The sequence below is a fragment of the Arthrobacter sp. TmtSoilC77 genome (assembly GCF_059739415.1).
The window spans coordinates 565,360-1,488,105 of sequence record NZ_AP046050.1 but is presented as its reverse complement, the minus strand read 5'-3'; the positions used below and the strand labels follow the sequence as shown (position 1 = coordinate 1,488,105).

The following is a 922,746-nucleotide window of genomic DNA, read 5'->3' as shown; positions in this document are numbered from 1 at the left end:
GGCTTCGCCTAGCCCGATGGTGTCCCTCAGCTGTGGGGCAAGCGCAATGGATGCCCGCTGGAGATCGTTGATCAGCACCCGGCTGAGGGCCTCGGGATCGCCGTGCCGCAGGGCCTGGAGGATGGTCGGGTCAACGTCAACGGGCTCCGGAATTTCCACGCCTTCGGAGTCGCGGAGTCCGTCCAGGGTGTGGAACACGTCAGGTGTGGAGAGCCCGTAGTCGGCAAATACCAGCACCCAGTCCATTTGTGCCTTCGCCAGTGCGGGCGACAATTTATCGCCAACACCGAGTCCGACGGCGGTCCCGCCCAGCAGCGAGAACGGAACGTCTGCGCCCAACTCGGCTGCCAGGTGTGCGAGTTCCTCGCGGGAAAGGCCGCTGTTCCAGAGGGCATCGCAAGCGAGCAAGGTAGCGGCGGCGTCGGCGGAGCCCCCTCCCATACCTCCGGCGACAGGCACACGCTTGGTGATTTCAAGGTGGACGCCGGTTGGTTTCTCGGATAGCTCAGCCATGATGGCTGCCGCCTTGTAGGCCAGGTTGCGTTCGTCCAGGGGAATATCGACGCCGTCCAGGTCCAGCGTGCTGTTGGGGCTGATGCTGACGGTAATCCCTTCAGCCTCGGTGCTGGTGGCCGCCACTTCCTCATACAGGGAAACGGCCAGGTAGACGCTTGCCACGGAGTGGTAGCCGTCGGGGCGCAACGGACCGACGCTGAGGGAAACGTTGATCTTCCCGGGCGCTTTGACCCGGACCGTCCGGGCGTGGAAGCGATCGCCTACGTATGGCAGGCTGCTGGGTTTGCGGGTGTTCGGACTCATGCGTCCGCTGGGTGTCGGGCTTCAGCGATCCGGACGTAGGCAGAGATGTCCAGGACCTCGCCCCGGGCTGTGGGATCAACGCCTGCGGCGACCAGGCACTGTTCGGCTTCTGCCGCGCTGCCTGCCCATCCGGCCAACGCCGCGCGGAGGGTCTTTCTACGCTGGGCAAAAGCGGCGTCGATGACAGCAAACACCTGTTCCCGGGTGGCGTGCGTGGCGGGTGGGTCATGGCGCGTAAAGGCAACGAGTCCGGAGTGGATTTTCGGAGCTGGCCAAAACACGTTCATGCCGATCACGCCGGCCTTGCGCATGTGCCCGTACCAGGCAGCTTTGACCGAGGGCACACCGTAGATCTTGCTGCCTGGAGTTGCTGCCAGGCGGTCCGCGACCTCGTCCTGCACCATGACCAGTCCGTGCTGCAGGCTCGGGAAGTGTTGCAGCAGGTGAAGCACCACGGGGACGGCCACGTTATACGGGAGGTTGGCCACCAGTGCTGTCGGTTGCACGGGCAGTTCCGTGACCCTCATGGCGTCCGAAAGGACGAGGTGGAAGTTGTCTTCAGCCTCGGGTCGCCACGCACGAACGGTCTCGGGGAGCTTCCTGGCGAGCACGGGATCAATCTCAACGGCCACAACAGTCTTGGCCGCATCCAGCAGCCCCAGTGTCAGGGAGCCAAGGCCCGGGCCCACCTCAAGCACGGTTTCGCCGGCGTCGATGTTGGCGGCTGAGACAATCCTGCGGATCGTATTACCGTCAATGACAAAGTTCTGGCCCAACGTCTTGGTGGGGCGGACACCGATTTCCTCGGCTAACCGTCGGATGTCGGTGGCGCCCATCAAAGGCACGACGGCGGCGGGTTCGGAATTCGGTTCAGTCACCTAGGTATCGTATCGCCTGTGCGGGGTCACGCTGCGTGCGCGCAGCCCCAGTCGCTGAGGCCGTTCCTGGCGTAGAGGCGGTTGGCGATATCGATCTGCTGTGCTTTGGTGGCAAGGTTTGCAGTGGGGGCGTAGGCGCCGCCGCCATTGGCCAACCAGGTGGGGCTGGAGAACTGCAGCCCGCCGTAGTAGCCGTTGCCCGTGTTGATGGACCAGTTTCCGCCGGACTCACACTGGGCGATCCTGTCCCACATAGCTTCGTTCGGGGCGCCGGTGGGACCACTGGAAGTGGCAGCCTTGGCAGCGACGGGGCGGGCCTTCGTTCCGACCATGATCTTTTCGGTGACGGGCTGGGTGGTTACATTGCTGGATACAAGGGTGCGGGAAGCTTCTCGGCCATCCACCAATACCAGCTTGAAGGTCTTCACGACGGAACCTGCGACGCCCTTTTGGGTCACTTTCTCGTCGCCTTTGTAGAGCTCGGCACTATCGGTGCTGACGCTATCGAACGGTACTTCCTCAGTAGCTTCAGCGGTCTTGCTGGTGTCCACGCGGGAGACCTTGATCACCATGTCCTGGATGACCGGCGCATTTCCGGGCTGGGAGACGCGATCGCTGGCGCCCAGGGTGACTCCGGCATCCTTCAGGACGCTGGCGACGTCGGGCGCCGTCGTGGTGGTGCTGGTGTCCTTGCCATCAGCTACCAGGCTGATCGTCTTGGGTGTGGAGATGGAAACGAAGGAGCCTGTGACAGCAAGCGAGGCGTCCTTCGGCTGGGAGATTTCGGAGGAGCTCGCCACTCCCAGTTCACTCACCAGGCCGGCGACGTCCGGTGCGTTGGTGTTGACGGTCTTGCGGGCGCCGTCCAATTCGATGGAGACGGCCTTGGCGAGGTTGATGTTGACCACCGAGCCGTTTTCCACTTGGGTATCAAGATCCGGTGAAACGCGGTCTGCGTCCTTCAGCTCGACCTTGGCTGCCTTGACCACTTGGTCAACGGTGCCGCCGAAGGTCTGAATGGAGCTCACCTTGCCGTCTACGTTCAGGGTGATTGTCTTGTTGTTGCCGACGAAGGCGACTACACCGACCACCAGCGCTGCAACAACCAGCAACTGGGCACCGACTTTGAGAAAGCTGAACTTGCCATCCGTTGTGAAGAACTTGATCACGATTGCCCATAACTCTCAGACCATCCGGGCACGGGGAAAAGCGCAAAAAATAATGCCAGCCGCAAAACTGAGGGGCCAGGCAAAAAAGCCTGGTCCCACCCTCTGCTGCCGGCATCTGCGCCGCCAAATACATTCAACTAAAGAGCCCGGACGAATCCGGACCAGTTTTCCGAAGGCCTTCCCCGACCCCGGCTACTTGTTGTACACAGTAACCGATCTGTTATAAACGGACCAAGAATTCTACATACCGGGTATTCATCGCCGACGGTCCCACAGAGCTTCGAACGCCCCCGATCAGCCCCACGATCCGTAGGCATTTACCGTATTTTCAGCCAGCCTGGCGCAAAGTTCCGAAAGGTCATCTTCTGTCACTTCCGCCATCGAGCGAACTGTGTACGGCACCATGTAGCTCGCATTTGGCCGCCCACGGTACGGGTGTGGCGTGAGGAATGGCGAATCTGTTTCCACCAGGATCCGGCTGGGCTCCGCAATGGACAACGCTGCCCTCAGGTTGCCGGCATTCTTGAACGTCATGGTGCCCGCAAAGGACATGTACCAGCCGTTCTCATTGCAAATGCGTGCCAGCTCCTCATCACCGGAGAAGCAGTGGAAAACTACCCGCTCCGGGGCCCCTTCCTCCTTCAATACCTGCACTACGTCATCGTGGGCGTCGCGGTCGTGGATCTGCAGAGTGAGGCCTAGCCGCTTGGCGATGTCGATGTGCCTTCGGAAGGAGTACCGCTGATGTGCCAGCCCTTCACCGTGGGTTCGGAAGAAGTCCAACCCTGTTTCGCCGATGGCACGGATCCGCGGGTGGGCAGCCAGTTCCTCGATCTCTGCCAGCGCCGATTCCAGCTCCCCCCGCCCCGCGTAGATGGGTGCGTCGTTGGGGTGGATGGCAACCGCTCCCAGCAAGCGGGCATCGGCCTGGACAGCGTGTACCGTGAAGCGCGACGATTCCAGGTCGCAGCCAACCTGGATCGCCCCTTGGACACCAACAGCTTCGGCGGCATCCATGGCGTCCGCAACGCCGACTTCGATCAAACCGTGCCGAAAGTCCAAGTGGGTGTGATTGTCCATCACCGGGACGGGAAGCGGTTCCGGGGCCGGAGGGTACTCTTTGCGGGAATCCGAGGCTTCTGTTGCACCGGAGGACGCGCGGTAGGGAGCGGGGGCGAGGGAATTGCACATGTTCCCACCTTAATCGGACCGCGGTCCCCCGTGCTGCGGGACAAATTCCAGTTGGCACATAAATTCGCGGAGCACTATGTCAGGGACGGCCAAAGTCTGGGTAGTCTGGAACGGACAGACGGCCGACACCGGCGTTGGCCACGGCTGAAGGGCAATCCATGGAGTCCAAGCGACAAGTCACCGTTGAGCCTTCCCCACTCCAGGGCGAGGCGTACAGCGCGCTGCCCCGGGAAGCCGCCGCGCTCAATGGACACAAGCCGCAGGTCATGGACGCCGAACGTTTCCACGATGCCAGCGAGCGCATCCTGGCCTCCATCGGCAAGGTCATCGACGGCAAGGCGGACGCTGCGAAGCTGGCCCTGACAGTTCTCCTGGCCCAAGGCCACCTCCTGCTGGAGGATGTGCCCGGCGTTGGCAAGACCCTGTTGGCGAAGACACTGGCCCGAACCGTGGACTGCACGGTGTCCCGTATCCAGTTCACCCCGGATCTGTTGCCATCGGACGTGACGGGCGTGTCCATCTACAACCAGTCTTCGCGGCAGTTCGAGTTCCGGCCCGGCGCGGTGTTCGCGAACATCGTGATCGGCGACGAAATCAACCGTGCCTCAGCCAAGACCCAATCCGCGCTCCTGGAGTGCATGGAGGAACACCAGGTGACGGTGGACGGGCATTCGTACCAGCTGGGATTGCCGTTCATGGTGGTGGCAACGCAGAATCCCATCGAAATGGAGGGCACTTATCCGCTGCCCGAAGCCCAGCGCGACCGCTTCATGGCCAGGATTTCCATGGGCTATCCGGATCGGGATGCCGAGATCGAGATGTTGGAAACGCATCAGGCGGCCTCTCCCCTGATCAAGGTAACCCCAGTGGTCACGGCAGCCGATGTGGCAGCCATGATTGCAGCGGTCCAGCAGGTCTACGTGTCCACGGCCATCAAGGAATACACCGTTGCCATTGGCCGTGCCACGCGTGAAAGCGCCCGCCTTCGACTCGGTGCCAGCCCGCGGTCCTTGCTGCAGTTGCTGCGCGCCGCGAAGGCCACGGCAGCTTTGGATGGACGCGATTTTGTCCTTCCCGACGACGTCGTGGACGTGGCCGAATCAGTACTCGCGCACCGCATCATCCTGGACCGCAAGGCTGCGAGTTCCGGCGACACGCCCCAAACAGTCCTGCGGGGCATCCTCGCTTCCCTCCCGGTTGCCCAGGAACCGCCTGGCGCGTGGCGCAGGGACAAGCAAAGCGCATAGGAGACAGCGGGCATGGCACTCGTGGATAGGCTCCCAAAGCATTTGTTCACCAGCCGCGGATGGGGATTGCTCGCCGCCGGGGTGGCCTCGTTGGTCTGCGCCTACATTATGGGCAGACGTGATCTGCTGACTCTGGCCGTCTTTTTGTTGATCCTTCCTTTGGTTGCCCTGGCTGGTGTCCGGGTCTGGAAACCCAAGTTCCAGGTGTACCGGGAATTCAATCCCTCCACCGTGGAAACGTCCACCGCCACCACCGTTCGCCTGGCGGTCGCCCGATCCACGTTTTCCACCGGCCACGTGATCATGGAGGAGCAACTGCCTCCACGGTTCGGTGATCCACCGGCTTTCCGCTTCCCGGCCCGGTCTGCAGCAGGTGGCACCAGCCGCTACGAATACCATCTGCGATCCGGCAAGCGGGGACAGTTCCGCATAGGTCCTGTTACTGCCGAGTTCAGCGACCCGTTCGGCTTGTCGTTGCGGCGTCATGCCATCGACGACGGCGACCTCCTCACCGTGACGCCGGCCGCCGTCGAACTTCCCGTAACGGGACTCGCGGGGGCGCGTGGGAACGATGGCGTAACGGCCACCCGGATCAGGGCGAACCCTAGCGACGACGACATCATGACGCGCGAATACCGGCACGGCGATCCGATGCGGCGCGTCCACTGGCCCGCCACAGCGCGGCACGGACAGCTTATGGTCCGCCAGGAGGAATCTGTTACCACTCCGGAAGCCACCATCATCCTTGACCAACGATTCGCGGCCTTCGCCTCCGGCAGTGCCTCGGTTTTCAGCTCGCACGACGACGACTCGGACCTGGTGACCAGCCCGAATTTTGAGTGGGTTGTGACAGCGGCAATGTCCATCAGCGCGCACTTGGCCGAACGGAACTACTCGCTGCGCGTCCTGGACGCCTTCGGTAGCCCGGCCTTCATTCGCTCGCCGTCGGCACCGGATCCGGGCGTGGAAGAGTTCAGTGGCGTTGCCGGCCTTCATGCCATTGCCGAAGGTTTGGCCGCGATTGAGTTGAGCGGACCAAAACACCACTGGGTTGACCACCACAGGGCTGAACATCACAGGGCCGGAGAAAATAGTCCGGGGCACGCCCGGCGCTCCCCCGAACCCATCGGTTCCGTGCCTAACCGCAGTGGGGCCTTGGAGGTGCCGGGCCAGGAAAGCGTTGATTCGGTCTTCGACGACCGCCTCATGGACAAGCTCGCTGCGCATCGTTTGCGCGGGCCGCTCCTTGCCTTGCTTGGCAATCTGACCCTTGCCGAGGCCAAAGCCCTTGCTCAGGCGGCCGGCTATGGTGCCAACGCCTTCGCGATAGTAGTCACGGACCCTCAAAGCAGCAACGAGTCCCGCAACCATGACTCCCGGAACCCGGACTTCCGAAACAAGGACGATGTCCTGGAAACCTTGAGGCAGGGCGGCTGGAAGGCTGTCTCCGTCACCTCGAAGACACCACTGACAGCGGCCTGGTCCGACTTCGACGAAGGCGGCCTGCTGGTTGCTGCGAGCGCGGCAATGGACGTACGGCGCGGAGCCGCGGTGCCGCGATGACCGCAACGTCCCATCGTGGGTCCCCTGCAACATTCCAGCGGGGCGTTCCCCAGCAGGGTGCCAGCGGAGACGGGCCCGCCCCCGCTTCACCTCAACAACGGCCGCAGGCTCCCGGCCTCTACCCGTGGATCATGGCTGGTTCCGTTGCCGTGGCCGTTCTTGGTGCGGCCATATCCCTGAATGGAGTGTTCAGGGGCTGGGCCTGGTTCATGCCGCTGATCACCACCGTTGTAGTGGTGGCCCTGACACTGGCCATCCTGCGGACCCTCCGGATCCAGCCCTTGGTTACCACGCTGGGTGCCTTGGCAGCATTGGCCGGCATACTCAGTTTCACGTTCTGCCGGCAGGACAGCTTCCTGGGCTTCATCCCTACCACCGGCACGTTTGCCGCGGTAGGCCGGCTCATCAAGCGGGCCGCCGAGACGGTTGTGTCCGAGAGCGCTCCGGTGGCCCCCAACGCGGGGATTGTCTTCGTCACGTGTGCGTGCCTGGGACTTCTGGTGATCCTGATCGATGCTTTGGCCGTCCCGCTATCGATGCCGGCGGCCAGTGGAATCGGACTCCTTGCGGTCATGGTGGTTCCTGCAACCATCAAGCCGCAAAGCGTAGGTGTCGCTGGATTCGTTGGGGCCACGGTGGGATATCTGCTCATTCTTGGTTGCAGCCATTGGTTCGCCCCTGACGCCAGGCTGCAGTCCGGAGCACCACGAAGTTCCGGCCAGATCAGGCGCTCCCTGGTGACGGGGGTGCTGGCACTGGGTTTGGCATTGGTTGTTCCGCTGGCCATTCCCGGGTTTGAAACAGGCACCTTCCCGCAAGGCTCGCGGTTGAGCCCTTGGGGTACCTCGAACGGCCTCAATCCGATGATCACGCTGGGTAACAGTCTTCGCAGTCCCACGGGGGCAGGACGCATCACGTACTCCACCAGTTCCAGCGCAGCCACTTACCTGAGGTCTGTCACCATTGACCACTTCGACGGCGAAACCTGGGCACCTGATGACCGCTCCGCCACACGGCGGGCCGGGGTGGACCGGATAGAGCCGGGTTACTCCATCCAGGGAGAAGTCGTGAATGCGGTGACGTCCATCAATGCGGGCTTGTTCACCAGCCCGTACTTACCGGCGCCGTTCGCCCCCGTGTCCGTTAACGGGCTGAACGGCCGTTGGACCTGGGATCCGGCCACCCTCAGCATCATGAGTACGGAGACGAGCACGCTGGCCCAACGCTATGTGGTCTTCTCGGCGGCACCCAAGATCAGTGCGCAGGCCCTGTCGCAGGCAACAGGTAAGCCAAAGTCCATTTCGGAGGACTTCCTCCGCGTTCCAGGGAACCTGCCAAGCATTGTTCGCCAGACGGCGGAGCAGGTCACGTCTTCGGCAGGCAACAACTACGCCAAGGCGCTGGCGATCCAGAAATACCTGCGTTCCAGTGAATTCACGTATTCCCTTCAAGCGCCGGTGCAAAACGGCTATGACGGCAACGGGTTGTCGGTGCTGGCGGACTTCCTGGCGGTCAAGAGCGGCTATTGCGTCCACTTCTCCTCCGCCATGGCGGTGATGGCCCGCGTGGAGGGCATCCCCAGCCGCATTGCGGTGGGATACGCACCCGGGCGGCTGACGGGCGAGACCGTGGCTTTGGTTGGCCAGGGATCGTTCCCTGAGTATGAGGTAGATGCCCGTGACGCGCACGCGTGGCCCGAGCTCTACTTCGAAGGACTGGGATGGGTGCCCTTTGAGCCGACTCCTTCCCGTGGGGTTGTTCCGGAATATGCCACCGAGTCCTCAGTCCCGGGCAGCCTGAGCACCAATGCTGACGAGAAGGACGTTCCAGGCACCACAGTGACGCCTCCGCCCACCACCGTTCCGCTGCCGGGAGGCGACGCGCAAACTGCCGGCTCTGCGCCACGTGACCCGCTGCCAACGGTTATTGCCACGATTGCGGCAGTGCTGTTGCTCGCTGCTTTCCTTGGCTCGCCGAGGCTGAGCAGGGTAGTCGTGCGACGCCGCCGGCTCAGTCCAAAGGAACCAGCGGATCGTGGATCGCCTGACGCTTACCACGACTCTGCCGCCCTCGCATGGGCAGAGTTGCAGGACCTCGCCACTGACTATGGTGTACCGTCCACGCCCAGTGAAACGCCAAGGCACTTTTCGTCCCGGCTCCGTTCAAGTTCCATTCTGGGCGAGGCCGGGGGTCTCGACGACGCCGCACATGCCGCCGTCGCTTCACTCACCACGGACTTCGAACGGCAACGTTATGGTCGCCCGATGGAGGCAGCCTCGCCGGCGGCTGCCAGGATCGCTGTTGTTCGTGACTCGTTACGGAACAATGCCAACTGGCTGGTCCGCTTCCGTGCCAACTGGCTGCCGCCGTCGCTCATGCGCCGCTGGTTCCACGCACTCGGTGCCCCCGCCCGCGCTGTGGGGTCCCTGTTCCGGCGGACGGGGCAAGGGATTGCCGGATCATGGCGCGCGCTCAGGGGACTTCTCCCGCAACGCCGCTAAGACCGCGATCCCACGTGGGAACAGCAAAGGGCCCGACTCCGGAACTTATGGCTCCGGGGTCGGGCCCTCTGCTTGTCTCTACCGTTCTTGTTGCGAGAGCGGTGGACGGGACCCCTGGACTGGTCGGGGTACGGGACTCAGCCGGGGTACGGGACTCAGTCGGGGTACAGGACCTAGTCGGCGTACGGGTCGGCGATACCTACGTACTGGGTGTAGAGGTACTCTTCGATGCCTTCGGAGCCACCTTCGCGGCCCAGGCCGGACTGCTTGACGCCACCGAACGGTGCAGCGGCGTTGGAGATGACACCGGCGTTGAGGCCGAGCATGCCGGTCTCAAGCTTCTCGCTGACCCGCAGGCCCCGGTTGAGGTCCTTGGTGAAGACGTAGGCAACCAGGCCGTATTCGGTGTTGTTGGCCAGGCGGATGGCGTCGTCTTCGGTGGAGAACGTGACGATCGGGGCCACTGGTCCGAAGATTTCTTCCTGGAGGATGCGGGAGTCGGCGGCGACGTTCTTCAGCACAGTGGGCTGGTAGAAGTAGCCGGGACCGTCGACGGCGGCACCACCGGTGACTGCTGTGGCACCTCCTGCTACGGCTTCGGTGACGAGGGCGTGCACGCCATCGCGGGCCTTGCCGTCGATCAGCGGACCAACCTTGGACTCCGGCTCGGTACCGCGGGCTGTGGTGAGCGAACCGATCTTCGCGGCGAACTTCTCGGCGAAGGAGTCGGCGATGGACTCGTGCACGATGAAGCGGTTTGCTGCGGTGCAGGCCTCGCCCATGTTGCGCATCTTGGCGGCGATGGCGCCTTCAACGGCCTTGTCCAGGTCAGCATCCTCGAAGACGACGAACGGTGCGTTGCCGCCAAGTTCCATGGACGTGCGCAGAACCTTGTCCGCGGCTTCACGGATCAGGGCCTGGCCTACCGGGGTGGAACCGGTGAAGGAGATCTTGCGGAGGCGGTCATCCTTGATCAGCGGTCCGGTGACAGCACCGGCCGTGGAGGTCTGGATGACGTTCAGGACACCTGCGGGAAGGCCGGCTTCCTGCATCACCTGCGCGAAGAGCAGGCTTGTCAGCGGGGTGAGGTTGGCGGGCTTGAGCACCATGGTGCAGCCAGCGGCGACGGCCGGAGCTACCTTGCGGGTGGCCATGGCCAGCGGGAAGTTCCACGGCGTGATGAGCAGGCAGGGTCCAACCGGCTTCTTCTGAACGAGCAGGCGGTTCTTGCCGTCCGGCGCTGCGGAGTAACGGCCCGAAACACGGACAGCTTCCTCGGAGAACCAGCGCAGGAATTCGGCGCCATAGGTGACCTCGCCGCGGGCTTCGGCCAGGGGCTTGCCCATTTCGAGGGTCATCAGCAGCGCGAAGTCTTCGGCGCGCTCGGTGACGAGTTCGAAGGCACGGCGCAGGATCTCACCGCGTTCGCGCGGTGCCGTGCGTGCCCAGTCAGCCTGGGCGGCAGCAGCGGCGTCCAGGGCCGCGGCACCGTCTTCAGCACCGGCGTCGGAGATGCTGAGCAGGACCTTGCCCGTAGCCGGGTCCTCAACATCAAAAGTCTTTCCGGATCCCGCCGGACGCCACTGACCGTTGATCAGCAGGCCGGTGGGGACGGAAGCCAGCAGTTCGCTTTCGCGTTCAACCGTTACAGTCATGGCGACTCCTTCGTCTTGGGTGCATTGGAGGGTTGCACCACTAGGGTTCCTTGCCAGAATTGGCTTGAATTACTGCCACGGTACTGCCATGCAAGAAGCAGTGTCTACGCCTTCACGCACTGCCATGCGCCCGCCAAATTGTGCACCTGCACAGGGATGATCAGCGTGCTGCAAGCACCGCCGAATACAGCTCCCGCTTGCTGATACGGGCGTCATCCGCCACGGCGGCGACGGCTTCCTTCAACCGGATTCCTTGGGAAATGAGCTCGTTCACGGCAGCTACATGGTCTTCCGGCTTGCCGGGAGCCTGCTCGGGAGCGCCACCCACGACCACGGCAATTTCGCCGCGGACTTCATTGTTTTCTGCCCACTCCAGGAGTTCGCGCAATGTTCCGCGGATGACTTCCTCGTAGGTCTTGGTCAATTCCCGGCAAACAGCCACCCGGCGTTCCGGTCCGAAGCGCTCGTGCAGCGCCCGAAGCATCACTTCAAGCCGGTGCGGAGCCTCAAAGAACACCATGGTGCGGCGCTCGTCAGCCAAGTCCGCCAGGCGGGAATTCCGCTCCCCCGACTTCCGTGGCAGGAAGCCTTCGAAGCAAAACCGGTCTGTGGGCAGTCCGGAAAGCGCAAGGGCCGTCAGCACGGCGGAAGGTCCCGGCACGGCAGTGACGGTCAGGCCTGCGGCAACGGCTCCCTCCACTAAACGGAAGCCAGGGTCTGAAACCGCCGGCATTCCGGCGTCGCTGACCATCAGGATGGTTTTGCCGGCCCGCACATACTCCAGCAGTTCACCGGTCTTGGCTACCTCGTTGTGTTCGTGATAGCTGATGACGCGCCCGGACACCTCCACGCCCAAGGCCTGGACCAGCCGATGCAGGCGACGGGTGTCCTCGGCTGCGACGATGTCCGATGTCGCCAGGAGTTCGATCAAGCGGGAGGATGCATCGCCCACGTTGCCGATGGGAGTGGCAGCAAGCACAATCCTGCCGCTTGCCGTGGTTGCGCCCGTGTCGGCAGCGGCTTCGGGTTCCTGGGCCGCGTCCGGTTCATCAACCGCCGATGCATCATCAAAGGGGGCTTCGTCCGGGGTGCTGTGTTGTTCGTCCACCTGCCAAGCCTAATGCCGCGCGCACTTCAACGCCGCAGCAAGAGCGCACTTCAACGCCGGAGCAAGGATGGAACGGTAGCATGGGCGGGTGAGCCAGTCCCCCGTTCCCACCACCGATTCCGGAACCCCCGCAGTGTCGGCATTACCTTCCGGAGCCACGGACGTGGCGGCAAGCAACGGCTCCGGAGAGCCGGCCCAGGAAACAACGGCCAGGGGAACTACCTCATGGCGGCCGCCGTCCAGGCAGGACGACCCCGCTGGCAGCAACAGCAAGCTGCCTGCCGGACGCGGGCTCGAAGGCCACCGCTGGATCGCCAGACCTGCTGCGGCCTTTTCGGTGGACGCCCTGACATCGCGTTTGATCGGCGGGATCCAAAGCTGGCGGGATTACCCGCCGTCGCTGCGTTTATGGTTCTGGTTGATTCCCGCCATTACCGCCGCCATCGGCGGAATCCTGCGCTTCTTCCGTCTCGAGGTCCCCCACAGCCTGGTCTTCGACGAAACGTATTACGTCAAAGACGCGTATTCGTACCTCGTCAGCGGATACGAACGCAGCTGGCCAGCCAACGCCAACGATTCCTTCAACGCCGGCAATCCCGAGATCCTGCTCAATACCCCGGAGTACGTGGTTCATCCTCCGGTGGGGAAATGGATGATTGCCTTCGGCATGTGGTTGTTTGGGGCTGACAATCCGTTCGGCTGGCGTTTTGGTGCCGCCCTGACCGGGACGCTCACGGTCTTCCTGCTCTCACTCATCACGCTGAAACTCTTCCGTTCCCACACGCTTGGCGCAGTGGCCGGCTTGCTGCTCGCGGTTGACGGCCACCACCTTGTGTTGTCGCGAACGTCCCTGCTGGACATCTTCCTTGCGTTTTGGATCCTTGCCGCCTTTGGTGCTTTGCTTTTGGACCGCGACGACGGCCGGCGTCGCCTTGCTTCCAGGCTGGCCGCCCGTGCGGCTGCTTCATCCGACGGCCGGCCCTCGGCCAAGCAACTGTTGGCCGGCCCCTGGTTGGGGATGCGTTGGTGGCGCCTGGTTGCCGGGATTTGCCTCGGACTGGCTGTGGGCACCAAATGGTCTGCGCTGTTTTTCGTCGCTGCGTTCGGCTTGTTGACCGTCTTCTGGGACATGAGCGCCCGCCGCATTGCCGGGATCCGCAGCTGGCCCAGTGCAGCGGTCATCAAGGATGGACTTCCGGCTTTCCTGACCATTGTCCCGATCGCGGCGGCCACGTACGTCGCCACGTGGACCGGCTGGTTCCTCTCCAAGGATGCCTACTACCGCCAGTGGGCGGCCACCAATCCGGCGCCCGGGTGGGATTGGCTGCCCAATTCCGTGCGTTCCCTGGCGCATTACCACCTTGAGGCGTACAAGTTCCATCAGGGCCTCAGTGCCGACCACCCCTACGAATCCAGCCCCTGGACCTGGCTGGTCATGGGCAGGCCCACCTCGTTCTATTACCAATCGCCCAAGCAGGGCACTGCCGGCTGCATTGCCGAGACGTGTTCCTCGGCCATCCTGCCCGTCGGCAACCCCATTGTCTGGTGGGGCGGCACCATTGCCCTGGTGATCCTGCTCTTCTGGTGGACAGGCCGGCGGGATTGGCGCGCCGGGGCCATCCTCGTTGGAGTCGGGGCTGGATACCTGCCGTGGTTCATGTATCCCGAACGCACGATGTTCATCTTCTACGCAGTTTCCTTTGAACCGTTCCTGGTGCTGGCCCTGACGTATGTCCTGGGGTTGGTGCTGGGCCGCACCACCGATCCTCCTTGGAGGCGGAGATACGGACTCTACATAGTGGGCTCGGTTGTGGTGCTGGCCGTGCTGGCAACAGCGTTTTTCTACCCCGTACTGACCGCCGAAGTCATCAGCTACCAGGAGTGGCGGATGAGGATGTGGATGCCATCGTGGATCTAGGAGGAGGATCGTGAGGGAGGCAAGCACGGAGCTTCTGGTCGAGGCCGACGAGAATACCAACGTGACCGACCTCCTTCTGGAACGATGCGCCAAGGACCCGTTCGGCAACCTTTACGCCCACAAGACAGCCAATGGGTGGCTCAACGTGCCTGCTGCGCGCTTCCTCGCGGACGTCCAGGCACTGGCCAAGGGTCTCATCGCAGGGGGCGTCAACCCCGGCGATCCCGTAGCTGTGCTCTCCCGCTCAAGCTTCGAATGGACCTTGGTGGACTTCGCCATCTGGATGGCTGGCGGAGTTACCGTACCCATTTATGAAACGTCTTCGGCAAGCCAGATCGAGTGGATCCTCGCCGATTCCGGTGCCCGGCGCATCTTTGTGGAAGACACCTCCAAAGCAGACCTGCTTCACACCCTCGTTGAGAAGTCCACAGCTTTGGGTGAGGACCCGGTGACGATCATCCGCATGGAGCACGACGGTGAGGCCCCGAACCTGACCAGCCTTGCCGCCGTCGGAATTGGCATTATGGATGCCGAACTTGAGCGCCAGCGCAGCGCCGCCAACTTGTCCGATGTAGCCTCGATCGTCTACACCTCCGGCACAACCGGCAAACCCAAGGGCTGCGAAATCACGCATGGCAACTTCGTGCTCGTTGCCAGGAACGTCATCCCGTTCCTCCCCGAACTGTTGATGCAGCACGGCGCGCGAACGTTGATGTTCCTGCCGCTGGCACATGTCCTGGCAAGGGCAGTCCAGGTGGTCTGCCTCACCGCAGGCGTCACGTTGGGGCACAGCCCGGGTGCCAGCGGCCTCATGGCGGACCTGGGCGCCTTCAAACCGACCTTCCTGCTGGCAGTTCCCCGCATCTTCGAAAAGGTCTACGCCGGCGCCGGACACAAAGCGGCAATGTCAGGCAAGTCCGGACTGTTCGCCACTGCGTCCGCGGCCGCCGTCGAATATTCGACGGCGGTAGACCTCGCCGCCCGCGGGCAGGGGTCCGGTCCGGGTTGGTTCCTTAACCTCAAGCATTCGGCATTCAACAAGCTCCTCTACCCCAAGGTGCGGGAGGTCTTCGGCGGCGCCATCGGCTACACCGTGTCCGGGGCCAGCCCCCTCAGCCTCCGGGAAAACCATTTCTTCCACGGCGCGGGGATCCCTGTCCTTGAGGGCTATGGCCTGACCGAAACCACTGCGCCCTGCACCGTCAACACGCCAAGCATGTCCCGCATAGGGACCGTTGGCATACCGCTGCCCGGTACCACCATCCGCGTGGCCCCGGATGGCGAGGTGCTGGTCAAGGGGATCGGCGTGTTCAAGGGCTACCACCGCAATGAGGCCGCCACCGCTGAGGCCTTCGTCGACGGCTTCTTCCGCACAGGAGACCTTGGCGAGCTTGACCCGGACGGGTTCCTCACCATCACAGGCAGGAAGAAAGACCTGTTGGTCACCGCAGGGGGCAAGAACGTCGCACCCGGTCCCCTCGAAGAGAAACTGCGGGAGCACCCGCTTGTGGGACAGGCCGTGGTGGTGGGCGACGGCAAGCCGTTCGTCGCAGCACTGGTGGCCCTGGATCCTGAAGGGCTTGAAGACTGGTGCGCCGAGAACAAGCGCGACGCCATGTCCCCCAGTGAAGCCGCCAGGGACGAGCGCGTTCGTGCAGCAGTTCAGTCTGCGGTGGACGAAGCGAACACTCTGGTGTCCTCGGCCGAATCCATCCGTAAGTTTGGCTTTATCACTGCGGATCTCAGCGTCGAGTCCGGGCACCTGACGCCGTCGCTCAAGCTGAAGCGGGCCGCGGTGGTTAAGGACTTCTCCTCGTTGGTGGAGAAGCTTTACGAAAAGTAGCGCCCCGCTCGTTTATGCGACGGTTTCGCCGGTGTGCTTGCGGACACCTGGGGTATCGCTTTCGTCGTCGATCTCCGTTGAGGACGCATCTTCTTCGGCCGCTGACTTGTCGTCCAAACCACGGCGGCGACGCGTTGGCCAGGTGAGGATGAAGGTGATCGTTGCGGCCAGGAACACGAGCGCTCCAATGACGATTCCGGCATCCACCCAGAACTGTCCCGGGAAGAGACGAATCAGCGTGTCTTCCAGCGAGAATGTCCAGGTTCCATTGGCGAAGAAGATCCGGTGGAACTCCGTGAAGAACTGCTGCCAGCTCAGGGCTGCCAGCACTCCAAGGCCGATGATGATGACCAAGGTGACGATGGAGCCGGCGAAGAGCCCGCGCCGAACACCGCCTGTACTGCGCTTACGCAAGTAGGCAATGGCGATGATGCTCAAAAGAATGAGCAGCAGGCCGGCACCGAACGAGGACAGAATGACCATCTTCACGTCCGCCATGTGCGCGACTTCGCTGTCCTTGAAAAGCTTGGCACCGTCCTGGTTTACCAAGCCACCCAAATATCTGGGCCCGGACCAATTGCTCAGGTAGTCCACAGCATAGGAGCCGTAAGTCATGCGATCGTCCGTGCTGAACCCGTAACCGTCTCCGGGGAAACCCGGCCGGTTGTATTCAACCCAGAGGAAGAGGGGGCTGGTCACTGCGCGGACAGCCAGCACCAAGAGGATCACAGGGAAGAAGACGGCGAGCAATACCTGGAAAATGCGGGGGCCGATCGGCTTGACCTTTGCAGCCTGTTCGCGTTCCGCATTACGCCTGGCAACTTCGTCCTCCGGCGGACGAACCTGGAGGGCCGACGTCGGCAACGGTTCCGAATAGTGTGCCGGTTGGCGACTTGCGGGCGCATCTGCCACCGACTCCGCGAAAAGCGGTGGCTCCGGCTCAACATCCGCAGCCTCGGCAGCCTTCCGGTCAGCGCGGCTCTCGGGCTGAACCGGGACCGGACCTGAGGGAGCAGCAGAAGAACCACCAGGCGCCTTGGGCTTCATCCAGTCAAAGGCCGGCTCGTCGGGGTCCTCGTGGACGTCCGTCCCCGGATCTTGTGGTTTTGGGCTCTTGTCACTCACAGCGGTTTCACTTCCGTAGGCATCCCACCGGCCTGACCATGCTGCCGGCACTCTTGTCTGCATTCGAGCCTACAGTCCGGCTTTGGGCGGAGACGAGGAGCCACCCCGCGTTGGGCAAGATCGAAACGCAACTGTAAGGTGCGGGCGTGTCCGCCTAGACAGCAATCCCCCGGTAGCCGGCGTCATGGCTGTCAAGATCGCCGGTAGCGCCCGAGCGGAATGAACGTCCACCCACAACCAGGGTGTACGTCCAATAGGCCACCAGGACCAGCGCCCCGATCGCGATCTTCATCCAGACAGGCAAGGGGCTTGGTGTCACGAATGCTTCCACGAGGCCCGAGATGAGAAGAACGAGGACCAACCCGAGGGCAACCGTGATGAGCGAACGTCCTTCGTCCGCCACGGCCTGCATCCGGGTCCGGGGTCCGGGCCGGACCATCGACCAAAAAATCTTCAGCCCGGCTGCGCAGGCGATGAACACCGCGGTCAATTCCATGAGCCCATGCGGAAGGATGTAGCTGAAGAAGACATCCAACTTTCCCGCGGAGGCAAACACGCCGGCTGCCGCACCCACGCCCTGGGCGTTGAGGAAGAGAATCATGGGCACCCAAAACCCCGTAATTCCGAACGCAACGGCTTGGGCTGAAATCCAGGCGTTATTAGTCCAGACCGCGCCGGCAAAGGACGCCGCCGGATTCTCCGAGTAGTAGTCGATGAAGTCGTCTTCAATGTACTGACGCACCCTGTCATCGCTGCCAAACGCGGCCCGCAGCGCCTCGGGCGACGTCCCGATCCACAGGGCGTACGCCCCACTCACCAGCACGAAGAACATCCCACACCACACTGTTAGCCATCGGAGTCTGTAGAACGCCGCCGGCAAGGCGATAACGAAGAAACGGGCGAGGTCTTCCATGAAGTTCGAACGTGCCCCGGTGAACCTGGTTCGAGCCTGGGCAAGCGCGGCAGACAGCGATGAGGACAGGGCCGTCTCGGGAGCCACCGAGCGGATAAGGGACAAATGTGCGGAGACAGTCTGGTACAGGCGCAATAGTTCGTCGGCCTCGGACCCAGTGAGCCGCCGCTTATGTGCCAAAAACGTCAGCCGCGACCATTTGTCCCCATGCACGGCCGAAAAGGCATCGATGTCCACGGCACCACCCTATCCCTGCCTGCCCTATTCCTGTCTGCCCTGATGGTCGCGGCTAGACTCGTTGATGCGGGTACATGATGCGCCCGCCGCGATTGCTGGCCACCGGGGGCGGATTTGAGTTCAATCATCACAGGCGAGGCAGTGGTCCTGGAATTGCGCCCGGCGTCCTTCGCCGCCCGCGCGCTGGGGCTCATTCTGGACGTCATTGCCAACGTCCTGCTCCTGATCCTCCTCATCATCCTGGTCCTCTCCGCCGCCCGGGATCTCGATGAAGCCGCGGTCCGGGCCATGGTCCTGGCCTGTGTCGTCTTCTCCTTCGTCATCGTTCCCGTCGGTGTGGAGACGCTCACCCGCGGCCGCTCCTTGGGGAAGCTGGCCGCGGGCCTGCGTGTGGTCAGGGACGACGGCGGCTCCATCCGGTTTCGGCACGCGGTCATCCGTGGGCTGCTCGGGTTCCTCGAGATTTACATGACTTTCGGTGGCCTCGCTATCGGAGTGGCGCTCTTCAACGACAAGTCCAAGCGCCTCGGCGACGTCGTAGCAGGCACTTACTCCCTGCGGCAGCGCGTGCCCTCCGAGCCGAGGATCTTTCCCGGCGCTCCGCCATACCTCCAACCATGGGTGGCCTTAGCGGACATAGGCCGGATCCCCGACGCCACAGCCCGCCGGGCCGGAACCTTCGTTCAGCAGGCGTACCTCATGGCACCATCCTCACGCGCCAGGATGGCCGCAGCGCTGGCCTCCGAGCTGGCCAACTACGTCGCGCCGCCACCGCCAGCGGGAACGATTCCCGAGGACTACATAGGGGCAGTCCTCGGTGAGCGACGCAACCGCGAATTTGCCCGCCTCCGCACGGCGGAACAGCGCAACGCCGCCATCGGCGAAAGGCTCCGCAAGCTGCCGTTTACCCAGGGCTGAGACAACGTCGCAGCCTTTCGCCGATGTTCCTAGTGCCAATGGGCAGGCGTAGCGAGTCTTTCAGGCAGGCGCGTTTCCCGGTTTCCTTGGGCGGCGTTGATTTGCGGTTGGGTGAGGTAGAGGGACCTTGCTAGGTTGGCGCCGTGGAGACGGGTATCGCGCAGATCGGCGCCGAGGAGGTCAACGGCGGTTAAGTCACTGCGCTCCAGGTTTGCCCCTATCAGGTAGGCACCGCGGAGGTCCGAGCCGCATAGTTGCCGCTTTGCCAAATTGGCACCCATGAGGTCGGCACCCGGGTGGATTCTGCCGTCGGGCATTTCACGGCCCTCAGCCGCATATGAAGCGCGCACCTCCTCGCTGACCTCCATCAAAAGGGCGCGCACCCGGGCGTGTAAATGTCCGACGTCGGCAGCCAGGACTGCGGACACCTCGCCTTGGGATGTGGTTTCGATATCTGCGGAAAGCCCGCGGGCGGTGGCCGCCAGCTCGGGATCGAAAGCGCGTTGTTCAGCTTCGGCCAAGTACCACAACATTTCGTGCAGTTGCTTGACGATCTTGAAGACAGCGAACATCGAGGCCTTGGACTCCGGATCCTGGACCCAGCTCGTACCCCCAAACGTGCGTTGGGAAACCACTTGGCCTGCGCCGAAGCAGTCAAAGACAGTACATCCGCTGAATCCGCGGGGCCGCAAACGTTGATGGATGGTGCAGGAAAAGTCGCTGGCCATGTTCGGGCAGGCTGAAGCAGCCGGTTTATCGATGGCGAAATCGGCTGAGCGGGCAAAGCCAAGGGCGGTGCAGCAGAGGGCGAAGCAATTGCTGCAGTCCGGGCGAAGGGTTGGCGAAATAGTCATTAGTGCTCCAAGCGATGAAATGGAATCCGGTGGAAGGAGCCGGGAACCCTGCGCGGGTTCCCCTAGGGAAGACTCGTAATCACCACGGAGGGCAGCACAAATAACAGGTCCGGCCAGGTGCCGGAACCGGAAAGGAGAATCAAAGACCGCAAGAAATAATCACTGCCTCGATATTAACAGCAATTCTGTCCCCGGCTGGAGATGGAGGCTACCGCTGGGCGTAGCTGGCCCAGGGGATGTTCCAGTCGCCGAACCCCTCCAAGGGCTCCACAGCCGGCGCACCAGTATTCAGGATCTGCACCACATCACCGGTTTTCATGTTGTTGAAAAACCAGGCAGCATCCTCGGGCAGCAAGCCAACGCAGCCGTGGGAAACGTTCACGCGTCCAATGGCGCCCCAAGCGGACTCCAGGGCTTGGTGGACATAGACGCCGGACCACGTGAGGCGGTTGGCATAGTCCACCACCATTGGAGCGTAATAGCCCTTGTCCCCGGGTTTGAGGCCGATGCTTCCAGCGTTGAAGTTGGATTTGCGTTCTTGTTCAAGGATCACGGCATAGCCGGTGGGCGATAGCCAGTCTTCGCCACCCAGCGATACGGGTGCGGTGTGCATCAGTTGGCCATCGAAGTACACGTTCATGGTCTTGGTGTTGTCATCCACCACAGCCACGCGTTGCGGTCCCGTAGTGAAAGTGGAAACGACATCGCCGTTGCCGATCATCTTGTTGCCGAAATCGACGCCCAGGAGCTTCATATCCACTGTGACCGTGGTTCCCGACGCCCAGAAGGCCTCCGGACGAATGCGGACCTTCTTGTCCGAGTACCAATGCCACGCCACTGGCTGGCCCGATGAAACGGTGATGGCAACGCGCTTTTCCATCGCGGCCTTGTCAACCACAGGTTCACTGAAGTTGATTTCGATCGGCTGGCCCGAGCCGGCAACTGTGCCGTTACGCGGATAAATGGAAGCATCGGCCTCGTAGGCGGCAGAAACCGTGGTGAAGGTCTGCGTCTTCTTCGTTTCCTTACCTGCGGTGTCCACAATGGTGAAGGAATAGCTGTATTGGGTCTTGAACTTCAGGACCTCAAGGGTTGTCCATGTGCTGCCATCCGCGCTGGTCTTCCCCTGCACAGGTGTACCGCCTTCAACCGGCGCCAGCACAACATCCTTGACCTTGCCGTTGACGGCCTTGATCTGCGGGCCAACCACTGGATTCCACTCCACAGCGCCATCCAGCGGTGTGATGCCCAGTTCGACGGGTTTGGCCTCCGGCGTCGGAGTGGAGCGGGTTGTGGCCACGCCGTTGGGGGTGGAACCGGACAGCAATCCAGGAACAGTGGCAACGCCAATACCGCCCACGACGATGGCCGCAAAGACCCCTCCAATGGCAAGGATCTTGCCCGTTTTCCGTTTGGCGACTTCCGTCATGGTTCCCGTCTTCCTGTCCCCCGGCAAGCAATACTGAACACCCAATTCTAGCCGAAAGGCCGGCCACGCTGGTCACGTGTCCGGCCTTTCACTGCGGCTTGGGGCTGCCGCTTGGAGGTTACTGGCACCCCAAAACTGAACTTGGCCTAGTAGCGGTAGTGCTCCGGCTTGTACGGACCTGCAACATCCAGGTCCAGGTAATCCGCCTGATCCTTGCTCAGTTCCGTCAACTCCACGCCAAGCGCATCCAGGTGCAGGCGGGCTACCTTTTCGTCCAGGATCTTGGGCAGGACGTAAACCTGCTTATGGTATTCGCGTTCCCCGGCCGGCTGGTCCTTCTTGGTCCAGAGTTCAATCTGCGCGATCGTCTGGTTTGTGAATGAATTGCTCATCACGAAGGACGGGTGGCCCGTTGCGTTGCCCAGGTTCAGGAGCCTGCCTTCAGACAGCACGATGATCGACCGTTCGGAGTCGGAGCCGGCGTCGAAGACCCACTCGTGAACCTGGGGTTTGATCTCCACCTTCTTGACGCCGGGAACCTTGGCAAGACCTGCGATGTCGATCTCATTGTCGAAGTGGCCGATGTTGCCCACGATCGCCTTGTTCTTCATGCCCAGCATGTGCTCGGCCATGATGACGTCCTTGTTGCCGGTGGTGGTGATGAAGATGTCACCCTGGGCAAGGACAGATTCCAGCTTGGCCACTTGGTAGCCATCCATGGCGGCCTGCAGGGCACAAATGGGGTCTATCTCGGTAACTACAACGCGCGAACCCTGGCCGCGTAGTGCTTCTGCCGCACCCTTGCCGACGTCGCCGTAGCCACAAACCACGGCAACCTTGCCGCCCATGAGGACGTCCGTTGCACGGTTGATTCCGTCCGGCAGCGAGTGGCGGATGCCGTATTTGTTGTCGAACTTGCTCTTGGTGACGGAGTCGTTGACGTTGATGGCCGGGAACAGCAGTTTGCCCTGTTCGGCGAGTTGGTACAGACGGTGCACGCCCGTGGTGGTTTCTTCCGTGACACCCTGGATCCGGGCGGCCACGCGTGTCCACTTCTGCGGGTCCGCGGCCAGGGTCCGGCGAAGGAGGTCCAGAATGAGGACGTACTCTTCAGGATCTTCCTCGGTGGCTGCGGGAACGGCGCCTGCAGCCTCGAAATCGACGCCCTTGTGCAGCAGCAGGGTGGCGTCGCCGCCGTCGTCCAGGATCATGTTGGGACCCAGCTCCGGGTTGGCGTCCGCTCCGGGCCAGGTAAGGATCTGCTCTGCAGTCCACCAGTATTCCTCGAGGGTCTCGCCCTTCCACGCGAACACGGGAACACCCTGCGGATCTTCCGGCGTGCCCTTACCGACGACGACGGCGGCGGCGGCTTCGTCCTGGGTGGAGAAAATGTTGCACGAGGCCCAACGAACTTCGGCGCCCAGGGCGGTGAGGGTTTCGATGAGGACGGCTGTCTGGACCGTCATGTGCAGCGAACCGGCGATGCGGGCGCCCTTGAGCGGCTGCGACGGGCCGAACTCAGCACGAAGGGACATGAGGCCCGGCATTTCGTGCTCAGCGAGACGGATCTGGTGGCGGCCTGCCTCGGCAAGGGAAATGTCAGCCACTTTGTAGTCGAAAGTCATGGAAGTCCTTATGGATGTTTAGGCGTACCGTGCGGGATTGCTGTTCTGGAAGTACTCAGGCCTTGGCGTTGTGCTGGCTGGAGCTTGCGGCGTTGGAAGCAGCCAGCAGTTCCGGCGGCAGAAGCAGGGGAATGCCGTCCTCAATCGCGTAACGGACCTTTTCACCGTTCTCGGCGGTAGCCGTTGACACAAGGTCCTCCCCCTCCTGGACCAGCGATGAACCCGTCACTGGGCAGCGCAGGATGGACAACAGTTCAGGACTGACCTTTGGCATGAATGATGCTCCCTGGATGGCGCGGGCATGGCGCCGCTGGCGGATTTATCTGCAGATTCCAGCCTACAGCGCAGGACCATCCACCAAGGAGCCGACGAAGATTTGAGTCCGGGATTGCCGTGCGTGTCCGGGGTGGTCGTACGTGTCCGGGGTCGCCGTGTGTGGCAGGGTCAGGACGGACCTAGGACGGTTCGCGCAGTATCCGCAAGTGGCCGCGGCGCGCACCTTCAACCATGGCGGGAGGCTCCACATGCGGCCGACTGGAACGCGGTGGGGTGTCCGTTGCCGCTGAAGCTGCTTCCCGCACCGCGTTGGCAAGAGCCAGCAAGTCATCGGGGCCAGGCTCCGGAGGTGTCGTTGGCATAGCCAGGCGCAGCACTTCCCAGCCCCGCGGGACTGTCAGGGATTCCGCATGCTGGGCGCAAAGATCGTACGCATGCGGTTCGGCGTACATGGCCAGCGGGCCGAGGACCGCTGTGGACTCGGCATACACGTACGTCAAAGTAGCCACCGCGGATTGGCGGCAGGCGGACCTTGAACACTGACGAATAGCACCCACAACATCCCAGATTAGCGCCCCTTGGCCCATAACCTGCGCATTGGCTGGCCGTGCCCACCCGGAAGGTGCAGTCAGCGCCGGTCACGGCGCGCTGGTCGCCATGATGTCGCGTTGGCGGTTCCTCGGGACTAAAGTCGATATATGCAGTCACAGCCACATGTTCCTGGCTTCACAATCCGGTGGACTGACGCCGCAGGCGATCAGGCAAAGGAACACACCGGCACGGATGTCCGCGGTTTCCGGCGGCGCCGGAGAAACCGTCACGGCAGAGGATTGCGTGGGGAACTCATGCTCCCAAGTCTTCCCGGCTTCCGGACCCGCGCCGAACGTTTCGATGACATGGTGCTGGACTCAGCCGAACGCCTCCAGGATATGTGGGGCAAGCAGTTGGATGGCGTGCTCTTCGCCGTCGACGAAATCCCGCCGAACCTGGAGCAATTGGTCGCCGAAGGCGCGGCAGCCCCCATGGGCTCCTACACTCCGGGCAGCCGAGGCGAAGCACCCATGATCGCTGTGTACCGCCGTGTCGTCGAACAGACAGCCGGAACACGGGAAGAGCTCCAGGACCTCGTTCACGACGTCGTGGTGGAGTACACCGCGGAAATGCTCGGGGTACCGCCGGAGACGCTGGATCCGGTGTACCGGCGTCGCTACCAGTAGCGCCCGCGGGTCCCAACCCACCTAGTAGCCCACCGTCACAGGAACTTTCTCGAGCCCCGCAGCAGCATCCTGGATGCCCAGCACCGAGACGTCGGCGCGGTCCTGCCTACCCAGGATAAGTGCCCCATACGCAGGGTCCCCGGATGCTGAAACCACGTACCCGGCAACCACTGCTTGTCCGGATTTTGCTGGAAGCTCGATCAGCGATGTTGTGCCACCGGACATGTCCACGTCCACCGACTTGCCCACCTTCCCATCGGCTGTCACCGGTGCGTAGCTAACAGTTGCGCGTCCCTCAGGAACGCCAAAGCTGAAGGAGTTCTGCCCATCACGGGGCACGGCCACCACATGCTGGCTTCCCAGCCTGGCCGAAGACGGCGACCACGCGAAATCCGTTGGATCCTCCGCTTTGGCCCCCCGTGTGATCCGGGTTGAAGCGACGAACGCGACATCGGAACTCGCACTCACGGTGTAGCTGCCGGCCGGAACGCCGTCCAGGTCCAACGTAGCTACCGTGCCGCCCTTGACCGTGACTACTCCCCCATTGGGGAGCTGGCGCTCACCGTTCGCGCCGTACAGCCGGACCTGAACCACGGCGTCCGTGGACCCGGGTACGGCTATTTGAAGCGCAGGAACGGCGTCGGCAAAGCCGGATTTACTGCCAAGTGCCTTGATCGCCGCTGCATCCTGGATGTCGACGCCGGCCATCACCTGGAGGTTGGACGGCCCGGAACCCGGGGCCAGGAACTCCACCCCGCCCGGCACCAGTCCGCGCAGCACGCTCTGCTGAATGGTCCCTGCAACGGGTCCGCCCGAGCTGCGTACGTGCACTGCCAGTTGGGATTCGCCCGGGGCAAGGCCGGCAAGGTTTACCGAACGCGTTGTCCCGGGAGCCACCAGAAGACCCCGTGCGCCCGGCGCCTGGATCTGCCCCTGGGCGCCGAAGAGGTCCAGGTTGACGGTGGCAGGCGTCTCGGATGCATTGCTGAGGTTCAGGACCGCGGTCCGGCCAAGCGCGGTGTCCGCACCCAACAGCCAAGCATCATTTCCGGGCTGCTGGCACGGAGCCGCCGCAAGGCCACGGAGGTCGCCGTCGTTGGCTGAATAGCTCAGGTTCGCAGCCAAGGAGGCTTGTTCGTTTCCGAGCGGGTCAGCGCCCACCACGGTAGGAGCTGTCACCGGGCTGATGGTCGCAGCCGCTGCCGTCAGAACCGGTGGACCGGAAGTGGGCGATGGGGTACTCGTGGGGGTCTTTGCAATTTCAGCAACTGCGCCGCCTGCCAACGACGTCACTTTACTGCCCGGAATGGTGCCTGCGGGATTGCTCAGGACCAGTGCGTTGAGCGCACTGGTGGCGGTGGTGGAAACCGGGCTGAATTCAGCATCGGTGTCCACATCGGTTCCGGTGACAAGGCGCGCTGGTTCCGGGCAGACGCCCAGGGAGCGGCCCGCCGGAACGTCGGCTTGCCGGATGTCCGCTGCAGATCCGCCTGAGGGCCCTGGAACCATCGAGGTGGCCGCAACCGCTCCGCCTCCCGCGGCAAGGATCACCGCTGCGGACAAAACCCCTGTGATGATGCCCTTGTTGGAACTGCGGGCGCCCTTGCCGGAACGGGCATCTTTGGTGGAGTTGGGTGCATCTTTGGTGGAACTGCGGGCATTCTTCGTGGAACCGCGCGTCGCGTTATCGTCCACCTGCTTCTTTGGGTCCTCAGACACTGCTGTACTCCTTACGGAGGGAGACTTCGTCCCTCGACATGCCGGTTCGCGAGCGGCGTGCGGGCATCGGAACGGCCAACAGCACGGTCAGGCCGAACACCACGGCCTGCAGGATGCCAAGCCAAAGACCCCAAGGGTTGGTGTACCGGATTTCCAGGTCGCCACCAGTGGCCGGAAGTTCGAAAGCCTGCGCCCACCCGGAGGTGGTCGACTTCAGCTGGCGCCCATCCATCCAAGCACTCCAGCCAGGATCGGACCGTTCAGCCAGGACCAGCCGGCGGCCTTCGTCGCCCGCCGGCACAGCTGCGTCCACGGACACCTCTGCTGAGGGCAGGTAGCCGATGGCCTCACCCTGGGCGTTGAGAATGCGAACCCTGTGGGCCGTGTCTGCAGCGGTGGCGGCAGAGGAATTCCTCGGGGTTACGCGCCACAACCACCCGGCGTCGGTTTGTCCAACAGCAACGAGGCCCGGAACGGCGTCGATCCTGCTGGCGGTCAGCTGGGCGGCGTCATCAGCCGCCTTGAGCACAACAAAACCGGCACCGAGCTGCTCCAGATCGTTGCGGGGGTCCACACCTGTGCTCGCCACGATAGTGGCCACTGCCCTGCGGAGGGACGCGGTAGCGGCGTCGTCGGTAGCAATCTCTTCACGGCCGGGCGCCCCAATAATGGTCCTGGCCGAGGCGATGGTAGACAGGCTGTCCAACGTAGTCCCGGCACCACGCATCAGAGAGGACGTAAAGGCGCCCTGCTCGCCGCTGGTGATGACCAACGTCCGCGTACGTTCCGGTCCCTCTCCGCGGTCGACGGCGGTGGCCGGCAAGGTGCCGTTGTCCACCGGCCGCACCTGGCGTGCAGCGCCCAAGGAGAGCTTCTTACCCGCCTCTGATCCAGGGGCGTCAGCTGTATCGGCAGCGACCGGGGCCTCAGAGACGGGCCGCAGGACGTTTTGTCCCGCCCATGCCGCAATCCCGGCCAAGGGTCCGCCCAGCAGCAGCGCAAGGGCAACACCCGACGCCACGCGCCGCAAGGGCGACTTCCAGCGGGCAGCATCAGAAGTCCTGGTGGGAACTGCAAAGAGCTTATCGGCACCGAGCAACGCCGCACCGAGCAGCAGGATTCCGGCTGCAGAAACCGCCGGGCCGGTGAACGGACCAACAATCACGTTGTTGTTGACTCCGGTGGCCACATGGCCCATCAGCCAACTGCTGGCCAACGTAGCCAGCGCGGCCAACCAGAAGACGCGGACAAGGGCGGTGCGCTTGCCGGGAAGGAACAGTGCCGCTACGGCCAAGAGAAGGACAGGGACGCTCACCAGCAGAGCAAGCACCAGAGCCCAAGGCACAGCGCCCGGTCCGAACATCCCAAGACCCGTAAGGCCGCCGTCGATGTCGAAAGCCAGGGGCTGGCCCAGGAACTGCTGCCACAGTGGTGCAGCGTCGAAACTGAGCGGCAGGCCCGGATCGGCAAGCAAGGAGCGGGGGCGGTCAAGAACCGAAATGCCGTAGGGAATGAACAGCGCGGCGCTGGGCAAAAGCGACCACCAGAGTGTCTTTCCCCGCGTTCCGAGCACCACGGCCACAAGGACGACGACCACCGTCAGTGGCCCCAGGAGCGACGGCGCGGATGCAGTGATTGCAGCCATCGCCAAGCCGGCAGCCGCCGCTGCGGTCCAGGACGGCGTGCCGTTAATTCCCGGTTTACCGAGCACGGGCGAGGGGCGACGCGTGAAAGGCGCCCTTGCGGCATTGGCCCGGCCTATCGCAGAACCGGACGCGCGTATCAGCGCCAGCAGCAGCAAAGGCATCAGCACGTGGGCCACCAAGGCTCCCGGCCTGCCTTGGTTGATGGCTACCAGCAGGGCAGGTGCCCCGGACCAGGCAAGAGCGGCAACAACCCGGAACCGGCGCCGGGCGGTCAAGGCCCCGGCAGCGAACCAGGCACCGATCGCAGAGAGTGGCATGGCCAGGATCAGCAACCACACGGTTGCCGAGTTGCCATCGCCACCCCCAAACAAGGAAAGAAGCCACAACACGTAAGCGAAGGGATCGGCGTGCCCAGGCAGTCCCGCACCGAGGGAAATCCACCATGTAGAGGCGTTGGCCCAGATCTCGGAGGGTGACCCGGACAACGGGAGGAGTCCTCCTCCGGCCACGGTTCCTGTGCGAAGGAGGCCGAAGAGTCCAACGAAAGAAGCGGCGAACGCGATGAGGGCAGCAGCAACTGCACCAGTGCCAACCCACCCGCGTTCGTTGGTGGCCAGCGCCTCGAAATCGTCAGAGGCATCGCCGCTGGGTTCGGGGGCGAGAAGATCGGAGGCTACGGTAGTTTCCTCGCTTGGGCGGATGGCCTCCAGCAGGGAACGCCGGTTGGCGCGGACTTCACGCGAGGACGTTTGGAGGCCCCGGACCACCGAACGGTGAACGCGGCGGGTCCTCGCCGCAATCCGGCGGCCTCTTGCGATAGCCAAGGGCCGCACCAAGCCGGCGATAGTGGCCGTGAACTGGGAGAATCCGTAGCCCGGTTCCTTGACCAGAATGCTCAGCACCAGACGGACAAGTGCGCCCAGGAGCGCCCCCACTGCCTGGAACGGCAGGTTCCACCACGGGGTGTGTTTGAGGCGCATGTGAATTTGCGCTTTGCGCGCCGCGGAGGACGTACCAAGACCGTGCGGGCGGTGCTCCACGTGGAACATGCGCGCGCTTGGCACCACCACCACACGGTTTCCCGCAAGCCAGTTGCGCCAGCAGAAATCGACGTCGTCGCCGCTGCCGGGCAAGGCAGGGTCAAAGCCCTGCAACTGCTCCCAGACGTCCCTGCGGATCAACATTCCGGCAGAGTTCACGGCAAAAGTGTCAGAGCGGGCATCATATTGCCCTTGATCTACTTCGTCTGCGTCGATCAGCGTGAGGCGTTCGGCCCAGCGGCTGGTGGATAATCCAACGTCCACCAGATGACGGTCGTCCTGCCACCCAAGCTGCTTGCAGCCGGCAACTGTTACCGAAGTGGTCCGTTCCACTGCGTGGAGAAGCTCGGCCAAGGCATCAGGAGCAGGAGCGGCGTCGTCGTGAAGGAGCCAGATCCATGGGACAGCACCGGCCGATTCTGCGCTTTTGGCAACGTCCTCATTCCTGGCGGCATCCCTGGGAGCAAGCTCGTCCAGGCCGGCCTGGACAGCGGCGCCAAAGCCAGACTTGGGCTGGACGAATGTGGTGACGTTTGCTTGACCCAAGGCCTCACGAAGCAAGTCGAGGGAGTTGTCTGTGGATCCTGTATCAATGCCAATGGCGGCATCTGCCGAACGCGTCTGGTTCGACAGTGCCGCCAAGGTCCTGGGGAGATAGCTCCCGCCGTCGTGGGCAACCACGACGGCGGTAACGTGTACTTCCTTAAGAATTAGACTGCCCGCTTCCTTAACCGGCGACGTTCGCGCTCGGAGAGCCCGCCCCAGATGCCGAATCGTTCGTCGTTCGCGAGGGCGTACTCAAGGCACTGCGACCGGACGTTGCACGCTCCGCAGACCTTTTTTGCGTCCCTGGTTGATCCGCCCTTTTCCGGAAAGAATGCTTCCGGATCTGTCTGGGCGCACAGGGCGTCAGTCTGCCAACCGAGTTCGCCCTCGTCATCGAAGTCACTTTGGCCCGGCAGTCCGATCCACACCGGCTGTCCTGGAATTTCCTGGGGACGACGCAACTCCATGGGAGGGTCGTCCAAGTCTTCGTCCGGCCCGGCAGGTAGGTCCCCGATCAACGCTTCGTGCGCAGCGAGGAGGGCAGTTGCTTGATCCTCCAACGACTGCTGCACGTTCTGGTTGTATCGGTCTGCCGCTTCCGGGTCCGCCGGGTCCACGTACCAGTCCCCTGGCACTTCCCGCGAACGGTATTTCACCGACGCATGTTCTGCGACGACTGCATCTTCCTGGATACGCAACGCTTGCCCCATGGCGTCCCTCCTGATTTTGCAGCTGCTGCTTGGATGTGTTTCCGATTTCCGGCGGTGTTCCGGGAATCTGTGCAGCGGCGTTGATTACTAATTACACGCGTGTAACTACCCACCAGTCAAGCCGCGCCGGGATAATAATCAAGAATCTGTAGAAACGTGGGATGCGCCACGCCCAACGTTTTCCGCCGTGGCGCGGGCCGGCTGAGGCTAAAACGGAAGCCCCGCATCACTTTGGATGAACAACTCCTGACATTCCGCGGAATTCCCAAGACCGGCGCAGGATGTCCATCGACTGGACTTAACGGAGGTGTGTTGCATTTCACATTCTCCTGCGGCTCGACGTCCCCACCGTGGCAGGATTGATGCATGAGCATCCCGGCAGCGAACCTGATGACCACCCTGCGATCCGGCCATTCCACATCCCCGAGGCTGACCTGGTACGGCCCTGATTCCGAGCGCGTAGAGCTCTCCGGGCGGGTTTTGGACAACTGGGTTGCAAAAACCAGCAACCTGCTGCAGGACGAACTGGACGCCGAGCCGGGCAAGGCTATCAGGCTGGACCTCCCGGCACACTGGAAATCGTTCGTGTGGGCGCTTGCCGCGTGGCAGTTGGGCATGGAAGTAGTCTTCGACGGCACGGCAGCGGACCTGCTGGTGACAGATACTCCCGACGACGGCGCCGCGGCCGGCTTTGACGCGGTCGTCGCCGTACCCCTCGCGGCACTTGCGATGCGCTGGCCCGGCGAGTTGCCGCCCGGCGTCGTGGATTTTGCTGCGGAAGTCCGGTCCCACGGTGACGTCTTCATGGCACACAACGAACCGGAAGCCGGCCTTCCGGCCGTCCGCGGCAGCGCGGGCCACACCCATGACAGCCTTCTGGACGGATTCGCCGCTCCCCAGGAACCGGGCGTCCGGCTTCTGGTTCGGGCGGCCGATGGTTTGGAGCCGGGCCTGGCAGCAGCGTTGGGCGCGTGGAAAGAAGACGGCTCAGTGGTGCTGGTGCATCCCGACCTGGAAGTGACCGCGCACCTGCTTGAGAATGAGCGCGTCAGCCGATCCTGAGATCAGTTCTTGATGGAGGGCAATTCGCCGGTTGCAGGACCTCCGGTGCCCGCCTCGGCAACTGACTTCTCCTTGTGATGGAGCTCCAGGATCTCGTGGTCGTGGGAGTAAGCCGGCTCGGCATCCAGCTCTTCGTTGAAGACCCAGAAGCGGTATGCGAAGAACCGGAAAATGGTGCCCAGCACGAGTCCGACGACGCTCCCTGCGATAAACAGCGACGGCTTGTCATTCAAGTCCAGCACGTACTTGGCGAACCACACACAACCGGAAGCAATCAGCAGCCCGACGAAGTTCATGACGGCGAACAGAACGGCCTCACGGACCACGTTCGCCTGTTTGCGGTGGCGGAAGGTCCAGAAGCGGTTGGCTACCCAGGAGAACACGCTTGCAACGATCGTCGCAATGGCCTTGGCCCAGACTTCGCTTCCGTGCATCGGGCCCGAAAACAGCCAGATGTAAACTGCCGAGTCAATGACAAAAGCAACACCGCCTACGGCGCCGAACTTTGCTACCTCGCGCCAAAAAAGCGAGGCAAGTCCGCGGATGCGATCTGCAAGTGTGGTGATCATGACCCTCCATGGCCGTTGAAAAGTGGGCCGATGGGCCACATCCATTTTAGCGCCCATTTCCAACCGTTCCCTTTGAGTCCCCTGTGAGAACGCCGATACCGGGGCCTGCGCCACTGTGAAAACCGGACCAAACCAACGGCGGAAACCAGATCTCCCTCATCTACCCAGGGGACGTTACAGCGGCTGAATCAGTGTTCGGGCCACTGGTTCGGTAGGCTGAACCTTGTGACTTTTCCAGTAATTGGTGTTGTTGGCGGCGGCCAGCTCGCACGCATGATGGCCCCGCCTGCTACCGCTTTAGGCTTCGAACTACGGGTTTTGGCTGAGGGCGAGGACGTTTCGGCTGTCCCCGCTGTGGCCAACGCCCCCATTGGCGACTATAAAGACCTGGACGCCCTCCTTGAGTTCTCCAAGGGCGTGGACGTCCTGACCTTCGATCACGAACACGTTCCCACGGAACATCTGCGTGCCTTGATCGACGCCGGCGTCAATGTGCAGCCCGGACCCGACGCCCTGGTGAATGCGCAGGACAAACTCGTGATGCGCGCGGCCATCGATCGCCTCGGGCTGCCCAACCCGGAGTGGGCCGCCGTTGACTCAGTGGAAGAACTGGTGGCATTCGGCGACAAGATCGGCTGGCCCGTAGTGCTGAAGACACCGCGTGGCGGCTACGACGGCAAGGGCGTCCGCATTGTTGACTCCGCCGATGATGCCGCTGGTACTGCGGATTGGTTCCAGGCCATGAGTCCCCTGCTTGCAGAAGCAAAGGTGGACTTCAGCCGCGAGCTCTCCGCCCTTGTAGCCCGCACGCCGAGCGGCGAATCGCGCGCATGGCCCGTAGTTCACACCATCCAGGTTGACGGTGTGTGCGATGAAGTTATCGCCCCCGCCCAGAACATTCCACTCGAGGTTGCCGCGGCTGCCGAGGGGGCTGCACTACGGATTGCCAACGAACTCGGTGTTACGGGCGTCATGGCTGCTGAGCTCTTCGAGACCCCTGGGGTTGGTGCCGGGTTCCTCATCAACGAACTCGCAATGCGCCCCCACAATACGGGGCATTGGACGCAGGACGGATCGATCACCAGCCAGTTCGAACAGCATCTGCGTGCGGTTCTGGACCTGCCACTGGGCGCCACGGATGCTGTGGCGCCGGTATTTGTCATGAAGAATTTCCTGGGCGGGGACAACCAGAACCTCTTCGAAGCCTTTCCCATGGCGTTGGCTTATGAGCCGGCAGCGAAAGTGCACTGCTACGGCAAGTCCGTGCGGCCAGGGCGGAAGATCGGCCATGTCAACCTGGCCGGCACGTCTGCCTCGGAGGTAGATTCCGTCCGCCAACGCGCCACTGCAGTGGCCAACATCATCCGCGACGGCCGGATGCCCGCACAGACCACCCCTGAGGAGACCGAATGACATCAGCATCAACAGCCCCACTCGTAGGTCTCGTCATGGGCTCGGACTCCGACTGGCCCGTCATGGAAGCCGCCGCGGACGCCCTGGCTGAGTTCGGCATCCCCTTTGAGGCGGACGTCGTCTCGGCGCACCGCATGCCAACCGAGATGATCCGCTATGGCCAGACTGCGCACGAGCGCGGCCTGCGCGTCATCATCGCCGGAGCAGGCGGCGCAGCGCACCTTCCCGGAATGTTGGCTTCGGTCACTCCCCTGCCCGTGATCGGCGTCCCCGTTCCGTTGAAGACCTTGGACGGCATGGACTCACTTTTGTCCATCGTGCAAATGCCTGCCGGGGTCCCGGTTGCCACAGTCTCCATCGCGGGGGCCCGCAACGCAGGACTCCTGGCTGTACGGATGCTCGCCTCCGGCACGGATGACCTTGCCGTCCGTCTTCGTGAGGACCTGCTCCGCTTCGCGCAGGAGCTGAACGACGTCGCCACCAAGAAGGGCGAAAACCTGCGCCACAAGGTGGAAGAGGTCTTTTCCCCTGCCAACGCGTCCGCCCGGAGCAGCCGCTAGGAAGGCAGCGGATGACCACCATGCACAAGAATTCGAATCAGTCCGGCGCCGCGCTGACTGATCCAGTCCGCTATCCAGCCGGGGCCAGCGCCCCGGTGCGGACCAAACGCGCCTTCGTGCTGGTCCTCCTCACGCTCTTCATCCCCGGGAGCGCCCAGATCGTGGCAGGTGACCGCAAGCTGGGCCGCCTCGCCCTGCGCATCACCCTCACTGTGTGGGCGCTGGCTTTGCTGACGCTCTTGATCGCTTTGGTGAACCGGAGCATGCTGCTCAGCATCGTCACCCATCCGGTGGGATCGCTGTTCATCATCGTTGTCCTCGTGGCCCTTGCATTGGGCTGGGCCTACCTGTTCCTGAACACCCTGCGGATCATCAGGCCCAACCTGCTGGCACCCGGGATGCGGCCCATCATTGCCGTCGTACTTGCCATGACAACAGTTCTGGCCAGCGGGTCATTGGGCTACCTCGCGTATGTCCTGAATGTCAGCCGCAACGCGATCGGCAGCATCTTCAACGCCGGCCCAGCCATCGATCCCGTGGATGGTCGCTATAACTTCCTGATGATGGGAGGCGACGCCGGTGATGACCGTACGGGTAGGCGTCCGGACAGCCTTTCGGTCATCAGCGTCGACGCCAAAACCGGTGAAAGTGCCATAATTTCCGTGCCCAGGAACCTGCAGAACGCCCAGTTCAGCGAGGACTCCCCCATGCGGAAGATCTACCCCGACGGCTATAACTGCGGCGATGAATGCCTCATCAATGCCGTCAACACCGAGGTCACCAACAATCACAAGGACCTGTACCCGGGGGTTGCCGATCCTGGCGCACAGGCCACCCTGGAAGCTGTCTCCGGGACCTTGGGTATCACCGTGCAGGCGTATGTGCTGGTGGATATGGACGGGTTCGCAAAGCTCATCGATGCCATGGGCGGCATCCGCATCAAGGCTGGCGGCTGGGTACCCATCAGTGGTCCCGTCACTGACGAGGCCAACGGGATCCACGGCATGCCCGATGGCTGGATCCCGGCTGGCGACCAGCACCTGGATGGCTTCCACGCCCTTTGGTACGGCCGTTCCCGCGAGTTCGTTGACGACTACGCCCGCATTGCACGCCAGCAATGCGTACAGCAGGCCATGCTCAAGCAGCTGGACCCCGGCACGCTGCTGACCAAGTTCGAGGACATCGCCAACGCAGGCACCAAGGTGGTGGAATCCAACATCTCCTCCGCGCAGCTCGGAAGCTTTGTGGACCTTGCCTTGAAGTCCAAGAGCCAACCGGTCAAGCGCCTCACTATTGGTCCTCCCGATTTCGATGCCTCCTTCTCCACGGTGCCGGACTTCGATCTGATCCACTCCAAAGTCCAGGAGCTGTTGACGTCCAAGGACAGTCCCAAGGCCGATGACTCCATGGTGTCCAACGACGCCAAGGCGGGCTCTCATGTCGTGGCAGCGGGCCCGGTCCAGGGCAGCCTCCCGGCCGGACTGCCGGCGGGCCAGCAGCCGTCGCCGTCGTCCTCTGATTTCACGCCGGTGACCACCACGCCGGACGGTACGCCCATCACCGAAGAACTGCTCAACGGCCTCAAGGCCCAGGGCGACGAGCAAGGCATCCGGGACCTCGTGGCAACCAATGGGCAATGCGCCCCGCTGTAGCCCCAGCAGCACCACCACCCTACGTTCAGCGCGACGATAAGGACTTTCCTTCGTGTATCAGATTGAGAATGTTTTGCGGCCCTACGCGTGGGGTTCGACGACGGCGATCGCCGGCTTGCTGGGGCGGCCGTCGTCAGGTGGCCCGGAGGCAGAAATGTGGATCGGCGCCCACCCCGATTCGCCGTCCACAGCCATTCATCCGAATGGGGTTACCCAACCGCTCGATGCCCTGATCGCATCGAACCCAACCCACTTCCTGGGAACCGACAGCCTGGCCGAGTTCGGGCCCCGGCTACCGTTCCTCACCAAGATCCTGGCCGCCGAGCAGCCACTTTCCTTGCAAGTGCACCCGAGCCTGGAGCAAGCTCGCGAAGGCTTCGCCCGCGAGAACGCCGCAGGGATCCCCGCGGATTCCCCCGAACGCAACTACCGGGACGATAACCACAAGCCGGAGATGATTTTTGCGCTCACGCCGTTCCGGGCATTGTGCGGGTTCCGCTCCCCTGCAGCAGCCAAAAGCGTTTTTGAGCACCTTGCCTCGGTGTTGGATTCCGCCGCAGTGGAGGTCCCCGCAATCATCAGCGACGTCATCTCCGACCTCAGCGTTCCCAACGAATCCGATGCCCTCAAAGCTGCCTTCACCCGCCTGATTGAGGGCGGCAGCGACGTCTCGGATGCCATTCATGAGGTAGAAGCCGTCCTGCGTGCAGGCGCACCCCAAGAGCCCCACGAAGATGCGCTGGCCGCAATGCTGGGAATCAATGAAGCTTTCCCCGGCGATCCCGGTGTGCTCATTTCCTTGCTCCTCAACCACCTTTCCCTTCAACCGGGCGAGGCCGTGTACCTGCCGGCCGGCAACGTTCACGCCTACCTGCACGGCCTGGGCGTGGAAGTCATGGCTTCCTCGGACAATGTGCTGCGCGGCGGACTCACGCCCAAGCATGTGGATGTCCCGGAACTGATCAAGACCATCCGCTTCGAATCGATGGGCGTACCCCGCGTTGAGGCCAGTGGAACAGAGTTTGGCCAGGAACTGTACCGCCCACCCTTCAAGGAGTTCCAACTCCAGCGGATCGAACTCGGCCCGGGCGCCGAACCGGTGCCGCTGGCACAGTCCGGTCCCGCCGTCGTCGTGGTTGTTGCCGGTTCCGTGGTGCTCGATTCGCCCAAGAGCGACCTCCCGCTGCAGCGCGGCGGCGCTGCGTTCATCCCTGAGGTGGAGAACCCGGTGAATGTTCATCCTGTGCAAGGCGCCACCGAAACAAGTATTGCCTTCGCCGTGACCACAGGACTGGGTAACTGAGCCGTGGACTTTTTTCTGCAGTCGCCCGCTTGGGCTGACGTCCAGCGTTCGCTCGGCCGCCGGGTCCATGAGCAGTCCGGCCCCGGCTGGAGCTTCCTCGCCATTGAGGAAAAGAACCCGGCTGGCAAGGTCATCTACGCCCCTTATGGGCCCGTGGCAAAGTCCGTGGACGCCTTCGACGCCGCGACGGCTGCCTTGGTGGAATTGGCGAAGAAGGAACGTGCTGTCTTCGTGCGCATGGAACCTGTGTCAGCAGGCTTCACAGCGTCCGAGGCCGATGCACTCCTCCGTGCCCGTGGCCTCCAGCCGGCGCCCGTGAACCTGCAGCCGGAGTTGAGCTGGATCGTGGACCTTGAGGGCGATTTCAAGGACGTTCTTGGCGGAATGAAGCCGACCAACCGGAACCTCTACCGCAACATCCACAAGAAGGGCGTAACGTTCCGGGCATCCCAGGATCCTGCAGACATCAAGGTTCTCCTGCATTTCCTCCACCTGACAGCAGCACGCAACGGCTTCAAGCCACAAAGCGATGAGTACCTCACCCAGGTGGCTGAATGCTTGCTACCCTCCGGCGCCGGAACGCTGTTCATAGCTGAGCTGGAGGGCGAGCCGATCGCTGCCGCGTTCACCTACGATTCCTCGGACACGCGCACCTATGCCCATGCCGCGCTGGACGACACGCACCGCAAGCTCAGCGCCGGCATTCCACTCCTGGTCAACCTCATGGCAGATGCCAAGGAGAAGGGCCTGAAGCACGTGGACCTCTGGGGTGTGGCCCCTGAAGACCAGCCGGACCATAAGTGGGCAGGCTTCACGTCCTTCAAGAAGTCCTTCGGAGGCCGCGAAGTAGCCTACCCCGGCACCTGGGACCTCCCAGTGAACAAACTCCGCTACGGCGCCTACCAACTGGCCCGAAAGCTCCGCGACAAACTCCGCTGATCCCACAACAGCGCGAAGCCGGAAGCCGCGGCACTAACGCCTCCGGATAGCAAAAAGCGCCCCATCGCGGGAGCGGCATCAAATCGACGAGGTACGAGGAGATAGCCGCAGAGCGATGGGGCGCTATTTGCGTCCAAAGGCGCGTTACGCCATGGGAAGGTTACGGCTTGCGCGCGTACGTCTCCCACTTGCTGGCGTGGTGCTCGGCATCAACGAAGCGCACCGTTCCGGACTTCGAGCGCATCACGATCGACTGCGTCAGGACGCGGTCCTTCTGGTAGCGAACGCCGCGGAGGAGGTCGCCGTCGGTGATACCGGTGGCTGCGAAGTAGCAGTTGTCCGAGGTGACGAGGTCGTTGGTGGAAAGGACGCGGTCGAGGTCGTGTCCGGCGTCGATGGCCTTCTGCTTTTCGTCGTCCGACGTGGGCCACAGGCGGCCTTGGATGACACCGCCGAGGGACTTGATGGCGCAGGCGGCAACGATGCCTTCGGGGGTTCCGCCGATGCCCATCAGTGCGTCCACGCCGGTTCCGGACCGGGCTGCGGCGATGGCACCTGCGACGTCGCCGTCCATGATGAACTTGGTGCGTGCACCGGCTTCGCGGATTTCCTCCACGAGCGGGCGGTGCCGGTCGCGGTCCAGGATCATGACGTTGAGCTGGTTGACCTTGACGCCCTTGGCCTTGGCGATCAGGTGCAGGTTCTGCTTCACGGGCAGGCGCAGGTCCACCATGTCGGCAGCTTCGGGACCTGTGACCAGCTTTTCCATGTAGAAGACCGCGGACGGATCGAACATGGAGCCGCGCTCGGCTACTGCCAGGACGGCAAGGGCGTTGTTGATGCCGAGGGCGGTCAGGCGGGTTCCGTCGATCGGGTCCACCGCGACGTCGCACTCGGGGCCGGTGCCGTCACCAACCTGCTCGCCGTTGAACAACATGGGGGCTTCGTCTTTTTCGCCTTCACCGATGACCACGACTCCATTGAAGTGGACGGTGTGAAGGAACGAACGCATGGCGTCGACGGCGGCGCCGTCTGCCTTGTTCTTGTCGCCGAAACCTACCCAGTGGCCACCGGCAATTGCCGCGGCCTCGGTGACACGGACGAGTTCCAGCGCCAGGTTGCGGTCGGGTTCGTCGGTGCCGACGGCGAGCGACGGCGAAATCGTGGAATACTGCTGGGTCATTGGTGCAGGAGACACTTGAACCTCTTCTTCGAGTGACGATTCACGGGACCGGACACGGTTGCACGAGGCAACCTGGGGTCCCTCTATGAACGATCATAGTCGCCGCATGCGTTTGGAGTCGCTGGATGACCACGGCGGGCAGTTCCTGTGGTGAGGTTCCCGGTTGTGTGTTCATAGCCGGGATGAGGGACTATGGAGGTGTGAGTGAAACGCAGGACAAGCCCGCCGCCGGCAACCAGCCCCAGGCTGCAGAGGCAATCCCCGGCAGCGTCCCGGACGCTATGGATGCCCCCTATAAACCCGTCATTCCGGCAAAAGCCGCCAAGCGGGCCAATGCCTCCGTCATTGGCATGATCATTGCGCTGGTGCTGTGTGTCCTCGCATTCCTTCCTATTGTGTTGATGAACCCTGCACCCAAGGGTGAGGGCTTTCGGCCCGCCGTTGACGTTGCTTCCATAGCCCGCAACGCTGCCGATGTGGCGGGATTCACACCTGTCACGCCGGAAACCGGCGACACATTCAAGCCGAACTACGCCCGTTGGGAATCCGGCACCGGGACGGGCGTGCCCACTTGGGAAGTTGGTTACCTGACTCCCAAGGAGTCCTTCATCGGCCTCACCCAGACCAACAAGGCGAATCCCACGTGGGTCCTGCAGCAGACAGGTAACCTGCCCCTGACCGGCACCCGTAACGCAGGTGGCCAGGACTGGGAGCTCCACGATTCCGGCAAGGACAAGCGCAGCATGGTGCTCGACTACCACGGAACCACCATCATTCTCAGCGGCACGGCGAACCTTGAAGAGTTCGCTTCCCTCGCCGCCGCTGTGGTTAAGTCCGCGGACCAGGCCGCTGCAGCTTCGGCCTCTGCAGCGCCGACCTCATAAGCACACGCAGCGCAACAGTTTTACGAGCCGCCGCCTCCGGGCCGTAAAGTAATCAGGTGCCTACCTATCTGACTCCCGCCCTTGCTTGGCGCCGCCTCCAAGAGGGCAATGAACGTTTTGTTTCCGGTGAATCCCTGCACCCCAACCAGGATGCATCGCGACGCTCCTCCCTGGTGGAGAACCAGAATCCCTTTGCCGTCATCTTCGGTTGCTCGGATTCCAGGCTTGCCGCAGAGATCATCTTCGATCTCGGCTTGGGCGACGCCTTCGTGGTTCGCACGGCGGGGCAGGTGATTGATGACGCCGTCCTTGGTTCGCTTGAATACAGCATTGCCGAACTCCGTGTTCCACTGATCGTCATTCTCGGCCACGACAGCTGTGGAGCCGTGAAGGCCACCAAGGCCGCGGTGGAAACGGGTGAGATGCCAATTGGGTTCATTCGTGACCTGGTGGAACGCATCACGCCGTCGGTATTGACTGCCAAGCGCAATGACCAGGAAGACGTCAACGACATGGTGGTGGAGCACGTCAAGCAAACCGCGGCCCGGCTGGCCGACAGTTCGCGTGTGATTTCCGACGCCATCGACGACGGCCGCGTCGCCGTCGTGGGCCTGTCCTACAAGCTCGATGAGGGCCGGGCGGCCCTCGTTTCCGGGATCGGCAAGCTCTAGTCGGCCGTGCTCCGGTCGTCAGGCCGGAGCACGTAGCACTCCATTCCGGGTTTTCTGTGAACCATTAAGTCGCCCTAAGCTAGCCCCATGACTTCCACCACTGAGTTCCGTATTGAACATGACACGATGGGCGAAGTTCGCGTCCCCGTGAACGCCCTGTACCGCGCCCAGACGCAGCGTGCTGTGGAGAACTTCCCCATCTCCGGCAAGACGCTTGAGCGCACTCACATCGAAGCCCTTGCACGCGTCAAGAAGGCCGCTGCACTGGCGAACGCCGAACTGGGGGTGCTCGATGGTGAGCTCGCCGAGGCCATCGCCGCAGCTGCCGATGAGGTAGCGACCGGCAAGTACGACGACGACTTCCCGATTGACGTCTTCCAGACCGGCTCGGGCACTTCCTCCAACATGAACACCAACGAGGTCATCGCAGAGCTCGCTTCGCGTGCCCTCGCAGCTGCGGGCAGCGACAAAGTGGTCCACCCCAACGACCACGTGAACGCTTCGCAGTCTTCCAACGATGTGTTCCCGACGTCCGTGCACGTTGCCGCCACCTCGGCCCTGATCAATGACCTGATCCCGGCCCTGGAATACCTGGCCGATTCCCTGGACCGTAAGGCCGTGGAGTTCAAGGACGTCGTCAAGTCCGGCCGCACGCACCTCATGGATGCCACGCCGGTGATGCTCGGCCAGGAGTTCGGTGGCTACGCCGCCCAGGTCCGTTACGGCATCGAGCGCATCAACGCAGCACTCCCCCGCGTCGCCGAGGTCCCCCTTGGTGGCACCGCTGTTGGCACCGGCATCAACACTCCTGCCGGTTTCCCGGAGCGCGTCATCGAATTGCTCGCAGCCGACACCGGCCTGCCGCTGACCGAGGCCCGCGACCACTTCGAAGCACAGGCTAACCGCGACGGCCTCATCGAGGGCTCCAGCCAGCTGCGCAACATCGCGATCTCCTTCATGAAGATCAACAACGACCTCCGCTGGATGGGTTCCGGCCCCAACACGGGCCTCGGCGAAATCGCCATCCCGGACCTTCAGCCGGGCTCCTCGATCATGCCGGGCAAGGTCAACCCCGTTATCTGCGAAGCCTCCATCATGGTGTGCGCCCAGGTTATCGGCAACGACACCGCGATCGCATGGTCCGGCACCAACGGCGCCTTCGAACTCAACGTAGGCATCCCCGTCATGGCCGCCAACCTCCTGGAGTCCATCCGCCTGCTGGCCAACACCAGCCGCGTGATGGCCGACAAGATGATCGACGGCATCACCGCCAACGTGGAGCGCGCCCGCTTCCTGGCTGAGGCATCCCCGTCCATCGTGACGCCGCTGAACAAGTTCATTGGCTACGAGAACGCCGCCAAGATTGCCAAGATCGCCGTCAAGGAGGGTCTCACCATCCGCCAGGCAACCGAGAAGCTCGGCTTCGTGGGTGAAGGCGAAGGCAAGGTCTCCGAGGCAGAACTCGACAAGGCCCTGGACGTCACCACCATGACGTCCCCGGCGCACAAGGCCTGACGTTTGGCCTAAAACCCAAAGCACGACGGCGGCCGGCACTTTCTTCGAAAAGAGTGCCGGCCGTTGGCGTTCCCGGGCCATGGGCAGGAGCGCAGGCGGGCACCGGCTGACGCCGGCGCCACATAGCTTAGTCCTCCACCTGGTACGCCACGGGGCCTTCGGGCTCCGTGGCAAGCCTGATGGCCTGAAGGTTTCCCTCGCTCATGTCAGGCAGTTCATCCAGGCCAAACCAGCCAACGGCGATGGATTCATCATCGTTTACCTGGGCTTCGCCGGAAACATATCTGCAGCGGAAAGTGATGTCCAGGAAGTCGCAGATGTCGCCGTTCGGAAAGGTCACCGGACCTACAACCCCGACGGCGATGATCCGCTCAGTTTCTGCCACAACCGCAGTTTCCTCGAAGATTTCCCTGACCAAGCCGGGTGCAGGATGCTCGCCTGGCTCAAGGATGCCGGTGATCACCGTCCAGTGGTGATTGTCCGCCCTTTGGCAGAGCAGCACCCGGCCATCGTCGTCGAAAACCACTCCCCTGACCGCCGGCAACCACAGGGGGTCATTCCCGATCTTCTCCCGAAGCTTGAGGATAAATTCCGGCGCGCCCATGGAGTTAGCTTTCCTTCAATTCGATCGTGGCATACGGGTTGCTCAACGTGAGCACGCCGCCATTGAGTTTCCATTGAACAGGTTGCTCGAAGAGCTTGGCGGTCCAGGCCTCGTAGCTGCCCTCAAGCTCCGGGCAGCCCATGGCAGAGGCGGCCATCGAGCGCATGACCCAGGTATCGTCCTTGACCGAGATTTCCACATTGAGCACGTTGCACGGCGTCTTCACCAGTAGGGTCCATGCCCCGTTGATATGCGTCGCGCTGATCTGCAGCGGCCGTGTGCGGAGCCAGGCTACATCTCCGGTGGCATCGCTTCCGTGTACCGACGTAAACGTGGAGCAACCCAGCGGACCGCCCTCGCAGAAAGGCTCCGGCTTCTGGGTTATGAGCGGTTGAATGCTGGGCCCGGGGGTTGCACCGGGAACGTTGCCCGATTGCCCGCATCCGGAGAGCAGCAATGCGCAGGCCACTGTGACACCCGGAACGGGCCAAAATCCACTCCGCTGCACCCTGGCCCCCTTCAGGCGTTCCTGAGCGATCAAACCATCTGGGCTAAGCATGCCGCAGCCCGGTGAACGCTGAGAATACGGGAAGCGTTGCAGTTCGGCCGCAGTTGGCTGCGGGTGCGACTGCAAGAATCAAGCAGGCAAGAGCACCATGCTCACCAAGGCTCCCGCGAGCATGAAGGGCCCGAACGGGATGGCCGAACCCAGCGTTCCGCGCCTGGACACAAGGATCACCAGGCTCCACAACCCGCCGAGCAAGAAAGCAGCGAAGGTGCCGGCGAAGACATGGGCCCACCCAAGGTAGCCGAGGTAGAGCCCAAGCACTCCGGCCAGCTTCACATCCCCAAACCCCATACCGGGGGGATAGACCAAGCGGAGCAGGAAGTAGAACAGCCACAGCACGCCGCCACCGGCCAGCACACCGAGCCCGGGGATACCGAACATCGAGGCATCGAGCGCAGCATCCGGGCCGCCAAAGAACACCAGGACAGCAGCGCCCAGCAGCAGTACCCCGCCCACCGCATAGGAGGGAAAGACGATCCGGTTCGGCAGCAGATGGCTCCGGATATCAATAATGGTCAGGCGCACGGCCATCACCACGAAGTACGCACAGGCAAGAACCACCAGCCAGAAGCCCAGTGGGCTGGCGTCCCAGAGGTCGGCGAGTCGTCGGATCACCCTGCAGATGCTATCCCGAATTACTCCAAGGGCCGGGTTGAACGCGTAGGTAAACTGTGGATATGGGCCGCTACAGTGCAGGTGGATCAGGTTTCGGAACAGGTTTTGGCCCGGCCAACGGCAACAACGGGCAACCGCAGGACTTGTCCTCCACATTCCGCAACCTTTGCCGTTCTTCCCCGTGGAAATGGACGAGTCTGCGTTTCGAATACCTCGAACGGCCCGGGACGGGCGCCAATCTGGTCCGTGCATGGCTCAGGCGGCCCGGCGCGCTGCGGCTGGAAACTCCTGACGGAAAGCTGCTGCACAGCACCACGGGCATCAATGATTCCCGGGACGACCTCTACGTCAGTGCGACGCGACGCTCATGGTTGATTCCTGCCCACCTGGTGACCCCGGTCTATGATGGCGCTGGCTTGGTCCGGAGGCGCCCGGAGGCGGCATACGGTGAACCGTCCTTCGGCAACGGACGGCTGGCTGCAGCACTGGATCCGGTGGAACTTGCGGGCAATGCGCCCGTCCCGCTGGAGTTCCCGGATTCCAATCCCGTATCCCTGGAAGAGCCCCGGGAAGTTGACCATGAGGGACGCTTGGCCTTGGAAACGGTGGTGACCCGTGGCCGGACCTACGTGCCCTTGGATCCTTCCCAACCTTTGGCCCACCCGGGGCGGACGCTGATCCGCGTGGATGCCGGGACGGGCGTCTGCGTGGCCAGCCAAAGCCTGGACGGCGATACGGCCGGCAAAGGTCATTGGCTAAAGATTCTGGCCGTTGACGAATACATGCTGGACGATCTTTTCCTTGCCGAATCAATGAACCTGACCGACGTTCGGCGCCATATCTCCTGGGACATCGGCCCAGCAGCCTGACATCCCCAGGATCCGCAAACGTCGTGAACCCGCTATTCCTTGGTTGGCCAACAACGGAATAGCGGGTTCACTACTCATAAGGCTGGCACCGGCCCTGTGACTCGCATGCCCTCGACAGCCGGGCTAAGCTGCACCGATGACCACGCTCACGGAAATCTGGCCGCCCTTCGGACTCACGCTCACGACGCCCCGGCTAACTCTCCGTCCAGTTCTCGACGCCGATATCCCGGCTGCCGTCGCGGCCGCCCGTTCCGGCGTCCATGAGCCCGGCAAGAGCCCGTTCAGCACGCCGTGGGCAGAACTCCCGGACGACGAACTCGCTCCCAACATGGCCCAGTGGTACTGGCGCTGCAGGGCCGGATTCACGCCTGACTCCTGGACCCTCGTCCTTGGCGTTTGGCACAACGACGACTTCCTGGGCGTTCAGGACATTGGCGCCAAGAACTTCAAGACGCTAAAGACCGTGGGCACGGGCTCCTGGCTCAAGCGGTCCGCGCAACGCCAGGGCTTCGGCAAAGAGATGCGCGCCGCCGTCGTAAGCTATGCCTTCGACTACCTGAAAGCGGAAGTTGCGGAGTCCGAGGCTGCCGTCTGGAACAAGCAATCCCTGGGCGTCTCCCTGAGTCTGGGATACGAACTCAACGGCCTCGTCCGCGACGGCTGGGGCGACAAAGTCGAAGAAGTCCAAAGAGTCCGCCTCACCCCGGAAACGTTCATCCGCCCCAACTGGACCCTCAAAGTCCTCGGCCACGAAGCCTTTTCCCAATACATAGCCATCTAGCAACTTCCGGCGGGCCGCCTGACAAGGCGAAGGCCAGGGATCCGGCAGCGTGCGTCAAAAGCGAGGAACGAGCTAGCACGCAGAGGATGCCTGGCCTTCGCCGCTATGGCACCTGGTCGATGGGGTTAGATTTCGGCCCCTTCTAGGAGTTCCGTCACCAGGGCCGCGATCGGCGACCGTTCAGACCGGGTCAGGGTGATGTGGCCAAACAGCGGATGTCCCTTGAGGGTTTCGACGACGGCGGCCACGCCGTCGTGCCGGCCGACACGGAGGTTGTCGCGCTGGGCGACGTCATGGGTGAGGACGATCTTGGAGTTCTGGCCGATGCGGCTCATCACCGTCAGGAGGACGTTCTTCTCCAAGGACTGGGCCTCGTCCACGATCACGAAGGCATCGTGCAGTGAGCGTCCGCGGATGTGGGTGAGAGGCAGCACTTCGAGCATGCCGCGGTCCATGACTTCTTCTACGACTTCCTGGCTGACCAACGCTCCCAGGGTGTCGAACACGGCCTGCGCCCAAGGGTTCATCTTTTCCGATTCAGACCCGGGCAGGTATCCCAGTTCCTGGCCGCCTACAGCGTACAGGGGCCGGAAGACGACCACCTTGCGGTGTTCGCGCCGCTCCAGGACGGCTTCGAGGCCCGCACAGAGTGCCAAGGCTGATTTGCCGGTGCCGGCCCGTCCACCGATGGAGACAATGCCCACTGCGGGATCCATGAGGAGGTCGATGGCGAGCCGTTGTTCCGCCGAACGGCCATGCAGGCCGAACACGTCGCGGTCGCCTTTGACGAGGCGGACTTGCTTGTCGGCCCCTACGCGACCCAGGGCCGAGCCACGGTTGGACAGGAGAACAAGGCCAGTATTCACGGGAAGTTCAGCGGCGGAAGGGATGAAAACGGGTTCGTGGCCGTAAAGCGTGGTGATCTCGTCTTCGCTGGCTTCCACTTCGGCTATGCCGGTCCAGCCGGAATCCTTGACCAGTTCGTTGCGGTATTCGTCTGCGTGCAATCCCATGGCCGAGGCTTTGACGCGCATGGGGAGGTCCTTGGACACCACAGTCACGTTGTGGCCCTCGTTGGCCAGGTTCTTGGCTACCGCCAGGATGCGGCTGTCATTGTCGCCTCCACGGAAGCCTGCGGGCAGGACCTCCGTGGAAATGTGGTTCATCTCTACCCGGAGCATGCCGCCGTCGGCACCGATAGGTATTGCGTGGTCCAGTCCGCCATGTTCAATGCGGAGGTCGTCCAGGAGGCGCAAGGCTTTGCGGGCAAAATACCCGAGTTCGGGATCGTGGCGTTTGCCTTCCAGTTCACTGATGACCACGATCGGGACGATGACTTCGTGCTCAGCGAAGCGCAGCAATGCGTGCGGATCCGAGAGCAACACGGATGTATCGATCACATAGCTGCGGCCTGTGGCGGATGGTGCGGTCCGCGCTTTTTGTGAGACCCTCTTGGCGCGAGAGGTAGCTGCACTTTCCCCGTCGGAAACCATTGCGGGCAGTTGCTCAGAAATAGCCACATCGACTCCAGCCCCGGGCGGTCGCCCGGCCTAATGGTGAAGCGGCTCGGCCGGAAGGCCGGGCGTGGCCTCCCATGTAACTGGTGCGATAGTTCGCTCCATCTACTGGCCTCCCCGATCAGCGGGCGGTTTTGCCTGCTGATGGGATTAACGTAATCCTCGGCACATTCATTTCCGTAATGTGTCATCGGCAAGTCGCATGTCCGGATCGTAAAATTTTGGTGAACCGAAGCGCACCTAGGTTCCGTAGCGGCGTTGGCGCCCGGCATAGTCCCTGAGCGCCCGGAGGAAATCGACCTTGCGGAATGCGGGCCAGAGGGCTTCGCAGAAGTAGAACTCGCTGTAGGCGCTCTGCCACATCAGGAATCCGGAGAGCCGCTGCTCACCGGACGTGCGGATGACAAGGTCCGGATCCGGCTGGCCGCGCGTGTAAAGGAACCTTGAGATGTCGTCCACCGAAAGTTCATCTGCGACGTCGGACATGGTCCGCCCCTTGGCGACGGCATCGCGGAGGAGTTCTTTCACGGCATCGACGATTTCACGCCGCCCGCCATAGCCCACTGCCACGTTCACATGGATTTTTTCGTGGACCGGGGTGCGGGCCGTTAGCTTGTTCAGGCGTTCGGCCAAGTAGTCCGGCAGAAGCTCTGGCGCACCCATGGCGTGCACGGAGACGTCCTCGTTTTCGTCCAGCCGGTCCATGGTGTTGGCGATGATGCCCATGAGCAGGTCAAGCTCTTCGCCGGAGCGGTTCATGTTGTCTGTGGACAGCATGTACAGCGTCACTACCTTGACGCCAAGCTCCTGGCACCAGCCAAGGAATTCGTGGATTTTGTCCGCGCCGGCCTGGTGTCCCTGGCTGGTTGGCGCATTGAACTGGCGGGCCCACCTGCGGTTGCCATCCACCATGACACCGATGTGCCTGGGGATGCGGTCCTGCTTCAGGGAGCGAAGGAGCTGGCGCTCGTAGAAGCCATAGAGGAAACCGGGCAGCTCCACCGGACTCTCACCTGACTTCCTTGCTTTTACGACGACGGCGCACATCCAAGGCTACCTTCCCGAACTGCCTCGCAGGTGCAGGGCCGGGTCGCATTCACATCCAGCCAGACTTACTCTTCAGTAACTTACCGCAGCGGAGGTTACTCTTTAATGATGGCCGAGCTGCTCACTATCAAGCCCGCATGGCGCGGTTGGATCCACGCCGTCGCCGCCCCTTTCGCCCTCGCGGCCGGAATCGTCCTGGTGGCGCTTGCCCCCACAACCGACCGAAAGATTACCTCCACGATCTATGCGGTAACAGGCGTCCTGCTGTTCGGTGTCAGCGCCGTTTACCACCGCGGCAACTGGTCCCCGAAGACCCGGCTGGTGCTCAAGCGCCTGGACCACACGAACATCATGTTGGTGATCGCCGGAAGCTACACGCCGCTGGCCTGGTCACTTCTGGAGCGCTCCCAGGCCGTCACCCTGCTGTGGATTATCTGGTCCGCTGCCATAGCCGGAGTCCTGTTCAGGGTTGTATGGACCGACGCTCCGCGCTGGTTGTACGTCCCGATCTACATTGCGCTGGGCTGCGGGGCGCTCTTCTACCTCCCCCAGTTTTTCACAGCGAACGCCCCCTCTGCCGCGCTCATCTGCATCGGCGGCGCCCTCTATATCGCCGGGGCGGTCTTCTACGCCATCAAGAAGCCGAATTTCAGTGTCCAGCACTTTGGGTTCCACGAACTCTTCCATGCCTTCACTGTCCTGGCGTTCGCGGCCCACTTCGTTGCCATCATGATGGCCGTCCTCAGCTAGCGCCGGAGGCCATCCGCGCCAGCATGGATTGCACCTCGGCGACAGTCCCCACGGGCCTCCCGCACACCATATCCCGGCACAAATACACTTGTGGCGAGCCATCTGGCGCACCCGTGCGATGAATCAGCAACGGAACCTCACCCTCACCAGCCGGGGACCCGGCGTCGTCCATTTGCACGGCAACCACCATGCCCGGGCTGGCGGACTTCAAGAGCGCGCCGTGCAGTTCCTGCCGCAGGGATGAGTCGGAACCAGCGATGGCGGCCTCCACCGGACCCGCCAGCGCCGCCTGCCCCGTAGCAAGGAGCCAACCGGCAACCCGGGGTGCGCGTGTGGCCAGCGGAGGGAGCAGGCCCAGGATGTTCCCGGCCATGAGCCGGTGCGCGTGCGAGCCCGAGTACGCCGAATACGTCAGCAGTACCCCAGCAAACCCGGCTGCCCCGCTGGGCGTGGCATTGTCGAACGGATCCAGGGCAGCACGCTGCCCCTGGGCGTTGAACACCTGCGCTGACTCCCCCGCCGAATCAGCAAGGTGTCCGTCGTCCACAAAACGCGTTTCAGCGGCCCGGATGAGTTGTTCCGCAAGACGGTACCAGCGCTTTGTCCCCGTCACCGAGTACAGGGAAAACAGGCCCTCTGCGCAGAACGCGTAGTCTTCCAGGAGTCCCCCGATGCCACGGGCCTTGGAATCGTGCGAGACCCGGACCAGCAGCCCGTCTTCGGCATTCCAATGCACGTTCTCAAGATAGGCAGCAACCTCCCCGGCGGCAGCCACGAGATCCGGGCGGTCCAGTACGGCTCCCGCCTCGGCAAGGCCCGCTATCGCGAGCCCGTTCCAGCCGGCCACGACCTTCTCGTCCCGCGCAGGCTGGTTCCGGAGATCGCGGGCAGCCAGGAGTGCAGGCCTCGCCCGCTGCCAGAGCCTGGACTCTGAGGCGGACAAGGGCCGTCCGGGATGCAGCGGCGAACCCAATTCCGAGACGGTCCCCTGGGCGCCAACATTCATCATGCGGGCCACGTCCTGGCCATCGTCGGGGCCGAGGACCTCATGCAACGACCCCGGCGTCCAGAGGTACGATCCCCCCTCGTGGTGCACACCGTCCACCACCGTATCGGCGTCCAGGGACGAAGCCAGGCCACCCCCAGGCAGCCCCAGCGAGGCCAGCATCCAGTCCGCGCACCTGGACGCTACGTCCGCCGCTTCCTCAGCCGGGAACACCTCATTGCCTCCAAGCCGCACCCAGTGGGCATAGACGCGCAGAAGCTGGGCGTTGTCGTAGAGCATCTTCTCGAAGTGCGGCACGGACCAATCCGCCGTGACCGAGTACCGGGCGAAACCGCCGTCGAGCTGGTCGCACAATGCCGAACGTGCCATCCCGGCCAGCGCACGCCCTGCCATGTCCTGCGCATCCTCCGCAGTCTCCGACAGTGCCGCGGCGTGGCGGATCAGGAACTCAAGAACCGCCGACGGCGGAAACTTGGGAGCGCTGCCGAACCCACCGGCGTCGGGGTCTTCAGAGCGGGCCAAAACCCTTACTGCATCTGAAAGCAGCTGGGCATCCACCACCTCGGGCGGTCCGTCAAGCCGAACGGCAGAGGACAGCTGGGCGTTGGCCAGGTTCGTGGCCAGTCCCCTCGCGTTCTGTTCAACAGCTTCGCGGCGTTCAACCCACGCCTCATGGACCGCTTCAAGCACATTCCGGAAGGACGGCCGCCCAGGCAAGGGCACGGGCGGGAAGTACGTGCCCGCATGGAAGGCCAGGCCCTCCGGCGTCAGGAAAACGGACATTGGCCAGCCGCCCTCACCACTGATGGCCTGGGTGGCCGTCATGTAGACGGAATCGACGTCCGGCCGTTCTTCGCGGTCCACCTTCACGGGCACGAAGTGCGCATTGAGGTAGTCCGCAGTTTCCTGGTCCTCAAAGGACTCATGGGCCATGACGTGGCACCAGTGGCAGGCCGCATATCCGATGGAGAGGAAGACGGGGACATCCCGGGCAGCGGCAAAGGCAAACGCTTCGTCGCCGAAAGGACGCCAGAAGACCGGGTTACCTGCGTGTTGGCGCAAATAGGCAGAGGGCTCAGAACCCAGGACATTCGCAGCCCCGGGCCAGTTGTTTCCGCGTGGGTTAGCGGCTTCCGGGAGCGGCATCGCCGTTCTCATCCGTGGTGCCGGCGTCGCCGCCCGCACTATCAAGGGTTCCGCCTTCCGCAGCCAAGCGCGCCTCCTCAACCTGCGCACGGTACCGGACCCGGCGGATACGGCGAACCATGTCAACGATGAGGAACGTCGTGAGGATCACGATGAAGGCCGTGAGGACGAAGCCCCAGGTTCCGGGCGTCACCTGGTCCTCGGACAGGCCAGGCCGCAGCGTCCCGGTGGGGTCCGGCGACGGACTGACGGTCAAGGCGAGGATCAAGTGGTGCACGTTCAAACCTTCTATGGGAGCTGATGCATGTCGACTGGCTTCAGCGTGGAACTGGGCTGTTCGATGGCCGCCGCCGATTTCTACAAACGATAGAAACTGGTGGCAACACCTATCTTATCCCCGCAAACAGATCCTTTTCGGGCAGATCGGTGGACACCCTGGACTTGATCAGCGTGTAGTCCTCCCAAGGCCATACCTTCCGCTGCAGGTCAGGTGAGACCGCAAAGAAGAAACCCATCGGATCGATCTGTGTCCGGTGCGCCCGAAGAGCGTCATCGCGGGCCTCGAAGAAGTCGCCACAGTCCACTTGCGTGGTGGTCTGGTGCGCGGGAGCGGGAGGAGTGTGGCCCTCGGCGTCTGCCTCAAGCCATGCCGCCAGCCGTTCAGCATAGGGCGACTGCAGCCCAGCCTCCTCCAGCGCAAAGTGCAGCGCGCGGAAGCGCTCCGGGCTGAAGGCGCGGTCGTAGTAGAGCTTGCTGGGCGCCCACGGCTCCCCCGTTCCCGGGTAGCGCGCGGCGTCACCCGCTGCCTCAAACGCCTCGACGGCAACCTTGTGGGCCATGATGTGGTCCGGGTGCGGATAGCCACCGTTTTCGTCATAGCTGATGATGACGTGCGGCTTGAAGTCCCGGACCAGACGGACCAGCGGTGCCGTGGCACGCTCCAACGGCTGCAGGGCAAAGCATCCGGGGGGAAGCGGTGGAAGGGGATCGCCCTCGGGCAGGCCCGAGTCCACAAAGCCAAGCCATCGCTGCCGAATCCCAAGCACGGCAGCCGCATTGGCCATTTCCAAGCGGCGGGCACCTGCCATGTCGCGCTTGGGGTGCGGAGCGTCCACCATGCCAGGGTTCTGGATGTCGCCCCGGGAACCATCAGTGCAGGTAGCGACCATGACGTCTACTCCTGCAGCGGCATACATCGCCATGGTGGCTGCACCCTTGCTGGATTCATCGTCCGGATGAGCGTGGACGGCGAGCAGCCGCAGCTGCTGCTCGGAACTGCTGGACGCTGTCACTTGACGGCTCCTCTTTCATGGATGGTGCAAAATCAGGACTGTGCAGGAGGCGCCGGGATCCGCACTAAACTGGATAGGTGACTTCAGAGGACCAATTGGCCAACGAACTACCGGCAAGCAACAGCCTAGCCAATCGCTACGGTGGTCAAAAGCGCGGCTTGACCCGCACATCGAAGCGGAACATCGTCATCGTGACCCTGGTCCTTGGAATTGTGTTCGCAGCATGGGTGGCAACGTCCTCGGCACAAGCCCCCGTGACCTTCAAGGACATCGGCTACAGCACCGTGGATGGCACACGGGCCGAGGTAGATTACCAGGTCACTAAATACCCGGGAGCCACGGCCAAATGCGCCGTGAAGGCCATGGATTCCAAGTTTGCCGTGGTGGGCTGGAAAGTGGTTGAGATCGGCCCCAATGACCCCAAGGACGGTGCCGATGGCGGCAGCACAACAGCCCAACGCACAGTGTTGAGAACCGAGTCCCCCGCTGTCTCAGGAGTAGTGGATAATTGCTGGATCGTGGACAGCGGGAAATAACAATCGTGTGACCCACAACTCAACCAGTTTGGGTTCGTCCAGAGGATTTACTACAATGGATGAAACCTTCACCCCGTTAAGTTGGTTACTGAGTTTCACGAGTGGCCACCTCGGCGGGGTCTTTGCTTTGTCAGATCAAGAGGAGAAATCCGTGTCTACCACCAACAGCGCCACAGCAGCTTGGCTTACCCAGGAAGCTTTCGACCGCTTGAAGGCTGAGCTGGACCACCTTTCCGGCGCTGGCCGGGCGGAAATCGTCCAGAAGATCGAAGCCGCCCGCCAGGAAGGCGACCTCAAGGAAAACGGCGGATACCACGCAGCCAAGGAAGAGCAGGGCAAGATTGAAGCCCGCATCCGTCAGCTCACCGCGCTCCTGCGCGATGCCCAGGTGGGCGAAGCTCCTGCCGATGACGGAATCGTAGAACCTGGCATGTTGGTTGTTGCCCGCATCGCCGGGGACGAAGAGACGTTCCTGCTCGGCTCCCGCGAGATCGCCGGCGACTCCGACCTCGATGTCTTCAGCGAGAAGTCTCCGCTGGGTGCTGCCATCATCGGCCACAAGGAGGGCGACAAGCTCAGCTACACCGCCCCCAACGGCAAGGAAATTCCGGTGGAGATCGTTTCCGCCAAGCCGTACGTCGCCTAGGCAGCGCGAAAAAGCCCGACGCCGGTCCACCCCTTCGCAGGGTGGGCCGGCGTTTTTCGTGCCTGCCTCCCCAACTAGGTCGCAGTTAAGCGCGTTTTGGGCGTTCAAAACGCGCTCTGCTGCGACCTAGTTGGCTCATGCTGCGAGCTTGGACTTGGGACGCAACAGGATGGCCGCGACAATCCCTCCCAAGGCTCCGCCCAAATGGGCCTGCCACGAAATGAAGCCCATGACGGTGGGCAGCACCCCGAAGAGGATGCTGCCGTACGCCATGAAGAGGACCACGGACAGCAGAATCTGCCACCAGTTCCTGTTGAAGAATCCCCTGACCAGCAGGAACGCGAAGAACCCGAACACCAGCCCTGACGCCCCCACCGTGACTCCTCCTCCACCAATCAGCCATACCATCAGGCCTGAACCCAGCCAGCTGAAGGCCAAGGCTGTGAGGAAGACCCTGATACCGGCCAGGAAAACCAGGAAACCGAAGATGATGAGGGGCAGGGTGTTGGACAGCAAGTGGTTGAGGTTCGCGTGCAGCAGCGGGAACGTCAGGATGTCCAGCACTCCGTCCATGCTGCGGGAACGAAGCCCGAAAGTACCGTTAAGGCCATGCCTCATCAGCGTGTTCAGGAACTCGATGACGTACAGCAGGATCACGAAGCTGCCCATGAACAGCAGGCCGCCCTTGGCTCGGCCCGCGAGTGTCTCCTTGGCCTCGGCCTTGGATCCATCAGGCGTTTCGAGCACCATGTCCGCGACTCCCGTCAGTGCACCACGATCGGCTGGAAGCCTTCGGCCCTCAAGGCGCCGAGGACCTGCTCGCCGTGTTCGTGGCCCTTCGTTTCCAGGTTGATGGTGATGGAGACATCGCCCATGCTGATGGAACCACCCAGGCGCGTGTGGTCCAGGCCTGTGACGTTGGCGTCGTTTTCGGCAATGATTCGGGCGATCGTCGCCAGTGAGCCCGGGCGGTCATCCAGCATCATTCGAACCGTCATGAACCGGCCCGCCGCCGACAGACCGCGCTGGATGACCTTGAGCATCAGCATCGGATCGATGTTGCCGCCGGAAAGCACGACGGCGGTGTTCCCCGGGTTTTCGATCTTGCCATCCATCAGGGCGGCTACTCCCACCGCGCCTGCCGGCTCCACGACCATCTTGGCCCGTTCCAGCAGGAAGATCAGGGCCCGGGCAAGGGAATCTTCGCTCACGGTCACAACATCGTCCACGAGCTCGCGGATGATGCTGAAAGGAAGTTGCCCTGGCCGGCCTACGGCGATGCCATCAGCCATGGTGGAAACCTTTTTCAGCGGCACCAGGGCGTCCGCAGCGAGGGACGGAGGATAAGCGGCCGCGTTTTCGGCCTGCACTCCGATGACCCGGATCTCGCGACCGAGCTCTTTGGCCCGTGCCTTGATGGCCACTGCGACGCCTGCAAGCAGTCCGCCGCCGCCGACGCCCATGAGGATGGTGTCCACGTTGGGGATCTGGTCCAGGATCTCCAGTCCGATGGTGCCCTGGCCGGCGACGACGTCCACGTTGTCAAAGGGGTGCACAAAGACTGCGCCTGTTTCGTTGGCGTAGCGCTGGGCTTCAGCCAAAGCCTCATCCACGTTGTGGCCGTGAAGGATGACTTCGGCGCCATGGCTGCGCGTTGCTGCAAGCTTGGGCAGCGCGACACCGAGCGGCATATAGATGCGCGCGTTGATGCCAAGGCTCTTTGCGGCTACGGCTACGCCCTGGGCGTGGTTGCCTGCAGAGGCAGCCACCACTCCGCGCTTCTTTTCGGCATCAGTCAGGCGTGCCATCCGTACGTAGGCGCCGCGGACCTTGAAGGATCCGGCACGCTGCAGGTTCTCGCATTTGAAGAAGACATTGCCGCCCACCAGGCTGCCCAGCGCACGGGACGACTCCACTGGAGTCTTGGTAATAATGCCCTCGAGCAGCTCCTGCGCCTTGAGGACATCGTCCAGCGTGACGGGCAGGGTATCGAGGGTATTCACTGACTATTCTCCTTTGTTGGTGTCAACTGCAGGCTCCTGGACGGAGGTGTTATCTGCGGCCTTGGTCTTGCCGGCAGCGCTGCTGCCGCTGCGGGATCCGGCTCCAGGAAGGTGGACTTCCTTGAAGTTGGAGTCGCCATCAGTTTCCGACGATGCGTCTCCAGGCTGCAGCTCGGCCGCGCCCAATCCTTCATCATGTTCCCACGTCCGGCCGGCAATGTAGCGAACCGCCGTGTTTACTACGGCGAGCAGCGGAACTGCGAACAATGCTCCGGGAATGCCCGCGAGATAGGATCCGGCAGCTACCGAAAGGATCACTGCCACGGGATGGAGGGCCACAGCCTTACCCATGACCAGCGGCTGCAGGATGTGGCTTTCAAGCTGCTGGACCAGCAGGACGATGGCCAGCATGATCAGCGCATTCACGGGTCCGTTCGCCACAAGGGCCAGCAGGACGGCGATCGCACCGGTAACCAGCGCACCCACTACGGGAATGAACGAACCGATGAACACCAGGACCGCAAGCGGAAGCGCGAGCGGAACCTGGATGATCGCGGCACCGGCTCCGATGCCCACGGCGTCGACGAAGGCAACGAACATCTGGATCCGCACATAGCTGACCATGGAGGTCCAGCCGCGCCGTCCGGCACCATCAGCGGCCCTTCGGGCTGTCTTGGGCAGGAGCCGGACCAGGAAGCCCCAGATACGGCTGCCTTCGAGCAGGAAGAAGATAAGGATGAACAGGGCCAGGACCAATCCGGCGGCAAAGTGTCCGGCCGTGCTGCCAAAGGACAGGGCACCGCTAAGGATGCTGCTGCTGTTGTCCTGCAGGGCTGTGACGCCGTCGGAAATGTACTGGTCGATTTGGTCTGCTGTCAGGTGCAGGGGGCCGGCAGACAGCCAGTCCTGGATCTGCTGGATTCCTGTCAGCGCCTCGGTCCAAAGCTCCCCGAATCCTGAGACAAGTTGCCTGCCGACCAGCGCAAGGGCACCCCCGATAACCCCGATGAAACCCAACACTGTGATGGCCACCGCCGCACCGTTGGGCAGATTCCGCTTGCGCAGCCAGAGCACCACCGGGTAGAGGAGTCCGGCCAGGAGGGCCGCCACCATCACCGGAATGATGAGGAAGCTGACCTTGCCCAGCAGCCAGACCAGAGCGCCGATCATCAGCAGGATCAGGCCCATGCGCCACGACCATGCGGCCGCAATGCGCACACCGTAGGGAATGTCTTGGGCTATTTGTCGATCAGAACGTGATTTGGCGTCCGGTGTTGGCGTCATGAACCCATAATTCCGCAGCCCGCCCTGTATGGGAAACCGGCCCGCCGCGCAGGTGGCCTAGATGGAGGCGGTAATCCCCCACGCCATGGTGAAGGTCTCCCCCGGCGCAAGCCAACGCAAACCATCCCCGCTGTTAAAGGCGTTGGCTGGACCGGTCATGGGCTCAATAGCGACTACTTTTGATCGGCCAGGGAAGGTGTCCGTGACGAACACGTGGACATACTGGCAGTTCTGGTCCTGCTCCAGCGACACGCTGCGTCCATCCGGCGCGGTCAGCGTATGGCGGGCCACACCGCCGTCGAACGTCAGGTCGGTCAAGGCGACGTCAATGTCCAAGCTGCCCACCGCCCGACCTCCGGAAAGGTCAAAGTCGCCCTCCACCGCAGCGGTGCTGCGGGGAATCAATCGCTCGTCCACTACCAGGCGGGTGGCTGCCTTGACGGTCAGGACCAAGTCTTCGGCGGCCACCTCCCCCAGCCGGAGATAGGGGTGGGCGCCCAGGACCACGGGAGCATCGTCCCGGGAATCGTTGACCATCGTCTGTGCGACACGAAGGTCCAGGTTTTCGTCGAGCTCATACCGAACGATGTGCCGGACAAGGAAAGGGTATCCGTGCTGGGGGAAGACAGTTGCTTCCAGTGTCACCGAGAACTCGGACTCATCCACCAGGGTGTAGCCCGTGTTGCGGAGAAGTCCATGGCTGGCGTTGTTGCGTGAGACTTCGGTGATGTCGAGCTGCTGCTTCTTGCCGTTGAGGTACCAGACGCCATCCTCCACCCGGTTGGCCCACGGGGCGAGCGTGATGCCTGTGGCGCCTGGCGGAATCTCGGCGTCACCGTAACTTTCGGTGAGTTGGACGCCTCCGCGGGAGTACAGCCGAAGGCCTGCAGCAAGCTCGGTCACGACGGCGAGCGCATCGTCCCGCCGAAGCTCGAATTGGCGGCCTGTGGCGAAGCGGCGGGGTGCTGATTCGGCCGGGCTTTGGGCGTCTGGCAACGATGCAGGGGGCGGAGAGGCAGGCATGGCAATACCGTACTGCATGCCTGCTCACTTTCCCGGATCAACTTGTTAACTTTTGTTTGAAACTATGCGTTTTTGATTACTTTGTGGGATGATGGACTCATGATCCGTATGACCCACACCCGCCTCGCTGACAGCCGTGAGTTGATCTACTTTGACGACCCCGGAACTCCCGAGCGCACAGAGGACTCGCTGGTGGACCACCGCGGGCTTCCGGCCCGTGGCGAGCCCGGAGAGGTCAGATACGACGCCCTGTCCGGCGAATGGGTAGCTGTGGCAGCCCATCGCCAAAGCCGCACCCACCTCCCCCCGGCCCACCAATGTCCTATCTGCCCCACCACTGCTGATAACCCATCCGAGATCCCCGCCCCGGATTATGACGTCGTGGTGTTCGAAAACCGATTCCCCTCACTGGGACCGGCACTGGGCGACATCCCGGAGATCCCCCGCAACGGACTCGCCGGCCACGGGGTCACCGGGCCCGCCTTCGGTCGCTGCGAAGTTGTGGCCTTCACGCCGCAGCACACCGGATCCTTCGCCGAATTGGAAGAGACCCGCGCCCGCACCGTCATCGAGGCATGGGCGCAACGTACAGAGGCGTTGAGTGCCCTGCCCGGCATCAAGCAGGTCTTCCCCTTCGAGAACCGCGGCGCCGATATCGGAGTCACGCTGCACCACCCCCACGGCCAGATTTACGCCTACCCCTACGTCACGCCCCGGGCTGCCACTTTGGGCGCGGTAGCCCGCAAATACTACGACGACGTCGACGCGAAAGAAACGCTCGGCGCGTCACTGCTCAAAGCAGAACGCGAGGATGGCAGCCGTATGGTCCTCGAAGCCAAGCACTTCAGCGCCTATGTGCCTTTTGCCGCCCGCTGGCCTCTGGAAATCCATCTGGTCCCCCACCGCAGCGTCCCTGACCTCGCGGCCCTGACGGGTGAAGAACGCGACGAGCTCTCCCACGTCTACCTGGACCTGCTGAAGCGGCTTGATGCCCTCTACCCCACACCCATGCCGTATATCTCCGCCTGGCACCAGGCACCGCTGGACCCGGTCCTGCGCCCCGCCGGCCAGTTGCACCTGCAGCTGACTTCACCGCGCCGCGCTGCCGATAAGCTCAAGTACCTGGCAGGCTCCGAAGCAGCCATGGGCGCGTTCATCAATGACACCACCCCCGAAGCTGTGGCGCAGCGACTCCGCGATGTCGCCGCAGCCACCGACACCACACAGTTGACCGACACCCTGGAAGGCACCCGAGCATGAGCACCACCACTGACACCAGCGTGCTTTCGGCCCGCTTCCAGGAAACTTTCGGCTCAGTTCCCGACGGCGTGTGGCAGGCACCGGGGCGCGTGAACCTGATCGGTGAACACACGGATTACAACGAGGGCTTCGTCCTGCCGTTCGCCATTGATAAGACGGCCAAGGTGGCTGTTCGGGTTCGTACGGACTCCACAGTGCGGCTGCTGTCCCTGTTCGGTGGCCACGGCTTGGTGGAGGCGGATCTCTCAAGCCTGGAGCCGGGATCCGGCAACGGTTGGTCGCGCTACCCGCTCGGCGTTGCCTGGGCTTTGAAAGAGCGTGGCATCGACGTTCCCGGTTTTGACCTGCTGCTCGATTCGGACGTGCCGCTGGGTGCGGGGCTCTCGTCCTCCCACGCGATCGAATGTGCCGTCATTTCCGCCCTCAACGACCTCACAGGGGCAGGTTTAGGCGCAGAGGACCTGGTGCTCGCCACCCAGCGCGCTGAGAACGTGTTCGTCGGCGCACCCACCGGCATCATGGACCAGTCAGCTTCACTGCGCGGAGCCAAGGGTCATGCCGTGTTCCTGGATTGCCGGGACCAGCACGTTGACCTTGTCCCCTTCGACGCCGAGGCATCGGGCCTGGTCCTGCTGGTCATCGATACGAAGGTGTCGCATTCACACGCCGACGGCGGTTACGCCTCCAGGCGCGCCTCCTGCGAGTTGGGTGCCGAAATTCTCGGTGTCAAAGCACTGCGCGACGTCGGCGTGGAATCCTTGGAGGAAGCCGCGGGCTTGCTGGATGAGACAACCCTTCGCAGGGTCCGGCACGTCGTCACCGAAAACGACCGGGTACTTCAGACCGTGGAAACCCTCAACAGCGAAGGCCCGGCCAGCATTGGTGCGTTGCTGGACGCCAGCCACGTGTCCATGCGCGACGACTTTGAGATCTCCTGCCCTGAGCTGGACCTCGCGGTGGAGACGTCCAGGACCAACGGCGCGATCGGCGCCCGCATGACCGGCGGAGGTTTCGGCGGCTCTGCCATCGCCCTGACTCCGGTAGGCCGGGAGCAGCAGGTGCGCGACGCCGTCGTGCGTTCCTTCACTGAGAGCGGCTTTACCGCCCCTGACATCTTCACGGTGACTCCGGCAGCAGGCGCCCTTCGCTTGGCTTGACCGCCCAGGCTTACGCCCGTCTTCATTCCAGATGCCGGGCGTAAGCTGGGGCCATGACTGAGGCTGTCATCGTTTCCACTGCCAGAAGTCCAATCGGGCGGGCCTTCAAAGGCTCCCTCAAGGACGAACGCCCCGACGACCTTGCGACCGCCATGGTGCAGGCCACACTCGCGAAAGTTCCAGGTTTCGATCCTGCCGCCGAAGATGGAGGCGGCCTTGATGACATCCTGCTGGGATGCGCAGAACCCAGCGGCGAAGCGGGCTCCAACATGGCCCGCGTTGTAGCTGTCCTTGCAGGACTGGACCGCGTACCGGCGGCGACCATCAACCGGTTCTGCGCATCCAGCCTCCAGACTCTTCGCATGGCATTCCACGCCATCAAGGCCGGTGAAGCGAACGCGATCGTCTCGGCCGGCGTGGAAAGTGTCTCGAGATACCAGAATTGGGCAGGGGCCGGACAGACCGACGCCGGCAACCACAACCCACTTTTCGAAGCAGCAGCCCAGCGGACAGCTGCCCGGGCGGCGTCGAACATTCCCTGGACGGATCCGCGGCTTGGCGGGAGGCTTCCCGATATCTATATCGCCATGGGCCAGACAGCCGAGAATGTGGCCACCAGCTACGGAATAGGCCGGGCAGAGCAGGACGAGTGGGGCGTGCTGAGCCAGAATCGCGCCGAAGCTGCCATCGCCTCGGGCTTCTACGCCCGCGAAATCACACCATACACGCGCAAGGACGGGACCCTGGTTGAGCAGGATGACTCCCCGAGGGCAGGAGTGACCTTGGAAGCCGTATCCGCCCTTGAGCCCGTTTTCCGGCCCCAAGGTACAGTAACCGCGGGCAATGCGTGCCCCTTGAACGATGGTGCCGCCGCCGTCCTGGTCATGAGTGACTCCCGTGCGCGCGAGCTTGGACTACAACCGCTCGCGCGCGTTGTCTCCACCGCCGTTTCAGCCCTCTCACCCGAGCTCATGGGCATGGGGCCAGTTGAGTCAACGCGGCGGGCGTTGGCACTGGCAGGACTGACGATTGACGATATCGACCTCGTGGAACTCAACGAAGCCTTTGCGGTCCAAGTGGTTGCCAGCGCCCGTGAACTGGGCATCGACCCACAGAAGCTCAACGTCCACGGCGGCGCCATTGCCTTGGGCCACCCCTTCGGCATGACTGGAGCACGCATGACCACTACGCTCCTCAATGGCTTGAAAGAACGCGACGGAACCCTTGGCCTGGCCACATTATGCGTGGGAGGCGGCCAGGGAATGGCTGTTGTTTTCGAACGCCTGGGTTGAGGCCTTCTGGGACGGCGCCCATGGTTGAACCCGTTTAGACAAAAAATGCCCCCGAAATAATTTCGGGGGCATTTTCCTGAACCCGGGCGGACTTAGTCGTCGCCGCGCAGAATCGCCAGGAGCCGAATGATTTCGACGTAGAGCCAAACCAGGGTGACGGTCAGGCCGAAGGCAGCGATCCAGGAGTAGCGCTCCGGGGCGCCGGCACGGACGCCTTCTTCGATGCTGGTGAAGTCCATGATGAGCGAGAAAGCTGCCAAGCCAATCGCCAGGATGCCGATGAAGACACCCAGCGGGATGCCTGCAATCGTGATACTCGTGCGCAGGCCGAACGGTTCCTGGACCGCGCCGGTCCACATCATGACGAGGTTGATCAGCGCAAAGACCGCGTAGCCGATGGTGGCGATCATGAAGAAGCGCACCATCTTGGGCGTTGCCCGGACCTTACCGCTCTTGAACAGCAGCAGCGTAACGCCGAAGACGGCCAGCGTGCCGATGACCGCTTGGAGGCCCACGCCCGGGAACATTCCGTCAAGAATCCGGGTCAGGCCACCGAGGAAGAGTCCCTCAAGGCCCGCATAGGCCAGGATCAGCGCGGGAGAAGGCTGCTTCTTGAAGGTATTGACCAGTGCCAGGACGAAACCGCCCAGTGCACCGACAATCATGAGCATCGTGGACAGGCCCGGAGCCACAAAGAGCGTGATGCCGGCGCCGACGACCAGGGCCACAAGGCACGCGACGGTCTTCATGATGACGTCGTCGTAGGTCATCCGCCCGGTTTCGGCGGGTCCTGCTGCAGGCTGGTTGTACATCTGCTGCAGTTGTTCGTTGGTCATGTTCTGCTGCGGAGCGGACCAAGCTGACTGGGCGTCGAGGACCTGTCCGGGCGCGCGGCCAGGTGCCTGGTTAAACTGTTGGCCGTACGGGTTGGAGTACGGATTTTGCGGAACAGGCGGTGCCTGTTTGGCTCCACGGAAATTCTTTCCGTTGAAGATAGGGTTTCCGCCAAGTGCCATTGCGGGTGTCCTCCTGAAAAAGGGCTAAGTGATAATTCACGGTACCAATTACCACGCGCCCAAGGCAGGGAAAGTTCCCTTGTTCACCCAGACGAAACTCAACCGTGACACGAATGTGGAAGATTGCTTGTTGCCTATAGCTTCACAGTTGTTATCCGATCGCGATCTTCTGACCTCTATGCTGTGCATTTTTTAGCCGCACCGAGCGGTAACATAGGCCACACATGGGTGACTTAGATCACAATCGAGGCAGCTAGGCAAGAACTGTTCACAAGCCCCATGACCGTTCGCACCGGCTGCAATGGCGCAGCCGGGACCACCCCCACTGTGGAGGTTTCCATTTTGAGAAGCACACTGCGCGACCCGTCCATGAGACGGTCCAAGGGACTGCAGAGAGCCGTGGGGGCGTTCTTCGCAGCCCTCATTGCCGCTCTGTTGATCGCCGCCCCCTCGGCGGAGGCTACCACCCCCTCGCCTTCGCCATCCCCAACGAATTTCCAGAACAATATCAGCGGCTTCCTCCGCGACGACGCCCGTGCTCCCATACCGGGCGTGAAGATCAAGGCCTCGGGCAACGGATTCGAAGGCGAAGCAACCTCCGGAGCCAACGGCGCCTGGAGCATTGGCGTCCCGGTGCAGGGCACGTACAGGGTTGAGCTGGATACCTCCACCTTGCCGGAGGGCATCAAGCTGGCCGACGGCCAGGAGAATCCCCGCGATGTCACGTTCAACCAAACGTCCAACCTGTCGGTGATCTTCGCGTTCGGCAAAGGCATCGTCGTCCAGCAGCAGGACTTCGGCCAAAACCTCCTCAATCGCCTCGTTGCAGGACTGAGCTTCGGCCTGCTCCTGGCACTTGCCTCCGTGGGATTGTCCCTCATCTTCGGTACCACAGGCCTTACCAACTTCGCCCACGGCGAGATGGTAACCATGGGCGCTGTCTTGGTGTTCATGTTCAACGGTTTTGGTTTGCCGTTCTGGCTGGCCATCCTGCTCTCGCTGATCGGCGGCGGGCTCTTCGGGTATGTCCAGGATGCCGGGCTCTGGCGGCCTCTGCGACGGCGCGGCTCGGGCCTGGTGCCCATGATGATTGTCAGCATCGGCCTGGCACTGGCTATCCGCTACGTCATCCAGTTCTTCTTTGGCGGCGCAACCCAACAGCTGCCCGGAGCCCAAAGCGCCGAAGTCCAGATCGGGCCCATCTCCATCTCTCCGAACAACCTGTGGTCCCTGTTGATCAGTGCCGTGGTGATTGCCCTGATCGGCATCGTCCTGTTGAAGACCCGTCTGGGTAAAGCAACCCGGGCGGTGGCAGACAATCCTGCCCTGGCGGCTGCTTCCGGCATCGACGTCGACTCGGTCATCCGGCTCGTGTGGATTGTTGGCGGCGTCCTCGCTTCCCTCGGCGGCATCCTGTGGGCCTACTACCGGCCTGGCGTGACCTTCGACATGGGCTCGCAAATCCTGCTGCTCATCTTCGCCGGCGTGACGCTCGGTGGCCTGGGAACTGTCTTCGGTGCCCTGATCGGCTCCATCGTCGTCGGGATCTTCGTGGAGTTGACGACTGTCTTTGGCCTCCCTGCCGACCTCAAGTACGTTGGCGCCTTGTTCATCATGATTGTTGTCCTTCTGTTCCGACCGCAGGGTATCCTCGGCCGGCGTGAGCGTGTGGGTTAGGAGCGGGCCATGGACTTCGGATTTATTCTTTCCAGCGCCCTTGGCGAATTGTTCAGCCCGACGACGGCGGCCTACGCACTTGCTGCTCTGGGCCTCGCCGTCCACTTCGGCTACTCAGGCCTTTTGAACTTCGGCCAGGCCGGATTCATGGCAGTGGGAGCCTACGGCTTCGCCATCTCCACGTTGACCTTCAAGACGCCGTTCTTCATCGGGCTGCTTATCGCGGTCCTGTGTTCGGTGATCTTCGCCTTTATCCTGGGCATTCCGACCCTGCGCCTGCGGGCGGACTACCTCGCTATCGTCACGATCGCGGCAGCAGAAATTGTGCGTTACGTTGTCACTACCAACCAGCTCACCAGCGTCACGGGTTCGGCAAACGGACTGGCCGCGTTCGAGGGTGGCTTCTACTCCATGAATCCCTTCCCCGAGGGGTCCTACATGGGCATGAACAACCGTGACTTCTTCATCCGCGTTGTCGGTTGGGGCCTGGTCATTATTTGCTGCCTGCTTGTCTGGCTGCTGATGCGCAGCCCATGGGGCCGCGTCCTGAAGGGCATCCGCGAGGACGAGAACGCCGTTCGGTCACTTGGTAAGAACGTCTACTCCTACAAGATGCAGGCCCTTATCATCGGCGGCATCCTGGGTGCCCTTGCAGGCATGATCTTCACCCTCCCCCGCGGCGCCGTCCAACCGTCCAACTACGGCACGGAGCTCACGTTCTTCCTTTGGACCTGTCTCCTGCTCGGCGGCATGGCAACCGTCCTGGGCCCGGTGATCGGAGCCATGATCTTCTGGGTAGTGCTCTCGCTGACGCAGAGCCTGCTTTATGGGCTCATCGAATCCGGAGTCATCACCTGGCTGACCACCGTTCAGGCCGGCCAGCTGCGCTACATCCTTGTTGGTGTGGCCCTGATGCTCCTGATGATCTTCCGCCCGCAAGGCGTCTTCGGCAATAAGAAGGAGCTTGCTTTCGCATGAGTGAGACCAACGAACACAACAGCAACAACCCAATGAACCCAGCTACGCCTTCCAGCAGTGGTAGTTCTGCCCACCGCGCTACGCCAAGCGACGAGGCAGGCATCGACTACATGACCGATTCCCGCCCCATTGCGGTCGGGGAAAACACCCCCGGCTGCAAAAAGCGCGATCCGATCGTCGTGGCCGAAAACGTCACCCGTTCCTTCGGCGGCATCAACGCCGTGGACGTGGAATACCTGGAGATCCCGCGCCACAAGATCACTGCATTGATCGGGCCGAACGGTGCCGGCAAGACCACACTGTTCAACCTGCTCACCGGCTTCGACACGCCAAACACGGGCAAGTGGCAGTTCGAAGGAAACAGCATTGCCGGCGTCTCGTCCTACAAAGTGGCACGCATGGGCATGGTGCGGACATTCCAGCTGACCAAAGTCATGGGCAAGCTGACAGTCATGGAAAACATGCGGCTCGGTGCCGCGGACCAGCCAGGCGAGCGTCTTTCCAAAGCCCTGTTCAAGGGCATCTGGGGTGGCCGCGAGAAGGAGATCACAGCACAGGCACACGTGCTCTTGGAGAAGTTCAAGCTGGACACCAAGAAGGATGACTACGCCGCTTCACTCTCCGGCGGCCAGCGTAAGCTCCTGGAAATGGCACGGTCCCTCATGGTCAGGCCCAAGCTCGTCATGCTCGACGAGCCGATGGCCGGCGTGAACCCGGCACTGACGCAGTCCCTCCTGGACCACATCAAGAACCTCAAGGCTGAAGGCATGACGGTCCTGTTCGTGGAGCACGACATGAACATGGTGCGCCACATCGCAGACTGGGTAGTGGTCATGGCAGAAGGAAAGATCGTGGCCGAAGGGCCTCCCGGCGAGGTCATGAAGAACCCTGCCGTGATCGACGCCTACCTTGGCGCACACCACGACGTCGACCTCGGCGACGCAGAAGGCATCAAGGTGCTCGAAGCAGAACTCGAGGCCGACGAAGAGTCGGTGGTGGGAACGGAAGACGCAGGTATCCTCTCCGACATCGTAGAAACCAAGAAGGAGGACGGGAAATGAGCAGCACCAGCGCAATGCCCGCCTCAGCAGATGCACCCGCCAGCGATTCCGTCGTCAAAGTCACCAACCTCGTGGCTGGCTACATTCCTGGCGTCAACATCCTCAACGGTTGCTCCATCGAGGCCCGCAAGGGTGAACTGATTGGAATTATCGGCCCCAACGGCGCCGGTAAGTCCACCCTGCTGAAAGCCATGTTCGGCCTGGTCAAGGTCCACTCCGGCACTGTGGTGGTCAGAGGGCAGGATCTCACCGGTCTGAAGGCCAACAAGCTTGTCACGCAGGGCGTCGGTTTTGTACCCCAGACCAACAACGTCTTCGCCACGCTCACCATCGAAGAGAACCTCCAGATGGGCATGTTCCAGCGGCCCAAGGACTTCGCCGAGCGGTTCGACTTCGTTGCCAGCCTCTTCCCCGAACTGGCCAAGCGACGTGCCCAGCGGGCCGGTTCCCTCTCAGGCGGTGAGCGTCAGATGGTAGCCATGGGGCGGGCACTCATGATGGATCCCGCGGTACTCCTGCTCGACGAGCCATCGGCGGGCCTCTCCCCCGTCAAGCAGGACGAGACGTTCCTGCGGGTCCATGAGATCAACCGCGCTGGCGTCTCAGTCATCATGGTGGAACAGAACGCGCGGCGCTGCCTGCAGATCTGCGACCGCGGCTATGTCCTGGACCAAGGGAAGGACGCCTACACGGGCACGGGTCGCGAACTCATGAAGGACCCCAAGGTCATCCAGTTGTACCTGGGAACCCTGGCCGACGAGGTCTAGGAGCCGCATCACGCACGCACGGAGGGCCTTGGGTATACCCAGGGCCCTCCTTCATGTGCGGCCGTTGCGAGGCCCTCCTTCGTATGCCCGTTGCCAGGCCTGCTCTACGCCCACGCATACCAGCCCCACAACACACCCCATGAAGCAGAACAGGTCCCCTTCCGAGAGGAAGGGGACCTGTTCCGGTTGCGGTCTAGTCAGGATTTGGCTTAGAGCTTGCCGAACTCTTCGCGGACCGGCTTGTAGGTGTTGTTGTCCTGGTATTCGTAGATACCGATGTACGCCTCGGTGGGGTCACCGGCGTCGGAGAACGTTACCGGACCCGACTGGCCGTCGTAGTCGATGTCCTTGCCCTGGCGAAGCAGGGTTACGCAGGAGGCGAAGTCGGTGCACTTCTCGCCACCTTGGGAAACGTCCTTGAGCTTGGCTGCAATGTCCGTGCCCTTGGTGCTCTTGGCAGCTTCAGAGGCCAACGAGATCAGGTTCACGGCGTCGTAGGACTCGCCTGCGTAGCTGTAATCCTTCAGTGCAGGATCGATGGCGAGGAGCTTCTGCTTGAAGGCGTCCTTGGCGAACGTACCGGGGATGGTTCCCTGTGCGCCCTTCAAGGTGCCGGCCTGGAAGTCCTTGCTGTAGTCCGAGGTGTTGCCGTCAACCATGAACAGCTGCGTGGGCTTGATTCCCTTGCCGGTGATCAGGGGGACGATGCTCTTTGCCTGGTCGAAGGTGATCAGTGCGATTGCGTCGGGCTTGGCGGCGATGACCTTGTCCACCTGGCTGCTGAACTGCGAGTCACCCTCGTTGAAGAGTTCCTCGGCTACAACCTTGCCGCCGGCGGCCTCAAAGGCTTCCTTGACGTTCTTCTGCAGGCCCGTGCCGTAAGCGTCGTTGAGGACGATCATGCCCACGGTCTGGGCACCACAGGTAGCCATGTAGTTGCCGAGGACCTTGCCCTGCAGGACGTCGGAGGGAGCGGTACGCCAGTACAGGCCCTTGTCGTCCCATGTAGTGAAGTCAGGGGACGTGTTGGCCGGCGAGAACTGGATGACCCCGGCGCCCGTGATCTGGTTGATAACAGTCTTGGAAACACCGGACGAAGCTGCACCGATGATTGCGCTCACGCCCTGGCCCAGGAGGGCGGTGGTGGACTGGGTTGCGATGTCGGTCTTGGTGTCACCGGAGTCACGGTGCACAACGGCAACAGGAGCGCCCAGGACGCCGCCGGCATCATTGACTTCCTTGATACCGAGGTTGACGCCAGCAATTTCCGGTGGGCCGAGGAACGCGAGCGACCCCGTCGTCGGCAGCAGCGATCCAAGCTTGAGAGGAGTGGCGGTAGTGGTGGTCGAGGGAGGTACGGGTCCCGTGTTGGTAGCAGCCTGGCTGTTGCCGGCTCCCGCCCCTGCACTCGGAGCCGGGCAGGAGATGCCTGCAGCGGCGGCGGAACTGGACCCGGTCTGGCTTGGCGTGGAGGACCCACCACAAGCTGTGGCCAGGAGGGCAACCCCAATGCCAAGCGCTGTAAGCTTGGCGGCTCGGGGCGCCGCTTGGGAAAGATCAAACATTCGTTGTCTCCTCGATCGAAAGGTGCGAACTGCCTTTGATGCGATAACTCAGGTGTTCCTGATTAAGACTCAAACTAGTGCAATTGATCCGGGAAGATAAGTGATTCAGGTCACATCCCTATAACACTCGTTGCCTGTGGGGAATCTACGAGCCTGCTGGGAAAAGTATATGAAGAATGCGGCCAATAAACTGGGGCAAGAAAATGGAAGGAGAGGTAACCTCCTCCCCTTCCATTTGTGCCCCAGGTGGGACTCGAACCCACAACACGCGGATTTTAAGTCCGCTGCCTCTGCCAATTGGGCTACTGGGGCGCCCGCACCATGGTATCCCAGCTACACACGTTCGAATGGCGCCGCGTAGCGAAAGGTCCCCCGAACGCCGTCGGGCCATGCCGGAAGCGGCAGCAGCTGGAAGTGATCGCCCCAGGCAGCCTCGGGCGGTTCCACACCCAGGGAGGCGGCCGGAACGTAGCCGAAGCGCGGGTAGTACAGGGGGCTGCCCAACAAAGCTATGGCAGGCTCCCCTGCCGCCGTGGCACGCGCGGCGGTCTCACGCATGAGGGCCGAGCCGACGCCGCGTCGCTGAAACTGGGGAAGCACTCCGATGGGACCCAACCCCACAAGTTCCAGGTCCCCGATCCAGCCACGGGTACTGATGGCGTGGCCAACAATGTCCCCGCCGATCTCAGCTACGATGCTCAACTCTGGAATGTACTCGTCGCACTCGAAGAGCTCGCGCAGCAATCCAACCTCCAAGGGCGTCCCCAGGACCGGTTCGCCGGTCACTGGAGACACCGAAAAGGCCCGGGCGGTCAGTTCCAGGATTTCAGGACGGTCTTCTGGCCGCTCCGTCCGCAGGACCACTCCCCGGGCCAGCAAACGCAACACGGCCAGCGCTCGGTCCGCTTCCGCTACGGGCACCAGCAGGTGGTCATGATGAAAGCCCGCCAGGACGTTGCAGCTGATGCCTGCGTGCGTCAGCGCCGCACTCACGGCTGCCGTCAAACCCACGGCTTCCAAGGCGGAATGAATCTGGAGCGTGATCCAGGCGGCCACGAAATCGTAGGAAAGACCAAGCCTGTCCGCTTCGTCCCGCCGCACCACCACGGTCAAGCCTTCGGCCTCCCGGACGGCGGCCTCGATGTCGCCTTCCAGCGGTTTGCCGTGCGGCCAGAGAGCGTACACATAGTCACCATCCCTGATGACAGGATGCAGGGACTCCAGGAGGGTCTTCAGATCGGTTTCGCCAGGCATGGCAACAGCTTAAACGACGACGGCCACTCCCCTGAGGGAGCAGCCGTCGTCGGACGTGTACTACTTGGCGTCAGCCGATACCGGAGTCTTGTCCTCGGCAGGCTTTTCCGCAACAGCAGGCGCGGGAGCAGGTGCAGGCGCAGCAGCCGGCTTGGGGGCCGGGGTTGCAGCTGCAACGAATGCGCCACGTGGGTTGTCCAGGTCAATCAGCTGCGTGGTGTCGCGGCCAGCGAAGAAGGCCAGGATCCAGCCGAAGATCACGCGGAACTTGCGCTCAACCGTGGGCATCGCCATTCCGTGGTAGCCACGGTGTGCCAGCCATGCGAGGCCGCCCTTGAGGCCAATGCGGCCGAGCAGGTTGATGTTGGCCACGCCCTTCCACTCGCCGAAGCCGGCAACAGCACCAAGGTTCTTGTGCTTGTAATCGTGCAGCGGCTTGTCCCAGCGGGAAGCCCAGAGGTTCTTGGCGAGCTTCTTTGCCTGGCGGAGCGCGTGCTGGGCATTCGGCACACAGGTACCGTCCGGCAGGCCCTTGCCCGTGAGGTCCGGAACAGCGGCGATGTCGCCAGCTGCCCAGGCGTTCTCGACAATGCCTTCGTCGCCGGCAATACGGAGGTCCGGGAGGACGCGGACGCGGCCGCGCGGTTCCAGCGGGAAGTCCGTTGAGCGGATCATCGGGTTGGCCTGCACACCGGCAGCCCACACGAGGGTGTCAGCTTCGACTTCACCGGCAGACGTCTTGTCCGGGAGGTTGATCAGCTTGAGGTTGCCCTCTGCGCTGTCCAGGGAGGTGTTGAGGAGGACCTCGATATCGCGGCTACGCAGGTGCTCTACGACCCACTCGGCCTGGGATGCGGTGACCTCGGGCATGATGCGGCCCATGGCTTCGACGAGGATGAAGCGCACTTCCTCCTGGCGGACACGCGGGTTGTTCTTGACCGCTGCGCGGGCGAGGTCTTCCATTTCGGTGAGGCACTCGATGCCTGCAAAACCGCCACCGACAACCACGAAGGTGAGGGCCTTGGCGCGCTCTGCGGGGTCCGTCATGGTGGAAGCGGCTTCGATGCGCTCCAGCACCTTGTTGCGAAGCGCTACGGCTTCCTCAATGGTCTTCAGGCCGATGCCCTTGTCGGCGAGGCCCTTGATGGGGAACGTGCGGGTGATGGCACCGGCTGCGATGACGACGTCGAAGTACGGAACCTCGAACGGAGCTTCACCATTGGCAGGAGCCACAACCGCGGTGCGGTTTGCGTGGTCGATGCTGGTGACGCGGCCCTGGATGAGTTCGGTCTGCTTGAGGTGCTGACGGTGGGAGACGACGGCGTGGCGTGCCTCGATGTTGCCACCAGCGACCTCGGGGAGGAACGGCTGGTACGTCATGTAGGGCAGTGGATCTACGACGGTGACGATGCCACCTGCATTCGCGATCTTCTTCTGCAGTTTAAGGGCTACGTACAGGCCGACGTAGCCGCCGCCGACGACGAGAACCCGGGGACGGTCAATGAGCTCTGGGGTGGTTGCCATGAAACCAGAGTACAGCACTTTGTGAAAATCTTCACTAGCTACTTCCGGGTGGGTGGATCCACCGCTTCCAGCGTTCCAGTTTCTGCCTCTTCCCCGGCAGTGGAAGGGTTCTTGGCGACCCTGCGCAACTGAATGGATGCGCCCACGATGATCACTGCGAAAATGCCGCCGAATCCGAGTACGACAGCGGCCGGAAGGGCATCATCCACTTGTGCAGGAGTGGCGGCGACAGGAACCGTCGGATCTGCCAAGGTGGGTGCAGCGCTTGTAGGACTGGCCACAGGGGCCTCGGAGGGCGTACTGAAGTCACCTCGCCGATGGACGCGGATCCAGTCCGCGATCGATCCGAGCGGATTGGTGCTTGTTGTCTCTACCTGATCCTTCAGCGCTGCCTCTGCGTTGAGCACGCCGTAGCCGTAAAGGGGATCCTTGCCCGGGGCACCGGCATCCTTGGCCGTGCTGACAATCCTGTTGATGACCTGCTTCGAGCTCATGTCAGGCCACTTGGACCGGATGAGCGCAGCCACGCCGGAAACGATGGGCGCGGACCCGGACGTTCCAGCCCATTGCGCGTATCCGCCCCCGGGAAGGCCTCCCAACAGATTTTCTGCCGGTGCTGCAACGCCAATGCTGATCCCCTGGGAGGAGGAGTCGACGCTGGCCCGGCCATCGCCGTCGAGCCCTGCCACGGTGAGCACGCCGGGAATGGTGGCAGGAGCGCCAACCTGCACGTTGCCACCCACCCGGTTGCCCGCGGCGGCGACGATCACCACATCCTTTTGCTCGGCATACAGGAAGGCGGCATCCCAACTTTGAGGCCAAACCGGTGAGGTGCTGCCCAGGGAAATATTGATGACCTTCGCGCCATTGTCCACGGCCCAGCGCACGGCGTCCGGAATCTGTTCCTGGTCCGTCTTGCCTCCCGGATTAGGTGACCCCAGCCAGGTGGACACTGCCAGGATCTCCGCTTCAGGCGCGACGCCGATGATCCCGTCCGGTCCCCCGGCAGGAGGAACCGTCGGTGAGGCTGAGGGCGACGGGGAAGCTGTGGGCGTGGTGTGGCCGCGCCCGGCAAGCATGGTGGCCACAAGGGTTCCGTGCTCTGTCTTGGCGCCTATGCTTTTCTGTCCGTTGGGCGCCCCGGCTCCGGAAACGTCCGTTCCGCCCACGACGACGCCCTTGAGGTCAGGGTGGTTCCCGTCAACGCCGCTATCGATGATGGCGACCTTGACTCCTGCACCCTTGGAGACCTGCCAGGCATTCGTGATTCCCGATTCCTTGAGCCAGTACTCCTTGTCCCGCCAGGCGTCCGCCATCGCTGCCGGTGCAGTCAACAGCGCACCCGCCAACGCTCCCCCGGCCAGCATCGTGGCCAGGGCAGCAGAAAGCAGGCGGTTGCATCGCAGGGTCATGCGGAGTCCCGGATACTCAGGGCAATCCCATCCAGGATGTCGTGCTCGCTCGAAATTGCACCGCCGATGGCACCGTTGCCCGCCGCAGCAAGCCTTTCCAGGATGCGCCGCCACACCAGGGCTCCAGCTCCAATAACGTCCACGCGGCCTGGGTGCATGTAGGGAAGGACCGCCCGCTCGTCGCGGGTCATCTCCAGCAGGCTGGTGCACGCGTCGCTGATGGTTTCAATGTTCAGGTAGGCGCCGTGGATCCGGTCCGGCTGGTATTCGCTGAGGCCCAGGGCGTGCGCAGTGATGGTGGTGATGGAACCCGCGACGCCAACCACGGCTGTGGCACGGTCCAACGGGACTGTCTGAGCGGCGAGGTCGAGTGCGGCGTCGACGTCGGCCTCTGCCGCGGCAATTTGCGCCGCCGTAGGCGGGTCGCTGCGAAGGTGCCGTTCGGTCAACCGTACACAGCCAATGTCCACCGAACGCGCAGCAATCACGCCATGGGCATCGCCGAGGACGAATTCGGTGCTGCCACCGCCAAGGTCAACCACCAGCACGGCGTCATCCCCCGTTACCGGCAAAACACTGCTTGCCCCTGCGAAGGACAGCGCAGCTTCCTCATCACCCGAGATAACTTCAGGCTCCACACCCAGAAGCTCACGGATCCCGTCAACGAAAACCTGGCGGTTCCTGGCGTCGCGGGTGGCCGAGGTGGCGGCAAAGCGCACGCGCGTGGCACCGTGTTCGCGGATAAGCGCTGCATAGTCCGCTGTGGCGGAGAAGGTGCGTTCCAAGGCCTCGGGAGCAAGTTCTCCGGTGGCATCTACGCCCTGGCCAAGCCGCACCACACGCATTTCACGCACGACGTCGGTCAGCGGCCCGGGTGCCCCGTTCGCCGAGGCATCGGCAATGAGGAGACGGATGGAGTTGGTTCCGCAGTCAATGGCAGCAACGCGGCTCATGCGTCCTCCACCACTTCGCTGACGGACCCGGCCTTGGGTTTACGGACCGGTGCCGGGCGACCCACGATGTCAGGCAAACCTTGAGGACCATGACGGCTCAGATCCCTCGAGGGCGCCTCGCCCGCAGTGTCCCAGGCGCCATCGCAGTAGCAACGATCCTTGGTCCACCACTCCGAAATTGCTTCCAGGGCCTCATCGCCCAGCGGGTTGACCCCGGGACCGGCAGCCAGCGAGTGGCCAACCAGGACGTGCAAGCACTTGACGCGGGTGGGCATGCCGCCAGCGGAGATCCCGTCGATTTCAGGCACGGCACCGGTCCCGGAACGTCCAGCGATCTCATTGCGCGCCTGCAGGTAGGCCTCGTGGGCGCCATGGTACGCATCCGCAAGTTCCTGGTCCGCGGTCAGCCGATCATTCATCTCGTTCATCAGCCCGCCCGCTTCCAGGCGCGACACAGCGGACGTGATGACCGGGTGGGTCAGGTAGAACGTGGTGGGGAATGGGGTCCCGTTGCTGAGCCGGGGCGCCGTGGCCGCCACGAGCGGATTCCCACATACGCAGCGTGCGGGAATCTCCACCACGTCCCGCACCGGCCTGCCCAGCTGGCGGCTGAGGACATCGAGGTCGTGTGCTGATGGCTGGCGGGATTCCTGCGGCATGGCTGCCGTGTTCTCTTCCACTTGCGCTGCCAACCTTCCTGCCCTTTTGGCCATGTCCCGGAAGGACACGACGGCGGCGGGCACCGCGTCTAGTCTGTTGCCGATCGTCTGATTGACTCCCAGAGCGCATCCACCCAGGGCAGGTTTGCCGGGTTTGCGGATGAGCCGGAGCCGGTGCGGCCCCCAGGGGTACCGGCGGCTTCTTCCCCGCCAAATACCCAGTAACCCGTTTCACCCGGCATAACCATGTTAATGCGGTCGCGGGCCTGCTGTTTCACGTAGTTGGGATCCTGCCACCGGGAAAGCTGCTTGTTCAGCTCCGCCTGCTCTGCCTGCTTGCTGGCGATCTCGGCCTCCAACGCGGAGATTTCGGCCCGTTTCTCCAGGAAAATCCGGACCGTGGGCGCCAGCATGATGGTGATGGCAATCATGACGACGGCCAGCGCGAGCATCCTGCCCGAGAACGCCTTGGCCGGTACGGGATCGAGGTCCTGGGCATCACGGGCACTGTTGCCGGAGGCCTTGCTTGAAGCTTTCGTGGACGCGGCGGGGCTCGTCCTGGTGGCTGGGCTCTTGCCGCTGCCCGTGGTTTTGGTGGCGGGGCTTCTGCCGCTGCCCGGGGTTTTGGGAGCCCGGGTTTTTCTGGCGGCCGTTGCCGGCGTCGAGGATTCCGCAGGGGCGCGGGAGGCGCCGAACTCTGCCTCGATGACGTCCCCGTCGGCATGGCCTGCACTGTTTGGCTTGCCTGCCGTAGCGGGCCGTGCCGGGCCGTTGGCCGTGCCTGCGCTGTTTGGCCTTCCTGCGCTGTTCGGCCTTCCTGCGCTGTTTGGCCTTCCGAGGGCGTCGGCCCTGGGAACCTTTGGACGACGGGTGGCCATGACACTCCTGTAATGCCCGGTGCTTGCCTGGCTGGTTGCTGCGCTTGCCCTGCGCGTAACGTACGTGTGGGGAACTTGCGTAGGTCCTGCTGTGCCCGCGGCTCCGCAGGCAAGCGTTAAACAGAACCGGTGGCTATGGTCTTTCCACCATAGCCACCGGTCAGCTGTTTTCGCGGAATGCTAGCCCTTGAAACGCGGGAACGCGCTGCGGCCGGCGTAGCGTGCGGCGTCGTCGAGTTCTTCTTCGATGCGCAGGAGCTGGTTGTACTTTGCGACGCGCTCGGAGCGGGCCGGGGCACCGGTCTTGATCTGGCCCGCGTTGGTGGCAACGGCGATGTCAGCAATGGTGGTGTCCTCGGTTTCGCCGGAGCGGTGCGAGGTGATGGTGGTGTAACCGGAACGCTGGGCCAGGGAAACGGCGTCCAGGGTCTCGGTCAGGGAACCGATCTGGTTGACCTTGACCAGCAGGGAGTTGGCCGTGGCGGCGCTGATTCCCTGCTGCAGGCGGACCGGGTTGGTGACGAAGAGGTCATCGCCAACAAGCTGGACCTTGTCACCGATGGTGTCGGTGAGGGTCTTCCAGCCTTCCCAGTCGTTCTCGTCCAGCGGGTCTTCAATGGAGACCAGCGGGTAGTCTGCAACGAGCTCGGCGTAGTAGGCGCTCATTTCCGAGGCGGTCAGTGCCTTGCCTTCGAACTGGTATGCACCGTCCTTGTAGAACTCGGAGGATGCTACGTCCAGGGCAAGGGCGATGTCCGTGCCCGGGGTGTAGCCGGCGTTCTTGATGGCTTCCTGGATCAGGTCCAGTGCAGCGCGGTTGGACGGCAGGTTGGGGGCAAAGCCACCTTCGTCGCCGAGGCCCGTGGAGAGGCCCTTTTCCTGAAGGACAGCCTTGAGGTTGTGGTACACCTCAACGCCCCAGCGGAGGCCTTCGGAGAAGGTCTCGGCACCGATCGGGGCGATCATGAATTCCTGGATGTCAACATCGGAGTCGGCGTGCGAGCCACCGTTGAGGATGTTCATCAGCGGAACCGGCAGGACGTGTGCGTTCGGGCCACCGAGGTACTTGTACAGCGGCAGGTCCGAGGAAGCAGCGGCTGCGTTGGCAACGGCCAGGGAAACACCCAAGATGGCGTTGGCGCCGAGCTTGCTCTTGTTCGGGGTGCCGTCGAGGTCGATCATGGCCTGGTCGATGCTGCGCTGGTCCGTTGCGTCGAAACCAATGAGTGCCGGCGAGATCTCGTCGATGACCGCGTCAACGGCCTTCTGGACACCCTTGCCGAGGTAACGGCCCTTGTCGCCGTCGCGGAGTTCAACAGCTTCGTGTTCGCCGGTGGAGGCGCCGGAGGGAACTGCTGCGCGGCCGATCTGGCCGTCGGAAAGCAGGACCTCAACTTCTACGGTCGGGTTTCCGCGGGAATCAAGGATTTCGCGGGCGTGGATGGCATCGATAAGCGCCATGGATGTGCTCCTTATGGGCAAATTACAGGAATGTGGAGGGAAATTCTCAACGTCCTCGTCGCTACTAGCGTAGTCGAGAGTGGCTTAGGTTACGGAACGGGTTCAAACTCCTCACGTCATGAAGGCCGGGCCTTCCCGTTCTGAAACGATCGAACTGCTGCGCGGAGGGCACGCTCGGCGTCGAGCCCTTGCTCCCGGGCGCCGGCAACGACGGCGAGCAACAGCTCACCGAGCGCCTCTTCCGAGTCTGGAACCGCAGGAAGCCCGACGGCGGTTGCCCGGCTTTGGGCGTCGACCGACAGACCCGCACGGGCAGCACGGTCCAGGGATTTTTGCGCCCCTGCCAAGGCAGGCAAGTGCGGTGGAATTCCCTCGAACGGATCGGCACCGCCGGGCTTCTCGGAACGCTTCACGGCATCCCACTTCAGGATGATTTCCTCGACCGTCGCCGGGAACGTGGCCTGCAGCGAACCGTCCGGCTTGAAGACGTGTGGATTGCGGCGGACCATCTTCGCGTTGATGCCGCGGGCCACAGCATCAAAGTCGAAGCTGCCGCGCTCCTCGGCAAGCCGGGCATGCAGCACCACTTGAAGCAGTACGTCGCCCAGCTCGCCGCGAAGCTCCTCGTCCCTGGCGGGCGAATCCCCGGCCTCAATCGAGTCCACAACCTCGTAAGCTTCCTCGATCAGGTACTCCACCAGGGACTCATGCGTCAGCGCACCCATCCAAGGGCAATGCTCGCGCAATGAGGCTATGGTCCGGATCAGCTCCGAAATGCCGTTGCCGGACTCCTTAGCCGAGGTTGGCGTAGGCATCGTTGATGTACTCGACCAAAGCTTCACGCTCGTCCAATGGTAGGAAGGCGGCCTCTGCGGCGTTGAGCGTCAGTTCGAGCAAATCATCGAGGTCGTAGTCGAAGGTCTCCACCAGGAGCTCGAACTCGTCCGTCAACGTGACACCGCTCATGAGCCTGTTGTCCGTGTTGATGGTGACGTTGAAACCGAGCTGGAAAAGCATGTCCAACGGGTGGCTCTCGATGCCTTCGCCGAAGCTGGAGATAGCACCGGTCTGGAGGTTCGATGACGGGCAGATTTCCAGGGCGATTCCGCGGTCGCGCACCCAGGCGGCCACGCCGCCGAGTGTCACCATGCCGATGGTGTCCTCGCCGTCGTCGTCGGAGTTGTCCTCAAACTCCACCGCGATGTCCTCGGCAATACGCACCCCGTGCCCAAGCCGCAAAGCCCGTCCGTCCACGAGCGCCGACTGGATGCTGTCCAGGCCTGCGGCCTCACCGGCGTGGACCGTGGCCGGGAAGTTGTTCTCGGCAAGGTAGGTGAAGGCGTCCTTGAACCGTGAGGGCAGGAAGCCGTCCTCGGCCCCCGCGATGTCGAAACCGACAACGCCGTTGGCGCGGTGTCGAACAGCCAGCTCCGCGATTTCCTGGCCGCGGTCAGCGTGGCGCATCGCAGTGATGAGTTGCCCGACCTGGATCTGCTGGCCGCGTTCTTCAGCCGCATCCACGCCGGCTTCGAGGCCATCCTGGACCGCTTCCACCACTTCATCCAGGGTCAGGCCCTTCTGCAGGTGCTGTTCGGGGGCCCACCGGACTTCACCGTAGACGACGCCGTCCTCGGCGAGGTCTTCCACGAATTCCTTGGCGACCCGGAACAAGCCCTCCTTGGTCTGCATCACGGCAATCGTGTGGTCGAACGTTTCCAGGTACCGCACCAGCGAACCGGAGTCCGCGGATTCCCGGAACCATTGGCCCAAGGCAACAGGATCAGTGGAAGGCAGCGTGTGGCCGACGGCGTGCGCCAGTTCAATGATGGTTGCAGGCCGCAGTCCCCCGTCCAAGTGGTCATGGAGGGAAACCTTGGGAAGGCTCTTCAAATCGAAGTCGAGGGCAGGGGCAGCGTCAACAATGGGCTCAGTCACGTACTAACTGTAGGGGGACCGCAGGTGCTTAGCCAGCAGGCTTGGAGAGGTCGACGCCGGCGGCCGCCTTTGGGGTCATCTCCTGCGGGTTCGTCGTGGGCGCCATCGCAGTTGCCGCAGCGGCGGCAGCCTGATCCTTCTTCTCCAGGTCCTTCTTTTCCAGGTACTTGTGCCACCAGCGAAGGACGTGGTCCACGACAATGCCCAGGATCACCGCGAACGCCACTGCAATGCCCACGCCAAGCAGCGGGTTGTTGTGCACCCATTGCCCTGCGAGGAGTCCGATGCCGATGGAGTAGCAAACCCAGGTGACGCAGGCAAAGGCATCCAGGAAGAAGAATGTCCTGTGACGGAATCCCGTCTGTCCGGCAACGTAGTTCACAGCCACACGTCCCCAGGGAATATACCGGGCCGTGAAGATCAGGACAGCCCCACGTTTGTCGAGCTCATACTGGGCCCAGGCGAACATCTTCCGGACCTTGGGGCGCCGCATCCACTTCCAACGGTTCAAGCCAATTTTGCGGCCCAGCATGTAGGCCATGTTGTCGCCTGCCATGGCACCCACCAATGCGGTGCCGCCGAGGATCCACAGGTTGGGCTGTCCATTGTGGAGGGACAGTGCCGAGAGGCCAACGATGGCTGTTTCGCTGGGAAGGATGGTGGCAAATCCGTCAATGAAGAAGAAGACCAGAAGGACCGGATAAATCCAGGGCTGCCCTGCTGCATGCTCGAGCATTTGGTTCAAAAACTCCACGCGGCGGTAGCTCCTAGGCGAATATGACTTGACACTGTGACGGAAGTCGCTCTTAGTGTCCCATGGCCGGGACGTCGTTCGCTACGCCCCAGCCTCGGGATCACTGACTTAACGCTACTCGTGGACCCCGCGTTCCGGCCTCAGCCGCCGGACTGATCGTCCGGCGTCGTCCGTGTCATACCGTGGGTGGAGGCGGCGCTTCTTCCCCAGCGACATTCGTGCCTTCGGCGATGTTCTTGCGGTCCAGCGGAACCGATCCCCGGACCTTGCTGATGATGCGGTCGATGATGATTCCCAGGATCACCGCCACCACAATCGCAATCGCGGCACCCAATAGATGGTTGTGCTCGAACCAGACCCCGAAGAAGTACCCCAGAACCACCGAATAGCTGGCCCACAGGATGGCCGACATTGCGGTGAGCCCAATAAAGCGGCGGTGGTTGAAATGCGTGGCACCGGCCGTCAGGTTGACCGCCACCCGTCCGATCGGAATGAAGCGCGCCACCATGATGAGTGAGGCCGAACGCCGTCGAAGTTCCTTGCCGGCCCAGCGGAACGCGCCTTGCATGCGCTGGGTGCGCATCCAGCGCCAACGCTGGATCCCGATGCGGTGGCCGATCAAGTAGGCAATATTGTCGCCTGAGAAAGCGCCAATTGCAGCCACCACACCGAGCAGCCACACGTTGGGTGAGCCTCCGCCGCCGGAGACCGCACTCAAGCCGACCACCACTGACTCGCTGGGAATCGGTGGGAAGAAACCGTCGATCAGACAGCAGGCCAACACAAGGAACAACACCCACGGCTGCCCGGCCGCGGCGAGGATGAAATCGTTGATGGCCTGCACAGGATCTAAGCCTAGGCGATCCTGTCGATGATCAGCTGATGGGCCGGTCTCGAGCCCTCAGGCGCAATCACCACGGCGTCCTGCAGTGCTTCCTTGGCCCTGTCAAACTTTTCAGGAGTGTCCGTCAACAGGGTCATCAACGGTTCGCCGGCCCTGACCAGCGCGCCCGGTTTGGCGTGCAGCCGTACACCGGCTCCGGCCTGGACTTTGTCCTCCTTGCGGGCCCGGCCGGCTCCGAGGCGCCACGCCGCAACGCCAACGGAGAGGGCATCGAGCTCCACCAGGACACCGTCGGCCGGGGCGTAGACAACCTCGGATTCCTTCGCCACCGGCAACGCAGCGCGCGGATCGCCACCCTGTGCTTCGATCATCCGGTTCCAGACATCCATGGCGCGCCCATTCTTGAGGGCAGCCGCAGGATCGGCGTCGTGAATGCCGGCCCCGGCCAGCATCTCCTCGGCCAGGCGGACAGTCAGTTCGACGACGTCTTCCGGACCGCCACCCGCAAGCACCTCCACGGATTCCTCCACCTCGATAGCGTTGCCTGCTGTCAGGCCCAGCGGCGTGGACATATCGGTCATCAGTGCCACTGTGTGAACACCCGCGTCCTTCCCCAAGGCCACCATGGTCTCCGCCAGCTCACGTGCCCGCGCCTCATCCTTCATGAACGCACCGGATCCCACCTTCACGTCAAGCACGAGCGAGCCCGTGCCTTCCGCGATCTTCTTGCTCATGATCGAAGATGCGATCAGCGGGATTGCCTCGACGGTTCCCGTGACATCGCGCAGGGCGTAGAGCTTCTTGTCAGCCGGTGCCAGACCCGATCCGGCAGCACAAATCACCGCTCCCACATCCTGGAGCTGGGCCATGATCTCCTCATTGCTCAAGTTCGCGCGCCACCCGGGGATCGCTTCGAGCTTGTCCAAGGTGCCGCCCGTGTGGCCGAGCCCGCGGCCGGACAGCTGCGGAACGGCGACGCCGAAAACTGCCACCAGCGGAGCCAATGGCAGGGTGATCTTGTCCCCTACCCCACCGGTGGAGTGCTTATCGCTGGTAGGTTTCCGGCCGCCGTCGGGCGTTGTCAGCGCGGAAAAGTCCATCCGCTCCCCCGAGGCGATCATCGCCGAAGTCCAGCGGGAGATTTCCTCACGGTTCATGCCGTTGAGCAGGATCGCCATGTTCAACGCCGCCATCTGCTCCTCGGCAATCACGCCGCGTGTGTAGGCATCGATGGTCCAGTCGATCTGTTCCGGTGTGAGCGTGCCTTTGTCGCGTTTGATGGAAATGATCTGAACGGCGTCGAAGGCTTCGGTGCTTCTCACGTGCTTTCCTCCAGGTTTTCGGGACCAAAGGCGTCAGGCAGCACCTGGTCCATGGACTTGATTCCCTGCGTCGTCATGAGCTGCATGCCGGGCGCCCGGAATTCGTAGAGCAACTGCCGGCAACGCCCGCACGGCATGAGGACGTTCCCTTCGCCATCGACGCAGTAGAAAGCCGCTATTCTGCCTCCACCGGTCATGTGGAGCTGGCCCACCAACGCGCACTCAGCGCAGAGCGTCAGTCCATAGCTGGCGTTCTCCACGTTGCAGCCGCTGACAATCCGGCCGTCCTCGGTGAGGGCCGCAGCCCCCACCGGGAACTTGGAATACGGGGCATAGGCCCGCTCCATGGCCTGTACTGCAGCTTCTTCCAGCGCATGCCAATCGACGCGCCTCTCATGAAGAGTCGGCATCGTCAACCCTTCACGTACGGTATGCCGCTTGCGGCAGGTGGCCGCGACCTACCCACTAAACCAGCGACGGCGAAAATGGTCACCAGGTACGGCAGCATGGCCATGAACTGGCTCGGAACCGGGGTTCCAATGATGCCCAGAATCGATTGCAGGTTGTACGCAAAACCGAACAGCAGGGAGGCGAGGAAGGCTCCGATCGGATTCCACCGTCCGAAGATCAAGGCTGCCAGGGCGATGAAGCCACGGCCACCGGAGATTTCCTTGGTGAACGAGTCGATGGTCACCAGTGTGAACACGGCACCGCCGATGCCGGCGATCGCACCGCCAAGCGTCACGTTCCAGAAACGGGTGGCGTTGACGTTGATGCCCAGGGTGTCCGCAGCCTGCGGGTGCTCGCCGACAGCGCGGACGCGCAGGCCCCAACGGGTCTTGAACAGGCCGAACCAAACTACGGCCACGGCCACATACATCAGGTAGCCCGCGATGGACTGCTTGAACAGGATGGGCCCAATGATGGGAATGTCCGAAAGGAACGGAATCGGCAGGATATCCAGGCGGCCAGGGGTGTTGAACTGCTCCTTGTTGGGAACCATGACGGTGCCGAACAGGAAGCCCGTGAGGCCGGAGACCAGCACATTCAGGACAACGCCCACAATGATTTGGTTGACGAGGTATTTGATGCTGAAGACGGCGAGGACCATGGACACGATTGCGCCGGCGGCTGCGGCAGCAATCAGGCCGACGTACGGGCTGCCGGTCACCGTTGCCACCAAGGCGGCGGTGAAGGCTCCAAAGAGCAACTGGCCTTCAATAGCAATGTTGACCACGCCAACCCGCTCGCACAAGACGCCGGAGAGGGAGCCAAACACCAAGGGAACAGCCAACGTCACCGAACCCGCAACCAGGCCGGCAAGGGAGATTGAGGGCTGGCGCGCACCGGCAACAATCCATACCAGCAAGGCGAAGACGAAGACCACCGCAAACGCGATGGGCAACCACTTGGGTGATCGCTCTCCCCGCGTCCACAGGAAGATGGAGTAAGCGGCCATGGCCAGGAGCACGATGGCCAGGACGATGCCACCTACCTGGCCTGGAATCGCCAGCGCCGGGACGACAAAGGCGTCGCCGGGATCACTGATCTTCATCTCGGCCGTCTGGTCCGGACCCATGAGGCCGAAGAAGACGAGCGCAATGAGAGCCAGGACGCCGAGCGAAACCGGGACCTTCAAGGATGGGCGAAGTCCGGGCAATGCTGTTGCTCCCGCCATGGGGGCGGTGGATGTTGCGCTCACTTGGCACCTCCGGCGGCGTTGGCAAGGGCAGCTTTCCGGGCAGCCCTAGGCGTCTTGGTCTTCTTCTTGGGCTCAAGCCTGAAGATCGACCTGATCAATGGCGGTGCTGCGATGAACAGGACGATCAGCGATTGAACCACCAACACGATGTCGATCGGCGTGCCCGTTTGGATCTGCATCTGGACCGCGCCCGCCCTGAACGCACCGAAGAGCAGGCCCGCGAAGAACGTGCCCCACGGAGTGCTTCGGCCAAGCAGGGCAACCGTGATGGCATCGAAGCCGATCTGGCCCGCTACGCCGCCAGTCAGCACCTTTTCCGTACCGGCCACCTGGGCAACTCCGCCGAAGGCTGCGAGCGCGCCGGCAAAGGCCATCACCAGGATGGTGGCACGGGGTACCTTGACCCCGGCCGTCCGCGCGGCCACGGGGTTGGCGCCGACTGCGCGGAACTCAAAGCCAATGGTGGAGCGGTTCAGCATCCACCACACGCCGTACGTCAGCAGCACCGCTACCAGGAAGCCCAGGTGGAGCCGGGAATCTGGAATGAGCACGGGGTAGGTGGCAGTGTCATCCAGCCGGGGTGAGATGGGGCTGTTGTCCCCCGGTCGCCGGAAAGCCGCGGTGTTCAGGAGGAAGTCCAAAAGGAACAGCGCAACGTAGTTCAGCATGATGGTCACGATGACCTCGTGCGCCCCGGTCCTGGCTTTGAGGATGCCAACTATCGCACCCCAGGCAGCGCCTCCGAGGACGCCCACGATGATGACGAGCAGCAAGTGGAGCCCGAAGGGCAAGTGCCACGTGAAGCCGACATAGGCAGCGAACGTGGCGCTGATGATGATCTGGCCTTGGGCGCCGATGTTGAACAAGCCTGCGCGGAAGGCCAGGGCAACGCCGAGGCCTGCACAGATCAGCGGCGTGGCCACCGTCATGGTTTCAAGCAGGGGCATGAAACCTTGGCGGGGGTTGAAGACCGAGCCCTGGAACAACGCGACGTAGCTCTTTGTCATGGCATTCCACAGCGCCAGCAGGAAGTCCGTTGGCCGCGCGAAGAAGTAACCCGCGCTCTCGGCAACCTTCTTGTCCGTGCTGGCAATGAGCAAACCGCCCAGGAACAGCGCCACGATAACCGCCAGGACGGAGACAAAGCCGCTGCCCGTGACGATCTTGCGCATCGTGCTGCCTTGCTGGTGACTGGTGCCCCCGCTCTGCGAGGACACGGGAACGATGGACGGTTCCAGCGTGCCACCAGCGGTATCGAGTGCGACGTCCGCCGCGCGTACTTCCGAGGCAGATTCCTCGGGAGTCTGGTCCTTACTGGGGGTCTGGTCCTTACTGGGGGTCTGGTCGTTACTCGTCATGGGAGCCTCCTTCCGGGCCAACGCCGGCCATCATCAGGCCGAGCGTGTCGCGGGGAGTTCCGGCAGGGACAATGCCCACGAGCTTCCCCTTGTAAAGCACGGCGATCCTGTCCGCGAGTTCGATCACTTCATCGAGTTCCGTGGAAATGATCATCACCGGTGTTCCCACATCCCGCTCGGCGACTATGCGTTTATGCAGGAATTCGATGGAGCCAACATCCACGCCACGCGTGGGCTGGCTTGCGATGAACAGCCGCAACGGCCGGGATAGCTCGCGCGCCATGACCACTTTTTGCTGGTTGCCACCGGAGAGGGTTCCGGCCGCGGCTCCCGCCGACGGCGTCCGGATGTCAAACTCCTGGATCTTGGCTTCGGCATTTTCTGCCACCTTGGAGGGCTTCATGCTGATGCCGCTGGCAAACGGTGCTTGGTCGTAAAGGTCCAGCACCAGGTTCTCGGCGACAGAAAAGGGACCCACCAAGCCGTCCACTGTGCGGTCTTCCGGGACGAACCCGACGCCGGAGCGCAGCACGTCCTTGACCGGGAGGCCCAGGAGCTGCTTGCCGTCCAGCGTCACGGATCCCGTAACGTGCGGCTGGATACCGAGAATGGCTTCCGTAAGTTCCGTCTGGCCGTTGCCCTGGACACCCGCGACGGCGAGGATCTCGCCTTGGGCGATGTCGAAGCTGATGCCGTCAACCACGTTGGTTCCATTGGGCGCGCGTACTGTCAGGTCCTTCACCACGAACGTGGTTTCCTTGGGCTGGGCGGCGGCTTTGTCCAAGGTCAGGCTAACGGGGCGGCCAACCATCATGGAGGCGAGTTCCGTGGCCGAGGCCGTGGGCGGGGCGTCCCCTACTACCTTGCCGCGGCGGATTACCGTGATGACGTCCGCGACGGCCTTCACTTCGCGAAGCTTGTGCGAAATGAACACAACCGATGTGCCAGCTGCCTTGAGCTGGCGCATGATGTCCAGTAGCTCATCCGTTTCCTGCGGTGTCAGGACTGCTGTGGGTTCATCCAGGATGAGCACCTTGGCCTCCCGGACCAGGGCCTTGATGATCTCGACGCGCTGCTGGACGCCCACGGGCAGGTCCTCCACCAAGGCGTCCGGATCGACGTCGAAGCCGTACTTCTTTGAAATGTCCCGGATTTTCTTCCGGGTTTCATCAATGCTGAGGACGCCGCCGAAGGACGTCGGTTCTGCCCCGAGGGCCACGTTTTCGGCGACAGTGAAGACGGGCACCAGCATGAAATGCTGGTGCACCATGCCGATACCGGCAGCCATGGCATCGCCCGGGCCGCGGAAGTTGACCGTCTTGTCGTCAACGAGGATTTGTCCGGCCGTCGGTTCATAGAGTCCGTACAGCACGTTCATGAGGGTTGATTTTCCGGCGCCGTTTTCGCCGAGGAGGCAATGGATCTGGCCGGATTCGACCACGAGGTCGATGTCTTGGTTGGCGTAGAAGGTCCCGAAGGCTTTCGAGATCCCCTTCAATTCGAGTTTCACAACTCCCACCGTTCTTTGAGTCCGAGGGACGGCTGTACTGCTCAAAGCCATTGGCTTTGAGCAGAAGCCTATTCTTGCGAGGGCCAGCAAGATAGGCGCTGGCGTCCGCAAAATAGGCGCAGGTCAGGGCAAAAACGCGCCGCCAGTACCGGCACTCGGTACTGGCGGCGCGTCCGGGAGTTGTTACTTCTTGGGGCTTGACGCTGATTCAACAACCAGCTTGCCGGACACGATGTCCGCCTTCAGTTTGTCGAGCTCGGACTTGGTCTCGGCGGAAACTGCGGAATCGAGGTCGTGGAACGGTGCGATGGCCACACCCTCATTGGCCAAGGTGCCAACGTAGGCTTCGTTGCTGAACTTGCCGTCTTTGTCGTCCTTCACCACGGTTTCAACAGCCTGACCCATCTGCTTGACCACGGAGGTCAGCATAAGGTCCTTGTACTCAGGAGCAGTGAGGTAGCCGTCGGAGTCAACCCAGATGAGCTTGACGTCCTTGCCGGCGGCCTTGGCTTCCTTTAGGGCTGCACCTGCACCCTTGCCCACCGGGCCTGCTACGGGCATGATGATGTCCGCGCCCTGGTCCAGCAGGTTCTTGGTGATTTGCTTGCCGGTGTCCTGCTTCTCGAAGTCACCCGTGAACGAGCCATCCTGGCTGGCCTTGTCCCAGCCGACAACCTGTACAGACTTGCCCTTGGCCTTGTTGTAGGCCTGGACGCCGTCATAGAAACCGTCCATGAAAATGGTGACTGTAGGGAGCTTGATGCCGCCGAAGGTTCCCACCTTGCCGGTCTTGCTTGCTGAGGCTGCGGCGTAGCCTGCGAGGTAGGCAGCCTGGGCTGTGTCATAAACCACCGACTTCACGTTGGGGATGGGGGTCGGATACGAGAAGTCGATGATCGCGAAGTGCTTGTCGGGGTTCTTCTCCGCGGCAGCCTTGGTGGCGCCGTCCAGGAGGAAGCCCACCGTGACGGTCAGGTTGCACCCAGCGGAAACCATACCGTTGAGGTTGGCCTCGTAGTCGCTGTTGGCCTTGGACTCAGCCGACTTCATGGTGATGCCAAGGTCCTTTTCGGCCTTCTGCAAACCCTCGAATGAGGACTGGTTGAAGGACTGGTCATCGAATCCGCCGGAGTCGGACACAATGCAGCCGATGTAGTCACTCTTGGTGGCGGCGCCCGAACCGGCGTCGGGAGCTTGTCCGCAACCGCTGAGCAAGAGCGCTGCGGCTCCTGCGGTTGCAATTCCGGCCATTGAACCGCGCTTAAGGGTGGAACGCAGTGGGTTCTTCAATTTTCCTCCAGGAAGAAAGTGAGTCGCGCTACGACGGATGGTCAATGAGTGTCCGTTTCGAATACCCGAGGCAGAAATTCTGTTTTCACTGAAGTTCGCAGCACTGCGCCGAAGCGCCTTGATACCCCCAACACTAGTGGCGCAGACCACACGCAGGTAGCACAATCCGGTCCCCGAGGGCAGATTGTTGACCTTTTGTTACCAAGCAGTAGCCGGGTGTGCAAGTCACACCCGGCCCACCCAGCAGATCACAGCCGGACGAGCATCTTTCCGGTATTTGCGCCGTCCAGCAAATCAATGAATGCCTGTGGTGCGTTCTCCAGGCCGTCCACGATCGTCTCGTCGTAGCGAACTGTTCCGTCCGCCAGCCAACCGGCCATCTTCTCCGCGAATTCCGCCGCGTGCTGACGCTGGCCACCAACGAGGAATCCACGCAGTGTCAGCTGCTTGCCAATCGCCACGGCCAGGTTCCTTGGTGCAACCGGCGGCTCGGTGGAGTTGTATTGGGCAATGGCACCACACATGGCAACGCGCCCGCCCACGGTGAGCGTAGCCAGGGCGGCTTCAAGGTGTTCGCCACCAACATTGTCGAAGTACACATCGATGCCGCGCTCCCCCGCAGCTTCACGCAACTGCTCAAGAACGGGACCATCGTTGTAGTTGAAGGCGGCATCAAAACCGAGCTCCAGCAGCCTGGCGACCTTCCCGGCAGAACCGGCACTGCCGATCACCTTGCCGGCTCCCGACGCCTTCGCAATCTGGCCCACCATGGATCCCACAGCACCCGCTGCTCCCGACACGAAGACGACATCGCCTTCTTTGAACTCGGCAACTTTGAGCAGGCCCGCATACGCGGTCAGGCCCGTCATGCCCAAAGCACCAAGGAATGCCGATGTTGGAGCAAGGCCGCTTGGAACGGTGGTTGTCGCGGCCGCGTCCACCACCGCGTGCTCACGCCACCCCAGCTGATGCACGACGACGTCACCCACCTTGTGCGCGTCGGACCTGGACGCGATCACCTCACCTACCGCACCGCCGTCGAGCGCTGCATCCAGGCGGAAAGGTGCCGAGTAGGACTTGACGTCATTCATCCGCCCGCGCATATAGGGGTCCACGGACATGAACTGGTTCCGGACCAGGATCTGCCCGTCCTGAAGGTCCGGCAGCCCGGAGGCGGCCAGGCGGAAGTTCTCCGGCGATGGGCGGCCGACAGGACGCGAGGTGAGCTGGATTTCCCGGGTTTCCACTGGCAGGACAGTTGTCGCAGTGCTCATGCTGCAAACTCCACGAGCTTGAGGTCCACTGCCATGTTGCCGCGGGTGGCGTTGGAATACGGGCAGATCTGGTGGGCCTTGGCCATCAGTTCCTCGGCGGTGTCGCGATCCAAGGCGGGCAGCGCGATCTCCAGCTCGGCGGCCAAGCCGTAACCCTCGCGGTCGGTGAGTGCACCGAAGTGGACCTTGGCGGCAACGGCGGAATCGCTGAGGTCAACGCGTTCCTTGCGGCCCACCAAACGCAGGGCGGAGTGGAAGCATGCCGCGTAGCCGGCGGCGAACAATTGCTCGGGGTTGGTGCCCTGTCCGTTGCCTCCGAGCTCAACCGGGCTGGCGAGGGCGACGTCGAGCTTGCCGTCGTTGGTGCGGGCGTTGCCGTCGCGGCCTTCGCCGGAGGCCAAAGCCTCGGCAGTGTAGAGAGTCTTCACGAATATTCCTTTTCTCTTGGATATCAAAGGGCTTGTGGGTGGCTTTGGAAGTGTCAGAGTGACTTCTGCAGTGCCGCCGTGAGTTTGCCGAGCGTCGCATGCAGTTGCTCAATTTCGTCCGGGGACAGGCCCGCGGCATCAGCGAGGCGCTTGGGGACAGCCTGGGCGCGGGTGCTCAACTCCCTGCCGGCGTCGGTCAGGACGACATCCACCCGGCGTTCATCCTCAACGGATCGGTGGCGCTCAACGAGACCAAGGGCTTCAAGGCGCTTCAGGAGGGGCGATAACGTACCGGAGTCCAGCCCGAGTTCGGAGCCAAGTTCCCGCACGCTGCGCGGTTCCTGCTCCCACAGGACCAGCATCACCAGGTACTGCGGATAGGTCAGACCCAGCTCGTCCAGCACGGGGCGGTAGACCGCCGTCGCCGCTTTGGACGCTGAATACAACGCAAAGCAGACCTGGTGGCGGAGTCGGGGTGCATCACTCATGAAGAAAACGATAGTGCACAATTCAATTGTGCACAACTCATCTTCCCGTGCTGGTACCCAAGTAAGTCGCAGATAAGCGCGTTTTGAGAGCTTCGAATCATGCGGTGATCGCAACACCTGATTATTGAAGGGTGTCGATTGCCGTGGTGAAGTTCTCAAGTCGTTTGGTTGCTGAGGTTGTTCAGTCGTTTTGGCAGCAGGTAGCGGACGGTTCCCGTTTTGAAGAAGCGGGAGAGTCTGTCGGATGGTCGGTAACGACCGTTCGGCGTGAGCTGAGGTCCTCGGGAGGGGTCCGGCCCCGTAGGGGTCGGACCCTTTCGGGGCGTTCGCTGTCCTTTGATGAACGCGAGCAAATTGCCTTGCTCAGGGGCAAGGAATCCGTCCGTGAGATCGCCCGGCGGTTGGGCCGGTCGCCCTCGACGATATCTCGGGAACTGCGTCGGAACGCCGATGAGGTCTACTACTACCGGGCCACCACTGCCCATGCCCGGGCCCATGCCAGGGCGGCCCGGCCCAAGACCGCTAAGCTCAAAAGCAACGAAGCCTTGCGCAAGGAAGTCGAAAAGCGACTCGGTAAGAAAGACTCGCCGGTCCAGATCGCCGGCCGGCTCCGCAAGGACCACCCGAACAACCCGGAGATGTGGGTGTTACACGAGACCATCTACCAGTCCCTCTATCTTGAGTCCCGGGGCGGACTGAAGCGGGAACTGGTGAAGAACCTGCGCACCGGCCGGACCTTGCGCAAACCCCAACGCCGCCCGGACGAACGCCGCGGCAGAATCCAGGGAATGGTCATGATCGCCGACCGCCCCGCCGAGGTCGAAGACCGTGCGGTACCAGGCCACTGGGAGGGCGACCTCATCATAGGCAAGGACGGTAAAACCGCCATCGGCACCGTCGTGGAACGCACCACCGGGTTCGTGATGCTCGTCCACGTACCCGCAGATCAAAACCGTGCCGAGTCCGTCCGGGACGGGCTGATCAGCAAAATGAGCGCCCTTCCCGACGAGCTGAGGCTCTCGCTGACCTGGGACCAAGGGACCGAGATGAGCAGGCACAAGGAAGTAAAGATCGCAGCCGATATCGACATCTACTTCTGCGATCCCCACTCACCCTGGCAACGCGGCTCGAACGAGAACACCAACGGACTCCTGCGCCAATACTTCCCCAAAGGCACAGACCTCAGCATCTACAGCCAAACAGACCTCGATTACGTCGCCCACGAACTCAACGACAGACCCCGCCAACGCTTCGACTTCTGCACCCCAAATGAGATGATCAGAACCTTCCTGTTGCGATAACCGCTAGAAACCGCCAGCTCAAAACGCGCTTAACTGCGACTCAGTTGGGTTCAGTCCTGGAGGTCGCGGATGGTGCGGAGGGCGGCTGCGGTCAGGACGCGGATGGCGTAGCCAAGGGCGCGTTCATCCACGATGAAGTCGCCACGGTGAAGGTCATATTCCTCGCCCCCGGGCGTGTGGGTGCCGAGCCGCATCATGGCTCCCGGGAGGTCTGCCAGGAACCAGGCGAAGTCTTCGCCACCCATGGACTGGGGTGTCAGGACGACGGCGTTCTCGCCGAGTTCGGCTCGCGCCGCCGCTTCAATCAGGGCCGTCTCATGCTCGGAGTTGACCACTGGAGGAACGCCGCGGGTGTGCTCCAGGTGCACGTCCACGCCGTAAGGAGCGGCAACCTGCTTCACGACGTCGTCCAGCAGCTCCCCGGCACTGTGCCAGGCATCGCGGTCAAGGCAGCGCATGGTGCCCGCCATGTAGCCAGTGCCCGGGATCGCGTTGGGTGCCGAACCTGCCGAGATCTGGCCCCACACCACTGACACGCCGCTGCGGACATCCACGCGACGGGAGAGCACGGCTGGTACGTTGACCGCAATCTGCGCCAGGGCAAAGACGAGGTCTTCCGTCAGGTGCGGCCTGGACGTGTGGCCACCCCGGCCCGTGAGCTCGATCTTGATGGTGTCCGATGCCGAGGTGATGGCCCCGATCCGGGTGCCGATCTTGCCCACGTTGATCCTGGGATCGCAGTGCAACGCAAGGATCCGGGGAACGCCCTCCAGCACGCCCTGCTCGATACAGGACAAAGCACCGCCGGGCATCGTCTCCTCGGCTGGCTGGAAAATAATGCGGACAGTCCCGCCCAGCGGGGTGTTCTTGTGCATCCGCTGCAGCACCAAGGCGATGCCGAGCATGGTGGTGGTGTGGACGTCATGCCCGCAGGCGTGCGTGACGCCGTGGTTCTTGGAAGCGAACGGCAGGCCCGTTTCCTCGATGATGGGCAAGGCGTCGATGTCACCGCGCAGTGCAGTGGCAATAGGGCCTTCGCCCACGTCCACCGTAAGTCCGGTTCCTTCAAGGCGGCGCGGCTGCAATCCTGCAGCTTCGAGCCGCTCCGCGAGTTTGTCGGTGGTGCGGAATTCCTTGAAGGAAAGTTCAGGGTGCGCGTGCAGGTCCCGCCTGAAATCGATGAGTCCAGGCAGCAGCTCATCCACCCACGGACTTACAACGGGGGTCGGCTCGGTTTCAGTCGTGTAATTGCGCACGTCACAACTCTAGCCATCCGCGGCCTCCGAAGAACGAAAGCCACCTCTTGGTTACGCTGCGTTCAGGCGCAGGACAACCAAAGAGGTGGCTCACGGTATAAGGGATTGCTACAGGACGTCCGTATCGCCACTGGCTTTCAGGGCGTCGACAGTGCCCTTGACCAACTGGGCATGTTCCTTGGTAGTCACCAGGAGTGCGTCGGGCGTGTCCACGATGACCACGTCCTTGATGCCGATGAGGGCAATCACGCGCTTGGTATCGGACACCACTACGCCGCTCGCATTCTCGGCAAACACCCGGGCACCTTCGCCAAGAACGGTAACTTCATCGACGTCGCCCGCATTGTTCAGGCGGCCGATCGCGGCAAAGTCGCCAACGTCGTCCCAGCGGAAAGTACCAGGCACGACGGCGACATCGCCGGCTGCCGCTGCCGGCTCGGCAACCGCGTAGTCGATCGCAATCTTGGGCAGTGTGGGCCAGACACGCGCGGTAACTTCAGCGCGCTGTGGCGTATCCCAGGCTTCGGCAATTTCCTGGAGGCCCTTGAACAACTCCGGCTGGTTCGCTTCGAGGTGCTGGAGCATGAGCGCTACGGGAGCCACGAACATGCCTGCGTTCCAGACGTAGTCCCCTGCTTCTACATATTTCTTCGCGACTTCCTCGCTGGGCTTCTCAACAAACTCAGCCACGGCAAGCGCGTTCGGAGCGCCTTCCACGTTCAGTGCTTCACCGGAGCGGATGTAGCCGAAGCCGGTGGAGGGGTGCGTGGGCTTGATGCCGATCGTGACGATCTTGCCCGTGGCAGCGGTGTAAATTGCCTCGCGCACGGTCTCCTGGAAGAGGTCGTCAGGGCTGATCACCTGGTCCGCGGCGAACGAACCCATGATGGTCTCCGGGTCGCGGCGGTGGAGAATCGCGGCGGCCAATCCGATGGCAGCACCGGAGTCCTTGGGCTCGCTCTCGAGCACCAGCTCGTCATCGCCCACCTCGGGGAGCTGCCGGCATACAGCGGCACGGTGTGCCTCGCCGGTCACAACAAGCACCCGCTCACCGGCCAGCGGCTCAAGGCGGTCATAGGTGGCCCTCAACAACGTGCTGCCGGAGCCGGTCAGGTCGTGGAGGAACTTGGGCGCAGCGGCACGCGAGAGTGGCCACAGCCGGGTCCCCACACCGCCCGCCGGAATAACCGCGTGGAAGCGGTTCAATGGAGATTCCGGGAATGTCGCGTCTTCTGTACTCACCGCAACACTTTATCCGACGCGGCTGCGAAGCCCCGCAGGCCTCCACACATGTGGCCTTCGTCTCACGAAGTACGGGAAATCGCCGAAATATCGCCTAAATACGGGCAGGAAACATGGAATTAACAACCAGAGAAGCGCGTCCTAAATTGAATAAGCTGGTAGCGAAGCCTAGATTTAGGCGTGAGCTACGAGTGCTCTCGCAGCAGGCGTTCCCCCCGCATGGATCCCATGCCAGCGCCGCTGTGTTGCAGGAAGGTTTAATCAGTGCCGACAAAACCAGCTGGCACCTTGTACCGCGGCCGTGAAGGCATGTGGTCCTGGGTTGGACACCGTATTACCGGTGTAGTGATCTTTTTCTTCTTGTTGGTCCATGTGTTGGACACCTCATTGGTGCGCGTGTCCCCCGAGGCCTACACGGCCGTCATTGGTGCTTACAAGAACCCCCTCATGGCCCTGGGTGAAACGGGCCTGGTCGCCGCGATCATCTTCCACGCCTTCAACGGCCTTCGTGTGATCGCCATCGACTTCTGGAAGAAAGGCGCGAAGTACCAGCGCCAAATGCTGTGGATCGTGCTTGCGCTGTGGCTCGTTACGTTCGCCGGCTTCGCTATCCGCCACCTTTCCCTCGCGCTGGGAGGCCACTAAACCATGACGACGATCGAATCCCCCCGCAGCGGAAAAATCGGTTCGGGCAAGATTGCTCCGAAGTACAACCGCACCGGCTCCAGCCGTGGCAACTTCGAGATGATCGCCTGGCTCTTCATGCGCCTCTCCGGCATCGTCCTGGTGGTGCTGATCTTCGGCCACCTCTTCGTGAACCTGCTGGTGGGTGAGGGTATCCACGCCATCGACTTCGGTTTCGTTGCCGGTAAGTGGGCAGATCCCTTCTGGCAGTTCTGGGACCTCGCCATGCTCTGGCTTGCCATGCTGCACGGAACCAACGGCGTCCGCACCATCATCAACGACTACGCTGAAAAGGACTCCACGCGCTTCTGGCTCAAGGTAGTCCTCTATGCAGCCACGGCTGTCATCATCATTCTCGGCACCCTGGTGATCTTCACGTTCAACCCGTGCCCCGTCGTCGACGGCGTTCAGCTGCCTGGCGGCTTCTGCCCGGCCCCGTAGCGGCTTCCTGGCGCAGCCGGCCGGCCCCGCAGGGAACCGGTTGCGCCCGACTTAGCGGAACAGCCTCCGCCGACCATCTGAATTTTTGAAAGAGAGAGCATCTGGTATGCAGGTCCATAAGTACGACGTCGTCATTGTCGGTGCAGGTGGCGCCGGCATGCGCGCCGCGATCGAATCCGGTCAGCGCGCACGCACAGCGGTACTGACCAAGCTCTACCCCACCCGCTCGCACACCGGTGCAGCCCAGGGTGGCATGTGTGCAGCACTGGCCAACGTCGAAGAAGACAACTGGGAGTGGCACACCTTTGACACGATCAAGGGTGGCGACTACCTGGTTGACCAGGACGCAGCCGAGGTCATGGCGAAGGAAGCCATCGACGCCGTGCTGGACCTGGAGAAGATGGGTCTGCCGTTCAACCGCACACCCGAAGGCCGGATCGACCAGCGCCGCTTTGGTGGCCACACCCGCGACCACGGCAAGGCTCCTGTCCGCCGTGCTTGCTACGCTGCCGACCGCACGGGCCACATGATCCTGCAGACGCTGTACCAAAACTGCGTCAAGCACAACGTTGAGTTCTACAACGAGTACTACGTCCTTGACCTGCTGATCGTCGAAGAAGACGCAGTACGCGAAGACGGTACCCCGTACAAGCAGAAGCGTGTCGCCGGCGTAGTCTCCTACGATCTTGCTTCCGGTGAACTGCACGTTTTCCAGGCCAAGTCCGTAGTGTTCGCCTCCGGCGGTGCAGGCAAGGTCTTCAAGACGACCTCCAACGCCCACACCCTGACAGGCGACGGCATGGGCATCGCCTTCCGCCGTGGCATCCCCCTGGAAGACATGGAATTCTTCCAGTTCCACCCGACCGGCCTCGCAGGCCTGGGCATCCTCCTCACCGAGGGTGCACGTGGTGAAGGTGCCATCCTGCGTAACTCCGAGGGTGAACGCTTCATGGAGCGTTACGCCCCCACCATCAAGGACCTTGCACCCCGTGACATCGTGGCCCGCGCCATGGCGAATGAAGTGCGTGAAGGCCGTGGTTGTGGTCCGAACAAGGACTACGTCCTCCTGGACCTGACCCACCTTGAGCCTGCCCACATCGAGGCCAAGCTTCCGGACATCACCGAGTTCGCCCGCACCTACCTTGGTGTGGAACCGTTCACGGACCCGGTTCCGGTGTTCCCCACTGCGCACTACGCCATGGGTGGCATTCCCACGAACATCACTACCGAAGTCCTCCAGGACAACGACACGATCGTTCCGGGCCTCTACGCAGCCGGTGAAGTTGCTTGCGTATCCGTCCACGGCTCCAACCGTCTGGGCACCAACTCGCTCCTGGACATCAACGTCTTCGGCAAGCGCGCCGGCATCGCGGCCGCCGAGTACTCCAAGACGGCCGACTTCGTCGAGCTGCCCGAGGACCCGGAGGCCATGACGCGAGGCATCCTTGACGGCCTGCTTAACGGCAGCGGCACCGAGCGTGTTGCCCAGATCCGCAAGGAACTGCAGGACACCATGGACGCGAACATGCAGGTGTTCCGCACCAAGGAATCCCTGGAAAAGGTGCTCAGCGACATCGCCTCGTTCGAAGAGCGGTACAAGAACGTCACCGTCCAGGACAAGGGCAAGCGCTTCAACCTGGACCTGCTGGAAGCCGTGGAACTGGGCTTCCTCCTGGACATGGCCAAGGTCATGACCGTCGGTGCACTGCACCGTGAAGAGTCGCGCGGCGGCCACTACCGCGAGGACTTCCCGGACCGCGACGACGAAAAGTTCATGAAGCACTCCATGGCTTACCTGGACTCCTCCGTTACCGTCGACTCGTCGGCCGAATCCGTTGCGGGCATCCGTTTGGAGACCAAGCCCGTTGTCTTCACCCGTTACGAGCCGATGGAGCGTAAGTACTAATGACTACCGAAATGGCAGAGCCCGCTTCCAAGATCGAGCTTCCGGCGAGTGTCGCCGGCGACGGTGAAATCCCCACTTTCCACATCACCCTGCGCGTCCGCCGGTACGATCCCGAAATCTCGGAAGAAGCCCGCTGGGATGACTACAAGCTGACCATGTATGGCACGGACCGAGTTCTGGATGCCCTGCACAAAGTCAAGTGGGAGATCGACGGCAGCGTTTCCTTCCGCCGCTCCTGCGCACACGGTGTTTGTGGTTCGGATGCCATGCGCATCAACGGCCGTAACCGCCTCGCCTGCAAGACGCTGCTGAAGGACCTGGACACCACCAAGCCCATCACGGTCGAGCCGATCAAGGGCCTCCCCGTGGAGAAGGACCTGATCGTGGACATGGAACCCTTCTTCCAGTCGTTCCGCGAAGTCATGCCGTTCCTGATCAACAAGGGCCACGAGCCCACCAAGGAACGCCTGCAGTCCGTTGACGACCGTGAGCGCTTTGACGACACCACCAAGTGCATCCTCTGTGCTGCCTGCACCTCGTCCTGCCCGGTCTTCTGGACCGACGGCCAGTACTTTGGTCCGGCCGCAATCGTCAACGCACACCGCTTCATCTTCGATTCCCGTGATGACGCCGGCGACATGCGCCTGGAAATCCTGAACGACAAAGAAGGCGTGTGGCGTTGCCGCACCACCTTCAACTGCTCGGAAGCATGCCCCCGCGGCATTCAGGTGACCCAGGCAATCGCCGAGGTCAAGCAGGCCATCCTGGCCCGCAAGATCTAGTTCGCCGGTCCCCCTAGGAACCAAACGACGACGGCGCCGCCCACCCCTGTTGGTGAGTGGCGCCGTCGTCGTTAATCACTTCACCAGTCCGGCTCCGGCCCGATAGTGCAAAAGCAAGGAGACCAGCGTGTCACGCCCTGAGAAGATCACTTTCACTGGAAGTACGGGTGATGCCCTCGCTGGCATTGTAGACGTGCCTGAGGGCCCTGTCCGTGGCTGGGGTGTGTACTCGCACGGCCTGACCCTGGGCAAGGACAGCCCCGCTGCTTCCCGGATTTGCAAAGGGCTCGCGGAGCAGGGTGTGGGCATGCTCCGGTTCGACAACCTTGGCCTGGGCGGCTCTGCCGGAGAATGGTCCGCAGGCTCGTTCAGCGTCAAAGTGGCCGACACCATTCTCGCTGCCGACTTCATGCGGGAGCAGGGCAGGGGGATCTCCTTGCTGGTGGGCCACTCCTTCGGTGGCGCCGCGGTGCTGGCTGCTGCACGCGACATCCCCGGCCTCAACGCCGTTGTGACGGTGGGCGCACCTTACGAGCCAAAGCACGTCGAGCACATGTTCGACGCCGAAATAGATTCCATCCTGCGCGACGGCAGCGCCGTGGTTGACCTGGGCGGCAGGCCCATGGAAATCCGCCGGCACTTTGTGGAGGATGTGGAACGCGCTGACCTGCGCGACTGCATCCGCACGCTCCATAGGCCCTTGATGGTGATGCACTCCCCCACTGACAACACCGTGGGCATCGACAACGCCAGCGAAATCTTCCGGACGGCCCGGCATCCTCGCAGCTTCATTTCGCTGGAGGGCAGCGAGCACCTCCTGACGGGCAAGGGACAAGCCGCCCGGGTGGCACGGATCATCAGCGCTTGGGCTGATCCCTACTTGGAAGTCCGGGACGCCCACTGATTAAAGCAACGCGGGGTCACTTAGGGCCCATAATCCCCTTCCGGATGGGCCCTAAGTGACCCCGCGTTGGTGTTCCCTATTTGCCGATGGCCGCTTTGCTCTCACTAAGCCACTGCTCGGCGGCTTTGTCCGGCGTCAGCCGCTTGAAGAGGACTTCGGTGTTGATGCGCGCCGTGATCTCGGAGACTGCCGTGGAGCCCGTGGGACCGATGAAGGTGGGCGCGAAATCCATCTTGCCGATCTGGTCGATATAGGCGGCCTCTGCCTTGCCTTGCGGAGTCAGCAGATCCTGGATGGCCGTACGCATGCCGGAGTTGCTGGGTACGCCACGGTCGCTCTGGATGATTTTTGCTGCGGCCTCATTGTTCACGAGGAAATTGACCAGCTTGGCAGCGGCATCCGTGTGCTTGCTGCGGGCTGAGATGGTGTAAAACTGCGAAGACTGCAGCCAGATGCCGGGCGTGGGCGTCTCCCCAGGCAGTTTCAGCAACTTCAGCTCAGCGCCGGAGGCTTTGCTCAGTGCGGTCAGGGAGTTAGTCCAGGTGAGCATCATGCCGGCCTGCCCCATGCCCATAAGTGTCTGCTCAGTGCTGACGTTGAGCTTTTCTACCGTCTCCGAAGCGCTGGGGGCCGCGCCTGACTCGCTGAGCTTGAGCGAGAAATCGAAGTAGTCCTGCACGGTTTCCTTGTCCAGTCCCAACTGGCCGTCTTCTGTGTAAAGCGACTTGCCCCGCTGACGGGCGAAAGCGTCCAGCGAGTCATGCGTGAGGACTGTGGCTGTACCGTACGTTCCCTTGGGGCTGTTGGCCGTGATGTCCTCTGCGGTCTTTGCGAAGTCATCCCATGACCACGTGTTGTCATCCGGCAGGGAAACGCCTGCCGCTTGGAAAACAGCGGGGTTCACCACGATGGCCAAAGCGTTGGCACCGGTTGAGATGCCGTACTGCTTGCCCTTGACCTGGCCGTTTTCAAGGGCTCCCTGATCCATTTTGGAGAGGTCGAGTGAGCCCTCCACCTTGGACAGATCCAGCAGTGCGCCGCGGTTTGCATACTCGGCCGGGTAGGCACCTCCCATGGTGATGACATCGGGGGCGTCGTTGGCTGCCACCTGGGTTGCCAGCTTGTCGAAGTAGCCTCCAATGTCGCCATACTCCGGCTTGACCTTGATGTTGGGGTTGGCGGCCTCGAACTCCTTGATGGCCTTGTTGGTCAGTTCGGCGCGGGTGGCATTGCCCCACCACGAGAACCGTATTTCCACGGGCCCGTCCCCGGACTGGTTGGATGAGGGGCTGGAGCATGCCACGGTGAGCCCCAACAGGCTGACGGCAGCCAAAACTGCTACTGACTTTCGCATGCGACGGACAGATTTACGCGTCATTGGGTAACTTCCTTCAAGTCTGAGAAAACGGTTCCTGAAACGTATCAAGAGGGTTTATGCTCGTCAATAGTTATGAGCATTAACTATTTCGATCACGAAACTGGGAGGGCGTGCGGAGTGCACACAATAGCCGGAAAAATCGACCGGAAGGCTCTCGTTCAGCGGCACAACGTCCATCAGAGTCGTCTCGATCCCGGAAGCCCGCTCTCCGTGGGCAATGGCGAGTTCGGCTTCACCGTTGACGTCACCGGACTCCAGTCCCTGCCGGCGTCTTACCCTGTGGGCGCCCGCGATGACCTCCCGCCGGGCACGCTTCTGGGAACCCAGTCACAATGGGGTTGGCACTCCGTGCCGCCGCCGCAGCCGTACGACCTTGCCGACTCGATAGTCCTCTACGATTCCCCCCGCGGCCCAGTGCCCTACGTGGACATGGTGGGTGGCATCGTCAATGATCGCGAGACAGACACATCCACGGCTGAAACCTGGCTCCGGGCGAACCAGCACCGGCTGGACCTGGGGCGCATCGGCTTCCGGTGGCTGGAGAATGGCACGGCGCGCTCCATCCTTGAGGCTGAAATCACCGACACCGAACAAACACTCGATTTATGGTCGGGAGTAATCATCAGCCGCTTCACCTTGGCCGGACACCCCGTCAAGGTCACGACGGCGTGCCACCCGGACCACGACGAACTCGGCTTCCGCGTGGAGTCGCCAGCACTGGGCGCCGGTCTGCTTGTTGGCATCAGCTTTCCCTACGGTTCCGAGGCCTGGCACGACGCGGCTGACTGGAACAGTCCGGACGCCCACACCACCTCGGTAGACGGTCCCGTGATGTCCGAAGAGCATGATGGCTGTCCAACATGGACAGTCCACCGGGAACTGGATGAGGCCCGCTATCAGGTGGTGATCACCGGCGACAACCTGACAGTGGAACAGACCGGACAGCACCAACTCCGAGTAGCTCACGCCATGACCGGGCGTCCGGAAACCAACCAGATGCTGGACTTCACCGTCGCCTTCCTGTCCGCCGGAGATGGCGACTGCATCCCTCGAGGCAACAACAGGCCAACAGCCACGACGCCAGCGGTGAGCCCTGACGCCATTGGCCAGACCGGCGTCGGGCTTTCACTTGCCCTTAGCGTGACCGCAGCTTCGGAGGCCTATTGGCCCGGGTTCTGGTCCTCCGGCGGGGCGATCGAACTTGATGCGACCGACGATCCCAGAGCAAAGGAACTTGAGCGCCGGATTGTCCTTTCGCAGTATCTGACGGCGATCAATTGCTCAGGTTCGCTGCCTCCGCAGGAAACCGGACTCGTGTGCAACTCCTGGCGCGGCCGCTTCCACTTGGAAATGCACTGGTGGCATGCTGCGCACTTTGCCCACTGGAACCGGGTGGAGCTGCTCCTGCCATCGCTACGGTGGTACTCCACAGTGCTGGAGGTATCGCGTCAAACGGCAAACGCGCAAGGATTCGACGGCGTGCGCTGGCCCAAGCAGATCGGGCCGGACGGCCGTGAAAGCCCAAGTCCGATCGGAACATTCCTGATCTGGCAGCAGCCACACCCCATTTACTTGGCCGAGCTTGCGTACCGGGCAAATCCCAGCCGTGAGGTGTTGGAAGAATTCGCGGAGATTGTGTTCGAGTCAGCTGCCTTCATGGCCAGCTTCGCCCATCCAACGCAGCGTGGATTCGAGCTGGGGCCACCCTTGATTCCTGCACAGGAAAGCTACGGCTCCATCCGGGCCAGGGTCACCAATCCCACATTTGAGTTGGCTTACTGGCAGTGGGGGCTGCGGACCGCAGCTGCCTGGCGTGAGCGGCTGGGTCTGGAACCCGTGGAAGCGTGGACTGACGTTGCGGACGCTTTGGTAAAGCCACGCGTGGTGAATGGCGCTTACGCTGCGATCGACGTGGAGCCCTTCACCATCCGCACGGACCACCCTTCGATGCTGTGCGCGCTGGGCGTCCTGCCTCTGACGGACCTGATTGATCCGGACATCATGCGGGCAACCCTGTCGGATGTCCTGGCGGACTGGGATTGGGGCAGTACTTGGGGTTGGGACTATCCAGTAATGGCAATGACAGCCGCCCGTTTGGAGGACCCGGAGGCCGCCGTCGACGCCCTTCTGCTGGACGCCGGAAAAAACACCGTGCTGACAAACGGGCACAACCGTCAAACGGATTCGCTTCCGCTATATCTGCCTGGGAATGGTGGGCTGCTCGCCGCCGTCGCGTTGATGGCCGCTGGTTGGGACAACGGACCGGACCGCCACGCACCAGGTTTCCCGGCTGACTGGACCGTCAGGTGGGAAGGTCTGGTCCGGGCACCATAGCCGGATTGGAACCAACGCGGGGTCACTTACGGCCCATAATCCCCCTCCGGATGGGCCGTAAGTGACCCCGCGTTGCTATTCGCGGCGGGGTCCTCTATTCGCGGCGGGGTCCTACAGCCGCTCCAACCAAGGCGCCCAGGCCGAGGCCAACGAGGATTCCCACAAATGGAGAGTTGAACACGAGTTGGCCAACCACCAGCCCTGCAGCGGTTCCCAGGAGGCAAGCGATCCACAACTGGTTGTTCATGAAACCTCCTGGAAGAAAGCAACTCTTACGTCTGGGGCGTTGTGCGGCGTGAACCGAGGAGCCTCTTGCGCGGGGTCTCCCCTGCCTGCAGGTCAGCTTCGCGGATGGCGGCCCACGAAGCCGAAACAAGGTACACCTGGCTTACCAGGTTGAACCAGATCAGAAGGCCGATGATGATGGCGAACGAGGCGAGGACAGGGTTCTGTCCTGCCCGGGCGAGGAGTTCGGTACTGAACAGCTGAAGCACGGTGGTCCCGATGCCAGCCAGCGCAACCCCTTCGATGAACGCCTGGCGCCCCAGCTTGAGGCCACCTGCGATATGGAACAACACTGCCGCCGTCGCGCAGTTCAGCAGGAGGGGGACGACGACTTTGACGACGGCCGCCACGGGAGCCGCCACTGCTTCGTCCAACCGGAGGAGGTCGAAGATCCACGCAGCAGCCGTGCCAAAGATCAGGGATGCGCCGGCGCTGACCACGAGGATCACGCCAAGGAGCAGGAGGGTGCCGGCGTCGATCAGCTTCTGCAGGATGGGGCTGCGCTGGAGCGGATCAGCATCCATTACGCCACGCAGGCCTTCCCTGACACTGGCAATCCATCCAAGGGACGTGAAGATGGTTACCGCAGCCGCGATGACCGCGGTCCACCCAAGCCCTGAGGGATTGAGCAGTGTTTGGGGATCGACCAGTCCCTCGCCGCCATTGACCTGGAGGAGTCCCGGAGCTGCAGAGGCAACGCTGCCAATGACGGCGTCTTCGAGGACCGGGTTGCCGCCGAGGACGATTCCGGCGACGGCGAAACCCGTGGTGAGCAGACCCGTGATGGAGAAGAACATGTTGAAGCCGATGCCCGCACTCAGAAGCGGTCCATGCTGCCGGGTGTAGTTCTGGAAGGAGCGCATGGCCCGGTTGGTGTTCAGCCTGGCAATCAGGAGGGCGAGAAGGGCTCCGGCCCTCTTCGGCAGGCCTTCTCCGGCACGTTTGGCATGGCCCCAGTCCTGCCGCTTGTGAAGAAGTTGAAGTTTTAGCTTTGCCAGCTCAGTTGGCAGCGGAGGACTTCCCGCCGGTGGATGTTGATTCCGCCTGCTGCGTTTCGTCAGTGTCGCCGCCAAAGTCGAGCTCTTCCCGTAGCTGCCAAATTCCATTGGTGTCGTGCTCGTAAAGTCCCATGCTAACCACTGGGAAGGTCGCCCGGTAATCTCTCAGGACCGTTTCGGCCTCGTCCAGATTTTCCTCGGCCACATCATGGGCCACGGTGACATGCGGGTGGTACGGGAAAGGAAGCAAACGCTCAAGCGGACCCGTCTGGAGCTTTTCGTGCAGTTGCACGCACTCTTCAAAGCCTTCTTCGACGTTGACGAAAACCACGGGCGAAACGGGCCGGAACGAACCGGTACCGGAGATGGTGATGGTGAACGGTTCCTGTGAGCGGGCGATCTCGCGCACGTGGTCCCGGGTGGCTGCCCAATCCTGGGTGGGCGTGGTGGTGATGAGGGTGATGTGGGCTGGGATGACTTCGGCCATGGGATCCCCAAAGGAAGCGCGCCAGGCCTGCAGTTCACGCGCGATCTCCGGCGGGAAGCCGAGGATCACCCCAACGCACATGGTGTCACCGGCACCGCAATCGGTGCCGGTGACAGCAGGCTGGCGCGATTCGTCCGGACCGACGCCTTGGGGGGTATCGGTCTTGACGTTAAGCTGGCCAGCTGCGCACATGAACTTAGCGGACTCCTTGCTCGCTGCGGTAGGCATCCCCGCGGTAGGGCAGGAAGCCTACTTTGGAGTAGACATCGGCGAGCGTCGCCGAGGCGATCTCACGCGCTTTGTCCGCACCGTGAGCCAGGAGACGGTCCAGTTCTGCGGGGTCCGCGAGAAGTTCGTTGGCCCGCTCACGGATGGGGGCAAGGCGTCCGGAGACGAGTTCGGCGAGATCTACCTTGAGGTGGCCGTACATCTTGCCCTGGTAGTCGGCCACGATCTTCTCCACCGGGGTACCACTGATGGCCGAGTAGATGGTGAGCAGGTTGGACACGCCCGGCTTGTTTTCGCGGTCGTAGCGGATCTCGGTCTCAGTGTCAGTGACAGCGGATTTGATGCGCTTGGCCACGGTCTTGGGGTCATCCAACAGGTTGATGAGGCCAGCGGGTGATTCGGCGGACTTGGACATCTTGGCCGTGGGGTTCTGGAGATCGTAGATCTTTGCCGATTCCTTCTGGATGAAGGGCTCGGGCACCTGGAACGTCTCGCCGAAGCGGCTGTTGAAGCGGTTGGCGAGGTCCCGGCTGAGCTCCACGTGCTGGCGCTGGTCTTCGCCGACAGGTACGCCGTGCGGCTGGTAGAGGAGGATGTCTGCAGCCTGCAGGATGGGATAGGTGAACAGGCCGACGCTGGCGTGGTCCGAGCCCTGCTTCTGTGCCTTGTCCTTGAACTGCGTCATGCGGCCGGCTTCACCCATTCCGGTGATGCAGTTCAGTACCCACGCAAGCTGGGCATGCTCGGGGACCTGCGACTGCACGAACAGCGTGCACTTCTCCACGTCCACGCCGCCGGCGATGTACTGGGCAGCCGTAACCCTGGTGCGGCGGGCGAGCTCGGCAGGATCCTGCGGAACGGTGATGGCGTGCAAATCCGGAATGAAGAAGACGGCGTCGTACTCGTCCTGCATGCGAACCCAGTTGACCAAAGCGCCAAGGTAGTTGCCAAGGTGCAGGGAATCAGCAGAGGGCTGCATACCTGAAAGGACGCGCTGCTTGGCGCCAACGGCAAGCTTGGTGGAGGTCACGGTACTCCCGCTGGGCAGTGTGGCGGCTGGGGTGCCGGTTTCAGTCGTGATGGAGCTAGTCATTGAGCAATACTTTCGTGAAGCTTAAAGCCGGTAGTCCACTACCAGCGGTGCGTGGTCAGAGAAGCGGGTGTCCCACGAAGGCGCCCGATCCACGACAGCCGAGAACGCGGCTGCTGCAAGTCCGGGAGTAGCCAGGTGGTAGTCGATGCGCCAGCCTGTGTCAGTGTCAAAGGCCTTTCCGCGCTGGGACCACCAGGTGTAGGGGCCGGCAACATTTCCTGCCAGGCCCCTGTGGACATCCCTCCATCCGATTTCTTCACCCAGGAAGCGGTCGAAATAAGCGCGCTCCTCCGGCAGGAAACCGGCACGCTTGACGTTGCCCTTCCAGTTCTTGATGTCCAGTTCAGTGTGTCCGACGTTGAGGTCGCCAACTACCAGCGCGTGATCGCTGTGCTTGGCGAGCTCGGGGAGGCGGGTGGTCATGGCGTCCAGGAAGCGGTACTTATCATCCTGCTTGGGCGTACCTGCCTCACCGGAGTGAACGTAGGCGCTGACCACGGACAACGTGGAGGATTCGCCGCCGGTGTTCCTGACGATGAAATCCGCTTCGACCCAGCGGCCGGCGGTGGCGAAGTAGTCATCGCCGATTCCGATCCGGGTGGCTGTGGGTTCCTCGCGGGAAGCAATGGCAACGCCTGCGCGACCCTTTGCCTCAGCCTCGGCGTGGAGGATGTACCACCCTTCGCCGAGCAGGGTGTTGACGATTGCGTCAGGAGCGCGGACTTCCTGCAAGCAGAGGATGTCTACTTCGCGCGGCTCCAGCCATTCCGCCATGCCGTTCTTGTAGGCAGCCCGAAGGCCATTGACGTTGACCGATGCGATGCGAAGGAAGTCCTTCTTCAATGCCGTACTCACCCGGTCTACTCTAGTCGATGATGGTGCCGGCCACGGGCTCGTCCGAGCCACCTGAGGACTTGATCATGTCCCGCGCATTGGTGGCCGTGATCGCGATGGTTTCCAGCGCGCGGTTGATGGTGTCCTGGTTTGCCGCTGCACCCTTGGCACGTTCCTCGTCCACAACGCGCACCTGCACCTGGACAATCTTGAAGGAATGGTCCAGCTTGAGGTCCCGTACTTCATCGGCCTGGCTGCGTTCAGCGACAACGCGGGTGCCGCCGCTGTCAGCCGAGGACGACGACGGCGCGCGGCCGGTTGCCGAGTTGAAGGCGGCTTGCGCTTCGCTCAATTTTGCTCCGGCGCGCCGCGCGGCCCTTCGAATGCTGAACACCACGAAGGCGGCGAGTGCGAGCCAGCCGAAGGCGACCACCGCAACTACCCAACCCACAAAATCGTTCTGGTTGGCCGCGAAAATAACAGCCACCACGAAAGCGATGATGACTACGGTCATCCCCAGGCCGCCGATGCGGAAGCCCTTGAAAAGGCCTCTACCGGACGAGGACGTGGACGGGTGCGGGTCGCCGAGAGATTGCATGAGTCAATTGTCGCAAACCCCTGAAGGTGCCTGTGCCGCTTCCACGGATGGCGAACACAAAGCCATCACTTCAGGAACAGTTGACGCAGCCGTCCGGTGGTGAGCATGATCCCCAAGGCAATCATCCCCAGGTAGTAGCCAACGTGGATGGCAGTGGCAGGACTGAATGAGCCCACGCTGATCTGCCGCAACAACTCGACCCCGTGCCATAGGGGCATGGCCTGGATAAACCACTGGATGACCTGCGGGTAGACGCTGAGCGGGTAGAACGTGGCACTGAACAGGAACATGGGCAGCAGGAAGAAGTTGATCCAGTCCATTTGCTGGAACGTCTTCATGAAGCTGGTGATGCCCATGCCGAAGCTCGCAAAGCCGAAAGCGATCAGTACTGACGCAGGAATAACCAGGATGGCCCACCAGGTAGTAATCAGCCCCATGACTCCCATCACTGCCGTGAAACCCGTGGCGTAGAGAAGACCCCGCAACAGCGCCAGGAAGATCTCGCCCATGGCAACGTCCAGCGGGCCAAGGGAGGTGTAGAGCATCCCTTGGTATAGCTTTGCGAAGTTCATCTTGAAGAAGACGTTCCAGGTGGAATCGTAGATGGCACCGTTCATGGCTGAGACCGCCAGGAGTGCCGGCGCTATGTAGGCCGCGTAGCTGATGTCCGCGCCACCGGGTCCTTGGACTGTGCCCACGATCGAGCCCATCCCTACGCCCATGGCCAGCAGGAAGAGGACAGGCTCGAAGAACCCGGACAGCAACACCAGCCAGGTACTGGACTTCGCGGCCATGAGGCCACGGGCCACCACGGCCTTGGCATTTCGGGAGTAGAGCGGTCCGAACTTGCGTTCCCGGGCGATATCCGTGGCGCTGTGGCCGCCGGTCAGGATGCTCATGAGCCCATCCTCTTCACGAACTGGCGCCTGACCAGCAGCCAGCCGGCCGTGGCGGTCCCCAGGAGGTACACCACATGCGTAACGGTCAGCAAGGGGTTCTCGTCCATGCCATAAGTGAAGACCCGCCCCAGCTCGGTTCCGTGCCACACTGGCGATATCCAGCCGATCCAACGGACAGCCCACGGCAGCGTGTCCAGGGGGAAGAACGTCCCGGAGAACAAGAACAGTGGCATGACGATGAATCGCTGCACTAGCGCGAACTGCCCCTTGTCCCGGGTGATGCTGGCGGCATAAGCCATGAGTGGCAGGCCGAAGGACAATGCCGCCACGGTGGCAACCAGTGCGGACGCCCATCCCCAGGGACTCGGCGAAGCCCCGAACATGGCCACCACCGCTAGGTAGACGAGCGACTGCAGCAGGAACCTGAGCGTGCTTGCCATGATGTGGCCGCTCGCTATTTGCTGCGGTACCAGGGGGGAGGCGTGCGGCCCGTAAAATACGCGCCGCCATTTGAAGCCGTCCATGATGGGGTAGGAGAATTCTCCGGAAGCCGTCATGACTGCCGCTGAGACCAGCAGCGCTGGTGCCACGAATTCCAGGTAGCTGACGCCCCCGAAGACGGATTCGCTGTTCGCATCAACAAGGCTTGCCAGCCCGACTCCCATGGCGAACAAGTAGGCCACGGGCTGCCCCACGCTGTAGAGAACCACGGACCAGCCGTAATTGCGCATGACCCGGAGCACTTGTTCCGCATAGAAGAAGGAACCCCAACGACGCGCCCTGGCCGCCGACACGGCAGGCGGGTGTGCCCGCAACGGCTGCTCCGCCGTCGTGATTGGTTTGGCAGTACCTTCACCGAAAGGTCCCAACGGATCCTTAATCAACGAGGCTCCTGCCCGTGAGCCGGAGGAACACGTCCTCCAGGGAGGAACGGCGCACCAGGGACGTCATCGGACGCAGCCCCCGCGCCGAAACCTGCTCCAGTGCGGCCTCGCCGTCGTGCGCGTAGATGAGCACCCGGTCAGGAAGTGTCTCCAGCCGCTCGCCGATGCCCTGAAGTTCGACGCCGATACGCGAGTTCCGCTCGGATCCGAACCTCAATTCAAGTACTTCGCGGGAGGAGTGCTCGCGGATCAAGCTGGCCGGCGATCCCTCGGCCATGATCTTGCCCTTGTCCACTACGATCAGGCGGTCGCAGAGTTGCTCTGCCTCGTCCATGTAGTGGGTGGTCAGGATGAGTGTGACGCCGTTTTCCTTGAGCCGGAACAGGCGGTCCCAGAGGATGTGGCGGGCTTGCGGGTCAAGGCCCGTGGTGGGCTCATCGAGCAGGAGGATGCGGGGTTCGTTGATGAGCGACCGCGCGATGGTGAGCCGCCGTTTCATGCCACCGGACAGCGCATCCACTTTGGAGTTGGCCTTGTCCGTGAGCTGCGCGAATTCCAGGAGCTCGTCCGCTTTGGGCCGCAGGTAGCTCAGCGGCAGGCCGAAGTAACGGCCGTAGACGATCAGGTTCTCGCGAACCTTCAGTTCTTCGTCAAGGTTGTCCTGCTGCGGAACGACGCCCAGGTGTGCCCTGACTTCGGGACCATGGGATTCCGGGTCCAGGCCCATGATGTTCAGCGTTCCCGAAGTGCGCTGCGAGACGCCGCCGATCATTTTCATGGTGGTGGATTTGCCCGCACCGTTGGGGCCGAGCAGCCCAAAGGACTCTCCCGCCGGAACATCGAAGGAGATGTTGTCCACGGCTGTGAGCTCGCCATAGGTTTTGGTGAGGTTCCGCGCGCTGATGACGGTGGGTGGGTTCATGTCGAAGCTGGTTTGCCACGATTCGGAGTGTGTTGCAGAGCCGGTTGCTTCATTGTGCACCCTCAGCAGACTAGTAGCGCCAACGAATATGTGAAAGGGCTCTTGCAGATATTTTTGCAAGAGCCCTCTCATTTTCGCTTTTCGTCCAGGTCAGGACGGTGGCTGCGAGCGCAATACCTCCAGCCGCTGCCTGAACTCGGTCTCATCAATTTCGCCCCGTGCATAGCGTTCGCGCAGCACGCCCTCGGCACCCTGGGTAGCTACCCAGTGATGGTTGCGGCGCCAAGCCCTCCGGCCGACGAAAATGAACAGGAAGATCACAAGGATCCAGAACAGCGGGAACAGCAGGAAGAACGGCCAGTACGGACCGTCTCCCCATGGACCATGCGCGACGACGGTGGCCGGCAACTGTGCCAGCGCTCCCCCGGGCGTGGTGGTCTCCCCGACGATTGAAGTCAATGCGGTGAACATGTCAGTGATCCAAACTCTCTCCGCCGTTTCCCGGCGCGAACCGTCTTTCGGCTCTGGTTCGAGTCTGCCCGCGGACGGTCGGCGGGACGTCCGCCGTCGGGAGTCACTTGGAAGCGGCCCGCTACTCCGTGCGGAGTGGCCGGGCGGCGGTCAGCTGCTCCACCCTGGCCGGACCAGGCCCGATTCGTAAGCGAGCACCACCAGTTGCGAGCGGTCCCTCACCATCAGCTTGGTCATGATGCGCGACACGTGGGTCTTCGCGGTCAGCGGGGTGATGAACAGGCGTTCGGCGATCTCTGCATTGTTCAGGCCCTCCCCCACCAAGGCCAGGACTTCGCGTTCGCGTTCCGTCACCTGCTCGAGGGGAACCACTTTTCCTGCCGCCAGGCTCTGCGATGCCATCTGTGCCATGATCCGCCGGGTGACCGAGGGCGAGAGGAGCGCATCGCCGTCGTGCACGACCCGGACGGCGCGGATGAGCTCTGCAGGTTCGGTGTCCTTCACCAGGAAGCCGGCTGCGCCGACGCGGACGGCCTCGGCGATGTACTCGTCGAGCTCGAAGGTTGTCAGGATGATGATGCGTGTGCCGGACAGGGTTGGGTCCGTGAGAATCCTGCGGGTGGCGGTGAGGCCGTCGTCGTCGGGCATCCGGATGTCCATGAGGATGACGTCCGGTTTCTCGCGCGCCGCCAGCCTCACTGCCTCCCTGCCGGTGCCGGCCTCGGCCACCACTTCCATGTCCGGTTCAGCGTCCAGGAGGGCACGGAAGCCTGCCCGGATCAGGGTTTGGTCGTCGGCGAGGAGGATGCGGATCATGGGCGGTTTCCTTCTGCCTGCTCTGTTATGGGCAACAGCGCCTTTACGCGGAGCCCGGGCCGGAGTTCGTGTAGCGTGAGCGTCCCGCCCAAGCCGACCGCCCTCTCGCGCATCCCCGTGAGGCCGTTGCCCGGGAGCGCCCCGCCCATGCCCGCGCCGTCGTCGTCGACCCTTACCGTCAGCAGCCCCTCACCGCTGGAGACGCTCACGACGGCGGATTGGGCGCCTGAGTGCCTGCCGACGTTGGTCAAGGCCTCCTGGATGATCCGGTACGCCGCTTCCTGCTGCGCCGGGCCGACGAGCTCATGGTTCGAGTGGTCCTCAAAACGGATCTGCAAGCCACCCAGCTCCGCGTTCTTCACAAGTTCGGGGATCCTGGCAAGCGTAGGGCGGGCCGCGGGGGCAAGCGGGACGTCCTCCCGCAACACGCCCAGGAGTTGCCGGACTTCGGTGAGGGATTCCTTGCTGGCTGCCTTGATGGCTTCCAGTGCGGGCCGAAGCTTCTGGGGATCATCCGAGCCCACGTGCAACGCCACGGATGCCTGCACGTTGATCATGGACAACGAATGAGCCACGACATCGTGGATATCGCGGGCGAGCGTGAGCCGGTACTCATCGCGTTCGGCCTTCCGGGCGGCCTCCCGGCGACGTCGGTATTCCGCGAACCGCTCGCTGCGGCGTCGGAATCCCTGTCCTATCAGCACCAAAATGGCGGCCCATGCCACGCCGGCTGAAGCACGGAGGGGCCAGTTGGGATCGCCGCTGAGTGCGGCCGCGAACACCACTGCGGCAGCGGCGATTCCGGCCCCCACCCAGGCCTGCCACCGCAAACCCGCCGACGACGTCAGAACTATGGCCAACGCCAGCGAGAGCGGAATCGGACCCCACGCGTAGCCCAGGCCAACATAGGCACCCGTGGCCACCAAGGCGACGGGAAGCATAACCACAGGCGCCCGCCTCCGGAACGCCAGTCCAGCGGGCCCGGCCAGTAGCAACAGGATCGCTAGCGCGTCCAACGGCCGTGGGGCGTCTTGATGGCTCGCGGAAAAAAGCGTCCCCGCCACCTGGATGAGCGCCACCGTGATGACGATGAAGCTCGTGGGTGGGCCTGCAAAACGGCGGCCACCAGGGAAACGGGGTTGCATACACCGAGCCTAGCTTTGGTCCGGGTGTTCGTCGTCGGGTTAACGGAGCAGGGCGCCTACTCCCGGAGGAGTAGGCGCCCTGCATTTTCGACTGCTGGTACGCCTCAGGCGATGCCAGCTGCGCGCTCGGCGCTCTCCACGACGTTGGCGAGCAGCATGGCGCGGGTCATCGGACCCACGCCGCCCGGGTTCGGGGACAACCAGGCGGCGACGTCGGCAGCTGCGGGGTCCACGTCTCCGGTGACCACAGCCTTGCCGTTGGCGTCCTCCACGCGGCTGACGCCGACGTCGAGCACTATTGCGCCCGGCTTGAGGTCTTCAGCCTTGATCATGTGCGGCACGCCTGCAGCGGCAATCACGACGTCGGCCTGCTTGAGTTCCGCAGGCAGGTCAACGGTTCCCGTGTGCGCCAGGATGACCGTGGCGTTGACTTCCCTGCGGGTGAGCAGGAGGCCAATGGGGCGGCCGATAGTGACACCGCGGCCCACTACCAGGACGCGCTTGCCGTTGAGATCAATTCCGTGCCGGCGCATCAGTTCCACGCAGCCCTTGGGTGTGCAGGGAAGCGGGGACTTCATTTCTCCACTGACGTTGGCCACCAGGCGGCCAAGGTTCATGGGGTGCAGGCCATCGGCGTCCTTGTTCGGATCCATGGCTTCCAGGATGACGTCCTGGTCAATGTGCTTGGGCAGCGGCAACTGAACGATGTAGCCCGTGCATTCCGGGTTTTCGTTGAGTTCGCGGACAACCTTCAGGAGGTCTTCCTGGGTGATGTCCTCGGGCAGGTCACGGCGGATGGACTGGATGCCCACCTCGGCGCAGTCCTTGTGCTTGCCGCCGACGTACCAGGTGCTGCCCGGGTCCGAACCCACCAGGATGGTGCCGAGGCCCGGGACGATGCCTTTTGCTGCGAGGACGGAAACGCGTTCGGTCAGTTCGGCCTTGATGGCTGCGGCGGTGGCCTTGCCGTCAAGGATCTGTGCTGTGGACTGTGTCATTCCATCTGCTCTTTCTGGTGGGTGACTTATTTTCGAAAGCCTTCGAGCAGGCTCATGCCAACGGGACCCGCCGCCGAGGGTGTGGCGGCGGATCCCGTTGGCTCCGGTTCAGTGCCCGGGTAATGCGTTTTCAGCGCTTGTTGTCGCGGGAACCGCTGTTTACCACTGCTCGTGCTGCGGGTACAGCGGGAAGTCGGCAGCCAGCTTGTCGACGCGTGCCTGGAGGGCTTCGACGTCCGTTGCGGAGCCGGACTTCAGCGCGGTGGCGATGATCTCGGCAACCTCGGTGAACTCGGTGGCACCGAATCCGCGGGTAGCCAGTGCAGGCGTACCGATGCGGAGGCCGGAGGTGACCATCGGCGGGCGGGGGTCGAACGGAACGGCGTTGCGGTTCACGGTGATGCCCACGGAGTGCAGGAGGTCTTCGGCCTGCTGGCCGTCCAGCTGCGAGTTACGCAGGTCAACCAGGACCAGGTGGACGTCGGTACCGCCGGTGAGGACCGAGACGCCGGCTTCGGCGACGTCGGACTGGTTCAGGCGGTCAGCGATGATCCTGGCACCCTCGAGGACACGCTCCTGGCGCTCCTTGAATTCTTCGCTGCCGGCGATCTTGAAGGCAACAGCCTTGGCGGCGATGACGTGCATGAGCGGGCCACCCTGCTGGCCCGGGAAGACGTTGGAGTTCAGCTTCTTGGCCCACTCCTGCTTGGCCAGGATCACACCGGAACGCGGACCTGCGAGGGTCTTGTGCACAGTGGAGGTGACGACATCGGAGTGCGGGACCGGGCTCGGGTGCAGGCCTGCTGCAACCAGTCCGGCGAAGTGTGCCATGTCCGTCCACAGGAGTGCGCCAACTTCGTCGGCAATGGAGCGGAAGGCGGCGAAGTCGAGGTGGCGCGGGTACGCGGACCAGCCGGCGATGATGACCTGCGGCTTTTCGGCGATGGCCTGCTCGCGCAGCTTGTCCATGTCGATGCGGAAGCTGTCTTCTTCAACCTGGTAAGCAGCTACGTTGTAGAGCTTGCCGGAGAAGTTCAGCTTCATGCCGTGGGTCAGGTGGCCACCGTGTGCCAGGGACAGGCCCAGGATCTTGTCGCCCGGGGTAATCATGGCGGACAGCGCCGCAGCGTTTGCCTGTGCACCGGAGTGCGGCTGGACGTTGGCGTACTCGGCACCGAACAGTTCCTTGACGCGGTCGATCGCCAGCTGCTCCGCGACGTCGACGTATTCACAGCCGCCGTAGTAGCGGCGGCCCGGGTAACCCTCGGCGTACTTGTTGGTCAGGACGGAGCCCTGCGCTTCCATGACGGCGCGCGGGGCGAAGTTTTCGGAGGCGATCATTTCCAGGGTGCCGCGCTGGCGGCCGAGTTCCTGGTCGAGGACTGCTGCGATCTCGGGATCGAGCTCAGCGAGCGACTGGTTGCTGACAGACGCGGAAGTGGTGGTGGTAGGCACGGAGATCTCCTGGCTAGGCAACGGTGGTGCTACAGGTCAGGCTACCGGCAGCAGCATTCCCGCGTCCCCTTGATTACGGAGGCATCGGTCACGTGCATGCAGCGGTAAGACATGACCCTCGGCCCAGGCGTACGATCCGTGGTCTTCGTGATTGCCGCTCCCTGGTGGTAGTCCACCCAACGCCAGTTGCGACCCGTTAACAGTACAACAAGGCAGCACAGGTAGGCTTATCCGCGTGACTGACTCCGCCTTGCCTGCTGCTTTTGTTGTAACACTCTCCTGCCCCGACCGCCCCGGCATCGTCCACGCGGTAGCTGGGGCCCTGCTTGAGGCGGGTTGCAACATCGCCGATTCCCAGCAGTACGGAAGCCCCAGCACCGGCAACTTCTTCATGCGCGTGGAGGCTACGACGTCGTCCTCCCAGGACGAGCTGGCTGCCGCACTGCGGCCGGTCGCGGAGTCCTTTGGCATGACCTGGCAGATCAACCCGGTAGGCCGGAAGGTCCGCACCATCATCCTGTGTTCCAAGGATGCGCACTGCCTGAACGATCTCCTGTTCCAGCAGCGCACCGGAACGCTGCCTATCGAGGTTCCGGCGATTGTTTCAAACCACCGCGACCTTGAAGAGCTGGCCCAGTTCTACGGGATCCCGTTCCACCACATTCCCGTGACGCCGGAGACCAAGCCGCAGGCCGAGGCCGAACTCCTGAAACTGATTGAGGAGCACGACGTCGAACTCACGGTCCTGGCGCGTTACATGCAGGTCCTTTCCAACGAGCTCTGCACGGAATTGAACGGCAAGGCAATCAACATCCACCACTCGTTCCTGCCTTCCTTCAAGGGGGCCAAGCCCTACCACCAGGCCCACGCCCGCGGTGTGAAGATCATCGGCGCAACGGCCCACTACGTGACGGCGGACCTCGATGAGGGGCCGATCATCGAGCAGGAAGTCATCCGTGTGGACCACGCCCGCACTGCCGCCCAGTTCGTCCAGATGGGCCGCGACGTGGAGGGGCGCACCCTGGCCCAGGCAGTCCAGTGGCACGCTGAACACCGCGTGCTTTTGGATGGCACCCGGACCGTGGTGTTCAACTAGCGCCACTCCTAAGCTGGGGGTATGCATGGCGTCCCCGAAGCTGACCACGAAGCTGACCTCGCAGTTTTCTACGACCGCCAGGCGCCTGTCCGGAACACGCGCGCGTTGACACCGCATCGGGTCGAGTGCCGGGAATGGTTCACCCGCCTCCTGAAGGAGGAACACCGGCACTCCGTGTTCGAGTTGGGCTGCGGCACGGGTGTGGAGGGGTTGGAATTTGTCCGTGCAGGCCTGCACTACACGGGCGTGGACCTCTCACCGGAGAGCGTTCATGTGGCCCGGGCGCATGGGCTGGATTGTTCAGTGGCCAGCGGACGCAGCCTGCCTTTTGTTGATGGCACGTTCTCCGCCGTTTGGACCATGAGCACCCTCCTGCACGTCCCCAACAGCAGGATTCACGACGTCGTCAGCGAACTTGTGCGGGTCAGCGCGGCTGGCGCGCCGATCGCCGTCGGGCTTTGGTCCGGTGAGGATGTGGAGGTCCTCAACCCGGAGGACCTCGAAGAACCCCGCCGTTTCTTCAGCCGCCGCAGCGACGACACCGTGCACCGGATCTTCGGAGAGCACGGCTCGATTGAGCATTTCAGGACCTGGCCGGAGGGCCTCGGTGTCGAGTCCGGGCCGGGAGCGGGCAACTGGACGCAGCACTACCAATTCCTGGTCCTGCGCACCCCCTCACCCAACTAGGTCGCATTTGTGCGCGTTTTGAGCGCTCATAACGCGCTCTGCTGCTACCCAGTTGGGAACTAAGCTGGCTCCATGGCTCCCTCTTACACTTTCGCCGGGGACACCCCGGCCATTCATGAATCCGCCTTCGTGGCACCTACCGCATCGATCATCGGCAGGGCCACGCTGGCCGAGGACTCCAGCGCCTTTTATGGTGTGTCCGTGCGCGCAGATACGGCCGCGATCAGCGTCGGTGCCGGATCGAACCTGCAGGACAACGTGGTCCTGCACGCCGATCCCGGTTTCCCCTGCACGGTGGGCGAGCGCGTCTCCATCGGGCATAGCGCAGTGGTCCACGGCTGCACTGTGGAGGACGACTGCCTCATCGGCATGAGTGCCACCATCCTGAACGGCGCAGTGATCGGCACGGGCTCGCTCATTGCAGCCGGCGCCGTGGTCCTGGAAGGCACAGTCATCCCGCCGCGATCACTCGTGGCCGGGGTTCCCGCCAAGGTGCGCCGCGAATTGACCGACGAAGAGTTTGAGGGTGTCAAACACAACGCCGCCCATTACAAGGATCTCGCTGCGGCGCACCGGGACATGCACGCTTAGGCGCGAATGCGGGGGCCTGCCCTGTGCCCTAACCCGGGGTTTGGGACGCAGGGCGGGCCCCGCAACGCATCTGGTCGAGGGAAATTCAGTCCAGGCTGATCGGACCGAACTCGTCCAGCAGGTCGCCCGGGCCCGGGTTGCCGGCAACGGACGATCCGCCCAGGTGGTTCACCACACCCCACACGGCGTTGAGGCCGGTGGTCACGGCGCCTTCGGCCCAGCCTGCGGTGAACGAGACGTCGTCACCGGCCAGGAAGATGCCCCGCTGGCTCTCCGGCAGCTGATCCTGCTTGAAGTGGGTGAAGAGCCGCTGCTGGTACCGGTAATGCCCCGGCAGGTTGGCTTTGAAGGCCCCCATGAAGTTGGGGTCCGCTTCCCAGGACACGGTGATCGGCTGCCCCACGATGTGGCTGGCGATGTCCACACCGGGGTAGATCTGCTCCAACGAATGCAGCATGAGCTTGACGCGCTCTTCGGCAGTGAGCGCAAGCCATTTCAGCGCGTCATCGTTCCATGTGTAGGACAGGAGGATGACAGCGGGCTTGTCAGGGCCGTCGTCGAGCAAGTATGTGGCCCGGTTCAGGCGGTCGGTGAGCGTCATGGACAGGACTTCGCGTCCGGTTTCGGGATCGATGTCCTTCCAGAAGGGCCGGTCCACCATCACGAATGTCTTGGACGACTGCATGTAGTGCGAGCGCTCGATCGCCGTCCACAGCTCGGCCGGGAACAAAGCCTCCTCGGTGTGGATGCGAGTGGACAGCAACCACGACTGGCAAGTGGTTACCACCGCCCGGTAGGTGGCTTCGCGTCCCCAGTTTTCGCGGACCACCAGGTCACCGTTGTCTGCCCGGCGGATGTTGTCCACCGCTCCACGCGGGGAGCCGGAGTGCAGCGACGACAGTGACGTGCCGGCCGGCCAGTATTTAAGGTCCGACGGCGCGTGGTTCCACATTGCCTCGGGGAGCCTTTGCGCTCCTCCCGAAATGAGCCGGTGCTGGTCGTCTGCGTCGGTGTAGACAACGCGGAGGATCTCCAGGATGGAGTTGGGGAAATCGGTGTCCCAACCGCCGGTTCCGAAGCCCACTTGGCCGAACGCTTCGCGGTGGGCGAAGCCGGCTTCCTTGAAGGACTTGCTGGCTGCGATGAATCCGTAGAACGTCTGCTCGTCCAGTTCGGGCAGGAGTGCGTTCCAGAGTTCCTTGATCCGCTTGGTATCGCGGGCCTTGATGGCGTCCTGCATTTCAGCGAACGCAGCGCCATCGTTGACTGCGGCCTTCCAGGCATCGGCCACTTCCTGGAAAAATTCCGGCAGCTCATCTGCTGTGGTGGCGTAGTGCTTTTTGCCCGCAAGTTCGATCACGGTGCTGGACGTCGCCGGGGCCATCGGGTTGGGGAAGTCCTGTGTTTCCAGGCCAAGAAGGTCCACGTAGTGGTAGAAGGCTTTGCCGGAGACCGGGAAACGCATGCCACCAAGATCGGCTACGACGCCGGGCGCCGAGGGGAAGCTTGCGGTGCGAAGACGGCCTCCGATCTGGTCTGCCTCGTAGATCACGGGCTTGAGGCCAAGTTTCATGAGCTCATAGGCGGTGACCAGCCCTGACAGGCCGGCGCCGATGACGGCTACTTCCGTGCCGTAGCGCTCCTCCGGAATGCTTCCGAGTCCGTCCGGGTGTGCCAGGTACTGGTCATAGCTGAACGGGAAGTCCGGGTTCAGCATGGTGATGGGGGCTTCGCCTGCCTCCGCCGCGGAAGCGGCAACGTCGGCTGTGGGAAGTTCGGTAGCGATGGTCATCAGTTTGCGGCTTTCACGGGTTCCGGGCTCACGGCCCTGGTGGTCAGTTCACGGTAGTCCTGTTCGCTGAGCGCGGCTACCTTGGAATTCCGGCGTCCATAGCCGAAGTAGATGGCGATGCCCACCAGCATCCAAACACCGAACGTGATCCAGGTGTCTTCGCCCAGGTTGAGCATCAGGAAGGCACACATCAGCGTGCCCAGGATTGGGGTGATCGGGTACAGCGGGACCCGGAAGCTCCGGTCAAGGTCCGGACGGTTGCGCCGGAGATAGATCACGGCGACATTGACCAGTGCGAAGGCGAACAGCGTGCCGATGCTGGTTGCGTCGGCCAGGGCACCCAGCGGGACCAAGCCAGCGGTGAGTGCGACGGCGGTTCCCACTATAAGGGTCCCGGCGACTGGTGTTCCGGTGCGGCGGGAGACGCGGCCGAAGACTTTGGGCACCATGCCATCGCGGGACATTGAGAGCAGGATGCGGGTCTGGCCGTAGAGGACTGTCAGCACGATGCTGGCGATGGCAAGCACTGCACCGGCAGAGAAGACCAAAGCGATCCACGGCTGGCCGGTGATCTCGTGCAGGATCTGGACCAGGGCAGCTTCCGTGCCATCGAACCAGCCCCACGGACGGGCACCGATCGCGGCTACGGACACCAGGACGTAGATGCTGGTGACAATCACCATGGAGAGCATGATGGCACGTGGCAGGTCCCGCTTGGGGTTCCTGGCTTCCTCGCCGGCGGTGGAGGCGGCGTCGAATCCGATGTAGGAGAAGAAGACGCTTGATGCTGCGGCAGAGACACCGGCTGCACCCATCGGCATGAGGGGCTCGAAGTTTCCGGCATTGAAAGCGGTGAAAGCGACGGCGCAGAAGAAGATCAGGATGCCTACTTTGATGATGACGATCGCCGTGTTGATCCATGCACTTTCACGGGCGCCCCGGACCAGCAGGATCATGGCAAGAACCACGATCACCATGGCGGGAACGTTCACCACCCCGCCATCGCCTGGCGGTTGGCTCATCGCATCGGGCAGGACCTGCCCAAACGCAGCCAGAGTCTCGTTGACGTATTGGCCGGCGCCCACGGCAACAGCGGCCACGGACACGGCATATTCCAGTACCAGGCACCAACCGCAGATCCACGCCATGCCTTCACCCATCGTGGCGTAGGAGTAGGAGTAGCTGGAGCCTGCCACCGGGACGAGCCCTGCCATTTCGGCGTAGGACACTGCGGAGAAGAGCGCAGCCAAACCAGCGATCACGAAGGAGATCCAGATGGCCGGGCCGGCCAGCGGCACGGACTCGCCAAGGATCACCAGGATGCCGGTGCCCAGCGTTGCACCGACGCTGATCATGGTCAGCTGCAGGACCCCGAAGCTGCGCACCAAGGGCGTGCCGCTTTCGCCGGTTCCGGCCTCGTTGACCATCTGCCCGATCGGCTTGCGGCGCAGGAGTTGGGCACCGAGGCTTGGCCTGGCCATGCTCGCCGCCGTTGAGTTCTGAGTGTTCACAGGCACAGTCACCCTTGACGTCCCTTCAAAGTAGTTTCGATTTCCCCTCCACAAGACTGGCATGTAAGCCACCTCACACAATGGTGCAAAATGACCTATAGTGTTCAACCATGAGACGTATTGCACAGTACCAAGAGGGCGGACCGCTGGCCCTCTCCGGTCAGGTCAGAGTGGACCTGTCCGCCATTTCAGACAACATCAGGGCCCTGAAGGACCGCACCAAGGCACCCTTCTTCATGGCCGTAGTGAAGGGCAACGCCTACGGGCATGGGCTCGTGGAAGTAGCCCGTACGGCTGTTGATTCCGGCGCCGACTGGCTCGGAACCGCGCAGCTCACCGAAGCCATCGCACTGCGCAAAGCCGGCATCACAGCACCGATCCTTTCGTGGTTGTATCTGGCATCCCAGACGAGCGACACCATCCTGGAAGCACTCGAAAACAACATCGACGTCTCCCTCGGAAGCGTCCACCAACTCCAGGTGCTGGCAGGCATCGCCGAACGCCTTGGCCGTCCCGCCGTCGTACATCTTGAACTGGACAGCGGGCTGAGCCGTGGCGGGGCGCGAAAGGAGGATTGGGCCGAACTTGTAGCCCATGCCCGGAAAGCGGAAGTGGACGGCACCGTTCTTGTCCGCGGCATTTGGACCCACTTGGCGTGGGCCGATGTGCCCGCCCATCCTGGGAATGCCAGCGCTGTTGCTGAGTTCGAAGACGCCGCCCGTGAGGCACGCGCTGCCGGACTGAAACCTGAACTGAGGCACGTTTCCAGCTCAGCCAACATCCTGGACCGGCCGGAATTCCACTTCGACATGGTCCGTGCGGGACTGGCGATTTACGGCCTCGCTCCCGCAGACCACCTCAACCCGACCGACTTCGGATTACGGCCTGCCCTCAGCGTCACGGCCCCGCTGGTGATGGTCAAAAAGGTCCCCGCAGGCACTGGCGTCAGCTACGAGCACCAGGCCATCACCTATGAACCCCGCTACCTGGGGCTCATTCCCCTCGGCTACGCGGACGGCATCCCGAAAGGCATCAGCGGACGCTCGGTGGTGAACATCGGAGGCCGGAGCGTCCCGGTCATCGGCAAGGTCTGCATGGATCAATTCATGGTGGACCTGGGACCCGACGCAACGGGGATCGACGTAGGCGATACTGCGGTGTTGTTCGGTGACCCGGCCACCGGTGCGGCGAGCGCCGACGATTGGGGCGCCGCGATCGGCAGCCACGGGGATGAAATCATCAACAGGATCGCGCCGCGACTGCCGCGCGTATACGCCACCCAAGAAGACGCAGCCTACGAGTGCCCCGACTACCAGGAGCCGGCAGCCGCCGGGCAGGACCATGTTGCCTGAGCCCGCCACCGCCCGCCTGAGTTTCGTCACGCTGGAACAGTTCCTGGAGCAGCTGCCGCCCGAGTTGAAAATGCTTCACGACGGCGGCAGCGGCGCCTCGCTGCTGCGGTGGGTGGAACCGAGCGAGCTCGAAGATCCCACCCCGTACCTTCCAGAGGGCGAGTTCCTGCTGACCGCCGGGCTGCCTTTCCTTGGGGACGGCGGCTCGGCGGCCAGCGTGGACGCGTATGTCCGGCGTCTGGTGGGGGCGAAGGTGGCCGCCCTCGGATTTGGCATCAGGCCTTATTTCGACGCCGTCCCGGATGTCCTCCTCGACGCCTGCCGCAGGCATAACCTCACCCTGTTTGAGGTCCCTGAGTCCGTGCCCTTCGCCGCGATCGGCCTGGAGTTCTCCCAGCTCCTGGAATCGGACAACGCCCGCGTATTCCGGCAATTGGCGGAAACCAACCGCCAACTCATGCGGGCAGTCCTCTCCCCCAGACCGGAGCATGAATTACTGGCAGCCCTCGTCCAGCGCGTTCCCGTGTGGGCCGTGCTGGTCGGGGCGGACGGACGCGTGCGGGCGCGCGGGCACAATGCCGGCGGCAGCACCGGCGTCGAGCACTCCTTGTTGGCGCCGCTGCTGGAACGGTTGCTGACCGGCAGCGGACCGCGCGTGGAGATGGATGGTTTCGAACAGCCTGGGTCTGCCCTGGTGTTCGGTCATCCTCTGCGCAGTACCAAGGACGCGAACCTTGGGGCGCTGATTCTTGGCTCGGACGCTCCCCTGACGCCTGCGCAGAACAATGTGGTGCAGTCGGCGGTGGGTTTGCTGGAGTTGCTGGTCCGTCAACGAACCAGCGGCTCTCTTGCTCCGAGCCAGCTTGCCACGGCATTGCTCCTCCATCCGGACACCTTGTCCACCGGCGCTACCAAGCACGTCAACGGACTCAAAGACCTGCTGGCGCAAAGCCTTTCCTCGACGCGTTCGGGCCAGATGCGGGTAGTGCAGGGCATCAAGGCCGAATCCCCCGACTGGCCCGCCGGCGACGGCCCGGTCCGTGAGCTGCTGCAGTGGCGCAGGCTGTTCGATACCAAGCTCGTGGAAATAACCGACTACGGCTTCGCGGCCATCACCCGTTTGAAGGTGGATGACGCGCTGCTTGCCGACGTCGAAAAGCTTGGCTGGAGGCTGGCGATCGGCGAGCCCACCGAACTCACCGGGCTTGCGACGGCGTATCAGCGGGTAAGTTCGCTGCGCGGGCGGGTGTTGTCCAGCGGAAAGAGTGTCCGCGTGGACGAAGTGCAGTGGTCTGTTACCGGTCTTCTGGGACGCGAGGCAGGGACCATGCTGGCCGAGCGCCTCCTTGCCCCCGTGTTGTCCCTGGAACCTGACCGCCGTGATTCCCTCCTGTCAGTGCTGCGCGGCTGGCTCAGCGAAAACGGAAGCTGGGACGGTTCGGCCAAACTGCTGGGCCTGCACCGCAACAGCGTCCGCCGGCAAATAGGCGTCCTCGGTGAGCTGCTGGACAAGGACCTCAACCAGGCACAGGTCCGGGCAGAACTATGGATCGCGCTGCAGTACGCGGACGAGCTTGTTGCCGGGTTGACGGGGTCCGAGGGAGGCGCGGTTTAGGCGCCCGCCTCCCATTTCCGGTAGAGCTCAGGGCGTCGTTCGCGCAGATACGGGACTTCGTCGCGTGCGGCTTTCACCGTCTCCGTGCCCACTTCCGCGAACAGGAGCGCTGCCGACTCGCCCGCCGCCGCGAGCAACGAGCCATCGGGGCCGGCAACGACGCTGCCACCGAGGAAGTTGTAGATGTCCTCGTGCCCGCTGTGGTTGGCGTACGCAACGTTGAGCTGGCTCTCCACCGCGCGGGCACGGATAAGCACCTGCGGCACGTTGTCGAACCCCATTGACAACGCCGTAGGGACCAGCAGGAGTTCAGCCCCGCGGGTTGCCGCCGCCCGGACTGCCTCCGGGAACTCCACGTCGTAGCAAATCAGGATCGACGTGCGGATCCCGTTGAAATCCACGACGGCGGGAGGTGCTTGGGCGCCGACGAACGCCTTGCGCTCCTCCGCGCCAAAGAGGTGGACCTTGGCGTAATGGAGGAGTTCCTCGCCACTGCCGTCCACGAGGGTAGCGGTGATGTGCCAGGCGTTGTCCTCGGGAGATGGCGCCGGAAGGCTGTACACAAGTCCGATGTTGTGCCGGCGGGCGATGCCAGCGAGGCGTTCGCGGATGTCGGGAAGTGTTGCCGGGTCCAACTCGGCGTGAAGCCGCAGCGGTGCGTAGCCCACGGGGAAGAGCTCAGGCGTCAGGAGCAACCCGGCCCCTGCCTGTGCTGCGCGCCGGGCGGCGTCGTCGATCGTGCGCAGGTTCGCCTCGACGTCCAGGACTGAAGCGTTGGCCTGCAGGACGGATAGCAGCATCATTACCACCTTGGTTGCACCGGGTACCGGACCGGTGAGGGCCGGAAGTCTTCTTTGTTCCAGAGTAGGCCTGTGGTCTGACAGGTGGGGCGGGGCAATTAGACCCGGAGGCGGGCGAAGCGGGACGCATTGCACGCAGATCAGGCCCCACAACCAGAGGGATGTGGGACTTCTTGCGTTGGAGTATGTCGGGGAAGCTTGACTGCTTGTGTTCACTTCTTGACTACAAGGTGGCTTTTGGGGCAATCTTCTTGTCATGCCCGCTACGCAGCGCTCAACGAAGAGCCAACCACGAAAACCCGGCTCGCAGTCCGCGCTCCGGCACTTGAACCAGCAACGGATTATCGAGTGCTTGTTGAGCGGGCCGTCTACGCAGGCCGAGCTTTCAAGGCAGACCGGGCTCTCCACTGCCACGGTGTCCAACATTGTGAAAATCATGCAGGACGCAGGCCTCGTTTCCACCGAGCCAACCACCAGCTCCGGACGCCGGGCAACCAACGTGAGGTTGAACAGCAACGGTGCGGTCGCCGTCGGAATCGACTTCGGCCGACGCCACCTGCGGGTGGTTCTGGCCTCCCTCGGATATCACGTCATCGCAGAGGATTTCATCGAACTTCCACTCGGCCACCATGCAGAGGAAGGGATCGCAGCCGCAGTCCGGTTACTGGGGCGATTGCTCGCCGAAAATGGCATCGATCCAAGCGCTGTGGTGGGAGCCGGCGCGGGTATCCCTGGTCCGATCGACCGTAGATCGGGCACGGTGGCGCAAGGTGCCATCCTGCCCGAATGGGTGGGGATCGATATCCTGCACAGGCTTGAGGAAGCCCTGAATTGTCCCGTATTTGTTGATAATGACGCCAATCTTGGCGCCCTCTCGGAGGTGACGTGGGGACCTCATAGCGGGGTGTCCAACCTGATGTTCCTCAAGATCGGATCCGGTATTGGTTCGGGCCTGATTCTGAACGGCGTGCCCTACTACGGGAACGTGGGCATCACGGGAGAAATCGGCCATGCGACCATCCACGAGCACGGGCTGATGTGCCGGTGCGGCAACCGCGGCTGCCTCGAAACCATCGCCTCCACCACCACCATGATCGAGCTGCTGGGCAGGGGCAAAGAGACATCGCTGACGCCCCAGGACATTGTCCGGAATTGCCTCGCAGGTGACTCCGCAACCCAACGCGTGGTGGATGATGCCGGCCTTGCCGTGGGGCGCGCACTGGGCAACGTGGCCAATCTGATAAACCCTGAAGTGATCGTGGTCGGCGGTCCCCTGGCGGGCCTTGGCGACCTCCTTCTCAACCCCATCCGCAGGGGCCTTGTTCGTCACGCCGTACCCGTGGTGGGCGAAACAACGCACCTCGCAATGTCGTCCTTGGGAGCACGTGCCGAAGCGCTTGGCGCAGCTGCCTTGGTGTTCCAGCAAGCTGGAATTACGGGTAGGTAACGAAATCGTTAGCTGGTTCTTGTGTTCAAGTCTTGACGACAAGATAGGTGATCCAGTTTACTTTTTCATCAGACAGCTCCGCCATTTGGGGAGCGACAACGAAGTCATGCATTGGAGGCGTAAGGGCTGATGACAACCCCTGACACGCAAGACGAACCCATCCTCTTGGAGATGCGCTCGATCACGAAGGAATTCCCCGGCGTGAAGGCTTTGTCGAATGTGAGCCTGCGCGTAAAGGCCGGCGAAATCCACGCAATCTGTGGTGAAAACGGCGCCGGAAAATCCACGCTGATGAAGGTTCTTTCCGGGGTCTACCCCTACGGCAGCTACACGGGAGACATCGTGTACATGGCCGAAACGCAGCAATTCAAGGACATCCGCGCAAGCGAAGCCGCGGGCATCGTCATCATCCACCAGGAACTGGCGTTGATCCCGGAGCTTTCGATTACCGAGAACATCTTCCTGGGCAACGAGCCCAGCAAGTGGGGAATCATCGACTGGGCAGAAGCCCGGAAACGTTCCATCGAACTGCTGGCCAGGGTTGGCCTCCGTGAGGACCCGGACACCCCCATCAAGGAACTTGGCGTCGGCAAGCAGCAGCTGGTGGAAATCGCCAAGGCGCTGAACAAATCCGTCCGCCTATTGATCCTGGACGAGCCCACAGCGGCCCTGAACGAATCGGACTCCCAGCACCTGCTGGACCTGATCCTGGGCCTGAAGGGCAAGGGCATCACCTCGATCATCATTTCCCACAAGCTCAACGAGATCGAACAGATTGCCGACGAGATCACCATCATCCGTGATGGCAAGTCGATCGAGACACTGAACGTCAAACGGGATGGCGTTGACGAGGACCGCATCATCAAAGGCATGGTGGGCCGGACGCTCGAGTCCCGGTTCCCGGACCATGAGCCCAAGATCGGCGAGATCTTCTTCGAGGTCAAGGACTGGACCGTCGGCCACCCGCAGATCCAGGACCGCCTGATCTGCAAAGGCTCCAACTTCTACGTACGCCGCGGTGAGATCGTGGGCTTCGCAGGACTCATGGGGGCCGGCCGCACAGAGCTTGCCCGCTCCCTGTTCGGGCACTCCTATGGCCGCTACATCAAGGGACAGGTTTACAAGGACGGCAAGCCGGTCAACCTCCGCAGCGTCCGGGCGGCCATCGACGCCGGCTTGGGTTACGTCACGGAAGACCGGAAGTCCCTCGGCCTGAACCTGCTGGATGACATCAAGACCACCACGGTAGCCGCGAACCTCCGGGCGATCAGCAAGTACACAGTGGTGGACGACCGCAAGGAATTCTCGGTGGCAGAGGAGTACCGAAAATCCCTGCGCACCAAGACCCCGTCAGTGGAGGAAGGCGTCGCCAAGCTCTCCGGCGGAAACCAGCAGAAAGTGGTGCTGGCCAAATGGATGTTCACCGATCCGGATCTCCTGATTCTTGACGAACCCACGCGGGGAATCGACGTCGGCGCCAAGTATGAGATTTACGGCATCATCCAGCGGCTGGCGAACCAGGGCAAGGGAGTGATTGTCATTTCCTCGGAGCTTCCTGAGCTCCTGGGCCTGTCCGATCGCATTTACACCATTTTTGAAGGCGCCATCACCGGTGTCCTGGACAAGAACGAAGCGAGCCAGGAAAGCCTGATGAAACTCATGACCTCCGCCCGCAAGACGGCCTGACCGTTGGCCCAGACTCACCCCTTCCTGACACAAGGACCAAAACAATGAACGCGCTCAAGAAGCTATTTGGTGGCAATACCCGCCAGTTCGGCATGATCTTCGCCCTGGTGGCACTTATCGTCTTCTTCCAGATCTTCACCGAGGGCCGGACGCTGACCCCGGGCAATGTGATCAACCTGTTCAACGGCAACTCCTACATCCTGATCCTGGCCATCGGCATGGTCCTGGTGATTATTGCCGGCCATATTGACCTCTCCGTGGGTTCCGTGGCCGCATTTGTGGGTGTTTCCGTAGCCCTCGCGATCCGGGACTGGGGCATCCCCTGGTACATGGGTGTGCTGTTCGGACTGGTGCTCGGTGCAATCATCGGTGCCTGGCAAGGGTTCTGGACAGCGTATGTGGGCATCCCCGCCTTCATCGTGACGCTGGCAGGCATGCTCCTGTTCCGTGGTTTCAACCAGTTCGTAGGCAAATCCAACACCATCCCTGTTCCCAGCGACTTCCAGTACCTGGGCTCGGGCTACCTGCCGGAAATTGGGCCAAACACGGGCTTCAACAACCTCACCTTGTTGTTGGGCATCGTGGCCGCGGCGTTTGTTGTCATCATGTCCCTGCGGGCCCGCGCTACCAACAAAGCCCTCGGCGCCGACGTTCCCGAGCTCTGGGTTGAAGTCACCAAGCTGGTGCTGATCTGCGGTGCCATCCTCTACGCCACGTACCTCTTCGCCACCGGCCGCCCCGGAACCTCCTTCCCAATCCCCGGTCTGATCCTGGCCGTGCTGGTCCTGATCTACGGTTTCATCGCTGACAAGACCGTCCTTGGCCGCCACGTCTACGCAGTTGGTGGTAACCGTCACGCAGCAGAACTGTCCGGTGTGCAGTCCAAGAAGGTCAACTTCATGGTCATGCTCAACATGTCCGTCCTTGCAGGCCTCGCGGGCATGATCTTCGTTGGCCGATCCACCGCATCCGGCCCCTTTGACGGCGTCGGTTGGGAACTGGACGCAATCGCAGCCGTGTTCATCGGCGGCGCCGCAGTTACCGGCGGCGTTGGCACCGTGATCGGCTCGATTGTCGGTGGCCTGGTGATGGCCGTGCTGAACAACGGCCTCCAGCTCCTTGGCGTAGGCGCCGACCTCACCCAGATCATCAAGGGCCTGGTGCTCCTGGCCGCCGTAGCCTTCGACGTCTACAACAAGATCCAAGGCAAGCGGTCCATCACCGGCCTGTTGATGAAGAACTTCCAGCGCAACAACGACATCAAGCCGGACGAGACCACGTCCACCAAAGAGGTCATCTCCAAGGAAGCCTGACCGGTTTCCATCGACTCGCTCCACCCCACCCACACAGAAAGTGAACCAAGATATGCGAATGTTTGGTAAAGCAGGAAAGGCAGCAGCAGTCGCTGCCATCGCGGCACTGGCGCTGACAGCCTGCGGCCGCTCTGACAGCGGCTCAAGCAGCAGCACTGCTGGCGGGGAAGCGTTCCCCAAGGACTCGATGATCGGCGTCGCCCTTCCGCAGAAGACCAGTGAAAACTGGGTCCTCGCGGAGAAGCTGTTCAACGACGGCCTCAGCGGCGCCGGGTTCAAGCCCGACGTCCAGTTCGCCAACGGCGGCGTGTCCGAGCAGCAGAACCAGATCAGCGCCATGGTCACCAAGGGTGCAAAGGTCATCATCGTTGGCGCAATCGACGGCGCCCAGCTGGGTACGCAGCTCAAGCAGGCCAAGGACTCCGGCGCCACGGTCATTGCTTATGACCGTTTGCTCCTGAACACGGAGAACGTGGACTACTACGTTGCGTACGACAACTTCAAGGTCGGTGTGCTCCAGGGCCAGGCCTTGCTGGACGGATTGAAGGCCAAGAAAGCTTCCGGCCCGTACAACATCGAGCTCTTCGCCGGTTCCCCGGATGATGCCAACGCCAAGGTCTTCTTCGACGGAGCCATGAGCGTCCTGAAGCCGAAGATCGACGACGGAACCCTGAAGGTACTCTCCGGCCAGACCACTTTCGAGCAGGCTGTTACCCAGGGTTGGAAGGGCGAAAACGCTCAGAAGCGTGCGGACACCCTCTTGGCAGGCAGCTACACCTCGGCCCCGCTGGACGGCGTACTTTCCCCGAACGACCTCCTGGCACGCTACATCCTGAACTCGGTCAAGGCCGCAGGAAAGCCGACGCCGGTCATCACCGGCCAGGACTCCGAGGTTGAGTCGGTCAAGTCGATCATGGCTGGCGAGCAGTACTCCACCATCAACAAGGACACCCGCAAGCTGGTTGAGCACGCCATCACCATGGTGAAGGACCTGCAGGCCGGCAAGCAGCTGGAAATCAATGACAAGGATTCTTACAAGAACGGTGTCAAGACTGTTCCGGCTTACCTGCTCCCGCCGCAGATCGTGACGGCAGCGAACGTCAAGACGGCTTACGTCGACGATCCGGTACTCGGCCCGATCACCAAGTAGCACCGAGCACCAAGTAGCACCGATCACCAAGTAACAGCTAGCTCCAAGTAACAGCACAGCCCCGGTCCGCCAGCAGGCGGGCCGGGGCTTTCGCTTTGCCTGAACTGTAGGGGCTACTTCCCCTCTTGGACCGTGATCACCCCGGGTCCCGAAAAGTTCAGCACTGCCTTGCGGACTGCGTCCGGCGATTTCAGCGTCCGGTACTCGTAGTTATCCGAAGGTGACCAGCCGACGTCGGACGTAAAGTCACGCTGGGCCCATTCGGGTACGTCGGTGCCCGACTCAGCCGCGGCGGCTACCGCCTCCGCCTTGCGTTCGTCAAAGGAGTCTTGGGCGATGGCTTCCAGGTTGACGGGCTCACCGTTGAACCAGGAACCGGTATCACTGAACATGTTGCCGTTGTAGCTGGTGACTGTGATGGATTCATCGGCGTCCGGCCCGGAGTAGTCAAAGGCGTTGCACTCGGAGAAGATCCGGGAATCGTAGCCCGCACCGATGAAGTAGCTGGTGCCGCCCTGCGCCTGACTAATCATGGGATAGTCCGGGTCCTCGCTACTGCCAACGAAGTAGTTGTTCAGAACGTGCACCTGGCCGAAGCGGACCCGGGGACCACGCTGTTGGGTGTTCTCGAAGAGGTTCGAAATGAAGCTTACGCGCAGCTTTCCGCCGTCCTTGTCTACATGCTCGTCGCCGGATCCCAGAAGGCTCGTCTTGTCGTGGTCCTTGAGTTGGCTGTTGGAGATCGTGACGAAGTCTGTTCCGTCCTTCAAATCCAGCAGGCCGTCGTGGCGGATGACGGGCTCGTTCTTGAAGTCCTTGGGCGCCTCGCTGTCAGGATAGCGGCCGTCTGTCACCAGGACATGGTCAATCCAGATGTGGTCCGAGGTTACGGCGGACAAGCAGTCGAAGCGGGCGTTCCAGGCGCCGTCGCCGTCGTCGGGAGACCATGTGGTGAACCAGTCCACGGGGGATTCAATGCTCAAGTTCCGAATCACAACGTTGCTGGCAACGTTCATGATCACGTTGGCTCCCACCAGCCCGGAGTCAGCGTCCAGTCCCAGCAGCGTGGTGTTGCTCGGAAGGTTCACCTCGATCTGCCGCTTCATGGCGTTGCTGCCCTGTTGACGCAACTGCCTCATTTGCTTGCAGTACGGGAACGCTTGGTCGCTCCAGGTCTTGCCATTGTCCAGAAAGCAGCTCATGTACTTCTCGATGTTGTAGCCGGGAGCGTAGTCCTGCTCGCCAAGGATCTTTCCGTCAGGGGCTTCGTTACCGTTGATAATCCCCCGGATGTAGATGATTTTGGGTGCCTTGGGGTCGCCGTTATTCAGCGTGGCTGCCTTGAGTTCTGCCAAGGTGCTCACCACGTGAACGTTCTCCGACGGGGCGTCGGACCCACCGTTGGTCCCCGGGCCGGCCGGGGTGCTGCCAACGGAGGCCCAACCTGTGGGAGCTGAATCGTGTATTGAGACTGTGGGCGAACCGTGCAGATCAACCGGTTCGGCGCTGCTCGGGGGCGCGCTTGCCAGCGTTGCCGCCAGCGCGATGCCTGCTACTGCTGCCACCGTGGCTGGACGTCGCCGTAACGCGCGGTTCGGGAATCGGGAGTGAAGGTTGTTCGGGGATGTTGTGGACGTCATTGGCCTGTTTTCCGGCACGCCAAAGAGCACATGCCTGGTAGCGGGAATGGGCGATTCGACTAACTACTTTTCCTTGCCCGCACTGCGAGAAAGCGCTTTCTTAAGGGGCTGTCCTATTATGCCTGTGCAGCTCGTCACGCTGTCAAGAGGTCGTTCGGAATCCGGACCTGCCTGACCTCCGCACATTTCACAGCCCACGCATAGCTTCGGCAGGCTTCCCGCACAGCAGCGCTCAGCAGTGTTGGACCTGCAGCCCGCGAGCCAGCGGTCTGCGGAACCAAGCAGGTCCAAAGGAGAAACGTGAGCGTCCTTGCCCGAAGCGTAGGCAATGCCTTCCGCAACAAAATCAGAACGGCCGCGGTAGTCGCTGTGCTGGCCGTAGCGATCGGCCTGGCGTTGGCCATGCTCGTTGCCAACCAGGCCGTGGGTGCCAAGGTCCAGGAGCTCAATGCTTCCGTGGGCACCACCCTGACAGTGAATCCGGCTGGTGGGCAGGGCTTCGAAGGTGGCGGCGAACCGCTCACCGCTGCTCAAGCGCAGACGGCAGCCTCGGTCACCAACGTGACGTCCGTGGTGGGTACCAAGGCGCTGCGTCTGCAAACGGCGACGGCAGAAACGGGCACCACCGAGCAAGCCGTTCAGGGCGGTTTCGGTCCCGGCGGGCAGCAGGCCAGCGTCACCACCAACCTCACGGCAGCCATCGATGCCGGCACCCTCGGCAACCGCAACGGCTCCACCACCAACACCGGAGGTACGGGCACCACCCAACGGGTTCGCACCCTTCCTATTACGGCCACGGGCATCGCCGCCGAGGTCGACAGCACCGGCAAGGCCTTGGACATCACCAGCGGCACGGGCTTGGGCGACTACGCCACGGCCCAGGCAAAAGCGCTGGTAGGAACGACGCTGGCCGAGAAGAACAGCCTTACGGTCGGCTCGACGTTCACCATCCAGGACAAGACCTTCACGGTGGCGGGCATCTTCGACGCCGGAACCGCCTTCGGCAACAACGCCGTGTACGTGACACTGCCCGAGGCCCAGACGCTGGCGGGTACCCCTGACGAGCTCTCCACGATGATCGTCACAGTCAACAGCATGGAAAACGTCGATAGCACCAAAACGGCCGTCCAGGCCGCGTTGGGAACCGGCAAAGCAGACGTCACGCAAGGCCAACGCAACCTCGAAACCGCGGTCAGTTCGCTGGACAGCGTCAAGAACATCTCCCTGGTCGCGTTCATTGCTGCACTCGCTACCGCCGGACTCATCATCCTGCTGATCATGGTGATGCTGGTCCGTGAACGCCGCCGCGAAATTGGCGTGCTGAAGGCCATCGGTGCCCGGAACCGCACTATCGGCCTGCAGTTCGTCCTGGAATCGCTGGTACTTGTGGCTTTGGGCAGCGTGGTGGGTGCCGCCATTGCATCGCTCGCCAGCGGCAGTATCGCGTCCGCGCTGATCAGTTCCAACACAAGCACGACGGCGGCCCCAGCCACCCAGCGCGCGGGCGGCTTCGGCGGTGGAGGGTTCGCCGGTGGAGGTTTCGCCGGTGGCCAGGGCGGTCCGTTCGGCGGGGCCTCCCAATTGCTCACTTCCGTCACTGCGAGCGCCTCCCCCGGCGTCATCGCTGCAGGCATCGCCGCGGTCTTCGCGGTGGCCATCATCGGCGCATTGGTCCCGGCCTTGCTGACCGCCCGCATCCGTCCCATCGAAGTACTCCGAGGAGAATAGCCGTGATTGAAGTCAAGGACCTGGTCCGTCAGTTCAAGTCCGGTGACAGGACCATCAAGCCTGTCAATGGTGTGAGTTTCCAGCTGGAGAAGGGATCTCTTGCTTCCATCGTCGGCAAGAGCGGCAGCGGCAAAAGCACGCTGTTGTCGCTCCTGGGTGCGCTGGACAAACCAACCAGCGGAGACGTCGTCGTGGATGGCGTCAGCCTGGCGGGACTGCCGGACAGCAAGCTGACCGAGTACCGCCGTCGTGATATCGGCTTCGTGTTCCAACAATTCAACCTGATCCCGAACCTCAGCGCCGTGGACAACGTCATGCTGCCGATGGAGTTCGCCGGGGTCCGGAAGGCTGCGCGGCTGAAGCGCGCCAAGGAATTGCTGGAGCAGGTGCAGTTGGATCCGGAAAAGCAGTCGCGCCGGATCAACCGCCTTTCCGGTGGCGAGCAGCAACGCGTCGCGATCGCCCGGGCACTGGCCAACGAGCCCAAGCTGATCCTTGCCGATGAGCCCACGGGAAACCTGGATGAGCAGACCGGCGAGCACATCATTGAGCTGCTGAGCTCACTGAGCCGGGACCATAACACCACCATTCTGGTTGTCACCCACGACCGCAGCCTGGCGCAAAAAACGGAACGCTGCTTCCGGCTTCAGCAGGGCCGGCTCACGGAGGAGGTCAAAAGCGGATTGCATCGATGACCTTGACGCGCACCGCCACGAGCGCCGGGATGGCTCCGGCGAGTGCGCCCACAAGGACAGCCGCGCCAAGGCCCAGGAGCGCTGCGTCTACGGGGAAGGACGGATATTCGGTCAGGCCGGGCGCTACCTTTGACTCGATCCAAGGGTTCTTCACCACTGCGACAGCCAGCATGACGCCTGCGATTCCGGCAACCGCCGTGGCTACGACGGATTCCATCATGACGCCGAAGAAGATCCGGCCGGACGTCGCACCGAAACTGCGTCGGATGCCGATTTCCCTTACTCTGTAGCGCACGGTGACCATGGAAATGTTGAGCATTCCCACCGCACCGAGCAGGAGCACCAGTCCGGCTACGCCGCCCACAATCCACTGTGCCGGTCCCAGCGGATCACCGTAGGCGGCGAAGTCGACGCGTTGGGCTTGGACGTAGTATCCCGGGAACTGGCCCTGCAGGTCCGCCGAGATGGCGGCGGTCAGTGCGGCGGCCTGTTCCTCCCCCACCCAGATCTTGAACTCGGACATATCAGCTTGCATACCGGTCATTGCCGCAGCGTTGGTGAGGATGAACGCGGACGGAGGAGAGTCGGGCCAGGTATCGGGAACGACGCCGATAATCACCGCCGTTGCCGGCTGGTCACCTGGGATGGTGACGGTGGGATTGGTGGCCAGGTTGGGCCTGCCCGCTTGGTTGTAAAAGCCTTCGGAGACCACGACGGCGGGTGCGAGCCTTTGGTCGTCGTCGGCGGCGAACCACGTCCCTTGCGTGAGGGGCACGCGGTGTATGGTGCCATACCCGATGTCCACGATGGTCATGTTCACGGTGGTCACGCCGCGGGGAAACTGGAAGCCCGCCTGGGTGCGGCCCACATGTGCAGACGTGGTGATGCCGTAACGCTGCTGGATTCCTTCGTAGGCTTTCTCCAGTTTTTCGGCATCGGGAGTGTTCGGGCCGTTGACGCCCAGCGTCAACGTTGCCACGCGGCCTCCATCGCGTTCGGACTGCACTTTGATCCCCTCGCGTACCAGGCTGCCGAGGCCCACCACGGATGTCAGCGCAGCAACAGACAAGGCGACCCCAAGGAGAGCCAACAGGATACGCACCTTGTTGATCCGGAGTTCCTGCCAGGCTTCCACCAGCGTGGACATGAAGCCGGTCATGCGCTGACTCCTGCTGTTTCGGCAAGTGCCAGCGGGGTCAGCACTCCGGTGTCCAGTCGATAGCAGGCACGGGCCAGTGCCGCCACATTGGTATCGTGCGTGATGGTCACCAGTGCGGCCGCTGTTTCCGTGGCCACGGTGTCCAGCAAGGCCATGACAGCCTGACCGGTTTCCACGTCCAATGCGCCTGTTGGTTCATCGGCAAGGATGAGCCGTGGCCTGCGGACCAAGGCGCGTGCGATGGCAACGCGTTGCTGCTCACCGCCGGACAGCATGTTTGGCATGGTGTTGGCTCGGGCGGCCAATCCAACGCGGTCCAACATGTCCATGGCCAGTTCGCGGCGGCGCCAAAACTCCCTGCCCTTGGCGTAAAACAAGGGAGTGATGACGTTGTCCAAAGCATTGCGTCCCGGCAGCAGATTGAACTGCTGGAACACGAAGCCAACTGTGGAACCACGCAGGCTGGCGCGGGCGTTGCTGCTCAATCGGTCCGCAGGGTTGCCGAGGAATTCCAGTTCACCGGACGTGGGGACATCCAGGAGCCCCAAGAGGTTGAGCAGTGTCGACTTTCCGCATCCTGACCGGCCGACAATGGCCGTGTGGTCACCGCTCTGGACCTCAAGATCGACGCCTCGGAGGATATGCAGTTGCTGCTCGTCCGGCAGCGTCACGGAACGGGTCACTGAGCGGAGACTGACGAGGGTTTCCCTGGTGCTTATCGCGTCCATACTTAACCCGCCGGAATGTAGGTGCCCTCCCCAGGGCCCATCATGGGGTCCGGGGCAGCCGGAGCGCCTGGCACGAACTCGAGGACGTGCTCGCCCTCGGTCAAGCCGGACGTCACTTCAACTACGTTGCCATCATTCAAACCAAGCTGTACGGTGCGCTCCTCCGGGGCAGCCCCGCTCCCTCCTGCGCCCGCAATCCAGACGATGCCGTCCTTCACGCTGCCCTTCACCGAGGTCAGCGGAACCGTCACCACATCGGCGGCGACGCCCGCACTGACGGTCATGGTCGCGCCAAGTCCGGCAAAGACTTCATGCCCAGCCGGGATTGCGCAGCTCAGCGTTCCCGTGGGCGTGCCACCGTCCTGCGACTGGCCGCCGCCCCCACCGGGGATTGCGACTGCCCCGCCGACACCCATGCCAGCACCTCCGCCTGTGGATGACAAACCGCCCGAGGTGCTGCCGCCGTCGTCGGACGCGTTGTTCTTGAGTGTCACTTCGGTGCACTGGAACGGCGCCGGTCCACCCACCAAAGCGATTTCCGCTGGGCCTGGCTTTCCGAGCAGGCGGTACTGCTGGGCAGCGGTCACCGAACCAGCAACTGTGTATGTGCCTGGATCGATCTTGCCGACACTTTCCCCGACGCTCACTTGCTGGTCGATCAGCGTGGTTAAGGACTGCAGGGTACCGCTGCTGGGTGCCAGGACATCGAAGTAGTCATATACAGGCTTCGGCGCCGAGGACATTCCGTCCTTGGACGGCTGCGAAGACGTCACTGCGCGCTCGGCTTTGACCTGGAACAGGGCATCGCCCTTGGCAACCGTGGCGCCCTGTTCGACGAAAACCTTAATGACCTTGCCCGCAGAAGTGCTCCGGATGGCCTCAGCTGCGTCGCTCTGGACAGTGCCCTTGATTTCCACGGTATTAGTGACAGTTGCACGAGTGGCCGGGACCACCGGTATGTCCACTTGCGCCAAGGGCGCCGGCCCGGAATCAGACGGCTTAAGGCCGTCTACGAAAGCGATCTTGACCAAAGCCACCGCAATTATTGCGAAAACCACCAGCCAGGAAACCGGCAAAATGACGCGCCGAAAAATACCCATCCCTGCTCCATTTCGGTAACTCCCCACAGAACCTCTGCGAGGGATGATTCCCTCAGCCTAGGCGAGGAATATAGTTTGGCCTGACATTCGGGCGACTCGACAGAATGCTTACAGTGTCGGAAATGAGAGGATGACAGGCATGACTCTCCCTATCGCCAAGCCGTGGCTGTCCACCCAGACCAACCAGGATCCCCGTGCTGCAACCGGCCAGCGTTTGCGATGGGGAGTCGTGTCCACAGGCAACATCGCCAACAGTGTTTCCCTGGACCTTTCCCTGCTGGAGGACGCCGAACTCTACGCCGTGAGCTCAAGGACCCAAGCTGCCGCCGACGCTTTTGCGCACACACTTGGTTTCGCCAAGGCGTACGGGAACGACGCCGGTGTCCCCGGCTACCAGCGGCTGTTCGAGGATCCCGCCGTCGACGTGGTTTACGTGGCCACACCCCACGCACAGCACTTCCAGATCGCCGCAGCAGCCATGCGCGCAGGCAAACATGTTCTCTGCGAGAAGGCACTCACCATCAACGCCCGCGAAGCCACCGAGCTGGTGAGGCTGGCCCGCGAGCACAAGGTGTTCTTCATGGAGGCAGTCTGGAGCCGCTTCCTGCCAAGCATGCAGCGCGCCTTTTCCATTGCGGCGTCAGGGGAAATCGGGCACACCCAGTGGGTCAGCGCGGACCTGGGCTTCCCTGCACCCTACGATCCATCCGCCCGCATCTGGGCACTCAACGACGGAGGCGGGGCCCTGCTGGACATCACCGTCTACCCGTTGCTCTGGGCCTTGGGAACGCTGGGCTTCCCACAGTCAGTGACCGCGATCGGCACGCTGAACGAGGACGGCGTGGACACCCAGAATGCGCTGACGCTCGGTTACGCCAGCGGCGCCCAGGCGCAATTAACCTCGTCCCTGACGGCCCATGGACCTCGGACTGCCACTGTGGCGGGCGGGCTCGGGTATCTGCAGACGGTGGGCTCGGTGAACAACCCCCGGGAACTGCTGATCCGTGTTGGTTGGGATGAGCCGCGGCATGAACGATTCGATGTGGTGGGCGTCGGCTACACCTACGAACTCCGCGAAGTGACCCGCTGCATTCAACAGGGCCTGCTGGAGAGCCCGGTCATGCCGCTGGAGGACTCCATCAACGTCATGCGCTTGTTCGATGGCGTGCGGTCCCAGCTGGGCATCCGGTACCCGAACGACGCGCGGTGAGGCAACGGCCCTGGGTGAGGTTACAGCGTTCCGCGTGTGCCGCCGTCGGGAGTTAACCCGGCTGTATTAACGCTGCTGGCCTTGACGCCACCGGCCTTAACGACGCTGGCCGATCGGCTGCCTGGCCAGCTTGCGGTCCAGTGACCAGGCGCCGGGCCCGAGGAACACGAACGCCACTGAAATCGCGACGTAGACGATCAGGAGTTCGGCATTGACACCGGACTTGTCCGTAAGCAGCGGCTTGCCGGCCTCCGTGACGAACCAGATGCCGGCGAACATGATTGCCGCAAGGAAACCAGCCACCCTGGTCAGGGCCCCGAGGACCAGGAGCAGCCCCAGTCCAATCTCCCCTGCGATGACAAGCCAGGCAACGATCTCGGGCTTCTGCACGCCCATGGCAGCAACCGACGCAGCGAAGGCGGCGTGACCGGCAACGAACTTCTGGATGCCATGCACCATGATCAGCGCGCCGAACACCACGCGCAGGATCGTGACGCCGCGGGCAGAGGACTTGGGAGACGGGTGAAGGAATTTCACGGGTCCCAATCTTCCATGCCTTTGCGACGAGCGCCAACCCAAGTAAGTAGCAGCAGATGCCCTTTTGGGCGCTCAAAAGGGCATCTGCTGCGACCTAGTTGCGCGGGTGGGGGGCAGAATGGAACCTGATAGTGGGCCGAGGGTGGATGGAGCTGGCATGGTGGACGTCGTAGTTGTTGGCGGAGGAGCAATGGGATCGGCCGCCGCGTGGCAGTTGGCCCGGAGCGGTAAGTCCGTGGTCCTGCTGGAGCAGTTCGAGGCCGGTCACCACATCGGTGCCTCCCACGGCGCCACCCGCAACTTCAACACCGCCTACGCCGAGGCCGACTACCTGGACCTCCTCGCCGAGGCGAAGACCCTGTGGGATGAGCTTGCTGCGGAAACAGGGGCGCCGCTGCTGGACCTCGTGGGGCTGGCGAACCACGGCAACGTCGAGCGGCTCCGGACCGTCCAAGCGGCCCATCAGGAACGCGGCATCGAAAGCTACTTCATCTCAGCCGATGAGGCCATGGACCGATGGCAAGGCATGAACTTCGCCACCGATGTGCTCTTCGTTCCCGGATCCGGACGGGTCCGTTCAGCCAATGCACTGGTGGCACTTCGAACGGCCGCCGAGTCCCATGGCGCCATCTTCAAGTACTCGACGCCGGTCCGCGACATCCGTGTCGACGGTGCCGAAAGCGTGGTGGTCGTGACGGACGAGACCGAGTACACAGCCAACCGGGTGGTGGTCACCGCCGGCGCCTGGACGAACAAGGTCCTCGGCGACCACGCAAAGCTACCGCCGCTGGTTGTTACCCAGGAGCAGCCCGCCCACTTCACCCCCGTGGACAACACGCTCGTGTGGCCAAGCTTCAACCACACCCCGGATATGGACGATCCCGCGTACGAATACTGGTACAGCCCCGTCTACGGCATGCTCACCCCCGGCGAGGGAGTCAAAGCAGGCTGGCATGGCGTCGGCCCCGTGATGGATCCGGACGAGCGCACGTTCCAGCCCATACCCGAGCAGCTCGACGCCTTGGTGCGTTACGCGCAAGAGTGGCTTCCCGGCGTCGACCCTTCAACGGCGGTTCCCATCAGCTGCACGTACACCACCACGCCCACGGAGGACTTTGTGCTGGACCGTTTTGGCCCGCTGGTGGTGGGCGCCGGGTTCTCCGGGCATGGTTTCAAGTTCACGCCGGCTATTGGCCGGGTGCTGAAAGACATCGTCGACGGCGGTGTGGCGCCTCAGCGTTTCCTGGCCGACCGTTAGGAATATGTAGACAGATAATGCCCCCAAGACCGGGTCTCAGGGGCATTATCTGTAATGACTAGCTCAGGGTCGCGACGACCTTGTTGAACGTGGCCGACGGGCGCATGATCTCAGCGGCCTTGGCGGCGTCCGGACGGTAGTAACCGCCCAGATCGACGCCGGGACCCTGGACTGCGTTCAGCTCGCCGACGATGACTTCCTCGTTGGAGGTCAGGGCTTCAGCGATGGCTGCGAAGTCCTTGGCCAGCTCGGCATCCTCAGTCTGCTTGGCCAGTTCCTGTGCCCAGTACATGGCCAGGTAGAAGTGGCTTCCACGGTTGTCCAGCTCGCCAACGCTGCGGCGCGGGGACTTGTTTTCCAGCAGGAAGGTACCCGTGGCGCGGTCCAGCGTGTCGGCAAGGACCTGGGCGCGGGCATTGCCGGTGGTGGTGGCAAGGTGCTCGAAGCTAACGGCCAGGGCAAGGAATTCACCCAGGCTGTCCCAGCGAAGGTGGTTTTCCTTGACCAGCTGCTGGACGTGCTTGGGAGCGGAGCCACCGGCGCCGGTCTCGAACAGGCCGCCACCGTTGATCAGCGGAACGATGGAGAGCATCTTGGCGCTGGTGCCGAGCTCGAGGATCGGGAACAGGTCCGTGAGGTAGTCACGGAGAACGTTACCGGTGACGGAGATGGTGTCCTCGCCCTTGCGGATGCGCTCCAGGGTGAAGGCTGTTGCCTCCTCCGGGGACATGATCTCGATCTGCAGGCCCTCGGTGTCGTGGTCCTTCAGGTACTCGTTGACCTTGGCGATGAGGTTGGCATCGTGCGCACGGCCCTTGTCCAGCCAGAAAATCGCCGGAGTCTGGGAAGCGCGGGCGCGGGTAACGGCCAGCTTGACCCAGTCGCGGATCGGGACATCCTTGGTCTGGCATGCGCGCCAGATGTCCCCCGGGGATACCTGGTGCTCGGTGAGGACGTTACCCTTGCTGTCGACGAGCTGGACGGTTCCGGCTGCCTCGATTTCGAAGGTTTTGTCGTGGCTGCCGTATTCCTCGGCTGCCTGCGCCATGAGGCCCACGTTGGGAACGGTGCCCATGGTGGTGGGGTCGAATGCGCCATTGGCACGGCAGTCGTCCAGCACTACCTGGTAGACGCCGGCGTAAGAGCTGTCCGGGATGACGGCGAGCGTGTCCGCTTCCTTGCCGTCCGGGCCCCACATGTGGCCGGAGGAACGAATCATGGCCGGCATGGAAGCGTCAACGATGATGTCGGACGGAACGTGCAGGCTGGTGATGCCCTTGTCCGAGTCCACCATTGCCAACGCAGGTCCGTCTTCGAGGCCCTTGGTGATGGCTGCCTTGACGCCTTCGCGGACGTCTTCCGGCAGGTCTTCCAGACCGCTGAGGATGGCTGCGAGACCGTTGTTCGGGCTGATGCCTGCGGCTGCGAGCTGCTTGCCGTAAGTATCGAAAAGCTCCGAGAAGTAAGCCTTGACCACGTGGCCGAAGATGATGGGGTCCGAGACCTTCATCATGGTGGCCTTCAGGTGTGCGGAGAAGAGGATGCCCTCTTCCTTGGCACGGGCAACCTGTGCCTTCAGGAACTCGTCCAGGGCGTCTGCGCGCAGAACGGTAGCGTCCACAACTTCACCGGCCAGGACGGGGAAGTCCTTCTTGAGGACCTTGGTGCTGCCGTCTTCGCGGACCAGCTGGATGCTGAGGGAATCGTCAGCCTTGAGCACAACGGATTTCTCGTTGGAGCGGAAATCATTCTGGCCCATGGTGGCAACGTTGGTCTTGGAATCGGCAGACCAAGCACCCATGGAGTGCGGGTTCTGACGGGCGTAGTTCTTCACCGACAGCGGTGCGCGGCGGTCAGAGTTGCCTTCACGCAGCACCGGGTTCACAGCGGAGCCCTTGATTTTGTCGTAGCGCGAGCGGATGTCCGTCTCGGTGTCCGAGGAGGGGTTGTCCGGGTAGTCCGGGAGGGCGTAGCCCTGGGCCTGGAGCTCGGCGATGGCAGCCTTGAGCTGCGGCACTGAGGCGCTGATGTTGGGCAGCTTGATGATGTTGGCTTCCGGCTGCTTTGCCAGTTCGCCAAGCTCAGCAAGGGCGTTGCCCGTGCGCTGCTCTTCAGTCAGGAAATCGCCGAAAACGGCGATGATGCGGCCTGCCAGCGAAATATCGCGGGTCTCGACCTCCACACCTGCGGTCGAGGCATACGCTTCCACAATCGGCAGGAATGAGTAGGTAGCCAGCATCGGCGCTTCGTCTGTGTGGGTATAGATAATCTTGGCCATTGGCGGGGTTCTCCCTGAAAGTCTGCAGATTTCAACATCTCTAAACTTACCCGAGTAGGCCGGATTGGCGGCCCTTCGTGTCCGGGATCACTTGTTCGTTACCGCGCGGGAAAGCGATTTACGCCCGACGGCGGCCTTGCCGCCCGAGCTGCCGACCGGCGTCGTGCATTGCTCCCCGCCGTGTGACAAGAAGTGAAAGCAAAATATCACAAACTATGAAAGAACTCTTTACAAACTTGTCATACGTTGGGTAGCTTCGATTCCGTCAGTCGGCGGTCGCCATCACTGGCCGCCCCACTCCCTCGATAGGTTGGAACAACGTGACAAAAACCAAGACCCTGGCCACAAGCCTGCTGAGTCTGTCCGCTGCCGCAATCCTTGCCCTGGTTGGAACCACCAGCGCAAATGCTGCCCCCGCCAAGGACATCGACTCCAGCGGCGTTGCGGTCAGCAGCCATGTAGCGTCGGACAACGGCGCCGCAGACTACTGGACCCCGGAACGCATGAAGAACGCCAAGTCCGGCGACATCCTCGCCAACAAGGCACTTGACCGCGGCCGGCTCCTCAACCTCGGAAAAGCCCCGGTCACCGAAGCCCCGGGCGCCCTTAAAAGCATAGAGGGCCAGCAAGCCTCCACCGACTCCAAGACCATCGACCGGAAGGTGAACCAGAGCGAAACGCCCGTCAAGCACATCGGCAAGATCTTCTTCACCCTCGGCGGCTCCAACTACGTCTGCTCCGGCAACTCCGTGACAGCAGCCAACAAGAGCACCGTGTCCACTGCAGGCCACTGCGTCAACGAGGGACCCGGTGCCTACGCCACCAACTTCGTGTTCGTACCCGCCTACCTCAACGGCTCCGCACCCTATGGCAAGTGGACAGCAAGGGCGCTGTACTCCCCCACCCAATGGGCATCCAACGGCAACATGCAGTACGACACCGCCTTCGCCGTCATGAACACCCTCAACGGCCAGCGGCTCGCGGATGTCGTAGGCTCCTCCGGTGTCCAGTTCAACGCCGCCCGCGGCCTGAGCTACAAGTCCTTCGGCTACCCGGCAGCTGCTCCCTTCAACGGCGAATCGCTCAAGAGCTGCTCCGGCACCGCCACCAACGATCCCTACAACCCGCAGTTCGCCACCCAGGGAATCCCGTGCAACATGACCGGTGGTTCCTCGGGCGGTCCTTGGTTCATCGGCAACAGCTCCGGCGGTTACCAGAACTCGGTGAACAGCTACGGCTACGGCAGCAACTCCAACACCATGTATGGCCCGTACTGGGGCTCCGTCATTCAGTCCACGTACACCACGGCGGCGGCTTCGTAGCAGTCTTCTTAGCGCGACCTTGTTAACAACGACGGCGGCCGTCCCCTTCCGGGGGCGGCCGCCGTTGCGTTTCACTGGCTTTGGGCTGTTGCCCGCCGTTGTTTAGTGGAAGAAGTGGCGTGCACCGGTGAAGTACATCGTGATGCCTGCAGCGTTGGCAGCGGCAATGACTTCCTCATCGCGGACAGAACCGCCAGGCTGGACCACGGCGCGGACACCGGCATCGATCAGGATCTGCAGGCCATCAGCGAACGGGAAGAACGCGTCCGAGGCTGCCACGGCACCGCGTGCGCGCTCTGGTGCGTTGGTCGCGTCGGCGTTCGAAGCGCCGCCAGCACCTTCGACGTCGGACTCCACCGTGACGCCCAGCGTGTTGGCGCGCTCGACGGCAAGGCGGCAGGAGTCCAGGCGGTTGACCTGGCCCATACCGATGCCCACAGCGGCGCCGTGATCTGCGATCAGGATGGCGTTGGACTTGGCTGCGCGGCAGGCGGTCCAAGCGAAGGCGAGGTCCGCGAGGGTCTTCTCGTCGGCGGCTTCACCCGCTGCGAGGGTCCAGTTGGCTGGGTTATCGCCTTCAGCGTCCACCTTGTCGCTCATCTGAACCAGCACGCCACCGGAGACCTGGCGCATTTCGGAGGGGTAGCGGCCGTAGCCCTCAGGCAGGGCAAGCAGCCGGATGTTCTTCTTCTTGGAAAGGATCTCCACGGCTTCCGGCTCAAAGTCCGGAGCAATGACAACCTCGGTGAAGATGTCGGCAACCGTGCGGGCCATGCCAGCGGTGACGGTGCGGTTCGCGGCGATCACGCCACCGAAAGCGGAAATGGGGTCGCAGGCGTGGGCCTTGGCGTGGGCGTCAGCGATCGGATCGGCAGCGTCGGCGGAACCGACAGCGACACCACACGGGTTGGCGTGCTTGATGATCGCAACGGCGGGCTCGGCGAAGTCGAACGCAGCACGGAGGGCGGCGTCGGCGTCGACGAAGTTGTTGTAGCTCATGGCCTTGCCGTGCAGCTGGTCAGCCTGCGCGATGCCGGCCGGAGCAGCCTTGTCCACGTAGAGTGCAGCCTGCTGGTGCGGGTTCTCGCCGTAGCGGAGGACCTCGGAACGCTCCAAGGACAGACCGGCGTAGGCAGGCCAGTCGATGACGCCGTCGCCGTCTTCATCCAGGAACTGGCTGGCGGTCCAGGTTGCCACAGCGTTGTCGTAGCTGGCCGTGTGCGCGAACGCCTTGGCAGCGAGGCGGCGACGCGTGTTCAGGTCGAAACCGCCTTCTTGTGCTGCAGCAACCACTGCGCCGTAGAAGTTCGGGTCCGTGACAATGGCGACGGCGGCGTGGTTCTTCGCGGCCGAACGCACCATCGCGGGGCCTCCGATGTCGATCTGCTCAACCACCTCGTCCTGTGCTGCGCCGGACTTCACGGTCTCGACGAACGGGTACAGGTTCACCACGACGAGATCGAACGTCTCGATCTCCATACCGGCGAGGGTTTCCATGTGCGCCGGGACGCGACGGTCAGCCAGGATGCCGCCGTGCACACGCGGGTGCAGGGTCTTGACGCGGCCGTCCAGCATTTCCGGGGAGCCGGTGACTTCTTCGACTTCCTTGACCGGGATGCCTGCGGCGGCGATCTTCTTGGCGGTGGAGCCGGTGGAAACAATGGCGACGCCGGCTGCGTGCAGGCCCTTCGCGAGCTCCTCCAGTCCCGTCTTGTCGTAAACCGAGATCAGTGCACGGCGGATGGGAACACGGTCAAGCTGCGTCAAGCTCACAAAAGTCTCCGTCTTAGTTCGCGTAGATGTCGCGGGTGGTGGGATATGGAGAGTTTATCGTGTTTCGTTGGCGCGCTCGTTTCGGGTCCTGGTTGGTCTTGCGTTGCGGGGCCCGCGCTGCGCCCCATGCCCCACGTTTGCCACGCACAACAGGCCCCACAACATAGGGTTGAGCCATGGAAGCCACCGATGTCGTTCTCGCCGCCGATGTAGGGAAGAGCCGTTGCCGCGTGGAGCTGCGCAGCGGCATCGAATTACTTGGCGCGGCGGACCAGCACGGGTTCCCCGGAGTCCACATGGACAACGGCCCCACGATCGCTTTCGACCTCCTCCTTGAGACGGTCGCGATGCTTCCGCCCGGCCTGCCTGTGAGCACGTTGACAGGAATCGGCGCGGCAGTGGCCGGCGTCGAGGCTTCTGCGGAGAAGTCCCGTGAGCTGGCTTCCATGTTGTCCCAACGCTTCGGCGTCCCGGCAGCTGTCCTTTCGGACGCCACCGCAGCCCAACTTGGAGCCCTCCAAGGCGCCCCGGGCACTACCCTGATCGTGGGGACGGGGGCGGTGGCCTTCCGTTTCGATGAAGCCGGCGTCCTTCATCGCGCCGACGGTTGGGGACCCTACCTGGGCGATCGTGGCAGCGGCCGTTGGATCGGCCAACGGGGGCTCCAGGCCGTTTTGGAAGCGCACGACGGCGGCCCCGCCACTTCGCTTTCGGCTGCGGCGGGAGCTCTGGTCGATTCCCCGGAAATGCTCCCGGGCTGGCTCGCGTCCATCGAAAACCCGTACCGCGCCATGGCCCGGTTCGCACCGCTGGTTCTGCACGCCGCGGAGGCGGGTGACGCCGTCGCGAATGTCATTGTTGACGAGGCCTGCCGCATCCTGACCAAGACCGTGCAGCTGGCCGCCGGCGGCGACTCCGGGAGCTCACGCCGTGTTGCGCTGCTGGGCGGAGTGGTCAGCTCCGGGTTCTTCGCGGAGCTCTTGCGGAAGTCCCTTGCTTCGGCTGGGATTGAGGTGGTGGCCCCGCTGGGCGATGGCTTGGACGGTGCTGCCCTCGCTGCGACGCGCCGCGGGCTCATCCAGGAAAGGTACATCCACCGTGACGGAACAAACTGGCCCGACTAGCCCCACTGACGCGGACAGGCTCGCGGGCCTGCGCACGGAACTCGCCGGGCTGGAGACCGAAGCCGCGGCCGAGAACCTGAGCGACCTGGACATCATGGGCACCGAGGAACTCGTCGCGGCCATGCTTGCCCACACTGCAGGAGTACACGCCGCGGTTGAGGCGGCGAGCCCTGCGATTGTTCAAACGGTCGACGCCGTTGCGGAGCGACTCCAGCGTGGGGGTCGCCTTCTCTATGTGGGGGCTGGAACGGCCGGGCGCCTGGGTGTGCTCGACGCGAGCGAGTGCCCACCGACGTTCGGCACCCCGCCGGGACTCGTCGTCGGACTTATTGCAGGTGGCGTCCAAGCGATACAGAAACCCGTTGAGTACGCCGAAGATAACGCGACCGCAGGCGCGCGCGACCTGCACGATATCAACGTGACGGAAGCGGACGCCGTCGTGGGTATTACGGCGTCCGGCCGGACACCGTACGTGATCGGCGCGCTGGAAGAGGCCCGGAAAAAGGGTGCGTTCACGGCGTCGCTGGCTTGCAACAAGGGCTCGGCCGTCAGTCATCTTGCGGATGTGGCGATTGAGGTTGTGGTGGGTCCGGAGTTCATTGCGGGCTCGACGCGGCTGAACTCGGGCACGGCCCAGAAACTTGTCCTCAACATGATCAGCACGCTGGTGATGGTGAAGCTCGGCAAGACGTATGGGAACCTGATGGTTGACCTGCGCGCGACCAACGAAAAACTCCTGGCCCGCTCGCAACGGACAGTGCAGCACGCCACCGGTGTGGACGCGCATGAAGCCGTGGCAACACTGGACTCGGTCAACGGCTCGGTAAAAGCCGCCATCCTGGTACTGCTCACCGGCATCGAACCAGCTCAGGCCAAGAGAGCTCTCGAAGAAGCCGGTGGTTACCTGCGAAGGGCGATTGAAAACCAAAAGTAACGCGAACATCGGTTTGGCCCGAGCGAACGGCGGTGTTGGCCCGAGCGCATAAAGTTGCATGCAGGAGGGCAGATGAATACATACACAGCCGTGCCCAGCGGCGAACAAGTCGTGCAGGAACTGCCGTGGCGGTGGAAGGTCCAAGGCAGGATCTTCGTGATCGGTGGGCTCGGATTCATGTTCGACGCCTGGGATGTGACGCTCAACGGCATCCTCATTCCCCTTCTGTCCAAGCATTGGTCCCTGCAGCCCGCTGACGCTGCGTGGATCGGTACGGCCAACCTGATCGGCATGGCTCTGGGCGCGTTTGCGTGGGGAACCATCGCCGACACCATCGGGCGCAAGAAGGCGTTCACGGCCACCCTCCTGATCTTCAGCATCTTCACCGTGCTCGGCGCCTTCGCCCCGGACATCGTGTGGTTCTGCATCTTCCGCTTCATGGCCGGGTTTGGGCTGGGCGGCTGCATCCCGGTGGACTATGCCCTGGTGGGTGAGTTCACGCCTCGCAGGCAGCGGGGCAAAGTCCTCACGGCGATGGATGGCTGGTGGCCCGTGGGCGCGGCTCTCTGTGGCTTCATCTCCGCTGGACTCGTTGCTGCCTTCGGCGACTGGCGGCTCACCATGCTGATTATGGTTCTGCCTGCGCTCCTCGTTTTCTGGGTCCGGCGCAGTGTCCCGGAGTCCCCGTTGTTCCTGATTCGGGCCGGCCGTCGGGCTGAGGCAGCGGCGGTCATTGATGGTTTGGTGGAAGCAACGGGCGCATCACCCCGGGCGTACAGCCTGCCGGAACCCCAAGCCGCCCCCAGGCTCTCCCCCGGCAGCGCGTGGGAACAGCTGCGCAGGATCTGGACGTTCAATTGGAAAATCACCACTGCAGCCTGGGCCCTGTTCTTCAGCATCCTGTTGGTCTATTACCTATCCCTGACGTGGATGCCCCGGATCCTCATTGGCGCTGGCTTCGAGGAGTACAAAGCCTTCGTCACCACAGCCGGGATGGCCGCCGTCGGGCTTTTGGGCGTGGTGGTCGCCGCACTGCTGGTGGAGCGGGTGGGCCGGAAGTGGATCCTCGCCATCACCGGTCCGCTTTCCGCGCTGACGTTGGTGATCGTCGCGTTTGTGGTGGACGTGCCGCAAGCCGCCGTGTTCTGGCTGTTGGTGTTTGGCTTCGTGGTCCAGGTGGCAATCCCGGTCCTGTACGCCTATGTGTCCGAGCTGTATCCCACGGAACTCCGGGGCTCAGGCTTCGGCTGGGCCTCGACGTTCTCCCGCATCGGCGCAGGCTTCGGACCTTTGGTGTTCGCTTCGTTCTTCTGGCCCGAGTTCGGCCTGGCTCAGTCGTTTGCGATGGCCGGTGGGCTGGTGCTGCTTTCTGTGTTGTGGATGGCGTTCTTCGCTCCCGAGACGAAGCAGCGCGTGTTGCGTTAGCTTCCCCAACTAGGTCGCACTTAAGCGCGTTTAGAGGCCGCTAAACGCGCATAACTGCGACTTACTTGGGTGACCAACCGCGTTGCTCGAGCGCCCGCCTCACCTTGGCCACTGCGGACCTCGCGCCGGTGGTCATGTGACGCTTGGAGATCCGGACCAGGATCCACCCTGCCCGGCTGAACTCCTCCTCACGGGCAATATCCCGCACGATCTGCTCGGCCTCCGAATGGCCCTCCCCGTCGTATTCGACCGCCACCCGCCACTCGCGATAAGTTACATCCGATTGACGCACGACGCCGGGACCCAACTCCGTGGGCACGTTGACTTCCGCAGTCGGTAGCCCCGCCCGGTCCAGTGCCAGCCGAAGCCGCGTTTCGGGGGCCGAGTCGGCGCCGACGCACGCCTGTTCCAAAGCAAGGCGGGCTTTGCGGATCCCCGGTGTTCCCCAGTGGCGATCCAACATTTCTTCCAGGTCATCCACCGTGCAGTAAGGCGCGCTGCGGCCCTCGAATTCCGGCCTCGGTATGCGCAGCAAGTGATCCGCCACCACAGTGATCTCGTCGATGTCCATTTTCCGCGCGCAGTCCAACCATGTTCGGGCTCTGCTCGTGATGTACAGGCCGTTGAGCGTGGTGATTTCGTCTTCAAAGAACTGGCCCCGGTGGCCAATGACGCCTCGGCGACGAGGAATTGCCATGGTGTGAAGGCGTGCGATGTGGATTCTTGGGTCGTTGCTGCCTGGCAAGAACGCCGGAAACCCCCACAACAAAAAGGCAGTCGCGTGGGACGCGGCTGAGAACGGAGTAACAAGGGTCACCGGACGAACGGTTTCAGCAAGGGCGCACGGAGCATCCGACTGAGGTATCCGAATCGCCCGGCTCGGTGAGACCAGGCTTCGGTGACTCAGCCGCCGTCGGGATACTCCCGCTGCAACGGCTTCCTGCCAGGTGAAAGGCAACGAAGCGAGTGATTCAGGAAGGGGTCGCGGAGTCTTCATGCCCCATGCTGACAAACTTCCCTATGGGCGTGCGGCGTTATCCACAGGCAGAGGACGTCAACCGGAATCTAAGTAGCAGCACTGCGCGTTTTGAGGGCGCAAAACGCGCTTAAATGCGACCTAGTTGGGAGAAGCGGCGAGGTCGGCCAGAGTCTGGACCAGCAGGCGGCGCTCCACTACCTTGATGCGCTCGTGGAGGGTTTCCTCGGTGTCATTCGGCAGCACGGATACTGCTTCCTGGGCAATGATGGGTCCAGTGTCCACGCCCGCATCTGCCCAGTGGACCGTGCAACCCGTGACCTTCACGCCGTAAGCCATGGCGTCGCGGACACCGTGGGCACCGGGGAAGGACGGCAGCAGCGCCGGGTGTGTGTTGACGTACTTGCCGTTGAAGGCTTCGATGAAGTCGGCGCTCACGATCCGCATGAATCCTGAAGACACCACCACGTCCGGGTTATAGGAAAGGACCTTGTCGCGGAGGGCGGCGTCCCATTCGGCGCGGGTTTCGAACGAGTTGAAGTTCACCACGAAGGTCTCAATGCCGGCCTCGTCCGAGCGCTCCACACCGTACGTATCGGGGCGGTCGGCGCCCACAGCGGCGATCTCAACATCCAGTTCACCCGACTTCACGGCGTCGATGACAGCCTGAAGATTGGAACCAGTACCGGACACGAGGACAACAATGCGCATTGCACTAGCTTATGGGCGGCTCGCGTAGGCTGGAAAACATGAATCCCGACGTCGGTCGCAAGCCGAGCCAGCAACCCCGCACCGCCGCGGAAAAGTCCGCCTTCGGCGTGACACAGATCCTGTTCCGCGCTTTCCTTTTGTCGGCTTTGGGATCGTTTTTCGTGTTCTCCCTGAACGTGAACTACGTGTGGTTGAGCGCCATCCTGACGATCGCCGGTTTGGTGCTCGGGATCGTGGTCCTGGTCCGGTCGGTGAAGTACAAGCACCCTCGGCTGGTGTTGTTCGGCACCATCTCGGGACTCGTGGTCTCGGCGATCATGTGCCTGCTGATTCTGACGTCTGTGCTCTTCTTCAAACAAGTCACCACTTATCAGGATTGCGCTCGCTCGGCGCTGACGGAATCCGCCAAGACACAGTGCCTCACGCAGCTTGAGGACTCGATGCCGGGCCCGGTCCGCTAAAGCGAGCCCAGCCAAGCGAGCCCAGCCCAACCAAAACCCGAGCCCAACCAAATGCCCGGCCGGCAACCTCAGGCGTGTTCGTCGTCGAACGCTACTTCGTCCAGGTTCGCCTCGCGCAGCTTCTGGCGGCGTTCCAGCCACGGCCCCACTGCGTAACCGATCACGACGCCGATGCCCACTTCGGCGGCCAGCCAGACTGCCGTCCACAATGGGTGGGGTCCGATTTCCGTGAGCCGGCCGATACCTGCTGAACCACGGGCGACCCATGCGAGCGCACCGCTCAGGACACCGGCGACAGCTCCAACGAACGCCCCCAGGAACAACGTGGACGCCGCGGCGGTGAACCAGCGGGCCTTGATCTTGATGGAGAGCCATTCGTCGAAGTGGTTTTCGCCTTCGCGGAGGAACCACCAGCCGGCCATGATCCCTGCAACTACGGGGAGGGCGAGAGCCATGGCCCCGGCGTCGAGTTGTCCGGCGGGAAGCCCACCGAAAACGGGGACGGCAGGCAGGGGTCCGACGGCGGTGCCCAGCGGCCCGGCATGCGAGCCGACGCCGAGCGAGAAGCCAGCCCCGGAGGACCAGGCCAAAGCGAAGACCACGAGGTTGGGAAGGAAACCGAGCTGCGCGATCGTGAGGACCGCCCCGCCCAGAGCGCCGGCTTGGAGGCCTTCGTAAACAGCGATGATGTCCGTCCAGTGCCACACGATGTCCACGGCCAACAAGACGGCGGCAAGGCAAACAGCGGCCATGGTCGCAACGAATCCGGCCTTCAGCGCTGAGCCGACGTAGGAGCCCGCCCACCGTGAGTGTTGGCTGGTCTTCGCGATCCAGGCGACGGCGTCCACACCGATAAGTCTGCTCCAGGAGCCTGCCTCACGCCGGGCGCCGACCACCAGGCCCAGTGCGAAGGAGATCAGTGGGATGGTCATGGCGAACCAGAGGTTGATGACCACCTCGGGGGTGCGGCACACGAATCCTGTCGCTGTCCCGAACGCGGCGTAAACAAGGCAGGCACCGAGGAACGCCTGCCACAGCTGGTCCGTGTAGGAAGCGCGGGCTAGTCGTCGTCCCGCCCGCCATGCAAGCAGGAACGGAATGAGCGTCAGGCCCAAGGGAATCAGCGAAAGAAGACCAGTTCCAGGCTGGCCGGCTGTGCCCACGTTGACCTGTGCCAAGGTCAGCGGAACACCGTGGATCAGCAGCCAGGCCTGCCCGGCCAGGCGCGCCAGGAAGTCCACGTTCCGGTTCTGGAATCCGTCGGTGGCCCACACTCCCACTAGGGGAAGCACAACAACGATGGCCGAAATGAAGGCTGCCTGTGCCGCTTCCAAACCGCCCTGTAGCCAAAGGGGCATCGGGAGGCCACGGTTTCCGGTCTGATCAGCGCGCAGTTTCATCGTGTCCTATCGTGCCACGGTAGGCAGCGCTCCCCCGGCAGGCGCCCTGTAATACCGCCAATTCCAGCGCTTTTTGCATGAACCGGCCGTAAAATGGGAGATGTTCGCAAAGGTGACTGGAGGACGACATGAGTACGTCTGCTTCACATGCACGCGGTGTCCATTTCGGACGGCAAGACATCCAGGTGGTAGGTCTGGGTGTGGGTGTCATCGTTGGGCTGGTGGGCATCCTGGGCTTCATTCCAGGCATCACCATGCAGTACCCGGAGCTGCAATTCTTCGGCCCGGACTCGCATGCGATGCTCTTTGGCGTATTCCAGGTATCCGTGCTGCTCAACCTCGTACAGATGGCCATCGGTGCGACGGGTTGGGCCATGTCCCGCACAGCACACGGCGCGAGGAACTTCCTGATGGGCTTCGGCGCCCTGTACATCGTGCTGAGCATCTATGGGCTGAGCGTCGGAGTCGATTCCGCAGCCAACTTCCTGTCGCTGAATTCTGTGGACAACTGGTCTCATATGGTGCTGGGCATCCTGATGATCGCCGCCGGTTGGATGTTTGCCCAGTACTTCACAGACGATAAAAAGGCCCGGAAATAATAGAAGCCGGGAACTAGGAGCGGCCAATGAACAGGTGTCACAACTAATAAACAGAAAGTCGTACTAGCAGCTGGTGCAGCCACCTACGGATTCTCTCCAAAGGTTGCACCAGCCTTCTTTGTTAAGGCTCGACGGCGGGTTGCCGCGTTACGGGGCAGGCTCCAGCCTGGCTGGGGGTCGTGGCACAAATGACGCACAAAAGTGCTGGACTTCCCTGCTGCAGCCCAACGAGACTGTGTACACGAACAGGCACATGGCCTATGGGGGTCAACGGATGAGGCCGGTTCACATCGTCTGAAGGGACAAGGTCAATGAACGACCTCTCGGCATTTTTCCCCTTGATCGCCGGCATCCTTGGCGTGGTTGTTGTCATCGGCTTCGTGTGGCTGGCAACCAAGGCGATGTGGAAGGTGGCGGAACCGAACGAGGCCCTGATCATTTCAGGGTTGACCCGTGGCACGCTCGAAAATACGGACGGCATGGATTTCAAGATCGTCACGGGCAAGGGCGCCTTGGTGGTTCCGGGACTGCAGACCGTGCGAACCCTGGCGCTGACGCTGAATGAGACGGAGCTCAAGGTTTCCTGTGTGACGTCCCAGGGCATCCAGGTGATTGTGGACGGCGTGGTGATCTACAAGATTGGCGACGCTCCCCCGTTCATCGCGAACGCTGCGCGAAGATTCCTGGGGCAGCAGCCGAAGATGGAGAGCCAGGTCTACAACGTGTTTGAAGGGCATCTCCGCTCGATCATCGGCAGCATGACTGTTGAGGAAATCATCCGCGAGCGCGACAAGCTCGCCTCACTCGTCCGCAGTGCCAGTGGCGTGGAGATGGAGAAGCTTGGCCTCGTGGTGGATTCGCTGCAGATCAAGGACCTGCAGGACCCCACGGGGTACATCCAGAACCTTGCCAAGCCGCACATTGCCCAGGTCAAGATGGAGGCCCGGATCGCTGAGGCCACACGCAACCGTGAGGCGGCTGAGAAGGAAGCGGAAGCTGCTGCACTGATTGCCGATGCCCAAAGCCTGTCCGCCATCAAGCAATCCGCTGCGCAGGCGAATGCTGAACAGGCCCGGGCCAACGCTGCTCAAGCCGGACCGTTGGCCGATGCTACTGCCCGGCAGCAGGTGGTGGTCCAGGAGACCGAGGTGGCAAAGCTCGAGGCCGACCGCGAAGAGCAGAAGTTGCAGACAACCATCCGCAAGCCTGCCGATGCCAAGGCCTACGCGCAGAGGACCGAGGCTGAAGCGAAGAAGGCCGCTGATATCAGTGCTGCCGAGGCCCTCGCGAAGCGCATCGAACTCGACGCGCAAGCCAACGCCCGGCGCGTTGAACTCGAGGCCCAAGCAAATGCTGGAGCTGCAGCGGCAATGGCAGGCGCAACCCGCGTGACAGGTGAAGCCGAGGCTGCTGCGACGACGGCCCGAGGAAATGCAGCAGCATCCGCAGTTAAGGCCAAGGCGTTGGCTGAGGCGGAAGGCATCAAGGCCCGCGGTGAAGCGTTGGAGACAAACCAGGAAGCCGTCATCAACCAGCAAATCGCCGAGAACATGCCCGCCATCGTTTCGGCTGCGGCAGAGCCTTTCTCGCGCATCGGTCAGCTGACGGTGCTCAACGGCGGCGACGGGCTGAACAGCATGGTGGGAGGAATCCTGTCCCAGGTTGGGAGCTTCCTGCCATCCCTGGCTTCGGCCTTGAAGGGGAACGGAGCCAACCGACCGACTGCGGCGCCCACCCGGCCCACGGCCGTGAAGTCCCCGCCGGCGAAGGCGTCAGATGCGGCGTCAGATGCATAGAGAGGTCAATCGAAGCCTCACCGGCAAGATCGGCAGGGTGACCGGGACCATCGCCCCGGGCACTATCGGCGAAGTCATGCTCCCCTTCCATGGCGGTACCAGCGCATTTTTTGCCTACCCATTCGACAAGACCAGCGTCTTTCCTGTGGGCGAGAAGGTACTGGTGATCTATTTCGAGCCGCCCCAGACCGTCTACGTCGACGAGCTTCCGGATGTACTTCGGGAATCCTGACGTGGGGACTGGGCCGACAATGCAAAATACTAGGGCTGCGGTCCGTAGATGAATTCCTTGGCGTGATGGACTGCCTTCTTGAAGGCGTCGTTACGCAACGAGACCTGCTCTTTGCTCCCACCCTTTCCGGGTTCGATGAACGTAGTTGGCCCTGGGCGGAGGATCCAAATATCCCCGGCCGGCGGAAGGTAGAAGACGCCGAAGGACCGATGTTCGGGATCGTCCGTCCAAATGGGAACCACGGCCACAGCCGCACCAGTATCAACATTGATCCATTGAGCGCGCGGCATGGGCTGCTCGTGGACTTCCGGGTCCAGGAACGGCGCGGTGCCCTTTCCCCAACGATTCTCGAATCGCTCGTAGAACGCGGGCATCAGATGGCTGTCGTACGAGCGCCAGGCACTCATAAGTATCTCCTTCGGGCTTTGGGCGAGGGGTATCCGGGGTTCGTCCCGGGCAGTGGTTCCCAGTGGACCGGGCCGAACACGAGAGGCTGCTGATCCTTTTGACTGGCAGCGGGAGTAGCCGGCGTCTTGTGGACGCGGACCTTTACCGGCTTCCCGGTGGAACCGCTGGGCCCTGACGAGCCGGCCGACGAGCTACCCGCTCTCCGGCTGTGGTCGTACGCACTCCGCTTCGCCGGATCCGAGAGCACAACATACGCCTGCATGATGGCGTGCAGTTTCTGGAGGTCGGCCGCCTTGGTGGTGTCGCCGTCGTCGGCCTTTTTGCGGGTATCGGGGTGGTGCGTGCGGAGCAGCGAGCGGTAGGCGTGGGTGATTTCACGGGCTGTCGCGCCGGGAGCCACGTTCAAGATCGCGTAGTAGTCGGGTTGTTTGGTGCTCACTGCTGGTTCCGGATAAGTGCTGCGGATTTGGCGATGGCCCCCGGCATGGGCCGGGGGCCATCAATCGGGAGACAACGTCGGGGACCGCGTTTCATCTGCACGACAAGTGCTGTGGCGTGGCGCGAAGCCTGCGCCCATCTGTTCCGATGCGGTCGGTCTGAAGCTCCCGGCCTGACGCCCCGCTGGTCAGCCACCCCCGGGTGGAGCTCCAACGGGGCAGCTTTGGTTAGGCGTTGATCTCCTGCCGTTGGCTATTGGAAGAAATCTCGATACGCCGCGGCTTTGCCTTCTCGGCGACGGGGATGCGGAGTGTCAGCACACCTGCGTCGTAGCTGGCCTGGATGCCTTCGGTGTCCAGGGTGTCACCCAGAATGAGCTGCCGGCTGAAGACGCCTTGCGGGCGTTCGGCGGCAATCATCTCGGTGTTCTCGCCCGCAGGCGACTTACGTTCTGCCTTAACCGTCAGGACGTTGCTTTCGACGTCCAGTTCCACCGAATCAGGCGTGACGCCCGGCAGATCGAAGGCAACAATGAATTGCCCGTCCTCCTGCCAAGCATCCATCGGCATGCCGGCAGGCCTTGCTGTTGTGCCAAAAACCTGTTGGGCGAGCCTGTCGAATTCGCGGAACGGGTCTGTGCGCATCAGCATTTGGTTCTCACTCCTTCAGATCTTGATGCGGTTTTGTTGTTCTGCCAGCCTTCCAGATCTGTGTTGGCTGGTATAGATTTTTTATAGCACTGGTGAGAGAGTGGTGCAAGAGGTTTTTTCAAAGATTTTTTGAGAGGTTTGCATGGCTGGCGATGGTGACACCGAGCGTCTGGATCACGACGGCGGTACGCCCGCGGAGGCGGACGGCGCTGCCGCACGTGACGCTGCGGACCGGGACGGTCGTGGCGTCTACGCCATTTCCGTTGCGGCCGAACTGGTAGGCACCGGGCAGCAAAACATTCGGCAGTACGAGCGCAAAGGGCTCCTCACTCCTGAAAGGACCGACGGCGGCACTCGCCGCTACAGCGAACAGGACCTTGAGACCCTCCGGAGGATTGGCGCGCTCCTGGACGAAGGCCTGAACCTGGCCGGGGTGAAGCGCGTGCTGGAGCTGGAGGCCGCAAACCGGGGACTGACGGAGGACAACCGGGGCCTGGCCGACGACAATCGCGAGCTCCGGGCGGACAACCGCGGGCTACGGAAGGATCTGAAGCGGGCGCGGGGTGGGCAGGCTGGATAGGCGCAACCTATCCGCCCTATTCCAAGGCGTAAGCCCTATCAACACCCCCGTGCAATCAAAGGGTCTTCCGACGTCCGGACCACTTGCACACGTAACAAAGCGTGGCTCAGCGCGGGTTCCCATAATCCTAGGAAGACCGCAGATATGGTGATCCTCAGCGGAAAAGTTGCCAATGATATGACTGATTCGCGGTGACTCTGTCGTCGGCAGACGGTGTTGGTTCGAGACCAGGGCAGAGTGCGGAGATCACTCCAACTCGCATCTAAAGAAGGAAGAGCAATGCGTAAAGCACTCATGGGGGCTTCCCTTATTCTCGGGATCACGATGGCGCTCACCGCCTGCGGTGGCGCCATCGCAAGAAACACCCCATCAGAATCGGCCAAAGCGTCCGACGAGCCGGTCACCGCTCCAACTGCCACACCAGTAGCCACTCCCAAGTCCACGCCCTCGCCGACAGGCAACGCCAAGTCTGCACGTGGCAATTTCATCGCTGGTCTCGGCGACATTGGAACGTTCAGCAACCAGAGCAGCAAGAAGGTCACTACCAAATTCACTGTGGACAGCATCCTCGACACAGTCTGCACTGAGCCGTATTCCCGGCCTGCGGAGAATGGCCGGATTATCGCCGTTGCCATGACCGTAGAGACCACCCCGGAACTCGCACAAGATTCCTTCCCAAAGCACTTGGTGTCCGCGCACGATTTCAAGTTCATTGCAGCCAATGGCACGACCTTCAACGGTAGTCTGGGCACCACGGCAACATACTCTTGCATCGACGATGCACTTGAATTCCCGAGCGGTGGCATGGGACCCGCTGAAAAGGTGTCGGCCAGCGTTGTACTCGACCTTCCACCGGGTGCCGGCACCCTCGTTTACACGGGCGGCGCATACACCGGCCCGTTCTTTGAGTACCCCATCAGCTAGCGATTTCCATTGAGCGGCCGGTTCCAGAATTAGTCTGGGACCGGCCGCATTTTTAAGGGCTCAGTGTCAGAAACTCGCCTCGCATGAAGTGTGGATCTTTCCTATTTATCGACGTTCGCCTAAAGAATCGCTGTCATCCCGTTCCACCCAGTCCCAACACGGGAAGCCGAAGGCCACCAGGATCCGCCTTGCCCCGAGTACAGCCACAGCTCTCCGGCGCCGTTTCGGGCCAGGATATCCGCGCGCCCGTCGCCGTCGAAGTCTCCGGGTCCAACCAGGGAGTTCATGACGTTCCAGCCTTGCCCGATTGCCTGTCGCGGCAGCCAGCTGCCGTAACCGTTGGGTGGGTAGAGCCACAGTGCACCGGCGCCGTCGCGGGCAGCGATGTCGGACAGGCCGTCCCCGTTGAAGTCGCCGACGCCAGTGATCTCGGACATGTCCGACCACCCTGAACCGACCCACATCCTGGGTAACCAGCCGCCGCTGCCATCTCCCCGATAAACCCAAAGGGCACCTCCGCGGTCGCGCGCTGCAACGTCTACAAACCCCTCGCCGTGGAAGTCAATCCCTTCGATCGCGCTCATGCCTTCCCAGCCACTGCCGACCTGTACCCGCGGTTTCCAGCCTGCTGAACCGTTGCCCGGATACAGCCAGAGGAGGCCCCCTCCATCACGGGCAAGCACATCAGCGTGGTCATCGCCGTTGAAGTCGCCCGGAGCAACCAGTGCCGTCATGACGTTCCACCCCTGCCCGACCTGGAGGCGAGGCAGCCACCCACCCGCGCCGTTACCGGGGTAAAGCCACAGCACGCCGGAAGCTTCCCGAGCCAAAATGTCAGCAAAGCCATCGCCGTTGAAGTCATTCTTAACAGGAGCCGGCACCGTCCCATCGATCACCGACACGGAGTCGCTGCCATTGTTAGCCACGTACGCCTTTCCCGTAGACGGGTTCGCAGCCGCTGAAACCGGGTTCTGCCCCGTGAAGACCGCCGAGACGCTGTTGTCGGCGCCATCGATGACGGTGGTTCCCCGGCCGGACATAGGGACGTAGATCTTGTTGCTCGTTTGATCCACCACTATGTCGCTGACAAGCGATGGGGTGATGATCTGCACAATCTCAGTCAGGGTGGCCCCATCAATGACTTTGACGTAGCCGTCCGTGGAGTTGCTGTCTGCAGCCACGTAGATCCTATTGGTGGCCGGGTTGACGGCTAACATCCCCACTTTGCTGGAAGATTCGATCTTATCCGTGGTTTTGTCGGTTGCGCCGTCAATCACGCCAACTCCGGCACCGTACCTTCCCAGCGTGGTGTAGTAGATCTTGTTGGTTGCCTGGTTGACTGCGAGGGCGCGAATGAACCCAGCGCCGATGATAATGTCGCCGGTAACGCTGCCAGCAGCGTCGATGACTCTGATAGTTCCGCTGGAGTTTACGTAGACCTTGTTCGTGACGGGGTTGACCACGATGTCCTGTGCACCTCCCGAGAGAGGAACAGTGGAAATTGCGTTCGTAACACCGTCGATGATGGCAACGCCGGAAGCGATACCGACGTAGATCTTGTTGCTCGTTTCGTTCACAGCCACCACGCCAGCCCCGGAGCCCACGGGCAAAGACGTTACGGCGTGCGTCACGCCGTCAACCACTGCAACGGACCCACCAATCTCGCTGACGTAGATCTTGTTGGTCGCAGTGTTCACAGCAACGTCCACGGGCATGTCTCCCGAATACAAGACGTCTCCGCCAGAAGCTCCATTGATGACGAACACGCCCTCAAACGTGGCAACATACGCCTGGTTCGTCAGAGGGTTTACGGCAATTTTCCCAGGCTGGTCCCCCACAGGAACAACATTCGTCACCGCATCTGCAACAGCCGGCGAGACGGTCGTTGTCAATGGACCAAGCGTTCCCAGCAACAAAGCCAGGCCCAATCCGACGGCGACTGTCCGCGCCGCCGCCCGGCGCCGGCGTCGTACGCTTACTCCCCCAAGCGCGCGCGAATCATCAATAACAGCACCCATTTTGAACCCCCAAAGTCGAGACGCGGCAGCGCGTCATTGAACGGGAGTCTACCGGGCGGCTCCGACAAACAGGACACCCTCCTGTTAACCAACTCTTCCTCCACAGGCCACCCGTTCGAACCCGCAAAGCCAACCGCCCCGACCACCGTTGAAGGCGTGAGGATCGCAATCGTCGCCGAATCATTCCTGCCACTGATGAATGGGGTAACCCATTCCATCCTGCGGGTGCTGGAGCATCTGCAGGAGCGCGGGGACGAGGTGATGGTGATCGCGCCGTCGACGTCGGACACTGATGTTTCGAGCGTCGTCAAAGGTGCGTATGTGCACAGGCTTCCGTCCGTGCCGCTGGCGGGTTACACGAATGTGCGGGTTGCTTTGGGTGGTGTGAATCGGGTCAAGCGAATCCTTGCCGATTTCGCCCCCGACGTCGTTCATCTCGCCTCGCCATTCGTGCTGGGCTGGCGGGCTGTGCAGGCTGCCGATCAACTCGGCATCCCGACGGTCGCGATCTACCAGACCGAGGTTCCCAGCTACGCCGCCCGCTACGGGGTGCCGTTCCTGGAGAACTGGGCGTGGAACCGTGTGGACAACATCCATCTCCTGGCCACCCGGACCCTCGTGCCGTCCACGTTCGCGCTGAACCAGTTGCGCGGCCGCGGCATCCTGCGAGTGGATATGTGGCGCCGCGGCGTGGATACCGCGCGCTTCAACCCTGCGAAACGTTCGACGGCGTGGCGCAGATCGGTAGCGCCGCAGGGTCAGCGGATCATCGGCTACGTCGGCCGCCTCGCCGTGGAAAAGCAGGTGGAAGACCTCGCCGTGCTGGCGGACCTGCCGGATACCAAGCTGGTGATCGTTGGTGATGGCCCGCAACGGGAGGCACTCCAAGCGGCCCTGCCGAGCGCCCACTTTGCTGGTTTCCTCGGTGGGGATTCGTTGGCGCAGGCTGTGGCGGGCTTCGATCTCTTCGTCCATCCCGGCGAGTTCGAGACCTTCTGCCAGACCATCCAGGAAGCCATGGCTTCGGGCGTTCCTGTGGTCGCGACCGGCCGCGGCGGCCCCTTGGACCTCGTGGAAAACTCGCGCACCGGTTGGCTGTACGAGCCGGGGAACCTCGCTCAACTGCGCAGCTACGTTCAGGACCTGATGGGCGACGACGCCAAGCGCCGCGCGTTCGCTGCGGCTGCAACCGCTTCGGTCCAAGGCCGGACGTGGCCCGTGCTCAGCGCCGATCTGGTGCGGCATTACAACGAAGTTGTCGCCGGCATTCCCAGCGAAGCCGGCCCCACCGAATTGACCTCAAGCAAAGGACCCTCGGCATGAAAATATCCGTGATCGGCTGCGGCTACCTCGGCGCAGTCCACGCCGCAACACTCGCGTCCATGGGCCACACCGTAGTGGGCATCGACGTCGACGCCCACAAGGTTGAGCAGCTCAACAAGGCGCTGGCTCCCTTCCACGAACCTGGCCTGGACGAACTTCTCAGTGATGGACGCACCACGGGCCGGCTGAAGTTCACCGCTGACTTCTCAGCGGCAGCCGACGCCAAAGTTCATTTCCTCTGCGTGGGCACGCCGCAGTCCAAGACCTCTGACACGGCCGATCTCTCCTACCTGATGAGCGCCACGAAGAGCCTCCTGCCCCACTTGGCCAAGAGTGCCGCCGTCGTGGGTAAATCAACGGTGCCGGTAGGCACTGTGGAGACGCTGCGCGCGGTCCTGGCCCGACGCTCGGACGTCCTGCTCGGCTGGAACCCGGAGTTCCTGCGTCAAGGCACAGCCGTCAAGGATTCTTTGGTTCCTGATCGCCTGGTTTACGGCGTTCCCGGTGGCAAGGGCGCCGCCGCCGGGGCTCCGGTGACCGCCGTTCTGGACGCGGTGTACGAGCCCCTGATCAGCGCGGGTATCCCTCGATTGGTCTGCAACTTTGCGACGGCGGAGCTGATCAAATCGGCGTCGAACGCGTTCCTGGCCACGAAGGTCAGCTTCATCAACGCGATGGCAGAACTGTGCGATGCCTCGGGTGCTGACGTCAGCGAGCTCAGCGAAGCGATGGGTTTGGACCCGCGTATCGGCAACCGGTACCTGCATGCCGGGCTTGGATTCGGCGGCGGGTGCCTGCCCAAGGACATCCGTTCGTTCCGCGCCCAGTCGCGCGAGCTTTCCGTACCGTCCGTGGACCGATGGATGGCCTTGGTGGACAGCATCAACCTGGACCAGCGTAGCCGAGCAGTGGATGTGGCAAGGGAAATGTGCCGCGGTTTCCTGTCCGGCAGAACGGTGACGATCCTCGGCGCAGCATTCAAACCGGACACCGACGACATCCGCGACTCCCCGGCCCTGGACGTCGCGCAGCAGCTCGCATCTGCCGGCGCACATATAACCGTGACCGATCCCAAAGCCATCAACAACGCCTGGATCCGCTACCCGCAGATCCGTTTCGAGGCCTCAACCAAGCGTGCCCTTGAGGGTGCTGAGCTGGTGCTTCTGCTCACCGAATGGGACGAATACGTGTCCCTCTCGCCGTCGTTTGCGGGCTCGCTGGTGCGACGCCGGATGGTGCTGGACGCCCGGAACGTACTGGACGCCGAGGCTTGGCGAAGTGCGGGGTGGACCGTCCGCGGGTTGGGGACAGGGGCGTCGGTGGTGGCGGAGGAAATGTTCCTCTAGCTGGCCGGTACTTCCGGGAACATCACGACAAGTGCTGCCGTTATCCACATTGTAAGAAACCTTTTTCCTTACAAGGAGGTAGGGCAATGAGGTGGCGTGGCCGGGTAACCCCCGAAGGCCTTGTTGATCTCAAAGCGGGTGCTGGGCAGAGTATCAAAGACCCCTCGCACCCATGGAGCAGGTATGTGGCGCTTGGTGATTCCTTCACCGAAGGGATTGGGGATCCGGAACCAGGAAGCGTCGGAGGGCTGCGCGGCTGGGCTGACCGTGTTGCCGAAGAGCTGGCAGCCGACCATCCGGATTTTGCCTATGCCAACCTGGCCGTGCGGGGTTTGCTGCTGCAGCAGATCCTCGACCAGCAGGTCGGACGGGCGCTAACCCTGAAGCCGGATCTGATCACCTTGTCTGCAGGCGGGAACGACATGGTTTTCCACGGCAGTGATCCGGACAAGCTGGCCGGCAAACTTGAGACCGGCGTGAGCCTCTTGGCTGAGACAGGCGCAACGATTGTTTTGTTCACGGGACCGGACTGGGCGTCCACCCCTGTGCTGGGGCGCAACCGGGGCAAAGTGGCCATCTTTAACGAGAACGTACACGCTATTGCTGCCCGCCACGGCACACTCATCACAGATCTTTGGGCGCTGAGGCAACTCCGGGATCCGAGGATGTGGGACCCTGACCGGCTGCATCTCTCCCCACTGGGTCATCACACCGTGGCCATCGCCGTGCTGGAGACGCTCAATGTGCCGCATAGCCTGAAGCCGCTGGAACCCAAAGAGCTGCCCGAACGCAGCTGGCGTCAAGCCAGAGCTGGTGACCTCGCATGGGCAAAGGCGTACTTCGTTCCCTGGGTGTTCAAGCAGCTTCGTCCGCACGGTCCTGGAGAGGAACGCCGGGCGAAACGACCGTCTGCAGGCCCTGTGTTCGAAAGCGAGAACGCTTCAGGAGTGTCCGCGGCCATGGTGGAGGGATAGCCTTTTGCAGCCTCCTCGGAGGCTTGATCCGGCAAGATTCATGAGCCAAGGAGCGTCTTAACAACGTTGCGTGTTCGGCGTATTTTATTTGTGTAGATCCGATTAAGGCCCCGCCCGGGGTCGGTCCGCGGGGCCTGGTAACAAGCAGGAGGCACCACGATGAGCAATCTACTTCGTTGGTCGGCCAGCGACATTGCCGATCCTGTCCGTCGGTTCCTTGAAGGAGAGACCGGCTCCTGGCTCCGGGTGGAGGAATACCGGGACGGTGGATCGATGGTAGTCAAAGCCGAGGTTCCTGGCATCAATCCTGAAAAGGACGTCGATATCACTCTGTCTGGTGACGAACTTCAGATCAATGTGCGCCATGAGGAAAAGTCCGAGCACAAGGATAAGAGGGGGTACCGCTCAGAATTCCGCTACGGCACTTTTTCCCGAACAGTGAAACTTCCGATGGCGGTTTCCGAACAAGACGTCAATGCCTCCTATACAGATGGCGTCCTCGAAGTGCGGATTCCGATGCCGGAGCAATCGGAGAAACAGTCACGGAAGATACCCATCACGCGGGGCGCTTCTTCGGGCGCCGGCACCAATACCAGCTCGGCTCCCACCGAAACCCGTTAGTCCGTAGCCTGGTGCGTACACCGGGCAAGATCCTCTATTGGTAATTCAATCTTCGGGAGCTCACGGTGGACACCGGAGTGATGACGGCTTATATCGCCGGTTATCTCATAACGGCAATCACGGTGTTCATTTTTTGCCTGCCAGCCATAGTGCTGTTTGTGATTCTGTTGCTGGCAGCCGGGGTTCTTCGGGTGGTGGTGTGGCCACTGGAACTGCTGATCCGGAAACTGCGCCGGCACCCGAAGGAAACCCAAACTGACCCATCGTGGTTGTTGGGCTCAGGTTAGGAGCCATACAGGTCTATTAGCGAGTCCGTTAATGAGAAGGAGGAAAACGATGAACATCGGACAGGAGCCGGAATCGCCTCGTGAAGTGCCGGAGGCCGATGCCCTTGAGCAACAAACGCCCGTCCTCCCGGAGGTTTCCGAGGAGTTCGAACTAACGAAACCGCTACCCGATGATGCCCCTGAGGCCGATGTTCTGGAGCAGCGGACAGATGTGCTTCCTGGCGGTTCAGCGTTTACGCGGCTCGAAGGCGTCTCTGAAGCAGAGGCTGCGGAAGCAGACTATATCGAGCAGGCCCTGGCGCCCTCCTTCGAAGAGGATGACGACTACCGCGAGGACAACGAGGAGGTCGGCTAGAAGCAGTCCCCCACCCCGTGCGATAAGTCATAGAAGACTTCTCCTGTTGGGGCCCATGTGACCGGTGTTACTGTCGCTCCACGCGCCTTTCGCATGGGCGCACTCTAAGGGGGCAACACATTGCACGCACAACTTTCGCGCGCCGGAAAACACTCGCTTTTCGGCGGCAAATCGTCACGGGATTTTCGCAGTAAAGCACTCGGTATCACGGCCATCTGGTCACTGATGATTTTGCTTGCCGGTTGCGGTTCGGGGTCCATGGGAGCTGCTGGATCGGTGAGCAGCACCAAGGAATCGACGTCGGCATCTCCCTCGCCTACGCCTAGTCCAACGCCAAGCCAGATAGCCGGGAAAGCCTGCACCTCCGAGAAGAACACCCAAGCTGTGGCCGGCGAAACATACATCTGCACCGTCGATCTATCCGGAAAACTCGCCTGGCTGGACTCCGCAACAGCAACAAAGCTTTCTGATCAACGCGCGGCCGACGCTGCTGCAAAAGCCGCGGCAGAGAAGGCGGCAGCGGACGCAGTCGCGAAAGCTGCAGCGGACAAGGCAGCGGCTGATAAGGCTGCCGCAGACAAGCTCGCCGCCGACCAAGCGGCCGCTGCCAAAGCAGCCGCCGATCAAGCCGCGGCAGATCAGGCTGCTGCCGCTGCGGCTGCGAAGCCTGCCCCAGCCCCTGCCATTCAAAGTGGTTGCGACCCGAACTACGCCGGTGCCTGCGTGCCTGTTGCGTCCGACGTCGACTGTGCCGGAGGCAAAGGCAACGGACCTGCTTATGTCCGAGGCCCGGTGACAGTGGTTGGGTCTGACATTTATGGCCTGGACAACGACCATGACGGCATCGGCTGTGAGTAGGAGCTTCTGAAACTGCCACTGGACAGGATGATCTACGCATAGATAGTCTGTGCGTAGATCATCTAGCTTTGGGAGGCAATCATGTGGGACTACGAACACAGCGTTGAAACCAGCGCGGCACCCCAGGCGCTCTGGCAGCTTTGGGCCGACGTTGAAAACTGGGGTTCCTGGAACGCCGAAATTGAACGCGTTGAGATCGATGGCCCCTTCGCGGTGGGCTCGCAAATCCTTATGACGCCACCCGGGGATGAACCCATCCAGTTGCGAATCGCTGAAGTGGTGAACGGCGAGCTGTTCGTCGACGAAGCTCGCTTTGATGAGCTGCTGATCCGAACCGCCCACCGCTTGGACAGGCTCGACGGCGGTCGAGTCCGGCTGGTCTACAGGATGGAGATCACCGGTGCGGGTGCAGACCAGGTTGGCCCCGAGATCGGGCCTGCCATTACTGCCGATTGGCCGGAGACAATGGCTTCACTCGTCGAACTCGCCCAGCGCTGATGCCGCTCAACCCGGGCGAGAGTCCCGGTTTCCTGCTGTGGCACGCAACCTTGCGCTGGCAACGCGAGGTTGCTGCGGCGTTGGCTCCGATCGGCCTCACTCACGTTCAGTTCGTTTTGCTCGCCTGCACCTGGTGGCTCAACAAAGAAGGCGAGCATCCCAATCAGCTCGCCGTTGCCCGCCAGGCCGGTACCGACGTGAAAATGGCCTCGCAGGTGCTCCGGACCTTGGAGGTGAAGGGTCTCATTGAGCGGGAAGTCGATCCCTCGGATACCAGGGCAAAACGGCTACGTGTTACTGAAGCGGGCTCCGAATTGGCTCCACGTGCGATCGCCGCCGTGGAGCTCGCCGATGCCCAATTCTTCGAGCCGGCGCCCGTCGGTGACCTGGTGGCGCTGCTGAAAAAGCTGGCGCACCCGAGCGATTGATCGCGGACCCTGGCTAGCCTTCGCCCAGACGGCGCTGGACGTCGAGGAGGAACTTGGTGCCGGCGTCGGACAATTCACGCTCATACTGGCCCCATTTTTCGGAGCCCCAAAGCCTTAGGCAGTGGAATGCGCTTTGGACGACCTGCTCCAATTCGCGAGCTACTTCAATGGGTATATCGGCGCCGTTCATCAACCGGAGGCCGCGCTCGTTGAGCGCCAACTGGACTACTTGGGCACTCAGGTTCCGTGGTGGGCGATTACCGGATAATTCCCAGTGCAGTTTGAGTTGGGTAACGACATCCAGTCCCGCACCGTCAGGTGATGCCAAACGGTCAGCAATGTAGTGCCACAACATTGCTGGCCTGTTTACCAGTTTTCTACCCGCTGGGGTCAGGACGAGCCTGCCCTTGTTCTTTCGCAGGAGTTTCCATTCCTGCAAGTGTTGGCGGACGATGCGTACTGGGGCCACGTTGTACTCCGTGGAACTACTTCCGTGCCAGACCTCCTGCCATCCCAATTCAGCCATTGCCCGCTTGACCACAATCGGCTTCAGGTAGCCAGCCGATGTCAGCGGGAATCCGTCAAGCTCCGCCTCCTTCAAGAACCAAAGAGCTGGCCCCAGAACAAATTCCATCTCGTCAGGGGCTACCTCACCTGGCCAGAGCCGCTGCGCCAAACGAGTCAGTTGCCCATTAACAGCATCAAGGTCGAAAGCGTGGGCGTCGAACTTTGATGCCTTCTCCTGTGTTACCAGCTCAAGCCACTCAACAGCTTCCGTATGCTCTGGGTGCTTTGGATCTCCGACCACCCGCACAACGTTGGCGTAGCCATGCACTCCCCCTGAATCCTCGATTGGGCCACGCATTGCGCCGCCGGTGCACGTGATGGTCGATTCCTGAACCAATGCGGGTCCCACGACTTCGATTTCATGAGTCCAGTTGTCGCCAAAGTCGTAGTCGTATTCAAAGGACGACTTCCCAGGCTGGCTTGAGTCGAACAACTCGCCCAGTTCTACGCCGCTGGCCTCCTCCGAGCCTTCAAGTGGGTCGTCGTCTTCGGCGATCCTGGTGATGATCCGTTTCTTGCCCGCCCGGTCATGGCCGGCCACGGCGTAAAGATGTGCGTTCTTCCAATCGAATGCGCATTGAATCGCGCTGTGCAGATCGGCAACGGTGGCGCTCTCCGGGAGAACGAGCTGCCGCCAAATCAGCGGGTCCGTCTCACTAAGGGAAATACGAAGCTCGACGGCGGGGACTTGGATGGGTGACTCCATGCGCCAATTCTGCCAGTGGTCTTTGAGCGGGGCGCAATCGCGTCACACCACCTAGTCCGTCCCTGCGAACACTCATTTTTGGATTGAGGCACCCTCGATACCCTGAATTTGCCCGTATATGAGCACCTAGAGCGAACGAAAGAACACCTAGGCCGCTATTCCCGGCCATAGTCTCCTCTTGTGCCTTCGGGACGGGAAACCCGGTGTCCGGCGGGAACCCCACTCGTCCCAGGCGAAGGAGGCACAACGGCACGGCTCCACCTAAGAACCCCCAGGTGGAGTCGTGCCCAGCCGGTTTCCGGCGTAGGCCTATCGAAGGCTGGAGGAACTCCGGCGCAACCGGATCACCCTGAACACGATGCCCACCACGAACATCAGCACACCCAGACCGACAGATAGCGGCGGCAGTGTCGCAACCAACGCCACGCAGGCAACAGCTCCAGCCACTTGAAGTGCTTTCGGATACCGGCGGTCCTCGGCAGGCTGGGTGAAGGCCGCGATATTTGCAACCAAGTAATACAGCAGCACACCGAACGACGAGAAACCGATGGCGCCCCTGAGGTCAGCCACGGCAATAATCAGGCAAATTGCTACGGCGAGCGTCGTTTCGGCCCGGTGGGGAACCTTGTAGCGAGGATGAACGGCCGCGAGCCAGTGCGGGAGGTCGTGTTCGCGGGCCATCGCCAGGCTCGTCCTGCCCAGCCCTGCGATCAGCGCGAGGAGGGCCCCCAAAGAGGCGACTGCGGCTCCGATCCGAACAATCGGAGCTGCCCAAGGCATCGCACCAGCCGTGACAGCGTGGGCGAGGGGTGTCGGGGTCCCGGAAACACCCTCGGGTCCCAGCGCCGCCAACAACGTGACCGCTATGAGGGCATAAATGACGATGGTGATTCCCAGGGCGATCGTGATTGCCCTGGGAATGGTGCGGCGAGGCTCGCGAACTTCCTCCCCCATGGTGGCAATCCTTGCGTAGCCGGCGAAGGCAAAGAACAACAGCCCGGCCGACTGCAAGATGCCGTACCAACCGTGTGCCAGCAGACCCTCCCCCACAAAATTGCTGAAGTCAGGTCCCGAACCACCCCAAACGGCGGCCAGGGCTATCGCCAAAGCGGTCAGGACCGCGATCACCAAGATTCGGGTAAGTCCCGCCGTTCGAGTCACCCCGTGATAGTTCACAGCCGTCAAAATTACGACGGCGGCAATCGCCACCGGGCGCTCCCAACCTGCCGGTGCGGCATAGGCCGCGAAGGTCATCGCCATGGCCGCGGCGCTGGCCGTCTTGCCGATTACGAATCCCCATCCAGCCAGGAAGCCATACCAGGGCCCAAGCCGCTCCCGTCCGTAGACATATGTTCCGCCGGAGGTGGGGTATCTGGCAGCCAGTTGCGCGGAGGACGTCGCATTGCAGAAGGCCACGAAGGCCGCGACAACCAGGCCAATCAGCAGCCCGGATCCTGCAGCCGCCGCGGCTGGTGTGAAGGCCGCGAAAACCCCGGCGCCGATCATGGAGCCTAAGCCAATGAGGGAAGCATCGAAGGTGCCGAGGCGGCGGGCCAAGGCCGGGGAATTGCTCACGAGAACCCTTCACGCATCAAGGTCTGAGCTCTGCCGGTGTCACCGGAGACTCGTACTGAAAGATGCGTTCAGCCTAACGTGAGTCAGCGTGCTGCCATTGAATTGCCCACGAGGATGAAGAGGCCATTACGTGAGGTTGCGCCGGTTTTTCGCAGGGCGTTGGAGATGTGGTTTTCCACTGTTCTCGCGCTGATCCCAAGATGTTCAGCAATCTCAACGTTTGAGCGATGTCCTGCCAACGCAGCGACCTCAATTTCACGTTCGGTGAGTGGCGTCGTCCTGAAAGTGTTGAACGAGAGTTGCTCGTTGGTTGTGGGAAATCTTGCCGCGAACATCGAGGAAGCTTCGGCCATGGCCTCGGCCGCCGCGGTGTTTCCCTCCAGGACGTGGCGCTTGAGGGCACCTCGAAGGAGCATGCCGATCTGATAGTTGTCGGCATCCAATTCGTAGTGTTTCAGGAGGAGACCAAGCAGCTTGTGATCGCCTTCCACAACGGCGGTGGCAACGGCCATCATCTGGTCGTGAGCCGTTACACCGCTGTCCCGCAGGATCTTGCGCAGCAGATCCAGTACCGGGGCACCGGGACACAGGCATGTACATAGGAGTGCTGTCATGGTTGCTTCCAGAATGTAGCCGCTCTTCATCTGGCGTTTGATGAGCTTGACTGCATGCCGGTCAAAAACCGACGGCTGGGTAGTTTCTGCGGAAACGAGCTCATGTACACCCTTGCCGATACCGGGCAACGGACCAACATCAGGAACCTCACTCCGCGCCTGCGACGCGATGGACAGCGCTGGCGAGATCGCCGTGGTCGCATGCCGTAGGCCTGCGAGCCGCAGCATGGCGTCGTAAAGGACATCGACGACGAAGCCGGGACGGCCCATGGCAAAGACGCTGCTCATGAGGTACTCGGCTTCCTCGAAGTAGCCGCGGTACAGCAGACCGTGCGCCGCAACATAGCTACTGGCCACGACTCCGAACTGATCGAGATTTCGGCGGGCCTCGGCACGCCAATCCAGCGCGAAGACCAAGGAGTCCTCGATCCTGCCTGCTGCAAAAAGCGCGAAACCGTGAAGAAACGGGCGAAGATGCGGGAAGGCGTCGTCGTCCTCAGCCTTCTCTGTCACGTCGAGGACCTTACCCGGCTGAAAGCGATACAGCTCAAGCAAGCTTTTGACGAGTCCTTCCAGGCCCAGCGGTTCATGCTCAGAGCCCTCGGCGGAAGGTTCGACACTTGGCGGAATCCGACCATGCGAGGCGTTGATGAAGAGGATCGCGGCCTCGGCCGTAGAGGCCTGTTCCGGGTTCTGCTCGGCGAATCCATTCAGGATGTCCACTGCCGCACTCACGCCTTGCCCTGAGTAGATTGCAAGGAAAGCCTTGGTGATCGCGAGGAAGAGAACGTCATTGGGGTCGCCGTTGAGCGTTGACGTCTCCTGGCAGACGCGGGTTGCCCGCATAACGTTCACCGGCGCTCCCCAGTAAACCCTGAGCAGAGCGGCAGCATTGGTCGCGGACTTGTTCGCTTGCCATCGTTCATAGCGCGTGCGTTCGCGGCCCGCACTGTGATCGTGAAAATGCCGGGCGGTTACGGCGTCATCGTTTCCCTTTTCGAGCCGCAAGGACCCCAGCACCCGGGATAGGCAGTCAGCAGTGGTGGAATTGCCCTGCGCAGTTTGAGGCACGCCCTCAAGTGCACCAGCAATCTTGTTCCGCAAGAGGTGCCGGTCCCTGAGCGTCTTTTGGCCCCGGAAATAGTCTGCGATGACTGGCGGGCTTATCGCCGCGATCGGTCCATTGTGGTGATCGTCCATGACTGACAGGAATCCCCGCCGTTCAAGGCCTTCCAGCACATCGGGCTGAACCACCTTTTGAAGAACGTCTACACGGGCGGTGCCAAGGATTGCCATAGTGTGCAGGGCAGTGACTTCTTCCGGTTCCAGGTCCGCCAGTAGCTCTTCGAGGGTTCCTCGCAGATGCTCGTTCCAGAGGCTGTCACCTGTCATTTGCCACTGCCGGCCACGCATAACCAGCAGGTCGCTTAAGGCCGCGGTCTCCGTAATGCGGACGATGAGCCGAGGGTTGCCGCCGGACTTGGTCAGGATTCTGGCTGTTGTGTCGGCATCTGCAGCAGCCCCCAGCACCTGCGTCACCAAAGTGTGTACCTGCTCAAAATGGAGTGGGTTCAGTTGCAGCAAAGCTTCGCGGCCACTGTTCATGACGGCCAGTTGACCTCTTGAGATCGAGCCGCTGTCCGGAGCCGTGACGATCAGCGGACAATCGGACCTGCGCCGAACGGATTCCAGGACCGCCAGCGATTCGATGTCCAGCAGATGGATGTCGTCCACTATCAGGACGTGCTTTCCAGGCTTGGATATCTGGCTTGAGAGCGCATCTGCCATATCCATAACTCCGCTGCGGCCGGGCCGAAGCTCTAAACCCAGGCTCTTGATGGCTGCATACGGAATTGAGCGATGCGTCCGAAGGCCGCTGACTAAGTGGATTGCGATGCCGGTTTTTTCCAGGTTGGCCACGACATTTTGCAGCACCGTGGTCCTGCCGCTTCCGGGGGCTCCAATAATCCGCACGCTTATGCCGCGGCCAACGAAATCGAGGATGCGCTGAACCTCAGAATCGAACACTCGATCCAACCTTCTGTTTCTGTGGATGACCGACATGCGGCTCACTTCGCAGGTTAGATTTCGGAAACGGGACTAGGTGGCAAAACAGCCTTGCACAGGCCGCTTAAGGCCCGTCTAGGTGGCGATTCTGGCAAAAATGAGTGCTCCCGCGACTCGCCTAGGTGCTGAGCCTGCTTCGAATGAGCTATTGGGAAAGAGTCGTTGGCAGTCTGTTCGTCCATGGAAGGCCCTCGGTTTCGTAGTTGATATCAACCACGCTACGGACGTTCGAAGGTGAGTTACAGGGGTGTAATTCGCTATGTGGATATATGTTCTAAGCATCTTTTCTGGATGAGAATATATCTACTACAAACGCGATGACCGCGAGCGGGCGGAGGCTCCAGCCTGCTCAGATCGCAGCGGCAGCCATCGCCACATTGCTGCTGTGCAGGCACCCATCGAGATGCCGACGACCGCGGCCACGACAAGGTGCTCGGTAAGCCAGTCCTCCGGCGCATTGCCAGCCTGATATGACAACCGCATACTGACGGCCCAGGCGACGCCCGTGACTGCAGTCCATATAATCCCAACTTTGGCGGACCACCGGGCGGCCCACCATTGCCCCAGGCCGAGTACCAAGCCTCCTAGACCTGCCATGAGCGGCCACCCCACGGCGTCTGGAAGCATGTCTCCAAAACTGTGCGCCACCAGCAAGGACACAGTGGCCCCAAGGATCCACCGCCAGGCGCGTAGTCCGGACCGCCTCAACAGCACTGCTTGGAGACCACCAACTAAGAGCCCGGTGGCAATGCCGTTCACCAGCGCTCCGGCCGGGTTGAAGTTGAAGGAGTCACCGTTATTGGGCGGCAGGGCGCCAGGGAAATGGAACAGGACACCCGACAGCACTACGCTCAAGGCCGTAGTGAGGAGCCATAGTAAAGGAAAGACCCATGGGGAGCGGGTTCCTAATCTTTCGTTGCCCATGCAGCACCCTCTTATCCAGGACAGGCTGGCAAACAAGCCAAACCCGACCCATCATTCTGCAGCTAGCAGTAATTATGGCGGGCGGCGTGCGAAGGGCAAGGGCCCCGGGGCTGAGATGGCCCCAAGGCACAAGAAAAAGCAGGGCCGGTCAATGACCGGCCCTGCTTTTTCGTTTATCCGAAGACTAGATAGCCTGGATGTTTACTGCCTGGGGACCCTTGGGGCCCTGCTCGACGTCGAAGGAAACCTTCTGGTTCTCTTCGAGGGAGCGGTAGCCCGAGGAGTTGATCGCAGAGTAGTGAGCGAAAACGTCCTGGCTGCCATCTTCAGGAGAGATGAAGCCGAAGCCCTTTTCGGAGTTGAACCATTTCACGGTACCTGTAGCCATTTTTTCAGTCCTTACTGAAGGTGGAGATGCTCCCGACTTTCGGGTCTCCGGTGTGGGGTGTTCTCCACCGTTACTTCAGAAGGTCGCGATCCAGATGGATCACGGGGACTGCCTGAACTACCAAATGCCAAACACAACAACACCGTCAAGTTTACATAGATCTGAGCAGATAGCTAGTGGGACGTCAGATTAATCAATCCGATGGGCCAGAGGACGAGAACAAACTGTCGGACATCTGGCTTAGCCTTTGAAGCAGGAAACCAGCTCAAAGCCAGCACGGACCAATCATCGAAGGACCAAATGGACTACTACGCGATCAACACTCTGCGTGAAAGCCATGCAGGCTGGGCACTCCTCCGAGCGCAAAACGCGCCCCTCGCCCTGCACTTCTTCATGTCCGCCTTCACTGATCCCAATCAACGAAACCTCGGCCGTCAGCAGTTGGTCGACGTTCTGGACGATGTCCTGTTCGGCGTGCGGGAGTCTTATGGCGAGGATAAGTTCCCGCGCAATGCAGCGGAGTACCTGGACGACTGGGCGGCGCCGGAACGTGCTTGGCTGCGCAAGTACTACGTCCAGGGCGAAGACGAGCCGCATTACGATCTCACGCCTGCGGCCGAGGACGTGGTGAGATGGGTCGAGAGCCTTAAGGGCCGCGAGTTCGTGGCCACGCAGTCCAGGCTGACGAGTATCTTCGCGGTCCTGAAGACCCTGGTACAGCAGTCGGAGACAGACCCGGAAGTGCGTCTTGCTGAACTTCAACAGCAGCGGGACCAAATCGACAAAGAGATGCAGCAGATCCGGGACGGCAACGTGAAGGTGATGACTGCGCCGGAGGCCCTGGACCACTTCCAGCAGCTAACCGCTTTGGCGAAAGATCTGCTCTCGGACTTCCGGGAAGTCGAGCAGAATTTCCGGAAACTGGACCGCCAAGTACGCGAGCAAATTGCTACGTGGGACGGCAGCCAGGGCGAACTCCTCGACTCGATCTTTGCCAACCAGCAGGACATCGGAAGCTCACTCCAGGGCCGCACCTTCCAGGGTTTCTGGGACTACCTGATGTCCCCGCAGCTCAGGAGGGAACTCAACGACCTCCTTCACAGGGCCACGCAGATTGAGGCCTTGTCCCGCATGGACAACCTCCACACCATCACCAACCTCCACCAGGACTGGCTGCCGGCAGTGGAGCAGACCCAAAGCACAGTCAGGCAACTGTCGCAGCAAATGCGACGACTTTTGGACGACAAAGTCTTCCTTGAAAACAAGCGCATCATGCAACTGATCCGCAGCATCGAGGCGAGCGCGCTGGACCAACGGGACCAGCCGCCGTCGAACTTTGTCATGGAGATTGAGGCGCCGTCCGTGGACGTCGCCTTGCCGTTCGAGCGGCCACTTTATGAGCCGGGCAGCCGCGTGATGGTGATGGACGAGGTGGTAGCTGCGGATGACCAGGAGCTGGATGCCAGCGCGCTGTTCAGCCAGTTCCATGTTGACAGGGAGCGCCTGAAGTCCAACATCGAAAGTGTCCTTGAGGAGTCGGACCAAGCGACGCTGGCAGATATCACAGCCGCACACCCGTTATCGCAGGGCCTCGCGGAGGTGGTGGCGTATTACCAGCTTGCTGCAGAGTCGGACTGGGCAAGCATCGATCCCGAAAGCACGCAACAACTAACGTGGCAGTTGGAAGACGGCAGCACCCGGGAAGCAACCATCGAGCAAATCATCTTTGTGAGGCCGGCATGAACATTGCAAGCGAAACCACTACGTCGGACGAGCTGCCGGCGGTTGTGACCAAGCTGTTCAAGGGCGTTGTGTATGCGGAAACTGACGAGAAGGTGTGGCAGTCGCTGCTCACCTTGACATCGCAGGTGCGCGATTACGTGGCCGTGCTGGGGCTGAACCTGATCCTTGATGAGTCGGAGGGCTACGCCTTCCTGAAATCGCGTGAGGATCCCGAAGGCACGCTCCCCCGGCTTATCCCCCGCAGGCAACTCACCTTCGATGTCAGCCTGTTGCTCGCCTTGCTCCGGAAGCGGCTGCTGGAATTTGATACGAACAGCAGCGAACTCCGCCTGATCATGACGGAAGAGGAGCTGAGGGACATGGTCTCGGTGTTCTTACCGGAATCGAGCAACGAGGCAAGGATTCTGGACCGGTTGAGCACCAACATCAAGAAGGTGGTGGAGCTCGGTTTCCTGCGAAGGCTCCGCGGCGAAACGGGCACGTACGAGGTAGCGCGGATTTTGAAGGCGTACGTTGATGCGCAGTGGCTGGAAGAGTTCGACGCGCGGCTGGCCGACTATCGCGAATCACTCACCGGGAGTAAATGACCATGAGCACTGATGTTCAGGACAGCCTCTTCACGCTGGAGGAACAAGCGCACGACGGCGCTCTACCGCCCGGGTTCAGGCTGCAGCGTTTGGAGCTGCTCAACTGGGGCACGTTCCACGGCGGCGTGCGCACGTTCCGTTTGGATGGGGCGAACAGCCTGCTGACAGGCGACATCGGCTCGGGTAAGTCCACGGTGGTGGATGCGATCACCACGCTTTTGCTCCCCGCCAACCGGATTGAGTACAACAAGGCCGCAGGTGCCCAGAAGCGTGAACGCACGCTGATGTCCTACGTCAGGGGCTTCCACAAGAGCACCCGCAGTACGGGCGGCGAGTACTCCAAGCCTGTTGCGCTGCGAGCGCCGGGCACGCTCACGGTGGTCCTTGGCGTCTTCCACAACGACGTTGTGGACAAGACGATCACGCTGGGCATCACCTTGTGGACCATGCAGGAAGCCGGCCAGCCCACGCGTTTCTATTCCCTGGCCGAGACGGAGCAATCAATCGCCGAGGACTTCTCCAACTTCGGCCAGGATCCGGCCAAGCTGAAGAAGAAACTCCGCGCGGCCGGGGTGAGCGTCCACGATACCTTCGACCCTTACGCTGCGGCCTTCAAGCGGCACTTTGGCATCAGCGGCAACCAGGCCATGGATTTGTTCCACCGCACGGTTTCCATGAAGCAGGTGGAGAACATCACCCACTTCGTCCGCACCAACATGTTGGAGGACGATGACGTGGAGGCACGGATCACCAAGCTGATCAGCCATTTCGACGATCTCAAGAAGGCACATGAAGCCGTGGTCCGCGCAAAGGACCAGATCGAGATGCTCAAGCCGATCCGGGAAAGCGCAGCCACCCATCAGAAGCTGAGCTCGGAAGAACACCAGGCCCGCCAGCAACGTGACCAGCTGCATCCATGGTTCACCGACCAGCAGCTCAGGCTGAGCCTTGAACACCAGGCTGAGCTGGAGCAGACAGGTCAGAAGCTCCGCGAGGACAGCACCCAATTGGCCTCGGACATGGCCCGGCTTCGCCACGAACTCGCAATCGTCCAAGAGGATATACGCACCAGTGGCGGCGGCAGGCTGGCCGCCATCGACGCCGAAGTCGCGCAGCTTGAAGAGACGGCCCAGACGCAACGCAAGCGTTTCGAGCAGTACTCAGCTGCCGCCGTCGAGCTTGGGTTGAACGCTCCTGAAGACCGGGTTCTGTTCGATGCGAACCGGGCCCGGCTGGGCGAGGTGGAACAGAGCCTCGCGGTCAGGGCGGCGGAGCTGCAGGAGCGCCGCACCGCCTTCCATTCAGAACTCAACGAGCTGGCGGCGCGCAGGGAGAACATCGACGCCGAGTTGGCGAGCCTTGGTTCCCGGCCCACGTTGCTTGAGCGCCCGCAGCTGGAGCTTCGGCGTCGTATCTGCGAGGGCACTGGCATTGCCGAGTCCGCACTCCCCTATGCGGCCGAGCTGCTGCGCGTCCGCGAAGGCGAAGCCGAATGGGAAGGTGCCGCTGAGCGGACGCTGCGGGGCTTTGCGCTGTCCCTGTTGGTTTCGGCGAAACACTACGCTGCGGTGAGCTCGTGGGTTGACGCCAACGATCTCAAGGGCAGGCTTGTCTACCGGAAGGTGGGTGACTCGTACTCGTCACGGCCGCCTGCACCGGGGACCTTGGGGGCGAAGATCGCCATCAAGCAGGGCACGCCGTTCCGCGATTTTCTGCTGGATGAGCTCAGCACGCGGTTCGACTACATGTGCTGCGACACCATGGAGGATTTCCGCAGGTATCCCAAGGCGCTCACCATCAACGGGCAGTTGAAGGGCACCCGCGGCCGGCATGAGAAGGATGACCGCAAGGGTCTCATGGACCGGCGCACTTTCGTGCTGGGCTGGGACAACCACGAAAAAATTGTCCGGATCCGTGCCGAACGCGACGACGTCGATGGCAAGCACCGCAGCGTCGGTACCCAGTTGGCGAAGGTGGATACGTCTCTTGGTGACGTGGGCCGGTTGCGGCAGTTGCTGGGCAACGTCGGGTCCGTGGCTGAGTTTTCCGAGATCAGCTGGAAGTTGACCGCCCGCAAGGTCCAGGAACTGAAGGACGAGAAGCTCGAGCTCCAGTCGGGCAGCAGCGTATTGCAGCAGCTCACCGCGAAGGAGTCGGAGGTTTCCGGCCGCATTGAGCGGCTGCAAGAGCGGTCGGACAAGGTCCAGCAGAGGCTCGGCGCCAACGAGAATGCGGCGCGGGATATCGCGGCAGCTATTGAGGAATGCCGGCTGACGCTGACGGATCAACCGCTAACGGACGACGACGGCGTGTTGGCGGCAGTAGCCCAGCTCACCGCAGCGGCACTCGGTGACAAGGAACTCACCTACCGGAACACGGGTGCCGCTGAGAGTTCCGTTCGATCGGGGCTGACGGCGAGGATTGACGGGCTGACCAAGCGCATCGCGAATGCTGCCGCCACCACCGTGCGGCTCATGGCTGACTTCCGCAGCAAGTACCCCAACGAAACCACGGACATAGATGCAACCCTGGAAGCCGCGGATGAGTTCAACCGGCTCCTTGAACAGCTGGAGTGCGATGACCTGCCCCGGTTCGAGGCGCGATTCAAGGACTCGCTGACGCATAACACCATCCACGAGGTGGTCGCTTTCAATGCTTTCCTGGACAGCAGGCGGCAAGACATCGTGAACCGGATCAGCGAGATCAACCAATCATTGGCGGAGATCGAATACAACCCGGGCCGGCACATCCAGTTGGAGCACCAGAGCTCCACGGATCTTGATGTGAGGCAGTTCGGCATTGACCTGCGAGCCTGCTCTGAAGGAACCATCGGCGATGACGATCAGTACTCGGAACAGAAGTACCTCCAGGTGGAGCGGCTGATCGAACGCTTCCGGGGTCGCGAGGGCTACAGCAGCTTGGACGAACGCTGGACGGCCAAGGTCACTGATGTGCGGAACTGGTTTACCTTTTCGGCCTCGGAGAGGTGGACGGAGACCGGCGAAGAATTCGAACACTTCACGGACTCCGGCGGCAAGTCCGGTGGGCAGAAGGAGAAGTTGGCCTACACGATCCTGGCGGCGGCCTTGGCGTTCCAGTTTGGGTTGGCGGCTGGGAAGGGAGCTGCCCGGGGCGCTTCGGGCGGCGCCGGCAAGGGCAGAAGCTTCCGTTTCGTAGTGATTGACGAGGCCTTCGGCCGGGGCTCCGACGAGTCCGCACGGTATGGCATGGAGCTGTTCCAACGCATGAAGCTGCAGTTGCTGATCGTCACACCGTTGCAGAAGATCAACGTCATCGAACCTTTTGTGGCGCACGTGGGCTTCGTAGCCAACACCAACGGGAACGACTCCCAGCTTCGGAACATGACCATCACGGAGTACCGCGAAGAACGGCAGAAGCGTGCCGGGTAAGTCTGCGCGGTCCCGCTGGACGTCGCTGTCCTCGCTGCGAGCGATGTCATTAACTGCGTGGGACCGCGGACAGCTGTTGCGGGAGGCTCTTGAACCCTCCGGCACGTATCCGCGGCGCCGTGCTTTAAAGCGGCCCTCTGCCACGGAGCTTCGCGACAATTATTCGGCTGCCCGTGAATGGGCTGCGGAGCTGTTCGCCGCCGCAGGCCCGTTCAGTCTGGAAACGCTCGACGTCGGCCGCACCACTATCGGTTCAAACCACCTTCCCGCTGTGGCTGTGTTTCCGTCGGTGGAGGACGAGGTTGGATTCGTTGGTAAATTGCGGGAGTTAGCCCGGTTCCGAACTCTTACTGCTTCACTGGTGGATCTTGATCCCTTGTTGAAGGCGTGGGCGCTGAAGCGACCACTCGCACTCTTGGAGTTGGGCGATGCAGCGTTGACTGCTGCGCGGGTGGCTTTGTGGCTCCGCGATCATCCCACTCCGGGGATCCATGTTCGGCAGTTGAGCCTGCCCGGGGTGCACACGAAGTTCATCGAGACGCATCGGCGGACGATTGACGAGATTGCATTGGTGCTTCAGAGCTCCCAGGCCCAGGATGCACCGCCCGTCGCTTCAGGCGAGGACGAGCTGCTGGACGTGCCCGCGGTTTCTGACGCCGGCGAGGCCTTGCTAGGACGATCCGCCGCCCGAACCCCGGCTGCACGCTTCGCGGTCCGCCACGGCTTTCTCCATCCCCCGGAACAAGTGCGCTTCCGGCTTCTGGATCCGGCAATCCCGTTGCTGGGTGATGCCCGGGACATCACTGTGACAGCATCAGCCTTCCGGACCCTTCGGCTGCCCGTCACTCACGTGATCATCACCGAAAACCTCGTGAACTTCTTGGCTCTTCCGGAGCGGCCGGACACAGTGGCGATCTTTGGTGCTGGCTATGGATTTTCCTCTCTGCGGGAGGCCTCCTGGTTGCAGGAGTGCGACGTTCTGTACTGGGGGGATCTGGACACGCACGGTTTCCGGATCCTGGATCAGCTCCGCTCCGTCCATCCGCATGTGTCGAGCGTGCTCATGGACGAGAAGACCCTGCTGGCACATCGCGATGCTTGGAGCGTGGAGGCAACCCAGTCCCGCGCTTCTCTGGGCAGGCTGACTCCTGAAGAAGCCCGCCTCTACGAGGCTTTGCAGACGGGCAGCTACGGCGACGGCGTGCGACTGGAACAGGAGCTGATTGGCTGGGAGTGGGCGATGGAGAGGCTTGAGAGTGGAATGAACACTAAACCTTTCCGTACATTTGCCGTACACTAGAGCAAGGAGGTAAGACCTTGGCAATCACCAAATCGCGACGCTTAGAGTTGCGCACTGACGAATCCACGGACCGGTTAATCGCTGAAGCCGCGGAGCTTCTCCATGTTTCAAAGACTGCGTTTGTAACTGACGCAGCCCGACAAGCCGCACAGCGGGTCATCGCGCGCGCAGATGTCACCCTCATGGCTCCGGAAGTTTTTGACTCAATGATGGCTTCACTGGATGTTCCTGACGAGTCAGCAGGGCTTGAGGCGCTTTCCAGGCTCCCTAGACTTATCCGTCGATGAATGAACCTACCTACGACGTTGTGAAGTTGGCCCCCGGCATCGAACTGGGGGCCTTCGATTGCGGTGAAGCAAGCTACAACGAGTGGCTCACCGAGTACGCATTGAAGTCAATGGATTCGGGGGCAAGCATGGTCTACCTTCTCCTTGAGAACAAAGCCACTGACGACAGCCGCGTAGCTGGGTACTTCGCCATCTGCCCAACGCTTGTCGTCCGGGATGACATGCCTAAACCTGTACAACGTAATATGCTCCGAAACACTCCCGGCTGGCTCCTGGCCAAACTCGCCCTCGACATCACGCTTCGGGGCGACAAGGAGAAACGATGGGGTTCACAGCTACTGCGCGTGGCATTAGAGACCCTGGTTGAAGCCGCAGCCGTCGGAGGAGGGCAAGTTATCGTCGTTGATGCTGATAACCCAGGTCTGGTCGGGTGGTACACGCGTCATGGCTTCACAGCGACGGGCGCTGACGATCTACGCCTGTACATGAAAGTCTCGACCGCCCGGAAGTACCTGATGAACGCCGTCGCCTGATCTTCTAGATCTCGCCTTCTCCCAACGGCTAAACCGCCCGCCAACACAACGAATCCAGTCACGGCCGTCACGTTTCGCCCCCAGCAGACACCTGATGAAGGGATAAACGCGAAAGCTGAGGCGGGACATTTAGATGGACAACGAACACGGAGCCAGCGGAACCAAGCTCGGACTACTGCCGTTCAACAGCATCTCGCGCCCGGCACGGAGGCTCTAAGTACGCCGTGTTGCAGTCGAATCGCACTCGGGCGGGTTTGCTGGCGGTCGTGGTCAGCTTGTCCTCCATGCAAGTGGGCAATGGATTGGCCGTTGGACTGATCGAAGCCATGGGCCCCAGCATGGCGACGACACTAAGGGTGGGCATCGGTGCGCTGCTGCTTCTGCCAGCACTCCTGCTCAATGGGTCTTCGATAGCTCCTCGCCCTCGCTCTCGCCCAAGGCAGGTCGCGGCGTATGGCATTGTGTTGGGCTTAATGCAGGTTTCCTTCTACCAGGCAATTTCCCACATCACGCTGTCACTGGCTGTTTCCATAGAGTTCCTGGTCCCACTCATCGTGGGCTGTTTGCGTTCACGGTCCCCTCGGACCAAGCTGCCAGCGGTTGGAGCCATGCTCGGGCTAGGTCTTATTGCCGATTACAGCGGAGGCTCAAGCCTTGCTGGGGCATTGTGGGCCCTACTGACGGGCGTCCTCCTGAGCATCTACATCAAGCTCGGGACCGACATGCCACCCGGAACTCACCCGTTGGTGATGCTGTCCAAGGCCCTTTGGATTGCCTTGCCGGTTGTCGTAGCGGCCCAGCTCATGTCCCCATCGTCAGTTCCCCCAACCATGGTTCCGTTCACGTCCGGGGCAATCGCCGTAGCGGTTTTGACGATGATCATTCCGTTTTCCTTGGAATTGTTTGCAATGGCGCGTCTGCGGCCTCTCCCATTCGCGATGATCTCGGCCTTGGATCCGGCCTTAGCATCGGCTGTCGGGGCCGTGGCCCTTCATCAACTTCTGAATCTCCGTCAATTCACGGGGTTGATTATTCTTACCGGATGCGCCGTTCTGGCCATCTGGGCAGACACAAAACGGGCCCCCGATAACCACGTGAAGAGCTAACGAACATTGGCATCCCCGCCGCAGAGCCAAATCGCGTCTGCCGTCCAATCCACCAGATGGTGACTATCGAACCGCCCGGGCCGTAAGCTGCAGACGGATCTCTTCTCACGCCTAAACCAGGAGGACGAGCAATGCAGATGCCCAAGCCGTCGGATGCCGACAAGGAACGTTTCCGTTCAGTGCTGCCCGACCATCCCGACGTCGTCGTCAAACCAATGTTCGGCAACCTCGGCGCTTTCGTGAATGGCAACATGTTCGCCGGTCTGTTCGGGCCTACTATCGGCGTCCGCCTTTCCGAGGCCGACAAGGCCGAGCTCGAGTCGGATCACGAGACTCAACCTTTCGGCCCCGAAGAACGCCCCATGGGCGGTTATGTTGGTCTGCCCGAAGCGTGGAACGAGGACGCCGCGCAGGCCGAGCCTTGGGTGGCCAAGGCCTTTGACCATGTTGCAGCCCTGCCGCCGAAGGCACCCAAGAAAAAGGGCTCCAAAAACTAGGACCTCTTCAGCTCGACGGACCCTCGCCAAACCAGCCAATAAGTGCTGAGATCAAGCTATGCCCTCGATGAATGGACGAACAGCGCTCGTGACCGGGGCCACGGGCGGCCTGGGTAAGGCCATCGCCACTGCACTTGCACGCGAAGGAGCGTCCGTCGTCGTGGTTGGACGTTCAGCAGCGCGGGCAGAAGATGCCATCCGCGATATCCGGGCCAAAGAACCGAACGCGGTTCTCGAACCGCTCGCTTGCGACCTCTCAAGCCAGGCCTCGATCCGGTCGGCAGTAGACGGGTTCCTGTCGCGCCACGACAAGTTGGACGTGCTGATCAACGCGGCTGGAGTATTCCGCAAGGAGCGTCACGTGACCCCGGATGGGCTTGAGCTCACGTTCGCCACGAATGTGATGGGCTACTTCCTGCTGACGAACCTGCTCCTGGACGCGCTCAAGCGCGGCGCCGGCGCAGATGGGGCGCGGACTTCGAGGATCGTTAACATCGCCTCCAAGTATTCGGGAGGCCCGTCCACCACCAAGATCGACTTCGACGATCTGCAAACCGCCAAGGGCAGTTACAGTTACCTTCGCGCCACTCCCCCAACAATGCTCGGTCGGGTCCTGTTGACGCAGGAATTCGCGGAGCGCCTTCGCGGATCCAACGTGGTGGTGAACGCCGTGCACCCGGGCCTGGTAAAGCACACGGCGCTACTCCAGGACGTTGGCGGACCTTTCCGCTGGATGACGAACACCTTCGGCGCGACTGCTGAGAAAGCTGCCGATACCCCCGTCTGGCTGGCCACCGCTCCAGAAACTGCCGCTGTGTCCGGGAAGCTCTGGGCGAAACGCAAGGAACTGCCGACGCCCGGCATGGGCTCTGATCCGGCGGCGCGGAAGCGGCTGTGGGAAGAGTGCACCCGCCTGGCCAAGATCCTGTGACATTCCGCCCCTGAACAGCCCTCCCGAAGCCGCATCTCCAGGCGTACAGTGCAGCCATGGAACCCATTCGAGTGGTCCTCCTTCCGGGCAGTGTCCTTCCTGCGGGGCCCGCCTATGGTGCGCTGCTTGAGGCCTTGGGGCCGGACGTCGACGCCGTGGCCAAGGACCTGGATCTCTATGAGGGCGACCAACCGCCGTCGGACTGGACGCTCGACACCGAAGTCGACGGCGTCCTGCGGGAGGCAGGCGCCAAACAATGGGACATGTTCCACCTCGTGGGCTATTCGGGCGGCGGGGCCGCGGCCCTCGCCTTCGCTGCCAAGTATCCCGAGCGCCTGCTTAGCCTCACACTGTTGGAACCCGCATGGGCGGGAGACTGGGGCTGGAGCCAGGCCCACGCCCGCTTCTGGGAGCAGCTGGGCGCGCTCGAGTCGCTGCCTCCGGAGCAGTTCATGCCGGAGTTCATGAGGCTGTCGGTGAGGCCCGACGTCGTCCTGCCGCCTCCGCCGGCGGGTGACCCGCCGCCGTGGATGGCCAAGCGGCCTGCCGGAATCAGGGCGTTCCTGAAGGATTTCCGGAACTATCATCTGGACCGCGAGCGCCTGGCTTCTTTTGAACGTCCCGTGCTGTACGTTCTGGGCGGCCTGAGCAACCCGGACCAGTACGGTGACATCGCCGATCGCCTATCCACTGTTTTCCGGGACTACCGTGTGGAGGTGTTTGAGGAACGCCACCACTTCGATCCCCCGCACCGGATTGAACCCGGGAGGCTCGCGGGCATGTTGCGCGAGCATTGGCAACGAGCCGAGGGCAGCAACAATGCCGACTAAGCCAATAGACACGGTCATCATCGGCGCAGGGCAGGCGGGACTCGCGACGAGCTACTGGCTCACCCAGGCCGGCGTCGAGCATCGGATATTGGAGCGTCGGGATTCCCTGGGTGGCGCATTCCAGGATCGCTGGGACGGGTTCTATATGAACACGCCGAACTTCAGCCTGGACCTGCCCGGCATGCCCTACACCGGCGACGAGCCTGAGGCCTTCATTCCCCGCAACGCTGTGGTCAACCTCTTCAGGCGCTACGCGGAGGTGATCGGCGCTCCCGTCCACACGGGCGTGGACGTAACGCGGCTGGCCGCTTCCCCCGACGGCGGATTCAGTATTGAGTCGTCGCTCGGGCACATGAAGGCCCGCAAGGTGGTGTTGGCAACCGGCGCGTACCAGGTCCCCAAGGTCCCGGCCGTGGCCGCCGGCCTTTCCAAGGAGATCGTCCAGCTCCACACGCACGACTACCGCAATCCGAACCAGCTGCCCGACGGCGCCGTCCTCATCGTCGGAACAGGCCAGTCCGGCGGTCAGATCGCCGAGGAACTGCACGACGCCGGCCGCGAAGTCCACCTTGCCGTCTCCACCTGCCCCGAAGCACCCCGACGCTACCGCGGCCACGACCTCATCTACTGGATGCTCGAAACCGCCAAGCACGGCCCCGACTACGGCATCAACGCCCTCACCCGCGAAGCACTCCCCTCCCCCGCCGCCCGCTTCGCCTGCAACCCACTGCTCTCCGGCACCGAAGGCGGCCACGACATCCACCTCCGCGAACTCGGCCGCCGCGGCATGCACCTGCACGGCCGCCTGGAGAACGTCGACGACGGCGACATCACCTTCAGCGACGACCTCCCCGAACGCCTCGCAACAGTCGAATCCAGCTTCAACCAACGCATGCGGAAAGCCATTGACGCCTACATTGCAGCGGCGGGGATTGATGCTCCAGGGCAGGCCCCCTTGCCCTCGGACGACTGGCTGCCCGCTGAGCCAGCGAGGTTGAACCTGGCCCAAGCAAACATCACGTCAGTCCTGTGGGCCACCGGATACAAACTCGACCTGTCCTTCATCGACATCCCCGTCCTGGACGAATGGGGCTACCCAAAGCACACGGCCGGCGTCACCGAACAGCCCGGCCTTTACGCGGTGGGCCTCCCGTGGCTGACACGGCACTACTCATCGATCCTCGGCGGTGTGGGGCTGGACGCGGAGTACGTGGCGGGGCGCGTTGCCGCGTGAATAATGGCCTAAGGACACACCGCCGCGGAACAGAACTTAGCGATAGGGACCTCATATCTGTCATTGCCGTAGGGAGTCTTGGTATTCGAGCGCGTTACCGACCTGAGTGGGCCCGGGCAGCTCATGCTCCGGCCTTCGCAGGACGTTGGGTCAAACGACGCTGGGCAGCGAGATCCTGATCGCTCGTTGAGACGCGCCGATTTTCATTCCAGTCATACATAAGGAACACGATTGCGGTAATCTCCCCTCATAGTGCATCTCATCGTGCGGTCTTATGTACGTGATCCAAGCCAGCAACAGCATGGAACGTGTAAGTGGTTCCATCGGCACGATGATCGACCGGCTTACGGGCGCGCAAGTTCACCACCCAGCACAAGGTTCACAACGAGGAACAGACGAGGACCGCACCCGGTCTGGAAAGAGAAAAGTAAAAGAGTAATTGGTATTGCAGTTTCTCTTTCGGTCCAAAATAACTTTCCCGTTAACTTTTCGCCGCATCTGCTGATGAGGCGATCCGCAATGGGCACTTAGTATATGGGAATGAAGCTAAGCGCAGACCCCTACCAGATGGGGTTCCAACGGATGAAGGAACTGGCCAAGTCCGACTACAGTGGCCGGAACGAAGACACGACTCGCTTTCAGCTTATCGATGCTCTTTTGGTCGAGTGCCTCGGGCATCCTCGCAGCTCATTCGTAACTGAGGAACACGCAAAACCCGGCTTCGCAGACTACGTTATTTCCGCCCCAGGCCGTTCCCTTGTAATCGAAGCAAAGAGGGAGGGCAAAGCCTTTGAGCTTCCCGTCGGGCTCGAAGGCCGAACTACGGTATCAATGCAAACCCTATGCGGAGACCCAATGGCTAAAGAGGCCGTCGAGCAAGTACTCGGATATGCGCAAAGGATGGGCATCCCCTTAGCTGGTATTGCGAACGGTCATCAGCTGGCGGTGTTTCTGGGCTCTCGGACGGACGGCAAATCACCATACGAAGGAGATGCCCTGGTTTTCGCATCCTTCAAAGACATGGTGGAGAGATTCAGGGCGCTTTGGGACATGTTGAGCCGAGAGGCTCTCGTTCAACGAAAGCTCGTGCAAGTTCTGATGGCGGGCTCCCCAAACGAGCAACCACCACCGAAAATGTCGGCAAGTCTTCTCAATTATCCAGGTTTCCGCCGTCGCTCCGCTCGGGAGACCGATCTGAAGATTCTTTCAACCGTTTTCATTCAGGACATCGAAGGAGACGCACACGTCTCTGATGACTTCCTCAGAGAGTGTTACTACGAGAGCGGGACGCTTTCACAGTACTCGTTGGTAAGCAAAGAGATATTGAGAAATCGCTATTCCGCTCTGCCGGACCTGCTCGGCGTCGAAGCGGAGGGCGTTCGGAGCAAGAAGGGCCTTGCTCCGTCGCTCAAACATGATCTCGTAGCTGGCGCTGTTAGCAGCAAGCCTATAGTCCTTCTTGGTGATGTAGGCGTCGGCAAGACGATGTTCATCAAGCACCTGCTGCGGGTTGAAGCTGCACAGGAGCTAAAGACTAGCTTGGTCTTCTACGTCGATTTCGGTCGACAGCCAGCCCTCCAGACGGAGTTGCAGCAACATATAGTCGACACCGTCATTGAGCAATTGGAGGTTGACCACGGTATAGACCTCTTGGAGAACACTTTTGTAAGAGCCGTATACAACCCAGAACTGAACCGCTTTCGAAGGGGAATTTATGGCCCGCTAGCTGATGCCGACCCAGCGACGTATGCATCACGGGAACTTGAGCATCTCTCCCAGCTCATCGCTAACAAGGCGAGACATCTTGAGCGTTCACTAAAGCATCTAGACGCTACCGCGCGAAGGAAGTCCGTACTCGTTCTCGACAACATCGATCAACGATCGACTGACTTCCAGAACGAGATTTTCGTTATCGCGCAGTCACTCAGTTCATCACTTGGTGCCACCGTGTTTGTCTCTTTGAGGCCAGCGACTTTTTATGATTCAAAGCGGCGAGGCGTCTTAGCTGCGTATCAACCTAGAGCATTTCTCGTGGCTCCTCCCCGAGTCTCGGAGGTCATCGCTAAAAGGCTCGCCTTCGCTAGGAAAAAGCTCGTTGATCAAGACTTGGAAATGAGTGGGTTAAGCGTCAGCACGGAAGACCTGTTGGTGTATCTTGACGCACTCGAACTCGGATTCACCCGAGACAAGATACTGATCGAGCTCCTGGAAAATCTCAGCGGGGGCAACGTTCGACTTGCCTTGGAGTTTCTCTCGGCCTTCATCGGCAGTGGTTACGTTGACACGGCTCGCGTCTTAGAAGTAGCCGCAAACGGAAACAGCTACGTCATCCCGGCACATGAGTTCCTCCGCTCCATACTTTTTGGTGAGAACGACTATTACGACCCGTCATCAAGCCGAATTGTTAATCTGTTTGACATCATTATCGGAGATGAAAGAGAGCACTTTCTGCTCCCCCTGCTTCTTGGTTACATTCATACGACGGGGCAGCCTCGACTGAACGAGGGGTACGTGAACGCAGAGGACATCTTCGAGGTTGCCCAAAAATGGGACTTCCTGCCGGAACAGATTCAATGGCAGTTGGGCCGTGCGGTCGCGCACAGGCTTCTTGAAACTGCTCCGGGACAAGAATCCAGCGGGCCATTCAGAATCACGAACGTAGGGGCCTACATGCATAAGGAGATGATCACTCAATTCTCGTACCTCGACGCAATGGTAGTCGATACCCCAATCTTGGACCCCAGTGTTAGATCAGCCCTTATAGACTCGAGGAGCATCGAAGATAGGCTGGCCCGGGCGGAAGTCTTCAAGTCATATCTCGATGGAGTCTGGGAGTCCTTTGTTGCCCCGGATTCGCTTGCTTTCGACTGGAACATTCAGGGCGCTCGACTGTCCTCCAACATGGATGAAGCGCAACGGAAGGCTCAACGCGCTCGTCAGCGCCGACAGGATCCGGCCTGACGCCGGCAGCATCGATCTCCTCAACCCATTGCGTCCAACGATCTCAATCTCGACTTGACCGTATGAACCCCGTCCTCGACTGCCTGATCAGGGCTTCTGGACATACGGGTCCGCATCACCTGGTCGTCTGGGCGTAGCTGCCCCAAGACTTGGATCGCCGACTTGGATCGCCCGCGCCACCGCTGTCGCAGTAGCAACGAACGGTAAAGGATCGTCTTACGTGCGCCCGGTGCTATACCGAGCGATCTCAAACTCAATTGGTGGGATCAAGTCACAACCTTGGGGAAGTGTCCCCAAGGTTGTGACTGTCCTCGTTCGAAGGAATGGGACACCACCAACATCGGTTGTGGGTGCGGCAAATCTGCGGACCTATCGGTGGGGACCGATACTGCGAAGGAGGGATACTGCCCGCTACACGCAGTGCGGGCGATACGTTGGATCGGCGGGGCCGCTTTGGAGGAGCGCGTTGGAGACGAGGGACCACACGTTCGGATCGTTAGGAGATTGATCGTGTTCGAAAGTGTCGAGTGGGCAGTAGTCCTGAAGCACAAGGTTGGACACTTGCTTCACCGGCCCAACAAGAGCCTGGCTCGTGTAAGGGGTAACGACCTCGTCGTAACGGGTCGAGATGACGGTGTAGGACGGGCCGGGTACGGTGTCGCCGATCGAGTTGAGCTCGGCCATGAACGCCGACCCGGCATGCTGGTCCGCGCACGCCTGGCACAGGGTGCTCGTTGCGGTCGTGTCGAGAATCATCCCCGCGGGCGACGGCGCGATGAGACCTTGAGTGCCATGGCTCGACGGCGCAATGCCGACGAGGTGGTGCACATACTTGGCGCCGCCGAGGAAGCCGATGTAGTACCGCGGCATCATCCCGCCTTGGCTGTGCCCGACCAGATCGACCTTCTTCGCACCCGTCGCGCCGAGAACTGATTTCACGAACGTCGCAAGCTCAGCTGCGGAGTTCCGAATTGCCCCGCTGGCGGGGACACCGTTGGCCACCCCATAGTTGAGCGCGAAGACGCAGTACCCCTGGTCCTTGAGCACTGGCGAAAGCAGCGCCCAGTTCTTGTACATTGTCTCGAACGTCCCCGGGACGAGGACCACCGGATATGGATGCACGCTCGAAGGCTTGCACGTCCAGTCATTGGCTCCGGGCGGGTCCGGCGAGATCGAGTCGGCCTGAGCCGCGGGTGCGGCGAAGAGTCCAATCGTGAGCGCCGCAGCGGCGAGGACGGCAGTGAGTCGGAATCGGCGCATGGCCTGCCTTTCTCTGGGCCGCGAACCCCTATGTCCGCGGCATTCCTAGTTACTTTGCAGTAACTTACCGGCGGGTTGCAATAGGGTGCGAAGATATTGAGAAAACGTGCACCTGCACGCGGACCGGGTTTGCCGCACAAGCGCTCGTAAGTCGATCTTCACTGGGCGGCGCAGTAATCCGCAGCGGACCAAGGTCCAGTGGAAGTCCTTAGCGCCGGCCTCGGCCGACCAAGATCAAGGCAGCGAAGGCCATTGCATAGGCTGCCAGGATGCCTCCCTTCATCATGATGGTCCAAAGGCGAGCCGACTTCTCCTCGAGGCTGGGCCCCATGAGCGGAGCCTTAGCCGATTTCGGTCATATCCCCCACCCCGGGCGTCCCCTCAACCAGGGCGTACCGCTGCATCACGGCACCCTTTGGCGAGGCGACCACCGGCTCGATGAGTTGAAGGTTCGTCGGTACGACGCCATCGGCGAAGACTTTCTTCCCACGGCCAAGGAGGATCGGATACACCCACAGATTGAGCCGGTCGAAGAGCCGCTCCGCGAACAGGGTCTGCACAAAGTCCAAGCTGCCGATCACGTGAATGTTCTCGTGCTTGCCGCGGAGCTCGTGCAAGGAAGCCGCCACATCGGGACCAAGCTGGGAGGAACCATCCCACTCGAGGTCCAGCGACTGACGCGATGCCACGTACTTCGGTATGCGGTTGAACAACCGTGCGATTCCATTGTCCTGGTGTGGCCAGTACGACGCGAAGATGTCATAGGTCCGGCGCCCGAGCAGCAGCGCGTCCATCCCCACCATCCCTGATTCGACCTGTTCACCAACGGCATCGTCGAAGAGAGGCGCCTGCCAGCCGCCAAACTCGAAACCGCCTTCTGGATCTTCCTCAGGGCCACCGGGCGCCTGAGCGACGCCGTCGAGCGTAGTGAACAGGTCAATATGGATCAGTCCCATGTCGGGTTCCTTCCCTGCTGCCCGTCGTCACCCCGGCGACAGGATCATGTCGAGGCTTCCACACGAACCCCCGCGTGGCAATGGTCACCAGAGAAGAACGACGACGGCGACAGCACATTGCGCTGTCGCCGTCGCCGACATGGGGCTGAGTTACGGAAGCCCTCTACGCTTCCTTCAAATCAAGCTGCGGTGCCGGCCGCCGGAAGCCGCGGGTGAGGATGGCGAGGTAGACGAGGCCCACGCCAGCCCATGCAAGCCCAAAGGTAAAGGACAATCCACTCAGGCTCGTCCACAACCAGATAGTTAGCGCAAAGCCGATTCCCGGCAGTATCAGGTTGTAGATCACTCCCCTGGTGCCGCGGTCCTTCCGGTCAAAGTAGTAGTGCTTGATGACCGACAGGTTGACGATGGAGAACGCGACCAGCGCTCCGAAGCTGATGAGCGAGGAGATGGTCAACAGGTCGAGCACGAAGGCCAGCAGTGAGACGCCCGATGTGATCAGAATCGGAAGAACGGGCGTTTGGAATCGAGCATGAAGCCTTCCCAAAGCTGGCGGGAACACGCCGCTGCGGCCCATGGAGTGGATGATGCGTGAGACCGAAGCCTGCGAGGTGAGCGCCGATCCGAGGCTGCCCGCGACATAGGCAGCCGTGAAGAAGGCGACGAGCAGCTCCCCACCTGCTTTGTCGATGACCTCGATGGCAGCGGAGTCCACATCGTTGAAGCTGCTGACCGGAAGAACCAGGTGGCTGATGTAAGCCAGACCGAGGAAGATGACGCCGGCCAGGATGGTGGTCAGCATGATGGCCTTGGGCAGGTTGCGCTTCGGGTCCCTTGTTTCCTCGGCGAAGGTGGAGACGGCGTCGAACCCGAGGTAGGAAAGGCAGAGGATGGCGGAGCCTGCGAAGATCGGTGAGAGACCTTCGGCACCCACGGCGCCGGTGAAAGGCGCCATCAAGTCCAGGTTGCCGGTGCCCGTGATGGATGAGAGTCCCAGTGCGACGAATAGAACGATGAAGAGCGCCTGAAGCCCCACTACTACGAAGTTGGCCTTCGCAATCGCCGTGATGCCCATGACGTTTAGCACTGTGACAGCGACGATGGAGACAATCATGAACACCCAAGCAGGGATAGCCGGGAAGGCAGCCTCCATATAGATGCCGATGAGCAGGTAGTTGATCATCGGCAGCAACAGGTAGTCGAGTAGGAGCGACCAGCCGGCCATGAATCCCAAGCCGGCGCCGAACGACCGCGTCGCATACGTGTAAGCGGAACCACCGAACGGGAACGCCTGCGACATCCGACCATACGAGCGTGCCGTGAAGAGCATGACCACGAGCGTCACGGCGTAGGCGGCCGATAGTCGCCCACCCGTGAGTTCCACCACGATGCCGTAGGTGCTGAAGATCGTCAGGGGCACCATGTAAACCAAGCCCAGCAACACCAGCGACGGAACACCGAGAACACGGCGCCAACCCTGGTTTACGGTCTGAGCGGAAATTGGCCCCACAGGCTTCTCGCCTGCCGGTGTATCTGTATTGAATGTGGGGGTCATGGGGATCCTAAGTCGTCATGCTGGGTTACTAACGAAGCTTCCGGCCTTGCCGAAACTTCCTAGCTGCGACCGGACCTGCGGGGTTCCCGCGATCCTGAAGTGCTGGATTGGCTCGAGCTCTACCGTTAAGGACACGAGCCTCATGCTAGAAATGAATAGCGTTCATTTATTGTGGCGGTGAGCCGGCTCACAGTCAATATGTGAAGGAGTGACGGACCAGTCGGGCCTTTGCAACAATCCCTATCGCGGTGCCGGGCACACAGATCTCGAAGGCCATGGCCGCGGCCGCGTTCTCATGAAAGCACCGACGGCGGCCACGACATCCACCTCCGCGAACTCGGTCGGCGCGGCATGCACCTGCAGAAGAGCAGCCTCCAACACCGGAGGACGACTGGCTACCCTCCGAGCCGGCCCGGCTGAACCTGGCCCAGGCAAACATCACCTCAGTCCTGTGGGCCACCGGATACAAACTCGACCTGTCCTTCATCGACATCCCGGTGGTCGACGAATCGCTCTACCCAAAGCACAAGGCCGGCGTCACCGAACAGCCCAGCCTGTACGCGGTGGGGCTTCCGTGGCTGACACGGCACTACTCGTCGATCCTCGGCGGCGTGGAACTGGACGCGGAGTACGTGGCGGGCAAAAATGCCTAACTTGGAAGACCTGGCTTTCCGGGAACCATTTGCGGAGCTGCGGACACTACAAGGCATGAGGCAAACGGGGGAATCCGATCAAGACCTGTGGCAAGAGTGCGTCGCAGGCAACGCTGACGCATTCGGTGCCCTATTCGACCGGCATGCGGATGCGGTCTTCCGGTACTGCCTGAGCCGTTGCGGTTCCTGGCATGATGCCGAAGAACTCGCTTCAATCACCTTTCTAGAGGCATGGCGGCAACGGGACAGGCTCAAACTGGAACGAGACAGTGTCTTGCCTTGGCTTCTTGGGGTCGCAACAAACGCGAACCGCAACCGTGCCAGGGCAGCCAAACGGCATGCCGCTTTTCTTGCCAGGCTGCCGCACTCGGATTCACGTCATGGGGAACACGAAGCCGACCATGCGGAAGCGATCGCTTCGAGGCTCGACGCCGAACGTTCCGTCCGAGACTTGCTGGCCACGACGGCGGGACTAAGCGACGGCGAACGCGACGTAGTGATCCTGTGTCTACTGAACGGAATCGGTCAGGACGAAGCTGCAACAACACTAGGCATCCGCGCCGGGACGGTGAAGTCAAGACTTCACCGCGCCCGAGTTAAGCTGACCGCCTTCAGTAGGCCAAAAGAGCGCATCGAACAAACCGACACGAAAATCGTTGAAACGAGACTGTCATGAACCTGTCTGAAGTGACTTATCCGAAGGACACCAAAAACCGCGTCCAGATCCTTCTCGTCGAGGAAGCGAACCGGACATCCCGGTCCGCTCGTAACTGGCTAGAAAACACCGGGATACGGGCCAGAACACTGCAGCCCCTCGGGGCCGACGCCCAACATGGAAGTTCCGCCTCACGCGCCGAAAGCAACGGCGAAGCCCAAGCGCAAAAGCTCTCGCAGCCGAAAAGGATAATCCGGAGGACAATCCTTGTCTCCGCAGCGGCAGCGGTGCTGGCTGGTGGCCTCGTCGCATCGGACGTAATTCATCTTGGAGGAAACACCATTCCGGCAACGGCTCATGCTGCAGAGCTGTTGAACAGGGCAGCCGACTCCGTCATCGCAACGACGGATCCGGCGGTTGGTCCGGGACAGTACTTAAGGCTCGATATAGCCGAATCAATAATCAATGCCTCCGAAAACGGTCTCATGTGGACCGCGCGCTCCGACAACCAGCTCTTTGTTCCGTACGACCGGAACGGTGAATGGGTCCTTAATCTTGGTCCTCTTGAGCCGGCTGAATACTTCGGCACCGCCACCAAGGAAAAAATCGAAAACTACTATAGGTCCAAAGGGCTCCAAAGCCCTGAGCCCGGTCGACAACTACGCGGTCTGGGTGGCAGCGTGGTTTTCAGCGCGAATTCCGTGACATTTGGGAATCTGAGCCCAGCGGAGGAAGCGACCATTCCGAGGGAACCTGCGGCCTTGGTGGATTGGATCAAGGCCGAGATCAAAGGCACCGACGCCAGCGTTTGGAGCTTCATTGCAGGTCAGTTGGCCACCGGCGTCGTGCCGGCCGAGTGGAGGGCAGCGCTCTACCGGGCCGCAGCCCTGGTTCCCGGCGCCATCGTCACGGAACAACAGACCGCATTGGATGGCCGCTCCGGGACAGCCGTCGGCAGAACAGAGGACGGGGTGCGCACGGACGTCATCTTTGACCCGGCCAGCGGGCTATTCATCGGCATGCGCGCGGTGAACGAAACAGGAAACTCAATCGTCCCCGCGGGCACCACCACAACTTGGACTTCCGTCCGAACATCAGTCGTAGACTCTATCGATTGACTGTTACCCGGTCCTGGGTGGGGCGCATGAGCGGAGCCTAACCAATTTCGGTCATATCCCCCAGCCAGGTCGTCAGCGCGACACCAACGCCACAGCAAGCGATTATGAATCAGGCTCTTCTGTCCTCCAACCTTCAAGCGGGAGTCGCTGGCGGCGGATGGCTTTGAGCTTCTCCGCGGCAAGCCTAGCAAGGACTCGCCAGATAGGCTTACCGCGAAGAAGCCTTGATGTTACCCAACGAACCGGGAGACATAAACCTAGGCTCGTTCAACTTAAGGCCAGCTCAATTCCCATCCGGGTTTGGACCACTGACTAAAGAATCGAAGTCAACAATTATGAATTCATCGGAAGTCTCACAACCAGAAGGCAACGCAAAACCTCATCAAAGCATCCCTCAGCGAACCCCCGATCCACCCCGTTGCCTATTTTGCCGCACCACCTCCGGGAAGCGCTCACGCGAGCATGTGCTCCGCAAATCGTTCAAGGACAAGTTTCCCCGTGTCCCAAGCCTTTCCTTTTCGTATATGTCGAGTTCTGGCACGGAACTCATCGAACGACCCATTACGCAGTTTGACATGACGGTGAATAATGTCTGCAGAGAATGCAATCAAGGTTGGCTGAATGATCTGGAATGCGCTGCTGAGCCGATTATCTACAAACTTCTCGAGAGCACCCACGGAAGATGTCTAACTGCGGACCAAATCCAGTTACTTGGATTCTGGGCCTTGGTACGCTCGCTGCTTTTGACGCACGTCAGTCCTCAAGGACGTGTCCCACACTCAGTCTTTGAGCGAGCGTATAGCAGCCGGTCCGTGCCACCGGGGTGCTACGTTCAACTTGGCGTATCCACAACCTATCTATGGGAGGCAGGGAGTCACCAATCCATTCGAATCCAGCCCGGAAATCAATACCTAGCATTCGTTGGATTCGGGCTTGGTGGCCTGCTGTTCCTGACTTCAATAAGTGATTCATCAGTCGACGCCACAAGACTCGGTCGAGACGTTAGCCGACAACCGAGATTGTGGTTTCCTGGATCCTTCCGATGGCTTGCGCCTGCCGAAACGACCGACTCTCCCTTGAAACTTCTCTCCGGGCCCCAGGCTCAAGTCTGCGGTCTCAGCCTGGCAGTCCGAATGGGAATAGAAAGGCCACTTGACCAGCTAGGAAATGAAATCGACCCGCTGAGAATCCTTCCTTCACGGTTTCATGGGAGTCTTGCGTGGAAAGGAATCCACCTCGGGCAGTAGACCCACACGAAAGGGCCCGCTTGCTGAACGTTGGTCGGAGCCGTTGACACAGGCTCTCGGGAGCTTCGATGTTGCATCTCTGGTCATTCCCCGGGCCCCTGGTTCAGCTTTGGATGTCGCTCGGAGAACACGCAGGCATGGACGTTACGGCTGACAACCGGACTGGTGTGTCCGGGCCCTGCGCGTGCCGACTCTAACTACTTCAATAAATGCCCTAAAAGCCGCCGTGGGAAGAATCCTGCTTGGCACCAGATGACTCAGCATGGCGCGTGGCAGCGTCAATAATTCTTATTGAATAGCTTCAATAGATGGCAATGAACACAGATTCCCGATTGCTACGTAAAGTCACCCTAGGAATTCTTGAACCTTGACTATTTCAGCCTCATCTTTCGTCGACAATTCGCATTCCCAAACGTCCAAGTAGGACCATCCCATCTCAGTCAGCTGCGATCTCTGACGCGTATCTCGAACACTATTACGTCGCCGCTTTTCTTTCCAGAAATCCGTGTTCGATTTCGGAAGACGGCTGCCCACGCCGCAACTGTGTCCATGCCAAAAACAACCGTTCACAAAGATGACCTTCTTGCGGCTGGCGAAGACCAGGTCGGGCGTCCCCGGAAGCCTTCGGTCGTGTAAGCGGTAGCGGTACCCAGCAGCATGTAGCGCTCGCCGCAGCAGTAGCTCCGGCTTCGTGTCGAATGAACGAATCTTCGCCATGTGGGCGCTTCTATTCGCTGGTGTCATGAAGTCCACCACAGTCCAATGCTACGCCCGAGGACGGAGCATTGAACGTAAAGTCGCTGCCTTGGTCCACCAAGCCAGCTCGTCCGGCTACCGTAACCTTGACGACCTTCCCGCTACGCCAGTTTCTGACAGGTTTAGACAGCGGCTGCAATCGTTGTCTTCGACAGATTCAGGCCCTCTGAAATCTCGCAACTCTTGAGATATGCCGGTTCATCCTGCTTGTCCTTCGCGCGCTCGATTCTGTCCAAGATTTCCCTAACACGCGCGGCCACAGCGTACGACTGCCATGGAGACACCGCGTTTCCAACCTGAGTGTATTGGGGAACTTCGACCCGACGACGCTCCGCTCCAGTGGTTTCTTTGCCCATGAATTCAAAATTGTCAGGAAAGCCCTGAAATCTGGCTAGTTCTCGCACTGTAAACGTTCGGGGATGGATAGGGTGACCGTAGTCGTCTGGAAGAGTGACGACGGTTCGCGACGGTGCATCTGCTGCTAGTACCTTTTGGCTGTGTTTCTTGGTCCTGAGCACCCACGCGAGCGCTGCCAAGTCTTCCACGTTATCAATACTCTCGGCGCTTCCATCCAAATCCACCTGGATGTTAACCGGAAACTTAATGTCCCTAAGCTCGACGAGTGCGTGACGCAGCGCCAAATCCTCGTCGAGTTGACCCATAACAGACAGTAGTCCCTGATCGATGCCACGTTCCAGCAACAGCTTATAGAAAGAGAAGCGCTTTATTACACGCGGTGAGTGACGTCGCATATTGTGGTTCTGGCGCCAGAGAACTTCGCTCCTCCTGACGACGAAGGACTCGAAATTGCGAAGTTTCTTGATATATTCTTTGTTTTGAGTTGGGGGATGAGCTGGCCATGTATCAAGATCCGCGATGGCGTCGCGAATTAACAGCTTATCGTCGCTAGCGATGGAGGGCTTGGGAGCAAGCTCGGGAATGTCGCCCGTTTCTATCTGGTCCTTGAACCCGGATTTCCATATGTTCTCGGTAGCTGCAACGCCTAGTTGAACAGCGAGATCTTTTCGTAGAGCGATAAGCATCAATCTTGGTCGGTGCTGCGGTGCGCCAAAATGCATGGCGTTTACCAGAACAGGTTGCACCACATACCTATACTTGCCGCGTTCGTTCAGCTCCAACGCAAGCCGTAACTGTTGGAAAGACGAATCTTCGCCTTCAACGAAGCTTCGGCTCATGCCAACTACATTCTCGATGACTACCATCTTCGGCGACGTTTGTTCAACGAAGCTGAGAAATTCCCAAGCCAGCTTGTTTCGGACGTCGTCCTTGTTCCGTCGTCCTGCCATGGAGAATCCCTGACATGGTGGCCCTCCCACCACTAGGTCAAGCTCGTGCGCAGCGGCATCAGCCATGACCCGACCGTCTTCAAGCACGTCGGCTAGGGGACGCACGATAACTCCGGCCGCGGCTTGTTCTGCAATCTCGCGTGCAAGGTATCGCTCCCAGTCCGAATCAGAGCGAGCACTCGCGATGTTGTTGTGGTAGAACGTCCTCGCCGCCATTTCGGACTTTTCCACGGCGAAATGAAGCTTGCCACCTGCCCGCTCCACCCCTAGGGACAGTCCACCACACCCAGCAAAAAGATCAATAAACTTCACAGTTCGAACATATCTACGAAAATCACAATCTCAAGTATGCCGCGGGGGGCGATCGGTGTCCAGGCGTCGGACAAAAACACTATCCTACTCCCCATACAACTCGTAGTACGGCGTCACCCGGACAAAGTGACCTCTGTCCCAACCGAACGACTTGTACAGGACCTGATGGTTACCAAGGGCAGGGATGCGCTGGGCAACATCCTCTGAAACCTCCGTTATTCCTAGCGCGGCAAGTTCTTTGGCAGTCACGCTTGGGACCTTGTGGATGAACCACGTCCTCAGTGGCTGCCCGTAGTCGGTCTTCCCTGCCCTAAAGTGTGAAAGGTACTGTGATGCCAACATCACCCCAATTCCGGCACCTCGCCCCTTCAGCATGATGTCTTCCAAGACTTGGAAGTCGTAGCGCATGATGTTCACGGCCTCATCAACCAATAAGAACGATCTCAGATACCGGAGCACGGGCGCCTTCCCTTCGAACGGCAACAATCCTGCTCGAAGCATGTAGTCATGGTAGAGGTTCAAGAACAACGCCACGAGAGAGTTCTTAGTATTCGAGTCCTGTCCAAGTTTGTTCAGAGCCACCACAACCACGCGGCCCTCGAGAAGTTCGTCGAATGACAAAAGCTCATCCCTATCGGCGCTAAAGATTTCGCCGAAAACGAAAGTGTCCAGGATAGAAGTCACCGAATCTGGATCACCGACCAGTGCCTCATATCGGCTGCGAACGTCAGCGATCGTGGGGGGAAGGTCATTCCGGTCTTGGAATGCTTCCCTAACCGCCTGGTTCAGGAGGCTCATCTGTCTGGGTCCGATCCCGGAATAGATTTTCTTGAAAGTGTCGACAAGGGCTGCCCCTTGCTGAAAAGGCTTACGAGAATATTCCGCAGTAACGGGAAGGAAGACGTTCAACGGAATTCTATAGGGATTTAAAACCACGCCCCCAACGCGTTCCAGAAACTCCTCTTGTTGAAAGTCGCCCTTGTAATCAAAAATGAGCATTGAAGTCGGTAGGCCCGGCTGAACAACTCTCGCTTGGTCTCGAATCTGAGCGATAAGCGCCTTAATGAGTTCGGTCTTTCCAGTCCCTAGGTCGCCAACGATCCCTATGTTTGGTTGGTTAAGGCCAGTATTGCTGGGCCAAAAATCAACCGGAGCGTTTCCTACTGAATCCAACACTGTTCCAACATTGATCCTTACGCCCTCATCCCGAATACCCCAGATGGGCCCACGACCTTCCCGTTCCGGAACAAGTGAACTCGGTCCTTGAGAACTGAGCGAGTGGTGTGCATTGTCTGGCAACAGAGGGCGTCGGCGGGGCAGCTCTGGCCCAGAGTCCAGCACCGTTGCTAGCGGGGCCACAGAAGCATCGGACTCTTGGTCGGTATCGGCGGGGTCGGGCCCACCGCGTCGGTCAATTTCGGCGTACCCTAGCTGCGCAGGAATGTTGGCCTCAGTAGGTGAATGGTCCGCCCCGCTCGTACTCGGGGTCTCAAACGCAACGGCCACAGATGTCTCAGGAATTGGGTCGTTTAATGCCGTGCGGACCAGACTTTGCCAGGCGTCCACGATTGGTTCGACCCCAATCCCCCGAATGGCCTGAAAAGCCTTTTCCATATCACAAACAAGTCCCAACGACTCGGAGCCGTGCCCGCCCACCGGGCCTGCATAGAACTTTTTACCATCTACGAACTGGGCACTATGCAAGAAATACATCAAAATTGGGCGACCAACACTGAAGTCGGTCTGGCCATTCACAAGCGCTGCCATCCGCCGCACGAAGTCGTTCAAGTCGCCCAGAGTCTGCGGACTCAATTTTGCCGCGACTTCAACAAGAGTGGTCAAGCTGTTCCACCACAGCCGAGCATCGGCGCCGCGCAAGCTCCTGGAAAGGCCTTGGATTTTGGAGAGCAGTTCCTGACTATCCTTCAACTGGTTGAGGGCTGGTGCCAGCTCCAAAGAATCGGGTTCCGGCAATTTGTTGTGTTGTCTTTGGCTCTGGAGCCCGTACGCCTTAATCTCGACCGGAGTAACGGTCAGACCGGAATCTGAAAGATCCATGACCAAAAGATCCGCACGATGCTGAAAGTCACCGTGCGCGGCTCCATCGGCCAGCGTACGAAGAAAGTAGTCGGCGGCATCGATGGGGATTATCAGACGGTTGGTATTTTCACTTCTGGTTTGATCGAAGAGGCTTAAAGCCAAATAAAAACCAACGGCGCCTGCGACGTGTGTTCCACCCATGGCAAGAAGCGAGGACAACCCAACCCCACGGGATCCCAAAGTAGTCATGACACTCTGGCGGAGCCTGTCCGTCTCTTCTTCGGGACTTGCACGTCGCAGGAGTTTATCTAGTTCATTTCCGAAGGCCCGTGGTACACGGGCGACCGAGACAAACGGGCGCTTTTCCAATAGAGCACGGCCGACACGCTCGTCCAATACGGGAGGCCGCCATTCCCACAGCATCTGTTCGCCACCGTGTACATTGCCCATAAGGGTGGAAATAGTGGACGGGCTTAGATACGTTTCGCCCATCACAGTCCAATTGGCTGATTTATCACTCAAGCTGCCACGTGAGATTCCCGAGGAAACAACCGGAAGATTTTCAACCGCAGAAAGCGCATTCGTGAATGGGTGCCAACCACACGTTGGATCGATGCCCGGGTGGGAATCGTTGACATGAGAGCCTGACAGCCGGCCATCGTTAGCCTCAAAACGACGGAGCGGCACTAGACCGACGACTCCATGAGACATTCGACTGTTTCCGACGCGAAGCACGCTGCCCGAGTCCTGTAGGAAACGAATACTGCAGGCTCGATCAAACACTTTCCGGGGGTTGTACCGGGACCATGTGAAAAGCAATCTGGGATTGTCACGCACAAGTTTCGTGAGCTCTCCCCGTGGTGGAACGCCGAGTCGGTTAACTGAGTCCAACACGCGGATGCCTCCTAGAAGACCGTCCAATTGGGATTCCTTCCAATTAACGGCCATCTTCAAAACTGCGGAGTCTATTTCACTCAGTCTGGGCTGCTTCTTTTGAGCACTGAGATCCACTGTCAAAGTAGTCACGTGTGGATGCATCTTCCGGAAGGATCGCAACGCGGCATTCACGGCTTGCGCGTTGAGACCACTAACTGCCGTTCCGGGCGCATCAAAACTTCCTATGGATATAGGTGAAACTAATGGCAGCGGGTCCGACGTGGACGCCCTGACGAGCATCCCCCAACTCGTGAATAGCTGGCCTTCGCCAGTGTCGCAAGGGACGGCCAGCAAGCGGTGGCCTGTTCCGGAACCCGGCCCTGATATAGGGAAGTTCCACCCTTCGATGGATCCAAGGAATGCAAGTGGTTCTGTCGCCGATGCTAGAACATCTTCAACTCCCGCGAGCCAGGCAAGTCGGATGGGATGAAGGGGACTCAGGAGAACAGCGCTACAGCCCGAACCGTTATCAACGTCCCAAATGCTTATGGAGAATGGATACGTTGCCCAGAATATAAGTGCCGCATTCTCTGTAGACTTGGCACTTTCCAACAACTCAACGTATGACTCAAGGTACTCGGTAAGTTCAGCTGCTTGCCAAAGCGACCGCCAAGAAATCCGCGATGGCCATTCGAAGGTTACGCCGTCCCCGCCACCCTCGACAAAAAGACGCTTATCGAATCCAAGCTGCTTAGCTGCGTTACGAAACCGCTCCGCAGCGGGTCCAAGTATAAATTCTGGAAATTCAAAATCGATGAAATCATGGTCGCGGAGCGCCTGACGAGCACGCCCATTCATCAGGATTGCACCGCCGTCCTGAGGTAACATCCCAGCCATGGTGGCCTGCATTTCTGCAGGAAAGGCCGCATGCCCCAGCGCAAGCATAAATTGTTCTTGATGATCAGGAGAAGAGAGGGCCTCGGCCGCAAAAGCCTCATACTGCCCCCTCACGGAATCCACAGTCGGCGCACTGGGCCGATTGGGAGATACCTGCTGCTTCAGTGCAGCCGCCAAGATTGCAGACTGTTGGCCAGATTCAACTTCCATACTGCTAACTCGAAATGACAACGCTCCCAGACTAAATTCGTGCATTCCTGTGGGCACGAAGTGTGTAAAAGCTAATTGACTCCAAAGACCGTGGCGTTCGATCTTTTTTCCGTCCAAGTAGCAGCTACTTTCGTTTGCACTCCATAAGAGAGCCGCAAAGCCCTGCGTCGTTGGTTTGAGGTCCGTCGCCAGATCAACCACATCAGCGTCCCCGGCCCAACGACCAAGGACAGTCGGACGTCCGACAGCTCCCTTCGCCTTCTTTGGAGCCAGTGCAAGAAATTCACCTGCAGCATCAAACGATAGTACGCTCAGCGTCTGCGCTTTGAGCGGCAAGTGCGGAGCAGCGGCTGTCCCGGACGGAAAACTGGCGGTCAAGTTGAGCTGGCGGAATTTGGACGCATTCTTTCCGGTACCAGACTTCCATTTGATCCGCCCTTTGACGACTATTTCACTTTCAGTCCAAATTAATTCACTCTCACTCCACTCAGCCTGAGAGACCGGAGACAGCGATATTCGGACTTCGCTCCCATCTAGCTCGAGAGTGTCGGCGGGCCGCACGAGGGAAACAACGAGACAAACGGACTCCGACCAATAACCATCTTGAAGAGTTATGTCTCGCGTCATTGGTACAAGCACGGGCGAAGCATCGATCTCAGGCTGAAGGGCTAAGCTAGTACCCTGCGCACTGGTCAACCTCAGCGGCACATTCGACTCAGCTTGCCCCCCCGGATTGACGAAGTCCTTTTCTGGCAACACTGAGAACGCCTTGATCCTGGTTAGGTCGGCCCCAAGGAATTCTGCCAGAGATAGCCATAAGTTTGGTGAGACAAGTGAACTCTGCTCAAATTCTTCCCACGGAATTTGAAGCAGCCCTTCATGGCCTTCCCTTCCATTTAAACTAAGGATTCGGAGGGCGTTCTCAATACTTTCCGCTTGACTCCAGTACTCTTCCTGGGCATCGTTTAGCAATTTCGCATCCCGAATTCGTGAGCGTCTTTCTGACCACAACCGGACAGGCCTGGGCAATCCGAATGATGCATGAGCAAATTGCCCAAAGAACTCGTACGGACTCAAAGGACTTCTGTCGCGCTGCGCTTCGCTAAGGAGTGCCTGAAGATTCTGAATGCTGACATTACAATGGCGAAACCACACGCTATTCCAAGTACTTACATCTGAGTGACCTTCAATGTACAGATCCTTGACTTCAGTTAGACAAGATTCAAGAATGCCAGCTATTCGCCTGTCCCGGTCGAGCAAGTTGAATTGGTGGAGAACGTCATCCACTACGAGCTCCGATAGTCGCCTCAGTGTGAGACTTCCTGAGGTGACATCGGGAAAGCTCTGACCGACGATCTCTTGAAAGGTATTGTGAAATGACGGAATATCCGGCTTCCGACCGTGAACAACGGCAACATGCCGGTCCTCCCGATACCGAATCGCTTCCTTGGGCGAAACTTCGCGCCTAAGATCGTCACCATTATCTTCAGGTTCCTCACACACAAGAAATGCGTATGGAGGATCGAATCCAGTAGCTTTGTTCGCCGACTCAACCATCGCCAGAGCTTCTGCCTTCGTGATGCCGTCAGGAACGTGTACATATGCCAGATCTTTGGCGCTCGAGAAAGCTTTCCCAAGAGCTACGGAAATGGGATAATCCAAGATGTCTCCTTAATAAGCACTTTCAACGATGACGGCTATGTCTGCATCTGCGCTACCTCTTGCCAGCCCGGCCTTTTCTAGGAGTTGCACAACGTCGCCGAGTTCTGGCCGGATGCCTAATACGGCCAAATCATCCAGTACTTTGCCGACATTGCAGCTTTCTTCTGGTTTCTCGCAGGCCAAACTAGCAACTACCGTAATCCATTCAGTTCCCGGGTCAATCACAACCCACCTTCGTCCCCGCGATCTGAGTAAACCGTAATAGTCGGTAAAAGGTCCAGTCGACTCGCGAATTGAAAGACCATATTTGACGGTTTCATTGGTCAAACGAGCCGGCTCGCCAGAGTAGTTGAGGGCCGATCGCAGTTCAGCACGGGAGTTTTTCGAAAGATCACTGAGAAAGTCAATCGGATTCTGAGCCCTTGACCCACTGTGGGCACCATCATCCGGAAAGTTGAGTTTACTGTCCAGAAACTTACGAATCTGTTCACCGCGGTTGAGCCGTAGCTTCATCATCGAGCCTACTTCTCTAACAGATATTGACTCCTGACTCGATTTCCAGGGAAGGGGAACGGGAACGGAGCGAACGAGCTCGGCAAATGAAACAGGCATCCGTTCTTCATTTAAGACTGCCTCTGCAATGCGCTCGTACCAAGCCGCTTCCCAAAGGTATCCAAGTCCAACGCCAAGCCGGAGTACAGTCGTTGCCCAGTCAACCCACACTCGAGCGGGAAGTGCTTCCACCCATTCCTTCGAAGTAAGTCTCCTCCAGGATGTGGCAAGCCATTCGAATGGGGTCCCATTTAAGAGTCCAGCCCAATCGGCCGCCTTCTCATTTAACGGGAAACTGGATCGGCGAACAAAGGCGCCGCCGTGAACTAAGTCCATCAAAGCCTTATCAATGGCGTAAAGAACTTTGTCGTCTTCCAGCCGTTGATCCACGGCGGCCACCCACCGTTGCGTTGCGGACTCCGTGGTGCCGTCGTGCGAAAGCGCGGTTAGCCCCACCGAGTACATAGATTCGATGATTGTTCCATAGTCCGGGGGGCTCGGTTTGACCATGACCCCACGCGAATTCTGCATTAGCGCCAATCCAGGTGTCATTGGACTAGCGGGCTGATTACCTGATTTCTCACTACGAATTCCAAGTACACTCTGCGCGACGGCATCGCCCAGAAGTGCACTAGTCGCTTCTGTCGAGAAATTTCCGGTGTCCTTAAGGATGTCGCCAAACGCCTTCGCCCTTATCCCACCGGGCCAAGTAACCCGGAAATCGAAAGTCGTCGGGCTTTGAGGTTCAGCTTTATACATAAACCCGAGACGCGACAAGGGTTTATCGAATTTGGCATCAGGCGCCGGCTCATAAGCCTTCCACGCCAGAGCTGACACAAGCGCCTCGGGAACAGAGAAGTATTCTGGGCGATTGAACGGTAGCAACAGGTGTCTTGCAGATGGCTTTTGCATCACTACCCCTAGTAGCTGCTAAACGTGACAAGGTGGCTCTCGACCCCGGATGCGATGCGTAGCTCCGCACCGTCTAGGAGCTTGCTTCGAAGCCGCGATGACCTCACGCGTTCGAGCCTTGGTGCGGTCACGTCTACAAGATTAGTGACTCCTGAATGGTCATCGACGCACGCGAGTGCTTCCCGCACAAGGGCGAAGTCAACGTTGATGCGACCTTGCAGCTCGCCCTCCCGCCGCAATTCGAGAAAGACCTCGTCGCTGCCCCCTCTCTTTGTTCCCAGCTTCCCATCTTCCACTCTTAGAGCCATCTTGGGCTCAATCAGGTGGCCGACAATAGGCTCTGTCCGGCTGTCAAATAGCGGAAGGAGTGCCTCGCTTTCGCCATCCCGAAGCTGTCGCTTTGGTCTAAGGAGGGTTTCCATCGGCTTTCGTAGCACATCCGGCAGCTTAGGAGTTGCAACAATGGCTTCGATGAGCGCATCAATTTCACGTCTGAATGCCGGAATCCCAAGGGCTACTGCGTACAGTCGTGTGAGATAAGCGCCATACCATGACGATGCCTGGAGGCGATCGTTGTCCGGAAGAGTCTCATTGGAAACGAGGGCGGCAAAAGCAGCATCAACCTGCCAGTCAAACTCGGATACGATTTCAGAAAACTTGGCAGCTCCTTCCGGGACTTCGTCCCCCGCAGTGCTAGCGATAAGGGCGGTAAGCGGCGTGATAGTCATCGACTGGGATGCAAAGGCCTCGTGAATTGGATCGGCCCACCCTGCCCGGGGATTGTATGGACTAGTTCCAGGAAGGGCATCAAGAATTGGATCAATGGCTATAGTTAGCCGGAGCACCGGATCATTACCAGCTCTGGCACTCGCCAACGACTCAGCGCCCGCACCGAATATTCCCTGCGTGAAGCGCAAGGCGGAAAGGCGACGGAGCGCTTCAAAGTCTTCTAGGCGATTCATCCGTTTCGGTTGGTTCTGCAGGATGAAGCCTGCCAATTGGTGCCTCGACAACCAGTCCGGCGCGGCCCCGACGAGGACGCGCGCGATAAATCCCCAAAGCTCCCGGTACGTCATTCGGGTCGAACCTGCCAGTTCGGCCGAGCGGGCAAGAGTCAACAGGGATGAGCGCACGCCCGCGGACTTTAGGGACTCGAAGTTACCGGCCAGTGGATCGGCCTGAATGTCTACAACCTCATCCATAGTTTCTAAACGGCTGTCAATGGATGCAACCACCGCATCCAGGAGATCCGCAGCAGGTACTTGCCCATCCTCGGCTAAGAGCCCAGTTCGGTCGGCGAGACGTCGAATCCTGTAACCCGAAACTTCCCGCAGCTCGTTGTCAACGATAGACATCGTGGGGCTCGCCTCGAAAAGTGAGCACTCATCAACGAAAACGACGACTACATGCGCAAGAGGAGAGCCGCCGTATTTGAGTTCGGCCGACCGCCCGTATGGCAGCCGCACACTGGAATCGAGCGTAAAAGCACCAAGTCGAAGTCGATCGTGGGTTAGCCAGGAGACGACTAGCGCTCCGGCGCTTTCTTCGTCGCTTGGCAGCTGGCTAAGTTCCTCAATCAATATCCCTCGGTTAATACAGGCCATAACGTCAGTGCGAAGCCCCTCACGGAGGTCACCGGCCAAAGCACCGTCAATGTCCGCTACCAGTGGAGTGCCGTGTCTCGTATCACTGATGGTGGCATCGTTAACTACTAAGAGATTGCGGCTGCCATCGGTATATTCATACGTGCGCTGGGCCAGACCGCGTTCCACAGTTGAGGTCCTCGTCATGCCCTCCACGGCAGTCGACGTTGCGTGGGACTTGCCGGCGCCTGGTCCTCCGACCAGAAGGAGTATCCGTGGGATGGCGCTCGGCGATTTCGACGACAACCAGGAAAGAGCAGCGCTTACGCCCGGCGGTCTGGTAGCGGAAGGCCAGACTTCGTCAACCTTCTTGTCGGGTCTGGCCGCTACGTCGGCTCCGCCTGTTGCACGGTCCCAAAGACTACCGAGGACTTCCCATAGGGCATAACGGGAATCGTGCGCAACGACCATGCTTTAGTCCCTTCAATAGAGATTTCCGTGCCCTGCTGGTTCGACAACAGAAGACGGGTTGGATCCTCACCAGTCCAGGCCCAAGGAGCGACCAACGCACGGGCAGATTCCCGTGTCCTAAATAACCTACATCGACGAAGCGAGATTAGTCGGATCATCGGTCTGAACCTGTCACATCGAAGAGTCATGGCGCAGAACTCACAGCAAGCACGTACCTAGCGTGCCTGCTATCAATTAGGCGGGAAGCAAGTCTTCAGCTCGCGGTAGGCGTACGATCAAGGAATGGCTCTTGTACGCAGAATCGAGGAGGGCGCAAGCAATTCTCGTCAGCATCCGACTGAAACCGAATGCACGTTCCATCTAGCGTATTCGGATGACGGCGCAAAGCTTTTGACACTGAACACGTATGGATCACAGGAAAGAAAGATTGCCGGGAAGGTCAGCCAGACTATTCAGTTCGACCAACATGCGGCGGCGGAGCTTTATAAATTGATTCTTCGCACGTTCCCTGAGCTGAAGCAGCCCTGATAACGCAAGCCGAACGCCGATAGGCTCAGCTATGTAGTTGCCGTAGCGCTCACGCAAGGTTGTGTTCCAGATACGGCTTTGCCTCGGCGCTCTGAAAAGCTGCCCTCGGCCACCGGGTCATCGGGCTCCAGGTCGGCGACCCCAGCTCTGTCTACACGCCCACCCACGCGAACGCGGTTACCTCCGCGCTATGACCGAAGCCCAATGCCCTCCCGTCACCGCCACGGGCAGCTTCTCCTACGGAAGCGGCGCACACTGTCAGCAGCATACGAAAGACCGCCATCTTCGCCGTGAGCGACGAATCGGCACAGCCGTAGTCAACGAGCTCCCAGGCCGCGGCAGGCACATTCCTGAGGACGTCCGACCACTCGCCTTCAACAACACCTCAACCTTCCACTACATCCACACTCCGCTCAGTCAAATGTCGCCAGCCACTCGAAGAAGCGGACACAGGCTGAACACGCTGTGCGTCAGGCGCAGGACCCGCCTCCCCAGCGGATCCCACAAAAGCCCTACCTCACCGAACCAGCCAGAATCACCCCAACCCCACCGGCAGATTCCCCACCGCGATATCCATGATGTTCAGCCCCTCATCCACCAGGGCACTCCCCTGCGGCAGCGTCACGCTAGACACTTCGAACGCCGGCGGAATGTCGATCTTCGTGGCAAACACCCGAGCTGGCTCATCCACCCGCACAACCGTCGAAGGCCCGCCAATGTAAGCCTGCGTGTGCCGCTGGTGATAGGCCGACGTAGCAACAACCACGCTCGTATCCGAGGGGACTCCCGAGAGCCAGTTCGGCAACGACAGAACCACGTCACGCTTCTGCCCATTCGTGAAATGAACCGTCGCGACACCCGAAGACACGTTCCCCGTGGAGAACCCCGTCACCAACAAGGTCCGCCCCTTGCCAGAAACAGCAACTTCCTGCCCAGCAGCCTTCAAGGTATCCGGCGTCCCCACAGCCGTCGGATGCCAAACGGATGACACCCCAAACGCCGAATACCGCTCGCCCGAGCCAAGCCCAGCCTCCGCCAGAGCCTCCTCCGAGAACGTCCGCCGGTCAGCAGTAACAGCACCGTTCCGTGGGTTGGCCGCATTCGCCACGGACGTCTGATTCACCAACGAACCAAAGGGCAACGCGGCGGGAGCAACGCCCGGCCCTTGGTAAGCGCCGATATTCGGAACGGAAGCCGCACCAGAGGTGACGTTACCGAAGAAGTCCCTGCCGCCGTCGTCGTTAATCGCAACGCCAGCACCCAACAAAGGCGACCCGGAAAGCAGCCGATAACCCGGAACGGAAAGCGTAGTCTGCCCACTCCCGCCAGCAACCAACCGAGGATCCCCCAGCACCGAACCAGTCTCACCAGCAGGAGGCAAAATACCGCCAAAGTACGCGTTGTTCGCATAAACAGCCGACGCGGTTTTCAAACCGCCGCCCGGTGCCACGAAGAGGTTGTTGCGGACCTCGCGCGGGCCGGTCATGTCGTCCAGGAAGACGCGCGACGGGCAGTAGAAGGTGTTGTTGTAGATGTAGTGCTTGCCCGTACCGCTGCTGCTGCCGCCCAACCGGCAGTCGTCCTGAGCGATGTTGTACCGCAGCACCACGTTTGCCGCAGTGACACCACCGCCGCAGTTCGAGACGCAGTTCAGGTAGAAGCCGCCCGCATTCCCGTACGAGTAGTTGTACTGGAAGAGGCAGGTTCCCACGATCTTCATGTCGCAGTCCCATGCCGTGGAGTCGTACACAGAGGTGCTGCTGTTGCCCACAACGTTGAATTGGAATACAGGGTTCTTGGAGTTGTACGGCCACATGCCGGCGAAGTTGCCGCCTTCATAGGGGTGGGCGCCTTGGCCGAGGTTGAGTCCGCTGTTGTACTCGATGAGCGGTGCGTCGGAGTTATGGATCACGATCGCGTCGCCGCCCACGTCGTGGATCTTGTTGCGCGCTACGTAGACCTTGGTGTTGTAGCGCTCGGTGGTGTCCGGGGCGGAGATCTTCACGCCACCGCCGGCGGCATCGTTCACCTCGTTGTCAGTGATGGTGATGCCGTCCACCGAGCCCTTGCCCCAGGTGCGCACCATAATGCCGGCAGACTGGGCGAACCCGGCGCCGTTCGTGGCCTTGTTGCGCCAGCCGGCCACGTCTTCCACATGGTTTCCCGTGACCACGATCCCGGCAGTCTGTGCCGTTCCGCTGTTCTCAAAGAGGATGCCCACCCTGCGCACCGGAGTGTCCGACGGGTTCACCACATGCAGTCCGCTGACCGTCCAATGGCTGGCGTTGGTGATCTGGATGGCTGCCATCGCGCCGTTGCCGTTGATGGTGGGCTTGCCGCCATCGCCATAAGCGGACAATGTGATCGGGTGGTCCGCGACGCCGGTGCCCGCGGGCGTGAGCGCTCCGGTGCAGTCAGTGCCAGCCCGGAAGAGTACCGATTCGCCGGCGTTGAACGCGCCGTGGCCGTTGACCTGGGCGATCGAGTTAAACGGGCTGGCCTGGCTGCCGTCACCGGGAGTGGCCGCGGAGCAGTCGACATAGAACTTCGCATCGCTGATCTGCACGATCAACGCGCCGATCCTGCCCGTGGTGGCCACGTCGAAGGGGCCAGTGCCGGTGGCGACCAGTTCAGTCGTCCCGCCTCCGGCTCCAGCAGGTACCACGAAGGTGATGATCGCAACGCCGGTGGCGTCAGCAACGGCGTCGGCCACGTTTTCGCCCCGGAGGCTGAGACTGACGGGGCTCAACGGCTGAAGGTCACGCACGACGACGGTAGCCGGGGTCCCCGGGACCAGCGAGTTGAGGTTCGTCCCGGCTGAGCCCTCGATACGCAGCGGCGCGGCGAGGAACGCGTCGGAGCAATTGATCTTGGCCTCAGCCCAGTCGGCGTGATCGTTGCCGTTCCCTTCCGGGCCGGCCTCCACCTTCAGCTGCAGCGAGGTGCCGCCCCTCAGATCCACGTTGACTGGCAGAGCTCCGTCCGTTCCCTTCCGCTCCCCCGCGAAACGCTCCAGTCCATCCACCAGGACCTTGAAGTCCACCCGGCCGCGATCACCCTGGGTATCGTCCACACCCACCTGGGCGAGGAACTGCCGGCACTGCCCGCCGAGGTTATACGTAATGGACGACGCCGCGTGGGTGCCCAGACCCTTCGCGTACACGGTGCCGCCAATCGTCAGCGGCGCGCGATTGGCGTCCGCGAGCGCTTGGCCGCCGTTGCTCATGTCCAGTTCGGCCGGCCCCCAACCGTTCGTCATGCTGGACCATGGAACGTCACTGGCATACACGACGCCGGTAGGCGGCGGAGTCAGCTCGGCTGCGGTTGCTACGGGGCTGGCTGCGACTCCGGCGGCTACCAGCGTGGCAGCTATGAGCGCTGCGGATGCGGTGGTTGCGGCCAGACTTCTGGCCAAGGTTCGTGGGTGCAAGTGAGGCTCCTCATTGAGTGGGTTTCCTCAAGGAGTTTCTTGCGGTTGCACTGCGAAGGGCAACGAAATGCACAGGACTGAACAGGCCGGGCGCAGCGCCCCTACAGCCTCACCTTGTAGACGTGATGCGTGGATTCAACGGGAAAATCATCCGTGAACTTCCCGTCTTTCACGGCGATGGTGCGGTTCTCGTTCACAACCTCAACCGTCTTGGGAGTGACACCCGTTGGCAGGGTGAAGGTCCGCTGCCCGGTCAGCGCGTCCTGCGTCATCGCGAAAATGTAGGCGTCCCCGTTGTAGCTTTTCAGCATGGTGTCCAACCCGTCGCCAAAGTTCCATACATAGCTTTGCGTGTTCAGAACGGGTGCCAGGGCCTTCACTTCTGCGTTGATCTCACCCATGGCCTGCACTTGGTCCCGGGAGCAGGCGGTGTTGTGGATGCGGACATCGGCGAGCGCATCCCCCGACATGCACGGGTTATCGGACCCACCGCCGGGCGACTGGGTAAACCACACAATGCCGCGCGACTCGTGGATGAGCATCGCCCACACCTGCGCCTTCACCCTGTCCGGCGTCATCTGGTCGGACAGGTCGTGCTCCCCTTCCGGGCTAAGCACGGTCGGGACCATCCAGATGGGCGAGTACACACCCCTCGCTGCGTTGACCTCCTGCATGACCTGCATGGCTTTCGCGTACGCGGACGACGTCTGGCAGGTGGCCGTCGTCGTCGGGTTGTATCCCTGCGGTGTGCGCAGCCGCCAATCGCGGCAGGCACCTGCGTAGTAATAGTTGGACGTCGAGGACACGTCCACGGTCTCCCAGTACCGCTTGGTGATGTCCATGGGCGCGTCGTAGCTGATGAGGGACGGAGTCCAGTTGGCGTAGGTAAACCGACCCTCCTCCTTGGCCTTCAACTCTTTGATGGTCTGGTTCATGTGCACGACGCCCTCATCCCAACCGAACCGGCCATCTACCTCGTCGTCGACGTAGTTGCCCGGGAGCTGGGCCCAGTTATCGGGTGCGTTTTTCGTTTTCATCAGCGAGAACATGCCGTGCTGGTCGAACAGCGAATAGTCAGTGTCAGGGTTGAATTGGACGTAGAAGTTGATGCCATGAGCTTTGTCGAACTGCATCTGCTCGCCGTTCGCGGATGCGTACCAGACTCCGATGGGGAAGAAGCCCGGGTCATCCCACCCTGCGGCGTCGGCCTTGCTGAACTTCTTGTAAAAATCAGGTCCACCGTCCCAGGGAATCCTGGCGAGCTTTGCCAGCGCCGCCGGAGGCGTTGCGGATGGCGAGCCTGTCGATGAGGCAGCGCCCGTAGGGGTTGCTGACGCGCCCGACGGCGGTGAGCTGGGGTCCGCTGTGGCCGTGCATCCGGTGAGTAGCAGGACGGCAACCGCTGCTGCCGCTGTGAAGTAGCGAACCCGCTTCATAGCTCCTCGATTCCGTCCCGACCGGTGAAACCTGAATGTCTCTAGGATGACAGGGCTTTCCGCCAGCCCCTAACAAAACTTCGGCGATCCGGCTAGGCTCCGGTCCATCGCGTGATGGCTATGTTGCTAATGGGGGTAACAGTGATGTTCCGATCAGGGTCGACTACAAGTGCACGGCGCATAACTCGTTTATCGCGACGGGTTGGAAGCCGCCGACACGGACTTTTCCTTGGTACAGCTGCGGCCATGGTTGCGGCCTTTTTCCTGGGGCTCGCAGTGGTTCCTGCGCAAGCGACGCGGGCTTTGAACGTCCCCAACAACAACTGGGATTACGTCAGCATCAATACGAGCTACTTTCACGACGTTCTTGCCCGTGACACAGCAGGCGATCTCTGGGTGTATCCCGGTGACGGCCTTGGCGGCTGGAAGAAGCCCCGGTTCAAGATGGTCCTGAGTATTCGTCCCATGCCGTCAGGCTCGGCTCGACTGTTGCGTTCCGGAAAGTTCAGTCGACGGCCCCGATCGAGAACGAAAGTGAAGTCGCGCCAATACATCACGGATGCCCTGAAGATCGGGGATCGTCCGGCTCATATTGCCGGGCGGGAGGAGGTCGGCCACTGGGAGGGCGATCTCATCATGGGCAAGGCCAATAGATCAGCGATTGTCACGTTGGTAGAACGTACATCACGCTTTTTGATCGCGTTCACGCTCCGGCCGGAAAGTCGATCAGAGAACATGCGGGACCAACTCATCGAGGCTCTTGCGGCTTTGCCGGCAAGCATGCGGAGGACGCTGACATGGGACCGTGGGTCCGAGATGGCCAAGCATGCAGAAGTGACCTCGGCGTTGGGGATCCAGGTGTACTTCTGTGATCCAGCCAGCCCATGGCAACGTGCATTGAATGAGAAAACGTGCATTGAATGAGAATACGAACGGATTGCTCCGCCAGTATTTCCAAAAGGGAGAGGACCTGAGCGCCGTAGGGCCGGAGGAGGTCGATTTCGCCGCCGATCAGATCAACAGCCGGCCGCGGGCAGTTCTCGATTGGTCCAGCGCAACGGACTGTTTCAGATTCCACCGCACGGCGGCGACTGATGCCGCCCGATAATCACTGGCTGAACTTGGTCCCGCGACGGCTTCATACCGAAAGCAAATGCCCCGAAAATAGTCCTGGGCATGCCAAGCAGCGGTCTTACGAATTTTACCCCGCACCAGGTACTCCCCAGACTTCCCGCTGGGCAGTATGAGCCGTGCCGCAAAGAAGAGTCGACAACAAAGTAAGAGGACTGCAAACCGTGCACTAGTCCTCTCTTAAGGCGAACAAGCCGCGGGAGCGGCCTACTGCGGGTTGACGGGCAGTTGCGTCGGCCGCTCTACGTTTTGTCGATGCGGATAAGGCGTGAGCTGGGGCGCCAGCTTACGCCCAGCACAGCCGGGCACCCATGGGCGGAAGAGTTCAACGAGTCCTCGCTGAACGGACTCAGCAAAGACAAGAGTGCGGGTTCACTGACCCTGGCCTATATCGAACCAAGATGAACGTTTTTTTGAGGTGAAATCATACGGGCTTTGCCTATGCTGCTCGGCGTCAGGGCCTGGGTTGCCGGCAGATCGGCGAGAAATTCCGGCTGAATTCCCAAGTCGGCGTAGATGGCACGCAGGCTAGAAACGACGGCTCCTGCTGCCCCCGAAAAGTCTCCAAGCTCAGCTGGAACGAGCGTGGGAGAGACGCGAAGGTTTCGCTCCAAGGTGGCTTGGTATCGGCTAAGACTGGTAGTCAGCGACTTCGCAATTCCGCCTCCAAGGACAATAGTCTCAGGGTCACACGACACCGAAATCGCGGTGAGGACGATCATAAGCGCGTGGTCAAAGTGTGCGCGCAGGGAATGGAGGTGCCCGGCGTTTTCGGCGAATAGGTCAGCTGGTGTGTTCAGCGGCAGTCCGGCTTCGTGTGCACGCTGCAATATGCCGGGGCCGGTGACCATATGTTCGAGTCTCCCGCCAAGTGGGCCAATGGGCAGCTGACCGAACTCGCCGATGAGTCCGTGGGAACCCTTGAGGACGTTGCCATCGATCGCGAGCCCGGCACCAAGGCCCGTCCCCAGGGTCAGCATGGCTGCGGTGGGTGACGTGCGGGCAGCACCAAAGCGTTGTTCCCCTAGCAGAGCCAGGTTCGCATCGTTGTCAGTTAGTAATTTCAGTTGTACCGTGCCCTCAAATGCTTCGAGGAACACGGTCCCGTCGACTTGGGGCAAATGGGTCGCGTTGGAGACAGAGCCATCAACGCGGCTGACAGCACCCGGAAGTCCCATGCAAATGGAATCCACCAGTGGCCACTTTTTTCCGCAGGCGCTGCGCACCTCACCGGCGAGCCAGTCTGCCAGTCTGAGTGTGTCCAGGTCTGATGGTGTTTGGACTTCGCAGACGAGAACTGGTCTGGCATTGAGGTCGGCGAGGATGAAGCGGGTGTTCGAGGCGCCGAGGTCGATGCCAAGCACATAGGATCGGTCTGCCACCAGATCCAGCAGCACTGCCCGTCGGCCCCTGTTTTCCGAGACTATTTCCGATCCCTCACGTAGGACGCCCTCGGCTAGGAGTTGATCCACCACGCGGGTGACCGTGGCCGAGGAGATACCTGTCGCCTCGGCGACTTGCTTTCGACTGGCCGGGGCAGCCCTGAGCACTTCGGCAAGTACCGCGCTTCGGTTCGTGGCTTTGGGACTCTGCACGCAGCCAACTCCTTCCGGAATTCAAATCATCTTGAAGCCAAAGATACCGGACGCCCTCCAAAAACGGGCCAACGTGGGCCGTTTTTGAAATTTTTTGACCCTAACCATTGACTTTGATTGCAGCTTGAAATCAAACTGATGTGTATCAAGTCGAGGACGCTTCCGTCCCAATGCTGTTGGCGGGAGCCGGCAACTGGACGGCCGGCTTCCCTACGACAAAGCTCAAGGAAGGTCTGGAACTTCATGAAATCTTCAAGGTTTACGGCACGCGCCCAGGGCGTACGCTGGCTCGCTGTTGGACTGTCCGCATTGGCGCTGACTCTATCCGGGTGCTCGGCCCAGGGCGGTTCACCAAGTGACTCCTCCAGCACGGCCGCCCAGGTCTCCGAGCCGAGCCTGGAGTTTGCAGGTCCCAATGGTGAAAAGCCAGGCAAGATCACGGATCTGGTGCTGACGGACGATGAGAAAGCCAAGGTCAAGAGCGGCAAGTTCAAAGCTGCGTTCGTGTGGCACACCTCGTCTGAGTTCGTCTCTGCTGTCGAAAAGGGCGCCCGGGAAGAGTTCACGGCCTTGGGCATCGACGTCGTAGCCAGCACACAGGCCAACTTCGACGCTGCAACCCAGGCGAACAACCTGCAAACGGTGTTGGCTCTCAAACCCGACATCATCGTGACCATTGCCGTCGATCCGGTCTCTGCCGAAGCAACCTTCAAACCAGCCGTGGACAAGGGCACAAAGCTCGTTGTTATGACGACACCGCCGGCCAACTACCACGCAGGTAACGAGTTTGTATCGATTGTGACTGAATCCCTTACTGACGCAGGGAAAATGAACGCCACGATCCTGGGGGATGCGCTGGGTGGTGAGGGCGACATCGGCTACATGTATCACGATGCTGATTTCTGGTTCACGAACCAGCGCGACAAAGCGTTCAAGTCCTGGACCCAGTTCCTCTACCCGGGCGAAAAGATCGTCGCTGAGGTGGGGTTCACTGATGAAGCCAAAACTCAAGAGCTTGCTGCAGCCATGATCGCTCGCAACCCGAACATCAAGGGCATCTATGTCCCGTGGGCCACCGCTGCCCAAGGCGTGCTCGCCGCTCTTCGGGACGCCGGTCGTTCCGACGTCAAAGTCGTAACCAACGACCTGGATGCAACCCTCGCAGCGGACATGGCGCGAGATGGTAACGCCGTGGGACTCGTTGGAAACAGCTCGATTTCCCTCGGTAAGGGCCTGGCGACTGCATCAGCCTACGGTGTGCTGGGCAAGACTGCCCCCGCGCTTGTTGCCACGACGCCGACCAAGGTCACCAAAGACAACCTTGTCCAGGGATGGAAGGACGACTACGGCGTCGAGCCTCCGCAAAGCGTCACCGGTAAGTAAATTCTTTCGCCAGCACCGCGACCAGCTAAGCGGCTGTTGGCACCAGGCGGGTGGGCAGGAACGCTCCTGAACCACCTGCCACCCTCTCGATAACCGTGCCCGCTGGGCACCCTCCTGAAGGAAACGTACTTGCCACAATTTGTGCAGACCGTGCTGGGGCCAGTGGACCCGGGCCATCTTGGCAAAATTCTCCACCATGAACATCTGACCTCCCTGGTCCCGGGGCCCTGGCTTTCCGGTGGGCGTCCAGAAACGCTTGCCGATCCCCGTGCGTTGGTTGTCGAACCCACAGACGAGAGCTACTGCAGTGATCAGGTCGCCCACGGAGTCCGGGCCCTTAGCGGCCTGAGCAGGCTGGGATTCGACACAATCGTTGATTTGAGTCCTTACAGCGTCGTGGGCAGGTCCGCTTTCGGTGAGAATCTGCCGATCCTGCAGGAGATCTCGAAGCAGTCCGGGGTCCACATCGTGGCCGGCAGCTCCGTGTATCTGGAGCCCTACAGCCCAGAGTGGACCACCGCAGCATCGGTTAATGAAATGACGGAGCGGTTCATTCTGGACGTAACCTCCGGCATCGGTTCAACAACGGTCAAGGCGGGCATCCTCGGTGAGCAAGCCACAGGGCTCAACGAAATCACAGCCCACGAAGAGAAGTGTCTTCGAGCAGCAGCACGGGCTCACAAATCCACCGGAGTGGCTCTCACAACCCACACCACTCACGGGACCATGGCCCTTGAACAGCTCTCCATCCTTCAGGAGGAGGGCGCCGACCTTAGCCGCGTCGTGATTGGGCACATGGACATCCAGCCCGAATTCGACTACCTACTACGCGTCCTCGACACCGGAGTCAACATAGCCTTCGACACCATCGGCAAAGAATTTTGGGATTTCGTTCTGGAACCCGGGCCAGCGCAGCCGCACGAAGGCGAATTCACCAAGCGCGCCTACTACCGCGGCGACGCCAACAGAGCAGCGAACCTCGCAAAGCTCACCTCGCGCGGATATGCAGGACAAATCTTCCTTTCCCAGGACCTTACGGGTGCTGAGGTTTACTTGAACCCCTCCACTCATGGTGAGTGGGGATACAACTATCTGGGCGCTGTCTTCATCCCCATGGCCATGGAACACGGGCTCTCTGCCACGGACGCGGATCAGATACTGCGCGCAAACCCCTTGCGGGTTCTGACTCAAGGACAGAGCGCATGAGCGCCCCGACTTACTTGCACCCCGGGTACGTCCTCGGAGTCGACCTGGGCGGAACGAAGCTCAGCGCCGGCATCGCCGACTCCAGCGGAATGATCCTGGCGGAAAGAAGAACGCCTACCAGCGCCGGTGGCATTGACGTTGTGGAACAGATTGCCAGGCTCGCGGAGGAACTTTGCGCCGACATTGGCGCCACATCAGATCAGATCCTGGCGACCGGGATTGGCGCCGCCGGCGTACCGGACAGCGAAGGGAATCACCTGTCCCAAGCGCCGAATCTTTCGGCACTGAGCAACGTCTCCCTCGGCCCGGCCCTTTCCGAGCGGTTGAAACATCCAGTGGTCTTGGAAAACGACGTCAACATCTCTGCCTTGGGGGAACTCCACTATGGAGTCGGAAGGGGTCATTCCGACTTTGTGTTCGTCTCAGTCGGAACCGGAATCGGGATGGGGATTATAGCAGATGGACGGCTCGTGAGGGGATCCAGCGGAGCGGCCGGGGAAATCGGCTACCTACCCATGGGAACGGACGCCCTCGCCCCGGAAAACCATGTTCGCGGTCCGCTTGAGGAGGTCGTAGCCGGAGACCGTCTCGACGCCCGCTATTTCGCAGCATCAGGCCGACGTCTTACAACCCCGGAAATATTCGCCCTTGCCACAAAGGGCGACGCGGCAGCCATCGAAGCCCTTGATACCGAAAGCCGCTGGCTGGCAGCAGCCTTGGTGGCGGTCAATGCCGTTCTCGATCCGGAGATCTTTGTCATCGGAGGCGGTATCGGCGGCAGGAAAGAGTTGTTGCCTTTCATCAGGACTTGGCTGCAGCGCCATGGATCTTCCCTCAACATCTACACAAGCGAACTCGGACAACGGGCACCACTGGCCGGAGCCCTCCAACTCGCCCTCCAAGCCGGAGGCACGGCCTCTACCGTGCCCGTACGTGTCGGCGCCTCATGGCCGGACACTACCCAGAAAGGACAAGCAAGATGAGCATCCCAACTCTCGAAAAACCCAAACTACTGGATCAGGTCAAGGGGGTGGCGTGGAACAACTACGTTGTCTACATCGGCTTCGCCATCGTGTTCCTGTTCTTCGCAGTGACCCAGAGCAGCGTCTTCCTCAACTCAACGAATCTGTTCAATATCGTGATCCAGGCTGCGCCCATCACAGTCATGGCGATCGGCATGGTTTTCGTCCTCGGAACAGGAGAAATCGACCTGTCCGTCGGATCGACAGTTGCCCTTTCTGCACTCACGACAGCGGTAGTACTTCAGGGCACCGGACAATGGTGGATTGCTGCGCTGGCGGGACTGGCGATCGGCCTGGCAGTCGGTCTGGTCAACGGCTTCTTTGTCACCGTCATCAGGCTGCCATCCTTCCTGGTTACCCTTGCGAGCATGGGCCTTCTGGCAGGACTGGCCCGTCAGCTCACTGACCTCCAGTCCGTCCCGGTCACCGATAAGGCCTTTGTCTGGCTTTTTGGCGGCGGTGACCTTCTGGGGCTCCCCATCATGCTGTGGTGGACGGCTGCAGCCGTTCTGGTGGGCTGGCACCTGCTGAGGCAACGCCGATACGGGGCGCATGTACTTGCCGTCGGCAACAGCGCCTCAGCCGCGCGGGTCAGCGGCATCAAGGTCAACCGCGTACGAATGATGGTCTTCGTAGGTAGCGCCATGACTGCAGCCCTCGCAGGCCTTCTCTACGCCGGACGCCTCCACGGTGCCCGCTACACACTCGGCGAAACCGATCTAATGACGGTAATCGCAGCTGTCATTGTAGGCGGCACCAGTCTCTTCGGGGGCAAGGCCACCGTAGTTGGTGCCCTGATCGGAAGCCTCCTCATGAGCATGATCAATAACGGACTCATCCTCGCCGGATTGAACGTCTCCCAACAGATGATCGTCCGCGGCATCATCATCCTCATCGCTGTGTCCTTCTCCCTGCGCGGCAAAAAGAGCTAGAAAGGCTGACAGATGTTCCTTGACCTGTTACGACGACGCAACCCGGAATTTCTCCGTGCAGTCGCCCAACTTCATGCAGCTGGCGAGCTGCCCGTAAACTGCTACGCCATCGACCTCGACGCCGTGGAACGCAATGCCAAGGCCTTCGCCTCCGAAGCAGCCCGGCTGGGACTCACAGCTTTCGCCATGACCAAACAGATCGGGAGGAATCCCGACGTCTCCCGTGCCCTGGTCCGGGTGGGGTTGACGCATGCTGTCGGTGTTGATCTTCAATGCGCCATTGCCGCCGCCAGCGGAGGCCTGCGTATCGGGCACCTCGGACACCTCGTGCAGATTCCACGGCACGAGGCGGACCAGGCCGCTTCCCTGGAACCTTTGTACTGGACCGTCTTCAGTGAAGCCAAGGCCCGGGAAGCTGGTGCTGCGGCCCTCAAACGCGGCCGTACGCAGGACGTTCTACTGCGGGTAGCGGCACCCGGTGACAGGTTCTACACCGGCCACGAAGGCGGCTTCGCCCTAGAACAAATTGTGGCGGCTGCAGACCTCATCGATTCGATTCCGGGCGTTCGCTTCGGAGGCATTACGACCTTCCCGGCAACCTTGTTTGACCCGGACACCGGCACGGCCATGCCCACACCAAACCGGGGAACCCTGATGAGGGCCGCCAAGCTCCTGACCGCCTCCGGTCGGGTTGGGTTTCAGATCAACGCCCCGGGGACAACCTCCGTGTCTGTCTTGGAGGGCCTGGCGCGGGACGGGGCAACGCAGGTCGAACCAGGTCATGGTCTTACCGGCACAACACCCCTGCACGCTGTGACGGACCTCGTCGAAGAACCTGCCATCGCCTACGTCACCGAAGTCTCGCATCTGTGGAACAACAAAGCTTACGTTTTTGGCGGAGGCTTCTACGTTGACCCCGTGCTGGGGAAGAGCACCACCCCGGCGCTCGTTGTCGGCCGCGGAGACGACGTCAGCGCAGCGCCAGCGCTTCCCGTCGACATGCCCGCAGCGGAAGCCATCGACTACTACGCCACCATCCCGACGGCTGACAAACATATCGCCGAAGGAGACACCGTCATCTTCGGTTTCCGGCCGCAGGTCTTCGTGACCCGCGCACTGACCGCAGCCATCTCGGGAATCTCCGCCGGAAAACCCCACGTCGAAGGTGTATGGGCCGCAGACGGCTCCGCCCCCTTGACCCTTGCCTCGGCTATGACCCCCACAGAATAGGACACCACAATGACACTCACGCCGTCAGCAGCGGAAACCACTGTTCCTACATCCACCCCGCCATTGCGTTTGAAAGGCATCCATAAAAGCTTCGGCGGTGTCGTGGCCATCAAGACCTTCGACCTGGAAGTCCAGGCCGGCGAAATCGTCGCCTTGGTCGGCGACAACGGCGCGGGCAAATCCACCCTCGTCAAGATCATCTCAGGCCTTTATCAGCCCACCGAGGGCGAGATATGGCTGAACGGCGAGCAGGTCAGCTTCCGTGACGCCTCCGACGCACGGGCTAAAGGCGTCGAAGTTGTGTACCAGGACCTTGCATTGGTCGAGGACCAGCCTGTTTACATGAACATGTTCCTTGGACGGGAACTGACGAAGGGCCCCCTGCGGCTTCTGGACCGCAAGGCCATGGCCAGGCAAACCCAGGAGCTCGTGGACACACTCGATGTCCGTATTCCATCAGCGAAAGCGACGCTGAGTGATCTCTCCGGCGGCCAGCGCCAGGGCGTAGCCATCTGCCGGGCCACCCATTGGGCCAGCGGACTGGTGCTGATGGACGAACCCACAGCGGCCCTCGGGGTGGCCGAAACGGCCAAAGTCGAAGAGGTAATCCTCAAACTGAAGGCCCGCGGCGCCGCTGTGCTCATCGTGAGCCACAACATGGACCAGGTCTTCCGGATCGCTGACCGTGTCACAGTCCTGCGGCGCGGAACCCAGGTGGCCACGCGGACACTGGCAGATACGTCACACAACGAGCTTGTCGCCATGATCACCGGGCTGGCATCGTGATCACTGGAGACAGACTGCAACCCGGCGCACACATGCGCTCCGAAATCGCAGAGCAACCTGCACGCTGGCTGGATCTTATTGACCACCAGCAGAACAACATCACCGCAGCAGCAGCGCTTCTGCGCCGCTCCCAACCGGAACTGCTGGTATTCGTTGCTCGCGGATCCAGCGACCATGCCGCCATGTACGGTCAATATCTAGCGCACAACCTTCTGAAAATCCCCGCTATGCTTTCAACTCCAAGCACCGTGACTGCTTTTGGAACCCAGCTGCGGTATCCCAACTCGGTGGTCATAGCGGTGTCGCAATCCGGCGAATCACCGGACTTGCTGCATACCGTCACCGCAGCGAAAAACAACGGCGTCCCAGTTATCGCATTGACCAACAGCAATGGCAGTTCTCTCGCTGACCTGGCTGATGTTCATGTTTGCCTGAGCGCTGGCCCTGAGCTATCGGTCGCCGCCACCAAAACTTACACCGCCGAACTGCTCACCTTGTTTTTGACGTTGAGCCTTGCCGGTGGGGGCATCTGGGCGGAGATCGCCCACAAGGTAGAAGCAGCAGCAGAAGTAGCTGCAGGCGTCATAGCCGACTACCGAGGCCCCGCGGAGGAGTTCACAGAAGTCATCGCCAACGCCGAGAGGATCCTCATCGTTGGCCGTGGCTACTCAATGGCCACGGCGAAAGAGGGTGCACTCAAGCTTATGGAGACCAACTCCATTGCAGCATCAGGCTGGAGTGCAGCCGATGCTACCCATGGACCGATGGGCCAGGTCGTGCCAGGCACGCCGGTAATAGCCCTAACAGCATCTCCAGGCGGACGCGAATCCGTACATAGCTTCATGCAGGCCTCACGCGCCTTGGGCGGCACCGTCATCGATCTTGAAACCCCCGCGGGCAACGCTTCCAAGCGAATCGATCCCGCTCTCATTCCTCTCATCGAAATCATCCCACTCCAGCAACTGGCCCTGAAACTGGCCCTTGCACGCGGCATAGACCCCGATCGGCCCGCAGGGCTGAAGAAAGTCACTAAAACGGTATAGCCACTTACCAGGATTCCCATGCCGGTCGCGGCAGGCCTCCGCCTGCCGCGATCACGCCGAACAGCGTTCGTCCGACCATCGAAGGATCTCACTTATTGAAAGCCCTCAACAAAGTTTTCCTTGCAGCGGCACTTATAACAACGACTACATTGGCTGGATGCGCAGCAGCGCCGGCAACTCCCCCCGTTACATTTATTGAGTCCCCGAGAGCCGGGGATTTGGTCGCTGGACCCGGTATGACTTTCTTGCCCTGTCACTGATGATCCGGGGGGTGTTGTCGCCGGATCCGGAGACAAGCGTTGACTGCTGATAGGGACAGGGCCGGCCCTTTTTGAGGGAGAGGTCTCTTTGTAACGTGGGTGCCAGCATCGGGTGTCGTGACTGCGGCCAGAGGACGCGAAGGGGCGCGTATGGACGAGGAATTCGCTGTTTTCTGCGGGCTGGACGTTGGGAAATCCGAACATCACGCGACCGCCCTGGACCGCTCGGGCGAGCGGATTTTCGACAAGCCCTTGCCGCAGGACGAGACCACGCTCCGTGAGTTGTTCACCCGCCTGCAGCAACACGGCAGGGTGCTGGTGATCGTTGACCATCAAGACCGCCGCAACCGTACTCCTGAGCATCGGCGACGCAAGCACCTTCGCCTCCGCCGGCCGCCTTGCAGCCTACGCAGGCATCGCACCCGTCACACGGCGTTCAGGCACCTCGATCCGCGGGGAATTCCCTGCCCGTCCCGGCAACAAACAGCTCAAGAACGTGCCCTTCAGATCCGCCTGGATCGCCAGCTGCCACCACCCGGCGTCCAAGGACTACTACGAAAGAAACGGGCCCAGGGAAAGAAACACAACGCCGCGGTCATCTGCCTGGCCCGCCGCCGCTGCGACGTCATCTTCTCAATGCTCAAACACGGCACCCTCTACGAAGAAAAACCGCCCAGACCGCTTGACGAAAAACAGAGGGACACCCCCATCAGTTCCTGCCAATGCGGTTATTGACCGCATCGGAGCAGTAACCAAGCCCTCCGGAGCAGACGGTGAGCAACCAACCCCGATTTCGGAGATGAAACTGACTGAAACCCTGAAGACCCAAACCGAAAACGGCAGGAATACGGTCTTTGTCATCGGCACGAACTGTCCGGCTGGACCAGAAGCGTAAACACCGGTTTCCCTACCTAATTCAACATTGGTGTTGCGACCAAGATGTAGAACCACACGCTTATTGATGCGGGTCTCTTACCCGCCAGGCATGGCAGGCCTGTCGAACTGGCATTCGAACCATCTCGTGGCTGCTAGTTTCGTCTCAGATCTGTTGCGACGTTGGTTAGAAACCGCCCAGCAATCATCGCCACCGGCAACTTCGAGAACAATTGCGAGGGATACTCGCAGATCATTGCCCGGGATACGAACGGCATCCTCTGGCTCTATCCCGGCATTGGAAGCCGCCATCTGGAACCCCGGAAACAGATCGGCGAAGGCTGGAACATCATGACGGCTCTGGTCTGATCTCCCTATCTTTGGCCCGGCAAGTCCAGCCCGGATTGTCATTTCGGAAATTTCCGACATATCATCATCGGGTGCTACCCGACGTCTTCGGCGCCCTCGCGAACCCTTCGCGGCGCACCATCCTCGATAGCCTCCGTGAGGGTCCCTTGACGGCGGGCGATCTCACGGGCCGCCTGGACCTCAGTCGATCTACGGCGTCAGAGCATTTGGCGGTCCTGCGGGAAGCTGGCCTGATCCGCGAGGAACGGCAAGGCCGGCACAGGATCTACCACCTTGAGGCCCAGGGCCTGCGAGAAGCCAGCAACTGGCTGAAGAACTACGAGCAATATTGGAACCAGCGGCTCGACGCCCTGGCCGAACTACTGGATGAGGAAAACACTCCATGACCGAAAATGCCATCAAACTCGAGCGCACGTTCCCGCACGCCAAAGAGGCAGTGTGGGCTGCCCTGACAACCCCGGAACTGCTCGCCCGCTGGTGGGCTGCCGGCGACATCGCACCCGTGATGGGCCACCGCTTCACGATGGACATGGGTGGCTGGGGCCAGCAGCAATGCGAAGTCACCGCCGTCGAACCCGGCACCTCCATCACGTTCGTCTTCGCAGAGGGCGTTCTGGACACCACCATCACCTGGGCCTTGGAAGCCACCGAAACCGGCACCATCTTTCACTTCGAGCACGCCGGCTTCAACCTGGACAGCCCTATGGGGCGGCAAGCTATTGAAGGTATGGGCAACGGCTGGCCGGGTCTCCTGGCGCGCATCGACCAAGTCCTGGCCAGCGTTAGTTAGGGCGCGTGCACCAAGGATGTTGTCTAACCGCATCACGCCGGAATGGAGTAAGTCGATGGAAACCAGCACACAACAAGATCTTGTTTACGCATTGAGGCGACGGGGAGTCGCTGAAAGCATGATTCCCGGACTCCTCAAGGAAGCCAATGAAAAGAGACTGAGCCTGGGCGATCAGTTCAGTGTGTCTGACTTCGTGGCGGGCTTTCCCCGCGGCACCGGCCTGTCCAAGGGCACGAAGATTGGACGCATCGCCGCAGTTTTCATTCTGGTCGGCATCGCCGCGCAGCTGTTTCTCAGCGGGGTGCTAGAGGTGCACTTCGGGTTTCCCGGCGTCCTCTTCTACTACGGTGCGGTACTCGTGGGATTGAGCGTCCTCGTGTTCTCCGCATACCTCGTTGACCGCAAATTGCCTCGGCCGTAGCCCCAGGCAAGTCTGACGCCAAGGGCTCTCATTCCGTGCCGTATTCTTCTTCGAGTTCCGCGAGGACCTCGGCTGCTGTCCGGCTTCCACCGTCGGCGAGGCGTCGAAGTTCCTCCACATCGCCACGTTCTGAGGCAAGCTCAATGAGGAGGTCCACGGCGTCGGTACTCCCCCGCGCGGCAAAACGACGCAGCTCCTCAAGGTCGCCGCGCTCAGCGGCCAGTTCCACAAGCTGGTCAATGGCGTCCTGGCTGCCCTGGTCTGCCTGGGCCCGAAGCTCGGTCAAATCATCGTCGGTCATGGTCTGAAGATTTCACATTTACCTGCCGTCCGGAAGGCCGCGATGCGATATGCGGGCTGGTGACTTGGACATTGTTATCTAGGCATTTTCACGACGTCCGAACCGTGGTTGCGGTAGAGGAGCAAGGCTGCAAGGGGCTGCCGGCCCTGTTCGGGCCGACAGCCAGAGCCTTGCTTAGAGGGTGGTCAGCAGTTGCTGCATCTCCTTGATTTCAGCTTCCTGCGCGGTCACGATGTCTTTGGCCAGTTGCACCGCATCGGCATTTTGACCGCTGCTGGTTTCAGTTTGGGCCATCACCACCGCACCCTTGTGATGGGCGATCATCTGGGTTAGGAACAGCTTTGCGGCGTCGACACCTTGGGCTGCTTGGAGTTTCGCCATGTCATCGGCGCCCATCATGCCTTCCATGCTGTGGCCGCCGGGCATCTGCGTCGACTGGTTCCAGCCGGACAACCAGGAAGTCATTTTCTCGATCTCCGGTCCCTGGGCGTCCTTAATGCGGGTGGCGAGGGCGCTGACTTCATTGGGGATGCCCTGTTTGGCCAGGATCATGTCACTCATTTCCACGGCCTGCGCATGGTGGGGAATCATCATCTGGGCAAACATCACATCCGCTCCGTTGTGGTCTCCCGCAGCTTGCGATGACGTTGACGCAGCGGGGCTGGAGGAGCCCATGGAGCCGTGATCCATCCCCGGCATGGAGGTCCCGGTCGAACCCGGGGTGCCGGTACTGCAACCGGCAAGGGCCAAGGCCGCCGCGAGGGCAACTGCGGACAGGGGCAAGAGTTTTTGGGTGTTCATAAGTGGTCCTTCACAAGGAGGGGTGGGCGTCGATGCGTCCACTCGGAAAGGTTCTGGCGATGCCCAGCAGAAGCCGCTGGGCAGTGGCACTGCCTGGGGCAGCAGAAGAGAGCCGCTGCCCAAGTATTCGGGCAGCCCAGTCATCCGGGCGCGCTGATCTTGGCGCGGCGCTGATTTTGGCGCGGCGCTGATCTCGGCGCGGGCGACCGATTATGTTCTGCTGATCGACAATTCACCCGGTGAAGGACTTCCGGGCTGGTAAGACCACAGTGTGCCGGAAGGATGGGCCTGGATCTGGAAGGTGGACGGCGCTGTGGTTGTGCTGTCCCGAACCGGCGCAGCCAGACCGCCGGGCCCGACTGAAGGGATGCAGGAACCGCCCGCCACATGCGCAGATGAGCAGTTCCCGGAGCAGGAACACAGCGCCAGCGGCGCCATTCCGGTGTCTCCGCTCACAGACTGCGACGCGCCCGCATGGCCGGTGTGCTTTGCGGCATCGCCAGGGGCTGGGACGGCCGTAGCGGCTGTGTCCGGCGCAGTGGTGATGACGGCGGTGTGCAGGGAGTGGGGGCCGACCATGACGTGCATGCCCAACAGTCCGGCGATCAATGCCAGGACCGCGGCCAGAAGGCCTGCTCTGAGGAAGAACCTGGTTATGGTCGGGCGTGGTTCCACAACAGTCCTTCCTTGCGCGTGCCGGGTCAACGATGTGCCGCGTCAACGATGATGACGGTCAACGATGGTCGGTTTCAGCCTACCCGTCAACTGGCACCCCAACCTGCGCAAGGTGTGATCGGCGTCGGCTTCTTGGAAGGACTCGTTTGCATCTCCCAAACAGGCCGCGCCGATGCCCTTGAGCAGGTGAAGCATTGAAGGCATCCTTGGAGGAAGGACCCGTTGGAGGCTGCCATGGACCCATCAGATGCAGGCGCACAGCCGGTGACACCGGCCGGGTTGCTGGCGTCACTGACTTATATCGACAACGTCGGATTCCACGGGATCGCAACCACCCTCACCGGCCCTGACCCAAAGATCGACCGGAACTGGGCTGCGTTGATCCGCAACGCACACATCGCCGTCGCAGCGATCACTTGGCCGCCGGATCTGCAGGCCGCTGCCAGCCGGTTCACCCATGCGGCAGACGAGCTGATCGCTGTCCTTGAAAGGCGCGACACGGCCTCCGTTGGCGAGCCTGCCAAGGAACTCCATATCGCCTACCACGCACTGAGCGACGCCGGCTGGAACCATCTTGCCGCGGCTACGGGAATGACGACCGAAGGCGCCCACGACCACCACGGGCACGGGCACTCCCACTAGAGACTGCGTCTGCGGCCGCTAGCTCCCTGCGGCCAAAACCACGTTGATCTGATCGCGGATCTCATCTCCGACCTGCTCGTCCGTGAGACCGCTATTGGCGGAGGAGCTCATGCTGACGAACATGATCGCCGAGATGACCCTGGCAATTTTCGCTGGGTCCCGGGCCGTCAATTGCTCATCCCGCCGCAACACCTCTGCGATGGCAGCTTCCGTGCGAATAGTCAGGGCAAGTGCCTCAGCGTGATGCGGTTCGCTGGGATCGCCGAAGACGATCTCTTTCAGGTAGGTCCGGCCGTTCTCGATCTGGACCCGGTTGCATTTAATAATGGGTCGAATGATCGCCATGATCCCGTCAAGGACAGCTTCTTCCTGTTCCGCGGCGGCGACGCCCGAGTTGAGCGCTTCAGCGTATTTGACGTTGTGGACAAGGAGAAGCAGCTCCGCCTTCGTCCTGGCGTACAAGAACAAGGTTCCCGATCCGACGTCGGCCTTTTCAGCCACTTGCTGGGTGGTGACCTCGTCTACGCCGTACTGGGTGAAGAGCTCGCGGGCCGCAGCGGTGATGCGGTCAAGTTTCTCCTGCTTATTCCGCTCGCGTCGGCCAAGGGTCTGGGGCACAGCCTGCATTCAAATACCGTATCAGCGGTTGCTGGATCATCGGCCCAGGAATTCGAGGGCGACGGGCACGAACTCCTGGTGGTACTGGAAGATGCCGCCATGCCCTGAATCCGGGTAGATGACCAGTTCACTGCCCGGAATCCGGAGGTGCATATCGTCGGAGAGTCGGGACGGAACCATGCGGTCGTTGTCGCCGTTGGCGATGAGGGTCGGCTGGGTGATCGCGCCCAGGTTGGCCGGTTCCGTGCGGCCCCACTTCTTGATGGCCTTCAGCTGCGTCTGAAAGGCTTTGGTCTTGATGGGTGCGTCCCGGTTGGCGGTGCGCTCGTTGAGTCGCTGGATAAATGCCCTCGCGGCGGGCTTGCCTGCAGCATTGCGGTTGAAGAACAGGAATTCCTTGGGGTCCTGCCGGGTCAGTGTTGCTCGCAGGACGTCGTAGTAGGTTACGCGGGCCACCTTGTCGATGTCCTTCCCACCTGCAGGACCAGTGCCGGCAAGAACAAGCTTGCGCACCAGCTCCGGGTATTTGAGCACCAAAGCTTGGGCAATCATGCCCCCGAGCGAGAATCCAAAGAGGTCGACTTTCTGATGCCCGAGCGCCTTGATGAAGGTCGCGGCGTCTTCCGCCATCTCCTCTATGGTGCCCGGAACGTTGCCGGTTGTGGCACCGACACCGCGGTTGCTGAAGGTGATCACGTGGTGCTTCCGGGCGATGGGGTCGATGATGCGCGGATCCCAGTTGTCCATCGTGGCAGCGAGGTGGACCAGGAAGACGACGGGAATTCCACCCTTCGGGCCCAGCTCACGGTAACTGTAGGTGACGCCGCCGGCCGTAACAGTGCTGACCGGTGCGTCCTTGTAGGCGGTGATGACATTGCTCATGATGTTTGTTCCTGACTAGTGGATTTACTTAGTGCCTGACGACTGTTTTGCCACGGACGCCGCCCTTGTCCAGCTCCGCAAGGACGTCCGGCGTCTGGTCAAACGGAACTACGCGGCCCACCACGGGGCGGATTTCCCCGGCGTCGATCAGCGCGGCAATCTCGCGCAGCTGGCTGCCGTTGGCGCTCATGAAGAGGAACTCGTAGGTAACGCCGAGACGACGGGCCTTACGCCGGATGCCGGCACTAATGAGCGCGACAGCGCCCTTCATCACGGCGTTTGCTCCGAGCTCCTGGGCAAAGCCGGGATCCGGCGGGCCTGAGATGCCGATGGCCTTACCGCCCGGTTTGAGGACCTTCAGCGACCGCTCCAGATTCTCACCGCCGAGGCTATCCAGAACGAGATCGTAGCCATGGAGGATTTCCGCGAAGTCCTCCGTCCGGTAATCAATGACGACGTCGGCCCCGAGCTCGCGGACAAAGTCCGCGTTTGCGGCGCTGACCGTTGTAGCAACGGTGGCCCCAAGGTACTTGGCCAGCTGGATCGCGATGGAGCCCACTCCCCCGGCCCCCGCATGGACCAGGACCTTCTGGCCCGGGCCAACTTTGCCGCGTTCAACGAGCGCCTGCCAGGCGGTCAAGGCCACCAGTGGAAGGGATCCCGCCTCGTCCATACTGATCGACGCCGGTTTGATGGCAAGGTCCGTCTCGGCCACAGCGATCCGTTCGGCAAAGGTGCCGATGCGATCCTTGTCCGGGCGGGCGAACACCTCATCGCCCGGCTTGAAGGACCGGACTTTCGCACCAACACTGACCACCACGCCGGCGAGGTCATTGCCTAGGATCAGGGGCAGCCTGTACGGGAGAACTTGCTTGAACTCCCCCTGGCGGATCTTCTCGTCCAACTGGTTCAGACCGGCTGCCTTCACCTGGACCAGCACGTCATGCTCCCCAACCAACGGCTCCGGAACGTCAACTTCCTGCAGGGGTTCTTTGTACTTTTTGAGGACGAAGGCTCTCATGGGGGGTGCTCCTGACTAAATAACTGAGTTGACTCAATTCTGAGCTTACTCAGTTCTTAAGTCAAGAGAAGGCCGAGACCCCTAAACAGCCCAGCAAAAGGCACGAAAAAAGGAGACACGTTGTGTCTCCTCACTTTCAATCTATACGGCACTGGGGGGCTTGCCGCAAGGCCCAGGGGTTGCTGCAAAATTGAGAGCCGACGCCGGGAGTACGCGCTGTTTCAGACGCGCGGTTCCGGCGTCATCAGCCCAGAAAGGAGCTGACAACGTGCCCCTCACAACCAGCGCGTTCAACCTTCCCGAGCACCTCGCACCCAAAGCAGATCCAGCCCTGATCGCTGCCGATGAGCAGCATTTCGCAGCCATCGCTGAAAGCCTTGAGCAGACCATCTCCGAGCTATCCGATCAGCTCGATGCCATACGCAAAGCCCCAAGCCGCTTCGGCCAGGAGGCCGTGGAGAAGGACGTTGAAACCCGTCGGCTGACCGGTCGGCTGCGTGCACTGCGTCGTTTCGGCCTGGACCTTTGCCTTGGCCGGATCGTCAGCAAGGACAACGCGGAGCCCCTTTACATTGGACGACTCGGCCTCACGGACAGTGACGGCCGCAGGCTGCTGATCGATTGGCGTTCGCCCGCCGCCGAGCCTTTCTTTGGAGCCACCCACGCCAACCCGATGGGTCTGGCGGCCCGCCGTCGTTATCGCTGGACCCGTGGCCGGGTTACTGACTACTGGGACGAGGCGTTCACGGAAGACCCGGCCTCGGCGGAATTGCCCGGCGGCACCGCTGCGCTTGAGGACCTTTCAGCCTTCATCGCCAGCCTGGGCAGCAGCCGCTCGGCACGGATGCGGGACGTGCTCGGCACTATCCAGGCGGACCAGGACGCCATCATCCGCGCATCTTCCCGGGGTGCTTTGGTGGTCGACGGCGGTCCCGGTACAGGTAAGACTGTGGTCGCTTTGCACCGCGCGGCCTATCTCCTCTACTCGGACCCCCGGCTCGGTCACCGCAGGGGCGGCGTCCTGTTCGTCGGCCCCCACCGGCCCTTCCTGGCGTACGTTGCCGATGTCCTTCCCAGCCTTGGTGAGGAGGGCGTGCAGACCTGCACCCTGCGCGACCTCGTGCCTGAGGGAGCCGATGCTGCCCTTGAAGCCGACGACGAAGTTGCCCGTCTGAAATCCTCGGCGGACCTGGTGAAGGCGATCGAGCCGGCCGTGAGGTTCTACGAGTCACCGCCGAAGGAGGGCCTGGAAGTCGAGACGCCCTGGGCCGACGTCTGGCTCAGCGCAGACGACTGGGCCGAGGCCTTCGACGTGCCAGCACCAGGCACTCCCCACAATGAGGCGCGCGAGGAAGTCTGGGAGGAACTGCTCACCATTTTGGTGGACAAGTTCGATACGGACGAGGTTCCGGAGGACTTGCTTCGGCGGTCCTTCGCCCGGAATCCGGATCTGGTGGAAGCGTTCAGCCGGGCGTGGCCGCTGCTTCATTACACGGATCTCGTGGCCGATCTTTGGCGGGTGCCGGCGTACCTGCGTCTGTGCGCCCCTTGGCTCAGTACTGAGGACGCGGGAAGGCTTCAGCGGGCCGATCCGAACGCCTGGACTGTGTCGGACTTGCCCCTCTTGGACGCAGCCCGGCAACGGCTGGGCGATCCTGAAGCATCCAAACGAAGGCGTCGACAGAAGGCCGAGGCCGCCGCCGAACGTGAACTCATGGATCGCGTTGTGGAAGACCTCGTAGCCGCTGACGATTCCGAAATGCTGGTCATGTCCATGCTGCGCGGCGAGGACATGCAGGAGAAGCTCATGGACGAGTCAGTATTGATCGTGGACCCGGACCAGCTCGCCGGCCCGTTCGCCCATGTGGTGGTGGACGAGGCCCAGGAACTGACCGACGCCCAGTGGCAGATGCTCCTGCAACGCTGCCCGTCCCGGAGCTTCACCATTGTCGGTGACCGCGCGCAGGCCAGGCACGGATTCACTGAGTCCTGGCAGGAACGCCTGGAGCGCGTCGGGTTGACCAACGTGAACCTGACGCATCTCAGCATCAACTACCGCACGCCCGAGGAAGTCATGGCCGAGGCCGAACCTGTCATCAAGGCCGCCCTACCCGACGCCAACGTCCCCACATCCATCCGAAGCAGCGACCTCCCTGTCATCCACGGATCCGCTGCAGAGCTGGACTCGATCCTCACCACATGGCTTGATGCGCACGCCGAAGGAATCGCTTGCGTCATCAGCAAGAACGACGTCGGACGCGGCTCGCTCCCAGCGTCGGCGCGCCTGCGTTGGCTGGCGCCGGAACTAGTGAAGGGACTGGAGTTCGACCTCGTGGTCCTGATCGATCCAGAGGATTTCGGCACAGGCATCGAAGGAGCCGTAGACCGCTACGTCGCGATGACCAGGGCCACCCAGCAGCTGATCATTCTCACCACTGCCGGGTCGGCCCTGACCAATCATTGAGGAACGCGCCAATCGCTGAGGAACGCGAGCTACATTCCAGGGATTTCCTGCGCCTCGTGGACTTCGATCTCACAGCCACCGGGCATGTTCAGGTGCGGGTGGACTTTGGCGAGCTCGACTGCGGCGTCGAGGTTGTCGGCTTCGAGGATGCTGTAGCCGGCCACTTCACGCTTGCTGGGCGACGTGCTGCCGTCGGAGGCCACGCGGACTCCGTTGGCCAGCGGCGTGCCGAAGTCCACCAGGCGATCGCCCACCTTGGCACCCCACGCATTCCACTCCCCCATGACGGCTGCCATGTCATCCGGTGACGGCGGGGCTGCCTCTGCGGGGGTCATCGGTGCGTGGTAGATGAAAACATACTTGGACATGATGGTCCTTCTTTCCTGCTGTTTGTTTTGGGGTTAAGGAGGTTTACAGGGTGACTGTGCGGCCGGTGAAGGCTACGAGCCGTTCCAGGCTGCTGGCTGTCTCCGCCGTCGGCTGCTCTGGCGCGAAGCTGCCGCCGGAGCGGACCTGCTCGGAGATGGTCTGCCGGGCAAGTTCCGTCACGTAATCGCTGACGACGTCGGACACCTCCACTTGCTGTCCCGTCGCCTTGGCGAAGTCCCAGGCGTGGACGAGCAGTTCGAGGTTCAGGATCCCGGCGACCGTGGTTGCCGGCAATTCGGCGAACTTCATGTCTACGGTTCCCTCAAGACCGCGCTTGCTGAAGGCTTCCAGCGCGGGCTGGGCCAATTCAGCGATCCGCACCTCGGGCGACGCGTCCGCGCGGTCCACGGGTGCTGCACCGAGCGCACGGCCGATGCCCTTCAGCGATCCGGCCAAGTGGTCCAGCAACTCGCTGACGTTGAACTCCTCGCAGGGCGTAGCTTTCGCTGTGTCCCCGGGAGTGACGTTGCGAAGCACGCCAAGGAGGATCGCCAAGGACGCATCAGCTGAGCTCAGCTGGTTGATGGGATCAGGTGCCCATGCCCAGTCGTCGCGGCCAGCGCCGTCCTTCGATGAAGCCTCAACCAGCAGACGATCCAGGTAGTGGTTCCAGCCCATCGCATGGGCTGTCTCCTGCTCCTCGGTGAGCCCTTCATGCAGCAACCGCAGGGACGTTCCGTCGGCATCCGGTTCCAAGGTGATGCTGATGGTGGAGGCACCCGGAGGCAGATCGCCCCCGCCTTCCCAGCCCCACGTGAAGACGACGCGCTTGCCCGGTTCGATTTCCTGGAACGTTCCGGCGGCATGGTGGCCGGGGGTAACGGTCCAGCGGAAATCCCCACCGATCCTGAGGTCAACGCGGGCTGCGACCGTTTGCCAGCGCCGCAGTCGCTCGGGCTGGGTGATGAGGGCGAAGGCCTCGTCGGCTGTGACCGGCAGGTGGATGGTTTTTTCGAAACTCATGTGCGTCCTCGCCTTTGGAAGTTACTAGTGGTCTGGGTGTTGCTGATGCTGGTGCCCCCGCCGTTGGGCAAGAGCGGCAGCATCGGAAGCCAGCAGGTCCAGTTCGTTGGTCCAGAACTGGGAAACAAGATCACGGAGCCGGCCCATCCCCTGGGGATCGAGCCTGTAGTACCGGTTTCTCCCTTCCTTGCGGGCCATCACCAGGCCCGCTTTCTCCAACAACAACAGGTGCTGTGAAACCGCGGACCGGCTGACCTCGAAATGAGCCGCCAAATCACTGACCGCCTTCTCGCTGCCCGCCAGGAGATGAAGCAGCCGACGCCGATTGGGCTCGGCAGCTATCTCCAGGGCATCCAACACAAATAATACGTTAGTGGCCGCTAACGTATTAAGCAAGGCATGTGGCTAGTGCCTTCCCCGGGGCAGCTCCCGCTTGCGGGAGCTGCGATGCCGCGGCCCCCTTCCACGCCGTCCTCGTTGCAACAAGGCAGAGAGTGGCAACGCCAAACGGGAAACGACCACTGCGGCGAGAGCCACCAGGGTCACAAGAATGGCAACGGTGACCAGCAGCAGCCACAATTCGGGCGCTGGCGAGCCACTGGGAATTTCCGGGGTATTTTCGAGTCCAAGCATCTACTTCTCCTGCAATCCGGGGCGTAACTATTGCAGTGGTGAGTACGAGTGAATGCCGGAACGTGTCGCGGAAGGCCCGATTCTTTGGGTCAGTTGTTTTATCGCGTGTCCGCGGTGGGCTTCCGCCACATCACGGCGAGCACCAACACCAGCACGTTCAGGCCCAGCATCACCAGGACCATGAGTCCCCAGTTCGCTTGATTCACACCCGAGCCATACAGAACGCCGATCAGCACGGTTGCAGTGATCGCGCCAAGGTACCGGCAGGTCTGGAAGATCCCGGCCGCTACACCTCGTTCTTCCGGGCGGGCAGAAACGTAGAGCCCCTGGTTCGAGGCCGTGCTCACCATCCCATAGGGAATGCCCATCAGTGCGGTCAGCACGAACACCAAAGGTGCCCACAGAGACAACGTCAGCGCGCCAAGCCCCACCGCGGCAACAGTCAGAATCAGCACACCGGTGATCAGGACGGAACGCACGCCGAAACGCTCCATCAGCCGCACCGTCAGTGGCGTCACCACAACCGACAACGCCGCAAGGGGCAGCATGAGCAGGCCTACTACACCGGCGTCGTAATGACCTGCCTCCTGCAGCAATTGCGGCAGTCCGAAGAAGGCAAAGTAGTAGACGCCGCTGAACACCACGAACAGCAAGTACACCAGCAACAGTGGCCGGTTCCTGCCCAGCAGGCGGAGGTCAAGGAACGGCGGGCGGAAGCGCAGCTCGCGCCAGGCGAAAAGCGCGCCGATCACAGTCGCAGCGGCCAAGAGCCACCAACGGTAGGCCGGCATCACGTTCAGTAACGCCATCATCGCGAGCATGAGTGACGTGACGAATGCGAGGATGCCGGGGATGTCGGAGTCGCGGATCAGAGCCGACAGCCTGCCCGTTTCCCGTCCGGAGTCGGCCGGCGCAGCCTTGTGCACCACAATGAGGGCAACCAGCGCGATTGGCACATTGATAGCGAACAGCGCCTGCCAACCGACCAAACTCACCAACAATCCGCCGACCACCGGACCCACAGCAGCGGCCGACGTGTTTGCCATCTGGATCCGGCCCAGCGGCCGCGTGGACGGTAAGTTAGCGAGCTTACTCAGTTCGGTGACCATCACGACGGCCGAGGGATAGGCCGTCGCGGTCCCTACCGCCATCAGCGCGCGGGCCACACACACCAAAGCGAAGTTGGGAAGGAACGGCGCGATGGCGCAGGTGACGGCGACCAGAGCCATGCCGAAAGTGAACAAGCGGCGGGGGCCGAAGCGGTCAGCGAGCCTGCCCATGAGCGGCTGGCCGGCCGCGGAAGCGAGGTAGAACGACGTGATCACCCAGGTAACGGTGGCGACGTCCAGCGCGAAATCCTGCCGCAGCACTACCAGCGCGACCGCGATCATCGACGAGTTCAGCGGGTTCAGCGCCGTCCCAAGGCTCAGCGCAGCAATGGCGAGGCCGGGCCGGGGTCTATTCGTCGTCACCCACCCAAGTCTGCTCCATAGTTGCTTCGGGTTACGAAACACGTTCGCGGGGCGGACAGAGAAGACCGTCTGAGGGCAACCAGTATGGCGGCTGCACTCACGTCAATGCAGGCTCTGGTGCCATGGAACCGTCGGGAGTAGCGTTCTTTCCAAGAAAATCTGCGTCTGACTGGGCTCGAGACAAATTGGCGACGCGGAGGAGCGGAGCAATCATGAAGCACGGGACACGCGCCGCCAAGGAAACTGCGATCTCCACAGCCGGAATCACCGTTGCGATTCTGGTCACCATCCTGCTTTCATCCTGTGCACCAGCAGCCACACCGGACCAAAAACATGCATTGGTCGGAACATGGGCTTCCACAGTCACGAAGGAAGATGCCCTACGGGTGGTTCCCGATTTCAAGCAGGAATTCTTGTGTGACAACACTGGGACGTTCAGCTGGGAATTCAAGGAAGATGGCAAATTCGCGATTGATCAGAAGCCCCTGCCAGACTGCCCGGCACCCGCGAATGCGCATGTTGAAGACACGTGGTCCACTGATGGCAATCGAATGACAATTGCGAAGGGTCAGCCGGCCCAAGAGATATATGAGTGGGCCGTCGAAGGCAAGATGCTTGTGTTGAAACACGTTTCCGGAGACTGCGTCCCGTGCAAGGCAGTCAATACAGCCAATCCGTGGACGCGGGTGGGGTGAAACACCACCCCCAAACTCGTCGTCCCCCTACTCCTCGAAGTGCGTCGTAATCCTCCCCGAGGACACGGCAGCGATGATCGATTGGGCCAAATGCCGCAGCTTGATGTTCCGATTGCTGGAGGCAGTCCGCAGGATGGTGAAGGCCTCTTCCTGGCTGCAGTGGTTCTGCGCCATGATCGCACCCACCGCGAGGTCGATCACCGTGCGAGACTGCATCGCAGCTGCAAGGTCATTCCGCGCATCGCTCAGTTGCGCGATCTTCAAGGCGAGCCGCAGTGACTTCGAAGCGTGCGATGCGAATACTTCGGCGCGTTCCACATCATCGTCACTGAATGCATTGGTCCGCTCTGAGTAGAGGTTCAGGGCAGCGCGGGTATCCCCCTCGACCAGCAGCGGCACGCTCAGGATGGAGCGAAGCCCCTGATGGGAGGCGGCCTGAACATACTCCGGCCAACGGTGTTCGCGAAGAAGATCCGGGACCAATACGGAGGTCAGCTTGTCCATGGCCGTAAGACAAGGGCCTTCGAAGGTGTTTTGGAGTTCGTCCATGACGCGGGCACGGTCATCACTGCTTGCGGCCGTGGCCGACTTCTTGCGACGAAGGACTGTAATGCCGCAATAAACAGGAGACTTGCGGTGAGAGAGGCTCTCTGCCGAGAAAGAAGCGAGATCGCCGAGAAAAGCCTCGACGTCTTCACTGCCCAGGACCAGATCCAGAAAATATCCGTTCTGGAGAGCTTCCTGCTCGGGGCGGGGGTTGACCATGTGGCACGTTCCTACTGACTGAAAAGCGTCCCCAGCAGACAGCAAAGGAGCGAATATTGCCGCCCTCTGCAAAACGGTCTGAAGACACCATATCGCCCAACGTTCAACGGTACAAAGTGCGGCACGACATGCGCTGACCTGCAGATACATGAATCAAACCGGGGCCCACTTTGTCAATCCGGGCAGGGTGTCACATCGAACAGAAAGTAAGTAGGCTTACTTTATTATTCGAGTCCGGCCACCGGACCCATTCGTGCAAAGGAGAATTCTGATGGGCGTTGAAGACAGCATCCGTAAAGCCGCCGAAAACGCGATGGAAGACCTGGCCGGCACGTCCGATCCCGTTGACAAAGGGCAGGTTCCGGAGCCAAACGAGAAGGACGACGACATCCATGTCCACTCCTCCATCAGCGAAGGTTCCAACGCAATGGACTCGGACACGCCTGAAGAGCAGGCGCAGGGAACGTCGGGCCGCTCGTTCGCTGTGGCTGGCGACGGCGAGGCCCACGAGGAACCCTCGGCCCGCACTGCCGGAGTAACAGACAGCGACATGAACCAGGACCGGGAAGGCGACCGCGACGTACCCGCCGCATCCGGCGACGTCCCCGGACCCGCAGGCCTGCCTGATGGAACCCCGGACGAACTCCGGGCAGACCCGTCCGAGGGTGACCAGGACCCATCGACGAGCATGGGCCGGGGCTGAGACGAAAGCACCACGCCCGGGACGTCAACGACCAATCGCCGTGTGGGCACCTACTCCCGCCTGGCCGACTTGCTACTCCCGCCTGGCCGACTTGCCCGCCAAAAGGTCGTCGGCACGTCTGGCTATAAGGTCAGGCAAGTGTTGGATTGCTTGCGGTGCAGGAACCCCGGCCTGCGCGAGAGCCTTCACGGTTTCCTCGATGACTCCACGCGCAACGTCCATATCCAGACCCCAGGCTGCAGCTTCCCGCCGCAGGTGATCAAGCGTGATGTAGTTGAGCCGCGCCTGCCCCGCGATGGAGTGACCGGCGTTCGAGCTACGCGCGTACAGCAACAAGGTGGGCGCCGCGTCGTACACGGGCGCTAGAGTAACTTCACCTGATTCGCCAATGAGGATGGAATAGTTCTTTGAGTGCGCTTCGCCGTTGCCAATGAGGACGTTGAAGGTAACCACTTTCAGCAAATCAGTCATGAAAACCTCAGGACTTCTTGAGTGAAATGCCGCCACTTCGACAACCTTGGTCAAGCGCGAAGGCGCGGTGGTCGATTGGTCATACTTCGCCGCCGAGGAGAGGCCTAACAACTGGGTAAAGTCCTCCTGGTGAATTCGGACGCTTTCGGCCGTACGGTCATACCGCTCAACAATCAATGCATCCCGACTTCCGAAATGCTGGATCCATGTTTTTGCTGATGCCAATCCAGCAGTACTGGCCAGCTCCAGCGCCCAGTGCTCTGCGGCAAGGAGATGTGGAATGGGGGAATCCAGGGGGTCCGGCTTTATGATGTGGGTTGAGCCCGCTCCATTGGCTGGCCAACACCACTTGTCACCTTGCCGAGTTAGCAGAACCTTGGACTGAACACCTCCCAGCGATGTTGAGATGGCAAAGTCGTCCGGTAGGTCCCAGGTGGGAAGGGACTCAACGGCGGCTACGACTTCCGCGTCCGACATTTCGAGCAGCCCGCCAACGCCCGAGGGATCCACCCCTTCCGGCAGTACTTGGACCGCTCCAGCGCAGTCGGCACCCACCTTCGCCAAGAGCGCCTTAATGTCAGTGGTGGAAGACTTTGCCATGGACGCAAGATGCGCCCGGACCTGACCTTCGGGCAGCAGTCCGTCGAAGAAGTTGTAGACCTCAGGCCCCACCATCGCTTCCCGCCGGAGTGGTAGGGACAGGGAGAGTAGTGCCGCCCCCGCGCCGTACTCGGCGACAACCTCAGGAAGATACTCCAGTTTGGGCCGCATCGATGTGCCCGTCAGCCAGGCGATGTGTCGCCCATGGAGCCAAACCGCCAGACGCTTCCCTGCATTCACCTCTTCACGTCCAGTCTTGCGAAGCGTGGAATTAAAGCAACGTCCCGCATTAGCGTTCGCACGGCGGCCATGGCCGTCTCCAAGGAGACATTCTCGCCCTGCTCCAGGCGCACAATTGTGTGCCGACTGGCCTTGATGGCCGTGGCCAGCTCACCCTGGGTCAATCCGCGTTCTTGACGGGCACCACGGATAGCCGCTCCAAAGGACTTGGCATCAATAGCTCGAAAGAAGGGCGTCTCCTCAGAATGTTGCATATATTCACCATATCGGCCCTTTCAAGAAATGTTGATGATAATGAACATTTACTGATGAGCGGTCTGTTGTTCAATATCTGGGACATAGTCGTGCCCCCAGGCCGCTCTCCCGAGGCAGGGCTTTGAAACCGAAAACAGACGTTAGGGCTACTTGCCCGGACGTGGGGCCGCGGTGGAACCCCGCACCACAAGCTCCGTTCCGAGCTCGATCCGCTGCGGCAACTCCTCGTCGCCTTCAAGATGCCGAAGCAGCGCCCGCATAGCCGTCTCAGCCATCTGCACCACGGGCTGCCCATGCAAGACGGCCGCCCGGGATTCAAAGAAGGTCAGAAAGCGAAGACGCTGTCCCCGTCAAGCGATCCGTGCGTCCGTGTCAGGGTCTTGCCGCGCGCCGAGCATTCCAGCGATTCTGCCTTCGAGGGCAGCAACGGTCGCCTCCGGAAGGACGATCAGGCCATCGAGTTCCTTGCGCGCACGCTTGTACGCCGTTTGACGTTCTGCCGGGGTAGCTGCGGAGTCTTCTGCAATACGCAGCAGCTTCCGCGCCGTTGCCAGTCTTTGACGTTCCGGGCCAGTGAAGTTGCTGTCCTTGATGCGCCTGGCTTCGCGTTCGGCCACATCGAAAGCGAGTTCGAAGCTGTGGACGGCGGCCCGATACTCAGCCAGCCGAGCCGGCGTCGTTATGTCCTTTGCCGCGGCTGGCCGCAGTCCGTCCGCTTCCTTTTTGGCTCGGAGGAATGCGACAGTCAGAGGTTCGCGGACGTCAGTCATCAGCGGGTAGTCGATGAGCTTCCCAACGTCCAGCTCGTAGTCCAACCATTTATGGTTCACGGCATCGTGAGTTGCCATCAACGAGACAACCTCGGCCTGGTTGGCTTGCTCGTGCACCGCAAGCTGGTTCTTCAGCTTGTACAACTCCACCTTGCGGCGATGGCGCTCTTCGCTGGCTTTGGACCATGACCTTGCCCACCCGCCGGCCATCCCGCCGATAGGGAAAATGAGCCACCAGTAACTGCCCAGGAAGTCGAAGAGGGGTTCCACAGATTCATCCTCCCACTTCCGAGCCAACCTCGTCCGTGCGCTCAGACAGAGTCAAAGCTACGCGAGCATGAGAGATTCTTATGCTCAGGCCGTTTATTGATAAGTCAGCTTCATCACTAGGTAGGCTCCTTCTGACCACTTTTTCCTTTGGAAGGACACACATTGCCAATCACGAATGACCACAACGACGTGGCATCCGGCACCCCATCCACTCAGCCCCTCAACGTCGTCGTTGCGGGATCCACCAGTGCCGCGGGTCAAGCCGTGGTCGGCTCGCTGGTTGCTGCTGGAGCCCGTGTGGCCGCCGTGGATCTTGACGCTGCCCGCCTTGAAGTACTCGCGGCCTCCCACGAAGGTGTGGTGCCGTACACCTGCAACCTTTCGGACCCCGAATCGGTAGAGGCCCTGGCAGGTTCCGTCAGGAGTGAGTTCGGATCCGTGGATGGTCTTATCCACCTTGTGGGCGGATGGCGTGGCGGCGAAGGAATCGTTGGCCAAAAGGACGCGGACTGGGACGTCCTGCACACCAGCATCATGACGACCCTCCGCAACACCTCGCGCGCGTTCTACTCCGATTTGGAAGCATCGCCGCGTGGACGCCTGGCCATTGTTTCGGCTGTCGCTGCGGCAAAGCCCACAGCGTCGGGCGCCAGCTATGCCGCAATTAAGGCCGCCTCCGAAGCATGGGTTCTCGGTGTCGCAGACGGCTTCGAGGCAGCCCAGTCCGGCCACAAGACTGAACCCAAAGAACAGACGTCGGCCGCAGTGGTGTTCGTGGTCAAGGCGCTCCTTGACGATGCCATGAAGGCAGCTGCTCCGCACCGCAAGTTTCCGGGCTACACCCACGTCAACGAGCTAGGCGACCATGTCTCTGCTCTCTTCGCAGCGCCGGCTTCCCACCTCAACGGCGCCCGTCAGCACCTGAGCTAAGTCCCGCCGTCGTACCCTGTCGCTAGCATGGCCGTATGGACCAGCGACTGCACTTCATCACGTTTGCCACCGCGGATCTCGACCGTGCCCGTTCGTTCTACAAGGACGGGCTCGGTTGGGATCCGCTCATGGACGTGCCTAGGGAGATTATCTTCTTCCAGGTTGGACCGGGGTTGGTGCTCGGGTTATTCGATGCGGAAAAGTTCGACCAGGACCTGGCCGGCAGCGCCCAACACGACGGTGTCAGCGGCGTAACGCTCTCGCACAACGTCGATTCCGCAGCCGAAGTTTCCAGCACCATCGAGCAACTGGTATCTGCCGGCGCAACCCTGCTGAAGCCTGCCCAGTCCAGCGCTTTCGGGGGCATTTTCCACGGCCACGTCAAGGATCCGAACGGCATCATCTGGGAAATCGCGCACAACCCGGGCTGGAGAATCGACGACGACGGCACGGTGGTTTTCGGATGAGCGTCTTCCCGCCGACCTTCGCTGACGACGTCATCAAACACGACGCCCGGGCCGTACCAAACCCTTCGCCTCGGGCCCTGAAACGAGCGAAATATTGCGGCATATCCTGCCCATGAGCCTTCGAGGACGAGCTTGATGACTACCCCAGCTGAGCGCCTAATTGCCCTGCTATCGAAAATGAACGACCGCGAGCTGACGGCCAATTTCAACGAAGTCGACCGGCAATTCGAGATTGTCTTTACCGATGACCGTGGAAGCTCCAGGCCTTTCAGGATGCCGATTCAGCCGGATGAGCTGTGGGATCGCATTCAACTGCCCGAGTCGGATAGGGATGCTTTGTGGCCGGACGTCTCTGTTGAGGAAGCGTCCTTGAGGTTGTTTAGCATCCACTTGCTGGAGGCAGTCATGACGGCCAAAGAGGGGGCCGACGTGCTCGTGAAGGAGCCGGGTGGGATCCGCGCGGTTCACGGGGATAGCAAGACCGAACCATAGTGACGGTCGTTAAGTTCACTACCCCAGCACCGGATGCAGATGCTCACTCTCAATCGCGACGCGGGCTTGAACCGCCCCCGCCTCGAGGGCATCAAAAACCGGTGCGCCGCGCAGGGTCGCAGCGAGGAAGCCGGCCATGAACGCATCGCCGGCGCCGTTCGTATCCACCACGTTCGCGGGAACGGCTGGAATCTCATGTTGAGTACCGTCAGCTTCCAAGGCGACAGCACCTTCTGCACCGAGAGTACACACGGCCAACCGGGGCCCGCGTGCAAGGCAGGAATGCATCAGCGCCCAGGGATCATCTGTCCTGTCGTCATTCATGAACACCACCCCGGCCGCACTCAGGAACGGCTCATGGAACGCCGAGGTTCCGTCGTAATCATGAAGGTCCACCCATAAAGGCGTCTGGTGAACCTCTTCGCGCTCCAGCAGCAGCACCCCAAATTCACTGAGGTCAATAACGGCAAGATCAGCTGCAGCCACGGCGACGGCCGCCGTCGCGAGATCCTCCTCGGCGGGGGTGGAAGGCACCGAGACGTAGAGCGATACCCGGCTGCCGTCGTCGGTCATGAGGTTGACGTGGCGCTCAGTGCGCTCGGAGGCAATCTTTTCTACCGTGACGCCGGCGGTGGTGAGTGCGCGGAGGACCCGCCCGCCGTCGTCGTCCGCTCCAAGTGGGGAGCACAACCGCACGCCGATGCCCAGGTCCGCAAGGTGCACCGCTTTCCCCGCCGACGTTCCGCCGACTGTCTCCCAGGCGCGTCGCGCGAACTGCATGTGCGGGACGGGCTCGGGGAGGTGATCCAGGAGGATGAGCTGGTTCCACGAGGCCGGGCCGCAGACGGCAACGCTCGGAGTAGCAGGCATGCGACTATCCAAGCACGGTCCAGGACCCTGTCCGCGGAAACAAGACGGCAAGTCCAAAACCGTTGACACGTGACTAAATGGTCACCTATTCTGAACCCATGGACGCCGTGTTCAAGGCACTGGCAGACCCCACCCGGCGGGAACTGCTCGACGAACTCTTCCGGGAGGACGGGCAATCCGCCTCCGCACTCGGAGCCCGGTTCGAGATGACCCGCTTCGGCATCGCCAAGCACCTCAAACTGTTGGAGGATGCCGGACTGGTGGTCACGCGCCGCCGAGGACGTGAAAAGCTGCATTTCCTGAACCCCGTCCCCATCAGGCTCATCCATGACCGCTGGGTGAGCAAATACGCAGAACCATGGGCCGCTGCACTCAGCGACCTCAAATCCAGATTGGAAAGTCCCATGGAAAAGATCTTCGAGATTTACATCAAGACCACGCCGGAACGGCTCTGGGAAGCCATCACCAACAGCGAAATCCGCAGCAAGTACCAGTTCGGGAACACGTTCACGGCTGACTGGACTCCCGGCGGCCGGTTTGAAATGCGGAACGTCAAAGCGGAGGAGCCCCTGGGCGAAGGCGAGAACATCGAGGTCGATCCCCCGCGGCGGCTGGTCCAGACGATGCAAGCGCTGTGGGGCGAGGACGTCAAAGCTGAAGGAACGTCGCGGATCACCTGGGAAATCGAACCCGTAGGCGATTCCTGCCACCTCACCGTTACCCACGATCAGCTCCGCGAAGGCGCCAACGAGCAGCTGTACGGCGGCTGGCCCATGATCCTCTCCGGGCTCAAGACGTGGCTCGAGACAGGCGAAACGCTGACAACGCCCGGCTCGCTCATGTACGCCTAGGCACGTTAAACCATGAGAACGGCTTAAACCCCGACGACGGCGGGACCTTCCCGCCGTCGTCGTCGCTACTTGTTGCCCCCGCCAGTTAGGCGACGGGAGCGGTGAGCTCCTCTTCGGAGAGCCAGGCTGCCTGCATGGTGCCCAGCAGGTGCGGGGCGAAGTCTTCGCCAATTTCCAGCACCACGCGGCAACGCGCACCACGCTGGTCGGGGAACCCGAGGTACTGTCCACGGAGGTCGCACACGGTCTGTCCGCGGCTGGGACCGTTTGTTGTGTCCACCTCCACGCGAACGGTCGGCGCCACCGTCAACTCCACTCCCCTGACGGCAATGGCAGCGGCCAGGGGATCGTGCATCGCTGAGCAAGCCCGCCCGAAGATGTCCACATAGAAGCCGAAGTAGTAGCCAAGCATTTCGCCCAGTGCCTTCGAAACGGAGTGCTCGGATGCCAGCAGCTCCTGGCGGTGGGTTTCCTCCAGGACGTTGGTCATGGTGACGTCCAGCGGAACCAGGGTCACGTTCCACTCGGCGGCGAGTACTTCGGCCGCAGCCTCGGGGTCGTTGGCGATGTTGGCTTCAGCAACGGGAGTGATGTTTCCCGGGGCCAAGGCGGCGCCGCCCATGATGGTAATTTCAGCAATGAGCTCCGGCAGCTTCGGCTCCAGCCGGAGTGCTTCGGCGATGTTGGTCAGCGGACCGATCGCCACGATACGCAGCCCCCCGGCATGCTTGTGTGCCAGCTGCACCAGCAGCTCAGCAGCAGTCGCCTCAACGGGCTCACGATCCGACGGAACCAGCTCCACCCCGCCGATTCCGTTGTCGCCATGGACGTGCGGTGCACCGCCGTGGAAGCTGCCGACCTGCGGATCATGCGCACCGATCGCCACGGGGATGTCCGGATGCCCGGCCAGTTTCAGTAGGTCCAGGGTGTTACGGGCACCACCGGCGGCGCTGATATTGCCGCTCACGGTGCCGATGCCAACGAGTTCCGCCCGCGGGGTTGCGAGCAGGTAGGCGAGGGCGAGGGCGTCGTCGATTCCCGTATCGCAGTCGAGGTAGAAGGGAGCTGCGGTGGTCTGGATCATGGTCTCTCGTTTCAGGATGATGCGGGCAGTTGTGAAGAGGGGCGTCTGAAGAGGAACGTGGCGAACGCGCGGTGTCGCGTGCCGCCGTCGGGCGTTAGATCTTTTCGCCCTTGGGTGCCGTGATGAACAGGCTGACAAGGAAGGCGAGGACGGTGATGGATACCGAGATCCAGAGCGCCGCCGAGTACCCGGCTGCGGTGCCCTGACCAGCGAACGGGGCAACAACCACGACGCCGAGGCTCGCCCCGATGCCGAAGGAGGCGCCGTTGATTCCCGGCAGGGCAGCCGGCGCTTCCTTGGGCGAGAGCAGGACGGACAGACCGTTGATCGCAGTAAGGAAGAAGCCGTTGTAGAAAATGCCCAGGGCTGCAATGGCGATAAGGACGGCTACTTGGTTGTCGGCGAAAAGGGCAGCCGCGATGGCGCAGGCAAGGCTGGTGGCTGTACCGACGCGGAGCGTCTTGATCCAGCCGCGGCGGTCGGCAATCCAGCCGGCGAGCGGGGCCGCGAACACGCCGATCAGGGCTGCCGGAGTCAGGAACAGCAATGCTGCGACCGAGGCCGACAAACCGAAGCCGTTGTCCTTGTCCTGGCTGAGAAGCACCACGGTGAAGTTGATGATCGCGAAGATGCCAGCGAGGGTCAGCACGGTGGTGGCGATGACCGGCCATACCTGGCGCGAACGGAGGTGGTGGACTGCGACCAGCGGCGTGGAGCGCTTCTTCTCGATGAGCCAGAATGCGGTGAAGGACGCGATGCTACCAGCGAGCAGGCCAAGCGCGGCAGGGGAGGTCCAACCGGCCGAAGAACCTGTAGAAACGAAGTACGTGATGAACACGAGGAACACGGACAGCGAGCCTGCACCCCACCAGTCCATCCGTCCCGGAGCCACAGCGGACTTCCCGCCCGGGACTACTTTGATGACGCAAACGACGGCGATCGCGGCCAGGGCGAGCACGGCAACGAAGATCGACTGGAAGCCAAGCGTTTCAGCCATCAGTCCACCGAAGTAGCCATCAACACCGCCCACACCGCCGTTGATGGCAGCGATGATGCCGATGGACGTGCCGAAGAGTCGGGCCGGCAGGTATTCATTGAGCACGATGTAGGAGAGCGCGAAGATGGCACTCGAGACACCCTGCATGAAGCGACCAGTGACCAACAGCGGCAGGTTCGGGGCGAAGATGCACAGCACAGTTCCAGCGCCCATGATGGCCAGGACCAAGAGCAATGCGGTGCGGCGGCCGATGAAATCGCTCCAGCGTCCAATCACGGGTCCGGAGATGGCGCCCGCAAGGAAGAACATGGACTGCACCTGCGCCACGGCCTCGGGCGTCTCGCCAAAGAAGGAACCGATGTGCGGGAGTGCCGGAGTGATCATGCTGGCGTTGAGCTGGAACGACAATACGGCGAGAACCAGCGTGGTGATCAGCAGGACTGCAGCACGACCGCCGGGGCGGGTGTCCGGCGTCGCTTCTGCGGTTTCGGAAGGCTGCGCCTCTACCGCGGTGTTGGGGATATTCACATCAAACTCCTTTGTCCGAGGGCGCGTGCGGCGCAACGAGATGTGAGTTGTTATACAAGCATGTATTACGAGCTTGTGCAACCTATCACATTTTTCCGGTACAGTGTCCGTAACCAAACCAAGTGAGGCACCCTTGACCGACAATGCCGTCCAGTTCCTGTCCCGACCCATTGCGCCGCAACCCGGCCAGCCTTTGCGCGTTGCGGCATACTCACGCATAGCCGAGGCAATCAGGACCAAGCTCCTCCCTCCCGGCTCGCTGCTCCCCACCGAGACCGAGCTGGGCGTCATGATGGACGTCAGCCGCACCGTGATCCGGGAAGCGCTGATGCTGCTGGAGGAAGACGGACTCACCAGGGCACGGCGTGGAGTCGGACGATTCGTGGCCGATTCGCTGCCACGGATCGGCATCGAACACATCCGCCCGTTCGATCAACTCCTTGGCGGCTCTGAACAGGACATCCAGGTCAAGCGCGTTGCGGCGATCAAACAGCCTGCCTCGGAATTCGTGGCGCCCGGAATCGGCGTTCAGCCCGGCGAAGACTGCTGGTTTTGGGAAAGCGTGCTGATCCGCAATGGCGAGCCCGTGGCACACCTGCAGGAAAACGTCGCCCAGGGAATCCCCGAGGCCGAGGCACTCTCAGAAGCGGCGGAAGCTCCCACCCTTTCGGCTTCCACCCTCCTGGAGGTCCTCAGCGGGCTTCCGGGGGCGTCACTTGGACCTGGCGAATGCGAAATCAGCCTGAGCACCGCCGGTCCCAGCCGCGCCAAGTTGCTGGACCATCGCCCGTCCGAGCCGGTCCTGGTCCTAACTCAGTACGTCCGCCGCAACGGGTCTCCGTTCTACCTGGCCAAATGCCTCGTGGCCGCCAAGGCCGGCCACCTCTCCGTCATCCAGTCCTCCTGAATCCTCCCGAAAAGGTCCATCCATGAGCTCCTCCCCTCAGTCTTCTGCGCCCATTTTGACTCCCGCGAGCACCGCACTCACCGTCGTGGGCAGCATCAACCTCGACATCACCGCTACCGCAGACCGCCTCCCGACGCCGGGCGAAACCGTCGGCGGGGCCGTCCTCCGCCAGCAGCCCGGCGGCAAGGGCGCCAACCAGGCCGTGGCTGCAGCCCGGCTCGCCGGCGCCTCCCGCATGGTGGGGGCAGTAGGCCGGGACGAAGCAGGCCGCAGCCTCCTCGAAGCAATGGCGAGTGCCGGCGTCGACGTCCAGGACATCGCGCAGGTGGATGCTGCGACGGGCACGGCGCTGGTCCTGGTGGACGGCGATGGCGAGAACCAGATCGTTGTGTGCCCCGGCGCGAATGGGGAAGTGTCAGTGCATGGAGTCTCCTTCGCCGACGAGGAAGCCGTGCTGTGCCAACTTGAAGTGGACCAGAGCGTGGTGCTGGAAGCCGCCCGGCGAACCAATGGCTACTTTGCCCTCAACGCGGCACCCGCCGCGCCCATCCTCCCGGAACTCCTGGAACGCTGCGACCTGGTGATCGTCAATGAAACCGAGTACGCCCTGATCCCTGCCCTTCGCACGGCACCCCTTGTTGCGGTGACGTATGGCGGCGAGGGCTCGGCGATCTTCGAGCACGGCGAACGGGTAGCCGAAGCTCCTGCGGTTCGGGTCACGGACATCGCCAACACCATCGGAGCTGGCGATGCCTTCTGCGCCGCGCTGGTCCTGGCCCTTCGCTCCGGACTTGAGCACAGCCATGCCCTGGCTGTGGCCAACGCCGTAGGTGCGGACGCTGTGCGGGATGCTTCGTCACAGCCTGCGTTGAAGACGTTGGCGCACTACATCGAGGCGACAGGACATACTGCGCAGACCGCCTGAGCTGTGCAGTCCAGCGGCTTCCTGCGGGGAGGTGCTACGATTGCTACGGAGGTCAACCATGACAACAATTCCGCACCGTGAACTACGCAATCAGAGCAGCAAGATCCTGGAGCGGGTAAAGAACGGCGAAATCATCGATGTCACCAATAATGGTGAAGTTGCCGCAACGCTGATTCCGCCGTCGGCTTCGCCGTTTGAACGCTTGCTGCAAGCTGGCAGCGTGCGGCCAGCCACCACGAGTCCCGTCGACTTCAAGATTCTTCCGCGTGGTGCCAGTGAGATGGATACTGCCGGGATTTTGGCGGATCTGCGGGGGGATCGGTGATCGTTTATGTTGACACTTCAGCCGTACTAAAACTCGTAGTGGAAGAGCGTGAGTCAGCTATGGCAGCCGCTCACCTTTCGGACATAACTGCTGCCGGAGGGCAGCTTGTTGCCTCAATGCTCTTATATACGGAACTCCATTGCGCCGCCCGTCGTAGGGACCTGCCGTTCGAAGTGGTTAATAGCGTCCTCGCAGGTATTAATCTGGTCGACGTGACGCGCTCGGACCTCATGTATGCCGCGGCCTCGCCCAGACGACTTCGGAGCGCTGATGCAATCCACCTTGCTACAGCCATCAGGCTCCAAGTCGACAGTCTGGTCGCCTACGACCAGGAACTGCTGCTGGCAGGAGTGGAGTCTGGACTCACAACGTCGTCTCCCGGGGCCTGACCAAAGGGTTTAGCCCACTATCCGGAACTCGTCGAACTCCCCCGTCGCCGGGGAAACGTCTGATTCCACGTTCTCCACCCTGCCTGGAGCCCGTGGTGAGTTAAGCCAGTCCAGGAAGCGGCCAACATGCGCCGTGGATCCCTCGGCGACGAGTTCCACAGAGCCGTCGTAACGGTTGCGGACCGTACCGGTGAGGAGGAGTTCGTCCGCTTTGCGCGCGGTCCAGTACCGGAATCCGACGCCTTGGACCACGCCGCTCACGCGAGCCGTGAGCCTCACAGCATCGTTGGCAGGACCGGCGTGCGTTTCTGGGGACTCAGCCATGGACCTAATGTAACCCCGCGAATCATCCCGCGTCAGGACGACCCGTTTCTCCAAGTCCCAACTCCAACTTGGAGCAAATTTGGAGTTGGGACTTGGAGGAGCCTGGAACTAGGCCGTCACGATGTCGTGCGTTGCGTGGCTGTACGTGAACGTGACAGGGCCGCCGTCGTGGTTTAGCTCGTGGTTGGCGCCGTCACGGACGCCGAACGCACCATAGTTCTCGTCCCACGAACGGTTCAGCGCGATCTTGTAGGTATAGAAACCGGCCGGCAGGTCTCCGGTCAGGGTCCAGACCTGGACCAGCGGGTTGAACTCCATCTGGACTTCGTCGTACTGGGGAGCCCAGTCTTCGGGAGCGCCCAGGATTTTGTTGAAGTCACCGGCGATCGCCACGGCGTCCGGCTGCGGCAGGGTCTCGACGGCGGGAGCCGCCGCTGCCTTCGAAGGAGCCTTACGAGTGGCAGCCTTCTTCGCGGCCGGCGCAGCCTTGGTAGCGGCAGCCTTGGTAGCGGCAGCCTTCGGAGCTGCAGCCTTCTTCGACGTTGCCGCACGCTTCGTCTTGGCCTTGGCGGGAGGGGCCGTAGGCACGGGAACATCGGCTGGTACCGGTGTTCCGGCGTCGAGGGCCTCTGCAAAAGCCGAAACGTCAGGGAAGGCGACCGTCGCCCGCAAGCCGTCTTCCGGGATGGTCCAGCCCGAACGTCCCTTGACCAGCCAGCCGGCCTTGACCAGCTTGGCCGAAGCCGACGTCAGGGTTTTGTGGCCGCGGGGAATGCCCCCACTGAGAAGTTCAGCCTCATGATCGTTGAAAGGAACGCGTCCGATGGCCTCTGCCAGGACTTCCCCTGCGTTCAGCGTGGCTCCAGACCATACGCCCTCAGCGAGGATGTCCAGTACGGCCTTCAGACGAAGGTTGGTGTTCTCGGCGGTGTTCGCGCCCATGCTTCTCCTTCTACGGTGGATAATCCCTTGCAGTTTGCCAATGAATTGTTAATTCGCGCGACTGATATTGGTAAACACCGTGTGTCGTGACCGAGTATGACATTCCGAGGGCCGGAAGTGATCGACGAGTCTCGCCTCCAGCGCCAATTCAGGGTTTATTGGGCAGGCGCAGACGCCTTGACCCACTCGGTCACTTCATCCAGCAATACGGCTTTCCGGGCGTCGCTGGCGAACGAGGATCGGATCGAGTTTGCCGCCAAAGTGGCCTGCTCCGGAACCGAGAACTCAAGGACCTTGGCCAACTGCTCGAAGTTGTCGTCCACATAGCCGCCAAAGTAGGCAGGGTCATCCGAGTTCACGCAAACGTTCAAACCGATGGCAAGCATCTCCGGCAGTGGGTGATCAGCCAGCTTGTCCACCGCACGCAAACGAACGTTGGATAGCGGGCAAACAGTCAGGGGCACCTGCTCCGCGACCAGCCGCTGCACCACCTCCGTGTCTTCCATGCAGCGGATACCGTGATCGATCCGCTCCACGTGCAGCACGTCCAGCGCCTCGGTGATGTAGGCGGCCGGCCCTTCCTCGCCCGCGTGGGCGATCCTGCGCAACCCGGCCTCACCGGCACGCTGGAACAAGCGCTCAAACTTCGACGGCGGGTTGCCCACCTCTGCCGAGTCCAGCCCGATGCCGACTATAGGGGCGTGCATCGCGAGCAACTGGTCCAACACATCGAGTGCGGATTCCTGGGACATGTCCCTGAGGAACGCTGCAATCAGGAGCGTCGAAACGCCGAAGTCTTCCTCCGAGGTCGCCAGCGCATTCGCGACACCGTTGACGCACACCTCAAGCGGCACACCCCTGGACACGTGTGCCTGGGGATCCATCATGATTTCCGCGTGGCGCACTCCCCCGGCCGCGGCGCGCTGAAGGTAGGCGCGGGTCATGTCAGTGAAGTCCTGCTCGGTCTGCAGGACGGCCATGTTCTCGTAGTACAGGTCAAGGAAGGACTGCAGATCCGTAAATTCGTACTTCTCACGCAGTTCTTCGATGTCTTCATACGGCAGTTCAATGCCGTTGCGTTCGGCCAGGGCAAAGATCAGCTCTGGCTGGAGAGTCCCTTCGATGTGCAGGTGCAGTTCGGCAACCGGGGGCGCCGTCGTCGTCGTTTTCTCGCCAAAAGTTTCCACTCGACAACTCTAGGCCCCATCCGTGCACGTGTCCCGGAGCACTCAACTTGGTTCTTCGCCGCGGGACCCCCAAACTGAAAGGATGCAGACTTTCCTCCCTTTCGCCGATTTCCGTGAGAGCGCCGCGGCGCTCGACACCTCAAGGCTCGGCAAACAGCGCGTCGAAGCCCTCCAGGTCCTCCGCGCACTGGTCATCCCGGAGTACGGTTGGCAGCAGCACCCCGCCGTCCGTATGTGGATGGGCCACGTCCCCGCGCTCACCATGTATGGCCTGGCGATGGCCGACGAGTGGATCCAGCGCGGCCACCCGGACAACACCCGCAACAACATCGCGGAGTTCGCACCCCAGGCCGCGCACCCGGACTACGCCTCCAGGATCATCATGCCGCCATGGCTGGGCTACGAGGACCTGCACCTCAGCCACCGTTCCAAGCTCCTTGGGAAAGACCCCAAGTTCTACGGACCGCTCTTCCCGGGCGTCGAAGAGAAACTGGAATACATCTGGCCCGAGCCCAAGCACGAGTTCCACCCCGAAGACCCTGAAGAGGACCGTCTCTGGATCCTGCGCGCCAACGTGGAGGACCTCCGCCCGGAACAGCTCACCACCGTGAGCATGCCGCCGCATGGCAAGGCCAAGGCTGCCGCAGCTCCGGAATCCGACGAGTACCAATTCGTGTACGCGGAAGAGAAGTCCCGCCGCCAACTCAAGGGCCCCAAGAAGCGTCCTGCCAAGGTGCTGGAGAAGAAACCCACCCGGAAACGCCAAGCCCAGGAAGCGGCCTTCAATACGCTTCCCGGCAAGACCGAGATCGCCGTTCCGTTCGATGACGGCCAGATCTTCGCTGTCGGCCTGATCCATGGACGGCCGATCACGGTTGAGGGCAAGTTCGCCCGCAACTTCGAAGTCACCGACGTGGTCAAACGCACCGATTTCGATTACCCGGCACTGCTGCAGGATCCCCGGGTCTTCTTCCCGGTCCCCGCACCGGCACAGTAACACCAACGCGCGACGGCGGCACGTGGGTTTCGTTTTTACGCGGAACCACGTGCCGCCGTCGTTGTTATGGGTCGATTTCGTGGCGCCGTATGAGACGGTGGAGGCACACGGCGCGCACCACCCGGGGAGGACCATGGATTTCCAGCACATCATCGAAGTAGTTGGCCGGTACATGGACTTTGCCGGCGTGGCCGTCATGGTTGTTGGAGCGCTCGTTTCGATTCCGCTTGCCCTGCGCGGCTACCAGCCCAAACGAGCCAGCGGCCTCGCGCCGTTCTCGCCTTATCGCGCTTACCGGCAGTTGCTGGGACGGTCCATCCTGTTGGGCCTGGAACTCCTGGTGGCAGCCGACATCATCCGCACAGTCGCAGTAACCCCTACGTTCGAGAGCGTGGGCGTCCTGGCGATCATCGTGCTGATCCGGACATTCCTCAGTTTCTCCCTCGAGCTGGAGATCACTGGCCGTTGGCCGTGGCAGAAGGAAAAAGAGCACGACGGCGATGCCCACCTGCGGGAGCCGACGCCCTCAGCAACCCCCTAGCCCACTTGTCACCCACTAACGGACTATTCACCAGCGCACGCGGTGGTGAATAGTCCGTTAGGGGGTGCCGTCCATCGGACATTGGTCGCCGGCTACTTCCCGAGCCCAGCCCGACGAAGTGCTTCGGCCATGGCTGTGTTGGCTGGAGCTTCAGACTGCTGGGGTTTGCCCTGGCGACGATCACCCTGGCCCGGCTGCCCACTACCCCGCGGACCACCCGAACGTTGGCCTGGCTGCCCGCCACCTCGCTGACCGGGCTGGCCGCCGCCGCGCTGATTGGACTGCCCACTCGAGCGCTGGCCTCCAGCATCCCGCGCACCGGGGTTGCCTCCACCCGAGGAACGTCCACCGGAATGCCGGCCGCCCGCAGTGCCGGGTTCGTCGTCGAGCCTCAAGGTCAGGGAGATGCGCTTGCGCTCGGGATCGGCCTCAAGCACCTTGACCCGCACCACCTGACCGGATTTCACGATCTCGCGGGGGTCCGAGACGAATTTGTTGGACAGCGCGGACACATGGACCAGCCCGTCCTGGTGCACTCCGACATCCACAAAAGCACCGAAAGCGGCAACATTGGTGACGGTGCCTTCCAGGATCATGCCCGGCTTGAGGTCGGAGATCTTTTCAATCCCCTCCGAGAATGACGCCGCCTTGAACGCGGGACGGGGGTCGCGGCCCGGCTTCTCGAGCTCGGACATGATGTCCTTGACGGTGGGCAGTCCGAACGTGCCGTCCACGAATGCCTGCGGATCCAGTGAAGTGGTGGGTCCGCCGCCAGCCGCGACGAGGATCTTGCGCGCAACGGAGTAGGCCTCGGGGTGCACGCTGGAAGCATCCAACGGCTCCGCTCCCCCGGTGATCCGAAGGAAGCCGGCGCACTGTTCGAACGCCTTCGCGCCCAGTCGCGGTACCTTCTTGAGGTCGCTCCGCTTGGCGAACGGGCCATTCTCATTGCGGTACGCCACAATGTTTTCGCTCAGCAAAGGCCCGACGCCGGCCACTCGACTCAGCAGGGCAGGGGACGCCGTATTCACGTCCACCCCCACGGCGTTCACGCAGTCTTCCACCACGGCATCCAGTGAGCGGTCCAGCTTGGCAGCGGTGACATCGTGCTGGTACTGGCCCACGCCGATGGATTTCGGCTCGATCTTCACCAGTTCGGCCAGGGGATCCTGAAGCCGACGGGCAATGGAGACCGCACCACGGAGTGAAACGTCCATACCGGGGAGCTCGGAAGCTGCGAGGGCCGATGCCGAGTACACGGAAGCACCGGCCTCGGAAACAACGAGTTTCTGGACACCCTTGGAACCCGCGGCTTCGAGGGATTTGATGAGCTCGGTGGCCAGCTTGTCCGTTTCCCGCGACGCCGTGCCGTTGCCGATTGCCACGAGTTCCACGTTGTACTGCTTTGCGAGGCGTCCGAGGGTGGCCAAAGCCTCGTCCCACTTCTTTGCCGGCGCGTGGGGATAGATGGTGTCCGTGGCAACCACCTTGCCCGTGCCGTCCACCACTGCCACCTTGACTCCCGTGCGGAGTCCCGGGTCCAGGCCGAGCGTGGAGCGATTGCCTGCAGGCGCAGCGAGCAACACGTCGCGCAGGTTTGCGGCGAACACGCGGACAGCCTCATCCTCGGCATCTGCAAACATGCGTCCGCGAAGATCCGTGGTGAGACGGTCCAGAATGCGGCCGCGCCAGGCGAGCTGGGCAGTCTGGGTGAGCCAGAGATCGGCGGGACGGCCGTGGTTGGCGACCCCGAGGCACTTGGCCACAGCGTTCTCGTAGCGGCTACGGGCGGCGGCCAGGGCGTCGTCGTCGGCGGGGTCTGCTTCGGCCAGGTCCAACTCAAGTACGCCGTCCTTTTCACCCCGCAGCAGGGCGAGCACCCGGTGCGACGGCATGCCTGACGGGACTTGCGTGAACTCGAAGTAGTCCTTGAACTTCTGGCCTTCGGCCTCCATGCCCTTCTTGACCCGGGAGACCATGCGCCCTTGCTTCCAGAGCCTCTCGCGGAGGTCCTCGGCCAGATCAGGATCCTGGGCAACGCGCTCCACAAGAATGGCACGGGCACCTGCAAGCGCGGCGGATGCGTCCTCAATGGAGTGCTCGGCGTTGAGGTACTTGGCGGCCTCGGTTTCGGGGTCCAACTGTGGGTTGGCGAGCAGGACGTCGGCCAGCGGCTCCAGCCCGGCTTCGCGGGCTATCTGGGCTTTGGTGCGGCGCTTGGATTTGAAGGGAAGGTAGATATCCTCCAGCCTCGCCTTGGTGTCAGCACCCACGACGGCGGCTTCCAGTTCCGGGGTCAGCTTGCCTTGGGCTGCTATCGCTTCCAGGACTGTCTTGCGCCGCTCTTCCAGCTCCCGCAGGTACCGGAGGCGCTCCTCAAGATCACGCAGCTGGGTGTCATCGAGCGTCCCGGTGACTTCCTTACGGTAGCGGGCGATGAAGGGAACGGTGGATCCGGCGTCGAGCAGTTCCACCGCGGCCTTGACCTGCCAGGCCTTCACGCCGAGTTCGTTGGCGATGAGTTGATGGATGGCAGAATCGGCTGACTGGTGCTGGAGAGATTGAGTCACCCTGACAGTTTGCCTCACATGACCGACAGTTTTCAGGTCCGGGCTCCGCAAGGCCTATGCCGGGAGCGTTGTTAGTGCTGTAGTTGGACCATGCAGGAACTGCTCATCATCCTTCAGGACGGGTTTGTTTCCGATGACGTAAGCGTGACCGTCAACGGCAAGGAAGCTGTGTCCGAACGGGATGTGTCCACCAAGATGCTGTTGGGAATGGCCGACGAAATCACGGTGGAGCTGCCGGCGAAAGGCGCCACAGTGGGAGTGGAAGTCCGAAGCAGAAAGCTCAGCGCAACGAAAAAGCTCGCTGGCAAACCCAGGAGCCTGATCGTCTCGATAGAAAATGACGAACTCGTGCTGCGCGAAGGAACGGGCCGCGAGGCGTTCCTCTAACGGGAGCGCTTCGCGGCGGCTGGATTACCTGGATTACTGTGGCTGGTCGGCCGCTAGTGGGACATATGCTCCTTGGCGGAAATGTGCTCCACCATTTCGCCCACGCGTTGTTCTGCGTAGTGGTTGCGGGCAATGTCTCCCTGGCTGATGATGCCTACGAGCTGGTGATCCTTGATGACGGGAAGACGGCGAACCTGATGCTCTTCCATCATGGCGATGGCTTCGTCAACATTGGCATCAGCGTCAATCCAATACGGCTTACCAGTGGCGAGGTCGCGGGCCCGGACTTCGCGGGCGTCCTTTCCCTCGGCCAGACACTTGACCACGATGTCGCGGTCGGTGATGAAGCCGGTGAGCTTGCCGTCATTGCCGCAGATGGGAAGTGAACCGCAGTCCAGATCCCTCATCATGCGGGCGGCGTCCTGGAGAGTCTGGTCCTCCGGGATGCACTGGGCATTTGTGGTCATGAATTCACGTACGACACTCATGGGTCCTCCTTCATCGAATGGGGTTCATCGACGCGGGGTCCTCCGGGATGGTCCTTTCGGCACCGACGCCGATGCTGCCAGCCTACGCTTGGCGGCTGCGGCTGACTAGGCGATCCGGCAGGTTGCCGGGCAGAAAATTAAGACGCCTCCCTAGATATAATCCATTCGTTGGAGTATCCTCGTTTTGGGTTACACACGGCTTCTGGGCATGGCCACTTTCACCCCTTTGGGACTCCTCACCTGCATCGCCCCGCCCTGAACCGTCATGCCGTCCATCCGGTACATCCCGTGATGGGCGAACGCATATTGACTGCTTGCAGAGCGAGAAAGATCCTCACATGGACACCCCCAACGTCCCCGGCACCCACTACAACCCTGTCCCCGGCAACCCCTCTGAACTCCCGTTTCCACCCACTCTTGGGTCTGACGCTTTTGGACCCCACAGTTATGGCCCCCAGCCCAGCACCCTGGCATGGCCCTCCGAAGAATTTTGGAGGTGCTGGCGCTCCGCTCCCGTAAGCGGTCGTTATGAAGGCAACCAGGCGGGCAACGGTCCTGTCGGCAGCGCGCTGGACCTCCGCTTGGATGTCGATCCCCGCCAGAGCGTGGAATCCCCGGTGCTGAACAAAGTCAGTGGCGATCTATACAGCACCCGCTGGGTCAAAGCAGGTGGGGTCAACCAACTCGTGAAGACGTATGTGGAGTCCTGGATCGTGGACGCCCCGGTGGTCACCATGACCCGTGCGCATGCACACATCACTGGAACGGTCCGTTACTGGAAAGGCACGCACCCCGCCACAACAGTGGAAATCAACGTGTCCTGGTCCCACGGCGCGATCACCGGCGCAGTGGCCACGTTCACGGCGGGCGGCGTTGCCGGGCAGCCATACGCCTGCGCCTACCGTTCGGGCTGCTTCCGCGATATGAACCTTGAACTCGACTACTGCACGTCCGTGGACATCGAACCCAAGGCACCCGTTTACAACAGCCATTCACATAACAACCGCCCAGCAGACCTGGCTGAGCGCACCATCACCATCGAATCCTCGTACCTGGACGCGGGAATCGCCGTCACCATCGATCCGGTCCACACAGTGATCGATGACAGTGCGGCCGGCTTCGCCTCGTGGAACGTCGGTGAACTTCACGACGCCATGGAAACCTCCTTCGGCAAGTTCAACTCCGGATGGCCTGCCTGGAACCTTTGGGGCGTGCAGGCCGGCCTCTTCGACAGTGCCGGAGTTGGTGGCATCATGTTCGACGCCGCTGCAGGCTTTGGCGGCGCGGGCCGCGGTCCGGACCGCCAGGGTTTTGCAGTCTTCCGCAACCACTCCTGGTTCACCAACCTTGTCTCGAACCCCAGCACGCAGGACCAGGCCTGGGCCATGCGCCATTTCCTGTACACGTGGGTCCACGAGGCAGGGCACGCGTTCAACTTCCTGCATGCCTGGGACAAGGCGAGGCCGGATTCGTTGTCCTGGATGAACTACGACTGGAAATACGATCAGCGCAACGGCGCCGATACCTTCTGGGGCAACTTCCGGTTCCGGTTCGACGACGACGAACTGCTCCACATGCGCCATGGCGACCGTGCATCCGTGATTATGGGTGGAGATCCTTGGGCTTCCGGTGGGCACCTGGAATCCCCTGCCGGCTCAATGACCGTCTCCGGGCCGGGCAGCGATGTTGAACTGACCCTCTCAGCCAAGAGCCACTTCGACTACATGGAGCCTGTGTCCATCGAATTCCGCTTGCGGAACACCAGCGATGTACCAGTAGTGGTGGACGGGCGGCTGGATCCCAGATTCGGAAACACCACTGTTTACGTGCAGAAGCCGGACGGAACGGTGGTCCTGCATGAATCAGTGGTCTGCTTCTATGGCCTCCCTGAACCGGTGACCCTGGAACCTGCCGCCGGCGCCACGAGTGACGGCAGCGACCGCTACAGCCAACTGGTCCAGCTGGCATTTGGAGTGCAAGGCTTCGCATTCGATGAGCCCGGCCAGTACCTGGTCCGCGCGATCTATTCAACGGAGGGCATCGTCCAGGCGTCCAACACCCTGCCTTTGCGGGTCGGCTTCCCGGTCACACGGGAGGAGGACCGGTTTGCACCGGAGTTCTTCACGCGGGAAGTAGGACTCACGCTCGCCTTCGAAGGGTCCATGTCACCCCACCTGAGCAAAGGGCTGGACGCCCTTACTGAGGCAGCCGAGCGATTCAGCGGCGAGCCTTTGGGCGTCAAGGCGGCTACCGCCGTCGCACAATCCGTGGGTGATGACTTCTATCGCCGCAAGGAAGACAAAATGGTGAAACACCATAGCGCCGATCCTGAGCGGGCGCTGGCGCTGACGGATGCCGGGCTGGCGAGTTACCAGAAGGGCAGCGGCGCAGCGAACAACCTGGCGTACAGGAAGCTCGTGGAACTGCGGACGGAACTGCACGTGAAGGCGGACAACACCGCGGCCGCAAAGTCAGAGGTGGAAACCCTCGCCAAAGACCTGGGCGCCCGCGGCGTAAACCCCACAGTCCTGGCACAGGTCAAGGAACTGATCCCTTCAACTCCGGCGGCCCGTTCCCGCCGGTCGGCTCCGAGGAAGCCTGCCAAATAGTCGTCGGATGACCGCTTGGCATGTGGCTCCTCCGCAGCCGGCGACGGCGGCACGCTCCATCGCTCGAAAAGGTGGGTGCCGCCGTCGCTCCCTTCGTGTCTACTCCGCGATGTCCTCCGCCCAGAGTTCCGGGTGTTCATCCTGGAAGGTACGCATCATGTCCACGCACCGGAGGTCGTCGAGGACCACCACTTCAACACCACGCGAACGCAGGAGATCGAATTCCCCCGGGAACGTCTCCGCTTCGCCCACCACCACGCGCGGAATCTTGAACTGGATGATGGTTCCGGTGCACATCGCACACGGCGCCAACGTGGTGTAAAGCGTCGTATCCCGGTAAGTCTTTTGCCGGCCGGCAGCGCGCAACGCGGACATTTCGCCATGCGCGATCGGATCGCCATGCTGGACACGTTCGTTGTGCCCGCTCGCGATGATCTTCCCACCGCGGGCCAACGCGGCGCCAATAGGGATCCCGCCCTCGCTGAGACTCTTTTGGGCGGCCTCATAGGCGGCTTCGAAAGCGGGATCGACGGTGGTCGGTGCTGTTTCAGTCATGGGTGCAGTCTAAATTGTCGGAGGCCGCTGATAGCTTGGCTTCATGGTCCACTTCGGAGTGGTTCATCCGGCAACAGTGGTTCATCCGGCAACAGGGAGTAGGTCACGGTGTTCTTTCTCGATTCGGAGATAGCTGGCGCGCCGCAGGATTTGGTGTTCTCAGCCAGTGATCTGGTCATCGCTGCCACCTGTGAGTACCAGCTGCTCCGGAAACTCGACGAAAAACTGGGCCGCTCCCCCAAAGCTGAGTTCGCGGCAGATGCCATGTTGGATCGCACGGCCAAGCTCGGCGATGTCCATGAGCACAGGGTCCTGGACGACTTCCTGGCCGAGTTCGGGCCCTGGGACCCAGCAACAGGACAGGGCGTTTACGACGTCGTTCCCGCCTCCGCCATGGACCGCGCCACCCTTTTGGCCAAGCATGCGGAATCCATCGAGGCCTTGCGTTCCGGAGCGGACATCGTGTTCCAGGCCGCGTTCTTTGACGGCCAATTCCACGGCCGCTCCGACTTCCTGGTCAAGCGTCCCGGCGGTCAGTACGCCGTCTTCGACACAAAGCTTGCACGGCATGCCAAGGTCACTGCACTTTTGCAGCTGGCTGCCTATGGCGATCAACTTCTTCAGGCAGGTATTACGCCGGATCCCACAGTCACCTTGGTCCTGGGCAACCGCGTGCACAGCGATCACCCGCTCGCGGAGATTTTGCCAGTCTTCAAGGAACGCCGCGAACGCTTTCTTGGAATGACCACGGCCCATCGGGCTGCTTCAGGACCCATCGAATGGGGCGACTCCCGCTTCTCCGCATGCGGCCGCTGCGACTACTGTGCCGAGCAAGTAAAACTGCATCGGGACCTCCTCATGGTTGCCGGAATGCGAATAAGCCGCCGTAAGAAGCTGATAGAGGCCGGAGTCACCACGATCGACCAGCTCGCGGCACTCCCCGATGCCCCTGATCCCACCTTGCTTCGGCTGCGCGAGCAAGCACAGTTGCAGACCGGCGCAGGGACTCCGGACGGGACAGTGAAGTACACGGACAAAGCAGGCGAAGCCAAAACTGTCAGCTACAAGATCCTGCCGGAGAACACCCTCGGCAGGCTCCCGGAACCGGATCCCGGCGATATTTTCTTCGACTTCGAGGGCGATCCTTTGTGGCAGGATCCCGTCACGGGCAAATGGGGCCTCGAGTACCTTTTCGGCGTCATCGAAAACCCGGCAGAGCCCGGCGCCCAACCGGTGTTTCGTCCATTTTGGGCTCATTCCCGGGAGGAGGAGGGCCAGGCTTTTGTTGATTTCCTGGAGTACGTTGCCAAACGCCGGGCTACGTACCCGGGCATGCACATTTACCATTACGCCGCTTACGAGAAGACGGCCCTTCGCAACCTTTCCTTGACGCACGTGGTGGGCGAAACCGCCGTCGACGACCTCCTGAAGCAAGGCGTCCTGGTGGACCTTTACGACACCGTCCGCCACAGCATCCGCGTTTCCGAGAACTCGTACAGCATCAAGAAACTTGAACCCCTCTATATGGGCCAGCACCTCCGGTCCGGAGACGTGACCGACGCCGGTGCCTCGGTGGTTGCCTACGCGGACTTCTGCACGGCGAGGGACACCGGCCAGGCTGAGCAGGCCGCAGCCATCCTTGAAAGCATCCGCGACTACAACGAGTACGACTGTCTCTCAACCTTGGAGCTGCGCAATTGGCTTCTTGCCCGCGCCGCCGAGCGATCCATCGTCCCAGGCTCCATAACGCAGGAGGAGCCCACGCCTGAGGAGGACAAGTACCAGGCTGCGCCGGAGGAAAAGGCGCTGTTCGACTACCTTGACGGGCTCCCTGGGGAAGAAAGGGCATCAGCGGATTCCCGGGCAATAGCGATTGTGGCAGCGGGCGTTGGGTACCACCGTCGTGAGGACAAACAGCACTGGTGGGGGCACTTCGACCGCTTGGAAAAGCCAACCTCCCAGTGGGAAGACGGCCGCGACATCTTTACGGTTGACCATGCGGAAGTACTGCAGGACTGGGCCAAGCGCCCGCCTCGCCGGAACCGCGTACGGACAGTGAAACTCATTGGCCGTTCCGGTGACGGTGCCGGGTTGGAGCCTGGCAAGACGTACTTCCGGATGTATGGTCCCCCGCTGCCTGACGCCTTGGTCGGTAAGGAATCGTCAGTGCTGGGTAGGGCTGGTTGGAGCAAGACTGAGGTCATTGACGTGGGCGAAGAAGGCGAGCTTGAGTCCGTGATCATGGAGGAAAGCCTGCGCAACGACTCCACCGAGTTCAAGCAGCTGCCCATGGCTTTGACGCCTGACGAGCCCCTCTACACCACCGGGCAGAGAGCCGCATTGGCAGCACTGGCAACAAAGCTCCGGGCCTCCCTGCCGTTGTGGCCGCGGGATTGTTCGCTGGATCTGGTTCGACGACAACCACCTAAGCTTCGCACGCTCGCGTCGCTGCCCGCCGTGGAATCCGGTCCTGATGGCTATATCGACGCCATCACTGCTGCTGTGAAGGATCTGGACCATTCTTACCTGGCCGTCCAGGGTCCTCCCGGCAGCGGAAAGACCTACGTTGGTGCCCACGTCCTGGCCAGGCTCGTAGCCGATGGCTGGAAAGTCGGCGTCGTGGCGCAGTCCCATGCGGTAGTGGAGCACATGCTCTGTGCTGCAGTGGAGAAAGCCGGAGTGGATCCTCTGCGGGTGGCCAAGGAAGTCAAGCACAACGAACCTGTGCCGTGGAACGGGTGCGCCAAGGGCGACGTGGAGGACATCCTGTCCAAGCCTGGCGGAGCCCTGATCGGTGGAACGGCCTGGACCATGGTGGGAAGTTCCGTTCCCGCGGGTTCCCTGGACCTGCTGGTCATTGACGAGGCCGGACAGTTTTCCTTGGCCAATACCATGGCCGTCAGCCGGGCCACAAAGAGCCTCCTGCTGCTCGGAGACCCCCAGCAGCTTCCCCAGGTCACCCAGGGAATACACCCTGAACCGGTTGACGAGTCCGCGCTGGGCTGGCTGTCCGATGGTTACAACACCCTTCCACCGGAGCTTGGCTACTTCCTCGCCTTGTCCTGGCGCATGCATCCGGCCCTCTGCTCTGCTGTTTCGGACTTGTCGTACGACGGCCGTCTGGAAGCGGCCCCCGCGGCTTCGAAGCGTCAGCTGGATAGAGCAGGGCCCGGGATTTCCTGCGTCTACGTTGACCACACAGGGAACTCGAGCTCTTCGCCCGAGGAAGCGGCAGAAGTGGTTCGCCAAGTCCGGGCCCACCTGGGTCTTCAGTGGCTAGACCCCTCCGAAGAGGAGGAAGGCCCGCGGCCCCTCATGGAGACCGACATCCTCGTGGTCGCCGCCTACAACGCCCAGGTCCAGCTCATCAAGCATCAGCTCCGCGAGGCCGGGCTCGCCAAAGTCCGGGTGGGCACGGTAGACAAGTTCCAAGGCCAGGAAGCGCCGGTGGTCATCGTCTCCATGGCCGCATCAGCCGCAGGGGAGGTACCGCGCGGCATGGAATTCTTGCTCCTGCGCAACCGGATCAACGTGGCGGTGTCGCGCGGGCAGTGGCGTGCCGTCGTCGTGCGTTCACCCGAACTCACCAACTACCTCCCGACGCATCCAGAGGGCCTGGAAAACCTGGGCGGCTTTGTGGCCATTTGCCAGCGCGGGGTCACCTAAGCGCTTCGTCACACCCAACTGAGTCGCAGCAGATGCCGTTTTGAGCGCTGAAAAGGGCATCAGCTGCGACTTAGTTGGGCAGGGAGAGGGCCTCGTCCAGCACACGGCCGAAGTTGGTGGCGTCGTGCGCGAAGCGGCCCAGGAAGAGCCCGGAAGCCCCTTCCAGCTGCGGCAGGAGACCCGGCTTCGCCGAGCCACCGTAAATGATGGGCAGCTGCTTCACCACGTGGGCAGCGAGCAATACCCGCAGCTCAGCCACAACCTGGGAAACATAGGCAGCCGACGCCGGCTCTGCAGCACCGATCGCCCACACGGGTTCGTAGGCGATCACCATTTGGGAAGCGACGGACCAGTCCCCGGACACGGCTGCCTTAACCTGCCCGAACACGGCATCGGCGGCAGTTCCAGGTTCATCCACCACGGTCTCTCCGACGCACAGCAATGGCGTCAGGCCAGCGTCGACGGCGGCACGAACCTTCAGGGCCACCATGGCATCGTCTTCGGCAAAGTGGCGGCGCCGTTCCGCATGGCCGATCTCCACCAGTCCGACACCAAGCTCCGCAAGCATCGACGGGGAGACTTCGCCAGTCCACGCCCCGTCCGACCAACCACAGTTCTGGGCCCCAAGGACCATTGTCGAACCCTGAAGCATCGCGGACGCTGCGGGCAGCACCGGAAATGAAGGGATCACAAACGGGACCACCCGCCCGGCCGCAAGGGCCGGACGGGCGTCCACTTCTGCCAGCAACTGCTCCAGCCACGCCAAACTTTGCGCGTAGCCCATGTACATCTTGGTACTGACACCGATGAACAAGGCCCCGACAGGAGCATCGAGGAAATCCAAGGCAGTCTTGTCCACGGCTACTTGTCCAGCAACTCGTCGGCCTTGTTGGTGAAGGCCCGGGTGCCGAACATCATCAGCGCGGCCAGGAAGGGCAGGACACCCAGGGCGTAAACACCCATGGTGCCCGTGTCCGAGGCCGTGACCTGGTTGACCGTGGTGCGAAGGATCGGTGCGACGAAACCGCCGAGGTTGCCCAGGGAGTTGATCAGCCCGATACCGGCAGCCGCAGCAGTTCCGGTGAGGAACGCGGTCGGATACGACCAGCAAATAGGACCGGTCGACAGGAAGCTGCACACCGCCAGCGTGATGAAGATGATGCCCAACGCCGGAAGGTGGTTGGCGCCGGCCCAGGCGGAACCGAAGATGCAGAGGCCTGTGGAGACGAACAATGCGGTCCCCCAGCGGCGGCGGCGTGCCACAGTGTTTGCAGCCTTGCCAACGAAGTAGCAAGCAAAGATCCCGAAGAACCATGGGATAGCGGCAAGGAGTCCGACGGCGAGCCCCACCTTTTGGCCGGTGAGCTGGGACACCTGCTGCGGCAAGTAGAACGTGACGCCATAGACAGCCACCTGCAGGCAGAAGTAGATGACGGTGAAGTACCAGACCCGGCCGTTACGCATGGAAGCGAGCACACCGCGCGGACCTGATTCTTCCTTGACGGTGTCTTCCAGTGCCATGACATCGGTCAGGGCTACCTTCTCTTCTTTGCTCAGGAACTTGGCGTCCTGTGGGCTGTTGATGAGGAAGAAGAAGGACGCGATGCCTGCCACGATGGCCAACGAACCTTCAACGAAGAACATGACCTGCCAGCCTGCGACGCCAGGAACCTGGTCACCGATGTTGATGAGCCAGCCGGACAGCGGCGCACCCAGCATCTGGGAGAGAGGCTGAGCCAGATAGAAGATGGCGAACATCTTCACGCGCACTTTGTTGGGGAACCAGGCGGCGAGGAACATGATGACGCCAGGGAAGAGACCTGCCTCGGTGACACCCAGCAGGAAGCGGAGAATGATGAACGACGTCTCACCTTGTACGAAGGCGAAGCACGCGGACACTACGCCCCAGGTGATGGCGATGCGGGCCAGCCAGACTTTCGCGCCGAACTTGGTGAGCAGCAGGTTGCTGGGGATCTCGAACAATGCGTAGCCGATGAAGAAGATACCGGCACCCAGTGCGTAAGCACCGGCGGTGATACCTTTGTCCACCCCAAGGGCAGCTTCGGCGAAGCCCACGTTGGTGCGGTCAAGGAATGCCACCACGTACAGGATGACGAGCATCGGCATCAGCCGTAGCGAAGCCTTGGATATGGCCGACTTCAGAATCGGTGAATCCAGCAACTCCTTGGTGGAAGTTGAGGCAACGGACATTGAAACTCCTCTTTGAGCAATTCAGTTGGGGTTGCGATGGCTTAGGAAGCGCGCCATCAGCGCGGGAAGAAAATGAGCACCATGCCCACTGCGCAGGCAAGGATGCCCACGGCAAGGTAGATCTTGCGTTCTCTGGTCCAGGTCTTCATGGCCCGCCCTAGTGCATGTACAGCCCGCCATCCACGTTCAGCGTCTGGCCGGAAATGTATCCGGAGTCCTCGCTGATGAGGAAGGCGATGGCGGCGGCGATGTCCCTGGTGGAGCCCACGCGGTTCACCACGAGGTCCTTGGTCAGTTCGTCCTTGCGTTCCTGGCTCAGCGTGCCGCCCATGATGTCGGTGTCGATGGGGCCGGGTGAGATCGCGTTGACGGTGATGTCGTATTCGCCCAGTTCCCGGGCCGTGGCACGGGTCAGGCCGATCACACCGGCTTTGGCAACCGAGTAGGGGGTCTTGGAGAACGTGCCACCACCGCGCTGGGCGGAGACCGACGAGATGTTCACGATGCGGCCGATCCGGTTCTTGACCATGGATTCGGCCACCCGGCGGGTGGCGTAGTGGACACCGTTGAGGTTGATGTTCAGCACGCGGTCCCACTCGGCAGGTTCGAGTTCCAGATATCCGATGGGCGAGCTGACGCCGGCAACGTTGGCCAGGGCGACGATCTGCGGCAGCTCCGCTTCCAGGTCATCGATGGCGGCCCGGACTTCGGCTTCGCTGGCGACGTTCGCGCCGACTCCGTGGGCCTGGATCCCGTATTCTGCAGCAACTTCCTTGGCTGCAGCCTTGCAGGCGGCGTCATCCAGATCGATGATGCCGATGTTCCAGCCTTGGGCGGCCAGGTAGTTCACTGTGGCGCGGCCGATGCCGCGCTCGGAAACGGCGCCGGTGACGATGGCGGTGCGTTCAGCGGGGAAAGACATGTGTTTTCTCCTGAAAAGTTAGTTGATGGGTGCCGGGCCGAGCTCTTCAATGAGCTTTTGCATGGCGACGTAGGCCTTGTTCCGGTATGCGATGAGTTCCGGGGTGCGCTCGGCGGGGACGTTGAGGAAGCCCGCGCCGGTCTTGGTGCCGAGCTTGCCTGCCTCCACGAGGTCCGAGAGGATCTTCGGCGTCGCAAACCGCTCCGGGAAGCCGGTCTGCAGGGACTTGTAGCAGAAGTTGTAAACGTCCAAACCGGCCATGTCCGCGATCGCAAACGGACCAAAGAACGGCAAGCGGAAGCCGAACGTCGTACGCACCAGGGTGTCGACGTCGTCCGCTGTTGCGATGCCCTGCTCCACCAGCTGCGCAGCTTCGTGGAACAGCGCGTACTGCAGGCGGTTGAGCACAAAACCCGTAACGTCCTTCACGACGGCGGTCTGCTTACCGGCCGCGTGGACCAAATCGCGGGAAGCGGCTACCGTGGCGGCGTCGGTGCCGGCGTGCGGAATCACCTCGACGCCGGGGATAAACGGCGACGGGTTGGAGAAGTGCACGCCCAGGAACCGCTCGGGGTTGGTCACGGCTTCTGCCAGGGAGGCAATGGAAATCGTTGAGGTGTTGGAGCCAATCAGGGCATCCGGGCGGGCAGCTGCGCTGATCCGGGCGAGCGTCTGATGCTTGATTTCCAGGACCTCGGGAACGCATTCCTCGATGAAGTCGGCGTCCGCAACGGCTTCCTCAATGTCCTTCGCGGCCCACAGGTTCTGCTTGAGGATCTCCGTGGAACCTTCGGGGAAAAGGCCATCGGCAATGAACTGGTCAGACTCAACCAGGAGGCGGTCGAAGTTCTTCTGCGCGATCTCGGCAGAGACATCAGCCAAAGCCACGCGCGCGCCGCCGAGTGCCAGGACCTGGGCGATGCCGCCACCCATGTATCCGGAGCCGACGACGGCGATCTTCCGGGCTGCGTTTTTCGCGGTGCCTTCGGTTGCTTCAGGAATGGTCATGATCAAACTGCCTTCGTGTAGTTGGGCTCGTAGGAGCAAATGGCGTCCACCTTCGCGGCGGAGGATGAGTTTTGGTCAAAGCGGTGGCCGAGCCACTCCCCTACGAGCTTCTTGGCCAGTTCCAAGCCAATCACCCGCTGCCCGAGCGTGAGGACCTGCGCATTGTTGCTCAAAACTGACCGTTCCACCGAGTAGCTGTCGTGGGCGGTCACCGCACGGATTCCGGGGACCTTGTTGGCCGCAATGGCCACGCCCAGCCCGGTGCCGCAGATCAGGAGGGCCCGATCGAACTCACCGTCAGCTACCTTGCGGGCGGCATCGACTGCGACGTGCGGATAGGCCGTTGAATCGTTGGCATCGACTCCGGCATCGGTCACTGCTGCAACGCGCGGGTCGGATTCCAGCAATGCCAGGAGTGCCTGCTTGTATTCCACTCCGGCTTCGTCGTTGCCGACGACGATGCGCCAGCCTTGTGTGTCGCTCATTCTTAGGCTCCGTTTCCGGCCGGAGACGCTGAAGCAGCGCTGGCCAGTAGTGAATCAATGTGTTGGGAGATCCTTGTGGCGATCAGGCCAAAGGAGACTGCGCCGGGATCCGGATGGCCGAGGCTCTTCTCGGCAAGTGGGCGGGCCCGGCCCTTGAGCGGCCGCAGTTCAGCGGTCTGCGCGGCGGCCAATTCAGCAGCCGCAGCGGCTGCTGCCAGTGCCCGATCAACGGGAGCACCGCCGTCGAGCTCTGTCAGGAAGGCGTCCCGGAATGGCAGGAGGGCGTCCACCATGGTCTTGTCTCCGGGCTCGGCCTTGCCGAGTTCGGTGATGGCCAGGACGAAGGCCTTCACCGCGGCGGCGGCGTCGCGGGACGAATACGATTCGCGGTTGCCGAGTGCTTGGCCGGCCGCGATGACCGCCGAACCCCACAGCGCGCCGGATGTTCCGCCTGCCCGTTCGCTCCAGGCCTCGCCGGCCGCTGCAAGGACCCGCGCTACCGATGAGCCCGACTCGGCCTCGCCCGCAGCAGCCGCAGCGTCGACGCCGCGACGCATGCCGATTCCGTGATCACCATCGCCGGCGATAGCGTCCAGCTTGCCGAGCTCGTCTTCGTGTTCGACGACGACATCGCGGACCTGGCCGAGAACCGCCACGGCCTGCCGCCCAAGTTCCGCCGCGGCCGGGGTGGGCTGTTCGACGTCGGCGGTTTCGGCGTCGACGATCGCTGCCTCGGCGCGTGCTGCGCGGGGTGCCATGCTGCCCTTGCGGAAAGCGGGAGTATCGGCGGGCGCGGCCCAGTACTGTTCGAGTTCATCGTCCAGCCAGAGCAGCGTCAGGGACAGTCCGGACATGTCCAAACTGGTCACCAGCTCGCCGCATTCCGGTTCAACAACGGTGAGGCCAGCGGTGATGAGCAGCTTTTCGACCTTACCGAACAGCAGGAAGAGTTCGTCATACTTCACAGTGCCCAGGCCGTTGACGATCGCCACCACGCGATCCCCCGCGTCCTCGGGCTTGTCCGCGAGCAGCTTCGAAACCAGAAGTTGTGCAAGCTCGGACGCGGTGGGCATCGGGAGTTCAGAGATGCCGGGCTCACCGTGGATTCCAAGGCCCAGGGACATCTGCCCGGCCGGGACGTGAAACAGCGGATCCTTGGCACCAGGCAGCGTACAACCGTCGAAAGCCACGCCGAGGGACCGGGTCCGGTAGTTGGTCTTGATGGCCAAACGCTCGACGTCGTCAAGGTTCAGTCCCGCTTCGGCGGCGGCACCGGCAATCTTGAAGACTGTCAGATCGCCCGCGATGCCGCGGCGCTTCCCTAGTTGATCGATGGGTGCACTGGCGATGTCGTCAGTGACGGTGACAGTGCGCGTTTCGATGCCCTCGGCGTTGAGGCGGAGCTGTGCCTGCCCGAAGTGCAGGACGTCGCCAGCGTAATTGCCGTAGCTCAGCAGAACCCCACCTCCGGCATTGGCCGCTTTGGCCACGCGGTATACCTGGCCGGCCGCCGGGGAGGCGAACATATTGCCGCAGGCCGAGCCTGTTGCGAGTCCGGGGCCGACCAATCCGGCGAAGGCCGGGTAGTGCCCGGAACCGCCGCCGACCACCAACGCCACTTGCCCGGCAGGTACTTCGGTGGAGCGGACCACGCCGCCATCCACCCTGGCAACATAGCCGCGGTTGGCAGCCACGAAGCCGTCCAGGGCCTCATCGGCAAAGTCTGCCGGGTTGTCGAAAATCTGTGTCATTCCTTAGACTCCTGCGAATTCTGTCGCGGGCTGTTGCCGGCCTTGCGCGACCTGGCTCGTGCCGAGTTTGTAACCCTCGGTCTTCGGCAGGACGTGGCGGCGCAGGTATTCCTGGTTGCTGGCCGTGACGCTGAGCCCGTCGCCACCGTAATGCTCGGTGCAGAGGATGCCCTGGAAGCCGACCGAGAGAGCGAACTTGAATGCCTCGCGGTAGTTGATCAGGCCGCTTTCCATGGGTGCGGGCATGGTGATGTAGCTGTCACGGGCCACATCCTCGTCCCGGATGTAATTCTTCATGTGCCAGTAGTTGGAGTACGGCAGGGTCTTGGCCACCATCTCACGCCAGTCCTCGATGGGACGGTGCAGGCGGATCAGGTTACCCAGGTCCGGGTTGAGGCCGACGTTGTCCAGACCGATGTCCTGGACCAGCTGCACGGAGGAATCAGCGGTGCCGAGGTAGGTGTCCTCGTACATTTCCAGGGAGATGAGGATGCCGGCTTCTGCTGCATGCTTTCCAAGTTCGCGGAGGCGGCTCACGGCGTTGCCCCACAGCTCCTTGTCCCCTACCGGGTCCTTGTAACCCTCCACCGTCCAGAACCACAACTGCTTCTGCTGCTCCGGCGTGATGGCCTGGTGAAGTCCGAAGGAGACAACCTCGCATCCGAGCTCCGCAGCGGCATCGATGGTGCGGTGGCTGTAGGCGAGGTTGTCGGCCCAGTCCGTCTGGTGGATGACGCTTCGGCGGATTGCCGAGATGACGGGCACTCCGATTCCCACTTCGTCAGCCGTCTGCTTGAACTCGGTCAGCCGATCCGTGCTGAGATCGCCCGGACGGACCCAACTGTCGGTGAGGTCCGCGTTGGCAAAGCCCGCCTCTTTCACTTCCTGGAGGACGCCCGCCCACACGGAAGCATCGGCGTCGTTGATGTGCCGCCCCGCAGCGTCGGTGCCGGGGAACTGCAGGAGGGCCGCGGTGATGGGCCAATTCTCGGCGGTATACGCCATGGTGAACACTCCTTCGTGAAATCCTGTTTCCTATAGGATTTACGAACCAAGCAAAGCTGTCAACCCTTTTCGCGAAACTTCCTAGATCCTATATGTCTTACATATGTCTGTGAAAGCGGTCACGCTGCACATGAAAAAGGCCCGCCGCGTTCGCGGCGAGCCCTTACGGATCGGTGGTTGTTCAGTCTTCAGGCGCGTCAGCCATGGCCCTACCCCGCACCTTTTCCACGTGCTGGATCATTGCCTCCGCCGCTTTCCCCGGATCTCCGCTGGACATCGCGTCGAGCACGGCTTGGTGTTCGGCGATAGCCTGCTCCGCATCCGTGATGCCCACTCCCCCAAACAACCGGAAGCGCTGGATCTGACCGCCCAGTGTGTTGTAAGCGGCGAGGAGGAACTGGTTCCTGGCTTGCGCTGCGATCAACTGGTGGAAACGCTCGTCAGCCTCGAGGTAGCTGCGGTACTCGGCAAACGTACCGCCCCTGGGTGCCGTCTTGAGATCCTCAACAGCCTGCTTCAATGCGTCCAAGCCTTCCGAAGTCATTCGCTCGCACGCCAGGCGGGCATTCACAGGCTCAATCGAAAGCCGTGCTTCCATGAGTTCCGCAAAGTCCTCCCGCGTGAACACGGGGGCAACGCGATACCCCTTCAGCGCCACGCGCCGCACCATGCCCGTATGCTCCAGTCGCGCCAGCGCCTCACGTACCGGAGTGGGGGAAACGTCCAGTTCCCGCGCCATTCCGTCAATGCTGACGGCCGCCCCGGGTTCGAGCCGACCATCCATGAGCCATTCGAGGAGGGCTTCATAAACGTGATCGGCCAACACCTGGCGGCTGACGGGAAAGCCGGGGCGGGCAAGAGCCGGCGAAGGTTCAGACATGCCACAAATCCTATAGGAACGGGCGCGCACAAGCCCGGGACGTCTCCCGCACCAGCTATCTCACCCTGTCACATTCCGCCCCCACTCCCCCAACTAGGTCAGGCACACGTTAAAGCACGACGCCGGCACTCGCGTGAGTGCCGACGTCGCGGTCTTGCTGGGTTCTGCGGGGTTAGTTGGCGTAGAACGGGTAGTCCGTGTAACCCTTTGCGCCCTCGGCATAGAACGTGGACGCATCCGGCTCGTTGAGCGGAAGGCTTTCACGCCAGCGGCGCGCGAGGTCCGGGTTGGCAATGGCTGGGCGGCCAACCACAACACCGTCCGCGAGGCCATCGGCCACCAATGCAAGAGCTTCCTCGCGCGTCGTGATTTGGCTGAATCCAGTGTTCACCAGGAAGGTGCCGTTGAAGCGTTCGCGAAGATCCTGGACCAGGGCGCCCTTGGGGTCGTGGTGCAGGATGCTGAGGTACGCCAGGTTGAGCGGCGCAATAGTCTCCACGAGGACTTCGTAGGTAGCGCGGACGTCGGCTGCATCCGTCTCGGCGATGCCCTGCACATTGTGTTCCGGGGAGATGCGGATGCCCACGCGGTTTGCACCCAGTGCCTCAACCACCGCATTGACGGTCTCGATTACAAAGCGCGCGCGGTTCTCCGGGGACCCACCATAGCTGTCGGTCCGGATATTGGAGTTGGGCGCAAGGAATTCGTGCAGCAGGTAACCGTTGGCGGAGTGGAGTTCCACGCCGTCGAATCCTGCCTCGATCGCGTTCTTGGAAGCAGTGACGATCTCCTGGATGACTGACGGCAGCTCATCGGTGCGGAGTTCGCGGGGCACCGGGTAAGGCTGCTTGCCATTGGGCGTGCGGACATCGCCCTCGATGGCAACAGCACTCGGGCCCACGATTTCGTGGCCGCCTGTGATGTCCGCGTGCGAAACGCGGCCACCGTGCATGATCTGGGCGAAAATGCGTCCACCCTCCGAGTGAACGGCGTCGGTGACCGTCTTCCACCCTGCAATTTGCGCTTCCGTCACCAGGCCAGGCTGGCCCGGGTACGACTGACCGGCCGGCGTCGGGTATGTTCCCTCGCTGACGATCAAACCAAGGGACGCGCGCTGCCGGTAGTGTTCGGCGATCAGTGACCCCGGGACTCCCTCAGCACCGGCCCGCAGCCGGGTCAAAGGCGCCATCACGAGTCGGTTGGGAAGTTCAAGCTCACCGAGGGCCAAGGGGGAAAACAGCATGCGCAGTTCCTTTCAGAATGAATCAGGTTCATTCTGGGCAACTGTGCAGCGTCTGCAACTATTCCTGGTGAGAGGCAGATCACAGGCTGTTTAGCCCTGGCCCCGTAGCTTCATGGCGTCGTCGAAGCATTCGCAAAGGGCCAGCACGGCAACAAGGTGCGCTTCTTCAGCATGCGGCGGATCAGTGTCGATGCAGATCGCCTCGTTGACCGCCTGGGCAAGGTCTTTGGACTCCTTGCCGGTCAAAGCCCAAACACGTGCTCCGGCGGCCTTGGCAGCGGCAGCGGCCTCCCGGAGATCATCCGTGATTCCCTTCGCAGCGAGCAACACCACGATGTCGCCGCGGCGAACCTGCCCTCGAATCTGGTCGCTGATGCTTACGCGGTCGCCGTCATTGGCGCTATTGCTGACAGATATGGCCTTGAAGGCAGAACCATCGCCGGGCGAACCATAATTGGCATCGTGGGCCGCCAGTTCGGAGGTGAATCTCTGTGCCTCGTGGGCAGAGCCATCGCTGCCGGCAGCAAAAACGCTTCCGCCACGAAGACGGACACGGGCCAGTTCCTCACCCCATTCAGCGAGCCGCGACGATTCACGGCGCAGGGCCGCTACCGCGGGGCCGATCTCGCCCAAATGGCCAAGAACGACGTCAACTGCATGCCGCTTTTGCCTTGAATCCGTCGGGCGCACCACCTGTCCCGGTCGCCTTACCACGATGCTCACTTCCTGCCTCCGTTTCACCGTAGGAACTTACACGTTCCTATCTCCGTCCCGCCTGGAACTGTCCCGCACAGAGTCGTCCCGCAAAGGCTCTTCCCTGACGGCACTTTCCCGTGCCGAGCGATCCCGTGTTAGCCGTTCGTCACGCGAACCCATGTCACGGTCACGTTCACGATCGGTGTCGTTCTCCCGGTCGCGGCCGGTCCTGACATCGGGGTCCACCTTGTCGGCATGGCGCAGGTGCTCCTCAACGCGGCCACTGGCTTCTTCGGCTTTCTCCGCGTGCCGGTCGGCTTCGCGCCGGAGCCGGTTGGCCTCGACTTCTGCCTGAACGGCAGCTGCTTCGGCTTGTGCCGACTGGGCCTTCGCCTGGTGTGCGCCGACGGCTTCCTGGTCTGCCTTCTCGCGCAGTTCCCCTGCCCGACGGCGATTGAGCTCGGTCTTCTTCTTACGCCCAACTACTACCGCAATAATCACAGCTGCGACTACGACGACGGCCAACACGATGATCAATACCAGTTGTCCTGTGTCCATGTGGATTGCCTCCCTCGCGAACGGCTTTGTTTGGGCGCCGCCCCTAGCCCATGCTGTGCTTAGTACCCAAAGTTGTACCCATCCCGTGCTCGTTCCAAACGCTTTCTGATCACGTGGACAGCTATCTCCTCTCAGCTTAACACCAATTATCAGGTTACTTACTAAGTGGCGCGCGCAGATGACCCGGGACGGTCGCCGCGGACCGCCGTCGTTCTACTGCTGCAAAATCAGGCGCGTTTAGCTGCCCGTCGGCTCTGGATGCTCCCGGGCGCGCTTCTCCTCCGGCGTCTCGCCGCTTTCATCAGGGATGAAGGTAGGGTCCACTTCGGTAGTGAAGTCACCCGTCCCGGCGCTGCTGCCCTCATGCTCGACGTCGGCAGGTACCGCGGGCTTTGAGGCTTCAGAGGGCGCTGCGCTTTCGGAAGACGTTTGGTCCGGTTCGCTCGATGCTTCGCTCATAGCCTCAATCTAGGCCGGGCATCCGGGGCTGTCGAGGCTACCGAAGACCTTGTGCGCCGCTGCCAACTCTGCTTCGCTGGGAAGGTCTCCTGCAGCGCGGGACACCTCCAGCCCCCAAAGCAGGGAGAGCGATTGTGAAAGCAGTGACGTGGCAAGGAAGACGCTCAGTGAGCGTTATTGATGTCCCCGATCCCACTATCCAGGAACCCACGGATGTCATCGTCCGAATAACATCTTCAGCCATTTGCGGCTCGGACCTGCACCTCTATGAAGTCCTGGGCCCCTACATGCACAAGGGCGACGTCATCGGCCACGAGCCCATGGGAATCGTCGAAGAAGTGGGTCCGGAGGTCCACCGGCTCAAGAAGGGCGACCGGGTAGTTGTGCCCTTCAACATCTCCTGCGGCCGGTGCTACATGTGCAACCAAGGCCTCCAGTCGCAGTGCGAAACCACGCAGGTCAAAGCCAAGGGCACAGGGGCCGCACTCTTTGGATACTCCGAACTCTATGGCTCTGTCCCGGGTGGCCAAGCACAGTACCTGCGTGTGCCTTTCGGGGACTATGGGCCCATCAAAGTAGATTCAGACCTCCCCGATGAACGCTATCTGTTCCTCTCGGACATCCTGCCCACTGCGTGGCAGGCCGTGGAATACGCGAACGTCCCCGAGGGCGGCACGTTGGCGGTTATGGGACTCGGCCCCGTGGGCCAGTTCGCCTCCAGAATTGGCCTCCACAAGGGTTTCCGTGTCATTGGCGTAGATCCCGTTCCCGAGCGCCGGGCCATGGCGGAAGAACATGGGGTGGAGACCATGGACTACAGCCCGGACGTTGCAGCCCAGATCCGCGAACAGACCCTCGGCCGGGGCCCGGACGCGGTAGTGGATGCAGTGGGCATGGAAGCCCACGGCTCCCCGGTGGCATCATTCCTGCACCGGGCGGTTTCCCTGCTCCCTGACAAGCCGGCGCAGGTAGCCATGGAGACGATGAGCGTGGACCGCCTTGCTGCCCTCCACACAGCTGTGGATATGGTGCGCCGCGGCGGCACCGTTTCACTCAGCGGCGTTTACGGTGGCCAGGCCGATCCCATGCCGCTGATGACCATGTTCGACAAGCAAGTCCAACTCCGCATGGGGCAATGCAACGTCCGCAACTGGACTGACCAGCTGCTCCCCTTGGTAGAGGACGACGCCGATCCGCTGGGAGTCATGCATCTGGTCACCCACACTGGTGGTTTGGACGATGCACCGGACTTGTACGAGAAATTCCAGAAGAAGCAGGACGGCTGCATCAAGGTGGTGCTCAAGCCCTGATTTCGTGAAGGATCTCATTGATGGAACTGCCTGGCTGGCTATACCGGCTGGATACCAGGAGGCTCCCTATGCGAGGTGCCTCCCGCCGGTAACCCCAATAACCGAGCCGGAAATGTAGCTGGACTCCTCTGTCGCAAGGAGCACATACGTCGCGGCAAGTTCAGCAGGCTGACCGGCCCGGCCGAGGGGTGTGTCCTGCCCGAACTTTACGATCTTTTCCTCCGGCTGGGTTGGTGGCTGCAATGGGGTCCACACCGGCCCCGGAGCAACCGCATTGACCCGGATTCCCTTAGGACCGAGGGACTCTGCCAACGAGAACGTCATGCTGTTGATGGCTGCCTTGGTGGCGGCATAATCAATGAGCGAGGGACTCGGATGGTAGCCCTGGATCGATGAGGTGTTGATGATCGATGACCCCGGCTGCAAATGAGGCAAGGCCGCCTTGGTAAGCCAGAAGAGCGCGTAGACGTTGCTCTTGAAGGTCCGGTCGAACTGTTCGCTGGTGAGGTCTTCGATCCCCTCGCTGGTAGTCATTTGGAAACCTGCGTTGTTGACCAGGACATTCAGCCCATCAAATTCCTCGATGGTTTGGGCGATGACTTCCTGGCAGAATTCCTCGTCCCGCAGATCCCCCGGCAGCGCGAGGGCACGGCTGCCCGCGGCCTCGATCAACTGGACGGTCAATTCGGCGTCCTGTTCCTCTTCCGGCAAATACGTGAACGCCACATCTGCGCCTTCACGGGCGAAGGCAATCGCCACGGCTTTCCCAATCCCGCTGTCGCCGCCTGTAATCAAGGTCCGGAAACCCATCATCCGGTGATGGCCCACGTAACTTTGCTCCCCGTGATCCGGGCGCGGAATCATTGCCTCGGTCCAGCCCGGGTAGTCCTGGGTTTGCGGTTCGAACTCCCCCGACGGATACATCGTCCGTGGATCTGATGCCTCTTCAGGATCCTCCGCCGGGTTCAGGACGTGGTTTTCCAGCGCCATCACGATGTCCTCGTCGAGGTCGGTTGTTGACTCGACCTGCCCGGATTCCTCGGTCTGCGTGGCCTCTTCGTTCCGCTCATCCTGTGCCATGCCTCATTCTAAGCACCCTGACTATTCGTGTGCAGCGTCAGCCCAACTAGGTCGCATTAGATGCCGTTTTGAGGGCCCAAAACGACATCTAATGCGACCTACTTGGGGCAGCGCGCCTATTTTTGGGCCGGCAGCACCAGTGCGCCTGACTTATCCGTGGACAAGGCAAGGGAAGAGATGAAGCGGGGTTCGCCGTCGGGACCGTCCTGGCCTGAGCGGAGCATGTCCGGGCGTTCGAACTCAAGTCCGGTGACGTGGCAGAGGAGCTTCTCGTCGCTGGGGTTTCCGTCGGCGTCGAACATGGGCAGGTCAATCCCGTCATCGGTGCGGCGGAGGTAGTAGCGGCCACGTGTTGCCAAAGCCAGGACCGGGGGAAGTACCAAAGCAAGGACGACGGCGAAAATTGGCGAGTACGGCTGCACTCCGGCACCGAAAGCCCCAAAGAAGACCGCGATGGACACCCCCGCCGACACCAGCATGGAAACGAAACCGACCGGGTTGACGGCGTAAAGCATGCCCCGGCGGAACTCAGGAACCTTGGGCGAGATCTTCAGGAGGTACTTGTTGATGGCGATATCGGAGGCGACTGTGACCACCCAGGCCATGGCGCAGTTGGCGTAGAAGCCAAGGATCGTGTTGAGGAACTCGAACATGTTCGATTCCATGAGGACCAACGCGATCACCAGGTTGACCACCACGAACACCATGCGGCCCGGGTAGGTCTTGGTGATGCGGGTGAACGAATTGGTCCAGGCAAGCGAGCCGGAATAGGCGTTGGTGACGTTGATCTTGATCTGCGAGATGACCACCAACACAACGGCAAGAGACATCGCGAGCCACGCAGGCATCATCTCCTGGTACACGCCCAGGAACTGGTGGACTGGTTCGTTGGCGTGCACGGACGCGGCGGGGTCCAGCCGGGCGATCAGGTAAATGGCAATAAACATGCCCACGACCTGCTTGATGGCACCGAAAATAACCCAACCGGGTCCGGCAAGAATTACGGCACGCCACCAAGCGCCTTTGTTCTCCGCGGTCTTGGGTGGCATGAAGCGCAGGTAATCGATCTGCTCGGCGATCTGGGCCATCAGCGAAAGGCAAACACCGGCAGCCAGCATCACGGAGGCAAGGTTGGTCCCGCCCCCGCCCGAAGCACCGGTGTACGCGAAGAAGGCGTCGATGCTCTCCGGGTGTGACAGCAGCAGATAGCCAACGGGAACCACCATGAGCAGCAACCACAAGGGCGTGGTCCACACTTGCAAAGTAGCAAGGGTCTTCATCCCGTAGATCACCAACGGAATGATGATGATGGTGGACACGGCATAGCCAAGCCATTGCGGGACGCCAAGCCCCAATTGCAGGCCCTGGGCCATGATGGAGCCCTCGAGGGCAAAGAAGATAAAGGTGAAGGTCGCGAAAATGATGTTCGTGACCACTGAACCGTAGTAGCCAAAGCCTGACCCGCGCGTGATGAGGTCGAGGTCGATGTTGTAGCGGGCGGCGTAGTAGGCCAGAGGAAAGCCCGTGGCGAAGATGATCACTGCGGCCACGATGATGCCGACGATCGCGTTCACGGTGCCGTAGGCGATGCCGATGTTTGCCCCGATCGAGAAGTCAGCCAGGTAGGCGATCCCGCCCAGCGCACTGGTGGCCACCACACCCGCGCTCCACTTCCGGTAGGAGCGCGGGGCGAACCGGAGCGTGTAGTCTTCCAGGCTCTCCTTCGCCGCGCTCATCGCATCGGCGTTCCCCGCCGTCGTAGCTCTTTGGGTGTCTGTCAGAACGTCGCTCATCCGGGCTCACTTTCAAGATTCGTGGTCGGTGCTTCGCCCACGACGCTAGTCACGCGGCGGGTCAAATCAGTCACAACGATGTTTCACAGCTGTAACTTCTGCACCAGCTCTTTCACCCCTAAGCCATAAGGGCGCTCCAAAAACCGTGATGCCACTTTGTGCGGACCCCACAAAATCGCGTAACGCGCCCACGGATACCGTCAAGTCCATGACGACCCAAACAACTGATCGGACCCCAGCAGGCGCTGCCTACGCCATCCTGGACATCGCACGCCAGCAGGTCCTTGAGCGCGGTGAAGGCCTCAACGAAGCCCAGCTTGTGGAGATCCTCCAACTTCCTGACGAAGCGATACCAGCGGCCATGCAGCTCGCCCACGAGGTCCGGCTGAAGCACTGCGGCGAGGACGTCGAGGTTGAAGGCATCATCTCCATCAAGACCGGCGGCTGCCCTGAAGACTGCCACTTCTGTAGCCAGTCCGGCCTGTTCGATTCCCCTGTCCGCGGCGTGTGGTTGGATATCCCCGAGCTGGTGAAGGCCGCCAAGGAAACCGCCGCCACCGGTGCCACGGAGTTCTGCATCGTGGCAGCTGTGCGTGGCCCGGACATCAAGCTCATGAACCAGATCAAGTTCGCGATCGACCGCATCAACGAAGAAGTGGACATCAACATCGCCTGTTCGCTGGGGATGTTGACCCAACGCCAGGTTGACCAACTGGCCGAGTGGGGCGTCCATCGCTACAACCACAACCTCGAAACCGCCCGCAGTTACTTCCCCGAGGTCGTCACCACACACAGCTACGAGGAACGGCTGGACACCTGCAACATGGTCAAGGCCGCCGGCATGGAATTGTGCTGCGGCGCCCTGATCGGCATGGGTGAAACCCTGGAGCAGCGGGCCGAACTCGCCGCCCAGCTGGCCGCATTGGAACCGCACGAAGTTCCGCTGAACTTCCTCAATCCGCGCCCGGGAACGCCGCTGGAAAACCAGGGCATCATGGACGGCAAGGACGCCCTCCGCGCCATCGCCGCCTTCCGGCTCGCCATGCCTCGCACAGTGCTCCGCTACGCTGGCGGCCGCGAACTGACCCTCGGGGATCTCGGAACCCGCGATGGCTTGCTCGGCGGCATCAATGCCGTGATCGTGGGCAACTACCTCACCACCTTGGGCCGCCCCGCCACCGCCGACCTGAATCTCCTGGTGGAGCTCAACATGCCCATCAAGGAACTCCAGAAGTCGCTATGACCGCGGTTGGCGCAATGACGGCGGACTACTGCGGGCATTGCGGGGGCGCGCTTGCCGGCACCCAAGGCGAGCGCCCGACGTCGGACCCCCACCCGACATCGAACCCCCACCAGGGCTGTCAACAACGGTTGGCGATGGAACCGCCCAGGTATTGTGCGCAGTGCCGCCGCCGGATGAAGGTCCAGGTGACGCCGCTGGGATGGTCGGCCGAGTGCTCGCGTCACGGACGGTTGTCCCGATGACGTCGCTGATCGAGCGGGAGTCCCTGATCGAGCGAGGTTCCTTGATCGAGCGCGATCGGGCAAGCCTGTGGCATCCTTACGCTCCGGCGTCCGGGACGCTGCCGCTTTGGGAAGTTGAAGCGGCCGACGGCGTGGCGCTGCGGCTTCGGGACGAGGACGGCCGAACGCATGAGGTGCTGGATGCGATGTCGTCGTGGTGGTCGGTGATCCATGGGTATCGCCATCCTGTGCTGGATGCCGCGGTTCAGCGGCAGTTGGGGTCCTTCAGCCATGTGATGTTCGGTGGGCTGACGCATCAGCCTGCAGTGGATCTTGCGGAGAACCTGCTGGCGCTGGCACCAGGCGAGCCCGGCCGTCGGTTGGAGCGCGTGTTCCTGGCTGATTCCGGTTCCATCTCCGTGGAGGTTGCCCTGAAGCTGGCGGTGCAGTTCCAAACAGCGTCCGGGCGTCCACAACGGCAGCGTTTCCTGACGGTCCGCGGCGGCTATCACGGCGACACGTTCGCGGCGATGGGCGTGTGTGATCCCGTTGACGGTATGCACTCCGCGTTCCCTGGTTTGCTGGCGGATAACGTGTTCGCGCCGCGCCCTCCAGCCGCGGCGACGGCCACCCCAGCAGCTATCAGTGAGTGGCGGACATCAGTTGAGGAGCTGGCCCGGGAGCATTCCAACGAACTAGCCGCGATCATTGTGGAACCTGTCCTGCAAGGGGCCGGAGGGATGTTCATCTACCCTGCAGAGTGTGTGCGGATCCTCCGTGAGGTGGCCGATGCCCACGGCTTGCTGCTTATCCTGGACGAGATCGCCACTGGTTTCGGACGAACCGGCGAGTTGTTCGCGGCGAATCATGCCGGCGTTGTCCCGGACATTCTGTGTGTCGGCAAGGCACTCACGGGTGGGTACATGACGCTGGCCGCAACGTTGTGCACGGGCGAGGTTGCCCGGGTGGTCTCCAATGGTGGTGCTGGTGCACTACTTCACGGTCCCACATTCATGGGCAACCCGCTCGCGTGTGCCGTGGCCAACGCGAGCCTCGGACTACTGCGGGACGGGGATTGGTGTGCGGACGTTGACCGCGTAGGCGCAGGCCTCGCGGAGGGCTTGGCCCCGGCGTTGGGGCTCGACGGCGTCAGGGACGTCCGCACGATCGGGGCGGTGGGCGTCATTGAGTTGGCGGACGCGGTGGATGTCGCTGCAGTGACCCGGGCTGCCGTGGAGCATGGCGTGTGGGTCCGCCCGTTCCGCAACCTCGTCTATACGATGCCGCCGTACATCAGCTCAACCTCCCAGATCAGGACCATCACCGCAGGCATGGTGGCGGCAGTCTCCGCCGCCGCAGACAGGCTGGGGGCCAGAGCATGAGCGTCTCCATGACCACTTGGTTGGAACAACAGGCAGAGGTCCGCGAGCGCCGGGGGCTGGTGCGGAGGCCGACAGTGCGTGACGGCGCCCGCGGCAGTGACAGCGGCGGACACTCCGGGATGATCGACCTCGCCAGCAACGACTATTTGGGCCTGTCCACCGACCCGCGCATGGCGGAGGCCGCTATGGACGCGATCAGGCGCTGGGGCACTGGCGCTGCATCGTCCCGGTTGGTCACCGGCACCACGGAGCTGCATCTTGAGTTGGAGCACCACCTTGCCCTGTTCACCGGAGCGGAAGCTGCGTTGGTCTTCTCCTCCGGCTACCTCGCCAACCTGGGTGTCACCACGGCTTTGGGCGGTCCCGGAACGTTGATTGTGGCGGATGAGTACTGCCATGCCTCGTTGATCGATGGTTTGAGGCTGAGCCGCTCCGAGGTGCGGGAATTCAAGCACAATGACGCTGCGGATGCGGCACGCCTCCTGGCGGAACGGACACAGCCGCGGGCCCTTGTTGTTGTGGAGTCCATCTACAGTGTGGGCGGGGATGCCGCTCCCCTACAGGAGTTGTTCAGCCTGGCCCAGGAACAGGATGCCATGCTGCTGATCGACGAGGCACACAGCCTGGGCGTTGCCGGCGTTGGCGCCTTTCAGGGGCGGGGCGCCGTGGCGGGTACCAGCCTCGCGGACCATCCGGGCGTTGTCCGCACGGCCACCTTGTCCAAAGCATTGGGGAGCCAGGGCGGGGCGGTGCTCGGTTCCAGCCTGCTGCGGGAGCACTTGGTGAACCGTTCGCGGAGCTTCATTTTCGACACCGCGTTGGCCCCGCCCGCAGCGGCTGCTGCCATGGCCGCCGTCGGGATCATCCGGCAGGAACCTTGGCGCGCCGCGGCCGTCCATAACAACGCAGCCGCTCTCGCCGCCCGACTGCAACCCGCGCTGGAACTCCCAGCCGCCGTCGAGCGGTGTGCCGGAGCGGTGCAATCCATCCCCATGCCATCAGCGGAAGCTGCCTTGGCAGCGAGCCAGGCCGCGTACGCTTCCGGCGTCCAGGTGGGCTGTTTCCGGCCACCATCGGTGCCGGACGGAATCTCCCGCCTGCGACTCACGGCCCGTGCCAACCTCACCCCCACCGACCTCGACCACGCCTGCGCAGTGCTGCGCGACATCCTGGAGCGAACCCCATGAAACTTCCCCGCATCATCCTGGTGACCGGTACCGATACCGGCGTCGGGAAAACCATCACGACGGCGGCATTCGCGGCGGCCCTCAAACAACGCGGCTGCTCGGTAGCGGTCTACAAGCCCTGCCAAAGCGGCAACGTGGACGGCGATTCGGACTGCACGGAAGTAGTGCGGCTTGCCGGCCCGCTTACGGCCGAGGCCGGCATCGTACTCGAACAGCCGTTGGCTCCCGTCCCCGCGGCTGCCTGTGATGAGGTGGTGCTGCCGCAGCTTGCTTCCCATGCCCGGCGAATCCGTGCACTGGCCAACACGCACGACCACGTCCTTGTGGAAGGTGCGGGTGGGGTGCTTGTTGAGTTGGACCACGACGGCGGGACGCTGGCTGACCTGGGCACCCTCCTGGGCGATTCGGCTGGCTTCGCCGTGGTGGCACGGCCGTCGCTGGGCACGTTGAACCACACGGCGCTGACGCTTGAAGCCCTCGATCGGCGGGGCCTGCCGGTGGTCGGTGTTGTGCTTGGCAGCTGGCCTGCTGTCCCTGGCGCTGTGGAGCGCAGCAACCGCGCCACCATCTCCGACTGGCCTGTGCCGCTGCTGGGTGCCATCCGGCAGGAAGCCGCCGGAATGGACCCGGGCGTGTTCCGCGAACACGCGGCCTCCTGGCTTGCCGGGGTGCCGGCATGAGCACCGTTACTACATGCCCCTATAAGGTGCTGCGCGATCCGGACACCGTCCGCGAGGTCCTTCACCGGCCCGAAGACTTCAGCCCTGCCAATGCGCTTCTGGCAGTGACACCCCTGAGCGGTCAGGCTCTCCGCGTCCTGCAGAAGGCGCGCTTCGCCCTTCCACCCGTTCTGGCCAGCAACCACTCCCCCTCACATGCAGCTATCCGCAAGGTAGTGGCGGGCTTCTTCACGCCTGCCAAGGTGGCCGCCATGGAACCGCGCATCCGGCAGCTCTCCAGGGAGTCGGCCGCGGCCGCAGCCCAGGTCCTTGGTTCAGCGGGAAATGTTGATTTGGTGCAGGCAGTGGCCGCGTATCCGCCGGCAGTCATCATGTTGGAGATGCTGGGGCTTCCCGTTCGCGACCTCCCCCGGTTGAAAGCGTGGAGCCTGGACTCCCTTGAGTTGTTCTGGGGCTGGCCGGATCCTGAACGGCAGCTCGAGCTGGCCCAGACCGCTGCGGACTTCTACAGCTGGCTGCGCGAGCTGGTCCTGGAATCGGTGGAGGCACCGGTAGTTCCCGGCACAACAAACCTGTTCAGGGCACTCGCAGACCACGGACTCAGCACGCCGGAGATCTGTTCCTTGGGCTACTTCCTGCTCATCGCGGGCCAGGAGACCACTACGCAGCTCATCAGCACCACGCTGTTCCGTCTGGCCGAGGGCTCGCGGGGAATCTCCTGGGACGAGGCCTCTTCCAGCGCCAAAGCCCGCGGGATTGTTCGTCATGTGCTGGCTACTGAGTCTTCCGTGCCCACTTGGCGGAGGGTGGCCGCCCGCGACACCGAGTTGAATGGCGAGCCCGTGCTTGCCGGGGAAGAAATCCTGGTGGAGCTGACCGGGAACCATGGCTTTCCCTGGGCGGCCGGTGAAGGCAGCAGTGAGCCTGCCGGGGAAGCCACCGACCATCAGGGACCCACGCCCTACGGTTTGGCCTTCGGCTCCGGAATCCATAGATGCCTTGGTGCCAAGCTCGCCGAGCTGGAGACCGTCGTCGTGGTTCAGGAAACTACCGCGGCGCTGAACGGGGTCCGGCTCGGGGACCCCAACCCCGAATGGCTCCGTTTGCTATCGTTCCAGGCTCCCCGGACCGTGACAGTAATCCCTGGGTAGGCTGGACTGTATGGGCGAGAGCCGGGACTTGCTGACGCCGGAGCAGCGTAGCCGAAACATGTCCAGGATCAGGGGCAAAAACACCAAGCCCGAGTTACTGGTCCGCAAACTCCTGCATGCCAAGGGGTACCGCTACCGGTTGCATGGGCAAGCCGGCGGGACCAAGCTGCCGGGTCGGCCGGATCTGGTGTTCTCCGGCCGTCGTAAGGTCATTTTCGTCAACGGCTGCTTCTGGCACTTCCATGATTGCAAGGTCGGCCTGCACTCCCCCACTGCCAATGCGGCCTTCTGGGAAACCAAGCGCACGCGGACCCGTGAACGCGATCAGATACAGAGGGAACAGCTGCGCGCTGCCGGCTGGGACGTCCTGACGGTGTGGGAGTGCGAGTTGCGGGACAGCTCAGTCCTCGAAGAACGCCTGACGGGGTTCCTGGAGGGGCCGTTGGAGGGCCATTCGCCCTATGGCGCCTTCGGCCCGGCATTCCCGGCGGACCCAGCGGAGTCCGATTGATTAGTGCTGTTGTGTGACCCTTGCTCCCACAACGCATACGCCGACGTTCCACCAATACCCAGCAGCACCGTCAGGCACAACACGATGATGACCATGAGCCCCGCTGAGGGTCGAACATCACCGTTCATGCTGATTTCCAATCCTTTACCCACGCCTTGATCCCCCCGCTTCGGCAATTACTCCATTTCCTTTACTTACTTTCAGCGACTTCGATCAAGACTCCCTCTGAGTCCGCTCAAGATTGGATCAAGCTTTCGCATTGGGGCATTTCGATAGTTCCCCGGGACCTACTGTTGAATCGTGCATCTATTGTTCGGAGGCGGGAGGGGTTTGGTGTCTGAGTATGACGAGTGCACAGACTCACTGGTTGATCCCACCGTCCTCACCGAACTCCAGGCAGAGCTTGGCGGAGACCGGTCCATCGTCACCAGGTTCGTCCGCAACTACATCGATCTCCTGCCGTGGCGGGTTGGCCGCCTGCATCACGCACTGAACAACCTGGACATTGAAGACGCCATGGACGCTGTACTGAGCCTGAAGACTTCAAGCCACATGGTGGGGGCCATCTGCATGCGCCGTTTGGCCACGGAGTTGGAAATCAGCATCAGGCTCCTCCCCAATGCCGGGCACCTTCAGGAACTGAGGGAGCAAGTGCAGACGATCGAGGCCTTCGTGTTCGGTACGATTTGCGAACTCCAACCCTCGATCTCGTAAAGATCTTCACGAAAATAAAGAAAACCATTGACTCGCTGAAAATCTTCACTATAGTTGTGTGAGTTAGCTCACCAACGAAGGATGCGGCAATGACTACCGAGACTCCTGCACCGCCAGCCACCAGCGAACTGCTGGCAACTGTGGGGAACAAGGTGCGCACCATGCGCAAGGCAAAGGGCATGACCCTCGCCCAGCTCTCGGACATCACCGGCCTCAGCCAGGCGATCGTCAGCCAAATCGAACGCGGAATGGCCAACCCTTCCTTCACCACCCTCGCCCAATTGGCCCACGGCCTGGACATCCCTGTAGGGAGATTCTTCATTGGCCAGGACCAGTCCACCTCACCTGTGGTCCGCAGATCCGAGCGACGCAACCTCAAGAACGTCACCCGTGAATCCGTGGGCGAAGCCGTACATGAATTGCTGACTCCCAACCGCGACGGAAGCATTGAAGCGCAGTGGATCAGCACGCCCCCAGGGCACGACACCAGCGCAACCCCTTTTACCCATAGTGGTGAAGAGTTCTGCTACATCATTTCCGGCCGTAAGGACGTCTATCTGGACGGCGTCTGCTACAGCCTGGAAGAGGGCGACTCGATCACCTACTCCTCAGAGATCCCCCACTGGTACAAAAACAGCTACGAAGAGGTATGCGTAGCCATCTGGGTCAACGCACCACACGCGTGGTAACACTGCTGCCCCTTAACGGCGCCAGCGTTTTCCCTTAACTGTCCGGACACGAACCGTGGCCGCAGACAATCCTTGCCACTTTCGCACGAAGCGCCTCCTCCAACAGGCGTTCCTGCGTCATACCCTCCCACGCCCTCCGGGGCGTCAGCGTAAGGACACTTCCATGCTCAACACCCAAACGACGGACAACGCCGTCCCGTCACCAAGCACCAGCCACTCCTCCCCCACAAAGAACCCAAAGTTCACTCCGCAGGTCCGCAAAGGACTCTTGGGGTTGGGCCTCGGCAACGCCCTTGAATGGTACGACTGGATGGTCTTCGGCCTCCTGTCAGCCTTCATCGGTCCGAACTTCTTCCCAAACTCCGAGCCACTCTCCGCCACTCTGAATGCATTGGCCGTGTTCGCCGTCGGGTTCGCCTTCCGCCCCCTTGGCGGCATACTGCTGGGGACGCTCGCAGACCGGATCGGCCGGCGTCGGGTCATGCTGTTGTCCATTATGCTCATGGCCGGCACCACGCTGATCATTGCCATCACGCCCAACTACGCCACGATCGGCGCCTGGGCCGGCATTATCCTGCTGGTGTGCCGCATCCTGCAGGGTATTTCCACAGGAATCGAAGCCCCACTCTCCACCTCCCACGCTGTGGAGCTCGCTCCGGAAGGCCGCGAAGGCTACGTAGCCGGCATCATGTCGTTCTATGTGAACATCGGCATCCTGCTGGCCTCCCTGATCAGCTTCCTGTGCAGCTTGGTCCTGGGCGGAGCCGCAATGGCCGAGTGGGGTTGGCGCGTCCCGTTCATCATCGGCGCGCTCTTCGGCTTCGTGGTGCTCTACCTCCGCCGTGCGCTGCCGGAAACCCTCAAGCCCGAGGAAATGGCCACCAACACCCCCGGCACAGTGTGGTCCGGAGTCCGAAAGCACTGGCTCTCCGTTCTTGCCATCATCTTCGTGGTGGGTGCAGCACAGGCCTACAACTACGCCTGGAACGTTGGCCTTCCCACCGCAGCCCGCAGCGGTTTCAAGGAAGATCCCACCGCGGTCTTCGCCCTCACCACTATCCTGGCCATCATCCTCGTAGTGGGCAGTTGGGTCATCGGCAAGCTGGCCGACGGCAAAGCAATGTCCCGCTGGTTCCTGGTGACCCGCATCCTCGCCATCCCGTCCGTGTTCCTCATGCTGATGTACGTCCAGCCGGGCATTGGCGGATTCGCAGCAGTCCTCCTGGGTGGCTCGATCGTCCTGGTCCTTAACATGACCCTTTACAACGTGGTGAGCTCATCCCTGATGCCCAAGAACATCCGCGGCACCGGCGTTGCGCTGGGCTACGGCATCGGCGTCGCCCTCTTCGGCGGCACTGCCTCCTACCTTCTGGTCTGGTTCCAATCCCTGAACCTCACATGGGTCTTCCCGGTCTACGTGGCCGTCCTCTCCATCCTCAGCATCGTTTTCTACCTCGCCGCACGCCGCTCCAACGGCATCTTCGTCGGAAAGTAAGGACTTCATCATGAACTCGCTTGAACTCAGCACTACGACGGCGGACCTCACCGCCCCGGTCATCTCACGGTCCGACGTCCTGGTAGTCGGTGGTGGTCCCGCAGGCGTCGCTGCAGCGGTTACCGCCGCCCGCTCCGGCGCAAAGGTCACGCTCCTGGAACGCTACTCATCCTTGGGCGGACTCGCTTCCGGCGGCATGGTCCTGGTTCTCGATGACATGATCAACGGCCAGGAAATCACCGTCACCGGCATCGTCTCCGAATACGTGGAGCGCCTCCAGAAGCTGGGCTTGGCAATCGTCCCGCCCGCCGATGACCGCAAGACCTCCGAGGAACTTTGGAACAAATGGGGCCGCTACGGCACTTTCGACTTCCACTCCCACACCAACCCGAAGCCCATCTGCTATGCAGCCGCTTTCGATCCCGACGGCTGGAAGCGCGTCTCCAACGACCTCGTCCGCGAGGCCGGCGTGGACCTCCGCCTGCACTCCTGGTTCTCCCGTCCCATCGTGGACAACGGCGTGATCAAGGGCGTCATCTGCGAAACGAAACTCGGCCCGCAGGCCTTCATGGCCGACGTCGTGATCGACACCACCGGCGACATCGACGTCGCCTCCCGCGCCGGCGCCAGCTATGCCAAGGACAACTACCTCACCACCCTCGTCTTCCGTTTGGGCAACGTGGATACCAACGCTGCCGAAGCCTTCGAACAGGCCAACCCCAAGGAAGCCCGCGCCATCAACCGCAAGATCAAGCGCCTCCTCGGCGGCGCCTGGGAACTGTGGTGGCTCAAGACACCCATCGACGGCGTGGTCTGGTGCAACGCCCCGCACATGTCCGGTTTCGACGGCGTCGATCCCGCCGACATGACTGCCGCGGAGTTCGCGGCCCGGGACCGGATCTCCGAGGCCGTGGAGTACGTCCGCGCGAACCTGCCCGGCTTCGAAAACTGCTACATGCTCGATGTCGCCTCCCAAATGGGTGTCCGCCAAACCCGGCTCCTGCAGGGCGAGTACGTCATGACCAAGGACGACGTCACCCAGCGCCGCCACTTCGCGGACACCGTTGCCCGCGGCCGTGACTACTACTACCCATACCGCTCGCTGCTCCCCAAGGAAGTGGACCAGCTGCTGGTCGCCGGCCGCCACTACTCCGCCACTCCGGAGGCACAGAAAATGTCGCGCGAGATCCCGCCTTGCATGGCAATGGGACAGGCCGTCGGCGTTGCAGCGGCCCTCGCCGTGGAAAACAACGTGTTGGTCCGCGACGTCTCCGCGCTGGATATCCAGCAGGGCATGCGCCGGCATGGTGCTGACCCAGGCGACGTCCCGTCGTCGAACGCTACCGTCGACGCAACCGCAGCGGTGCCGGCATGAGCACCGTAATTCTGGAACAGACAGCGGAAAGCACGACGGCGGCACTCGCCGCCGGGGCTCCGGTACCCACGCCGCTTCCGCTGGACGGCATCAAAATCGTGGACTTCACCCAAGTATTCATGGGCCCGTCATGCACCCAGCTGCTGGGCGATTACGGTGCGGACATCATCAAGGTGGAACGTCCCGGCGCAGGCGACATTTCGCGCAATTCCTTCCCGGACCAGGACGGCCAGGACAACCCGATCTTCCTGTCCATCAACCGGAACAAGCGCAGCGTCTCCGTGGACACCCGCACTGAGGAAGGGCGCGAGGTGCTGCACCGGCTCATTGCTGATGCCGACGTAGTGGTCAGCAATTTCCGCTCCGGAGTCATGGAACGGATGGGCTTCGGCTACGAGGACCTCAAGCAACAGAATCCCGGGATCATCTGGGCCTCCGGCACCGGCTTCGGCCCCGAAGGACCCTACTCCCACAAGGGCGGCCAGGATGCCATCGCGCAGGCCTACTCCGGAGTGATGTGGCGTAGGGAATCCGATGACACCAAGCCCTCCATCTATCCCACCACCCTGTGCGACTACATCACCGGCATGCACCTCATGCAGGGCATCCTTCTGGCACTGCGCACACGCGAGGCATCGGGGGTGGGCCAGAAGGTGGAGGTGACCATGTACGACTCCATGCTGCACCTGCAAATGCAGGAAGCGTGCATGCAGCTCAACCGCGGCTACGAGGTCAACTGGGGCGCCATGCCGCTGAGCGGTGTCTTCGAAACCACCGACGGCGCCGTGTGCATGGTGGGTGGTTTCACGCCCGATCCCCTGGCCAGGATTTCTGAAGCACTTGGCCTGGACGAGGACCTCACCCAGCGGCCCGAATTCTCCAACCTTGAGCAGCAATTCAAGAACAAGCCGGCATTGCAGGCCATCTTCCGCGAGCGCATCGCCACCAATACCACCGAGTATTGGACACACCGGCTTGAGGAACAGGGGCTGCTGAATGCTCCGGTGCACACCCTGGAACAGGCGTTGGCTGATGCACAAACCGAGGCCAACGGCATGATCGTGGAAGCCGAACACCCCTCTGTGGGCACGGTGCGGATGCTGAATGCGCCGATCCGGCTTTCCGCCACCCCTCCCACTATTCGCCGCACCGCACCGCGGCTTGGCGAGCACAACGTAGAGGTTCTGCTGGAGAACGGCTTCGATCAAGCGACGATCGAGCGCCTGCAGCAGTTGGGAGTCCTGCGATGACCGCTGTGGCTGAAGCTCAGGTGGATACCGTCACCCTGACCATCCAGAACCACGTGGCCACGGTGGTCATCGACCGCCAGCACGTCCTCAATGCCGTCGACGCCACCACGCATGCACGGCTCAACGAGATCTGGGCCCAGCTGGAGAACGATCCTTCAGTGCGTGCAGTTGTTGTTACCGGTGCCGGGTCCCGCGCCTTCTGCGTTGGTGCTGACATGTCGGCGTCGGCCGTGGACAAAACCGGCCTGGAGTATTGGGCCGGACTGGACCCCAACGGCTTCGGCGGGCTGAGCCTGCGCACCACCTTGGATATCCCCGTCATCGCCCGGGTCAACGGCTACGCCCTGGGCGGCGGCATGGAAATTGTGCTGGGTGCCGACATCGTGGTGGCAGTCGACACAGCGAAGTTCGGCTTGACGGAACCTCGGGTTGGGCGATTGGCGCTCGACGGCGGCATCCACCAGCTGGTGCGGCGCATCCCCCACACCCAGGCCATGGGAATGCTCCTGACGGGCCGAAAGGCAGACGCTGCCGAGATGCAGTCCATGGGGCTGGTCAACGAAGTAGTTCCTGCAGAAGAGCTCGACGCCGCGGTGCAGCGCTGGGTGGACCAGATCCTTGCGTGCGCCCCCACCTCAGTCCGGGCCGTGAAGCAGATGGTCACCCAGACTTCCCACCTGACGGCCAAGGAAGCCCGCGGCCTGCGCCTGCCCGCTCTCATGGCGGCGCTGGACAGCGAAGACTCCGCCGAGGGAGTGCGCGCTTTCCAGGAAAAGCGCTCGCCCGTCTGGCCTGGGCGCTGATCGTCGGCTCTGTGATCCGGCTCTAGTGCTGGCCCGTTTCGCCAGCAGAACACCATTTTCGAACGAACAAGAGGAGATACCGATGCCGTCATCAGTCGCGCGCGAATCCCTAAAACACCCTGTACCGCGCCGTGAATCTTTGGCTCCTGGAGTGTGGGGCGTTGTTGCCACACCATTCCAAGGCAGCACGCTGGACGTGGACCTGGACAGCTTGGCCGAACTCGTTGAGCACTACGAGTCCATTGGCGCCACGGGGCTCACGGTCTTGGGGGTCTTCGGCGAAGCAGCCGCATTGACCGCCGAGGAGCGCCGCCAGGTCCTGGAAACCGTCGTCGAATGCACCGGGCTGCCGTTGGTGGTGGGCGTGACCGCCTTGGCCACCCGGCCTGCCATTGAGGAAGTCCGGGCCGCCCAGGATGTTGCCGGAAAACGCCTGGCAGCTGTGATGGTGCAGGCTAACTCGGCCAAGCCCGAGACAGTGATTGCGCACTTGGATGCCATCCACAAGGCTACTGGCGCCAAGGTTGTCCTTCAGGATTATCCGTTGGCAAGTGGCGTCAGCATCCCCGCCCCCGCTCTGATCCGGGTGGTGACCTCTTGTGACTTCGTCATAGCCGTCAAGGCTGAAGCACCTCCCACCAGCGTCGCGATCGCAGAACTGAGTGCCGGCGTCGGGGTTTCAGTCTTTGGTGGCCTCGGCGGGCAGGGACTGCTGGATGAACTGATGGCCGGCGCAGCAGGCGCAATGACTGGTTTCTCCTACCCTGAAGCCCTCATAGCTTGTGTGCGGGCGTGGCAGCAGGACGGCTATGAAGCAGCCCGGCGCGAACTGCTCCCTTACCTGCCGCTGATCAACTTTGAGCAGCAGGCGAAGGTGGCGCTGGCTATTCGCAAGGAGTGCCTGCGCGAACGGGGACTCATCAAGGACTCGGGCGTTCGTGCCCCTGCAGCGGGCTTTCCCGAAGCCCTGCGCGGGAGTATGGGCACACATCTTGGTGAGGCAGCTGCAGCCCTTGAAAATGCTACGACCCTTGCAAGGAGCCTGTGATGGATCTCGGAATCGCGGGCAAGACCGCTTTGGTTGCCGCCTCCACGGGTGGGCTGGGCCTGGCTGTAGCGCGTGCCCTGGCTGCCGAAGGCGTTCGCGTGGCGATCGTGGGCCGCCGTCGGGACCGTGCAAAGGAGATTGTCGCGGAACTGCAGGCCGCGTACGGAACCGGCTCACTGGGTCCGAGCGGCTTCGACGCCGTGGCGATCGAAGCAGACCTCACAACGCCCGAGGGCATCGAATCGGCAGTCGAACAGACGGTCGCGGATTTGGGACCCATCGACATCCTCGTCCTCAACGGCCCTGGCCCCAAACCCGGTGCCGCAGCCACGCTCAGCTCCGATGACATTGCGGCGGCGTTTGATCTCCTGGTCAAACCGCAGCACGCTTTGGTTTCCCAGGTGCTTCCCGGGATGCGGGAACGGCGGTGGGGCCGGATCCTGGCTATCGGGTCCAGCGGCGTGACAGCCCCGCTGCCCAACCTAGCCGTCTCCAACACTGGACGTGCTGCCCTTGCCGGTTACCTCAAGACCCTCGCTGCCGAAGTTGCCCTGGACGAGGTCACCGTGAACCTGCTCCTGCCGGGCCGCATCGCCACGGACAGGGTCACGCAACTTGACCACGCCGCCGCCAAGCGACGCGGGACCACGTTGGAAGACATCCAGCTCGAATCCCGCAAGACCATCCCCGCCCGACGCTATGGAGAACCTGCGGAGTTCGGTGCCGCTGCCGCCTTCCTGTGCAGCGCGCCGGCGTCGTACATCACCGGCGTCGCGCTCAGGTGCGACGGCGGACTGATCCGCAGCCTCTAGCCTCCCTCCCGAAATCCTAAGGAACATCATGACTTCCACAGCAGTTGACCCCCAGGCGATCACCGACCCGCAGAGGGTTACCGCACAGCACCTCATCAATGGCCAGTGGCTCGGAGACGCGGACACGCAGCGAATGAATCCGGCCCGGCCAGGCGAACTCGCAGCGCTATCACCCAGCGGCACCGTCGAGGACGTGGACGCCGCTATTACCGCGGCCGCCGCAGCCCAGCCGTCATGGGCGGCCCTGCCCGCACCAGCCCGGGGCGCCATCCTCATCGCGGCTGGAAACCTGCTCAACGAGCGCCAACACGCGATCGCCGAGGACCTTGTCCGTGAAGAAGGAAAAACACTCGCGGAGGCAAAGGGGGAGGTCAGGCGCGCCTCGGACGTGCTGCGCTTCTTCGGTTCGCTGGGCTGGGCGGCAACGGGCGAAGTCCTGCCGAGCGGCCTGCCGGACACCACCATCACCACGCGCCGTGAGGCTTTGGGTGTGGTGGGACTCATTACGCCGTGGAACTTCCCCATCGCCATCCCCGCATGGAAAACAGCCCCCGCACTGATCAGCGGAAACACCGTGGTCATCAAACCGGCCGAGCTCACTCCGTTGTCCACTACCCACCTGGCACGTGCACTGCAGGACGCCGGGCTGCCCGCCGGGGTGTTCAACGTGGTGCACGGCAAGGGGCGCGTGGTGGGTGACGCCCTGGCCCGCGATCCCCGCATCGCCGGCTTGTCGTTCACCGGCTCCACCAATGTTGGCCTTGGGCTGCAGGAGATCCTCAATGCCCGGCGCGCCCGGGTCCAACTCGAAATGGGCGGCAAAAATGGCGTGCTGGTGCTGGATGACGCCGACCCCCGCAAAGCTGCGCAGGTAGTAGCTGCCGGTGCATTCGGCCTGACGGGACAGGCGTGCACCGCGACGTCCCGCGTCTACGTGACACCCGGCATCCGCTCCGCCTTCCTCGATGCCTTGGTTCAGGAGGCCGCCGCCTACACCACCGGTGACGGGCTTGATGGCGAGGTCCGGATGGGTGCCGTAGTGAGCAGGCAGCAATTCGAGCAGGACCAGGCAGCGGTGCGCACCGCCGTCGAACGCGGGGCCACACTCCTGCACGGACAGTACGACGGCGACCCCACCGGCGCGCTGTTCTTCCAGGCGGCGATCCTCACCGGACTGCCGTTCGACGACGCAGCCGTGACCGATGAGATTTTCGGGCCAGTGGTGGCCGTTCTGGAAGTGGCAGACTATGAAACCGGCCTCGCAGCCATCAATGACTCCCGCTACGGGCTCACCGCCGGCATCTGCACGGACTCCCTGGCCCTCGCCACGGACTTCGCAGCCCGCGCGCAGGCAGGTGTCGTGAAGATCAACCGCCCAACTGCCGGGCTGGACCTGAACGTTCCGTTCGGCGGCGTGAAGGATTCCTCCACCAACACCTTCCGCGAGCAAGGCAGGTCCGCCCTGGACTTCTACACCTGGGGCAAGACCGTCTACACCGGTATTTAGTGCGCCATGAGCTACGTGATCGCACAGCCCTGCGTGGATGTGAAGGACAAGGCGTGCATTGACGAGTGCCCGGTGGATTGTATCTACGAAGGTGAACGCTCGCTCTACATCCACCCGTCCGAGTGCGTTGACTGCGGGGCATGCGATCCCGTGTGCCCCGTAGAGGCGATCTACTATGCGGAGGATGTCCCTGACGAATGGTCGGATTACGTCAGGGCGAACGCGGAGTTCTTCGAGGCCGATTTCCGCGAGGACGTGGGCCGCGATCATCCTGTGGTGATGGCGGAGCCGTTGCGGGTGGGCAGTTAGGCGGCGCCGGTTGTGGTGCCCGGTTGTCCGGGGCTGTTAAATGTGAATCCGCGGTGTTGGCCAGGATCGAGGACAGGAGTTTTTGATGAAAGCAGTTATTGTGTCGGATCAGTCTGCGGGAATGGCCGGGCTGAAGATGGCCGAACGGCCGCGGCCGGCGGCGGCCATAAATGATGTCATTGTTGAGATTCATGCCTCGGGATTCGTCCCAACCGAGGTGGAATGGCCCTCGACCTGGACTGATAGAGCCGGCCGGGACCGGACACCCTCCATCATTGGGCACGAGGTGGCCGGCGTCGTAACCTCGCTCGGTTATGGGACGACAGGATTGACTGTGGGTCAACGCGTGTTTGGCCTTGCGGACTGGCACCGGGATGGGACCCTGGCGGAGTACGTGGCGATGGAAGCACGTAACCTTGCGCCGCTGCCGGGCGACGTCCCCTTCACAGTTGGCGCGAGCCTGCCCATCTCTGGCCTGACCGCCTGGCAGGGCTTGTTTATCCATGGCCGCATCCAGTCGGGGCAGAGCCTGCTCGTGCACGGCGCCGCTGGGGCAGTCGGAACGATGGTGACACAGCTGGCACGTGAAGCGGGCGCCTACGTCATCGGCACCGGACGAACTGCCGATCGGCAGAAGGCCCTCGACTTTGGAGCGCACGAGTTCATCAATCTCGCCAACGACACCTTGCAGGATATCAGCGCGGTTGACCTGGTATTCGATGTGATCGGTGGCGATATCCAGAAGCAGTCAGCGGCCCTGATCCGGCCCGGCGGAACGCTGGTGAGCATCACCGGGCCGGTTGAAGCACGCCCTAAAGATGGTCTGGCAGTGGATTTCGTTGTCGAGTCGGATCGTGCCCAACTGGGTGAGATCGTCCAGCGAATCCGAGACGGACGGCTTCGGACAAACATCGGAAACATCGGGGAATTCGACGACGCGATCAATGCCCTTACCCCGGCCGCACGCCGGAATGGGAAGACGATCATCCAGATGCGTCGGTAGGGGACACGATCCAGACGTTAGAGTTGACGTACATCATGTACATGGCTCATCGTTGTATGTATGAGCACTCCTACACACGAGCGGCGGACTTTCGGTTTCGCCGGCGCCCGCAAGTCCTTCAAGACAATTTTGGATACTAGCGATCGCGGCGGCCTGTCCATCATTGAGCGTGGAGAGAGCTCCGCCTCTGTCGTGAACACCAGCTTGTTCAAGGAATTCTTAGTGAATAACCTTCCGGCAAAAGCGCAGGTCGTCAACGAGGACGGGGCATGGGCCATGTTCCTGCCCGGCTTGCCCCTGGCAGCCGAGGGGACGACGTTGGAAGAAGCGACCATTGATCTAATCGACGCTCTTCGTGAATACGCTGAAGACTGGGAGGACCACCTCCGCATGGCATCAAACCATCGAGGCAACTGGGCTTTAGTACAACTGATTGACTCCTCCACTGATGAGGAACTGGCCGCATGGCTGACCGGTAGCAAGAAGTGAGCCAAAAATATCCCCCAGGCACCCGAGATGATCACGAGACTTTCTGCAGGACGGAGGAATGGCAACCTGTGCTCAACGCCAAGGGCCAGAAGGTCCGTCACCACGCCACCTATGAGCTCGCCTTACATGACGGGAGAATTCTTCGGACTCGCATCTCACGGCCAGTGGACCGGACCGCTTATGGTCCTTCCCTCTGGGGTGAAATTTTGAAGAATCAACTGGACGTCACCCCGGACGAGTTCTGGGGGTGCGTGAAGGACGGTGATCTGCCAGACCGCGGCCTACCCGAAGCGCCGACTACGGCCTTGCCTCTCGAGCTTGTCATACTCCTGACCAAGACAGCCAAGATCCCTGAGGCGACTGTTGCCACCATGAGTAAGGAAGAAGCCGTAGAGGCAATGAACGCCTACTGGACCTCAACCGTCACGCCCGGGAAATAGGCCCAAGTCCACGTCTTCGGGATTGGGCAACCCTTATTCTTCGCGGTCGATCTCCAAGTAGCTGAGGCCGCTCAGATCCAGCCAATAACGCGTTGGTGTCTGGACCAATCGCAGCAGGACGCCCTGGCAGTCGCGGCACCGGACCACAATGCCGGGCGCGTCGGTGAAGACCATGGCCTCGCCAAAAGCCCTGATGGAACCGCAATGCCTGCAGCGCCCGAGCGCCGCGATGATGTCGATCCGGAAGACTTCGGACAAGGCGCCGGCAGCGGCGTTGCCGTCCACATACGGAATGGGGTCATGGGATCCTGCTGCAATGTCCGGGTCTTCGGACCCGGGGACGGGGAAGTCATCGGCGCTGGTCACCGGATACCTCCCGTCCCGCCAAACCGCTCGGTCTTGATCGACTCCGGCCGATAACCGGCCATTACAAGCCAGTCCGAAACGGTCTCCACAAAGACTGTCTGGCCGCAAACAAAAACATCCGGTTTCTCCTCTGTTGGGAAGATCTTGCCCAAAAGGCTCTCGGAGGTAAGGCGGCCTGGCGCTGCCGGCCAGCCCTCCGGCGTCGAACGCGTGTAGACATAATCGACCATCAGCTTGGCTGATTCCCGATCCAAACGATGCAGCTCGTCACGGTAGAGCGCAGCTTCCGGAGCCTTGAGGGAATAGAGCAACCGGAAAGGGGCTTCGCTGTCGGATGCCTGATGGGCACGGATCATCGACATCAGCGGCACCACACCCGACCCTCCCCCGATCAGCTGCACCGGGTTCGCGTTGCCCTGCCGCCAGACAAACCAGCCACCCACCGGTCCCCGGATTTCCAACCGGTCTCCGACCGCCAGGTCCCGGACAAGGTAAGGCGACACTTCGCCGTCGGGCAGTTCGTCAACGGTGATTTCCAGATGCTCGTCGGCACTTGCCGATGCCACCGAGTAAGACCGGATGGCCGTATACCCGTCCTCGGCGGTGAGGCGGATGTCAATGTGTTGGCCGGCCAGATATCCCATCAAACCATCCACGCGCAGCCTAATGGTCCGGGCAGTGGCGTTTTCCGGTTCCCCGCCCACCACTTCAGCGACCCGCCATACAGAACTCACGGCAAAGGCCTCACGAGTACCGCTCCTCGCTCCACGGATTGCCGTGAAGATGGTACCCGTTCGACTCCCAGAAGCCGGGAACGTCTTCCTCCGTCAGTTCCAGACCATGAATCCACTTGGCGCTTTTCCAGAAATACAAGTGCGGCACCAAAAGCCGCGCCGGACCGCCATGCGCCCGTTCAAGTGGTTCGTGGTCGAACTCCCAAGCCACCCAAGCCTTACCGCCCAGGAGGTCCCACAGCGGAACATTGGTTGTGTAGCCGCCGAAGGAATGGGCAGTGGCGAAGTCACGGGTGGTCTCCACGTTTTCAAAAAGCGTGTCCACTGAGACTCCACGCCACACTGTTCCCAATTTTGACCAACTGGTTACGCAGTGAATGTCTTCGGTGATCTCCTCCTGCGGCAAGGCCATGAACTCATCCCAGGACCATGCCAGACGCTGGCCATCCTCCGCAGTAATGAAGAACTCCCACTCCTGAACGGGAATGAGCGGGGCGGGTCCAGCGGTCAGAACAGGAAAATCCTGCGTTTCATGCTGTCCCGGAGGCAACGCAGGGTTTTCGGACCGTCGCCCACGGAAACCGGAAGAAATAATACCCATGATGCACCCTCCGCGATGGAGCTCCACCGGCCAACGACCGTTGATGCCCCAACCATAGGGCAACCTCCGGGCGCGGTCCAGCGGCACAGGGTGGGCAGTGATCCTTAGTTGCCCTGTGCCAGCGGCGCCAGCCGGTATCCAACGCCGCGCACGGTCTCGAGCCAGCGCGGGTTCTGGATGCTGTCGCCAAGTTTTTTGCGCAGGTTGCCCATGTGTACCTCAACGGCGCGCTCGTCGGCGTCGCTGACATAACTGCCGACGTCGTAGGGTTCGTTGCGAAGGCGCCGCGCCAGATCTGCTTTTGTCCGCACAATCCGGCCGGTTTCGAGGAGGGCAAGCAGGAGGTCGAACTCGGTGCGGGTGAGCCTCAGTTCCTTGCCGTGCAGGACTGCCGTCCGGGAGCCGGCCGAAACTGCAAGGCCGTTGTGGGTCATTTCAGGGTCTGTTGCTTCCACGGCGGCTTTGGACTCCGACGACGCGCGGGGCCTCCGCATCATGGCCTCGACACGTGCGCGAAGTTCGCGGGGACGGAAGGGCTTGGTGAGGTAATCGTCACCGCCGGCCTCAAGGCCCATGAGGGTGTCCAGTTCCTCCGCACGGGCAGTGAGCATGATGATGTAGGCGTCCGAGGACTTCCGGATCTGGCGTGCCACCTCGAAACCATCGATGTCGGGCAGCCCCAGGTCCAGGGTTATGACGTCTGGATTCAGTTCGCGGGCTGACGTGACGCCCGCGGATCCAGTGGATGCAACATGGACATCAAATCCCGCTTGGGAAAGGACCACACGCACCAATTCGCGAATATCCTGGTCATCTTCAATGACCAGCCCCACACGTACTTCACTCATCGCTGCCCCTCAGCCCCTTCGATAACCCTTCGAAGTATAACCATTATGGTTAGGCTGATCTCATGAACCGACTTTCTTCTCCATTCCAGGTGGTTGCGCCGTGACCCGCCCAAGCACCTGGGATCTTGGCGAGAAGAAAAAGCTCCTGGTTTTCCGGCGCTCTTTCCACGAACACACCCTGCGAATGAGGGTGGTTCTCAGCCAGTTGCCGCTGTCCGTCTGTGTGTGCATTTCGGCGATTCTGGTGTGGCTGTTTTTCCCTGCCACCCTTGAGAATCCCCTGTTCCTCCTCTTCCTGCTCAGCCAGGCATTCCTGTTGGCGATGTGCGTCATCGTGCCGTGGCACCGGCTGCCGTTCCCCAGCTTCCTGGTGATACCGATCCTGGATATGGTGTCGATTTCCTTCGGCAGGGAAGGCGGGCAGGAAGCGCTCACGGGGCTCAGTGTCCTGGTGGTCCTGCCCGTCATTTGGCTGTGTGCGTCCGGCCTGTATCCAAGGCTGGCGATTGCCTTGTCATTCGTGGGTCCGCTCTGCATCGTTTGGGCTCCCTTGTTCGTCAAGGGATCCTTCACCGAGCAGGACCTCACCAAACCCCTGCTCTTCCCGATCCTGATACTTGGCATCGGCGTGTCCGTGAGCGTGTTGACCCTGAGCATGGTGCGCCAACAACGGGCCTTGGAGCAGAAGGATGAGGAACTCAAGAAAGCGCTGGACGTCACCACCAAACAGGAGCGGCTCCTCAACACGGTCATGGAAGCCCTGCCGCTGGGTGTGGTGGCAGTGGACGGCGAAGGTCATGACGTCCTCATGAACCGCCGCCAGCGCCAGACCCACTCGCTGGCAACACCTCCAGGCAATGACGATCCGAACGAATCCGAACTGCTCGTCTTCGACCAGGACAGGACCACGCCGCTGCCCACTGACCGCCGTCCAGTCCGACGCGCGGTCCTGGGGGAAAGGTTCACGGATCAACTAGTGTGGCTTGGTTCCGGAGCAGACCAGCGTGCCTTCACCACAAGCGCCCGCCCCATGGTTGACGACGACGGGAACTTCGCCGGCTCGGTTGTTGTCTTCAGCGACGTCACTGATCTGGTCAACGCCCTGGCCGCCAAGGACGACTTCGTCGCCAACGTCTCCCATGAATTCCGTACGCCGCTGACGTCCATCCTTGGTTACGTGGAGCTCCTGCTGGATGATCCCCGTTCCCTGGATCCGTCGTCCCGGAGGCAACTCGACATCGTTCGAAGGAACGCCGAACGGCTGCTTACCCTGGTATCGGATTTGTTGGCAGTGCGTTCGGGCCAAATGGTCATTCAGCCGCACACGGTGGACGTGGCTGAGCTGGTCCGGGGAAGCGTGAGCTCAGCCGGTCCCCGGGCAGCCAAAGCGGGCATCCGGTTGTCCATGGATGTCCCTGAGTCCTTGGAGGCCCACGTGGACTCCTCACGAATAGCCCAGGTCCTGGACAACCTGGTATCAAACGCCATCAAGTACTCCCCCAAAGGCGCAGACGTGGAAGTTGCCGCGTGGGAGGACCAGGATTTTGTGTTTTGCCGCGTCTCCGATACCGGCATGGGCATGACGGAAGAAGAGCAGTCCGAGGCCTTTACCAAGTTCTTCCGGGCCGGCGGCGTACGCAACAGCACCATTCCCGGCGTCGGGCTTGGACTGCCCATCAGCAAGGCGATCGTTGAAGCGCACGGCGGAACCATCACGCTGGAAAGCGAACCGGGCCGGGGCACAACCTTCCTCGTGAAGATGCCCGCCTGAGCGTTAGCGCGCTGTGCCTGCTACTGCGGCATCACGACGGCGGCCGAAGAGGAAGTAGCTCACCGGTCCGAAAAAGTTGATGAACGAAACAGCGCGCCACACCGCCTTCTTCCCCCTGATTCTGGAGTCGGGGGTCTTTCCGATGCTCCGTTGCGCTGCACCCAGCAGGGCCATGTTTATGGCTCCGCTGACAATGAGCATGATCCGCTGGCCCTTGCTCATATCGCGCCACGATTTCCTGCGAGCCATGATGCCTCCCTCGAAAATTTCCACTGCGCCGGAGTTCATTGAGCCGACGATCTCAGGCTAGTCTGAGGCCGTTCTTCCCGCCACAGCCTGACGCACTACCTCGCCCCACGATTGTTCCGCGAGGTCGGCCACGGCGGCCAGGATCTCCGACGGCGGCCGGGACAGGTCCAGCGGATACTCCACGATGTCGATGTCCGTGTTCAGGATCCTGCGCAGCTTCATCTCCCCCGGTCCAGCGTAGACAAGCCATGCCGTGGGGACCCGAAGTGCGGTGCAGTACGCCAGCAATTGGTAATGGTCCGCGTTCAGTGAAGCGCCGGCATCTCCTGCCGCCGTGTACTTGGAGTCGTACACCACCACGGGCCTCCCACCGAGGAAGTGCACGGCGTCGGGGCGGACTATCAGGCGATCCGTGTCCCGGACAGCCTCATTGAGCAGCGCCCCATACTGGAGGCGCATTTCCCCAGGATAGGCATTCATCGCATGCCGCAAAGCCGTGCCCACGAACTCCTCGAAAACCTGTGCCATATCCACCACAAAGGAAGCGGTCTGCTGCTTCCCTTCTCCGGCCTCGGCCGAGGCATTGCGCAGGATGACCTCCGAGAGCCGCAGAACGGCGTGGTACCTGAGATTCATTCGGTTGGCCCGCCAGGGCGGCAGGGGGGCTCCGGACTGAAGGCGGGTGACGGCGTCGAGCTTTCCCTTCAGTTGGCGCAAGCGGCTCAGGACATCGGCCCGGACGCCTGGCACCTTCCCCATCCGTTCCAAGGCAGCGCGAAGGATGCGGTTTTCGGCGATGTCCTCGGTGAATTCGTCGTAGGACACTTCCAAGGGCACCATCATTCCGGGCCTGCGGGAGATCTGGTCCGAGATGCGGATGCGGCCTTTCACGGTCCGCAGCGATTCATCGATGGTGAGATAGCCCTGAAGGACGCCGCGGCTCAGCGCACGGTCAGCCAGCTGGGCCAGCGATTCGGCCAGGGCACTCCAGAGATCAGGGTGCTCAACGGCTTCCACCGAGTGGTCGCGGAAGCCTTGATCGCCGGCGTAGCTGAGGAGGAAAAGCAAGCGGCTGAGGCCCAGCCGGTCCTTGGGGCGAACCTCGAGCTGGACGGTGGAAGTCCTTACCGAGCCGACTTTGCCGACGGGTTCGATCCTGTAGAGGCCCATGCCAATCGGTGACGCTTTCGCCAGCCCGCTGGCGTTGATGAACGCAGCGGTTGGGGGGTCGAGCTTGTCAACGACTCCCCGTGAGAGCTCGTCCATGACGATGTGCCGGGTCCCGGCAGCCGTACGCGCCGTACCGGCACTTGCCGGTGGCCGCCGCGGGCGTGGCGGGACGGCCTTAGCGGGCAGCAAGTCGTCCCAGCAATTGGTCCAGGCCGAAGCGTTCCTCCAACTGCGCGCGGTTCAGTTGCCCGTGGTAGTGCTCCTCCAGCAACGGCATGAGCTCGTACTTCCAAATCCGGCGAAGCCCTGTGGGGTTTTGGGCAGCGTTCTTCATGAAGTAGGACGGCCCGATCATCAGGTCCCGGTCCCAGTCATCGATGGCGTCGTTGAGGGCGTCCAGGAGATCCGCGTTGAGCGTGCCCAGGCCGCGGGCTTGAAGGAAGCGCCGCAGCGAGCCCCTGACCGGTTCCACCTTGGGATGCAGTTCGATGAACGCGAAACGACGACGAATGGCGGCGTCCATCATGGCGATGGAACGGTCAGCTGTGTTCATGGTGCCGATGATGTACAGGTTGTCCGGCAGGCTGAAGGGCTCGTTGGGGCTGTACTGGAGGTAAATGCGGTCGTCACGGTACTCAAGGAGGAAGTACAGCTCGCCGAAGACCTTGGCCAGGTTGGCACGGTTCATCTCATCGATGATCAGGAAGTACGGCTTGTGCGCGTTCTCCGGCTTGGCAGCTTCCTCCGCGAGCCGACGCAACGGTCCGGCCACGAGCTTGAAGGAGACCTGGCCGTCGTCGGTCTTGTCCGGCCGGTAACCCTCAAAGAAATCCTCGTACGCGTACGACGGATGGAACTGCACCAGCTTCACGCGTTCATCGGTGCTGTCGCCGGCGAGCTCGGCAGCGAGGTGCTTGGCAAGGTACGTTTTGCCGGTACCTGGAGGTCCGTAAAGAACCAGTTGGCGGTTCTCTTCGAGCAGCTCGGCGATTTCCTTCAGCGGCTCGAGGTCCATGTGAAGGGAAGCTGCGAACTCTTCCGTCAACGGCCGGAAACCCTGCTGGACAACCTCGACGACGGCGGTGGGCGGCGCTTCGTCCTCGCCATCGGTTTCGGCTTCTACCGGAAGGAGTTCCTGCAACGCCTGAATGACCCTTGTGACGTCCACGATGATCCCGGGCGTGGACAATTGCCGCTGCGCATGGCGTGGGAGTTCGGTAATGGCGTAACTGTCATCGAACCAGCGGACCTTGCGGCGGATGCGGCGGTTGTCCTCGTGGTGTTCGGGCTCGCCAAGGACGACTCCCACCCGGACACGTCCGGCGTGCTGGTAGAGCGTAAGGTCACCGGGTTTCATCACCGTGAGGAAGGCGAAGACCGCCGTCTTGGTGTCCTCGCGCTCCACATAGCCCAGGTGCTTGTAATCCTCGTCCACGGCATGCTGGACCACACCGGCAGTGACTCCTGCAGTTAGCGAGCGGAGGTGCTCAACGTCCAGGGTGGCTTTCTCTTCAGCAACCCAGGCGGCCAGCAGGTCGGCGTTGTCGTGATGGGTACGCAGCAACCAGGAGCGGCGGCCGGGGTCCCCCACCTTCCGCCATTGGCTGACCAGCTGGCGTGCGTACCAGTCAATGCGCTGGCCGGCTTGTTCGTCCAGGTGCAGCCGGATCCGATGGATGTCCGCAGTCACGTCCTCTTCGGTATCGCCCCCGGCGCCACCAACGAGTGAGGCGAAAGCGTCACGAATCTCCCGGCGCTCCACGTCAGCCACCACAGGCTCGAAGTAGCTGGGCCATACCAAATACTCAATACTGCGGCGCAGGGCCGGCTGGTCCTCTGGTGTTCCGACCGCAAGTTCATGGAACTTCAAAGGATCAGCGAGCGCCTGGTTGATGGTCTCCGTGCTTTGGCTGTCAACGTGCGCAACAAAGCGGCACAGCCATTTCAGGTGGTCCCAAATGGTCCAGTTGAACTCGGCGGTACGGTCGCGGATCACGCCGTGGTCCGTCATGCCCTCGTAGAGCTGTTCCGGCAACTCGATCGGCGGCTCTACCCAGGAGGCAGCCTCGGCCACACGGGCACGCTTCACTCTGAGCGACTTGACCTCATGGGCCAGCGGCAAGGACTGAAGGAAGAGCAACTCCACGGCCAGCAGCTTGGCCTCCCGGGAGGCGCCTTCAAGGTTTTGCCGGAGGTTGGTCATCATGGGCGCTTTGGAATCTTCCACCCCGCGCTCGAGGCGTTCCAGCAGCTCCCCGGCGGCGTCTGCCGTCCAGGTCAGCGTGCGCCCGTCCAGCGCTGAAGGTCTCCCTTGAAGTGCCGGGCCCAGCACATACCAGGCCGCGTCCTCGATCTCCTTGGAGATTCCGGGGGCGCGGTCAATGGCAGGCTTCACGGAGGGGGTCACCATGCCAACTTACCTTGTTTGACTTAGCCAAGCATCTGGATTTGGAGCACTGCAGTATGCGCAAAGCCTTGACGTGGGCGTGTCATTCCCATAGACATGCAGTACCCGTAACATGCAGTGATCGGATCCAGACAATGGTGTGGACCTCCAACACTTTTCGCCGGGCACGGATCCATGTCAGGAGCGGGTTTGGTGAACAGCAAGACTCCTGACAAAGGCCCGGCGCGGCTCCGTGGGCACGCCCGCTTTCCGTTAGCGGTTATCGCGGCCGCTGTCATGCTTGGCTGCTTCCAATCCGGAGCGGTCACCCCGGCGCCCCCAGCCGTCCAGCAGATCCGGGCAGATTCATCCGGCGATGCGCCCTCAGCAGCGAACTGGTCCACGAACGACACTCCGAGTCCAGCCACCAACCCTTCGGGAACTGTTGAGCCTGCGGCTGCCAACCCCTTGGGCACTACGCTGTGTCAACAGACAGGGTTTGGACCGGCATCCACCACCGGCGCCCCTTCAGACGTCCAGCTCCGTAATGCTTCGGCCATCATGGTGGCTGCGGAAAAGCTGGGCCTGCCATCCGATGCCCAAATTCTTGGGGTACAAGCCGCGCTTGGCGAATCTTCCCTTGAAAGCAAGGATTACGGCGACGCCGCAGGGCCGGACTCCCGAGGGTTGTTCCAGCAGCGCGCCAACGGGGCATGGGGCTCCTATGCCGATCGAATGGATCCGTTCGTTAGCGCAACCAGTTTCTTCCTTGCCCTGAAGGGCATCAAGGACTGGCAGCTTCTGCCTTCCAGCCTGGCCATCCATCAGGTACAGCGGAACCAGGATTCGGACCACTACACCAAGTACCGGCAGCTGGCCCAGGAAATCGTGGGCTTCCTGAGTTCCCAGGGTCCGCTGACACTCCCCTGTTCCGGCGCTGCTTCGTGGCAAACATCGGTTGGGAATCCCGCGTCCCGTCATGTGCGGCCAGGACCAGGCATGTTGATGTCACCCCTGCTGAACCTGCGTCCCAGTTCACCTTTTGGACTGCGCACCAGTCCCATCACGGGTGCTCCTGGGGAATTCCATACCGGGCAGGACTTCGCAGCGGCCTGTGGCACACCGGTTCATTCTGCCGATGACGGTTACGTGCGCGAGGTGGGCTGGCATGCCTGGGGCGGAGGCAACCGGATAGAGATCGATCACGGCAACGGGCTTATCACTACGTACAACCACCTGCAGGCGAGCGCCGTGCGCAAGGGGCAGGTAGTTGAAGCCGGGGACGTCATCGGCTTGGTCGGCTCCACTGGTTCGTCGACCGGATGCCACCTCCACTTTGAAACGATTGTGAATGGCGTGCTGGTGGATCCATCGTCGTGGAGCCTGATCCCGCTGGATGGAGAGTCGTCCGTGGATCTGCTCAGGCTCACAAGCTTCTCACCTGCAACAGGAACGACGCCGGTTGGCGAGGTTCCGGTGTGGTCGCTCGGGATCGCACTTGGCGAGCCGGAGACGTCGGCTCCCGAGCCGGCTGCGCCGCCTCCAGCACCCGCAGCTACCCCAACCGCTTCGCCGACGCCGACGCCCACTGCAACTGCTGAGCCCACGCCGACCGCTTCACCAACACCGACCCCAACAGCGACCGCGACACCAACCGCTTCACCAACACCGACCGCGACTCCAACCGCTTCACCAACACCGACCCCAACAGCGACCGCTTCACCAACACCGACCCCAACAGCGACCGCTTCCCCAACGCCGACCCCAACGGCAACCGCAGAACCCACTCCGACAGCAACGGCTGAACCCGCCCCAACGCCTATACCCACAGCTTCACCCACGCCAACAGCTACGGCCGCTCCCACCGCAACCATCACAGCGACCCCAACTACCGACCCCACAGCGACCGCAACCATCACGGCTACGCCCACCCCGGCACTAACTCCGTAGCGTGTCCGCCCGTCAAGGGTTGATTTCTTACTCCCCCCGCCCGGCATTTTCAGGCCGAAGACGGGATAGCGCCTTCCCTTTGGAATGGCGCGAAAGCAGTCCCCTAGTGCATTCCAAATTGGTAGTCGAAGGGCACTGGCTCACCGGGACAGACTTCTTCCCACAGCGCCGCTATGGCATCCTCGCCCTCGCGGAGGTCCGGTATCTCTACCCCTTCGCGCAGGATGGCTGCAGCATCGCCTGCCTTGCCCACGCGGGCCAGCGCCAGGGCCTTGAGGAACCTCAAACGCCCGACGGCGGCGCCCTCCTTGCGCTCGGACTCCAGCTTGCGCTCGGACTCCAGCCTGGGCTCGGACTCCAGCAGTTGCAGCGCCTGGGCCGGGTGGTCATGGCGGATGCTGAGTGTCACCGCCTCGGTGAGTAATGCCCTGTTGGAGGGGTCGGCCTGAACACCGCTCCTGAGTTCATCCAGACCCTCGCCATCGATGCCGTCGGCCAATAACGCCAACCCCAATCCGCGATGTGCGAGCGCCAAAGTCCGCTGCTGAACGCCCCCGGCAGCAAGCACCCCACGGTAGGCCGCCTTGGCTCCCTCCAGATCCTGCCTGGCATGCCTCATGGTGGCCACGTGGAAGCGCGCCTCAGGACTTTCCTGTCCCGCCAGCAGCTCCTCCCAGTCAGCACCGGCAACAAAGGTGGTTGCGCCGTCGAACGCTTTTCCCTTCAGCAGTTCCAGCCATGGTTCCTGCTCCGCCGTGATGCTTTCATCTACGAACGGGGTGCCGCTCTCGTCAATCCAGCCCTTGCCCGTCCTGCGGCGCCGCGCTCGCTCCACCACTCCCCAGCCACTGCCGCGGAGCACCATGGTGGATGGCGGGACGTCAGCATCGGTGACGGCGGCGGGCAGCATTGCCTCCAGGTCCTCGTGCGCAAGGAGCTCCTCAAGCCGCTGGCCGGCATGGGCCACGGCCGCATCCCAATCCGATCCGTGGGACGTTTCCGGGTCCAGATGCCCGTTCCCGTACGCTTCCACCCACGACCATTCCGCACCCGCCGGCATGGACAAATGCTCAAACTGGGTTCTCGCCAAGCCAGCCTGGATCTCGGCGTAAGGGCCGGCACCCGGGCTCAACCACTGCTGCCACCGTTTACCGCCCTGGCCTTGTCCCCAGACGAAAAGCTTCTTGCCCCTCAGCCGGCTCGTGGATAGCATCGCCAGCCCATCGCCGTCGTCGTCCGCAGCCACAACCCAGCGACGTTCGGATGGATCAATATCAAAGAAGAAATCGGCGGCATGCGGGCTGTTGACCAACCACGTGCCGTCGTAGCCGTTGTGGTTTGTCGGCCGGACGCGGGTGATGTCCGTGGCGTAGTCGCTGCCAAATGCTTCCTCGGCCGGCGCGATCACCCGGGTGCGGTCCGTCTCCGGAATGGCTGCGTTGCTCCACCAGTACATGGGAACGTCATGGTCATTCGGGTTGCGGATGCGCACCGCCGCGAACAGCACCTCCGATTCGGCAGGCAACCATATGTCCACTTGGAACACCACTTCCCGGAGCCGTTCGAACTCCCACACGCGAAGGATGTGCTTTCCGTCGGCGGTGTGGACGATCGCCGTGTGCAGTGGATCGCAGCTGGTGGGCGAGTGGCCGCGCGTGCCAATGTTCCACTCCAAGCCTCCCGCGAACCACGCCTTTCGCAGCGCGATGTTGGCCAGCTGGGGCGCGTCGTGCGTGTGGAGGAGCTGCTTTCCCGTCGCTTTATCGAACAATTCCCAAATACGGCCGCCCAGGGACGGTATGACGGTCGCCTTGAGTTTGCTGTTCTCAAGCACGACGGCGGGCAGCTCCTTGGGTGCCGCCTCCCGGCTATAGCCATCCTGCATGAGGTACGGGAACACATTGGGCACTACACCGTAGCGGGCGGCCGCCTGAAGTTCTTCCGGCACTCCCTCGCCCACGGTGTACGGCTGATCGAGCTCCGCGGCCACCACGGGCAAGGGGTTCAGTGGGCCAATATCGGCCATCGTCAGAGAAATGGTGGTGACAGTGGGATGGGAAGGTGACGTGGCGGCCATGTCCGTATCCGTTCGTGAGGAATCAACGTCCACACCCACAGTCTCCTCGGACCGGGCAGCCGGCGCCAGACCTCCCTCTACCGTTCGGGGAGCCTCGGGATCAGGACAGTGAGCTGACGGCCAGTTTCCGGACAGTGGCCGTGCCGCCTTCCACGCGCAGATCTGTGCCCAGGCTCCCGGGCAGGGGAAAAACAAGATCACTCAGGACAACGCTGCCGTCTTGGGCGAAGACCTCCACCGACTGGTCCACGATAATACGCAGCCTTAGCACACCGCCGTCGAGCTTCACTGGCGCCGACTCGGCCGACGCAAACTTTTCGTGGAAAGCAGTGTTGCCTGAATTGCGGCGATCCAGGATGAGCTGACTCGTTACGGCATCAAAGCTGAGAACCGTTGCGGCGCTGCCGTCCGGGGCACACAAAAGCCTGAACGCAATGGTCCGGGCCGAGCCGGGCAGGATCTCAGCCTCGATCAGCTGGGCTGATCCGGTCATGGCGTCGGGCAGTTGCACCGCGGAGTCGTGAAGTTCGGCATCCTGAAGAATGTTGGCCGGCGTCCCGGAATCCAGCGGCAACACCGGCGGAAGCACCGGCTGCTGCACCAGGCGCGGCAAGCCCTCTACAGTCGCGAGTTCAACCTCGCGGGCAAGCGACATGCCCGAGCGCCACGGGGCCGTAGGCAAGGAGTTGGCATAGTCCCAGTTGTTCATCCAACCGATCATGATGCGGCGGTTGTCCGGAGTGTCGCTGAAGGAGACCGCTGCATAGTAGTCGCGTCCCCAGTCCAGCCACAGGCATTGCCTGAGATCGATGGTCCCGTCAGCGTCCGGTGAAACGAGCGAATCAGGATCGGCAGTGAACCGCACGCCATCGAAGTGGCCCACGAAGTACTGCCCTCCCGAGCCACCGGCCACGGCACCAGGATTGACGTTAACCACCAGGACCCACTTGACGTTCTCCGGATTGCCATCGACGGGGAGCGGGAACAAGTCCGGGCATTCCCATTCGCCTTCCGACGAGTTCGCGGGGCCGAAAGTACTCAGGTATTCCCAGTCCTTCAGATTGTCCGAGCGGTACATAACAACCTGCTGATGCTGGGCCTCCACGGCCACCATCACCCAGCAGGACCCGGCAGATCCCTCATAGCGGAAAACCTTGGGATCCCGGAAATGGGCCGAGCCCCGGCCAAGCACCGGATTGCCTGCATATTTGCTCCAGGTTATGCCGCCATCTGTGGAGAACGCGAGGGACTGTGCCTGTGTCCCCTGATGCGTCGAGCCTTCCTTGAAGGCGCTCGTGTAGATGGCCACCAACGCCGGATCTTCCTCTGTGCCGAAGCCCGACGTATTGCCGTGGTCCACCACGATGCTGCCGGAGAACACGTCTTCTTCATCGTCGCAGGCGATGGCAACCGGGTGTTCAGTCCAGTGCAGGAGGTCTGTTGAGGTGGCATGCCCCCAGGACATGTTGCCCCAGACGTTATCGAACGGGTTGTTTTGGTAGAAGAGGTGGTAGAGGCCCCCGTGCCAAACCAGTCCGTTGGGGTCGTTCAGCCAGGTGTTCCTGGCCGTGTAGTGAAGGATCGGGCGCACCGATGGGGCGGCGTCTTCGCCGGGACCGGCACGGTGGGTTGTTGTTTCAGTCATCGGAGGTCTTTCGGGAGGGATGCGACGGAATCGCGAAGAACCATGGGGCAGGGAAGAACTGTGGGGTGGGTGGCGAACAGCTGCAGGTCGGTTTTCCCTTCGATGGCATCGATCAGGTTTTCCGTTGCCCATGCGCCCATCTCGTAGTGCGGCAGTGCCACCGTTGTCAGCGCAGGGTAAAGGTTTTCGGCAATGAGCTCCTGGTTGTCGAAACCGACGAAGGAGATGTCCTCCGGAATCCTGAGACCGAGTTCCGCAGCGGCCCGGTAGGCGCCCATGGCCATGCGGTCGTTGTAGCAGAACACGGCCGTTGGCCGGCTCTCCGGTTTCAGCAGGCGCAGCGCCGCCTGGTAGCCACCAGGCATCTCCGAATGCTCGGACTGGACCAGTTCTTCGTGGAACGGCAGCCCTGCGTCTGCCAACGTTTCCTTGAAGGCGCGCAACCGGGAGTGGGTTGCAGGCACGTCGTCGGTGTTGTTCAGCATCCCGATCCGGGTGTGGCCGGCGTCGATCAATGTCTGCACGGCCGACCTTGCTCCGCCCACCTCGTCGGGGATGACGGAGGAAACAGTGTGGCTGATGTCTTCGGAGTCCACCAGGACTGCAGGCAGTCCTGCCAGATTCCTGGGCACAGCCAGCTTCCGGTGATACATCGTGGCGTACAGGATGCCGTCCACTTGCCGGTCCAGCAGGTCCGCCACCTGGCTTTCCTTGGACTCCTGGGAGCTGGTGCTGGTGGAGTTGATGATCATGATGTTGTAGCCCCGGCGCTTGGCAGTTTCCTCTGAGCCGAGGATGATCCTGCCTGCATGCGGCGTGGTAGCGATTTCCTCGCTGATGAACCCGATCATTCCTGAACGTTGCGTCCGCAGGGCTTGTGCCAGCCGGTTAGGGCCGTACCCCAGACGGTGTGCGGCTTCCTGCACCCGCTCCCTGGTTCTGGCGCCCACCCGGGCGTAGGCAACATCGTTCAGGACGTGGGAGACGGTGGTGACCGAAACCCCGGCCTCTGCCGCCACATCCTTGATACCCACTGATCTATTGGTCATTGGTCCCCCACGTCCTCATGATGTTGGTGCTGATCCTGCGATCGAATCAGCATGTGCCGCCTGGAAACCGACTGTCGGTGTGGCCCTCAAGGCGTTGACAGCCCTGTCTGCAATAACCTGCGCGTCAGTCCCGGAATCCAGGACCGTATTCCGGGCGGATCCGGATTCGACCAGGACGGCCGTAACGGCGAGCCCGTCGGAAGCACCTGTGGTCAGCAGGGCGTCCACCTGGGCAGAGAAGCAGGAATCACTGGATGTGGAGTGAACGTCCATCGCCACCACGTGGTTGTTGGAGACGAAGTTTCCAGCCCCCTCCAGCAAACGGATGATGACCGGCGTCGCACCTGCGGGACGGATGCTCTGTGCGTCGATGACCTCGGAGAAGTGGTTGCCCACCACAGAGTTGTTGCTCCCGCTAACGCAGAGAAGCCCGTAAAGATCGTCCAGCCCGTTATCGACTCCCAGGAAGGGTGTCCAGGGCTCATGGTCACGCAGGAAATGGTTCGTTGCCACCAGGTTCTCGGAACTGTTCGCGGCAAGCACCACCATCCCGGGGTAGAACGAATGCAGACGGTTGTTGGTGACGCTTGAACGCGTGACGCCGTCCAAATAGACGCTGCTCGCACCCCTGGGGAAGATGTTGTTCGAGGTTATCAGGAGCCCGCCATGGTTCCTGGCGTAGATCGAGTGGCCCTTGAAACCTGCCCCGATCAAATTGTCGGTGATCTTGGACGCCTGTCCCCAACCGCGCAACTCGATGCAGCTTCCACACTCGGCGATGAAGTTATCGTGAATGGAAAGCGCGTCGGCGTTATGGATCGTGAGGGCGTTCTCAAGGTAGATGAACCCCATCCCCGTGACGCGGAATGAGTCGTTGGCGCTCGCCACATAAATACCGGTCTTGCCATTCACGTAAGTGTTTTCCGCTGGCAGCCCCGAGCCGTCGGGGGTGAAGTGCAAGCCGTCGATACAGAAGTTGGAGAACTCCACCGAGCTGATCCGGGGGCTCCCGCTTCGCTCAATGTAGAAGGCCGCCCCCTTGGCTTCGTCCGAGCCCTCCCCGTCCGCGCCCTCCCCGTCCGAAGCGGGCGGAAGATCGACAATAATGCGACTTCCTCCGGGCCACAGCTCATGCAGATCAGGCCACTCCTCTTCGGGAACGTTGAACCGGATGCTCGAAGACGTAAAGCCGTGTCCCGAGCCCTGGATCCTGAGGAAGCTGATATCGATCACCACCTGCGTACGGAGGTGGTAGTCCCCGGGTGGCAGGTAGATCACCGCTCCCGGCTTTCCTCCGTTGTTCACATCGGTAGCTGCCTGCCGGTCCTTGATATCGGCGATGATGCTGTTGATGACCTCGCCGACGTCTTCGGACGGGTTGCCGACCGGCCACGTAGTCACGTCGTAGTAGTTGTTGCTTGACATAGCTTCTGCCCTTTTTGTGGTGTGGTTTCCCAGCCCTTGACGGTTTCTCAGCCCTTAACGGCGCCGAGCGTCATGCCTGCGACAATCTTGCGTTGCAAGAGAAGGGTGAGAAGGATGACCGGGATGGAGTAAACGGCGGCCAGCGCCGTCATGGATCCCCAGTCCAGGCCGAACTGGGTCTGGAAGTTCGCGATGACCACTGGGGTCGTCTGGGATCGGATGGCGGTCATCAGGAGTGCGAAGAGGAACTCGTTCCATGATGCGAGGAAGGCGAAGATCGCGGTGACGGCGATGCCTCCGGAAACCACCGGGATCACTACCCGCCAGAGCGCGCCGAGCCTGCTGCAGCCATCCACCGTTGCTGCCTCTTCCAGGTCGCGGGGAACGGCCTCGAAGAAACTGGACATCAGCCAGATGGACAGCGGCAAGGAAATGGTGGTGTGGGCAATGGACAATGCGATCGGGGTATCCGCCAAACCAGCCGAAGCCATCATGGATGCCAGCGGAATGCCGATTGCTACCGGCGGCACCATGCGGGTGACCAGCGCGGCCATGATGAACACCCGGCCGCTCGGAGTCTTGTAGCGCGTGATGCCATAGGCCGCCGGGACAGCCAGGACCAACGACAACAGGGTACTGATGATCGCGGTCTGGATGCTGTTGATGAATGAAGCCAGCACACCGCTACGGCCAAGGGCGTTCGCGTAATTCTCCAGGGTCCATTCTTTGGGGAGGATGGTAGGTGGAACGGCGATGGTGTCGATCGGGGTCTTGAAAGACGTAAACAGCAGGTACAGGAACGGGAATCCGTACAGCACCATGGCCGCGGCCAGCAGGATCCACAGAATGGTCCTGGTGCTGCGGCGGCCGGCTTCCAGGCCTTCGCGGTTGACGCCGCGGCGCTTGCGCGGGGCAACATGCGTGGCGGTTGAAACGGAACTCCTGGCACTCACGGCAGGCGCCTTCCCGCCGTCGGGCTTTGTTCGTTCGGCGACGCGCATCAGTTGTCCTTTCCTGGCCGCCAGATGGTGGCCACCGCGAAGAATGCGACGGCGAGCATCGCCAGCAGGTAGATAGTGCCCATGGCGCTGGCCAGGCCGGGATCGCCGAAGCGGATCATGGTCCGGTAGATCAACAGGCTCATGGTTTCGGAGGCGGACTGCGGGCCGCCGTTGGTTTGGATCAGGATTGTGTCAAAGGCCCGGGCGGCATCGATTCCGCGGACCACCAGTGCCACGGCGATCACCGGGCGGAGGAGCGGAAGGATGATCTGGAACAGGAGCGCCGGTGCCTTGGCGCCGTCCAGGCGGGCTGCCTCGATGAGGTCGCCGGGGATGTTTTGGAGGCCGGCGAACAGCACCAGGCACATAAAGGACGTCGTGAGCCAGATATCCGGGACGGCTACCGAGAACAGCACGATATCCGGGTCCGAGAGCCAGCCGATCTGGTTTGGGTTTGAGAGGATGCCCGCTTGGTGCAGGAGGGTTCCGATGAGGCCGAAGTTATCGATCATCAGGAACTTCCAGAGCAGGCCGGCCACGATCGGCGCAATCATCAGCGGGTAAAGGAACACCGTTCGCCAAATCTGGGACTTGCGTCCCAGCGTGGTGAACAGGAGAGCCATCCCAAGGCCGAGCGCGAACTCGAGCGTCACCACCACCACTGTGTAAGCCAGGGTCCGCCAGCCGGCACCCATAAAGGCTTCGGAGGCGAACGCTGCCGCATAGTTTTGGAATCCGACGAAGTCACGCGGGCCGCCCGCGATGGGCGAGATCTTGAAGAAGCTGTCCGCGACGAGGCGGAACAGCGGGTAGGCCACGAACACGGCCAGGAACAGCGCCGCTGGGGTCATCAGGTATAGGGCGAAGCGGCGATCGGAGATACGCACGATTTTCTCTTCTGTTTGTTGGGGCTCTGTTGGTTGGGGCCGCGGCCGGCACCGGCTGAGTCTGCTGGTGCCGGCCGCGGAGCCTTTACTTGAGGAGGTCCTGGATCTGCTTCTTGGCGTCAGCCAGGAGGGTGGCGGAGTCGCCGCCGGCCACAGCCTTCTGCAGGAGCGGCACCAGCACGGTGTCCACAATCTGCTGCCACTTGGCTGTTGCCGGACGCGTTGCGGTTGCCTTGCCGTTGAGCGTTTCAATCAGCGGTTTGAAGCTCTCGTAGCCTGGCTGGTTCTGGTACTTCTCAAATGCTGAGATGCGGGAGGCGAGTCCAAGGCTGGATTCCACACCCATGCTGTTGTGGTCGTACGCGCACTTGATGAACTTCTTGGCGGCATCAGCGTTCTTGGTCGCCTTGGGTACTGACAGGTACCACGGGCCCGGAACACCCGCGACGCCGGCGCTGCCGCCAATCATCGCTGCAGCTCCAACCTTGCCTGCTACGGGAGAGTCCTTGGGGATCTGCCGGTAGGCGTGTGCCCAGAAGCGGGTCATAGCGGTCTTGCCCTGGTTGAACAGGTTCTGTGCCGCCGCCCAGTCAACCTGTGCAGCACCAGGAGGGGCGGACTTGGTGAGGCTGACGTAGAAGTCGAGCGCTTCCTTGTGGGCAGCGTTATCGATGACCACGTTGTTGTTCGCATCAAGGACCATTGGCGAGCCTGCCTGCAGGACGTGTGCGAGCCATTCCGTTTCCACGGCGCCCTTCACGTCCGTGCCGTACATGCCGTCCTTGGTGAAGAATTCGGAAATGTCCTGGTACTGCTTCCACGTGGTGGGAGCTGCCAGTTCATAGCCGTACTTTGCCTTGAAATCTGCCTTGTTCTTGGCGTCCTCGAAGAGATCCTTGCGGTACAGGATGATCTCTGCGTTGGTCCAGGCAGGCATGCCGATGAAGTGGCCATCAACGTTGGCTTCCTTCACGAGGGCGGGGAAGATGTCCTTCTTCGCTTCATCTGTGAACAGTTCATCGATTGGCTGGACTGCATCCTTGAAGCTGGGGAGCCACACGGAGTCCAACGCCGCGACGTCGAAGGAAACGTTGCCGGAGGAGAACTCGCTGGAGAGCCGGTTGAACATACCGTCATAGGGCAGTTCGACGAAGTTGACGTTGAGGCCGGTGTCTTTCTTGCATTGCTCGGCAACGCCTGTGAGCTCGGCGTGGCCGCCTGCTTCCACCAGGACGTTGACAGTGCTGGACGCGCTTCCGGATGTTGGTGCGGGGCCCCCGGCACCGCAACCCGTAGCTGCTAGTGCGACGGCAGTGCAGAGGCCGCCGAGTGTGACGAGTCTGGAGATGGTCTTTCGAGTGGACATCGCTGTCGACTTTCTCTTTGAACGGGATGTGAAAGATTCTGTGGGGATGAAGAATCGTTTTGCCAAAACGACTTGGCAACACCATAGGCCCGATTTCCGGGGTATGTCAAGCGTCACATTTTGGCTCCCCCAAGCTCTTGACGAGCTTGATGGCCCACCCCTAGAGTCATCGTCGCAGGCAGCTAAACCGTTTTGGCACATTTTGGCTGATGTGGGCAGGTTTTGGCACCCGTTGTGCCTCTTCCGGCTCACGCCTGTTCTTTAGGCCGACGCCAGCTCTTTAGGCAGATTGTTATACCGTCCGCCGGTTTCCACCCCTGGTCCGGTCCCTTCCTACCTCTCGTCCCACCTCTCGCCAGCTTCCCCGCTTGGGGACCCTATTCACAGGAGAACGCATGAAACCCATCCCGGACATCAGCCGACGAAGTGTACTCCGCGCGCTTACCGCATCGGCAGCAGTTGCCTTCGCCATGGCAGCCACGGGCAGCGCTGCTTCCGCGGCACCAGGGCAGGTGGCCGCAACGCCCGACGCCGGTACTCAGCCCCAAGGGCACCGCCACCTGATCGGCGTTTTGTAAAGCAACCGTCTCTGTAGAACCACCCGCCTTTAGAACCACCCGGAACCACCGGAGGCGTGCGGCAGCATGCGTCTAAGCGAGGCACGAGCGAGCATGCAGAGCGCGGCGCCGGCGGTTCCGGACGCACTTGAAGAGAAGCAGCACAGTTCAGTCCCCCAACGATGTGAGGAGAACCAGCTTTGACCACCGTCTACGACGTCACCACCTGGAGCGTTCCAGGGAATCCGTCCGCCACCCCGTACAACGACATCGGGCTCATCATCAACAGCATCATCGCTGACATCAAGAGCCAGCAGACCAGCCAGGCGTCCAAGCCAGGTGCTGTCATCTACATCCCGCCGGGAGACTACTCCCTGAAGACCAGGGTGAATGTGGACATCAGCTTCCTGACCATCCGTGGATCGGGCCATGGCTTCACTTCGTTGAGCATCCGCTACAACGCCGGCAACACATCGGGCTGGCACGAGATCAACCCCGGCGCCAGCCGCGTCAGGGTGGAAAACACTGACGGGAACACGGACGCCTTCCGGGTCTACCGCACAGGTGATCCACGAATCAGTGGGGTGGTGTTCGAGAACTTCTGCCTTGACGGAGTCTCCTTCGGCTCCAACGAGAACGACTACACCAACGGGAAAACAGGCATCCGCTTCGATTCTGCCAACGATTCCTGCCGGGTGGAGCGCATGGGAATGGTGTACCTCGAGCACGGGCTTGTGGTGAGGGATACAGATGCCCTGAGCGTGAGCAGCAACTTCCTTGCTGAATGTGGATCATGCGTGGAATTGACAGGATCGGGCCAGGCCTCGAAAGTCACCGACAACCTTATTGGCGCAGGCTTCGTGGGATTCTCGATCTTCGCCGAGGGGCACATGGGCTTGCTGGTCACGGGCAACAACGTTTTCCCCCGGGGTAAGAGCAGCGTGCACTTCAAGGACTGCACGCGCTCCTCCATTACGTCCAACCGCTTTCATGCCTTCTACCCCGGCATGGTGAACTTCGAGGGCAGCTGCACCGAAAACCTCGTTGGCGCAAACCACTTCCTGCGCCAGATGGAACCGTTCGATCCCCTCAAGCCTTACAACAACGGTTTGGATGATCTGTTCGGCCTGGTGCACATAGCGGGCAGCAACAACACCGTCATTGGAAACCACTTCAGCTACGACGTCGCCTCGGGATCGGTCACGCCGTCGGGGCAGACGCCCACCATCATCCTGGTGGCATCCGGTAACAACAACTACATCGCCACCAACAACACCGTCTCGGCCATCGCGGTGCACACAGTGGTCCTGGACGCATCGACTTCCGGGTCCAAAGTGTTGGACAGCGGCGATAGCAACCAGGTGGTTCGCTACGCGTCCAACTACGCGTTCAGGGCAACGCCGTAACTGCACGGCGTCATCGCACGACGTGAATATGAATAGCGAATAGCACGACGGCGGGCGTCGCCCCATCAGGCGGGCCGGCCGTCGTCATCCTGCAACGCAAGCCCCTGACGAAAGGTCTGTCAACGATGACAAGACGCACCAAAGCCCTCAAGTCGATTGGGGCGGCCGTGGCACTCACCGCTGCCTCATTCTCCGTTGCCACCACCGCCCAGGCCACCGATCCTGATCCGGCCACCCAGCAATACCGGCCGTACCTGCACTACACTCCGGAAGCGAACTGGATGAACGATCCCAACGGACTCGTCTTCCACAACGGGAAATACCACATGTATTACCAGTACAACCCCAACGGAACACGGTGGGGAGACATGAGCTGGGGCCACGCTTCCTCCACCGACCTGATCCATTGGGAGGAACAACCACTCGCCATTCCACGGGGTTTCAACGCATCCGGCCAGGTGGTCGAGGAAATCTTCTCCGGATCAGTAGTGGTGGACACCCAGAACACCAGCGGGCTGGGGAGTGTCCAGAATCCGCCATTGGTGGCCATCTACACGAGCAATTACACTGCGGCCCACCCCACCCTCGCCGGTAAACAGGCCCAGTCATTGGCATTCAGCACCGACGACGGACAGACCTGGACCAAGTACGGCAACAACCCGGTCCTGAACAGGAACACGTCAAGCTTCCGCGACCCCAAAGTCTTCTGGTACGACTCCCCCACCGGCCCGGACTACTGGGTCATGGCAGCCGTTGAAGCCGACGAGCACCGCGTCCTCTTCTATAAAAGCAATGACCTGAAGCAATGGAACTATCTGGATGACTTCGGTCCCGCAAATGCCACCGGAGGGCAGTGGGAATGCCCTGATCTGTTCCCACTCGCCGTCGATGGTGACCCGAACAACGTCAAGTGGGTCCTCTCGGTGAACTTCAACCCCGGAGCCGTCGCAGGCGGCAGCGGCGGACAATACTTCGTAGGAACCTTCAACGGCACTTCCTTCGCCGCCGAAAATATCGATCCCCCGGGCCAGCTTCCCCCCGGAAACGTCCTTGCCGGTTTCAACAGTGGCAATTACAGCGGCTGGAACATCCAGAACGATCCTTCGAACAGTTCCGGGCCTTGGGGAAGCGCCCCCGCCTCCGGAAGTCTTTCTGGACAGATGGCGGTTACCGGCAACATCGGAGCCGGGCTGGTTAACGGCTTCCACGGTGGAGATGCTCCCGTGGGCACCATGGAATCAGCACCTTTCATGCTGGACAAGGACTACCTCAACTTCCTCGCCGGCGGCGGTAAACACCCGCAGGAAGCCGGCAAGCAGTCAGGAAACCAGGCGCCTCCGGGCTATCTGCTCTTCGACGGCTTCGACTACCCCGGAACGCTCACGCAAGCTGGCTGGCAGCTATCGGGTGACTTCCAGGCGGCACTTAACCCCTCGACGTCGGGCGGTGAATTCGCCATTGGAAAACGGATCAACACGTTCGAAGGCGGCCCGTACCAGGACAACAACGTCGGCACCATCACGTCCCCTGAGTTTTACCTGACCAACACCAACATCGGCTTCCTCCTGGGCGGCGGCAACCGCAGCGGCGGCGGACTCCAGGTTGAGCTGCTGGTTGGCGGCGTGCCTGTGCGCACTGCCACCGGTACGAATTCAGGGGACCTGAACTGGCAGAATTGGGACGTTTCCCCCTGGTACGGCCAGATCGCCCGCATCCGAATTGTTGATAACGCAACGGGGCCCTGGGGCCACCTCACTCTGGACAACATGGTGTTGGGCTCGGAGCAGGCGAAGCCCAGGAGCGCTGAAACCACAGTGAACCTTGTGGTCAATGGCCAGACCGTCCGTACCGCCACCGGCAGCGATTCCGAACATCTGGAGTGGAAAGCCTGGGACGTCAGCGCCTACAAGGGCAGCCAGGCCACCATCAAGATCGTGGACAACAACCGCGGCGGCTGGGGACACATCCTGGCCGACGAGTTCGTTTCCTCCGATGCCTCCCATCTTGAGCAGCACGATTGGCTGGACTGGGGCAGGGACTACTACGCCACGGTGTCCTTCAACAATGCTCCCAACGGCAAGCGCATCATGCTGGGCTGGATGAACAACTGGGACTACGGTCAGGACACTCCCACCACCACGTGGCGCGGAACCATGGCGTTGCCACGTGAAGTGGTACTAACCCAGATGTCCGCGGGTCCGCGGCTGCGACAGCAGGTGGTGTCCCAGGCCGATGCATTGAAGAACACTGCGGCCGCATACACGGCGTCAGCCCAGGACATCGCGTCAGGAACAACCACACTTCCCATTACAGGTGACGTGGTGCAGATTGACGCCGAGTTCTCTCCGGGGACGGCATCGGCGTTTGGCGTGAAAGTCCTCGATAACGGAACCGAAGCAACCCGCATCGGCTACGTTCCGGCCACAAAACGGCTCTCCGTCGACAGGACCAACTCGGGCAACGAGGGATTCCATCCAGCTTTCAGCTCAGTAGAGGATCCGCGGGTCGAGTTGATCAATGGCAGGCTCCGCCTGCGCCTGTACGTGGACCGTGCATCAGTGGAGCTCTTCGCCCAGGACGGCCTGACCACCATCACGGACCAGGTCTTTCCAAGCGCTGGGGCCACCAGCATCTCGGTTTTCTCGGAAGGAGGAACCGCACGGCTCGAAAGCCTGACGGTAACTCCCCTGAACCAGGCAATGTGGGGAGGCTGACCCAGCAGTGGAAACTATGCCGGAGGAGCACCGAGTTCCAGCGCGTTGATCTCGGCCCGCGCCATGCGGACCGTTTCCCGGTCTGTCACGGTATAGGCGGTGGGGTCGGCGCCGTCCTGCGTGCCAAGGGATATGGTTCGCTGGCCCAGCGTAGAGACGGTTCTCTTGGCGGACATATGAACTGCTGAGAGGCCGGCCGCGTGCATCGCCGGAATATCGCCGAGCTGCAAGCCGCCTCCTGCCATGATTTCGAGTGCTCCTCCCGCCCGCTCCACCATCTCGGAAAGGGTGGCAAGGCCTGCACCTGCTGTGGCCTCGTGGCCAGACGTGAGTACCCGCGTGAACCCGAGTTCCAGCAGTTGATCAAGGGCCGCCAACGGGTCCCGTGATTGGTCGATCGCGCGATGGAAGGTCAGCTGCGCTTCAGGGCTCGCCTGCCGGGCAGAATCCACCAGCCGTTGGACCGCGTGAACATCGATATCGCCTTCTGCGGTCAGGGCGCCCACTACTACCCCGTGGGCGCCCTGAGCCAGCAGGTGACGTACTTCGTGCACCATGGTGTCCACGTCCGAGGCGGAATAGTGGAAATCGCCGGGGCGGCAACGCACCAGCGGGTGGATCTCAAGGCGTCCGTCAACATGTTCAATGCTGGCCTCCAGTAGTCCCTGGCTTGGCGTGATGCCGCCAAGTTCCAGACTGCTGCAGAGCTCAATCCGATCGGCACCTTCGGATGCGGCCGTACCGGCACCCGTCGCGCTCACCACCGCGATTTCAAGTTTCATGGTGAAACTCTACGCGCGGTACCGCTCCAGCTTTTCCTTCTGGTCCGGAGTGAGCCTGAGGACCCTGCCGGTAGCCTCTGCCACGAAGGCCAGGTGGGTACTGGCTTTGACGCATTCTTCCTGTGTGACGGGGTCCTTGATGACGTAGTGAAGATCGAAGCTGGCCCCCTTGATGGCGCCAACCCAAATCTCCACCACGGCCGGGATGTTGCGGTATTCCAAAGTCCGCACATACCGGACCTTGTGCTCCACAACCAACGTCATGGTGCCCTCCTCAACATCATTGAAGAGGGCCGCCGGTGGTTCAACGCCCGGAAGGCCAGCGCCCCGGGGTGGTCCGAAAGCCGCGATTCGGGCTTCTTCCAGCATCCGAACGATCTGCACATTGTTGATGTGCCCGTAGGCGTCCATGTCACCCCAGCGCATGGGTACGAGTACCTCGATGCGCTGGGGTTCCACGGAATCCCGGGAGTGCAATCCGGTACTCAGGGAATTCGCGCTCAGCTGTGCACCGCCGTCGAGTCATCCACGGCGGTCTCTTCCTCACCGGCAAACTGGGACATGTACAGGCGGTAGTAGGCACCTTGGAGCGTCAGCAACTGGTTGTGGTTGCCCTGCTCAACGATCCGCCCGTTCTCCATCACCAAGATGGTATCGGCGTCGCGGATGGTGGACAACCGGTGGGCGATGACGAAGCTCGTCCGGTCCGTGCGGAGCGCAGCCATGGCCTTCTGTAGCAGCAGCTCAGTACGTGTATCCACTGAGCTCGTAGCTTCATCAAGGATCAGCAGCGAAGGATCGGAGACGAAAGCACGGGCAATCGTGATGAGCTGCTTCTCACCGGCGCTGACGTTGTTGCCTTCTTCATCGATGATCGTCTGGTAACCGTCCGGCAGAGCCCGGACGAAGCGGTCCACGTAAGTGGCCTTGGCCGCTTCCATGATTTGTTCCTCGGTGGCGTCAAGGTTGCCATATTTGATGTTGTCGTAGATGGTCCCGCCGAAGAGCCATGCGTCCTGCAAAACCATGCCCACCTTGGATCGCAGCTCGGAGCGGCTGAGATCCTTGATGTCCACGCCGTCCAAGGTGATACGACCGGCATTGAGCTCGTAGAAGCGCATTACCAGGTTCACCAAGGTGGTCTTTCCAGCTCCCGTAGGCCCGACGATCGCTACCGTGTGCCCAGGCTCCGCACTGAAGGAGAGATCCTCGATGAGGGGCCTGTCCTCCACGTAGCTGAACGAGACATGCTCGAACTCCACATGGCCGTCGGTCTTGGCTGGCAGATGGCGTGTACCGGTCTCTTCAACTTCTTCGTCAGCGTCAAGGAATTCAAAGACGCGCTCGGCCGAGGCAACGCCGGACTGCAGCATGTTGGCCATACCGGCGATCTGGCCTAGCGGCTGGGTGAATTCACGCGAGTACTGGATGAACGCTGTGGCGTCGCCAAGGCTCATGGAGCCGGAGGCAACCCGCAGGCCACCAACCACCGCAATGCCGACGTAGGACAGGTAGGACACGAAGTTCATGGCCGGGAAAATGACACCCGACACAAACTGGGCGCCGAAGGACGCCTTGTACAAGGCCTCATTGCGTTCATCGAAGCGCACCAGCATGTCAGCATCGCGGCCGAACACCTTGACGAGATCGTGTCCCGAAAATGATTCCTCGATCTGGCCATTCAGCGAGCCGGTGTTCTTCCACTGTGCAGCAAAGAGCTTCTGGCTCTTGGCACCAATGAAGCCAGCCATGACACCGGAAAGCGGCAAGGCGATCAACGCGATCAATGCCAGTTCCCAGGACACGATGAACATCATCACGGTGATTCCCACTACGGTGAGCACCGAGCTAACCAACTGTGCGAACGCCTGCTGAAGGCCCTGCTGGACGTTGTCGACGTCATTGGTCACGCGGGAAAGGATGTCGCCGCGCTGACGGGTGTCGAAGTAGTTCAACGGCAGCCTGTTGAGCTTTGCCTGGACGTCATTACGGAGCTGCTTGATGACGCGCATGACGATCCTGTTGAGCAGCCAGCCTTGTGCCCACAGGAAGATGTTGGCCACAAAGTACATCAGGAGGACGATCGAAATGAGGAACGTCAGCTTGGGGAAGTTGATCCCGTTGGTGAGTTCCATCTTGGAGACCATGTCCGCAAAGTTCTCTTGGCCTTGCTGGCGCATGAGCTCTACGAACTGTTCCTGCGAGACGCCTGGCGGGAGCTGCTTGCCCATGACGCCGCCGAAGATCACGTCCATCGCGGTGCCCAAAACCTTGGGGGCAATCACGTTCAGGACCACCGAGACCACCACAAGGCCGATCACGACATAAACGCCAACCCTCTCAGGCTTCAACAGGCCCATGAGGCGCTTGGCCGATGGCCAGAACTCCTTGGCTTTCTTGGCTGGAAGATTGCCGAACATACCGCCATCTGCCTCGGACGGGACGTATTCCTCCTCCACGACGTCATCGTCAAGTGCCTCGGTTGCCACGTCTGCCTCGGCCGTGGCCTTGGCATTCTTCGCGGCCTCTGCCTTGGCAGCCCAGCTACGCTTCTTCTGCTGGTCCTGCTCGCTCATGCGACTTCCTCTACACTCAGCTGGGATTCAACGATTTCCTGGTACGTAGGAGAGGTTTCCAGCAGTTCATCGTGCGTTCCGCGATCCACGATCCGGCCGTTATCCAGGACCAATATCTCGTCCGCATCGGCAATGGTCGAGACTCGCTGCGCGACGATGATCACTGTGGCGTCCTGCGTCTTGGCCTTCAAGGCCTTACGGAGCCGGGCGTCGGTAGCGACGTCCAATGCGGAGAAGGAATCGTCAAACAGATAGACATTCGGCTTGGTCACCAGGGCCCTTGCAATGGAAAGGCGCTGGCGCTGGCCGCCGGAGACGTTGGTGCCGCCCTGGGCGATGCGCCGGTTTAAGCCGGATGACTTTTCCTCTACGAAGCCCTTGGCCTGCGCCGTCTCCAGCGCCTCCCACAGTTCCTCGTCGGTAGCTTCGGGCTTGCCAAAGCGCAGGTTGTGCTCGATGGTGCCGGAGAAAAGGTACGGCTTCTGCGGAACAGCCGAGACGCGGCTGGTGATCTCCGACGCGTCCAGTTCGGTGACGGGGACGCCGTCGAGAAGGACGTCACCTGAAGCGACATCGTAAAGCCGCGGCAGCAGGGAGACCAGGGTGGTCTTGCCTGCGCCCGTGGAACCGATGATGGCCAGGGTCTTGCCCGGCTCAGCGGTGAAGGAAATGTTGCTCAGCACCGGTGCCTCGGCCCCGGGGTACTTGAAGGTGACATCGCGGAACTCCACGTGGCCCTTCTTTTCCGCCGGAACCACGGGGGAAGCCGGGTTGTGGATGGAAGGCTCCACGTCCAGGACCTCGCCGATGCGGTCTGCACAGACGGAAGCACGGGGAATCATCATGGCCATGAAGGTGCCCATCATGACTGCCATCAGGATCTGCAGGAGGTACTGCAGGAAGGCCGTGAGGGAGCCTACCTGCATATCACCGGAGTCCACACGCTGACCGCCGAACCACAGCACCGCAGCAGTGGACAGGTGCAGGATCATGCCGATCGCGGGGAACATCAGGACAAAGAGATTGCCGATCTTCACGGAGACGGCGGTGAGATCCTGGTTGGCATCACCGAAACGTTTGGCCTCATAGGGTTCACGGACAAAGGCACGGACAACACGGATACCAATGATTTGCTCGCGGAGCACACCGTTAATGGCATCTATCTTGGCCTGCATTGACCGGAAGAGCGGCATCAACCGGACCACGAGGTAGCCCACCACTGCCACCAGGATGGGCACGGAAACCCAGACCAACCAGGACAGGCTGAGGTCCTCGCGGAGGGCCATAATGATGCCACCCACGCACATGATGGGTGTGGAGACCATGAAGTTCAGGCCCATCAGCACCAGCATCTGGACCTGCTGGACATCATTGGTGCCACGGGTGATCAGTGTGGGAGCACCAAAACGGTTCACGTCCTGTGCGGAAAAGCTGCTCACTTGACGGTAGACGCTGCGCCGGAGGTCCCGGCCGATCGCCATTGCCGTCCGTGCACCGAAGTACACGGCTGCGACAGCGGTGAGCACCTGGCCGAGTGCGACGGCGAGCATCATGGCGCCCGTGCGCCAAATGAAATCGGTGTCGCCGCGGGAGACTCCCTCGTCAATGATTTTGGCGTTGAGGCTTGGGAGGTAGAGCGTGGCAATAGTGGACGCCAACTGGAATATGAGGACGGCCACTATCTGCGGCAAATACGGCTTGGAGTAGCGCCGTATAAGGGTGACAAGCATGCCCACGGGTCCTTAGAAAGAGTGCGTGAATGAAGTAAGAGAAGTGTTGCAGCAAGGGCTGACAGTATTAGCCTCCCTACTCTACGAAATCCGTTGCCTCGGCGAAACAACCCGGGGAAAAGATCATCCCAGCGGAGTATGTCCCGTGTCGGATCTGCTCCCGCTGGCGCAGCCATCACAGCCGATGCTGGCCGGATCAGCCGCTGTAGGCAACAAAAACGCCGGCTGGTCACAGCCGGCGCTTCGGTCCCGCCCTCGTTCGCCACAGCCTGCTTAGTACGCCAGGAGTTTCGAACAAGGGCAGGATCCGTGGTGTCTAGCCCGCGTGCCTGCCGTGGTCCGGCCGCGCCTCCCGCGCTTCGACGCCTTGGAGGAGCAGCAAAGCCATTCGCTCCTGCTGCCTGCGTTCGCGCTTGAGTTCCTTACGGATCGCGGCGAGTTCCTCTGCGGTGCTCGCCTGCTGCGCCGCGATGGTTTGCTGCTCCCGCAACCGTGCCTGCAGCTCAACGTTGGCCCGGCTGAGCTGCAATTGCTGTTCCGCCAGGACGTACTGGGTGCGGGACAGCTGCTCCTGGACCTCCTTGACGTCAACCGTGGCGTGGGGGCGTTCCTGGGTCAGGATCCGCGCAAATTCGAGGTCAAGATCGGATCCGGAGTCCGTGGACCGAACCTGGCGGCTGGCCCCAGGGACGGAGCGATCGGCACCCAGGCGGGCGCCGCCGTCGTCCGCTTTCCCCGCATCCAAGGTAGCTGTATCCAACGACATGGCAGCATCTCCGGACGCCGTCGCCATGAGTTCGGACTCGGGCGCCGCGTCAACGGTGCGCCGCAGGGGGCGTTCCTTGATGAACAGCACAGCCAGGAGTGCCACCACACTGATGATGGCGGAGATCAGGAAGATCTGGGCAGTGGCGTCGCCGTAAGCGGCGCGCATGATTTCCGCGATGGGCGCCGGCATATCAGCCAGGTCCATGCTGGCACCGGACCCGCCGCCTTGGACCGGAATGCCCGCGGCGGCCATCCCCTCAACGGCCAGGTCCTTCACGTGGTTGGACATGATGGCACCCAGGACGGACACACCGATTGCGCCGCCTACAGAGCGGAAGAACGCAACCGAAGCGCTGGCCGTACCGATGTCCTTCGCTTGAACGGTGTTCTGCACGGCGAGCACCAGGTTCTGCATCAGCATGCCCAAGCCGAGGCCGAACACACCGGTGTAGATGGCTACGATCCAGAGTTCTGTGGTGTGGTCCATCGTGCCGGCGAATGCGAGGCCGCCGATCAGGAGCACGGAGCCGGCGATCAGGAACCGCTTCCATTTGCCAAAGCGGCTGATCAGGATGCCCGATGCCACAGAACCAATAAGGTTGCCGGCGATCATTGGCAGCGTGAGCAGCCCTGCCTCAGTCGGCGTGGCGCCACGGGCAACCTGGAAGTATTGGCCCAGGAAGGTGGACGAACCAAACATGGCGATACCGACCGCGATGGAAGCGATGATGGCAAGTGCCGTGGTGCGCTCGGAGATGATCTTGAGTGGAATGATCGGCTGGGCAACTTTGGTTTCCACCAGTACCAGGAGCGCCAGCAGCGCTACGCCACCGCCCACCATGAGTGCTGACTGCCAGGAGAACCAGTCGTAGTAGTCCGGGTTGCCGGCGAACGAAACCCAGATCAGGAGCAGGCTCACGCCCGAAGTCAAGAGGATGGAGCCGAGCCAGTCGATCTTGGCGGGGCGCTTGATGTGCTGGATCTTCAGGGTCACCTGAAGCAGGATGAGCGCAACGACGGCCAGCGGCACGCAGACGAAGAACGTCCAGCGCCAGCCGAGCGGGCTGTCCACGATGAAGCCACCCAGCAGCGGGCCGCCGGCAGTGCCCACCGCCATGACGGCACCCATGTAGCCGGAGTATTTGCCGCGGTCGCGCGGCGGAATCATGGAACCGATGATTGCTTGGGCCAGGGCGGTGAGGCCACCCATGGCGATGCCCTGAATGACACGCGCAGTAAGCAGCAGCGGAATCGTCTCGGACAAGCCGGCCATGACGGAGCCCGCCACGAAAATGATGATGCTCAGCTGGACCAGGAGCTTCTTGTCGAAGAGGTCAGCGAGCTTTCCCCAGATGGGCGTGGTGGCGGCGTTCGCCAGCAAAGCGGCGGTGATGACCCAGGCGAAATCGGTTTGCGTGCCCTTGAGTTCGGACATGATGGTTGGCAGCGCGTTGGCGACGATTGTGCTGCTGAGGATCGCCGTGAAGAAGGCCGCGAGGAGACCTGTGAGGGCTTCCATGATTTGCCGGTGCGTCATGGGTGCGGCGGTTTGCCCCGGGGTGGCATTCTGAAGTGGGGTGGCATTCTGAACTGGTGTGGCCATGCGTGGCTCCTAAGCTGTGTGAGTAGTCGTCGTGGAGCCGGCCGCCGTTGCCCGGATTGAGTCCTTGAGGGACGTCGTGAGTTTGTTGATGACCTGGGAGGCCTCGAGAGCGTCCGCCTCGCTCCAGTCCGCCAGGTAATCCCGCAGCCTCACGCTGCGTTGTTCTTCGAAGTCGCGCAGCTTGGCCGCGCCATCCTCCGTCAGGGCAAGGAGCTGGGCCCTGCCGTCCGCCGGATCAGGCCGCCTGGCGACGAAGCCAAGATCCTCGAGTTCGGCGATATGCCTGCTGAGGACCGGCGCACTGACACCCAGGCGCGCAGCCAGCGCCGTTGCCCGGGTCTCCCCCTCGCCGATAAAGCGCATGACGCCCTGGACTGCCATCCCGACGTCGGGAACGCGGGCCATGTGGGCGGTCACCACGCAGCGCAGGGTGCGCTGGAGGTCGAAGATTTGATGCACAAGATCGGTTGCTGTGGCAGAACCGACTGACATGGAAGAACACCCCTTTTTTGTTTGCCTAGAGCAACTATAACCCATATTGATTGCTTTGGGAAACTAAAGAAGAGCCTGGGCTGTTAAAGCAATCAAGCCCCCGCACGGAAAACGTGCGGGGGCTTGATTGCTTTGGGTTCTTAGTGGTCCAGGTGGGTCGGGCCAAACATCTTTAGCAGCGTCTCAACCACGACGACGTTGGGACCATCCGCCTCGAAGGACGCCTTGAGCGCGTCCCCCACTTCCTCCGGGGAAACCCGGCGCGCCGGAACACCGAACGACTCGGCCAGCTTCACGAAGTCCGGGCGTGCGAGCTCAGTGGCCGTGGCCTTTCCGAAAGCACCCACCATGTATTCGCGGAGGATGCCATAGCCGCCGTCGTCCACGATCAGCCAGGTGACCGGGATATTGTGCTGCTTCGCCGTGGCCAACTCCGAGATGGAGTACATCGAGGAACCGTCACCGGAAACAGCAAGCACCCTGCCGGGCTTGCCGGTGGTTTCCAGGCCCACGGCACCGCCGATGGCTGCCGGGAAGCCGTAGCCGAGGCCGCCGGCACCTTGGGCTGAGTGGAATTGGCCCTCGCGGGCGTCCCAGCAACTCCATCCCCAGTACGCGGAGATGGTCATGTCCCAGAAGGTCTGCATGTCGGCCGGAACCGCTTCGCGGATATCCGACATGAATTTCAATTCCTTGGCCAGATCCTGGGATTCAAGGCGTGCCTTGACCTTGGCCAGGGACTCCTTGACCACATCTTCCGGGCTGGTGCCGTGCCAGGACCGAGTCACAGTGTCCGCGGCACCAGCTGCTGCCAGCGCCTCGTCCAAGGCTGCCAGGGCCTGGCCGGCGTCCGCACGGATGCCCAAGCCTGGCCGGTTGGATTCGAGGACGCGCGGTTCGGCGTCGATCTGGATGATGCGGCCGCGGGGTTCGAACGTGAAGTAGTTGGACGTAACCTCACCGAGGGATGAACCGATGACGATCAGCACGTCGGCATCTTCAAGGACATCGGTCATGTACCGGTCCTCGATCCACGACTGCAGCGATAACTCGTGCTTCCACGGGAATGCACCGTTGCCGCCAGGGGTGCAAATGACGGGGGCGCGCAGCTGCTCGGCAATGGACAGCAGCGACTTCTCAGCCCGGCCACGGCGCGTACCGCCGCCTGCGATGATCGCCGGACGTTCCGCCGTCGAAAGCCACTTCACGGCCTCGCGGATCAGCTCGACGCGCGGCGGGTTGTCTGCTGCCTCGGCGAGCGCGTCCTCCACCGGCGGGACCATGATGGGATCCAGCAGGACGTTCTGCGGAATCTCGATCCACACCGGCCCCTGCGGCGAGGAAATGGCCTCGGTCCAGGCGTCCTGGATGGCGGACGGGATGCCCGAGGCATGCTGGATCAGGCGCTGGCTCTTGGTGACGTTCGCGGCCGAAGCCTTCTGGTCGTCCAACTGGTGCAGCATGCCCTTGCGGCGAGCACCCAGGCCCTCAAGCGGAATCTGGCTGGCAACAACCACCATCGGAACACCGGTGGCATACGCCTCCTGCAAACCAGCAAGTGAGGTGAGCGCACCCGGACCGGTGGACAGGAACAGCACGCCCACCTCGCCGGTGGCGCGGGAGTAGCCATCAGCCGCAAACGCCGAATTGTTCTCCACACGCGAAGACACGAAGTGCAGGTTGCCGCGGCCCATGGCGTCAAAGAGGCCCAAAGCGTGCTGTCCGGGGATACCGAAGACCGTCTTGGCACCCAGCGCCTCGAGGGTCTCGACGACGAGGTCCCCACCGTTGCGCTGATCGGTACCCCGGGTTGGCGCCGCAGTGCCTGGATCGAAATCGATCATCGCGTTTCTCCTGCGGTGCCGGTTGCCTGGGCGAGTTCCGCGATGCGGGCACCGAGGGCCTGCTGGGCGTAGCCGTTTGGCGCACCGAGACGGTCGCCTTCCACTGCGTTGTCCGCCATGAGGGTTACCAGTTCATAAGCAACGTGGCTGCCGGCCACGCCCGTGATTTCCGCGTGGTCATAAGCCGGGGCAACTTCCACAATGTCAGCACCAACGAGGTTCATGCCACGGAAGCCACGGATGATCTCAAGGAGTTCCCGGCTGGTGATGCCGCCTGCTTCGGGGGTACCGGTGCCGGGGGCGTGTGCGGGATCCAGGACGTCGATGTCCACGGAGATGTACAGCGGACGGCTTCCGATGCGGTCGCGGATCTTGGCCACCGTCTCCAGGACACCCTGGTAGTAGACGTCAGCGGAGGTGACGATTCCGAAGCCAAAGCGGTGGTCGTCGTCGAGGTCCTTTTTGCCATACAGCGGACCGCGGGTACCCACGTGGCTGATGGCCTCCGTGTCCAGGATGCCTTCTTCCACTGCGCGGCGGAACGGCGTACCGTGCGTGTATTCCGCACCGAAGTAGGTGTCCCAGGTGTCCAGGTGTGCGTCGAAGTGGAGCATGGCCACTGGCTCACCGGCTCGCTCCGCTGCTGCCCTCAGGAGCGGAAGGGCGATGGTGTGGTCGCCACCCAGGGTGACCAGCTTGCTCCCGCTGGCCGTAAGGTCAAGCGCGTTCTGCTGAATGGTCTCAATGGCCTCGTTGATGTTGAACGGGTTCACCGCCATGTCGCCGGCATCCGCCACCTGGATGTTCTCGAAGGGGCTGACATCCCAGGCAGGGTTGTACGGGCGCAGCAGGCGGCTGGCCTCACGCACATGGTTCGCACCGAAGCGGGCGCCGGGGCGGTAGGAAACACCGGAGTCAAAGGGCACGCCGACAACGGTGACGTCAGCCTTGGAGACCTGGTCCAGGCGGGGCAGGCGGGCGTAGGTGGCAGCACCGGCGTAGCGCGGGATGCGGGACGAATCGATGGGACCAAGGTTCCCGTTGGCCTCAATACGGAGCTCTTCCAAAATGCGCCACTCCTTAGTGGATAGGTCGAGATGAATCAGTAACTGTGACACCCATCATACACTCAAAGTTTCCTAATAAGCATCATATGTTTACAAGTTTCCTTCACGGTCCGGGCCCTATGAGATGCCGGTCACATCCGGCGTAAAGATTCCATAAAAACCGGGGTCCAGGCGCAGAATGCGGCCATACGCTCCTTTGCGTGAGCAGCACCGTGCTGCCCGGAAGGACAACGTGACCACCCTGACGAGGCCGCCAGCCGACCCTGCCGACCGGCACAAAAAGGCATTCCACCTCAAATCATGGCTGCTTGAAGGAATGCCGGATACCTCGGGCAAGCGGCAGGGTCCCCACGGAAAGCCTGCGGAAGCCCACAAACCGCAAGCTTGGTGGAAGGTCATGTGCCTGACAGGCCTGGACTACTTCTCAACGCTGGGCTATCAGCCTGCCATCGCGGCCCTGGCTGCGGGATTACTGTCGCCATTGGCAACGCTGCTGCTGGTCTTCGTCACCTTGGCTGGCGCACTGCCTGTATACCGTCGAGTCGCCAGGGAAAGTCCTCGCGGCGAGGGTTCCATTGCCATGCTCGAGCGTCTGCTCCCCCGGTGGGGTGGCAAGTTGTTCGTCCTGGCACTCCTCGGCTTTGCGGCCACGGATTTCATGATCACCATCACGCTCTCCGCCGCCGACGCCACCGCCCACCTCATTGAGAACCCGTTCGCTCCACACTTCCTGGAAGGCCAGCAGGTTGTCATCACCCTGGCCCTGATTGCAGGACTGGGCATCGTCTTCCTGCGCGGATTCAAGGAAGCCATCAACGTGGCCGTCGTCCTGGTCGCCGCCTTCCTGGCACTGAACCTTGTGGTCGTCATCGTTTCCATCAGCCATGTCTTCACCGAGTCCCGGGTCATCTCAGACTGGTGGACCGCACTGAACACATCCCACGGTGATCCCATCCTGATGATTGCCCTTGCACTGCTGGTTTTCCCGCGGCTGGCCCTTGGCCTCTCAGGGTTCGAGACCGGCGTCGCAGTCATGCCGCAGATCAAGGGAGATCCTTCCGATACTGAAGCCAAGCCGGCGGGACGGATCAAGGGCGCCCACAAGCTCCTGACCACCGCCGCCATCATCATGAGTTCGTTCCTCATAACGTCCAGCTTCACCACCGTCATGCTGATCCCGGCAGCTGAATTCGAACCCGGCGGCAAGGCTGATGGCCGTGCCCTGGCTTTCCTCGCCCACAAGTTCCTGGGCGACGGATTTGGCACGGTGTACGACGTCAGTACCATCGCTATTCTTTGGTTTGCCGGAGCCTCGGCCATGGCGGGCCTCCTAAACCTGGTCCCCAGGTACCTGCCGCGCTACGGCATGGCTCCAGCGTGGGTCCGCGCATTGCGCCCACTCGTCCTGGTCTTCACAGTCATCGCCTTCATCGTGACGATTATTTTCCAAGCCGACGTCAACGCCCAGGGTGGCGCCTATGCCACGGGTGTACTCGTCCTGATCACGTCCGCCTCCATCGCCGTGACCCTGTCCGCCCGGAGAAAGAAACAACGGGCACAGTTCATCGGCTTCGGAGTGGTTTCCCTGGTCTTCATCTACACAACCGTGGTCAACTCGATCGAGCGCCCGGACGGCCTGAAGATCGCCGCGCTGTTCATTCTGGGCATCATGGTGGTGAGCTTCATCTCCAGGATCCGGCGTGCCTTTGAGCTCCGTGCCACGCATATCAAAATGGACCAGACTGCACTCGAATTCACTGCAAACAACGCAGACGGCCCTGTTCGGATCATCGCCCATGAACCAAAGCACCTGAGCGCCGGACGGTACCGGGAGAAGCTCCAACACGCGCAGCAGGCCAACCACCTGCCGCTGGATTGCGATGCGGTATTCATCGAGATCATTGTTGACGACAGCTCGGACTTCGAGCAGGAGCTCCAGGTTGTGGGCAAGAAACGGCACGGCTTCAAGATCCTGGAAGTACACAGCAACAACGTGCCCAACACCCTTGCCGCTGTCCTGCTGCACATCCGCGACGTTACGGGTTTCATGCCGCACATTTACTTCCGCTGGACCGAGGGCAACCCCATCTCCAACCTCAGCAGGTTCCTTTTCTTTGGCGAGGGCGAGATCGCGCCGGTGACCCGCGAGGTACTGCGTGAGGCTGAGCCCGACATCACCCGGCGCCCCTGGGTCCACGTGGGCTGACCCCGCCGCAGCACCCCGCAGGAGCGGGCAAGAGCTACTTACTGGCTGCGGGCACCAGAATCCAGAGGACCTCGACGGTTTCGTCCGTGGGATTGACCCAGGTGTGGGGTTCCCTGCCCGGGAAGGAGAGGGTGTCCCCTTCTTCGAGGTCGTACTCCTCGTTGGTCAGGATGAGCTTGATGCGTCCCTTCACCACGTGAAGGACGTCAACGTCACAGTCCACGGCGTAGAGCTCGTTCTCACCACGGCCCCGTGGCTCGATGGTGGCCTGAAGGATCTGCAGGCGCCGCTCCGAACGGGCCGTTAACAAACGCTCCACAATGCCCTGGCCGCCCAGCGAAATCCGGGGACCGTCGTCGCGCCTGGTCAGGTGCGTTTCGGGAGCGGCAAACAGGTCTCCTACCGACACGGACAGGACCTGGCAAAGGGTTACAAGTGAAGCGACCGACGGTGACGTCAGATCCCTCTCGACACGGCTGAGGAAGCCCTTGGTCAAACCAGTTGCGTCCGCCACTTGCTCAATGGTGAGGCGCTGCGCCTGGCGGGCTGCGCGGATTCTGGAACCAATGGCAACGGGAACGTTGCTTGGTTCAACGGGGAGAGCCTTCATTCACGAACCTTTCAGGCCTGTCATTCGGCCCTGTCATTGCAGCAATAGTAGCGGGACCAGGGGCCGCTGGAGCCCTCAACAGCCCGAGGATGACCAAAGCCCCTTGACTGTTACTCCCATCACAACATATCCTCATAGGCAACAAGTGTTGTCTGTGAGGCACAACACGATCCCCAATCTCCCATCACCAGCACGGAGACTTCGACGCTTCCCAGGCGTATCGTCGAAAACCCAACCTCCGTGCACCAGCTCCAAGGAGCCACTCATGGACTCATCGTTCATAAACATCGCCATTGTGGTGGTGTACCTGCTTGCCATGCTTGCATTCGGCTGGTGGGGCAAGTCCCGCACCAAGAACAACAGCGACTTCCTGGTGGCCGGCCGCCGCCTTGGACCTTTCCTTTACACCGGCACCATGGCCGCAGTTGTCCTCGGTGGGGCATCCACCGTCGGCGGCGTCGGCCTGGGCTACAAGTTCGGCATCTCAGGTATGTGGCTGGTAGTCGCAATCGGCGCCGGCGTGCTCCTCCTGAGCTTGCTCTTCGCCGGCACTATCCAGCGCCTGAAGATCTACACGGTCTCCCAAATGCTGAGCCTTCGCTACGGCAGCAAGGCCACGCAGACCTCCGGAATCGTCATGCTGGCCTACACCCTCATGCTTTGTGCCACATCCACCGGCGCATACGCCACCATCTTTGTGGTCCTCTTCGACTGGGAACGCTGGATGGCGATCGCCGTCGGCGGTGCAATTGTGCTTGTTTACTCGACCATCGGTGGCATGTGGTCCATCACCTTGGCCGACCAGGTCCAGTTCATCATCAAGACCGTAGGCATCTTCTTCCTGATGCTCCCGTTCGTCATGAACGCGGCCGGAGGACTGGACGGCATCCGTGAGCGTGTCGATGCGAGCTTCTTCCAGATCGACGGAATCGGCGTCCAGACGATCATCACCTACTTCGTCGTGTACACACTCGGACTCCTGATCGGCCAGGACATCTGGCAGCGCGTCTTCACGGCCAAGACTCCCAAGGTTGCACGCTGGGGTGGAGCGACCGCCGGCGTTTACTGCATCCTCTACGGTGTGGCCGGTGCATTGATCGGCCTGGCCGCCCGCGTAGCACTGCCCAATATCGATGTCGCCAACCTCGGCAAGGACGTGGTCTACGCCGAAGTGGCAACCCACATCCTGCCCATCGGCATCGGCGGCCTGGTCATGGCCGCAGCTGTTGCAGCCATGATGTCCACCGCTTCGGGTGCCCTGATTGCCGCCGCCACGGTGGCCCGCGCAGATGTTGTTCCGTTCGTGGCCAGCTGGTTCGGCAAGACCATCAACACGGACGACACCGAAAACCCCGAGCACGACGTCAAGGCCAACCGTTACTGGGTTCTTGGCCTGGGCATCGTCGCGGTGCTGATCTCCATGGCCGCGCAGGACGTGGTTGTTGCCCTCACCATTGCTTACGACATCCTTGTGGGCGGCCTCCTCGTCGCGATTCTTGGCGGCCTGGTGTGGAAGCGCGGCACTGGTATCGCTGCTGCATGGTCCATGGCAGTGGGCTCGGTATTGACGTTGGCCTTGTTGATTCTGTTCGCCACTGGAGTCATTCCAAGCGTCGATGGCGTCTACGCCAACGAGCCCATCTACTACGGCCTCGCGGCCTCGTTCGTCGCCTACGTGGTGATTTCCCTCCTCACGCCGCCCACCGAACCCGAAGTCCGGGCCGCTTGGGAAAAGCGCGTGGCCGGAGCGGTATCTGACGAATTGCCCTTGGAAGCCCACCCCGTCAGCAGCCACAACGCCAGCTAACGGCCCAGGGCCGCAAGGCATCAGATAAGAACTGAACAAAGCAATGTTCGACGGCGGCGCCGCCCCTTCCCGGGGCAGCGCCGCCGTTGCGCTGTGCGGGGGCGAGCGGATCCGAGGGCCACACTTCTCCCGGACAGCACTCCTCCAGTACAGTGGTCCCAGCTTCAAGAGAGGTGGCGCCAAGCTCCGACTGGCCACACACCAACCCCATGTTCACGGGTGGTTCGGATGAGGAAGCGGCCCGCCCCGGACCAGAGACAACCGAGCGGGCAAGAGCACTCCCCAAAGGAGCAGTCCTTGCCGTACCAAGGCGTTACCACCCCAAGCCAAAGCAGCCCCACCAAAACCGAAGCGCCCACTGTTCCGGTGATTCCCGGCGTCGACCTTGTCCTTGGGACGGTGACGCTGTTCCTGAACGGTGGCCTGGCCCGGTTCCGGCACCCCGAAGCGCGCCTGTTGGCGCATGCCCTTGCCCAGGCTGTGCGTCCATCGCGGTGGTGTGAATCGTCGAGGACGTTGACGGTGACTGTTGCAGCGCTCGGGCGTCCGGCGGGACTGGAGCGGCATTTCACCTTCGGTGAAGATGGCCCTGCCTAAGAAACGGTCCTAGAATTCCTCGTCTTCTTCCCCGCGGAATTCTTCGGTTTCATCCAGGGGGACAACCCGCTCGTCGTCATCCGGGACGTCGATTTCCTCCACCCAGGGTTCGTCGACTTCCTGGTCATCGCTGTAATCGTAGGCGGGATCCGACTCGATGGTCTCCCGTTCGGGGTGGTTGGCGTGCGGTTCGGTGGTGTCCATGCTGCAACCTCCGTCTGGTGGGCTGGCAAGCAGCCTGCTGACCGAGTGCGGGGAGGGCCCCCGCCCCTGTCCTTCCATCTGAGCACTGTGCCTGAAGAGGGTCAAGGCAACGGCCCACATGGACCCAGGGAAAGGCTCCAGGCAGAGGATTGCAGCTTCGAAAATTAAGGCATGCCGAACATTCCAGCTAAGGAATACCGGCCAAAAATCCCCGCCAATAAGCGGTACAGTGGGCGTGCAATGGGGCCGCAACTACCCCACCCAGCACAGGAGAAAAAGTGCAGAAGCACCAGGAATCCCACGGTTCGTCGAGCCCCGCTCCGGACCCCGCCCCCGGATCCGGAACACCGTCCCAACCAGCCCGGCCCACACCGGCGGACATCAGGCGCTGGCGTCAATACCTGGCCGACGAGCGTGCCGAAGCCGCCGTCTACCGGGAACTCGCCCAGCGTCGTGACGGCGAAGAACGGCAGATCCTGCTCGCCCTGGCCGAGGCCGAGGGAAGGCACGAGGCACACTGGCTCAAGCTCTTGGGAGAACACGCCGGAATGCCGAAGGGAGCTTCCACCCGCAGCCAGCTGCTGGGCTTCCTGGCCCGGCACTTTGGTTCCGTGTTCGTCCTCGCGTTGGCGCAGCGCGCGGAAGGCCGCTCCCCCTACGGAGCCGAACCTGCCGCGACTCCAGCCATGGTTGCCGACGAACAAATCCACGAAGAAGTTGTCAGGGGCCTTGCCACGCGTGGCCGCAACAGGCTCTCCGGTACCTTCCGTGCCGCTGTTTTTGGCGCCAACGATGGCCTGGTGAGCAACCTTTCACTGGTTATGGGTATGGCAGCAACCGGCGTTCCCAGCCCGGTGGTCCTCATGAGTGGCGTGGCCGGTTTGCTGGCCGGCGCCCTGTCCATGGGTGCTGGCGAGTACGTTTCGGTCCGCTCGCAACGGGAGTTGCTCAGCGCCACGCTGCCCACGCAGGCAACCCTCACAGCCGCCCCTTCTTTGGACATCGAGCACAACGAGCTTGTGCTGGTGTACTTGGCCCGCGGCATGACCCGTGAGGCAGCCGAGCACCGTGCCGCCGAACGCATGGGACTCTTCAGCTGCGACTGCGATCCCAGCCTCTCCTTGCAACCGGAGAAGGAGCAACCCGCTGACAACCACGAAACCGTGGGGTCTGCCTGGGGCGCTGCGATGTCCAGCTTCTGCTTCTTCGCCTCGGGTGCGGTCGTGCCCATCCTTCCGTTTATTTTCGGCATCACGGGTGTGGCGGCACTGATAGTAGCCGGTGTGCTGGTGGGGATCGCGCTCCTGGCGACCGGCGCCGTCGTCGGGCTGTTGTCCGGGACCTCACCGCTGAGCCGTGGCTTCCGGCAGCTGGCGATCGGCCTGGGCGCCGCGGCCGCCACCTACGGGCTTGGCCTCGCGTTCGGAACGATGATCGTCTAGGCGGTAATGTTGGTTCGTCCTCCGCGCGGCCCCGCGTGACCGGGGCGTAGGGAATGGAGAACCGTGGATTCGGAGCAGCCGCCATTGCGCGCGCCAAAACACCGTCGTGCGGGCACAACCCTCCGAATTCTTCGCGGCGTCCTCATGGCCGGTGTCGCCGCGGTGGTGGCCGTCCTTGTCAGCGGTTTGCTCCACGGCGATCCCCGGATCATCGGGCTGTTTCCGGGCGTGGCCCTGCCCAATTCGCCCAAAAGCGAGCCGATCCAACAGACCCCGGCACGCGCCCTGGACGCGCCGCCTCCAGGAATCGACGAGGCGGACGCCCCGCTGGCATCGCCGCCGCCCCCAGCCAACGCCAGCGATTCATATAAGTTCCTGGCAACCAACGACGACGGCACTCCGGTTGGGTACTCGCCGTGCCGTCCCCTGCACTACGTGGTGAACGACGCCACCGCGCCTGAGGGTACGGATTCACTGCTTGCCACCGCAATCGCCAATATTTCCGCGGCGTCCGGAATCCAGTTCATCAACGATGGCAGCACCGATGAGTTGCCCACCACTAAACGGGAACCCTACCAACCGTCCAAGTATGGTGACCGGTGGGCACCCTTGCTCATTTCGTGGACCACGCCCGAGGCCGCTCCGGCGCTGGCTGAGACCGTCATCGGTACGGGCGGCAGCACCATGTACTCACTCAACAACGGTCCCAAGAGCTACATCACGGGCAGCCTGGAGCTCGACACCCCGCAAGTGGCGGAGCTTCTGGCCGAGGAGGGCGGTTCGGACTACGTGCTGGCGGTCATGCAGCACGAACTGGGGCACGTCATGGGTTTGGATCATGTTGATGATCCGGTTCAGCTGATGTACCCGGAGATCGGCGCCCCTGACGGGTTGGCTGCCGGCGACCTGAACGGCCTTCACCTCCTGGCCTCGGCTCCTTGCCGCAAGGACATCTGAAGCAGCGCAGCTTCCCAGGAATCGGCATGGACTCGCGGTCCCATGGGTTCTATCCTGACGGAAGCGGCCGACGGCGGCGCCCCACCGTCCGATTGGGCCGTCCCGTGAGGGGGTTCGATGGAACCTTATGGGTCGCCAGAGTGGCCAGACCCCTATCCCCCGCCGCCTTACCACCCGGAAGCCAAGCCGCCGCCCAGGCCTCCCATCAAGCACAGCAGCATCGCGGCCATCCTGTTCCTGTTCGGCATCCTTGGTTTGGTCTGCGCCGGCGCCTACTTCAGCGGCGAACTTCAAAGGTTCTGGTCCGATTCCACGACGCAGAGCCAGGCGCCGCGGCCCGGGCTGGTTCCTTTTGGCCAGCGTCAGGATCCGCTGCCCGGATTTGAGGAAGCAGACGCTCCCCTGGGCACGCCGGCGCCGTTGCAACGGACCAGCACTTCTTACAAATTCCTGGTCGTCAAGGAAGACGGCACTCCCCTTGCCTACTCCCCTTGCCGGCCGATTCACTACGTCGTGAACTCAAACCTGGCCCCAACAAGCTGGTATTCGATGGTGGAGGAAGCAGTTCGGCAGGCCAGCCTCGCCTCCGGGCTGCAGTTCATTTATGACGGTCCGACGTCCGAAATCCCCAGCACCAACAGGGCCGGGTACCAGCCCACCACATACGGGGACCGCTGGGCGCCGGTGCTCATTGCCTGGACCACACCGGAGCAGGTGCCGCGGCTGACCGGACAAACGGTGGGCTTGGGCGGAAGTTCCTCCATCGGCCTGAGCAACGGCTATAAGGCCTACGTGACCGGGTCGGTGTCGTTGGATGCACCGCAGTTTGCCGGGATCATGGACACACCCCAGGGCAAGGAAGTGGGCACGGCCGTGATCATGCACGAACTTGGACACGTTCTTGGCTTGGACCATGTGGATGACCCCCGCCAGCTGATGTACGACCAAGCCTCGTGGGTTCGCGAGTACGCTGCCGGGGACAAGACGGGCCTTGCCCAACTCGGCTCAGGCCCCTGCAGCAAGGACTTCTAGCTGCAGCAAGGACTTCTAGCCGCAGCAAGGACTTTTAGCCCGCGGCCACGACCGCGAGCGCGTCCTCCACCGTGTCCACCAGGAAGATTCTGTTCGCCATGGGCCGCCCGGCCGCGAGGCTTCGCAGCATCGGCCAGGCCGGGTAGGTCCGTTCCCAATGCTCGCGGCCCACCAGGACCATGGGAGTGATGGTTTCGGGGGCACCGTAATAGTTCTCGCACGCGTCCTGGAAGATCTCCTGCACGGTTCCGGCAGAACCGGGCAGGAACACGATTCCGCCGTTGCAAAGCTCCAGGAGGATCGCTTCGCGGATTGCGTTGGCGAAGTACTTGGCGATGTGCGTGGCGAACAGGTTGGGTGGCTCATGGCCGTAGAACCAGGTGGGTATCCCCAGCGTCGCTGTGCCTTCCGGGTAACGTTCGACGACGGCGGCTGCTTGCCGCGCCCAAGCCGTCACCGAGGGCCTGAACCCCGGTATGGAAGCGAGCGTGTGCAGCGCTGTGGTGGAATCGGCGTCGGGCAGTCCGCTGAGGTAGGCGCCCATGTTGGCTGCTTCCATGGCGCCAGGGCCACCGCCGGTTGCCACTGTGAATCCGGCTTGCGCGAGCAAGCGCCCCAGCCGCGCGGCGTCGGCGAATTCCTTGGTTCCGCGTTGCGCTGCGTGTCCGCCCATGACGCCCACGAGTTTGGTGCCTGCCAGGTCCCCGTCTTGCAGCAGCTCGTCCAGGGCGTCGCCGATCGCGTGGTCGTGCAGGGCCGCGGCGAGCGTTGCGTCAAGGCTTGCCCGCTTTCCCGGAAGGATGCTCCACTGGTAAATCCTCGCATCCAGGGTGGCTTCATACTCTGCAGTGGAGATGTCCTCGTAAAGTTCCCTGGCCGTGTAGAGGGTGCCTCGATAGGGGTTGAAGGGCACGCCGCGCATCTTGGGAAAGATGAGCGCGCCGCGGCTTCGAAGGCTCTCCTCGATGCCGTCGTCGAAAGTGCATCCGAGGAAGATCGCGCCCTGCGGGTCCAGCATTTTCAATTCCCGCGAGCGTCCGCGAAGGTCCAGCGACTGCGCGTGCCAGCCGTGCATGGATCCCGCCCCGGACGTAACCAGTTTGTCGAAATGAACGATGCTTTCGACGTCGAGCGTCCGCGGACTTGGGTTCAAGGCACCGGAGGGATTCATGGCATCAGCGTAGTAGTGCTCAACGGCTTGAGTCCCGTTTACGCGCAGGGCGATGTTCCGTTGCATGATGAAGCATGAAGACTTCAGATGAGGGCGGCGCTGGCGCCCGGCCGCGTATCGGAGTTCCGATTCGCCTTAGCAGCTCGGACAATCCCGACGCCCGCGTGGGCGAAGCCAACCAACTCTTCACATTTATTGTGGATTTGCTCCGTGAAGCGGGTGCGCAGCCGGTGTTGCTGACCCCTGTGTCGGCCGACAGTGCCGGGCGTCTGGCTTCTGTCATGAAAACGCTCGACGGCGTGCTGCTGCCCGGTGGCGGGGACCTGGAACCGCGTCTTTATGGCCAGGACCCGGAGGATTCGGTGTATGACGTCAACCCGGAACAGGATCACCTGGACATTGACGTCGCACGGGCCACGATCGACGCCGGCCTTCCGCTGCTGGGGATCTGCCGCGGCCACCAGTTGTTGAACGTCCTTTACGGCGGGACGTTGATCCAGGACATGGCACCGTCTGCCGTGAACCACAATGGCCTGGATCCGGACGACCCCAGTGCCGGTGAGTGGGCATGGCATGACGTTGTGCTTGCACCAGGATCGAAGACCGCCGCACTCTATGGCGCTCCGGAGGGGACTTCCATCAAGATTGCTTCGGGGCATCACCAGGCGGTGGCCAGGGTGGGCGAAGGGCTGGTGGTTACAGCGATCGCCGACGACGGCACCGTGGAAGCGCTTGAAGATCCTTCCCGTTGGGTTGCCTCGGTGCAATGGCATCCGGAGGCGTCCCAGCTTCCCGATAACGAGCGGCTGGCACCTTTTAAAGCGTTCGTAGAAGTGTGCCGGAACCCTACCCAGGCCCGGCCTGGAGGAGTACAGTAGCGCTCACTGCATCGCTTTCAGCTCTGCTGAAAGCTCGGCCAGCGCATAACTCCATTCGAATGACGTCCCGTGGGCGTCGTAAGTTTGCCGGCTGGGGGGCCCAACATCTGCTCAAAGGAGCATGGTTGTGGACCGTCCAAAATACGTCCGTCGTCCGAATCGGCAACCCCGTCTCTTCAGCTTCCTGGGCTTGATGCTTGCTCCGGCTTTGGCCTTCGCGGGACTCGTCGCATTTTCCATCGCCCCTGCGTCGGCGGCCGTTCCGCCGTGCGCAGGAACCGGCGGGGCCATGCAGATCGTGGCTCACACGGACGATGACCTGCTTTTCCTCAGTCCGGACTTCATGAGGGACATCCAGGCCAAACGCTGCGTCCAAACGGTATTCACCACGGCGGGCGAGGCTGGCGAGGGTGCCGTGTATTGGAAGAGCCTGGAAGCTGGAATCAGGGCCAGCTACTCCAAGATGGCAGGAGTGTCTGATTCGTGGACCACCTCGGATGCAGGGGTTCCCAACCGTCCGCTGACCATGCAAACCCTCAATGGCGCACCCAATATCTCGGTGGTGTTCATGCGCCTTCCCGATGGTTTCCCGAACGGTGACGGCAGTGCGGCGTACAACGACCAAAGCATCCTCAAACTCTGGGACGGACGGCTTTCCTCCATCAGGCCCGTGGACAACGCAGCCACTTTTACCAAGTCGCAGTTCCAGACCGCACTGAACCGGCTGGTGGCCAACTTCCAACCGACCACGTTCCGCACGCAGGACTGGACCGGCAACTTCAACAGCCCCTACGATCACAGCGACCATTGGGCAACCGCCAAATTCGCCCAACTGGCTACGCGCAGCTACACCGGCCCACACACCTCCCTGGCCTACGACGCCTACGTGATTGACGAGTACCCCCAGAACGTGACCGGTGCCGAACTCACCACGAAAGTGGACACCTTCGTGCGGTTCGCGGATTTCGACATGTACATCTGCAGCAGTCCCGGGGAAGGCTGCCCCGATTCCCCCTACGATGAGTGGCTGAAACGGCAATACATCACAGCCATTGAATGGGTGGGCAACGCTGCGAAATCGGCAGGGACCACCGTCACGGCGTCATCCCAGAAAGCAACAGCCCAGAGCCCGGAAAAAGCCCGGGATGGGTATGCGTGGGGCACCCCCATGGACGCAACGCGTGAATGGGTGACAGCCGCTGAAAAGGCGGGCAGCTGGATTCAATACAACTTCTCCCCCACAAGGACCATCAACTCGGTGACCTTGTTCGACCGGCCGCTCCTCTCCGACCAAGTGACCGGAGGAAACCTGTTGTTCTCGGATGGAAGCACTGTGGCAGTCCCGGCGCTTCCCAACAACGGTTCCGGGCTCACCATCAACTTCCCGTCCAAGACCGTGAGCTCGGTCCGTTTGAACATCACTTCAGTCAGCTCCACCACCACCAACGCCGGTTTGGCCGAGTTCGAGGCCTATCTCGGAACGGACAACGTCGCCCCCGTGGTCACGGCAACACCTCCGGGTGGAACATACGCGGTGGGCCAGTCCATCACCCTCTCCGCCAATGAGACGGCGACGATCTACTACACCACGGACGGCAGCAACCCCACCACGGCGAGCGGCAAGTACGCCAGTCCCATCCCGCTGAACGGCCCGATGACCCTGAAGTACTTCGCCGTTGACGGCGCGAATAATTCGTCTGCCGTGGCCACCCAGACGTATTCGACAGGCCCTGATATCACCAAGCCTGTGGTGACAGCCAGCCCTGTGGGCGGTGCCTACGCAGCGGGTACCACCATCACCTTGGCCGCCAACGAACCGGCGGAAATCCGCTACACCACGGACGGCACCGATCCCCTCACCGCCGGCCTGCTGTATACCGCGCCGATAACGTTCAATGGGCCGGACCCCATGACCCTGAAGTACTTTGCCAAAGATACGGCCGGAAATACGTCCGACATCGCAACGCAGACCTACACGATCCCGCCGGACACGACAGCTCCGGTGGTGACGGCCAATCCCACCTCGCGGGCCTTGGCCAGCGGCGCCACGATCACGCTGACAGCCAACGAGCCTGGGGCGGCCATCTACTACACCACCGACGGCAGCACCCCAACGGCGACGGAGTCTGCTTCCAACATCAAGTACTCCAGCCCGATCGTGATGGGCAGCTCCACCCTGACGTTGAAATACATAGGCGTGGACGCGGCAGGCAACACGTCCTCCGTCGGTACCCAGACGTACACCGTTCCCATAGCCGGACCGCCGTCGGCCCATGACTTCAACGGCGACGGCCGCGCTGACGTCCTTGCGGCTGACACCGCCGGCAACCTGTACCTGTACCCGGGCAACGGCGCGGGCGGGCTCTCCCCCAGGCAACTCGCCTTGCCTGCGCCGGCCTGGTCAACCAACACGGACACCATCACCCCTGGCGACTTCAACAGCGACGGAAAACCGGACGTCCTGGCACGATCCGGGGACGTGCTGTGGTTCTACCCCGGTGACGGTGCCGGCAGTTTTGGCGCACGGAAGCAAGTCAGCACCGGTTGGAGCACCATGACACAGCTCTTCTCACCAGGGGATTTCAGCGGTGACGGAATACCCGATTTCATGGGACGCCGCAGCAATGGCGACCTCCGCTTGTATGAAGGAAATGGTGCTGGAGGACAGCGGACTCCCTACACAGTCGGCTGGGGTTGGGGCGTCATGAATGCCATCTTCAGCACCGGCGATTTCAACAGTGATGGCAAGGCAGATGTACTGGCGCGGCGCACCGATACAGGCGCATTATGGCTATATCCGGGCAATGGTTCCGGGGGCTGGCTGCAATGGACGCAGATCGGGACGGGCTGGGGAACCCGCACTGCGCTGGCCGGACCACGGGACCTTGACGGCGACGGCAAGAACGACGTCGTAGGCCGCATCGGAGACACTTTGTGGCTCTATCCCGGATCGGGAAGCGGAACGCTCAGCAACGTTCCGCCCGTCAGCCTCGGCTCGGGCTGGCAGGCAATGAAGGTCATCGCCTGATCAGCCCCCATAGACCTGGCGCGGGTCGGAGTTTTCCCCCAGACTCATCCGGCCCGCGTCAGCTACGTCCGATCCTCTCGCACATCGGCCCCCCCTTTCGGCCGATCCTCTCGCACATCGGGCCCCCTTCCGGCCGATCCTCTCGCACATCGGACCCCTTTTTGGCCGATCCTCGCTCAGCTCCCGCGCGCGGTAGGACCCGACGTCGGCACCAGGGCCAAGTGCCGGCGTCGTGGCTTTCCTGAAGCAAGGGAGAGAGGAAAGCCGGCAATCCCCAAGGATGTGAGAGAACGATGGGAAAAAGCCCGCAGGATGTGAGAGAACGTTGGGAAAAAGCCCGCAGGATGTGAGAGAAGATCAGGGGGCGACGCGGACCGGGACGCCCGTTTCGAGGGATTCCTGGGCCGCGTCAGCAACCTTGGAAGCAGCGACGGCGTCCTCGGGCGTGCATGGATTCTTGCGCTCCCCCAGGACCAATTCCACGAACGCAGCCATCTCGGAACGGTACGCCTGGTCGAAGCGCTCAGCAAAGGTCTGATGGGACTTGCCGGACGGGAACGCAACCCCTGGCTCAGCCGAACGGACAGCCATCTGGTCATCCATGCCAACCACCACCGAGCCATCCGAGCCCTGGAGTTCCAGCCGCACATCATGCCCGGCCCCGTTGTAACGGCTGGCCGAAACCGTACCTACCGTGCCGTCGTCGAATGTCACTACCGCCAGGGCGGTATCGACGTCCCCCACCTCACCGATCGCGGGGTCGCCATTGTTGGAGCCCTTAGCATAGACCTCCACAATTTCCTTGCCCGTGAGCCAGCGAAGGATGTCGAAATCGTGGACGGAGCAGTCCCGGAACAGCCCGCCCGAGGTTGCCAGGAACTGAACGGGCGGCGGGGTCATGTCGCAGGTGAGGGCGCGGACGGAGTGGATCCAGCCCAACTCCCCGGCTTCGTAGGCGCGCTTGGCTTCCAGGTAGCCGGCATCGAATCGGCGTTGGTGGCCGATCTGCACGGTTCCATCCTTGTCGCGGATGTACTCAAGGACTGGCAAGGACTCCGCCACATTCACGGCCACGGGCTTCTCACAGAACACCGGGATTCCAGCATCGACGCCCGCGCGGATGAGGTCCGGGTGTGTCGCCGTTCCGGTTGCGATGACCAGCCCGTCCACCCCCGAAGAGATCAGCTCCGCCACTGAAGCCACGAATTCCGCTCCAAAGTCAGCGGCCACAGAACGGGCGTGCTCCTCCGCCACGTCGGTCAGCTTGAGTTGGACCTGGACACCTTCCGGGTTCAGGACTTGGTTGAGCGAGGTGATGTTCCTGGCATGCATTACACCGATCCGGCCAACACCCACCAGGCCAAGGGTCACTTGCTTGATCATTATCTGTCTCCGTCAGTGCAGCAGAAGTTGAGTCCTAGAAGGGATTCTTGAGGCGACACTAAACCTTGTCAGTTTGTCCTGTCAAATGGCACTAGCCGCAGAGGCGTTCAGTGCCGCGTCGGCTTCCTTAAGGACCTTTGCCGCAACTTCAAGTCCTTCGATGCGGCCAAGGGAAACGTCCTCGTGTTCGATGTTGACCAGCATGTTGGGGTCAACCTCGTAAAGGGCACGGAGGAACCCGGTCCAAAACGCTGTGTCGTGCCCGCGGCCCAAGGCAACAAAGTCCCAGGCGGAGTTCTTGGGCCATTCGTTGGCCCACTCGTCGCCGCCCAGGTTGGTGCGGGGCTCATCCGGTGAGAGCCGGCGGAAGCTGTTGTCCAGCACGCCGTAGAGCGCAGCATTTTCCTTGTTGACGCGGACGTCCTTGGCAGCGGCCTGGAACACGAGAGGCCCGAGTTCTCGGACCACGGCCACCGGGTCCATCTGCTGCCAGAACAGGTGGGAAGCGTCCAGTTCAACGCCCACATGGGTGGCGCCGGTGAGCTCGATCAGCTTGTAGACATCGGCGGTGTTGAAGACGATGTTCTGCGGGTGCAGTTCCAAGGCCACTTTGACGTCGTGGTCGGCAGCGAGGCGGTCGGTTTCCTTCCAGAACTCAGCAGCCACGCCCCACTGGTAATCCAGCACATCCAGGGCCGCAGAGTTCCAGGCGTTGACCACCCAGTTGACGGTGGTGGCTCCTGGTTCTCCGCCTGGCAGGCCGGACATGGTGACCACGCGGTTTTGACCGAGGCGGTGGGCCAAACGAATGGAACGGCGGATGTCTTCAGCATGCCTCTCGCCGATTTCCCGCTTCGGATGCAGCGGGTTGCCGTTGCAGTTCAGACCGGCGATGGAAACGCCGGTGCCCTCGAAGATCGCCAGGTAGTCGTCGCGCGCAGCGTCGCTTTCCAGGATCTGGTCAAAAGTGGGGACGTGCACGGCAGGCAGGAACCCGCCGGTGTTGATCTCGATGCCCGTGAGGCCCAGATCGGCAATGACCTTCAGTGCTTCCGGGAGCGGACGGTCGTGCAGGATCGCATTGTAGACGCCGAGCTTCATAGCGTGATCTTCTTTCCGTTGTTAAGGGCGGATTCGGTGACGGCTCCGAGGAGTTCCATGTTGCGGACACCTTCGTCAAAGGTGGCGCAGCGGGGCAGGGATGATTCTTCGTTGAGGCCTGCGACCTCTTCGAGGAATGCCCGTGCCTGGTAGCCGAATGCGTCGTTCTGGCCGAAGCCAACTTCCGGGGCGTCCATGGCGAGGCCGCCGGCGATGTAGGGGTGGCCGGGGCCGAGGTTGACTTGACGGTAGCCGTTTTCATTTCCGGAGCCATCGTTGAGGAACAGCTGGATTTCGGACGGCCGGCGCTGGTCGAACTTGGCGGCGCCGTTCTCGCAGAAGACCTCGAACTGGAGGCCGTTGGCGTGACCGGCTGCGACGCGGGAAACTTCGAAGCTTCCAGCACCATTCGCGAACTCTGCATTGAAGGCCGCGTAGTCGTCGTTCTCGACGGCCTCGAACGTGTCACTGACGGCAACGTGATCGTGGCCCATGACGGCCGCGAGAGGCAGGGGCCGCTTGTCGATCGCCGTGGCGAGCCGGCCACCGCTGATGGATTTGATGTCGCCACACAGGAATTCGGAGACATACGTCAGGTGACTTCCGACGTCGGCAAGCGCACCGGAGCCGGGGCCGCCCTTGTAGCGCCAGCTCATGGGAGCCGAAGGGCTGAAGCCGTAGTCGGTCCAGTACCGGCCGCTGAAGTGCAGGACATTGCCCAGGACGCCACTGCGGATCAGGTCACGGATGTAGGCGATGCCCGGGGTCCGGCGGAACGTGAAGCCGATACGGGCCAGTGTTCCACGGGTTTCAGCAGCGCGGGCAGCGTCAGCCATGGCGCGGGCGTCTTCCAACGTGTCACTGAGGGGCTTTTCGCAGAGAACGTGTTTGCCGGCAGAAAGCAGGCCTTCCACCACTTCGCGGTGCAGCGAGTTGGCGATGACCACGCTGACGACGTCGATGTCGTCGGCTTCTGCGATGGCCTGCCATGACGTGTCGTTGCGTTCGTACCCGAATCGGCGGGCAGCGAGGGAACCGAATTCGGCGTTGACGTCACCGATCGAGACCAGGCGGACCGGGGGCAGCACGGGGCTGTAGAGGGCAGATGCCGTGCGGTATGCAGCAGCATGGGCTTTGCCCGCCATGCCTGCACCGATGACGGCGACGCCGAGGCTTTCAGCCATTGATTTCTCCTTTGAAATTTCGCCGCCGCGCGGGGCGCAGGACGGCATTTTGTAGCGCTACAATTTTTGCACTGGGTTTGAGCGTAACTATGTCTATATGTCCTGTCAATCCTTAACCGACTATCCTCAAGGACAGACAAGAAAGGCACACCGATTCCGTTGAACAGCGCACAGACCCGACGCCCCACCCTCTACGACGTCGCCACCCAGGCCGGAGTCTCGCCGTCGTTGGTTTCCTTGTTCCTCAAGGACCCGGGGAAGATCAGCGAAAAGCGTCGGGACGCCGTCCAAAAGGCCATCCACGATCTTGGCTACCGGCCCAGCCGCGCTGCCACAACCCTCGCCAGCAACCGCACCAAGAGCATTGGCCTGGTGATCGACGATTACCGGAATCTCTGGTTTGTAGACCTCCTCCGTGGGATGGAATCGGTTCTTTCAGACCTCGGCTACCAGGTCATGCTCGCGGACTCGCGGCCAGGAGAGAACCGCATCAAGGAAGCGACGGACGGCCTGCTGGCCATGCACGTGGATGCCCTGGTCCTTGCGGCCGAACCCAGCGAGTCCATGCTCACCAGGACGTGGGTCCCCACCGTGGTTGCCGGATGGCGGAAGGGCATCCCGACAGGTGCGGACCTGATAACCAACGACGACGACCGCGGGGGCTCCATGGCAGCGGACCACCTGCTGGGGTTGGGCCACAGCCGCATCGGCCACCTTTCAGGGTCCGACGGCGCGTCAGCACACCGGCGCGCCGGTTACCAACGCGCCCTGGACGCTGCCGGCGTCGAAGTCGTCATCGGCGAGTCTGCAGGAACGTCGGAAGAAGACGGATACGGCTCCGCCTGTTGGCTTCTGGACCACTACCCGGCCACCACAGCGATCTTCGCCGCCAACGACACCATGGCGCTCGGCGCTTTCGCCGCCATCAAGGCCCGCGGACTTTCAGTCCCCAAGGACATTTCAGTGATCGGGTACGACAACTCCCCGTTGGCCAAGTCGCGCTTCCTGGACCTCACGTCCATCGATAACCGAAGCGACCTTGTGGGCGTGGACGCAGCGCGAAGGCTGCTGGCCCGTATCGAAGATCCAACGCTGGAGCCGGAGCGGAAGCTCATTGAGCCGACGCTTGTACTTCGCGGCACGACGTCGGCCGTTCGCTAACGAACCGGACACGACTCCGCCCGGAGCCATCAGGCGCTCCGGGCAGAAGTCCGCCGAACAAACCTAGTGCCGCTTCGTGGCACCCTCCGGCGCAGCATCAGCCACACCCGCCACTTCGGCCTTGACCTCTTCAAGCGCATCGGAATGCCCGCCGAGTTGCTCCAGCTCATGGGCCAACTCCGCCAGCTCTGCACCGCCGGCCATCTGGGCCGTCAGCTCATCCAAGGTGATGTCCTTCTTGTCGTAATAGCCGATCGACTTGCCGCGCTTGAGCAGCAGGAAGCGGTCCCCCACAGGGAAGGCGTGGTGCGGGTTGTGGGTAATGAAGATGACGCCGAGGCCGCGGTCGCGGGCCTGCAGGATGTACCGAAGCACCACGCCGGACTGCTTCACGCCAAGGGCGGCTGTGGGCTCATCCAGGATCAGCACCTTCGCGCCGAAGTACACGGCCCGGGCGATGGCGACACACTGGCGCTCGCCGCCCGAGAGCTGGCCGATGGGCTGGTCAACGTCGCGGAGGTCGATGCCCATTTCGGCCAGCTCTTTCAGCGTGATGTCCTTCATCTTCTGGACATCCATGCTCTTGAACGGACCGAATCCGCTAATCAGTTCCGAGCCAAGGAAGAAGTTCCGCCAGATGGGCATCAGTGGAACCACGGCAAGGTCTTGATACACGGTGGCGATACCGGCGTCGAGGGCGTCCCTTGGTGAGTTGAACTTCCGGTCATCGCCCATCACCTGCAAGGTGCCTTCGTCGTGCTGGTGCAGGCCCGCGATGATCTTGATCAGCGTTGACTTTCCGGCGCCATTGTCTCCCAGGACGCAGGTGACCCGGCCGTTGTCCACCGCCATGGTTACATCGCGCAGGGCGATGATGTTGCCGTAGTGCTTGCCTACTCCCTCGAGCGAAAGCAGGTGCACGGGTGTGTGCGTCAACGGGTCCTTCTCGTTTTTCAGCAATGTCTGCTGGTCGATCTGTTGTGCGTTCATTGTTCCGGCCCCTTTACTTGAGCTCTGCCCGGCGCTTGACGATCAGGTTCACGATGGTGGCCAGCAGGAGCATCAAGCCCAGGAAGAACTTGAACCAGTCTGGATTCCATTGTGCGTACACGATGCCCTTGTTGGCCATGCCAAAGATGAAGGCACCTATAGCGCCACCTACGGCCGAGCCGTAGCCGCCTGTCAGGAGGCACCCACCGATGACTGCAGCAATGATGTAGAGGAACTCGTTGCCAACACCTTCACCGGACTGCACGGCATCGAAGGCAAAGAGATTGTGCATGCCCAGGATCCAGCCGCAGAAACCAACAGCCATAAAGAGGCCGATCTTGGTCTTGGTCACCGGGACACCAACTGCGCGGGCAGCATTGGCGTCGCCGCCCACGGCGAAGATCCAGTTGCCTACGCGTGTGCGCAACAGGATCCACGATGCCACTGCCACCAGGATGATCCAGAAGAACACCGTGATCTTGACTTCCACTCCGCCGATGCTGATGGAGGAGGCGAAGACCGCCCGTGCCGATTCGAACCCGTCCAGCTTGGAGATCGACGGCGAGGAGACGCTGCCGCCGATAAGGCGGGTGAGTGCCAGATTGAGGCCTGTCAGCATGAGGAAGGTCGCCAGGGTAACGATGAAGCTCGGAAGTTTGGTCTTGACGAGAATCCAGCCGTTGATAAATCCAATGCCCAGCGAGACAACCAGTGCCAACGTGACACCAACCCATGCATTCAGTGAGAAGTTCCAGCTGAAGAGCGAGGCGGTGAGGGCGGAGGAGATCACGGCCACACCTGTGGAAAGGTCGAACTCACCGCCGATCATCAACAGGGAAACCCCTACTGCCATGATGCCAATGGTCGATGAACCGTAGAGCACGGTGGCCAGCGCGTTCGGTTGCGTGAACGTCTGGGAAACGGAGGCGAAGAAAATGAAAAGAACTACCGCTCCGACCAGTGCACCGACCTCGGGTCTCGCCAGGAACTTTTGGATCGGACTACGGCGTCCGACCCGTTCGTCGCCAGGGGCCTTGGCCCCCGCCGGCGGCAGAGTTGTTGTATTTGCCATAGGAATGACTCCTTGTTGGTCAGGCTGCGCGACGGTTCCCCGCCGCGCAGCCGGATGCCTGGATCTAGCGGACGCCCTGCTGGGCGAACTTGAGGACATCTGAGGCGTTGGTCTTGTCCACGATGGTTGGCCCGGTCAGAACAGGCTGGCCGCCGCCGATCTTGAAGCCGCCGCGCTTTGCCTGCCACAGGGCATCGACAGACATGTAGCCCTGAAGCCATGGCTGCTGGTCAACGGTGAAGATCACTTGGCCGTCAACGATCTTCTGGGCGAGATCGGCATTGAGGTCGAAGCTGGCCACCTTGGCCGAACTGCCTGCGTCAGTGACGGACTTGAGCAGGGTGAGGGTGATGGGGGCGCCAAGACCGATGATCACATCGGCATCTTTGGACGCCTGGAGTTTCGCTGTAGCCGTCGACTGGACCGCGGTCATGTCCTTGCCATCGACGTAGAGGATTTCCGTTGCCGGCACCTTTGCCTTCACGCCGGCGCAGCGCGCTTCCAGACCGACGTGGCCCTGCTGCTGGATGACGCAAACGGGGTGCTTGTAGCCTTCTGCAGCGAGGCGGGTGCCCACTGCTTCGCCTGCAAGCTGCTCGTTCGATCCGAAGTGGGTGAAAGCGCCCAGCTGGCTGGAAACGGATTCACCGGCGTTCAGGCTCACAACCGGGATGCCCGCAGCGGTGGCCTTTTTCAGGACATCCTTCAAGGCGTCCGGGGTTGCCAGCGTGACAGCAATGCCGTCCACCTTCTGGTCGATGGCCTGCTGAACAAGCTGGGCCTGGCGTCCGGCTTCGGGATCGCTTGTGTACAGGAGTTCTACGTTGTCTTTGCTCGATGCTTCTTCTGCGCCCTTGCGGACAATATCCCAGAACGTGTCCCCGGCCGCCGCATGCGTAATAAGGGCCACTTTGATGCGCGCCGTGCTGGCCACCTGCCCGGCGCCTGCACCTCCCCCGGAATCTGCCGGTTTTCCGCCCTGGCTCGAACAGGCGCTCAGGGCCACCAATGGAACCACTGCTGCGACGACCGCCGCTTTGCGCCACGAGAATTTTGCCACCGTTATCTCCTTTGATGTCAGCTTCGGGCGTCCGGGGACTCGTGCCCGGATCGCCTGCTACCTCGATCATGGTGACTCGTCTCACACTTTGTCAATACTTTGTCCTGACATTAGGATGTTTTAACGTAAGCTCCTCGAGTAGATGACACCGCGGCAGGGCCTGAAGCCACTTCCTTGACCAGCACAGCCCGCCTGCTATTATCAGAAAAAGGCAGTATGTCCTATCAAGAGAACATGAGCGGACATACTCATCCATCCGGCCGGGATACTGCTTTTCCCGGCCGGGCTTCCGCAGGCTAGGAGAAACCAGTGGGGAACCAACTCAGCCTCAGCATCGACCGTTCGTCCCCGGTGCCGCTCTATCACCAAGTGGTCCAGGGAATCGAAGCCGCCATCCACAGCGGCGTCCTGGAGCCGGGCAGCCGGTTGGACAACGAGATCGACCTTGCTGCACAGCTCAATCTGTCCCGCCCCACCATGCGAAAGGCCATGGACGAACTGGTCCGCTCGGGCCTCCTGGTCCGTAAGCGCGGCGTGGGAACGCAGGTTGTTTCAAGCCAGGTCCGGCGGCCACTGGAGCTCTCCAGCCTTTTTGATGACCTCAGTAACAACGGCAAGAAGCCCACCACGGACGTGCTTAGCTTCTCCCACGTGGAGGCCGACGCCGCAACGCTCACCGCGCTTCAGCTGCCTCCTGGGTCAAAGGTCTACCACTTCACCCGCCTCCGCAAAGTTGGCGGCAAGCCCCTGGCGCTCATGGAGAACTGGGTCCGTGATGACATCACCAGCATGGATGAAGCCCAGCTCTCCAGCGAGGGACTCTATTCCATCCTTCGCCGCGGTGGCGTGAACTTCCGATTGGCATCCCAGCGCATCGGCGCCATGATCGCCAATGACTACCAGGCCCCACTCCTCGAAGCCGAGGTCGGATCAGCCTTGGTCACCATGGAACGTACCGCGGTGGACGATACCGGACGCATGGTTGAAACCGGACACCACGTTTACCGCGCCGATTCCTACAGCTTTGAAATGACACTCGTACAGCGCTAACGCAAGGACACAAACTTATGGCCAACTGGGTCTACCCGCTGGGAACAGCCACTGACGGCAAATGGGACATCTCGCTCGGCGCTTCCGATTCCACTCTCGCGATCGACGGCTGGGCCCATACGGGACTGAAGGTGGCGACGCTCGCGGCGGGTGCCGCCGTCGAGCTTCCTTCCGCTGGAGAAGAGCGCATTGTGGTTCCGTTGAGCGGTTCGTTCACCGTAACGGTCGACGACGGCGAGTACAGCCTCGCGGGCCGGCAGTCGGTTTTCCACGGGCCAAGTGACGTCCTGTACACAGGCATCAATAGGGCCGTCACCATCAGTTCGCACGACGGCGGCCGGGTTGCGGTTGCGACGGCACCGGCCAAGGCTGACTACCCTACTCGCCTGATCACGGCGGCCGAGACCCCCGTGGAGCTGCGGGGCGCCGGCAACTGCTCCCGGCAGGTCCACAACTTCGGCACACCGGCAGCGCTGGAAGCTGATCGCTTTATTGTTTGCGAGGTCATCACACCTGCCGGCAATTGGTCCTCCTACCCTCCGCATAAGCACGATGAGGAGAAGGAAGGCGAGACCAGCCTGGAGGAGATCTACTACTTCGAAACGCGGGTGGCCCCGGACTCCCCAGCCCCCGCGGATTCAGACGCAATCGGCTACGCCCGGGTCTACGCCTCTGACGACCGGCCCATCGACGTCTCCGCGGAAGTCCGGACCGGTGATGTTGTCCTGGTTCCCTACGGCTGGCATGGGCCGGCGATGGCAGCTCCGGGCTACGACCTCTACTACCTCAACGTCATGGCCGGCCCCGGACGGGTCCGTGACTGGCTCATCAGCGACGACCCGCACCACGGCTGGATCCGCCAGACCTGGGAAGGCCAGGACGTGGATGCCAGGCTCCCTTTTACGGCCTGACGCATGGATAACAGATGCCCCTGTGACTCTTGGTCACAGGGGCATTCTTGGTGTTGAGCACTATTTGGCTTGGGCGATGTAGTCGTTCATCGTCTTGAGCTGGTACCTGGAAACGTCCTCGGCGTTCTCGTCTTCCGCGAAGACGCTGGAGACCATCACGGTGTTCTCCTTGTCCAGGAATCCGATCTCCTTCAAGCCACCGAAGAACTCGTCCCAGTTCACGTCCCCGTCACCGATCTTGAGGTGTTGGTGGACGCGGACAGCGTTGCCCGGCGGGTTGGTGATGTACCTGAGGCCGTGGGAGGCGTGGTGGTTCATCGTGTCGGATACATGCACCAAGCGGAGTTTGTCGCCCGCCGCCCGCATGATCTCCAACGGCTTGTTGCCCATGTGGAACGTGTGGGAGGCAACGTAGACCATGCCAATGTTCGGGGAGTTCACGCCCCGGATCACGCGCAGCGCGGCCAGTCCGTCTTCCACGAAGTCATCCGGATGGGGATCAATGAGCACGTCCATGTCTTCGCGCTCGATGATCGGCAGGAGTTCCTCCATGGAGCGGTAGAAGGCGCGTTCAGACTCCTCGGCCTTCTCCGGACGGCCGCTGAACTCCGTGTTCATGGTCTGGACGCCGAGGTCCACGGCGATCTGGATGGCCCGCTTCCAGTACCGGACCGCAGCTTCCCGGGCGTCCTCATCGGGTCCGGACCACCGCAGGACGGGCAGGACGGAGGCGATTTCAACGCCAGTGTCCTTGCACGCTGCCTTCAACTTGCCCACGAGCTCGTCATCAGCCTTCGGGTGGTTGAAGAACGGGATGAGGTCCGCATGCGGCGTCATCTGCAGGTACTTGTAGCCGAGATCCGCGGCGACGCGCGGGAACTCCAGAAGGCTGTGCGTGTGATGGAACGGTGTGGGATCAAGGGCAATCTTCATGTCCGTGTCCCTACTTGTAGAGATCCGGCTTGGTGTTCAACTGGACCTTGACCTTTTCGCCCGACTTCTGCGCTTCGACGCCGGCCTCGCAGCAAGCGGCCGTGGCGTAGCCGTCCCAAGCGGTGGGGCCGCCGATTTCGCCGCGGAGGGCGGCGTCCACCCAAGCCTGCACCTCGACGTCGTACGCTGCTCCAAAACGCTCCTCGAAGCCCGGGGTGACGCTCCCGCCCCACTTGCCAGAGGTCTGGATGTACGGGCCGCTGTCCCCGCCGATGCTCACTATGCCGTCCTCGAAGGACGCCTGAGTGGCAACCTGGTAGCCGAACTTTGCGTTGACGTAGATCTCGACGTCGGCCAAGACTCCCGATTCAGTTTCAAGCAACACATGCTGGGGGTCGTGCTGGCCATTCGGGGCGTTGCGCGTCGGCTTACCCAGACGGACCTGCACCGACGTGATTTCCTCGCCGGTGAAGTAGCGGATGGCATCGAACTCATGGACCACGGAGTCGTTGATCAGCATCTCGTTGGTGAAGCCCTCCGGCGTGGTGGGGTTGCGGTGCTGGTGGTGCAACATCAACAGCTCCCCCAATTCGCTGTTGCGGATGATCGAACCCAGCGCCGAATACTCGGCATCAAAGCGGCGCATGAAACCCACCTGGATGCGCTTGTGGCCCAACGCCAGTTCAGCCTGGACAACCTTCCACGCGCTTTCTGCATCCGGTGTCAGCGGCTTCTCGCAGAGAATCGGGAAGTCCTTCTCCAAGGCCTTGTACAGGATTTCCTCATGCAGGAAGCCCGGCGTGGCGATCAGGACGGCGTTGACGTCACCATTGTTCAGCGCCTCATCGGCACTGGACAGTGCCACGGCGCCGTCGATTCCTTCAACGGCAGCCTGCGCGCGGGCAAGGTCAACATCGACGACGGCGGCTACTTCAGCGCCGTGGATGCGGGTGTTCAGGCGCTTGATGTGGTCGGCACCCATACGGCCTGCGCCGATGACGGCAACGCGGAGAATCTTTGTCACTTTTCTATCCTTCGTGAGGTTCGTTCTTGTTACAGGGCCCGCGTGCGGGAGCTACTGGACCCGCGTGCGCGAGCCGCAGGAAAGCAGGTAGTTGCGTGTTCGCTTGGCGATGGGCATCGGTACATCGAACGCTACCGGGTACATGTCCTGCTCCACGATGCCGAAGATCGGCCGGTTGAGGCCTTCCACAGCTTCAATAACGGCGCGCAAGTCCGGAAGCCCGTTGGGCGGCTCGGTCATGACGCCGGCCAGGTTGGCAGCAGCCCAGGTCATGTTCTTCTCGTTGACCTCTGCCAGGATCTCCGGGTTGATCTGCTTGAGGTGCAGGTAGCCGATCCTGTCCGGGTAATTCTTGATGAGCTCAAGGCTAGAAGCGCCACAGTATTCCGCGTGGCCCGTGTCCAGGCAAAGGTTCAGGTACTGCGGATCTGTTGCTGCCAACAGGGTTTCGATGTCCTGTTGCGCGCCAACGTGCGAGTCAGCGTGGGAGTGGAACTGCTGGTGCAGGCCAAAGTCCTCCAACAGGACCTTGCCCATCCGGTTGTGGCCTGCGAAGAGATCAGCCCATTGCTCGTCGGTCAGTTCGCCATTCTCTACGGCCTCACCCGTGACGTCGTCGCGCCACATAGCCGGGATAACCACAATGTGCTCGCCACCCATTGCCGCAGTCAGTTCGGCCACCTTGCGTGCCGGCTCCCAGGCTTCGTCGTACTGCCTGGCACCACGGTGGAAGGCAGTGAACACCGTTCCTGCAGTGACCTGGAGGTCGCGCTGCTTGAGCTCTTCTGCCAAGCGGGTGGGGTCGTTCGGCAGGTAGCCGTACGGACCCAGTTCGATCCATTTGTATCCGGATTCAGCAACCTCGTCCAGGAACCGTTCCCACGGAGTCTGCTGGGGGTCATCCGCAAACCACACACCCCAGGAATCGGGAGCGGTGCCGATGATGAGCTTGTTCTCGACGTCAGTCATGACAGCGGTGTCTTTCTCTATCAGGGCCCACACCGCCAGGGTTCCCTGGCCGAGCTTGCGAGGCGAGGGTGGCGGTGGGGATGGGTTAGTTGGAGGGGAAGTTGTAGGAGGCTTCGGAGGCGTGGGTGGGTTCGGGCCAGCGGGAGGTGATGACTTTGCCGCGGGTGTAGAAGGAGACGCCTTCGGGGCCGTAGATGTGCTTGTCACCGAAGAGGGAGTTCTTCCAGCCGCCGAAGGAGTGGTAGGCCACCGGGACGGGCAGGGGCACGTTGATACCCACCATCCCGACCGTGACCGAGCGCTGGAACTTGCGGGCGTTCGCACCGGAGGAGGTGAAGATCGCGGTGCCGTTGCCGTACGGGTTGGCGTTGATCAGCGCGATGCCTTCCTCCAGGTCGGCGACGCGGACCACCACCAGGACGGGTCCGAAGATTTCCTCCGTGTAGGCGCTCATTTCGGTCTTGACGTGGTCGATCACGGTGGGGCCGACCCAGAACCCGTCTTCATGGCCCGGGACCACCAGGTCACGGCCGTCCACCACCATCGCCGCACCGGCGGTTTCGGCCTCGGTGACAATCCCGACGATGCGTTCCTTCGAAGCCGGGGTGATGACCGGACCCATCTCCGCGCCGGGTTCGGTACCGTTGCCGACCTTCACCGCCAACGCACGTTCCTGAACCTTCTTCACCAGCAACTCCGCAGCATCCCCCACAGCCACGGCAACCGAGATCGCCATACACCGCTCCCCCGCGGAACCAAACGCGGCAGCCGCGAGGTGGTCCGCGGCGTTGTCCAGGTCCGCGTCGGGCATCACGATGGCATGATTCTTCGCCCCGCCCAAGGCCTGCACACGCTTGCCGTGCTTCGTGGCCGTCTCATGCACGTACTGCGCGATCGGGGTGGAACCCACGAAACTAATGCCGTCCACGTCCGGGTGGGTCAGCAGCCCGTCAACTGTTTCCTTCCCGCCGTGCAGGACCTGGAACACCCCATCAGGCAACCCCGCCTGCTTCCACAGGCTCGCGAGCAGCATCGGCGCGGACGGGTCCCGCTCGGAGGGTTTGAGGATAAACGCGTTACCCGTGGCGATAGCCATCGGGGCCATCCACAACGGCACCATCACCGGGAAGTTGAACGGCGTAATACCCGCCACGACACCCAACGGTTCGCGGAAGGAAAAGACATCGATTCCGGTGGAGACCTGGTCCGAATAGTCACCCTTGAGCAGCTGCGGGATCCCACAGGCGAACTCGATCACCTCCAGGCCACGGCCGATCTCACCCTTCGCATCCGAGAGGACCTTGCCATGCTCGGCCGTGATCAACTCAGCAAGCTCATCCACGTGCCCGGCCACGAGTTCACGGAACTTGAACAACACACCCGTGCGCTTCGCCAGCGAAATATCACCCCAAGACTCCGCAGCTTTCTTCGCAGCAGCCACCGCAGTGTTCAGGTCAGCCTCGTTCGCCAGGCGCAACTCAGCGGACACCTGGCCGGTGGCCGGGTTGTACACCGGCTGGGTGCGGTCGCCCTCGCCCGTGGACTCGGCGCCATTGATGAAATGGTTAATGGTGGTCAGTGTGGTCGTCGTCGACATGCGGACTTCCTTTGATCTGTGGGACGTTAGCTTGGGGGAGGTTAGCCGAGCAGTTTGCGCTGGCGGTTCTTGTGCTGCGTGTAGGTCTCGTAGGCCTGCTGGGTGGATTCGAGGTCCGAGACCTGGGAGACGGGAACGTCCCACCAGGACTCCGAGCCGGGGGCGTCCAGCAGAGGATCGGACTCGATGTGAATGACGATCGGGCCGGTTTCGGGGGCTGCTTTGGCTTCCTTGATGGCAGCGCCGAGGGATTCGATGACGTTCTCGCACGGTTCGATCCGGATGACTTTCGCGCCCAGGGACTCGGCGTTGGTGGCCAGGTCGATCGGCAGGTGCTCACCGGCGTCGAAACTGTGCTGTTCCTTGTCAAGGACCCGGTACTGCGTCCCGAATCGCTGGGAACCGAGCGACTCGGACAGTGAACCGATGGAGGCGTAGCCGTGGTTCTGGATCAGGACCACGATCAGTTTAATGCGTTCGGCGACGGCGGTGACCAGTTCGGTGTGCATCATCAGGTACGAACCGTCCCCCACCATCACGACGACGTCCCTGTTGGGACCGCCGGCAGCGGCTTCGGCCAGAGCGGCGCGCTTTACGCCCAGCCCGCCCGGGATTTCGTAGCCCATGCAGGAGTAGGCGTATTCCACGTGGTAGCCGAACGGGTCGCGGACGCGCCACATCTTGTGCAGGTCACCAGGAAGCGAGCCCGCAGCGCAAATAACGACGTCCTGGTCATCCATGGCCTTGTTCGTGGCGCCGATGATCTCGTTCTGGGCCGGCAACGGCGTGTACCGGGTGTCGAAGGCCTCGTCCACGATCGCGTTCCAGCGCTTCTTCTCGGCTGCGACCTTCTCTTCCAGATCAGCACCAACGCGGTAGCCGCCCAGCGCCTGGTTCAGCTTCCCGAGGGCCTTGCGGGCGTCAGCGACTATCGGGATGGTGGTGCCGTGCTTGTACGCATCGATCGGGGCGACGTTGATGTTCACGAACTTCACGTCCGGGTTCTGGAACGCCGTGCGGGACGCAGTGGTGAAGTCTTCGTAGCGCGTGCCGATGCCGATGATGAGGTCCGCTTCGGCAGCGATGGCGTTGGCCGCCGTCGTGCCCGTTGAGCCAATGGCACCAAGGGAGAACTTGTGGTCCCATGGCAGGACGCCGACGCCCGCCTGCGTGTTCCCCACCGGAATGCCGGTGAGTTCGGCAAAGGCTGCGAGTTCCTCGTTGGCGTAGGCGTAGAGCACGCCGCCGCCGGCGATGATCAACGGGCGCTTGGCTGCACGGATGGCCTCAACAGCGCGTCGGATGTCATCGTCCTCGGCCTCGGGACGGCGGATTCGCCACTCACGCTCGGCCAGGAACTCTTCCGGAACGTCGAGGGCTTCGGCCTGGACGTCCTGCGGCAGGGAGATCGTGACTGCACCGGTCTCGGCCGGGTCAGTCAGGACACGCAGGCCGTGGTGGAACGCCGAGAACAACTGCTCCGGCCGGGACACCCGATCAAAGAACTTGGACAGCGGGCGGAAGGCATCATTGACTGTGATGTCGTATGCGTACGGCAGCTCCAACTGCTGCAGCACGGGATCCGCGGCACGGGTGGCGAACGTGTCGCTCGGCAGCAGCAGCACAGGCAGGCGGTTGGTGGTTGCCAAGGCAGCCCCCGTCAGCAGGTTCGAGGAACCCGGACCGATGGAAGTGCTGATCGCGAAGGTCTGGCGACGACGCGTGTGCCGTGCGTAGCCAACTGCCTGGTGTGCCTGGGCTTGTTCGTTGCGGCCCTGGTAGTAAGGCATGATGGACGGGTCCGTGGCCTGGTACTGCTTCAACGCCTGGCCAACGCCGGCAACGTTGCCGTGCCCGAAGATACCGAACATGCCCGGGATGAGGCGCTCACGGTACTCCTGGCCACCGATGGAATCCACCGTGTACTGCTTGGAAAGGAACTCGACCACGGCCTGCGCCACGGTCATCCGACGGGTTGCTGTTCCTGTTGAGGTCCGCATGGCGGGGCTACTCCGATACTTTCACTGGAATACGGTCTGACGAGGTGTGCTCCCCCGCAGCTGGTGCAGGCCCGGTCGAAGGTGCAGTGCTGTTCAACAGCGAGGCGGCTGTCGCCACCGCACCCGCCACATCGCCGTCGTGCGGGTAGAGCAGCGTCCGGCCCACCGTGAGGCCGCGGACGCCCGGGAGCGCGAGGGCGGCCTGCCAACTGGCGAAGACTTCGTCCTGGGAGCCGTCGGGGTCACCACCCAACAGCACAGTAGGAAGGGTGGTGGAGGCCATGACGCGCTCCATGTCGGCCACCACGGGCAGTTTCATCCACGTATAGGCACTCGTGGAACCCAGGCCCTCGGCGATACCAACGGACTTGATCACGGCGTCCGCGCGGAGGTCGTTGCGGACCTTGCCATGGGCGTCACGCACCGACAGGAACGGCTCCACCATGGCGATGAGCTTACGTTCGGCCAACGAATCGATGGCTTTTGCGGTCGCTTCAAGGGTGGCCACCGTGTCCGGGTCTCCCAGACAGATACGCGTGAGCATCTTGCCGCCGTCGGCACCGAGTGCCTGCAAGGCGGCAGCTGTGTGGCCGGTGAACCGGTCATCGAACTCGTTGACCAGGCCAGCCAGGCCACCACGGTTCATCGAACCGAAGATCAGTTTGCCATCCAAAGCACCCAGCAGCAGCAGGTCATCCATGATGTCCGGTGAGGCAAGGATTCCATCCACGGCCGGATTGGCGAGGGCGATCTGCAGCCGGTCCAGGAGGTCCCGGCGATCGGCCATTGCCATCGGCTCCGGCCCAACCGACAGGGCACCACGGGCCGGATGGTCCGCCGCAACAATGAAGTTCTGGACCCCGTGCTTCAACCCAGGGTGGCGACGCCGGGTGGCAGCCGCGCGTGCGACGGCTTCCGGGTCCTCGAGCCGGATGCGGCTCAAGTGCTCGTACCGGCGGGGGTCATCGTTCAGGCTCAACGGACTGCTCCTTCTGCGAACGTGGGTGCTGCCGGCGTGGAAGCTCCCGGGATCCGCCGGCCGCGTTCCGCGAGCAGCGAGGTGACCTCATCCGGCGTCGGCATCGCATCCGCGCAGGATACGCGGGAGGCAACGATCGCACCCGCGGCATTTGCGTAATCCAGCACCTCGGACAACGGCCAGCCGGACAGCAGGCCATGGCAGAAAGCGCCGCCGAAGGAGTCCCCGGCGCCCAGGCCATTGACGGTTTCCACCGGAACAGGGGCTGAGACGACACGCTCAGTGCGGGTCTTGGCCATGACGCCTTCCGGGCCGAGCTTCACCACCGCGATCTCGACGCCGGCTGCCAGCAGGCGGTCTGCCTGCTCATCCGGCGTCCCCTCACCTACGGCTACCGCGCACTCTTTGTCGTTGCCGATCGCGACTGTGACGTGCGGGAGGATCCTGGCAACTTGTGCGCGGGCTTCCTCTTCCGAATCCCAGAACATCGGCCGGTAATCCAGGTCCAGGATGGTGAACTGGCCTTCCTTCAAAGCAGTCCGGGGCCGGGCCTCGTGGGCGGCGATGTGCGCGCTGCGGCTGGGTTCCTGGCAGAGGCCTGTCACCGTGGACCAAAAAATGCCCGCGTCCCTGATAGCAGCCAGATCCAACTCCTCGGCTTTGATCTGCAAGTCCGGTGCCGTGGGGAAGCGTCCGTAGAAGTAGAGAGGGAAATCTTCCGGCGGCTTGATCGCGCAGAAAGTCACCGCTGTGGGGTACTCCTTGACCGGGGAGACGAACGAATCATCAACATTGAACTTGCGCAGTTCCCGGTGCAGGTAGCTTCCGAACGCGTCGTCGCCCGTGCGGGTGATGACACCGGCGCGGCGGCCGTGGCGCGCAGCAGCGACCGCCACGTTGGAGGGCGAACCTCCCAAATACTTGCCGAAGGACGTCACATCCTCCAGGTCCACCCCAATATCGTTCGGGTAGATATCAACGCTGATGCGCCCGATCGTAAGCAGTTCGTGGGTCACGATGATCGTTGACCTTTCTCTTGTGAACTCTGAACCTTTGAGCGCTGGGCCCCAATGCCTTGCCACCCCTCAGTGAGCGGGGCCACATGACTACTTTGCCCCAGATTTCATGTCCTGTCAAAGGTTTGTACTGACATATTTACAACATGACACGGACTGTATCTACTTGCGTGGGATGGCCAATTCTCCGGTGACATATTGGCTGCGCCCGAAGCCGAAAGACCAGTCACCAGGCGAGTTCTCCATGTAGCCGATGAAGACATCCTCACCCTTGACACCAAGCCCACCAAGCCCTTCGGTGATGGCCTCGAAGAGCGAGCTCTTCGCCATCTGGCTGCGGCCGCCCTGGGTGAAGATCTGGATCATGATCACGCCACGGCTGCGCCCAAAACCCAACCCGGCATCCTGGGCCACGATTTGCCCCTCCGGATGTTCGGTGAGGATGTGGAAGTAGTCACGCTCAGGGATCTCATACTCAGAGACGATTGCATTGTGGATGGCCCGGCTGATCGCAGCCAGTTCCTCCGCCGACCTGCCCTGATTGACGTCGATTCTTACCAATGGCATATTCGCACTCCTTGGAAGTAGTTTGTCCTGACATACTAACAAAGAATCAGGCGGGACGGTACAGGCCCACAACACGCCTTAAAGCACGACGGCGGCCCCGCCACCTTCCGTGGGAAAGGTGCGGAGCCGCCGTCGTGCTTTAAAGAGCAACGCGGGGTCACTTTGAGCCCATTCCACAGTCAGGAATGGGCCGTAAGTGACCCCGCGTTGCTTTGGGTACTAGAGGGTTGCGTAAACCTCGCGCAGCAGCTTGGCAGTTTCGGACGGCGTCTTGCCGACCTTCACGCCTGCAGCTTCGAGGGCTTCCTTCTTGGCCTGCGCGGTTCCTGCGGAGCCGGAGACGATGGCGCCTGCGTGGCCCATGGTCTTGCCCTCAGGAGCGGTGAAGCCTGCAACGTAGCCAACAACCGGCTTGGTGACGTTGGCCTTGATGAAGTCAGCAGCGCGCTCTTCAGCGTCGCCACCGATTTCGCCGATCATGACGATTGCCTTGGTCTCCGGGTCGGCTTCGAACGCAGCCAGGGCGTCGATGTGCGTGGTGCCGATGATGGGGTCGCCACCAATGCCGATGGCGGTGGAGAACCCGAGGTCGCGGAGCTCGTACATCATCTGGTAGGTCAAGGTACCGGACTTGGACACGAGGCCGATGGGGCCCTTGCCCGTGATGTTTGCCGGGGTGATGCCGACCAGGGCTTCGCCCGGGGTGATGATGCCGGGGCAGTTCGGCCCGATGATGCGGGTGATCTGGTTGCCGTCGGCGTCAACCTTGGACTGGGCGAGTGCCCAGAATTCGGCGGAGTCCTGAACCGGAACGCCTTCAGTGATGACTACAACGAGGCCGATGCCGGCTTCGATGGCTTCAACCACGGCGTCCTTGGTGAATGCCGGCGGAACGAAGACGATGGAGACATCTGCGCCGGTTTCAGCGATGGCTTCCTTGACGGTGCCAAAGACGGTGATTTCCTTTTCGCCGTGCAGGACCGTGCTGCCGGCCTTGCGGGCGTTGACGCCACCAACAATGTTGGTGCCGGCCTTGAGCATCAGTGCGGTGTGCTTGGTGCCTTCGCCGCCGGTGATGCCCTGAACGATGACCTTGGAGTCTTTGTTGAGGTAGATAGACATTGTCGCGTCCCTTTACTTAGCTGCGTTGGCGAGCTCGGCGGCCTTGTCGGCGCCCTCGTCCATGGTGGCGGCCAGGGTAACCAGCGGGTGGTTGGCCTCGGTCAGGATGCGGCGGCCTTCCTCGACGTTGTTGCCATCGAGGCGAACGACCAGCGGCTTGTTCGCAGCGGATCCCAGCTCTGCAAGCGCACCCACGATGCCCTTTGCCACAGCGTCACAAGCGGTGATGCCACCGAAGACGTTGACGAACACGCTCTTGACCTGGGAGTCGCCCAGGATGACGTCCAGGCCATTGGCCATGACTTCGGCGGAAGCTCCACCGCCGATGTCCAGGAAGTTGGCGGGCTTGACGTTGCCGTGGTTTTCACCAGCGTAAGCAACGACGTCCAGCGTGGACATCACAAGACCGGCGCCGTTGCCGATGATGCCTACTTCGCCGTCCAGCTTGACGTAGTTGAGGTCCTGCGCCTTTGCCTTGGCCTCGAGCGGGTCAGCCGATTCCTTGTCCTCGAGCAGTGCGTGGTGCACGTGGCGGAAGTCCGCGTTTTCGTCGAGGGTAACCTTGCCGTCGAGGGCAATGATGTCACCTGCGCCGGTGCGCACCAGTGGGTTGACCTCAACCAGGGTTGCGTCTTCCTTCTTGAAAACGTCCCAGAGCTTCAGAATGACGTCGGCCACTTTGCCGCGCAGTTCTTCAGCGAAACCTGCGGCTGCGACGATCTCGTCAGCCTTGGCCTGGTCAATGCCCACAGCGGGATCGATGGCGATCTTGGCCAGGGCCTCGGGACGCTCAACAGCCAGCTGCTCAATTTCCATGCCGCCTTCAACCGAGCACATGGCCAGGTAGTTGCGGTTGGCGCGGTCCAGCAGGACCGAGAAGTAGAATTCCTCGGCGATGTCCGCACCCTGGGCGATCATCACCTTATTAACGGTGTGGCCCTTGATGTCCATGCCCAGGATGTTGGTGGAGTGCTCAAGCGCCTCTTCGGCAGTCTTGGCAACCTTGACGCCGCCAGCCTTGCCGCGGCCACCAACCTTAACCTGTGCCTTTACGACAGTAACGCCGCCGATCTTCTCGGCAGCTGCCTTTGCTTCTTCAGGAGTGTGCGCCACGATGCCGGCGAGCACGGGTACACCGTGCGCTTCGAACATATCGCGCGCCTGATATTCAAACAGGTCCACGGTTTAGTGTCCTTCTACGTCGAAGTAGTTTTCTGTTCAGCCGGGAACCGCGATGACCGCGATAGCCAGCTGCGGAAAGTACGCGGTAACAACCAGGATTGAAGCCGGTCACATTGCGTAAGGTCCTCTCGGAACTTTAGCCCTTTGAGGAGTCCCGCCAGCTACACACTACCGGTTAAGTGAGTAACCTTACACTTCTATCGCGCGTAGAAAACTCGCAGAATGACGCGGTTTTTTGGCCGTTCATCGTCTGTTCAACGGCGATCACGACGCCTGTTTCAGGTTCCCCGTGACCTCTTTGCCGCCGTCGGAAATCAGTTGGTAGCCCTGCCTGCTGACAAAGAACGCCACGCCACCGGAGACATTCCCGCAGGCAACGCCGTCGTTATAGGCCGAGCACCGAAGGCCGTTGCGTTCGATGTTCTGGCCGTCGGCCAGCTCAGGCAGCTTGGAGATGGGGCCGCTCCGGCTCCCCTTGGGCCCGAACTCAGACTCCATTTGTGTTACGCCGGAACGACATGAGCCATAGACGGCCTTGTCCGGCGTCAGGAGAACCGTGCCACCGAGATAACCCAGCCCTGTGCCACCGCAGTCGTCTGCGACGTCGGTTGGCTCAGGTTTGGCATACTTCGCCAATTCGCAATGGACCACAGGCACCACGGCGAACTTGTTGTTGGCCGCATCGGAATACGTGTTCGCCTCATAGGGGATGTTGAGGTGGCCGCCCCTGGAGGAGGTCATGGCACACACGATGTTGCGGTCCGGCGTCACAAACGCGGTGACGCCCTCGCCGGCGGCCAGAGCGGTCTGCTCGGTAACCGGGACCTCCTTGAGCTGTTCCAGCGGAGGCAACGGCGCCGGCGGAACGTAGTCAGGGTCCTTCGTGGCGAACGAGCAGCCCGTGGCCAACACCAGGAGCAAAGCGGCAAGAATCCCCAATACAGTCCGTCGCATGCCACCAATTATGCCGTGAGGCGTCAGGCATCCAGTTTGGTCAGGGGCGCGTACCGCAGCAGCAGGCGCTTCTCACCGACGTCGAACTTCACCTTGGCGACTGTCTTGTCACCCGAGCCTTCGACTCCGAGCACAACGCCGTTGCCGAAGCTTGTGTGGTTGACCTTGTCCCCCACCACCACGGAAATGACTTCCTTTTGCGGCTGCACCCGGTTGCGTGCGACGGCGGCCGGGACGTCGGCGTCGAAACCGGCAGTTGGGCTGGCGGCAACCCCGCGTGACGTGCCTGCACCCCAGAAAGAGCCGCCGTAGCGATTGGAGCCGATGGGAGCATTTCCCCAACCGCCACCTGCCGCTTGCCGGCTCATGCCTTCACGTTTCCAGTCCACCAGCTCGGAGGGAATCTCCTCCAGGAACTGGCTGGCGGGGTTGTATTGGCTTTGGCCCCACATGCTGCGCACCTCGGAGCGCGTGACGTAGAGCCGTTTGCGTGCACGGGTAAGGCCCACGTAGGCCAGGCGGCGTTCTTCGGCCAGTTCCTTGGGGTCCGTGGCCGAGCGCTGATGCGGGAAGATCCCGTGCTCCATGCCGGTCAGGAAGACCACCGGGAACTCCAGGCCTTTGGCCGTGTGCAACGTCATGAGCGTGACAACGCCCATGCGCTTGGCTTCGGCCACCGCGGCGTCAATGTCCCCGCCGGGAGCATCAGGAATTTGGTCGGCGTCGGCCACCAGGGAAACCTGCTCCAGGAATTCGCCCAGCGAACCGTCCGGGTTGTCGCGTTCATACTCGCGGACTACGGCCACCAATTCGGCGAGGTTCTCCACGCGGGACTCGTCCTGGGGATCGTTGCTCGCGCGCAAACCGGCAAGATATCCGGTCTGCTCGAGGACAGCCTCCAGGGCTGCGGCAGCACCGGACCCGGAAGCCACCTCAGCAAGGTCATCCAGCAGCTTCACAAAGCCAAGGACGGCGTTCACCGAACGCGTTGCCATGCCGGGCGCCTGGTCAGCACGACGGGCGGCAGCCATAAAGGACGTCCGCTCGCGTTCAGCCAAGGCAGCGACGGCACCCTCGGCGCGGTCGCCGATCCCCCGTTTGGGTTCGTTCAGGACACGGCGGAGATTGACGTCGTCGTCAGGGTTCACAAGGACGCGCAGGTAAGCCAGGGCGTCTTTGATTTCCTTGCGTTCGTAGAACCGCGTGCCGCCCACAACTTTGTACGGCAGGCCCACCCGGACCAGCACGTCTTCAATGGACCTTGACTGGGCGTTGGTGCGGTAGAAGATGGCGACATCGCCAGGACGCAGCCCTTCCTCGTCCTGAAGCCGGTCAATTTCCTTGGCGATGAACTGGGCTTCGTCGTGCTCGTTCTCTCCGACGTAGCCCACGATCTTCTCGCCGTCTCCTTCTGCCGTCCACAGCCGCTTTTCCTGGCGGTTGGGGTTCCGGGAAATCACGGAGTTGGCGGCGGTGAGGATGTTCTGCGTGGAGCGGTAGTTTTGCTCCAGCTTGATGGTGCGCGCATTGGGGTAGTCGGCTTCGAACTCCACGATGTTGCGGATGTCCGCACCACGGAATGCGTAGATGGACTGATCGGAGTCTCCCACCACCGTGAGTTCGCTGGGCTCCACGTCAGTATCAGTGCCCAGGCCAACGATTTCCCTCACCAGGGCGTACTGGGCGTGGTTGGTGTCCTGGTACTCATCCACCAGCACGTGCCGGAAGCGACGGCGGTACGACTCGGCGAGCGCGGGGAAGGCCCGGAACATGTAGACGGTCTCCGCGATGAGGTCATCGAAGTCCATGGCGTTGGCTTGGCGCAGGCGCTGGGTGTAGCCCTTGAACACGTCAGCCACGGCTTGCTCGAAGGGGTCGTTGTGGTTTGCCGAGGAGACATAGGAGTCGGCGTCGATGAGCTCGTTCTTAAGAGCGGAGATCTTGTGCTGGATGGCCTTGGGCGGGAACTTCTTGGGATCAAGGTCCAGGTTCTTGGACACAAGTGTGATCAGGCGCAGGGAATCCGCGGAGTCGTAGATGGAGAAGTTCGAGTTCAGGCCCACATTTGCAGCCTCGCGGCGCAGGATGCGAACACAGGAGGAGTGGAACGTGGAGATCCACATGGCCTTGGCCCGCCCACCCACCAGGGCTTCGATACGTTCGCGCATCTCCGCGGCGGCCTTGTTGGTAAAGGTGATTGCCAGGATTTCGCCGTGGTGGGCACGCTTGGTGGCGATCAGGTAGGCGATCCGGTTACTCAACACACGGGTTTTGCCTGAGCCCGCACCCGCAACGATCAGCAACGGACTGCCGGCGTGCTTCACGGCTTCTTCCTGCTGTGGGTTCAAGCCTTGGAGGAGGGCGTCGGCGGACGGAAGCCTACCGGCCTCCTGGTTACCCCAACCACCGGAGGCAGGACGTTCATTTGTTCCAGTGCTGGACCCACCGCTGCCCTCACCGAACCGGGCACGGGATGCGCCGCCGCCCGCGTGCGAAAGCTCCGGGGCAGCCTTGGTAGCGGCTTTGGAGCCTGCGTTGAAGGGGCCGTCTGCGTAGGGGTCGAACAACATATCCATGGTGACTACCAGTCTAGGCGGTGCCTCTGACACTCAAGGGCCACCCCCAACGAGAGCACCGCCCAGGCGATCAAAAAACTACGCAAACTGCGGTACTGAGGTGAGGGCCCCACTCAGCTCGCGGACCGCCGTCGGGCCTCCTGCGATGAACCAGTTAATCCCGTTGACCTGCACGACGGCGGTGTCGCCGCCTGCAGCGCGGACGATCGCCTTGCCTGGGAGCCAGTCCCATTCCGGGCAGCTGTGCTGGAACCAGCAGCCGAGTTCGCCATCAGCCACACGGCCGAGGTCGCACGAGCCTGAACCGAACATCCGCAGTGATGCGGCGGAGACGGCAGCGGCATGCCAGGGCATGGCAGTGCGGGGGTCCGCCAACCAGGTGGGGTGGATGTAGGTTGCTGCGCAGATTTGGCCAACAGAGAGGTCTCCGGAACCTGAAATGCGTTCTCCGTTCAGGCTGGCCGGATGCTCTTCGCCGCCTAGCCAGAGCTTGTCCAGTTCGGGCTGGTAGATGGCCCCGAGCACTACGGAGGGATCAGCAACGGGATTGCCGCCGTGATCTGAATCGTCGCGTTTAAGGGCAATGGCCGAGCACCAGTACGTGGAGCCATGCAGGAAGTTGTAGGTTCCATCCACAGGATCGATCACCCAGGTCCGGCCACTGGTACCGGCAACAGAAGTGCCTTCCTCGCCCAGGATGCCATCCTCCGGGCGGCAGCGTTGCAACTGTTCCAAGACGTAAGCCTCGGCCGCATGGTCGGCTGCCGTGACGACGTCGGACACTGACGTCTTGCGCGTGCCCTGTAGTCCGCCCATCCGCATGAGCAGCGCCAGTTGCCCTGCCTCGCGGACCAGCGCGGTGGCCAATTGGTAGTCATCAAGTGATGGATCGAGTTCAGTTGCGGTGTGCCTGCCGGTGGTCATGGTCCCAGCTTATGTGGCGGGATAATGAATGACATGGCCAAGACACCAGCGCAGCGCATCAAGAAGCACGGAGCCAAGGCGGTGGTCCCTGAGCACACCCTCCCACCCGTGATCAATCCCACCACGCGGCGGACCCCCGAGAAGGCGCAGAGCAACTCCAAGCTGATTGTCATCGCAGGAGTTGTGGCCAGCTTGTTCCTGTTCTGGTACCTGCACTTGTTGACGCTGAACCAAATGACGCAGCTTTCAGGCGGGCTCGCCATGCCGGATTCGCTGATCGGCGGGTTCTCCCAGGACTACGTCGCCCAGCTTCGCGCCGCGATGGACGAGGCCGCCAGAGGCCAGTTGAACTACGTCCATAAGACTGCCGGCACGCTCTTTCCGCTGATCTTCGGCTTCAGTTGGCTCCTGCTCATCGGCACCAACGTTGCCCGAAAGTCGTGGCGCTGGGCATTGTGGGCCGCTCCCCTGCTTTTCGCCGTGGCTCACTTGTGGTCCAACGTCGCCATTGATTCGATGCTGGCTACGGAAACGCCCGACGCCGGTCAGGTTGCCCTGGCCTCCGCCGTCACCATTGCGTCGTGGGTACTGTTCCTGATCAGCCTGCTGTGCGGCGTGGCGGCTGTGTTCCTTGGACGGAAGAACGCGAAACAGCCCTGACAGCTTTCCGTTCCCTTGTGACGCGGTGAGCCACTATCAGGCCCACCAAGGACAACCCCAGGATGATCGGATACGCCATGGTGCGCTCGATGGCGCCCGGCTCCTCGACGCGCAACTGCACCGCAAGGACGTAGATGGTTGCTCCCAGGGAAACAACCCCGAACAAGAGCACCATCCCCCACATCTGCGTGTGCCCCCGCCATACCAGACCCAGTATCACCAAGGACAGGGGTCCGGCGATGAAGTACAGTCCCGCGCCGGTCAGATGCAGCGCCAGGTCGGTGTCTTCCGGGATCAGGCCAACCATTGCCTGGCCGATGCCCGCTACGAGGACCAGCACCCTGACTGCCCCGGCCGCAATCCAGGGAAATGCCGCGGCTGGTGATGCCATTCCCGGCCGGATAACCCGGGCACCGGATTCAGCCGCCACAGAGAGGACAGCCGAGCTCAACAGCACCGCCCCGAGGACCATGGCAACCCCTTGGAGCACGAACGAGGCATTCATCAGCCAATTAAGCGGCGAGCACACCTCGTAACCGTTGAAGGGACCGCAGTGGGCCGCGCCAAGATCACTGATGACGTGGGCGCGCCGGTCATAGCCTGGATTGCCTTGCCACACAGCCATCGCCATGGCTTCCACCACGAAATAGTGGATGAGGGTAATCGCGGCCCAACCCCCAATCAGCTCGCGCCGGCCAGCGAGGTCAGGCAGAAGTCCCCGGTCCCTGCCGAGCGGACCACCCGCCGTCGTCATAGCGTCAGAATAGTCCCGGAGTCCCGCGGACGCACGCTTTCAACGGCACTGACGGCTGACGGCTGACGCCGGATGCGCAAGGCGGAGGAAGCGGGCAAAATAAAAACGATAGTGTTATCCCAGTGGGCCAACCGCCCACCCCTTCGTTAAAACAATTGACCCGCCGGCAAGCGGGTCATTGTTTAGGCGCAGGGCACCTATGTTGTGCGATCAAGGGTCTAGTCCTTGGTGCTCACACATCAAGACTAGGCCCCCGAGCGGATTTTCTCTAATGACGCGCTTGCAGAATTTGGGCAAGTGGCATTCTTATGGTCCGTGATTGCACCTTTTCCTACGGGAGGAGGTGTCCGATGACTTCGAAGCGAAAGCGCGAGAAGCCTTGGGGCGCTTTGAACCTTATGGTGAATGTCATCCGACTTTCGGTTGACCTGATCCGCTGGTTCTGGCAGAGCATCCCCTAACCGGGAGCGGTGGCTGTGGCATCCGTCCACGGTCACCGTCCCGCTCCTGCCCCCCCAGGGCAGTTTTACCGCAGGACCGGATTTACCGCAGGGCCTTCGCCGCTTTCCGCACCGTTTGCACGCGCTGGGCGATGACCAGGCCGGCAGCTGCCAAGCCAATGGTGACCGGGTAGCCCATCAGTCTCTCCAGTGTTCCGGGCTGGGGCACCTCCATTCCCGTGATCCCGCCAACGATGAGTGCCCCGATACAGAGGGCGCCGCAGGCGGCGATGAACCAGCTCATCGGGGTCTGCCGGAACCAGAGGATGCCCAGCAGAAGCAATGCGAAGCCACCGCCGACGAAGAACATGAGGGCGCCGGCAAAATGCCATGGGGAGCCCACATCCTCTGGAACCAGGCCAACGATGACCGTCCCGGCGCCTGAAACACCCGTGAGTATTCGGATGGCCACAGCCATGATCCATGGTTTGGCCAAGACCCGGGTCCGGGGCTCTTTGTCGGCTGTGGCGGTGTGGAAGCGCTGGGCATGCACACCTGGACGCGCTGCCACGCACAAAAGCCCTGCTGTCAGGAACACCGCACCAAGGATCAATGCCAGGCCCTGCACTACAAAAGAGGCGTTCATCAGCCCATGTAAAGGGGAGCAGACTGCCCGGTCTTCGTAGACCCCGCACGATACTGCGCCGAGGTCGCTGATGAACCCGGTAGCTCTGCTGTAGGGTTCAGGACCGGCCCAGGCCTCGATGACAGCAGCCTCGGCAACGAAATACTGGACCACACTCAACTGGGCCCAGCCGCCAATGTTTGCCCGTGTCGCGCGGACATCCGGGAGGAATGTGCCGGTGGTTTCCGGTGGTGTCGCATGCCCTCTCATGACGGCCAGCCTAGCCGTGTTCGGGCACTGGCCCGGCAGCTTGTATGCTTGTAGTCGTGTCCGGCCAAGGAGCTCCGTAACGGTACTCCCGGGGATGGACACGCAGGCCCTCGTAGCTCAGTGGATAGAGCACGGCTCTCCTAAAGCCGGTGTCGTTGGTTCGATTCCAATCGAGGGCACTTGAACCAGCAGCAGCCCATCCAGGACTTGCGTGCCTATTTGGCCGGCACGTGGAATGTGGAGCGGACTCTCCTGGACAGGGCCTCCGGCACCCGCGGAACTTTTACCGGCGTCGTGCAGTACACGGAAGAGCCCGACGGCGATGGCCTTCACTACCGCGAAGACGGAACCATGCACTGGCCCACCCACACAGGCCCGGCGTTCCGCGAGTATCTCCTCAAGCCAGGCCCTGGACCAAATTCCATGGACGTCTTCTTCCCCGATGGCCGGCCATTCCATGTGATGAGCTTTGCGGAGCAGGCCAACCAGGACAAACATTGGTGCGATCCCGATGACTATTACGTGAAGTACACCTGGGAAGGCCCGGATGCGTTCAGTTTCACCTGGGATGTCCGCGGTCCCGCAAAGGATCTGCTGCTGGAATCGCATCTGGTCCGAACGAACGCCGGGAGGCAAGCATGAGCATTACTGATGTGATCGTGGTCAGCGCCGTGTGCGTTTACAACAAGGAGGGCCAGCTTCTGACCGTCCGCAAACGGGGCACGGACAAATTCATGCACCCGGGCGGCAAACCCGAGTCCGGTGAAACAGCTGCCGAGGCTGCGTCCCGCGAGTTGCTCGAGGAAGTGGGCATCGAGATCGCCCCGTGGGAGCTTGAACCCCTGGGCGCCTGGCTCGCGGTGGCTGCCAACGAGGCCGCAACCAACATTGAGGCCACAGTTTTCACGGCTCCTGGAACCTGGGAAGCGCACCCTTCCGCCGAGATCGCCGAGGTCCGTTGGCTGGACCTCACAGCATCTCTGCCCGGGGATCTCGCACCACTGCTGACGGACCACGTCCTTCCTGCCCTCGCCTCGCCTCGCCTAAGTAGGTCACCCAAGTAGGTCGCATTTGTGCGCGTTTTGAGCACTCAAAACGCGCACAAATGCGACTCAGTTGGGCTCCGGAACAGCTTCCTCGGCCACCGCCGTGGCTTCCGCGAACTGGGTCCGGTACAACTCGGCATAGCGGCCGTCGGCAACAAGCAACTCCGTGTGCGTGCCGCGTTCCACGATCCTGCCGTCCTCTACCACCAGGATGACGTCCGCGGCACGGATGGTGGACAGCCTGTGGGCAATCACGACGGCGGTACGCCCCTCGAGCGCTTCCCCCAAGGCTGCCTGGACGGCGGCTTCATTGGTGGAGTCCAGCGCTGCGGTTGCCTCATCAAGAATCACCACGCGCGGCTGCTTGATGAGCAAACGTGCGATGGTGAGACGTTGCCTTTCTCCACCGGAGAGCCGGTACCCACGCTCCCCAACAACTGTTTCCAGGCCGTCCGGAAGGGATCGGATCATGGGTTCCAGGCGTGCACGCCTGAGCACCTCCCACATGTCTTCTTCCGTGGCATCCGGCCGGGCCAGGCGCAGGTTGGAGGCAATGGTTTCGTGGAAAAGGTGGCCGTCCTGGGTCACCATTCCCAGGGTGTCCCGCAGGGAGTCAAAGCGGAGATCCCGGACATCCACGCCGGTGCCAGGTCCGCGCCCACCCAGACGCACGGCACCGGAATCGACGTCGTAGAGGCGGGACAGCAGTTGGGCCACTGTGGACTTTCCTGCGCCGGACGAGCCCACCAATGCCACTGTCTGGCCCGGCTCAACGCGGAAGCTGATACCGTGCAGCACTTCCTCGCCGCCGCGCGTGTCCAAGGTTGACACGTCTTCCAAGGAGGCGAGGGACACTTTGTCCGCCGACGGGTAGGAAAAGCGGACGTCGTGGAATTCCACGGCGACAGGTCCGGACGGAAGGGCCACCGCGTCCGGCTTTTCCGTGATGAGGGGTTGCAGGTCCAGGATCTCGAAGACCCGCTCGAAGCTGACAAGTGCGCTCATGATTTCCACGCGCGCGTTGGAGAGCGCGGTGAGCGGAGCGTAGAGACGCGTAAGGAGAAGGGCCAGGACCACAACATCGCCTGGCGCCAGTTGTCCACCGAGGGCAAGCCAGCCGCCCAATCCGTAAACGAGGGCCAGAGCCAAGGCCGAGACCAACGTCAGCGCGGTGACGAAGGTGAACTGCAGCATGGCGGTGCGGATGCCGATGTCACGCACGCGGCCGGCCCGGGCAGCAAACTCCCGGGATTCCTCGTCCGGCCTGCCGAAAAGTTTTACCAATGTGGCGCCGGGAGCGGAGAACCTTTCGGTCATCTGCGTACCCATGGCAGCGTTGTGTGCCGCTGCCTCGCGTCGGAGGTCCGCCAGTTTGGAACCCATGCGTCGGGCAGGTATGAGGAAGATCGGCAGCAACACCATGGCCAGGACGGTGACCAGCCAGGACGTGTTGAGCATGACCACAAGGGTCAAGGCGAGCGCCACGACGTTGCTCACCACGCCGGACAAGGTGCCTGCGAACGCTGACTGCGCCCCGATGACGTCGTTGTTCAGGCGGCTGACCAGCGCGCCGGTCCGTGTCCGGGTGAAGAAAGCGATGGGCATACGCTGCACATGGTCGAACACGCGGGTACGGAGGTCCACAATGACGCCCTCGCCGATGGTGGAGGACAGCCATCGGGTCACGAGTCCGATTCCAGCCTCGCCAACAGCCACAACCGCAATGAGGACGGCCAGCCAGATCACCGTGCCCACGCCTGCCTTGGCAATGATCGCGTCAACCACTTGCCCGGCAAGCACTGGCGTGGCGACGGCCAGGAAGGCTCCCGCAATCGAGGCGATGACGAAGGCTGTGAGCTTGCCCTTGTGGGGCGCGGCAAAGCCAAGCACGCGCTTCAGCGTTTCCTTCGAGAACGGTTGCGAGCCGCTCTGGGCACGCGTGATCTTGTGCAGCGAGCTCCAGGCAACGCCATCCATGCTCATGGTTACTTCTCCTGGCCGGGGATGTGGTGAAGCTCCTGGACACGGCCGTTTTCCAGGTGCCATCGCGAATCGAGCCGAACGTTCTCCAGCAGTCGCCGGTCGTGGGTGACCAGCAGGAGGGCGCCTTCGTAGCTTTCCAGCGCTTCTTCAAGTTGCTCGATCGCAGGGAGGTCAAGGTGGTTGGTGGGTTCATCCAGCACCAACAGGTTCACGCCCCGGGCCTGCAGGAGGGCCAGCGCGGCGCGCGTACGCTCCCCCGGGGACAGAGAGTCAACTGTCCGCGAGGTGTGGTCCGCTTTGAGGCCGAACTTGGCCAGGAGCGTGCGGACGTCGGCACTATTCCAGTCCACCAGCACAGCTTCGACGGCGTCGCCAAGCTGCCGTCCGCCGTCGAGCAGTCCGCGGGCCTGGTCGATTTCGCCGATGGCGACAGACGCGCCCATGGAGGCCTCGCCGTCGTCCGGTTTCCGGGTGCCCAGCAGCAAGCGCAGGAGAGTGGACTTACCGGCGCCGTTGGGCCCGGTGATGCCGATGCGCTCACCGCCGTTGAGTTGCAGGTTGACCGGTCCCAGCGTGAAATCGCCTTGCCGGACCACCACGTCACGAAGAGTGGCGACGACGGCACTTGAGCGGGGTGCCTGACCGATGCTGAACTGCAGTTGCCATTCCTTGCGCGGCTCCTCCACCTCGGTGAGGCGGGCGATACGCGACTCCATCTGGCGGACCTTCTGTGCCTGCTTTTCGGAAGACTCCGTGCTCGCTGCCCTGCGGATTTTGTCGTTGTCAGGGTTCTTCTTCATCGCATTGCGGACGCCCTGGGAGCTCCACTCGCGCTGGGTCCGTGCGCGGGACACAAGATCGGCCTTGGTGTTGGCAAACTCTTCGTAGCGTTCGCGGGCGTGGCGCTTGGCGACGGCGCGCTCTTCGAGGAATGCTTCGTAGCCGCCGTCGTAGACAGCCACGGAGTTCTGGGCGAGGTCCAGTTCCACTACGGTGGTGACGCAGCGGGCCAGGAACTCACGGTCGTGGGACACCAGAACCACTCCTCCGCGCAGGCCCTGCACGAACGCTTCCAGCCTGGCCAGGCCATCAAGGTCCAGGTCATTGGTGGGTTCATCAAGAAGAACAACATCGAAGCGGCTGAGCAGCAGCGCAGCCAAAGCAACCCGGGCAGCCTGCCCCCCGGAGAGCCCTGTCATGAGGGCATCGGTGCCAAGTTCAAGCCCAAGATCCGCCAATACAGCAGGAATGCGGTCCTCCAGGTCTGCTGCACCGGATGCCATCCAGCGGTCAAAGGCCAAAGAATATGCATCATCTGCTCCTGGAGCACCGGAACCGAGTGCCTCGGCTGTGGCCTCCATTTCTGCGGTGGCCTGTGCACAGCCCGTGCGGCGCGCAATGTATGCTGCGATGGTTTCGCCCGCGGTGCGCTCGTGTTCCTGGGGCAACCAGCCCACAAAGGCGTCCGACGGAGCCAGGCTGACGGTCCCCTCCTGCGGCTGGTCCACGCCTGAGAGGATGCGCAGAAGCGTGGATTTGCCAGCGCCGTTCGCTCCGACGACGCCCACCACATCACCCGGCGCAACGGTGAGGGAAAGCTTCGAAAAGAGCGTGCGGTGGCCGTGGCCACCGGCAAGATCCTTGGCCACCAAGGTTGCAGTCATTCTCTATTCCTCTCGCAGCGCCAACACGGCGCTCGCGTCTACATCACCAGCACGGCAAACAAGCGTGGGTTCATCTATCAAACGCGGCTTCCATGCCCGTGATTCCCAAGGGCATGGAAAAACCCGCTGGTCCGGACTTGGGGGGTGTACGGACCAACGGGTTCAAGCATCAAGCATAATTCAATGTGGCGTCGGCGTAAAATCAATCCGTACCTTCGCTCCGGTTCCTTTTTGGAAGATGCCGGACTTGCCCGTTTGAAATACCCCAGAAAGCCCTCCATGCCCTTACCGTCCAAGGCGTTCCAACGCTGGCTTCACGGCGTTGCACCCAACGCCAGCACAGCGGACGTCTGCAGGATTTCCGGGATAAAACGGACAACGCTGGCCCAACAGCTGGTCCGCGGCAAGGTGGCGGAGTCAACGCTGGTCAGCATCAGCCGGGGTTACCACATCAGTCCCGTCCAAGCCCTGGCCACGTTTGACCTCTACGCAGACCTTCGGGGCGATCCCGTCCCACCCACGCCTGATGAACTGGTGAGCCAGATAGCCACCATGGATTTGTTGCGCGCGGTGGTGGAACGCAGTGAGCCGGGGTCCGTCTCCGTCACGGGACTATCGCCAACACCGCACCCCACCGCGGTGCGCAACTGGGTGGATGCAATCGACGACGGCGAGTTGCGGCACCGGGTCAGCGAAGCCACCGGGATCGCACCACAGAACTTCTCCGCCCACCTGACAGCCAACAGGCTTCCTCCCGAGCTGGCCATCGCGACGTCGCGGGCTGCCGGCGTCGGACCGGCGGGCGGGCTGGTCGCCGGAGGGCTGATCACCGAAGCCGAAGCCGGCTGGTCGCCCAACGGACGCCAGGAAGCACTCGACCGGATGACGCTGGGCGAGCTGGTGACCCTGGCAGGCGAACGACTCCAGGCGCTGGGCAAAACGCTGCGCCGTCAGGAACAAGACCACGAACGAACTGAACGAATTTGGGAGAATCTCGGATGACGGCTGTCCTGCCTTGGGCAACGCTGATTGTGTGCCTGGCGATCACCATCGCGCGGATTCCGAGCCTGCTCAGGGGTGAGAACCGGGTGGTTTTCTACATTTTCGCGCTGATCACCCTGGATATCCTCCTCAGCATCGAAGGCCCGTACCTTGCCATCGATGCCCTGCTCGGCGGCGTTAACGTAACGAACCTGATTCTGCGGTTCCTGCTCTACGGCACCTTCCTGCTGATGGGCATCAAGATTGCCATGGGTTTCGCTTCCAGATCAGCGGAACGGGCTATTCGTGGCCCTTGGGGGCTGACGGTCCTGGGAATCACGGTGGCACTGACCACGTTCTTCTTTGCCATCACAGACACGCGCGGTTCCACGGTGGGCATGACAGGGCTGACCTGGGGACCATCCATGGAGGCTTACGCGGCTCTGGGCCGCTTCTATCCCGGATATGTATCAGCCTGTTTGTTGCCCGCAATCTGGCGGACCGTCGTAGGCCGCTACCCTGCGCTGCTGCGTGCCGCCTCGGCCCTCCTGTTTGTTGGGCTGGCGTTGCTGTTGCTGTCCCAGCTCTTCCCACTGATCCCGCTGGTGCACCTGTGGCTGCGTTCCCTGATTAACTACTCCGCCGTGCTGGCCACGGCCATTGGGCTCGCCGGGATCTGGTTTTCCAAGGCATTTGCCAGACGCAAAGCAAGACGCACAGCGTAAGACTTTCACAAAACCATTAGATCGTGGCACAATCATGAATGTGTGAACGCGGTTGCAGCCTGGCACCGGAATCAGAGAACGGGTTTCCGGTGAATGTGGCGCCCACGTGATCACAATTGGGGGGATGAGTGGTGGCGGGCTGTTGGGGACCGCCCCCACTCAGCCTTTTTAACCACCCCTTCCACAAGTCTCCAAGCCTTCCCTGCCGGGAATCCGCATTGGCCCGCGACTAAGATGGCTCCATGACCAGCCTTCGCTCCCGCCGTTCTCTTTTCGCCGCTACCCTGGCCGCCGCCGCCCTTGCGCTCTCTGCCTGCGGTGGCGGTCCCACTCCAGCCCAGTCCGGTGGCGATACATCCTTGTCCGATGTGAAATCCAAGGGCGAACTCGTCATCGCAACGGAAGGAACCTACCGCCCGTTCAGCTTCCATGCCGAGGGCGCTGGTGAACTGACGGGCTACGACGTCGAGATTGCCAAAGCGGTGGCTGAAAAGCTGGGCGTGAAGGCGAGCTTCCAAGAGACGCAATTTGATGGCATTTTTGCGGGCTTGGACGCCAAGCGCTTCGATACCATCGCCAACCAGATCTCCATCAATGCCGAGCGCAAAGCCAAGTACGAGTTCTCCAAGCCCTACACCGTCTCCACCGGCGTTGTAGTGACCAAGAAGGACAATTCCAGCATCAACAGCTTCGCCGACCTCAAGGGCAAGACCACCGCGCAGTCGCTGACCAGCAACTTCTACAAGATGGCCGTAGAGGCCGGCGCCAACGTTCAGGCAGTGGAAGGCTGGGCCCAGTCGGCCACCCTCGTACAGCAGGGACGCGTGGACGCAACGGTGAACGACAAACTCACCTACCTGGACTACGCGAAAACCACACCCGATTCCGGATTGAAGGTGGCCGCCGAAGCGCCGGACAAGACCGAGAGCGCCATGGTGTTCCGGAAGGGTTCCACAGAGCTGACCAAGGCTGTAGACAAGGCGCTGGATGACCTCCGGGCAGATGGAACCCTGACGAAGATCTCCGAAAAGTACTTCGGTGCGGATGTCACCAAATAAATGAACTGGGACCTCATCTGGAGTTCCTTCGGGCCGATCATCAGCGGTGCCGTAACGGGCACCATCCCCCTTACGCTGGCCTCCTTTGCTGTGGGCCTGGTGTTGGCCTTGGTGGTGGCGCTGTTGCGGCTGAGCTCGAATTGGCTGCTGTCCGGCATAGGTCGCTTCTACGTCTCGGTTATCCGGGGTACTCCTCTGCTGGTGCAGCTGTTCGTGATTTTCTTCGGCCTTCCCAGCATTGGCATCCGACTGGATCCCTGGCCGAGCGCCATCATCGCCTTCTCCTTGAACGTGGGCGGCTACGCTGCCGAGATCATCCGGGCTGCGATACTTTCAGTGCCCAAGGGACAATGGGAAGCCGGTCACACCATCGGGATGTCCCGCCCCCAAGCGCTGGTGCGCATCATCCTTCCGCAAGCGGCACGCGTGTCCGTTCCACCCTTGTCCAACACCTTCATTTCCCTGGTTAAGGACACTTCGCTCGCTTCACTCATCCTGGTCACTGAACTCTTCCGCAACGCCCAGCAAATCGCTGCGTTCAGCCAGGAGTTCATGGCCCTGTACCTGCAGGCAGCCCTGGTTTACTGGGTCATCTGCCTGGTCCTTTCCACCGCGCAGTCCGCCGTGGAACGGAGATTGGACCGTTATGTCGCCCACTGATGCACCTCAACAGCGCGAACCACGCGTCACCTCGGTCCTCAAGGCCCGGAACCTCGCTAAAGCCTTCGGCAACAACGTAGTGCTCCGCGACATCGATATCGACATCCGGCGCGGCCAGGTGGTGGCCCTCATCGGTCCCTCAGGTTCGGGCAAGACCACTGTCTTGCGCTCGCTTAACGGCCTTGAAATTCCCGACGCCGGTACTGTCACCTTTGGCGGCACGGGCCCCGGCTCCGGCCCTGCAAGCGAGACGTCTGACGGCCTCTCGATCGATTTCGGCGCCAAAGTGGGCAAGAGGGAGATCGCTGCGCTGCGGGACCGCAGTGCCATGGTGTTCCAGCACTACAACTTGTTCCCGCACATGACTGTCCTGAAGAACATCATCGAGGGTCCGGTCCAGGTACAGAAGCGCCCGAAGGCAGAGGCCATCGCTGAAGCCGAGCGATTGCTTGAGCGGGTTGGCCTGGCTGACAAGCGGGATGCTTATCCGTTCGAGCTCTCCGGCGGACAACAGCAGCGCGTGGGCATCGTCCGTGCGTTGGCGCTCCAGCCCCAGCTGCTGTTGTTCGACGAGCCAACCTCGGCATTGGATCCCGAGCTCGTCGGTGACGTCCTGGGCGTCATCAAGGAACTCGCCGAGGAAGGCTGGACCATGGTGATCGTGACGCATGAGTTGGCCTTCGCCCAACATGTGGCTGATGAGGTCATCTTCATGGATGGCGGCGTTGTGGTGGAGCGGGGCCCTGCTGCCGAAGTGCTGCGCGCACCCCGGCAGGAACGGACCAAGCTGTTCGTGAAGCGGCTCCAGCACGACGTCTAAAGCTCTTCGCGCGGTCGCCCCGGCCCGCCCAGCCACCAGGCCCACCCAGCCATCAGGCCACCCAGCCATCAGGCGCGCCCGGCCTTCAGGCGCGCCCAGCCTTTATCGGGCGAACCGCAAGGTGACCAATTGGAACGGGCGCAGGACCAGCTCGGCTGCGTCCTGCCCCACACTCACTCCAGGGGCCTCTACCGGCCGCTCCAGCAGGTCCGTGGCCAGGACGCCATGAGCTTCAAAATTGGCCCTGACAACACCGGCTGAGCGTTGTCCCAAGGATTCGTAAAGACGCACAATGACGTCTCCGGAGCCATCCTCAGCCAGCTTCACTGCCTCCACTACCAAGGCAGGGTTGGACACGGACAGCAGAGGTTCCACTGGCTTGGCACCAGTGACATAGCGGGGCTTCAAGTTGGTGCGGTAGCCCTCCTCCACGGCATCCCCGATCCCTGCTCCAGGCCTAAGGGACAGCTCAAGTGTGTGCTCGCCGCGGTCTGCTTCAGGGTCCGGGAACCTGGCGGAGCGCAGCAGCGAGACACGGACGGTGGTGGTCGTCCCCCCGTCTCCGCGGACAGCTCTGGTGACGTCGTGCCCGTAGCTGGAAGCGTTGCTGACGGCTACGCCATAACCAGGCTCGGCAACGTGGATCCAGCGATGCGCGCAGATCTCGAACTTCGCAGCATCCCATGATGTGTTCGTGTGGGTCGGCCGGAACACATGGCCAAACTGGGTCTCGGAGGCCGAGCGGTCCGCGCGGACATCCAGTGGGAAGGCTATCTTGAGCATCTTTTCGCGTTCTTGCCAGTCCACTGTGGTGGAGATCCCCAGCGACTCCGCACCGGCGTCGAGCGTTATCCGTTGCGTGATGGTGGAGGCACCAACCGTACGCTTGACCACCACGACGGCGCCTTCCTCCGTGCGCTCAAGATCGATGGTTTCCGCTTGGGTCAGTTGGGTGACGTTGCGCCGGTAGAACTCCTCGATGTCCCAGGCGTCCCATTCATTGGGAGTATCCCTGAACAGCTCAAGCAGGTTGCCGGGCTGACCGGGCACCATCGCCTCACGGCCAGTGGCATGGTCCATGAGCGAGGTCAGCAAGCCGTCGCTGTCCACGACAGCGCGGATGATTCCGTTGTCCAGGATGTAGCCGCCACCCTTCTCGCCGGCATCAACACCTGCCTCCGGTTTCACCGCTTCCCCAACGGCCAGTGCCGGCACGCCGCCCCTCTTGTGCGGGGCCGCATTGAGCAGGAACTGCTTGTCTCCTTGGCCGACAAGCGCCTGGGCGGCCTGGCCGATGATGACCTCGAGATCGCGGGCGATCGCCTCGTAATTCCGCTCGGCGTCCTGGTGGACCCACGCAATGGAACTGCCCGGCAGGATGTCGTGGAATTGCTGCAGGAGCACCAACCGCCAGAGCCTCTTGAGCTCCGTTTCGGGATAGGCATATGCCTCGCCAAGGCGCACTGCGGCCGTGGAGCACCACAGTTCTGCTTCACGCAATAGGTGTTCGCTGCGCCGATTGCCGCGCTTGGTCTTCGCCTGGCTGGTGTACGTTCCACGGTGCATCTCCAGGTACATCTCGCCCACCCACACCGGGAGGTTGCGGTACTCGGCTTCGGCCGCCGTGAAGAAGTCCTTGGCCGTGCCCATCCGGACCTTGGGCGAACCTTCAAGATCTGCGGTGCGGCGTGCTGCGGCCACCATCTCACGGGTTGGACCGCCACCGCCGTCGCCATAACCGAAGGGAACCAGTGACATGGTTCCGCGGCCGTGCTCACGGTAGTTGCGCTCCGCATGCGCAAGCTCGCGGGCGTGGAGCTCTGCGTTGTACGTGTCTACGGGCGGGAAATGAGTGAACAACCGGGTGCCATCAATGCCTTCCCAGGTGAAGGTGTGGTGCGGCATCAGGTTCACTTTGTTCCAGGAAATCTTCTGCGTAAGGAACCATCGCAAACCTGCCGACTTGACGATCTGTGGCAGTGCTCCCGAGTAACCGAAGGAATCGGGCAGCCATGCTTCCTGGCACTCCACGTCGAATTCCTTTTGGAAGAAGCTCTTGCCTTCCACGAACTGGCGCGCCATGGCCTCGCCACCGGGCATGTTGGTGTCCGATTCAACCCACATCCCACCGACGGGAACGAACTGCCCGGCCCTGACCTTTTCCCGGATGCGGACAAAGAGCTCGGGATAAAATTCCTTGATCCAGGCCATCTGCTGGGCTGAGGAGCACGAGAAGACGAAGTCGGGGTCCTCGTCCATGAGGGCCACCACGTTGGAAAACGTGCGGGCACACTTGCGGATGGTTTCACGGACAGGCCACAACCATGCAGAATCGATGTGCGCATGGCCAGTTGCCACAAGTTCGTGGGCCGAAGCATAGGCGGGCCGGCTCAGCACTTCTGCCAATGCCTCGCGGCCTGCGGCAGCCGTTCCCGCGACGTCATCCGGATCCATGATGTCCAGCATCCGTTCCAGGGCCCGAAGGATTTCGTGGCGGCGCGGCAGGTCCATGGGGAGCTCGTGCATGAGCCCGCTCAATGTCCAAACGTCCTGGTTGAGTTCCCACACCGTCTCGTTGAGTTCGGCAATGGCAATCCGGCCCAGGCGATACCGGGGTTCCCCGCCCGAGGTCGCCTTATCCCCCAAAAGGGTAGGCGCAAATGACCAACCCTGCGCCACATCCGGGTTGGCTGCCGCCTCAACATAGAAGTCAACGGACAATCCGCCGCCGAGCAGCTTCAGCGGAACGTGGTAGTTACGCGGCGAGATCGCTTTGATGATGCTGGCATCGGCACGCCAGGCCGTGCCTTCACATTGGAACCCCGGCACGTCGCTGTTGAAACCGAGGTCCACGATGATTTCCACCGCCGTCCCCTCGGCTGAACCCCAGCCTTCCGGAACTTCACCCTGGAGCCGGAGCCACTTGGTACTCCACGGCTTACCCCAAGGTGCCCCCGGCTCCTGGGGCGTGAAAAGCTGGCGCATTGCCTCCGCTGCGGGCACGGGTTCTCCGGGCGCGTCCCAGCTGCTCAGCTGCAGCGGGACGGACCTACCGTAAATGGCCGGAAGAAGACGTTCCCGAACGAATCGATCGAGACGCTGTTCAGTGATCCGGCGGTCGTCGTGCAATTAAAACCCCTTAGGCATTGGCTGGTGGCAAAGCGTCATGGCCGGCTGGCGGGCCGGTACGTGATGGACGGCGTTATTAGAGGACACGGCGATTCCAATCGATGGATAAAATCTACGTTGTTCCAGCTCAATAGCCAAGTGATCGAGGACTATCCGCAACGAATGGGGCCTCAGCCGGCCTCCACCCCTACGATCCTGTCCCTCCCCGCGTACACATTCAGGCTGGTACTGCGGCTGAAGCCCACCAACGTGATCCCCGTTTCGTCCGCGAGCTCGGCCGCCAGGCTCGATGGAGCACTGACCGCTGCAAGGACGGGAATGCCCGCCATGGCAGCCTTCTGGACGAGCTCGAACGACGCCCGGCCGGATACTTGAAGAACTGTTCCTTTCAGCGGCAGCTTGCCTGCCCGCAAAGCCCAACCCACCACTTTGTCCACGGCGTTGTGGCGGCCAACGTCTTCCCGCAGGCACAACAGCTCGGAAGTACCGTCGTCGTGAACCCTGAAAAGGCCCGCGGCATGGACGCCGCCTGTTTTGGCGAAGACCGCCTGCGCCTCACGCAACCGGTCCGGGAGGGCAGCCAGCGCTTTTACGGGGATGGTCACGTCGTCGTCCGCAGGACTGTGCCGCGAGGACTTCCGGACGGCGTCGATCGAGTCGGTGCCGCAAATGCCGCAGGAGCTTGAAGTGTAGACGTTACGGCCCGTATCCGGACGTTCGACGTCGGGTCGCAGCTGTGCGTCCACGACATTGAAGGTCTGTACGCCGTTCTCGTCCTCCCCTGCGCAGAAACGTTCGGAAACGAGTTGCCCCGGCTCCCAGATGATGCCCTCGGAAACAAGGAACCCCGCCACCAGGTCGAAGTCGTCTCCGGGGGTCCGCATGGTCACCGAGAACGACATATCGCCGAGGCGGATCTCCAGGGGCTCCTCGACCGCGAGGACGTCTTCTTTGTACCGGACAGGGTGTTCCAGGGCCTGGGGCGATCCGTCAAGAACGAACTTATGCAGCTTTCGGCGCTGGGTCACACGTCCCATGTCAGGATCCGTTCTCCTCTGGGTGTTTTACGAACCGCACAGTCATGGCCTTGTAGCCGGGCGTGTTCGATTCGCGGGCCACAAGCTCGCGGTGCACCAGGGCGTTGGCTTCCGGGAAGTATGCGGCCGCGCAGCCCTTGGCTGTGGGGTATGCGATCAGCCGGAACTTGTTGGCCCGCCGCTCCGTGCCGGCAAACGTGGAAATGACATCCACCAGGTCACGGTCTTTGAAACCCAGGCCAGCGAGGTCTTCCTCATGGACCAGGATCACCCTGCGGGCGTCCGAGACTCCGCGGTAGCGGTCGTCAAGGCCATAGAACGTGGTGTTGTACTGGTCGTGGCTACGAACCGTCTGCAGGATCAAGTGGCCCTCTGGAGCTTGAAGATACTCAAGCGGACTAACCGTGAACCGTGCTTTGCCGATGTCAGTGGCGAAGGTACGGGTATCCCGTGGCGGGTTCGGGAGGACAAAACCGTTCTTCGTGCGGACCCTGGCGTTGAAGTCCTCGAACCCCGGAATAACGCGTGAGATGTGGTCCCGGATCACGTCATAGTCCTCAGCCATGGCGCGCCAGTCAACGCCGTGGTCATCCCCGAGTGTCGCTTGCGCCATGCGGGCCACGATGACGGGTTCGCTCAGGAGGTGCTCCGAGATCGGAGCCAGCCTGCCCTGCGTCTTGTGGATGACCGACATCGAATCCTCTACGGAGAGGAACTGCTTGCCCTTGGGGTGTTTGTCGTCCGTGTCCGTGCGTCCAAGCGTGGGCAGGATCAGGGATGTCTTTCCGTGCACCACGTGGGCCCGGTTCGGTTTGGTTGAGATGTGGACAGTCAGGCCGGCTGTTTTGAGCCCGGCTTCCAATGCTGATGTGTCAGAACCGGCTGCAGCAAAGTTTCCGCCCATGGAAACGAAGACATCCACCTCCCCCTTTTCCAGGGCGTGCTGGGTCTCCACGGAGTCATATCCATGCTCGCGGGGCATCCGGAATCCAAACTCCTTGTCCAGCGCGGCAAGGAAGGGTTCGCGTGGCTTCTCCCAGATACCCATGGTGCGGTCACCCTGGACGTTCGAGTGGCCACGCACAGGGCACGCGCCGGCTCCACGCTTACCGAAGTTGCCTTGGAGCAGGAGCAGGTTGATGATCTCCTTCAGCGTATCCACGGAGTGCGGCTGCTGGGTCAAGCCAAGCGCCCAGCAAATAATGGTTGCCTTGGACTTGGCCATCAGCCCCGCCACAGTGACGATTTCCCCGCGCGACAAGCCGGTTGCGCGCTCAGTCTCATCCCAGTCCAGCTGGGACCGTGCCTTCGCGTACGCTTCGAAGCCCTCGGTCTGCTTTCCGATAAATGACTTATCGACCACCGTCCCCGGGTTCCGCTTCTCTTCCTCCAGGAGCAAGTGGCCCAGCGCCTGGAACAGAGCGAGGTCGCCACCGACCTTGATCTTGAGGAACTCATCGGCGATAGTAGTGCCGCCCCCGATCACGCCGTTGAGGGACTGGGGGTCCTTGAAGTTCAGCAGTCCCGCTTCCGGAAGCGGGTTCACGGCAACGATCTTTCCGCCGTTGTTCTTGCAGTCACGCAACGCGGACAGCATGCGGGGATGGTTGGTCCCGGGATTCTGGCCCACCACGAACACCAGTTCAGCGTGGTGGATGTCTTCCAGCGAAACAGTTCCCTTGCCGATTCCGATGGTCGGGTTCAGCGCGCTGCCCGAGGACTCATGGCACATGTTGGAGCAGTCCGGCAGGTTGTTGGTGCCCAGGCTGCGGGCAAACAACTGGTACATGAACGCGGTCTCATTGGCCGTCCGGCCGGAGGTGTAGAAAACACAGCGATCGGGCGTGGTGGCATTGATATGCTCCCCGATCAAGGCAAAGGCATCAGTCCAACTGATCGGGGAATAGTGGGTATCCCCCGGTTTGAGGACTACGGGCTCGGCGATCCGTCCTTGGCTTCCCAACCAGTATTCGGTCTTGTCTTCAAGATCTGCGATGGAATGTGCTGCCCAGAATTCGGCCCCCACCGTCCGCGTGGTGCTTTCCTCAGCGATTGCCTTGGCGCCGTTCTCGCAGAATTCAGCGGGACTCCGGCGTCCCGTGATGGATTCCGGCCAGGCGCAGCCCGGGCAATCAAAGCCGTCATGCTGGTTAACCCTGAGCATGGAGCGGACCGTGCGGGCTACTCCTGCCTGGGAGTAGCCCCTTTCAAGGGCGACAGTGACAGCCTTGAGGCCTGCCGCAGCTTTCTTGGGCGGGTGGATTTGCAGGTCATCTTCATTGATGTCCTGTTCGGGAGCATGCCTGTTCATGGGTCCATCATTGCAAGCCCGGGCACCCCGTTACCACCTGCGTCCATCCGGGGACCTTCAGGATTCCAGCGCGCTCCAGTCAACGGGACCGGAAGGGGCCTTCTTTTGTTGCCGGGCCGGCGCCTTTCGTTTCCCTTCACCCGCTTTGGGCATGGGCAGGGGTTTGCCCCAAGGCAAGGGAAAGGCGGGGACCAGCTCCCCCATCTGGACACCGTGTGGCGGGACCACCAGGACGCCATCCGCTCCTGCCAGCCCGCGCATCATTCCAGGACCTGCGTGCTGCGCGGGCGATGCCAATCCGTAGACCAGTTTGAAAGGCATCAGGCGCGTCCGTCCAGGATCGGCGTCGATCATCGCACCGCTGGGAACCTCACCAACGTCCTCCAGGTTCCTGTGGCCGAGCGCTGCGAGCAGCGGCCCGCCAACCGTGAAGAGCGCCATCATGGCGGCAAGCGGATTCCCGGGCAGGCCCAGCACGAAGCGTCCGTCCGGAAGCTCCGCCAATACGGCAGGGTGCCCCGGACGCATGGCAATGCCATCGATCAGCAGCCGGCCACCCAGTTCAGCCACGGCTCTCCTGAAATGGTCCGTCCCCGAGCGTCCGGTCCCGCCCGTAGTAATAACGACGTCGGCCGGCGGCTCCGCTGTGGCATATGGTTCTGCAGGTTCAGGCTCGGTGTCCTGCAAAGCCGCAAGCCAGTCGTCGTAGTTGTCGCCTACCTTAAGTTGCTCCCCTGGAATGCCACCCAAGAGTTCGACGACGGCGCCAAGCTGGGGTCCGAAGGTATCGCGGACCTTGCCCGGTACGGGAACGCCCTGCGTCACAACTTCCGAGCCCGTCAGGAGGAACCGAACCAAGGGTTTCCCCAGGACCTCCAGCTCATCCAGGCCGGCCAGGGCAGCCAAGGCGATGTGCGCAGGATTGAGGATGGTTCCGGCTTTGAGCAGCACGTCCCCTTCTGCAGCTTCTTCGGCAGCCTTGCGGATGTGCTGGCCATTGCGGGGCTCCCCCGGCTTCGCTGCCCCGCCAAGCGCAAGGATTGGAAGGCCGTCGTCGTCGGTGGTAATGACCCCGCTCTCGGTGCGCAAAACAGCCTTCGCGCCTGGCGGAATGAGTCCCCCGGTAACGATGGGACTGGCCTGGTGGGGAGCAAGCCTGTGTCCGGGCTCAACAAGAATCCAAGGACCTGTTCCGTTGACGGCCCAGCCGTCCATGGCGGAGGACGCGTAGTGCGGCATGTCCTGTACGGCGACCGCGTCCGAGGCAAGCGTCCTTCCCAAGGCGGCCTTCAGTGGCACCGGGCTTGGCGGGATCGGAGCAGCGACGTCGAAGGCGCGCTGCCGGGCCTCATGCCATGTGTGTGCCGCGTGGTGGCCCTGTCCGGGGGCCTCGGTCATTCCGCCTCAGTCCCGGGCTCCAGGTATTGCTTGGCAACCTGGCGGGCCAGGTCAAGGGCGGCGCTCATGGCGGTGTCGTCCGCCGCCTGGCCGATCCCCCTGGCCATACCAGCAGCGTAACCGGCGATGAACGTAGTCAGGGGCGCGGCAGGCCGCACCACGGAGTGGGCGGCAACTCCTGCCACTGCGAGGACTTCATTGATATCCACTTCAACGCCCTCAAGCTCAAAGGCCTGCAACAGTGTGCGGCACCAGTCCTCGAGCGTCTCTTCCTGGCTCTTCATGTCCGCCTCCTGCTCGTTGTGTATGCCCAGGGCCGCAGCGTCCTCCCATGTGTCCACATCATCGGTAGACCCATCGGGAACAGTAACGGCCAGCAGGTTCAGCCTAGCAAGCAGCCGGAACACTGAAGAGTTCGTTAACCCCGAAGTTGCAGAAGCTGCGGAAACTTCCCTTTCCAAAGCCCGGGTGCTGTAAACCCCCAGGAGAGGCTGTTGCCGGCCATCGGCTGAAACGGCCATGGCGCCCTCCGCTTCGGGGTGCGCACGCAGTTCTTCCCACAGGGGCGCAATGCCCCTGGCGGCGTGCGGCATGTCGCAAGCCAGGACGAGCGTCCATGGCGCTGGGTTGACTGCCTGCCGAAGAGCCGCCGCCTCATGAAGGGCCGCCAGACCGGCAGCAATCGCAGCGGCAGGGCCAGCAAAGGCCGGCTCCTCCCGGGCACTAAGAACTCCATCAGGCAGGACACCGCCGATACCAGAGGTGTCCGGACCAACCACAACCACAGCGGAGGCTCCTCGTGCGGCCTGCAGGGCATGCGAAAGGAGGCTGGCGCCGTCGAACGTCAATCCGGGCTTGGGCACGCCACCGAGGCGGGTGGCCCTGCCACCCGCCAGAATCACAGCGTTGAACTCCATCCGCCCAGAGTACCCGGACGGCGGGAGGGCAACAGAAATCGATCAGGCGGCGGATTCCGGCAACAGGAACGGGTCCCAGTCCGGCGCAGGTTTCTCGAGTTCTTTGATCTGCCACATGGTTCCTGTGGGCACGCCGGGTTTGAAACGAAGTTTCCAACCCATCTCGGCGAGCGTGTGGTCACTCTTGGCGTTGTTGCATTTCAAACACGCCGCAACCAGGTTTTCCCAGGAATCCGCGCCGCCCCTGGATTTGGGGTGGACGTGGTCTATGGTGTGGGCTGTTTTCCCGCAGTAGGCGCAGCGATGGCCGTCGCGGCGGAGTACCCCGCGGCGGCTCACGGCGGTGATCCTGTTGTACCGGGGCCGGATGTAGCGATTAAGAAGGATCACGGATGGTCGTCCGAGAATCTCCTGTGGCCCGACGACAGGCTCGTCGCCTTCGGCCACTACGCTAGCTTTTCCAGTCAGCACAAGGACCAGCGCCCGGCGGAAGGTTACTACCGCCAGCGGTTCATATCCAGCATTCAGAACGAGTGTGCGCATGCACGTACCTCTTCACGGCCGCACCCGTCAGGGGCACGAGGGCCGGCTGCCCTCTGCTTGTACGGGCTGTGGATCGACAACACAAGGGTAAGCACTTGTATGCCGTATCAACGAATTTTTCTGTCGTTTCGGCTGTGGTGTTGGCGAAAATTCATGCGCGGGACACCTTGCAGAGGACGCGCACATTCCCTGAGGCCACGGAATCGGACTTGCGCCCCCCCGGATTTGGGTGTCGGCAGCCCGCTTCTCTGGCTGCCACGAAAACCGGTGATTAAAGCAGAACACCCCGCCGACCTGAGCCTGCGGGGTGTTCCGTGAAGTAAGTGATCAGCCGTTGACGCGGATGAAAACGGGGCCGGAGCCAACGTTCACGCTGAACAGTGCCGTGGTGGATCCGTTCCATCCACCGTGGACTGCCATGCCGTTGCCGACGTAAACAGCGATGTGTGCCATTCCGCCATAGCCGCCGTTGGCGTAGTAAGCGAGATCGCCAGGCTGGGCTTCAGCTGCACTGACCGTGCGGCCGAGGGAGAGGTAGCCGGCCGGCCAGTCGTGGAAGTGAATACCGACCGCGGCCAGCGAGTTGGTCACCAGCATGGTGCAGTCCTGTGTGACGCCGAGCTGTGCGTAGGCCGCTGCAGCGATAGCTGCACCGAGGCCGCTGGATGCAGCGGGCGCCTTGGCTGCGGACGCGTCAGCGTTGACCGCCAAAGTTGCGGTGCCACCGGCAGCCGGAGCTTCCTTGGCGGTCGCCTTCTGGACGACGGGAGCCGGGGCTTCCTCAGTCTTGACCACAGGGCGCTCATAGGAGATGGCAACGCTGGAATCAGCAGCAATGGTGGCCTGGGCAACCGACTGCACGTCAAGGGTGGAAGCAGACGTAGATTCCCGCTGAACGTTGGTGTCCGCAGCATTGGCAGCAACTCCGCTGGTCAGGACAAGGCCCGACGCAGCTGCGATCACTGCTGCCTGACGGCCAACGCCACCGGCGTTGTCGCTGACAGCCTTGGCAATGACGGCAAGTGAGCTGGTCTTGGGGGCCTCAGCTCTATGCCGTGCAACCTTGTTTGCACTGGTCATGATTACTCTCTTTTCGTAGCCGCGCACGCTGGGACCGCACGCGGGTTATGGGCTGCCAGCACTTGGGGGGCATGCTGGCTTACCCCGAATGGGATTTCCTAGCGGAGGGTGTAGAACGAGGATGTGCCGGTGGAGGCCACGGAGTGCAGGAGCGTGCCCTGGCTGGGGTTCAAAGCGCTGATCATCATGCCGTTGCCGACGTAGATGCCCACGTGGGCTCCGCCGTTCTGAACGACGAGGTCGCCAGGGGCAGGGGTGCTGGTGGGGGTCATGATCGTCCAGGCATTGACGCGGGGGATGCTGATGCCGGCCTGGGCGTAAACCCACTGGGTAAATCCGGAGCAGTCCCAGCCGTTGGGGGAAGTGCCGCCCCAAACGTAGGGGTGGCCGATGCCGGTGTAGGCAATTGCTGCAAGTCCGGAGGCTGCCGCGCTTGAAGCAGCATCCTTGGCCTTGGAGGACAGGGCACCGAGGGTGCTGTTCGCTTGGTCTTCGGTCGACGTGCGCTGGGAGGCCCGCTGAACCTTGGGAGCTTCCTTGGTGACCACAACGGGGCTTTCGAAGGAAACCGTTGCGGTGGGCTCCGCGGTAACAACTGCGGTGGCGACCAACTGCTGGGTGCTGGAAGATTCCGACTTCGAAACGTCGGTGTCAGCGGCCTGGGCCGGGAGTCCAACACTGAGAACGAGCCCCGAGGCTGCGGCCAGAACGGCGGCTTGGCGGCCTACGGTGCCTGCATTGGTTGAGACAGCCTTGGAAAGGGTGTTCAACGGGTTCGTGCGAACCAATTCGGCGCGATGGCGCGCAGGGGTAGTGCGTGATGACACGAAGGTAGCCTCTCCCAATGCCTGCGAGGTGAGCTGTCGGATTCGGATGGGAGTCATCCGGCCGCGCGGCTTCAAGGAAGCTTCTGCGACTTAACCCCAAGGTCTTCTGACTCGAAGACCAAAATTGGTTCCCCCGCCCCTGCCAGACGATTTTTGCGAACGGACCTCGAGTGGTGGCAGAGCTAGGCAATCCACTCAAGTGCACCGGCCCCCTAAAAAGCCGATGCGCTTTAGACGGTACAACAGATGTTCGTGAATGTCACATTCAGGTCACGGGGCGTGTCATGGATGCGAGAGACAACCATCAAATTGCTCAGAGCCAGCCCATGGGATCTACGACTTCGCCGTTTACCTGGACCTCGAAGTGGAGGTGGCAGCCGGTAGATGCTCCTGTGGTGCCACTCAGCGCGACGGTATCGCCGCGGCTGACAGTCTGCCCCACCTTGACGTTGAAGGACGACAGGTGGTTGTACGTGGTCTCAAGGCCGTTGCCGTGATCAATCACAACGCGATTGCCTCCGCCGTACTCATGCCACCCGGCGAACGTGACCTTGCCTGCAGCGGCGGCGTGGACGGCGGTTCCGCACTGGGCCACGAAGTCCTGGCCACGGTGGAAGTCACCGGTGCCGCCGGTAAGGGGGCTGACGCGGTAGCCAAACGGCGATGCCGTGACCAGCTTGTCCAGAGGACTTCCCAAGGTGCCAAGTGAGGAAGCACGCTGAATGCTCCCCGCTGACTGGGCGCTCAACAGCTGCTTGAGCTTGCCGTCCGGGTCAGCGGCGGTGGCCACTGCGGCACGACTGAAATCGATTTTGGCAGAGGCTGCTGCAGAAACTTCGGGCTGGCTGCCACCGGGCACGGAGAGCGCCGCCTCGGTCTGGCCCGATTCCGACGTGGCCATGACGGGGCTTGTGGCAGGCAGACCTACAGTCAGGGCAAGTCCGGTGGCTGCAAGCGCGACACCGGCCTTCTGCCCTACACCACTGGCTGACGCGAAGTCGGCTACCTGGCGCAACGGGCTCTTACGGCGGCGCACCTGACGCGGGGTGTCGCGTGGCCGGATCTCCATTGCGGCGCGGGCTGGCCGCAGCTCAGCAGTGGGGCCGGACGCACGGCGACGGCCCCTGACGTTCTGCGATGTCAAACTCTGTTCCTCTCTGGAAAGCCTGCGAAGTTAGCTGTCGGATTCGGGTCAGAGAGTTCAAAGACCCGGTCCGCACGAAGCGCAAACGGCACACAGGTATCCCCGGAAGGACTTGCGTTAGTAGGCACTTCTGCTGCGGACTTCACCCCAAGGCTGCTTCTTTAGGCAGCCGCTTGTGGTTCCCCCGCCTCTGCCAGTAGTTGATGACACACCTGATCTGCTGGCAGAGCTCGGCTCCAGATCAGGTAACGCTTTGGTATCGGCGCTAGTAGATAACTATAGGTGATTAAAGCCCGCAGTAATAAATTCGTTATCTTTCCAAAACGACCGTGTTGCGGGTGCTCCATATCATCAGTCGCGGAAAGCCGCAGGTCATACGCGCGCCAACCACCACAAAGTGAGATCCGACACTCCCGTGGTCAGGGCAAGTCAGAGTCAGCTGACGGCGACGAAGACGTGCGCAGCGACCTCGGGAGGCAGCTCCAGTGCTCCTTCAATGCCCGGAACGCGGACGGAGATGTACTCCCCCACCCGTTCCAAGGAGACGGTTGCGCCAGGACGAATTCCGCCTTCATCGAGCTGGGTGAGGAGCTCGGGCTCAACCTGGATGGGTTCAGCAAGCCGGCTGACCACTACACGCGAATCGGCAGCGTACCCGTCCATCGCATGCAGCAGGTTCACGTCCAGGCGGGAAAGAGGCTGGTTGGCGAGGCCGCCAAGGGCTTCCAAGCCCGGAATAGGGTTGCCATATGGTGACTCTGTGGGGTGCTGCAACAACTCATAGAGCCGCCGTTCCACCCGTTCGCTCATGACGTGTTCCCAGCGACATGCTTCGTCATGAACGTACGCCCAGTCCAGACCAATGACGTCCGCCAGGAGCCTCTCGGCAAGGCGGTGCTTCCGCATGACCTCGGTGGCCCGCTTGCGCCCGACTTCGGTCAGCTCCAGGTGGCGGTCGTTGGACACAATCACCAGGCCGTCACGCTCCATGCGTCCAATGGTCTGGGAAACCGTGGGACCCGAGTGCCGCAGACGCTCCGCGATGCGTGCGCGAAGAGCCACGATGTTCTCTTCTTCAAGCTCCAAAATGGTCCGAAGATACATCTCAGTGGTATCGATCAGATCCGTCATCCAGCTCAGCTCTCCTCGAACGCATTTCTTGCGTAATCTCCACCGTACCGCGTCCCAGCCAAGGTGGACGGTGTGCAACCGACACCTCCGGAACGTCAATCCAAGCCTAGCTTATTTGGAATTACTCTGGATAATTTTTCCCTGGGTCGAAATGCCTGTGGTGATCCGGCATTCCACGTGGCGGACTATGACACCCGCAGATTCCTGACGCTGGGTCCGGTCAGGCAGAATGAGGGAGTCGAAGGGGCAGCCGATGCCACCTGCCCACCTCCCCCTCTCTAACCGATACCCATTGGAGCCACACGTGAGCGACAACAGCATCACTATTCCCGCCGACCTGCTGCCCAAGGACGGACGATTCGGCGCGGGACCGTCCAAGGTCCGCCCGGAACAGGTCCAGGCCCTGTCTGCCGCATCGACCACCATTCTTGGCACGTCCCACCGTCAGGCGCCGGTCAAGAACCTGGTGGGTTCGGTCCGCGAAGGACTCAGCCAGTTCTTCCGTGCACCCGAGGGCTACGAGGTTGTCCTCGGCGTCGGCGGTTCCACTGCTTTCTGGGATGTAGCAGCTTTTGGGCTCGTTGAGAAAAAGGCCCAGCACCTTTCCTTCGGTGAATTCGGTTCCAAGTTTGCCGCGGCCACCAACAAAGCCCCCTTCCTGGATGCATCCTCCATCATCACGTCCGAGCCCGGCACGCGGCCGGTCTCCCAGGCGGAGGCCGGGGTTGACGTCTATGCCTGGCCCCAGAACGAGACTTCAACCGGTGTTGCAGCCCCTGTAAAGCGCGTCGAAGGCGCCGATGACGGTTCGCTCGTCCTGGTGGACGCCACTTCAGCCGCCGGCGGGCTGGACGTCGACGTCGCCGAATCGGATGTCTACTACTTCGCCCCGCAGAAGAACTTCGCCTCTGACGGTGGCCTGTGGCTGGGCCTGTTCTCCCCGGCAGCGTTGGAGCGCGCGGCCCGGATCAAGGCCAGCGACCGCTGGATTCCGGACTTCCTGGACCTGCAGACCGCTATCGACAACTCCAAACTGAACCAGACGTACAACACACCTTCACTGTCCACGCTGGTGACTTTGGATGCGCAGGTGCAGTGGCTCAACAGCAATGGTGGACTGGACTTCGCCAGCAAGCGCACGGCAGACTCTGCCAGCCGCATTTACTCCTGGGCCGAGGCGTCCGAGTACGCAACACCGTTCGTCGCGAAGGCTGAGGACCGCTCCAACGTCATCGCCACGATCGACTTCGATGACTCCATCGACGCCGCGGCAATCGCCAAGATCCTGCGGGCCAACGGCGTCGTGGACACCGAGCCGTACCGCAAGCTTGGACGAAACCAGCTTCGCATTGCCACGTTCGTCGCTATCGAACCGGACGACATCTCGGCCCTGCTCGCCAGCATCGACTACGTCGTGGGCGAACTCAAGAAATAAACTGAAGAAGTAACTGTCGCGGAATTCCGCGCAAGGCAGGAAACGGCGTCGTCAGGGTTCTTCCCGGACGGCGCCGCTGCCGTTAATCGCCCAGGCGGGCGACGTCGTCGTCATCGTCGTCGTTATCCACCGCGTCAGGATCGGCGGCTTCGGCGGCAGCGTCTTCCTCGGCCTGCACGGCTTCCTCGGACACTTCCTCCACCGTCTCCTCCACCAAGGGTGTCTCGTCTTCCGGGCGGACACGCTTTGCCCACGGGACCCATTCCGGGGCAAGGATGGAATCCTCGGAGGGCAGGAGCCCCAGCTCGCTGACTGTGACGATCTTCGACCGGGAATTGCGCGTGATCACGGCATACCACTGCCACCCGCCGTATCCGGCAAGCTTGGACTCGAACAAGTGCGTGACCACGCGGTCGCCCTCGGACTTTGCGCCTACGTGGGCACCTACCTCGCCCGGGTTCGCGATAGTCTCCACCGCTTCCCGCGCGACGTCGACGGCGGCGGCCAGGAACGCATCCGGCTTGCCAGTGCGCCACACCGGGATGCCTGCCCGCGGCTTCGCTGCGACCGGCTTCCGCGCAGGGGTGTCGCTGTTTTCAGGGGCTTGCCCGTTGACAGGATTCCCCCCGGTGACAGGGACGTCGGCGGCAGAAGTGACGGCCCCAGGGCTGGCCTGTGCGTCCCTTCCGGCCTGTGTGTCCTGTGCGGATTCCGAAGTCATGGCGGTTCCTAGGCTTCCAGCTCGTCGGCAACCTTGCGCAGAGCCATACCGATGGCCTTGGCCTTGTTGCCTTCGGGGTACTTGCCGGAAGACAAAGTACCGGACAGGTTATCCAGCACGGTCACGAGGTCCTGCACCAACGGCGCCAGGTCTTTGGCGTTCATCCGCTTGGCCTTGGCGATGGAGGGCGTCTTGTCCAGGACCCGAAGGCCCAATGCCTGGGCACCGCGACGGCCATCTGCCACGCCAAATTCCACACGCGTACCGGCTTTGAGCTCGGTTACGCCTGCGGGCAGTGACGTCTTGGGCAGGAATACCTCCTGGCCGTCCTCAGCCGCGAGGAATCCGAAGCCTTTTTCCTTGTCATACCACTTGACCTTGCCGGTGGGCACGTAATCAACCTTCTTCGTTCTTGCTGTGGAGACACGTCGTGCCGCCACCGCATCCGCAGGGATTTGCGGGATCGAGGGAGACAGCACGGTCCGTGTTGGTCTGTTACTTCAAGGTTATCCTGCCGGACCACCTATTCATGCTTTGCCGCCGCTTTGCGGCGCCTTTGCTTCACGCTTGCGGTGCCTTTGCCCATGGGCCTGGTCCGTGTGGCCCTGCTGCTAGCGTTAGGCGCATGACTTCCCCGGGTTACCGCCGCCCCCTCATGATCGTTGCCGCCATGATCGCCGTCCTGTCCTTGGCCGCAGTGGGCGCGGTCATGGCCATCGCCTTTAACAGTGGAGTTGCGCCGGTGTGGATCACGTCCACCGCCCTCTATGGGCTGCCGGTTGCCTTCATGCTTGCAGTGGTCCTGGTGTTGGACGCCATCCGTCAACGGCGCCGGCAGTAGCGAATGAAGCACCGTCAATAGCAAATCAACCGGGGCAGCTTTGCCCTGGCCACGCACGAGCGGCCCGGTGGCGGTAACGTTGGATTGATGTCCCTCATTCGCGCGCTCAGCAAGGAACTGGAAGCGCGCAGCGACAATTCGCTGCGGGCCTTGTTTGCCGCGCGACCCGACCTGATTTCTCCCATGGCCCCGGACTTCGCTGCCTTGGCAGCCCGGGCAAGTGCGCGGGTCAGCGTGCAACGGGCGTTGGAGCGGCTGACGAAGCCCGAAATGCAGGTTTTGGAAACGCTTCATCTGTGCACGAATGCCGATACCGGGCACAGTGTTTCCGCTGCCGGGCTCAAGAAGGTCATTGCTGGTTCCACGCTGTCTGCACTGGAACCGATTCTCGCAAAGCTTCAGGAGTTGGCGCTTATCCACCGGGCCGATCCTCCTGCGGCAGCAAACTCACAACCGAGTTCCCGGCAACGGTTCTACCTTCCAGTTGGAAGCCTGAAGGACGTGATCGGCATCTATCCGGCCGGCCTGGGCCGAAGCTACACAGAGCTGGTCAGGTTGCAGCCGGCTTTCGCCCAACGCGTGGTCCAGCTCGTAGCCGAGCTCCATCAGTGCGGCCTGGACATCCACCCCGCCAGCACGCCAATGGACGCAGCCTTGTCCCTGCAACGCTGGACGTCAAGTGCAGAGAATGTGCGCGCCATTCTGGCCACTGCGCCCGAAAGGACCGTCGGCTTACTGGACAAGTTCGGCAGTTGGGCCATGGGCGCGGTCCCCCAAGCTCAACGCCGGGCCTCCGTAACCCACGAAAGCGCCGACGTCGGGCCTGTTGACTGGCTGCTGGCCCGCGGCCTGTTGGTTCCATTGGACGCCGGCCACGTCGAATTGCCGCACAGTGTCGGCATAGCACTGCGCGGTGGTGCGATCATTGACGACTTCACCCTGACCCCTCCGGTTCCGGAACTGGGCCACACGAGTGCTGCCCTCCGACGCAACGCCGCGATGGGCGCCATCGCCGAGACACTACGGCTCACCAGCGAGGTGCTGTTCGCGGTTCGTGAGCAGCCATTGGCAACCCTCCGGAGCGGCGGCGTAGGCGTGCGTGAGCTGCGGCGACTTGCAGAATCCATCCGGTGCGGCGTCCACGAAACTGCCCTCCTGCTGGAGTTCTGCGCACTGGCCGGCCTTCTGCGGCTGGACGTTGACAGTTCCACGTGGATCCAGCCGCCGTCGTTGGAATGGCTTTCCCTGCCGCGACAGGAACAGTGGCTCTGGCTGGTGAACGCCTGGTTGGCCAGCGAGCGGGCACCTTCGATGGTGGGCCAGCCCCTCCCGGGGTCGACGTCCGGTTCGCCATCCCATCCAGGTTCCGCCGGCAGCACCATCAATGCATTGTCCGCCGAGGCTCAAAGGCCCGACGCTCCAGTGGTCCGGCGCAGGATCCTGGAGATCCTCAATGAACTGACCGCTGAGGCGGCCGCTCCGGATGGCAAAGCACCTGTCCTTGACGCGCGCGCGGTGCTGCAACGCGCGGAATGGACGCAGCCCCGCATGTCCCGCCGGTTCAGCTCCCTGGTGAGGGGGATCCTGGAAGAAGCCACTTTGTTGGGCTTGATGGGCTCCGGGGCCTTCACACAGTTGGGGTCTGCCATCGCGCTCGGCCATCCGGAGGAGGCAATGACCCTCCTCGGTGAACACCTGCCAGCCGCGGTCAACCACATCCTCCTGCAGGCGGACCTCACTGCCGTGGCACCCGGTTATCTCGCGCCCGAACTCAGCGAAACGCTGCTGCTCATGGCCGACGCCGAGGGCCAGGGCCCCGCGTCAATCTACCGTTTTTCCACGGCAACCATCCGCAGGGCCCTCGACGCCGGCCAGGATGCGGAATCGCTGTTGACGTTCCTCCGGGAGCATTCAGCCACGGACGTACCGCAACCGCTCGAGTACCTGGTGCAGGACACAGCATCCCGACACGGACGTTTGCGAATCGGTTCCAGTGCCAGCTTCATCCAAAGCGACGACGAATCCGCCATCACTGACCTGTTGCAGGAGGCCCGCACGTCTGCACTGAGCCTGGTTCGGATCGCTCCGACCGTGCTGACGTCCTCTGCCAGCCCCAAGGAGACTGCACGTGTGCTGCGCGAGCTGGGACTTTCGCCTGCCGTCCAGGACGCGGAACCCGCCGTCGTCCGCTTTAAACGGACAGCGGCAGTGCCGGGCAGCGCGCGTCCGGTCTATACGGCACCGCGGACGGCCCCACCGGACGACGACGTCGAAGCCCAGCTTTCGGTCTTGCGGCAGCACCGTGGCGTCCCGGCTGATGCGACAGGCGAAGCTTCCACACAGCTCGGCCTGGAAACGCTGCAGAAGGCCATCCGCCTCAAACAGGCGGTCACCATGAACGTGGTGGACAGCCTGGGCAATGCGAACATCGAAACAGTGGTCCCTGTCTCCGTCTCCGGTGGCCGCGTGCGGGTCTTCGATCCCGGCAAGGAAACTGAGCGTGTACTGTCCATCCACCGGATCATCGATGTAGAACCAGCAGGAGAGCTGCACAAGTGAGGATGCAAGAGTGACCGACGGTCCACTGATCGTACAAAGCGACAAAACCATTCTGTTGGAAGTCGACCACGAGCTCGCCACGGAAGCCAGGCACGCCATTGCGGCATTTGCTGAACTGGAGCGCGCTCCCGAGCACATGCACAGCTACCGGCTGACGCCTCTTGGGCTGTGGAACGCCCGGGCCGCCGGACTCGACGCCGAGCAGGTGTTGGATACGCTGCTGAAGTACTCCCGCTTCCCGGTCCCGCATGCATTGTTGATCGATATCGAAGAGACCATGTCCCGCTATGGCAGGCTTCGCCTCGAAAAGGATCCACAGCATGGTTTGGTGATGCGCACTGACGACTACCCCGTACTGGAGGAAGTCATCCGCGCCAAGAAGATCTCCCCGCTCCTTGGGCCCAGGATCGATGGCGAGACTGTGGTGGTTCATTCCTCGCAGCGAGGCCAGCTCAAGCAGTTGCTCCTCAAGTTGGGATGGCCGGCCGAAGACCTTGCCGGATACGTCAACGGGCAGCCGCACCTGATCATGCTCGATGAAACAGGCTGGCAGTTGCGCCCTTACCAAAAGTTGGCCACGGAGAACTTCTGGGCCGGCGGCAGCGGCGTCGTCGTTCTTCCTTGTGGTGCGGGAAAGACCTTGGTGGGCGCGGCCGCCATGGCGACGTCCTCCACTACAACGCTGATCCTGGTCACCAACACGGTTTCGGCACGGCAGTGGAAGGACGAACTGCTCAAGCGGACGTCCTTGACCGAAGATGAGATCGGCGAATATTCGGGTGCGGTCAAGGAAGTCAGGCCCGTCACCATCGCCACCTACCAGGTACTCACTACCAAGCGCGGTGGACTTTACCCGCACCTTGAACTCGTGGACGGTCATGACTGGGGCCTGATCATCTATGACGAGGTGCACTTGTTGCCCGCCCCGATCTTCCGAATGACGGCGGACCTGCAGGCCCGGCGAAGGCTCGGACTGACGGCCACACTGGTGCGCGAGGATGGCAGGGAGGGTGAAGTCTTCAGCCTGATTGGGCCCAAGCGCTACGACGCTCCATGGAAGGACATCGAAGCGCAGGGCTACATCGCACCGGCGGATTGCGTTGAAGTCCGCGTCGATTTACCCCGCGACGAGCGGGTGGCCTACGCCATGGCCGATGACGCCGACAAATACCGGCTGTGCGCAACCTCCGAGACAAAGACCCGACTGGTGGAGCAGCTCGTGGCGGCGCACAAGGGCGAGCAACTGCTGGTCATCGGCCAGTACATAGACCAACTGGACGAGATCGCCGAGCGGCTGGATGCTCCGTTGATCAAGGGGGAAACCAGCGTCAAAGCCCGGCAGAAACTCTTTGATGCCTTCCGTAAAGGCGAGATCCAGACTCTCGTGGTGTCCAAAGTGGCCAACTTCTCCATCGACCTTCCGGAGGCTTCAGTCGCCATCCAGGTTTCGGGTTCATTCGGGTCCCGGCAGGAGGAGGCGCAACGACTGGGCCGCCTGCTCAGGCCAAAGCAAGACGGCCGTTCGGCCCGGTTCTACTCCCTTGTGGCCCGCGACACTTTGGACCAGGACTTCGCGGCCAAGCGCCAGCGGTTCCTCGCCGAACAGGGGTATGCCTACCGGATCATGGACGCCAAGGATGTGGGTAAAGACGCCCCCGCAGAGGAATAATCGCCGGGCCATTGCTATTTATCTCCAGCAATTTTAGGATTCCAAGTGAAGCTCTCCGCCCTTTAGGGTTGCCCTTGGTCCAGGCAGCCTGGCGGCCAGTCGTCGGTAACGGGGGAATCCCGCAGCCAGGGTGCCGGCGATTCGAAGGCCTTGAAGAATCTGTGATTTTTTACCAGAGGACTCCTTATGCGTAAAACCCTCCTGGTCCTGTCGGCGATCATCCTGCTATCAGGCCTTGCCCAGCTCTTTTTCGCCGGCTACTTCCATTTCCAAAACACTATTGAAGCCCAGCGCGAAGCGGGCGTTTATCACGTCATGAACGGCCAATATGTGCTGCGTTATTCGGCATTGCTGGCCGTGATCGTCGCGGCAATTGCCAAGGCCGGATCCCGGACCATCTGGCTGGCCGCCGGAATCTTCCTAATGACATGGGTGCAACTGTTTATCTTTATTATCGGCGGCATGCTCACTGGCTCGTCGGAGGATTTCATCACGCCCTCCGGCTCGTGGGTGGCTTCCATTCACCCCATCACGGGGCTGCTGATCATCTTCATGTCCTACTGGTTGTTCAGGCGTGCCCGCGCCCTTGCACTTAATCCCCAGCCCCTTCCACCCAAGGCAGCAGCCTCGGATGCTTCCGCCTCTTCCGCTACGGCGTGATGAGCGGCGGCTGTGAATATTTCACAGCTACTGGCCGTCGATTTGGTGCTGGCCATCCTCGCCGCCGGCGCCTGGATGGCCGCCGCCTGGATGGCCATTTCTTCAACAGCTGACAGGAGGCCAGTCAAGCCACGCGGTGTCGACTTGGCGCTTCTTCTGCTGGGCCTGGCCGTCGTTGCCACTGCGGCGCGCTATGCCTTGCTCCCCGCTTTGGTGGCGGGCAGTTGGTGGTTTGCCAGCGAACGCACAACCATCAGCCTGCCTTTGACCGCCATCCCCGCGGCTTGGGCCGCGATGGCCGGTGTTCCGTACTTGCTGAGGAGGCGGAACACCGGCCCACCACGTTCGGGCAAGCTACCCGGACGCGCTGGCCGAACCCAGGAATGGGCTGTCCTCGCCATGGTGTCCGCCGCGGCTTCGGCAATTGCTTCACTTGCGCTGACCTTTGTCCTCGGCCCATTTCCCGCCCCCTGGACGCTGGTGGTTCTCCTGTTCCTGGTTGCTGGGACCGTGATGCTGGCCAGGCACGCGCTGGTCCCTCACTTCCCGCGCCCGTCCGCTCCTGCCGCTCCGCCCGGCGGCACCGTTTCACCCGGCCGGGGCCGCATGGTTCGCAGGCGCAGGACGGCGGCTGCTGCAGTCGCCGGACTCATGGCCTGCACCGCTTTGGGCTCGGGAGTCTTTGCCTGGTTGGGTAGCCGTTCCGCTGATGGCGCGGTGATTGCAGCCGCAATCGGTCATCACCGAGGTGTCACCACTGCACCAGTGGTGGCCCCAACTCCGGTAACCAGCCTGGTGGGCGACCTCCCTGACAATGCCGTGGTCCGGCGCTACGAACTCACTGCCCGCACCGAACACATAACCCTGCCCTCCGGGGAGTCTACTGATGCATGGACCTTTGGCAGCCTCCCGGGCCCTGGCATCGAAGCCCAACTGGGCGAGGTCATGGAAGTTGAGCTGAGGAACCAGGACGTGGGCGCTGGCGTAACTCTGCACTGGCACGGCTACGACGTCCCCAACGCCATGGACGGCGTGGCCGGGGCAACACAGGACGCCGTCATGCCCGGGCAGTCCATGACCTACCGGTTCCTTGCGGCGCAGGCCGGCACGTATTGGTACCACACGCACCAAGATTCAGCCGAAGGTGTCCGCAAGGGCCTCTACGGCACATTCGTCGTGCACAGCCCCACACTGCCTCGCGCGGATACCGACATTGTGGTGGCAGGACACGACCTCGACGGTCTGGGGTTGCTGGGCTCCTCAGACCGTAGCAGTGTGCACGCGGCCGTCCCCGGCTCGAGCGTTCGCGTGCGCCTCATCAACACTGATTCCCTGCCGCAGCGCTACCTTCTGGATGGAACGGCGTTCAAGGTTGCAGCCGTGGACGGAACGGAGGTGAACCAGCCCCAGGAGGTCAAGGGGAAGCTATTGCGGCTGGGAGCCGGGGGAAGGATGGACGTCACGTTCACGATGCCCGAATCCGCGGTGACGGTCCGCTCTGACTCGGCAGCCAGCGCCGTCGTCGTGGTTGCTCCATCCAGCTCTGACGCCGCAATGAAAGAAGCCGACATCCCTGTGAAGGCGGTTGGCGTCCCTGAGAAGGCCGAGCCGGGCATCTTTGCGACGACGCCCGTCCTGGATCTCCTGGACTACGGTGAACCTATGGTCGGCACACCGGCACCCGCGGAAAATGTCCGGGAGGAAGTGCTGGTGTTGGATCGCCAGTTCCGCTTTGTTGACGGAATTCCGCGCTACGCGTTTACGGTGAACGGCGCAGCCTATCCCCTGGTGCCATCCATTGAAGTGGCCGAAGGGGACACCGTAAAAGTGACGATCGTCAACCGCACCGCGGAGCCGCACCCCATGCATCCCCACGGACACCACGTTCAAGTACTCAGCAGGAACGGCGTGGCCCCAAGTGGATCGCCGCTGATGCTTGACACCGTGGACGTGCTGCCGGGCGACGTATGGGAGCTGCTGCTGCACGCTGACAATCCGGGCATCTGGATGGATCACTGCCACAACCTGGACCATGCTGCAGAGGGAATGATGATGCTGCTGAAGTACGAAGGCGTGTCATCCGACTTCGTACACGGTGGCCATTCCCACAACCGGCCTGAATAGGACGGCTGGTGTAGCGTTCGTCCTCAGGCCACCATGCGGCTGGCGTGCGGGATGGCAACGTGATCCACTACTGCCCAGCAGTCGGCGTCATGGAGCTGTGCGCTGGCGAAGCGCTCGGCCGATGCCAGGTCCGGAAATTCCTCGCGCCGAATGTGGCCCGAGTCTGTATCCAGGTACGTCACGTGGAACTCGACGTCCGCGGCTTTTTCATTGTGATGAATGCTGATGGGGGCTGCTTCTTTTGCCATGCTTCCAGTTTGGAATGGGGCACTGACATTTTTAGGAGCATCCGTGGGCGTGTTCAGATCTTAAGCCTTGGGGATGTCCCGGGCTAGGGCGTTCGAAGGTACTCGGCGGAGACTTCGCGCACTATGGAGCTGACGACGTCGAGCACTTTTGATGCCGTCTTCCAGCGCTGCCAGTAGAGCGGAACATCAAAGGGGCGCGCGGGAGCGAGTTCAATCAAGCGCCCGTCGGCAATGTCCGGCCCGCATTGAACCTCCGGAATCAATCCCCAGCCCAAGCCCAGGCGAATGGCATCGCCAAAGTCCTGTGAAGCCGGCACGTAGTGTCGCGGCCCCTTCTGTTGTGCCTTTGAAGCACCCGGCCACGATTCCACGAAAGCCCACTGATAGGTGTCCTTTCGGTCGAAATCCACGGCCGGTGCTGTATTGAGCCTGCCTCCGTCCACCCCGTCCGCAAACCAGCGGTCCACAAAGACCGGAGCTGCCACTGCCCGGTAACGCATGACTCCGAGGCTCTCCACCCGGCAGCCCTGCACCGGGTCCGGAGTGGCCGTGACCGCAGCCATGACGGTCCCCGAACGCAGCATCGAGGTGGAGTGTTGTTCGTCGTCGCGGTGCAGGTCAAAGGTGATGTTGAGATCGCTGGGCACACGGGCAAGTGCTTGCAGGAACCAGACCGCAAGCGAGTCCGCATTCACCACGATCGGCACAGCCAGCTGCGGACCGTCCGCGCCCAAACCCAACTCGACGCCTGCATCTGCCTCCAGCTGGCCTACTTGGCGGGCAAGGCGAAGCACCACTTCGCCCGCTTCCGTGGCCTGCGCGGGATTGCTCCGCTGGAGCAGGACCCTTCCGGACGATTGCTCAAGCGCCTTCAAGCGTTGGGACACGGCCGACGGCGTGATGTGCAGCCGGCGCGCTGCCGCATCCAGTGTGCCTTCCGAAAGTACGGTGGCGAACGTCAACAACTGCTCAGAAGGAAACTGTGGCATAAGAAGATCTTATGCGACGTGAAAAACATTAGCTGGTCTAAGTTTCGTTCGCCCCATAGTTTTCAAGGGTGACTTTCTCTGACTTCTTCAACTCGGCAGGCCTCGGCCTTGCGACCGGTCTTGGCCTCATCGTTGCTATCGGTGCCCAAAATGCCTTCGTGCTGCGACAAGGAATCCTTGGCAAACACGTAGGTGCGGTCGTCGCAGTATGCGCACTCTCAGACGCCCTTCTTATCGCCGCTGGCGTGCTTGGTACAGGCGCACTGATCGCGGCCGCTCCTGCCGCCGTCGTGATCTTGCGCTTTGTCGGCGCGGCATTCCTGGTGGCTTACGGGGTTCTTGCTGCGCGTCGCGCCCTTCGCCCACAGGCGCTCGATTCTTCCGATACGCCGTCCACCGGTGGCGACACCAAACGTGGCCTCGCCGCTGTACTCACCACCGTACTGGCGCTGACGTGGCTAAACCCGCATGTCTACCTGGACATCGCGCTTATTGGTTCGCTGGCCAGTGCCCAAGGCAGTTCTTTGCAATGGTGGTTCGGAGCCGGGGCGATGCTGGGAAGCGTCCTCTGGTTCTGCTCCCTGGGCTTCGGTGCCAGGTTCCTGCGCGGCTTCTTCGCGCGGCCCAAGTCCTGGCGGATCCTGGACGGCGGGATCGCTGTGACCATGGGAGCCCTCGGCGCAGGACTCGCCCTCGGAGTCTAAGCGGCGCGCAGTCTTCTCACATCAAGCATCCAGATAACTCACAGAAACTGGGAGCATCATGGGTGTCATGAAAAAGAACGGCCCCGAAGCCAAGCTCCTTGTCGTCGACGACGAACCCAACATCCGCGAGCTTCTCTCCACGTCCCTGCGGTTTGCAGGTTTCGAGGTCGTTGCCGCATCCAATGGGCGCGAAGCCCTGGCCGCCGCCGACCTCCACGCCCCCGACCTCGCGGTCCTGGACGTCATGCTGCCCGACATGGACGGCTTCACAGTGACGCGTCGGCTCCGTGCCGCAGGCAAACACTTCCCGGTCCTGTTCCTCACGGCGAAGGACGACACCGAGGACAAGGTAACGGGCCTGACTGTGGGCGGGGACGACTACGTCACCAAGCCCTTCAGCCTTGACGAAGTAGTGGCCCGCATCCGCGCCGTACTGCGCCGGACCCAGCCCCTTGAGGATGACGACGCCGTGATCCGCGTGGACGATCTCGAACTCGACGACGACGCCCACGAGGTCCGGCGCGGCGGCACGGTCATTGAGCTGTCCCCCACCGAGTTCAAGCTCCTGCGCTACCTCATGCTGAACCCCAACCGCGTTCTCTCCAAGGCACAGATCCTGGACCACGTTTGGGAATACGACTTCAATGGCGACGCCTCGATCGTTGAGTCGTACATCTCCTACCTGCGCCGCAAGGTGGACATCGACCCCGATGCCGCAGCCCTCATCCAGACCAAGCGCGGAGTGGGCTACGTGCTGCGAACGGCAGAGAAGCGCTGACCTTGCTGCAACGCTGGAAAGCGGCGTCCCTGAGGTCGCAGCTCGTCGCCATCATCATGGGACTGCTCCTCCTCGCGCTGGCCGCGACGGGCGCCGGCACGCTGACGCTCGTCAAGAGCTACCTGCAAGGCCAGGTTGATGACAAACTCAAGGCCGCCGTCGCACTGGCCCAGGACCAGCAGTCATTCGACAAGCTGTCCGAGCCGAACCCTGCCGTCCCCACGGACTACTCGCTGACCCTGTATGTTCCGGGGCTTTCGCCGTATCCCTTTGGCGGCATGCAAAGCGACCGTCCGGCGATCGCGAACATCACTCCTGCCGAGGCCAAAGCGCGCGGCAATGCCCCGTTCCAAGTGAGTGGCACCGCCGGCAGCAACTGGCGTGTCGTCGCCGTGGGCGTCGTGGCCAACGGGCAGAACGGCGTGGTCATTATCGGCCTGCCGTTGACGCCCGTGGACAAAGTCATGGAACACGCCGTACTGGTGGTGGTTGGTGTTGGCCTGCTGACCCTGGTTCTGGCGTTCTTCATCGCTACATGGACTGTGGCACGATCCTTCAGGCCCCTGGCCCGGGTGGAGAAGACAGCCGCAGCCATCGCCGCAGGCGACCTCTCACGACGCGTGGAAATCGACAACCCCCATACAGAGGTGGGCCGCCTCGGCGCTTCGCTGAACGCAATGTTGGCCCACATTGAGGCCTCCTTTGCGGCGCGCGCCGCTTCTGAAGCCCGGATGCGCCGCTTCGCTGCGGATGCTTCCCATGAGCTCCGGACACCCTTGGTCACCATTCGCGGTTTCTCTGAGCTTTACCGCCACGGCGCGCTGGCGACTCCCGAAGACGTCGCCACCGCCATGGGCAGAATCGAAAGCGAAGCCAAGAGGATGGGTTCCATGGTGGAAGACCTGCTCCTCCTGGCCCGGCTGGACGAGCAGCGGCCGTTGCAGCTCAAGCCTGTGGACCTTCAGTTGTTGGCGCACGACGCCGTGGTGGATACCAAGGCCTCATCCGGCAACCGGAACATCACGCTCATCGGTCTCGACGGATCGTCCCCCACCCCGGCCCCGGTCCACGGCGATGAGGCCAAGCTCCGGCAGGTAATCGGCAACCTGGTGGGCAACGCCCTGCGCTACACGCCAGAGGGTACCCCCATAGAACTCGCCGTTGGTGTACGGAGCAGTCCTGAGGGCACGCTTTCGGTCATCGAAATACGGGATCACGGGGCCGGCATTCCGGAGGCTGAGACGAACAAGATCTTTGAACGCTTCTACCGTGCCGATACCTCCCGCACCCGCGAGACCGGCGGCAGTGGCCTTGGACTGGCCATTGTGGCCGCCATCGTTGGCTCGCATGGGGGCAGCGTCCGGGTGAAAGAGACCGGCGGCGGCGGCGCAACTTTGGTGGTCAGCCTCCCGTTCCGCGAGGAGCCCGCGGAGCTGATATCGCAGTAACGCGGGTGTCCCCCGCATTGGCATTACCTGTATGACGGCTCATCAACGGAGCGGTTATCCACATAGCGACGAATGATTGTTCCCCGCCCCCAAGCGGCTGCCTAGGCTCGATGTTGTGGCCACGCACACCGCCGCGAGCAGCGGAACATCATCGTCGAAAGGCATCACCCATGAGCGTCATTTCCGTCGACACAGAGCTCCTTCAGCTCAAGTCGTCCAACGTTAAAGCAACCGTTGACCGCATCAGCACGGACGTGCAAGCCATGAAACTAGGACTGGACGAGCTCCAAGCCACGTGGAAAGGCTCCGCGGCAACCAACTTCCAATCGCTTGTCCTTGAATGGTCCCTGACGCAAAACAAAGTCGAGGCTTCACTGGCTTCCATCAACATGGCTTTGGCGTCGGCAGCCGCAAGCTACCTCGAAGTGGAGCAGGGCAACACGCAGCGGTTCGCCTACTAAGGGCTCCACGATCAAGCTACATTCACGGTCCAGCTAGCTATAAGCTCCTGCGGGGCCGGCTGTCTTCCCCCTGTGCAGCCGCCCCGCAGGTCATTAAAGCCCGTTGCTTCCTGAGCTGTACTTCCTCTGCCGTGCTTCCTGTTTGCTTCCGGTTGGGTCAGTTTTCGGGGGTTCCCTGGTGGAATCGGAGCCGCCACTGGCCTCGGTCCAGGAGCCAAACGGAACTGCGGAGGGCCGAACCTGAGTGCGCGAAACTGCGGTAGTTCAGCAGGATCGTGTTCTCACTCAAGCGATCGGCGCTAAGAACTTCCAGTTCAATCGGTTCGCCGGGGTCCTCCTCGAGGGCGACCATCATGGCGTCCCGGGTCCAGAAGCGACCGGAGCTGCCAATCTCGGCAAAGTCGGGATGAAGCAATACTCCAATCCTGCCGATGTCAGTCCTCACATCGGGGCGCAGGAGTTCGCGCTCCAGGGCAACCACGACTTCCTCCGCGGGCAATTCCCGCGCGGACGCATCCTCGTCCAGTTCACTGAAAAGATCCGGCTGGCCGAAGATACCCGACTCCCCAAACAGGGTGGGTTCCGAGTGGGATTGGAATCCGCGCCCGGCTCTGGCCGGCGGAACTGGAGTGGTCGTGGGAACGGCCCCTACTGTGCGTACGGATCCGGCTGTAGGAACGGCCCCGGTGCCGGCGGCCGCTGCGGCAGGAACAGGTTCGGCCAAGACTTGGTGTGAGCCCGTAAACCCCGGTCCGATAGGAGCTGCCGTGCCCTGCTGGAAGGCGGTGGCTACGGCGCGTGCGCGCTCGTCTGCTGCCTCGTTGAGGTCATGTCCGGCGTGACCCTTGACCCATTCAAACGTGTATTTGCGCCCGACGATTGCTTGGTCGATGTCCTTGAGGAGGTCAACGTTCAGCACGGGCTTTCCGTCAGCCTTCCGCCAGCCCTTCCGCTTCCACCCGGGCATCCACTTGGTGATGCAGTTGATGACGTACTGGCTGTCGCAAAGGATCAGCAGTTCTTCCTGCGGTATGTGGGCCGTGGAACGGAACAGGTCCAGGACAGCCATGAGCTCGCCCATGTTGTTGGTGCCGTGTGGCCAACCTCCGGCGCGCCAACAGGAATCGTCAACGTACCAGGCCCAACCGGCCGGCCCGGGATTGCCGAGGGCAGAGCCATCGGCGGCAGCAATAATCGTCATGCCTTCAATCCTGCCAGACCGCACAGACACTGAAAGCGTGCTAGCGCCCAACTCAGTAGCAGCAGATGCCGTTTTGAACGCTGAAAAGGGCATCTGCTGCTACCTGCTTGGGCGCCGACGCAAACGACGGCGGCCCCCACCAAATGGTGAGGACCGCCGTCGTTTGCTCTAAAGCGTGACGCTACAGCTTAGGAGGCTTAGAAGCCGCCCATGCCGCCCATGTCGTCGCCACCGGCAGCCGGAGCGTTCTTCTCAGGCTTGTCGGCAACTACAGCCTCGGTGGTCAGGAACAGACCAGCGATGGAAGCAGCGTTCTGGAGAGCCGAGCGGGTGACCTTTACGGGGTCGTTGACGCCAGCAGCCAGCAGGTCTTCGTAGACACCCGTGGCAGCGTTCAGGCCGTGGCCGGAAGGCAGGCCGCGAACCTTGTCTGCAACAACGCCCGGCTCGAGGCCGGCGTTGAAGGCGATCTGCTTCAGCGGAGCATCGATGGCAACCTTGACGATGTTGGCACCGGTTGCTTCGTCACCCTGGAGGGTGAGGTTGGCGAATGCCTTGGCGCCAGCCTGGATGAGGGCAACGCCACCACCGGCAACGATGCCTTCTTCAACAGCAGCCTTGGCGTTGCGGACAGCGTCCTCAATGCGGTGCTTGCGTTCCTTGAGCTCAACCTCGGTTGCGGCACCGGCCTTGATGACTGCAACGCCGCCGGCCAGCTTGGCCAGGCGTTCCTGCAGCTTCTCGCGGTCGTAGTCGGAATCGGAGTTCTCGATCTCGGCGCGGATCTGGGCAACACGGCCTGCGATCTGGTCGGCGTCGCCGGCACCTTCAACGATGGTGGTCTCGTCCTTGGTAACGACAACCTTGCGGGCGGTACCGAGGAGATCGAGTCCAGCGTTCTCCAGCTTGAGGCCAACCTCTTCCGAGATGACCTGGCCACCGGTGAGGATGGCGATGTCGGCGAGCTGTGCCTTGCGGCGGTCACCGAAGCCCGGAGCCTTGACGGCAACAGACTTGAAGGTGCCACGAATCTTGTTGACGATCAGGGTGGCCAGGGCCTCGCCCTCGATGTCTTCAGCGATGATCAGCAGCGGCTTGTTGGACTGCATGACCTTCTCCAGGACCGTGACAAGTTCCTTCACGTTGGAGATCTTGGAGTTCACGATCAGGATGTACGGGTCTTCGAGGACCGTTTCCTGGCGCTCAGCGTCGGTGACGAAGTAAGCGGAGATGTAACCCTTGTCGAAGCGCATGCCTTCGGTGAGTTCGAGCTCCAGGCCGAAGGTGTTGGACTCTTCGACCGTGATGACGCCTTCCTTGCCCACCTTGTCCAGGGCCTCGGCAATGAGGCTGCCGATTTCCGGGTCGCCGGCGGAGATGGAAGCCGTAGCTGCGATCTCTTCCTTGGTCTCGATCTCCTTGGCGGAGGCGAGCAGCTCGGTGATGACGGCCTCGACGGCCTTCTCGATGCCGCGCTTCAGGGACAGGGGGTCGGCGCCGGCGGCAACGTTGCGCAGGCCTTCCTTGACCAGTGCCTGGGCGAGAACCGTAGCGGTGGTGGTACCGTCGCCAGCGACGTCATCCGTCTTCTTGGCAACTTCCTTGACCAGCTCAGCACCGATCTTCTCGTAAGGATCGTCCAGCTCGATCTCCTTGGCGATGGAAACACCATCGTTGGTGATCGTGGGGGCGCCCCACTTCTTTTCGAGGACGACGTTGCGTCCACGCGGGCCGAGGGTGACCTTGACGGCGTCGGCGAGGATGTTCAGGCCCCGCTCGAGGCCGCGGCGTGCCTCTTCATCAAATGCAATGATCTTGGCCATAACGGCGGTAGTCCTTTCGGGACAGTCGTTAAGAAGGAACCTGTCAGATAGGGTGCCCGCGACGGACGGTCCTTTGCTTGCGGCCTCTGTATGCCCCGCGCTCCGGACCTCACCCCACCAAGGTGTTTCTTGATCCTCCTGACGTTCCGGGAGCCATCTACTGCCGGCGTAAACCGGGCCGCAGTTAGCAGTCGAAGCGTAGGAGTGCTAAATCAATAATTAGCACTCGACCGGGGAGAGTGCAAGCAGAAGCGCCACTTTGCGCTATAAACAAAGGGGTTTCAGCCGTTAGCTGACGCGACGGCCGAGGGGACTATGCAACGCGGACACTTTCGGCCTGCGGACCCTTCTGACCTTCGCCTAATTCGAACTCCACCCGCTGGCCTTCCTCAAGAGCGCGGAAGCCTTCCATCTGAATCGCGGACCAGTGCACGAAGACGTCGTCGCCGGAGTCATCCACAGTGATGAATCCATACCCTTTTTCGGCATTGAACCATTTGACGGTTCCCAAAGCCATGATGCCCACACTTTCACAGTAGCCAAGACCGGTTGCCGGGATCTCCGGACCGGAATCAATCCACTGTAACCACAGTCACTCGCCGCGCGCTGCTGCGGAGGGGTCCACCATGACTTTTGTTATTGAGGCTTAACCGAGTTGCCACTTTCGAGGCTGGAACCCCGGGAAAATGCTCGAAGATCGGCGGAACTACTGGTAGCCAGGTCCCACAACAACAACCAGCGGCTGCTGGATTTCAGGAGATTCAACAACGGCGGAAATACCCAGGAGCTTGCCCAGCGCTTCTGCGTTCGCCTTCTGGCCGGGAACGTTGTAGAAGACCACGGAAGACTGTTGCGGCAGGCCTCCCCAGTTCCCCACAGTTCCCAGCGTCCAGCCATCGCCTTGGACCAGCCCTGCGACGCGGCTCGCAAGCCCGGCCGTCGCCGTGCCGTTGTAGACGGCAACTGCAACGGTTTTGTCCACCGGTGCAGCAGAAGGAGTTGCCGAGGCTTCGCCGGAAGGTGTGGTGCCCGGGCTCGGCTCACCGGAAGCGATGGGCGCGTTGCTTGATTCGGTAGGTGCAGCCGAAGGGGAAGTTTCACTCTGCTGGGGCGCCGGCGTCGAAACGCTTGCGGACGCACCGGGGGCAACCAGGCCAAGCCGCGGAAGTATAAGGAAAGCGACGAGTCCCAGCACCAGTGCGACGGCTCCGACGGTCAAGACCGGCCACAAATTGGGGCGGGCTGTCTCTTGGGCGTCACGGTGAACACCCTGCCGGGAGCTGTTCTGTGGGACCCGGTCGAATTCATCCTTGGCAAATTTGGTCATGGTGAAGCCTTGTCCTTGCTGGTTGCTGCTGACTATCAGCCGGGCGATTTACGCGTCGGACCCCAGGCGGCGCGCTGTCCGCGCACGTTGGCGCGACGTACGTAGTCTACGCAATCTCTTCACAAGCATGGGATCGTGGGCCAACGCATCTTCGGTATCGATAAGTGCGTTCAGGATCTGGTAGTAGTGGGTGGCGGAGAGATTGAAGAGCTCACGGATCGCCTGTTCCTTGGCGCCGGCGTACTTCCACCATTGCCGCTCCAAGGCCAACATTTGCTGATCACGGTCACTTAAAGGTGAGTCGCTGCGGGTCTCTGCCGCCAGGTCTTCAAGTGCCAAACCGGTAGACTGCGGCGCCATTGGTTCCGGTGCTGGTTCTGCCACGGCACACTCCTTGACGCTGGTTGGGGGAAAATGTCCTACACCCATGTTACGGGCGAATAACAACGCTGTCATTCGCACCGCCGATGCCATGGAGGGGACAATGACAGGGTGACTGGCGAGGATGCACTGTTTGACCTGGAACCTGCCGGCGTTGCCGATCCGGGCTTCGACGAGCTTGTTGACCGACCCCTGGAAGAGCTGATGGCCGCGGATTGGGCGGACGCCTTGCGACCCGTGGAAGGCCAACTCCGTGAAGCTTTGGCCTTTGTTGCGGGTCAGGTTGCCCAAGGGATCCAGGTCCTACCCCCGGCTACCAACCTGCTCCGGGCTTTCTGCCGACCACTGGCCGACGTCAAAGTACTCATCCTTGGCCAGGACCCGTACCCAACCCCGGGACACGCCGTCGGGCTTTCCTTTGCCGTCTCGCGGCATACGCGGCCGATCCCCCGGAGCCTGGCAAATATCTATCGTGAACTCCACGACGACCTTGGGCTCCCGCCGCGCATCCATGGCGACCTCACAGCCTGGACGGACCAAGGCGTCTTGCTGCTGAACCGCGTCCTTAGCGTCGCAGCGGGAAACGCCGGCTCACACCGCGGCAAAGGCTGGGAGGCAATCACGACGGCGGCCGTCAGGGCGGTAGCCCATCGCACCGACGTCGCGGGACGCCGTAGTCCGCTGGTAGCGATTCTGTGGGGGAAGGACGCCGAAGCGGTCATGCCGCTGCTGGATGGTACACCGGCAATCACGTCAGTGCACCCGAGTCCCCTCTCAGCATCCCGTGGTTTCTTTGGTTCCAAGCCCTTCAGCCGCACCAACCAACTGTTGATGGAACAGGGCGCAGAGCCCGTCAATTGGGAACTACCCATCTTGTAACCTTTGACTCATACCCAGGTGGCACCCAATGAATTAGCTTAGGCTTGCCTACATGGCTGCTCTCCCCGTTACCTCGTCCGCCACCCGGAACACGCGCCCGCAGGTTAACCTGACCGTCCTGCGCAAAGAATGGCTCTCACCCCACATGGTGCGGATCGTCGCCGGCGGCCCAGGGTTCAGCGACTACGCCAACAACGAATACGTGGACCGATACGTCAAGATAGTTTTTCCGCAGCCCGGCGTTGATTACCGGCTTCCGCTGGACCTGTGGGGAATCCGCGAGTCAATGCCACGTGAGCAATGGCCTCACACCCGGACGTACACCATCCGATGGGTGAACCTTGAAGAACGGGAACTGGCGATTGACTTCGTAGTCCATGGCGACGAGGGCCTGGCAGGGCCTTGGGCGGCGGCAGCAGAACCCGGAGACTCCCTGATTTTTACCGGGCCCGGCGGCGGCTACAACCCCGCGCCCGACGCCGATTGGCACCTCTTCGCCGGCGATGACGCCGCGATTCCAGCCATTGCAGCCTGCATAGAGGCCCTCGCCCCGGAAGCCCGCGGATATGCGTTGCTTGAGGTGGACAGCGCCGAGGACATCCTGCCTATCGCCGCTCCTGCCGGTCTGGAACTCCGTTGGCTCCAGCGCAACGGAGTGCCGGCCGGATCAAGCGAGGTGTTGCTGGACGCGCTTCGCGACGTGCAGTGGCTGCCCGGCCGCGTAGATGTCTTTGCGCATGGCGAGAGGGGCTACATGAAGGGCCTGCGGCAGATCTTCTTCACCCAGCGCGGCCTGGAGCGTTCGCAGGTTTCACTCTCCGGCTACTGGGCCCAGGGCCGGGTAGAGGAAGTGTTCCAGGCAGAGAAGAAGCTCCCCGTAGGGCAGATCTAGCGGCGCCGTACCCTGCGGCGCTCGTTGCTGGATAGTCCCTTCGTAAGCGGCCTTGCCAGGTTGTCGCCGAGCACGATGCCTGCTGCCACTCCCAGGACGATCGCGCCTGCGTTCAACATGCCCCCGGCGCCCTGCAGAATGTCCGCTTCCTCGATGGTCAATACATACATCGAACGGAATATGGTTAGACCGGGCAGCAGAATGAGCGCGGCCGGAACAGCCACCACAAGTTGGGGAGCACCAAGTTTCAGCGCCACTACCCGAGCCAGCAGGCCGATAGCCACAGCCGAAACTGCCGGCGACAAGCGGTCGCCAAACCCGGCTGTGGTAGCCCCCCACAAGACGAAGAAGCCAACCAGGCCGACTGCCGCCGTCGGGAGTAACAAACGCATCTGCGTCTGTTCGGTGACCCCGATAGCTACTACGGCGATCGCGATCAGGATGGCTTGGCCCCACAAAGGATACGCGTCCGGGAATGTTTTGGTGACGTCCAGGACTTCGCTGCCCATGAGGGTCCCGACCACAACCGCTACGGCGATACCGGCGACGATCGCGCCGAAGGTGAGCAACGTGGAGAGGAATCGTCCGGCGGCCGTGACGGGGAAGCCGTTGATGGCGTCCTGAACGGAAGACACAAGCCTGCCTGTGGGAAGCAACAACAGGATCCCGCCCGCAACCACAATGGACGGAGCGATGTCCGCGCCCGCCCAACGCAGCATGAGGGCGATAAATGTAACCAGGAACGAGCACGACAGGGTGATGAAGAAGTCCGGGGTGCGCCACCGGCTCAGTTGACGCGCAACCAGGCTGATGAGCAAGTTGGAGCCAAATGCCAGGGCTGAAGCGCCCGGACCGCCGCCCAGTACGCCCACGAACACCGCGGCGAACACAGCGAAGGCAACGGTCACCATCCAGCGAGGGAAGGGCTTGGCGCTCCGGACGATGTCGTTGAGTCGACGGACTGCTTCGTCGCGGGCAACGCCTCCGGCCACAATGTCCGTGACCAGTTGATGCACTTGGGCGAGGCCGGCGTAGTTGTTGGTCCACGAGCGCACCACACGCAACAACGTGATGGGGGTCTGGTCCTTCGGTGCATAGTTGATGGCCACCGACTGGTTGGTGATGTCCACTTCGACGTTCTTCAAGCCAAGAGCGGCAGTCACGGCAATCATGCTGGTCTCAACTTCAAGGGCGCCTGCGCCGTAGCGGAACATGACTTCGGCCAGATGCAGGGCGAAGTCGATGGTCTTGCGCGCTGAAGCGTCGACGCCGACAACCTGGATAGTTGGGTTGGCGTACGGACTTCCCGCGAGCCGGTCCACGATGTTCATGGGGGCTGTGGGCGGACTATCGCCTTGCACCAAGCGCATCAGCATGCGTTTGGCATTGGCGTTCTGCCGGATTTGCGATGGCCGCATCGGCTGGGTCTTGGGCAAGCCGTCAGTGTGAGGCCTGCCGCCGGAGCCCTCAGGGCGTTCAGTCACGCAGCGTTCCTCCCTTGGCTTCGTTGATTAGTTCTTCCCCCGAAATTTCCTCAGCAGGTTTCCGGGCTCCGGCAATTTTGCCAGTACCGTCTTGGCGGCAGCTGCAAGCTTCCTGACCGCCTGGTACGCAGTGAAGACCGGCAGATTCACCGGTGCAACGAAGTCGCCCACCAGTTGGACCACTTCGCCGCCGAAGCCCTTCTTGAATTCGTAGCCGCCGTGACCGGTTTCATCCTGGCCCTGAATGCCGAACGTGCCATAGAAGTTGTATCGCGAGTAGCCGTTGTTCAGCGCGTGCAGCATCATGCCCCAGTAGAGCGACGTTGCCCCGTTGAAGTAGATGTAGTCCTGCACAGTGCCGCCGATCACGCACACGATTTCATCGCCGGAGCAAGCGAAGTGGATTGCCGCAACCGTAGCCACGCCGACCGAGTCGGGGAAGCGTTCGATGTCCTTCAGGCTCCGCTCGTAGCTGTCCACGAGATCCTGGACAACCTTGACGCGGTTGGCCTTCTTCTTGCTCCCGGTTTCCTCGACCTCTCGCTTGAGGTCCGCGAGAGTCTTGGCTTCGGCATCCAGGCGCTCGGTGATGGACGCCCGGTATTCGGGGATGTTGATCTTGGCCATCATGAGCTTGGTGAACTCATCCGAGGTATTGCGGAGCAGTCCTTCGTAGTATTCACGCTCGCGGTAGGTGAAGCCCTTTTCGTCGCCGGCCGTGCTCAGCGCGTTGTAGAAGTCGTCCAGCGTTTCCAGCGTGGCCTGCTCCAGGTAAACGCCGTTCTTTTCGGCCTTCCGAATGGCTTTGCGCGTGCGGTAGTTCATGCCCATGATGAGCTCTTCGGAATCGGCGATCCCGTCCAGCTTCTTGACGAACATCCAATTGATGTTCGCGAAATTCATGTCAAAGCCCTGGTGCTTGAAGCCCAACCCTGCCAGTTCCTTCAGCAGTGGACGGTTGTCCTCAACCTCCGGGTGCTCCGCCCCGTCCTCGTCGCGGGCGATGTACTTGACGTTTGGCGAGATCCGCAGCTCAGCAGCCTTCTTGGAGGCCGCATGCTTTTTCAACTGCTCGATGACGAACCGCACCGTTTCGGCGTCGTTGTAGTCCAGCAGTGGTCCCTTTGCGCAGTCGCAGACCTTGTAGCCAAAACGGTTGGCTGTGTAGACGAGCTTTCCGGCGGCAATCAGGCTGCCGCCGCGGGTTACGCCAAAGAGCTCCACCTCCTGGCCGCGGGCACGCTGGAACCGCGCCAGGTCTACGGACTGGATGAAGCTGCCTTGCGGGTGTCCCTTTGCGAATGTCTCGAAATCAGCGTCATTGAGAATCACGAATTCCATGCCGGTTCCAGCCTCAATCGGAGTCAAAGAAATTACCTCACCTAGATAGATTTGCACCCGTTGGTGGCCGGGGCGGGCCTGAAGTGTGTTGGGTTGGTGCCGGTTCTTAGTAGAACTGTCCGCCGGTGCGCATGGTTTCCAGCCGGCGGAAGACGCGTTCGGCACCCTTGAGCCAGAGCTTATGCCGGATTCGTCCGAGGACGAGGTCGTAGCAGCCTACGAAGTCCGTAACGGTCTTGGTGAAACTCGTCTTGAACAAGCCCATGCCAAATAGTGGGTGGGTCTTGTCCTTGATCCGGGCGGCAGGTGGCGTGCCGCAGAAATCGTACTCAACGCAGCCCAGATCCTGCATCCGCTGGATAGCTGCCCACTGGACCAAATGCGAATCACCGTATTGCTTGCGGTTCTGCGTGGAGCCGCCATCCTTGTAGGTTGCCTTGGAGCCATAGTTGATAACGAAAGCACCGACGCTGGGTGCACCGTCCTCATAGACAAAGAAGAAGTGCCCCTGCCCGCGGCTGCAGAATTCGTGCCAGAAACGGGAGTAGTACTCATAACTCCGCAACGGCATAGCACCCTTGGCGTTCACGGTGTCTTGCATCAGTGCGTAGAGTTTGCGGTAGGTCTCCTCGCCAGGCTCAGCTGGGAGAACTTCGCATCCTTCACGTTCTGCCCTGCGGACGGCGTTGCGTGCCCGCGATGAAATGCTCCGCAACACTTCGTTGGCGGGGGCCGAAATATCCAGCAGCGCTGTTGAGTCGTTGGACTGGATATTTGGCGCTTTAACCAAGCCCCCGGCTTTCAGTTGAGCCGCCACCTCAGGCGAGTCCACGACGTCGGGCTCAATCTTGATGGTGAAGACGTTCATCTTCTGTTCACGGGCCAGCGCAGCGATTGCGGTCAGCATGGGGTTGATGTCATCCACAGAGGCGGCGTCCGGGCCCTTGATCAGGTACCACAGGCGGCCAAGGACAGGGAACTTCTTCTCAAGAAGCAAGTTGTAGCTGGAGTATTCGGAGGTCTCCAGAACCAAGCGGCGGACCAACCAGCCGTTGCCATCCTTGACTGCCGCATAGGCGTCCGACTGCAGCATGTTGCCGCCATTGGGGTTGGCTGTGACGTGCTTGTCCCAGTTATCGATTTCCTCGGCGGTGGCAAAGCGGGCGGTAAATTCTCGCAAGGTGGCCGTGTCCAATCTCAGGGGGTTGGTGCAGTGTTCAAATCGGTGCTCAGAAGCAAGTGCGCATGCGGACATGCAGCCCCAAGTCTATCGGGCGTAGGAAAATAGCTTGACTCTCCGTGAGTTGCCCGTTCGAGCTAGGCGCGAATTGCCTGCGCCGGATCCGCTCTGGACGCCGCAATAGCCGGATACACCGCAGAAAGAACACCGGTGGCTGCGCCGGCAGCGATCCCAGTCCACACTGATTCAGGTCCCAGCACCGGCGTCCACTCCTGGCTCAGGCAAAAGGCCAGGACGCCGAGCACCCCCACCGCTCCCCCCGCCAGGCCCCCACCCAATCCCACCAGCAAGCCCTCAAGGATAAACATCCGGGCAATGCTGGCGCGACTCGTACCGAGGGCTCTACGGAGAGCGATCTCCGATCTTCGTGTTTGCACGGTCAAATACATGGATGTAGCAGCGCTCAGGCAGGCAAGAGCGAGCAACACCCAGGAGATGACACTGATCAATACGCCCAAATCATTGTTCACACCTCTTCGGAGCGAGCGAAGGTCGGCCACGGTGTTTACTGTGAAGTGCTCGGGATGGGCGGCGTCGAGGGCTAAAGGAATCACGTCGGCCAGTGGCGCTGGAAACCCAGGGAGGGTGCGGACCACAAATACCGGGTTATCAGAAGCAGTGGACGGGTAGGCCCCGATCCCCAGGATGATGCTGTCTGCCAGAACAGGGTTCCTTCCGGTCTGGCTGAGTATGCCCACGACGGGAACCGGCTGCCCACCGATCCAAATTTTCTGGCCTGGACCCGCAGAAGGTATCCCCAAACGCGTGGCCGTGTCCTGTCCCACTATTGCCACTGGCTTTCCAAAGGACTCGCCCAGAAGAGACAGCGCAGAGGCCGGTTCAACTACGGCCTCGCTAAGTTCCAGAAACGTGGAATCCACGGCCAAGAGGGATCCCGCGAAGTCGTCCTCTTGGATGCCTGTATTTGGCCGAAAGCGTGTGGGTCGGAATTCGGAAGTCGCCATCTCAACGCGCAAACCAACCGCAACGACTCCATGAAGGGCCGCTATTTTGTTCTGCTGATCCCGCAAACCTGCGAGGTCAGGGTTTCCGGGTTGAACCCCCGAGGGACTCCTCGAGGCTTGCAGTTCATCCAATGCGGCTTCGGCCAAGCGCTCGGAAACCTGCGCGGAGGCGCTTTGGCTAAGTCCAACCGAGGCAACCAGTCCACCGGATCCCAGCATGAACGCCAGAATGAGCAGGATTGCTTTACCTGTCCTGGAGGTAAGGGACGCCAAGGCATCATAGATCTCGTCCGCCAGTAGATTGAGCCGTCGCCCAAGAGGCGCTGCGGCGAGAATTTCAGCTGAATCCGGGCGTCCACCCCTGGCCTCATGATGGGCCGAGCCTTGCGAACTCTGTGCATCGGGCGTTTCCAACCGTCCGTCGTTGATAACGATCTGCCGGTCTGCCGCGGCGGCGACGATCGGATCATGCGTTATGACGACGACGGTCACGCCCGTCTGATTCAAGGCTTTGAGATCCGCGATGACACTCTGCGTATTGCCACTGTCCAGGTTTCCAGTCGGCTCGTCTGCAAACAGGATCCTGGGCCTGGTCGCGAGGGCCCGCGCCAAGGCAAGACGTTGCCTTTCCCCTCCAGAGAGGTTCTTGCCGGGCACGTCCGTCCTGTGCAGCAACCCAACCCGACGCAGGGCCTCCGTCACCTGCAACTCCCGCTCCACGTGGCGGACACCTTGAACACGGAGGCCGAGCGCCGCATTTCGTGCTGACGATTCATCCAACATCACATGCGAGGCTTGGAAGACAAATCCAAACATCCGCGATCGCAACACGTCGCGCTGTTTCTCCGCCATCAGTGACACATCGGCACCGTTGATGAAGTACGTGCCCTCTGATGCGCGGTCCAACAGCCCAAGAATGTTCAGGAGCGTTGACTTGCCGGAGCCTGAGGGGCCGATGATCGCAACAAACTCACCCTCACCAATCTCAAGATTGACATCTTGAAGGGCAGCGGTGGGTACATCGGCTCCGCCATAGGAGCGCCCGATGCGTTCCAAGCGGAGCAGGGGAATCCCGCCGGGCGTTGGCATGTTCACGATACGTCGACGGCGGTTCCAGGCTCGAGGTCCGATGTCTCGGCCAAAGCAGCCCAGCCATCGCGCTGCCCCGTCACTGTCACGTCAATTCTCTCCACCGATGCGCCCTCACCAGTGTCCTTTTTCGAACTCGGCACCATCACGTACGTCCCGGTGTCGTCCTGTTTGATGGCAGTCAGGGGAACTGCCAAGGTCTCCTGGACCGGCTCCTTCACGTTGATAGAGACAGGCTGACCGGGTTTTGGCTTGTTGGGGTCCTCGGGAACAGAGGCGATGATGTCCATTCCGGGAAGCGTCCCCTTTTCCGCATTGCCTTGGTCGAAAACCCCGATGCTCTGAATGACGCCCTGAGCGTTGTAACCACTGGCTTCAAGCGCGACGGCCTGGCCAGCTTTGAGAGCTTCAGCCTGGGTAATGGACGCCCGTCCCACCACCACGTCCGGGGCAGTTTGCACTGTTGCTACCAAGAGATTGTCCGTCAGCACGGCTCCTGAAGCAGCAATGCTCGTCACCGAGCCCTCATCACCAGGAATTTGAACAAACTCCCTCCACCGGACCATGGTCTTCTTGTCGTCGGATTTTGGTGCTGGCTGATCAACGTCACGGTACAGAGCCGCCACGGATTCTTGGGTGTACTTATCAAATACTCCGGTCATGCTGGGCAGATACCCCATGGATTGAAGCCACTTTTGCAACGCGGAAACGTCTTGACCGTTGTCACCATCTTTGAGGTCGCGATACAGGGGGACGGACGTTGAGATAACAATAAGAGGGCGCCCGGACACAGTCGCAACGATCGTGCCGGGCTTTAGCGTGTCACCAACGGCAACCAGCATGCTCGTGATGACGGCGCGTTCAGTCCCTGAAGGTACTGATGCTGCGATGCCCACCGACGTTCCCGGAGTCATGCTCCCGGGGACGACCAGTGTGCTCGCCAAAGCCCTGCGCTCCACCGTGGCGGTCACCTGGACTGGAATGTTGATGGAGTCGAGGGCTGCAGACTGGGGTGACTTTATGTAACCTCCGGCAAGGAAGGCACCTGCCATTCCTGCCATGACTATGACCAGGAAGCCAATGATCCGCCGGAATCGAGGAACCCGCGGCACCTTGACTACCGCGTCCTGCTGCATCGGCATCAAGCGCCGCCCTTGCCGTGTTGCCGCAAAATCGTCCTGGCTTTTGCCAGAGCCTCGGTTTTATCAACGGCGAGCCTGTTCATGGCGGCTTGGTTGGCGGCGATCAGGGCAGATTGATACTGCGCCCGGATATCCGAGATGCGCTGCATTACCTTGGTTTCCTGCTTGCAGCCCGCGTCTTGTACAGCTGTCCTGATTTCGCCTTGCTTGTCCGAAGGGTATGAAGGAACCCAGGCATCGGGTGAATCCTGCCGCATTGAAATTCCGGCTTCTTTGAGGCAAGCAATCCAGTCATCGCGTGCTTTGCCCCACTCTGGATCCCGCTCAGATAATGCATTCGAGTCGTTGCTAATGTTCGTTAGCAATGAGTCCTGACCCGCGATTCTGCTACGGAAAGGAGGTATCTGACTGGACATAGTGGCGTTATCGCATTCAAAGTACTTCTTCACATTTGCGTCTGCTGATTCCCTCGTTTTGGAATCGTAAATGCCCGCTATGGTACGGATGATCGGCTTGTCATACCCGTACTTTGCCGCAAGTTCAGGAACCCAAACGCCATACGATTGGTCAGCCTTAACTGTCAGGTCGCCGTGCTTCTCCGGCATGATGACACCGGCGTTTTTCATGCAATCTTCAATGACGTACATGTTGGCTGCCGTTATGAGCATTGATTCATCGGGCGTCGCTTCATACGCATCCATGGGCAAAGAAATGGTCGCCGTCGCCGGATCAAGTTTTGCATGCACGCCGGAAAATGCTGCCCGGTCCACGGAAGGCAAGGAGGCGGCATCCAGTCCGGCGGGCTGCGAATTGACGCTGCATCCGGCCAATGCAACTACCAACACGATCAGACCCAGTGGATACCGCGCCATTTTGCCTCCTCAACTTTTCTACCTAGTGCGACCGCTGTACCGCTTGTTAGGCGGCATCAGTAGGCTTCGTCGTGACTTGAGATGCGGTTGTCCCAGTTGCCGCCACCGGGGTAGGCAATATCGGCCAGATAGCTGATTGCTTGCCCCTCCTTCATGTAAAATGAGTTTCCGCCGAAGTTCAGGTGCTCGTAGAACATGACGTACCTATAGGCTGGATTAGTGGTGTATCCCACAATATTTGATGTCGGATCATTAGCAGCGTCACCGACGTAAGTTGCCGCGTAGTTGTTAGAGTACTTCGTTCCGTTCCACACTGAACTCTGAAACAAACAGACCTTACCGTTGGCGCAGGTCTGATCAGCCCAGGCATTTGCCGCGCCCGCACCCACGCCAATTGAAACGGGAACTACTACAGCCGATGCGGCCAGAAATTTGGCAATTTTCCTCATGTCACCAGTCCATCTCTCTAGTAGTGAATTTCTGGTGACCCGTTCATTGTCGATTCGTTCCACAATGGCGCCCCCCAGCAGAACTGAAAATACCGACGTGAGGATGGAACGTCAATCAGGATGATGATTCTGACAATCAGAGTCGAAATATTTGCAGAATTATCAGAAATAGTCATCTTTGGGCGTCACGAAGCTCATGGCAGCGACACGTATAGAGGGGGCGTTCGTGCCGTTATAGCCGGATCTGCTCAGCGCTCTCCAACTTGATGGCTTTGGGTTCCTTGCCGAGTTCCCGCTGGCCGCTCACAAGGCGGTCCGCGTTGGCCAGCCGGGTGAGGCTCAGACCGGTAAGGTCAGCGATCTGTCCGATGGGAACCTGGAAGGTCCGGAACGGCCCCAGGGGCGGCGGTTCGCCTTCCAGGAGCCGTTGATCGATCGCTTTCTTCAGTTCAACCTTGCCCAGCAATGGCGATTGGTCCAGCACAAACCCGGCGGCGGCCAGCTTGGCGTCGTTGGTCCATACGGCGATTTTCCAGAATTTCCGCGGAACCTGCACGCCCCTGTACGGGAGGTCGTCGTCGAGAAGAACGGGCCCGGTAAACACGGTTATCTTGGCATCGTGCGCGTCCGCATGGCCCAGCACGTGGTCCTCGAGCCCAACCCACAGTTCCTTGCCCTGGTTGAAGTCGTCCACTTGCGGCGCGGCATTGGTAAAGGCAAATGTGTCCTGGTTGGCCTTCTTGGCCGTTGCCGGATCGCCCCAGACGGGATCCAGGCGACGAACCAGGTGGCCGCGATCGAACGCATTGTTTTTGTAGACGTCCGGGCCAGCCTGCTGCTCCTTGGGGATCCTGTCATCGAAATGCCAAGTCCCTTCCCGGGCCAGAGAGCTCAGTTCCCCGCCGCTGATGTTGACACCCACGATCGCCGCGAGCTTCCGGGGAGCCCGGAAGCGCACGGAGAAGTGCGTGTAGTCCAAAAGAATCGTCGTTGCCGACGGACTGGGCAGTTCAACGCGTGCCCGCAAAAAATCCTTGTCGTATCCCCCGCTCATGGATACAGCATGGCACTAGGGACAGACAGCGAACAGACTCAGCATTCGACGACGTTGACGGCCAGGCCGCCCATCGCGGTTTCCTTGTACTTGGAGGACATGTCCTTGCCGGTCTCGCGCATGGTCACGATCACCTCATCCAGGGACACCCGGTGCGTCCCATCACCCCACAACGCCATCTTCGCGGCGTTGATCGCCTTCGCCGCCGCGATCGCGTTCCGCTCAATACAGGGAATCTGCACCAACCCCCCGATCGGATCACACGTCAACCCCAGGTTGTGTTCCATCGCGATCTCCGCCGCGTTCTCCACCTGACCCGGCGTACCACCCATCACCTCGGCCAACCCCGCAGCAGCCATCGACGACGCCGAGCCGACCTCGCCCTGGCAGCCCACCTCAGCCCCCGAAATGGACGCCTGCTCCTTGTACAACACACCCACCGCCCCCGCAGCCAGCAGGAACTTCACCACCACATCGTCCTTATCCTTTTGGGTGGCCTTGTCCATGCCCGGCGCATAATGCAACGCGTAATACAACACCGCCGGGATAATCCCCGCCGCACCATTCGTCGGCGCCGTAACCACCCGCCCGCCGGAAGCGTTCTCCTCATTGACCGCCAACGCGATCAGGTTCACCCACTCCTGCCAATACTTCGGATCGTTACGGTCCTTGTCCTCCTTCAACAACCGCTCCAGCCAGTCCGGAGCACGACGACGGACCCTCAACCCCCCGGGCAACACACCCTCACGCTTCAGGGACGTCTCAACACACGCCTCCATCACATGCCAGATATGCAACAAACCCTCCCGGATCTCCTCCTCAGACCGGGACGCGCGCTCATTGATGAACATGATGTCGCTGATCCCCAACCCCTTCGAGGAACACCGACCCAGCAACTCAGCAGCCGTCCGGAACGGCAACGGCAACTCCGCCTTCGTCTCCTCCAACTCAGCCCGCGCCGCGTCCTCCTCACCCTCACGGACAATGAACCCGCCACCAACCGAGAAAAACGTCGCCTCCCGCAACGTGGCGCCCTCAGCATCAACCACAGCAAACTTCATCCCGTTCGTATGCCGCGGCAACACCGTCAACGGATGCAACACCATATCCTCCACCGCATACGGCAACTGCACCCCCGCACCAGCAACGCCAGCACCAGCAAGATTCAGCACACCCGTCTCAGCGATCGCAGCCAACCGCTCCTCCACCTCATCAGGCAGGATCAACTCCGGATGGTAACCCTCCAAACCCAACAGCGTCGCAGTCATCGTCCCGTGGCCACGGCCAGTCGCAGCCAACGACCCATACAAATCAACCCGCAACCCCGCCACCGAATCCAGCACCCCGGACTCACGCAACTCGCCAGCGAACACCGCAGCAGCACGCATCGGCCCCACAGTATGCGAACTCGACGGGCCAATACCCACAGAGAACAGATCGAAAACACCAACAGCCATGGCTGGATCCCTTAACAAAGCTTGAAAACGGTCCGGCAGATGGTCCTGCCGGAGGGCCGGCCCCCGCTTATGGCGGCAGGCGACCGAAGCACGACGCCGGATGGCCCCCAAAGGCGGCAACCCGGCGTCGCAAATTATTTAGTTCCTACAATCCCACGCTACGCCACAGTGGGCGCTGTATGGGCGCTTCGAGCCAACGTCCTCCGCGGACTCCAGCGGCCATTTCGGGGCTCCCCTGCCGAACATGCCGTGCGCACGGCATCTCCCGCAGCAACCCCACGAAACGGACTGGCAATACCTCATCGGCTGCGGGAACGGGCCCATGGGACCGGCGTCCGGAAGCGTGCGTCCAAGGGAGCGTCACGTCCGCCCAGCGGGCGTCTTCGCGACCGAGCACGCGGAGGACGTCGGCCCCGACGGGCCAACCATTGACCCTACGAGAGGTCTCCGCCGTTCTTGGAGGCGTACTCCTCGGCCGAAAGCAGCGGACCGTCGGACTCAGCCGCAACCTTGAAGAGCCAGCCGGCGCCATAGGGATCGTTGTTGATCAGGGCAGGATCGCCCACTACGGCGTCGTTGATCTCGGTGACCTCACCAGTGACCGGCGAGTAGAGGTCGGAAACACTCTTCGTGGACTCAACCTCGCCACAGGTCTCACCGGCAGTCACGGTGGAACCAACCTCAGGCAGATCCACGTACACGATATCGCCCAGCGCGTCGGTTGCAACCTCGGAGATGCCAACAGACACCAGGTTCCCCTCCCCGCGGGAAACCCACTCGTGCTCGTCGGAGTACTGAAGTTCAGGCGCTACTTTGGGCATTCTGTTTCCTTACTGTGGTTGATCAAAAAACTATGGCTGGGTTGGATGGTGGGGCACCGAATTACCCCGCGGGCCAGCCCCCGGCAGGTTGCCACTCCCCCAGCATTAAGCGGTTCACGAATCGCCAAAGTGGCCACGCGTCCTGGTGAGGTGCACGCCCCTTGCGGGGCCGGCCTCCGGCAGCATGCGTCCAAGGGAGCGTCGCGTCCGCCCAGCGGGCGCCATCGCGACCGAGCATGCAGAGGAGGTCGGCCCCGCCGGGCTTAAGGCGTGTCGGGACCCGACCCGGCCTACTTTTGGCGCTTGTAGAACGGCAATGCAACGACTTCGAACGGCTCGCTCTTACCCCGAAGGTCAATGTCCAACGCGGTCCCAAGCTCGCTGTGCTCAACATCCACGTAGGCAAGCGCTACCGGGTAGCCAAGTGTCGGGCTGGGCTGGCCGGAGGTGACTTCGCCTACCACTGCACCATCCTTGAGGACCGGGTAGTGGCTGCGGCCAGCGCGGCGGCCCAGGCCTTTGAGGCCTACGAGCTTGCGCCCGCTGGTGGAGCCGGCGCCGTCGGCCTTGAGCGCAGCGAGTGCCTCCTTGCCGACGAAGTCGCCTTCTTTGGAAAGTGCGACCACGGGACCGAGTCCTGCGGCGAACGGGTTTCCTTCGCGGGACAGTTCGTTGCCGTAGAGCGGCATGCCGGCTTCGAGGCGCAGGGAGTCGCGGGAAGCGAGGCCAGCGGGAGTGAGCTCGCCTTCTTCCGCGGCGTCGGCGATGGCCTGCCAGAGGGCAGCAGCGGAGTCGTTGGACACAAAGATCTCGAAACCGTCTTCACCGGTGTAGCCGGTGCGGGCAAGCAGCAGGTCCTGAGTACCGCCGTCGAACGTGAAGGGCACCTCAACAGCGGCGTAGTACTTCAGTTCGGTGACCAGCGCGTGCTGCTCTGCGGGCACGAGGCGCAGGAGGATGGCTTCGGCGCGCGGACCTTGGACAGCAATCAGCGAGGTCTCGGCCGAGGCGTCCTGAACAACCACGTCAAAACCAGTTGCGCGCTCCAACAGCGCCTCAGCCACTACCTTGGCGTTGCCAGCGTTCGGCACCACGAGGAACTTGTCCTCGCCGCGACGGTACGTGATGAGGTCGTCGATGATGCCGCCGTCTTCCTGGCAGATCAGCGAGTACTTGGCCTTGCCCTCGGCCATGGCGGAGATCTTGCCCACCAGGGCGTAGTCCAGGAACGCTGCCCCGTCCCGTCCTGTCACCCAGACTTCGCCCATGTGGGAGAGGTCGAACAAGCCGGCGGACTTGCGGACTGCGTGGTGCTCGGCCAACTCGGAGGAGTACTTGAGCGGCATCTGCCAGCCACCGAAGTCGGTGAAGGACGCGCCGAGTTTCTTGTGCTCTTCGTAGAGAGCTGTGTAGTTCTCAGTCATTGCGGGACCGTCCTTAGTTCTCGAAGTCTGCGGTGTTGTCCTCGAACGCTTCAAGGGGCGGGCAGGAGCACACCAGGTTGCGGTCGCCAGCAGCGCCGTCGATGCGTCCGACGGGCGGGAAGTACTTGTCCTGCTTCAGGTGGTGGACTGGGAACGCGGCCTGCTCACGCGTGTAGTCGCGGTCCCATGCAGAACTCACGACGGCGGCAGCCGTGTGCGGCGCGTTGCGCAGCGGCGAGTTCTCAACAGTGAAATCGCCGGTGGCAACCTGCTCGATTTCGGCACGGATGGTGATCATGGCCTCAATGAAGCGGTCGATCTCCACGAGGTCCTCGGACTCGGTCGGCTCCACCATCAAAGTGCCCGCAACCGGGAACGCCAAGGTGGGAGCGTGGAAACCGAAGTCGATGAGGCGCTTGGCCACGTCCTCAGCCGTGACGCCGGTGCGGGCAGTCAGTTCGCGGAGATCCAGGATGCACTCGTGGGCAACAAGACCGCCTTCGCCGGTGTAAAGAACCGGGAAGTGCTCATCCAAGCGGGAGGCAACGTAGTTCGCAGCAAGCAGCGCGGACTTGGTGGCTTCGGTGAGCCCCTGGCCACCCATGAGCTTCACGTAAGCCCAGGAAATCGGGAGCACACCGGCCGAACCGAAACGGGATGCCGAAATCGGAACGTCGTTTCCTTCGGTCCAGGAAGCAGCGTCGCCAGGCATGAATGGTGCCAGGTGTGCCTTTGCCGCAACCGGACCAACACCGGGTCCACCGCCGCCGTGCGGGATGCAGAAGGTCTTGTGCAGGTTCAGGTGGGAGACGTCGCCGCCGAACTTGCCCGGCTGGGCGAGCCCAACGAGTGCGTTGAGGTTTGCGCCGTCGATGTAGACCTGACCGCCGGCTTCGTGGATCGCGTCGCAAACTTCCCGGACGTCGGCGTCGTAAACACCGTGCGTGGACGGGTAGGTGATCATGATGGCCGAAAGGGCGTCCCGGTTGGCTTCGATCTTGGCTTTGAGATCCACGTGGTCGATGGTGCCATCAGGAGCGGTGGCCACCACTACTACCTTCATGCCAGCGAGCACAGCCGAGGCCGCGTTGGTGCCGTGGGCAGAAGCAGGGATGAGGCACACATTGCGCTGCTCGTCGCCGCGGGAAAGGTGGTAGCCGCGGATCGCAAGGAGGCCGGCGAGCTCACCCTGGGAACCGGCGTTCGGCTGGATGGAAACCTGATCGTACCCGGTGATCTCGGTCAGCTGGGATTCAAGGTCGGCAATGAGTTCACGCCAGCCAGCGGTCTGGGAGTCCGGAGCGAACGGGTGGATCGAGGCGAACTCCGGCCAGGAGATTGCTTCCATCTCGGCGGTTGCGTTCAGCTTCATGGTGCAGGAACCCAGCGGAATCATGGTGCGGTCCAGTGCGAGGTCGCGGTCCGAAAGCTTGCGGATGTAGCGCAGCAGCTGGGTTTCGGAGCGGTGCGTGTTGAATACCGGGTGCTGCATGAAGTCGCTCGTACGCTCAACGGAAGATTCCAGCGCAAAACCTTCAGCGGATTCGGTGACCGAGGCGCCGAAGACATCCAGGACGCCGCCGACAATCTCTGAGGTAGTGGTCTCGTCAACAGAAATGCCCACCAGATCAGCGTCAATGCTGCGCAGGTTGATTCCCTTGGCCTCGGCAGCGGCAACGATCCCGGCAGCCTTGCCGGGAACGCGGACGGTGATGGTGTCGAAGAAGGAACCGTGAAGGACCTCGACGCCGGCGCCCTTCAGGGACGCTGCAAGCGTGCGCGCGTGACCGTGGGCGGTCTCGGCGATTGCCTTCAGGCCTTCGGGACCGTGATAGACGGCGTACATGGACGCGACGATGGCAAGCAGGGCCTGGGCCGTGCAGATGTTGGACGTGGCCTTCTCGCGCCGGATGTGCTGCTCACGGGTCTGCAGCGCCAAGCGGTAAGCGGGGACACCGGCGTCGTCCTTGGAAACGCCCACCAGACGGCCCGGCATGGAACGCTCGAGGCCCTTCTGGACGGCCATGTAGGCGGCGTGGGGGCCGCCGAAGAACAGCGGAACGCCCAGGCGCTGGGCGGAGCCGACGGCGATATCGGCGCCCTGCTCGCCCGGAGGCGTGATGAGCGTCAGCGAGAGCAGGTCTGCAGCCACGGTGACGAGCGCGCCACGTTCCTTGGCGTCAGCGATGACGGCGGAGTGATCGAACACGCGGCCGGAAACGCCGGGCTGCTGCAGGACGACGCCGTTGATGGCGCCTTCCGGGAGGCCGAGCGAAAGGTCAGCGACCTCAACCTCGAAGCCGAGTGCCTCGGCACGGCCCTTCACGATGGCAATGGTCTGGGGAAGGCAGTCGGCGTCGAGGACCGTCTTGCCGTCATGGGCGGCCTTGTTCTTGTTGGCGCGGCGCATCATCAGCACGGCTTCGGCCACTGCCGTTGCTTCGTCCAGCAGGGAGGCGTTGGCGATCGGCAGGCCCACGAGGTCCTGGACCATTGTCTGGAAGTTCAGCAGAGCTTCGAGGCGGCCCTGGGAGATTTCCGGCTGGTAGGGCGTGTACGCGGTGTACCAGGCCGGGGATTCCAGGATGTTGCGTCGGATAACCGGCGGCGTGACGGTGTCGTAGTAGCCCTGGCCGATCATCTGGACGGCGGTCTTGTTCTTGGACGCAAGCTTGCGCAGCTCGGCCAGCACCTCAACTTCGCTGAGCGCGTTTTCAAGGGTGAGGGCAACGTCCTGGCGGATGTCGTTGGGAACGGCTGTATCAACCAAAGAATCGACGGTGTCGTAGCCGACCGTCTTGAGCATGGTTTCAATGTCGGCCTGGCGGCGGGCGCCAATGTGCCGGTCGACGAAGGTGGTGGAGGCTGAACTAACCGTCACGAAGGAACTCCATTACTTGGGCGGCGTTGGGTACGCCACAGCGGCTCGGGTTCCTCCCCGCTCTGTATTGGACCTGAGAGTTTCCGCGTGTTGCTTGAACAACGATCGCTTGCACCGTCGGTGAGCACAGCACTTCTTCCGCGCCAAGAGGGCGCGGCAAAAGGCCTGCTACTTTCCAGAGTTGCCTCGCCGCGGCGGTGCGTGGGCCTGAGAGATTCCTGGGGAGGGTTTGCTCCTACGGCGCCCGCATCACTTGCTTGCGGGACTCTCCCGCCGCAGATCAAAGGCATATTCAATTTTTGCGGGCCCCTGTGAAGACGCACCACAAGGCTCAATTGTCCTACGTCGGGGGCGTCGCCGCAAATGGATGGCCCGCTACTTGCGGAGCCGGTCCAGGATGCCAAGGAGGATCTCGACGTCGGCCTCCCGCCCGGCCTTGCCGCCTTCCTGGCCACCCTCGAACATGGCATTGAAATACAGGCCGTCGCCCATGTAACTGACGGCTTTGGCAACCTCCGGACCAACATCCTCGGCCAGGACGTCCAACCACTGCTGCTGGATTCCGGCAAACCTGCGGCGGGTCTCCTCATGCGCAACTTCGGCCAGTCTTGTGGCAGCGACCAAAGCCCGATCCATGGGGGTTCCCGCCCATAGGGAGGAGCGGATGAAGTAAACCGCAGAGCCGTCCGGCGCAGCCTTCATTTGCTCGACGTCTTCCTGAGCCAACCGATCCAGGCGCTCAAGCAGGGCGCTGATCAGCGATTCCTTGCTGGGGAAGTGATAAAGCAGCCCGCCCTTGGAGACGCCCGCCCGCTTGGCAACGGCATCGAGGGTGGCGGCCCGCTCCCCCACCTCGATGAGGAGGGCTTCGTAGGCATCCAGGACCGCATCCCTGGCAACTGGTTTTCGTGGCATGTGTACATCATTCCCTACGGGGTCGACGGCGCTTAATTTGAAACTGTACCGTCTGGACGGTACAGTAGCTGTCATGTTCACGCCGTCCTCGACCCAAGCTCCCCGTTCCGCTCGTCCCGTCATGGGTGGAGGCGCACCTTGGCGCGACTGGACGGCCCTGGCACTCCTGATGTTCCCGGTGCTGCTGGTGGCCGTCGACAACACCGCGCTCACGTTCGCCCTGCCCGAAATTGCCCGCTCCCTGGACGTGGGTGGCGTGCAGCTCCTATGGATCATCGACGCCTACCCGCTCGTGTTGGCGGCGTTGCTGGTTTCCATGGGCAACCTGGGCGACAGGATCGGACGACGGCGGCTGCTGCTGATCGGCAGCACCGGCTTCGCTGCGGTTTCGGCTGCTACGGCGTTCGCGCCTTCCGCGGAATGGCTGATTGCCGGCCGCGCAGCACTTGGCGTGTTCGGCGCGATGCTGATGCCTTCAACCCTGTCCCTGATCCGGAACATCTTTGCTGATCCGAACCGCCGGCGGCTCGCGATCGCCGTATGGGCCGCCGGATTCTCTGGTGGCGCTGCCCTTGGCCCGATCTTCGGTGGCTGGCTGGTTGAGCACTTCTGGTGGGGTGCTGTCTTCCTGGTGGCGACCTTCCTGCTCCTGCCGCTCCTCGCCTTCGGCAGGGTCCTCATTCCCGAATCCAAGGACGCCAACCCCGGCCGCGTTGACGTGCCCAGTATCGGGCTGTCCGTGATCACGATGGCTCCGTTCGTGTACGGCATCAAGGAATTCGCTGTTCACGGATTCGGGGTGTCGGCAGCGGCCTTCATGGTCTTCGGCCTGGTGATGGGCGTTCTGTTTGTCCGTCGCCAGCGCCAACTTGAGAACCCAATGCTGGATGTCCGCCTGTTCAGCAACAGGGTGTTCAGCACGGCGATCGTGGCCAACGTCCTGTCCTTGTTTTCCATGACGGGCTTCATCTACTTCTTCGCCCAGCACTTGCAGCTGGTTGAAGGCCAGTCCCCCATGGAAGCGGGCATTGCAATGATTCCGGCGCTCCTGGCAACGGTCGTCGCCGGCCTGGTGGTGGTCCCGCTGGTAAAGCGCATCCGGCCGGGATTCGTAGTGGCCGGCGGACTTACCCTCAGCGCTGCAGGCTATTTAGTGGTGGCTGTGGGTGACCACGGCAGCGGACCGATGTTCCTCTTGTCAGCTTTGACTGTCCTGGCCGTTGGCGTTGGCGCAGCGGAGACCATCTCCAACGACCTCATCCTCGGCTCCGTACCGGCCGACAAGTCCGGAGCGGCGTCCGCAATTTCCGAAACCGGATACGAACTGGGTTCGCTCCTGGGAACGGCCGTGCTGGGCTCTATCCTCACCGCGTCCTACCAGCACAACCTCGTCATCCCGGAGGGCTTGTCCACGCAGGCGGCAGGGAACGCGGGTGAAACGCTGGCCGGCGCCGTGGATGCCGCAGCTGCACTACCCGCTCCATTGTCCGATGCACTGACAGCCGCCGCCCGGGTAGCCTTCGAGTCCGGCGTCCACATCACTGCGGCGATTGGGCTGGTACTGATGGCCGGAGCGGCAGTGCTTGCCGCCGTCGTGCTCCGCAGGGTGCCCAAGGCGCGGTAAGCGAGCGTGCAGTAGGCCGGCGTTCCGTCGGGAATCAGTGGCCGTCAGTAGGTGCAGCCTTGTCATCTACGGCGGCCACCAGCTCGTCAATCCGGTCCAGGGCATCGCTGAGCCGGCCTACCGTTGCCCACAATCCAGGGTGCTTTTCCTTGATTTCATCAAGCGTCGCGCCTGCGGATCTGAGCGATCCGAGATCAAAGCTCACGTTGGTGCGGGCTCCTGCGATGGCTGCCCTGAGGGCTCCAAACCCCACCACGACGTCGGCAATGAGTGCTGGGTTCCCGTGGGCAGCAAGCCATCCCAGGTCCTCGATGGCGTCGATGGCATGGTCGCCGAGCACAGCGGAGGCCTTGGCAGCATCGACGGATGCGCGGTGGATTGCCTGCTCCCGGTCCGGACCAGGATCAAGCCGGAAGGCCGCACCGAAAGCCTTCGACGCCGTTGCGTCCTCGTCAGCCAGCTTAAGGGCGGCTTCGCGGAGGGAGCGGGCCCGGACGTGCAGCTCGGCCAATTCCCGCCCGGGCGCCTCTGTGTAACCTGCGACCATGGACGCCAGGGACGCTGCAACGGCCAGCATCACGCCGGTTCCCGCGCCTCCACCCGGTGATCCGCTGGACTCTGCCAGGGCCTTGGTCCAATCCTCGACTGTTGAGCCTTGGGTAGTGATCTCTTGTGAAGATTCCATGCAACCAAGTTTGCCCTGAAGCGCAAAGGTGTGGGTCGGCGTCGTTGCCTGATGACGTCGATACACTGGCCAGACCCTGCGGCGTCGACCTGTTAAGGAAAATTCCCCATGAGCATTGACCTGGAAGCCCTCTACCGTGATCTGCACTCGAACCCGGAGCTTTCCTTCCAAGAGGTCAGAACAGCCGGGATCATCAGCGGACACCTTGAGGACTTGGGGCTGCTGGTCCACCGCAGCGTGGGGAAAACGGGGGTTGTAGGAGTCCTGGACAATGGCCCTGGACCCGTGGTGATGCTTCGTGCGGATATGGACGCGTTACCGGTCAAGGAGGACACCGGGCTGGACTACGCAAGTGCGGCAGTCGGCGTCGACCATGAAGGCCGTGAGGTGCCGATCATGCATGCGTGCGGACACGACGTACATGTCAGCTGCCTCCTCGGAGCAGTGGAAGCGTTGGCCGCAAAGCGGCAGGACTGGCAGGGCACGCTGATCGCGGTCTTCCAGCCGGCCGAAGAATGGGGCGGCGGCGCCCAGGCCATGGTGGCGGATGGGCTCTTTGACCTGGTCCCCAAGCCGGACGTGGTCCTCGGCCAGCACGTGGCGCCCTTTCCTGCCGGATGGTTCGGCATCCGTTCCGGCGTGGCCATGGCTTCAGCGGATTCCCTCAACGTGACGTTGCATGGGCGCGGCGGCCATGGCTCCCGGCCTGAAACCACCGTTGATCCAGTCCTCATGGCTGCGGCAGCCACCATGCGCCTGCAGGGAGTGGTGTCCCGGGAACTGGCCGCCAGCGATTCTGCAGTGGTTACCGTTGGGCAAATCCATTCGGGAACAAAGAACAACATCATTCCCGAGACCGCAACCCTGGGCCTCAGCATTCGATCCTTCAGCGAGCCCACACGGGAGAAAGTCCTGAACTCGATCGAGCGCATCGTTCGAAGTGAAGCTGCTGCCTCAGGCGCCCTGAAGGAACCCGACTTCCACTATGAGGAGCGCTACCCGCTGACGGTCAATGATGAATCGGCCGCCGGAAGGATCGCTTCGGCGTTTCGCGATAAGTTCGGCGCCGCAAGGATCATGGACCCCGGCCCGGTCTCAGGCAGTGAAGACGTCGGGGAACTCGCGACGGCGGCCGGCGCGCCCCTCGTGTTTTGGTTCCTGGGCGGGATCGAGGCCACCCACTTCAAGGAATGGGCGACGACGGGTCGCTTGCCCGAGGACGTTCCGTCGAACCACTCGCCCTACTTTGCCCCGATCATCCAGCCGACCTTGGCCCTTGGCACGGAAGCACTGGTTACTGCGGCCCTCGAATTCCTGGAGACTTCGGGAAGATAGCAGCAAAAACCCCGCCTAACGGACAATTCACCGCCGCACCCGGTGGTGAATTGTCCGTTGGACGGGGTCTTGCTCGAAAACGCCTAGACCTTCTCGCGGATGCGGTCGATCCTCGGTTCTGAAACCTCAAATTCCCTGCGACGACGCGCCAGGAAAGTCCACAACGTTCCTTCTGTCTGCGGGCTCTTCTCGGCAGGGGCCTCAGGTGCCTGATCCTTGCTGGTCTCAGGCTTGTGCATCTCGGGCGTGCGCACGGAGTCCTTCTTCGTACGCCTCTCATAGCCCTCGTAGTACGAGTAGCACATACCCAACCTCCTTAGTGGCTGTTCTTTAATCGTCCTCGCACCTGGACCGTAAGTCGACTGCTAATTAATGCAACTCACCGTGAAACAAGGCCTTCAACGCGGCTGGCCGCCGTCGCCATAAAGGAACCCGTGGAACTCCTTACCCTCTTTGGGCAGCAGGGCGAGCGCATGCATGTCAGGGCGCGACCAAAGCGATAACCCCGCCGAGATGGCATTTGATGCCAATGGTGGCCGGAAACATTGGCATCAAATGCCATCTGGGGAGACCTCGATCCGGTACCCCCTTGCATCCAGCCGTGACTACCGCCATACTAAATGAACGCTATTCATTTAGTGACTGTCGTCTCACCGGAGTACATGCCCCCATGATTGAAATTACCCGCCTCGAAGCCCCGACTTCCCTGGCCCGCACCGAGCCGTCCACCCGCACCCCACTGCGGGTCGGCGTCGTTCAGCACCGCTGGCACGCTGATGAAGCAGTCCTGCATGCCGAACTGAACGAGGGAATCGAACGCGCAGCCAAGCTGGGAGCCAGTGTTGTTTTCCTGCCTGAACTGACTCTTTCCCGCTACCCTGCAGACACCCGGCCGGAGAACAACCCGGCCGCTGGTATCCGCCCTTCGGACATCACCGAAGACCTGCTCACGGGCCCAACCTTCACGTTCGCCGCAGCGGCTGCCAGGACGTACGGCGTCTCGGTGCACGCATCGCTCTACCAGCGTGCCGAAAACCCGGACGGCACGGACGATGGCCTGGGACTCAACACAGCCATCCTCGTCTCCCCCGCTGGCGAACTCGTCGCACGCACCCACAAACTCCACATCCCTGTCACGGCCGGTTACTACGAGGACAAGTTCTTCCGCAAAGGCCCGGCCGCCGAGGACGCCTATGCAGTGCACGCTCCGGCAGAACTCGGCGGCGCACGCCTTGGCATGCCCACGTGCTGGGACGAGTGGTTCCCGGAGCTGGCACGCATGTACTCCCTGGGCGGAGCAGAGATCCTGGTCTACCCCACGGCCATCGGTTCCGAGCCGGACCACCCCGACTTCGACACCCAGCCGCTCTGGCAGCAGGTCATCGTGGGCAACGGCATCGCCAACGGACTCTTCATGATTGCCCCCAACCGCCACGGCAGCGAGGGCACACTGAACTTCTACGGTTCATCCTTCATCTCCGATCCCTACGGCCGCATCCTGGTCCAGGCACCCCGCGACGAATCCGCCGTGCTGGTTGCAGATCTTGACCTGGACCAGCGCAAGGATTGGCTCACGCTCTTCCCCTTCCTGGCCACGCGTCGCCCGGAAACGTACGGCCGCCTCACCGAACCGGTCAACCCCAACGCCCCGCTCGGCTCCACAGCCGAGGCCTCGCCGTACCAGGCAGTCTCCGCATGAGCGCCTGGCGCATGCCGTCCGAGACCGCTCCCCAGGACCGCGTCTGGATGGCCTTCCCGACCGGCGGCTACACCTTGGGTGACACCGAGGAAGAGGCCCACGCAGCGCGATCCACGTGGGCCGCCGTCGCGAACGCCATCCTTGAATTCGAGCCGGTCACCATGGTGGTACACCCCGACGACGTCGACACTGCCGCGCGCTACCTGGACCCTCGCGTCGAGGTACTCACCGCCGAGCTCAACGACGCCTGGATGCGGGACATCGGGCCGTCGTTCGTGCTCGATGCCAACAAGCAGCTTGGCGCCGTGGACTGGATCTTCAACGGATGGGGCGGCCAGGATTGGGCCGCATGGGACAAGGACTCGCTCATTGCTGCGGAGGTCAGCGGCCGCGCCAATGCCCACCACATTCCGTCGGGCATCGTGAACGAGGGCGGCGGCATCCAAGTTGATGGCGAAGGCACCGTCCTGGTCACCGAAACCGTACAGCTTGACCAAGGCCGCAACCCGGGCCTGACCAAGGCCGACATCGAAGGGGAACTTGCCCGCACCATCGGCGCCACGCATGTGGTGTGGCTGCCCCGTGGCCTCACACGCGACTCCGAGAAGTTCGGCACGCGCGGGCACGTCGATATTGTGGCAGCAATCCCCAGCCCCGGCACACTGCTGGTCCACTCCCAGCAGAACCCGGAACACCCGGACTACAACGTCTCCCGGGAAATCATCGACTTCCTGCGCACAACCCATGACGCAGCAGGCCGGGACTGGAACATCATCGAAGTTCCCGCCCCGGAAACCCTTACCGACGACGAAGGTTATGTGGACTACAGCTACATCAACCACCTCGTGGTCAACGGAGGGGTCATCGCATGCAGTTTCAATGACCTCATGGACGAGAAAGCACTCCGCATCCTCGCCGACGCCTACCCCGGACGCCGCGTTGTCAGTGTTGACGCGCGCGAACTCTTCGCCCGGGGCGGCGGCATCCACTGCATTACGCAGCAGCAGCCTACGGCCATCTAGAAAGGGCCCTTCATGAGCCAGACAATCCGTAGCACGGCCGCAGGCACCAGCCCGGCCGGCACGTCGCACGACATCAGCGGCAAGGGACTGAAGACGGGGCAGTTGGGGCTCCTCGCCGTCGTCGTTCTTGGCATTTCCACCATCGCCCCGGCGTATACGCTCACCAGCGCGCTTGGCCCAACCGTCAACGAAGCCGGGCTGCAACTGCCCGTGATCTTCCTTATCGGGTTCATTCCGATGATCCTGGTGTCCCTGGCGTACCGGGAACTCAACGCAGATTCCCCGGACAGCGGCACCACCTTCACGTGGGTCACCAAGGCCTTCGGCCCCTGGGTGGGCTGGATGGGCGGCTGGGGCCTGCTCGCGGCGAACATTATCGTCCTGTCCAACCTGGCGGGCGTCGCTGTTGACTTCTTCTACCTCTTCCTGGCCCAGGTTACGGGCTCGGCCGAGCTGGCCGACCTCGCCTCGAACAAGGTACTCAATGTTGCCACCTGCTTCGTCTTTGTAGCGCTGGCTGTTTGGGTGAGCTACCGCGGCCTGCACACCACCAAGATCGTGCAGTACGGCTTGGTCGGTTTCCAGTTGCTGGTGCTCGGCCTGTTCGTTGCCATGGCATTCGCCAACTGGTCCACGTCCGAGACCGCCGTTCCCTTCAGCTGGGACTGGTTCGACGTCACCAAGATTGAGACCTTCGGCCAGGTCGCAGCCGGCATCTCCCTCTCGATCTTCGTTTACTGGGGCTGGGATGTCTGCCTCACAGTCAACGAGGAAACCGCCAACGGAAAGAAGACCGCCGGCCTCGCAGGCACCCTGACCGCCGTCATCGTGCTGGGCATTTACCTCCTGGTCACCATCGCCACCATGATGTTCGCAGGCGTCGGAGACACCGGAATCGGCCTGAACAATGAGGAAAACCACGCCAACGTCTTTACGGCCCTCGCGTCTCCGGTCATGGGTCCGTTCGCGATCCTGATGTCCCTCGCCGTCCTCTCCAGCTCGGCGGCTTCCCTGCAGTCGACGTTCACCTCGCCCTCCCGCAGCCTGCTGGCCATGGCGCACTACGGCGCCTTGCCTGAGCGCTTCAGCCACATGAGCAAGAAGTTCTCGACGCCGGGCTTCGCCACCATTGCAGCGGGCGTCCTGTCCGCGGGCTTCTACGCCGTGATGCACGTGATCAGTGAGAACGTCCTCAACGACACCATCCTTGCCCTTGGCTTGATGATCTGCTTCTACTACGGACTCACGGCCATCGCCTGCGTTTGGTACTTCCGGAACAGCGTGTTCTCCAGTGCCCGGAACTTCTTCCTGCGTCTCTTCTGCCCGCTTCTGGGTGGGGTCGGCCTGTTTGTTGTCTTCCTGCAGACCGCGGTGGACAGCTGGGCCCCGGAGTTTGGCAGTGGTTCGGAAATCTTCGGAGTGGGGCTCGTGTTCGTGCTCGGCATCGGAATCCTTGCCCTGGGTGCCGTGTTCATGCTGATCATGTCCCGCGTCCGTCCCGGCTTCTTCCGCGGTGAGACCATCCGCAAGGACACCCCTGCCCTGGTGGTCCCCGAGTAGTTCCTCAACGCGAAGACGCAGGAAAGCGGTCAGTACCCCGGAAATCTCCGGACGAACTGGCCGCTTTCCTGCGTTCTCGCGTTAGCCGGGCTACCCAATCACCAACGGTGGGCGACGTCCACCACAAGGCGCGAACCGCCGTCGGGCCCGTCCAACGTGAAGACGCGGAACGGAAGCCGGGCACGGACGCCCAAACCTATGCTCGTAGTTCCTTCGAAGCTGCCCGCATAAACCACCTGACGGAACGTCTGGTACCCGGAAACGTTGGACAGTTCAGCCTTGGCAGCCGGAGCGTACGTGAGTTGGCCGTTCTGGTCATAGGACGGAGCCGTCACCATAATCTGCAGGTCAGCATCACCGAGCACGGGGATTGGATAGCCGGTGGCATCCTGGACCACTACCGGGACATACTGCACTGAATAGCCGGCCACCTTGCCGGTCATATCGATCACCAGGCGGTCGTAACAGGTCTGTTGGCCCGTACGGACGTTGGTGACGTTGGCGGCGCTCATATCGGGGTCGGCCTTGGCCAGCGAGCCCCACATGATCCCGCAATATGGTGATGCCGAGGCCGGCCCCGGTGCCACCAGACCGAGTCCGGCAGCTGCGAGGACTGCTGCCAAACCCGCTCCAAATTTCCTCATTTTTTGTGCCCCCTTCAGGCGAAGTTGATACTTCAACAGTAGGAGTCGCTTGGGTTGTTTGGATGGGTTGTGGCCGCTTCGGCGCACAACCGTTAAAACGACTCCGGGGTGGTCACAGGAGAGTCATGGAAGGGGACATTTACGCCGGTTCAGGGACCAGTTAGTGGGTCTTCATGCATAGGTTCGTAATCGAAGATAACGACACCTGGGCGTTACAAAGAGTTGCGGACACGCAAAAGCCCCATCCGACCATCCATTGGCCTGACGGGGCTCGACGCTTTGCGGTGCCTGGGATTAGCCCTCGCAGTCCTTGCAATACTTAAGGCCGTTCTTTTCCAAGGCAACCTGGGACCTGTGGCGGACCAGGAAGCAGGAAGAACACGTGAATTCGTCAGACTGTTCGGGTACCACCACAACGGTCAGTTCTTCACCGGAAAGATCGGCGCCCGGGAGGTCGATACCTTCCGCGGTGTCGTTTTCGTCGATGTCGATGACTGCAATCTGGGCACCGGCTGCGCGGGACGCCTGAAGAGCCTCAAGCGAGTCCGCGGGAGTCTCTTCTTCTGTCTTGCGGGGTGCGTCGTAATCAGTAGCCATTGGGTTCGCTTTCGTTGCTGCATAGTGCCATTTCAGGCACCTCAGTGAAGCAGTTTAGGGCATAGCATCCGCGTTGGACGAAAAGTGTGCCCAAAACAACATTCAGCAGCTTTCAAGCGAACCTTTAGGGGTTACGGCGGACCATTCCCGAGTGGGATTGAATGGCCTGCGCACTGGCGACCGTAACCCCGCTAAGCGCCGGCAACCACGTCCAATCAGCGGGGCGCCCCTGAGCCCCTTGGCCCCCGGGATCGTTTACGGGTTCCACACAATCCAGGACGTATGCGGCCTCAATCCATTCGCCGATCCTGGAGCCAATCTTCGCGATATGTCCGGCCAACCATGATGCTTTCATGCGGCAAAGGTATCCACACGTCATGTGGGGCCGGTTTCTGCAGGGTCACGGGCTTGTTAACTTCCCCTTTTCTGCATTTAGTCCTGCAGAGCCTGCTGCACGACGTACTCCGCAATCGCCATCGACGACGTAGCCCCAGGTGACGGTGCATTCCGCACCAAAACCGTGTCCCGGCATCGTGAAATCACAAAATCATCCACCAGGGAACCGTCAGCATTCATGGCCTGCGCACGGACGCCGCGCGTGCCGGGAAGAACAGTGGCACCCTCCAACGACGGAACAAAGCGTACGGCCTCCTTAATGAACTTCTTCCGGCTGACCACGGTCTGGAATTCGCGGACCGCCGATGGCACATTGTGCCGGGCAAAATTCCAGAAACCTGGAAACAGGGTGTAATTCAAGACGTCGCGCACATCGATGTCCTTCCACGAATAGGCCTCGCGCCCGAAGGAGATGAAAGCGTTGGGACCCAGCATCATTTCGCCGTCGATCCTTTTGGTGAGATGCACGCCAAGGAAGGGATGCTTGGGGTCCGGCACCGGATAAATCAAGCCCCTGACTTTTGCGCGGCTTTCCTTGCCAAGGAGGAAGTACTGCCCAAAGAAGGGAACGATGCGCGGCGTTGCGGGCTCTCTAGTGGCTTTCGCCAACCGGTCGGATTGAAGCCCGGCGCATGCCACCACAAGATCGTAATGCTCGCCCCCATCCTTCGTGTGGACAACGACGCCGCTCCCCTGCTGTTCCAGCGAGGTGACTTCCTGCCCAAGCCGGATCTGCCCGCCTGCGTCACGGACGTCGTCGGCGAGCGCATTCGTGATGGCCCTGTAGTCCACGATCGCCGTTTCCGGCGAGTGCAAAGCAGAAAGCCCGACGGCGTTCGGCTCCACCTCCCGTATTTGGTCACCGCGCAGCATGCGTGCGCCCGGCACTCCATTGGCCGTTGCCCGCGCGAAGATGTTCTCCAGCCGCTTCGACTCTTCGGAGGTCTGGGCGATCACCAACTTGCCGCAGGCCTCATACGGCAGATCCTTGGTGGCACAGAATTCGCGAAGCAGTTCCACACCCCTGCGGCACAGCGTTGCCTTTAGCCCGCCCGGTTCATAGTAGAGCCCGGCATGGACCACCCCGGAGTTGTGGCCGGTCTGGTGCTTGGCGAGCTGGTCTTCCTTTTCGTAAACGGTGACCTGGACGCCGTCGAGTTTGTTGGCCAATTCCCGGGCAACAGCCACGCCGATGATCCCGCCACCAATGACCGCGCAGCGTTTGATGTTTTTCGGCGTTATGTTCGCAGACATGGGAACTCCTCGTCGGTGGGGATTGGTCCGCATCACTCCACAGCATTCCATGGAGTGGTTCCCCGGACACGTAAAAAGGGGCGGCACGTCGCGTGCCGCCCCTTTTACTTAATGCGTGAAGTGCTAGACAGCGCTGGGCTGGTCGAAGCGCTGGCCGGCCGGGTTGGACGGCAGGAGTGCGAGAACCAGAATTGCGAGTCCGCCAAGGAACGGAATGAGGCCGAGCAAGGCGAGCCAGCCGCTGAAGTTGCCGTCGTGCAGACGACGGACCAGCAACGAAATGGACGGAATGAGTACCGCCAGGTAGAACGCAAAGATCAAAATAAGTCCTACAACTGCGCCCGGGCCGGGAACTGCCGTTCCGTTTGCCGAGACTGTAGAACCTGCAGCACCGAGGATGCCGGTAAGGATCTGCAGTACGAGGCCGATGACACCCAAAGCGAGGGCCACCCACCAGTATTCGCTGCGGCTCGCGCGGCCAGTGAAGGCGGTGTACTTCTTGAAGAAACGCTTTACGGCGGCGCCAATGGGTGCGCCATAGTAGGGAGCCCACAGCGGCGGTTCGCCGGTCTGTGCGCCATACGGCTGGGTTTGCTGTGGCTGTTGCTGGTAACTCAAGGTGTTCCCCCGGGGTTAGGTGTGAATAATGCAGTGAGACCTAAACTCTGTGAAGAGTCGTTGCTCATCGTAGTGCTCTCCGCAGTATTTATGCAGGTCGATGGACAAAATTAACCGGGATTTAGTCCGTTGACGGATTATGTCGCCCCAATCCCTCTCTCACATACCAACCCTTTAGAGCCAACGCTCTCTCACATACCAACCCTTTAGAGCCAACGCTCTCTCACATACCAACCCTTTAGAGCCAACGCTCTCTCACATACCAACCCTTTAGAGCCAACGCTCTCTCACATACCAACCCTTTCGAGCCAACGCTCTCTCACATACAACAAGACGTGAGAGAACAACCGGGGTCAGGACGCGAATTGCTTTCGTAGCTCCATTTTGCGGATCTTCCCGCTGGCCGTTCGCGGCATTTCGTCAACGAACACTACGGATTTGGGGATCTTGTAGCGCGCAAGCCGCCCTTCCAAGTGCGAGCGCAGCTGCTCTTCGCTGAGCGAGGCACCCTCCCGCAGGGTGACGATGGCTCGCGGCACCTCGCCCCATTTGGGGTCCTCGATGCCGATCACAGCGACGCTCCCCACGGAATCGAGTTCGGCGATCGCGGCTTCGACTTCCGCAGGGTAGATGTTCTCGCCACCTGAAATGATCATGTCCTTCATGCGGTCCGAAATGAACAGGAAGCCCTCGTCGTCTTGGAAGCCCATGTCGCCGGACCGGAACCAGCGGGCATCAGCGTAGCTTTCCGCCGTGGCGTCAGGGCGGTTCCAGTACTCCTTGATCACGTTGGGCCCGGAGATCTGGATCTCACCGACGTGCCCGGCAGGCGTGGGCCCGCCCAGGGGATCGGTGATACGGACGTCGGTGAAGAACTGGGGCAAGCCGGCAGATCCAGCTTTGTCCTTGGACCTTGAGACAGGCAGCATGGTGGCTCCGGGCGCCGCCTCAGTCATGCCGTAACAACTCGTGAAGCCAATGCCGCGCTCCTCGTAGGCATCCAGGACCCGCCGAGGAACCGCCGAACCACCACAGGTGAGCTTGTCCAGGGAGCCAAGGTCCGCCGTCGGCCATTCAGGATGGTCGCAGAGCATCTGGAACGTGGTGGGGACTCCGTTGAGCGTGGTGACCCCATGTTGCCCGATGAGTCCCAGCACCTTGCCGGCCTCGAACTTGGTTTCCAGCACCACCGTTGCTCCCTTGAGCAGCATGGGCAGCAAACCCATGTCCAAAGAGGCCACGTGGAACAGTGGCGAGATCATCAGGGCGACGTCGTTCCGGTTCAGGTCCATGTCCACTACGGTGTTGATGCAGTTCCAGGTGATGTTCCCGTGCGTCAACAGGGCGCCCTTGGGCTTGCCGGTGGTTCCTGAGGTGTAGAGGATCATGGCGCCGTCGTCCAGGCTGACGGCCTCGTCCTGCGGCGTCGAGGCCGCCGCTTGAAGCACTTCGTCATAGCGTTCGACGCCGGATGGCAGCTTTGCAGGGGAAACTTCCGTGGCGTCGTCGGCGGCCACCACCAGGCGATGGGTCACCGGGGTTTCTTCGACGGCAGAGGTCGCCAGGGTCTCCAGGGCCTCGGCGTTGACCAGGAGCCGTGACCCGGAGTCCTGGAGTTGGAACTGCAATTCGGGGGCGGCGAGCCGGGTGTTCAGCGGAACGAAGATCGCGCCGAGCAGCCCACAGGCGAAGAAGGTCTCCACGAAGGAAGGATGATTCTCGCCGAGGAAAGCGACTCTGTCTCCCTTGGCCACTCCTCTGTCCTTGAGGGCGTTTGCCAGCCGGTCTGTCCGGTCGGCGAGTTCGCCGTAGCTCAGCGTGCGTGCCCCGGATATGAGTGCCGTCTTGGGTCCCGACTTGATCCGGCGACGGTGCAGCCAGGAACCAACTCCGTTGTTGTCCATGTTTGCAGTGCTCCTAACTGACCGAGGTGAGGTCGTTATTCTTAGACTCCCGCGTCAGCAGGATGAACACAATCGACACCAGTGCCATGACTGACAGGAACACCACCACCGGGACGATGCTCTGGCCGGAGTCCTTGTACAGGCCTGCGATGATGCCGGGGGTGAAGCCGGCACCTATCAGCGTGGCCAACTGGTATCCGACAGCGGCACCGGTGTAGCGGGACGTGGTCCCAAACTGCTCCGACACAAACGCTGCCAGTGGCCCGTACAAGGACGAGTGCAGGACGAGCGCCACAGTGAAGGCCAGGAAGATCAGGCCGACATTCCCGGAACCGAGCATCCCGAACATGGGGAACAGGTAGGCGATGAACAACGCCAAGCCCGTCACCATGACCGGCCGCCGCCCGAATCGGTCGGACAGCCTTCCGCCTAGAAGAACGAACATGATGGAGATGGCCGAGGCTCCCGCGAAGGCATAAAGCACGCCCTGTTGGGGTGCACCCTTGGACACTGCGTAGGTCACGGAGAACGTGGGCAGCACAACTTGAAGGCCGAAGCCCGCGGCACCTGCGAACATGATCATGATCAATGCCTTGGGGCGGCGCAGCACTTCAAGCAGCGGGATCTTGCGCTTGGTGGTTTGGGTATCTTCCTTGGCTACTGCCTCGGCGAAAATCGGGCTTTCCGAGACTCGCAGCCGAACGAACATGCCCACAATCAGGAGAACGAAGGACAGCAGGAACGGCACCCGCCATCCCCACGCCAGGAAGGCGTCCTGCGGCAGTGCTGAGAAGATGCCCATCACTACGGTGCCAAGCACGGCTCCGGTAGGCGCACCGGCATTGACGAACGATGCCGCGAAGCCACGTCGCTTGGGATCGGAGTGCTCCAGCGCCATCAGCGCGGCCCCGCCCCATTCGCCACCAACCGCGATGCCCTGGCAGACCCGCAGGACCACCAGGATGACCGCACCCCACGGGCCGATCACGCTGGCGCCGGGAATCAGGCCGATGAGCGTGGAGGCGATGCCCATCATTGCCATGGACACGATGAGCATGCCCTTGCGGCCGATCCGGTCACCGAAGTGGCCGAAGATGATGCCGCCCAAGGGTCTTGCTACGTAACCGGCGGCGAAGGTTGCGTAGGCGGCGACGACGCCCACCCATTCATCCGTGCCGGCGAAGAAGACCTTGGGGAAGGCAACGGCCGCGGCCGTTGCGTACAGCAGGAAGTCGTAGAACTCGATGGTGCTGCCCAGATAGCTGGACAAGATGACCGTGCGCGCTTCTTTGCGCTTGGCGGCCGTGCTCAGAGGTGCGAGCGCAGTGTGTCCTGACATGGCTGTTCTTGGGGAGGAGGGGTGGGGAGTCTTTCTTGTAAAACGGGGTTCCTACTTGTAGAAGCGGGCGAGGAACTCGGCCACGACGGCGGGGCGTTCCTGGCCTTCGATCTCGATGGTGGCGTTGACCTTGATCTGGGCGCCGCCCTTGACCTCGGTGACTTCGGCGATAGTGGCCTGCATGCGCACCTTGGAGCCCACCTTGACCGGGGAAGTGAAGCGCACTTTGTCCAGTCCGTAGTTCAGTTTGGTGGTGACGCCGTCGACGTCGAACAGCTCGCCCCAGAACGGGATGATCAGGGAAAGCGTCAGGAAACCGTGGGCGATGGGCGCACCGAACGGGCCGTCCTTGGCGCGCTCGGGATCAACGTGGATCCATTGCTGATCGTCCGTGGCATCAGCGAACAGGTTGATCTGCTGCTGCGTGATTTCGCGGTAATCGGTAGTGCCTAGGTCCTTGCCGGTCATGGTGGGCAGGGTGTCGAAATCGACGACGAGATTGGGCATCGTTGCCTCCTGGTATTTGTTGGTTGTAAAGAGTGCGGCTAGTGGGTGAAGGCGCTGGACTATCTGGTAAAGGCACTGGCGCCCGTGAGGGCGCGGCCGACGATCAGGGCGTTGATTTCGTGGGTGCCCTCGTAGGAATAGACGGCTTCGGCGTCGGCATGGAACCGGGCGACGTCGGAGGCGAGTGTGATGCCGTTGCCGCCCACCACTTCGCGGGCGAGCGCGACGGTTTCACGCATGAACAAACTGGTCTGCATTTTCGCCAGGGCTGAATCCTGGTCCCGGTAGATTCCACTGCTCTGTTGTTCCGTTAGCCGGACCACGAGCGAGATCGAAGCCGTAATGTTTCCGAGCATGCGGGCCAACTTCTCCTGCACCAACTGGAAGGACCCCAATGGGCGTCCGAACTGTTGGCGTTCGTTGACGTATGCCAGCGCTGCTTCGAACGCGCCGGCTTGGATGCCGGTGGCGATCCATGCAACATCCGAGCGCATCGCCCGGAGCATGGCAGCCACATCCTTGAACGAGTTCACGTTGTGAAGGCGCATGGCCTCTGGAACCCGGACGTTTTCCAGGGTGATGTGGGCGTTCTGCATCATCCGCAATGACGTCTTGCCGCCGATCTTCGCCAGGCTGACCCCGGGCGCGGTGCGGTCCACCAAGAACGCTTTGACCTGCCCATCTGCTACATCCCGGGCGAACACGCACAGCACGTCGGCAGTCGAGGCTCCCCCGATCCAACGCTTCGCGCCTTCCAAAACCCAGCTGCCGCCGTCGAGATCTGCATCAAAGCGCGCTGTGGTGGACAGCCCTCCGGCGATGTCCGAGCCGTGCTCCGGCTCGGTCAGCGAGAAGACGCCTTTGAGCGAGAAGTCGATAACCTTTGGCATCCATTCCTTTTGTTGGGGCTCGGAAGCACCGACGCGGATGGCTGTACGGAACAGCCCGGCGTGGGCTGTGTACCAAGTGGCCAGGGAAGCATCGGTTCGGGCAAGTTCGAAGATCCGGAAGCCGTGGTAAATTCCCCGGGCGGGCGCCTCGAACGGTTCCATGAGGTTGAGATCGATCAAAGGCTGCGCCAACTGCTCCGGGAACTCGCCCCGCTCCCAATAATCGGCCAGCAACGGCTTGGCCTCCTGCGAAAGGAAATCCCGGAGCCGGGCCAGGACGTGGCGTTCGTCGTCCGTGAGGAGGGATTCGGAGTCATACCAATCAGCAGCGGCGTAAAGCCGTTGTTCCAGCGCCGTGGTGGACATCTCAACCATCCAAACCGAGCAGCCGGACAGCGTTCTCCTTGAGAATCTTCGGACGAACCTCGTCCTTCAGGGGAAGATCCTCAAACGCGCCGAGCCATTTCTGCGGAGTGATGAGTGGGAAGTCCGTGCCGAACAGCACCTTGTCCTGGAGCACCGAGTTTGAAAGGCGAACCAGGGACTCCGGGAAGTACTTGGGCGACCACCCGGACAGATCGATAAACACGTTGGACTTGTGCGTGGCGATGGAGTTGGCCTCGTCCTGCCAGGGCACCGATGGGTGGGCCATGATGATCTGCAGGCCCGGGAAATCCGCCGCCACAGCATCCAGCAGCAGCGGGTTGGAGAATGCCAGCTTGATGCCGTACCCGCCAGGAAGACCGGCGCCCATGCCGTTCTGGCCCGTGTGGAAAATAGACGGCAACCCCAACTCCTGCAGCGTTTCCCAGAGCGGGTAGAACTGCTCGTTGGACGGGTCAAAACCCTGCAGTGAGGGGTGGAATTTGAAACCGCGGGCGCCGAGTTCAATAGCCTGGTGCTTGGCTCCGGCGATTGCGTCCTCCCCCGTGCGGGGGTCCACGCTGCCGAACGGGATCAGCACGTCGTTGTTCCGGGCGGCTCCCTCGATCAGTTCGGGGATGCTGTTGGGTTCGTGCTTGAGCTGCGTCCGTGCGTCGACAGTAAAGACGACGGCGGCCATGTTCAGTTCGCGGTACACTTCGGCGATCCTGTCCAGTGACGGTGTACGGTCCTCGGCCTTGAAGTACTTCGCGGAGGCCTCAGTGAGCGCGTCCGGAAGGGAGCCGTGGCCGCAACTGTCCACTTCGAGGTGGACGTGCATGTCGATCGCATCGAGCTTGGCGGCGTCGATGCCAGGTTCGTAACGGGTCATGATCAGCGGGCCTGTACTGGTTCGGGCTGCAGTTCGGCGGGCAACGGCAGGAATTCCTCGCCGTAGCCCTGCAACGCGTTCGCTCCGAAGAGGGACCCGGCGTTTTCGCACAGGGCTTCGTAGCTCCAGCCTCCGTCGCGGTATTCGGTGGTTGCCGCCGTCGGGTGCGTCCAGACCTGAAGCCGGTCACCGCCGGCACCGATGGCCTGACCGGTGATGCCCGCAGCCTCATCAGAGGCCAGGAACGCAATCAGCCCGGCGACGTCATCCGCGGTTCCGAAACCGAGGTCGTGACGGAAGAAGGACGGCATGGACTCGCCACGTTCATCCGCCTCCACGGCCTTCTGGAAGTACGGGACGGTCTTGGTCATGGCAGTGGCGGCCACTGGGATCACGGAGTTTACCGTGACGCCGGCCTTCTTCATTTCCAGTGCCCAGGTGCGGACCATGCCCACGATCCCGGCCTTGGCAGCGGCGTAGTTGGTCTGGCCGAAGGTGCCGCGCTGGCCTGTCGGGGAGCCGATGGTGATGATGCGGCCGGGAATGTTGTTTTCCTTGAAGTAAGCGAATGCTTCCCGGACGCACGTGAAAGTTCCGCGAAGGTGAACGTTGATCACCAGGTCAAAGTCTTCATCGGTCATTTTCAGCAGGCTCTTGTCGCGCAGGATGCCGGCATTGGTGACCAGGATGTCCAACCGGCCGAATGCCTCAACGGCACCTGCCACGAGCGCCTTGGCGGCGTCCGTAGTGCCCACCGGAACCACAACAGCGGTGGCCCGGCCGCCGTCGGCCTCAATCTGTGCGACGGCCTGCGCCGCCATCCCGGCATTGACGTCATTAACAACGACGGCGGCACCCTGGCGGGCGAGCTCCCTCGCGTAAGCAAGGCCAAGACCCTGCCCGCTCCCAGTAACAATTGCAACCTTGCCGTTCAAGCTCATGGCGTGCTCCTTCGCATGCAGTCACCGGCCGGAGCCGGTGGGGCCGATCCCACTGCGTCGTGAGATCCTTGTCATGATCAATGAGAATACGGATCATTGTAAAAGTCAATGATTGATTTTGTTTACTATTGGAGTTGTCATGGGCCTGCAAAGCACCGAAGTTGAGACCCCGCGCCTCGCGTCCGCCAAAATCGGCAACGACGTCGGCTTGTTGCTTGCCAAGCTGCACGCAACAGGCTCGGTCCTCAACAACAAGGCGCTGGCGGACTACGGGTTGCGCGAAAGGTCGTTCTCAGTGTTGACGCTGGCCTGCAGCGGCCTGGAACCCACCCAGCGCGAACTCGCCGACTTCCTCAGCCTCGACCCCAGCCAAGTAGTCAGCCTGGTGGACGACCTCGAGCACCGCGGCCTGGTGGAACGCGCTCAGGGCAAGCAGGACAGGCGTGCCAAGATCATCGTTTCCACGGCTGAAGGCCGGCGGATCCACACGAAGGCTCGCTCGGCCCTGGACGCGTGCGAGCAAGTACAGCTGTCTTCGCTGAGCAACGCTGAGGCGACCCAACTCAAGGCGCTGCTCAGGAAGGCCCTCTGGGGCTAGGATGGGGCCCACTCATCCCCCGGTCACTCGCGGACGCTCTACCTGACCGCTGGGGACGGCACATCGCGGCCAAACGGCTGAGACGACGGCGTAGCCCGCCACCAGGTAGTACCCCAGTGTCGGCATGGACATGTGCACAGTGGTTCAGGGTGAAGGTAGGCACCTGTCCATATCGCGGCGTTCGGGCATATGTCAGGATCAAAGTTCACATCCTGATACCCCGGAATGGACCATGAACATCCCACTTTTCCACGACCCCCTTCAGGGCCGCGTCACCGCCGACGCCCCCGTGCGTGATCCAAGGATTGGACGCGATGGCGCGTTCCGTCGCGATCCCCGGACACGCATTTCTCCCGGCGCCACCCGGCCCGCCACGCACGCGGCCAAGTCGACACGGAACGCTCGGCAGCGCGAGGTGGCCAAGGTTGCCGAAGATCTCCAGGCGTTGATTGCCAGGGCTGGGATCAAGTCCTGAGCAGAAGAGCATCCGAGCATTGATCGTGGCCTCCGGACGCCCCACCCGACGCGTGAAATGACGCATTTTTTGCGTTCGCCGGGACTACCATCCACAGCATGAGTATCCGCATCGGTACGTCCGGCTGGAGCTACGACCATTGGGAAAATGTGCTCTACCCGCCGGGTCTGCCCACGGCCAAGCGCCTGGCGCACTACGTGGCACGGTTCGACACGGTTGAGCTCAACGCGAGTTTTTACCGCTGGCCGCGGGACACCGCATTCAAAAGCTGGCATGATCGCCTGCCGGCTGGATTTGCGATGTCGGTCAAGGCACCGCGCGGCCTCACACATGGGAAAAAGCTGTACAGCCCTGAAGTTTGGGTGGAACGGATCACCCGTTGCTGGCATGAACTGGGCGACAAAAGGGCTGTGCTGCTTGTCCAGCTTCCTCCTGATTTTGCCCGCGATGATGCCCGGCTCGACTACTTCCTGGCAGCCTTGCCGCATTGGATTCGCGTGGCGGTGGAGTTCCGGCACGATACCTGGGACCACCCTGACGTATACGCGTTGCTTGAACGCCACGAGGCCGCCTACTGCATCATGAGCGGGGCCAATCTGCCGTGCATCCTCCGGGCCACGGCACCCTTCGTTTACGTCCGGCTTCACGGACCGGACCCCCATCACCTGTACGGGGGCTCGTATTCGGAGGAGGATCTTCGGTGGTGGGCGGATCAGATCCGTGAGTGGAACAGCACGGGCAAGGACGTGTACGCCTACTTCAACAACGACGGCGGTGGCAACGCCGTGCGCAATGCCGATACTTTGCGGTGGCTGCTTGGGAACGGCTGACTCGTGTCGCGACCTGCAAACATGTCACCAACATTTTCTGCGATGAGGGGAAGCATGTCCACATTTTCGTCAGCGTCACGCCGGGGGCGAGCCAGCCAGCGGGTCCTAGGCGGCCCTAGCCCAGGCGGCCCCGCACGATCTCACTGACGGTCTTGCCGTCGAAGCGTCCTGCAACCTTGGCCGTGACCGGCTTCATGACGGCGCCGATGGAACGCATTGACAGTTCCTGCCCGTCGGCTTTCAAAGCTGCGATGGTTTCGTCGACGATGCCCTCTACTTCTTCCCGGCTGAGGGCCTTGGGGAGGTACGCCTCGATGATCTCAGCCTCCGCAACTTCGGCGGCTGCCCTGTCTGCTTCCCCGGCCTCGGTGTAGATGCGTGCGGTATCCCGGCGCTTGGCAGCTTCCTTTTGAAGTAGTGACGTAACCTGCGCATCGTCCAACTCGATGGGCGTTTTGCCCGATTTCTCCCGGGTGGTGATCTCGCCCAGGACATTCCGCACGGTGGTGAGCGCTGTCTTGTTGCCCGCCTTCATGTGGCCTACGACGTCTTCTTTGAGGCGATCTTTCAGTGACATTGTGCTCCTTGATCGGGGTACCTACTTGCCATCGTAGCCAGTCCCCCAAGTGGACGCGGACCGGAATGAGGGTCCGGAAAATTTTCCTTGCGGAGCATTTAGTAAGCATGCTTAGCTTATTGTGCCGCTGGAATTCCTTGAAGGAACCGGTTGGCTCACCGATCGCACCGAGGAGCCTTAGCTCTACATGGGAGGGACAACCATGCACCTAAACGAACGGGAGCGCAGGGTGCTGCAGCAACTCGAACGGGAACTTTTCATCCAGGATCCGGACTTGGCCCGTCAACTGGAAACAGGAATCCCGGCGCGTCGCCCCTATGAACCGCGGGCCCGCCACGTTCTTGCTGTCGCCGTTGGAGTGCTGCTGATGCTGTTGGCCATACCAATCAACCCGTCCCCGTTGGGATACTGTGGCTTCCTTCTAATGGCGTGGGGATTAGTGGCACATTTCGTTCAGAGGGCGCGTTCCACCTCCGGGTGAGCCTATTCCTTTTCCAGACCCGTATCGGTTGATGGGGCCGGACGTACTTCGGGAAGCGTCAGTCCAGGGAGCTCTTTCTCGGTTGGCCCACTGACCACCACCTGCGCGGGGCTGTGCAGGAGGTATCCATTGAGCCAGGAAAATAGTGCACGGACTTTCTGCTGGACCCCGGACAAGAGGGCCAGATGGACCAGAAGCCAGGACAAGAACGCGAAAAGGCCCTGCAACTGGATTCGCTTGCGGCCCAGTTCTGCTACGGCGGCACCGCGACCCACCATGGCCATATAACCCTTATCAACGTAGCGGAAGGGAGTACGGCTTCCGTCAGTCAGGTCTGCAAGGATATTGGCCGCCGCCCACTTTCCCGATTGTTGGGCTACCGAGCCGAGCTGTGGCAACCTGGCGCCAGTGGAATCGGTGATGTTCGCTGCATCACCGATGACGTAGACACCATCCACATCCGGGGCGGTCAGGTCCGGACGAACATCGACGCGCCCACCTTTGCCCTGTGTCAGTCCCGAAGTGCTGATGAGGTCTCCTGCCTTCAGACCGCCTGCCCAAACGACGATCTGCGCGGGGACGAAGCCCCCGTCAGCCAGCGCCACACCATCTGTTCGCACTTCGGTAACGCCCACTCCCATATGCAGCTGGACGCCCACCTTCCCAAGACGTTCGGTGGCGTACCGCTGGGACTTCGTGGAGAACATGTTCAACACGCTCGGCACCATGTCCACCAGGTGCACGCGGCAGCGGGCAGCGAGCTCGGGAGAGAAGTACTTGCGGACCATGTATTTCACGTTTTCTGCCATGGCCCCGGCGGTCTCCACGCCGGTGGGTCCTCCTCCCACTACCACCACGTCTACCATTCCTTCTGAGCTTCTGTCGGCCTGATCCAGCAGGCGCGTAATGGCGGTGCCCAGCCTGGCGGCGTCGGTGACGGAGTACAACGGAAAAGCATGTTCCCCGGCACCTGGTGTGTTGAAGAAGTTGGGAACGGCACCTACCGCAATGACCAGGATGTCCGCCCGCAAAGTCACGCCATCGGCAGTAGTAACTGACCGTTGGGCGGCATCAATGGAGGCAACACCCGCCGTCAGGATTTTGACGGTCTTATAGCGGCGGAAAACGGAGCGCAGCGGCCGCGTGATGGCTGAAACCCCGATCTGGGAAGTAGCCAGTTGATAAAGGAGCGGCTGGAATTGGTGGTAATTGTTCGAGTCAATCAACAGGACGCGTACGCCCTTGCGTCCGAGTTTTTTGGCTGCCGCGACGCCTGCAAATCCGGCACCCACCACGATGACTTGGTATGAGTCCTCCATGCGAGCAACTTACTTCACCATGGGTTCCGGCAACAGTACCGGAGGGTCCCCTAATGTCTTTCAGGCTCGACGGCGGGTGGACGGCCAACGCTGGGACGGTAGCTCGCCGTCGTGCGTTTATTCTCTGGTCCCGTGGGTACGCAGTGGGTAGTGTTCTGCATTCGGCAAGGACCAGCGGGAGGAGTGGGTTTCCGTGGACGACGAGCGGACAAAGGCAAGGCAACTGACAGAGGCGGTGCAGGAAGCCGGGGCTGTTGAGTTGCTGCTGGTCCGGCATGGAGAAAGTGAAGGCAACGTGGCCGCGACGGAAGCCCGCCTGGCGCGGGCTGAGGTCATTGACGTCCCCGCCAGGGACCCGGACGTCAACCTATCGGATACCGGCCAGGATCAGGCCAAGGCATTGGGAACTGCGCTGTCCCGGATTGCGGAGGAGTTCCGCCCGGACACGGTGGTCTCCTCCCCCTATGCACGCGCCCTTCAGACAGCGGAAATTGCTGTTCAAACAGCTGGCTGGCCCCTGAAAGTCCACACGGATGAACGCCTCCGCGACCGGGAATTGGGCATTTTGGACAGACTCACCCGCTTAGGCGTGGAAACGCGTTACCCCGATGAGGCCGAGCGGCGCCTGTGGCTGGGCAAGCTGTTCTACAGGCCCCCCGGAGGTGAATCCTGGGCTGACGTCGCGCTTCGCCTGCGATCCGTCCTGGACGAGCTCAACAACCTGGGAAGAGGACACCGTGTAATGCTCGTTTGCCATGATGCAGTGATCTTGCTGGTCCGATACGTCCTGGAGGGGATGTCCGAGCGCGAGATCCTGGATCTCGCCGCCAGTACAACGGTGCTGAACGCATCAATTACCCGGTACGTGCGCCCCTCCGGTGCTGGACCATGGATGCTCGAGAGCTTCAACGTGGCCGATCATCTCACCGAACAGGGCGTCACGGTCACCGAGCATGCCGGAGATGCCAGTGTCCACCCACAGTGATTTCAACGGTACTCCCGGCCCCACGCAAGTGACGCCATCGCTTCTGCGTGAGTGGCCGCTGCCCGCTCCGGGCGAAGATAAATACTCACGCGGCGCTGTTCTGATCATCGGCGGCGCACGAACCACTCCGGGCGCCACCGTCCTGGCCGGCATGGCCGCCCTCCGCGCGGGGGCCGGAAAGATTACGTTGGCTGTGGCCGAATCGGTGGCCGTGCAGGTGGGAGTCGCGTTCCCGGAGTGCGGGGCGGTGGGCTTGCCGGAAACTGCCGATGGGTCCGTTACCGGTGAGGGGCTGGATGTCATCTCAAGGTACTTGGAACGGGCAGACGCAGTGTTGGTCGGGCCCGGCCTGGATGATTCGGACCTGGCAGGGGAATTGCTCGCCAGGTTGTTGGAGCGGGAGGAACTCAAAGGCGAAGGGCCGGCTGTTGTCCTCGACGCCTTCGCCCTCGGCGGACTGGTGAAGCTAAAGGGGATGTTGGAACCTTGGCGGGGCCGGTTGATCCTCACTCCCAACCCGACTGAGGCTGGAGTCCTGCTGGGACGGGACGTAAACCACCTCGAAACTGACGTTGCCGCCGTCGCCGAGCAGTACGGCGCAGTGGTTAGCTGCCAGGGCGTGATCGCACGCCCACCTGGAGAAGACCCCGGGGACCCTGAACTGTGGAAGATCACCACCGGGTACGGAGGTTTGGGTACCTCAGGCAGTGGAGACGTATTGGCCGGTGCCATCACCGGTCTCCGGGCGCGTGGGACCACAAGCGCGCAGGCTGCCTGTTGGGGAACCCACCTGCACGCCGCCGCAGCCGACCGCTTGGCCAGCAAACTGGGTCCGCTCGGGTTCCTTGCGCGCGAACTCGCCGACGAGTTGCCCGCCCTGATGCTGGAGCTGAACACCTGAAACACTGAGCCTCGTAGCGCTATGCAGGCTTCAGCAGTTCGTGTTCCACGACTGCCCTGCGGGAGAGAGTCTTGTACCCTTCCTGCTCGAACAAGACGGTGATGACGTCGTCCTCATGCCTCATCACCAGACCCGGCCCCCATTCCTTGTGAATCACAGCGGACTGCAGCGGGAATGGGTCGCTTTCGCCAGCCCGCTGTTCATTTGGGCTTTGACGCTTTGAGTTGCCATCGACAGCCCCGGAAGCAGCGGCGCACACATCACAATTGCCGCACGGCTCCGAAAGTTCCTCACCGAAATAGCCCAACAGAAACTGCCGTCGGCAGCTGTCCGTCTCCGCATAGGCGCGCATCATCGTCAGCCGGGACTGGTCAACGCGCTGCCGGGCCTCGGCCAGTTCGACGGCGCGTGCCACCAGGGCCGGGAGTTTGGCTTTGGATGCCAGGCGAATGCCGCGCTTGCCTGTGGTGACAGCGCCGGCTTCCTCCAACTGGTTGACGAGCCCGGTGAGGCGACGGACGGGGAATCCGGTCAGCTCCGCGAGCGCGCTCTTGGAGGCAGGAGCGCCTGCGGCTTTCAGGATCTTCAGGACTGCCAGGAGCGAATCCGGGTCCGGTGAATGCGTGCCGAAGAATTTCCGCAGGCCAAGATCCTCTTCGCGGTAATGCAGTGTGGCAGCAGCCGGTTTCCCGTCGCGTCCGGAACGGCCTATTTCCTGGTAGTAGGCGTCCAGGGATTCCGGAATGTCGGCATGGACGACGAACCGCACGTTGGGTTTGTTGATACCCATGCCAAATGCCGTTGTGGCAACCACGACGTCCAGCTGATCGTCCAGGAACTGCTCATGGATGCGATCCCGGTCAGCATCGGATCGACCGGCGTGGTAAGCCTCCGCGCGGAGTCCTTCCTTTGCCAGTTTGGTGGCGTACTTTTCCGTGTCCTTGCGCGTGGCGGCGTACAGAAGGCCCCGTTCGCCTCCGCTGGCGAGCGCGGCAACCTGCTCCAGGACTGCTTTTCGCTTGCCTTTGTCTTCTTCATGCCGGACCACGTCAAGACGGATGTTGGCCCGGTCAAAGCCCCGGACCAGGACCAGCGGGTCCTTCATGCCGAGCCGTTCCAGAATTTCATCGCGCACCGGCGGGGAGGCTGTGGCGGTAAGGGCCGCCACTGGAGGGTTTCCCAATCGTTCGCGGACATTTCCCAGATCGAGGTAGTCGGGGCGGAAGTCATGGCCCCAAGAGGAGACGCAGTGGGCCTCGTCCACCACGAACAGGGTGATGTCCAGCTTGGCTATCCGGTCCACAGTCTCCTGTTTGGCCAACTGTTCGGGAGCCAGAAACACGAAAGTGGCTTTGCCGGACTCCGCCGCTTCCCAGGCGTCTTCCACTTCCGAGTCGCTCCGGGAGGAGTTGATGGCGACGGCAACGCCATCACCCAGCTGCCCGTTCAATCCGTCCAGCTGGTCCTCTTGCAAAGCAATCAAAGGAGAAACCACGACGGCGGGGCGCCCGGTTTGGTTGTAAAGGTGCTTGGCTGCCACTTGGTAGGTGGCTGATTTGCCGTACCCAGTGGGCATGACGGCCAGGACGTCGCGGCCGCCGGCGAGCGCATTCATGGCGGCGAGTTGGCCGGGGCGGAGCTTGGGGAGGGAAAAGGAAGACGCCGCAAGGGCGCCCAGGTCTGGATCATCGGACATTGGAAAACGGCTCCGCACAGTGGGTGTTGCGGCCGCTTGCTTCAGCCGAGGTAACCAGACTAACGCGGGCCGGGACCCGGCGTCGTGCGCTTCTTCCTGTTTGTGGATAACTCTGGCCGCCTACCGGGAGTCCGGCATCATGGCGTCATCGAAGGTGTGGCGGTAGCTTTGGAATACTTTTCCGTCGAAGCGGCCGGGGTAGAAGCGGCCGAGGTACCGGAGGTACCGCTGATGCAGGGCTTGTCTACATCCTTGGTTCTGATCGCACTCTTGGCTGTGGCGGCGCCCCTGGCGGTCCGCTTGCTTGACCGGGTGGTCAAAGTGCCGCTCGTGGTGTTCGAGATCGTCCTGGGAATCCTGCTGGGTCCCAGCGTGTTGGGATGGATCGAATCCACGCAGTTCACAGATACCCTGGCTGATTTCGGGCTGGCGATGCTCTTCTTCGTGGCCGGCAACGAGATCGATTTTTCCGATATCCGGGGCCGTCCCGCCATCCGCGCCTCTGCCGGATGGCTGATCTCGTTGGCCGCGGGCGTTGGAGCGGGCTTTCTGTTGGCTCCCACGCCGGAGGCCGCGGTCATCATCGGGGTGGCGCTGTGCTCCACGGCGTTGGGGGCGTTGCTGCCCATTCTTCGTGATGCCGGTGAATCAAGATCCCCGATGGGTATCGCCGTCACGGCATTGGGTGCAGCTGGTGAGTTTGGTCCCCTGATTGCAATCTCGCTGTTCTTCAGCGGCAGGCAGCTGGGACCGGCCACGGCGGTGCTTCTCGGATTCGTCCTCCTGGCCGGCATTGCGATTTTCCTGGCTTCCAAGGCGAGGCACACGCTCTTCCACTCGCAGGTCACCCGGACTCTCCACACCAGCGGCCAGTTCGCTGTCCGCTCCATCATGTTCATCCTCACCGTGCTCGTGGTGCTGAGCATGGTCCTGGGACTGGACATGTTGCTGGGGGCATTCGCCGCAGGCGTCCTCTGGAAAGTGGCCATTGCGCGCGCACCCGAACGGGACCGGAAGGTGATCGAGACCAAACTCGATGCCGTTGCCTTCGGGTTCCTGGTGCCCATCTTCTTCATCGATACCGGCATAGATTTCGATCTCGGCGCGCTCACGTCCAGCCCGTCAGCCCTGGCAATGGTCCCGCTGTTCGTGCTCCTCCTGCTGATTATCCGGGGCCTGCCGTCGATGCTTGCTGCCCCGCCAAGGTCCACGTTCGCCGAGAAACGGGCGATCATGCTTTTCGGGGCAACCGGCCTGCCGATCATCGTTGCCGTCACAGCCATTGGCAGGGATCAGGGCTTCATTTCAAGCGGAATCTCATCGGCACTGGTTGGAGCCGGCATGCTCTCCGTGCTCCTGTTTCCGCTGCTGGCACTTCGGCAGGGTCAGCGTGAACGCCAACGCAGGATCCCGGTGCCGCAGGAGGAAGTCCCTTAGGACAGCGCCTCCCGTGCATACGCCCGGCCAAATTACTCTGACCCTCAAACCCCAACAGGACTCATCGTCCGGGGCCTTTGGCCCCTACAGCACGGATGGTTCACGGCAGATACTGGGCATGGGCCTCTTTTCGGACCTAATGACGGAGCCGGTTCCACCGGTCACCATGAAAGGACACACCACGATGGCACGATGCGACGTTTGCGGAAACGACGATCCGAGGACTTTCACGGTCACGAGGGCCGGCCAAAAGGGCACTTTCGACAGCTTCGAATGTGCCATCCACATGATGGCACCGGCGTGCGAACATTGTGGCTGCCGGGTGTTGGGACACGGCGTCGAGACCGACGAAGGAATCTATTGCTGCGAGCATTGCGCGCGCGAAGCCGGAGCACAGCATCGGGAAAGACCCCATGCCAATACTGACCTCGTTGCTCCGGCCACCCCGTCGTCTGAAAGCCGGCAGGAATGACAGAAAACATCACCGTATGCCCGCACTGCGCAAAGCCAAACAGGGTTCCACCCAGTGCCAGCGGCCTGCCGCGATGCGGGCACTGCCATCACCTGTTGCCTTGGATCGTTGCCGCCGGCGACGGAGACTTCGCCGAAGTCGCCGAAGGGGCAACTCTCCCGGTACTTGTCGACTTCTGGGCTGTCTGGTGCGGCCCGTGCCGGATAGTCAGCCCGGTCCTCGATCAATTGGCGCAGGAACGGGCCGGAACGGTGAAGCTCGTCAAAGTCGATGTGGACAACTCGCCCCATCTTGCCAGGCGTTTCGGCATTCAAGCGGTGCCCACACTCATGATCCTGATCGGCGGAAAGGTCCTCGCCCGCCGCGCCGGGGCCGCACCGGCAGCAGCCCTGCGCTCATGGGTTGATGGCGTTCTTTCCCAAAGACACATGGTCGGCAGGAAATAGCGGGGTCTGCAGGATCGGGTCCGCGATGGACTGGAAAAGACCCAACCAGCGCCCTGTGGAGCCCCCTGTCGGATTCGAACCGACGACCCCCGCTTTACAAGAGCGGTGCTCTGGCCAACTGAGCTAAGGAGGCATGCGCCGAAAACGACGCTAGATAAGGTTAGCCCAGACCCTCCCCGTCACGGAAATCACGAAGGCGGCCAGCCACCCCAGGTTGAGCGCAAGGCACAAACCGAGGCGACCAGCCGCCGTCGTAAATTCCTAAGACCTAGCCCTTGGCGTCAACCGCGGTCTGGATTTCAGCGTTCAGGTCGGTGGATCCGTCCCACTTCTTACCGTCGATGAACACGGTGGGGGTGCCCGTGATGCCGATGGCTGCCGCTTCTTGCGTAGCCACCTTTACGTAGGGCCGGTACTGCTTGCTGTCCACGCAGGAGTCGATGTTCGCTGCACCCACCTCCTTGGCCATGGCCTTGAGGTCGTTGTCCGAGATACCGGCGCTGCCTTCGGCAGGCTGGCGTTCGAAGAGGAGGTTGAAGAAGTCGGCGTACTTCTCAGGCGAAGAGTTCACCACGCACGCTGCGGCATTTGCGGCGCGTGAGGAGTAGTTGGTGGTGGATTGCTGGTCCAGGAAGCCAAGGGGACGGTACTCGACGGAAATCTTGCCTTCGTTGCGTAGTTTGGTGAGCGACTCCCCGTAGGTTGTCTCAAACCGCTTGCAAACAGGGCAGATGAAGTCGATGTAGGCGATCACCTTGACGGGCTTGCCGGCCTCGGGCTCACCACCGGGAACAGTGATCGTGGCGGGCTTGGTTGCCGGAGCCGAAGGGACGTCTGCCACGTTCACGGACGAAGCATCGGACTTTACGACGTCGGAGTTGGCCAGCAATGTTACGCCGCCGTGCACATTGCCATTCGCGGGAGTGGGACCCTGATCGGCGATCGGCGCGCTTTGCTGGATGCTGGTGGTCACTACCAACGCGATGACGGCAAGGATCGCGACAACGGCCACCACAATGCCCCAACCGATCAGGAGTTTGTTGCGCTTTTCCTTTTTCAGCTGCGCTTCGCGGATTTCGCGCGCTTTCTCCCGTGCCTGGGCGGTGCGTTCAGCCTTGGAGAGGCGGGGTTCGTTTGCGGGGCTCATCAGTTCCTCGGATTACTCGACGTCGGTAGTGCATAGCTAGGGCAACGGGGTCAGTTTACGGGAGCAATCTTGAAGATTCGGCGCGCACGCAATGACCCGGTCGTTGAACGATCAACCGCCCTCTATGATTCCGCCGGTAGGCTGGGAGGTGAGTCACAGCAACCCCAGGGAGCAGTAATGCAGGATTTGGCAAGCGAAAAACTCAAGACGGAAGACGGCGTTAGGGCCTCTCCCACCAGGAAGCCAACGGCGAGCAAGTTCGACTTCATGGTGGTGTCCAACCGCCTGCCCGTCGATCGCTGCAGCAGCGATGGCGACGGCGATGGTGGCGGGGGCTGGCGACGCTCACCGGGCGGCCTGGTTACCGCGCTTGCACCGATGATGACCAAGTCCGACGGCGCGTGGGTGGGCTGGCATGGCGCCCCGGATGAAACCGTGCGCCCTTTCAGCCACGAAGCGATGGATCTTGTCCCGGTCCAGTTGAGCAGCCACGATGTCGAGCTGTACTACGAGGGCTTCTCCAATGCGACCATCTGGCCGCTGTACCACGATGTCATCGCCCCGCCGGAATTCCACCGCACGTGGTGGGATTCGTACCGCCAGGTAAATAAGAAGTTCGCCGACGCCGTCATCCGCCATGCCGCTGACGGCGCGACGGTGTGGGTCCAGGACTACCAGCTCCAGTTGGTTCCCCGCATGCTCCGCGAGGCACGGCCGGACCTGAAAATCGGCTTCTTCAACCATATTCCCTTCCCGCCTCCGGAGATCTTCGCCCAGCTGCCGTGGCGCCGCGAGATCATCGATGGACTGCTGGGCGCGGACCTGCTGGGCTTCCAGCGTCCCAGCGATGCCGGCAACTTCATGCGCTCTGCCCGCCGCTTCCTGGGCGCCAGCGTCAAGCAACAGCAAGTGCATGTAAAGGGCCCGGACGGCGAGGTCACCCACATTGCCCGTGCGCAGGCCTTCCCTATTTCCATCGATGTGGACCAGATCCGCGAGTTGGCCGGGAGGCCGGACATCATCGAGAGGGCCAAGCAGATCCGCAAGGACCTGGGCAACCCGAAGACCATCCTTCTTGGCGTGGACCGCCTGGACTACACCAAGGGCATCGGCCACCGCCTGAAGGCCTTCGAGGAACTCCTGCGTGAGGGCAGCATCAAGGTGGAGGACGCCACCCTGATACAGGTAGCGAGCCCCAGCCGGGAACGCGTGGAGCAGTACCGGCTTCTGCGTGAAGAAATCGAGGGCACCGTTGGCCATATCAATGGCACCTACGACACCATCCAAAACACTGCAGTCCGCTACCTGCACCACAGCTACCCCGTTGAGGAAATGGTGGCGCTGTACCTCGCCGCGGACGTCATGCTGGTGACGGCGCTGCGCGACGGCATGAACCTGGTGGCCAAGGAATACGTGACGGCCCGTTCCGAGGACGACGGCGCGCTGGTCCTGAGTGAGTTCGCCGGCGCTGCCGACCAATTGAAGCAGGCGCTGCTGATCAACCCGCATGACATCGATGGCCTTAAGTCGGCCATTCTCCGGGCCGTTAACCTCTCCCCCAAGGAAGCCCGCCGCCGCATGAAGCTGATGCGGAAGCAGATCCTGGACCACGACGTCGATCATTGGTCGGCGGAGTTCCTGGCCGCCCTCGAGGAGAAGGTGGTGCGCGATGACAGCTGAGCAGACGCCCCTGTCTTTGTCCCCGGAACTGTTGGACGCCATCCGGCGTATCGCGGGCACGGACCAACTCCTGGTGGCCTTGGACTTCGACGGCACCCTCTCCCCAATCGTGGACCATGCTGGTGACGCCCGGCCGCTTCCGCGATCGGCTGCGGCTTTGGAAGCCCTGGCTGAACTGCCGCGCACGACGACGGCACTCATCTCGGGACGCGCCCTGGACAGTTTGCGCCTGGTCGCCTCGCCTCCTGTGAACACGTTGCTGATTGGCAGCCACGGCGCGGAGGTATGGCTGGGCGAAGGGTCCGTGGGCCTGGAGTTGGATGATGAACAGCGTGCACGGCTCGCTTCAGTACGCGACGTCCTGGCCGGCATCGTCGATGTCGCGCCAGGGACGTTGCTCGAGGACAAGCCCGCCGGAGTCGTCCTTCACACACGGCTTGCCGACGACGACGTTGCGGAAGATGCAGTCGAGGCCGCCACGCGGGTTCTGCGCGAACATCCTGGCGTGTACGTAAAAACCGGCAAACGCGTGCTGGAGACCTCCGTTGTCAAGGCTTCCAAGGGAGAGGCAGTGGAGTTCCTCCGTCAAGCGACCGGCGCCACGGCCATTCTGTTCGCCGGCGACGACGTGACCGATGAGGACGCCTTGGGCCGGCTGATGGGCGACGACGTCGGCATCAAGGTGGGCTTGGATTTCACGCAGGCAGAGTACCGGGTGGAAGCCCCGGTGCAGGTTGCGGAACTGTTGGAAGCACTCCTGCGGGAGCGCCGCCGAGTCACTGCCGAAGCATGAGCCCGTCATTGGGAAGCATGAGCGGGACCAACGTCACATGTGACGTTCGTAACATTTGCGCAGTAAATCCAAAAGTCTGACATACTCTTGAACGTGATGTGACGCACAGTACCGTGCGACGTCACACGATCCTCCCCGGCCAATGGCCGGGGAGTTCAACTGAAGAAAATGAACCATTCACAACGGATCGTCCGGCACGTACCTGCCGGTGAAGGGATTGATAACTGTGGCTACAGTTACTTTTGATAACGCAACGCGTCTGTACCCGGGCACAGATAAGCCCGCCGTCGATAAACTCAACATCGACATCGCCGATGGCGAATTCCTGGTCCTCGTTGGACCCTCCGGTTGCGGCAAGTCCACCTCCCTGCGCATGCTCGCAGGTCTTGAGGATGTGAACGCCGGCCGCATTCTGATCGGTGACCGCGACGTCACGGATGTTCCGCCGAAGGACCGCGACATCGCAATGGTCTTCCAGAACTACGCCCTGTACCCGCACATGACTGTTGCGGACAACATGGGCTTCGCGCTGAAGATTGCAGGCGTCTCCAAGGAAGAGCGCGCCGAGCGTGTTCGCGAAGCCGCCAAGCTTCTTGACCTCGAGCAGTACCTGGACCGCAAGCCGAAGGCACTCTCCGGCGGTCAGCGCCAGCGTGTTGCCATGGGCCGTGCAATCGTCCGTAACCCCCAGGTCTTCCTCATGGACGAGCCCCTTTCCAACCTTGACGCCAAGCTCCGTGTCCAGACCCGTACGCAGATCGCGTCCCTGACCCGCCGCCTCGGCGTCACCACGGTTTACGTGACGCACGACCAAGTTGAGGCAATGACCATGGGTGACCGCGTCGCAGTCCTCAAGGACGGCCTGCTCCAGCAGGTTGACACCCCGCGCAACCTTTACGACCGCCCGCAGAACGTCTTCGTTGCAGGCTTCATCGGCTCCCCCGCCATGAACCTGCTGGAACTGCCGGTCGTCGACGGCGGCGTCCAGTTCGGTGGCACCGTTTACCCGGTCAAGCGCGACGTCCTCGAAGAAGCACACGGACAGACGGTTACTGTTGGTTCACGTCCGGAAGACCTCGAGACGGTCGGCAACGGCGAAGGCCTTCAGGTTGAGGTTGACGTCGTCGAAGAACTCGGCGCCGACGCCTACGTCTACGGCCACACCATCCTGGATGGCAAGAGCCACGACATCGTTGCCCGCGTTGACGGCCGCCGCCCCCCGATGAAGGGCGAGTCCATCTTCGTTCGTCCGCAGTCCGGCCACGTACACCTGTTCGACACCAAGACCGGCCTGCGCCTGGGCGACTAATCCCCACCGGCACCCTAAGTATCCGCATTGTGACAGCGGCCCGACCCTTCCCGGTCGGGCCGCTCTCGCGTTAACCTTTCCGCAGAAAGAACGGCATGAACACCACGGACAACCTGATCCCCCGGCCCGTACACGTCGCGCCATCGGACGGTCAGGGCTTCACGCTTGCCCCTACGGCCCGGATCGCGGCAAGCGAGGCAGCCGTCCCGGTCGCGGAGCAGCTGGCGGTGCTGCTTCGCCGCGGCACAGGTTTCGCTCTTCCCGTCGTCGGGACAGCCGACGCCGGAGACATCGCCCTGGAGTTCGTGGAAACGCTCGACGGCGGTCCGGAAGCTTATCAGCTGACTGTCACCGATGCCGGTGCACGCCTCGCGGCAACAACCCCCGCTGGCCTCTTCAACGCAGTCCAAACGCTCCGCCAGTTGTTCCCGCCTGCTATTGAACACTCCCTCACCGGTGCGGACGATACGAACAACACGGATTCGAACAGCACGGATTCGTACGACGCGACCGGCGGCACCTGGGTGATTCCCGCCGTCGTGATTAAGGACGCGCCCAGGTTCGCCTATCGCGGACTCATGCTCGACGTCGCCCGGAACTTTTTCACCGTTGAAGAGGTGAAGGAGCAGATAGATGTCATGACCCAGTTCAAGCTCAATGCCCTGCATCTGCACCTTACGGATGACCAGGCATGGCGTATTGAGATCCGAACGCCGGAGGAAAATCCATCGGGCCTGGATTATGGCAAGCTCACGGAAATCGGCGGAGCAGGCGCGGTGGAGTTCCCCACAGCTGCACCAGTCCGCGGCCGGGAGGGGTTCTATACCCAGCAGGACCTCCGGGAGATCCAGGAATACGCCGCTGCCAGGAACGTGCTGGTGGTCCCGGAAATCGATCTGCCAGGCCACGTCAATGCGGCCCTTGCAGCCATACCGCAGCTCAACCCGGACGGCCATGCGGCAAGCATGAGTACCTCGGCAGCAGTGGGCTGGTCGACGCTGGATGCAGCCCTTCCTGTGACGTATGAGTTCGTCAGGGAAGTCCTTGAACAAATGGCGGCCATGACGATCGGCCCCTACCTGCACATCGGGGGTGACGAAGCGTTGGTAACGGATCACGAGCATTACGTCAGCATGACGCAGGAGTTCGCCCGCATCGCCGCCGAGACCGGCAAGAAAGTGGTGGGTTGGAACGAGTACGCCGCCGTGGACCTCCGTGAGGGCGACGTCGTGCAGTATTGGTTCGGCGACCTCCCCCCTTTGGTTCAGAAGGCAGAGTCCACGGGGTCCTTGATGATCATGTCCCCTGCGGCAAACACGTACCTGGACCAGAAGTATGAAGCAACGAGTCCCGTCGGCCTTGAGTGGGTGGACGGTGGGCCTTTCACGTGGGCCGAGTACTACGACTGGAATCCCGCCCAAGGGGGCGTGCAAGATGACAGGATCCTGGGCGTCGAAGGCCCGTTGTGGACGGAGACGGTCCGGAACAACCAACAGGCCTACTGGCTCATGTACCCCAGGGCAGTTTCCCTGGCGGAAGTGGCGTGGTCGGCCCAGGACGCGCGGGACCTTGGTGACTTCCGACGTCGGCTTGGCGCCTTGGGTGAGCGCCTCACAAGGCAGGGCGTCACCTTCCAGGCAGCACCGGACGTCCAGTGGTCCGCGATGCCCGAATCTCCCTTTCCCCCAGCAATGAACGCCAACACCGGCGAGTACGGAACAATTGAGGCATGAGCGAGCAAAACGGAGCCCAGTGGCACGACGAACCGACCGACTACGGGCAGATCGGCAAGCTCCCCCGGACTGAGGCGGCCAGCGCGCAGGACACAGCACCACCGGCCAGCGTTATCGGTTCCCTTAACATCACTGCCGCCGCGGCGGATCCGGAGTTGTTGGACCTGCCGTGGCACATTGCCCTTGAGGACTGGCCGGCCGAGAACCTCGCCGCCCTCCCCCGCGGTATTTCCCGGCACATCGTGCGTTTCGCGCACTTGGGTGGATCGGTCATTGCCATCAAGGAAACCTCGGAGCACGTGGCCCGCCACGAATACCACATGCTCCGCAAGCTGGCCCGGCTGGACGTTCCTTGCGTGGAGCCGGTTGCTGTCATCACTGGCCGGACGACCGCGGACGGCAAGCCGCTGAACCCGGTGCTGGTCACGCGGCATCTGAAGTTCTCCATGCCGTACCGGGCGCTTTTCTCGCAGATGCTCCGGAAGGACACGTTAACGCGTCTCATCGACGCCCAGGCGTTGCTGCTTGTCCGCCTGCACCTCATTGGCTTCTATTGGGGAGATGTCTCGCTTTCCAACACGCTGTTCCGTCGCGACGCGGGCGCGTTCGCTGCGTACCTTGTGGATGCCGAAACCGGCGAGCTTTACCCGGACCTGTCCATGGGCCAGCGCGAGTACGATCTCGAGATTGCCCGCGTCAACATCGCCGGCGAACTGATGGACCTCCTGGATGGCGGGCTCATCGAGGAAAAGGTCGATCCCGTGGCTACCAGTGAACTCATTATGGACAGTTACCGCAGGCTATGGGCTGAGCTGACGGAGAAGGAATCCTTCGAACTCGGCGAGCGCTGGCGCGTGGGCGCCCGCATTCGCCGGCTCAACGAGCTCGGCTTCGACGTCGAGGAATATGCCATCAAGACCACGGCGGACGGTTCAACCATCCAGCTGCAGCCAAAAGTCGTCGACGCCGGCCATCACCAAAGGCGCTTGCTGCGGCTTACCGGGTTGGATGCCCAGGAGAACCAGGCCCGGCGGCTGCTGAACGATATGGACCAGTTCAGGGCAGATAACAACCCTGAACTGGATGAGGAAATCAGCGCCCACGCATGGGTCAGCCAGATCTTCGAGCCGATCGTGCGGTCCATCCCCAGGCACCTTGCCGGCAAGCTGGAACCGGCTGAAGTGGTGCACGAGGTCCTGGAGCACCGCTGGTACATGAGCCAGAAGCAGGATCGCTACATCCCGCTGGCTGAGACTGTGCAGTCCTACCTGGACACTGTCCTGCAGCACCGCAGGGATGAGGCCGCCATCATGTTGAACCCGGACACCGAGATGCTCAAGATTCTTGAGGTTGAGGTGGAGGAGTCAGGCCGGTACGACGAAGTGGACGAGTACCCGGACGCGGACGACTAACTCAGGGTTCCAGGGTTTCCGCGAGGCCTGCCAGCACAGGTTCCCGGCCGAGCTCAATGTGCGTGTACGCCAGCGAGTACGCCAGGTCCGGCCGGCCTTTCAGGATGGCGTTGCAGAGCTCTTTGTGTTCGTCCCGTTGGAGTTCATTGCTGCGGTTGTGGGCCAGTCCGAAGATCCAGCGCATGCGGCCAAAGAGCGGCTGCACGGACTCGATGAGCAGCCTGTTGCCGGAGAGACGGACGATCTCGGCGTGGAGCTCGGCACTGATCAACGCGACGTCGTCTGCGCGATCCTCGTCGATGGCGGCATTGGAGGCTTCCATCAGTTCCTCGAGCCGGCCGCTTGAATGGCCTTCGGCAACGCGGGTGGCAGCCATCCTCGCGGCGAACGTTTCCAGGCAAAGGCGAACGTCGAAGAGCTCGTTGACGTCGGTGAGCGTGAGTTGCCGGACCACGGCGCCGCGGCGCGGGAAGGTGGCCACGAAGCCATCCTTCTCCAGGCGTTGAATGGCTTCGCGGACGGGGATCCGGGAGACTCCGTACATCTCGGAGAGTTCCCGTTCACGCAGGCGCCCACCCTGTGCGAAGGTGCCCGTGACGATTCCCTCCAACACAAGTTGGTAGACGTGCTCCGCACGGGCTTCGTCATCGCGGCCATTTCCCGTCTCCGGCATCGCCTCAGCCACTGTCAAACTTCCCTTCATGCCAGCGTCCGCTCCATTCGCCGGCCGGCGCCGGTCAGCGTTCCAACCGAGCATACACGGGTGGAAACAGCTCGTCGGAGGGGCGGTTCAGGGCATCCCTGAGTGTGTAGGCGTTGCGCATCCTGATGAAGAGTTCCTGCGCCTTCGCCCGCCAGTAATCCAGGTCCACTCCCTCTATGAGACCATCGGCCATGATGGTCCGGCCGGCCACCACTGAAAGCACTGCCTGGCGGGCCGTGCCGTTGAGGGTGAGTGTCCTTAGCGGGTCCTCGTGAACCCCGTCCCGGATGTCTCCCAGGGAGAAGGCCACCATGTCTGCCTGGGCACCGGGTTCCAACCGGCCAAGATCCGGTCGGCGCAGTGCTTGGGCACCTCCCAGCGTGGCGGCGTCGAAGTATCCGGCGAGGTCGCCGGCGTCGTTGCTGCCTGCCAGGATCTTGCCCAGCTGCACGCCCGCGTCGATGCCCCGGACCAGGTCCGGCGGGAAGGAGTCGGTACCCAGGGAGATATTGATGCCCGCTGCCTTGTATGCGTTGAAGGAATCCAGGGTGCTGCCGTAGCGCATGGATGTCAGCGGGCAGTGGATAATGCTGGCGCCGCTGTCTGCCAGCCGGGCGAGGTCGCCTCGGTCCTCTCCTAACACCGCGGGGTTGCGGTCCGTGTAGGTGGCATGCGGGATCAGCAAGCGTTCGTTGAGCATGCCCACTTGGTCCAGGAGCTCCAGGGGCGTGACGCCATGCCGGTCCAGGATGAGCTCCCTTTCCACGAGGCCCTGGAGGGAGTGCAGGCGAACCAGGACGTCCCGCTCTTCCGAAGCGGCCGCCGTGGCTTTGAGCAGTTCGATGTCCAGGGTCTCGATGCGGCACGGGAGCAGGACGCCGCTGATTAGCGGGTCGTTCAGCTCCGTCGCATGGTCAATGAAGCGCAAGGCGTCCGCGAGCCCCTCACGGCCGCGGTCGACGTCGAACATGACCGAGCGTTCGCCGTTCTCCAACACGACGTTCACGCCCGAGCGGTATGCGGGCCCAAGGTAGCCGCGCAAGCCCAGCCGTCGGCTGCTCTCCGCCATACCCACGAGTTCCTCGAACGGCTCCGCCCACGCGGAATGGACCTCCGACGCAATGGGCATGTAGGTGGTGATGCCGTGCAGGACCAGTTGGATGAGGGCGTACTCGCGGATCTGTTGGCGTTCCTCGGCGGTAAAGACATCCGCCCGGCGGTTGCGGAAGTAGTCCTCGGACCATTGGTGTCCCTTTGCCTGCTCCGGCCCTGCCCAGCTGTCGAGTATGAGGTGGTCGATGTCGGTCAGGGCATCGAGGTCGATCAGGCCTGGCATCAGCAGTGCGTCACCGAGGTTGAGTTCCTCGTCTACGGGACCTGTGTAGTTGTGCCCGACGTATTCAATGGTGTCGCCGCTGTAGACGACGCAGGCATCCTCCAGTAGCACGTGTTGCCCGTTGTTGTGCCCCAGGACGTAGCGGGCAGTTGCCTTGATGGGCACGTGCACTCCTTTGCTCGAACAAAATAGCTATCTGGTATTCCAAACAGTACATTATTTGTGATTTACATCGCATCAATCCTGATCTAATCTAGTTTGGTATACAAGAATCGCGGAGTCAGCTCCCTGGATCATGAAACGAGCACAACCGTTGACCCAGCTACAGTCCATCGAACCGAATACCGGCAGTCCGCCGCCCACTCCGGCAACCTCGCCAGAGGGCAAAGCAGCCACCGCCGAGGCGCGCTCGCTGCTCGCCACGGCGTGGATGAGGATCCGGCGGAGCAAGATCGCACTCCTGAGCCTGTGCGTCGTGGTGGCCATCATGCTCTTCGCCATCCTTGCCCCCGTGCTCAGCGCGATGTCCGGCAATGACCCCTTCACGTCCAACACCAGCCCGGAGGTACTGGACGACTTCCAGACGCCTGGCCTGCCGCTCCCCGGCTACATGTATCCATCGGCCGAGCACTGGTTGGGCGTTGAGCCCGGCCTGGGCCGCGACCTGTTCGCCCGGCTTGCCTACGGTGGCCAGGTTTCCCTCACCATCGCTCTGCTGTCCACTGCCGTTTCCGTAGTTCTGGGAACAGTGCTCGGTGCAGCCGCTGGCTACTTCGGTGGCAAGACCGATGCCATCATCAGCCGCATCATGGATCTGTTCCTTGCCTTTCCGCACCTTCTACTGGTGCTCTCACTGACGCCCATCCTGCAGTCGCGCCTCCGGGACACGCCGCTGGGTGAAGGCAGCTTCCTGCCCATGGCCTCGCTGGTGATCATCCTCGGATTCTTCGGCTGGGCTTATCTGGCCCGAATCGTCCGAGGCCAGGTGCTGAGCCTCCGCGAGCGCGAATTCGTCGAAGCGGCCCGTTCCTTCGGGGCCTCCCACCTGAGTGTCTTGTTCCGCCAGATCATCCCCAACGTCATGGGAGTCGTCCTGGTGTACGCCACCATGTTGATCCCCACCAACATTTCTGCTGAAGCAGCCCTCTCCTTCCTGGGCGTCGGCGTCAAGGACCCCACACCGTCGTGGGGCCAGATGCTGAACGCCGCGCAGTCCGGCAACTGGTACCTCAGCGATCCATGGTTCCTGGCCGTGCCTGGCGTCATGCTCATCGTCACCGTCCTGGCGTTCAACCTCCTGGGCGACGCCGTCCGGGACGCGCTGGACCCCAAGGCTTCCCGCCACTAACTTCCAACATCTCCCTCCACCCAACCCCTTCAAGAGGAGCATCATGAAAACCCCCACGAGAGCACTGGCGCTTTCCGTGCTGATTGCCATGGCCGCAACAGGCTGCGCCGCTGGCCAGAACCAGCCCGGCAACACCAAGTCCGCAGAATCGGTCACGGAGTTGGCGCCAGTGGTGGTGAAGTCCGGCTTCAACGCCAAGGGCGGCAACCTCAACGTCCTGATGTCCTCGGACTTCCAGACCCTGGATCCCGGCAACAGCAACTACGTCCAGACCGCCAATGTGGGCCAGCTGTACTACCGGACGCTCACCATGGCCAAGGAAACCGCAGGCCAACCACCAACAGTGGTCCCTGACCTCGCGACGGACACCGGCAAGGTTTCCGACGATGGCCTCAGCTGGACGTTCACGCTCAAGGAAGGCGTGAAGTTTGAGGACGGCACACCGATCACCTCCGCCGATATCAAGTACGGCGTGGAACGCACCTTCGCGCAGGATGTCTTCACGCAGGCGCCGCAGGAGTTGAATTCAGCGCTCGACGCCGGCGGGTACAAGGGGCCGTACAAGGATCCTTCCGCTGTGCTCAAGGCGGTGGAAACGCCGGATGACCGCACCATAATCTTCCACTTGAAGAAGCCTTTCGCGGAGTTCCCGGCCCTGGCATCCCGTTCCAATACAGCCCCGGTCCCGAAGGCCAAGGACACCAAGCTGGACTACACCAACCACCCGGTCTCCTCGGGCCCGTACATGGTGGAGTCCTACAACCGGGGCAAGTCATTGAAGTTGGTCCGCAACCCGCACTGGGATCCCTCTACGGACTCCAACCGCACTGCCCTTCCGGACACGTTCAGCTTCTCACTCTCTACCTCGCAGGCAACCATTAGCCAGCAGCTGTTGGCTGACTCGGATCCAAATGCCATTACCCTCGATTCCAACGGCGCTCTCCAGACCTCGGATTCAGCCAAGCTGGCCGATGCCAAGGTCAAGGATCGCGTCGCGTCCGGCCTTCTGGGCTGCAACGATGTCCTTAGCCTGAACACGGAAAAGATCAAGGACCCGGACGTCCGCAAGGCAATCGCCCTGGCCTTGGACCGCCAATCCATCCTGGTGCAGTACGGCGGACGACGCTTTGGCGAGATCACGCAGAGCCCGCTGAACTCCAAGATGCGGGGTTACGTCGAGACTGAGCTGGAGCTGGATCCTGCCGGCAAGCCCAAGCTGGAGGAAGCCAAGAAGCTCCTTGAAGGCAAGGACTACCCCAAGTCCCTCACATACGGCTACGCCAACAACCGCGATGCCTTCAAGAACACCGGCACCGTAGTCCAGCAAAACCTGAAGGCCCTGGGCATCGATGTTGAGCTGGTGGCCATCCCCGCGCCGAACTACTACTCGGTCCTGGCCAGCGAACAGCTTCCGGACATGGGCCGCTCGGGTTGGTGCGGTGGTGCCGATCCGGCCTCCGTCCGTACGTCAGCGGACCCATTGCTGGGACCGAACAATGAAGGAACCAGCTACGGCTTCTCCAACACTTCCCGCTACTTCGATCCCGTTGTTTCCAAAACGATGTTCGATCTGCGCAACACGGACGGTACTTCTGAGGAGCTTGGCAAGAAGTGGTCCGAGGCATTCGGCACGGCCCTGAAGACGTATCCGATCGTCCCGCTCATCCGAAGCCACACCAACAGCGTGGTGGGATCCAACGTCCGTAATGCCCAGGTGGGCTACTTCTTCGGCGGCATCGACCTCTCGATCGTCGGCGTCGAGCACTAACCGGGCTTCGACAACACATCGGCATAGTCCAGAAGGAGAAGCGGGGCCGCCTGCTCAGCAGGCGGCCCCGCAACCACCACAATGATGACTTTCATTCTTCGCAGGACCGGATCGTTGGTCCTGCTGCTCGCCGCAGTCAGTTTCATCACTTTCACGCTCTTCCAGCTTGGCCCCTCCGACCCCGCGGCCGCCGCCTGCGGACAGGAATGCACCCCCGAACGCGTGGCCGAGGCGCGCGTTGCCCTGGGCATGGACCAGCCCTTCTTTATCCAGTACATCGACTACATGCGCGGCCTTTTCTCACCCCGCATGATTGGTGCGCCCGGAGCCGAGACGCTCTGTGAATGGCCATGCTTGGGCAAGTCTTTCCAGACCAATGAGAGCGTTGCGGACATCATCGCCCGCTCGCTCCCCTACACGTTCTCCATGGCCATTGGGGCCCTCATCCTGTGGACCATTACCGGCGTCGGGCTGGGCCTGCTCGCTGCGCTGCGCAAGGGCTCGCCCGTGGACAAGTTCATCGTCGGCGCGGCCTCGGTGGGCGTATCGCTGCCCATCCCGGTGACGGGCCTTTTCCTGCTGCTTCTCTTCGTCAACCAGCTGCACCTACTGCCGTTCACGACCAACGAGATCAATAGCCCCTTTGGTCCACATGGGCCGGGCGCGTGGGTGGCGAACTACCTGCTGCCATGGATTGCGTTGGCCGTCCTGTTCAGCGCCTCCTACATCCGCGTCACCCGGACCAACATGATCGAAACATTCGGCGAGGACTTCATCCGCACTGCCCGCGCCAAGGGCCTGGCCCCCCGGACCGTCACGTTCAAGCACGGCGTCCGTGCCGGGATCACACCTGTTGTCACCATGCTTGGCATGGACATCGGCTTGCTCTTGGGAGGCGCCGTCCTTACCGAGCAGATTTTCTCCGTCCCCGGCCTGGGATTCACTGCCGTGCACGCCGCAATCTCGGGTGACCTGCCGGTCACCATGGCCATCACCATGCTGGCCGCGTTCTTCGTCATCGTCGCCAATGTTCTGGTGGACCTCGCCTACGCCGCCATCGATCCCCGAGTGAGGCTCCAATGACCCACACACCACTGACGTCATCCCCTGCCCGCCGCCCAGCGGGCGCCACGGCCACCGCCCCCTTCCTGGACGTCCGAAACCTCTCCGTGAAGTTCCCCACGGATGACGGTCTGGTCTCCGCCGTTAATGGGATGGATTTCACCCTGGAGCGCGGCAAGACCCTTGGCATCGTGGGCGAGTCCGGCTCAGGAAAATCCGTCACCAGCCAAGCCCTCATGGGCCTCCTTAAGGGCACCTCGGCCCACGTCACCGGACAGGCAATGTTCCAGGGCAAGGACCTGGTCACGCTGCCCGAATCCGCCATGCGCCAACTCCGTGGCCGCAACATCGGCATGATCTTCCAGGATCCTCTTTCGGCGCTCCACCCCTTCTATACCGTGGGACACCAGATCGCCGAGGCCTACCTCGTCCATAACAAGGCGAGCAAAAAGCAGGCCCGGAGAGCCGCCGTCGACATGCTGGGAAGGGTGGGTATTCCCAGTCCCGAGCAGCGCTTCGATGAGTACCCGCACCACTTCTCCGGTGGCATGCGCCAAAGGGCCATGATCGCCATGGCACTGATCTGTGAGCCGGAACTGCTGATCGCTGACGAACCTACCACCGCGTTGGACGTAACAGTGCAGGCCCAGATCCTGGACCTCATGTCAGAGCTGCAGGAGGAAACCAATTCCGCGCTCATCCTCATCACGCACGACCTCGGCGTCGTGGCCGAAATATGCGACGACGTCCTGGTCATGTATGGCGGCCAGTGTGTCGAATCGGGTCCCGTGGACGAGATCTTCTACGACACCCGGCACCCCTACACTTTGGGCCTGCTCAATTCGATGCCCACCCTGAACGGCTCCGCGAGCCAGCTGAACCCCATACCCGGCCAGCCGCCGTCGCTCCTTGACCTGCCCAAAGGCTGCATCTTCAGCGCCAGGTGCGAATACGCCGAACTGGTGGGCGACGGCGTCTGCGCCAAGCAGCGGCCTGAGTTTACCGTGGACGACGGGCATGGCAAGCGCTGCCACCTGAGCGGGCCGCAGATTATTACCATCCGGAATTCGCGTTAGGACCCGCCATGGAACATCAACCAATTCTCCAGGTGGAGAACCTCCAGAAGCACTTTCCGCTCAAGGGCGGCCTCCTGCCGGGGGCTCCCAAGCGATCGGTCAAAGCGGTCGACGGCGTCTCCTTCAGTCTCGCTCGAGGCCAGACTTTGGGGCTCGTGGGTGAGTCCGGTTGCGGCAAGTCGACCACGGGACGCATGGTGGCACGGCTTATGGACCCGACGGGCGGGCGGATCATGGTGGATGGCACCGACATCAGCCAGCTGCGCGGCAAGGACCTGTACAACTTCCGGCGCAAGGTCCAGATGATCTTCCAGGACCCCTTCGCCTCCCTGAACCCGAGGCAGACAGTGGGTACGGCGATTGCAGCTCCCATGGTGGCGCAGAAGATCAATCCGCAGGGCGGCCTGAAGAACCGGGTCAAGGAACTCCTTGACCAAGTGGGGCTCAAACCTGAGCATTACAACCGGTTCCCGCACGAGTTTTCCGGTGGGCAGCGGCAACGCGTCGGAATTGCCCGGGCCATCTCCCTCAACCCGTCGGTAATTGTTTGCGACGAGCCCGTCTCCGCGCTGGACGTCTCCGTGCAGGCGCAGGTAGTGAACCTCCTGCAACAGATCCAGCGCGACACCGGCGTTTCCTACATCTTCATTGCCCACGACCTCTCCGTGGTCCGGCACATTTCCCATGACGTTGCCGTGATGTACCTGGGCAAGATCGTGGAGCAGGGGCCCCGGGATGAGCTCTTCCGGAACCCGCTGCACCCCTACACCAAGGCCTTGCTCTCTGCTGTGCCCCTGCCTGATCCCCGGGCAGCGCGCGAGCAAGTGAAGATCCGGCTCCGGGGAGACCTCCCATCACCGGCCAATCCGCCCAGCGGCTGCGTCTTCCGGACCCGGTGCCCTCTGATCGGCACTCTTCCAGAGGAACAGCGCCAACGCTGCATCGACCAGATTCCCACGCCTGCCCAGTCCGCCGAGCCAGCCTGCCACCACACAGGTATGGCCGCGGCAGCCATGGCAGGCGTGCAATAGACGCAGGACATAGATTCACCAGCAAAGGAGCAAACATTGAACACCCTGATCCGCGCCGTCCGTCCTTGGGGGAACGCGCTCAGCGACGTCACCCTTGCAGCGGGCGAAGCAGGCGGCAAGATCACCGCCGTCGAGCCCCATGACCCTGAGCGCGCCGTTCCAGATGGCGTGACCGTTGTGGAAGGCCGTGGACGCCTCCTGCTGCCGTCCTTCTCTGACGTCCACGTGCACCTGGACTCCACCCGGATCGGCCTGCCGTTCCGCGAGCACACCGGCGGTCCGGGTGTGTGGACCATGATGATGAACGACCGCCTCAACTGGCGCAACGCCGAAGTCCCCCTGCAGGACCGCGTCAATGACACCCTGGGCCGGATGATCGCCCGTGGCACTACGCGTGTTCGTTCTTATGCGCAGGTGGATGTGGACTGCCGGCTGGAGCGTTTCGACGCCGTTGCTGCTGCCAAGGAGAAGTTCGCCGGTCAGGCTTCCGTGGATATCATCGCGTTCCCGCAGGCTGGATTGTTGCTTGAAGACGGGACGGTGGAGCTCATGGAGGAGGCGCTGAAGGCGGGTGCCAACGTCATGGGTGGGATTGATCCGTGCACGTTGGACCGGGATCCGGCGAAACACCTGGACATCGTGTTCGGCCTGGCTGAGAAGTACCAGGTGCCAATCGACATCCACCTCCATGAGCCCGGCGAGCTGGGCGTCTTCAGCACCGACCTCGTGTTGGAACGCACGCGGGCGCTGGGTATGCAGGGCAAGGTCACCATGTCCCACGCCTACCAACTGGGCAGCGTCAACGAGGCCACCACGCGCAGGCTCATTGATGCCTTCGCGGAACTTGACGTATCCATGGCTTCGGTTGCCCCGGCTGCCGCAGGCCAACTGCCCATCCCGCTCCTGACAGAGGCCGGGGTGCGTTATGGATTGGGCGAGGACGGACAGCGGGACTACTGGTCCCCCTATGGCAACACGGACATGCTGGACCGCACCTGGCAGCTCGCATTCACCCATGGCTTCCGCAAGGACGAGTTAATCGAGCATTGCCTGGCGATCGCCACCATCGGTGGGGCGAGCATCCTTGACCCCAGCGCTACCAGGCTGAAGGACACTGCCCACCGTCCCGGCGTCGACGTCGGAGATCCGGCCGAGCTGCTTCTGGTGGACGGCGAGACTGTAGCTTCCACAGTCATGGACCGTGGAAAGGACCGCACGGTGATCCACGCCGGCAAGGTGGTGGCCGACCAACTGGAACTGCTCTAACTGCTACGAAACCCGCTCGTGTCCGAGCTCCCGACTGTACAACGGTCTGAGCGCGGACAGAGCGGGTTTCGGCGTTAAGCGCTACTCGCCCCTGGCTGTGGGCGCATCATCCAGCGGCGTCCACCAGGTTGCAGGAGGCGTCACCTTGAAACGACGCCCGGAGACGTCCGATGGAACAATGCGGATGAACTGGTCCTTTTGCCCTGCCTCCCATGGAAACAGCAGCAGGCCGATGGTATCCAGCACGTCCTGCGTCAGCTTCACGGCGGAAGCCTGCCCCTTGACCACCACGCTCCAGGCCACTCCGGTTTGCGCATCGACACCGTCAGCCTCGATCGCAACAGGAGCGTCACCAAGGGCTGCATGAAGCTTGGTGCCCTCCCCTGTGCGGAAAACCATGGTCCCGTGGTCCACTTTGTAATTCACAGGAAAGATGTCCGGGTGGTTGTCCACCCACACGGCAAGCCGGCCCACTGAAACTCCGCGGAGGAGTTCCCAGCATTCGTTGGTCTCCAGGACTTCAGTGACGGGAGTGTTGGGGGTGTTGTCGGCAGACGTCGAGTTGGTCATATCGCAGAGGATACGCCGGAGCATAGCCCGCCGACAGTGGTCGAACCCCGCCTAATGGACTATTCACCCCCGCGCGCGAGGGTGAATAGTCCATTGAGGGATGCATTATGGCTTACCGGCTCAACATTCACTACGGGCCCACGTATGGCCAGGAAGCCTGCAGCGGCCAGAACCACCGCTTGGGCCGCGAGTGCCCAGAACGTCACTTCCCAGCCTCCGGTCCAGGTATGGAGCAGCCCGGCGACGAGTGGACCGAGCGAGGCAAGGGCGAACCCCAGCCCTTGGCTCATGGCCGAGAGCTTTCCCGCTGTCTGCGGACCTGAGGAGCGGATCACGACCAAAGCCATCGCCAGGCCGAACCCGGCGCTCTGGACGACTCCCAGGATCCCCACCATCAAGAACTGCAGGGCGGACGGCGCCGCGAGGACTCCCAAAAGTGCCAGGGCAACCGCCAGTCCCAGGCCGGGTGCCATGATCCGCAGGATGGCAGGACGACCGGCCAGCACAGGAGCCAGCAGGCTCGCGGGGAGCCCCGCCAGGCTGAACCAGGCCAGCAACGCAGCAGCGTCCGCCGATGACAGCCCCTTGGAGACGAGATAAACCGCCAGCCATGACGTGATCGCGAAGTAGAGCATGGCCTGAAGTCCAAAGAAGGCCGTGACAGCCCAGGCCGTGCGCTGCTTACGCAGCGGCGTGACTTGCAGGGGCGCGACTTCCGACGGGCTGACGGGCGCCGGGATGACAGGCGCCGGGAATACAGAGAACGACGGCGCGCCCTGCGTCAGCGGCGAAACGGCGCCTGCCGTTGACCCGGCTTTGCCGGCGGAGGCGCCTGCCGCCGCCGTCGACCGTCTTCCGGAGCGTTGGATGAGGCATGCTCCCAACAGTGCCGGGACGGCCCACACCGCCAGCGCCCAGGCGAGGCTCCCGCCGAAAGCCTGGGCAAGGGGCTGGACCAAACCTGCGCCGAGCGCTGCTCCAAGCCCAAAGCCCATGGTGCAGAGCCCCGTCCACCAACCAGAGCCGTGGTTCGCCTTGACGATCTGCGGAACCAGCACACTGGCCGTCATGATTGCCATGCCTGCAAGGAACGTGCCGGGAAGGAGGAGCGGGGGTACAAGGACCCTGACGATCAACGCGGCAGCGAGTACCAACAGTGCAAGCGCCACGGCAGGCCCTGTTCCAAACCGCCGGGCAAGCCACGGCCCAATCGGCCCGGAAACACCGAAGGCCAGGACCGGCAACGTACCCAAAACAGGGAGCATAGCCGGATCCAAGTGAAACGCCCCGGGGACCTGGTTCATCACACCGGCAATGGTGGTGATGGCAGGCCGAAGATTGACGGAGACCAGCACCAAAGCCAACAACACCAGGACACGGGACACCCGAGAACGCCGCCCACCCAGCCCCAAACGCTTCTCGCGCACGCAATTCTCCTCATAGCAACTTTGGTATACCAAACAAGACTACGAGGCGCACCGCAGAAAGTAAACCCGCGAAATGGCCCGAGGTTTATGCGACGGGAGAAAAGCAGGCAACTGTTTGGAATACCATCCCGGACGGAAGGTGGAGGTCGCAAAACGGCCGCAGGGCCGGAACGCGGCAGCGCGCGTGGCGAGCCGAACGAAAGGGCCGCAGAGCCGGAACGCGGCAGCGCGCGTGGCGAGCCGAACGACAGGGCCGCAGAGCCGGAACGCGGCAGCGCGCGTGGCGAGCCGAACGAAAGGGCCGCAGAGCCGGGACGCGGCAGCGCGCGTGGCGAGCCGAACGACAGGGCCGCAGAGCCGGGACGCGGCAGCGCGCGTCTAAGGGAGGAACGACCGAGCGCGCAGAGCGTTTCGGCCCTGCGGCCCGCCACCCGGGTCCGCCACCACCCCCGCAGGCAAACCCCTAAATAGCCTTCCCAGGATTAAGAATCCCCGCAGGATCGAACAACTCCTTGATCCGCCGCTGCAGTTCCCGCACCGGCTCAGGTTGTTCCAGTCCGAGCCATCGGAGCTTGTACTGCCCCACGCCGTGCTCACCGGTAATCGTGCCACCCATTTCGAGGCCGACCCGGATGGATTCATCAAGGGCAGCGTTGAGGCGTACCAGGGCGTCGGCGTCTGTGGCGGGGTCTACCCGGTCCATCCAGAACGTGGGGTGGAGGTTTCCGTCTCCAGCGTGGGCCACCACTTTGAGGCGGACCTGGAAGCGGTCGGCCATGGCTTCGAGTTCAGCCACGAAGTCCACCAGCCTGGAGCGTGGAACAGCGATGTCCTCGCCTACCCTGAATTCGTCGTCCATTTCCACGCCGCGGCTGTTGCGGCGTAGTTCGACGAGCATTTCGGCTTCTTCGCTGGCTTCGGTGGTGACTTTGGCTCCGCCTTCGGCGAGTACTTGCCGGACGACGTCGGCTTCCGCGGCTGCTCCAAAACCGTCTGTTTGGATGAGCAGCAGGGATTTTCCGCGGGTTTGCAGGTCTGAGCCGTTCATCTCGTCGAGCTGGATGAGTGTTCCGTTGTCCAGGAGCTCCATGATGGCTGGCTGGACCCGGGCTTTGCCTACTGCCAGGACGCCTGCGGCGGCGCTGCGGAAGTCCTGGTAGAACGCGGCGATGGTGTGGACTTCGCGTGGCAGGTACTTCAGGCGGACCGTCACGCCCACGACGATTCCGAGTGTCCCTTCGGAGCCGACCAGGAGTGCCGTGAGGTCGTATCCGGCAACGCCCTTGAACGTTTGGTGCCCGGTGTGGAGCAGTGAACCGTCGGCCAGGACAACGTCCAGTGCCAGTACAGAATCCCGTGTCACCCCGTATTTTGCACAGCGCAGTCCACCTGCGTTGGTGGCTACGTTGCCGCCGATGGTGGACATCTTGTAGCTGGCCGGATCCGGTGCATACATGAGCCCGTGTTCGGCGGCTGCGGCATTGAGTTCGGCGTTGATGACGCCAGGTTCGACGACGGCGGTCTCGTCGTCGGGGTTGAGGTCCAGGATGCGGTTCATTCGTTCCAGGCTGAGCACGATGCAGCCTTGGGTGGCGTGTGCGCCTCCCGAGACACCCGTTCCGGCACCACGCGCGACGATTGGCACCTGGTAGGCTGCGCAACTGCGGACGATGTTTTGGACGTCTTCCACGGATTCGGCCCAGACGACGGCGAGCGGCAAATGTCGCTCCAGCAATGGCCCTTGATCTACGGAATAGACCGTGCGGGTGGCTTCATCTTCGGCGATCTGGCCGGGCCGGAGTCCGCCGGCAAGGCTCTCCAAGAACGCGCGCTGCCTGGCACTGTGGCCGGCGTCCGTTTGCACGGCTTCCGGGCGGCCGACAGTGCGGCCTTTGATGCTTTCCTCTGTTGTTCCGGCCATAGCCGTTTCGTCCGACAAGGTGGTCCCTTCACACATGAGCTCCGCGGACACGCCAAATCGGCAGTCTTCGCAGAGTTTTCAGTGCTCCCAGTCTAATCAGCGCCACCCACCACCGTAGGAAGGCAGGTTCCGGGCAGGGACCAGATACCAGCAGAAATGCCGTCCGCGCATAGCAGTACGTCGCCCTCACTCCCCCGGCTCGTCGAGATGTTCCCAAAGCTGTGCAGGGGTGCGTCGGACAGCGATTCGAGTTGCAGCTTGGAAAGGACGGCCTTATCCAGGCAGACCCGGGCGGAGTCGCGGACGGCCATGACCAGGACTGCAGAATCAGTGGTCTCACGCACGAATACCACGGCGTCCGCCTCCGCGTGAATCCAGCGCAGCCCGCCTTCGGTGAGTGCGGGCAGCCCACTCCTTAGCCGCCCCAGGGCCGAGTAGAAGGAACGCAGATCCTTGACGGGGTGGCGGCCGGATTTTCCTTCCTGCCAGCCCCACGGCATGGGCGTCCTGGAGTCCTCGCCGTTGAAGCCTTCAAGGCCAAACTCGTCTCCCGCGAACAGGACAGGAACGCCCGGCAGGGTGAAGGTGAGCAGCGCGCCAACTTCCTGGCCGCCGTCGAGCATTACTGTCGCTGCGCGTGCGGTGTCATGTGTGTTGAGCGCATTCATCGTGTTATTTCGCACACCCCAGCTAAATCCCGCAGTGAGGTCCAGATGGGTGGCCAGGAAGGCTTCGGCCTCGATCTTGTTGGGTCCTGCCTGGGGCGACCCAAAGAAGTTTACGTGCGGTGCATCCCCGGCAAGCCAGGACCACAGTGGCCGGGTGAGGTTGGAGTAGGTCATGGCACCGTGCCAGTGCTCACCCGTGAAGTCCGGCGCGGCATCGGATGTGGACTCGGCCAACAAAGCTGCATCCGGGTTGATCTCACGGACCCGCTCGGCGATGAGCCGGGCAACCTCGTGATTCAGATCCACGGAGCCAAGGCGTCCGGTCATATTGCCGACGTCTATCCTCCAGCCGTCCAGGTTGAAGGGCGGCTTGAGCCACCGGGCAACCACCGAATCCTCGTCCGTCACGAAACGCCGCCGGAGGGCGTCCGAAGACCAGTTAAGTTTCGGCAGCGACGGCACACCCCACCACGACTCGTACGTCGAATGGTCCTCGCTGAAGTAGTAGTAACCCGCTTCCTCCGAGCCGGGATCGGCGAGAGCCTTCACGAACCAGTCGTGTGCTTCGCCCGTGTGGTTGGCGGTAAGGTCACCCATCACACGAATGCCCCGGGAGTGCGCCGCCTCCACCAACTCCACCAGCGCTTGGTTCCCGCCAAGGAGCGGGTCCACGGAGTTGAAGGTGGAGGCGTCGTAGCGGTGGTTGGAACGGGCCGGGAAGAAGGGCGTCAGGTAGAGAACGTCGATGCCCAATTCCTGGAGATGGTCCAGTTTCCCCGTGATTCCGGGCAGGTCACCGCCATAGAACTGAATGGGCGTTTCCCGCCCGGTAGCCACTACTGCTTCGTCCCACGAGCTGCCCACAGCCCAGTCCGGGAGGGGGTGAGCATCGGCTTGGGCAGAGCGGGCGAAACGGTCCGGAAACACCTGGTACATGGTGGACTGATGCAGCCACTGCGGTGCGGGGGCAAATGTGGTGAGGCGGAAGTCCGCTGAATCAGCAACGTCTCTGTTGAAAAGCCCTTGGGCGTTGAGGTTCCAATAGTGCCGCCCACTCGCGCTGCTGATCTCGATTTCCAGCAGGAACCGGTATTTCGCCACAGGATTGGCCACCAGCATCGCCGTTTCCCACCAGACCCAGCCATCGATGCTGCCGAGCCGGATCGCGGCGTCGTACCGCGGCTCGCCGTCCTGCACGGAACGGACCCAAACGCGGGACGCGGAACCCCAGTCCTGCGGAACGCGCAGGCGAAGCCGAACAACCTCGCCCAAGGAAATCCGCCCGGGAGCATGGCTCGAAACATAAAGAGCGGATCCGTCGTGATGTGGAACGGCAAGCGACATGGTCATCCTTTTACTGAGCCAGCGGTAAGGCCGCTGACGATGTATTTCTGCAGGAAGAGGAACAGCGCCATGACCGGGATAGCCGCGATGACGGCGCCAGCGGCGAAGACGCCCCAATTCTCCGAACGCTGCTGTGCCACGTAGGAATAGAGCCCGACGGCGAGGGTCTGGCTATCAGGATCGGTCAGGACAACGCTGGCGATCACGAATTCACTGGAGATACCGATGAATGCCAGGAGTCCAACAACCGCCAGGATGGGAGTGACCAGGCGCAGGATGATGCCGAAGAAGATCTGGACATGGCTGGCGCCATCGATCTTGGCAGCTTCGTCCAGGGACTGCGGGACCGTGTTGAAAAAGCCGTACATGAGGTACGTGTTCACACCCAGCGCGCCACCGAGGTACACCATGATGAGCCCCAGTTGGCTGCCAAGGCCCAGGGCGGGGATCACCTGCGAGATACCGCTGAGGAGGAGGAAGATCGCGACGACGGCCAGCAGTTGCGGGAACATCTGCAGCAGGAGCAGGGTCAACAGTCCCACACGTCGGCCTTTGAAGCGCATACGGGAGAACGCGTACGCGGCCATCGCCCCCAGGAAGACCGTGGCGGCGGAAGTAACCAGGCCCACCACCAGGGTATTGAAGAACCAGCGGCCGAAGGGACGGCTTGGATCGCTGAAGAGCGCAGTGAAGTTGCCGGTATCGAATCTGGAGAACAGACCGTTGGAGCCTACCAAGGTGCCATTGGAGTCCAGTGCCGCCGACAAAACATAGAGCAGCGGGAACACGGCGAAGATGGTGGTGACGATCCCGACGGCGTGCCGCCAGCCCTTGTCTTTGAACCAAACCCCAAAGGGACGCCGCTTTGGCGCCGGCGATGCGGGACCGCCGTCGTGCGCATGTTCAATGGTGGGGAGGGTGCGTACCTGTGCCTCGCTCATTAGTTCACGTCCTCGAGTGCTTTGGTCTGCTTGAAGCTAACGGCCGAAATCGTGGCCACGATGATGAAGATGATGATGGCGAGCGCGCTTGCCAGTCCGTAGTCGCGCCCTGTGCCTTGGCCGAACGCCACCTTGTAGACCAGCGTGATCAGGATGTCCGTGGCTCCGATATCGCGATCGGTGTCTGCAAAGCGCGGGCCGCCACCGGTCAACATGTAAATGACATTGAAGTTGTTGAAGTTGAACGCAAAGGAGGAGATCAGCAGCGGTGCCACCGAGACCAGCAGCAGCGGCAGCTTGATGGAGCGGAACACTCGCCAAGGGGATGCTCCATCCATGCGGGCAGCCTCGTCAATTTCTGTTGGCAAGGATTGGAGTGCCCCGGTGCATACCAGGAACATGTACGGGAATCCGAGCCACACATTGACCACCAGCACGCTGATCTTTGCCAGGACAGGGTCCGTGAGCCAGCCAATGTTCGCCCCGCCCAGCAGTGTCTGGTTGAGCCACCCGAACTCGGGGTTGAGGATGCCCGACCACACCAATCCAGACAGGAATGCCGGGAATGCGTAGGGCAAAATCATCAGGATCCGGTAAACCTTCTTGCCGCGCAGATCCTCACGGTTGAAGGTGATGGCCAGGAACAGTCCCATGGCGAACGTCAAGGCAACGGAGGCTACGGAGAAGGTGAAAGTCCAAAGAATGACGCCCAGGAGTGGACCGCGGAGGCTCGGATCGGTGAAGGCGCGGGCGAAGTTCTCCATGCCTACGTCGATCTTCCAGCCGGTGGCCAACGTCTCTCCGTCAGCGTCCGCGAAGGCGCCCTTGCCGTTGTCGCGGTAGGCTGTGCCGGTCTCGCTGTCAGTGAAGGTATCGGTGGCGGCGTCGTAGCTCAGCGCCGGCTTGAACTGGTAGGCGGTGCTGCCGTCGGCGGTGCGCAGGGTTCCATCAGCGGGGTTCTCCGAGACGGGAACGGTAATCTTCAGGATTTCCTGCTGGTTGGCCACGATCTCCTGGAATTTCAGTGTTTCGTAACCGGGAAGGGAGTTGGCCTTGCCGGTGGCATCCTTTCCCGCCCCGGAGACGTCAGTGAGCGGCGCCTCGGTGCTGCCTATCTGAGCTTTGCCGGAGGGGTCCGTAAACAAGAGGTAGAACGTATCGCCCTTGGTCAGCACGGCCGCCTTGTATGCGGGCGAATCCGGGACGCGCTTCTGGGCAGTCAGCTGGATGGCCGCGATGGCGTCTTCCTTGGTGCTGTTGTGCCCGTCGCCATAGTTGGTGAAGGCGATATAGCCGCTGAAGAACACCACCAGGACCTGGAACACCAGCAGGAACAGCACACCCGGAGCCAGATACTTCGCCGGAAGCCCGCCCCTGCGCAAATAGATCCAGTTAATCGCCAGGACCACCAGCGAGGAGACAGCGAGCGCGGCCCATGATTGGCTCAGGAACAGCATCATCAGCACGTACACGGCAAAGGCATCCACCACGCCCAACAGGACGATCTTTAGGATGGTGCCCTTGATGGAGTCGGGGCCCCGGCTGCCGTTCCCTATTTTCCGGCGGGCAGCGTTCCGGTGTGCAGCCTTCTGGTGTGCAGCCTTCTGGTGGGCAGCCTTCTGGTGGGGAGCACCGCGAGGCGGCTGCACCGGCGTCGTACTGGCTGGACTGGCTGGCAGTTCGTGGAGATCTGGCTCTGGCATCTTTGATCCTTGGAGTAAAGCAGTTTGCGGCTGGCATGGGCCGGACGGTGGGCCCGGGGTCGGACGGCGGGCACCGTCCGGCCCCGGGCAGACCGGTGGAATCACCGGTTGCGGCGTCAGCCGCCGATCTTGGACTTGATGCTCGCGGCCATCTTGGTCCACGCTTCAGCGGGATCGCCCTGGCCCTTGATGATGGCCAGTTCCGTGGCGCCCCAGTCGGCCCAGACGGCGCTCATTTCGGGGATGGCCGGCATGGGCACGCCGGTGGCGCCGATCTTGCCGAAGGCCTCCACTACGGGATCGCTGGCTGCCTTCTCAAAGGATGCCTTGAGCGCCGGCGGGCGACCGCCGGCCGTGTACATGGAGTCCTGGGCGGACTCTGAGGTGAGGTAGTTGGTGACGAACTCATTGGTGGCCAGGGCGTTGGCACTCTTGGCGCTGATGAAGAAACCGTTGACGCCGATGAATGGCTGCGCTGCCTCGCCACCGGCCGTGGGCAGCTCATCAACTGCGAACTTGATGCCCTTCTTCTGAACATCCGGCACGTTCCACGGACCCGTCAGGAAGTAGGGAGATTCTCCGGCAAGGAACTTCTCCTTGGCGATGTCGCCTGTGATGTTGGAGTTGATGATTTTCTCGCCGGCATCGCCCCAGGCGGCCAGCTTCCTGGCGAATTCGACGCCGGCAGCGTCACCAATGAGCAGCTGCTTGGCATCGTAACCGCCGTCGGCGTTCTTACCGAAAACCTGCGAACCCATGGATGACTGCAGCGGGTACAGGTGGTACGGGTCGCCCTGTTTGGGATCCATGCCCACCAGGAACGGGAAGGTGGCTTTGCCCTCTGCAACGGCCTTCTTGCCGTTGGCCACTACCTCATCCAAGGTGCTCGCCTTGCTGTCCACGATGCTGGTGTTTCGCAGGAGGGCAATATTCTCGATCGCGTACGGTACGCCGTAGACGGCGCCGTTGTAGGTCATGGCCTTGATGGACGAATCCTGGAACTGGCTGGCTTTGTCGCCCAGTTCCACCGGTGCGATCACACCATTTTGAACAAACTTTCCAATCCAGTCATGCGGTCCAACGATCAGATCCGGGCCTTGGCCGGTAGGAACCTGAGTGATGAAGTCATCGCGGACGGCAGCGAAATCCTTCACTACGAGCTTGACTTCGATGCCGGTGTCGGACTTGAACTTTTCGGTGATGTCCTTCAACGCCGGCGACCGTTCGGCATCTACCCACATGGTGATGGTGCCGGCGCCGGCTGCCTTGAGGTCCTGCTTCGTGGCTTCCGAGCTGGGAGCGGTGGAGGCGCTGCCGCCACAGGCGCTCAGGGCCAGGGCTGCGACCACGGAGATCGCGCCGGTAGCGAAAACGCGGCGGGTGGTCTGAGTCGCGAGGGTGTTGTGCACCTTCATTGGTGTCCCTTTCCTTATGTGCTTCGACGGCGGGGCTCTTCGCCCAGAGGCAACGTCGGTGATGTGGCTCACAACTGCAAGCGCTTCCAAACAGTACATGTCAAAACGATGATTGGTAAACCCCCCCACCAAACATTGCTGTCATGGAAGGACAATTTTGACTGAAAGCGTTTCCAATCTGATGCCTGGTCTTCTACGATGTGTTCATGTCTGTTGATTCATTGCTTCCAGTTGAGGCGTCCGCGCCCTCTGCAGCTTTCACTGCATTGACCCCCGTCCACGAGGCCTCCCGGGCCCACGGATGGTGGCGCTCCGCAGTCATTTACCAGATCTATCCGCGATCCTTCCGTGACCTCAATGGCGACGGAATCGGTGACCTCGCCGGTATCACCCGTGAACTCGCCCAGCTCGCCGAACTGGGCGTTGATGCCGTCTGGCTCTCGCCCTTCTACCGCTCACCGCAGCGGGACGCAGGTTATGACGTCAGCGACTATTGCGATGTCGATCCGCTGTTCGGCAGCCTCGCGGACTTCGATGCCCTCATCTACGAAGCCAACCGCCTGCACCTGCGGGTCATTGCAGATCTTGTTCCCAACCACTGCTCCGACCAACACGCCGCCTTCCAAGCCGCACTCGCGGCTCCGGCCAATAGCCGCGAGCGGGACATGTTTATCTTCCGGGACGGCCAAGGACCTGACGGAAACGAACCTCCCAACAACTGGCAGTCCCATTTTGGCGGCCCCGCCTGGACCCGGATCATGGAACCGGATGGCCAGCCCGGACAGTGGTACCTGCACCTCTTTGATTCCTCCCAGCCGGATTTCAACTGGGACAACGATGCCGTGCACGCCGAGTTCGAGCGGGTCCTCCGCTTCTGGCTGGACCGCGGCATTTCCGGTTTCAGGGTTGACGTGGCCCACGCGCTGGTGAAAGCCGCCGGCCTGCCCAACTGGGGCGGACGCGCGGATGGCAACAGCTCCGATGGCTACCCCGGCCACGATGCCCCCATGTTCGGCCAACCCGCCTTGCACGATATCTACCGGCGCTGGCGCTCCATCCTGGAGGAATATGGCCCCGACCGGATCCTCTGCGCCGAAGCCAACGTCGATCCCCTTCCACGGCTGGCACAGTGGGTTCGGCCCGACGAAATGCACCAGGCCTTCAACTTCCCGTACCTGCACGCCGGTCTGGACGTGAACCGCCTGCGCCACATCATCACCGATTCGCTGGTCTCCCTGGACGCGGTTGGCGCTCCCAGCACATGGGTACTGTCCAACCACGACGTCGTCCGGCACGCCTCCCGCTTCGGTTACGAGGGCCCCGGTCCCCGCGACGGCGACGGCATCGGTCCCGACGATGTACAGCCCAATGAAGAACTCGGACGACGCCGGGCTGCCGCGGCCACCATGTTCATGCTTGGCCTCCCCGGTGCTGCCTACCTGTACCAAGGGGAAGAGCTTGGGCTGCCTGACTCCACAAGCATTCCCGGAAGCATGCGTCAGGACCCAACCTTCGCCCGGACCGGCGGAGAAAGGATAGGCCGGGACGGCTGCCGCGTACCGTTGCCCTGGCGTTCGTCGGAGTTGCATGCCGGTTTCGGCGATGGCCAGGAACCCTGGCTGCCGCAACCAGAGTCCTGGGCCGCATTGGCGAGGGACAAGCAACAGGAGGATCCGGCGTCGCACCTTAGCCTTTACCGGGAAATGCTCGCCGAACGCGCCGAACGTCGGCTGGGCCAGGGTTCCCTGGCATGGGTGGAGGACTACTGCACCGACTCCTCGCTCGCCTACCTCAACGGCGACACCCTGGTGATCATGAATGTGGGTAACCAGCCCCTGCCGCTTCCCGACGGCAAGGTAATACTTCGCAGTTCGGCAGCAGCCGGCGCCCATCCCGTGGGCTCCAATCTGCAGGGCACCGATCTACTAAGCTCGGGGGAGAGCATCTGGCTCACAACCAGCTAACTTTCCCACCGAGGAGCAGCATGACCGGCATCAAGGACGTAGCCGAGAGATCGGGACTCTCCGTTGCCACGGTTTCACGCGCGCTCAGTGGCAAAGGCAACGTCTCCCCCGCCAGCCGGGAACGGGCACGTGCAGCCGCAGCCGAGCTTGGCTTCGTGCTTTCCTATCACGCCTCGAGCCTGGCTTCCGGCCGTACCCACAACGTGGGCCTGGTGGTGCCCTCGGTCCACCGCTGGTTCTATTCAGCGGTGATCGAGGGTGCCTCCGCGGCGCTCCTGAGTGCCGGATACGACCTCACGCTCTACAACATCGGGGAAGACCCCCAACACCGGCACAGTGTGTTCAACGACTTCCTGCTGCGCAAGCGCGTGGACGCGGTCATTGCGGTCTCCCTGGAGCTCAGCGAGGACGAGATGCAGCAGCTCCTCGCCGTGCACCGGCCGATCGTTGGAATCGGCGGGCCCCTTCCGGGGGCATCCACCATCCGGATCGATGATTCCGCGATTGCACAGCAAGCCACCAACCACCTGATCGGCCTGGGTCACACCAAGATCGCCCACATGACCGGCGAAGAAGCATACGAGCAGGACTTCCAGCTTCCCGGGACACGGCGCGGTGGTTTCGAGAAAGCAATGAACGACGCCGGCTCCCAGGTTCGGCCCGAATGGATCGTTTCCGCCGACTTCACTATCGAAGGCGCTTACGCCGCTGCCCGACAATTGCTGGGAGGCGCACCAGAGCGACCAACAGCGGTGTTCGCGGCATCAGACGAGATGGCCATCGGCACCATTCTCGCTGCGCGTGACTTCGGCCTGCGGATTCCAGAGGACCTCTCGGTCATCGGCATCGACGGACACGACCTCGGCAAGGTCATGGGCCTCACCACCATCGACCAGGACGCGAAGGGGCAAGGAGCACTGGCCGTGCGCACCTTACTGGGCGCCATCAACAATGGCCTGGTCCTTGAACCGTCCGATACTGAACACCCCACCAGGCTCGTGGTTCGTTCGAGCACGGCCGTGCCCAGGAGTGACGCTTCCTAGGCTGGCGCTCATCCCGGGAACCGGGGCTCCCGCCTCAACCAACGGCTACTGCTCCAGGACCTTTTCCATGACCAGTTCCCGCTTGGACGTGTCCTGCGGATACGGCCGGCTGTCCCCTGTGGTATTGAAACCGTGCCGCCGGTAGAAAGCCAGCGCCCGCGTATTGTCCTCGTGGACGCCCAACTCCAAGACCTTAGCACCCAAATCGACCCGGGCAGCCTCGCACGCCGCGTGAAGGAGCTCATCAGCCAACCCCAAACCTCGATGTTCGGGGGCAACGTAGACACTTATCAGCATGGCCTGAAGGGGCTTCTGCGGGTCTTGAGGATGCTTCACGACAACCCTCATCAGCGCACAGAACGGACTTCCATCCACGCCACCGTCAGCCACCAGCGTCACGCTGGAATCGCCGGCCATAGCGGCAGTCCGCTCCTGCCACTGCGCATCCGTTTGCCGCCGCGCCGCCTCCAGGCTTTCGACATAAGCCATGGGCGTGTCCGTCAGCATTTCCAGCCGGACTTTCCTCAGGAGTGACCAATCCTCAGCACGAAGTCGCCTGACCCTAGGCAACTGTCCCGCCCATGAACCGTACATAGCGTTCCAGGACCCGAGGCCAACCTTCCGCATACGATGCCCGGCTGGCAGCAGGATCCTCTGCCCCTTCCCAACCGTCATGAACCAACCGCACCTCCGTGCCACCCTCAACCGCCCTGAACGAGACCCTCAATTCAGTGGACCAGAGGGGCGTGCTCGCCGGATACCAGCTTGCATGGAAGGACAACGGCGGTTGCCAGTCATCGATGGTTCCCCAAACCGAAGTGCGCCCGTCCTCGGCCGTCTCCAGGATCAGGTTCTCCTCGAATTCCACGTGTGATCCCGCGCCGAACACACTCTCCTCCTCAAGGGGCCACCACAGATGGGGATGGTCCGTAAAACCCAAAAAGGCATGTGAAACGCTGGTTGGCACCACCACTGTCACCACCAGGGGTTCGAGGTCGTTGGTGTCCTGTGACGAGGGCTCAGGCTCCGGCTCGGGATGACTGAAAATACTGTCCATGACCACCAACTCTACCGGTGCCGAAACGCGCATTTCCCCCGGCAACCATGTCCACCCCGGCTGCTGGAGCTTGGCTTGGTTGCGCAGCTTGTTAGCGCGGTGCTAGAGTCCCGTTGATCGTGATCTATCAACAGGAGGTGAGACCCATGAACGCAGTATCCGAAATGGGTGCTCCCCCGCAGGACACGATCTCGCGACTCAGCTAGTCGCCAACGGGAGCGCCACAGAGGCAATTCGCGAAAGGCGACTCCCATGAACACAACACCTTTTTCAACCCTGCCCGGCACCTCGACCACCACTTCCGGGCAGCCACGGTCTGCCCGGGACCAGCCGCAGGAAACACCCGCCACGATTCCCGGGCAAACAGCCGGACGAGCGCTGGTGCTTGGTGGCGGTGGATCCACGGGCAATGCGTGGCTGATCGGCGTCCTCGCTGGAATGTTCGATGCCGGCTTGGATGTGACCACGGCCGACTTGACGGTGGGCACATCGGCTGGCTCCACCGCAGCTGCACAGATAGCTGGCGCGAGCCCGTCAGAACTGTATGCAGCTATCCTTGCCGCGCCACCCCAGCCACGGCCGCCGCAGCCCAGGCCAGCACAGTCCGGTCCAGCACAGTCCAGTCCAGCACAGTCCAGTCCAGCACAGTCCGGTCCAGCACAGTCCGGTCCAGTGCGGCATGTGGTGGATCAATTGGAACGAACACAAAAGATCATTGAGGCGTCGAAGGATCCTGCCGATATGCGTCGCAAGATGGGCGCTGCAGCGCTCGAGCTGCCTGCTAGTGCGGACGAATCAAGCCAAAGACAGTGGCGTGCAACAGTTGCCTCCCGACTCCCAAGTTTGCAATGGCCCCAGCGAACAGTGCTCATCACTGCCGCGGACGCCGTAACAGGTCAGCCGGTCCAGTTCGATCGTCACAGCGGAGTGGAACTGGCGGATGCTGTAGCCGCCAGTTGCGCCAGTGGATTCGCCTACAGCATCGGTGACGGGCGATACATTGACGGCGGTTACCGATCCAACGCCGAGAACGCGGACCTGGCTTCGGGATACGCACGCGTCCTGGTGCTGTCACCATTTGGGGGCAGAACACGGACTCCGCTGGAGTGGGGCATGCATCTCGCCGCGCAGGTCGACGAATTACGTGCCGGCGGCAGCCGGGTCGAAACAATCTTCCCGGAGGGCAGCTCCGAGCACATGTTCGGAGCCAATGCAATGGACCTGTCGTTACGTCCGGCAGCTGCGCATGCCGGTTACGACCAAGGCCGAACACTGGCCGAGCGACTCGATGGGTTCTGGAACGGCTAAACACGGGGCATAGCTAAACCCGGTTTAAATGGGTCAAGCCCCGGCTGTGGTGGTCGGGGCTTGTCTTGTGTTGGTCTGTTTTTTCTCGTTTGAATGCAGTCGATTGAATGCGGGAGACCCCCAACCCGGTGTGGGTTGGGGGTCTCTACCTAATGTGTGTCCGGCGGTGTCCTACTCTCCCACACCCTCCCGGGTGCAGTACCATCGGCGCTGTGGGTCTTAGCTTCCGGGTTCGGAATGGGACCGGGCGTTTCCCCCACGCTATGACCGCCGTAACCTTGTTACCCGTCCCGCGCACCTGTTCGGGTGCGGGGTGGGAAGACTGTGTGGTTACAACTGTGGTGTTGTGTATTCAGTTGTTGGTTCCTGGAACGGTTGTTGTTCGGGAACCACATAGTGGACGCGTGCAGTGTGTTGTGTGTGGTGTAAGTTGTTGGCCTATTAGTACCGGTCAGCTTCACGAGTCTTTGGTCCTCGCTTCCACATCCGGCCTATCAACCCAGTGGTCTGGCTGGGGGCCTCTCACACGTATTGTGTATGGAAATCTCATCTTGAAGCGAGCTTCCCGCTTAGATGCTTTCAGCGGTTATCCCATCCGAACGTAGCTAATCAGCGGTGCACTTGGCAGTACAACTGACACACCAGAGGTTCGTCCGTCCCGGTCCTCTCGTACTAAGGACAGCCCTTCTCAAATTTCCTGCGCGCGCAGCGGATAGGGACCGAACTGTCTCACGACGTTCTAAACCCAGCTCGCGTACCGCTTTAATGGGCGAACAGCCCAACCCTTGGGACCTACTCCAGCCCCAGGATGCGACGAGCCGACATCGAGGTGCCAAACCATGCCGTCGATATGGACTCTTGGGCAAGATCAGCCTGTTATCCCCGAGGTACCTTTTATCCGTTGAGCGACGGCCATTCCACAATGTACCGCCGGATCACTAGTCCCGACTTTCGTCCCTGCTTGAGATGTCTCTCTCACAGTCAAGCTCCCTTGTGCACTTACACTCGACACCTGATTGCCAACCAGGCTGAGGGAACCTTTGGGCGCCTCCGTTACTTTTTAGGAGGCAACCGCCCCAGTTAAACTACCCATCAGGCACTGTCCCTGACCCGGATCACGGGCCGAAGTTAGATGTCCAAAGTGACCAGAGTGGTATTTCAACGATGACTCCACCCGAACTGGCGTCCGGGCTTCAACGTCTCCCACCTATCCTACACAAGCCACTCCGAACACCAATACCAAACTATAGTAAAGGTCTCGGGGTCTTTCCGTCCTGCTGCGCGTAACGAGCATCTTTACTCGTACTGCAATTTCGCCGAGTTTATGGTTGAGACAGCGGGGAAGTCGTTACTCCATTCGTGCAGGTCGGAACTTACCCGACAAGGAATTTCGCTACCTTAGGATGGTTATAGTTACCACCGCCGTTTACTGGGGCTTAAATTCTCAGCTTCGCCCACAAGGGGCTAACCGGTCCTCTTAACCTTCCAGCACCGGGCAGGAGTCAGTCCGTATACATCGTCTTGCGACTTCGCACGGACCTGTGTTTTTAGTAAACAGTCGCTTCCCCCTGGTCTCTGCGGCCCACACCCGCTCACGGAGAGCAAGTCTCCATCACGGGGCAGGCCCCCCTTCTCCCGAAGTTACGGGGGCATTTTGCCGAGTTCCTTAACCATAATTCTCTCGATCGCCTTGGTATTCTCTACCTGATCACCTGTGTCGGTTTGGGGTACGGGCGGCTAAAACCTCGCGTCGATGCTTTTCTAGGCAGCATAGGATCACCGGATCCCCCCGAACGGGAGTCCCATCAGATCTCAGGATCGTGCTCGAAACACACAGGAACGGATTTGCCTATCCCTGACCCTACATCCTTGGACCGGGGCAACCATCGCCCGGCCCGGCTACCTTCCTGCGTCACACCTGTTAATACGCTTACCTCCCGGGATCAGGTCCCGCGCTCGGCCAAAACCCACACACCACAAGGGTGGGCGGGCAGGCTCCGGGCGGTTAGTATCCCCCGCTTGGCATGGGCGGTTTTTCGCCGGTACGGGAATATCAACCCGTTGTCCATCGACTACGCCTGTCGGCCTCGCCTTAGGTCCCGACTTACCCAGGGCAGATTAGCTTGACCCTGGAACCCTTGATCATTCGGCGGACGGGTTTCTCACCCGTCTTTCGCTACTCATGCCTGCATTCTCACTCGTGTAGGCTCCACCGCTGGTTTCCACCGCGACTTCACTGCCCACACGACGCTCCCCTACCACTCCACACCCCTGAACCACGAAGGCTAGGGTACTGTGTGAAATCCACAACTTCGGCGGTGTACTTGAGCCCCGCTACATTGTCGGCGCGGAATCACTTGACCAGTGAGCTATTACGCACTCTTTCAAGGATGGCTGCTTCTAAGCCAACCTCCTGGTTGTCTTCGCAACTCCACATCCTTTCCCACTTAGCACACGCTTAGGGGCCTTAGTTGGTGGTCTGGGCTGTTTCCCTCTCGACTATGAAGCTTATCCCCCACAGTCTCACTGCTGCGCTCTCACTTACCGGCATTCGGAGTTTGGCTGACGTCAGTAACCTTGTAGGGCCCATCGGCCATCCAGTAGCTCTACCTCCGGCAAGAAACACGCAACGCTGCACCTAAATGCATTTCGGGGAGAACCAGCTATCACGGAGTTTGATTGGCCTTTCACCCCTACCCACAGCTCATCCCCTCCATTTTCAACTGAAGTGGGTTCGGTCCTCCACGACGTCTTACCGTCGCTTCAACCTGGCCATGGGTAGATCACTCCGCTTCGGGTCTAGATCACGCCACTACACTCGCCCTGTTCAGACTCGCTTTCGCTACGGCTACCCCACACGGGTTAACCTCGCGACGTAACACTAACTCGCAGGCTCATTCTTCAAAAGGCACGCCGTCACAGTTACTAGTGATTACTCACGACTGCTCCGACGGATTGTAAGCACACGGTTTCAGGTACTGTTTCACTCCCCTCCCGGGGTACTTTTCACCTTTCCCTCACGGTACTGGTCCGCTATCGGTCATTAGGAAGTATTTAGGCTTATCAGGTGGTCCTGACAGATTCGCACGGGATTTCTCGGGCCCCGTGCTACTTGGGATCCTCTCCAGGCGGTACACAACATTACGGTTACGGGGCTCACACCCTCTCTGGCCGGCCTTTCAAGACCGTTCACCTATGCCTGCACTACACACCCCACCGGTCCGGCAGAACCAGTACGGAAAGTCCCACAACCCCGCCCATGCAACGCCCGCCGGCTATCACACATGGAAACGGTTTAGCCTGATCCGCGTTCGCTCGCCACTACTAACGGAATCACTCTTGTTTTCTCTTCCTGCGGGTACTGAGATGTTTCACTTCCCCGCGTTCCCCCCACGCACCCTATGTGTTCAGATGCGGGTCACACAATCACCCAAAAGCGTTGTGCGGGGTTTCCCCATTCGGACATCCTGGGATCAACGCTCGGTTATCAACTCCCCCAGGCTTATCGCAGATTCCTACGTCCTTCTTCGGCTCCTAATGCCAAGGCATCCACCGTGTGCCCTTAAAAACTTGACCACACACAAACCAGCAAACCCACAACAAAGGGGCCCACCGGTTCACGATGCATCATCTATTCGAGAGAACCACGACCACAAAAGGCCAGGTTCATTCATAAGAAATTGCTGTAAGAACACACACAAACATGTGCGTGTTCTAGATGCTCGCGTCCACTATGTAGTTCTCAAACAACAACCCCGTCAACCAGACCCCCAACACCCACAAACACGGGTGCCGGTACGAACCGGAAGCAGGAACAAAAGAAACACCAGAACTGTGTCCCCCTGCATTGCTGCAAAAAGGTCCTGTTGCCTCAGGACCCAACAGTGCGCCAAACACAACCCACACAAACCACGCCCCGGCACGTTCCCAACAACACACACCCCCAAAAAAGGGGCACGCACTGCCGTACTAACACCAGGACACAACCGGTAAGGCCATGCCAAACAAACGTTTGATTCGTTGATATTCCACCCATGAGCACCCACCGCAGAACATACGCCTGCGCAATGGGCAACACTGACAACCACCAGCCCCCGCATGCACGGGAACCGACACGGTTGTTAGCAGCTCCTTAGAAAGGAGGTGATCCAGCCGCACCTTCCGGTACGGCTACCTTGTTACGACTTAGTCCCAATCGCCGGTCCCACCTTCGACGGCTCCCCCCACAAGGGTTAGGCCACCGGCTTCGGGTGTTACCAACTTTCGTGACTTGACGGGCGGTGTGTACAAGGCCCGGGAACGTATTCACCGCAGCGTTGCTGATCTGCGATTACTAGCGACTCCGACTTCATGGGGTCGAGTTGCAGACCCCAATCCGAACTGAGACCGGCTTTTTGGGATTAGCTCCACCTCACAGTATCGCAACCCTTTGTACCGGCCATTGTAGCATGCGTGAAGCCCAAGACATAAGGGGCATGATGATTTGACGTCGTCCCCACCTTCCTCCGAGTTGACCCCGGCAGTCTCCTATGAGTCCCCGCCATAACGCGCTGGCAACATAGAACGAGGGTTGCGCTCGTTGCGGGACTTAACCCAACATCTCACGACACGAGCTGACGACAACCATGCACCACCTGTAAACCGACCGCAAGCGGGGCACCTGTTTCCAGGTCTTTCCGGTTCATGTCAAGCCTTGGTAAGGTTCTTCGCGTTGCATCGAATTAATCCGCATGCTCCGCCGCTTGTGCGGGCCCCCGTCAATTCCTTTGAGTTTTAGCCTTGCGGCCGTACTCCCCAGGCGGGGCACTTAATGCGTTAGCTACGGCGCGGAAAACGTGGAATGTCCCCCACACCTAGTGCCCAACGTTTACGGCATGGACTACCAGGGTATCTAATCCTGTTCGCTCCCCATGCTTTCGCTCCTCAGCGTCAGTTACAGCCCAGAGACCTGCCTTCGCCATCGGTGTTCCTCCTGATATCTGCGCATTTCACCGCTACACCAGGAATTCCAGTCTCCCCTACTGCACTCTAGTCTGCCCGTACCCACTGCAGAACCGGAGTTGAGCCCCGGTCTTTCACAGCAGACGCGACAAACCGCCTACGAGCTCTTTACGCCCAATAATTCCGGATAACGCTTGCGCCCTACGTATTACCGCGGCTGCTGGCACGTAGTTAGCCGGCGCTTCTTCTGCAGGTACCGTCACTTTCGCTTCTTCCCTACTGAAAGAGGTTTACAACCCGAAGGCCGTCATCCCTCACGCGGCGTCGCTGCATCAGGCTTTCGCCCATTGTGCAATATTCCCCACTGCTGCCTCCCGTAGGAGTCTGGGCCGTGTCTCAGTCCCAGTGTGGCCGGTCACCCTCTCAGGCCGGCTACCCGTCGTCGCCTTGGTAGGCCATTACCCCACCAACAAGCTGATAGGCCGCGAGTCCATCCAAAACCACAAAAGCTTTCCACCACCATGACATGCGCCAGATGGTCATATCCGGTATTAGACCCAGTTTCCCAGGCTTATCCCAGAGTCAAGGGCAGGTTACTCACGTGTTACTCACCCGTTCGCCACTAATCCCCCCAGCAAGCCAGGGATCATCGTTCGACTTGCATGTGTTAAGCACGCCGCCAGCGTTCATCCTGAGCCAGGATCAAACTCTCCGTTGAAAACAAAAAATCAAACAGACACAACCACACCCACCGGAAATAACGGCGAACACGGCTGCACAAAATTCGAAACCAGCTGAAAACCAAACCACCACACACGGGGGTGCATGACGATCCGGCATATAATTTCAACCAATCAAAAAAACAATCGGCATCAACAAACTTGGCACACTATTGAGTTCTCAAACAACAGGTCACTATTCCAAAGCAGTACCACCAGCCTTCGCTGGATCGCTCCGGAGCAACTTTTCAAACTTACCGGCTGGACCTCTCGGAGTCAAATCGGCAAGCATGACTTGATTTTTCCTTGCGGTATCTTGTCTGCTTGGCGATCTCCACTCGGGGACCAGCGCGGGTACTAACTATACCCCTACTCCAGCGAGATGGCAAAGCCCGCTGGCAGAGGTCTCCCTCGTCACCTCTGAAACCCCTGAAACACAGGGAAGGAGGGCCCGGAGCGGCAAGCTCCAGGACCCTCCCTGTTCCAGAGAACTAGTCAGCCAACGCGAACCACGAGGCTCCCAGTGGTGGAAGAGTCACGGTCAATGCTGCCGGCTGGCCGTCAGTCCCCGGTGACGCAGCCTTCAATGTTCCGGCATTGATGACACCCGAACCACCGTAGGTCCCGGAGTCCGTATTCAGGACTTCAACCCACTCCCCTGCTTCTGGCACTCCCAGGATGTAATCGTTGTGCGGGCCCCCCGAGAAATTGACTGCGCACACCAAAGGCTTGCCGTCGTGGTCCCAGCGAATGAAAGTCAGCACGTTGTGGTCGGCGTCTCCACCGTTGATCCACTGGAAGCCACCGGGTTCGCTATCGCGTACATGCAGTGCAGGCGTTGACTTGTATAGGCCGTTGAGGTCGCGGACCAGGAGTTGGAGCCCACGATGCGCCGGGATGTCAGCCAGGAACCAGTCAAGTCCGTACTGCTCCGACCACTCGGCTTCCTGGCCGAATTCGGTGCCCATAAAAATGAGCTGCTTACCGGGGTGTGCCCACTGGTAGGCGAAGAAGGCCCGAAGGTTTGCCAGTTGCTGCCAACGGTCACCCGGCATCTTCCGAAGCATTGATCCCTTGCCGTGGACTACTTCGTCATGGCTGATGGGCAGGAGGAAGTTCTCCGAGAAGGCGTAGACCATGGAGAACGTGATGGTGCCGTGGTGCCACCTGCGGTTGATGGGGTCTTCGGAGATGTACTTCAGGGAGTCGTGCATCCAGCCCATGTTCCATTTGAGGCCAAAGCCGAGCCCGCCATGATTGGTGGGTGCCGTTACACCTGGGAATGCAGTGGATTCCTCTGCGATGGTGACGGCTCCGGGGTGCGTCTTGTAGACGGTCGCGTTGACCTCCTGCATGAAGGAGATTGCTTCGAGGTTCTCGCGGCCGCCGAACTTGTTGGGTTGCCACTGTCCTTCCTCGCGCGAGTAATCCAGATAGATCATGGAGGCCACGGCGTCAACGCGGAGTCCGTCAATGTGGAATTCTTCGAGCCAGTACAGTGCGTTGGCAACCAGGAAGTTGCGTACCTCGGTGCGTCCGAAGTCGAATATGAGGGTGCCCCAGTCCGGGTGTTCGCCCAGATTGGGATCCGAGTGCTCGTACAGTGCCTCGCCGTCAAAACGGGCCAGCGCCCAGGAATCCTTGGGGAAGTGTGCAGGGACCCAGTCCAGCAGGACACCGATGCCCGCCTGGTGCAGGGAGTCCACGAGGAAACGGAACTCGTCCGGGTGCCCGAACCTGGACGTGGGCGCAAAGTAGGACGTGACCTGGTAGCCCCACGAGCCACCGAACGGGTGTTCTGCTACGGGCATGAATTCCACGTGCGTGAAACCAAGCCACTTCACGTAGTCAACCAGTTCCTTGGCCAGCTCCTTGTAGCCCAGGCCAAGGCGCCAGGATCCCAAGTGGACTTCGTAGACGCTCATGGGCGAGTTGTGCGGGTCCTTTTCGGCGCGCGCAGTCATCCACTCCGCGTCCTTGAAGCGGTAGCTGGAGTCCACCACTCGGGATGCCGTCAGCGGTGGAACCTCCGTGCCGAAGGCCAAGGGGTCCGCCTTCTCAACCCAGTGGCCGCCGCGGGTCAGGATCTCGTATTTGTAGCACGCCCCTGCTACAACCCCGGGAATGAAGATTTCCCAGACGCCGGACGAGCCGAGGGAACGCATTGCGTGGCTACGGCCATCCCAGCCGTTGAAATCACCCTTGACCCGAACCGCTTGGGCGTTCGGGGCCCAGACAGCAAAGGAAACACCGTCTACTTCACTCAGCGAAGAGCGGTAATGCTGGACGTGGGCGCCAAGGACGTCCCAGAGACGCTCGTGCCGGCCTTCGCCGATCAGGTGCAGGTCCACCTCGCCCACGGTAGGCAGGTAGTGGTACGGGTCATCAATGGTGACGGGTTCGGCGTCGTAAACCACTTCCAGCCGGTAGTCCGGCACATGGCCGTGTTGCAGCGGATCCAGGACAGCGGCCCAAATGCCGTTGGCCTCGTGCTCCATGGCAGTGCGTCCGGCCTCCGTCACCACCGTTACCGACGTGGCGAGGTGCTTCACGGTCCGGATGGTGACGTGGCCGTGATCGTCCAGGTGGGCGCCGAGCACGGAGTGTGGTGCGTGGTGGGCTCCAGCTGCCACGCGGGCCAAGGTCTCGGAGTCCACATGCAGGGGAACTCGGGGCCGTTCGGTGCGTGCAGAGCCTGTCATTTCATTACCTTCCGCTGTAGCCGCGGCGTGCTTGCCGCGGCTCGTGTTGTCGAGGATTTGCCGTGATGCGTTGACCGGAATGGACAGCCAGTCCGGCCGGTTCCGCAACTCATAGACCACCTCATATAAGGCCTTGTCCAGCCACAATGCCACAAAGAGCGGCGAGCGGCGGTCAATGGTTCCCGGCATGACTTCGCTGTAGCCGGCCAGGAACGCGGTGGAGCAGTCATCCGCCCATGTTGCGGGCACCTTGGCTTCGGCGTTCTCACGGACAGCGGCTCCTGCCGCGTAGTCGAAGGAACGGAGCATTCCCACGACGTCCCGCAAGGGGAGATCGGGAGTGTTGCGCTCGTTAATGGTCCGGAGGGGCTCGCCTTCGAAGTCCAGGATGGCCCACCTGCCGGGCGCCCCCGCCTTTCCGGGAACCTTAAGGATCTGGCCAAGGTGGAGATCGCCGTGGACGCGTTGCAGCTGGCCCACATCGCTGGGATGAAGCGTGTCCAGCAGCTCTTCGAGGTTGCCCTCATAAGGCCCGACGGCGGAAGCCGCTTCTGCCCATGACTGGCGGACACGCCGGGCCAGGGTCGCAATGATGCCGGCGCCCTGCGTTTGGCCATCCAGTGTGCCGAAAGTTTCCGCGAGCCTGGCGTGGACCGTTGCTGTTGCAGCACCGAGTTCGTGGGCCTCTTTGGTGAAATCAGCGCCGGCTGCAGCGGCCTCGACTGCCAGCCTCCACGCGTCCAGTCCCCCCAGCAGGAATTCATGGGCCACCGTGAGCTCGCCGGTCGCCGAACCGCCTGGGTCCTGGCCATCCCAGGAACCTGTGATCCAACCCAACGTTGCGGGCACCTCGGTTGTCCCTGCTGCCGTCAGCGCAGCGCCCAACTCCACCTCGGGATTCCTGCCGGCTGCCAACACACGGAAGATCTTCACGATCGCCGTCGAACCGCCGTCGTCAATGATGACGGACGTGTTGGACTGCTCCCCGGACAGCACGCGGACCGAGGTAGGTCCTTCCGGAAGGGCCACACGGCCCCGGGTGAGATGGCCCGCGGCGAGGCCGTCACCCACTGTGTCCTCCCGGCGCATGAGGTCCAGCCACGCCGTGATGAACTCGGTGTCGTACACGGCGTCGTAGACGAGCCGGAGCCCCAGTTCGGGATCCGTGATCTCCCCGAGCAGGGCAGTGGGAGCATCCGGCAACGGCTGGCTCCTGAAGCTCAACGGCACCTGGACGACGTCGGTCCGGGGACCGCCGTCGGCTGTCCGATACGTTACGGCGAGCAGTTCAACCTGCAAACCGGCGCTACCTTCGGGGTACGGGAGGGTGAAGCCGCCCACACGCTCCAGCGCAAAGTCGGGGCTCTTCACCGGGAACCAGCGTTTAGTGGGAAGCCAGCTCCGGAGAAGACTTTCGATCGAGGGGTTAAGTGTTCCCTTTTTCATCTCATCCTTTGGTAGACACCACGGGAATCGCCTGGGTAAATGGCGATGAGGGGTTGGAAAACGCAGAGCGCAGCCGCAGCCAATAGAAGTTGTGGCTACCCAGCATGACTGTTAGTTGGCCGTTGTCCCCAACGGCCGGGAATGGTTGGCCACCGAAAATGTCGCGGAAGCCCCTGCCGGCATATTCCGGCAGATCAAGGGTCGCGGCCACCGGATGCTGCGAAAGGTTGAAGACGCACAGGATAGTCTCCGCGTCCTCGCCCTCAGGATTGCCGGCGGGCAGTTCCCGGACATAGGCCAGGACGGCCTCGTGGTCCGCTTCGATGTGGCGGAAACTACCCAGGCCGAACACGGGGTGGTTCCTGCGCACGCTAAGGATCTGCCGGGTCCATCGCAGCAGGGAGCCTGAGTGCGCGGCCTCTGCCTCAACGTTGGCCATGCTGTAGTTGTAGACGAGGGACTGGATCACCGGCAGGTACAGCTTGCCCGGGTCCGCGCCCGAGAAACCCGCGTTCCTGTCCGGGTTCCATTGCATGGGTGTGCGGACGGCATTGCGGTCATCGAGCCAAATGTTGTCCCCCATGCCGATTTCGTCCCCGTAATAGAGGAAAGGGCTGCCTGGCAGGGAGAGCAACAGAGCGTTAATGAGCTCAATCTCAGCCCGGGAATTGTCCAGCAGCGGAGCCAGCCTCCGCCGGATACCGATGTTGGCGCGCATCCTGGGGTCCGGTGCGTACCAGCCAAGCATGGCAGCGCGGTCGTCCGCGCTGACCATCTCCAAGGTGAGTTCATCGTGGTTTCGCAGGAAGGTCCCCCACTGGGCACCCTTGGGAATCTCCGGGGTCTCCCGAAGGGTCTGGATGATCGGAGCCGCCTTCTGGTCCCGGAGGGCATAGTAGAGCCGGGGCATGATCGGGAAGTGGAAGGCCATGTGGCATTCGGGGGCTTCCTCGGTGCCGAAGTACTCCACCACCTCATGGGGCGGCTGGTTGGCCTCGGCGATGATCACGCGTCCGGGGTAGTTGGCATCCACCATCCTGCGCAGGTCCTGGAGGAAGGCATGGGTGGCTGGAAGGTTCTCGCAGTTGGTGCCTTCCTCCTCAAAGAGGTAAGGAACGGCGTCGGCGCGGAAACCGTCGATTCCCTGGTCGAGCCAGAACCGGATGACGTCATAGAGTGCCTCGACGACTTTGGGGTTCTCGAAGTTCAGGTCCGGCTGGTGGCTGAAGAAGCGGTGCCAGAAAAACTGGCGCCGGATGGGATCGAACGTCCAGTTGGATTCCTCCGTGTCCACGAAGATGATGCGCGCGTCCTGGTACTTCTCATCCGTATCGCTCCACACGTAGAAATCGCCGTAGGGACCCGTGGGGTCCTTCCGGGATTCCTGGAACCACGGGTGCTGGTCCGAGGTGTGGTTCAGGGGGAGGTCGATGATCACCCTGACGCCGCGGGCGTGCGCCTCCGCCACGAGGCGCTTAAAGTCGCTGATCGTGCCAAACTCGTCCAGCACCGAGGTGTAGTCGGCGATGTCATAGCCGCCATCACGCAACGGGGAATGGAAGAACGGCGGCAACCAGAGGCAGTCAACGCCCAGCCATTGAAGGTAGTCCAGTTTTTCGATCAAGCCGTGGAAGTCACCGGAGCCATCCCCGTTGGCATCCGCAAAGGCCCGCACCAGTACTTCGTAGAAGACTGCCTTGCGGTACCAGTGCGGATCATGCTGGAGACCGGGGGCATTCAGCTCGAAGGTGTTCTTCGGAGTGAAGTACTGGCTCGGGTTTTGCGGAGAAAAACTCACTAAGGCTGCCTCCGGATGCTCAGGATGTGTGCGGGCTCCACGTGTGCGTCGAGCCTGACGTAGTTGTGTTCACCCCACCACCAGCTTTGCCCGCTGATCAGGTCATCCACCAGGAACCGGCCGTCCTCGTTGAAGTCCGCGGGATCCAGCTGCAGGGCAGCCAGGTCCAGGGAAACCGTGCTTTCGCGGGCGCTGTGCGGATCCACGTTAACAACGATGATCAACGTGTCCTTGGTGCCGTCCGGCAAGGTCTTGTGCTTGGAGTAGACGATGGTTGCGTCATCGGTGCTGCTGTGCAAAGTCAGGTTCTGCAGGTCGCCCAGGGCAAGGTGGTCCTTGCGGATGGTGTTCAACCTGGTGATGTACGGAGCCAACGTGCGGCCGGACGCGGCAGCGCCTTCCCAGTCCCTGGCCTTGTACTCGTACTTTTCGTTGTCGATGTACTCTTCTGCCCCGGGCCGGGCCACGTGTTCGTACAGCTCGTAACCGGCGTACACGCCCCAGAGCGGGCTTGCCGTCGCGGCAAGGACAGCGCGGATGCGGAAGGCCGCGGGACCACCGTACTGGAGGTACTCCGTGAGGATGTCAGGCGTGTTCACGAAGAAGTTGGGCCGGAAGAAAGCCGCGCTCTCGTGGCTCACCTCATGGAAATACTGCTCCAGCTCGGTCTTGGTATTCCGCCACGTGAAGTAGGTGTACGACTGCTGGAACCCTGCCCTGCCCAACGCGTGCATCATGGGTGGACGCGTGAAAGCCTCGGCCAGGAAAACTACCTCGGGATTCTTTTTGTTGATCTTTCCAATCAACCATTCCCAGAACCAGACAGGCTTTGTGTGCGGATTGTCCACGCGGAAAATCTTCACGCCATGGCTGATCCACAACTGCACGATCCTCAGGATTTCCTTGGAAAGGCCCTCCGGATCGTTATCGAAGTTCAGGGGGTAAATATCCTGGTATTTCTTCGGCGGGTTTTCGGCATAGGCAATGGACCCATCCACACGCGTCGTGAACCATTCCGGGTGGGACGTTACCCAAGGGTGGTCAGGGGCCGCCTGCAACGCCAGGTCCAGTGCAACTTCGAGTCCGAGCTCGCGGGCATGGGCAACAAAAGCGTCAAAATCTTCAAAAGTGCCCAAATCCGGGTGGATGGCGTCATGGCCACCGTCTTTGGAACCAATGGCCCACGGCGAGCCCGGATCCTGCGGGCCCGGCGTCAGCGTGTTGTTGCGTCCCTTGCGGTGCTGGAAACCGATCGGGTGGATCGGCGGCAGGTAGATAACGTCAAAGCCCATCTCCGCAACCGCCTCCAGGCGCTTGGCCGCGGTGCGGAAGTTGCCCGACGTCCAGATACCTGTGGCGTGATCCAAAACCGCGCCCTCGGAGCGGGGGAAGAACTCGTACCAGGAACCACGACCCGCGAGGTCACGTTCCACCTGCAGCGGGAACGGCTCCGAAACCGTCACCAGCTCGCGGATCGGAACGCGTCCGACGGCGGCCAGCACCTCGGGGCTGAAACCGGCACCAAGGCGTTCCTCGGCAGATTTGGTGGTGTCGGCAAGGACGACTGAAGCGGCACGCAGGGTGCGCTTCTCCGCAGCGGTGCGACCGGCGTCGTCCTCTGCTGCCTCCGAAAGAAGGGCTGCACCCTCGGCGAGCATCAACTCGACGTCAATGCCGGCGCCCACTTTCACTTCAGCGTTGTGGTGCCACGTTCCATAGCGGTCATGCCAGGCCTCAATGACGAAAGACCACGCACCCGTGCCGGACGGCGAGAGCGAACCCTCCCAGCGGTCCAGGCCTTTCCAGCGCTCATCCTTGGCCGGCGCCATGCGGACCCGCTGGCGCTCCTTGCCCTTGGGATCAAGCAGGACGGCGGAGACGCCGAGTTGATCATGTCCTTCACGAAAGACGGTCGCACCGATGGCGAGATCCTCACCCGGAAGGGCCTTCGCGGGGAACCGGCCACCCTCAACCACCGGCTGGACAGCCGTGATGGGGAACCGGCCGAAGCGAAGTCCGGCGGTGATGTCCGTTTTCGTCTTGGATTTCAAAGCGGTCATGGTTCGCGAGGTATTCGTCACAACCACGACGTTAGCGACAAAAATCCAAGAATGCTAAGCACACGAGCCATCTTCGCGACGCAAGATGACTTTTACCTAAAAGAAACCCAAACCAGTTCCGACTGCCATGTGAGTCCGTTAGTGTGGCGCTCGTGAAGGCAATTCGAAGATTTACAGTCCGTACCGTCCTCCCTGAGCCCATCCGGCCGTTGGCCCGCTTGGCGACCAACTTGCGCTGGTCCTGGCACCGGCCCACCAGGGAACTTTTTGCGAGCCTTAACCCGGCTCTCTGGGAGGCCGCGCAGCATGACCCCATCGCCCTCCTGGGGTCCATCAGCAGGGAGCAGCTGCAGGACCTCGCCAGCAACGGCGAAGTCGTTAACCGGGTACAGGAAGCTGCGGCCGATCTGGACCGCTACCTCAGCGAGCCCCGCTGGTACCAGGGGCTTGGTGAAGAAGCTCCGGCCTGCATCGCCTACTTCTCGCCGGAATTCGGCATCACCGAGGTTCTGCCCCAGTACTCCGGTGGCCTGGGCATCCTTGCTGGTGACCACCTCAAAGCCGCCTCGGACCTCGGTGTCCCGTTGATCGGCGTCGGGCTCCTTTACCAGGCCGGCTACTTCAAACAGTCGCTGTCCCGTGACGCCTGGCAGCAGGAAACGTATCCGGTACTGGACCCGGACGGCCTGCCGCTGACTCTTCTGCGCCAGCCCTCCAAGGACGGCGTCCCCGGCAAGCCGGTGCACATTTCGCTTCCGCTTCCCAACGGCCGCGAGCTTCACGCGCATGTCTGGCGTGCCGACGTCGGACGCGTTCCGCTGCTGCTGCTCGACTCCAACGTCCCCTCCAACGACGAAGCCGCGCGCGGCATCACCGACCGCTTGTACGGCGGTGGCGGCGATCACCGGCTCCAGCAGGAACTGCTGCTGGGCATGGGCGGCGTCAAAGCCCTGCGCGTCTACCAGGAACTGACAGGTACGCCCGCGCCGGAGGTCTTCCACACGAACGAAGGCCACGCAGGATTCCTGGGAATCGAACGCATCCAGGAAGCGATGTCGGACGCCAACGATCCCCTCACCTGGGACGAAGCCCTCGCAGCGGGGCGTGCATCCACCGTCTTCACCACGCACACCCCCGTCCCGGCAGGAATCGACCGTTTCGAGACCCTCCAGATCAAGCACTTCTTCGAAGCCGGGCTCGCCCCTGCGGTGCCCGTGGACCGGATCCTGGAACTCGGCCGGGAAAACTACGACGGCGGCAACCCTTCCGTCTTCAACATGGCAGTCATGGGCCTGCGCCTCGCGCAGCGTGCCAACGGCGTAGCCAAGCTGCACGGCGTGGTTTCGCGGGAAATGTTCTCCGGTCTCTGGCCAGGATTCGACCACTCCGAAATCCCCATCACCTCCGTGACCAACGGCGTCCACGTTCCCACCTGGGTGGACCCAAAGATATCCTCCCTTGCACGGCAGCAGTTCGGCGCAGAAGCCGAAGCCCTGGGCCGTTGGGACCTCGCCTACAACGTCAGCGACGAGGACGTTTGGGGGCTCCGCAAGGAACTGCGCACCCAACTCGTCGAAGACGTCCGGCGCAGGCTGCGCGCCTCATGGAAGACACGTGGTGCCGCCGACGCCGAGCTTGGCTGGACGGACAGCGTGCTGGATCCGGACGTCCTGACCATCGGCTTCGCCCGAAGGGTGCCCACATACAAGCGACTTACGCTGATGCTGCGCGACCCCGCGCGTCTGAAAGCCCTCCTGCTGGACCCCAAGCACCCCATCCAGCTGGTCATCGCAGGTAAATCGCACCCCGCTGACGACGCCGGCAAGAAAATGATCCAGGACCTGGTCCGGTTCACCGACGACCCCGAGGTTCGCCACCGGATCGTGTTCCTCCCGAACTACGACATCGCCATGGCCCGCACCCTCTTCCCCGGCTGCGACGTCTGGCTCAACAACCCGCTTCGGCCGCTTGAAGCCTGCGGCACATCCGGGATGAAGGCAGCCATCAACGGCTCGCTCAACCTCTCCGTCCTGGACGGCTGGTGGGACGAAATGTACGACGGCGAAAACGGGTGGGCGATCCCCACGGCCAACAACGGCGCATCCGCAGATGAGCGCGACGACATTGAAGCTTCCGCACTCTATGAGCTGCTGGAAACCCAAGTGGCACCGCGCTTCTACGGGACCACCGTGGCCCAAGGCGCCGGCGCAGCAGGACCCTCCGAATCCAGCCGCGAAACCGTGCCCACCCACTGGGTGTCCATGATCAAGCACACCCTGGCGAACCTGGGCCCGGCAGTCTCAGCCGAACGCATGCTGCACGACTACGTCAACAACCTGTACTGCCCCGCGGCAGTAGCCGGGCGTCGGGCCACCGCTGAATCGTTCAAGGAAGCCAAGGAACTCGCGGCCTGGACCTCCAAGGTCCGCAGCGCCTGGCCCGAGGTCGTCGTGGAACACGTCGACTCCGTGGGAGTGTCCGAAGAACCCCAGGTCGGCGACACCCTGCAGGTCAACGCATACGTGGCGCTCCACGACCTGACCCCCGACGACGTCTCCGTGGAGGTGGCGTTTGGCCGTGCCGAGGAATCCGATGAGCTTGAGGACATCGTCGTAGCGGAACTGGACTCCCTGGAGAACCTCGGCGGTGGACGCCACCTCTTCCACGGCGACCTGGTCATCAACCGCTCAGGGTCCTTCGGGTACACCGTCCGTGTGTTCCCGAAGCACTCGGCGTTGGCTTCCAAAGCTGAACTGGGGTTGATCGCGAACGCATAGTCCGTAACCAGACGACATCCGCCGGATGTCAGTCATCCTCCGCGTGCTGCTCCTTCGTCGCTTTGACGCACGCTTCCGGATAACTGGCATCCGGCTTTGTTGTTTGATTCGGCGAGGCGTTGCGACTTATGAAATTTAGTTTTCGAAGACCGCAATCACCGCAAGGTCGCGGCCTGCGTAGCGCTCCGCGTCTTGGAGGATCTCGCAGACCACGCCGAAGGAACGGTCCGTTCGGTAGGCCGCCGGGACTTGCCAGATCATCGTGACGGGAGTGCCGTCGTCGTCGGACAAGGCGTCGGCAAAGTCATGCAGGGAGTCGTTGAGGGCGTCCAGGTTCACGCCGTAGTACTCCGGGAAGTCCAGGACCTGGCCAAAGACCTCCAGGACGCCCGATTTTGTTGTCGCCGGCGGGACGAGGATGGTCCTGCGACCGGCGTCTGCCACCTGCTCCTGAAGTTCTTCGATGGTCCAGGTGTCTGCGGAATAGATCTTCATGGGCTCCTACTTGCCTTCGACAATGAACTTGAACGAATCGTAATGGTCAGCGGTGTAGTACTTGGCCGTGTCCTTGCCAACAATGATTCGGCGAGCGCCGCGATCTGGCTCACCGGGTGTTGGAACCGTGTATTCCTTATAGAATCCGCTGGACTTCTTGGGCAGGAGTCCCTCGAAGTTACCGAAATTCACGCCATCCCTGTCATAGGGATAGGGCCCCCCTTTCGCAATCAGGGCAAGCGTCCGTTGCGCTTCCCTGGGAAGCTGCGAGGCGTTGATGCTGGGCAGCGCAGAGGGGTTTGCCACCGACGGCGGCGCTGACGCCGGGCCAGGCTCCGCCGTCGTGGTTTGCGTGCTTGGCGTTTCCTGAGGGGCGGTCACCGGGCCGCCACCCACCAGTGCGACCACAAGCGCGACGACGGCAATCACCAGAGCCCCGAAGGCCAGCAGTTTGCTGCTGATCCGTTTCATGCAGGGTCTCCTAGGTGCGATAAACGTTGATGGTGTTGGCCTGCAGGATATCCCGCTCGCCCGACGCCACCAGCGCACCCTTCCGGCGTTCATGCAGCACCGACGTTGTGAACCGGAGTTCGAACATACGCTTGCCGATACCGGTTTCGCTCAGGATCTCGGGAAGCACCATCTTTACGTCCTGGTTGCTGCCGTTCACCACGATCAGGCCCCGGATTTCGCTGTCCTCATGACCCATCAGGAGCTGAATGGAGCGCGCGTTGGGATCATTCCAACGCGCGGGCGTCATGCGCTTTCCCTTGTCGTCGAACCATTGCAGGCTGGAATCATTCGCGTGGGCGGGGAAGCCCTCAGGCTGGTGGCGCAGGAACCACCGGCGAAGCCTGACAAGCTCCCTGGTGGTCTGGAACATGGCGTTGGCTTCCTGGGTCCGGCTCCAGTCCAGCCAGGCCGTGGGATTGTCCTGGCAGTACGCATTGTTGTTCCCGTGCTGCGTTCGCCCGATCTCATCACCAGCGGTGATCATGGGGACGCCGATGGACAACAACAAGGTGGCCATCAGGTTCCGGACGGAGAGCGCCCGGGCGGCCACGATTTCTTCGTCCTCGCTACGGCCTTCGAAGCCATGGTTGTAGCTGCGGTTGTCTCCGTGGCCGTCGCGGTTCTGCTCACCGTTGGCCTCGTTGTGCTTTCGGTCGTAGCTCACCAAGTCCTTGAGCGTGAAGCCGTCGTGTGCCGTGATGAAATTGACCGAGGCCAGGCGCGTTCGGCCGGACGGCGCGAACAGGCTCGCCGAACCCGCCATCAGCTCAGCCAGCGACGCGACTGAGCCGCCTTGGCCGCCGGCCTCAATCGCGGCACGGTCCGACAGCCAGAAGCGCCGGACGCCGTCGCGGAAATGATCGTTCCAATCTGACCACCCCGACGGGAACCGCCCTGTCTGCCAGCCGCCGTAACCTACGTCCCAAGGCTCGGCGATGAGCTTGACCTCCGTCAGGACCGGATCCTCGGCAATGGCCTGCAGGAAGGGGTGGTTGGGGTCGAATTGGTTGCCCGCGTCCCGGCACAGGGTCACGGCGAGGTCGAAGCGGAAGCCGTCCACGTGGAAGTCATTCACCCAGTACCTCAGGGAATCCAAGGCAAGGTCCACCACCACGGGATCACTGAAGTCCAGGGTGTTGCCGCAACCGGTGGTATCCAGATACCGTCCATGCGCATCGTGCCGGTAGTAGCGCTTCTCCGCGAGGCCGCGGAAGCTCAGCGCAGGCCCGTCCGGTCCAGCTTCCGCGGTGTGGTTGTAGACCACGTCCAGGATGACCTCGATGCCGGCGGCATGGAGCAACTTGATCATGCCCTTCAGCTCGTCCTGCACAGCGTGGGGACCCGCGTTCCGCGCAGCCTCTGTGGCGTAGTCGGAGTGAGGGGCAAAGTATGCCGCGGTGTTGTATCCCCAATAGTTCGTCATGCCCAGGTCCTGGAGGTGTGACTCGTCCAGATGGAAGTGGATGGGCAGGAGTTCCACCGCAGTGATTCCAAGCTCAGTCAGGTGCTGGATCATCACTGGGTGTGCCATTCCGGCATAGGTGCCGCGGAGGTGTTCCGGGATGTCCGGGTGAAGCATCGTCTGGCCACGAACGTGGGCTTCGTAGATTACGGACGTACGCATCGGCGTCCGCGGCGGCGCGTCATCGCCCCAGTCGAAATCCGTTGCCATGTGGACGCTCGTGAGGAATTCGCCCCGCTGATCCACGGCGCGACCATAGGGATCCAGCAACAAGGACTGTTCGTCGTCGTCGTCAACATCCAGTGCCGGTACCGACATCGGCAGCCCGCCCTCAGGTGGTGCAGCGCGGAAACCGTACCGCGTGCCCGGCGGCATGCCGCTGACGATGCCAAAGTGCACACCGTCCTCCAGATTGGGAAGGGTGTGAACCCGCCAACCATCACCGGGCGCTTGGTATGCGACCTCAACGCGTTCCAGGTCCGGAGCAAACACTGCGACGTTGACGTTGTCTGTCTGCTGCGTGACGGCATCAAAGAAATCGGGCTGGGGCTCGCTCAGTCCGAGGGGCCTGGGGCGCGATGCATCCAGGGCGGCTGCTGGGTCCAGAATAGGCATAACCATTGCTTGCAAGTTTAGTTCCATACAGGATGAGTGCTGAGTTGGCCGCCCGTGTGACGGCGCCCACCACGTCAAATTTCCGGCAGGTACCGGCCGCGGGGATCGTTCCGGGCCGCTCACGTGCTGGAACGCTCTGGACCTGGCAACAGCACACCCGTATCCCCTCCCCCGAATGTGTCGCCGCGGCTGTGTGTTGGCGGCAGCCTTGCCATACTGGGACTGGACAGAACTGGAGGTTCAATCGTGCGCGTTGCACTCGCTCAAGTCATCACCGGCCGGGACCTGGCTGACAATCTGCGGCTTCTGGAGGAGTACGCCCGCCGTGCCAAGGACGGCGGCGCGGAGCTTGTCGTTTTTCCCGAGGCAATGATGCGCGCGTTCGGCAACTCCCTGCTGGACATCGCCGAACCTCTCGACGGCCCCTGGGCGGGCCGGGTGCGCGAGCTGGCTGACGAACTTCAGCTGGTGATCGTGGCTGGCATGTTTACGCCTGGCTCAGCTTCGGATTCCGGCGCGCGCCGCGTGCGGAACACTCTCCTGGTCACAGGCCCCGGCGTAGAGACCAGCTACGACAAGATCCACCTCTTCGACGCGTTCGGCTTCGCTGAGTCGGACACGGTTGAGGCGGGAACAGACCCAGTGACGTTCGACGTCGGCGGCGTCACCTTTGGTTTGGCCACCTGCTACGACATCCGTTTCCCCGCACTGTTCACTGCCAACGCGTTGCGCGGAGCCGTTGTAAACATCGTGGCGGCATCGTGGGGAGCCGGACCGGGAAAGGCCGATCAATGGCAGCTCCTGTCCCGCGCCCGGGCGGTCGACACCACGACGTTCGTGCTTGCCTGCGGCCAAGGAGATCCTGCTACGCAAGGTGTTGAGGTCAAGGGTGCCGCGCCCACGGGCGTCGGGTACTCCGCCGTCGTGTCCCCCTTTGGGCAGGTCGTGGAAGCGCTCGACGGCGAGCCCGGCCTCCTCTTCGCCGACCTCGACCCCGCAGTGGTGGAAGAAGCCCGCCAAAAGCTCCCGGTCCTGGCCAACCGCCGCGAATTCTGATCTTCTCTCACATCCTGCGGGCTTCTGGCCGATCTTCTCTCACATCCAACGGGTTTTGGGCCGATCTTCTCTCACATCCAACGGGTTTTGGGCCGATCTTCTCTCACATCCCCTTTTCAAAGGGGACCGGACCGCCCGGGCCGGATGCCGCCGTCGTCGTCATTCCAGAAGACAGCAAACGCTCCCCCACCAGCATGAAGTGAGAGAGCGTTGGCCGAAAAGGGGCAGGAAGTGAGAGAAGATCCGCCAAAAACCCGCGGGAAGTGAGAGAGCATCCAAGGGCGCCGCTGGGGCCATCCGGAAGCGTGCGTCAAAGCGACGGAGGAGCAGCCCGCGGAGGATGGCGCTTGCGGCGCCCTCATCAGGACTACTCGGCGGAGCGCTGCCTCGAGACTTCGTACAGCGAGATGCCCACGGCCATGGACGCGTTGAGCGATTCCATGGCGGAGTCGATCGGAATCGAGACGATCTGGTCGCAGTTCTCGCGCACGAGACGGCTGAGGCCCTTGCCTTCGGACCCGACTACGATACAGACGGGCTCGGTTGCTACGGTGAGGTCGGGCAGCGAGACGTCGCCGTCGCCGTCCAGGCCGAGGACGTAGATGCCCATGTTCTTGAACTGCTTGAGCGCGTTGTTGAGGTTCGACGCGCGGGCCACGGGTACGCGGACTGCGGCACCGGCGCTGGTCTTCCAAGCGGAGGCCGTGACGCCGACGGACCGGCGCTCGGGAACGATGACACCGTGGCCGCTGAACGCGGAGACGGAACGGATGATTGCACCGAGGTTGCGGGGATCGGTGATGCCGTCGAGTGCAACGAAGATCGGGGCGTTGGAGATGTGCCCCTTCTTCCACTTGGCGATGGTGGTCTCTGCGAGGTCGTAGGCGTCCTCGTACTCGTACGGCGGGATCTGCAGGACGAGACCTTGGTGGACTGCGTCCTCGGTCATACGGTCCAGTTCGGGCTTGCCGGTTTCCAGAAGCGGGATGCCGCGCTCTGCCGCAAGCTTGAGGGACTCCTTGACGCGGTCATCCATTTCGATGCGGATGGCAACATGCAGGGCCTTTGCAGGGATGCCGGCGCGCAGCGCTTCCACAACCGAGTTGCGGCCGGTGACCAGCTCTTCAGTGGCGCGGCCCTTGGGGCCGGATCGGGCGCCGCTTCCCGGGCGTGCGGGACCGCGCTTAGCGGCTGAACGCTCGGAAAGCTGCTTGTTCTTGTACGCCTTGTGGTAGGTCCGGTCCTCGGCCTTGGGGGTGGGCCCCTTGCCTTCGAGGGCCTTGCGACCGTGGCCTCCGGTACCCGTGGAGGGGCCCTTCTTGCTCTTGCGGATTGCACCCGGGCGACCGTGGTTGGCCATTCTGTCCACCTTGCTTGAAATTAATGAGTCTGCATTCCAGTCTACTGACCCAATGCAATTCGGCGGTGGCGGCGGTTTGTCAGTCGCGTTTCAGGCTCCAGGTAGCGCCTTCCGCACCATCTTCGACGACGACTCCGGCGGCCGCGAGGGTGTCGCGGATGGCGTCGGACGCGGCCCAGTCCTTGTTGGCCCTGGCTGCAGCGCGGGCCTCAAGCTGAGCTTCCACCAAAATTTCCAGTGCCGCGTGTTCGCGGCTCTGCACGGCCTCCGGCCGTTTCACGGCGTCCAGGCCAAGGACATTTGTCATGGCGTGGACGCTGGAGAGAGCGTCTTTTACGGCGCCCAGGTCCCCGGCAGCCAGGGCTGTGTTGCCGGCCCGAACGGTCTCGTGCAGGACACCGAGCGCCTGCGGGACGTTGAGGTCATCATCCATGGCCGCGATGAAGGCGGCCGGCATCGCAGCCTGCGCATCCTCGGCGTAGCTCTTCGGCTCGCTGAGTTGCTGCCCCACCTTCGCGGCGGCTTTGGCGATAAAGCCATCAATGCGTTCGACGGCGGCCGCTGCTTCCTGCAGCGATGTGGGCCGATAGTCCAGTACGGATCGGTAGTGGGCCTGTCCAAGGTAGTACCGGACCACGCGGGGCGAGGCCAGGTCAAGCATCTCGGCAGGACTTACCGTATTGCCGATGGACTTGGACATCTTTTCGCCCTCGTAGGTGACCATGCCGTTGTGCATCCAGAAATTGGCGAATTCATCGCCTGCGGCCTGGGACTGGGCCATCTCGTTTTCGTGGTGCGGGAATCGGAGGTCCAATCCCCCACCATGGATGTCGAAGCGCGTGCCCAGGTATTTGGTGACCATGGCGGAGCATTCGAGGTGCCACCCTGGACGTCCGGCTCCCCAGGGGGACTCCCATTTGGCAGTGACGGGTTCGCCGTCTTTGTAACCCTTCCACAGCGCGAAGTCGCGCGGATCCCTCTTGCCGCGGGGGTCGGCGTCGGGGGCGCCTTGCATGTCATCAATGTTCTGCCGCGTCAGGGAGCCGTATTTGCTCCAGGAGCGCACGTCGAAGTACACGTCTCCGGAGTCGTCCAGGGCGGGGTAGGCATGGCCGCGGTCGATCAGCCGCTGGATCAGCGCATGCATTTCCGGGATGTGCCCGGTGGCTCGTGGCTCGTACGTCGGGCGCTGGACGCCGAGGGATTCGTAGGCGTTCTCGAATTCCTGCTCGTAGCGGTAAGCCAGAGCCCACCACTCCTCGTCCTTCCGCGCTGTCGGCTCGGCGGCCCAGTCGGGACCGAAGGATTGCTCGGACTTGGCCAGGATTTTGTCGTCGATGTCCGTGACGTTGCGCACTACCGTGACGCGGAGCCCACGGAATTCAAGCCAGCGCGTCAGTTGGTCAAACGCGATTGCGGACCTGACGTGCCCTACGTGTGGCATCCCCTGAACGGTAGCCCCGCAGTAGTACACGCTGGCCTTGCCATCTTCGAGGGGAACGAAGTCGCGGACTTCGGCGGAGGCGGTGTCATAGAAGCGCAGGGTCACCGCTCCAGATTAGCCGATGACGCGCCATGACTTGCCTACTTGCAGTACTCGCCGATTTTGTTGAAGTGCACGGTCAGCTGCTGTTGCTGTTCCTGCGTTGCCGCCCCGAGCGACGACGCCGCGGCTTTGTCCATGATGGCGGCCATCTCCTTGATGGGATCGCCAATTTCCGGAGCCAGCTTGTCTGCGATCTCGTGATAATGGGCAGCGATCTGCTTGGACTGCTGCTGTTGGTTGCCATCGGGCTTGAAGGTGTCGTTGTTGAGGAACTCGCAACTGGCCTTCACATCCATCTTCTGTGTCCCTGCACAGCCCCCGAGCAGGAGCGCAGAAGTCACGGCCGCGGACAACAGCACGGCGTAACGCACGACGCCGGAACGCACCTTAAGCATTCAGCCCACCTTCAGTGGAACCCGGCTGGATTGCTCCGTTGACGGGGTAAACGAGGGCGGTGGCAACCGCAGAAATTCCCTCGCCGCGGCCAGTAAATCCCAAGCCATCGCTGGTGGTGGCTGTGACGCTGACGGGCGCGTTTGCAGCTTCGCTCAGGACCTTTTGGGATTCTTCCCGGCGGGGGCCGAACTTGGGGCGGTTGGCTACGAACTGCACGGCGACATTGCCGATCTCGAAACCTGCGGCCCTGACTATCCGTGCAGCCTCACCGAGCAGCTTGACCCCGGAGGCGCCGGCGAACTCGGGCCGGTCCGTTCCGAAGTGGGTGCCGAGGTCACCTATTCCACAGGCGGAAAACAGGGCGTCGGCAGCCGCGTGGGCGACGCAATCGCCGTCGGAATGTCCGGAGAGCCCCTGCTCGCCTTCCCAAAAGAGGCCACCCAACCAGAGCGGCTGGGGATCGTCCTGCGGCGCGAATGCGTGCACGTCGACGCCGATTCCGGTTCGGGGAAGTACCACGGTGCCGGCAAGGCCCGCAGCTTGCTGGCCGGCCATCAGCCTTCCACCCAGCGCATTCCAAGGGGACCCTCGAGGAGGCCCTCGGCAATGATGAGATCCAGGGGCGTGGTGATCTTCAGCGACTGGCTGGCCCCGCGGACGGCGTGGACCGGAACGCCCAGAAGCTCAACAAGCATGGCGTCATCTGTGACTGCGGCGGCCTGTTTGTCATCGAAGAGCCCGGCGGCGTCGTGCGCGCGGCGCAACGTAGCGAGGTCGAAACCCTGGGGCGTCTGCACTGCCCTGAGCTGTTCACGGGGCGCTGTTCCAGTGACAACTTCCGGAGCAATGGAGGAGTCCGGGCCGTTGGTCTCAGCGACGGTCTTGATGGTGTCCACCACAGGCATGGCTGGAATGACGGCCTTGGCGCCAGAGGCCAAAGCATCGGCCACGCGCTGGAATACGCGCTCGGGGGTCAATGCGCGGGCTGCGTCATGGACCAGGACGGCTTCTGTCCCCTCTTCCAAAGCAGCCAAAGCGGCGCGGACGGAATCGGCACGGGTGGAGCCGCCGTCGACAACTGTCACCTCAGGGCCACCGTCTACCAGCTCAACCGTGAACGCGGCGATCAGTTGCCGGAGTTCCGCATCCCCCTTGGGCACCGCGACGCAGATCTGGCGTGCGACGTCGGCAGCGACGACGCCACGAAGGGCGTGCATCAGGATGGTTTCGCCGCCCAGCGGAACTTTGGCTTTGGGCATGCCGTAGCCGAGGCGCTCGCCCGAGCCGGCAGCCACCACGATTACCGCCGTAACAGCGCGCTTGGAAGGAATACTCATGCGCCCAAGGTTACTGGGAAAATACTTGAAGATACTTGATCATCAAGTAGCTCTCGGTACTTTGTGGCAAAAAGAAACCCGGCGGCGCTTGCGCACCACCGGGCATCAATTCTTAGGAAGCCAAGACTTCGTCGAGAACGCTTGCTGCCTTCTCTTCGTCTGTCTTCTCAGCCAGGGCCAGTTCTGAAATCAGAATCTGCCGCGCCTTGGCCAGCATGCGCTTCTCACCTGCGGAAAGGCCGCGATCGTGATCACGACGCCAAAGATCGCGAACGACCTCCGCCACCTTGATGACATCGCCCGAAGCAAGCTTCTCCAGGTTTGCCTTGTAACGACGTGACCAGTTGGTAGGCTCTTCAGTGAACTCGGCGCGGAGAACGTCAAATACGTGCTCCAAGCCTTCTTTGCCCACTACGTCCCGGACCCCAACAAGGTCAACGTTCTCTGCTGGAACTTCAATGGTCAGATCACCCTGAGCCACCTTGAGCTTGAGATACATCTTCTCTTCGCCCTTGATGGTGCGCATCTTGATTTCCTCAATTTTTGCTGCACCGTGGTGAGGGTAAACTACTGTCTCGCCGACCTCAAAAACCATGTGGACTTTCCCCTTTCCCGCAGACTAGTCTATCACGATTAAGGCATACGACTGGCACCCGACGGGCTGTCCAGCCGCGCCAATAAAGGGAAATAGGCCCCAAACGGGCTCGCGATACCCCTTGACGCGAGCCCGGAAAGATGCTTCACGGAAGCAAGGAGCGCGTCGGATCTTCCCTGTCGCGTTCGCCACAATGCCTTCTCGAATCCTTATTTCGGCCGCTTTGCCGATAGGCTATGGCTGAAAAGTGTTCCAATGACTCTTGAGGAGTAGGTGTCGTGCGCATTACTGCGATGAACCCTGTCCAGCGCGGCAAGCTGGCAATTGCGGCGGCTGCAATCGGCGTCGGTCTTCTGTCCGTAACCGGCTGTGGCTTCGTCAACGCCCAGCAGACTTCCCACCAGTACTCAGCATCGGACGGGGTCAAAGCAGATCTCGGCCAGCTTGAGCTGCGCAACATGCTGATCGTCGCTTCAGGCGAGAACCAGCCGGGCCGCGTAATCGGCGCCGTGTTCAACAAGTCCAGCTCGGATGCCACCCTGACCATCAGTGGTGCCAATGGCGCCCAGACGGAAATCCCGGTCAAGGCCAACTCGGAGACGTACCTGAACGACGAAGCCGACGCCGCGGTCCTTAGCACCGCAGGCACCAGGCCCGGCGGACTGAGCCCGGTAACCATTCGCAGCGGTTCGGACTCCGCAACGATCAACGTTCCCGTGGTTGACGGCACGCTGCCGGAGTACAAGGAGTACCTGCCCTCCTCCAGCGCCTCGGCAACTCCGTCTTCCACTTCCACGGCAACGCCGACGCCGACGCACACCGAATCTGCAGCTGCCGGCCACTAGCAGGCCGCGCGCTGCAAGCAACGACAATAAAGGAAGGGTTCCGCTGCGGCGGAACCCTTCCTTTGTCGTTGTCTGCTGGCCGACGGTCAGCTGCTTGAAGCTTTACGGCTCGAACTTGTAGCCCAGTCCACGCACCGTCACCAAGTACCTTGGAGCGGACGGATCCGGCTCAATCTTGCTACGCAGTCGCTTTACGTGGACATCGAGCGTCTTGGTATCACCCACGTAATCTGAACCCCACACGCGGTCAATGAGCTGGCCCCGGGTGAGCACACGTCCGGAATTGCGCAGCAGCATTTCAAGGAGTTCAAATTCCTTCAACGGCAGTGACACCTGCTCGCCGTTGACGCTCACCACGTGGCGTTCGATATCCATCCGGACGGGTCCGGCCTGCACTGTGGAGGTGATCAGCTCTTCAGGCTCACCCTGCCTGCGGAGCACTGCGCGCACGCGCGCCACGAGTTCGCGGGAGGAGTATGGCTTGGTGACGTAATCGTCGGCACCCAACTCCAAGCCCACAACTTTGTCGATCTCCGAGTCCTTGGCGGTCAACATGATGACCGGCACGCTGGAACGTTGGCGCAGTTGACGGCACACTTCCGTCCCCGGTGTTCCGGGCAGTTGGAGATCCAGCAGGACGAGGTCGGCACCGTTCCGGTCGAATTCCACCAAGGCGTCGGTGCCGTTGTCCACTACCTCGACGTCGAAACCCTCTTTGCCCAAAAGGTAGGACAGGGGGTCGCTGAAGGACTCTTCGTCCTCCACTATCAAAATCCTGCTCAAGCGCTGGCTCCTTGCTCCTGGGCGCCGCTGGCGCCCCCTTGTTGATTAGCGTGACGGGTTGATTCGCGTGATGCGGTTAATTCGCATGATGCGGGTTAATTCGCGTGATGCGGTTGCTGAGTCGTGTGGTGGGGTGCGACGGCGGCACCCGCCGCCGGAAGTTCAGGAGACGGAGCCGCGGTGGCAGCGGACGCCGGGAGGCCGCCGTCGTCGTCCTGGCCTTCCATCTCGGGCAACCGGATGGTGAACGTTGAACCTTGACCAGGCTGGGACCACACTGTGACTTCGCCACCATGGTTGGACACAACGTGCTTGACGATGCTGAGGCCCAGGCCGGTGCCACCGGTGTGCCGGGAACGGGCAGCGTCCACCCGGTAGAAGCGTTCGAAGACCCGTTCCTGGTCCTCGGGGGTCAGGCCCTCGCCCTGGTCCGTGACTGAAATAGCGACGACGCCCTCCCGCGTCCGGACTCCGACGCCTACGCGGGTGTTCTCCGGCGAGTAGCGGATGGCATTGTCGATCAGGTTGCGCAGAGCGGTGACCAGCAGGTCCCTGTCACCGAACACCAGGGAGTCTGAATGGCCACCCACAACAATTTGGATGTTCTTACTCTCGGCCGGGAGCTGCGAGCGGTCCACTGCCTCGGTAATCACAGTGTTGATGTCCACCGTGTGGCCTTGCTGGGCAACATTTGCGCCCTGAAGCCGGGAAAGCTCAATGATGTCCTGGACCAGCGCTGCGAGGCGTCCGGATTCCTTATGCATGCGTTTAGCGAAGCGGCGCACGGCTTCTTCGTCGTCAGGCGAGGCTTCCAATGCCTCGGCCAGGAGCGAAATAGCGCCCACTGGCGTCTTGAGTTCGTGGGAAACGTTGGCCACGAAGTCGTTGCGGATCTCCTCGGTGCGGGTGATCTCGGTTCGGTCGTCGGCGAGCAGCAGGATGTACTCCCACCCGAGCATGGCTGCCCGCACCTGGACCACGATGGTGCCCTTGCCGAGGGGCCCCCGGGGAAGTTCGTATTGTTGCTCCAGAATCACGCCGTCGCGGCGGACCTTTGCGGTCATGTCCAGGAGCTGCTTATGAACCACCGTGTGGCCGCGAACCAGGCCGTAAGCGTACGCTGCCGGACTCGCGCGGACCACGCCATCTATCGCATCGACCACCACAAACGCGCGCCCGACGACGGCAAGCACTTCGGCTGCACCTTCCGGAAGCAGTGGTTCGGTAACATCGAGGTCCACGATCCTGCGTTGCCGCTCGCTGATCCTGAAAGCGAGCATGCCAAAGACGCCCAGTGACAGGCCAACCAGGCCTGCAACGACACCTATAAGCAACGGATCCACACGTCCAGCTTATGCTCTGGAATCACGCCAAAGTGTTGATCCGGTGCCAAACGGGGGCGGTTCAACTAACGTTCATCTAAAGGTGCGCAACCGTTCACTGGCTCCTGACACAGTTAGTGGTTGGACTGCCAATGGTTTTTGAAATCCGTACCCCATCATGGGACAGGATTTCCAAGGAAAGGACGCCTTAGTGCGCAAGGTTTTTCAGGAGGAGCTCACCCAGGTCGGTGACGACCTCGTCGAGATTTCCAAACTGGTTCACGAAGCAATCACGAAGGCCACCACTGCCTTCGAAGGCGCCGACGTCGATCTTGCCCAGGACGTCATCGCGGCAGACGCGCGCATCGACTTCCTGCAGAACAGCCTCGACGAACGTGCCATCGACATCCTGGCCCTGCAAGGTCCCGTCGCCAGCGACCTGCGCATGATTGTTGGTTCGCTCCGTATGAGTGCGTCGCTGGAGCGCATGGGCGACCTCGCCCGCCACGTGGCGCAACTCGCCCGCCTGCGCTACCCCTCTACCGTCATCCCGACGTCCCTGACCCAGACCTTCAAGGCGATGGCCCAGCACGACATCGACATCACGGCCAAGGTCACCGAACTCCTCGAAACCCGCAACCTTGAGGTGGCCCGTGACATCCTCAAGATCAACATCGCCGTGGACGACCTCCACCTGAGCGTCTTCAAGGCGATTGCTTCCCCTGGTTGGAACGAAACTGCTTCCACCACGGTGGATGTGGCCCTGGCCAGCCGCTACTTCGAGCGCTTCGCGGACCACGGCGTTTCCGTTGCCCGCAAGGTTACGTACCTCGTCACGGGCGAATGGCAGCCTGTGGGCTTCTAAGCCCGTTCCTGCATAAACAGCGACTCCCTGCATAACAGCAACGGCGGCCGGTCACCTGGGGTGACCGGCCGCCGTCGTCGCTTAACAGCCTCGTAGCTGGTGCCGCGGGCAGGCTGCGTCCAAGGGAGGAACGACCGGGCAGCCGCCGCGGCAGTAGCGTAGAGCCTACTTCTTACCCTGGTTCGCTACAGCGAGGATCGCATCTGCTGCCGCCTCGGGGTCCAGGTACGTGCCGCCCGGGTTGATCGGCTGGAAGTCCTCGTCCAGTTCATACACCAGCGGGATGCCCGTGGGAATGTTCAGTCCTGCGATGGCCTCGTCGCTGATGCCGTCCAGGTGCTTGACCAGCGCGCGCAGGGAGTTGCCGTGCGCGGTAACCAGGACGGTCTTGCCGGCCTTGAGGTCTTCCTTGATGTCCGATTCCCAGTACGGGAGGAGGCGGACCAGGACGTCCTTGAGGCATTCGGTCCGCGGGAGGGCGTCACCGAGGTCCTTGTAGCGGACGTCGTGTGCCTGCGAGAATTCGCTGTCGTCCGACAGGGGCGGCGGCGGGGTGTCGTAGCTGCGGCGCCATTCCATGAACTGCTCTTCGCCGAACTCGGCGAGGGTCTGGGCCTTGTCCTTGCCCTGCAGCGCACCGTAGTGGCGCTCGTTGAGGCGCCAGTCGCGCTTGACCGGGATCCAGCCGCGGTCGGCCTTGTCCAGGGCAATGTTGGCGGTGTTGATGGCCCGCTTCAAGAGCGAGGTGTACAGGATGTCCGGGAGGATGTCGTTCTCAACCAGGAGTTCCCCACCGCGCACTGCTTCGGCGCGGCCTTGGTCGTTCAGGTCAACGTCCACCCAGCCGGTGAACAGGTTCTTGGCGTTCCAGTCGCTGTGGCCGTGGCGCAGCAGAATCAGCTTGTAAGTCATGGTTTTCATCCTAGCCGAGGGGTCCTGTGCCTTGCCGGGCGTTACGTTTCTCAACGCGGGGTCACTTACGGCCCATAAAGCCGCTCCGCATGGGCCGTAAGTGACCCCGCGTTGCAGGATAAAGTGGGGCCGTGGTGCAAAAAAGCGGAACGGGTGAGTACTTCCCGAAGTCGAAGTGGGAAGCCTGTTGGCAACGTCACCCGCGGCACCACGAACCCCAACCGCATGCGCCGTTTGGATCGGTGGCTCGCCGGTCCGCAGGCGTGGCGGCTCCGCGCCGCCGTCGACCCCTTGGTTGTGGACCTGGGCTATGGCGCATCGCCGGCCACCGCCGTCGAACTGTTCGAACGGCTGCAGGCCGTCCGTTCGGATGTGCGCGTCTGCGGGATCGAAATTGAGCCAGAGAGGGTGCGTACGGCCAAGGCGCTGGAACGCCCCGGGCTCAGCTTCCACGTAGGTGGGTTCGAAGTGCCGGTTCCCGGCGACCCCATACTTGTGCGGGCCTTCAATGTGCTCCGTCAGTATGAGGAGGCGGACGTGGCCGGGATCTGGAGCCTGGTTCAGTCCCGTCTGGCTCCGGGTGGCCTGTTCATCGATGGCACCTGCGACGAGATCGGCCGGTGTGTCACGTGGGTGGCCTTGGACCGTGACCGCCCCTTGAGCCTTGGTTTCTCGGTGCGGTTCGGCAGTTTTGAGCTGCCGTCGGAAATGGCCGAGCGGCTGCCTAAAGCCCTTATCCACCGGAATGTGCCGGGCGAACCCATCCATACGTTCCTGCGGGCCATGGACAAGGCATGGCTGGAGGTCGCGCCACTGGCATCGTTCGGCAACCGGCAGCGCTGGACGGGAATGTGCCGCTTACTGCGCGACGCCGGGTGGCCGCTTCAGGATGGCCCGTCTCGGTGGCGTCTGGGTGAAGTTACGGTGGCGTGGGACGCGGTTGCGCCGAAGTAGCGTTGTTTACCAGGGTCCGTAGGGACCGACGTTGCGGTTGCCGCCGCTGCCTGCTTCGCGGACTGCTGGACGAACGTCAGCAAGGTAGACGCAGGATGCGGTTACTGCAGCAATGCCGAACAGGCCGAGACCGCTTCCACCGCTCAAGAGGGTCAACGCACCGATGGCAAAAGCAACGCCGGTGAGGGCCAACCAGAACGTCTTGGTGCGCTTGGAGGCGGCCACGAAGAGCGTCGGCCGGTGGCGCAAACAATCCACAAACGCCCACAGCTCAAGGACAACGGCCACCAAGCCAAGGATGAAGTAGACCGCGTTGGTGACAATCGCGATCATGAATTTTCCGTCCACGCCCCTTAGCCTAACTGTCCAGCGACTTCAGTGCTTGCTCGAGGTCGGACCAGAGGTCTTCCACGTTCTCGATTCCCACGCTTAAACGGACCAGGTTCTCGGGGACACTGACCGGCTCAGCCGTGTGCCGGCGTCGACGTTCGATCAGCGACTCAACCCCGCCCAAGGATGTCGCCGGGAGCCAGAGCTGGAGCGCACGGACCAGTTCGTCGGCGGCGTCAGCGCCGCTGCGGGACTCGTCACCTGCGATCTGGATGCACAGGATGGAACCGAATCCCTTCATCTGGTCCTTGGCGCGCTCATGCCCCGGATCCGTGGGGAGGCCCGGATAACGGATGGACTCCACCCTCGGATGGGTGCTGAGGCGCTCGGCGAGCACCGCCGCGGACGCCTGCGAGCGCTCGATCCGCAAGGCGAGGGTGCGCAGTCCGCGCAGCGCCAGCCACGCTTCGAACGGCCCGGCGATGCCGCCGTGGATGATGCGGTGGTGCAGGAGCGTGGCCCGCAGTTCCGGGTTGGAGGTCACCAAGGCGCCCAGGACGACGTCGGAATGGCCGGCCAGGTATTTGGTCACCGAGTGAAGCACGACGTCGGAGCCCAGGCTCAGCGGCTGCTGCACCAAGGGCGTGGAGAAAGTGTTGTCCGTGACCACGATCGCGCCCACAGCGTGGGCGGCGTCGGTGAGCGCCCGGACGTCGGCAATGCCAAGCATGGGGTTGGTGGGGCTTTCCAGCCAGAGCAGGTCCGCGGCTTTGCCCTCTTTCGGACTGATCAAGGCCTTCACGGCGTCCGTGTCCGCAATGTCCACGAGACGGAGCTCCAGGAAGCCCTTCTCCGCGAGTTCAGTCGCCATCACCAACGAACCTGAGTAGCTGTGCGATGGCATGACTACAACTCCACCGGCTGGTACCAAGGAGAGAGCCGAGCTGACTGCGGCGAGCCCGGATGCGTAGAGCAAGCCGGGCAGCTTTGCGCCTTCCAGCTTGCCCAGGGCGTCCTCGAAGGGGTCCCAGGTGGGGTTGGCGTAGCGGCCATAGCCGCGATCGCCGTCGCCAAGAGAACCAGTTCCAAAGTATGTGGAGGACAGGACGATGGGCGGATTCACCGGTTCATCGTGTTTGCGCTCGGGGCGGCCTGCAGCCACCACAACGGTTTCCGGGGACAAATCGGCTGCGCGCTGATCGGAAAGGCTCATGGTTTCAGGGTAGTCGTGGGCGAGCCTGTGGATGAAAGCCGTTACGGTTTGCCCCTGATCGGTAGGCTAGACAGGTGAGTATTCAGAGCCCCGGCCTTTTTATTGCTTTCGAGGGCGGAGATGGAGCGGGCAAGTCCACCCAGGCTGCCCGGCTCTGCGATGCCCTCGAATCGCGGGGCCTGTCCGTGGTGCGCACGCGCGAACCCGGCGGCACGCCCATCGGAGAAAAGCTGCGCTCCCTTGTGCTGGACCATGGCCACGGCACCATCGATGCCCGCACAGAGGCCCTGATGTTCGCGGCGGCCCGGGCAGCGCACGCCAGCCAGGTGATCCGCCCTGCGCTTGCAGCCGGTCGTGTGGTCATCACGGACCGCTACATTGACTCGTCTGTTGCCTATCAAGGTGTTGGCCGCGGGCTCGGGGCAGAGGGTGTTTTGTCCCTCAACGAATGGGCCACGGAAGGCCTGCATCCGGACCTGACTGTACTGCTCGACGTCGAGCCCTCCGACGGCCGCGAACGCCGCACCGCCGGTGCGGCTGCTGAGGACCGTTTGGAATCGGAGCCTGACGCCTTCCATTCCACCATCCGCCACGCCTTCCTTGATCTCGCCGCTGCTGCTCCCTCGGATTACCTGGTCTTGCCTGCCAAATCAGACATTTCGACGCTGGCCGCGCAGATCCTCGAACGGGTGGAATCCTTGCTGGCTGAGCGCGGGCTGGGCGAGCGTGTTTCCGGGAACCACCTGTGAGCGTTTGGGACGACCTCCAAGGCCAGGCGCCGGTCGTTGCCCAGCTCAAGCAGGCAGCGCAGGGCGAAACCGGCCTCACTCATGCCTGGCTCTTCACGGGCCCTCCGGGATCGGGCCGTTCCAATGCTGCCAAGGCCTTCGCTGCCGCGCTGAACTGCGAGCGGGACGACGTCACTTTGCGTGGCTGCGGCGAGTGCGCGGCGTGCCACACGATCCTGGGCGAGACCCATTCGGATGTCACGTTCGTGCGAACCGAAAAAGTCACCATCACCATTGACGAAGCCCGCGAACTTGTCTCAAAGGCCGGTGACCGGCCCGCCACTGGCCGATGGCGGATCATCATCGTTGAGGATGCGGACCGTATGGCGGAACGAACCACCAACGTCCTCCTGAAGGCCATCGAGGAACCAACTCCGCGTACCATCTGGATGCTGTGCGCCCCATCGCCGGCAGACGTACTGGTTACCATCCGCTCGCGGTGCCGTCCCGTCAGCCTGCGACTTCCGCCAGCGTCCGACGTCGCGGCATTGCTGGTAAGGCGCGACGGCATTGATCCTGAACTCGCGGACCGGGCTGCCCGAGCAGCACAAAGCCACATCGGGATTGCCCGCCGCCTCGCCCGGGACGCTGATGCCCGCGAACGCCGTCTGGAAACGGTTCGCATCCCGCTGGGGCTCCGTGGGGTTACGGCAGCGGTGATGATGGCGGAGAAACTCGTCAAGATCGCTACCGATGAAGCCAACAGCTCCAATGATGAACGCGACGCGGCGGAGAAAATTGCGCTTTTGGCAAGCCTCGGCGCACCAGAGTCGGGCACGCTGCCACCATCAATGCGGAGTCAGGTGAGGCAGCTTGAGGAAGACCAAAAACGCCGTGCCAAGCGCTCCATCACGGACTCGCTGGACCGCACGCTGACCGATCTGTTGTCCTTCTACCGGGACGTCCTGATCATCCAATTGGGGAACGCAGTGGAGCTGGTCAACGTTGAGCTCAAGAGCGATCTTGAAGAATACGCCGCCCGCTCAACCCCGGAAGCGACGCTAGCCCGGATGGACGCGATCAACAAGGCCCGTGTCCGCATTACCACCACCAATGTTGCGCCGCTGTTGGCGGTCGAGTCCATGGCGACGAGCCTCATCCAGCAATAGGAGAATGCATGAAGTCCGCACTTCGCCAGCCCGCCGGTGCCCGTTCAAGGGACCGGTCTGTCCAGCCTGCTGCGGGCGGGGGTGCCAGGCTGCGGGGTTTCGCGGCCCTCTGCTTGGCTCTTGCCTCCTTGCTGGTGCTCAGTGCCTGCTCGTTGCCTTTCCTGCCAACACCTACTGCGAAGCCGAGCACCAGCACTGTTGACCCGTCCATTGCGGCCTCGGCGCCTAAGGGACTCGAAAAGTATTATTCGCAGTCCGTGAAATGGAGCTCATGTGAGGATGGGTTCCAGTGCGCTGAAGTGAAGGTTCCCTTGGACTACGGCAATCCGGACTCCGCCGAAATCACGCTGTCCGCCATCAAATTGCCCAGCACGGGCACCAAGAAGGGTTCCATCCTGGTCAATCCGGGAGGTCCGGGCGGCTCCGGTGTCGACTTCGTCAAGGATGCGGGAAACACGCACTTCACCGAGAAGCTCCGGGCCAACTTCGACGTGGTGGGCTTCGACCCCCGCGGCGTCAAGCGGTCCGCTCCGGTCACCTGCATGTCGGATGCCGAACGGGACGCCGCGCGCGAGAAAGTATTCAGGAAGGAAACGGACCAGGGCCTGGCGGCGGCATTGGCCTTCAACAAGTCCTTGGCTGAGAAGTGCGTCGAGAAGACCGGCCCAGTGCTGGAACACATTGATACGGTCAGTGCTGCCAAGGACCTGGACGTCCTGCGCGCCGTCGTCAACGATGCCAAGCTCAATTACCTGGGCTATTCCTACGGTACTTTCCTGGGTTCCACCTACGCCTCGCTGTTCCCGGAGAACGTCGGGCACCTCGTCCTTGACGGTGCCGTGGACCCGTCCATCAGCAACGAGGAACTGACTGCGGGGCAGGCAAGAGCCTTTGAAAAGGCCCTCCGCACCTACGTGGACGACTGCCTTCGTCAGAAGGAATGCCCCCTCAGCGGCTCCGTTGATAATGGAATCCAGGAAATCAGGGATCTCATCAACGCAGTGGACCAGAACCCGCAAACAGCCAAGGACGGAAGGCTGGTGACCGGGACCGAGTTTGTCAACGGGCTCTTCCTCCCGCTCTATGACAACCAAAGCTGGCCGGCATTGACCCAGGCGCTGGACAGCGCATTCTCCGGCGACGTGTCCCAGATGATGCGCATCGCCGATCTCGGGGCCGACCGCGAAGCCAATGGTACGTACAGTTCAAACTCGGCATTCGCGTTCCAGGCCATCAACTGCCTCGACTACCCAATGGTCACTGATACCGCTGGCATGAGGGCGGAGGAAACCCGCCTCAAGCAGGAATCTCCGACCTTCGGCGCATTCTTCGCCTACGGCGGGGTCACCTGCAAGGACTGGCCCTACAAGAACACCCGCACGCCTGCTCCCGTGGATTACACCGGCTCCGCCCCCATTGTCGTTATCGGCACCACGGGAGACCCGGCCACCCCCTTGGAGTGGGCGCAGTCGCTGCGCAAACAGCTTGAAAATGCCTCTCTGGTCACGTGGGAAGGCGAGGGGCACACAGCCTACGGCCGCTCGAACTCATGCGTCAGCACCGCCGTCGACGATTACTTTGTTGACGGAAAGCTGCCGCAGGACGGGCTCCAGTGCTAGGCCTGCCGTGACCTAAGCGTGCTAGACGCGCCTGGCCTCCCGCTTCTCCAGCAGGAGCGGGAGCTGCTTGATGGAATCCACGACGACGGTGGCGCCCGCTGCGCGCAGCGTCGCCTCGGAGTGGAAGCCTGTGAGGACTCCGGCAATCAGCGAAGCACCTGAACGAACGCCCGAGAGCATGTCTGAGCTGGTGTCTCCGATGACGGCCACCTCACGAACATCGTCCAGGTCCAAAGCCAGCAACGCCGTCAGGATTATGTCAGGGAAGGGGCGGCCCCGTCCGGCATCTGCCGGACACAAACTGAGGTCCGCCAAACCCATCCAGCCCAGTGATTCCAGGACCATGTTCTGCGTGTGACGGCCAAAGCCTGTGGCAAGGCAGACCTGCATGCCGGACTCCCGCATCCAGACAATGGCATCCTCCGCACCGGGAATAGCGCGGATTCCACCGTCCTCAATCAACTCGTCATAAGCCCTCTCGAAGGCCTTGTTCGCGCTCTCTGCTACACCAGGGTCACCAAAAAGGTCCCCAAAGACGGCCATTTTCGAGAAGCCCATGGTGTCACGTGCATAACCGAGCATGCTCTCGAAGCGGGTGCTGCCCGGTTCTACGCCATGCTCCGCCAACGCCCGGGACAACGCCCGCTCCGTGCGCCCATTGTCGGTAATGGTGGTTCCCACCATGTCCACCACAGCCAGCCGCAGCCGCGTGTGGGTGTGGCTGGTATCCCTGGTCATTGCGTCCCCGGTCATTGCGCGGCTCCTTCGGCTGGTTTTGCGTGGCTGGACATAACCGCCACCGTTGATTTCCCAGCCTCCGGCGGCCGGGAAAAGGCCGCCTGAACCCGGCCCGACGTGCAAGTGAACATCCCCGCAACGGCCGCCACTGCCCTCGTTTTGACCCGGGCGCCGTGCCTCTATTACAGTTATGTCTTGCGTGATCGCCCGGGAAACCGGTGATGGACGCGGTGCTTCCTTAGCTCAGTCGGTAGAGCGTTTCACTCGTAATGAAAAGGTCATCAGTTCGATTCTGATAGGAAGCTCGGTAGAGAACCCCTGGAAATCAAAGGATTTCCAGGGGTTCTCGTGTTTTTGCCGTTATACGCCAGTGTGGTTCGCCATTTCGAGGGTTAGCGTTTTCGCTGGCGACACCCATATTCGTGCGCGCCACTCCCATGGGCTGACGTCCCGGGAATCCAGGCGTCCTCAGCCCGTTTCAGGGTCCGTGGGGAATTTGGGTGTCATCGGCCAAGCACTCCCTGACGCGCAGATGCCTACCCAACAGTTTGTGGCAGCATATGGACCGGCACGAACCCCTTCCATTGCGTGGCGCGCTCATAGGCTTGGGCGATCGCGAGGACCCTGGCATCGGCGTGTTCCGGTCCCATGATGTGCAGACCAACGGGCTGCCCGTTTGAGAAGCCACAGGGAATACTCACCCCAGGCATGCCGGTCAGATTCGCAGCTGAGAGCATGCGAAGGGCAGCCGAAAGGGAGTCCTCTCCGGGGGAACCAGTCAGTTCAGAGGACATCGTCTGAGCCAAGGGGGCGATCGTCGGCAGCGTAGGTGACACGAGTCCATGTACTCCAGCCTGTGCCATGGCGCGCGGCAAGAACCACCGGAGGTGCGCCCTTACCTGCCACGCCAGGTGAAGGTCCTCCTCGGAAGCCAGCGCACCTGTTTCGATCATGATGCGGGTGGCGGGCAAGTATCGTTCCGCCGCGCTGCCCAGCCGGACGCGATGATGTTGGGCAGCTTCGGAAAGAGAGATTGCGACGCTGGCATGCAGGGCAAGGTCAAGCTCGGGAAGCGGAAGTTCCACGACCTCGAATCCAAGGTCCCTGAATACACGAAGCGCTCCTTCCACGGCCTCCGTGACTTCCGCGGTAACTCCCCATTCCGACCACATTCTGCGATCGACCCCAAGCCTGACCGGAACAAGGGGGTCACGGATTTGGGCTGAGACTGGCCCGCCAAGCAGCGCCATGCCCTGTGGCTCCACCATGCCGTCCAGAAGCGCCGCGCAGTCTTCGACGCTCCGGGCAATAGGTCCCACGTGATCCATGGTGTGGCTTACGTGAAGGACGCCAGTGGAAGAAGCGACGCCGTAGCTTGGCTTGAGCCCCACCAGCCCGTTGATGGCGGCCGGGTTCCGGACGGAGCCACCGGTATCAGTGCCCAGCGCCCCGGGAATTGAGCCCACAGCAACGGCAACGCCCGATCCAACGGATGAGCCTCCTGCGTACCGGTCAGGGCCCCAAGGGTTTCGCGACGGTGGAGTTCCTTGTCCGAAGGCGAACTCGTATGTTTGAAGCTTCCCGAGGATCACGGCACCGCTTTCACGGAGCCGGCGTACCACTCCGGCGTCGTCCGGCGCGATATTCCCACGGAGGCTTTCGGAGCCGGCCTCCGTCGGCATCCCCTGGACGTCGATGACGTCCTTCATTCCGATGGGGATCCCGTGAAGGCTGCCTGCGAATTGGCCCCCGATGGCCAGGTCATCGGCGATGCGGGCCGCTTCACGTGCGCCGCGTTCGTCGATATGCGCCCAGGCCTGGGCATACTCCTCTGTGGCCCGGGCACGATCCAGAACAGCGTCGAGCAGTTCAACAGCGGACAAGTGGCGACGCCGGATGAGTACAGCTGCTTCCGCGATGCCCAGTTCCCACGCTTCCGTCAAGGATTCACCTCCCGTTTTGCGTCGGTCTCCTTTTCCAAAAGGATTTGCTGTTCAAAGGCAGCCTTCAGGGAATCCATCCCAGTCCGGAAGTCGCGGTAGGCACTCTCCAGCGCGGGAAGGTCCTGCTGGGCAATCGAAGCTCCAACCAGCTCACGGACGATTGCCAGTTGGTGACTGCTCAACGGCAGCGCCTTGTTGGATGCTTGACTCATCGGTGCGCCTCCGGGGTGAGCCGTCCATCGCGAACCACGCAGACGCCGTCTGCCAGAACAAAACGTACATCCCTGAAATCCTCGGCGTTGGCGACCACTACATCCCCGACTCGCCCAGCCTCGAGCCGCCCGCTTCCGGGTGCGATGCCCGGGACCAGATCAGCCACGGCAGAGGTTGCCATGGCGACGGCACCCGCCAGGGATCGGTGTCCGTGCGCCGCAATATCCTGGACGGCAGAGATTAGCTCGTCATGGTCCCCGTCGTGTCCATAGTCGGTCCCGATGACTGAGATCAGGCCGGTTTCCTGAAGCAGCAAGTCCCAGTGCTCGCGCGTAGTCACCGTTCGCCGGCGGTGCAGGAGATCAAACACTGAAGCCTCAGCCGGCCAACCCATTTTTCTGCCCAGGACAGCCAGTTCGTAGGCCTCGGCTGGCGTGTGGGACGGGTGGTTGGCGTGCGCGGCAATGACCGTGGCTCCCGTTCCAGCAAGCTCGGGCATCAGTTCCCTTAAGACGCTGGAGGTCGCGGATGCGCTGTGCACGATGGCTGGCACGCCAAACTTCGACGCTGCACGGACGCCCTCCCTGATTCCTTCAATGGCCGGGACAAATGACGGCATCACGGTGTCCCTGACGAGCTTCGCCAGCTGGGTAGCTGTGAAGGCGTCCGCCAGGCCTGCGTCCTGCGCCGCCGCAGCAAGGGCTGCCGGATCAAATGCGCGGGTATCGATAAACCTGCCCAGGACTGCTTCCTTGATGCGGCGGGCTTGATCAATGGTGACTCGAATGCCGGAGGATTTTTGGATAGCCGCGGGGATATAAACAAGGTCCTGCCCTCCCCCGCCCAACGTTTGACCGCCGCCCAACTCACCGATGGCGACAGCGCCGTCGTCGAGCATCCGCTCAATGGTGAGTTCGCCCGCTTCGGTTGTGAGACCCTGGCCATCCGCCAAAGCTGCGGCCCGCAAGCAATGCGGTAAATGCGTCGTTGCACCACGGACGTGTACGGCGTGCCTTTTGTCTGCTTCGCGGACATCGTCCATGGATGCGAAACCACAGAGGCTGAGCACCGTGGTGGTTCCCGCCAGAAGGTGCCTGTCCAGATTCGCCATCCATCGCTCGGCAGGCAGCGCCGGTGCCGCACTCGGGAACAGCGGGCCCGGGGTCACTCCGTGGGTGTGGATATTAATCAGGCCTGGCATGACCACGCACCCGGATGCCTCGATGACTTCGCCGTTAAACGGCTGATCTGCATCCCATCGGTGGAGCACATCCGCGATGCGGCCATCGCGGATGACTACCGCGCCGCCGTCGATGACTGTGTCGCCGGACGCCGTAATAACGGTGCCTCCACGGATGAGCGTAGACATTCAGGCCCCTCTCGGCTAGTTTCATCATATCGAAGTTTGCTTCACTATAGCCGTAACGCTGCGGCGCAGGAACCCCCGAGATGGAGAAGCCAATGGCACAGCCACCCACGCAGCGGGATTTCGTCGGATATGGCGAAACGCCGCCAGAGTTCCGCTGGCCGGGCAATGCCAGGGTGGCAGTTTCCCTCGTGATCAATGTGGAAGAGGGCGCTGAGCGCAGCATCGCCCGCGGCGACAAGGCGGACGACCTGGCGGCACACTGGATTCCCGCCCAGCCAGCAGCAGTGCGCAACATCGACCTGGAATCGGCCTTCGAATACGGCTCCAGGGCCGGCATCTGGCGCTTGCTGAGGATCCTGCGGAAACACGGAGTCCAAGCGACCGCCTTCTGCTGTGCCGCAGCGTTGCAGCTCAACCCTCCAATTGCTGCAGCGTTGGTTCGCGACGGTCATGAGATCGCAGATCACGGGTACCAGTGGGACACGCACACAGACCTCGACGACGACGCGGAGCAGCGCCTGATTGTCGCGTCCAGGGACGCGATTATGGAGAGTACAGGCCACGTCCCCACGAGTTGGTACTCGCGGGATGGACTCAAACCGGGGACCCGACAGGCTCTCGCTACCAACGGGTTCGCGTACGAATCGAACAGTTTCAATGACGACCTGCCGCATTGGGGCAGTGGCCAAGGAAATCCGCGCCTTCCAGTCCTGCCGTACGCGGGTGATACCAACGATTCCGGGCTGTTCAAGCAATTCCCCACCGCGACAGCGTTCGGCAACCACCTCACCGCCGCATTGGACATGCTGCTCGAAGATCCCCGCGGCGGCCCCTCCGTGATGAGCGTCGGACTACACCCCCGGCTCATTGGACGGCCGGCGTACGCAGTGGCGCTCGAGCGATTCATCTCCCACGCACGCCAGAAGGATGCCTGGTTCGCGACACGCATGGACATCGTCAATGCCTGGCTGGACGTTACGGCGGGCGGAGCAGACGACCGCTGAACACACGACGGCGGCGGGTCACCGGCGTTGCAGGGCACCTCATAGGGCCTCCGGGAAGCTGCCCTCGGGCCACTTCCATTCAGGGCCAGCCGCTTCTACTCCAAGGCCAGGAGCGCTCCCCATCCCGGGATCGGCCGGGCGACCCCGGCAATGCGGAGCAGGTGCCAAAGAGTCGCGATGGCACTGTCGACTACGGGAATGCCGAACTCCTGCTCAAGGCCGGCGACGAAGTATCCCGAGCGAAGGTTGGTTCCGATGCACACCACGGCATCCATGTCCGCAGTGAAGGCCGGCCTCATCAGGCCCACGACTCCGGACTTGTCCAGTCGGGCTATTTCCGGGTTGGTCATCACCACCTCAGGAAGCGAAATGCCTGTGACGTCAATGCCGTGGGCCGCGTACTCCTGGTGAATCAGGGAAGCAATAGTGGCGGGCCCTGGAAAAACGAGGCCGACGCGCGTCGCCTTCAAGACTGCAAGGGCCTCGACGACGGCCACGGATGCGGTGGTTGCGGGCGCGCCGCACACGGACTCAAGTCCGGCACAAAGTCCCTGATCGCCTGCGATGCCCGTCCAGGAACCGGATGTGCCGTGGAAGGCGATGGCTTGCAGCTCGGCGTCATTCAACAGGGAAGGAGCCTCTCCGAGGACTCCCAGGTCAACTGGATCATCAAGCCGGGGAGGCAGACGGAAGCGGCTGTAGTGCACTCCAAGATCGGGCTGTTCCGCAAGGATCGATGCTGTGAGGGTTTCCGCATTCGAATTGCTCGACGGCACCAGGATGCCAAGCCTGGTCTTCGGGCCGGGAGTGCCCACGTTTAGTGCGCTTTGCCGAGAGAGGGCGGCGTCGAGATCGCGAGCATGACTGCGGCCGAATTCGTTTGGTTGCTCCACCAATGTGGCAAGGAAGCGTCGTACGTCAGGCTGTCGCCGGCTTCCAGCACGAAATCCTGGCCACCGATGGTCGCCACCAGAGTGCCGGCCTGCAGGATGACACATTCCTCGCCCTCGTGGGAGTGCGGAACGTGTGCGCCCTCGAAGTTGGCTGGAATGGTCATGCTGATGACGCCGAGCTTGCGCTCCGAATCCGGAACGATCAGCTCCATGATGATGCCCTGGGAAGGAATTTCGATGCGTCGCCGATCGGCCCGGCGTACCAGCATGTGGTCCTGGCCCTCATTCGGGTCCATGAACATGCTTGCCAACGGAAGGTCCAGCGAGTTTGCCAAACGAAGCAGCGTCGCAAAGGAAGGATTACCGATTCCGCGCTCGATCTGGCTAATGAGTCCCGCGCTGACGCCTGCGCGTTCAGCAAGCTCCTCCACCGTGAAACGGCCGAGGCGTTGCTGTTTGATCATGGCCCCGAGATGGGCAATCCAGAAGTCGCGTTCCAGGGACTCGGTTACTTCGCCTTGTGCTGTGTCTGTACCGTCCACGACGACTCCTTCATTAGTCCTCGGTTTTGCGTCAGTATATCGAAGATGATTTCGCTTGGATGCCTTTTTGAAGGCAACGGTTTCGACGGCGGATGCGTCCTTGGCAAGGTTGCTCACGCCGCCCGCAACCCGGCGTAACCGGTAAGCATGGAAGCAACCTCTTTCTCCCAATAGACGGCACAACGGTCAGCGCCACGGCTGAAAACAGTCGCCGCTGCGGCCATTGCGGGCGCAGGAACTCCAATGCTGTAGCCAGCCCCTGCAACAATGTCGACCACATGCTTGATGGCATCCTGCAAGGCTTCGGGGCGCTCTTCTCCATGTCGACGGAGATCCGTGCCCAGGTCAGTCGGACCCACCCACCCTCCGGCAAATGCGTCACTGTCAACGAACTCCTTGACCCGTTCCACAGCTTCTGCCGTCTCGAACAACACGGTCAACAAGGGAGAGAAGGAATAGTCCAACCCAAAGGACGAAGCGGGCGTGACTTGGTGGGGACGTGAACCCACGGGGGCGTACCTCGTAGCCTCGTAAGCCCGTTCGAGTTGGTCCACGGTGCGCAGCTGCGGAAGGACTATCTCGTCTACCCCGGTGTTCGCGAAGGCCACCAGTGTGTTCGGTTCCAAGTCCGGTACCCGCACTGCCACGTGCACCCCGGAGCCAGCCAGCCGTTGCACTGCATCACGGCATTGCCGGACGGAAATCCCCGTCTGTTCAGCGTCCAGGACAAGGAAGTCAACCCCGGCATGCGCGAGGAGTGCCAGCAAAGTAGGGGTGGGGTCGGCGGTGATGATGCCAACGCTGCGTTTCAGGACCGGAGGCTGTTCCTGGTTCACGTGTGGTCCTCCTGAAAGTGATGATGACGAATGGATCTGGCCTTGGCGTCCGCTGGAGACTTCACTCATCCGGGACGAATAGCCAGTCAGCAGGCTTGCTCACACCCACTACGAGATCCACATTCTCTGAACCGTCGTTGGTGAGTCCGTGGGTAGTCCCGCGGGGGATGTAAATGCCATCGCCCGGTTTTGCCCGGTAAGTGAGGTCGCCAAGATGGACAATCGGGGTCCCGCTGACGACAACATAGAACTCTGATGCGTCCGGGTGATGGTGGCAGAGGTGGTGCTGGCCGGGAAGGATCCGGCCCCAGCTGACGCACAAATCATCTGAACCGCTGAGGTCCCGGGAGATGAGTGTGCTGACCAGGCCTTGGTCGCGCTGACCGTTGAGTCCTACCTTGTCCAAGGCAGTAAAGCCTTGCTCATGGACGTTGTGCACCAGCCGATCGATGTTGACTGTGGCTGTTTGCCCGTCTCCGGTTCCCATCACGCCGCCCCCTCGAAAGCAGCCTCGGCCGGTCTGGCGTTTACCTCCACGGGCGGGTGCTCCATCCACCACCGCGCAATCTCCTCACGGGTGGCGAACCAGACTCCCTCTTTGGCAAGGGCGTACTCAAGAAAACGGCGCACTCCGTGGGCAACGCTGGGCCGCCCGCCAATCCTCAAATGCAGCCCGACTGACATCATCTTGGGCACGGTTTCGCCTTCAATCAGCAGGCAGTCCAGAGAGTCCCTCAACACGTTGAAGAAATCCTCCGCGGTGCCCAGGCTCCCGTTGCCCCAGAAGCGGGCATCGTTCGTGTCACCCGAGTATGGCACCACCAAGTGATTGTGCGTGCCGGCCTTCACATAGTAGGGAAGATCGTCTGCGTAGGAATTGGAATCGTAAAGAACGCCTTCCTCGGCCAGGATGGTCCGGGTGTTCTCGGTGATGCCCTCACGGACATACCAACCCACCGGCCGCACTCCGGACACGGCCTCGACGGCGGCCAAGGACTTCCGGATTTCCTGCCGTTCTTCATCCGGCTCCATTCCCACCGTTCCGCGCCACTTGTAGCCGTGGGCGCAGATCTCATGACCATCCCGGACAATAGCAACGGCCGCGTCCGGATTCCGTTCAAGGGCAGCTCCACAGGCCATAACGGTTGCTGGAACGTTGTACTCCCTGAACATGCCCAGGTATCGCCAAATGCCGACGCGGCTGCCGTATTCGAAGAAGGACTCCTTCATAAGGCTGCGCCGCGAGGGGTCAGAGGACCATCCGCCAAAGATGGAAACGTCCTCGTCCCGCTCATCTCCTGCTTCGATGGAACTTTCAGCGCCTTCCTCGTAGTTCAGCACCAAGGAGACGGCAACCTTGGCACCGTGAGGCCAAGTGACAATCGGGGGATTCTCCCCATATCCAATCAGGTCCCGCATTGACTCTCTCCTTGCTGTTCATGGTGACGGGAGTTCATTTAGAGCCGCCGTCCTTCGTAAACCTTGCGGTGGGCCGCCAGCGATGTCTTGAGCATGCCCTGAACGTCATCAATGACGTTTCCGTGGGCGGGCCCTATCAAGGTGGCTGGGTAGTTTTCCAAGGATTCCTCGATGCTTCGGAACGCTCTGCCGACATCAACGAATTTGGTCCAGTACAGCGCACGGCCCGTGCCATACGCCGCCTGCTCCACGGACGGCGGTTCCGGCATCTCAGATGAGAGCAAGCGGCACTGCCCTGGCAGATGCACGGGTTCGTCGTCCTCATCCGGTCCCGGTATGTCGTGGATATAGGAAAAGCCATCGGAAACAAACATGATCCCCGCACCGGAGTCGTAGCCCCAGAGAGTGTTCTCCAGGTCGCGGATGTAAGCCGGAAGGAAATGGAACTCCCTGTCCCCCAGATCAATCGACTCCCCAGCACGCTTGGCTTGCAGACGATCTGCATACTCGGGGAAATGGAGTGCATAATCACGAACGTCCCCAACTACGACAGCCGAGGGATAACGCTCCAACAGAACGGGAAGATTACCAGCATGCGGGATTTCCGGATGCGTCGGGAAGACGTAGTCCAGCGATCTGCTTCCAAGGGCATTCTCCAGTTCGGCCAGGACCGTATCCCTGTGCGCGGGATCTCCCGTGTCCACCAGGATGGATGCTTCGGAGCCCATCACCAGATAAGACGAGACGTGGTAGTGGACTTCCTGTCCCTCGGCGCTGGCGGACAGGCAACCGCCCAGCCAATGCACACCCTCTGCGATGACGCGACCCTTGGTGGACTCCCCGCCCGAAACCTCGACACTCACTGGCTACCTACCTTCCTGATCGCCTCGGCCAGGATGGCGGCCTCGGCGGCAGATTCGCTAGCGCCAACGATTGGCTCGCCGTACCCGGGTCCGATCGCCTCAACCTGCCGCCGAAGGACTACTTCTTCAACGTCCCGCCCAATGTCCCTCGTATCCGCCTGGGCAAACCACTGGAACTTATGCAGTCCCGCCGCCGGGGAGCTCCCCACGGAGCTGTCTGGGGAGCGATGCGTGAATGCGTCCGAGGTCAGGAGCACCTTGGAGACTGGATCGAAGATCCAAAGTGTTGGCAGCAGCCGCATCAACGGCGATACGAACTCCAACGTCAGGCCGTCCATAACCTCCACTTCACGGGAGGTTCCAGGATTGACCATGATGCGCTGCGGTGATGCAGCCATCCTCGGCACCGTAATTCCCCCGGTGTACCAGACCGATTCGACATTGAACCGTGCTTCGATGGCCGGAAGGTTCAGGCAACATTCCATTTCCGTTCGTGTCAGCACCACAACCAGTGGTTCCCCTTGTTCCAGGAGAGAGTCCAGCTGCCGGATGATGTCTGCCTCATGAAGCCGGATACCCGTATCCACCAGCACCGAGCCGTTGTCTCCCTTAATGAGGTAGCAATTGACAGCCTGGGTGGTTCGGGTGCCGGGCGGGCACCAGCTGACGTTTTCATCCAGGACGATATTTGCTCCCAAACGATAAATGCGGTCTCCGATGAGGCTGTGGGCGCCGGTGACCGCCGCCCGTTGGGCTATACGTGGATTCAACGGCTTCTCCTCTCCGTGGTTCCGTCGGTCGAATCAGGAGCTGGCGCGGGCCGAATCCCACACCTCAATGGCTTGGTCCAGCGTGCAGACATCGTGGCGGGCCCTCATGACAGTCAGCGCAGCGTCGTGGATCACGGTGTCGTAGGCGCCCACGGCGTCCTCGATCAGGACTGCATAGAAGTCGTTATGAACCGCGTCCCGCAGCGTGGCCTCGACGCAACCGCCTGTAGAGACGCCTACCAAAGCGACTGATTCGATGCCCTGGCTCCGTAGCAGGAGCGCCAATTCCGTGCCCACGAATGCGCTGGGGCGGCGCTTGGTGATGACGACTTCGCCTTCTTCAGGCATGCACTCGGCGCAGAATTCCGTGGCCGGATCGCCCTTGAGGCTGAGCCTCCCAAGATCGATCGGCCGCCCGTTGGCAGCCGTGTACAAAGCCCGCAGCCAAGCGGCGGGCGAGCTGGCGCCGTCGGGAAGGTTTTCGACCCGGATGTGGAAGATCGGCACGCCATTCTTCCGCGCAGACTCAATTGCCCTGCCGCAGTTCTTGGCCACGGCAGGCATCATGCTCAGGTCGTGGCCGGAATCGCCGATGGCGCCGCCGGCGTAGACGGCTCCTTCCTGCATATCGATAACCACAAGGGCCGTAGTGGCCGGATCCAGTAACTCCTGCAGGGTGTCGCGGACCTGCTTTCCGCAGATTTCAATCATCGAAGTCTTCCTTCTGTAGGGTGATGCCGGCCGGGTTTCGACGGCGACCGGCCGGCATCACGCGTAGCTACCGGCGGCCTAGCGGCCCAGGGAATTGAAGTAGATTTGGCCGTTGGTCAGTGGAACCGCACCCGTGAGACCGTCCCTGGTAACCAGCACTCCCCTGGTTTCAACGAGCGACAGAATGGCTGCGCCCTCGTCCACCAGCCCGGCCATCTTCTTCAGGAGGCCATCGCGCTTTTCCGTTTCCTGGTCCGGAGTGGCTGCGAGTTCGCTGCGTGCCTTATCGAACTCCGGGTTGGACCACCCGGTGCTGTTGCTGGGAGCGGCCGTGCCGTAGAACGCGTAGCTGTAGAAGGCGGGATCGGCAATGACGATCGGCTCCGAGTACAGCACCGCCTGGTACCGGCCATCGATGAGCGCCGTCGAGAAGTCGGTGGAGCTGGCCACATTCTGCAATTGGACGTCGATGCCGACTTCCTTGAGCATGGACTGGATCAGGACCGCCGACTTGGCGGCTACGGGTCCAGGACGCGTAACGCTGTAGCTAAGGGTCATCGGGAAACCATTGCCATATCCGGCTTCGGTGAGCAGCTTCCTGGCCTCGTCCTTGTTGAACTTGTAGATCGGGGAGTCCCCGACATTGGGGAAGATCGAACCTGCGGGTTCACCAAAGCCGGCGTACGCACCCTTGATCAGCGCCTCGCGGTCGATGGCCATGGAGACTGCGTGCCGAACCTTGGGGTCGGCAAGCGGACCGGTCTTCGTGTTGATCATCATGGTGTCGCGGGTCTGGCTGGGGCAGTTGAGGACAGTCACGCCGGGAGACTTCTCCAGTGACTTGTACTGGTCGTATTCAAACCCATTGGCTACCTGCACTTCGCCGGTTTCCACCAACTGGCTGCGGGTAGCGGTGCTCTGGACAGCCTTGACGGAAACGCGCTTAACCGTTCCGCGAGTGCCCTCCCACTGAGGATCGGCCGTCACCGTCAGGGAAGCTCCGGGAGTAAACTCTTCCAGCTTCCAGCCGCTGTAGTCGGCGAGGTTCTTGGAAAGCCAGGCGTTGGCGGTGGGGTCATCCGCCGTGGCATGCTTCTTTGCCTCGGTGCTGTCGTGGATGTAGAAGAGGTTGTTTTGCAATGATTCTTCTGTGTAAGAGGTAAGCCCCGTGGTGTTCAACTGGAAGGTGCGCTCGTCGATCACCTTGACCAGATTGTCAACGTTGAAGCCGCTGCTCTTCAGCGTCCCCTTCATAACCGGCTGACGCTTCATGCCGATGTCGAAGCTCCATCGGACATCCTCGGCCGACAGTGTGTTTCCAAACTGACTGGTGAGCTTGCGAAGGGTGACTATCACGCCCGTTCCGTCGGGGCTTGGTTTGGCGCTTTCGGCCAGCCTGCCCGATACCTCTGTGGACGGCGCGGGGCAAGACTTTCCGTCGCTTGTTCCAACCTTGTATTCGAGGAGTTGCGAGCCGAGTCCACTCAGCACCACGTGGGAGGCGCTGCCGCCCCACGGTGCGGGCGTCAGGCTGTCAGGCAGGGCGCCCACAGCAACAACAACGTTTTCAATGGATTTGGTAGCTGCAGTTTGCGGGGCTGGACCCCCGCAGGCAACAAGGCTTGTGGTGAGGGCTATTGCAGCGCCTCCGGTGAGCAAACGCAGACTTTTCATGAAGGTGGCTCCGTTTATTGGGGGGGGAAGCTACGGCTGTGCAGTCTCGTAGCGGTATGCCCGCTTGTGGCCGGCCCGGATGATGGGCTCCACATCGCGGATGTTGCTAATGAAATTGCCGTGGGTTGGGGCCACGGATGTGACGCCGAGTTCATCAATAAGGTGAAGGACGCGGTCATATACTGCGTCTGCGTCGTTTGCGAAGCGTGCCCAATAGAGGGCACTTCCGGTGAAGAAGGCCGCGTTCTCGACGGCGATGGGAACCTGCAGTTCTCCGGTGGTCAAACCGCATTCGCCCGGGAGGTGTACCGGGTCTTCGTCGTCGAGCTCGGGGCGGTGCATGTAACAGAAACCGTCGGCGGTGAAGAGCACGCCGGCTCCAGGCGCGAATCCCCATTGGGTGTTGGGCAAGTCCCGGATGAGGGCTTCCACCACCACAAACTCCTGCCCACCAAGATCCACCTTGTCCCCGGGCACCTTTGCGTGGAGATTCGGAATGATCTGCGGGTAAAACAAGTGGTAGTCGCGGATGTCACCCACCACCTGGATATTCGGATACTTCTCCACGAGCCTTGGCAGGTTTCCGGTGTGCGGAAGCTCAGGGTGCGTGGGGAAGACGTAGGTCAGCTCCCGTCCATCCAGCAGCTCATCCAGAGTGCTTGAAATGATTGGCCAACTGGACGGGTTACCGGTATCGACCAGGATTGACGAGTGTTCGCCCTGGACCAGGTAGGTGGAGTTATGGCCGTGGATCACGCGGTCGGCCAAGTGGAACGGGAGGCAGGAACTCATCCACGTGACGCCCTTCGCGACGCTGCGTGGGAGGTCGCTGCTCATCGTCTCTACGAGTTGTTCTTCCATGATTCTCTCCTAAACCAACTGCGGGGTTAGCGCGTCGAGCATGAAATCGAGGTGCCGCCGAACCACGTCGCGTCCTTTGAGAACGCAGCCGCGGGAAGGTGCGATGATCTCTGGATCCAAGGTGTCGAACTTGTCCTGAAGCCACTCCCTCAGGGGCTCGCACGTGGAGCGCGGGATCCACTCGTACTTCGCATACAAGTGTCCGGCCACCTGTTCCACCGTGGTGGTGTCCTCCACCGTGGAGTCGATAATGCGCTTGCCGTCGGGCCGGTCCATAACGCCGTGCGTGAAGGTATCCGAGGTGAACAGCGTGCCCGTTTCCTGGTCCCAACCCCAGAAGGTGGGAAGGAGGCGCAGGAGGGGCGATTCCACCTGGAGCACGCGGCCGGGTGCTATCTGGATCTCGGCAGCCCTGGCCAGGGAGTCACCTTCTTCGGTTCTGTGCGCGTCGATCTGGTGGCGCCTCCCGCGTAGTGCCATCCTGCTCAGGTCATCGAAGGCATCGAAGGGGTTGATCACCCCGCCAGTGAAGAGCCGCTCGATGTCGAACCGCCCGGCGATCCGTTCGAGGTTGGACACACAGTCCATCTCGCTTCGGGTGAAGAAGATGGATACTCCCCCGCCTTCACCAATGAGCTCCGCCAGGTCGTCAAGGATCTCTTCGCTGTGGACAGCCAAACCTGAATCAACCAAAAGGCTGGAGGTTCCTTCGGCCAGGAGGTAGGCGTTCGACGGCTGGAAGCCTGTTGCACCTTGCGGAACCCAGCTCACACGGCCGTCGAGCGGGATGTTCCCGCCAAGGACCGTCAACTTGTCTGCATGCAATGAAGTGAACATATCTTCAATCTATTGAATCTGGAGGGTTTGTCAAGGATTTTCTTTGGGCGCCTAACCCTGCTGCACGGCAGGCTCTACGACCGGCTCTGCAGCAGGGGCCGGTTTCGAGGGACGCCTAACGCCACTTTTTACGTTGTTGCGTGTCCTGGGATCCAGCAGCGTAATCAGGGTGTCCAACAGCACATAACCAAGGAGGCTGGTAGCACCCATGATCAGCACAAACCCCTGTATGACGGGTACGTCGCCCTTAAGCACCCCGTCCAATGACCAGCCACCAACACCTGGCCAGGAGAAGACACTTTCCACAATTGCCGCACCGCTCAACGCGGCGGCAAACAACAGCACCATGTAGGTCATCAAGGCTCCCCTCACGTCGCTGAGGGCGTAGCGGAACACCTGCAGCGGCTTCAGTCCGCAGGCCCTCGCAAATTCGATCTGCGGTGAGTTGAGGACTTGGAGGAGACCGGTCCTGACGGTCTTTCCAAAGGGAGCCGCAAAAAACAAGCCCATGGTGATAATCGGCAGCACTGCCCTGCTGAGGATGGATTGCATCGTCCCCCATTGCCCGGCGAGCATCGCATCCAGCGCCAAAGATCCCGTGACTTTAGGTGGCGGGATATCGGAGCTGGAAAGCATGCCCAAGGGTGCGGGGGCCAGATGGAGTTGCTGATAGAAGATAAAGAGAAGAAGGAGCGCCAGGACAAACTCCGGCATGGCCATGAGGACGGAGACCCCTGCAGTGAATGCCTTGTCTGCCACGCGCCCATATCGGTAGGCCGCAAGGGTACCCATTCCCATTCCAATGAGCAGGGCCAGCACCAGCCCAGGCACCAGATAGACAAGCGTGTTGGGCAACCGCGTCCAGATCTCGCTGGAAACCGAGCTTCCGGTGAAGAAGGAATTTCCCAGATCTCCGCTCAACGTCCGGCCAATGTAATCGAAGTAGCGGTCCCAAAAAGGCTTGTCCAAACCGAGCTGGCTATTGATCCGGGCGATATCAGTTTCAGTAGCGTACTCACCCAATAGCGCCACGGCCGGGTTACCGGGGAGCAGGGAAACCAATCCAAAGCTCAGGGTAATGAGACCCAACAGGAGTAAAAGGGCAATAACAATACGGGAGAGGATGTACCGGATCATGCCATGGCCTCCTTGGCTCCTGGGTTGTAGGGAATGGGCGGCATTGCCGCGGACATCAGGGCCTGCGTGTAGGGCTCCTGGGGATTTGAAAGAACGTCATCCGTGGAACCTGTTTCAACGAACCGTCCGCGGTGCATGACAGCCACGCTGGTACAAAAGTGACGGACTGTATCAATGTCGTGGGAAACGAAGACATAGGTCAGGCCCCTGGCCACCTGGAGCTTGGCCAACATGCGCAGGATGGATGCCCGGATGGTCAGGTCCAGTGAGGACGTCGGTTCATCCAGGACCACCAGCGTCGGGTCAGTGACGAGGCAGCGGGCAATGCCCACCCGTTGCTGTTGCCCACCACTGAGGTTGGCGGGACGCCTGCCGAGGAAATCCTGCGACAACCCCACCTCTTCGAGCGTGTCCGTGACACGGCGCAGACGTTCAGCCCGGGAGCCATATGTCTTCGCAACGATCAGCGGCTCTTCGACGATTTGGCGGATCGTCAAACGCGGGTTCAGGGACGCGAAAGGCTCCTGGAACACAATCTGCCAGCGCCGGCGTCGTTTTCTTAGCTGCGCTTTCGACAAGTCCCGGATGTCCTCGCCCTCCAGGAGGATCGTGCCCGAATCGGCTTCAATGAGCCTGAGAATCAGGCGGCCCAGTGTGGACTTGCCGGAGCCGCTCTCGCCAATGATTCCCAAGGTTTCGCCCCGTTCGACGGCCAATGAGACTCCGTCCACCGCAGTGACGAGTTGCCCTTGGGGGCTTCGGAACGTTTTCCTGACATCCTTCAGTTCGATGATGGGCATGGTTAGGCACTCCTGGATGGAGAGAGAACGGTGGGATTCGTTGTGTCGGAAGTTTTCGGCTGCGTGCCGGCAGGCCTCTCGGCCTCCGGCTCTGCTTTGCCGGGCGCAGCGGCCTTCGGCTGCACTACTGAGTCAAGCAAGGACACGGTGTAGGGATCCTTCGGATGGACAAAAACCTCAGACACGGGACCATGTTCAACAATCCGGCCGCGGTACATCACCAGGACGCGATCGCAGTAATTGGCCACCACTCCAAGGTCATGCGTGACGATCAACATCGACCGTCCACTCCCTTTCGTCAACCGGGTGAGCGTGTCCAGTACCTGGCGCTGCACGGTGAGGTCCAGGGCCGTGGTCGGTTCATCCGCAATAACCAGACGTGGGTTGAGGTACAGCGCCATGGCGATGACGACGCGCTGAGCCATACCGCCGCTGAGCTCGTGCGCATAGCCACGCATTACCCGTTCGGGTTCGTTGACACCGGAGGAGGCCAATAAGTCCAGCGCCCGGCCACGTAATTCGGCGTCCGCCCTCAGCCCGTGGGCTTTGGCGATGTTTGCGAACTGCTTCTCGATGCGGACCACCGGATTCAACGCGCTGAAGGGGTTCTGCGCCACGAAGCCGATCTCTTTGCCACGGATATGGCGAATCTGCCGCTCAGGCAAACGGACCAGATCCTGGCCGTGGAATTCGGCAGTACCTTCCATGACGCGTCCGGGAGGCATCAGCAGCTTGATCACCGAGCGCACAACAGTGGACTTCCCTGATCCCGACTCACCCACGATGCCCACGACTTCGTTGACGCCGACATCGAAGGAGATACCGTGCAGGGCCCGCGTTATTCCGCCGCGGGAGTGGAACTCGGTGACGAGGTCCTGTACGTGAAGTCCTGTCATCATCGCGCCCTTTCCACTCGCTCGATCTTGGTTTCGATTCCCCCGGCGATCACGTTCAGGGAACCAATCGCCAGGAGCATGGCAAGCGTGGGAAAGGCAGCAGCCCACCATTCCCCGCGAATCAGCATGCTGACGCCATCGTTGATCATTGCCCCCCACGTGGGTGTAGGCGGCTTCACGCCTACACCCAGGAAGTTCAATGCAGCAATGGTTCCGAGCGCGTTGGCAGCGGTGAGCGTTGCCTGCACCAGGACCACGCCATATGCGTTGCGGAAGATGTGGTTGAAGGCGATGCGGATCGGAGAACAACCAATCGCTGCGGCAGCCTCCACATATCGCGCGGACCGAAGTGCCAGCGCCGCAGCGCGGGAAAGTCGCACAAACCTGGGCGCAGCCACAATAGCGATCGCAAGGACCACGTCCGTCGCCCCACCACCCATCAGCTTGATGGAGACCACCGCGATCACAATGATCGGAAGGGCTGCAAATGCGTCAATGACGCGCATGATGGCATCGCCGAGCTTGCCGCTCGTTGCGAACAGGCCCAAAGGAACGCCAACTACCAGCGACAGTGCCGTGGCGGCGAGGGCAACTGGAAGGTCCAGCTTCGCAGCCTCGATGGTGCGGGAGAAAATGTCCATCCCATTTCCATCAGTGCCAAACCAATGGGTGCCGTTGGGTGCAATACCGATTGCGTCCGTATCCGGACGCAATGGGTCGTGCGGCAGCGGAGCCACCATGGCCATAAGCGGCAATCCCACAATGATGGTCACCGCGATTGCGACCATGATGGTGCTCGACCGGTTCATCAGGAGGCTCTGGCCGCGGCGGGCCCACCCCGTGACGCGGAGGCCGGGCGATGTACGCGGAAGCCCTTGAATGCTCATGGAGCCTCCTCACGAAGTCCGCGGGAGTTTGAGAGGGAGTTGTTAGGTGTGCTCGCGTTGAGCCCACTCACAATGTATTGAAGATCGTCCTGGCTACGGACCGATGGCTGGTACATGTTCAGCTCCTGTTCGGACCTTGACGGGCGAGGGCCTCATATCAAAGTCTCATCACTTTATTGAATTTGACTGTAGCGCCAAGTGTGACGAATTGCACTCCTTTTTGGGAAAATCGCCGGATTGGCGCACTTATAGGAGCTGCAGTGCGGATTCTGCCACGCTTGCCCCTCCGTGGCCACTTGTGCCCCTGGAAGCGGCCACAAGACAGTCGGAACCATTGACATCACCGAGAAGTGACTTCAATATAGTGAGCAAGTGCCGCTTGAGATGAAGCTGCTGGCTGTCATGCCCGCCAGCACAGATAAATGAGGAACGGAACCTACCATGGACGACTTTCAAGAAGCAGCAGCCGCAGTTGGCACCAGGCAGCCAGCTCCCGGCCAGCCAGTAAAGTACCTCCTCCACGACGGTGAGCTGGTGGACTATGCCGATGCCCGCCTTCATGTGCTGAGCACATCACTGAAGTACGGCGTCGGGGTCTTTGAGGGCTTCCGCGCGTACTGGAGCGAGGACGAGCAGCAACTGTACGCGTTCCGGGTGGCCGACCATATGAAGCGACTGATCGATTCCATGCGGGTCGTGGAAATCGAGGGCCCACAGGACATCGACCAGCTCGGCGACCAGCTGCTCGGACTCATTCGCGCCAACGACCTGCGGGGCAACCTCCATATGCGGGCGCAGGTATTCGTCGATTCCAAGGATGGCAAGCCGGAAGACACGGGTCCCTCTACTGTCTTCATGGCAGCCATTCCCATGGGCAACTACTTCGGCGCAACTGGCCTGGATGTGCAAATCAGCAGTTGGGCCCGCCTCTCCGATCGGTCCATGCCGCCCAGGGTCAAGTCAATTGCCAATTACCAGAACGGGAGGCTGGCCCTGTTGGAAGCCAAGCGAAACGGCTATGACGCCGCGCTGCTTCTTACCGAAAGCGGACATGTGGCTGAAGGCGCCGGTTACAACGTCTTCATGGTCCGCCAAGGGAGGCTCTGCACTCCCCCCGTCACCGACAGCATTCTTGAAGGAATCACCCGGGACAGTGTCCTGCACCTCGCCCGGACGGAACTGGGGCTCGACGTCGACGTCCGGCCCATCGACCGCACCGAGCTGTACTCAGCTGAGGAAGTGTTTGTCTGCGGCAGTGCCGCAGAAGTAAACCACGTTGCCTCGGTTGACCGCACAACTATCGGCGACGGAACAGCCGGAGACCTCACCCGCAGCCTCCAGGACCTCTACCGTAGGGCCGTGATCGGGCAGGTCGCCCAAGACCAGAACTGGGCAATACCCGTCTACCCGTCCTGAATGGAGGCACCCATGAACGAAACGCAGACGCTGCAGGAAGTGCCGCGCGTCGGATTTGGCAACGCCTCACTATCCTTCGAGTCCGCAGCCAAACCAGAACTTACCGTCGATCAGGGCGAGCATTTCTGGCTGGATGCGCGCAGCCTGCTCACTGGTGGCCTCTTCGAGGAGACCGGGGAGTACGAGAAACTGTCCATCCCTGTCACTGGTCCGGTTGCCATTCGCGGAGTGAACCCCGGCGATATTTTGCGAATAGACATCCACGAAATCAGGATCCACGATCGCGGTGCGATGGTGACGCTGCCAGGACGCGGCGGGTTCACCGACGGCCTGGGACGGGCAGGCCATGTAGTGGAGATCGCCAATGGCCATGTTGTGTTCGATGAGGACACAACCATTCCTGTGCGTCCCATGGTGGGGAAGATCGGAGTGGCACCTGTGGGTGCCGGCCCGAACTCCAGCACCGTAGGAATCCATGGCGGCAATATGGATTGCAAGGACGTAACTGCAGGTTCCGCCGTCGTGATCCCTGTCCAAGTAGCCGAGGCGATGCTGTACGCCGGCGACCTGCACGCGGCGCAGGGGGATGGCGAGTGCTCGCTGACCGCGGTCGAGGTCGAAGGCAGCGTGCGGCTCTCCTGCACGGTTGTTCCTGGGCCCACAATTCGAGTTGCAGACGGCATCCAGCGGCCAGTGGTCCTCAGCGGCGGTTCGGTCATAACAATCGGCGACGGCGACACCCTGGATGAGGCGGCAAGGCTCGCCTTGGACGACATGCTGGAACTGCTCCAAAGCGACAGGCAATGGTCGCGCGAAAAGACCGCGATGCTGCTGAGCGCGGCCGCGGACGTGTCCGTTTCACAACTGGTCAACGCCCGTGTCTCGGCCAAGGTCACGCTGGCCTCGCGCTATTTCAGAACTGAACCCTTCTCCTTGGAAACTCCCGACACTACGAATGCGCAGGTCCCCCATGTTTGATCTCCTCCTGACCAATGGGTTGGTCGTCACGCCCTCCGGAGCCAGCAAGCTGGATATTGGTATTTCCGATGGCAAGATCGTCTCGCTTCGGGCACCGGGCGCGGGCGCACCCGACGAAGCCCGGCAGACGGTGGACCTTAAGGGTCAGCTCGTGGTGCCCGGCGGCGTGGACCCACACGTCCACACGAATTCCGTCCTTCCAACCGCTGCCGAGAGCGGCATCATGTGCTTCGGACCGGACCGCGTCAGCGAGGGCGCCATTTACGGCGGGACCACCACGCTTGTTGATTTCGCACATTGGAAGCCCGGTGACGAACTGTCGGAATCGTTCGCGCGGAAGTCCGCCGAGTGGGCCGGCTCTACCTACACCGATTACGCGCTGCATGGGACGTTCAAGGAACCCGAAATTCCCTTCGAGGTTTTGGAGCAGATTCCTGACGCCGTGGCAGGCGGCCACGGCAGTTACAAGGTGTGGATGACGAATACGACGCCGACGCGGCCGAAACAGAAAACTGACTTGGGCAACATGTGGGGGCTGATGGAGCAAACGGCTGCCGCCGGCGCGATGCTCGCTGTGCACGCCGAAGACGACGACATCGTCATGTACTCCTACAAGAAGTTGCAGCGGGAGGGCAAGACCGGCATCGAGTACATGCATCACGCACACAACAACCTGTCCGAGAAACTTTCATTTCAGCGGGCGATTACGCTTGCCCAGCACGTAGGTGCACCCATCTACCTGATGCACGTCAGTGCGCGCGAAGGCGTGGACGCCATTCGCGAGGCCCGCGGACGTGGCCAGGCTGTATACGGAGAGATCCTTCCCCACTACGCCTATTTCACAGCGGACGACTACCGGCAGAAGAACGGCGCGATTTATCACACGTACCCGTCTCTGAAGTCCGAGGATGACCGTGACTCGATGTGGGAATCGCTGCTCAATGGCTCGCTCAGCACCCTGGCCACTGATGGAGTGTGCACCGATCTGGACGTCAAAACGCGTGGCAAGACCATATTCGACGCCACCGGAGGCCATGCCGGGGTGGAAATGCGGATGGCCGTGGCCTACACCGAGGGCGTCGCAAAGCGTGGCCTGGACCTGACGCGTTTCGTCGATATAACGTCTGCGAATGCGGCGAAGATCCTTGGCCTCTATCCACAGAAGGGCGTTATCTCGATTGGCAGCGACGCTGACCTGGCAGTCCTTGATACCAGTGCGGAACGCCAAATTACGGCCTCGGATCTTCACGAGGCAGACTACACACCCTGGGAGGGCTACAAAGTTGCGGCGTGGCCGAGCATGACCGTGCTCCGCGGAACAATCGTGGTGAAGGACCGGAAGCTACTCAAGGGTCCCGGAGGTTCCCTGCTCAAACAACGCGTGTCCAGCGACGTGCTCAACCGGCCGGCTTGCTGACTGCCCCGCAAGGATAGGCTGAAGCCCTGCCCGCTGGCCGAGGAACGGGCAGGGCTCCGGCCGCTACGACACCAGCGCGCGATACTTTGCCCGTCGCTGCTGGAGCCCGGGGGCACCCCGCCGGGCAAGGCCTTGGAGCTCGACGGCGATCACGTCACCTATGCGGCGGCAGAAATCAACGGGTTCTTCCGCGGCATCGGGATTCTCCTCCACCACCACGTCTACCACTCCGCTGGCTGCGAGCGCGGCAGCCGTGATGCCCTGGCTCTCCGCGAGTGCCTGTGCGTGCGAAACGGTCCGGTGCACGATGGCGCTGGCACCCTCCGGCGGCAGCGGTGCGAGCCAGGCGTTCCGGGCAGCGATGGTCCGGTCGGCGGGCAGCAGTGCCAGTGCCCCTCCTCCGGTACCTTGGCCCATCATGACCGATAACGTTGGCGTTCCGAGGCCCAACAGGTCATAGAGGGACCGGGCAATTTCGGTGGCCAGCCCACCCTCTTCGGCTTCCTTCGACAGTGCGGCACCTGCAGTGTCGATGATCGTGACGAGCGGCAGGTTCAGTTCCTCGGCGAGCCGCATGCCACGCCGCGCGTCCCTCAAGGAGGCGGGACCCATCGCTACGGGCCTGTCAGCAGCAGCTGCATCGGAGCTGGTGCGGTGATGCCCCACCACCACACAGGAGGTCCCGCCAAAGCTGGCCAGCGCCACGAGCATTCCGTGGTCCTTGGTGCCATCGCCCGCACCGCGCAGCAGCACCACACCGTCCGCGGTCTCCCGGAGAAGCTCACCCGGAGACGGCCTGAGCGGATCCCTTGAGCGCAGCACGGACTCCCACGCGCCTACGTCCGAGGTCACTGCAGCCCCAGCATCCCGGGACGTGGCTGGGGCGTCCGCGCTGAGCAGGGAGGCAGCCACCGGGGTCACGGCAACGTCAGGACGCAACAGGTCCAGAACACGCCCAAAGTAATCGCGCAGTCCTTCAGCGGGAACCACGGCGTCCACCAGGCCGTGATCGAACAGGTTCTCGGCGGTCTGCACTCCTGAAGGGAACTGCTCGCCATGCAGGGCCTCGTACACGCGCGGGCCGAGGAACCCCAAGAGAGCACCCGGCTCAGCCGCGGTGACGTGCCCCAACGAACCCCACGACGCCATGACGCCCCCGGTGGTGGGATGCCGCAGATACACCAAATAGGGCAGCCCGGCCGAACGATGCGCCTGGACCGCCGCCACAATCTCCACCATGGCCAGGAACGCACTGGTTCCTTCTTGCATGCGGGTCCCGCCCGACGCCGGCATGGCCACGAGCGGGAGGCCCAGATCCGTTGCACGTTCGACGGCGGCTACGAGCCTTTGCGCCGCGTCTCGCCCGATCGAGCCGGCCAGGAAGGCAAAGTCAGATGCGACAACCACCACGCGGTGGTAGCGTATCCGGCCTTCGCCCGTGAGGACGGACTCATCACTGCCGGACTTCTCGTGCGCCGCTTCAAGGTCGGCAGCGTAGTCAGCGGACACAGCATCAGCCGAACCCGAGGAACCCTGCGCGCCACGAACCGGACGATCCCACGAAACGAAAGTCCCGGCGTCGAGCGTTTCCTCCAGCAACTCCCGGACTCCAAGCCGACGGCGGGTGGCAGTTGTCGCCATTCAGCCCACCTCCCCGGCGGCGAGCCATTCGCGGATACCGTCGCCGTGCTGGTTGAGCAGCGGCGGCGCGGTGTGGGCACGGCGTGTGGACTCAGCGCCGTCGGCGTTGTCGAAGAAGCGCAATGGAGGCCCCGGCAAAGTGACGGGCCCCAGAACGGGGTGTTCGACGCCCACCAGCAGTCCTTGCGAGGCAAGCTGCGGCCACTCGTAGACTTCCTTGAGTGTCCGGACTTTCCCGGCCGGAATGCCTGCGTCGCTGAGCTTGGCGAGGAGTGGCTCGGCGTCGTAATCGGCGAAGGCAGCCTCCACAACGTCGATGACATGGGAGCGGTTTCGGACCCGGTCCGCGTTCATGGCCAGGCCAGGAGCGTAGGGGTCGATTCCAAAGGCGGCAGCAAACGCCGCCCACAGCTTCTCGCTCCCGACGCTGATCTGGACACTGCCACCCCGGCAGCGGAAGAGCCCGTACGGCGCAATGGACGGGTGATGGTTTCCCTGCGCTTCCGGGGCTTCACCGGCAACGGTGACCTTGGTGCCCTGGAAGGCGTGGACACCCACAAGGGACGCAAGCAGCGACGTCCGCACCACTTGCCCGCGGCCCGTATGCTCCCGTTCCAGCAAAGCAGCCACCACGCCATACGCACCGTACATCCCGGACAGGAGATCGGCGATCGGCACACCCACCCGCTGTGGATCATTGGGCCCGGAACCGGTGAGGGACATGAGCCCGGCTTCGCCCTGCACGATCTGGTCATAGCCGCTGCGGTGCGATTCAGGACCGTCATGGCCGAAACCTGTGATGGAGAGGATCACCAAGCGCGGGTTGATGCGGTGCATGGCGTCGGTGCTGAAGCCGAGCCGTTCCAGAACCCCTGGCCGGAAGTTTTCCACCACGACGTCGGCGCGCTCCAACAGTTGACGGAGGACTGTCCGGCCGTCCTCGCTCTTGAGGTCCAGCGTGAGGGATTCCTTGTTGCGGTTGCAGGACAGGAAGTACGTAGCTTGCGGATCGTCCTCCGGACCCACGAACGGCGGACCCCACCCGCGCGTATCGTCTCCCGTACCCGGGTTTTCAATCTTGATGACCCGCGCCCCAAGATCGCCCATCATCATGGCGGCGTGCGGACCGGCAAGTGCCCGGCTGAGGTCCACCACGAGCCTGCCGGCGAGCGGGCCTTGGGCTGATTGCAGGTTTGGGCTTACCGACGGCGGTGCGTCTGTGGCGCTTTGTGGTTGGGTCAAAGAATCTGTCAGAGCTGAAGTCATGGGAATGTCCTTGAAATTCTCAGTTGCCCAGCCGGGACATCAGCACGGCGACGGCGGCCGAGACGCCTCCGGCCAAGGAGCCTTCCAGCTCGGGGGCGAAGAACGGCGAGTGGTTGACGGGGATGGGACCGGGGCCCTCGTGCCCGGCTGCAGGAATTCCGCCGAACATCCAGAACACGGACGGCACTCCGATCGCCGTTCCCAGGTGCCCGAAGTCTTCGCTGCCCATCATCGGAGGGGTGATTTCCACCGACTCAGTCCCCAGCTGAGCGCGCAGTGCCTCGATCACGGCAGGAACGGCGTCGGGATCGTTGAAGCATTGCGGGAAGCGGTACATCTCCTCGATCTCAGGCTTCGGCGCGCCGGATGCGGCAGCCTCGGCCTCGATGATGCGACGGACAGCGGACAAGACTTGTCCGCGGACATCCTCGTCGAACGTCCGGATGTTCAAAGTGAACTCCGCCGACGCCGGGATGATGTTCTCCTTGAGCCCGGCGTGAAAGGTACCGACCGTTACGACGGCGGACTTCCGCGGGTCCAGCTCGCGGGACACAATCCCCTGGAGCCGGGTGACCATGTGCGCGGCCATAACGATTGGATCGATGGCATCCTGCGGCTGGGAGCCATGCGACTGCTGGCCGTGAACCGTGACGCGGAGCGAATCGGCCATGGCCGCCACGGGACCGCTTGAAATGGCGACCGTTCGCACAGGGCGCGGCATGACATGCTGCCCGAAGACCACTTCCGGCCGGGGAGCCTTGTCCCACAGCCCGTCGTCGAGCATCGCAAGTGCGCCTGCCGCGGTCTCCTCCCCCGGTTGGAAAATCAAGACCAGGGTCCCGGACCAGGCATCCCGGTTCCCTGCCAGCACCTCGGCGGCACCGAGCAGGCTGGCCACGTGCGTGTCGTGGCCACAGCCGTGCATTACCGGAACCGACGTGCCGTCCGGCAGCGTTCCGGTGTCCTTGCTGGCGTAATCCAGCCCGGTGGCTTCCTCGATGGGCAGGCCATCGGAGTCCGCACGGAAGGCAACCACAGGACCGTCGCCGTTCCTGAGGATTCCCGCCACCCCTGTGCCACCGCAACGGAAATGCTCAATGCCCAGTGCGTCCAACTGCTCCTCGATCAGTGCGGCGGTGGCGAACTCCTGCATGGACAGTTCCGGATGCGCGTGAAGGCGCCGGTACAACGAGTGGAGCTTGGTTGTCTGTTCGCTGTCGAGCTGAAGTGCGGTAGCTGTTTGGGTCATGGTCCTGTCTTCCTTGTTTGTCAGTCGGGAGTTGTTTCGGGCGTGGCCGCTACTCGATGTGGATCGGCTTGGCCTCCATGACCTGCTTTCCGCGGAAGAACCACGCCAGCAGGATGGTTCCCAGCACGGCGATGGCGGTGGACACCATGGCCAGCGACGGCGCCAAGGGGAGCACCACGAAGACGACGACCGCCGAGACCAGGAGCGCGAAGACCGTGGTGCGGGGCTGCTTCATGGACACGATGGCCTGCACCAGGACTGCACCAAGAACCGTGGGCAGAACATACAGGCGGGTCACGAGAAGTACAGACGGCGGAATGACGCTGATCAGCCAGCTGCCCAACAGCCCGACGAAGATCGCGAGGGAGATCAGGTGGACTGCGGCAGCACCGCAGATAGCGACGACGGCGGCAAGCTCCGCACGCTTACTGCCCGGCTTGGCGCCGATGTTGGTTTGGGCGATCAAGGCCGCCGGCAGGAGCTTGTTGGAGATGTTGCCGATCATGAAGGCCTGGTACATGGCGGCTGGCCCGAGGATTGGGAAGTACGTGAGCGGCTCAACGATCCAGATGATGCCGAACGTTGCGGCGACGGCTGCGAAAGCGATCCAGAGTTGGGCAGGGCCGATGTCGAGGCCGCTGGCAAAGACCAGATACAGCGGCCCGGCGATGGAGATCAGCAATCCGCCGATCATGGTGATCTGTCCCCAGCGGGACGTGGTGCGGTTGAAGTCCGCCATGGCGGTATTCGTGGTAGCGGGAGCGGAAGTAATGGAAGACATGAGGGGTGTTCCTTTCGTGCTCAGTGGTCTGGGCTGCAGGGCGGGAGTCGGGGTCAGGTGCTGGCGCCGTGCGCTCAGGCACCGACTGCCGGACCGACGGCGAGGTAGGCAGCGCCCAAGCCGATGACGATTGAGAATCCCAGTCCCCATTCGCGCAGCCAGCTCTTGCCGAGCTTCTTGGCCAGCAGCAGGCAAATACCCATGACCGCCGCCGAGACAACGAAGGACAGGACGTGGATCCCGGATTTCGGCAGCTCGGTGAGTCCCAGGCAGGAGAACGCGCCGATCAAGGCGGCTGCAGGGACGATCGCCATGGCCGCCGGATTCACGGAACGGATCTTGGCGTCGCCCTTGCGGAGCAGCGGGGTCAGGATCAGGGTGGCAAGCATCCACATGGCGCCGCCGATGCTCATGGCGAAGAACGCGACCGCGAAGACGCTCTGCGTGTAACTGGCGTCGCCGAGTTTTGCTCCCATTGAACCGGCGGCGATGCCGGCTGCGGATACGTCGTAGGCGGCCGATCCGATCAGGCCAATCCTGGACAGGACAGCCGGCGCGCCAAAGAGCCCCAACAGGGCAATGGCCACGAGTGAAACGGCGAGTGAGGGTCCGATGGCCGAAACGGCTCCGGAGCGGAACGACGTCTTGATGTCCTGTGCGCTCATGTTCACGGAGGGAGCTGCGCGGCGGGCTGCCTTCATGAAAATGAGGGACTGGATGATGATGACGCCGAAGACGCCGGCAACGCAGATCCACAGGACGGGGTTGTTCGCGGTGGACAGGATGTCGGTTGAGCCGTTCGCGGCGAACGGTTGGAGTGCGAGGGATTGAAGTGCCAGGGGTTGATACATGGGGAACCTCCGGTTGGTGCCCGGCGCCAGTCCGCGGTCGACGTCCTTGTCCGGTAGGTACTGCGCTAAGGGCAAATCCTTGCCCAACGACCAGATCGGCCAGTGGGTTAGCAACACCTTCCGCTATGAGCCGGATCACACACAATAGCTGACGGAATCAGCCATTTGATTGGCCGAAACAGTCAAACGAGGCCTCCTTGAAAGCTCCGACTTCCGCACCCTGATGTGACGGGGCACACTTTCAGGCAGAGAACACCCAGCAAAGGAGCACCATGACTGACACCATTGGCGAGCTGTCCGCCGTCGAACTCGCCGCCGCCATCCGGGACAAGAAGGTCTCGGCACGCGAAGCCCTGGCAGCCCATCTGGAGCGGATCGCCCAGGTGAACCCCGTCATCAACGCCGTGGTCACACTCGACCCGGAGGGAGCGGAGAACCTGGCACATCAGGCCGACCAGCTCACCGCCTCCGGTGCCGAACTCCCGCCCCTCCACGGCCTCCCCATGACGCATAAGGACACCAACAACACCGCCGGGATGCGCACCACCCAGGGGTCCCTCGCCTTGCGCGACTTCATTCCCGACGCCGACGACCTGATCGTGGCGCGCTTGAAGGCGGCCGGGGTGGTCAGCACCGGAAAATCCAATGTCCCCGAGTTCGGAGCGGGCTCCCACACCTTCAACGAGCTCTTCGGCACCACCACCAACCCCTACGCGCCCACCCTGAGCGCGGGCGGCAGCAGCGGCGGAGTAGCCGCCGTCGTCGCGTCCCGCGTCCAGAGCATCGGCGACGGCAGCGACATGGGCGGTTCGCTTCGCATCCCGGCTTCCTTCTGCAATGTGGTTGGCTTCAGGCCGTCGACGGCGGTAATCCCCATGCCCTCCGACGTCAACGCCTACGCCTGGCTGGGACGGACCGGGCCGATGGCCCGAAGCGTGGAAGACATTGCACTGTTCATGTCCGTGACCGCCGGCAAGGACCCCCGCGTTCCCCATCCGGCAGGCCTTGATCCGCAGGTATTCCGGTCCGGGCTGGAGACCGACATGCGCGGAGTGCGCATTGGTTGGTCACGGGACTTCGGGATTGGCGTACCCGTGGAGCCGGAAATTCTTGATCACCTTGAGCAGCAGCTGGCAGTTTTCGAGAAGCTCGGAGCGATCGTGGAAGAGGCCACACCGGATTTCAGCGAGGCCGACCTGGTATTCGGCAACACGCGGGCCATGGACTTTGCCGCCGGGCTTGGCCCGATCCTGGAACGCGCCGGGGATGTCATCAAGCCGGAAGTCCATTGGAATGTGAACAAGGGCCTGGCTTTAACTGCCCGCGATCTCATCGAAACCGCAGCAGCCCGGTCCCGGCTTGAAAAGAGCGTGCAGGAGTTCTTCGGGCGCTACGATCTCTTCGCCACCCCCTGCGCCCAGGTCCTGCCTTTTGATGCGACGCTCCGCTACCCCGCAGAGGTCGCCGGCGCGGCCTCCGAAACCTACCTGGACTGGATGCGCTCCGCCTGCCTGTTATCCGCCACAGGCTTGCCCGTCCTCAGCGTGCCCGCCGGGTTCAGCTCCGCCGGCCTGCCCATTGGCCTCCAGCTCGCCAGTAACCACTACACGGATATGCAGCTGCTCCGGTGGGGCCGCGCCTTCGAGCAGCAGACGGGGTACGCCGCCGTCGCTCCTGTCCTTGAGGCCGGGTCGAATGCTTCAACGGGCACTGCAACCCTTACGACGACGGCCGCATGAGCCGTCCGCCGCGCTTACGGGCATCAAGCAGGATGGAGACGTCGACGCCTGAAGCATACTGCGCCCAATCCGAGCCCGTGATGAAGCGGTAGAGGGAGGACATGTCCCCCACGGTCACGTCCGCAACGAGTTGGTAGTCGCCTGCGATCGCGGCTGCGTAGCGAACCACGGGAAGCTCCGCCAGGCCTTTGCCGAGCTGCTCAACGTGTTGCGGCGAAGCCCGGATCCAAAGCAACGCCTCTACTGCCAACCCAAAGGACGCGGGTTCAACCACCGCCCGGAGTTGGACCTGGTTGTTGGCCAGAAGCCACTCGCTGCGGCGCCTGGCAGTAGCCTCGGAGACGCCGACCCGCCGCCCGAGTGCCTCGAAACTCATCCGCCCATCCGCACACAACGCGTCCACCAGTTCAGTGTCCTGGCGGTTCAGTTCCTGCAGGGGCTCCAGGATGCCTGAGTCGGACGTCAAACCCGAGCGAAGCGCTTCCGCCCTGTCCGTGGTCAGGATCTCGGGCCGCCAGCCCCGGATCGTCCGGAAGTAGCGCAATACGGGGTAGCTGGTGGAGTCGCGCAGGCCGATGGTTGAGGGCAACTCATCGGAGAGGACATCGCCCATGCGGTTTGGTTCGGTGAGGATTTCGGCAACGCAATCGCCGGTGCCCGTGGTGGTGTAAACGAACGTGGTGTCGGTGCGCTGCGCGAGTGCTTGGGCTGCCGCCCGCACTGTTCCCGGGGTGCAGCGCATCTCCACGAGGACTGCAGTCGGCCTGGGGCGCACCCCCACCACGGCGACGGCCCCGGATTCCAAGAGCTGCGATGCCCGGCGGGCCACCGTCCGCTCAGCTTCACCGAGCACAGCCGCCATCTTGCGCCAAGGACAGCGCGGATCCAGTTGGAGGGCAGCGACAATCTGCCGTTCCAATGCGTCAAACACCACCATGCGAACTCCGTCCCTTGCGTCGCTCAATTTCACCATGGACTCAAGGTTCACCACGGACTTCGGGGCGCTTCGCCCCGGTGGCGAGTACCGGCGTCGGGCGTTAACGGCGAGTGCGGGTTATAGGACAAAACGTGTGTATGGGAGGGGCTTGCATTCCAGTGATCGCGGGGGAAATCCGGGTTAGCTAAGCTTTTGAAGCTTAGGGTGGCTGGGGTGCTTGCATATCTCCGGAGTGTTTGATTTGTGGTCGCGGGCTGGTTCGGAACGGGAAAACAGCTGCCGGGAAGCAGCGGTACCGGTGCCTGGAGTGCGGGGCGAGCCGCTCGGGTGAACGTCCCGATGTGAGCCGCCGGGCTGAATTGGATGCGTTCCTGGGCTGGCTGTTGGGCACGTCGAATCAGTCCGCGGCAACCTCGTTCGGCACCGCCCGTTCCTTCCGGCGCCGTACAGGGTGGTGCTGGAACATCGCCCCGAAGATTCCGGCCACGGGCGAGGTCCATGACCAGGTCCAGGTCGACGGGATTTATGTGGGCTCGTGGTGCTGTTTGATCGCTGTGGCCGGGGATTACGTGCTGGGTTGGCAGTGGTGCGATACCGAGAAGAAGGCCGCGTGGGCTGCCCTGCTCGCACGGTTCCCCGCCCCTACCGTCGTGGTCACCGATGGTGGCTCCGGCATCGCAGCGGCCCTGTCCGAGTGCTGGAGTGAGACCGCGGTTCAGCGGTGCCTGGTCCACGTCCAACGCAACGTCCGCACCTACCTGACCGGCCGGCCCAGGACTGAGGCGGGCAAGGCGTTGCTGCGGCTCGGGCGCGCCCTGACGAGGATCTCCACCGCGGCCGAAGCCGCCGCGTGGCTGGGTGGGCTCCATGACTGGCACCAGAGCTACGGGAACCTGGTCAAAGCCCGCACCTATCGCAACGGCAGCGCCGTTGTGCCCGGGTGGGTCAGGGCGAATCAAACCTGGTGGTACACCCACGACAGGCTCCGTAAGGCCTACCGGCTGTTGGAACGGCTCAGCCAGGCCGGGACACTTTTCACCTACCTGCGCGCCGAGTTCGCCGGCCTCCAGATCGCCTCGACCACCAACCGCATTGAAGGCGGCACCAACGCCCAACTCCGGTTACTGCTGCGGGCCCACCGGGGCATGAGCGAAGAGCACCGCAAACGGGCGATCGAGTGGTACCTCTACCTCCACAGCGAACAGCCCCTGCCACCGGCGAAACTCATCAAAGCCCAGCACCACCACCCGGCCAAGACCGAAACCAGGACCCCGATCGAGCAGGAACCCGGGCCCGAGCTCTACAGCACCGGACTCAGCGCCGAGGAAGGCCTCTGGGACCGCAAAGGGTGGGCCGGACGCACATGACACACCCGGGATTTACACACGTTTTGTCCTATAACCCGCGAGTGCCCCACCCCAGGTCGGGGCGGGGCACGTGCTTAGGCTTCGGCTTTAGGCGAAGTCGGAGACTGCCGGGTCGGGGCCGATGCGGCCTTCGGCACCGCGGTCCAAGCCATTGATGGCCTCGACGTCGGCGTCGTCCAGCTTCACGCCCAAGGCGGCGAAGTTCTCCTGGATACGGGATTCCGTAACGGACTTGGGGATCACGACGTTGCCGATGGCCAAGTGCCAGGCGATGACTACCTGGGCCGGGGTGGCGCCATGCTTGGCTGCGATTTCGGCCACCGTGGCATTCTCAAGCAACTCGCCGCCCTGTCCCAGCGGTGACCAAGCCTGCGTCAGGATGCCCTTGGAGGCGTTGAAGGCGCGTAGTTCGGCCTGGTTGAAGAACGGGTGCAGTTCCACCTGGTTGATGGCCGGGACAACTCCGGTTTCATCGATGATGCGCTGCAGTCCCTCAACGGTGAAGTTGGAAACACCGATGGACTTGACCCGGCCGCGCTTCTTGAGTTCGATCAGGGCCTTCCAGGTGTCCACGAACTTGTCCTGCTTGGGCTGCTGCCAGTGGATGAGGTAGAGATCCAGTGTCTCGATGCCCAGGCGGTCCATGGATTCTTCGAACGCGGCAAGCGTGGACTCGTAGCCTTGATCGGCGTTCCAGAGCTTGGTGGTGATGAAGATTTCTTCGGCGGAAAGGCCAGAGGAAGCAATGGCGCGGCCCACTCCAGACTCATTCCCGTAAATCTTTGCGGTGTCGATGTGGCGGAAGCCCGCTTCGAACGCCTGGCGCACAACTTTTTCGGCTACGTCGTCTTCAACTTGCCACACCCCGTAGCCGAGCTGGGGAATGGTGTTGCCGTCGTTGAAAGTAAGTGTTGGTGACGAAGTCATGTTTGTCATCCTGCCAGCAATGGGTTGCCTGAGGCACCAAATATTACAGAGATCAGCTATCCGCTTAACTGCTTGCAATCTGTAAATATAGGCGTGCGCCAGTATTTGCACACGCTTGCTTTATTGAACCTCTGGAGCCCGCAGTTGGCGTTCAGCGTCGGCAACCTGCTCGAAGACTGACTCCGCCCGGCGCCTGACAGACAATGCACCCACAGGGACGGGGCCAACGGCCAGCCGAAGCATGGCCGCTGCCTCGGCCGTGGTGGCCAAGGAATTCCCAGCCTTGGAAAGAGCGCGGTGAACACCGGCTAGAGAACCAGGAACGTCCAAGCCATCGCTCGGGGCCCTCTTTTGGGCTTCCACGCAGATGGTTCTCACAAGAGGAGACAACTCGGCCAGCTCATTCGCGATCTCCACGAGCTCGTTGTAAAGCTGGTCGTCGTCGACACCCTCAAGGACCTGATGGTACCGGTCCAATCCGCGGTGAAAGCGATCGTGGGCGCGGCGCCAGAGCCCCTTACCCAGCTCAAGATCGTCCTTCCGCCCTTGCCGGACGGCCCCAAAGAAACCCACGGTCAAGCTCAGAGGTACTGGCCCGGGCCGTGGTCCGGATCTTCGGGTCGGCCCTGGGCCGCTGCACCAGGCGCACCCGGTGCAGCGGCGCGCTGCGGTTGACCGTTTTCGCCGATGACAATGCCGGGCGCAATGACAGTCCCTGGCGGAAGCTGACGGAGTTGCATCTGTGCCTTTGCGGCCTGCTGAGCCGCGACCGCAGCCTGAATGCCGTGGAAGAGGCCCTCCAACCAGCCCACAAGCTGGGCTTGGGCGATGCGAAGCTCTGCATCCGATGGCGCCTTCTCATCGGGGAAGGGAAGACTGATGCGTTCCAACTCTTCGATGAGCTCCGGCGCTAATCCGTCCTCGAGTTCCTTGATGGAGCGCTCGTGAATCTCTGCGAGCCGGCCGCGGGCAGCGTCGTCCAGCGGTGCGCTCTTCACCTCTTCAAGGAGTTGGCGGATCATGGTACCGATCCTCATTACCTTGGCCGGCTCGTCAACAAGTTCCTGGAGGTTCGCGCCCCGGGGCTTGGAATCCTTGACGGGTACCGCATTGCCCGAATGCTCTTCTGTGGGCGTGGTGGTGCCCTCGTCCAAGGTGGTTCCTTCCACAGGGGTGTCGTCCGAAGCCTCATCCGTGGGCTGAATGTTGTTCAGATCGCTCATCCGTTCATACTCTCATGCGGTTCACGGGAACCTGGGTCCAGGACCGGATTTTGGACTTCGTTCGTAGCGAAACTACACGTCAACAGCAGCGGCCCTGTGGATTGCTGTCCTGCCGGTCCATCCGGTCCCGCCAGAACTCACGTTCTGTCATGGCGGGACCGGAGTGGCCCGTGGACATGAAGTGGTCCAGGTATTTGCGGTAAGCGTCGGCACCCATGAGCGAACTCATGTAGGCGGCAAAGCCCCGGAATCCCCTGACGACGGCGTGCATTAGTGATGCCCCGCCTTTTGTGTCCGTTGCCCGGCCGGCAAGGCGTTCCATTCGGCGAGCAACTCCTTCTCTGCGGAGGTCGGGAACAGCCCGGCCGGGGCGAAGACCTTGGAGGCCACTGCCGGATCCTCGTGGTCCTTACCGCCACCGGCACGGAACGCTTTGGCCGTTGCCACCATAGCGGTGATGATCACGATGATGCTCAGCGTCACGAAGATCACGGACAGCACGCCCTGGATCATGGTGTTACGCACTACCGCCTCCATGGCTTCCACCGTTTTGGCGGTGCCGAACGACGTCTTGCCATCTGCCAGGGCCTTCGCGAACGCCTGGTTGTTGGCGAAGTAGCCCACTGCGGGAACCGGCGAGAAGATCTTGTGGAAGCTGGCCGTGACGGTCACGACGGCGGCAAAAGCCAGGGGCACAGCCACGATCCACAGGTAACGGAAAGCCCCTCGCTTGGCCGCAATGGCCATGCACACTGCCAGGGCAATCGCAGCCAGAAGCTGGTTCGCGATGCCAAACAACGGGAAGAACGTATTGATGCCGCCCAGCGGATCCGTAACGCCCAGCAAAAGTACCGCACCCCAGGCTCCCACCATGACGGCGGTGCACAGCCAAGCGCCAGGGCGCCATGCGGGATCCTTGAACTTAGGCACGAGGTTACCGATGGAGTCCTGCAGCATAAAGCGGGCAACCCGGGTGCCGGCGTCCACTGCCGTAAGGATGAAGAGGGCTTCGAACATGATGGCGAAGTGGTACCAGAAGGCCATCATTGCCGGCCCGCCAATGAACTGCTGCATGATGTGGGCCAGGCCGACCGCCAAGGTGGGCGCTCCACCCGAACGCGAGATGATGCTCTCTTCTCCCACGTCCTTGGCAGTCTGGGCCAAAAGGTCAGGAGTGATGTTGACGTTGGCCAGTCCAAGACTGTTCACCCACTGCGCAGCTGATTCCACGGTGCCACCCGTAAGTGCCAGTGGCGCGTTCATGGCGAAGTAGATGCCGCGATCGATCGAGATGGCAGCCACCAGCGCCATGATGGCCACGAACGATTCCATCAACATGCCGCCGTAACCGATGAAGCGGGTCTGGCGTTCCTTCTCGATCAATTTGGGCGTGGTTCCCGAGGAGATGAGCGCATGGAAACCGGACAACGCACCACAGGCGATGGTGACGAAGAGGAACGGGAAGAGCGCCCCCGAGAAGACCGGGCCGTTCTCACGTCCCGCGAACTCGCTAAAGGCCGGGACGTCGATTTCCGGGCGGACCACGATGATGGCGACGGCGAGCATCACGATCACGCCGATCTTCATGAACGTAGACAAGTAGTCACGCGGTGCAAGGAGCAGCCACACGGGCAGGATGGCCGCGATGAAACCGTAGATGATGAGGCCCCAGGCGATAGTGACCTTGTCCAGGTGGAAGAAGGCAGAGCCCCACTCGGTGCCGGCCACGGCACCGCCACCAATGATCGCTGCCATCAGCAGAACGAAGCCGATGATGGAGACTTCCATGACCTTGCCCGGACGAAGATAACGCAGGTAGACGCCCATGAACAGCGCGATGGGAATCGTCATGCCCACCGAGAACACGCCCCACGGGCTCTCACCCAGGGCGTTGACCACCACCAGGGCAAGAATGGCCACGATGATGATCATGATGAGCAGCGTTGCCATGAGCGCGGCCGTACCACCAATGACACCGAGTTCCTCTCGGGCCATCTGACCCAGGGAACGGCCACCGCGGCGCATCGAAAAGAACATGACCAGGTAGTCCTGCACCGCGCCGCCAAGAACGACGCCGATGATGATCCAGATAGTGCCGGGCAGATAGCCCATCTGGGCCGCAATGATCGGGCCCACCAATGGTCCCGCGCCGGCGATGGCGGCGAAGTGGTGTCCAAACAGGACGTTACGGTCAGTGCGGACATAATCCTTGCCGTCGGCCTTGTATTCGGCCGGCGTGGCGCGCCGATCGTTGGGCTTAAGGAGGTATCGCTCAATGACCTTGGAGTAGAAGCGGTAGCCGATCAGGTAGGTACACACGGCTGCGAAAACAAACCAGATGGCGTTGACGGTCTCGCCGCGGACCAAGGCCAGCATGAACCAGGCCACGGCCCCCAGCAGGGAAATCGCCACCCAGATTCCGATCCTTGCCGGAGTCCACCTGCGGTCCTCGGCATCCAGGACGGATTCATCCACGGCCGTTGCAGGCAGCGCAGGATCGACGCCCTTCACTTCTCCTGTTCGGTCGAGTTCTTTGCGGTCAAGTTCTGTGCGATCAAGTTCTGTTTGGCCAGGTTCTGTATGGTCAGGGGTCATGCCCGTGTCTCCTCCTTGAGAACTGCTGCGGTTGTGGCCGCGGGTGCGCTGAACAGTCAGGGCACGCTAACAAAGTGGACATGCAGAAGTGGGGCGTGACACAGGAACCCCGATGGTCTTGCGGTAAGCGGTAGTACCTCTGCGGCGGGCGTACTAACTCAGCCCTCTGTTGCCCTGCGACTGGACCATGCGTGCCTCGCAAAGATCCAGCCACCGCACTTCCGCCTCGGCTTGAAAGATCAGGGAATCGAGCACCAAAAGCCATGCAGTATCAGAGGACCGCTGGTTGGCCGAGACAGCCTTCCGTGTTTGCGTATGTTCGTGCAGCGCGCGAACCGAAACCTCCCGCTGGGACTGGATCACGGCCGAGGCATCCACCCCGGGCAGCGTCACGGCCAGGGCTAGCTTGATGGCAATCTCATTCCGCGGCGGGTTGTCGCGGTCCACGGCTCCCTCAAACCAGGCCGCAACTTCGGCAACCCCGGCGTCAGTGATGCTGTAAACGACGTGACCACCGCCGTCGTCGCCGTCTTTGCTGACAAGGCCATCGCGCTCAAGCCGGTCCAGCGTGGTGTACACCTGACCGATGTTCAGCGGCCAGGCAGCACCCGTACGGTCCTCGAATTCCACACGCAGCTCGTAGCCATACCGGGGCTGGTCCTGAAGCAGGGCAAGCAGGCTGTGCCGGATGGACATGAGGCTCCTTGCTACTGGGGAATTGGTGGGGGACGTCCTGCATAAACGGGGCTGCCGTGATTGTTAGAGGAGCAGGAGGACCTTACCTACGTGCTCTCCGGAATCAAAGTATTCATGTGCCTCGCGGACATGGTCCAGCGGAAATGATTTGGCCACCAGGGGCTTGATGCGGCCGTCGGCGAGCATGGGCCACACGGACTCCCGCACGGCGGACATAATGATGCCCTTTTCGGCCACCGGGCGTGGCCGGAGGGCAGTGCCGATGACGGCAGCACGCTTGCTGAGCAGCTGTCCCAGGTTGATTTCGGCTTTGGTCCCGCCCTGCAGGCCAATGACGATCAGCCGGCCATAGTCGGCGAGCGCTTCGATGTTCTGTTGCAGGTACTTGGCGCCCACGACGTCGAGGATCACGTCTGCGCCTTTGCCTCCATTTTGTGCCTTGAGGCTCTCAGGGAAGTCTTCTTCGTTGTAGTTGATGGCGATATCGGCACCGAGGAAGGCCTTTGCTGTGCCAACTTTTTCATCAGAGCCGGCGGTGGTGGCAACCTTGGCCCCATAGGCTTTGGCGAGCTGAATGGCCATGGTTCCAATGCCGCCGGTAGCGCCGTGGATGAGCACGGTCTCCCCAGGTTGGAGCTGGGCCGTCATGATGAGGTTCGAGTAGACGGTTGCCGCCACCTCGGGCAGTGCCGCAGCGGTGACCAGGTCTACGCCATCGGGTAGTCGCAGTACTTGCTCTGCGGGCACGGCGACCTGCTGGGCATATCCCCCGCCGGACAACAGGGCCACTACTTTGTCCCCCACCGAGAAGGCTTTGGTGACACCTGGCCCGAAGGCGGCAATGCGGCCGGAGACCTCCAGCCCGGGAATCTCTGAAGCCCCTGGGGGCGGTGGGTAGAAGCCGCGGCGCTGCTGGACGTCGGCACGGTTGAGGCCGGCAGCCACGACGTCGATCAGTACCTCGCCCTCGCCCGGCACCGGAGCCGGTACGTCGCGGACTTCGAGGACTTCGGGTCCGCCTGGTTCAGAAATATAGACGGCTTTCATGACGAACTCCCGGTTTCTTGCTTGTACATCCAGGCCCGGGGCAGGGACTGGAGAACGTGATGTTTTGGAACAGCCAACTCCCTATGAAACACTACTAGGCAGGGAAGGTTGTCCGAGCGGCCTAAGGAGCTGGTCTTGAAAACCAGTGTGCGGTAACCCCGTACCAAGGGTTCAAATCCCTTACCTTCCGCCAGCAGATGCCCCGGGTTCACGAGCCCGGGGCATTTTTGGCTTAAAACCGGGCCGGAAGTCAGGCTCCCATTCGGGATCTGAGAACTGACACCCAGAAAATCATTGAAACTGTCATAGCCCCCGCATAGTGTTCTGCTTGTCCTCACAACCGCCGACAAACAGCCGTAGCTTCCGCCGCGGAACGAACACAGGAGCCCCACATATGCCTACGCCTGACATCACCTCTGGCGCACCGTGCTGGATTGATTTGATGACATCCGATACGGAAAAAGCCAAGTCCTTCTACAACGCACTCTTTGGTTGGACTTACGAGACAGGCGACCAGGAGAAGTACGGCGGCTACATCACAGCTTCCAAGGATGGACGCCTGGTTGCGGGCATCATGCAGAAACAGACAGACATGGGGGCCATGCCGGATGTGTGGTCGACGTACCTGCGCACGGACGACATCAAAGCCACCACGGAGGCAGCTGCCGCCCATGGTGGCCAAGTCCTCCTGGAGCCCATGGATGTTCCTGAACAGGGCATCATGGCCATGTATGGCGACTCTTCAGGAGCTGCAATCGGGGCCTGGCAGTTCGGGGAAATGAAGGGTTATGAGGTCGCTGCCGAATCCGGCGCCCCGGCATGGCACGAACTACTCGCGAAGGACTACGAGTCAGCGGTCAGCTTCTACCAGAGCGTCTTCGGTTGGGAAACTGCCGTCATGAGCGATACGCCGGAGTTCCGTTACACCACGTTGGGCGCTGGTGACGATGCCAAGGCCGGCATCATGGACGCTGCCGGCTTCCTCCCGGAGCAGGTTCCGTCCATGTGGAGCGTGTACTTCGCAGTGGACAATACTGACGCCACGGTGGAACAGGCCACAGCTCTGGGCGCTACCGTCATGGAAGCGGCAGAAGACACCCCCTTTGGACGCTTGGCCACGTTGTCGGACCCTACAGGTGCCGTCTTCAAGGTGATCCAGAACATGGCGTCGGCCAGCTAAGCCCCTGAACGTTCGGTTCCTGCGGCTGCCTCCTGACCGAGGCAGTCGGCAGGATCCGCGCGCCCTCCATCCATCACCGGTCCACTTCCTGTTCATTCCGACGTGTTCTGCTATGCCCGATACCCAGGTTTACCCGGAGTAACTTCCGGCATATCGCCCACTTCACAAGACAGCGGGCGTAGTCCAAAGAGCCCCACAGGGTTCCTAATGAAAGTTAGAGCGGATGCACCAAAAACACTGGAAAACAGCAGCTGGAGCAGCCCTTTCGATTGGTTTGCTTTCGGCTCCGCTGACAGCCGTTCCCGCAATTGCGGCCGACGATCCGTCGGCCCCGCCGGGCACCTCAACCGTAGTCATCAACGAGGCCTATCTCAGCGGGGGCAGCAGCGGCTCTGCTTTCAAGAACAAGTTCGTAGAGCTCTACAACTCCTCGGACACTCCGGTCAGCCTGGCAGGGTGGTCGCTACAGTACCGGTCGGCAACCAGCACGGGAGCGCCCACGGGCATCACTGCGCTTACGGGCAGCATCCCCGCCAAGGGCTATTACCTGATCCAAGGAGCCACGAACAGCAGCACCTCCACGGCGCCGGCCCTGCCCGCCCCGGATGTGCAGGCAACCGGAACCTTGAACCCCGGTGGAACCGCCGGCACCCTGGTCCTGGCGAAGCAGGCCAACGCCGTTTCTCCCCTGGCCGCTGGCTCAGTGACGGACGATGCCGCCATCGCGGATCTCCTCGGCTACGGCACATCAAACACTTTCGAAACGTCGGCAGCAACCGCCCCCACGGGCAACACTGACGTCAAAAGCCTCAATCGGAGCAACGGTGTGGACACCAACTCCAATGCCGCCGACTTCAGCTTGAGCGCCACCATCACGCCCACGGCGTCCGGCGGCGGAACGCCGCCCGCGGAACCCGAGCCGGCCCCAGGATCCAGGACCATCGCCGAAATCCAAGGCACCGGCGCCTCGAGTCCGCTCGTCGGCAGCACGGTAACTACCCGTGGCAAGGTAACTGCAGTTTACGCTTCGGGAGGTTTCAACGGCTACTACGTGCAAACCCCCGGAAGCGGCGGGGAGGCCGCAGGGGCGGCCAGGACGGCGTCGGACGCTTTGTTCATCTACTCCCCCACGACGGCGGGTACGGTACAGCCCGGCGACTACGTGGAACTCACGGGTGTCGTCAGCGAGTTCGCCAACCAGACACAGCTCACGGTTGAGGCTGCCGGCCTGCAGAAACTGAGCGAAGCTGCGCCGGAGGTAAAGCCCACTGCCTTCCAGATGCCCGCCAACGAGGCCGCGCGCGAAGCCCTTGAGGGCATGCTCGTCGCCCCACAAGGCCCGTACACCGTGACGGACAACTATTCGCTGAACCAGTATGGCGAAATCGGCCTCGCGGCCGGGACATCGCCGTTAGTGCAGCCGACGGCGGTCGCTACCTATGGTTCAGCAGAATATGCCGACGTGGTGGTAGAGAACGCCCTCCGTGCCATCAAGCTCGACGACGGCGCGTCCACCAACTTCCTCAAGGACGCCACCACGAAGGCCCAGCAACTGCCATACCTGACCACGTCCGATCCCGTTCGCGTGGGCTCTCCGGTGCAATTCCGGACAGACGTGATCCTGGGCTACGGCAATAACTCCTGGAAGTTCCAGCCCCTCACGGCGCTGACTCCCACGAATGCGGAGACTGTGCAGCCTGCAAGCTTCACGACAACCCGCCCCGACGGCCCCGCCGACGTTGGCGGAAACCTAAAGCTTGCCTCCTTCAACGTGCTGAACTACTTCACCACTACCGGCGACCAGCTCAGCGGCTGCATTTTCTACACCGACCGGGATGGGAATCCGATCACGGTCAAGGAAGGTTGCAACGCCCGGGGTGCTGCCAATGCTGAGAACCTCCAACGCCAGCAGGGCAAGATCGTCGCTGCGATTACCAAGGCAGGTGCGGACGTCGTATCCCTTGAGGAAATCGAGAACTCCGCCCAGTTCGGCAAGAACCGTGATGACGCTTTGTCCAAGCTGGTGGACGCCCTCAATGTGAAGACGCCGGGCGTATGGGACTACGTGCGGACACCCGCAAACGCTCCCCCTCCCAGCGATGAGGATATGATCCGCACCGCGTTCATTTACAAGAAGGCCGTAGCCGAGCCGGTCGGGGAGGCAATCATCCACAACGACACCGTGGCTTTTGCAAGCGCCCGCAAACCGCTGGCGCAGGTCTTCAAGCCAGTCGGCGCGGACGAGGACAAGAAGTTCATAGCGATCGTGAACCACTTCAAGTCCAAGGGTTCCGCTGCAACCCCGGATGACACGGACAAGGGCCAGGGCGCCTCGAACATTGCCCGCACAAAGCAGGCTGAATCACTCCTCGCCTTCTCCAGGGATCTCCAAGCCACCAAGGGCACGGACAAGGTCTTCCTGATTGGCGACTTCAACGCCTATGCCAAGGAAGACCCCATCAATGTCCTCACTGGCGCAGGTTACACGGACCTTGAAGCTGGTACCGGCAAGCACTCTTACCTCTTCGGGGGCATGGTGGGCTCGCTGGACCACATCCTTGCTTCCCCGGCAGCGGCCGGGATAGTCACGGGAACCGACATTTGGAACATCAACTCCGTGGAGTCCGTGGCGCTGGAGTACAGCAGGTATAACAACAATGTGACCAACTACTATGCCGGGGACGAGTTCCGCGCCAGCGATCACGACCCCGTGGTGGTGGGTATGAACCTGGGACCGGATGTGCCGGCCACTGTTGACCTGCAGTTCCTTGGCATCAACGACTTCCACGGCCGGATCGACTCCAACACCGTCCTCTTCGCCGGCACTGTGGAGAAGCTCCGCGCCGAGGCCGCCCCCGGCGCAACCGCCTTCATTTCTGCTGGAGACAACATCGGCGCCTCGCTCTTCGCGTCCTCGGTTGCCAAGGACCAGCCGACCATCGATGTCCTCAATGCCTTGGAACTCCGGGCTTCGGCAGTAGGCAACCACGAGTTCGACGGCGGGTGGCAGGATCTGCGCGACCGCGTCATCGCCGATGGTACCAACGCCAAGTTTGCCTACTTGGGCGCGAACGTTTACCAGGCGGGCACCAAGACTCCGGTCCTGCCGGAGTACAAAGTCCTGGAGATGAACGGCATCCGGGTGGCTGTCATCGGCACCGTGACGCAGGAAGTGCCGTCGCTGGTGACTCCCGCCGGCATCACGGATCTTGAGTTCGGTGATCCGGTGGAAGCCATCAACCGGGTGGCCGCAAAGATCAAGGCAGAAGACCTGGCCGATCTGATCATCGTGGAAAACCACGACGGCGCTGCATCGGGCACACCGGAGGGTGCCACCCTGGAGCAGGAAGTCGCAGCCGGTGGACCGTTCGCCAAGCTCGTCAACGAGACCACCCCCGACGTAGCCGCCATCTTCACCGGGCACACCCACAAGGAATACGCCTGGGACGCACCCTTGCTGGACGCCAACGGCAAACCCACCGGCAAAACCCGTCCCATTGTGCAGACCGGCAACTACGGCGAAAACGTGGGAAGCGTTACTCTCACCATCGATACCACCACGCATTCGGTCACAAGCTATAAAGCTGCCGTGGTGGATCGGACCACGGACACTTCGGAAAGCCTCGTTGCCGCCTATCCTCGCGTGGCCGCAGTCAAGGCGATCGTGGACAAGGCTCTTGCCGATGCTGCCGTGTTCGGGAATCAGCCGGTGGGCGCAGTGACAGCTGATATCACCACCGCCTTCACTCCGGATCCGGCTGGCGGCTCCCCCAAGCGGGACGACCGCGCGAACGAATCCACCCTCGGAAACCTGGTCGCGGACTCCTTGGTGGACACGCTCCAGGCGCCTGAACTGGCTGCTGCGGAGATAGGCGTCGTGAACCCGGGCGGCCTGCGTAACGAGCTCTACTACGCACCGGACGGCACCATCACCTACGCCGAGGCCAACGCGGTCCTGCCCTTCGTGAACAACCTGTGGACTACCTCCCTCACTGGCGCCCAGTTCAAGACCCTTCTTGAGCAGCAGTGGCAGACCAACGTTGACGGAACAGTTCCCAGCCGCCCTTACCAGCAGCTTGGACTTTCCAGGAACGTCAACTACACCTACGACGCCGCGCGCCCGGAAGGCGACCGCATCACCGGCATCTGGGTAGGCGGCGCAGTCATCGACCCCGCCAAGCAGTACAGGATCGGTACGTTCAGCTTCCTGGCTACCGGCGGCGACAACTTCCGCATCTTCAAGGAAGGCAGCAACACGAAAGACACCGGTTTGGTGGACCGCGATGCCTGGATCAAGTACCTCCGTGAGCACAACCCCGTGTCTCCGGACTTCGCACGCCGGTCAGTTGCCCTGGTAAACACCACCGCCGTAGAGGTCAAAGCGGGTGAGCCCATGGCACTCGCTATCTCCAAGCTGAATCTCACCTCGATCGGCAGCCCGGCCAACAACACTCTCAATGCCGTCTTCGTGGACAGCAAGGGCGCGGCGATAACGCTCGACTCCGTGCCGGTGACGGCCGGCACTGCCACAGTGAACCTCAAGGTTCCCGCGGCGGCAGCTGCAGGCAGTGGCACATTGGTGCTGACCGCCGTCGAGTCCGGAACCGTGGTAAAGGCCCTGGTGACGGTTGCAGGGAGCGGCACGAATCCTCCGCAATGCACTCCGCCCACCAAACCGTCCAAGTGGTACGACGCCGTGGGCTGGTTGCACTACGCGTGGGCCTGGTTGGAGTACCAGAAGTGTCTGAGGGGCTAGGCGGCCCCTTCGTATGACCCGCCAAAAAGGTAGCCCCTCACGAGGATGACTCGTGAGGGGCTACCTTTTTGGATTTTCGCCTACTTCTTGACGAGCTCGGGTTCCTCCGTGTGCTTGGCGTCCTTCTCAAGCTGCGCCTGGAACTCCCTAAAGCGAACCAGGTGCGCTGGCCGGCGACGCAGGATGACCCAGGCCACCCCCAGAATCAGGAACCACAGCGGCGTGGCCAGGAGCGCAGCAAAAGTGTCCGGCTGCGTGGTCAGGGTCCAAAGCACGAACGCAAAGAACGCAAAAACCACCCACACCATCACCACGCCGCCTGGCATTTTGAACGCCGAAGCATCATGCAGATGTGGCCGCCGCTTGCGGAATGCAAGGTAGCTGGCCAGGATGATGGACCATACGAACACGAAGCAGACAGCAGACACGGTTGTCACCATGTCGAACGCCTTGCCGATGTCCTGCCCGGCATACATGAGGACGACGCCGGACAGCAGCAGGACGCAGGAAAGGAACAGGGCGTTGCGGGGTACTTTGCGGCTTGAGAGCGCGCCAAACACAGCCGGTGCGTCGCCTTCCTGGGCCAGTCCGTAAACCATACGGGACGTTGAGTAGATACCCGAGTTGGCTGAGGACATTGCAGAGCTGAGAACCACCAGGTTGACGATGGTAGCCGCGGCGCCCAGGCCGGCCAGGGAGAACATCGCAATGAATGGGCTGTGGCCGGCCGCGAACTGGGTCCACGGGGTGACGGACATCAGGATGATGAGGGCGCCCACATAGAAGAGCAGCACGCGGATCGGAATCGAGTTGATGGCCTTGGGCAGGTTCTTCTCCGGGTCCTTGGCCTCGGCGGCTGTGGTGCCTACCAGTTCAATGCCGACGAAAGCGAAGACGGCGATCTGGAAACCGGCGACGAAGCCCATGAATTCGTTGGGGAAGAAGCCACCGTGGCTCCACAAGTTGGTGAAGCTGGCCGGCCCGGCGTCGGACTGGAAGCCGCTGAAAATCATGAACAGGCCGACGATGATCAGTGCCGCGATGGCGACGATCTTGATGAGGGCGAACCAGAATTCGGTCTCGCCGAATGCTTTAACCGTAGCCAGGTTCAGAAGCAGCAGGATGCCGATGGTGATCAATCCGGGCACCCAGAGTGGAAGGGACGGCCAGAGCTCCTTGGAGTACCCGGCGATCGCGATGACGTCGGCGATGCCGGTAATGACCCAGCAGAACCAGTAGGTCCACCCCGTGAAGAACCCTGCCCACGGACCCAGCAGGTCCGCTGCAAAGTCGCTGAAGGATTTGTAGTTCAGGTTGCTCAGGAGCAACTCGCCCATGGCGCGCATGACGAAGAAGAGTATGAAACCGATGATCATGTACACGAAAATGACGGATGGACCAGCGGCAGAAATGGTCTTTCCCGAGCCCATGAACAGGCCCGTGCCAATTGCACCGCCTATCGCGATCAGCTGGATGTGCCGGTTACTGAGCTGCCGTTCGAGGTGCGGTTCGAGATGTGGTGAGCCTGCTTGGTGCGGGACGGAGGATGGTGGGCGCTGAATCGTCAAGAGGAACTCCATTGTTCAGGCGGCACTGGGTGCCACGATGATTCGGGTTCCTCCCCACTCTGTAGGTGGACCTGAGAGTTTCCGCAGGGATGGCCTGCTTGCACCTTCGGTGAGCCCGGATGCCCGGACTGCTTTCCAGAGTTGCCTCGCCGCGGCGGTACATGGGCCTGAGAGATTCCTGGGGAGGGTTTGCTCCTACGGCGCCTGACGGGATGTACCGGCAGGACTCTCCCGCCGCAGATCAAAAGCGCGCACCACTTTGCCGGTGATGCAGCTCACACACTAGCGAAGCATTGGACACACCGCAAACAAAGGCAGCTAGCTGGCCAGAATGCTACGGGCGATTTCGTCAGCATCCCGCAGGGTTCGCTGGCCACTGGCATAAGCCTTCCCGGTCGCTGGACGCGCCTCGGCAGCAATGGCCGTTCCCCACTGGGTCGCCGACAATTGCAGACCCAAAACATACATCCCCCGGGTCACAGAGCCGTTGGACGCCACAGGCCGGTACGGGTGCGGTTCCACATCCAGTCCGGTTGTCTGCACCGGCGTGCCCTCGGCACTCATCATGATTTTGGTTCGCACAAGGCCGTCAGCCATGAGTTGTTCCAGGAGTGGAGAAATATTGATGCCCACCCTGTTGGCCGGCGACATCGCTTCAATCAACGTGGGTGCCTCCGCTGGCCCGTCGTGGACCCATGGAGAGACTGCCCGGAAAACCTTGGCGCTCCTATCCACACTGAACTTCGGGTCGGGTCCAACGAAACCCACGACGCCGGCACGCGCCAGAGCAGCCAACTGCTCCGAACGCAGTGCCGGGGCCCCGCTGGCAAGGCCTTCAACGAACGATTCGAACCATCCCCTCAGTTCAGCGACCCACGATTCGTCCGTGATACCACCGTCTGCCACGACGGACTTCAGGATCGCCCTGCCGGTGTGCAGTGCGCCGATTGCCATTTTCACGGGATCCGCTTCGCCCAGTGCGGAGCGTCGTGCGTCGTCGTCCAGGTAGGCCGTTATCGCCAGATCCAGTTCCCGGCGGGACGCGAACGTTCGGCCTGCCAAGGGCGCAGCGAGTCCGCGGACATTCAGTCGGCGGGAGGCAAGCACGTGCTTGTCCACCAAGGCGGCGACGTCGCTTTCCCAGTTGGCGGTGGTGTGCGCGTGGGGCTGCAACGCGTCCTCAAGGTCCGCGAGGAACTGCGCCGCATCGCGGATGGCGGCAGGCTGCGACCTTGCCAGGGTGGAGTAATAGGCCCACAAGGCGTCCCGGTGCAGGAGCGGCCAAAGATCGTGGTCGAATCCGGGCTGGATACCGGCTGCCCTGAACCGGTCCACTGCTGCCTCGGTCAAGTAACGCATGGTGATGCTGCTGGGGTAATACCCCGCCAAACCGGCCTTGGCCCGGTACGGGGTTCCGCGCCGGGATGCTGCGATAATCCTGGGTTCCCTGCCCGAGGGCCGGTACTCGAGAACTCCGGCTCCCGGTACGCCGGCTTCGACGAACTTGCCTCCCCGGCCCTCAGTCAGCTGGCCCATGACATCGAAGAAATTCAGTCCCATCCCACGCACCAGGACGGGCTCGTTGTCCGGTACCCGCTGCCAGTCGACGTCGGCTGGCGGTGCAGGCGGGAAATAGAGGAGGCCGTGCTCGTCGGCTGCCCGTTGGAACGAACGCTGCTCCGGATTCAAACGTGACTCGATGTGTCCCAGCGCGAGGACCACCGAGCCGACGGTGAGGGTAGTGCCGTCGGCCAGTTCGACGTCGAACGCTTGCCCACCTGTGATGCCTGAGCTTGCCGGGACCGGGCGCGCCGCTACGGCGGTCGTCTCATGGAAGGTGACCTCCACGCCGTCGGGCATTCGCTGAAGCAGTTCCGCCAAAGTCTGCCGCAGGTACCGTCCGTAGAGCGCCCTGCTGGGAAAATCGTGGGACTCCAGGGTGGCCAACTCCGCCTTTTCGGCGTCGTTCAGCCCCTGTCCATCACGACGTCGGGCGGCGCGCCACTGGTCGAACGAACCGCCTGCGAGGGGCTGCGCAAGTTTGGGGTCTTCCGGGATGAGCGTCGGATAGAACGCCTGTGTGTTCATCAGGTACAGCCTGGACTGCTCCGGCTGCCACACATGGCCGGATGCTGGCGGGAAAGGATCCACAACGTGGATGTGCAGTGTGCGCTGCCCGGTATCGGTCCGGTTCGCGCGGCTGGTGGCCCCTGCAGCCCAATTCGCGAGCAGCCGCTCAAGGACACTCGTGCCCCGGGGGCCGGCCCCAATAAGGGCAACACGATTGATTTGCGATTTAGCCACGCTCAAGCCTAACTTCTGCGTGACTTGCTTCCAGTTGAAAAGTGTTGCTTGGATGGGGCGATGACCACCACAGAAGCTGATCAGACGCCCCTTCCTGACAATGACACGGATCTGGAGACCAAGTCCGGGCCTCGCCACGCTGCGACCATCGCGCCCGAACCCACGGATGAGAACGTGTGGTTGGAGGACATCCACGGCGAAGAACAGCTGGCCTGGGTCCGGGAACAGAACGCGCGAACCGAGGATTTGCTGGAGGACGCAGACTACGCAGCGGTTGAAGCCGGCATCCTGGAGGTCCTGGATTCGACGGACCGGATCGCCATGGTGAACAAACGCGGCGATTTCTACTACAACTTCTGGAAGGACCAGGAGCACCCCAAGGGCCTTTGGCGCCGCACTACCTGGGAAAGTTACGTCTCCGAGGCTCCCGAATGGGACGTGTTGCTGGACATCGATGCCCTCGCCGCAGCAGAAGGCGTCGAATGGGTGTTCCATGGGGCCGGGTTCCTTCGTCCTTCGGACGGGGACACGTACCGCTTCGCGATGGTTTCGCTGTCCCCCGACGGCGGTGACGCCAACCGGCACCGCGAGTTCGACGTCGAATCCCGCACCTTTGTTGACCCTGCCGCCGGCGGATTCGATCTGCCCACGGCAAAAGGCAACGTGAGTTGGCTCGATGCGGACACACTGCTTGTCTCCAGTACGGCAGAAGGGTTGCCTGCAACCACCTCCTCGTACGCCCGGACCGGCGTGAAGCTGCGTCGCGGCCAATCCCTCGCCCAGGCAGAGCGGATCTTCGACATCCCCGAAGACCACATGCTGGCCATCGTGGCCCATGACTCCACCCCGGGCTTCGAACGGACCTTCGCCGTAGACTACATCGACTTCTACAACCGCAAGACGTGGCTGCTTCGCGACGACTCATGGCTTGAAATCGATGTGCCCACCGACGTGAACATCATTGCCCACCGAGAATGGCTTATGCTCCGCCCGCAGAAGGACTGGGACGTTTCCGGCGTTACCTACGCGGCCGGTTCCCTGCTGGCCGCTGACCTCGAGGGCTACCTGGCTGGATCGCGCCAATTTGTGGTGCTGTTTACCCCGGATGACCACACGTCGCTGCAATCGTGGAGTTGGACCAAGGACTATCTGCTGCTCAACGTCCTGCGCGACGTCTCTTCCGAAATCAGGGTGCTGGACCCTTCCCGCGTCGATTCCGACAGCAGCTGGGTTGCCACCGTCCTGGACGCGTGCCCGCCGCTTCACGACGTCAATGCCTACGCGGTGGACGACGAAGACGAATCCGGAGCCGGAAATGACTACTGGCTGGTCGCCACCGGTTTCACTACGCCCACTACCCTCACCCGCGGGACCCTCACTGCAGGGCCGACGGGTTCGTCTGTTGCCGGAGCAGCTGCCGGGGTCACCAGCCAGCACGCCGTGGTGAAGCGATCGCCGTCGTTCTTCAATGACGGCGACTATGAGGTCCAGCAGCATTTCGCTGTCTCGGCGGATGGGACCAAAGTCCCCTACTTCCAGGTGGCATCCAAGGACCTGATCCTGGACGGACAAAATCCCACGCAGCTCTCAGGCTATGGCGGATTCGAAGTTTCCCGCACCCCCGCCTACAGCGGCACCATTGGCAGGGCTTGGCTGGAGCGTCGCACTTCGGCTGCTGCCTTGGCTGACGGTCCCGGCTCGCACACCCGTGGCGGTGTGTACGTTGTGGCGAACATCCGTGGCGGCGGCGAATACGGGCCCTCGTGGCACCGGGCAGCGCTGCAGGAAAAGCGGCACCGTGCCTACGAAGACTTCGCCGCCGTGGCACAGGACCTGATCTCCCGCGGCGTGACCAGCCGCCGTCGACTCGGCTGTGTGGGCGGCTCAAATGGTGGGCTGCTGGTAGGCAACATGCTGACCCAGTACCCGGAACTGTTTGGTGCAGTGTCCTGCGGCGTGCCATTGCTGGACATGCGCCGCTATACCAAACTCTCTGCCGGATATTCATGGATCGCCGAGTACGGAGACCCGGATTTGCCTGAGCAGTGGGAGTTCATCCGGACCTTCTCCCCCTATCACCTGCTTCACGACGGCGTCGAATACCCCGAAACCTTCATTTGGACTGCGACGTCGGATGATCGGGTAGGCCCCGTCCAAGCCCGAAAGATGGCAGCTCGGATGCAGGCAATGGGTATCCCGAATGTCTGGTTCCACGAGGCACTCGAAGGCGGACATGCCGGCGCCTCGGACAACAGGCAGGCAGCCGCCCTTCAAGCCCGGAGCAACCACTTCCTGTGGCGTGTGCTGGCCGGGAGCAACTGAGGTTCCGTTTCGATGGCCCGCTGCACGCAATGCCCTGCGAACGGCCCCGCAGGTAGCGAGCCATCGAAATGGGCAGCCGATCGAAGGCGGTTTTGCACTGGACGGCACGTTCTGCGTATCCTTGGTGGGCTAGCAATAGCAAATGGAGACGTGCCAGAGCGGCCGAATGGGCTTCACTGCTAATGAAGTGTGGGGCACAACTCCACCGGGGGTTCAAATCCCCCCGTCTCCGCGAATTGGTCCCGGTTTTCGAACCGGGACCTTTTGCGTTAACCCGGCTTTTACCCCGAGCCCTGTGCCCGCGCCGGTCTAGCTGCGCTTCGCCCCGTGGCTGACTTCCGCGCCGGCATGCCGCTGCAGGGTCAGACTGTCCACTGTACTGACCAGCATGAGGACAGCCATGGCTATGAAAGCCCCCTTGTAGGCTGCTACCTGATCAACCCCGAGCACATCCGTGGACTCGAACAGCCTCAGGAACAAGGCCCCCACAGCGATCCCTGCCGCAGCTGCCAGCTGTACGAGGGTCGCAGAGATAGCGTTGGCCGAGGGCAGCTGCCCCGGGACGATGTCGGCATACTGCACGGACGCGTAGGCCGAGAAGCCTATGGATCGGAAGGCACCGCTGAGCAGCAACAACGCGAAAATGAGGGGCTCGGGTGTTTGGGCATTCAGGAACGCACACAAGGCAAACGTCACAGCCGACGCGAAGGATGCAAAGACGAGCACCGGTTTGAACCCGAAGCGCCTTATCAGGGGTGTGGTGGCCGGCTTGATCCCGATGTTGCCCACGAAGACTGCGGCTACCATGACCCCGGCCTTCAAGGGATCCCACCCAAATCCATCCTGGAACATCAGAGGCAGCAAGAAGGGAACCGAGCTGATGGTCAGCCGGTAAATGAAACCGCCCGTGGATGTCGCCCTGAAAGTCCTGGTGCCAAATACGCTGAGGTTGAACAGCGGAACCCTTGCTTTGCTCATCCACCAGACCGCACCTGCGAGGGAAACCAAGCCGGCAGCCACCACCACAACAGCCAGCAGATTCGATGCGTGTCCGCCCAGCGTTTCCAGCCCCACCACAAGGGAACCCACGCCCAAGGTAGTCAGCAAGAGGCCAAACCAGTCAAGACGGCGGTTGGCATCAAATTGAGTCCGCGGAACCAACCTCAGTGCCGCAATGAAGGCAGCCAGGCCGAGGGGGACGTTGATGATGAAGATCCAGTGCCACGACAGGAAAGTCGTGAGGGCGCCGCCCACCATGGGAGCCAAAACGGGGGCAAGAAGGCCTGGCCATACCAAGTAGGCGGTGGCACGGAGAAGTTCGGATTTGGGCGTACCCCGCAAAACCACCAGGGTGCCCACGGGAACCATCATGGCGCCGCCTGCCCCCTGCGCCACCCGACTCAACGTCAGCATGGTCAAGTCGGTGCTTACTGCGCAGAAAAGGGAAGCAATAGTGAACACCGAAATAGCCGTACAGAATATCCTGCGGGCGCCAAACCGCTCGGCAAGCCAACTGCTCAAGGGGATCCCCATGGCCACTGTCACCAAATAGGCAGTCATCGTGATGTTGATGTCAGCCGGTGCCTCCCGGAAATCGGCCGCAATGCTGGGGATGGCCGTGGTGAGGATCGTTCCGTCAAGAAACTCCATGAAGAACGTTGCCGCCACCAACAGTGCCAAACGCGGCCGCCAACTGGTCTCATTGGCCGCTTCGACGTCGGTGTTGCTCGGTTTTGTGCTCATGGTCCGGTCCAAGTCTTGTCTAATGGCCCGCAGCAGCGGGCGCGCGTGTTTGCTCGATCCTCGTATTTGGTCGATCCTATAGAGGCACGGTGGGAGCGTTCACAACATGACGGTTTTCAGCGCACTTCCTCGCCTTGAAGCACTGCCCCGGGTTGAGCGAAACGCCGCCTGCGCCCTACCCCGCCTGTGCCAGGGCGAGCGGCAGTACCGCACCTACCCCGGACCTTCTGAGCGCCCTCGCCGCAACAGTCAGTGTCCAGCGGCTGTCGATGAGGTCGTCTACCAAGAGGACAGGTTGGTCACCAATGCCTGCCAGTGCCTCTGCCAATTGCGGGCCGACCGCCAGACGGTCCCATACTCCCGCGAGCCTGTAAGCGCTGTTGCCTCCACGGGATCCTGTGGGCCCGCCGTGCTCTGGATGCAGTTGACCCAAGTACGGCATCCGCCCTATGCCCGCGATCCCCTGCGCCAGCGAGTCCACAAGTTGTGGTTTGCTCCTTGAGGGAATGCTGACGACCGCCGCCGGGCGCCCCGCCCCGCTCCAGGCGGTTCCGCCGTCGGCCCCTGACCATTCGCGCAGAACCTGAACGCAGGCCTGCAGCATCGCGGGGTCCACTGCCCTATCGGGTGTCCCGGCGGCAAAGAGCTCGCGGAGCGCGCCACCCCAGCCCAAGTCCGTCAGCCTTGCCAGCACACGGCCTTCGGAAATGCTTTCGTCCGGCTTGATCTTGCCTTTGACTCCCACTCCCAGCCTGTCCATTCCGCTGGGCCACTGGAGCCGCGGTTCCACCACGATCCCGGCGCGACGGAGCGTCTGGCCTGCTGCATCAACGGCAGCCGCTGCAATGTCCACTGGGAACCAGCGTCCAGCACAGTTGTCACAACGGCCGCAAGGGGCGGCAGTCTCGTCGTCGAGCACAGAGGTGATGTACTCCATGCGACAACCTGCAGTGTCCTGGTAAATCACCATGGAGTCCTGCTCATCCACCCGGGCCTCCGCGATGCGGGCATAGCGCTCTGCATCGTAGGTCCATGGCCGTCCAGTAGCACGCCAACCGCCACCCACGCGTTCAACTGCCCCGTCAACGGCCAAGACCTTAAGGAGGAGTTCCAGAGGCGTGCGCCGAAGGTCCACGCGTGCTTCGAGCGCCACCGTGGACATGGCCGCGTTCGCCTCATCAAGCACCCTCAAGACGGCGTCGGCCTTTTCAGCTGAGGGCATGGACGCGGTGGCAAAATACTGCCAAATTTCGCGGTCTTCGGAGCCTGGAAGCAACAGGACATCAGCGTTGGCTGCACCTCGGCCTGCTCGACCAACCTGCTGGTAATAGGCGACCGGCGAGGACGGCGCGCCGAGGTGAATGACGAAACCAAGGTCCGGTTTGTCGAATCCCATCCCCAACGCCGAGGTGGCCACAAGCGCCTTGACTTGGTTGTCCTTGAGGAGTTGTTCTGCCCGCTCCCGATCGGCAGGATCAGTCCGGCCGGTATAGGACAAGACATTGTGTCCAGCCTCGGAAAGAAGCCGGGCAGTATCCTCTGCGGCTGAGACGGTCAGCGCGTAAATGATTCCGCTACCGGGGAGGTCCGCCAGGTGCGTCAGCAGCCACCCCAGGCGATCGCGGGAGTCGGACAAGTTCAGAACCCCGAGTCGCAGCGACTCGCGGCCCAGCGCACCCCGGATGGTCAGCACTCCGGCGCCGAGTTGTTCCTCGATATCGTGGACAACGCGGGAGTTGGCCGTAGCCGTGGTGGCGAGGACCGGAACCGGGTCGGGCAGTTGGGCAATGAGATCCGCGATGCGCCGGTAATCGGGCCGGAAGTCGTGGCCCCAATCCGAAATGCAGTGGGCTTCGTCGATAACAAGCAATCCGGTCCTGCGGATCAGCTCGGGCAACTGGTTCTCCCTGAACGAAGGATTGGTGAGGCGCTCCGGCGACACCAGGAGAACGTCCACCTCGTCAGCTGCCAACCGGGCCAGGACAGTGTCCCACTCAAGCGCGTTGGCTGAGTTGATGGCCACAGCCCGGACTCCCGCCCGTGCGGCGGCCGCTACTTGGTCCCGCATGAGCGCGAGCAGAGGAGACACGATCAGCGTGGGACCGGCACCCCGCTGACGCAGCAACAAGGAGGAGACGAAGTAGACGGCGGATTTTCCCCAACCCGTGCGTTGGACCACCAAGGCACGGCGCCCCGCGTCCACCAATGCCTCAATGGCCTCGAACTGGCCGTCATGGAACTCTGCCTCGGGGTGCCCCACAAGCTCACGAAGACAAGCCAAAGCCCTCTGGCGGGTAGGGGATTCCACGGAAACAGCGGCATTTTGTGAGTTGTTGGCCATGGACCCAGTATTCCAGCAGCCCCTGACAGCCATAACGGGCGGCCCCGGCTATGTGGAAAGCGGTGTGGCAGGACCGGCTTTTCCACATAGCAGCTTCCCCCGTTCATGCTCAATTGCGCTGCCACAGTAGGATTGAGCCCGTGACTAGCGAGCAGAACAAGAACTTCGACCTCTCGGCATCCTTCAAGGCGTATGACGTCCGGGGCATCGTGGGGGAATCCATCACGGCTGAAATCGTCGAGGCAGTCGGTGCTGCCTTCATCGACGTTTTGGGTCTTGAAGGTGAAACCGTCCTTGTTGGCGGAGACATGCGCCCGTCCTCGCCGGAGTTCAGCCAGGCCTTCGCGAACGGTGCTGCCACCCGGGGCGCCAACGTCCAATTGCTGGACTTGATCTCCACTGACGAGCTCTACTACGCCTGCGGTGCCTTGAACGCAGCCGGTGCCACGTTCACTGCCAGCCATAACCCGGCCGAATACAACGGCATCAAAATGGCCAAGGCAGGGGCTCAACCGATTTCCTCCGAGAGTGGCCTGAAGGAGATCCAGGCCCTCGCCGAGCGCTACCTGAACGAAGGCACCATCCCCGCGGCGGCGACGCGGGGGCAGATCGGTGTCCATGACGTGCTGAAGGACTATTCCCAATACCTGCGCCAGCTGGTGGATCTCTCCGGTTCCCGGCCATTGAAGATCGTCGTGGACGCCGGTAACGGCATGGCCGGGCTGACCACCCCTGCTGTGCTTGGCAACAAGCTCCTCCCTGCCCTGCCGTTCGAGATCATCCCGCTCTACTTCGAACTGGACGGCTCGTTCCCGAACCACCCGGCCAACCCGCTGGAACCGGAAAACCTCCGTGATCTCCAAGCCGCCGTGATCAAACACGGCGCCGATATCGGCCTTGCCTTCGACGGCGACGCTGACCGATGCTTCGTGGTCGATGAAAAGGGCGAGCCCGTCTCCCCATCGGCGATCACGGGCATGGTGGCACGCAGGGAGATCGCCCGAGCCCAGGCATCCGGGGAACAGACCCCGGTGATCATCCACAACCTGCTCACGTCCAAAGCCGTTCCCGAACTCGTTGCCAAGGACGGGGGCCGGGCAGTCCGGACCCGCGTCGGCCATTCCTTCATCAAAGCCGTGATGGCCGAAGAAGGTGCAGTATTCGGCGGGGAGCACTCGGCACACTTCTATTTCCGTGATTTCTGGAATGCGGACACCGGTATGCTCGCCGCGATGCATGTCCTGGCGGCCCTGGGCGAGCAGGACGGTCCGCTGTCCGAACTCGGGCGCCAGTACGAGCCCTACGTCTCCTCCGGGGAAATCAACTCCGAGATCGAAGACAAAGCAGGCGCCATCGAGCGGGTCCGCCTCGATTTCCAGAATGATGACGTCGAAATAGACCACATGGACGGCAGCACCTTCAGCGCCAAGGACGGCAGCTGGTGGTTCAACCTGCGCCCCTCCAACACGGAGCCGTTCCTGCGCCTGAACGCCGAAGCCAAAGACCTGCCCACCATGGAAAAAATCCGCGACCGCGTCCTGGCACTGGTCAGGGCATAAGGACAGGCAAACATGAGCGAGCAGCCAATCGACGAGGCCGATTCCACCGGGACCGTCCAAGAGCGTGAACTCCGGGAGATTCTGGGGACTGCACTGGGGACTGCCCAGGAGCACATTCTGCAGAACGGCGGCTTTCTCCCCTTTGGCATCACGCTTTCACACGAAGGCGAGGTGCGGATTGTCATGGTTTCTCCAGGCGAGCCGGACGAGGACGGCCACATTGACGCGGGAGCGATGTTGACAGACGTCCAGGAATTACTTCGCCAGGGTCGCAACGATTATCGGGCCGTGGCCATCGCAAGTGATGTCGCGCTGCCCGAGCATGGCTCGGATGGCATCCACGGCACCGCCGAGCACCGGGATGGCGGGGTCATGGCAGCAGTCATCCCCTACGTCCACACAGCCGACGGTTTCTCATTCGGCGCCCTTGAGCCGGACACCCACGAGCCCTCGCTCTGGGTGGACTAGACCTGACTACGTAAGCTGATCCCATGAAAATCAACGCGTTCGCAGATGTGAGCCTCCGCGCCGTCATGGTGTTGGCGTCCGCCCCTGAGGGCACGTTGCTGACTACCCAGGCTGTTGCCGACGCCGTGGGCACTCCGTATAACCATGTCAGCAAGGCCATGGTCCGATTGCGCAGCCTTGGATTGATTGATGTGGAACGAGGCCGCTTGGGTGGATCGCGCCTGAACGAAGCGGGACGCCAAGCAACGGTTGGCCAGCTCCTTCGCCACTTGGACAGCCGGCAGGATCCCGCCGAATGCCAGTCCCCCACCCATGATTGCCCCCTCATCACAGAGTGCGGTCTCCGCCACGCAATGAACCGGGCCCGCGAAGCCTTCTATCGTGAGCTCGACACCGTCGTCATCTCGTCCCTGCCTCATGCCCGGCAGATGAATCCGGTCTTCCAAACAATAGGCCTCCGACCCGAATTCAGGTCCCCCGCAACCCTGCCCTGACGGCGTCCGGACCGGATCGCGACCCGATTTGCGCATCTTTTCTACAAGGAGTAGAAATTGAGGTGTAAATACAGGCATTCGAAATGCTTGTATTGTGACGGTTCGAATAACCCACCGGACCCCTACCCGCAGGAGAATCATGCTCTCGGAAAAATCCCGCCCGATTATTGAAGCCACGCTTCCCCTGGTTGGCTCGCGTATTCGTGACATCACCGCCAACTTCTACAAGCGCCTCTTTGCAGCGCACCCTGAGTTGCTCGATGGACTGTTCAGCCGCTCCAACCAGCGCTCGGGTGATCAGCAACAGGCACTCGCCGGGAGCATCGCCGCCTTCGCCACCCACCTCGTGAACAACCCCGGCACGCTCCCGGAAAAGGTCCTGGCCCGGATAGCCCACAAGCACGCCTCATTGGGCATCGCCGAAGAGCAGTATGGAGTGGTCTACGAGCACCTCTTCGCAGCAATCGCTGCCGACTTGTCGGACGTTATTACACCCGAAATCGCCGAGGCATGGACGGAGGTCTACTGGCTCATGGCAGACGCCCTGATCAAGCTTGAGAAGGACCTCTACGCCTCCCAGTCAAACAATAAGATGTGGATGCCTTGGCGCGTGGTTTCCAAAGTACCGGCTGGCAAGGACGCCATGACATTCACCTTGGAACCTGCCGACGACACTCCGGTAACACCGGCCCTTCCCGGCCAGTATGTGAGCGTCAAGGTCGTACTCCCTGACGGCTTGCGCCAAGTGCGGCAGTATTCACTGTCAGGCGACGCCGGGACCAGCCGGACCTTCACCACCAAGCTAAACGACGGCGGCGAGGTATCCACCGCCCTGCATACCGCCGTCGAACCTAACGATGTGCTCGAAATCTCCAACCCTTATGGCGAGATCACCCTCAAAGAAGACGGGGGACCGGTGGTGCTCGCGTCGGCGGGCATCGGGTGCACGCCTACAGCCTCAATCCTGCGTTCGCTGGCCGAGGCCGGCACAGATCGCCAGGTTCTCGTGCTGCACGCCGAACGTTCCATGGACAGTTGGGCATTGAGCGGCCAAATGACTGCAGACGCCGCAAGCATTGACGCCGAACTGCAGCTCTGGCTTGAGTCGCCGCAGCCCGGCAATGAAATGCACGGCGTCAACGCAGGCTTCATGTCCCTGAGGGAAATCGACATGCCCGCGGACGCTTCCTTGTACCTCTGCGGGCCGTTGCCTTTCATGAAGAAGATTCGCGACGAAGCGATCGAGGCCGGCATTCCGGCCACCCGGATCCACTACGAAGTTTTCGGCCCCGACGTTTGGCTCGCGAACTAAGGCGGGGCGGCAAACCCCTCTAAGACGCCGAAAGTACGACGGCGGCCCGTCACCTTTGATGAAAAAGGTGACGGGCCGCCGTCGTCTTAAGAACGCCGTTGTCCTTAAGAGGTCTAGCCCAGACGGCTCTTGAGGCCGTCCAGCTCGGACTGCAGCGCCGCGGGGAGAGACTCGCCGAAGTTGGCGAACCATTCCTCGATGGATGCAAGTTCCGTTTCCCATTCGCCGGCGTCAACGCGGACGGCCGCCTCGACCTCGGCCGGCGTCATGTTCAGGCCTTCAAGGTCGATGGAGTCGCCGGTCGGAACGAAACCGATCGGCGTTTCCACAGCGTCCGCCTTGCCTTCGAGGCGTTCGATTGCCCACTTGAGTACGCGGGCGTTGTCACCGAAACCAGGCCAGGCGAAGCCGCCCTCGGCCGTGCGACGGAACCAGTTGACCAGGAAGATCTTGGGCAGTCGCTCCGGGTTGGCCTTGGCGGACAGGTTCACCCAGTGGTTCAGGTAGTCGCCTGCGTCGTAGCCAATGAAGGGCAGCATTGCCATGGGATCGCGGCGGACAACACCTACGGCGCCAGCTGCAGCGGCCGTGGTTTCCGAAGAAAGCGTGGCACCCATGAAGATACCGTTGGACCAGTCGCGGGCCTCGGTGACCAGCGGGATGGTGGTCTTACGGCGTCCGCCGAACAGGATCGCGGACAACTCCACGCCGTCCGGGCTGAAGTACTCTTCGGCGAGCATGTCGATCTGGTCGATCGGCGTGCAGAAACGGGAGTTCGGGTGTGCAGCCGGGGCGTCGGAGTCCGGAGTCCAGGACTCGCCGCGCCAGTCGGTCAGGTGCGCCGGAGTTTCCTCCGTCATACCTTCCCACCAAACGCCGCCGTCATCGGTCAGCGCAACATTGGTGAAGATGCTGTTGCCCTTGGCGATGGCACGCATGGCGTTGGGGTTGGTGCCCCAACCGGTGCCCGGCGCGACGCCGAACAGGCCGGCTTCGGGGTTGACGGCGCGGAGCTCGCCTTCCTTGCCGAAGCGCATCCAGGTGATGTCGTCGCCGAGGGTCTCGACCTTCCAGCCCTTGATGGTGGGGTCAAGCAAAGCGAGGTTGGTCTTGCCGCAAGCCGACGGGAAGGCAGCGGAGACGTAGTAGGTCTTCTGCTCGGGAGAGGTCAGCTTGAGGATGAGCATGTGCTCGGCAAGCCAGCCCTCGTCGCGTGCCATCACCGAGGCGATGCGCAGTGCGTAGCACTTCTTGCCCAGCAGCGCGTTTCCGCCGTAGCCGGAACCGAAGGACCAGATGGAGCGCTCTTCGGGGAAGTGGACGATCCACTTGTCGGTGTTGCACGGCCACGCGACGTCGGCCTGGCCGGGTTCCAGGGGTGCGCCCAGCGAGTGGAGGGCCGGCACAAAGAATGCATCGGTCTGCGTGATGCGGTCCAGGACGTCCGAGCCGATGCGGGCCATGATCCGCATGGAAGCTACAACGTAGGCGGAGTCAGTGATCTCAACGCCGAACTTCGGGTCCTCTGCATCCAGGTGGCCCATGACAAAAGGAATGACGTACATGGTGCGGCCGCGCATGGAGCCGGCGAACAGTCCGCGCAGCTTCTGCTTCATTTCGGCCGGAGCCATCCAGTTGTTCGTGAACCCTGCGTCGCGCTCGTTCTCGGAGCAGATGAAGGTCTGCTCTTCCACACGGGCAACGTCGGCGGGGTCGGAGAACGCCGCGAAGGAATTCGGGAACGTTTCCGGGTTCAGCCTCTTCAGGGTGCCGGCCTCAACCAGTTCGTCGGTCAGGTTCTTGTTTTCTGCTTCGCTGCCATCAACCCAGTGGATGCGGTCCGGCTGAGTCAGCTCGGCTACTTCCTCAACCCAGGCCAGCAGGCGTGCATGCGTAGTAGGTGCCTTCTCAAGCAGCGGCAGTCGCGCCAGATCGCCCATTGCGGTTCCCTTCCTCGGGTTCAGTGGTGTGTCCTAAACGATAGGGGTCGCGGACCAGACCAATCCGTTGTCAGACGTCAGATGTCCAGTGGAGTCGAAACGAAAAACCCCTAGAATTCGGGGTTTCAGTTTCAGGGGACGGCGTTTTAAGTGAGGAAGGTCACATAGACCGGTCTAGTTGCGTAGATTACAGCTTTTCGATTTGGAACTTCACATGAACTTCTGTAAAGTTTATTGAGGTTCGAGGGGGTCAGAGAAACAGACCGCCGAGAATCACGCGAAATGCGCCCATAGCTCAGCTGGATAGAGCGTCTGTCTACGGAACAGAAGGTCAGGGGTTCGAATCCCTTTGGGCGCACAGATAGAGACCCGCACCGGTTCGCCGGTGCGGGTCTTTTGTTTTGCCCGCCGTGGCCCAACTACGTAGCAGTTAAGCGCGTTTAGACCGCCCTAAACGCGCTCTAATGCGACCCAGTTGGGTTACGCGGCAGGGAAGGCGAGCCACGCAGGAAACGCAAAGGGCCGCCGTCGTACAATTCCGAAAAAGTACGACGGCGGCCCTTGCCGTATGTGGGGACGCTTACTCCCCCACAGCCTCGCTGATCCGGCGCCGGATGCCGTCGAAGTGACGGTTGAGCAGCTCGGCCGAGAGCACCTTGTCTCCCGCTGCAACGGCGGCATAGATATTCCGATGGATGGCGGCCGTCTTGGCCAGGTCCTCGTTACCTGCGCCGATCTCTACGTGGATCTTCCGGTACACCTTCCAGAAGACCCCCATGAGGTTGATCAGCAGCTCGTTGTTAAGGGGTTCGAATAGTCGGCGGTGGAATTCAGCGTCGGCCGCCACGAAGTTCTCACCGGCGGCGGCGAGTTCTTCCATTTGCTTCACCGATTCCTCGATGGACGCCAGCTGCTCCTTGGTCATCACATCGATGGAGGAGCCGATCAGCCCGGACTCCAAAGCCTGCCGCACGTCCACCAGCTGCAAGGCTTCGAGTCCCTGGTGACGAAGGGAAAGCCGGCCCCGGAATGTCAGGCCATCAGCCAAGGCATCGAAGTTGCTGGGCGCCACGAACATCCCGAAGCCATGGCGGATCTCGATCACCCCCAAGGCCTGCAGCACTTTCAGGGACTCACGCAACGTATTGCGCCCTACGCCCAGGGCCACCGAAAGCTCACTCTCCGTGGGCAACGGGTCACCCGCCTCGAGCTCGCGCTCAAGGATGAGTTCCATAATGTCCGACTGCAATGCCCGCAGCCGGGCCTGTGCACTGAACCGCGCTTGCGGAACGACACCGGAAGTTGTCATGGCGCTCTCCTTGCCGATGCACTCTTCCCCTCAGAGGCTTGTGAACCTCGGACGCAGAAGTAGTGCGGTGTTAATATTGAGGCGAGCTTGATGCTCACCGCAGAATGAGTGACTCGCAACATACAATATCGGATGTCCCACCTCCTTGATAGGTATGTCTTCGGAATTCCTTGAGAATGCCGCATTCAGGCGCCCTGGCGGCGAGGAACCCGACGGTTCCCGGCCTCCCGGGCAGCCTCACCGTGATCCATTTCTCACTTGACGTCCCCTTGTGACCACCCTTACAGTTTCAATACGAGCATCGGACGTCCTACATCCGATAACCCACGACAGTCGAATGGTGAGGCACCCTTATGAGCAAGACCATCAACAGCCTGCCGCTGGTCAACGACGCCAGCCGCCGGAATTTCCTGAAGCTAAGCGGCGCAGTTGGTGCAGCAGCCGCCTTCACGGCAACCCTCTCTGCGTGCGGCGGCGCTGCCAGCACCAGCACGGGGAACGCTTCAAACACCGCAGCCGTGAACAAGGACCTCATGATCGAGGCAGGCATCTCCTACGCCCTCTCCACAGGCTTTGACCCGCTGAGCTCTTCGGGAGCCACACCGATGGCGGCCAACCTCCACATCTTTGAAGGCCTCATCGAGCTGCACCCGGCAACCCGACAGCCCTACAACGCACTGGCCGCAACGGATCCCAAGAAGATCAACGACACCACGTACCAGGTGACCATCCGCGATGGTGCCAAGTTCCACGACGGCTCCCCCGTCACCACCGAGGACGTCGCTTTCTCCTTTACACGTGTCATGGATCCGGCGAACAAGTCCCTGTTTTCCCAGTTCATCCCATTCATCCAGGACGTCAAGCCCTTGGATGCCAAGACAGTGGAATTCACCCTCAAGTACGCCTTCCCGGGCTTCGGACCCCGCATCTCGGTGGTCAAGATTGTTCCCAAGGCACTCGCGACCGATCTGAAGGCCTTCGACGCCAAGCCAATCGGCTCCGGTCCGTACAAACTGGTCTCCGCCGTCAAGGACGACAAGATCGTCTTCGAAGCGTTCGCAGACTACAACGGCCCCAAGCCTGCGTTGGCCAAGGGTATGACCTGGCTCCTTCTTTCGGACGCAGCCGCCCGTGTTACTGCTGTCCAATCCGGCCGCGTCCAGGCCATCGAGGACGTTCCGTACCTGGACGTCGACGGCTTGAAGTCCAAGGTCAAGGTGGAATCCGTCCAGTCCTTCGGCCTGCTGTTCCTCATGTTCAACTGCGCAAAGGCCCCTTTCGACAACAAACTGGTCCGCCAGGCGCTGCACTATGGCATGGACAAGGAAGCCATCATCAAGAAGGCCCTGTTCGGCAACGCCAAGGCGGCAAGCTCCTACTTCCAGGAGGGCCACCCGGACTATGTCAAGGCCAGGAACGTCTATGGTTTTGACACTAAAAAGGCCGAAGACCTACTCAAGCAGGCGGGCGTTGGCAGCCTCGAATTCGAACTCCTCACCACGGACACCGCGTGGGTGAAGGACGTTGCACCCCTGATCCTGGAGTCCTGGAACAAGATCCCCGGCGTCAAGGTCACCGTTAAGAGCCTGCAGTCCGGCGCCCTGTACAGCGACCGCGTGGGCAAGGGCGATTACACGGTCGTTGCGGCTCCTGGCGACCCGTCCGTGTTCGGCAACGACGCGGACCTGCTGCTGAGCTGGTTCTACTCCGGCGCCACGTGGATGGAGAAGCGCGCCTTCTGGACCACTCCGGAACGCACCAAGTTGCAGGAACTCATGAACAAGGGGTCGCAAGCCTCCGGCGACAACGCCAAGAAGATCGTGGCCGAAATCGTGGACATGGTCTCGGACGAAGTCCCCCTCTACCCGGTCCTCCACCGCCAGCTCCCCAGCGCCTGGGACGAGAAAAAACTCAAGGGCTTCCAGCCTCTGCCCACCACCGGATTGTCGTTCATCGACGTCGGACGTACCGCCTAGAAACCTGAGTTGCGAGGCCTGCTTTGCGGCCTAAATCCCCCAAATAGCACGCAGAGCAGGCCCCACAACCAGCAGCACCCCCAACCAACCGGAGAACAAATTGGTCACGATATTGCGTCTGCTTGGTCGCAGGCTTGCAGCATTGCCATTGATGATCCTGGGCATTACGTTGCTCGTCTTCCTCGTCCTGCAGGCCGCCCCCGGCGACCAAGCCAGTTCCGCCCTTGGTGACGGCGCCAGCGAAGAAGCCAAGCAGCAGTACCGCCAGGAAAATGGCCTGAACGATCCCTTGGTCCTGCAATACTTCCGTTTCCTTGGGAAGCTGCTGCAGTTTGACCTCGGCGTCACAACCCCGCCGGCAAAGTCGGTGGCTTCCATGATCGGCTCTGCGTTCCCTTTGACGCTCCAGCTGACCTTCCTGGGCGTCATTATCGCGATTGTTCTTTCCCTGGCATTCGGCATCCTCGGCGCCCTCTACCGCGACAAGTGGCAGGACCAATTGGTCCGCGTCTTCTCGATCGCCGCGATCGCCACGCCGTCGTTCTGGCTTGGCATCCTGCTCATCCAGTGGTTCGCCCTGGGGAGCAACCCGATGTTCCCCTCAGGCGGAATTGCGACGCCGGAATCCGGCTTTGGCGGTTGGCTCAACTCGATGGCCCTTCCGGCACTTGCGCTCGGCATCCCCGTCTCAGCGTCGTTGATCCGAGTGGTCCGGACGTCCATGGTGGAAGAGCTTGACCGCGACTACGTCCGCACAGCCATCGGCAACGGCGTCCCCTACCGCGAAGTGGTTTCCAAGAATGTTCTCCGCAATGCCCTCGTCACCCCGGTGACCGTGCTGGGACTCCGCGTGGGCTACCTGCTGGGTGGCGCCGTCGTGATTGAAATGATCTTCGCCCTGCCCGGCATGGGCCAGCTGATCCTCAACGGCATCACCAACCTGGACGTCAACCTCGTCCAGGGCGTGGTGCTCACCATCTCGGTCACTTTTGTTCTGGTGAACATCGTGGTGGACCTCCTCTACCTGCTCATCAACCCCCGAATCAGGACGGTATAGCTCATGCGCAGCAAGCTCGCAGAACGGCTAAGTGCCCCGGGCATCCGCTTCAAGGCCCTGCCCTGGGGCTCCCGCATCGCCCTGCTCTTCCTCGTCATGATTGTGCTCGCGGCCGTCCTCGCGCCGGTCATCGCTCCGCACGATCCCCTTGAGACGTTCATCCCGGCAACCCCGCCTGGCGCCGAGCACTTCTTCGGCACCGACCGCCTGGGCCGCGACATTTTCTCGCGCCTCCTGTTTGGTGCGCAGTCGTCGCTTTTGATCGGCCTTGGCGCGGTTGGCCTGGCGATCCTCGCCGGTGCACTGCTCGGATCCTTCGCCGCGACCTCCAGCAAGTCGGTCAACGAGATCATCATGCGGCTCATGGACATCCTCATGGCGTTCCCGGGCATCGCACTGGCCGCAGTTTTGCTGGCCGCGTTCGGCAACTCGGTCCCGACCATCATCATCGCAATCGCCATCATCTACACGCCTCAACTGGCCCGCGTGGTCCGCGCCAACGTGCTTGCGCAATATGGCGAAGACTACGTCCGTGCCGAACGCGTGATCGGTGCAGGCCGGTTCTACATCCTGGTCAAGCACATCGTCCGCAACACCGCCGCTCCCGTACTGGTGTTCGCCACAGTGATGGTGGCAGACGCCATCATCCTGGAAGCCTCGCTCTCCTTCCTCGGCGCCGGCGTTCAAGACCCCGCGCCATCATGGGGCAACGTGATTTCCTACGGCCGCAATCTGGTCCTGTCCGGTGGCTGGTGGGCCACCACGTTCGCTGGCCTGACAATTCTGCTGACTGTCCTGTCCCTGAACATCCTCGCCGAGGGCCTCACCGACGCCATGGTGAACCCGAAGCTGCGCCGCGCGCCGGCAGTGAAGGACGACGACGGCTCGGCCGCGGCTATCGCTGTTGATTCCGAGGTCGCTACCTCCGTTGCCCAGCCGTCAGTGGTGGAGGAACACGAGCTCGACGGCGTTCGGCCGGCTTTCGGCGACACTGTCACTTCTGACCGGGGCAGCTCCGCCGTCCTCACCGATGTGAAGCTGGCCGCCGCCAACCCGCACCTCCTCCTGGACCGCGAATTGGAACTGCTGGCAGCCATCGAAGCCAAGCGCACGGACCGCCTCCCGCAGGTCGCCCCCGGAGCCCGCAATGTCCTTGAGGTGAAAAACCTGTCCATCCGCTTCCCGGGCCGTTTCGGCGAGACCGCAATCGTGGACAACGTCTCCTTCACGGTCCGCGAAGGCGAAACCATGGGCCTGGTGGGCGAGTCCGGTTGTGGCAAGTCGATCACGTCACTCGCTGTGATGGGCCTCCTGCCCAAGACAGCACAAGTCACCGGTTCCATCCTGTTTGATGGCAAGGAACTCCTCGAGGCGAAGACGCAGCACAGCAACCCCAAGGCCTATGAGGGCCTGCGCGGGGAGCAGATTGCCATGGTCTACCAGGACGCGTTGAGCTCGCTGAACCCATCCATGAAGATCAAGGACCAGCTGGAGCAGCTCACCAAACGTGGTGGCCGAAAGACACCTGCTGAACTGCTGGAAATGGTGAAACTGGACCCCGCCAGGACGCTTGCCAGCTACCCCCATGAGCTCTCCGGCGGCCAACGCCAGCGCGTGCTGATCGCCATGGCCCTGTCCCGCTCACCGAAGATCGTTGTTGCCGATGAGCCCACCACCGCCTTGGATGTCACCGTGCAAAAGCAGGTGGTGGATCTGCTCAACGAACTTCGGGAGCAACTCGGCTTCGCCATGGTGTTCGTCAGCCACGACCTCGCTTTGGTGGCATCCCTGGCGCACCGCATCACGGTGATGTATGCCGGCCAGGTGGTGGAATCCGCACAGGCTTCCGAGCTGCTGCAGAACCCCAAGCACGAGTACACCCGCGGCTTGCTGGGTGCCGTCCTCTCCATCGAGGCCGACGCCGTCCGGCTGCACCAGATCCCCGGCACAGTCCCTTCACCGCGCGATTTTGCTGCGGGAGACCGCTTCGCGGCCCGCTCACTCAGGGCCGACGCCGATCCCAACCAGAAGCTCGTCCTCACCACCGTTCCAACCGCCGACGGTGACGACGCCGACCACTACTGGGCGAGCCACCTGAAGGAGGACGCAAAATGAGCGATTCAGGCTCCAAGCCGGTCATCGAGCTCAAGGACGTCAAGGTCTACCACCATGCAAGGACCGGCGGACTTTTCCGACCCAACATCGTCAAAGCCGTTGACGGAGTGGACTTCACCATCAGCCGCGGCGAAACCGTGGGCATCGTTGGTGAGTCCGGCTGTGGCAAGTCCACCCTCGCGTCCGTACTTGTGGGACTCCAACCACCGACGTCGGGCCAGGTCTTGTTCCACGGAAAGCCCGCCATCAAGCGGAACGCCGCCATGCGAAAACAGTTTGGACGCTCCGTCTCGGTCGTCTTCCAGGACCCGGCTACGGCGCTCAACCCGCGCATGACCATCCAGGACATCCTCACCGACCCCCTGCAGATCCACGGCATCGGGAACGCTTCCAGCCGTGCTGCCAAGGTCAAGGAACTGTTGGCGCTGGTTGGCCTGCCGCACTCGGCAGCCGAGGTGACGCCGTCGCAGGTTTCCGGTGGTCAGCGCCAGCGTGTGGCGATCGCCCGTGCACTGGCGCTGGATCCGGACATCATTGTGGCGGACGAGCCGACGTCGGCCTTGGACGTTTCCGTTCGCGCGCAGGTCCTGAACCTGCTCTCGGACCTGAAGACCCAGCTGAACCTCGGCATGGTGTTCATCTCGCACGACATCCAGACCGTCCGCTACGTCTCGGACCGTATCTGCGTCATGTACTTCGGCAAGATCGTCGAACAAGGCACAGCCACCCAGGTCTTCGACAACCCCAGCAACGACTACACCAAGAAGCTGCTGGGCGCCGCGCCGAGCCTGCTCCACATCTAGTTTTTCCCTTCACAAGTTACAAACAACGGAGAATTCTGTGTCCACTCAGTTCCAGGGCGTCATCCCCCCGGTCATCACCCCCCGCCACGCCGACGGCAGCATCGACACCGCGTCGCTGAAGAACGTCACCAAGCACCTGATCGACGGCGGGGTGTCCGGACTTTTCGTCCTGGGATCCTCCGGGGAAGTCCCCTACCTGACCAACGACGAGCGTGAGCTGGTGGTCTCCACCATCGCCGACGCCAACGCCGGAGCGGTCCCACTAATCGTCGGCGCCAACGAGCAGACCACCAACCGGGTGATCGAGGAAGCGCGGAAGGTGGTGGATCTAGGTGCCGACGCGATCGTTGTCACGTCCATGTACTACGCCATCGGCAATGCGGCGGAAACCGAGACGCATTTCCGCAGCATCCACGCCGCCATCGAGAAGCCGATCTTCGCTTACGACGTCCCGGTCCGCACGCACTTCAAGCTGCCCACGGACCTCCTGGTACGCCTCGGCCGCGACGGCGTCATTGCCGGCGTCAAGGACTCCTCGGGCGACGACGTTTCGTTCCGCCAACTGCTGCTCGCCGCCAAGGACATTCCCAACTTCGATATTTTCACTGGCCACGAAGTTGTGGTGGACGGCGCCCTCCTGGGCGGTGCGCAGGGCGTGGTTCCGGGTCTCGGCAACGTTGATCCGGCCGGCTACCGCCGCCTGTTCGACGCTGCCCAGACGGGCGACTGGGCTCTCGCAGCAAGGGAGCAGGACCGTCTGGCCGACGTCTTCGAGATCGTCTACACCCCTAACGGCCGCGTGTCCGGCGGCGCTGCTGGCCTGGGTGCTTTCAAGACTGCACTTCAGGTCATGGGAGTTATTGAGTCCAACACCATGAGCGAGCCCATGCTGTCCCTGAACTCCGAAGAGACGGCGCTGATCCGTGAAATCCTGGAACGGAACGGGCTGGTCTAAATTTTCATGACCCCTTCCATGACCCACGTGGTCGGTGTTGACCTCGGCGGCACCAAAACTGCCGCCGGGGTTGTTTCCGAGCTTGGTGAAGTGCTCATGTCGGAGACCATTCCGACGTTGAACAGGGACGGTGGCGAAGCGATCCTCGACGCCACTGCGGCGCTGATCGCGGGCTTGGTGGAGCAGGCTGCCGACGCCGGAGTTACAGTTTCCGGCGTCGGCATCGGCTCCGCCGGGGTTATTGATTCTTCTTCCGGGGCCGTGGTGTCAGCCACGGATGCGATTCATGGCTGGGCCGGGACTGAGCTTGTTTCGGGGCTGTCCACCCGGCTTTCCCTGCCTCTTTCGGCGGTCCGGGCCGTCAACGACGTCCACGCCCACGCTCTCGGTGAGGCCTGGCTTGGCGCGGCCGCCGGCTCCTCAAGTTCGCTCATGGTGGCGTTCGGAACCGGCGTCGGCGGGAGCTTTGTGCTGAACGGCGAACCTGTTCTCGGACACCGCTTTGTTGGCGGGCATGTGGGTCACTTCGCGTCGCCGCTGGCTGTATTTGACGGCGTTCCGTTGTCTTGTGTGTGTGGTGGATCAGGACACGTCGAGGCCGTGGCTTCGGGGCCCGCCATCTACGAGTCGTACCTGCGCTTTGGTGGTTCCTCGCATGAGGCAGCGGACACGCGGGGCGTGTTTGCGCTGGCCGCTTCGGGAACTCACGACGGCGGTGCTGCCGCTACCTCCAGCCGAGCAGCTGCCTTGCGTGCCGTTGCTCTCGGCGCGGCCGCCGCAGGCCAAGCCGTGGGCGGACTCATCAACATTCTTGACCCTGAAACCGTAGTGATTTCAGGTGGGCTGGCGGACGCCGAGGGGCTCTGGTGGGAACCCATGGAGACGGCTTTGCGCCAGGAATTGCTGGCACCGTTGGCCGAGGTCCCCGTGCTGCGGGCAACCCTGGGCAACACCGCGGCCATCGTTGGTGCCGCGAAACTCGTCCTTTAGAAGAGAGACAACATGATCCTGACCCCCGACGGCATCGAAGCCCTCCGTTCCCAGCTGATCGTCTCCTGCCAGGCGTATCCCGGCGAACCCATGCGCGATCCCCGCACCACGGCCCAGGTGGCGGCCTCGGCTGTCATCGGCGGGGCTGCGGCGATCCGAGTCCAAGGGTTAGCCGACGTACAGTTCACGCGTGCCGCCGTCGAAGTTCCCGTCATCGGGCTCTGGAAGGACGGGCACGATGGCGTCTTCATCACCCCCACGCTCCGGCACGCGCTTGCCGTGGCTGGTGCCGGTGCACATGTTGTCGCGATTGATGGCACCCGCCGGGCCCGCCCGGACGGTTTGTCGCTGGCTGCGACCGTTGCCGGAATCCACGCGGAGTCCCATGCCTTGGTCATGGCTGATTGCGGTTCCTTTGACGATGCTGTTGTAGCCGTTGAAGCCGGCGCGGACCTGATCGGCACAACGTTGGCTGGTTACACCGGCGAGCGCCCCAAGACCGACGGCCCGGACCTGGAGTTGCTGGAGCAGATCGCCTCTGCCGAACTGGGCAAGCCGCTCATCGCCGAAGGTCGCATCCACACCCCCGCCCAGGCACGTCAGGCCCTCAATGCCGGCGCGTTCGCAGTGGTTGTGGGCACCGCGATCACACATCCGGCCACAATTACGGGCTGGTTCAAGGGCGCGATGCACGTCTAAGGACTCAACCCCCGCGTTGCTGGGCCTGCTCTGCGCCCCAAAACCCCCGCGAAGCACGCAAAACGGGCCTCACAACCCGGAGGAAGCGGTTGTAGGCTTCTCCCATGGCTGCCGAAAACTCCCGTGAATTTGACGTAATTGTGATCGGCGCGGGCGCCGTCGGGGAAAATGTTGCGGACCGCGTGGCTCGTGGCGGACTGACGGCAGTGGTTGTGGAAAGCGAACTGGTTGGCGGCGAATGCTCCTATTGGGCGTGCATTCCTTCCAAAGCGCTCCTCCGGCCAGGCAGCGTGCTCCACGCGGCGCAGGGAATTCCCGGGGCGTCGGAAGCGGTCACCGGAGTTATTGACGCAAAGTCGGCACTGAAGCACCGGGACTGGTTCACGAACAACTGGCAGGACGGGAGCCAGGTCGAATGGCTGGATAGTGCCGGCATCGAGCTGATCCGTGGACGAGGGCGCATCACAGGACCACGCGAGGTCCAGGTGGACGGGCTCGACGGCAACAGCTACGCGCTCAAAGCGCACCATGCCGTGGTCGTGGCCACAGGTTCCACACCTACCATCCCGGATATCGAGGGCCTCAAGGACGTACCCTTCTGGACCACCCGCGGTGCCACTGCGGCAAAAGTCATCCCACAGCGGTTTGCGGTGCTCGGAGGTGGAGTGGCCGGCGTCGAATTAGCCCAGGCTTTTGCCCGCCTTGGTTCCGTGGTGACACTTATTGCTCGTGGTCGCCTTCTGAGCAGCTATCCAGAAGAGGCAGCTGACCTGGTCCTGGCAGGGCTGCGCGCCGATGGGGTAACAGTCCACCTCCACACGGATGTGGACAAAGTAGAAAAGAACGACGACGGCTCGGTCACGGTCACGTTCAACGGCGGGACCGTCACGGCTGACAAACTCCTGGTCGCGTCCGGCCGGCATCCGGCATTGGCCAATTTGGGCTTGGAAAATGTGGGGGTTGAACCGCAGAACGGAAAACCGCTCCGGCTCACTACGGATGCCAGTGGGCTGGTGGAGGGCCCGGCAAGCGATGGCACCAGTGGGCTGTGGCTGTACGCCGCAGGCGATGCCGCGGGCAATGTGTTGCTTACGCACCAGGGCAAGTACGAAGCCCGGGCTACCGGCGATGCCATCGTTGCCCGGGCAAATGGCAAGCTCCAGGGCACGCCCCGTCCCTGGAGCGCGTGGGCACATACGGCCGACGAGCACGCCATTCCAAGCGTCGTCTTCACAGATCCGGAAGTGGCCTCGGTGGGTCCCAGCCTTGAGCAGGCCCTGCTCCAGGGCAAGCACGTCACGGGAGTGGAGTTGCCCATCAACGTCTCCGGATCCCAGCTCTATTCCGCCGATTACAAAGGGTGGGCGCAGATCGTGGTGGACGAGGACCGGAAAGTCATCCTTGGCGCTACGTTCGTCGGGCCGGGGGTAGCTGAACTGCTCCACTCGGCCACCATCGCGATCGTAGGCGAAGTCCCCTTGGACAGGTTGTGGCATGCTGTGCCGTCGTACCCCACCCTCAGCGAGGTGTGGTTGCGGCTTTTGGAGAAGTACGGCCTCTAGCGCTTATTTGAACTGACTGGTCAGTTCAGTTAGACTTTCAGCAGACACCATTTCTGCGAAAGGCTCATTGTGCTGTCCGTACAGCAACTCCAGATCAACGGCCGCCGGGATGACCTCCTTCCGGCAACGTCACTCCAGGCCCGTCGTGGCGAACTCTTGCTAGTGGCCGGCGAAGGCCAGGACCAGCGGACCGCCTTGGCCTTGGCACTCAGTGGCCGCATGAAACCCAGCAACGGCGTCCTCAGTTGGGACAACAACAGCAAGACCAAGAAGATCCGGCTGGCGAGCGCCTTGGTGGATTCGCCCGGCGTCAATGAGCCTGAACAGCATCTAAGCGTTCGCGACCTCGTCACAGAGGACCTCTCCCTCATCCCCCGCCGTTACCGTGGCGCGCTGCTCAGCAAACCGTGGCTGAAGATCAACAGCTTTGAAGACATTGCCGGCTTGTGGATCGAACAGCTTCCCGCCGGCCGCCGGCTCGAGCTCCTGACTGCCCTCGCCTTGGCAGATCCAGCTACCGACCTCCTGGTGGTCGACTCGCCCGATCGCCACAGCGCCGATCCCGCGGCGTGGTTGCCCCGGCTTGAGGCACTGGCGTCCGACGCCGGGCGGCCCCTTGCCGTCGTCGCCGTCGTCAGCGCCCTCCCGGACAACTGGGCTGGCCCTGCTGCCGTAATTGGCAACTCAGTGGCCCACCCGCAGGAACCGGAAACCATTGAAGTGTCCGAGCCTGCACAGGCGACGAACCCGCAAGCGACAACGAGCCCAATCCCGGCCCGCGAGATTCAAGACGAAGCATCCGAACCCGAATTCAAAGACCTTCAAAGGACTGCAAAGTGACTGTTCTGCGGCTTGCCCGCTCCGAACTTAAGCGCATGACCGGCGGGCTCCTGCCCAAGCTGACCATCCTGGCCCTGACCATGGTGCCGCTGCTCTACGGCGCGGTGTATCTCTACGCCAATTGGGATCCGTACGGCAATCTGAACCAGATCGACGCCGCCTTGGTGGTTGAGGACACGGGGGCAACGTCCAAGGATGGCACCGAGCTGCAGGCTGGCAAGAAGGTTGCTGACAGCCTGGTAGACGGCCACGTCTTCAACTGGAAGCAGGTTTCCAGCGCCGAGGCCGCAGAGGCTGGTGTTCGGACCGGCGAATACGCCTTCGCTCTGCGGATCCCCAAGGACTTCTCCGCGAACCTGGTCTCCCCCGGCAGCTTCGACGCCGCCAACCAGGCGATGCTCCATGTCACCACGAACGACGCCAACAACTACCTGCTGAGCACCATCGTGGACAAACTCACCACAGCAGTTCATTCAACGGTCGCCAAGGAGGTCGGCGAGGAAACAGCCAACCAGCTCCTCACCGGTTTCGGCACCATCCACGCCTCCATCGTGAAGGCTGCCGACGGAGCGTCCGAACTCGCCACGGGAGTGGGTCAGCTCAGTGATGGCGCTGCAACGCTGCATGACGGAACCACGCAGTTGGTCACCGGGGCAGACCAGCTGGTCGCCGGGCAGACCAAACTGCGCGACGGCGCTGTGCAACTCAACAGCGGCGCAGGACAGCTGAGCTCGGGCCTCACTGAGCTGAAGAACAAAACGGCTACCCTCCCGGCGGATTCGCAAAAGCTTGCCGACGGTGCGGCGCAAGTAGCCGCCGGGAACGCCGAGCTGAATGCGAAGGTCCAGGACGTCGTCGGGCAGCTGGATGCCGCGGACAAGGGCCTCCGCAACCGTGTTGTGGAATCCAACACCCGTCTGGTCACCGCCGGCGTACTGACGCAGGAGCAGGCAGACAAGGTCCTGGCGGACTTCGACGCGGCCGCCGCATCTAGCCCCGTCACGGACGCAAAGGCCAAGATCGCGGGCGACGCCGCCAAGATCCAGCAGCTCTCCGATGGTTCAGCTGCGGTGAGCGCAGGGGCATCGAAGCTCGCCGCCGCAACGCCTACTCTCACGGACGCGATTTCGCAGGCAGCGGCCGGAGCCGGGCAGCTGAAAACCGGGGCGTCCGCGCTGGCCGCCGGCCAGCAGAGCGCACTGGACGGTGCCATAAAGCTCGACGACGGCGCCCACCAACTCAACGACGGTGCCGGACAGCTTGCCACTGGCGCAGTGAAGGCTTCCGATGGCTCACATACCCTGGCCACAGAGCTTGCCAAGGGTGCCGGGGAAATCCCGAACCCGAACGATGAACAGAAGAGCAGTGTTTCCAAAGTGATCGCAGATCCCGTCGCGGTGGACAACGTATCGCAGGCCAAGGCAGGTTCTTATGGCGCCGGCCTGGCACCCTTCTTCCTGACGCTGGCGCTCTGGATCGGTGTGTTCATGCTGGTACAGGCCATGCGACCTATCACCCAGCGGGCGCTGGCGTCGAACGCCCCGGCATGGAAAATCGCCGTCGGAGGCTGGCTTCCGTTCTTCGTTGTCTCGGTCCTGCAGGCCACGATCCTGACCCTCGTGGTGAATTTGGGCCTCGGCTTGAACGCCGCCCACCCAGTAGGCATGTGGTTGTTCATGCTGGCCGCCGTGATGGCATTCAGTGCGATCATCCAGGGCATCGTGGCGCTCATGGGAACCCCGGGCAAGTTCGTGGTGCTGATCCTGCTGGTCCTGCAGCTCGTGTCCTCGGGCGGCACATTCCCTTGGCAGACCACTCCCATGCCACTTCACGTGGTGCACGAAGTCCTGCCCATGGGCTACGTCGTCACCGGGATGCGGCATCTGATCTACGGCGGCGAACTCAGCATGATCTGGCCGACGGTCCTGGGCCTGCTTGGATACACTTTGCTGGGAGCGGCACTGTCCACGCTCGCTGTCCGCAAACACAAGATGTGGACCCTCAAGACGCTGAAGCCGGAGATCGCAGTATGACCAGCACCCAGCCGGTAGCCCCTTCAGAGCCGGGGCCCGCCGCAGGAACCGCGGAAAAGAAGCTGCGTCCCGGGCGCACCAACGCCACCAGGCAGCGCCTCTTCGAAGCGTCCATGGAGCTGATTGGCGAACGTGGCGCCGCTGGTGTGACCGTGGATGAGATCGCGGCCGCGGCCGGCGTGTCCAAGGGAACGGTCTACTACAACTTCGGCAGCAAGTCGGACCTGATCGCGCAGCTGCTGCGGCACGGCGTGGACATCATGCTGGTCAGTCTCCAGGCAATCGAAGGGCAGAGCAGCGATCCCCTGGAGTCCATGAAGAACATGGTGGGCCAGGCCATGGAGTTCATGGACGAGTACCCGTCTTTCGCACGCCTGTGGGTCAGCGAGAATTGGCGCACTCCCGGCGAGTGGAGTGCCGTGTTTGCGGAGCTACGAGGCGAACTCCTGGCCGTGATCGGTTCGGCGGTGGAACGTGTGGCCGCCGGATACAAGGTGGACGAGTCAATCGTCCGCGGCAGCCTGGAGGCGGCCATTTTCGGGGCTATCTTCGTGGTGGGACTCGACCGACAAACCTACAACCCCGAGCGCACCCGGGAACAGAGTGTCGCCGCGGTCATGACCATCATGCACGGGTACGTCGTGAAGTAGGTCTTCCCCGGGAACGGTATCCAACTGCAATCTACGACGGCGTGGCGCGGCCCGCTGGTCGGCGATGATTAGACTCATGCGTCACATGGGGAACAGCGGAAAGCTTGCGGTGGTAGCCGCTTTTGTGTCCCTCGGGCTCTTGGTGCTCGCAGCCGTGGTACTCGAAGAACTGGTTCTGTACTTGTTCCTGGGAGCGGTGCTGACCTGCTATTTGGCATCGATAGTGCAGGTCTTCAACCGGCGGCGATACCTCGTGGTTCTCCTTGGCGCTGCCGGGACTAGCCTGTTCATCGGCTTCAGCATTGCATTCCTGCGCATGTGGGGCCTCGCGTTCAACCAGGACGCCAACGCCATGGGGAGTGCTGTAAGCACCGAGGACTCAGACATCTACTTCTACCTGGCCGCAGTGGCTGGGGTGGGGACGCTGGCTGTGCTGTTCCTCGGGGCAGTCTGGCCATCGTTTGGTTTCAGCAGGGCCAGGCAACCCGCCCCAGTGCCTAAGCGGGCCACAACGCCAACCAAACGAGCTGCCAGCTCACGCCCAGCCGCGCCTGCCAAACGGCCAACTACGTCGACGGCACGTCCTTCGGGCGCCGCAAAAGCCTCTCCGGCGAAGCGACCCGCAACACCCCGCACGCCTTCGACGGCAGCCAAGCGTCCGGCGTCGGGCGTTTCCACACAGCGCAAGCCCGCCTCCAAACGCTAGCCCGCTGCGTTGCGGTGCCCGCTCTGCGTGCTTCGCGGGCGATTAGACGCGCAGAGCAGGCCTCACAACGGGAGTTTCCGGACGTTTTCGTGAGGCGCCGAGCACGGCAGTCGCGACTCCGACGAGCAGGATCAGCCCTCCCATAATCTCGGGCGCCGTGGGGATTTCGTTCAGGACCAGCCAGGCAGCCGTCATGCCGACCACTGGAACCAGCAGCGTGAACGGCACGACGTCGGAACTCGGGTAGAGCGTCAACAGCCGGTTCCAGATGCCGTACCCAATAAGCGAGGCGAAAACCGCCGTGTAGATGGCGCTCAGGATGGTGGGCATTTGGAGGTCCGTGATGGTCGCCCACACTGTGTCCGGGCCGTCCACCACAAGTGACAATCCCGCCAAAGGGAGCGGCACTACGGCCCCGGACCAGACCACCAACCCAAGGCCCGACGCCGCTTTCGAGTGCCGCGCAACCACGTTTCCGATCGCCCAGGACAACGCCGCCGCCAGCACAATCATGAGAGGCAGGATAGGAGCCACGGCGCTGCGCCCCACCGCGACCACGCCCAGACCCGCGAGGCCGAGCACAACGCCCAGCATCTGCCTGCGGCTGGGCCTCTCGCCAAGGAACCGGGCCGCGATCAGCACTGTGAACAGCACCTGCGCCTGCAAGACGAGGGAGGCCAGGCCCGCGGGCATCCCCAGAGCCATGCCCAGGTACAGCAGTCCAAACTGACCGGCACTCATGAAAAGCCCGACGCCGATGATCGCCTTCCAGCTCACGTCTGGTTTGCGGATGAACAGAATGAACGGAAAAACGACCAGCAGGAATCGGAAGGCGACGAACAGCAACGGCGGGACATCGCGGCCGTTGGCGTGGAGGCCAAGGTCTATCGCGACAAAGTTCACGCCCCAAAGGACAGCGACGAGGACGGCGAGGGCGGAGTGGCGAAGGTTCACAAGAATCACTTTGGCACCTCGACTGGTTTAAGCACCAGCGTTGAATTCTGTATGAAATCAAGTAGGTTTACTTCATGATCGACATTTCAGCTCTGCGCGCCCTGGTAGCTGTGGAACAGCACGGATCTGTCGTGGCCGCCTCGGACGTGATGGGCTACAGTCCTTCGGCGGTTTCCCAGCAGATAAAGAAGCTGGAAAAGCAAACCGGAGTGGCCGTCCTGGAACGCAATGGCCGCGGTGTACTCCTTACGGAACGCGGCCTTGCCCTCGCCGGCTATGGACGGCGGATCATGGGCGAACTCGAGGAACTCCAGGCAACACTCCTCGCCGATCCCGCGAAGCCTTCCGGGCTGCTGCGGCTGGTGGCGTTCTCAACGGCCTGCCGTGGCCTGGTGGGGCCAATGCTCGGACGCATCGGTAGGGATTCCGAACTTGAAGTCAGCGTGCTGGCGGAGGACCCGCGTGAAGCCGTGCACCGGGTTGCTTCAGGCGAGGCTGAGCTTGCGGTAGTGCACAACTGGAACTCCGTGCCGCTGGTCATTCCTGAGAACCTGGCGCACGAGGACCTCTGCCTGGACCAGGCCGACGTCCTCGTTAACAGCAGCCACGAACTTGCCGGACGGACCGTCGTCGAGCGTGAAGACCTGCTGGACGAAACCTGGGTCAGTACGCCGGCCGGCGCTATCTGCAACGAAGCCCTCCTGCAGATCTTCGCCGGGCTTGGGCGGGTCCCCGATATCCGTGTCTACGATCCCGATTTCTCCACCCATATTGCCATGGTGGAGCAGGCCGTGGCTGTAGCACTGGTGCCTCGGCTGGGCAGGCCACCCCTGCCACCCGGCGTCGTTGCTGTGCCGGTCGTCAACCCCGTCCAGCAGCGAGCCGTGGGAATCGTCTATCGAAAGACCATGACCGCCAGCCCCAATATCCGGCATGCCGTCCGGCTGCTGCGCGAAGTGGCGGCAGAACACGAGCTGCCGTTGCCGGGATAAGACCCCGCCATGGCTTGTCTTCTTAGGCAGAGCGCGGGAGCGGTCGGTGTCTTCCGCTCCCGCGCCGCTCATCGAGCGGAAGATGCCTGAAGGGCATCCGAAACAGGGTAACCGGCCGTTTGCTGGTGCCAATCCAGAATCTGCTCCCCCGTCATGAACACAGACCTGGCATCGGCCCTGATATGCGCCAGCGCCTGCTTGAAGTAGGTCAGGCGGTGCGGCGCGGCCATGATGTAGGGGTGGATGACCAGCGCCATAACCCTGGCCGATTCCGCCGAGTCCTCGGCAAGCTGGTCAAACTGGTCCTTGGCACGCTGGAGATATTCACGGGCGGGATGGTGCTGGATCAGCATCATTGCCACGTCATTGCACTCCTGCGTGTAAGGGATGCTGGTGATGGGCCTTGTCCGCGTACGGAGTTCAACAGGCTGGTCATCCAATACCCAGTCACAGACGTACTCATAGCCCTCCTCCACCAGGATGTCCGGCGTCTCCCAGGTTTCCGTCAGGCCAGGACCCAGCCAGCCACGCGGGGCCTTGCCGGTGGCTTGGCGGATGGCGTCGGTGGTCAGCCGGATATCTTCGCGCTCGTCCGGCACTTTCTGCATGTTTTTCTGGCCATAGCCGTGGCCAATGAACTCCCAGCCGCGTTCCTTTGCAGCCGCAGTTATCGCCGGGTAAGACGTTACGGCCTTGCCGTTGACGGCCAATGCCACCGGGATGCCGAACTCATCGAGCGCCTTCAAGAGCCTCCAGAAACCAACCCTGTTTCCATATTCATGCCAGCACCAGTTGGGCACGTCCGGCGTGGGGACGCCGCCGGCCGGAGGACTCAGGACAGTGCGCGGCATCGCCTCATCGTCATTCCACTCCTCAATGTTGACTATCACCCAGACCGCTACCTTCTTGCCGTCCGGCAGAAGTCGCACTGGACGATCAACAATCGCCTCATAGTCGATCCGTTCGCTCGGTTTCATGATTCCTCCTGCTCGGTCACTGCGATGCTCAGTTGTGGAAGGCCCGTAATCTCCACGGAGACCTGGTCGCCGGGAACAATGGCCGAAACGCCCGCTGGGGTACCCGTGTAAATCAAGTCACCCGGTTCCAGGGTGTACAGGGAGCTAAGCCGGGAAAGGATTTCCGGAACGGACCAGATCATCAGGCCCAGGCTCGTTCGCTGACGCTCCTTTCCATTGACAGTGAGAACCAAGGTTGCGGTTTCCAGGTCCTGCACCGATGCCGCTGGAAGGATCGGGCCGCAAGGAGCCGAGCTGTCAAACGATTTACCTGGCTCCCAAGGACGCGCCTGGGACACTGAATTTCTTTGCAGGTCCCTGCGGGTCAGGTCGATTCCAGCAGCGTAGCCAAACACAGCATCGGAAGTATCTTCTGGCTGGCTGTTGCGAAGCCGCTTGCCCACTGCCACTACCAGTTCACCCTCGAACTGGAAGTCATCGGTTGATTGCGGGTAGGCGATGGCCGCGCCGTCCAGTTCGACGCAATCAGTTGGCTTCTGGAAGAAGAACGGATCGTCGCGTTCGTCGCCTTCACGCATCTCGCGAATGTGGTCCACATAGTTCCTCCCCACGCAGTAGATGCGGCGGACGGGGAAGCCGTGGTCGGAACCGGATACGGGAACAACGGGTTGGGTTGTTTTCCAAAGTGTTTGCATTGGTTACTCCTGAGTGGTGGTTACGGGGTCCGGAATAGTGGCCGAAGGGGCCAGCCGACTGAAGTCGGCCGTTCGCAGGGCCAAAGCCAGCAGACCGGAGGCCACGGACAGGCCTGTGATCTGGACCAGGCCGGCGGTGCTCCAGTCGGTGTTTCCGACAAGAAGGCTGAAGGCCAACCCGGCGAAGCCCGCTGCCGTGTAGATGCACGTTGTGAAGAGGCCTGAAGCGCGGGATGAGTGGGATTCATTCATGCTTTTGACCAGGGAAGCGACGAGCCCAACGTAGAGCCCGGAGCTGGCCACCAGCCCAAAGAGGAACGACCATACGGCCTGCCACGCAACGGTTGCGGGTCCTGCGAACAATGCAGCACCACAGACGGCCTGCGCGACGCTCAACGATGTGATGGCAATTTTGGGAGTCAGGCGATCAACAAGCCAACCCCCCAGGGGAGAGGCGAAAGCCGCAAGTCCGGATAACCCGACGGCAAGAGCTGCATCAGCCTGTTTGAAATGCAGGTGCTCGATCAGGAAACTGGCATACATTCCTATGTAGCCAAAATCTATGAGACCGAACAGCACTGTGATCACCGCCAGGATCAGGGGATTACGGCTGAAAAAGCTGGTTGCCCCACCTACGTAATGGGTTGCCTCCTGAACGGAGCGCCGTTCCGTGAATGACGAGCGGACGAACACCGCAACCAGAAGCGCAGCTACGATCCCGATGGCTCCGAAGGCAATCATCGGAGCACGCCAGGAATCAAACTCCTGGTGGAGGAAGACTCCGAGGTTTGGGCCCACCAGCGCGCCCGTGGCGAAGGCGACGTTTACTGAACCGATCGCGATGCCACGGTGCCTGGGAAAGGCATGTGTTGCCACAGTAAGGATGGCCACCAACTGCAAGGCTTCACCTACACCGCTGAGGACCCGCCACAGCAGCATGTCCCAGAAACCGGCGCTCAACACCGTGAGTACCGTGGCGATGGAGAAGAGGACGGTACCCATGATCAGGACGTGTTTCCGGTTTACGCGGCGCAAGGCCATACCGGCCGGGATACCCGTAAGTCCCATTCCCAAGGCGAAGAGTGTGGATTGAAGCCCGGCCTCGGGAAGCCCAAACCCGTATTCTGTCCTGACCTCTGTCAGCAGGACCGGGAAAACCATGCGGTCCATTGCATTGACTGAGTAGGCCAGGAGGATAAGCAGGAACATGAGCATGGCTCCGGAGCTGCCGAGCCGTTGGACACGCTCCGCTGACGCCGGAGGCCGTTCCTTGGGCACGGCCGTTGAGTTGTTTTGGCTTATCATCGTTGATTGCCTTCCTGATTGTTGCTGATCCATTGGTCCCAGGTTCCGGCTGCCGTTGCGCGCTGGACCAGGGCGTCGCGCCGCTCTGTGGCCGTATCGATGGCTTGGCGGGCCGTCTGTTGTACCAGTTCGCCTTCACGAAGAAGAACGCGTCCATCGCTGATGACGGTGCGGATTGCCGCGGAAGTTCCGTGATAGACGAGGCTTTCGGCAGGATCACCCGTTGGAAGAAGCGAGGTACTTGACCTGTCGAAGACGATCAGATCGGCCCGTTTGCCCTGTCTGATGGATCCCGTGATGCCATCGATGCCAAGATCCTTGGCGGCACGGATGGTAGCCATCTCGAGGGCAATTCGAGGAGTCAGTGTTGCCCGTCTCGTGCGTGCGTGCTCAACGGAGAGCAACGCCCGCAAGCTGGAAAGTACGTCTGCGTTTGCCGGCATGGCGAGTGTGTCCACAGAAAGTGATGTCAGAACGTCCGCTTCGAGGAACTCCGTGACCACCGGAAAGCCCATGGTGCGCATTTCCGAAAGTGGGCTCACCGAAATCCTGGTTCCTGTCCGGGCAATGGCTTCAATGTCCTCCGCGCTGGCGTGCACGGCGTGAACCACCTGGACGTCCGGTCCGAGCAATCCCTCACGGTCCAGTCTGGTCAGGCCACACGACTGGCAACCAGGTTCCCGCATGCAGCGGTCGCAATGCATGGTGATGGGAACGTTGCGTTCCCTGGCACAGCTCCATTCCCGCGCAGCAAGCTCCGTGGATGTGCGATAGGGTCCCCGCAACGCAACCCCGAAATGGATCCGCCCGTCAAGGCGGTCGGAAGTCCATCTGTTGATGGCATCGTCCAGACCGTCGAAATCCATCACTTCGTCGGCACCCGAGGAATCCCTTGGCCCATAGGAGAATCGGCCCCTCAACCCCGAATCCAAATGCGCTTGGATGTTCGCATCTATATCGCCCGCACCGCGGACGTTGTGGTCCCAGTTATGGACGGTGGTGATTCCGTTCTGTACTGCTTCTGCCAGGGCGAACCTGGCGGACCAGTAGAAGTCATCGTCATTAAGGTGGGGGGCGAGGCCACGCTTGACTGAGAAGTAGTCCCGTCCGGGCCCATCCCCCACTGTTCCCCGCAGAAGTGAATTCCACAGATGCCAGTGTGTGTCTACGAAACCAGGCATCACCAGGTTTCCGGTGCCGTCTATCTGTTCCACTCCATTGGGGAGGGCGAGGCCCTGCCCGAGTTTTTCGATAATGCCATCCCTGATCAGGATGTCCGTGATCCCATCGGGGACGTCCGGGTCGAGGGACAAAATAAAGGCATTTTGCAGTAGCAAGCTAGTGCGTTGAGGAAGCATGATCCATCCAAAGAACGACGAAAATGACAAGGCCAAAAATGACTACGCAACGCCGCAGCAGGACATCCGGAATGCGTCGGCCCAGAACGGCACCGATCCATCCTCCGAGCAGTCCAGCGGCGGCCATCACAAATGCCGCGGGCCACGCGACAGTCGCGAAGATACCGAAGAAGACAAGGGAGACAGCGCTCGCGACGGCGGACAGCACACTCTTGAGTGCGTTGAGCCGGGGAAGCCGCTCATCGAGGGTAATGCCCAAAACACCGAGCATCATGATGCCCAGCCCGGCGTTGAAGTAGCCACCATAGGTAGCCACACCCAACTGACCGAGACTGCTGGCATGCAGTCGTTCAGCTCTCACGCTTGAATTCTGAACCCCACCCACGCGTGCGACTGCCCATTTGGTCAAGACGGGCTGCGCTGCCAGCAGCAGGGTCGATGCAAGCACCAGCCACGGAACCACAGCAACAAATGTTGATTCCGGTCCCACCAGCAGGAGCGCTGATCCCACTGTGGCACCAACCACGGTGGTGGTTCCCAGGATCGCGACCCTGCGGGCCTGTCCTTTGAGTTCCCTGCGATAGCCCCAAACGCCACCCACATAACCCGGGAAGGCTGCCACCGTGTTGATGACGTTGGCCGCGACGGGCGGGTAGCCCAGCGCGAGCAGGGTTGGAAAGGTCACCAGCGACCCGCCACCTGCAACCGCGTTTATTGCGCCGGCAGCTGTGCCGGCCAAAGCCATAAGGGCTACAGACCCAATGTCCATGACCACCTCCCACACTCAGCGTACGCATTGCATGCAATGAATGCAATAGCTGTTTTCGCATGCCTTGTATACTTAGGTCATGAGTTCAGACGCGGCAGGAACAGGATCAGCACGCTCAACCTACGACGTCTTGTGGGCCAGATTTCTCGACGGCACCTACACCGCCGGGGACCGCCTTCCGGAGGCATCGATAGCAGAGGAATTGGGAGTCAGCCGCACACCCGTAAGGGAAGCGCTGAGCCGCATGCTTGCCGAAGGCCTGCTCACGCCCGCAGCCCGCGGCGTAGTAGTTGCAGGTTTGGACCACGACGCCAAACGCCGCCTGTTTGATCTGCGACGCAATCTTGAAGGATTCGCAGCCGAACTGACAGCCGCGCGGGCCCGCGATGGACAGATCGCTCCTGCCTGGTTCGCGCGGCTGAACGACGCAGCAACGGGGTTCGCGAAAGCCATTGAAAGCGGTGACGTACGGGAGTCAACGCGAATCAACAGGCAGTTCCACGACCTGATCGTCGAAGCCAGTGGTAACGAATTCCTAGCCGATGCGCATCGCCGGGCCATAGCCAGGCTTGCGGTTTCCACAGCAGCGAATCTCGGCAAGGATGACTGGGCGCACAAGGCCGCCGAACAACACGTAGAAATTGCCCGGGCAATTGCGGACGGAGACGTAGCGTCTGCCCGCTCACTTTCGGAAGCCCACATAAGTGACGCCCAAAAGGTGGCGGATCTGGCGGCCTAAGGACGCCGGGGGATCACACAGCCTGGCGGGAAAGTCAGCGCCGCGGCACCTTGAAGTGCGTCAGACGAGCGTCCTGCCCATCCAGCTCCGCCCAAGGCTTCTCAGTCTCCATCACGGTCAAAGCACTGGTTGGGAACCGTGTGGCGGCATCCATGTAGGCATCATGGTCCGAGTCGCGCGAAGCAAGACGCATGGCCAGGTCCTGGACACCGGGCATGTGCGAGATCACCATCAAGGTGGTGACAGTGTCCGGGACATGGTTGATCACGGTCAACATCCGGTTTGCCGAGGCGGCGTACAAGCCGTCCTCGAGCTTAGGCGTCGGGGCTTTGTCCCCCAACTCATCGCACACCCACGTGCAGGTTTGGCGGGTCCTCAGCGCAGACGAGCACAGAATGAAGTCTGGAACTACCCCATGCTTGAGCAACCATCGCCCAGCCAGCGGAGCTTCACGGTGTCCGCGTTCCTCGAGGGGACGTTCATGGTCCGGGACCCCCATGGGCCAATCCGCCTTGGCGTGGCGCATGATCACAAGGCGCCTGATGTGATGGTCACTCATTCCACAACCTTAGCGCCGCGAAGGCACATGCTCACTGGCCCCGAAAGCTCGAAAGCGTCCCACCGAAGAGAGGGCGCTGCAGCGCAGCGGGGGCGCTGCAGCGCAGCGCGGCATCCCGAAAGCGCCGTTGTTGCGTGAGGTACGAGCGCAGGCGCCGAGGGATCGTCCCGCAAAAGCGAAAGCGCCCGCCCTTTACAGGACAGGCGCTTTCGCGGAAGCAATAGCTAGATCGAGTATTCCGGAGCGGCCCAGACGATGACCTCAGGGTGCTCGTAGAAGCGGTAGCCCTGGCCACGCACGGTGCGTACGGTGTTGGCGAGGCGGCCCAGCTTGGAGCGGAGGCGGCGGATGTGGACGTCGATGGTGCGCTCGTTGGGCACTTCTTCGGCGTTGCGCCACAGGCCCTCAAGCAGTTCGTCGCGGCCAACCGTGCGGGTGCCGTTTTCGACGAGGTAGTTGAGGAGCTCAAATTCCTTGAACGTCAGGTTCAGCGACTCACCGTCGAGGTGGACTTCGCGGCGGGCGAGGTCGATCAACACGCCGGAGGGGCGGGCTTCCTGCTGCGGTGCCGGGCGTGAAGCCTCGGTGCGCTGGCGGGCGGCGACCGTGGGGTCACCGAAAGTGGAACGTACGACGTCGAGCGCGGAGCCGGGTGCCCCGGCGGGTGCAACGGCGACTGCAGCGTAGCTCTCAGCGCCGGTGACCAGGGACTGGGCGTAGGCCCGGATTTCCTGGGCGAGCTTGGCAATGGAGGTGCCGGCCGCTGCTGCAGTTTCTTCGTCAATGCCCATGTAGAGCACGAAGCCGCGGGCCACGTTGTCGTTGGCAACGGGACGGAGGCGGTCAGACTGCGCAATGACGGGAGTAGGCGCCGTCATGGGTGCTGGCTCATTGGTGGGAACTGCCCGCAACTGGCCGTAGGAGTTGGGGTTGTAGCCCTGGGGCACGTAGCCGGGAGCCTGCTGGCCGTTGCCCTGGGTGGCGGGGGCGTAGCCGGGGCGGTTGCCGAAGCCGGGGCGGAGGCCTGCGTTGGAAGCGGCCTTGTTGGCGTTTCGGACGGAGATGTGGACGTAACCGGATGCAACTGACATGGAGTGATTACCTCAAAAGTGAATAGCCGTCATCGCGGCTTCGAATGCTGGTTGTCCCCGCAATGAGTTTGGGGAAGGGCGCCCAACGCTGGGCTAGGGGGCGAATGCCTGAAACTTCTTCGGGGTGGAAAGTTAGGCTTGCATTCGACAACAGCGGGTCTCGTCGCCAGCGGGTGTGCTGGACCAGATTGCTGCGGCTGCAGGTGCTGTTGAGTTCTTGTTCACATTGGAAGTGTGCAACGTAACAATGGCAACACGCAAGTAACAAAGCGTGAAACCGTCCACATTTTGAGACAAGAGGGTCTATTGTGCCGCAGATCACAATTCTTCCCCCACCGAAAATGAACGTCATTTCATTCGGTCTCGGCGAGAAATATTCGGCTTATCGTGAATTTTCTTCGGCAGATAGTGCATGATGACCTCCCTGATTCCCATGAGGGGCAAAAGGACGGAATCTCAAGATCTGAAACACTTGCTGTCCAATCGCAACCTGCTCCAAGCTCGAATTTTTCCCTCAAAATCTGCTACAAGCCGTAGAAGGCGAGTATTCACTGCAGCACTCCCGCAACGCCTGCCATTGAACTCCCACGTGGCTAGTGTTGACCTCACAGCATCCTCACAGGACCGGCAAAGCTTCGACAAACCAGCAGAATGGAGAGTTGTCACATGGCATCCCCGCACTCCATGACGAACAACCTTCCCCAGCTTTCCCACCCGGACGGCTCCCCCATCCGAGCCTTGGTGGTGGACGACGAACCGAGTCTCGCCGAGCTCATGAGCATGGGCCTCCGCATGGCAGGCTGGTCCGTAGCGGTGGCAGCCGACGGACCGGAAGCTGTGAAGCTTGCCAAGGACTTCCGCCCCGACGTGCTGGTGCTGGACGTGATGCTTCCAGGATTCGACGGCGTCGAGGTCCTCAACCGGATCCGCGCCTTCGCGCCGGAAGTGCCCGCACTGTTCCTCACGGCCAAGGACGCTGTCCAGGACCGCATCGTTGGCCTGGCCGCCGGCGGGGACGACTACGTCACCAAGCCCTTCAGCATGGAGGAGGTTCTCCTGCGCCTGCACCGTCTCGTACAACGCTCGGGCGTTGCGGCCATGGATACAGCGGAACTGGTGGTGGGTGATCTCACCCTCAACGTGGACACACGGGAGGTTTCGCGCGCCGGCGAGGACATCCAGCTCACGGCAACGCAGTTTGAGCTTCTTCGTTATCTCATGGAGAACCCCAAGCGGGTGGTCAGCAAGGCACAGATCCTTGACCGCGTCTGGGACTATGACTTCGGCGGGCAGGCCAACATCGTGGAACTGTACATTTCCTACCTGCGCAAGAAAATCGAAGCCAACCACCCGCCAATGATCCACACCATCCGTGGCGCTGGCTACGTCATCAAGCCTGCGGACTGAATCTTGTCCACCTCTTCCGGAGTAGCCCGTAAGACCCAGCGGAACTGGCTCAATCCCTCCACCTGGCATCTGCGCACGCGGTTGGTCCTGGTGGCGATGGCATTGCTGGTGGCGATTTGCGGTGCAGTTGGAGTGGTTAGTTACGCCTCCATGGACATGTACTTCAACAAACAGCTCGACAAGCAGTTGGAGCAGGCGTCAGGCCGCGCGAATGACTTCGGCAGACCGCCGTCGAACTTTCCCTCCAGCGGTCGGCCGGATCCCCTTGAGGCCCGTGGCCAAGGCGCCGGGACACTTAACGCGAGGATCGATGGTTCCACGGTCATCAACTCGGGCTTCCTCAACGCAAACGGTCGCCGCGTCGCACTCTCGGCAGAAGACAAGCAGATCCTGCTCTCGCTCCCCCGCGACAACCGGCCCGTAGACCGTTCATTGTCCAACGGCGACTATCGGCTGGTGGCAGTTGAGACCAATTACGGCGATGTGATTGCGACAGGCCTGCCGTTGGCTGACAAGCAAAATGCCGAGGCCTCGCTGGTATGGACCATGGTGTTTGTTTCACTTGGCGGCCTGGTGCTGATCGGCCTCGCCGGCACCGTGATCATCCGCCGGACCATGCGGCCACTGGAGCAACTCTCGGAGGTTGCAACGAAAGTATCGCGCCTTCCCCTCGACGCCGGTGAGGTGGCACTCGCGGTGCGCGTACCGCCGTCGGCCGCTCATCCTGGAACTGAAGTGGGCAGCGTGGGCCACGCTTTGAACCAAATGCTCAACAACGTTTCCAGGGCCCTGGAAGCCCGTCAGGAGAGCGAAACCAAGGTCCGGCAGTTCGTTGCCGATGCCTCCCACGAACTTCGGACACCGCTGACCGCCATCCGTGGATACACCGAGCTGCTTCGTATGACGGAGAACTTCACGGAGGACGGCAGGAAGTCGCTGGCGCGGGTCCAGAGCCAGTCGGAACGGATGACCACGCTTGTGGAGGACCTGTTGTTGTTGGCGCGTCTGGACGAAGGCCAGCCGTTGAAGGTCACGGATGTGGACCTGACGCAGCTGGTGATCGAGACAGTCAGCGACGAAAAGGTGATGGCACCGGACCACATCTGGAAGCTCCAACTCCCTGACGAGCCCATTACGGTGCGCGGGGACGCAACCCAGCTGCATCAGGTGCTGGCCAATCTGCTGTCCAACGCCCGCAAGCACACCGATCCCGGTACCACGGTGGTCACAGGCGTCATGCTTTCCGCCGACGGTAGCGCGGTGGTCACGGTCACGGACAACGGGCCTGGTATTCCGGCTGCTTTCCAGGGGCGTATCTTCTCGCGTTTTGCCCGGGCTGACGCGGCGAGATCGGGGTCGGAAGGGACCTCAGGATTGGGCTTGTCAATCGTCGAATCCATCGTCCAGGCGCATGGCGGCAGTGTGGAAGTAACGTCCCAGCCGGGACGCACGGAGTTCACTCTCCGACTCCCCGCAGCTTTGAACGAACGCATATAACGAATCGGGCAACATGACTCGCCGTGAGCGTGATCTCTGTTACCCAAATGTGACTTAAGCCGAAACCTCCTGTACCTTCGAAAGGGTGGGTCGCCCCTAACTGGCCCACACCCGGGATGCGCCGAGCTCTGCCACTTCCCGGAGTTCCGTTCTCATTCGAGGCAGAGACGGGGGACCCAGAGTCTCCGGGCACAGTACTTTCCTTGCCCTTGGGGTGAAGCCGCAGCTACGCGCGCGGCCGGATGACCTCATCCGAACCCGACAGCTAACTCCGCAGGCGCTGAGAGGTAATCACACATGTCTGAATTCAACGATCAGACGCGCCCTTCCGCGCGTCACCGTGACGAACACAACGCTCCCCTGACGAAGTCGCAAAGCGTTCTGAAGAACGCTGCACGCCGCGGCAAGACCGGGCAACGAATGTCTGTTGTTGCAGGAGTCGTTGCCGCAGCATTGGGCGTCGCATCGCTTGGCCAGGCCGCAAACGCCGCATTCAATCTCCCCGAAACGAGCCGGGCGTCCGAGACGCAGGCTACCGCCCAGGCCAGCAACAAAACAGCTGAAATCTCGGCGTCCCTGGATGCTGCTGCCAAGAAGGGCGCTGCAGACAGGGCCGCTGCAGACCAGGCAGCTGCCGCACAAGCCGCTGCCGAAAAGGCTGCGGCCGAGAAAGCTGCCGCCGACCAGGCAGCTGCCGCACAGGCCGCCGCCGAAAAGGCTGCCGCTGATGCAGCCGCCAAGCAGGCTGCCGATGCCGCCGCTGCTGCAGCCGCAGCCGCAGCCGCCACTCCCAAGGCCGTGGACGATCCCGCCGCTGCCAAGGCATACGCCGCCAGCATCCTCGCCAACTACGGCTGGGGTCCGGGCGAAATGACTGCCCTGAACACACTGTGGGAGAAGGAATCCAACTGGCGGACCACCGCGACCAACACCTCCAGTGGTGCCTACGGAATCGTGCAGTCATTGCCCGCTTCGAAGATGGCAACCGCAGGCGATGACTGGCTGACCAACTACCAGACCCAGATCAAGTGGGGCCTGAACTACATCAAGGAACGCTACGGTTCCCCCTCGGCGGCCCTTGCCTTCCACTTGGCCAACAACTGGTACTAAGCCAACTCGATAAGCAGGCTTGAGCCCACCCCAGCGGGCTCAAACCATGCAGGGCCCGATTGCCGCCCCGCTTTCCGCCGTTCGCAGCAGTGATCTACTGATGCGCCCGGGCGGGAGGCGGGGCGGTTTTCGCCGCACCAAGGCCGAAGCCTGGTTCTTTGACGCCGGAGCCGGGTGATCACAGAGCGAGCGTTCTGGTCCACACATCAGCGACCTCCCGTCATTCTGGTCGACCCCCGGTTCAAGGACGGATGGCTGATTCGAGATGGCAGCCACAGGAGGCTGCCAGCGACGGAACACTTTCAATTCCCAAGGGCGCATCATCAGCGATGCTTCAGTGGCATAGTTGCCAAGCACCTGGTCCGCAGAAGCCCAGGAAGCGTCATCGATGTCCGCTTCTACTTCGCGATCTGAGAAGTTGCCGAGGACAAGCATCTCCACTCCGTCCAGGGAACGCACAAAAGCATAGACATTCCGGTCGAAGGGCAAGAGCATCCTGAAGTCGCCGTGCGAGATCACAATATCGGAGTGGCGCAACCCGATTAGTTGCCTGTAGAACGTGAATACAGATTCCGGATCATCGATTTGTGCCTCGGCGTTGATGGAACTGGAATTGGGATTCACCCCTATCCATGGCGTGCCATTGGAGAAACCAGCCCCGGGAGTCGAATCCCAGTGAAACGGTGTGCGGGCATTGTCGCGGTTAAGAGGACGCACCGCCTTCAGGATTTCTGCCTCAGATTGTCCACCGTGCCCGCTAGCTTCCCGGTGACTTCAATGTCCCTGTGCTCGCTGATCGCGTCAAAAACCATATTGGTCATACCCAGTTCCTCACCCTGGTAAACGTAGGGAGTGCCCCGGTGGAGGTGCAGGACCCCTGCGAGCATCTTGGCCGACTGGACGCGGTATTCGCTGTCGTCACCAAAGCGGGACACGGCGCGAGCTGAGTCATGGTTACCCCAAAAAAGGCTGTTCCAGCCTCGCTCCGCCATCCCCTCCTGCCAACGCCCCAAGCAGGCCTTCAGCTCTTCAAGCCGCAACTCCCCGGGCAGCCATTTGTTGCCGCGCGACATGTCCAACATCATGTGGTCGAACTGGAAAATCATGTTCAACCCTGGGCCACCGTGCTCCGTGAACCTCACCGCGTCTTCCACAGGCACTCCCGGCATCTCACCAACCGTGAGTATTTGGTCGTTACGGTGTTCAAAGACATTCCTATGGAACTCCTGCAGAAATTCATGCAGCCTCGGTCCGTTGACATAGTAGGGTCTTCCGTCCGCGTAGGGCTTGTTCGGTTCAGTTACTCCATCAGGCAAGGTGGGCACCTTGGAAATGAAATTGATGACGTCCATTCTGAACCCGTCCACGCCGCGGTCGAGCCACCAATTCATCATTTGATGAATCGCCGCACGAACTTCCGGATTTTCCCAATTGAGGTCAGGCTGTTTTCGCGAAAAAACATGTAGATAATACTGATCCGTGGATTCATCAAATTCCCAGGCCGACCCGGAAAATGCTGAGCCCCAGTTGTTGGGTTCCGCACCCGGATGCGCTGGTGGCGCAGCCTCGGATGACCGCCACCAATACCAGTCGCGTTTGGGGTTGTCCCTGCTGGAACGGGATTCCACGAACCAAGGATGTTCGTCCGATGTGTGGTTGACCACCAGGTCCATGATGAGCTTCATACCGCGGTCATGCAGGCCATTAATCAGTGCGTCGAGATCCCGAAGGGAGCCGAAAAGGGGATCGATGTCCTGGTAGTTACTGATGTCATAGCCGTTGTCATCCTGCGGGGACACATAGACGGGACATAGCCAGAGGACGTCAACACCTAGCATGTGAAGATAATCAAGTTTCCCGATGATGCCTTGCAAGTCGCCTACGCCATCCCCGTTCGAATCACAAAAACTTCGCACGTAGATCTGATAAACCACCGCCTTCTTATACCAGTCTTGGTCGGAAGGAGAGGTTTCCATGGCCTGGTCATGCCCGATGGGTGACGCCTGCTTCTCTGACATCGGTGTGGATTCTGAGAACATTGAAATACCCTAAGCCAAAATCTCGGATTACCGAGAGCCTTGACTTACTTCAACTGAACCGGTTTACTTACAAACAACTGAACCGGTCAAGTGACGCCGGTCACCTAATGAAGAATCGAGACGCAATGGCCGTAACCATCAACGATGTCGCGAGTGCAGCCGGTGTCAGCAAGGGCGCTGTCTCCTACGCGTTGAACGGCCAACCGGGCGTCAGTGAAGGCACCCGGGCACGGATTCTCCAAGTTGCCAGGGAGCTGGGATGGAAGCCCAGCATCCGGGCCAAAGGGTTGTCCTCGTCCAAGGCCTATGCGTTGGGCCTTGTGGTTGCCCGCGATGCGAAACTACTAGGCACAGACCCGTTCTTCCCTGCCTTTATCGCAGGGATTGAAACCTCGTTGGTAGAGCATCAATACACCCTGGTGCTGTCCATCGCTTCCGGACCAGAAACAGAGGAGCAAAGCTACCGAAAGCTCGCCGAGGATGGCCGCGTTGACGGTGTCATCCTGACTGACATGCGAAACGACGATTCCCGCTTGGCTCTGCTGGATGAGCTGGGCCTACCCGCCGTTACCCTCAATCGCCCGGAATACAACTCTCCTTTTCCCGCAGTCTGCATGGACGATACCGATGGCATCAGCTCCGCAGTGCAACACCTGATCTCGCTGGGCCATACCCGCGTTGCCCACGTGGGCGGGCCACAGAACTATATTCACAGCCGCAGCCGCCGCGGGGCGTGGTCAAAGACGCTGGAAAAAGCAGGCCTCAAGGACGACCTCTTCATTGAAGCGGACTTTACTGCGGCCAGCGGCGCAGCTGCCACCGATTCCCTCCTCAGCCGCCAAGACCGGCCTACCGCCATTGTTTATGCCAACGACCTCATGGCCATCGCCGGACAATCATTGGCCCAAACGCGGGGATTCACCGTTCCGGCGGACTTATCCATCACTGGCTACGACAACACCGAAATCACCCAATACCTAAATCCCCCACTAACCACGATTGCGGCCGATCCGCTGTTGTGGGGACAAGCTGCGGCGGAGTTGCTGCTCAAGTATCTCAATGGAACCCCGGCCGAGGACATCCTGCTGCCCGCCCCACGGTTACTGGTCCGTGGATCCACGGGTCCCGTCAGGTCCGCGGCCTAGGCCACCCGAGCAGTCTCCCGTCGCCGCAAGGCAACACAGCGGTCTCGCCCTCTTGCTGGGAACGTCCGGGCAGCGGGCTCATCAATGCCGGCACCTGATGTGGCATGCTTCCCGCCTTGCGGGGACCGGGCAACAAACGCACCAACCATTTTCAATCTAGGAGTTGCAATGAAGCACGGAAAAACCTCGATGCGAATAGTGTCTTTGGCAGCCTTGGCGGTGCTGGGAGCCACAATGGCCGGCTGCGGAGGCGGTGCAACAAGCACCAGCGCCGATGCTGCCGCCTCAGCCAAGGGCCCCATTAAGATCTGGTACTCCAACAACGAGTTCGAGGTGAAATGGGGCAAGGCAATGGTGGAGTCGTGGAACGCGAGCCACCCGGACGAAAAGATCGACGCCCAGGAGATCCCTGCCGGCAAATCTTCCGAGGAAGTCATCGGAGCAGCCATCACAGCAGGCAACGCCCCGTGTTTGGTCTTTAACACGGCACCCGTGGCCGTGCCGCAGTTCCAGAAGCAAGGCGGCCTGGTCGCCTTGGACAAATTCCCGGATGGCGCCCAGTACATCAAGGACCGAACTGGCGATCTCGCGGACCAGTACAAGTCTGCCGATGGCAAGACGTATCAGATGCCATGGAAGTCCAACCCCGTAGTCCTCTTCTACAACAAGGACCTCTTCCAGAAAGCCGGACTCGATCCGGAAAACCCCAAGCTGGCAACACAGGAAGAGTTCCTGGACACGGCGCGCACGCTGGTCAAATCCGGAGCGGCGGCCAACGCTGTGTGGCCATCCCCCGCGAGCGACTTTTTCCAGTCCTGGTTCGATTTCTACCCTTTCTACGCTGCAGCCTCCGGGGGAGCTCCCTTGGTGAAGGACGGCAAAGCTACGTTCGACAATGAGATCGGGAAACAAGTAGCCGGGATGTTCGAGACCCTGTACAAGGAAAAGCTGGCTTCCAGCGAGGTTTACCAGGGCGACTCCTTCGGCGAGGGCAAGGCGGCCATCTCCCTGGCCGGACCGTGGGCCATCAATTACTACCAGGGCAAGGTCAATTGGGGAACGGCCCCTGTTCCCGGGTCCAAGGCCCAGGACGACGGTTACACCTTCTCCGACGCCAAGAACGTGGGAATGTACTCTGCCTGCAAGAACCAGGGCACAGCTTGGGAAGTTTTGAAGTTCGCCACGAGCCAGGATCAGGACGGCAAGCTGCTGAGCGATACCGGGCAGATGCCGATGCGCAAGGACCTGACCACGGTCTACCCGGACTACTTCGCCAAGAACCCTGCCTATGAGCAGTTTGCCGAGCAGGCGGCCCGGACCGTTGAGGTTCCGAATGTAGCCAACTCCGTAGAGATCTGGTCCACCTTCCGCACCGCCTATGCCAAGTCCGTCATCTTCGGCAATGAGAGCATTGACGCCTCATTCAAGGGCGCGGCAGAGAAGATCAACCAACTGGCAGCCCAGAAGTAGCTGGTGGTTCCCATGCCACTTCGCTCTTCAGAAAGCACATCCGTGACAGGGAAGGCCGATGGGCGCATGGGGGCCCGGCGGCTGCGGCGCAGGAGTATCCTGGGTCGACAGCCGCTGGGGTTGCTGTTCAGCGCACCCTACGTGATTTTCGTCCTTGCCGTACTGGCCTACCCCTTGGGGTACGCGGTCTATATTTCCTTCCACGATTTCTTCTTCACCGCCCCCGGCGTGCCAGTGGATCGTCCGTTTGTGGGCTTGGAAAACTACGTCACGGTGTTGTCAGATCCAGCCGTCCAGCGATCATTCGCCAACATTGGCGTGTTCATGGCCATCAACGTTCCCCTGACCGTGGGGTTGTCGCTGGTCCTGGCCAACGCTTTGAACCGGGTCACCCGGCTCAAGACTTTTTTCCGCGTCAGCTACTACGTCCCCTATGTCACGGCGAGCGTTGCCGTTGTTGGCGTCTGGCTGTTCCTGTTCCAGCAAAACGGCTTGGTGAACTCCTTGCTTGGGCCGCTCGCTCCGCAGCCGTCCTGGCTGGTCAACTCCTGGCTCGCCATGCCCACTGTTGCCCTGTACGTGACATGGAAGCAACTGGGATTCTTCATTCTGCTCTACCTTGCTGCGCTGCAGAACATCCCCGACGAGCTCTACGAATCCGCGTCCGTTGACGGTGCGAACAAGTGGAGCCAGTTCTGGAACGTGACGGTCCCTGGCGTACGTTCCGCCAGCGTGCTGGTCACGCTCCTGGCCACCATTACCGGTGCCAATCTGTTCACCGAGCCGTATCTGCTCACAGGCGGCGGTGGTCCTGACGGCGCTTCCACATCTCCGGTCTTCCTGATGTACCAAAAGGGCATCCTCCAGGGGAATCCCGATGTGGCTGCTGCTTTGGGAGTAGTGCTGGTGATCGGCGTGCTGCTGATTGCCTTGATTCAGAAACGCCTTGTGGGCGGGAAGGAGGCCTGACGTGTCTGTGGTCAGCTCCAGCAACCGAACAAACGACGACGACAGCCAGAGGCTTGGACCTTCACCTTCAGTAGCGGGGCGCTCCGCGCTGGAAAAGCGCAAGGGCCTCGGGGCCGGCAACTTTATCCTGCTGGCTATCGGAGCGTTCATCTTCCTCTTTCCCTTCTACTACATGCTCATCGGCTCGCTGCAAAGTTCGCCGGACACCTCCGTGGGGGGAGCATTCCCAAATCCGGCCAACCTCACCGGAGAGAACTACAACAGCATCAACGGGTCCATCGATCTCCTCCGGGGCCTGGTCAACTCAGGGATTTTCACCGGCGGCGTCATATTCTTCACCGTGGTGTTCGGGCTGTTGGTGGGCTACGCGCTGGCGCAGTTGCAGTTCCGTGGCCGTGGCGTGGTGTTCGGCATGATGCTCCTGGTCCAAATGATCCCGTTCCAGCTGTTGCTCATCCCGCTGTACGTCATGATTGTGCGCGACTACGGGCTCGCAGACAGCTACCTCGGGATGATCCTGCCCTTCGCCATCAATTCCACGGCAGTCTTTGTGTTCCGCCAATACTTCATGCAGCTGCCATCAACTCTGTTCGAGGCCGCAAGGATCGATGGCGCATCCGAACTCCGGATCCTGTGGCAGATTGCCATTCCGTTGGTCCGGCCTGCGATCGTCACGGCCATCCTCCTGACGTTCATCGGCCCATGGAACGAATTCCTGTGGCCGTTCCTGGTGACCAAGGACCAGTCCATCCAGCCGTTGGCCGTTTCACTGGCCAACTACATCTCCAACGTGGCAGCGACGGCTTCAAACCCGTTCGGCGCCATCCTTGCCGGCGCCTGTGTCCTCGCTGCACCCGCTATCGCACTTTTCATTTTCTTCCAGCGCCAGTTCATTTCCAGCAACATCGGTTCAAGCGTAAAGGGCTAATCTCTATGACTTCCTCACCAACAGCACTCCCGACCGTCCCGTTCACCCTCACCCGGGCGGGTGTCATCATGACCCCTGAGGAGGGGAATGAGTTTGAAGCCGAAGGGGTTCTCAATCCGGCCAGCGGCCGCGGTCCTGACGGCGAGCTTTACCTCCTGCCCCGCCTCGTTGCCAAGGGCAATGTCTCCCGTGTGGGTCTTGCAAAAGTGGTCATTGGCGCAGACGGCGTACCTTCCGGCGTCGAACGCCAAGGCGTTGTACTGGCTCCCGACGAAGGGTGGGAACGCGGCCTGAACAATGCAGGCACGGAGGACCCGCGCACCACCTGGGTGCCAGCGTTGGGCAAGCACCTGATGACGTATGTTGCCTACGGGCCGTTGGGGCCGCGCCTGGCTTTCGCCCACTCCGAGGATCTGCGGAGCTGGGAACGCTTGGGACCGTGTTTCTTTGAGTACAAAGCCGAGCTGTCCATGGACCTGAACCTGTTTCCCAACAAGGACGCTGTGTTCTTCCCGGAGCCGGTCAACGACCCCGACGGCGTGCCTTCCTTTGCCATGCTTCACCGGCCGATGTGGGACCTTGGCTGGATCCGCGAAGGCGAGGGCGAGCACCTTCCGGCCGGAATCACGGACAACCGACCCGGCATCTGGATCTCCTATGTGGCCGTGGAAGATGTCCAGAAGGACATGCGGAACCTGGTCCACATGGGCAAACACAAACTTGTGGCATTAAGCGAGTATCCGTTCGAGGAGCTCAAGATTGGCGGCGGACCCGCTCCGATCCGTGTGGAGGAAGGATGGCTTGTCATCCACCACGGAGTAGCAGGGAAAATCGCTGCCTCCGCCTTCGAACAACAGCAGAACGTCAACTACACGGCTGCTGCCATGATCCTGGACGCCGATGATCCCTCACGCGTCATCGCCCGCAGCGACAAACCGCTCCTTGCCCCCGAAACCGAAGATGAGATCTCGGGCATCGTGCCCAACGTCGTCTTCCCTACCGCCATCGAAAAAATCGGCGATCAACTCTTCGTCTTCTACGGCATGGCTGATTCGAAGATCGGCGTGGCCAAGCTCGACCACGTATGACAACAGGCAGGTGGCCGAAGCGTCCAGCCTTGGCCACCTGCGTTCCATCCCACACCACCAGGAGAAGCATGACCTGCACAGCTGTTCGTTCGAAGCCGTTTTCCAAGCCCGCGGCTGTCGCTGCAGCTCTGTCATTGCTCATGGTGGGAGCGGGCACCGGACCCGCTGCGGCAGACCCCCTGGCCGTGGCAACGCCCACGGCCCCGATATCCACGCCACTCACGAATCTGGCGCATCTCGATTTCCTGCTGGATACGGTCCCGCTGAAACCCGTGGAAGGGCACACCACGTACGGCCTGGACACCCAACCGACGGCACAGGCCCCGTGGACGTATGCAGACAGGAACGCGGATGGCAGTTATCGGCGCGTCGGTGGCGGTTCGATCGACCCCGCCACGGGGCACTGGACCCAAGGCGCTTACAACGCGGACGACATTGCCCGCACCGCCGTCGTCTACTTGCGGCACTGGCAGCAGACCGGAGACACCGCCAGCCGCGAACACGCATTCCAAACTCTGCGCTCTTTGACGTACCTGCAGACCGCCACCGGCCCCAATGCGGGCAACGTGGTGCTGTGGCAGCAGACAGACGGCACACTGACGCCCAGTGCCTCGCCCGTTGAATTGCCCGACCCGTCCGATTCGGCTGAATCCTACTGGCTCGCCCGAACCGTGTGGGCCCTCGGCGAAGGATATGCGGCCTTCGAATCGGCCGATCCGGACTTCGCGGACTTCCTGCAGGGTCGTCTGCACCTGGCACTTGAGTCCTTGAACAAGCAATCCTTGGGCAAGTACGGCAACTACGATACGGCTGACGGCACCAAGGTCCCGGCGTGGCTGATTGCTGGGGGAGCCGATGCGTCGGCAGAAGCCGTTCTTGGACTCTCGGCCTACTCGCAGGCCGAGCCCGAGGACAGCGTGGCCAGAACGGCCCTGACCCGTTTCAGCGAAGGCATCGCTGAGATGTCCTCCGGTTCCGTGGATCGTTGGCCGTTCGGCGCCATCATGCCGTGGGACAAGTCCCAAACACTCTGGCACGCTTGGGGTGGAATGGCACCAGCCGCCGTAGCGACTGCCTCAACGGTGCTCCACCGCGAGGACCTTTTGGCTGCCGCAGTCAAGGATTCGGCCCAGTTCACGCCGCAGTTGTTGGCGGCGGGCGGACCTGATAACGCTTGGAGCCCAACGCCGGGCGAGGCCCAGATTGCCTACGGGGTGGATTCCCGCGTCCAAAGCCTGGTAGCAACAGCCAAGGCGGGCAACGCTCCCGGTCTCCTGGACGTTGCAGCCGTGACCGCCGGCTGGTTCTTTGGAGCCAACCGCAGCAACTCCCCTGCCTACAATCCAGCGACGGGCACCGCCGTCGACGGCATCGAACGTGACGGACGCGTCAACCCGAATTCAGGTGCCGAATCCACTATCCATGCGCTGCTCACCATGCTGACCCTCGACGCTAATCCAGCGTTGAAGGCAGAGGCTTTGGGCATCAACAAAACCGTCAGGACTCACGGACTCAGCATCGTCGAGGCCGAATCGGGGAGCATCGAGGGCCCCGGCTCAGTGGTCAAGCCCGCATCTGCATGGACAGGGGAAGCCAACTATTCCGGAGGTGCCTACGTGGCTCTTGAACCCGGAGCGTCTTTGAGCATCCAAGTGCCGGCGGACGATCAAGAACGGAACGTTTACCCGATCGTCAACCAAAGCACTACCCCGTCCGGGACCACCATCTGGACGGCTGACAAGGTCCAACTTGGCGCGACGGCCAACGGTGGCGTTGGGGCCCAGGGCATCACCGGGACTGCAGGCAAGTTGTCCCCGCTCACCCTCGAACAGAGCCTCCCGGCGCGAGCCGGCAAAGTCGTGGCCAAGACCAACGGCGCCACATCGATTGACGCACTCCTCGTCCAGCCACTGATCTCCACGGTTTCGGTGACAGGACCGGGCGGTGACTCCACGTTGTATGTCAGCGCTGCCCGGGAGGCCATCACTCGGAAAGTGGAGTTGCCTCAAGGCTTCACCCTCAAACAGCAGGCCTATGATGCTTCTGGGAAGCCCCTCGGTACTCCTGTCAACTCCACGGGGCAAGACCACTCCGGCCGGGTTGTGGTTGCGCCGGGCGGGTTCACTGTGGTGCAACTCGTCAAGAAATAAGGAACAAACCGACGTTCCAAGCCATCCAACACCGAATATCTTCACACCCACTTGCACCTGACGTTGCGTCAGGACTTAGCGTTGTGCCCATGACGGGAACAACAGGATCCGGGCCGTGGAGCATCGGTGAGCTGGCCACAGCATGTGGTGTCAGCGTGCGGACGCTCCACCACTACGACGAGATCGGGCTGCTGTCCGCAAGCCAAAGGACATCGTCCGGTCATCGCAAGTATTCGGAGGGCGACCTACGCCGGCTATACCGGATCAGATCGCTTCAGATGCTGGGGCTTCCGCTCGCGGCCATCGGCAAGGCGCTGCAAGCTCCCGAGGATGATCTGGAGTCCCTTCGGGGCCTCCTCCAACAGCAGCTGGTCCATGTGCAGGAGCACGCCCGGCAACTCCAAGCGCTCCAAAACCGTTTGGGCGAGCTGTTGTCACGCATGGACGGACACGCCATGCCCACCCCTGAACAATTCATGTCAACGTTGGAGATGATTACCGTGCTCGAAAACAACTTCACAGCCGAACAACGCCAGCAACTCGCGGACAAGCGGGAAGAACTCGGCCCAGAAAAAGTCGAAGCTGCCAAGAAGCAGTGGGCTGCCCTCGTGGAAGAAGGACTGGCGCACGTCCAAGCCGAGAGGCCCGTCACGGACCCCTCGGTCCAGGAATGGGTGCGCTCATGGGACGGCATCGGTTCCATGTTCCACTCCAGTGAGGACACCAAAGCCGCAGCACGTGCAACCTGGCAGGAAAACAGCCAGGCCATCAGCGCGGGACTGCCGTGGACCGCTGAGCAGTTGGGCGGGCTGATGGCATACCTGGAAAAGGCACGCTCGGCCTTGTAACAGGACGCCTCTATGCTTCCGGTTCGGCCTCTGCCGCACCTCGAACGGCTGCTATGGAGGCAGCTACGTCACCTGCGTCCGTGGACCAGTTGCTTACCGAAATCCGGAGGATATCGCGTCCGCGCCACGAGGAACCGGACATCCACACAATGCCTTCGGCCATGAGCCGTTGAGTAACCCGGCGTGTGCGGTCATCACTGCCGAAGACGACCGAGACTTGCGTGAAAACTACATCGTTGAGAATTTCCACGCCCGGGATACCAGCGAGGCCTTCCGCCAACGCGCGGGCATTTGCTGCCAGCCTGTCCACCATGGCAATGACTCCGGATCGGCCCAACTGCCGGAGGGCAGCCCATACCGGGATGCCCCGGGCCCTACGGGACAGTTCCGGAACTTTGTCGAACGGATCGCCCAGTCCGGTCTCCGTTGCAATGAGGTAGCTCGTGTGGACGCTGAAGGCGCGTCTCAGCGCTTCCGGCCGGGAGACGATGGCCAAGCCACAGTCGTACGGGACGTTCAATGTTTTGTGGGCATCGGTGGCCCACGAATCGGCGGCCTCTACTCCGGCCAGCCGCCCCCGCAGTTGTGGGCTGACCGCAGCCCACAATCCAAATGCGCCATCCACATGCACCCAGGCCTCGCGGTCATGGGCTACCGCAATAGCCTCGGACATCGGATCGAACGCTCCGGAATGCAGATTGCCGGCCTGCAGGCATACGAGGGAAGGTCCGGGTTGTTCATCCATGGCATCCGCGAGTGCCTCCGGGAGGATCCTGCCTTGATCGTCAACGTCCACGGGAACGCAGGCTCCCAGCCCCAGGTACCGCAGGGCGAGGTCCACGGCGGCGTGCCGTTCGCGGCCTGCAAACGTGGTGATCCGCGGCGCCCCGGTCAGGCCCAGGTCCGCGAGGTCCCACCCGGCTTCATCCATCAGGTATTGCCGCCCGGCAGCCAGCCCCGCGAAGTTGGCTGTGGTAGCGCCAGTGGTGAATCCGACGTCGGACCCTCGCGGAAGATCCAATAAGTCCAGGAGCCACGCCGCTGCGGATTCTTCGATCGCGGCGGCGGCCGGGGTCGCAAACCTGAGCCCGGCATTTTGGTCCCATGCCGAGACAAGCCAATCTGCAGCCATGGCAGCTGGCAACGTCCCTCCCATGACCCAGCCGTAGAAGCGTCCGGACTGGATTGCCATCAACCCGGGCTCAGCCAATGCGGCGAGCTCATCTACTACGTCAGCCGCGTCCGTTGCTTCATCGGGAAGGCTCGAAAGAAGGCTCGAGGCGACTTGGTCGGCGTCGGATGTGGGCCGGACAGAACGGCCGGGCACCGAGGCAAGCCAATCCGTAGCGTGCGCCATGGCCCGCTCCAGTGCAGCACCGTACGCCTCCGGCAACGCAGACATGCGCACAGCCTACTCCCGCTTCACCGGTTGGAACAGCGGAGGCGAACAGACTAAAGCGTGAAGCTGATGAGGTGACCGCTGTCGTCGTCCTTCACGGCAATGACGGTGACTGCGGAGTAGTCCGGGATACGCCACATGCCCGGCTCAAGCTCGCCACCGGCGTCGCCGACCACCACGGTTCGCATCCCGGCAGCCCGGGCGGCTGCGATACCTGCCGGGGCGTCCTCAAAAACCACGACGTCGGCTGGTTCCGCGCCCAGCAACGCTGCGGCTTTGAGGTACCCCTCCGGGTGCGGCTTGCCGCGCGTAACGCCTTCGGCGGTGACCGCAGTAGTTGGCATGGAAAGGCCAGCGGCCTTCATCCGGATATCGGCAAGGATGCGGTCCGCGGATGTGACGAGCGCAATGGCGTCGTCCGGCAAGGCAGCGAGCAGCGCTTCGGCGCCAGGGAGGGCAATCACGCCGTCGGTCCGCGTTCGTTCCATCTGGCCGAGCTCGGCAGTCAAGGCTTCAAGATCGGCTCCTGCTGGAGCATACCGGCGCACAGTATCGCCTGCTTGCACGCCGTGGGACGTCCGCAGGATCTCGTTGTAATCCAGGCCGTATCGTTCTGCGAATTCCAGCCACACCTGCTCGACGATCGCTGTGGAATCAACCAGTGTTCCGTCCATGTCGAACAGGACAGCACGGACGGTCAGGGTTGGCGATCGTTCGGCTTGTGCGGAAGGCAAGGTTGGTTCGGCAGGATGGCTCATGGCTCCATCCTGCCGCACCATGCAGGGGTGGCGTCGAACTGTGACCTAGCCGTTGGGCCGGTGCGGAATGTACTGCACAGCCCACTTATTGCCGTCCGGGTCCGCAAAGTGGACGAAGTGTCCCCAGTCCTGGACATCGATATCGCTGACCTCGACGCCATTGGCCTTGAGGTGCTCGTGCGCTTTGTTGATATCGCTCACCACCATTTGCAGGGATGGCGCTGTTCCCGGAGGGGCATCGCTGAGCCCTTCGCCGATGGCGATGGAACAAGCCGAACCCGGCGGCGTCAACTGCACAAAGCGGATGCCGTCCATGGGACGCTCATCGAAATCGGCGTTGAAACCAACTTTGTTGACGTAGAAGTCCTTCGCGCGATCCACGTCGGACACAGGGACAAACACCAGTTCAAGTTTCCAGTCCATGCGCCACAGGCTAACCGGGCGCGCCGGAAAGCGGTAGGGGCGTGCGGATCAGCCAGCCACGCCGTAGAGGCGGTCGCCGGCGTCGCCCAAGCCCGGCACAATGTACGACTTATCGTTGAGTTTCTCGTCGATCGAAGCCAGGACCACCTTCACGTTGGCGTCCTTGAGTTCCTCTTCCAGCTTGGCCAAGCCCTCAGGGGCTGCCAACAGGCAGATGCAAGTGACGTCCGAGGCGCCGCGCTTGAAGAGGAACTTAATGGCCTCGCGCAGGGTGCCACCGGTCGCAAGCATAGGGTCCAGCACGAAGATCTGACGTCCGGTGAGGTTCTCGGGGAGGCGCTCAGCGTAGGTGATGATGTCCAGCGTTTCTTCGTCGCGGGCCATACCCAGGAAGCCGACCTCGGCGGTGGGAACCAGCTTGGTCATGCCTTCCAGCATGCCCAGGCCTGCGCGCAGGATGGGAACCACCAGTGGAGTCGGCTTGGTGAACGCCGTGCCAATGGTCTTCGTGACAGGGGTCTCGATCTCGACTGGCTGTGTCTTGACCTCCCGGGTGGCCTCATAGGCCAGAAGGGTGACGAGTTCTTCAGTGAGCTGCCGGAAGACCGGTGAAGGGGTGTTCTTATCCCGCAGAACGGTGAGCTTGTGAGCGACCAGCGGGTGGTCCACGACGAGTGTGCGCATCGTCCAAAACTATCATTGAGATATGAGCGCCAACGAGCCGTATCACGCAGAACACATGGCTTGGATGGGCCTTGCCTTGGACGAAGCCCGGCTGGCGCTGGAGACGGACGACGTGCCGATCGGCGCGGTTGTCTTAGGACCCGACGGCGGTGTGCTGGGTTCCGGACGCAACGAACGGGAAGCGCACGGGGACCCAACCGCCCACGCAGAGATCGTCGCCATCCGTGAAGCCGCGGCTGCCCTGCAACGCCACGCCCTCGAATTGGGCGAAGGGGGCGATGGATGGCGCCTGGAGGACTGCACCTTGGTGGTAACCCTCGAACCGTGTGCAATGTGCGCCGGGGCAATTGTCCTGGCACGGATTCCCCGCGTCGTGTTTGGCGCGTGGGATGAGAAAGCCGGGGCCGCAGGTTCCGTGTTCGATATCCTCCGCGAGCGCCGGCTCAACCATTGGGTGGAGGTCTACGCAGGCGTGCGTGAGGAAGAATGCGCCACGCTCCTTCGGGACTTCTTCGCTACGCACCGCGTACCGGCGGCGGAGCACCGATCGCCCGCTTGAGCTCTATGCTGAGGAGCCAATCATGACAATCGCTTCCAACCACACCATCGTCTACGCCAAGGACAAGCAGGCGTCCGCTGCGTTTCTGGCCCGCATCCTTGGGCTTCCCACCCCACAGCCTATGTGGTCCTTTGTCACTGTTTCCCTGGAGAACGGCGTCACGCTGGACTTCCTCGAAGCCCCGGGAACCATCGCGCCGCAGCACTATGCCTTCCTGGTCAGCGAGCAGGAGTTCGATTCGATCTTTCTGCGGATCACCGCCGAACACATTCCCTATTGGGCAGACCCTGCACGGTCCCGTGCGCAACAGATCAACCACAACGACGGCGGCCGCGGGATCTACTTCTGCGACCCGGACGGGCACTTCCTCGAAGCAATCACCCGGCCGTATGGTTCGGGCTGAATGCCTATTCGGGCTGAGCGCGTTACAGGCCAGCGGCCTCGTTGAGTGCGTCGATCCGCAACTGGCGGGACGCTGGTGAGTCCAGGCTGAACGACCTGAAATCGCCAAGTTCATCGCGGATCCATGCTTCAACTTCGGCGATCCGCTTACTGACTGCGGCAGTGGGCTTGGCGAAGGTCCAGGCCGCGATGCGTTCTTTGCCGGGATCGTACTGCCACAGGCCGATGATTCTGCCCCTGTCCAGAACCGGGTGATCCGGGAGGTCGGCCTGAAGCGCAAGGGTGGTGTCCAGGACCTTCTTTCCTTTGTCTTCCTCAGCGAACATGTCAGCCGAATTCCGCCTGTGGAGGACCAGTGAATCCGTGCCTGCAAGCAACTGGATCTGTTCGTCTCCGGGCTCTTGGAAGTCGGCCAGGCGTTCGACGTCGTCCGGCAGCATCCACAGCACGTCACCGTTTGCCGTGGGCACTTCTACTGCCCCGACGCCCGCGAGCGCCGCTTTGGTCTGGGCTACGGTGAACGCGGTGAACCACTGGCTCTGCTTGAGGGTCGCTCCGCCAGTCCAGCGCAAGTACCGTTCGAGCAGGAGGCGGCGGGCGGCGTCGTCGTCGAGTTTGCTGGGCGGCAGGCCCCAGCTCGTGTAGGCGTAGCGCTGCTGGTCGAGGCGGCCGTTGATGGGGACCCGGCGGATGCGGCCGTCGGCTTGGAGCAGGCCCAGGGCCGTGGGCAGTGTAGTGGCGGCGCCCTTCTTCTTGCCTTCCTCCCCGAGGCTCCGGACGGAATCGCCCAGTTGGTCCTTCAGCTGTCTGGGGTCCAGGGGATCACTGGATTCTTTGAGGGCATGCTCAATCTCGTCTTCCAACAACGTGATCTCGCCGCGTTCGACACCCATCCTGGCCAGCACTTTGAACGGGGCGATGGCGGCGTCCCGGCCTACCTGCAGGCCCCAGGCAAAGTCGGCCTGGCCCAGGACGTAGGTGCAGGCGCGGGCAGTGGGGAGTTCGTGGATCCGCAGTTCTTTGACGTCGCGGTCCATCTGTTCGCGGCTGATTCCGGCCCGCGCAAACAGTGTCAGGTACGGATTGGCGCCGCCCACGGAGCGTGCCCAGCCGGCGTGGTCCAGGACTTCCTCGGATGTCTTTCCTGCGAGTGACCCGTCGAGTCCTTGTTTGTGCCAGGCCCAGGCCCGGAGACGCTCCGGGGTGAGGGTTGTTGCGGCAGGTATGGTCTGGACTTTGGGCGTCATGGCCCTATTCTGCACCCCCGCCGCTGCCGAGGGCTTTCAGAACGGTTGCTGCTGTGGTGTCCCACCCGGGAAGGTCGGACCGCGCCTGGAGTGCTGCCGTACGCCAGCGCTCTTGGAGCTCTTGGTCAATGAGCCATCTCCGGAGGGTGCTGGCAAGGTTGTTGGGCTGTGTGAGGTCAAGCGCCATCCCCGCTCCCGTGTTCCCGAGGGCTTCCACAGCACCGGTCCCCTGCCGGACAACAACCGGAACGCCATGGGCCAGGGACTCCGTCACTACCAGCCCGAACGCCTCGGACTTCGAGATGAGGATGCTGAGATCGGCTGTGCTCCATTGGTCCTCCAGCGGTTTGCCGGTTAACTCCCCAGTCATCATGATGCGGTTTTGGAGTTTGTAACGTTCGACGGCGGCCCTCACCTCTGCCGCGTACGCCGGGTCCGGCTGGTCTGTGCCGATCAGGGCGGCCGTCCATGGGAGGTCCATTAGCGTGGCGAGTGCTTCCACCAGTTCTGTTTGGCTCTTGTTGGGCAGCAACGCGGCGAGGGCGATGATGTGAGGGGGTTTCGAACCCTTTGCTGTTTCAGCCGCTTCAACTCCGGGCTGGGCAACCACCACGTTTTTGAGGCCATGGGTTTTTTCCAGCGCGGCAGCAGCATGGGCGCTCGGGCATATCACTCCCGTGGCCGCGGTCATGGCCCTGGACTCAAGGTCCGGGTAGTCTGCGAGCGCCATGTGGGACAGGATCCACACCTTGGTTCCGGCGCTCACCGCGCCCGCCACTTCGTCCGGCGCCCCACTGGCGACCAAGCCATCGGCAATCACTGTGGTGCCGCCGTCGAGCATTCCGGCAAACCGCTGCCGGTCCGCCGGGCTCCCAACCGGCCAATCGCCGTCGACGATGACTGTCTCTATCCAGACGCCCAGGGCCGTCAGTTGCTCGGCGAGCTTGGCGTTGTACTTGTTCCCCCCGGAGCCGTGCCGGACGTTTCCCGGCACCAGGAAGCGGATGTGCATTACTTGGCCGGGAGCTCCCGTGAATATCCTGCCCACGCATCCGGATTCTCGCGAAGGAGGACGTCGATACCGTTGAGGGCTGGTCCATCCGGGGTGTCCGTGATGCGTGCGGCAACTGCGTCGGCGATGTGCTTGGCCAACGCCTCCGTGGTGGACAACTTGCCCTTGAACGCGGGGTGTTCGTCGAGGTTCTTGTAGTTCAGGTCGTCAAGAATTTCCTCGAGAATGCCGCCTGCAGCACCGATATCCAGGACGATCGCGTCCTCGTTGAGATCGGGGCGGCGGAAGGTCACCTCGGCGACGAATGTAGCACCGTGGAGGCCCTGCGCGGGGCCGAACGCTTCGCGGGGAAGGCTGTGGGCAATCATGAAGTGACGTCGGACGGTCAGGCTGAACATGTCTTATTCCTCCGGCTTTGGATAGGCGACCACGTGGCAAAAGCCGCCGGGCTGTTCAAACAACTTAACGAGGGTGACGGGCAGATTCTGAAATTGACACTCGCTGCTGAGGAATGCATCGAACAGCGGATCTTTCAGGGTTGCCGCCGCGAGTTGGAGGCGCTGGGCGTTGGTTCTCCTGTGCCTTCTGGGCAGCGCCACTGCCCCAACCTGGCTGGAGCGGATGGTGAGTCGCCGGGCGTGGAAATCCTCGCCCAGCGGCAGGCTGACTTCCTTGTCAGCGAACCACGAAAGCTCGATCACCTCGGAATCATCGCCGGCCAGTTGAAGGCTCAGTTTGAGACCCTCGTTGGATGCGGAACAGTGGAAAACGATGTCGCAATCGTTCTCTGCCTCGTCCGGGAGCGCGAAGTCAATGTTGAGTTTTTCGGCGAGATTTCTCTTGTCCGCATCTGCATCCACGAGTTGCAGGCGGCCCAGCGGATACTTCCGGAGGATGGTCGCCAGGACACCGCCCACCAGGCCACCCCCGACGACGGCGACACGGTCTCCCAGCCTCGGCCCGGCTTCCCAAAGGGCATTGATGGCCACTTCCACGATGCCCGTAAGCACGGCACGGCGGGCAGGCACCCCTTCCGGGATGGCTGTGAGCTGGCTCGTGGGGACTACGTAAAAATCCTGGTGCGGGTGCAGGCTGAAGACGGTTTTGCCGATCCAGTTGTCCGGGCCTTGTTCTACGACGCCGACGGACAGGTAGCCGTACTTGACCGGCCCTGGGAAGTCGCCCTCCTGATGTGGGGCGTGCATCAGATCAGCAACGCGCTCCGGAACGCGCCCTTCATGCACCACGCGTTCCGTGCCGCGGCTGACGCCCGAGTACAGGGTCCTGACGAGGGCTTCCTTGGGACCCGGAGTTGGTAGGGCTTCCGGGCGCAACTCACCGTGTCCCGACTCAGTGACCCAATAGGCCTGGGCCTCGTGTTCTTGTTCGCGCGAGATAGTCATGATGCTTATGAATCTATCGCTGGGTTGGGGTGCGCGGAAGTTGAGTTCACTTCCCGGCGTTTCCCGGGCCCGTGTCCGAGCGCTCGCTTCGGGCTCGTTTTGGGGAACCGGCCCCAACTCCGGTACCCTATTTCAGTTGGTGACGTGTCCGAGCGGCCGAAGGTGCAACACTCGAAATGTTGTTTGGTGTAAAAGCCAACGTGGGTTCAAATCCCACCGTCACCGCCACGTAGAAAGGCCCTGCTTCCCTTTGTTTATGAGGGATGCGGGGCCTTTCTTCATCTATGGACACAGCGTGCATTGGTTCTGAGCCTTGCCCTGTTCATGTTTTCCGGCAAGTCATGGCGATTCGTTGGCACGGCCAGGTTTAGCAGCATCCCCATTTCCTTCCGGTGCGGGTAATCTTGATTTAGTAAGGGCGCTTAGTTTATGGCTAGTTTGTTCGACAACGCGAAAGGAAAGAAATGATCATCCTGGGACTTGTTCTGCTGATCGTCGGCTGGCTACTCAATATCGGCATCCTCGTCACCATCGGCTGGATTGTGCTGGCCATCGGCCTCATACTGCTTATTCTCGGCGCGCTCAATCGCCCCATCTTGGCTGGGCGCCGGTATTGGTACTAGCCACGACGCCCTGACGCTTTTCAGCGCTTCGAGCTAAATTTGGACAGAGGCATGCCCTTTGGATGGCCGCCCTGGTGCGTCCAAGTGCCCCGTTACGCCCCTCAGCCGGCAGCATGGCCTCAATGATGGACTCATGCGTGCGTGCATGAAGACCGGCGTCCCAGGAGGATAGCTGCTCGTTCGAGTGGGCGAAGAACCCTCGCCACCGGGCTGGCGCGCAGTTCAGCCGAAGAGTGCCGGTGTTGGGATGTTCAGGAGCCGCCGTGTCCACGTAAAGCTGCCTGCCCCGTTGCCAGGATAGAGCCACATGGAACCCGCGATATCGCGGGCGATGACGTCGGCATGTCCGTCATAGTCAAAATCTCCGGGGGCGGCAATCAGATCCATCTTCTGCCAGCCCCACCCAACCTGTACGCGGCTCATCCACCCGCCAGCCCCGTTTCCCGGATACAGCCACATCGCACCACCCGTATCCACAGCGAGAACGTCCGGCTTCCCGTCCGCATTGAAGTCACGTCCACTGAAGATGGAAGCCATGATGTTCCACCCCGACCCGACTTGGGTGCGCCCGGGCAGCCATCCACCAGAGCCGTCGCCCCTATACATCCAGAGCGCACCCGCGTCGTCGCGGGCCAGAACGTCGGAGGCGCCGTCACCGTTCCAATCTCCAGGTGAAACCATTGCTGTCATCACGTCCCAGCCCCAACCGACTTGTTCCGCGTCGGCCCCGCCAATGCCGGTGCGTAAATACAAGCCGCCGTCGCTGCTGCGGAACATCCAATCGGATTGGGAATTTCCATCCCAGTCCCCCGGTGTCACCAAGGCGTCCGCGTCCAAAACGACAGTGTTTCCAGGGCCCAGACCCTGCCCTTCCCAACCCGGCTTACCCTCATAGACAATGACTCCGCCTTCGTCAGTGATGGTGACCAGATCGGAATAAACTACACCCCAGTCCCACCACAGCTGAATGAAGTTGTGCCAGGAGTCATCTGCGCGGGCGGGAGCAGCCATCGCGGGCTGGGTAAGCGTCATGGCAATTACAGCAGAAAGGATCATGACCAGACGGCGCACGGTACCCCCCAATTCCTAGCGCACCCCAACGAGACGCTCTTGCCGCGAGGGTACTCGGCTTGCCATCGCCGCCGCAATATTTACTGTTGCGTTTCCACGCAACGTTGCACGCATGGAAAGGAACAAACTCTGACCAGGGCAAAACAGGCGTAGCGGTAACGCAGCAGTAACGGAATCTCTGCGAATGGGTATTTGAAGATGTGAGCGGATGTACCCGATCACCGCTAAGTCCCCGGGGATTCCGGCCGTGTTCGGCCAGGTGTCGCGGGTGTCCATATGGGTTCAAATCCCACCGTCACCGCCGCGTAGAAAGGTCCTGCTTTCCTTTGTTTATGAGGGAGGAGGGACCTTTTTTGGCCGGGTGGGCGGAAGCATGGCAGCGGAGGCTGCACCTACGATGTACGGTTCTTCCAGCCAAGCAGTGAGGACATCTAAAAGTTGGCCAGCGCGTCACTCAGCATCCTGTGGCCCTGTCGCTCAAGCCCTTCGTCCCCAACTTGGTATGCCCATGCAGAGGTAGCCACAGCCTCGCGCAGGAGCGCACATCCCACTGCTCACGATCTCTGGGATCTGATCCGTACCCCTCAAAAAAGGCAGCCTCCAAATGAGGATGAGACCGCCACTGCTGCACAGCCAGACGACAGAAGTCAGTTGCAGCTGGCCTGAATCCGTAGCGGCCAAAGTCGATGATCCTAAGCTCGGTGCCGTCTATCAGCCAGTTGCGTGGTTGCCAGTCACCGTGGGTCGGGACGAGCACCACAGGGTTCGGCTGATATGCGCCGAGAATGGCCTGGACTTTCTCAACGAAAGCTCTTTCGATGCGGTGGGGCATCCTCAGCCACGACAACGCTTTGGAAGTGGCTGCCGACTCGTAGTCCGGGTCAATCCGCGACGCTTGCCTGTGAAACGCACGCAGCAGGCACCCGGCTTGCAGATAGGTTTCAGCCTCATGTTCAGCTTCGGTTCCCTCCACGAGAGAACCCTCCAGATATTCGGTCATCAAGATGTTCATGGAACGATCCGATTGAAGCAGCTTAGGCGCGCGGGTCTGCCGGGCCCACACATTCACCGAGGTCTCGTGGGCTTCTATCTCACGTCCTATGTGGTGATTCAAAGACCCAGCAGCTTTGACTATGTACTTATGGTGCCTGTTCGCTACTTCAAGGACTGCGGTATCTACGAGATTCCAGGAGAGATCCTTGAGGAGACGAACACCTGGCAACCAGCTTTCTACAAGTTCGGCCTGGCTCACGCTTAGCCGGTTACAGTGCCAGGATTCCATTCCAGAAGACTAATCCTCGATGCAGTCCCACATCAGCTTGAACGGAACTCTTTCCGCGCGAGGCAACTGCTACTGCCATGACATCGTGAACCAGATGATCGCGATGACGTAGCCAACCAGTGCCAGCAAAGCGAAGCGTTTGGGCGTGCCCACTGGGTTCTTCTTGGTAAAGCCGAAGAACGAGTTGATATTGAACAAATGAAGCAGCAACCCTCCGCCAAGCAGCCCTACAAACATCGAAGGTGGGGCCACCAAAAGAACGCTCGCGGCAAAGAACACATACTCCAGCACGAACGCCAGTCGGGGCCGGGCCCACAGGCCAAAGCCGACGCGGCGATCATTCCGTCCCCAGCCAAGTACTGGAAGGTCCCGGAGGTGGACCACCGCATCCAGAAGCCAGTGAGACAGGACGCCGACCCAAAAAAGAACACCTACAAGGACACTCTGATAAATCAGCCCGGCCAGCAGTGCGGGCACAATACTGAGCGCACCACCGAGGACCAGCGAATGTGAGTACGGGTAGGAGGTGAATTTGACGCGGGATTGCAGCGGATTATTGCGGTCCACTTTAACCGACTCTTTGCCAGCGAAAACCAATCCAGGCCAAACAATGTCTGGCCACGCGACTGCCACGGCGATGGGTAAGGCGGGCGTTTCAGGCGCAACTGCGAGAATGACCGCAGCTGCGGCGAAATGACCTATGTACACAATCGTCAAGCCTAGTGTCGGCAACAACGGCATCGGCATTCTTAATCCGCCACCGCGAGTCGCTCTGGTAGTCACCACGAGCGAGATCGGGGCGCTCCCGGAAAGCTAAGGCGGGGAGACCAATCTCTCGGTACGATTCAGCACAACGAACCAGCAAAAGCACCGACTACTAATAACGTGGCCGCACCCCCCAAACATGATGCAGATCGATGTCATCGGCTCTGTATGAAGGCGGATAGACGGCGGCTAGCCATAAGGGACAGCGTGCTCTACGTACGGGGCGAAGCCAGGGACGATTTCTCCTGGTGTGTTGGTGTCGGAGTAGAGGCACTTGATGCGGTGATACGCCCTACAACCAACACCAAAGCAAGAGCAATGATCACAGGGACACAGACTGAAAGAACAATGAAGCTGGTATCCACGCCGAATCCAATGAGGACGCCGCCGAAGATCGGCCCAACCACGGATCCGAGTCTGCCCAGCGAAGCAGCCCATCCGACGCCGGCCGTCACGGTTGCTTGCGGATACAGTGTGACCGCCAGCGCCGTAGCGCCGATCATTCCGGCCTGGAGTCCCAGGCCGACTCCACCGAAGACCAGCAGCAGCAAAGTTTTGTCGGGGCCGAGAAACGCAGAAACAACAAGGAACGTAATGGCGACGGCCGAGGTTCCAGCCAGCACGGACGTCATGCGGAATCGACGCGATCCGACAATCAGCACGCCAGCACCCACGATGCTTCCGATGCCCAGAGCTGCTGACCCCAAGGGTGCTAGCCCGGCACTGAAGCCGTAACTGGTGAGCAGGGTCGGCAACCACGACGAGAACACGTAGAACACGGCGAATATGAGGAAGGAAAAGGCCCACAGGAGCAGCGTCCTGCTTCGAACAGAGGCATCGAACAGGCGGGCAACCGACGCATGGTGCTTGGCCTCGGGCGCTTCGTGGAGCGGGTCTGACGCTTGGCTGCCTGACAACCCGAACCACAGGAATGGCAGGAGAACGCCAGAGGCGATAGCACCCAAAATGAACACCCATTCCCACCCAAATGCGCCCACAATGCCACTGCCGGTGAGACCCGCAATGAGTGCCCCGAAGGAGATGCCCGTCATCACGACCACTGCAATGGATTGACGCAAGCGTGCGGGATTGACTGCGGTTGCATGCGATACAGCGGCTGGAAGAACGGCTCCCAATCCCAGACCCGTTATGAACCGCAGAATCGTGAGTTCCACAATCGAAGTCGACCACGCTGTCAGCAGCGAACCAACAGTGAAGACCACAACTGCAGAAAGGATGACGTTCCGGGTGCCCAGCCTGGCCACGAGGCGTCCCACAGCGAGATATCCCAGAGCCACTCCGGCGCTGGTCAGCGAGAGGGCAGGAGTGAAGAACGAAGGCTGAACCCCCCAGTCCTTGGCAATCGTAGGTATGGACACACCCAGCGCGACCGTGTCATAGCCATCGAGCACTACAGCCGCGCATGTAAGAAACAGAACCCACCATTTCGGCTTTGCCTCTTCCTGTTTCTTGAATTCGCTCGTCGTGTCCATTGGACATCCTTAAGGTAGGGAGGGCTTCGAATCCAGTTTTCGAAGCTGGGGCATCCACCGGTCATCGGCGGCTGGACAAACCACGGCGAGAGATAGGCCTCCGTCATTGGAGGCTCCCTCATGCGACTTCTCAATTACCAACAACAGATGCAAATTCGCCGTCAAACGTGGCCCAAGTGCGGGGCTGGCGAGGTGCCGAACGTGGTGAAGATTATTGGCACTTCGTCATTTTTATCTTCTTAGTGCTTAAAGGTCAAGACCTAATTTGCTTGATACTAAGTATCTTATGGATGTTAGTGCTTTCCATGACCTGAACTTCAGTCCAGCTATTTCCCGCCGGAGTCCTACTCATACAGGTCCGCCCAGCAGCGACTTTTCGTAGGAACAGCCGCCGTGTCAGCAGTACATTAATCACGGATGCCACAAGACACCCTCGGAGCCACACCCACTGCGGAGGCACCAATGGCCGGGTTGACCAATAAGACGAACAAAAGCACCGACTACGAGTTCGTCACCGTGTGGCGTGTGCCCGGAACACGCGAGGAAGTGGTGGATGTCCTCGGCAACGCGGGTACCCTCAAGCAGTGGTGGCCTGCCGTCTATCTCCAAGTCACCCCGGTAAACGAGGGCAACCCGGATGGCACCGGTAAATCCTTCGACCTCCACACCAAGGGCTGGCTTCCTTACACCTTGCGTTGGCGGCTCACAGTTACCGAACCCGTTACCCTGCACGGCTTTGCGCTCAAAGCCGAGGGAGACCTCAACGGCACTGGCCGCTGGACTTTCGAAACCGACGGCCCTGAAGTCGTCATCACCTACGACTGGCGGGTCAGCGCCGCCAAGCCACTCCTGCGCAGGCTGAGCTGGCTCCTGAAGCCTGCATTCTCGGCCAACCACCACTGGGCCATGGCGCGTGGCGAGGAAAGCCTGAAACTTGAGCTCCGCCGTCGTCGTCCTGGTGCGGACCTCAGCCGTATCCCGGAGCCACCCGGACCAACCTTTGTCCGCACCTAATGCGCCGGCATCGCCACAAAGCGTCAAAGTATCCACATAGGCACCCATCCGAGGCCAGTCCAGCTCCGAACTCCCGATAGAATCAGGACGCTGACAACAGCAGCATCCAGGCAGGCTATTTAGGGAGGACTCCGTGCGCTTATCGCAGCCCCGGGCACCCTTCCATGCCTTGCGGTCCGGCGCGATCTCGCTCGTTATCGTGTTTCTTGCTGCCGGAGCCCATGTGATCGGCGGCGGCGAACTTCCCGTTGTCCCGGTCCTGTTGGCACTTGTCGCCTTGACGGCATTGGCCGCGACGCTGGCCACGCGCTTCAAACTCAACGTCGCCTCCATGACAGCCTTGCTTGGAACCAGCCAGTTCGTACTCCACGAAGCCTTCACGGCTTTGAGTCCAGTGACGGCAACAGCCCAAGGAAATGCCCACCACGCCGCGGCCGAGCCCCTGAATCCTTTGCTCTTCACAGCGGCGCCCCACCTCCATGAGTTGGACTCAACCCTGGGCGCCGTGATGTTGGCTGGCCACATCCTGGCCACGATCGGCTCTGCCGTGATCCTGGCCAAGGGCGAGGACGCACTGTGGCAGCTGGCGGCGTGGCTGCGTCCTTTGGTTGCGCTTCCCACCCTGCTGTTCAGGCCCGACGCCGGAGCCTCCCCTATCGCCGTCGGCGCACCGGACGTCTTCCTGCCCCGCCCTTGGCGGAACCTGAGGCAAGACAGCCGCCGCGGCCCGCCCGCCGCCGTCGTTCTTCCCTGATTCCGCCCGGCACCAGCGCAACGCACCAAGCAGACGCCTTTGGTGACGGGCCATAAACCCGTACCCGGCGCCAACTCCGGCGCCCTTGAAAGGCAATCCCATGAAGAAGTCCACCCTCCGCCGTACCCTGTCCGCGACCGCTGCCGCTGGCGGAACCGCCGCCTTGATGATGGCCGGCCTGGCCGGAGCATCCGCACACGTATCGGCCGATCCGAACAAGACTGCCGCAAACTCGTACGCCCTGTTGACGTTCGGTATCCCCCACGGCTGCGACACGTTCGGCACAACAAAAGTCGCTATCTCGTTGCCCGAGGAATTGACCGATGCCCAGCCCACGGTCAACCCAAACTGGACCGTCGAGAAAGTTACGGAGACGTTGGCGGAGCCGAAGAAGCTGGACAATGGCACCACCATCACCAAGCGGACCAGCCAGATCGTGTACACAGCCAAGGCTCCGCTGGACCCGCATCTTCGTGATGCTTTGGTTCTCTCGGTCAAGCTGCCCGACGTCGCCGGCAAGACGCTTTACTTCCCCACTCTGCAGACCTGCGAGCAGGGCCAGACTGACTGGTCGGAGATCCCGAAGGAGGGACAGGACGAGCACGAACTCAAGGCCCCGGCCCCGTCCGTCACCATCACACCGGCCGAAGCCGAAGGTGACCACCACGCAGCAGGCACGGTGTCAACGGAGCAGGCGTCATCGGTGACCGACGACGGATCACAGGCACGTAGCTGGGCGGGCCTTGTTGCCGGTATCGCTGGTTTGGGCCTGGGCGGCGCCGCATTCTTCCGCGGCCGGTCAGCGAAGACAGCAGCAGCCAAGGTCGACGCCAAGTAACAGGGCGAACCTTTAGCGGATTGGCGTCCGGAAAGATCACGATCCGGACGCCAATCCTCTTTCCTTGCCGTGGCTCAATTGACTCGCGTCACACCCGGCGCAAGGCTGGTGCGCATGTGGACTCAGCGCATCAAAACCGGACTTGTGACGACGACGGCAGCAGCCTCGCTGCTGCTCCTTGCTGCTTGCGGGCCAAGCCCAAGCCCCGCGGGAAGCAGCAGTGCCCCGCCCACCTCATCTTCGGCATCTCCGACGTCGGCTTCCCCCAGCGCGAGCAACTCGCCTTCGCCATCGGGAACGGTCAGCTCCGCAGCACCCGCCGCCGAAGGTCAATGCAAGGCCGATTCCCTGACTGCCGCCACTGATTCCACTGGCGGCGGCGCTGCCGGAAGCATCTACGAAAAACTGATCCTGACGAACTCCGGAACCACACCTTGTAGCCTGGAGGGTTTCGCAGGCGTTTCTTTGACGGCCGACGCCAACGGTGCCCCTATCGGCGAGCCTGCTACCCGAGAAACCACCACGCCGGTCACCAAGATTGAGCTTGCTCCGGGCAAATCGGCGTGGGCTGAACTGCGCTACACCCAGGCTGGAAACTACGGCGACTGCACCAAGGTGCCTGCTGCCGGTTACCGCATCTACCCGCCAAATGACACCGCGTCACTGTTCGTTGCCGAGCAGCACGATGCCTGCAGCAACACCGGCATCAAACTACTGACCATCACTGCCTTCCAGGCCGTCTAACCATCAACCCACGGCTCGGGCTTATTCTGTCTGAGCCGTGGGGCATGATGGAGGAATGCAGGAGCAGCAGGCGTCCACGGGCGCCATCGGCCGTTTCAGCCAGGCAACCAGGGAATGGTTCCTTGGCGCTTTTTCCGCGCCCACCCCAGCCCAGGATGGCGCCTGGAACGCTATCTCTTCGGGCTCGCATGCCCTGGTGGTGGCCCCCACTGGTTCCGGCAAGACTCTTGCCGCCTTCCTTTGGGCCTTGGACAGATTGCATTCCACGCCGTCGGACACGTTGCCGGGGTTGGAATCCGTCCCCGACGGGAAGGGGCGCGCCAAACGTCCTAAAACAAAGACCCGCGTCCTTTACATTTCGCCACTCAAAGCACTGGGCGTGGACGTGGAACGGAACCTTCGCTCACCGCTCATCGGGATAACACAAACCGCCAAACGATTGGGACTGCCGGCACCTCTTGTGACAGTCGGAGTCCGCTCCGGAGATACGACGGCGGCAGATCGCCGCTCGCTGTTATCGAACCCGCCGGACATTCTGATCACCACGCCGGAGTCCCTTTTCTTGATGCTGACGTCCCGTGCCCGGGAAACGTTGAGCGAAGTAGACACCGTCATCATCGACGAAGTGCATGCTGTAGCTGGAACCAAGCGGGGCGCCCACCTCGCCGTGTCCTTGGAAAGGCTCGATGCCCTTCTATCGAAGCCCGCCCAGCGAATAGGCCTCTCTGCTACGGTGCAGCCGCGTGAGCTTGTGGCCCAGTTCCTGGCCGGCCAGGCACCTGTGGAAATTGTGGCTCCGCCGTCCAAGAAGAACTGGAACCTCACAGTCACTGTGCCTGTGGAGGACATGTCGGACCTGCAAGGGGCCGCGGGCGCATTTGACTCCGGCCCTGCTTCCGGGCTTCAGCCGCAGGCATCCATCTGGCCCCATGTTGAGGAACAGATTGTCGATCTTGTCCTTTCCAAGCAGTCCACCATCGTCTTCGCCAACTCACGCCGCCTGGCCGAACGGCTGACCGCCAGATTGAACGAGATCCATGCCGAGCGGCAAATGTTGGCCGCGGCCGGCGGTGAGTGGGGTGCTGCCGGCAAGGCAGAGGATTCGGGAAGCTGGGGCACCGGGCCGGCCACCCAGTCCGCGGGGGCCGCTCCCGTGTCCACTGCGACACCGGCGCATATGATGGCCCAGGCCGGCAGCACCAGCGGAGCAGATCCTGTCTTGGCACGCGCCCACCACGGTTCGGTTTCCAAGGACCAGAGGGCCATGATCGAGGATGACCTGAAGTCGGGCAGGCTGCGCTGCGTCGTTGCCACATCGTCACTGGAACTTGGCATCGATATGGGAGCCGTGGACCTTGTCATCCAGGTGGAGTCACCGCCCTCGGTAGCCAGCGGCCTGCAGCGAGTAGGGCGTGCCGGCCACCAAGTGGGCGAGATCTCCGAGGGCGTGTTGTTCCCCAAGCACCGGGCTGACCTCCTTCACACCACCGTCACAGTGGAACGGATGCTGAGCGGCCAAATCGAGCGCCTCAGCATCCCCACCAATCCCTTGGACATCCTGGCCCAGCAAACCGTCGCCGCCACGGCCCTGGGCAGCATCGACGTCGAGGAATGGTTCAGCACCGTGCGCCGATCGGCGCCGTTTGCCAGCCTGCCCCGGTCCGCGTTCGAGGCCACGCTGGATCTGCTGGCCGGACGGTATCCGTCCGACGAATTTGCAGAACTTCGGCCACGCATTATCTGGGACCGGCATGCAGGCACCATTGAGGGCAGGCCGGGGGCACAGCGACTTGCGGTCACCTCGGGCGGCACCATTCCTGACAGAGGCCTTTTCGGCGTGTACATCATCGGCACGGAAGTTGAAGGATCCTCCCCGGCCAACGCCGATGGTGAAGGCCCCAGCGCCTCCGCCCGTGCCGCGAAAGGTGGACGCCGCGTTGGCGAACTCGACGAAGAAATGGTCTACGAGTCGCGGGTAGGCGATATCTTTGCCCTCGGAGCCACCAGCTGGAAAATCGAAGACATCACCCATGATCGCGTATTGGTCTCCCCTGCTTTCGGCCAGCCTGGAAAGCTCCCCTTCTGGAAGGGCGATTCGCTGGGCCGTCCGGTGGATCTCGGCCGCGCTTTGGGAGCCTTCATCCGCGAGCTCTCCGCGGCCGACCCCGCGCCCGCCATGGAGCGCTGCCAGGCAAGTGGGCTCGATGCCTTCGCGGCCGGCAATCTGCTGCAGTATCTGGAAGAACAGAAGCAGGCCACAAACATCGTTCCCAGCGATCGAACATTGGTTGTGGAACGTTTCCATGACGAACTCGGGGACTGGCGTGTTGTTCTCCACAGCCCGTTCGGAATGCCTGTTCACGCGCCGTGGGCTTTGGCCGTTGGACAACGCCTTCAGCAGCGGTACGGCTTGGATGGTTCAGCCATGGCCGCCGATGACGGCATCGTTCTTCGCGTGCCCATGATGGAGGACGAGCCACCCGGTGCTGAACTGTTCCTGTTCGATCCCGAGGAACTCGAACAGATCGTCACCGCCGAGGTTGGCGGGAGTGCGTTGTTCGCCTCGCGGTTCCGTGAGTGCGCCGCCCGCGCCCTGTTGCTCCCCCGTCAAAACCCAGCCAAGCGCCAACCCCTATGGCAGCAGCGTCAACGCTCGGCCCAATTGCTGGACGTCGCCCGGAAGTACCCGTCCTTCCCTATCGTGCTCGAAACCGTCCGCGAATGCTTGCAGGATGTTTACGATCTGCCCGCCCTCAAGGACATTGCGGCATCGGTCGAACGCCGCGAACTGCGCATTGTGGAGACCACCACCCAGCAGCCATCACCCTTCGCGAAGTCCCTGCTGTTTGGCTATGTGGCACAGTTCCTTTACGAGGGCGATTCCCCCTTGGCGGAGCGTCGGGCGGCAGCCCTCGCCTTGGATTCCACGCTGCTCAATGAGCTGTTGGGCAGAGTGGAACTGCGCGAGCTTCTTGACGCCGCAGTCATTGATGCCACGGAACGCGAGCTGCAGCGGCTGGTGCCGGACCGTCGCGTGCGGGGAATGGAAGGCGTCGCTGACCTCCTCCGGTTGCTTGGTCCGCTCGGTGTTGAGGAAGTGGCGGAGCGCCTTGAGGAAGGGCCGGACGCCGGCTCACACCTTGCCGCACTCCAGAAAGCCAACCGGGCGCTAAAAGTAACGATCGGCGGCCTCGAGCGTTTCGCGGCAGTGGAAGATGCCGCCCGGCTGCGCGACGCCATTGGTGTCCCCCTGCCCATGGGCGTGCCGCTCGCCTTCATTGAGCCCGTCCACGATCCCCTGGGCGACCTCGTCTCACGGTATGCGCGCACGCACGGACCATTCACAGCAGCCGAGGCCGCATCCAGGCTGGGCCTTGGCGTCGCTGTCGTCAATACTGCACTGAAGCGGCTCGCTGCCGATGGCCGTGTCGTGGAGGGCGAGTTCCGGCCACATGCCGTGGCAACGGAGAGCACCCCACAAGAGCCGCTGGACTCCGAGCTCATGTCCGCGGACGCACCGCCGTCCAGCGAATGGTGTGATGCCGAGGTCCTGCGGAAGCTCCGGCGTCGTTCTCTGGCCGCCTTGCGCGCGGAAGTTGAACCCGTTGACACTGCCGCCTATGGGCGGTTCCTGCCGGCATGGCAGAACGTGACCGCACCCGGGAAGTCCCGAAGCCAGGCATTGCGCGGACTCGATGGCATCATTACGGCGGTTGATCAACTCTCAGGCGTTCCCATCCCCGCTTCCGCATGGGAGCCATTGGTGCTCTCCAGCCGCGTGGCGGACTACAAACCAGCCATGTTGGACGAGCTCATGGCTGCCGGTGAGTTGTTGTGGTCCGGGGCTGGCGCCTTGCCCGGAAACGACGGTTGGATCAGTCTCCATGTTGCTGACTCCGCCGAGTTGACGCTCAATCCGGCCCCGGACTTCGAACCCGGGGATGCGCAGCAGCGGCTCCTGGACTACCTGGGTGCAGGTGGCGGTTACTTCTTCCGCCAGCTCACTGAAGTGGCAGGCGGAATGGACTCCGTGCTGAGCGATGATGCAGTGGTCTCGGCGCTTTGGGATCTGGTGTGGGCGGGCCGCGTCACGGGTGACACCTTTGCTCCCGTGCGCGCCATGATCGCCGGTGGGCGCACAGCACATCGGCAGGTTGCCAAAGCACCTCGCGCGCGTGCCCCGAGAATGAGCAGGTTGGGGCGCTCCCACGGTACGGGCCTTCTGGGCTCCCCCGGGCTTACGGGTGGGCGCTATGGTTCCGTCTCCGGCACCGCTCCCGCCCCGCCATCGGCCGTAGGACGCTGGTCCGCGCTGCCTTCCCCCGAACTCGACCCGACCATCCATGCTCGCGGCACCGCCGAGCTTCTGCTGGACCGCTATGGCGTCGTCACCCGGGGCTCGGTCATGGCCGAGAACATCATCGGCGGTTTCGGCCTCATGTACAAAGTTCTGGCCCGGCTCGAGGAAGCCGGACGTTGCCGCCGCGGCTACTTCATCGAGCACTTGGGAGCCGCCCAATTCGCAGTCCCCGCGACCGTGGACAGGCTCCGTTCCTTCACCGAAGATGCACGCATCACCAAGGCAGAGCCCACGGCACTGGCACTTGCAGCCACGGACCCGGCCAACCCTTACGGCGCCGCGTTGCCTTGGCCTGCGCTGTCCGTCGACGCCGGTTCCGGACACCGCCCCGGACGGAAGGCCGGCGCGCTGGTGGTGATGGTCGACGGCGCGTTGGTCCTTTATGTTGAGCGCGGCGGTAAGACTCTTCTCACCTTCAGCCACGACGACACCGTCCTTGCGGCGGCTGCCCAAGCTTTGGTGGACGTGGTGCGACGCGGAGCAGTGGACAAGCTTTTCATGGAAAAGGTCAACGGTCACGACCTCCTGGACACGCCGATTGCTGCTGCCCTTGCGGCTGCCGGAGCCTACTCAACCCCGAAGGGGCTGCGGATCCGTGCCTGAGGGAGATTCCATTTGGCGTGCAGCTTCACGCCTCAACGCGGCCTTGGCCGGGCAGGTCATAACAGCTTCAGACTTCCGGGTACCGCGTTTCGCCACCCTGAACCTAGCGGGTTGGACACTGACCGAGGTGGTCCCCCGGGGCAAACACCTACTCATGCGCTTGGCCGGACCGGAGGACGAGGAACTCGGAGCGAGCAGGAAACCGCGTGAGCTGACCATCCATTCCCATCTCAAGATGGAAGGCAGTTGGATGGTCTACCCACCGGGAGGCCGCTGGACGAAGCCAGGCCACACTGCGCGTTGCGTGCTACGAACGGCTTCCGTTGACGCAGTCGGGTTCTCATTGGGCATTCTCGAGGTGGTCCCAACCAGCGAGGAAGATCGGATCGTCGGACATCTGGGGCCTGATCTGCTCGGCCCTGACTGGGACGAAGAAGAAGCCCTCCGCCGGCTCCAGGCTGAACCCGACGTCCCCATCGGCTACGCCCTGCTCGATCAGCGGAAGCTGGCCGGGATCGGCAACATCTATCGCTGCGAAGCATGCTTCCTTTCCGGAATCCACCCCGCGTTGCCTGTGGGCTCAGTGCCGGACCTCGCCAAGACAGTCAACGATGCCAAGCGGCTCCTGGGCGAGAACCTGGGTCCAGGCCTGCGGACCACCTTGGGCCCCCGGGCGATGAGGCCCGGCTACTGGGTTTATGGCAGGGCCCGGCAGCCATGCAGGCGCTGCGGAACACCTGTTCGTCGCGACGTCCTCGCAGCGCCGGATGGAACCGAAGAGCGGGACATCTACTTCTGTCCCAGATGCCAACCACGTCCGTAGGCGTGTTGCTACCCACCGCCCACGAGGTTGTCGTCGCCCCTAAATCCTGTTGATTCCCGTTTAACGATTTTGAAGTCTGCTTTGACCGTCTTGGGGGGTGATTTCCCATCCCTTTCCTGGATTCGGTTCACCAAGAGATCCACTGCCGTCTCTGCGATCTCAAGCCTGCCAGGGTCAACGCTGCTGAGCGAGGGCAGGGAGAACCGGCCCTCATCGAGGTTATCGAATCCGATCAGGGCAACATCGTCGGGTACGTGGAGGCCCGCCTGGGCAAGAGCGCGGAGGGCACCGAGCGCAAGGGTGTCGTTGAGGGCGAATATCGCGTCGAATCCGGTGCCGTCGGCAATCAGACGCCGTATGGCGGCCACGCCCGTTTCCCGGACCCAGGTCCCACCTCTCACTACGAGTTGGGGGTCATACTGGATGCCTGCAGATTCCAAAGCTTGACGGTAGCCCCGCTCGCGCAGACTCGCCGAACTCGCGTCATCGGCTATGGCCTCTGGAGCCCCGATGAGCGCGATTCTGGTTCGCCCGATGTCCAATAAGTGTTCCACCGCAGCCCGGGCGGACGACGTATTGTGCATTGTTACGTGGTCGGTCGGCCCTCCGAAAATACGTTCGCCGAGGAGGACGAGTGGATCGCCCGTGGTGAGGACATCCACGTCCTGCTGTCCGATTGCCGCGGGACTAAAAAGCAATCCGTCGGTGAAACGCATCTGTCCGCCGGAGAGGATCGAAATCTCCAGCTCACGATCCCCGTTGGTTTGCTCTATGAGAACACGCAGCCGTCGCTTGGCAGCAGCACGAATGACAGAATCCGCCAACTCGGCGAAGTAGGTCTCACGAAGGGAGGGAACCGCGAGGCCAATAACTCCGGTCTTTCCCGAACGCAGTCCGCGTGCCGAAAGATTGGGCCGGTAGCCCATCTCATCCACAATTTGCCGCACTCTAAGCCTGGTGGCCGGGCCGACCTTTGGGTTGTCGTTGAGGACATTCGATACTGTCTTGATCGAGACTCCGGCTGCCCGGGCCACATCATGAATAGTCGGATTCGCGTTCATTCAATGCCCTTCCTACCCTGCAGCATCTCCTGCGAGGGCAATGCCTAGATCATAGCTTCACGCAATCTTCCGGATTTTCCTTGACGCTCTCGCAAGCATCCACCTACCATGAGGTTCAACGTTGTACCTACAGACGCTCACCTCCTCTGCGCGACCCGCAAGACACATGAGCACTGAGCCCTGAACTGCTCCGAGCCGGTGGAACGCCACACGAACTACACGTGCCAAGGATGCTTTTGCATCTAAGGTACAACGTTGTACCCATCGCGTTTCACCCTGGCCCATGGCGGAGCTCCCGGGCAAAAATCATCGATACGAAGGAGTATGTAAATGCCAAAGAAGATTCTTGCGGCAGCGGCGATAATTGCCTCTGCCGTAGCCTTAAGCGGCTGCTCGGACGGAGGAAACGCTTCGGCCAAGAGCGGAGTTCCTACCGACAAACCCATCACCCTCACCGTCTGGAGCTGGGACGGTACCGTCAAGGAAGCCGTGACAGGGTTCGAAAAGCTCCATCCGAACATCACTGTCAATGTGGTCAATGCCGGTTCATCCACCGATGAGTACACAGCATTGGACAACGCTATGCAGGCCGGATCAGGGGTGCCGGACATTGCAATGTTCGAGTACTTTTCGCTCCCCCTCTTCGCTATCCCCGGCAAGCTCACTGATCTATCGCCGTATGGCGCCCAGGACCTCGCTTCTGATTATGTCGATGCCGCCTGGGGCAACGTGACCATCGACGGCAAGCCCTACGCTCTTCCGTCTGACTATGGCCCGGCTGCGATGTTCTACAACCAATCAGTCCTCGCACAAGCAGGCGTCCCTGCACCTCCCACAACCTGGGACGAGTTCTATCAGGCCGCCAAGAAGGTCCGGGCACTCGGCGGGGACCACTACATCACCAATGATTCTGCCGACATCTTCCTGCTGATGTCCCTGATGTGGGAGGGTGGCGGCCACCCATTCAAAGTGAACGGGACGGAGGTGACCATTGACTTCAACGACGCGGGCAGCAGCCGCGCCGTGGCCTTCTGGCAGAAGCTCCTCGATGAAGACCTCGTCAACACAAAGGTAACCAACTGGTCCGATGACTGGAACCGGGGACTGAACGAGGGCACCCTTGCAACGCAGCTCATCGGCGGCTGGTTCACCTCCACCCTCCCTGAGCGCGCACCCGACGCAGCTGGAAACTTCCGGGTCGCCCCACTCCCCCAGTGGGAGGCCGGCGAAAAATCCGGCGGGGAAAACGGCGGAAGCGCCATGGCCATTCCTGCGGCCGCGCAAAACAAGGAAGCGGCCTACGCATTCCTTGAGTACTTCACCCACGGTGACGGACTCCAGCCGCGCATCGACGCAGGAGCGTTCGTTCCCAACCTCTCAAACCTCAACAGTGAGGCTTTCCTGAGCAAAACAAACCCCTTCTTCGGAGACCAGAAATACAACCAGGTCCTCGCAGACGCATCCAAGAACGTGGCCACCGGCTGGCAGTATCCGCCGTTCTTCGGATGGGCGCGCTCAAGCTACGAGGACGTTGCCGCCCCCTTGTACGACAGCCGTCAAGGCACTCTTGCGGAGGTCCTGGAGACCTGGAAGAAGCGCAGCATCGAGTACGGCAACGAACAAGGATTCTCTGTCCGTTAGCGGCGTGCGGTGCCGCGTGAGCCTTCACGCGGCACCCACCGGCCGTTACTGCAGATGAAACATGAAAGAAGGACTCCTCCATGAGCAGGCAAACGCTCACGAACCGCATAAAGGTTTCAGACAACGTACCCGTTCGCCAATCCCTCAGACAGCCTAAACGCCGCAAAGTGGGCCTGCTCTTCATTGCGCCCTTCAGTGTGCTGTTCCTCTTCGTCTTCATCGTCCCGATCTGTTATTCCGCCTACATCAGCCTGTTCCAGAACAAGCTGATCGGAGGAAGAGTCTTCATTTGGTTCGACAATTACGTAAAGCTTTTTCAGGACAGCCAGTTCTATGACGGCGTAATTCGAGTCGTTCTTTTTACCGCCATCCAAGTCCCCATCATGCTGTTCAGTGCCATCGCCCTGGCGCTTGCCATCGATTCCCTGCGGCTTCACGGTTCCCGGTTCTTCCGCATCGTGGTGTTCCTGCCCTACGCCATCCCCGCCATCGTCTCAACTCTTATGTGGGGATTTATGCTCGGCATCCGGTATGGACTTATAGGAAGCCTCAACAAGGCTGCAGGCACATCCTTCAATCCATTCGCTCCCGAAACAACGATGGTTTCAATTGGTGTCATGGTGACGTGGGGATTCACCGGCTACAACATGCTGATCTTCTATGCTGCTCTCCGGGCAGTCCCCCGCGAGCTCTACGAGGCCGCGGCAATCGATGGAGCAAACGAGTTCCAGATCATCCGGCACATCAAGCTCCCGGCGCTGCGGAGTTCACTTATCGTGACGATCATTTTCTCGATTATTGGCACCTTCCAGCTGTTCAACGAACCAAATATTCTCGCAACGCTCGTGTCCAACAGCGGCATAACCTCCTACTACACACCGAACATGTACGCGTACAGCCTCGCTTTCACCGGCTCACAGCAGGGATACGCCGCGGCACTTGCCCTGGTCATGGCAATCTTCACCATTGCCATCGCGTACGTGGTTCAAATCAAGGGAATGAAAAATGTCCTCAACAAGTAGCCCCATTGCACCAGTGACAGACCGGGCAACACCTACGCCCCAAGCTCCCCTGCGGCGCCAGAAGACTTTGTACACGCTGGCCAACCCGAGGAAGAGCACGTCCCTGACCCTTGTGACCGGGCTGTTCGCGCTTTACTGTCTCATTCCCATGGCTTGGCTCGTGATAAATGCCACCAAGTCGCAGGGAGATTTCGTTTCCTCATTCGGGCTGGGCTTCGGCGAACGGTTCGCGTTGTGGGACAACATCGTCCAGGTGTTCACCTTCCAGGACGGCATCTTTTCGCGTTGGCTGCTGAATACCATTCTTTACGTTGTAGCCGGCGCACTGGTGTCGACGTTCCTTGCCGCCTTGGGAGGCTATGCGCTCGCGAAGCACGACTTCGTGGGCAGACGCGTATTCCTTCTCATCGTGCTCGGTTCCATTTCTGTTCCCGGCATAGCACTTGCCATTCCGCAATTCCTGCTCTTTGCCCAGCTCGGAATAACCAACACGCCGTGGGCCGTCCTGATCCCTTCCTTCATCAACCCCTTTGGCCTGTACCTTATGTGGGTATTTTCCGATCAGGCCGTGCCCAACGGATTGATCGAGGCAGCGCGGATCGACGGCGCCGGGGAACTGCGCATCTTCCTGCAGATCGCTTTTCCCCTGCTTGCGCCCGCAACTGTCACCGTGCTGCTTTTCTCGTTCGTCTCAATCTGGAACAACTACTTCCTGCCGCTCATCATGCTTAAGGACCCAGCCTGGTACCCGCTGACGATCGGAATCAACCAGTGGAACAAGCTGGGCTCCACGGCGGGGAATGGCGAGCTCATCCAGAATTTGGTTATTACCGGCTCACTACTGATGATCGTTCCACTTATCGCGGCCTTCCTCAGCCTCCAGCGCTATTGGCAATCGGGTCTCTCGCTTGGAGCCATCAAGGACTGACGGATTCCAAACGACCAAGCTGCTGGCCTTTCGTCAGGCAGCTGGCGCCGCCGGCGCGGCCTCCACGGCTTCCGCGTGGGTGGTCGCGTTGGCCGTTTCCGGGATGTTTGCCGTTTCCGGGACCTTGGCCGGTTCCAAGGTCTTAGCTGGCTCCGGCACCATGAACTTCGGCAGGAGAATCTGCACGATCGGGCCGATTGCCAGCGCGTAAACCACCGTACCCACACCAACGGAGCCACCCAGCAGGAAGCCAACGGCGAGGACTACTACTTCAATTCCCGTCCGGACCAGGCGGACGGACCACCCTGTTCGGCGAACCAGACCCGTCATCAGGCCATCGCGGGCTCCCGGGCCGAGGCGTGCTCCGATGTAGCAAGCCGAGGCGATTCCGTTGAGGATCACGGCGCCGGCCAGCATGGCAATTTGCCCGCCCAGATGTGAGAACTCCGGGATGAGCCACAAACCCAGATCGGCGAAGACACCCACCAGCACCGCGTTCGCCAGCGTTCCGATCCCGGGCATTTGCCGCAGCGGGATCCAGAGGAGGAGGACGAGGAAGCTGACGGCGATCACCACAACACCAATGCTGAAGCCAGTCTTTTCCGATAGGCCCTGGTGGAAGACGTCCCAGGGATCCAGGCCAAGCCCGGCGCGGATAAACATGGCCAAGGAGATGCCGTACATCGCGAGGCCGATCAGGAGTTGTGTGATTCTTCGGGTCATCATGTAACCATGGTCGTGGAAAACTGGCCTTGCATTCCATAGCCAGTTTGGAATACTGGTCCTATGCCCGGCTCACTGAATCCCACCGCACTCGTCCGTCTCCTGGGCTCTTGGAACAATGGCGCCCTGCCCGCCTACCGGGAGCTGGCCGACGTCGTGCGCTTGCTGGTCATGGATGGGCGCATCCCGCTTGACGTCGCGCTCCCCAGCGAGCGGGCGCTGGCGCAGACCCTCGGCCTAAGCCGCACCACTGTCACCGCGGCCTATGCGAGCCTGCGCGAGCAAGGTTTTCTCACCTCGGGCCAAGGCAGCCGTGGCAGGACGAGCATCCCTCACCGCGCCGCACCTGTGAGCATTCCGGGCCTTGCCGCGCCCGAGGGACTCCTGGACCTGGCCTACGCATCACTTCCGGCCGCCGGCGAAGTTGTCCACCGGGCATTCGCTGACGCCCTCACCGAACTGCCTGCGTTGCTCCCCGGCTTCGGGTACGACGCCCTTGGAGTTCAGGCGTTGCGTCAGGCGATCGCTGGGAAATACTCCTCGGAAGGAGTGCCCACCACCCCGGATCAGATCCTGGTGACGTCCGGCGCACAGCACGCCCTCAACATCGTTCTCCATACGCTGGTGGGAAAGCAGGACAGGGTTCTGGTGGAACACCCCACGTATCCCAATGCCTTGGACGCCATCCGCGCAGCCGGCTGCAAAGTGCTGCCCGTGGCGTTACCGCCCCACGCCTCACCTGCTTGGGACGTTGATGCGATGGTCTCCACAATGAACCATCAGCGCCCCGCAATGGCCTACCTTGTGCCCGATTTCCACAACCCGACCGGGCGCATCATGTCGGACCTGCAGCGCCGCCGCTTGGCCCGGGCGGCCGCTGCCGCCGGAACGGTTCTGGTGGTGGACGAGACGTTGCGGGGGTTGAACCTCGACGGCGTCCGGACCTCGCCGATGTCCGCCTTCAATCCCAGCGTGGTTTCGATCGGTTCGCTCAGCAAATCCCATTGGGCGGGACTCAGAACGGGCTGGATCCGGGCGGAGGAGGAGATGATCACCCGGTTCGTGGCGACGCGGACCACCATGGACCTGGGCGGACCAGTGGTTGAGCAGTTGGCCGCCGCACGATTGGTCAGGTCCTTCGCGGAACCGCTCGACGCCCGCCTGGACCAGTTGCGGCAAAATCGGGAATCGCTACTGGCCTTGCTTGCAGAACACCTGCCGGAATGGGAAGTGGAACGGCCCCGCGGCGGGCTCACGGTTTGGTGCCGCCTGCCCAGCGCCTGCAGCACCGCCCTCACTGTGCTGGCGCCGGATTTCGGGCTACGGTTGGCGGCCGGACCACGCTTCGGAGTCGGCGGAGCTTTCGAGCATTACTTGCGCGTCCCCTACACCCTGCCACCCGCGCAACTCGAATTCGCCGTCAGTGGACTGCATGCCGCCCAGCAGAAGCTCGACGCCTCGCCCCAACTCCGCCGGACCCTGAAGACCGAGCGGCCGGCGGCCGTCGCAATCGCCTAGGCGCCCGCCGTTGAGGTCCGGGCGGCTGAGCCCATGCGCTGCTTCGCCGTGTTGCTGCCCGGGCCGACGGGAACATGGGAAGTTGCCTTGGCCAGGCCAAAAAGCGGCATCCCGTTGTACACCACTTCAATGCCCGACGCCGGTACCTGGTACGTCTCGTGCCAGACCCCGATGTCGCCACTGCCGGCAATTTCCTTCATGAACTTCCGCCATGGCCCCAGGTGTGGCGAATCGCGGTCCGCGGCAAAGCGCCTCAGATGCTCAGGACTTTCCCAATAACTGAGCAGGATGGTGGTGCGCCCAAACCACTGCTCGCTGCCGAGCAACCCTGCCTCGGGATTGGCGGCCAGATGTCGCATCATCGTAGGCATGGCTGATGCCACCCGCCCCACCTTGCCCATCTTCCACCACCGGTTGGCGCGCATCCCGATCAGGAAGACAGTCACTGTTTCGCGCCCGACGTCCGCCGTGAAGCGTCCGGGAAAGATCTCCTCTGCCATGTCACTCCTTTGGTGGGGAATTCGGGATTCCCGGTTTCATAACGTTGTTATGAAACAATGTTATGAAACACTTGGACGTATGGCAAGACCCATAGTTCACGATCAGCACGTCCAGCAACGGCTCCTTGAAGTGACCGCCGAACTTGTGGACCGTGAAGGCCCCGCGCGTGTCACTCTCCGCGATGTTGCCACAGCCGCAGACACGTCCACCTCTGCGATCTACTCGCTCTTCGGCGGGAAAGCGCAACTCCTGACGGCCGCCGTCGACGACGGTTTTCGCTCCTTTGGGGAGTCCCAGCAGGCTGCGGCAAAAGACGGACTCCGCGGCCTGGGCAGCGCATACCGCGAGTGGGCCTTGCAGCATCCAGCCCTTTACCGGCTGATGTTCGGCGGCGCACTGGCGGCCTATGTTGATTGCAGCCCGACGCCGGAGGTCGCCTCAGCCTCCATGCTTCCCCTGGTGGAGGCGGTCACCAAGGCGCAGCAAGCGGGAGGGCTCCGACAAGACGACCCCGCTACCGTGGCCATGGCGATTTGGGGGCAAGTTCACGGCTTGGTCAGCCTGGAGCTGGCGCAAGTGGACAACCATGGCACGGATTGGGCGGGAATCTACGAGGCAGCATTGGACGGTGTCGCCCGCGCGTGGGCCCCGTGAACGCAAAGTGACTGGCAATAGTTGTTGTTCCCAGCGCTGGGAACAACAACTACTGCCAGTCAGTTGGGCGGGAAACCCCTACGCGTAAACCTTCTCCAGAAACGCACCCCACGCCTTCGCCGTCAGTTCGGAGTCCCCCGAGCCACCGAATTCATGCACGGTCATTCCTACCGGTGCACCAAAAGCGTTCCTACCGAAGAATCGGAACAGCGTATCTGCGGTGCGCAGGCCCAGGAAGTTCTCGTTGGAGAAGTCCACCTCGCCACTCAGCCGGCCTACGCCGTCGACGTCCACCTCAAATGGCGTACCGGCTTCCACGCCGTCCACGCCCAAGGCCTTTTTCAGTTGCACAAATCCGTCGGGAGTCTGCGACGAAGCAGGCGCCTGGATATCCGTGAAGACCACGGGCTGCCCATCGAAGTACTGCAGATACTGGCCCAGGGTGTGGAGGTAAAACTCCGTGTGCTTGCTGGCGCCGTCGTACTGTTCGTCCCAGTTGTCGTCAAAGATGCCGCAGTGGACGTAGTGGAGCTTTGCCCGGCCACCCTCCACAGGCTCCAGGACATGCTCCAATTGGTTGAACCAACCGTTGGGACCTTCCATCCGCGACACAAGATGGTTGGGATATTCCTCTACAGTCTTCACGTCGGGCCACTGGTCCGTGGGAAACATCCAGGCCGCCGTGTCCTTGGTGACCGCCTGCCACACCCGCTCAGGAGTGCCCGGCAGTTCGGTGTCCGCCACGATCTCGAATTTCCGGTTGTCAGTCATTGCCTTGTTCCTTTTCTGCTGATTTTTCCGTTGACTGGGTTTTGAGGGTGGGATGAAGTACGACGACGAGCCGGTGCTTTCGTGCGCCGCCCGCCACTGCGGTAGCACCGCCGTCGTGGTACTTATCGACGAGGCGCGTGACCGCTACGCCGAGTTCCTCAGCGAAAGCGGCGCGGTCCGCAGCTGATCGGAAAGTAATTTCGCCGTCGATCGCGAAGCTCGCGAGCTTCTTCTTGGCCGCGGCCGCACCCGAAATGAGCTTGCCCATTTCCTGGACCGTGCGGGAGGCGAGCGCCAGGAGCCAGAAGGCGGAGAACCTGTCGGCGAAACGCTGCGGATCCGGGGCTACCGAAGCCAACGCGACGGGCGAGATCAGGTACGAGGCCGCCGTCGCCTGGAGGACGCGCTCGGTGACGTTGCCTTTCCGGCGCTCTTCCACAAGCTCCACCAAGCCATGACGCTCCAGGGCCTTGAGGTGATAGTTGACCTTTTGCCGGGGTAACCCCACCTTGGCGGCCAGTTGAGTGGCCGACCCAGGCTCGGCGAGCTCCTGCAGAATGCGCGTGCGGATCGGATCCAACGACGCCTCTGCCGCGGCTGCGTCCTCAATCACTTCGATGTCCAACATGCTTCAAGTATGCCTACCGACAAATTTTATTGTCAAGAACTTTTTTATCGTCGGTCTGCGACTGCGTTGTCGGGCCACAGTAGAATTGTCCGGTGATGCAATCCCCCCTTCCCGTGCGCGACGGCGTAAACGCGACCCGCCTGCGCCTCCCGGATGACGGGCCGTGGGACACCGCGATGGACTACATGATGCATCGCTGGGGACACATTGATCCGCAGGGCATCGAGGACCGGTTCGATGCCGGCGAAATCGTGGGCGAGGGCGGCATACCCCTGGACCGCGGGACAAAACTCGAAGACCACACCTTCATTTGGTACTACCGCACGCTCCCGCCCGAAACGCGGCTGCCCGTGGAAATCAACATCCTCCACCAGGACGAGCACATCCTCGTGGTGGACAAGCCACACTTCCTCCCCACCACTCCAGGCGGGACGTACATCCAGGAATCCGCGCTGGTCCGGCTCCGGAACCTCCTGAATCTCCCGGATCTCATCCCCATGCACCGCCTCGACCGGATGACCGCCGGCATCCTGCTGCTCTCCACCAACCCGGAGACGCGCGGAAAATACCAAGTCCTCTTCGAGAAGCGACAAGTCCAAAAGGAATACGAGTGCGTGTCCGCCGCGACGCCCGCCGCAGGCTATCCCGCCGTCGAGTTCCCCACAGTGGTCCGCAACCGCATGACCAAGTCCCGCAGCTATCTGCTCGCCGAAGTTATCGATGGCCTGCCGAACGCGGAAACGCGCATCGAACAGACAAGAACGTTCGACGCCGGTACTCACCAGCGCGCGCTGTACCGGCTGGAGCCGCACACCGGTAAGACGCACCAGCTCCGCGTGCATATGGCCTCGCTCGGTCTCGGCATTGTCAACGACGCCTTCTACCCGGACCTGCTGGACAAAGCCCCGGACGATTACAGCAAGCCACTTCAGTTGTTGGCCCGCGGCATCACCTTCGTGGATCCGATCACCAACAAGCCCGTGGAATACCGTAGCCGGCTGAAGCTCAGCGAAGCACTCGACTGAGTCCCCCCGCCTCTGGGCACTATCCCAATCTGATCTGCGCCTGGGCTAGCGCCCTTGCTCCCGGCTGGACTTGGCACGGACATGCATCCGTTCCCCCTGCTGCCCGAAGAGGCTCAGCACTTCCGCAGACTGATCGCCCGTACTGCCGAACCAGTGCGGCACCCGGGTGTCGAACTCGGCCACCTCACCGGGCCCAAGAGTTAAGTCATGGTCACCCAGAACGAGCCGCATACGGCCGGAGAGAACATAGAGCCACTCATATCCCTCATGGGTCTTGAGTTCAGGTTCGATCTTCGAGTTGGGGATGACGATCTTCCAGGCCTGGACTCCCCCAGGGTGCCTCGTCAGCGGAACTACTGTCCGCCCGTTTGCCTGCCGTGGTTTGAGGCGTATCCGGGGATCTCCAACGTCCGGAGCGCCCACCAGATCATCCAGGGGCACGTGGTAGGCGTGCGCCAGCGGAAGGAGCAGTTCCAAACTGGGGCGTCGCTGCCCCGTCTCCAGCCGGGACAATGTGCTTTTCGAAATACCGGTCGTAGCAGCGAGGCTGGTCAGGGTCACATTGCGCTGGTTACGCAATCGTTTGAGCCTGGGGCCGACCTGATCAAGCGCCGATGCGATCACTGTTGCAGTGTCATCCATGGCCCCATCCAACGCCAGATTCCCGAAAACAGCAACGTTTGTTGTCGAAGTAGGGAAGTCCAAGGAGCCTTGAAGACATGAGCGACTATGACGTAATCATTATCGGCGGGGGATCTGCCGGCCTGTCCGCGGCACTGGTGTTGTCACGGGCACGCCGGAACGTTCTCGTGGTGGACTCCGGGGAGCCGCGCAACGCTCCCGCTGCCCACATGCAAGGGTTCCTGTCCCGTGACGGCATGCCCCCTGGAGAGTTTCTGGCAGCAGGACGGAACGAGGTCAAGGAATATGGGGGCGAGATCCTGAACGCCATGGTGAGCGAGATCGTGCAATGCGGAGAGTCCGCGTTCTCGGTTCTGCTGGCACACGGCCAACGGGTTACCGCCCGACGCCTGCTGATCGCAACGGGCCTCACTGATGAGCTGCCGGACATACCGGGACTTCGGGAGCGATGGGCCCGCGACGTATTGCACTGCCCGTACTGCCACGGCTACGAGGTACGTGACCAACCGTTGGGCGTCCTGGGTGGCTCTCCGGACACAGTCCGCTACGCACAGATCATCCGCCAGTGGAGTGAAGACGTAGTGCTGTTCACGCCCGCTGACACTCTGTCGGTCGATCAGCGCTCCCAACTGGTCGCCAGATCCATCGGCATCGTCGAAGGCAAAGTGGAGCGCGTCTTGGTCGAGAACGGCCAGCTCTCCGGAATCCAAATGGATGACGGCCGCGTTGTCCCCCGCAAGGCACTGTTCGTGCCGCCCAGCTTTGCCCCAAACAACGAGCTTCCCGTTCGCCTCGGCTGCGAAATCGACGAGAACGGCTGGCCTGTCACGGACGTTCACGGACAAACAACCATTCCCGGCGTATGGGTCGCCGGCAATGTTGCAAACCCCCGAGCCCAGGTCATTACCGCTGCCGGTGAAGGCTCCGCCTCGGCCATAGCCATCAACGCCGACCTCGTAGATGAGGACATCCGGAACGCCGTCCGCACCTTCAACCTGGGTCTTTGACCCGGCAAACCTCCTCAACAGAATTATGGAGCACCAATGACAAAGCCTGCAGCCCCCACCACACCCGTAAAGGTCCCGCCGCCAAACAAGCACCAACTTGCGCTAATGATCTGGCTCGCTGTATTCCCGACCCTCGTAGCGATCAATGCGGTGCTCGGTGAATGGCTCGGAACCCTGGCTCCTGTGTTGCGGACCTTCATCCTGGCCACCATCGCTGTCCCGATCGTCATCTACGGCCTCATGCCCCAACTGCACCGCATGCGCGCCCACCTGATTACTCGACGCTCGCCCAACTAGCTGAACACGGACCGGAAGACCGCCGTCGTATCCTCCGAAAACAGGACGAACTCCACCAACTCTAGGCCGCTGGCCGTCCCGGCATCATCTGCAGACGCAGATGAAAACGAACTCACGGCGTCGAACGCTACTTCCGCGACCTCCCGGGCATCCCAACCAAAGATTCCAGCGCTGATCGCGGGAAAAGCGATAGACCGTGCACCCAAGTCCACGGCCGCATTCAGGCTTTCCCGGAAGCAAGAGGCGAGGAGAGCAGGATCGGTTTGGCCGGCACGCCGGTTGGGACCCACGGTATGAATCACCCAGCGCGCCGGGAGCCTGAATCCGGGAGTCACGACGGCGGCGCCAACAGCCAGGCCGTCCGGCACTTTGGTGCGACGGACCTCGCGGCAGGCCTCCAGCAGTTCCGGCCCGGCGGCCCGATGTATCGCACCGTCCACTCCCCCTCCACCGAGCAGTGAAGAGTTGGCGGCGTTGACGATCGCATCTACATCGCGCGTGGTGATGTCCCCGTGCATGATTTCGATCTGCATTGCGCCAGTCTCCCGCCGAGCGGCCATGGCGGCAAGTGCGGTACCTTGTGCCAATGGACTTCATCGCCCCCGAGACGTGGGGATCCGCAATTTACTTGTGGATCGTTCCCATCGTGCTGGGCGATGCCATCTTCCCACCGATCCCGTCCGAAATGGTGGTCATCACCGGCGGTGCGCTGGCGGCCGACGGCCACGCCAATTTCTGGCTCATCCTCCTACTCGCAGCCTTCGCGTCCTGGCTCGGAGACATGGCAGTCTACGTGCTGTTCAAGCGGCGGGTGAGCCATGTACTTGATCGCTGGGGATGGGGCCGGAAAGTCCACCGTGGAATCCACGAGGCTATCGCCAAGGCAGGCCGATCCTCCACCTACGGCGCCATTATTGGCGCCCGGTTCGTCCCTGGCGGCAGGCTCGCAACCTCGTCCGCAGCTGGAATCGCCAACGTCTCGGCCCGCGGCTTCAGTCTCTGCGCGGGGTTGGGCGCAGTGCTGTGGGCGGTCTGGCAGGTGGGCCTGGGCTATTTCACAGGCTCTGCAACCAAACTGCCGTTCTGGGCCAGCTCACTGATTGGGGTGGGCGTCGGCTTGGTCATCGGTGTGGTGGTCGGGTTGATCGTGACGCGGCGGCGCGGGAGCCGTTCCCCAGTGGATGAACCGTTCGACGGCGATCTGCCGCAGCCGGAGTGACGCCAGCCTAAATCGGCGCCCAGCGTCCGCGGCTACGACGCAGCACGTAAAGGCTCCCGGTCAACGCAACGCGTTCGACGGCGTCGCGCATCATGGCAGCCGAGGTTCGGGCTTCGTCGTTCTCACCCGTGTAATCGCGGGCGTCAACCATGAAGCGGAGGCTGAGCTGCGGGACTCCTCCCACGATATCGAGCTGGTTCGATTCGACATGATGGCGGGTTTCCAAAGCTTCGATGGCCGCTGCCATGACTGATTCGGGAGGGTTGCCAGGCTTGAGGCCAGTGATCTTCAACTTGGTCTGGAACGACGGCATCCAACAACCCTAACGCTCCGGCACAGGTGCTTTAAGCCGGAACGTTCCCCCGCCCCGTCGACATTTCGAAGGGTGAGAGAGCGTTCCGGAAAAACCGACCGGATGTGAGAGAACGATCCGGAAAAACCGGCAGGATGTGAGAGAACGTCTAGCCGGTGTTACGCAGGCCGGCGGCCACTCCGTTGACGGTGATCAGCATGGCGCGCTGGAGACGTTCATCAATTTCCGCGCCGGACACCGATTCCTCGCGGACGCGTCGCAGCAGCTCCACTTGGAGGTAACTGATGGGGTCCAGATACTGGTCACGGATTTCCAGGGACCGCTTCAGCGTGGGCTGGGCGTCCAGAAGTTCAATCTCTCCAGTGAGGCGTTCGATTTCGGCCACGGTGAGCTCGTACTCGTCCCGGATCATGTGGAACAGGCGGTGCAATTCCTCCGGGACCAACGAGGAAACGTAGTGTCCCGCGATTTCCATGTCGGTCTTGGCCAAGGTCATTTCGACGTTGGAAATCACCGAACGGAAGAAGTGCCAGCGGTCCATCATTTCCATCAGCTGATCAGCGTCGCCGGCTTCCCGTGCTGCCTTCAGGCCGGAGCCCACGCCAAACCAGCCGGGAACGATCTGACGGGACTGCGTCCAACCGAACACCCACGGGATCGCACGGAGGCCACCCAGGCCTGCTCCGGAATCGGGCCGCTTGGAAGGGCGTGATCCGATGTTCAGGGAACCCAGCTGCTCCACAGGTGTGGACGCCAGGAAATAGGCCGGAAGATCGGCGTCGTCGATCAATGCCCGGTAGCGTGCAAAGGCAGCATCGGAAATTGTTTCCATGACGTTCGCGTAGCGCACGCGCTCGTCTTCGGAGGTACGCGGAGTCCGGTGCAAGGCAGAACCCTGCATGACTGCTGCCAGGGACAGCTCAAGGTTCTCGCGGGCAAGCTCGGGAAGTGAGTACTTGTCCGAGATGACCTCGCCCTGCTCCGTGAACTTAATTTCGCCCTCGAGGACACCGTTGGGCTGGGCCATGATGGCGTCGTACGTCGGACCACCACCACGGCCTACGGAACCACCACGGCCGTGGAACAAGCGGACCCTCACACCGTGCTTGGCAGCCACATCGCGCAGCTTCCGCTGGGTCTTGTGGATCTCCCACTGGCTGGTCATGACACCGGATTCCTTGTTGGAATCGGAGTATCCGAGCATGATTTCCTGGACGTCGCCGCGGAGCCGGACCAGTTCACGGTAGGACGGATCGGAGAGCAACTGATCCACAATCTCAGCGGACGCGCGGAGCTCCTCGACGGTTTCCAGCAGCGGAGCAAAGCCGATCTTGGCGTGCGGCTTTGCCCCGAAGAGGTCAATCAAACCAGCCTCGCGTGCCAGCACAGCTGCCGCCAGGACGTCATCGGCGCCTCGGGTCATGGAAATAATGTATGTTTCCACGACGTCCGGACCGTACGTGTGCAGGGCCTGGCGGATGCTCCGGAAGACGTCGTAGGTGCCGTCCGCAGTGCCTTCGAGTTTGATCGGGTGGCCGGAGAGCGGACGGCGTGAGGCCAGCTCGGCACCGAGGAATTCGAAACGTTCCTCGCGGGTCAAGGAGACGTACGGCTTCTCGGCACCAAGGCGGTCCACGAGCTGTCCGACTGCATCGTGGTGGTAATCGGCATGTTCGCGGATGTCCAAGGTTGCCAGGTGAAGGCCGAAGGCTGCGATCGCACGGCGAACACGTGCCAAGGCGCCATCGGCAACAAGGCCCGCAGCGTGGTTCCGGAGCGACGCCTCAAGCAGGCCGAACTCGGCCAGCAGCTCACTCGTGGTGGCGTAGTCCCGGCCGGGCTCATGATAAGTCGAGGCGGAAACGCGGCGGCCCGTATTGATGAGCTTGGCCTTGATACACGTGAGCTTGAGTCGATAAGGCTCCTGGGCATTGAGCTCCAGGATGCGCTTGTCCAGACCGGGGAGGTTCTTGAGGTCCACCTCGATCGAATCCAGCAACTCCTGGTCAGCCCCGAACAGGGCGGTGGAGTTGGACAGCACCGAGATCAGCTCGTCGATCAGCGCAATACTGATCCGGACCGCATTCTGGTTCTGCAACTGCAGGATTTCGCGCGTAACAGCCGCGGTAACGTTGGGGTTTCCATCGCGGTCGCCACCGATCCATGAACCGAAACGCAGCGGCGCGCTTGCGGCGGGCAGGACCACCCCGTGCTCGGCAAGGAGTTCGGAAAGGTCGGTCAGCATCTCCGGCATGGCATCGGTGAGGATGCTGTTCAGGTAGTAGATCGCGTTACGGGCTTCATCCACAGGCGTTGGCCGGACCTGGCGAAGCTCATCGGTCTGCCACATTTGGTCGATGATTTCCGAGAGCTGGCGATCCTGGCGGCGTCGGGCAGTGGTTCCCTCTTCCGTGGGCTGGGCCAGGACGTCGGAGAGTTTGCGGACCTTGTCCAGCACTGAGCGTCGCGAAGCCTCCGTGGGGTGTGCCGTGAAAATGGGCCGCACGTCAAGCTCATTAACAACGTCCTGAAGGACCTGAGGCCCAGCCTGGCCGGCAATTTCCGTAACGGCCTTCGCAAGCCAGCCGTCCTTCTCCTGTCGGGTCCTTAGCCCGCGGACGCGGTGGACCTGCTCTGCCGCATTGCTGAGGTGGAAATAGAACGCGAAGGCGCGAACCAGATCCGTCGCCTGGTCCAGAGGCAAGGACGCGAGCAACTCGCGGACCTGGGCTACGACGTCGTGCGCGCTCCATGGACCGGTCGCGTCCGCCCCGCCCCGCGCAGCCTCTTTGGATTCCTTGGTCAGCAAGCGGACCTGCTCCACGAGCTGCAGCAATTCCGGGCCGTGTTGTCGCACCAGGGACTCACCCAACAGGGTGGAAACCCGGCGTACATCAGCCCGCAGTTCTGCAGCGAGATCGGTGTCTTGATGGGCAGTGTGAACCATAAATACTTACCTTCGGCTGGTTTTGGCTCGTACACTGCGCTGGATACTGTGAGCCGGGTTACTAATGTTTCCTACGGGATCTTACCCGCACCAGACTCGACCTCGGGAATACGTCTCAGATTTTGGCCTCACCGGATTGCTGCCTGGCTATCTTGTCGGCCGACGGCGGCAGGACCACCTTCTCGGCGAATAGCCCGACCCCTGCCGTGCCCGGACCGGCTACCAATTTCTCGTGCCTTCGCTGCCGCATTTCCTCGCGGGCTGCCGCGGCCTCCATTTTGGTCGGCGCACCAGTGGCCGGCTCGATCATGGATAGGACACTCCCGAGTGTGCCCGTTGCCCCCTTCGCGGAAACACCCTTCTGCACCAGCCGTGTGCCAGCCCAAACCGACCCGACAATCAGTGCAAGGCTTACTACTGCCGTCATCACGGATTCCATGCCCATGCGCTCAGGGTACGCCTCGGGATGAGCGCCGGACAGCCCGCAATTACCGGACCCAAGCCTTCCGCAAGACCTCCCAATGCGCGTCGGTCATGAGGCTTACGGGTGTCACGGACACCGAGGTGGCCCCGCCCCGGGAAGCCTCACGCAAAGCCGTTTCGAACCTTTCCGGGGAGATCGTGCCGTCATCGGACCAGAGCCCGATAGACAATGACATGCGGGAGCCCGCGCGGCGGGTCAGGGCTTCTGCGAGGTCCTTCGTCCGCGGCGAGCGCTCGGCATTAAGTCCTACGTACTCCCAAACGTGGAGCCGGTCGAGCTGCTTTAGCAAGAGGTCGTAATCATGGCCGCTGTCGGCGCGGTCCGCCGACGGTGAATCCCGCGGCGAGCGCACGTCCATCTCCAGCCGGACGCCATAGGGTTCGACGGCGGCTCCCACCCTGCGCACGATGTCAGCCATGGCTTCGCTCCGCCACGTGCTGATCCGGGCATCCGACTGGTCGATCCCGCCTTCATGGTTTCTGGGCCAGTCATATTCTCCAGTGGTGGCTTTGAAGTCATCGAAGTCATCACTGCCAAAGGTGAAATCATCGAACATCAATTCCGTGAGATTCACCGCTGTGGGCCGGTACTTCTTCGCGACGGCGGCAGACAAGGAAGCCAAGCGGGCGCCAGCCTTGCCGTGCCGCAGGGACGACACACTGGCGAAGGCTTTGGATGGCTCACCAGCGATATTCCGACCTGCCAGGGAGAGGTCCTCACTCAGCGCACGGTCCAACAGGACATCGATCGTGAGGATCACATCCCGTTCCTTCCCGCTTTTCGCCAATGCTGAGATCGCCTCCCCCACGAAGTCCCGTCCAGTGCGGGAAACCTCATAAGAGGCCGAGCCGGCTTGGCCGGACCAAGGAAAGGCCGTCCAATCTGTGCGTCCGACGGAGATCGATACGGCGGTGGCGTCCACGGCTTCCAATCGTTCCGCCAGATCCACAAGGTATGAACGGTCCTCGTTGACGACGTCCTCAAACCCAAGATTCACCATGCGGTCCATCGGACGAACCTCCGTTTCTGCTCCACACGCGGCGACACCCGTCAATGCAACGCCAAGGAGAACGGAGCCCACCAGGGCAGCACTTAGCCTGGCAAACAGCATCCTGGATCCGAAAGCCTTCATACCCCTGCCTCGTAGCGGGGGCCGGATTCTGTGGCTGTTACGGAAATGACGCCCGTCCGTTGCAACTTGTTCCAGACGGCAGGGCTGCCGCGGATCTCCTTGATGATTGCGCTGGCTAAAGCCAGGCCAACGAATACCGAATACAGGGGCCACAGGGGCAGCGTCCATAGAAAACGAAGGTCCTTCCATGAACGGTTGAGGCCAATGGAGAAGACAATTAGCGCCAGGGACACAAACAGTCCCAACCAGCCAAGAATGGCGAGGACTTCACCGGGTACCGGACCAGAACCAGCGAGGTACAGGAACGGCAGCACAGCCAAAATGGCAAGTTGCAGCACAGGGATCACCACCATGGTGATGGCATTGAACAAAAGAAACATGCCAAACAGCCCGTAACGCCGTCGGCCCAGCATACCGATATGCATCCGGAGCGTCTGAAGCAGGCCCCGCGACCACCGAACGCGCTGCCGCCACAATCCGCCCATCGTTGACGGCGACTCGGCATAGACCAGGGCTGAGGGCTGGAACCTCACCCGGTAGCCGGCCTTGTAGACACGCCAAGTGAGCTCAAGATCCTCACCGAGCGTGTCCTCGTGAAAACCGCCTACCAGCTGGACTACGTCACGGCGGAAGGCACCTATGTTCCCGGAGACGATCGGCAGGCAATGCAGCAAGGACAAGGCCCTGCGGACCAGGCCTGTCCCGACGTGGCTTAGGACGGCAAGCATCATCGTTTGAACGCGATTCAGGTTAACCGGCCGGTCGTCGCCGCATACCGCTCCTACCTTGGTGTGATCAAAACCCTCGAGCATGCGCATCAGGGTGTCGGGGGCAAAAATGCCGTCGGCGTCGACAAACATCAGGATGTCTCCCTTGGCCTTGGCGATGCCATAGTTGAGCGCAGCCCCCTTCCCTGCGTTCGTTTGGGAGAGAAACCGGACCCGATCATATTGATCTGCAAGCCCTGCCATGATGCTGGCGGTGGAATCAGTGGAACCGTCGTCCACCAGAATCACTTCCAGGCGTAAATAGCGGCTGGCAAGTATCGACTCGACGCAACTGGTGATCACCACCGCCTCGTTATAGCCGGGCACGATCACAGAGACCAAGGGCCGGTCAGTGATGACGGAATAGCGATGCCTGGCGGAGTTGGAACGGTAAAGCCGGTTGAAATACAAGGCCAGTGGAACGTAGACGATTTTGACCACACCGAAACCGAGAATCAGCACGCCTCCAACCTGGACAAACGCCAGGGCAGCATCAAGAGGTGTCACGCACGCCTTCCGGTCAATCGACCGGCGACATATCGGCCCAGGACGTTCTCCAGGAGTTCGGGGGCGAACGCACTGTTTGCACCGAACCTCGCGTTGATCTCCAGTACCACCGGGCTTCCGTCCTGCAGGCGGCGCACGTCCACGTCGATGGGCCCTGTCAACCCGAGCGCGGTCACGGCTGAATCAGCCAATTGAGCAACGTCGGCACTCCCGGCTCCCTCGATCCTCCTGACGGACACGGCGTTACCCACGCGTCCCTCTTTGAGTTCTGTCTTCTCCAGCACCACCACAAGATCGTCCTGACCCGGCTCAGGCCTGTGGTGGAGGACCACGGGCGCGTACTCCGTTCCAGGCGCGAATCTTTGCACAATCCAGGAATCGTCCAAGGAGGACCAGACGTGGGCGGCGTTCCGGCCGCCGTCGGCAGCCTTTTCCAGTACCTGCACCCCGCGTCCGCCGCGCGAAATCCGAGGCTTGACCACCAGGGATCCCCCTAGCCGAGCCATCGCCTGATTGACAGAGGCGAAATCGCCGGGCAGCCCGAAATCCGGGACAGCGACGCCTGCATTGGCAAGGCATCCCATGGTGAGGAATTTGTCATTCGCGGTTCGAACGGGTGCGGGGTCCGCAATAAGGACCTCGACATTAGGAGCGAAGCCTTGCCTGGCTTCGGAAACCAGGACGAGTTCATCGCTGACGGTGGGCACCACAAGATCGATGGCATGGACGCCCGCGAGTCCCCGCAGTTCCCAAAGATAGTCGGGAGAGCTGGAGGCCGATACCAAGGCGACCAGGTGAGCCGCGGAACCGTTCACTGCTTGCATATCAACGCCCAGGACCCAGTGTCCCAGTTCTCTTAGCTGGCGCGCCAAGGAGGAGCCAGCTGGTCCTCCGACGCCTGTTACGAGTACCCGAACCATCAGAACTCCCCTACGGCAGAGCCAAGCAGCCGAACAGGTTCGAAACCCTCTGCGTATGTCGTCTTTACTTGCGAGCCCCTGAACGCTGCGAGGCTCCGTACTCTTTCTGCACTCATGTAAGGCTTGCCCTTTTGGTTCCGGTGCATGGCAACGGCGTGAATCTTTACGTCCACATACCCCGCGATATCCACGAAGACGCTGGGATCGAATTGCCGTGTGGATGAAGGACTCTCGAAGCACAGGATGGAGGAGTGCTGGCGGGCCGCCCGCATGGTCGCACTGTGTACGGCCTGATGGTCCTGGTGGTAATCGTTACGGGAATGGGTAATCACAACGTCGGGGCGAAAATCGCCCATCACGACCTCAATCGCCTGGACCATTTCATCCCCATGTTCGGCGAGGCTGGTGTCCGTAAAGTCGTGGACATGGACTTTGGAGGCGCCCATGAAATCCGAGCCTGACGCGGCTTCGGTCAAACGGATGGCACTGTCTCCACCCTTTCCCCCCGAGCTCATCACCATGGTTCGGACTTCATGGCCGGCATCGGCCAATTTGGCGAGGGTGGCACCGCAAGCCAATTCCAGATCGTCAGGGTGGGCTCCTATGGCCAGCACCCTTCGGGGCTGCGAGGCCACACCATGATGAATCCTGAAGGCGGGCGCGACAAGAAAGCCCACAATCAACCCGGCTCCTGCGAGCAGGACTACGATCTCAAGCCACGGGCGGTGCGCCGGCTCCATTGCGCATCCCACCAGTGACAGCAGCAACAGGGCGCCCAAACTTGCCATGGCCCATCGGAGGCCATGCGGCGAGCTGAACCTGCGGACGAACCAGTTTTGACCGATCGGGGCCAAAGCCCAAACCGCCGCCAACGCGCCCAGCAAGCCTGCAACGGCCAACAACGTTGCTTTCATATTTCCCCTAAATTGCACAGACAAAAGAGCGGCTGCCCTCTCGGGGCATTGCCTCTCAGTTAGTGGCCGGCGGAATAGGTTCGTGACGCTGCATCCGGCAGTGATTTGCTGTCAGTATTTGTGCACAAATTCGCCCGCTGCGAGGCCACTCCCACTCAGGGAATATGTCAGGACACCGGCGCCCTTTTTACGCTTGGATTCGGCGGAAACCTGAAAATGGAGATCGCTCCGCCGTGCCGAAGCTGTAATGCAGGTGACGGCTGTCCGCCCCTCCATGGAGCAGGACCACCCTTCCGGAGCAAGCAGCGAACTCTCCTGGATCCGAGCATCCATTTCTACTGAGAACACGGCTTTGGCCGGTCCCAGGGACTGTGAGCCGCCGATCCCAAAATCCACCTCCATGGCCGTCATGCCGGAACCACGGTCCTTGGGTATCCGCACCGACGCTGTCACCGCCACAAGTGACGCGGGCAGGGCTGTTGCAGCTGGTGAGGCGGGGACGGGCGATGGAACAAACTGTTGAGGCGACGGCTGGGACTCCGAGCCGGAAGGGACCGGGCCAACGGCCAAGGGTTCGGGCGCGGCGGCGGACGGTTCAGACGCGACGTTCGACGGTGACGGCTCACCCGCAACTGGCGAACCGGGCAACGCCGGGCTTGGATTCGACGTGGGTACCGGACCCGGGGTCCCGATGAAAGATTCCTGACGGGAGGAACTGGTTTCAACGGCCAACTGCTCCATGGGGACATCCGGCGTCAAGCGACCAACGATTCCCACCGCGCCTAGAGCCAGGCCCAATCCTGCCACCGCAACCATGGCCATTACCGCTGGTTGCCCAATAGCCGGCACGACTATCGCCGCCTTGATGGGGACCAGCCCTCCCAGGAAACCCAGTCCGGCACCCTTAGCTGCCAAGGTGGCGAGAGGTATGCCGGTCACGAGCGGGATAAGCACAGCCCTCATGGTTCCCTGAACGTCCTTTAGTTCCGAGAGGGCAAGGGTGCATTTCGAGCAACCATTAAGGTGTTGACGCATCTTGCGTTCAGCAATCCTTGAAAGTCCTCCTCGAATGTATGTACCGAGTTTCGATGCGAATCCAGCGCAGTCACTGTCCAGTGCTTCCGCCACGTGGGCTTGCAGGTATTGCCGCCTCAGGCCTTCCCGTGCCCGGAGCGCCAGTGCTGACACGGCATTCGCGGACAGACCCAGGAGTGGTGCCACCGCCGCTGGCTTCATTCTTTCCACGTCCAGATACCAAAGCACCGCCTGCCACCGCTCTGGAAGGGCGCGAAATGCCTTTGCCACCGTATGGGATTCGAAGGCTTTGACTACGGCATCGGGTTCCGGCATCGTACGGTCAAGAATGGCGTCGTCGCTACTGGGCAGCGACCGCCCGGCCTTCCGGTTCCGATGATGTGACAGGCGGGTGACAGTGGACAGCAGATAGGCCCTGAAGAAGTTGTCCGGCCCCCGTCCCGCAACGAGGCTCTGCAATACGGCTTGGAAAGCCTCGGCCACAACATCCTCGGCATCACTTGGATTGTCCACGTTTCGCCGGGCCACTGTGGACGCGACAGACACATGGCGTTCATACAGTTCATCGAATGCGGACATGTCACCGCCGCGCACCAACCCGATAAGATGACCATCGCTCTCAACTCCTGCGCTGGAAGCGTTGTCGGTACCTGTCCCGGATGCCATTTAAGGCACCCCCACAACATGAAAAATCGTGCCCATATAGACGGAGTGGGCATCAAGCTCAAGTCATGACGCGAATTTGTACAGAACCTTTATTAAAGAGAACCTCGTGCCCGTTTTCGTCATGAATCCTTATTCGGACGCACTATTCGGTTATGACATCGTTCCGGACAAAATCATTCGCTGAATGTACATTTTCCCGACACCTGTTGATGCGCAGATGGCAGACCACCAGTTATCAGCATGGTTGGCGGTTCCCCGCAGACTGGTTCCTGCCCGAGGTCCGCTCGGTGGTGACGTCGCTGGCTACACGGGCCAGTGTTCCACCTCCTACAGCAAGATCCTTGGGCGCGGCGCGAGCCCGGAACGGCGTTGGTATCAGTGAAACCATGACGGATTTCCGCGCCCTCTTCCTTGCAGCAGACCGGAACATGGACATCGAGGCTCTCCAATCCTTGGCTGAAGGATGGGCAGAGGCCGCCGAATCGGCACCGCCGATTTCGTGCACGGACGTTCAGACGGGGCTGGCCACGCAAGCCCATTTCCAGCGACGTATCCACGAACTCTCCACTTTTGGGGTGGCATGTTCCCACCCTTACGCTCTAGCGGTCCTGTCACTGCCCCAACCTCTTGAGAGCCGCGGCCATTGCTGGACGCTTCTGGCGCGGCTCGGAGAAACTGTTCAACGGCAGCTGCACGGGACAGGCGCTACGGCCATGTACAAGAACTCTGCTGTCCACGTGCTGTTGCCCCTCTCAGCAGGCAACCTTGGGCAACTCATGGAGTGCAGAACTGCCATGGAAAGCCTGGGTGAAGGGGCCCTCCGCCCCGCGCGCATGCAGTTCTTCCCGTTGGCAAATTCCCCTTCAGAACCAGCGCCTCAGGATTACCTTCCCGAAGCAATGTGAGTGAAGCCTGTTGGTGCCGTCACGAACAGCGTCGAGCCGCCACTCACATGCGACGAGACACGCTTCCGCATTCGAAGGACTATCCAACACATGAAGAATCAGCTCCATCTAAAGTCCGCCTCTCTGGTGGCCGCACTACTGGCCGTCGTAGTGACAGCCTTCGGGCTCGCCTGGTCGGCAGGGCCAGCCAATGCTGCCGTGATCCCGGGTGCAGCGGTCACCATCAGCACGGATTCAGTAGTTACCAGCCAATGGGACCAAGTAAACCTGACCTGTCAGTGGTCCGTCCCTGACAACTCGCAACCGGGCGATACCTTCAACCTGCAGCTGCCACCAGAACTTCGCTGGTTTGGTGCCGCGTCATTTGATCTTGACAACGCCGACGGCGAAACAGTCGCCAAGGCGGCAGCCAACGATGCAGGACAAGTGGTCTTCACGTTGACCGACTTCGTGGCGGAACATCCCAACAATGTGGGTGGGACGTGTAATTTCAGCACGCAATATGCTGTGCAGCCGGGCACCGGCGAAACGACCGAACTGAACTTCACCGTGGGATCAACAGTGGTACGCGTGCCTGTCCATGTCGACGGTCCATGCACCAAGGACTGCGATCCCGCTCCCCCTACTTCGGCGGGCAAGTCGATGTGGTGGGCCGACGCTCCGCAAACTGAACTTGAATCCATCTTTTACATGCCTCCAATGCCTTCAGAATCAAACGACGTCGTTGTGACGGACACGCCCGCCGCTGGCATGGAAATCGATTGCGACCACATCACTCCGCGCGTCGGCAGGGTTGTCAGCAGCTCCGGAAACATCACCGAACCAATGGACAACGAGCGATACCCCGCAACTGTCGAGTGCACTCCCCGCGAAGCAACCGTGCGATGGACGGGCCTGCCAAAGGGTGAACGGGTGGAGCTGTTCGTCGTCACCAAAGTGACGGACAGGAAGCTCAACGTCTACACCAACAGCGGAACCGTAACCATTGCGGGTGAAGAAACCCCTGTCGGCGCCGAAACGCGGCGGACCCACGCTGACGGAACAGGCGACGGAACGGCAAGCCCCACGGCAACACCCACGCCGACGCCGAGCCCCAGCACCGGAACGCCCACACCGACGGCAACGCCGACGCCGACGCCGACGCCGACCACCAGCACTGCAACACCCACACCCAGCGCCACCGCAACACCCACGCCGACGGCAACCCCGTCACCGAGCCCGACCACCAGCACAGCAACACCCACGCCGACGCCGACCACCAGCACTGCAACACCCACACCCAGCGCCACCGCAACACCAACGCCGACGCCGACCACCAGCACAGCAACACCCACACCCAGCGCCACCGCAACACCGACGCCGAGCCCCAGCACAACAACACCTGCATCCACACCCAGCACAGCAACACCCACACCCAGCGCCACGGCAACACCCAGGCCGAGCACAAGCACCGCGGTGCCTGTAGCGACCGACGAGCCCACTCAACCCGCAGAAGTTACGGCGCCAGAACCCCTTGCTTCGACTGGCGCTCAAAGCCCGGCGTTCATCTTCGCAGCCGCCGCGCTGTTGGCCTTGGGATCGCTGCTCGCTTTCCTGGGCGCCCGGCGTTCGGCAAGTCGACAGCACTGACCAACCGACCGATGGGCCGTGCATTGGGTGCACGGCCCATCGGTGCCCTCCGGGAACGCACCCTTCCGGGAGCGCACCCTTCCGGGAATGCACACCGGCGGCGCATAGTTGAGGAGATTGCAAAGCCGCCAACCGTGGCTCACATCTGCCGAGGAGAACCATGAGCTCGCCCACCACTGCAACAGATGCCCAGCTTGCCCGTTGGGAGCGGTTCCGAGCGTCTCGGAACGCAGCACTGGCCTCCGATCACGGCTGGCTGACGCTGACCTCGTTTCAGTGGCTCGAGTCGGAGCCCTCGGAAGTTGAGTTTGCTCCGGGGCTGTGGTCAACGGACGGCACGACTGCAACCCTCACGGCCACCAGAGGGGATGGCCTGACCCTCGTTGAGAGCGGGGAAAGCGTCGATGGCACAGTGACGGCGACCCTGCAGGATGAAGAGTCCCTCATGTGGGTGCAGTACGGCGGCGAGGACGGCAAGCAAGTGGTGGTGGAGCTTGCGATGCGCGCGGATAAGTATGCCATCCGGACCAGGGATGCGGGCTCGCCCGTTTTTACGGACTTCGCTGGGGTTCCCACCTACGACTACAACCCGGACTGGGTGATTCAGGGTCGGTTCGAACCCTATGACCAGCCGGTGGATGTACCCATCGGAACGGCCAACCCTTTGGTGGACGGCGTCCATCGCTCGGTCGGGGAAGTGGTGTTCCGGGTTCCTGGCGTCGCCCATGAAGTTCGCCTCCACGCCGAGGAAGAGAAACTCGGTGCCTTGAACGTGACGTTCCACGATGAGACCAACGGCGACACCACGGATGAATGGCGGAAGGTTTTCATCCCCCGCCCACGCCCGGATGGATCCGTGGTGATCGATTTCAACCGCGCCATCAACTATCCCAGCGCTTTTACCCCTTACGGCACCTGCCCCATGCCGGTCCGCGGAAATTCCATCGATGTCCGCGTTGAGGCTGGCGAAAAGATCCCTCAGGAGTAGAGCGCGGGGCGCCCGGACAGCGAAAGTGGCTACACGATGGCGGAGACGCCCGTTACGGCACGGCCCACGATCAACGAGTTGATCTCGTATGAGCCCTCATAGGTGAAGATGGCCTCGGCGTCGGCAAAGATCTTCGCGATTTTGTAGTCGGTGACGATGCCGTTTCCGCCCAGGATGGAGCGGCCCAAGGCCACGCTTTCACGCATCCGTGCACTGCAGTATGCCTTTGCCAGGGCCACCTGGGCCATGTCGGCACCGCCGTGCCGGACACCCTGCGCGTCCCGGGAAATGCCCTCCTGTAGTTGGGCGATCCGCACCATCATCCCCATGCTGGCCACGGCGTTGCCGAGCATATCCACCAGGTGCTGCTGGATCAGCTGGAACCTGGCAAGGGGTTTACCGAACTGCAGCCGTTCCACCGCATATTGCCGCGCGACATCGAAGGCTGCCAACTGCTGGCCGACCGCCTGCCAGGCAACCATGATCCGTGAACCGCGCAGGAGGTGGTTCGTATCCGAGAAACTGCTGATTCCGGCGAAACGGTCTGATTCCGCGACGTGGACGTCTTCGAAGAGAATGTCGGCGTTCTGCACAGTTCGGAGCGCGATCTTGTTCTCGATCCGGCTCCGGGTGATGCCTGGCAAGGAGGCGTCCACGATGAATGCCCGAACGGCGCCGTCGCTTTCGTCCTTGGCCCACACCAGCATGTAGTCGCAGAACGTCCCATTGCCGATCCAGCGCTTGGCGCCGTTGATCACCCAGTAATCGCCGCCGTCCGACGCCGCTCTTTCCACACGCCGGGCTGTGGTCTGCATGCCGCCCGCGACGTCGGACCCATGCTCTGGTTCGGTGAGCGAGAAGGCGCCTGTAGTGCGGAGGTTCGAGGCGTCGTCGAGGTATTTGTCCTGTTGGGCGTCGCTGCCAAAGTCGTAGAGCGACTCAACGAAGAGATCGTGGTGGACCATGAAGAACGTCGCGATGGAGGTGTCCACGCGCGTCATCTCGGCTATGACCAGCCCGGCGAACAAATGTGTGTAACCGCGCTGGGCCGGAGCACTGAGGCGAAGGGCCGCGAGCTTGGGCAGGATCTGTTCGGGGAACTCGGCCTTGTCCCACCACTGCCCTGCGTAGGGGGCGATCTCGGAGGCAAGGAAGGAACGGAGCTCGTTGAGTTTCCGCTGTTCCTGGACGCTTAGGAGAGATTCAAAGTCGAAGAAGTCAGCCGTAGGCAGGTCCGCCACAGATGCTGGTACCTGACCCACCAAAGCCGCAGTAGTCGGCCCACCGCTGTAGTCGCCCATCATTTCAGACCCATGCGGATGGCGCCGTCCAGCCGGATCGTCTCGCCGTTCAGCATCGCATTCTCGACGATGTGTGCGGCTAGATTGGCGTATTCGGCCGCGCGGCCAAGCCGTGCAGGGTGAGGTACCTGCTGGCCGAGTGACTCCTGGGCAGCCTGCGGCAATCCGGCCATCATTGGGGTCTCGAAGATGCCGGGGGCAATAGTGGCAACCCGGATCAGCGAGCGGGCGAACTCGCGCGCCAAGGGCAATGTCATCGCCGCAACCGCACCTTTGGACGCGGCATAGGCAGGCTGGCCGATCTGCCCTTCGAAAGCGGCGACGGACGCCGTGTTGATAATGACTCCGCGTTCGGGGCCGCCCAATTCAGTGGAAACCGGCTCGCTTTCCACCATGGCCGCAGCTGCCAAACGGATGACGTTGAAGGTTCCGACGAGGTTGATCTGGATGACTTTGTTAAATGTCTCGAGCGGCAGAACACCCTCGCGGCCCAGGACCTTGCCCGGCGTCGCGATGCCGGCGCAGTTAACGACTATTCGCAGGGTTCCCAGTGAAGCAGCGGCGTCGACGGCGGCCTGGACCTGGGCTTCGTTGGTTACGTCGGCGGGGGCGAAGACGGCCCGCGGACCCGCATCGCCGCTGGCGGAACCTACCGCATTCGGGCCAACCGCCGAGCCAATGGCGTTCAACTCCGCCGCATAATCTTCCCCGGCAGAGTTTGGCAAGTCCACCAGCACCACCGACGCTCCGCCGTCGAACAAGCGTTTGGCGGTTGCCGCGCCCAAGCCTGACGCCCCGCCGGTGACCAGCGCGACCGTGCCCTTGATGTCCATCCATCCTCCTTGATGCAGACTCAAATCCGTTAATGCATGTTAACTGGAATTGTGATCGAGCGCACCCTGGGCCCCGGATAGGCTGTTCCCATGCCCACCGAAAGCAACCCCACCGGCCAGCAACCACCCACAGCGGAGGCAGCAGTGTGGGCGATTCGCGCAGACGAGGCCGCACGGTCCGTGACGCACGCTTTCGGCCGACGGCTGCTCTTCCTTCCGGGTACGCACATCGGCGCCGTCAGCATCCCCCCGCGGCGCTTCCGCAGCGTTTTCAACCCGTGGCATTACTGGTGGCAGGCGCACTACGTGGATTGCCTGGTGGACACCGGACGCCGCGAACTGGCCACCAAAACAAGGTTCGACGGCGACTCCCGCCCGAGCGCGGGACGACTCGCTTCCCGGTTGGTCACCACCATCCGGCTCCGGAACTTCTTCAGGTTCGTCAACAATTACTACGACGACATGGCCTGGCTGGCACTATCCACCCTCCGATTGGAACAACTGGCGAAGGAGACACGGAAGCCAGGACGCCGCCGGAATGCGTATATCCGCAGGAAGCTAACGCTGCAATTCGATTCGGCTTCCACGGACGACCTGGGCGGCGGAACGTTCTGGAGTACCAAGCGGGATTTCAAGAACACGCCCGCAACGGCGCCCGTGGCACTCTACTTCGCAAGAACAGATCACCGCGAGCGGGCTCAAGCCCTGGTGAACTGGCTGAACAGCAAGCTCCTGCACCCGCAACGCGCCCTGTATTTGGATGGACTTCGCATACGGAATGGGGAGATCGTCCTTGAGGACGCGGTCTACACCTACAACCAAGGCCCAATCCTTGGGGCACTTCTGGAACTGGGCGGACAGGAGAACCTGGAGCGTGCCGCCCACTTGGTGGAAGCCGTTGCGAGGGAGCTCACCGTTCCCGGGACGCAGGTAATCCACGGCGATGGAACCGGGGATGGGGGCCTCTTTACCGGCATCCTGATCCGGTACCTGGCTCTCGCGGCCAGGGATCAGCGCCTGCCGGAAGCAACCCGCGAAACAGCCGGGGTCCTCGTTCTAAGCACCGCCCGGGCCTTCTGGGACGGCCGCCGGGAGTCCGGCGATGATCCCAAAAGTCCGGACCTCACCTTCTCCCCCAGCCCCTTGCGCCCGGCGAGTGAAACGTATCCGGCGGGGACCGCCGTCGAGCTCTCCACCCAACTGCAGGCATGGATGGCGCTGGAGGCTGCGGCCACGCTGGAGCTTTAGCGCGGGAATTACGGCACGCAATAGTTCCGTAATTGTTGTGATCCTTATCACATAAGCCCTCCAGGCTTTGGAAGCATAGGTTTGCCTAACCTACGCTTTTCTCAGCGGGCTCCCCCAAACCTTCCCGCTCGTACGGACCAAGCCCCAAAACTTGGCACTCCGTGTCTTTGTTCGCAGAAAGAAGCCCTCATGAAGCTCTCGAAAAACGCGCTGGCGGGAATCGCCCTGCTCGCCTCCGCCGCCCTCGGCCTCACGGCCTGCGGTTCCAACGCCGGCACCCCCGCCGCCTCCGGTTCGCCGTCGTCAGATGCTGCTGCTTCCGGCGAAGGCATCACGGTGTACAACGCGCAGCATGAGAGCCTGACCAAGGAATGGGTGGATGCCTTCACCAAGGAAACGGGCATCAAGGTCACCATGCGGCAGGGCTCGGATACCGAACTGTCCAACCAGATCGTCCAGGAGGGCGCTGCTTCTCCGGCAGACGTCTTCCTGACGGAGAACTCCCCCGCAATGGCGCAGGTGGAGAACGCCGGACTCTTTGCCGACGTCGACAAGGCCACGTTGGACCAGGTTCCCGCCGAATTCCGGCCTTCCACGGGCAAGTGGACCGGCATCGCCGCCCGCTCCACCGTCCTGGTCTACGACAAGAACAAGATCAGCGAAGACAAGCTGCCCAAGTCCATGCTGGACTTGGCGAACCCTGAGTGGAAGGGCAAGTGGGCCGCTTCACCGTCGGGTGCTGACTTCCAGGCGATCGTCGCAGCACTGCTTGAGCTCAAGGGTGAAGCCGCCACGGAAGAATGGCTCAAGGGCATGAAGGAAAACTTCAAGGCCTACAAGGGCAACAGCACGGCCATGAAGGCCGTCAACGCCGGTGAAGTGGACGCCGCACTGATCTACCACTATTACTACTATGGCGACCAGGCCAAGACCGGCGAGAACTCCAAGAACGTCACGCCGTACTTCTTCAAGAACCAGGATCCGGGCGCGTTCCTCTCAGTCTCCGGCGGCGGCGTTCTGAAGTCATCCAAGAAGGCAGGGGATGCCCAGGCGTTCCTGAAGTTCATCACGGGCAAGAAGGGCCAGGAAGTCCTCAAGACCGGTACCTCGTTCGAGTACGCCATCGCCTCGCAGGTAGCCGCCAATGACAAGCTTGTCCCGATCAAGGACCTGCAGGCGCCCACCGTTGACCCGGCCAAGCTGAACTCCACCAAGGTCACCGATCTGATGACCAAGGCAGGACTCCTGTAGTTCTGTGACCACTGATCTATCGGCTCCCGACATTCCACAGTCGGCAGGGAGCACGACGACGGCGGGCAAGGGCAAGCGCCCTCGCCCGCCATTCGGCGTTTCCACGGTGTCCTTGCTGGCGGTGTTGATCGCGCTGTTTTCCCTGATGCCGCTGGGTTACGTCATCTTCATGACGGCAGCGACAGGCTGGAACACCGCCGTCGAACTCATTGTTCGCCCACGGGTTGGCGAACTGCTGTTGAACACCATCATGTTGACGGTCCTGACCGTGCCGTTGTGCCTCATTCTTGGGGTGGGCGGCGCATGGCTGGTTGAGCGCACCAAGCTACGGGGAAGCCGCTGGTGGGCCGTGGCACTGGCTGCTCCGCTCGCCATTCCCGCCTTCGTGAACAGCTACGCATGGGTATCTGCCGTACCTTCCCTGCAGGGCATCTGGTCCGGCGTACTGATAGCCACCCTGTCCTATTTCCCTTTGGTCTACATTCCCGCAGCCGCCACTCTGGGGCGGTTGGATCCGGCGATCGAACAATCCGCCGCGTCGCTTGGCCTGGGGTCCTGGGCCGTGTTCTTCCGGGTAGTGCTCCCGCAGCTTCGTATCGCAATGACCGGTGGTGGGTTGCTGGTGGCGTTGCACCTCCTTGCGGAGTATGGCGCTTTCGCGATGATCCGCTTTGATACCTTCACGACGGCGATCATGGTCCAGTTTCAGTCGACGTTCAACGGTGCCGCCGGAAACATGCTGGCCAGTGTTCTGGTCTTCCTCTGCCTTCTTCTTCTCCTTGCCGAGGTCAAGAGCCGTGGCACAGCCCGCTACGCGCGGATTGGTTCAGGCGCCCAAGCGAAAGCAACGCGGGCGCCCCTGGGCGGATACCAAGCTCCGGCGCAGCTCGCTTTGCTGGCCCTGACAGGGCTGGCGTTTGGGCTTCCTGTCTGGTTCGTCCTGCGCTGGCTTTCTGCCGGAGGCGCCGAGGTTTGGGCCGCCGACGAATTCCTGCCCGCGTTGCTGCAGACCCTCCTGTACGGGGCTGCCGGTGCCGCAGTTACCACCATCGTGGCTTTTCCCATGGCCTACTTGGCAGTTCGGCATCCCAGCTGGTTCAGCAAGATGCTTGAACTGTCCAACTACGTGACCAGCTCCCTGCCCGGAATCGTTGTGGGCCTCGCGTTCGTCACGGTCAGCATCCGCGCAGTTCCCGGCGTCTACCAAAGTGCCGGGGTGCTGGTGGCCGCCTATGTCCTGCTCTTCCTTCCCCGGGCGCTGGTCAACATCCGCTCCGGGCTGGCCCAGGCACCCAAAGAGCTCGATGAAGCCGCTCAATCCCTTGGCAAAACTCCGCTGGTGTCCTTTTTCAGGGTGACCTTGCGGCTGACGGCCCCGGCTGCGGCAGGTGGTGCTGCACTGGTCTTCCTGGCCATCGTCAACGAACTCACGGCCACCCTCCTTCTCTCGCCCAATGGAACCCGAACCCTGGCAACGGAGTTCTGGAGCAAGAGCAGCGAGATCGACTACGCAGGCGCTGCGCCCTATGCGCTGTTGATGATCGTGCTTTCCGCCCCGATGACCTACCTTCTTTTCCAACAGTCCAAGAAAGTTGCCGGACAGTGACCGAACAATCTCCCCCCAGGCTCCCGTCACCCCGCGTGGCGCCATCCATTGTGCCCACCACCAACACGCACTTGGACATCGCTGAGGTCACAAAGAATTTCGGTTCCCAGGCTGTGTTGAAGGGAGTCAATCTTTCCGTTGCAAAGGGCGGAACTACCGCCATTGTTGGCCCTTCCGGCTCCGGTAAAACCACGCTGCTTCGCTTGATCGCAGGTTTCGAGCACCCGGACACCGGCACTATTTCGCTGAACGGCTCAACGGTTGCGGGCGATGGCGTGTGGTTCCCCGCGCACAAACGGCAGGTGGGATACGTCGCCCAGGATGGGGCTCTTTTCCCGCATTTGACCGTGGGACAGAACGTCGCTTTTGGACTGGATTCGGGAAAGCTCGACGGCGGACGGCGGGCTGTAGCGTCCCGCGTCCAGGAGCTGCTCGAAATGGTGTCGCTGGATGCGTCCATGGCGAAGCGACGGCCGCACCAGTTGTCCGGCGGGCAGCAACAGCGCGTCGCACTGGCGCGTGCCCTGGCCCGCGAACCCGAGCTCATGTTGTTGGACGAGCCGTTCTCCGCACTCGACGCCGGACTCCGGGTAGCTACCCGGCGGGCAGTGGCCAACGTGCTCAATGCGGCAGGCGTTACAACCATCCTCGTAACGCACGACCAAGCGGAAGCCCTTTCCTTTGCCGACCAGGTGGCCATCATGCGCGGAGGCAAGCTGGCACAAATTGGCAACCCCTTTGTGGTCTACACGCGCCCAGCAGACCGCGCCACGGCCGAATTCCTCGGCGACGCCGTGATCCTGGACGCGTGGATGGAAGGGTCCCTGGCCACGTGTTCCCTGGGCGGGATTCCTGTCCGCCGGCCACCAGCACAGGGCAAAGTGCAGCTCATGCTCCGCCCGGAGCAAATACGCATCGCACCCGACGGCCCGATCCGGGGCGTCGTTGTGGATACGGACTACTTCGGTCCCGAAACGACCGTCCGAATAAGGCTCGCCGCTTACACCGCGGCGGACGGCGTCCTATCCGGAAATGGCCACCGCTACCCCGGCGGAGGCGAGATCATCACCATCCGGCACTGGAACGCGTCCATCACCAAGCCCGGCACGGAGCTCAGCCTTCGCGTCGTGGGCGAAGGCGTGGCGTTCGCGCCCGAAGCCTGACTACCTGGGCTCGGAAGCGGGGCGCTTCTTCTGCGGGTACGGGGCCTCGTGCCGGGCAAGCATCTCCACAAAACCAGCGATTTTCCTCTCCCGCGTGTCTGCCCTTTTGACAAGGTTGGTCCGGTGGATGAGGGCGAAACGGTTCTGCGACGTCAGGACGTCGAACATGGCCTGCGCCTCCGGAACAGCAGCGATGGCAGCTGCGAGATCATCAGGAACCACAGAATCGGCGGGTCCGGCGTACGCAGCTTCCCAGCGCCCATCGGCTTTGGCGGCGTCGACGGCGGCCCACCCGGCTGCTGTCATCCTTCCCTCCTGGTCCAAGCGCGTAATGTGCCCGACGTTGCGCGCTGACCAGATGCTCCGGCGGCCCCGGGGTGTCATGCGCTGGAAGTAGCTTTCGGCGTCGCGGCTTTTCGATTGGCCGTCGATCCAGCCGAAACACAGCGCCTCGTCCAACGCGGCGTCGTAGTCCAACTCCGTGACGTTCCCGCCCTTCTTGTGAAGGACCAGCCACACGCCAGGACTGTCGGCAGCATGTTCTTCAAGCCACGCCCGCCATGCGGCCGCGTCCTTGACGATCAATTCTTCGAGCTCAATGGGCATGGATTCATTCTGCGGCAAACCGGACGGCATAGGCTGGAGGCCAGAAGCCGGAGTGCCAGCAGAACCCGGAGTGCCAGTGAAGCCAGCCCAGGAGGACCCATGTTGCGAGCCCGCCCCATTCACTTCACCTCCCGCCCGCATCAGTGGACTGAACTGCTGGAAGCACTGGGCCTGGTCAACACGGTCAAGGATGGCGACTGGTTGGAGTTCGATGCCGGCTCGGGTCGGCTGGCGCTGCACCGCGTGGAACACACGCAGGCGATGAGCGGCATAACGCAGGACGGCGTCACGATCTTTGGCGTCGAGGTTGGAGTGCTGGAAGAGTTCGCCCGGCGAACACAGGAGGACGGGACCATCGCAGAAGTCACCGAGGCCTCGCATGGGCAGACCGTGCAGATAACTGCCCGGGATGGCTTCACGTTCCTGGCGGACCCCGCCCGGCGCGCCGGGGATGGCACCTGGGCGACGTCGGACAAAGCCGACCCGGCCCTTGCCGTGGTAGCTACGTGGGTGAGTCCCGGCGTCGACGACTCCGCGCAGGAGCTCCGCAGCATCGGCGCCCGTCCGCGGACGTCGGATGACGAATCGGCGACGTTCACCGCCAAAAACGGCGGCATCCTGCGCGTGATCCACGGTCCGGCGGCGGAGTCCGGCGATCTCGCTTTTGAATACGACGGCGACCTGGAACCGCTGCTGCACAGGCTCAATGGAGCAGGGGTTGAGGCCCGGATCAGCGAGGGTGTCCTGTACGTCGCCAACCCGGATTCGGTGGGCGGCTCGGCACCGGCGTCAATCGTGGTGGAACGACCACGGGCCTGACAGCGCGGCACGAAAAGTCGTTGCCTTTGCCCCCCTCCGAGCCTAGTATCAAATGGCTGGGAAGGATGGGGGAATGCAGTACGCGCGCCCCGAAGCTCAGCCGGGACGAAATTTTCGGCGTTTGGGGCCGAGAACGTGAACGCCCGCAAAGGGCGATTCGTCCTGAACCATCACTACCACCCGCATGCATCACGCATCTTCGCAGCCGGCGACGTATGCCCGGCAGCGCCATCGCTCCACGGTCTCGGGGCGGTAACTCATCACAGAAGGCAGCTTAAGCAAACGGGCTGCCCAAAACCCGGGGGAATGTCGCGGCTCCGGATAACCCCGTCCGGGCCGTACGGTTTCACTAGAAATCAGGCACCCTAATGAGAAACAAGAAACTCACCTCGATCGGCGCAGCCGCAGCCTGTCTGGCTTTGGTCCTCTCAGCAACTGCCGCCCAAGCCAACCTCACCGGAAGCCCCTTTGACGCGGCCGACGGAAACCTGGTCCTGAATGACGAAACGCAAGATTGGGCCACTGCCCCCATCAGTTGCGTTGCTCCTATCTCAGGTTGCGGAATCGACCTGGCGACGGGCCAGAACGATAATTCGTTCGGCCAGGGCACCAAGGAGGACACAGAAGTCCCGGCTGTGGTCACCGGCTCCATCCCGAATAACAAGAGCGATCTGCTCCGCTTCTACGCCTACTTGAAGACCGAATCCAACGGCAAGGACTACGCCTACTTGGCATGGGAACGGGTCCAGGAGCCTACGGGCACCACCAACATGGACTTCGAGTTCAACAAGAGCACCGCGGTTTCGGCCAATGGTGTAACTCCGGTCCGGACCGCTGGCGACGTCCTGATCAAATACGACCTCTCGCAAGGCGGAACAAATCCAACTCTGGGCTTCCACCGCTGGGTCGCCACCGGATCCAAGTCCCTCTGCGACTCCGCAAACAGCACTCCATGTTGGGGCCCCGTACAGCCCTTGACCGGCAACTTCGAGGGATCCATCAACGATCCTGCCAACAACCCACCGTCCGGTACGGTAGTTGACCCGATCGCCCCGAATGCGCCACGCAACCTCTCTGCCCGCACCTTCGGCGAGGCCGCCATCAACCTGACCGATGCCGGCATCATCCCGGCCGGTTCATGCGAAACCTTCAGCGGCGCCTACCTGAAGAGCCGGTCCTCCGACTCCTTCACTGCGGCTTTGAAGGACTTCATTGCACCTGTGCCGCTGAACTTCAGCAAGTGCGGTTCCATCAAGATCCATAAGGTCACCGTTGGCGGCGACGGAACGTTCGGCTACACCACCACTGGTGGGCTGACGCCGTCGACCTTCAGCCTGAGCAACGGCGGAACCCGTGACTACGGCACCTCGGTGGCGGCGGGAAACTACAGCGTCACTGAAAGCACCTTGCCCTCGGGCTGGACGCTGACGGACCTGCAATGCACCTCATCCGGAACAGGCACGTCCACAAGCCGTAGCGGAGCAACGGTGAACATCGTCCTGGGCTTCCAGGGCAGTGTTGACTGCACCTACACCAACACGGCAAAGGGAACCATCAACGTCCATAAGAGGGACGACGGAACAGGCAGCGGAGCATCGCTGGCCGGTGCCGTCTTCACACTGTTCAACAACGCGGCCCCGCTTGAAACGCGTGGAGCGGAAGACACCACTACAGGAGTCACGTGCACCACGGATGCCAGCGGAAACTGCTCCTTCACGGACGTGTTGGCTGGTGAGTACTGGGTTGTTGAAACCACCACGCCTGCGGGCTATGACACAGCGGCGGACCAACGGGCAACAGTTGGGGCTGGCGGTACCGTCAGTCTGACCTTTACCGATCCCCGTGACTTCAGGATTATTGTGCTTGTCTGCAAGTCCGCGGACAACTCGCTGTATCCGAGCACAGTAACGGTCGACGGCGTCGACCTCACCTCGCTGGGTACAGCCCCGGCAGGCTTCACCGCCGCACAGGTTTGCGCCCTCGGTGGCGCTGCCTACGACGACAAGAAGGTCGGCGACCACCCGGCCAACGTGAACATCCCTCAGTAACAGGAGCGGATATCCCAGCCGATCCAAGGCCATCTTTCACCAAAACCAGGAAGCACCCCCACTGCGGCGGGGGTGCTTCCGTGCGGGGGCAGGAATTTAGTCCGCCAATGCCCCATCACAGAGCCGGCTGACAACCTCGGTGAGCATGGTGAGCCCGGCCACGATGTCTTCGTCCGTGGTGTATTCGTGCTCGTTGTGGGAGATGCCGTCCACGCTGGGCACGAACAGCATCACGGTTGGAACAAGGTCCTTCATGTTCGTGGAGTCGTGTCCGGCCAAGGTCATGACTTCTTTGTTGGACAGCCCCAGGTCGGCGGCGACTTTGGCGGCCAGCTCCACTCCTTCGGGCTGGTACGGAGTCACGGCCCAGGAGTGCGAGTGGTGCTTCTCCACCGAGACGTTGGCTAGCCGTTCGATTTCCGTGATGCGGGCATGCAGCAGGGCGTCGGCCTCGGCAAGGACGGCTTCGTCGGCGCTGCGCAGGTCCAGCAGCAGGTTCACGCGGGAAGGAACCACTACGGGCGAGTTCGGGTACACATTGAGCTGGCCCACGGAGGTGTGGAGTACGCCGGGGAAACGATCCGCGAGTTCGCGCGCGGCAACCACCAGCATGGAGGCACCCAGAAGGGCATCCTTGCGATCCGCAATCACGGTGGAACCGGTGTGCGCCTGCTCGCCATGGACCACGAACTCGTACTTGTTCGCTGCCCAGTTGGAGCTGACCAGACCGATCGTGATGCCTTCGCGCTCCATGCTGCGCCCCTGCTCGATGTGAATCTCGGCGCAGTAAGCAGCCTCCGGCCCTTCAAAGGTTCCGCGGCAACCGATCGCGTCCAGGGCGTCGCGCACCGTAATCCCGGCAGCGTCCTTGGTGTGGAGCGCGTCTTCCAGTTCCAGCTTCCCCGTGTAGACGGACGAGCCCATCATGGAGGGCTTGAAGCGGCTGCCTTCCTCGTTGAACCAGTTGACGACGGCGAGATTGAACCTGGGTGCTGCGGCGCCGGCTTCCCAGCGCGCAGCCAAGCGGAACGCGGCGTGGGCCGCGGCGAGGACGCCGTACGCGCCGTCGTAACGTCCCGCCGTCGGCTGTGAATCCATGTGCGAGCCGACCACCACGAAGGGCGCACCGGGTACAGCCTCGTAGAGGCCCCACTGGTTGCCTGCGTGGTCGAACTTGACTGTGAAGCCGCGGTCTTCCAGGAGTCCCGCAAGCCAGCGCCGCTGTTCGCCGTCGGGAATGGTCGCGGCTTGGCGGTCCACGCCGCCGTTCTCCGTGGCGCCGAACGCGCTCATGGTCCGGAAGTCCTGTACGAAGGCGGTGTCCTGGGCGGTGAAACGTGTGGTGGTTGTCATGGTCTCCCCTATTAACGGTGGGCCGCGAAGGAACTTTCAGGGGAAAGTTCGGCGTGGAAGTCGGTTGATTCGTACGTAAAGCGGCCTCCGACGGCGGTGGCCAGGACCTGCAGTTCGCTGATGTTGGGTGCGTCCAAGGGCGAGGCGGATAGGACAACGAAGTCGGCAAGTTTGCCCGGCTCAAGGGTCCCTTTACCGGCAAGTGTCCCAGTGGCTGCCGCGGCGCCGCTGGTGTAGGCGGCCAGTGCCTGCTGCGGGGTGAGGCGTTCCGCGGGGTTTCCAAAAACGGCCCCCGATTCGGTCCGGCGGTCGATGAACGCCTGCATTCCGCGGAGAACGTTTCCGTCGGCGACCGGCCGGTCCGAGCTTCCCGCAAGCGTCACGCCGGCTTCCAGGAAACTGGCCGCACGGTAGGCCCATGGCAAGCGGTCCGGTCCGAGGGAAGCGGTCATCCCGTCCCCGCCATCGCGGAAGAAGCTGGCCTGCGGCGTCACGGCGATTCCGGCGTCCGCGAGCCTGGCTAACTGGTCCGGGCGCGTCATGGAGGCGTGCTCGATCCTGTTGGGCAGGCGACGCGGCCCATACATGGCCTGGCAATCCGTGATGATGTCCACGGCGAGGTCGATCGCCCGGTCACCGATGGCGTGGGCCGCGATGGACCAGCCCGCGGCGTAGGCGGCCTCGATGCGTTCCCTCAGCTGGGCGGGATCGGCCTGGAAGTAGCCAACGTTGCCGGTGTTGTCCCGGTGTCCGTGGCTGCAGAAATCATGGCTCACGGCGGCGGTTTCGCCCAGGAGTGATCCGTCCAGGAAGACCTTCGCGGGGCCGAGGGACAGGTACTCGTTCCCGAATCCGCTGGTGATCCCGAGGTCCAGCCCCGCAGGTGCAAGTCCAGGGCTGTCCGAGGAATGCCCGTCCAATCCGTGCAGCACATCCAACACCGGCATCACCTGTGCACGGGCGTGCAACCGGCCGTTGGCGGCAGCGCGCTGGTAGGCCGCGAGCTCGGCCGGGCTGTGCCCGATCCAGCCCCCGCCCACCCCGGCTTCGGTGAAACTCGTGATGCCCTCCGAAGCGTAGTACAGGGTGGCCCGTTCAAGAGCGTCCTCGATGTCGTCCAACGAATACGGCAGGATCAGCTGCTGAATCAGTTCCTGTGCCGTCTCCTGGACGAGTCCGGTGGGACGTCCCGCTGCGTCGCGGACTATCGCTCCGCCGTCGGGATCGGGGAACGACGGCGACTCGGCACCTGCCAGCCGCAGCGCGGCAGTGTTGACCACGGCCATGTGCCCGGAGTTATGCCGCATGAACAGCGGCCGCTCCCCCGTGATGCGGTCCAGCTCGGCGATGTCCGGGAAGGAACCGCCGTGCTGGGTCTGGCTGAAGCCGGTGGCGAAAAGCCAGGACTCATCTTCGGCCCCGTCGCTGGTCACAGCACCGCGGAGAAGCTCATACAGCTGGTCCAAACCACGGGCACCGGACACGTCCAGTTCCGCGAGCCCCAGCCCGAACCACGTGGTGTGGCAATGGGCATCGATGAAGCCGGGAGTGACGGTGGCACCGCCAAGGTCCAAAACCTCGCGGGCATCCAACCCGTCCAGGTCCTCGTCGAGGCCCACGATGCGTCCCTGCCAGATGCCCAGCGAACTGGCCATAGGACGGGCCGGATCCATCGTGATGATATCTGCGTTCCGCAGCAGGAGATCAAGTTTCATGATGTGTCTAGCGGTGGGACGTGGTGACGGACTTGATGCGCGTGTAGTCCTCAAGGCCGTACACGGACAGGTCCTTGCCGGTGCCCGAGTGCTTGAAGCCACCGTGCGGCGCTTCGGCCGGAATCACCTGGTGGCAGTTGATCCACACGGCACCGAAATCGAGCTCGTTGGACACACGGGTCACCACGCCATGGTTCTCGGACCAGACGCTGGACGCGAGGGCGTACTTGGTGCCGTTGGCGAGTTCGATTGCTTCTTCCTCGGTGGCGAACGGCTGCACCGTCAGCACGGGGCCGAAGATCTCGTCGCACACCACCTCGTCAGCCTGGAACACGCCGTCGATGACCGTGGGTTCAAAGTGGAAGCCGGTTCCGGTGCGCTTGCCGCCGGAAAGGACCCGGGCGTTGGCCGGGAGGCGGGACATGAAGCCCTCCACGCGCTCCAGCTGCGCTGCACTGTTGAGCGGGCCGAGATCCGCATCGGAACCGCCCACCTTCAAAGCTGAAGCAGCGTCCGCGAGTGCTGCCGCGAACTCCGTGTGGATGTCCGCGTGGACCAGCACCCGCGTCACGGCAGTGCAGTCCTGCCCGGCATTGAAGAAAGCAGCCAAGGCGATTTCGCCGGCGGTGCGCTGGATATCGACGTCGGCAAACACCACTGCGGGTGCCTTGCCGCCAAGCTCCAGATGGACGTCCTTGAGCGTCTTGGCCGCAGCGGACATGACCTGCGCACCGGCACGGGTGGAGCCGGTGATGGAGACCATTTCAGGGATGTCGTGCTCCACCATCGCAGCGCCCGCTTCACGCCCGCCACAGACGACGTTCACAACGCCGGCCGGGTAGACCTGCTGCGCCAGTTCGCCCAGGACCACAGTGGACCAGGGAGTCGTGTCTGCAGGCTTAAGGACCAGGGTGTTGCCCGCGGCAAGAGCCGGACCAATCTTCCAGATAGCCATCATGAACGGGTAATTCCACGGCGTGATCTGCGCGACCACGCCAATGGGCTCGCGCCGGATGGTGGACGAGAAACCCTCCACGTACTCCGTCTGCGCAGTCCCGGAGACCACGCGGCAAGCTCCCGCGAAGAAGCGGAGTTGGTCCGCACCGCGCAGGATTTCGAGCTCACGGGTCAAGGCTGCGGGCTTGCCGGTGCAAGCAACCTCGGCCTCGAGGAGACGGTCAGCATTCGCCTCGATGAGGTCGGCCAACTGCAGCAGCAGCGACTGCCGCGTACCCGGCGTCGTGCGCTTGTAGCTCTTGAAAGCCTCGGCAGCGGCTTGGAAGGCGGCGTCGACGGCGGCAGCGTCGCTGTCCGGCGCGGTGCCGATCTGCTGGCCCGTGGCGGGGTCGAAGAACGGCAGGCCGGCCGCGGCGTCAACAGACTCGCCGTTGATGATGTTCTGAAGCTGGATCACTGTGAGGGCTCCGGTCAGTTTGTTGAAGTCTTGGGGGAACGCGTGGTGGGGTCCTGTGGCAGGTGCAGCAGGGCCGGGAGGCCGGAGTCGACGGCCCGGCGGAACGCGGCTGCGAAGTCTTCCGTGCGGTCCACGCGCTCGCCGTAACCGCCGTATGAACGGGCGAGTGCGGCGAAGTCCGGGTTGGTCATGTGTGTGCCCGAAGGGCGGTCCGGGTAGTGCGCTTCCTGGTGCTCGCGGATGGTGGCGAAAATGCCGTTGTCCACTACCAGGACGATGAACTTGGCGCCGTAGCCCATGGCCGTGGCGATTTCCTGGCCGTTCATCATGAAGCAGCCGTCACCGGCAACGGAAATGACCTGGCGCCCGGGGTACGCGAGGGATGCTGCCACGGCTGCGGGGATTCCCATGCCCATGGCGCCGTTGCGGGGTGCGGCCAGGGAATCGGCCGAGTTGTGGTCCAGGTAGCGCGCGGGCCACAGGGCGTGGTTCCCGGCGCCGAAGGTGAGGACGGCGTCGGCGGCCATTTCCTTCTGGAGGACCTCCATGGCGACGCCCAGATCGACGCCGATCCCGCCGTCGGGCTGCGGCGTGGAGAACGCGAGCTGGTCGGCGCGGGCGCTGGCGAACCAGCCTTCCGCACGTTCGCCGGCGGTGTTCGTGGCAGCCAGCGCGCTGGCGAATGCCGTCACGTCGGCAATGATGTGCTGGTCCACCCGGCCAAAGTGGCCCAGGAGGTTGGCGTCGGCGTTGACCACCACGGTCTCGGCGTCGAGTCCGCGTTTGTAGCCATCGGAGAGGACGTCGCCGCGGACGCAACCCACAAAGACGAGGAGGTCGGCGTCGTCGAGGCGTTCAGCGTTGGCGTCGCTGCGGCCGTACCCCAGGAAGCCGGCGTAGGCGTCGCTCCGGTGCGGGACGGCGTCGTAAGCACGGAAGTCGGCCACCACCGGGACGCTGTTGCGGCTTGCCCACGCGGCCAACTGCTCCCCGGACTCCTGAGTCCAGCCTTCGCCGCCGACGACGACGAGCGGCTTGCGTGCGGTGCTGAGCTTTTGGTTCAGCTCGTACAGGTCCGCGGCAACCGGCTCGGGACGGGCAACCTTGCGCGGCTCCACCGTGGCGTCCGGGACGACGTGCACCAGCACGTCCTCCGGGAGGCCGATCACTACCGGGCCGGGGCGTCCGCTGAGGGCCGTGAAGATGGCGTCGTCCACCACGCGGGCGGCGGAAGCGGCGTCGTCGAGCGTTACGACTTTCTTGGCGGTGCTGCCGAACCAGGCGTTGATGTCGAACTCCTGGAAGGACTCGCGGCCGCGGTCGGCAACCGGAATCAGTCCAACGAACAGGATCAGCGGCGTGGCGTCTTGATGGGCTGTGTGGATGGCGATGAAGGCATTTGCAGCACCCGGTCCACGGGTCACCATCGCTACACCGGGAAGCCCGGTCAGGCGGCCTTCGGCGAGTGCCATGAATCCCGCGCCGCCTTCCTGGCGGGCCACCACGTTCTGGATCGGCGAGCCGTGCAGGCCGTCAAGGACGTCCAGGAAGCTCTCGCCCGGGACGGTGTAGACGCGCTTGACGCCTGCCCGTTCGAGTTGGCCAACAATCAGATGGCCAGCCGTGGTTGTGCTCAATGCTTCATTCCTTCTTCTTCGATGGAAAGGCGTGGGAGGAACAGGCCGGACAGCGCGGTCAATGCCGAGACGACCAGCAGGATGATGGCGCCCGGCCAGAAGGAGTTATTGGCTGCCACAAGCGCGGTGGCTATCAGCGGCACGAAGCCGGAGATGACACCCGCCGTGTTGGACGTGATGGCGACGCCGGTGTAGCGGACCTTCGTGGCGAACAGCGCGGTCAGCGCGGTGCCGGAGACTGCGTACGGGATGGAAAGGACGGCGACGCCGATCATCATGCCCAGGACCACCAGAACGGGGTTGCGGGAGTCGATCGCCAGGAAGACAGGAACTGCAATAAGTGCAGAGGCCACACCGCCCCAAAGGATGACTTTGCTGGCGCCGAACTTTTCACCCAGGCGGCCTGCCCAGATCAGGGCGCCGATTTCGAGGGCTGCGGCCAGCAGGGTTCCCAGGAGCAGGAGTTCGGAGGGCAGCTTGAGGACCTTGGTGCCGTAGAAGACCACGAAGCTGGTGATGAGGTAGAAACCGCCGATGCCGAGCAGTGCCGAGCACATGCCCACCAGGATCTGGCGCCAGCTGTTCTTCAGGACGCCGCGGATGGGAGCATGTTCCGTTTCGCCGGACTCCATGAGGGCTTCAAATTCCGGGGATTCACTGAGGCGGCTGCGGATCCACAACGAGATAGCCAGAAGCGGGATGGCGGCAATGAAGGGGATGCGCCAGCCCCAGGCGTCAAAGTTGGTCTGGCCTACCAGGAACAGCATGCCGAAGAAGCCACCGGAGGACAGGATGGTACCGATCGGGGAACCGATCTGTGGAAGCGCGGCGTAGCGTGAACGCTTTTCCACCGGCGCATTTTCGACGGCGATAATCACCGCGCCGCTCCACTCGCCACCGACGGCGAGGCCCTGGACGATGCGCAAGGCAACCAGCAGGATGGGGGCGGCCAGGCCGATGGTCATGTAGTTCGGCAGCAGGCCGATGAGCCCGGTGACAATGCCAATGCCCACGATCGTGACCATGAGGATCTTCTTGCGGCCCACCTTGTCACCGAGGGCGCCGAAGATGAAGCCGCCGATCGGGCGGGCCACGAAGCCAACGGCGAGTGTGGCGAAGGAGCCCATGGCAGCGACGAAGGGATCCTGGGATACGAAGAACTGTGCGTTGAACACCAGAGCAGCGGCTGTGGTGAAAAGGAAGAAGTCGTACCATTCCAGCGCAGTGCCCACGAGGGCAGCCAGGGCCACCTTCTTGGTGACGCTTTCATCGACGATGCGTACTGCCGTGGGACTGGCGTCCGTGGCTCCGCTGACGGTGCTTGCCATTGTTGCTCCATGAGTGCGAACGGGACCGGACTTTGGGGATGCCCGGGCGATTTTTGTGTGACTCGTTCCATAGTGCCAGTAGTTTTTCCCAAAAAGACTAGCAATCCACCACGGAATCATGCCGTTAGAATGTGTGAATGCACAATTCTGAAACCTCGGGGCATGCCGTTCGTTGGACTGAGCTGGTGGACCAGCTTGAAGGCCGGCTGGACACCCTGGCGCAGGCATTCACCACGAGGGTCCGTGAGATCCCGGAGTACGGCGAAAGCCAGGTGACGGTCCAGGAGATCCAGGAGACGGCGCGGGAGACTTTCCGGCGCCTGATCAGCGGCCTCAGGAACGGGCGTATCGACAGCGAGGATGGCCTGCTCGACTTCGCTTCCGACCTCGGATCCATGCGGGCCAGGGCCGGGATCCCGCCGGAGTCCCTGACCTCAGCTGTCCGCTTGGACTTCAGCATCCTCTGGGCTGAACTGCTGGAGATCGCGCACACCGAGGACGCCGCACTGCTGGCTACCCGCGTGGATCAGGTGTGGCGCGTCGTAGACGAATTCGCCACCCGCACGCACACGAGCTACCTGACCGAACGCGTCAGGATGGCCCAGGAAGAATCGAGCATTCAACGCGAGTTCATTGCCCGCCTGTTCAACCAGAGCACGCCGTCCCAGGAGACCTCCGCGCAGGTTGCTTCGGCCTTGGGTATCAACCCCGAATCACGCTTTGCACTGGTAGCCGCGAGCGGCGATCCAGGCGCACGGCTGCGCGCAGCGGCATCCCAATTCGGATCAGGCCAGCACACCCGGCAACGCTTGTTCCTCCATGAATCCGGCGGCAACACCTACGTTTTCTGGGCCTTGCCTGCACGGCGGACACGTGGTCCCGAATCCCGAGGCGAGGCGCACGGAACCGAAACCGACGCGCAACAGCTGCCTCCCGGCGTCGTCAATGTCCCGTGCGGCTACGTTCCCGAAGTCCTTGGCCTTCGTTCCCTTCCCGCGGCCGCCCGCACGGCCGAGAGCCTCGCCGCTTTGCTGCGACCCCGGGATTCCGGTCCGTTGTCAGCCGATTCCGCGTGGGCCCGGTTGGCCCAGCAAAACCTGCAGGACGCCGGCTTGGACCTCGCCGCGGAACTCGACGAAGCTTTGGCAGAGTGCCGGGGCGGCGAGCGCGAGCGCCTGCTGGAAACGGTCCGGAACTACCTGGCCACCGGCAACGTCACGGTAACGTCCGAGCAACTCTTCTGCCACCGGAACACCATCCTCAACCGGCTCAACCGCTTTCAGGAGCTGACCGGGATCGACCTCGCCGTTCCCGCGAAGACGGCGCGGCTGGTGGTGGCGTGGGCCTAAGTGAGGAGGTGCCGCCGTCGGGAGTTGATGCCGAGCGTTGCTGCATCGCTCCGCTGTGTGTTTTCACATTCCCAGCCGCGTTTTGATGGACGTAATGCCATTGATGGTGTGATCGGGCACACACCATAGTTGTAGCTACTTTGCACCGGACATTCGTCCCCGCACCCCATCCGGAGAATCAGATGGCCCCCACGGTAGATACTTCCTCCGCATCCACAGCCAGGTTGGACCTGACCAAGATGCGCAAGATTGCCCTTGCCAGCGTTATTGGCACCACCGTCGAGTGGTACGACCTTTTCGTCTTCGGGACGGCGTCGGCCCTCGTCTTCAACAAGATCTTCTTCCCCAGCTTCGATCCGATCGTCGGCACCATGCTGGCCTTCGGCACCTTCGCTTCCGCCTACATTGCCCGCATGGTGGGCGCCATCATCTTTGGTCACTTCGGCGACCGGCTGGGACGCAAATCCATGCTCCTGGTTTCGCTGCTGACCATGGGAGCGGCCACGTTCGCCATCGGCCTGCTGCCCGACTACAACAGCATCGGCATTATGGCCCCGTTGCTGCTTCTTCTGCTCCGCGTCATCCAAGGCCTGGCCCTCGGCGGCGAATGGGGCGGGGCGGTGCTCATGACGGTTGAACATGCACCTCCCACCCGCCGTGGTTTCTACGGTTCCCTGGTGCAGGTTGGCGTTCCCGCCGGTACGTTGATCGCCAATGTCGCATTCCTGATCGTGGCCTCCACTGTCAGCACCGAAGCACTGTATTCGTGGGGCTGGCGTATCCCGTTCCTCGCCTCCGTCCTCCTGGTCACGGTGGGCATCTACATCCGCCTGAACATTGAGGAAACTCCGTCCTTCCAGGCAGTCAAGACCGCCGGGGCCAAGGCCAAGATGCCGTTCGCCGCTTTGATGGCCAAGTACTGGAAGCAGGTGGTCCTGGGCGGCATCGCCACCCTTTCCACGGGCAGCACGTTCACCCTGTTGGTTGCCTCCGGCGTCTCCTACGGCAAGAAGGAACTCGGCCACTCCGAGAGCCTCATGCTCTGGGTAGTTCTGGCCTCCTGCATCCTGGGACTCTTCCTCATCCCGTTCTTCGGCAGGCTTTCGGACAAGTACGGCCGCAAACCGATCATCTTCGCCGGTGTCGCTGCCGAGGCCGCCCTGGCCTTCCCGATGTTCTGGCTCATGGACACCAAGTCGGTGGCACTGCTCTTCGTTGCCTACCTCGCGATGATGACCGCGTTCTGCGCCAACTACGGACCGATCGCCACGTTCCTTGCCGAGCTCTTTGGATCCAAGGTCCGCTATTCGGGCCTGTCCGTGGCCTACATGCTGTCCGGCCTGCTGGGCAGTGCCGCCACCCCGTTCGTCACCACGTGGCTCCTGGGCATGACACACCAAAGCTCCTCGATCGCCTGGTACATCATGGCCGCGGCCGGGTTATCCCTGGTTGCCCTCTTCCTGCTCACAGAGACCCGGTACGGCAACATCGACGCCGTCGACGAAGCTCCCGCAGAAGCCCCCTCCGCGGAAGCCGCGGCAGCGCGGTGACCGTCACCGCCATCGAGCGCCTGGCCGGTATCCCCGGCCAGGCGCCCGCCGTCGGGCCCTTCTCCCCTGCGGTCATTGCCAACGGTTTCGTGTTCACCTCGGGCCAGATCCCAGCGATCACGGGCCTGGACGATCAGCCGGACACCTTCGAAGGACAGGTCCGGCAGACCATCGAAAACCTCGCGGGCGTGTTGGAAGCAGCGGGATCCAGCCTTGAGCACGTGGTCAAGGTCAACACGTACCTGACCAACCAGGACCAACTGGAGGAATACAACCGCGTTTACGTCGAGTACTTCGGCACCGCCAAGCCTGCCAGGACCACCGTGTGCGTGGGCCTGTGGGGCGTGTCGTTGGAGATCGAGTGCGTGGCAGTTGTTCCGCAGAAAGAAGAGGATCCCACGTGAGTTCAACACTCCTTGAAGACCTGACAGCCGTCAGCTACCCCACCATCGGCCACTTCCTCGAAGACGGCTTCGTCTCCCCGACCATCCAGTCCCTGCTGGCAAACGTGAAGATCGCCGGACCCGCCGTCACCGTCCGGATCGCAGGCCACGACGCCATCGCCATGAACCGCGCGCTCCTCGCACTGCAGCCCGGCGATGTCCTCGTGGTGGACATGTGCGGGGACCATCAACACGCGCCCGTGGGGGCCGTAACCGCAGCCGCAGCACTCGCCCAAGGTGCGGCCGCCGTCGTGGTCGACGGTGTGGCGACCGATGTCCTGGAACTGCGGCAGACCGGCTTGCCCGTATTCGCCCGCGGGACGTCGTGCCTCACCACCAAGCGCCTCCACGGCAACGGCTCAGCCGTCAATGTCCCGGTGCTCGTCGGAGACGTGCAGGTCAACCCAGGTGACCTGGTCCTGGGCGACGACAACGGTCTGATCGTCCTGGCGCCCGAAGCCGCACGCGACATTCTGGGGAAGGCGCTCGCATCGGACGCGGCGGAGCCTGCCATCCTTGCACGCATAGCATCCGGGGAGCCGCTCCAGTCCATCCTGGCCGTCTAATGCCGCCAAGAGCGTAACCCCGCGTCCACGGCCTCGCTGCCAAGGAACTTCGGCCGGGGATGCGGTAGAACTTAACCATGAGCGTACGTACACCCGACCCGTATCCAGGCTGGCTTTCCGACGAAGACCTCTTCGAAGCCCGCGGCCGCCTTCCCATGGTCTACGTGGAGGCAGTCCCCGTCCGCCTGGATCCGCTCGGGTACGTCAATGAAGTCGGCTCCCTGCTGCAGGGCGACGCCGACGGCAACATGGTTCGCTACCTCGTCTCCGGCCGCGTCCTTTACCGTGAAACCATTCGGGCAGCCTTGCTGCGGCACATGGAAAAGGACCTCGGCCCCCTCGCGTTCCCGCAACTGCCCATCAGCCCCGTTCCCTTCACCGTGGCCGAATACTTCCCCGCGCCTTCGCAGACCGGATTCACCGACGACCGCCAACACGCCGTGTCGCTTGTGTTCATCATTCCGGTCACAGGCGAATGCGAACCGCGCCAGGACGCCTTGGAACTCACCTGGATGACGCCACGGGAAGTCCTGAGTGACGATGTACAGCAGGAGTTCGAGGGCGGCCGCGGCAACCTCGTGCGCCAGGCGCTGGCTTTCTCGGGCATCGTCCTGTAGTTCGGCCCTGCAGTTAGGCGGCGTCCTTTAGCGGGTCCCGCCTCTGGCCGCGGCCGGAGTTTGTAGACTGGACGGCGGACCGCAAGAGAACCAAAGGACTTCCGATGACTCACAGCCCAGCCTCACAGCAATACCGCGAAAAGCAGGCTGGGGACCTGCAACCCGGAGACTTTGTGTTCCTGCCCGGAGACGGGCCCGCAGAGGAAATCGCCAGTATCGAGGTCCAGGACGATGATTACGGCGTTGCCGCGCTGTTGGTGGTGACAACGGTCGACGGCGGCATCGCGCGTATCGCTGCCGGCTCCAGCGTGCCCGTGGGTGCCGGAGCTTCGGATGGCTCGGCGGCGCCAGGCTCCGCAGTCGTCCTGCCGCCTGAATCCGAAGCCGACGCGGACTCCAGCACCTCCACTGAAGACGAGGTGCAAGCAGCCGCGGGCTCCGCCGTCGTCGTCCCCCCACGCCCACAAACGCCACCAGCCGTCACCACTCCGGCCCCCGAAGAACTCGCGCTGATCCCCGAGCCGGACGGGACGCCTGAAGCTGTGGTGCGGGCCGCCGTCGCCAATCACAAGGGCAAGAACGGCGTTCAGGTGCTCGCCGAAAGGCTGGCGAAGGGCATCAACACCAAGTCCGGCAGCTGCCTCCGGGACCTCAGCAACCTGGCGTTCGATCTCTGCATCGTGCTGCGCGATCCGGACAACGCCCTGATGGTCGCGGATCTCCTGAACGTGCTGCCCTTTGACGGCAACCCGGACCGCTGGGCGTCGATCGAACGCGCCCTGGCGCTCTCCAGCTTCATCTGCCGTGAGGGCGGACAAACCGAACGAGCTGCCGTGTACGAGAAATTGCTGCGCGCGCACGAGTCGGAGGAAACAGACCCCTTCAAGGCACGCATCGCCACCAAGGTCCGCCAGCGCGCGCTTAACGAACCGAATCTGTACGACAAGGAAATCTTCCGCGCGATCGATAACGGCAATCATGAAGCCGAGCGCGAATGGCGGTTCCTCCGCCTCGAGTCGCTGCTGTTCCTGCGGGCCCACGGTGGATCGGAGACCCTGGGAGAAGAGGAACTGGGCCGGCGCATCGGCATCGAACTGGATGCTGTGCGCGCGTGAACCAGCTGTGTCCTGATTCGTCCGCCTAATCCCGGCACTTCTAAACTTCAAGACCTGTTTTAGAGACGGGAACGGCGGTAGATTCGGGGCCATGACGAACAATCTGAGCGTTGTGGTTAATGCCGACGCGCAGCAGGTTTGGACAATGCTGCGCGAACCCTCCCTGGTGGCTCAATGGCACGGATGGGAGGCCGATGACCTCGCCGACGAAATCAAGCAGATCTACTTCCACCCGGATGTGGTGGAAAATCCCGATCACACGAAGTTGACTGTGCATGGCGGGGACGAGTTCGAGCTCCACCCTGTTTCCGGCGGCACGGAAGTGAAGGTCACGCGCGCCGCGCTGGACCACGATTCCGAGTGGGCGGAATGGGACGAGGACATCACCCAGGGCTGGCTCACATTCCTGCACCAACTCCGTTTCGCTCTTGAGAGACACCCGCACGGTCAACGACGAACCCACTTCGTGTCCCTTCCGGGAAGTGGTGGGCCGGCCATTCAAAAGCTGGGGCTGGGCGATCTCCCGCCGGTCGGCGATGACTACTCCCTCACACTTGGAACCGGCGAGGAGATCTCCGGCCGGGTGTGGTTCAAGAGCCGTCACCAGGTGGGCCTCACCGTACATAGCTACGCCGAGCACGGCGATGGTTTGCTGATCGTTGCAGAGCAACTGCCGATCCCCGAGAAAAGGCCCGACGGCGGTTCCATGGTGATTGCCTCCACCTACGATTTGGGGGCCCACACCTTGGCGGACATCAGGTCCTCCTGGGACAAGTGGAAGGCTGAGAACTACAGTTCCTAGGCCGGGTTCCGCAGGTTACCCGCGGTAAAGCTGGCACACTTGGTAGCGTGCCAGCTTCCGCTTTCCTGCCCTCGTCGCCTCCGTCCACACCCGCCCGTGCCCTGCCGGATCTTTCTTCACGGCAATCCGGGTTCTCCTTTTCAGTGGGCCAGCGGCTGACTGAAACGTGTTCGCCGTCGGACGCCTTGGTCGAGGCCAACGGCGGCACTTTCCTGGGCCGGACCGGAACCATCACCACGCCGCACGGAACCATCCAGACGCCCGCGTTCATCGCCGTCGGGACCAAAGCCACAGTCAAAGCCGTCCTGCCCGAGTCGATTGCCGCACTCGGCGCGCAGGCTGTACTGGCCAACGCCTACCATTTGTACCTGCAGCCAGGCCCCGAAATCCTCGACGCCGCGGGCGGGCTGGGTGCTTTCATGAACTGGTCCGGGCCGACGTTCACGGATTCAGGCGGATTCCAGGTGATGAGCCTTGGTTCGGGCTTCAAGAAGGTCATCGACATGAAGAACGTGGACACTTCCGGGCCCGACGACGCGGTGGCGCCCGGCAAGGAACGGCTGGCGCATATCGATGACGACGGCGTGTGGTTCAAGTCGCACCTCAACGGCGACCGGCACCGCTTCTCCCCCGAAATTTCGATGCAGGTCCAGCACCAAATCGGCGCGGACATCATGTTCGCGTTCGATGAACTGACAACCCTGCAGAACTCCCGGTCGTATCAGGAGGAGTCGTTGGAGCGGACCCGGCTCTGGGCGCTGCGGTGCTTGGAAGAGCATGCCCGTTTGACGGTTTCCCGGGTGGGGAAGCCCTACCAGGCGCTGTTCGGTGTGATCCAGGGTGCCCAGTATGAGGACCTGCGCCGCAAAGCATGCCGGGACCTCGGCGCCATGCCATTTGACGGGTACGGGATCGGCGGTGCGTTGGAGAAGGAGAACCTGGGCACCATCGTGCGGTGGTGCAACGAGGAACTTCCCGAGGACAAGCCCCGGCACCTGCTGGGCATTTCCGAGCCGGACGATATCTTCACGGCTATCGAGAACGGTGCCGACACCTTCGACTGTGTCTCACCCACGCGTGTGGCCAGGAACTCAGCCTTCTACACGCCGTCCGGGCGCTTCAACTTGTCCGGTGCCCGCTACAAGGCCGATTTCGGGCCGCTGCAGGAGGGCTGTGACTGCTACGCCTGCCAGAACTACTCCCGCGCGTACATCCATCACCTGTACAAGGCCAAGGAAATGCTTTCGGCAACGCTCATTTCGATCCACAACGAGCGCTTCGTGGTGAAGATGGTGGACGACGCCCGGCTGGCCATCGAGTCCGGGGATTTCTTCGAGTTCAAGGCGGAGACCCTGGGCCGGTACTACTCGTAGCGTCGAGATCGCCGGAAGCCTGCGTGAGCGTGCGGAAACTTCCGGCGAACTCACACGGTTCCGGCGATCTCGGCCCGAGGCTAGGCTGCGGCTACCCCGTAGCTCGGCTCGCGCTTCTTGATGTAGCCAACTACCAGGACTGTGATCGGGACAAAGAGGAACTCGACGGCGGTCTTGTACACGAAGCCCACCAGGACGTAATTCGCGAACATTCCAAAGTCCGTGATGCCAATGACCGAGGCCGCGATGCTGCAAAAGATCAGCGTATCCACGAACTCGCCCACCACGGAGGAGCCCATGAGCCGGGCCCACAGGGTCTTCTCGCCCGTGCGCTCCTTCATCTTTACCAGGATCCAGGAGTTGATGGTCTGGCCGGCGAGGAAGGCCAGAAGAGAAGCGAGCACGATCTGGGGGACCGGTCCCAGTGCGCCTTCGATAGCGGCCTGCTTGGCGGTTCCATACTCGTCCGTGAAACCGGGAAGCACGATGATCACCCAGTAGCAGAGCGAGGCGAAGACGGAGAGGGCGAACGAGGTAATGATGGCCTTGCGGGCCACTTTGAAGCCGTAGACCTCGCTCATGACGTCGCCCAGGATGTAGGCCAGCGGGAACAGGAAGAATCCGCCATCAGTGATGATCGGACCAAGCACGACGCCCTTGGATGCGCCTATATTGGACAGGATCAGCACCACGGCCATGATGGCGAGCATGATGCCAAAGTACGGGGAGCCGATCGAGGCGAAGCGGGGTGCAGGCTTGCTCAAGGTGCTGGAGCCGGAAGGCGAGGGCATGGGTCATCCATTTCGTAGTGGTTCGCGCGGGCGCTGTTGATTCAGGCACCCGGCTGTATTAGCACTGTGGTTGGTGGGGCCGCCGGCCCAACACCGGTCTTATTGTCCCACCCCACCGATCCTCACTCACATCCTGACCCGCTTCCACCGATCCTCACTCACATCCTGACCCGCTTCCACCGATCCTCACTCAGCTAATCCCCCTTTCCGGGGAACGCTCGGTCACATCACACGGTGGTGTCAGCGGTTCACCGGGTTTTGACGCCGGAATCCGAGGTAGCGAGGAGTCTTGATCGCGTATTCGGCGTACTCACGGAAATATTCCGACAGTTCGCCTTCTTCGCGGAGCACGCCCTTGTGTTCCACGAGGATTCCAGCCGGCAAAGTCATGAGCACCCAGGATGAACCGGCGAGGATCCCCCCACCCAAGTGGATGAGCCACCACCCCACATACATTGGATGACGGGTTAGTGCGTATGGCCCGCTGGTCACCAATTCCTGCGGCCGCTCCAACTCGAAGCGGCTCGCCGAACGGCGGGCCCGCTCAGCCAAAGCCCAGGCATTCAGCCCTCCACCGATCACCAGCAGGCCAGAACCCGCAATCTTTTGAAGTGCTTCAGATCCTGGCAGTGGCCAGGGGAACCGTCGCTTCAGGACCACGTCGACAATCAAACCGGTCACCTGTCCCGGAGGAAGGGGCAGGTTGCCGAACACGCTCCTTAGTGCGGTCCAAGTACCCATGCCTGAACAGTAATCCCGTGGCCCATTCTTGTCCGCAACTAGGGACAGGATCTGAGAGAACGACCGCCAAAACCCGTCCGGATGTGAGAGAAGAACCGCCAAAAACCCGCAGGATGTGAGAGAAGAACCGCCAAAAACCCGCAGGACGTGAGAGAACGACCGCCAAAACCCCGCACGATGTGAGAGAGCACCCGGCTTGTGTGGGTGGGTCGCACACAAGGCTCCTACGACGGCGGCAGCCGGGTACCGCCGTCGTGCCTCCAGGCCATTTGAAAACCTAAGGAAGTGTTAGGAAATCCATTCCGGCGTTGGTTGTGCCGTGCATCACCAATAGTTTGGAATATGTCCTCTTCACCCATGGAGGACCTTTCTTAGTCGACGAAGAGCCATGCGCAAGGACGCCATGAGCACGAGCTTCATGGACAGAACGAACTCATGCGAGACACGGCTGCTGTCGCAGGCCGTCCAGGAAGGTTCATTGATGAGCACCCAACAAGCTGCGTCCCTCAGCGAGGCCGCACAGACACGCAAGGCCGTGAGCAACATTCTTAAAGGCTCCGCGGGCAACCTCGTGGAGTGGTTTGATCTCTACGTCTACACGGTTTTCGCGGCTTATTTCCAGTCGCACTTCTTCAACTCCTCGGACGATCTGCAGGCCGGGCTTGAGGCGATGGCTGTCTTCTCGACGTCGTTCCTCATGCGTCCGATCGGCAGCTGGTTCTTCGGCCGTTATGCAGACCGGAAGGGCCGCAAGGCTGCGCTGACCCTCAGCGTCACCATGATGTCGGCCGGATCGTTCGCCATCGCAATCCTCCCGACGCAGGACGTGATTGGCCTCTGGGCATTGATCCTGCTGGTGTTTATCCGTGTTGTGCAGGGTTTCTCGGTGGGCGGCGAATACGGCACCAGCGCCACTTACATGTCCGAGGCCGCGACTGCCAAGCGCCGGGGTTTCTTCTCCAGCTTCCAGTACGTGACGCTCATCGGCGGGCAGATGCTGGCGTTGCTGGTGTTGGTAATCCTGCAGAACACCATGAACAAAGAAGACCTGACCGCGTGGGGCTGGCGGATTCCTTTCGCGATCGGTGGCGTGGCTGCGTTGGTTGTCCTCTGGCTTCGCCGGTCCATGGAAGAAACCCTTTCCGCCGATCAGCTCCGCGCCGCGCACGTCAAGGTTGAAGGCGAGGCACAGCCGGGCACCATGAAGCTCCTGTTCACCAAGCACTGGAAGCCGCTACTCATCTGCATTGGCATCACGCTCGGTGGCACGGTGGCGTTCTACACGTACACCAACTTCATCCTGAAGTTCATGAACGATACGTCCGGCATCGCAAAGACCGATACCTCCGTCATCAACTTCTGGGCTTTGTTCATCTTCATGCTGCTCCAGCCGGTTTATGGCCTGATTTCCGACAAGATCGGCCGCAAACCGTTGCTGATCTGGTTCGGCGTCACCGGTGTGCTGTTCACTTGGCCGCTGCTCTCCACATTGTCCGGAACCAAGGATCCGTTCGTTGCGTTTCTCCTGATGCTCGGCGGCCTGCTCATGGTTGGCGGCTACACCTCGATCAACGCACTGGTGAAGGCTGAGCTGTTCCCCGCCTCGATCCGTGCCCTGGGCGTTGGCCTGGGATATGCGATCGCAAACTCGCTGTTCGGTGGCACGGTTCCGCTGATTGGTGCCGCCCTGCAGAAATCCGGGCAGGTGGACATGTTCTTCACCTACGTAACTGCGGCGATTTTCATCTCGCTGCTGGTGTACATCTTCGCGCTGAAGAACAAGAAGGCCACGCACCTGGATACCGAGCAGGGAAGCGCGTTCGCCGCGAAGGACCTTGGCTCGCGGGATGCCGACGAGGACAAGAAGGATCTCGCCCGCGCCTGAATCAGCTGGGTTGTGAGGCCCGTTCTGCGCTCTTTGGTCACTCCTAAGGGCGCAGAGCGGGCCTCACAACGTTAAGCTCTAGTAGCGAACCAGCCCACCAGCCCATAAGGATCAGACCGTGCACGTGCTCATCGTCGAGGATGACGACGCCATGGCGTCCGCCTTGAGCGCTGCCGTTGCATCCGCCGGCCACAAAGCCACAAGAGTGTCCCGTGGCGAGGACGCGCTCCTGGGGCATCGGCATCACGAAGTGATCCTGCTCGATCTCGGTTTGCCGGACTTGGACGGTCTGGAAGTGCTACGGAAGCTGCGACAGGTCACGCAGGTCCCCATTCTGATCCTCACTGCGCGCGACGACGAACGAAGCGTGGTCCTGGGTCTTCGTTCCGGTGCCGATGACTATCTGGTCAAGCCTGTGAAGCTTGTGGAATTGCTGGCAAGGATCGAAGCTGTGACGCGCCGGACCCACCGTGCCGGGCTTGCGGCACCCCACAGCATCCAGGTGGGAGACGTCAGGGTGGACCTGGACCGCAGGATCGCATCTGTTGGCGAAAGGGAACTCTCCCTGACCGCAACAGAGTTCGAACTTCTCAGCCTCCTGGCAAGGAATGCAGGATCAGTAGTGACAAGGGAACAGATCCTCGATGCCCTCTGGGGTGATGCCTTCGTAGCCAACTCAAGGTCCCTCGACGTCCACCTCACCGGCCTCCGGTCCAAACTCAAGCTGCCCGGTTTCATCATCAACGTCCGCGGCGTGGGATACCGCGTGGAGCAGGGATGAAACTCCGCGTCCTGGCCATCCTGAGCGTGATCGCAGTGCTCATTGTGGTCACCGTGTCCAGCGTGATCCTGACGTCGGCCGGCAGGGAGCTCACACAGGAACTCCAGATCAACCGCGTCACGTCATTGAACCGCTTCGCCCAGCTTGCCAATGATGCGTCTTTGGACAACGACACCACGCAGCTGCAACGCGAAATGGACCGCTATTCCCAGCTCTACGGTGAAGGGATCCTGATCCGCCTGCAGCCGCAGACAGTGCGCTCAGGCGGCCTCAGTGAGGACCGGGCCGAAGTCCGTGAGGCATTGAACCGGGCGAGCTTGAACCTCAGCGACACCACGCTCAGCCCGCTTAGGCCCTTCGGATCCGGGACGGAGGTCATCTCGAGGTCCTTCGGCACAGCCAGCCAGGTACTTGGGGAGGCCGTCCTTGAAGTCAATCCCGAGGCGGCCCGGCAGAAATTGCGGGAGCGGTGGCTCGTCGTCGGGCTTGCCGCAGTGGCGCTCGGGGCGCTCCTGCTTCTGGCAGCGGCCCGCGTCACCGCCTGGGTTCTGCGGCCGGTCCATCGCCTGAGCAACGCCGTCCATGAACTTGAGACAACGGGCAAGACGAGCCACCTTCCCGACGCCGGTCCGCCCGAGCTGCGGGAGCTGAGTCGTTCGTTCACCGCGATGGCCAACACCGTCACGGAGAGCATCGATTCGCAGCGCCAACTGATCGCCGACACATCGCACGAACTACGGAACCCGGTGGGTGCTTTGCGGCTCCGGATCGATCTGCTGCAACTGGCGCTGAAGTCGGAGCCCGAGAAAGCCGCCGCGGCCGGCGTGGTTGCTGAGCTTGAGCGTGTGGAGGCAATTCTCGACGGCGTGCTGAAGCTGGCTACGGCCGAGCACCGCGCTTTCGAGGGATCTGCCCGCGCAGATCGCGCAACCGGGCACAAACACCACACGGTCATCGACCCCTTCCCTGTCCTGCAGGGCGAGGTGGAGCGGGCGATGCCTGCTGCTGAACGCGCGGGTTCGACGATCGCGCTGGCGCAGCCGGAGCAACCGCTCCACCTCGCCTGCAATCCGGACGAATTGGCGCATATGGTGGGTGAGCTTCTGGCCAACGCCATCAAGTACGCCCCTGGCGCCCGGATCACGGTGGCAACGAATCAGACAGCAGGAGGGGTCGCCGTCGAGATTTCCGACGACGGTCCCGGGCTTTCCGCCGAGCAGCGCACCGCCTCCACAACGCGGTTTTGGCGGGCGCCGCAGCACAGCAAGATCGCCGGGAACGGCTTGGGCATGACGATCGTGGACCGTTTGGCGCATGCGAACGACGGTGAGCTTGTGCTTGAGGGAAGAGAACCGCACGGACTGACGGCCCGTCTTGAGTTCCAACACCCGCCGGGTGGCCGGGATGAGTAGCAGGATCATGCCAAGAAGGGCAGTTCTTAGAGCCGGGCTGTCGGCTGGTTTGGCTGGCGTACTGCTGCCGGTATCCACCTCCTGCACCCCTGACGAGAAGCCGCAAAAGCTAACGGTCGCCGGGGGTGAACCAGGTGGCTTTTACCTGGAGTTCGCAACCTTGTTCGCGGAGTTGCTCCAACGCGAGGGTGTAGCCGAAACGGCCGTGCCGCTGACCACTGGCGGAAGCCTGGAGAACATCCGGCGCGTGTTGTCCGGCGAGGCGACGTTCGCCGTCGCGCTTGCCGACGCAGCTGCCCAGGCTGCAGCGACCCCTCAGCCTGGCGGGAATCTTGTGGCGCTCGGAAAGGTGTACCAAAACTATGTTCATTGCATCGTGCGCGAGGACAGCGGCCTCCGCTCCTTCGCCGATCTGGCCGGGAAGACGGCCGGTGTTGGCGAGGTGGGCTCGGGAACGTCACTGACCGTGCCGCGCATCATCTCCGCAGCACCGGCGGGAATGGGTCTCAAGCAGGTGAATCTCGGGCTGAACCAAGGCTTGGCAGCGTTGCGCGATGGCTCCATCGATGCCCTCTTCTGGTCCGGCGGCGTGCCAACCGCCGCCATCGCATCCACGGCCAATGAAATCGGACTCCGCCTGATCGACCTATCCGAGCACATCAAGGCCATGCGCGAACAGTACGGCGTGTTCTACGACCGTGTCCTGATCCCCGCCAAGAGCTACAGGGACGCCTCTGCAACGTGGACCGTGGGTGTGGCCAACCTGCTCCTGTGCCGCAGCGACCTGGCCGACCACCTGGTTTCAGAGTCCGTGAAACTGCTGGTGCAACGGGCTCAGGAACTGGTCCCGAAGACGAGCACCGGAGTGCAATTCCTCAGCCCTGAGACGCTCATAAACACCGCGGGCGTGCCCCTTCACCCGGCGGCCGAAACCGCCTATCGGACACTTCACGGCTAACGCGCGCGCTGCCGCCGTGCCCCAAAAATCGGGGCACCACCGCGCAAATGGCAAGATGTAAGACATGACTTCAGCCGTTGCACCTGCCATTGCACTGACCATCGCCGGCTCCGAAGCGACCGGCGGTGCCGGCGCGCAGGCCGACCTCAAGACCTTCCAGGAACTGGGAGTGTTCGGCATCGCGAACCTCACGTGCATCGTTTCCTTTGATCCCCAAGACAATTGGAACCACCGCTTTGTGCCGGTTGACCAGCAAGTCATCGCGGACCAATTGGAAGCGACGACGGCGGCCTACGGTCCCGCTTCCGGCGCACCTTCGGTTCTGGATACGGTGAAGATCGGCATGCTCGGGAGCCCGGCAACCATCGGCACTGTTGAGCGGGCGTTGGCCGATGGCGTTTTCGCGAACGTGGTCCTTGACCCGGTCCTGATCTGCAAAGGACAGGAGCCTGGCCACGCCTTGGATACCGACCAAGCCTTGAAAGCGCAGATCCTGCCTCTGGCGACGTTCGTGACACCAAACCATTTCGAGGCCGAATCACTGTCCGGGCTTCAGATCACGGATGAGGAAGGCCTGAAGGACGCTGCCATTCGCATTCACGAGATCAGCGGAGCAGCAGTCCTCGCCAAAGGTGGGGTGCGGCTGGAAGGCCCGGACGCCGTCGACGTTTACTACGACGGCGAAACGCTGGAAGTCCTCCGCGCTCCGAAGGTTGGCGACGTGGCCGTGTCCGGTGCCGGCTGCTCCCTGGCTGCGGCGGTGACGGCTGAACTGGCCAAGGGTGCCACGCCCTTGGAAGCTGCCCGCACTGCGAAGGCGTTCGTTACCGCTGGTATTGCGAACCGCGTGGCGTCGGGTGCTCCGTTTGATGCCCTGTGGCAGGGCGGATCCCGCTAGCGCGAGACCTTGCCCATGAGCGAGGCTATCGGACGCAGGAACAGCGGGCGGGCCAGGAACCAGGCGGCCGCAGTAAAGACGATTGAGGCCGCGAAAATGCCGAAGCCCCACCAGCTGTAGTCGTTGTTCGAGGCGTACATATGGTTCAGGTTGTTCAGGGCCCCGGTGGCCAGGACCAAGGTGACGTGGACGATCACGAACGCCACAAAGTAGATCATCACCGGGAAGTGGATCTGGCGGGCGAGCTCGATGGGGTAGAACTTGTTGATCGCTGCCTTTTTCGGCCACGCACCGGACATCCGGAGGCCGGTGATGATTGCCAGCGGCGCGGCGATGAAGACGGTGACAAAGTACGTCAGCAGCTGCAGGCTGTTGTAGTTGTTCCAGCCGTTCTCAACCGGCCAATTAAGCGACGCGTACTGCAAGGCGGCGGACAGAGCGTTGGGGAAGACGTCCCAGTTGGTGGGGATGATCCGCAGCCATTGGCCGGTCGCGAAGAGCAGGACGATGAAAATGATGCCGTTCAACACCCACAAGGCATCCAGCGTGAGATGGAACCAGAGATCCAGGCTGATCTTTGTGGGCGGGTTCTTGGTCTTGATGAAGCCTTTGTTGTTCCGGGTCCAGTTCGCGGCGGGTCGCGTGGTGGTGCGGACCTGCCAGCCGGATCGGATGATCAGGACCAGGAAGAACATGTTGAGGAAGTGCTGCCAGCCGAGCCAGGCAGGGAAACCTGTGGGGGTGCCTTCGGGGATCGCTGAGTGTCCAGGGTAGTCCACCAGGAACTGCTGGACGGGTTGCAGCGTCCGCAGCCACTGCGCGATGAGCACCAGGACCAGCGCCACCACCAACGCTATGGCGGTAACGACGACGGGCTTGAACCACCTGTTCGACGTGATCCCGGACGACTTGCTTGAAACGGACATCAGGCCGCGTTCCTCTCTGGCTTGTTTGGCGTGCGACCAGTTGGCGCTCTCTCATAGCGATTCAACCAGTTGCAGCGCGACGGTAAAAACGGCACCCGGGTTTCGAGGCGTTTGACGTCAAAAATCGCAGCATTCGGATACATACCGCAACACATATTTCTAGAACGAGCTTCTAAGATTGTTTCCTTTAGTTGATTGACGGTCAAGGGGTTTGATTGCTTAAAGTTTCAGATTGGTGAAGGTACGATTCCAGAAAGAAGCCCGACGACACTCCGGCAAAACTGCATGTCGCGGCGAAGGGAGCATCCTTGGTTCGGAAAACATCCAACGCGGCAGTCCATGCCGGCTCGTGGCAATGGACCCGGACAGCCGCCACCCGACGAAACCTCCTGGATGCGGCGAGGGACGTTTTCTGCGAGCACGGCTTCACCGACGCCAGCATTTCGGACGTCGTGGCCCGTTCCGGGTCAAGCGTCGGCAGCCTGTATCACCACTTCGGGGGCAAGACCGAACTCTTCCTGGCACTCTGGGATGACTATCAAAACGAACATGAAAGGCTCGTCGCCGCGGCTGTAGCAAAGGCCAGGAAGTCAGGCGAGAACGATCCGCTGGCCCTGTTCAACGTAGGCAGCCGCAGCTACTTCGACTACACCTGGAAACACCGGGACCTGGAGCGGGTCTTCATCGAAGGTGATACTCCCCCTGGGTTCGAGGTACTGCGGCGCGAACGTGGACGCGAGTGGGTTCGGCAAAATTCCGTGCTGCTGAGAGCCAGCGATGACACTCTGGGAAAGCTCACGGTCGCGGTTATCACGGACATCGTCACTCTGGCCGGGAACGAGGTCGCCTTGAGTTCGTCCAAACGGGAGGCGGACGACGTCGTTGAGGCTGCGGCAGTGCTGGTGGGACGGCTGGTTCGCTAGCTTAACGCTCTCTCACATCCCGACGCGTTTCCCCCATCGCTCTCTCACATCCCGACCCGTTTCCCCCATCGCTCTCTCACTTCCCGTCCCTCAGCGTGGATCAGCAACCCAACCCGTGAACAACGGCATACCGGTCTCCACATGCACAATCTGGTAGTGGAACGGGTGGTCAAGGACGATTTCACGATCCGGAATCATGGCTGCGGAGTCTTTGGCGTTGATCTGGGTCACCGCGGATGCGATGGTTCCCTTTTCAGCAACGGTAATGTTGGCTGCTTGCGCCGCCTGCGTCAGTTTCATGCCCTGTTGGATTACATCGAAATCGGTGTCCGTGGCGAGGGCCTCCTTGAGTCCGAGCGTTTCGAAGACCCTTCGCAGGTCGAACGTGGTCTTGTGGTCCCACTTAGGCAGGCTGATCCGGACCATGTCCTGCGCCGCGCGTCCCAACCGTGCTGCCGCGTCCGAAAGCACCTCCGGCGAAACCGCAGCCGGACTTTCGGAACCCGGAGTACCGCCGTCGGGCAGTACCAGCCGCATGACGAAACCTTCGGCGTAAGGCAAGTCCACAGCTTTCCATCCGACGCCTTCGGCGTACGCCATGCTGAGGCCTCCGTGCATAGTAGGAACGGAGACGACTTCCCCGCCGGCCTTGCGGAAGGGCTGATCCGACGTGTCGTTGGCATCGAAGGGCACCTGCCAAGCCGCGGCGAAGTAGAGCGCGTTGAGCAGACTGAAGGTGTTATCGGGATCGTACTTTGCGGGTGCTTCCTTGATCCTGCCACCCGTGTTCCTGCTTACCCATTGGTCGATGGCAGGTTTGGTCGCCGCCTCATCCTGGAAGGACACCGGGTACACACCCGTGCCATAGTGCTTTGCGAGCGTGGCCAGAAAGTCCTTTCCGGTGGGGATGCCCTTGTCGACGAACAGTCCGTTGGCTGCGTGCATGACGGGTTTGCGTGGCGGGTCGTCCTCGTCCACGCTTCCGGGGTCGCCGTCATACTTTTCCAGCGCCGCGAGTACGGCGTTCATGGCTTCGTCGCGACCCTCGATGGGCAACGCCAGGACTGAATCCATCTCAGCGGCCGTTTCACCGGATGCTCCGGCTCGCAGCATGCCGAGCGCGAACAACAGGCTGGCGGGCGACGAAACAACGTTCCCGTTCGCGGCATCCCCTCCGTCCGCGAGCAGTGTCGCGCCGAGCTTGCGCGCAGAGGCATTCAGCGCCTCGCGTTGGGCAGGGTATTCCGCCGCTTGGACCGAAACCCGCGTAACGCCGTCGGCCTTTAAGAGCCCGACGTCGGCTGGTTGCGGCGCGCAGGCACTGATTGTCCCCGAACCGCTCGCCAACATGGCTGCCGCTACTACCGCGACTACTTTCCGAACTCGATACATGCCGATCCCCCCATTTGGTGTTCTCCTCACATGCTGCACGCTTTGCCTTCGGAACTCACGCGATCTGAGAGAGGGATTGCCGAATGTGGCCGGAATGTGAGCGAGCATCACGGAAAAACGGTCAGGAAGTGAGCGAGCATCACGGAAAAACAGTCAGGAAGTGAGCGAGCATCGGGTTAGCGCGCCGAGTGCGCCGCCAGGAAGCTGTACACCTCGGTCTCGTCCACGCCAGGGAACGCGCCGGGCGGCATGGCGGCGAGCAGGTGTGAGTGGGCACGGGCTGAGGGCCACGCATTGCCTGCCCACTCGTTGGCCAGGGACGCCGGGGGCCGTTTGCAGCAGTTCGGATCCGGGCAGGTCGAGGTTGCCCGGGCATTCGTCTCGCGCCCCCGGAACCACTTCACATGCTGGTACGGCACGCCGATGCTCAGCGAAAACTCCCCGCTGGCCGAGCGCTCGGTCCGGGCCGTACACCAGTAGGTACCCGAAGGCGTGTCCGTGTATTGGCTGTATGCGCTGAACTTGTCCGGTACGTCGAACACTGCCCGCGACGTCCAGGCCTTGCACGACGGCTGACCTTCGATGGCGCCCGTGTGGTCCTGTGGGAAGGTCACGCCGTCGTTCTCGTAGGCCTTGTAGATGATCCCGGATTGGTGCGTCTTCTGGAAGTGTGTGGTGATGCCGAGGTGCTTGGTGGCCAGGTTGGTGAAGCGGTGCGCAGCGGTCTCATAGGACACAGCGAAGGCGTCGCGGATGTCCTCCACGGCGATTTCCTTGGCGGCCTTGGCCTTTTGGAGGAACTCAACGGTGGCATGCTCCGGCAACAACAAAGCTGCAGCGAAATAGTTGGTGGCCACGCGCTGGGCCAGGAAATCCCCGTAGTTGCGCGGAGTTTCGTGCCCCAGGACGTAGTGGCCAAGCGCCTGCAGGAGCACTGATCGCGGGTCGTGATCCTGCCGCTGGTTCTGCGTTAGATAAATTCTGCGGTTCTTCAAATCCGTCACGGAGCGCGTGGAATGCGGCAAATCACCTACGTGGTGGAGGGTGAATCCGAGGTTCTCGGCGATGTCCGCAATGACGTGCTGGCTCAGTGGTCCGGTGGTGTAGCCGACCCCTTTAAGGACCTTCTGCGCCTCGGCCTCATACTCGGGGAAATAGTTACCGCGCTCACGCATCATGGCACGCAACTCGCCGTTCGCGCGGCGGGCTTCTTCCGGCGTCGCGACCTGCTCGTTAAGTTTGCGTTCGAGCTCCTGAAGCAGCCCCACCTGCGACTCCAGCACATCCAGCGGAAGCCGCGAGCTGATGCGGATTTTGGGCAGGTTCAGCGACTCGTAGAGCGGTCCGCGCTGGTACCGTTCCAGCTCGATCTCCAAGGCCGCTCGACGGCTAGGCGGCTCGGCGCCGAGCAGCTGGTCGATGCTCACATTAAGCGAGCTGGCCAGCGACTGCAGCAGCCCGAGTTTGGGCTCGCGCTTGCCGTTTTCGATCAGGCTCAACTGACTGGGCGCGGTCCCGACGGCGGCGCTCAAGTCGTCCAGCGTCAGGCCGGCCTGCTTGCGCAAGTGGCGCACGCGGCGGCCAAGGCTGATGACGTCCAGTTCGGGGGACGTAGGGGACGACGACGGCGACGCGACTTCGCGGTTCCAGCTCACAGGCGACATTTCTTGAGAATACGCGAAGAACTGCGTTTCTTTCCATAGTTTTCCTCTAGAAAGGCTATTGAAAGTGCAGAAAAGTAGGTCTCACGAAAAGAAACACAGACCCCCGGTAAGCCTGCCGACGCAGCAAAGACGCAGCGGAGGCCGGCCCGGGCACCATCAAGGAGATATGCAATGACCGCATCATTTGAACCAGCAGAGTCCGCACAGACTGCAGAGCAGCAGGCAGCAGCGCTGGAGCTTGAGTGGTCCGCCAACCCGCGTTGGGAAGGCGTCACCCGTGATTACTCGGCCACCGACGTCGTCCGCCTCCGCGGTCGCGTCTCCGAAGAGCACACCCTGGCCCGCCGCGGTTCGGAGAAGCTGTGGAAGCAGCTCACCGAGGAAGCTCCCACCGGCGGCTACACCAACGCCCTGGGTGCCCTGACCGGCAACCAGGCTGTGCAGCAGGTCAAGGCGGGCCTCCGTGCCATCTACCTTTCTGGCTGGCAGGTTGCCGCGGACGCCAACCTCTCGGGCCAGACGTACCCGGACCAGTCCCTGTACCCGGCCAACTCGGTCCCCCAGGTTGTCCGCCGCATCAACAACGCCCTGCTCCGCGCAGACCAGATCGAATATGCCGAGGGCGTCAAGACTGTTGAGGACTGGTTGGTTCCGATCGTCGCCGACGCCGAAGCCGGCTTCGGTGGCCCGCTGAACGCCTACGAACTCATGAAGTCCATGATCACCGCCGGCGCCTCGGGCGTTCACTGGGAAGACCAGCTCGCATCGGAGAAGAAGTGCGGTCACCTCGGCGGCAAGGTTCTGATCCCCACCCAGCAGCACATCCGGACCCTCAACGCAGCACGCCTCGCAGCCGACGTCGCAGGCACCCCGACCGTCGTCATCGCCCGTACCGACGCCGAAGCCGCAACGCTGATCACCTCCGACGTCGACGAGCGCGACCAGGAATTCATCACCGGCGAACGTACCGCCGAGGGCTTCTACAAGGTCCGCAACGGCATCGAACCCTGCATCGCCCGCGCCAAGGCCTACGCGCCCTACTCGGACCTGATCTGGATGGAGACCGGCACCCCGGACCTGGAACTTGCCCGCAAGTTCGCCGAGTCGGTCAAGGCCGAGTTCCCCGACCAGATGCTTTCCTACAACTGCTCCCCGTCCTTCAACTGGCGCAAGCACCTGGACGACACCACCATTGCCAAGTTCCAGCGCGAACTCGGTGCCATGGGCTTCACGTTCCAGTTCATCACCCTGGCCGGCTTCCACGCCCTGAACTACTCGATGTTCGACCTCGCCCACGGCTACGCCCGTGAAGGCATGAGCGCCTACGTCGAACTCCAGGAGAAGGAATTCGCCTCCGAGTCCCGCGGCTACACCGCCACCAAGCACCAGCGCGAAGTCGGCACCGGCTACTTCGACGACATCGCCACCGCGCTCAACCCGAACGCATCCACCCTCGCACTGGTCGGATCGACCGAAGAGGGCCAATTCCACTAAAACTTGCCCAAGTAAGTAGCAGTAGATGCCGTTATGAACGTCCAAAACGGAATCTACTGCGACTCAGTTGGGTCCCTGAAAGGACACTCCCATGAACAGCTTCACCGACAACTTCACTATCAACGGCATCACCATTACCGCGCAGCCCATTTGCCGGCAGAACGAGGTCCTCACGCCGGACGCCCTTGAGTTCATCGGCAAGTTGCACCGGGCTACGGCTGATCGTCGTCAGGAGCTGATGCAGGCACGGCATGCCCGCCGCAACCAGATTTCCAGTGGCCAGGATCCCCGTTTCCTGCCGCAGACCGAGGCCATCCGGAATGACCCGTCGTGGCGCGTCGCTCCCCCGGCTCCGGGCCTGGAGGACCGCCGCGTGGAGATCACGGGCCCGGTGGATAAGAAGATGACCATCAACGCCCTGAACTCGGGTGCGAAGGTGTGGCTGGCCGACATGGAAGATTCCTCCACACCGACGTGGCGCAACGTCATCCAGGGCCAGCTGAACCTGACTGACGCGCTGGAACGGCGCATCGACTTCACGTCCCCTGAGGGCAAGGAATACAAGCTCAAGCCTGCAGGGGACCTGCCCACCATTGTGGTCCGTCCCCGCGGCTGGCACCTGCCCGAGAAGCACATGCTCATCGACGGCAAGCCGATCGCCGGTGGCGTAGTGGACTTCGGGCTCTTCTTCTTCCACAACGCCCGCCGCCTGCTCGCCCAGGGCAAGGGCCCGTACTTCTACCTGCCCAAGATCGAGAACCACCTCGAAGCCCGCCTGTGGAACGACATCTTCGTCCTGGCCCAGGACCTGCTCGGCATCCCTCAGGGCACCATCCGCGCCACCGTGCTGATCGAAACCATCACGGCCGCGTTCGAGATGGAAGAGATCCTGTACGAACTGCGGGACCACGCTTCGGGGTTGAATGCCGGCCGCTGGGACTACATCTTCTCCCTGATCAAGAACTTCCGTACCCGCGGCCCGCGCTTCGTGCTCCCGGACCGCGGCCAGGTAACCATGACGCAGCCGTTCATGCGCGCCTACACCGAACAACTGGTCCGGGCCTGCCACCGCCGCGGTGCCATGGCCATCGGTGGCATGGCTGCAGCTGTTCCGAACCGCAAGGACGAAGCAGCCAACCAGGCCTCGTTCGAGAAGGTCCGTGCAGACAAGACCCGTGAAGCCAACGACGGCTTCGACGGCTCCTGGGTTGCCCACCCGGACCTCGTGCCCGTGGCCCGCGAAGTGTTCGACTCCGTGCTCGGTGACAAGCCGAACCAGCTGGACCGCAGCCGCGAGGACGTCACCCCGGATGACCGGGCGCTGATCGACATCGCCAGCACCGAAGGCACCATCACCGAGGCCGGCGTTCGCCTGAACATCGAGGTAGGCATCCGCTACATCGAGTCCTGGCTCAGGGGCAACGGAGCCGTGGCCATCCACAACCTCATGGAAGACGCCGCCACCGCCGAGATCTCCCGCTCCCAGCTCTGGCAATGGATCCACTCCCACGCCATCACCGAACACGGCGACATCATCAGCCGTGAATGGGTCCAGGACATGCTGGACGAGGAATACGCCCGACTGGAACGCTTCGACGGAGACCGCTTCGCTGACGCCCGCGCCATCTTCGAAGAAGTCACCCTGGCCGAGGAATTCCCCACCTTCCTGACCATCCCGGCCTACGCCCGTTTCCTCACCGAAGCCCGTGAAGAGGCCACGGAAGAGGAACTCGTCGCCGCCTAGATCCACTGGGTAGCGACACACCAAGCCCCGACGCTGGGCTGCCTGCACTCTTCGCAACAAGTGACCCCGATGGTCGGGGAGGCAGCCCAGCAGCGGAGTATCCACCCAAATAGGTCGCAGTTAAGCGCGTTTTGACGGCTCAAAACGCGCTTAACTGCGACTCAGTTGGGTAAACCCGACGGCGGCACTCACCTACCGCTGCCGGGCCACCCAGCGCACGGACAACGTAACGCACACACAGAACGCGAGCACCGAACCAAGGATCACCAGCAGCGGCACGGTCCAGCCCTCGGACACTCCATGGACGTACCCGATGACGGTTGGCGCCAGGGCTGCAACCAGGTAGCCCACACCTTGGACGACGGCGGACATCTTCCCTGCCGAGGCCTGGTCCTTGGCGAACTTGATGATGGCAATGAACACGACCGTGATGCCGCCACCCTGCGCAATGCCGCCCATGGAAGACCACATCCACCACAAACCAGGCGCCAGGAGCAAGCCCACGGGAACGGTCAGCCACAACGCACTCAAGGTGACGGCCACCGTCGTCGTACTGGCAAAGCGGGCCAGGAGCGGTACACCCAGCCCGCCCACAATCGCGAAGATCTGGAACAGCGATGAGCCTGCACCGGCCTCGGCGGCGCCCATGCCGAGTTCGTCGGACAGGAAGCTTGGCAGCCAAGCGGTGACGCCGTAGTAGGAGAACGCTTGGCCGGCGAAGCCAAGCGTCAGGCCAGCGGTTAGCCAGCCCACGCCGGCAACCTTCCCCGGCCCGGAGGGAGAAGCAGCTGGAACCGCGGCTGGCACAAACGCCCGGCGCGCACCAACAGTTGGCACCCAGAACAGGATTGCGGCCAAGGCCAGGAGTGCACTCGCCGCGAGGGAAAGCCGCCAGCCCACCAGTTCAGCAAGCGGCGCAGTGGCCACCGAGGTAAGGAAGGACCCGATGTTCAGCGCCGCCGTGTAGACGCCCATTGCGGTTGCCTGCCGCCGCGGCGCAAAGTCGCGCCGGATGATGAGCGGCACGGCGATATTACCGATCGTAATGGCCACACCGATGATCACCGTCCCCACCATCACCGGAATACCACCGCCGCTGGAGCGGATCACGACGCCGGCCAGCACGCCGAGCAGCGTGAGCATCACCGCGAATTCGGCACCCAGCCTGCGGCCGGCCATCGATGCCAGCGGCGAGGCAAGCGAGAAGCAGAGCACCGGGATACCAGTCAACAGACCCAGTTCAACAGGCGAGAATCCGAGGTCGGCCTGCAGCGAATCCACCACGGGGGCCACAGCTACGAACGGCCCACGCATGTTGAGCGCGATCAGCCCGATGCAGGCAAGGATCAACCATCCCCGGGGAACTTTGGCGAGGAACTGGCTCATGGCGTGCGCTGGAAGGTGGCGGGAAACGTTTTCATCACCTTCATTGCTATCACGCCGCCACCGGCCATCCGGTCACAAACGGCGTCTATCCAGCTGCTTGGAGCGTGGCTTCAATCACTGCCGGTGAGAGCACGTACTGCGTCACCATCTGGCTGGCGCCCAGAATTGCGGCGCGGTCACCGGCCATGGAAATGCCGATCCGGAGGTGCGTGGTGGCCAACGGCAGCGACCGCCGGTAGACAACCTCGCGAATGCCGGCAACCAGGTGTTCGCCAGCCTCCCCCACGCTGCCGCCGATGATGATCATGGACGGATTGAGCAGGTTGACCACGGTGGCCAGCACATCCCCGACATCCCGTCCCGCCTGCCGCAGCGCCTGGATGGCCTGCAAATTTCCTTCGGCTACCAGGCGGAGAACGTCCGCTCCCGTGGCGGCTTCGAGGCCTTGCGCCTTGAGTTGGCGCGCGACGGCGGGACCTGAGGCGAGCGCTTCGAGGCATCCGTAGTTGCCACAACGGCAGAGGACGTCGTCGCCGCGGGGCACTCTCACGTGTCCGAGGTCCCCTGCAGTGCCGTTGGCGCCGCGTTGCAGCTGGCCGCTGCTGATGATCCCTGCGCCGATGCCGGTGGCGACTTTGATGAACAGGAAATTCTCGTGATCAGGCCAGTAGGCGGTCCGTTCGCCGAGCGCCATGATGTTGACGTCGTTGTCCACCAGCACGGGTACTAGCAGTGAGCGCTGGACGTAAGGGACGACATCGAATCCGTCCCAACCGGGCATGATGGGCGGCTTGACCGGCCGTCCGGTGGCGTGTTCCACAGGGCCCGGAAGGCCGATGCCCATTCCTGCGAGGTCGCCCGGTTCCCGTCCCGCTTCGGCCAGCAATTCGCGGCCCGCGCTGATGACCTTGCCCAGCACGACCTCCGGGCCGTCCGCGACTTCCTGTGAGAGGCGCCGTTCGGCGAGGACACTTCCGCTGAGGTCTGTGACGGCGACAATCACGTGGGTCGCTCCGACGTCGACGGCCAGGACTACGCGCGCGGCGGGGTTGAAGGCAAAGCGCGACGGCGGCCTGCCGCCACTGGATGTTGCCTCACCGGCAGGGCCCACGAGACCGGATCCGATCAGGGCGTCGATGCGGGAAGCGACGGTGGAGCGGGCGAGTCCTGTGGTGAGGGCAAGCTCAGCACGGGTCCGGGCTTGGCCGTCCCGGAGGAGCTGGAAGAGGTCCCCGGCACGTGAAAGGTTACCTGCGTCCTGCGCGGGGGCGTCTTTTCCGCCTTGGTGTCCGGGTCCTGAGGTCATGCCATTAGTGAAGCACGATTGCTTATGCGTGTCATGCAGCAGAAGTTTGTCGGCCATATTTCAACTTTTGCTTGACGCTCGGCAAAAGTCCCCCTAGGTTGTGAGGAGCAGCACATCACCCCCTTGGATGCCGGAAATCAGCGGCATCGATTTGCCTCCACCCACAACGACGAGGAGAGACAGTGTCATATTCGATCCAGCTCTACACGGTCCGAAAGGCCCTTGAAGAGGATCTGGCGGGAACCATCCGGCGCCTGGCCGACATCGGCTTCACGATGGTTGAGCCCTACCGTTTTGTTGCCAAGGCCGAAGAACTTAAGCGGGCATTGACGGAGAACAACCTCACCGCCCCGTCCGGCCACGCTCCCTTGCTTAGCGATGACCAGGACGCAATCTTTGCCGCTGCGCAGCAGCTGGGTATCGGAACTGTCATTGACCCGCATGTTCCGATCGAGCGCTGGAACACCATCGAGGACATCAAGGCCACCGCCGAGCAGCTCAATGCCGCCGCTGCCAAGGGATCCGAGTACGGCGTGCGCGTCGGTTATCACAACCACTGGTGGGAAGTTGAATCCGTCATCGATGGCAAAACTGCGATCGAACACCTGGCCGACCACCTCGATCCTGAGGTCGTCCTGGAGCTCGACACGTATTGGGCGGCAGTAGGTGGGCAGAACCCCGCTGAACTCCTGGCCCGGCTTGGTGACCGCGTGAAGTTCATTCACGTCAAGGACGGTCCCGTGACCTCGGACCCGTCGAGCCAGCTCGCCGTTGGTGCCGGCCAGATGCCTATCTGGGACGTCTTGAACGCCGCCGGCTCACTTGAAGCAGCGGTCGTGGAACTGGACGACTTCCAGGGCGACATGTTCGATGCCGTAGAAGACAGCTACAACTACCTCAACGCCGGGAAGGTGTCCGCATGAGCCACGCAGCAGGGGCCGCCTTCCGTTCTCTGACATCAAGCCCTGTCGGTTCAGGCCCGGTGGGCGTCGGCATCATCGGCGCAGGTGTCATCAGCAAGCAGTACCTCGACAACCTGACAAGCTTCCCTGATGTCCGCGTTGTGGCGATCGGCGACTTGTTCGAGGAGGCCGCAGCCACCCGGGCCAACGAGTACGGCATTCCCGTGCACGGTGGCATTGATGCTGTCCTCGGCCACCCGGAAGTGGAGATTGTCATCAACCTGACTATCCCCGCTGCCCACGTGGAAGTTGCCACGCAGGCTGTGAACGCTGGCAAGCACGTCTGGAGCGAAAAGCCGTTCTCCCTGGACCGGGAAAGTGGCTTGGGCCTGCTCAAGGCAGCCGACGCAGCCGGCGTCAGGCTGGGTTGCGCCCCGGACACGTTCCTCGGCGCCGGCCTCCAAACTGCCCGCCGGATGATCGAACGCGGCGACATCGGCACTCCACTGACAGCATTGACCTTGATGCAGTCGCCGGGTCCGGAATCCTGGCACCCGAATCCCGCCTTCCTCTTCCAGGACGGTGCGGGCCCTCTGTTCGACATCGGCCCTTACTACCTGACCACGCTTGTGCAGACCTTCGGCAGCATCCGCAAGGTGGGCGCTTTCGGTTCCAAGTCCCGCGAAACACGCGTGATCGGCTCGGGTCCCAAGGCTGGCGAGACGTTCGACGTCACGGTCCCCACCCACGTCAGCTCCATCCTGGAGTTCGAGAACGGTGAATCTGCCCAGAGCATCTTCAGCTTCGATTCCCCGCTCAAACGCGCAGGGTTCGTGGAAATCACCGGTTCCGACGCCACCATCGCGTTGCCGGACCCGAACAACTTCGACGGTGACATCCGGATTTGCGCGCTCGGCTCCGACGATTGGACTACCGTCCCTTCGGTCGGCTCAACTGCCAGCCGTGGAGCGGGCGTCCTGGAAATGGCCCGCGCCATCCGTGAGGGCCGGCCACACCGCGCCCAGGGTGAACTTGCGTTCCACATCCTGGACACGATGGCCTCCATCGCGGAGTCAATCGACAACCGGGCCTTCGTGGATGTGGAAAGTTCCGCAGCACAGGTCCCTGCGCTGCCCGAGGATTGGGATCCCACGGCAGCAACGCTTTCAGCCTAGTTTCAGCCAGCACCAGCTCGACGACGAGAAAACCGGAGCATCATGAAGAATCCCCTGAAAGTCCTATCGGCGGTTGCCGCGACAGCAGCCTTGGCACTGGGTCTCAGCGCCTGCGGTGGCGGCGGCAGTCCCCAAGCAAGCAGTGACACCATCACGTACTGGGCATCGGACCAGGGCAACAGCCTGGACGACACCGCAGCGAAGCTGAAGCCGACGCTGGATCGTTTTACCGAAAAGACCGGAGTAAAGGTACAGCTGGAAGTCATCAGCTGGACCGACCTCTACAACCGCATTCTTACGGCCGTTACCAGTGGCGACGGTCCGGACGTCCTCAACATCGGCAACACGTGGGCCGTCACCCTTCAGGAGACGGGCGCTTTCGAGCCCGTGGAAGGGGAACTGCTCGAGGCCGTAGGCGGCAAAGACCGCTTCCTGAAGACCAGCTGGTCCACCGGTGGCGCGGAGGGCAAGACCCCCACGTCCGTGCCGCTCTACGGTTTGGCCTACAACATGTATTACAACACCAAGCTGTTCAAGGAAGCCGGGATCGAGAAGGCCCCCACAACCTGGGACGAGTTTGTAGCTGACGCCAAGAAGCTCACCAAGGACACCAACGGTGACGGCAAGCCCGATCAGTGGGGCTTCACCGCCGCCGGAGCATCCGTTTCCGCCAACTCGCACCAAGCCTTCGTTCGTGGCCTGCAAAACGGTGGCACCTTGTTCGATAAAGACGGAAAGCCCACCTTTGACAGCGATCCCCAGGTGGAGGGTGTCAAGCAGTTCGTAGACCTGATGGCCACGGAGAAGGTGATGTCGCCGTCGGACGCTGAACTGAGCCAGGGCAGCCAGAAGGTGGACAACCTCATCAACGGCAAGGCCGCCATGATGTTCGACCAGAGCCCGCTGAAGAACTTCGCTGCGCGCGACTTCAAGGACTGGGGTGTAGCCCCTATCCCCATGATGACCGCCGGAGCTACCGGTGACCGTGGCACCCAGAGCCACGTGGCCGGTATCAACCTCAGTGTCTTCAAGAACAGCGACAACAAGGCAAATGCCATTAAGCTGGCCGCGTTCCTGACCAGTGACGAAGAACAGATTGCCCTCAACAAGGCCTACTCCTCCCTGCCTGTAGTCACCGAAGCGTCGAGCGATGCCGCCTTCCAGACCGAAGAAGTCAAGGCCAAGAATGACGCCCTGGCCAACCACTCCCTGCCCATGCCGCTGATCGCCAAAGAAGGTCAGATGGAGACCCTCACCGGCACGGCAATCAAGAACCTCTTTGCCAAAGCGGCAACGGGAACTGTTTCCGAAGACGACATCCGGGCGGCCCTCAAGGACGCCAACAACCAGATGGCCGCGGCCCAGTAACCAGGCCCAGTGAGTGGGGACGCCACCACAAAGTGGTGTCCCCACTCCGGCAAAGGAGTTTCCATGTCCCATTCAGCATTGGACAGCGGCCCGGCCGCTGCAGGCAGCACCCCTGCCGTTGATCCCGAGCCCGGCCAAGCACGGGCAGCAAGCACACCGCCTGTACGTAAAAGGCGTCGCTCATTCCTCCCCTACGGCTTGATCCTTCCGGCCGCGATCCTTGAACTCCTGATCCACATCGGCCCGATGCTCCTTGGGATCTGGATCGCGTTCATCTCCCTGACGCAGCTCAACCTCACCAACTGGCTCAACGCGCCGTTCGTGGGGCTCCAGAACTTCATCAACGGGCTCAACCCGGACAGCACCATCGGCCAGGCCTTCTTCAGCACGGTTGGCCGCACGCTGGGCTACACCATCCTGGTGGTCGGCTTCTCCTGGGTCCTCGGCATGGCAGGCGCGGTTTTCCTGTCCTCCAACTTCAGGGGGCGTGCCCTTCTTCGCACGTTCTTCCTGGTCCCTTACGCACTCCCGGCCTACGTAGGAACCATCGCCTGGGCCTTCATGTTCAATCAGCGCGATGGCGCCGTGAACCAGATCCTGGTGGACACGCTTCACCTCTTCGGCGACGAACGCCCCTTCTGGCTGCTGGGAGAGAATTCCTTCGGAGCCATGGTGATAGTCAACGTCTGGCAGTTGTGGCCGTTCGCCTTCCTCATGCTGATGGCAGCCCTGCAAAACGTTCCCACCGATGTCTACGAGGCAGCAGCCATTGACGGCGCTACGCTCTGGCAGCAGTTCCGTCGCATCACCTTGCCCATGGTCCGCCCGGCCAACGGGGTCCTGCTCATGGTCATGTCGCTATGGACGTTCAACCAGTTCAACGTTCCCTTCGTCCTGTTCGGAGCTACGTCTCCCAAGGAAGCCACCCTTATTTCCCCGTTGATCTACCAAAACTCCTTCGGCAGTTGGAACTTCGGCCTCGGCGGCGCAATGAGCGTACTGCTGCTGATCGCGCTGTTCATTGCCTCCGCTTTCTACATCCGCATGGTGCTGCCAAAGGGAGCCGACAATGATTGAGACACGCAACTTCCGGATCCTCAGGAACGTGGTCCTGACCATCCTGTCCTTGTGGGTGGCGGTTCCACTCTTCGTGGTGGTCTCCACCTCATTGAAACCCCTTAAGGATGTCTCAGGGCTCTTCCAGTGGATTCCCCGGGAAATCACCGCCTCACCGTACCTGGACATCTGGACCACGGTTCCGCTGGCCAAGTACTTCCAGAACAGCCTCATCATCACCGTCTGCGCAACAGCGTGCTCAGTGACGGTCGCCGTCCTTGCCGCCTACGCCATTGCCCGATTGCAGTTCAAGGGGAAGCGCGCTTTCAGCCTTACGGTCCTCTCCACCCAGATGTTCCCCGGCATCCTGTTCCTCCTGCCGCTGTACCTGATCTTCACCCAGATCCGCAACATGACCGGCTTGCAGCTGCAGGGCTCCTACCTCGGGCTGATCATCACGTATATGACGTTCACCTTGCCTTTCGCCATCTGGATGCTGAGCGGCTACTTTGCCTCGATTCCAAAGGAACTGGAAGAGGCTTCGATGATCGATGGCACCGGCAGGATGGGAGCACTGTTCCGTGTGATCCTCCCTGTAGCCAAGCCAGGCATCATCGCAGTTGCCGTGTATTCATTCATCTCCGCCTGGGGCGAGGTTTTGTTCGCATCCGTGCTCACCAACGAGGCCACAAAAACGCTGTCCTTGGGGCTCAAGGCCTACGCCAGTGAATCGGACGTGTTTTGGAACCAACTCATGGCTGCTTCGGTTGTGGTCAGCCTGCCCGTCTTGATCGGATTCATCCTGGTCCAGAAACATCTGGTGGCAGGGCTCTCGTCAGGAGCAGTTAAGTAGGTTCACTGTTAAGTAGAGCCAACAGCCAGTACAAGCAATATCGGGCAACACAGGGCAACACCGGGCGATCATCAAAAAGGAACGCAAATGTCGTATTCACTCCAGCTCTACACCGTTCGAAACGCCATCCAGGAGGACCTGCCTGGAACCATCAAGAAGGTCGCCGAGATCGGCTTCAGGCAGGTTGAACCGTACAACTTCGTGGCCACCGCCAAGGAACTCGGGGCTGCCTTGAAGGAGAACGGCCTTACCGCTCCTTCCGGGCACGCACCGCTTTTGAGCCAGGACCAGGACGAGATCTTCGCCGCCGCCAAGGAACTGGGCATCACCACCGTGATTGATCCCTTCCTCCCGGCGGAGCACTGGCAGGATGCCGGGACTATCCAGGGCACGGCGGCGGCGTTGAATGCAGCCGCGAAGAAGGGCGCTGAATACGGCATCCGTGTGGGTTATCACAACCATGCGTGGGAGCTGGAGGCCACCATCGAAGGTAAGACTGCCTTGGAGTACTTCGAGGGTCTGTTGGACCCGGAGGTAGTCCTTGAAGTGGACACCTACTGGGTTGCCGTGGGTGGCCAGGATCCCGTTGAACTCCTAACTCGCCTGGGCGACCGGGTGAAACTCATCCACATCAAGGACGGACCGGCCACCACAGACACCAAAGCCCAGCAGCCCGCCGGCCAGGGCACCATCCCGGTCCTGGACGTCATCGCCGCCGCCAAATCGCTGGAAGTTGGCGTGGTGGAGTTCGATGACTACTCCGGCGATATTTTTGAGGGCATCACCGAGAGCCTGGCATTCCTGACCGCCGCAGCCAGCGCGCAGGCAGCCGAGGGAACTATCTCCCAGGAGGCAGGGGCATGAGCTTCTCTCCCTCCACCCGGAAGGGGCCCGTCGGTGTCGCCGTGATCGGTGCGGGCAACATCAGCAAGCAGTATTTGGACAACCTCACGGTGTTCCCGGATTTGAAGGTCCTGGTGATCGCGGATCTCTTCGAAGAGGCTGCCGAGGCACGGGCCAAGGAATACGGGATCGCCGAGTGGGGCGGGGTAGACAAGGCACTGAACCATCCCGACGTCGAAATCATCGTGAACCTGACCATCCCGGCAGCGCACGTCGAGGTTGCAACGGCCGCGGTCACTGCCGGCAAGCATGTCTGGACCGAGAAGCCGTTCTCGCTGGACCGTGAATCCGGACTTGGCCTGCTCAAAGCCGCCGACGCCGCGGGGATGCGCCTGGGCACGGCCCCGGACACGTTCCTCGGCGCCGGGTTGCAGACCGCCCGCCGCATCATCGAGCGCGGTGATATCGGCACGCCGCTGACCGGGATGACCACGTTCCAGACGCCGGGCCCTGAATCCTGGCACCCGAACCCGGCCTTCTTGTTCCAGCACGGCGCCGGCCCGCTGTTCGACATGGGCCCTTATTACCTCACCGCACTGATCCAGACCTTCGGCTCGGTCCGCAAGGTTGCCGCCGTCGGCTCCTCCGCCAAAGCGACCCGGATCATTGGTTCCGGTCCGAAGGCCGGGGAGGAATTCGCCGTCGAGGTTCCCACGCATGTCTCCGCGATGGCGCAGTTCGAAAGCGGCGCGTCCTCGCACAGCGTGTTCTCCTTCGAGTCCCCGCGCCAGCGGATGGGTTTCGTGGAAATCACCGGCTCGGAGGCCACGCTCTCGCTGCCTGACCCGAACTATTTCGACGGCGACCTCAAGCTCTGGCGCCCCGGCGCAGAAGAGCCCGAGATCATTCCCTCCACAGGACCGGCCAACGGCCGCGGCCTGGGCGTGCTGGACATGGCCCGTGCCCTCCGCTCAGGCGCCCCGCACCGCGCCACCGGCGAACTGGCCTACCACGTGCTGGACACCATGGTCTCGATTTCCGAATCCCTGGAATCCGGCTCATTCGTGGACGTCACCAGTAACGCGCCCGCCTCCGAACCAGTCCCGGAGGACTGGGCGCCGGAAACCGCAACTCTCCAGGCAACCGCAACTCCGTAAGTAACGAGGAACCACACCATGAGCACCCCCGCCCACACTGACCAGAGCCAGGGCAACCCGCAACCTACCCGCACATTGGGGGTGGCCGCCATCGGCTACGCCTTCATGGGAAAGGCCCACTCGAACGCGTGGCGGAACGTGGCCAGCTTCTTCGACGTCCCGGCCATCGAACAAAAAGTCCTCGTCGGCCGGGACGCCGATGCCGTCGCTGAAGCCGCAGCAAAGTACGGCTGGACCGAGTCCGCCACCGACTGGCGGTCGGTCATTGCCCGGGACGACATCCACATCGTCGATATCTGCGCCCCGGGCTGGATGCACGCCGAAATCGCCATCGCTGCCCTCCAAGCCGGCAAGCACGTCCTCGTGGAAAAGCCGCTGGCGAACACCATCGCGGAGGCAGAAGCCATGACCACTGCCGCCGCAGCCGCCCGTGAGAAGGGCGTGCAGTCGATGATCGGTTTCAACTACCGCCGGGTCCCCGCTTTGGCGCTCGCTAAAGAACTGATCGCCGAAGGCCGGCTCGGCACCGTCCGCCACGTCCGCGCCGCCTACCTGCAGGACTGGCTCTCCGATGCCGAGTCCCCCATGACCTGGCGGCTCCGCAAGGAAACCGCCGGCTCCGGGGCGCTGGGCGACATCGCCTCGCACGCCATCGACCAAGTCCTGTTCCTCCTGGGTGACGCCGTCACCGAGGTCACGGGCCGCCTGCACACCTTCGTGGACCGCCGCCCCGGGCCAAATGGCCCGGAAGACGTCACGGTCGACGACGCCGCCTGGGCCACGCTGACCCTCGCCTCCGGGGCAATCGCCTCGGTGGAAGTCAGCCGGGTAGCGACCGGCCAGAAGAACTCCCTCAGGCTCGAAATCTACGGCGACAAAGGCACCATCCTGTTCGACCTCGAGAACCTGAACGAGCTCGGCTTCCTTGATGCCACGGTCCCGGTCCGTGAGCAGGGCTTCCGCCGGATCCTGGTCAACGAACCCGAACACCCCTACATGGGCGCATGGTGGCCGCAGGGTCACATCATCGGTTGGGAACACACTTTCACGCACCAGATCCGGGACTTCCTGTTGGCCATTCGGGACGGAAGCCAGCCCTCGCCGTCGTTCGAAGAAGGCCTGAACGTCCAGCACGTCCTCGCGGCGATCGAAGAATCCGCCGCAGCCAAAAGCTCACTGATCCAACTTTCCCCGAAGCCAAACAGCACCACTACTGAAGGAGCCTGACATGCCCCGCCCGTACACCCTGTTCACCGGCCAGTGGGCCGACCTCCCCTTCGAGGAAGTCGCGCGCCTTGCCTCAGGCTGGGGCTACGACGGCCTGGAAATCGCCGTCTCCGGAGACCACCTGGACGCCTGGCGCTGGGACGAGCCCGGCTATGTCGACTCCAAACTCGCCATCCTGGAAAAGTACAACCTCAAAGCGTGGGCCATCTCCAACCACCTCAAAGGCCAGGCCGTCTGCGATGACCCCATCGACTTCCGCCACGAAGCAATCGTCGGCTCGCGCGTGTGGGGTGACGGCGAACCCGAAGGCGTCCGCCAACGCGCCGCCGAAGAAATGAAACACACCGCCCGCCTGGCTCGCGCCCTGGGAGTGGACACCGTGGTCGGCTTCACCGGTTCCTCCATCTGGCAGTACGTCGCCATGTTCCCGCCCGTCCCCGAAAAGGTCATCGACGCCGGCTACCAGGACTTCGCCGACCGCTGGAACCCCATCCTGGACGTCTTCGATGAATGCGGTGTCCGCTTCGCCCACGAAGTGCACCCCTCCGAGATCGCCTACGACTACTGGACCACCGTCCGCACCCTCGAAGCCATCGGCCACCGGCCCGCGTTCGGCCTGAACTGGGATCCCTCACACTTCATGTGGCAAGGCATTGACCCTGTCTCCTTCATCTGGGACTTCAAGGACCGGATCTACCATGTGGACTGCAAGGACACCAAGCTCCGGCCCACTGGCCGGAACACCGTCTTGGGCTCACATTTGCCCTGGGGCGACACCCGCCGGGGCTGGGACTTCGTCTCCGCCGGACGCGGGGACGTGCCCTGGGAATCCTCCTTCCGGGCCCTCACAGCGATCGGCTACGACGGCCCCATCTCCGTGGAATGGGAAGACGCTGGAATGGATCGCCTGCATGGCGCCCCCGAAGCCCTCGCCGCCCTGAAGAAATACGACTTCCCCGCCTCCCAGACCTCCTTCGACGCCGCCTTCAGCAGCAAGGAATAAGAAAGGACCGACGTGATCCGCACCCTTCAATCCGGCCAGCGCTGCGAGGTGTGGATCGCGTCGGTCAACGGTCAGGCTGAGCTGCTCTACAGCTCGGACGACGTGTTGTTTGAAGCACCCAACTGGACCCTGGACGGAAGCTCACTCATCCTCAACGGGGATGGGAAGCTGTGGCGTCTTGATCTGAACACGGGCTCCTTGGAGCCGATCTCGCTCACCAGCGTCCCGGACCTGAACAACGATCACGTCCTGGCACCTGACGGCCAGGGCATCTTTGTCTCCGCGAACGACGGCCACATCTACCGTGCTTTACTGGCCGGCGGACCGGCGACGCGCATCACCGAGGACGACGGCTTCTTCCATTTCCTCCATGGCGTCAGCCCCGACGGTGCGCAGTTGGCGTACGTGGGCATCGAAGCTGGAGACTTCACACAGCCAGGCAGGCTGATGACCATAGCGTCCGACGGCGGTGCTCCCGCCAGCGTTGATGTCGGCCGCTTTGATGTCGGCTCGGCCCACTGCGACGGCCCTGAATATTCGCCCGACGGGAAATGGCTTTACCTGAACACAGAATCCTTTACGTCCACGCAGGGCCACGCGCAGCTCGCCCGGATTCGCGTGGACGGCACTGGCTTTGAGCGGCTCCTAGAATCCGAATCAGTGGACTGGTTTCCCCATCTCTCCCCCGATGGCCGGTACGGCAGTTACATCCGGTTCCCCAGCGGAACCGTAGGACACCCCGCGGACCTGCCGGTCGCCGTCGTGCTTGTTTCGACCGAGGACTGGACCACTGCCCTCCATTCATGGCCACTTTTCGGCGGCCAAGGTACCCTCAACGTCAACAGCTGGTCGCCGGACTCCCGGCGTTTTGCGTATGTGGCCTACCCGCTTTCTGACTCGACGAAGGACTAAGCACGTGACCCTCAGCAATGGCACTTCCGATGGAACGATCCGCTGGGGCATCCTCGGCACAGGATTTATTGCCGGTCTCCAGACGCAGGACTTGAACGAAAACGGCTTTACTGTGCAGGCCGTTGGCTCGCGTTCATTGGAATCGAGCAAAGCCTTCGCTGAGCTGCATGGGGTGATGACCGCCCACGGCAGCTATGAGGACTTGGTGGCGGACCCGATGGTTGACGTGGTCTACATCGCTACGCCGCACCCGTTCCATCACGGCAACGCGCTCTTGGCCCTGAACGCCGGAAAGCACGTACTGGTGGAGAAGGCCTTCACGATGAATGCCCGCGAAGCCCAGGAGATCGTGGACCTGGCCGAATCCAAAGGCCTTGTGGCCTTGGAAGCCATGTGGACACGCTTCCTTCCGCACATGGTCCGCATCCGCGAACTCCTCCACGAAGGCGCCATCGGCGAGGTCCGGAAGGTAGTGGCCAGCCACAACCAGAGCCTGCCCAAGGACCCTGCGCACCGGTTGAACGATCCCGCCCTTGGCGGTGGGGCGCTGCTGGATCTGGGCATCTACCCGATCTCCTTTGCCTTCGACATCCTGGGTGCTCCGGAAACCATTCGCGCCAGCGCTTCCATGACGGCGACCGGTGTTGACCGGCAGACCGCAGCCATCTTTGAGTACTCTGGTGGCCGGCAGGCCCTGGTTGACTGTGAACTCGACGCCGCCAGCGCCAACCGGGCCATGGTCATCGGAACAGAGGGCTGGATCGACATCGAGCACACCTGGTACAACCCGGTTCCGTTTACTGTCTTTGGGGTTGATGGCACCCTTGTGGAGCGCTACGACCAGCCCGTGAAGAGCCGGGGAATGCAGTTCCAGGCAGCTGAGATGGAACGCCTTATTCGTGCCGGTGAGTCTGCTGGAAGCATCCTGCCGCCGGGTGAGACCGTGGCGATCATGGCGGCTATGGACGAGATCCGCCGACAGATCGGGCTCCGCTACGACGCCGACACCGTTGTTTCAGAAGAAGGTGCAAAGAAATGACTGAATCTGCCCGCCTTGTGGAGTTGCGCCAGCAGGAAGAAGAGCTGGTGTTCGCAAGCTTTGACCACCACGACGCCTGGCGGCTCGGCTCACTGATCGCCAACCACGCGATCGCCTCGGAATTCGGAGTGGCTATTGATATCCGCCGGCACAACCTTGTGCTCTTCCGTTGCGTCCTGCCCGGAGCCACAGCCGACCAGGAGGAGTGGATCCGCCGGAAGTCCGCCTCCGTGCTGCGGTTCGAGCACAGCACTGCCCTGCTGACTGAACAATTCTCAGCCCGCACCCACAGCCCTTTGGGAGGTGGCTGGCTTGCCCATGAGGATTACACGCTCGCCGGTGGCTCGTTCCCCATCCGCGTGCGGGGCGCTGGCGTGATCGGGGCTGTCACGGTGTCCGGGCTGAGCTCAGATGAGGACCACCAACTGGTGGTTGATGGCATCCGGAGTTACCTGAAGACGGTGGCGGTTTAGGGCAAGCTCGGCGAAGCTGCCCGATCAGTTCTTGTCGCTGCCGGGCCCGCCCGTTCCGGCTTAGTCGATCCTCTGGCGCCCCAAGCGGGCGTAGATGTCGGGACGCTTTGTCCGCAGGAAGAAGGCGTAGACGATTCCGCCGAAGAAAAGCGCGAAGGTGAAAGTCATGAAGATGACGGTCAGGACCGCCGATCCACCGATGAGTTCCGGGTAGTTGGCGATTGCCAGAAAGGTGATGGCACCAAGGAACAGAACGCTGATGATAGGTGCGATGACCGTCTTCCAGATTGATTCCGGAGCCAAGCCACGGCGGCGGATGAAGTACACCAGAACGGCGAAGCTGGTGATGAACATCAAGAGCAGCACAGCGAAGGTGCCGCTTCCACTGGCTATGGGATACAAGGCTTCCGGTGCAACACCCAAAACAGTGAAGAGCACGGTGGCCGCGGCCCAAATGAGGCCCACAGCCAACGCCGAAACGTACGGCGACTTGTGCTTCGGATGGACCCTGCCCAGGAATCTGGGCAGCGCATGGTCTGAAGCGAGGGCGAAGCTGTACCTGGCTGCGATGTTCTGGATGGACAGCATGCACGCGAGCACCGATGTAATGAGCAGGATGACGGCGATATCGGCAAAGATCCTGCCCGCGAGGCCGACGAGTGCATCATTGAAGAGATTCACCGTGTTGTTCTCAGCCTCGGCCTGGATCTTATCCGCACCGAAGAAGGCGATGAAGGCCCACGCTGCCACTGCATAGAAGATGCCGATGCCTGCCACGGCCAAATACGTGGCGCGAGAGATGGTCTTGTCCGGGTTCTTGACCTCGTCCCGGTAAATAACGGTGGCTTCGAACCCGAAGAAGTTGCCAACGGCGAAAAGCAGTGCCAGGCCAAGGGTTGCGTCGGTGATGGACGGCAGGGCGAACCCTGCACTCTGCACTGCCCCTAGTCCGTTGGCCGAGAACGAAACGACGTCAAACACCACGATGATTGCCACTTCAAGCAGCATGACGATAGTGAGCAGCTTGGCCGACAAGTCGATGCGGTTGTACGCCAGCACGGTGGTTACGGCCGTAATGGCCAGCGCATACCAGTACCACGGTATGTCCGGCCCGCCGAGGGTATTAACCACAAACCCCTGAAGCGTCACCCCGAAGAATGATGGCGCGAAAAAGCCGATAAAGATGTACCCAAACAGCGCGAGGAAGGCGCCACCAAGACCTGCCGGCTTGCCCAGGCCCGCCGTGACAAAGGAGTAGAAACCGCCAGCACCTTGGACACTCCGGCTCATCTTGACGAATCCCACGGAGAAGATAAGCAGCATGAGCGTAACCAGCAGATAGATGGCAGGCGCTGTCTGCCCGCTGAACATCAGCAGGACCGGAAGGGTGCCGGCCACCGTGGCCAAGGGTGACGAAAAGGCCAGCACGTTCATGACGAGTTCTCCGACTCCCATGTTGCCGCTGAGCCGGTTTTGACTTGTCTGACGCGCCACCTGTGGTGCGTCAAGGGTGGTGTTATACATGTAATCCTCATCACCGAATATTGAGTTCTGAATCACAGTATCGACAGGGCACAGAAGGGTGGTGTGCCATGTTGGGACAGCGCCGGCTACGCGCCGGCGCGGGTCCCGGCGCCGACTTCAAGCAAGGAACGGGACAGGGCCACCCCGTGGTCCACTACGCTTTCAAGCTGAGCCTGGCTGCCATCCCATGCAGACCAACGCGCGGAGCCGTCGAGCAGCGTAAAAATAGCCTGGATGGCTTGCCGCGTGACCGCGAGTCCCATTTCTTCGGCCGCAGCGGCGTACATCTCCTGGTGCAGGATCTGCCAAAAGGCCAGCTCTTCACGGAGGTCATCACCCAGGAACCCCGCCACCCTATCCGAGGCAACCAGTAGGTTCCAGAGATCTGCCTCGGGCCGGCTCAATTGCTGGGTGACGTGGAAACGGACAAGGGCTGCCCAGTAGTCACCCGCGCACGGGGTTTCCTGCACCGCTTTGAGAAGGTCGCGGGCGAATCCGTGGGTGAACCAGAGGAGCGATTCGGCCACGATCTGCTCCCTGCCCTGCGGAAAAGTCGAATAGAGACTTGGCGCCTTCAGCCCAAGTTCGCGGCCCAGCGTCCGCATGCTCACTGAGTTGTAACCGTTGGTGGCGGCCAGCCGGAGGAAAGCCACGAGGATCCGCTTCCTGGCGGGCGTCTGTGCCGACCAGTCGCGTTTGGACAGGAATTCCCGTACAGCAGCGTTCGCCTGCCTACGCGGAGATGGACTCATTTCATCCTCAAGAAGGGTCGTAACGGAATGAGTCTAACTAACAGTCGTTAGGTTGAGAAGACCTTAGCCACACAGAGTCGCCTCTCCCTATAAGGCAGTCAGCAAAACACTCGCGGACCCGGCCCACCACGAGATCATCCGTGTACGCATCGCAGCTGGTGAGAGTCACGCCAACCGCCGAGAGTGTGAGGGAACCTTGGGGCACGGCTTTGATCCGCCGCCCGGCGTAGGCCATTTGGTGCCAGTCCCTCCCCCAGGGAACCTCGATCACGGCAGAGGCCGCAGGCGCTGCGAAGGACCTGACGGTGTGTTTGGTCCGGCAAAGCCTCCTGATCAAAGTTCGCGCCGGCATATCGAGCAGCAGGCAGGCTGTCGCCAGGTCCGGACCTGCAGCACCGCCAAATGCCACGGGCAACTCGTAGCTGGCTGGGGAGTCCTCCCACGTCCCGTACCCGGTTTGGGACGAAGCCGCCATGCCCGCCAATCCAAGACTGGCCAACTCTGCCTCCTGGCGTGAAAGGAAGCGGGCCGTAGCGCTTGGACCAGTGCCAGGAACAAACGCTACGGACCGCGGCTTGGGGGCTAGGCGCCCGGTGTCGGCCACGGCGAGGCATCGCGGATGTCGCGGCCTTCCGCCATGTCCTGGAGGAGTCGGTGAACGAGTTTCCCCGAGCGCTTCAGCTGAAGGTCAGTCCGTTCGCCAAGATCGGTTTCGTTGAAGTGTGCCGATGCCCGCAGCCATTCGACGTGCCGTCCTTGTGCGAGCTTCCTGTTCATCATCGAGATCAACTCTCAAAAAGTAATGGGGCTATTGGGTCCCTTCAAGCATCCGTCCCGGGGCCATGTGCCAACCGTGTCAGTTTGGGACACGGGCTTATCACTCCAGGTTGATGCCCACAGCGAAGATGAAAATGCCGCTTGCGGCCACCAGGAACGCGGCGGCTCCCAAAGGAACCGCATGCACCCCGCGGAAGCTGGCCGTTGAATGCGCTTCCTGTGAGGCGCCAAGATGCCTCCCCGCCAAGCGCAGTCCAGCCGCCACCAGGATGAGGAAAATACCGAAGTATGCCACCCTAATCCTCCGTCCATCGCGCACTCAGCGGATCCAAGGCAATTGCCAGGTGCTTACTGAAGCGTTCCGGATCGACCTGCGAGACCTGCATGGCACAACTGAACCCATCCGTGAGGACCAGCCCCTCACCACAATCCAGCGCCGGGACAATGGAGTGTTCCGCCACCTTCATGGACATATCGAAGTGCTCGGCCTCAAAACCAAAGTTACCGGCCACTCCACAGCACGACGACGATTCGACGAGGTTGGGCACTCCCCACGCCTCCAAGACGCGTTTCTGAGCACCTGAACCGAAGACTGCATGCTCATGGCAGTGGGTTTGCAGGACAGCGGTTTTGGGCGGAACGGCGGACGGCTTCCAGCCACGTTTAATAGCCTCATCGACAGCCACGGAGAACGATCGGACCCGGGCAGCCACGCGCCCGGCCGCAGCACCGCCCACCATCTTGGGACCTTCGTCACGGATAGTGGCCGCGCAGCTGGGTTCCAGGACCACGATGTCCCGCTCCGTGCCGTCATCGAGTTTGTTGATCAGCCTCGCCAGCCGCCGTCGTGCTCCCTCGCGTTGGCCGGTGGAGATCCACGTCAGCCCGCAACAGGCGTCCGGCGTGCAACCCACGGAACTGCCCGAGTCCCGCAGCACCCGAGCTGCTGCCGGGACCACTTCAGGCCGGAAGGCGCGGGTGAAGCTGTCGATGAACAGCAGGACGTCGGCTTTGTCGGTGAAGCCTGCCTCGCCCACCCGCCTCCGGATGAGGCCGGACGCCGCGAAGGCCGGGAGCCGTCGTCGTGCGCTGACGCCCAACTTTTCGCCCACCCAACGGAACGGACGGAAACGGGTCCCCGCGTTGGCGATGGGCGCAATACGCGTCAACAGTGGCAGCCACCGCGGCAGCCAACCGATCGAATAGTGCGTGAACGGCCGGATTTTGCCGCGGTAGTGCTCATCCACCAGCTGCGACTTGGCTTCAGCGATATCCACGCCCGTGGGACAGTCGGCCGAGCAAGCCTTGCAGGACAGGCACAGGTCAAGGGCTTCCCTGACTTCCGGACTGGACCAACCTCCGTGGCTGGTGCCGTTGGTCCGCGTCAGTTCCTGCAGGACGCGGGCACGGCCGCGGGTCGAGTCTTTCTCGTCTTTGGTGGCTCGGTAGCTGGGGCACATGAAGCCGCCCGCGGTTGCCCGGCAGCGCCCAACACCAATGCATGCATGCGTATTGCCGACGAACGGGCTCACCACCGGCAGCAGGCTGCGGCCAGCTGAAGAAGGTACGACGGCGGCACCAGCCATCGCGGCCGGCTCACCGTGCGCAGGACCCGGCTGGGGCACGCCGTCAAGAGCCAGCGAAGCAGCGAAGGGCTCGGGGTCCACGATGATTCCCGGGTTCAAGATTCCGACAGGATCCCAGAGGTGTTTAAACGCCCTGAAGATGTCCACCATCGCGGGCGAATACATCACGTCCAACAGTTCGCTGCGTGCCCGGCCGTCGCCGTGTTCCCCGGAAAGCGAGCCGCCGTGGGCCACCACGAGTGCCGCTGCTTCGCGGGTGAAGTTCTCAAACGACTCCCGGCCAGTGTCGCTTCGGAGGTCATAGTCCAGGCGCATGTGCACGCAGCCCGCACCGAAATGCCCGTACATGAAGGCTGTGTAATCGTATTTCTCCACGAGGGGCAGCAACTCCGCGAGGTAGTCGGCCAAACGCTCCGGGGCGACCGCCGAGTCTTCCCAGCCGGGCCAGGTCTGGACACCATCGATCCGCCGGGATGAGAGTCCCGCACCGTCTTCGCGCACCCGCCAGAGTTTGGCGCGCTCCTGGGGCTCCGTGACAAGGGCGTGGTCCACAACCCGGCCGTCTGCTTTGAGTTTCTCCAGCAGCTGTTCGCAATCGGAGGCCGCCTGTTCCATGGTGTCCCCGGGGAACTCAACCATCAGGAAGGCCTTGCCCTGCGGGAGTGAGTCGACGCTGGCGGCACCCCGTCGGTGGCGCATGATGTCCACGATCGATCCATCCAGCCCCTCGATGGCACTCGGCTTGGCAGCGAGGATGGTCATCACATCACGGGCCGAGTCGATGGTATTCGCGTATCCGAGACACAGGAGCGCCGTGGTGCGGGGCTTCGGGACCAGTCCCACCTTTGCCCGCACCACAATGGCGCACGTGCCTTCGCTGCCTGCCAGGGCCCCGGCGATGTCCAGGTTGTTCTCGGGCAGGAGGTGTCCCAAGTGGTAACCGGAAACCTGCCGGGGAATGTTTCCCAGTTCGACCCGCAGTGGGGCGAGGTTGGCCTGGGTCAACGCCTTCAATCCTTCGAGAATTTCCTCCGCCCGGGTGACGGAGTGCTGGTCAACTGCGTCAACGGCCCGCAGGAAGTCCCGTCCGGCATGCAGGTGGGCGCCGTCCGCCGTGACGAGCTCCAATTCCAGCACATGCTGTGTCATTCGTCCGTAGGCCACTGAGTGGTTGCCGCAGGCGTCGTTGCCGATGGAGCCGCCCACCGTGGCCCGCGTCATCGAAGATGGGTCCGGGGCGAAGGTCAGCTCTCCGCCACTCGCTTTCTCGGCGTAGGAGCGCAGCTCGCCAAGGACCACGCCGGCGTCCGCCCAGACCGCCGCCGTACCGCCGTCGAGCGCTTCCACGTTCGTCAAGCGGCGCGAAAGGTCGATCACCAAGGACTTACCGACCGCGTTGCCCGCCATGGACGTTCCGCCGCCGCGCGGGGTGATGGGAACGCCGGAAGCCGAACATCCGCGCACGATGGCCCTGACGTCGTCGACGCTTGCGGGAAAGACGACGGCGGCAGGCCGGACACGGTAGTTGGACGCATCGTAGGAGTACTCGGAGCGCCGTCGCGGAGAGTCATCCACCTCGATGCCCTGTTCGCGCAACGCGACAAGCAGCTGCTCTACTTTCGTGTCTCCGTCGTCACCATGGGGCATGTTCGCCTTCTCCAATTCGTAGTGGTCCGCTGGAATTCTAGGCAGGCTGGAACCCGGCGGAGTGTGCCAAAACAGTACGGGCACAGCGGAGAGATCCGCTGTGCCCGTACTGTCGTCCGGAAGTGGTTACTTCAGGAACTCAGACAGGTTGTCCTTGGTGATGAGCGTGAACGGCAGTGTGTAGCGGTTGTCCACGTTTCCTCCGTTTAGGAAGTCGGTCACTACCTCAACGGCCTTGACGCCCTGGCCCGCGGAGTCCTGACGGACCGTTGCGGACATGGTGCCGGCCTTGATGTCCTGGAGCGCGGGTTCGGTGCCGTCGACGCCCACTACGGCCTTGAACTCGGCCGTGCGGCCTGCGTCGGCAATTGCGGAAGCCGCGCCGATGGCCATCTCGTCGTTGTTGGCCACAACGGCGTCAATCTGGCCGGACGGGAAGCGCTGGAGGGTGTCCTCCATGTTGCGCTTGGCGTCATCCCGGCTGCCCTTGGCCTGGAATTCAGCCACGATCTTGAAGTTCTTGTTGATGGTCTTGTCGAAGCCGGACTTGCGGCGGTCGGTCCACGATGCGCCATATACGCCTGCTGCGAACACGAGGTTGCCGCCGTTGGGCATCAGCTTGTTGAGGTACTCGGCCTGCATCTGGCCGGCCACGGTGTCGTCGACGCCGATGTAGCTCTTGTACCCAACGTCCGATCCCTCCGCGAATTCGGTGGACAGGATGAACAGCGGGATGTTGGCTGCGATGACCCTCTTGGCCGCGTTCTGGCTGGCATCGCCATCCAGAGGCTGCATGATGACTGCGTCCACTTGACGGGTGAGGAGGTCCTCAACCTGGTTCAGTTCGCTGCCGACATCCTTTTTGGAGTCGGTGATGTTGAGCTTGACGCCCTTCTCATCCGCCGTCTTCTTCATCGCGTCCGTCATGTGGGCCAGGTCCGGGTCCTGCAGGTCAAGGACCACAACGCCGATGTTGTAGGTCTTGGCCGCTCCGCCGCTGCTGGTTGCGTTGCTGCTTCCTGCGCAGCCGGTGAGGGTGAGTGCCCCCGCTGCCATCATGGCGACCGCCGCGGCGATCTTACGTCGCATACTCATGGTTGTTCCTTTCAGTGGTTTGTCTGTGCGCTTGGAGATTGTTGTGATGCGTTGTTTGTTGCTGGGTCAGTCGGACTTCCAGCGGTTCAGCAGGACGGCGAGTACCAGGATCACGCCCTGCACGCCTTGCTGGAAGTAGGAGGAAACGCCCAGCAGGTTCATGCCGTTCATGACCACGCCCAGCAGGAGTACGCCGATGACGGTTCCGCGGATGGTGCCGACACCGCCAAAGAGGCTCGTTCCGCCAATGACGACGGCGGCAATCACCTGGAGTTCGTAGCCGGTACCGGCCACGGGTGCGGCCCCGTCCAGACGGGCTGTGAGGACGAGTCCGCCAAGGGCAGCAGTGACGCCGCCGATGAGGTAAACGGTGAACAGCACGCGGCTGGTTGAGATGCCAACCTTCTTGGCCGATTCCTCGTTGCCACCTACGGCGTAGACGTGGGAGCCGAACTTGGTTCGGCTGAGCACAAATTCGCAGATGATGGCAGCCACCAGGAAGATGATCACGGGAACCGGAATGGGCCCGAGGAAACCTGATCCCAGCCACTCGGCCGGTCCGCTCAGGCCGGAGACAACCTGCCCGTCAGTGATCACCAGTGCCGCCGTACGGGCTATGGCCATGGTGGCCAACGTCGCAAGGAAGGGGAGGATGGCTCCCCAAACCACCATGGCTGCGCTGAGGAAGCCCACCAGGAGTCCGACGCCCAGGCCGGCGATCAGCGGAAGCCAGAAGGCGCCTCCACTGGCAGGGGCAAGCAGGGCGAAGGTCATGCCGGCCAGGCCAACGACGGAGCCCACGGACAGGTCGATACCTGCCGTGATCATGATGAAGGTCATTCCCAGCGCGATCAGTCCGATGATGGATGACTGCCTGACGACGTTCACGATGTTGTTGAGGGTCAGGAAGTTCGGTGCCGCCGCGGCGAGGAAGACGAGGATCACTACGAACAGGATGATGATTCCGTAATCGCCAATGAATCGCTTGACCTTGGTGGCGGTCATGCCTTCCTTGAGGTCGGCTGGCCCCAGCTTGGTTTTGATGTTGTCCATGGTGATGCTCATGAGTCGCTCCCGGTGGTAGTACCGCGCGCGGCCAGTGCATCCACGGTTTCCATTGCTGATGTGCTTCCGATTTTGCGGCGCGCCTCCGGGATGCCGCTGCCGGTGTCGACGTAGTCGTCCAAGGTGCCGTGCGAAATCAGGTGGGCCACTTGGGCTTCGGAGACATCTCCCACGCGGAAACGTCCCACTACCTGCCCCTGGCGCATGACGGCGAAGCGGTCCGCGACAGCGAACGCTTCGTCCAGGCGGTGCGTAATGATGATGACCGCGATGCCCAGGTCCTTGAGCCGCTGGGTTACTTCAATAAGCTTGTCCACCTTGGCCACCGAGAGGTTTGCGGTGGGCTCGTCCATGATGATCAAGCGGGCATCGAAGGCCAATGCCCGGCCGATTGCCACGGCCTGCCGCTGGCCGCCGGAGAGTCGCTTGACCTTGAGGCGCGGGTTGATGGGGATGTCCAGGCGTTCCAGCACGCGCTTGGTTTCCGCCTCCATCTTCTTCCTGTCGATGATCCTCAACAGGGGACCCAGGATGTTCTTCTGGGGCTCGCGGCCCAGGAAGATGTTGGTCCGGACATCGAGATTGTCGGCCAGGGCGAAGTCCTGGTAGACCATCTCGACACCTTGGTCCCGGGATGCAGATGGTGTGGGAAACTCGGTTTTCTTTCCGTCCAGCTCGATCACGCCACGGTCGGGCTGGTAGACGCCCGTCAGCACTTTCATGAGCGTGGATTTGCCGGCGGCGTTGTCTCCAAGAAGAGCGAAGGTTTCGCCGGGCATGACATCGATGCTGACTCCGCGCAATGCGGACACCGCCCCGAATGTCTTGTGTATGTCCTTAAGGGCGACCAGTGGAGCTGTCGCCGGTGGTGCGTCGGTCATCTCATCCTCGTTTGATAGGGCCATGCAAATGAACCGGTGAAACACCTTTAGCGATGGGCCATCAAACAACGTTGTTTGACTTTGCAGAATCCGGGGCAATTCGAAGAAAGTCCCGTAACTGCGTGACCTTCGCCACACTGTTTCACTTACTTGAACTTTGGCGGATTGGAGAATGCGGGAGATGTGCCACTTTGAAACACCAACCTGACGTGAAATGTTGCCGCGGGACACAATTCACTTCCCTTAAAAAACAAAGCCGGCCCGGCACGGATTGTTGCGAAATAATCCGTGCCCGGGCCGGGCAGTCAAAGGGCTACGCTGACAGCTCCACGGCTATCGCAGCACGTGTCCGGGCGGACTTCTCCGCCGCGTCAGCCAGGATCAGGGCAGCACGGCCGTCCTCGAAGCTCGGACTCCGCGAGGGAAGCCCGCGGACAGCGCGCAGGAACTCTGCCACCTCAAGCCGGTACGCCTCCGCGTAGCGCTCTAGGAAGAAGCTCTGGTACGGCCCCATCCCCTCCACCGTCCTGGCACCCCAGTGCCGGACCAGGCTGTCGTTCTTGTTGACCACCTGAAGCAAGCCCGCGGATCCGAAGGCCTCGATGCGCTGGTCATAGCCATACACGGAATGCCGCGAGTTGAAGATGGTCACAAGCTCATCTTTCGAACCCCGCAAGGTCACCGCTGTCGAATCGAAGTCGCCCGCCTGCCGGATGCCGTCACTGAAGACGTTCGCGCCTGTGGCCGACACCTCCACGATGTCCGGAATGAAGTAGCGGGCCATGTCCAGATCGTGAATAGTCATGTCCCGGAAGATCCCGCCGGACTGGGGCAGATAGGCCGCTGGCGGCTCCCCGGGATCGCGGCTGGTGATGATCAGTTGCTCCAAGACTCCGATCTCGCCAGCCCCCACACGCCGCCTGAGTTCCACGAAGTGCCTGTCGAAGCGCTTGTTGAAGCCCAGGGCGATCGGGATATCCGCAGCGGCCGCCTTGGCCCGGAGTGCATCGACCCGCGCAATTTCCAGGTCGATGGGCTTCTCGCACAGAACCGGGATCCCGGCGTCGATCGACTGCTCAATGAGGTCCACGTGAGTGGCCGTGGGAGACGCCACGATAACGGCATCGACCTCCCCGGAGGCAAAAACCTCTTCCGGGTCGTCACTCACACGCCCACCGTATTCGGCGGCTGTTCGCTTGGCGCCCTCTATTAAGGGGTCGCACACCCAGGCCAACGTCGCTTCTTCCAGGGTTGCCAGGCTCATGGCATGCACTTGACCGATCCTGCCGGTCCCGAACAGGCCAACTCTGATCTGTTGCGTCATTGCAGGTCTCCAGATGTTGAAGTGATGTTTTAGTCGATCTTTTGCCGGCCCAATCTGGCATAAACATCCGGACGCTTTGAGCGCAGGAAGTAGGCATAAACAATCCCGCCGAAGAACAGCGCGAACGTGAAGGTCATGAAGATGGCAGTCATAACGGCCGATCCACCGATCAGTTCCGGATAATTCGCGATGGCCAGGTAGGTAATCAAGCCAAGGAAGATCACGCTGACGATGGGCGCCACAATCGTCTTCCACACAGATTCAGGAGCGAAACTGCGGCGGCGGACAAAGTAAACCAGGACGGCGAAGCTCGTGATGAACATCAGGAGCAGGACCGAGAAAGTGCCGCTTCCGCTGGCGATCGGGTAGAGGGCTTCAGGAGGAACCCCCACCACAGTGAACACCACCGTGGCTACGGCCCAGAGCAAGCCAACGCCTACTGCTGAAACGTAGGGAGACTTGTGCCGCGGGTGCACCCGACCCAAAGCCTTGGGGAGTGCCCCATCAGCGGCCAGCGAGAAACTGTAACGGGCCGCGATGTTCTGGATCGAGAGCATTGAGGCCAGGATCGAAGTGATGAGCAGGACTACGCCGATGTCAGCGAAGATCTTGCCCACCAGCACCGTGGCGCCGTCGTTGAACAAGTTCACGGTGTTGGCCTTGGCCGCTTCCTGGACGTTGTCCGCTCCCAGGAATGCGGTGTAAGCCCACGCAGCCACCGCGTAGAACAGGCCGATGCCCACCACGGCCAGGTAGGTTGCCCTGGGGATGGTCCTGTCCGGGTTCTTGACCTCGTCGCGGTAGATGACCGTTGCTTCGAAACCGAAGAAGTTCCCAACGGCAAACAGCAGCGCAAGGCCCAATCCGGCGTCGGTAATCCACGGCATCGAAAAACCGACGCCTTGTGAGACGTCACCTGAGGCGAACGCCGCGACATCGAAGATGATGACGACGGTCGACTCGAGCAGCATGACCACCGTCAGCACCTTCGCGGAGAGATCGATCCGGTTGTAGGCCAGCAATGTGGTGACGACAATGATGCCCAGGCCGTACCAGTACCACGGGATATCCGGACCGCCCAAGGTATTGACCACGAAGCTCTGCAGCGTGAGGGCGAACAGTGACGGAGCAAAGAAGCCGATGAACACATACCCAACCAAGGCCAGGAGCGCCCCGCCCAAGCCGGCCGGCTTGCCCAGCCCTGCCGTGACGAAGGAGTAGAAGCCGCCGGGAGCTTCGACGCTCCGGCTCATCTTGACGAACCCCACCGAGAAAATCAGCAGCATCAGAGTGACCAGGAGATAAATCCCCGGAGCAGTGTGGCCACTGAAAAGAAGCATCACGGGCAAGGTGCCCGCAACGGTGGTCAGGGGGGAAGAGAACGCAAGCACGTTCATCACGAGCTCGCCGACCCCCATGTTGCCGCTGAGCTTATGTTCCTGGGTCTGGGTAGGCGTTATCGGCTTCCCTTTTGTTGAGCTAGACATGTAATCCTCGTCGCGAAATTTTAGAGTGCTGAATCACACTACCGACGCGGATTGTGGGAGTACTGTACCAGCCTGAGACACAGGTTTTGGGGCGGTTCCACCCAGCTTCTTCAGGTCAACAATGTCGTTCAGCGGCTGGTCCGCTTTCCACTGCTGAAGGTTCCTCGCGAAGCAGTCCACAACCCGGCCACGCCATCCGATCAGGTCTCCGGATGCGTGGGGCGAGACCAGGATATTGTTGCGGCTCCACAGCGGATTATCGGCCGCCAGCGGCTCGTTCTCGAAGACATCCAAGGCCGCTGCACCCAAGTGGCCTGCATCGATGGCATCAAGGAGGTCCTGCTCCACCACAACCGCTCCACGGCCAACATTGACCAAGCGTGCACCCGGACGCATTTTGTCGAAGCGGGCAGCGTTGAACAGACCGCGGGTCTCCTCGGTGAGTGGCACGGTCAGCACAACGTCCTGGGCTTCTCCGAGGAGCACGTCCAGTTCGTTAAAGGAGGCGATCGCGCCCAGTTGGGAATCCTCACGGGCAGACCTGCCGACGACGGTCACGTCCATGCCCGCTGCCCGCAACAGCAGCACGGTTTCGCGCCCCACCGGGCCCGGACCGACCACCAGTACCTTGCGACCCAAAAGGGGTTCGGTCTCGCGGTGCTGCCAGGTCCGTGCCTGCTGCAACTCGATGGTGCGGCGCAGGTCCTTGGTGAACATCAACAGCACGCCCAGGACCCATTCAGCGATGGGGCGTTCACACACTCCACGGGAGTTGCTGACCACGATGTCGCTGTTGATGATCTCCTCGGTCATGAGACTGTCCACGCCAATGCTGGAGGTGTGGATCCAGCGCAAGTCCCCGGGGCCCACTTCGCGCAGGAGCTTGGTCCGGAAATCGTTGAGGAACAGGATCTCCGTTCCCGGCAGCGCTGCCCGGAACTCATCCGCCGTCCGGACCACCAACACTTCGGCTTCGGTCTCCAGACGTTCCACGGGAGGAACCGGGCGGCCCTCCTGGACAATTGCAATTACTTTGGGTCGTGACACACCTTCTCCTTTCAAGGGGCCGCTCCCAGACGGGAACGGCCCCACCATCCGTGCTTAGTGGTCGCCGCGGCCTACCAGCCGCCCTGCCAACCGCTCATCAGGCCGTAGGGCAGCCGCTGGGGCTCCTCGTCCGGCAGGCCCTTGAGGAAGTCGAAGTCGCAACCTTCATGTGCCTGGTTGACGTGGTCGATAAAAAGCCGTCCGTAGCCACGGCGGTACTTCGGCTCGGGCAGCTTGAGCTCGGCGAGCCGGGCCTCGATCTCTTCCTCAGGAATATCGAGGTCAAGGCGCTGGTTTTCCACGTCCAGCACAATCGGATCGCCGTCACGGACAATGGCCAGCGGGCCGCCCACCGCAGCCTCCGGCGAAACATGCAGGACTGTGGTGCCGAAGGCCGTGCCACTCATTCGCGCATCGGAGATCCTGACAATGTCCCGGATGCCCCGCCGCAGCAGCCTCTCCGGAATAGGAAGCATGCCCCATTCCGGCATGCCGGGAGCCCCCACTGGACCGCTGTTGCGGAGTACCAGCACGGAATCCTCGGTGATGTCCAGGTCAGGATCATCGATCCTGCGGCCGAGGTCGTAGATGTCCTCGAACACAATCGCCGATCCCTTATGCTGCAGCAGGTCCTTGGAGGCTGCGCTCCGCTTGATCACCGCACCATTGGGGGCCAGGGAACCGCGAACCACGGCGATGCCGCCTGAGGCGTCAAAGGGGGCCTCGAGCGTGCTGACGACGACGCCGTCCGGCTCGGGTGCCGAGCTGTAGCCCTTTTCGAGGGACTCGCCGGTGACCGTGACGGCATTCCTGTTCAGCAACGGGTCCAACGCTTTCAGCACAGTGGGAATGCCACCGACCTGGAACAGTTGCTGCACCAGGTACTCGCCGGAAGGACGGACATTGACGATCCGCGGTGTCCGCTGCGAAATTTCGTGGAACCGGTCCAACTCCAGTTCGTAGCCAACCCTGCGGGCCAACGCCAAAAGGTGAACCACTGCGTTAGTCGAGCCACCCACGGCCATGAGCAACGTGATGGCGTTATCGAACGCTTCCTTGGTCAGGATCTCGCTGGGCTTCGGACCTGACAACGCCATTTCCACTGCCCGGCGTCCGGTGGCTTCCGCTGCTTGCCCGCGGCGAGAATCGACGGCCGGAATGGACGCAGTGCCGGGAAGGCACATGCCCAGCGCCTCCACAAGGGACGTCATAGTGGAAGCCGTACCCATTTCACTGCAGTGGCCGGCGGAGGGCTTGGCGGCGGATTCAAGCTCGTCAAAGTCCGCTTCCGTGATCTTGCCGGCCCGCAGTTCGTCTGCGTACTTCCATGTGTCCGTGCCGACGCCCAATTGCTTGCCCCGGAAGTGCGCCGGCTCCTGCGGGCCACCCGTCAGCATAATAGTGGGAATGTCTGCGCTGGCGGCGCCCATGAGCTGGGCCGGAACGGTCTTGTCACAGCCACCGAGCAACACGATGGCGTCCAGCGGGTATGCGCGGATGGATTCCTCAACGTCCATGGCCATCAGGTTGCGGAACTGCATGGCCGAGGGCTTCATCAGACTCTCGCCCAAGGAGATGGTGGGAAACTCCAGCGGCAATCCCCCGGCCATCAGAACGCCACGCTTGACGGCCTCGGCAAGGAGCTTGAAGTGGATGTTGCAGTTGACCAGTTCGGACCAGGAGTTGGCAATGCCGATGACCGGCCGGTCCTTAATGGCGAAGCGCGAGAAGCCTTCGGCCTGGATGGCTGTGCGGTGCACGAATCCGGTGAGGTCGTGAGGCGCGAACCAGCGTGCGCTGCGGAGATCGTTGTAGTTCAACTCGGACATATCCTTCAAAGCTCCTTGGCTTGTTTGTGTCTTGTGGGATCTTGGGTGAGGCAGTTACGCGGCCGACGTGCCGCCGTCGAACGCCATGCTGGTGCCGGTGGCGAAGGTGCCGTCCACCGCCAGGAAGTAGATGGCCGCTGCCACTTCTTCCGGATCCGCGAGGCGGTTCAGCGGGACGGTGCTTTCCTTCTGCTGGAGGGCCAGGACGGGGTCCGGTTCGGACTCCAGGCCCGAGCGCAGCATGGGCGTATCAATCGGACCAGGGCAGACCGCATTGACCCGGACATGGGGCGCCAACTCCACGGCGAGCGCCTTGGTAAGCCCCACGACGCCGGCCTTCGCGGCGCAGTAATGTGTCAGCCCGGCGACTCCCATGGTTGCGAGGTCCGAGGCAACGTTGACGATTGCCCCTCCCCCGGCACTGCGCATATGAAGGCCCGCTTCGCGGGCAACGTAGAACGTGCCGGAGAGGTTGGTGTCCAGCACCTCGTGCCAGCGATGCTCGTCCAGGTCCTCGAGGGGCGCGTAGCCGGCAACCCCGGCAGCGTTGACCGCCACGTCGAGGCCACCGAGGGAATGGATCGCTCCCCGGACGCCGTTCCTGGCTGATTGTGCGTCGGCGACGTTGGCAACTACTTGGTGCGCCACGCCGTCGATTTCCTCCGCGACCCGTTGCAGCTCTCCGGCGCGGCGCCCCATGAGCGCCACCCGGGCACCCCGCGCTGCGAAGAGCTGAGCGGTCGCTTCTCCTACGCCGGACGTTGCACCCGTGACGAGGACCCGCAGGGGTTCCGTTCGAATCCGTTTATTGCGGTCCATCATCGTCGACGGGCTCCTCTTGGTTGGCGTTGCTGGACTAGTACGTTCTACTCAAACAGCCGTAGGCCCTCGCCGGATGTCTCAGATTGAGACACAGCGCACACACGTTGCCTCCATAGGCTGATGCGCAGATGCCGCCTTTCTGTGCGGCACAACATCGCCGAAGAGCGGCAAGACCTAAGGAGTCCACTTTGGAAGACCAGAACCGAATTGGTGTTGGCCTCATATCGGTGGGGTGGATGGGGCGCCTGCATTCCCGCGCCTACCTCGCCACCAAGCAGTTCTTCCCTGAACTGCCGCGCCACCCCGAGCTTGTGATCGCCGCAGACCCCGACGACGCCGGCCGTCACCACGCCGAGGACGCGCTCGGTTACAAGGAAACAGCCACCGACTACCGCAAAGTTCTCGAGAACCCGGACGTCGACGTCGTCTCGATCTGCTCCCCCAACTTCCTGCACCACGAAATCGCCCTGGCAACCATCGAAGCCGGCAAGCACTTCTGGATCGAGAAGCCCATGGGCCGCAGTGCCCAGGAATCCCGCGAAATTGCCCAAGGTGCCGAGGCTGCAGGACTCATCACGTCCGTGGGGTTCAACTACCGGCATGCGCCGGCCGTGGCTGAAGCCAGGCGGCTCATCCGCTCCGGCGCTCTCGGCCGCATCACCAACGTGCAGATCCGTCTCCTCACCGGTTACGCCTCGGACCCCACCCAGGTCTTCACGTGGCGGTACGAGCAGGCCAGGGCCGGTTCCGGCGTTCTGGGCGACGTGCTGAGTCACGGTTTTGACCTGGCCCAGTTCCTGGTGGGCCGGATCACGTCGCTCAATGCCGTCACCGAAACCTTCATCAAGGACCGTCCGCTGCCCGCCGGCAATTCCTCCAACTCCTTCGACATGGGCCAGGCCTCTGACGTCACCCGTGAAGTGGAGAACGAGGACTATACCGCCATGCTGGCCCGCTTCGAAGGCGGCGCAATCGGCATGTTCGAATCCACGCGTGTCGCCATCGGCCCGCATGCCGAATACATCGTCGAGGTGTACGGCACGGAGGGCTCGCTGCGCTGGAACTTCGAACGGATGAACCAGTTGGAGCTCGCCACGGACCGCAGTGGATACCGGACAATCATGACCCCGCCGTCCTACGGCGAATTCGGGCGCTTCCAGCCGGGTCCCGGTCCTGGCATTGGGTTCAACGACCTCAAGACCATCGAGGCAGCGCTGTTCCTGCGTTCGGTGGCCGAAGGCAAGCAGCTCGGCCCCTCGGTGGCTGACGGGTGGTCGGCATCCGAACTGGTGGATGCCTCGCTGAAGAGCGCCGGTTCCGGTGATTGGGTGGAGATTCCGGAAGTCTCCGGGAAGACCACGTACGGAGCCTGAGACTGAACAAGGGAGGCCGGATCGCGATGATCCGGCCTCCTTTGTGCTGCGCTGATTTTGCTGCGTTGAAAACTACTTGGCGAAGCGGAACAGCTTCTTGTTGGCGAACTCCAGCATGCCCACCTTGCCCAGTTCCCGGCCGTAGCCGGACTTCTTGATGCCGCCGAACGGCACGTCCGCACCGCTGAGGTCGTAGGCACCTACGAACACCATGCCGACGTCGAGCTGATTGCCGACGCGCTCGGCGCGGTCGATGTCGTCGCAAATCACCACGGAACCAAGGCCATACGGCGAGGAATTCGCGAGCTTGATCGCTTCATCGTCGGTGCTGACCTTGTAGAGCTGTGCAACGGGACCGAACAGTTCCTCGCTGTAGACGTCCATGGACGGGGTGATGTTGGTGATCACCGTCGGGGTAAACACGTTGCCCTTTGGCTCATTGTTGCCCACCAGGATTTCGGCGCCCTGGTCCAGCGCACCCTGCACCTGGGAAGCCAGGAACTTGGTGGCTGAATCGGAGGACATCGGGCCGAAATCGCCGTTCTCGTAGGACTGGCCAGCAATGGCGGCCTTGAACTTCTCCGAGAACTCGTCGAAGTACTTGTCCAGCACCACGATCCTCTTGGAACCGTTGCACGACTGCCCCGTGTTGCCCATGCGGCCCATGACGGCCTTCTTCACCGCGAGGTCCACGTCGTCAGTGTCCAGAACCAGGAACACGTCGGCTCCACCAAGCTCGAGGACGCACTTCTTCAACGCGCGTCCGGCCTGCTCAGCGACGATCGCTCCCACCTGCTCGGAACCGGTGAGCGAGACACCCTGCACACGGTCATCGGCAATGATGTCCGAGATCTGCTGGTGCGTGGCAAAGAGGTTGACGTAGGCGCCCTCCGGGAAGCCTGCATCGCGGAAGAGTTCCTCCAGGGCGAGCGCCGACTCCGGGCACTGGCTGGCGTGGCGGACGATCACCGTGTTGCCCAGGATGATGTTGGGGATCGCGAACCGTGCCACCTGGTAGTAGGGGTAGTTCCACGGCATGATGCCCAGGATCACGCCGAGGCCCTGGTAGCGGAAGAAGGTCCTCAGCCCGTCAGCAACCTCGAGTTCCTCGTCCGCGAGCCATTCCTCTGCATGTTCTGCAAAGGCTGCCGCGATGGAGCCGGAGAACTCCGCTTCGCCTACGGCCTGCTGGAGCGGCTTGCCCATTTCGCGGTTGATGATGGCGGCAAGCTTGTCCTTGCGGGCAACGAACAGGTCCGCGAGGCGCTTGGCCATGGCCGCGCGTTCGGCGACCGTAGTGGTGCGTGACCAGTCCTGGTAGGTCTTCTGGGCTGCGCTGAGTCCGGCCTCGACTTCTGCGTCGGTGGCTGCGGGGTACTCGGCGTGAATGGTTCCGGTGGCCGGATCAGTAACGGCAAATGCGCTCATGATGAATGCTCCTTGGTCAATAAATCCCGTAAAAGACACGGGCGGGACCGCCGGATATAGCGGTCCCGCCCGGTGCGCTTAGCGCGTTTCAGGTGCGGTGGTGGCAGCGTAGAAGCGCTGACGCTCACGGCCCTTGAGGTGCTTGGCGATACCCTCCAGGGTGTCGGGTCTCTCCGAGGTCATCGGAGCTCCAACGTCCCAGAAGGCGCCGTTGCCGGAAAGATAGCGCCACGGCTCCACGCGGGCCACGATCACAGCAGGACCTTCGACTTCCTTCGCCTCGGTGAGGGCGGCCGAGAACTCCTCGATCGTCGTCGTGGACCAGGCAGCACAACCCATGCTGGCCGCGTTGGCCGCGATGTCGAAGTCGAGGATGGCCCCGTCCAGTCGGCCGGACTCTTTGCTGCGTTCCCGGTACTGGGTGCCAAATTCGCGGCCCGGACCGCCCTTGGCAACCTGGAGGGGCCAGATGCACTGGTGTCCGCGGTTGTCGATGACGATGGTGATGATCTTCTTGCGTTCCTGGACAGCCGTGACCAGTTCGGTTGGCTGCATGAAGTAGGTACCGTCACCGATCAGGACATATACCTCGCCCGGCGAATCGGGACGGGCCAAACGGTAGCCGAGGCCAGCCGGGATCTCATGGCCCATGCAGGAGTTGGCGTATTCAAAGTGAATTTCGGTGCCGTTGGAGGGATCCCACGCCTTATGGATGCCTTCAACCACGCCGCCAGAGCCCAAAATAAGGGCATCCTCCTTGGTGGTGCGCCTGTTGAGCACGTCGATCACCTGTGCCTGGCTCATCAGTTCTCCGGCGAAATCCTGGAGATCGTGCTTGCGAACTTCCAGCGTGGCCTTGCGTGCGTCCGCCACGTCGCTGCGGAACTCTTCCGACGTCGAGTACCCGACGGCGGCGAGCCGCTCTCGCAGGGCGGCCAGGTTAAGCCTGGCGTCACCGATGACGGGGAACGAGCCCATCTTGTGGGCGTCGAACGAACCCACGTTGAGGTTCACGAACTTCACGTCCGGGTTCTGGAACAGCGAGTGCGAGGCCGTGATGAAGTCCTGCAGGCGGGAGCCCACGGTGACCACCACATCCGCACCTTCGGCGATCTCGTTGGCGCCCACAGTTCCAGTCACACCCAATGCCCCGAGGTTAAGGTCGGTGATGGGTCCGCTGCCCTTGCCGGCGTAGGTCTCGGACACCGGGATGCCGAACTCGGCGCTGAAGCGTGCCAGTTCTTCCTGTGCCTTGGAGTAGCGGACGCCGCCACCGGCGATCAGCAGCGGTCGCTTGGCGTTGCGGATGATTTCTGCGGCGTCGCGGAGCTCATCCTCGACGGCGGGACGCCGGCGGATGTGCCAGACGCGCGGGGTGAAGAAGGACTCCGGGAAGTCGAATTCGGCGCCCTGGATGTCCTGCGGCAGGCAAACCACCACGGCGCCGGTTTCCACAGGATCGGTGAGTACGCGCATGGCCTCGGGGAGGGTGGACAGCAGCTGGGCCGGGTGGGTGATCCGGTCGAAGTACCGGCTGACGGGACGGAAGCAGTCGTTGGCGGACACGTCGCGCTCAACGGGGTGTTCGATCTGCTGCAGCACGGGGTCGCCGAACCGGTTGTTGATGATGTCCGCAGGGAACAGCAACACGGGGAGGCGGTTGGTGGTGGCCGTCGCGGCACCCGAGATCATGTTAGTGGATCCCGGTCCGGCGGAGGCCGTGCAGGCCAGCGTGGCCGCTCGGTTGGAAGCCTTGGCGAAGCCGATGGCCGCGTGGACCATGGACTGCTCGTTTTTTCCTTGGTAGTGCGGGAAGTCCACGCCGTATTCGTCGATGCCTTGGGCCAGGCCCACGGAGTTGCCATGGCCGAAGATGCCGTACATGCCGGCGATCAGGCGCCGTTTCTCGCCGTCCAGTTCGCTGTACTGGACCTGCAAATACTCGACGATCGCTTGTGCGACAGTGCGGCGGCGGACGGCCTTTTTATCGGCTGCGATATTGACCTCGGTGCCGAGATCAGCAGCGGCTGTGCTAGTCATGCGTTCTCCTAAATTCGTAGGTGCGTCGGCACTTGCAAACCGATTCGCCCGAACATCAGGTTTTCACCGCGGGGAGGCAAAGTTGTGTCCCAGTTTGGGACGCAGCCCCTTTGCCCGGACACGCAAAAACAGCAGCCGACGGCGGCACGTAGGTACCGCCGTCGGCTGCTGTTTAGTTGTTGAGTTAGTCGAAGCGGTAAGGCTCCTGTGGACCCACGGAGGGCAGCGGCCGGGGACGCTCGCAGGTGCTTTCGATTTCGATGTGCTTGCCCTGCTCCGAGGATGCCTCGAAGGCGAGGAGGACCTCCAGCACGTGGTAGGCGAAGTCGCCGCCCGTCCGGGGCTCCACGCCGTTGCGGATGGCGTAGCCGAATTCGGCCAGGCCGATGCCGCGGTAGGCGTCGTCACGGTGGGTGATGGGCGTTTCGCGCCAGTCGCCACCGCCGGGAGGGGTCATGTCCAGCGCGAGGTCGCCCGGCTCGCCGCGGCGCAGCACTGGAGCGCCGGAGAAGTGGTCCGGGTTCGGCGCGGCCAGGGAGCCGCCGGTGCCGTAGATCTCCAGGTGCGGCAGGTTGTGGTTCCAGATGTCCCAGCTGACAATTACGGTGGCAGCAGCGCCGGACTCGAAGTCGAGGGTGCCCGTGACGTGCGTGGGGGTCTGGATCTGGATGACTTCACCCTCTTTGCCCGGGCGGGGACGAGTCTCGGACGAACGGGGCGTGGTCGCGGAAACCCGCTTCACCGGGCCGAAAAAGTTCACAAGGTTGGTGATCAGATACGGTCCGATGTCCAGCATGGGGCCCGCGCCGGGGCTGTAGAAAGGGTCCACGTTCGGGTGCCAGTTCTCATAGCCGCGGCAGGCGAACGAGGCGAAGGCTGCCACCGGCTCGCCGATCCAGCCGTCGTCAATGAGCTTGCGGCTGGTCTGCATGCCGGAACCCAGGAACGTGGTGGGCGCGGAACCTACCTTGACGCCGGCTTCCCGGGCTGCGTCCAGAATCTGCTTCGCTTCTTCAAGGGAGGTTGCGAAGGGTTTTTCGGAAAGGACGTGCTTGCCGGCAGCGATCGCCTGGAGCGTGACTGGTGCATGGAGCTTGGGCGGCGTGAGGTTGAGGACCAACTCAACGTCCTGATCTGCCAGTAGCTCGTCCGGGGTGAGAGCCTTGGGAACGTCGTACTCGGCAGCGCGCTTCCTGACTGCCTCGGGGTTCACGTCCGCGAGCGCCACGATCTGGACGTCGGGGTGGACGCCGATCTTGTCCAGGTATTGGTTGAGGACGTTTCCGACGCCGATGATGCCGACTCGAATGGGTTCCATGTGAATCTCCGTTTAATGATTGGTGGAACATCCCGGGGCGAGGAATATACCTCGCCCCGGGATGAGTTGCGATAGGCCGGTGCTAGTGGCGATAGCTCGGTGCTAGCCGGCCAAGCGTTCCTGGCGGGTCAGGGCCGTTGCTGCTTCGTCGACGGCGCCGTCGGTGATGACCACGCCGTAGTGTGCGGCCGCGGCTTCGAGGGTCACGCGTGATTCGCGATAGTCGTCGAGCACTGCCAGGACGTCGCGTTCCAGCGGGTCGCCGTAGCCACCACCGCCGGGGGTGATGGAGACGACCTTCTCGCCCGACTGCAGGTCGTAGCGGCCCACCACGGGGATTTCGTGGCGTTCGCCGGTCTTGAGGTCTTCCACCCAGGCTGAGGGCTCGGCGCCATCGTGGCCGCCACGGACACCCTTGGGCGGATTGATCTTGCCTTCGATGCCGTAGGTGAGGGTGACACTCTCGCCGCGGGGTTCCATAGTGACACGCGTGGCGAGTCCGCCGCGCTGGCGGCCGGCACCGCCGGAGTCGGCCACCAGGGTGCGTTCGTGGACCAGAATCGGGTAACGCTGCTCGTCCACTTCCACGCTGTCGTGGTACAGGAGGGCCCCGCACACGGGTCGCTGGTAGGTGGGCCAACCATCAACGTACGGGGTGGCCGGACCACCGACGCCGCCTACCAGGATCTGGTTGACGTAGGGGTTGCCGTTGCGTTCGTCCGTCCCGGAGATGACCGACTTGGCAGGCGCCTGTCCGGCTGCGCCCTCGGCGGTGCCGTAACCGTCGTCGATCTGGGAGAAAGCGGCCTGGACGATGTTGACCACTCGGTCGGCGAGGTTGGTGGTGCCCGACGAGCAGGAGTAGGGGTGCTTGGGAACACCCACGGCACAGCCGTCACGCAGCAGCACCTCCACGCGGCGGAAGGTTCCGGCGTTGCTCGGCAGGTTCTCCGGGATGCCGGAAAGGATCCCGGCCAGCGCGGCGCCGGTGGCCGTTGCCTTGGTGAGGTTCAGTCCGTTAGGCAGGTTGTCCGGGTTGTCGCGGAGGTCGATCACAACCTTGCCCTGCTTTGGCTTCACCTCGAGGGTTGCCTGCAAATGCACGCCGTCCGGGCCTGTGCCGGGGAAGGGATCGTGGGTGGAGGTGCCGTGGAGGACGTATTCGGGCAGCTTCTCGATCGCGCTGGCCGTCAGGCGCTCGGAGTAGTCGAACCAGGCGTCCACGAAGTCCACCAGGTCATCCACGCCGAACTTTTCAGCGAGTTCGTGGATGCGGCGCTCGGCGATGCGCGAGGCTCCGACGGATGCCAGGTAGTCGCCGTACCACTGGTCGGGAACACGGATGCGGGACCGGCACATGCGGATGATGTCGTCGATGTCCGTGTAGTCGCGCTGGATCCGCACGCAGGGGAAGATCAGTGCGCCTTCCTCGTAGACGTCCCGCGCGGTGGCAAAGAACGTGGTGGGAAGCGAGTTGCCGCAGTCGGCCTGGTGGGCCTTGGTCACGGCGGTGAAGAGGTGGCGTCCCTGGATGAAGATGGGTACCAGGATCACGTGGTCTGCAGCGTGCGAGTTACCCATGTAGGGGTCGTTGTGCAGGAACGCGTCGCCTTCCTTGATGTCTTTGTGCAGCTCAACCATGTCTTCGCCCAGGGGGCCGGCACCGAAGACGTGCACGGGCACACCTTCGGCGGCAGCGAGCAGCTGGTTGTCCGCGGTCAGCACGGCACAGGAGAAGTCGCGGGCCGTGTTGATGACGGATGAGCGGGCGGAGCGGAGCAGGCCGCTGGTCATCTCGCGGACAATGCCGTCGAATGCGTTGGCAAGGACCGAGAGCTTTACGGGATCGAATTCGCGGGTCACGGTTACGCCTCCTTACGGGTGAGGTAGATGTTGGATCGTTCATCGAGCGTGGCGTCCCACTCCGGCGGCACGACGATGGTGGTGGTGGGCTGATCGATGACGGCCGGTCCTACGATCTTGTCGCGCGGGGCGAGCGTCACGCCGCGGTAGCGCTGGGTGCTGAAGGGTTTGCCGCCAAAAACAATGCTGTCCGTGCGGTGGATTTCCGCGGTGCGGCTGAGTTCACTTTCGGACTTGGTGTGCTCCGACCGGGGGATTTCCACGCGGACACCCCAGGTGATGATCTCCACGCGGCTGTCCGGATCGTGGGTGCCGTTGCGGCGGTCGTGCTCCTCGTGGAAGGCGCGCTCGATGATGCCTGCCGCATCGCCGGAGGTGTCCGGGGCGGCGTCGAGGTAGACGCGGAGGTCCCAGGCCTGCCCGGGGTAACGGGCGTCCACGAAGTATGTGACCTTGGGTGCTTCGCCCACGCCGTCGAACCGCTTCACGAAGACTTCAGCCTTGGCCGTCAGGTCCTCGACTGCCCGGGAGGCCGAACCGGCGTCGAAACTGCGGGTGTCGTTGTGCAGCGGCGAGAGGAACTCGGTAGCGATCGGTGCGCGGTGGGCGCCGTAGGCGGCCAGGACGCCGGCGGTAGCCGGGATCAGGACGGTGTCGGCTTCCAGGAGCCTGCCGATGATCGCTGCGACCATGGCGCCTGCGCCACCTCCAGCAACAATGAGCGCACCCCGGGGGTCAACGCCCTGTTCGAGAGCAGACTGGCGGATGGCGGTAGCCATGTGGTTGGCGGAGACATCAAGGATGGCTTGGGCGGCCTGAAGAGTGTCCATCTTCAAGGGACCGGCAATGCGGGTATCGATGGCCTTAATGGCGGCCTCGCGGTTCAAGGTGAACCCACCTTCAAAGCCTTCTGTGTCGAGATAGCCAAGGGCCACACAGGCGTCGGTGACAGTCGGCTCTTCGCCGCCGCGGCCGTAGGCTGCCGGGCCGGGGGTGCTGCGCGCACTCTGCGGGCCTACGCGAAGGAGGCCACCGCCGTCGATCCAGGCGATGCTGCCGCCACCGGCGCCGATGCTCGAGACTGCCACGGAGGACAGGCCAGTGAGGTGCCCGACGAACGGCTCGCCCAGCCAGGCTTCACGGGTGTGGCGGACCACGCCATTCTCGACCAGGGACACATCGAAGGTGGTGCCGCCCATGTCGCAGACAACCACTGTGTCGTGGTCCGGAGCCGCCGCCGCGCCAACCAGTGGAGCCATGGACGGGCCGGAGTTCAGCAGCAGTACCGGGCGGTCCAGTACATCGGCGACGTCGAGGACGGCACCCTCGGAGGTAACCACCAGCAGGTCGCCGGCGAAGCCGTACTTCTGGAGGTCGGAGCGGAGCTTGCCCAGGTGGTCGGCCATCAATGGCTTCAGGGAAGCATCGATCGAGGCTGCCGAGGAGCGGCGGTATTCACGGATGGTGGGGTTTGCCGCGTTGGAGAGCGTGTACGGAACGCCGGGCAGGATCTCCTGGATCAGCTCGGCAACGCGCTTCTCGTGGGCATCGTTGATGATCGACCACAGGAAAGAGACGGCCACAGCTTCAATGCCCTGTTCCTTGAAGGAACCCAGGACTTCCCGTACCTGCTCTTCGTCCAGCGCCACCAGGATGTCGCCCTCGGAGGAGATGCGTTCAGTGATCTGGAAGGTCAGGTAGCGGGGAATGTAGGGCGGCGGGTACGCGGCTTTCGAGTCGAAGGCGTCACGACGGCCACCTTCGCGGAGCAAAAGGGTGTCGGCAAAACCGTCTGTGGTCAGCAGCGCTGTCCTGGCTACCTTGCCGGTGAGCACTGCGTTGGTGGCGTGGGTGGTGCCGTAGACAATGACGTCTGCATTGCGCAGCACGTCGTCACCGCTCCAGCCAACGGACTCGGCAGCGCGGCGGACCGACGCTTCGAAGCCGGTGAACACGCGGTCGTAGGTGGTCAGCGCCTTGCCGACCGCCATGTCGCCGCTGTTGGAACCGACCACGACGTCGGTAAAGGTACCGCCGGTGTCGACGGCAATGCGGTACCGGGCCTCACCTGGTTGTGTCTGTACTTCACTCATGGGTCTTCATTACTTTCGTAGGGCTTGCAAGGGATTAGAGCTGGGGTTTGCCAACGGTGTTGCGGAGGAGTCCAACCTTGTCGATCTCGATTTCCACCGTGTCGCCCGGTTCCAGCCAGACAGGCGGGTTCCGCTTGGCACCGATGCCCTGCGGGGTTCCCGTGGCAATGACGTCGCCTGGTTCCAAGGTGAGGAAACTTGAAAGATAGGAAACGATGCGGGCGATCGGGAAGATCTGGTAACTCGTGTTGGAGCGCTGCACTTCGATGCCGTTCACGCGGGTGGCGAGGTCCAGGTTCTGGGGATCGCCCACTTCGTCCAAGGTGACCAGTGCAGGGCCCCACGGGGTTGACCCGTCAACGGCCTTGCCTGCCAGCCACTGGGTGCCGCGGTACTGCAGGTCCCGGGCGGTGACATCGTTCAGCGGTGCAAGCCCGGCAACGTAGTTCAATGCTTCTTCTTCGGGGACCTCGCTGGCCTTGCGCCCGATCACCACAGCGAGTTCACCTTCAAAGTCGAGGTTCTCGCTGACCTTCGCACCGCCGATCTCGTCCTCGGGCCCAACCATGGTGGAGGCGAACTTGGCGAAGACGTCCGGGTACTCCGGGAACGCGCGGCCGGTCTCGGCAACGTGGTCCTTGTAGTTCAGGCCGATGCAGAGCACCTTGGAGGGATTGGGCACAGGTGTTGTCAGCCGGATATCGGCCCGGACACCCACGTGGGCTTCCGGGTCCTGGCCGGCCAGTGCGCTGACCTCGGCCGAGACGGCCTGAAGCCGGTCGCCGTAGAGTTCCAGGAATTCCCGGACGGTGGTGGTGGCTCCGTGCACTGCCTGGCTGGAACCCTGCAGCAGCAGTTCCAGGTCGTAGACGGCGTCATCGATCAGGACGCCGCCGCGGATACCGGATTCGTGTTCGTAGGAAACGATCTTCATGGTTAGTTTGCGCCTTCCGTGGTGGGAGCGTCCGAGGCGACCGCCAGTACGGCGTCGGCCAGGCGATCAGCGATGTCGTCGACCACCTTTTCGTCCATAGGCGTGGACAGGGACAGCAGGTTGGCCGGAGAACCCAGCAGTCCGCGCTCGTAGGAGGCCCACCACAGCTTGTGCTGGGTGTGCTCGTCCACCTTCTCCGCTCCGGCCGGAACCGCGCGGAGGAGCGAGCCGCTGCCACGGATCTCCCAGCCGGCGTCGGCGATCCTGGCGTTGACCGTTTCGCGGGCGGTGTCGCCCAACTGGTTCAGGCGCTTGACCTCATCTTCGGTGTAGAGGCGAAGGGCCACGGATCCGGCGGCCATGCTGACCGGGTTGCCGGAGAACGTGCCGCCGTGGGGAAGGCTGCCCGGGCGGGTGGGGTCCACTTCGGCCATGAGCTCGGCCTTCCCGCAGACCGCTCCGACGGGGAATCCGCCGCCGATGAGCTTTCCCGTGGTCAGCAGGTCCGGGGAAACACCGTATTCACCGCTGAAGCCGTTGTAGCCGAGGCGGAGGCTGATGACCTCGTCGATGATCAGCACAATGCCGTAGCGGGTGGCGAGTTCCCTGGCGGTCCGGACGAATTCCTCGTTAATCGTGAGGAGGCCGGCGCGGTTGGGCAGCAGGTCCAGGATGATGGCGGCGTAGGCGTCCGGAGCGGATTCAACCGCTTGGCGCAGGAATTCGACGTCGTTCAGCGGCACCGCTGTGACGTCGTCGATCACGCCGCGGGTCACGCCGCGCTGGTAGGAGGGTCCGCCCGGAACCAGGGCAACCTCTGACGTTCCGTGGTAACCGCCCTTGGTGACTATAACGCGCTCACGGCCGGTGCTGGCACGGGCGATGCGGATCGCGGACATGACGGCTTCGGTGCCCGAGTTCGCGAAACGGACCTGGTCCAGCTCGGGAAGGCGGCCGAGCAGGAGTTCGGCGAGTTCCCATTCGTAGAGGTTCGGGATGCCCCAGCTGGCACCGGTGGTGAGGGCCTTGGTGGCGGCTTCGGTGATTTCCGGGTGGGCGTTGCCGTGGATCAGGGAGGTGAAGTTGTTGTTCGCGTCGATCAGTTCACGGCCGCGGTCGTCCCACACCCGGTAGCCCTCGCCCTTGATGGCGTAGGGGCTCGGAGCGCCGGTGTAGTACGTTGACCGGCCGTAGCCGCCAGGCAGCAGCGGGAAGCCGCGCGGCCCACGGCGCAGGTGTGGATCCTCTGCGGGGTTCTGCAACGCAGCGAGGTCTTCCAAATGGTTGGTGGTAGCCAAGTCGGGTTTCTCCAGTCTTTTGATTCACAAGTCTTTTCAGGTGACGGGTCTTCTCAGTTCACGAGGTCGATGAGCGGCTGGCCGGTCAGCGCGAGGCGTACCCGCTCTACGGCACCGTCCTGCAACGCACCCGTTGACCGGTTGGAACGCCATGCGATGTGCGGCGTGAGGATGGCGTTGGGTGCCGTGCGCAGGGGGTGATCAGCCCCGAGCGGCTCCTGGGCGAAGGTGTCGATTCCGGCGCCTGCAATGTGACCCGAGGTCAGCGCCGAGGCGAGCGCGGCTTCATCGATGAGGCCGCCGCGGGACACGTTGACGATCACTGTGCCTTTGCGCATTTTCGCGAGCGCGTCGGTGGAGATGAGGTTCGCCGTTTCATCGTTCAGCGGCAGATGGAGGGAAACGACATCGGAATTCTCCAGGATGTCTTGCAGCCCGGTCATCTCCACGAAACTCTCCGTGACAAAGGGGTCATAGGCACGGACGCGGGCTCCTACAGCCGAGTACATGCGGGCCACATGCTGCCCGATGCGGCCCATGCCCAGGACGCCGACCTCAAGCTCGGACAGGACAGGGGTGTCGTAGCCGATGGTTCCGGCCCAGCCAAGGTTGTCAATGGCGTCGTTTCCGGCAGGCAGCCGGCGCGCCAGCGCCAGGCCCATCGCGAAGGCATGGGAGGCGACTTCCTCCGACGCGGTGCCGGGAACGATAGAGACCGGGATGCCCGCTTCAGTTGCCGCGGCGACGTCGATGTTGTCGTAGCCGATTCCGTACCTGATCACTGCCCGGCACTTGCCCATCAGCGGGAAGTCGGCGGCAGTGAGCTTGGCGTAGGGCGTGATCATCACAATGTCGGCTTCGGGAAGCCCTGCACGGAAGGCGTCGGTGTCTGCCGCGGGGTTGAGTGTGTAACCGAACTCCTCCGCGAGCGCGTGCTCACGGGCCAGGTCCGGGAAATGGTGGGGGGCCACAAGAATGGTTCCCTGGGCATCGCGGGTCATAGTCAGTCGTCCTGTTCGTGTTCGTACCCTCGGTCGCTGCCGGACACTCCTTGGGACGGGTGCCGGTGTCGGGTGATTTCCAGTACAACGCGATATCGGGGCGGCCGTCCGTGCCATATCGAGACACCACAGTGGGACACCGTGTTCCACCGACTGGGGAGAGCCGGGCAGCACAAGGGGCCACTCGTCGTCGGGCCTTTCGCCACCTGGGCAGCGCGGAGCAGCCGGCCCCCTTTGGAGGTCGGCTGCTGCTCCCTGCGTGGCGTCAGAGGTCGAAGCCGCGGCTGCGGAAATAATCCATGCGCCGGTAGAGTGTGGAGCGCCCGATCTGCAAGGTCTCCGCTGCCAGGCTGCGGTTACCTTTTGCTTCCTGCAGCGCAGTGCGCAGCTCGCTCAATTCTGCATCCTCAAGGCGGGAGAGCCTGCCCTTTGTCAGGGCGCGGTGGAACCCTTGTGGCAGGTCGTCCACTGTTACCTCGGCGCCTTCCGCACGTTCGACGGCGTTGGAGACGACGGCGCGGAGCTGGTCGATGTTGCGTGGCCAGTCGGCGTGGGTGAGGGTGGTGACGAGCCTCCGGGACAGGCGCCGCTCCCCCAGCTCTTGCGCTATGGCGTTGGCCAGTTGCGGGATGTCTTCCCGCCGGTTGCGCAGGGGTGCCACTGAGATCTCGAGAACATCGAATGCCTCGGACAACAGCAACGTCGCATCCGTGGGACGCGTAACGGTGAAGATGATCCTGGTTGCGGAGTTGCCGCGAAGGTTGCGGGCAATCTCACTGGCTTCGTTCTGGGAGAGCTCATCGGCATGCTCCACGATCAGCGTCGCGGGAAGCTCGGTGGCCACCCTGTGCAGGACATCGTTAAAGGTGGCGTTCCTGAGGTCTCCGTTGCGGGCGTCGACAACCATCTGTCCACCACGCAGCGATGCAATGGCACCGGCCAGACGCAGCTTCCCGCTGCCCAGCTCACCGATCATCACCACGGACCTGTCCTGGTCTACGGCTTTACGCGCCAGGTTGAGTGTGCGTTTGAACTCCGTGCTGGTGCCATCCACGTGCTTCAGCAATCGTTCAGCGGTCCCTTCCGGCGATGATGCCAGGAGGAGCGGGGCGCTGCCGGAAGCGACGGTGCGACTTTTGGCGGGAGCGTGGGGTCGAACAACAACAATGGCTCCGACGTTTGCAGCAGACAGCGTCACTGGTGAAATTTCCAACGTAGAATGTCCCGGGCCCTCGAGCATGACTTCACAATTCATCTCCCGGCCGGAGGACATCACGGCTTTGGCGTAGCCCGAGACGATGGAGAAATCGCCGTCCACCAACGTCGCTGTCGCCGAAGCGTTCTGGAGCGAGTTCTTGCCGTCGACGGCGATAACGGCCCGGTTGCCCCTGCGGCGCGAGATCCTGAGGTACTCGCTGAGGAGAGCCCGCTCCCTGGACGAGGTCCGCACCTCAATGTCGCGCTCGATCCGTGAGGCAACGCCTTCGAGCATGAGCAGCGTGGAGGAAGGTTCCAGGGTGCTGACCCGGTTGGCAGGAAGCGTCAGCCCGATGACCGCCCGAACGCGGTTATGGAACGGATCCCGAACCAAAGATGCGAAACACCAGTTGCCCCGCATGTCCTCACGGAAGTGTTCTTCCGGGGCCAGCCAGACCCCACGCCCTTCTTCCAATGCCAGGCCTTCGCCGTTGCTTCCGCAGCTCTCCTCCAGCAGGGAGTACCCGGCGGGGAACCCGTCATCCCGCAGGAAATTGGCCTTGACCAGCACTCCGTTCGGGGCCGTGATGTTGACGTAACCGCCAAGGTCGGCAGCCACTTCATCCAGTTTCTGCAAATGAGGGCCGGCCGCTGCGATGGTGTACTCGTCCACCCGTCCCTCGTCAAAGAATCCGCGGTCGGCGAATGCATCGACGCCGGCAGCGCGGCTGCGGTACCAGGAGCGGGCGATGATGGGGCGGATACCGCTGAGGTCAGCGTGGGGTTGCATCAGGAAGAGCTCGCGGACGCGGTTGGTTTCACGTGGGGTTTCATTCGGCCACGGTGACAGTACTTCTGCAGACATTGGGGCAGGTTCTCCCTTTGTATATGCGGGTCAGGATGCCAGTGCCGGGCCGGTGCCGCCTGGCTTGATCTTTCGTGGGTGCCGCCGCGGCAGAATTGGACGGAATGCCTGCAGTGCGCTCCAGTTCTCGTTCAGTGACGCGTTGTCCTCCAGCGCCCGTGCGCCGATGTACGCGGCAACCATTCCGGAAAGCCCGCTTCCGAGGATGACGTTGCTATTGCGAGTGGCCCCCAGGCTCGTGTTTTCGGTGACCATTGCTTGCTCTCCGCTCAAACGAATTGGGATGGTGGGTGCATGTGCTCCGCGCCACTTCCAGACTACCTAACTAACAGACGTTAGGGAAGTGCTGAAGGCAATTTACCTAACGAGTGTTAGGATGGCGAATTATGAGCGTGAAGTCCTACGAAGCCGCCTCCCGCGCCTTCGAATCGCAACTGAAGGAATGGAACTGGACGGGACAGAAGGCGGGCCGCCAGAACATCCTTGAGGCCTTCCTGCAGCTCGCCATCGCCAACGGTTTCAACTCCGTCTCGATGCGGACCATCGCCAACGCCGTCAACATCAAGCCGCCCAGCCTCTACTCGCACTTCCCTGACGGCAGGGACGAAATCGTTGCCGAATCGCTCCGCTGGCATTTCCACCGTTTCGGCGTAGCCTTGCTCGAAGCCATAGAGCCGGCCCGCAACGCGGACGAATTTTGGGACGCTATGGTCAAACTCCACTTCACGCGGCAGGTGCGATTGCCGGAAAGTAACCTGTGGGACCTCCTGGTTGCGACAGACAGGATGGCCGGAGTTCTCCCCAAGGAGCTGCGCGCCCAAGTCGATAACTGGGTCACGCTCCATGAACAGATGTATGTGGCCGCGGCACGCGATATAGGCTGCCCCGACGCCGAGGAGCATGTCAGGGTGGTCATGACCCTGCTTGAGGGCGCCACCCGCTGGGCCCCCCGCGACTGCACCGACGCCGAGCTTGAAGAGTTGGCGGACCGTGCCGTCACCTTGTCCCGGGCGATTCTGGCTGTGGACTTCGAGTCCCCAACCGCTTAGCCTCTGGTTGCGGCGATTTAGTTCATATGAGCCGCCAGGGGATACCATGCCCACACCCGGCCCCGCACATTCAATCGCCTGCTACCGCATTTCAAACCCGGCGCCGAGCCGAGCTCCAACCCCTACTCGAACTCGTCCAGAAGCCCGGAACGGCCGATGACTTCCGGCGGGGCTCCGCCTGTGGGTCTAAAGGTCTTCGCAGGCCTGCCGCGCACGCACCCTCAGCGAGCCCATCACAAAAGGTAACGTCCCGCCGTCGTCTCCGGTACCGGGATCTATTCTGGGCAGTAACTGCCGATCGATCGCGAAGGAAGTCCATGCCAAGCCCCGAACTCCCCCTCCGCAAGCTTGGATTTCTCACTATCGGCCTTTTCGACCCCGCCGATCCGGCTGCAGGGCACCGTTCAACGTTGGAGATCATCGAGCTCGGTGAGCAGTTGGGGTTCGACAGTGCGTGGCTGAGGCACCGTCATTTGCAGTTCGGGATCTCCTCCCCTGTCGCGGTGATGGCCGCCGCCAGCCAGCGTACGTCCAGGATCGAGCTCGGTACCGCGGTCACCCCGCTGGGTTGGGAAAATCCTTTGCGCCTCGCGGAGGACTTGGCCACCGTGGATCTGCTCGCCGGGGGACGGATCAATCCAGGGCTGAGCGTGGGCGAACCCATGCACTACGACACCGTGAAGCATGAGCTGTTCCCGGATTCCTCAGAAACAGAGGACTTCTCCTATAGCCGCGTGGAGCGCTTTGCCCGCTTGGTCGCCGGCGAAAAGGTTCGGGAGTTCTCCGGCAAGCAAGGCGTTGTGGAGGAATTCTCCAACCGTGTGGAGCCACACTCTCCCGGGCTGAGAAGCCGCCTTTGGTACGGCGCGGGCCGCATGAAGTCGGCCGTCTGGGCCGGGGCAAACGGCTTCAATCTTCTGTCCAGCAGCGTGATTTTCCCGGATGAGAACCAGGAACCTGACTTTGCCAGGGTCCAACAGACGCAGATCCGTGCGTACCGGCAGGCAGCCGCAGCGTCCGGAAACACCCCCCGGGTCTCACAGGGCTTGGTGGTGATCCCCACCGATTCTGCTTCGGATGCCCAGCGTGAAAAGTACCAGCGCTACGTTGATGAACGCACTCCCCGGACGCGGGCGCCCCAAGGGCCGAAGGGCATGCTGTTCGCCCCGGATGTGATCGGCACCAGCGCTGAAATCGCCGAGCAGCTGTACGCCCATGCTGGGTTCCGGGAAGTCGACGAGGTAGCTTTCGCACTGCCGTTCAGCTTTGAACATGAGGACTACGTGCAGATCCTCACCGACATCGCAGCAAACCTGGGGCCCGCATTGGGGTGGAAAGCCGCCGGATGACGAGGTGCCCGGATGACGAGGTGCGATGACCGTTTCCGGGCCGAATTCTGGTGTAGAGCCATGGTTAGCCAGCAATTCTCGGGCGAAGACTAGCCGCCCCGCGCTTTCCGGGTCGCGGCGTCGTTGGCTTTCTGCAGAGCTTCGACCAGCTCGTCCTTGCTCATTCTCGAACGGCCCTTGACGTCCAGTTCCTGGGCACGTTGATAGAGATGTTCCTTGGAGGCGTTGGCGTCCACTCCCCCGGCGGTAGGTTTCGTTGATTCAATGCCTTCTGCCGCGTGCTGGTCAGAAGGACCCCGTTCCTCCTTCGCCTCCCAGTGGTCGCCGACTTTCTCGTAGCTGTGCTTCACCGCCGCATAAGCGGTGCGGGCTGCCCGGCCCTCATCGTTGTCGTAGGTCTCCATGGCGGAGTCGTAGGTCTTGGCGAAAGTATCCTGGGCCTTCTGCTCGGAGCGCTGCAGAGTGGATGGGAGTTCGTCTTCGCGGGCATGATCGTTCTTGCCGGTCTTGGGCATAGTACTCACGCTCCTTTGTCAGAAAACCTGATCGTGGACGTGCATCCAGTTTATCAATTGATACCTGAGCCAGGCTGCCGGGGCCGCGCTCGTCACCTCCCCTTCAGCACATACCTTCTTTCGGGACGCCCGACGCCGTACTTGAGCCTGACTTCCAACGCACCTTCATCGTGGAGGTACTCAAGGTAACGGCGCGCACTCACCCGGGAGGTCCCCAATTGCTCGGCAACTTCGGCAGCGGAGACATCGCCGGGAGCCGATTTCAGCGCAGCTTCCACCAACTCAAGCGTCTCTACACTGCAGCCCTTGGGCAACGTCCGCTCGGACGCACCGAGCCCAAACACCCTGTTCACATCCGATTGCTCAGCCACGTCCTTGGAGGCGTCCAACCCTTGGTAGGCATTCAGGTAGTGCTGCAGGCGCTCCTGAAGATCAGCCTGCGAAAAAGGCTTAATAAGGTAATGGACAATGCCGCCGCGTAGTGCCTTGCGCACCGTCTCGGTTTCACGGGCCGCGCTGATCACCAGCACGTCGAGGTCCGGGGCAACGTCCCGGAGCTGATGCATCAGGTCCAGCCCGTTGATGTCCGGGAGATGGATATCCAACAGCACAAGGTCCGGTTGGAGCCGCTGCGTCTCAAGGATGGCCTGGGCGCCGGTGTGCGCTACACCCACGACGCCGAACCCAGGCGTCCGCTGGATGAAACCGGCGTGGACCTTGGCCACCATGAAATCGTCATCGACAATCAGTACTTTGATCACGGCTGCGCTGCCCCTTCGAAATCCGAATCGTGCTTGTTGAATCGTGCGGTGAAAACTGCCCCATGGTCGTTGGCTACTGTCAGGTCGCCACCGGACCGACGGCAGATCACCCGCGAGAGCGCCAGGCCGAAACCACGGGCATCGCCAGGTCCTGGCTCCTTCGTGGAAAAGCCCTGCCGGAAAATGTCCTCAGCGGCGTCGGAGGGCACACCTGGACCGTTGTCCCGGACGGTGACTGAAACACCGTCCGCTGAGTTGACCACCAACACACTCACCGCCGCCCCAACCAGCCCGGTAACGGCGTCGAACGCGTTATCCACCAGGTTGCCCACCACGGTGGTGAGGTCCCGGGACAGTTCCTCGTTGACGCGCGGGAGCCCGGACTGCGGGTCGATCTGCAGTTCCACGCCGCGCTCGGTGGCCAAACTGGCTTTGGCTATCAGGAGGGCTGCGAGCGCAGGGTCCTGGATGCGGCTGGTCACTTCGTCGTTAAGCCGGGTTCGGTCCACGGTGGCGCCGTTGACGAACTGCACCACGGAATCGTATTCGCCAATTTGGATCAGGCCGGAAATGACGTGGAGTTGGTTGGCGAACTCGTGGGCTTGGGCACGCAAAGTGTCCGTCACGGTTCTGGTGGCACCGAGTTCGCGCTCCAAGGATGACAACTCAGTACGGTCCCTCAGAGTTGTCACCGATCCGATGTCGCGCCCGCGGGAGCGGAGGGCCACCCTGTTCATGACCACCAAGCGGTCCCCCACGAGCACCAACTGGTCCGGGTCCGATTGTTCCCGGGTGAGTACCACTTTCAGCGCACGGTCCACGTGAAGTGAGGCGAGTTTCCGGCCCACACAGTCTGCGGGCAGTCCCAGGAGCTGGCGGGCGCTCTCATTTGCCACGGTAATCCGCTCGTGAGGATCAAGGGCAACCACCCCTTCTTTCAGGCCTTGCAGCATCGCTTCACGGTTTTCCACGAGCCCGGTGATCTCGCGGGGCTCCATTCCAAGGGTTTGCCGTTTGACGCGACGGGAGAGCAGGAGGGAACCGGCCACGCCCAGGACACTCGCAACGCCCAGGTAGGTGAGGAGGTTGGGCACCACGTCTTCCAGCCGTTCAAGGGCGGACGGATAGTTCCTGCTGATGGAGGCGATGCCGATCATGGTTCCGGAGTCGTCGAGCACCGGTACGTGTGCTGAGAGAACTTTGCCTTCATTGCCGGCAAGGACTCCGGTCCATGCCCGGCCTTCCTTGACCCTGCTGTCACCGAGCAGAAGCTGCTTGCCCAGCTGGCTGGGATCCGAGGAGGTCACCACTGTGCCGTCCAACTTTGCGAGTGCCACGTGGGAGGAACCCGAGACAGTCCGAATCGATTCGGCCACGGCCGGGAGGGAGGAGCCGTTTCGGGGTTCGGCAGTGGGCAAAAGGGCACGCACCGTGGGGTTGTTGCCCAAGGCCTCTGCCGCGGACAAGGCCCGGCGTCCTTCGGTGCGTTCGAAAGCAGCAGCAGATTGGGCCAGGGAGATAGCTACTACAGCGACCAGGACCGCCAGGACGATCAACAACTGCAGCACAAGGTACTGCCCGGCCAAGGACATTCCTCTTCTTCGAGTCACTGTTTGGATCCTTTGGTGATTCCACTATGCAAGGGCCGCTAACAGCTTCAAAAGTAGTCCGCCTTGGCGTATCGGAACTATACCCTAAGCACGCTGAGCACCAGCGGGGCCGGGTGCCATAAGAAGGCAAAGGCGTGAACGCAATGAACTTAAAGATCACTGCGAACACAAGAGTGATCACCGTCACGCCGGGACCTAGCATCAATTCACGGGGCACAACGCTGAGCGCCCTGCACAGAATTTCCATACTGAGAAGAGGAACACCATGCGCCAGATCCGCGCATTGCGAATCGCCGCCGTTGCCGCCGGCATCGCCCTGATGGCTACCGGTTGCGGCGCCACAGGTAAGAGCTCCACTGCTTCGTCCAGCTCCGGCGCTGCAGCCGGACCCATCACCGGCCTCCAGATCATGGTTCCCAATACTCCCGGTGGCGGTTACGACACCACGGCACGGGCCGCCGCCAAGGTCCTCGACGACGAGAAGATCGCCAACAACACGGAGGTCTTCAACCTCGCAGGTGCAGGCGGCACCGTGGGCCTGGCCCGGGTGGTCAACGAAAAGGGCAACGGGGACCTCGCCATGCTCATGGGCCTGGGCGTTGTGGGTGCCAGCTACACCAACAAGTCCGAGTCGAAGCTGACCGAAACCACCCCGCTGGCACGGCTCATTGAAGAGCCCGGCGCCATCATGGTCAGCAAGGACTCCCCGTACAAGACCATCGATGACCTCGTGAAGGCCTGGAAGGCAGATCCCGGATCCATCTCCGTGGGTGGCGGTTCCTCGCCTGGTGGTCCTGATCACCTCCTGCCCATGCAGTTGGCGGGCGCAGTTGGAATTGACGCCACGAAGGTCAACTATGTGGCATACGACGGCGGTGGAGATCTTCTTCCGGCCATCCTGGGCAACAAGCTTGGATTCGCGGCTTCCGGTGCAGGCGAGTACCTGCAGCAGATCAAGTCCGGTGAAGTTCGCGTCCTGGCCACCAGTGGCGAGAAGCGTTTGGAAGGTGTTGACGCTCCCACCCTGAAGGAGTCCAACATCGATCTGGTCTTCACCAACTGGCGTGGAATGGTGGCCCCTCCGGGCATCAGCGAGGATGACAAGAAGTCGCTGATTGCCGCCCTGGAGAAGATGCACGAATCCGCTGGCTGGAAAGAGGCCCTGAAGACCCACAGCTGGACCGACGCCTTCATCACCGGTGACGAGTTCCAGAAGTTCCTTACGGACCAGGACAAGCGGGTGGCGGACGTGCTCACCAAGCTTGGCTTGGCGTGAGCACTATAGCAACAGGCCTGAAAGGCCGCGCCGAGCTGGGGGTAGCCCTCCTGCTCGGCGCGGTAGGCGTCCTTGTCTTCCTTGACGCCAACGGCCTGGTAACCCCGTATTCGAAGTCGGACCCCGTAGGGCCCAAGGCGGTTCCCTTCATCGTTGCCGGTCTTCTGGTGGTCTGCGCAATTTTGCTGGCCATCAACGTACTGCGTGGCGGCAAAGGAGAAGTGGAAGGCGGCGAGGACATTGACCTCGCACACCCCGCCGACTGGAAGACCGTGCTCCCCCTTGCAGGAGCCTTCATCCTGAATATCCTGCTCATCGACTGGGCGGGCTGGGTCATCTCCGGCACTGTCCTGTTCTGGGGCAGCGTGCTGGCACTTGGCAGCCGGCACTATGTCCGCGACGGCATCATCTCCGTTGCGCTGGCCCTGGCCACCTTCTACGGCTTCTACCTTGGCCTTGGCATTGCACTGCCGGCCGGACTCCTGGAAGGAATCCTCTGATGGACGTCTGGTCCTCTTTGATGGACGGTTTCGCCACCGCCCTCACCCCCCTGAACCTTCTGTACGCAATGATCGGCGTGCTCCTGGGAACGGCCGTTGGCGTTCTGCCAGGGCTCGGCCCGGCCATGACTGTGGCACTGCTGCTTCCGGTTACGGCCGCCCTTGAGCCCACCAGCGCCTTCATTATGTTCGCCGGCATCTATTACGGCGGCATGTATGGCGGCTCAACAACCTCCATCCTGCTGAACACGCCCGGCGAGTCTTCGTCTGTTGTCACGGCCATCGAAGGCAACAAGATGGCGAAAGCCGGGCGGGCAGCCCAAGCGCTCGCGACTGCGGCCATTGGTTCCTTTATTGCCGGCACCATCGGTACGGCGCTGCTGGCAGGACTTGCACCGTTGGTGGTTCAGTTCGCCGTGAGCCTGGGCGCACCGAGTTACTTCGCCATCATGATCCTCGCCTTGCTGGCCGTCACCGCGGTCCTGGGTTCCTCCCGGCTCAGGGGCTTTGCCTCCTTGGGACTGGGGCTGGCCATCGGTTTGGTGGGCATTGACTCCGTTACCGGCCAGCGCCGCCTGACATTCGGCCAGCCGATGCTGGCCGACGGCCTGGATATCGTGGTGGTGGCAGTGGCCATCTTCGCCGTGGGTGAAGCATTGTGGGTCGCCGCGCACTTGCGGCGTTCACCGCTTCACATCATTCCTGTCGGACGGCCCTGGATGGGCAAGAAGGACTGGGCCCGCTCCTGGAAACCCTGGTTGCGTGGCACGGCCTTCGGCTTCCCGTTTGGTGCACTTCCCGCCGGTGGTGCCGAGATCCCCACGTTCCTCTCCTATGTCACCGAGAAACGGCTGACAAAGCATCCGGAGGAGTTTGGCAAGGGAGCCATCGAAGGCGTCGCGGGCCCGGAAGCAGCCAATAACGCTGCAGCCGCCGGAACCCTGACCCCAATGCTTGCCCTCGGATTGCCCACCAACGCCACAGCTGCCGTCATGCTCGCAGCGTTCACCTCGTACGGCATCCAGCCCGGCCCGCAGCTGTTCTCCAGCCAAGGTCCCCTGGTGTGGGCGCTCATCGCCAGCCTCTTCATCGGCAACCTGCTGCTCCTGCTCATCAACCTGCCACTGGCACCCCTGTGGGCAAAACTGCTGCAGCTTCCCAGGCCCTACCTCTACGCCGGCATTCTCTTCTTCGCAACGTTGGGCGCCTACTCGGTGAACCTGCAGGCGTTCGACCTGGTGATCCTGCTGGTGCTCGGAGCCTTGGGATTCATGATGCGGCGCTTCGGGCTACCTGTATTGCCCCTGATCCTGGGCGTCATCCTCGGTCCGCGCATCGAAGGCCAGCTGCGCAGGACTCTCCAGCTGTTCGCCGGTGACCCCGCCGGGCTGTGGAGCGAGCCGATCGCCGTCGTCGTCTACATCATCGTGGCTATCGTTATCCTCTGGCCGCTGCTCTTCAAGCTGGTCCGCCGCAACCGTCCGGTGCCAGCCAGCGTGGTCCCGGCCCACCCCAGCGAAGTGCTCCTCAAGGAGGACGCCGCCATCCAAGCTGACGAAAACAGTACCCGGATCCACCACAACAGCCACCACAACAAGGAGAAGCCATGACCATCGTGGTGGGCTACGTCCCCACGCCCGAGGGCGAAGCCGCATTGACCCAAGCCATTGCCGAAGCGAAGAAAAACAACGACACCCTGTTGGTGATCAACTCTTCCAAAGGGGACGCCTTGGTGGATAACAGGTACGCCCAGGAACCGGAGATCCAGACCATCGAGGAACGCCTTGCCCTCCAAGGCATCGAGCACATCATCAAGCAGCCCGTCCGTGGCCATGATGCCGCTGCTGAGGTACTGGATGCGGCCGACGAGCACAACGCGGAGCTGATTGTGATTGGCCTCCGCCGCCGCAGCCCGGTTGGCAAGCTGATTATGGGCAGTGTCTCGCAGAGGATCCTGCTGGAGGCGGACTGTCCTGTGCTCGCCGTGAAAGCAGACTAAGCGTAAACCAGAAGATTGTGCCGGCTAATGCCCTTAAGATTCGTTCTTAGGGGCATTAGCTATACACAACTCCAAGGGGGACCACGTGGCCGAGACCATCCGCACAGCAACAACTGACGACGCCGGCAAGCTGGCCGAGCTTGCGGCCGTCACCTTCCCGCTGGCGTGCCCGCCCGGCGCCTCACCAGCTGACATCCAGGCCCATCTCGAGAAGACGCTCGCCGAGGCGAACTTCCTGGATTACCTCGCCGATCCGCACATCACGGTTTTGGTGCTCGACGACGACGGTCAGCTCAACGGGTACACCATGCTGATTGCCAAGCCTGCTAGCGACCCGGATGTAGCCTCTGTGCTCTCGGCGCTCCCCTCCACGGAACTCAGCAAGTGCTACGTCCACCCGGACCACCACGGCCAGGGAGCCGCATCCCGCCTCATGAAGGCCTCAGTCGCGGACGCTGCGGAAAGGGGTGCGGCAGGAGTCTGGCTTGGCGTGAACAGTGAAAACGCCAAGGCGATCCGCTTCTATGAAAAGAGCGGTTTCCAGAGGGTGGGCACCAAGTCCTTCAAACTGGGCGACACCGTGGAACATGACTTCGTCATGGAGCACACGCTCTAGCCAGCACCCGTTCTAGCCAGCAGCCGGGCAATACCCAGCACCCGGGCAGTTAGCCGAACAAGTCACCAGCCAGTGGCGGCCGGGGGTCGGAGCGCAGCTGCAGGCCGGCTGGCAGTCCCGTCACCGTGCCGTTTCCCGAGGACGCCTGGATCGTGATCCGCGAGCGCCCCAGCAGCACGTTTTCTGCCTTGAACTCCCCAAACGAGTCCGGGAGGATAGGCGCCAGGTGGAGCACTTTCCTGGTGAAATCGGGGTCGAACCGCAGGAGTATGCGAGCCAGCTGAATAGGGGCCGCAGCCGCCCACGCCTGGGGGGAACACGCCGTCGGATAGGGCACCGGCTCCGGAAAGTCCGAGCGGTCAAAGCCGCAGAAAAGTTCCGGAAGCTGACCGCCGAAGTGCTCCGCGGCGTCGAACAGTCCGCTCGCCACGCGGCTGGCTTCCTTCACGAAGCCATAGCGCATGAGTCCGGTGGCCACGACCGCGGTATCGTGCGGCCAGACCGAGCCGTTGTGGTAGCTGACAGGGTTGTAAGCGCCCATGTCCGAACCAAGGGTGCGGATCCCCCAGCCCGTGAACATTTCAGGTGACATCAGCCGCTCGGCCACAAGTGCAGCCTTGTCCTCGTCCACAATGCCCGTCCACAAACAGTGGCCCATGTTGGACGTGCAGGAATCCACGGGTTTCTTGTCCTTATCCAGGGCAAGGGCGAAATAGCCTTTGTCCGGCAGCCAGAAAGACTCGTTGAATGCCTCCTTGAGCGCTTCCGCCTGGTCCGCGCAACGGCGTTCGACGGCGGTATCGCCCGCGGCGCGCGCCAGCAGCGAACGCCCAACGTAGGCTCCATAGGCGTAAGCCTGGACCTCACATAGGGCGATGGGTGTTTCAGCGATCGTGCCGTCGGCGAAGTTGATGCCGTCCCAGGAGTCCTTCCACCCTTGATTGATCAGGCCGTGGGTGTTGGGGCGTTGGTATTCGATGAACCCGTCGCCATCCCGGTCGCCGTATTTTTCCATCCAGGAGATAGCACGGTCTGCGTGGGGAAGGAGGGAATCGATGATGTCCGACCCCAGACCCCACCGGCTGAGTTCGCCAAGCAGCATGACGAAGAGCGGAGTTGCATCGATCGTTCCGTAGTAGGCGGTTCCGCCCAAGGAGAGTCCGGCCGTGACTCCCAGCCTCACCTCGTGGGGCATGCGGCCGGGTTCTTCCTCGGAGTCGACGTCCACTTTGCTGCCTTGAAGCCCGGCCAGTGTTTGCAGCGAGCCGGCCGCGAGTCCTGGGTCCACCATGAGTGACATGTAGGACGCCATGATCGAGTCGCGTCCAAAGAGCGCCATGAACCAGGGCGCCCCTGCTGCAACGGCAGCACGCCCAGGGTGCTCGTGGTCGAAGATCCGCAACGAACCAAGATCGCTCTGGCTTCGTTCAAGGACTTCCTCCACGTTCCTGTCCGTGACGGCGATCCGGGGAACGTGCTCCGCCCAGGCCATATGCCGGCGGACGCCAATCGTGTGATGCAGGGCGGTGGTTTCCGTAAACGGCTCGTCCGGCCCCTTTCCATTGATCAGGGGAATGGCAATGACGCTGGTGCTCCATTGGCTGCGGGCCGGGATGGTGACATGGAATGTCAGTCCTTCCGGGTTCGCTTTGGCTCCCGAAGCCCGGAACGCCACGCCGCGACGTTCCCCGTTCGCGTGCACGGCCTCGATATGCAGTTCCTTTTTGCGGGCCGTTTTCTCAGTGGCTCCTGCCCTGCTTGCCCGGCCACCTTTGACATCGAAAAGGTCGGCGAGGTCGGCGTCGATGAGCAACTCGATTTCGCACGGCGCCGGCTGGCCCGAGTAGTTCCGGATGGTGAGGTCATCGCGCAGGCCAGCGCCCACGTGCCGGTGGTGCTGGACCACCAGGGGACTGTCAAAACGACCATCGCTGGAGCACGCCCGGCCAACGTATTCGGCTTGGAAGGCGGTGCGGTTGGTGGTGACCAGGGGCTCTCGGAGGGCTCCGTTGATCCTCAGGATCCAGCGGGAGACGATCCGGGTGTCCTGGTAGTAGGTGCCCTGGGAGCCGCCGCCGTGGATGTCACCGGAATGCGAGGAGATGCAAAAGGATGAACCTTCGACGACGGTCACGGCACCCAGCTCGGAAGCGCCTGCCTCCGTATCAGCGTTCCAAGCAGTCATGGCCCACGAAGCCTTCCTCGGGAAATGTCCTGCTTATCGATCACAGGTTGATGGGGGCTTGCCTCTGATTGTCTTGCAACTTGCCGTTGCCGGGAAGGCCTCCGGCCTTGAATTCTTCGATGACCGTGGCATAAAGCTGCAGATGGTCCGCCGCCATCCGTGCTGCATTGAAATACACATCCACGGTACGCCGGCACTCTGCACGGCTAAGCTCTTGCACGTCCTGTACAAACCCTGCGAGTTCATTGGTCTGCGCCAGATATCCTGTGACGCCATGCCGGACTATTTCCGGTGCCGCGCCCATCGGAGTGGACAGTACGGGTGTTCCGGTGGCCAGCGACTCGATCATGACCAGCCCGAACGGTTCATGCCATTGGATGGGGTTGATCATGGCCATCGCTCCGCCCATCAGTTCGTACTTCTCCGGGTCTGAGAGTTCGCCCAGGAATTCTTCCTGGGAACCAAGGACCGGCTCCACGACGTCGTGGAAGTAGTCCTGCTCATCCTTGGCATGCATCTTGGCAGCGATGCGAAGCGGCACCCCGGCCTCACGGGCAACGGCCACCGCCTCCAGCAGGCCCTTGTCCGGGCACATGCGTCCGACAAAGCATGCATATCCGCCGGTGCCGTCTCCGACGGAAACGGTGGACAGATCCAGGCCATGGTGGATGACGGCCGAAATTTGAAGGTCGGAGATGCGGCTGCATTGATCATGCGAAATGCCAATGATCGCGGTGTCCTGGGCCATATCCCGGTAGAGCCCTGCATACCTCGGTGTCAGCGGGCCATGGACGGTGGTCACCACGGGAACACCCGGCGGCCGGTGGGCGTAGAGAGGTCCGGCAAGGGTGTGGTCGTGAATGATGTCCACGTCCTTCATGCCGGCATAAGCCTTGATGACGTGGTGTAACTCGCTGAGCGTCAGCCCCAGCTCTTCAGGCTCGCTGGGCCCGAAGCCCCGCAGCAGCGGAACGGGGCAGGTGCTGTCAGACGCCGCCGCCAGGAGTACGTCATGCCCTGCATCGGATAAGGCGCGGGCCAAGGCATCCACAACCCGTTCCGTGCCGCCATACCGTTCCGGGGGCACTGTGAACCATGGTCCAACGATGAGTCCAACGCGCATGCTGAAGGCCTCCACAAATATGCGAACCCGCACACGGGGTTCAACCTCGTGTTCATCGCGGCCCCAGACACACGCGATTCTTCGGGACGAAGAGCGCCCCACCGGCTGACTGCATAACCTGCTTCACACATTAGGCTGGGCACGCCAGCCCCGGCAATGGGTGACGAAAATAACAGACTTTTCCGGAATGCGCGCGAGGCCCTCGAAGTTGACCACAGCATGAAGATTGAGATCTGGTCTGACGTCGCGTGTCCCTGGTGCTACATCGGCAAGCGCCGCTTTGAGACTGCCCTGGCACAGTTCCCCCACCGTGATTCCGTAGACATCGAGTGGAAGAGCTACCAGCTGGACCCCTCAATCCCCGGGCACTATGACGGCACGGAATTGGACTACCTGAGCAAACGCAAGGGCCTGGCTCCCGAGCAGGTCAAGCAGATGTTCGCCCACGTCACGGAGACCGCCAAGGGCGAGGGCCTGGACTATCACTTCGACAAGGTAGTAGTTGCCAACAGCTTCACGGCCCACCGCCTCATCCACCTCGCCGCCGCCCATGGCCGCCAGGATGCCGCCAAGGAACAGTTGCTCAGCGATCACTTTGAGCACGGTGAGGACATCGGCAACCAGGAGTACCTCACGAAACTTGGCGCCGCTCTGGAACTGCCGGCCAACGAGGTCGCAGAGCTGTTCACGACCGACAAATATTCGGACGCCGTCAACGAGGACATCAATGAAGCCCGCGCCATCGGCGTCACCGGTGTTCCGTTCTTCGTGATCGACCGCAAGTACGGCATCTCCGGAGCCCAGCCGGCGGAGCTCTTCAGCGAGGCGCTGAACCAGGCGTGGCAGGAAGCCAATCCCCTGATCCCCGTGGGCGCATCCGACGCCGAAGCCTGCGGCCCTGACGGCTGCAGCATTTAACGCAACGCGGGGTCACTTAGGGCCCATGTTGGCTGCCAACATGGGCCCTAAGTGACCCCGCGTTGTTTCTAAGCGGCTAGTTTTTCACAACCTCAAGCTCGACGACGGCCCAGGACAATGCGGGCAGCGTCAGCCGGAGTTCCGAACCAGTCGCTTTGACGCCTTCCAGCGGCTTCAGGCCGACCCGGCCCTGTTGGTCCTGCGTGTTGATGGTGAACCTGTCACCGCCCTCGGGGATCTCCAGGACTTCGGCGCGGAGCACCTGGCGCGCGTCGAAACCTCGAAGGGCTGCCTCGACGTCGGCCGCTTCTTCCAGCCCGCGGTTGGCGAAGAACAGCGCAACGCGCCCCGTTTCCTCGTTCCACGTGGCGCTGACATCCACAAGGTCCGTGCCGCCGAACCGCGCATTCTCGTATTTGTCCGAGTCCACGGAAAGCCGCAGGATCTGGCCCTTGGCAAGCTCGGCCATCCGGGCGAACGGGTGGAAGATGGTCTGCTTCCACGCCGGCCCGTTCTCTTCCGAGAGGATCGGTGCGATCACGTTGACAAGCTGCGCCTGGTTGGCGATCTTGACGCGGTCGCCGTGGCGGAGCAGCGAGTTGAGCAGGGTCCCCACCACCACTGCATCCGTCACGTTGTACTTGTCCTCGATGACGCGGGGGTGCTCGCGCCACGGGGCCTTGACGATGTTGCTCAACTGGTCCTCGGTGTCCCGCCCACGCTGGTACCAGACGTTCCATTCGTCGAAGGACAGGCTGATGTGCTTCTTGTGCTTGCCCTTCGCCCGAACGGCGTCCGCGGTGGCGATCACTGACTCGATGAAGTAGTCAGTATCGACGGCGGACGCCAGGAAGCTGCCGACGTCGCCTTCTTCTTCGAAGTAGTAGGCGTGGAGGGAAACGTAATCCACTTCGTCGTAGGTGTGGGTAAGGACCGTCTGCTCCCAGGCACCGAACGTAGGCATCCGGGAGTTGGAACTGCCGCAGGCCACCAATTCAATGTCCGGGTCCACGAAGCGCATGGCCTTGGCCGCTTCCTGGGCAAGCCGCCCATACTCCTCGGCGGTCTTGTGGCCGATCTGCCAAGGACCGTCCATTTCGTTGCCCAGGCACCACAGCTTGATATCGAACGGGTCCTTGTGGCCGTTCTTGGCGCGGAGATCGGACCAGTAGCTGCCACCAGGGTGGTTGGCGTACTCGACGATCTCGCGGGCAGCATCCACTCCCCTGGTGCCCAGGTTGATGGCTTCCATGATTTCCGTGCCGGCCTGCTTGGACCAGTCCACGAACTCGTGCAGGCCGAAAGCATTCGTTTCAACGGTGTGCCAGGCTCCGTCCAGGCGGCGGGGCCGGGTTTCGCGCGGGCCGATGCCGTCTTCCCAGTTATAGCCGGAGACGAAGTTGCCGCCGGGGTACCGGATGACAGTTGCACCTAGTTCCTTGACCAGCTTCAGGACGTCCTGCCGGAAGCCGTTCTCGTCGGCCTCAGGGTGGCCGGGTTCGTAGATGCCGCTGTAGACACAGCGGCCCATGTGCTCCACGAAGGAGCCGAAGAGGCGCCTGGGTACCTCGCCGATGGTGAAATCTCGATCGAGGGTGATGCGTGCGCGGGACATTTATCTCCTTGGTTGTGTTCTGAAACAGTTGGTGGCGAAGGTGCCGGATCAGGTTCCGGCGAGTCCCGTCGTCGCGACGCCCTTGATGATCTGGCGTTGGAAGAACAGGAAGACAACGATGAGCGGCAAAGCTGCCAGCAAGGCAGACGCCATGTTCTGCGCGTACTGGACGCCGTAGGCGCTCTTGATGGTTTGCAGGCCCACCGGGAGGGTCAGCAGGGAGTCGTCGTTGGTGGAGATGAACGGCCAGAGGAAGTTGTTCCACGCACCGATGAACACGAAGATCGCGACGGCGGCCAGGATGGGCCGGGACAACGGCAGAATGATCTGCACGAAGATCCGGAGACGGCTGGCACCGTCCATCACTGCCGCTTCTTCAAGTTCATGCGGGATCTGGTCGAAGAACTTCTTGAGTACGAACACCATGGCGGGGTGAATCACCTGCGGCAGGATGATGGCCCACGAGGTATCGATCATTTTGAACGCAAGCATTTGGTAAAAGAGCGGAATCATCAGCACGGGTGGCGGGACAATGATGGCTGCGATGATCACGACCATCAGGACCTTCTTGCCTTTGAACTCGATCCTTGAGAGTGCGTAAGCAATGAGAGCCGAGATCACCAGTGTGATTGCCGTGATGGCCGCGGAAGTGTAGAGCGAGTTCCACGTCCAGAGCGGGATGTTCCCTGCCTGGAACACATTGACGAAAGCGTCAAAGGTAAAGCCCGACGGCGGGAACCAGCTGACCTTGGACGCTGACGCATCCGCTTCGGACTTGAATGCAGTAACCGTGGCCCAAGCGAACGGAATCAGCCAGAGGACCGCAATTAAGGCGGCCGCCGTGACTGCCGCGATCTTGCCCACTGTCAGCTTTTTGCGCGGCTGCCGTATGACTTGGCGGCTACCGCTGGCTGGGGTCGAACGGGTGAGGGTGGTGGTTGCCATGGCTATACGCTCCTGCGGCGGGTGATGACGAACTGCAGCGCGGAAACCAGCACGATCAGTCCGAAGAAGATGTAGGAGATAGCTGCGGAATATCCCAGCCTGTATCCGGTGAACCCGGTTTCGAAGATGTACTGGACCACGGGACGGGTAGATCCGCTCGGACCCCCGCCGGTCATCTGGTAAATCTGGTCAAAGACCTTCAGGGAAGCCAGGATCTGGAGCAACACAATCATCACGGTGGTGGGCGTGAGCTGCGGCAGCGTGATGGAGAAGAATTGCCTCCACGCGCCGGCACCGTCCAGTGACGCTGCTTCATAGTGCTGGACGGGGATGTTCTGCATTGCCGCCAGGTAGAGCAGGAAGTTGAAGCCAACAGTCCACCAGAGTGTCGCGATCACGATTGACCACATGGCCACATTGGGATCATTAAGCCACCCCACTTTTGCTATGCCGAACTTTGAGAGGAAATCGTTGATCAGGCCTATCTGCGGGTTGTACATCCAGACGAAGAACAAGGACACAACCGTGGAGGCCAACAGGAACGGGGCAAAGTAGGACAGCCGCCACAGCCACTGGGCTGGAAGGCCGATGTTCAAGAGAGCCGCCATCACCAACGCAACCAGCACCAGGGGAACTGTGCTGATGACCGTGAAGTACAACGTGTTGCCCAGTGAACGCCACATGCCGGCATCGGCAAAGGCTTCGGCGTAGTTGGCAAAACCGATGAGGGTGTCGTTGGCGCCTGTCAGGGATTTGCCCGTGAGGCTCATGTAGAAGCCGTACAGAATAGGCCAAATGAGGAATACGAGGAAGAACGTCAGGAAGGGCGCTGCAAATGCCCACCCGTTCAGGGTGTCCCTGCTTCTTCGCAGAGATGGCCCGGCCTTGGTGCCTGGGCTCGGTGTTGTCCGTGGTTGGCTGGTCTGCCGGGACAGTGTAGAGGAACTCATGAAGGACTCCTTTTGTCGCTCGGTGCGCTGATGCCGGTCAGACCGGATTGGGTCGGGAAAGAAGGTCGTTGGTGCGGGCCACGAATCCATCCCACCCTGTGCTTGCTTTGTCCCGACCCAGAAGCACGTTCTGGATGTGCTCGGCAAAGTAGGTCTGCCAATCCGACCCCGAGCCGCTGAACCAGGAGTCGGGATCGTAGTTGATGATGTCCGCCGCGTTGGCGTAGTGGATCTGAGGCGTGAGCTCCCCGTAGGCTGGCGATTGAACCACCGGCTGGAACGCAGGGATATGGCCTGCCTCAGCCCACAACAGCGAACCCTTCAGAACGTCACTGACGAACTTGTACGCATCCTTCCGTTTCACTTCATCGACGGCGAGCTGCCGCGGGAGGACGAAGGAATGCGAATCGGCGTAAGAGGCGGGTGTCCCATAAAGAGTGGGGATGGTGACGGCGTCAAACGGCAATTTTGCTTTCTTCATGGTGGGCAGTTCCCAGCCTCCACTGAAGAGCATTCCCGAATCGCCACGGACGAATTCTGCAATGCCGGTGTTGATGTCGACGCTCCTGGCCGCGATGGTGTCGTCGAAGAGCGAGGCCATGAATTCCAGTGACTCTATGGCAGCGTCCCTATCCGCCTCCATCTGCCGGCCGGGCGTGAGGACAATTTCCGCTCCGTGCTGCTTGTAGAGCGTGTAGAACAGCCGCCACATCTGCGAGCCCAGGTTCAGGTAGCCAAAGGACAATCCGTGGGCCTTGGTGACTTTTTGCATCTCCAGTGCCATGGCCTTGAACTCATCGGGCGAACTGACCTCCTGCAAGAGGCCGTTGCTTTCCAGGAGCCCCGCTTTGCCGGCTATGTCCGTGTTATAGAACATGATGAACGGGTGGGAGTCCAGCGCCAAGGAGAAGACTTTTCCGCCTTGCTGGCCCTTTTCCCAGATGCGCGGCGCGAAGTTCTCCGGTGTGATGCCGTTCTCCGCCAGCAGCCCCAGATCCCAGGGCTCTATGAGGCCGCCCGGGGCATATCCCGGGACTCGGCTGGCGTGCATAATGGCTACCTCTGGAGGCCGGCCCCCGGCAGATGCCATGGCCAGCTTGGTGTAATAGGGCGGGCCCCATGCCAACACGGTGGGGTGGACCTTGAAGCCGGAATTGGCTTGGTTGGCATTGGCGATCATCGCTTGCATCTTGGTACCGTCGCCGCCGGACAAGAGATGCCAGAAGCCGATCTCCCTGACTTCGCCGGCTTGGGCCGCGCCTCCGCAGCCTGTGAGGCTGGTGGCCAGAAGCCCGCCGCCGAGGAGGGCCGATCCAGTCAATAACTGTCTCCGGGACAACTGTTTCCCGGTCAATGATTCAAACTGCTTCACCCGTAACTCCTTTGGAAGGGTGGCTGAAAAGGACACAACTGCTGCGCAAAATCCGGCTTCGGTGCATCCCCACTGCCGGGTAAAGGGTGGCCCGGGGGTGACGCGGCTCTCACATTACATCGTTGTAATAGTGGAGGCAAGAGAAAATTGTTAGCGCGAACAGTTTATTGTGGAAGGCCTCTTCAGCGGCTGCTGTCCCGCTCCACAATGCTGTAGTCAACGGTGACAACACGTTGCCCCTGGCCCCTGTCCGCCATTCGCTCGGTGAGGAGGCGCAGGGCTTCGGTGGCGATGGTTCGTTTATCGAAAGACACCGTGGTCAGGGAGGGAACCGCGTAGCGCCCATCCATGACGTCGTCGAAACCAGCCACCGCTATATCGTCAGGAACACGGGCGCCCTTCTTCCACAGCGCATTGAGGGCGCCAATGGCCAGCGAATCCGTGAAGCAGAACAACGCCTCAGGCAGCGGGTTGGATTCCAGGTAATGCATCAGGGATTCGGCGGCGGAGCCAGGAGTCCATTGACCGCAGGAGATCAGCAAGGATTCATCCAGCGGAATCCCCAACTCCGCAAGCGCAGCCTCGTAACCCTGTCTCCGTTGGATCGAGGTGGCAGACTGCCTGGTCTTGTTGATACCCAGCACGGCGATGCGCCGGCGTCCGGGCTTGGCCAGGGCAAGCGTCATATCGCGCGCCGCCGCGAAACTGTCCACGTAAACCCGGTCCGCAAGCTCCTGGGTCACTTCGCCCAACAGGACCACAGGAGGCAAAGCCACCCCAACCTTCACGGCACTTTCATCCAGCACCACAGGGTTGAGAATCAGGCCGTCAATGAGGTTGGAGCGCGCACGGGTCATCAGCTCATGCTCGCGCTGCGGATCCGAACCTGTTTCCTCGATCTGGACGCTCCAGCCCTGCTCATGGGCTACTTCCACAATGTTCTGGGCTATCTCAGCCGAGAACGGGGTGGCCAGATCCGGCAAGGCCAGCGCGATTACACCCGAGCGGCCGTTGCGGAGTCCGCGCGCGGAAAGGTTGGGCACGTAGTCGAGCTCCTGCATTGCTTGCTCAACCCTGAGCCGCGTTGGAGCGCTGACCGGCACGATTCCGTTCATGACGTTCGAGACGGTTTTCGGCGATACTCCCGCGCGGCGCGCCACATCCTTGACCGTTGCCCGCAACAGTCCCCCTCATGAATTTAGTGTCCGGTTCACACGATGTTACGCGAGTCTGCGTATACCTCATGCGCCGGGGACGGGCGGGTTCCAACGACGGTCACAACCGATTTGCTATGAGCACACATCGTAAATGGCCAGCTCGGGGATGACTGGTGCGGGTCAACGCGGCACTCCTTCAGCCGCCCGCTCAGCGTTCAGCCTGCGGGCAGTTCTCATCCGTCAACGACGGACATCGGTAGGCCGCCCCCATGCACGGTAGGGGCGATGCTGTCCAGCTGCCAGCCGTCCCCAGATACCCGGAATGTCGCGATCTGCGGCAGCGAGTAGCCCGATGGGACGCTGCTCGGCCCATTCGCTGTCGAGGATTGGTGCTCCTCGGTCAATTCCTTGAACCGGACGCTTGCCTCCGAACCGGTCACCTCGACCGACTCCACCGTTACCTTCGTCGAAAAGGACGTGTACCAGAAGCCCATTGACTTGAATCCGGCCTTTGACCGAGCCACCACTTCGAGGTCGCGGTCGCGCTTGGACCGGTAGGCCGCCGTCATCCGCCCCTCGGCAAGGCGCGGGGCGGGGGGAGTGTCGAGGACTGTGCCGTTTCGATCCTCGACCGCAGCCTTGATGGTGGCCACGAGCTCGGACGACGACGGGCCGGGCACGGATTCGGACGACCCCACTGCGGGCGGCCGGGCGGCCGGCTGGCACCCGGCGAGGGCGAACCCGAGCACAGCCACCACGGTGACCATGTACGGCGAGTACTTCACCGTGCTCCCCCTTGCCCTGGATGTCAACACAGCCTGCCGCGCCGAACCCACCCCAGTCAATGGGGCCCAGTGACGGCCCTGTCCTCCGCAAAGATTCTCCGCAGGCGGTCCGCTACGCACCCCCCAACTCGTATGACGGCGGTCCGGACCCTGCCCCGATTCATGCAGACCGCGGTGAGTTAACGGATACAACGAATTAACCTCTCAGGCTCTTGACCGGGACGGGTCGCGCCCTTAGAGTTTTCTGATATATGAGTCATATGTCACACGTCGCCGACCTCGACTCCAGGTTTTTGGTCCCGATGGGTCGGCGCGAGGGTGCCGGTAACGACGGCCTTGGCATATCCGTCTCGAAGAGCAGTGATACATGACGACGCCGAAATCATCTCGCGTCCTGCGGCCGTACCGGCTGGCATCGAGCCAGCCGGCATCGGTCCACCGGGCGCTAAGGGCTGCGGCTGTCCGAGCATCTAAGCAACGGCGCTCTGGTGCCGTCAGCGGTCTGCGCTGAACCAGAAGGGAACAAATCTCAATGATCCATCCGACCAGGACGACGGCCTCCGTCGACACCCCCATACCAAAAGAGACCAGCTCCAAGTTCAAACGCCGCTTCATGGTGCGGCTTGTCGCGGTCTTCATCGGCGGGATGTTCCTCGACGGCTACATTCTCGGAATTATTGGCCCCGTCACCGGACTCATGCGGTCAGATCTCCAGCTCGACGCACTATCGCTGGGCATGATCGCCGCAGGTCCGCTGGTTGGTATCTTTGTCGGCTCCCCGCTGGCCGGCTGGGCCACTGACAAGTTCGGACGCAAACCCATGTTCCTCGTGGACATGGGCCTGTTCCTGTTCGCCTCGGCGGCCCAGTTCTTCATAACCTCCGGGGACGGGGCCGTGATCCAGCTTGCCGCCATCCGGTTCCTCATGGGCGTCGCGATCGGTGGCGAATACTCAATCGGCGGGCCGTTGCTATCAGAGTTCTCCCCTCCGAAGCTCCGCGGGCGATTGCTCGGGCTGACCCTGGTCGCCTGGTACGTCGGTTTCATGATGGCATTCATCATCGGCACGCTCCTGCACGACGCCGGCACCCCCTGGCGCCTGGTACTCGGCACGAGCACGATACTCGCACTCGTCCTGTTCCTCGCCCGCATGGGCCTCCCCGAATCGCCGAGCTGGCTTATTACGAAGGGTCGGCATCAGGAAGCACTCGCGATCGCACGCAGATACGTCGAATCGCCCCAGATGCACGACAGCATCACCGGAGAGATGGATCTGAGGATGATCCAGGAGGCCGAAGCCGCGAAGAGCGGGACCAAAATCAAGAACGCCTCCTTCGGAATGCTGTTCTCGAGGCAGAACTGGCGCGCCACCGTATTCACTGCAGGTTTTTGGTTCTGCGCGGTCACTCCGTACTTCGCAATCGCGACCTTCGCCGACGAGGTGCTCAACCAATTCGGCTTCGGCGGCGGCTGGGCCGGTGGAGTCGGCCTGTCCGCACTTGCGGTCGCGGGCGTTGTCACCAGCGTACTTCTGATTGACAAGCTCGGTCGCCGAATCCTCACTGTGCCCGGGCAGTGGCTCTGCGCGGGCATCCTGCTGGTCATCGGAGTCTGGGCGGACGCACCAGCAATCCTCGTGCTCGTCCTGTTTCTCGCCTTCTCCTTCTTCAATGCCGGCTACACCACAATGACCCAGGTCTATCCGGCCGAGGTATTCCCCGGCCACCTGCGTGGCGTCGGCATGGGCTTCGCCGCGTCCTTCAGCCGCATCGGAGCCGCACTCGGCACCTTCGCCCTGCCCTGGGCGATCGCCAACATCGGCATGGGCGCAACCATGGTCGTAGCCGCCGCCGTCGCATTACTCGGCGCAGCCCTCTCGCAATGGCTCGCGCCTGAGACCAAGGGGCGCACCCTCGCCGAGATCTCAGCAGACTTCTCCCACTGACACTTGGACTGCGCGGTGACCTGGAGCAGAAGCTAGGAGCCATCATTCTTTTCCTGGTTGGGTAGGCGTGCCTACAGCACAGCTGTAGGCACGCCTACCGTCCATTCAGACCCGGCCCCCTAGTTAGGGATACACGTACACAAGCTGGCAGGACTTGGTGACACATCACTGTAAAGTGTCTATATGCCCAGGATCACGGCCGCCACGAACGCTGCCCAACGCGCCGAGACCCAACGCCGTATTCTGACCGCCTTCGGTGAACTCCTCTTCACCCACGGGCTGCCCGGCCTCACCATGACCGACGTCGCGCGCCACGCAGGCGTTGGCCGCACCGCCGTTTACAACTACTACGCAGACATGGAGCAGTTGCTCATCGCGTACGCGCTGGATGAAACCGAGCGCTTCATCGTGGACCTTCGGGATTCGCTGGCAGCCCTTGAAAACCCAGTGGACAGGCTGGCCCTCTACGTCCGCGCCCAGGTGGAGGACCTCAGCCGCCGCCACCTACCGCCAGGCCCAGCGATGGCCGCCGTTCTTTCCCCGGCCTCGTTCGCGAAGCTCGCGGACCACGTGGGCGAGCTCAACGTCCTCCTCCAGGACATCCTCACTGACGGCGTCCAGCAGGGCTACCTCCCGGACACTGATGTCGCCCAGTTGGCGCGGCTCATTCACGGCACACTGTCTGCCAGTGCCGCACGACGCAACCGAACGCCCGACGGCGAGACACCCCCGCCTGCCCCAGCCTCCGACGTCGAGCCCCAGACGGCGCAAACGGTTCGATTCATCCAACTGGGCGCGGGAGCGAAGTTCGACGAAGCGGGCAAGCCCGTCCGCCTGGATGCACTGACGCTCTAACTACCAGGCCTGCGACCTACTGCGCGGGGCGGGTGGGGATGATCGGCCACCGGGAGTTGTCCGCGATCCTCAGGTCCTCGCGCGGACAGCTGAGTTTGCCCGGAGTCTGGTCCACGAGTTGCGGTTCAACCAAGCCCTGAAAGCCCCGGGTGAGGACCACGTCCACTGATTCGTCTTCGCGGTTGTCCTGGAAGTAATCCGTTCCGGCCAAATTCCGCTGGACGTTGAATGCGGCTGCCTGGCCCTTGACTCCCGAGACCACCACCCCGATTCCCGAGTACGCGGTGTCGCTGTTGTCCACCGAAAGGACCTTGTACCCCCGTGCTGTGAACTCGTCGGCGACAGTATTAGCCAGCCCTGCCCGCGAGGTGGCATTGAAGACGTTGATGTTCACGGTTTCGTTCGGCACGTAGTCGAATGTAGTGGTGGGGCACAGGCTGGTTGGCGCTTTGCTGGCGATCGCCGTGGGAATCCTGATGACACCATTCATGATGGCCCAGGCACCAACTGCTCCGGCTGCTATGACGCCTACCAGCAGGACAAGGACAATGGCGTGAAAGACGCGGCGCCGGAAGCGGCTGCGTTGGGCACGGGCGTCCTCGGCGAACGTGGCGCGAAGCTCAGGGCCGGTCACCACATGGTGGCCGTGCAACTGCGTCACATCTTTGGGACGCTTGCCCTGCCTAGCCATCGATTACCAATACGCGTGCGTGAATGGCCGTCCTCTGGTGGAGCGCGGTCCGGACTGCCCGATGGAGCCCATCTTCGAGGTACAGAACGCCCTGGTACTGGACCACGTGCGGGAACAAATCCCCAAAAAATGTTGAATCTTCTGCGAGCAATGCCTCCAGATCCAGGGTGCGCTTGGTGGTAACAAGTTCATCGAGGCGAACGGGCCGCGGTGGAAGGGCAGCCCAGTCACGCGGCGCGGAATATCCATGGTCAGGGTACGGGCGTCCCTCGCCCACAGCTTTGAAGATCACCCTGCAAGCCTATGGAAGATGCTGCGCTAACGGAACTTGTGACCCCCGGCACACGCAGGTTGTGGCCAAACGGTGACTATCCGACGTCAGGCGTCATAGCTGTGATGCACACCTCGGGGACTGACAGAATAGGGGCATGACTCAATCGCTCCAAGGTACCGACCGGACCGCTGCCCACACGGCCCCAGCCCTCGCGCTGCTGCTGGACGTCGACGGCCCCATCGCCAGCCCTGTAACGCGTGACGTCAAGCCGGATATCATCGCGGACCTCGTGGCGCTGGCTTCGGCCGGCATCCCCGTCATCTTCAACACGGGCCGCTCGGACGCCTTCATCAGCGAACAGGTCATGGGGCCGATGATCGAGGCCGGCATGCCGGCCGGTACCATCATCCACGCCATCTGCGAGAAGGGCGCCGTCTGGTTCAGCTACACAGCTGCCGGCCCCGGACCCATCCACGTGGACCACGAGCTCGCCGTGCCCAAGGCCTACGGGGATGACATCCGCAGGCTCGTCGCCGAGGACTACTCCGCGCACATGTTCTTCGATGAGACCAAGCGCGCCATGGTCTCCGTTGAGCAGCACCTTGACGTGGCCAGCGAAGATTACCTGGCCGAGCAGAAACTCTTCGACGCAGATGCCCTGAACATCATGGGCCGCCACGGCCTCAACGCAGCCATCCTGGACCACCACGCCCCGGAGTCCGATGACACGGTGGACTACCGCCTGGACCCCACCATTATTTCCACGGACATCGAATCCGTCCGCTTGGGCAAGGACCTTGGCGCCAGCCGGGCAGTGGAAATGTTGGCCGCCCAGGGAATCACCCCGCTCTCCTGGCGCACCGTGGGTGATTCCCGTACGGACTACGCCATGGCAGACTGGCTTCACCACAACGACCACGATGTGAAGCACGTGGACGTCCGGCCCGCAGACGGCGTTCCGGTGAAGCCTTACACCATTCTTACCGCCGCCGACCTCGAGCTGGCGGACGACGTCATTCACGACGACGCCGGCGGAGCCTTCCTGCGCAGCTGGCGCGAGGCCCTCGCCATCTAGACTCCCGCATTCCCCAGAAACGACTCACAACAGTACGGAGAAAAGCCATCACGCAAGCACAGGTCGATCCGATTTACCACGGCAGCCCCACCGTAGAGGAAGATGCGATCGCCGAGGCGGTCTCACCTGCCGTCGTTGCCCACCTGAAGCACAGGTCCGACGTCGTCCGTCACCGCGGGCGGTACGCCCTCCTTAACGGTGACCTCACGCCCCAACAGGCAATGGTTGCTGACCTGCTGGCCATCCGCGCCGCGTTGGACGCCGCCGGCGTGGACTTCATCCTGGTGCGCGGCAACGACGAAAGGCCGGTCATCGCCGTCGACTGGGAGTCGCGCAAGGACGTTCGCGAGGCACTGGTTGCTGCCTTCCGCAATGAGCCGTTCTACTCCATGACTGTCGATGCCAAGAAGAAAACCTCTGTGCTGGTTGCAGATGGCGAACTCTCGGCCAACCGGAAGGCACGGATCTTCCGCCTGTACCGGCCCAGGGTGGAACTCGGCGGCGGCCTTTGGTACGGCCCTGCCCTCGGTGTCCAGCTGGAACTGTGGAGGTTCGAAGGCGACCACCTTGAACTCCCCGTGGAGAATTCCCTGACCCGGCGCACCATGCTGCGCCAGGACGCCGTTCGCGGTACCGTGCAGCGCCATGGCCTCACTTGGCCGACCATCGAGAACATGTTCGCGGACCATGCCAGCGACATCGACTTCGACATCGACATCGTCTTCTCGTGGGTGGATGGCAGCGACCCCGAATACATCGCCAGGAGACGCGCCCAGCAGGCTGGTGCTGTCCTCGGCGAGGGCGACGACCATGAGGCACGCTTCCGGCAGATCAACGAGCTGAAGTATGCACTGCGCTCGGTCCACATGTTCGCACCGTGGGTGCGCCGGATCTTCATTGCCACCGATTCGCCCACCCCGGCATGGCTTGCCGACCACCCCTCGGTCACGATCGTGCGCAGCGAAGAGTTCTTCGCCGATCCGTCAGTACTGCCCACCCACAACTCGCAAGCAGTGGAGTGCCAGCTGCACCACATCGAGGGATTGTCCGAACACTTCCTCTACTCCAACGACGACATGTTCTTCGGCAGGCCCGTGGGCCCGGACATGTTCTTCACGCCCGGCGGAATCACCAAGTTCATCGAGGCTGACACCCGGATCGGGCTCGGCGAGAACGATGCCGAACGCAGTGGCTTCGAAAACGCTGCACGCGTCAACCGCAAGCTGCTGTGGGAACGCTTCGGACGGATCACCACCAGGCACCTGGAACACACGGCCGCTCCCCTGCGCCGGAGCGTGGTGGCCCAGATGGAGCACGAATTCCCGGCTGAGTTCTCCAAGACCGCGGCCAGCCGCTTCCGCGCTGCGGACAACATCTCAGTAACCAACTCGTTCTACCACTACTACGCGCTGCTCACCGGCAAGGCCGTGACCCAGACCAACGCCAAGGTCCGCTACGTCGATACAACGCAGTGGTCCGGACTGCACTACCTTCCAAAGCTGCTGGCCAAACGGCACATGGATCTCTTCTGCCTCAACGATGGCAGCTTCCCGGAGGTTGAAGCGGACGAACGTGCGGAGCTGGTAACCGACTTCCTGGAGAAATACTTCCCCGTCAAAGCCCCCTGGGAGAAATAGAAAGCCTGGGTCAGTCCCGGTTGTTCGACTGGGAGACGAGTTCCTGCGACACCGGGACTGGTACCCGCCGCGAACGGCTCGGAATCCGGATGCCGGCTTCCGAGAGGCGGCGCTGCACTTCGGCAGCGTCCACCGGCTCGCCAACAGTTACGCCACCGGACATGGGAACCACCGAATGCACGATCGTGTGTTCGTAGACGTGGACCATGTTGTAGGACTGGGCACCGTCCCGGCCCCGCTGTCCTCCGGCGCGCACGCCGAGGTCCTGCGTGTAGCACGTCGCCGAGGCGACTGATACCGGGATGCCGGCGAAGCCCGCCGTCGTGGAGTAATGCAGGTGACCGGCCAGGATGGTACGGACATCGGAATTGCGGACGACGGCGGCCAGGGCGGCTTGGCCGCGCAACTCCACCAACACTGCGAGGTCCTGGACGCACGGGACCGGCGGGTGATGCAGGGCGAGGATAGTGCCGTCCGGGGCGGGGGTGGCAAACTCTGCTGCCAGCCACTGAAGCTGCGATTCGGACAACTCGCCATAGTGGTATCCGGGGACCGTGGTGTCCAGGGTAATGATCCGGAGCCCGTTGACGAAGTAGCTGCGGTCCACAGGGTCCTCCGGCCGGCTCGCTACGGAGGCGTCCAGGAAGGCCGAGCGGAAGTTGGCGCGGTTGTCGTGGTTGCCCATCGCCCAAATGGCCTTCGCTCCGAGCGCATCGCACACCGGCTCAATCATTTCCCGGAGACGTTTGTAGGCTTGGAACTCGCCCTTGTCCGCAAGGTCTCCAGTGAAAATGATGGCCTCTGGCTTGATCCTGGAGGCAATGATCTGATCGCAGATCTCCTGGAGCCTTGCAGCGCTGTCCACAGAACCGTGGAGCGTGCCTGGACCGGCCACCAGGTGAAGATCACTCAAGTGCAAAAGCACATGACCTGGTTTGGGGTACTCGGCCTCGATGAGCTCCATAGCTGCCTTAGCGTTTGGTGGGAGACGGTGTCCCCCGTGTCATTCCAGTACTGCCAATCCAACCAGACAACAAGCCAACAACAGGCTAACTGCCGGCGGAATGTTGGAAAATTACTTTCTCCCTTCGAAGGTATTGATGCTTATGACAAGGCCTTTTCAAGCGCGTCAACCAATTCCTGCGCGTCAGGTTCCACGCTTGAGGGAAACCTTGCAACAAGCTCGCCGTCACGGTTTATGACGAACTTCTCAAAGTTCCACTTGACCTTGACCGGCTGCCCGGACTCGTCCCGGGTCAGCTCGGCGAATAGCGGATGCTGCTCTTTACCCAGCACGTTGGCCTTGCTGGTGAGCGGGAACGAGACGCCAAAGTTGCGTTCGCAGAATTCCGCGATTTCCTCGTCGGCTCCGGGCTCCTGGCCACCGAATTGGTTGCAAGGGACGCCAAGGACTTCAAGGCCCTCCTCGCGGTACTTTCCGTAGAGCTCCTCAAGGCCGGCGTACTGGCGGGTGTAGCCGCATTTGGAAGCCACATTCACCACCAGGACGGCTTTTCCTTCAAAGCGTCCGAAGTCTGCTTCAGAGCCATCGTTGAAGGTGAGGGGAATGCTGTAAAGAGTTCTCATGTGATCGCTTCCTGACGACGTCGTCTGGCGGGATTGCCGCGATCGAGCTTACGGGGAGCTGCCCAAGCCATGAAACGTAGGGGTACCTACACTCGCCGGCTTATGACGTGGGAAGGATGAGCGAAGACAACGGCACGATTACACCGTCCGGCCGCTGGACCATGTCCGGGCCAACGAGGATATATCCAGGCGGAAGCACCACTGCCGGAGGCGTTGATGGAAGCACAGCCACAGGGCTGGGCGCCTGAACAGGAGCCGCCGGAACGGGAGCCACGGGCTCCACGGTTTGAGTCACCGCAACCGGAGCGGGAGCAACCACTACGGGCTCGGGTGCGACAACCACAGGCGCTGGCTCAACCACTACGGGTGCCGGTGCAACAGCCACGGGTTCCGGCGCAGGGGCTACCGGAGCGGGAGCCGGATCAGCGGGTGCCGCTGAAGCGACGGGCGCCACGGGCTCGACGACGGCGGGTGCGGTGGCCGTGTTGGGGACCGCAGGCGACGTGCTGGGTGCTGTAGTCGTCGTGCCGGGCGTCGTTGTGGTGGACGTCGGCGTTGTGGATGTAGCCGTGGGCGTCGGTGTGGAGGTCGCCGTCGGACTTGGCGTCGCTGTAGCCGTAGGCGTTGCCGTAGCCGTGGGAGTTGGTGTGACAGTCTGCGTCGGCGTCGAGGTGGCCGGTGGCGTCTGCGTGGATGGTGGCGTTTGCGTGGCAGGCGGCGTAGTGCCCGAAGTGGCGGGCGGCGTAGTGCTCGACGTGCTCGGCTGTGTGGTCACCGGCGGAGCAACGGCCTCTTCGTCGTCGCCACCGATGACGGCCCGGTTGGTGCTATCCGACACCGGGACGGCCCACTGCGGCGAGGCAGAGACGCCCGTTCCAACTCCAGGCTGGTAGTTCACCATGGTGATGTTCTGCAGCGGATCGATCTGCCGGAGGGGCAGATAGATCCAGCCGTTGGGGTTGGTGTGCAGGCCGTTCACGATCGTCTCAAAGTGCAGGTGGCACCCAGTGGACCATCCGGTGGTCCCTACCTCGGCGATGACTTCTCCAACGCGCACGGACTGGCCCTGCGTCACACCAATCGCTTGAAGGTGGTTGTAGGTTGTGACCAGGCCGTTGCCGTGTTCGATTTCAACACGGTTGCCGCCACCCCAAAGGTGCCAACCGACGGCCCTGACAACCCCGGCGTCGGCGGCGTAGACGCGCGTTCCGCATGCGGCGGCGTAATCCTGGCCCCAGTGGAACTCGCCGGGCAGCCCAGTGATGGGGCTGTAGCGGTAGCCGTATGGAGAACTCGGATTCAAGACTTCAAGCGGCGCGTAAAGGCTGCCGGCTGGTGGACGCGACAAGCCGGACGAAGCAACGGTCAGGCCGGATGATCCGTCCTTGGCCACGGTCCGGACAAGTGCGCGGTCGAAGTAAACCATGGGCGTGCCGGCCTCTTGGGTCGGCGGCTCGGGCATGGTGTCGATCACTGTGGTTTCGGCTTCGGGCGGCACAAGGCTGCCAAGCGAGAAAGGTCCAACGACGCCCTGCGCCACAGAACCATCCACAGAGCCGGTAGAAACGGAATTTAGGGGTTGGAAACCAAAAGCGAAAAAGGCTGCGGCTGCCAGGATTCCGGCGATGAGCATTCGACGAAAACCGTCGGTGCGCACCAAGTCTACGTATCGGTCAGATTCACTATGCTTGCCCACAAGAACACTCCCCAAAGCCAGCGGCACCAAACCCCAGCCTGGCGTGCAAGCACCATTGTTGCGGGAATCAATATGAAAATAAAGGCTTTCCGGCCCTAGTAAAGCGCAGGGTTTCCTCAGTTTTTGCTCAAGTGATCTTGAGGTTCGGGGATGACTCCCTACCCGAGGTTTTCCTTGAGCAGTGCACGGTGTTCCACCGCAGCAGATTCATGCAGGGCGCGGCCGGCGTCTGTGAGCTCCAGATACAGGGAGCGACGATCATCGGCACACGTTTGGCGGGAGACCAGGCCTGCTTTTTCGAGCCTGTCCACCACCTTGGACACAGCGCTTTGGGTCATCGGCGTGCGCTCCCCCAAGGCCTTCATACGGCAAGCGGCGTCCGTGCTTTCGGCGACGAGGTCCAGAATTTCGAATTCATTCAGGCCGATGTCGAACTTGGCTTCCAGGGCGCGGTCAATGGCTCCTGCGGTACGGAAGTAGGAGTCCTGAATGCTGCGCCACTGCTCAACAAGCTGGCGATCACGCGTCGTTGCCATGCCCTGATTCTAGTCCATCCCGCCTTTAGAATCCACGTCATAATATTCCGCGTCATATTCCTTGTCATTCAATGACGCGTCATATAGCTTGGATGCATGACATCACCCACCACCCTTCAAAGATCCGCCGAACCCGTGCTTTCAGCCGTCCGTTGGACGCGCGCCCAGTGGCTCCTGCTGATGGTTGTGTGCACCGTCCTCGCCCTGGACGGGCTGGATGTTTCCATGGTTGGCGTGGCCCTGCCTTCGATCGGACAGGAACTCAACCTCGGAACCGATTCGCTCCAGTGGATCGTGTCCGCCTACGTCCTGGGGTACGGAAGCCTCCTGCTCCTGGGCGGCCGGCTCGCGGACCTGTTGGGCCGTCGTCGTATATTCCTCATCGCTCTGGCGGTGTTCGCCGCAGCCTCACTGCTGGGTGGCCTGGTGGACGATCCCGCAATCCTGATCGCTACGCGCTTCGTGAAGGGCCTGGCCGCAGCGTTCACCGCGCCAACAGGTTTCTCCATCATCACCACCAACTTTGCCGAGGGCCGCGAGCGCAACAAGGCCCTGTCCATCTTCACCACGTTCGGCGCCAGCGGCTTCTCGCTGGGCCTTGTGGTCGGAGGCCTGATGACCAGCCTGAGCTGGCGGTGGACGTTCCTGGTGTCCGTGCCGATCGCCGTCGCCGTGGTCCTGCTGGGCATGAAGTTCATTCCGAAAGACAAGCCGTCTGCTGAAAACAGCGGGCATGACATCTGGGGTGCGGTGACGCTCGCGCTGGGCATGCTCGGCCTCGTCTACACGTTGGTTTCGGCACCTGAGCAGGGCTGGGGATCTGTGGCAACTATCGCCGGATTCGCAATCTCTGCAGCCGTGCTTGCAGCCTTCGCTGTGATCGAGAACAAGGTGAAGCACCCGCTGATCCGCTTCGGCATCCTCAAGGAAGGCTGGGTGGCCAGGGCCAACCTCAGCGCAGTGGGGCTTTTCGGTTCTTACCTGAGCTTCCAGTTCATCGTCACCATGTTCCTGCAGTCGGTGCTCGGTTGGACGCCTTTGGGCATGGCTTTGGCCCTGCTGCCCGCCGGACTGCTGGTGGCCACCAGCGCACCCTTTGCTGACCGGCTGATCGAGAAATTCGGCGCCACGCAGCTGATCCTCACGGGCCTCACAGCCCTTGGATTGGGCTACATCCTGTTCCTCCGGGTGGGCACCACGCCCAACTACGCCCTGGACATCCTGCCCTCGGTGATCCTGCTGGGCATCGGCTTCGCCCTGGCCTTCCCGTCCATCAACGTCCAGGCCACAACCGGCATCAAGGACTCCGAGCAAGGCCTGGCTGCCGGTTTGATCCAGACCAGCACGCAGGTGGGAGCCGCACTGGTCCTGGCAGTCACCACCGCTTTGGTGAGCGGGCACGGACAGGCGGCCGGAACCGTCAGCGCCCAAGCCATGCTGGAACAGTACCGTCCGGGCCTGATCCTGAGTGCCGCCGTCGCCATCGCGGCCCTCCTGGTGGCAGCAGCACCGTCAAGGCGCCGCGCCCGCGTTTAGTCCGCGCGAACCCTCCGGCCCCCATGGTGTTGCCATGGGGGCCGGACCTGTACACAAATTGCCCTGTACAGGTTCCGCGAAGAGCGGTCTCATGGGATGCATGAGGAATTACCTCACCGAGTACAGATACGACCTGCAACGCACGTTCACGGGAACATCCGGAACCCCACCTGAGTGGGTGCCGCGCCTTGCAGAAGGGAACGACGCCGGATATCACCTTCCCGGCTCGGCCGTCTGGGCTGTGCATGGCTCCATGGCCACCATCGTGGCCGGAATCAGGGTCCTGCTGATGCAGTCCTTGCACCCCGGCGCGCTTGCGGGTGTCTACGAACACTCCGGTTTCAAGGAAGATCCGCTGGGGCGGCTGGCCAGTACCGTGCGCTGGATCTTCACCGTCACGTATGGCTCCAAAGAAGCCGCTGAGGCAGCAACCTACCGTGTCCGGAAAATCCACGAACATGTCCAGGGAAGCTACGTGGACGGAACTGGCGCCCACCGCCATTATTCCGCCAATGATCCCGAACTCCTCCGCTGGGTCCACGTCACCTATGCGGATTCCTTCCTCAGGGCCAACCGCATCTGGGGCCGCCCGATACCCGGCGGCCCGGATGCCTACGTCCGCGAATGGGCCCAGGCTGGCCGGCTCATGGGAGTGGAAGATCCACCGGTCACCGAAGCCCAGGTGCGCCAGGAACTGGAAGCCTGGTATGGCTCCGGGATCTTGCGCTCGGATGAGCGGCTGGCAGAAACCATTGCCTTCATACGCCGCCCGCCCCTGAGCCCGTTGCTTCAGCCGGGCTACCGGATCCTGTTCACTGCCGCCGTCGCAAGCCTTGAACCCAAGTACCGGAACATGCTGGGTCTGCGACCCGCCCGCTTGGGTCCGATCCCCTTGCCTGCCATCACCGCCGCCCGTGTTGTTCTGTCCATGGTCCGGCTGGCCCTGGGTTCACACGGGCCCAGCGAACTCGCAGCTCGGCGGCGGCTGCAAAGGCTGGGATATGCGGTTTGAGACCCGCCCTCGAAGGTAGCCCAAAAGAGGCCCGCACACAGCTGCGGGCTTCTTTTTTCGATCGATTGTTTCTTAATGCAATACAACCGTTGACTAGTGAGCAACCTCACAGTTACAGTTACGGCACCCCAAACGGCCGAACGACGGCCGGTGTACCTGACTTTCGAATGCTTTGATGAAGGGCGTGCGCAACCCGCCGCCCCCAAGCTTCGGGAGCCTTCTTCACGATGTAACCCCAGCACACGCCCGTCTCCCCCCATGGCCCGTCTCCCTGAAGCGAGCCTGGACGTTGGCGTACATGAGAGGCAATGCGAGCCATGACAGATTTCCGTTCCCACGTTTTTGACCGCAGGCAGATCCTCAAGGCAGCGGCACTGACGCCGTTTGCCGGACTGGCACTATCCGGGTGCAGTTCCAAGCCAGCCGAAAGTGCCGCCGCCAACAAGACCGTCACGGTCACTTCCTACGGTGGTTCCTACAACGACCAGTTCACGCAGACCATCCTGGATCCCTTTTCGAAACAGACAGGTATCCAACCGACTCTCTTGGCCAACACGAGCCTGGCTTCCCTCAAAGCGCAGGTGCAGTCCGGCGATGTGCAGTGGGACCTGGTGGAAATCACAGCACCGGAGTATGAAACGGCCGTTGCCGAAGGACTGCTGGAAAAGTTCGACTACGACATCATCAGCGACAAGGGTCTTCCCGGCTACGCCAAGGCGGAGTATGGCATCAAGTACCTGAGCTTCCTTTTCGTCATGGCATGGGACCAGAACGCCATTCCGGATGCGCAGGCGCCCAAGGATTGGGCGCAATTCTTCGACCAGGACAAGTACAACGGCAAGCGCTCCGTCTATAACCAGCTATCCGACAGCTCCGTGCTGGAAGCCGCCCTGCTGGCTGACGGCGTGCCGTTCGACAAGATCTACCCCCTTGACGTTGACCGGGCTCTGCGGGTCTTGGGCCACCATCCCGGAAAAGATCGTCTTCTTTATCACTCGGCCAACCAGGAACCCATCCAGCAGCTCACGTCAGGAGAAGTCGCACTGTCAACGAGCTTCAACAACCGGGTCAACGCTGCGCGCAAGGACGGGGCCAAGCTGAACTTCTCCGCCGAGAACGCGGTGCTGGCCGGCGACTATTTTGTGGTCCCCAAGGGCGCAAAGAACAAGGAAGCCGCTTTCAAACTCATGAACTTCATGTCCAACGACGCCGAAGCCGGAGCTGCCTTCGACACGGTTACCAACTTGACCCTGGCGAACACGCCTGCGCTGTCCAAGCTGCCCAAGGAAGTGGCGGACACACTTCCCACCAGTCCACTGCTTGCGGACAAGATCCTCATCCGGGATGACAAGTGGTGGTCCCAGAACCTGAAGAAGACCGAGCAGCAGTTCAAGCTGTGGCAGGCCAGCTGACATGAGCGCCATAACTTCTCAAAGAATCCAGGCGAAAGGCCGCGGGACTCCGACGCCGGATGAAGCGAAGCCGCGCCGGAGAAGGAGCGGATGGTGGCTGCTGCTGGCACCTGTTCTTGCATTCGACGTCGTACTGTTCCTCACCCCGCTCGGGAAGCTGGTTGGCTCAAGCTTTTCCGGTAACGCCTATCAGCGGGTACTTGAGGATCCCCTGGTACTGCGTTCGCTGGCGAACACGCTTACCATCAGCCTGGCATCCACCCTGGTGACCGTTGGACTTGGCTATGTCATTGCCCTTGTCCTCTGGCGTTCCGGGAACATCCTGCGGGTAGTCCTCTTCGCCGTCGTCTTGTTGCCCTTCTGGACCGGCATCCTGGTGAAGAACTTCGCGTGGGCGGTGCTCCTGCAGGACAACGGCATCATCAATGCCTTCCTGCAAGGCATTGGCCTGACGGACGCACCGATCGAGTTGCTCCATAACCGATTCGCGGTGATCGTCGGCATGGTTCACTGCCTGCTGCCCTACGCGGTCTTTCCGATCTTTTCTTCACTGATGTCCATCGACGACCGCCTTGGATTGGCGGCGCGGTCGCTCGGCGCCAGGGAAGGATCCGTGTTCCGTCACATCACCCTTCCGCTTAGCACTCCGGGCGTCTCGGCAGCCGGCCTCCTGGTCTTCATCATGAGCACAGGCTTCTTCATCACACCCGTGGTCATGGGTGGGCCAGGCGACATGATGATCGCCAACCAGATCGACTACTACGCCCGGCAGTTGACCGACTTCCCAGGCGCCGCAGCCCTGGCCGTGATCCTCACAGCTTTGGTCAGTATCCTCGTGGCGGTCTACCAGCGGGTCCTCAAGGCCGGAGGGCACCATGAAGACAACTAATCCACAACACCGTTTGATACCCCTGCTTTCTTTGCCGGTCTTCCTGTTCCTGGTGATTCCGACCCTCATCGTGGTTCCCGTGGCGCTCAATGACAGCCGCTACATCACGTTCCCACCCGAAGGTTTGTCCTTCGCTGCTGTGGCCGGCTTCTTCGCCGACACCGCATGGACGTCGGCATTGGCCGCCAGCCTCCAGTCAGCGGGTATTGCCGTGGTGATCGGTGTAGCTATTGGTTCTACGGCGGCCATCGCCCTTCATGGCCGCACGTTTCCCGGGAAATCGGCTGTGATGGGACTGATACTGGCCCCCATGATCGTGCCCACCGTGGTGCTTGCCCTTGCCTTCTACCAGTTCTTCATCTCGGTTGGCATGGTGGGCAGCATCATTCCCATCGGCCTGGCGCACGCCGTCATCGCCACGCCCTACGTGTACCTCACAACGCGTGCCAGCCTTGCCGGGCTCAACCCTGCCCTGGTGCGGTCGGCCCAAAGCCTGGGCGCGGGGACGCTGTCCGTGTTCCGGCATGTGTACCTCCCCGTTATCCTCCCGGGCCTGGTCTCAGGAGCACTATTCGCCTTCTCGGTATCGATCGATGAAACCGTGATGTCGCTGTTCATGCAGTCCCCCAGCGCCACCACCTTGCCGGTGAAGATGTTCACCGACATCCAGTTCAACCTGACCCCCAAGATCGCCGTCTCCTCCGCGCTGTTGGTAACAGTTGCGACCATCGGGCTGCTCCTGCAGGTCATGTTCGTCCTCAAGCGCCGATCGATCTCCCGGATGGTGCCCCTGGCAGTGTCCGCCCAAACGTAAAGGAACAATGATGACCGCATCAATGACTTCCACCGCCACCCCTCCAGACGCAGCTTCGCAAACGAAGGGACTTCTTGAGCTCAGGCAGGTCCGCAAAAGCTATGGTGGGTTTGTCGCCGTCGACCAGTTGGACCTGACAGTCCAGCCCGGCGAATTTGTCACCCTCCTCGGGCCCAGCGGATCGGGCAAAACCACCACCATGATGATGGTGGCCGGGTTCGAAGAACATACCTCCGGCTCCGTCATGATTGACGGGCAGCCCGTAGACACGCTCCCTCCAAGGGACCGGAACCTGGGCGTCGTTTTCCAGAATTACGCCCTCTTCCCGCACATGACCGCCCTCGAAAACGTGGAATTCGCGCTCCGCATGAGAAAGGTGCCGGCGTCGGAACGGCGCCAGCGGGCCAACGAAGCACTCAAGCGTGTGGGGCTTGGCGCCTTGGGTGACCGCAAGCCACGGCAGCTGTCCGGAGGCCAGCAGCAGCGCGTTGCGCTCGCCCGGGCCCTGGTATTCAACCCCGCGGCACTTCTCCTGGATGAGCCCATGGCAGCGCTGGACAAGCGGCTCCGCGAACAGATGCAGGAGGAGATCAAAACCCTTCAGAAGAGCCTGGGCATCTCCGTACTGTTCGTTACCCACGACCAGGAAGAAGCAATGGCAATGTCGGACAGGATCGTGGTGATGAAAGACGGCCGGATTGTCCAATCGGGACCGCCGGACGAGGTCTACAACCACCCCCTTACCGACTGGGTTGCCGGCTTCCTTGGCGACACCAACCTGATTCCGTGCACAGTACTGGAGCGCAACGGCAAGGAGGCCACCGTGGATTTGGGTGGTTTGGGAATCGCACGCGTGAGGGACCAGGGCGCTATGGGTGCGGACTACGCAGTATCGATCCGCCCGGAACACCTGAAGCTCAGTTCAACGCCGCCTGTGGATGGGGGCTGCGGAGCTGTTATTACATCGTCCACCAATCTTGGCGCCACCGTCCGTCATCGGCTCACTGCTGGAGGCCATGAATTGATGCTGCGGGAGATGAGCCCGGAGTCCGGCACGCGGTCGGCAACGGACAGTCTTTGGGTTGGCTGGGAGCCGGACAAGGCCCAGTTGCTGGTCCTGGAATCCTAAGGAGCAACGAAGACAGCCAGGCAGGACGTCGTTAAGGACGTCCTGCCTGGCTGTTTATGCAACTCCGGCGTGTCTTGGTCGGATTAGATCAGGTGGTCCGAGAGGTGGTTCGGGGTGCCGAAGCGGTGCGCGGTGATGGACACGGCCTGCTCGCGCAGGAACGGGAGCATCTCGATGCGGCCGGCCTGGGTCACTGCACCGTGGTAGACGGCCACGTCCGGGCGGCCACCCATGGCTGCGCTCAGCGCGGCGAAGTCGCCACCGATCAGGCGGATGCGGCCGGCGTCGAACTTTGCCGCACGGGCCAGCCACGCGGCGTCGTCCTCGACCCGGACGCTGACGCCCAGGTTCGCGAACACATTCACCACAGCGTCGGGAAGTACGACGGCGGAGCTCACCTTGAGGGTCGATCCCGCCACTGCGCCGGCTGCTACTACGCGGAGCAGTTCCGCGAGCCGCTCGCCTTCGGACAGGCGGACCGTGACCGGGATCGGATGGTAGCGGAACACGTTGCGCTCCGCGGAGAGGGCGGAGACATCCTTGCGGGTGCCGAACTCGGATTCCCAGGCGGCGGCGTCGCTGAAGAGTGCCTGCTGAAGGGTGTGGAGTTCCTCGGCAGTGACGTCAGCGGACTTGGCAGCCGTGAGGATCTGGGCGGCTGCCCCCTGGAGCACGGTGCCGCGCTTTGCCGTGGCTTCGGCGGGGAGCCAACTGCCCAGGCCGATGAGGTAGTTCGGTCCGCCGGCCTTGGTTCCGGCGCCAACGGCCGACTTCTTCCAGCCGCCGAACGGCTGGCGCTGGACGATCGCACCGGTGATACCACGGTTGACGTAGAGGTTTCCGGCCTGGATGGTGTCCAGCCAGACGCCCATTTCAGCGGAGTCCAGGGAGTGCAGGCCAGCCGTGAGGCCGTACTCGATCTCGTTCTGGATGGCGATGGCTTCCTCAAGGGTCTCCGCGGTCATCACGCCAAGGACCGGGCCGAAGAACTCGGTGAGGTGGAAGTACGAGCCACGCTTGACGCCAGAGCGGATGCCCGGGGACCAGAGCCGACCGGTTTCGTCCAGGGGCTCAGGCTTGATGGCCCAGGTTTCGCCGTCACCCAGGGTGGTCAGGGCGTTCAGGAGCTTGCCGTTGGCCGGCTCGATGATCGGCCCCATCTGCGAGGTGGCATTTTCCGGGTAGCCGACGGTCAGGGAGCGGGCGGCGTCGATGAGCTGGTTGTGGAACCGCTTGGACTTGGCCACGGAGCCAACCAGGATCACCAGGGACGCGGCGGAGCACTTCTGGCCGGCGTGGCCGAAGGCCGAGTACACGACATCCTTGGCTGCGAGGTCCAGGTCAGCGCTCGGGGTGACGATGATGGCGTTCTTGCCGGACGTTTCCGCGAGCAGTGGCAGGTCCTGGCGGAAGGAGCGGAACAGCTCAGCGGTTTCGTAGCCGCCGGTGAGGATGACGCGGTCCACGCTCGGGTGCGAGACCAGCTGGGTGCCGAGTTCACGCTCTTCAAGCTGGACCAGTGCCAGCACTTCGCGCGGCACGCCGGCTTCCCAGAGCGCGTCCACCATGACCGAACCGGAGCGGCGGGCCTGCTTTGCCGGCTTGATCACGACGGCGGAACCTGAGGCGAGTGCCGCGAGCGTCGAGCCTGCGGGGATCGCCACCGGGAAGTTCCACGGCGGTGTCACTACGGTCAGGTTCGCTGGGACGAACGTGGCGCCGTCGACCTTTTCCAGGTCCTTGGCGCGCTCGGCGTAGTAGTGCGCGAAGTCGATCGCTTCGCTGACCTCGGGGTCGCCTTGGTCAATGGTCTTGCCGGTTTCTGAAGCCATGACCTCCAGCAACTCTGCGCGGCGGGCTTCAAGGACGTCGCCGGCGCGGTGCAGGATCGCTGCCCGCTCGGCAGCGGGCCGGGCACCCCAGGCCTTGCCGGCCTCCACGGCGGTGGCGATGATGCGGTCCAGTTCGGCGGCGGCGGAAACCTTGGTGGATTCGACGATCTTGTTGCCCGCGGTGGAGCCGGGGATGCGCTTGAGGATGTCACGGCCCCAGGCGCGGTTTGCCGGAAGTGCCGGGTCCGTATCCGGAGTGTTGCGGAAGCCCTCCAGCGGGGCAGGCTCGGCTGGCAAGCGGCGGTCCTGCTTGCGGTTGGGGCCCGGGACCTCGTCCTTCATGTTGGCCAGGGAGTTCAGGAAGCGCTGCTGCTCGCGCTTGAACAAAGCCTCATTCTCGCTGAGTTCGAAGACCGCGGACATGAAGTTTTCCTGGCTGGCGCCCTCTTCGAGGCGGCGGATCAGGTAGGCGATGGCGACGTCGAACTCGCCAGGGTGGACCACCGGTGTGTACAGCAGGAGGCTGCCGACGTCCTTGCGGACGGCCGTGGCCTGGCCCGTTGCCATGCCCAGGAGCATTTCGAACTCGATGCCTTCGGTGACGCCACGCTGCTTGGCCAGCAGCCAGGCAAACGCGACGTCGAAGAGGTTGTGTCCCGCGACGCCAATCCGGACGGCGTCGATGTGCTCCGGTGTGAGGGCGTAGTTGATGACGTTCTTGTAGCTGGTGTCCGAGTCCTGCTTGCTGCCCCAGGTGGCCAGCGGCCAATCGTGCAGGGAAGCTTCTACCTGCTCCATGGGAAGGTTGGCACCCTTGACCACGCGGACCTTGATGGGCGCGCCGCCCTGGGCGCGGCGTGCAGCGGCCCATTCCTGTAGTTCCTGCATGGCACCGAGGGCGTCAGGGAGGTAGGCCTGCAGGACGATGCCGGCCTCGAGGTTCTTGAACTCCGGCATGTCCAGGATGCGCTTGAACACCGCGATGGTCATGCTGAGGTCCTTGTATTCCTCCATGTCCAGGTTGATGAACTTGGGCTTGGGGAAGGACGCTGCGAGGCGGTAGAGCGGGGTGAGCTTCTCCACCACGTGATCGACGGCTTCGTCGAAGGCCCATGGGGAGTGCGGTGCCACGGTGGAAGATTCCTTGATCGAGACGTAGTCAACGTCGTCGCGGGCCAGGAGCTTCAGCGTGCCTTCCAGGCGGCGCTGCGCTTCGTGCTCACCCAGGACTGCCTCACCCAACAGGTTCACGTTCAGGTGCACGCCGTCCTGGCGGATCTTCGCGATGGCCGGACCGAGCTTGGCATCCGTGGCATCGACGATCAGGTGGCCCACCATTTCACGGAGCACCCGGCGCGCGATCGGAATGACCACCTGGGGCATGATCGGAGCCATGACGCCGCCCACACGGACCGCACTGCGCATGTACCAGGGAAGGAACGCAGGAACCTTGGGAGCCAGCTCGGCGAGTTTCCGGGCGGCGACGGACAGGTCCTCGGGGCGGATGACGCCGTCGACGAATCCGACCGTGAAGTCAAGGCCATTCGGATCCTTCAGGACGCCGGCGAGGCGCTGGGCGGACACATCCACGGGAATCTTGCTGGCTTCGGTCAGCCAGTGGCGGACCAACGCGATGGCTTCCTGTGCCAAAGCATCGAACTGCCCGGAATCCTGGATGCGCGGGGCGGCGGCAACCGGGAGGGTGCTGGTCATTGGGGCTCCTTCTGGGACGGAGAAGTTTGTTTGTTTCCATCAGTATGGATCTACAATCACGTTAGGAAAAGCGATCTTTTCTGACGAATATTCATTACCCATTCCGATCCTTTGGAGGCCGCCTTGCTGGACGTCCGCAGGCTGCGTTTGCTGCACGAATTGAAGATCCGCGGAACGCTCGCCGAGGTGGCCGATGCCATGCAGTACAGTCCCTCTTCCGTGTCCCAGCAACTGACCCTGCTGGAGAAGGAAGCGGGCGTCGAACTGCTCCGCAAGGCCGGCCGCCGGGTGCAGCTGACACCTCAGGCGGAGATCCTGGTTGCCCACACCGCCGCCCTCCTGGAGACACTGGAACGGGCGGAAACCGAGCTCGCGGCCTCCCTGTCCACAGTCACGGGAACCGTCCGGCTGGCCGTGTTCCAGTCGGCTGCACTCGCGTTGCTGCCTGACTTCCTCAGCATCATGCGCCAGGAGTATCCGGAAGTGCGCGTCGAAATGACCCAGCGCGAACCCGAGACGGCCCTCTATGAAACCTGGGCGCGCGACTTCGACATCGTGGTCGCGGAGCAATATCCCGGACACGCCGCGCCCCATCATCCTGGGCTGGACCGGGCAACGCTGACCAGCGACGCCATCCGGCTGGCCACTCCCCCGGTAGGACTGGGCGGGGAACGTGTGACCTCACTGGCCGACACCGCTGACATGCCCTGGGTCATGGAGCCCCGCGGCGCCGCCTCCCGGCACTGGGCCGAACAGGCCTGCCGGTCCGCCGGCTTCGAACCGGACGTCCGATACGAAACGGCCGACCTCCAAGCGCAGATCCGCCTCATTGAATCGGGAAACGCCGTTGCCCTCATGCCGGACCTCGTCTGGACAGGTCGGACCCGCCCCGTCCAACTACTGGACCTCCCTGGCCTGCCACAGCGGACCGTCTTCACGTCCACCAGGACGGCCGGGCGGATCCATCCCGCGATTCTTGCATGCCGCGAAGTACTGGAGCGGGTGGCCGCTGGGCAACAGTAGCGCAGCCCACTCCCAGGAGGGCCGGATTCCGGGAACGCAAAAGGCCCCGGTCCTGGGGACCGGGGCCAAACGCGGAGAATGGGGGATTTGAACCCCCGAGGGCGTTAACCCAACACGCGTTCCAGGCGTGCGCCATAGGCCGCTAGGCGAATTCTCCTTGCTTCCGAATCGAAAGCAGATACTACTGTACCTGAGAATTTCGGCATCGTGTAATCGGACGATTTCGCCCTCGCCGCACGTCCAAAAAGCATTGTTCGCCTTAACGGAAAAATGGACGCCCCCAACGCGCCCATTCTTGCGGTATCACCGTTGAGCTGCCGGGTCCGGCCCCTCGCCCCCAGGCCCCGCAGCTCACAATCTTGAGATTGCCCCAATCGGTGTACATACCCATGGTCCGCTGTGACCCGCAGATATGCAATGGTGTGGGCCGCTTTGTAGCCGTTGTTACTGACAGGATGTTCCCATGACGCAGCTCCACGCCCTAGTTGTTTACGTTCCCGAGACCCACACTCCCGCCGTCCTGAAGGCAATCGGGGACGCTGGTGCAGGACGGATCGGCGACTACTCGCATTGCTCGTTCACCTCGCCGGGCACTGGCCATTTCACTCCCCTGCCGGGCGCCCAGCCGTTCATCGGCGACGTCGGAACCAGCGAGCAAGTGCCGGAAACGCGGGTTGAGTGCGTGGTTGAGGAGGACGTGCTCGACGCCGTCGTGCTGGCTCTGCGAGCGGCCCACCCCTACGAGGAGCCGGCTTTCATGACGTGGCCCGTGAACGGGTGGCGACCTTCCCCGCCGCATCTGCCGGAGAGCTAGGATCGCTCCGTGGACGATAGGCAAATACCTCCCGACTCTGCCGGTTCGCTGGACGGGTCAGACGAAGAAAGCCGGGCCGCGGAAAGAATCTTTGAACGCCTCCAGGCCTTGGAGCCGCTCTGCGATCGAAGAATGGACGTTGGCGGCGTCGAGAACGGTTCGCCCCTTCACCAGTTGGATGACCTTTTCAGTTCCTCCCGCAGCGTCAGCCACCTGCTGACCCAGTCCCTCGTGGCCGCCATGGATAATCTGCAGGCGCTCCGCCGCCTCTTGTTCATCGAGGCGCCCGACGGAAACATCTATTTCCGCACCCAGACCCATGCACCGTACGCATTGGTACGCACCATCATGGAGTGCACTGCCACAGTGCTGTGGGCGCTTCTGCCGGAAAGCTCCGATGAACGCGCGCGGCGGGGCCTGGTACTCGTGTCCCGGGAAGTGTTCAACGCCGCCGCGTTCTGGGACTCCTACCTTCGGGAGTTCCATCCGGAACGGCACGAGGTCGCGGCGGATTACTTTGACGGCCTCCGCCGGGCGCTGAACTCATCGGCTGAAGCCTTGCGGCTGCCCCCAATGTTTCGGCGGAAAGGCGATGGAAGCTGGGGGTATGCCACCAAGAACCGTACGGAGACAGCGATCCTCAAGGAGTTGCGTTCGAGCAGCAGCCTGCCTCCCGGGCTGATCTATGCCTGGCAGTTCTGTAGCGGCTACTCCCACGGGCTGGAGTGGACAACCGCCGAAAGAAGCGGTTACGACGTCGCAAGCAGCCTCGCCGAAGACGATGCGTTCCAGGCCGAAGGAATGGAACAACTCCGGCGCATGTGCGACGTAGCGTTCGATCTGATACCCCAGGCGTGGGAAGTCTTCGATGTCCGGCGCCGCAGCGGACCATTCTTAAATCCCGGGGAACCACTTTTGGACTGAAGAACCGTCCTTGGATTGAAGAGCTGACAGGACTTGAAAGTCAAGATTGTCGGACCTCCGGACCGGGAGTACAGTCACCCCATCGCTGGACACACTTGACCGGACGCACATGACTTGGAGGACCACATGAAGCTGCGTCAATTCTGGTTGGGGATCGCTGCGACACTGCTGTCCTTGGGGCTCCTGTCCCCGCAGGCTGCCGTCGCGGTCCAATACGACATCGACTCGGCCAACAGTCTGCAGGTTGTGGTTAACAAACACCGGATGCTGAATCCGCCGAGCTATGTCCCGTCGTCACTTACGCGGGTTTCAACTGAACGGCTGCGCCCGGAGGCTGCAACCGCATACAACTCGTTCGTGAAGGCAGCCAAAGCGTCAGGGGTCAACATCCGGGCCACCAGCGGATACCGCTCTTACTCGCAACAACAGAGTCTCTATGCCGACTACGTCGCGCAATACGGCCAGGAGACCGCAGATACCTTGGCTGCACGCGCCGGCTACAGCGAACACCAGACCGGCCTGGCCATGGACATCGGAAACGCCAGCGGCATATGTGCTCTGCAAGCTTGCTTCGCCGATACACCGGTGGGTCGTTTCGCGGCCACGGACGGCTGGAAATACGGGTTCATCATCAGGTACCCGGCCGGGGCGCAGGACATCACAGGCTATGAATATGAGCCGTGGCATCTGCGGTTCGTCGGCGTGGCGATCGCCACAGACATGAAATCCAAGGGAATTACCACGCTGGAGCGATATTTCGGGCTGGAGGACGCGCCTGACTACCTGCCTTAACTCCCGCCGGAATCGGGCGGGAGCCACCCGCCGTCGAGCGTTTTCCACAGCCCCCTGCGCCGATTCGAACCAATAACCAAGTTCAGGTAAGCTTGTCGACGGCCCCTCATGTGGCGTCATCCTGTTGAACTCCCCCAGGACCGGAAGGTAGCAAGGGTAGATGGGCTCTGGCGGGTGCATGAGGGGTCTCTTATTTAAAATGTCAGTCCCTATAGGTAGGTTTCACTTGTGACTGTTACAACTGCCCTGTATCGAAGGTATCGCCCGGACTCTTTCGCGGACGTTATCGGGCAGGAACACGTCACCGAGCCCCTGATGACGGCCCTGCGGAAGAACCGCGTGAACCACGCCTACCTCTTCTCCGGCCCCCGCGGCTGCGGCAAGACCACGTCCGCGCGCATCCTTGCACGCTGCCTGAACTGCGCCGAAGGCCCCACTGACACGCCTTGCGGCAAGTGCCCCAGTTGTATCGAGCTCGCGCGCGGCGGCTCCGGCTCACTGGACGTCATCGAGATCGACGCCGCCAGCCATGGTGGCGTGGACGACGCCCGAGATCTCCGCGAGCGCGCAACGTTCGCCCCGGTGCGGGACCGCTACAAGATCTTCATCATCGACGAAGCCCACATGGTCACGTCGGCTGGCTTCAATGCGCTCCTGAAGATCGTCGAAGAGCCGCCGGAACACATCAAGTTCATCTTTGCCACTACGGAGCCGGATAAAGTCATCGGCACCATCCGTTCCCGCACGCACCACTACCCCTTCCGGCTGGTGCCGCCCGAGCCTCTCATCAAGTACCTTGAGCTGCTGTGCCACCAGGAGAACGTTCCCGTGGCTCCAGGCGTGCTTTCGCTCGTCATCCGTGCCGGCGGCGGTTCCGTCCGCGATACCTTGTCCGTGCTGGACCAGCTCATGGCGGGCGCCGGACCCAACGGCCTGGACTACGAACTCGCCGTTGCGCTTCTCGGCTACACGCACGCTTCCTTGCTGGACGACGTCGTGGACGCCGTCGCAGCCGCTGATGCCTCAACGGTCTTCCGCGCCGTCGACCGCGTCATCCAGACCGGGCACGATCCCCGGCGCTTCGTGGAAGACCTCCTGGAACGCTTCCGGGACCTCATCATCGTCCAGGCAATGCCCGAAAGCGCACAGGCCATCCTCCGCGGCGTGCCCGAGGACCAGATTGCCCGGATGCGCAACCAAGCTACCAACCTGGGTGCCGCGGAGCTCTCCCGCGCGGCGGATGTCACCAACACAGCGCTCACGGAAATGACCGGAGCCACCTCCCCGCGGCTGCACTTGGAACTTCTCTGTGCGCGCATCCTGCTGCCCAGCTCCGAGCAGACAGAACGCGGCATTGCAGCCCGGATCGATCGCGTGGAGCGTCGCCTGAATTACGCCGGCGACGCCGGGATCCCGGCTGCCGCTTCTGGCGCGCCTTCCGCCACGGCTTCTTCATCGGCGGCTGCGTCAGGGGCCCAGGCTGCCCCTCCACAGGCGCCCGTTGCCGCACCAGTTCAGGCACCCGCACCTGCGCCTGCGCAGGAAACGTCGTCAACACCTGTGTCGCGGGAGCCACTCTCCGCTCCGCGCGTCTCAACGAACGACTGGCCGGTGGACGAGCCGACGCCTACACAGCGTCCCGTCCAGAATGCTCCCTCGACGAAGCCAGCCGCTGCCACGGCCCCTCCCGCCGTACAACCGGCTCCGCAAAGTGCACCCGCCCCGCAGACCGCACCCGGTTCCCAACCGGCCCCGACATCACAGCCGGCTCCTGCCGCTGGCGGAGACGTCGAAGCCCTCCGTCGCGCGTGGCCGGAGGTCCTGCAGACGCTGACCAAGATCAAGCGCAGCACGTGGGCCTTGGTGGAACCGAATGCCCAGGTGGCCCAGTTCGATGGCCAGGTGCTAACACTCGCCTTCACCACCGCGGGCCTCGCTGGGGCCTTTGGGCGCGCGGATCACTCCGAGAACCTTCGCCAGGCAATCCACAAGACCATCGGCATCGACTGCCAGATCGTCGCAGTGGCTGGCGGCAACAGCTCAGCGAGCTCTGAGCCAAACCCAAAAGCACCTACTAGCCGGGAGGTTCCGGCGCCGCCTGGCGCCGCATCGCCGTCGGCGGCCCCGGATCCAGTAGCAGTCCAGGTACCAGTGCCAGCCCAGGAACGGGTGCCAGCGCACGTGCCTAGCGCTGTTTCATCGGTCGACTCTGCCTGGGGCTTGGCACCGGCTGCCCCCGTGGCAGCGGCGCCGGCTCCGGCCAGGCCGGAGGCAGCAGCGCCAATTGCGGATGCCCCGGCTCCCGCAGAACCGACGGCGTCGGCGGCTCCACCCGAACCCACGGCGCCAACGGCTCCCGCAGAACCCACGGCGCCGGCTGGGGACTACTCCTACGCCGACGATGATTGGGGGCCTCCCCTCGACGAAGATGCGCCGCCGTTGGACGAAGAACCTCCGATGGATTGGGAACCGTCCCGCGCCTTTTCCGGTCCGGACACCCCTCCGGCACCGGCGTCACCGACACCTGCTTCGCAGGCACCAGCTTCCCCTGCACGGGGGATTCCGTCAGCGCCATCGCAGCCAACACCTGCGCAGGAAGCCCCTCGATCGGCCGCCAACACAGCTGGTAAATCCTCAGAAACGGTGGGTTCCGTCGACCCTTGGTCCAGGGCAGTGGAACAAGCGCCGGGTACATGGGTGGTGGGCACCGAATCCAATGTGGGTGCCAAGCAACAGACTCCCATCGAGGCTGATACTGACGTGTCGAAGGTCCGCGACTACGAACCGGCGGCCGCGCAGGTCCCGGCGAACGGCGGCACAGCCCTTGAAACACCGGCGGAGGCGGCAGCCCCGAGCTACGGCCACCCGACCAGCGGCGGGCAAAACGGATCGTCGGGCTGGGACGTCGCTCCGGCGTCGGGTTGGCCCGGCACCATGCCAGTCCAGGCGTCCGCCCCGGCGCCTGCTGCGTGGCCCACCACAGCCACGGAAACCCAGCATGCGGGCGGCTCCGTCGCGACGCTTGAGGAGGGCGCACCGTCGAGCGGTCCTTCGGCTCGTCAGAGCCTGTACCAGCGCTTGACCAACAGTCCCGAAGCCCAAGCCGGACGCGTGCAGGCGCCCGTGCGAACCCAAGCCCGGCCGGAGTTGGCGCCGGAGGATATCCCCAGCCCGGAGGACGAAACCATCGAGGAATCGAGGGTCTTTGGGCGTGCTGCCGTGGAGCGTATTCTGGGCGGAAAGCTGATCGAAGAGCGCGCCTTGGACGGTTCTCCCCTGCAACCCCGCTGATGACAGCATCGATACCAAACAAACGAGGACATTTTGTACGAAGGCGCAGTTCAAGAGCTGATTGACGAGCTCGGCCGGCTTCCCGGTGTGGGCCCGAAATCGGCACAGCGACTGGCGTTCCACATCCTTGAGGCCGATCCCGAGGACATGAAGCGGCTCGTTACGGCCATCACCACGGTGAAGGAACGGGTTAAGTTCTGCACGGTGTGTGGCAACGTCACCGAGCAGGAAATGTGCAACATCTGTCGCGATCCGAGGCGGGATCCGTCGGTCATTTGCGTGGTTGAGGAGTCCAAGGACGTTCTTGCTGTGGAGCGCACCCGTTCGTTCCGTGGCCGGTATCACGTGCTGGGCGGAGCCATCAATCCCATCGCGGGCATTGGCCCGGAGCAGTTGCGGATCCGCGAACTCCTCACACGCCTCAACGACGGCGCCATCCAGGAAATCATCATCGCTACGGATCCCAACCTTGAGGGTGAGGCCACTGCTACCTATTTGGCCCGCATGCTCAAATCGATCGGGATCACCGTCACGCGGTTGGCTTCCGGCCTGCCAGTGGGTGGGGACCTTGAGTACGCCGACGAAGTCACGCTTGGCCGGGCGTTTGAGGGCCGCCGGAACGCGCTGACGTAAGGCGGCGCGTGGACAACCAGCGTCCCGGCAAGAGCACCAAGGCAGCAACCACTGCCTGAATCACGAGGCCAGTGAGGGCGACGGGCACCGAAGGCGCCAGCTGATCACTCGATTCCCCTCCGATACAGGGAATATCACGGCCCGGTCCATCGGCGGCCCACTGCAAGCCGGACAACACCCATGCCAGTTCATGCTCCTTGGGGAGCGCCTCCGCGGCGACGCTGCCGAAGAGCAGGATCGGATTGGACGCTGCCAGCCAAACCACCCGCTCTGTATGCGCCACTTCCACGGGCCGGAGACGCCCAACACACTCGTATGCTGTGATCCGTCCGTTGTCGTCCCGCTCCACGTTGACGGGCACCGACGCCTGGTCCATCACAGTCGTCCATGGAATCAACGCGATGGTAGCCGCTACATTGCCCAGGCACAGGAACGCCACCAGCGCCGCAGCCAAGGCAACACCTGCCGCCGTTCGGCCTGAGCAGGCGCGGGCACCTGCGCCTATGAGTCCAAACAACACAATCTCAAGGACAACAACCACGACGCCGGCACCCGCCAAGGCGATCGGCCCGCCAACGGCCGTGCCCACCGTGAGCAGCAGGATGCCGGACGGCACCGCGAAGACCGCCCCGCGGAAGACTCCGGCGAACAGCCCGCCAAGGAATGTTCGAGCCTTTTGATGGAAGCCCCATACTGCCCCGAGGACAGCAGAAACAACTGCCATCAATCCGGCCATCAGTATGTACGTGGCGCTTGGGAGGCTGGATTCAAACCATCCGTTGGCTTCGCCGAATGCCACCACAGCTGCGGCCGTCGCCCAGGCCAGCAGGAGCCCGGACGCGCAGGCCAACCAGAACCACCAGGATTGCAAGGACATGCGGCAGTCATCCCAGGCCTCCCGCACAGCGGCTCCAAGAATGTCGGCGATCCCAGGTTGGTGGTCCAGCCTGTGTTCACTCCCCGCGGTTCCGTCACGCCGCGGAAACCGGTCGTCGATAACGCCGCCGCCGATCACTTCGTATTCCGATTCGCTGCGCGCCGGCCCGGGATCGTCCGGTGGCTCAGGAACCCTGGCCATGGCACCACGCAATGCTCATAAGAGGGATCGTACGCCCGGGGGCCTGCTGCCGAAACTGACTGCGTGGCCGCCATGTGGTCACAATTCCTGCGGGGACACAACACGGCGATAAACTGGCCGAATAAGCTACGCAGGCGTGTCCCAATTTCGAATTTGGCATGCCTCGTTCGAACCCTATTGATGCAGTGAGGGTGCGCGCATGACTATGCCCACTACCGAAGTGAAGATCGAAGAGCTCTCCGACGGAGCTGCCATTACCAAGCAGCTGATCGTTCAGAAGTTCGGCGGTTCCTCGGTTGCCGATGCTGATGGCATCAAGCGGGTCGCTCAGCGTGTTGTGGATGCGCAGAAGGCCGGCAACGAGGTTGTGGTTGTTGTTTCCGCCATGGGAGACACCACAGATGAACTCCTGGACCTCGCGGGCCAGGTCACGGACTCCGCTCCTGCCCGCGAAATGGACATGCTCCTTTCCGCCGGAGAGCGAATTTCCATGGCACTGCTTGCCATGGCCATCAACAAGTTTGGCGCCTCCGCCCAGTCCTTCACGGGCTCCCAGGCAGGCATGATTACCGACGGCATCCACGGCAAGGCCCGGATTATTGATGTGGACCCGCACCGCATCCGCACCGCCCTGGACAAAGGACACATTGCGATCGTGGCGGGCTTCCAGGGCATGAGCCGCAGCACCAACGAGATCACAACGCTGGGTCGTGGCGGCTCGGACACGACGGCTGTTGCCTTGGCTGCAGCGCTCGAAGCCGATGTGTGCGAAATTTACACCGACGTGGACGGCATCTACACGGCCGATCCCCGTGTTGTGTCATCGGCCCAGAAGATCGACCGCATCTCCAGCGAGGAAATGCTGGAACTTGCTGCTTCCGGCGCCAAGATCCTGCACCTGCGGTGCGTGGAGTACGCCCGCCGTTTCGGCGTGCCGCTGCACGTCCGTTCGTCATTCAGCCAGCACGAAGGCACGTGGGTCATCCCGGGCGCCGATGAAAAGTTCACGATTCAAGAGGGAGTTGCCTTGGAGCAGCCAATCATCTCCGGCGTTGCACACGACCGGTCCGAAGCCAAGGTCACCGTTGTAGGCGTGCCGGACATTCCGGGCAAGGCCGCTGCGATCTTCCAGGTGATCGCGGACGCGCACTCGAACATCGACATGATCGTGCAGAACGTGTCCACCCACGGCACGGGCCGCACTGATATCTCGTTCACGCTCCCAATCGTCGAAGGCGCCGACGCCCTGGCCGCCCTTCGTGCAGCTGAAGGCCAAATCGGCTTCGAGAGCATCGAGTACAACGAGCACGTTGGCAAGCTGTCCCTGATCGGCGCGGGAATGCGTTCACACCCCGGCGTTTCGGCCACGTTCTTCAAGGCCCTCTCCGACGCCGGCATCAACATCGACATGATCTCCACCTCGGAAATCCGCATCTCCGTAGTCACCAGCGCTGACAAGCTGGACGACGCCGTCCGCGCCATCCACGCCGCTTTCGAGCTCGACGGCGATGCCGAAGCTACCGTTTACGGCGGCACAGGGCGCTAGGGCCGCCACTTTACCGGTCAGCGACCGGCTCTTCTGAGAAGGCTCCGTCCCCACTTGGGACGGAGCCTTCTTTGGGTGGCAGTATGCCCGTGATCAACAAGTGCTGTTGGCGGGCATATGTCTCTCTAGGTGGTCCTGCCTGACGGCTCGACGATATAACCACACGGGATTGCCGAAGCGGCGACCAGACGGCGCGGCAGCAACCACAATCACGACCTCGTTCTCCCGCTCGTATTCGAGGAACTCCAGTTACGCTGCAGCGGCGGCGATATCCAGACTTTTCATCCGTACGCCCGCGCTGTTGGTCCTTATCTTGGCGAGCAGCCGGCCGGCGATCGGCAGGCGGGCGAGGCGGATCATCGCGGACCGAAGCAGCAATTCGGCGCGGTTGCCTGGGGTGAAGAAGCTGCGCATGCTCACACCGCTGCCGAGGTGGTGGTCGACGAACGGGCGCAGGTGGTCCTCCCAGTCCTGAAGGGCCCGTGGCACGTCGTGCGGGTGGCGTTCGAGCATGGTGCCGAGCAGGTCGGCCCCGGCCAGGCCGGTGGATGCCCCCATGCCGGAGTAAACGGTCAGGCACCACGCGGCGTCGCCGACGAGCACGACTCGGCCGCGGTGCCAGTGGTCGAGGTGCACCTGCTCGGCGGAGTCGAACAGGTGATCGGGGGCCTTCTCGAACTGGTCGAGCAGCCAACCGAGCGTGGAGCCGGTGGGCTCGGGGCCGTAAGCGGCGCGCAGCGAGTCGATGGCTGGCCGGGTGAACTCGGCGTCCACGTCGTCGGTGCGGTAGGAGAGCAGCACCGTCGGCGGGCGGTCAGCGAACGGGAACACCCACGCTGATCGACCCTGCTCGGCCAGGATCAGTCCGTCTTGTTGACGGTAGCCGGGTACCGCCTCGGGCAGGCTGTACGCGGCGATCATGTAGTTCAGTGGACGGATCGGGCTCTGCTCGGGTTCGAACGCAAGCCGGCGCACCGTCGAGCGCAGTCCGTCTGCCCCCACCACCAGGTCGAACCGTTCGACGATCGTCGTCTCCGTCGTCAGGTTGCGGATCTCTACATCCACCCCGTCGATGTACTGGTCCAGCGCGATCGGCACGGTCGAGTACCGGATCTCCACTTCGTCGGGCAGGGCGGTGAAGGCCGCGTCTTCAATGTCGCCCCGCAATACGAGTCGAGATCCACCGAACACGTCGGCGTAGCTTAGACCGCGGCGGCGCCGGTCCGTGCGGTCGACTTCGTAGCTCACGGCTTCCGGAGCGACGCGATTCGGCACGGCATCGGCGATGCCCAGTCGTTCGGCGGCGGCGAGCCCGGTTCCGAACAGGGCGATGAAGTATCCGCCGCGGCGCCGCTCGGGGGCCTTCTCCAGCACCACCACGTCCCAGCCCGCGCGATGAAGTCGCAGCGCGGAGGCGGTCCCGCTGATCCCGAGGCCGACCACCAGGGCCCGCTGTCGTTTTGTCATGTTCTTGTCCATGGGATTGGGCGCTCAGTGGCTCGGGACAGACGCCAGCTGGCGCAGGTTGGTGTTGTTCTGCAGTGCCCATCGCAGGGTCCGCGGTGGGCGCCCGAGCAGGGTTTCCAGCTGGTCGGAGAGGACGTCGTATCGACCGCTGGCGATCAGCCGGGTCTGGATCCCCAGGTGCTCAGCCACGTGCCGGGCCGTAGCCGGATCGCCCAGGGACTCCTGCAGGACGGTCTCGTCCATGAAGGCCTCATTCCAAGCCTCCAGCTCCTCAGGGATGTAGACGATCTGGCGTCCCAGCGCGGCTGCGTAGTCCTCAGCGAAACCGTGCATGTCCTTCAGCTCCGGGCCGGTGAGTTCGTAGGACTTCGAGATGTGCGGTGCGGGGTCGAGCAGCATCTTCACGGACACCTCTGCCAAGTCGTGAACGGCAATGGGTGCGAGCCGCTGGTTGCCGAAGGGCAGGCGCAGCTCACCCTTGCTCAGCGGGCCCAGCAGCATCCAGGTCAGATGGGGGTTCTCGGCGAACAGGGTCGAGCGCACGTTGATGGTCGGGAGGCCGGACCATTCCAGCACCCGCTCGCAGATCCAGTGCGCCCGCTGCTGCGGTGACCAGTCCGTGACCAGTCCGCCGAGCCAGGAACGCCGCTCCTCTTCCGGTGCGGTCATCTTCTCGAGCGTCATGTATGACTGCTCGTAGTTGGACAAGTGCACGAAGGCCTCGATGTTGCCCTGGGCTCGCGCCGCCGCGGCCATCAAAGTGAGGGCGTCAGCGTAGTTTGGCTGCGGGGTCATGCTGAAGTAAATGCGCTTGACACCCTTCAGCGCTGCGGCCACGTCCGCGGGTTTGAGCAGGTCGCCGACGAAGACGTCGGCCCCGGCCTCGCGCAGCGACTGGGCCCGTTGGTCGTCCCGTCGCACGAACGCGCGCACCGGGTGGCCCTGTTCGAGCAGCATGTCGACCATCAACCTGCTCACGCCGCCGACCTGTCCGCCGGCGCCGGTGATCAGAATGGGATTGCGTTCCGTCATTTGTGTGTTCTCCATCAGGTTGGGTGAGTTGTAGTCAGAGGATGGGTTCAGGTGCGCGCTGGCGTCGATTGCGTCCATCGGCGGAAGACCGGGCTGAGGGCCCTGCCGGGGAAACGCGATGACACCGCGGGACTGCGCCGGGTCGGGAAGGGGCTGGAGTACGCGCGGATCCAGGTCGGCGTGGCGATCTCCGGTCGGGCGACGTGTTCCAGATCAATGGTGGGTTTCGACGCCGGCGCGTTCAGACATAGGGTGTCGGAATCGGTCCAGCCGCGTGCAGTGCCGCGTCGGTATCCGCTATGGCCAGCATCCTGTTGATGTCGGCCCCGGCCAGTGCGCCGGCCGCGGCGGAGGCCCCGACCTGGGCGGTCAGATCGGTGGCGTTGCCGGCCACCCACACACCCGGCACTTCGGTGATGCCGGCCGTGCCGGAGGCGAAACTGCGGCCCTTGTTCGGCAGGTCCTGCACGGGCAGGTGCAGACCTTCCAGGCCTTGGGCGCGGATCTGCAGCTGCGCGAGGACTGCGATGACGCGGCGGGCAATGACCTGGCCGTCGGTGAGGCGCACGCCGGCGAGGGCGCCGTCGTCGTCGTTGACGATCTCGGTGACCGGGGTGTCGATGACGCGGATGCCGCGGGCGGCGAAGCGGGCGCGGTTGTCCTCGTCCAGGTCGGTGCCGTGCGTGAAGTAGGTCAGGTCCGCGGTCAGCTGACGGTACAGATACGCGTGGGCGATGGAGACCGGGCCGGTGGCGAGGATACCGATGGGTTCGTCGCGGACCTCCCAGCCGTGGCAGTACGGGCAGTGCAGCACGCTGTGCCCCCAGTGCTCGGCGAGCCCGGGCACGTCCGGCAGAACGTCGGTGAGGCCGGTGGCCACGAGGATGCGGCGGGCGGTGATGCTGCGGCCGTCGGCGAGGGTGATGGTGAACCGCAAATCCCCGTCAGCTGAGGGGGCGGCAGGCTCGGCCGAGACTACCGTGCCGAGGACGATGCGTCCGCCGTAGTGGCGCACGTGCTCAAGTCCTCGTCGAAGGATCTCGGACGGCGGGGTGCTGTCCAGGGCGAGGAGGCCGTGCACGGCTTCGGCTGGCGCGTTGCGGGGGTAGCCGCTGTCGATCACGACGACCGAGCGGCGGGAGCGGGCGAGGATCAGAGCGCCGTTCAGTCCTGCGGCGCCGCCTCCGATCACCACCGTGTCGATAGTGCCTTCGGCCAGTTCGTCACTCGTGAATGGAGGAGTCGTCTCAGTCATGGTTTGGTCAGCCTTTCGGGTTCTGGACGGCCATTGGGTTGGTTTCGCGGCGAGGGTCAGGTGAGCCACTTGCCACCCATGTCGTGATCCGTTCCGCGATCGCTTCGGGGGCTTCGATGTGCAGGAAGTGGCCGAGGTTGGGGACGATGTCGCGCACGTGCGGTGCGGCGTATCGATGCCGGTCGTCGACGTTCGGGGGGAGGATGCAGTCGTCGTCTGCGCCGTGGATGTGCAGCAGGGGCACCGTGATGGGGTGGGAGAGGCGGCGTGCAGCCTTCAGCATGCCCAGGCGGGTCATCTCCCGGTAGTACTTGAGGGGCGCGGGAAAGCTCGCTCCGAGGTGCTCGTGTAGCTCCGCTTGGAGAGCCGGGTCGAGGGTCAGGTTTGGTGACCATTGACGCCAGAGGCGGTCGATGAGGGCGAAGTCGCGGGCTCGGGCGATCATGCCGCTTCCGGGAAGCTGGAAGAAGGCCATGTACCAGCTCCGGCGGAGTTGGGCGGGGCGGGGCCGGCCGATGAATGTGAGGGGGTGGGGGATAGCGAGCGTGACTGCGCGTTTGATGCGCTCCGGCGCGGTGACGGTGGTGTCGTACGTGATGAAGGCGCCCCAGTCGTGGCCAATGAGGTCCACCTGGCGCTGGGGAGACCACTGCTCGATCAGCGCGACCACGTCGCCGGTGAGGGATGCGAAATCGAATGGACCCGCGGTCGGGGACGGGGCGTAACCGCGAAGCCAGGGCGCGAGGACGTAGCGACCCTGGCGGCCGAGTTCGGCGAGGAACGCCTTCGCCGTTGGCGGGTGGTCCGGGAATCCGTGCAGGAAGATCGTTGGTTGACCTGTGGGGTCACCGCCCTGCAGAGCGTGAAAAGTGCCATGCGGCAAGTCGAAAGTGACGTGTTCGAAGTCCATGCGTGTTGAGCCTGTTTCGAGGTTGGGCGGACGAGAGATGCTGGTGCTGGCCTCGGCGTCAGCCGGCCAGTTGGTTGAGCTTGCGGATCTGTTTGTCGAAGGTGCGCGAGGGCACGAACCGGCGCAGGACGCTGACGCGTCCGGCCATCGAGCCGGCGGTGTACCTGGGTGTGGGCTTGGAGTCCGTGGCGGCAGCGACGATCACTTTTGCGACAACATCGGGGTCATCGGCGGTACGTAAGGCGGTGGCCAGTACGTCTCGGGAGACCTCCCGCTGTGCGGAGTAGACCGGCAAGGGTGAGTCCGGTGCCAGGCTGCTCGCCTCGAAACCCGTGCTTGTAAAGGCCGGCTCGACCAGCAGCACCCGGACGCCGTGCTCGCGAAGCTCGTGGTCGACGGACTCCGAGTAGCCCTCGACTGCATGCTTGGTGGCGGCATAGATGGCCATGAAGGGGGCTGGGATCAGACCGAGTACCGAGGAGACGTTGACCACACGGCCACTGCCCTTGGCCCGCATGTGGGGCAGCACGGCGTTTGTCATCCGCATCAAGCCGAAGACGTTGATGTCGAAGACCTCCTTGGTCTGGTTGATCGAGCTTTCCTCGCCGGCGCCGACTGCGCCCACGCCTGCGTTGTTGACCAGGACGTCGATCCGACCAAACCGCTCGATCACCTTCTCGACCAGGGAATGGACCGATTCGTCGCTGGCTACATCGAGATCGAGGAACGACACCCCGGCAAGCGGGCGGGCGTTCGCGGCGTTGCGGCTCGTACCGACCACTGAGAAGCCGGCGTCTACGAGGGCGCGAGCTGCTGCCCGCCCGATTCCTGAGGAAGCGCCCGTCACGAGGGCCACCGGGGAAGCTGTCTGCATGTTGGTTCCTTCGGCTATAGGCGTGACTTCGCCGCGCCAGATATGGGGAGTCAGACATTTGTGTACTGAACAGTCAACAACGCTAGGTGGTTCTGTACTGATTTGTCAATTACGACCTTTCGGCTCTATCTTGTATGTATGGCGAGACCACGAACCTTCGACCGCGACCACGTTCTCCATGCCGCCGAGCGGCAATTTCGCGAGTCGGGCTACAACGGCACGAGCGTGGACGACATCAGCGCAGCCACCGGGCTGGGCCGCGGCAGTCTCTATGCCGCTTTCGACGGTAAACACGGTGTGCTGGTGCAAGCGATGGCCGGATACTTCAACCGGTTGGGAAACGTTCCGGCGAAGGTTCTCGCCGGCCCGGACGAGGGCGCACTCGAACGGCTCCACAGCTACCTGCTCCGCGCCGTCCACGGGGTGCCTCTAGCCGACGATGTGCCCCCAGCTTCCGACCGGGCGGCGGCTGCGTGCTTCGCGGGCAAGATGGCTCTGGAGATCGGCGCCTCAGACGCCGAGGTGCAGCGCATTGCTGCCGAATGTTTCTCTATGCTCGTGACGGCGGTGGCCGAGTGTGTGCGCGCGGCGCAGCGCAACGGAGACATCGACCCGGATGCCGATGCTGAAGATCTGGCATTCCTCGTGCTAACCGTGATCCGCGGGACAGATGTCGTCGGTGCGTACGGCCACAGTCCCGACCGCTTGACCCGGATTGCCGAGAGCGCGTTCGCGTTGTTGCCACGCGTGAGCCGCCGCTGAGGAGGGCGCAGCCGAGCGGCTGAACGCAAGCCGGATCTGCGGATGCTCCCGGGGACACGCCGTCATTGCGCGCCAGGCACTACGAAAAGCAGTTGCGATGGCAGGAAATGATGGCCCCGGAGATCATACGGCGACTCGGGGCCAGCCCTGACCTGCCGGAGGATCCGCCGCGAAATGTTCCGGTCGCGGCCGCCCTCGCCTTCGATCCGGTACACTGACGCCCCGGTCCTTCCTTGCGTTAGCCGTTGCCGCGTTCACCTTTGCCGCGCTGCACCGGCGCCAGCAGGACGTCAATAAGCTGCCTGAGCCCATCAGCCATGTCCACGTCTTTGTCATAGAGCCACTGCAACTGCAGGCCATCGAACGCCGCGACAACCAACCTGGAGAGAAGGACCGCGTCAACGTCGCTCCGGACTTCACCGGCTTGCTGCCGGCGGGCGATGTCTTCAGTAAGGCCTTGCACCAAGTCCTCGTAACGCTCTTTGAAGTAGCCGTGGGAGTCATGTCCGGGATCATTGGCTGTGGCCGACGCGACAGCGTACAGGGTGGTCAGCCCTGGCTCGTGCCGGTTCCGCTCGGCGATCGGCGCCATGAGGCCAAGCCCCGCTTCCTCTTGCCCGACCACTGACATGGACCGCCGGTCACGCTCCGCCAGGACTGCAGTGAGGAGTTCCTGCTTGCCCTTGAAGTAGTGGAAGAGGGTGGCTTCCTTGACCCCCACGAGTTCCGCCACGCGCTTAAGAGCAGTCCCTTCGAAACCTTCGGTCGCAAAGACGTCCGTCGCCGTTTGGATGATCTGTTCGCGGCGTTCCGCACCCTTCGCGTATTGCCCGCGGGCCTTGGAAGTTGACATTGAGTCAGTCTATTTCACGCATCAAAAATCGAGTCATCCTAGATTTATCTCTCAAAAATCTAGTCACACTCGATTTTTGTCGCTAAAGTCTTTCTCGAGACCCAACGGTGGGTCACCCGTTCATCAGGAGGCAATGTGGCCCTCAACCTCAAACAACAGGCGCCGGCGGCCGGCACCGAAGCCGCAGTCGTCGAAGCGGCCCGCGCTCCCCGCGCCTACGTCATCGGCATGCCAATCGCCAGCGCAGGTCTTTGGATGGCCGTGCTGGCCCCCGCGCTGGTGGTTTTGGCCATCAAGGTCTCGGAAATCACCACCCCGGACACCCGCGCCGGAGCACTGAGCGTGGTGGCAGGCGTCGGCGCCACGATAGCCCTGCTGGCCAACCCGCTCTTCGGACGCCTGAGCGACCGCACAACCTCCCGCTTCGGAATGCGCAAGCCCTGGATCGTCGGCGGCTCACTGCTCGGGCTGGCATCACTCTTCCTGCTGGGGTCGGCCGCAGATGTCGGCACGGTCCTCATCGCCTGGGTCTTAGCACAGCTGGGCTTCAACGCGGCACTGGCCGCCCTCGTAGCCACGCTCCCCGACCAAGCAGCCCCCTCCGAGCGCGGGCGCCTCTCCGGGCTGATCGGCATGACCTTGCCAATCGGGCTCGTGGCCGCTGCGTTCTTCGCGCAAATGTTCGACAACGCCTTGCAGATGGCCGTGGTCCCCGGCGTCGTGGGAACCGCCGTCGCAATCGCTTTCGCCTTCACGTTCAAGGACCGCGTCCTCACCGAGAAGCCGGCGCCACTGAACCTCAAAGAGATCCTGGGTTCGTTCTACTTCAACCCGCGCACCTACCCGGGCCTTGGCTGGGCCTGGCTCACCAAGTTCATGGTCTACATGGGCTACTGCGCAGGGCTCCTGTACTTGCCGTACTTCTTCGCGGACCACCTCCACGTTGCAGAATCCCAGGTCACCAGCCTCGTGTTCCAAGCGACACTGGTGAGCTCTGCCGGCACTGTCATCACCAGCCTCGCAGGCGGTTGGATCAGCGACCGCGTCGGCAAGCGCAAGGGCATGGTGATCATCTCCGCCCTGGTGATGATGGTGGGGCTGATCGTCATCGCTACCAGCACCGACACCGGTCAGGTCCTGGCAGGCCAAGCCATCCTGGGCCTCGGGCTCGGAGTCTTCAGCGCAGTGGACGTCGCCCTCATCGCCGACCTGCTCCCCGGCAGCCAGACCGAGAACGCCAAGACCTTCGGTGTCTTCAACATCGCACAGGCCCTCCCGCAGTCGCTCGTACCCGCCGTTGCCTTCCCTGTCATTGCCATTGGGGGTTACCCCGCATTGTTCCTCGGTGGCGCTGTGATCGGCATCGTCGGTGCCGTCCTCGTAACCCGTATCAAAGGAGTCAAATAAAATGAACCCCACATTGTCGGCCGCTGTCACGGCCCCGCAGACCGGATCGCCGGACGCCGAAGAGCGCATCCGGGAACTCGCACAGAGCCTCTCCCTGGAGCAGCAGATCCAACTGCTGACGGGAGCGGACGTCTGGTCCACCCATGCCATCCCGGAAATCGGCCTCAGCCGCATCGTCATGTCCGATGGTCCGGCAGGCGTCCGCGGCGAAGACTTCGACGAGCGCCACGACTCAATCTCCCTCCCGTCGTCGTCCGCCCTGTCCGCGACATGGAGCGTGGAAACCGCACGTCGCTACGGACAGGTTCTCGGGCAGGAGGCCCGCCGCAAGGGCGTCCACGCCGTGCTCGGCCCCACCATCAACCTTCATCGTTCACCTCTGGGTGGCCGTCATTTCGAGTGCATGAGCGAGGACCCGCGGCTCACAGCAACCATGGCCGCCGGATACGTTGCCGGCGTGCAGTCCATGGGCATAGGGGCGACTCCCAAGCACTACCTGGCCAACGAGGCCGAGACGGAACGCTTCACTTCGGACTCCGTGGTGGACGAGCGCCCGTTGCGCGAGCTTTATCTGGCAGCGTTTGAAGACGCCATCACGGAGGCCCGGGCATGGCTGGTCATGAGCTCGTACAACTCCATCAACGGCACCACGGCGAGCGAAAACAAGCTGTTGGAAACCCCGCTCTCCACAGAATGGGGCTTCGACGGGGTGGTGGTTTCCGACTGGACGGGAGTGCGTTCCGTTGAGGCCGCAAATGCGCACCAGGATCTGGAAATGCCCGGGCCGGTAGGCCACTGGGGCCCCAAACTTCTGGCCGCCGTCGAGGATGGCCGCGTCAGCCGGGAGGCCATCCTGGAAAAGGTCACCCGTATCCTGCGCCTCGCTGCCCGCGTCGGCTCACTCGAAGGCTTCGAACCCGCTGTCACAGGGCTCCCCGCGAAACTGGACGGGGCCGCCGTCGCGCGTGAAGTTGCCGTCCGTGGCGCAGTGCTGGTCCGTAACGAGGGAGGCATCCTTCCACTGGATGCCGCGACGCTCAAGAGCGTAGCCGTGATCGGTCACAACGCTGAAGAGGCCAGAACGCAGGGCGGCGGGAGCGCCACGGTGATGCCCAAGTACACCGTCTCGCCCTTGGAGGGGCTGCGCAAAGCACTGCCCGACGACGTCAAAGTCACCTATGCGCGTGGCGCGAAGGTGGCCGAGGGCCTTCAGGCGTTCCCCCGGACTTCACTGCACAATCCGGTCTCCAATGTCCCTGGGATCCGCGTGACGTTCCTGGCAGAAGACGGCACGGAGCTCTCGGGCGAAGACCGCCTGGCGTCACACTTGATCTGGTTCGGCATCGGCATCCCGGAAGGCGCCGCCATCATCCGTATGGAAACCGACTGGACAGCCGATTCCGCAGGTGTCCACCACCTCGGAGTGGGCACAGTAGGGCACATCCGCCTCTCATTGGATGGAGCCGAAGTCTTCAACGACGAAATCCAGGACGACACCGATGTCCTGGGTGCCGCGCTTTTCGATCCGCCCAAGACTGTTCACGCAGTTGAGACCGCAGCCGGCCAGCTGGTGCGTATCGAAGCCGAATACCGCCTGCCCAAGGAACAGATCATCCCGTTCACGGCAATCCTGCTGGGCGAAGAAACCGTGGTGGCGGATCCTCAGGCGGAAATCGACGCCGCGGTGGAAGCCGCCCGGGCTTCAGATGTAGCTGTGGTGGTCGTCGGAACCAATGCGGCCATCGAATCCGAGGGCTTTGACCGAAAGGACCTGGACCTTCCGGGGTTCCAGAACGAACTCGTACAAGCCGTCGCCGCCGCCAACCCACGCACTGTGGTGGTGGTGAATTCGGGTTCACCTGTGGTGATGCCGTGGCTCAAGAACGTCAACGCGGTGCTGCTGGGCTGGTTCGGTGGCCAGGAGTTCGGCAACGCGATTGCAGACATCCTGCTGGGCGCAGAGGAACCTGGCGGTCGGCTTCCCACCACGTGGCCGGCAGCCTTGGAGGATGTTCCGGTCCTGAACACCACTCCCGTGGACGGCAAGGTGGTCTACTCCGAGGGAATTCATGTGGGCTACCGGGCGTGGCTCAAGCAGCAAGGCGAAGGGGGCCCTGCTCCGGCGCTGCCTTTCGGCTTCGGGCTCGGGTACACGACCTTCGAGTTCGGCACCGCCCACGCACCACAGTCGGTCACGGCCGGCAACGACGTGGTTGTGCACGTTCCGGTGAAGAACACCGGAACGCGTACGGGACGTGAAGTGGTTCAGGTCTACCTTGAGCGCACCGGTTCCGCGGTGGAACGACCGGTCCGTTGGTTGGCCGGCTACGCCGGAACGCACCTTGCTCCGGCGGGGACTGACAGCGTTGAAGTCCGCATCCCGGCAAAGGCTTTTGCGCATTACGACGGCGGCTGGCAGTTCGAGCGTGGAAGCTTCCGCCTGCTGGTGGGTCGCCATGTTGCGGACAGCTTCCAGACTCTGGACATCGAGGTGCGGTAATAATAGAGGGCAATTGGCGCGGCGTGGCGGCCTTTTTGGGCCGCCACGCACGTGGTTTTCGCCACAAGCGCCGTATCTGGGGTATGGTATGGAATTTTCATGGCATGCTGTACGTTGCATACCCGGTAACCCCCTAACACGAAGAGGCATCAAAAAGTGGCAGCCGACTACGACGAACTCCGTACCGATGTAAAAGAGAACCAGGAGCAGTCCCTCCAGGCGCTCCAGTCCGCCAGCGCCCCCACGGCCAAGAGCGTGGTTCTTGAACTCGACGAAACCGACGGCCTGGACGCCAACGGTCCCGGCGGCGAAATCGTCGCTGAAGAACTCATCATCCAGGTCATCCCCCAGGCAAGCGACGAGTTCACTTGTAACTCATGCTTCCTGGTCCGCCACCGTTCGCAGATTGCCCGCGAAAAGGATGGCGTCGCCTACTGCACTGACTGCGAAGGCTAAGACGACCACCACCCCGGCGGAACATGAATCGTCAGGGAGTGCCGCCGTCGGGATTAATTGCGGAAGGACCGGAGCACATGCTCCGGTCCTTCCGCACTTAATTACTTGTCGCCCGCTTCCTGCCCGCCCTGCTTATCGGGTTCGGACAGTCGCTCCTCATCGGTGTATTCAGGGGCGACCACCGGGGAAAGAGCGTCACCAAGGAGACCGGCAGCCTCCCTGCCACCCTCTGGATCAGGCCGGTCCGGCGACTTGTCGTCCTCCAGCGGAGTGTCCGTCATAGTCCGCCTCCTTGTCCGCCGATCATCTTCTGGCGCCGGTGATTGCTCACCCTGAGCTGAAGAATCCGCGCACCCCCGGCCAGCGCCACCAGCACGCCTCCTCCAACAGCTGCGATGAACAGCGTGGTGCCGAGGGCGAGGACTCCTTCCAATCCGAAGAAGCGAACAGTGACCATGTCCTGGTTCTGGACGAAGAAGACGATCAACAGGACCAACACCACCAGGCCCACAGCTACTGCCACCCAGATTGCTGCTGTTCGTGTGGGCCGGGAATTGCCCGGCGCGACCCGTCGCTGCGGGTGATCGGCCCGTCCAGAGCCTCCCCGGGCCATTGCGGCATCATCTTGAGCGCTCATTGACAGCCCCCTCATTTCCCAGAACGTATGCGTGCCCATCACATGTCCATGCACTCATATAATAAGCATGCTTATAAGTGGCTCAACAGTGGCCCGGGCAGGATCCCGGGAAGCAAGCCCGGCCGGCAGGAAGCCCACCCTACTCAAGGCCTGCCCTACACAAGGAAGGACCGGAGTTCGCGGTCCGGTCCTTCGGTATTGGGTGCCGTTGTTACTGCCTGTCGCAGCTACGAATGGTCACAGTTACCGGTGGTCACACGCTGTAGTCGGTTGAAGTTGGCCCTGGATCGTTGTTCCGGACAGCGTAGTGATGGCCTTCGGAATCGGTCTCAATGTCGAAGGTCTTCAAGTCTTCCTCGGAAGCCGTTTCGAAGTCGTCGTGTTTATGCACAACAGGGGCATCCGTGTCCCCATGGGTTGCTGGTCCGAATACGGACTGCAGCCGCTCGGTCACGTGCTGAAAGTTTTCCAACTTGCGTCCCATGTTCTTCCACCTCCTTTCAACGGGAGAGAGAAAAGCGGCAGGACGGCGCATGCCGTACCAGTACGCCAATTTTACGCCCGCAGGCCGGAAAAGGCGCGGAATCGCGGCGGGCGAAAAGGCTTAGCGCAGCGACTTATCGTCTGGATTACGGGGAACCACATACGTGCTGCCGTCCGGACGGCGAAGGGTTTCCCATTGCTGCGTCTCCGCCTCGCGTTGGGCCAGGAGCCTGCGGTTGGCCTCGGTCATTTCGTGATCGATGGAGCTGCTGTGTGCGGGGCCAAAGATGACCCTCAGCTTTCCCGTAGCGCGCATGAACTTCTGGGTAAAGGATTCCTTTGCCACGCGGATCGACTCCTCTTTTAGACGGTTGAACAAGTTCATAGTACGCTAACAATTAGTGCACTAACTAATCGGAAGGGAAGGCCGCCATGACCCAGACCAAGGAGACGAGCCTGACCAATGAGTCAAGCCAGGCCAGCGAGACTGACGACCTCCTTTTGGAACGCCAACTGTGCTTCGCGTTGACGGTTGCCTCGCGGAGCGTTGTGGGCATCTACAAGCCCATCCTCGAACAGCTCGGGCTGACGCATCCGCAGTACCTTGTGATGCTTGCACTCTGGGAGCGGAGCCCCAGGACGCTAAAGGACATTAGCGACAGCCTCCTCCACGAGCCCGCCACCTTGTCCCCACTCCTGCGCCGACTTGAGGAAGCACAGCTGATTACGCGCGAGCGCGTGCCTGGCAACGAGCGCGCGCTTGCCGTCAAGCTGACGGAAAAGGGAGCAGCGCTTCGGGATAAGGCAACGGCGGTTCCTGGTGCAATCCGGGAGCGCCTGCAGCTCAGCCGCGAGGAGGTGGCCGAACTCCACCAGGCTATGACCGGCCTGATCGCGGCAACCCAGCGCAGCGGCACCTGAGACCAGCGCAGCGGCACCCGAGACCCACTCAGCGCGCCAAGGTTAGAATCTCAGCCCCGCCGTCGGTGATGGCTATCGTGTGCTCGCTGTGGGCTGTGCGGCAACCTGTTGCGCTTCTCAGCGTCCACCCGTCGTCATCGGTAACGAGCTCGGCGGTGTCCGCCATGACCCATGGCTCCAGCGCCAGCAGTAGTCCCGGGCGCAATTTGTAACCACGGCCCGGCCTCCCGGTATTGGCGATGTGCGGGTCCTGGTGCATCGTCGATCCGATGCCGTGACCACCGAACTGGGTATTGATCGGGTATCCGGCTTCGCTGAGGACCGAGCCTATGGCATGGGAGATATCACCGATGCGGGCGCCAGGACCGGCCGCTGCTATCCCTGCACTCAACGCCCGCTCAGTTGCGTCGATCATTGCCAAGCTCTCCAAGGGCTTTGACTCGCCCACCGTGAAGCTGATAGCGGAGTCTGCAGCGACCCCATTCTTGGAAACAGCGATGTCCAGGGACACCAGGTCGCCGTCAGCAAGCGCGTAGTCATGAGGCAGTCCATGGAGGACGGCGTCGTTGACGGACGTGCAGATGTAGTGCCCAAAAGGACCGCGCCCAAAGGAGGGCGAATAGTCTACGTAGCACGACTGGGCCCCCGCCTCCGCGATCATGGCTTGGGCCCACTGATCGATCTCCAGGAGATTGACGCCCACTGCACTGCGGCTTTTCATTGCCTGAAGGATCTCGGCAACCAGTGCTCCAGCCTCCTTCGCCCGATGCAGTTCAGTGCGGTTCAGAATCTCGATCATGCGGCGCCCTCCCATTCAACCAATAACTATCCCGGCCATATTATCCCGGTATTAGAATTGGAGCCATGGTCAGATTGCCACTCACAGCTGAAGAGGTCGAGCGCGGACAGCGTCTCGGCGCCATGTTGCGTCGCGCCCGGGGAGGGCGCTCCATGCTGGAAATTGCGCTCGAGGCCCAGGTTTCGCCGGAGACACTCCGGAAGATCGAGTCCGGACGTGTGGCAACCCCGGCCTTCCAGACCATCGCAGCGATAGCAGACGTCCTCGGGCTGTCCCTTGATGAGGTGTGGGCAGGGATCAGCCAGCCCGAAAGCATTGCCGCTCCGGCATAAAACGGCACCAAGGAGATTCAATGCGCCCGCACCACTTAGTCCGGCCCCTACAAGCTGTTCGGCCCCTCATTGCCGTCCTGGCCCTCGCTGGCCTGGCCGGCTGCTCGGGTACCCCCGCCCCGGGTGGGTCGAGCAGCGCTGCCCCCTCGCCGTCGTCGTCCGTCAGTCCAAGCGGCGCATCTCCGAGCGCCACACAAGCCAACCCAGCGCCAACCCAGGTGCCCACAACGCTCGGCCCCGAAGACACAACACCGGACCCCAGCTTGCCCGGAACCACGCCCACGCCGGGACAGGGAAACGCTGAACTCTCCATCATCGTGCTGGAGGCCGCCGATGCAGCACCGCAGAACTATACGCTCGTCTGCATAAACGGCGCCCCGGCAGCCGAAAGCAAACACCCCACCGCGAATGCGGCCTGCACGGCACTGAAGAACAATCCTTCGCTCCTGGGCCCTGCCCCGATCAAGACCGACCAAGACTGCACGCAGCAGTACGGCGGCCCGCAAACAGCCAAGGTGACTGGCGCCGTTGACGGCGTGGAAGTCCATGTCTCCTACAGCCGTACCGACGGATGCCAGATCGCCTTGTGGGATGCAGCCAGCGCCATCATCGGTTCCCGCGGTGGAGCAGCTTAGGCCGCAGCACCTCCCCCAAGAGCAGTGGCTCGGGATGGAGGCAGCACATCATGCACGTGTCGCACGCTACGCGGACCCATATTTGGCCCGCCGGTCGGCAGGAAAGAAACACCCCGTGGAGGACTTCCTCTTCACGTATTACACCCAGAAACCCGGTCAATTGCTGCGCTGGCATCCCGGCCACGGCGTAGTGCTGAGCGGCGAGCGCGTCCTTGAGCGCGCCGACTGGAAGTTCTACCGCGTGCTCGACGACGGCGACCTCGCCGCCGTTGGACTGCCGCCAGGTACGCCCGCCGTCACCTTTGACAGGGAAAGTTTCATGGCCCAACGCGCCGAGGCCGTCAGTTTCGCCGGCATCTTCCTCAGCGGCACCGCGAAGCGCCCGGGTCAGTTCGGCTGCTTTGGCCTCCATGAGTGGGCCATGGTGTACCGGCAGGAGAAATTCGAGTTGCGGCACGAGTACTTGAAACTGCGGCTTGGCGCGGAGGGCACTGACACCGTGGTGGAGCAGAACCGTATCCGCTGTTCCCACTTCGATGCCTTCCGCTTCTACACACCGGACGCCGTCCCGCTCAACGAGCTCACGCCCACACGCGGGAACCAGCGCACCATGGAACAACCGGGCTGCCTGCACGCCAACATGGACCTGTACAAATGGGCCTACAAACTGACTCCGACGCTGCCCACCGAGCTGGTGATGGACTGCTTCGAACTTTCGTGGCGGATCCGGACCATGGACATGCAGGCTTCCCCTTACGACCTCGAAGAATGGGGCTACCCGCCCATCAGGATCGAGACACCGCAGGGCAAGGCCGAGTACGTTGAGTACCAGCGGGCTTTTGCAGCCGAATCCCAGACGCTGCGGGCCCGCGTGCTTCAGGCAATCGAACCGCTGCTTTAGGGAACGTCTCGCGGGACTCCCTGCCCAAGCACCCGCCGCCACCAGCGAAAGGAAACCATGGTTTCTCCCGACAACAGCGAGTACGACGTCGACCTCTCCGTCACGCTGACAGAGGCACCTGGCGCCGCGCCTACTGAGTTCTATCTGCGGTCCGCGAAGGGCATTCTGTCTCCGGAGCCGGGCTCGATCGACTCGAACCTGCCGGACGCAGCGGCAGCCCTTGCCGCCGTTGAGCAGTTTGGTGAGGAAGTGTTCTTCCCGGTTCCGCGTCCGGACCGGATCTGCACGCAACAGTACGGGGGCCCGCAGGTGGCCCTTGTGACAGGTTGGTTCCGTGGGCGGAAGGTCCACAGCAAGCTCAGCCGGACCGATGGCTGCGAGATCGCACGCTGGCGGGCCATGGCACCACTCCTGGGCGGCGCGGGAGCGTCAACCGGCGCCATCTAGGTACACCCCGGACGAAACAGCAGTGGCCGGCGGGATCATCCACCGGCCACTGCTGTGATTTCGAAGAGCTAGCTTGCGTTATTGCTTTGCGTTGGCTCGTCTGCGCGGATCTTCGTGTCCTGCTTTCCCTTCGTTGGGTTCTCGTTATCCGGAACAACCGCGGCGCCGGCAGGACCCACCACTACCGTGACGAAGCTGGGTTCGCTGGTGCCCTCGAACGTCAGGCGTCCAATGTAGGAGCCCGGCGTAAGGTTGGTCCAGTTCAGCGAGATGGTGCCGGCCTTGCCGTTGGCGAGTCGGATCGGGTTGGGCGTCACCGTGGCGTTGCCCTCGTTGGCCCCCAGGACCGCGGCATCAACTGTTGCCTTGGTGGGCTGGTTGTTGGGGCTCGCGTAAAGGTTGGCGAAAACGTAGTAGTCGCCTGGCTCGGGATCGGCCACGGTCACGGATTCGCTGGCCGAGGCGGTCGCGGACGGGAGCTGCTGGCCCGACGGGGTCAGGACGAGCATGTCGAAGTCCGCGGCTTCGTCCGAGGATATGACCGAGAACTTGGCCAAGGCGCTGTTCTCCCCCACCGTCACCTTCTTGACGAAGTTCGAGGCGTTGGTCTCACCGGCAAAGGGGCCTGGAACCAGTTCAACTGCTGAGGAATCCGCCTTGGAAAGCCCATCAACCGTGACTCCCACCGGTGCATTGGTGCCGGAAACGATGTTGATGGCCGCAGAGCCGTTGGGGCCAGTTCCCGTGAACGCCATGGCCTTATCAGCGATGACAGACTGCGGACGGACGGCAATGGGCGAGGTGACGGTCTTGTTTGCGCCCTGCCAGGTGAGTGAACCCATGGCGAACTTGCCCAAGGCTGCATTGTTGTTCTCGAACTGCACCTTGAACGTCTTCTTTTCACCCGCAGCGCCAAAGTTCAGCACGGACGGGGTGACCTTGACGTTGACACCGGGAACGTTGACGGAGGCGCGGTACAGGCCGGGCGTCAGGGCGGTAACTGTACGCGTGACCTCGATCTTGCCGGCCAGGTTGCCCAGCGCAAACGAGGGGACGTTCATGTCCCGCGGCTGCGTTGTGCCCAGTCCCTCAATACCGAGGTCCATGCCCGTGCCCTGAACGAATTTGAGATAGTCCTCGATCGTGGCGTCGTAAACCAAGCCTGGGCTGAGGACCTTGGCGGGATCGACCTGGCCTGCGCCGGTGGCGAAGACATCTTTGTTGATGGCGCCATTGGCCAGCTTCACCGGACCGGCCGTGGTCATCATGGCCGACTTCACGGTTGCCGGAGACCACTTCGGGTTCTTGGCCAGGATCAGGGCGCCGAAACCGGCCACGTGCGGGGAAGCCATGGACGTTCCTGACAGGAAACCAAAGTTGTCTCCACCGGTTCCGATGGGTGACACGCCAGCGAGGATAGCGACGCCGGGTGCTGATACGTCGGGCTTCAGAAGGTCTGAATCCGTTGCCAGCAAGGGACCGCGGGACGAGAATCCGGCGATCTGCGGCTGCGCCTCAAGGGGCAGGCCTGTGGTGTCGTGGTCCAGCAGGGACACAGTGATGGCGGGATTGGCCGTCACCTTGTCCTTGATGGCCTGCGTGGCAGGAGGATTCACATGGACAGTTGGAACAGCATGCTTGTCCGTGTCCAACGATGATTCCACCAGGTTCACCAGGATCATTCCGACGCCACCGGCCCGGAGGACCTCCGCGCTCTTGGCGGTGCGGTCAACCACACCACGGTCACAGACAACAACCTTGCCGGTCACCTTGGCCGGATCCAGCGAGCCGGGAGCACACAGCGCTGCGTTGCCCTCACCGCTTGCAGCGTTGGTGGAAAGCACGACGCCGGCCCCGCTCACCTCATGGTTCATGATGCTCGCTCCGCGGAATTTGCTGCCATCGGAGAATTCAACGGTGCCCTGAAGTTCCTGCGAGAAAGAGGTCGCAGCCACAGTGGTCAACCAGGGTGCTCCGTGATTGACGGTGCTGGCCGTTGGTCCGGAGTTCCCGGCAGAGGTTGCCACGAAAATCCCGGCCGACGCAGCAGACAGGAAAGCCAGCGATACGGGATCGGTAGTGGTCGTGGTGGAACCGGAGATGGAGTAGTTCAGCACATCCACGCCGTCCAGGATGGCCTGTTCGATTGCGTCAACAGATGCGGAGCCGTAGCAGCCGCCCGTCGTGGGATCTGTGTCTTCCCAGCAGACCTTGTAGATGGAGAGTTTGGCGGCGGGTGCGATGCCGCTGGTGATACCGAAGCTGCGGCCGTCCACCACGGCGTCGACGTTGCCGTTACCTGCCGCTGTGCTTGCGGTGTGGGTGCCGTGGCTGTCCACGTCTACGGGCGAGATGACTTCCTCGGGGGCACGGTTTTCCGGGGGAACACTTCCCAGGAAGCCATCCGCGAAGTAGTGGGTGCTGAGGACTTTGGAGTTGCAGGCACTGCCGTCGTAGCTGGCGCCGGTGTCCGTACCGGGCTGGCATTCGCCGATGAAGGTATCGCCGTCTGCCTTCAGCATCGCGATCTTGCCGTCAGCGGTCCGGTAAGGGACGCCCACCTGGGGGTCGCCGACCAGCAGACCGACCGGATCGCCTGCGAAAAAGGGATTGGAGGGGGTGTATCCGGTGTCGATGACACCAACAACAGTGCCCTTTCCGGCGTTCTCCTGGCCTCCGTATTGCGTTGCCCAGGTGCCGTTGGGCCCGCTGAGTTTCAGGAAATCGGTGGTGGAGTAGTCAGGTGCGTATTGAGTGTCCGGTGCGACCATCAGGACCTTGGGGTCCTTGGCGAGGTTGATGGCCTGCTCTGCCGTCAGGTTGGCGCTGAAACCGTTGACGGCGGTGGTGAAGTCACGTTCGATGGTGACGTTTTCCTGCTGCGCAACGTCCTGCTGCGCCTGCTGCAGGTGTTCCTGGTATTCCTTCACCTCGACGCTGCCGGAATCGAGCTTCTTGCCCTCTTCCGGCTTGGTGGGCGCAAAGCCCGGCGTACCGCCGTCGTATGTAGCCGCAGGCTTTTCTGCCAGGACAACCATGTAGCGGCCGTCCTTGTAGGCGCTGGGGTCAAGGTTCTTCTTGGCCACGCCTGCCGGATTCCCGGACACGGTCTCCGGGGAGGGAGCTGCCTGGGCCGGCAACGCCATGGAAGAGAGCAGCAATGGCAAGCCCACGGCGAGAGCCGCTGCCTTTCGAAGCCCCCCGCTTCTGACGAAGCTCTTTCCTTGTGATTTCACGAGTGATGGCACCTTTCACTGAGTGAGGCCCGGGCTCCATCGCCTGGGTCTGTCAACATTTGAATCGCTGCGTTCGTGACAGGTCTTGTCAAAAATGCGCAACCAGTCGAGTCACAGAGTACAGACTGAGAGCAAAATATGACATACAGCACATTTCGGGAAATTTGTCTTGTCGCCGCACCAAATTCAGCTCATATGACGGCAAACAGCGGACCGCAGGAAGCTTTCTGTGGTCCGCTGTTTTACCCAGGCGCTGCCGCTAGCCCTTTGGCGTCACCTGCAGGCGATCAAACGAGACCTGCGTACCGTCCTTATCCAGGACCACAACATCGTCGCGACCATTATTTACATCCGATGGAAGAATGAATTCCAGGGTGTTGTCCGTGGTGGGAAAGATCCATCCGAGCCGGTAACTGTGCTTGTTCAGATATACGTAGTACCACTGCCCGTATTCCAAGCCCTTCAAAGTCACTTTCTGGCCATTGCAATACTTCTCCCCCGTGCCCAGATCAAACGATGCCGTTTGGCCATCGAAGTCCTGGATGCTCAGCGCGGGCTCGGTGTCCGGCTTTGAGGGCTGGACGTTGAGGGCCAGCGCGTCGCCTTCGGCAGTGAGGGACACTTCCTTGGTGCCGTTGTGCGCCGTCGCATCGAAAGTTACGGCGGCGAGGCTTCCGGCTGCGACGTCCCCGGCAGTAAGCACATGGACGCGCGTGGCCGTCGCCGTGCCGCCAATGGGCAGGGCAGTTTCAGTGATTCCAGCCCCTGTTGCCTCAAGGCCCGTCAGCGCCACATTGCCTGCGTTGCCCACGGTGTAGGTGTACGTCACAGGATCGCCTGCGCTGGCGAAGCGGTCACCGTCGGCGTCTTCCCAGACCGCGGAAACCGTTCCTTCAAGCTTCGGTTCCCGGACTTTCAAGTCCACCTCGCCGCCGTCGATCCCGTAGTTCCTTGTGCTCTGGCCCGCCGAGCCGACCTGCCAGCTGGTGGTTGGAACGAAGAAGCCCTGGTCGGCTTCCTCCGCGGTCACGGTGTGGCGCGGCGTGGCGCACTGGTAGCTCTGCCCGGCCGGCAGGGTGAGGTAACGGCAATTGCCGGGCCCCTCAGGGACGAAGGGGCTGAAGTTGCCGGCGGTGGGCACCACGTTTTCCACGAGCGGACCCGTGTTTTTCACCGTGAACGCGTAAGGGAAAAGGTCGCCTGCTGCGTAGGGCTGGGTTGCGAGGTCACGCCCGACGTCGGTACGCGCCCCGCTGATGTCCGCTGCCACCAGGCCGTCGCGCAGGGCCACCGCAGCGCCAGTGAACAGAACCGTTTTGGTGAGTGACGGCGTCGAACTGGCTGTAATGGTAAAGCTCGCCTCGGGCACGAAGTAGCCGCGCGCGATGTCCTCGGCAGTCAGCACATGCTTGGCGGTAGTGCAGTTGTAGCTGGCGCCGGCGGCCAGGTTGTTGAACCGGCAGTTGGGTGCAGTCGGTGGCAGGAAACCGGAGTCGAAGCTCCCCGAAACAGGTACGGCGTTTGCCGTGACGTTGGACGTGCTCTTCACAGTGAAGGAGTAGCTGAGTGCCTCCCCAGCCTGATACGGGCTGGCCACAACGTCACGCGCAGGCGCAGAGCCTGTGATGGTAAGCCCCACTTGCGGGGCCGCCGGGACCGTCGCCGTGAAACTGAACTGCGAAACCCTGCCGTCCGCCGTCGTAAATGCTGCGTTAAGGTTCTGCGGACCGCTGGCGTTCGCCGGAGCGGTCAGCGCTACGTTGACGGTCACCGAAGCACCAGGCGCGACGTCGGGAACCGGCACCGTGGTGGCCGACCAGCCGCTCGGCGTGTAGACGGTGGCGTTGGCGCCGGAGATCGTGGTGGCCTCCTGGTTGGTCACCGTCACGGCGACTTGCTGGGTTGCACCGGGAGCGGTGGTGATGGCAGGGACGGAAAGCGGTGCGCAGACATAGTTCAGCCAGTCGTCGTCGAACTTTGCGAAGGGCATGTTGTCCGTGTAGTTGCCCTCGTAGAGGACGCCGAACTTGCCGTCCTCCATGCGGGTCACCGTGGAGTAGGCGGAGAAGCCGGAACGAATGGTTCGGACGCCCGGCCAGGTGGCGCCGTCGTCGCACGATACCCGGGCAGAGACGTTCTCGCGGCCGGTCTTGGAATTTGCGTTGGTGAAGATCAGCTTCCTGGCGTCCGCCGAACCCTGCTCCGCATTCGGGAACATCCTGGCGATGGCCCCGTTGTTGGCTGGATCCGGCAGCTCAGTCTCCTGGGTGACCGGACCGTAAGTGGCACCACCATCCGTGGAGATTGCCACCTTGCGGTAGCCCTGGTTGGCGTTGTCGCGGGAGTTCAGCAGGACTCTGCCGTCGGAGAGTTCAACGGTTTTGTTTTCGTCCATGCGGTCACCCACGTTGGCACCCTTGTGCCAGGTCACGCCATGATCGTCCGAGTAGACGCTGTATGCCTGGATCTTGTTGGTGCCGTCGGCCTGGCGGACATCGCCGGCGTACTGCTGGATGAGTCGGCCCTTGTGTGGCCCGTATTTGAGCTGGATGCCCTCGCCCGAAGATGCGAAGTTGGAACGTACATCGCCGGCCACGGGGTTGCTCTTGCTGGTCCCGGGCTTGGTGACGTTGGTGATGAGCCGTGGCTGGCTCCACGTAACGCCGCCATCAGAGGACTCGATAACCGCCGAAGAGATCACGGTCCGGTCTGCGTCGTCGTTGCCGAACTGGCTGCCGCCGAAGCCTTGGTCCTTGGAATAGACGAAGAAGGCGAAGACTTTGCCTGCCTCGGCGTCGTAGATGTACGAGGGGTCGCTGTAGCCGTACTTGGGGCCGCTGGCATCGGCGACGTGTCCGGCCGCAATGACCTGCACAGGGCTCCACGTCTGGCCGCCGTCCGTGCTGCGGCGCTGCACGATCGAGTTCGGGTTGGGAGCATCGGCGGCTGAGCCGGGACGGCCATCCCATGCAGCCAGGACCACGTTATTGCCCAAGTAGGTGAGTGCAGGAATCCGGTAGAAGAAGTTCGCGGCCGTGCGATCAGCGGCGAGATTTGCTTCGGCGAAACTGCCAGGGGCGGCTGTGGGGTTGTTCGGGGGAATCGGGGCTGCCGTAGCCGGAAGACCGAGGCTGGCCAGGAGGGCCAGGCTCAGGGCTCCAGTGGCTGCGATGCGTGCGAGCAATTTTGTGTCCTTTCGAAGCTGCGCCGAGATGGCATTTCGCGCCAATGTTTGGCTCAAACATTGGCGCTATCTGCCATCTCGCGGTGTGCGGGATCGAATCGATGCAGCGATATACCTCGTATTACGTGCCACGTCGAACGTCCTACAACCATAAGGTGTTGGTCGTCACATTGCTAGGGATGAAGCCGGGGAAGCCCCGCGGCCCCATGTCGGGCTAACCTCGTGGACGTACCGGCATTACCTTCTAGCGATGGAGCTGCAGTGAAAATCCTCGTCCCCAATACCGTGACCCTGGACCTGTCCGGCTCCGCCCACCATGTGTTCGTGTACCGCGTCGACCAGCCCATTCCGGACGAGCACCTCGACGCCGAGGTCCTGGTTGTTTGGCAGAACACCTCGGCGAACCTGGCCGACGCAGCCCAGCGTTTGAGCCGGCTTAAACTCGTCCAGACCCTCGCCGCAGGGCCGGATTCCGTGCTGGCAGCAGGATTTGCGGACAATGTGGCCATTACTTCGGGGCGATCACTCCACGACGGCCCCGTGGCCGAGCATGCCCTTGCCCTCATCCTGGCGACGGTGCGCCGGCTCGATCAGCTCCTCGACGCCCAGAAGTCCGCGACGTGGGACCGCGCCTACAACGCAGCGCAGTCCAGTCCAGACACGGAGCAGCTCTACACGCTCGACGGCGCGAACGTCACCATTTGGGGGTTCGGCTCCATCGCCGGACGACTCGCTCCCATGCTGGCCGCCCTGGGCGCAAACGTCACGGGCGTTGCGGGTTCGCGGGGTGAGCGCTACGGCTTCCCTGTCGCTGCGGCAGGGGAACTTGCGGACGTCCTTCGAACCACCGACGTCCTCGTATCCATCCTCCCGGCCACCCCCGAGACCACCAACGCCCTGAACGACGACCTCCTGCGCGCACTGCCCGAGTCCGCCATTTTCGTGAACGTGGGCCGCGGGGCCACCGTCGATGAGGATGCCCTCGTAGCCGCGCTGCACGAGGGTCGCCTCCGGGCGGCTGCACTGGACGTCACCAAGGAGGAGCCCCTGCCCGCAGACTCCAAGCTCTGGAGCACCCCAAACCTGATCATCACCCCGCACGTGGCAGGCAACCGCCCCAAAGGCTCAAGCCAACTGGTGCTGGCCAACATCTCAGCCCTTGGGGAGGGCCGGGCCTTGACCAACCTCGTGGACCGCTGACCCAACTGAGTCGCATTAGAGCGCGTTTAGAGCCGTCAAAACGCGCTCAGCTGCGACCTAGTTGGGCGGGGCGGGCACGAAAAAGTGGGCCCGCCCCCGGGAGGACGGACCCACTTCGCGAGAGTAAGGTCAGGCGTGCTCGTAAGTCAGGCAGTCCGCAGCCTCGCGGCCGGGACCAACTTTGACGTCGTGGGCTTCGCACATGAGGTTGTTGTTGTGAATGCATTCGGACCGCTGGCAAGCACCCACGTGGGCAAGGACCTTGGGAAGGCCACCCATGGCGTTGGTGTCGATGAATGTGGCGCAGGATGCGTGGTCCTGGCTTCCACCAATGGTGATTCCAAAAGCAGTGCATCCGTCGTGGTTGAAGCCGCAGCTGCCAACGCTACAGGCGGATACTTCGGCAATGTGTTCGGTCATTGTTCCTCCTGGTTGGATCCGGATCCAACGGGGGCCTCGCCCCACGTGTAGTCCCCAAACTACGCCGTCTTTGCCGGATTTAACCCGCTGGAATAGCGCATTTGTACATGCGCTAATACCGCCGCTATTTGTTCGGAGCGCGCAGGGCGTCGCTGATCCTCGCGCGCGTTTCCTTATCCAACGGCGCCGTCACGTGGTGTTCCCTCGCCGCCCTGTCAGCCTTGATTTTCTGGATGACCATCCGCCCCAGACCCGCAAAAACAGCTGCGGCTACGACGCCCAGCACCATCGACCTCGGTTTCTCCGCCATGCCCCAATCCTAGTGACGGGCGCCACGCCCGACGAGTGCCGCCGTCGGGCTTTCATTGCCCCCAATTTGGTGGGGGTCGGCGGGGGCTCCTCGCGGAATCCGGCTGAATAGGGTATGCGCGCCGGTCCCGGTAAGATGGGTGTGCAAGCTCGCGGAGCGCCCCCACGCTGTAGAAACCCAGTTGAACGGCGTGAGACGGCAACCTCCGCGGCAGCCTTATTTAAGGTTCACCCAACTCACGCACAGGAGTTACCGGATGCCCCGGATCGTCGTTGACGTCATGCCCAAGCCCGAGATTCTGGACCCCCAGGGGAAAGCCATCGTGGGTGCATTGCCCCGCCTCGGCTTCAACAGCTTCAGCGCAGTCCGTCAGGGCAAGCGTTTCGAACTGACAGTCGACGGCGAGGTGACCGACGCTATCCTGGCCCAGGCCCGTGAGGCCGCTGAGACCCTCCTGTCCAACCCGGTGATCGAGGATGTTGTCAACGTCGAGGTCGTCGAGGCCTGATATGACTTCGATCCCCCTGATTGGCGAGGCCGTGGCCGTCGCCGCCGAGCCCCGGCTCGCCGGCGCCAAGATCGGCGTTGTGACCTTCCCCGGCACCCTTGACGACCGCGACGCCGCCCGTGCAGTGCGGCTTGCAGGCGCCACGGCGGTTCCGCTCTGGCATGCAGACACCGAACTCGGAGATGTTGATGCGGTCATCATCCCCGGTGGTTTCTCCTATGGTGACTACCTCCGCGCCGGCGCTATTTCGCGTTTCGCGCCGCTGATGACGAAGATCATCGACGCCGCGAACTCCGACGCAAAGCTCCCCGTGCTGGGTATTTGCAACGGCTTCCAGATCCTGACCGAATCGCACTTGCTGCCCGGTTCCATGATCAAGAACGACCACCTGAAGTTCATCTGCCGGGACCAGGTGCTGCGCGTGGAGAACGCCAATACTGCCTGGACCCTGGACTACCAGAACGGCCAGGAAATCACTGTGCCGCTGAAGAACCAGGACGGCCAGTACATCGCTGACGAGAAGACCCTTGACGCCCTTGAGGCTGAGGGCCGCGTGGTGTTCCGCTACGTTGGCTTCAACCCGAACGGCTCCCGCCGCGACATCGCGGGCATCTCCAACGCCGCCGGCAACGTAGTTGGCCTCATGCCGCACCCCGAGCACGCGGTCGAGGTCGGTTTCGGACCCGAGTCGCTTGACGGAATCGGCGGTTCCGACACTGACGGCCTGGGCTTCTTCACCTCCGTTTTGAACAAGATTGTGGGAGGCGACAAGTGACCACGGAAACCACTAAGAAGTTCAACATCGATACTGTTGAGCACGCTGCCAAGACCCCGGACACGGAACTCCCGTGGGCCGAGCTGGGCCTGAAGAAGAACGAATTCGACGAGATCGTCAAGGTCCTGGGCCGCCGCCCCACCGGCGCCGAACTGGCCATGTACTCCGTCATGTGGAGCGAGCACTGCTCCTACAAGTCCTCCAAGAACCACCTCCGCCAGTTCGGCGAGAAGGTCACCGAGGAAATGAAGAAGGACATGCTGGTGGGCATCGGCGAGAACGCCGGCGTCACCAACCTGGGCGACGGCTGGGCCGTGACGTTCAAGATCGAGTCCCACAACTCGCCGTCGTTCGTTGAGCCTTACCAGGGTGCCGCTACCGGCATCGGCGGCATCGTCCGCGACATCATCTCCATGGGCGCACGCCCCGTCGCCGTAATGGACCCGCTGCGTTTCGGCGCGATCGACCACCCGGACACTGCCCGCGTCATGCACGGTGCCGTGGCAGGCATCGGCGGCTACGGCAACTGCCTCGGCCTGCCGAACATCGGCGGCGAAATGGTCTTCGACTCCGTCTACCAGGGCAACCCGCTGGTGAACGCACTCGCGGTGGGCGTCATGCGCCACGAGGACATCCGCCTCGCCAACGCCTCCGGCAAGGGCAACAAGGTTGTTCTGTTCGGTGCCCGCACGGGTGGCGACGGCATCGGCGGCGCTTCGGTGCTGGCCTCGGAGTCCTTCGATGACACCAAGCCCTCCAAGCGCCCCGCCGTCCAGGTGGGCGACCCCTTCGCGGAGAAGGTCCTCATCGAGTGCTGCCTTGAGCTCTTCAAGGGCTCGCTGGTTGAAGGCATCCAGGACCTCGGCGCCGCAGGTATTTCCTGTGCCACGTCCGAGCTCGCCTCCAACGGCGACGGTGGCATGGAGGTTGAACTGACCTCCGTCCTGTTGCGCGACCCCACGCTGACTCCGGGCGAGATCCTCATGTCCGAGTCGCAGGAACGCATGATGGCCGTGGTCACCCCGGAGAACATCGAAGCGTTCGAAGCTGTGATGGACAAGTGGGCTGTGGAGTACTCCTGGTTGGGTGAGGTCACCGATACCGGTCGCCTCATCATCACTTGGGAAGGCGAAGTAATCGTCGACGTCGATCCCCGCACCGTTGCGCACGACGGCCCGGTCTATGACCGCCCGTTCGCACGCCCGGAATGGCAGGACTCGGTCCAGGCGAACTCCTTCACCGGTTCCGTTGAGGACGCCAACCGTCCTTCCGCTCCGTCGGAACTGGCTGCTGCCGTTACTGAACTGGTCGCTTCGCCGAACATGTGCAGCAAGGACTGGATCACCAACCAGTACGACCGCTACGTGGGCGGCAACACCGCCATGGCTTTCCCTGACGACGCCGGAGTGGTCCGCGTTGACGAGGAAACCGGCCTGGGCGTTGCCCTGGCAACCGACGCCAACGGCCGCTACACCTACCTTGAGCCGTACCAGGGTGCACAGCTGGCTCTGGCTGAGGCCTACCGCAACGTCGCCACCTCCGGCGCTGTTCCGATGGCCGTCAGCGACTGCCTGAACTTCGGCTCCCCCGAGGACCCGGACGTCATGTGGCAGCTCGCCGAGGCCATCCGTGGTTTGTCAGACGCCTGCATGGAGCTCGGCATCCCGGTGACAGGCGGCAACGTCTCGCTGTACAACCAGACCGGCACCACGCCCATCCACCCCTCCCCTGTGGTGGCAGTCCTGGGCAAGCTCGACGACGTCGCCCGCCGCACGCCGTCGGGCTGGCGCGAGGACGGCCAGGCCATCTACCTGCTCGGCACCACCGCAGCAGAGCTGGACGGTTCGGAATGGTCCAACCTCCGCGGACACCTCGGTGGCCTGCCGCCGAAGGTGGACCTCGCAGCTGAGCGTGCGTTGGGCGAGATCCTGATCAACGCTTCCCGCGACGGCATGGTGGATGCAGCACACGACCTCTCCGAGGGTGGCCTCGCTGCCGCACTGGTTGAGTCCTCGCTGCGCTATGGCGTGGGCGCCCGCATCGCCCTTGAGGAACTTATGGAGCGCGACGGCGTGGACCTGTTCACCGCCCTCTTCTCCGAGTCGCAGGCCCGTGCAATCGTCTCGGTGCCACGCTCCGAGGAAGTCCGCTTCAAGGACATGTGCACCGCCCGCGGCTTCGCCCACCTCCGGATCGGCGTGGTTGACGCTGCCGGTGGAAAGCTGGAGATCAACGGCGTGGACGAGCTGTCCTTGGACGCCCTCCGTGAAGCACACGAGGCCACCTTGCCGAAGTACTTCGGCTAAGCCTCCTCGCTCAAGCAACGCGGGGTCACTTACAGCCCATAAATCCCCTCGGGATGGGCCGTAAGTGACCCCGCGTTGCTGTTTAAGCGGGCCAGGTCTGTTGGCGGGAGAGCTGGGCCGTGAATTCCGGCCCGGGCAGAGGGCGGCCGAAGTAATAGCCTTGGCCACTCGTGCACCCGATGCTTCGAAGCGCTTCGGCCTCTTCCGCCGTTTCGACTCCCTCCCAGATGCCCTCAAGGCCGCACGAGCGGATAACCTGTTGGATCGCGGCGAGGAAGCCAAGTTGCGTCGAATCCTTACCGAGCCCTTGGACGAACTGCCGGTCCACTTTCACGCGGTCCACCGGAAGTTTTCGGAGATATCCCATGGACGAGTAGCCCGTCCCGAAGTCGTCGATCTCCAGCCCAACACCCAGGCGGTGCAGGCTCGCCAAGGTGTAACGGTCCAGCTCATTGTTTTGGATGACGGCGCTCTCCGTGAGCTCCAAAACCAGTGATTCCGGTGGCAGACCCGTTTTGACCAGCGCGTCCCGCACGTCGTCCACGAACTCCAGGCTTTGCAGGTCCGCAGCAGAGACATTGATTCGCATCGTGAAATGGTGTTGTGCCGTGGCCGGGTTGTCCCGCCACTGACGCAGTTGCTCCACGGCTGCCCGGAGGACCCACCGGCCCAACTCTGCGATCAAGCCTGTGGCCTCTGCAACGGGGATGAAGTGGTCCGGCATGATCAGCCCACGCACAGGGTGGTTCCAGCGGACCAAGGCCTCGGTGCCCTCAATCCGGCCAGTGGCCAGCTCAACGATCGGCTGGTAGAAGAGGACCAGCTGGTCCGAGCGGATGGCTTCCCGGAGCTCCCCCACAATCTGGCGCTGGAGTTGCCGGGCATGAAGCGTGGAGGGATCGAACAACTTGAGCTTGTTCCGGCCCTCGCTCTTGGATTCCTCCATCGCCATATCGGCCTCCTGGAGAAGGTCCTCGACGCTATGGTGCGGCTCTGCAATCCGAAGGCCCATGCTGGCACCGCAGCGGACACTGCTGTTCCCGAGGTCGATGTTGGGTTCCAGAGCCGCAAGGATACGGTTTCCGACGGCGGCCGCCCGGTTTTGCGGCGTGGCGGGCAACAGCACGGCGAATTCGTCGCCACCCAGGCGGGTAACGACGTCGTTCTCCCGGACCGCCGAGCGGATCCGCATCCCGACCGTGACCAGAATCTGGTCTGCGGAAGCATAGCCAGCGGACTTCTTGAGTCCCTTGAAGCCATCCAGGGTTACGAGGAGGAGTGCGGCTGGGGGCGCACCCCCGGCAGCAGCCTCCTGCGCTTCAACGAAGGCATCCATCAAAGCCACACGGTTGCCAAGCCCCGTGAGGGCGTCCGTGAAGACTTCGCGCCGCTGCTCGTGGCGTGCTTGGTGGAGCTCCTCCATCAGCGCCCTGATGTGCCGCTCCAGTTTCGCGATCCGGGCGTCAATGTCGGCCGGGAAGGAGCGGCTGGGCTGGATTCCGCTGGGTTGGGCTGTGCTGGGCTGGGCTGCGTTCACGACGCTTCCATGCGACGCAGGGTGTCGTCAGCTACGGCTTTCGGTTTGGCAACAGGGTTGCGGCGTTCGTCGAGGAAGAGCCGGTACGAGGCGACATCGAGCCTGCCGTCTCCTTCAATGGGAGTCCCGGCCCGGTACACGTGCGTAATCCAGGAACCTCCCAGGATGGCTTCGATCCACGCATCGCATTCGGCCAGCGGAAGAGGTACACGCGTTCCGGTGTTTCGCCGATGGCCGGCGATGGAGACCGTAATGCAACTGCCCAGGAGCCCTTTATCTGCGGTGAACCATGCAAGGCCCTCTACGTCGGCCACAATGGTCAGGTTTGCGCTGTCATCGCCTACGGACTGGACGGGTTGCATCCGCACGGAACGCCGGGCCACGTTCAAGGCTGCGGGTGTTCCAGCCTGGTACGGAGCACTGGTGATGTCGTGCCGGAAGGCACTCAGTTCCTGGTTGTGCTGGATCTGGATCCGGGTGGTGAGTTCATTGATTGTCATGATCGTGCCTCGTCAGCGATAGTGGCCGCCTGGAGGCGGTCTGCTCCTACAATCCGGTTTCTTCCCTGTGCTTTGGCGCTGTACAGGGCTGCGTCTGCCACCTCGATCATGGAGGTGAGGTCTGGGGCAGCGGGGGTGCTTGCCGTGACTCCGTAGCTGATGGTGGGGAAGGACACGCCCTCCGGAACCTGGGTGGAAGCCATACGGCGGCTGATCTCGACCGCAATGCTTTGGGCCCGCTCCTGCGTGGCTCCGGGAAGGAAGAGAACAAATTCTTCGCCGCCATACCGGCCGATGAGGTCCGTTGACCTGACCGAGGACGTGCAGGCTTCGGCGAAAGCCTTCAATGCGACGTCACCTGCCCGGTGCCCATGAGCGTCGTTGACCAGCTTGAAGTGGTCCAGGTCAGCCAGGACTATTGCGGCACCGGAATCATTGGCGCGCAGTCGTTTGAGTTCGGTGGATGCGAGGTCCAGGAAGGCTCCCCGGTTGAGGAGACCTGTCAGGTGGTCCTTGGTGGCCCGTTCCTTCAGGCCCTTGATCAGTTGGTCGCTGCTTAATGTGGTCATACTGAAGGACACCGTCACCAGCAGCACCAAGGACACCAGGCCCGAGGGCGCAGGACCAAAATAGATACGGAATGTTGCGCTGTCGGGGCCTTCGAGTGCGTAGACCAACCAACGGCCCAGGTAGTAGATCGCCAGAAGTCCGGCGGCCAGGGAGAGTGCTTTGTGCACTTGCGAGTGGGTCGCCTTGATGAACCACAAGTCACGGGCCGCCAGTGCGATGCCCAGGGTCATCATGGCCAGGTACACGAAGCCGCCGGACCACACGTTGGAGCCGGGACTTTCCTGGACGGAGGCCACCGCGGTGACGACGGGAGCGACGGCGAGTTGCCACGGTGCCGCTTTAAGGTCCCGCAGCGTACGGGCACCCGCCCAGACGCTGAACGCTCCGGCCACCACCAGGACGTTGCCGGAAGGGTTGGCCCAGTGCTGGGCCGGTGTTCCGTTCAGGAGGAACGCGGTGTTTCCCAGCATGAACTGCAGCAGGGCCAGGCTCCACCAGCCCGCGTAGGGTGACCGGGTGCGCCGGTACGAGGCGAGGAACAGCGCGAAGAGCGTCAAGGTGACCACTCCGAGGGCTATCCTCACCGAAAACGAGTCGAGCACCATTGTTCGCTCCTGCCGCTTGGTCCCACGCCAATTTCTAACATGTCAGGGTTCCTGTCAAAGCGGAGCCTTTCCATGTGTTGGTCGAGCCGGGAACCTTGTAATACCCGCGGATCTCGTAGGTCCAACTGCCCAGGGGCTGAATTCCGGACCTATAGGACTTTCCGGCATTCTTGCTAAGGTCGCCGGTGAATTCCAAAGTCCCGGAGGGGCTGTACAGCTTGATCTCGTGATAGTTCGCGCCAGGAACTTCCGCGAAGGAAATCACGTCCACGGCGACCTTGGCACCGTTCGCCGAGCAGGTCATCACCACGTCCGCGCTGGTCGGGGCAAGGAGACGCATGGCCGAGTACTGCGGCGTGGCATTCCTGGTGTCAGAGAATGCGGCAAGGGCTGCGGTGGGACCGGCCATCATGGAAACAGCGACGGCGGTTACGCCCGCGAGTGCGCGCCAGGTATGGTTCTTGCTCATGCCGCCCGCCCCCTTAGCTGCTTCCGGCCCTGCTCTGGTTCCAGTCTGATCGGGCTGGATCAATCCCGGTGCGGCATTTCCTCAAGATTGGCTCAGGATTCCGGGCCGGAGACGTGCCCATAATGAACCATGTGGATCGGTTGGATTGAATTCGATGTGCTCCTGGGCGATGTCCATAGCCTCAAGGAGAAGCGCTCGCTCGTGCGGCCCGTCATTGCTGAACTCAAACGCCGCTTCGAAGTGTCCGCAGCCGAGACCGGACTGCAGGACCAATATCGCCGGACCTTGCTGGGTGCGGCGCTCGTGGCGCCTGACCGCGCGCACCTCAAGGAAGTGCTCGACGCCGTTGAACGCTTTGTCGCTGCCCGGCCCGAGCTTGAGCTGCTGAGCGCAAGGCAACGGGAGCTGCACAGCGAAGACTAGGCGTCCAAACCCAGGGGTTAGTAGCCGATGACCGCCAGCCGCGTTGAGTCCAGATGGGCATCGATTGCTTGATGTGCGGCGTCCAGGCTCCGGGTGCGCAAGGCATCCACAATCAGCTGATGCTCGCGGAGCACGTCCCCGGCACGGTCTGTCCCCTGCGTGACAGCGCGGACACCAATCCTGAGTTGCCGCTGACGAAGGGAAGCGTAGAAATCGGCCAGGATTGGATTTCCTCCCGCACGCACCATGAGCGTGTGGAATTCTGTGTCCAACTCAATGAACCGGGCGGGGTTCTCCTTCGCTTCGCGCTGCTGGTCGATGATGCGTTGGAACGCGTCGATCTGCCCATCCGGCATGCTGTCCAGTGCTGAGACGGCCCACTTCTCCACCACGGAGCGGGCCTGAAGGATTGCCCGGACGTCGGGGTCCGAGATTGGCGGAACGTAGGCGCCTTTGTGTGGAATCCGTTTGACGAACCCCTCGGCTTCGAGGCGCAACAATGCCTCACGGACCGGTGTGCGCGACGTACCGGTGGATTTTGCGAGAACCGCCTCATTGAGGAAGGTCTCCTCATCCCGCGGCAGGGCAGCGATATAGCTTTTCATCCACTGATAAGCCACTTCGGGCTGTGATTGAGCAGTGGGGGTCATCTGGATCATGGAGAGCCTTTCTCGCGAAGCCCAGTATACGAGTTGCATTCAGGACCGGCCCGGACGCTCTCGAAAAAACTTCTTCGTCAAATATAGACGGGTTGTATACAACTAGTCTACAGTGTTGTTCAGTGACTCCGCTCACCCATTTGGAACCCCTCAATTTCCTGGGACCGGCCTCGCTTCCCCGGAAGCCCCGGCCGCTCCCAACCGCAAAAGGATCCCCACAATGACCGATTTGAAGAAAGCAGAACTGAGGCAGCAGAAGCACTCCAGCCTGCCCGTGGTCGCTGCTTCGAGCCTGGCCGGCACGGCCGTCGAATGGTACGACTTCTTTCTCTACGGCACCGCCGCCGCATTGGTTTTCAACAAGCTCTCTTTCCCTACCGGTGACCCCCTCGTGGGAACCATGCTGGCGCTGGGAACATTCGCCGCCGGCTTCCTTGCCCGCCCGCTGGGCGCCGTCGTCCTGGGGCACCTGGGCGATAAGCATGGCCGCCGTGCCACCCTGGTAGCCAGCCTCATGCTCATGGGCGTAGCCACCACACTTATTGCGTTCATCCCTTCTTATGCAGCCATCGGCGTCGCAGCACCGTTGCTGCTCTTGCTGTTGCGCCTGATTCAGGGATTCGCACTGGGCGGCGAATGGGGCGGGGCCGTTCTCCTCGTTTCCGAGCACAGCAATGACAGCGCACGGCGTGCATTCTGGGCATCCTGGCCAAACATGGGTCCGCCGCTGGGCAACCTCATGGCTGCAGGTGTGCTGGCAATCCTCGCCGCCACCATGCCCGAAAGTGAATTCCTCGCCTGGGGCTGGCGCCTCGCCTTCGGACTGTCCGCCCTCCTGGTGATCATTGGCCTGGTCCTGCGTCTCTACGTTCAGGAGACTCCGCTGTTCAAGGAAGCACAGCTGAAGCGCGCGGCAGAAGCCATCAAGGAACGGAAATTGCCCCTGGCCGTTCTGTTCCGCCGCAACTGGCGCCAACTGCTCATCGCCACCGGCAGCCGCATGGGTGAAAACGCAGGCTTCTACATCTACTCGCTGTTCATCATCACCTACGTCACCCAAATCATGGGCTTGCAGCGGCAGACAGGCCTCACCGCCGTCATGATCGGCCAGGGCGTCGCGGTCGTCGCCATCCCCATCCTGGCGCTCTATGCGGACAAAGTGGGCCGGAAGCCGATCATGATCGGCGCTTCGATCGCCACAGTCATCTGGGCGTTCGCGTTCTTCGCACTGCTTAACACAGGCCAAGTCTGGGGCATTATTGCCGCCGCCGTCGGCGGTCTGTTGATCTTCGCCGCCTACAGTGCCGTGATCGGTGCGTTCTTCTCCGAGTTGTTCCCCACGGATGTCCGGTACAGCGGCACCTCGGTTGCGTACAACCTCGCCTCGCTGATCGCCGGATCCCTGTCCCCCATCATTGCCCTGGCTCTCTACAGCGCCTTCGGCACTGGCTACGCAATCGGCATCTACCTCGCAGCGATGGGCCTAATCTCCATGGTCTCGGTCATGTTCGCCAAGGAAACCAAGGGCCTGCGTCTCAGCGACCTGGACGAACAGAAATAGTCCCCCGCGAGATGGCACTTCATAACAGTGTTTGCCCAAAACATTGGCGCGAAGTGCCAACTCGAAACACGAAAGTAAGGAACCAACCATGAAAGTCGCACTCGTCCAGGTGGCCAGTCCGGATTCGGAATCCCGTGGGCAGCGGATAGATCGCGTTGAAGCGATTCTTCGCGGCATCGACGGTGCCGAGCTGATCGTCCTGCCCGAACTATGGAGTGCCGGATACTTCCACTTCGATGAGTACGAAGCACTGGCCGAGACCCTCTCTGGTCCCACGGTGTCCATGTGTTCACGGGTTGCCGCAGATCTTGGTGTGTACCTTCACGTCGGGAGCATCATCGAGGCCGGCGGGGACGGCCGGCTCAGCAACACGTCCATCCTGCTGGGACCGGACGGGAAAATCCTGCACACGTACCGGAAGATCCACGTCTTTGGTTACAAGTCCAAGGAAGCCAGCCTCCTCACCGCCGGATCCTCCCTGCCTGTGGTGGAGTTGCCCTTCGGAGCAACGGCCGGGATCACCTGCTATGACCTCCGGTTCCCGGGCTTGTGGATGGAGCTGAGCACCCGGGGTGCGGAAATCGTCATCGTCCCTGCAGCCTGGCCCGCAGCGCGTCGCGAACACTGGCGCCTGCTCACAACCGCCAGGGCGCTGGAACACCAAATCTTCGTCATTGCCTGCAACGCCGCAGGCAACCAGGAAGGCGTGGAGCTTGGAGGACACAGCCGGGTGGTGGACCCGGCCGGCAACGTACTCGCCGAAGCCGGCGCCGGGGAATCAGTGCTCATGGTGGACATCGATCCCGATCAGGTCAAGGCAGTACGCACCGAGTTCCCGGTCATTGGTGATCGGCTCGCGGCCTACGACGCCCTTGCCGTTTGACCTTTGGCCAAGCCGAAACACCACGATTCAGGCAGCATTCAAGGAGACGTAATGGAAACAACACGGCAAGTCCCACTCACCTTCAGGGTGGTGGGCACGGACAAGACAATCACGGTCTCGGACTTCCACGCAGTAGTGGCCGGCTATACCGGCCGGGATCCCAAGGCCGTGCAGCATCACATCGACGAGCTGGCAGCCATTGGCGTGGCTCCACCGCCGGAAGTGCCCATGTTCTACCGGATGGACTCGCACCTGTTCGATACATCAGGCGAACACGACACCAGCAACAACCTGACCTCCGGCGAAATTGAGCCACTCTATATTCGCCACGACGGAAAGTACTACCTCGGCATCGGTTCCGACCACACGGACAGGGACATCGAAGCCCAGGACATTGGCGATTCCAAAAGGGCATGCCCCAAGCCCATCGCTTCCGAGGTCATCGAAGTCCCTTCACTCGAGGACCTGGACCTTGACCAGTGCACTGCCCGCTCGTGGGTGGACGGCGAACTGTACCAAGAGGGTTCGTTGGCGGGCCTGCGCAAGCCGGCGGACGTCGTCGAAAAGCTCCTGGCGCGGACGGACATCGGTGACTCTGACTTCATGTGCCTGGGTGGCACTCTGCCACTGCTGAAGGGGAAGTTCGTTGACGGAACTTCCTGGAAAGTAGAGCTCTCGTTCCCGGATGGGACGAGAATCGAACACAACTACAAAATCAAGAAAGGCTCACTTCGATGAGAACCGGAAAGCAATACCTGAAGTCCCTGAACGATGGCCGGACGGTGATCCTCGATGGCGAGGTAGTTGGCAACGTCCTGGAACACCCGGCGTTCGCGAAGGTCGCCCGGACCATGGCTGAGCTGTTCGACATCGCCGCAGATCCGAGCAACGGCATGCAGTTCCATTCGGAAGAAATCAATGGACCGGCGAACCGCACGTTCGCTGCCCCGCGCACCCAGGAAGAGCTCGTCCTCCGCCGTCACGCCATTGAAAAGTGGGCCAAGCACACCCACGGCTGGGTAGGCCGCAGCCCCGACCACGTGGGTACCTTCTTCGCCGCCTTCGGCTCGCACGCGGACGTGTTCAAGAATGACGAGCGCGACTTCGCCGGCAACGTCGAGCGCTACTACAAGAAGATCCTTTCCGAAAACCTGTACCTTTCCTACGCGATCATTCCGCCGCAGGTCTCCCGCGCAACCACTGCGTCCGGTTGGGAAGGCGAATACCTGCAGGTCGGCGTCGTGCGTGAAACCGAGGAAGGCATCATTGTCCGGGGCTCGCAGATGCTCGCCACTGGCGCGGCGATTGCGGACGAAGTGTTTGTCACCTGCATCAAGCCGCTGGGTCCGGATGACGTGGACTTTGCCGTCAGCTTCGCCGTTCCGGTGGCGACTGACGGCTTGAAGCTGTACTGCCGCCGTCCGTTCGCGCCGGTAGCCACCAGCGACTTCGACTACCCGCTGACCAGCCACTACGACGAGCCAGACGCGTTGGTTGTCTTCGACGACGTCCTGATCCCTTGGGACCGCGTCTTCATCAACCGGAACATCGAAACCCTTCGCCGCCAGTTCTTCGATACCGGTGCCCACGCGTTGGGAAACTGGCAGGCCCAGATCCGATTCTCCACCAAGCTGAAGTTCATTGCTTCTGTTGCACGCAAGGTCACCCAAGTGAACGGCACGGACAAGATCCCCGGCGTGCAGGAGAAGCTTGGCGAGCTCGCCGCGATCGTCCAGTCCGTTGAATCGGCGGTCCTTGCGGCCGAATACACGGCAACGGTTGACGACGCCGGCATGGTGGTTCCCGGGAAGAGCGCACTTTACGGGGCCATGGGTCTTCAGTCCGAGACTTACCCGCGGGTGATTTCGATCCTTCGCGATCTGGTTGGTGGTGGCGTGCTGCAACTGCCGTCCAGCGTCGCGGACATGACCAGCAATGTGACCCGTCCGGACATGGAACGCTATGTGCAGTCCCCCGGTGTTGCCAGCGAAGAGCGCGTGAAGCTGTTCAAGTTGGCCTGGGACATCATCGGTTCCGAGTTCGCCGGACGCCACCAGCAGTACGAAATGTTCTACGCGGGCGCCCCGTTCGTGGTCCGCGGTGCCTACACCTACCGGAACTACGGCTACGACGCCCTGGTGGCAGAGCTGGACAAGTACCTTGGTTCTTACGGCATCAACGGCCCAGTAGACGGCGGCGTCAACGGCATGGAAGGAGAATAGCCATGGCAAAGCCCGAATTCGAGTTCACCCCCACATCCTCGGTGGATTTCGCACCCTGCAACCCGCACATTGAGGGCTTGTCGGAGGCCATCCTTGCCCGGGATTCGGACAATGACAGCGTCACACGCATCCTCAAGTTCGAACCCGGGACGGACACCTCACCCAATGGTGTCCTGACGCACGATTTCTGGGAAGAGGTCTTCATCTTCGAGGGCTCGTTCGTGGACCAGCGCCTGGGCAAGACCTTCAAAGCCGGCGATTGGGCCACCCGCCCGCCGGGCATGGAACACGGTCCGTGGGTTTCCGAGACCGGGGCCAAGATGTTCGAGGTCCGGTACTACACGGATCCCGCAACAGCCGAGCGGAGCAACTGACATGAGCCTCGCACCGCTCTTCACTGTTCCCGATGCCATGGGGATGCGCCGCGCAATGGGCCGCTTCCTCACGGGTGTCGCCGTGGTCACCACCAAGCACGAGGATGAGCTGTACGGAATGACCATCAGCTCGTTGACCTCCATCAGCCTGGAACCGCCTATCCTCATGATCTCGCTGAACTTCGGCACGCGGACCGGTGAGGCGTTGATCGAGAGTGGCAAGTTCGCCGTCTCGATCCTTGGGGCCAAGCAGGAGTCGATGGCGCGACGCTTTGCGGTGCGGGGCGGCGACCGTTTCGGCGAGGGCGAATTCGACATGACCGAGAATGGACTTCCCGTCATCAAGGGCGCCCTCGCCCAGGCTGATTGCACCGTTGTGCAGCAGTACGACGTCGGAGATCACCAGGTCTTCTTCGGCCAGGTCACCACGTGCCGGGACCGGGACGGCGAAGTGCTCGCGTTCAAGGCGGGCCGCTTCGGCTCGTTCTCCGACTTCGGCCACGCGGAGATCCCCTGGATGTTCTAACCTCCCTCTTAAAGCAACGCGGGGTCACTTACGGCCCATAAATCCCCTTGGGATGGGCCGTAAGTGACCCCGCGTTGCTTTTGGCAGGCGTGTGCTATTTCGAAGTGCCCTGCGAGACCGAACCCTGCAGTTGACGCTGGAAGATGACGTACACAATCAGCACAGGAACCACCGTGACAGTGACGGCGGCGAAGAGTGCCCCGAAGTCCACGGCGTACCCCATCTGGCCGGCGAAAGCCGCGAGGCCCTGCGAGAGAACACGCGGCCCTGCAGCATTGATGGATACAGGGATGAGGAACTGGTTCCACAGGCCCAGGAAGTTGAAGATGGCAACCGAGGCGAGGCCCGGCTTGGCCATCGGCAGCATGACCTGGAAGAAGGTCCGCCACTCCCCTGCTCCGTCGAGTGCTGCTGCTTCGGTGATTTCGTGCGGCAGGGACTTGAAGAAGGAGAACAGGAAGAACACTGTGAACGGCAGGGCGAACCCTACGTACACAATGATCAGGCCCGGCAGGGTGTTCAGCAGTCCGATGTTCTTCAGCACGAAGAACAGCGGGACCATGGCAAGGAAGATCGGGAACGTCAGGCCGGCCAGCATGAGGTAGTAGATCGCCCGGCTGCCCGGGAATGTGTACCTCGCCAGGACGTAGGCGCACATTGCACCGAGCACCATGACGATCACCAGTGCCGAGCCCACCACAACCACGGAGTTCAGGAAATAGCTCCCGATCCCGGCCTCACTCCAGGCCTTCACATAGTTGTCGAACCGCCACTGCGAGGGCAAAGCGAACGGAGAGGCGAAGATCTCGCTGGATGTCTTGAAGGAGGACATGAACGTCCACAACAACGGCAGGATCACGATGAGCGACCAAATGGTCAGCGCAGTGTGTGAAACAGCGCCCACCAGTTTGTCCCCGGGAGTAGTGGCGGGTTTGCGCGGCTGGAAATGCAGCGACTTCATTTCAGGGGTTGAGACTTTTGTTGTCATTAGATGCTCACGTCCTTGTCGCCACCAGTGAGCCGGTTAACCACGAACACCAGGCCGGAGAAGATCAGGGTGGCCACGGCCAGGACAACGCCCATGGCACTGGCCAATCCGAATTGGCCCTTGCTGAAAGCCGTGAAGAACAATTGCTGTGCCATCACGAGCGTCGAGTTGTCCGGACCACCGCCGGAGTTCAGCGCCGCCATGTAGACGAACGCATCGAGCGCCAGGATGCCCATGTAGATATAGGCGGTCTGGATGTTGTCCCTGATCAGGGGGATGGTGATGGACACGGCGGTGCGGAGCCTTCCCGCGCCGTCGATCCTGGCGGCCTCGAACAGCTCAGCAGGAATGCCCTTGATGCCGGCCACGAAAAGGACCATGTAGAAGCCAACAAAGCCCCACACAATCACGAACATGGTGGCGGTCATGGCTGTGTTCTTATCGCCCAGCCACGCGAAGTCCTTGAACTGGTCAAGGCCCATGCTGGTCAGGATCCCGTTGAGCAGACCCCCGGACGGATCATAAATCTGGCCCCACATGATGCCGATCGCGATGGCAGGAATCGTGTACGGGAAGAACGAAACAACGCGGTAGAAGCTGGAATTGCGCAGCCCCTTGATCTGGCCCTTGCTGCTCCCACCCACGGTGACCATGGTTGCGAGGACCAGGCTCAGGATGATGGTGACGATAGGCAGCACGATGACCAGGAGAATGTTGTTCCCCATCGCCTTCATGAAGATGTCGTCCGAGAAGATCCTGGCGTAGTTCTCAAAGCCGATGAAGTTCTGTGTGGGCGAAAAACCCGACCAGTCCGTCAAGGAATATCCGAAGGCCTGGATGAACGGCCAGATCACGAACAAGAGATAGATCGCCAGCGGCAGGCCAAGGAACACCGCGAAGAAGCTGACCTTGTCCCACGTCAGCGGCTTGCGCCGGCGCCTCACCACAACCGGTGGGGCCATGGCCGGAACGACGGCGGCCAGGCCGTCGTCGTTCCGGCTCTGCTTGGTTTTCACTACGGTCACTTCACTTCAATCTTCTTGACCGAGCTGTCGTTGCGGACCTTGTCGGTGATGTTCTGGAGGGCGGAGGTCAGCGTCGCAACGTCCGACTTGCCATCGAGGAAGGTGTTCCAGACGACGAGCTGGTCCTTGTTGGTGCCGTAGAGGTCGATGAAGTTCCAGGTGTAGATGTTCTCGCCTGCATCGCTGAGCAGCTTTGTCTGCGAGACCAACGCCGTGGAACCGAAGCCGTCGGCCGGCACGGTGTCCTTGACGATGGTGGGAGCAAGCTTGGTCTTTGCGAAGTTGGTAGCAGCTTCCTTGGAGAGCATGACGCGGAGCAATTCCTTGCCGCCGGCAACGTTCTTGCCTTGGGACGGAACGACGTAAGGCTCGCCGGCTGCGCTGTGCAGCGAGGCGTACGGCTTTTTGGGGCTCGCGCTCACTGAAGGCACTGGTGCGCCCGTCATCTTGAAGTCCGCCTTGGTCTGGTCCTTCATCTCGTTTTCGATCCACGAACCGGACGGGTAGAAAACCGCTTCCTGGGCATTGCTCCACTGGGCCTGCGCTGCCGTGAACTGCGTTCCGGAACCGCCGGGCTTGAAGTATCCCGCCTTGATGATCTTGTCCAAGGCCGTGAAGACGGACTGGATGGCCGGGTGCGACCAGCAGTCTGCCTTGAGGTTCTCCAAGGCCAACCGGACGTCGTCGCCGCCTTCCTTGATAGCGGAGGCGATCGCCATTTCCTGGTAATACGTGGCTGCTTCCTTGCCCCAGAGGAACAGGTACTTGCCCTTAGCCTTGGCCTGCTCGCCGAGCGCGTACATTTCGTCCCAGGTCTTGGGAACGGTCCAGCCGTTTTCCTTAAGGAGGGAGTCCGAATACCACATGGCGTAAACGGTGAGCACATAGTTCAGGGCCGCCAGCTTGCCCTCGAAGGTCCCTGGAGCGAGCACGCCGGTGTAGAGGGTGTCCTTGATGACCTTGCCTTCGAGGTTCTTGGCCTCCACCACGCTGGTGAGGTCCTCAAGCTGGGCAAGGATGGTGCTGAAACCAATGGCCTTGGCACCGGAGTTGTCGATCAGGTCCGGCGGGTTGCCACCGACGAAGCGCGGCTGGAGCTCCTGTGCGATATCCGTTGACGGGGCAATCTTGGCGGTGGAACCCGAGTGGGCCTTTTCGAAGGCCTTGCCGGCGAACTCCACGTAGTCGATGCCATAGCCGCCCTTGAAGATCACGGCGTCAACGGTGGACTTGTCCGCCATGCCAAAGGGGTTGGTGTCGGAGACAGTGCCCGTGGGGCCTGTAGTCGTACCGCCACCACCTGCTGCGCAGGACGCAATGGATCCCCCTATGGGGACGAGCACCGCAGCTGCGAGTGCCCCGCGGAGGAATCCGCGGCGGCCAAGGGACTGGTGCTGAACGTTCATTTTCGTAACCCTCCAGTGACTCGTAATGTCGACTGTTGCGGCAGGCGGCCGGAAAGTCGGACAGTCTGGGTTGGCCACTCTGCAGCGCCAACCTTCGTGTGACATACTTCACCACGAATGATCGAAAATCAATATTTCTCGGTAGTTTCGATCAACATTTGTCAAAGCGTGATCTTTCTACGGACCCTCCGCAAGGGCTTTTCCACACTCGGTAATCGCTTCCCGCGCGAGCAGCTTTTGCCGCTCAGTTCCCAGTCTTTCCGCCCATTGTTCGGCCAATTGGAACTCCACCAAGGCCTCGGTGAAGCGCCCGTTACCGTGCAGAAACCAACCAAGACTTGTGTGCAAAGCAATCATCCATCGCTTGGTTCGCTCATGACGGGCCGTGGAGGCGTATTCCAGGGCGCTCCGCATCCAGGCTTCCGCGTGGGCGGTGTCCGCAATGGAGAGCATGTGCAGTGCGTCCACAGCCAGGAATTCCTCACCAAGGTGGTCAGCCAACTCTGCCGCCTGCTCCAGCAGCGGCACCGCCATCGCTGGATGCCCGCCGGCGTTCAAAATCCGGCCGCGCTCCAAAAGTACCCGCACGCCCACAGTGGGTTCGTCGCCGTCGATCCCGTCAAGGAGTGCGTCAGCTTCCTCCCACCTGCCCTGCAGGCCGATGGCCCGACCAAGCTGGGTTGCCAGCTCGGCCCGCTCATCGGCGTCGTAGATTTCCTCCAGCATGGCTGCACGAAACCTGGCTTCGGACGCTGCCGGGTCGCCAAGGTTCCATAAGTGATCCAAAGTTCCCTGATCCAGCATCAACCCGCTCCTGACCAGCCCCAGCTGCGCCCGTTGGCTTGCACTATCAATCTAGCCCCATGTCAGCGGCGTGGGGAGAGGGTGCGGGGCCGTGTCAGAGCCGGCGCAGCCCGGCCTCAGAAACCAGTGCCGTTGGCGAGCCGCGCCCAGCCGAGCTGTTCCTGCTGCTTGCGGCTTAGCGTAGCCACCACCAGGTCATAGGAGTCCTCCACCATGTCCCGGATCATGTCATCGGGAAGGGCTCCATCCAGTCGGACGCCGTTCCAATGGGTCTTGTTCATATGCCAGGCACCCGTGATCTCGGGATGCGCTGCGCGGAGTTGCTCTGCCAACGCGGGCTCGCACTTCAGGCTCACGGACCAATTGTCAGGATCCATGGCGGAAAGCGCGAACATCTTGGCCTCGTGCCGCGCTCCACCCGCGACGGCGGCCCGCACCTTGAACACGGAGGTTTCAGGTCCGAAGGGGAAGTCTTCAAAGGCACCGGGAAAACCCAGGCAGATCCGGCGGAGCTGGGAAACGTCCATGGAGGTGAGCTTACCCGGCCCTATGCCACGCCCAGGAAGTCCTCCAGCAGCACCACTTCCAGGCCCGCAGCCAACTGCGCAGCACGGAACGCAGCGAGGTCCGCGGCGAACTCGGCACGGAAATGCATCAGCACGATGTCGCCGGGACGCAGGGAGTTACCAACCTGGTAGTCCATTTTTCCGGCGTTCGCCTTGGCCTCCCACGTGACGATCGCCTTCATTCCAGCGGCCGCAACCGCCTGGCGCATGACGTTGGAGTAGGCTCCGCCCGGGGGCCGGAACAGCGTGGGACGCCGGCCGTAATGCTGAAGCGCGTAGTCCTGCATGCCCACGATGTCGTTCAGCTGCTGCTGGTACCCCCACTGCCGCACCATGTTGATGTTGTGCGTGACGGTGTGGTTCTCCACCAGGCTGCCTTGCGCCTTGAACGCGTTGAAGAATGCGGGGTTGTCCGCGATGGTGTCCCTGGTCAGGAACAGGGACGCCGGATAGTCGTAGTCAGCCATGAGCTTGACCGATTCCGGGGTTTTGATGTTGCCGTCGTCGATCGTCAGGAACACTACCGGGTGTTTGGTCTCGATCTTGGTGATCACGGGTGCAAGGCCGCCAACAATCGGCGGAAGCTGGTAATCGGGGATGAACGTCCGCCGGATCCGTTTCGTGGCGGCGGGCGTTGGGGTTGGGGCTGCACTGGACGACGGCGGCACCTCACCCCCGACCGACAACCCGCCGTTCGGGCCCGCCACCTCGGGCGACGCCGACGCGGAACCGTGCGGCAGCTCCGGCGTCGTGCTTTGAGGGACTGTGCTTTGCGCGGTTGTGGTTTCGGGTGCAGCGCAGGCACTCAAACCGGCAACGAGCGAAGCACCGAATACCCCCAGAACGGCCCGCCGGGCTGGTTGGGAAACTGGCATGGAAATGGGCACCGCTGAATGGTCGCCACACATGGCCGTCCCCCAAGGCTAAAAGAATGAGTCAGCTGCAGATTAGCAAAGGATTCGACCCGGCGATTACAGGCCGTAATGCCAGCCTTCGCGTGCCGGGCAGGAATTGACCACGACGTCCAGGCCCGCATCCCTGGCGCGCTGCACGGCGTCGTCGTCAAAAACGCCCAGCTGCAGCCACACAGCCTTGGCACCGATGGCAATTGCCTGATCAATAACAGCGCCCACCCGCTGGGAGTTGACGAAGCAGTCAACGACGTCAATGGGGTGTTTCTCCGCAGGAATATCCATAAGGGACTTGTATCCCTTTTCACCATGGACGTCCTCGCCCTTGAGGTTCACGGGGATGATCTCCATGCCCATGCGGTCCCGAACGTACAGGGAGACGTCGTATGCGGAGCGCCACTCATTGTTGCTAAGCCCTACTATTGCCCAGCATGCTTTTGTTCGCATCAATCGTTCCACTACGGCCGGATCGTTGACATGCATCATGAGGCAAGCTTAGTGTCCCGCGCCCCTCAACCACTGCTTCAGCTTCTCCATAAAGGACTGGAACTCTTCGTGAGACGGCTTCCCGCCCAGCGATGGGAGTGCCTGGCTTGGTTTGTTACCGTGGGCCGGAGCGGGCTTGGCAGTTGCAGTCGGCGCGGCGGTTGGTTCAACAACGTCAGGGAGCCCGGCCTGCCCAAGCTTTCCCTCGTCAAGGCTTATCTCCCGAGGCTCTGCTTCCGCAGGCTTCGCTTGGCCCGTAGGGGGCAACTCGCCGCCCGCGCCCGAAGCCGGGACGTTCGCGACGTCGGCCGGCCGCGCCCCAGGTTCTGCCTGCGCTCCAGGCGCTGGCCGGACTCCGGTCGCTGGCTGCACTCCAGCCGCTGGCTGCAAAGAAGCCTGGCCTGACGGCCCGGCAGCGTCGGGAGCCTGCGGCACCGCAGGTGATTCGGTGACTGGCGGAAGGGCTGCGGGATCCACTGAGGGCGCTGGTTCGGTGCTGACCTTCGGAGCGTCAGGCGCAGGCGCTGCGGCCGAAGGTTTCGTAGCGAAATTGCCCATCAGCGCATCAACGAAGGTGGGTGTGCGGGTGAAACCGGAACTGGCCGCAGCCACACCACTCACGCCGAGCCCCATAGCCGCAACCACGGCAACGCCCACCACAGCCGTGCGGTGTTTGTTTCGCAAACGGCGCTTGCTGACTTCATCATGGGGTCCGGCGAGCATCGCGGCCAGCGCCGCGTTCGGGGCAGGTGCCGGGAGGGTCGCGAAGGAACGCATGGAGAGCAGGGCCTGGCGAAGGTCGGGCGCGTCAGTGGGCCCGGCGTCGAGCAGGAGCTCGTCGACGATATCTTCGCGTTCCATATCCCTGTATGTCATGAGGACACGTATTCCTTTACTGCCGAATGCTCACGGAGCGTCATCAAAGCCCTGCGCTGCAGTTGCTTCACCGCGCCGGCGGATTTCCCCATGGTGACGGCCACCTGCTCAACGGTCAGGCCTGCCACGATCCGCAGGACCAGCACCTCGCGTTGATCGTCCCCGAGGTAATCCAGGAGCTTCATGACCTCGTGAGGGGCCAGGAGGCCCATTGCCTCTGATTCTGCAGAACCCGATTCGCGGGTATCGCGCTCCGGCTCGAACTGGTGGTGTTCCGGGGCCCTGCTTTGCTTCCGATGCTCATCTACCATGCGGGCGTGGGCCACGGAAAAAACAAAGGTCCGTAATCCGCCTGCTCCTCCCCGGATCTCATCCAATCGGGGCAGGACAGCAAGGAACACGTCCTGTGTGATGGCCTCGGGATCCGACACGCCTTTAGCAGTCAGGTAGCCGAGAACCGGTCCGGCGTACGCCTGGTAGACGGCGCTGAACAGTTCCGCGTTATTGCCCTTGAGCGCGTGAAGCGCTTCGTCGGTCAATGCGTCGGTCACAGTAAAGGGACTTTCGATCGGCGGCAGGTCCGGGTTTGGAGCAGGGTCGTCCGCCTTGGCTCGACGGCAACCCACCAAGGGTATCTGCTCAACCGGGCCACCCCAAGGATGGCCCATCATGTCCCTCAAAATCTCATCAGGAAAGAGAAGAACCGGGCTGGAACATGATGGGGGACAAATTCCAGCCCGGCCCTTTCAAAGACGTAATCGTCGGGATACGCGAAAGGGTTACGCGAGGTACGAACTTTTTTGAAAACTTTTTTGCGGCCCGTCAACGCGACCAGTGAGCTCTGGACTCTGCACACATAATCACTAGTGTGGGAAGGACCAATTCCGAGTTCCAAAAGGAGAGATGATGACGCTTCCTCCGACTCACGAACCTGAGCCGTTCCCGCCGGAACCGGGGCCGGTCCAGCCACCACCAGATCCCACTACCCCGTTCCCGCCCAGCCCTATTCCGGATCCAAATCCGACGCCCGGGCCGCTTCCGGTTCCGGATCCTGGTCCCGTTCCGCCACATCCGGATCCAACACACCAACCGGATCAGCCGCCAAGTTAGGCCCCTTCAGGACCTGAACACGTACGACGGCGGCCGTCACCTTCCAGGGTGACCGCCGCCGTCGTCGCCGGTTCCGCTCCGCTAGCCGACCGCCCTCTTGATGAGCTCGACGATCGTTGTTTCAAGCTCCGGGGTGAGTTCAGTCAGGGCATACGATGTTGGCCACATGTTGCCGTCATCGAGCATCGCACTCTCTTCGAAGCCGAGAGTGGCATACCTGCTCTTGAACTTGTCGGCGCTCTTGAAGAAGACGATGTTCTTCCCGTCCTTGGCATACGCCGGCATTCCGTACCAAGTCTTCGGGGAAAGCTCCGGCGCGTGCTCCCTGATGAGCGCATGGAGTCGCTGCGCAATGGCCTTGTCCGCCGGTGGCATCTCGGCGATTTTTGCCAGGACGTCGCTCTCGCCGTCGGCTTTGGAAGCCTTCCTGGTCTTTTTGAGTTCTTGCGCGCGCTCCTTCATGGCGGCGCGTTCGTCCTCGGAGAATCCGTCGTAGGACTTGGTAGTTCCGGTCTCCGTCATGGCAGGCCCCTCTCGCTGCTGGAAATCTTTCGGATATTTCAACGATAGGTCCGTCGCCGTTCGCGGGGCTTCTTCGAAACTGCTCGACTTCAGGACTGCACTTCATTGATCTTTTCCTGAGCAAGTGTTGATGGATTGCAGGAGTGGTCCTTGATCCTGGCCCGGCACAGTGGTTCTTGTCAGCCACTCAGGGCCGGCACAGGAAACGGCCGGCCGGCAGCGGTGGCCTCCCGAAAGGACACTGATTCCCATGGCCATCAGCCTCAAGACCACCTCCGGCAAGGTCCTCGCTTCCGTCGCACTGCTCGGCACCGCAGCCGCCGTCGCCGGCATGGGAACCTACGGCGCGTTCACCTCCTCCACCTCAGCCAGCCAGCAAGTCACCGCCGGCACCGTCACCATCGCCCTGGGCACCGGAGCGAACAACACCCTCAACGTCCCCGTCGCGGGCCTGCTGCCCGGAGACAAAGTCGAAAAGCTCGTCACCCTGGCCAACACCGGCAACTCGGACCTGAACAACGTCACCCTCACCACCTCCGCCGGCGCCACCGCCTCACTGCTCACCACCGACGTCACCAACGGCCTGCAACTGACCATCGAGAACTGCTCCGTCGCCTGGACCGGCGCCGCAGCCCCCTACACCTGCACCGGCACCAAAACCACCGTCATGGCCGCCGCCCCGGTGATCACCGCGAACAAGGTCCTAAACAACCTCACCGCCCTGGCCCCGGCCAAAACCGACTACCTCAAAGTCACCACCGCGTTCCCCGCCACCGCGAACGACACCTTCCAAGGCGCCACCAGCACCATCGCCTTCGCCTTCACCGGCACCCAACGCACCGAAACCACCAAATAACACCAGCAAGCAGCACCACCCCAAAAACTCCAACGGCCCCGACACGCTTATGCAGATGGCGTATCGGGGCCGTTGGCCCTTGTTAATGCGGCTTATTGAAGGGGTAACCGCTAGGAAAAACGGCCCGGCCGGAATGTTGCCAGCATGGGGTGCTTCCTGCCTGTCAGGATCTCTCCGGACAGCAGTTCACCTGCAATGAGTCCCAACGTGGCACCCGAGTGCGTGAACGCTACAAAGCAGCCGGGCACTTGGCCCAGTTCACCGAAGACGGGCTCACCGTCGCCGGGGATGGGCTTGTAGCCGATCTTCCAGGACGCAGGCTTGAGTTCCGGGTTGCCTGCAATCAGCTTGGAGGATTCGTCGGCCAGTTCCTGGACAACCTCGTCCGGGATGCTGAAGGAGCCGTCGGCGTGTTCGGTGATCCGGTCTTCGTACCAGTCGTGGTCCAGGGCGAAAGTGTTGCCCGGGTTGGGACGGACGGCGGCACGTGGCGTATTCATCACTGCCTTCACCTGATGCTCCACGGGCTTGGTGACCACCAGCATGGACACCGGGGAACCATTGGGGATTTCCACACCGAGCGGCTTCACGACGGCGGGTGTTGCTGCGCCGCATGCCACGAGGACGGCATCGGCTGGATAGGTCTCGCCGGAAGCAGTCTCGACGCCGTTGGCCCGGCCGCCGTCGAGCGTCACCTGGACTTTGCCCGCGTTGAGGATGAGCTTGCCGCCGAGGCTGTGGAACTCCTCCATCAGGAAGTTGACCAGGTCCGGCAGGCTGACCCAGCCCTCTCCCGGGTTGAAAATGGCGTTCTCGGGAACAGCGCTGGCGTCGATGCCGGGCGTCACCGATGCAATCTCTTCAGGGGTGAGGAGTTTGGAGTCGTAGCCAATCGACTGTTCGTACGCATGGCGGGCTTCGGTCACCTCGCGCTGGCCGGCAGCGTTCCACATGAGGCCTCCGCCGAACTGCAGCCACTCGCGGGTGGGGTCGGCCGCGAACAGTGTCCGGTACCGGTCCACGCCGGCCAGCCGCAGCTGGTGGTAAGGGGTGGACCTTTCGCCCGCTGAATTAAGCCAGGACAGTGAACGGCCGGTGGCCTCGCTGGCCAGGCCCTGCTCGGTCAGGAGCGTCACGGAAGCTCCCCCGCGGAGCAGGTGAACGGCGGTGGAAACGCCCAGGATGCCGCCCCCGATGACGGCGACGTGCTTGGTGGAGGACATAGTTCTCCCTTTCTTTCGTGCTTGTGGATGCTTGGGACGCTCTTGCACTTAGGCGAAGGCGTGGATGCTTTCGATGATTTTGAGGGTTTCCAGCGCCTCGGCCGGAGCTACGGGAAGCCGCCCTTGGCCACGGAGGCAAGCTGCCAGTTCTGTGTAGAACTGCGGGTAGGCGCCCTTTTCTGCAGGTACGGGTGTGGCTGAACCGTCCACTCCCAGAAGCCCCCAAGACTCCTGGGGTTCAACGCCATAGGAAGCCTCCGACGGCCTAACACCGGCTGCGAGCGCCGGTTCCTGGCTGTCGAGACCCCACTTGGTGTACCCGGCTTTTGATCCGAGGACGTGGAACCGCGGGCCAACCTGGGCCGCCATGCCGTTCATCCACAGCCGGGATCGAACGCCGGACTCGTGGAGCAGGGTGACGAAGGCCTCCGTGTCTGCCGCGCCGGGGTGGGGGCCATGGTTTGCGGTTTCGCCGTAGCCTTCCTCCACTGGTCCAAACAGCTGGATGGCTTGGTCGATCAAGTGGGCGCCCAGGTCATGGAGGATGCCACCGCCCTCGGCCAGGGTTGATGTATCGCGCCAGTTTCCGAAGCCTTCAGGCCGCCACCATTCAAAACGTGACTCAAAAGTCCGTACTTCACCCAGCGCCCCTTCCTGCAGCAGTTTGCGCAACGTCAGGAAGTCGGCGTCCCACCGGCGGTTCTGGAAGACAGTGAGCTGCACACCGGCGTCGGACGCGTGTGTGGCCAGTTCCTCACCGTGGGCGACGCTGGTGACGAAAGGTTTGTCCACCACAACGTTCAGGCCGCAAGCGATCGCCGTGGCACCAAGCTGGAGGTGGGTGAGCGGCGGCGTTCCCAGCACCACAAGATCGAGCTCGCTGGCAAGCGCGAACATGTGTTCCGGAGTGGGCAGTATCCTCGCTTGTGGGTAGAGGCGGGCGGCCTCGCGGGCGCGCTCCGGGTCCGCCGTCACGATGACGTCCAGTGAATAGTTCGGATCCGCTGCAATCAGCGGGGCATGGAAGACCTTGCCTGAGACGCCAAACCCGACGACGGCGGTCCGGATCGGTGCCGCTGTTCCTTGGGCCATCACAGGATTCCCGCCCATCACAGGACTTCCGAAAGGAAGCGCTGCAGGCGTTCGCTGCGCGGGTTGTCGAAGAGCTCAGCGGGCGTGCCCACTTCCACCACTTCGCCCTCATCCATGAAGACCACTTGATCAGCAACCTTGCGGGCAAAGCCCATCTCGTGAGTCACCACCAGCATGGTCATGCCGCGGCGGCCGAGGCCTGCCATGAGGTTCAGGACACCCTTGACGAGTTCCGGGTCCAGCGCGCTGGTGGCTTCGTCGAAGAGCATGACTTCGGGTTCCATGGCAAGCGCCCGGGCGATGGCGACGCGCTGCTGCTGACCGCCGGAGAGATCGCGGGGCCGGTGGTCGGCGCGTTCGGCGAGGCCCACTTCGGCGAGCCGGCGCCGGGCGCGTTCCCGTGCCTCCTTCTTGGACATTCCCTTGACGCTCCACAGAGCCAACGCCACATTTTCCAGGGCTGTGTGGTCAGGGAAGAGGTTGAAGTGCTGGAACACCATGCCGATGCGGGCGCGGAGGATGTCCGGCTTGACCTTGAGGGCGCTTTCGCCTGCGAGAAGCACGTCCCCGCTCTTGGGTTCGTGCAGGCGGTTGACGCCCCGCAGGAGGGTGGACTTGCCGGAACCGGACGGACCGATGATGCACGTGGTGGTGCCTGGAGCCACATTCAGGCTGACGTTGCGGAGTACTTCGACGTCGCCATAGGCCATGGTCAGGTTCCGCAGTTCCAGGCTGGAGCCGTGGAACTTTTCGATGTCCGGGGTGGTTTTGTTTGTGCTGGCACTGGCTGTGTTGCTGCTGCTTGTGAGGTTCACGTGTTGCTCCCGGTGATGAGCGGCGATGCCGCATCGAGTTCCTTGACTTCCTTCAGCCCGCTGGTTGGGGCTGTGGGACGGCGGCGACCGGTGCGGAACTTGTTATCGAAGTAGTTGACCAGGTGGGTCAGTGGCACGGTGATCACCAAGTAGAAGATGCCTGCCATGACCAGCGGCGAGAGATTGCCTGAGAGTACTGCGGCATCCTGGCCCACACGGAACAGTTCACGTTCGCTGACCAGCAGGCCCAGGAAGTAAACCAATGAGGAGTCTTTGACGATCGCAATGAACTGGTTTACCAGCGCAGGCAGCACCCGGCGGACGCCCTGTGGCACCACTACCAGTGCCATGGACTTGGAGTAGCTCATGCCCAGGGCCCGGCATGCCTCGCCTTGGCCTTTGTCCACGCTCTGGATGCCTGCACGGAAGATTTCTCCGATGTAGGCGCTGGCGATCAGACTCAACGCAATGATTCCCAAGGGATATGGCGAGGGTCCAAACACCGACTGGCTGAAGCGGGCAAAGCCCTGCCCGATCAGGAGGATAGTGAGGATCGCGGGCAGTCCACGGAACAGGTCTGTGTAGACCCGCGCCGGGATACGCAGCCACTTTGACCGCGAGATCCCCATGACCGCCACCACCATGCCCATCACTACGCCGAGGATGGTTGCTGCGATGGAGATGATCAGGGTGTTGAGGAGTCCAACTCCCAGGAGTTGGGGCAGTACTTCGATCATTGAATCGACATCGAAGAACGTGCGGCTGATGGTATTGAGCCAATCCATTGAGTGCTCTCAGACGTTTGTTGGTTTTCGGATTGCCGGGCGGGCTTTGGGGTTTGGCCCGCCCGGCAATGTTGGTGGGTTTCCGGTTGCGTTACTTTGCAGCCGTTGGTGACGGGCTGGAGGTCTGCTCGGCCTTGGGCAGGTATTGCTCGGGCATCGGCGAGCCCGGGAACCACTTCTGGTAGAGCTTCTTCCAGGTGCCGTCTTCCATGGCCGCGGCAAGACCCTTGTTCAGGGCTTCCTTGAAGGCGGGCTTGTTCTTGGCAATGGCAAAGCCTGCCGGGGCGTCGAAGGACGGGATGTCAGCTGCACTGACCAGTCCGAACTGCTCCTGGTACGCCTTGGCTGCCTCGTAGTCCAGGAAGTGGGCGTCCACTGCGCCGCTGTTGACGGCGGAGATTGCGGTGTTGTTGTCGGGGAAGCGGACCAGCTGTGCGGAGGTAAAGTTCTTGACCGCGTAGGCTTCCTGGAGCGTGCCCTGGACGACGCCCAGGCGCTTGCCGGACAGGCCGTTGACGTCCTTGATACCTGACGTCTTGGTGGTGATGACCGTTAGGTAGCCGGCCAGGTAGCCGTCGGAGAAGTCAACGGTTTCCTTGCGCTTGTCCGTGATGCCAATGGCCGCGACGCCGACGTCGAACTGGCCATTGGCTACTGCTGCGAGCAGGCCGGAGAAGTCCTGTCCGGTGAAGACAACCTTGTCCACGCCGGCACGGTGGGCCACGTCCTTGAAGAGCTCCACATCGAAGCCGGTGAAGTTGCCTGAGCTGTCCGTGAACGTGTAGGGCTTCGAGTCGCCCAGGCTCGCGACGCGGATGGTGCCGGGTTCGATCAGGCCGTAGGGGTTCTCAGCCGAGCTCGAGGTCCCGGCGGAGGATCCACCACAGCCGGAGAGGGCGAGGATGGCCGCCAAGGCTGCTGCTGCGAGCGCTGCCGGGCGGAAGTTCAGTTTGATCACAGCGTTGTCCAATCGTGGGGAGGGCCAGCGGTGCTGTCTGGGCCGCTTTTGGGGTCTAACTCGATGTGAGGTCTTGTTGAGTCCGGTCTCAGCCCTTAGGATTGAGACCGGACTCACATCGATTGATTGAAAATGTAGCGGAAGTCACAAGCCGCGTCAACACCACTTCTGAAAGGTGAACATGAGTACTGACGGATCCCGACGGCGGGACGTGACAGTTGCCGACGTCGCCAAAGCCGCCCAAGTCTCCAAGGCCCAAGCCGCGCGCGCACTGGGCAACTATGGCGCCGTCAGCGAGGACGTTCGGGAACGGGTCCTCGCAGCAGCCGAGGCGCTTGGCTATCGCCCAAATGAGCTTGCGCGCAGCATGAACACGGGCAAATCCAACACCATTGGCGTAGTGGTGGGCGATATCGAAAACCCGCACTTCGGCCTGGCCACCAGAGGCATCACCGACACGGCGAAGAAGAGCGGTTACAACGTCATCCTCATCAACACCGACGAAGAACGGGCCGCCGAGGTGGACGCCGTCCAAGTGCTTCTGGACAAGCGGGTTGATGGGCTCATCGTTGCTCCCGCTTCATCAGTGGAAACCTCACATTTGAAGGAAGTCCGCGACTCTGGCCGGCCCTTGGTCCTGCTGGACCGCGCCGCCGAAGGACTCGACGTCGAGACCTTCGCCGTGGACATGGGCGCCATCTCCTACGAGTCCACCAAGTACCTCATCGAAGCAGGCCACCGACGCATCGCGTTCGTCTCAACCGTTCGGACAGACGGGCCCTACGTGGCGGGGATGCCGCTGGATTCCTCGCAGATCTCGGACCGCCTTGAGGGAATCCGCCGCGCCTTCGAGGAGGAAGGCCTCGGCCAGCCGGTAGACCTGGTCCGGCTCAATGCCGGCGATGCGGAGTCCATCATGCGAATCACCCGTGACCTGCTCCAGGGGCCGGATGCTGCCACTGCCATCATTGCCTCCGACGGCCTCATCGCCTTGAGCGTTGTGGAGGCCATCCAGGAATCGGGCCTCTCCATCCCCTCGGATGTGTCCCTCATCATGTACGACGATTTTGCCTGGACCCGTCTCACCACTCCCCCGCTCACAGTCATTGCGCAGCCCGTCTACGACATGGGAATGGCTGCCGCCACTGCGTTGATCCGGCAGATTGAGGGCAGAAAATCTTCCTCGCCCGCTGGACCGCCGTTGGAGGCGCGACTCGTGCGCCGCGGCTCAGTCGGTTCGCCGAAGGACGTCGGGGTGCTGAGCCAGACGGGCGGCTAGCCCCTGCCAAACCTCTTGCACGCCCAAGAGAAACGACCACACTGGAAGCATCAGGTGAGGAAGCTGACATGCCAAAAGTGGAAGTGGATCTGGATACCGTCGTCCCGCCGGGGAAGGTACGGGAGGCATTGCTGGACTTTAGCCCGCGTCGGCCGGAGATCTGGCCAGGTATTTACCCTCCCATGTACGAGGTTTACCAGGTGGGTGAGACCTTCGCGGACATCAGAGAAGGAAGCAAAGCTCCCGGTGGCGTGATCTGGGCCAAGGAACACTACGACTGGGCAAACCCCGACGAAGTGAAGTGGACGGTCCAGGAGAGTAATTTCTGCGCACCTGGAAGCTACGTGAGCGCGCGAATCACACCCAATGAGTCTGGCGGTTCACGCATTCACATCACGTGGAACCGCAGGCCCACCAGTTTGATGGGGCGATTGGCCACCTTCATGATCGTCGTGACCCGGGGTGCGCCAGTGGCAAGCTCCCTGCGAATGGGCCTGAAGAAGTTGGAAGCGAAAGGCGCCACCTAGTCATGATCAAATCCGCAGAGAGCGTTGTCATAGCCCGGACACCGGAGGAGGTCTTCCAATATGTGGCGGACCTTCGCAACGAACCGAGCTGGCACGTTGACATTGCCAGCGTGCCTGGCCAAACCGACCCTGTTCCAATCGTTGGCAGGACCTACCCGCTGAAGTTCAAACCCTTCATGGGCAAGACCGACGGAACTTTCACAGCGTTGGACGTCAGGCACGGCTCACGCTTGCAATACAGAGCCAACTTCGCCGGACTGCAGCCACGCATCACTTATACGGTGGAGCCGGCCGTGGAAGGCGCCCGCTTCACTCGAGGCGTGGAGATGCAACCAAGCGGGGTCAAGGTGCTCATGACCCCGGTGATGGCATACATGGTTCCCCGGCGAAACAAGGTCTTTGTCCAGAACCTGAAGCGCGTGCTGGAGTCCTGAAGGCGGCCTAGCCAACTTCCGATTGCAGGTTCTGCTCGACGACAGCCAAGGTGCGGGCGAGTTCCTCAGTAGGACTGAACTCCACCAGAATGGTCCCTGGATCAAGCTCATCAGTGTGCCCGGGCGGCGTGTAGTACGCTTCGCCGGCTTCGACGATCTCGTCGCCATCAGGCAAGTGCATGGTGAGCCGGCCCTTCACGACGTAACCCCAGTGGTGGCTTTGGCACCGGTCATCCGGCAGACCCTTGTAGAACGGCGTGAAGTCGCCTCCCTCTTCGAACCTTTCAAAGGCGATGGTGTATCCGTCGGCCTCCCGGTATCGGCCCTCGTAGCCGGTCATGCGCTCAACGCGGGCGCTCTCGTCATCAATCGATAGCTTTGCCATTTCCTTGCTCCTTCTTTGTGATAGCGCGGGTTCAGGCCCGCGCCGTGGTTTCTGCCGCAACGATGAGCCGGCCCAATCCTTCCCTGCTTGCCCGCGCCCACTCACGCACAGCGAGTGACCTGAGAACAGGAAAACCAAACATGGCCAGCAGACCCGGCAGCCCACTGGCCCGCACCAGCCGGCATGTGTAGGTGACGTCGCTCTGTTCCGCAGCCGCTTCAATTTCGTAACGATGGACCAGGAGCCAAGCAGCCTTTGTCCCATGTTTTTTTGACTCCAGAGCGGACTCCGTGACCCGTTCAAACATCCAGGGCCGAAGCGCCTCCGTGACCACAGACGAATCCCTCATCCTGCAGATTCGGTCCTCAGCCGTGGAAGTAAACTCCGTTCCGGCGGTTGCCTGCCCAGGAGGGGCCTGCATGGACAGAAGCGTGGATGCCTCGGCCCCTCCCCACATCATGTGATGGGGCAGATCAGCGAGGACGTCGAAAACGATGTCCGCCGGGACAGTGGCATGTTGATGGACTGTCACGGCGATTTCACGATCGAGGACGTTGCCTGCTGTTCGTTGCTGCTTCATTCCGCACCTCCCGTTGGCTTTTTGCGGATAGTCAAAGCATGTGGCGACGGCGGCAGGAAAGGATGGGGAGCATCCCCTATTTAAGGCCCTGGTCTTTGGGGGATTGACGCAGGACGAATGCTGCCGCTTCGCCCCGGCTGCGCATTTGGAGCTTGGCGAGGATGCTGCTGACGTGGTGCTCGGCGGTCTTCGCGCTGATGAACAGGCGATCAGCGATCTCGCTGTTGGTCAGGGCCTCGGCAAGTAAGCTGAGCACTTCGCGTTCGCGCCGCGATAACAGCCCCAGCGCCTTCGGCCCCGTGCGGGCGGGGCCGCCAAGGGCGCGAAGAAGCGCTGCTGCCTTGTCTGCCATGCCGCCGGCACCCGCGTCGTCGAACGCCGCGAGTGCCGCTCCCGCCTCGTGAACAGCCACTTCAGGGTCCGTCTCACGCAGGGCTCCGGCCAGCGATAGATGGGCGCTCGCGGCCTCAAGGGGCATGTTGAGCTCAGCAAAAATCGAAATTGCTGCGTCCAGCCGTTCACGTGCCGAGGCCACGTCCCCCAGGGCAGCTGCAACGCGACCAGCGGCGAGATGCGATGCCGCAAGTGACCGGGGCCATTGCGTCCGGGCTGCGACTTCATCAAGACGTTCGGCTGTCGCTCGGGCTTGGCCGACGTCACCTTGTGTCAGCTGGACCTCGGTCAGCAACGCCAGTAGCGGCACCGTGAGCAGCCCACCTCCGACGTAGTGGATCCGGCGATGCAGCAGCGCTGCGGCAACTGCAGTGTCGCCCACTGCAAGCCGGACTGCCGCCGTTGCGCGCAAGGCGTCCGGCCGATCCTCGAAGCCAGCGAGCAATCGGCTTGCCTCCTCCACCCGGCCCTGCAGGAGTCGCAGTTCCGCCAGCTTGGCAGCGGGGTGCACACAACGTGCACGATGACCGCCTTGGTCCAGTTCATCCAGCGTCCTGGTGAGCCAGCCCTCGGCGCTCGCGATGTCACCGGCGGCAAGGAATATCTCCGCGCAACACGTACCGCAGAATTCCAGCAAGGCCGGATGGCCTGTACTTTGCATGAAGCGCAGGACGGTCTTATTCCACTGGCTGAGTCGAGATGTATCGCAGGCTTCTTCGCTGGCGCGCGTCACAATGCAGCACACGTCGCCGAAGATCATCTGATCGTGAACTTCCCCGGCGGTTGCCACGACCATGGCCTCATCAACCAGCGTCATGCCTTCCAGCACGTTCCCGGAGGCTATCGTCCCAAGGCCCTGGAGGGCGAGGGCCACGGCCTCAAGGTCCGGGTCATTCCACTTGCGCGCCAACTCAAGCGCAATCCTGGCATCATCACCCGCAGAGGCTGGGTCGGCCCGTAGCAAACCGCGCGTCAGCGCCATCCAACCCCGTTCGACGCCTTCCGGCAAGCGGAACGCAAGGCCCTCCGCCCGTGCCAGCCAACCCCGGCTGACCGCCTCGCTACCCAAGGCATCCGCGTATTCGCGGGCCAACCACAAAGCCGTACGAAATGCCGGAGAGTCCTGGCCCAGCCGACGAAAACCGGCGTAAGCAGCTGTGCGCTCCGCAATGGAGCGATCAACGTCGCGAAGCCACCACAGCGCGCGTCCCAAACCATCGTGCGCTGCAGGATCATCCTGGATCAGCAGGACGGACTCGAAAGCCTCCGCCGCTGCATTCCAGTCGGAAGCAGCGAGGAAATGATCACCCGCAGCCAGGCCTTCAGACACCGAGGCATTGACCATGTGTTCATTCTGCTCTTGGTGGTGGCTGCACCAACAGCCCTGCGGGGTCCCGGCCCGCAGCCGCCGTTCAGTCGCCCTGCTCCGGCTCGTCCGCTGAGCGCACGCTGCTATGGATGATGCCCAGTTCCTCCAGCTGCGCGGACATCCCGGCACCGTCCGGAGCATAGATCCAAGGGATTCCCGGCGTAGGTTGTCCCCCGGACTTCGACCTGCCGCCGGCGAGCACCGCCTCACCTACTGAGAGCTGCCGGATGGCGATTGCCCTGACGTTCTGCGGGTGGTGATGTGCAAACTCGGAATAGATGGCTTCGTCGTGCTGTCCGTCGTCGCCTACAAGCAGCCACTTGATGTGGGGGAACTCCTCTGCGAGGCGTTCCAGGGACGTGCGCTTGTGCTCCCTGCCGCTGCGGAACCAGCGGTCCGGGGTGGGTCCCCAGTCAGTCAAGAGCTTCGGCCCTGCAGGGTAGAGATTGCGGGACAGGAACCGTGACAACGTCGGCGCCACATTCCAGGCCCCGGTGGACAGGTACAGCACGGGGGCCGTCGGCGCCGTCCTGGCGATCCTCTCGTAGAGGACGGCCATTCCCGGCGTTGGTGTCCTCGCATGCTCATTGAGCACGAAAGTATTCCAGGCTGCCAGGAAGGGCCGGGGAAGGGCTGTCACCATCACGGTGTCGTCAATATCGGAGACCACACCGAAGTCTGCGTCATCCGCCACGATTTCCACCGGAGCCTCAACAATTCCGGAACTCCCCGATTGCAGGGTGATCGTGTGCCAGCCAGGATCCAGGGCTGCCTCAATGCGGACATCGACGACGCCTCCACGATCGGCTTCGACGTCGTGGACGGTGCCGGCAATCGTTACCTGTACGGAGGCGTGTGCAACGGGTGCACTGATGAAGTTCCGCCAGCCGCGCATGCTCTCCTGCAAGGGGTTGGCATGGCCGGCGGCGTCCCTCGGGTCACTACGGACAACCCGTGCCAGCACCCGGACCCAGGAAGTTGTGCCGTATCCGGTGTACGGGATGACGGTTTCCACCCGACCCCGCCGGATGGCGAGGCGCGTCTGGAACCTCAGCCACGCGTCGTCGAGCCTGACCGCGAGATGACGGCCCTTGTCGATTCCGGGCGAAAGGGGCTGGGCGTCGTCGCTCTTGGACAAAATGCGCGGTTTCTCAGGACGGCGAAACATGCGTCCAGTCTGGCATGCCCGGGCGGAAGGCTACGATACGGCGTTAAGCCAAGTAAGGACGGAGCCGTCGCCTTCAATGTGTTCGGCCAGTTCCGCGTTGAATTTTCGGCCGTAGTCTGCGGTGATGTGCTCCTGGAAGGCTTCCTCGTCGCGGTAGACCTCGAACACGAAATATTCCCGCGGATTGGTTTCGCGCGTGTACGGCAGGAACGTGACGTTGCCCGGTTCTTGCCGGACGTGCCCTGCGAGTTCTGCCATCATTTCAGCGACCCTGTTTTCGCTGCCTTCCTTGACGGTGAATTCCGCGTACAAGGTTTTGGTCATGTCCGGTCCTTTGGTCGATTGAATGGTTGTTGGTTAGTTCGGGGGCAATATTTCGCCCGAACCCCTGGGAATGAGTTCCGTCGGGACGACATACGTCTGCGGCGGGCGGTTGTCGCCGTCGATCCTTGCAAGGATCCGCTCGGCAGCGAGCTTTCCGATCCGTTCAGGGTGCTGGGCAATGACGGTGACTCCGGGCTCCATCATGTCGGCCAGGGTGAAGTCGTCAAATCCGACCAAGGCGACCTTGTGGTGCAACCGGAGGGTTTTCAGCGCCCGCATGGCACCGAATGTCACCAGGTTCTGACTGGAGAAAATCGCCGTGGGAGGGTTCTTGGAAGTGAGCAGTTCCTGTGCAGCCCGGAGGGCCGTTTCCTCGTCGTGAAGATTCTCGCGGACCGCAACCGTGGAGGTCGCGATGCCGGACCTGCTGATCTCGTTCAGGAACCCTGTCCGCCGTTTCACGGCGGTCTGGATATCGGTGCGGTCCCCAAGATAGGCCAACTTGGTGTGGCCATGCTTGATGAGATGCGCGGCTGCCGTCGCGGCTCCCACTTCGTTATCGGTGACTACTGCATCCGCCTCGATGCCCACGGGCTCGCGGTCGATGAACACCAACGGCAGGTCCCGTGAGTGTTCGGGGATCATGTACGCCTGGCTCTTGGCGATGGTGGTGAGAACAAGTCCATCCACCCGACGCCCCAGGAAAGCCGAAATCAGCTTCCGTTCGCGGTCCGGATCGTCATCCAGGCTTGAGGCGAAGACTGCGATCCCCCGCTCGCCAAGGGCATCTTCCATGGCGCGGTGGATCTCGCCGCTGAAGGGGTTGGACACGCTCGGAAGCAACAACCCGATGGATTGGGTCTTACGGCCGGATCGCTTCAGGCTGCCGGCGGTGATGTCCAGGTGGTATTGAAGTTGCTCCGTTGCCCGCAGGACCCGCTGGCGGGTTTCCTCCGAAACGCCTGGTTCGTCGTTGACCACCCTGGAGACCGTCTTGATGCCTACCCCGGCAAGGTCAGCAACGTTTTTCATCGTGGGCGGCCTGCGCGCAGGATCGGGTTGGTAACGATTAGACACCGTTGTCAAAGAAACACTCCTCAACTTCAATTAACACTTGACTGCATTGTGTGAGCTTGGTTACATGTTAGCTGACAACGTTGTCATGGGGGAATCACTCGCCATGAGCAGCCACAAAAAACAGGAGTTTCAATGTTGAGTTCCAAAGCTTCGAGGTCGGCAAAGACCCGCCTTCTTGCCGCTGGTGCAGTACTGACGCTGGGCGCGCTAAGCCTGACTGCCTGCGGCGGCGGCTCCTCGCCTTCGTCCAGCGCGGGCAGCAATGAAAAGATCGGCGTTTCGCTGATCGTGAAGACCACGTCCAATCCGTTCTTTGTGTCGATGCAGGATGGCGCCAAGAAGGCTGCCGAAGCTGACGGCGTTGATCTGAAGCTTGCTGCAGGCAAGGCCGATGGTGACGAAGACACCCAGATCCAGGCCATCGAAAACGCGATCTCCAAGGGCGATAAGGGAATTCTCATCACCCCCAACGGCCCGTCCGTGGTGGATGCCCTGAAGAAGGCCAAGGACGCCGGCTTGTTCGTTATTGCCCTGGATACCCCGCCGGACCCTGCCGACGCCGCTGACATCACGTTTGCCACGGACAACTTCGCCGCCGGTGAGCTGATCGGCAAGTGGACGGCCCAGCAGCTGGCGGGCAAGAAAGCTGTGATCGCACTTGTGGACCTCTTCGATGACAAGGTTGTGTCCGTTGACTATAACCGTGACCAGGGCTTCCTGACCGGCATGGGCATCGACACCGCCGACAAGAAGAAGAACGGCGACGAAGCCAAAACGGGCAAGTACACCGGCGGCAAGGGCGGCGAGTACGAAATCGTCGGCAGCCAGGCTTCCCAGGGCGCCGAAGACGGCGGACGTACTGCCATGGAAACCCTGCTGGCCAAGAACCCCAACATCAACGTCGTCTACACGATCAACGAGCCTGCAGCTGCCGGTGCCTTCGAAGCACTGAAATCCGCGGGCAAGGAAAAAGACGCCCTGATCGTCTCCGTTGACGGCGGCTGCTCAGGCGTGAACAACGTCAAGTCCGGCGTCATCGGCGCCACGGCACAGCAGTACCCGGTGAAGATGGCCGAGCTTGGCGTCAAGGCCATTGTCGACCTCGCAAAGACCGGCAAGAAGCCCGCCAACTCCGAGGGCCTGGACTTCTTCAACACCGGAGTGGAGCTCGTCACGGACAAGCCCGTGGACGGCGTGAAGAGCATCACCACCACCGACGCTTCCCAGATCTGCTGGGGCAAGTAAGTTCAGGAGCAAGCTAAAGTGACCCAGCAACAGACCGCCGGCCCCCCGAGCGCCGGGCACGCTGACCTGGCCGAGGAATTCCTTGACCGCCAAACGCCGCTCAGCAGAATCCGCAACATCCTCCACCGCTACCCCGCCCTCAGCCCGGCCATTGTCCTGCTGATCGCGGTGGTGGTCTTCGGACTCCTCAACGACCGCTTCCTGCGGGTGGAGAACCTTTCCCTGATCACCCAGCAGGTCGCCGTCGTCGGAACCCTGGCCATCGCCCAGACCCTCATCATCCTGACCGCCGGAATCGACCTCTCCGTCGGCGCGGTCATGATCCTGTCCTCGATGGTGATCGCGCAGATGGCCGTCGGCAGCGGAGTCCCGGGTCCCCTGGCCCTCATCGCCGGGCTGATCGTGGGACTTGCTGCAGGCGCCCTGAACGGTTTCCTCGTGACACGATTCCGGCTCCCGCCGTTCATCGTCACGCTGGGAACCCTGAACATCTTCATCGCCCTGACCCTGCTCTACTCCGGCGGCAGCACCGTCCGCGGATCCGCGATGCCGGGTGTGCTCACCTGGCTGGGAAGCACCTTCCCGATCGGGCCGGTCCGCATCTCCACCGGCGTCGTCATGATGCTCCTGCTGTACATCGCCGTCGCCTTCATCCTGGGCAAAACCGCCTGGGGACGGCACGTCTACGCCGTCGGAGATGACAAGGAAGCAGCCCGCCTTGCCGGTATTCCCGTCAACCGCGTCCTCATGAGCGTCTACCTTGCCGCGGGCGCAGTCCTTGCCGTCGGCGCATGGATCCAGATCGGCCGTACCAACGCCGCAAGCCCCAACGCCGGCGTCGATCTGAACCTTGACTCCATCACCGCCGTCGTAATTGGCGGAACCAGCCTCTTCGGTGGCCGCGGCTCCATCTGGGGTTCGCTGCTCGGGGCGCTGATCGTGGGCGTCTTCCGCAACGGACTCTCCCTGGCCGGCCTGGATGTCCTCTACCAGACCCTCGCGGTGGGCATCCTGATCATCATTGCCGTGTCCGTCGATCAGTGGATCCGAAAGGTCAAGTCATGACCATGACTGAATTTGCAGCCTCACAGACCGAAACCCGCGAGCCCATCCTTAAAGCCAGGAACCTCGTGAAGACCTTCGGCCGGGTGGTTGGCCTCGACGGTGTCAACCTTGACCTCTACCCCGGCGAAGTCCTGGCCATCATCGGCGATAACGGTGCCGGCAAGTCCACGCTCATCAAATGCCTTACCGGCGCCGAAGTTCCGGACACAGGAGAAATCTTCGTGTCCGGTCAGCAGGTGCACTTCAAACGGCCACAGGACGCCCGGCTCCACGGCATTGAAACGGTCTACCAAAACCTGGCCGTCTCGCCGGCCCTGGATGTCGCCTCGAACCTGTTCCTCGGCCGTGAAGAACGCCTTCCCGGGCCCCTGGGAAGCCTGTTCCGGATCCTCGACACCAAGGGCATGCGCAGGAAGGCCAAGGAAGAACTCACCCGGCTGGGCATTTCCACCCTGCAGGACGTCACCGTGCCGGTAGAGAACCTTTCCGGCGGCCAGCGCCAGGCAGTCGCCGTCGCCCGCGCCGCGGCCTTCGGATCCAAGGTGGTCGTCCTTGACGAACCGACGGCGGCACTGGGCGTCCGTGAATCCAACCAGGTACTGCAGTTGGTCCGCGACCTCCGCGACCGCGGCCTGCCTGTCATCCTGATCAGCCACAACATGCCCCACGTGTTCGATGTCGCCGACCGCATCCACATCCAGCGCCTGGGCAAATGCGCGGCCACCATCACCCCGCAATCCCACACCATGACCGACGCCGTCGCCATCATGACAGGTGCGGCCAAAGCCTGACGGGCGCCGCCCACCTTCCGTTCCAGCACCGCACAATCCGCTCCAGCGGAACCCCCTTCTCCGTCCGCGGACCTGCCCACAGGTCCGCGGACGGATCCACACCCGGCCGACCAGCCGGCACCGACGAAAGAACCCAGATGCACAAGCCTCCCCCCGGCCCCTCCGCCCAAGACCAGCTGGATGTTGTTGTGATCGGCGAAGCCCTGATCGACATCGTTAATACCCCGGAAGGAACCATCAGCTATCCAGGAGGATCCCCGGCGAATGTCGCCTATGGCCTTGGCCGGCTCGGCGTATCCACGGGGTTGCTCACAGCAATCGGCGAAGACGACCACGGGAACGCCATCACCAACCATCTCCAGAGCGCAGGCGTCCGGCTCCTTCCGGGTTCAACGTCCCTTGAACGCACAGCCACCGCTACTGCCACGTTGGCGGCAGATGGCTCGGCCAGCTACGAGTTCGATATCGCCTGGGAGCTGGCTCCAGTGGCGCCCGCCATGGTCCCGAAAGTCCTTCACACCGGCTCTATCGCTACTTTCCTGGCCCCGGGAGCCTCCACCGTCCGCTCCCTTCTTGAGCAAGGACACAAGTCGTGCCTTGTCACGTATGACCCCAATATCCGCCCTGCACTGCTTGGTAGCCATGCTGAAGCGAAGAGAGTCTTCGAGGACCTGCTCCCGCTCACGGACGTCGTAAAGCTCAGCGACGAAGATGCCCACTGGCTCTACCCAACGTCGTCTCCGGACGAGGTCACGTCCCGCCTGCTCGCACATGGTGCGCGCCTTGCCGTCATCACCCTCGGCGCTGACGGCGCCCTCCTCGCCACGGAGAATGCGAAGCTCAGCATCCCTTCCGTGAAAACCGAGGTTGCCGACACCATCGGCGCCGGTGACTCCTATATGTCCGCCCTCATCTTCGGCCTTTTGGCAGAGGGCGAAGAGGGATTTGCGCCGGGAGCACTGGAAACCATCGGAAGAACTGCCTCGATGGCCGCAGCAATCACGGTCAGCCGCTCCGGAGCCAACCCACCCACCGTTTCGGAACTGCAGGCACGGCTGGACATGTCATCCAGCGCAAGGCTTTCTGTTTCGCGGTAACCACGGTCATTCTCCCGATGGCCTGACTCTTCGATCAAACGGCTGAATCACGACGGCGGCTGGTCGCCCTTTCGGTTCCGAGGAACCAGCGGTTCCCTGGGAACCGTGGCGACCTGCCGCCGTCGTGCGTTTCCCCTCACAGCGACCTTTGACGTATCGCAGGTCACATCGTATGATTAATGAATCGATTCAAGACTCAAGTCGATCCACATGTAACCTTCCTCATACTGAATGAGCACCGCATTGTTCAGTCCTGGATTGGAAGAGTTTTTGTTCCTTGCCAACGACGACAAAGGAGTTCAGCGAATGACCGTCACGCACCGGAGGGATACCCCTTCCACCCAGGACGAGGCCATCGGCCGGAAGGACCCGAAGAAAGCCGCAATGAGCGGCTGGATCGGAAGCGCGCTGGAGTACTACGACTTCGCGCTCTATTCCCTGGCCGCGACGCTGCTTTTCCCAACGATCTTCTTCCCCACGGAGAACCCCACCGTAGGCATCATCGCTTCCCTGGCCACCTATGCCGTGGGATACGTCTCCCGCCCGCTTGGCGCAGTGGTCCTGGGTGCTTACGGTGACAGGCATGGGCGCAAGAAGGTCCTGGTCTTTGCAATGCTGCTGATGGGGTTCGCTACTTTCGCGGTAGGACTCCTGCCAACCTACGGCCAGGTGGGGCTTCTGGCTCCCGTCCTCCTGGTAATCCTGCGCTTGATCCAGGGCTTCGCCGTTGCTGGCGAACTCGGCGGTGCCAGCGCGATGATCGTAGAGCACTCCCCCGATGCCAGGCGCGGCTTCTTCGCGAGCTTCAGCCTTCAGGGCACGCAGGTGGGATCCATCCTCGCAACGGCTGTCCTCATTCCGCTCGCCGCCCTCCTGCCGGATGACCAGTTCCATTCGTGGGGCTGGCGGCTGCCTTTCCTCCTCAGCGCCGTCGTGATTTTGGCCGGCTACATTATCCGCCGCCGCGTGCAGGAGCCACCCGCATACCTGGCGCAGTCGGAAGAGCCCGGCACCAAACGCCGGTTCCCCCTCGCAGACCTCCTGCGCACCCACCCGTGGGTCCTGGTCCGCTGCGTTGCAATGACGTTCACGAACGTCATCGGCATGGCCACCCTGATCTTCGGCGTATCGTTCGCCACCCAGAAGAGCTATGGCAACGGCTTCTCAAGCAGCGAATTCCTCTGGGTAACCATGGCAGCAAACGTAGCCGCAGTGGTAACTATCCCATTGTTCGGGGCACTGTCGGACCGGCTTGGCCGGCGGACACTCATGGTTGCAGGCGGCATAGCCGGTGGCTTGTTGACCATGGTGTACCTGTGGGCGATCGAACAGGGTAGCCTGCCGCTGATCTTCGTCTGCGTTGTCATCGTTCAGGGCATCCTGTTCCAGATGTGGAACGCCACCTTCGCCACGTTCTTCCAGGAGCAGTTCCCCATGCGGATGCGGGTGACAGGCTTCGCAGTCTCGCAAAACATCGGCCTCATGATCGCCTCGTTCTTCCCCAGCCTGTTTACTGCCATGGCTCCTCCCGGATCAGCGAACATCCCCATGGTCATCGGCCTGACCACTCTGGGCATCTGCCTCGTCTCGGCGCTGGCCACCCTGTTGTCTTCGGACACCAAGGGAAAGACTCTCGAGGACCTTGAGGTCCGCTAGCCTTGGCTCCGCCGGAAGCAGGGTTTCTCCGCCAACGCGGCCCGGATCAGGTCAGAGTTGGATGCCGGTGTATTTGGTTTCCTGGTAGGCCTCAAGGCCTTCAATGCCCCCTTCACGGCCGAGGCCTGATTGTTTGGTCCCGCCGAACGGTGCGGCCGGGTTGCTGATGAGCCCACGGTTGATGCCTGTCATGCCGGCATCAATCGCGTCCGCAACGCGCAGTGCCCTGGTCAGGTCCTGGGTGAAGATGTACGAAGCCAGGCCGTAGGGAGTGGCATTCGCTTCCACGACGGCTTCTTCTTCGGTGTCGAAGGTGTAGATCGCTGCGACGGGGCCGAAGATTTCTTCTTCCCTGATGCTGGCGTCGGCGGGAATGTTGGTTAGGACGGTGGGCTGGTAGTAGTAGCCGGGGCCGTCGATGATCTGGCCCCCAGTGAGGCAGGTTGCGCCCTTGGCGAGGGCGTCCACGACGAGATTGTGGACGGCGGCGCGTTGCTTGTGATCGATCAGTGGCCCTAGACCGGTGCCGGGTTCGTGGCCGTTGCCGACGTTGACGGCGGCGAGGCGCTCCGTGAAGCCTTTGGTGAACTTGGGAGCGATGCCGGCCTGGACATAGATCCGGTTGGCTGCGACGCAGGACTGACCACCGTTGCGGAGCTTGGCGAGGTAGGCCCCTTCGATCGCGGTATCTAGGTCCGCGTCGTCGAAAACGATCAGTGGTGCGTTCCCGCCAAGTTCCATGGAGGTGTTCACGACGTTCTGCGCGGCTTGGGCCAGGAGTACCCGGCCGACTTCGGTGGAGCCGGTGAAGGAGATTTTTCGGATCCGTTCGTCATTCATGATGGCGCTGATCAGATCGCGGGAGTTGCTCGTCACGACGACGTTCACTACACCGGCGGGCACGCCTGCTTCCTGAAGGACCTGGGCAAGCAGCAGGGAGGTAAGCGGGGTTTGGGCGGCAGGCTTGAGGATGGTGGTGCAGCCAGCGGCCAAGGCCGGGGCGATCTTGCGGGCGCCCATGGCCAGTGGGAAGTTCCACGGGGTGATCAGCAGGGAGGGGCCGACCGGGCGTTTGGACACTGCCATGTGGTAGCTGGAGCCAGGTTCGACGCCGAACTGGCCTTCGGTGTGGATCCGTCCGGCGGATTCTGCGAACCAGCGGAAGAACCCTGCGCCGTAGTCTACTTCGGATTGGGCTTCGGCCCAGGGCTTGCCCATTTCATCCACGATCAAGCGGGCGAAATCGTCGCGGCGGGCGACGATGCCCTGATACGTTCGGGCGAGGATGTCGGCACGGTCCCTTGCCGGTGTTGCTGCCCAAGCATCCTGGGCAGCGCAGGCGGCATCCAGTGCCAACGCACCGTCTTGGATAGAGCCGTCGGAAACGTGCGCCACCGTTTCGCCGCTGGCGGGGTTGATGACCGGCAGCGTGGCTCCTGTGCCGGATGATATCCATTCCCCGCCGATTAGCAGCCGGGTTTCAATGAGGTTCAGGGTCGTTCCAGTACTCATGGGCATTGCTCCACTTTCAGACGTTGTTTGGGAAGGGGCGCAGGGCCCGACTGATGCCGGGCCCTGCGGGGGGCCTAGAAGGCGGTGTATCCGCCGTCTACCGGGAGCGTCGCTCCGGTGATGTAGGACGCTTCCTTGGATGCGAGGAAGAGGATGGCGTCGGCGATCTCCTCGGGGGTGGCGAGGCGTTGGAGCGGAATTTGGCCCTCGCGCTGGCGGCGATAGGCCTCGGGGTCGGGCCTGCGCTGGATTGATGCTTCGATGACCGGAGTAATGGTTAGCCCCGGAGCGACAACGTTGACGCGGATGTTCCGTGGAGCCCACTCGATCGCGGCGCCCTTGGCGAGCATGATCAGGCCGCCCTTGGCCGCGGAGTACAGGACCTGGCCAGGCATTCCGACCATGCCCAGCCGTGAACTGACCAAGACGAAGGAGCCTCCCGCCTCGGGCATCAGTGGTGCGAAGTGCTTCATTACCAAGAAGGCGCTGAGCAGGTTGCTGTGGAGCACATTCTTTGCATCGTCATGGTCCATCTCCGTCAGCGGGCCGGTGACTTGCAAGCCGTGGTTAATGACGACGACGTCGACCGTGCCGAACGCTTCGGCGGCCTGCCGGGCGAGGCTTTCGACAAAGGCTTCGTCGTTAAGGTCTCCCGGGACGTACAGGTCATCTGTGTGCGCGGTATCGAGGTGCTCCCTGCGGCCGGTGAGCAGCAGACGGGCACCTTCGCGACGGAAGTGCGAACTCACCGCCTCACCGATTCCACTGCTGGCTCCTGTCACCACGACAGTGGTTTTGTCTAATCTCAAGTCAGTCACTCCATCGTGAGGTTGATTGTTCGATGTGGGTTGGGGGCGAAGGCCCGTCCCCCAGCGGTTAATTGAGGAATCCGCGCGCGTCCACCGGCCACCGTTCCAGTGGCGCTCCGGTGCTGTCGGTGACGATGTACTCCTCGAAATTGACCACCACCGGGCAGACGTGGTTTGGCACCACGGGTAGCACGCTCCCGACGCGGGGATGGAATCCGTCCCCGGGCAGAGGAAGGAAGCCGTTGTACTCGTTGTGGGTTTTGACGTGTGGTCTGACGTCGAGGTTCTGCTGGGTTGCGAACGCCTGCATCCGGTCGATGTTGTCCTGCATCACGTCGGACAGCACGATTGGTGAGGGCGTATCGATCCGATCTACGAGCGTCCCTAGAGCTTGCTGAATGCGGTTCACGCTGTGTTCCTTATTCTTCATGTCCTATGCCTCCGTGCAGACCATCTGGATCTCGACCGGGCTCCTGCGCGGCAGGCCGGCAACACCGATCGCAGTACGGGCGTGCCGTCCGTTTTCACCCAGCACCCCGATGAGCAAGTCACTGGCTGCATTGGCGACCTGCGACTGCAGGCCGAAGTCCGGTGTACTGGCCACAAAGACAAGCATCTGCACGATGCGGACCTTGTCCAGGTCGCCCACTGCTTGGACGGCGGCAGCAAGTGCGTTGAGCGCTGCATGGCGGGCAAGCTCCTGGGCTGTTTCAAGCTCAACCTCGCGGCCGACGATGCCGGTGCCCAGAAGTTCGCCGTCTTTGTACGGCAGTTGGCCTGAGATGTAAATGCTGGAGTCCACCGAGCGGTGTTGAAGGTAGTACGGGTTGTGAGCGAGGCTGGGCAATTTCAAGCCGAAAGCACGCAACCGGTCATATGGCGAGCCGGACACGCCATTGGCGACCAGCCCGATGCGAGAATCAGCCGGGGTAAAGGGAAGACTCATATCGACGCTTTCACTAGCTGTGGGAAGAGGACTGTCCGGCCGGGGAAACCTGCATACTGTGGACGCTCATGAACCGTTCCGGACGTACGAAATCCAGGCCGTCGAACGTCTGTAATCCGAGTGCCTCCCGGGCGGCGATCTCGCCATATCCAGCGGCCATTTTGAAGCCCCCGCCGGAGAACCCGGTGGCGCAGTAGACCCGGCTACCGGCGTCCAAACGCCCGAGCAGCGGGTTTCGGTCGGTAGTGAAGAGGTCCGGGAACGCATCCGAGCGGACGATGTTTGGATACAGACCGGGGAAGAACTCACTCACCGTCTCGGTCGTCTCCGCAACCTCTGCCGGAGTAAGTTCCCTGGGAACCGCATCCGGGTTCCGTGTAGGCGTTGGCCGGAAATTCAGCGTTGCCTTGACGGTGACCCCGTCAACTGCGGGTGCACCATACATGGATCGGTCTCCGGAGAGCCGCACGAAGACGGGGAACCGTTCTGGAGAGAAGAGTGCGGGATTTTTCGCGACGAACCACGTGAGGAAGACCCTGTTGGGTTGGGTGTGTGCCTGGAGCGACTCCGGCATGAGCTTCTGTGACCAGCCGCCGGACGCGACGATGACATTCTCGAACGTCCAGGACTTGTCCCCGGAGGTCACCACAACGCCGTCTACGGTTTCCCGGATCCCGTCTACCGGGGTGTTGGTTAGTACTCTGGCACCGTTGGCCTCGGCTGCGGAGATCGCAGCCGTGACGGCCCGGTCCGTCCTTAGAGCGCCACCGTTGGGGTCGAATACAGCGATATCGTCCGCACGCAGGTTGTGCTGCGGGTACCGCTCGGCCATCTCGGCATGGGAGAGAATCTGGTGCGCGACTCCGGTCACCCGCGCCGACTCGAGCAGCTGTGGAATGTACGGGCCATTCGCCGTGCCAATGTAGATTCCACCGCAGCGCAAAAGGATGTCCTGTCCGGTTTCGTCCTCAAGCTCGGCCCAGAGCCGTTGGGAGCTGTGCAGGATGGGGTTGAAGCCCGGATTTAGGTTGAGCATTCGGAACAGGCGGGTGTCGCCGCCAACGGCGCTGCGTCCGTGGGCAGGGAGCTGCGCTTCGAAGCCGACCACCGAATCGGACAGCCGGGAGGCCTGCCAGAGGGCCATACTGCCAATGGTGCCGAGGCCGATGACGGCCAATTTTCCATCTGTCATTTCAGAGCACTTTCTCGAGGAAGGACTGGGTGCGGGACTCTTGCGGGTTGGCGAGGACTTCCCGGGCGTCGCCGCGTTCGACGACGTAGCCGTCGTCCATGAAGATCAGGGAGTCGGCCACTTCGCGGGCGAAGCCCATCTCGTGGGTGACCACCACCATGGTCATGCCCTTCTTGGCCAGCTCTTTCATGACTGTCAGGACTTCTCCGACCTTTTCGGGGTCCAGTGCAGATGTTGGTTCATCAAAGAGCATGATCTCCGGGTCCATGGCCAGGGACCGTGCGATCGCCACGCGTTGCTGCTGCCCACCGGAGAGCTCGGCCGGGTATCGGTCACCAAACGCGCCGAGCCCGACACTTGTCAATAGTTCCTGGGCTCGTTTGGCTGATTCCTTCTTGTCCGCGCGCTTGACCAGGACCGGTCCGGACATGACGTTCTCCCGGGCGGTCATGTTCGGAAACAGGTTGAAGGACTGGAAGACCATTCCAACCCTGGTGCGCTGCTGGGCCAGCTTCTTCGCTGGCAGGGCGTGGTAGGCCTTATCGGTTTCGTAGTAGCCGAAGTCCTCGCCGTTGACCTTCAGGACACCGGAGTCCACGATCTCAAGACCGTTGATGCAGCGAAGGATAGTGGACTTTCCCGAGCCGCTGGGGCCGATGATGCAGCAGATCTCTCCGCTGGCGATCTCCAGGTCGATGTCCTTCAGGACTGTCTTGGGCCCAAAGGACTTTCGGATTTTCTGGGCGAGGATAGTGCCGTCGGTGTTCATCGGGCGATACCTTCCGGGTCTGTCAGGACAGCGGGTTTCGACTTCCGGGGAAGCCGGGCGGTTGCGCGGGAGTACTTCTGTTCGAGCTTGGACTGCGGGTAGCTCAGCAGCAGGGTCATGACCAGGTACCAGAGGCTGGCCACGATGAGCAGCGGGATGGTCTCAAAGGTGCGGGCGTAGATCAACTGGGTGCTCTGCAAAAGCTCGGCCACGCCGAGGACGCTGACCAACGACGTTTCCTTGAACATTCCGATGAACTGATTGCCGGTTGCCGGAATGATGGACGGCATGGCCTGAGGGATGATGACCTTGCGCATCCTCATGGATGCGCTCATTCCGAGCGAGTCGGCGGCCTCGAGCTGGCCCTTGCCAACCGCGGAGAAGCCGCCGCGGATGATCTCGGCCATGTAGGCAGCCTGGTTGAGGGTAAGGCCCACGAGTGCTGCGGTGATCGGGCCCATGATCGTGTTGACGTCGATGACAGTGCTGATGTCAGTGAACGGGATCCCGATTCTCAGGTTGGGGTAAAGGGCGGAGATATTGAACCAGAAGATCAGCTGCACCAAGACCGGGGTACCCCGGAACAATGTGATGTAGAGTCCGGCTGTCATGGAGACCGGCTTCACATGCGAAGCCCGCATGATCGCAAGGGCAAGCCCGAGCAAGGTTCCCAGTGCCATGCTCGCAACCGTGAGGAAGATCGTGAGCATGAGCCCGCGCAGGATCGTCTCAGCGAAGAAGTACTTCCCAACGATCTCCCACTTGAAGTTGGAGTTTGTCAGGACGGAGGTGAGAATCCCGACGCCGACGAGGATGCTAAGGATCCACCCTGCATATTCGGAGCGGGTCCGAAGCCGGAGCCGTGGCTTGAGGGCTGCATCAATGCTTCCCATGGCAGCTTTGTTTCCTTTGTCGATTGCCGTTGTCATTCAGGCACCTGCTAGTTCAGCTTGGCGTCGGTGATGGCCCCAAACTCGAGGCCCCAGGTTTTGAGCGCCTCTTTGTACTCCGGGTCCCCGAGGATCGATTGGACTGCTGCCTGGATTGCCGGGGTCAGCGGCGAGCCCTTCTTCAGCGCAACTGCCGTGATGCCGGTTCCCCCGACGTTGAGGGGAGGGGTTAGCATCTGGAAGGAGCCCGGCTGCTGCGTCTGTGCCCAGGCGAGTGCCGTGGTGTCGTAGAGGATGCCGTCGATCCGCTTGGAGTGCAGCTGTACCAGGGCTTCCTGGATGTTGGGCAGCGTCACAGCGTTGATCGCGGGCTGTCCCTTGGAGGTGCAGGTCATCTCGTTCAGGGCCGGAAGGCGCAACAGTTGGCCGGTGGAACCCTGGGTGACGGCGATGTTCTTCCCACATAGGGTCTCGTTCGTGAGTTTCTGCGGGTTTCCGGCGGTCACCCCGATGGAGCTGCCAGCCTTGAAGTAGTCGATCATGTCCACGACCTTGAGCCGGTCCTCGGTCTTGGCCATGGTCGAAACCGTGAAGTCGAAGCGTCCGCCGTCAAGGCCCGGAATGATGGTGTCGAACTTCGTGTCCTCGAACTTCACCTTTACGCCAAGCTTCTTGGCAATAAGCCGGGTGATGTCCGGGTTGAGGCCGATCGGGGTTTTGTTGTCTTCGGCAAGGAAGACGGTCGGCGGGTAGTGCAGGTCCGCGGCCACCGTGAGCTCGCCCTTGTCCTTGTAGGACTTCGGCAGGAGGCTCACAGCCTTCGGATCTGGCTGGACACCCTCCGAGATGTCCCTCAGGCCAAGTTCGGTGGGGCTGGCCGAAGGTTCACTACTGGCGGCGTTGCCGCATGCGCTCAAGCCAATAAGGAGGGCCAGTGCGGCCACAGCGGCGTGGACCTTGTTTCGTGTCTTCATCGTGTTTTCCTTGGAATTTCTTTGGGTTGGGATGGTGGGGTTACAGGAAAGGCGTGCAGTGGTGCCCGCTGGACGCGGTAATGAACGGGACGGAGCCTTGCGTCACCTCACGGGTTCGCCGTCGAGGTCTGGACCGCAAGGAACCGGTCAGGGCTTATGAGCGGGATCGTGTTGTCACTGGCGCCTTGAAGGGCGTAGTCCGCGGCGATTTCGCCGAGCGCAGGTGCAAGCTTGAACCCATGCCCGGACAGGCCCGTGAGGACGGTAATGCGGTCCTCACTACCAAGCCGCCCAACGATCCCGTGGCCGTCCTGGGTGTAGCCCTCCATGTAGGCGGCGACCCGGACAGGATCTGGATAGAGTGCCGGGAAGGAATCGGCGACGAGTTGCCTGAATGCCGTTATTTCGTCGACGGGGACTGTCCGGTCGAGGGCGTCGGGGTCAGCCACCAGACGGTTGACGGTGCCGGACAGGCCTAGTTTCAGCCCGTTTCCGTCCATCGCCGGCAGTCCATAGAACTCTTCAGGCGTTGTGCGTATGAAGCATGGGAAGTTGGCCGGATCAAATGCCCCGCGTTCCTTCGTGACGAACCACGCTGATACCGCCTTGCGAACCTGCAGGAGTGGCGCGAGTTCCGGAAGCAGCTTCGCCGCCCAGGGGCCGGTAGTGACTACAACGTGGTCGTATCGCTCGTTTCGTCCATGGGCGCTGACCCAGACCCCGCCGTTTTTGACTTCCACCCCTTCGACCGGGGTGTAGGTGCGTAGTTGGGCGCCCAGCGACTTGGCCCGGTAGGCGGCCTTCAGCACCGCAAGCTCAGGGCGAAGATAACCTGCTTCACGGTCAAGGACCACGGCGTCACCCTCGTGGAACGGATGGTGCGGCCAGCGGGTGCGTGCCTCGTCGAGCGGAATGATGGAGGCGTCGACCCCGAACTTATCGATGGAGTTGCTGACGTTGGCCATCTGCGATGAGGACTCCCCCAGCATGAGATTGCCGGCAAGTGTGAGCAGATTGGTGCCTGTTTCACCCTCGAGTTGTTGCCAGAGTGCCTTGGCAGTTCGAAGCAGTGGCACGTATTCAGGGTCTTCGAAGTAGGCGGTGCGGAAGATACGGGATTCGCCCGCATGGGCGCTACGGTCATGGGCAATTCCGAACTGCTCGTACCCGACTACATCCACGCCCTGTGAAGCCAGGCGCCAAGCGGACATGCTGCCCGCGGTTCCGAGCCCGATGACGGCCACTCTCTTCTTGGTGGTGCTCATTTCTTAAACCTCCTGGGTTAGGACCATCACGAGTCCGTCAGCGGCGATCGCGGGACTCGTGGTGATGATCATGGGTATCCCGGCTTGATTCGCCCTTACTTCGTGGATGACGTCGCCGAAAAGGTCACTGACCTGTCCAAGAAGCCCGCCCTTGGAGACAGGCTTGCCAAGTTCGACGGTCGGTTGCCACCAACCACGCACCGGCGAGCGAATCCAACTCCACCCTTGCTGGTGCTCGGTCTGGCCACGGGTCTGCTCTACGTCATAGGGGAGCATTCCCAGGGTCGCAGCCACATTCCGCAGGCCCCTGACATGAATGGCGACAGCCTTGGGGTCGATGATCCCGCTGCCTCCTGCCTCAGCGGTGATCGCCGGAATACCGGCATCTGCGGCAGCAGAACTCGTGGTGCCGGTTGTGACCCGCGCATCGGCAGGCTGCCTGATCACATGCTCGGTCCCGTACGCCACCGCGATCCGCCGCGCAGCCTCACCAACGGGTGACTCGTCGTAAATAACTACCGGCTCAATAGCTTCCGGCAGATCTCCGGAATGCAGGTCTATGACGTAGTCGGCTCCCCGGATGAAGCGCTCGAACACATGGTGTGCCAGCACGTCCGAAAAGCTGCCCTTCGGGTCGCCGGGGAAGCACCTGTTCAGATTCTTGCCATCCACTGGAACGATGAAGGGCGTTCGGCCCATGTAAGCCGGGACGTTGACCACGGGAACCGCGGTGATGATCCCCCTCAGTTCCGCAGGATTGACCCCCGAAACGAACTCCCGCAGGGCAGCCATGGCCGCGTACTCACAGCCATGGACCCCTGCGAGAACCGTCAGCCGAGGCCCGGTCTCCCGGCCATGGATCTCGATGTACGGCACATCCAAACCGCCGCCAGGGAGAGCAGGGATGTGGAAGTGGCCGCGAATCACGGGCTCTTGGCTTCCGAAGCCACCATGCATTTGGGTGTCCTATCCGACCGAACTGTCGGACAATCGTGTCCGACATGATTGTTTGATACTATCGTTTGGTGATCTAGTGTCAAGGCCCACTCCAAAGTGCGGGTGGCTGCCATTAGCCGATAGGGGTGTGAGCGCAATGGAGAGTCAACCTTCCTCCGAGCCAGCAAGGACGTCTCTCGCGAGAACGCTCGCGCCTCGGGTTGCGGAGCGAACAACACTGGTGGATCAAGTGGCGCACCGAATCAGGAGGGAAATCATCCTGGGGACCCTCGACCCTGGCCGGCATCTTGTGGAAAAGAGGCTCGCCGAAGATCTGTCCGTAAGCCGCGGGACAGTCCGCGAGGCCCTGACGCGCCTTGCCGCAACCGGGCTGGTCGAATTCTCGCCGGGTTCGGGTAATAGGGTTCGATACTTCAGCGATGGCGACATCGCCGAGATCGGGGAAGTCTTCGCAGCGCTCGAAGGGCGGGCGGCCATGCACGCGGTACTTCCCCCGCCCGTGGAGGTTGAGAAAGAGCTAAGGCGCATCGCCGAGCGCATGCGGGGGCTTCGTCTGCCGGAGGACGTAGACGATCTCATGAGGTTGGACCGTGAGTTCCATGGAACGCTGATGAATCAGCAGCCAAAGACCAAACTGGTGGAGGCATGGCAGAGTCTGGAGTCGCTTCTCGCGGTCATGATGGTGCCGATAATGCGGCGCGGCGTTGGTACCGCCGACAGCCAGGCGGACAGGCATCTCCTGCTGGTCGACGCGGCAATGAGCGGAGAGCCCGAACTGCTCATCAAGGGTCTCGAAGAGCACTACTACCAGATCTGATATCTGGATACAGCGAACGGCCTCTCATGGTTCACAAGAGGCAGCTTGAGGTCCGCTAGCTGGACGACGCTTGGGTCGCCCGCCTCCGCAGCCATGCACGGCGCACCTGCTCGCGGATGGTGCGCTGGCTACGCCGGCTGACCAAGATCACTGCAGCAACGCCGGTGACAAGGACTGCTGCGCCACCAACAGCCACGGCCCATCGGGCACCGAACTCTGTGCCGATCCAGCCCATGAGGGGTGCTCCGATTGCCGTGCCGCCTTGCAGGATGGCCAAGTACAGCGCGAGGACGCGTCCCCGGAATTGGGGCTCGACCGACAGTTGGATGGTGGTGTTGCAGCTGTTGAGGAACGTGATGGAAGCAAGTCCCACCGGGACGAGGACGGCCGCGTAGATCCAGAAAGTTGGCGAGATGCTGGCCAGTAGGGTGAAGACACCGAGGCACAGCGCGCCCCCGAGCATGAAGCGCAGTCGTGGACCCGAGCGGCGGGCCGCAAGCAGGGCACCGGCGAGGGTACCCACGGCCATGATGGAGCCAAGAAGGCCGAATTCTTCAGGTCCCATGCCAAACTCCGCCGTGGACATCAAGGAGTTCGTCACTTGGAAGTTCATGCCAAAGGCACCCAACAGCCCCACCATCAGCAAAATGAGGACCAGGTCAGGGCGTTGGCGCACGTACTGCAGGCCTTCGGTTAATTGGTGCTTGCCGCGGGCCACCGGCGTTGCCGGCTCCAGCTCGGCGGCCTTAACCCGGGAGAGGGAAACGATGACGGCCACAAAGCTCGCTGCGTTGAGAAGGAACACCGGACCCGTGCCGATCCATGCAATGAGCACCCCGGCGATGGCAGGGCCGGTCAGCCTGGCGCTGTTGAAGGATGCAGAGTTCAGCGCCACGGCGTTGGAGAGCTTCTCCGGGCCAACAAGTTCCGACACGAACGCCTGCCGGGCCGGTCCGTCGATTGCGGCAGCCAGTCCCAGGGCAAGGGCGGCGAGGTAGACGTGCCACAACTGGGCCACGCCCGTTACCACCAGAAGGCCAACGATCAGCCCGCAGATTCCCATGGCCGTCTGGGTCCAGAGGAGGATCACGCGCTTGCGGTAGCGGTCGGCCAGGACGCCCGCATACGGCCCAAGAAGGAGCATGGGCAGGAATTGCAGCGCCGTGGTGATGCCCACTGCGGTTCCGGAGTGATTCGTGAGGACCGTCAGGACCAGCCAGTCCTGTGCCACCCGCTGCATCCAGGTACCGACGTTGGACACCAGCGCACCACCAGCCCAAAGCCGGTAATTGGGGCTCTCGAGGGCACGGAACATGGCACTCACTTGGCGCTCATCTCCTGCATGATGCGCGCGGCCCGGCTGAGCGTCAGCCGATCCTCCGCACTGAGTCCCGCTACGCGCTGGGCCAGCCAGGCAGTCCGCTGGCTGCGGGCCTCGGCCAGGACTTCCTGGCCCGCCGGAGTAATGCTGATGTGGACCTGCCGGCCGTCTTCGGGGTTGGCCTGCCGGGACACGAAACCTTGCCCGGACAGGGCGTTCACGATCCGGGTCATCGACGGTGCCTGGACGTGCTCCAGCTCGGCCAGTTCCCGTAACGTCTGCGAACCGGAGTTGAGGTGGGCGAGCACCGTGTACTGCCCAGGGGTAATCACCTCGCCGGTCGCTTCGATTCGCAGCCTGCGTGATGTTCGCATCACTGCGGTTCGAAGATCAATGGCAAGGACGTCGGCTTGAATCTCCGCCGGTCCGTCGTCGATAGCTGCGCTCACAGGGAGACGCCTCCTGAGGTTTGGCATAATAGTTAGCAGTGCTAATTAGCTCCGCTAACTATTATGATCCTCCCCCGGCGGCCTGTCCACGGAATGTGATCAGGCCAATGCCACAGTCACGCCCTGCTATGGACCACCTCTTCGTTGACCGACGAGCCCGGGGCGGCGGCCAACTCCTCCACCAGCTTCCGGGCGCCGCGCACTGCGATGGCCACGCTCATCAGGGTCGGGTTCATGGCAGTAGCCGTCGGAATCAGCGCGTTCCCACCGACCACCAAATTTCCGTAGCCCCATACACGTGACCATGGGTCCGCAACGGACGTACCGTCGTCGGATGCGCCCATACGCATGGTCCCCTGGTAGTGGAGGCTGGAGCCGTTTGGCATGAGCCGCGGTTCTGCTACGAAGACCCCCAGCGCCTTGCCCGCCCGGAGCAGCCGTGCGGTGGCATCTTCGATTTCAACGTGCTCCCTCTCGGTGAGGGCGTAGCTGATGGTCATGTTCGGGAAACCGCGATAGTCCAGCTCGTTGTCGTCAAAAGTCACGCCGTCCTCAAAACGCGGGTGCTTGCGCATGCCATAGCCCATATTTACGTAGCCCCAGCGGTTCCGTGCGTAAGGAGCATCAGGGGCCATGGGGAACGGTGTCGTTTCGGAATACATGACCTGGACGGAGAAGGGATGCTCCGGTTCCGAGAAGGGGATCCGGTTGACGGCAGCCACGGGATCGGCTGGGTTCTGGGCGCGCCGTGCAAGTTCGGCCTCCAGATCCGATTCGCTCGCAAACCGTTCCATCTTCTCCGGATCAAGGGCGACTGTGGAGATGACCACCGGATGTTCCGTGAGGTAGTGGCCCAGCGCGGCAGGCCGAACGCCGGAAGCCCACAGCAATTGCGGCGACCGGAAAGCATCCGCGGCCACCACGACTACGTCTGCCGGGACAAAAGTGGTTTCTCCCGTGCGAAGGTTTTCCACAGTGACACCGGTGGCCCGTTTTCCCTCCGTTTCCACCCGGCGTACCAGGGTGAGATCACGGAGTTCGAAGCGCCCGGACAACGGAGACCCGGGATCGATGAGTGGACCGAGGACAACATCGGCACCTGCCCATCGCATGGAACCGTCAGGCTGGGGATCGCCCGCGACGGGCAGGGTACCCACCCCATAACCCTCCGGCAGCTCGCCGGCGAACTCTTCTTCCAGGAGCGACCGAATGGCGGCCCCGACTCCCGAATCGGCGAACGCTGCGCTCTGCACATGGAGGAGGCCCTTCGCCGAGGTGATGAGGTTCTCCCACTCGTCGTCGGCGATGAACGGGATCTTCTCACTAAAAGCCGGCGACGGCGTTGCGCACGTCCAGTGCGCCCCCTGCCCACCGACGTTGGTCGCCGCCGCTGCGGCCGGGAAAGTTTGGGCGTGGGCCGACCCCGGTCCGCCGAAATCAAGGAGGTGGGTACCTTGGCGGGCGGTGAACATGCCTTCAGTCACGGTCCCGGCAGGAATACCCAACGACTCCCGGAACGCGCCGGACTGCGGCCCCTGCGACATCTCCCGTGCCCTGGCCTTCTGATCGGGGTCGGCAATGTTGCGGACGCTTTCGCCTGGCCGGCCGGTCAACTGCGGGCCGGCTTCAAACATGATCACGTGGGCGTCGGGGGTGCCTTCAACCAGCAACCGTGCGTACGTTGAGCCGATCGGCCCGCTGCCAACAATGGCAATGGTCGGATTCTTGGACATTGTTTCTCCTTGGTGCAAGGTCAGGCCGAAAGGGTTTCGGAGACTTCTGGGCGGGTGGTTTGTGGTTCGTCCGCCAAGCGTCCTTGCGGTAGCAGGACGGCGGCGATGATCCCAATGGCATAGGTAACGGCGAGCGCGAGGAAGATCGGAGAGAACACAGCCCCATAGATTCCCGCGACAACGTCCTGGGTTTCAGGCGGAGCCTGGTGAACGGCGTGGGGCGTGAGGTTTGCGGCGTCCATTCCTGCGGGGAGCAGCGCTGCGACGCCTGAACCAATGGTTCCGCCAATAATGGCAGTGGCTACGGTGGAGCCAACCTGCCGCACGAGGTTGACCGTTGCTGTGATGCTTCCGGTCTGGTTGGCTGGTGCGGCGCTTTGCACTACCGCAACAATGAGGCTCATGAACGATCCGGTCCCCATTCCAACGAAGCCCATGACGATCATCGGCACCCACAGGGGAAGTCCGATCGGCAGCCAGGCCATGACAAACAGCCCTGCCGCCCCCATGCACGTCCCAATAATGGGAAAGATCCGATAGCGGCCGGTGCGGCTGGCAAGCCATCCGGTGAGGAGGTTGCTGACCAGCATGCCCAGGACCGTGGCTATGGGCACCAGCCCGGATACTGTGACGCTGATCCGGTAGGCCATCTGGAAATAGGTGGGCAGGTACGCGGTGATGGAGAAAAGCCCGACGCCGATAATCGCGGAGAGCGCGGTGCCGGCGGCTATGGTCCTGTTGGCGAAGAACCGCAAAGGGACGATTGGCTCGGGGGCGCGGCGCTCGATGATGAAGAAGGCCATCAAAGCCACCACACTGACGGCCAGGGCGCTGATGGCCTGTGCACCAAGGCTTCGTTCGGCGGTCCATGTGACGCCGAGGACCAGGAAGACCAGGCCCAGCGTGAAGGCGCATGCACCGGCCACATCGTAGTGCCTCGGAATCTGGCCCCGCTCAAGTCGGGGAACCGCAACAAAGGCCAAAACCAAGGCAACAACGCCCACGGGGATGTTGATCCAGAAAACCCAGGACCAGCCCCAGTAGTCTGTGATCGCTCCGCCGAGGACGGGCCCTACCAGGATCGCAATTGGAAACGCCGCCCCGATGGCCGCCAGGTATCGCGGACGCTCACGCGGTGTGGTCACCTTGGCAACAATGGTCTGCGACATGAGCTGCAGCCCGGCTGAACTCATTCCCTGAATCACCCGGGATGCAACCAGCCAGGTGATGTCCTGGGCGAATCCGCAGGCCAGGGATGCGAGCAGGAAGATCACCAGGGAAGCGAGAAAGACGCGTCGCGGCCCGAGCACGTCCCCGAGTTTTCCCAGCACGGGCAACAGGACGGTACTGGCGAGCGTGTATCCCACCACAACCCAGCTCATAAGCTCCAGGGCGCCGAGTTCCCCGGCGATGGTGGCAAGTGAAGTTGAGACCACCGTGTGGTCCAGTGCCCCCAGGAAGGACACGCTCAGAAGGGAGGCGACGAGGAACCGAAGTCTCAAAGTAGAAAGTGGCATGGGGTTTCTGCCCGAACGATCGGGCTGTCGACGCGACGGTTTGTGCCTCGGCAGCATCCTCACTGCCGAGAACGGATCCTGGTGGGGATCCCGACGCCACTTTCATTTTAGATCACACTTTGGTCTAAAAGCAACAAAAGATTGTTCTTCTTAGACTCTGGAGCGGGCGCGGTTTCGGTTCCTCGCTCGAGGCACAAGAGGGCCCTCGACGGCGGCACCCACCATACCTGTCAACTCACCAATGCCTTCCACCACCATGCGCACTTCGTCACCAGCAGTGAGCGGTGCAGGGTTAAGTTCGCCGCGGCGACCCCATAGTTCACCCAGGCACCCACCATTGCCGACGGTGCCGGAGCCCAGGACATCGGCAAAAACCACCCTCGAGTTCCTCGAGGCGTAGGAGACGAGCTCGGGGAAGGTCCACCCCATATTGGAGGCCAGGTCCTCCCCCACCCGTTCACCATTGACGAAGACCTCTGCCCTCAGTGCCAGGAATCCATCAGCGTCCACGTACGGTTCCAACTCATCTGCCGTGACGATCCACGGCCCAAGGCTGGTGCCAAAGTCCTTTCCCTTGGCAGGGCCCAGACGGACCTTCATTTCCCTCGACTGGATGTCCCTCGCGGACCAGTCGTTCATGATTGTGTAGCCGAAAATAGCTTCGGCAGCCCCATCGCCGGAAAGGTTGGCGCCTCCGGGACCACCCAGCACGGCAGCGATCTCCAACTCGAAGTCGAGTCGCTGCGTCACCGGCGGAATGACAGGCTCACCAGGCCCCAACACCGTATGGGGATTCGTGAAATAGAACGTTGGCGCCTCGTACCACTCAGGCACCACTTCGCTCTTGCCGTCAACGGAAGCACTGACGCCTTCAACATGTTCCTCGAAGGCAACGAAATCCCTGATCGCCGCCGGAACCAACGGCGCAAGGAGCTGGACAGCGTCCAGCGGCCGTCCGCCGTCGTGGTTCACCCGACCGAACAGTTCACGGGCGCCTGCCAGACCGCGGGCCAGGACCTCTGCAACCCGCAGGCCATTGGGAAACGGTACTGCCTTGTCCCCAATGATGAAGCCCTCGCCAGTTTCGGCGCCGTCCTGCCAGCGCGCAATCTTCATGCCCGCACCCGCTGCGCCAACAATGCCTCGGCATTGCCGGAAAGGATCCTGTCAATCACATCATCCGGCAGCCCGGCGGCGCGGACCTCGGCAACAGGATCATCGGACCCCATATCGAACGGGAAATCGCTACCCATGAGGACCTGGGAGGGCCCCGCGACTTCCACGAGGTGGCGCAATGCCGATGGATCGTGGACCACGGTATCGAACCAGATCCGTCGCAAATAGCTCGATGGCTCATGACTGCAACCGTGGGCTTCCGGACGTACCCGCCAAGCGTGGTCGGAACGGCCGATGGCCGTGGGCAGATATCCACCGCCGTGGGCAGCGAGGATTTTCAGGCCTGGGTGACGGTCCAGCACTCCCGAGAAGATCAGGTGCGAAAGTGCTACAGCGTTTTCGGCTGGCTGGCCCACGGTGTTGGACAAGTAAAACTTATCCAGGCGCTCATCCAGGCTGCAGCCGAAAGGGTGCAGGAAGATCACGACACCCAACTCCTCCACCCGCGACCACAAGGGTTCCAGCCGTTCATCGGACAACTCGACGTCGCCGGCAAACGAGGAAATTTCAATGCCGGCAAGCCCCCTGCCGAGGATGGCGTCATCCACGCATTCCACAATGCGTTCCGGATGCTGCAGCGGCACCAAACCCAGGCCTGTCAGCCGCTCCGGTGCCTGGGCGACATGCTCCGCAACCAGGCGGTTGGCTTCTGTGGCGGTCCACACGGCGAGACCTTCTTCGGCCCAAGGGTAGAAATGGTTCGGGGATGCACTGACCCACTGATGGTCCACCCCTTGCGCATCCATGGCAGCCAGGCGGGCCTTCACATCTGTCAGCCGTGGGAACCGTTCGCCGATCATGCGTCCGGAAGCAGCGAGACTTTCGGGTCCGTTGCGTCGCGCCTCCAGATCCGCCGCGGCTTTGAAGGCCTCAGGGGCACGCCGTTCAACCTCAGCCTGAAGAGAGGGCAGGAGCACATGGGCGTGAACATCGATCGTCATGCCGGCACCGCCATTTTCTGCGCAATGCCGAAGAGCAAGCCCGGGGCGTCTGCATCCTTCTTACCCTCGATCTGCCACTGGCCCAGCTGAACGGATGCATCCACCACAGCCTGGACGCGTGGAACCCGACGCTCGTGGAAGCTGTCCCAGAGCTTGTCATTGAGGGCATCCGAGCCAATCAGCAATTCAGCCAAAACCACAGCGTCTTCGAGCGCCTGTGCTGCACCCTGCGCGATGGTGGGCGGGCAACTGTGGGCGGCATCGCCGATGATCACCACCGGGCCCCGGTTCCAGCGGCCGGGCACCAGGTGCTTGGTGAACCACGTGTAGTTGACTTTCGCAGCCGAACCCAGATTTTCGCGGATGGAAGCCCACGGGCCGCCATAGGCCATGGACTCCCCGCGCATGATGTTTACGGCTTCCTCATCAGAAACCCCGAAACGGTCTTGCGCCTTCTCGACCAGGAATGCGTACATCGTGTCCTCGCCCGTGGGCGTGTATCCGGCAATGTATACCGGTCCGCCGTAGTAGAGCTCACTGTGTTCCACTTCCTTGGGGCGGGAGACGAAGGCACGCCAGATGCCCATACCAGTGGTTTCGGGGGCGGTGTCGATGCCCATGAGTCCCCGAACAGAGGAATTAACGCCGTCCGCACCGATCAGGAGGTCGTAGCTTCCCGCAGGGGCCTCGTTGACGAAGACCTCCACCTTCTGGTCATCACGGACATCAAATCCGGTGACCTTGGCTCCGAAGGTGACCTTCGCTCCGGCTTTTTCGGCGCGCTTCAGCAGGATGCCGGCGAGGTCGGGACGGTACATTCCCATGCACGCGGGGTAGTCCGGTCCCCCGGTCTTCACCTCGGGGAGTTGGGCGATGACGGGCGCATCGGGTCCGGGAGCCCGCAAGGTCAGCCCTTCGAAAGCCATACCCTTTTTACGCACGTCTTCCCAGACACCCAGGGAGTCGAAGACACGCAGTGCATTGCCCTGCAGCGTGATGCCCGAGCCCAGGGCGCTCAGTTCCGGCTTTACTTCAAAAACGTCGACGGCGACCCCCGCCTTTGCGAGCTGGATGGCGGCCGCCATGGCAGCAACACCGCTACCGGCGATCGCTACCTTCTGGACTGCTGTCATGATTTCCCCTTGGGTTGTTATCGGGTTGATTAGAGGATCGCGATGGGATTGATGGGCGAACCAACGGCACCTGTAATCGGCAAAGGAGCCGCGACCAGGAGGAACTCGTAGCGGCCGCGTTCACGACACTTCTCCGCGAGGCCGTCCAGGTCCCACAACTCACCTACCGTGAGTCCCATGTTGGGAATGACCACCTGGTGAAGTGGCTGGAAGGCCGGAACGTCAAACTCATTCGGACGGACTTCGAAGCCCCACGTGTCAGTGGCGATGGCCGCGATCTCGGTTCTGTGCAGCCAGCCGGCCGTCGTCAAGGAAAGACCAGGCGCCGGGCCTCCCGCATAATCGCCCCAGCCGTCCCGCCTCGCGCGGGTCAACTGTCCTGTCCTCACCAGCACGATGTCGCCCGTACCAACAACACTGCTGGCTCCCTGGGCTTCGATGCAGGACTCCAGGTCTGCGGTGGAGATGGCGTAGCCGTCCGGCAGCTCGCCCGTTTCCGGATGCAGGTGACGGCCTAGATCCAGCAGGACACCGCGGGAGACAGGAGCTGCCGCCGCGTGCTCGATTCCGGTGACAAGATCGCCGTCGCTCGTGACGACTTCGCCGGCCCTTCGCCCGTTCCAGGCGGCACCGTGGTCAAAGATGTGACCTAGTCCGTCCCATTGGGTGGAGCACTGAAGCGGCATGGAAATGACATCATCCGCGCCGCCCAATCCGTGGGGAAAGCCCTGCGTGCCCCGCTCGGCATCCGTTCCGGTGTCCAGCATGGTGTGCACCGGGTTGGTACGGCGACGCCAGCCTTTTTGTGGCCCATTCATATCGAAGGGCTGCGATAGCGAGGTGACGTCGCCGTCCCGCACCAATGCAGCCGCTTGTTTCCGCTTGGCAGCGTCGATGAAGTTCAGCGTGCCGAGGACATCGTCTTCGCCCCACCGTCCCCAGTTCCGGTAGGCCTTGCCGCGGCGGGAGATTTCGCCTTCGGGGTCGGTGCGGTCCAGCAGGTCGGGATTATCCAGGTTCATTGCCCCGCCCACCCTAGGCTTGCCCGGCGACTGGCTCGGCGACTGGTTCGGCGACTGGCTCGGCGACGCAGCGCACTACCTGCGTTCCAAGGCCCTGGATACTTCCTGTCATGACATCGCCGTCCCGGAGCAGCCTTCCCCAGTGGGCACCGTTGCCCGCCGGGCTTCCGGTCAGCAGGAGGTCCCCCGGCAAGAGCGGCATATTCTGCGAAGCGGCAGAGACCAGTGCCGGGATATCAAAGAGGAGATCATCGGTAGTTGCGTCCTGCATGACATCACCATTGAGTTCGAGCCGTACTTTCAGCTTGGCAGGATCCACGAATTGCGCCGGTACAAGGAACGGGCCTGTCGGCAGGAACCCAGGCGCGTTCTTGCCGCGGTACCAGTCCGTGCCAATTTCCTTCATGTCGCGTCGGAAAACCAAGTCCCGTGTAGTGATGTCATTGACCACCGTGTACCCGGCAACGTGCTGCATCGCTTCTTCGCGGCCAACCCTGAAGGCCTCTTTTCCAATGACCACAGCCAGCTCCAACTCCCAGTCGTGCTTCTCGCTGTAGCTTGGGAGAACCAGCGGCACGTCGTCACCAACAACACACGCAGGAAGGCCGATGAAGAAATAGGGCTCACCGTTTGCCTGGCGGTCGTCCATCATCTTGCCGGCCCATTCGCGGGCTTCCTCCGGTGTGCGGGGGTCGTTCTTGTCCAAGCCCGCGACGACGAGGTCGATCACGTGCGTCCTGTAGTTGGCACCCGTTTGCAGTACTTGCCTGGGTTCCACAGGAGCCGTGAGAACAACGCTTTCCAGCGGAAGCCAGGGACCCTCGCCTTGGGCAAGCTTTTCCAGGCGGTCCCAGTCAGGCGTGGCCAGGAAGGCGTTGAGACCGGGGGCACCCAGCTCCTGCGGACCCAGCGGCCGGATCCGGTCACCGGCAATGAGCCCTAGCCGTACCTCGTCCCCGGCCCGGTAACGCGCGAGTGCGAACGGTGCTTCCAACTGGCCTGACGTCGTCGTCATGAACGTAACTCCCCTCGTGGACCGTCCTCGGTCCACTTTCATTTAATGTCGGAATTCGACATAAGTAAATCAGTTTGTGGTTATAGCGGTTATCACCGGCATGGATGCCCATGCCGGCGATAACCGTCAGGTTCTAGCCCTGGCCCTGGCGGGCGTAGGGGTTGAACAGGGCTTCCTTGATCTCGTCCGGAACGCCCTCTTCTGTGGCGCTGGGGCCGTCTGCCGGAGGGAAGGACTCCGTCATGGACATCGGCATGGCGCCGTTCCGGTACATGTTGTTCGAACCAATGGACGGGGTCCACGTGTTCGGCTCCCAGTCGGGAACGTAGTTGCGGTAGCCGCCCGTATTGAGCTCGATGCGAAGGGTTGACGGCTCCCGGTAGTAGAGGAAGTTCTGCTCGCCGATGCCATGGATGGACGGGCCATATTCGATCGGAATTCCGTTTTCCATCAGGGTGTCCGCGGCGATCAGGAGTTCTTCGCGGGTATCCACCCAGAAGGCGTAGTGGTTGATGCGTCCAGCACGCGTGGAGCCGTCCAGCACCACGCCGAGGTCGTGGGACTTCTCGTTGGTGGTCAGCACGGAGAACACCGAGATGGGGGCCTCGTCCAGGACGGTCCGGGCCATGATGCGGAAGCCAAGAACATCGTTGTACCACTTGGCGAACCCGTCCACGTCACTGGTTGCGATGGTCACGTGGTCCAGCTGGCGGGGTGCGCCTGCCACCTTGCTGCGGCGCGCCGGGCGGTCCGGGTAGATGGACAGATCCTGACCCTCACCCTGGTATCGCGTAACGTCCCAGTGCAGTGTCATGCTGTGGCCCCACGGCCCCACGAACCGGTAACCACGGCCAATGCCATGGATGTCAGTCCATTCGCCTTTAGCCCCTGCCGCTTCGATGCGTCGCACCGCTTCGTCCAGTGCTTCGGCGCTGGACGTCCGCCATGCCATGGTTTCAAGTGCCGGCTCTTCGCCCGGAACAACAACCACGCTATAGCGGTAGTAGTCGCCCCAGCACCGGAGGTAGACGGCGCCGTCAACGCGGTCCACTACCTTGAGCCCCACCTGGTTGACGTAAAAATCAACCGAGGCCTCGACGTCGGGAGTGGTAATTGCTACGTAGGAGAGGTGGGAGAGAAGCTTGATCATCTTCGATCCTTTCAGTGGTCTGTAAATCTGCCCACATCAAGTCTCTGGCCCCTGCAGCGCATCAGGGAAGGGGATATTACCTATGCCGAAGATCAGTGTTACTTATGCGGTTCGAGGAGATGCGCAGCGAGATCGTGATCGCTGAGGAGGTGTTCCAAATCGTCGGGCCGCTCGCCCGAACAGCAGGAATCCAAGGCCCTGCGGAGCGCCAGGCGCGCCGGCGTTTCGTACCGCAGTGGAGCCTGGATTGTCCCGTTGAAGGTGGCTGTCTCAAGGCGAACGCCCGCTCCAACCCTTCCAGACTCAATCTCCGAGCGGACCTCCCCCAAGGCCATCACCCGAAGCAGCGGATCACACGCGTCCCCTGTCAACAGCCGCACCCCGGCGGTCACAGGAACCGGGCCGGACACGCCGGCTGCCTCAAGGAGGAAGGTGCCGTCCCCACCGCCGCAGTAACTGAGCGGCCCTCCTGCCAGCACAGCGGCCCACCGCAACCCGTCACGCAAGGTCGCCCCCAGGTCCGGGGCAGGCGCTGCGCATTCCACAGTCACCATCGTCGGAGCATTTCCGGCCCGCGCGTCGAGGGCATCGGCAAGGATGTCCGCACGCGCGTACGGCCTCTCCAAAACCACGGGAAGAGTGACAGCGTCAGCCGACAGCGCAGACCCTGCCTCGGGAGGAACGCGCCCAGGATTGGAGACGACGACGGCCCCCGCCCCCGCTGCCTGCGCTTCCAACAGCAATGTCCACCACGGACCTCCACCGGGAATAACCACCACGGCGCCCGGCACGAGATCACTGTGACGTGCACTCCCGCGAAGCTCCGCGACGGCGGCCCGGTAATTCCGCGCCGTGGCCACAACGGCTCGAGCCCCACTCACTGCACGTCTCCTGTGGTCATGGCGGCGAAGACCGCATCGGCCAGCTCCAGCGGGTACAGGGCATCTGCCAGGATCTGGTCGTAGTCCACACCAACGGTGCCTTCGAGGAGGTTCGCGAAGTGCAGCCACTCCGCCTCATAGCCATCCTGCTCCACTGACGGATACTCCATCCTGGACCCATCGGCCCGCGCCACAATGACACGACCGCTGCCTGCATGGACGAAAGGAGGCGGGTACTCAAGATCCAACCGCTGCTCAGGCGAGGAAAACGTCACCCTCCAGAGAACATCCGGGCCCGCAGGCAGCATGGTCAGGGCCAATTGGACGTTGAGGCCGCTGGCTGTATACCCCACCGCGTATCCGATCGGCGGAACGAACCGGGCGTATTGCACTTCCTCTATGTCCGCCGCAAAATGCCGGACCGCGGGAAGGTCGTGGACGGCAAGACCGGTCAGCAGCTGCTTCACGATGTGGGCGGCAACGCCAGGATCTGCGGTGTCGGGCCGCTCCCGGGCCGGGGCCTGGGCATGGGCCTGCGTCTGGGCCTGGGCGGAGCCATTCTCAGAGACCAGCTGATGGTAGCGGCCGTTCGGCGGCAGTGCCAGCGTGACCGCAATGGACTCAGGCGCCTCCTGCTCCTCCTCAAGCGGGTGACGTGCCAGCAGCCACCCGGGATCGTAGGCGTGATTGGTTCCGACCATCAAGACGGTGCCGGCGGCGCGGCAGGCGGCCACAACACCTTCCGCCGCCTCCTTGGTGGTGGCCAAAGGCTTTTCGCAGAAGATGGCTTTCTTGCCTGCCCCAACCGCCGCCATGATCTGGCGTTGATGTTCCGCCGGTGGACTGCAGATAGCCACAACCTCGACGTCCGGGTCGGCCAGCAGCTCCCCGTCCCCGGCTGACCAGCTGGCATGCAGGGGTTCAGCCAGTGTTCGTGCACGCCCGCTGCCGGCATCCGCAACGTGCGCGACCTGGAATTTATCGTCCAAGCGGCCCAACGTTGGCAGATGAAGGGCCGCGACGCCAGGCCCGGCGCCCAGGAAACCCACTCTCCATGTCATGACACGTGCTCCTTTTGTCAGCATCATTCCTAAGTTCATTCGGTTCTGGCTATAGTGCACCAAATTCCGCACATTAGTGACCTTCTTGTGGGACAATTTTGAGTTATGACCACAGATTCCACACTCCGGTTCGGTGCGCAGACAGACGAAGTCACGAGCTTGCTCCGCATCGTCAACCTTGTGCGCACGGGGGAAGCAACAACCCGTCCCGAAATTGGCCGCGTGACCGGCCTGGGCCGGGGCGTGGTGACGCAACGGGTGGACCAGGCAATCCAGATGGGCTTCCTCGGGGACGGTGAGTTTGGCGCTTCGTCGGGAGGCCGCGCACCGAGGACGCTCCGCTTCCGCTCAGAGCAAGGACGGATCATCGTGTGCGCCCTCGGCGCCCTGCACATCAGGGTGGGCTACGCGGAGCTGGACGGAGACATCATCGACCAGAGGCACCGCGAGTGGGACATTGCGCGCGGACCGGCGGAGACCTTGAAGGCCGCCATGGAGCTCCTGGATGACCTCCTTGGAAGCGCCGCGGAACTGCCTGTCTGGTCTGTGGTTGTGGGCGTTCCCGGCCCCGTTGACTTCGAGAGCGGACAGCCGGTGGCGCCGCCCATCATGCCCGGCTGGAACGGTTCGGACATCCGCACCCCCTTCGAGGAACGCTTTGACGCTCCGGTCTGGGTGGACAACGACGTCAACCTGCTCGCTTTGGGTGAACGGGCGCGCAGGCGCGACGCATACGCCGACCTCATCTACTGCAAGATCGGATCGGGCATCGGCGCCGGACTGCTCTCGCAGGGACGCATTCACCGGGGCGCCAACGGTGCGGCCGGCGACATCGGGCATGTGCGGGTGCCGGACTCGGACGCACTCTGCCGGTGCGGAAAGGTCGGCTGCCTGGAAGCCGTCGCCGGAGGCTGGGCATTGATCCGTGATGCGGAACTTGCCATCAAGGAAGGCGCCACGGGCCCACTTGCCACATCCGTCGAGAAGGGGCAGCCCCTCTCGCCCGAGGGCATCGCACTGGCGGCCATCAGCGGTGATGCGCTGGCAGTGCGCCTGCTTCAGCGCTCGGCACGGGTTGTGGGTGAATCAATCGCAGCCCTGGTCAACATGTTCAACCCAGGGATCATTGTGATCGGCGGGGCCATGGCATCCGCCGGCGAGGTGTACCTCGCTGAAGTGCGGCAACGTGTTTACGAACTATCCCTGCCACTGGCCACCAGGGACCTGCGGATCCTTCTGTCCGTGAACGACGAACGCGAACCCCTGCGGGGCGGCGCTGAGCTGGCGCGCGAACAACTCTTTGAGGCCACGTTCCCGCGCTGGTTTGCGCAAGGCAAGCCAGGCCCAATCAAAACCCTGACGCTGAGCTAGGCAACTTACGGCGGAAAACTTCTTCCTGATTCCGACTTAAGCATGTATCTTCGGATCATAAGTCGAGTCACGAAGGAGTGTCCCACGAATGCCCGGAACCATTAAGACGCTGATCATTACCGGCATGACCGATGTCCACCACGATTGGCGTCAGACCACCCCCGCGCTCAAGACGGCATTGGAAGAAACCGGCCGTTTCGAGGTGCGCGTCACCGAAGAATTCCGCGGAGCAACGGCCGGCACCCTCAAGCCCTACGACCTCGTCGTGCTGAACTACTACGGCCGCCATGATCCTTGGCGCGACGTGCCGGAGGAGCGGTTCGGCCAGGCGGCAGAACAAGCCCTGTTCGATTTCGTGGCTGGCGGCAAAGGCCTCATTGCCTACCATCCGACGCTGGCCGGCGGGGTGGGCTGGGATCCCGAGTATGAACGCCTTCTGGGCGGTGTGATGCGCGAGGATACCTCGCGCCGGGCACCCAACAACGATTTTCTTATCCACACCGCAGAAGCGCACCCCATCACGGAAGGGTGGCCCAGCGAGTTCCCGCATTACAACGACGACCTTTACGTGGGACTTAAATGGCCCGAAGGCGTCAGGAAGACCATCCTGCTCAAGGGCTGGGACAACCCATTGCGCTACACGCAGGTGCCCGCGCAGTGGCGGAGCATGCCGGGCATGGGCGATGAGCATCCGGTGGCGTGGGCCGTGGAATACGGTGCGGGCCACTCCGTCTCCATAGGTATCGGCCACAATGTACAGGCGATGAGCCACCCCGCCTTCCGAGCACTCTTCCCACGCAGCGCGGAATGGGCAGCCACAGGCGAAGTCACTGTTCCAACCCCCGAGGACCTGGGACAAGCCGTGGAGGGCGGGGATTGGTGGCCCACAACGTTGGAACCCATGGTCCGCAAGATGTTCACGGAGTGGGTGGAGGCCGGAGAACCCGCCACGCAGAAGTGACACGAAACGGCGGGGTGTGCCAGCCTGCACATCCCGCCCGTAAATCCGCTTTCTAGGCGACGTCGAGCGAGACTCCCCGCGGGACCACCTGCGAGGCCTGCAACATCGCTTCCAAGTGGAAGGGCAGGACCAGCGGCCCATCTGCCCCACCACGCAGGTACGGAACGATCAACTCGAAGTCCACGGACACTTTCCGCACGTTGCCACTGCGATCACGGAACCGGTTGACCGGGAACAGGATCACCAGGCGGTCCTGAATGAACCACCAACAAGACTCTCCCGCCAAGGCATCCGCGGGGATGGCCCGTTGACCCAACCTGACCCGCAACTCCCCTTCCGCCGGAGACCAGCCATCCACGGAGACGGAAAGGCCCCGGATAGAGGACAGCGGCATTGAACGAATCCATGGAAGGCCCAACCGAAGCTCAAATCCATCCGGACCAAAGCTCAAGGCATCCTCGCGCAGGGCGTTCTTCAACATCACAAGCTCCTTTGTCTGAAAGTGACATAAGTTTGTCATTAAGATACTTATATGGAAAGACTCCCCATGGAAACCCTCTTATCTTCGGGATGGACGTTGGCTGCCAGCGCCTTCAACTGGACGCCGGAAATCATCGCATCCGAAAAGACCAGCGCCGAGATCGTCACCGGCATTGCCAAAGCAGGGATCGCCACAGTTGTGGAACTGGAACCCGGGCTGTTGTGGCGGACGTTTCCTGCCCCACAGGACCAGGAAGTCGGCGCCTTCCGCAGCGCCATGGAAGCAGCGGGTGGCAGCGTGAGCATCGTCGGCTGCAGTCTAGATGACTACTTGACGACGACGGTACGCCGCACCACCGCCCAGCGGCTGGAGTTCCTGGTACCCCAACTCAAGGCAGCCCAGCGCGTGGGGGCAACAGGGGTCCGGCTCCCGATCGGACAGGCCGGACCGGAACTGCTCAAACTGGTCCAACCACTGCTGCACGACCTCGATCTTGTTCTCTTCGAGGAAATCCAAGGCCAACAGCACCCGCGGAATCCCCAGGTGCTGCCTGCCCTGGACCACATCTCGTCCCTGGACGACGATCGGATCCGGGTCCTGGTGGACATCAGCATGTTGATGCCTGCGCTCCCGGTGACCTATCTAGAGGAACTGGCAAAGGCCGGTATGGCAGCGGACCTACTTGCACGGCTGGAGACCGATTGGAAAGACCCGGCGACCCACGACGCCGTCGTTACGGCACTGCGCTCAGATGTGGTTCCACCCGCGATCCACACCCTCTTCATGAACCTGGTGATCCGTTTTGGACGCAGTGACGCATCGGAACTCAAGGGAATCCTGCCGCTCGTAGGCGCGTTCCACCTGAAATTCTGGGACCTCCAGGATACTGACGGGCGGGTGTCCCGGCCGCTTCAGCAACTCGGCCGGCTCCTGGGTGAGGAAGGCTTTGCGGGCACGCTCACCAGCGAATGGGGAGGTCACGAATGGCTTCAGGACGATCCCACGGTCATGACCAGACGGCATCTGGAGCTTGCCAAGGACGCGTTGGGCACAGGCGCGGCCACCGCGACCGCGAACGCCGCCCTGACTGCGAACCGCGATCTCATGACCAGCCTCAATACACTGGCCGAATCCTGAACGGACACGGAACTCCGGTCGTTCCGGACTGTGCTTCTAGCGACCTTGGGCTTTGACTAAGTCCTCACCAGCATCCGACGCACTCAGAATGCTCATGTTTATACGCTGCAAATGTTTCCGGACGCGGGTGGCAAACTCCGGCGCATCAGCATTTTTGAGCCGATGTGGCAGATCCACACCATCACCAGCAGAAGCTCTTCCATGGAAGTAGACAAGCTGCTGCTCGGTCACTGATCGAACGGCGGTAGGCGCTCCGTCATCTACCAGGACCAAGAAATCGTCGGGATGGTAGATCTCATATGGAAGATCGTCGCTGTCCGGAAAGTCTTTTGCGTTGGCAGTGACAACAATATCGACCCCACCGTGAACGGCGGCTGCGTGAACGTGGGCATCGCAAACATCGGGATAGTGCAAGGTGGCGTCGATCTCATAACCGGCGATCTGCCCACCGGTGAAAGTCTTCTCCAGCCGACGGCGCATGCCGCCAATCTGCTCATCAGCCCATAAAGGATGCTTCTTACGAAGGTTGTAGAGAGTCTCAGCCATGATGTCCTCCGTCCAAGACACGCTGAAGAGGCCGGGTGCTTCAATCTGAAGAAGGGCTATCCAATCACGGAGGGTTCTGGAGTAGAGGATGTTGGCGTCCAGAAGGACGATGGTGACCGCCGGGCTCATAACTGAACCCTACAGTCTCGACGGTCACCCTTCCGGCTTAGTCCTCCAGGTCAAGCTCGTCCTCGAATGCTCGAAGCTCATCAAGGCCTTGCCTGCGCACTTTAGCCCTGGCTTCTACGTATTTCTGAACGTCCTCAGCGAGAATGCGCGTATGCGAACCAACCTTGTGGGAGGGCAATTCGTTGTTACGCACAAGCTGCATGAGCGTGGGGCGCGAGACGCCGAGCATCTTTGCGGCTGTAGTAGTCGTCAGTTCCTTGGGCAGGGTCCCGATGGTTACTGTTCCACCGCGTCCGATCACCTCGACAACCTTACGAAGGAGAGCAGCAAGCTCCGGCGGTACCTGTGCGGACTCGCCCGCGGTATCCTCTACGGCAAATCTGACTGACTTCCGGGTTGCGGTAGAACGTAATCTTTCGGTGAGCTGGCGTGCTTGTTCGCTCTCCTGCTTAGTCGTGGTTACGACGGTTTTCTCGGTCCGATCCAATAAGGCGGACATTTCGCCTCCCTCGGCGTACATTCCCTAATATTCCCTAACACTAAGCCACTTGCACTTATAAGTGCAAGAAAGGGGGAACCACCTAGCCATGCAGTTTCATCGGGTTGAAGCAGCGGTTTACACGCTGAATCCTGCACTTCCGCTTCCGCCGCTACATCTCCTGACTATGCTGTGGCTATCGACATCAAGCCTGTACTTGTGGGCGGCTTCTGGGGAGAGGGCTAGCGATTATGCAGGACACGTCCGTTTTTATGCCATTGGATGACTTCTTCGACAGAATCGGCCGACGCAGGGCCGTCGCCCTGTGCCAACTGCCGGTGACGCTGGCCATGGGCCTGATCGTCGTCTTCGCCATTCTTTTCAGTCCCGAAACGATGACTGACACTGCCTTTCAGCTCATGCTGGTGGTTCATCTGCTGATGCTCGTTGCCTGCCTTGCTGTTCCCTGGAACCGGCTTCCGCCCGGGACTTTTGTGCTCATACCGTTAGTGGATTTCGTCGTTCTGGCACTCACCCGCGAGGTCGGCGGCCCCGTCCTGAGTGTCGTAACGCTGCTCATAGTGTTCCCGGTCATTTGGCTTTCCCTAAGCGCGAGCCGGACACGCCTTGTCCTGGCTATCGCCGGTCCCTTCTGCGGAATCATCGCCTCCCCGTACGTGCTTGGACACGTGGTGGAGCAAACCGAACTCATCCGGATGATTGTTGTTCCTGTCATCCTGGCCGGGTTCGCCGTGACAGCCCATCTGGTGGCAGGTGTCGTAGTCAAGCACAGGAACATGCAAGACCTGAAGGACAGGGAGCTTGTCCGCCTGCACAAGGCCACACAGGACCATCAGCAACTTCTTGATGCCGTCCTGGAAACGGTGAACGTCGGCGTGTGGGCGATCGACGCCGGCGGCAACGACATCCTTACCAATCACCGTCTTCGCGCGGACCGGAAAGCCGCCCAACAGATTCCCGGCCACAACCCATTCACTGCTACGGATGACATAACGCAACTGTCCGATAGCCCAGCAGGGCTTGCCCTGTCCGGGCGCAGTTTTACCAACAAGCTGATCCGTGTGGGCCAGGAAGACGAGCAGCTGGTCTTCTCGGTCGCGGCAAGACAATTTCATGACGACGATGGCCAGCTGAAGGGTTCGGTTCTGGCCTTCACCGACGTCACGACGCTGGTATCCGCGCTTGAATCGAAGGACAAGTTCGTGGCAACCGTCTCCCACGAACTTCGAACCCCTCTGACATCCATGCTCGGCTTCCTTGAGCTTCTGGGAAATGACCCGAACCCGGGGTACCTACAGGTGATCGAGCGAAACGCCCAACGCCTGCTGACCCTGATAAACGACCTCCTGCTGGTGGCGTCCGAGGACCTTGAGATCCGTCGCCGGCCGGCCAACCTCTCCGACTTGATGGGCGCAGCGGCCCGATCGGCACAGCAGGAAGCATCGGCCAAGGGCATCATCATCCATGACGACATCGACGCCGACCTCGAGGCTGAGGTTGATCCCGGGCAGTTCACCAGGGCCATCGAGCAACTGCTCTCGAACGCCATCAAATTCTCACCGCACGGCAGTGAAGTCACGGTTTCCCTGAGAAGGCAGAACGGCGGATTCATCTGTTCCATCAGCGACCAAGGCATCGGCATGACTGCAGAAGAACAACGGCAGGCATTCACCAAATTCTTCCGATCCGACCAAGCCATGAAGACCGCCATCCCCGGCGCCGGCCTGGGACTATCAATCAGCAAAGCCATCGTTGAAGCACACGGCGGAAAAATAAACCTGGAAAGCAGGCCGGGCAAGGGAACCACCGTCACCCTGAACGTCTCCCACTAGGTGAACACGGTGATACGCGCACCGGGATCCTTACGGTCACACTCCTGCCTGGGGCTGCGCGGCCACACACGCGACCGCATGGTGGTCCCTTACTTGGTGCTGAAAGCGGCGTCGAAAGCCGCAGCGGACTGCTCATAGGAGGAGAGCTTCCTGACGAAGCCCAGCGCCTCGGGGGCACCGACCAGGCGATCCATTCCGGCGTCTTCCCATTCGACGGACAACGGGCCTTTGTAATCAATGGCGTTCAGCATCCGGAAGGCGTCCTCCCAGGGAACATCTCCGTGGCCTGTTGAGATGAAATCCCAACCCCGACGAGGATCGGCCCAGGGCAGGTGCGAGGACAGCCGGCCATTCCGGCCGTTGCCGAGGCGCTTCTTCGTGTCCTTGCAGTGCACGTGGTAGACGCGATCGCGGAAGTCCCAAAGGAATCCGACGGGGTCGATGTCCTGCCAGACCATGTGGCTGGGGTCCCAGTTCAGGCCGAAGGACTCCCGGTGGCCGATCGCCTCCAAGGTCCTCTGCGTGGTCCAGTAGTCGTAGGCGATCTCGGACGGATGCACTTCATGGGCGAAGCGAACACCCACCTCGTCGAAGACGTCCAGGATGGGGTTCCACCTGTCCGCGAAGTCCTGGTATCCGGCGTCGATCATCTTTTCACTGGCCGGCGGGAACATGGCCACGTACTTCCAAATAGACGAGCCCGTAAAACCCGTGACCGTCTTGACGCCAAGCTTGGCGGCCAGCCGGGCCGTGTTCTTCATTTCCTCGGCAGCACGGCGTCGCACGCCTTCAGGATCACCGTCGCCCCACACGACATCCGGGAGGATGTCCCGGTGCCGCTGGTCGATTGGATCGTCGCAGACCGCTTGTCCCTTGAGATGGTTGGCGATGGTCCATACCTTCAGGCCATTGCGTTCCAGGATGTCGAGCTTGTCCTGGACGTAGGCGTCGTCGTCCCATCGCCACGGGTCAAGGTGGTCGCCCCAGCACGCGATTTCAAGCCCGTCATAGCCCCACTCTCCAGCGAGCCGGGCGACCTCTTCGAACGGCAAATCCGCCCACTGCCCAGTGAACAGGGTGATTGGTCGTGCCATGTCTTTCGTCCTTCCTACGCCTGGGACCTACGCCTGGACCGGAACGTCGGCGGCGACGCGGGTCCATGCAGAATCGTTGTTGGAGCTGCGTTCCACGGCGTCCAGTACACGCTGGACCCGCAGGCCATCGGCAAATGTGGGGTGCGGGTCCGTGTTCCGGACAATGCCCTCCACCAGGTCCTTGACCTGGTGTGAGAAGCCATGCTCGTAGCCCAACATGTGTCCGGCCGGCCACCAGGCTGCCACGTAGGGGTGCACGGGTTCGGTGACCAGAATCTTCCGGAATCCCTGCTGGTCGGCAGGGGCGGTCCGATCGTAGAACTGGATGCTGTTCAGGTCTTCGAGGTCGAAAGCCAAAGCACCCTTGTCCCCGGAAATCTCAATCGCGAGCGCATTCTTTCGCCCGGTCGCAAAACGCGTGGCCTCGAAGGAGGCAAGCGCCCCGGACGCCAAGCGGCCCGTGAAGATGGCGATGTCATCCACGGTGACTTGCCCGTAGCCGGCAGCGGCCTTTCCGGAGAGCCCCGATCCGCTGCCAAGCAGCGGCCTCTGTTTGACGATCGTGTCCAGCACACCGGATACCTGTTCCACGTCCATGCCGGTGACGAACTCCACCAAGTCAATGGCGTGGGCTCCGATGTCCCCCAACGCGCCGGAACCCGCGTGCTCTTTCTGGAGCCGCCATGCCAACGGCATGTCCGGATCCACCAGCCAGTCCTGGCGGTACGAGGCACGGACGTGCGCGATCCGGCCCACCACGCCCTCGGCGATGAGCTGACGCAGGAACGTCACGGCCGGAACCCGACGGTACGTGAAACCCACCATGGCCTTCACACCCCGCGCAGCGGCACGGTCAGCAGCCGCAGCCATCGTCTCTGCTTCGGCCACGGTGTTGGCCAGGGGCTTCTCGCACAGGACATGCTTGCCTGCATCCAACGCGGCAATGGCGATCTCCGCATGTGAATCGCCGGGCGTCACGATGTCCACGACGTCGATGTCGTCGCGCGCGATGACCTCGCGCCAGTCCGTTGCCGATTCGGCCCAGCCCCATTTACTGGCGGCTTTTGCTACGGCGGCGGCATCACGGCCCACGATCACGGCCATCTCGGCGTCGGCCGGAAGGTCGAAAACCCGGGGAGCCGTTCGCCAGCCTTGTGAGTGGGCTGCTCCCATGAACCCGTACCCGATCATGGCCACCCGCAGGCTTGTCATGCGAGCACAACCTTGCGCTCTACCGCCACGCGGTTGCCCACGTAGTGCATGGGTGCGATCTGCATGTAAAGCAGGCGCAGGGTGAGGGTAACCTCGACGTCGATCTCCTCACCGGAGTCGGGCACGCGATCCATGGGGATGATGATGTCCGGCTTGTCAGCGACGAACCAAAGGGTCTCCCACTGGTCCGGGAGTTCCTCGATCGAATATGAGTGTCCCTGCAGCTCGAACCGCAGCGCAGACTTGGGGATTTCCACGCCGTTGACCGTGGCTGCGACGTCGTCGACGGCGGAGAGCCACAAGCTGCGGTACCAAGGCAACTGCACGGAGACAGAGATACCCTCGGGGTGCCGGCGGACGTCAGCGTCCTGGAAAAGGGAGTTGTGGGTTGCCATGATGATCCTTACTCAAAAGTCTCGGTGAAGGTTGGGTGGGGTATGGGCGGCTGCGGCTCCAGTGTCTGCCTGGCCGATGGGTTGTACGGGTGGTACTCGGCTGGCACCGGCTCGTCCGCAGGCGGCATGAAAACGGGTTTGCCGTCGTCGCCGAAGTACATAAGGTCCAGGGCGAAGGCGTGCTGGTTCTTTTCCGCGAAGCTGATCCAGTTTTCTTCGAAGGGCGCCCGCAGGAGTTCGTAGCAGCGGAACTTC

Annotated in this window: 826 protein-coding genes, 9 tRNA genes, 3 rRNA genes, 1 other RNA gene, 4 pseudogenes and 7 riboswitches (2 of these 850 cut by a window edge); of the genes and pseudogenes, 368 read left to right on the top strand and 475 right to left on the bottom strand. The window is 62.2% G+C overall.

From position 1 onward, the window contains the following. The 4 genes from AC6I99_RS06950 to AC6I99_RS06935 form a co-directional block, all read right to left on the bottom strand. Nucleotides 1–819 carry the 5' portion of a 4-(cytidine 5'-diphospho)-2-C-methyl-D-erythritol kinase gene (locus AC6I99_RS06950; protein ID WP_224091703.1) on the bottom strand. Its footprint begins 174 nt before the window's first position, so only the first 819 of its 993 coding nucleotides appear in the window; its start codon is at nt 817–819; its stop codon lies beyond the left edge, outside the window. Further along, complete coding sequence (gene rsmA / locus AC6I99_RS06945) at nt 816–1,697, bottom strand: 16S rRNA (adenine(1518)-N(6)/adenine(1519)-N(6))-dimethyltransferase RsmA (protein ID WP_497960681.1); 882 nt, start codon at nt 1,695–1,697, stop codon at nt 816–818. Before rsmA ends, AC6I99_RS06950 begins: the two co-directional genes overlap by 4 nt. Before the next feature lie 26 nt (nt 1,698–1,723). Then, on the bottom strand, nt 1,724–2,866 hold the full coding sequence (locus AC6I99_RS06940) for a resuscitation-promoting factor (protein ID WP_224091692.1): 1,143 nt from the start codon (nt 2,864–2,866) through the stop codon (nt 1,724–1,726). A gap of 294 nt (nt 2,867–3,160) precedes the next feature. Then, entirely contained in the window at nt 3,161–4,057 is an 897-nt protein-coding gene (locus tag AC6I99_RS06935; RefSeq protein ID WP_497960680.1) for a TatD family hydrolase, read from the bottom strand. A gap of 158 nt (nt 4,058–4,215) precedes the next feature. Between AC6I99_RS06935 and AC6I99_RS06930 the strand changes: the two genes are divergently transcribed. Genes AC6I99_RS06930 through AC6I99_RS06920 form a run of 3 tightly spaced genes read left to right on the top strand, consistent with a single transcriptional unit; the run spans nt 4,216 to nt 9,368 of the window. Further along, a complete protein-coding gene (locus AC6I99_RS06930; protein WP_224091690.1) occupies nt 4,216–5,304 on the top strand; it encodes an AAA family ATPase in 1,089 nt (362 codons plus the stop codon). A gap of 12 nt (nt 5,305–5,316) precedes the next feature. After that, nucleotides 5,317–6,867: a DUF58 domain-containing protein gene (locus AC6I99_RS06925; RefSeq protein ID WP_497960678.1), complete on the top strand. Its 1,551-nt coding sequence runs from the start codon at nt 5,317–5,319 to the stop codon at nt 6,865–6,867. Beyond that, nucleotides 6,864–9,368, top strand: a complete 2,505-nt coding sequence (locus AC6I99_RS06920; RefSeq protein ID WP_497960676.1) for a transglutaminase TgpA family protein — start codon at nt 6,864–6,866, stop codon at nt 9,366–9,368. The genes AC6I99_RS06925 and AC6I99_RS06920 overlap by 4 nt, the downstream gene beginning before the upstream one ends. 173 nt (nt 9,369–9,541) lie before the next feature. On the opposite strand, the gene AC6I99_RS06915 is transcribed toward AC6I99_RS06920, so the two are convergent. Both AC6I99_RS06915 and rsmI read right to left on the bottom strand, forming a co-directional pair. Next, nucleotides 9,542–11,023, bottom strand: a complete 1,482-nt coding sequence (locus AC6I99_RS06915) for an NAD-dependent succinate-semialdehyde dehydrogenase (protein ID WP_223936356.1) — start codon at nt 11,021–11,023, stop codon at nt 9,542–9,544. A gap of 160 nt (nt 11,024–11,183) precedes the next feature. Continuing rightward, on the bottom strand, nt 11,184–12,131 hold the full coding sequence (rsmI, locus tag AC6I99_RS06910) for a 16S rRNA (cytidine(1402)-2'-O)-methyltransferase (protein ID WP_497960675.1): 948 nt from the start codon (nt 12,129–12,131) through the stop codon (nt 11,184–11,186). Nucleotides 12,132–12,405: 274 nt separating this feature from the next. Between rsmI and AC6I99_RS06905 the strand changes: the two genes are divergently transcribed. Together AC6I99_RS06905 and AC6I99_RS06900 are read left to right on the top strand one after the other, a co-directional pair. Further along, nucleotides 12,406–14,049, top strand: a complete 1,644-nt coding sequence (locus tag AC6I99_RS06905) for a dolichyl-phosphate-mannose--protein mannosyltransferase (protein WP_497961940.1) — start codon at nt 12,406–12,408, stop codon at nt 14,047–14,049. 10 nt (nt 14,050–14,059) lie between these two features. Then, complete coding sequence (locus AC6I99_RS06900; protein WP_497960674.1) at nt 14,060–15,892, top strand: AMP-dependent synthetase/ligase; 1,833 nt, start codon at nt 14,060–14,062, stop codon at nt 15,890–15,892. A 12-nt stretch (nt 15,893–15,904) separates the two neighbouring features. Here the strand turns inward: AC6I99_RS06900 and AC6I99_RS06895 are convergent, their stop codons facing one another. After that, entirely contained in the window at nt 15,905–17,017 is a 1,113-nt protein-coding gene (locus AC6I99_RS06895) for a TIGR01906 family membrane protein (RefSeq protein ID WP_497960672.1), read from the bottom strand. Between the two features lie 154 nt (nt 17,018–17,171). Next, complete coding sequence (locus tag AC6I99_RS06890) at nt 17,172–18,167, bottom strand: stage II sporulation protein M (RefSeq protein ID WP_497945687.1); 996 nt, start codon at nt 18,165–18,167, stop codon at nt 17,172–17,174. A gap of 114 nt (nt 18,168–18,281) precedes the next feature. Here AC6I99_RS06890 and AC6I99_RS06885 point away from each other — a divergent pair, with 114 nt between their 5' ends. Next, nucleotides 18,282–19,085, top strand: coding sequence for an RDD family protein (locus AC6I99_RS06885; protein ID WP_224091645.1), 804 nt, complete (start codon nt 18,282–18,284; stop codon nt 19,083–19,085). 29 nt (nt 19,086–19,114) lie between these two features. Here AC6I99_RS06885 and AC6I99_RS06880 read toward each other — a convergent pair whose 3' ends face one another. From AC6I99_RS06880 to AC6I99_RS06860, 5 genes are all read right to left on the bottom strand, one after another. Continuing rightward, nucleotides 19,115–19,939, bottom strand: a complete 825-nt coding sequence (locus AC6I99_RS06880; protein WP_497945688.1) for a pentapeptide repeat-containing protein — start codon at nt 19,937–19,939, stop codon at nt 19,115–19,117. A 208-nt stretch (nt 19,940–20,147) separates the two neighbouring features. Beyond that, entirely contained in the window at nt 20,148–21,368 is a 1,221-nt protein-coding gene (locus AC6I99_RS06875; RefSeq protein ID WP_497945689.1) for a L,D-transpeptidase, read from the bottom strand. Between the two features lie 146 nt (nt 21,369–21,514). Continuing rightward, nucleotides 21,515–22,993 carry an adenosylhomocysteinase gene (gene ahcY, locus AC6I99_RS06870; protein ID WP_497945691.1) on the bottom strand — a complete coding sequence of 493 codons (1,479 nt, stop codon included), beginning with the start codon at nt 22,991–22,993 and terminating at the stop codon, nt 21,515–21,517. Nucleotides 22,994–23,048: 55 nt separating this feature from the next. Next, entirely contained in the window at nt 23,049–23,267 is a 219-nt protein-coding gene (locus tag AC6I99_RS06865; RefSeq protein WP_224091642.1) for a Trm112 family protein, read from the bottom strand. Between the two features lie 181 nt (nt 23,268–23,448). Further along, nucleotides 23,449–23,826, bottom strand: a complete 378-nt coding sequence (locus tag AC6I99_RS06860) for a DUF3499 domain-containing protein (RefSeq protein ID WP_497945692.1) — start codon at nt 23,824–23,826, stop codon at nt 23,449–23,451. Between the two features lie 141 nt (nt 23,827–23,967). Between AC6I99_RS06860 and AC6I99_RS06855 the strand changes: the two genes are divergently transcribed. Next, nucleotides 23,968–24,486, top strand: coding sequence for a metallopeptidase family protein (locus AC6I99_RS06855; RefSeq protein WP_224091639.1), 519 nt, complete (start codon nt 23,968–23,970; stop codon nt 24,484–24,486). 21 nt (nt 24,487–24,507) lie between these two features. On the opposite strand, the gene AC6I99_RS06850 is transcribed toward AC6I99_RS06855, so the two are convergent. From AC6I99_RS06850 to AC6I99_RS06840, 3 genes are read right to left on the bottom strand one after another with little or no spacing between them, the layout of a single operon-like run. Further along, on the bottom strand, nt 24,508–26,205 hold the full coding sequence (locus AC6I99_RS06850; protein WP_497945694.1) for a DUF5719 family protein: 1,698 nt from the start codon (nt 26,203–26,205) through the stop codon (nt 24,508–24,510). Continuing rightward, nucleotides 26,198–29,572, bottom strand: a complete 3,375-nt coding sequence (locus AC6I99_RS06845; RefSeq protein ID WP_497945696.1) for a glycosyltransferase — start codon at nt 29,570–29,572, stop codon at nt 26,198–26,200. Before AC6I99_RS06845 ends, AC6I99_RS06850 begins: the two co-directional genes overlap by 8 nt. 29 nt (nt 29,573–29,601) lie before the next feature. Next, a complete protein-coding gene (locus AC6I99_RS06840) occupies nt 29,602–30,147 on the bottom strand; it encodes a WhiB family transcriptional regulator (RefSeq protein ID WP_263422286.1) in 546 nt (181 codons plus the stop codon). Between the two features lie 366 nt (nt 30,148–30,513). Between AC6I99_RS06840 and AC6I99_RS06835 the strand changes: the two genes are divergently transcribed. Next, complete coding sequence (locus tag AC6I99_RS06835) at nt 30,514–31,209, top strand: TIGR03089 family protein (RefSeq protein WP_224166832.1); 696 nt, start codon at nt 30,514–30,516, stop codon at nt 31,207–31,209. A gap of 2 nt (nt 31,210–31,211) precedes the next feature. Here AC6I99_RS06835 and AC6I99_RS06830 read toward each other — a convergent pair whose 3' ends face one another. Then, entirely contained in the window at nt 31,212–31,778 is a 567-nt protein-coding gene (locus AC6I99_RS06830; RefSeq protein WP_224091633.1) for a GtrA family protein, read from the bottom strand. A 225-nt stretch (nt 31,779–32,003) separates the two neighbouring features. Here AC6I99_RS06830 and AC6I99_RS06825 point away from each other — a divergent pair, with 225 nt between their 5' ends. The 5 genes from AC6I99_RS06825 to AC6I99_RS06805 are packed head-to-tail and all read left to right on the top strand — an operon-like array spanning nt 32,004 to nt 37,645. Then, a complete protein-coding gene (locus AC6I99_RS06825; RefSeq protein WP_224166831.1) occupies nt 32,004–33,191 on the top strand; it encodes a 5-(carboxyamino)imidazole ribonucleotide synthase in 1,188 nt (395 codons plus the stop codon). Beyond that, nucleotides 33,188–33,751 (top strand): 5-(carboxyamino)imidazole ribonucleotide mutase, encoded by a 564-nt coding sequence (purE, locus tag AC6I99_RS06820; RefSeq protein ID WP_224091629.1) that lies wholly within the window; start codon nt 33,188–33,190, stop codon nt 33,749–33,751. The genes AC6I99_RS06825 and purE overlap by 4 nt, the downstream gene beginning before the upstream one ends. An 11-nt stretch (nt 33,752–33,762) precedes the next feature. Next, nucleotides 33,763–35,403 carry an LCP family protein gene (locus tag AC6I99_RS06815; protein ID WP_497945700.1) on the top strand — a complete coding sequence of 547 codons (1,641 nt, stop codon included), beginning with the start codon at nt 33,763–33,765 and terminating at the stop codon, nt 35,401–35,403. Between the two features lie 52 nt (nt 35,404–35,455). Next, entirely contained in the window at nt 35,456–36,706 is a 1,251-nt protein-coding gene (gene manA, locus AC6I99_RS06810; RefSeq protein ID WP_497945702.1) for a mannose-6-phosphate isomerase, class I, read from the top strand. A gap of 3 nt (nt 36,707–36,709) precedes the next feature. After that, a complete protein-coding gene (locus tag AC6I99_RS06805) occupies nt 36,710–37,645 on the top strand; it encodes a lipid II:glycine glycyltransferase FemX (protein ID WP_224091625.1) in 936 nt (311 codons plus the stop codon). Between the two features lie 160 nt (nt 37,646–37,805). Here the strand turns inward: AC6I99_RS06805 and glpX are convergent, their stop codons facing one another. Continuing rightward, complete coding sequence (glpX, locus tag AC6I99_RS06800; protein WP_216924934.1) at nt 37,806–38,828, bottom strand: class II fructose-bisphosphatase; 1,023 nt, start codon at nt 38,826–38,828, stop codon at nt 37,806–37,808. A gap of 200 nt (nt 38,829–39,028) precedes the next feature. On the opposite strand from glpX, the gene AC6I99_RS06795 reads away from it, so the two are divergent. The 3 genes from AC6I99_RS06795 (at nt 39,029) to AC6I99_RS06785 (ending at nt 41,898) form a co-directional block, all read left to right on the top strand. Next, complete coding sequence (locus AC6I99_RS06795) at nt 39,029–39,712, top strand: DUF4245 domain-containing protein (protein ID WP_497945706.1); 684 nt, start codon at nt 39,029–39,031, stop codon at nt 39,710–39,712. A 56-nt stretch (nt 39,713–39,768) separates the two neighbouring features. After that, nucleotides 39,769–40,383 carry a carbonic anhydrase gene (locus AC6I99_RS06790; protein ID WP_224091623.1) on the top strand — a complete coding sequence of 205 codons (615 nt, stop codon included), beginning with the start codon at nt 39,769–39,771 and terminating at the stop codon, nt 40,381–40,383. Nucleotides 40,384–40,470: 87 nt separating this feature from the next. Then, nucleotides 40,471–41,898: a class II fumarate hydratase gene (locus tag AC6I99_RS06785; RefSeq protein WP_497945709.1), complete on the top strand. Its 1,428-nt coding sequence runs from the start codon at nt 40,471–40,473 to the stop codon at nt 41,896–41,898. Between the two features lie 127 nt (nt 41,899–42,025). On the opposite strand, the gene AC6I99_RS06780 is transcribed toward AC6I99_RS06785, so the two are convergent. From AC6I99_RS06780 to AC6I99_RS06770, 3 genes are all read right to left on the bottom strand, one after another. After that, nucleotides 42,026–42,502, bottom strand: a complete 477-nt coding sequence (locus tag AC6I99_RS06780) for an NUDIX hydrolase (protein WP_497945710.1) — start codon at nt 42,500–42,502, stop codon at nt 42,026–42,028. 4 nt (nt 42,503–42,506) lie between these two features. Beyond that, complete coding sequence (locus AC6I99_RS06775) at nt 42,507–43,010, bottom strand: META domain-containing protein (RefSeq protein ID WP_497960671.1); 504 nt, start codon at nt 43,008–43,010, stop codon at nt 42,507–42,509. A 129-nt stretch (nt 43,011–43,139) separates the two neighbouring features. Next, nucleotides 43,140–43,685, bottom strand: a complete 546-nt coding sequence (locus tag AC6I99_RS06770; protein WP_224091620.1) for a prepilin peptidase — start codon at nt 43,683–43,685, stop codon at nt 43,140–43,142. 62 nt (nt 43,686–43,747) lie between these two features. Here AC6I99_RS06770 and AC6I99_RS06765 point away from each other — a divergent pair, with 62 nt between their 5' ends. Both AC6I99_RS06765 and AC6I99_RS06760 read left to right on the top strand, forming a co-directional pair. Then, on the top strand, nt 43,748–44,554 hold the full coding sequence (locus tag AC6I99_RS06765) for a hypothetical protein (protein ID WP_497960670.1): 807 nt from the start codon (nt 43,748–43,750) through the stop codon (nt 44,552–44,554). A gap of 136 nt (nt 44,555–44,690) precedes the next feature. Further along, entirely contained in the window at nt 44,691–45,335 is a 645-nt protein-coding gene (locus AC6I99_RS06760; RefSeq protein WP_497960669.1) for a GNAT family N-acetyltransferase, read from the top strand. Between the two features lie 125 nt (nt 45,336–45,460). Here the strand turns inward: AC6I99_RS06760 and phoH2 are convergent, their stop codons facing one another. Then, nucleotides 45,461–46,855 carry an RNA 5'-3' helicase PhoH2 gene (gene phoH2, locus AC6I99_RS06755; RefSeq protein WP_224091618.1) on the bottom strand — a complete coding sequence of 465 codons (1,395 nt, stop codon included), beginning with the start codon at nt 46,853–46,855 and terminating at the stop codon, nt 45,461–45,463. A gap of 237 nt (nt 46,856–47,092) precedes the next feature. After that, on the bottom strand, nt 47,093–47,899 hold the full coding sequence (locus AC6I99_RS06750; RefSeq protein ID WP_224091617.1) for an isoprenyl transferase: 807 nt from the start codon (nt 47,897–47,899) through the stop codon (nt 47,093–47,095). Between the two features lie 108 nt (nt 47,900–48,007). Between AC6I99_RS06750 and trhA the strand changes: the two genes are divergently transcribed. Then, nucleotides 48,008–48,649 carry a PAQR family membrane homeostasis protein TrhA gene (trhA, locus tag AC6I99_RS06745; RefSeq protein ID WP_497961938.1) on the top strand — a complete coding sequence of 214 codons (642 nt, stop codon included), beginning with the start codon at nt 48,008–48,010 and terminating at the stop codon, nt 48,647–48,649. Here trhA and AC6I99_RS06740 read toward each other — a convergent pair. From AC6I99_RS06740 to mca, 3 genes are all read right to left on the bottom strand, one after another. Then, nucleotides 48,642–50,801 carry a thioredoxin domain-containing protein gene (locus AC6I99_RS06740; protein WP_497960667.1) on the bottom strand — a complete coding sequence of 720 codons (2,160 nt, stop codon included), beginning with the start codon at nt 50,799–50,801 and terminating at the stop codon, nt 48,642–48,644. The two genes, trhA and AC6I99_RS06740, sit on opposite strands and share 8 nt — an antisense overlap. After that, nucleotides 50,779–51,078 carry a hypothetical protein gene (locus tag AC6I99_RS06735; RefSeq protein WP_224166820.1) on the bottom strand — a complete coding sequence of 100 codons (300 nt, stop codon included), beginning with the start codon at nt 51,076–51,078 and terminating at the stop codon, nt 50,779–50,781. The genes AC6I99_RS06740 and AC6I99_RS06735 overlap by 23 nt, the downstream gene beginning before the upstream one ends. A gap of 109 nt (nt 51,079–51,187) precedes the next feature. Further along, entirely contained in the window at nt 51,188–52,093 is a 906-nt protein-coding gene (gene mca / locus AC6I99_RS06730) for a mycothiol conjugate amidase Mca (RefSeq protein WP_497960665.1), read from the bottom strand. Nucleotides 52,094–52,170: 77 nt separating this feature from the next. Between mca and AC6I99_RS06725 the strand changes: the two genes are divergently transcribed. Further along, on the top strand, nt 52,171–52,629 hold the full coding sequence (locus AC6I99_RS06725) for a DUF4307 domain-containing protein (RefSeq protein WP_497960664.1): 459 nt from the start codon (nt 52,171–52,173) through the stop codon (nt 52,627–52,629). Nucleotides 52,630–52,780: 151 nt separating this feature from the next. Further along, a complete protein-coding gene (gene greA, locus AC6I99_RS06720; protein ID WP_216924913.1) occupies nt 52,781–53,275 on the top strand; it encodes a transcription elongation factor GreA in 495 nt (164 codons plus the stop codon). Nucleotides 53,276–53,410: 135 nt separating this feature from the next. Here the strand turns inward: greA and AC6I99_RS06715 are convergent, their stop codons facing one another. The 4 genes from AC6I99_RS06715 to AC6I99_RS06700 are packed head-to-tail and all read right to left on the bottom strand — an operon-like array spanning nt 53,411 to nt 57,603. Continuing rightward, on the bottom strand, nt 53,411–54,025 hold the full coding sequence (locus tag AC6I99_RS06715; protein ID WP_497945730.1) for a rhomboid family intramembrane serine protease: 615 nt from the start codon (nt 54,023–54,025) through the stop codon (nt 53,411–53,413). Nucleotides 54,026–54,039: 14 nt separating this feature from the next. After that, complete coding sequence (ilvA, locus tag AC6I99_RS06710; protein ID WP_224091594.1) at nt 54,040–55,278, bottom strand: threonine ammonia-lyase; 1,239 nt, start codon at nt 55,276–55,278, stop codon at nt 54,040–54,042. A 3-nt stretch (nt 55,279–55,281) separates the two neighbouring features. Further along, nucleotides 55,282–56,562: an AI-2E family transporter gene (locus AC6I99_RS06705; RefSeq protein WP_224166816.1), complete on the bottom strand. Its 1,281-nt coding sequence runs from the start codon at nt 56,560–56,562 to the stop codon at nt 55,282–55,284. 57 nt (nt 56,563–56,619) lie between these two features. Further along, the gene (locus AC6I99_RS06700; RefSeq protein ID WP_497960662.1) at nt 56,620–57,603 is read right to left on the bottom strand and encodes an aldose 1-epimerase family protein; all 984 of its coding nucleotides are present in this window, start codon (nt 57,601–57,603) and stop codon (nt 56,620–56,622) included. Between the two features lie 81 nt (nt 57,604–57,684). Here AC6I99_RS06700 and galT point away from each other — a divergent pair, with 81 nt between their 5' ends. The 3 genes from galT to AC6I99_RS06685 are packed head-to-tail and all read left to right on the top strand — an operon-like array spanning nt 57,685 to nt 61,294. Continuing rightward, nucleotides 57,685–58,845, top strand: a complete 1,161-nt coding sequence (galT, locus tag AC6I99_RS06695) for a galactose-1-phosphate uridylyltransferase (protein ID WP_497960661.1) — start codon at nt 57,685–57,687, stop codon at nt 58,843–58,845. After that, nucleotides 58,842–60,002: a galactokinase gene (gene galK, locus AC6I99_RS06690; protein WP_497960660.1), complete on the top strand. Its 1,161-nt coding sequence runs from the start codon at nt 58,842–58,844 to the stop codon at nt 60,000–60,002. Before galT ends, galK begins: the two co-directional genes overlap by 4 nt. A 53-nt stretch (nt 60,003–60,055) precedes the next feature. Beyond that, on the top strand, nt 60,056–61,294 hold the full coding sequence (locus AC6I99_RS06685; protein WP_497960658.1) for an acetyl-CoA C-acetyltransferase: 1,239 nt from the start codon (nt 60,056–60,058) through the stop codon (nt 61,292–61,294). Nucleotides 61,295–61,386: 92 nt separating this feature from the next. On the opposite strand, the gene AC6I99_RS06680 is transcribed toward AC6I99_RS06685, so the two are convergent. After that, the gene (locus AC6I99_RS06680) at nt 61,387–62,310 is read right to left on the bottom strand and encodes a Bax inhibitor-1/YccA family protein (RefSeq protein ID WP_224091585.1); all 924 of its coding nucleotides are present in this window, start codon (nt 62,308–62,310) and stop codon (nt 61,387–61,389) included. A 279-nt stretch (nt 62,311–62,589) separates the two neighbouring features. Here AC6I99_RS06680 and AC6I99_RS06675 point away from each other — a divergent pair, with 279 nt between their 5' ends. Genes AC6I99_RS06675 through AC6I99_RS06660 form a run of 4 tightly spaced genes read left to right on the top strand, consistent with a single transcriptional unit; the run spans nt 62,590 to nt 66,793 of the window. Beyond that, on the top strand, nt 62,590–63,987 hold the full coding sequence (locus AC6I99_RS06675) for a branched-chain amino acid ABC transporter permease (RefSeq protein ID WP_497945739.1): 1,398 nt from the start codon (nt 62,590–62,592) through the stop codon (nt 63,985–63,987). A gap of 9 nt (nt 63,988–63,996) precedes the next feature. Next, nucleotides 63,997–64,965 (top strand): branched-chain amino acid ABC transporter permease, encoded by a 969-nt coding sequence (locus tag AC6I99_RS06670; RefSeq protein ID WP_216924904.1) that lies wholly within the window; start codon nt 63,997–63,999, stop codon nt 64,963–64,965. Further along, a complete protein-coding gene (locus tag AC6I99_RS06665; RefSeq protein WP_396133576.1) occupies nt 64,962–66,026 on the top strand; it encodes an ABC transporter ATP-binding protein in 1,065 nt (354 codons plus the stop codon). The genes AC6I99_RS06670 and AC6I99_RS06665 overlap by 4 nt, the downstream gene beginning before the upstream one ends. After that, entirely contained in the window at nt 66,023–66,793 is a 771-nt protein-coding gene (locus AC6I99_RS06660) for an ABC transporter ATP-binding protein (protein WP_224091581.1), read from the top strand. Before AC6I99_RS06665 ends, AC6I99_RS06660 begins: the two co-directional genes overlap by 4 nt. A gap of 209 nt (nt 66,794–67,002) precedes the next feature. On the opposite strand, the gene AC6I99_RS06655 is transcribed toward AC6I99_RS06660, so the two are convergent. From AC6I99_RS06655 to AC6I99_RS06550, 22 genes are all read right to left on the bottom strand, one after another. Next, complete coding sequence (locus AC6I99_RS06655; protein WP_224166810.1) at nt 67,003–68,358, bottom strand: ABC transporter substrate-binding protein; 1,356 nt, start codon at nt 68,356–68,358, stop codon at nt 67,003–67,005. 238 nt (nt 68,359–68,596) lie between these two features. Beyond that, a tRNA-Leu gene (locus tag AC6I99_RS06650) sits at nt 68,597–68,670 on the bottom strand. 21 nt (nt 68,671–68,691) lie between these two features. Then, nucleotides 68,692–69,612: an N-acetyltransferase gene (locus AC6I99_RS06645; protein WP_497960657.1), complete on the bottom strand. Its 921-nt coding sequence runs from the start codon at nt 69,610–69,612 to the stop codon at nt 68,692–68,694. A gap of 60 nt (nt 69,613–69,672) precedes the next feature. Beyond that, nucleotides 69,673–71,136, bottom strand: a complete 1,464-nt coding sequence (locus AC6I99_RS06640; RefSeq protein ID WP_224166808.1) for an NAD(P)/FAD-dependent oxidoreductase — start codon at nt 71,134–71,136, stop codon at nt 69,673–69,675. Between the two features lie 38 nt (nt 71,137–71,174). Beyond that, nucleotides 71,175–72,548, bottom strand: a complete 1,374-nt coding sequence (locus AC6I99_RS06635; RefSeq protein WP_497960655.1) for a S8 family serine peptidase — start codon at nt 72,546–72,548, stop codon at nt 71,175–71,177. After that, the gene (locus tag AC6I99_RS06630) at nt 72,545–73,501 is read right to left on the bottom strand and encodes a Ppx/GppA phosphatase family protein (protein WP_497960654.1); all 957 of its coding nucleotides are present in this window, start codon (nt 73,499–73,501) and stop codon (nt 72,545–72,547) included. The genes AC6I99_RS06635 and AC6I99_RS06630 overlap by 4 nt, the downstream gene beginning before the upstream one ends. Then, nucleotides 73,498–74,214, bottom strand: a complete 717-nt coding sequence (locus tag AC6I99_RS06625) for a DUF501 domain-containing protein (RefSeq protein WP_497961936.1) — start codon at nt 74,212–74,214, stop codon at nt 73,498–73,500. Before AC6I99_RS06625 ends, AC6I99_RS06630 begins: the two co-directional genes overlap by 4 nt. Before the next feature lie 35 nt (nt 74,215–74,249). Further along, complete coding sequence (locus AC6I99_RS06620) at nt 74,250–75,038, bottom strand: FtsB family cell division protein (protein ID WP_497960653.1); 789 nt, start codon at nt 75,036–75,038, stop codon at nt 74,250–74,252. A 180-nt stretch (nt 75,039–75,218) separates the two neighbouring features. Next, the gene (gene eno / locus AC6I99_RS06615) at nt 75,219–76,499 is read right to left on the bottom strand and encodes a phosphopyruvate hydratase (protein ID WP_216924896.1); all 1,281 of its coding nucleotides are present in this window, start codon (nt 76,497–76,499) and stop codon (nt 75,219–75,221) included. 116 nt (nt 76,500–76,615) lie between these two features. Further along, nucleotides 76,616–77,314: a MazG nucleotide pyrophosphohydrolase domain-containing protein gene (locus AC6I99_RS06610; RefSeq protein WP_497945753.1), complete on the bottom strand. Its 699-nt coding sequence runs from the start codon at nt 77,312–77,314 to the stop codon at nt 76,616–76,618. Beyond that, nucleotides 77,292–78,434, bottom strand: coding sequence for an adenosine deaminase (locus AC6I99_RS06605; RefSeq protein WP_224166802.1), 1,143 nt, complete (start codon nt 78,432–78,434; stop codon nt 77,292–77,294). The genes AC6I99_RS06610 and AC6I99_RS06605 overlap by 23 nt, the downstream gene beginning before the upstream one ends. A gap of 28 nt (nt 78,435–78,462) precedes the next feature. Continuing rightward, on the bottom strand, nt 78,463–79,170 hold the full coding sequence (locus AC6I99_RS06600) for a DedA family protein (protein ID WP_497947181.1): 708 nt from the start codon (nt 79,168–79,170) through the stop codon (nt 78,463–78,465). Between the two features lie 193 nt (nt 79,171–79,363). Beyond that, entirely contained in the window at nt 79,364–80,032 is a 669-nt protein-coding gene (locus tag AC6I99_RS06595; protein WP_309931629.1) for a DedA family protein, read from the bottom strand. An 11-nt stretch (nt 80,033–80,043) separates the two neighbouring features. Continuing rightward, a complete protein-coding gene (locus AC6I99_RS06590) occupies nt 80,044–81,354 on the bottom strand; it encodes a thymidine phosphorylase (protein WP_497945757.1) in 1,311 nt (436 codons plus the stop codon). Then, entirely contained in the window at nt 81,351–81,764 is a 414-nt protein-coding gene (locus AC6I99_RS06585) for a cytidine deaminase (RefSeq protein WP_224091549.1), read from the bottom strand. The genes AC6I99_RS06590 and AC6I99_RS06585 overlap by 4 nt, the downstream gene beginning before the upstream one ends. Nucleotides 81,765–81,766: 2 nt before the next feature. Next, the gene (locus AC6I99_RS06580; RefSeq protein ID WP_497945760.1) at nt 81,767–83,056 is read right to left on the bottom strand and encodes an ABC transporter permease; all 1,290 of its coding nucleotides are present in this window, start codon (nt 83,054–83,056) and stop codon (nt 81,767–81,769) included. Continuing rightward, nucleotides 83,053–84,414 (bottom strand): ABC transporter permease, encoded by a 1,362-nt coding sequence (locus AC6I99_RS06575; protein ID WP_497945764.1) that lies wholly within the window; start codon nt 84,412–84,414, stop codon nt 83,053–83,055. The genes AC6I99_RS06580 and AC6I99_RS06575 overlap by 4 nt, the downstream gene beginning before the upstream one ends. Next, complete coding sequence (locus AC6I99_RS06570) at nt 84,404–85,924, bottom strand: ABC transporter ATP-binding protein (RefSeq protein WP_497945766.1); 1,521 nt, start codon at nt 85,922–85,924, stop codon at nt 84,404–84,406. The genes AC6I99_RS06575 and AC6I99_RS06570 overlap by 11 nt, the downstream gene beginning before the upstream one ends. Before the next feature lie 183 nt (nt 85,925–86,107). Beyond that, nucleotides 86,108–87,214 (bottom strand): BMP family lipoprotein, encoded by a 1,107-nt coding sequence (locus tag AC6I99_RS06565; RefSeq protein ID WP_497945767.1) that lies wholly within the window; start codon nt 87,212–87,214, stop codon nt 86,108–86,110. 248 nt (nt 87,215–87,462) lie between these two features. Continuing rightward, the gene (locus AC6I99_RS06560; protein ID WP_224091539.1) at nt 87,463–88,488 is read right to left on the bottom strand and encodes an NADP-dependent oxidoreductase; all 1,026 of its coding nucleotides are present in this window, start codon (nt 88,486–88,488) and stop codon (nt 87,463–87,465) included. Beyond that, nucleotides 88,485–88,916, bottom strand: coding sequence for an organic hydroperoxide resistance protein (locus AC6I99_RS06555; protein WP_216924886.1), 432 nt, complete (start codon nt 88,914–88,916; stop codon nt 88,485–88,487). The genes AC6I99_RS06560 and AC6I99_RS06555 overlap by 4 nt, the downstream gene beginning before the upstream one ends. Nucleotides 88,917–88,969: 53 nt before the next feature. Continuing rightward, a complete protein-coding gene (locus AC6I99_RS06550) occupies nt 88,970–89,404 on the bottom strand; it encodes a MarR family winged helix-turn-helix transcriptional regulator (protein ID WP_497945768.1) in 435 nt (144 codons plus the stop codon). A gap of 131 nt (nt 89,405–89,535) precedes the next feature. Here AC6I99_RS06550 and AC6I99_RS06545 point away from each other — a divergent pair, with 131 nt between their 5' ends. Beyond that, entirely contained in the window at nt 89,536–90,705 is a 1,170-nt protein-coding gene (locus tag AC6I99_RS06545) for an IS30 family transposase (RefSeq protein WP_497945770.1), read from the top strand. Between the two features lie 50 nt (nt 90,706–90,755). Here AC6I99_RS06545 and AC6I99_RS06540 read toward each other — a convergent pair whose 3' ends face one another. Next, nucleotides 90,756–91,961, bottom strand: a complete 1,206-nt coding sequence (locus AC6I99_RS06540; RefSeq protein WP_497945772.1) for an amidohydrolase — start codon at nt 91,959–91,961, stop codon at nt 90,756–90,758. A gap of 108 nt (nt 91,962–92,069) precedes the next feature. Next, complete coding sequence (locus tag AC6I99_RS06535) at nt 92,070–93,203, bottom strand: mannose-1-phosphate guanylyltransferase (RefSeq protein WP_224091533.1); 1,134 nt, start codon at nt 93,201–93,203, stop codon at nt 92,070–92,072. 264 nt (nt 93,204–93,467) lie between these two features. Here AC6I99_RS06535 and sdhC point away from each other — a divergent pair, with 264 nt between their 5' ends. The 5 genes from sdhC to AC6I99_RS06510 all read left to right on the top strand — a co-directional run bounded on the left by sdhC (nt 93,468) and on the right by AC6I99_RS06510 (nt 97,920). After that, nucleotides 93,468–93,848, top strand: coding sequence for a succinate dehydrogenase, cytochrome b556 subunit (gene sdhC, locus AC6I99_RS06530; RefSeq protein WP_089594138.1), 381 nt, complete (start codon nt 93,468–93,470; stop codon nt 93,846–93,848). Between the two features lie 3 nt (nt 93,849–93,851). Further along, nucleotides 93,852–94,328 carry a succinate dehydrogenase hydrophobic membrane anchor subunit gene (locus tag AC6I99_RS06525; protein ID WP_216924882.1) on the top strand — a complete coding sequence of 159 codons (477 nt, stop codon included), beginning with the start codon at nt 93,852–93,854 and terminating at the stop codon, nt 94,326–94,328. 106 nt (nt 94,329–94,434) lie between these two features. After that, nucleotides 94,435–96,234 (top strand): succinate dehydrogenase flavoprotein subunit, encoded by a 1,800-nt coding sequence (gene sdhA / locus AC6I99_RS06520; protein ID WP_224091532.1) that lies wholly within the window; start codon nt 94,435–94,437, stop codon nt 96,232–96,234. Then, complete coding sequence (locus tag AC6I99_RS06515) at nt 96,234–97,016, top strand: succinate dehydrogenase iron-sulfur subunit (RefSeq protein WP_497945774.1); 783 nt, start codon at nt 96,234–96,236, stop codon at nt 97,014–97,016. Before sdhA ends, AC6I99_RS06515 begins: the two co-directional genes overlap by 1 nt. Nucleotides 97,017–97,143: 127 nt before the next feature. Beyond that, nucleotides 97,144–97,920, top strand: a complete 777-nt coding sequence (locus AC6I99_RS06510; protein ID WP_497945775.1) for an alpha/beta hydrolase family protein — start codon at nt 97,144–97,146, stop codon at nt 97,918–97,920. 76 nt (nt 97,921–97,996) lie between these two features. Here the strand turns inward: AC6I99_RS06510 and AC6I99_RS06505 are convergent, their stop codons facing one another. Further along, complete coding sequence (locus tag AC6I99_RS06505; RefSeq protein ID WP_497945777.1) at nt 97,997–99,298, bottom strand: ABC transporter substrate-binding protein; 1,302 nt, start codon at nt 99,296–99,298, stop codon at nt 97,997–97,999. A gap of 117 nt (nt 99,299–99,415) precedes the next feature. On the opposite strand from AC6I99_RS06505, the gene AC6I99_RS06500 reads away from it, so the two are divergent. After that, complete coding sequence (locus tag AC6I99_RS06500) at nt 99,416–101,632, top strand: hypothetical protein (RefSeq protein ID WP_497945778.1); 2,217 nt, start codon at nt 99,416–99,418, stop codon at nt 101,630–101,632. A gap of 94 nt (nt 101,633–101,726) precedes the next feature. Here the strand turns inward: AC6I99_RS06500 and AC6I99_RS06495 are convergent, their stop codons facing one another. From AC6I99_RS06495 to glyA, 14 genes are all read right to left on the bottom strand, one after another. Continuing rightward, the gene (locus tag AC6I99_RS06495) at nt 101,727–101,879 is read right to left on the bottom strand and encodes a hypothetical protein (RefSeq protein ID WP_224091527.1); all 153 of its coding nucleotides are present in this window, start codon (nt 101,877–101,879) and stop codon (nt 101,727–101,729) included. A gap of 25 nt (nt 101,880–101,904) precedes the next feature. Then, the gene (locus tag AC6I99_RS06490; RefSeq protein WP_309931653.1) at nt 101,905–102,990 is read right to left on the bottom strand and encodes a YihY/virulence factor BrkB family protein; all 1,086 of its coding nucleotides are present in this window, start codon (nt 102,988–102,990) and stop codon (nt 101,905–101,907) included. Then, nucleotides 102,917–103,594, bottom strand: coding sequence for a 2'-5' RNA ligase family protein (locus AC6I99_RS06485; RefSeq protein WP_224166790.1), 678 nt, complete (start codon nt 103,592–103,594; stop codon nt 102,917–102,919). Before AC6I99_RS06485 ends, AC6I99_RS06490 begins: the two co-directional genes overlap by 74 nt. 4 nt (nt 103,595–103,598) lie before the next feature. After that, nucleotides 103,599–104,723 carry a tryptophan--tRNA ligase gene (trpS, locus tag AC6I99_RS06480; protein WP_224166789.1) on the bottom strand — a complete coding sequence of 375 codons (1,125 nt, stop codon included), beginning with the start codon at nt 104,721–104,723 and terminating at the stop codon, nt 103,599–103,601. Between the two features lie 21 nt (nt 104,724–104,744). Beyond that, complete coding sequence (locus tag AC6I99_RS06475; RefSeq protein ID WP_497960651.1) at nt 104,745–105,578, bottom strand: exodeoxyribonuclease III; 834 nt, start codon at nt 105,576–105,578, stop codon at nt 104,745–104,747. 10 nt (nt 105,579–105,588) lie between these two features. Then, nucleotides 105,589–106,155 carry a hypothetical protein gene (locus tag AC6I99_RS06470; RefSeq protein ID WP_309931655.1) on the bottom strand — a complete coding sequence of 189 codons (567 nt, stop codon included), beginning with the start codon at nt 106,153–106,155 and terminating at the stop codon, nt 105,589–105,591. A 65-nt stretch (nt 106,156–106,220) separates the two neighbouring features. Further along, a complete protein-coding gene (locus AC6I99_RS06465) occupies nt 106,221–107,054 on the bottom strand; it encodes an ABC transporter permease (protein ID WP_497960649.1) in 834 nt (277 codons plus the stop codon). Continuing rightward, a complete protein-coding gene (locus tag AC6I99_RS06460) occupies nt 107,051–107,848 on the bottom strand; it encodes an ABC transporter permease (protein ID WP_497961935.1) in 798 nt (265 codons plus the stop codon). Before AC6I99_RS06460 ends, AC6I99_RS06465 begins: the two co-directional genes overlap by 4 nt. Before the next feature lie 82 nt (nt 107,849–107,930). Beyond that, a complete protein-coding gene (locus tag AC6I99_RS06455) occupies nt 107,931–108,860 on the bottom strand; it encodes an ABC transporter ATP-binding protein (RefSeq protein WP_224093888.1) in 930 nt (309 codons plus the stop codon). Between the two features lie 150 nt (nt 108,861–109,010). Then, nucleotides 109,011–109,331 (bottom strand): SHOCT domain-containing protein, encoded by a 321-nt coding sequence (locus tag AC6I99_RS06450; RefSeq protein WP_497960648.1) that lies wholly within the window; start codon nt 109,329–109,331, stop codon nt 109,011–109,013. Between the two features lie 150 nt (nt 109,332–109,481). After that, the gene (locus tag AC6I99_RS06445; RefSeq protein ID WP_497960646.1) at nt 109,482–110,147 is read right to left on the bottom strand and encodes a response regulator transcription factor; all 666 of its coding nucleotides are present in this window, start codon (nt 110,145–110,147) and stop codon (nt 109,482–109,484) included. Next, nucleotides 110,144–111,292, bottom strand: a complete 1,149-nt coding sequence (locus AC6I99_RS06440; RefSeq protein WP_497960645.1) for a sensor histidine kinase — start codon at nt 111,290–111,292, stop codon at nt 110,144–110,146. Before AC6I99_RS06440 ends, AC6I99_RS06445 begins: the two co-directional genes overlap by 4 nt. Before the next feature lie 104 nt (nt 111,293–111,396). Then, complete coding sequence (locus AC6I99_RS06435; RefSeq protein WP_224166784.1) at nt 111,397–112,290, bottom strand: bifunctional methylenetetrahydrofolate dehydrogenase/methenyltetrahydrofolate cyclohydrolase; 894 nt, start codon at nt 112,288–112,290, stop codon at nt 111,397–111,399. Between the two features lie 159 nt (nt 112,291–112,449). Beyond that, nucleotides 112,450–113,745, bottom strand: a complete 1,296-nt coding sequence (gene glyA, locus AC6I99_RS06430; protein WP_224091517.1) for a serine hydroxymethyltransferase — start codon at nt 113,743–113,745, stop codon at nt 112,450–112,452. 114 nt (nt 113,746–113,859) lie between these two features. Further along, nucleotides 113,860–113,945: riboswitch (ZMP/ZTP riboswitch) on the bottom strand. Nucleotides 113,946–113,980: 35 nt separating this feature from the next. Here glyA and purU point away from each other — a divergent pair. The 3 genes from purU to AC6I99_RS06415 all read left to right on the top strand — a co-directional run bounded on the left by purU (nt 113,981) and on the right by AC6I99_RS06415 (nt 116,119). Continuing rightward, nucleotides 113,981–114,841 carry a formyltetrahydrofolate deformylase gene (gene purU / locus AC6I99_RS06425; protein ID WP_497960642.1) on the top strand — a complete coding sequence of 287 codons (861 nt, stop codon included), beginning with the start codon at nt 113,981–113,983 and terminating at the stop codon, nt 114,839–114,841. A gap of 21 nt (nt 114,842–114,862) precedes the next feature. Beyond that, complete coding sequence (locus AC6I99_RS06420; RefSeq protein ID WP_497960640.1) at nt 114,863–115,528, top strand: class I SAM-dependent methyltransferase; 666 nt, start codon at nt 114,863–114,865, stop codon at nt 115,526–115,528. 72 nt (nt 115,529–115,600) lie between these two features. After that, complete coding sequence (locus AC6I99_RS06415) at nt 115,601–116,119, top strand: gamma carbonic anhydrase family protein (protein ID WP_497945802.1); 519 nt, start codon at nt 115,601–115,603, stop codon at nt 116,117–116,119. A gap of 85 nt (nt 116,120–116,204) precedes the next feature. On the opposite strand, the gene AC6I99_RS06410 is transcribed toward AC6I99_RS06415, so the two are convergent. Then, nucleotides 116,205–117,911 (bottom strand): flavin monoamine oxidase family protein, encoded by a 1,707-nt coding sequence (locus AC6I99_RS06410; protein WP_497960639.1) that lies wholly within the window; start codon nt 117,909–117,911, stop codon nt 116,205–116,207. Continuing rightward, complete coding sequence (locus tag AC6I99_RS06405; RefSeq protein ID WP_497947187.1) at nt 117,911–119,392, bottom strand: amino acid permease; 1,482 nt, start codon at nt 119,390–119,392, stop codon at nt 117,911–117,913. The genes AC6I99_RS06410 and AC6I99_RS06405 overlap by 1 nt, the downstream gene beginning before the upstream one ends. Before the next feature lie 140 nt (nt 119,393–119,532). Here AC6I99_RS06405 and alr point away from each other — a divergent pair, with 140 nt between their 5' ends. Beyond that, a complete protein-coding gene (gene alr, locus AC6I99_RS06400; protein WP_497960637.1) occupies nt 119,533–120,774 on the top strand; it encodes an alanine racemase in 1,242 nt (413 codons plus the stop codon). Continuing rightward, the gene (locus AC6I99_RS06395; RefSeq protein WP_309927428.1) at nt 120,764–122,389 is read left to right on the top strand and encodes a PucR family transcriptional regulator; all 1,626 of its coding nucleotides are present in this window, start codon (nt 120,764–120,766) and stop codon (nt 122,387–122,389) included. Before alr ends, AC6I99_RS06395 begins: the two co-directional genes overlap by 11 nt. Here the strand turns inward: AC6I99_RS06395 and AC6I99_RS06390 are convergent. Beyond that, nucleotides 122,386–123,192, bottom strand: a complete 807-nt coding sequence (locus AC6I99_RS06390; protein WP_497960636.1) for a carbon-nitrogen hydrolase family protein — start codon at nt 123,190–123,192, stop codon at nt 122,386–122,388. The genes AC6I99_RS06395 and AC6I99_RS06390 overlap by 4 nt on opposite strands. A gap of 253 nt (nt 123,193–123,445) precedes the next feature. Here AC6I99_RS06390 and AC6I99_RS06385 point away from each other — a divergent pair, with 253 nt between their 5' ends. The 4 genes from AC6I99_RS06385 (at nt 123,446) to AC6I99_RS06370 (ending at nt 128,785) form a co-directional block, all read left to right on the top strand. Continuing rightward, a complete protein-coding gene (locus tag AC6I99_RS06385) occupies nt 123,446–124,636 on the top strand; it encodes an ROK family transcriptional regulator (protein WP_224166775.1) in 1,191 nt (396 codons plus the stop codon). A gap of 129 nt (nt 124,637–124,765) precedes the next feature. Beyond that, the gene (mmsA, locus tag AC6I99_RS06380) at nt 124,766–126,322 is read left to right on the top strand and encodes a multiple monosaccharide ABC transporter ATP-binding protein (RefSeq protein ID WP_224091501.1); all 1,557 of its coding nucleotides are present in this window, start codon (nt 124,766–124,768) and stop codon (nt 126,320–126,322) included. A gap of 44 nt (nt 126,323–126,366) precedes the next feature. Then, complete coding sequence (gene mmsB / locus AC6I99_RS06375; RefSeq protein WP_224091500.1) at nt 126,367–127,635, top strand: multiple monosaccharide ABC transporter permease; 1,269 nt, start codon at nt 126,367–126,369, stop codon at nt 127,633–127,635. A 52-nt stretch (nt 127,636–127,687) separates the two neighbouring features. Next, complete coding sequence (locus AC6I99_RS06370) at nt 127,688–128,785, top strand: substrate-binding domain-containing protein (protein ID WP_224091499.1); 1,098 nt, start codon at nt 127,688–127,690, stop codon at nt 128,783–128,785. A gap of 113 nt (nt 128,786–128,898) precedes the next feature. Here the strand turns inward: AC6I99_RS06370 and AC6I99_RS06365 are convergent, their stop codons facing one another. Then, nucleotides 128,899–130,425, bottom strand: a complete 1,527-nt coding sequence (locus AC6I99_RS06365; RefSeq protein ID WP_497960635.1) for a pectate lyase family protein — start codon at nt 130,423–130,425, stop codon at nt 128,899–128,901. Nucleotides 130,426–130,725: 300 nt separating this feature from the next. Here AC6I99_RS06365 and AC6I99_RS06360 point away from each other — a divergent pair, with 300 nt between their 5' ends. Further along, entirely contained in the window at nt 130,726–132,153 is a 1,428-nt protein-coding gene (locus tag AC6I99_RS06360) for an ABC transporter permease (RefSeq protein ID WP_497960633.1), read from the top strand. Between the two features lie 2 nt (nt 132,154–132,155). Next, nucleotides 132,156–132,848 carry an ABC transporter ATP-binding protein gene (locus AC6I99_RS06355; protein WP_224091496.1) on the top strand — a complete coding sequence of 231 codons (693 nt, stop codon included), beginning with the start codon at nt 132,156–132,158 and terminating at the stop codon, nt 132,846–132,848. Here the strand turns inward: AC6I99_RS06355 and AC6I99_RS06350 are convergent. From AC6I99_RS06350 to AC6I99_RS06340, 3 genes are read right to left on the bottom strand one after another with little or no spacing between them, the layout of a single operon-like run. Continuing rightward, a complete protein-coding gene (locus tag AC6I99_RS06350; RefSeq protein ID WP_497960632.1) occupies nt 132,826–134,007 on the bottom strand; it encodes an ABC transporter permease in 1,182 nt (393 codons plus the stop codon). The two genes, AC6I99_RS06355 and AC6I99_RS06350, sit on opposite strands and share 23 nt — an antisense overlap. Continuing rightward, entirely contained in the window at nt 134,004–134,735 is a 732-nt protein-coding gene (locus tag AC6I99_RS06345) for an ABC transporter ATP-binding protein (protein ID WP_224091492.1), read from the bottom strand. The genes AC6I99_RS06350 and AC6I99_RS06345 overlap by 4 nt, the downstream gene beginning before the upstream one ends. A gap of 2 nt (nt 134,736–134,737) precedes the next feature. Continuing rightward, complete coding sequence (locus tag AC6I99_RS06340) at nt 134,738–135,835, bottom strand: efflux RND transporter periplasmic adaptor subunit (RefSeq protein WP_497960631.1); 1,098 nt, start codon at nt 135,833–135,835, stop codon at nt 134,738–134,740. Between the two features lie 139 nt (nt 135,836–135,974). Between AC6I99_RS06340 and AC6I99_RS06335 the strand changes: the two genes are divergently transcribed. Then, complete coding sequence (locus AC6I99_RS06335; RefSeq protein ID WP_497960629.1) at nt 135,975–137,045, top strand: Gfo/Idh/MocA family protein; 1,071 nt, start codon at nt 135,975–135,977, stop codon at nt 137,043–137,045. A gap of 96 nt (nt 137,046–137,141) precedes the next feature. Here AC6I99_RS06335 and AC6I99_RS06330 read toward each other — a convergent pair whose 3' ends face one another. After that, nucleotides 137,142–137,582 (bottom strand): DoxX family protein, encoded by a 441-nt coding sequence (locus AC6I99_RS06330; RefSeq protein WP_224091487.1) that lies wholly within the window; start codon nt 137,580–137,582, stop codon nt 137,142–137,144. 157 nt (nt 137,583–137,739) lie between these two features. On the opposite strand from AC6I99_RS06330, the gene AC6I99_RS06325 reads away from it, so the two are divergent. After that, the gene (locus AC6I99_RS06325; protein ID WP_497960627.1) at nt 137,740–138,840 is read left to right on the top strand and encodes an FAD-dependent oxidoreductase; all 1,101 of its coding nucleotides are present in this window, start codon (nt 137,740–137,742) and stop codon (nt 138,838–138,840) included. 58 nt (nt 138,841–138,898) lie between these two features. Here the strand turns inward: AC6I99_RS06325 and AC6I99_RS06320 are convergent, their stop codons facing one another. After that, nucleotides 138,899–141,118 (bottom strand): NADP-dependent isocitrate dehydrogenase, encoded by a 2,220-nt coding sequence (locus AC6I99_RS06320; protein ID WP_497960626.1) that lies wholly within the window; start codon nt 141,116–141,118, stop codon nt 138,899–138,901. 320 nt (nt 141,119–141,438) lie between these two features. Here AC6I99_RS06320 and AC6I99_RS06315 point away from each other — a divergent pair, with 320 nt between their 5' ends. Next, nucleotides 141,439–142,440, top strand: a complete 1,002-nt coding sequence (locus AC6I99_RS06315) for a trypsin-like serine peptidase (RefSeq protein WP_224166765.1) — start codon at nt 141,439–141,441, stop codon at nt 142,438–142,440. Between the two features lie 102 nt (nt 142,441–142,542). Here the strand turns inward: AC6I99_RS06315 and purH are convergent, their stop codons facing one another. Continuing rightward, nucleotides 142,543–144,213, bottom strand: coding sequence for a bifunctional phosphoribosylaminoimidazolecarboxamide formyltransferase/IMP cyclohydrolase (gene purH, locus AC6I99_RS06310; RefSeq protein ID WP_497945844.1), 1,671 nt, complete (start codon nt 144,211–144,213; stop codon nt 142,543–142,545). Between the two features lie 176 nt (nt 144,214–144,389). Between purH and AC6I99_RS06305 the strand changes: the two genes are divergently transcribed. From AC6I99_RS06305 to AC6I99_RS06295, 3 genes are all read left to right on the top strand, one after another. Then, entirely contained in the window at nt 144,390–145,337 is a 948-nt protein-coding gene (locus AC6I99_RS06305; protein WP_497945846.1) for an N-acetylglucosamine kinase, read from the top strand. Beyond that, nucleotides 145,312–146,271 (top strand): N-acetylmuramic acid 6-phosphate etherase, encoded by a 960-nt coding sequence (murQ, locus tag AC6I99_RS06300; RefSeq protein ID WP_497945848.1) that lies wholly within the window; start codon nt 145,312–145,314, stop codon nt 146,269–146,271. Before AC6I99_RS06305 ends, murQ begins: the two co-directional genes overlap by 26 nt. A 72-nt stretch (nt 146,272–146,343) precedes the next feature. Continuing rightward, nucleotides 146,344–147,696, top strand: a complete 1,353-nt coding sequence (locus tag AC6I99_RS06295) for an MFS transporter (RefSeq protein WP_497960625.1) — start codon at nt 146,344–146,346, stop codon at nt 147,694–147,696. A 61-nt stretch (nt 147,697–147,757) separates the two neighbouring features. Here the strand turns inward: AC6I99_RS06295 and AC6I99_RS06290 are convergent, their stop codons facing one another. Further along, entirely contained in the window at nt 147,758–148,393 is a 636-nt protein-coding gene (locus tag AC6I99_RS06290) for an endonuclease domain-containing protein (RefSeq protein WP_497945850.1), read from the bottom strand. Nucleotides 148,394–148,813: 420 nt separating this feature from the next. Continuing rightward, a complete protein-coding gene (gene purN, locus AC6I99_RS06285) occupies nt 148,814–149,383 on the bottom strand; it encodes a phosphoribosylglycinamide formyltransferase (RefSeq protein ID WP_224166759.1) in 570 nt (189 codons plus the stop codon). An 11-nt stretch (nt 149,384–149,394) separates the two neighbouring features. Between purN and AC6I99_RS06280 the strand changes: the two genes are divergently transcribed. Continuing rightward, nucleotides 149,395–149,844, top strand: coding sequence for a hypothetical protein (locus tag AC6I99_RS06280; RefSeq protein WP_309927383.1), 450 nt, complete (start codon nt 149,395–149,397; stop codon nt 149,842–149,844). A 68-nt stretch (nt 149,845–149,912) separates the two neighbouring features. Here AC6I99_RS06280 and AC6I99_RS06275 read toward each other — a convergent pair whose 3' ends face one another. After that, nucleotides 149,913–151,244, bottom strand: coding sequence for a cell division protein PerM (locus tag AC6I99_RS06275; RefSeq protein ID WP_224091470.1), 1,332 nt, complete (start codon nt 151,242–151,244; stop codon nt 149,913–149,915). Between the two features lie 128 nt (nt 151,245–151,372). On the opposite strand from AC6I99_RS06275, the gene AC6I99_RS06270 reads away from it, so the two are divergent. The 3 genes from AC6I99_RS06270 (at nt 151,373) to AC6I99_RS06260 (ending at nt 153,871) form a co-directional block, all read left to right on the top strand. Continuing rightward, nucleotides 151,373–151,843, top strand: a complete 471-nt coding sequence (locus tag AC6I99_RS06270; RefSeq protein ID WP_497945855.1) for a DUF4383 domain-containing protein — start codon at nt 151,373–151,375, stop codon at nt 151,841–151,843. Between the two features lie 311 nt (nt 151,844–152,154). After that, nucleotides 152,155–153,639 carry a flotillin family protein gene (locus AC6I99_RS06265; protein WP_224091468.1) on the top strand — a complete coding sequence of 495 codons (1,485 nt, stop codon included), beginning with the start codon at nt 152,155–152,157 and terminating at the stop codon, nt 153,637–153,639. 37 nt (nt 153,640–153,676) lie between these two features. Next, nucleotides 153,677–153,871 (top strand): NfeD C-terminal domain-containing protein, encoded by a 195-nt coding sequence (locus AC6I99_RS06260; RefSeq protein ID WP_487345393.1) that lies wholly within the window; start codon nt 153,677–153,679, stop codon nt 153,869–153,871. A gap of 29 nt (nt 153,872–153,900) precedes the next feature. On the opposite strand, the gene AC6I99_RS06255 is transcribed toward AC6I99_RS06260, so the two are convergent. From AC6I99_RS06255 to AC6I99_RS06245, 3 genes are all read right to left on the bottom strand, one after another. Then, entirely contained in the window at nt 153,901–154,278 is a 378-nt protein-coding gene (locus AC6I99_RS06255) for a hypothetical protein (RefSeq protein WP_224091464.1), read from the bottom strand. Continuing rightward, entirely contained in the window at nt 154,275–154,718 is a 444-nt protein-coding gene (locus AC6I99_RS06250) for a J domain-containing protein (RefSeq protein ID WP_309927373.1), read from the bottom strand. Before AC6I99_RS06250 ends, AC6I99_RS06255 begins: the two co-directional genes overlap by 4 nt. A 226-nt stretch (nt 154,719–154,944) precedes the next feature. Continuing rightward, nucleotides 154,945–155,367: an Hsp20/alpha crystallin family protein gene (locus AC6I99_RS06245; RefSeq protein WP_224091460.1), complete on the bottom strand. Its 423-nt coding sequence runs from the start codon at nt 155,365–155,367 to the stop codon at nt 154,945–154,947. A gap of 142 nt (nt 155,368–155,509) precedes the next feature. On the opposite strand from AC6I99_RS06245, the gene AC6I99_RS06240 reads away from it, so the two are divergent. Further along, nucleotides 155,510–155,947, top strand: a complete 438-nt coding sequence (locus AC6I99_RS06240; protein WP_309927371.1) for a MerR family transcriptional regulator — start codon at nt 155,510–155,512, stop codon at nt 155,945–155,947. 279 nt (nt 155,948–156,226) lie between these two features. Beyond that, nucleotides 156,227–156,871 (top strand): hypothetical protein, encoded by a 645-nt coding sequence (locus tag AC6I99_RS06235; protein ID WP_309927369.1) that lies wholly within the window; start codon nt 156,227–156,229, stop codon nt 156,869–156,871. Nucleotides 156,872–156,990: 119 nt separating this feature from the next. Here AC6I99_RS06235 and AC6I99_RS06230 read toward each other — a convergent pair whose 3' ends face one another. Continuing rightward, nucleotides 156,991–158,763, bottom strand: coding sequence for an FG-GAP-like repeat-containing protein (locus tag AC6I99_RS06230; protein WP_497945861.1), 1,773 nt, complete (start codon nt 158,761–158,763; stop codon nt 156,991–156,993). 282 nt (nt 158,764–159,045) lie between these two features. On the opposite strand from AC6I99_RS06230, the gene AC6I99_RS06225 reads away from it, so the two are divergent. From AC6I99_RS06225 to AC6I99_RS06185, 9 genes are all read left to right on the top strand, one after another. After that, complete coding sequence (locus AC6I99_RS06225; protein WP_309927365.1) at nt 159,046–160,212, top strand: glycosyltransferase family 4 protein; 1,167 nt, start codon at nt 159,046–159,048, stop codon at nt 160,210–160,212. Then, nucleotides 160,209–161,558: a UDP-glucose dehydrogenase family protein gene (locus tag AC6I99_RS06220; protein ID WP_497945865.1), complete on the top strand. Its 1,350-nt coding sequence runs from the start codon at nt 160,209–160,211 to the stop codon at nt 161,556–161,558. The genes AC6I99_RS06225 and AC6I99_RS06220 overlap by 4 nt, the downstream gene beginning before the upstream one ends. 86 nt (nt 161,559–161,644) lie before the next feature. Beyond that, on the top strand, nt 161,645–162,532 hold the full coding sequence (locus AC6I99_RS06215) for an SGNH/GDSL hydrolase family protein (protein WP_497945867.1): 888 nt from the start codon (nt 161,645–161,647) through the stop codon (nt 162,530–162,532). 159 nt (nt 162,533–162,691) lie between these two features. Beyond that, nucleotides 162,692–163,153, top strand: a complete 462-nt coding sequence (locus AC6I99_RS06210; RefSeq protein ID WP_224091446.1) for an Hsp20/alpha crystallin family protein — start codon at nt 162,692–162,694, stop codon at nt 163,151–163,153. A 65-nt stretch (nt 163,154–163,218) separates the two neighbouring features. Then, complete coding sequence (locus AC6I99_RS06205; protein WP_497945873.1) at nt 163,219–163,440, top strand: hypothetical protein; 222 nt, start codon at nt 163,219–163,221, stop codon at nt 163,438–163,440. Nucleotides 163,441–163,489: 49 nt separating this feature from the next. Further along, nucleotides 163,490–163,795, top strand: a complete 306-nt coding sequence (locus AC6I99_RS06200; protein ID WP_497945875.1) for an Rv3202a family protein — start codon at nt 163,490–163,492, stop codon at nt 163,793–163,795. A gap of 276 nt (nt 163,796–164,071) precedes the next feature. Continuing rightward, nucleotides 164,072–164,653 carry a hypothetical protein gene (locus tag AC6I99_RS06195; protein ID WP_497960623.1) on the top strand — a complete coding sequence of 194 codons (582 nt, stop codon included), beginning with the start codon at nt 164,072–164,074 and terminating at the stop codon, nt 164,651–164,653. 81 nt (nt 164,654–164,734) lie between these two features. Beyond that, nucleotides 164,735–165,151 (top strand): SRPBCC family protein, encoded by a 417-nt coding sequence (locus tag AC6I99_RS06190; RefSeq protein ID WP_497945881.1) that lies wholly within the window; start codon nt 164,735–164,737, stop codon nt 165,149–165,151. Beyond that, nucleotides 165,151–165,579, top strand: coding sequence for a MarR family winged helix-turn-helix transcriptional regulator (locus AC6I99_RS06185; RefSeq protein WP_224091433.1), 429 nt, complete (start codon nt 165,151–165,153; stop codon nt 165,577–165,579). Before AC6I99_RS06190 ends, AC6I99_RS06185 begins: the two co-directional genes overlap by 1 nt. 13 nt (nt 165,580–165,592) lie before the next feature. Here AC6I99_RS06185 and AC6I99_RS06180 read toward each other — a convergent pair whose 3' ends face one another. The 5 genes from AC6I99_RS06180 to cspE all read right to left on the bottom strand — a co-directional run bounded on the left by AC6I99_RS06180 (nt 165,593) and on the right by cspE (nt 172,420). Continuing rightward, nucleotides 165,593–166,852: a plasmid pRiA4b ORF-3 family protein gene (locus AC6I99_RS06180; protein WP_224091432.1), complete on the bottom strand. Its 1,260-nt coding sequence runs from the start codon at nt 166,850–166,852 to the stop codon at nt 165,593–165,595. A 309-nt stretch (nt 166,853–167,161) separates the two neighbouring features. After that, nucleotides 167,162–168,427, bottom strand: coding sequence for an APC family permease (locus tag AC6I99_RS06175; protein WP_224091431.1), 1,266 nt, complete (start codon nt 168,425–168,427; stop codon nt 167,162–167,164). Between the two features lie 83 nt (nt 168,428–168,510). Further along, nucleotides 168,511–171,069, bottom strand: a complete 2,559-nt coding sequence (locus AC6I99_RS06170) for a helix-turn-helix transcriptional regulator (protein WP_497945884.1) — start codon at nt 171,067–171,069, stop codon at nt 168,511–168,513. Nucleotides 171,070–171,414: 345 nt separating this feature from the next. After that, a complete protein-coding gene (locus AC6I99_RS06165; RefSeq protein WP_497960622.1) occupies nt 171,415–171,963 on the bottom strand; it encodes a hypothetical protein in 549 nt (182 codons plus the stop codon). 253 nt (nt 171,964–172,216) lie between these two features. Beyond that, nucleotides 172,217–172,420, bottom strand: coding sequence for a transcription antiterminator/RNA stability regulator CspE (gene cspE / locus AC6I99_RS06160; RefSeq protein WP_011773907.1), 204 nt, complete (start codon nt 172,418–172,420; stop codon nt 172,217–172,219). Nucleotides 172,421–172,720: 300 nt separating this feature from the next. Between cspE and AC6I99_RS06155 the strand changes: the two genes are divergently transcribed. The 7 genes and pseudogenes from AC6I99_RS06155 to AC6I99_RS06125 form a co-directional block, all read left to right on the top strand. After that, the gene (locus AC6I99_RS06155; RefSeq protein ID WP_497945888.1) at nt 172,721–174,163 is read left to right on the top strand and encodes a DUF3375 domain-containing protein; all 1,443 of its coding nucleotides are present in this window, start codon (nt 172,721–172,723) and stop codon (nt 174,161–174,163) included. Next, nucleotides 174,160–174,750, top strand: coding sequence for a DUF4194 domain-containing protein (locus AC6I99_RS06150; protein ID WP_224091422.1), 591 nt, complete (start codon nt 174,160–174,162; stop codon nt 174,748–174,750). The genes AC6I99_RS06155 and AC6I99_RS06150 overlap by 4 nt, the downstream gene beginning before the upstream one ends. Before the next feature lie 2 nt (nt 174,751–174,752). Next, nucleotides 174,753–178,160: an ATP-binding protein gene (locus AC6I99_RS06145; protein ID WP_497945891.1), complete on the top strand. Its 3,408-nt coding sequence runs from the start codon at nt 174,753–174,755 to the stop codon at nt 178,158–178,160. Between the two features lie 43 nt (nt 178,161–178,203). Further along, the gene (locus AC6I99_RS06140) at nt 178,204–179,460 is read left to right on the top strand and encodes a Wadjet anti-phage system protein JetD domain-containing protein (protein ID WP_224091420.1); all 1,257 of its coding nucleotides are present in this window, start codon (nt 178,204–178,206) and stop codon (nt 179,458–179,460) included. A gap of 17 nt (nt 179,461–179,477) precedes the next feature. Continuing rightward, entirely contained in the window at nt 179,478–179,747 is a 270-nt protein-coding gene (locus AC6I99_RS06135; protein WP_224091415.1) for a type II toxin-antitoxin system TacA family antitoxin, read from the top strand. Next, the gene (locus AC6I99_RS06130) at nt 179,744–180,280 is read left to right on the top strand and encodes a GNAT family N-acetyltransferase (RefSeq protein ID WP_224091413.1); all 537 of its coding nucleotides are present in this window, start codon (nt 179,744–179,746) and stop codon (nt 180,278–180,280) included. The genes AC6I99_RS06135 and AC6I99_RS06130 overlap by 4 nt, the downstream gene beginning before the upstream one ends. Nucleotides 180,281–180,564: 284 nt before the next feature. Next, nucleotides 180,565–180,834: pseudogene (locus tag AC6I99_RS06125) on the top strand (EamA family transporter); the annotation flags it as partial. 182 nt (nt 180,835–181,016) lie between these two features. On the opposite strand, the gene AC6I99_RS06120 reads toward AC6I99_RS06125, so the two are convergent. Continuing rightward, nucleotides 181,017–181,163, bottom strand: a complete 147-nt coding sequence (locus AC6I99_RS06120; RefSeq protein ID WP_224093962.1) for a hypothetical protein — start codon at nt 181,161–181,163, stop codon at nt 181,017–181,019. A gap of 354 nt (nt 181,164–181,517) precedes the next feature. Between AC6I99_RS06120 and AC6I99_RS06115 the strand changes: the two genes are divergently transcribed. The 5 genes from AC6I99_RS06115 (at nt 181,518) to AC6I99_RS06095 (ending at nt 187,839) form a co-directional block, all read left to right on the top strand. Further along, nucleotides 181,518–181,883, top strand: coding sequence for a TfoX/Sxy family protein (locus tag AC6I99_RS06115; protein ID WP_224091411.1), 366 nt, complete (start codon nt 181,518–181,520; stop codon nt 181,881–181,883). Nucleotides 181,884–181,950: 67 nt separating this feature from the next. Beyond that, a complete protein-coding gene (locus AC6I99_RS06110) occupies nt 181,951–182,814 on the top strand; it encodes an SDR family NAD(P)-dependent oxidoreductase (protein WP_309927335.1) in 864 nt (287 codons plus the stop codon). A 56-nt stretch (nt 182,815–182,870) separates the two neighbouring features. After that, nucleotides 182,871–183,644: an alpha/beta fold hydrolase gene (locus AC6I99_RS06105; RefSeq protein ID WP_497945897.1), complete on the top strand. Its 774-nt coding sequence runs from the start codon at nt 182,871–182,873 to the stop codon at nt 183,642–183,644. Then, nucleotides 183,634–184,878, top strand: coding sequence for a flavin-containing monooxygenase (locus AC6I99_RS06100; RefSeq protein WP_497945898.1), 1,245 nt, complete (start codon nt 183,634–183,636; stop codon nt 184,876–184,878). Before AC6I99_RS06105 ends, AC6I99_RS06100 begins: the two co-directional genes overlap by 11 nt. Nucleotides 184,879–185,418: 540 nt before the next feature. After that, nucleotides 185,419–187,839, top strand: coding sequence for a hypothetical protein (locus AC6I99_RS06095; RefSeq protein WP_497945899.1), 2,421 nt, complete (start codon nt 185,419–185,421; stop codon nt 187,837–187,839). Between the two features lie 411 nt (nt 187,840–188,250). Here the strand turns inward: AC6I99_RS06095 and AC6I99_RS06090 are convergent, their stop codons facing one another. The 3 genes from AC6I99_RS06090 to AC6I99_RS06080 form a co-directional block, all read right to left on the bottom strand. After that, nucleotides 188,251–189,099 (bottom strand): esterase/lipase family protein, encoded by an 849-nt coding sequence (locus AC6I99_RS06090; protein WP_497945900.1) that lies wholly within the window; start codon nt 189,097–189,099, stop codon nt 188,251–188,253. A gap of 341 nt (nt 189,100–189,440) precedes the next feature. Next, nucleotides 189,441–190,055, bottom strand: a complete 615-nt coding sequence (locus AC6I99_RS06085) for a dihydrofolate reductase family protein (protein ID WP_497945902.1) — start codon at nt 190,053–190,055, stop codon at nt 189,441–189,443. 163 nt (nt 190,056–190,218) lie between these two features. Next, a complete protein-coding gene (locus AC6I99_RS06080) occupies nt 190,219–191,610 on the bottom strand; it encodes an APC family permease (RefSeq protein WP_497945904.1) in 1,392 nt (463 codons plus the stop codon). Between the two features lie 497 nt (nt 191,611–192,107). Here AC6I99_RS06080 and AC6I99_RS06075 point away from each other — a divergent pair, with 497 nt between their 5' ends. The 3 genes from AC6I99_RS06075 to AC6I99_RS06065 are packed head-to-tail and all read left to right on the top strand — an operon-like array spanning nt 192,108 to nt 194,036. Next, entirely contained in the window at nt 192,108–192,263 is a 156-nt protein-coding gene (locus AC6I99_RS06075; RefSeq protein WP_497945907.1) for a hypothetical protein, read from the top strand. 1 nt (nt 192,264) lies between these two features. Further along, nucleotides 192,265–192,939, top strand: coding sequence for an RNA polymerase sigma factor (locus AC6I99_RS06070; RefSeq protein WP_497945910.1), 675 nt, complete (start codon nt 192,265–192,267; stop codon nt 192,937–192,939). Beyond that, nucleotides 192,936–194,036, top strand: coding sequence for a hypothetical protein (locus tag AC6I99_RS06065; protein ID WP_497945911.1), 1,101 nt, complete (start codon nt 192,936–192,938; stop codon nt 194,034–194,036). Before AC6I99_RS06070 ends, AC6I99_RS06065 begins: the two co-directional genes overlap by 4 nt. 1,592 nt (nt 194,037–195,628) lie before the next feature. Here AC6I99_RS06065 and AC6I99_RS06060 read toward each other — a convergent pair. The 5 genes from AC6I99_RS06060 to AC6I99_RS06040 all read right to left on the bottom strand — a co-directional run bounded on the left by AC6I99_RS06060 (nt 195,629) and on the right by AC6I99_RS06040 (nt 206,579). Continuing rightward, complete coding sequence (locus tag AC6I99_RS06060; protein WP_497947195.1) at nt 195,629–196,027, bottom strand: very short patch repair endonuclease; 399 nt, start codon at nt 196,025–196,027, stop codon at nt 195,629–195,631. Between the two features lie 134 nt (nt 196,028–196,161). Beyond that, nucleotides 196,162–197,658 carry a DNA cytosine methyltransferase gene (locus AC6I99_RS06055; RefSeq protein ID WP_497945913.1) on the bottom strand — a complete coding sequence of 499 codons (1,497 nt, stop codon included), beginning with the start codon at nt 197,656–197,658 and terminating at the stop codon, nt 196,162–196,164. 84 nt (nt 197,659–197,742) lie between these two features. Continuing rightward, a complete protein-coding gene (locus AC6I99_RS06050) occupies nt 197,743–203,343 on the bottom strand; it encodes an ATP-binding protein (protein WP_497945915.1) in 5,601 nt (1,866 codons plus the stop codon). A gap of 9 nt (nt 203,344–203,352) precedes the next feature. Then, complete coding sequence (locus AC6I99_RS06045; protein WP_497945916.1) at nt 203,353–204,807, bottom strand: hypothetical protein; 1,455 nt, start codon at nt 204,805–204,807, stop codon at nt 203,353–203,355. Between the two features lie 8 nt (nt 204,808–204,815). Continuing rightward, nucleotides 204,816–206,579: a hypothetical protein gene (locus AC6I99_RS06040; RefSeq protein WP_497945918.1), complete on the bottom strand. Its 1,764-nt coding sequence runs from the start codon at nt 206,577–206,579 to the stop codon at nt 204,816–204,818. Between the two features lie 564 nt (nt 206,580–207,143). On the opposite strand from AC6I99_RS06040, the gene AC6I99_RS06035 reads away from it, so the two are divergent. Then, a complete protein-coding gene (locus AC6I99_RS06035) occupies nt 207,144–207,389 on the top strand; it encodes a hypothetical protein (RefSeq protein WP_497945919.1) in 246 nt (81 codons plus the stop codon). 61 nt (nt 207,390–207,450) lie between these two features. Continuing rightward, nucleotides 207,451–207,858 (top strand): annotated as a pseudogene (locus AC6I99_RS06030) (substrate-binding domain-containing protein); the annotation flags it as partial. A 66-nt stretch (nt 207,859–207,924) separates the two neighbouring features. Here the strand turns inward: AC6I99_RS06030 and AC6I99_RS06025 are convergent. Together AC6I99_RS06025 and AC6I99_RS06020 are read right to left on the bottom strand one after the other, a co-directional pair. Then, nucleotides 207,925–210,819 carry an NPCBM/NEW2 domain-containing protein gene (locus AC6I99_RS06025; protein WP_497945922.1) on the bottom strand — a complete coding sequence of 965 codons (2,895 nt, stop codon included), beginning with the start codon at nt 210,817–210,819 and terminating at the stop codon, nt 207,925–207,927. Between the two features lie 101 nt (nt 210,820–210,920). Next, nucleotides 210,921–212,255, bottom strand: coding sequence for a hypothetical protein (locus AC6I99_RS06020; RefSeq protein ID WP_497945925.1), 1,335 nt, complete (start codon nt 212,253–212,255; stop codon nt 210,921–210,923). Between the two features lie 246 nt (nt 212,256–212,501). Here AC6I99_RS06020 and AC6I99_RS06015 point away from each other — a divergent pair, with 246 nt between their 5' ends. Then, nucleotides 212,502–213,179, top strand: coding sequence for an IS30 family transposase (locus AC6I99_RS06015; RefSeq protein ID WP_497945927.1), 678 nt, complete (start codon nt 212,502–212,504; stop codon nt 213,177–213,179). Between the two features lie 593 nt (nt 213,180–213,772). On the opposite strand, the gene AC6I99_RS06010 is transcribed toward AC6I99_RS06015, so the two are convergent. Then, entirely contained in the window at nt 213,773–214,981 is a 1,209-nt protein-coding gene (locus AC6I99_RS06010; protein WP_309927240.1) for an ROK family transcriptional regulator, read from the bottom strand. Between the two features lie 243 nt (nt 214,982–215,224). On the opposite strand from AC6I99_RS06010, the gene AC6I99_RS06005 reads away from it, so the two are divergent. The 13 genes and pseudogenes from AC6I99_RS06005 (at nt 215,225) to AC6I99_RS05945 (ending at nt 225,296) form a co-directional block, all read left to right on the top strand. After that, nucleotides 215,225–216,364, top strand: a complete 1,140-nt coding sequence (locus tag AC6I99_RS06005) for a substrate-binding domain-containing protein (RefSeq protein ID WP_309927238.1) — start codon at nt 215,225–215,227, stop codon at nt 216,362–216,364. A 129-nt stretch (nt 216,365–216,493) separates the two neighbouring features. Further along, the gene (locus AC6I99_RS06000; RefSeq protein WP_309927236.1) at nt 216,494–217,570 is read left to right on the top strand and encodes a phosphotriesterase family protein; all 1,077 of its coding nucleotides are present in this window, start codon (nt 216,494–216,496) and stop codon (nt 217,568–217,570) included. Next, complete coding sequence (locus AC6I99_RS05995) at nt 217,567–218,553, top strand: ROK family protein (RefSeq protein ID WP_309927234.1); 987 nt, start codon at nt 217,567–217,569, stop codon at nt 218,551–218,553. Before AC6I99_RS06000 ends, AC6I99_RS05995 begins: the two co-directional genes overlap by 4 nt. Beyond that, nucleotides 218,550–219,524 (top strand): ABC transporter permease, encoded by a 975-nt coding sequence (locus tag AC6I99_RS05990; protein ID WP_309927232.1) that lies wholly within the window; start codon nt 218,550–218,552, stop codon nt 219,522–219,524. Before AC6I99_RS05995 ends, AC6I99_RS05990 begins: the two co-directional genes overlap by 4 nt. Before the next feature lie 12 nt (nt 219,525–219,536). Continuing rightward, nucleotides 219,537–220,754 (top strand): alanine racemase, encoded by a 1,218-nt coding sequence (locus AC6I99_RS05985; protein ID WP_309927230.1) that lies wholly within the window; start codon nt 219,537–219,539, stop codon nt 220,752–220,754. Between the two features lie 9 nt (nt 220,755–220,763). Beyond that, a complete protein-coding gene (locus tag AC6I99_RS05980) occupies nt 220,764–221,540 on the top strand; it encodes an ATP-binding cassette domain-containing protein (RefSeq protein WP_309927228.1) in 777 nt (258 codons plus the stop codon). A gap of 32 nt (nt 221,541–221,572) precedes the next feature. After that, nucleotides 221,573–222,583 (top strand): SIS domain-containing protein, encoded by a 1,011-nt coding sequence (locus AC6I99_RS05975; protein ID WP_497945935.1) that lies wholly within the window; start codon nt 221,573–221,575, stop codon nt 222,581–222,583. Nucleotides 222,584–222,993: 410 nt separating this feature from the next. Then, nucleotides 222,994–223,122, top strand: a pseudogene (locus AC6I99_RS05970) (IS110 family transposase); the annotation flags it as partial. A 52-nt stretch (nt 223,123–223,174) separates the two neighbouring features. Then, nucleotides 223,175–223,578, top strand: a pseudogene (locus tag AC6I99_RS05965) (transposase); the annotation flags it as partial. 321 nt (nt 223,579–223,899) lie between these two features. Then, complete coding sequence (locus AC6I99_RS05960) at nt 223,900–224,085, top strand: hypothetical protein (RefSeq protein ID WP_497945938.1); 186 nt, start codon at nt 223,900–223,902, stop codon at nt 224,083–224,085. Between the two features lie 71 nt (nt 224,086–224,156). Continuing rightward, entirely contained in the window at nt 224,157–224,471 is a 315-nt protein-coding gene (locus tag AC6I99_RS05955; RefSeq protein WP_224166700.1) for an ArsR/SmtB family transcription factor, read from the top strand. After that, a complete protein-coding gene (locus AC6I99_RS05950) occupies nt 224,468–224,875 on the top strand; it encodes an SRPBCC family protein (protein ID WP_497945941.1) in 408 nt (135 codons plus the stop codon). Before AC6I99_RS05955 ends, AC6I99_RS05950 begins: the two co-directional genes overlap by 4 nt. 55 nt (nt 224,876–224,930) lie before the next feature. Next, nucleotides 224,931–225,296, top strand: a complete 366-nt coding sequence (locus AC6I99_RS05945; RefSeq protein WP_497945944.1) for a hypothetical protein — start codon at nt 224,931–224,933, stop codon at nt 225,294–225,296. Nucleotides 225,297–225,324: 28 nt separating this feature from the next. On the opposite strand, the gene AC6I99_RS05940 is transcribed toward AC6I99_RS05945, so the two are convergent. From AC6I99_RS05940 to AC6I99_RS05930, 3 genes are all read right to left on the bottom strand, one after another. Then, complete coding sequence (locus AC6I99_RS05940) at nt 225,325–225,597, bottom strand: hypothetical protein (RefSeq protein ID WP_497945945.1); 273 nt, start codon at nt 225,595–225,597, stop codon at nt 225,325–225,327. A gap of 174 nt (nt 225,598–225,771) precedes the next feature. Further along, nucleotides 225,772–226,398 (bottom strand): DUF305 domain-containing protein, encoded by a 627-nt coding sequence (locus AC6I99_RS05935; protein ID WP_497945947.1) that lies wholly within the window; start codon nt 226,396–226,398, stop codon nt 225,772–225,774. A gap of 210 nt (nt 226,399–226,608) precedes the next feature. Further along, the gene (locus tag AC6I99_RS05930; RefSeq protein WP_497945950.1) at nt 226,609–227,073 is read right to left on the bottom strand and encodes a hypothetical protein; all 465 of its coding nucleotides are present in this window, start codon (nt 227,071–227,073) and stop codon (nt 226,609–226,611) included. Between the two features lie 234 nt (nt 227,074–227,307). Here AC6I99_RS05930 and AC6I99_RS05925 point away from each other — a divergent pair, with 234 nt between their 5' ends. Continuing rightward, nucleotides 227,308–227,715, top strand: a complete 408-nt coding sequence (locus AC6I99_RS05925; RefSeq protein WP_497945952.1) for a hypothetical protein — start codon at nt 227,308–227,310, stop codon at nt 227,713–227,715. Nucleotides 227,716–227,733: 18 nt separating this feature from the next. On the opposite strand, the gene AC6I99_RS05920 is transcribed toward AC6I99_RS05925, so the two are convergent. The 3 genes from AC6I99_RS05920 to AC6I99_RS05910 are packed head-to-tail and all read right to left on the bottom strand — an operon-like array spanning nt 227,734 to nt 230,236. Next, nucleotides 227,734–228,342 carry a TetR/AcrR family transcriptional regulator gene (locus tag AC6I99_RS05920; protein WP_497945953.1) on the bottom strand — a complete coding sequence of 203 codons (609 nt, stop codon included), beginning with the start codon at nt 228,340–228,342 and terminating at the stop codon, nt 227,734–227,736. Between the two features lie 27 nt (nt 228,343–228,369). Continuing rightward, on the bottom strand, nt 228,370–229,215 hold the full coding sequence (locus tag AC6I99_RS05915; protein WP_497945954.1) for an alpha/beta fold hydrolase: 846 nt from the start codon (nt 229,213–229,215) through the stop codon (nt 228,370–228,372). A 28-nt stretch (nt 229,216–229,243) separates the two neighbouring features. Further along, complete coding sequence (locus tag AC6I99_RS05910; RefSeq protein ID WP_497945956.1) at nt 229,244–230,236, bottom strand: NADP-dependent oxidoreductase; 993 nt, start codon at nt 230,234–230,236, stop codon at nt 229,244–229,246. Between the two features lie 268 nt (nt 230,237–230,504). On the opposite strand from AC6I99_RS05910, the gene helR reads away from it, so the two are divergent. Then, nucleotides 230,505–232,700, top strand: coding sequence for an RNA polymerase recycling motor ATPase HelR (gene helR, locus AC6I99_RS05905; protein ID WP_497945958.1), 2,196 nt, complete (start codon nt 230,505–230,507; stop codon nt 232,698–232,700). 29 nt (nt 232,701–232,729) lie between these two features. Here helR and AC6I99_RS05900 read toward each other — a convergent pair whose 3' ends face one another. From AC6I99_RS05900 to AC6I99_RS05880, 5 genes are all read right to left on the bottom strand, one after another. Further along, complete coding sequence (locus tag AC6I99_RS05900) at nt 232,730–233,068, bottom strand: YciI family protein (RefSeq protein WP_224166687.1); 339 nt, start codon at nt 233,066–233,068, stop codon at nt 232,730–232,732. A 43-nt stretch (nt 233,069–233,111) separates the two neighbouring features. Further along, complete coding sequence (locus AC6I99_RS05895) at nt 233,112–234,092, bottom strand: TIGR03086 family metal-binding protein (protein WP_497960621.1); 981 nt, start codon at nt 234,090–234,092, stop codon at nt 233,112–233,114. Between the two features lie 24 nt (nt 234,093–234,116). Further along, complete coding sequence (locus tag AC6I99_RS05890; protein ID WP_497960620.1) at nt 234,117–234,452, bottom strand: ArsR/SmtB family transcription factor; 336 nt, start codon at nt 234,450–234,452, stop codon at nt 234,117–234,119. Nucleotides 234,453–234,497: 45 nt separating this feature from the next. Then, nucleotides 234,498–234,725 (bottom strand): hypothetical protein, encoded by a 228-nt coding sequence (locus AC6I99_RS05885; RefSeq protein WP_497960619.1) that lies wholly within the window; start codon nt 234,723–234,725, stop codon nt 234,498–234,500. Between the two features lie 98 nt (nt 234,726–234,823). Then, complete coding sequence (locus AC6I99_RS05880; protein ID WP_497960617.1) at nt 234,824–236,197, bottom strand: MFS transporter; 1,374 nt, start codon at nt 236,195–236,197, stop codon at nt 234,824–234,826. A gap of 212 nt (nt 236,198–236,409) precedes the next feature. Here AC6I99_RS05880 and AC6I99_RS05875 point away from each other — a divergent pair, with 212 nt between their 5' ends. Then, on the top strand, nt 236,410–236,892 hold the full coding sequence (locus AC6I99_RS05875) for a hypothetical protein (RefSeq protein WP_224091347.1): 483 nt from the start codon (nt 236,410–236,412) through the stop codon (nt 236,890–236,892). A 27-nt stretch (nt 236,893–236,919) separates the two neighbouring features. Here AC6I99_RS05875 and AC6I99_RS05870 read toward each other — a convergent pair whose 3' ends face one another. Then, on the bottom strand, nt 236,920–237,657 hold the full coding sequence (locus AC6I99_RS05870) for a GAF and ANTAR domain-containing protein (protein WP_224091346.1): 738 nt from the start codon (nt 237,655–237,657) through the stop codon (nt 236,920–236,922). Nucleotides 237,658–237,928: 271 nt separating this feature from the next. Between AC6I99_RS05870 and AC6I99_RS05865 the strand changes: the two genes are divergently transcribed. Further along, a complete protein-coding gene (locus AC6I99_RS05865) occupies nt 237,929–238,360 on the top strand; it encodes a hypothetical protein (RefSeq protein ID WP_224091345.1) in 432 nt (143 codons plus the stop codon). Nucleotides 238,361–238,432: 72 nt separating this feature from the next. Here AC6I99_RS05865 and AC6I99_RS05860 read toward each other — a convergent pair whose 3' ends face one another. The 4 genes from AC6I99_RS05860 to AC6I99_RS05845 form a co-directional block, all read right to left on the bottom strand. Beyond that, nucleotides 238,433–239,671, bottom strand: coding sequence for a type II toxin-antitoxin system HipA family toxin (locus AC6I99_RS05860; protein WP_224091344.1), 1,239 nt, complete (start codon nt 239,669–239,671; stop codon nt 238,433–238,435). Then, nucleotides 239,668–239,925: a helix-turn-helix transcriptional regulator gene (locus AC6I99_RS05855; RefSeq protein WP_224091342.1), complete on the bottom strand. Its 258-nt coding sequence runs from the start codon at nt 239,923–239,925 to the stop codon at nt 239,668–239,670. The genes AC6I99_RS05860 and AC6I99_RS05855 overlap by 4 nt, the downstream gene beginning before the upstream one ends. Before the next feature lie 147 nt (nt 239,926–240,072). Beyond that, nucleotides 240,073–240,201, bottom strand: coding sequence for a hypothetical protein (locus AC6I99_RS05850; RefSeq protein WP_263433774.1), 129 nt, complete (start codon nt 240,199–240,201; stop codon nt 240,073–240,075). Nucleotides 240,202–240,276: 75 nt separating this feature from the next. Next, nucleotides 240,277–240,966: a hypothetical protein gene (locus AC6I99_RS05845; protein WP_224091340.1), complete on the bottom strand. Its 690-nt coding sequence runs from the start codon at nt 240,964–240,966 to the stop codon at nt 240,277–240,279. Nucleotides 240,967–241,134: 168 nt separating this feature from the next. Here AC6I99_RS05845 and AC6I99_RS05840 point away from each other — a divergent pair, with 168 nt between their 5' ends. The 3 genes from AC6I99_RS05840 (at nt 241,135) to AC6I99_RS05830 (ending at nt 242,855) form a co-directional block, all read left to right on the top strand. After that, a complete protein-coding gene (locus AC6I99_RS05840; protein WP_497947198.1) occupies nt 241,135–241,896 on the top strand; it encodes an SDR family oxidoreductase in 762 nt (253 codons plus the stop codon). 35 nt (nt 241,897–241,931) lie between these two features. Further along, nucleotides 241,932–242,363: a VOC family protein gene (locus AC6I99_RS05835; RefSeq protein ID WP_497945966.1), complete on the top strand. Its 432-nt coding sequence runs from the start codon at nt 241,932–241,934 to the stop codon at nt 242,361–242,363. Between the two features lie 135 nt (nt 242,364–242,498). Next, on the top strand, nt 242,499–242,855 hold the full coding sequence (locus tag AC6I99_RS05830) for a hypothetical protein (RefSeq protein ID WP_497945967.1): 357 nt from the start codon (nt 242,499–242,501) through the stop codon (nt 242,853–242,855). 18 nt (nt 242,856–242,873) lie between these two features. Here AC6I99_RS05830 and AC6I99_RS05825 read toward each other — a convergent pair whose 3' ends face one another. Next, the gene (locus AC6I99_RS05825) at nt 242,874–243,725 is read right to left on the bottom strand and encodes a carbohydrate kinase family protein (protein ID WP_497960615.1); all 852 of its coding nucleotides are present in this window, start codon (nt 243,723–243,725) and stop codon (nt 242,874–242,876) included. Between the two features lie 98 nt (nt 243,726–243,823). Here AC6I99_RS05825 and AC6I99_RS05820 point away from each other — a divergent pair, with 98 nt between their 5' ends. Then, nucleotides 243,824–244,576, top strand: coding sequence for an ArsR/SmtB family transcription factor (locus AC6I99_RS05820; RefSeq protein WP_224167469.1), 753 nt, complete (start codon nt 243,824–243,826; stop codon nt 244,574–244,576). Between the two features lie 85 nt (nt 244,577–244,661). On the opposite strand, the gene AC6I99_RS05815 is transcribed toward AC6I99_RS05820, so the two are convergent. After that, nucleotides 244,662–245,660, bottom strand: a complete 999-nt coding sequence (locus tag AC6I99_RS05815) for a nucleoside hydrolase (protein ID WP_497960613.1) — start codon at nt 245,658–245,660, stop codon at nt 244,662–244,664. A gap of 94 nt (nt 245,661–245,754) precedes the next feature. After that, entirely contained in the window at nt 245,755–247,185 is a 1,431-nt protein-coding gene (locus AC6I99_RS05810) for an MFS transporter (RefSeq protein ID WP_497960612.1), read from the bottom strand. A 133-nt stretch (nt 247,186–247,318) separates the two neighbouring features. Here AC6I99_RS05810 and AC6I99_RS05805 point away from each other — a divergent pair, with 133 nt between their 5' ends. Genes AC6I99_RS05805 through AC6I99_RS05790 form a run of 4 tightly spaced genes read left to right on the top strand, consistent with a single transcriptional unit; the run spans nt 247,319 to nt 249,731 of the window. Further along, nucleotides 247,319–248,092, top strand: a complete 774-nt coding sequence (locus tag AC6I99_RS05805; RefSeq protein ID WP_497960611.1) for a GntR family transcriptional regulator — start codon at nt 247,319–247,321, stop codon at nt 248,090–248,092. Nucleotides 248,093–248,114: 22 nt separating this feature from the next. After that, nucleotides 248,115–249,017, top strand: a complete 903-nt coding sequence (locus AC6I99_RS05800) for a ribokinase (RefSeq protein WP_497960609.1) — start codon at nt 248,115–248,117, stop codon at nt 249,015–249,017. Between the two features lie 58 nt (nt 249,018–249,075). Next, the gene (locus tag AC6I99_RS05795) at nt 249,076–249,342 is read left to right on the top strand and encodes a type II toxin-antitoxin system Phd/YefM family antitoxin (protein ID WP_224166670.1); all 267 of its coding nucleotides are present in this window, start codon (nt 249,076–249,078) and stop codon (nt 249,340–249,342) included. Next, the gene (locus AC6I99_RS05790) at nt 249,339–249,731 is read left to right on the top strand and encodes a type II toxin-antitoxin system VapC family toxin (RefSeq protein ID WP_224166669.1); all 393 of its coding nucleotides are present in this window, start codon (nt 249,339–249,341) and stop codon (nt 249,729–249,731) included. Before AC6I99_RS05795 ends, AC6I99_RS05790 begins: the two co-directional genes overlap by 4 nt. 9 nt (nt 249,732–249,740) lie before the next feature. Here AC6I99_RS05790 and AC6I99_RS05785 read toward each other — a convergent pair whose 3' ends face one another. From AC6I99_RS05785 to AC6I99_RS05775, 3 genes are all read right to left on the bottom strand, one after another. After that, complete coding sequence (locus AC6I99_RS05785) at nt 249,741–250,055, bottom strand: acylphosphatase (RefSeq protein ID WP_224091317.1); 315 nt, start codon at nt 250,053–250,055, stop codon at nt 249,741–249,743. A gap of 108 nt (nt 250,056–250,163) precedes the next feature. Continuing rightward, nucleotides 250,164–250,997, bottom strand: coding sequence for a pullulanase X25 domain-containing protein (locus tag AC6I99_RS05780; RefSeq protein WP_497960607.1), 834 nt, complete (start codon nt 250,995–250,997; stop codon nt 250,164–250,166). 155 nt (nt 250,998–251,152) lie between these two features. Then, complete coding sequence (locus AC6I99_RS05775; RefSeq protein ID WP_497960606.1) at nt 251,153–252,184, bottom strand: adenosine deaminase; 1,032 nt, start codon at nt 252,182–252,184, stop codon at nt 251,153–251,155. Nucleotides 252,185–252,266: 82 nt separating this feature from the next. Here AC6I99_RS05775 and AC6I99_RS05770 point away from each other — a divergent pair, with 82 nt between their 5' ends. Together AC6I99_RS05770 and AC6I99_RS05765 are read left to right on the top strand one after the other, a co-directional pair. Beyond that, complete coding sequence (locus AC6I99_RS05770) at nt 252,267–253,181, top strand: MSMEG_6728 family protein (RefSeq protein WP_224091311.1); 915 nt, start codon at nt 252,267–252,269, stop codon at nt 253,179–253,181. A gap of 133 nt (nt 253,182–253,314) precedes the next feature. Beyond that, nucleotides 253,315–253,722 carry a DUF1622 domain-containing protein gene (locus tag AC6I99_RS05765; RefSeq protein ID WP_224093875.1) on the top strand — a complete coding sequence of 136 codons (408 nt, stop codon included), beginning with the start codon at nt 253,315–253,317 and terminating at the stop codon, nt 253,720–253,722. A gap of 92 nt (nt 253,723–253,814) precedes the next feature. On the opposite strand, the gene AC6I99_RS05760 is transcribed toward AC6I99_RS05765, so the two are convergent. Further along, entirely contained in the window at nt 253,815–256,292 is a 2,478-nt protein-coding gene (locus AC6I99_RS05760; protein ID WP_497960604.1) for a Tex family protein, read from the bottom strand. A 90-nt stretch (nt 256,293–256,382) separates the two neighbouring features. Between AC6I99_RS05760 and AC6I99_RS05755 the strand changes: the two genes are divergently transcribed. After that, nucleotides 256,383–256,679: a hypothetical protein gene (locus AC6I99_RS05755; protein WP_223936138.1), complete on the top strand. Its 297-nt coding sequence runs from the start codon at nt 256,383–256,385 to the stop codon at nt 256,677–256,679. 53 nt (nt 256,680–256,732) lie between these two features. On the opposite strand, the gene AC6I99_RS05750 is transcribed toward AC6I99_RS05755, so the two are convergent. Further along, nucleotides 256,733–257,167, bottom strand: coding sequence for a CBS domain-containing protein (locus AC6I99_RS05750; protein ID WP_224091308.1), 435 nt, complete (start codon nt 257,165–257,167; stop codon nt 256,733–256,735). A gap of 338 nt (nt 257,168–257,505) precedes the next feature. Here AC6I99_RS05750 and AC6I99_RS05745 point away from each other — a divergent pair, with 338 nt between their 5' ends. Further along, nucleotides 257,506–259,776 carry a hypothetical protein gene (locus AC6I99_RS05745; protein ID WP_497960602.1) on the top strand — a complete coding sequence of 757 codons (2,271 nt, stop codon included), beginning with the start codon at nt 257,506–257,508 and terminating at the stop codon, nt 259,774–259,776. 99 nt (nt 259,777–259,875) lie between these two features. Here AC6I99_RS05745 and AC6I99_RS05740 read toward each other — a convergent pair whose 3' ends face one another. Further along, a complete protein-coding gene (locus AC6I99_RS05740; protein ID WP_497960600.1) occupies nt 259,876–260,331 on the bottom strand; it encodes a nucleoside deaminase in 456 nt (151 codons plus the stop codon). A 108-nt stretch (nt 260,332–260,439) separates the two neighbouring features. On the opposite strand from AC6I99_RS05740, the gene AC6I99_RS05735 reads away from it, so the two are divergent. Continuing rightward, on the top strand, nt 260,440–263,997 hold the full coding sequence (locus AC6I99_RS05735; protein WP_497960599.1) for a TM0106 family RecB-like putative nuclease: 3,558 nt from the start codon (nt 260,440–260,442) through the stop codon (nt 263,995–263,997). A 70-nt stretch (nt 263,998–264,067) separates the two neighbouring features. Here AC6I99_RS05735 and AC6I99_RS05730 read toward each other — a convergent pair whose 3' ends face one another. The 12 genes from AC6I99_RS05730 to AC6I99_RS05675 form a co-directional block, all read right to left on the bottom strand. Then, a complete protein-coding gene (locus AC6I99_RS05730) occupies nt 264,068–264,856 on the bottom strand; it encodes a triose-phosphate isomerase family protein (RefSeq protein ID WP_497960597.1) in 789 nt (262 codons plus the stop codon). A gap of 2 nt (nt 264,857–264,858) precedes the next feature. Continuing rightward, nucleotides 264,859–266,208, bottom strand: a complete 1,350-nt coding sequence (locus tag AC6I99_RS05725; RefSeq protein WP_224166659.1) for an MFS transporter — start codon at nt 266,206–266,208, stop codon at nt 264,859–264,861. A gap of 157 nt (nt 266,209–266,365) precedes the next feature. After that, nucleotides 266,366–267,130: an SDR family NAD(P)-dependent oxidoreductase gene (locus AC6I99_RS05720; RefSeq protein WP_224091302.1), complete on the bottom strand. Its 765-nt coding sequence runs from the start codon at nt 267,128–267,130 to the stop codon at nt 266,366–266,368. Nucleotides 267,131–267,148: 18 nt separating this feature from the next. Continuing rightward, nucleotides 267,149–268,138, bottom strand: a complete 990-nt coding sequence (locus tag AC6I99_RS05715; protein ID WP_497960595.1) for a 3-hydroxyacyl-CoA dehydrogenase family protein — start codon at nt 268,136–268,138, stop codon at nt 267,149–267,151. A gap of 2 nt (nt 268,139–268,140) precedes the next feature. After that, complete coding sequence (locus AC6I99_RS05710) at nt 268,141–268,623, bottom strand: ribose-5-phosphate isomerase (protein WP_497960593.1); 483 nt, start codon at nt 268,621–268,623, stop codon at nt 268,141–268,143. 2 nt (nt 268,624–268,625) lie between these two features. Next, complete coding sequence (gene dhaL / locus AC6I99_RS05705; protein WP_224091299.1) at nt 268,626–270,374, bottom strand: dihydroxyacetone kinase subunit DhaL; 1,749 nt, start codon at nt 270,372–270,374, stop codon at nt 268,626–268,628. A 3-nt stretch (nt 270,375–270,377) separates the two neighbouring features. Continuing rightward, nucleotides 270,378–271,379 carry a sugar phosphate isomerase/epimerase family protein gene (locus AC6I99_RS05700; protein ID WP_224091298.1) on the bottom strand — a complete coding sequence of 334 codons (1,002 nt, stop codon included), beginning with the start codon at nt 271,377–271,379 and terminating at the stop codon, nt 270,378–270,380. A 181-nt stretch (nt 271,380–271,560) separates the two neighbouring features. Continuing rightward, the gene (locus AC6I99_RS05695; RefSeq protein ID WP_224091297.1) at nt 271,561–272,259 is read right to left on the bottom strand and encodes a GntR family transcriptional regulator; all 699 of its coding nucleotides are present in this window, start codon (nt 272,257–272,259) and stop codon (nt 271,561–271,563) included. A gap of 172 nt (nt 272,260–272,431) precedes the next feature. Further along, complete coding sequence (locus tag AC6I99_RS05690; protein WP_497945999.1) at nt 272,432–273,502, bottom strand: alkene reductase; 1,071 nt, start codon at nt 273,500–273,502, stop codon at nt 272,432–272,434. 90 nt (nt 273,503–273,592) lie between these two features. Next, nucleotides 273,593–274,225: an SIS domain-containing protein gene (locus AC6I99_RS05685; RefSeq protein ID WP_497960591.1), complete on the bottom strand. Its 633-nt coding sequence runs from the start codon at nt 274,223–274,225 to the stop codon at nt 273,593–273,595. Nucleotides 274,226–274,252: 27 nt separating this feature from the next. Beyond that, nucleotides 274,253–274,756, bottom strand: coding sequence for a hypothetical protein (locus tag AC6I99_RS05680; protein WP_497960590.1), 504 nt, complete (start codon nt 274,754–274,756; stop codon nt 274,253–274,255). Between the two features lie 237 nt (nt 274,757–274,993). After that, the gene (locus AC6I99_RS05675) at nt 274,994–275,215 is read right to left on the bottom strand and encodes a hypothetical protein (protein ID WP_224091288.1); all 222 of its coding nucleotides are present in this window, start codon (nt 275,213–275,215) and stop codon (nt 274,994–274,996) included. A 134-nt stretch (nt 275,216–275,349) separates the two neighbouring features. Here AC6I99_RS05675 and AC6I99_RS05670 point away from each other — a divergent pair, with 134 nt between their 5' ends. After that, nucleotides 275,350–276,525 (top strand): zinc-dependent alcohol dehydrogenase, encoded by a 1,176-nt coding sequence (locus AC6I99_RS05670; protein ID WP_309927118.1) that lies wholly within the window; start codon nt 275,350–275,352, stop codon nt 276,523–276,525. Nucleotides 276,526–276,591: 66 nt separating this feature from the next. On the opposite strand, the gene AC6I99_RS05665 is transcribed toward AC6I99_RS05670, so the two are convergent. Further along, nucleotides 276,592–277,605 (bottom strand): SDR family oxidoreductase, encoded by a 1,014-nt coding sequence (locus AC6I99_RS05665; RefSeq protein WP_497960589.1) that lies wholly within the window; start codon nt 277,603–277,605, stop codon nt 276,592–276,594. 116 nt (nt 277,606–277,721) lie between these two features. After that, nucleotides 277,722–279,398 carry a purine-cytosine permease family protein gene (locus AC6I99_RS05660; protein WP_497960588.1) on the bottom strand — a complete coding sequence of 559 codons (1,677 nt, stop codon included), beginning with the start codon at nt 279,396–279,398 and terminating at the stop codon, nt 277,722–277,724. 208 nt (nt 279,399–279,606) lie between these two features. On the opposite strand from AC6I99_RS05660, the gene bioB reads away from it, so the two are divergent. The 20 genes from bioB (at nt 279,607) to AC6I99_RS05560 (ending at nt 297,707) form a co-directional block, all read left to right on the top strand. Continuing rightward, nucleotides 279,607–280,641, top strand: a complete 1,035-nt coding sequence (bioB, locus tag AC6I99_RS05655; protein WP_497960586.1) for a biotin synthase BioB — start codon at nt 279,607–279,609, stop codon at nt 280,639–280,641. Continuing rightward, nucleotides 280,638–280,883 carry a biotin synthase auxiliary protein BsaP gene (gene bsaP, locus AC6I99_RS05650; protein WP_497960585.1) on the top strand — a complete coding sequence of 82 codons (246 nt, stop codon included), beginning with the start codon at nt 280,638–280,640 and terminating at the stop codon, nt 280,881–280,883. Before bioB ends, bsaP begins: the two co-directional genes overlap by 4 nt. Continuing rightward, nucleotides 280,880–282,244: an adenosylmethionine--8-amino-7-oxononanoate transaminase gene (gene bioA, locus AC6I99_RS05645; protein WP_497960583.1), complete on the top strand. Its 1,365-nt coding sequence runs from the start codon at nt 280,880–280,882 to the stop codon at nt 282,242–282,244. Before bsaP ends, bioA begins: the two co-directional genes overlap by 4 nt. A gap of 8 nt (nt 282,245–282,252) precedes the next feature. After that, nucleotides 282,253–283,431 carry an 8-amino-7-oxononanoate synthase gene (locus AC6I99_RS05640; protein ID WP_497960581.1) on the top strand — a complete coding sequence of 393 codons (1,179 nt, stop codon included), beginning with the start codon at nt 282,253–282,255 and terminating at the stop codon, nt 283,429–283,431. Then, complete coding sequence (gene bioD / locus AC6I99_RS05635; RefSeq protein WP_497960580.1) at nt 283,428–284,111, top strand: dethiobiotin synthase; 684 nt, start codon at nt 283,428–283,430, stop codon at nt 284,109–284,111. The genes AC6I99_RS05640 and bioD overlap by 4 nt, the downstream gene beginning before the upstream one ends. Continuing rightward, the gene (locus AC6I99_RS05630; RefSeq protein ID WP_497960578.1) at nt 284,108–285,262 is read left to right on the top strand and encodes a cytochrome P450 family protein; all 1,155 of its coding nucleotides are present in this window, start codon (nt 284,108–284,110) and stop codon (nt 285,260–285,262) included. Before bioD ends, AC6I99_RS05630 begins: the two co-directional genes overlap by 4 nt. A 10-nt stretch (nt 285,263–285,272) precedes the next feature. Continuing rightward, nucleotides 285,273–285,773, top strand: coding sequence for a very short patch repair endonuclease (locus AC6I99_RS05625; protein ID WP_224166643.1), 501 nt, complete (start codon nt 285,273–285,275; stop codon nt 285,771–285,773). Between the two features lie 333 nt (nt 285,774–286,106). Continuing rightward, nucleotides 286,107–286,487 carry an Hpt domain-containing protein gene (locus AC6I99_RS05620; RefSeq protein ID WP_224091274.1) on the top strand — a complete coding sequence of 127 codons (381 nt, stop codon included), beginning with the start codon at nt 286,107–286,109 and terminating at the stop codon, nt 286,485–286,487. 89 nt (nt 286,488–286,576) lie between these two features. After that, nucleotides 286,577–287,176, top strand: a complete 600-nt coding sequence (locus tag AC6I99_RS05615) for a helix-turn-helix domain-containing protein (protein ID WP_223936112.1) — start codon at nt 286,577–286,579, stop codon at nt 287,174–287,176. A gap of 163 nt (nt 287,177–287,339) precedes the next feature. Next, nucleotides 287,340–288,671, top strand: a complete 1,332-nt coding sequence (locus AC6I99_RS05610; protein WP_497946020.1) for an MFS transporter — start codon at nt 287,340–287,342, stop codon at nt 288,669–288,671. Nucleotides 288,672–288,681: 10 nt separating this feature from the next. Further along, nucleotides 288,682–290,046, top strand: coding sequence for an FAD-dependent oxidoreductase (locus tag AC6I99_RS05605; protein WP_224166641.1), 1,365 nt, complete (start codon nt 288,682–288,684; stop codon nt 290,044–290,046). Beyond that, the gene (locus tag AC6I99_RS05600; RefSeq protein ID WP_497946026.1) at nt 290,043–291,296 is read left to right on the top strand and encodes a CaiB/BaiF CoA transferase family protein; all 1,254 of its coding nucleotides are present in this window, start codon (nt 290,043–290,045) and stop codon (nt 291,294–291,296) included. Before AC6I99_RS05605 ends, AC6I99_RS05600 begins: the two co-directional genes overlap by 4 nt. Further along, on the top strand, nt 291,293–292,099 hold the full coding sequence (locus tag AC6I99_RS05595; protein ID WP_497946028.1) for an enoyl-CoA hydratase-related protein: 807 nt from the start codon (nt 291,293–291,295) through the stop codon (nt 292,097–292,099). Before AC6I99_RS05600 ends, AC6I99_RS05595 begins: the two co-directional genes overlap by 4 nt. Nucleotides 292,100–292,181: 82 nt before the next feature. After that, on the top strand, nt 292,182–293,147 hold the full coding sequence (locus AC6I99_RS05590) for a dihydrodipicolinate synthase family protein (protein WP_497946029.1): 966 nt from the start codon (nt 292,182–292,184) through the stop codon (nt 293,145–293,147). Then, nucleotides 293,147–293,959 carry an SDR family oxidoreductase gene (locus tag AC6I99_RS05585; RefSeq protein ID WP_497946032.1) on the top strand — a complete coding sequence of 271 codons (813 nt, stop codon included), beginning with the start codon at nt 293,147–293,149 and terminating at the stop codon, nt 293,957–293,959. Before AC6I99_RS05590 ends, AC6I99_RS05585 begins: the two co-directional genes overlap by 1 nt. A 28-nt stretch (nt 293,960–293,987) precedes the next feature. Next, nucleotides 293,988–295,466 (top strand): aldehyde dehydrogenase family protein, encoded by a 1,479-nt coding sequence (locus AC6I99_RS05580; protein WP_497946034.1) that lies wholly within the window; start codon nt 293,988–293,990, stop codon nt 295,464–295,466. 6 nt (nt 295,467–295,472) lie between these two features. Then, on the top strand, nt 295,473–295,775 hold the full coding sequence (fdxA, locus tag AC6I99_RS05575; protein ID WP_497946035.1) for a ferredoxin: 303 nt from the start codon (nt 295,473–295,475) through the stop codon (nt 295,773–295,775). 85 nt (nt 295,776–295,860) lie between these two features. Then, complete coding sequence (locus tag AC6I99_RS05570) at nt 295,861–296,778, top strand: NADP-dependent oxidoreductase (RefSeq protein WP_497946038.1); 918 nt, start codon at nt 295,861–295,863, stop codon at nt 296,776–296,778. Between the two features lie 60 nt (nt 296,779–296,838). After that, nucleotides 296,839–297,267 (top strand): RelB antitoxin-like protein, encoded by a 429-nt coding sequence (locus tag AC6I99_RS05565; protein WP_224091255.1) that lies wholly within the window; start codon nt 296,839–296,841, stop codon nt 297,265–297,267. Between the two features lie 206 nt (nt 297,268–297,473). Continuing rightward, nucleotides 297,474–297,707 carry a hypothetical protein gene (locus AC6I99_RS05560; protein ID WP_497946043.1) on the top strand — a complete coding sequence of 78 codons (234 nt, stop codon included), beginning with the start codon at nt 297,474–297,476 and terminating at the stop codon, nt 297,705–297,707. A 33-nt stretch (nt 297,708–297,740) separates the two neighbouring features. On the opposite strand, the gene AC6I99_RS05555 is transcribed toward AC6I99_RS05560, so the two are convergent. From AC6I99_RS05555 to AC6I99_RS05540, 4 genes are all read right to left on the bottom strand, one after another. Then, nucleotides 297,741–298,073: a DUF6510 family protein gene (locus tag AC6I99_RS05555; RefSeq protein ID WP_224166632.1), complete on the bottom strand. Its 333-nt coding sequence runs from the start codon at nt 298,071–298,073 to the stop codon at nt 297,741–297,743. Continuing rightward, nucleotides 298,070–298,807 (bottom strand): ferredoxin reductase, encoded by a 738-nt coding sequence (locus tag AC6I99_RS05550; RefSeq protein ID WP_224166631.1) that lies wholly within the window; start codon nt 298,805–298,807, stop codon nt 298,070–298,072. The genes AC6I99_RS05555 and AC6I99_RS05550 overlap by 4 nt, the downstream gene beginning before the upstream one ends. Before the next feature lie 10 nt (nt 298,808–298,817). After that, entirely contained in the window at nt 298,818–299,408 is a 591-nt protein-coding gene (locus tag AC6I99_RS05545; RefSeq protein WP_224166630.1) for a molybdopterin-dependent oxidoreductase, read from the bottom strand. Between the two features lie 104 nt (nt 299,409–299,512). Then, nucleotides 299,513–300,256 carry a response regulator transcription factor gene (locus tag AC6I99_RS05540; RefSeq protein ID WP_497946047.1) on the bottom strand — a complete coding sequence of 248 codons (744 nt, stop codon included), beginning with the start codon at nt 300,254–300,256 and terminating at the stop codon, nt 299,513–299,515. A 100-nt stretch (nt 300,257–300,356) separates the two neighbouring features. On the opposite strand from AC6I99_RS05540, the gene AC6I99_RS05535 reads away from it, so the two are divergent. Next, a complete protein-coding gene (locus AC6I99_RS05535) occupies nt 300,357–302,027 on the top strand; it encodes a sensor histidine kinase (protein ID WP_497946049.1) in 1,671 nt (556 codons plus the stop codon). A 3-nt stretch (nt 302,028–302,030) separates the two neighbouring features. Here the strand turns inward: AC6I99_RS05535 and AC6I99_RS05530 are convergent, their stop codons facing one another. From AC6I99_RS05530 to AC6I99_RS05520, 3 genes are all read right to left on the bottom strand, one after another. Beyond that, on the bottom strand, nt 302,031–302,276 hold the full coding sequence (locus AC6I99_RS05530; protein WP_224091244.1) for a PLDc N-terminal domain-containing protein: 246 nt from the start codon (nt 302,274–302,276) through the stop codon (nt 302,031–302,033). Between the two features lie 57 nt (nt 302,277–302,333). After that, nucleotides 302,334–303,542, bottom strand: a complete 1,209-nt coding sequence (locus AC6I99_RS05525) for a 5-methylcytosine restriction system specificity protein McrC (protein ID WP_497946052.1) — start codon at nt 303,540–303,542, stop codon at nt 302,334–302,336. Between the two features lie 79 nt (nt 303,543–303,621). Beyond that, entirely contained in the window at nt 303,622–305,856 is a 2,235-nt protein-coding gene (locus tag AC6I99_RS05520) for an McrB family protein (RefSeq protein ID WP_497946054.1), read from the bottom strand. A gap of 189 nt (nt 305,857–306,045) precedes the next feature. On the opposite strand from AC6I99_RS05520, the gene AC6I99_RS05515 reads away from it, so the two are divergent. After that, nucleotides 306,046–307,782, top strand: a complete 1,737-nt coding sequence (locus AC6I99_RS05515) for a M23 family metallopeptidase (protein WP_497946056.1) — start codon at nt 306,046–306,048, stop codon at nt 307,780–307,782. A 103-nt stretch (nt 307,783–307,885) separates the two neighbouring features. Here AC6I99_RS05515 and AC6I99_RS05510 read toward each other — a convergent pair whose 3' ends face one another. The 7 genes from AC6I99_RS05510 to AC6I99_RS05480 form a co-directional block, all read right to left on the bottom strand. Then, a complete protein-coding gene (locus AC6I99_RS05510; RefSeq protein WP_497946057.1) occupies nt 307,886–309,892 on the bottom strand; it encodes a DUF5107 domain-containing protein in 2,007 nt (668 codons plus the stop codon). 67 nt (nt 309,893–309,959) lie between these two features. Further along, nucleotides 309,960–311,504, bottom strand: coding sequence for a glycoside hydrolase family 32 protein (locus AC6I99_RS05505; protein ID WP_497946059.1), 1,545 nt, complete (start codon nt 311,502–311,504; stop codon nt 309,960–309,962). Next, nucleotides 311,501–312,553, bottom strand: a complete 1,053-nt coding sequence (locus AC6I99_RS05500; RefSeq protein ID WP_497946061.1) for a LacI family DNA-binding transcriptional regulator — start codon at nt 312,551–312,553, stop codon at nt 311,501–311,503. Before AC6I99_RS05500 ends, AC6I99_RS05505 begins: the two co-directional genes overlap by 4 nt. A gap of 15 nt (nt 312,554–312,568) precedes the next feature. Beyond that, nucleotides 312,569–313,978 carry a right-handed parallel beta-helix repeat-containing protein gene (locus AC6I99_RS05495; protein ID WP_497946065.1) on the bottom strand — a complete coding sequence of 470 codons (1,410 nt, stop codon included), beginning with the start codon at nt 313,976–313,978 and terminating at the stop codon, nt 312,569–312,571. A gap of 47 nt (nt 313,979–314,025) precedes the next feature. After that, entirely contained in the window at nt 314,026–314,979 is a 954-nt protein-coding gene (locus AC6I99_RS05490) for a carbohydrate ABC transporter permease (RefSeq protein ID WP_224166609.1), read from the bottom strand. Further along, on the bottom strand, nt 314,979–315,866 hold the full coding sequence (locus AC6I99_RS05485) for a carbohydrate ABC transporter permease (RefSeq protein WP_224091233.1): 888 nt from the start codon (nt 315,864–315,866) through the stop codon (nt 314,979–314,981). The genes AC6I99_RS05490 and AC6I99_RS05485 overlap by 1 nt, the downstream gene beginning before the upstream one ends. An 85-nt stretch (nt 315,867–315,951) precedes the next feature. Then, entirely contained in the window at nt 315,952–317,232 is a 1,281-nt protein-coding gene (locus AC6I99_RS05480; protein ID WP_224091232.1) for an ABC transporter substrate-binding protein, read from the bottom strand. A gap of 395 nt (nt 317,233–317,627) precedes the next feature. Between AC6I99_RS05480 and AC6I99_RS05475 the strand changes: the two genes are divergently transcribed. From AC6I99_RS05475 to AC6I99_RS05465, 3 genes are all read left to right on the top strand, one after another. Next, entirely contained in the window at nt 317,628–317,810 is a 183-nt protein-coding gene (locus tag AC6I99_RS05475; protein WP_497946075.1) for a hypothetical protein, read from the top strand. Nucleotides 317,811–317,989: 179 nt separating this feature from the next. After that, nucleotides 317,990–319,195, top strand: a complete 1,206-nt coding sequence (locus tag AC6I99_RS05470) for a NosD domain-containing protein (protein ID WP_497946078.1) — start codon at nt 317,990–317,992, stop codon at nt 319,193–319,195. Between the two features lie 125 nt (nt 319,196–319,320). After that, nucleotides 319,321–321,909, top strand: coding sequence for a GH32 C-terminal domain-containing protein (locus AC6I99_RS05465; RefSeq protein WP_497946079.1), 2,589 nt, complete (start codon nt 319,321–319,323; stop codon nt 321,907–321,909). A 14-nt stretch (nt 321,910–321,923) separates the two neighbouring features. On the opposite strand, the gene AC6I99_RS05460 is transcribed toward AC6I99_RS05465, so the two are convergent. The 8 genes from AC6I99_RS05460 to speB form a co-directional block, all read right to left on the bottom strand. After that, nucleotides 321,924–322,691 carry a copper homeostasis protein CutC gene (locus tag AC6I99_RS05460; RefSeq protein WP_497946081.1) on the bottom strand — a complete coding sequence of 256 codons (768 nt, stop codon included), beginning with the start codon at nt 322,689–322,691 and terminating at the stop codon, nt 321,924–321,926. A 9-nt stretch (nt 322,692–322,700) separates the two neighbouring features. After that, nucleotides 322,701–323,117 carry an acyl-CoA thioesterase gene (locus AC6I99_RS05455; RefSeq protein ID WP_224093867.1) on the bottom strand — a complete coding sequence of 139 codons (417 nt, stop codon included), beginning with the start codon at nt 323,115–323,117 and terminating at the stop codon, nt 322,701–322,703. 74 nt (nt 323,118–323,191) lie between these two features. Continuing rightward, entirely contained in the window at nt 323,192–325,267 is a 2,076-nt protein-coding gene (locus AC6I99_RS05450) for an ABC transporter ATP-binding protein (protein ID WP_497946083.1), read from the bottom strand. After that, nucleotides 325,264–326,997 carry an ABC transporter ATP-binding protein gene (locus AC6I99_RS05445; protein ID WP_224091220.1) on the bottom strand — a complete coding sequence of 578 codons (1,734 nt, stop codon included), beginning with the start codon at nt 326,995–326,997 and terminating at the stop codon, nt 325,264–325,266. Before AC6I99_RS05445 ends, AC6I99_RS05450 begins: the two co-directional genes overlap by 4 nt. Nucleotides 326,998–327,313: 316 nt before the next feature. Next, complete coding sequence (locus AC6I99_RS05440) at nt 327,314–329,302, bottom strand: MFS transporter (RefSeq protein ID WP_497947208.1); 1,989 nt, start codon at nt 329,300–329,302, stop codon at nt 327,314–327,316. 75 nt (nt 329,303–329,377) lie between these two features. Next, complete coding sequence (locus AC6I99_RS05435) at nt 329,378–329,860, bottom strand: MarR family winged helix-turn-helix transcriptional regulator (RefSeq protein ID WP_224166602.1); 483 nt, start codon at nt 329,858–329,860, stop codon at nt 329,378–329,380. A 140-nt stretch (nt 329,861–330,000) separates the two neighbouring features. After that, complete coding sequence (locus AC6I99_RS05430; protein WP_497946087.1) at nt 330,001–331,704, bottom strand: thiamine pyrophosphate-binding protein; 1,704 nt, start codon at nt 331,702–331,704, stop codon at nt 330,001–330,003. Then, nucleotides 331,701–332,771: an agmatinase gene (gene speB / locus AC6I99_RS05425; RefSeq protein WP_224166600.1), complete on the bottom strand. Its 1,071-nt coding sequence runs from the start codon at nt 332,769–332,771 to the stop codon at nt 331,701–331,703. The genes AC6I99_RS05430 and speB overlap by 4 nt, the downstream gene beginning before the upstream one ends. Nucleotides 332,772–333,003: 232 nt before the next feature. Between speB and AC6I99_RS05420 the strand changes: the two genes are divergently transcribed. Beyond that, nucleotides 333,004–334,977, top strand: coding sequence for an APC family permease (locus AC6I99_RS05420; protein ID WP_497946089.1), 1,974 nt, complete (start codon nt 333,004–333,006; stop codon nt 334,975–334,977). A 34-nt stretch (nt 334,978–335,011) separates the two neighbouring features. On the opposite strand, the gene AC6I99_RS05415 is transcribed toward AC6I99_RS05420, so the two are convergent. Further along, nucleotides 335,012–335,587, bottom strand: a complete 576-nt coding sequence (locus tag AC6I99_RS05415) for a helix-turn-helix domain-containing protein (RefSeq protein WP_224093801.1) — start codon at nt 335,585–335,587, stop codon at nt 335,012–335,014. A 265-nt stretch (nt 335,588–335,852) separates the two neighbouring features. Between AC6I99_RS05415 and AC6I99_RS05410 the strand changes: the two genes are divergently transcribed. Together AC6I99_RS05410 and AC6I99_RS05405 are read left to right on the top strand one after the other, a co-directional pair. Further along, a complete protein-coding gene (locus tag AC6I99_RS05410) occupies nt 335,853–337,394 on the top strand; it encodes a sodium:solute symporter family protein (RefSeq protein WP_497946091.1) in 1,542 nt (513 codons plus the stop codon). A 162-nt stretch (nt 337,395–337,556) separates the two neighbouring features. Then, nucleotides 337,557–337,676: riboswitch (SAM riboswitch) on the top strand. A gap of 15 nt (nt 337,677–337,691) precedes the next feature. Then, nucleotides 337,692–337,991, top strand: coding sequence for a hypothetical protein (locus AC6I99_RS05405; protein ID WP_224093798.1), 300 nt, complete (start codon nt 337,692–337,694; stop codon nt 337,989–337,991). 9 nt (nt 337,992–338,000) lie between these two features. Here AC6I99_RS05405 and AC6I99_RS05400 read toward each other — a convergent pair whose 3' ends face one another. Beyond that, nucleotides 338,001–338,195, bottom strand: coding sequence for a hypothetical protein (locus AC6I99_RS05400; protein WP_224093790.1), 195 nt, complete (start codon nt 338,193–338,195; stop codon nt 338,001–338,003). Nucleotides 338,196–338,473: 278 nt separating this feature from the next. Between AC6I99_RS05400 and AC6I99_RS05395 the strand changes: the two genes are divergently transcribed. From AC6I99_RS05395 to AC6I99_RS05385, 3 genes are all read left to right on the top strand, one after another. Continuing rightward, nucleotides 338,474–339,637 (top strand): VIT1/CCC1 transporter family protein, encoded by a 1,164-nt coding sequence (locus AC6I99_RS05395; protein ID WP_497946093.1) that lies wholly within the window; start codon nt 338,474–338,476, stop codon nt 339,635–339,637. A 144-nt stretch (nt 339,638–339,781) separates the two neighbouring features. Then, a complete protein-coding gene (locus tag AC6I99_RS05390; protein ID WP_497947211.1) occupies nt 339,782–340,594 on the top strand; it encodes a matrixin family metalloprotease in 813 nt (270 codons plus the stop codon). A gap of 117 nt (nt 340,595–340,711) precedes the next feature. Next, the gene (locus AC6I99_RS05385) at nt 340,712–341,626 is read left to right on the top strand and encodes a matrixin family metalloprotease (protein ID WP_497946095.1); all 915 of its coding nucleotides are present in this window, start codon (nt 340,712–340,714) and stop codon (nt 341,624–341,626) included. Between the two features lie 34 nt (nt 341,627–341,660). Here AC6I99_RS05385 and AC6I99_RS05380 read toward each other — a convergent pair whose 3' ends face one another. Then, nucleotides 341,661–342,797, bottom strand: a complete 1,137-nt coding sequence (locus tag AC6I99_RS05380) for an LOG family protein (RefSeq protein WP_497947214.1) — start codon at nt 342,795–342,797, stop codon at nt 341,661–341,663. A 74-nt stretch (nt 342,798–342,871) separates the two neighbouring features. Between AC6I99_RS05380 and AC6I99_RS05375 the strand changes: the two genes are divergently transcribed. Further along, the gene (locus AC6I99_RS05375) at nt 342,872–343,675 is read left to right on the top strand and encodes a gamma-glutamyl-gamma-aminobutyrate hydrolase family protein (protein WP_309926998.1); all 804 of its coding nucleotides are present in this window, start codon (nt 342,872–342,874) and stop codon (nt 343,673–343,675) included. Between the two features lie 127 nt (nt 343,676–343,802). Continuing rightward, nucleotides 343,803–346,703: a chitobiase/beta-hexosaminidase C-terminal domain-containing protein gene (locus tag AC6I99_RS05370; protein ID WP_497946097.1), complete on the top strand. Its 2,901-nt coding sequence runs from the start codon at nt 343,803–343,805 to the stop codon at nt 346,701–346,703. A 357-nt stretch (nt 346,704–347,060) separates the two neighbouring features. Here AC6I99_RS05370 and AC6I99_RS05365 read toward each other — a convergent pair whose 3' ends face one another. The 3 genes from AC6I99_RS05365 to AC6I99_RS05355 form a co-directional block, all read right to left on the bottom strand. After that, on the bottom strand, nt 347,061–348,086 hold the full coding sequence (locus AC6I99_RS05365) for a Gfo/Idh/MocA family oxidoreductase (protein WP_497960577.1): 1,026 nt from the start codon (nt 348,084–348,086) through the stop codon (nt 347,061–347,063). A gap of 81 nt (nt 348,087–348,167) precedes the next feature. Next, nucleotides 348,168–349,187: a sugar phosphate isomerase/epimerase family protein gene (locus tag AC6I99_RS05360; protein WP_497960575.1), complete on the bottom strand. Its 1,020-nt coding sequence runs from the start codon at nt 349,185–349,187 to the stop codon at nt 348,168–348,170. Beyond that, the gene (locus AC6I99_RS05355) at nt 349,184–350,371 is read right to left on the bottom strand and encodes a Gfo/Idh/MocA family protein (RefSeq protein WP_497960574.1); all 1,188 of its coding nucleotides are present in this window, start codon (nt 350,369–350,371) and stop codon (nt 349,184–349,186) included. The genes AC6I99_RS05360 and AC6I99_RS05355 overlap by 4 nt, the downstream gene beginning before the upstream one ends. 159 nt (nt 350,372–350,530) lie before the next feature. Here AC6I99_RS05355 and AC6I99_RS05350 point away from each other — a divergent pair, with 159 nt between their 5' ends. After that, a complete protein-coding gene (locus tag AC6I99_RS05350; RefSeq protein WP_497960572.1) occupies nt 350,531–351,532 on the top strand; it encodes a LacI family DNA-binding transcriptional regulator in 1,002 nt (333 codons plus the stop codon). A 63-nt stretch (nt 351,533–351,595) separates the two neighbouring features. On the opposite strand, the gene AC6I99_RS05345 is transcribed toward AC6I99_RS05350, so the two are convergent. The 3 genes from AC6I99_RS05345 to AC6I99_RS05335 form a co-directional block, all read right to left on the bottom strand. Beyond that, nucleotides 351,596–352,522: an ATP-binding cassette domain-containing protein gene (locus AC6I99_RS05345; RefSeq protein WP_224093764.1), complete on the bottom strand. Its 927-nt coding sequence runs from the start codon at nt 352,520–352,522 to the stop codon at nt 351,596–351,598. Nucleotides 352,523–352,535: 13 nt separating this feature from the next. Continuing rightward, entirely contained in the window at nt 352,536–353,594 is a 1,059-nt protein-coding gene (locus tag AC6I99_RS05340) for an ABC transporter permease (RefSeq protein WP_224166587.1), read from the bottom strand. A 64-nt stretch (nt 353,595–353,658) separates the two neighbouring features. Further along, nucleotides 353,659–354,654, bottom strand: coding sequence for a substrate-binding domain-containing protein (locus AC6I99_RS05335; RefSeq protein ID WP_497960571.1), 996 nt, complete (start codon nt 354,652–354,654; stop codon nt 353,659–353,661). Nucleotides 354,655–354,963: 309 nt separating this feature from the next. Between AC6I99_RS05335 and AC6I99_RS05330 the strand changes: the two genes are divergently transcribed. Both AC6I99_RS05330 and iolB read left to right on the top strand, forming a co-directional pair. Further along, a complete protein-coding gene (locus AC6I99_RS05330) occupies nt 354,964–355,704 on the top strand; it encodes a GntR family transcriptional regulator (RefSeq protein ID WP_497960570.1) in 741 nt (246 codons plus the stop codon). A gap of 17 nt (nt 355,705–355,721) precedes the next feature. After that, nucleotides 355,722–356,615, top strand: a complete 894-nt coding sequence (iolB, locus tag AC6I99_RS05325) for a 5-deoxy-glucuronate isomerase (RefSeq protein WP_497946112.1) — start codon at nt 355,722–355,724, stop codon at nt 356,613–356,615. A 60-nt stretch (nt 356,616–356,675) separates the two neighbouring features. Here iolB and AC6I99_RS05320 read toward each other — a convergent pair whose 3' ends face one another. The 13 genes from AC6I99_RS05320 to AC6I99_RS05260 form a co-directional block, all read right to left on the bottom strand. Further along, nucleotides 356,676–357,548 carry a sugar phosphate isomerase/epimerase family protein gene (locus tag AC6I99_RS05320; protein ID WP_224093757.1) on the bottom strand — a complete coding sequence of 291 codons (873 nt, stop codon included), beginning with the start codon at nt 357,546–357,548 and terminating at the stop codon, nt 356,676–356,678. Between the two features lie 10 nt (nt 357,549–357,558). After that, a complete protein-coding gene (locus tag AC6I99_RS05315) occupies nt 357,559–358,572 on the bottom strand; it encodes a Gfo/Idh/MocA family protein (RefSeq protein WP_224093755.1) in 1,014 nt (337 codons plus the stop codon). Nucleotides 358,573–358,623: 51 nt separating this feature from the next. Next, the gene (locus AC6I99_RS05310; protein ID WP_224093752.1) at nt 358,624–359,541 is read right to left on the bottom strand and encodes a sugar phosphate isomerase/epimerase family protein; all 918 of its coding nucleotides are present in this window, start codon (nt 359,539–359,541) and stop codon (nt 358,624–358,626) included. Nucleotides 359,542–359,626: 85 nt separating this feature from the next. Next, nucleotides 359,627–361,138, bottom strand: a complete 1,512-nt coding sequence (locus AC6I99_RS05305) for a CoA-acylating methylmalonate-semialdehyde dehydrogenase (protein WP_497946120.1) — start codon at nt 361,136–361,138, stop codon at nt 359,627–359,629. A 41-nt stretch (nt 361,139–361,179) separates the two neighbouring features. After that, nucleotides 361,180–363,105 (bottom strand): 3D-(3,5/4)-trihydroxycyclohexane-1,2-dione acylhydrolase (decyclizing), encoded by a 1,926-nt coding sequence (gene iolD / locus AC6I99_RS05300; protein WP_497947216.1) that lies wholly within the window; start codon nt 363,103–363,105, stop codon nt 361,180–361,182. A gap of 40 nt (nt 363,106–363,145) precedes the next feature. After that, a complete protein-coding gene (locus tag AC6I99_RS05295) occupies nt 363,146–364,117 on the bottom strand; it encodes a Cgl0159 family (beta/alpha)8-fold protein (RefSeq protein WP_309926966.1) in 972 nt (323 codons plus the stop codon). Further along, entirely contained in the window at nt 364,114–365,133 is a 1,020-nt protein-coding gene (iolC, locus tag AC6I99_RS05290) for a 5-dehydro-2-deoxygluconokinase (protein WP_497946123.1), read from the bottom strand. The genes AC6I99_RS05295 and iolC overlap by 4 nt, the downstream gene beginning before the upstream one ends. 162 nt (nt 365,134–365,295) lie before the next feature. Further along, nucleotides 365,296–365,700, bottom strand: a complete 405-nt coding sequence (locus AC6I99_RS05285) for a tautomerase family protein (RefSeq protein ID WP_497960567.1) — start codon at nt 365,698–365,700, stop codon at nt 365,296–365,298. Between the two features lie 219 nt (nt 365,701–365,919). Beyond that, nucleotides 365,920–366,822, bottom strand: a complete 903-nt coding sequence (sucD, locus tag AC6I99_RS05280) for a succinate--CoA ligase subunit alpha (RefSeq protein WP_224166581.1) — start codon at nt 366,820–366,822, stop codon at nt 365,920–365,922. Between the two features lie 12 nt (nt 366,823–366,834). Continuing rightward, nucleotides 366,835–368,004, bottom strand: a complete 1,170-nt coding sequence (gene sucC / locus AC6I99_RS05275; RefSeq protein ID WP_224093741.1) for an ADP-forming succinate--CoA ligase subunit beta — start codon at nt 368,002–368,004, stop codon at nt 366,835–366,837. Nucleotides 368,005–368,268: 264 nt separating this feature from the next. Continuing rightward, nucleotides 368,269–368,958 (bottom strand): hypothetical protein, encoded by a 690-nt coding sequence (locus AC6I99_RS05270; protein ID WP_224166580.1) that lies wholly within the window; start codon nt 368,956–368,958, stop codon nt 368,269–368,271. Nucleotides 368,959–368,981: 23 nt separating this feature from the next. Then, entirely contained in the window at nt 368,982–371,534 is a 2,553-nt protein-coding gene (pcrA, locus tag AC6I99_RS05265; RefSeq protein ID WP_309926957.1) for a DNA helicase PcrA, read from the bottom strand. A gap of 78 nt (nt 371,535–371,612) precedes the next feature. Beyond that, nucleotides 371,613–372,458: an inositol monophosphatase family protein gene (locus tag AC6I99_RS05260; RefSeq protein WP_497946131.1), complete on the bottom strand. Its 846-nt coding sequence runs from the start codon at nt 372,456–372,458 to the stop codon at nt 371,613–371,615. 33 nt (nt 372,459–372,491) lie between these two features. Here AC6I99_RS05260 and AC6I99_RS05255 point away from each other — a divergent pair, with 33 nt between their 5' ends. Continuing rightward, nucleotides 372,492–373,118: a hypothetical protein gene (locus AC6I99_RS05255; protein WP_224166577.1), complete on the top strand. Its 627-nt coding sequence runs from the start codon at nt 372,492–372,494 to the stop codon at nt 373,116–373,118. Here the strand turns inward: AC6I99_RS05255 and AC6I99_RS05250 are convergent. Then, nucleotides 373,057–373,872: a DUF998 domain-containing protein gene (locus tag AC6I99_RS05250; protein WP_497946135.1), complete on the bottom strand. Its 816-nt coding sequence runs from the start codon at nt 373,870–373,872 to the stop codon at nt 373,057–373,059. The genes AC6I99_RS05255 and AC6I99_RS05250 overlap by 62 nt on opposite strands. Before the next feature lie 543 nt (nt 373,873–374,415). Further along, entirely contained in the window at nt 374,416–375,207 is a 792-nt protein-coding gene (locus AC6I99_RS05245; protein WP_497946138.1) for a DUF998 domain-containing protein, read from the bottom strand. Between the two features lie 106 nt (nt 375,208–375,313). Between AC6I99_RS05245 and AC6I99_RS05240 the strand changes: the two genes are divergently transcribed. From AC6I99_RS05240 to AC6I99_RS05230, 3 genes are all read left to right on the top strand, one after another. Next, nucleotides 375,314–375,386 (top strand) — tRNA-Arg (locus AC6I99_RS05240). Between the two features lies 1 nt (nt 375,387). Beyond that, entirely contained in the window at nt 375,388–375,849 is a 462-nt protein-coding gene (locus tag AC6I99_RS05235; RefSeq protein WP_497946140.1) for a DUF6314 family protein, read from the top strand. Further along, entirely contained in the window at nt 375,846–376,271 is a 426-nt protein-coding gene (locus tag AC6I99_RS05230; RefSeq protein WP_497946143.1) for an NUDIX hydrolase, read from the top strand. Before AC6I99_RS05235 ends, AC6I99_RS05230 begins: the two co-directional genes overlap by 4 nt. 48 nt (nt 376,272–376,319) lie before the next feature. Here AC6I99_RS05230 and AC6I99_RS05225 read toward each other — a convergent pair whose 3' ends face one another. Beyond that, nucleotides 376,320–378,236 (bottom strand): ABC transporter ATP-binding protein, encoded by a 1,917-nt coding sequence (locus AC6I99_RS05225; RefSeq protein ID WP_309926945.1) that lies wholly within the window; start codon nt 378,234–378,236, stop codon nt 376,320–376,322. Between the two features lie 2 nt (nt 378,237–378,238). After that, nucleotides 378,239–379,900, bottom strand: coding sequence for an ABC-F family ATP-binding cassette domain-containing protein (locus AC6I99_RS05220; RefSeq protein WP_224166571.1), 1,662 nt, complete (start codon nt 379,898–379,900; stop codon nt 378,239–378,241). 279 nt (nt 379,901–380,179) lie between these two features. On the opposite strand from AC6I99_RS05220, the gene AC6I99_RS05215 reads away from it, so the two are divergent. The 5 genes from AC6I99_RS05215 to AC6I99_RS05195 all read left to right on the top strand — a co-directional run bounded on the left by AC6I99_RS05215 (nt 380,180) and on the right by AC6I99_RS05195 (nt 384,144). Continuing rightward, on the top strand, nt 380,180–380,902 hold the full coding sequence (locus AC6I99_RS05215) for a hypothetical protein (RefSeq protein WP_309926942.1): 723 nt from the start codon (nt 380,180–380,182) through the stop codon (nt 380,900–380,902). Then, nucleotides 380,899–381,606, top strand: coding sequence for a hypothetical protein (locus tag AC6I99_RS05210; RefSeq protein WP_309926940.1), 708 nt, complete (start codon nt 380,899–380,901; stop codon nt 381,604–381,606). Before AC6I99_RS05215 ends, AC6I99_RS05210 begins: the two co-directional genes overlap by 4 nt. A 242-nt stretch (nt 381,607–381,848) precedes the next feature. Further along, nucleotides 381,849–382,664, top strand: coding sequence for an amino acid ABC transporter substrate-binding protein (locus tag AC6I99_RS05205; protein ID WP_309926938.1), 816 nt, complete (start codon nt 381,849–381,851; stop codon nt 382,662–382,664). Next, a complete protein-coding gene (locus AC6I99_RS05200; RefSeq protein WP_224093714.1) occupies nt 382,665–383,324 on the top strand; it encodes an amino acid ABC transporter permease in 660 nt (219 codons plus the stop codon). Further along, on the top strand, nt 383,311–384,144 hold the full coding sequence (locus AC6I99_RS05195) for an amino acid ABC transporter ATP-binding protein (RefSeq protein WP_309926934.1): 834 nt from the start codon (nt 383,311–383,313) through the stop codon (nt 384,142–384,144). Before AC6I99_RS05200 ends, AC6I99_RS05195 begins: the two co-directional genes overlap by 14 nt. A 102-nt stretch (nt 384,145–384,246) precedes the next feature. Here AC6I99_RS05195 and AC6I99_RS05190 read toward each other — a convergent pair whose 3' ends face one another. The 10 genes from AC6I99_RS05190 to AC6I99_RS05145 all read right to left on the bottom strand — a co-directional run bounded on the left by AC6I99_RS05190 (nt 384,247) and on the right by AC6I99_RS05145 (nt 397,661). Further along, nucleotides 384,247–387,273, bottom strand: a complete 3,027-nt coding sequence (locus AC6I99_RS05190) for an alpha-mannosidase (protein ID WP_309926932.1) — start codon at nt 387,271–387,273, stop codon at nt 384,247–384,249. Between the two features lie 170 nt (nt 387,274–387,443). Continuing rightward, complete coding sequence (gene fdhD / locus AC6I99_RS05185) at nt 387,444–388,310, bottom strand: formate dehydrogenase accessory sulfurtransferase FdhD (protein ID WP_224093708.1); 867 nt, start codon at nt 388,308–388,310, stop codon at nt 387,444–387,446. A gap of 1 nt (nt 388,311) precedes the next feature. Continuing rightward, on the bottom strand, nt 388,312–390,621 hold the full coding sequence (locus AC6I99_RS05180) for an FdhF/YdeP family oxidoreductase (protein ID WP_497946156.1): 2,310 nt from the start codon (nt 390,619–390,621) through the stop codon (nt 388,312–388,314). A 57-nt stretch (nt 390,622–390,678) separates the two neighbouring features. After that, the gene (locus AC6I99_RS05175) at nt 390,679–392,019 is read right to left on the bottom strand and encodes a molybdopterin molybdotransferase MoeA (RefSeq protein ID WP_497946158.1); all 1,341 of its coding nucleotides are present in this window, start codon (nt 392,017–392,019) and stop codon (nt 390,679–390,681) included. Beyond that, a complete protein-coding gene (locus AC6I99_RS05170; protein ID WP_497946159.1) occupies nt 392,016–392,936 on the bottom strand; it encodes an NTP transferase domain-containing protein in 921 nt (306 codons plus the stop codon). Before AC6I99_RS05170 ends, AC6I99_RS05175 begins: the two co-directional genes overlap by 4 nt. Nucleotides 392,937–392,978: 42 nt before the next feature. After that, entirely contained in the window at nt 392,979–393,479 is a 501-nt protein-coding gene (locus AC6I99_RS05165; protein ID WP_216926047.1) for an HNH endonuclease, read from the bottom strand. 327 nt (nt 393,480–393,806) lie between these two features. Next, on the bottom strand, nt 393,807–394,559 hold the full coding sequence (locus AC6I99_RS05160; RefSeq protein ID WP_224093696.1) for an NlpC/P60 family protein: 753 nt from the start codon (nt 394,557–394,559) through the stop codon (nt 393,807–393,809). Nucleotides 394,560–394,657: 98 nt separating this feature from the next. Beyond that, on the bottom strand, nt 394,658–395,386 hold the full coding sequence (locus AC6I99_RS05155; protein ID WP_263422282.1) for a C40 family peptidase: 729 nt from the start codon (nt 395,384–395,386) through the stop codon (nt 394,658–394,660). A gap of 4 nt (nt 395,387–395,390) precedes the next feature. After that, nucleotides 395,391–395,554: riboswitch (cyclic di-AMP (ydaO/yuaA leader) on the bottom strand. A gap of 145 nt (nt 395,555–395,699) precedes the next feature. Next, nucleotides 395,700–396,530, bottom strand: a complete 831-nt coding sequence (locus AC6I99_RS05150; protein ID WP_224093692.1) for a M23 family metallopeptidase — start codon at nt 396,528–396,530, stop codon at nt 395,700–395,702. 6 nt (nt 396,531–396,536) lie between these two features. Next, a riboswitch (cyclic di-AMP (ydaO/yuaA leader) is annotated at nt 396,537–396,766 on the bottom strand. A gap of 199 nt (nt 396,767–396,965) precedes the next feature. Beyond that, entirely contained in the window at nt 396,966–397,661 is a 696-nt protein-coding gene (locus AC6I99_RS05145; protein ID WP_497946171.1) for an iron-dependent transcriptional repressor DtxR, read from the bottom strand. A 304-nt stretch (nt 397,662–397,965) separates the two neighbouring features. On the opposite strand from AC6I99_RS05145, the gene serC reads away from it, so the two are divergent. Continuing rightward, nucleotides 397,966–399,096 carry a phosphoserine transaminase gene (gene serC / locus AC6I99_RS05140; protein WP_497946173.1) on the top strand — a complete coding sequence of 377 codons (1,131 nt, stop codon included), beginning with the start codon at nt 397,966–397,968 and terminating at the stop codon, nt 399,094–399,096. Between the two features lie 82 nt (nt 399,097–399,178). Here the strand turns inward: serC and AC6I99_RS05135 are convergent, their stop codons facing one another. Then, complete coding sequence (locus AC6I99_RS05135) at nt 399,179–399,817, bottom strand: DUF3027 domain-containing protein (protein ID WP_224166560.1); 639 nt, start codon at nt 399,815–399,817, stop codon at nt 399,179–399,181. 8 nt (nt 399,818–399,825) lie between these two features. Continuing rightward, the gene (locus AC6I99_RS05130; RefSeq protein WP_216926040.1) at nt 399,826–400,209 is read right to left on the bottom strand and encodes a cold-shock protein; all 384 of its coding nucleotides are present in this window, start codon (nt 400,207–400,209) and stop codon (nt 399,826–399,828) included. 233 nt (nt 400,210–400,442) lie between these two features. Between AC6I99_RS05130 and AC6I99_RS05125 the strand changes: the two genes are divergently transcribed. The 5 genes from AC6I99_RS05125 (at nt 400,443) to AC6I99_RS05105 (ending at nt 407,670) form a co-directional block, all read left to right on the top strand. Further along, nucleotides 400,443–400,658: a hypothetical protein gene (locus AC6I99_RS05125; RefSeq protein ID WP_224093684.1), complete on the top strand. Its 216-nt coding sequence runs from the start codon at nt 400,443–400,445 to the stop codon at nt 400,656–400,658. 87 nt (nt 400,659–400,745) lie between these two features. Beyond that, nucleotides 400,746–403,217, top strand: coding sequence for a helicase-associated domain-containing protein (locus AC6I99_RS05120; RefSeq protein ID WP_497946177.1), 2,472 nt, complete (start codon nt 400,746–400,748; stop codon nt 403,215–403,217). Nucleotides 403,218–403,227: 10 nt separating this feature from the next. Next, nucleotides 403,228–404,886: a DNA repair helicase XPB gene (locus AC6I99_RS05115; protein ID WP_224093677.1), complete on the top strand. Its 1,659-nt coding sequence runs from the start codon at nt 403,228–403,230 to the stop codon at nt 404,884–404,886. 186 nt (nt 404,887–405,072) lie between these two features. After that, nucleotides 405,073–405,546, top strand: coding sequence for a hypothetical protein (locus AC6I99_RS05110; protein WP_224166558.1), 474 nt, complete (start codon nt 405,073–405,075; stop codon nt 405,544–405,546). A gap of 12 nt (nt 405,547–405,558) precedes the next feature. After that, nucleotides 405,559–407,670: a multicopper oxidase family protein gene (locus AC6I99_RS05105; protein ID WP_497946184.1), complete on the top strand. Its 2,112-nt coding sequence runs from the start codon at nt 405,559–405,561 to the stop codon at nt 407,668–407,670. A 23-nt stretch (nt 407,671–407,693) separates the two neighbouring features. Here the strand turns inward: AC6I99_RS05105 and AC6I99_RS05100 are convergent, their stop codons facing one another. Then, nucleotides 407,694–407,918, bottom strand: a complete 225-nt coding sequence (locus AC6I99_RS05100) for a hypothetical protein (protein WP_224093669.1) — start codon at nt 407,916–407,918, stop codon at nt 407,694–407,696. 83 nt (nt 407,919–408,001) lie between these two features. Continuing rightward, nucleotides 408,002–408,907 (bottom strand): LysR family transcriptional regulator ArgP, encoded by a 906-nt coding sequence (locus AC6I99_RS05095; RefSeq protein WP_497946188.1) that lies wholly within the window; start codon nt 408,905–408,907, stop codon nt 408,002–408,004. 68 nt (nt 408,908–408,975) lie between these two features. Here AC6I99_RS05095 and AC6I99_RS05090 point away from each other — a divergent pair, with 68 nt between their 5' ends. The 4 genes from AC6I99_RS05090 to AC6I99_RS05075 all read left to right on the top strand — a co-directional run bounded on the left by AC6I99_RS05090 (nt 408,976) and on the right by AC6I99_RS05075 (nt 412,298). Further along, complete coding sequence (locus AC6I99_RS05090; RefSeq protein WP_224093663.1) at nt 408,976–409,611, top strand: LysE/ArgO family amino acid transporter; 636 nt, start codon at nt 408,976–408,978, stop codon at nt 409,609–409,611. A 67-nt stretch (nt 409,612–409,678) separates the two neighbouring features. Then, nucleotides 409,679–410,389, top strand: a complete 711-nt coding sequence (locus tag AC6I99_RS05085; RefSeq protein WP_026543233.1) for a response regulator transcription factor — start codon at nt 409,679–409,681, stop codon at nt 410,387–410,389. A 2-nt stretch (nt 410,390–410,391) separates the two neighbouring features. Beyond that, complete coding sequence (locus AC6I99_RS05080; RefSeq protein WP_497960566.1) at nt 410,392–411,837, top strand: sensor histidine kinase; 1,446 nt, start codon at nt 410,392–410,394, stop codon at nt 411,835–411,837. Between the two features lie 170 nt (nt 411,838–412,007). Beyond that, on the top strand, nt 412,008–412,298 hold the full coding sequence (locus AC6I99_RS05075; protein ID WP_224093660.1) for a WXG100 family type VII secretion target: 291 nt from the start codon (nt 412,008–412,010) through the stop codon (nt 412,296–412,298). Nucleotides 412,299–412,455: 157 nt separating this feature from the next. On the opposite strand, the gene AC6I99_RS05070 is transcribed toward AC6I99_RS05075, so the two are convergent. The 5 genes from AC6I99_RS05070 to AC6I99_RS05050 all read right to left on the bottom strand — a co-directional run bounded on the left by AC6I99_RS05070 (nt 412,456) and on the right by AC6I99_RS05050 (nt 417,033). Further along, nucleotides 412,456–413,499, bottom strand: coding sequence for an RNase H family protein (locus tag AC6I99_RS05070; protein ID WP_497946197.1), 1,044 nt, complete (start codon nt 413,497–413,499; stop codon nt 412,456–412,458). Nucleotides 413,500–413,696: 197 nt separating this feature from the next. Beyond that, the gene (gene groL / locus AC6I99_RS05065) at nt 413,697–415,322 is read right to left on the bottom strand and encodes a chaperonin GroEL (protein ID WP_224093650.1); all 1,626 of its coding nucleotides are present in this window, start codon (nt 415,320–415,322) and stop codon (nt 413,697–413,699) included. Between the two features lie 313 nt (nt 415,323–415,635). Next, nucleotides 415,636–415,839: a cold-shock protein gene (locus AC6I99_RS05060; RefSeq protein WP_216926027.1), complete on the bottom strand. Its 204-nt coding sequence runs from the start codon at nt 415,837–415,839 to the stop codon at nt 415,636–415,638. Nucleotides 415,840–416,028: 189 nt separating this feature from the next. Further along, entirely contained in the window at nt 416,029–416,649 is a 621-nt protein-coding gene (locus AC6I99_RS05055; protein WP_224093649.1) for a LytR C-terminal domain-containing protein, read from the bottom strand. 48 nt (nt 416,650–416,697) lie between these two features. Continuing rightward, nucleotides 416,698–417,033 carry a DUF3263 domain-containing protein gene (locus tag AC6I99_RS05050; protein ID WP_396133470.1) on the bottom strand — a complete coding sequence of 112 codons (336 nt, stop codon included), beginning with the start codon at nt 417,031–417,033 and terminating at the stop codon, nt 416,698–416,700. 108 nt (nt 417,034–417,141) lie between these two features. On the opposite strand from AC6I99_RS05050, the gene AC6I99_RS05045 reads away from it, so the two are divergent. Both AC6I99_RS05045 and AC6I99_RS05040 read left to right on the top strand, forming a co-directional pair. After that, the gene (locus AC6I99_RS05045; protein ID WP_497946208.1) at nt 417,142–417,909 is read left to right on the top strand and encodes a uracil-DNA glycosylase; all 768 of its coding nucleotides are present in this window, start codon (nt 417,142–417,144) and stop codon (nt 417,907–417,909) included. A gap of 52 nt (nt 417,910–417,961) precedes the next feature. Next, the gene (locus tag AC6I99_RS05040; RefSeq protein ID WP_497946211.1) at nt 417,962–418,801 is read left to right on the top strand and encodes a siderophore-interacting protein; all 840 of its coding nucleotides are present in this window, start codon (nt 417,962–417,964) and stop codon (nt 418,799–418,801) included. Here AC6I99_RS05040 and AC6I99_RS05035 read toward each other — a convergent pair. The 13 genes from AC6I99_RS05035 to AC6I99_RS04975 form a co-directional block, all read right to left on the bottom strand. Beyond that, the gene (locus AC6I99_RS05035) at nt 418,798–420,285 is read right to left on the bottom strand and encodes a threonine/serine exporter family protein (protein WP_309926878.1); all 1,488 of its coding nucleotides are present in this window, start codon (nt 420,283–420,285) and stop codon (nt 418,798–418,800) included. The genes AC6I99_RS05040 and AC6I99_RS05035 overlap by 4 nt on opposite strands. 27 nt (nt 420,286–420,312) lie before the next feature. Further along, nucleotides 420,313–421,626 (bottom strand): peptidoglycan bridge formation glycyltransferase FemA/FemB family protein, encoded by a 1,314-nt coding sequence (locus tag AC6I99_RS05030; protein WP_497960565.1) that lies wholly within the window; start codon nt 421,624–421,626, stop codon nt 420,313–420,315. A gap of 106 nt (nt 421,627–421,732) precedes the next feature. After that, nucleotides 421,733–422,821: a lipid II:glycine glycyltransferase FemX gene (locus AC6I99_RS05025; RefSeq protein WP_497947221.1), complete on the bottom strand. Its 1,089-nt coding sequence runs from the start codon at nt 422,819–422,821 to the stop codon at nt 421,733–421,735. Nucleotides 422,822–422,943: 122 nt separating this feature from the next. Further along, the gene (locus tag AC6I99_RS05020) at nt 422,944–424,920 is read right to left on the bottom strand and encodes an ABC transporter ATP-binding protein/permease (protein WP_497960563.1); all 1,977 of its coding nucleotides are present in this window, start codon (nt 424,918–424,920) and stop codon (nt 422,944–422,946) included. Between the two features lie 2 nt (nt 424,921–424,922). After that, nucleotides 424,923–426,062, bottom strand: coding sequence for a peptidoglycan-binding protein (locus AC6I99_RS05015; RefSeq protein ID WP_497946213.1), 1,140 nt, complete (start codon nt 426,060–426,062; stop codon nt 424,923–424,925). Then, nucleotides 426,062–426,934 (bottom strand): hypothetical protein, encoded by an 873-nt coding sequence (locus tag AC6I99_RS05010; protein WP_497946215.1) that lies wholly within the window; start codon nt 426,932–426,934, stop codon nt 426,062–426,064. Before AC6I99_RS05010 ends, AC6I99_RS05015 begins: the two co-directional genes overlap by 1 nt. Before the next feature lie 56 nt (nt 426,935–426,990). Further along, nucleotides 426,991–427,383, bottom strand: coding sequence for a hypothetical protein (locus AC6I99_RS05005; protein WP_497946217.1), 393 nt, complete (start codon nt 427,381–427,383; stop codon nt 426,991–426,993). Between the two features lie 232 nt (nt 427,384–427,615). After that, on the bottom strand, nt 427,616–428,437 hold the full coding sequence (locus AC6I99_RS05000) for a DNA/RNA non-specific endonuclease (RefSeq protein WP_497946219.1): 822 nt from the start codon (nt 428,435–428,437) through the stop codon (nt 427,616–427,618). 38 nt (nt 428,438–428,475) lie between these two features. Continuing rightward, nucleotides 428,476–429,894, bottom strand: a complete 1,419-nt coding sequence (locus AC6I99_RS04995) for an L-serine ammonia-lyase (RefSeq protein ID WP_497946221.1) — start codon at nt 429,892–429,894, stop codon at nt 428,476–428,478. 434 nt (nt 429,895–430,328) lie between these two features. Then, nucleotides 430,329–430,715 carry a glycine cleavage system protein GcvH gene (gene gcvH, locus AC6I99_RS04990; protein WP_223935990.1) on the bottom strand — a complete coding sequence of 129 codons (387 nt, stop codon included), beginning with the start codon at nt 430,713–430,715 and terminating at the stop codon, nt 430,329–430,331. 290 nt (nt 430,716–431,005) lie between these two features. After that, on the bottom strand, nt 431,006–432,139 hold the full coding sequence (gene gcvT, locus AC6I99_RS04985) for a glycine cleavage system aminomethyltransferase GcvT (RefSeq protein WP_497960561.1): 1,134 nt from the start codon (nt 432,137–432,139) through the stop codon (nt 431,006–431,008). A 13-nt stretch (nt 432,140–432,152) separates the two neighbouring features. Further along, nucleotides 432,153–435,020 (bottom strand): aminomethyl-transferring glycine dehydrogenase, encoded by a 2,868-nt coding sequence (gene gcvP / locus AC6I99_RS04980; protein ID WP_497960560.1) that lies wholly within the window; start codon nt 435,018–435,020, stop codon nt 432,153–432,155. Nucleotides 435,021–435,205: 185 nt separating this feature from the next. Beyond that, nucleotides 435,206–435,303, bottom strand: a riboswitch (glycine riboswitch). Between the two features lie 92 nt (nt 435,304–435,395). Beyond that, the gene (locus AC6I99_RS04975; protein ID WP_224093623.1) at nt 435,396–435,935 is read right to left on the bottom strand and encodes a TetR/AcrR family transcriptional regulator; all 540 of its coding nucleotides are present in this window, start codon (nt 435,933–435,935) and stop codon (nt 435,396–435,398) included. 73 nt (nt 435,936–436,008) lie between these two features. Between AC6I99_RS04975 and AC6I99_RS04970 the strand changes: the two genes are divergently transcribed. After that, nucleotides 436,009–437,559: an MFS transporter gene (locus tag AC6I99_RS04970; RefSeq protein WP_497946226.1), complete on the top strand. Its 1,551-nt coding sequence runs from the start codon at nt 436,009–436,011 to the stop codon at nt 437,557–437,559. A 34-nt stretch (nt 437,560–437,593) separates the two neighbouring features. Here the strand turns inward: AC6I99_RS04970 and AC6I99_RS04965 are convergent, their stop codons facing one another. Continuing rightward, the gene (locus AC6I99_RS04965) at nt 437,594–438,244 is read right to left on the bottom strand and encodes a cyclodeaminase/cyclohydrolase family protein (protein WP_497946229.1); all 651 of its coding nucleotides are present in this window, start codon (nt 438,242–438,244) and stop codon (nt 437,594–437,596) included. A gap of 108 nt (nt 438,245–438,352) precedes the next feature. Here AC6I99_RS04965 and AC6I99_RS04960 point away from each other — a divergent pair, with 108 nt between their 5' ends. Beyond that, nucleotides 438,353–439,579 carry an amidohydrolase gene (locus AC6I99_RS04960; protein WP_497946230.1) on the top strand — a complete coding sequence of 409 codons (1,227 nt, stop codon included), beginning with the start codon at nt 438,353–438,355 and terminating at the stop codon, nt 439,577–439,579. A gap of 83 nt (nt 439,580–439,662) precedes the next feature. On the opposite strand, the gene AC6I99_RS04955 is transcribed toward AC6I99_RS04960, so the two are convergent. Continuing rightward, the gene (locus AC6I99_RS04955; RefSeq protein WP_224093621.1) at nt 439,663–439,884 is read right to left on the bottom strand and encodes a hypothetical protein; all 222 of its coding nucleotides are present in this window, start codon (nt 439,882–439,884) and stop codon (nt 439,663–439,665) included. 365 nt (nt 439,885–440,249) lie between these two features. On the opposite strand from AC6I99_RS04955, the gene AC6I99_RS04950 reads away from it, so the two are divergent. The 3 genes from AC6I99_RS04950 to AC6I99_RS04940 are packed head-to-tail and all read left to right on the top strand — an operon-like array spanning nt 440,250 to nt 443,860. Then, on the top strand, nt 440,250–441,278 hold the full coding sequence (locus AC6I99_RS04950; protein ID WP_224093620.1) for a nitrilase-related carbon-nitrogen hydrolase: 1,029 nt from the start codon (nt 440,250–440,252) through the stop codon (nt 441,276–441,278). Further along, the gene (locus AC6I99_RS04945) at nt 441,275–442,300 is read left to right on the top strand and encodes an agmatine deiminase family protein (RefSeq protein WP_224093607.1); all 1,026 of its coding nucleotides are present in this window, start codon (nt 441,275–441,277) and stop codon (nt 442,298–442,300) included. The genes AC6I99_RS04950 and AC6I99_RS04945 overlap by 4 nt, the downstream gene beginning before the upstream one ends. Nucleotides 442,301–442,312: 12 nt before the next feature. Beyond that, complete coding sequence (locus AC6I99_RS04940; protein ID WP_224093606.1) at nt 442,313–443,860, top strand: APC family permease; 1,548 nt, start codon at nt 442,313–442,315, stop codon at nt 443,858–443,860. Between the two features lie 98 nt (nt 443,861–443,958). Here AC6I99_RS04940 and AC6I99_RS04935 read toward each other — a convergent pair whose 3' ends face one another. The 10 genes from AC6I99_RS04935 to AC6I99_RS04890 all read right to left on the bottom strand — a co-directional run bounded on the left by AC6I99_RS04935 (nt 443,959) and on the right by AC6I99_RS04890 (nt 454,205). Continuing rightward, nucleotides 443,959–444,504: an AMIN-like domain-containing (lipo)protein gene (locus AC6I99_RS04935; protein WP_497946240.1), complete on the bottom strand. Its 546-nt coding sequence runs from the start codon at nt 444,502–444,504 to the stop codon at nt 443,959–443,961. A 294-nt stretch (nt 444,505–444,798) separates the two neighbouring features. Continuing rightward, the gene (locus tag AC6I99_RS04930; RefSeq protein ID WP_224093604.1) at nt 444,799–445,101 is read right to left on the bottom strand and encodes a DUF4193 domain-containing protein; all 303 of its coding nucleotides are present in this window, start codon (nt 445,099–445,101) and stop codon (nt 444,799–444,801) included. A gap of 432 nt (nt 445,102–445,533) precedes the next feature. After that, nucleotides 445,534–446,751 (bottom strand): L-2-hydroxyglutarate dehydrogenase, encoded by a 1,218-nt coding sequence (gene lhgD / locus AC6I99_RS04925; protein ID WP_497960559.1) that lies wholly within the window; start codon nt 446,749–446,751, stop codon nt 445,534–445,536. Nucleotides 446,752–446,874: 123 nt separating this feature from the next. Beyond that, nucleotides 446,875–447,369 carry a DUF805 domain-containing protein gene (locus AC6I99_RS04920; RefSeq protein WP_224093600.1) on the bottom strand — a complete coding sequence of 165 codons (495 nt, stop codon included), beginning with the start codon at nt 447,367–447,369 and terminating at the stop codon, nt 446,875–446,877. A 353-nt stretch (nt 447,370–447,722) separates the two neighbouring features. Further along, on the bottom strand, nt 447,723–449,273 hold the full coding sequence (locus tag AC6I99_RS04915) for an acyl-CoA synthetase (RefSeq protein ID WP_497960557.1): 1,551 nt from the start codon (nt 449,271–449,273) through the stop codon (nt 447,723–447,725). A 13-nt stretch (nt 449,274–449,286) separates the two neighbouring features. Continuing rightward, nucleotides 449,287–450,612: an MFS transporter gene (locus AC6I99_RS04910; RefSeq protein ID WP_497960556.1), complete on the bottom strand. Its 1,326-nt coding sequence runs from the start codon at nt 450,610–450,612 to the stop codon at nt 449,287–449,289. 51 nt (nt 450,613–450,663) lie between these two features. Then, entirely contained in the window at nt 450,664–451,119 is a 456-nt protein-coding gene (locus AC6I99_RS04905; RefSeq protein WP_224093597.1) for a MaoC family dehydratase, read from the bottom strand. A 59-nt stretch (nt 451,120–451,178) separates the two neighbouring features. Next, complete coding sequence (locus AC6I99_RS04900) at nt 451,179–452,375, bottom strand: acyl-CoA dehydrogenase family protein (protein ID WP_497960554.1); 1,197 nt, start codon at nt 452,373–452,375, stop codon at nt 451,179–451,181. 1 nt (nt 452,376) lies between these two features. Further along, a complete protein-coding gene (locus tag AC6I99_RS04895) occupies nt 452,377–453,267 on the bottom strand; it encodes an amidohydrolase family protein (protein WP_497961933.1) in 891 nt (296 codons plus the stop codon). After that, on the bottom strand, nt 453,267–454,205 hold the full coding sequence (locus AC6I99_RS04890; protein ID WP_497960553.1) for an SDR family NAD(P)-dependent oxidoreductase: 939 nt from the start codon (nt 454,203–454,205) through the stop codon (nt 453,267–453,269). Before AC6I99_RS04890 ends, AC6I99_RS04895 begins: the two co-directional genes overlap by 1 nt. Before the next feature lie 139 nt (nt 454,206–454,344). Between AC6I99_RS04890 and AC6I99_RS04885 the strand changes: the two genes are divergently transcribed. The 3 genes from AC6I99_RS04885 to AC6I99_RS04875 all read left to right on the top strand — a co-directional run bounded on the left by AC6I99_RS04885 (nt 454,345) and on the right by AC6I99_RS04875 (nt 456,108). Next, nucleotides 454,345–454,803, top strand: a complete 459-nt coding sequence (locus AC6I99_RS04885; protein WP_497960552.1) for a MarR family winged helix-turn-helix transcriptional regulator — start codon at nt 454,345–454,347, stop codon at nt 454,801–454,803. A gap of 232 nt (nt 454,804–455,035) precedes the next feature. Beyond that, nucleotides 455,036–455,278 (top strand): hypothetical protein, encoded by a 243-nt coding sequence (locus AC6I99_RS04880; protein ID WP_224093584.1) that lies wholly within the window; start codon nt 455,036–455,038, stop codon nt 455,276–455,278. Nucleotides 455,279–455,376: 98 nt separating this feature from the next. After that, nucleotides 455,377–456,108, top strand: a complete 732-nt coding sequence (locus AC6I99_RS04875; RefSeq protein ID WP_497960551.1) for a DUF72 domain-containing protein — start codon at nt 455,377–455,379, stop codon at nt 456,106–456,108. Between the two features lie 115 nt (nt 456,109–456,223). Here the strand turns inward: AC6I99_RS04875 and AC6I99_RS04870 are convergent, their stop codons facing one another. Beyond that, a complete protein-coding gene (locus AC6I99_RS04870) occupies nt 456,224–456,685 on the bottom strand; it encodes a GatB/YqeY domain-containing protein (protein ID WP_224166529.1) in 462 nt (153 codons plus the stop codon). A gap of 187 nt (nt 456,686–456,872) precedes the next feature. Between AC6I99_RS04870 and AC6I99_RS04865 the strand changes: the two genes are divergently transcribed. Beyond that, nucleotides 456,873–457,166 (top strand): DUF3040 domain-containing protein, encoded by a 294-nt coding sequence (locus AC6I99_RS04865; RefSeq protein ID WP_497960549.1) that lies wholly within the window; start codon nt 456,873–456,875, stop codon nt 457,164–457,166. Nucleotides 457,167–457,168: 2 nt separating this feature from the next. Here AC6I99_RS04865 and AC6I99_RS04860 read toward each other — a convergent pair whose 3' ends face one another. After that, nucleotides 457,169–458,485, bottom strand: a complete 1,317-nt coding sequence (locus tag AC6I99_RS04860; protein ID WP_497960548.1) for an NAD(P)/FAD-dependent oxidoreductase — start codon at nt 458,483–458,485, stop codon at nt 457,169–457,171. 193 nt (nt 458,486–458,678) lie between these two features. On the opposite strand from AC6I99_RS04860, the gene AC6I99_RS04855 reads away from it, so the two are divergent. Together AC6I99_RS04855 and AC6I99_RS04850 are read left to right on the top strand one after the other, a co-directional pair. Next, the gene (locus AC6I99_RS04855) at nt 458,679–459,470 is read left to right on the top strand and encodes a histidine phosphatase family protein (RefSeq protein WP_497960546.1); all 792 of its coding nucleotides are present in this window, start codon (nt 458,679–458,681) and stop codon (nt 459,468–459,470) included. Continuing rightward, a complete protein-coding gene (locus tag AC6I99_RS04850) occupies nt 459,448–460,371 on the top strand; it encodes an NAD(P)H-hydrate dehydratase (protein WP_497961932.1) in 924 nt (307 codons plus the stop codon). The genes AC6I99_RS04855 and AC6I99_RS04850 overlap by 23 nt, the downstream gene beginning before the upstream one ends. Before the next feature lie 19 nt (nt 460,372–460,390). On the opposite strand, the gene AC6I99_RS04845 is transcribed toward AC6I99_RS04850, so the two are convergent. Beyond that, complete coding sequence (locus AC6I99_RS04845) at nt 460,391–462,067, bottom strand: RecQ family ATP-dependent DNA helicase (RefSeq protein ID WP_497960544.1); 1,677 nt, start codon at nt 462,065–462,067, stop codon at nt 460,391–460,393. An 84-nt stretch (nt 462,068–462,151) separates the two neighbouring features. Between AC6I99_RS04845 and AC6I99_RS04840 the strand changes: the two genes are divergently transcribed. From AC6I99_RS04840 to trxA, 3 genes are all read left to right on the top strand, one after another. Next, entirely contained in the window at nt 462,152–463,504 is a 1,353-nt protein-coding gene (locus AC6I99_RS04840) for a cation:proton antiporter (protein WP_497960542.1), read from the top strand. Nucleotides 463,505–463,622: 118 nt separating this feature from the next. Beyond that, nucleotides 463,623–463,976 carry a metallothionein gene (locus tag AC6I99_RS04835; RefSeq protein ID WP_309927436.1) on the top strand — a complete coding sequence of 118 codons (354 nt, stop codon included), beginning with the start codon at nt 463,623–463,625 and terminating at the stop codon, nt 463,974–463,976. Next, nucleotides 463,973–464,422 (top strand): thioredoxin, encoded by a 450-nt coding sequence (trxA, locus tag AC6I99_RS04830; RefSeq protein ID WP_309926810.1) that lies wholly within the window; start codon nt 463,973–463,975, stop codon nt 464,420–464,422. Before AC6I99_RS04835 ends, trxA begins: the two co-directional genes overlap by 4 nt. A gap of 56 nt (nt 464,423–464,478) precedes the next feature. On the opposite strand, the gene AC6I99_RS04825 is transcribed toward trxA, so the two are convergent. Next, nucleotides 464,479–464,555 (bottom strand) — tRNA-Thr (locus AC6I99_RS04825). 135 nt (nt 464,556–464,690) lie between these two features. Beyond that, complete coding sequence (locus tag AC6I99_RS04820) at nt 464,691–465,569, bottom strand: DsbA family protein (protein WP_224093564.1); 879 nt, start codon at nt 465,567–465,569, stop codon at nt 464,691–464,693. A 177-nt stretch (nt 465,570–465,746) separates the two neighbouring features. Between AC6I99_RS04820 and AC6I99_RS04815 the strand changes: the two genes are divergently transcribed. The 5 genes from AC6I99_RS04815 to AC6I99_RS04795 all read left to right on the top strand — a co-directional run bounded on the left by AC6I99_RS04815 (nt 465,747) and on the right by AC6I99_RS04795 (nt 472,496). Next, nucleotides 465,747–467,249 carry an alpha,alpha-trehalose-phosphate synthase (UDP-forming) gene (locus AC6I99_RS04815; protein WP_276573611.1) on the top strand — a complete coding sequence of 501 codons (1,503 nt, stop codon included), beginning with the start codon at nt 465,747–465,749 and terminating at the stop codon, nt 467,247–467,249. Next, a complete protein-coding gene (gene otsB / locus AC6I99_RS04810) occupies nt 467,239–468,042 on the top strand; it encodes a trehalose-phosphatase (RefSeq protein ID WP_497946270.1) in 804 nt (267 codons plus the stop codon). The genes AC6I99_RS04815 and otsB overlap by 11 nt, the downstream gene beginning before the upstream one ends. A gap of 226 nt (nt 468,043–468,268) precedes the next feature. Continuing rightward, a complete protein-coding gene (locus tag AC6I99_RS04805; protein ID WP_223935952.1) occupies nt 468,269–469,351 on the top strand; it encodes an ABC transporter ATP-binding protein in 1,083 nt (360 codons plus the stop codon). 95 nt (nt 469,352–469,446) lie between these two features. Continuing rightward, nucleotides 469,447–471,084, top strand: coding sequence for a beta-N-acetylhexosaminidase (locus AC6I99_RS04800; RefSeq protein WP_224166521.1), 1,638 nt, complete (start codon nt 469,447–469,449; stop codon nt 471,082–471,084). Then, nucleotides 471,081–472,496, top strand: a complete 1,416-nt coding sequence (locus AC6I99_RS04795) for a DUF4032 domain-containing protein (RefSeq protein ID WP_224166520.1) — start codon at nt 471,081–471,083, stop codon at nt 472,494–472,496. Before AC6I99_RS04800 ends, AC6I99_RS04795 begins: the two co-directional genes overlap by 4 nt. A gap of 1 nt (nt 472,497) precedes the next feature. Here AC6I99_RS04795 and AC6I99_RS04790 read toward each other — a convergent pair whose 3' ends face one another. Both AC6I99_RS04790 and AC6I99_RS04785 read right to left on the bottom strand, forming a co-directional pair. Next, entirely contained in the window at nt 472,498–473,199 is a 702-nt protein-coding gene (locus AC6I99_RS04790; protein WP_224093559.1) for a GntR family transcriptional regulator, read from the bottom strand. A gap of 34 nt (nt 473,200–473,233) precedes the next feature. After that, nucleotides 473,234–474,700 (bottom strand): chlorohydrolase family protein, encoded by a 1,467-nt coding sequence (locus AC6I99_RS04785; protein WP_497960539.1) that lies wholly within the window; start codon nt 474,698–474,700, stop codon nt 473,234–473,236. A gap of 130 nt (nt 474,701–474,830) precedes the next feature. On the opposite strand from AC6I99_RS04785, the gene AC6I99_RS04780 reads away from it, so the two are divergent. From AC6I99_RS04780 to AC6I99_RS04755, 6 genes are all read left to right on the top strand, one after another. After that, the gene (locus AC6I99_RS04780; protein ID WP_224093556.1) at nt 474,831–475,883 is read left to right on the top strand and encodes an ABC transporter permease; all 1,053 of its coding nucleotides are present in this window, start codon (nt 474,831–474,833) and stop codon (nt 475,881–475,883) included. Between the two features lie 43 nt (nt 475,884–475,926). Continuing rightward, the gene (locus tag AC6I99_RS04775) at nt 475,927–477,651 is read left to right on the top strand and encodes an ABC transporter substrate-binding protein (RefSeq protein WP_497960537.1); all 1,725 of its coding nucleotides are present in this window, start codon (nt 475,927–475,929) and stop codon (nt 477,649–477,651) included. Nucleotides 477,652–477,732: 81 nt separating this feature from the next. Further along, entirely contained in the window at nt 477,733–478,734 is a 1,002-nt protein-coding gene (locus AC6I99_RS04770) for an ABC transporter permease (protein WP_497946283.1), read from the top strand. Then, nucleotides 478,731–479,789 (top strand): ABC transporter ATP-binding protein, encoded by a 1,059-nt coding sequence (locus AC6I99_RS04765; RefSeq protein ID WP_497960536.1) that lies wholly within the window; start codon nt 478,731–478,733, stop codon nt 479,787–479,789. Before AC6I99_RS04770 ends, AC6I99_RS04765 begins: the two co-directional genes overlap by 4 nt. Nucleotides 479,790–479,797: 8 nt before the next feature. Beyond that, entirely contained in the window at nt 479,798–480,820 is a 1,023-nt protein-coding gene (locus tag AC6I99_RS04760; RefSeq protein WP_497960534.1) for an ABC transporter ATP-binding protein, read from the top strand. A 36-nt stretch (nt 480,821–480,856) separates the two neighbouring features. Further along, nucleotides 480,857–482,086 (top strand): amidohydrolase family protein, encoded by a 1,230-nt coding sequence (locus AC6I99_RS04755; RefSeq protein WP_497960533.1) that lies wholly within the window; start codon nt 480,857–480,859, stop codon nt 482,084–482,086. A gap of 81 nt (nt 482,087–482,167) precedes the next feature. Here AC6I99_RS04755 and AC6I99_RS04750 read toward each other — a convergent pair whose 3' ends face one another. From AC6I99_RS04750 to AC6I99_RS04720, 7 genes are all read right to left on the bottom strand, one after another. Then, nucleotides 482,168–482,656 carry a pyridoxamine 5'-phosphate oxidase family protein gene (locus AC6I99_RS04750; RefSeq protein WP_497960531.1) on the bottom strand — a complete coding sequence of 163 codons (489 nt, stop codon included), beginning with the start codon at nt 482,654–482,656 and terminating at the stop codon, nt 482,168–482,170. A 59-nt stretch (nt 482,657–482,715) separates the two neighbouring features. Then, the gene (locus AC6I99_RS04745; RefSeq protein WP_497960530.1) at nt 482,716–484,083 is read right to left on the bottom strand and encodes an MFS transporter; all 1,368 of its coding nucleotides are present in this window, start codon (nt 484,081–484,083) and stop codon (nt 482,716–482,718) included. 463 nt (nt 484,084–484,546) lie between these two features. Continuing rightward, on the bottom strand, nt 484,547–486,004 hold the full coding sequence (locus tag AC6I99_RS04740; RefSeq protein ID WP_497946300.1) for an FAD-binding oxidoreductase: 1,458 nt from the start codon (nt 486,002–486,004) through the stop codon (nt 484,547–484,549). A 92-nt stretch (nt 486,005–486,096) separates the two neighbouring features. Further along, nucleotides 486,097–488,016: a glycoside hydrolase family 13 protein gene (locus AC6I99_RS04735; protein WP_497946302.1), complete on the bottom strand. Its 1,920-nt coding sequence runs from the start codon at nt 488,014–488,016 to the stop codon at nt 486,097–486,099. Between the two features lie 2 nt (nt 488,017–488,018). Next, a complete protein-coding gene (locus AC6I99_RS04730) occupies nt 488,019–488,957 on the bottom strand; it encodes a sugar ABC transporter permease (RefSeq protein ID WP_497946304.1) in 939 nt (312 codons plus the stop codon). Beyond that, the gene (locus AC6I99_RS04725) at nt 488,957–490,660 is read right to left on the bottom strand and encodes an ABC transporter permease subunit (protein WP_497946307.1); all 1,704 of its coding nucleotides are present in this window, start codon (nt 490,658–490,660) and stop codon (nt 488,957–488,959) included. The genes AC6I99_RS04730 and AC6I99_RS04725 overlap by 1 nt, the downstream gene beginning before the upstream one ends. 116 nt (nt 490,661–490,776) lie before the next feature. Then, on the bottom strand, nt 490,777–492,075 hold the full coding sequence (locus AC6I99_RS04720; protein ID WP_309926752.1) for a sugar ABC transporter substrate-binding protein: 1,299 nt from the start codon (nt 492,073–492,075) through the stop codon (nt 490,777–490,779). A gap of 206 nt (nt 492,076–492,281) precedes the next feature. On the opposite strand from AC6I99_RS04720, the gene AC6I99_RS04715 reads away from it, so the two are divergent. Then, the gene (locus AC6I99_RS04715) at nt 492,282–494,039 is read left to right on the top strand and encodes a glycoside hydrolase family 13 protein (RefSeq protein WP_497946311.1); all 1,758 of its coding nucleotides are present in this window, start codon (nt 492,282–492,284) and stop codon (nt 494,037–494,039) included. A 20-nt stretch (nt 494,040–494,059) separates the two neighbouring features. After that, entirely contained in the window at nt 494,060–495,082 is a 1,023-nt protein-coding gene (locus AC6I99_RS04710; protein WP_497946313.1) for a LacI family DNA-binding transcriptional regulator, read from the top strand. Between the two features lie 45 nt (nt 495,083–495,127). Here the strand turns inward: AC6I99_RS04710 and AC6I99_RS04705 are convergent, their stop codons facing one another. Next, on the bottom strand, nt 495,128–495,571 hold the full coding sequence (locus AC6I99_RS04705; RefSeq protein ID WP_497946317.1) for a GNAT family N-acetyltransferase: 444 nt from the start codon (nt 495,569–495,571) through the stop codon (nt 495,128–495,130). A gap of 73 nt (nt 495,572–495,644) precedes the next feature. Beyond that, entirely contained in the window at nt 495,645–496,139 is a 495-nt protein-coding gene (locus AC6I99_RS04700) for an SRPBCC domain-containing protein (protein ID WP_224094486.1), read from the bottom strand. A gap of 252 nt (nt 496,140–496,391) precedes the next feature. Between AC6I99_RS04700 and AC6I99_RS04695 the strand changes: the two genes are divergently transcribed. Next, a complete protein-coding gene (locus AC6I99_RS04695; RefSeq protein ID WP_497946321.1) occupies nt 496,392–497,447 on the top strand; it encodes a patatin-like phospholipase family protein in 1,056 nt (351 codons plus the stop codon). 158 nt (nt 497,448–497,605) lie between these two features. Here AC6I99_RS04695 and rrf read toward each other — a convergent pair. From rrf to AC6I99_RS04665, 6 genes are all read right to left on the bottom strand, one after another. Then, nucleotides 497,606–497,722, bottom strand: a 5S ribosomal RNA gene (gene rrf / locus AC6I99_RS04690). Between the two features lie 145 nt (nt 497,723–497,867). Beyond that, nucleotides 497,868–501,023 (bottom strand): 23S ribosomal RNA (locus tag AC6I99_RS04685). Between the two features lie 560 nt (nt 501,024–501,583). Further along, nucleotides 501,584–503,106, bottom strand: a 16S ribosomal RNA gene (locus AC6I99_RS04680). Together the 16S, 23S and 5S rRNA genes form the textbook arrangement of a ribosomal RNA operon. A 492-nt stretch (nt 503,107–503,598) precedes the next feature. Further along, nucleotides 503,599–507,255 (bottom strand): 1,4-alpha-glucan branching enzyme, encoded by a 3,657-nt coding sequence (locus tag AC6I99_RS04675; protein WP_497960529.1) that lies wholly within the window; start codon nt 507,253–507,255, stop codon nt 503,599–503,601. A 1-nt stretch (nt 507,256) separates the two neighbouring features. After that, nucleotides 507,257–509,053: a maltose alpha-D-glucosyltransferase gene (gene treS, locus AC6I99_RS04670; RefSeq protein ID WP_497960528.1), complete on the bottom strand. Its 1,797-nt coding sequence runs from the start codon at nt 509,051–509,053 to the stop codon at nt 507,257–507,259. Next, a complete protein-coding gene (locus AC6I99_RS04665; RefSeq protein WP_224166501.1) occupies nt 509,053–511,113 on the bottom strand; it encodes an alpha-1,4-glucan--maltose-1-phosphate maltosyltransferase in 2,061 nt (686 codons plus the stop codon). Before AC6I99_RS04665 ends, treS begins: the two co-directional genes overlap by 1 nt. Before the next feature lie 152 nt (nt 511,114–511,265). Here AC6I99_RS04665 and glgP point away from each other — a divergent pair, with 152 nt between their 5' ends. Further along, nucleotides 511,266–513,890, top strand: a complete 2,625-nt coding sequence (gene glgP, locus AC6I99_RS04660; protein WP_309931055.1) for an alpha-glucan family phosphorylase — start codon at nt 511,266–511,268, stop codon at nt 513,888–513,890. A 135-nt stretch (nt 513,891–514,025) separates the two neighbouring features. Here glgP and AC6I99_RS04655 read toward each other — a convergent pair whose 3' ends face one another. From AC6I99_RS04655 to glgX, 3 genes are read right to left on the bottom strand one after another with little or no spacing between them, the layout of a single operon-like run. Continuing rightward, a complete protein-coding gene (locus AC6I99_RS04655) occupies nt 514,026–514,385 on the bottom strand; it encodes a barstar family protein (protein WP_224166499.1) in 360 nt (119 codons plus the stop codon). Between the two features lie 6 nt (nt 514,386–514,391). Next, entirely contained in the window at nt 514,392–514,856 is a 465-nt protein-coding gene (locus tag AC6I99_RS04650) for a guanyl-specific ribonuclease (protein WP_497960527.1), read from the bottom strand. A gap of 10 nt (nt 514,857–514,866) precedes the next feature. Further along, nucleotides 514,867–516,981 carry a glycogen debranching protein GlgX gene (gene glgX / locus AC6I99_RS04645; RefSeq protein ID WP_497960525.1) on the bottom strand — a complete coding sequence of 705 codons (2,115 nt, stop codon included), beginning with the start codon at nt 516,979–516,981 and terminating at the stop codon, nt 514,867–514,869. A 240-nt stretch (nt 516,982–517,221) separates the two neighbouring features. Here glgX and AC6I99_RS04640 point away from each other — a divergent pair, with 240 nt between their 5' ends. Then, nucleotides 517,222–518,031, top strand: a complete 810-nt coding sequence (locus tag AC6I99_RS04640) for a carbon-nitrogen hydrolase family protein (protein ID WP_309931050.1) — start codon at nt 517,222–517,224, stop codon at nt 518,029–518,031. A gap of 367 nt (nt 518,032–518,398) precedes the next feature. Here AC6I99_RS04640 and rlmB read toward each other — a convergent pair whose 3' ends face one another. The 6 genes from rlmB to AC6I99_RS04610 form a co-directional block, all read right to left on the bottom strand. Beyond that, nucleotides 518,399–519,391: a 23S rRNA (guanosine(2251)-2'-O)-methyltransferase RlmB gene (gene rlmB, locus AC6I99_RS04635; protein ID WP_497960523.1), complete on the bottom strand. Its 993-nt coding sequence runs from the start codon at nt 519,389–519,391 to the stop codon at nt 518,399–518,401. Nucleotides 519,392–519,470: 79 nt separating this feature from the next. Further along, nucleotides 519,471–520,940, bottom strand: coding sequence for a cysteine--tRNA ligase (cysS, locus tag AC6I99_RS04630; protein WP_224094478.1), 1,470 nt, complete (start codon nt 520,938–520,940; stop codon nt 519,471–519,473). A 35-nt stretch (nt 520,941–520,975) separates the two neighbouring features. Beyond that, complete coding sequence (locus tag AC6I99_RS04625) at nt 520,976–521,332, bottom strand: hypothetical protein (RefSeq protein ID WP_497960521.1); 357 nt, start codon at nt 521,330–521,332, stop codon at nt 520,976–520,978. Continuing rightward, nucleotides 521,325–521,888, bottom strand: coding sequence for a 2-C-methyl-D-erythritol 2,4-cyclodiphosphate synthase (ispF, locus tag AC6I99_RS04620; protein WP_497946345.1), 564 nt, complete (start codon nt 521,886–521,888; stop codon nt 521,325–521,327). The genes AC6I99_RS04625 and ispF overlap by 8 nt, the downstream gene beginning before the upstream one ends. After that, nucleotides 521,888–522,670: a 2-C-methyl-D-erythritol 4-phosphate cytidylyltransferase gene (gene ispD, locus AC6I99_RS04615; RefSeq protein ID WP_224094475.1), complete on the bottom strand. Its 783-nt coding sequence runs from the start codon at nt 522,668–522,670 to the stop codon at nt 521,888–521,890. Before ispD ends, ispF begins: the two co-directional genes overlap by 1 nt. Before the next feature lie 112 nt (nt 522,671–522,782). Next, entirely contained in the window at nt 522,783–523,265 is a 483-nt protein-coding gene (locus AC6I99_RS04610) for a CarD family transcriptional regulator (protein ID WP_011690592.1), read from the bottom strand. A gap of 293 nt (nt 523,266–523,558) precedes the next feature. Here AC6I99_RS04610 and AC6I99_RS04605 point away from each other — a divergent pair, with 293 nt between their 5' ends. Beyond that, nucleotides 523,559–524,110 (top strand): hypothetical protein, encoded by a 552-nt coding sequence (locus AC6I99_RS04605; protein ID WP_224095159.1) that lies wholly within the window; start codon nt 523,559–523,561, stop codon nt 524,108–524,110. 102 nt (nt 524,111–524,212) lie between these two features. Here the strand turns inward: AC6I99_RS04605 and AC6I99_RS04600 are convergent, their stop codons facing one another. Both AC6I99_RS04600 and AC6I99_RS04595 read right to left on the bottom strand, forming a co-directional pair. Next, nucleotides 524,213–524,893: a winged helix-turn-helix domain-containing protein gene (locus AC6I99_RS04600; RefSeq protein WP_159704610.1), complete on the bottom strand. Its 681-nt coding sequence runs from the start codon at nt 524,891–524,893 to the stop codon at nt 524,213–524,215. Between the two features lie 95 nt (nt 524,894–524,988). Further along, nucleotides 524,989–526,227, bottom strand: a complete 1,239-nt coding sequence (locus tag AC6I99_RS04595) for a sensor histidine kinase (protein WP_497961930.1) — start codon at nt 526,225–526,227, stop codon at nt 524,989–524,991. Between the two features lie 199 nt (nt 526,228–526,426). On the opposite strand from AC6I99_RS04595, the gene phoU reads away from it, so the two are divergent. After that, nucleotides 526,427–527,080 (top strand): phosphate signaling complex protein PhoU, encoded by a 654-nt coding sequence (phoU, locus tag AC6I99_RS04590; RefSeq protein ID WP_497960519.1) that lies wholly within the window; start codon nt 526,427–526,429, stop codon nt 527,078–527,080. A gap of 165 nt (nt 527,081–527,245) precedes the next feature. Here phoU and AC6I99_RS04585 read toward each other — a convergent pair whose 3' ends face one another. Continuing rightward, a complete protein-coding gene (locus tag AC6I99_RS04585; protein ID WP_224094473.1) occupies nt 527,246–527,992 on the bottom strand; it encodes a phosphoglyceromutase in 747 nt (248 codons plus the stop codon). Nucleotides 527,993–528,217: 225 nt separating this feature from the next. Between AC6I99_RS04585 and AC6I99_RS04580 the strand changes: the two genes are divergently transcribed. Further along, nucleotides 528,218–528,946: a class I SAM-dependent methyltransferase gene (locus AC6I99_RS04580; protein WP_497961928.1), complete on the top strand. Its 729-nt coding sequence runs from the start codon at nt 528,218–528,220 to the stop codon at nt 528,944–528,946. Nucleotides 528,947–528,952: 6 nt separating this feature from the next. Here the strand turns inward: AC6I99_RS04580 and AC6I99_RS04575 are convergent, their stop codons facing one another. Together AC6I99_RS04575 and AC6I99_RS04570 are read right to left on the bottom strand one after the other, a co-directional pair. Continuing rightward, nucleotides 528,953–529,294 (bottom strand): DUF2516 family protein, encoded by a 342-nt coding sequence (locus AC6I99_RS04575; RefSeq protein WP_497960518.1) that lies wholly within the window; start codon nt 529,292–529,294, stop codon nt 528,953–528,955. 10 nt (nt 529,295–529,304) lie between these two features. Then, entirely contained in the window at nt 529,305–530,489 is a 1,185-nt protein-coding gene (locus AC6I99_RS04570) for a trans-sulfuration enzyme family protein (RefSeq protein ID WP_497960516.1), read from the bottom strand. 74 nt (nt 530,490–530,563) lie between these two features. On the opposite strand from AC6I99_RS04570, the gene tmk reads away from it, so the two are divergent. From tmk to AC6I99_RS04555, 3 genes are read left to right on the top strand one after another with little or no spacing between them, the layout of a single operon-like run. Continuing rightward, entirely contained in the window at nt 530,564–531,238 is a 675-nt protein-coding gene (gene tmk / locus AC6I99_RS04565) for a dTMP kinase (protein WP_224094469.1), read from the top strand. Further along, nucleotides 531,235–532,386 (top strand): DNA polymerase III subunit delta', encoded by a 1,152-nt coding sequence (locus AC6I99_RS04560; protein WP_497960515.1) that lies wholly within the window; start codon nt 531,235–531,237, stop codon nt 532,384–532,386. The genes tmk and AC6I99_RS04560 overlap by 4 nt, the downstream gene beginning before the upstream one ends. Before the next feature lie 8 nt (nt 532,387–532,394). Next, nucleotides 532,395–534,005, top strand: a complete 1,611-nt coding sequence (locus AC6I99_RS04555; RefSeq protein ID WP_497960514.1) for an alpha/beta hydrolase — start codon at nt 532,395–532,397, stop codon at nt 534,003–534,005. A 21-nt stretch (nt 534,006–534,026) separates the two neighbouring features. Here AC6I99_RS04555 and AC6I99_RS04550 read toward each other — a convergent pair whose 3' ends face one another. Further along, complete coding sequence (locus AC6I99_RS04550) at nt 534,027–534,758, bottom strand: HAD family hydrolase (RefSeq protein ID WP_497960512.1); 732 nt, start codon at nt 534,756–534,758, stop codon at nt 534,027–534,029. 217 nt (nt 534,759–534,975) lie between these two features. On the opposite strand from AC6I99_RS04550, the gene AC6I99_RS04545 reads away from it, so the two are divergent. After that, a tRNA-Thr gene (locus AC6I99_RS04545) sits at nt 534,976–535,048 on the top strand. 231 nt (nt 535,049–535,279) lie between these two features. Here the strand turns inward: AC6I99_RS04545 and AC6I99_RS04540 are convergent. The 3 genes from AC6I99_RS04540 to AC6I99_RS04530 are packed head-to-tail and all read right to left on the bottom strand — an operon-like array spanning nt 535,280 to nt 538,268. Beyond that, nucleotides 535,280–536,686, bottom strand: coding sequence for an amidase (locus tag AC6I99_RS04540; protein ID WP_497960511.1), 1,407 nt, complete (start codon nt 536,684–536,686; stop codon nt 535,280–535,282). Beyond that, entirely contained in the window at nt 536,683–536,898 is a 216-nt protein-coding gene (locus AC6I99_RS04535; RefSeq protein ID WP_497946376.1) for a hypothetical protein, read from the bottom strand. The genes AC6I99_RS04540 and AC6I99_RS04535 overlap by 4 nt, the downstream gene beginning before the upstream one ends. After that, nucleotides 536,895–538,268 carry an amidohydrolase family protein gene (locus AC6I99_RS04530; protein WP_497946379.1) on the bottom strand — a complete coding sequence of 458 codons (1,374 nt, stop codon included), beginning with the start codon at nt 538,266–538,268 and terminating at the stop codon, nt 536,895–536,897. The genes AC6I99_RS04535 and AC6I99_RS04530 overlap by 4 nt, the downstream gene beginning before the upstream one ends. A gap of 92 nt (nt 538,269–538,360) precedes the next feature. Here AC6I99_RS04530 and AC6I99_RS04525 point away from each other — a divergent pair, with 92 nt between their 5' ends. Beyond that, nucleotides 538,361–539,272: a polysaccharide deacetylase family protein gene (locus AC6I99_RS04525; RefSeq protein ID WP_497960509.1), complete on the top strand. Its 912-nt coding sequence runs from the start codon at nt 538,361–538,363 to the stop codon at nt 539,270–539,272. 95 nt (nt 539,273–539,367) lie between these two features. On the opposite strand, the gene AC6I99_RS04520 is transcribed toward AC6I99_RS04525, so the two are convergent. The 15 genes from AC6I99_RS04520 to AC6I99_RS04450 all read right to left on the bottom strand — a co-directional run bounded on the left by AC6I99_RS04520 (nt 539,368) and on the right by AC6I99_RS04450 (nt 552,398). Beyond that, nucleotides 539,368–540,087, bottom strand: coding sequence for a maleate cis-trans isomerase family protein (locus AC6I99_RS04520; RefSeq protein WP_497960507.1), 720 nt, complete (start codon nt 540,085–540,087; stop codon nt 539,368–539,370). Between the two features lie 2 nt (nt 540,088–540,089). Next, nucleotides 540,090–540,707: a cupin domain-containing protein gene (locus AC6I99_RS04515; protein WP_224094454.1), complete on the bottom strand. Its 618-nt coding sequence runs from the start codon at nt 540,705–540,707 to the stop codon at nt 540,090–540,092. Nucleotides 540,708–540,820: 113 nt separating this feature from the next. Continuing rightward, entirely contained in the window at nt 540,821–541,543 is a 723-nt protein-coding gene (locus AC6I99_RS04510; protein WP_497960506.1) for an aldolase/citrate lyase family protein, read from the bottom strand. Nucleotides 541,544–541,604: 61 nt separating this feature from the next. Beyond that, on the bottom strand, nt 541,605–542,030 hold the full coding sequence (locus AC6I99_RS04505; RefSeq protein ID WP_497961926.1) for a cupin domain-containing protein: 426 nt from the start codon (nt 542,028–542,030) through the stop codon (nt 541,605–541,607). Next, nucleotides 542,030–542,962: a polysaccharide deacetylase family protein gene (locus tag AC6I99_RS04500; protein ID WP_224094451.1), complete on the bottom strand. Its 933-nt coding sequence runs from the start codon at nt 542,960–542,962 to the stop codon at nt 542,030–542,032. The genes AC6I99_RS04505 and AC6I99_RS04500 overlap by 1 nt, the downstream gene beginning before the upstream one ends. Nucleotides 542,963–543,000: 38 nt before the next feature. Beyond that, entirely contained in the window at nt 543,001–543,825 is an 825-nt protein-coding gene (locus AC6I99_RS04495; RefSeq protein WP_497960504.1) for an MBL fold metallo-hydrolase, read from the bottom strand. After that, nucleotides 543,822–544,595: an MBL fold metallo-hydrolase gene (locus tag AC6I99_RS04490; protein ID WP_497960502.1), complete on the bottom strand. Its 774-nt coding sequence runs from the start codon at nt 544,593–544,595 to the stop codon at nt 543,822–543,824. Before AC6I99_RS04490 ends, AC6I99_RS04495 begins: the two co-directional genes overlap by 4 nt. A gap of 33 nt (nt 544,596–544,628) precedes the next feature. Next, nucleotides 544,629–545,306, bottom strand: a complete 678-nt coding sequence (locus tag AC6I99_RS04485) for a cysteine hydrolase family protein (RefSeq protein ID WP_224166489.1) — start codon at nt 545,304–545,306, stop codon at nt 544,629–544,631. Nucleotides 545,307–545,384: 78 nt separating this feature from the next. Next, nucleotides 545,385–546,980, bottom strand: coding sequence for an ABC transporter substrate-binding protein (locus AC6I99_RS04480; protein WP_224166488.1), 1,596 nt, complete (start codon nt 546,978–546,980; stop codon nt 545,385–545,387). Nucleotides 546,981–547,010: 30 nt separating this feature from the next. Beyond that, the gene (locus AC6I99_RS04475; protein ID WP_497960500.1) at nt 547,011–547,841 is read right to left on the bottom strand and encodes an MBL fold metallo-hydrolase; all 831 of its coding nucleotides are present in this window, start codon (nt 547,839–547,841) and stop codon (nt 547,011–547,013) included. A 9-nt stretch (nt 547,842–547,850) separates the two neighbouring features. After that, nucleotides 547,851–548,678 carry an MBL fold metallo-hydrolase gene (locus tag AC6I99_RS04470; protein WP_309931008.1) on the bottom strand — a complete coding sequence of 276 codons (828 nt, stop codon included), beginning with the start codon at nt 548,676–548,678 and terminating at the stop codon, nt 547,851–547,853. A gap of 51 nt (nt 548,679–548,729) precedes the next feature. Then, entirely contained in the window at nt 548,730–549,815 is a 1,086-nt protein-coding gene (locus tag AC6I99_RS04465) for an ABC transporter permease (protein ID WP_309931005.1), read from the bottom strand. Beyond that, entirely contained in the window at nt 549,812–550,615 is an 804-nt protein-coding gene (locus AC6I99_RS04460) for an ATP-binding cassette domain-containing protein (RefSeq protein WP_224094441.1), read from the bottom strand. The genes AC6I99_RS04465 and AC6I99_RS04460 overlap by 4 nt, the downstream gene beginning before the upstream one ends. Nucleotides 550,616–550,617: 2 nt before the next feature. Next, a complete protein-coding gene (locus AC6I99_RS04455) occupies nt 550,618–551,514 on the bottom strand; it encodes an ABC transporter ATP-binding protein (protein WP_497960499.1) in 897 nt (298 codons plus the stop codon). Further along, nucleotides 551,511–552,398, bottom strand: coding sequence for an ABC transporter permease (locus tag AC6I99_RS04450; RefSeq protein ID WP_224094439.1), 888 nt, complete (start codon nt 552,396–552,398; stop codon nt 551,511–551,513). Before AC6I99_RS04450 ends, AC6I99_RS04455 begins: the two co-directional genes overlap by 4 nt. A 441-nt stretch (nt 552,399–552,839) precedes the next feature. On the opposite strand from AC6I99_RS04450, the gene AC6I99_RS04445 reads away from it, so the two are divergent. Genes AC6I99_RS04445 through AC6I99_RS04435 form a run of 3 tightly spaced genes read left to right on the top strand, consistent with a single transcriptional unit; the run spans nt 552,840 to nt 556,209 of the window. Beyond that, entirely contained in the window at nt 552,840–553,814 is a 975-nt protein-coding gene (locus AC6I99_RS04445) for a branched-chain amino acid transaminase (protein ID WP_497960498.1), read from the top strand. A 12-nt stretch (nt 553,815–553,826) separates the two neighbouring features. Further along, nucleotides 553,827–554,792, top strand: a complete 966-nt coding sequence (locus AC6I99_RS04440) for an acetamidase/formamidase family protein (protein ID WP_497960497.1) — start codon at nt 553,827–553,829, stop codon at nt 554,790–554,792. Next, nucleotides 554,785–556,209, top strand: a complete 1,425-nt coding sequence (locus tag AC6I99_RS04435; protein WP_497960496.1) for an amidohydrolase family protein — start codon at nt 554,785–554,787, stop codon at nt 556,207–556,209. Before AC6I99_RS04440 ends, AC6I99_RS04435 begins: the two co-directional genes overlap by 8 nt. A gap of 63 nt (nt 556,210–556,272) precedes the next feature. Here AC6I99_RS04435 and AC6I99_RS04430 read toward each other — a convergent pair whose 3' ends face one another. The 5 genes from AC6I99_RS04430 to AC6I99_RS04410 form a co-directional block, all read right to left on the bottom strand. Next, nucleotides 556,273–557,850 carry a carboxyl transferase domain-containing protein gene (locus tag AC6I99_RS04430; RefSeq protein ID WP_497960495.1) on the bottom strand — a complete coding sequence of 526 codons (1,578 nt, stop codon included), beginning with the start codon at nt 557,848–557,850 and terminating at the stop codon, nt 556,273–556,275. Further along, nucleotides 557,851–559,116 (bottom strand): CaiB/BaiF CoA transferase family protein, encoded by a 1,266-nt coding sequence (locus tag AC6I99_RS04425; RefSeq protein WP_497960494.1) that lies wholly within the window; start codon nt 559,114–559,116, stop codon nt 557,851–557,853. It lies immediately after the preceding gene. Nucleotides 559,117–559,135: 19 nt separating this feature from the next. Beyond that, nucleotides 559,136–560,365, bottom strand: coding sequence for an amidohydrolase (locus tag AC6I99_RS04420; protein ID WP_497960493.1), 1,230 nt, complete (start codon nt 560,363–560,365; stop codon nt 559,136–559,138). A gap of 49 nt (nt 560,366–560,414) precedes the next feature. Next, a complete protein-coding gene (locus tag AC6I99_RS04415; RefSeq protein ID WP_497946412.1) occupies nt 560,415–561,146 on the bottom strand; it encodes a hypothetical protein in 732 nt (243 codons plus the stop codon). A 74-nt stretch (nt 561,147–561,220) separates the two neighbouring features. Further along, nucleotides 561,221–561,997: a DUF5058 family protein gene (locus AC6I99_RS04410; protein WP_224094431.1), complete on the bottom strand. Its 777-nt coding sequence runs from the start codon at nt 561,995–561,997 to the stop codon at nt 561,221–561,223. Nucleotides 561,998–562,269: 272 nt separating this feature from the next. On the opposite strand from AC6I99_RS04410, the gene AC6I99_RS04405 reads away from it, so the two are divergent. Beyond that, a complete protein-coding gene (locus tag AC6I99_RS04405; RefSeq protein WP_497960492.1) occupies nt 562,270–563,736 on the top strand; it encodes an amidase in 1,467 nt (488 codons plus the stop codon). Here AC6I99_RS04405 and AC6I99_RS04400 read toward each other — a convergent pair. Continuing rightward, nucleotides 563,717–564,673, bottom strand: coding sequence for an AsnC family transcriptional regulator (locus AC6I99_RS04400; protein WP_497961924.1), 957 nt, complete (start codon nt 564,671–564,673; stop codon nt 563,717–563,719). The genes AC6I99_RS04405 and AC6I99_RS04400 overlap by 20 nt on opposite strands. 236 nt (nt 564,674–564,909) lie before the next feature. On the opposite strand from AC6I99_RS04400, the gene AC6I99_RS04395 reads away from it, so the two are divergent. After that, nucleotides 564,910–566,040, top strand: coding sequence for an IS1249 family transposase (locus AC6I99_RS04395; RefSeq protein ID WP_497960491.1), 1,131 nt, complete (start codon nt 564,910–564,912; stop codon nt 566,038–566,040). A gap of 87 nt (nt 566,041–566,127) precedes the next feature. On the opposite strand, the gene AC6I99_RS04390 is transcribed toward AC6I99_RS04395, so the two are convergent. From AC6I99_RS04390 to AC6I99_RS04360, 7 genes are all read right to left on the bottom strand, one after another. Next, nucleotides 566,128–566,967 carry an aldo/keto reductase gene (locus AC6I99_RS04390; protein ID WP_224094425.1) on the bottom strand — a complete coding sequence of 280 codons (840 nt, stop codon included), beginning with the start codon at nt 566,965–566,967 and terminating at the stop codon, nt 566,128–566,130. Nucleotides 566,968–567,087: 120 nt separating this feature from the next. Further along, the gene (locus AC6I99_RS04385) at nt 567,088–567,540 is read right to left on the bottom strand and encodes a hypothetical protein (RefSeq protein WP_497961923.1); all 453 of its coding nucleotides are present in this window, start codon (nt 567,538–567,540) and stop codon (nt 567,088–567,090) included. Between the two features lie 8 nt (nt 567,541–567,548). Next, nucleotides 567,549–568,190: a bacterial proteasome activator family protein gene (locus tag AC6I99_RS04380; RefSeq protein ID WP_497960489.1), complete on the bottom strand. Its 642-nt coding sequence runs from the start codon at nt 568,188–568,190 to the stop codon at nt 567,549–567,551. A 79-nt stretch (nt 568,191–568,269) separates the two neighbouring features. Beyond that, on the bottom strand, nt 568,270–568,461 hold the full coding sequence (locus AC6I99_RS04375; RefSeq protein WP_497960487.1) for a YbdD/YjiX family protein: 192 nt from the start codon (nt 568,459–568,461) through the stop codon (nt 568,270–568,272). Then, the gene (locus AC6I99_RS04370) at nt 568,461–570,785 is read right to left on the bottom strand and encodes a carbon starvation CstA family protein (protein ID WP_497960486.1); all 2,325 of its coding nucleotides are present in this window, start codon (nt 570,783–570,785) and stop codon (nt 568,461–568,463) included. Before AC6I99_RS04370 ends, AC6I99_RS04375 begins: the two co-directional genes overlap by 1 nt. A 153-nt stretch (nt 570,786–570,938) precedes the next feature. After that, entirely contained in the window at nt 570,939–571,481 is a 543-nt protein-coding gene (locus AC6I99_RS04365; RefSeq protein ID WP_224094415.1) for a PadR family transcriptional regulator, read from the bottom strand. Between the two features lie 63 nt (nt 571,482–571,544). Beyond that, nucleotides 571,545–572,528: an NAD(P)H-quinone oxidoreductase gene (locus AC6I99_RS04360; RefSeq protein ID WP_224094414.1), complete on the bottom strand. Its 984-nt coding sequence runs from the start codon at nt 572,526–572,528 to the stop codon at nt 571,545–571,547. Nucleotides 572,529–572,630: 102 nt separating this feature from the next. Between AC6I99_RS04360 and AC6I99_RS04355 the strand changes: the two genes are divergently transcribed. From AC6I99_RS04355 to AC6I99_RS04345, 3 genes are all read left to right on the top strand, one after another. Next, nucleotides 572,631–572,721 (top strand) — tRNA-Ser (locus AC6I99_RS04355). Between the two features lie 201 nt (nt 572,722–572,922). Further along, a complete protein-coding gene (locus tag AC6I99_RS04350) occupies nt 572,923–573,708 on the top strand; it encodes a VOC family protein (protein WP_497960485.1) in 786 nt (261 codons plus the stop codon). A gap of 223 nt (nt 573,709–573,931) precedes the next feature. Then, on the top strand, nt 573,932–578,464 hold the full coding sequence (locus tag AC6I99_RS04345) for an ExeM/NucH family extracellular endonuclease (RefSeq protein ID WP_497960484.1): 4,533 nt from the start codon (nt 573,932–573,934) through the stop codon (nt 578,462–578,464). 80 nt (nt 578,465–578,544) lie between these two features. Here the strand turns inward: AC6I99_RS04345 and cycA are convergent, their stop codons facing one another. Both cycA and AC6I99_RS04335 read right to left on the bottom strand, forming a co-directional pair. Further along, a complete protein-coding gene (gene cycA, locus AC6I99_RS04340; protein ID WP_497960482.1) occupies nt 578,545–580,032 on the bottom strand; it encodes a D-serine/D-alanine/glycine transporter in 1,488 nt (495 codons plus the stop codon). A 145-nt stretch (nt 580,033–580,177) separates the two neighbouring features. Then, nucleotides 580,178–580,276: riboswitch (glycine riboswitch) on the bottom strand. Nucleotides 580,277–580,350: 74 nt separating this feature from the next. After that, the gene (locus AC6I99_RS04335) at nt 580,351–582,336 is read right to left on the bottom strand and encodes an FAD/NAD(P)-binding protein (RefSeq protein WP_497960480.1); all 1,986 of its coding nucleotides are present in this window, start codon (nt 582,334–582,336) and stop codon (nt 580,351–580,353) included. A 60-nt stretch (nt 582,337–582,396) separates the two neighbouring features. Here AC6I99_RS04335 and AC6I99_RS04330 point away from each other — a divergent pair, with 60 nt between their 5' ends. Both AC6I99_RS04330 and AC6I99_RS04325 read left to right on the top strand, forming a co-directional pair. Next, nucleotides 582,397–584,658 (top strand): prolyl oligopeptidase family serine peptidase, encoded by a 2,262-nt coding sequence (locus AC6I99_RS04330; protein WP_497960478.1) that lies wholly within the window; start codon nt 582,397–582,399, stop codon nt 584,656–584,658. A gap of 144 nt (nt 584,659–584,802) precedes the next feature. After that, nucleotides 584,803–584,890: transfer RNA gene (locus tag AC6I99_RS04325), tRNA-Ser, on the top strand. 77 nt (nt 584,891–584,967) lie between these two features. On the opposite strand, the gene AC6I99_RS04320 is transcribed toward AC6I99_RS04325, so the two are convergent. Together AC6I99_RS04320 and AC6I99_RS04315 are read right to left on the bottom strand one after the other, a co-directional pair. Beyond that, entirely contained in the window at nt 584,968–586,401 is a 1,434-nt protein-coding gene (locus AC6I99_RS04320) for an MFS transporter (protein ID WP_497960475.1), read from the bottom strand. 175 nt (nt 586,402–586,576) lie between these two features. Further along, entirely contained in the window at nt 586,577–588,742 is a 2,166-nt protein-coding gene (locus AC6I99_RS04315) for a RecQ family ATP-dependent DNA helicase (RefSeq protein ID WP_497960474.1), read from the bottom strand. Nucleotides 588,743–588,882: 140 nt separating this feature from the next. Here AC6I99_RS04315 and AC6I99_RS04310 point away from each other — a divergent pair, with 140 nt between their 5' ends. From AC6I99_RS04310 to AC6I99_RS04295, 4 genes are all read left to right on the top strand, one after another. Beyond that, nucleotides 588,883–590,301 (top strand): phosphomannomutase/phosphoglucomutase, encoded by a 1,419-nt coding sequence (locus AC6I99_RS04310; RefSeq protein ID WP_497960473.1) that lies wholly within the window; start codon nt 588,883–588,885, stop codon nt 590,299–590,301. Between the two features lie 12 nt (nt 590,302–590,313). After that, on the top strand, nt 590,314–590,769 hold the full coding sequence (locus AC6I99_RS04305) for a hypothetical protein (protein ID WP_224094405.1): 456 nt from the start codon (nt 590,314–590,316) through the stop codon (nt 590,767–590,769). Between the two features lie 23 nt (nt 590,770–590,792). Next, nucleotides 590,793–591,263, top strand: a complete 471-nt coding sequence (locus AC6I99_RS04300; RefSeq protein WP_224094402.1) for an RrF2 family transcriptional regulator — start codon at nt 590,793–590,795, stop codon at nt 591,261–591,263. A gap of 139 nt (nt 591,264–591,402) precedes the next feature. Beyond that, entirely contained in the window at nt 591,403–592,575 is a 1,173-nt protein-coding gene (locus AC6I99_RS04295) for a globin domain-containing protein (protein ID WP_497960472.1), read from the top strand. A gap of 113 nt (nt 592,576–592,688) precedes the next feature. Here AC6I99_RS04295 and AC6I99_RS04290 read toward each other — a convergent pair whose 3' ends face one another. Continuing rightward, entirely contained in the window at nt 592,689–594,515 is a 1,827-nt protein-coding gene (locus AC6I99_RS04290) for a phosphoenolpyruvate carboxykinase (GTP) (RefSeq protein ID WP_497960470.1), read from the bottom strand. Between the two features lie 284 nt (nt 594,516–594,799). On the opposite strand from AC6I99_RS04290, the gene AC6I99_RS04285 reads away from it, so the two are divergent. After that, nucleotides 594,800–594,873, top strand: a tRNA-Arg gene (locus AC6I99_RS04285). A gap of 222 nt (nt 594,874–595,095) precedes the next feature. On the opposite strand, the gene AC6I99_RS04280 is transcribed toward AC6I99_RS04285, so the two are convergent. Next, nucleotides 595,096–595,824 (bottom strand): FadR/GntR family transcriptional regulator, encoded by a 729-nt coding sequence (locus AC6I99_RS04280; RefSeq protein WP_309930948.1) that lies wholly within the window; start codon nt 595,822–595,824, stop codon nt 595,096–595,098. A gap of 353 nt (nt 595,825–596,177) precedes the next feature. On the opposite strand from AC6I99_RS04280, the gene AC6I99_RS04275 reads away from it, so the two are divergent. The 12 genes from AC6I99_RS04275 (at nt 596,178) to AC6I99_RS04220 (ending at nt 610,210) form a co-directional block, all read left to right on the top strand. Beyond that, complete coding sequence (locus AC6I99_RS04275; protein ID WP_497960466.1) at nt 596,178–597,800, top strand: ABC transporter substrate-binding protein; 1,623 nt, start codon at nt 596,178–596,180, stop codon at nt 597,798–597,800. 100 nt (nt 597,801–597,900) lie between these two features. Then, nucleotides 597,901–598,857 carry an ABC transporter permease gene (locus AC6I99_RS04270; RefSeq protein ID WP_224094398.1) on the top strand — a complete coding sequence of 319 codons (957 nt, stop codon included), beginning with the start codon at nt 597,901–597,903 and terminating at the stop codon, nt 598,855–598,857. A gap of 3 nt (nt 598,858–598,860) precedes the next feature. Continuing rightward, the gene (locus tag AC6I99_RS04265; RefSeq protein WP_497960464.1) at nt 598,861–600,972 is read left to right on the top strand and encodes a dipeptide/oligopeptide/nickel ABC transporter permease/ATP-binding protein; all 2,112 of its coding nucleotides are present in this window, start codon (nt 598,861–598,863) and stop codon (nt 600,970–600,972) included. After that, entirely contained in the window at nt 600,969–601,775 is an 807-nt protein-coding gene (locus tag AC6I99_RS04260; protein WP_497960463.1) for an ABC transporter ATP-binding protein, read from the top strand. Before AC6I99_RS04265 ends, AC6I99_RS04260 begins: the two co-directional genes overlap by 4 nt. Nucleotides 601,776–601,812: 37 nt before the next feature. Beyond that, nucleotides 601,813–602,730: a dihydrodipicolinate synthase family protein gene (locus AC6I99_RS04255; protein ID WP_497960461.1), complete on the top strand. Its 918-nt coding sequence runs from the start codon at nt 601,813–601,815 to the stop codon at nt 602,728–602,730. An 18-nt stretch (nt 602,731–602,748) separates the two neighbouring features. Then, nucleotides 602,749–603,720: an ROK family protein gene (locus AC6I99_RS04250; RefSeq protein WP_497960459.1), complete on the top strand. Its 972-nt coding sequence runs from the start codon at nt 602,749–602,751 to the stop codon at nt 603,718–603,720. 12 nt (nt 603,721–603,732) lie between these two features. Further along, nucleotides 603,733–604,419 (top strand): N-acetylmannosamine-6-phosphate 2-epimerase, encoded by a 687-nt coding sequence (locus tag AC6I99_RS04245; protein WP_497960457.1) that lies wholly within the window; start codon nt 603,733–603,735, stop codon nt 604,417–604,419. A 104-nt stretch (nt 604,420–604,523) separates the two neighbouring features. Beyond that, nucleotides 604,524–605,981 (top strand): dihydrolipoyl dehydrogenase family protein, encoded by a 1,458-nt coding sequence (locus AC6I99_RS04240; RefSeq protein ID WP_497960455.1) that lies wholly within the window; start codon nt 604,524–604,526, stop codon nt 605,979–605,981. Nucleotides 605,982–606,050: 69 nt separating this feature from the next. Next, nucleotides 606,051–606,821 (top strand): P-loop NTPase family protein, encoded by a 771-nt coding sequence (locus AC6I99_RS04235; RefSeq protein ID WP_497960453.1) that lies wholly within the window; start codon nt 606,051–606,053, stop codon nt 606,819–606,821. After that, entirely contained in the window at nt 606,818–608,854 is a 2,037-nt protein-coding gene (locus AC6I99_RS04230; RefSeq protein WP_497960451.1) for a YhgE/Pip family protein, read from the top strand. Before AC6I99_RS04235 ends, AC6I99_RS04230 begins: the two co-directional genes overlap by 4 nt. Further along, nucleotides 608,851–609,504, top strand: coding sequence for a TetR/AcrR family transcriptional regulator (locus AC6I99_RS04225; RefSeq protein ID WP_497960449.1), 654 nt, complete (start codon nt 608,851–608,853; stop codon nt 609,502–609,504). The genes AC6I99_RS04230 and AC6I99_RS04225 overlap by 4 nt, the downstream gene beginning before the upstream one ends. An 85-nt stretch (nt 609,505–609,589) precedes the next feature. After that, the gene (locus tag AC6I99_RS04220; RefSeq protein WP_497960447.1) at nt 609,590–610,210 is read left to right on the top strand and encodes a hypothetical protein; all 621 of its coding nucleotides are present in this window, start codon (nt 609,590–609,592) and stop codon (nt 610,208–610,210) included. 42 nt (nt 610,211–610,252) lie between these two features. Here AC6I99_RS04220 and AC6I99_RS04215 read toward each other — a convergent pair whose 3' ends face one another. After that, the gene (locus AC6I99_RS04215; RefSeq protein ID WP_497961922.1) at nt 610,253–611,164 is read right to left on the bottom strand and encodes an EamA family transporter; all 912 of its coding nucleotides are present in this window, start codon (nt 611,162–611,164) and stop codon (nt 610,253–610,255) included. Between the two features lie 74 nt (nt 611,165–611,238). On the opposite strand from AC6I99_RS04215, the gene AC6I99_RS04210 reads away from it, so the two are divergent. Beyond that, a complete protein-coding gene (locus AC6I99_RS04210; protein ID WP_497960445.1) occupies nt 611,239–612,156 on the top strand; it encodes a LysR family transcriptional regulator in 918 nt (305 codons plus the stop codon). Between the two features lie 68 nt (nt 612,157–612,224). On the opposite strand, the gene AC6I99_RS04205 is transcribed toward AC6I99_RS04210, so the two are convergent. The 5 genes from AC6I99_RS04205 to AC6I99_RS04185 are packed head-to-tail and all read right to left on the bottom strand — an operon-like array spanning nt 612,225 to nt 617,260. Further along, on the bottom strand, nt 612,225–613,133 hold the full coding sequence (locus tag AC6I99_RS04205) for a polysaccharide deacetylase family protein (protein ID WP_224166456.1): 909 nt from the start codon (nt 613,131–613,133) through the stop codon (nt 612,225–612,227). Further along, complete coding sequence (locus AC6I99_RS04200) at nt 613,130–613,828, bottom strand: fumarylacetoacetate hydrolase family protein (RefSeq protein ID WP_224166455.1); 699 nt, start codon at nt 613,826–613,828, stop codon at nt 613,130–613,132. The genes AC6I99_RS04205 and AC6I99_RS04200 overlap by 4 nt, the downstream gene beginning before the upstream one ends. A gap of 3 nt (nt 613,829–613,831) precedes the next feature. After that, complete coding sequence (locus tag AC6I99_RS04195) at nt 613,832–615,133, bottom strand: MFS transporter (protein WP_224166454.1); 1,302 nt, start codon at nt 615,131–615,133, stop codon at nt 613,832–613,834. Next, complete coding sequence (locus AC6I99_RS04190; RefSeq protein ID WP_497960443.1) at nt 615,130–616,446, bottom strand: amidohydrolase family protein; 1,317 nt, start codon at nt 616,444–616,446, stop codon at nt 615,130–615,132. Before AC6I99_RS04190 ends, AC6I99_RS04195 begins: the two co-directional genes overlap by 4 nt. A gap of 25 nt (nt 616,447–616,471) precedes the next feature. Continuing rightward, on the bottom strand, nt 616,472–617,260 hold the full coding sequence (locus tag AC6I99_RS04185) for a sulfite exporter TauE/SafE family protein (RefSeq protein WP_224094377.1): 789 nt from the start codon (nt 617,258–617,260) through the stop codon (nt 616,472–616,474). A gap of 79 nt (nt 617,261–617,339) precedes the next feature. Between AC6I99_RS04185 and AC6I99_RS04180 the strand changes: the two genes are divergently transcribed. Further along, entirely contained in the window at nt 617,340–617,999 is a 660-nt protein-coding gene (locus AC6I99_RS04180) for a GntR family transcriptional regulator (protein ID WP_224166451.1), read from the top strand. Between the two features lie 34 nt (nt 618,000–618,033). Here the strand turns inward: AC6I99_RS04180 and AC6I99_RS04175 are convergent, their stop codons facing one another. Together AC6I99_RS04175 and AC6I99_RS04170 are read right to left on the bottom strand one after the other, a co-directional pair. Continuing rightward, nucleotides 618,034–618,558 carry a SixA phosphatase family protein gene (locus tag AC6I99_RS04175; RefSeq protein ID WP_497960440.1) on the bottom strand — a complete coding sequence of 175 codons (525 nt, stop codon included), beginning with the start codon at nt 618,556–618,558 and terminating at the stop codon, nt 618,034–618,036. Nucleotides 618,559–618,782: 224 nt separating this feature from the next. Next, nucleotides 618,783–619,649 carry a winged helix-turn-helix domain-containing protein gene (locus AC6I99_RS04170; RefSeq protein WP_224166449.1) on the bottom strand — a complete coding sequence of 289 codons (867 nt, stop codon included), beginning with the start codon at nt 619,647–619,649 and terminating at the stop codon, nt 618,783–618,785. 666 nt (nt 619,650–620,315) lie between these two features. On the opposite strand from AC6I99_RS04170, the gene AC6I99_RS04165 reads away from it, so the two are divergent. The 3 genes from AC6I99_RS04165 to AC6I99_RS04155 all read left to right on the top strand — a co-directional run bounded on the left by AC6I99_RS04165 (nt 620,316) and on the right by AC6I99_RS04155 (nt 623,663). Beyond that, complete coding sequence (locus AC6I99_RS04165) at nt 620,316–621,056, top strand: response regulator transcription factor (protein ID WP_309931777.1); 741 nt, start codon at nt 620,316–620,318, stop codon at nt 621,054–621,056. Nucleotides 621,057–621,059: 3 nt separating this feature from the next. Continuing rightward, a complete protein-coding gene (locus tag AC6I99_RS04160; protein ID WP_497960437.1) occupies nt 621,060–622,553 on the top strand; it encodes a sensor histidine kinase in 1,494 nt (497 codons plus the stop codon). A gap of 134 nt (nt 622,554–622,687) precedes the next feature. Further along, nucleotides 622,688–622,845, top strand: a riboswitch (cyclic di-AMP (ydaO/yuaA leader). 5 nt (nt 622,846–622,850) lie between these two features. After that, a complete protein-coding gene (locus AC6I99_RS04155) occupies nt 622,851–623,663 on the top strand; it encodes an aggregation-promoting factor C-terminal-like domain-containing protein (RefSeq protein ID WP_497960435.1) in 813 nt (270 codons plus the stop codon). A gap of 39 nt (nt 623,664–623,702) precedes the next feature. Here AC6I99_RS04155 and AC6I99_RS04150 read toward each other — a convergent pair whose 3' ends face one another. Together AC6I99_RS04150 and AC6I99_RS04145 are read right to left on the bottom strand one after the other, a co-directional pair. Beyond that, nucleotides 623,703–624,380: an alpha-amylase family glycosyl hydrolase gene (locus AC6I99_RS04150; RefSeq protein ID WP_497960433.1), complete on the bottom strand. Its 678-nt coding sequence runs from the start codon at nt 624,378–624,380 to the stop codon at nt 623,703–623,705. A 5-nt stretch (nt 624,381–624,385) separates the two neighbouring features. Next, the gene (locus tag AC6I99_RS04145) at nt 624,386–625,702 is read right to left on the bottom strand and encodes an alpha-glucosidase (protein ID WP_497960431.1); all 1,317 of its coding nucleotides are present in this window, start codon (nt 625,700–625,702) and stop codon (nt 624,386–624,388) included. A 125-nt stretch (nt 625,703–625,827) separates the two neighbouring features. Between AC6I99_RS04145 and AC6I99_RS04140 the strand changes: the two genes are divergently transcribed. The 7 genes from AC6I99_RS04140 (at nt 625,828) to AC6I99_RS04110 (ending at nt 634,300) form a co-directional block, all read left to right on the top strand. After that, complete coding sequence (locus AC6I99_RS04140) at nt 625,828–626,847, top strand: LacI family DNA-binding transcriptional regulator (RefSeq protein ID WP_497960428.1); 1,020 nt, start codon at nt 625,828–625,830, stop codon at nt 626,845–626,847. 168 nt (nt 626,848–627,015) lie between these two features. Continuing rightward, complete coding sequence (locus tag AC6I99_RS04135) at nt 627,016–628,317, top strand: extracellular solute-binding protein (RefSeq protein ID WP_497960425.1); 1,302 nt, start codon at nt 627,016–627,018, stop codon at nt 628,315–628,317. Nucleotides 628,318–628,383: 66 nt separating this feature from the next. Then, a complete protein-coding gene (locus AC6I99_RS04130; RefSeq protein ID WP_497961920.1) occupies nt 628,384–629,286 on the top strand; it encodes a carbohydrate ABC transporter permease in 903 nt (300 codons plus the stop codon). A 172-nt stretch (nt 629,287–629,458) separates the two neighbouring features. Then, nucleotides 629,459–630,214: a carbohydrate ABC transporter permease gene (locus AC6I99_RS04125; protein WP_497961918.1), complete on the top strand. Its 756-nt coding sequence runs from the start codon at nt 629,459–629,461 to the stop codon at nt 630,212–630,214. A gap of 5 nt (nt 630,215–630,219) precedes the next feature. Continuing rightward, a complete protein-coding gene (locus AC6I99_RS04120) occupies nt 630,220–631,302 on the top strand; it encodes a glycoside hydrolase family 130 protein (RefSeq protein ID WP_497960421.1) in 1,083 nt (360 codons plus the stop codon). 68 nt (nt 631,303–631,370) lie between these two features. Further along, nucleotides 631,371–633,452 carry a hypothetical protein gene (locus tag AC6I99_RS04115; RefSeq protein ID WP_497960418.1) on the top strand — a complete coding sequence of 694 codons (2,082 nt, stop codon included), beginning with the start codon at nt 631,371–631,373 and terminating at the stop codon, nt 633,450–633,452. An 89-nt stretch (nt 633,453–633,541) separates the two neighbouring features. After that, complete coding sequence (locus AC6I99_RS04110) at nt 633,542–634,300, top strand: MerR family transcriptional regulator (protein ID WP_497960415.1); 759 nt, start codon at nt 633,542–633,544, stop codon at nt 634,298–634,300. Nucleotides 634,301–634,310: 10 nt separating this feature from the next. Here the strand turns inward: AC6I99_RS04110 and AC6I99_RS04105 are convergent, their stop codons facing one another. The 4 genes from AC6I99_RS04105 to upp are packed head-to-tail and all read right to left on the bottom strand — an operon-like array spanning nt 634,311 to nt 637,564. Beyond that, the gene (locus AC6I99_RS04105) at nt 634,311–635,702 is read right to left on the bottom strand and encodes a pyridoxal phosphate-dependent decarboxylase family protein (RefSeq protein WP_497960413.1); all 1,392 of its coding nucleotides are present in this window, start codon (nt 635,700–635,702) and stop codon (nt 634,311–634,313) included. A gap of 50 nt (nt 635,703–635,752) precedes the next feature. Beyond that, nucleotides 635,753–636,457 (bottom strand): HAD-IA family hydrolase, encoded by a 705-nt coding sequence (locus AC6I99_RS04100; protein WP_497960411.1) that lies wholly within the window; start codon nt 636,455–636,457, stop codon nt 635,753–635,755. 45 nt (nt 636,458–636,502) lie between these two features. Next, a complete protein-coding gene (locus AC6I99_RS04095; RefSeq protein ID WP_224094365.1) occupies nt 636,503–636,880 on the bottom strand; it encodes a VOC family protein in 378 nt (125 codons plus the stop codon). Between the two features lie 48 nt (nt 636,881–636,928). Then, on the bottom strand, nt 636,929–637,564 hold the full coding sequence (gene upp / locus AC6I99_RS04090) for a uracil phosphoribosyltransferase (protein ID WP_224094363.1): 636 nt from the start codon (nt 637,562–637,564) through the stop codon (nt 636,929–636,931). 22 nt (nt 637,565–637,586) lie between these two features. Here upp and AC6I99_RS04085 point away from each other — a divergent pair, with 22 nt between their 5' ends. Next, entirely contained in the window at nt 637,587–638,123 is a 537-nt protein-coding gene (locus AC6I99_RS04085) for a nucleoside deaminase (RefSeq protein WP_224094362.1), read from the top strand. A gap of 22 nt (nt 638,124–638,145) precedes the next feature. Continuing rightward, the gene (locus AC6I99_RS04080) at nt 638,146–638,526 is read left to right on the top strand and encodes a VOC family protein (RefSeq protein ID WP_497960409.1); all 381 of its coding nucleotides are present in this window, start codon (nt 638,146–638,148) and stop codon (nt 638,524–638,526) included. 22 nt (nt 638,527–638,548) lie between these two features. On the opposite strand, the gene AC6I99_RS04075 is transcribed toward AC6I99_RS04080, so the two are convergent. From AC6I99_RS04075 to AC6I99_RS04060, 4 genes are read right to left on the bottom strand one after another with little or no spacing between them, the layout of a single operon-like run. Continuing rightward, entirely contained in the window at nt 638,549–639,772 is a 1,224-nt protein-coding gene (locus AC6I99_RS04075; protein ID WP_497960407.1) for a DNA glycosylase AlkZ-like family protein, read from the bottom strand. Between the two features lie 4 nt (nt 639,773–639,776). Further along, nucleotides 639,777–640,820: a glycosyltransferase family 4 protein gene (locus tag AC6I99_RS04070; protein WP_497960405.1), complete on the bottom strand. Its 1,044-nt coding sequence runs from the start codon at nt 640,818–640,820 to the stop codon at nt 639,777–639,779. Continuing rightward, entirely contained in the window at nt 640,784–641,182 is a 399-nt protein-coding gene (locus AC6I99_RS04065) for a 6-pyruvoyl trahydropterin synthase family protein (protein ID WP_497960403.1), read from the bottom strand. The genes AC6I99_RS04070 and AC6I99_RS04065 overlap by 37 nt, the downstream gene beginning before the upstream one ends. A gap of 3 nt (nt 641,183–641,185) precedes the next feature. Further along, on the bottom strand, nt 641,186–642,187 hold the full coding sequence (locus AC6I99_RS04060; RefSeq protein WP_497960401.1) for a zinc-dependent alcohol dehydrogenase: 1,002 nt from the start codon (nt 642,185–642,187) through the stop codon (nt 641,186–641,188). A 138-nt stretch (nt 642,188–642,325) separates the two neighbouring features. Between AC6I99_RS04060 and AC6I99_RS04055 the strand changes: the two genes are divergently transcribed. After that, a tRNA-Ser gene (locus tag AC6I99_RS04055) sits at nt 642,326–642,415 on the top strand. 236 nt (nt 642,416–642,651) lie between these two features. Next, nucleotides 642,652–642,810 (top strand): hypothetical protein, encoded by a 159-nt coding sequence (locus AC6I99_RS04050; RefSeq protein WP_224094353.1) that lies wholly within the window; start codon nt 642,652–642,654, stop codon nt 642,808–642,810. Nucleotides 642,811–643,032: 222 nt separating this feature from the next. On the opposite strand, the gene AC6I99_RS04045 is transcribed toward AC6I99_RS04050, so the two are convergent. Together AC6I99_RS04045 and AC6I99_RS04040 are read right to left on the bottom strand one after the other, a co-directional pair. Further along, a complete protein-coding gene (locus AC6I99_RS04045) occupies nt 643,033–643,866 on the bottom strand; it encodes an FG-GAP repeat domain-containing protein (protein WP_497960398.1) in 834 nt (277 codons plus the stop codon). 469 nt (nt 643,867–644,335) lie between these two features. After that, nucleotides 644,336–644,893, bottom strand: coding sequence for a phosphotransferase family protein (locus tag AC6I99_RS04040; RefSeq protein ID WP_497960395.1), 558 nt, complete (start codon nt 644,891–644,893; stop codon nt 644,336–644,338). 66 nt (nt 644,894–644,959) lie between these two features. Between AC6I99_RS04040 and AC6I99_RS04035 the strand changes: the two genes are divergently transcribed. Continuing rightward, nucleotides 644,960–645,139, top strand: a complete 180-nt coding sequence (locus AC6I99_RS04035; RefSeq protein ID WP_224095173.1) for a hypothetical protein — start codon at nt 644,960–644,962, stop codon at nt 645,137–645,139. A gap of 93 nt (nt 645,140–645,232) precedes the next feature. Here the strand turns inward: AC6I99_RS04035 and AC6I99_RS04030 are convergent, their stop codons facing one another. Further along, on the bottom strand, nt 645,233–645,880 hold the full coding sequence (locus AC6I99_RS04030; protein ID WP_309931203.1) for a hypothetical protein: 648 nt from the start codon (nt 645,878–645,880) through the stop codon (nt 645,233–645,235). Between the two features lie 260 nt (nt 645,881–646,140). Next, complete coding sequence (locus AC6I99_RS04025; protein ID WP_497960392.1) at nt 646,141–647,421, bottom strand: MFS transporter; 1,281 nt, start codon at nt 647,419–647,421, stop codon at nt 646,141–646,143. Nucleotides 647,422–647,883: 462 nt separating this feature from the next. On the opposite strand from AC6I99_RS04025, the gene AC6I99_RS04020 reads away from it, so the two are divergent. The 6 genes from AC6I99_RS04020 (at nt 647,884) to AC6I99_RS03995 (ending at nt 656,557) form a co-directional block, all read left to right on the top strand. Further along, entirely contained in the window at nt 647,884–648,435 is a 552-nt protein-coding gene (locus AC6I99_RS04020; RefSeq protein WP_497961917.1) for an SRPBCC family protein, read from the top strand. A 133-nt stretch (nt 648,436–648,568) separates the two neighbouring features. Next, entirely contained in the window at nt 648,569–649,189 is a 621-nt protein-coding gene (locus AC6I99_RS04015) for a hypothetical protein (protein ID WP_497960390.1), read from the top strand. Nucleotides 649,190–649,289: 100 nt separating this feature from the next. Further along, nucleotides 649,290–650,027 (top strand): YcnI family copper-binding membrane protein, encoded by a 738-nt coding sequence (locus tag AC6I99_RS04010; RefSeq protein WP_497960387.1) that lies wholly within the window; start codon nt 649,290–649,292, stop codon nt 650,025–650,027. Between the two features lie 114 nt (nt 650,028–650,141). After that, nucleotides 650,142–650,771 carry a DUF4232 domain-containing protein gene (locus tag AC6I99_RS04005; protein WP_497960384.1) on the top strand — a complete coding sequence of 210 codons (630 nt, stop codon included), beginning with the start codon at nt 650,142–650,144 and terminating at the stop codon, nt 650,769–650,771. A gap of 55 nt (nt 650,772–650,826) precedes the next feature. Further along, nucleotides 650,827–655,734, top strand: a complete 4,908-nt coding sequence (locus AC6I99_RS04000) for an ATP-dependent helicase (RefSeq protein WP_497960381.1) — start codon at nt 650,827–650,829, stop codon at nt 655,732–655,734. After that, on the top strand, nt 655,727–656,557 hold the full coding sequence (locus AC6I99_RS03995; protein WP_497960378.1) for a DNA-formamidopyrimidine glycosylase family protein: 831 nt from the start codon (nt 655,727–655,729) through the stop codon (nt 656,555–656,557). The genes AC6I99_RS04000 and AC6I99_RS03995 overlap by 8 nt, the downstream gene beginning before the upstream one ends. An 8-nt stretch (nt 656,558–656,565) precedes the next feature. On the opposite strand, the gene AC6I99_RS03990 is transcribed toward AC6I99_RS03995, so the two are convergent. Continuing rightward, nucleotides 656,566–657,618: a LacI family DNA-binding transcriptional regulator gene (locus AC6I99_RS03990; protein WP_224094334.1), complete on the bottom strand. Its 1,053-nt coding sequence runs from the start codon at nt 657,616–657,618 to the stop codon at nt 656,566–656,568. Between the two features lie 330 nt (nt 657,619–657,948). On the opposite strand from AC6I99_RS03990, the gene AC6I99_RS03985 reads away from it, so the two are divergent. The 3 genes from AC6I99_RS03985 to AC6I99_RS03975 all read left to right on the top strand — a co-directional run bounded on the left by AC6I99_RS03985 (nt 657,949) and on the right by AC6I99_RS03975 (nt 661,209). Further along, complete coding sequence (locus AC6I99_RS03985; protein WP_497946551.1) at nt 657,949–659,259, top strand: ABC transporter substrate-binding protein; 1,311 nt, start codon at nt 657,949–657,951, stop codon at nt 659,257–659,259. Between the two features lie 80 nt (nt 659,260–659,339). Then, nucleotides 659,340–660,281 carry a carbohydrate ABC transporter permease gene (locus tag AC6I99_RS03980; RefSeq protein ID WP_224094329.1) on the top strand — a complete coding sequence of 314 codons (942 nt, stop codon included), beginning with the start codon at nt 659,340–659,342 and terminating at the stop codon, nt 660,279–660,281. Further along, the gene (locus AC6I99_RS03975) at nt 660,265–661,209 is read left to right on the top strand and encodes a carbohydrate ABC transporter permease (protein WP_224166437.1); all 945 of its coding nucleotides are present in this window, start codon (nt 660,265–660,267) and stop codon (nt 661,207–661,209) included. Before AC6I99_RS03980 ends, AC6I99_RS03975 begins: the two co-directional genes overlap by 17 nt. A 33-nt stretch (nt 661,210–661,242) precedes the next feature. Here the strand turns inward: AC6I99_RS03975 and yczE are convergent, their stop codons facing one another. After that, nucleotides 661,243–661,935: a membrane protein YczE gene (gene yczE, locus AC6I99_RS03970; RefSeq protein WP_224094325.1), complete on the bottom strand. Its 693-nt coding sequence runs from the start codon at nt 661,933–661,935 to the stop codon at nt 661,243–661,245. A 60-nt stretch (nt 661,936–661,995) separates the two neighbouring features. On the opposite strand from yczE, the gene yczR reads away from it, so the two are divergent. Beyond that, a complete protein-coding gene (gene yczR / locus AC6I99_RS03965) occupies nt 661,996–663,450 on the top strand; it encodes a MocR-like transcription factor YczR (RefSeq protein ID WP_497960376.1) in 1,455 nt (484 codons plus the stop codon). Here the strand turns inward: yczR and AC6I99_RS03960 are convergent. Beyond that, nucleotides 663,447–663,950 carry a DUF4188 domain-containing protein gene (locus AC6I99_RS03960; protein ID WP_497960374.1) on the bottom strand — a complete coding sequence of 168 codons (504 nt, stop codon included), beginning with the start codon at nt 663,948–663,950 and terminating at the stop codon, nt 663,447–663,449. The two genes, yczR and AC6I99_RS03960, sit on opposite strands and share 4 nt — an antisense overlap. Nucleotides 663,951–664,029: 79 nt before the next feature. Here AC6I99_RS03960 and AC6I99_RS03955 point away from each other — a divergent pair, with 79 nt between their 5' ends. Next, nucleotides 664,030–664,605, top strand: a complete 576-nt coding sequence (locus AC6I99_RS03955) for a TetR/AcrR family transcriptional regulator (protein ID WP_497960370.1) — start codon at nt 664,030–664,032, stop codon at nt 664,603–664,605. A 78-nt stretch (nt 664,606–664,683) separates the two neighbouring features. Here the strand turns inward: AC6I99_RS03955 and AC6I99_RS03950 are convergent, their stop codons facing one another. Together AC6I99_RS03950 and AC6I99_RS03945 are read right to left on the bottom strand one after the other, a co-directional pair. Then, nucleotides 664,684–665,376: an SRPBCC family protein gene (locus AC6I99_RS03950; RefSeq protein ID WP_497960367.1), complete on the bottom strand. Its 693-nt coding sequence runs from the start codon at nt 665,374–665,376 to the stop codon at nt 664,684–664,686. Further along, a complete protein-coding gene (locus AC6I99_RS03945; protein ID WP_224166432.1) occupies nt 665,369–666,004 on the bottom strand; it encodes an ArsR/SmtB family transcription factor in 636 nt (211 codons plus the stop codon). The genes AC6I99_RS03950 and AC6I99_RS03945 overlap by 8 nt, the downstream gene beginning before the upstream one ends. 95 nt (nt 666,005–666,099) lie before the next feature. Here AC6I99_RS03945 and AC6I99_RS03940 point away from each other — a divergent pair, with 95 nt between their 5' ends. Then, nucleotides 666,100–667,029 (top strand): pseudouridine synthase, encoded by a 930-nt coding sequence (locus tag AC6I99_RS03940; RefSeq protein WP_224167454.1) that lies wholly within the window; start codon nt 666,100–666,102, stop codon nt 667,027–667,029. A gap of 45 nt (nt 667,030–667,074) precedes the next feature. On the opposite strand, the gene AC6I99_RS03935 is transcribed toward AC6I99_RS03940, so the two are convergent. Continuing rightward, nucleotides 667,075–667,671 carry a helix-turn-helix domain-containing protein gene (locus AC6I99_RS03935; RefSeq protein ID WP_224166431.1) on the bottom strand — a complete coding sequence of 199 codons (597 nt, stop codon included), beginning with the start codon at nt 667,669–667,671 and terminating at the stop codon, nt 667,075–667,077. Between the two features lie 77 nt (nt 667,672–667,748). Here AC6I99_RS03935 and AC6I99_RS03930 point away from each other — a divergent pair, with 77 nt between their 5' ends. After that, the gene (locus tag AC6I99_RS03930; protein ID WP_224166430.1) at nt 667,749–668,678 is read left to right on the top strand and encodes an NAD(P)/FAD-dependent oxidoreductase; all 930 of its coding nucleotides are present in this window, start codon (nt 667,749–667,751) and stop codon (nt 668,676–668,678) included. Nucleotides 668,679–668,714: 36 nt separating this feature from the next. Next, nucleotides 668,715–668,975: a hypothetical protein gene (locus tag AC6I99_RS03925; RefSeq protein ID WP_497960360.1), complete on the top strand. Its 261-nt coding sequence runs from the start codon at nt 668,715–668,717 to the stop codon at nt 668,973–668,975. Here the strand turns inward: AC6I99_RS03925 and AC6I99_RS03920 are convergent. Then, a complete protein-coding gene (locus tag AC6I99_RS03920) occupies nt 668,972–669,508 on the bottom strand; it encodes an O-acetyl-ADP-ribose deacetylase (protein WP_497960358.1) in 537 nt (178 codons plus the stop codon). The genes AC6I99_RS03925 and AC6I99_RS03920 overlap by 4 nt on opposite strands. Nucleotides 669,509–669,561: 53 nt before the next feature. Here AC6I99_RS03920 and AC6I99_RS03915 point away from each other — a divergent pair, with 53 nt between their 5' ends. Next, the gene (locus tag AC6I99_RS03915) at nt 669,562–670,194 is read left to right on the top strand and encodes a DedA family protein (protein ID WP_224094316.1); all 633 of its coding nucleotides are present in this window, start codon (nt 669,562–669,564) and stop codon (nt 670,192–670,194) included. Nucleotides 670,195–670,201: 7 nt separating this feature from the next. Here AC6I99_RS03915 and AC6I99_RS03910 read toward each other — a convergent pair whose 3' ends face one another. The 8 genes from AC6I99_RS03910 to AC6I99_RS03875 form a co-directional block, all read right to left on the bottom strand. Further along, nucleotides 670,202–670,507: a hypothetical protein gene (locus AC6I99_RS03910; RefSeq protein WP_216921592.1), complete on the bottom strand. Its 306-nt coding sequence runs from the start codon at nt 670,505–670,507 to the stop codon at nt 670,202–670,204. 148 nt (nt 670,508–670,655) lie between these two features. Then, nucleotides 670,656–673,454: a phosphoenolpyruvate carboxylase gene (ppc, locus tag AC6I99_RS03905; RefSeq protein ID WP_497960356.1), complete on the bottom strand. Its 2,799-nt coding sequence runs from the start codon at nt 673,452–673,454 to the stop codon at nt 670,656–670,658. A gap of 115 nt (nt 673,455–673,569) precedes the next feature. Further along, nucleotides 673,570–673,899 (bottom strand): hypothetical protein, encoded by a 330-nt coding sequence (locus AC6I99_RS03900; RefSeq protein ID WP_497960354.1) that lies wholly within the window; start codon nt 673,897–673,899, stop codon nt 673,570–673,572. 43 nt (nt 673,900–673,942) lie between these two features. Beyond that, the gene (locus tag AC6I99_RS03895; protein WP_497960352.1) at nt 673,943–675,070 is read right to left on the bottom strand and encodes a hypothetical protein; all 1,128 of its coding nucleotides are present in this window, start codon (nt 675,068–675,070) and stop codon (nt 673,943–673,945) included. Next, on the bottom strand, nt 675,067–676,344 hold the full coding sequence (locus AC6I99_RS03890; RefSeq protein ID WP_497960351.1) for a glycosyltransferase family 2 protein: 1,278 nt from the start codon (nt 676,342–676,344) through the stop codon (nt 675,067–675,069). The genes AC6I99_RS03895 and AC6I99_RS03890 overlap by 4 nt, the downstream gene beginning before the upstream one ends. Continuing rightward, a complete protein-coding gene (locus AC6I99_RS03885; protein WP_497960348.1) occupies nt 676,341–677,168 on the bottom strand; it encodes an ATP-grasp domain-containing protein in 828 nt (275 codons plus the stop codon). Before AC6I99_RS03885 ends, AC6I99_RS03890 begins: the two co-directional genes overlap by 4 nt. A gap of 95 nt (nt 677,169–677,263) precedes the next feature. Continuing rightward, entirely contained in the window at nt 677,264–678,178 is a 915-nt protein-coding gene (locus AC6I99_RS03880) for a PIG-L deacetylase family protein (protein ID WP_309931164.1), read from the bottom strand. A gap of 111 nt (nt 678,179–678,289) precedes the next feature. Next, a complete protein-coding gene (locus AC6I99_RS03875; protein WP_497960346.1) occupies nt 678,290–679,879 on the bottom strand; it encodes a sigma-70 family RNA polymerase sigma factor in 1,590 nt (529 codons plus the stop codon). Nucleotides 679,880–680,088: 209 nt separating this feature from the next. Between AC6I99_RS03875 and AC6I99_RS03870 the strand changes: the two genes are divergently transcribed. The 3 genes from AC6I99_RS03870 (at nt 680,089) to AC6I99_RS03860 (ending at nt 683,401) form a co-directional block, all read left to right on the top strand. Next, the gene (locus AC6I99_RS03870; RefSeq protein ID WP_224094302.1) at nt 680,089–680,784 is read left to right on the top strand and encodes a hypothetical protein; all 696 of its coding nucleotides are present in this window, start codon (nt 680,089–680,091) and stop codon (nt 680,782–680,784) included. A gap of 90 nt (nt 680,785–680,874) precedes the next feature. Then, the gene (locus tag AC6I99_RS03865) at nt 680,875–682,413 is read left to right on the top strand and encodes an Ig-like domain-containing protein (protein WP_497960344.1); all 1,539 of its coding nucleotides are present in this window, start codon (nt 680,875–680,877) and stop codon (nt 682,411–682,413) included. Between the two features lie 160 nt (nt 682,414–682,573). Next, nucleotides 682,574–683,401 carry a DUF1684 domain-containing protein gene (locus AC6I99_RS03860; protein WP_224166421.1) on the top strand — a complete coding sequence of 276 codons (828 nt, stop codon included), beginning with the start codon at nt 682,574–682,576 and terminating at the stop codon, nt 683,399–683,401. A gap of 29 nt (nt 683,402–683,430) precedes the next feature. On the opposite strand, the gene AC6I99_RS03855 is transcribed toward AC6I99_RS03860, so the two are convergent. After that, entirely contained in the window at nt 683,431–684,702 is a 1,272-nt protein-coding gene (locus AC6I99_RS03855; protein ID WP_497961915.1) for an acyl-CoA dehydrogenase family protein, read from the bottom strand. After that, complete coding sequence (locus AC6I99_RS03850; protein ID WP_224094298.1) at nt 684,702–685,535, bottom strand: SDR family NAD(P)-dependent oxidoreductase; 834 nt, start codon at nt 685,533–685,535, stop codon at nt 684,702–684,704. Before AC6I99_RS03850 ends, AC6I99_RS03855 begins: the two co-directional genes overlap by 1 nt. A 90-nt stretch (nt 685,536–685,625) precedes the next feature. On the opposite strand from AC6I99_RS03850, the gene AC6I99_RS03845 reads away from it, so the two are divergent. The 4 genes from AC6I99_RS03845 (at nt 685,626) to AC6I99_RS03830 (ending at nt 690,803) form a co-directional block, all read left to right on the top strand. Then, on the top strand, nt 685,626–686,783 hold the full coding sequence (locus AC6I99_RS03845) for a glycoside hydrolase family 76 protein (protein WP_497960338.1): 1,158 nt from the start codon (nt 685,626–685,628) through the stop codon (nt 686,781–686,783). Nucleotides 686,784–686,972: 189 nt separating this feature from the next. Further along, a complete protein-coding gene (locus tag AC6I99_RS03840; RefSeq protein ID WP_497946604.1) occupies nt 686,973–688,034 on the top strand; it encodes an iron ABC transporter substrate-binding protein in 1,062 nt (353 codons plus the stop codon). Nucleotides 688,035–688,038: 4 nt separating this feature from the next. Continuing rightward, the gene (locus AC6I99_RS03835; protein WP_497946607.1) at nt 688,039–689,640 is read left to right on the top strand and encodes an ABC transporter permease; all 1,602 of its coding nucleotides are present in this window, start codon (nt 688,039–688,041) and stop codon (nt 689,638–689,640) included. 35 nt (nt 689,641–689,675) lie between these two features. Continuing rightward, a complete protein-coding gene (locus AC6I99_RS03830; RefSeq protein ID WP_497946609.1) occupies nt 689,676–690,803 on the top strand; it encodes an ABC transporter ATP-binding protein in 1,128 nt (375 codons plus the stop codon). Here the strand turns inward: AC6I99_RS03830 and AC6I99_RS03825 are convergent, their stop codons facing one another. Then, a complete protein-coding gene (locus AC6I99_RS03825) occupies nt 690,804–691,409 on the bottom strand; it encodes a YdeI/OmpD-associated family protein (protein WP_224166418.1) in 606 nt (201 codons plus the stop codon). A 99-nt stretch (nt 691,410–691,508) separates the two neighbouring features. On the opposite strand from AC6I99_RS03825, the gene AC6I99_RS03820 reads away from it, so the two are divergent. After that, nucleotides 691,509–692,228 carry a hypothetical protein gene (locus AC6I99_RS03820; protein WP_497946614.1) on the top strand — a complete coding sequence of 240 codons (720 nt, stop codon included), beginning with the start codon at nt 691,509–691,511 and terminating at the stop codon, nt 692,226–692,228. 368 nt (nt 692,229–692,596) lie between these two features. Beyond that, nucleotides 692,597–694,276, top strand: coding sequence for an MSCRAMM family protein (locus AC6I99_RS03815; protein ID WP_497946618.1), 1,680 nt, complete (start codon nt 692,597–692,599; stop codon nt 694,274–694,276). A gap of 96 nt (nt 694,277–694,372) precedes the next feature. Here AC6I99_RS03815 and AC6I99_RS03810 read toward each other — a convergent pair whose 3' ends face one another. The 5 genes from AC6I99_RS03810 to AC6I99_RS03790 are packed head-to-tail and all read right to left on the bottom strand — an operon-like array spanning nt 694,373 to nt 701,723. Further along, complete coding sequence (locus AC6I99_RS03810) at nt 694,373–695,629, bottom strand: M20 family metallo-hydrolase (protein ID WP_497946620.1); 1,257 nt, start codon at nt 695,627–695,629, stop codon at nt 694,373–694,375. Nucleotides 695,630–695,640: 11 nt separating this feature from the next. After that, nucleotides 695,641–697,344, bottom strand: coding sequence for an amidohydrolase (locus AC6I99_RS03805; protein ID WP_497946621.1), 1,704 nt, complete (start codon nt 697,342–697,344; stop codon nt 695,641–695,643). Nucleotides 697,345–697,351: 7 nt separating this feature from the next. After that, the gene (locus AC6I99_RS03800) at nt 697,352–698,758 is read right to left on the bottom strand and encodes a gamma-aminobutyraldehyde dehydrogenase (RefSeq protein WP_497946623.1); all 1,407 of its coding nucleotides are present in this window, start codon (nt 698,756–698,758) and stop codon (nt 697,352–697,354) included. A gap of 14 nt (nt 698,759–698,772) precedes the next feature. Continuing rightward, nucleotides 698,773–700,395 carry a thiamine pyrophosphate-dependent enzyme gene (locus AC6I99_RS03795; RefSeq protein ID WP_497946625.1) on the bottom strand — a complete coding sequence of 541 codons (1,623 nt, stop codon included), beginning with the start codon at nt 700,393–700,395 and terminating at the stop codon, nt 698,773–698,775. Then, nucleotides 700,392–701,723, bottom strand: a complete 1,332-nt coding sequence (locus tag AC6I99_RS03790) for an MFS transporter (protein WP_497960336.1) — start codon at nt 701,721–701,723, stop codon at nt 700,392–700,394. The genes AC6I99_RS03795 and AC6I99_RS03790 overlap by 4 nt, the downstream gene beginning before the upstream one ends. Nucleotides 701,724–701,860: 137 nt before the next feature. Here AC6I99_RS03790 and AC6I99_RS03785 point away from each other — a divergent pair, with 137 nt between their 5' ends. The 8 genes from AC6I99_RS03785 (at nt 701,861) to tgt (ending at nt 709,538) form a co-directional block, all read left to right on the top strand. Beyond that, on the top strand, nt 701,861–703,072 hold the full coding sequence (locus AC6I99_RS03785; RefSeq protein WP_497960332.1) for a PucR family transcriptional regulator: 1,212 nt from the start codon (nt 701,861–701,863) through the stop codon (nt 703,070–703,072). A gap of 182 nt (nt 703,073–703,254) precedes the next feature. After that, nucleotides 703,255–704,622, top strand: coding sequence for an MFS transporter (locus AC6I99_RS03780; protein ID WP_497960331.1), 1,368 nt, complete (start codon nt 703,255–703,257; stop codon nt 704,620–704,622). Then, a complete protein-coding gene (locus AC6I99_RS03775; protein WP_497960330.1) occupies nt 704,619–705,026 on the top strand; it encodes a RidA family protein in 408 nt (135 codons plus the stop codon). Before AC6I99_RS03780 ends, AC6I99_RS03775 begins: the two co-directional genes overlap by 4 nt. After that, nucleotides 705,023–705,631, top strand: coding sequence for an RraA family protein (locus AC6I99_RS03770; protein ID WP_497960327.1), 609 nt, complete (start codon nt 705,023–705,025; stop codon nt 705,629–705,631). Before AC6I99_RS03775 ends, AC6I99_RS03770 begins: the two co-directional genes overlap by 4 nt. A 77-nt stretch (nt 705,632–705,708) precedes the next feature. Then, complete coding sequence (locus AC6I99_RS03765; protein WP_224094275.1) at nt 705,709–706,248, top strand: NUDIX hydrolase family protein; 540 nt, start codon at nt 705,709–705,711, stop codon at nt 706,246–706,248. Between the two features lie 104 nt (nt 706,249–706,352). Continuing rightward, entirely contained in the window at nt 706,353–707,363 is a 1,011-nt protein-coding gene (locus AC6I99_RS03760) for a DUF6707 family protein (RefSeq protein WP_497960325.1), read from the top strand. A 91-nt stretch (nt 707,364–707,454) separates the two neighbouring features. Continuing rightward, nucleotides 707,455–708,165 carry an SRPBCC family protein gene (locus AC6I99_RS03755; RefSeq protein WP_224094272.1) on the top strand — a complete coding sequence of 237 codons (711 nt, stop codon included), beginning with the start codon at nt 707,455–707,457 and terminating at the stop codon, nt 708,163–708,165. A gap of 47 nt (nt 708,166–708,212) precedes the next feature. Further along, nucleotides 708,213–709,538 (top strand): tRNA guanosine(34) transglycosylase Tgt, encoded by a 1,326-nt coding sequence (tgt, locus tag AC6I99_RS03750; protein ID WP_497960323.1) that lies wholly within the window; start codon nt 708,213–708,215, stop codon nt 709,536–709,538. Between the two features lie 80 nt (nt 709,539–709,618). Here the strand turns inward: tgt and AC6I99_RS03745 are convergent, their stop codons facing one another. Together AC6I99_RS03745 and AC6I99_RS03740 are read right to left on the bottom strand one after the other, a co-directional pair. After that, on the bottom strand, nt 709,619–710,329 hold the full coding sequence (locus tag AC6I99_RS03745) for a queuosine precursor transporter (RefSeq protein ID WP_224094270.1): 711 nt from the start codon (nt 710,327–710,329) through the stop codon (nt 709,619–709,621). A 240-nt stretch (nt 710,330–710,569) separates the two neighbouring features. Next, nucleotides 710,570–711,070, bottom strand: a complete 501-nt coding sequence (locus AC6I99_RS03740) for a methyltransferase family protein (protein WP_497946644.1) — start codon at nt 711,068–711,070, stop codon at nt 710,570–710,572. Nucleotides 711,071–711,551: 481 nt separating this feature from the next. Here AC6I99_RS03740 and AC6I99_RS03735 point away from each other — a divergent pair, with 481 nt between their 5' ends. The 5 genes from AC6I99_RS03735 (at nt 711,552) to AC6I99_RS03715 (ending at nt 717,004) form a co-directional block, all read left to right on the top strand. Beyond that, on the top strand, nt 711,552–712,955 hold the full coding sequence (locus AC6I99_RS03735; RefSeq protein ID WP_497960321.1) for an MFS transporter: 1,404 nt from the start codon (nt 711,552–711,554) through the stop codon (nt 712,953–712,955). A gap of 118 nt (nt 712,956–713,073) precedes the next feature. Next, entirely contained in the window at nt 713,074–713,736 is a 663-nt protein-coding gene (locus tag AC6I99_RS03730; RefSeq protein ID WP_497960320.1) for a response regulator transcription factor, read from the top strand. Continuing rightward, nucleotides 713,733–715,148 carry a sensor histidine kinase gene (locus AC6I99_RS03725; protein WP_497960319.1) on the top strand — a complete coding sequence of 472 codons (1,416 nt, stop codon included), beginning with the start codon at nt 713,733–713,735 and terminating at the stop codon, nt 715,146–715,148. Before AC6I99_RS03730 ends, AC6I99_RS03725 begins: the two co-directional genes overlap by 4 nt. Before the next feature lie 7 nt (nt 715,149–715,155). Further along, nucleotides 715,156–716,106, top strand: a complete 951-nt coding sequence (locus AC6I99_RS03720) for a TAXI family TRAP transporter solute-binding subunit (protein ID WP_224166399.1) — start codon at nt 715,156–715,158, stop codon at nt 716,104–716,106. Nucleotides 716,107–716,170: 64 nt separating this feature from the next. Continuing rightward, on the top strand, nt 716,171–717,004 hold the full coding sequence (locus tag AC6I99_RS03715) for a hydroxymethylpyrimidine/phosphomethylpyrimidine kinase (protein ID WP_497960314.1): 834 nt from the start codon (nt 716,171–716,173) through the stop codon (nt 717,002–717,004). Here the strand turns inward: AC6I99_RS03715 and AC6I99_RS03710 are convergent. Then, nucleotides 717,001–717,930, bottom strand: a complete 930-nt coding sequence (locus AC6I99_RS03710; protein ID WP_224094258.1) for a cytochrome b/b6 domain-containing protein — start codon at nt 717,928–717,930, stop codon at nt 717,001–717,003. The genes AC6I99_RS03715 and AC6I99_RS03710 overlap by 4 nt on opposite strands. Before the next feature lie 308 nt (nt 717,931–718,238). Between AC6I99_RS03710 and AC6I99_RS03705 the strand changes: the two genes are divergently transcribed. Further along, on the top strand, nt 718,239–718,853 hold the full coding sequence (locus AC6I99_RS03705) for a TetR/AcrR family transcriptional regulator (RefSeq protein WP_497960311.1): 615 nt from the start codon (nt 718,239–718,241) through the stop codon (nt 718,851–718,853). 90 nt (nt 718,854–718,943) lie between these two features. Here the strand turns inward: AC6I99_RS03705 and AC6I99_RS03700 are convergent, their stop codons facing one another. Beyond that, nucleotides 718,944–720,245, bottom strand: coding sequence for a serpin family protein (locus AC6I99_RS03700; protein WP_497960307.1), 1,302 nt, complete (start codon nt 720,243–720,245; stop codon nt 718,944–718,946). 176 nt (nt 720,246–720,421) lie between these two features. Beyond that, on the bottom strand, nt 720,422–721,909 hold the full coding sequence (locus AC6I99_RS03695; RefSeq protein WP_497960306.1) for a helix-turn-helix domain-containing protein: 1,488 nt from the start codon (nt 721,907–721,909) through the stop codon (nt 720,422–720,424). Nucleotides 721,910–722,080: 171 nt separating this feature from the next. On the opposite strand from AC6I99_RS03695, the gene aceA reads away from it, so the two are divergent. Next, the gene (gene aceA / locus AC6I99_RS03690; protein WP_224094253.1) at nt 722,081–723,403 is read left to right on the top strand and encodes an isocitrate lyase; all 1,323 of its coding nucleotides are present in this window, start codon (nt 722,081–722,083) and stop codon (nt 723,401–723,403) included. A 91-nt stretch (nt 723,404–723,494) separates the two neighbouring features. Then, nucleotides 723,495–725,147 (top strand): malate synthase A, encoded by a 1,653-nt coding sequence (aceB, locus tag AC6I99_RS03685; RefSeq protein ID WP_497960302.1) that lies wholly within the window; start codon nt 723,495–723,497, stop codon nt 725,145–725,147. 192 nt (nt 725,148–725,339) lie between these two features. Here the strand turns inward: aceB and AC6I99_RS03680 are convergent, their stop codons facing one another. After that, nucleotides 725,340–726,533, bottom strand: coding sequence for an MFS transporter (locus AC6I99_RS03680; RefSeq protein ID WP_497960300.1), 1,194 nt, complete (start codon nt 726,531–726,533; stop codon nt 725,340–725,342). Nucleotides 726,534–726,618: 85 nt separating this feature from the next. Then, nucleotides 726,619–727,839 carry an ROK family protein gene (locus tag AC6I99_RS03675; protein WP_497961914.1) on the bottom strand — a complete coding sequence of 407 codons (1,221 nt, stop codon included), beginning with the start codon at nt 727,837–727,839 and terminating at the stop codon, nt 726,619–726,621. A gap of 182 nt (nt 727,840–728,021) precedes the next feature. Here AC6I99_RS03675 and AC6I99_RS03670 point away from each other — a divergent pair, with 182 nt between their 5' ends. The 12 genes from AC6I99_RS03670 (at nt 728,022) to AC6I99_RS03615 (ending at nt 739,847) form a co-directional block, all read left to right on the top strand. Continuing rightward, nucleotides 728,022–728,762 (top strand): sugar phosphate isomerase/epimerase family protein, encoded by a 741-nt coding sequence (locus AC6I99_RS03670; RefSeq protein WP_497960297.1) that lies wholly within the window; start codon nt 728,022–728,024, stop codon nt 728,760–728,762. Further along, nucleotides 728,759–729,916 carry a Gfo/Idh/MocA family protein gene (locus tag AC6I99_RS03665; RefSeq protein WP_497960293.1) on the top strand — a complete coding sequence of 386 codons (1,158 nt, stop codon included), beginning with the start codon at nt 728,759–728,761 and terminating at the stop codon, nt 729,914–729,916. Before AC6I99_RS03670 ends, AC6I99_RS03665 begins: the two co-directional genes overlap by 4 nt. Before the next feature lie 42 nt (nt 729,917–729,958). Further along, complete coding sequence (locus tag AC6I99_RS03660; RefSeq protein ID WP_497960291.1) at nt 729,959–731,284, top strand: ABC transporter substrate-binding protein; 1,326 nt, start codon at nt 729,959–729,961, stop codon at nt 731,282–731,284. Nucleotides 731,285–731,347: 63 nt separating this feature from the next. Further along, the gene (locus AC6I99_RS03655; protein WP_224166390.1) at nt 731,348–732,361 is read left to right on the top strand and encodes a carbohydrate ABC transporter permease; all 1,014 of its coding nucleotides are present in this window, start codon (nt 731,348–731,350) and stop codon (nt 732,359–732,361) included. After that, nucleotides 732,354–733,193 (top strand): carbohydrate ABC transporter permease, encoded by an 840-nt coding sequence (locus AC6I99_RS03650; RefSeq protein WP_224094246.1) that lies wholly within the window; start codon nt 732,354–732,356, stop codon nt 733,191–733,193. Before AC6I99_RS03655 ends, AC6I99_RS03650 begins: the two co-directional genes overlap by 8 nt. An 87-nt stretch (nt 733,194–733,280) precedes the next feature. Further along, nucleotides 733,281–734,057, top strand: coding sequence for a sugar phosphate isomerase/epimerase family protein (locus AC6I99_RS03645; RefSeq protein WP_497960289.1), 777 nt, complete (start codon nt 733,281–733,283; stop codon nt 734,055–734,057). Then, the gene (locus AC6I99_RS03640; protein WP_497960286.1) at nt 734,054–735,193 is read left to right on the top strand and encodes a Gfo/Idh/MocA family protein; all 1,140 of its coding nucleotides are present in this window, start codon (nt 734,054–734,056) and stop codon (nt 735,191–735,193) included. The genes AC6I99_RS03645 and AC6I99_RS03640 overlap by 4 nt, the downstream gene beginning before the upstream one ends. Before the next feature lie 18 nt (nt 735,194–735,211). Beyond that, entirely contained in the window at nt 735,212–736,420 is a 1,209-nt protein-coding gene (locus AC6I99_RS03635; RefSeq protein ID WP_224166389.1) for a Gfo/Idh/MocA family protein, read from the top strand. Between the two features lies 1 nt (nt 736,421). Further along, nucleotides 736,422–737,423 carry a sugar phosphate isomerase/epimerase family protein gene (locus AC6I99_RS03630; RefSeq protein ID WP_497960284.1) on the top strand — a complete coding sequence of 334 codons (1,002 nt, stop codon included), beginning with the start codon at nt 736,422–736,424 and terminating at the stop codon, nt 737,421–737,423. Nucleotides 737,424–737,435: 12 nt separating this feature from the next. Next, entirely contained in the window at nt 737,436–738,335 is a 900-nt protein-coding gene (locus tag AC6I99_RS03625; RefSeq protein WP_497960282.1) for a TolB family protein, read from the top strand. A gap of 4 nt (nt 738,336–738,339) precedes the next feature. Next, nucleotides 738,340–739,374, top strand: a complete 1,035-nt coding sequence (locus tag AC6I99_RS03620; protein WP_497960281.1) for a Gfo/Idh/MocA family protein — start codon at nt 738,340–738,342, stop codon at nt 739,372–739,374. Continuing rightward, a complete protein-coding gene (locus AC6I99_RS03615; protein WP_497946666.1) occupies nt 739,371–739,847 on the top strand; it encodes a heme-degrading domain-containing protein in 477 nt (158 codons plus the stop codon). Before AC6I99_RS03620 ends, AC6I99_RS03615 begins: the two co-directional genes overlap by 4 nt. A 60-nt stretch (nt 739,848–739,907) precedes the next feature. Here the strand turns inward: AC6I99_RS03615 and AC6I99_RS03610 are convergent, their stop codons facing one another. From AC6I99_RS03610 to AC6I99_RS03545, 14 genes are all read right to left on the bottom strand, one after another. Next, complete coding sequence (locus AC6I99_RS03610) at nt 739,908–741,371, bottom strand: APC family permease (RefSeq protein ID WP_497960279.1); 1,464 nt, start codon at nt 741,369–741,371, stop codon at nt 739,908–739,910. An 86-nt stretch (nt 741,372–741,457) separates the two neighbouring features. Beyond that, nucleotides 741,458–742,123 carry a TetR/AcrR family transcriptional regulator gene (locus AC6I99_RS03605; RefSeq protein ID WP_497960277.1) on the bottom strand — a complete coding sequence of 222 codons (666 nt, stop codon included), beginning with the start codon at nt 742,121–742,123 and terminating at the stop codon, nt 741,458–741,460. 37 nt (nt 742,124–742,160) lie between these two features. Then, nucleotides 742,161–742,598, bottom strand: a complete 438-nt coding sequence (locus AC6I99_RS03600; RefSeq protein ID WP_224166383.1) for a carboxyltransferase domain-containing protein — start codon at nt 742,596–742,598, stop codon at nt 742,161–742,163. Between the two features lie 107 nt (nt 742,599–742,705). Continuing rightward, nucleotides 742,706–742,903 carry a hypothetical protein gene (locus AC6I99_RS03595; protein WP_224166382.1) on the bottom strand — a complete coding sequence of 66 codons (198 nt, stop codon included), beginning with the start codon at nt 742,901–742,903 and terminating at the stop codon, nt 742,706–742,708. 97 nt (nt 742,904–743,000) lie between these two features. Then, complete coding sequence (locus AC6I99_RS03590; RefSeq protein WP_309926615.1) at nt 743,001–743,195, bottom strand: hypothetical protein; 195 nt, start codon at nt 743,193–743,195, stop codon at nt 743,001–743,003. Between the two features lies 1 nt (nt 743,196). Continuing rightward, nucleotides 743,197–746,133 (bottom strand): FAD-binding and (Fe-S)-binding domain-containing protein, encoded by a 2,937-nt coding sequence (locus tag AC6I99_RS03585; protein WP_497960275.1) that lies wholly within the window; start codon nt 746,131–746,133, stop codon nt 743,197–743,199. A 126-nt stretch (nt 746,134–746,259) separates the two neighbouring features. After that, a complete protein-coding gene (locus AC6I99_RS03580) occupies nt 746,260–747,228 on the bottom strand; it encodes a sugar ABC transporter substrate-binding protein (protein ID WP_224166379.1) in 969 nt (322 codons plus the stop codon). 66 nt (nt 747,229–747,294) lie between these two features. Further along, complete coding sequence (locus AC6I99_RS03575) at nt 747,295–748,293, bottom strand: ABC transporter permease (RefSeq protein ID WP_224166378.1); 999 nt, start codon at nt 748,291–748,293, stop codon at nt 747,295–747,297. Then, entirely contained in the window at nt 748,290–749,174 is an 885-nt protein-coding gene (locus tag AC6I99_RS03570) for an ATP-binding cassette domain-containing protein (protein WP_224166377.1), read from the bottom strand. The genes AC6I99_RS03575 and AC6I99_RS03570 overlap by 4 nt, the downstream gene beginning before the upstream one ends. 313 nt (nt 749,175–749,487) lie before the next feature. Beyond that, nucleotides 749,488–750,498, bottom strand: a complete 1,011-nt coding sequence (iolG, locus tag AC6I99_RS03565) for an inositol 2-dehydrogenase (RefSeq protein ID WP_224166376.1) — start codon at nt 750,496–750,498, stop codon at nt 749,488–749,490. A gap of 29 nt (nt 750,499–750,527) precedes the next feature. Next, nucleotides 750,528–751,985 (bottom strand): APC family permease, encoded by a 1,458-nt coding sequence (locus tag AC6I99_RS03560; RefSeq protein WP_497960267.1) that lies wholly within the window; start codon nt 751,983–751,985, stop codon nt 750,528–750,530. A 33-nt stretch (nt 751,986–752,018) separates the two neighbouring features. After that, complete coding sequence (locus tag AC6I99_RS03555) at nt 752,019–753,032, bottom strand: D-2-hydroxyacid dehydrogenase (RefSeq protein ID WP_224166374.1); 1,014 nt, start codon at nt 753,030–753,032, stop codon at nt 752,019–752,021. Nucleotides 753,033–753,103: 71 nt separating this feature from the next. Then, on the bottom strand, nt 753,104–754,861 hold the full coding sequence (locus tag AC6I99_RS03550; protein ID WP_497960266.1) for an IlvD/Edd family dehydratase: 1,758 nt from the start codon (nt 754,859–754,861) through the stop codon (nt 753,104–753,106). Between the two features lie 54 nt (nt 754,862–754,915). Further along, nucleotides 754,916–755,683: an SDR family NAD(P)-dependent oxidoreductase gene (locus AC6I99_RS03545; protein ID WP_497960263.1), complete on the bottom strand. Its 768-nt coding sequence runs from the start codon at nt 755,681–755,683 to the stop codon at nt 754,916–754,918. Between the two features lie 188 nt (nt 755,684–755,871). On the opposite strand from AC6I99_RS03545, the gene AC6I99_RS03540 reads away from it, so the two are divergent. Continuing rightward, nucleotides 755,872–757,056, top strand: a complete 1,185-nt coding sequence (locus AC6I99_RS03540) for a Gfo/Idh/MocA family protein (protein ID WP_497960261.1) — start codon at nt 755,872–755,874, stop codon at nt 757,054–757,056. Nucleotides 757,057–757,128: 72 nt separating this feature from the next. On the opposite strand, the gene AC6I99_RS03535 is transcribed toward AC6I99_RS03540, so the two are convergent. The 10 genes from AC6I99_RS03535 to AC6I99_RS03490 all read right to left on the bottom strand — a co-directional run bounded on the left by AC6I99_RS03535 (nt 757,129) and on the right by AC6I99_RS03490 (nt 771,348). Then, on the bottom strand, nt 757,129–758,484 hold the full coding sequence (locus tag AC6I99_RS03535) for an aldehyde dehydrogenase family protein (RefSeq protein WP_224166370.1): 1,356 nt from the start codon (nt 758,482–758,484) through the stop codon (nt 757,129–757,131). Nucleotides 758,485–758,562: 78 nt separating this feature from the next. After that, entirely contained in the window at nt 758,563–760,524 is a 1,962-nt protein-coding gene (gene iolD / locus AC6I99_RS03530; protein WP_497960258.1) for a 3D-(3,5/4)-trihydroxycyclohexane-1,2-dione acylhydrolase (decyclizing), read from the bottom strand. Between the two features lie 184 nt (nt 760,525–760,708). Continuing rightward, nucleotides 760,709–761,842 carry a Gfo/Idh/MocA family protein gene (locus AC6I99_RS03525; RefSeq protein WP_497960256.1) on the bottom strand — a complete coding sequence of 378 codons (1,134 nt, stop codon included), beginning with the start codon at nt 761,840–761,842 and terminating at the stop codon, nt 760,709–760,711. Nucleotides 761,843–761,944: 102 nt separating this feature from the next. Continuing rightward, entirely contained in the window at nt 761,945–763,705 is a 1,761-nt protein-coding gene (locus tag AC6I99_RS03520) for a hydantoinase B/oxoprolinase family protein (RefSeq protein WP_497960254.1), read from the bottom strand. A 2-nt stretch (nt 763,706–763,707) separates the two neighbouring features. Next, nucleotides 763,708–765,798, bottom strand: coding sequence for a hydantoinase/oxoprolinase family protein (locus AC6I99_RS03515; protein WP_497946682.1), 2,091 nt, complete (start codon nt 765,796–765,798; stop codon nt 763,708–763,710). Between the two features lie 34 nt (nt 765,799–765,832). After that, complete coding sequence (locus tag AC6I99_RS03510; RefSeq protein WP_497946683.1) at nt 765,833–766,732, bottom strand: fumarylacetoacetate hydrolase family protein; 900 nt, start codon at nt 766,730–766,732, stop codon at nt 765,833–765,835. Between the two features lie 2 nt (nt 766,733–766,734). Further along, nucleotides 766,735–768,030, bottom strand: coding sequence for an aspartate aminotransferase family protein (locus tag AC6I99_RS03505; RefSeq protein ID WP_497946685.1), 1,296 nt, complete (start codon nt 768,028–768,030; stop codon nt 766,735–766,737). 53 nt (nt 768,031–768,083) lie between these two features. Then, on the bottom strand, nt 768,084–769,031 hold the full coding sequence (locus tag AC6I99_RS03500; protein ID WP_224166364.1) for a C-terminal binding protein: 948 nt from the start codon (nt 769,029–769,031) through the stop codon (nt 768,084–768,086). Between the two features lie 265 nt (nt 769,032–769,296). Beyond that, nucleotides 769,297–771,093 carry a sigma-54-dependent Fis family transcriptional regulator gene (locus AC6I99_RS03495; RefSeq protein ID WP_224166363.1) on the bottom strand — a complete coding sequence of 599 codons (1,797 nt, stop codon included), beginning with the start codon at nt 771,091–771,093 and terminating at the stop codon, nt 769,297–769,299. Between the two features lie 30 nt (nt 771,094–771,123). Beyond that, nucleotides 771,124–771,348, bottom strand: a complete 225-nt coding sequence (locus tag AC6I99_RS03490; protein WP_224166362.1) for a hypothetical protein — start codon at nt 771,346–771,348, stop codon at nt 771,124–771,126. A gap of 131 nt (nt 771,349–771,479) precedes the next feature. On the opposite strand from AC6I99_RS03490, the gene AC6I99_RS03485 reads away from it, so the two are divergent. Then, nucleotides 771,480–772,142: a TetR/AcrR family transcriptional regulator gene (locus AC6I99_RS03485; protein ID WP_224166361.1), complete on the top strand. Its 663-nt coding sequence runs from the start codon at nt 771,480–771,482 to the stop codon at nt 772,140–772,142. A gap of 317 nt (nt 772,143–772,459) precedes the next feature. Then, nucleotides 772,460–773,491: an LLM class flavin-dependent oxidoreductase gene (locus AC6I99_RS03480; RefSeq protein ID WP_497946686.1), complete on the top strand. Its 1,032-nt coding sequence runs from the start codon at nt 772,460–772,462 to the stop codon at nt 773,489–773,491. A gap of 89 nt (nt 773,492–773,580) precedes the next feature. Here the strand turns inward: AC6I99_RS03480 and AC6I99_RS03475 are convergent, their stop codons facing one another. The 3 genes from AC6I99_RS03475 to AC6I99_RS03465 all read right to left on the bottom strand — a co-directional run bounded on the left by AC6I99_RS03475 (nt 773,581) and on the right by AC6I99_RS03465 (nt 776,359). Next, nucleotides 773,581–774,006: a ChaB family protein gene (locus tag AC6I99_RS03475; protein WP_497947259.1), complete on the bottom strand. Its 426-nt coding sequence runs from the start codon at nt 774,004–774,006 to the stop codon at nt 773,581–773,583. A 92-nt stretch (nt 774,007–774,098) separates the two neighbouring features. After that, nucleotides 774,099–774,767, bottom strand: coding sequence for a response regulator (locus AC6I99_RS03470; protein ID WP_497946687.1), 669 nt, complete (start codon nt 774,765–774,767; stop codon nt 774,099–774,101). Then, nucleotides 774,764–776,359, bottom strand: coding sequence for a sensor histidine kinase (locus AC6I99_RS03465; protein ID WP_497947261.1), 1,596 nt, complete (start codon nt 776,357–776,359; stop codon nt 774,764–774,766). Before AC6I99_RS03465 ends, AC6I99_RS03470 begins: the two co-directional genes overlap by 4 nt. A 283-nt stretch (nt 776,360–776,642) precedes the next feature. Between AC6I99_RS03465 and AC6I99_RS03460 the strand changes: the two genes are divergently transcribed. The 5 genes from AC6I99_RS03460 (at nt 776,643) to AC6I99_RS03440 (ending at nt 780,768) form a co-directional block, all read left to right on the top strand. Next, nucleotides 776,643–777,653, top strand: coding sequence for a Bug family tripartite tricarboxylate transporter substrate binding protein (locus tag AC6I99_RS03460; RefSeq protein ID WP_224094198.1), 1,011 nt, complete (start codon nt 776,643–776,645; stop codon nt 777,651–777,653). Beyond that, nucleotides 777,650–778,153, top strand: a complete 504-nt coding sequence (locus AC6I99_RS03455; RefSeq protein WP_224166358.1) for a tripartite tricarboxylate transporter TctB family protein — start codon at nt 777,650–777,652, stop codon at nt 778,151–778,153. Before AC6I99_RS03460 ends, AC6I99_RS03455 begins: the two co-directional genes overlap by 4 nt. After that, the gene (locus AC6I99_RS03450; RefSeq protein WP_224094196.1) at nt 778,153–779,763 is read left to right on the top strand and encodes a tripartite tricarboxylate transporter permease; all 1,611 of its coding nucleotides are present in this window, start codon (nt 778,153–778,155) and stop codon (nt 779,761–779,763) included. Before AC6I99_RS03455 ends, AC6I99_RS03450 begins: the two co-directional genes overlap by 1 nt. After that, nucleotides 779,760–780,152 (top strand): universal stress protein, encoded by a 393-nt coding sequence (locus tag AC6I99_RS03445; RefSeq protein ID WP_224094195.1) that lies wholly within the window; start codon nt 779,760–779,762, stop codon nt 780,150–780,152. The genes AC6I99_RS03450 and AC6I99_RS03445 overlap by 4 nt, the downstream gene beginning before the upstream one ends. An 85-nt stretch (nt 780,153–780,237) precedes the next feature. Further along, nucleotides 780,238–780,768, top strand: a complete 531-nt coding sequence (locus tag AC6I99_RS03440; protein ID WP_224094193.1) for a GNAT family N-acetyltransferase — start codon at nt 780,238–780,240, stop codon at nt 780,766–780,768. Between the two features lie 49 nt (nt 780,769–780,817). On the opposite strand, the gene AC6I99_RS03435 is transcribed toward AC6I99_RS03440, so the two are convergent. Further along, nucleotides 780,818–782,953, bottom strand: coding sequence for an amylo-alpha-1,6-glucosidase (locus AC6I99_RS03435; protein ID WP_497946688.1), 2,136 nt, complete (start codon nt 782,951–782,953; stop codon nt 780,818–780,820). A 40-nt stretch (nt 782,954–782,993) separates the two neighbouring features. Further along, nucleotides 782,994–784,076, bottom strand: a complete 1,083-nt coding sequence (locus AC6I99_RS03430) for a glycosyltransferase family 4 protein (RefSeq protein ID WP_497946689.1) — start codon at nt 784,074–784,076, stop codon at nt 782,994–782,996. Nucleotides 784,077–784,295: 219 nt separating this feature from the next. Here AC6I99_RS03430 and AC6I99_RS03425 point away from each other — a divergent pair, with 219 nt between their 5' ends. After that, nucleotides 784,296–784,994, top strand: a complete 699-nt coding sequence (locus AC6I99_RS03425) for a DsbA family oxidoreductase (RefSeq protein ID WP_497946690.1) — start codon at nt 784,296–784,298, stop codon at nt 784,992–784,994. Nucleotides 784,995–785,070: 76 nt separating this feature from the next. On the opposite strand, the gene arfA is transcribed toward AC6I99_RS03425, so the two are convergent. The 6 genes from arfA to AC6I99_RS03395 all read right to left on the bottom strand — a co-directional run bounded on the left by arfA (nt 785,071) and on the right by AC6I99_RS03395 (nt 791,818). Continuing rightward, complete coding sequence (gene arfA / locus AC6I99_RS03420) at nt 785,071–786,609, bottom strand: arabinosylfuranosidase ArfA (RefSeq protein WP_497946691.1); 1,539 nt, start codon at nt 786,607–786,609, stop codon at nt 785,071–785,073. Between the two features lie 48 nt (nt 786,610–786,657). Further along, entirely contained in the window at nt 786,658–787,554 is an 897-nt protein-coding gene (locus AC6I99_RS03415; RefSeq protein ID WP_497946692.1) for a carbohydrate ABC transporter permease, read from the bottom strand. Nucleotides 787,555–787,556: 2 nt separating this feature from the next. Next, nucleotides 787,557–788,504 (bottom strand): carbohydrate ABC transporter permease, encoded by a 948-nt coding sequence (locus AC6I99_RS03410; protein WP_497946693.1) that lies wholly within the window; start codon nt 788,502–788,504, stop codon nt 787,557–787,559. 37 nt (nt 788,505–788,541) lie between these two features. Then, the gene (locus AC6I99_RS03405) at nt 788,542–789,876 is read right to left on the bottom strand and encodes an extracellular solute-binding protein (RefSeq protein ID WP_497946694.1); all 1,335 of its coding nucleotides are present in this window, start codon (nt 789,874–789,876) and stop codon (nt 788,542–788,544) included. Nucleotides 789,877–790,058: 182 nt separating this feature from the next. Continuing rightward, complete coding sequence (locus tag AC6I99_RS03400; RefSeq protein WP_497946695.1) at nt 790,059–791,057, bottom strand: LacI family DNA-binding transcriptional regulator; 999 nt, start codon at nt 791,055–791,057, stop codon at nt 790,059–790,061. A 209-nt stretch (nt 791,058–791,266) separates the two neighbouring features. Further along, complete coding sequence (locus AC6I99_RS03395; protein ID WP_497946696.1) at nt 791,267–791,818, bottom strand: hypothetical protein; 552 nt, start codon at nt 791,816–791,818, stop codon at nt 791,267–791,269. Between the two features lie 532 nt (nt 791,819–792,350). Here AC6I99_RS03395 and AC6I99_RS03390 point away from each other — a divergent pair. Together AC6I99_RS03390 and AC6I99_RS03385 are read left to right on the top strand one after the other, a co-directional pair. Beyond that, nucleotides 792,351–793,763 (top strand): MFS transporter, encoded by a 1,413-nt coding sequence (locus AC6I99_RS03390; protein ID WP_224166347.1) that lies wholly within the window; start codon nt 792,351–792,353, stop codon nt 793,761–793,763. A gap of 183 nt (nt 793,764–793,946) precedes the next feature. Further along, a complete protein-coding gene (locus tag AC6I99_RS03385) occupies nt 793,947–794,618 on the top strand; it encodes a TetR/AcrR family transcriptional regulator (RefSeq protein WP_224094180.1) in 672 nt (223 codons plus the stop codon). 16 nt (nt 794,619–794,634) lie between these two features. Here AC6I99_RS03385 and AC6I99_RS03380 read toward each other — a convergent pair whose 3' ends face one another. After that, complete coding sequence (locus AC6I99_RS03380) at nt 794,635–795,279, bottom strand: LytR C-terminal domain-containing protein (RefSeq protein WP_224166345.1); 645 nt, start codon at nt 795,277–795,279, stop codon at nt 794,635–794,637. Nucleotides 795,280–795,301: 22 nt separating this feature from the next. Then, nucleotides 795,302–795,601, bottom strand: coding sequence for a type II toxin-antitoxin system VapB family antitoxin (locus AC6I99_RS03375; RefSeq protein ID WP_062069994.1), 300 nt, complete (start codon nt 795,599–795,601; stop codon nt 795,302–795,304). 136 nt (nt 795,602–795,737) lie between these two features. Between AC6I99_RS03375 and AC6I99_RS03370 the strand changes: the two genes are divergently transcribed. Beyond that, entirely contained in the window at nt 795,738–796,658 is a 921-nt protein-coding gene (locus AC6I99_RS03370) for a Cof-type HAD-IIB family hydrolase (RefSeq protein ID WP_224166344.1), read from the top strand. Nucleotides 796,659–796,705: 47 nt separating this feature from the next. Next, nucleotides 796,706–798,295 (top strand): stealth family protein, encoded by a 1,590-nt coding sequence (locus AC6I99_RS03365; protein WP_396133557.1) that lies wholly within the window; start codon nt 796,706–796,708, stop codon nt 798,293–798,295. Between the two features lie 10 nt (nt 798,296–798,305). On the opposite strand, the gene AC6I99_RS03360 is transcribed toward AC6I99_RS03365, so the two are convergent. From AC6I99_RS03360 to AC6I99_RS03345, 4 genes are all read right to left on the bottom strand, one after another. Then, entirely contained in the window at nt 798,306–799,259 is a 954-nt protein-coding gene (locus AC6I99_RS03360) for a phosphodiesterase (RefSeq protein WP_497960252.1), read from the bottom strand. 140 nt (nt 799,260–799,399) lie between these two features. Next, nucleotides 799,400–799,882, bottom strand: coding sequence for a glutathione peroxidase (locus tag AC6I99_RS03355; protein ID WP_224094177.1), 483 nt, complete (start codon nt 799,880–799,882; stop codon nt 799,400–799,402). A 100-nt stretch (nt 799,883–799,982) separates the two neighbouring features. Further along, complete coding sequence (locus AC6I99_RS03350) at nt 799,983–801,539, bottom strand: M23 family metallopeptidase (protein ID WP_497946698.1); 1,557 nt, start codon at nt 801,537–801,539, stop codon at nt 799,983–799,985. Nucleotides 801,540–801,736: 197 nt separating this feature from the next. Then, nucleotides 801,737–802,114, bottom strand: a complete 378-nt coding sequence (locus AC6I99_RS03345; RefSeq protein ID WP_224094175.1) for a MarR family winged helix-turn-helix transcriptional regulator — start codon at nt 802,112–802,114, stop codon at nt 801,737–801,739. A 96-nt stretch (nt 802,115–802,210) separates the two neighbouring features. Between AC6I99_RS03345 and AC6I99_RS03340 the strand changes: the two genes are divergently transcribed. The 6 genes from AC6I99_RS03340 to AC6I99_RS03315 all read left to right on the top strand — a co-directional run bounded on the left by AC6I99_RS03340 (nt 802,211) and on the right by AC6I99_RS03315 (nt 808,906). Then, nucleotides 802,211–803,650, top strand: coding sequence for an MFS transporter (locus AC6I99_RS03340; RefSeq protein ID WP_497946699.1), 1,440 nt, complete (start codon nt 802,211–802,213; stop codon nt 803,648–803,650). Nucleotides 803,651–803,750: 100 nt separating this feature from the next. Continuing rightward, complete coding sequence (locus tag AC6I99_RS03335) at nt 803,751–804,662, top strand: oxygenase MpaB family protein (protein WP_497946700.1); 912 nt, start codon at nt 803,751–803,753, stop codon at nt 804,660–804,662. Between the two features lie 317 nt (nt 804,663–804,979). Continuing rightward, nucleotides 804,980–806,074 (top strand): extracellular solute-binding protein, encoded by a 1,095-nt coding sequence (locus AC6I99_RS03330; protein WP_224094170.1) that lies wholly within the window; start codon nt 804,980–804,982, stop codon nt 806,072–806,074. Between the two features lies 1 nt (nt 806,075). Next, entirely contained in the window at nt 806,076–806,963 is an 888-nt protein-coding gene (locus AC6I99_RS03325) for an ABC transporter permease (RefSeq protein ID WP_497946701.1), read from the top strand. After that, nucleotides 806,950–807,777 carry an ABC transporter permease gene (locus AC6I99_RS03320; protein ID WP_224094166.1) on the top strand — a complete coding sequence of 276 codons (828 nt, stop codon included), beginning with the start codon at nt 806,950–806,952 and terminating at the stop codon, nt 807,775–807,777. The genes AC6I99_RS03325 and AC6I99_RS03320 overlap by 14 nt, the downstream gene beginning before the upstream one ends. Nucleotides 807,778–807,784: 7 nt before the next feature. After that, nucleotides 807,785–808,906, top strand: a complete 1,122-nt coding sequence (locus AC6I99_RS03315; protein WP_497946702.1) for an ABC transporter ATP-binding protein — start codon at nt 807,785–807,787, stop codon at nt 808,904–808,906. Nucleotides 808,907–808,989: 83 nt separating this feature from the next. Here AC6I99_RS03315 and AC6I99_RS03310 read toward each other — a convergent pair whose 3' ends face one another. Further along, nucleotides 808,990–812,451 (bottom strand): bifunctional proline dehydrogenase/L-glutamate gamma-semialdehyde dehydrogenase, encoded by a 3,462-nt coding sequence (locus AC6I99_RS03310; protein WP_497946703.1) that lies wholly within the window; start codon nt 812,449–812,451, stop codon nt 808,990–808,992. A gap of 123 nt (nt 812,452–812,574) precedes the next feature. Here AC6I99_RS03310 and AC6I99_RS03305 point away from each other — a divergent pair, with 123 nt between their 5' ends. Further along, nucleotides 812,575–813,474: a LysR substrate-binding domain-containing protein gene (locus tag AC6I99_RS03305; protein WP_497946704.1), complete on the top strand. Its 900-nt coding sequence runs from the start codon at nt 812,575–812,577 to the stop codon at nt 813,472–813,474. A 72-nt stretch (nt 813,475–813,546) separates the two neighbouring features. On the opposite strand, the gene AC6I99_RS03300 is transcribed toward AC6I99_RS03305, so the two are convergent. Beyond that, a tRNA-Ser gene (locus AC6I99_RS03300) sits at nt 813,547–813,631 on the bottom strand. Nucleotides 813,632–813,937: 306 nt separating this feature from the next. Between AC6I99_RS03300 and AC6I99_RS03295 the strand changes: the two genes are divergently transcribed. From AC6I99_RS03295 to recR, 6 genes are all read left to right on the top strand, one after another. After that, on the top strand, nt 813,938–814,288 hold the full coding sequence (locus AC6I99_RS03295; RefSeq protein WP_309930175.1) for a YqfO family protein: 351 nt from the start codon (nt 813,938–813,940) through the stop codon (nt 814,286–814,288). A gap of 9 nt (nt 814,289–814,297) precedes the next feature. Continuing rightward, nucleotides 814,298–815,212 carry a hypothetical protein gene (locus AC6I99_RS03290; protein WP_309930173.1) on the top strand — a complete coding sequence of 305 codons (915 nt, stop codon included), beginning with the start codon at nt 814,298–814,300 and terminating at the stop codon, nt 815,210–815,212. Between the two features lie 126 nt (nt 815,213–815,338). After that, the gene (locus AC6I99_RS03285; RefSeq protein WP_497946705.1) at nt 815,339–816,004 is read left to right on the top strand and encodes a M15 family metallopeptidase; all 666 of its coding nucleotides are present in this window, start codon (nt 815,339–815,341) and stop codon (nt 816,002–816,004) included. 97 nt (nt 816,005–816,101) lie between these two features. Then, an RNA gene (gene ffs / locus AC6I99_RS03280) (signal recognition particle sRNA small type) lies at nt 816,102–816,198 on the top strand. 34 nt (nt 816,199–816,232) lie between these two features. Next, the gene (locus AC6I99_RS03275; protein WP_497960249.1) at nt 816,233–819,295 is read left to right on the top strand and encodes a DNA polymerase III subunit gamma and tau; all 3,063 of its coding nucleotides are present in this window, start codon (nt 816,233–816,235) and stop codon (nt 819,293–819,295) included. 33 nt (nt 819,296–819,328) lie between these two features. Beyond that, a complete protein-coding gene (gene recR, locus AC6I99_RS03270) occupies nt 819,329–819,928 on the top strand; it encodes a recombination mediator RecR (RefSeq protein WP_216921891.1) in 600 nt (199 codons plus the stop codon). On the opposite strand, the gene AC6I99_RS03265 is transcribed toward recR, so the two are convergent. Beyond that, entirely contained in the window at nt 819,882–821,006 is a 1,125-nt protein-coding gene (locus tag AC6I99_RS03265) for a hypothetical protein (protein WP_497960244.1), read from the bottom strand. The genes recR and AC6I99_RS03265 overlap by 47 nt on opposite strands. 199 nt (nt 821,007–821,205) lie before the next feature. Here AC6I99_RS03265 and AC6I99_RS03260 point away from each other — a divergent pair, with 199 nt between their 5' ends. Next, on the top strand, nt 821,206–822,552 hold the full coding sequence (locus AC6I99_RS03260) for an aspartate kinase (RefSeq protein WP_223935722.1): 1,347 nt from the start codon (nt 821,206–821,208) through the stop codon (nt 822,550–822,552). A 249-nt stretch (nt 822,553–822,801) separates the two neighbouring features. Here AC6I99_RS03260 and AC6I99_RS03255 read toward each other — a convergent pair whose 3' ends face one another. From AC6I99_RS03255 to AC6I99_RS03235, 5 genes are all read right to left on the bottom strand, one after another. Beyond that, nucleotides 822,802–824,019, bottom strand: coding sequence for an FAD-dependent monooxygenase (locus AC6I99_RS03255; RefSeq protein WP_497960243.1), 1,218 nt, complete (start codon nt 824,017–824,019; stop codon nt 822,802–822,804). Between the two features lie 24 nt (nt 824,020–824,043). Further along, a complete protein-coding gene (locus AC6I99_RS03250) occupies nt 824,044–825,129 on the bottom strand; it encodes an NAD(P)H-binding protein (RefSeq protein ID WP_497946708.1) in 1,086 nt (361 codons plus the stop codon). Between the two features lie 163 nt (nt 825,130–825,292). After that, entirely contained in the window at nt 825,293–826,306 is a 1,014-nt protein-coding gene (locus AC6I99_RS03245; RefSeq protein ID WP_497946709.1) for an NAD(P)/FAD-dependent oxidoreductase, read from the bottom strand. A 7-nt stretch (nt 826,307–826,313) separates the two neighbouring features. Next, on the bottom strand, nt 826,314–827,216 hold the full coding sequence (locus tag AC6I99_RS03240; RefSeq protein WP_497946710.1) for an alpha/beta fold hydrolase: 903 nt from the start codon (nt 827,214–827,216) through the stop codon (nt 826,314–826,316). Nucleotides 827,217–827,274: 58 nt separating this feature from the next. After that, nucleotides 827,275–828,090 (bottom strand): oxidoreductase, encoded by an 816-nt coding sequence (locus tag AC6I99_RS03235; RefSeq protein ID WP_497946711.1) that lies wholly within the window; start codon nt 828,088–828,090, stop codon nt 827,275–827,277. 138 nt (nt 828,091–828,228) lie between these two features. Between AC6I99_RS03235 and AC6I99_RS03230 the strand changes: the two genes are divergently transcribed. After that, entirely contained in the window at nt 828,229–828,852 is a 624-nt protein-coding gene (locus tag AC6I99_RS03230; protein ID WP_497946712.1) for a TetR/AcrR family transcriptional regulator, read from the top strand. 238 nt (nt 828,853–829,090) lie between these two features. On the opposite strand, the gene AC6I99_RS03225 is transcribed toward AC6I99_RS03230, so the two are convergent. After that, complete coding sequence (locus AC6I99_RS03225) at nt 829,091–829,705, bottom strand: TetR/AcrR family transcriptional regulator (RefSeq protein WP_497946713.1); 615 nt, start codon at nt 829,703–829,705, stop codon at nt 829,091–829,093. 135 nt (nt 829,706–829,840) lie between these two features. On the opposite strand from AC6I99_RS03225, the gene AC6I99_RS03220 reads away from it, so the two are divergent. The 3 genes from AC6I99_RS03220 (at nt 829,841) to AC6I99_RS03210 (ending at nt 834,068) form a co-directional block, all read left to right on the top strand. Continuing rightward, nucleotides 829,841–831,112, top strand: coding sequence for an MFS transporter (locus tag AC6I99_RS03220; RefSeq protein WP_497946714.1), 1,272 nt, complete (start codon nt 829,841–829,843; stop codon nt 831,110–831,112). 1 nt (nt 831,113) lies between these two features. Next, the gene (locus AC6I99_RS03215; protein WP_497960242.1) at nt 831,114–833,612 is read left to right on the top strand and encodes a beta-glucosidase family protein; all 2,499 of its coding nucleotides are present in this window, start codon (nt 831,114–831,116) and stop codon (nt 833,610–833,612) included. Between the two features lie 156 nt (nt 833,613–833,768). Next, nucleotides 833,769–834,068 (top strand): DUF4193 domain-containing protein, encoded by a 300-nt coding sequence (locus tag AC6I99_RS03210; protein ID WP_224094141.1) that lies wholly within the window; start codon nt 833,769–833,771, stop codon nt 834,066–834,068. A gap of 101 nt (nt 834,069–834,169) precedes the next feature. Here AC6I99_RS03210 and AC6I99_RS03205 read toward each other — a convergent pair whose 3' ends face one another. The 4 genes from AC6I99_RS03205 to AC6I99_RS03190 form a co-directional block, all read right to left on the bottom strand. After that, nucleotides 834,170–834,349, bottom strand: a complete 180-nt coding sequence (locus AC6I99_RS03205) for a hypothetical protein (RefSeq protein ID WP_497946716.1) — start codon at nt 834,347–834,349, stop codon at nt 834,170–834,172. Beyond that, a complete protein-coding gene (locus tag AC6I99_RS03200; protein ID WP_497946717.1) occupies nt 834,346–834,705 on the bottom strand; it encodes a LapA family protein in 360 nt (119 codons plus the stop codon). Before AC6I99_RS03200 ends, AC6I99_RS03205 begins: the two co-directional genes overlap by 4 nt. Before the next feature lie 253 nt (nt 834,706–834,958). Continuing rightward, nucleotides 834,959–835,189 carry a hypothetical protein gene (locus AC6I99_RS03195; RefSeq protein WP_224094138.1) on the bottom strand — a complete coding sequence of 77 codons (231 nt, stop codon included), beginning with the start codon at nt 835,187–835,189 and terminating at the stop codon, nt 834,959–834,961. 120 nt (nt 835,190–835,309) lie between these two features. Next, nucleotides 835,310–835,534, bottom strand: coding sequence for a hypothetical protein (locus AC6I99_RS03190; RefSeq protein ID WP_224094137.1), 225 nt, complete (start codon nt 835,532–835,534; stop codon nt 835,310–835,312). An 86-nt stretch (nt 835,535–835,620) separates the two neighbouring features. Between AC6I99_RS03190 and AC6I99_RS03185 the strand changes: the two genes are divergently transcribed. Continuing rightward, complete coding sequence (locus tag AC6I99_RS03185) at nt 835,621–836,109, top strand: MarR family winged helix-turn-helix transcriptional regulator (RefSeq protein ID WP_497946718.1); 489 nt, start codon at nt 835,621–835,623, stop codon at nt 836,107–836,109. Nucleotides 836,110–836,137: 28 nt separating this feature from the next. Here AC6I99_RS03185 and map read toward each other — a convergent pair whose 3' ends face one another. Then, a complete protein-coding gene (gene map / locus AC6I99_RS03180; protein WP_497946719.1) occupies nt 836,138–836,908 on the bottom strand; it encodes a type I methionyl aminopeptidase in 771 nt (256 codons plus the stop codon). A gap of 65 nt (nt 836,909–836,973) precedes the next feature. Here map and AC6I99_RS03175 point away from each other — a divergent pair, with 65 nt between their 5' ends. From AC6I99_RS03175 to AC6I99_RS03160, 4 genes are read left to right on the top strand one after another with little or no spacing between them, the layout of a single operon-like run. After that, the gene (locus AC6I99_RS03175) at nt 836,974–837,240 is read left to right on the top strand and encodes a helix-turn-helix domain-containing protein (protein WP_223947860.1); all 267 of its coding nucleotides are present in this window, start codon (nt 836,974–836,976) and stop codon (nt 837,238–837,240) included. A 20-nt stretch (nt 837,241–837,260) separates the two neighbouring features. Beyond that, a complete protein-coding gene (locus tag AC6I99_RS03170; protein ID WP_497946720.1) occupies nt 837,261–837,875 on the top strand; it encodes an SSI family serine proteinase inhibitor in 615 nt (204 codons plus the stop codon). Further along, entirely contained in the window at nt 837,832–838,776 is a 945-nt protein-coding gene (locus AC6I99_RS03165) for a 3-methyladenine DNA glycosylase (RefSeq protein WP_497946721.1), read from the top strand. Before AC6I99_RS03170 ends, AC6I99_RS03165 begins: the two co-directional genes overlap by 44 nt. Before the next feature lie 57 nt (nt 838,777–838,833). Further along, a complete protein-coding gene (locus AC6I99_RS03160) occupies nt 838,834–839,223 on the top strand; it encodes a serine protease inhibitor (protein ID WP_497946722.1) in 390 nt (129 codons plus the stop codon). A gap of 68 nt (nt 839,224–839,291) precedes the next feature. Here AC6I99_RS03160 and AC6I99_RS03155 read toward each other — a convergent pair whose 3' ends face one another. Continuing rightward, complete coding sequence (locus tag AC6I99_RS03155) at nt 839,292–842,459, bottom strand: S8 family serine peptidase (protein WP_497960239.1); 3,168 nt, start codon at nt 842,457–842,459, stop codon at nt 839,292–839,294. A gap of 259 nt (nt 842,460–842,718) precedes the next feature. Further along, a complete protein-coding gene (locus AC6I99_RS03150; RefSeq protein ID WP_497960235.1) occupies nt 842,719–845,643 on the bottom strand; it encodes an exo-alpha-sialidase in 2,925 nt (974 codons plus the stop codon). 261 nt (nt 845,644–845,904) lie between these two features. On the opposite strand from AC6I99_RS03150, the gene AC6I99_RS03145 reads away from it, so the two are divergent. After that, nucleotides 845,905–846,843 carry a phosphoglycerate dehydrogenase gene (locus AC6I99_RS03145; protein WP_497946725.1) on the top strand — a complete coding sequence of 313 codons (939 nt, stop codon included), beginning with the start codon at nt 845,905–845,907 and terminating at the stop codon, nt 846,841–846,843. A gap of 129 nt (nt 846,844–846,972) precedes the next feature. Here AC6I99_RS03145 and AC6I99_RS03140 read toward each other — a convergent pair whose 3' ends face one another. Both AC6I99_RS03140 and AC6I99_RS03135 read right to left on the bottom strand, forming a co-directional pair. Next, complete coding sequence (locus AC6I99_RS03140) at nt 846,973–847,263, bottom strand: DUF1540 domain-containing protein (RefSeq protein ID WP_223935708.1); 291 nt, start codon at nt 847,261–847,263, stop codon at nt 846,973–846,975. A gap of 124 nt (nt 847,264–847,387) precedes the next feature. Beyond that, a complete protein-coding gene (locus tag AC6I99_RS03135) occupies nt 847,388–847,573 on the bottom strand; it encodes a hypothetical protein (protein ID WP_497946726.1) in 186 nt (61 codons plus the stop codon). Nucleotides 847,574–847,829: 256 nt separating this feature from the next. On the opposite strand from AC6I99_RS03135, the gene purS reads away from it, so the two are divergent. Genes purS through purL form a run of 3 tightly spaced genes read left to right on the top strand, consistent with a single transcriptional unit; the run spans nt 847,830 to nt 851,162 of the window. Beyond that, entirely contained in the window at nt 847,830–848,081 is a 252-nt protein-coding gene (gene purS / locus AC6I99_RS03130) for a phosphoribosylformylglycinamidine synthase subunit PurS (protein WP_011773385.1), read from the top strand. 1 nt (nt 848,082) lies between these two features. Then, on the top strand, nt 848,083–848,856 hold the full coding sequence (gene purQ / locus AC6I99_RS03125) for a phosphoribosylformylglycinamidine synthase subunit PurQ (RefSeq protein WP_224166317.1): 774 nt from the start codon (nt 848,083–848,085) through the stop codon (nt 848,854–848,856). Next, the gene (purL, locus tag AC6I99_RS03120) at nt 848,853–851,162 is read left to right on the top strand and encodes a phosphoribosylformylglycinamidine synthase subunit PurL (protein WP_224094127.1); all 2,310 of its coding nucleotides are present in this window, start codon (nt 848,853–848,855) and stop codon (nt 851,160–851,162) included. The genes purQ and purL overlap by 4 nt, the downstream gene beginning before the upstream one ends. 82 nt (nt 851,163–851,244) lie before the next feature. On the opposite strand, the gene AC6I99_RS03115 is transcribed toward purL, so the two are convergent. Genes AC6I99_RS03115 through AC6I99_RS03100 form a run of 4 tightly spaced genes read right to left on the bottom strand, consistent with a single transcriptional unit; the run spans nt 851,245 to nt 854,843 of the window. Next, nucleotides 851,245–852,699 carry a putative bifunctional diguanylate cyclase/phosphodiesterase gene (locus AC6I99_RS03115; protein ID WP_497946727.1) on the bottom strand — a complete coding sequence of 485 codons (1,455 nt, stop codon included), beginning with the start codon at nt 852,697–852,699 and terminating at the stop codon, nt 851,245–851,247. After that, nucleotides 852,696–853,199 carry a hypothetical protein gene (locus AC6I99_RS03110; RefSeq protein WP_224094126.1) on the bottom strand — a complete coding sequence of 168 codons (504 nt, stop codon included), beginning with the start codon at nt 853,197–853,199 and terminating at the stop codon, nt 852,696–852,698. The genes AC6I99_RS03115 and AC6I99_RS03110 overlap by 4 nt, the downstream gene beginning before the upstream one ends. Next, the gene (locus tag AC6I99_RS03105) at nt 853,196–854,374 is read right to left on the bottom strand and encodes a GGDEF domain-containing protein (protein ID WP_497946728.1); all 1,179 of its coding nucleotides are present in this window, start codon (nt 854,372–854,374) and stop codon (nt 853,196–853,198) included. Before AC6I99_RS03105 ends, AC6I99_RS03110 begins: the two co-directional genes overlap by 4 nt. Before the next feature lie 34 nt (nt 854,375–854,408). Then, nucleotides 854,409–854,843, bottom strand: coding sequence for a SipW-dependent-type signal peptide-containing protein (locus AC6I99_RS03100; RefSeq protein ID WP_497946729.1), 435 nt, complete (start codon nt 854,841–854,843; stop codon nt 854,409–854,411). Between the two features lie 129 nt (nt 854,844–854,972). Here AC6I99_RS03100 and AC6I99_RS03095 point away from each other — a divergent pair, with 129 nt between their 5' ends. Continuing rightward, a complete protein-coding gene (locus AC6I99_RS03095; RefSeq protein ID WP_224094124.1) occupies nt 854,973–855,266 on the top strand; it encodes a DUF503 domain-containing protein in 294 nt (97 codons plus the stop codon). Nucleotides 855,267–855,283: 17 nt separating this feature from the next. Here AC6I99_RS03095 and AC6I99_RS03090 read toward each other — a convergent pair whose 3' ends face one another. Then, a complete protein-coding gene (locus AC6I99_RS03090; RefSeq protein ID WP_497946730.1) occupies nt 855,284–855,925 on the bottom strand; it encodes a GntR family transcriptional regulator in 642 nt (213 codons plus the stop codon). A gap of 220 nt (nt 855,926–856,145) precedes the next feature. Here AC6I99_RS03090 and AC6I99_RS03085 point away from each other — a divergent pair, with 220 nt between their 5' ends. The 6 genes from AC6I99_RS03085 to AC6I99_RS03060 all read left to right on the top strand — a co-directional run bounded on the left by AC6I99_RS03085 (nt 856,146) and on the right by AC6I99_RS03060 (nt 861,491). Then, nucleotides 856,146–857,486 (top strand): MFS transporter, encoded by a 1,341-nt coding sequence (locus AC6I99_RS03085; RefSeq protein ID WP_497946731.1) that lies wholly within the window; start codon nt 856,146–856,148, stop codon nt 857,484–857,486. 88 nt (nt 857,487–857,574) lie between these two features. Next, the gene (locus tag AC6I99_RS03080) at nt 857,575–858,369 is read left to right on the top strand and encodes a carbon-nitrogen family hydrolase (RefSeq protein WP_497946732.1); all 795 of its coding nucleotides are present in this window, start codon (nt 857,575–857,577) and stop codon (nt 858,367–858,369) included. A 51-nt stretch (nt 858,370–858,420) separates the two neighbouring features. Beyond that, complete coding sequence (locus AC6I99_RS03075) at nt 858,421–859,107, top strand: DUF2848 family protein (protein WP_224166310.1); 687 nt, start codon at nt 858,421–858,423, stop codon at nt 859,105–859,107. Then, complete coding sequence (locus tag AC6I99_RS03070; RefSeq protein WP_497960234.1) at nt 859,104–860,591, top strand: 4-hydroxyphenylacetate 3-hydroxylase family protein; 1,488 nt, start codon at nt 859,104–859,106, stop codon at nt 860,589–860,591. The genes AC6I99_RS03075 and AC6I99_RS03070 overlap by 4 nt, the downstream gene beginning before the upstream one ends. 2 nt (nt 860,592–860,593) lie before the next feature. Next, nucleotides 860,594–860,965 carry a cupin domain-containing protein gene (locus AC6I99_RS03065; protein WP_497960232.1) on the top strand — a complete coding sequence of 124 codons (372 nt, stop codon included), beginning with the start codon at nt 860,594–860,596 and terminating at the stop codon, nt 860,963–860,965. A 1-nt stretch (nt 860,966) separates the two neighbouring features. After that, the gene (locus AC6I99_RS03060) at nt 860,967–861,491 is read left to right on the top strand and encodes a flavin reductase family protein (protein WP_497946735.1); all 525 of its coding nucleotides are present in this window, start codon (nt 860,967–860,969) and stop codon (nt 861,489–861,491) included. 94 nt (nt 861,492–861,585) lie between these two features. Here the strand turns inward: AC6I99_RS03060 and AC6I99_RS03055 are convergent, their stop codons facing one another. The 10 genes from AC6I99_RS03055 to AC6I99_RS03010 all read right to left on the bottom strand — a co-directional run bounded on the left by AC6I99_RS03055 (nt 861,586) and on the right by AC6I99_RS03010 (nt 870,185). After that, nucleotides 861,586–862,479, bottom strand: a complete 894-nt coding sequence (locus tag AC6I99_RS03055; protein ID WP_216922004.1) for a carbohydrate ABC transporter permease — start codon at nt 862,477–862,479, stop codon at nt 861,586–861,588. Beyond that, nucleotides 862,479–863,504, bottom strand: coding sequence for a carbohydrate ABC transporter permease (locus AC6I99_RS03050; protein ID WP_224166306.1), 1,026 nt, complete (start codon nt 863,502–863,504; stop codon nt 862,479–862,481). The genes AC6I99_RS03055 and AC6I99_RS03050 overlap by 1 nt, the downstream gene beginning before the upstream one ends. Then, nucleotides 863,501–864,910, bottom strand: coding sequence for an N-acetylglucosamine/diacetylchitobiose ABC transporter substrate-binding protein (gene ngcE, locus AC6I99_RS03045; RefSeq protein ID WP_497960228.1), 1,410 nt, complete (start codon nt 864,908–864,910; stop codon nt 863,501–863,503). The genes AC6I99_RS03050 and ngcE overlap by 4 nt, the downstream gene beginning before the upstream one ends. A gap of 177 nt (nt 864,911–865,087) precedes the next feature. Then, entirely contained in the window at nt 865,088–865,714 is a 627-nt protein-coding gene (locus tag AC6I99_RS03040; protein ID WP_497960226.1) for a hypothetical protein, read from the bottom strand. A 116-nt stretch (nt 865,715–865,830) separates the two neighbouring features. Continuing rightward, nucleotides 865,831–866,241, bottom strand: a complete 411-nt coding sequence (locus AC6I99_RS03035; protein WP_497960223.1) for an MmcQ/YjbR family DNA-binding protein — start codon at nt 866,239–866,241, stop codon at nt 865,831–865,833. A gap of 20 nt (nt 866,242–866,261) precedes the next feature. Then, nucleotides 866,262–867,155 (bottom strand): polysaccharide deacetylase family protein, encoded by an 894-nt coding sequence (locus AC6I99_RS03030; protein WP_497946740.1) that lies wholly within the window; start codon nt 867,153–867,155, stop codon nt 866,262–866,264. Nucleotides 867,156–867,251: 96 nt separating this feature from the next. Further along, nucleotides 867,252–867,677, bottom strand: coding sequence for a CoA-binding protein (locus AC6I99_RS03025; RefSeq protein ID WP_497960221.1), 426 nt, complete (start codon nt 867,675–867,677; stop codon nt 867,252–867,254). A gap of 9 nt (nt 867,678–867,686) precedes the next feature. Continuing rightward, nucleotides 867,687–868,553 (bottom strand): hypothetical protein, encoded by an 867-nt coding sequence (locus tag AC6I99_RS03020; RefSeq protein ID WP_497960219.1) that lies wholly within the window; start codon nt 868,551–868,553, stop codon nt 867,687–867,689. Beyond that, a complete protein-coding gene (locus tag AC6I99_RS03015; protein ID WP_497961913.1) occupies nt 868,550–869,104 on the bottom strand; it encodes an RNA polymerase sigma factor in 555 nt (184 codons plus the stop codon). Before AC6I99_RS03015 ends, AC6I99_RS03020 begins: the two co-directional genes overlap by 4 nt. Nucleotides 869,105–869,744: 640 nt before the next feature. After that, entirely contained in the window at nt 869,745–870,185 is a 441-nt protein-coding gene (locus tag AC6I99_RS03010) for an iron chaperone (RefSeq protein WP_224094103.1), read from the bottom strand. A 250-nt stretch (nt 870,186–870,435) separates the two neighbouring features. Between AC6I99_RS03010 and AC6I99_RS03005 the strand changes: the two genes are divergently transcribed. Next, nucleotides 870,436–871,041 carry a TasA family protein gene (locus tag AC6I99_RS03005; RefSeq protein WP_497960216.1) on the top strand — a complete coding sequence of 202 codons (606 nt, stop codon included), beginning with the start codon at nt 870,436–870,438 and terminating at the stop codon, nt 871,039–871,041. A 110-nt stretch (nt 871,042–871,151) separates the two neighbouring features. Here the strand turns inward: AC6I99_RS03005 and AC6I99_RS03000 are convergent, their stop codons facing one another. From AC6I99_RS03000 to AC6I99_RS02980, 5 genes are all read right to left on the bottom strand, one after another. Next, a complete protein-coding gene (locus AC6I99_RS03000; protein WP_497960213.1) occupies nt 871,152–872,264 on the bottom strand; it encodes an NAD(P)/FAD-dependent oxidoreductase in 1,113 nt (370 codons plus the stop codon). 48 nt (nt 872,265–872,312) lie between these two features. Then, nucleotides 872,313–873,356: a Gfo/Idh/MocA family protein gene (locus tag AC6I99_RS02995; RefSeq protein ID WP_497960210.1), complete on the bottom strand. Its 1,044-nt coding sequence runs from the start codon at nt 873,354–873,356 to the stop codon at nt 872,313–872,315. A 17-nt stretch (nt 873,357–873,373) separates the two neighbouring features. Continuing rightward, a complete protein-coding gene (locus AC6I99_RS02990) occupies nt 873,374–874,171 on the bottom strand; it encodes an amino acid ABC transporter ATP-binding protein (protein WP_275965067.1) in 798 nt (265 codons plus the stop codon). After that, complete coding sequence (locus tag AC6I99_RS02985; RefSeq protein ID WP_224166298.1) at nt 874,168–874,956, bottom strand: amino acid ABC transporter permease; 789 nt, start codon at nt 874,954–874,956, stop codon at nt 874,168–874,170. Before AC6I99_RS02985 ends, AC6I99_RS02990 begins: the two co-directional genes overlap by 4 nt. 91 nt (nt 874,957–875,047) lie before the next feature. Continuing rightward, on the bottom strand, nt 875,048–875,914 hold the full coding sequence (locus tag AC6I99_RS02980) for an ABC transporter substrate-binding protein (RefSeq protein WP_224166297.1): 867 nt from the start codon (nt 875,912–875,914) through the stop codon (nt 875,048–875,050). Nucleotides 875,915–876,095: 181 nt separating this feature from the next. On the opposite strand from AC6I99_RS02980, the gene AC6I99_RS02975 reads away from it, so the two are divergent. From AC6I99_RS02975 to AC6I99_RS02965, 3 genes are all read left to right on the top strand, one after another. Beyond that, nucleotides 876,096–877,193, top strand: coding sequence for a LacI family DNA-binding transcriptional regulator (locus tag AC6I99_RS02975; protein ID WP_497946744.1), 1,098 nt, complete (start codon nt 876,096–876,098; stop codon nt 877,191–877,193). Between the two features lie 68 nt (nt 877,194–877,261). Then, entirely contained in the window at nt 877,262–877,720 is a 459-nt protein-coding gene (locus tag AC6I99_RS02970) for a hypothetical protein (RefSeq protein WP_497960207.1), read from the top strand. A gap of 2 nt (nt 877,721–877,722) precedes the next feature. After that, nucleotides 877,723–878,154 (top strand): SRPBCC family protein, encoded by a 432-nt coding sequence (locus AC6I99_RS02965; protein WP_497946746.1) that lies wholly within the window; start codon nt 877,723–877,725, stop codon nt 878,152–878,154. 7 nt (nt 878,155–878,161) lie between these two features. Here AC6I99_RS02965 and AC6I99_RS02960 read toward each other — a convergent pair whose 3' ends face one another. The 6 genes from AC6I99_RS02960 to AC6I99_RS02935 form a co-directional block, all read right to left on the bottom strand. Beyond that, complete coding sequence (locus AC6I99_RS02960; protein WP_216922055.1) at nt 878,162–878,539, bottom strand: cupin domain-containing protein; 378 nt, start codon at nt 878,537–878,539, stop codon at nt 878,162–878,164. A gap of 31 nt (nt 878,540–878,570) precedes the next feature. Beyond that, nucleotides 878,571–879,119: a hypothetical protein gene (locus AC6I99_RS02955; protein ID WP_497960204.1), complete on the bottom strand. Its 549-nt coding sequence runs from the start codon at nt 879,117–879,119 to the stop codon at nt 878,571–878,573. A gap of 76 nt (nt 879,120–879,195) precedes the next feature. Next, nucleotides 879,196–880,857, bottom strand: a complete 1,662-nt coding sequence (locus AC6I99_RS02950; RefSeq protein ID WP_497960202.1) for a response regulator transcription factor — start codon at nt 880,855–880,857, stop codon at nt 879,196–879,198. Between the two features lie 67 nt (nt 880,858–880,924). Continuing rightward, on the bottom strand, nt 880,925–882,049 hold the full coding sequence (locus tag AC6I99_RS02945) for an App1 family protein phosphatidate phosphatase (protein WP_497960200.1): 1,125 nt from the start codon (nt 882,047–882,049) through the stop codon (nt 880,925–880,927). Nucleotides 882,050–882,079: 30 nt separating this feature from the next. Then, nucleotides 882,080–882,373 (bottom strand): putative quinol monooxygenase, encoded by a 294-nt coding sequence (locus AC6I99_RS02940; protein ID WP_497946751.1) that lies wholly within the window; start codon nt 882,371–882,373, stop codon nt 882,080–882,082. A 33-nt stretch (nt 882,374–882,406) separates the two neighbouring features. Then, nucleotides 882,407–883,405, bottom strand: coding sequence for a LacI family DNA-binding transcriptional regulator (locus tag AC6I99_RS02935; protein ID WP_497946752.1), 999 nt, complete (start codon nt 883,403–883,405; stop codon nt 882,407–882,409). 177 nt (nt 883,406–883,582) lie between these two features. Between AC6I99_RS02935 and AC6I99_RS02930 the strand changes: the two genes are divergently transcribed. From AC6I99_RS02930 to AC6I99_RS02910, 5 genes are all read left to right on the top strand, one after another. Further along, nucleotides 883,583–884,695, top strand: coding sequence for a substrate-binding domain-containing protein (locus AC6I99_RS02930; RefSeq protein WP_224094087.1), 1,113 nt, complete (start codon nt 883,583–883,585; stop codon nt 884,693–884,695). Between the two features lie 18 nt (nt 884,696–884,713). Beyond that, the gene (locus tag AC6I99_RS02925; RefSeq protein WP_416418043.1) at nt 884,714–885,760 is read left to right on the top strand and encodes an ABC transporter permease; all 1,047 of its coding nucleotides are present in this window, start codon (nt 884,714–884,716) and stop codon (nt 885,758–885,760) included. After that, nucleotides 885,757–886,551, top strand: a complete 795-nt coding sequence (locus AC6I99_RS02920; protein ID WP_224166288.1) for an ATP-binding cassette domain-containing protein — start codon at nt 885,757–885,759, stop codon at nt 886,549–886,551. The genes AC6I99_RS02925 and AC6I99_RS02920 overlap by 4 nt, the downstream gene beginning before the upstream one ends. Before the next feature lie 137 nt (nt 886,552–886,688). After that, nucleotides 886,689–887,648 carry a carbohydrate kinase family protein gene (locus AC6I99_RS02915; protein WP_497960196.1) on the top strand — a complete coding sequence of 320 codons (960 nt, stop codon included), beginning with the start codon at nt 886,689–886,691 and terminating at the stop codon, nt 887,646–887,648. Nucleotides 887,649–887,954: 306 nt separating this feature from the next. Next, nucleotides 887,955–889,304, top strand: coding sequence for an MFS transporter (locus AC6I99_RS02910; RefSeq protein ID WP_497960192.1), 1,350 nt, complete (start codon nt 887,955–887,957; stop codon nt 889,302–889,304). Between the two features lie 51 nt (nt 889,305–889,355). Here the strand turns inward: AC6I99_RS02910 and AC6I99_RS02905 are convergent, their stop codons facing one another. The 10 genes from AC6I99_RS02905 to AC6I99_RS02860 form a co-directional block, all read right to left on the bottom strand. Next, a complete protein-coding gene (locus AC6I99_RS02905; RefSeq protein ID WP_497960186.1) occupies nt 889,356–890,816 on the bottom strand; it encodes an NAD-dependent succinate-semialdehyde dehydrogenase in 1,461 nt (486 codons plus the stop codon). A gap of 74 nt (nt 890,817–890,890) precedes the next feature. Beyond that, a complete protein-coding gene (locus AC6I99_RS02900) occupies nt 890,891–891,634 on the bottom strand; it encodes an SDR family NAD(P)-dependent oxidoreductase (protein ID WP_497960181.1) in 744 nt (247 codons plus the stop codon). A 58-nt stretch (nt 891,635–891,692) separates the two neighbouring features. Further along, on the bottom strand, nt 891,693–892,034 hold the full coding sequence (locus AC6I99_RS02895) for a hypothetical protein (protein ID WP_497946757.1): 342 nt from the start codon (nt 892,032–892,034) through the stop codon (nt 891,693–891,695). Between the two features lie 24 nt (nt 892,035–892,058). Further along, on the bottom strand, nt 892,059–892,571 hold the full coding sequence (locus AC6I99_RS02890) for a RidA family protein (protein ID WP_497946758.1): 513 nt from the start codon (nt 892,569–892,571) through the stop codon (nt 892,059–892,061). Nucleotides 892,572–892,584: 13 nt separating this feature from the next. Continuing rightward, entirely contained in the window at nt 892,585–893,763 is a 1,179-nt protein-coding gene (locus tag AC6I99_RS02885; protein WP_497946759.1) for an FAD-dependent oxidoreductase, read from the bottom strand. Nucleotide 893,764: 1 nt separating this feature from the next. Continuing rightward, nucleotides 893,765–894,532, bottom strand: coding sequence for an amino acid ABC transporter ATP-binding protein (locus AC6I99_RS02880; RefSeq protein ID WP_497946760.1), 768 nt, complete (start codon nt 894,530–894,532; stop codon nt 893,765–893,767). After that, entirely contained in the window at nt 894,529–895,461 is a 933-nt protein-coding gene (locus AC6I99_RS02875; protein WP_497960176.1) for an amino acid ABC transporter permease, read from the bottom strand. The genes AC6I99_RS02880 and AC6I99_RS02875 overlap by 4 nt, the downstream gene beginning before the upstream one ends. Before the next feature lie 11 nt (nt 895,462–895,472). Beyond that, a complete protein-coding gene (locus tag AC6I99_RS02870; protein ID WP_497946761.1) occupies nt 895,473–896,396 on the bottom strand; it encodes an ABC transporter substrate-binding protein in 924 nt (307 codons plus the stop codon). 107 nt (nt 896,397–896,503) lie between these two features. After that, nucleotides 896,504–897,661 (bottom strand): N-methyl-L-tryptophan oxidase, encoded by a 1,158-nt coding sequence (gene solA, locus AC6I99_RS02865; protein WP_497946762.1) that lies wholly within the window; start codon nt 897,659–897,661, stop codon nt 896,504–896,506. A 3-nt stretch (nt 897,662–897,664) separates the two neighbouring features. Beyond that, the gene (locus AC6I99_RS02860; protein WP_497960171.1) at nt 897,665–898,588 is read right to left on the bottom strand and encodes a succinylglutamate desuccinylase/aspartoacylase family protein; all 924 of its coding nucleotides are present in this window, start codon (nt 898,586–898,588) and stop codon (nt 897,665–897,667) included. Nucleotides 898,589–898,847: 259 nt separating this feature from the next. Between AC6I99_RS02860 and AC6I99_RS02855 the strand changes: the two genes are divergently transcribed. Continuing rightward, on the top strand, nt 898,848–899,435 hold the full coding sequence (locus tag AC6I99_RS02855) for a GntR family transcriptional regulator (protein WP_263422280.1): 588 nt from the start codon (nt 898,848–898,850) through the stop codon (nt 899,433–899,435). A 55-nt stretch (nt 899,436–899,490) separates the two neighbouring features. On the opposite strand, the gene AC6I99_RS02850 is transcribed toward AC6I99_RS02855, so the two are convergent. The 12 genes from AC6I99_RS02850 to AC6I99_RS02795 form a co-directional block, all read right to left on the bottom strand. Beyond that, a complete protein-coding gene (locus tag AC6I99_RS02850) occupies nt 899,491–900,759 on the bottom strand; it encodes an MFS transporter (RefSeq protein ID WP_497946764.1) in 1,269 nt (422 codons plus the stop codon). After that, a complete protein-coding gene (locus tag AC6I99_RS02845) occupies nt 900,756–901,130 on the bottom strand; it encodes a MarR family transcriptional regulator (protein ID WP_224095110.1) in 375 nt (124 codons plus the stop codon). Before AC6I99_RS02845 ends, AC6I99_RS02850 begins: the two co-directional genes overlap by 4 nt. Before the next feature lie 191 nt (nt 901,131–901,321). Continuing rightward, nucleotides 901,322–902,938 (bottom strand): GMC oxidoreductase, encoded by a 1,617-nt coding sequence (locus tag AC6I99_RS02840; RefSeq protein ID WP_497946765.1) that lies wholly within the window; start codon nt 902,936–902,938, stop codon nt 901,322–901,324. 20 nt (nt 902,939–902,958) lie between these two features. Further along, complete coding sequence (locus AC6I99_RS02835; RefSeq protein WP_497946766.1) at nt 902,959–904,455, bottom strand: MDR family MFS transporter; 1,497 nt, start codon at nt 904,453–904,455, stop codon at nt 902,959–902,961. 150 nt (nt 904,456–904,605) lie between these two features. Beyond that, a complete protein-coding gene (locus tag AC6I99_RS02830; protein ID WP_497960168.1) occupies nt 904,606–905,571 on the bottom strand; it encodes a fumarylacetoacetate hydrolase family protein in 966 nt (321 codons plus the stop codon). Beyond that, entirely contained in the window at nt 905,568–906,572 is a 1,005-nt protein-coding gene (locus AC6I99_RS02825) for an amidohydrolase family protein (protein ID WP_497960166.1), read from the bottom strand. Before AC6I99_RS02825 ends, AC6I99_RS02830 begins: the two co-directional genes overlap by 4 nt. Continuing rightward, nucleotides 906,569–907,705 carry an FAD-dependent monooxygenase gene (locus AC6I99_RS02820; RefSeq protein ID WP_497960165.1) on the bottom strand — a complete coding sequence of 379 codons (1,137 nt, stop codon included), beginning with the start codon at nt 907,703–907,705 and terminating at the stop codon, nt 906,569–906,571. Before AC6I99_RS02820 ends, AC6I99_RS02825 begins: the two co-directional genes overlap by 4 nt. A gap of 29 nt (nt 907,706–907,734) precedes the next feature. Further along, nucleotides 907,735–908,727 (bottom strand): cyclase family protein, encoded by a 993-nt coding sequence (locus AC6I99_RS02815; protein ID WP_497960162.1) that lies wholly within the window; start codon nt 908,725–908,727, stop codon nt 907,735–907,737. A gap of 13 nt (nt 908,728–908,740) precedes the next feature. Further along, nucleotides 908,741–909,742, bottom strand: a complete 1,002-nt coding sequence (locus AC6I99_RS02810; RefSeq protein WP_497960160.1) for a fumarylacetoacetate hydrolase family protein — start codon at nt 909,740–909,742, stop codon at nt 908,741–908,743. Nucleotides 909,743–909,875: 133 nt separating this feature from the next. Further along, entirely contained in the window at nt 909,876–910,892 is a 1,017-nt protein-coding gene (locus AC6I99_RS02805; RefSeq protein ID WP_497960159.1) for a VOC family protein, read from the bottom strand. A 98-nt stretch (nt 910,893–910,990) separates the two neighbouring features. Then, nucleotides 910,991–911,773, bottom strand: coding sequence for a hypothetical protein (locus tag AC6I99_RS02800; protein ID WP_497960156.1), 783 nt, complete (start codon nt 911,771–911,773; stop codon nt 910,991–910,993). Beyond that, nucleotides 911,770–912,834, bottom strand: a complete 1,065-nt coding sequence (locus tag AC6I99_RS02795; protein WP_497960154.1) for a Gfo/Idh/MocA family protein — start codon at nt 912,832–912,834, stop codon at nt 911,770–911,772. Before AC6I99_RS02795 ends, AC6I99_RS02800 begins: the two co-directional genes overlap by 4 nt. A gap of 105 nt (nt 912,835–912,939) precedes the next feature. Between AC6I99_RS02795 and AC6I99_RS02790 the strand changes: the two genes are divergently transcribed. Both AC6I99_RS02790 and AC6I99_RS02785 read left to right on the top strand, forming a co-directional pair. Further along, the gene (locus AC6I99_RS02790; RefSeq protein WP_497960150.1) at nt 912,940–914,205 is read left to right on the top strand and encodes an ROK family protein; all 1,266 of its coding nucleotides are present in this window, start codon (nt 912,940–912,942) and stop codon (nt 914,203–914,205) included. An 88-nt stretch (nt 914,206–914,293) separates the two neighbouring features. Beyond that, entirely contained in the window at nt 914,294–915,166 is an 873-nt protein-coding gene (locus AC6I99_RS02785; RefSeq protein WP_497960149.1) for a ThuA domain-containing protein, read from the top strand. 52 nt (nt 915,167–915,218) lie between these two features. On the opposite strand, the gene AC6I99_RS02780 is transcribed toward AC6I99_RS02785, so the two are convergent. After that, a complete protein-coding gene (locus AC6I99_RS02780) occupies nt 915,219–915,647 on the bottom strand; it encodes a hypothetical protein (RefSeq protein ID WP_497946775.1) in 429 nt (142 codons plus the stop codon). Between the two features lie 66 nt (nt 915,648–915,713). Here AC6I99_RS02780 and AC6I99_RS02775 point away from each other — a divergent pair, with 66 nt between their 5' ends. Further along, a complete protein-coding gene (locus AC6I99_RS02775; protein ID WP_497946776.1) occupies nt 915,714–916,784 on the top strand; it encodes an apurinic/apyrimidinic endonuclease family protein in 1,071 nt (356 codons plus the stop codon). A 36-nt stretch (nt 916,785–916,820) separates the two neighbouring features. Here AC6I99_RS02775 and AC6I99_RS02770 read toward each other — a convergent pair whose 3' ends face one another. Both AC6I99_RS02770 and AC6I99_RS02765 read right to left on the bottom strand, forming a co-directional pair. Continuing rightward, the gene (locus AC6I99_RS02770; RefSeq protein WP_497946777.1) at nt 916,821–917,459 is read right to left on the bottom strand and encodes a PIN domain-containing protein; all 639 of its coding nucleotides are present in this window, start codon (nt 917,457–917,459) and stop codon (nt 916,821–916,823) included. A 37-nt stretch (nt 917,460–917,496) separates the two neighbouring features. After that, the gene (locus AC6I99_RS02765; RefSeq protein ID WP_497946778.1) at nt 917,497–917,958 is read right to left on the bottom strand and encodes a helix-turn-helix domain-containing protein; all 462 of its coding nucleotides are present in this window, start codon (nt 917,956–917,958) and stop codon (nt 917,497–917,499) included. Between the two features lie 251 nt (nt 917,959–918,209). Here AC6I99_RS02765 and AC6I99_RS02760 point away from each other — a divergent pair, with 251 nt between their 5' ends. After that, a complete protein-coding gene (locus tag AC6I99_RS02760) occupies nt 918,210–919,790 on the top strand; it encodes a sensor histidine kinase (protein WP_497946779.1) in 1,581 nt (526 codons plus the stop codon). Between the two features lie 89 nt (nt 919,791–919,879). Here AC6I99_RS02760 and AC6I99_RS02755 read toward each other — a convergent pair whose 3' ends face one another. The 4 genes in view from AC6I99_RS02755 to AC6I99_RS02740 are tightly spaced (at most 27 nt apart) and all read right to left on the bottom strand, a layout consistent with a single transcriptional unit that may run on beyond the window. Beyond that, entirely contained in the window at nt 919,880–920,884 is a 1,005-nt protein-coding gene (locus AC6I99_RS02755; protein ID WP_497946780.1) for a sugar phosphate isomerase/epimerase family protein, read from the bottom strand. A gap of 27 nt (nt 920,885–920,911) precedes the next feature. Then, the gene (locus AC6I99_RS02750; protein ID WP_497946781.1) at nt 920,912–922,096 is read right to left on the bottom strand and encodes a Gfo/Idh/MocA family protein; all 1,185 of its coding nucleotides are present in this window, start codon (nt 922,094–922,096) and stop codon (nt 920,912–920,914) included. Continuing rightward, nucleotides 922,093–922,491 carry a C-glycoside deglycosidase beta subunit domain-containing protein gene (locus tag AC6I99_RS02745; protein WP_497946782.1) on the bottom strand — a complete coding sequence of 133 codons (399 nt, stop codon included), beginning with the start codon at nt 922,489–922,491 and terminating at the stop codon, nt 922,093–922,095. The genes AC6I99_RS02750 and AC6I99_RS02745 overlap by 4 nt, the downstream gene beginning before the upstream one ends. An 8-nt stretch (nt 922,492–922,499) precedes the next feature. Continuing rightward, a protein-coding gene (locus AC6I99_RS02740; RefSeq protein WP_224094053.1) for a nuclear transport factor 2 family protein crosses the window boundary here: on the bottom strand, nt 922,500–922,746 show its final stretch. It continues 524 nt past the right edge of the window; the window shows 247 of its 771 coding nt (coding positions 525–771); the start codon falls outside the window, past its right edge — the gene reads right to left on this strand; it ends in the stop codon at nt 922,500–922,502.

Bases quoted from the DNA above. Each gene is read 5' to 3' on its own strand.
- AC6I99_RS06935 (WP_497960680.1), bottom strand. From the start codon at position 4,057: ATGTGCAATTCCCTCGCCCCCGCTCCCTACCGCGCGTCCTCCGGTGCA.
- AC6I99_RS06930 (WP_224091690.1), top strand. From the start codon at position 4,216: ATGGAGTCCAAGCGACAAGTCACCGTTGAGCCTTCCCCACTCCAGGGC.
- AC6I99_RS06925 (WP_497960678.1), top strand. From the start codon at position 5,317: ATGGCACTCGTGGATAGGCTCCCAAAGCATTTGTTCACCAGCCGCGGA.
- AC6I99_RS06920 (WP_497960676.1), top strand. From the start codon at position 6,864: ATGACCGCAACGTCCCATCGTGGGTCCCCTGCAACATTCCAGCGGGGC.
- AC6I99_RS06915 (WP_223936356.1), bottom strand. From the start codon at position 11,023: ATGACTGTAACGGTTGAACGCGAAAGCGAACTGCTGGCTTCCGTCCCC.
- AC6I99_RS06880 (WP_497945688.1), bottom strand. From the start codon at position 19,939: ATGACTATTTCGCCAACCCTTCGCCCGGACTGCAGCAATTGCTTCGCC.
- AC6I99_RS06875 (WP_497945689.1), bottom strand. From the start codon at position 21,368: ATGACGGAAGTCGCCAAACGGAAAACGGGCAAGATCCTTGCCATTGGA.
- ahcY (WP_497945691.1), bottom strand. From the start codon at position 22,993: ATGACTTTCGACTACAAAGTGGCTGACATTTCCCTTGCCGAGGCAGGC.
- AC6I99_RS06865 (WP_224091642.1), bottom strand. From the start codon at position 23,267: ATGCCAAAGGTCAGTCCTGAACTGTTGTCCATCCTGCGCTGCCCAGTG.
- AC6I99_RS06855 (WP_224091639.1), top strand. From the start codon at position 23,968: ATGCAGTCACAGCCACATGTTCCTGGCTTCACAATCCGGTGGACTGAC.
- AC6I99_RS06840 (WP_263422286.1), bottom strand. From the start codon at position 30,147: ATGGGGCAAGCGTTGCGTATCCAGGAAGATGCAGTCGTCGCAGAACAT.
- AC6I99_RS06835 (WP_224166832.1), top strand. From the start codon at position 30,514: ATGAGCATCCCGGCAGCGAACCTGATGACCACCCTGCGATCCGGCCAT.
- AC6I99_RS06830 (WP_224091633.1), bottom strand. From the start codon at position 31,778: ATGATCACCACACTTGCAGATCGCATCCGCGGACTTGCCTCGCTTTTT.
- purE (WP_224091629.1), top strand. From the start codon at position 33,188: ATGACATCAGCATCAACAGCCCCACTCGTAGGTCTCGTCATGGGCTCG.
- AC6I99_RS06815 (WP_497945700.1), top strand. From the start codon at position 33,763: ATGACCACCATGCACAAGAATTCGAATCAGTCCGGCGCCGCGCTGACT.
- glpX (WP_216924934.1), bottom strand. From the start codon at position 38,828: ATGACCCAGCAGTATTCCACGATTTCGCCGTCGCTCGCCGTCGGCACC.
- AC6I99_RS06785 (WP_497945709.1), top strand. From the start codon at position 40,471: ATGACTTCCACCACTGAGTTCCGTATTGAACATGACACGATGGGCGAA.
- AC6I99_RS06780 (WP_497945710.1), bottom strand. From the start codon at position 42,502: ATGGGCGCGCCGGAATTTATCCTCAAGCTTCGGGAGAAGATCGGGAAT.
- AC6I99_RS06765 (WP_497960670.1), top strand. From the start codon at position 43,748: ATGGGCCGCTACAGTGCAGGTGGATCAGGTTTCGGAACAGGTTTTGGC.
- AC6I99_RS06760 (WP_497960669.1), top strand. From the start codon at position 44,691: ATGACCACGCTCACGGAAATCTGGCCGCCCTTCGGACTCACGCTCACG.
- AC6I99_RS06750 (WP_224091617.1), bottom strand. From the start codon at position 47,899: ATGTGCGCCGTCGTCGTAAAAGCAAGGAAGTCAGGTGAGAGTCCGGTG.
- trhA (WP_497961938.1), top strand. From the start codon at position 48,008: ATGGCCGAGCTGCTCACTATCAAGCCCGCATGGCGCGGTTGGATCCAC.
- AC6I99_RS06740 (WP_497960667.1), bottom strand. From the start codon at position 50,801: ATGCCGCTCCCGGAAGCCGCTAACCCACGCGGAAACAACTGGCCCGGG.
- AC6I99_RS06715 (WP_497945730.1), bottom strand. From the start codon at position 54,025: ATGGTGCTCGAAACGCCTGATGGATCCAAGGCCGAGGCCAAGGAGACA.
- AC6I99_RS06705 (WP_224166816.1), bottom strand. From the start codon at position 56,562: ATGACGCCAACACCGGACGCCAAATCACGTTCTGATCGACAAATAGCC.
- AC6I99_RS06700 (WP_497960662.1), bottom strand. From the start codon at position 57,603: ATGCAGTACGGTATTGCCATGCCTGCCTCTCCGCCCCCTGCATCGTTG.
- galT (WP_497960661.1), top strand. From the start codon at position 57,685: ATGATCCGTATGACCCACACCCGCCTCGCTGACAGCCGTGAGTTGATC.
- galK (WP_497960660.1), top strand. From the start codon at position 58,842: ATGAGCACCACCACTGACACCAGCGTGCTTTCGGCCCGCTTCCAGGAA.
- AC6I99_RS06685 (WP_497960658.1), top strand. From the start codon at position 60,056: ATGACTGAGGCTGTCATCGTTTCCACTGCCAGAAGTCCAATCGGGCGG.
- AC6I99_RS06680 (WP_224091585.1), bottom strand. From the start codon at position 62,310: ATGGCACTTGGCGGAAACCCTATCTTCAACGGAAAGAATTTCCGTGGA.
- AC6I99_RS06675 (WP_497945739.1), top strand. From the start codon at position 62,590: ATGACCGTTCGCACCGGCTGCAATGGCGCAGCCGGGACCACCCCCACT.
- AC6I99_RS06670 (WP_216924904.1), top strand. From the start codon at position 63,997: ATGGACTTCGGATTTATTCTTTCCAGCGCCCTTGGCGAATTGTTCAGC.
- AC6I99_RS06665 (WP_396133576.1), top strand. From the start codon at position 64,962: ATGAGTGAGACCAACGAACACAACAGCAACAACCCAATGAACCCAGCT.
- AC6I99_RS06660 (WP_224091581.1), top strand. From the start codon at position 66,023: ATGAGCAGCACCAGCGCAATGCCCGCCTCAGCAGATGCACCCGCCAGC.
- AC6I99_RS06655 (WP_224166810.1), bottom strand. From the start codon at position 68,358: ATGTTTGATCTTTCCCAAGCGGCGCCCCGAGCCGCCAAGCTTACAGCG.
- AC6I99_RS06645 (WP_497960657.1), bottom strand. From the start codon at position 69,612: ATGCCTGGCGAAACCGATCTGAAGACCCTCCTGGAGTCCCTGCATCCT.
- AC6I99_RS06640 (WP_224166808.1), bottom strand. From the start codon at position 71,136: ATGGCAACCACCCCAGAGCTCATTGACCGTCCCCGGGTTCTCGTCGTC.
- AC6I99_RS06635 (WP_497960655.1), bottom strand. From the start codon at position 72,548: ATGACCCTGCGATGCAACCGCCTGCTTTCTGCTGCCCTGGCCACGATG.
- AC6I99_RS06630 (WP_497960654.1), bottom strand. From the start codon at position 73,501: ATGAGCCGCGTTGCTGCCATTGACTGCGGAACCAACTCCATCCGTCTC.
- AC6I99_RS06625 (WP_497961936.1), bottom strand. From the start codon at position 74,214: ATGGCCAAAAGGGCAGGAAGGTTGGCAGCGCAAGTGGAAGAGAACACG.
- AC6I99_RS06620 (WP_497960653.1), bottom strand. From the start codon at position 75,038: ATGGCCACCCGTCGTCCAAAGGTTCCCAGGGCCGACGCCCTCGGAAGG.
- eno (WP_216924896.1), bottom strand. From the start codon at position 76,499: ATGGCGCTTATCGATGCCATCCACGCCCGCGAAATCCTTGATTCCCGC.
- AC6I99_RS06610 (WP_497945753.1), bottom strand. From the start codon at position 77,314: ATGCCTACGCCAACCTCGGCTAAGGAGTCCGGCAACGGCATTTCGGAG.
- AC6I99_RS06600 (WP_497947181.1), bottom strand. From the start codon at position 79,170: ATGCTCGAGCATGCAGCAGGGCAGCCCTGGATTTATCCGGTCCTTCTG.
- AC6I99_RS06585 (WP_224091549.1), bottom strand. From the start codon at position 81,764: ATGCCGACTCTTCATGAGAGGCGCGTCGATTGGCATGCGCTGGAAGAA.
- AC6I99_RS06575 (WP_497945764.1), bottom strand. From the start codon at position 84,414: ATGACGAGTAACGACCAGACCCCCAGTAAGGACCAGACCCCCAGTAAG.
- AC6I99_RS06560 (WP_224091539.1), bottom strand. From the start codon at position 88,488: ATGAGCACTGCGACAACTGTCCTGCCAGTGGAAACCCGGGAAATCCAG.
- AC6I99_RS06550 (WP_497945768.1), bottom strand. From the start codon at position 89,404: ATGAGTGATGCACCCCGACTCCGCCACCAGGTCTGCTTTGCGTTGTAT.
- AC6I99_RS06525 (WP_216924882.1), top strand. From the start codon at position 93,852: ATGACGACGATCGAATCCCCCCGCAGCGGAAAAATCGGTTCGGGCAAG.
- sdhA (WP_224091532.1), top strand. From the start codon at position 94,435: ATGCAGGTCCATAAGTACGACGTCGTCATTGTCGGTGCAGGTGGCGCC.
- AC6I99_RS06515 (WP_497945774.1), top strand. From the start codon at position 96,234: ATGACTACCGAAATGGCAGAGCCCGCTTCCAAGATCGAGCTTCCGGCG.
- AC6I99_RS06505 (WP_497945777.1), bottom strand. From the start codon at position 99,298: ATGACGCGTAAATCTGTCCGTCGCATGCGAAAGTCAGTAGCAGTTTTG.
- AC6I99_RS06495 (WP_224091527.1), bottom strand. From the start codon at position 101,879: ATGAACAACCAGTTGTGGATCGCTTGCCTCCTGGGAACCGCTGCAGGG.
- AC6I99_RS06485 (WP_224166790.1), bottom strand. From the start codon at position 103,594: ATGTGCGCAGCTGGCCAGCTTAACGTCAAGACCGATACCCCCCAAGGC.
- trpS (WP_224166789.1), bottom strand. From the start codon at position 104,723: ATGACTAGCTCCATCACGACTGAAACCGGCACCCCAGCCGCCACACTG.
- AC6I99_RS06470 (WP_309931655.1), bottom strand. From the start codon at position 106,155: ATGCAATCTCTCGGCGACCCGCACCCGTCCACGTCCTCGTCCGGTAGA.
- AC6I99_RS06465 (WP_497960649.1), bottom strand. From the start codon at position 107,054: ATGAGCATCCTGACCGGCGGCCACAGCGCCACGGATATCGCCCGGGAA.
- AC6I99_RS06455 (WP_224093888.1), bottom strand. From the start codon at position 108,860: ATGAACCCACCCACCGTCATCAGCGCGCGGAACCTCACCAAAACCTAT.
- AC6I99_RS06450 (WP_497960648.1), bottom strand. From the start codon at position 109,331: ATGTTCACCGCATTGACTTCAATCGTCGGGGAGACCACCACGCCCGGG.
- AC6I99_RS06445 (WP_497960646.1), bottom strand. From the start codon at position 110,147: ATGATCCGCATCCTCCTCGCCGACGACCAAACCCTGATCCGGGCAGGC.
- AC6I99_RS06440 (WP_497960645.1), bottom strand. From the start codon at position 111,292: ATGCAACCCCGTTTCCCTGGTGGCCGCCGTTTTGCAGGCCCACCCACG.
- AC6I99_RS06435 (WP_224166784.1), bottom strand. From the start codon at position 112,290: ATGACACAGTCCACAGCACAGATCCTTGACGGCAAGGCCACCGCCGCA.
- AC6I99_RS06420 (WP_497960640.1), top strand. From the start codon at position 114,863: ATGCATGGCGTCCCCGAAGCTGACCACGAAGCTGACCTCGCAGTTTTC.
- AC6I99_RS06415 (WP_497945802.1), top strand. From the start codon at position 115,601: ATGGCTCCCTCTTACACTTTCGCCGGGGACACCCCGGCCATTCATGAA.
- AC6I99_RS06410 (WP_497960639.1), bottom strand. From the start codon at position 117,911: ATGACCATCGCTACCGAACTTCCCACAGCCGACGTTGCCGCTTCCGCG.
- AC6I99_RS06405 (WP_497947187.1), bottom strand. From the start codon at position 119,392: ATGGCCAGGCCAAGCCTCGGTGCCCAACTCCTGCGCCGCAAGCCGATC.
- alr (WP_497960637.1), top strand. From the start codon at position 119,533: ATGAGACGTATTGCACAGTACCAAGAGGGCGGACCGCTGGCCCTCTCC.
- AC6I99_RS06395 (WP_309927428.1), top strand. From the start codon at position 120,764: ATGTTGCCTGAGCCCGCCACCGCCCGCCTGAGTTTCGTCACGCTGGAA.
- AC6I99_RS06390 (WP_497960636.1), bottom strand. From the start codon at position 123,192: ATGATGCTGCTATCCGTCCTGCAGGCCAACGCTTCAGTCCTGGACGTC.
- AC6I99_RS06385 (WP_224166775.1), top strand. From the start codon at position 123,446: ATGCCCGCTACGCAGCGCTCAACGAAGAGCCAACCACGAAAACCCGGC.
- mmsA (WP_224091501.1), top strand. From the start codon at position 124,766: ATGACAACCCCTGACACGCAAGACGAACCCATCCTCTTGGAGATGCGC.
- mmsB (WP_224091500.1), top strand. From the start codon at position 126,367: ATGAACGCGCTCAAGAAGCTATTTGGTGGCAATACCCGCCAGTTCGGC.
- AC6I99_RS06370 (WP_224091499.1), top strand. From the start codon at position 127,688: ATGCGAATGTTTGGTAAAGCAGGAAAGGCAGCAGCAGTCGCTGCCATC.
- AC6I99_RS06365 (WP_497960635.1), bottom strand. From the start codon at position 130,425: ATGACGTCCACAACATCCCCGAACAACCTTCACTCCCGATTCCCGAAC.
- AC6I99_RS06350 (WP_497960632.1), bottom strand. From the start codon at position 134,007: ATGACCGGCTTCATGTCCACGCTGGTGGAAGCCTGGCAGGAACTCCGG.
- AC6I99_RS06345 (WP_224091492.1), bottom strand. From the start codon at position 134,735: ATGGACGCGATAAGCACCAGGGAAACCCTCGTCAGTCTCCGCTCAGTG.
- AC6I99_RS06340 (WP_497960631.1), bottom strand. From the start codon at position 135,835: ATGGGTATTTTTCGGCGCGTCATTTTGCCGGTTTCCTGGCTGGTGGTT.
- AC6I99_RS06335 (WP_497960629.1), top strand. From the start codon at position 135,975: ATGACTCTCCCTATCGCCAAGCCGTGGCTGTCCACCCAGACCAACCAG.
- AC6I99_RS06325 (WP_497960627.1), top strand. From the start codon at position 137,740: ATGGTGGACGTCGTAGTTGTTGGCGGAGGAGCAATGGGATCGGCCGCC.
- AC6I99_RS06320 (WP_497960626.1), bottom strand. From the start codon at position 141,118: ATGGCCAAGATTATCTATACCCACACAGACGAAGCGCCGATGCTGGCT.
- AC6I99_RS06305 (WP_497945846.1), top strand. From the start codon at position 144,390: ATGGAAGCCACCGATGTCGTTCTCGCCGCCGATGTAGGGAAGAGCCGT.
- AC6I99_RS06295 (WP_497960625.1), top strand. From the start codon at position 146,344: ATGAATACATACACAGCCGTGCCCAGCGGCGAACAAGTCGTGCAGGAA.
- AC6I99_RS06290 (WP_497945850.1), bottom strand. From the start codon at position 148,393: ATGGCAATTCCTCGTCGCCGAGGCGTCATTGGCCACCGGGGCCAGTTC.
- purN (WP_224166759.1), bottom strand. From the start codon at position 149,383: ATGCGCATTGTTGTCCTCGTGTCCGGTACTGGTTCCAATCTTCAGGCT.
- AC6I99_RS06280 (WP_309927383.1), top strand. From the start codon at position 149,395: ATGGGCGGCTCGCGTAGGCTGGAAAACATGAATCCCGACGTCGGTCGC.
- AC6I99_RS06275 (WP_224091470.1), bottom strand. From the start codon at position 151,244: ATGAAACTGCGCGCTGATCAGACCGGAAACCGTGGCCTCCCGATGCCC.
- AC6I99_RS06270 (WP_497945855.1), top strand. From the start codon at position 151,373: ATGAGTACGTCTGCTTCACATGCACGCGGTGTCCATTTCGGACGGCAA.
- AC6I99_RS06265 (WP_224091468.1), top strand. From the start codon at position 152,155: ATGAACGACCTCTCGGCATTTTTCCCCTTGATCGCCGGCATCCTTGGC.
- AC6I99_RS06255 (WP_224091464.1), bottom strand. From the start codon at position 154,278: ATGAGTGCCTGGCGCTCGTACGACAGCCATCTGATGCCCGCGTTCTAC.
- AC6I99_RS06245 (WP_224091460.1), bottom strand. From the start codon at position 155,367: ATGCTGATGCGCACAGACCCGTTCCGCGAATTCGACAGGCTCGCCCAA.
- AC6I99_RS06240 (WP_309927371.1), top strand. From the start codon at position 155,510: ATGGCTGGCGATGGTGACACCGAGCGTCTGGATCACGACGGCGGTACG.
- AC6I99_RS06235 (WP_309927369.1), top strand. From the start codon at position 156,227: ATGCGTAAAGCACTCATGGGGGCTTCCCTTATTCTCGGGATCACGATG.
- AC6I99_RS06220 (WP_497945865.1), top strand. From the start codon at position 160,209: ATGAAAATATCCGTGATCGGCTGCGGCTACCTCGGCGCAGTCCACGCC.
- AC6I99_RS06215 (WP_497945867.1), top strand. From the start codon at position 161,645: ATGAGGTGGCGTGGCCGGGTAACCCCCGAAGGCCTTGTTGATCTCAAA.
- AC6I99_RS06210 (WP_224091446.1), top strand. From the start codon at position 162,692: ATGAGCAATCTACTTCGTTGGTCGGCCAGCGACATTGCCGATCCTGTC.
- AC6I99_RS06200 (WP_497945875.1), top strand. From the start codon at position 163,490: ATGAACATCGGACAGGAGCCGGAATCGCCTCGTGAAGTGCCGGAGGCC.
- AC6I99_RS06190 (WP_497945881.1), top strand. From the start codon at position 164,735: ATGTGGGACTACGAACACAGCGTTGAAACCAGCGCGGCACCCCAGGCG.
- AC6I99_RS06185 (WP_224091433.1), top strand. From the start codon at position 165,151: ATGCCGCTCAACCCGGGCGAGAGTCCCGGTTTCCTGCTGTGGCACGCA.
- AC6I99_RS06180 (WP_224091432.1), bottom strand. From the start codon at position 166,852: ATGGAGTCACCCATCCAAGTCCCCGCCGTCGAGCTTCGTATTTCCCTT.
- cspE (WP_011773907.1), bottom strand. From the start codon at position 172,420: ATGGCTACAGGTACCGTGAAATGGTTCAACTCCGAAAAGGGCTTCGGC.
- AC6I99_RS06155 (WP_497945888.1), top strand. From the start codon at position 172,721: ATGGACTACTACGCGATCAACACTCTGCGTGAAAGCCATGCAGGCTGG.
- AC6I99_RS06150 (WP_224091422.1), top strand. From the start codon at position 174,160: ATGAACATTGCAAGCGAAACCACTACGTCGGACGAGCTGCCGGCGGTT.
- AC6I99_RS06145 (WP_497945891.1), top strand. From the start codon at position 174,753: ATGAGCACTGATGTTCAGGACAGCCTCTTCACGCTGGAGGAACAAGCG.
- AC6I99_RS06140 (WP_224091420.1), top strand. From the start codon at position 178,204: ATGTCATTAACTGCGTGGGACCGCGGACAGCTGTTGCGGGAGGCTCTT.
- AC6I99_RS06130 (WP_224091413.1), top strand. From the start codon at position 179,744: ATGAATGAACCTACCTACGACGTTGTGAAGTTGGCCCCCGGCATCGAA.
- AC6I99_RS06120 (WP_224093962.1), bottom strand. From the start codon at position 181,163: ATGATCATCGTCAAAACCGCTACGGCGATTGCCCCGGACGTGAACGGA.
- AC6I99_RS06115 (WP_224091411.1), top strand. From the start codon at position 181,518: ATGCAGATGCCCAAGCCGTCGGATGCCGACAAGGAACGTTTCCGTTCA.
- AC6I99_RS06110 (WP_309927335.1), top strand. From the start codon at position 181,951: ATGAATGGACGAACAGCGCTCGTGACCGGGGCCACGGGCGGCCTGGGT.
- AC6I99_RS06105 (WP_497945897.1), top strand. From the start codon at position 182,871: ATGGAACCCATTCGAGTGGTCCTCCTTCCGGGCAGTGTCCTTCCTGCG.
- AC6I99_RS06100 (WP_497945898.1), top strand. From the start codon at position 183,634: ATGCCGACTAAGCCAATAGACACGGTCATCATCGGCGCAGGGCAGGCG.
- AC6I99_RS06095 (WP_497945899.1), top strand. From the start codon at position 185,419: ATGAAGCTAAGCGCAGACCCCTACCAGATGGGGTTCCAACGGATGAAG.
- AC6I99_RS06090 (WP_497945900.1), bottom strand. From the start codon at position 189,099: ATGCGCCGATTCCGACTCACTGCCGTCCTCGCCGCTGCGGCGCTCACG.
- AC6I99_RS06085 (WP_497945902.1), bottom strand. From the start codon at position 190,055: ATGGGACTGATCCATATTGACCTGTTCACTACGCTCGACGGCGTCGCT.
- AC6I99_RS06080 (WP_497945904.1), bottom strand. From the start codon at position 191,610: ATGACCCCCACATTCAATACAGATACACCGGCAGGCGAGAAGCCTGTG.
- AC6I99_RS06065 (WP_497945911.1), top strand. From the start codon at position 192,936: ATGAACCTGTCTGAAGTGACTTATCCGAAGGACACCAAAAACCGCGTC.
- AC6I99_RS06060 (WP_497947195.1), bottom strand. From the start codon at position 196,027: ATGACACCAGCGAATAGAAGCGCCCACATGGCGAAGATTCGTTCATTC.
- AC6I99_RS06045 (WP_497945916.1), bottom strand. From the start codon at position 204,807: ATGCAAAAGCCATCTGCAAGACACCTGTTGCTACCGTTCAATCGCCCA.
- AC6I99_RS06035 (WP_497945919.1), top strand. From the start codon at position 207,144: ATGGCTCTTGTACGCAGAATCGAGGAGGGCGCAAGCAATTCTCGTCAG.
- AC6I99_RS06020 (WP_497945925.1), bottom strand. From the start codon at position 212,255: ATGAAGCGGGTTCGCTACTTCACAGCGGCAGCAGCGGTTGCCGTCCTG.
- AC6I99_RS06015 (WP_497945927.1), top strand. From the start codon at position 212,502: ATGGTTGCGGCCTTTTTCCTGGGGCTCGCAGTGGTTCCTGCGCAAGCG.
- AC6I99_RS06005 (WP_309927238.1), top strand. From the start codon at position 215,225: ATGAAATCTTCAAGGTTTACGGCACGCGCCCAGGGCGTACGCTGGCTC.
- AC6I99_RS05995 (WP_309927234.1), top strand. From the start codon at position 217,567: ATGAGCGCCCCGACTTACTTGCACCCCGGGTACGTCCTCGGAGTCGAC.
- AC6I99_RS05990 (WP_309927232.1), top strand. From the start codon at position 218,550: ATGAGCATCCCAACTCTCGAAAAACCCAAACTACTGGATCAGGTCAAG.
- AC6I99_RS05985 (WP_309927230.1), top strand. From the start codon at position 219,537: ATGTTCCTTGACCTGTTACGACGACGCAACCCGGAATTTCTCCGTGCA.
- AC6I99_RS05980 (WP_309927228.1), top strand. From the start codon at position 220,764: ATGACACTCACGCCGTCAGCAGCGGAAACCACTGTTCCTACATCCACC.
- AC6I99_RS05975 (WP_497945935.1), top strand. From the start codon at position 221,573: ATGCGCTCCGAAATCGCAGAGCAACCTGCACGCTGGCTGGATCTTATT.
- AC6I99_RS05950 (WP_497945941.1), top strand. From the start codon at position 224,468: ATGACCGAAAATGCCATCAAACTCGAGCGCACGTTCCCGCACGCCAAA.
- AC6I99_RS05945 (WP_497945944.1), top strand. From the start codon at position 224,931: ATGGAAACCAGCACACAACAAGATCTTGTTTACGCATTGAGGCGACGG.
- AC6I99_RS05940 (WP_497945945.1), bottom strand. From the start codon at position 225,597: ATGACCGACGATGATTTGACCGAGCTTCGGGCCCAGGCAGACCAGGGC.
- AC6I99_RS05935 (WP_497945947.1), bottom strand. From the start codon at position 226,398: ATGAACACCCAAAAACTCTTGCCCCTGTCCGCAGTTGCCCTCGCGGCG.
- AC6I99_RS05925 (WP_497945952.1), top strand. From the start codon at position 227,308: ATGGACCCATCAGATGCAGGCGCACAGCCGGTGACACCGGCCGGGTTG.
- AC6I99_RS05920 (WP_497945953.1), bottom strand. From the start codon at position 228,342: ATGCAGGCTGTGCCCCAGACCCTTGGCCGACGCGAGCGGAATAAGCAG.
- AC6I99_RS05915 (WP_497945954.1), bottom strand. From the start codon at position 229,215: ATGAGCAATGTCATCACCGCCTACAAGGACGCACCGGTCAGCACTGTT.
- AC6I99_RS05910 (WP_497945956.1), bottom strand. From the start codon at position 230,236: ATGAGAGCCTTCGTCCTCAAAAAGTACAAAGAACCCCTGCAGGAAGTT.
- AC6I99_RS05900 (WP_224166687.1), bottom strand. From the start codon at position 233,068: ATGTCCAAGTATGTTTTCATCTACCACGCACCGATGACCCCCGCAGAG.
- AC6I99_RS05895 (WP_497960621.1), bottom strand. From the start codon at position 234,092: ATGAGTTTCGAAAAAACCATCCACCTGCCGGTCACAGCCGACGAGGCC.
- AC6I99_RS05885 (WP_497960619.1), bottom strand. From the start codon at position 234,725: ATGCTTGGACTCGAAAATACCCCGGAAATTCCCAGTGGCTCGCCAGCG.
- AC6I99_RS05875 (WP_224091347.1), top strand. From the start codon at position 236,410: ATGAAGCACGGGACACGCGCCGCCAAGGAAACTGCGATCTCCACAGCC.
- AC6I99_RS05870 (WP_224091346.1), bottom strand. From the start codon at position 237,657: ATGGTCAACCCCCGCCCCGAGCAGGAAGCTCTCCAGAACGGATATTTT.
- AC6I99_RS05865 (WP_224091345.1), top strand. From the start codon at position 237,929: ATGGGCGTTGAAGACAGCATCCGTAAAGCCGCCGAAAACGCGATGGAA.
- AC6I99_RS05855 (WP_224091342.1), bottom strand. From the start codon at position 239,925: ATGCAACATTCTGAGGAGACGCCCTTCTTTCGAGCTATTGATGCCAAG.
- AC6I99_RS05850 (WP_263433774.1), bottom strand. From the start codon at position 240,201: ATGGCTGAGACGGCTATGCGGGCGCTGCTTCGGCATCTTGAAGGCGAC.
- AC6I99_RS05835 (WP_497945966.1), top strand. From the start codon at position 241,932: ATGGACCAGCGACTGCACTTCATCACGTTTGCCACCGCGGATCTCGAC.
- AC6I99_RS05830 (WP_497945967.1), top strand. From the start codon at position 242,499: ATGACTACCCCAGCTGAGCGCCTAATTGCCCTGCTATCGAAAATGAAC.
- AC6I99_RS05825 (WP_497960615.1), bottom strand. From the start codon at position 243,725: ATGCCTGCTACTCCGAGCGTTGCCGTCTGCGGCCCGGCCTCGTGGAAC.
- AC6I99_RS05820 (WP_224167469.1), top strand. From the start codon at position 243,824: ATGGACGCCGTGTTCAAGGCACTGGCAGACCCCACCCGGCGGGAACTG.
- AC6I99_RS05815 (WP_497960613.1), bottom strand. From the start codon at position 245,660: ATGATCCAGACCACCGCAGCTCCCTTCTACCTCGACTGCGATACGGGA.
- AC6I99_RS05800 (WP_497960609.1), top strand. From the start codon at position 248,115: ATGAGCTCCTCCCCTCAGTCTTCTGCGCCCATTTTGACTCCCGCGAGC.
- AC6I99_RS05795 (WP_224166670.1), top strand. From the start codon at position 249,076: ATGACAACAATTCCGCACCGTGAACTACGCAATCAGAGCAGCAAGATC.
- AC6I99_RS05785 (WP_224091317.1), bottom strand. From the start codon at position 250,055: ATGGCTGAGTCCCCAGAAACGCACGCCGGTCCTGCCAACGATGCTGTG.
- AC6I99_RS05780 (WP_497960607.1), bottom strand. From the start codon at position 250,997: ATGGGCGCGAACACCGCCGAGAACACCAACCTTCGTCTGAAGGCCGTA.
- AC6I99_RS05770 (WP_224091311.1), top strand. From the start codon at position 252,267: ATGCAGACTTTCCTCCCTTTCGCCGATTTCCGTGAGAGCGCCGCGGCG.
- AC6I99_RS05765 (WP_224093875.1), top strand. From the start codon at position 253,315: ATGGATTTCCAGCACATCATCGAAGTAGTTGGCCGGTACATGGACTTT.
- AC6I99_RS05755 (WP_223936138.1), top strand. From the start codon at position 256,383: ATGCAGGAACTGCTCATCATCCTTCAGGACGGGTTTGTTTCCGATGAC.
- AC6I99_RS05750 (WP_224091308.1), bottom strand. From the start codon at position 257,167: ATGAGTGTCGTACGTGAATTCATGACCACAAATGCCCAGTGCATCCCG.
- AC6I99_RS05745 (WP_497960602.1), top strand. From the start codon at position 257,506: ATGGACACCCCCAACGTCCCCGGCACCCACTACAACCCTGTCCCCGGC.
- AC6I99_RS05740 (WP_497960600.1), bottom strand. From the start codon at position 260,331: ATGACTGAAACAGCACCGACCACCGTCGATCCCGCTTTCGAAGCCGCC.
- AC6I99_RS05725 (WP_224166659.1), bottom strand. From the start codon at position 266,208: ATGTCCGTTGCCTCAACTTCCACCAAGGAGTTGCTGGATTCACCGATT.
- AC6I99_RS05720 (WP_224091302.1), bottom strand. From the start codon at position 267,130: ATGTCTTTCCCCGCTGAACGCACCGCCATCGTCACCGGCGCCGTTTCC.
- AC6I99_RS05715 (WP_497960595.1), bottom strand. From the start codon at position 268,138: ATGACCATTCCTGAAGCAACCGAAGGCACCGCGAAAAACGCAGCCCGG.
- AC6I99_RS05710 (WP_497960593.1), bottom strand. From the start codon at position 268,623: ATGAGCGACACACAAGGCTGGCGCATCGTCGTCGGCAACGACGAAGCC.
- dhaL (WP_224091299.1), bottom strand. From the start codon at position 270,374: ATGACACAGATTTTCGACAACCCGGCAGACTTTGCCGATGAGGCCCTG.
- AC6I99_RS05700 (WP_224091298.1), bottom strand. From the start codon at position 271,379: ATGGCGTATACCGCCGAGAATTGGCCCATCACCGCGGCCCTCCTGCAG.
- AC6I99_RS05695 (WP_224091297.1), bottom strand. From the start codon at position 272,259: ATGTCTGAACCTTCGCCGGCTCTTGCCCGCCCCGGCTTTCCCGTCAGC.
- AC6I99_RS05690 (WP_497945999.1), bottom strand. From the start codon at position 273,502: ATGCTGTTTTCCCCCTTGGCCCTCGGTGAGCTTGAACTTCCCAACCGA.
- AC6I99_RS05680 (WP_497960590.1), bottom strand. From the start codon at position 274,756: ATGGACACAGGACAACTGGTATTGATCATCGTGTTGGCCGTCGTCGTA.
- AC6I99_RS05675 (WP_224091288.1), bottom strand. From the start codon at position 275,215: ATGAGCGAAGCATCGAGCGAACCGGACCAAACGTCTTCCGAAAGCGCA.
- AC6I99_RS05665 (WP_497960589.1), bottom strand. From the start codon at position 277,605: ATGGCACAGGATGAGCGGAACGAAGAGGCCACGCAGACCGAGGAATCC.
- AC6I99_RS05660 (WP_497960588.1), bottom strand. From the start codon at position 279,398: ATGAGCGACGTTCTGACAGACACCCAAAGAGCTACGACGGCGGGGAAC.
- bioB (WP_497960586.1), top strand. From the start codon at position 279,607: ATGACGACCCAAACAACTGATCGGACCCCAGCAGGCGCTGCCTACGCC.
- bsaP (WP_497960585.1), top strand. From the start codon at position 280,638: ATGACCGCGGTTGGCGCAATGACGGCGGACTACTGCGGGCATTGCGGG.
- bioA (WP_497960583.1), top strand. From the start codon at position 280,880: ATGACGTCGCTGATCGAGCGGGAGTCCCTGATCGAGCGAGGTTCCTTG.
- AC6I99_RS05640 (WP_497960581.1), top strand. From the start codon at position 282,253: ATGACCACTTGGTTGGAACAACAGGCAGAGGTCCGCGAGCGCCGGGGG.
- bioD (WP_497960580.1), top strand. From the start codon at position 283,428: ATGAAACTTCCCCGCATCATCCTGGTGACCGGTACCGATACCGGCGTC.
- AC6I99_RS05630 (WP_497960578.1), top strand. From the start codon at position 284,108: ATGAGCACCGTTACTACATGCCCCTATAAGGTGCTGCGCGATCCGGAC.
- AC6I99_RS05625 (WP_224166643.1), top strand. From the start codon at position 285,273: ATGGGCGAGAGCCGGGACTTGCTGACGCCGGAGCAGCGTAGCCGAAAC.
- AC6I99_RS05615 (WP_223936112.1), top strand. From the start codon at position 286,577: ATGACTACCGAGACTCCTGCACCGCCAGCCACCAGCGAACTGCTGGCA.
- AC6I99_RS05610 (WP_497946020.1), top strand. From the start codon at position 287,340: ATGCTCAACACCCAAACGACGGACAACGCCGTCCCGTCACCAAGCACC.
- AC6I99_RS05605 (WP_224166641.1), top strand. From the start codon at position 288,682: ATGAACTCGCTTGAACTCAGCACTACGACGGCGGACCTCACCGCCCCG.
- AC6I99_RS05600 (WP_497946026.1), top strand. From the start codon at position 290,043: ATGAGCACCGTAATTCTGGAACAGACAGCGGAAAGCACGACGGCGGCA.
- AC6I99_RS05595 (WP_497946028.1), top strand. From the start codon at position 291,293: ATGACCGCTGTGGCTGAAGCTCAGGTGGATACCGTCACCCTGACCATC.
- AC6I99_RS05590 (WP_497946029.1), top strand. From the start codon at position 292,182: ATGCCGTCATCAGTCGCGCGCGAATCCCTAAAACACCCTGTACCGCGC.
- AC6I99_RS05585 (WP_497946032.1), top strand. From the start codon at position 293,147: ATGGATCTCGGAATCGCGGGCAAGACCGCTTTGGTTGCCGCCTCCACG.
- AC6I99_RS05580 (WP_497946034.1), top strand. From the start codon at position 293,988: ATGACTTCCACAGCAGTTGACCCCCAGGCGATCACCGACCCGCAGAGG.
- fdxA (WP_497946035.1), top strand. From the start codon at position 295,473: ATGAGCTACGTGATCGCACAGCCCTGCGTGGATGTGAAGGACAAGGCG.
- AC6I99_RS05570 (WP_497946038.1), top strand. From the start codon at position 295,861: ATGAAAGCAGTTATTGTGTCGGATCAGTCTGCGGGAATGGCCGGGCTG.
- AC6I99_RS05565 (WP_224091255.1), top strand. From the start codon at position 296,839: ATGAGCACTCCTACACACGAGCGGCGGACTTTCGGTTTCGCCGGCGCC.
- AC6I99_RS05545 (WP_224166630.1), bottom strand. From the start codon at position 299,408: ATGGGTATTATTTCTTCCGGTTTCCGTGGGCGACGGTCCGAAAACCCT.
- AC6I99_RS05540 (WP_497946047.1), bottom strand. From the start codon at position 300,256: ATGAGTGAAGTACGTGTGGGGCTGGTCATTGAAGATGACCAGGATATT.
- AC6I99_RS05530 (WP_224091244.1), bottom strand. From the start codon at position 302,276: ATGGCTCGCAGGAAATCGTGGCGCGATATGAGCAAGGGCCAGCGGATC.
- AC6I99_RS05525 (WP_497946052.1), bottom strand. From the start codon at position 303,542: ATGGACGAGCTCTCACGGGGAGTCGTTGACAAGCTCGACCCCCCAACC.
- AC6I99_RS05520 (WP_497946054.1), bottom strand. From the start codon at position 305,856: ATGGTGACCCCCTCCGTGAAGCCTGCCATTGACCGCGCCCCCGGAATC.
- AC6I99_RS05505 (WP_497946059.1), bottom strand. From the start codon at position 311,504: ATGACTGAAACAACAACCCACCGTGCCGGTCCCGGCGAAGACGCCGCC.
- AC6I99_RS05500 (WP_497946061.1), bottom strand. From the start codon at position 312,553: ATGACCAATAGATCAGTGGGTATCAAGGATGTGGCGGCAGAGGCCGGG.
- AC6I99_RS05495 (WP_497946065.1), bottom strand. From the start codon at position 313,978: ATGTCAAGCAACAACTACTACGACGTGACTACGTGGCCGGTCGGCAAC.
- AC6I99_RS05490 (WP_224166609.1), bottom strand. From the start codon at position 314,979: ATGCGCGTCGCCGAACGAACAAAGCCCGACGGCGGGAAGGCGCCTGCC.
- AC6I99_RS05480 (WP_224091232.1), bottom strand. From the start codon at position 317,232: ATGTCCACTCGAAAGACCATCTCCAGACTCGTCACACTCGGCGGCCTC.
- AC6I99_RS05475 (WP_497946075.1), top strand. From the start codon at position 317,628: ATGAAACCCATCCCGGACATCAGCCGACGAAGTGTACTCCGCGCGCTT.
- AC6I99_RS05465 (WP_497946079.1), top strand. From the start codon at position 319,321: ATGACAAGACGCACCAAAGCCCTCAAGTCGATTGGGGCGGCCGTGGCA.
- AC6I99_RS05460 (WP_497946081.1), bottom strand. From the start codon at position 322,691: ATGAAACTTGAAATCGCGGTGGTGAGCGCGACGGGTGCCGGTACGGCC.
- AC6I99_RS05455 (WP_224093867.1), bottom strand. From the start codon at position 323,117: ATGCGCTGGGGTGACATGGACGCCTACGGGCACATCAACAATGTGCAG.
- AC6I99_RS05450 (WP_497946083.1), bottom strand. From the start codon at position 325,267: ATGAGCGAGCAGGACCAGCAGAAGAAGCGTAGCTGGGCTGCCAAGGCA.
- AC6I99_RS05445 (WP_224091220.1), bottom strand. From the start codon at position 326,997: ATGCTTGTCACCCTTATACGGCGCTACTCCAAGCCGTATTTGCCGCAG.
- AC6I99_RS05440 (WP_497947208.1), bottom strand. From the start codon at position 329,302: ATGACGCACCGGCAAATCATGGAAGCCCTCACAGGTCTCCTCGCGGCC.
- AC6I99_RS05435 (WP_224166602.1), bottom strand. From the start codon at position 329,860: ATGTCAGTCGGTTCTGCCACAGCAACCGATCTTGTGCATCAAATCTTC.
- AC6I99_RS05430 (WP_497946087.1), bottom strand. From the start codon at position 331,704: ATGATCGATTTCGATCCAGGCACTGCGGCGCCAACCCGGGGTACCGAT.
- AC6I99_RS05415 (WP_224093801.1), bottom strand. From the start codon at position 335,587: ATGAAGGCTCTCCCCGTTGAACCAAGCAACGTTCCCGTTGCCATTGGT.
- AC6I99_RS05410 (WP_497946091.1), top strand. From the start codon at position 335,853: ATGGACTCATCGTTCATAAACATCGCCATTGTGGTGGTGTACCTGCTT.
- AC6I99_RS05400 (WP_224093790.1), bottom strand. From the start codon at position 338,195: ATGGACACCACCGAACCGCACGCCAACCACCCCGAACGGGAGACCATC.
- AC6I99_RS05390 (WP_497947211.1), top strand. From the start codon at position 339,782: ATGGCCGGTGTCGCCGCGGTGGTGGCCGTCCTTGTCAGCGGTTTGCTC.
- AC6I99_RS05385 (WP_497946095.1), top strand. From the start codon at position 340,712: ATGGAACCTTATGGGTCGCCAGAGTGGCCAGACCCCTATCCCCCGCCG.
- AC6I99_RS05380 (WP_497947214.1), bottom strand. From the start codon at position 342,797: ATGAATCCCTCCGGTGCCTTGAACCCAAGTCCGCGGACGCTCGACGTC.
- AC6I99_RS05375 (WP_309926998.1), top strand. From the start codon at position 342,872: ATGAAGACTTCAGATGAGGGCGGCGCTGGCGCCCGGCCGCGTATCGGA.
- AC6I99_RS05365 (WP_497960577.1), bottom strand. From the start codon at position 348,086: ATGATCAAGCAAGTGACCCTTGGCCTGGTGGGTGTTGGCCGGATCGGT.
- AC6I99_RS05360 (WP_497960575.1), bottom strand. From the start codon at position 349,187: ATGAAGCTCGGCGTCTACAATGCGATCCTGCACGACCGTCCGCTCCCG.
- AC6I99_RS05355 (WP_497960574.1), bottom strand. From the start codon at position 350,371: ATGGCTGAAAGCCTCGGCGTCGCCGTCATCGGTGCAGGCATGGCGGGC.
- AC6I99_RS05345 (WP_224093764.1), bottom strand. From the start codon at position 352,522: ATGAACGCACAACAGATCGACCAGCAGACATTGCTGAAAAACGAGAAG.
- AC6I99_RS05340 (WP_224166587.1), bottom strand. From the start codon at position 353,594: ATGGCAAATACAACAACTCTGCCGCCGGCGGGGGCCAAGGCCCCTGGC.
- iolB (WP_497946112.1), top strand. From the start codon at position 355,722: ATGGCCAACTGGGTCTACCCGCTGGGAACAGCCACTGACGGCAAATGG.
- AC6I99_RS05320 (WP_224093757.1), bottom strand. From the start codon at position 357,548: ATGAAGATTGCCCTTGATCCCACACCGTTCCATCACACGCACAGCCTT.
- AC6I99_RS05310 (WP_224093752.1), bottom strand. From the start codon at position 359,541: ATGACTGACGTCGAGAACAAGCTCATCATCGGCACCGCTCCCGATTCC.
- AC6I99_RS05305 (WP_497946120.1), bottom strand. From the start codon at position 361,138: ATGTCGACGACGACCACACTGACCACCATTAACCATTTCATCAATGGC.
- iolD (WP_497947216.1), bottom strand. From the start codon at position 363,105: ATGACCGTGGCGCAGGCCGTGGTCGAGTTCCTTTCCAAGCAGTACACG.
- AC6I99_RS05285 (WP_497960567.1), bottom strand. From the start codon at position 365,700: ATGCCATTGGTAAGAATCGACGTCAATCAGGGCAGGTCGGCGGAGGAA.
- sucD (WP_224166581.1), bottom strand. From the start codon at position 366,822: ATGTCTATCTACCTCAACAAAGACTCCAAGGTCATCGTTCAGGGCATC.
- AC6I99_RS05270 (WP_224166580.1), bottom strand. From the start codon at position 368,958: ATGCGACGGACTGTATTGGGGATTCTTGCCGCTTTGCTCCTGGTGTTG.
- pcrA (WP_309926957.1), bottom strand. From the start codon at position 371,534: ATGGATATGTTGTTCGACCCCTACGCAGACGGCCCCTTCAACGCAGGC.
- AC6I99_RS05260 (WP_497946131.1), bottom strand. From the start codon at position 372,458: ATGACCACCGGCAGGCACACCGCAACTGAACTCGATCCATCACTTGAT.
- AC6I99_RS05255 (WP_224166577.1), top strand. From the start codon at position 372,492: ATGGCCAAGACACCAGCGCAGCGCATCAAGAAGCACGGAGCCAAGGCG.
- AC6I99_RS05250 (WP_497946135.1), bottom strand. From the start codon at position 373,872: ATGACGACGGCGGGTGGTCCGCTCGGCAGGGACCGGGGACTTCTGCCT.
- AC6I99_RS05245 (WP_497946138.1), bottom strand. From the start codon at position 375,207: ATGAGAGGGCATGCGACACCACCGGAAACCACCGGCACATTCCTCCCG.
- AC6I99_RS05230 (WP_497946143.1), top strand. From the start codon at position 375,846: ATGAGCATTACTGATGTGATCGTGGTCAGCGCCGTGTGCGTTTACAAC.
- AC6I99_RS05225 (WP_309926945.1), bottom strand. From the start codon at position 378,236: ATGAGCATGGATGGCGTTGCCTGGAGCTCGCTGCACAAGATCACGCGT.
- AC6I99_RS05220 (WP_224166571.1), bottom strand. From the start codon at position 379,900: ATGACTGCAACCTTGGTGGCCAAGGATCTTGCCGGTGGCCACGGCCAC.
- AC6I99_RS05215 (WP_309926942.1), top strand. From the start codon at position 380,180: ATGCCCTTACCGTCCAAGGCGTTCCAACGCTGGCTTCACGGCGTTGCA.
- AC6I99_RS05210 (WP_309926940.1), top strand. From the start codon at position 380,899: ATGACGGCTGTCCTGCCTTGGGCAACGCTGATTGTGTGCCTGGCGATC.
- AC6I99_RS05205 (WP_309926938.1), top strand. From the start codon at position 381,849: ATGACCAGCCTTCGCTCCCGCCGTTCTCTTTTCGCCGCTACCCTGGCC.
- AC6I99_RS05200 (WP_224093714.1), top strand. From the start codon at position 382,665: ATGAACTGGGACCTCATCTGGAGTTCCTTCGGGCCGATCATCAGCGGT.
- AC6I99_RS05195 (WP_309926934.1), top strand. From the start codon at position 383,311: ATGTCGCCCACTGATGCACCTCAACAGCGCGAACCACGCGTCACCTCG.
- fdhD (WP_224093708.1), bottom strand. From the start codon at position 388,310: ATGGGACGTGTGACCCAGCGCCGAAAGCTGCATAAGTTCGTTCTTGAC.
- AC6I99_RS05180 (WP_497946156.1), bottom strand. From the start codon at position 390,621: ATGAACAGGCATGCTCCCGAACAGGACATCAATGAAGATGACCTGCAA.
- AC6I99_RS05175 (WP_497946158.1), bottom strand. From the start codon at position 392,019: ATGACCGAGGCCCCCGGACAGGGCCACCACGCGGCACACACATGGCAT.
- AC6I99_RS05170 (WP_497946159.1), bottom strand. From the start codon at position 392,936: ATGGAGTTCAACGCTGTGATTCTGGCGGGTGGCAGGGCCACCCGCCTC.
- AC6I99_RS05165 (WP_216926047.1), bottom strand. From the start codon at position 393,479: ATGCGCACACTCGTTCTGAATGCTGGATATGAACCGCTGGCGGTAGTA.
- AC6I99_RS05160 (WP_224093696.1), bottom strand. From the start codon at position 394,559: ATGACCAGTGCAAACAAGGTTGCACGGCATAGAGCTGAGGCCCCCAAG.
- AC6I99_RS05145 (WP_497946171.1), bottom strand. From the start codon at position 397,661: ATGACGGATCTGATCGATACCACTGAGATGTATCTTCGGACCATTTTG.
- AC6I99_RS05135 (WP_224166560.1), bottom strand. From the start codon at position 399,817: ATGACTTCGGAATCCGCACAGGACACACAGGCCGGAAGGGACGCACAG.
- AC6I99_RS05125 (WP_224093684.1), top strand. From the start codon at position 400,443: ATGACTTCCCCGGGTTACCGCCGCCCCCTCATGATCGTTGCCGCCATG.
- AC6I99_RS05120 (WP_497946177.1), top strand. From the start codon at position 400,746: ATGTCCCTCATTCGCGCGCTCAGCAAGGAACTGGAAGCGCGCAGCGAC.
- AC6I99_RS05110 (WP_224166558.1), top strand. From the start codon at position 405,073: ATGCGTAAAACCCTCCTGGTCCTGTCGGCGATCATCCTGCTATCAGGC.
- AC6I99_RS05100 (WP_224093669.1), bottom strand. From the start codon at position 407,918: ATGGCAAAAGAAGCAGCCCCCATCAGCATTCATCACAATGAAAAAGCC.
- AC6I99_RS05095 (WP_497946188.1), bottom strand. From the start codon at position 408,907: ATGCCACAGTTTCCTTCTGAGCAGTTGTTGACGTTCGCCACCGTACTT.
- AC6I99_RS05085 (WP_026543233.1), top strand. From the start codon at position 409,679: ATGAAAAAGAACGGCCCCGAAGCCAAGCTCCTTGTCGTCGACGACGAA.
- AC6I99_RS05075 (WP_224093660.1), top strand. From the start codon at position 412,008: ATGAGCGTCATTTCCGTCGACACAGAGCTCCTTCAGCTCAAGTCGTCC.
- AC6I99_RS05070 (WP_497946197.1), bottom strand. From the start codon at position 413,499: ATGACGATTATTGCTGCCGCCGATGGCTCTGCCCTCGGCAATCCCGGG.
- groL (WP_224093650.1), bottom strand. From the start codon at position 415,322: ATGGCCAAGATCATTGCATTTGATGAAGAGGCACGCCGCGGCCTCGAG.
- AC6I99_RS05060 (WP_216926027.1), bottom strand. From the start codon at position 415,839: ATGGCTTTGGGAACCGTCAAATGGTTCAATGCCGAAAAAGGGTATGGA.
- AC6I99_RS05055 (WP_224093649.1), bottom strand. From the start codon at position 416,649: ATGACCAAATTTGCCAAGGATGAATTCGACCGGGTCCCACAGAACAGC.
- AC6I99_RS05040 (WP_497946211.1), top strand. From the start codon at position 417,962: ATGGCTGCTCTCCCCGTTACCTCGTCCGCCACCCGGAACACGCGCCCG.
- AC6I99_RS05030 (WP_497960565.1), bottom strand. From the start codon at position 421,626: ATGGAATTCGTGATTCTCAATGACGCTGATTTCGAGACATTCGCAAAG.
- AC6I99_RS05020 (WP_497960563.1), bottom strand. From the start codon at position 424,920: ATGCCAACGCCCGGCGGGATTCCCCTGCTCCGCTTGGAACGCATCGGG.
- AC6I99_RS05015 (WP_497946213.1), bottom strand. From the start codon at position 426,062: ATGCCGATGCAGCAGGACGCGGTAGTCAAGGTGCCGCGGGTTCCTCGA.
- AC6I99_RS05010 (WP_497946215.1), bottom strand. From the start codon at position 426,934: ATGGCGCGGTATCCACTGGGTCTGATCGTGTTGGTAGTTGCATTGGCC.
- AC6I99_RS05005 (WP_497946217.1), bottom strand. From the start codon at position 427,383: ATGAGGAAAATTGCCAAATTTCTGGCCGCATCGGCTGTAGTAGTTCCC.
- AC6I99_RS05000 (WP_497946219.1), bottom strand. From the start codon at position 428,437: ATGAGCGGGGGATACGACAAGGATTTTTTGCGGGCACGCGTTGAACTG.
- AC6I99_RS04995 (WP_497946221.1), bottom strand. From the start codon at position 429,894: ATGGCTGTTGGTGTTTTCGATCTGTTCTCTGTGGGTATTGGCCCGTCG.
- gcvH (WP_223935990.1), bottom strand. From the start codon at position 430,715: ATGCCCAAAGTAGCGCCTGAACTTCAGTACTCCGACGAGCACGAGTGG.
- gcvT (WP_497960561.1), bottom strand. From the start codon at position 432,139: ATGACTGAGAACTACACAGCTCTCTACGAAGAGCACAAGAAACTCGGC.
- AC6I99_RS04975 (WP_224093623.1), bottom strand. From the start codon at position 435,935: ATGCCACGAAAACCAGTTGCCAGGGATGCGGTCCTGGATGCCTACGAA.
- AC6I99_RS04970 (WP_497946226.1), top strand. From the start codon at position 436,009: ATGTTCACGCCGTCCTCGACCCAAGCTCCCCGTTCCGCTCGTCCCGTC.
- AC6I99_RS04965 (WP_497946229.1), bottom strand. From the start codon at position 438,244: ATGGAATCTTCACAAGAGATCACTACCCAAGGCTCAACAGTCGAGGAT.
- AC6I99_RS04960 (WP_497946230.1), top strand. From the start codon at position 438,353: ATGAGCATTGACCTGGAAGCCCTCTACCGTGATCTGCACTCGAACCCG.
- AC6I99_RS04955 (WP_224093621.1), bottom strand. From the start codon at position 439,884: ATGTGCTACTCGTACTACGAGGGCTATGAGAGGCGTACGAAGAAGGAC.
- AC6I99_RS04950 (WP_224093620.1), top strand. From the start codon at position 440,250: ATGATTGAAATTACCCGCCTCGAAGCCCCGACTTCCCTGGCCCGCACC.
- AC6I99_RS04945 (WP_224093607.1), top strand. From the start codon at position 441,275: ATGAGCGCCTGGCGCATGCCGTCCGAGACCGCTCCCCAGGACCGCGTC.
- AC6I99_RS04940 (WP_224093606.1), top strand. From the start codon at position 442,313: ATGAGCCAGACAATCCGTAGCACGGCCGCAGGCACCAGCCCGGCCGGC.
- AC6I99_RS04935 (WP_497946240.1), bottom strand. From the start codon at position 444,504: ATGAGGAAATTTGGAGCGGGTTTGGCAGCAGTCCTCGCAGCTGCCGGA.
- AC6I99_RS04930 (WP_224093604.1), bottom strand. From the start codon at position 445,101: ATGGCTACTGATTACGACGCACCCCGCAAGACAGAAGAAGAGACTCCC.
- lhgD (WP_497960559.1), bottom strand. From the start codon at position 446,751: ATGTCTGCGAACATAACGCCGAAAAACATCAAACGCTGCGCGGTCATT.
- AC6I99_RS04915 (WP_497960557.1), bottom strand. From the start codon at position 449,273: ATGGACAACAACGGAGTTGGTTCCTGGCTGCACCGTCGCCGGATCAAG.
- AC6I99_RS04910 (WP_497960556.1), bottom strand. From the start codon at position 450,612: ATGTCAGGACACACTGCGCTCGCACCTCTGAGCACGGCCGCCAAGCGC.
- AC6I99_RS04905 (WP_224093597.1), bottom strand. From the start codon at position 451,119: ATGCCCAATCTCGTCGTCGATTTCGACACCCTGCCCACCATGACCGGC.
- AC6I99_RS04900 (WP_497960554.1), bottom strand. From the start codon at position 452,375: ATGTCCACCACGGCGCTGGAACAACGGCTTTACGCCGCTGCTGATTGG.
- AC6I99_RS04890 (WP_497960553.1), bottom strand. From the start codon at position 454,205: ATGAGCTTGAACGGCAAGGTTGCAATTGTTACTGGGAGCGGGCAGGGT.
- AC6I99_RS04885 (WP_497960552.1), top strand. From the start codon at position 454,345: ATGGGCCTGCAAAGCACCGAAGTTGAGACCCCGCGCCTCGCGTCCGCC.
- AC6I99_RS04880 (WP_224093584.1), top strand. From the start codon at position 455,036: ATGAACATCCCACTTTTCCACGACCCCCTTCAGGGCCGCGTCACCGCC.
- AC6I99_RS04875 (WP_497960551.1), top strand. From the start codon at position 455,377: ATGAGTATCCGCATCGGTACGTCCGGCTGGAGCTACGACCATTGGGAA.
- AC6I99_RS04870 (WP_224166529.1), bottom strand. From the start codon at position 456,685: ATGTCACTGAAAGATCGCCTCAAAGAAGACGTCGTAGGCCACATGAAG.
- AC6I99_RS04865 (WP_497960549.1), top strand. From the start codon at position 456,873: ATGGGAGGGACAACCATGCACCTAAACGAACGGGAGCGCAGGGTGCTG.
- AC6I99_RS04860 (WP_497960548.1), bottom strand. From the start codon at position 458,485: ATGGAGGACTCATACCAAGTCATCGTGGTGGGTGCCGGATTTGCAGGC.
- AC6I99_RS04850 (WP_497961932.1), top strand. From the start codon at position 459,448: ATGCCAGTGTCCACCCACAGTGATTTCAACGGTACTCCCGGCCCCACG.
- AC6I99_RS04845 (WP_497960544.1), bottom strand. From the start codon at position 462,067: ATGTCCGATGATCCAGACCTGGGCGCCCTTGCGGCGTCTTCCTTTTCC.
- AC6I99_RS04835 (WP_309927436.1), top strand. From the start codon at position 463,623: ATGGGCCTCTTTTCGGACCTAATGACGGAGCCGGTTCCACCGGTCACC.
- trxA (WP_309926810.1), top strand. From the start codon at position 463,973: ATGACAGAAAACATCACCGTATGCCCGCACTGCGCAAAGCCAAACAGG.
- AC6I99_RS04820 (WP_224093564.1), bottom strand. From the start codon at position 465,569: ATGAGCCCCGCAAACGAACCCCGCCTCTCCAAGGCTGAACGCACCGCC.
- AC6I99_RS04815 (WP_276573611.1), top strand. From the start codon at position 465,747: ATGCAGGATTTGGCAAGCGAAAAACTCAAGACGGAAGACGGCGTTAGG.
- otsB (WP_497946270.1), top strand. From the start codon at position 467,239: ATGACAGCTGAGCAGACGCCCCTGTCTTTGTCCCCGGAACTGTTGGAC.
- AC6I99_RS04800 (WP_224166521.1), top strand. From the start codon at position 469,447: ATGAACACCACGGACAACCTGATCCCCCGGCCCGTACACGTCGCGCCA.
- AC6I99_RS04795 (WP_224166520.1), top strand. From the start codon at position 471,081: ATGAGCGAGCAAAACGGAGCCCAGTGGCACGACGAACCGACCGACTAC.
- AC6I99_RS04790 (WP_224093559.1), bottom strand. From the start codon at position 473,199: ATGAAGGGAAGTTTGACAGTGGCTGAGGCGATGCCGGAGACGGGAAAT.
- AC6I99_RS04780 (WP_224093556.1), top strand. From the start codon at position 474,831: ATGAAACGAGCACAACCGTTGACCCAGCTACAGTCCATCGAACCGAAT.
- AC6I99_RS04775 (WP_497960537.1), top strand. From the start codon at position 475,927: ATGAAAACCCCCACGAGAGCACTGGCGCTTTCCGTGCTGATTGCCATG.
- AC6I99_RS04770 (WP_497946283.1), top strand. From the start codon at position 477,733: ATGATGACTTTCATTCTTCGCAGGACCGGATCGTTGGTCCTGCTGCTC.
- AC6I99_RS04765 (WP_497960536.1), top strand. From the start codon at position 478,731: ATGACCCACACACCACTGACGTCATCCCCTGCCCGCCGCCCAGCGGGC.
- AC6I99_RS04760 (WP_497960534.1), top strand. From the start codon at position 479,798: ATGGAACATCAACCAATTCTCCAGGTGGAGAACCTCCAGAAGCACTTT.
- AC6I99_RS04750 (WP_497960531.1), bottom strand. From the start codon at position 482,656: ATGACCAACTCGACGTCTGCCGACAACACCCCCAACACTCCCGTCACT.
- AC6I99_RS04740 (WP_497946300.1), bottom strand. From the start codon at position 486,004: ATGGCCGGAACAACAGAGGAAAGCATCAAAGGCCGCACTGTCGGCCGC.
- AC6I99_RS04735 (WP_497946302.1), bottom strand. From the start codon at position 488,016: ATGTCGCTTGCCGTTCCACATCACGACGGATCCGCTCTTTATGTTTCG.
- AC6I99_RS04730 (WP_497946304.1), bottom strand. From the start codon at position 488,957: ATGAGCGAGGCACAGGTACGCACCCTCCCCACCATTGAACATGCGCAC.
- AC6I99_RS04725 (WP_497946307.1), bottom strand. From the start codon at position 490,660: ATGCCAGAGCCAGATCTCCACGAACTGCCAGCCAGTCCAGCCAGTACG.
- AC6I99_RS04720 (WP_309926752.1), bottom strand. From the start codon at position 492,075: ATGAAGGTGCACAACACCCTCGCGACTCAGACCACCCGCCGCGTTTTC.
- AC6I99_RS04715 (WP_497946311.1), top strand. From the start codon at position 492,282: ATGTCTGTTGATTCATTGCTTCCAGTTGAGGCGTCCGCGCCCTCTGCA.
- AC6I99_RS04710 (WP_497946313.1), top strand. From the start codon at position 494,060: ATGACCGGCATCAAGGACGTAGCCGAGAGATCGGGACTCTCCGTTGCC.
- AC6I99_RS04705 (WP_497946317.1), bottom strand. From the start codon at position 495,571: ATGGCTTATGTCGAAAGCCTGGAGGCGGCGCGGCGGCAAACGGATGCG.
- AC6I99_RS04700 (WP_224094486.1), bottom strand. From the start codon at position 496,139: ATGGACAGTATTTTCAGTCATCCCGAGCCGGAGCCTGAGCCCTCGTCA.
- AC6I99_RS04695 (WP_497946321.1), top strand. From the start codon at position 496,392: ATGAACACAACACCTTTTTCAACCCTGCCCGGCACCTCGACCACCACT.
- AC6I99_RS04675 (WP_497960529.1), bottom strand. From the start codon at position 507,255: ATGAAAAAGGGAACACTTAACCCCTCGATCGAAAGTCTTCTCCGGAGC.
- AC6I99_RS04665 (WP_224166501.1), bottom strand. From the start codon at position 511,113: ATGACCGCTTTGAAATCCAAGACGAAAACGGACATCACCGCCGGACTT.
- AC6I99_RS04655 (WP_224166499.1), bottom strand. From the start codon at position 514,385: ATGAAGATCTATTCCGCAGACACCTGGACCATCGAAGAACTTCAGGAG.
- AC6I99_RS04650 (WP_497960527.1), bottom strand. From the start codon at position 514,856: ATGAAACGGATCAGCAGCAAACTGCTGGCCTTCGGGGCTCTGGTGATT.
- glgX (WP_497960525.1), bottom strand. From the start codon at position 516,981: ATGGTTATGCCTATTCTGGACCCAGCAGCCGCCCTGGATGCATCGCGC.
- rlmB (WP_497960523.1), bottom strand. From the start codon at position 519,391: ATGGCCAACCACGGTCGCCCGGGTGCAATCCGCAAGAGCAAGAAGGGC.
- AC6I99_RS04625 (WP_497960521.1), bottom strand. From the start codon at position 521,332: ATGCTTAAGGTGCGTTCCGGCGTCGTGCGTTACGCCGTGCTGTTGTCC.
- ispF (WP_497946345.1), bottom strand. From the start codon at position 521,888: ATGGCCGGCCAGCAAGCTGCGGGCCTTGCCGGCACCGTGGTACTTCCC.
- ispD (WP_224094475.1), bottom strand. From the start codon at position 522,670: ATGAGTATTCCTTCCAAGCGCGCTGTTACGGCGGTAATCGTGGTGGCT.
- AC6I99_RS04610 (WP_011690592.1), bottom strand. From the start codon at position 523,265: ATGGTTTTTGAGGTCGGCGAGACAGTAGTTTACCCTCACCACGGTGCA.
- AC6I99_RS04605 (WP_224095159.1), top strand. From the start codon at position 523,559: ATGAACCCTGTCCAGCGCGGCAAGCTGGCAATTGCGGCGGCTGCAATC.
- AC6I99_RS04585 (WP_224094473.1), bottom strand. From the start codon at position 527,992: ATGACTTACAAGCTGATTCTGCTGCGCCACGGCCACAGCGACTGGAAC.
- AC6I99_RS04580 (WP_497961928.1), top strand. From the start codon at position 528,218: ATGCGCCGTTTGGATCGGTGGCTCGCCGGTCCGCAGGCGTGGCGGCTC.
- AC6I99_RS04570 (WP_497960516.1), bottom strand. From the start codon at position 530,489: ATGAGCCTTTCCGATCAGCGCGCAGCCGATTTGTCCCCGGAAACCGTT.
- AC6I99_RS04555 (WP_497960514.1), top strand. From the start codon at position 532,395: ATGAAGTCCGCACTTCGCCAGCCCGCCGGTGCCCGTTCAAGGGACCGG.
- AC6I99_RS04550 (WP_497960512.1), bottom strand. From the start codon at position 534,758: ATGACCGGGGACGCAATGACCAGGGATACCAGCCACACCCACACGCGG.
- AC6I99_RS04535 (WP_497946376.1), bottom strand. From the start codon at position 536,898: ATGAGTCAAGCATCCAACAAGGCGCTGCCGTTGAGCAGTCACCAACTG.
- AC6I99_RS04530 (WP_497946379.1), bottom strand. From the start codon at position 538,268: ATGTCTACGCTCATCCGTGGAGGCACCGTTATTACGGCGTCCGGCGAC.
- AC6I99_RS04525 (WP_497960509.1), top strand. From the start codon at position 538,361: ATGGCACAGCCACCCACGCAGCGGGATTTCGTCGGATATGGCGAAACG.
- AC6I99_RS04505 (WP_497961926.1), bottom strand. From the start codon at position 542,030: ATGGGAACCGGAGACGGGCAAACAGCCACAGTCAACATCGATCGGCTG.
- AC6I99_RS04500 (WP_224094451.1), bottom strand. From the start codon at position 542,962: ATGCGGGACCTGATTGGATATGGGGAGAATCCCCCGATTGTCACTTGG.
- AC6I99_RS04485 (WP_224166489.1), bottom strand. From the start codon at position 545,306: ATGATTGAAATCTGCGGAAAGCAGGTCCGCGACACCCTGCAGGAGTTA.
- AC6I99_RS04480 (WP_224166488.1), bottom strand. From the start codon at position 546,980: ATGAAAAGTCTGCGTTTGCTCACCGGAGGCGCTGCAATAGCCCTCACC.
- AC6I99_RS04475 (WP_497960500.1), bottom strand. From the start codon at position 547,841: ATGGAAGAACAACTCGTAGAGACGATGAGCAGCGACCTCCCACGCAGC.
- AC6I99_RS04470 (WP_309931008.1), bottom strand. From the start codon at position 548,678: ATGTTCACTTCATTGCATGCAGACAAGTTGACGGTCCTTGGCGGGAAC.
- AC6I99_RS04465 (WP_309931005.1), bottom strand. From the start codon at position 549,815: ATGATCCGGTACATCCTCTCCCGTATTGTTATTGCCCTTTTACTCCTG.
- AC6I99_RS04460 (WP_224094441.1), bottom strand. From the start codon at position 550,615: ATGCCCATCATCGAACTGAAGGATGTCAGGAAAACGTTCCGAAGCCCC.
- AC6I99_RS04455 (WP_497960499.1), bottom strand. From the start codon at position 551,514: ATGATGACAGGACTTCACGTACAGGACCTCGTCACCGAGTTCCACTCC.
- AC6I99_RS04450 (WP_224094439.1), bottom strand. From the start codon at position 552,398: ATGAGCATTCAAGGGCTTCCGCGTACATCGCCCGGCCTCCGCGTCACG.
- AC6I99_RS04445 (WP_497960498.1), top strand. From the start codon at position 552,840: ATGGACGACTTTCAAGAAGCAGCAGCCGCAGTTGGCACCAGGCAGCCA.
- AC6I99_RS04440 (WP_497960497.1), top strand. From the start codon at position 553,827: ATGAACGAAACGCAGACGCTGCAGGAAGTGCCGCGCGTCGGATTTGGC.
- AC6I99_RS04435 (WP_497960496.1), top strand. From the start codon at position 554,785: ATGTTTGATCTCCTCCTGACCAATGGGTTGGTCGTCACGCCCTCCGGA.
- AC6I99_RS04430 (WP_497960495.1), bottom strand. From the start codon at position 557,850: ATGGCGACAACTGCCACCCGCCGTCGGCTTGGAGTCCGGGAGTTGCTG.
- AC6I99_RS04425 (WP_497960494.1), bottom strand. From the start codon at position 559,116: ATGACTTCAGCTCTGACAGATTCTTTGACCCAACCACAAAGCGCCACA.
- AC6I99_RS04420 (WP_497960493.1), bottom strand. From the start codon at position 560,365: ATGACCCAAACAGCTACCGCACTTCAGCTCGACAGCGAACAGACAACC.
- AC6I99_RS04415 (WP_497946412.1), bottom strand. From the start codon at position 561,146: ATGTCTTCCATTACTTCCGCTCCCGCTACCACGAATACCGCCATGGCG.
- AC6I99_RS04410 (WP_224094431.1), bottom strand. From the start codon at position 561,997: ATGTATCAACCCCTGGCACTTCAATCCCTCGCACTCCAACCGTTCGCC.
- AC6I99_RS04405 (WP_497960492.1), top strand. From the start codon at position 562,270: ATGACTGACACCATTGGCGAGCTGTCCGCCGTCGAACTCGCCGCCGCC.
- AC6I99_RS04400 (WP_497961924.1), bottom strand. From the start codon at position 564,673: ATGGTGGTGTTTGACGCATTGGAACGGCAGATTGTCGCTGCCCTCCAA.
- AC6I99_RS04390 (WP_224094425.1), bottom strand. From the start codon at position 566,967: ATGACTTCGTCACCAACACTTACTTTCAACGACGGCAACACCATTCCC.
- AC6I99_RS04380 (WP_497960489.1), bottom strand. From the start codon at position 568,190: ATGAGCGATCTGAACAACATTCAGCCCACGGATGAGGCTTCGGACGAC.
- AC6I99_RS04375 (WP_497960487.1), bottom strand. From the start codon at position 568,461: ATGCACGCCGTCGTCAGGGGATTCCGGGGCTTTGCCGCCTACATGAGT.
- AC6I99_RS04370 (WP_497960486.1), bottom strand. From the start codon at position 570,785: ATGACCCCTGACCATACAGAACCTGGCCAAACAGAACTTGATCGCACA.
- AC6I99_RS04365 (WP_224094415.1), bottom strand. From the start codon at position 571,481: ATGTCCATCCGGCACAGCCTGCTTGCCCTGCTTCAGGACCAGCCCCGG.
- AC6I99_RS04360 (WP_224094414.1), bottom strand. From the start codon at position 572,528: ATGAAAGCCGTCTATATTTCTGAACCAGGCGGACCCGAAGTCCTCGAA.
- AC6I99_RS04350 (WP_497960485.1), top strand. From the start codon at position 572,923: ATGCCTACGCCTGACATCACCTCTGGCGCACCGTGCTGGATTGATTTG.
- AC6I99_RS04345 (WP_497960484.1), top strand. From the start codon at position 573,932: ATGCACCAAAAACACTGGAAAACAGCAGCTGGAGCAGCCCTTTCGATT.
- AC6I99_RS04330 (WP_497960478.1), top strand. From the start codon at position 582,397: ATGACCACCACAGAAGCTGATCAGACGCCCCTTCCTGACAATGACACG.
- AC6I99_RS04320 (WP_497960475.1), bottom strand. From the start codon at position 586,401: ATGAGCACAAAACCGAGCAACACCGACGTCGAAGCGGCCAATGAGACC.
- AC6I99_RS04315 (WP_497960474.1), bottom strand. From the start codon at position 588,742: ATGGCCAACAACTCACAAAATGCCGCTGTTTCCGTGGAATCCCCTACC.
- AC6I99_RS04305 (WP_224094405.1), top strand. From the start codon at position 590,314: ATGAGCGAGCAGCCAATCGACGAGGCCGATTCCACCGGGACCGTCCAA.
- AC6I99_RS04300 (WP_224094402.1), top strand. From the start codon at position 590,793: ATGAAAATCAACGCGTTCGCAGATGTGAGCCTCCGCGCCGTCATGGTG.
- AC6I99_RS04295 (WP_497960472.1), top strand. From the start codon at position 591,403: ATGCTCTCGGAAAAATCCCGCCCGATTATTGAAGCCACGCTTCCCCTG.
- AC6I99_RS04290 (WP_497960470.1), bottom strand. From the start codon at position 594,515: ATGGGCGATCTGGCGCGACTGCCGCTGCTTGAGAAGGCACCTACTACG.
- AC6I99_RS04280 (WP_309930948.1), bottom strand. From the start codon at position 595,824: ATGACAACTTCCGGTGTCGTTCCGCAAGCGCGGTTCAGTGCACAGGCC.
- AC6I99_RS04275 (WP_497960466.1), top strand. From the start codon at position 596,178: ATGAGCAAGACCATCAACAGCCTGCCGCTGGTCAACGACGCCAGCCGC.
- AC6I99_RS04265 (WP_497960464.1), top strand. From the start codon at position 598,861: ATGCGCAGCAAGCTCGCAGAACGGCTAAGTGCCCCGGGCATCCGCTTC.
- AC6I99_RS04260 (WP_497960463.1), top strand. From the start codon at position 600,969: ATGAGCGATTCAGGCTCCAAGCCGGTCATCGAGCTCAAGGACGTCAAG.
- AC6I99_RS04250 (WP_497960459.1), top strand. From the start codon at position 602,749: ATGACCCACGTGGTCGGTGTTGACCTCGGCGGCACCAAAACTGCCGCC.
- AC6I99_RS04245 (WP_497960457.1), top strand. From the start codon at position 603,733: ATGATCCTGACCCCCGACGGCATCGAAGCCCTCCGTTCCCAGCTGATC.
- AC6I99_RS04240 (WP_497960455.1), top strand. From the start codon at position 604,524: ATGGCTGCCGAAAACTCCCGTGAATTTGACGTAATTGTGATCGGCGCG.
- AC6I99_RS04225 (WP_497960449.1), top strand. From the start codon at position 608,851: ATGACCAGCACCCAGCCGGTAGCCCCTTCAGAGCCGGGGCCCGCCGCA.
- AC6I99_RS04220 (WP_497960447.1), top strand. From the start codon at position 609,590: ATGGGGAACAGCGGAAAGCTTGCGGTGGTAGCCGCTTTTGTGTCCCTC.
- AC6I99_RS04210 (WP_497960445.1), top strand. From the start codon at position 611,239: ATGATCGACATTTCAGCTCTGCGCGCCCTGGTAGCTGTGGAACAGCAC.
- AC6I99_RS04205 (WP_224166456.1), bottom strand. From the start codon at position 613,133: ATGAAACCGAGCGAACGGATCGACTATGAGGCGATTGTTGATCGTCCA.
- AC6I99_RS04200 (WP_224166455.1), bottom strand. From the start codon at position 613,828: ATGCAAACACTTTGGAAAACAACCCAACCCGTTGTTCCCGTATCCGGT.
- AC6I99_RS04195 (WP_224166454.1), bottom strand. From the start codon at position 615,133: ATGATAAGCCAAAACAACTCAACGGCCGTGCCCAAGGAACGGCCTCCG.
- AC6I99_RS04185 (WP_224094377.1), bottom strand. From the start codon at position 617,260: ATGGACATTGGGTCTGTAGCCCTTATGGCTTTGGCCGGCACAGCTGCC.
- AC6I99_RS04180 (WP_224166451.1), top strand. From the start codon at position 617,340: ATGAGTTCAGACGCGGCAGGAACAGGATCAGCACGCTCAACCTACGAC.
- AC6I99_RS04175 (WP_497960440.1), bottom strand. From the start codon at position 618,558: ATGAGTGACCATCACATCAGGCGCCTTGTGATCATGCGCCACGCCAAG.
- AC6I99_RS04170 (WP_224166449.1), bottom strand. From the start codon at position 619,649: ATGTCAGTTGCATCCGGTTACGTCCACATCTCCGTCCGAAACGCCAAC.
- AC6I99_RS04165 (WP_309931777.1), top strand. From the start codon at position 620,316: ATGGCATCCCCGCACTCCATGACGAACAACCTTCCCCAGCTTTCCCAC.
- AC6I99_RS04155 (WP_497960435.1), top strand. From the start codon at position 622,851: ATGTCTGAATTCAACGATCAGACGCGCCCTTCCGCGCGTCACCGTGAC.
- AC6I99_RS04145 (WP_497960431.1), bottom strand. From the start codon at position 625,702: ATGTTCTCAGAATCCACACCGATGTCAGAGAAGCAGGCGTCACCCATC.
- AC6I99_RS04140 (WP_497960428.1), top strand. From the start codon at position 625,828: ATGGCCGTAACCATCAACGATGTCGCGAGTGCAGCCGGTGTCAGCAAG.
- AC6I99_RS04135 (WP_497960425.1), top strand. From the start codon at position 627,016: ATGAAGCACGGAAAAACCTCGATGCGAATAGTGTCTTTGGCAGCCTTG.
- AC6I99_RS04130 (WP_497961920.1), top strand. From the start codon at position 628,384: ATGGGGGCCCGGCGGCTGCGGCGCAGGAGTATCCTGGGTCGACAGCCG.
- AC6I99_RS04125 (WP_497961918.1), top strand. From the start codon at position 629,459: ATGCTCATCGGCTCGCTGCAAAGTTCGCCGGACACCTCCGTGGGGGGA.
- AC6I99_RS04120 (WP_497960421.1), top strand. From the start codon at position 630,220: ATGACTTCCTCACCAACAGCACTCCCGACCGTCCCGTTCACCCTCACC.
- AC6I99_RS04115 (WP_497960418.1), top strand. From the start codon at position 631,371: ATGACCTGCACAGCTGTTCGTTCGAAGCCGTTTTCCAAGCCCGCGGCT.
- AC6I99_RS04110 (WP_497960415.1), top strand. From the start codon at position 633,542: ATGACGGGAACAACAGGATCCGGGCCGTGGAGCATCGGTGAGCTGGCC.
- AC6I99_RS04105 (WP_497960413.1), bottom strand. From the start codon at position 635,702: ATGTCTGCGTTGCCGGAGGCGTACGGTGCTGCACTGGAGCGGGCCATG.
- AC6I99_RS04100 (WP_497960411.1), bottom strand. From the start codon at position 636,457: ATGAGCCATCCTGCCGAACCAACCTTGCCTTCCGCACAAGCCGAACGA.
- AC6I99_RS04095 (WP_224094365.1), bottom strand. From the start codon at position 636,880: ATGGACTGGAAACTTGAACTGGTGTTTGTCCCTGTGTCCGACGTGGAT.
- upp (WP_224094363.1), bottom strand. From the start codon at position 637,564: ATGCGCACACTCGTCGTGGACCACCCGCTGGTCGCTCACAAGCTCACC.
- AC6I99_RS04085 (WP_224094362.1), top strand. From the start codon at position 637,587: ATGAGCGCCAACGAGCCGTATCACGCAGAACACATGGCTTGGATGGGC.
- AC6I99_RS04080 (WP_497960409.1), top strand. From the start codon at position 638,146: ATGACAATCGCTTCCAACCACACCATCGTCTACGCCAAGGACAAGCAG.
- AC6I99_RS04075 (WP_497960407.1), bottom strand. From the start codon at position 639,772: ATGACGCCCAAAGTCCAGACCATACCTGCCGCAACAACCCTCACCCCG.
- AC6I99_RS04065 (WP_497960403.1), bottom strand. From the start codon at position 641,182: ATGTTCAGCCTGACCGTCCGACGTCACTTCATGATTGCCCACAGCCTT.
- AC6I99_RS04060 (WP_497960401.1), bottom strand. From the start codon at position 642,187: ATGACTATCTCGCGCGAACAAGAACACGAGGCCCAGGCCTATTGGGTC.
- AC6I99_RS04050 (WP_224094353.1), top strand. From the start codon at position 642,652: ATGATCATCCTGGGACTTGTTCTGCTGATCGTCGGCTGGCTACTCAAT.
- AC6I99_RS04045 (WP_497960398.1), bottom strand. From the start codon at position 643,866: ATGATCCTTTCTGCTGTAATTGCCATGACGCTTACCCAGCCCGCGATG.
- AC6I99_RS04040 (WP_497960395.1), bottom strand. From the start codon at position 644,893: ATGAACATCTTGATGACCGAATATCTGGAGGGTTCTCTCGTGGAGGGA.
- AC6I99_RS04025 (WP_497960392.1), bottom strand. From the start codon at position 647,421: ATGGACACGACGAGCGAATTCAAGAAACAGGAAGAGGCAAAGCCGAAA.
- AC6I99_RS04020 (WP_497961917.1), top strand. From the start codon at position 647,884: ATGGCCGGGTTGACCAATAAGACGAACAAAAGCACCGACTACGAGTTC.
- AC6I99_RS04010 (WP_497960387.1), top strand. From the start codon at position 649,290: ATGAAGAAGTCCACCCTCCGCCGTACCCTGTCCGCGACCGCTGCCGCT.
- AC6I99_RS04005 (WP_497960384.1), top strand. From the start codon at position 650,142: ATGTGGACTCAGCGCATCAAAACCGGACTTGTGACGACGACGGCAGCA.
- AC6I99_RS04000 (WP_497960381.1), top strand. From the start codon at position 650,827: ATGCAGGAGCAGCAGGCGTCCACGGGCGCCATCGGCCGTTTCAGCCAG.
- AC6I99_RS03990 (WP_224094334.1), bottom strand. From the start codon at position 657,618: ATGAACGCGAATCCGACTATTCATGATGTGGCCCGGGCAGCCGGAGTC.
- AC6I99_RS03985 (WP_497946551.1), top strand. From the start codon at position 657,949: ATGCCAAAGAAGATTCTTGCGGCAGCGGCGATAATTGCCTCTGCCGTA.
- AC6I99_RS03980 (WP_224094329.1), top strand. From the start codon at position 659,340: ATGAGCAGGCAAACGCTCACGAACCGCATAAAGGTTTCAGACAACGTA.
- AC6I99_RS03975 (WP_224166437.1), top strand. From the start codon at position 660,265: ATGTCCTCAACAAGTAGCCCCATTGCACCAGTGACAGACCGGGCAACA.
- yczE (WP_224094325.1), bottom strand. From the start codon at position 661,935: ATGATGACCCGAAGAATCACACAACTCCTGATCGGCCTCGCGATGTAC.
- yczR (WP_497960376.1), top strand. From the start codon at position 661,996: ATGCCCGGCTCACTGAATCCCACCGCACTCGTCCGTCTCCTGGGCTCT.
- AC6I99_RS03960 (WP_497960374.1), bottom strand. From the start codon at position 663,950: ATGGCAGAGGAGATCTTTCCCGGACGCTTCACGGCGGACGTCGGGCGC.
- AC6I99_RS03955 (WP_497960370.1), top strand. From the start codon at position 664,030: ATGGCAAGACCCATAGTTCACGATCAGCACGTCCAGCAACGGCTCCTT.
- AC6I99_RS03950 (WP_497960367.1), bottom strand. From the start codon at position 665,376: ATGACTGACAACCGGAAATTCGAGATCGTGGCGGACACCGAACTGCCG.
- AC6I99_RS03945 (WP_224166432.1), bottom strand. From the start codon at position 666,004: ATGTTGGACATCGAAGTGATTGAGGACGCAGCCGCGGCAGAGGCGTCG.
- AC6I99_RS03940 (WP_224167454.1), top strand. From the start codon at position 666,100: ATGCAATCCCCCCTTCCCGTGCGCGACGGCGTAAACGCGACCCGCCTG.
- AC6I99_RS03935 (WP_224166431.1), bottom strand. From the start codon at position 667,671: ATGGATGACACTGCAACAGTGATCGCATCGGCGCTTGATCAGGTCGGC.
- AC6I99_RS03930 (WP_224166430.1), top strand. From the start codon at position 667,749: ATGAGCGACTATGACGTAATCATTATCGGCGGGGGATCTGCCGGCCTG.
- AC6I99_RS03925 (WP_497960360.1), top strand. From the start codon at position 668,715: ATGACAAAGCCTGCAGCCCCCACCACACCCGTAAAGGTCCCGCCGCCA.
- AC6I99_RS03920 (WP_497960358.1), bottom strand. From the start codon at position 669,508: ATGCAGATCGAAATCATGCACGGGGACATCACCACGCGCGATGTAGAT.
- AC6I99_RS03915 (WP_224094316.1), top strand. From the start codon at position 669,562: ATGGACTTCATCGCCCCCGAGACGTGGGGATCCGCAATTTACTTGTGG.
- AC6I99_RS03910 (WP_216921592.1), bottom strand. From the start codon at position 670,507: ATGCCGTCGTTCCAGACCAAGTTGAAGATCACTGGCCTCAAGCCTGGC.
- ppc (WP_497960356.1), bottom strand. From the start codon at position 673,454: ATGGTTCACACTGCCCATCAAGACACCGATCTCGCTGCAGAACTGCGG.
- AC6I99_RS03900 (WP_497960354.1), bottom strand. From the start codon at position 673,899: ATGGGCATGGAATCCGTGATGACGGCAGTAGTAAGCCTTGCACTGATT.
- AC6I99_RS03895 (WP_497960352.1), bottom strand. From the start codon at position 675,070: ATGAAGGCTTTCGGATCCAGGATGCTGTTTGCCAGGCTAAGTGCTGCC.
- AC6I99_RS03885 (WP_497960348.1), bottom strand. From the start codon at position 677,168: ATGCAAGCAGTGAACGGTTCCGCGGCTCACCTGGTCGCCTTGGTATCG.
- AC6I99_RS03880 (WP_309931164.1), bottom strand. From the start codon at position 678,178: ATGAAAGCAACGTTGTTGGCCGTTGCAGGCTTGCTGGGCGCGTTGGCG.
- AC6I99_RS03875 (WP_497960346.1), bottom strand. From the start codon at position 679,879: ATGGCATCCGGGACAGGTACCGACAACGCTTCCAGCGCAGGAGTTGAG.
- AC6I99_RS03870 (WP_224094302.1), top strand. From the start codon at position 680,089: ATGCGCAGATGGCAGACCACCAGTTATCAGCATGGTTGGCGGTTCCCC.
- AC6I99_RS03865 (WP_497960344.1), top strand. From the start codon at position 680,875: ATGAAGAATCAGCTCCATCTAAAGTCCGCCTCTCTGGTGGCCGCACTA.
- AC6I99_RS03860 (WP_224166421.1), top strand. From the start codon at position 682,574: ATGAGCTCGCCCACCACTGCAACAGATGCCCAGCTTGCCCGTTGGGAG.
- AC6I99_RS03855 (WP_497961915.1), bottom strand. From the start codon at position 684,702: ATGGGCGACTACAGCGGTGGGCCGACTACTGCGGCTTTGGTGGGTCAG.
- AC6I99_RS03850 (WP_224094298.1), bottom strand. From the start codon at position 685,535: ATGGACATCAAGGGCACGGTCGCGCTGGTCACCGGCGGGGCGTCAGGC.
- AC6I99_RS03845 (WP_497960338.1), top strand. From the start codon at position 685,626: ATGCCCACCGAAAGCAACCCCACCGGCCAGCAACCACCCACAGCGGAG.
- AC6I99_RS03840 (WP_497946604.1), top strand. From the start codon at position 686,973: ATGAAGCTCTCGAAAAACGCGCTGGCGGGAATCGCCCTGCTCGCCTCC.
- AC6I99_RS03825 (WP_224166418.1), bottom strand. From the start codon at position 691,409: ATGCCCATTGAGCTCGAAGAATTGATCGTCAAGGACGCGGCCGCATGG.
- AC6I99_RS03820 (WP_497946614.1), top strand. From the start codon at position 691,509: ATGTTGCGAGCCCGCCCCATTCACTTCACCTCCCGCCCGCATCAGTGG.
- AC6I99_RS03815 (WP_497946618.1), top strand. From the start codon at position 692,597: ATGAGAAACAAGAAACTCACCTCGATCGGCGCAGCCGCAGCCTGTCTG.
- AC6I99_RS03810 (WP_497946620.1), bottom strand. From the start codon at position 695,629: ATGACAACCACCACACGTTTCACCGCCCAGGACACCGCCTTCGTACAG.
- AC6I99_RS03805 (WP_497946621.1), bottom strand. From the start codon at position 697,344: ATGAAACTTGATCTCCTGCTGCGGAACGCAGATATCATCACGATGGAT.
- AC6I99_RS03790 (WP_497960336.1), bottom strand. From the start codon at position 701,723: ATGGCAAGCACCGTCAGCGGAGCCACGGACGCCAGTCCCACGGCAGTA.
- AC6I99_RS03785 (WP_497960332.1), top strand. From the start codon at position 701,861: ATGCACAATTCTGAAACCTCGGGGCATGCCGTTCGTTGGACTGAGCTG.
- AC6I99_RS03780 (WP_497960331.1), top strand. From the start codon at position 703,255: ATGGCCCCCACGGTAGATACTTCCTCCGCATCCACAGCCAGGTTGGAC.
- AC6I99_RS03765 (WP_224094275.1), top strand. From the start codon at position 705,709: ATGAGCGTACGTACACCCGACCCGTATCCAGGCTGGCTTTCCGACGAA.
- AC6I99_RS03760 (WP_497960325.1), top strand. From the start codon at position 706,353: ATGACTCACAGCCCAGCCTCACAGCAATACCGCGAAAAGCAGGCTGGG.
- AC6I99_RS03755 (WP_224094272.1), top strand. From the start codon at position 707,455: ATGACGAACAATCTGAGCGTTGTGGTTAATGCCGACGCGCAGCAGGTT.
- AC6I99_RS03745 (WP_224094270.1), bottom strand. From the start codon at position 710,329: ATGCCCTCGCCTTCCGGCTCCAGCACCTTGAGCAAGCCTGCACCCCGC.
- AC6I99_RS03740 (WP_497946644.1), bottom strand. From the start codon at position 711,070: ATGGGTACTTGGACCGCACTAAGGAGCGTGTTCGGCAACCTGCCCCTT.
- AC6I99_RS03735 (WP_497960321.1), top strand. From the start codon at position 711,552: ATGAGCACCCAACAAGCTGCGTCCCTCAGCGAGGCCGCACAGACACGC.
- AC6I99_RS03725 (WP_497960319.1), top strand. From the start codon at position 713,733: ATGAAACTCCGCGTCCTGGCCATCCTGAGCGTGATCGCAGTGCTCATT.
- AC6I99_RS03720 (WP_224166399.1), top strand. From the start codon at position 715,156: ATGCCAAGAAGGGCAGTTCTTAGAGCCGGGCTGTCGGCTGGTTTGGCT.
- AC6I99_RS03715 (WP_497960314.1), top strand. From the start codon at position 716,171: ATGACTTCAGCCGTTGCACCTGCCATTGCACTGACCATCGCCGGCTCC.
- AC6I99_RS03710 (WP_224094258.1), bottom strand. From the start codon at position 717,930: ATGTCCGTTTCAAGCAAGTCGTCCGGGATCACGTCGAACAGGTGGTTC.
- AC6I99_RS03700 (WP_497960307.1), bottom strand. From the start codon at position 720,245: ATGTATCGAGTTCGGAAAGTAGTCGCGGTAGTAGCGGCAGCCATGTTG.
- AC6I99_RS03695 (WP_497960306.1), bottom strand. From the start codon at position 721,909: ATGTCGCCTGTGAGCTGGAACCGCGAAGTCGCGTCGCCGTCGTCGTCC.
- aceA (WP_224094253.1), top strand. From the start codon at position 722,081: ATGACCGCATCATTTGAACCAGCAGAGTCCGCACAGACTGCAGAGCAG.
- aceB (WP_497960302.1), top strand. From the start codon at position 723,495: ATGAACAGCTTCACCGACAACTTCACTATCAACGGCATCACCATTACC.
- AC6I99_RS03680 (WP_497960300.1), bottom strand. From the start codon at position 726,533: ATGAGCCAGTTCCTCGCCAAAGTTCCCCGGGGATGGTTGATCCTTGCC.
- AC6I99_RS03675 (WP_497961914.1), bottom strand. From the start codon at position 727,839: ATGACCTCAGGACCCGGACACCAAGGCGGAAAAGACGCCCCCGCGCAG.
- AC6I99_RS03665 (WP_497960293.1), top strand. From the start codon at position 728,759: ATGAGCCACGCAGCAGGGGCCGCCTTCCGTTCTCTGACATCAAGCCCT.
- AC6I99_RS03660 (WP_497960291.1), top strand. From the start codon at position 729,959: ATGAAGAATCCCCTGAAAGTCCTATCGGCGGTTGCCGCGACAGCAGCC.
- AC6I99_RS03655 (WP_224166390.1), top strand. From the start codon at position 731,348: ATGTCCCATTCAGCATTGGACAGCGGCCCGGCCGCTGCAGGCAGCACC.
- AC6I99_RS03650 (WP_224094246.1), top strand. From the start codon at position 732,354: ATGATTGAGACACGCAACTTCCGGATCCTCAGGAACGTGGTCCTGACC.
- AC6I99_RS03645 (WP_497960289.1), top strand. From the start codon at position 733,281: ATGTCGTATTCACTCCAGCTCTACACCGTTCGAAACGCCATCCAGGAG.
- AC6I99_RS03640 (WP_497960286.1), top strand. From the start codon at position 734,054: ATGAGCTTCTCTCCCTCCACCCGGAAGGGGCCCGTCGGTGTCGCCGTG.
- AC6I99_RS03635 (WP_224166389.1), top strand. From the start codon at position 735,212: ATGAGCACCCCCGCCCACACTGACCAGAGCCAGGGCAACCCGCAACCT.
- AC6I99_RS03630 (WP_497960284.1), top strand. From the start codon at position 736,422: ATGCCCCGCCCGTACACCCTGTTCACCGGCCAGTGGGCCGACCTCCCC.
- AC6I99_RS03615 (WP_497946666.1), top strand. From the start codon at position 739,371: ATGACTGAATCTGCCCGCCTTGTGGAGTTGCGCCAGCAGGAAGAAGAG.
- AC6I99_RS03610 (WP_497960279.1), bottom strand. From the start codon at position 741,371: ATGTATAACACCACCCTTGACGCACCACAGGTGGCGCGTCAGACAAGT.
- AC6I99_RS03605 (WP_497960277.1), bottom strand. From the start codon at position 742,123: ATGAGTCCATCTCCGCGTAGGCAGGCGAACGCTGCTGTACGGGAATTC.
- AC6I99_RS03600 (WP_224166383.1), bottom strand. From the start codon at position 742,598: ATGGCGGCTTCGTCCCAAACCGGGTACGGGACGTGGGAGGACTCCCCA.
- AC6I99_RS03595 (WP_224166382.1), bottom strand. From the start codon at position 742,903: ATGATGAACAGGAAGCTCGCACAAGGACGGCACGTCGAATGGCTGCGG.
- AC6I99_RS03585 (WP_497960275.1), bottom strand. From the start codon at position 746,133: ATGCCCCATGGTGACGACGGAGACACGAAAGTAGAGCAGCTGCTTGTC.
- AC6I99_RS03580 (WP_224166379.1), bottom strand. From the start codon at position 747,228: ATGAGTATGCGACGTAAGATCGCCGCGGCGGTCGCCATGATGGCAGCG.
- AC6I99_RS03575 (WP_224166378.1), bottom strand. From the start codon at position 748,293: ATGAGCATCACCATGGACAACATCAAAACCAAGCTGGGGCCAGCCGAC.
- AC6I99_RS03570 (WP_224166377.1), bottom strand. From the start codon at position 749,174: ATGACCGACGCACCACCGGCGACAGCTCCACTGGTCGCCCTTAAGGAC.
- iolG (WP_224166376.1), bottom strand. From the start codon at position 750,498: ATGACGCAACAGATCAGAGTTGGCCTGTTCGGGACCGGCAGGATCGGT.
- AC6I99_RS03560 (WP_497960267.1), bottom strand. From the start codon at position 751,985: ATGTCTAGCTCAACAAAAGGGAAGCCGATAACGCCTACCCAGACCCAG.
- AC6I99_RS03550 (WP_497960266.1), bottom strand. From the start codon at position 754,861: ATGTCCGAGTTGAACTACAACGATCTCCGCAGCGCACGCTGGTTCGCG.
- AC6I99_RS03545 (WP_497960263.1), bottom strand. From the start codon at position 755,683: ATGATGGACCGCAATAAACGGATTCGAACGGAACCCCTGCGGGTCCTC.
- AC6I99_RS03535 (WP_224166370.1), bottom strand. From the start codon at position 758,484: ATGAGCGCATTTGCCGTTACTGATCCGGCCACCGGAACCATTCACGCC.
- iolD (WP_497960258.1), bottom strand. From the start codon at position 760,524: ATGACTAGCACAGCCGCTGCTGATCTCGGCACCGAGGTCAATATCGCA.
- AC6I99_RS03525 (WP_497960256.1), bottom strand. From the start codon at position 761,842: ATGGAACCCATTCGAGTCGGCATCATCGGCGTCGGAAACGTCCTCAAC.
- AC6I99_RS03515 (WP_497946682.1), bottom strand. From the start codon at position 765,798: ATGAGTGAAGTACAGACACAACCAGGTGAGGCCCGGTACCGCATTGCC.
- AC6I99_RS03510 (WP_497946683.1), bottom strand. From the start codon at position 766,732: ATGAAGATCGTTTCCTACGAACACGAATCCGGTATCCGCGGCGGCGTC.
- AC6I99_RS03500 (WP_224166364.1), bottom strand. From the start codon at position 769,031: ATGACCCGCGATGCCCAGGGAACCATTCTTGTGGCCCCCCACCATTTC.
- AC6I99_RS03495 (WP_224166363.1), bottom strand. From the start codon at position 771,093: ATGTCTGCAGAAGTACTGTCACCGTGGCCGAATGAAACCCCACGTGAA.
- AC6I99_RS03490 (WP_224166362.1), bottom strand. From the start codon at position 771,348: ATGGTCACCGAAAACACGAGCCTGGGGGCCACTCGCAATAGCAACGTC.
- AC6I99_RS03485 (WP_224166361.1), top strand. From the start codon at position 771,480: ATGAGCGTGAAGTCCTACGAAGCCGCCTCCCGCGCCTTCGAATCGCAA.
- AC6I99_RS03480 (WP_497946686.1), top strand. From the start codon at position 772,460: ATGCCAAGCCCCGAACTCCCCCTCCGCAAGCTTGGATTTCTCACTATC.
- AC6I99_RS03475 (WP_497947259.1), bottom strand. From the start codon at position 774,006: ATGCCCAAGACCGGCAAGAACGATCATGCCCGCGAAGACGAACTCCCA.
- AC6I99_RS03465 (WP_497947261.1), bottom strand. From the start codon at position 776,359: ATGTCCTTGGCCGGGCAGTACCTTGTGCTGCAGTTGTTGATCGTCCTG.
- AC6I99_RS03460 (WP_224094198.1), top strand. From the start codon at position 776,643: ATGCGCCAGATCCGCGCATTGCGAATCGCCGCCGTTGCCGCCGGCATC.
- AC6I99_RS03450 (WP_224094196.1), top strand. From the start codon at position 778,153: ATGGACGTCTGGTCCTCTTTGATGGACGGTTTCGCCACCGCCCTCACC.
- AC6I99_RS03445 (WP_224094195.1), top strand. From the start codon at position 779,760: ATGACCATCGTGGTGGGCTACGTCCCCACGCCCGAGGGCGAAGCCGCA.
- AC6I99_RS03435 (WP_497946688.1), bottom strand. From the start codon at position 782,953: ATGACTGCTTGGAACGCTGATACGGAGGCAGGCGCTTCCGAGCTGGGT.
- AC6I99_RS03430 (WP_497946689.1), bottom strand. From the start codon at position 784,076: ATGCGCGTTGGACTCATCGTTGGACCATGGTTCACAGTGCCCCCGGAA.
- AC6I99_RS03425 (WP_497946690.1), top strand. From the start codon at position 784,296: ATGAAGATTGAGATCTGGTCTGACGTCGCGTGTCCCTGGTGCTACATC.
- arfA (WP_497946691.1), bottom strand. From the start codon at position 786,609: ATGTCCCGCGCACGCATCACCCTCGATCGAGATTTCACCATCGGCGAG.
- AC6I99_RS03415 (WP_497946692.1), bottom strand. From the start codon at position 787,554: ATGGCAACCACCACCCTCACCCGTTCGACCCCAGCCAGCGGTAGCCGC.
- AC6I99_RS03410 (WP_497946693.1), bottom strand. From the start codon at position 788,504: ATGAGTTCCTCTACACTGTCCCGGCAGACCAGCCAACCACGGACAACA.
- AC6I99_RS03390 (WP_224166347.1), top strand. From the start codon at position 792,351: ATGATCCATCCGACCAGGACGACGGCCTCCGTCGACACCCCCATACCA.
- AC6I99_RS03385 (WP_224094180.1), top strand. From the start codon at position 793,947: ATGCCCAGGATCACGGCCGCCACGAACGCTGCCCAACGCGCCGAGACC.
- AC6I99_RS03370 (WP_224166344.1), top strand. From the start codon at position 795,738: ATGACTCAATCGCTCCAAGGTACCGACCGGACCGCTGCCCACACGGCC.
- AC6I99_RS03360 (WP_497960252.1), bottom strand. From the start codon at position 799,259: ATGGAGCTCATCGAGGCCGAGTACCCCAAACCAGGTCATGTGCTTTTG.
- AC6I99_RS03355 (WP_224094177.1), bottom strand. From the start codon at position 799,882: ATGAGAACTCTTTACAGCATTCCCCTCACCTTCAACGATGGCTCTGAA.
- AC6I99_RS03345 (WP_224094175.1), bottom strand. From the start codon at position 802,114: ATGGCAACGACGCGTGATCGCCAGCTTGTTGAGCAGTGGCGCAGCATT.
- AC6I99_RS03340 (WP_497946699.1), top strand. From the start codon at position 802,211: ATGACATCACCCACCACCCTTCAAAGATCCGCCGAACCCGTGCTTTCA.
- AC6I99_RS03335 (WP_497946700.1), top strand. From the start codon at position 803,751: ATGAGGAATTACCTCACCGAGTACAGATACGACCTGCAACGCACGTTC.
- AC6I99_RS03330 (WP_224094170.1), top strand. From the start codon at position 804,980: ATGACAGATTTCCGTTCCCACGTTTTTGACCGCAGGCAGATCCTCAAG.
- AC6I99_RS03325 (WP_497946701.1), top strand. From the start codon at position 806,076: ATGAGCGCCATAACTTCTCAAAGAATCCAGGCGAAAGGCCGCGGGACT.
- AC6I99_RS03320 (WP_224094166.1), top strand. From the start codon at position 806,950: ATGAAGACAACTAATCCACAACACCGTTTGATACCCCTGCTTTCTTTG.
- AC6I99_RS03315 (WP_497946702.1), top strand. From the start codon at position 807,785: ATGATGACCGCATCAATGACTTCCACCGCCACCCCTCCAGACGCAGCT.
- AC6I99_RS03310 (WP_497946703.1), bottom strand. From the start codon at position 812,451: ATGACCAGCACCCTCCCGGTTGCCGCCGCCCCGCGCATCCAGGATTCC.
- AC6I99_RS03295 (WP_309930175.1), top strand. From the start codon at position 813,938: ATGACGCAGCTCCACGCCCTAGTTGTTTACGTTCCCGAGACCCACACT.
- AC6I99_RS03285 (WP_497946705.1), top strand. From the start codon at position 815,339: ATGAAGCTGCGTCAATTCTGGTTGGGGATCGCTGCGACACTGCTGTCC.
- AC6I99_RS03265 (WP_497960244.1), bottom strand. From the start codon at position 821,006: ATGGCCAGGGTTCCTGAGCCACCGGACGATCCCGGGCCGGCGCGCAGC.
- AC6I99_RS03260 (WP_223935722.1), top strand. From the start codon at position 821,206: ATGACTATGCCCACTACCGAAGTGAAGATCGAAGAGCTCTCCGACGGA.
- AC6I99_RS03255 (WP_497960243.1), bottom strand. From the start codon at position 824,019: ATGACAAAACGACAGCGGGCCCTGGTGGTCGGCCTCGGGATCAGCGGG.
- AC6I99_RS03250 (WP_497946708.1), bottom strand. From the start codon at position 825,129: ATGGACGCAATCGACGCCAGCGCGCACCTGAACCCATCCTCTGACTAC.
- AC6I99_RS03245 (WP_497946709.1), bottom strand. From the start codon at position 826,306: ATGACTGAGACGACTCCTCCATTCACGAGTGACGAACTGGCCGAAGGC.
- AC6I99_RS03240 (WP_497946710.1), bottom strand. From the start codon at position 827,216: ATGGACTTCGAACACGTCACTTTCGACTTGCCGCATGGCACTTTTCAC.
- AC6I99_RS03235 (WP_497946711.1), bottom strand. From the start codon at position 828,090: ATGCAGACAGCTTCCCCGGTGGCCCTCGTGACGGGCGCTTCCTCAGGA.
- AC6I99_RS03230 (WP_497946712.1), top strand. From the start codon at position 828,229: ATGGCGAGACCACGAACCTTCGACCGCGACCACGTTCTCCATGCCGCC.
- AC6I99_RS03225 (WP_497946713.1), bottom strand. From the start codon at position 829,705: ATGTCAACTTCCAAGGCCCGCGGGCAATACGCGAAGGGTGCGGAACGC.
- AC6I99_RS03215 (WP_497960242.1), top strand. From the start codon at position 831,114: ATGAACCCCACATTGTCGGCCGCTGTCACGGCCCCGCAGACCGGATCG.
- AC6I99_RS03205 (WP_497946716.1), bottom strand. From the start codon at position 834,349: ATGACGGACACTCCGCTGGAGGACGACAAGTCGCCGGACCGGCCTGAT.
- AC6I99_RS03200 (WP_497946717.1), bottom strand. From the start codon at position 834,705: ATGAGCGCTCAAGATGATGCCGCAATGGCCCGGGGAGGCTCTGGACGG.
- AC6I99_RS03195 (WP_224094138.1), bottom strand. From the start codon at position 835,189: ATGGGACGCAAGTTGGAAAACTTTCAGCACGTGACCGAGCGGCTGCAG.
- AC6I99_RS03185 (WP_497946718.1), top strand. From the start codon at position 835,621: ATGACCCAGACCAAGGAGACGAGCCTGACCAATGAGTCAAGCCAGGCC.
- map (WP_497946719.1), bottom strand. From the start codon at position 836,908: ATGATCGAGATTCTGAACCGCACTGAACTGCATCGGGCGAAGGAGGCT.
- AC6I99_RS03175 (WP_223947860.1), top strand. From the start codon at position 836,974: ATGGTCAGATTGCCACTCACAGCTGAAGAGGTCGAGCGCGGACAGCGT.
- AC6I99_RS03170 (WP_497946720.1), top strand. From the start codon at position 837,261: ATGCGCCCGCACCACTTAGTCCGGCCCCTACAAGCTGTTCGGCCCCTC.
- AC6I99_RS03165 (WP_497946721.1), top strand. From the start codon at position 837,832: ATGCAGCCAGCGCCATCATCGGTTCCCGCGGTGGAGCAGCTTAGGCCG.
- AC6I99_RS03160 (WP_497946722.1), top strand. From the start codon at position 838,834: ATGGTTTCTCCCGACAACAGCGAGTACGACGTCGACCTCTCCGTCACG.
- AC6I99_RS03140 (WP_223935708.1), bottom strand. From the start codon at position 847,263: ATGACCGAACACATTGCCGAAGTATCCGCCTGTAGCGTTGGCAGCTGC.
- AC6I99_RS03135 (WP_497946726.1), bottom strand. From the start codon at position 847,573: ATGGCGGAGAAACCGAGGTCGATGGTGCTGGGCGTCGTAGCCGCAGCT.
- purS (WP_011773385.1), top strand. From the start codon at position 847,830: ATGCCCCGGATCGTCGTTGACGTCATGCCCAAGCCCGAGATTCTGGAC.
- purQ (WP_224166317.1), top strand. From the start codon at position 848,083: ATGACTTCGATCCCCCTGATTGGCGAGGCCGTGGCCGTCGCCGCCGAG.
- AC6I99_RS03110 (WP_224094126.1), bottom strand. From the start codon at position 853,199: ATGACAATCAATGAACTCACCACCCGGATCCAGATCCAGCACAACCAG.
- AC6I99_RS03105 (WP_497946728.1), bottom strand. From the start codon at position 854,374: ATGGTGCTCGACTCGTTTTCGGTGAGGATAGCCCTCGGAGTGGTCACC.
- AC6I99_RS03100 (WP_497946729.1), bottom strand. From the start codon at position 854,843: ATGAGCAAGAACCATACCTGGCGCGCACTCGCGGGCGTAACCGCCGTC.
- AC6I99_RS03095 (WP_224094124.1), top strand. From the start codon at position 854,973: ATGTGGATCGGTTGGATTGAATTCGATGTGCTCCTGGGCGATGTCCAT.
- AC6I99_RS03090 (WP_497946730.1), bottom strand. From the start codon at position 855,925: ATGATCCAGATGACCCCCACTGCTCAATCACAGCCCGAAGTGGCTTAT.
- AC6I99_RS03085 (WP_497946731.1), top strand. From the start codon at position 856,146: ATGACCGATTTGAAGAAAGCAGAACTGAGGCAGCAGAAGCACTCCAGC.
- AC6I99_RS03080 (WP_497946732.1), top strand. From the start codon at position 857,575: ATGAAAGTCGCACTCGTCCAGGTGGCCAGTCCGGATTCGGAATCCCGT.
- AC6I99_RS03075 (WP_224166310.1), top strand. From the start codon at position 858,421: ATGGAAACAACACGGCAAGTCCCACTCACCTTCAGGGTGGTGGGCACG.
- AC6I99_RS03070 (WP_497960234.1), top strand. From the start codon at position 859,104: ATGAGAACCGGAAAGCAATACCTGAAGTCCCTGAACGATGGCCGGACG.
- AC6I99_RS03065 (WP_497960232.1), top strand. From the start codon at position 860,594: ATGGCAAAGCCCGAATTCGAGTTCACCCCCACATCCTCGGTGGATTTC.
- AC6I99_RS03060 (WP_497946735.1), top strand. From the start codon at position 860,967: ATGAGCCTCGCACCGCTCTTCACTGTTCCCGATGCCATGGGGATGCGC.
- AC6I99_RS03055 (WP_216922004.1), bottom strand. From the start codon at position 862,479: ATGACAACAAAAGTCTCAACCCCTGAAATGAAGTCGCTGCATTTCCAG.
- ngcE (WP_497960228.1), bottom strand. From the start codon at position 864,910: ATGAACGTTCAGCACCAGTCCCTTGGCCGCCGCGGATTCCTCCGCGGG.
- AC6I99_RS03040 (WP_497960226.1), bottom strand. From the start codon at position 865,714: ATGCTGGATCAGGGAACTTTGGATCACTTATGGAACCTTGGCGACCCG.
- AC6I99_RS03035 (WP_497960223.1), bottom strand. From the start codon at position 866,241: ATGGACGTTTCCCAGCTCCGCCGGATCTGCCTGGGTTTTCCCGGTGCC.
- AC6I99_RS03030 (WP_497946740.1), bottom strand. From the start codon at position 867,155: ATGCCAGTTTCCCAACCAGCCCGGCGGGCCGTTCTGGGGGTATTCGGT.
- AC6I99_RS03025 (WP_497960221.1), bottom strand. From the start codon at position 867,677: ATGATGCATGTCAACGATCCGGCCGTAGTGGAACGATTGATGCGAACA.
- AC6I99_RS03020 (WP_497960219.1), bottom strand. From the start codon at position 868,553: ATGACATACAGGGATATGGAACGCGAAGATATCGTCGACGAGCTCCTG.
- AC6I99_RS03010 (WP_224094103.1), bottom strand. From the start codon at position 870,185: ATGACGGAGACCGGAACTACCAAGTCCTACGACGGATTCTCCGAGGAC.
- AC6I99_RS03005 (WP_497960216.1), top strand. From the start codon at position 870,436: ATGGCCATCAGCCTCAAGACCACCTCCGGCAAGGTCCTCGCTTCCGTC.
- AC6I99_RS03000 (WP_497960213.1), bottom strand. From the start codon at position 872,264: ATGTCCTCCACCAAGCACGTCGCCGTCATCGGGGGCGGCATCCTGGGC.
- AC6I99_RS02995 (WP_497960210.1), bottom strand. From the start codon at position 873,356: ATGGCCCAAGGAACAGCGGCACCGATCCGGACCGCCGTCGTCGGGTTT.
- AC6I99_RS02985 (WP_224166298.1), bottom strand. From the start codon at position 874,956: ATGGATTGGCTCAATACCATCAGCCGCACGTTCTTCGATGTCGATTCA.
- AC6I99_RS02975 (WP_497946744.1), top strand. From the start codon at position 876,096: ATGAGTACTGACGGATCCCGACGGCGGGACGTGACAGTTGCCGACGTC.
- AC6I99_RS02970 (WP_497960207.1), top strand. From the start codon at position 877,262: ATGCCAAAAGTGGAAGTGGATCTGGATACCGTCGTCCCGCCGGGGAAG.
- AC6I99_RS02965 (WP_497946746.1), top strand. From the start codon at position 877,723: ATGATCAAATCCGCAGAGAGCGTTGTCATAGCCCGGACACCGGAGGAG.
- AC6I99_RS02960 (WP_216922055.1), bottom strand. From the start codon at position 878,539: ATGGCAAAGCTATCGATTGATGACGAGAGCGCCCGCGTTGAGCGCATG.
- AC6I99_RS02955 (WP_497960204.1), bottom strand. From the start codon at position 879,119: ATGAAGCAGCAACGAACAGCAGGCAACGTCCTCGATCGTGAAATCGCC.
- AC6I99_RS02950 (WP_497960202.1), bottom strand. From the start codon at position 880,857: ATGGTCAATGCCTCGGTGTCTGAAGGCCTGGCTGCGGGTGATCATTTC.
- AC6I99_RS02945 (WP_497960200.1), bottom strand. From the start codon at position 882,049: ATGTTTCGCCGTCCTGAGAAACCGCGCATTTTGTCCAAGAGCGACGAC.
- AC6I99_RS02940 (WP_497946751.1), bottom strand. From the start codon at position 882,373: ATGACCAAAACCTTGTACGCGGAATTCACCGTCAAGGAAGGCAGCGAA.
- AC6I99_RS02935 (WP_497946752.1), bottom strand. From the start codon at position 883,405: ATGAAAAACGTTGCTGACCTTGCCGGGGTAGGCATCAAGACGGTCTCC.
- AC6I99_RS02930 (WP_224094087.1), top strand. From the start codon at position 883,583: ATGTTGAGTTCCAAAGCTTCGAGGTCGGCAAAGACCCGCCTTCTTGCC.
- AC6I99_RS02920 (WP_224166288.1), top strand. From the start codon at position 885,757: ATGACCATGACTGAATTTGCAGCCTCACAGACCGAAACCCGCGAGCCC.
- AC6I99_RS02915 (WP_497960196.1), top strand. From the start codon at position 886,689: ATGCACAAGCCTCCCCCCGGCCCCTCCGCCCAAGACCAGCTGGATGTT.
- AC6I99_RS02910 (WP_497960192.1), top strand. From the start codon at position 887,955: ATGACCGTCACGCACCGGAGGGATACCCCTTCCACCCAGGACGAGGCC.
- AC6I99_RS02905 (WP_497960186.1), bottom strand. From the start codon at position 890,816: ATGAGTACTGGAACGACCCTGAACCTCATTGAAACCCGGCTGCTAATC.
- AC6I99_RS02890 (WP_497946758.1), bottom strand. From the start codon at position 892,571: ATGAGTCTTCCCTTTACCCCGGCTGATTCTCGCATCGGGCTGGTCGCC.
- AC6I99_RS02885 (WP_497946759.1), bottom strand. From the start codon at position 893,763: ATGACAGATGGAAAATTGGCCGTCATCGGCCTCGGCACCATTGGCAGT.
- AC6I99_RS02880 (WP_497946760.1), bottom strand. From the start codon at position 894,532: ATGAACACCGACGGCACTATCCTCGCCCAGAAAATCCGAAAGTCCTTT.
- AC6I99_RS02875 (WP_497960176.1), bottom strand. From the start codon at position 895,461: ATGACAACGGCAATCGACAAAGGAAACAAAGCTGCCATGGGAAGCATT.
- AC6I99_RS02870 (WP_497946761.1), bottom strand. From the start codon at position 896,396: ATGAAGACACGAAACAAGGTCCACGCCGCTGTGGCCGCACTGGCCCTC.
- solA (WP_497946762.1), bottom strand. From the start codon at position 897,661: ATGAGCACCACCAAGAAGAGAGTGGCCGTCATCGGGCTCGGAACCGCG.
- AC6I99_RS02845 (WP_224095110.1), bottom strand. From the start codon at position 901,130: ATGCGAACATCACGCAGGCTGCGAATCGAAGCGACCGGCGAGGTGATT.
- AC6I99_RS02840 (WP_497946765.1), bottom strand. From the start codon at position 902,938: ATGTCCAAGAATCCGACCATTGCCATTGTTGGCAGCGGGCCGATCGGC.
- AC6I99_RS02835 (WP_497946766.1), bottom strand. From the start codon at position 904,455: ATGCCACTTTCTACTTTGAGACTTCGGTTCCTCGTCGCCTCCCTTCTG.
- AC6I99_RS02830 (WP_497960168.1), bottom strand. From the start codon at position 905,571: ATGAAGATTGCGCGCTGGCAGGACGGCGCCGAAACTGGCGAGGGCTTC.
- AC6I99_RS02825 (WP_497960166.1), bottom strand. From the start codon at position 906,572: ATGACGATCGATGTTCACGCCCATGTGCTCCTGCCCTCTCTTCAGGCT.
- AC6I99_RS02820 (WP_497960165.1), bottom strand. From the start codon at position 907,705: ATGACAGCAGTCCAGAAGGTAGCGATCGCCGGTAGCGGTGTTGCTGCC.
- AC6I99_RS02815 (WP_497960162.1), bottom strand. From the start codon at position 908,727: ATGAACCTGGATAATCCCGACCTGCTGGACCGCACCGACCCCGAAGGC.
- AC6I99_RS02810 (WP_497960160.1), bottom strand. From the start codon at position 909,742: ATGACGACGACGTCAGGCCAGTTGGAAGCACCGTTCGCACTCGCGCGT.
- AC6I99_RS02805 (WP_497960159.1), bottom strand. From the start codon at position 910,892: ATGATCAAGCTTCTCTCCCACCTCTCCTACGTAGCAATTACCACTCCC.
- AC6I99_RS02795 (WP_497960154.1), bottom strand. From the start codon at position 912,834: ATGACATGGAGAGTGGGTTTCCTGGGCGCCGGGCCTGGCGTCGCGGCC.
- AC6I99_RS02790 (WP_497960150.1), top strand. From the start codon at position 912,940: ATGACCACAGATTCCACACTCCGGTTCGGTGCGCAGACAGACGAAGTC.
- AC6I99_RS02785 (WP_497960149.1), top strand. From the start codon at position 914,294: ATGCCCGGAACCATTAAGACGCTGATCATTACCGGCATGACCGATGTC.
- AC6I99_RS02780 (WP_497946775.1), bottom strand. From the start codon at position 915,647: ATGTTGAAGAACGCCCTGCGCGAGGATGCCTTGAGCTTTGGTCCGGAT.
- AC6I99_RS02775 (WP_497946776.1), top strand. From the start codon at position 915,714: ATGGAAACCCTCTTATCTTCGGGATGGACGTTGGCTGCCAGCGCCTTC.
- AC6I99_RS02770 (WP_497946777.1), bottom strand. From the start codon at position 917,459: ATGAGCCCGGCGGTCACCATCGTCCTTCTGGACGCCAACATCCTCTAC.
- AC6I99_RS02765 (WP_497946778.1), bottom strand. From the start codon at position 917,958: ATGTCCGCCTTATTGGATCGGACCGAGAAAACCGTCGTAACCACGACT.
- AC6I99_RS02760 (WP_497946779.1), top strand. From the start codon at position 918,210: ATGCCATTGGATGACTTCTTCGACAGAATCGGCCGACGCAGGGCCGTC.
- AC6I99_RS02755 (WP_497946780.1), bottom strand. From the start codon at position 920,884: ATGGCACGACCAATCACCCTGTTCACTGGGCAGTGGGCGGATTTGCCG.
- AC6I99_RS02750 (WP_497946781.1), bottom strand. From the start codon at position 922,096: ATGACAAGCCTGCGGGTGGCCATGATCGGGTACGGGTTCATGGGAGCA.
- AC6I99_RS02745 (WP_497946782.1), bottom strand. From the start codon at position 922,491: ATGGCAACCCACAACTCCCTTTTCCAGGACGCTGACGTCCGCCGGCAC.